The following is an 856,953-nucleotide window of genomic DNA, read 5'->3' as shown; positions in this document are numbered from 1 at the left end:
GGAGTAAAAAAATGCTTAACCTCCCTCCCATTACGCCCCCCCCCCCTTAACTTAGTGCCATTCGGGTCGGTCCTTGGATTTAAGCATTTCTTGTCTTTCTCCATAATTTTACTAACTACACATTCCAAAGGGAGCGGATGTATTTCAGGTAGGCGGGTTTGCTGTATGCCTTGCCTTGGTGAATTCTGAGATAATCGCGCATCAGCTTGTAGGCGATAGGCTTGATGGCGTTGTTGTCTTCCCAATAGCCGATGTGGCTGATGGGGTTGCCCATGCTGATGACGCCGCCGATCTCGGTGACGTAATCCATGTCGACGGCTTTTTTATAATGCGGGTTCAGTTCACGCAGCGGATAGCCAACAATATCTTCGTCATCAAGAACATTAATCCAGGCACCGTTGGGCCGTTCCACCTGAGCAGGACTGTCCGCTTTGGAGGGGTCGCCATAGCGTAAAGCCCAAACCGCGATGGGTGAGCCCAATGTAAACAGGTTCGTGGCGGTGATGTCGGCCGCATGATCGTATAGATAATTTGAGATAACAATCGTTCCTAAGCTGTGCGCCACAAAGGTGAATTCAATTTCGTCGTCTGCATACTCACTTCTTACTGCATCGATGACGGATTGAACCTTTTCATCAATCTCGTTGTAGACCTCGTCGCCCTCTCCTGTTTTTTGATAGGCAATGGCATCACCGGCAAAGGAGATCATAAATTTGCGCAGTTTAACCATGTCGAGGTCGTGTTTTTTATTCACCCGTTTCCACAACTCGGCTTGTGGTTCAGATGTAATTGGCGCCCAAATGACTTCGCGGCAGATGAGGTCCGGCGGAGTAACGGTGGCATCCTTTTTACGGAGCAACTTATCAAAAGCTTCCTGAAGTTTCTCCGCACTTTTATGGGAGTAGCCGGCATTCTGATTGCCGATGCCGTGTAGATAGATGACCGCTTGTTTCTTCATTCAAACCCCTTTGAATTTCAGGACGCTTTGTGCCTGAAACTATGGCGTTACTATACCTTTGAATTTACAGGGTCAAAAAAGTTTTACATATTTATTTATGCGTACGAATTGTAAGGTTTTACGCAGTTGCAACATTCGATGATTTTGTATCTTAGACCCATAAAACACGCACGATTAGTGCATGTTTGAATAGAATCGGGACCAATGGGACCGGGGTCAGAACTCAAGATTCAGGGCTGTTGCAGCTTCGTCTTGCCCTGCGAGCATTCGCATTCGGGTCAATCCATGTATGAAGCGAGTTTTTAAGGGCTTGGCGCGGCGCATTTCGCTTCGGCGGATTAGTAGAATACGAGGCCGTGGTTTTTCGGGTCGGCGTATCCATAGCCGTGCTCCGGGTCCCAGAAACCATAGGGCCAGGCGCCGATGGAGGACGCGGATTCCCGGAAGCTGTAGAACTCTTCCGTTCCCGAATCGCTGGGCCGGTAATAGCGGATTTCAAAGTGCAGGTGGGGTCCGCCGCGCGTTCCGGAATAGAGATGTTTTGAAATCAGATCACCTGCCTTGACCTGCTTGCCGTCCATGTGCAGACCGCCCGCTTCGTCGAGGTCGAGATCAACATGACCGTAGAGCGTAACCATCTTTCCCAGTATCTTGCCGTTCTTGTCTGTGACCGGTTTTGTGATCGCGATGTAGTGCCGATACTTCGGTGCGTCCCGGACGGTCGAAATAATTCCGTCATGCGCGGCAAACAGCTCCACTGCTGTTTCGCGGCCGCCAACATGCAAGTCCACCGCCGGATGATGCTGCTCGGTTCTAGTTGGACCTTTGCCGGCGCCGAACCGGCCCATGGATGGAACCCGGTATTCAGGAAGCTTTCCTTTGTCATCTTCCAAGGGATGATGGAGCATCGTCTTACGACTGGCGGCAATAAACGCATCCACCCTGTCGTGAATTGCATTATCCTTGTGGTACGCCGGCGTCAGCATATCCGGATGTTCTGCCCCGTGCAGCATGACAGGGAGCGCGACAACAACAAGAGCGTTAATCCAAATTGGTTTCATGGTTTAAATAACGCGCTTTTCATCAAAATATTGCCCAAGCAAAGGAACCTCGGCTATGGCATTCTCTTGTCTGGTGATTTTATAGCAGGAAGAAGCAATCAGCTTTCGTCGGAAATATATTTGTTCCAGATGTCGGAATAGACTTCCTCAAAGGAGAGCCAGGTGTCTTGTTCGGCGTCGCAGGCGCGGACAACATTCAATGAGATCTGCAGGTTTTTGAGCGCGGTGTCGAACTGGCTTTTTGAGCAGCCGGTTTCGTGAATGATTTCGTTCCGCAAATCCGGCGTGGTCCAAGGTTCAACGCGGATCTTTTCGAAGATCTGCCGCGCGAGCTGGTTCAACGAGCTGACGGATTTGTAGCTCGCCGGAAAATGCGTTTGTTCGAGAAAGTCCATATCCATCAAAACGGCAAAACCGCCTTTGATTTTTCCGTAGTAGATTTCGTTCGGGTAGTCGGACGGCAACTGGTTCTTCCAAGGCCAGACCGCCTCCATCCGCTCGCCCCACCCCGACTCGCCCGGCTGCTTTTCGGGCAGATCGACGTTTTCATACAGCGATGTATACAAAACCTTGTCCGAGGGGAAAATGGTGCAGATCTTTACCTCTTTAACGAAATCGCGGGCGTCTTCAAGCGTTTTGATCTTCATCGGGGCTCCCTTTGCTGGATTCACCCCGCAAATATAGATGCAGGATTGCTGCAGAGAAAATAAAATTCATCCCGCAACCGCACGCATTCCCGGCCGCCAGAAAGCAGGCTTCCATACCCCAGGCCAACCTGCTACGTTGCAACCGTTCGGCAACGTGTACCGAATGCGAGTGTTTCGAGAAAAATCTCCGGCGTGTATCATGAAAACCTATACAGCCTACATTCTGATGATTGCCGCAGTCCTCGGAACAGGGCTGGCCTACCGCGCCCAGCGGACTGAGCCCGAACAGAATATCGCCGAAGAGGTCGCCAAACCGAAGGAGCAGGTTGCCGCACCAGAAAACGATCCCATCGAGCTGAAAGCGGATATTCGCGCGTCACTGCCCCCTCAGCCAAAGCCCGCTCCAGCGCCCGAACCCCAGACAGCAGTCCGAGCAGCTCCGCCGAAAACCGCACCCAAAAAAACCGTTGCACAGCCCAAGCCGGCCCCAGCGAGCAAACAGAACGCCTACGCGCAATATTTGAAGCATGCAGCTCTGCGGTTTGAACAGTATCAGGAACAGCTCATTGCCGAAAATAATCCGGCAAGGCGATTGAATCTAATCCGGACCATCGCCCGAAATGTTCGCATCGACACGCTCACCACCATGGACTGGGCCATGAGCTTGGAAAACCCAACCGAGCAGCGAGCGGCCTTGGAGGCGATCAATCAAAACGCACTTAGCGGCATTGGCGCAAGAATCGAGGTAGATGCAACGGGCGTCCCGAAAATCAAGGAAACCACTATTCTCAGTGCCATTGCCTCCACGGGACAGGTCGAATCCGGAGATTATATTTCCGGCATGGTGAACGCGGACGGATCGATCGTCTATTTCAAGGGACGCCCCATCCAGCAAATCGTGCAGCTGCTGCGGGGTCAGCCCGGAACGGAAGTGCAGCTGATCATGGAAAGGCTGCCGGATGAAGAGAATGCCGAGCCCTACTCGTTCAATGTTCCCGTCCAACGCTCCTTGATCGTTATGCAACCCCCGTTTTGATAGGCCTCCAGCCGGCAACTCCCCCTCAGTCGGCTAAACGGGATATCCGCCCTTCATTATTCCAGAAGCAGGCTTGCCATTTCCGCCTTTGCGAACCATTATAAGTCCATGAGGACAATACTATTATATCCGAAATTTCCGGACACGTTCTGGAGCTTCAAGCATGCGTTGAAGTTTATCCGGAAGAAGGCCTCCCTTCCGCCGCTTGGGCTGCTTACCATCGCGTCGATGCTGCCGCCGGATTGGCAGAAACGGTTGGTCGATGTGAATGTGCAAAAGCTGACAGATGCGGATCTGGAATGGGCCGACGTAGTGCTCGTCAGCGCGATGGTGGCCCAGCGGACATCGACACACGAGCTTATCGCGCGCTGCAAGGCGGCAGGCAAGACCGTCATCGCGGGCGGACCGTTGTTCGGCATGGAACTCGCCGATTTTCCGCAGGTGGACCACTTCATTCTGCGCGAAGCCGAAACCACGCTGCCGGAGTTTCTGAAGGACTTCAAACAGGACCGTGCGCAGCGCGTTTACAGCGCAACGGCGTTTCCCGACATCCGCAAGACGCCGGCGCCGATGTGGGAGCTGGCGAATTTAAAGCGCTATGCGACGATGAGCATCCAGTTCTCGCGCGGGTGCCCATTCGATTGCGATTTCTGCAACATCACCGAGTTGTTCGGCCGCCAGCCGCGCACGAAGACCGGCGCACAGATCGTTGCGGAACTCGACAGCCTCTACCAGGTCGGCTGGCGAGGCTCCGTATTTTTTGTGGACGACAACCTGATCGGCAACAAGCAGCAGCTCAAACAGGATCTGCTGCCCGCGCTGATCGCGTGGAACAAAGGAAGGCAGAAGATTTCATTCAACACGGAGGCCTCCATCAACCTCGCCGACGATGCGGAGCTGATGCGACTGATGGTGGAGGCAGGCTTCAATACCGTCTTCATCGGCATCGAGACTCCCGATGAAGCATGCTTGGCCGAATGCTGCAAAAAACAGAACCGAGGACGCGATCTGCTGGCAAATGTTAAAAGCATTCAGAACGCAGGCATGCAGGTTCAGGCGGGATTCATCGTGGGCTTCGACAGCGATACGCCATCCATCTTCCAGCGACAGGTGGAGTTCATCCAGAAGAGCGGCATCGTCACGGCAATGGTCGGCCTGCTGCAGGCCATTCCCGACACGCGGCTCTACAAACGCCTCCAGCAAGAAGGCCGCATCCTGCGCAACCCCACCGGCGACAACGTAGACGGAACAACGAACTTTATTCCGCGGATGAATCTGGATGTCTTGAGCGACGGCTACAAAAGCATTCTGCGCCGGATCTATGCGCCGAGACCATACTACAAGCGCATCCGCATCTTTCTGCGCGAATACCGCCCACCCCGGATCAAGACCACGTTCAAATGGGGAAACCTGAAAACGCTGCTGTATTCCAGCGTCCGCCTCGGCATCGTCGGACGCGAACGCGTTCAATACTGGAACCTCATCATCTGGACCCTGTTCCGCCGGCCCGCCCTGCTGAAAACGGCCGTCACGCTTGCCATCTACGGCCACCACTTCCGCAAAGTCTGCGCCGCCATCGACGTCTGATCCTATGCGCTACAGCGCATCCAGCTTGGCGGCGCAGATAAAGTCGTTTTCCGACAGACCGCCAACAGCGTGGGTAGTGTAGGTGACGGCGCAGGTCTTGTAGCCCACCAGCAAATCCGGATGATGGTCCTCCTGATGCGAGACATAGGCCGAGGCGTTCACGAATGCCATCGTTTGGTAATAGTTTTTAAAGCTGAAGGTTTTCTTGATTTCATTTCCTTCGCGCACCCAGCCATCCAATTGCGCCAGCATCGCGTCCGCCTCTTCGGCTCTCAAAGGCGCAACGCCGCCTTCGCACGGTTTGCAGCTTTTCTTCGTCAGTTCGCTCATGGCCGTTCCTCCGTGTTATTTGATGAGCTTGAGAAGTTCCTTGAAGCGCGGGTCGGCGGCATCGCGGAGCAAGGCAAAAAGAAGGGTCTCCGTCGGCAGCGCTTTTGCGCCGGCGCCGCGCAAGGCCTGCAGCGCCAGCGCCTTGTTTTCCGGCGAGCGCGACGCAACCGCATCGGCCGCAATGAAAACCTCGCTTCCAAACTCCACTAGATCGATCGCCGTCTGATAGACGCATACGTGCGTTTCGATGCCCACGAGAATGAATTGTCGGCGGCCCAAGCGCTCAAGTTGTTCCATAAACTTCGGTTCGCCGCAGCAACTAAAGGAGGACTTCGAAACCGCCACCTCATCCGCGAGCATCGACTTGAACGGCTCGTTCGTCGGCCCCAGCTTCTCGGGGATCTGCTCGGTCGCGAGAATCGGCACCTCCAGCAACTGCGCGCAACGGATGAGCTTTTCAAGGTTGGCGTCAAGCGCCTCCTTCCCATCCATAATTTCATGCAGCCTGCCCTGAACGTCGATAAACACCAAAACCGCTTCGTCACGCTTCAACATATCTTCTCCTTTCGTAATTCGTAATATGCGCGTATCCGGCCTCAAACCAAGTAAAGAGAAATTACGCATTACTCGTTACGCATTACTGAATCCCATACTGATTAAGCTTGCGGTGCAGCGTGCGCCGGCTGATGCCGAGCCGCTCCGCCGCCTTGGTCCGGTTGCCCCCGGTTTTTTCCAAGGCCTGGATCACCATCCGCTTCTCCATTTCATCGACGGTTAGGTCGGCATTAATGTTCACTTCCCCGCCCCCGCTGGCCTGCTCGCGCACCTGCACGGGAATATCTTTCACATCGAGCACCGAACCGCGCGCCAGCACCACCATACGCTCCACCAGATTGCGCAGCTCGCGGATGTTGCCCGGCCACTTATATGCCGATAGCATCTCGTACGCCGCCGGCGTAAAGCCTTCGAACCGCTTGCCGTTCTCTTCGTTGAACACCGCGAGATAGTGGCTCAGCAACAGCAGGATATCGTCCTGCCGGTCGCGCAGCGGCGGGAGGGTAATGACCACGACGTAGAGGCGGTAAAACAAATCTTCACGGAAATCACCCTCGTCGACCATCGCCTTCAGGTCGCGGTTAGTGGCGGCAATCAGCCGCGCATCCACATCCACCGGCGTATCGCCGCCGACGCGCTCGACCTGCCGCTCTTCCAGCGCCCGCAGAATCTTCACCTGCACCGAAGCGTCGATCTCGCTGATTTCGTCGAGGAACAGCGAGCCGCCGTCGGCCTTCTCGAAGCGCCCGATCCGCCGCTCCATCGCGCCGGTGAACGCGCCCTTTTCATGGCCGAACAATTCGCTCTCCAGCAGGTTTTGCGAAAGCGCCGCGCAATGCACCGCCACAAACGCACCTTTGCTGCGCGAGCCAAGTTGGTGAATCGCTTTGGCCACCAGCTCCTTGCCGGTGCCGCTCTCGCCTTGGATCAACACCGTGGCGCGCGAACTGGCCACCTGACGGATCGTGTCGAACACCTCCTGCATCGGGGCGGAGCATCCGATAATATTTTCGAGGCCGTACTTGCTGTCGAGCTGCACTTTAAGCTGCTCGTTTTCCAGCTCGATTTTCTTGGCCTTGAGCACGCGGCCGAGCACCAGTTCCAGCTTGTCGAGGTTGATCGGCTTGGTCATGAAATCCGTCGCGCCGTGCTTCATCGCCTCCACCGCCAAGTCAACATCGCCGTAGGCCGTCAGAATAATGCAGACCAGCTCGGGGTTGTTGACCAGCGCCCGCTGCATCAGCGTAATGCCGTCCATGCCCGGCATACGGACATCGCTCAGCAGCACGTCGATCTTTTGGTTCGCAAGCACCTCCAGCGCGGAATTTCCGTTTTCAGCGGCGAACACATTATAGTCCCGCCGCAGCGCCCGCACCAACCCATCGCGCGCGCTCTTCTCGTCGTCAACAATCAGGATAGTTGGTTTTTTGTTCATGCATCCATTCCTTGCTTTAATCCGTCTTCGTGTGTCGTATTGCGTAATGCTTAATTCGTAATCCGTAATCCGTAATTAGAATGGAACCTCTACATCAAGAATGCCATGCACAACATATTCGGGAGATTCTTCACATACCTTTTGCTTTCCCTGCGCCCGTTGATCCAGAACCATTGTCAACAGAAGCTTGATGATCTCCGTCGATAGCCCTAAGCGATGCTGGGTCGGTTGTTCTCCCAGAACATGCCGCGCCCGATAGAACCATCCGCGCGTCTCCCTCGCGGAGCCCAGTGAATATTCATAAAAGCGCGCTCGATCCTTGGAACTTTGCTTGGAATAGCCCTCTTCAATGTTTGCGCAAATGGAACCGGCGGAGCGGTAAAGCTGGTCTGACAGCGATCGCATGCCCACAGTCTTTGCCAGCTTAACCACATCGAGCCAGACAATGTCGGCTAAGAATAGCGACAGTCTATACGCCTTCACCGCCCACAACGCATCGTCTTTCAAAACATCCGGCACACCTTTTTCCCATTCCGCATCGTTCATCCCAACTCCCGCATTACGCATTACTCATTATGGTGCGGAGCACCCAACAGATTCAGCCTCGCATCTTCCCTTGGAAATCTCAGGGTCAGCCTTGTTCCGCGGCCGAACTCCGTATTGATTTCAATCTCGCCGCCGTGGTCGCGCATGATGCGCTGGACAATCATCATACCAAGACCGGTGCCCTCGGTCTTGGTGGTGTAGTAGGGCTCGTAGATTGCTCCAAGCTGATCGGGGTCGATGCCGGGGCCGTTGTCTTCGAGCGCAACACTGACGAAACGGTCGGACACGTGTGTTTCAATTTTTAGGATGCCGCCGTCGTCCATCGCCTGCAGTGCGTTTTTGATCACGTTGAAAAAAACCTGCTTCACCTGCGTCTCGTCGACCGCCACCGGCGGGATTTTAGCGGGGAAGTCGGTCTCGATCAGCATGCGCCGGTCCTTGAGTTCGTGCTTCATGACCTCAAGGGTTTCCTCCACCAGCTCGCTCAGCCGGTGCGGCTTGCGTTCGGGCATCGACGGACGCAGCGCCTTAAGAAACTGGCGGATGATGGTGTCGAGCCGCGCCACCTCCTTGCGTGAAACATCAACGAGTTCCTTGAGCTCCGTCTTGGCCCCTTCGTTTTCAAGACAGCCGATTTCGCGGTCGAGCAGCTGCAGATGAATGTTGATGGAGTTGAGCGGATTCCCGATTTCGTGGGCGACTCCTGCCGCCAGCAGACTGAGAGCGTGCAGCCGCTCGGACTCGATCGACTCGGCGGTGCTTTCGCGCTCGCGGGTGACATCGCGGAAAATGACCACGGCCCCCTCCTCCTTTTCATCAACCGCCGCGAGGGGTACCACGTAAAACTCCATGAACCGGTGCTGGGGATAAGTAATCTCGATTTCGCGGCGAACCAGCTGGCTCCATTCGTATTCATCGAGATCAAGCACAAGGTCCCAGTGAATGTCCTTGAGATAGCGCTGGATGGGCGTTCCCTGCGCATTGGCCAACTTGAAGCCGAGAAACTGCTCGGCCGCGCGGTTGGCAAAACTGATCTGCGCCTCTGGATCCAATACGATAATGCCCTCTTCCAGAGCTTGGAAAATGGTTTCCATCAACCCCTTTTCCCGCGCAAGGCGCAGAAAGTAGGACTGCAGGCTGCCTTTGTCTAGATGGTCGAGCCGATCAACCAGCTTGTCGAAGAATTCGCGTTTCATGGACAGAACTGTGTCATTACGGCGCATTTCATGCAACTGCTTTCATCGCCACATAACATGCGCCAAAAAGTCGCCTCCAATTCGCAGACGCCACTTATATGCAATTTCCCGGCCGTCAAACCGTTTAGTTGCTGCACCGGGTCTGAATCGTCAGCGCCTTTTACCTCAAGGTTGCAGTGCGGGCCTCGCTGCTTGCAGAGGGCGCGCCCCCTTTGGGAGGCACGCACCACACCCAAAGGGGGAATGAACACCGAGGCCGCTAACGATTCAGGCACTGAAGGCTAATAATCAGTTGCATTTTACAAAATCGGAGTGGCACACTCTAAATACTATGTTGAAGATGAATCCGCGAATACACGATATCCTCGAGGCCACCGGCCTTTTCGAAAATAAACCGCTGGAAGCCCTGCTGGCCGATGCCCGCGAAAACGGCAAGCCGATCCGCGAAGCCGTGTTGGAGGGCGGCGCCATCAAGGAAGAGGAATTCCTCGAAAAGCTGGCCGGCGTGATGGGCCTCCCCTTCCTCCGGCTGAAGGAAGTTGAGGTTGAGAACGACATTCTACTGAAGCTGCCCACCAAGGCGATTTTCCAATACAACGTCATTCCGCTTGATGAGGATGACACCGGCTTAAGGGTGGCCACGTGCAATCCCTTCACGCCGGGACTGGTCGATGCGCTTCGCTTGGCGGCCGAATGCCGCATCCGGCTGGTGCTCAGCCCTTCCGACGACATCGACACCGCCGCCAAGAAGTTCTATGGCGTCGGCGCGGAAACCCTCGACCGCATGATGCAGGACGACCGCATCGATTTTGAAGACGAAGAAAGCCTGCTGAAGCAGGATTTGAGCGAGCTCGACCAAGAGGCCTCCGTGGTCAAGTTTGTGAACCAGATCATCTGGGAAGCATTCAAGGACCGCGCCACGGACATCCACATCGAACCGATGGAAATGGATCTGCGCATCCGCTACCGCGTCGACGGCGTGCTGCACGAAACGCCGATGCCGCCGCAGCTCAAACGCTTTCAGTCCTCGGTCATTTCGCGCATCAAGGTGATGGCCAACATGGATATCGCCGAAAAGCGCCTCCCGCAGGACGGGCGCATCAGCGTGCGCATCCGCGGTCAAGAGATTGACGTGCGTGTTTCCACCATGCCGACGGTCTATGGCGAAAGCGTCAGCCTGCGCCTACTGATGCGTGGAGGCGGTCTGGTAACCATGGGGGATCTGGGCCTGAACGACCACGACAGCTCGCTGCTTAAAAAAATGATCACCCGCCCCCACGGGATTCTGCTGGTAACCGGCCCGACCGGATCGGGCAAATCAACCTCGCTCTACGCCTGGCTCCACACCATTAACTCTGTCGACAAACGAATCATGTCGGCCGAAGACCCGATCGAATATGAAATGCCCGGCGTCAACCAAGTGCAGATGCGCCCGGAAATCGGGCTAAGCTTCGCCAGCACGCTCCGCACCTTCCTTCGCCAGGATCCAGACGTGATCATGGTCGGGGAAATCCGCGACAAAGAGACGGCGGAAATCTCCATCCGCGCAGCGCTTACAGGCCACTTGGTGTTCAGCACCATCCACACCAACGACTCCGCCAGCACCATCACCCGTTTGCTCGACATGGGCATTGAGCCGTTTCTGGTGGCCTCGTCCGTCGAGGGCATCGTGGCCCAGCGCCTGGTGCGCGGCCTCTGCAAAGCCTGCCGGCAACCGGTCGAGGTGGAGGAGGCATTCCTGCGAGAGCACAACTTCCCGATTGAACGCCTCGCAACCGAAGGGCCGATCTATGAAGCCGTCGGATGCGACGAATGCCGAGGGAACGGCTATAAAGGCCGAACCGGCATCTTTGAAATCCTGCCCGTCACCGACGAAGTCCGCCCGCTGATCATCGCCCACGCCTCGGCCAGTGCAATCAAGGCGCAGGCCCTTGCAGACGGCATGAAAACATTGCGCGAAGACGGCTGGGACAAAGTGCTCGCCGGAGTAACCACCATTGATGAAATCCTGCGCGTCTCTGAAGAAGCCGAATTCGACGAAGAATAAAGAAGCCTACTCCCCAGGAGGCAGAATGCCTTCCGCAACGAGCTGGCTATCCATATCTTCGGTGAGCGGAATCGGCAAAGGCGGCATGCCTGCACGGATGACTTCCATCTGATACTGCCGCAGGTTTTCGCGCACTTCTTCGCGCCGTTTCGCTTCCTCTTCCGGCGACAGCTTGGGTTCTGGCTCTTTTTTCGGTTCAGCCTGGCGGCGGAATCCGCCGCCAATGCGGCGGGGCTGTGGCTTCGCTGCCGGAGCGGCCTTGGCCGCCACCGCCTTGGCCAGCTCAAACTTCAACGACTTGCCGTTGCTCAGCAACGTGGCCGATGAGTTGCCTAAATCTATATTCTCAAGCTTCATGCCCCGAAAATTTTCGCCGACCCTAAGCATCACGCTTTTCGGGTCGCCCGGCTTCGCCTTAAGATTCTGGAATCCGGCGCGAACTTCACCCGTTTCGCTCTCAAGCAGAAAGCAGAGGCGCAGCTCTTTTTCCATCGCCTTGGCCGCGGCCGCGGCCGCGGCGGCATCCTTGGCGTTCTTGGCATTGGTTGCCTTCGCTGCGGCGGCCAGCGGATCGGCACCGAACGGAGAACGGTCAACAATCACCTCATAGCGTTCGCGGTTGTACTGCGCGGCGTCCGATGCAAACACTGCGGCAAAAACTGCGACAAGCATCGTGCTCATGATCCAGCTGACTTTTTTCTCACCCATTAAACGGTTCCTTTTCCAAACGATCAAAAATAATGTTTCCTCAGCTCCCATTCGTCAAGCGCAACCGAGCCTTCCATTCCATCGAAATAACGCATCAGCCCGCGGAATATTGCCCCAACAGCCCCCTTACGCCCTAAACCCACAGCTGCCGATCAAGCATTCGGCACTGAATGGCCTCGGTAATGTGGTTCGACTGAATGGCTTCAACGGCGGCGAGACCGGCGATGGTGCGGGCAACCTTTAGAATGCGGTCGTAGGCGCGGGCGCTAAAGTTTAGGTCGCTCACGGCAGTGCGGAGGATTTGCTAAACGGCGAACACACCAATTCTAAAATTCACAGACTGGCACCATGCCGCGCTGCCATCGGTGTCCGGCCATCCCGTCAGAGGTATGCTCGGAGTGCAGGGTCAAAGCCCGCCAGATAGGTCTCTGGCGGGATCTTTGAATGGAACATAGCGCTCGCAAAACCGGATGGATGGTTTCGCCGTCGGTGCTTAAATAAGCGCAGTGCTGAAATAGCGTTCGGCCCGGTCGGGCAGAATAGTAACGATGTTCTTATCCTTGCCGATCCTGTGGGAGAGCTCGATGGCCGACCAAATGTTGGCGCCGGAAGAGGTTCCAACCAGAGCGCCCTCTTTCAAGGTAAGGTTGCGCGCGGTTTCAATGGCGTCATCGTCGGTGACCGTGATGACGTCGTCGATCATCGAGACATCCAGCACATCGGGAATGAATCCATCGCCGATCCCCTCGATCTTATGCAGGCCGGGTTCATGGCCCAATAGGGCCGAGACATTGGCCGGCTCAACGGCAACCACCATAATATCCGGATCTTTTTCTTTCAGGAATTTGCCGACGCCGGCCAGGGTTCCCCCGCTGCCAACCCCCGCGACAAAGGCATCCACTTGTCCTTCCATCTGCTTCCAGATTTCCGCGGCGGTCGTCTTGTAGTGAATTTCGGGATTGCCGGGATTGGTGAACTGGCCGGGAATGTAGAGATCGGGAATATCCCTCTTCAACTCTTCAAGCTTGGCCAGGCACCCGTTCAGGCTCTCCTCCGCCGGGGTGCAGATCAGCTCGCCTCCGAAGGCCCGGATAATCTTGCGGCGTTCCACGCTCATGTTGTCGGGCATTACAATGATGACGCGATAGCCCTTATGGACGCCAACGAATGTAACGCCGATTCCAGTGTTGCCGGAGGTCGCCTCGGCAATCACCATGCCCGGCTTCAGCTCGCCGCTCTTCTCGGCCTGCTCGATCAAATGCCGCGCCACGCGATCCTTCACGCTGCCGCCCGGATTCAGGTACTCCGCTTTGGCATAGATTGGAAAATCGGTGATCTTCTCCAATCGCAACAGCGGCGTGTTGCCGATCGTATTTAAAATGTTGGTGTAGTATTCCATTCCAGCCGTCCCGCCGGCGCACCGCCGGTTTTTCATGCATTAGATTTGGAACCCAAAACCAAAAATCTCAAACAAAGGATCCCTTTAAATGCCAAAAGGTAACGCAGCGCAAACCGCACCTGCAACCCTAAACAGATTGCATGACGAAGCGCGGACAGGATCATATCTCTGCGGCGGAGTCGCCTTGGTCCGTTTATTCAGCTTGTTCCCTTCCTCAAACCCAAAGCTGCCGGTCGAGCGTCCGGTATTGGATGGCTTCGGAAATGTGGTTGGGTTGGATGGCGGCGGCACCAGCGAGGTCGGCAATGGTGCGAGACACCTTTAAAATCCGGTCGTAGGCGCGGGCGCTGAAGTTGAGGTCGCTCATGGCGGTGCGGAGGATTTGCTCGGCATCGGATTCCAAGCGGCAAACCTGGTGGAGCGTCTTGCTGCGCATGTTGGCGTTGCAATGGGTGCCGGGCTGGTTTTTATATCGCTCCTGCTGGATTTCGCGGGCGGCGACGACGCGCTGACGGATCCCGGCCGACGGCTCGCCTTTTTCCAGCTTGGTGATCTGCTCGTAGGAGATGGCGGGCACTTCGACGTGGATATCGATGCGGTCGAGCAGCGGGCCGGAAATCTTGCTGCGGTAGCGGGCAATCTGCGTCGGCGAACAGCGGCATTCGCGCTTGGGATCGGTTTGGTAGCCGCACGGGCACGGGTTCATGGCGGCCACGAGCATGAAGCGGCACGGATAGGTGACGCTGGCGGCGGCGCGGGCGATGGTCACCTCACCGTCCTCGAGCGGCTGGCGCATGACTTCGAGCACGCTGCGCTGGAACTCGGGCAGCTCGTCAAGGAACAACACGCCGTTGTGGGCCAGGCTGACCGCACCGGGCATCGGGTTGGTGCCGCCACCGAGCAGGCCGGCATCGGAAATGGTGTGGTGCGGCGAATGGAACGGCCGTTTGGCCACCAGCGCCTGATGCGACTTCATCGAACCGGATATGCTGTGAATCTTGGTGGTCTCCAGCGCCTCGTCGAGCGACATTGGCGGGAGTATGGAAGGCAGCCGCTTGGCGAGCATGCTCTTCCCGGTGCCCGGCGGACCGATCATAAGTAAATTATGAGAACCAGCGAGTGCTACTTCGAGCGCCCGCTTGGCAAACTCTTGCCCTTTCACATCGGAAAAGTCGTCTTCGTAGAGACTGTTCGCCTCGAACACGGATTTTATATCGAGCTGGTAGGGATCAATCTTGAAGTCCTGATTAAGGAAGTCGGCCGCTTCGCGCAGGGTGCGGACGGGGAATACCTTGATGCCGTCAACGACCGCCGCCTCTTCGGCGTTTTCGGCCGGAACCATGACGGCCTTGTACCCGGCTTTTCGCGCCATAAGCGTAATCGGCAACACGCCGCGCACCTTGCGCACCACACCGCTAAGCGCCAGCTCGCCGACCATGCAGATGCGCGGAAGCAGGTCGGTGTTCATATCGTCGAGCGCGGCAATGATGCCCAGCGCAATGGGCAGATCGAAACTCGGCCCCTCCTTTTTCATATCGGCCGGCGCAAGGTTGATGGTGGTGCGCCCCATCGGCGGGCGGAAACCGGAATTGATCAGCGCCGTCCAGACGCGGTCGGAGCTTTCCTTCACGGCGGCGTCGGGCAGCCCGACGATAACGACCTTGGGTTCGCCATGCCCGGCATTGACCTCGATTTCCACCGGATAGGCCTCGATCCCCACCACTGCCCCTGAATTGATTTGTGAAAGCACGACACCCCCTTGCCTAAAACCGCATAAAGATACGAAGAGTAAACCCTTTCAAGCACCGACAACCGAGCAAAAACAGCATGCAGTTCGAGCTCAACGCTGGGCACGCCTATGGCGATTATTATGCCACGCCGAAACTTTCGGCCACCAACCCGGCATCTTCTACCTGATCGAGACACAGTCTCGTTCTCCCGCAACCCCAAACACGACAGCCACAGACGTTGGGGGTATGGGTTAGAGTTGTTCGCCGTTAAGAACGCCGCTGTTTTTCATCAGCATGGCGGCTATTTTTGCCACATCGTCATCCGAAAGCGGTTTCCTGTTTAGCTCAGGAACAAAGAAGTTGTTCATGATCGAAATCACTTCTTTCAGGTCGGTGAGATTGCCGTCGTGCAGGTATGGCCCGGTGAGGGCGACGTTCCGCAGGAGCGGGACCTTCAGCTTGTAGCGGTCGTCTTCGTTCTTCGTGGCGTTCACGCGGCCGAATTCAGCGTCGCCCGGCTCGATGCCCCGGAACGAGTAATAAGCAGCCGGGTCAACCGCTTTCTCGAACGACTGCCCGCCCATGGCTTTACCGGCGTGGCACGTTGCGCAACTATGCTCGCTGAAGAGGATGAATCCCGTTATTTCCGAGTCCGTGAGCGCAGTGTCGTCGCCCTTCAAGTATTGGTCGAGGCCGCTGTTTGGCGTGATCAGCGTTCTTTCAAACTCGGCAATGGCGTCGGTAATGTTTTTGTCGTTCCACTGCTCCATGCCGTAAACCGTTTTATACAGAGCGGTCAGACCGGCATCCTTGGAGAGCTTGCCGGCAACCTGCTCCCAGTTGGTATCCATCTCAATGGGATTAAGCGGAGGGCCGCCGGCCTGATCGGCAAGATCTTTGGCCCGTCCATCCCAAAATTGAAGCACGTTGAACATGGCGTTGAGCGAGGTTGGAGCGTTGATGCCGCCAACCTGGTTGCGCACGCCGGTGGAGAACTGGGCGTGGTCGGTGCCGCCTTTTTTGAGATCGTGGCAGCTGGCGCAGGAAACCGTGTCGTCGCCGGAAAGGCGTTTGTCGTTGTAGAGCATCTCGCCAAGTTTGGCCTTTGCTGCATCGACGCCCCCCGGCCACATGTCGGGCAGCGGCTGCACCGGATGGCCGGCGAACGCGGCAGAGGCCAGGCCTGTGCTAAACTTCGCCGCCCGCACCTGGTGAATCCAATCAAGGACAGCCTGCTTTTCCTGGTCGGACAGCTTTCCGTTCCAGTGCAGCGCCAAGAAAGGCGGAATGGGCATAGTGTCCAGCTTAATGGTCTGCTCCAGTTTGGCGAGCAAGACTTCGTTTCCCCCGCCTGCGGCAAAGAGCTGTTGCAAATCGCATATTCTTTCGCCGGCTTCAATGTGCTTGCCGATCATTGCGCTGGCAACGGGCAGCTTGGCATAGAAGGGCAGAGCCGGCTCCTTGCTGTGGCACATCAGGCATTTGGCGCCAATCACCTCTTTGGCGAGCTCCATCTCTGAGGAAGTTGCCTTAATGCTGGACCAGCTTTCAGAAACTGGAATACCGATCATCATATTGCTGAGACCCAGAACAACAAAACCGACTACGCCAAGTGCAATGAGTGAAATCATGACTTTTTTCATGTGCTCTATCCTCCCTGCCGGACAGCCGGCGTTTTGAATGGTAAAAAAATATTATGCATTTCATGCCCGCACGCAAGATTTAAGACATACAAAGCTTTTTCATACCCCGCCCCTACATTCATTCTTTGTGAACAGGTTTGGATAACCAATGAACAACGCGCCGTCTGTCCGCCGCACTGCACCGGATGAAAACCCAACCAAAACAAAAGACAGGATCTCGAAAAAACCCGCATTGAAAATGCACTGCCGGCCGGCCCTCCTCGAACAAATCAATACCCAAGGATTGAAATCCTCCAATCCCTGTTTTTTTTGCGCGCATTTTTCCAGACATTCGAACCTCTCTGCCCTACTCTCTCAACCATTGAAAAACCCAGTTTTCCTTAATAACGATTAACAAATAACCGACAACTTTTTTTATGAGTGCACACGAAGATACAACCGACGTTGAAATTGAAGTCGTCCCCGAACAGGACGTCCCCGACTTGCTGCCGGTGATGCCGCTGAAAAACTTCGTCCTCTTCCCGCAGATGGTCACCCCATTGGTGATCACCACCGACGAGTCGAAGAAGCTGGTCACGGAACTTTCTACCCGCACCCCCCACTTCATCACCACGCTCCAGCGCAAGGACGAGATCGACGAAACCAACCTGACCAAGGACGATGTCTACCGCGTGGGCTGCGTCGCCCGCATGATTAAGACGCTCAACTTTCCCGACGGCTCAACACACATCCTCGTCGAAGGCCTCTCGCGCTGCGAACTTCAAGACTTAATCAACGAAGAGGAGTACCCCACCGCCCACTACAACATGATCGAAGACGCCGAAGACGACTCGCTCGAGCTCGAGGCGCTGGGCCGCAATGCGTCGGAGCAGTTCCAGCATATCGTCACGATGTCGCCCAACATGCCCGACGAGCTCTCCATTGCCATCTTTAATATGGAATCTGCATCGCAGCTCTCCGACCTGATTGCCACCAACCTGCCGGTCCCGGTCGAGGTGCGCCAGAAGCTGTTGGCCGACAAACATCCGGCAAACCGGCTGAAAAAGCTGATGGAATTTCTCAATCGCGAGCTCCAGATCCTCAAACTCGGCAGCAAGATCGAAAACAAAGTCCACGAAACCTTCAGCAAAACCCAGCGCGAGATTTTCCTGCGCGAACAGCTCAAGGCCATCCAAACAGAACTCGGCGAAGACGATCCGCAGGCCAACGAAATCCTTGAACTCGAGAAAAAGCTCGCGGAAGCCCAGCTGCCTAAAGAGGCCGGCGAAGCCGCCGAAAAAGAACTGCAGCGCCTCAAGGCCGTGTCATCGGCCTCGCCCGAGCACGGCGTCATCCGCACCTACCTCGACGTCCTCTCGGAGCTGCCTTGGGAAAAAAGCACCGAAGACCACCTCGACATCCTCGCCGCCCAGAAGATTCTCGACAAAGACCACTACGGCCTTGAAAAGGTGAAGGAGCGCATCCTCGAATACCTCTCCGTGCTCAAGCTCAAGAAGGACATGAAGGGGCCGATCCTCTGCCTTGCCGGACCGCCCGGCGTGGGCAAAACCTCGCTCGGCAAATCCGTTGCACGAGCTTTGGGCCGCGAATTTGTCCGCATGTCGCTCGGAGGCATGCACGACGAAGCCGAGATCCGCGGCCACCGCCGCACCTATATCGGCGCCATGCCCGGACGCATCATCGAGAGCATCCGCCGCTGCGGCGCCAACAATCCCGTCTTCATGCTCGACGAAATCGACAAGGTTGGCTCCGACTTCCGGGGCGACCCTGCCTCCGCTCTGCTCGAAGTGCTCGATCCCGAGCAAAACTCCACCTTCAACGACCACTACCTCGACGTCGAGTTCGACCTCTCCAAAGTGCTCTTCATCACCACCGCCAACATGCTCGACACCATCCCCGGCCCGCTGCGTGACCGCATGGAGATCATCCGCATCTCCGGCTACACCCTGCAGGAAAAGGTAAACATTGCCCGGCGCTACCTCGTCCCCAAGGCCATCCGCGAACACGGCCTCAAGCGCACGCAGATCAAGTTTAATGCCGAAGCGCTCGAAGGCATCATCAGCGGCTACACCGCCGAGGCCGGCGTCCGCAGCCTCGAACGCCAGATCGCCAATGTCTGCCGAAAGGTGGCCCGCGGCTTCGCCGAAGGCAAGACCCGCCCGGTCGAAGTCACCGGCCGTAAAATCAAAGGCTTCCTCGGCCCGGTCAAAGTGGACAAAGATGTCGCCGAACGCGACGCCATGCCCGGCGTCGTGACGGGCCTCGCCTGGACCCCCTACGGCGGCGACATCCTCTTTATCGAAGCCACCTGCATGGCCGGCAAAGGCGGGCTGATCCTCACCGGTTCGCTCGGCGACGTAATGAAGGAATCCGCCCGCGCGGCACTCAGCTACCTCCGCGCCAACGCCGCCACCTTTAAAATCGACGAAGCCGTATTCGCCAAGTCCGACATCCACATCCACGTGCCCGCCGGCGCCACCCCGAAGGACGGCCCCTCCGCCGGCGTCGCCATTTCGCTGGCCATCCTTTCGATGCTGCAGAACAAGCCCGTCCGCCCCGACCTCGCCATGACCGGCGAGATTTCGCTGCGCGGCCGCGTGCTGCCCATCGGCGGCCTGAAGGAAAAGGTGCTCGCCGCGTCGCGCGCCGGCATCAAGCACATCATGCTGCCCGAGAAGAACAAGATCGATCTCGCCGAAATCCCGGCCGACGTCAAAAAGAAGCTGACCTTCAAAACGGTCAAAAACATCGACCAGGCCCTGCGCTATGCGCTGAAGCTTTCTGCTGAATAAAATGAACAGAATGATTATGGACAGAATAATTCAAGCGGACGCAGAGCAATCATTCTGCCCATAATTATTCTGTCATCATCACTACGATTGAGGTGAGTCCTTTGAAAATATTATTATTAGCCAGTCTAGTTTCCCTGTTTGCTTGTGGCTGCCATGCCGCGCCGATCCCCGCCGACGACATTCTGGCGTTTGTCCGCACCAAACTGCCGGACGAGCCGATCAAACTGACCGGCACACTGAAGGTGCGCGAAAAGAACGGATTCACCTCCGACAGCCTGCCGGTCGAAATGGACCTGGACTGGGGCGCTGAAGCACCCGTTGCTGAATATCGCATCGATCATGAAACGCTGAATATTACCTGGAACAACGAGCAACCCAGCTACCGTTTTTCCAACGAGGAGAACACGCCTTCTTCCACCATCCTCGGCACCGGCCTCACTTGGGCCGACTTGAGTTTTTCCGTCTTGTGGTGGCCCAACTCCCAGCTGATAGACGAAGAAAAAAAAATTAACCGCGAATGCTACGTGGTCGATGTCCCCGTCCCCGATTCAAAAAACACCATGCGCCTTTGGATCGAGAAAAAGATGGGCATGCTGCTCGAAGCCCAGACGCTCGACGCCAAGAAAAAACAGATTGGCCGTCTGAAAATCAAAAGCATCAAAAAGATGGACGGCATGTGGGTCGCCAAAGATCTGGAACTGCTGGACAAAAAAACAGGCAGCAAAACCACCTTGCAGATCACCGATCTCAAATGGAAAAACCCCCAACCCACGGCAGCGGCGTTCGACTCGGCCGAGTCCGTCAACCAGCTGACCTTCGAGATCTATCAAAAGCTTGCCGCCGAAAGCGAAGGCAACCTGTTCCTTTCGCCCTACAGCATCTCGTCCGCGCTGGCGATGGTCTACGGCGGCGCCCGCGGCGAAACCGCCGAACAGATCAACAGCACGTTCCGCTTCGGCGGACAAGGCGCCACCCACCCTGCGTTTTCCTATCTGCGGAAAAGACTCAATCGCATCGAAGAAAAAGGCGAGGTGCAGCTCAGCGTCGCCAACGCGCTCTGGCCCCAAGTGGACTACAAATTCCTGCCCGACTATCTGGCCATGACCAAGGAATACTACGGCAGCGAAATCGAGGCGATCGACTACAAGGCCGACGCTGACGCCGCGCGCAAAAAAATCAACCGCTGGGTCGAAGGCAAAACCAACGACCGCATCAAGGATCTGATCCCCGCAGGCATGCTCGATCCGCTCACCCGCCTCGTGCTCGCCAACGCCATCTACTTCAAAGGCGATTGGGCCAGCCAGTTTAAAGCCGAAGCCACCCATGACGTTCCGTTCATTCTAGAGCCGGGCAAAACCGTTGACGTGCCGATGATGTCGCAGACCGGCGACTTTAACTTTTCGTACAACAAAACCTTTCAGACTCTGAAACTGCCCTACGAAGGCGACGACCTTTCCATGCTCCTCCTCCTGCCCACCTCGTCCGACGGACTCCCGGCGCTGGAAAAAGACCTTACGCTGGAACTGGTCAACAGCCTCCAGTTCAACAAGCAGGAAATCATGGTCTTCCTCCCCAAGTTTAAACTGGAATCGGAATTCAGCCTCGCCAGCACCCTGGCAGCCATGGGCATGCCTTTGGCCTTTTCGAAGGGCGCTGACCTCTCCGGCATGGATGGATCCAAAAATCTCTTCATTGGCGCAGTGGTCCACAAGGCTTTCGTGGAAGTAAACGAAGAAGGCACCGAAGCCGCGGCCGCCACCGCCGTCGGCATCCGCACCACCAGCATGCCGCTCATGTTCGAGGCCAACCGTCCCTTCCTTTTCCTCATCCGCGAAAACAGCACCGGCGCCATCCTCTTCATCGGCCGGGTAACCGATCCATCAAAGTAGACACGCGCACTAAACGTGCTGGCTTGACAAGAAGCCACATTGTTATACCCTGAAGTATAACCAATGGAGGTTATGATGCTGATGAAGGTTTTCAACAAGGGACAGGTGGTTATTCCTGCGCAGATCCGCAAGGACATGGATCTGCAGGTTGGCGACATGTTGGATGTAAGCATTGATGCCAAACGCAGTTGCATTGAGCTGAAAAAGACAGAGCTTAAGTCAGCCCAGCTAGCAGGCTCTCTCGCGGCGTACGCCACGGCCAAGCCGTTCCCGTCCCGCAGGCAAATGCATGAAGCCTTTGCCCTAGGAATGTCCAATGAAACATAGCCTGATTGATACTAACGTCATCATTCGCTTTTTGGTCGAGGATCCAGAAACCATCCAGCCAAAATTCAAAGGAGTGTATTCCTTTTTTGACAAAGTGGAGAAAGGCGAACTGAGCGTTCAACTACCTGAGCTGGTTCTGTTCGAAGCGTTCTTCGTACTGCACAGCTTTTACGAAGTGCCGTCGGACAAAGCGGCCGAAACGCTCGACCAGATTGTCGCATTCAAAGGAGTATCGATGCAGGACAAAGGACTCATGCGTTCCTGTCTCGCTTTACTGCAAAACAAAAAGATTGATCTCGTCGATGCATACATCCTCGCCCTCTCCCGCAAAAAAGGGATCAAAACGGTCTACTCTTTCGACAACGATCTAAAGAAAAACGGGCTGGAATTACTGAAAGTTCAATAGAGAAAAATTATGAACCCAACGGCTAAACTATTCCTCTCCCTCGGCTCCATCAGCGGTGCACTGGCCGTGATGATCGGCGCGTTCGGCGCGCATGGACTGAAAGAAAAACTCTCAACCGAAATGCTGGCAATCTACAAGACTGGCGTTGAATACCATTTCTACCACGCCCTCGCGCTGCTCGCAGTCGGATTGGTGGCGATGCATTTTCAATCCAAGCTGCTCACCGCCAGCGGCTGGGCGATGACCGCCGGCATCGTCATCTTTTCAGGAAGCCTTTACGCCCTCTCCATCAGCGGCGTTAAAGTCCTCGGTGCCATCACTCCCATCGGCGGCCTCTGCTTCATCGCCGGATGGGTGCTGCTAGCTCTCGCCACTCTGAAAGCCGGCTAAATCCGGAACTACAAACCTTTTCATGATAAGGTTCGTCCCGCTTTTCGGCGGTCAGCCTTCCTGAGTCAGCAAGCCTAGGTTTTCTGCGCCGGCAGTTCTTGGCCCACCCAGGGAGAAATGACGGTGCGGGCAATCGAAAAACCGGAGGCGATTCCCCGGATATATTCCGTTTCGAGCAGCCCTTTGGCGCAAAGGACGGGATCGGCCGTTCCGGAAACCGCAAAGCTGCGGTTGATGATCCAGCAGAAGGGCTCGATGCCGGCGTGGCTTCAGGCAGCGCAACGATCAACACCTTTGTAAACTCTGGATCGCGGATGCGCGGCAGCAGCTCCTTCACTGCCCCCCGTCGCGCAACGTGTTTAGTTGCACCCGCAGTCGGGCACGTCCAGCGACACCGGCACAGCGTTCAACAGCCCACCGAGCTTTTCCAGATCGGGATATTCCCCAGTTTTAACAATAGAAAAGACACCCCCCGCACACGCCGGACGAACAGCACATGGCAGGATCATAAATTTTCAGTGTTTTCATCATTACTCCTTAGTTAAACACTCGCTCGCAAACTCGCTTAAGACGCAAAGTTCACGAAGGGTCTTTTCTTTGTGCCCTTTGAGCCTTTGTGTTTATTTTTCTTCCGCGAGAAATCTGGGAAGGGTTTCTACGAAGGTTTTGATCTCGTCGCGGACGCGGCGGAAGCCGTCGAGCTTTACTTCTTCCGACGCATCGGGAGCAGAAAGCTTGGGCGGATCGTCGAAGCCGACGTGAACCACTTTGCAGTCGGCCGGGAACCATGGGCAGGTTTCGTGGGCGTGATTGCAGACGGTGACGACATAGTCGATCTTCGTGTCTTTGAACTCATCAATGTGCTGCGACTTTTGGCCGGTGATATCCACACCGGCTTCGGCCATCACCTTCACCGCATTCGGATTGAGGCCATGGGTTTCGATGCCGGCGGAGTAGACTTCGATTTCATCGCTCTTGAGCGCATGCGTCCAGCCTTCGGCCATTTGGCTGCGGCAGGAGTTTCCGGTGCATAGGTAAAGCAGGCTAATTTTTTCCCTCATTACAACTCTCCTTCATTTAACTTCAGTTTATTCGACCGCAAAGACGCTAAGACACAAAGGAATAGAAATCTTTGTTTCTTCGCGCCTTAGCGGTCAGTAATTAATTCCTGAACCAATTGGTGGTGCGGTTGGCGAAGCCGACGAGGGCAAGCATAACAGGCACTTCCACCAGCACGCCGACGATCGTGACCAGCGCCACCGGGGAGGTAGTTCCAAAGAGCGCGATAGCCACGGCCACGGCCAACTCAAAAAAGTTGGAAGCGCCAATCATGCCGGCGGGCGCGGCAACATTGTGCGGAAGCTTGAGCGCTTTGGCGGCGAGATAGGCAATGAAAAAGATCAGCACGGTCTGGATAATCAGCGGCACCGCAATCAGCCCAATGTGGATTGGGTTTTCCAGAATCACTTTTCCCTGGAACGAGAAAATGATGACCAGCGTCAGCAGCAATCCTATGATGGTCGTGTTGCTGAATTTGGGGAGGAATGTGTTTTCAAAATATGCCACACCCTTGGTTTTAAGCATATGGCCACGGGTCAAGGCGCCGGCCGTTAAGGGAACCACCACAAACAGGACGACCGACAGGAAGAGGGTGTCCCATGGAACAAAGACATCGCCGATCCCCAGCAGGAATTTCACGATTGGCACGAAGGCCACGAGAATGATGAGGTCGTTGGTGGCCACCTGCACCACCGTGTAGGCGGGGTTGCCTTTCGTCAGATGGCTCCAGACAAAGACCATGGCCGTGCAGGGCGCGGCGCCAAGCAGCACCGCACCGGCGAGATACTCTTTCGCCAAATCTGCGGGGATCATGTTTTTAAAGATGACGTAGAAAAAGAGCCACGCAATGCCGAACATGGTGAACGGTTTGATCAGCCAATTGGTGGTCCAGGTGATAAAGAGGCCCTTTGGATTTTTACCGACATTCTTCACGCTCTTGAAGTCGACCTTCATCATCATCGGATAAATCATCAGCCAGATCAGGACAGCAACGGGAATGGATACCCGGGCATATTCAAGCTTCCCCAAAAACTCTGGAATGGCCGGAAGAAATTTTCCAATCAAAATGCCGGCGACCATGCAAAGCGCCACCCACACGGTAAGGTATTTCTCAAAAAAACCGATGCCGCTCTCTTTGTTCTTTTCAGCGCTCATTTCTATTTCCCCTTATTAAAACTATTTGGGCAGCACTCCTCGCCCCGTTGACGGCGGCAAAGTTCTTCCGGCTCGCAGGCCACAATGGTTTCAAGCAACCGCCGGTCAGCCTCCAGACCGGCAACGGATTTCAGTTCGTATTCCAACCATTGGAACAGGTGGGGATCGATCGAATCAACCAGCCGGTAGTAGACCCAGCGGCCGTCTTTGCGGCTCTCCACGATGCCCGCATGCAGCAGCAAACCCATGTGGCGCGACGCTGTCGCGCCGGTCACGTGCAGCAGTTCCACCACCTGGCAGGCGCAGAGTTCGTCGATATGCATCAGCGCCGCCACCACGCGCAGGCGATTACGATCGGAGAGAGCTTTCAGGATTTCCAGCGGCTTGTTCATGCCGCCCCTTATAGTTAGTCGTTTGGCTAACTGTCAATCTGCAACTTCGGAAAGTTCCATCGCCTTGACCCGCGCTCAGGGCGCGGTGTAGATCAGATAGAGCCCACCGAGCAGGACGAGAACTCCGCAGATTTTCTTGAGGATTATCGCACCCGTGGAATGCTCGTTCCAGTTCATGTAGCGCTGCACCAGCCCGGTGGAGGTGCCCGCCAGCACAATCACTGAACAGTGGCCGACGCCGTAGAGCAGCAATAGGCTTCCGGCATAGACCGGCTGCGCCGCTCCGAGTTTAAAGGCGATGCCAAGCATCGGAGCCATATAGGCAAAGGTGCAGGGGCCGAGCGCAATCCCGAACACGAGCCCGAGCACAAACGCGGCCAGCAGTCCTTTGCGTTTCATGCCAACCTGCCCCGGCCCTTTTCCAAAGCTTGGAAGCACCCCGAGCAGATGCAGGCCGACAACAAAAAAGATCACAGCCACAAAATAATTCCCGTAGCGCCCAACGTCGCCCATCATTCGGCCAGCGGTCGCGGTGATCACTCCAATCAAAGCAATCGTCAACAGAATGCCGGAGGCAAACAGGAGCGAGATAAAAAACGCGCGCCACGGACTGGTGCGCCCCTGTTCATCGATGAAACCCACAATTAATGGAATGCTCGCCAGATGGCAGGGACTCAGCAAGATGCTCAAAATGCCCCAGATCAACGCAGCACTTAAAGCCACTCCCGGCGTTCCTTCCACAGCGTGAGTTAATGCTGTAAACAGCGACTCCATTACTCTTCTCCCTCAAAGCTGAAGCCCAGTTCCTGCCACTTGGCCAACATATCCGCGCGCGGGAAAAACCCTTCGTGACGGAACAGCTCGGTGCCGTCGGCATCATAGAAAATCTGGGTAGGAATCGTACGGATGCCATACTGCTGGCCAACGCCTTCGTTTTCCCACACATCGATGAATTCCACATCGAGCTGCCCGGCAAAGGTCGCCTTCATTTCATCAAGGATCGGTGCCATCATCTTGCACGGAATGCATTTGCCCGCACCGAGATCGAGCAGTTTCGGCAGAGGCGATGTCGCCAGAACCGTCACCGGGTCTTCCGACGCCGGGCGTCCCGCCGGGATCGGCAAGGTACAGACCCCGCCCGCGCATCCGCTGGCGCAGCTGCCACCCGCCTTCATGTTTTTGATTGCGACCACCGCCGCCACCGCAAGCACCAGCAAAAAAACGATAACTATATTTTTCTTCATCTGTACTCCTGTTTAGTTTTTTCCGTGTGTCCCAACAAAACAGCGATCCACAACCGCGCGGATGGCGTTTCGTTACCTACTGATCAGCTGCACAAGAAACCGAATGGCAATCAGCCAGACGACGACCCCGAATCCTTGTTTTAATTTTGCCTTATTCGTTGAAACCGAGATTCGGCTGCCCAGCAACCCGCCGGCAACAGCGGCAATCGCCAGCACCAATCCGGTTCGCCAATCCACCTGCCCGTTCATGGCGTGGCCCGCCAAACCCGACAGCGCGGTCACCGCGACCATCACCGTCGATGTGGCCACCGCGATATCCATCGGCACTCCGCACAGCAGCACCATGAGCGGCAATTTAATGATTCCGCCCGTGATGCCCAGCATCCCCGAAAGCACCCCGATCAACGCCGTAGCCGTGAGGACGAGCGGCAGATTCACGGTGTAGCTTGTGCCATGGAAGTTTCGATGCCACAGCCACCAGCGATCTTGATCAAACGTATGGGCTTGCTTGCTGGCTTTATTCACCAGCATCAGCGTGCCGGCCACCATCAGAATGCCAACCAGAATGGAGCGCAGCACCGGCTCGGGAATGAGCGAGCTGAAATAGCCCCCGGCAAACGCCATAATATCCGTCGGCGGATCGATCACCAGCGCCAGTTTCCAGTCCACTTTGCGGTTGCGCCAGAAGGTGGAAAGCGCAGCGATCGATGTTGCCGAGATCAACAGCAGGCTGATGGCCGGAGCCTGCTCAAAGGTAAACCCCGCAAAGAGCAGAATCGGAACATACAAAATACCGCCGCCCATCCCGATCATTGAAAAGAAGGTCGAGACGGCGAAAAAGATCGCGGCTAAAAGGAGGGTCTGTTCCATGAAGCGTACCTTGGTCAGCCCTTCCCGGTTCCGGCAGGAAGAAGCTCATTACTCCCGCAGCCCTTGAATTCGGGTTCGAGGACGGCGTGGTCAATATGCCAGCGTTCCGCCAGACGCGCGTGAACGCGTTTCAGCAAGGCGTCCACCTCAGAGAGGGGGCGATCGTCAAGCTGCACGTGCGCAGTCATCATTCGTTTTCCGGGTTGCACCTCCCACACATGCACATGATGCAGATCGGATCCCGGAACGGTTTTCTGGATATCGCTTCGCAGCGCGCCGAGATCCAACCCGGCGGGCGTCGACTCCAGCAGCACATGCAGGGATTCGTTTAGCAATGTCCAACTGCTCCGTACGATCATTGCAATCACAAGGATGGAGGCGAGCGGATCGAGATAAACGCCGTAGCGCCAGCCCGAGAAAAGCGCGGCCAGCACCACGACAACGGACGAAAGCGTATCCTGCAGCAGATGCAGGAAAGCGCCTCGCATGTTGAGATCGTCGTGGCCATGCCCCTTGAGCAGGAAAACCGATGCCAGATTGGCGGCCAGCCCGATCGATGCGACGACCAGCATCAAGCCGCTGCTAACAGATTCCGGATGAAGGAACCGCAGGATCGCCGCGCGACATACCAGCGTCCCCACCACCAGAATGGTGACACTGTTTGCCAGCGCCGAAATGACCTCCACGCGTCCCAAACCATACGTATGCCGCGTGGAGGGCGGCCGACGTCCCAGCCGGCGGGCGATCAGCGCGAGGACCAGCGCGGCCACGTCGGTCAGGTTGTGCAGCGCATCCGACAGGAGTGAAAGACTGCCCGACAGCAGCCCCCCAACCACCTCGGCGACCACGATCACCCCGTTCAGTACTATGCTGAACGACAAGCGGCGATCCATGGACCGATCATCGATCCCTTCATCGGCAGCTTCATGGTGATGGTGGCCACTCATTGATCTACGCCTTTTCGCTGCAGGGGATGCAGACCGGGCCGCCATCGGCTTCGGTCAACTTGTTGACAAAGGTGCGCTCCCCGCATTTCGAGCAGAGGGCGGTGTCGAAGCAGCCTTTCCCCTTCGGGAAGACACAGGTTTCCACCGGCCCGACTTCGAGGAACATTTCCTCCGGCAGGTTCAGCACCTTTTCCACCAAGGGGTCGGCCACTTCTGCCGGCACGTCCTGCGGCACCACGCCCTGCTTACGCTGAACAACAAACGGAGAGTTGAGCATGTTGCCGAAGAAATCGTCCTTCAGCCGCACGCGCACCGAGCGTTGTCCGGCCACATCGATCAGCGTGAACGCCATCTTGTTGTAGTATTTTTTTTCGATGTTTGATTTGCCGTAGGTGCAGCCGGTGGCGGACATGATGCCATCCAGTAAACAGCCGGCCGCATGGCCCTTGCCGGTTTCGGAGATTACATACAGTTCCTTGTCCTGCGCCCGCGCCACGCCGAGCGCCTTCATCGCCGCCTGCGCGGCGCGGAATCCCAACGGCATCGCCGGGCACTTGTGGCCATGAAAGGCCATTGCAGATTCGAATTCTTCATGGGTCATAATACTTTCCTTTTATCCAAACGGCGCGGAGCACCGCCTATTCACGCCAGCAGCGACGCGCCGGCTTCGGCGATTTTAGCGATGCTTGCTTCATTCACTTCCGTGCTGCCTTTTGCAAACCCCTGCTCCGTTATCAGCAGATGTTCAAACTCCGCAAAACCAGCGCGCTCCAGAGTCGCCTTCACGCAGTTGAGCGGACAGCCGTCGATCGCCAGAATCTTGTCGGCCGTCCTCGTTTTGTTCATGATCGGTTCAACCAGGCCGCCGATGCCGCCCATGCAGAACATGCTTCCGGTTCCGTCCCGGGTCATCTTGCGCGCGGCCTGATCAGCCAGCGCTCCGACGTCGGCCGCGCCCGAGCAGGCAAATACCAGCTTCGGCCCGCCACTGCACACCTTTTCACTCGCACTCATTTTCTTCTCCTGGTTTGTTTCTTGAGCCGAAGGTCCAAAGTCATTTTCCCCGACCTTGGACATTCAGACCTTCCGACCTTGGACCCTTCAACTTCGCAACGCGTTAAAAATCATAAAGCCCGCCGCCACCCAGTTGGTGTAGGCGAACAGTTGTTTCAGATGTTTCGGTTGGGCTTTCAGCGCAAGGCGTCCGCCCAGCGCGCCACCGACAATGGCGACCGCCGCCAACGGCAACGCCCACGCCGGGTTGAAGTGGCCATGCACCGCGTGCCCGGCAAAGCCCATCAAGGCGATCGCCGCAATCAGCGATGACGACGTGCCCACGGCCAACTGCATCGGAACGCCGCAGGCGACGACCATCAGCGGCACCAGAAAGGATCCGCCCGATACGCCGACCATGCCGGAGCCCAGCCCCGTCAGCACCGCGACCGGAAGCGCCAGCCACAGATTGATGCGAAAGGTTTCGTTGCCGGATTTCAGCTGGATGATCCCGAAACCGCCGTTGCCTATTTTTGGCTTCGGCTTCGGCAACAGCATCACGATGCCGGAGGCTAGCAGCATGACCGCAAACACCATCTTCAGCGCGAACCCGCTGAAGCCGTGCGAAAAATAGCCGCCGGCCAGCGCGGAGAGCGCGGTAATGCCGCCGACGGAAATCGCCAGTGGCCACGAGATCGATTTCTTTTTGTGGAAGATCAGCATCGCCGCCACCGAGGCCGCGAACAGAATGAACTGTCCGGTAGTGGCGGCTTCGTGCATCGGGACGCCGGCCATCGCCAAAATCACAACATAAAAGTTGCCGCCGCCCTTGCCGACCATGGTCATGGCGACTGCGACGATAAAGACCAGCAATCCAATGAGAGGTAGGTGTTCCATCTTACAGCACCGCGAGTAGTTTGCCGGGTTTGAACGCGTCGGTCAGGGCCGCGTAGCCGCCTTCGAGCACGCGAACCTGCTCGTAGCCTTTGGAGCGCAAGTAGGCGTAGACAATGGAAGCGCGCACGTGTGCCGGGCAGAAGATGCCGACCAGTTTGTCCTGCGGAATTTCTGTCAGGCGGTCGGGAATTCCGCTGATTGGGATGTGGATGGATTCCACGTTTGAATGTGCGCCCATCGGGCAGGGCAGGGACGCGATTTCCTCATCGGAGCGCACGTCCAGAAAGACGGCGACATCGCTTGCAAACAGTTTTTCCGGCGTGATCTTGTGCATTCCTCGGCCGAAAAAATTGAGGGTCATGCTTTTAAGTACCTGTTCCACTGGTTCTTCCTTTTTAATCTAATAGTTTTTTCAGGGCGCGCGCGGACGGGACGCGTCCGGCGATTTTCACCTGTCCATCGATTGCCACGGCCGGGGTCATCATCACGTTGAAGGCCATGATTTCGTTGAGGTCGGTCACCTTTTCGATCTCGGCATCGAGTCCGAGTTCTTCGACAACTTCGCGGACCACCTTTGCGGTCTTTTCGCATTTGGGGCATCCGGTGCCCAGAATCTGAATCTTCATGGTTTACTCCTTTGGTTACCAGATTAGGTTAAAAATCCATCCCGCGCAGCTGAACAACACCAGCAGGGTCAGGAAAAACATCACAAGCAGGCGTGGCTTCATGACCTGCTTAAGCAGCATGAACTCGGGCAGGCTGGCCGCCACCACGCTCATCATGAACGCGAGCGCGGTGCCGACCGGAAGGCCCTTGTCCAGCAAGCTTTCAATGGCCGGGATGACGCCGCTGGCATTGGCGTAGAGCGGGATGCCCAGCAGGACGGCGCTCGGCACGCTCCACCACTGGCCGTCGCCAAGGTTATCGGTAATCACAGACTCCGGCACGAATCCGTGCAGCGCAGCGCCGGCGCCGACGCCGATCAGTACCCACATCCAGATCTTGGAAAAGACGGACTTGAATTCATTCACCGCATAGGCGTGCCGCTCTTGGCGGGTCGGTTTGTACCGAGCGGCCTGCTCGAGTCTCTCTTTCATGCCGTCACTCACCTCTTTATGCTCGATCGGTTTGAGGTGGCGCTCGGCCTTGATGAAATCGAAAAACATGCCGGCCAGTACGCCCGAAAGGATGCCCAGCGAAATGTAGACTGCGGTGAATCCCACGCCCAGCGTGCCGCCCAGCAGCACCACGGCCACTTCGTTGATCATCGGCGAGGTCACCAGAAAGGCCATCGTGATGCCTATCGGAATGCGCGCCTGCGTGAACGCCAGGAACAGCGGGATCGACGAGCAGGAGCAGAAGGGCGTCACCGCCCCGAAAACCGCAGCCAGCAAATAGCCGATGAAGCGGTGTTTGCCTTCCAGATGAGCACGAATCTTTTCCGTATTCAGGCCCGCTCGCAAAAAGCCGATCACATAGATCAGCACCAGCAACAGCGCATAGATTTTCGTTACGTCTTCAATGAAAAAATGGACGCTTTCAGCCAGATGGCTGCCCTGCTCCATCCCAAACACGTCAAACGTCAGCCAATCCGCCAACGTTGTAAAAACCTTTAACATGTATTACCTCCGGCGATTCCGCCGATATTGGTCATTTGACCTTTTCACCAATCATTGTTCAAAATTTTTTAGTTCACCAGCTCCGCCTGCAACTTGGCGTTGTTCTCGATCACCGCTTCGACGCAATGCATAAAGTTGAGCACGCAGGGAACCTTCAGCGAGTAGAAGACCTGCTTGCCGCGCTTGTCGTCCGCGACGATCCCCGCCTGCTTCAGCACGGAGAGATGTTTAGAGATCGTCGAAAAGTCGGCATCGATTTCATCGACAAATTCGCACACGCACTTTTCGCCGCCCTCCAGCTCTTCCGCCATCCAAAGCCGGGTCGGATGCGCCAGCGCCTTGAGCACCTGGGCTTTCGCCGTATACATGGTTTTTTCCTTCTCCGTCATCGTAGGACTCCTTGAAACTATATTTGGCAAAATAACCAAATGTTTAGGTTTGTCAACACGTTTTTCCAAACCAGAGTGTTACACTTTGAGGTAAAGGAACGTCAGCACGACGACGATGGAACCAATCATGCCGGTCTGAATCTAGCAGGCCACGATCGAGGCTGCGAGTTGGACACATTGATGCCGGCCAGGCCAGCAACCACCCCTGCCATCGCCGCCAGAAATGGAAAAACGGTCGGCAGGTTCCGGATCGCGGGTAAACGTTCTCTACACACGAACCAGCACTCACAGGGAGTAGAGACCGCTTCACCGCCCGAAGGGTGGAAAGCGGTCTCGGAGGAATGGCTCGTTTGCTGGCCGTACTTTTTTATTAGACGGGATGAACAGGATGGTTCTTTGGTAGGGCGCGATCGCCGAGCGCGCCGCTCGTGCGCAAGGGGAGAACCGCGGATGAACACGGATTTATTGGCCGCCAAGAGGCTCAAAAGGCACGAAGACATTTTGTATGTAGTCCCGCCTTCAGGCGACTATTCCACAGAGTCGCCTGAAGACTCCATGATGTAGGCCATGTCCCCGATGGGACGGGCGGTTCATTGGGTAGGTCTGGTTCGCCGAACCCGCCGCATAGCCTGAACGGCATTTCTTACCACCCGCCGCGGTGAATCATTCTTATGTTACGCGCAACATAAGAGTGGTTCAAGCGTTGGTCTTTCGGAGGGGAATTAGCCACAAGATCGCAGGGAATCGCAAAGTTTCCAATCAATGTGTAGGCCACGTCCCCGACGTGGCGGGCGGCGGACAAATCGCGCGTATTCAACTCCCAACCCCCCGCGAGCAAAGCGACCGATAATTTGTGCCAACAAATAGTGAGCAAAGAGAACGATTCAACATCAAACCCCCAACTCTCCCAATCCCTTTCCTTTACTTAGACCTAATACCATATAAGATGTACGGATATTTTTGCTGTGCGTATGGGACGTGCAGTTGTGTGGGCGGATAATGAAAAAAGTGGTCCGCCCCTCGGATAAAGGGAGTAGAGGAAATGCAGAAAACATCATTTCATAGGTCTGACCCCTTTTTCTGTGACGCAAACCCCCGGCTCAGCGTCCGGCTTGCGATGATTTGTTCAAGGTTCCTCTTGGTTGGCTCCCTTCCCTCCACCTGCTCCGCAGAGCCCATAGCCTCCTTGTTCGCAAGCTTCTCAGGTACTATGTCGCCATCCGACTTCTCGGGGGAATCCATCGCAGGTATTCGGCGATTGACCTTTGCTGCGATGTCTCGATTCAACGGTTCATTCATTGACCGAGACTCCTTCCCGAGATCTCCCGATTCCCGCGCGGAGAGTGTCCGCACATGCCAGGTTCCATGACTCCGCCAGAGCAGTAGACCGCTCGCGATTTACGCGGCCGACCATGTTGCATTCCCGTACAGTCCACGAGGTCTGCCTCTGATAACAGGTGATTTCGGAGCTCAATAGCCCGCCTGTGCTTTCCCCTGTCAACGCTTTCCCACACCCTCGCGGGTTGTCGAGACATGACTCGGGGCCAATGTGGCTCGCTAATCCTTCATTGTAAGACTCTTTCATTCTCTACTCTCCGCCGATTTTAATCGGCGCTTTCGGACTGACCCCGGACCTGACCCCGGACCTCTAGGGTTTTGTTATGAATATGGCGAAGGTGTCCCTCAGGATTATCCGCAGTCATATGCGTGGTATAAACTGGCGGCGCAAGAGGAAAAAGGAGCATTAGAAAAATGTTCGAGTCTCCTTAAAATAATGACCCCCGCCCAAATTGAAGAAGGTCAGCGGCTTTCGCGGGAGTATGCCGAGAAGTTTTTGAAATGATCCGCTATCATGAAGGGATTCATCTGGCTACCTCTAACTTTCCTCCGCGTCCTTTCCTCGTTCGGCTAGCCGGGCATTTCCATCGAGATGAGCACCACTGGCTTGGCACTTTACGTGAGCTCGTCCATTGCGGGCAATTGGGGACGCCAAGCCAGATACAGAATCTACGAATACAAAAATGGCAAGATCGGTTACAGAACCCAATACATCAGATGAGAGTAACCATGGCCGACAAGACCATCGACACGTATCGGTGAAATCGCGCCTTCGGCACGCTTTCCCGAACGGTCATGGCGAATGTGGATGGAGATGAAAAAAAACGCTCCGAGTTATCTCGAAGCGGAGAAGAACTGCCCAGACTCGGGGAAGTGCATCTCCGAAACCTTAAGTGTCAAGGTGGGTGCTTTAAGCTCCCTTTAGTATTGTTAACGAATCAGAGTCTTACGTTTCTGACCGGCTGGGCTAAATTATTAAAGAACGAATACGGTATAATAAAGCATGAACGATGCCAAAGTTCGGCTATAAAACTCCCAGCCAGTCAATTGAGGCTATCGTGACAACGCCCGTCGATTAAGTTGAAGTCGTTTGCACTCAGCCTCATCTCAAACGTGGAAATACATAAAAAAGAATTGAGCACAGAGTATCACTAAAGTATCATTCTGAGTATGAAAACAGAATTAGTAACCACATTAAAAAGACAAGCCACCCAGATTCTTTCAGATCTCCATAGCTCGGGAGAACCCGTTTTAATTACCGAACATGGTAAACCATCAGCGTACCTCGTTGATGTTGATTCTTATGAGTTCATGCAGAGTCGGATGAGTGTTTTGGAAGGAATCTCCAGAGGTGAACGGGCAATTTTAGAAAACAGAACCTATACTCAGAGTGAAGCCAAAGGAAAGATGAAGAAATGGCTGAGCTAATTTGGACAGAACCAGCTCTTCTGGATTTAGATGAAGTTGCGGAATATATCGCACTCGATGATCCACTCGCGGCGGGTAACTATGTCCATAAAGTATTTGATAGAGTTGAGCGTTTAACAATCTATCCAAACTCAGGGAAGCGCCCAGCAGAACTTCCTCGCACAACCTATCGAGAAATTATCGTTCCTCCATGTCGTATATTCTATCGTGTCGAAAATGATACTGCATACATTTTACATGTCATGCGTTCTGAGAGATTACTCCAACGATTTCTATTAGACCGAAGGAATAGGGATAAATAATTTTCCAACCAGCCAGACCCTACCGCGAAAACGCAAAAGGGGTCAAAAAGGGGTCAGACCTGAATGCCACTTCCTTAAGCTGCTTTGGCATTATATTTACTCCGATGCTTTATCTCGATCATTTCATGACGATGCAGTGTTAAAAGTTGATAGGGTTTGAGTCTTCTTTTAAGGCATCGCGGCTCACTCCTTCCGGGCCGAAAGGGAATTATATTGGTGCGGATCGAATCGAGCAGGTTTTCCCGTATCCGAAGGATTTCGGATGGGCAAAGCGCGGCTCGATTAAAGTATACTTCCGCCTGCCGGAGTGCTTGTAGTGCGCCTTTATAACTCAGCCGCATGGGGTCTTTTTCATGAGCGTGCGCGGTCTCATAGATCAAATGACGAATGGCATTGTAGGCGATGAAATACATGAGCAGTTCCTTCCGAATCATCGCGGGGGATTTGCAACGCAATATATCCATTTTCGTGGTTGTTTTTAGGTCGCGAAAAAAGAGTTCAACGCTCCATCTGCGATAGTAGAGGTCGGCGATACTCTTTGCTGAATAGATAAGCGGATCGAGTAGCGTAGTGATGATGTAAAAGCTTTTCACTCGGAATCCAGGCTGCTCAACATCGACTTTGATTTGACGCAATAGAAGCTCTTCGGGCAACTGGTTCCACTCGTCTTTCGGGAGGGGTGCCTTTTTATACCAAGCGGGCCTTTCCCAGCGAATCAGGAGATCATTGTTCGCCAACTTTTTGATGCAGGTCTGTTCCGTTTTCGGTATTCGACGCGCTAATGGAATGATACTGTCAACGCCCTTTTCTCGGAGCCGATCAACATCATAAAAACTACAGAACCCTTTGTCCCCCAGGAAAATATCCCCTTCCTTGAAAGTGCCTTCCTGCTGGCGAAGCAAGGGGAGTTCATGGTTTTTTTTATTTCCGACTGCATAGCTTAGAATTGCGCCCGTCGCGAGATCGAAACAGCCGAGCAGGCGCATTGTCGGGAAACCGCACCCTTTTTTTTGAGAGGAAATTTGAGGCCATTCGTCTTGATTTTCAGAGGTGTCAGGCATACTCAACCCCGTTCCATCAACAACAATAACGCGCCGGCCCGCGAGAGGCTGATCGTCGAGGTTAACATGAAACGACTCTGAGGTGTGTTTGAGGATTTCGACCAAATCCGTCTCCTCTAGTTTTTTTCGCGCCTTGCAGTAAGAACCCGTGGAAACGGACAGCGACTGATCACTATTGAAAGCGAGATATGTTTTCAGTTTTTTAACGACTTCAGCACAGCCCCCATCGGCATCAATAATCTGAGAAAAGAACGCCCAGAAAGTGGTTTCCTTGCTGAAAATACGGTGACGACTATGATGTCCCTTCACATTGTTTTTCAAAAAACATTCGGGAATGAAACGTCCGAAACAAGCTTTTAGACCCAGCAGTGATTTGTCTTTTTTATGCATCATTTCATCGGCCATTATTTGTGCCGTAGAGCGCGGTTTTTTACGGAGCGATTGAAGATGAAGTCCAGGCAGGAATGGTGTTGTATTATTCATGCAAGATACTTGCATTCTTCGTGATATATATCAAGATAATAGCATTGGTTTTTACCCTAAAACTGCGGTTTTATGTGTGTGATAGGAGCCCTTAAGGAAGTGCCATTCGTGCCAGTCCTTGAATATTAACATTCAAAAGGGGCCAAAAACAAAATGGCAATTGCTTGGTTAATCCGCCGAAATACATGCGTTAAAAATAGTTGGATATCAGATTTGTTAATGATGGGGCATCCGAGCAGTGTTTCGAGAAATATTAAATTAATGGAGAGCGCAACCAAGGGTGAGTTATGGACGTTGAAACAGAAAATGTTAATATTCAAGGCCTGACCCCAGGCTATGACAACAATACTTCCAATCCTTGGAGCAATAGTGATCGTTGTCGCTTTTATTTTCGGAATCATCAGAGCAAAAACAAAATCAGAAAAAATTATGTTCCTATCGGGATTATTGATCATTCTTGGGTTCGGGCTTTATGGGTCAATTCATATGAAAGATAAAATCCAACAAGCAGAAAAAATCAGTTCAGACACTAATAAATGAAGTAAATAGCGAAGAGCTTGGAGCCGAAACGACACGACGCCCGGATTTGAAGGCAACGTTTATTCCCCGGCAAAGGGGTGCTATGAAATAATGTTTTTAGGTTGATCGATTCGGCTGAAACGGAAGAAAACATTAAATCATAGGACTGACCCCTCCGCTGTCCCCGGGTCAGACCCTGGCGCGCAGTGGGCACGGAGTCGCCGGATCGGAATCCGGCCCTGCGCCGCTTGGCTTTCGAGGCGCTTGTCGAGCTGCGACGTTTGCGCGGCGAGCGGCCTCAAATTAAATGACCCCAAAGTGGTGGGTGCAGCAGGGAGATAGGACAGGATGATTCCGTTCATGCGGGGTTCTATGTAGATTTTTAGGGTGAGACTGGTGATGTCGGATGCCTCAGCCATGCACATCGGAAATTAATCAGCAACGAATGGAGGAAAAGCAACTAATCCAAACGACCGGAATATTTGTTGGTTGCCGCTTCGCTGCCGTCGCTTCGCGCCAGCCCCACTCCGTGTTTCCTCTATTCACTGCCATTTCACCCGCCCTATGTACGGAAATTTGTTGTACTGGATTGGCCGCGATATTTATTTTTTTTAGAAAAAGCCTTCCCGAGTTTCCCCAGTAAATAATACGAAGAACTTCATGCGGACACTTCTAATAATCTTGTCATTTAATGATCCTGTCATCGATTGTATACGCAAGATGGTCACGCGCCAAGGAACGCAGAATGGGAAAGTACCCAATGAGGCTGCGCAGCAGATTTATTGGTGCAAAATGATTTGGAGCAAAATGATTTTTGTGCGGGATGTTTGTTTTAAATCATTTTGCTCATAACCATTTTGCTCATAACCATTTTGCAAAAGCGGCATCGGAAGAGGATTTGACTTTTGGTGCTGAACAGGTAAAGGGTCATCCGTTAAGGAACGCAGAATGGCAAGGAGTTGTAAGGAAAGTACCTAAACCTGCCCTTGCGGTTGACTTCCCCGAGGCGAAACCACATAAATGGCGTTTTGCGGTTGGTTTAGCGGGGAAACGCGGTGCCTGCCGTAATTTTGAAACAGGTTTTGGAGGAGGTCTTATGAGAGTTCTGCATGTGGCATATCAGCAGTTGCGCCGCTACGGAAAAACGCGGGTCAGTTGGGTCCAGAAGCTGACCAGCGGCTTGATTAAGAACGATCATTTTGTGTCGGTTTTCAGCGACCGCGACGTGGCGGCTTTCGAGGCGCCGCTGGGCATTCGCGATCTGGGAAAGAAAAAGGCCAACCGGCGGCTGCTCGAAACCGTTGCCGCTTTTGGCCCCGATCTGGTGATTGCCGGTCATTGCGATATGATTACCAACGAAACGCTGCATGAAATCCGCAGGATGCAGCCGAGAAAAAGGGGTCAGACCTATGAAATGATGTTTTTCTGTCTTCACACCTATTTTTGGGCGCGTTTGACGAGGGTCATGTAGCCGAGAATGCCGTTGGAGATGCCGCGTGCGACGGCTTCGCGGTATTCGGCGCTGATGAGCAGTGCTTCTTCGGCCGGGTTGGTGACAAAGCCGCATTCCACCAGCGCAGCGGGGCACGGCGCGTTTTTAATCACAAAGAAGCGGGCGCGGCGCAGTCCGCGGTCGCTCCGCTTGCTTTTTTTAATTAGATTACTTTGGATGGAAAAGCCCAGCACGGCATTGGCGGCGTCGAACAGGTTGCCCGGAAAGGCGGACTTGTCGCCGGCTTGGCCGTAGTGGTTGCTCGAATCGCATCCAGGCGCTGTCGGCACAAAGGTTTCAACGCCATGGGCGCTGGAATCGCCCGCGCCGTCGGCGTGAATGCTGACGAACAGGTCGGCACCGGCTCTGGAAGCGTAGTCGACCCGCTGCTGCAGGGACGGCAAGGTGTCGCCGGTGCGGGTCATGCGGACGGTGATTTTCTTGGCTTCAAGATGCGCTTTCACCCGGCTGGAAATGGAGAGAACCGCCTTCTTTTCGTAGACCTTGCGCGCGCCGATGGCGCCGGAGTCCTTGCCCCCGTGCCCCGGATCGAGCACCACGACGCGCGGCGTCTTGGAGGGCACATAGGCGTAGGAGCGCATGATCGGATCGATCCCCTTCTTGAAGTCCACTTCCCGGATTCCCCAGCCGCTGCCTGATTTGCGGCACGGATGGTGCAGCCACACCATAATGCCGTTAATCCAGGCGCGCCGGCTGTTGGTTTCGACTTCGATCTTGTTCCATTTGTTCTGCAGCATCATTTTTTTGCCGACGCTGGCCATGCTCATGGAATAGAGCCGGGCGACGTAGGACAGCGATACAATGCCGGTCGGCGACGACGACCTGGCCTCGACCGTGGCGGAGCGACACCCCGCGAGCAGGACAACGTTCGACAGGAACAGCTTTCTAGTGATTGGATGCATGTAAACCTCAGTCCGAAGCTACTAAAAAGGATTAATGTTTGGAAAGAGCCGAATGAATCCGTTTTAATCTCAATCAATGAGAAACAGGGGTTTCAATGAACGGCTGGTTTCGGGCTTGGCCAAGGGTGCGATAGGTATCGCGACGGTGTTGGCGACCGGCGTGGCGGGCTACCGCTGGATCGAAGGCTGGAACTGGTCCGACAGCTTCTATATGACGGTTATCACCGTGTCCACCGTGGGCTTCGACGAAGTCCATGAACTTTCCGGGCCCGGGCGCATCTTCACCGCCCTGCTCATCTTTTGCGGCGTCGGCGTGATGGCCTTTTGCCTGACCCGTCTGGTTGAGTTTTTGTTCCAGCGCAGCCTGTCCAATGTTTTAGGGAGACGAACCATGATGAAAAAAATCGCCCAGATGAAGAACCACGCCATCATTTGCGGCTACGGCCGCACCGGCAGCCGCGTCGTCGCCGAGCTACTGGCCACCGGCACGCCCTTTGTGGTGATTGAAGAAGACGAGGAGACGGTCAACCGGCTGGAAGAACAAGGCATTCCCTGCATTAAAGGCGACGCCACCGAAGAGGATGCCCTCGAAGACGCCCAAGTGAGCGAGGCCGACTCGCTCGTGGCCGCGCTCGATAGCGATGCGGAAAACCTGTACCTCACCCTCACCGCCAGCGGCCTATGCCCCAGCCTGCGCATCATTGCCCGCGTGCACGACCCGGACAGCTCCCGCAAGTTCCACAAGGCCGGTGCCAAACGCGTCGTATCCCCCATTTCCTCCGGCGCCAACCAGATTGCCCAGCTCATCACCAGCCCCTCCGTGCTCGACCTCATCGAGCTGGTTACGAAAGATAAGAACATCGCGCTTCAGGTGTTTGAATATCCCATCGACGAAGAAAGCGACATGCTCAACAAAACCCTTTCCGAAGCCCGCGTGCGCCAGACCCTCGGCAGCATGGTCATTGCCGTCAAGCACCGCGACGGCCATACCTCGTTCGACCCCGGCCCCGACACGCGCCTGAAGCTCGGCGACACCTTGGTCGCCATCCGCCAGCCGGAAACCAACGGAGAATAAGCATGGCCCTAATTGAATCCCGATTCGACTCGCAAGTGCTCGACCTATCGCTGGGCGCCAACATTATTCTGCCGGAACATCCCAATGCATGGAACGAGCCGCCCGCCGTACTCTATCTCCTGCACGGCCTCTCCGACGACCACACCATTTGGAGCCGCCGCACCTCCATCGAGCGCTATGCCCGCGACTACAACCTTGTGATCGTGATGCCCGACGCCTACAAGAGCTTTTACTGCGACATGAAGCACGGCTCCAACTATTTGGCGTTCATGGCCGACGAACTGCCCATGCTCATCAAGCGCTGGCTCAATGTTTCAAGCAACCCGAAAAACACCTTTGTGGCCGGGCTCTCAATGGGAGGTTACGGCGCCGTTAAGCTCGCGCTTGGGCGGCCGGGGCAATATGCCGCCGCGGCTTCCCTTTCCGGCGCGCTCGACATTGCCTCGCACATCAACGACGACTGGAACGAGTCGCGTTTGCGCACCTTCGAGGCGGTCTTCGGCTCGCTCAACCATGTGCCAAACTCCAGCAACGACCTCATCGCGCAAATCAAGGGATTGGATACAATTCCAGAAACCAAATTCTACGCCTGCTGCGGAACGGAAGACTATCTCTATCAGGATTCCGTCGCTTTCCGCGGCACCGCCGCAGCAAAAGGGCTCCACCTCACCTACGAGGAATCCGCCGGCGAGCATGAATGGGGCTTCTGGGACAACTACATCCAGCGCGTGCTCGAATGGCTGCCGATCGAAAGACTGGAAACAGATTCGGCTACTTAGCGCCGAGCACCACGAACGTTGGCAGGCCTTGGGCCTTGAAGTGCTGCATCACCGCCTGGGTTTCCGGATCGTTCGGCTCTTCGGCAATGTACTTGATGAAGACGTAGTCTTTCAAACGCGCCTTCACAGCCTCGTCCTTGAAGGTGGTCTTGTCCATCACTTTGCAGTTTTTGCACCAGGTCGCCCACATATCGATGAAGACCGGCTTGCCCTCGGCCAGCGCCTGCTCCAGCGCATCCGCAAACCCGGCGTTGGTTGCGCCATCGATGATGATGTGCCCCTCGTATTCGCCTTGCGCGGTGACGTCCGACGGATTGAAGGCGCGGTAGCTCAGGTTACCGTAGTAAAGGGCGAAGAAAATGATGCCCACGCCAAAGCCATACTTAACGTATTCCATCCATTTCCCGGGCTTTGGAAGAAAGGCCAGGCCTGCGCCGGCGAACGGCCAAGGCAAGGCCATGCCGATGCCGAGCACAAACGGAAGCGCCAGTCCGGCGACGCTATTGGCTTCGTAGATATTTGTTGCCAGCAGCAGCACGGCAATCACCACTGGGGCAACGCATGCGCCGGCGAGCAGCGCGGCCACCGAACCCATCATGAGCGCCACGAGGAAGCTGCCCTGCTTCTGCGCACCGCCGCCGAGCTTCGACTGGAAGCGCGTGAGGTCGATGTGGAATACGTCGAACATCGCTAGCGCCAGCGCCACAAAGACCAGGGCAATCGCCAAACTAAACCACGGATTGGCCTGAATCGTTCCAAACTGCGAACCAGTCAGCACCACGACGACACCAAGCAGTCCGTAGACGAGCGCAATGCCCAGCCCGTAGACCGCGCCTAGCGCAAAGCCACGGCTTTTCGAGCCCGCTTGGGCTCCTGCCCCGATGATCGCCAGATTGATCGGAATCATCGGCAGCACGCACGGCGTCAGATTAAGCGCCAGCCCACCGACTAAAATGAAAAAAATGGTAAGGAGCAGTCCGGATTCACGCACAAAGGCAACCGGATCCGTAAGGAATAAACGGAAGGGATTGATGTCGACATCTCCGCCGCCCTCCACCCGGTCGAGGAAACGCCCAAACTCAGCCGCCTTTTTATAGCCGGCATCCGTTCCCAGCATTTTAAATTTCTTGAGCGCAGCTTCCCAGTCGCTGGAGCCCTCTGAACCCGCCACCGCAACCTCGGGCACCATGGCTGAAACATCCAGTCCAACTGTCTTCTTCTGCGGAATAAAACAGACTTCGTCGTTGCAGCCCCAATACTCAACCTGAAACGCCGCGGCGCCCCCGGGCGCGGGCGCCCATGCATAGGATGCCTTAAACGATTGATCAAACACCGGCTTCGGCTTGCCGGTATTGGGATCGGTGATGCTCGCGGTTTTCGGCAGCTCGATCGGTTTTTGTTCGTTGCCCAAGGCATCGGCCACCTTGAAATGATCGGCATAGAGATAGTGATTCTCGGGAACCTGGGCATCCACCCGAACCACATCGCCGTCCAGCCATGCCTCAACCTCGAATTGGGCAAAGGCCACGGGCACCAACACCAAAGTCATTAATAATAATGCCAATCTCTTCATATTTTTAAATCCGTTTTGCATGTTTCCTTCGACACAGAACACACAATATAGTTCAATAAACGTGACGAAAAGGAATTATGACCAAAATAGTCCCACAAAAGAAGCCTGCCACGAATGTGGTGCAGACGCTGCAGCGCAAAGGCCACACCGCCTTCTTCGCCGGCGGATGCGTTCGCGACGAGCTGCTGGGCCGCGTTCCAAAGGATTATGATGTGGCCACCAGCGCCCTTCCGGAGGAAGTGGAGGCTCTTTTTCCAAAGACCATTCCCATCGGCAAAGCTTTCGGTGTAATTGCCGTCGTCGACGGCGCAGCTGTCATTGAAGTCGCCACCTTCCGCGAAGATTTCGGCACTATAGACGGTCGGCGCCCGGAAAGCGTCCTGTTCAGCGCCGCAAAAGAAGACGCTCTGCGGCGCGACTTCACCATTAACGGCATGTTCTACGACCCCGTTGCCGAACAGCTGCACGACTATGTGCACGGGCAGCGGGACCTGAAGCGGCGGATCATCACCGCCATCGGCAACCCCGTCGAGCGGTTTAAAGAAGACCACCTTCGCATGATGCGCGCCGTCCGCTTTGCCCACAACCTCGGCTTTGCGCTCGACCCCGCAACCGAAAGCGCTATCCGGGACATGGCGCACCTGATCACCCGCATCAGCGCCGAACGCATCGAGCTCGAACTCTCCCGCACCCTGACCGACAGCCCCAAACCCGGCGACGCGCTGAAGCACCTCTACGAGATCGGCCTGCTGCAGTACATCCTGCCCGAAATCGTACCTATGGTTGGCCAGGAGCAGCCGCCCCAGTTCCACCCCGAAGGCGATGTTTTTGAACACACCGTCCTCATGCTCAATCTCATGAATAAGCAGGCAGGGATGCCTGCTCCACAATCCGAAACCGAGCATGTGGGGCAGGCATCCCTGCCTGCCCACCCCGAAACAAAGTCTGCCTACTCGCCTCGGGAGTTGGCCTTCACCGTGTTGCTGCACGACGTCGGCAAGCCACCCACCGCCTGCATGGGCCTCGGCGCGGACGGCGAGCCGCGCATCCGCTTCGACGGGCATGCGCAGGTTGGCGCGGCCATAGCCGAAGACATTCTCATCCGGCTCAAATTCCCCAACAAGGAAAAGAAGCACATCGTCGATGCCATCCGCGACCATATGCGCTTTATGGATGTGCAGCAGATGCGAACCTCCAAGCTTCGGAAGATGATCGGTGCGGAAACCTTCGATCTGGACATGGAGCTGCACCGGCTCGACTGCCTCGGTTCGCATGCGATGCTCGACAATTATGACTATGTCCACAGCTACATGGAGGAGATGGCCAACGAGCCGATCCTGCCCGAGCCGTGGGTCCGCGGCCACGACCTCATCGCCTTGGGCATCAAGGAAGGCAAACTGATTGGGAAAATCCTACGGGAAGCCTACGACGCGCAAATGGAAAGCCGCTTCGCCGACCGCGAGGAAATGCTGGAATGGATCAAAGCAGAGCACCCCCCGCCCTCTTCATAATGTCTTCGGCGCTCCAGACCTTGAGTTCGACCGCCCCCTTATAGATATTTACCGTTCCACGAACTTCCAATTCATCGCCCGCCTTCACGTCGGGGGCATTTTCGAGCCAATGAACCACATCGAGCGTTCCGCCGGCATCTTCGAGCACAATCTTGAAGGGCGCCTTTGTTCCGGCGCGGGGAGCGAACACCCTGGCAACCCGGCCGGTTACCGTTGCACGCTCACCCTTCATGCCGGCATGAAACAAGACCAGCCCGGAACCGCCGTCTGCGGCTTGCGCTTCCACCGACCGCGCGCGCATCCGTACCTCGCCACCGGAGCCGATGCTGAGGCTGCCGCTCGCAGCAACACTATTTCCTGCGCGCGGAAGCCTTTCGTCACCGGGATCCGAAACAAACACCGCGAGCGAGCCGGTGCCGTCGCCGACCACATAAAGCACCTCTCCGCCACCCATGCGGCGCGCATCGGATTCGAGAACGCCTTGAATGCGGACGGTTGAAAAATTCATGATGGGGCGGATTTCGCCGATGCGAACAAGCGGCGGCTCCCGGCGAACAGAGCATAGAGCCAACAAGACAAGAAAGCCGGTGGTGGCTGCCGCGATGCAGAACCAGCGCACACCCTTGCGTTTTTTGAGCCGGACGCCGCAGTGCGGGCACCGCGGTTCCGCCCCGGTCAACCGGCCGCAGTGCGGACACTCGACTTGGCGGTTTTCAGGGGCTTGGCCGGCCATGCTGTTTTCCGTTTAAAAGGCACCGAAAAATACGCTGCCAAACGAGGTAATGGGCGAAGCTTCGCGCAGGTCGTCCACCGCGGCGCGCGCATCTTCAACAAACAGGGTGAGCTCGTCGTAGAGCGCGGGATCGCGCACGAGGCGGCCCATAGTGCCCTGGCCGGCATCGATGCTTTCTGAAATCCGGCGGATGGAGGCCAGCGAGGCCTTCAGGTCATCGTACACGGCATCGTCTGCAGCAATGAGCTTGCCGAGCGTCCCTTTCTGATCAACCAGGCAATCACTCATCTCCCGCAAATTGACCAAAAGCACCGAAGCATCTTCGTACACCGTCTCATCCTGCAGCAGCCGCCCCATGGTGCCTTCGCCCTGCTCCAGTTGTTCTGCCACCTTGCGCAGCGAAGCCACCGTCGCTGCCGCGTCGTTATAAAGTGTATCGTCCGAAGCGAGCAGTCGTCCCAAGGTGCCTTCCCCTTTTTGAAGGCGGGCGACGATCTCCTTTAGGCTCTCGCTGATTTCCAGCGTATTTTGGTAAAGAGCTTCATCGTTCATCAATTTGCCGAGCATTCCCTTGCCTTCGGAAACCGAGGCAATTATTGCCTTCAAACCGCTGACGGTAGTGTTCATTTCCTCGATCATATCGATGGGCGGCGATCCCAGAACGGTGACGGTCGGGCCGATGCGCGACGCGTTCAGGTCGCCTTCATAGATCTTGAGGAACTTGCCGCCGAGCATGGAAGCGTTGATGATTTCAACCTTATAGCCTTGGCGCAGCGCAAGGGGCTCGTCGAGGGAGATATAGACGCGTACGTTGCCTTCTTCCAGATAGGTGTCGATCACGCGCCCCACATTCATCCCGCGCAAAAACACGTTGTCGCCGGGGCGCAACCCGCTGATTTCCGGAAAGACGATTTCGTATTCGTAGGTTTTTTGGAGCAGGTTTTCGCGGCTCAGCACAATGGTGAAAACGCCGAGAGCAATCAGCACGGTGAACATAAAAAGTCCGACCAGAATCTCGATGGTCACTTCGCGTCTAAACTTATTCATGGCTGAATTCTTCCCATTTTCCCTTGCGGGTAATGTATTGCGACTCGAGGAAGCTTTGCACGGTGGCATCCTTCGACCGGATGAACCCCTCCGGCGTTGCATTCTCTACGATCTTGCCGTGGTGCAGCATCATGATGCGCGAACCAATGGAGAGCGCGCTGTGCAGATCGTGGGTCACAACGACGCTGGTTATACCTAGTTTCTTGCGCATATTCACGATCAAATCGTCAATTCTGCGCGAGGTGACCGGGTCGAGGCCGGAGGTCGGTTCGTCGTAGAGGATAATCTTCGGGCTCATGATGATGGCGCGGGCGAGCCCGGCCCGCTTTTGCATCCCGCCGGAGATGTCGGACGGATATTTGGCGCCGGCATCGGCCAAGCCGAGGAGTTCGAGCTTTTCATCGACGAGGCGCAGGATTTCATCCTCGGGCGTATGGGTCAGCTCGCGCAACGGCAGGGCGATGTTCTCGTGCACGGTCATCCACTGCAGCAGGGCGGCGCCCTGGAAGAGGACGCCGAACTTGGCGCGCAGCTCGCGCAACGCCTTTCGGCCGAGGTCGTTGATGATTTCGCCTTCGATAACGATGTTGCCGGCATCGGCTTGCATGAGGCGAATCATGTGCTTGAGGGTGACGCTCTTCCCCGCCCCAGAGAGCCCGACAATGACAAACGTCTCGCCCTCGCCAACCTCGAAGCTGATGTTGTCGAGCACGGCATTGCCACCGAGCACCTTGGTAACGTTTTCGAAGCGAATCATATGTAGAACAGCCTCGTTATCATATAGCCCACAATCAGAATGATGAGAAAAGAAAGAATGACCGACCGGCGGGTGGCCTGACCGACGCCGACCGCGCCCTCGGTCGTCATCAGGCCTTGGTGGCAGGAGACGGTGGTGATGATGATGCCGAATATAAAAGCCTTGAGCAGGCCGACATAGAGGTCTTTGTTGGTGGCGAATTCGGTGGCGTTGTCCATATAGGCCTGCACCGAAACACCGAGTTGCGTTTCCCCAACGATTGCACCGCCGAGAATGCCGAGAATATTGGTGTAGACCGTCAGAATCGGCATCATGACCGCCAGCGCCACCAACCGGGGCATAACCAGAAAGCGGTTGGGATTGATGCTCATCACCTCGAGCGCGGCAATCTCCTCGGAAACCGCCATGGTGCCGAGCTGCGCGGCAATGGCCGACCCCACGCTGGCGGCAATGATGAGCCCAGTCATGAACGGGCCCATTTCGCGGATCACCGAAACGGCGACGGCAGAACCGATGTAGACCTCCTGGCCGTAGCGGCGCAGCTCAAGGCCGGTTTGCAGGGCAAGGATCATGCCGGTGAACAGCGCAACGACGGTGATGACCGCGAGGCTTTTGATTCCTGTGATGAAGAGCTGCGTGATCACCTCGCCACGGCTCCGCTTCCCGAAGACGTTGCGGATAAATAACGTGGCCTCAACCAGCATGAACAGGGCGTGCCCGGTGTCGTGCAGCAACTGCAGCACCTGACCGCCGGTCCGCTGTGCGGAACGCACGGGATAGCGCAAATAATCTGTAACGTAACGGGCTATGGCTGCACCTCATGGTCGGCGCCGAACCACATGAATAGAAAGCGGTAGCGACGCGAGTTCTGTTCCTTTTTATAGCCGAGAACCCCCTTGAGTAAAGACCATTCAAGGCTTTCATCGCTGCGGGTCTGCCGGTAGAGCCCCCATAACAGATGATGCCCCACCTCGCCGTCAACATCCATACGCCGGTAGAGCGTCCACCACGGCGCCCAGTTCCGCTCGATGCCGGGCGTATTGCGCATCGGCCACAGATCCAGCGTCCGGAAGCGGGAAGTTCCATCGCGGCGGTCCCAACTCATCAGCGGCCAAACCTTCCAATAGCGGGATGCCGCCTCCCCCTCCTCAAACCCGAGCGCGTCCTTGGTCATCACGTCGGTCTGGGAATAGAAAAACGGCACGCCGAACCGGCGCTCTTGCAGGTGGTCTGGAAATTCCACCTGGGTTTTCCAGAAAATGGGCCAGAGCCAGAACTGCCGCGTCAAAGTGCCGAGCTTCTTTTTGCCGTAGATTGGCCAGAAAATGCGTTTGTACATTACGCCGTCGGCCAGCTGTACGAAGGGCCACGGCGCATGAATGATGCGCTGATCCGCGCTGACCGTATAGCGTCCGAACGGCGGAATGTACCAATAGTTTTTTGCCTGCTCGGTGATGATCCGGCCATAAATCGGCACCAGAATAAAGCCGCCGCCGGGGTTGCGCGCATTGGTGTATTCCACCGAGTGATAAAACGGCCAAAAGACAAACTTTTTGTTGAACTCGTCTTCGAGCGTGGATGTTCCATAGATGGGCCAGACGCGGGCGCGATGAACCCGCGGCCCCACGGTTCGGGAGCCGATCGGCCACAGGATCGAGGTCGTGTGAACGTCGTTGATATGCGACTTTGCATAAAGTGGAAACAGGATGAACATCACTTTGTCGCGCCCGAAAATCTCGTCGATGGTTCCGCCGAACGGAAAGAGCGCGAAGTAGGGATCGTCCTCGGCGCTAACGCCTTTAAAGTAAAAGGGAAGCACCCAAGTGCGCTTGCGCTCGGTTTCCGGCGAAAAGGTGTGCGACCAGCCGAAAAAGAGGAAGCGGCCGTAGGTTTCGCCTTTGAATCCTTTGCGGGTGTAGACCGGCCAGAGATAGTCCTTCACCCACCGCTCGTGCTCTGGATCCTCGACTTTAGAGTAGAACGGGCGGACCGCCAAAAACTCCAGATCATTCGTTTCGCTTATCTTTTGAAAGATGGGATCAAAGTCGATCCCCGCCCATTCGGCCGCCCATGCGGACAACGAAGAAAGCAGGAGCAGGGTGGAAAGAAGCCGCTTCATCTCGAAACAAACTCCTCGGGGGAAACCGCAATCACGGGAAACTGCTTCAGCACTTTCTTGTCGATTGTGACAAGCTGCACATTCAAATCCATGGCCAAAGAGACGAATTCGCAATCATATGCCGTGCAGCCGCTTGATTTAGCCAGCCCCAAAACCCTGTCCGCCATCGACCAATACTCCCGGTTGCGCATGCGGGACTCGGCCAATAAGGCAACCCGCTTCGCATCTTGGAGCGCCATCAATTCCTTCCGGAGATAAAGGGCCAGAACATTGCGAAACTCCAACCGCCACAAATAAGGCGCAACCCAATGGCTATCCTTGGCCATGGCGGCTTCGATAGCGCTGGCGTGCAACCCCGGAAGATAAGCGCCAACAACAACGTTGGTATCCACCACAATCAAGGACGCCCCTCCCGCTTCATGCGATCAAACTCCTCATCGCTAACCACATATTGCGTAACAGACTCCCTGATTTCCCGCGCCTCTCTGATCCAGTCCTCAGCAGAGGGCAAGGGATATTGCAGCAAGCTGCGCTCGATGCAGACGATAGCTTCGTTGTTGATGCTGCGCCGGTGCTCCGCGGCCTGCTTCTTGAGGCGCTCGTAGAGCTCGGGATCGATGTTCTTAATGGTAATGCTGGCCATATCAACCTCCATATCGCAACCATAATGGTTGCGATATGGTTTTTTGTCAATTCATGAAACTACTCATACCTCAACGCATCAACGGGTTCCATCTTTGCCGCGCGCATGGCGGGCACAAAACCGGCGATGGTGCAGAAAAACAGCACCAAGGTGCAGACAATCGCCACATCGGTTCCGGTGGTGTGCGCAGGCAGCTTGCTAAGCTGGTAAAGTTCGGGAGGAAGCAGTTCGAGATTGAACTCGCGCGACATAAAGACCAGTAGCTCGTTGCGGTATTTCAGCACCAGCATCGCCAGCCCCACGCCGAGCGCGTTGCCCACCACGCCCTGTATCAGACCCATCCAGAAAAAGACCCCTGTAATCCCGCCATTGCCGAAGCCGAGCGATTTGAGCAGGCCGATTTCGCGCGTCTTTTGCACGGTCAGCGTAATCAGCGTGTTGGTGATGCTGAACGCCGCCACAAGCGCCACGAAGGCCAGCAAGAAAAACATCATATTCTTTTCCACATGCAGCGCCGCAAAAATCTGGCTGTGCATTTCCATCCAAGTCCGCGGAAAATAGCCGCGCCCCAGAATGCCATGGATCTGCGCCGCCACCGGCGCCGCCATCATCGGGTCGTCGAGCATAACTTGGATGGAATGGACGCCCTGCTCCACGTCATAGAGAGAACGGGCCGTCTCCAACGAGGTGAATGCAAAGCCCACGTCGTACTCATACATGCCCACGTGGAAAATGCCGGAAACCGTCAGCTCTTCAGGAAGCCGGATTTCGTCCTCGGCAATAAAACTTTGCGGCGAATAAACGGTCAACTTGTCACCCACCCAGATATCCAGCCGGTTGGCCAAATCCCGACCGACCACGATCTGGTCGTCCTCCACGGAAAATTCGCCGGCAATGATATGGCTGGGAACCTGGCTGACCGAATCTTCGTATTCGGGATCGACCCCGCGCAAAATCGGCGTGTGGACGCGCTCATCAACCTGAATTAAAACCAGCCCCTCCAAGCTCGGCGCCACGCCTTTAACGCCCTCGATCTGCGCCATTTTTTCCAGCACGTAGGCGGGGTTGCGGACAATGCCGCCCTGTTGCACCAGGCTGATGTGCGCATTGAAGCCCAGTATTTTATCGCGCCAGACCTCGTCGAAGCCGGTCATCACCGACAACACGACAATCAGCACCGCCACGCCGATTGTTACGCCGAGCATCGAGATCACCGTCACCGCCGAGATGAACGACCGCTTCGGCTTGAGATACTTAAACGCTAAAAACAAAGAAAAGGGCAGCTTCATTCTTTCTCCTGTAAATTCAGCGCACGAGTTTGTCAGACCGCCGCAATAAAGCAACTTTTTACAACCGCTTGGAAAAGCCATGCGATCCCGCATATAAAGGCTTTTCAAAGCTTCGAGGTCACGTTAGTTTTAAACCCTGAAAGGGAACACTGAAAGAGAGGTTGCTATGAAAGCGAAAAAGGTATTGGGAACGTTACTCGGGGCGGTTGTCGTTCTAGTCCTGCTGCTGGCGTGCATCGTATTTTTTTGGCTCGGCCCAACCGTCAAGCTTGCCGCAGAAAAAATAGGTTCTAAAGCGCTTGGCACACCGTTGACAATTGAAACCCTGTCGATCAATCCGCGCAACGGCACCGTTAATCTGGACGGATTTGTCATCGCCAATCATGAGGCCTTCGCCAGTTCGAATGCGGTGTCGCTGCTCAACCTCGAAATTGCGGTCGACATCGGATCGATTTTCACCGAAACCGTAGTCGTCCAAAAAGTGCAGATCGACAACCCGCATGCCACCTACGACCAAGACTCGGCCAGAGACAATATTCAAGAATTCATCGGAAACGTGCAGACATTCATCAAGTACGACCCCGATGCACCGAAAAAGGTAAAAAAAACCAACCCAAGCAAGGAGCCCAAAGTGGTCATTGTCTACTCGCTGGAGATCAACGACCTGCAGATCCATGTGGACCACACCGACTCCCCGATGCTCGACATATTTTTGGGCTTTGAGCAATTTTCCCTCAGCATGACCAACGGAACGGTACAGTTGAAAAACTTCTACATAACCAATCCCCGAAGCCTGGCCACGCCCAAGCTCTTCACGCTCGACAGCATCGACATCAAGCTCGACCCGTCCACCATTTATTCCGCCACTCCGTCCATCATAGACATCCAGATCATCAAGCCGCACGCCTATCTGGAACTGACGCCCGAAACCAGCACGGTCGCCGAACTCATAAAGATTTCCGACCGCCTCAAGAAACACCTGGCCAGTCTTTCCGCCCCAAAACCCCCGGAAGCCGCTCCCCAGCCAAAGGAGACCCAGCCGAACCAAGCCCCCGCTCCGCCACCGGTGGAGCTGCACAACCTCGTGGTGGACGACATTCAAATCCTGCTGCTCGACACCACCCGAACCAACGCCTCCGCCCAACCTGCAACGATGGCCTCCATTGAAAGCATCTCCGTTAAATTGGTCGAAGGCGCGCTCCGCATCAACAACATAACCATCCCCAATGTCGACGCCGGATTCATGAGCACCAACCTCCTCCATCTGGCAGGCATCGACGTCTCCCTGGATCCCGCATCGTTGTATTCAGACCAGATGGTCATCAAAGAAGTATTCATCGACTCCCCGCTGATCAATCTGGAACAAACCGAAACCACCGGCAACATTACCGAACTGCAGAAAACCGCCATGGGCTTCGTACCGCCCGCACTGGAAGCGCCCGAAACGCCGCCCGCAAGCGATGCACCGGCGGAAGAGACAAAGCCGCCGATGATTCTGAGCGAACAGCCCGTCGTGCTTCGCAGCCTCTTGGTCACCAACTTTGTGGTCAACATGATCACGCCCCTCGAGAATCCCGCTGAAGGAGCCTCCACCAACGCATTGAGCATGGGGCTTGGCAAACTCAGCTCCATGGCCAAGTCATCACTGGACATGGTCGACCCGGCCCAGCTGATCAACTCCGGAACGGAGGCGGAGAGCAATGCTCCTCTCGCCCTCCTGACCTTCGACCTGCTCTCGGCCGAGCCGCTTAAAGGACTGATTCAAATCGACAATCTCGCGGTCGGCAACCCGCCCGGCTTCGCCAACAAAAACCTCGTCAAGCTCGACCAGTTCCGCCTCGACCTCGATCCGGACACCCTCGAGGCCGACACGATGCTCATCGAAGACATCCTTATCGACAAACCCAGGATCGCCTATGAGCGGCAGCTCACAACCGACAACATCAAGGCGCTTCAGGAATTCATCAAAAGCGTGGTCGAAAATCGCGCCGAAGCGAAAGAGGAATTGGAAAAACCCGCCGAAGCTGAGCCTGAAACGGAAAAGACCCCCGATAAAGAGGCCGGCCAGAAAGTGGTCATCAACCACCTGCTCGTGAAGGACGGCTTGGTTAAAGCCAAGATTTCCGCCATGCCGTCCATACCGATGCCGCTGCCCGACATTGAGATGAACGACATCGGAAAAGAGGAAGGCGGCACCAGCTCTAAAGAGGCCCTCTCCGAAATCGGAACCACCTTCTACGACGCCATTGTCGGATCAGCCGCCAGCGCGACGGGTTTTGCCGGCGACGCACTCAAGGGCGCCGGCGCGTTTACGCTGGGCAACCTCGGCGTGCCCGGCATGCAATCCGATCAGCCAGAGACGGAAGCCGTCTTGGTTGCGGAACCCGCCGTCGAAGAGGCCAAGCCGGAAAAACCCAAACCGCGTAAATCGAGACGCCCTGGGCGCACTTTCTAGGGTGGTTTATGTAGGGCCGGATTCCGATCCAGTGCCCCTCGCACGAAGAGGCCGGATTGGAATCCGGCCCCACGAAACTTACTGAACCGTACCGAAGGTGACGTTTTCGATGCCCGCGCCAGCACAGGCGTTCAGCACATCGACCACCCGTTCATGCACGGCATCGTCCTCGGCGGCGATAGTGATCATCGCCTTCGTCTTGGAAAGCTGGGCGGCTTGGCGGTAGCGCAGCAACGTGTATTCAAGCCCGACTAAATCCGACTTGTCCGGAGCCTCATAAACCTTGTTGTTAAGCATAATGACGCCGCTTGCCAACACCTCGATAATCTGTTCATCGGGCATTTCCATCTCAGTCGAAACCGAGACCGCACCGGGAAGCGCGAGGCTCAGATCGGCCTCCGGACGCTTAAGGCGCGCGCTGACCATGAAATAGATCAGCAGCAAAAACACGACGTCGATGAGCGGGGCAATCTGCAGCTCGGTCTTTTCGTTGATGAGTTCATCGATCCAAGCCTTCATCGTTATTTCCCCGATTCAAACGTAGCGAAAATTACATTGGCCACGCCGCCCTTGGCGCAGGCCGCCATGACTTCCTTCACATGCTTGTGCTTGGCAAAGCGGTCGGCGCGCAGATAGACCTCGGCCTCCTTGTTTTCGGCCAGCATCTTTTCGACGATGGGCGCGACCTCTTCGACATCAACCAGCTTGAGGTTCATGAGAATATCGACCTCCTCGCCGGTGTTGTCGTGCGAACGGATGGTGATGAGCTGCCGGCCGAGCGCATTTTCGGGCACGGTGGACTTGCTGGCCACCGGCAGCTCGACGGGCGTGCGATCCATCTTCGACATGTGCGAAGCCACCATGAAGAAGATCAGCAGCAGAAAGACCATATCAATCATGGGCGCCATGTTGATGTTGTCGTCGCCGCCTTCAATTGGAATCCTGAACTTCAAAGGGAACCTCGCAACCTAGCCGTTCGTCTTGCCGTAGCGGTAAATATTCAAGTAGTGCCCCACCAGACGCCCCATAGTGGACATGCTCTTGATGAAATTGTTCTTGAAGATGAAATAAGCAATCATGGCCGGAATCGCGATCACCAGGCCGGTGGCCGTCGTGATCAGCGCTTCGCCAATGGCTCCAGCCAGCTTGCTGGGGTCGCCCATGCCGCCTTGGGCAATAAGGGCAAAGGCCTTGATCATGCCGGAAACCGTTCCGAGCAGGCCAAGCATCGGGGCCGTGCCGCCGATGATGGAAAGAAAGTTAATCGGCTTCATGAAAGTGACCATCTGTTCATTGCCGGCCTCTTCGATCGCTTCCATCACGTGGACGGAGTCGTATTCGTGCTCTTCGGAGATGCGCTCCATACCGGCGTCGAGCACGGCGGTCAGCAGGCTGTCGTTCTCGGCGCAGAGCTGGCGGATGCCGGCCACATCGCGTTTGGCCATCAGCGCGTCAAACTGCGGCTTGAGGTCTTCGCGCAGCATGTTCTTTTCCTTCAGCAGCATGACGTTGCGGATGATGAAATAGAACATCGCCAAGGAGAAAAGCCCCAGCGGATACATGGCCCATCCGCCCTGCTTGATCAGTGCGCCGAACGTAACCGAATCAGCCACCTCCAGTTGCGCCTCAGCAACGGGTGCGCCTGCGCTTTCCTGCGCCAGCGTTGTTGCAATCGGCAACATTATGCCCACGAACAGCACCAACATGGCTACGATTCCTAAATATCCTTTTTTCATTGAACTAACCTCCTGAGGTTCCAGTTGTTTCTTTCTTGATCGTTTCGCCCAGCTTGCTCCATCTCGTGCCGGGATAGGCTATCATTAATTCAGTCGCCACGGTATCGGCCTTTTTCAGCTGGCCGGTCTGCTGATAGATCAACGCTTCGAGCCCGGTGGCGGGCGCCATCCACTCCGGATCAAGGCTGTGGAAAGCCACAATCTGGGCGGTATGCTTCATGGCGTCCCGATATTCGCCCGCCTCAAGTGCCAGCTTGCCTCGGATGTATTCGGCCATTGGGACAGAAAGGGCTTCGGGATCCGCAACGCTGGAAAACGCCGCCTGAGCCTCGTCCGGTTTGCCTTGGTCGAGCAGCATCATGGTCGAATAAAGGGTGGAGGCATCGATGTATTCCGGAACATTGGTCTGAATAAGCTGCTTGGCGGTATTGGCCGCGTCGGACGCCTTTCCGTTCCAGTACTGCACACGAAGCATCCAAAGCAGATAATCGCCCATGTTGCCGGACAAATAGCTGTATTTCGCTACCGGACCAACATATTGCTTCAGCAGGCTTTCGAGCGCGTTGCGGTCGCCGGAACGGAACATGGTTTCGCACATGTTCAGATTGATGCCCGAAAAACGGAATTCAACGGATTTGATCATCGAAAGCGAGGTTGAAGCCAGGCCGGTGTCGGACTTGAGCCGGTCGCCTTGAATGTTGAGCTGCTTGACCACGAATGAGTTGCCGCTGTTGACGGTGACCTTCGCGGCATACTGGCCATGCGCCAATGAGCAGGCGAGCGCCGAGATTGCGGTTATGCTTCTTGCCAACGGCCTCATAGCGAATCTCCTGCGGGTTCAAGCTCCATCAGGCGCTTGCGGGCGTCCCGCCCTTCAGGCGTGGCGGCAACCGCTTCGTTCGCCAGCATTTCCTTATAGGTCTTGATAATGTCCTGCTCGTGGTCGCCGAGCAGCTCCAGGCAGGCGATGCTGTTGGCATAAGCCGGCGCCACCCACTCGGTATATTCTTCGTATAGCACATAGATGCGCTGGAAGTAGGCGAAAGCCTCTTCGGTTTCGCCCAGCTCCATCTTGCACACGCCGCTGCAGTAGAGCGCTTCCGGCGTAAGCGGGCCGCGCCATTCGCGGATGGCCAGCAGCTCTTTGTAGGCTTCGAGAGCCTGGTCGTACTTCTTCTGCATGCGAAAAGCGTCGCCACGCCGCTTCCGGGCCCAGCCGACCGACTTGCTGTAGCCGAACCGGAGCAGAATGTCCTCCGAAAGCGCAATGGCGTCGGCATAGCTTCCGTCGCCGATCAGCGCATCGAGGTTGGCGTTCATGATGTAGAGCATGTTGTTGGAAACCTGAAACGTGGCCATGAAGCGACGGTAGGCGTCGTGCACGATTTCATAGTCCTTGCGCTTCACGCCCTCGCGGGCCATCAGCACGAGCGTGCCCGAGCCGGCGGCGGGTACGTTCTTGGGCTGCACAACCTTATCCGCAACAAGCTCACGCTCTTCCCCTTCAGTGATTCCGGCCAGAACCGTCAGGTACTGCAGTTCGAGCGTTCTTTGGCGCCGCTCCGTCGCGCCCAGAAGCCGGGCGTCGAGCTTTTCGCGGATAATGTCGCGGTAGCCCGTCCAGTCTTCACCGTTATAGTCGGAGATCAGTTCGTTGAGAATGAGTTGAATCCCGGCTTGGTCCGCATTGTTCCCGTAGGCATCGACCACATCGAAATAGGATTCGAGCGCGCGCGGATATTCCCCCAGAATCTTGTAGGCCTTGCCTTGCCAGTTGGCGGCGTTGGCGAAATCGCCCCGATCGCCCCAAGCCGATAGATAGTCGCCCATCAACTCGATGATTTCGGTGTAGCTTTTCTGCAGTTCCAGCACCTTGGCGGCCTGGAAGAGCGGATAGTTGACCTGGGCAAGACTCGGCGCCTTTTCGCGCGCCAGGCGGTAAAAGTCGATCGCCACGGCCAGATCCCCTTCGGCAGCGCGCAGATCGCCGAGCATGGCGTAGGCCTCGGAGAGCAGCTGGCTCTCGGGGTGCTTATCAATAAAGGCGCGGAACGAGGCTTCGGACGCTTCATATTCTTCGGTGCCGTATTGGGCGATGCCCAGACGGTACGACGCGTCTTCCTCAAATACGAGCGGGTCGTACTTCGGATTGCTCAGATAGCCGTTGAATGCGGTGACCGCCTCGCCAAAGCGGCCCAAAAACAGGAGCGTCATCGAGCGCCAGTATTCCGCGGCCTCATAATAGCGGCTGTCGGGCCAGCGATTGAGCACTTCGGAAAAAAGGGCCAGCGCCTCTTCATAGTCGAGCCCGAGGAAGCGGATGTAGCCCATCAGATACTGCACCTGGTCGATGTACTTGTGCGTCGGCGAGAGCTCCAACCCCTTTTTACCGACCTCGTAGGCCAGATCGAACTGATCCAGCTGCATATGCACCTGCATCAGGTTGAGCGTAACGTCGTCGATGAACTCACCTTCGGGAAGCGCATCCATATAGGCATAGCCCTCGACAACGGCCAAGGCCCACTCGCGTTCATCGAGCATGACGGCAAAAGCGGAATAACGCGCCTCGTCGGCTTGGGCGGAGCCCTCGTTTGTCTCGTAGATGCGCTGATAGATGGCATGTGCCGGCCAGTTGCGCTCCAAGTCGTTGTAGCACTGGGCAATGCGCAGCGCCACGTCCATGTCGTAGTCCTGGAAGCCGGTAATTATCTTATAATGCTGGCGCAGCCGCGCCAGCAGCGTCTCGTTCTTGAGTTGCAGCTCCTTGAACTCGGTAAGCGTTTGGGCGCCGCCCGCCGTGAACGGCTTCAACGCCTGCATGGTTTCACGGATGCGCGTTTCGTAGTGGGCGGTCAGGTCCTTTTTCAGCAGCACCAAGCGGTAGAGCAGCAACGCCTTTTGAAAAGAGTCTTGATTGTAGTGCGAGTCGCCGGCCTCAAGCAGCGCCACGTTCAAGCCCACGTCGTGGCGCGCGGCGGCGTCGCAATGCGGCAAAAAGCGGAACAGGTTGTTGAAGTCGTCGAGCCGGACATAGCAGGTCACCATCATGACGGCGGCGCCAGCACGCACGGTGTCTTTTTTCGCCTGCCGGAAGAGCGTCGTTAGCGGGCGGATGGCCTCGGCCCATTTTTCCTGCTGATAGCACGCCTCGGCCATCAACTGCGAGGCCGACACCTTCAATTCGTCGGACAGACGTTTGTTTTCAAGCACCAGCGCGGCCTGCGTCTCGACGGCCGGCCACTGCTGCAGCATGGTCAGGCACTGCGCCGCCAGCAGGCGGGCGCCGTCGTTCTGCGGATCGTCCGGAAATTCATCGGAAAAACGGATGAAGTTTTTAGCGCCGGCGGCATATTCGCCCAGCTTCATCTGGCAGTAGGCCAGTTGGTAGAGGCTGTAGGCCAACGTTTGGAGCGCTTTCCGGTCTTCGTCGCCCTCCAACCGGATCAGCGTCTCCTCCAAAAAAGGAAGCGCGTCTTCAAGCTGGTCGTTGCGCAGCAGCTCTTTTACGGTTTCGAGCAGCACGCTGGTGGGCTCCGACGCGGGATCGAGGCGGGAAAGCTGGCTTTCCGTAACACCGCGGTCCCCCACAAAACTTTGGGCGGGGACGGCCAAAAGCACTAAACCGCCAAATACGGCGAGGTGCGTCACACGGGCAAGGGATGGAAAGTCTCTCAACATATAAGAGCAGAGAGTACTCAAGCCGCCCGAGGGCGGGAAGTAGAATCTTCCCAAAAAAACCAAACTTAACCTTGCGTTCATTCCCCTGCTTTGTTTAAAAACCACGCTCCTAATTGAACACGAGGATTTTGCAATGAGAAAAAATATTCATCCGAAGTACGACGAAGCAACCGTTACCTGCGCCTGCGGCAACGAGATCAAGACTCGTTCCACCGTCAAGCAGATGCATGTGAACACCTGCTCCAGCTGCCATCCGTTTTTCACCGGCAGCGCTAAGCTGATTGATACAGAAGGCCGCGTAGACCGCTTCAACAAGCGTTTCTCCGAAGGCATGTATTAGACTGCTTGCTGATTTGAAGGCCGAACCTGCGAAAGCACGTTCGGCCTTTTTGCGTCTACATCCTGCGAACTCTTAAACGGTATTTATCATGATCGACCAAACCTATCTAGACCAGCTGCAAGCCAAGCTCACCGAACTTGAAGGGCGCATGTCGCAGCCCGAGGTTTCGTCGGACCCCAAGAAAATGCAGGAATGCATGCGCGAATACGCGCATCATAAAAAAATGGCCGAATGCGCCGGCAAAGTGCTGACGCTCGCCGAGGCCAAAGCCGAGAGCGTGGCCATCCTCTCCGACTCAGGTGCCGATGGCGAGCTCAAGGAAATGGCCGAAATGGAGCTGGCCGAGATCGAAGAAAGCCTGCCCCAGGCTGAACACGAAATGATGGTTGCCCTCATTCCAGCCGATCCGACCGACAGCCGCAACGTCATCATGGAAATCCGCGCCGGCACCGGCGGCGACGAAGCCGGCATCTTTTGCAGCGACCTCTACCGCATGTACACGCGCTACTTCGATTTGAAAGGCTGGAAGCATAAGGTGCTCGACGTCAGCCCCTCCGACGGCGGCTACAAGGAAGTCTCCTTCTCCGTGGAAGGCGAAAACGTCTACAAAGCCCTCAAGCACGAAAGCGGCACCCACCGCGTGCAGCGCGTGCCCCAAACCGAGACGCAAGGCCGCGTGCACACCTCCGCCGCAACGGTGGCCGTACTGGCCGAAGTGGAAGCCGTCGACATCGAAATCCGCACCGAAGATCTGCGCATCGACACCTACCGCGCCCAAGGCGCCGGCGGACAACACGTCAACACCACCGACTCGGCCATCCGCATCACCCACGTTCCAACCGGCACGGTCGTGCAATGCCAGGACGAACGCTCGCAGCACAAAAACAAAGCCGCCGCCATGAAAATGCTCCGCGCCAGAATCTACGACACGCAGCAGCGCGAAAACGCAGCGGTCCAGGCCTCCGAGCGCAAATCGATGGTCGGCTCCGGCGACCGCTCCGAAAAAATCCGCACCTACAACTATCCCCAAAACCGCCTCACCGACCACCGCATCGGCCTCACGCTCTACAAGCTCGACCGCGTAATGGAAGGCGCCCTCGACGAAATCCTGACCGCACTCTACGAGCACGACGTCGAGATGCGCATCAAAGCGCAGATGGATGGGTAAGAAAAAGGTTCGTAGTTCCGCCTTCAGGCGGGTCCCTTGCGCAACTCTGCAAGGACTTGGCCGGCTGAAGCCGGGACGACAAACCTTTACTTCGCCGCCGACCCGCGAATATTATCGATGACCGACAAGCCCAATTGATCCCTGGGTGCTTTGAAGCCCAGGCTCACACGTGGACTGTTCCAGATCGAAGCCGTTCTTTTGTCTTTGGTCTCATCGGTGAACTTTTGAGTGGCGATCACCTTACCGGCGGCAGTCTTAATTTCCGCCGTCGACTCGAACAAATCGGGCTCACCCCCCTTCTTGATGGTCAGCACAAAACGGAACCAATCTGAAATGGCCACATCGTCGCCAGTCGGACGGGCAACAATGTCCTGCGCCGGAATTTCAACCGCCGCCCAGTCCGGCAGATCGCCGACCAGCCGCCAGTTGCCGTTGGTCTGCGCCTCCAGCCGAACCTCCCACCGGGATTTGTCGGCCAGCGCAGCATCGCCGATGAGCACGGACAGCACCGGCCGGTTTTTGACCAGTTCCACCGAGGTAATGGCCACTTTAAAATCAAACTCCACCTTCAGCGTCTCGCCCGGCATCCAGCGGACCGGCTCGCCGGAAACGCTTCGCAGCTCAACCTCAGGAGCCTGCAGCACCAGTGCCTTGTCGCCGAGGGCATCAGTCCGCCCGACGGCATCCATCACCGAAAACGCGGAAGAGTCCTTCACATTTTTATAGACATTCCAACCAAACTGCCCGTCCAACGGCCCTTCGTTGTAGTCGTTGAAATTGTATTCCACCGCTGACGCAGCCGCGGTCGCCATGCACGCCGCAGCAATAATCTGAATCCGTTTAACCATCTTTCGCTCCCGTTCCTTTCTTGCTTAAAACCAGTCCATAAGACCAGCTCAGAGGCTCTATGGCTACTTTTTACCGCCCCCGTCAAGCGTTGCACCCACCGAATCCGTTGATTCCTGCAGCAATCTAGCAATACGGCGCTTGACTCGCCCGCGCTATATTAACAAAATATGCCGGCAAATAAGGATGCAAGATATGAGCCAGAACCAATACATTAATGATTTTATGAAAACCTTCCCCCACGAAGGGCTTACTTTTGACGACGTCTCCCTCATTACGCAGTATGCCGACTTCCTCCCGGGCGATACCGAAATCGGCTCCAACCTGACCCGAAACGTGGCTGTGAAGATCCCTTTTCTCAGTGCGGCGATGGATACCGTGACTGAAGCGCACATGGCTATTTCGATGGCGATGATGGGAGGCATTGGGGTTATTCACAAAAATCTCGACCCCGAAGAGCAGGCCCTGCAGGTCAGCCGGGTCAAGCATCACCTCAATGGACTTATTTCCGCCCCAATCACCGTTAACGTCAACGACACCCTCGAAAGCATTGCCATCCGCCGCGCGGAAAAAGGCTACAGCTTCAGCGGATTCCCGATTCTCGACGACGAAGGAAAACTGATCGGCATCCTGACGTCCAAGGATATCCGCTTCGCCCGCTCCAAACGCGCGACCGTCACCGACATCATGACCTCTAACGTCATAACGGCCAAGCCCGACACCAACCTGCGACAGGCGTACGACATTATGCAGCAGCACAAGATCGGCAAGCTGCCCCTGCTCGACAACACCAACAAGCTCGTCGGCCTATACAGCTACGCCGATGTCCGCCGTCTCGTCGAAAACGAAGAACCGCTCTTCAACCGCGACGACAAGCACCGCCTGCGTGTTGCCGCCGGCATTGGCCCCGGCGACTATGAGCGCGCTGAAGTCCTGAATGAAAACGAAGTCGATGTGCTCGTGGTCGACACCGCACACGGCCACTCTAAAGGCGTGATCGACATGGTCGCATGGGTTAAGAACAAATTCCCCCACATCGACGTCATCGGAGGCAACATTGCCACCGGCGAAGCCGCCCTCGCCCTGCGCGACGCCGGCGCAGACGCCGTTAAGGTCGGAATCGGCCCCGGCTCCATCTGCACCACCCGCGTCGTGGCCGGCGTCGGCATTCCCCAGATTTCCGCCATCTACGCGGCCGCCAGCGCCCTCAAGGGCGACATCCCCGTTATTGCCGACGGCGGCATCCGCAACTCCGGCGACATTGCCAAGGCGCTCGTCGCTGGAGCCGACACCGTTATGATGGGTTCCGTCCTGGCCGGCACCGAAGAAAGCCCCGGTGAAAAGATTATTTTTGAAGGGCGGCAATTCGTGGTCTACCGCGGCATGGGCAGCTTGGATGCCATGAAATCGCGCGAAGGCAGCCGCCAGCGCTATGGACTGAGCAGCAACGACGACCTCGTCCCGCAGGGCATCGAAGGCATGGTTCCGTTTGCCGGCACCGTGAGCAAAGTGATGAAGCAATACTGCGGCGGCCTGCAGGCCAGCCTCGGCTACTGCGGCGCCAGGAACATTGCCGCCCTCAAGAAAAAAGGCCAATTCGTTCGCGTGTCCGGCGCAGGAGCAATCGAAGCCCACGCCCACGACATCAAGATTACCAAGGAAGCGCCGAACTATCGCCGTTAACCGATATGAAAAAACTTATATCAACCTTACTGGCCACGGGCTTGTTCATGATTCTTCTGAATGGCTGCATGGCGGCCAAGGTAGCCAAAGTCCCGGTAAAAGCCGGCAAAAAGGCCGCCGGAGGCGCAGTCAAAGCGGTTAAATAGGACCTGAATGAAAGCAGCTCTTGTTCAAATGAACCCCACCGTTGGCGCGCTTGCGGCCAACACCGACCTCATTATTTCCAAGACATGGGAAGCCTTTGAAGAAGGCGCACAGCTGATCGTGTTTCCCGAACTCGCGGTTTCCGGCTATCCGCCGGAAGACCTGATCCTCAAAGACCACTTTTGCGCCGACTGCGAAGCACAGCTCCAGCGGCTCAAGCAGGAGCTCCCGCCCGAGGCCTGCGTGGTCGTCGGGGCGCCCCTCTCCAAAAACGGGAAAAAGTACAATGCCGCCGTTGTGTTCCAATCTTCTGGAATCACCGCAACCTACTGCAAAATGCTGTTGCCCAACTATGGCGTATTCGATGAAAAAAGGCTTTTCGAGGCCGGAACAGAACCCTGTTTTTTTGAAATCGAAGGCCAAACCGCCGCCATTCATATATGCGAGGACTCCTGGGAGCCGGAAGGCGCGGCCGTCGAATCCCTTAAAGGAACCGGCATCGACCTGCTGATCAACCTTTCGGCCTCGCCCTACTACCGGGGCAAACTCAACGACCGCATCGATGTTCTGGCGCAAACCGCCCGCAAACTCGGCGCCGCCCTGCTCTACTGCAATTTGGCTGGAGGCCAAGACGAACTGGTCTTTGATGGCGCCAGCATGGTTTTTGCTCCCGACGGCGCCCGCCTCGCCCGCGCCAAGCAGTTTGAAGAAGACATTCTTTATCATGATGCATCACGCCTCACGGATCACGCCTCACGAAAAGAAGCCCCGCTCCCTGACTTAGAAGAGGTCTACGAAGCGCTGAAGCTCGGGCTGAAGGACTATGTCGCCAAGATCGGCTTCAAGCGCGTCGTCGTGGCCCTCAGCGGAGGGATCGACTCCGCCCTCGTGCTGGCCATCGCCGTCGACGCCCTCGGCAAGGACCGCGTCGCTGCCGTCACTATGCCCTCGCAATATTCCTCTGACGGAACACTGGGCGACGCTCACGAAATGGCAAAGATTCTCGATGTCGAGTTCCACGAAATTGCGATCAAGGAACTCTACGGCGCCTTCGAAGGAGAGCTCTCCAAGGTTTGGGGCGCAAGCAAGACGCCCGGTCTCGCCGAGGAAAACCTGCAGGCGCGCATCCGCGGGAATCTGATCATGGCCCTCTCCAACGAATATGGCTGGCTGGTGCTCACCACCGGCAACAAGAGCGAGATGGCCATGGGCTACTGCACCCTCTACGGCGACATGGCCGGTGGGTACGCCCTCATCAAGGATGTGCCGAAAACCCTGGTGTTTGACCTCTGCCGCTGGCGCAACGAACAGGGCGCAACGCCCGTCATCCCGCCGAGCATCATCGATCGCCCGCCTTCCGCCGAACTGCGCGCCGACCAGAAAGACACCGATTCGCTTCCGCCCTACGAAGTGCTCGACCCCATTCTGGAAGACTATGTCGAAAACGACCTTGGCATCGGCGGCCTGATCGCCAACGGCTACGACGAGGCCATCGTCCGGCGCGTGGTGCATGCCGTAGAGCTGAGCGAGTATAAACGGCGTCAATCCCCGCCCGGCGTAAAAATTACGCACCGCTCCTTCGACCGCGACCGCCGCATGCCGATCGTCAACCGCTACCGCAACTGATTCCGGCCTTGCGGAATAAGCAGACGCAACGCAACCGCTATGCTCAGCAAAACCGACCAACTCCGCGCCCGCTTTGCCCCCGATGACTCGGTGCGCTTCAAATACCGCCGCCAAACCGTGGCGGGCATTCTGGCTCGCACCAATCCAAAACGTGCGGTGGTACGGGTGGACGGCGAGGAGTTTTCTGTCCCCTATGAACTGCTGGATCCACCCCCGGGCATTGCCGAAGAGCGCGTGCAACGGATGGAGTCCATTCTGAAAACGGCGCTTGAGCTTGTGACCGGGCATGGCCTGAAAAAATGGCGCTTTAAGTTCGACCACTCCACCCGGCGCGCGGGTTGCTGCAACTATCGCGACAAAACCATTTCCATTGCATTCAGCCTGGCTCAAGCGGGATCGGACGAGGACATTCGCGACACCATCCTCCACGAAATCGCCCACGCCCTAGTTGGGAAAAGGCACAACCACGATGCCGTGTGGAAAGCGAAAGCGATGGAGATCGGCTGCACGGGCGAACGCACCCACCGGCTCCAGTTTGCCCCGCCGCGCTGGAGCGTTACATGCGAAAACCGCTGCTGGACCCATACGGCCCAACAGCGGAATTCGAGGCTGGTTTGCCGGAAATGCGGAGGAAAACTGATCTATTCCCCCTACACCATTCCTGCCTGATTCTATTTTTTAATTTTATCAAGCGTTGCCTGCAGCGCTTCTTTTTCTTCAGGCCGGCGACAGGTATCAATCGCTTTCTGGATGTCCGCCGGTTTGATTAGCCAAAGGCGCGCCCCTGCATAGAGACGGGACACACCACGCATCAGCGTCACATGGTTCGCCAGCGACATGGAATCATCTGACGCCAACTCCAGCATGGTCGGGATACCATTCACATCTTGCCACCCACCCAGCAGCTTCACCGCTTGTTTCTGCAGTTGTTCATCGGGCGAGTTGCACCCTTGGACAATCGGCTGAAGCGCTTCCTTGCTTCCGGTTTGGACGAGTGCCTGCAAAATATTCGCCTGACTGCGCGGGGAAGTTCCCTCCATTTGCACAACGAGAATTTCGACCGCCCTGGCCTGCTCGGTCGAACGGCGCATAATCTCGACAATGGCCTTCAGAATATCGCGCGAACTCGACGATGCTTCCCTGGCAATCATCAGACTGGTCAGCTGTTCGAGGTTCGAGACGTTGCCAATCAGTCCGATAGCACCTACAGCCGCCGTGGAAACCGCAAGATTGTCCTCCGCAGCAAACACGAAAAACTGCGGCACCAAATCCTGACGACCCCGCATGGCCAAAGCATCAATCGCCGCAGCCCGCCGGGCGTCATCGCCCTTCTTGGCCGCTGCAGTTTCCAGAATGGCATCAACGCCTTCGGCATTGAGCACGCCCAACGCCTTGCGCGCCTCCGCTGTGCCGGAGTTCAGCAGTGCCGTAGCAGAGTCCGCGGTGCCGATGCACGCCAGCGTCAGCGCCGCCGCATCCCGTCGAGGTGCGTCCTCGCTCATAAGCAAAGGCTCCACTGCTCTAGCATAGGCTCGGTTGCCGCTGAACTGAATCACGCCAAGCGCTTGGACCTGCAAGGCCGGAGGAAGCGAATCAAGATTCGAAACAACCACATCGTAGAGCTTGGGGTCTTTGCGCTGCAAAGCGCCTTCAATCACCGCAGTCTGCAACGCCGGGTTGCCGGATGCCATCGCATCGGCGGCCCGTTGCTGGATGGTTAATGCTTCTTGCCGGCCTCCAGACAAATTGGTGCAACTACACAGAAGTACAGCAACCAGAGATATAGCGGTCGGAATTAGGAATCTTGTTGTATTCAAACGGATAAATTCACGCATGTTTTTTCTCCTCAATAGCTATTTCTGCTCGGCAGCGTCCTGTACAAGCAACAAACCAAGCAATGCCGAAGCTTGCACTTCGCTGGATTCGGATGGCGCGTAAAGCATTTCAAATACATTTTCACGGCCTGACTGAAGGAGCGCGGCATTCAGTTGCGTCAGCCGAAATCCAGTTTCTTTTGCGCGTTGCGTCGCTAAGGCGCGAATTCCTTCATCTTCGTTCAAACGGCCGAGCGCCTTGACCGCGGCGTTGAAAACCAGCAGATCCGGACTGCCTGCGTACGGAGCAACGAGTTGGGATGCGCCTGCTTCCTTGCGCTCACCCAAGGCCTCGATCAGCCCGGCGGTTTCGCGTGCACTGCGGGCCTTCCGCATTTTGAGCTGCGCGGTCAAGGCCTGCCCGGCTTCGGGCGATGGATTGACCGCAAGCGCCTGGCGGGCATCGTCGGCGACATGCGGGTCGCTGGAGCCATACATCGTCACTAGCGTCGGAACGGACTCCGCCCCGCCGATGCGCTGCAGGTTCCGCAGCAGCTGGCTGGCCACCGCCGGAGGCGGGCTCTTTTTCAGGGCGCTGCACATTTCGAGACAGATGGATTTCCGCTCATCTTCCGCTCCGGGGCGCCCCGCATTGGAGCATGCGGCCAGCAGATCGAGCTGCGCCTGGGTTTGCACTTCCAAGTTCGCGGCCGAGAGCTTTGGCACCAGTTCCTGGATGGAGGCCTGCGCCATGGACGCGGCAAACAATATCGAGAGTAGGATTTTTTTTGTCATGATAACCTTTCGACTAAAGGGTGTAGGGTGCGCGGCGAGGACGATCGAGCCATTTCGAGGCTTGGGCGTCGCCTATGATTTGTTCGGTGGCCGGATCCCACTTGATCGTGCGGTTCAACCGCTCGGAGATCGCGCTCAGGTGGCAAATGCTCGCCGTGCGGTGCCCAATCTCCACATCGGCAATCGTGCGCTTGCGGGTCCGGATGCTGTCGAGAAAGTTGTTGTGGTGGCTCGTCGTTGCACGCAAATGCACGTCCGAAGGCGACAACGGCCGGTTCTTCAACTCGGCCGGATCGGACTTCAGGTCGCCTCCGCGCCCAACGCCGATCGCGCCTTTGTCGCCATAGAACTCGATCATGGAGTTGAATTTCCGCTTCGGATAGTCGCGGTAGACAATGGGTCCGTCATCGTATTTATAGCCTTGGCAGCCGGACTCGTCGTAGCCGCGCGGGAAAAAGAATCCGGGACCGGAATGGTCCATGCCCAGGGCAAACTGAATAATATCGAAGTGGTGCGCGCCCCAGTCGCCGTTCTTGCGGGAACCGTATTCCCAATACGAACGCCAGCCGCCGCTATAGTTACCTTCGACCCGCTTATAGTTGTACGGATACCACGGCGTCGGGCCGAGCCAGCGGTCATAGTCGAACCCTTCCGGAATCGACTCTTCCGGCAGCGCCTTGCCATCGGGGAAGCGGCCAAGGTTGGCGTAGATGGTGTGCACGTTGCCGATCCAGCCGTTGCGGACCATTTCAACCGCCTTACCGAAGGAATATTCGGAACGTTGCTGGCTGCCCACCTGCAGAACCGCGCCGTAGCGCCGAACAGCATCGGAAAGAATCCGGCCTTCCTTGATGGTCAAGCTCATCGGCTTTTCAACATAGACATCTTTGCCGGAGCGAACCGCATCCAGCGAAATCGGGACATGCCAGTGGTCGGGCGTAACCACGAAACAGGCGTCGATATCGCCGCGCTCCATGATTTTCTCATGCTCGTTGTAGCAGCCGCAGCCTTTGTCGCCATATGTGGCGTTTACCCGGTCGCGCGCTTGTTCGCGTTTCTTCTTGTCCACGTCGCATACGGCAAGAATCTGGACTTCTTTACGGCCCAGCATGTTGCTGAAGTGCCCCTTCATCATCTTGCCGAATCCAACCATGCCAAATGTGATTCGTTCGCTCGGCGCCGTAAAGCCGCCGAAGCCCATCGCACTGGCGGGAATAATGGTTGGAGCCGCAACGGCCGCCGTTGCGCCCACTGCAGAGCTGCGCAGCATGCTTCTGCGCGAAATCGAGGAAACCTTCTTCTTAGTCATAGAACCACCCTTTCGTAGGTATGCAATTTACGAGGGTAGAGTTTATAAAACAAAGGGACAGCTCTTTCTAGTACGTCCTGCCTAACTGCTTGTACAGAATCCGCATCACGTTTTTTACAACAAAAGCCAGATCCTCTGGGGCATGGGCGATGCAGGCCTCGAGCGAGGTGTGACCGGCGGAAATGCTGAAGGCATAGTCGAACACATCAAGAAACGGGTTCAGCTCGCCCTGCAGCGCGCCGGAAAGCAGCAGCGTTTTAGCGCCCCGGTCGCGGGCCAGCCCGGCTAGTACGGAACAGAGCTTGCCCGAGGCCGTCTGCCCGTCGGTGCGCCCCTCGCCGGTAATGAGCAGATCCGCCCCCTCCAGCGCCGCCGGCAAACCGACGGTTTCCGCAATCAGGTTTGCGCCGGAAACAATCTCGGCCCCGCAAAACGCGCGGAGCCCGTAGCCGAGCCCGCCCGCCGCGCCATCGCCGGGCGCGCCCTCAACGTCGGCAAGCTTCCAAAGATTGGCAAGCCCCGCATCGAGCTGTTCAATCATTTCGGGCGTTGCGCCCTTTTGCGGACCAAATACCGCCGCCGCGCCGTTTGGGCCGGTGAGCGGATTCGTAACATCGCAGGCCACGCGGATATGCGCGTTTCCCAACCCTTGGAAAACGCCGGAGCCGTCGATTGAAGCAATATCCGCCAACGCAGTAGCTTCACTGCCGGAGTCATCGAGAAAGCGGTACCCAAGGGCGCGCGCCATGCCAACGCCTCCATCAACCGTAGCGCTGCCGCCAATGCCCATCACAATCGAGGAATGCCCCTCTTCGAGCAGATGCTTCAGCAACTCGCCGGTGCCGTAGGTAGTCGCCTTCATCGGATTGAGCTGCTCCGCCGGCACCAGCTCAATACCGGATGCGGACGCCATTTCCATGATGGCCGTACCGTCGGGCAGCAGGCCGTGCCGCGCAGCGACCGGCTCGCCGAGCGGCCCGCAAACTTCCAAGGACTGGAAGCGGCCTCCTGTCGCCTCCACTACGGCGTCAACCGTTCCTTCGCCTCCGTCGGCCATCGGAAACGTCAGTACCTCGACGTCGGGCTGTTCTTGCAGAATCGCCAGTTTAATGATTTCGCAGACCTTGGAGCTGCGCATGTTTCCCTTGTATGAATCGGGCGCAACCACAATTTTCATGATGAGCTCCTAACAATCAAAGCCCCCTTCAAAAGCTTGTCGCAGGAATCGGCTTGTTCTAACACGACTTGAAAGGCGTACTGCGCCATTTCATCGATCGGCTGACGCACAGTGGTGATGGGCGGAATAAACTGCGAGGCGGAGGGGATATCGTCAAAACCCGTCACAGGGAGCCGACGGCCGGCGTCGTGCAGCACATGCAGCGCGCACATGGCAATAATGTCGGTAGCGCACACCAGAGCAAGCCCCTCTGCATCGCCCTCCAAAATTTCCAGCGTTGCCTGCAGCCCGGCCTCAAACCCGTCCGCCGCCCAAGAATGCTTTTCGATCTCAACCCCATGCGCCTGCGCTGCACGTTTAAAGGCCTGGAAACGGAGCGTATGGCCGAACAGGTTGGAGCCTATAAAAGCGCAACGCCGGCAACCCTTGGAAACAAGATGCCGCAGCAGCTGCTCGGCGGCATCAGCCTCGTCGATGCGGACGCTGGCCTCGTCTGGAGCACCGTGGCCAATGCGCGCCACCGGCATTTGGAGAAATCCTTCGAGCCATTCCGAGCGGGCGGCGGAACCGAGCACCACCAAACCGTCGATAGCGTGCTTGTGCAGAGGCGCGAGGTCGGACGGTTCCGGCTGGCGGCCTTTAAAGCCGGCAAGCACGAGCGAATAGTTCTGCTCGTGCGCCTGCTCCTGCAGCTTTTCAATGATCGCGCCAAAGAACGGATCCCGGAAATCATAGACCACCACGCCGATGGTGCGCGACCCCTTGCCCTTGAGCGTCAGCGCCGCGGCGCTGGGGACATAGCCCATTTCCGAGGAGGCCGCGAGCACCTTTTCAATAGTAGCTTCCGCAATGCCCACGTCCCGCGCCTTGCCCGAAAGAACGCGCGAAACCAACGCAATCGACACCCCCAACCGCTCCGCAATCTGCTTTTGACTCACTGCCATAAATTCACCTCAAATATTTGAGATACTGGTTTTCCGGCAAAATAAAGCAAGTTTTTTGAGCGCGTGAGTGTGCGCCATAGCGCTCGGATGGCGCTTTCCAATCCTTTGAAAAAAATCTATCTTCTCTTTTTCGATCAATTTTGGGGAAAACGAATGATGGAACTTATATACAAGGGTGGCCCGGTCATGTGGCCGCTGCTCGCCTGCTCGGTCGTGGCGCTGGCCATCGTTTTTGAGCGCGCCGTTTTTTGGCTGCTGATTTTGAAGCGCAAGAACCAAAAATTGATCAACCGCATCTTCAGCCTCACCGAAGAAGGCGAGTTTGAAACCGCCATCAAAGAAGGCCAAGCGTCCGACTGCCTCGTGTGCCGCATCCTGACCAATGGCCTCGCCCACCGCAACTATGGCCTCGTCCAATCATTGGAAGGCGCCGCCATGTACGAGATCGAAAAGATGAAGCACCGGCTTTCTGTGCTCGACACCATCATCACCGCCGCCCCCCTGCTCGGCATCCTCGGCACCGTTTCCGGCATCATTATTTCGTTCGACTTGCTCGGCGACGCCGGCATCGAAGATCCCAAAGCCGTCACGGGCGGCATTGCTCAAGCGCTGATCACCACAGCCACGGGGCTTTCCATCGCGATTGTAACCCTGCTCCCCTACAACGCCCTCACCCGCAAGGTCGAAAAAGTCACCCGCCACCTAGAGCAGCTCGTCACCTGCTACGAAGTCACCGTGCTCAAAGGCACCGAACGACAGAAAATAGAACAGAATAATTAGAACAGAATAATCTCATGCCAATTATTTTGCCCCACACCATAGAACCGCTTTCGGAACAGGCTTTTCACAAGCTGGATTATTCCGTCATGGCTCTTGCATTTGAAATGCACAACACTTTGGGCAGGTTCTACAATGAGCAGATCTACAAAAACGAATTATTGCAAAAATGCTTGGCAAGAGGGTTCGAGGCCGAGTGCGAAGCTGAAGTCAAGCTGACTCATCAAGATTACTCCAAAAGCCTTTTTATCGATCTTTTAATTAGCGGCAGCGTGTACGAACTCAAAACAATCAAATCTATACAGAAACCACAACGCATCCAGACGCTGGATTATGTATTTGCGACTAACACCAAACATGGAAAGATCATCAACTTTCGGCCGGTATCCGTTGAACATGAATTTGTATCTACAACGCTTGACCGTGAAGCGAGAACATCGTTGTGCATTCAGGATTCCCGATGGAACACATCTTCGAAGAACGCTCGAAAACTAAAAACAAGGATGATAGATATCATGAATGACTGGGGAGCCTTCTTCGATACACATATATACGAAGAAGCTCTCATTCATTTTCTTGGCGGAGAACAGAAGATTGTTCAATCCGTTGAAATCAAGAACGGCAACCAACTGCTGGGGACTCAAAAATTCACTTGTCTTTCAGAAACGGATATTTTCCTTATAACAGCAGCAAAAGGCGACATCAATCGATATGAAACCCACTTGACCCGGCTACTCTCACACACTCCCTTCGAACAGCTCCATTGGATCAATTTGAATCGTTCAACAATCCAATTCGCCTCGTTGGAAAAGAAATTATTCTGTTCATAATTATTCTGTTACAAAACCGAAGCCATGAGATTGAATTCCGGATATGAAACAAAGAAGGCGCGGGTGGAGATGCTCCCGCTGATCGACGTGGTGTTCCTGCTCCTCGTCTTCTTCATCTATGCCATGGTGTCGATGGTCGTGCACCACGGGCTTAAGATCGACCTGCCAACCGCGGGCACGGCCACAATGGAGCGCGACGACTATATCTCCATCACCATCGATGCCGACAACCACCTGTTTTTAAACAGCGAGCCCGCTGAAGTGGACGGGCTGGCCGAACGCGTCCAGCAGCTGCGCCAAGGACAGCCCAAGCCGGTTTTCATTGAAGGCGACCAAAAGGCCGCCCTCGGCTTGGCGATTGAACTGCTGGACAGCTTGAAAAAAGCCGGTATCGAGGAAGTATCCTTTTCGTGCAAAAAAGAAACTCCATAGTCAACGTGCCGCTGCTGGGCGGGATCGTTCTATCCATCGCGATCCATGTGGCCGCGCTGTACGGCAAAGGCGTCTACACCCCTCCGTCGCCAAAGCTGGAAGCCGGCCAAACCGTTGTGCACCTCACGCTCATGCCGTCGATCGCCAGCCCCGCAGCTGCGCCCGAGCCTGAACCCGTTGAACCCGAACCGCAACCGGAAGAGCCGGCCGAACCCGTTCCAGAGCCCACCGTGGTAGTGCCCGTTCCCGTTGAGCCCGCTCCAATTCCGGTCCCCGAGCCGGTGACGGTTGACCCTCCGTCCATCCCCAAGCCTAAACCGCAGGCCGTGGTTCAAGAAGCCGCAGAGGAATCCGTCGAACAGGACGCGAGTTTGATCGAAAACAAGGGCGTTATTTCCGAAGCCCAGTCCACTGCATCGATCAACCCCGTTTATCCCCGCATCTCGCGCCGCCGGGGAGAGGAAGGCATCGTGACCCTTTCCGTGCAGGTGCTCGCCAACGGCAAGGCAGGGAACATTCAGATAATCCAATCGAGCGGGCACAAGCGGCTAGACGAAGCCGCGTTCAAGGCCGTACAAAAAGCCTCGTTCAATCCCGCAACACAGTTTGGGCGGAACATTGATTCCGAAACCAAACTCTCTTTTACCTTTAGGCTGACCAATGATTAAACGCTGCACATTTCTACTCGCCCTGGCTCTGCTCGCCGGTTGCGGAAAACCTGCGCCGCGCACATTGGACCGCACCCCCGAACGCATCATTTCGATGGCGCCCAACATTACCGAAACCGTCTATGCCCTCGGTCTTGGCAGCAAGCTCGTCGGGGCAACCTCCTACTGCACCTATCCGGAAGCGGCGCGCGACATTCCCCGCATTGGAGGGTTCGGACAGTTTAACTACGAGGCTATCGTTTCCGCCTGCCCCGACCTCGTCATCCTCCACAAAGAATATGAAGCCGAACAGGAACGCCTAAGCAGCCTCGGCATCCCCTTCCTAAAAACCGGGAGCTACTTCATTGCCGACATTCTCCAAACCATCGAGCGCGTCGGGCAGACCTGCGGGGCCGAGCCCGAAGCCGACGCTTTGATCCAAGATCTGCAGAACCGCATGGCCGAGTTGAAAGGCCAACCCACCAACCGTCCCCGCGTGCTGATCACCTTCGGCGGAAGCGCCGGCGGCATGAGCCAAATCCATGCGTTCGGCACCGAATGCATCCACAACGAGCTGCTCGAACTCGCCGGCGGACAAAACGTGATTGAAGGCAAGCTCCCCTTCTCCGTCATTTCCAAAGAAGCCGTCCTTCGCCTCAATCCCGACATCGTCATTGTCCTCGCCCCCGACCTTCAAACCCCCGGCGAGGTTTCCAAGCAATGGAACACCTTCAAAGGCGTCAACGCCATCGAACGCAGCCAAATCCACATCCTCACCGGCAGCTACACCTGCATCCCCGGCCCCCGATTTATCCAAACACTAGAAGACTTCGCTCGCGTGATTAGGCAGAATAATTTTGTGGCAGAATAATTTATGGGAATATTGGTTAAACATCGTGTTTCTGCTCTACCGGAAAAGGCATTTCACCGCCTGGATTATCAGGTCATGGCCTTGGCATTCGACCTGTATAATTCCATTGGCAATCTTTGGGATGAAAATGACTACAAAGCCAAGCTGCTGGAGCGTTGCCTTGCAAGCGGGCTGCATGCCCTTCCTGAAGTTCAAGTAAAAGTAGAATTCAAAGATTTCTGCAAACCCTACTTTATCGATTTGCTTATTGAAGGCGCTGTGTATGAATTAAAAACGGTCGAAGGCATTACCTCGCCAAATGAATCACAAACGCTGAATTACTTGTTTCTAACCAATACCCAGCACGGGAAGATCATCAACTTCAGACCCGACTCATTGGAACGGCGTTTTGTTTCAACAAGCCTAACACTGGATCAGCGACAATCGTTTTTCCTGAAAACAGATGATTGGATCGAAGCCCAGCCTGCCAACCTGCACCTCCCGGACTTACTCGCGGAGCTGTTGAATGAATGGGGTGCATATTTGAATATTCAGCTCTACAAAGAAGCTGTTCTGTTTTTCATGGAACACCCCTCCGAAGATGCAAACACACGTTTTTGTGCAACATCGCCAGACACTCTCCTTCATTTCACCGGGCTTTCGAGAAAAAAGGCCTCCTACGAAAAGAACCTCCAGAAATATCTAAATGCATCCGAGTTCGAACAAATTGATTGGATTAACTTTGATCAAAACGAAATTGAACTATCCTCGCTGAGAAAAAAATTATTCTGCCACTAAATTATTCTGCCTAAATGCCCGACGCCATCATCCAAATTAAAGACCTGTCCATCGACCTTTCGGGAAATGAAATCCTGAAGGGGGTTTCGATGAATATCGGTGCGGGCGAATACATTTCCATCATCGGCCCCAACGGCGCGGGCAAAACCACGCTGGTCAAATGCATTGCAGGAATCTATACCGACTGGCGGGGCGCCATCACCATTGACGGGAAATCCTTCGCCGACCACGGGAGCAAAACGCTGGCCAAACTCCAGAGCTATGTTCCGCAGGCCGAAGGACGCAGCACGCCGTTGACCGTTGAAGAATTTGTGACCATGGGGCGCTACCCCCACCTCTCCGCCTTCACCTCGCTCAAGAGCGAGGACTACGACGCCGTCGGCAAAGCCATTGAAAGCGCAGGACTCACTGAATTCCGGCACCGCAAACTCAATACGCTCAGCGGCGGCGAACGGCAAATGGCCTTCATTGCGGCCGCGCTGGCGCAGGAAACCAAAATCCTGCTGCTCGACGAGCCTTCGACCTTTCTCGACTACCGCCACCAGGCCAACGTGGCCGCCCTGCTGAAAAAGTCGTGCCGCGAAAACGGCATCACCGTCGTGGCGGTGCATCACGACATCAACACCGCCACTTCCAGCAGCGATCGGTTGTATGCCATCAAAGACGGCGCCATCGCATTCAGCGGCACGCCCGCAGAAACCGCCGACAGCGCTCTGCTGGGAAGCATCTACGGCACCGAATTCCGCTGCACCCCCTCCCCCGACCGCCCCCTCCCTTACGTCATCTCGGGAGGTGCGCTGTGAAGAAGCCGATCCTTCCGCTCTTGATTCTGTTCCTATTGGCAGGCGTGGCGCTGTTCGTCAGCCCGCTGTTTGGGATGAAGTTTATTCCGTACAACGCCGCCGGACAGGAACGCGACATCCTGCTGAACATTCGCGTGCCGCGCGTACTGTGCGCCTTTATGGCCGGAGCCATGCTATCGCTGAGCGGCATGTCGTTTCAGGCGCTCTTCCGCAATCCTTTGGCGACGCCGTTCACGCTCGGCGTTTCCAGCGGCGCGGCGCTGGGCGCATCCATCTTCATCCGGCTCGGATTAACCTTTTCCTTTCTGGGGATCTCCGGCACTTCGCTAGCGGCGTTTGGCGGCGCCTTGCTTTCGGTGTGGCTGGTCTATGGCCTAACCAAACTCAAGGGTGGATTTTCCACGCCCACCCTGCTGCTCGCAGGCATCGCCATCAGCTTTTTCTTTTCCAGCCTGATCCTCTTCATTCAATATGTTAGCGGCCTGACGCACTCCTTCCGCATTGTCCATTGGATGATGGGCACCGTCGCCACGGCCGACTTCGGCAAACTGCTCAACCTGCTGCCCTTCTTTGGAATCGGAAGCCTGTTGCTTGCCTTCCTCCATCGCGAGATGAACCTGTTCATGGTGGGCGAAGACATTGCCGTGAGCCGGGGCGTCAACGTGGGGTTGGTTAAGAAGCTAATCTTCCTGGCCTCGTCGCTGATGGTGGGCGGCGTGGTAGCCGTCTGCGGACCAATCGGTTTCGTGGGCATGATGTCGCCGCACATCTGCCGCATGCTCGTTGGAGCGGACCACCGCTATCTCATGCCGGCGTCGCTCCTCTTCGGGGGACTCTTCCTCGCCTTTTGCGACACGCTGTCGCGCACGCTGATCGCCCCCGCCGAAATCCCCGTCGGAGTCCTCACCGCCCTGCTCGGCGGCCCCTTCTTCATCTGGCTCCTCCTCAACCGCAAGGGCGATCTCGAACTGTAAAGACAGGATTATTGAATGACAGGATCATTTCCAATTCAGGACTGATGAGGAAAATTATTCTGCCACCTAATTATTCTGCCCAATTCCCCAGTAAAATTAGTGCTGATTCGTTCGGCGTAGTGGTCTACTATCTGGCCCCATGAATACGATTGACGAAAAAGAGCAGATGCTGCTCGACGAGCTGAGATCCTATGGCGCCATAGCGGTGGCCTATTCCGGCGGAGTCGATTCCACCTATCTCGCCGATTGCGCAAACGAAGTGCTGGGCCAAAATGCGATGATGGTCATCGCCGATTCGCCCTCCATCCCGCGCGAAGAGCTGCAGCAGGCAGTCGATATGGCCACCGAACGCGGCTGGCACTTGCGCGTCATCCAAACCGGCGAGCACCTCAAGGAGGAATACCTCCAAAATAAGGGCGACCGCTGCTTCCACTGCAAAAACGAGCTGTTCACCAAGATGGAAACCATACTTTCGGAATTTGGCGACATCGTGCTCGCCCACGGCGCCATCGAGGACGACAAAGGCGATATCCGCCCCGGAACGCAGGCGGCCGCCAACCATTGCGTCGTCGCGCCGTTGCAGAATGCCGGACTGTTTAAGAAGGAGATTCGCATCCTCAGCGAGCGGCGTGGGCTTCCAACCGCCGGGAAAGCGTCGTTCGCCTGTCTCGGCTCGCGCTTTCCCACCGGCACCCGCATCGACCTCGAAGCCATGACCCAGGTGGAAAAGGCGGAAGCGATCCTTCAGGCGCGCGGCTATTCGCAATACCGCGTCCGGCACCACGACGACCTCTGTCGCATCGAGATCGACCAGGCCGACTTTGAAAAGCTGATGAACGAAAGGATCGAGCTCGTGGCGGCCATCAAAAAGACCGGCTACAAATTCGTCACGCTCGACCTCAGCGGCTACACCATGGGCTCAAGCGCCTAGTAATATCCAGCACAAGCCTTCCCCTGAGGAAAAGGCAAACGGCGCGAAGCACCGTTCTACGTAGCACGGTGCTCTGCGCCGTGTTTCTGCCATGAAGAATTTGCCTCGAAGACCATTAGTTGTATGCGCCAAAATCGGCAGCAACCATTGCCTCTAAGTGTAGCGAAGGCTTCTCTGCTTGCAACTCGCCCCCTTCGGGAGGCACGCACTACAACACCCACAAATCGGCGTCGAGCACAATCATGGGAGAAGGTCCTCACCCCAGGAATCCGTTTCAGGCTCGGTCAGATCGCCTCGGATTTTGGCCACATTCCGAATGCCGGAAAAGATTTCGTCCACACTCTTTTTCGAGGCAATTGGAAGCCCCTTGGGGATTAGCGCCCGGAGCTCGGCGGTGTCGAAATATTTCAGCATGCGGTGCTGCGCGGTTTCGATGCCGTCAAATTCGCATTGCAGAAGCAGCAGCGGATCACCGTGCGAGACGAGGATGATTTTCCGGCCGGCGTGTTCGGTTTCCAAGGATTGGACCACGGAAAACATGCGCTTGCGGACAGCGCCCGCACTCTCGACCCCGCCGGTGGTGTGCTCGGCATTCAATGCGTCGTTCATCCAAGCCTTGGAATAGCTCGAATGCGTTGCGCCTTCGTACTCGCCAAAAAAGCGTTCGCGCAGCCGGATATCGAACTGCACCTCGGCTACGCCCAAGGCGGCGCGCAGAATTTCCGCCGTTTCGGCCGCCCGTTTGAAGTCGGAGGAGAAAATGAGGGTATCGGCACCGAAGCCCTCGGCCTTGCCCGCAGTGGCCGCCGCTTGGCGGCGCCCCTTCTCTGTCAGGCCGTATTGCTTCGTGCCAACGGCGGGATCGCTGATTACAATTCCTTTGACGTTCGCCATGCTTTCGCCGTGGCGGCAGGCATAGTATTCGTTAAGCATCGGCGGAAGTGACCGTAACGTTCATATCTTTGAGGATGCCGTCTTCAAGGCGGTAGATCCAGCCGTGCACGGCTAGTTCCTGCCCGCGCTTCCAAGCCTTTCGGACAATCGTGGTATGGCTGACATTGGACACCTGCTCGATCACGTTGAGTTCGCACAAGCGGTCTTTTCGCGCGGTTGGATCGGTTATGCCGTCCAATTCTCCTGCGTGGAAACGGTAGATGTCGCGGATGTGCCGCAGCCAGTTGTCGATGAGTCCGTGCTCCTCTGTATCGAGCGAGGCCGCAATGCCGCCGCACCCGTAGTGGCCGCATACAATGATGTGCTTCACCTTCAGCACCTCAACCGCATACTGGACGACGGACAAGCAGTTGAGGTCGGTATGCACCACCACATTGGCAATGTTGCGGTGCACAAACACCTCGCCCGGAGGGAGGTCCACAATGGCGTCGGCGGAAACCCGGCTGTCGGCGCACCCGATCCAAAGATATTCGGGGTTTTGCTGTTTAGAAAGTTTTTCAAAAAAGCCCGGCTGCTCTTTTTCAATCCGGCCCGCCCATTTGCGGTTGTTTTCCATCAATCGCTTCAGTGCATCCATCATTGCCTCGCAGGTTGTGGTCTAATGTTCCGGTCGCTGGTAAAAAAACCAGCGAAGCCGCTCACTCGGAAGGAGCGTCAGCCTCGGACTTTTCTTGGGGTTCGGCGACCGGCTCTTCTGGAAGTTCGGCCATGGGTTCAGCTCCGGCAATGGAGTAGTCGTCGGCCGAAATCGGTCGCACGGCCGTAGCACTGAGCTGAATAGTGCCTTTACGAATGCGCACGGGTCTTCCGTACGCCACCAGCATGTCGCCTGCATCAGCCAACGACTTCAGATAACTGATACTCGTGGGTTTTTCCACCTTCCAACCGACGGCAAACACACCCTCGCCCTCGGCCTCAAGCTGATAAGAACGCCCACCACCATGGTCTTTCCAATCAAAATTGCGATGCTCCACCAGAAAGGCGACACTCACCTCGCGTTCTGATTCCCTAAACTCAATCTCTTTGATAATCCCAGCCCAAGCCACTTCGGTTTGATAGAGCGACTGGAAATCCTTGCGGACATCATCCGGGCTGACGTCAAGCCACGCCCGGGCATACGCCTCTTTCTCGTTACCGGATTTGGGGCGGTATGCACCGTTCCGAGTTGTGGAGCATCCAACCAAGGCCAAAACCGCCAAACATGCCACTTGTTTAATCATCGAATATTCCTCGCCGTTTAATTCCAAATTTCAAGGACTGTAACGATTCGGAACTCGCTCCGCAACGCCGCACTTCCATGCATTGCTCATTTTACAACCCTACGGGCTGAGGATGGACTGATTAGTGGCCGGCCCTGCAGTTTTTCGCATCTCAGGCTTCACGCGCCCGTCTGCTTTGCTATTGTGTTTGGCTTATGAAAAAAAACGAACAAATGCGGCATTCGGAGCGCAAGCGGGTGGAACTGGAGTTTCAGTGGCCGGACGCCCCGTTCAACATTGTGCTGGTTGAGCCGTCGATTCCGCCCAATACCGGCAACATTTCGCGCCTCTGCGCCGCCACCGGCACCGCGCTGCACCTCATTGAGCCTCTCGGCTTCGACCTTTCCGAAAAGCAGCTGCGCCGCGCCGGCCTCGATTATTGGGATTCTGTAAATCTCACGGTCTATCCCGACTTCGACACGTTTCTTGAGAAAAACCCCTCGGACCGAAAGTTTTTTTTCAGCACCGCCGGAAGCCGTAATTTTCAGGAAGCCGCATTTCAGCCTAACGACTATTTCATCTTTGGAAACGAAACCTTCGGACTGCCCGACGAAATGCTTGCCGCACACTCGGAATCCATCCTGAACATCCCCATCAAGCTTGACTGCGTGCGATCGCTCAATTTGTCAAATTGCGCAGCGATCGTGCTTTACGAAGCCTTGCGACAAATTAATAGATGATTTTTGAACGCGCATTAATTTTTGCGGTCATATAACGCATAAATACATAACAAGGAGAAACCCGAAATGGCAGGAATAGAAGTCATCAACCAAAGAGTGCGCGAACAGAGCGCATTTGTTCCTACATTAAAAAACGAAATCGGAAAGGTGATCGTCGGACAGGACTACCTGATTGACCGGCTGATCATCGGGATGCTGTCCAACGGCCACGTCCTGCTCGAAGGCGTCCCCGGCCTCGCCAAGACGCTGACGATCAACACGCTGGCCCGGGCGCTCGACACCTCGTTCCAGCGCATCCAGTTCACCCCCGACCTGCTCCCCGCCGACCTCATCGGCACGCTGATCTACAACCAGAAACACGGCGACTTCATCATTAAGAAGGGCCCCGTCTTCGCCAACATCATCCTAGCCGACGAAATCAACCGCGCGCCGGCCAAAGTCCAGAGCGCCCTGCTCGAAGCCATGCAGGAAAAGCAGGTCACCATCGGCGACGAAACCTTCCCGTTGCCCAAGCCCTTCCTCGTCATGGCCACCGAAAACCCGATTGAGCAGGAAGGCACCTATCCGCTGCCCGAAGCGCAGGTCGACCGCTTCATGCTCAAACTCAAGGTCGGCTACCCGACCATCGAAGAAGAGCGCCGCATCCTCGACCGCATGGCGCACTCCAACACCGAGATCGCCGTCAACGCCGTACTGCATCCCGACAAAATCCTCAAGGCCCGCGAAGTCGTCGATGAAATCTACATCGACGACAAAATTAAGGACTACATCCTCAGCATCGTCTTCGCCACCCGCGAACCCGAGAAGTACAACCTCGACATCAAAGACTACCTGCGCTACGGCGCGTCGCCCCGCGCAACGATCAACCTCACCATGGGCGCCCGGGCCCACGCCTTTATGCAAGGCCGTGGCTACGTCACCCCGCAAGACGTCAAGTCCATCGCGCAAGACGTGCTCCGCCACCGCGTCATCGTCTCCTATGAAGCCGAGGCCGAAGAGCTCACCAGCGAAGACCTGATCGAAAAAATCCTCTCCGAAATCCCCGTCCCGTAGGGGCGACATGCATGTCGCCCATATCGCCATGAGCAACACCCTCGACCACAAAGAGCTTCTGAAAAAAGTTCGCCGAATTCAAATCAGAACCAAGCACGCCGTTAACGACGTGTTTGCGGGGCAGTACCACTCCACCTTCAAAGGGCGCGGGATGGAGTTCGACGAGGTGCGCGAATACGTGCCCGGCGACGACATCCGCTCCATCGACTGGAACGTGACCGCCCGCACCGGCGCGCCGCATATCAAGAAATTCGTCGAAGAGCGCGAGATGACCGTCATGCTCGTCGTCGACGTCAGCGCATCGAACCTTTTCGGCAGCGGTTCGCAGCTCAAGCGCGACCTCGCCGCCGAAGTCGCCGCCGTACTGGCCTTCTCCGCCATCCGCAACAACGACCGCATCGGGCTGATCCTCTTTGCCGAGGAGGTTGAAAAATACATCCCGCCGAAAAAGGGCACGCGCCACGTGCTGCGGCTCGTCCGCGAAATGCTCTCGCACAAGCCGCAAGGCAAAGGCACCAACGCCGTGCCGGCGCTCGACTACCTCAACCACGTCAGCACCCGCAAAAACGTCACCTTTCTCATCTCCGACTTCATGTTCAACGACGACTACGAAAAGCTCCTCAAAATATCCGGACGGCGCCACGACCTCATCAGCGTCGTCATCGGCGACAAGCGCGAGGTGGCCTGGCCCGACATCGGCGTCATCAACTGGCACGACGCCGAAACCGGCGAGCACGTCCTCGTCGACACCTCCAGCCGGAAGGTGCGCGAACACCTCGGCCTCGAGCAGACCCGCCGCGCGCAGGCCGTCGACGACATGCACCGCAAGGCCGGCATCGACACCATCCGCCTCTTTGCCGGCGAGCCCTATGACAAGCAATTCATCAAATTCTTCCGCCAGCGCGCGAGCCGCAGATAATAAAAAATGCCCCAGCCAAGCCACATCTTAATTCCAGTCCTTGCGGTTGCCCTTATCGGGTGCAAGCCGGAGGAACCGAAGGTCTTTCCTCAGGACCGGCTAACGGTGGAATACTCCATCGACCGCGAGGCCATCTGCGTGGGCGATCCAGTTGAATTGATTGTTACCGCGTATTTCCCGACAAACGGAACCCTGAAGATTCCAGAAATCGGAAAAGAAAAAAATGTGGTTCTGCTAAAGCGCGACTGGGCAAACGTTCCACGCGAGGACGGCTTAACTCAGTCCGAGTCCCGTTACTCCATCACCTCCTTCCGCCTCGGCGAGCATGTGGTTTCCACCAACCTGATTTCCTGCCGCGTCGGCGATCAAACCTTCGCCACCAACTTCCCCCAGGTGGTTCTGAACGTAGAGTCGTCGCTGCCGGAAGACGCCTCATCGCAAATCGCCGACATCAAGCCGATGCAAAAGCTTCCGGGGCGCGTGCCGCCTTGGCTATGGATTTCAGCGCTTGTGGCGGTCACCGCCTTTTTAGTTGGCTGGATTACGTCCAAACTGTGGAAACACCGCGAGCATCTCATCCCATCGGCGCCGGCCATCCCGCCGCATGTACTGGCCTTCCGGGCGCTGGAAATGCTGAAAGGCAAAGGCCTGCTCGAAAAAAACGAGTGCAACCCCTTCTACACTGAGCTGTCGATAATCCTGCGCAACTACCTCGAGGGTCGCTTTTCCCTCAACGCCACCGACGAAACCACCGAGGAGATCGTCGAAGAAATGAGCAAGTCCCCCGAACTCGACGGCACCCAGCGCAACATTCTGCAGGACTTCATGCGCCAGACCGACATCGTCAAGTTCGCCAAGGGCCATCCCGACCGCGCCACCATGGAATCCGCCTTCAGCACCACCAAGCAATTTGTCGAAGAGACGAAGCTCACAGATATAACAATAAAACCTAACACGTAAAACCACATGAGACTCGCCCACCCCATTTTATTGCTTTTGCTCCTGCTGATCCCGCTGCTGGTTTGGCTGCGGAGCTTCCTGATGCGCAAGCAGTCGATGCAGTTCAGCAACACACAGGTGCTGAAGAATCTGCCCAAGAGCTGGCGCATCCGCATCCGGCCCATCCTGCCGGCGCTCTACATCCTCGGCTGGGCCTGCCTAGTGGTGGCTCTTGCCCGTCCGCAACGCGGCCTCGACAACAGCCGCGTGCGTACCGAAGCCGTCGACATCATTCTGCTGCTCGACCTGTCGGAATCGATGGAGACTCAGGACTTCCAGAAAACCAACCGGCGGCTGAGCCGGCTCGAAGCCTCCAAAAACGTTATCGAACGCTTTCTGGGAAAACGCCCAAACGACCGCATCGGCATGGTCGGCTTCGCCACCCTGCCGTATGCCGTGGCGCCGCTCACGCTCGACCACGGCTGGCTAATCCAGCGCATGGAAGGCCTGCACACCGGCATGCTCGACGGACGGCGCACGGCGATTGGCGACGGCATTGCCTCGGCCAGCAACCGCCTGCTCGACAGCGAGGCCAAAAGCAAGGTGATCATTCTGCTGACCGATGGCGCCAGCAACTCCGGCACGCTCTCGCCCGAAAACGCGGCGCAGGCCGCCGCGGCGCTGGGCATCAAGATCTACACCATCGGCGCCGGAGGGGCCCGCACCGGATTTTTCAGGCAAGGCCAGGAAGTGGATGAAGCCACACTGAAAAAGATTGCCGATACGACGGGCGCAAAATTTTACCGGGCACGCGACCTCGAAACCCTCGAAGCGGTTTATGAAGAGATCGACCAGCTTGAAAAAACCGAAATTGAAGTGGAGCGCTTCACGCGTTTCGAGGAACGATCCAAAGATTGGATTATTGCGGGCATTGCGCTGCTGGCTTTGGAGCAGCTGCTCTCGCTGTCACGGATTGGGAGGTTGCCATGATTAAATGGGGCAATCAGGATATGCTGCTCTGGCTTACGGCGCTGCTCCCCTTGCTGCTGCTGACGGGGCTAATGATCCGCCGCCGAACCAAGCTGCTCTCCCGCATGGCGGAACAAGGCCTGTGGTCCACCCTGCTGCCGCGGCATTCGGCCAAACGGCAACGCTTAAAAAACGTTGTTCGCGTGCTGGCGCTGGGCCTGGCCATCGTCGCGCTCTCGCGCCCCCAATGGGGCTTCAAGTGGGAAGAGGTGAAACAGCGCGGACTGAGCATCATTGTGGCGCTCGACACCTCCAAAAGCATGCTGGCGCAGGACATCAAGCCGAACCGCCTGCAACAAGCCAAATGGGGCGTGCGCGACCTGCTCAACGAACTGCGCGGCGACCGCATCGGTCTCGTAGCATTTGCCGGCGATGCCTTCCTGCAATGCCCGGCCACCATCGACTATGCCGCTTTTGTAATGATGCTCGACGACATCTACGCCGGCATCGTTCCTGTTGGAGGCACCGACATTTTCCAAGCTCTCGAAACCTCGATTGAAAGCTTCGAGAAAGCGGAAGAGAGCCAAGCCGACAAGGTCATTATTTTGATTTCCGACGGCGAAGGCCACACCGGCGATCCGCTCGCGCTGCTTCCGAAACTGAAGAAGGAAGGCATCCGTATTTTTGCCATCGGCGTCGGCACCAAGAAAGGCGAGCTGATCCAAACCTCGGACGGCTTTGTGAAAGACAAAGCCGGCAACGTCGTGAAGAGTTCGCTCAACGAAGGCATGCTCGAGCGCCTCGCCTTTGAGACCGGCGGCTTTTACGTCCGCTCCGCTCCGGGCGACTTTGGACTGGAGCGGGTCTACCAGCAGGGCATCGCCGAGCTGCAGCGCGAGGAACGCGAGGCGCGCATGTCGAAAAGCTGGGTTGAGCGCTTCCAATGGTTCATCGCCGCCGCGTTGCTTCTGCTTCTCATCGAAGCGCTGATCCTGCCCATCAAAGGGAGGAGCCACAGATGATCGCGAACAAATTCAGATGGTTCGTTTTGGCTGTTCTTCTGACCGGAGCACAGGCCATGGCGGAGGACACCCCGCGGTCGTCAATGCGCAAGGGACTGAAGGCGTACAAGGCGGGCGACTACACCAACGCCGTTGAAGCCCTGGAAAAAACCGCGCTGGAGTTTCCCGACCTCGGCAACTACGACCTCGGCAACGCACACTACCGGCTGGGCAATTTCGAGGAGGCGGCCGCCGCATACGAAGAAGCCCTGCGCAGCCCCGACGTGAAGCTGCAGGCCAAGGCCTACTTCAACCGGGGCAACGCCCTGCTCGCCCGCACCACGGCGCTAACGGGACAGGAGCAGATCGGAATGGCCATCGAGCTGGCCTTTCAGGCCGCAGACATGTTCGAAAAAGCATTGCTGCTCAATCCCGAAGACCTCGCGGCCAAACAAAACTTTGAGCGCGCCGGACAGCTGCGGCTTCAACTGGAATACAACCTTGGCCTGTGGCACTTCGACCAGGCCGAGGCGTTGCTGCAGGAATACAAGGCCAAGGATGCGCGAACCAACTACCACTCCGCCAAAAAGCAGTTTGAACATATCCTCGCCAACGTTGATCCAAACCATGGAGAGTCGAAGCAATACCTCCCCAAGATTGCCGAACGCCTCGAAATGCTGCAGCTGGCGCTCGAAGCGGCCGAACATGATTTGGAGCTGGCGCTCAAGCAGATCGACGACTACCAGTACATGCTGGCCGCCCAACGGTTGACAACCGAGACCGATGAGCGAAAATACGCGTTCGATTTGAAACCGGACTTGAAGAAACAATATGAAGAGACCATCCAAAAAAATCAGGACGTGCTCAAAATCATCCAAGAACTCACCAATCTTAATATCGTAGAATGAAAATTGTTGCATCCATCCTAATTTGTTGTGCGCTCGCCTCGGCGGCCTTCGCGGACGAAGCCCAAGCCGAAGCCGAAGCCGATGCCGTCTATTTCCATCCGGCGGCAAGCCTGTATATCCATGGCGACGCCGCCGGCGCGAGCAACCTCGTCGCCACGGGCCTCTCCATTTATCCGGAGGACGGAAAACTGCGGGCTCTGGAAGAGTTGCTCAAAAAACAGCAAGAACAGCAAGATCAAGAAAACCAGAACGACCAGCAGCAGAAGAACGACGATCAACAACAGCAGAAGAACGACGAACAACAGAAGCAAAACCAAGACCAGCAGAAGAACGACGAGCAGCAGCAAGAGCAGGAACAGAACCCGGAACAAGACCAACAAAATCCCGAACCGGAACCGGAGCCACAGAGCGCAGAACAGATGACTCCAGACGAAGCCCAGCGCCTGCTTGATGCCATGCGGCAGGAAGAGGAAAACAAACGCCTGCAACTACACCCAGTAATGGGCGCGCCCGTCAAAGTGGACAAAGACTGGTAAAAGAGAATGCCGATTGCAACACATGGAATTATGAATCTCGCAGGAATAAAATCGAAGAGCACGGCGCGGACACTTCGTAATTCGATATTCCTTGTTCTTTGTTCGATATTCGCAAGCGCGCTTGCATCCTTGGCCGCCGATGTAAAAATGAGCATCGAGCCGCAGCTCATCAGCCTGCTCGACCGCGCCGTGCTGAAAATCGAATTCCTCGACACCAAGGGCAAGGCCGCCGACATCCCGGAAATCGAGGGCCTGAAAATCCAATACCAAGGGCAAAGTTCGCAAACCCAGATCGTCAATTTCAAGACCTCCTCCAAAGTCGTTCATACCTATCTCGTCACGCCGGCCAAGGTGGGCGACTTCACGATCGGCCCCGTTCGCTGCCAATACAACGGCGGCGAAAAAGTGCTGACCGCCAAGCTCCGCGTCATCAAAAAAGCCGACGATCCTGAGGCGCAGCAAATCTCGGAAATGATGTTTTCGCGTATTTCGTCCGAACGGACGGCGCCGTATGTCCACGAACCGTTTCAACTAATGGTCGACGTCTACGTCCGCGACGGCATTCAGATCGACGGCAACTTCAGCCTGCGAGGCGGCATGCCGGAAAGCGGCCTCGAAGGCGAGCTGGACTGGAATGTTTCACGAGGCCGCCGCGAAGAACGCGAAGGAACCATCTTCAACGTCTTCCGCCTCAGCACCACCGTAAAAACCCTGACCGCGGGAACCTTTGAGTTTCAGCCGGAAGTGCAGGTCAACGTGATCGTCCCGCGGCAGAAACGGCGGTCTTACGGCTTCGATGACCCGTTCTTCGGCGATTTTTTCGGGCGGCAGGAATCCCGTCCCTACGTGCTCGAGTGCAACACACTAGAGATGGAGGTGCTGGGAGTTCCAATGGAGGGAAGGCCGGACAGCTTTACGGGAGGCGTTGGCGAGTTTAATTTTCAGGTCGAGGTCGGCCCGACGGCCGTCAAGGCCGGCGAGCCTGTCACGGTCAAGATGCGCATTGCCGGCCAAGGAAACATTACGCAAATCATCCCGCCCGATCTAGAAACCAACCACGACCTCAAGCTCTATGATGCCCGGTCGGCCCCGTCTAAAAACCCGGGGGAAGTCCGCTTCGAGCAAGTCGTCATCCCTACGTCGGACACCGTAAAGGAAATCCCCGCCATCTCCTTTTCCTATTTCAACACAAAGACCTCGGACTTCCGCACGATCACCAAAGGCCCCTTCCCCATCAGCGTTGAAGCGATTCCCGAGCAAGTCGCGCAAGTGATCGCCACCATTCCAAGCGCCGTCATGCAGGAGACCGAGATTCTCGGACGCGATATTGTCTACCTCAAGCCGCTTCCCAAGAAGTGGACGCTCGCAGACGCCACCCCGTGGCACCGTTCACGCCTCTTCTTCATGCTCCTGCCGATCCCCGCACTGCTGCTCATCATCGTGGCCTTCGCAACGGGGCGGAAGAACCGGCTGGCCAACAACGTGGCCCTTGCCCGTCGGCAGCAGGCGCCCAAAGCGGCGAGACGCAGCGTGCAGCAGGCAGAAAAAGCGATGCACAAAAAAAACGACGAGGCGTTCTACGAAGCGCTTTGGAACGCCTTGGCGGACTATTTCGGAAATCGCCTCAACCTTCCGCCCGGCGACGTTAACCTGCAGACCGTGCTGAAGCGGGTGCCCAAGGAAGCCGAAGCGATCGAAAAACTCTTCACCACCATCGAGCAGCGACGCTATGGCATTGAGGCGGGCGACGGTTCCAAGCACGAAATGAAAGCATTGCTTAAGCAGTTCAATTCAACGTTGCACAAATGCGAAAGGATGAAGCTATGAAAACTATTTTCGCCGTCATAGCCGCGCTCTTTCTGGCCAGCCTGCCGGCCGCTGCGTTCGAGAAAGATTTTATCGAGGCGCAGACCGCCTACGACGAGGGGCGCTATTCCGACGCCTCCATGCTGTATGCGGACATGGTGAGCAACGGGGTCGACAACGTCGCACTGCAGTACAACCTGGCCAATGCCTTGTTCAAGGGAGGCGACCTGCCAGAAGCGATCTGGCACTACCGCAAAGCCTACTATGCGGCGCCGCGCGATCCCGACATCGGCGCCAACATGCACTTTGCCCTCAATGCCGCCGGCGCCATTGAACCGGCGCCCAGCCTGATCCAGCGAAGCCTCGCAACGTTGTCGCAAAACGAGTGGATCGTTGTCGCCGTTGGCGCGTATGCGGCCATGGCGTTGCTGCTCATTCTGGCATTGCTGATTCCTGCGGCAAAACGGAACCTAAGCAAACTAAGCCTGCTCCCCGTGGCGCTCATTCTTCTTTCAGCCGCCGGGTGGTGGCAATGGAAACAGCTCGAGATCCATCCGGAGTGGGTCGTGGTGAACAGCGGCGCCACCACGCTCTACGGACCGGTTACGGGAAGCACCGCCCATTTCAAGGTTCCGCTCGGCGCGCTGGTGCGGCAAAAAAGCGTCGACCCCAAAGGGTGGATTGAAATTGAATACGACGGCACCAGAGGATGGCTCGAACGCAAATACATTAAAAGGGTTTCTCCTTGATAAACACGAGGGGTTAGTACATTAATTGATCTTCTATGAAGCCTACTAAAAGCCCGTTTCAACCCAAAGCCCTACTCTGGTGGGTAGCGATCATTGCATTGGCCATATCTGCAGCCCTCTACTTCTTTTTGAAGGAGCAGGCACAGTATGATGTCGCACTGGATCAACGCCGTCTTCTGTTCCCGCTGATCGGGATTATTATCGCCGGCGTCTGTATTATTGCCGGTACCGCAGGGCGCTGGTTCTACCCGAAATAGCCAAGCTTTTCCAACCACTGGAAACGGAGCATCCACGTGAAACACGATATTGAATGGGTTGAAAAACTCGAAGACCGCATAAAGCGCAAAGTGCGCATCACCTTCCACGGCCCCAACAACATTAAGTGGCAGTTCAAGCGCTCCGATGAAGAGTTCTGGGACTACGACACGCCACCCACAGCCGAAGACTGGAACGCCCTCGAAGAAAAGATCGATACGCTCTACCATCGCCGGCGCCAGCCCTACAAACACCTTGAGCTGGTCCGGAAGCAAAAGAAAGAAGCTGGGCTGTAGCCGATGGAATTCCCGATTACAGGTGAATACATCGAGCTCTGCAAACTACTGAAGGCCGCCAACGTCGTCATGTCCGGTGGTGAAGGCAAAGAAGTCGTCGCCGAAAAAATGGTTTCCGTGGACGGACAGCTTGAAACCCGCAAGCGTTGCAAGATCCGCCCCGGCCAAACCGTCGAATTCGAAGGCACAGTCATCGAAGTCATTTCGGCCGGCTAAAAAACCTCGCCCCTGTCCCGCGAGTTTTCAATAGAAGAGCGCAAAGGACGCGAAGAATTCTTTAAAAAGGCATTCCGCACCATACTTTGCGCTCTTAGCGACCTTTTGTTTAACTTAGCCTACTTCCGGCGGATAAGCGCGGCGAAAGCGCCGTCGACTCCCGATTCAGGCGGAAAGCTCTTCTCAGTTTTTTCCAGCACAAACTCCGGGTGCTCTTGCACCCATTCCGCCACGAGGTCTTCGTTTTCCTCGGCTTCTAAGCTGCAGGTGCTGTAGACCAACCGCCCGCCCTCTTTCAGAAGCCCTGCGCCAGCATCAAGAATTTCGCGTTGCAGCCTGGCAATCTTTCCGATGCGTTCTTCATCTACGCGCCAACGGGCGTCGGCGCGCCGGCGCAGCACGCCGGTGTTCAGGCAGGGCACGTCCAACAGGATGGCGTCAAATGTGCGGCCGTCCAGCGCCTGCGGCTTCCGCGCGTCGCCCCGCACAATTTCCATCCAGTCGAGGCCGAGCCGCTTTTGGTTTTCCTGCAGCACGGCAATGCGGTCGTCGTGCAGATCCATAGCAACCAGCTCGCCCTGCCCCTTCATCCGACCAGCCATCATGGCCGCTTTGCCGCCCGGGGCGGCGCAGGCATCGAGCACCGCCTCGCCCGGACGCGGCGCAAGCAGATCCACCGCCACGGAGGTGGCCGGATCCTGAATCGTAAACCAGCCCTCGCTGTAGCCGGGCACTTTCTTCACGGCAATCCCGCGCGGCAGCTGCAGAAAAATTTCGTAGCTGCTGAATGGATGCACCTCTGCCTCGATGCCGCCTTCCCTCAGCTTTTCCTTGAACTCATCCGCATCGATCGCCGACTGCTCGATGCGCAACACCGTGGCCGGCGGGTGGTTGTCCCATTCAGCCAGACGGATGGCGGCCGCCTCGCCATACTGGCGGGTCCAGCGGTCCATCAAGTATTTCGGATGCGACAAACGGATATGGGCCGGCTGTTTTTCGAGCAGCTGGAAAACCTTCTCGCCCTCGCGCTGTGCACGGCGCAAAACGGCATTGATCATCTTGGCATTCCCCGGCCCGCCGGGGCGCCCTTTGGCCGCATCCACCGTTTCGCTGATGGCGGCATATTGCTCGACGTTTTCCATGAAGAGCAGCTGATAGAGCCCCACTTCAAGGACGGCTCTGAAAAACGGTTGCGGCGACTTCTTCAGCCACTGGCGCTCCAGCCACTGGAAAATGTTCTGATTGCGCACGACGCCGTTAACGACCTCGAGAATGAAAGCGTGATCGTTTTGCACTTTAGCCAGCTGCCGGTCTGGAAAGCTTTGATTTTCCATCCACAGAGCGATGATTTCGGCCGCAACGAGCCGGCTGTTTCTTTTTTTTGCCATAGGTCCTGTCCTTAATAAATGCCGATGCACTCTACCTTTTTTCCAATCATTGGAAAGCGCCTTCAGCCTCAGTTGTGAAAAGTTTCCGCCTTTTTTGGGAAGAATCAAGAGAAGCCGCTCTCAAAACCATCTCTGGCACATAAACTGCTTTAATCCCGACATTGCATTTAAATGAAACTAAACCTGAAAAGGGAGTACTTCGTAATGAAAAACAGAATCAAGCCAATGGTATCATGGGGCATCTGGGCCGGCGGTCTTTCGCTGGTGATGGGCATTGTGACCCGCAATCATCTGTTGTCGGGCTTCCGCGCAGATGAAACAGGAATGAGCATCGTAATTGCCGCTGTATTTGGCGCAGGGCTCGTTATTTCGTTTCTGGCCGCCCGGAAGCTGCACTCCGAATGGGGCGTGCTCAAACGGATCACCGAAACCAATGCACTGCCGAAGGGCAGCGGCGATGACATCGCGGGCGTCTTCAACAAACTCAATGGCTACAAAACCAAGGGCGAAAAGGTCGACATCCATACGGCGATCGAAACCTACCACGCCAAGCACAACTCGCAGGTGCGCTCCGTATCGATCATGGCGGCGCTCGTCATCTCCATGGGGCTGCTCGGCACAGTAGTGGGCTTGATCATGTCCATCTCCGGCTTGGGCGGCATGGTGGAAAACATCGGCCTCTCGCGCCTCACAATGATGGAAGCACTTAAAACAACGGTTTCCGGCATGGGCACCGCCTTCTACACCACCTTCTTCGGCGCCCTCGGCGGATTGATCCTGCGCGCCGTGGCCGTTTCGCAGCTCAACTCGCTGTCCGAACTCTGCGCCGAGGCGGCGGAATATGCCGACGCCCACTTAACTGCGAAACTCGAAAGCAAAGAAGAGGAACTCAACAAACAAGTCTCCAAGGTTGTCGCGAGTTTTTCACAGATGCAGAAGGAGATCGAATCGATCACCACCCAGCTCTCCGCATCCTTCGAAACCACCATGCAAAGCTTTGGCGATTCTTTGGCCGAGGCCGGCTCCCACGCAATGGTCGCCACCAAGGAGTGCATCGGAGGCATGACCGACCAGATGAATGTCTTCGGCAACGAAATCGGCTCCTCCTTTGGCGTATTCAATGACTCGATCGAAAAAGCCGGCGAAGAAGTGCGCGGCGCCATCGGCTCCGTCAATGAAACCATCGGACAGTCCGGTGAAGAACTGCAGACCGCCTTCGGCGGCCTGAACGAAACCATCGTCAAATCCGGCAAAGGCGTGAACGAATCGTTCGACGGCCTCAACACCTCCGTCCAGCAGGCCAGCGGCACGGTGGCCGGTTCGCTCGCAGACTTTAAACTGGCGGTCAACGGCACCAGCCTCGTACTCAAGGACGCCGTGGACGAACTCCATGGGGCCATCAGCCTGGCCACCGGCGAAATGACCACAATGGCCAAAGCCAAGCTCGATACCGAAGCCACGGAAATTGCCGGCCACCTCTCGCTGGCGGCCGATTCGATCCAGCAGTTCCTCCAGCAGAAATCCAAAAACGATGTAAACCAGAAGGTGGCGTAATGCGTGCGGCAACCCGTCATGAAACACCCTCGGGAAACGAGGGCATCTACGAATCCTTCTCCGACATGGTGCTCTGCACGCTGATCGTGCTCATCACCTTGGTGGTGGTGCTCGCGCTCAACGTGGTGGAACAGCTCAACGTCTATCTTGAGCCGAACCACTTCACCGGAGGCGCCACCCGCCCCTGGCTCTATGTCCAGGCCGAGAACGCCGACTATTCAAAAACGACGTCCGACCGGCTCGCCCTTGAGCGCGCGGTCTATGGAGACGCTCCGTTTGTCATGGTCAACTTGTTCAGCCCCTCTTCTGCCCACTCGACCACAACCGTAAAGGACGGCCAGACGGTTTCGTCGAAAGCGGGCCAGTCCTTTCTGGGACAGTGCGACTTGACCGCATACAACTTTCTGCAGCTGGCCTCCGGCATCGAGCCGGGAGCCTTTCCTGTGGCAGGCAACCCGACGGCCCTCATGCTGCCGAAGTTTTCGCACAAAAGCATCCAGCTCGAATCAAACGCGACGGGCGGATACACCGCCAGCCCCGACAACGAGCTGGCGCTCAAAACCATGGCGCTGGCCTGGCCGGTCTATGGCAGCGAGCTCTTTCCGCGACGCGCCGCTGGCGACTACATGAACGCCCGCACCAAGATTTACATCGAGGTGCTCGACACCGAAGACGAGGCCCACCGCATTATGATCGGCCACAGCGTCTTCACCCTCCCGCAGGATGTTGAGAACGGACGCCTCGGATGGCTCGCCGGTTTTTCCTCCGGCTTGACCGAGGTGGTCTATCTTGGCACGGCATGGAACAACGCCGCCGAAAAAACCAACAAACGCATCGCGTTTTTTGAAGAGAACGGATTTGACCATGCGGCCGACGACTACCGTGCATTCAGTTTTCCCACAGGAATCACAACCGGGCAGGAGAAGCTGCTGAAACAGGCAATGGCAGCCCGTCCGGATGTTCCTGAGGAGCAGCTGAAGCTGCACGTCCGCTCCGCCGAAGCACAGCAGGCGATTTCGAAAGCCATCGTCGAGAACGGAAACGCCCGCGCCTTTCTGCCGCCCCTGCTGGTTCACCGCGAAGCGTGGAACGCCTACATCGAAAACAGCACCAAGGCGGAGGTCGGAACCAACCCGCCGGACTGGCTGATGAGCGAATTCCTTGAACCGCTCGGCTTCAACCAGGCGGTCGTGCGCGGCCTGCGCGAAGACGCTTAAGACGTTAGGCCGGGAAACTCCTGCAGAAGCAGCTCGAATTCGAGCTGCTTTTCTTTTTCCCGCCATACGCGAAAGCGCAGTGTTTCCCCCACCGCGTGGTTGAAAATGATGCGGTAGACATCATATTCGTTGGCCACCTCGATATCGTTCACCGCAAGGATGACGTCGCCGGGCAGCATACCTGCCATGGCCGCCGGAGTGTCCCGCCAAACCTGGCGCACCTGAAGTTCAGGAACGTCGTCAAGCCGCACAACCCCAAACGCCGCGCCTACCCACGGCCACTCGTGAACCCCTTTGTTGATCAGCGATTTGGTAATGACCATGGCTAGGTTCGAAGGAACGGCAAAGGCAATGCCAACGCCCTTCTCCGCCGCATCCGTCCGGATGGCCGCGTTAATGCCGATCAGCCGCCCATCGACATCAATCAGCGGTCCGCCGCTGTTGCCCTCGTTAATGGCCGCATCGGTCTGGATAAAATCCTCGTACGGCAAAATCTGAAAGCGCCGCCCCTTCTGGCTGACATGCCCCACCGTCACCGAGCTTTGCAAACTGAATGGAGAGCCGATGGCAATGACCACTTCGCCGACCCGCAGCGCATCCGAATCACCAAACTCAACCGCCGGACAGCCGGTTCCTTCCCCCTTGATTTTCAGGATCGCCAAATCGGTGGACTTGTCATCGCCGATGAGCTTTGCCGGCATCTTGGTGCCGTCATTCAGGACCACCTCGACATACTGGGCGCCAGCAATTACGTGCCGGCTGGTGATCACATAGCCGCGTTCGTCAATGATGACCCCGGAGCCTTCGCCGGCCAGTTGCGCCGGCACACGATAGGTGAAGCCGTAAAAATTGCGTTTAGTCTGGTACTCGATCTTCTCGGTGCGGATCACGACCACCGAAGGCATCACCTTTTCAACCGCATCGGCAATGGCGTTGCTGAACTGCCGCGCCGGATTGCTTCCAACAATCGGAAGCTGTCGCGGCGCAAAGCGCGTCTCGGGCGCGCTGCCCATGCGAGGAACAACGGGATAGGCCCGCTGCCGGCGCAACGCCGAAAACAAGGCGCTCAGCACCATCAACCCGCAAAACCCAATCAGAACCCACTTGTGCTTCATCAGTCTTCCACCTCAAACGGCACTTCCTTCAGCTCACCGTCCTTCTTCACGAGTTTCTCGATCTTCTGTTCAACCTCGTTCAGCTTCTTCGTGCATACCTCAACCAGCTTAGAGCCCTCTTCAAAATGCTTGATCATCGCCTCCAAGCTCAGCTCGCCGCTTTCCATCTGATCGACCAGTTCTTCCAACCGCTCCAACGATTGCTCAAAATCTGCGTTTTTCTTCTCAGCCATGGTTCGTCTCCCGTAAAAAATCCTTACTCTATTTCTGAAATATTTGAAACCACTTTCCCATCCGCGAGCTGGGTGATGATGGGTTCCCCCTTCTCAAGACCAGCCACACTGCGGACAACGGTGCCGTCGGGACGGCGCGTCAGGCTGTAGCCGCGCCCGAGGACGGCGAGCGGGTTAAGCATGCGCAACTGGCTTTTCAACCGCTGGAGGGTTTGCCGGTCGCTCTCGGTCTTGCGCTCCATTTGGTGGCGCATCGCCATGCCCAGCTCGTCAACGTGCTGGTGCGCCTGCTGCACGCCCGACTGCAGCAGGTGCGCCATCTTCGTTTCCGACCGCTCCAACCGCTGACGCCGATCCGTTGCGCTCATTTCGAGAAGTTGCGGCAACCTAGCGCCCAGCGAATTAACCATTACCCGATAACGATTAACCAGAACCGAAGGTTCCCTAAACACATAGCTGTGCGCCGCGCGGTTAAGCCGCAGCCGGAAATCCTGCGCCAACGTTTTCAAGCTCTGGTTCAGCCGGCGCTCGTACAGCGAAATTTCGGCGACGAAACTGCCCATTTCGCGAACCGCCAGCTCGGCGGCCGCCGACGGCGTCGGCGCGCGTACATCCGCCGCGAAATCCGCAATCGTAAAATCAATCTCGTGCCCCACCGCCGAGATGACCGGAATTTCCGAACGGGCAATCGCGCGGGCCACCACCTCTTCGTTAAAGTTCCATAGATCCTCGATGCTGCCGCCTCCCCGGCCAACAATCATTACGTCAATGTCGCCGCGCGTGTTGAGATAGTCGATCGCTTTGGCAATCCCCTGCTCCGCGCCGGCACCCTGCACCTTGGCGGGAATCAGCAAAATTCCAATATTTGGAAAGCGACGCGTCAGCACGTTGATAATGTCGCGGATGGCCGCGCCCGTCGGGGAAGTCACCACGCCGATCTTGCGCGGCAGCACCGGCAGCGGCTTTTTGCGCGCTTCGTCGAACAAGCCCTCTTCGGCCAGCTTGGCCTTCAGCTTTTCAAACTGTTCCTGCAGGTTCCCTTTGCCGGCCTCCTCCATCTCGGAGGCAATCAGCTGGTAGCGCCCATTCGCCTCGTACAGGCTGGGCCGGGCCAGCATCTGCACCTTCAGCCCGTCCTTCGGCTTAAAAGTCACGGAGGCGTTGTCGCGCGAAAACATGGCGCACGAAACCGAGGCTTGCTCATCCTTGATCGTGAAATACCAGTGCCCGCTCCCATGAACGACTACGCGCGAAAGCTCGCCCTCCACCCACAGCTCGCCCAACGCCCCCTCCAGCACCATCCGCGCCTTGCGGTTGACCTCGGCCACTGAATAGATTTTACGCTCTGTGCTCACGCTCCTAAACCGAAATCCGGATCCGCTCAATCGAGCTTGCTTTCCCCGTCTTCATATCCACGTCAACAATCGCGCCTTCGAGGGTGGGGTCGCCTTTGGCGACGTCGAACTTGTGCGGGACGCCGGTGAGGAATTTAGCAAGAACGGGTTCGACTTCGCGACCGAGGATGGAATCCTTGGGGCCGGTCATGCCGAGGTCGGTGATGTAGGCGGTGCCCTTGGGAAACACGGTTTCGTCGGAGGTCTGGCAGTGGGTGTGCGTGCCGAAGACGGCAGAGACGCGCCCGTCGAGGAAGCGTCCCATGGCCATGCGTTCGGAGGAGGCTTCGCCGTGGAAATCAACAAAGATCACCTTGTCGCCGCCGAGCTCGCCCTTGAGCATGCGGTCGGCCATCTGAAACGGGCAGTCATAATTCGGTTGCATGAAAACGCGGCAGATCAACTGCATCACGACCAACGGGCCTTCCGGCGTATCGACCCGCACCCAGCCTCTTCCGGGCGCGCCTTTCGAAAAGTTCGCCGGACGGATGATGCGGTCTTCCATATCGATGCCCGCCACCATCTCTTTGCTGTCCCAAGCATGATCGCCGAGCGTGACGACATCCGCTCCGCCGCTGAGCAGCGCATTGGCAATATCCGGTGCAGGGCCGCGCCCCGCGGCCGCGTTTTCACCGTTGGCGATGACAAAGTCGACCCGCCCGTCCTCCTTCAACTGACGCACCACCTGCACAAAAGCGTTGCGCCCCGGCTTCCCGACAATGTCTCCAACTAACAAAACTTTCATGCTGACTCTCTCCCAATGATTGCCACGGAGTGTACATAAAAGCCCGGCGGTGTCGAGGGCGGCCTCGGCTAGGCCGCCTTCCTCAATTTCCCGATGAAGTGGCCGGCGAGAAGGATGATTCCTGCGGAGAGCAGCACCGCGACAACTTGGACGGAACGGCTGCCGGCCGCCCGGGCCGAATGAAACTCGACCTGCATTTCGGTGTCGGGCTGCAACTGGAGCGTGCGCTCGAATCCGATCTCCGTGCCCTGACGCGCCATCACGACGCGGATCGGATGCACTTCGGTGGACGCGGCTTGCTGCTGGTCGAGCATTTTTTCCGCCAGCCCGCTGAGCGCGCTGCTTTCCTTTTCGCCTAGTTGCGCTTCGATCTTATCCACGTCGGCACCGGACCACTGCTCGTTGGCGAACGCTCCTGCGGCATCCCCATCGACCTGGTTCAGCGTTTGCTTCAGCTGGTTGCGCCGGTTGACCAGCCCGACCACGCCCTGCTGCCGGACCAGATTCCGGTACTGCACACGGGCATCCTCGTTCAAGGCCTGCTGGCCCTGAGAGAAGGAGATGGCCTTTTGGAAGGCCTTGCGTGCATTGCGCTGATCGCCACTCTGCATCAACGCATTGCCCGTCTCGATATTCTCCTTGGCGCTTTCGCCAAACCGCAGGGAGTTTTCGGAGTTGTAGCTGCCGTACTGGACTTCATCGAACTCGCCGGAATACGATCCGCTGCGGGACAAGCGCAGGTGCTGCATCGTCCCGTCGAAGCGGGAATAGCGGTATCCATCGGGCGCGTAGAACGTCCAGCGCACATCGGACAGCGGAAGTTTGAATTGTGGTCCGGAGAAGGAGTGCTTTTTACCGAATACATCCTTCCGGCTAGTTTGGGCATACATGGCTTCGACCGTTGCCGACAAGTCCGCTCCGGGTTCGATCGGGATGAGGTACAGCCCGTCTTCCACCAGGGGGCGAACCGCGGTTTCATTGACGAAGACCGACCAGATTTCCGATCCTTCCGGCAGCCGCATTTCCAGGAACCGAAGCGACCCGGGCTCAAGAACCATGGTCATGTTGTTCAGCGATTGGTCGTCCTCGGTAATGACCGAGTCGATTTGCACGGACCGCACCTGGGCCGGCAGCACATCGGCGGCATTGTGGCGCACAACGTTCAGTTTCAGCACAAAATCGCTTTCGGTGACACGGTAGCACAACACGGCATCGGAAAGGTCGCCGGCACCGAAGCGGCGCGGAATACTGCGGGCATCTTCCGTTCGGAGAAACTCGGGAACGGCCGATGGAGTAATCTGGAGGCGGCCGCCCGAAAACACAGCGGCATACCCCTTCTGGCTCTCCGTGCCGATGGTTTTCAGCGGACGGATGACCAGTTCGGAATTATCGTGCGCAAACGGAATCTGGTAGGCCACTTCCATTCCGTAGCGGTCTTCCACCTTGCCGTGCAGCTCGACTTCCCATATTCCGTTTTCGTCGTCGATCTTCCGCACCCGCGAAATATTGCGTCCGGAAACAACCAGGGCAATCTCCGGCCGGGGCGGCTGCAGCCGGAATGCTTTCACGCCGGCGTGCTCGATGTCGTACTGAAGGTAGCAGCGGTACTTCAGCATGCCCTCCGAAAGCGCCACGCGCTGCAGAATCTCGGCCTTAACCGTCGGTTCCATCACTTCGGAGTGGAGACCGATCTTCCAATCGGGGCGGAGCAGGCGATAGGCCAAGCTGCCTTCCTGCCGGATGCCGAGTTCGCGCGGACTGATCTCGCTGACCCCGTCCCGAGCCGACGGCGTAACGCGTATGCCGCGCTCGACCGTAACCACGACCGTTCCGGTGTGCTTCAACACCCCGTCAACCTGAATGCGCGGCATCGTGAAGTCGGGTTCGAGATCGCGGCCGGACCGGCTGAGCACCAGATTCAGCGGAATCGTACCGGTGATCTGCCGCGCAAAGTTGACCACCACCTCGCGCGTTCCGGTGTTCACCTCGTCCCAATGGCTGACCGCGTCGCCGCTGAGCGAATCGACATCGAACCCTTCCGGAATTTTAATCCGCAGCGAAAAGATGCCCGACTTGCTGACGGTCACGTTCAGCCGGGTGGAGAGCCGGATCTGTTCAGTCGCAATATCCATCGCGGTTTCTTCCAAGAGCCGCAGTTCCGGCAAAACCTGCTCGGCGGCAACCTCGGCGGCGAACGGCATCTGGTTGTAGCGGAAGGCCCGCTTGATGGATGCCTCGCTGGACCCTTCCATCAGACGGGCGGCATCCCCGATATTGATGCCGCTCAACGCCTCGACCGAGGCGATATCGATCTGCACGGAATCGGACGCGGCCAAGGCGACCACCCCGCGCTGCATCACCGCGTTCCTGACCGCGATGCCTTTCACGGTGGTTTGGTACGGCAGTTTTTCGCGGGCGATCTGGGCGCCGATGCGCATGGCATAGGCTTCCGTCGCCGGGGCCGAAAGCACCACTTCCAGCAAACCGGATTCCGGGTCGTACCGCCACGTATTGATCCCCTTGCCGTGGACTTCGGTAATGCTCATGCCGGCCGGGACATCGAACTGGAGATTTTGGATTTCGCCCTGGGCAATGTTGAACCGCACATCGTGCCGCAGGCCGACCATCCCCGGCCGGAAATCGGCCAGCGTGTTGACATCGCAGAAGAAGCGCGCCAGTTCGAGGTCGGTCTTTCGTTCTTCAGGCTTCCACCGCAACGTGCAATAGCGTTTGCTGTTGCTGAACAATACGTCCGCCGTCGTGCCGTCCTGCCGGATGCGGATGGCTTGAGCCGAATCCAGGTTCCATCCCTCCACGGGCAGCTGTACCGTCGCCGAATTTTGAAGCGCATCCGGAATCCACAGCTGCGCCGCCCATTCGCCCTCGGCATACCCGGCCGTTGCCAGGTAATCGATCGACACCTCGTAGTCCCCGTCCCGGTCGATGCGAAGCAAGCTTCCATCCTCGGTCGCAACCACGCTCAGGTGTCGCGACGACAAATCGTAGTCCTTCAGGATAAACTCGGGCGCCATGAGCCGCAGCTCATCGCCCTTTTTCGCCTTGAGCTTCATCTCCATGTGCACGCCGACATTCACCCGGGTTTCCGTCTCGAATTCAGGCACGGTGATCTGAAGATTAATCCCCTCCGCCTGGACGGGATTGTCCGTGGCCGGGAGCACCGATGCGCATCCGGCCGCCACCGCCAGCATCGTCAGCATAAATCCCAAAAGCTGGACCTTCGCGGCGCCCTCCTTGCCGTTGGCCGGAGCGGTGGGCTGGTGCTGGAATATTATTTTTTTACGGGCATCCCGGAGCATGCGCTGATCCGTCCCCTTGCGATGTCCCGCCATGAAGCATGCGTAAAAAACGAGCAGGAGAGGCAGCGACAGGGTCACCCAGGCCAGATAGGGATTGAAGGAATAGAACCCGGCCAGCACGGCCAGGGCAACGAGCATGAACCGGCGGTTGCCGGACAGCAGCATCCAGGCCAAGGGCGCCAGCCCCACCAGCAGGTAGACCAGATTTCTGGCCGGTTCGAAATAGGCGTTCACGAGCGTCAGCCGAACCAGCAGTCCGCCATCGGAACCCGATACGGCCTTGCTGAACGCCCATTCCGTTGGAACATATCCCGCGGGGCTCGCCAGCGTAAAGGAGGCGCCCGCCAGCATCGCCCCCACCACCAGCGCCGCGCCAAGCGAACAAAGCACCAGCATGCTGATCCCTAAAGAAAAGGAGTGGCCGCCCCCTCTGCTCCGGCCCAGCAAAAACAGGCTAAGCCCAAGGGCGACACCCATGGCCAGCCAGAACAGCAGCGTGGACGGATCCAGACCCGCCATCAGATTTCCCCATCCCGCCCGGCGTCTTGAAAGTTCGACCGGAACCTCCATGTTCCCCTTGGCGGCGATCAGGCGCTTTCCGTCGGGCAGCGTGAACGTCCAATGGGCAAACACGGACTGCGTATCCACCTCGGGCGAATGGAACTTCATCCGGGCAACCATGCCCGGTTCCTTAAGCTGCTCGGCGTAGGTGACCTCGATCTTCAGCGGCACGTTGGGATCGCGACGGCGTTCGACCGGAACCAGCACCTGTCCGTCGCCCTGGTCGAGCACCTGGATCTTGCTTCCATTCACCTTCACCGTCCACAGCGCCGCCTGTTCAGGCAACCGGATCGGCAGGTATTGCTGATCCGTGTTCTTCACGTGGTACACGGCAACCGTCACGGCCTCGCCATCCTTGCTGATGGTGGTGTTAAGCGTGATGTGGTCCGCCACCTGGGTCAGCAGCTGCTGGGTGGCAAAGCGCTTGATGCGCACCTGCGCCTCGTGCGGCGCGGCCACGTATTTGTAGGCGTGCATGATCGTGTCGTTCACCAGAAGCGCATACTCCTCCGGAATCTCGTCCACATCAATCGGCAGGATCGTCGGAGAAAATCCAAGCTCTTCGGCCAGCGACAAATTGGCCGCTCCCGCCAAAGCGATATAGCCGGTTTCGTTTTCGACATCCAAGGCCTGGACACCGCCGACCGAAAGCTGTTCTTCGCCCTGATACTTGGCAGGATGGTCGTACGTGATCAGCAACGTATAGTCGCCAATCACCTTTTGCTGCAAATGGACCGTCCAGCGCTCGCCGTCCTGGGTCCAGTTGCGGATATCGCGGCCATGAACCTCGACGTTGCGGTAGAAAGCCGGGATCTTGATTTCGAAACTGCGCGTCGGTGCATTGGCCACATTGTAGGTGATCAGGCTGCTGCCGAATACGCCGCTTTCGCCCAGCGAAACCAGCTGGAACGATTCGGCATGAATCGAAGCGAGCTCCTGGCGCACATCCACCCGCCCGCTCCAATCCGGACGCTTGAAACGGAAGGCCTGCCGCGCGTCGGAAATCTTGACCGGCAGCGATCCCGTGTTCACCTCTCGCAGGCCCTCAAGCTTTGAACCCTCCAGCCGCGTTCCCGTTTCACCCCGCAGCACGATGAACCCCCGTTCCGACTTGGCGTCGGCCACCTTGAACAACGGCATCGGGAAGCCGGAGGAATCTTCCGGCAAGGTTTTTTCCAACCGCACCTGCAGCAGCGCGCGGCTGTCCACCGCCTGCCTGAAATAGACCTTGATCCAGCGGGAGCCATCGCGGTCGCGCACATCATAGTCCGCCACGTTCTGGCCGGTCACCCCGGTCACGGTCCAATCCGAGGAAACCTCCAGCTCCACCTCGCGGGTCGGCGCATCGCGGACTTCAAGATCGACCTTGGCTTCCAGCGACGCGTCGTTTTCGCTCAGCGCCAGCACCAGCTGATCCTGAGCATGGAGCGATGTCACGATATTGTCGGCCGAAAGCTTCATGCTGAACGGCATGTTGGCGAACATATAGGCATAGAGCCCGCGCTTCGGGCGGGTCAGCGCTCCCCAATTGACCGCATCCGGCTCAACCTGCGTCACGCCGCCAAGCTCGTCGACGAGCAGCTTGATGGTGCTGTCCGTCCCCACCAGCACCACGCCGTTGGCGCGGATGACGCCCTGCGGCTCAACCACCGGAAAAACAAACGAACAAGGAAACTCCGGCAGCGACTGTTCCGCCTGGACCGTCAGTACGTAGCTCTTTTCATGCGGCCGGCTCAGTTCAACGAACAACTGCCGCGCCCCGTCCTGCTCCCGCACATTCCACGAAAGCAGATCGGCACCCGTTACCTGAATAATGTTCAACCCGGCCGGCAGCTTCATCGAGATGTCCTTCATGCGGCCCTGCGGGATGGTATAAAGGAATTGCCCCTGCAGCTGCAGCGCACCCACCTTGGCCGATCCAACCAAGATGCTGTCGCACGAAGCCACCAGTTCGCCGGAAAGCTTTTCCAGCTCCGGGCTCCAGAGAATCCGCACTACGCCCGAGCCGGGGAGGAATGCTTGAATCCGCGTTGCATCGAGTTTCTGCGTGCGAGGCGCATCCACCACCTCAACCTTGTAGCCCTCCTGTTCAGTCTGCAACGTGATCTGCCGGATCGTGGCCGACGGAATACCGAACGCCGCGCCGCGCTGCTGTCCCTTCACCACCACCTTGGCTTCAAATTCAATCGCGACGTCCTGTTCCCCCTTCTTGGTGAAATCGATGTAGTAGACGCCGTCTTCCTTGATCATTTCCGCACCGCGAGGCAGCTTCATTCCCGTCGGGACCGCCGCGCCCTCCAGCACCTTCAGTCGCGCAGGAACCTCCTGCACATCCGCTTCAAACTCCATCGTGAGCGCCAGCTCCTCCGTCGAAATACTTCCCGTCAGATCAACTTGCCTGATCAACACCTCGGCGCCGGCCCAGCCCGCCAGCAAGCAACCCATTAAAACCATCCACGCGCGTTTCATCATAAAACCCTCCTGTTGCCCTTAGCGTTCCAACCCATCCGTAATCGAAATCAGCCGCACCAGCTCCTGCACTTGTTCGTCAAGATCCAGCTCGAGCGCCACCGATTGCAGGCGTCCTGCAATATCCTTCATGCCGGTTCCTTCCGCATACGGACTGCGGCGCAAATGCTCGGCAAACTCCGCCGTGCACACCGCCAGCTGGAAGCGTGGATCCGCATCCTCAAAGCGCTGGACGCGCACATTGTCCGACACCCGGCTGTTGATTTCCTCGACCGCCCCGTTGTCCGCCCGCCGATAGCGCACATACACCGTGGCGATCGGCTCGGCCGGCGGACCGCCGGGCTTCAACTCTATATCGTACAACGCCGTGACCGACTGCCCCGAACCCACCTCGCCGGCGTCCACCGTATCGTCGCGGAACTGCTCCTTGGTGAGCTGGCGGTTTTCGTAGCCTAGCTGGCGATAGCGCAGCACGCGCGCCGGATTGAATTCAACCTGGATCTTCACATCGCTGGCAATCACATGCAGCGTGGCCGCCAGCTGGTCGACCAGCAGATGGCGGGCTTCGTTGAGCGTGTCGATATAGGCATACATGCCGTCGCCCTTATTGGCCAACCGCTCCAGCAGGTCGTCGTCGTAGGAACCGGCGCCGAATCCAAGCACCGACAGATAAATGCCCTTCTTCCGCTGTTCCGCCACCTGATCCAGAATCGCCTCCGGATCCAGCTCGCCCAGATTGGCCACGCCGTCGGAAAGAATCATGATGCGGTTCGAGTCGCCGGCGCGGAAGCCGGTTATCGCGAGTTGATAGCCCAGCTCCAATCCCTTGTCGAACTGCGTCGGGCCGCCCGGTTGCAGCGCGTTGATGGCTTCCAGCAGCGCCGCCTTTTCGCTCGCGGGGGTATGCTCCAGCACCAGCCGCGCCTCGCCGCCAAACTGGACAATCGCCACTTTGTCCCCCGGATTCAACTGGTCGATCATCAAGGCCAGCGATTCCTTCACCAAACCCAGGCGTTCCGGCGTCGCCATCGACCCCGACGTATCGATCACCAGCGTCAGCACCGCGCCGCGATGATCGTCGCGCCCGATGCGCCGCCCCTTGATCCCGATCTTCAGCACATCCATCCCCATCCGGAACGGCGACGGCGCCATCTCGCGATGCACCGCAAACGTCTGCCGGCCGGCCGGCGGACGGTAGTCATAGTCGAAGCTGTTAATGAACTCCTCCGTGCGCACCTGCTCGGGATCCGGCAGCCCGCCGCCCAGCAGCCGATTGCGGGCCAGCCCGTACGACGCCGTATCCACATCGATCGAAAATGTTGAAAAGGCATTTTCCAACGCCAGCGTGTAGGGGTTGAATACGGCGGATTCAAACTTCCGGCCGCGTTCGGCCGGCACATCCTTGTCGGCCTCGAGCTCCCGCAACAGAACCGGTTCGGGAAGCGGTTCGCTTTCCACGTTCACGTTGTACTCAATCATGGGACTGGGCGAGACCACCTCGGTTCCCGCCAATGCTTTTTCTTCCTTGGCCTGCTCGTCCATCCAACGGAAATCATCCGTCAACGCGATTGCATCAGATTTAGCGGGGGGCGGCGCTGGGGCCGCCCAAGAAAGAGAGTCCGCCGCAACACCATCATCGCCAAACAAAGCGTCCTGCGGGAGGCTAAAACCAAAACGCGCCACGGCGCTTGAGTCATCCAGATAACCGAGTCCGCCCTTTATCCCGGCGACGGCAGGCATCTCTATATCGGGCACGGTTATCCCTGAAGTCCCCTTTGCCACGACTCGCTTGCGGAGCTTTGGCTTTGCCATTGCTGGGGATTTTTTAACATTTACCGGAACCCTAAGTTTTTTCATCGCGATTTTCGGACTCTCGCCGTCCTGATCCATGAACGAGTAGTCATCGACGGCACTCACACGAGAAAGAACCTCCGCCGGCGCGTCGGCAACTTCCATAGCGCTGCCAAACAACGACACCGACTCCAGCTCGGGCATTATATCGAAGCCCCCGACGCCGCCGGAGAGACCATCGCTTGCCGCCGCCATTTCCGGCAGCTGGATGTCGGGCATGTTCGCACGCTTGACCTTGGTAACGATGCGCGTGGTCGACTTCGGCTTCGGCTTCGCCGACTTCGGAACCTTTACCCTCGGCTTTTTCAGCGTCATTTTCGGTCGTTCAATAGGCTTCGGCGGACTAAAACACTTCTCCTCTTTGTTCACAGCCGTAAATACAACCAGCGTGCCTGAGAGAGAAACGAGGAAGACGAATATCGCGCAGGTGGCTAGCATCGCCCTGAGCTGCGCGCTATACCAGATCCGTTCAAAGGCGTTTAGCGGACGGCGCTTGCGTTGGTGCGCCGGCGGTCGCGCAACCAGCCACTCCGGCGCGGGAACGGCTTCGAGCGTAGCGCCCAAAAGTGCGAGGGCGGAGCGCTGCGCTTCCAGCGCGGCGCGGCAGGCGGCACAGCCGTCCAAATGCGCTTCCAAGGTTTGGGAATCGCGGTCGGCGAGCTCGCCGTGCTGATAGGCCGTTAGTTTCTTTTCAAATGAGGTGCATTTTTTCATGACACCACCCCCGCTTGGCGCAGGCTTTGGGTCAGCTTCTTGGTTGCGTTATGAATGAGGGTTCCGACGTAGCCCTCGGAGCGCTGGAGGACGGCGGCGATCTCCTTGTAGGACATCTCTTCGTGAAGCCGGAGCACGAGCACCTCGCGTTCTTTCGGTTTAAGCACATTGAGATGCTGGAGCACGAGCGCGTGGCGCTCGTCGCTGGGGAGCGGATCGGCCACAAAGCATTCGGCCTCCCACGACTGGCGCAGGTGCAGCAGGCGGTGGCGCGACTCCTTGCGGATGTGGTCGACCGACGCATTGTGCGTGGTGCGGAAGAGCCAACCCTTGAGGTCCGTACCGCGCGCGGTCACGGCATCCCAGTTGGCGTGAAGCCGGATGAAGGCCTCCTGCACGACGTCCTGAGCGGCGTCCCGGCTGTTCAGCACGCGGGTGGCGTAGCGCAGCAAAGCGGACTGGTAGGTTTCCATAACACCCTCCAAACTCAAGACTCCCGGATCCGGGTGATCGCCCCCTGATTCTTGATTTTTTGTTTCAATCATCGTCCATCCAGTTCGTCTGTCGGTGGTGATACGTCTGTCGACACGACTATCTTTGCAAAAAGTTCGAAAAATGTGCGCATCATTTTTTCATCTATTCGCTAGACTGTGCGAATGAACTCACTACGAACGTCGTGCATCGGGCGGGCAAAGGCGGAAACGCAGGATTGCCTTGTGGTGGGCGCTGGAATCAACGGCGCCGTCGCGGCCGCCGCGCTGGCGGGCAAAGGCGCCAAGGTTACGGTGATCGACAAGGCCGACTTTGGCTCGTTCACCTCGCAGGAAAGCTCCAACCTGGCATGGGGCGGCATCAAGTATCTCGAAAACTATGAATTCGGATTGGTTTGGGGCTTGTGCAAAAGCCGCAACCATTTGATGAAGTCGTACCCCAGCCAAGTACGCGAAATCCGGTTCTACACCAGCATCGCCAAAGGCTTCCGCAAGCCGCGCATCCTGATCTATCTCGGCGCGCTGCTCTACTGGTTCATGGGCCGCTTCCAAACCAAACCCCCGCGCCTGCTTTCCGTTTCCACGATCCGCAAGGAAGCGCCGATGATCGACGGCGCGGCGCTGGCCGGCGGCTTGGAATATTCCGACTGCTACTTTGTTGAAAACGACACCCGCTTTGCCTTCGGCTTCATCCGGAAGGTGCTGCAAACGGGCGGCTGCGCCATCAACTACATGGAACTCGTTTCCGCCGACTTCCACGACGGCCTCTGGCACTGCTCGCTGCGCGACCACGTTACGGGGCAGGCGCACCGCCTCATGGCCAAAACCCTCGTCAACGCCGCCGGCCCCTTCGCCGACAAAATCAACGCCATGCTCCGCATCGACTGCCCCTTCAAGCATATCTTTTCCAAAGGCGCGCACATCATCGTGCCGCAGTTTTCAAAAACAGAGCGGGTCTTGACCTTCTTCGCGTCCGACGGCCGCCTCTTTTTCATGATCCCCATGGGCGAGCGCACCTGCATTGGCACCACCGACACCCGCGTCGACAACGAGGTTGCAGAACCCTCGGCCGACGACGTCGAATTCCTGCTCGCCAATGCCAACGCGCTGCTCAACCTCGAAAAGCCTCTCGCCCGCAAAGACGTTATTGCGCAGCGGTGCGGCGTGCGCCCGCTGGTGGTCAAAAAAACCGCCGACGTCGGGAACGCCGAATGGACCGCCCTCTCCCGCAAACACGAGATCGACATTCAACCAAGCAAAAAAATGTGCAGCATCTATGGCGGCAAGCTGACCGACTGCATCAACGTAGGCGAAGAAATCAGCGGGATCGTAGAATCCTTCGGAGTGCCGCTGGTCCAGTCCTTAAAGCCGTGGTACGGCGAACCGAGCGCACAGAACAAGAAGCGCTTCGAAGCGGTGGGCACAAAACTTGGACTCGATGAAGCACAACGCGCCCGGCTCTGGCGGCGCTACGGGAAAGACGCTTTCAAGTGCCTGGAAAAGATACGAAACGATGCCTCCATGGCGAACATAGTCATCGAACAATACACCCGCGCCGAGCTTCACCACATGGCAGAATACGAGTTGGTCGTCCGTCTTGAGGATTTTCTGCGGCGACGCTCCCGACTGGCTCTCACCCAGCATCCCGCAACGCTTCGCTGCGACCCCGGAATGCCCGAAGCCGCCCGGATCCTTTTTGGGCAGCATGCCGACGCCGAACTGGCCCGGTATTTTTCTAGCGACGAGGCGGTCGCGCCCTAGCGCCGGCCACGGCCGAGCGGCACGGACAGGGTGCCGTTGAAAAACTCGATGATGTGGCCGCGTTCAATGAGCCAGCCCAACGGCTTCAGTGCATCCTTGGCCTCTTGCGATGCGGGATCGAGCGAGGGATGCAGCACTTCCAGCAGCTGCAGACGGCTCGACCCGGGATGTTCCTTCAAAAACGAGAGCACCTCGGCAATATTTTCAACCGTGTTCTCCGGCTTGACCGGATACGGCTTGATGTGGGTGACAAAATTAATCTTGCCGGCCTTGAACAGATACAGGTGCATGTGCCGGAAGGCGGCGCGCATCGCAAACGACATCGACAGCGGGAAGCGGCTCTCTTTCGTCCAGACCTGCCGAATGGCGTGGGTAATGTCGCGATCACCCAACTCCTGCGCCACCTTCGCCGGCACGACGGCCCGCGGGGTCGCTTCATAGAGGCTCGGCACCTTCTTCGCAAATTCCAGCTCGGCCTTGCGCAGCTCGACCGGTTCCGCCTCGGGATCGGACTTGAGCTTGTAAACCGTCTGCTTGCGGCTCTCTTCCTTCCATTGCTCAATCACCTCTTCGTCGCGCACAATTTCAATGCTGCGCTTATATTCATCGAACGAAAGATGGGCAAAACGGCTTTGGTGCACCGCGTTAAGCTTTTCGGTATAGCTGTGGTGGTTCGGCGGGCCGAGCAGGATGCCGGACTTGCGGCAGCGGGCCACGCCGGGGAAGCTGCCGGAAGGAGGATCGGTTTCGATCTCTTCCTTTTCGTAAAAATCGGCCAAGTGCATCGACATCACGTGCTGCACCATCATTTCTTCCGAAATCGCCACGGCCTTGCAACGCTTGCACTGCAGCATCTCAAACCCAGCCGGCGCGCCTTTGGACACTTCGATTTTCACCAGATAGCCCTCTGCATCTTGAATGAGCAGGTTGGCCAAATCGATCAGCGGATAGGCGCGGCGCGAATGGTGGATTTGCCGCACCAGCGAAGCCAGCCGCTGCTGCTCGGGCAAAAAGGAAATCGACAACGGCAGCTCTTTGAAGGTTTCGCGCGGTGCTCGGGGCCGCTCCGTTCGTTCGGGCCGGTCGCTCCGCTCTGGCCGGGGCCGGCGCGGGCGGTCGTCGCGCTGGTCGTCGCGCCGGGGCGGACGCCGGTCATCGCGGCGCGGGGCGCGGCGCTCGGAAGAATATTCCTTCTGACCATAGTGGTTTTCCCCGGGAGGCTTTTTCGCCCATTGGGGGACAAAGTTGAGATCAAGGATTACGTCGTTCGCATCCTTGTTTTCAGCGTGGGCTTGTCTTTTCTCTTCCATGGCAGCAACCGTATGTTCTATAAGTTAATTGAAGATCAGTTTAATTGAATCTCCATTGATGAAAAGCCTTAACCCGCACGGAGATTGCCGAACATTGGAATGATGCAGCCGCTCCCCACAACCTTTCTGCATGTCGACATGGACGCTTTTTTCGCGTCGGTCGAACAGCGCGACCATCCCGAACTGCGGGGCAAACCGGTGGTGGTCGGCGCCCCGCCCGGCCAGCGCGGCGTGGTGGCGGCCGCTTCCTACGAAGCCCGGAAATACGGCATTCACTCGGCCATGCCTTCGAGCACCGCCCAGCAAAAGTGCCCGCACGCCGTCTTTGTGGCCCACAACATGGCACGCTACAAAGAGGCGTCGCGCCAGATCATGCGCATCTTCGAATCCTACACCCCGCTCGTGCAGCCCCTCTCCATCGACGAGGCCTTCCTCGACGTCACCGGCGCCCGCCGGCTCTTCGGCACCGGCCAGGCCATCGCCGAAAAAATAAGGCGCGACATCCTCGAGCAGACCGAGCTCACCGCATCCGTCGGCGTGGCCCCCAATATGTTTCTGGCCAAGATTGCGTCCGACATGAACAAGCCCGACAGCCTGACAATGGTTCCATTCGAGCAGAAGGCCATCGAACAGTTTCTCGCGCCGCTTCCGATCGGCCGCATGTGGGGCGTCGGCAAAGTAACGCAGAAAAAGCTGCTCTCGCTCGGACTCTCAACCATTGGGCAGCTGCAGCAATGCGACTTCCCAACCTTGGAACGCGCTGTCGGCCCGCGGGCCGCACGGGGGTTCAGCCAGCTCGCGCACGGCATCGACGAACGGAGCATCGAAACCGACAGCGAAGAAAAAAGCATCTCCAACGAAACCACCTTTGCTGAAGACCTCACCGACCGTGAGCAGATCGAAGCCGTCTACAAGCGGCTGATCGACAAGGTCGGCGCGCGCCTGCGCAAGGCCGGCTATTTCGCCTCCACCGTCCATCTAAAAATCCGGTGGAGCGATTTTTCCACCATTACCCGCCAGACCCGCTTTTCGATTCCGTGCGCCGACGATGTGTCGTTGCGCGAAGCCGGCATGGCCCTTCTTGAAGAACACCTGCGCCGCCGCCCCGTCCGCCTGATCGGCTTCGGCGTAAGCGGCCTCTCCGAAACGGATCAGCCACCAGCCCAGCAGCTCAACCTCTTTGAAGCGCCCGACACCGCCGAACACGAAAAGCGCAACCGCCTCAGCCGCGCCGCCGACGGCATCAAAGAAAAATATGGGGGACAAAGCCTCCGCCGCGGCTCCGATCTGAACTGACCGGCTAAAGCCGGGACGACAACCTTTTATGGGGAAGATATTATGAGAATTTCTGCACGCGCCGGCGACGGGATCGTCGGAAAATTGATGATGACGGGATTTGGACTGTTCCGAGGTTGAAAACCAAGGCGAGGACTTCTGCCTAAACCTTACCTATCGATACGAGGTGAACGGCGAGGAATATTTTGGCGACCAATTCTGCTTCAGGAGCGGTTCCGCAAAGGGTCTAAAGCCCAACTTGACCAGCGCCAGACCCGGGAGCAGATTGTGGGGCGCTGAAAGGCCGCTCCCCGATCGGCAAAGCGGCTGGCATCGTCGCCTTTACACTTAGCAGGAACGGCGTGGTCTATTTCCTGATCCGCTCCGATGCGCCGCGCCTGTTTCCCGTCGTCTTCGGCCTCTTCGGCGTCGGCGCGATTCTGGCTTCAGCCCACGCCATCCTCTCGCTGTTTAATCCACGGCCGGTGGCTGAAATCACACCCGGAAACGCGCCGGAGCGGCAGCAAAACGACGACGTCGGTCATAAAAACCCCCGTGTACGAAGAGGAGTTGCGGCAGACCGAAAACAACCAAGGCGAAATTGCGCCGGGCACGCTGCAGTTCCAGATTCCGGATGATCAGCCCGCCTCTCGGCTGGGCCGAACCAACGGCATTTGCTGGCAGACCGTGTTCCACGGCGACATCGCCCGCTGGCCGGACATGAAACAGGAACTGGCCTTTACAGTTTACCCAGACAGTTAGAGCTTTAAGCCTCTTCAGCCACCTTGGCCTTGCGGGCGCGGCGCACGTCGATGAAGCTCTTGATGAAGAAGACCAGCGCGGCCACCGTAGAAACCATCATCACCGAAACGCGCATTACCGCCATGCTGTCCTCCCGGCCCAGCGCCGCCGTCAACGGCTTCACCAATCCGCCAAGAATCAGCAGCGTCAGCAGCACCGCAATATGGGCCACGATCTTGTTCTCCTTCTTCACGCTTGGGGACAGGAGTAGAAGGAGCACACCAATAACCACCGGAATAAGCGCGGTCTTCGACGGCGTTTCCGACCCCAGATAACCCCACAAACCAAACCCAACCAAAATCAATGCGTTAATCAAACTCGCGATATGTGCACTCATCGTTCTCCTTTGCCTATTTCAATACGTCTTCAAGATAGTTCGTGAACTGAGCCCACGATTTTTTGTCGGCCTCGGCGCGGTAGGCCTTCCCTCCAAATACAGTCCAGCCATGCGGCGCGCCGCCAAAAGTGATCATCTCGTTCGGCACGCCGGCTTTTTCGAAATCGTTCGCCAAGGTCGCAAACTGGTCCATCGTAATATGGGAATCCGCCGAGCCGTGCAGAATCAGCACTCGCCCTTTGGTCTTGGAATAGTCCTGCCCATCGGGAAGCGACAGACCGCCGTGGAACGTTGCGAAACCCTTCAAGTCCGCCCCCGACCGTGCAAATTCAAGCACCGCCGTTCCGCCAAAGCAGTAGCCCATCGCAACGCAATTTTCAGAATTCAAACCCTGCGCCTCGGCCGCATCGAGCGCCCCCTGCATCAAGGCCCGCATTTTCGGGCGGTCTTCGCTCAGCATACCGGTGCACTTTTGCTTATCGGCCAGCGCCGTTGGCCGGACGCCGGCCCCGAAGAGGTCGGCGCAAAAAACAGAGTAGCCCAGCTCCGCCAGCATGCCCGCCCGTTTGACTTCATATTCCGTCAAGCCATCCCAGTCATGAACCAGCAACACCATCGGCGCATGGGGAGCAGCCTTCTCCATGCAGCCCTCGAATGGCCGGCCATCCACTTCATAGCTGACGGCTTTCCCCGCCAAAGAAACGCCGGAAAAAGCAGTGACACAAAACAGCGCCATCAATAAAGTTTTCATGCAATACCTCCTGAGTTGCTGGAAATAATAGCCGCGCTTGCCTATATAGCCACCACAAATAATACCTTTTTTGTACTCATTGCGGGCACAACGAATCTGAGAGGGGAAAGTGAGGCAAAGGACTTGGCCATTTAGCCTAAAATCAGAAATGAACCACAGATGAAAACGGATAAACACGGATTGAGAAGAGGTTGTAAAAAAACCGCATCCACTCTATTAGGTGATCGAGGGAGCTTCTGCGTCTTCCTGCGAATCCGTGGTTCTATTTTACTTTCTGCACTTTTATCGTGGCACCGGATTCCGATCCGGTGTCCTTTGCGCGAGAGGCACCGGATTGGAATCCGGCACCACGCCCAACTGGCTACGCGCCGAGCAGAACGTTGACGACGTGTTCGGCAGAATAATCGAGCTGGTCTGCAGAACAAAAGCGCTCCACATCAAGCAAATCGTCACCCATCGTCACCAAGGGTTTCTCGACGGAACCGTCCGGCAGGCGTTGGGGCATGCCGGCATTGGCAATGAGCGAATTGCAGAGGCACTTGCGCCCGACCGTGTCTTCGATCTTTCCGCCCTTGGCCACATAGGCGTCAACGGGCTCGGCGGCGCAGCGATAACCAATCTTCCCATCGGGGCGACGATAAAGCTGTCGCAGGGCACCCAGATCACAAATCCGTTTGCGTTGCTGATAAACCGAATCATCGGATAGTGTTCCGGGCATGGCGGCCACTTTAAACGGGAATCCAGTCGGTGAGGCAAGCGGATCGGTGAAAATATGCGCTTCGCCGGCGAGCGCTTCGCGCAGCAGCTCGCGCCGCAACTCAGGCACAAGCCCGGACTCTTCGCAGAGCGCAAAGGCCGTTCCTGCCTGAATGCCGCTGGCCCCTTCTGAGAGCGCCAGCTTGACGCCTTCGGGGGAGCCAAACTTACCGGCCAGCCAAAACGGGAGGCCCATTTCGCGGAAGGCCGAAAGCTTTGCATCGTCACGCGTCCCATAAATCGGTTCGCCGCCGGTGGTATAGGTGGTTTTTCCGCGGGGCGGCGCATTATGCCCGCCCGCCACATTGCCCTCAACAATAAAACCGTCGATCGGGCCGGACGCCTTGCGCAACAGAATTGAAGCGAGCGCCTCGGAAGAAACAATCGGAATAAAGTCCGGCAGCTCCAAAACGGCTGGAAACGTGCCATCCTCAATAAACTGCGCCGGATCAAAAACCATATCAAAAGTTTCGCCTCCACCTTCCGCGCCGGCAACATGGATTGGATATTCGGCCGCTTCGTGCTTCGACAACGCGCTCAGCACCGCCGGAATGGCCAGCGGAATCCCCGCGCCCATCACCACTACGGCAACTCCTGCCAGCAATGCCCCGTAAACCGAGGCCAAGTGCGGCAGCTGAATCTTTTCGAGATAGTTGATCCCTACCGGATTGGCATGCCCTTCCCTCGCTAGGAAGACCTCTACAAAATTACTCACAATGCAAAGCTCCAGCGGCTCGCGCCGCCCCTCCAGATTTTGCACAATGTGCTTCCGATACGGCAGATCGCTCGGCTTGCCGCCAGAAACAAAGAACGAATCCAGAATGCGCTCCGCCATGCGCGGAAACGGAAAATGATCCAGCGCTCGGTGAATGTGGCCGCCCAGATCGCCGTCCTGCAGACGGCGTGCCACAACTTCAGAAAGGCCCGTTCCTGAGACAACGCCCAGATGCCCAAGACGGGATACGGCCTGAGCCAGACGCCAGTTTGAAATACTCGCACCCATGCCGCCTTGAATAATTTTTGGAGGTATAATTCGCATAACGGGTTTACATATGACTCTTCTTTACATAAATAGCGATGACAATCGAAACAAAGCCTCACCCCCTCAAAAATCCCGACATTATAGACCCTCCACACTTCCGGCGTGTTCAAATACCCCGTCCCGCGGGTTGACGTTTGAACGCTTTTGGTGTTCTCTCTGTCCGTCTCATATATGGGGATGACTGGTTTCGACGGGTAAGTTGAAGCTTCAGTGGCGTGTCGAGGTTGGCCTCCAGGCCTCGTAAAAAGGAGTCCAAAAAACATAAATGCTGACGAAAGTTACGCACTAGCGGCATAGTTCCGCTACGTCTCTACCCTAATGTCTGTTAAGGGATAGAGGCGACGACAACAGGCTAAGGCCAATACCGGGCACCCGGGTTGCGGCTCGAAAACCATAACAGGATACTAGCGACCAAAGTGGCTCTGTCGAGTGGCAGCGGAGGCGGCGAATCTTTTAATGCTCGACTACACACGTAGAGGCTGTTGTGACTCTTATTCGGACGGGGGTTCAATTCCCCCCATCTCCACCATTTTTGGTGTAAGGTCTTGGTAGTACAAAGCTTACCCCTTCGGGGGTTATGCCTTTTGCCACACACTGTACCACATTTGTACCACATTTCGCTTCTCAGCTTACCCCCTCTGGGGTACTCCTTTCGGCTTTTCCTTGAACCAAACTACAGCGTTTCTTTTTTGTTTTTTTGCGCCTCTTGGCAACCATTCCCATCCTTGCTGCGAACTGGCGCATTAAATCTCGCGGATGTAGAGGTTGCGCCAGCTGACGCTCATGGGGTGCAGCGCGGCCTTAACTCCGTGCACCTGTAGGCCAATGTGCCCTTTGGGGTGGGTTTTGAAGATTTCTTCGTCGGAGAGGTCGGCGATGGGCTGGCCGTTAATGAAGGTCTGGATACGGGCGCCTTTGGCCACGATGCGGTAGTGGTTCCATTCGCCGTTCTTGAATATGTCGTGCTGCTTGACGGCAGGGTCTTTCGACTTAGGTTCAGGGGAAAGCCATCCTCGGCCGGTGGCTTCGCCGTAGATGTAGCCCGCCTGGCCGGGGCCGGCTTCGATTTCAACCTGGGGACCGTAGAAGCGGCCGATTGCGTGTTTGCCTTCGGCCTCGGTGCGCGAACGCGAACGGATTTGCACGCCGGAGTTGAGCTTGTCGGAAACCATCACGTCGAATTCCAGTTCAAAATCGCCGTATTCGGCCTTGGTCGCCAGAAAGGTGTTGGGGCTTGGCACCGCAGTGCGGCCAGTGATGACGCCGTCTTTCACTTCGTAGGGGGCCACGCCGTCTTCGACGAGGAACTCAGAAAGATCCGTTCCGTTGAAGAGGGGTTTCCATGCGTCGGAGGGCTTGTATTCTTTCGAGGCGGCCCAGGTTGCGGACAGCATAACACAGAGGAACAGCGCGGTCATTTTCATCATATTCTCCTTAATTAGAACCGTCGCGGCTTCGCAAAAAAGAGAAGTGGAGCGAAACACGCGGAACATTTAAGGAACGTCGCGCAAGCGGGTTTTTGTCCCGAATATTTCAGACGAAGATGATTAGCACTTGCCGGACGGCGCACGTTCGAGGGCGACTTCCATGGAGGCCACCCAGCTTTTCAATGAATAGGCTTGGCGGAACCGGCGAAGCCATTGTCCGCCGATGAGACGAGAACTGAGAGGAACTATTAATTTGTGACGCACTTGACCGCTCCTTTTTTAAGGTTGTTCAATTAAACAACGCATGAAGAATGCCAAAAAAATATTCCACGGAAAAAACTTTCCGCCGAGCCAAAGCGCGGTAGGCTTTCGTTATGCAAACCGAAGAACATCGCATTCCGCTGCCTGAAATATTTTGGTCGTTCGAAACGGGCCAACCGATGGGCCATTGCTCGGTGTGCGGGTGCGATTTGATGGAGGGCTGCCTCGACTACCAGATTGAAAAGGCCTTTAAAGACGGCGAAACCATTTTCGAGGCCGCGGTATGCACCCGTTGCCAATTCGAGGTTTTCAGCGAGCTTTCGGAGAAAAGCCGGGAGCAGATCACCCGCTATTTCACCCGGCGCATCAGCATGCATGAGCGCACCTCCGAATGCCTGGAACGCTTCGGCACCGACCACCGGAAATGGATTGCGCACTGCCTGATCAAAGGCTATCCGCTTGAAGAGTGCGGCGAATACCAACTATACGGCTACTGCTCCGGAGGCGAACTGGTCTTCAACGGCGCGCCGCACATTCTCTCCGGCGAAGTCATCGAAGAGATCACGGATCTGCTTTCCGCCGCCAGCCTCGGCGTGCTGGGCAAGCTTTCCGACCGCCTCTTCGGCATCGACGCCCCAAAGGATCTGCTCATTATATAATTTGAGGCATCGAGCCCGACTTAGGCGGCCAGAATACTTGACGCACCCCATGCGTTTCCCTAATTTCCCCGCTTCATAGGCCCCCTTATGAAAAGAGGGCTTTTTAAGTGGTTATCAGAAAAAAGGCGGACAGATGCGGATCTTCCGGTAACCGGTCAAATACTCATATGGAGAAATAGCAATATGTCAAAGACGGTATTGATCGGGTCGCAGTGGGGCGACGAGGGCAAAGGCAAAATTATTGACGTACTCACCGCGAACGCGGACTGGGTGGTGCGCTACCAAGGCGGCAACAACGCCGGCCACACGGTAGAAATCGGCGACCAGAAATATGTCCTTCACCTCACCCCCTCCGGCATTCTGCGCGAAAGCTGCAAGTGCGTCATCGGAAACGGCCTCGTGGTCGATCTTGTCGGCCTGGTGAGCGAGCTCACAGCGTTGGTCGAACGCGGCATCAAACTAGACGGCCGCCTGTTCATCTCCGACCGCGCCCACATCGTTCTTCAATACCACAAGGAGATCGACGGCGCCAAAGAGGGCAACCTCGAAGAAGGCAAAAAGATCGGCACCACCAAGCGCGGCATCGGCCCGGCCTATATAGATAAAGCCGACCGCACCGGCCTGCGCATGGGCGACATTCTCGAAGCCGACTTCTTCGATATGGTCAAAGAGAACGCCACAATCAAAAACGCCATTCTCGTTGATATGGGCGCACAGCCGCTCGACATTGATGAACTTCTCGGTCAGGTGAAAGAAGCCACCGACTACCTGCGTCCGTTCATCTGCGACACCATTCCGCTGTTGCACGAAGCCGTACAGAACGACGACGAAATCCTCTTCGAAGGCGCACAGGGCGTAATGCTCGACGTCGATTTTGGAAGCTACCCCTTTGTCACCTCGTCCAACACGGGCGCGGGCGGCGCACCGTCGGGTTCCGGCGTTCCGCCGAATGCGATCGACCGCGTGGTCGGCATCGTTAAGGCCTACACCACCCGCGTCGGCGAAGGCCCCTTCCCGACCGAACTGCACGACGACATGGGCGCGCACATCGCCCAGGTGGGCCATGAATTCGGGGCCACCACCGGACGTCCGCGGCGCTGTGGCTGGTTCGACGGCGTGGTTGCCCACTATGCGGCCATGGTCGGCGGCATCAACGAATGGGCGCTGATGAAGCTCGACGTCCTCGACGACGTGGAAACCATCAAGGTTTGCGTCGCCTACGAAGTGGACGGCGAGCGCATCACCAGCGTGCCGGCCAGCATCCGCAAGCTGGAACGCTGCAAGCCGATCTATGAAGACTTCAAGGGCTGGAACACGCCGACCACCGAATGCACCACGTGGGAAGAACTTCCCGAACAGGCGCAAAAATACGTTGAGTATCTTGAAAAACTCACCGGCGTAAAAGTGAGCATCCTGTCCGTCGGCCCCAAGCGCTCCAGCACCCTGTTGCTGGATCGTTAGAATTCCTAAATCCGAATCTCTAAATCCTAAACAATCTCAAAGGAACAATGGCCAAAACTCAAAACAGCCGATTTGGAACCTTGGAATTTTCCAATTGGAATTTGTTTAGAATTTCGGGTTTAGAGATTGGGACTTCCGAATGACAAAGTCATTCGACAAAGTTCCGAAACACGTGGCCCTCATCATGGACGGCAACGGGCGGTGGGCTCAAGAACGTGGCCTTTCGCGCATCGAGGGACATAAGGAAGGCGCGCAGTCCGTTCGCGCCGTGCTGCGCGCGGCCGCACAAGCCGGCGTGGAATACATCACGGTCTACGCCTTCAGCACTGAAAACTGGAAGCGCCCCCCGAAAGAGGTCGAAGGTTTGATGAAGCTGCTGGTCGGCTCGCTCAATTCCTACGAACAGGAGCTGCACGACAACCACATCCGCCTGCGCGTGATGGGCCAGTTCGAGCGCCTCCCCCTGCCCGTTCGAATGCGCCTGCAAAAAACAATCGACGCCACCGCGCACTACACCGACCACACCTTCATTATTGCCTTGAGCTACGGCTCCCGCACCGAAATCGCCGACGCAGCCAAGCAGATTGCCGAAAAGGTCAAGGCCGGCGAGCTCGACCCGAAAAAGATCAATGAACAGACGCTGGCCAACCACCTCTATCTGCCTGACGTGCCCGATCCGGAACTGATGATCCGCACCAGCGGCGAACTGCGGTTGAGCAATTTTTTGCTGTGGCAGATTTCCTATTCCGAGTTCTACATTACCGAAACCTACTGGCCCGACTTCCGCGAAGAGCAATTTTTCCAAGCATTGGAAGCTTTCAATCATCGCGACCGGCGGTATGGTGGCGTGAAGAAATAGGAACCCATGCATGGATAAGAAACGGATCATTATAGCACTCAGCATCGGGGCGGTTCTCATACCCATCTTTTGCCTCGTACCCTGCAGCTGGCCCATTGGACTGATCGGCATGCTGCTGTTCGCGGGTGTCGGCACGTGGGAGTTCTATGGCTTGCTCAATGCCGGCGGCATAAAAACCTCCACCAAATGGGGCATCGCCAGCGGGCTCCTGTTTGTGGCCGCCACGTGGTTCAACGTGCTGGGCCAGCACCCAAGCCACCGCGGCTTCAGCATCTCAAACGACGCGCTATGGTGCATCCTGCTCATCGTCGTCATCTCCAACTTTTTCCGCATTCTGACCTATCCCAACCTGCGCAAGGGACTTGAAAGCTGCATGGGCACTATTCTCGGGATCGTCTACGTTCCCCTGCTCTGGAGCTTCGTGGTCCGCCTGTTCCTGATCGGCGACCTGTCCAAGCCCGGCTGGGCGGCCTTCTACGTGATCCTCTGCATGAAGATGGCCGATTCCGGCGGCTACTTCTTCGGCACGCGTTTCGGCAAGCACAAGCTCGCCCCCACCATTTCGCCGAAGAAAAGCTGGGAAGGCCTGTTCGGCGGCATCGTCTTCTGCGTGGCGGTCAACCTGATTTGGGTGATCATTTCCAGCGGAAACCTCAACAGCACCATTTCCCTGCCGCTCGGACACGCCATCGCACTCGGCATCCTTTTCCCCATCGTTGGGACTCTCGGCGACCTGGTCGAATCCATGTTCAAGCGCGCAGTCGACGTCAAAGACTCCAACACCATGGTCTATGGCCTCGGCGGCATCCTCGACATGGTCGACAGCATCCTGTTCGCCGCCCCCATGCTTTACATTTACATCGAACTCTTCCTCAAATAACACCCTAAGGATCCACCTATGCTCGAAGCCCTCTACATCATCGTCATGATGCTATTTTTATTTGGAATCACCATTTTCGTCCACGAATGGGGACATTTCATCGTCGCCAAAAAATGCGGTCTTGTCATTGAAAGCTTTTCCATCGGCATGGGCCCCGCCCTGTGGAAAAAAGAAAAGGATGGCATCCTCTACAAGATCGGCGCCTTCCCCATCGGCGGCTATGTCTCCCTGCCCCAACTCGATCCCGAAGGCATGGAAAAAATGCAGGGAGAGAATGAGAATGACCGGGAAGCCCTTCCTGACGTTACGCCGCTTAAAAAGATCGCCGTCGCCGTTGCCGGCCCGCTTTTCAACATTCTCTTCGCCATCCCGCTGGCCTGGCTCGTCACTTTTGCCGAACCGTCGCCGAGCAACACCGCCGTCGGCGTGGTCGCCACCAACAGCGTCGCCTACGCCGAAGGCCTGCGCGCCAGCGACGTCGTTCTGGCCGTGAACGACACGCCCGTCGAAGACTGGTACGGCATTATGTCGGAAGACCTGCTGACCAAGGACAACGAAACCCTCGTCCTTAAGGTTCTCTCCGGCACGGCAACCAACTCCCTGACTCTGCCATCGGAGTCCACGCTCAACAGCATGGCGCCCGCCATGCGTCCCTTGCTGGCCCAAGTCATTGCCAAAGACCCCGCCGGCATAGCCGGGCTTAAAACCGGCGACCTCATCACCACGGTCAACGGCACTCCGATCCTCTGGTGGCACGAGCTCTCCACATCGCTGCAAGACTGCGGCGGCAAGGAAATCCCCATTGTAGTGATGCGCGGCGAAAAAACCCTCACGCTCAACGTCACGCCGAAATACAACGAAGAAGCGGAACGCGTCCTCATCGGCGTCACGCCCGGCGACCCCGGCATGCTGGCCTGGTCCATGGAAGGCTCGCCCATTGCACAGATCAAGTCCGACGCCTCCAAGATTGCCCGCCTGCTTAAGGCGCTCACCACCAAGGGCGAATCCAAAAGCGCGGCCCAGGCCCTCGGCGGCCCGATCGCCATTTTCACCATGATCTGGTTTTCGCTCAAGCTCGGCATCTTCTACGCCATCGGCCTGATCCGCTTCATCAACATTAACCTCGCCGTGCTCAACCTGCTGCCGCTGCCCGTACTCGACGGCGGGCACATCTGCTTCGCCCTCTGGGAGCTCATCACCAAGCGCAAGGTCCACCCCAAGGTGGTCGGCACGCTGGTAAACGCATTCGCCATCCTGCTCATCGGCGCCATGCTCTTCCTCTCCTGGCGCGACGTCGACCGCAACTGGAACGTCAGCCGCTTCTTCAAGAAGGCTCCGGCTGAACAAGTTGACGTTACGCCGCCAGCGGAAGCACCTGCACCAACCGAACCGCCTTCGGGTGAATAGCATCACCTACGGATGGTTTTATAAAAGAATCCGGGCGCTCGTTAACGGGCAACCCTTTTTCAAATAATGAATTAGGCGAACTGACCCGTATGGCACAAAGATAAGCGCCATTTAGAGCCCCTCAAATGGCTGGTTCGCCGATTTCTATACAACAGCCAATTGGTGAACTTCTTTATGAATTTTGTCGGCAACAGTATCTTCTGCTACATCAAGATCACAATCCATCTGGAGACCCAGCCAGAACGACGCTGAATTTCCAAAATAGACAGAAAGCCGCAATGCCGTATCTGCTGTTACACTTCTTTTCCCATAAACGATTTCATTAATTCGTCTGGGAGATACGGCAAGATTGTTTTCTGGCGCGACGTCGACCGCAACTGGAACGCCAGCCGCTTTTTCAAGAAGGCCCCCGCCGAACAGACGGATACTCCGGCGGAGTAGGTTAAAGGGTTAAAAGGTTCCAGGGCTGAAGAGCGCGTTTTCACTCTTCAACCCTTTCACTCTTCAACCTTTTAACCTATTTTCAGCTCCATGAAACGAACCTACAAAAAACGGGCGCTGTTCGATTCCAAGAAGCTGGGGCAGCTGGTCTTCGGCCTGTTCATCGTCTTCATCGCCTACAAAATCCTGACGCCGCCAAGTGACGAGACAGCCCGAATCGCTTCGCCGGACGGCAGCAAGACGGCGCGGTTGCGGACCTTTTTCTATTACGACAACCAGCCGTCGTATAAAATCTACTACCGCGAAACCGGCAAGCGAGCATGGCTCAACCTGCTTTATCTGCCGGCCTACACCAACACGCCGCCCGAAGCCACGGAAGCCGGCATTGAATGGAGCGCCGATTCGGAGCAGCTCTTCTTCACCATCAACGGTTCCTCCATCTGGCACCACGCCTTTGAGTGATGCGGCCTACATCCGCGGATAGCCGCTGCCGGGCATGAGCTGCGCCTTCTTCGCAATCTTCGGCACCAGCCCGATGCTGGCAAGCATCAGCAGGGTCAGCGTAGCGAAAGCCAGCAGGAGCGTGTCGTAGGCGGAATAGGATTGACCCAGCATCTGCCAATCGGTCGCGAGCACGTCCCAGCTAATGGAACGCGCAACAAACAGTTGGGAAAGCGCAATCGCCAGATTGAACAGCGACATGTTCACCGAAGTGGAGAGCGACTTGTTGGAGGCCGGAATCAGCCCCAGCAGCTCGGAAGTGACCGCCACTCCGGCAGTAGCCCCCACCATGCTGAACAGAAACGAGCATCCGGCGGCGTGCGCAGGCAGCGACCAAGGCATCCAGTGACGCGCCAGCATCGCCAAGATCACAACCGCATAGGAAATGTGCGCCAGCAGGAAAACGATGCGCGTGCCGAACCGGTCAACGGCCCGTCCGCCCAGCAGGTTCCCCGCCACGCCCCCCGCCAGAAAAAGCATGCCCACCCAAGTGATCTGGGAGGCCGAAAAAAGGAACACGTCTTTTTGCATCAGCCCGAAAATGATGGGGACGCCAGCGGTGAACAATGTGATAAGGAAAACATAGCCGGTGAACTGCAAGAAGCCGGGCACCGCGAGAACCGCTTTCAGCGCCTGCGGAAACCGCTGCCGATGCGCTTCGCCTTCGGCGTTTTCCAGCTCCGGGATACGGGCATAGGTAAAAAAGCGGATCACCGCCGCCACCACCACCACCCCCAGCAGCATCTGAAAAGCGGTCATGCTCTGGCTGGACTTCAAGATGCGCGAGATCAACACAGTGAACAAAATACAGACCGTGGTGAACGTTACCCGCAAGCGCCCGAAAAACCGGCCGCGGGTTTTCACCGGGATGATCGGCCCCAGCAGCGCAAACCAGCTCGCTCCCTGGAGACTGCCCCCCACACAAAAAAACAGAAGCGAAACAACGATCAGCGGAAGCGCCAGCCGCGTTGCGCCCATCCCCGCCGCCATAATGATCAGCAGGCTAGCAATGAGCAGGGCCTGCCCAACCAGCGCAAGTTTCTTCTTTCCCATCCGGTCGGCATAGAAGGCAAACGGAAGCATCAGGCCGGCTCCCAGCAGGGGAGGCAGCGCGAACAGAAAGGCAATCCCGGCGCTGGAGAGGCCCAGCTTAGTGAAGTAGCTCAAGTAAAACCCGTTTTGAAACAGGGCGGCGGTAATCATCCCCAAGCACTGGGTAATGATGATGGCGTTGAACGCCCGCTTTCTCTGTTCTTCCGTAAGCATCCGAGCATGGTCTTCATTCCGCTGAGCCCGATCAAGACTGTTTCTTCCAATTCGTATTGGCGCGCGTACGCTTTTCACCTACGGTACGGCCCATGGATGCTGCTCTATACATTGTCGGAACCCCCATCGGAAACCTCGGCGACATTTCCGCCCGGGCCCTCGAAACCCTTAAAGAGGCGGATTTGATCGTGGCGGAGGACACCCGCCATACGCGCCGGCTCACCGACCGCTACGAAATCTCAACCCGCATGATCAGCTGCCACAAGTTCAACGAAGCGCAGCGCTCCGAGCAGATTATTGAGCGGATCGAAAACGGCGAAGCCGTCGCCATGGTGACCGATTCCGGCATGCCCTGCATCTCCGATCCCGGCTCGCGGGTCATCCTTTTGTGCCGAGAGGCGGGCATCCCGATCACCTCCGTGCCCGGTCCCGCCGCCGTCACCACCGCCGTGGCGCTGAGCGGCTTTGGCGAACACGGCTTCATTTTTGCCGGCTTCCTCCCGCACAAGAGCGGCGGGCGCAAACGCGACCTCGTCAAATGGATCGATGCCGACCTGCCCGTGGTGCTCTATGAATCGCCCTACCGGCTCATCAAGCTGATGAACGAAATCGAGGAGCACCTCGGCGCGGACCGCATCGTTTTCGTTGCCCGCGAAATGACCAAAATGTTTGAAGAGCTGTCTTGCGGAACGCCGGCCGAAATCCGGGCAAAATACGAGGGGCGCAACGTCAAAGGCGAGTGCGTGGCCATCATTCAGCCGCTGAAAAAAGAACGAAGGCGCCCCGCCGCTTCCAATTCGTAGAGCGCCGTTGCCTCTTTTTCCCAATGATTCGCGTTGAACTCAATTAAGGCAGTGCTACTATCCTCGGGTTGGGAGTAAATCACAGGGTTGGGAAACACATGGGTTCAGACAGCAACCACGACAATTTGACCGCGGCCTATATAGACCAAACGGCCGTTATCTGCGTGCAAGGACGCGGCTCCTTCAAGGTAAGCCCTCCGATGAAGCAATTCATCCACCAGATCATCAATACCCATTCGGCCAAGCGCATCTTGATCGACATGGCCGAATGCACGGGCATGGACAGCACCTTCATGGGCGTAATCGCCGGACTCGCCTGCCTGATTAAAAGCAAGCCCGACCTCACCTTCAAGCTCATCAACCTCTCCGATAAAAACCGGAAACTGCTCGTGACGCTCGGCGTGGACCGCGTGGTGGACTATTCCCTCACCGCCGCCAGCGAAGAACAACAGCTGTGCGACCAGCAAGGCGACGAAACCCAAACGCTGGAACCGGACTTTGCCGACAAGCTCAACGCCGCTAAAACCACACTCGAAGCCCACGAAGCCTTGGTCGACATCAATCCCGAAAACTTCAACAAGTTTAAATCCGTCCTGGAATTCCTGGAAGACGACGTCCGGAACCTAAGTAAACAGTAAGGCAATTCGATGCACGGGTTTCTTCTCTGGCTGGCCATCGTTTCCTACCTCGTTCTGCTGGTCATAGTGTCCCTAAGCCTCTACATCAGCTACAAACGCCGGGTCAAATTGCGCACCGAACGCGACACCCTGCTGCTCGAAAAAGAAGCCGCGCTGGGATTCGTCAACAACGTCGGCCAGGTTTTCGCCGACAGCGACTCGGTGGAAATGGATGTCCTGCTCGAACGCGTCCTCTACTACGCCGTCCGCACCTGCAAAGCCGGCGCCGGCTGCATCCATCTGGCCAACCCCAAGGCCGGACGCCTCGAAGCCCGCGCGGTTTCCGGCGTATTCCCGCCGCCGTTCGACATCAATATTGAGCACATTGACCTGCAGAACAACGCCACCGAACAACTCGAACGACTGGTTTTGAACACCCCGATCCCCTTGGGCAAAGGACTGATTGGTGAAGCGTCCGTGCTCGGCAACTCCATTCTCATTGAAGACGGCGAAATGGACTCGCGCATTCCGCAGGCACCCGTTCCGTTTCTGAAAATTAAAACCATGCTCATCGTGCCCATGCGCTTCGGAAACCGCACCATCGGCGTAATGACGCTCGCCAACCGCACCGACGGCCGGCGCTTTGCCTTGTCCGACCTCAACCTGGCGCAGTCCCTCGCCTCCGAAGCCTCCGTGCCCATCCACTATGCCGGCCTGCAGGAAACCCTCGAAGAAAAGCGCCAGCTCGACCGCGGCATGCAGATTGCCCAGCAAATACAAAACTCCCTGCTCCCGCAAGAGCTGCCCTCCTTCCCCACCGTCGACATCGCCGCCTTCAACCACCCCGCCATGGACATCGGGGGCGACTACTACGACTTTATCCGCATCGACAACCAACATATCGGCCTCGCTATTGCCGACGTCAGCGGAAAGGGCATTGGCGGTGCACTGATGATGGCCGTCTGCCGCGGCGTGCTGCGCGTTAACGCCGAAAACGTCTACGACCCCGCCACCATGCTCAGCTCGCTGAACAAAACCCTGAGCACCAACCTCGCCGACGACATGTTCATCAGCATGCTCTACATGGTGCTCAACCTCGACACCCACCTGCTCAGCTATGCCCGCGCCGGTCACGAAGCCCCCATCATCATCCGCAGCAACGACCCCAAAGCCGAGCAAATCGAAACCGCCGGCATCGCCATCGGCCTCGTCGATAACGACACCTTCGCAGCGACGATTGAAACCCGGAACATTACACTGCACCCCGGCGACCTCGTCGTCACCTACACCGACGGCATCACGGAAGCCATGAACTCCAGCCAAGAGGAATGGGGAACCGAAAACCTAATCGAGACCGTCGAGCGCATGGCCAACGCCACCGCCGGAGATCTGCTTGAAAACATCCACAAAGACGTCCTCGCCTTCACCGGCAACTGCCGCCAGCACGACGACATGACCATGCTCGCCCTAAAGATTAAGTAGAGCCGGGGCTCCGAACCGGCTTCACACACGCCGGTCGACGTTTCATCGGAGCCCCGCGGAGACGCTTTACACCAGCGGATACTTCACGCCGAGCAGCTTGGTGACGGCCTTATTGAACAGCTTGCGCTCTTCGCGGACGGTTTCTTTGACGGCAGCGATGCGGTCTTTGAAATAGTCCCAGTCCAGACCAAGCGGTGCACCAAGGTGGGTCTTGAGTTTGATGGCTTCGACCGGATCGATGCTTTCGAGCTCATGGAGATTTTCCTTCACGTAGTGGTAGGCATCGCGAAACGGCATGCCCTCGCCCACGAGCTCCAGCGCGCGGTCGGTGGCGAAGACATCGGGCGTGAAGCCGTCGATCAGCGCCTGCTTGTTGACCTTGGTTGCCTGGACCATCGGCGCGAGGATGCGCAGGCAGGCGCGCGTGGCGGCGATGCCTTCCATGAACAGCTCCTTGGCTTCCTGCAGGTCGCGGTTGTATCCGGTCGGCGAGCCTTTGATTAGGTCGTAGACGCCGAGCTCTGCGGCTTTGACGCGCGAGGCCTTGGCGCGGACAAGCTCGCACACATCGGGGTTCTGCTTCTGCGGCATGATCGAGCTACCGGTGCAGAATTCGGAGGGCAGCTTGAAATAGTTGAACTCGGGCATGGTGAAGAGCATGAAGTCCTGCGCCAAGCGCGAGAGCGTTAGCATCACCTGGCTCATGGCGCCGAGCACGAGCGATTCCATCTTGCCGCGTCCGTTGTTGGCGTAGAGCACGTTGTGGGTCGGGCGGCTGAAGGCCAGCAGGTCGGAGGTCAGCTGGCGGTCGATCGGCAGCGGCACGCCGTAGGAGGCGGCGGAACCGAGCGGGCACTGGTCGTTGAGCTCGTAGGCGTTGACGAGCGCAACGCAGTCGTCGAGCAGGCTTTCGGCATGGGCGGTCGCCCACAGGCCGACGCTCGACGGCATGCCGGGCTGCATATGGGTGCGTCCAACCATCGGAACGCCCTCATGCTTCTTTCCAAAGGCGGTAAGTGCTGACGCCAGCGCGGCGGCTTCTTCGAGCGTTTCGAGCAGCTGCTCTTTGGCGTAGAGGCGGAGATCGACGGCCACCTGGTCGTTGCGGCTGCGGCAGGTGTGGATCTTCTTGCCGAGGTCGCCCAGCTTTTTGGTGAGCGTGCGTTCGACGGCCAAATGCACATCCTGGTCGGCCAATTTGATCTTAAACTTGTTCTGCTGGGCAAGGCCGATGATTTCGACGAGCCCTGCGATCACCTGCTTGCGTTCATCTTCCGTGATGAGCTGCGGCTTAACCGGCATCTTCGAGAGCATCGCGACATGTGCCGCTGTGCCGATGCAGTCGACGGTGATCAACGCGTGATCCAACTCCACGTCCCGCCCGGCGGTAAAGGCCAGCACTTTGTTGTCGATGGTTCCTACAGTGGTTTTTTGTTTTGCCATAATTACACCTCAATAATTCAACCGCAAATAAACACGAATGGACGCGGATGCAGAAGTTTATTCTTTTGTTCGGCCGGTGCTTTCGAGAATGAGGGTGACCGGACCGTCGTTGAGCAGCTCCACCTTCATGTCGGCACCGAAGCGGCCGGTGCTGGGCGGAAAACCGAGCGCGGCCAAGGCTTGGACATATTCATTAAACAGTTCTTCGCCCTGCTCCGGGCGGGCGGCGTTAATGAAGCTGGGGCGGTTGCCTTTGCTGCAGTCGCCGTAAAGCGTAAACTGGCTGACCGATAAAACCTGCCCGCCCACATCAGCAACAGAACGGTTCATCTTGCCGGCGGCGTCTTCAAAGATCCGGAGGTTGGCGGTTTTCTTGGCGAGGAAGCGGGCGTCAAAAAGGGTGTCGTCGTGCGACACCCCGGCCAGAACCAGCAGGCCGGCGCCGATTTCGGAGATGCGCTCTCCGTCCACCGTCACCGAGGCCTGCTTTACGCGTTGAACAACCAGCTTCATAAACAGTTACAAAGTTTAAGAGTTAAAGGGATTAAAGCGAAAGAGCCGAAGGAGAGCTTTTCAACCCTTGAACCTTCGACTCTTTTACCTCGTCAGCAAACTGACGATCTTATTCCGTAACGTGCGAGACGCGGAAGGCCGGCAAACGGTTGAGCGCCGCGGCAACTTCGTAGCGGCGCGGACGGGCCAAGTCGCCGCGCAGGTCGCGAGCAAGGGCGTTGAGGCCTTCGTTCGAGAGGTCGCGGTCGACCAGGTCGAGAATTTCGCGCATCGGATAGCCTTCGTCCATGTAGCGCAGCTTGGCGTAGTACAGGACGAAGCCAATGGCGCGCGCCTGGTCGGCATCGGCAATCTGCCGGATGGCCTCGAGATCAATGATGGAGCGGCCGAACTGGAGATAGTCGCCATCGTCGCTTTCGATCACCAAGTCTTCGCGACCCACGCTCGGGTCGATCGAACTCGGCATGACCCAGCGTGAACGGCTGAGCATGGTAGCGAGGTTGACGGAGCTGTCGACCACGGTGGACGGAACGATATCAAGCGCTTTGGCTTCTTCCGTGATGTCGGAGACGCAGAAGTTTTCAACCTTGAGGACTTTGTCGGCAATCGGAATGAACTCCGCCACAAGGCTGCTGCCGGCCACGATGATGGAAATACCGAGTTCATCGACCATCTGGCGGGCACGGGAGGCCAGCGTATTGCGGGCGGACTCGCCGATCAGGGAAGACACGCGGGTATCGGACGAAAGGAAGGTGGAGGACGAAGAGTGTTCGTCAAACAACAGTACGCGGGCTCCGGCTTCAAGCGCTTCGACAGTCGAAGCGGACTGGGAGGCGAACGATCCGGCAGAAGCAGTCGAGTAAGATGCAGGATTGCCTCCGTCGCCGAGCTCGCGGGCGAAGGCGGAGATATCCACCTGCTGAACGGAGCGACCCACTTCAGAACGAATGTTGACGGCATCGGCCACCGTAACCACGTTTTCACGCCCGTCGCCGGGAATGTGGTTGTAGATGCCTTGGGAAATCGCATCCATCAGGTCAACGCGTCCGCCGTTGGATTCACCGAGGATCAGGGTAAGGCCGCTGGGAATGCCGAGGCCGCGCACCGTCCCGGCGTGGGGCACTTCCACCTCTTCTATAAGGCTTTCTTCGACTTCAACCGGGGTAAGGCGCTCATAGTCAGGCGTATCGCCGTCGGTCGCGCGGGTGACCAACGCTCCGTTGGCCACAAAGCTGACCTGACCGCTGGCGCCGAGGAACTGGCGAAGACGGTCGGCGTCTTCCATGTTGTTCACGAAGCCGTCGGCTTCGGCGGTATCGATATTGCAGTACAGCAGGCTGTCGCTGACGACTTCCGGCAGGTCTTCAAAGAAAATCTGCTGGGCCATGTCGCCGTCAATGGCGACAACCGGCACGCCGTCAACCACCATGTTCTGAATCGGCAACGTGACCTGCAGGCGGACTTCGATGTATTCTTTCGTCAGCATCAGCGCGTTGCGCGGCAGAATTTTCTGGTTCGGCGAAGACACCTCAATGAGGCGGCGGGCAATGCCGTTGTGGTCGAAGTTGGCAATGCGCTCAATGTTGGAGGCCAGACGGCGCAGCAACAGGTCTTCCATCGCGGTGCGGCGAACCGGACTGTCGAACAGAAATTCGGGAATTTCGGCAATGGTTTGCGGAATGCGGACCACAAAGACGGGCTTGGCGGCATTGTCGCCTTCCAGTTCAATCTTGTTGCATTTAATGACGTAGCGAGCAAAATCGAAATCGCCAATCAACTGTTGATATTCGGAAAAAGGCTGCCCGTCCAGCGTGGTCAGCAAATTGTAGAATTCCTTCTTATCCTTCATAGTTCCATGTCCCTCGTTAATGCGTTATGCGAACCAACCCGCTTGAAAAATACAATTGACCGGCTACTGTGCCTTTTTCGCATCCTTTTTGGAAGCGGACTTTTCATCCTTTTTAGGAGGCGAAGCTGTGGGCTTGTCGGCCTTGGCCGCCTTGTTGTAGTCGGAACTGCGGCAGTCGGTCTGGTAGAAGCCAGAGCCTTTAAACAAAAAACCTGCCCCCGCGCCGATCAAACGCTCGACCGCGCCCCCGCATTCCGGACATTCAGTAAGCCGCTCGGCGGAAATCGACTGGAAAACTTCGAAGTCGTGCCCGCAGGCGGAACATTTATAATCGTACGTTGGCATGCCATTCTCCTGATCTATCAAACTCAAAGAGGCCGGAATGTAGCGTATCCGCCCCTATTGTCAAAATCATTCTGGACAAGGGGAGCCGTCACGCTAAGCTACGCTCCAACTTGCCGGAGAACCCCCATGAACTTTGAATTCGCCACTGCGCAACGTATAATTTTCGGAACGGGAAAGCTGAAAGAGCTTCCCGAACTCGCCCAGCCGCTGGGACGCCGGGCCGCCCTGATTACGGGCACCAGCGCCGAACGCATCGGCCCCGTATTCCAAGCCCTGAAAAACTGCGGGGCCAACCCCGCCGCCTTCAGCATACGGGGAGAACCCACCACCGACCGCATTGCCACCCTCGTCCAGCAGGCGCGCGATCTCGGGTGCGACTACGTCGTCGCCTTTGGAGGGGGAAGCGTGATCGATGCCGGAAAAGCCATCGCCGCCCTGCTCACCAATACGCGCGATTTAATGGACTACCTCGAAGTGATCGGCGGAGGCGAACCGCTAACCAAAGACCCCGCGCCCTGCATTGCCATCCCCACCACCGCCGGCACCGGCGCGGAGGTCACCCGCAACTCCGTCCTGCAATCGCCCGAACACAAGGTCAAGGTCAGCATGCGCCACCCTAAAATGCTGCCGACGGTTGCGCTTATCGACCCCGAACTGACCCTGACCATGCCTCCGGAGGTCACAGCCAGCACCGGCCTCGACGCCTTCACCCAGCTGCTCGAAGCTTTTGTTTCTTCAAAATCAAACCCGCTCACCGACGGCATCTGCCGCGAAGGGCTGGAGAAAGCCTCCGGCTCCCTGCAACACGCCTACATGAATGGAAACGACATCAAGGCCCGCACCGACATGGCGGCGGCCAGCCTGTTCGGCGGACTCGCACTGGCCAACGCCGGCCTGGGTGCCGTACACGGTTTTGCCGGCCCCATCGGCGGCATGTTCGAAGCCCCGCACGGCATGGTCTGCGCATCGCTGCTGCCCGCCGTCGTCGACACCAACATCCAAGCCCTCGAAGACCGCGACGCCACAAGCCCTGCACTGGAAAAATATAAAGAAGCCGCCCGCATCGTTACAGGCAGCCCCAACGCCACCCCGAACGAACTGCTGCAATGGATCGTCGACTGCTGCATGCAGATGATGGTCCCCGGCCTGTCCGACTTCGGCATCTCCGAAGACGACCTGCCGGCGATCGTTGAAAAGGCCAAATGCGCCAGCAGCATGAAGGGCAACCCCGTTAAACTGACCGACGCCGAACTAGCCGGCATTCTCGCGGGCTCGCTCCACCCGCCCGTCGATGGAAACGCGACGCTCTACCTCTAACCCCATGGCACCGGTCCATTTCGGCACGCTCAACTATGCCGTCCTCGCGGTCTACCTGCTGGGGATGATCGGCGTCGGCCTCTTCTTTGCGCGGAAGCAGGAAAACACCGAAATGTTTTTCCTCGGCGGGCGCAAACTGCCGTGGCTCGCCGTGGCAATGAGCATGTACGCCTCGCTCACCAGCGCCGTCACCTACCTCGGCCTGCCCGGCTCGGCCTACTCCGAAAACATTTCGCTCATCATCGTCTGCATCATGAGCCCGATTGTCGCGCCTTTCATCCTGCTGCTCTTCTACCCGCTCTACCACCGCCTGCAGGTGACCACCTCCTATGAATACATCGAGCAGCGCTTCGGCCCGCGGGCGCGGCGCGGCGTGGCCGGACTGTTCGTCCTCGCCCGCCTCGGCTGGCTGGGCGCCGTCGTCTATGCGCCGGCCATGGCGATGGCCGTCGTCACCGGCATTCCGCTATGGGGCTGCATCTGCATGATGGGCCTGCTTGCCACGGCCTACACCGCGCTCGGCGGCATTGCCGCCGTGGTTTGGACCGACGCCATCCAGTTCGTCATCCTCATCGGCGGCGCCGTCTGGGTGGCCGTCAGCCTAACCAACGGAGTCGATGGCGGTGCGGGAGCCATCATCCAACTCGCCGGCGAAACCGGACGCCTGCACATCGCCGATTGGAAAATCAACCTTTTCGCGATGTCCGGCCCCGTCGTCGCCTTCTCTTTCTTTTTCCAGCTGATGCAGGACTACGGCACGGACCAGGTCACCGTCCAACGCCTCATGGCCACCGGCTCCCTGAAAAAAACCGTCAAGGCCGTCGCCTTCAACGCCTGCACCGACTTTTTTATCATCGCCCTGCTGCTGTTCATCGGTCTCGGACTGTTTGCCTTTTTCCAAGACGCGACGCTGCCCGAATCGATCACGCCCGACAAAATGATGCCCTTCTACATCATCCACCATCTGCCGGCCGGCGTTTCCGGACTGCTCATTACCGCCGTCTTCGCGGCCGCCATGTCCAGCATGGACTCCGGCCTAAACTCCATCGCCACGGTATTGATTAACGATTTCAAAATCACGGCTCATGGCTCACGCCTCACGGACGTTGCTTTAGCCCGCATATTCACCATTGCGATTGGCCTGTTTGCCACGGGCGTCGCCTTCTATGTCTCCACCATCGGCAGCATCCTTAAAGCCTTCTTCAGCTTTATGGGCATGTTTGGCGCACCGGTGCTCGCGCTGTTCCTGCTCGGCGTGCTCACCCGGCGCGGCAATTTTGCCGGATGGACGGTCGGGCTCGGCGCATCCATCGTCGCCAGCCTCTGGATCCAAAAGGGCACCGAGATCCACGAAATCTATTATTTCCCGTTCTCGTTCCTCGTAGCGTTCGGCACCGCCCTGCTCGCCAGCCGCTTCTTCAAAACCGAACTAGCGCCGGTTTGCCTTACCGCACTGCGCGACCGGAAGAACGACGGCTAGAATTCGTAGTTGGCCGCAGTGTAGGGCAACTGCATATAGTTGAAAACTGTTGCAGTTTTCTCGCAGCCACGGCGGCGGAACCAATCGGTGAAGTTGACGCCCACGCCTACGTAGGGCACCCGCTCATTATCCTTGTGCTTGTCGTCGAAGCCTTCCGTATGGTAGCCGAGATGCAGCTCGATATGCCGCCAAGGATTCTTCTGCATCGACTTGAAGCCATTCAGCTTCAGCGCCAGCAGGAATTTGGAGTTTTCGTAGTCGGTCACCACATCGCCTTTGGTGGGCTTGAGGCCGTATTCCCAACGCAGGTCGATCTTGCTGGCGAGATCGGGGCGGGAATACAAGAGCCAGCCCAGCAGGCAGCCCGAAGCATTCATCACCATGTCCTCGCAGGAAAAGCCATAGTCGCTGAAGGAATCGCCCAGCTCCATGCCGCCCATAACCGCAAACGAAGTAAGCGATCCGTAAAACGCGGCCTCGTCGCGGCTGAAGTCCCGGGTTTCGTACCAACAGGAAATCCCATGCGCCATGACATAGCTGGTGTAGAGGTGCCCGAGCTTATCCATGCCGCCCTCGTCGGTATCCTTGCCGAACCAGCCCTCCTCGCCCGCACTCGGCACCTTCGAAAAATAGTCCCACTGGGCAATGCCCCAAACGGTCACCGCACCCACACCGACGGCAGTGGTGCCCAGCACCAGCCGATTCCTGCTCTTCTCTTCAATGCCGGAAGGAGGAGCATTCGTTGCTGAATCAGTGCTGCCGAAAGCGGGGAAATTCATAAACAGGGCGAAGATCAGCACACGCATCATCCCCCCGTTCACGCCCCGAGTGGCGGAGCGCTCAAAAGCGCTTGGTTTCCGATGGAAAATGCCATCCATTCCGAACCTCTTTTCCGTGGCTTTTATATCATTCCTGCCCTACATTTTCTAGCGGTCGTTATGACTTAAAACTTGCGGACGGCAGGCGTGAGCACTCGATATTTCAAATCATTCAAATATGTCTACCTAAGGATGCTGCGGCACCCCGGCACCCCGGAATCCATCGGGCGCGGCGTGGCGACCGGATTTTTCACCGCTTTTTTCATTCCGTTCGGAATTCAAATGCCGGCGGCCTTGGCATTGACCTTCCCGATGCGCGCGGCGCGGCTTGTGGCATTGCTCAGCACTTGGCTCAGCAACCCGTTCACCATCCCCTTCCTCTATCCGCTTCAATGCTATGTTGGCGGTTGCATTTTGCGGAGGCCGTCCTCCTACCCCGAAGTGAAGCACATGCTTTCCGGCATCATCAGCGATCCGTCGCTCAAATCCTTGGCCACGCTGGGCGCCGAACTGCTAACGGCATTCCTGGTTGGCGGACTCCTTTTCGGAACCGTTGCGGCCTTGGCCGGCTACTACACAACCGTCCCCTTGGTGAAGCGCCACCGGGTGATAAAGATGCAAAGGCATCAGGCACGCGCGATTCGTCGCATGAACCACGAAACCCAGGCCTTAAACCTCCAACCCTTGGAAAAACTATGAAACTTGCAAAACATGGAAAACGCGAGTGGTTCGGCGGCGGCCTGATTGCCCTGGCCCTCGCCGCAACAGGAGCCGGCATCGCCCTTTTCGTCCACCTAGCAACCGGCGTGGTCATCGCCGTACTGGCAGGAACCGCCTGGCTGGCGCTGGCCGCCTTCTTCCGCGTGCCCAACCGCGCCATCCCCTCCGACCCCGGCTTGATCCTTTCGCCGGCCGACGGCGTCGTGAAAGACATTGAAGTTACAACCGACCACGGCATCGAGCTTTATGAAGGCAAGCCGCTGCTGTGCATCGGCATATTCCTCTCGGTGCTCGACGTGCACGTCAACCGCGCCCCGTGCGATCTTCAAGTGGAATACCGCAAATACAAGGAAGGCCGTTTTCTCGACGCCCGCAACCCGCGCTGCGCGAAAGAGAACGAATCGCTGGTTATTGCAGGGACCGCCCACGTCGGCGGCGACACTTTTCCTGTCGCCGTTCGCCAGGTTTCCGGCGCCATTGCGCGCCGCATCGTCTGCGAACCGCAGCCCGGCGCGCGCCTGAAAAAGGGCGAAATTTACGGAATGATCAAATTCGGCTCTCGGACAGAGTTGTATTTACCCACAGGAGAGCTGATAATCCCAGCAGTTGAAATAGGACAGAAGGTTCGATCCGGAACAACCGTAATGGCCCGGACAAAGAACTAACCATCAACGGAAATGCTATGAATTTTACAGAATCAAAAGAGCACCGCTTCAACCCCGTGCCCAGCCTCCTTACGCTGTGCAACGCCCTTTGCGGGTTTGCCTCGATCATCTACACCATGGAAGCCTGCTTCGCGGGCCGTCCCGTGCCCACCATCAGCCTATTGCTGATTGGCGGCTCCATGCTGTTCGATGTGCTCGACGGACTCGCCGCCCGGGTGCTCAAGGCGCAAAGCACCCACGGCATGCACCTCGATTCGCTGGCCGATGCCATTTCTTTTGGAGCAGCACCAGCCATCATGATCTATGCCGCCGGCCCCGGCCATAGTTCGGAAATCGCCCCGCTGCATCTCCTCAGCTGGATTGCCGCTTCGTTTTATCTTGGATGCGCACTGTGGAGACTGGCGGCCTTCAACACCGCAGCGGAAGATGAAGCGGAACATAACAGCGGCTTTATCGGCCTCCCCTCCCCGGGAGCCGCCGCCGCCATCTGCAGCATGACGCTGGTAGTGCCGCACCTGACCAACAGCGAAACGGTCGAAGCCATCCTCTATCTGGCCTATGCCTTCACCGCGGCTTTCCTGATGGTGAGCGCCGTGCCCTACATGCACATCCGCAACACCCTGACCGTCACCACCAAACCGGCAACCGTCGCCGTGATCCTTCTGTTTATAGCCTCGATCATCTTTTTCAATATCTGGGCCCTCGTCGCGTGGGCGCACATTTATGTGCTCTCCTCCCCGCTGCATGAGCTCGAAGCAAGGTTCGTCCGCAAGGTTCGGACGGCGGGCGTAACGCTGGACGACGAGCCCTGATCAGCCCTTAAACACGGATTGCGTTTGACCTGTTTCCCCTAAATCCGCAAAATCCCGCGCCACTATGAAACAGGAAAAAGCTACCGTACTCGAACACGACAACTTTCAGGGCGAATACCGCATTCTGCGCCTTGCCGCACCGGTCGTCGGCCCGATGGTGCAGCCCGGCCAATTTCTGGAGCTTCAGGTTCCAAGGCTTGGAGAACGCATCCTTCGCCGCCCGTTCAGCATCTACCAGGCCGGGCCGGAGGGCGCCGCCGTGCTCTACAAGCCCGTCGGACGCGGAACCGATGCCATGGCCGCCATTCAGGTGGGCGATGAAGTCAACATTATCGGTTCGCTGGGCAACGGCTATCCGGAACCCGACCCGAACAAACTCCCCGTGCTGGTGGCCGGCGGCTACGGCAACGCCGCGCTCTACATCCTCGCTGAGCGCATGGAAAAGAAGGGCATCGCCTTTTTCGGAGGCCGCTCCGCCATCGACATTCTGCTGGTGAAAGAATTTGAAGCCCTCGGCTGGGATGTACGCCCCACCACCGACGACGGCTCGCTCGGAACGCAGGGCCTCGTGACCGCCGCGTTTGATCCATGGATGAAAGAGCAGGACATCCAGTCCTTGGAGGTTTTTGTCTGCGGCCCCAACCCGATGCTCAAAGCCATCGGCGACCGCGCCATCGAACACAATTTTACCGCTTGGCTCTCGCTCGATAAAAACATGGCCTGCGGCGTCGGCGCCTGCCTGACCTGCGTCATCAAGCGCAAGACGGAAGACGGCTGGGAATGGGCGCGTTGCTGCAAAGACGGCCCCATCTTCGAATCGCGCGAAATCCTCTGGGACGAATAGAGCAAAATGATTAAGAGCAAAATGATTAACATCCATCCGCAGTAATCGTTTTGCTCCAAATCATTTTGCCTTCAATTTTAATGAAGGTGGAGAGAATGAGTATTGATCTGAGTATTAAAATCGGTTCCATGACCATGAAGAATCCTGTGACGGTTGCGTCGGGGACGTTCGGCTATGGACCTGAATATGCCGAACTGATTGATCTGAACCGGCTGGGTGCTATCACCGTCAAAGGCATCTGCCCGGAGGAGCATGTCGGGAACCAAACCCCGCGCACCTTCGAAACGCGCGGCGGGATGCTCAACGCCATCGGCCTGCCGGGACCGGGCGCGCAGGGCTTCATCGACAAGTATGTGCCGTTCCTGAAACAGTACAACACACCCGTGATCGTCAACATCTGGGGCAAGGGCATGGACGACTACGGCACCGTGGTCGACATGCTCGACGGCGCAGACACGGTCTCGGCCTACGAAATCAACCTCTCCTGCCCGAACGTGAAAGAGGGCGGCTCGGCCTTTGGCACGGATACGGATTCCTTTTCGCGCGTCATCGAGTTGGTGCGCGCCAAAACGCAGAAGCCGATCATCCCGAAGCTGGCGCCGAACGTCCCTAACATTGGAAAATTCGCCAAAGCCGCCGAGAACGCCGGCGCCGATGCGATCTCGATCATGAACACGATGCCGGCGATGGCCATCAACATTGAAACGCTGGAGCCGGAGCTGGCCAATAAATTCGGCGGGCTCAGCGGCCCGCCCATCAAACCGATCGCCATCAAGCTGGTGTTCGATGCCTTTAAGGCCTGCAGCATTCCGATCATTGGAATGGGTGGCATCTTCGAGCCGGAGGACGCGATTGAGTTCATGATTGCCGGCGCAACCTCGGTGGCGGTCGGCACCGCGAACTTTGTGGATCCGACGACCATCGACCGAGTGATCGACGGCATTGAAGCCTATCTGGCCCGCAAGGGCCTCAGCGCAGCCAGCGAGCTGGTCGGAACGGTCAAAGCATGATCAAACTGCGGGCCAGCGCAACCTTGGGGCTCAGCGCGGTTTTTGCGGCGGCCATAATCGGCTATTCCTTTTATCAGGCTTTCGAGCCCGGCGCGGTGTGCCAGGCGATCCCTGTCGAGGCCACCTTTGTCTTCCAAGCCGAAAATCTGGAAGAGCTGCTGCAAAGCCCCGTTTGCGCACAGCTCGACAAAGCGCTTGGAGCAGGCAATACGCTGAAGGGGCTGCTGCCTAAAAGCTGGCAGAACCTGTGCGCCGCTTCGGAAATCGCCGTGGCGGATATTCCCTTCCGCAAGGCGGGCCAAAATAAAACCTGGGCCGCGTCGAGCTGGGTGGGCTGGCGCAGCCCGTGGCTGCGTTGGAAGCTGGAGCACACCCGCAACAAAAACCTGAAACTGCTCGGCAAGCATGCGGTCTGGCCGGTCTGGCAGTATGACTCCCCGGATATGGCCGGCGGCATGAGCCTCACTTTTGCCCTAACCGACAACCTGCTGCTGGCTTGCCTTTCCGAGCACCCATCCGATATTCTCCTGCTTTTGGACACCTACGACAAACGAACGCCGGCCAAATCCTACCAACCCTAAGGAACATCCACATGAAAACGCTGCTACGATTCACCTTGGCCCTCTTGGCCATGCCCCTCCTCCTTGCTGGCTGCCTGACCACCGCCGACGACGGCACGGAAATGGTGATACCGAAAACAAAGCAAAACGACTACCTGTCGAAGACCGTCTCCCCGCAAACCTACGGATTTGAAGTCTACCCCGTACAGGGCGGAATCTCCTACCGGGGCACCTGCCACCTGCATGCTCGCCATATGGCCTCGGCCAACTTCATCAAGGGCAACATTCCGGTGATCGACATCCGCGGCAGCGCCGCGAGAAAGAAAATGGACGCCCTGCTCGACGTCAGCTCGCCGTCATCGTGGATCGAGTTCGCAACCTCGCAGCGGTTCGACGCCGACTTCATGGGCTGGAACGACCAGGTCATGCCCTACCGGGGCGTCTACAACACCGGAGGCGTTGACGCCTATGCCGGCCGGATCTCCCAGCTCCGCATCAAGCAGCTGATGATTGAAGACGTTCCGTTCTACATCCGCATGGCCACCGGCTCCATCGGCCCACTGGCGCGCGGCATCGAAATCCCCAAAGTCGATGCGGTGATCGGCTGGGAAACGCTGAGCCAGTTTGAATACATTCAGTTCGACCTGAGAAATGAATCGGTCCAGTTTTCATCGACCATTCCCTATGTGCCGCACGAGCAGCTGGTGATGACCCAAGCCATGATTGTCAAGCTGCCCAACTACGGGCTGGCAGTGAGGGGCGCCATCTACGGCGAAAGCATGCCCATCCTGCTCGACTTTGCCGGCAACTATAATTTTGCGCGCGGCGACAAGCGGGTGACCTCCACCAAGCAGGTGAGCATTGGCGACATTGCCTTCCGCAAGGTTCCAACCCTGATGCTGCCGGTGCACAACTCTCCGCCCCGCGCCGGCCGTAAAATGCTCGAAGAATATATTGTGACCATCTGCAACAAGAAAGGCGTGGTCTACTTCGAGCTGCACCCAGAGGACTAGGACTGATCAAAGCCAACGGTGCGTCAGCGTCCGGGGGCTCTTTTTGAACGGAGCAGGTGCCGGACGGCCAGCACCGGGTGGCGCCAGATCATCCGGGGGCCCGAAAAGCGCATAGCCGTTTGAATGCGCTCGCGCATCTCCGGTTTGTAGCAATGCACCGAGCACTGGTTGCAGACCGGCTTCCCGGCCCCGAAAGGGCAGTGCGCAATCCGCTCCTCCGCATAGGCCAAAAGCACGCTGCACTCGGCGCACAGCCCTCCAGCCGCGCCATGCCGGGCGCGGCAGTGCATACGGATCATAGCGGAGGCAGTACGGGCTTCGAGGTTCATCCGTTGGGTTTTATTGAAAGACCCAGCCCATGCCAAGGTTGAAACTGTTTTTCCGGCTGGCAGAACTCTCGTCGTCCATAAACTGATAGTCCGCCTTGACGACAAACTGCGCGGTGAGCGGCACGTTGACGCCGATGGCCACCTCGGTGCGGTCGTTGGCATCGTCCTTGTCGACGTTGTCCGGAACCTCGTGCTGGGTGTCATATTCCTCGTAGCGGATGAACGGAATAATGTCAGCCTCGGCCAGCTTGCCGCTTTTCCAAGAATCGGGCATCACGCTCACGCCGCCTTCGAGATACCAGCCGAAGACTTCTTCGCCGGTATCCCGATCAAATGCATCCTGCAGATCGTCGGCATCGGAGTTTTTCCCATAGGCAGCCACGCCGCGGAAACGGAAGCGCGAAACGTCGTATTCAAAATCGGCGGAACACATCGAGAAGGTGTTGTCCACGCCATTGTCGCCGCCGCCATTGGAATTGTCGGTGCCGCCGTAGTAGCCGGAAACGCCCACGCGCAGGTGCTGCTCGGCGGGAAGATCGGCATCCACGAACGGATAAAAGTCCAGCCGGCCGGTCACCGCCGCGTCGTTAAAGCTGGCCCGCTCTTTGATGCGGCCCTTGCGCACGCCGTCCTTGGCGCGGAACTTGGAGCCGTCCAAGTCCTGCGACCACATAAGCTTCATAGCTCAGCCAGCTCAACGGATAGCCAAAGATTCCGATGCCGTCGACCGACCACGTTGAAGGAATGATGTTCTTTTCCATGTTCGGGCGTTCCACCCCGAGGAACAGGGTCGGCTCATGCTTTTGATTAATGATGCCGAGCGGCGCCAAAACACGGCCGGCGCGGACATTGACCGCATCGGCCAGCAAAAAATCGACATAGAGCTGCTCAACCGAGAGTTCACCGCCATTCGAGCCGTCATCGCTGTCGGCTACAAAAGCATGCTCGAGCTCCGTCTCGGACGTCAGCTTGATCCAGTCGTTAAAGTCGTAGCCCACATACATCACGAGCCGATGGATATCAAATTGGTCGTCGCCTCCCTCCTGAAAGTTGGCGTGGATTTCTCCATAGCCGCCCAAGTGGAGCTTGCTGGCCTGTCCCTCAAGAAACGAAAGGTCGCCCTGCTCGTTCTTCAAGTTTTCAATTTCTGTGTTCATAACCGCCAGCTGCTCTTCGAGGGCCTGAATGCGGTGGTCATCCACTGCGCCGGCAGCACCGGCCACCATTTACACTAATACGGCGACACCGCATCGTTTCAGCAATTGATGCTTCATGTTTTTCTCCTGTTGTGTTGGACGGGGCACATACCAGACGCTGGCAAAACAGGAATGAAGAAAAAAAAGACCGGCGGAAAATACGAGAAGCAAACGGGAAACCCGAGCGGCTTCGGGCGGCTGAACGACCCTTAAAAGGCTGATTTTATCAACAAGCCCTGCACCAGCACCCGGTTCACTCGCTGAACCCGCGCACCAACATGTTTATTCAATCAACCTTCAGGGCCACCCCGATAGGATTAACCGGCTCAGCATTCCGAACCGCAAAGCGCGAAAACTACCCTTTCGAAGCGTCTTGTCAACGCCTTGTTCGGATTAAGTCTAAACAACCGCGCCACCGCAAGGAACATTCCGATCATATTTATCACCATTCCCTTGTTTCCTCCTTCCCGGAAAAAAGATAGAAAATGCACGTGGCAACAGAATGTTGCCAAAAGCCAACAACATATTAGGGGATGCATATGAAATACTTGGTTACCGCCACACTGATGATTGCGCTCGGCGCAACCGCCGCCGAAGAACCCGCTGCAATTCAAAAAGTCGAAACACCAGCCCTTAGCGAACCACAGACGCTGCCCACGCTCGACAGCCTGTGGAACAAAGCCAGTGAAGGAAGCGAATTGAAGCAGGCACTGGTCAACGGAACACTCAAAGCCGAACTGCTCCTTGGCTATGAATACTCCGACCTCGACGACAACGGGCGCGACGCCGCCAACGCATTCCTCTCCCGAACACGCATCAGCTATCTTACCGGCGACTACCGCGGTTTTTCGGCGTTTGTGCAGGCGCAGTATGTCGGCCCCCTCAACGACACGTTTTCACCGAAAAACAACAAATACGACACCGTTGCTGATCCGGAAGAGTTTCGCTTCCACCAAGCCTACCTCGCCTATACCGGCTACGACTCGCATGCGCGGATTGGTGCGCAGGAGATCATTCTCGACAACGCCCGTTTCATCGGCAACGTCGGATGGCGCCTGAACGCACAGTCGTTCAACGCCGGATCGATCGCCAACGAGTCCGTCGAAAACCTGAAGCTGTACTATGCGTATGCCGATAGCATTAACCAAATCAACGGCGAAACCAACGACGACCGGCAGTACCACATGTTCAACGGCGAATACCGGCTCACTGAAAACAACCAGGTTTCCGCATTCGCCTACCTCCAGCGCAACGACGAGGACGGCTCCGGCCCCGACCAGCTCGACACCTTTGGCGCCCGCAACTGGGGACAGAGCGACAACCTTAACTACGACTTCATGGTGGCGCTCCAGCGCCATGCCTTTTATGGCCACGCCTTTGGCGAGGCCGTACTTGACCGGGTCAACATCGGCGGAGGCATCGAATATATCTCCGGAGGCGACGATTCAAACGACCGCTTTCAAACCCTCAACGGAACCGCCCACAAGTTTAACGGCTGGGCCGACCAGTTCCTCGGCACCGGCGGCGGACTGGAAGCCGGCTTGATCGATGCCTACGGGCAAGTTTCCGCCACCGTGCTCGAAAAGCTCAATCTGCTGGGCGTCTACCACTATTTCCACACCGCCCACAAAACCGACTCCGGATTTGACGGCGACTACGGACAGGAATTCGACTTACAAGCCAAATACTCCGTCTGCAAAAACTTTGACGTGCTGGCCAAGTGCGCCTACTACATCAAAGGCGACAACCACGCCGGCAACACCACCGCCGACGAAACCGTATTCTGGCTGCGTGGCACGCTTAAATTCTAAATCGACCCTGAAAAACATCCTTCCAAGAGCCGGCAGCCTCCGGTTCTTGGATTTTTTTAACCCCAATTATAGTGTGCTTTTGCTGGGATTTTTGGCTGTTTCCAGGAATGCCGGAAAAAAAGCCGTTTTCTGAGTAACGTTCTGAAAACTTCCCACGTATTCATTAGTGAACCCAACAAAACCCAAATCTGAAGCGCAAGCAACCCAAGTGAACCCAAACCCACTGCTGAATGCTTCTACTGAAATTACTCCTAAGCCCCGCCTTCTGGCGGGGTTTTCTTTTTGCCCCACACTCCTCCGCAAACGTGCAGGAAAACACGCCCTTCCCGATGGAGGCAACCCGCACCCTCAAAAATTACCTTTTTTTGAGCTATGGCGAAGGCATGCTGATCCTGTAATTTCCAATCCATGGAAAAAAATCCGGCAGTTCATGAAGAAGCAGAGGCTTATGGAATCGATGTTTCCCTAATCCGTGCCAACCTCCGGCTGACACCGGCAGAACGCCTGCGCCGCCATGATAAAGCCCTGAACACCATGAAAAAACTCCGCGCGGCCATGGAGAAGAAACGTGGATGACCTCTCAGATATCATTGAACGCCTGGTTGAAAGCGAAGTAGACTTTGTACTGGTCGGAGGACTGGCGGCTGTTACACACGGAAGCTCGATGACCACACAGGACATCGACATCTGTTGCGATTTTTCTTCTAAAAACCTGCTTCGCATCCAAGCCGCTTTGGCGGGCCTCCATCCCGTTCACCGCATGACAACCCATCAAGTCCCGCTGGAATTGACGGAAACAAACAGCCAAGCACTGAAAAACCTCTACCTCGACACCGACTGGGGACAACTCGACTGCCTTGGCGAAATACTCGGACTCGGCAGCTTCGAAGAGGTGAAACAGCGGAGCGAAACCATTGTGTTGGATGGAATGGAATGCCTTATCCTGCGAATTGACGCCCTCATCACCGCAAAAGAAGCCATGAGCCGCCCCAAAGACATCGAAACCATCAAGCAGCTTAAAGCCATCCAACGGGAAAACACCTAACTCCGCGCCCGGCAGAATTCATTCTGTCAGTCACCCTCCCATTTTTCCTTTCAAGCTTCCACCTTTATAAATACTTCTGGACACTACATCGTTTTCCATGATCAAATCGCCATCGTTATGATGCGTACAACAAAGCCATTACAGCATCAGCTTTGTGTAGGATTCTTCCTGCTAGCAATCGGCCAAACGGTATTTGGCCAATACACCGCAGAAGAATTATACCCCACCCTCGACCAGCCCGAATCGCGCTTTGGCACCTCAGTCGACATATCTTATCGGACGATTGCCGCTGGCTCCCCATCTGTTGATGGAACAACAACAGGTGCAGTACATGTATTTGAACGAGCTAACGGCCTTTGGACTGAAACGGCAAAACTGATCGCTAATGATGCACGAACTGATGATGGATTCGGTGCCGTAATTTGCGGAAGCAGCAACATAATAGTTACCGGGACGGCAGACTATGCCGTAAACGGGAATACTGCTGTTTATGTATTTGAATCCATTTCAAACAATTGGACTCAAACAGCTAAACTGACAGTTACTAATGCTGGTGCATGGGATCAGTTTGGCATCGATATTGATATTTCGGGAACAACCATCGCCGTAGGTTGCCCTCGGAGCTGGTGGACCTATCCCCCTGGTTCCGTTTACATTTTCGACTTCATTGACGGGGTCTGGACTCAAACTGTCGAGCTGGTGGCTCCCGATGCCGCAGAATTTGATCATTTTGGCCAATCTGTAAGTATAGACGATGACATTCTCATTGTGGGTGGATTTGGCGAATCTGATCCATACTATACTGGTTCGTACGATGACGAACCATATGGGGCAGCATATAGATTTGTAAGAACTCCTTGGGGTGATTGGAGTTCAGGCTACAAAATAGTGCCCTTTGATTTAAGACGTGGATCATATTTTGGCCATACCGTGGCCATAGATGGAGACAGTTATGCAGTAGGAGCACCTGGAGACGGCACAGTATATGTTTACGGATCTCATCCAACAACCAAACTGACCGGATACGGAACAGCTATTGACTTATGTGACGACCATCTGGTGATTGGCGGATCTGCACATCTTTTTGAATACACCAATCTAACATGGAACTATCAAGGCTCCCTTTGCTCTCAAGCTTCCGGACTACCTCCGTCTTTTAGCGGAAATATAAGCATTTCAAAGAATGTTACAGTTGTAGGCAGGTCCACCTATAATGCCCATGGAAACTGGGAATGGCACGGCGAAGCATATGCGATTGAGCGAGATAGCGATTCGGATGGAGCCGGAAACCCCACTGAGCTAATTATTGGCAGCAATCCCCATAACCCGGATTCTGATGGCGATGGATCAAACGATGGGCACGAACTGGATTCCGGAACAAGTCCATTGGACAGCAATGATGTATTCAAGGTGGTCGCTCAAGGCTCAACAACGGATTTGGTATGGATGGAGTGGAACGCGAAATACAGGAAAGCCTATCAGATTCAAAAAAGCTCGGACTTGATAAACTGGAGCTCTGCCCCCAGCAACTCTATCCATGAAATATTCAAGAGCCTGCAAATCGCGCCAACCAACGGCCCTCTGCTTTACGTTGATCCATCCCCTATTTCAGAGAAATCCTTTTACCGGGTTCTGTTGAAGCAACAACTATAATTTCAAACCCAAATCATTTTGCCTATATCCCCGCCGCCCGCTACGTTCCTCCCATGCAATTTTCTGAGCTTATTCCGAACGAAAAGATTCTCCACGCCATTACCGACTGCGGTTTTGAAACCCCGACCCCCATCCAAGCCGAGGCCATCCCGGCCATCCAGTCCGGGCGCGACATCATCGGCTGCGCCCGCACCGGAACCGGCAAAACAGCCGCATTCGCCCTGCCGCTCATCCAACGACTGGAAGACACTTGGACCGCCGCGCGCGAAATCCGCGTCCGCTCCCTGATCCTCTCCCCCACCCGCGAGCTGGCCATTCAGCTGCACAAAAACATCAAGGCCTTCGCCGTGCATACCGAGCTCAACACCCTGCTCGTCCACGGCGGAACCGAATACATCGATCAAATCATGGCCCTGCGCAAAGGCGTCGACATCCTCGTTGCCACGCCCGGACGCATGCTCGACCTGATCGACCGCAAAGCGCTCAGCCTCGACCAGGTGGAAGTGTTTGTGGTCGATGAAGCCGACCGCATGCTCGACATGGGCTTTGCCCCCGACATCCGCAAAATCGCTCCGATGCTGCCCCAATCCCGGCAAGCGCTCTTCTTTTCGGCCACCATGCCTGCGGCAGCGCTCCATCTGGCCAACGTGATCCTGCGGAAGCCAAAGCATGTTTCGAGCGACCCCGTCTCCGCCGCCGCCGAAAACATTGCCAAGACGCTCTACTACGTGGAAAAGAACAATAAGTTCGCCCTGCTCGAATGGATGCTGCGCCGCCTTGAATATGAACGCGTGCTCGTTTTCTGCCGCACTCGGCGCGGTGCCGACCGCCTGACCGAGCAACTCAAAAAATCGGACCTGCCTGTTGAAGTGTTTCATGGCGACAAAACGCAGACGCACCGGCAGAATATTCTGGAAGACTTCCGCTCCGGCGAAACGCCCGTGCTCGTGGCTACCGATCTTGCCGCCCGCGGGATCGATATCGAAAACATTTCGCACATCATCAACTTCGACCTGCCCAATGAGGCCGAAACCTTCGTCCACCGCATCGGACGCACCGCGCGCGCCGGCGCATCCGGCATTGCGCTGAGCTTTTGCGATCCCTCCGAAAAAAGCTACCTGCGAGAAATCCTCACCCACCTCGGCGAAGAGATCGAAGTTGATGAAGACCACCCCTTCCACAGCGAGCAGATCAAAAACTATTCCGGAAATGTCCAATCCAAGCACACCCCGGACAAACAGGTCCACAAGCACAGCAAGATCCGCGAACAAAATTCGTGGCGCCTCGCGCCCGTCGAAAGCAATAAGCTCCACGCCAAATCCACCGGCCCCAAAAAGAACGTCCGCCGCAACCCGAAGAAAAAGAAAACAGATTAATTAGCTGTTGCACTGGTCACCGGATCTACGGGCGATGCCAAGACAAAAAAAAAGCGCCCGGCTTGCTGCTCGGGCGCTTTCCCTTTCGGGAGGGGGAGGAGAAATAACAGGGACTACTTTTCAATCCGCCCAACAAACTTGATGTCGCTGCTCCGGTTCCCTTGCGGAAAAAGCGCAACGTTGTCCGGAAATTTGGGGTAGGAGATGGAGTTGGTGGCGGTAGAAATCGAGTTTACGGCGACAAGACTGGTTGAGGGGGCATAGATGCCGGTTCCGGTGCTCGACTCGTGCCGGGCATTGATCCCGGCATACTGCAGGCCGACAAAGGCCACAAAAAGCAAGGCCACTCCATATTTTGGTTCTGCAAAGAGCCACGGCATGTTGATCTCCAGCAGATCGCCCAGAGATTTTCGCTTGCTGCCGTTGGCTTGGCGCACCATCCGCATAATGTTTTGCTTGTTGCGGGTCATCCGAGCAGTTTCAGGTTTTTCGTACTGTTTCAGATGCATCAACTGCTTCAATAGAAGCTCGGTCTGCTGCTCGACCGTCGTGTCTAGGTTGTCTTTGCTGCCCATCATTTTACGAACTCCGCCAATTCTGACTGCATTTGCCTTCTTGCATAGAATAATCTTGATCTCACCGTGCCTACCGAGGCCCCTACCACTTTTGCGATTTCTTCGTGCGGTATCCCCTGCATATCATGCATAACCACAACGGTTCTGTGCTTTTCTGACAGGCTCTGCAGGGCTTCGTTCAATTTTATTTGAAGTTCCGATAAACTGATGTTCCGCAGGGGCGATCCTTTGGACGTTAGATCGTGGTAGGCCTCGTCGCTTTTGATCTCTTGATCGAACGAATCCAGGCTCAGGGTGCGCTTGCGGTTGCGCTTTTTTCGGTAGTTAATGGTCTTGTTGACCGCTATGCGGTAGAGCCAAGTGTAGAAGGAGGATTTACCTTTAAACCGTGGCAATGCGCTGAAGGCCTTCACAAAAACCTCCTGGGTCAGATCCTCGGCGTCCTCGCGGTTCGAGCACATGTTGTAGGTCAAACCGTAGATTCTTCCGTGATAGCGATCCACCAAAACGTCAAACGCCTGTACATCGCCCTGTTGGGCTTTGAGAACAAGCTCCGCATCAGGAGGGCCCTCCTCTTCCGGAACTTCTTCCAGAAGGGCATCAGGCCGCTCCTCTATTTCCTCCGGAAGCTCTTCCGGATCGCTCTGTAAATTTTTTATCATGCTTGAGCGCCATGTTAGGCGAAAGCGCACCCCTTTCCAGTAAAATCTTTCAAGACATGAAAAGGATGATCACCGTTCAATTATTTTCGTGGAGGCGGTTCCCGGCCCAGTTCTCCGAGAACCAGCTGCAGATCCGCCCAGGCATCCTTCTTTTTCGTCGGGTCGCGCAACAAATACGCCGGGTGAAAGGTCGGCATCAGCTTGATGCCCTCATATTCCTGCCAAACGCCGCGCATGCGCGTAATGCGCACCGGCTTGCCCAACAGCCCCTCCACCGCCGTGCCGCCGAGGCCGACAAGGATCTTTGGCTGGATCAGCCGGATCTGCTGGCGCAGGTACGGCAGGCACAAGACCATCTCCTCGCGCTTCGGCTTGCGGTTATCCGGCGGGCGGCACTTCACCACATTGGCAATATAAACCTCGCTCCGCTGATAGCCCATCGCCTCGATCATTTTTCCGAACAGCCTGCCCGCCTTGCCAACAAACGGCCGGCCCTGCGCATCCTCTTCCGCGCCCGGCCCCTCGCCCACAAACATGATCTCCGGCGAATCGGCGCAACCCTCGCCCGGAACCGTCGAGTTCCGCTCTTGGCAAAGTGGGCAGTTCCGGCACGTGGCAATATGCGCGGCAATTTCTTCCAGCGATTTAAAGTCGGCCGGAATCGGCGTCGCCTCAACCGTCACCGTCTCCGGTTTTTCCGCTTCCGGCTCCTTGGCCAGTTCCTCAAGCACCGCGCGATCGACCTCCAGCCGCTGAACGCCCTCGTCGCGCTGATATTCGAGATATTTCTCTAAATCCTCGATCAAGCCCTGATATGTTGTTTCCGCCATTATCCGTTCCGTAAAAGTTCCAAAAGTTGGTGCATATCATCAAACAACGGCGCTTCGAAGGAAAGCCTTTTCCCCGAACCCGGGTGCGCAATCCCCAACTTAGCGGCATGCAGCATCTGCCGTTCCGGCATCATGGGCAGATTATGCTTCCGAGCGCGCCCATAAACCGAGTCGCCCACCACCGGATGCCCCAAGTGCGCCATATGCACCCGAATCTGGTGTGTCCGCCCCGTTTCGATCTTCACCTGCACCAGCGTCACCTCTTTAAACGTTTCCAAGGTTTTGAAATTGGACACCGCCTCGCGGCCGCCCTCCTCCAGCACCGCCTGCTTCTTGCGGTGCCTTGGATGCCGGCCGAGCAGCGTCTCGATCCGTCCGCTCTCCGGAGGTCGCCCCCAAACCAGCGCCAGATATTCCTTTTCGGTCTCCCTGGCCTTGAACTGACGGCGCAGCTCTTCCAGAGCCTTCGCACTCTTGGCCACCACCATCACGCCGCTCGTATCCTTATCGAGCCGGTGCACAATGCCCGCGCGCTCCAAGGTCTGAAACACCGGATCATAAAAGAGCAGCCCATGCAGCAGCGTGCCCGTCGAGTTCCCGACCGCTGGATGCACCACCAGCCCCGGAGGCTTGTTGAGCACCAGCAATGCATCATCTTCAAACAGAATATTGAGCGGAATTTCCTCCGGTTGCGGTTCGCTCGGCCCCTCCTCCGGCAAAGTCCAGCAAAGCTCATCGCCGGTCTTCAGTTTTTGGTTCGGCTTGCACGCGCCCCCGTTCAGGGTCACCCGCCCGCCCTGGATCAGCGTCTTCCAGAACGAGCGCGACACCTCCGGCACCGCCTCCGCCAAAAACGCGTCCAGCCGGCCGGCGCGGCAGGGCTCCACCGTTATTTTTTCGTTTTTATGCATGATTTTCCCTGCCACTAATCCACACTAATCGACAATGTATTACGAAACAAAACGTAGATTAGTGCAAAAATCGGAGACCAGCGGTTTATGAACATCCAAGCAGAACTCATTTCCATCGGCAACGAACTCCTCAGCGGGCGGACGCTCAACACGCACGGGCGCGACCTCGGCGAGGCGCTTGCCGCCATCGGCCTCCAGCTTTCGCGCGACACCACCATTCCCGACGACATCCCCGTCATTGGAAGCGCCGTCGACGAGGCGCTTGCCCGCGTTGATCTCGTTTTCGCCAGTGGCGGACTCGGCCCCACCATCGACGACATCACGCGCGATGCGCTCGCAAAACTGCTGAACCAAAAAGTTGTGATCGACCAACCCACCGTCGATTATCTCAAGGAATGGTACGAACAGCGCGGGCGCACCATCACCCTCGCCTCCACGCGCCAGGCGCAGGTGCTCGAAAGCGCCGTGGTCCTGCCCAACTCCGTCGGAGCCGCCCCCGGCCAGCGCATCGAACTGCCCCAAAAGAAAATTCTGTTTGTACTTCCGGGGCCGCCCAATGAGTTCAACGCCATCCTCTCCGAGGAAATCATCCCGTGGCTTAAAAAGCGCTATGCCGACGCCCGGCCCCGGCTCGTGCGCGTAGTCTGCACCCAAGGCATTGGCGAGTCGGATATTGTCACGATTCTCGAAGCGACGGGCTACGAACCGCAAGGCATCGACCTTGGCTTCTACCCCGGCATGGGCAAAGTGGAAATCCGCCTTGCCGCCGCCCCCGGCCACGAAGCGCGCATCGAGGAGGCCGAACAAACCCTGCGCGAGCTCCTCGCCGGCCACCTCGAACTCTCATAACGGTTAGTCGTGCCAGCGGATTCCGATCCGGTGTCGTTGCGTGTCCAGACGCCGGATCGGAATCCGGCGCAGCTTGCCCGTTTGAGGCGGCTCGCAACACCTATAAAACATTGATTAGGGCTTCCCCACGCCTCGGATGCGGAGTAAAAATAAGCAACACACTCTGGGAGATTCAATATGAAAGCTTCTTTGACAACGCTGTGGCTCGTTTCTTTCATCGCGGGAGCATGTGGTTTAATGCCCGCCCATGCCACGGTCGTGGTCAACAGCCTAGAGGACGTTCCGGCGACGGCGCCAGGGCATGTCACGCTACGCTCAGCACTCGCTCAGGCCGCCTCCGGGGAATCCATCGTTTTTGATCAAAGCCTCGATGGATGCGTCATAGAACTGTCCATCGTGGGCGAAGAGCACTCCACGCTGAAAGGCGAAGTGATGGGCATAAACGACACGCCCAGCGGCCAGATCTCCTACCTCGTGGGCTACTTCGAGCGCGACTACGGCAGCTCAGCCCTCTACGCACAGAAGAACGTCGTGATTGATGCTTCGGCCCTCCCGCTGGGCATCACGTTGAAGTGGGGAGGCGGAGACCTGAACCCGGCCCGCGTGTTGGCGGTTTACGGGAACCTAACGATGAAGAACGTATCGATTACCGAAGGCCGGAGCGTGTCGATTGAGTTGCCGGCGCCCGATCCAGAGGTTGAATACGGGCAGGTGTCGACCCGTGCGCGCGGCGGCGCCGCGGCTGTGTGGGGCGTTGCGCATCTGGAAAACTGCCGGCTGTATGGCAATGCCTGCAGCCAAGCATGGAACATGCCGGTTCGCGATGGCCGAGAAGGCGGCGTGTTCGGCGGCGGCATCTATGCGGATGTGGTCGAGATCAGTGATTGCGTGGTCAGCGGGAATACATTGGCCGGCGCCGGGGTCTCCGGCGGCGGCGTTTTTTCGGTGGGCGGCGCCGACGCGGCGCAGACGGTTTCGACCGTTGAGCGGTCCGCCGTCACGGGCAACCGGATCTCCGGAATCTTCGCCTATGGCGGCGGGGTCTATTCGGATGGAGGCGGCATTGGAAAATCGAAAACCTTAAAACTGCTGAACTGCACCATTGCCGAAAATCTGGTCGATATTTTAGTTCCTTTGTCCTTTGGATACTGGCGCGGCGCCGGGGCATACGCATCGAACGGCAACCTTCTCATACAAGGTTGCTCCGTCGTCGAGAACCAGACCCACGGCGTGGCGCGAACCAACGAGCTGGGCAAGTCCAACCTGGCGGGCGGGATTGCCGCCACCATCGGCAACGCGCATGCCGTCGAAAGCATGACCATTGGCCACTCCATCGTGGCCGGCAATACCGTCCATGAATTCGGCGGTTCCGTCTATAACCAGGATATCTTTACAGGATCCCTATTCGAATTTATCAGCCTGGGGCACAACCGTATCGGCGCCATCAACTTCAGCCAGATTCTCGTCCCCGTCGGCGAGCGATACTGGAATTCGCTCTGCCGGAAGCACTACCCGAAAACAGGAGACCAGGATGGGGTTGATATAGCCGACGTTCTCGACCTCGACGGTGGCGTCACCCGCTCAGCGGACATTCTTTCGGCCGGAGTAGATGCGCTGAATCCAGCCGTGCTCCGCTATTCCCCCAAAGGAAACGCCATCGACCAGGTGCCCGCTTCGGCCTATTCCCTGAATAAAACCCTCGCCGAATACGATGTAAAACCGTCAGACAACAACTTTCTGGAAATCATGCTCGGGCGGATTGAGGACGAATATAACCTTCCCAACTTTGCTTATTCATTCACGACAAATTTTGAAGCCTTCCTGACGACCGTAGACAGCGACAACACCGAGACAAATGGTATCCAACCCTACACCGATCCCGACGGGGATCCGATCCTGACACTGGCGGGCACTCTTTGGTTCGGCCCTGCCGACACTTGGCCCTCGCAGCTCAGCAACTATCCCTACATCGAGTTCTGGCATCGACTAGACAAAGCGCTTGAGGCTGAAAACATTCTGGGGATGGGGCCTGAATTGCTGGGCGACGACGCGTGGCAGGCCCTCTTCGATGACGGTGATTTAACAGAGAATCACCGTATCGATTTTTCAATCTGGACCTCAAGCTACAGCGCCTTGCCCTTGACCATGGACCAGATACGCATCGACCGGCCAGCGAACGGGCTGGGCGACATCGGAGCCGTTGAGTTTATCCCTCCGACGCCTCCCCTGCTGCACTGGAATCTTGAGGAGGGCTCAGGCACAAACACCACGGAAACGATTTCCGGAGAAACGAATGTTGCCGCCTTAGTGGGTTCCTGCACATGGAGCAATGAAGCGGTTTCCCTCGGGATCGACGGTTACATCGACGCCGGAACGCTGAAAACGGATGGAAGCTACATCGCCGGCAGCCACCCCGATTCCACAACAGCCGCCAACAGCTGGACCGTCACCGCCTGGATCAACCTCTCCCCTCGTCAGGAACTCAGCGGAGACCGAATCATTGCCTCATCGGATGCCGGAACCGACGGATGGCGCCTGTTCACTCGCGAAGCCGGCGGCATTCCCGAAAGCCTCGGGTTCGACTTTGGCGGCACACGGGTCGACAGCCTCAAAAGCATCCCTCTGGAAACCGATGTCTTCGTGGCGCTCATCGACAGCAACGCCGGGCACCGCTTCGCAATCTGGGATGGATCGGACTGGCAATTCAGCTCGGGCACCGCATCCAACTCTATTCGCCTCCAAGGGATTGAACTGGGTGCTTTCGATGGAGCAGCGGCCTTCCAAGGCATTATCGACGACGTACGCATCTATGGGCAGGCGCTGGATCAGTCCGAATTGGACCGAATCGCGCAAGTGGATGCCGATGGAGATGGACTCCTCGACTACCTTGATGAGGACGACGACAACGACGGGCTCACCGACGCCGACGAAGCGGCCATCGGCACTGGCTCCAAAAACCCCGATAGCGATGGCGACGGCGCGGACGACCGCAGCGAAGTGCTTGCCGGAACCAACCCCTCCGAGAAAAGCTCACTCTTCTGCTTCGATGACATCGCAAACTCAAGCACCAACATAGTTGTTCGCTGGAGCAGCGCCTCCAACCGCACCTATTCGCTGTGGGGCGCGTCCAATCTTGCCTCGAACGACTGGCAGCTCATCGACAGCGGCGTCACCAGCACCGTGCCCATCAACGTCTATGCAGCAGAACCGTTGCAAAACAGCCGGTTTTTCAAAGTGGAGGTGGAGTAGGCTGCCCAAAAGTGGCCAGCACCTTCTGATACACCTCAAGGTCTTCATCCGAAAAGCAGACGCAATAAACCTGCTTGACGCGGCTCCCCTCGTCCAGCGCGCGGAAGATTTCGCTCAGCGCAATCCCGCAGGCGCGCTCAAACGGGAAACGGTAGATGCCCGTGCTGATGCAGGGAAAGGCGATGGTATTGATCCGATGCTCCTCGGTCAACTGCATCGCCGACCGGTAGCAGGACGCCAGCAGTTCGTCCTCGTGCTTGCCTCCGCCGGACCAGACCGGGCCCACCGCGTGAATCACATAATGGGCGGGAAGATCATATCCCTGGGTGAGCTTGGCCGATCCTGTAACGCAGCCGCCAAGCATGGCGCAAGCCGCCTGCAGCCGCGGGCCCGCCGCACGATGGATGGCCCCGTCCACCCCGCCTCCGCCCAACAAGGTGCAGTTGGCGGCGTTGACGATTGCATCGACTTCGAGCTTTGTGATATCGCCTTTAATTATCTCAACCATGACAGGTAGGATTGTGCACCTCGAAGGGAGGGTTTTCAAATGGAAACCATCAGGGCATTTATCGCGATCGATATCGGCGAGGCGATTCGCGCCAAGCTGGATGAACTGCAGCAGAAGCTTAAAAAAGCTCACGCCGACGTGCGCTGGGTTAAGCCGGACAGCATGCACCTGACCCTCGCCTTTCTTGGCCAGCTCCCCCTCGACAAGATCCACCCCCTAGAGGCCGCGCTCGACACATCAGTGCAACGAATTTTCGATTTGGAAGTGGCCGGAACAGGCTTCTTTGGCAAATCCAGCCGGCCCCGCGTGCTGTGGGCCGGCATTACCGACAGCCCTCCCCTGATGGAGTTGCAGCATAGAACCGTCGAGGTGCTTCAAACTGCGGAGGTTGAATTCGACTCCAAGCCGTTTTCGCCGCACTTAACGCTCGGGCGAATCAAAACACCCGGCCACACGGAATCACTGCTGAGCAAGCTGGAGCACTATAAAGACGCGCCGTTCGGCCGAACCCGCATCGAAGCCGTCGAGCTGATTCACAGCAAACCCATCCCGCACGGCGTGGAATACGCCGTCCTGCATCGGACAGCACTAGGCGTTAATAACTAGCAGTCTGTCGGACTTAGCTTGCGAATAATATTTCAATATTCATGAGACTGTGCCAGTCTATGCCTGTCTTAACCAAAAGGAAGTGATGGCCACACGACTCAAGAACCTCGACCGCGACACCCCGATGCTGCTTCCGCCAGACCTGCGCGACTGGATTCCTCAGAAGCACATTGTGCATTTCCTGATCGATGCGGTGGACCGGCTTCCCGCTGGAGACTTCCGCTTCAACCTTCGGGGAACTGGCGACGAGCAGTATCCGCCGCGCATGATGCTGACTCTGCTGATCTATTGCTACGCCACGGGCCGCTTCTCCTCGCGCGGGATCGAGGATGCGACCTGGTCGGACGTCATCGTTCGCTACATCTGCGGCGGCAGCCTGCATCCCGATCACGACACGATCTGTGCCTTTCGCCGCACGAACCGCGAGCTGTTCGAAAAGGCTTTTGTACGGGTGCTGCTCATGGCGCAGGAAACCGCCGGTCTCAAAAAGGTCGGCACCGTGAGCGTCGATGGCACCAAGATCAAAGCCAGTGCCAGCAAGCATTCCGCTGTCAGCTACAAGCATGCCGGCGAGCAGGTCGAACTGCTGCGCAAGGAAGTCGAACAACTCGCCGCCAAAGCCGAGCAGGTCGATAACGTCCCGCTTGATGACGGGCTGAGCATCCCGGACGAAATCGTCCGGCGCGAAGACCGCATCAAGAGCCTGGAGCACGCCCGGGCAGTGATCAAGGCGCGCTACGAAGAGGAGCGCAAACAAAAACAGGCCGAGTACGAAGAGAAGAAAACGGCCTTCGAGGAAAAGCGTAAAAACAAGAAACCGCGGGGAAAAGAACCTAAACCTCCATCCGCAGAGCCGCCGGATAAGAAGCAATACAATTTTACCGACCCCGAAAGCCGCATCATGAAGGCCGGCAACGGCAGCCACTTCGAACAGGCCTACAACGCGCAGGCCGCTGTAGACACCGAAACCTATCTCATCGTTGGTCAGCTCGTCACCGATGCGCCCAATGACAAAGAGCAGCTCAATCCTGTTCTCGCAAGCATTCCTGAGGAAGCGGCCACTCCGGAAAGCGTATTGACCGATACCGGCTACTACAGTGAGAAGGCCGTCAAAGACGCCGAAACCGGTGGCGGGCCGACGGTGTACAGCGCCATGGCCAAAGGCTCGCACCACGTCAGCGTTGCCGACCTCGAGAAGCAACCGCTGCCGACCCCGCCGCCACCTGGCGCACCCATCAAGGAACAGATGGCCTACCGTCTCAAGACCCCCGAAGGGAAGGCGCTCTACAAGCAGCGCAAGCAAACCGTCGAACCCGTTTTCGGGGTTATCAAGGAAGTGCTCGGCTTCCGCCGCTTCTCGATGAGGGGGAAGGAGAAAGCCGAAACCGAATGGAGCCTCGTCTGCCTCAGTTACAATCTAAAGAAAATATTCAAGCTCATGGCGGCGCGTGCCCCGAAACACCCGGCGGCAACCGCAAAACAGCACGCCAATGCACTGTCGGCACATTTTCGGGCGTATTTTCAGACATTTTCTTGCTTCGCCCGGCCTTTGCCTCTTTTACTTGATAAGTTCATGCCGGGATGTCGCCAGTGCGGGGTTCTAACTCCGACAGACTGCTAGAGCATTTCACGAATGAGGTTCCGGAGGCGCAATCGGCTCACAGAGCCGACACTACACCAGCTCGTGTTGTAGAATTGGCTCTATGAGCCAATCCATGAGAAGCGAAAAAGGGGTCAGCCGATGAATCCTAGAATTCGTTCTTTCTCCTTTGCCCATACCCCCTCTGCTTTATCGTAGACGAGGCTTCCAGCCTCGTTGCGGCAGAACAGCTTGATGCTTGGCGAGCGCAACGCGGCTGGAAGCCGCCATCTACTTTCACCCAAACGTGGAGCCGTTCCAGCCCCAGTGGTCGGGCACCAACGACTGGAAGGTGACGTAGATGCGGTCGGCGGGAATGCCGAGGTGGTCGTTGAGCAAAATGCAGATTTTCATGGTGAGTTCGTGGTTCACCACCCGGTTGAGACCACCGAGGCTCTTGACCTCGGCATAGACGGCGGAGCCGGCGATGCCGGACATCATCAGGTCGGCTTTTTCCGCAACGACCATCACATATTTCTCCGGTTTGCCGATCGTTTCGGCCACGAGAGAGGAGAGCTCTGCGAGCACGTCGGCTGGGATTTCCTGCGGGCACTGCAAACGGATCATCGGCATGGAAGCCTCCTTATTTCAAAGCTTCTGGCGTTTGGAAAGCATACTGGGTTCCCACGTTCCGGTTCAGCTCTTTTACGTAGGGCTCGATAATGGAGAGCGCCTGCAGCCGGCGGGCGGGCGCCAGGCTGTCAAGCCAGGCGTCGATGTCGATGCGCAGCCACTCGTCTCGCTTTTTAATGGGCGTCGTGTAGTTGATCATCAAGGGGTAGTCTCTGGGGAACACCTCCTGCAACTGGAGCATCATCCGGTAGGAGAGTGCATAGGGCTGGCGGCGCGAGCGGTTGAAGTGCCGCTCCCAATCGCCCCACTTCACGCCGAGCTGCTTGCAGATCTGCTGGGAAAAAACGGTAGCCATGCCCTCCATATACCAGTCGGTGATGTAGGGGTTGATCAGGTGGGTGCACTCGTGGCCGAGCAGCGCATAATAGTTGACGTGACCGGGGTCGACAGCGAGATAGATGACGAATACCCCGTTGGACGAGTCGAAGCACTCCGTGAGCGAAAAATCTTCCCCGATGTGGTAGCGCTTGGCCGCCTCGGTTTTTTTAGAGCGACGGAGCAACACCTTGTTTACCGGAACAACCGGATCGCCAAAGGCGGCCACAGCCCGTTGCAAAGCATTTGAAACAAAGGCTTCGGAAGCAGGGTCGTTGATGGGTTCATAGGCTTCATGCCACGGCCCCGCAGGTTTGCCGGTCGGCAGCCCCACGCATCCCGCAAGAACCAGCAGCGCCACTGTGGCGCCGAGACCAAACAAGCTCCTGTGCAACGTCCGCAAAAGAATCATGCCGCCACCAATTTATTCCGCCGGAGGCGCTTCTTCGGGAACAGGTTTCGAGGGTTCGCCAACGATCTCCTGCACCTTGATGGTGATGTTGCGGATTTCATCGAGGCCGAGCGATTCGCGGACGCTCTCGCGGATGCGCTGCTGGAGCACCTGCGAAAGTTCGGGAATCTTATTGCCGGAAACCACTTTCACATTCAGCGCAATATCCAACGCCCCTTTGTCTTGAAACAGTACGGATTCAATGCTCTTCACCGCGGCGAACTCTTTGCCGACCCGCTCGATGAAGTCTTGGATGGCCCGGGTGCTGATGCCCACGCTGCCATCGTCGGACTGAAAGTCGATAAAGGTTTCCTTCGGCTTGCGTCTGCCACCGCCGATCCAGCGCAAAAATACAGCCAAAATCAGGATCACCCCCACTCCGGAGCCGACCAACGGCATCTTCAGCGCCTCACCAATCTGCTGACCAACCTCCACATTCACGAGGCTTCCGTAGATCAATCCTCCGCCAATCAACAGCAGCAGAAGGGTTGTCACAAAATTACCTAACTTTCCTGAGCGCGCATTCATGGCCTATTCCTCGGACTTCTTTGATTCCATGTTGCGGATGCCTTGCACCATCACGTTGACGGCATAAACCTTCTGGCCGGTCATGTCTTCAACCGCGTCCTTCACGGCCGACTGAAGCTGCAGGCAAATATCCGGAATCTTCACGCCGAATTCGAGCACCACCGTAAGGTCGATGGTCAACAGCTCTTCGTTTTCCTTTTCAATCCGGATGCCTTTGTCCTTGGCCCTCTTGCCGATAATCCCGGCAAGGTCGTCCGCCAACGAACCCTGAAGCTCGACCACGCCCGGAACCTTTTTGGCCGTTTCATGCGCAATAATGGCGATGACATTGTTGTTGATCTTAATCTGCCCATACTCGGATCCAGAGACCTCGGCCACTGCGAACTCCCCCGTATCTGCCACTGCGTTGCCTGTTTGATTTTCCATAGACATACTCCTTGTCATCGTTTACGAATTCAGAAAACCCTCGTGCATGAATTTTTCAAGATAGGCTGTGTTGTACGTGCCCAATGCGAACCGCCTGTCCACCATCAGAGCCTCGCCCAGCGGCACCGTCGTATGCGGGCCGCTGATGGTAAACTCTTCGAGTGCGCGGCACATGCGCACAATTGCCTCTTCGCGGTCTTTGCCCCTGGCGATGATCTTGCCGATCATGCTGTCGTAGTAGGGCGAAATCACATAGCCGGAATAGACATGCGAGTCGATGCGGATGCCCGGTCCTCCCGGAAAATGCACCGCTTCAACCGGCCCCGGCGAGGGCGTAAAGTTGTTGTACGGATCCTCGGCGTTCACGCGGTATTCAATCGCGTGGCCGGTGATGATCACTTCATCCTGCGTAAACGACAACTCTTCGCCGGCGGCCACGCGGATCTGCTCCTTCATCAAATCGATGCCGGAAACCTCTTCAGAAACGGTGTGTTCCACTTGGATGCGTGTGTTCATTTCCATGAAGTAAAACTGCTTGGCGATCTCGTCGTAAAGAAACTCAAGCGTGCCGGCGCTGTCGTAGTCCACCGCCTTGGCGGCCTTCACAGCAACGTCGCCGAGCGCTTTGCGTTCGTCGTCGGAAAGCGTCGGGCACGGTGCTTCTTCCACCAGCTTTTGGTGGCGGCGCTGGATCGAGCAGTCGCGCTCGCCCAGATGACAGACGTTGCCGTGCTTGTCGCCGATGATCTGCACTTCCACGTGGCGGGCCGACTCGATGTATTTTTCCATGAACAGGTCGGGGTTGCCGAAAGAGGCCTCCCCTTCTGCAGAGGCGGCCATGAAGCCCTGAATCAGCGAGACATCGTTGCGCGCCACACGCATCCCTTTGCCCCCGCCGCCGGCGACAGCCTTGAGCAACACCGGATAGCCCATCTTCTGCGCCAGATCCAGTGCCTCTTCTTTGGTAGCCAGAATGCCGTCGGAACCGGGCGTAATCGGAACGCCGGCCGCCTTCATGGCGTCGCGGGCAATCGCCTTGTCGCCCATGTTTCGGATGCAGTCCGCCGATGGGCCGATGAAGGTAATGTTGCAGTTGGCGCAGATCTCGGCGAAGTGCGCGTTTTCAGCCAAGAAGCCGTAGCCCGGATGGATTGCGTCCACATCGGCCACCTCGGCGGCGCTGATGATGTTGGTGATTTTTAGATAGCTTTCGGAAGCCGCCGCCGGGCCGATGCAGATGGCCTCATCGGCCATTTGCACATGCAACGAGTCCACGTCGGCCTCGGAATATACAGCCACGGAACGCACGCCAAGCTCTTTGCAGGCGCGGATGATGCGCAGAGCGATTTCGCCGCGGTTGGCAATCAATACCTTTTCAAACATGGGAAGCTCCCTTATTTCGGTTCAACAAGGAAGAGCGGCTGCCCATACTGCACCGGCGAGGTGTCATCGACGAGGATCTTCTTGATCACGCCACGCACTTCGGCCTTGATTTCGTTCATGACCTTCATGGCCTCGACGATGCAGACCACGGTGTCTTCGGTAACTTCAGCGCCGACTTCCACAAAATTTTCCGCATCGGGAGCCGGCCTGCGGTAGAAGGTTCCTACGATCGGGGACGGAATTTCGATTAATCCGTCGTCTTCCTCCGCCAGCGCAGCCGCTGGAGATGCTGCGGCAGGCGCTGCCGCGGGGGCCGCCGCCATTGGAGCGGCCTGAGCGTAAACCACCTGGGGCTCGTCGTTGCCGCGTTTCATGGCCAATTCAAAATCTTCGTCTTTCAGCGAAAACTCAGTCAGGTCGTTCGCCTTCATCAGCTCCGCGACGCGTTTGATATCCTTGATTTCCATAGTCACCCTCTCCTGGTTAAGAAATGTGGCATCTCCCGTAAACTAAACAATATTTCACCGCTAATGCCTAGCCCTAATCGAAAACTAGTGATCCGCCCGATAAACCGCGTTTTCCGGTTGTCCAAAATGAAGGCTTTGATCCGTCTATTATAAACCATTCATGCGTAAGTAAGAAAAGGGAGCCCCAGATGAACCGCAGAACTTTTGCAGCCACCACCACCATGGCCGCCGCCGGAGCGTACGGCCTCGCATCCGTCGCCGGCGCAGCGCCGGCCGAGCCCTTCAAACTCAACTATGCCCCCGGCTTCCGCCACTTTGTCAACAGCGCCGGAAAAGACCCCATCGACCAGATAAAATTCATGCACGACAATGGCTTCCGAGGCATAGAAGACAACGGCATGATGAAAAAGAACCCCGCGTTGCAGAGCAAAATCGGCGCTGAGCTCGCCCGGCTCAACATGACCATGGGCGTCTTCGTTACCGGCTTCGGCATGTACTCGCTGATGATGACCTCAAACATTGTCGGCGACAAGAACAAGGGCAAAGGCGTCGCGGCCGATCCCAAGGCGGTGCGGGCAGCACTGAAGAAGGCCTGCGAGCAGGCCATCGAAACCCAAAAGCGAGTCAATGCCAAGTGGACCACCGTGGTGCTGGGCGCCTACAACCCCAATCTGGACGAAGGCTATCAGTTCGCCAACGTGGTCGACAACCTCAAGTATTGCTCCGAACTGTTCGAGCCGCATGGTCTGGTTATGGTCATGGAGCCACTGAATTATATGAACCACCCGGGCGTCTACCTGAAAACCGTCCCGCAGGCCTACTCCATCTGCAAAGCCGTCGGCAGCCCGTCGTGCAAAATCCTCAACGACCTCTACCATCAGCAGATCGAGATCGGCAACCTGATCAACAACATCGACAACGCGTGGGACGAAACCGCCTACATCCAAGTCGGCGACGTGCCCGGACGCAACGAACCCACCACCGGCGAGATCAACTATAAAAACGTCTTCAAGCATCTCTACGACAAAGGCTACAAAGGCATTGTCGGCATGGAGCACGGCATCAGCCAAAAAGGCCTTGAAGGCGAACAGCGCCTCATCCAGGCCTACCGCGAAGTGGATGACTTCGCCGTTTGAAGCATTACGTTTTAGGTTTTTAAGAAAAGGAGCAACACCATGATTACCGACACTAAAAGGAGAACCTTCCTTGCCTCCACCATCGCAACGGGAGCCGGCCTCACACTCCTGCCGAGCGGCACGCTCGCCGGCAACGGCGCGGGCGCGAAACTCAACATTGCCCTCATCGGCGCCTACGGCCGCGCCGCGCAGCATTATAAAAACCTGCACACCCAGAACATTGTCGCCATCTGCGATGTCAACGCCGACAACATGGCGAAAGCCGCCAAACAATTCCCCAAAGCCAAGCAATACATAGACTGGCGCAAATGCCTTGACCAAAAAGACATCGAGGCCGTCGTGATCTGCACGCCCGACCACCACCACGCCTTCATTTCCATCTGGGCTATGAACCGCGGCCTGCACGTCTACTGCGAAAAGCCCTTGGGCGACTGCGTTATGGAAGCCCGCGCCGTCCGCGAAGTCTACCTGAAGAATAAAAACAAGCTGGCCACCCAGCAGGGCACACAACGCCATGCCAACCCCAACTACGACCGTGTTGCGGAACTGGTTAAGGGTGGAGCCATTGGCGAACTGAAGGATGTCCACGCCTGGGGAAGCCGCTGGCACAAAGAGACCGCCTACCGTCCTGCTGCCGGACCGGCACCCAGCACCATCGATTGGGAACAATGGATCGGCCCGACCCAGATGCATCCCTACAACCCCGAATATTTCCAGCCCACACGCGGACCGGGCTCCGGTTGCCTGCAGTGGAATATCTACCAGGACTTTGGCAGCTGGCAGGTCGGCGACATGGGCAGCCACGTCATGGACCTCGCCTGGAACGCGATCGATGCCGACCGACCAACCAACATCAAAGCCGACGGTGACGCCCCCAACGCCGAAGTCAACCCGTCCGCCATGCGCGCCATCTTTGAAATGCCCGCCAACGACTGGCGCGATGAAATCCGCCTCGTTTGGTACCAGGGAGGCCCGATGCCCAAAAGCCCGCTCAAGGCGCTCGACCTCACCAAGATTGGGCATGGCGTCATGTTCAAAGGCTCCAAAGGCGTGATTGTATCCGACTTCAACAACCGGATGCTCATCCCGCTAGGCAAGGACACCGACATGACCTACTACAAATCCCCCACGCCGGACCAGGTGGCGCCCCCCATCGGCGACTTCCAGCAGCAATGGTTCAACGCCTGCAAAGGCGACCTTAAAACCTGCTGCGATTTCGACTATTCCGGCCGCATGGTGGAAACCCTCATGCTCGGCCTCGCCGCCCATCAGGCCGGCAAAGAACTGGAATACGATGCCAAGACCGGCACCATCACCAACGACCCCGCCGCCAACGCGCTGCTCACCAAGCCCTACCGCGAAGGCTGGGTTCTAAATGGGTAGCGCCTTTCAGGTCGCTAAAAGGTTGCAGGGTTAAAAAGTCAAAAAGCCACCCCTGCAACCTTTAAACCCTGCAACCTTTAAACCTGCAACCCTTCAACCAAAAGCCCCCTCATGAAAACAATCATCACGCTGCTCGCATCACTAGCCCTCACATCCGCCACCTTCGCCGACGGCGAATGGATCAGCCTCTTCAACGGCAAGGACCTCAATGGCTGGACCGTAAAAGTTAACGGCTTCAAGGCCGGCGAAAACCCCGGCAGCCTGTTCCGCGTCGAAGACGGGCTGCTGACCGTTTCCTATGCTGATTTCTGGAAGGATTCCTTCAAAGACGAATTCGGGCACATCTTCATCGACCGCCCCTTCACCAACTACCACTTCCGCTGCGAGTACCGCTTTATTGGCGAACAGGTCAACGGCGGCCCCGGCTGGGCGCAGTCCAACAGCGGCGCCATGCTCTCCGGGCAGGATCCGAAAACGATGGATGTGAAGCAAAAGTTTCCCAACTCCATCGAATTCCAGTTCCTCGCGCAGGACAAGACCGGCCAGCGCACCACCGGCTCGATCTGCACACCGGGCACCTACATCGACGTCAACGGTGAAACCGTCAAGAAGCACGTCATCAAAAGCACCGGCATTGCCGCGCCCATAGGCGAATGGGTCGTCGCCGAGGCCATCTTCAAAGACGGCCAGCTCAAGCACATCATCAACGGCGAAACCGTCATCGAATACAGCAACCCAAAATTCGACGACGGCACGCCCGTCACGTCCGGATGGATTTCCCTTCAGGCCGAAAGCCATCCCTGCCAGTTCCGCAACATCGAGATTCAGATTCTGGATTAAACCAGCCAATGAACTTCTAGAAACGGTGGACGCTCGGTCACCTTTTTCTGTCCAAACATCCATGGTTGACAAGATCCCGGGTCTCCCTAACATTCAAAACCATGAGCCCAGCACTTAAACAGATTGAGCAGCAAGCCTTCCAGCTTTCCGCCACGGAGCGGGAGCTGCTGGCCAACCACTTGTTCCAAAGCATCCACCCGAACCTGACCGGCGCGGACGAAGCTTGGCTAGCACTGGCCGACGAACGCTACCAAGCCTTCAAATCAGGGAAGGAGCCTGCTCTGGCCGAATCCGAGTTTTTCGACGCCATCGAAGAGGAACTCGGATGGAACTAATCCTCTCTTCAGCCGCGAAACACTATGAAGAGGAGGTTGAAGGATTGGGCAAAGCATTTGTTGAATCCCTTCGGACAGGCCTGCTCCATATCCGCAACCACCCCGAGGCATCGGTAGCCATCAAGCAGAACTACCGTCGGCATCTCCTTTCCCGCTTCCCATTTGGAATTGTTTACCGAATTGATGACGGCACCATATTTGTTGCGGCCGTCATGCACCTTCGGCGCAAACCGGACTACTGGCTAACCGACCCAGCAGAGTAGTTGTCGCAACGGCGGAGCAGATAGTCCACGACGAGTTCGTTTCTCTTTGTTTTTCTTGCGCATTTTAATGGCGCTCCGCCGGAATCTAGTGCAGCAATAGAGACGTCATGAAAAGGACCCTCATACTTGCTCTGGCGGGCGTTGTCGCACTCTCATGCAGTGCGCGCGAACTCGATCGCCTCGACGGCGCGAAGCTGGCGGCCTACGGCGGCAACGACGGCGACAGCTTTAAAACCCTGCACAACGGCAAAGAGCAGATCATCCGGCTCTACTACGTCGACTGTCCTGAAACCCGCGCCACCACCGAAGCCGACAACCGCCGTGTCCGCGAACAGGCGCGCCACTTCGGCCTGTCCGACAAAAACCAGATTTTCCGCTATGGCAAAGCCGCAACCGCGTTCACCCAAAAGCAGCTCTCAAAACCCTTCACCGTCCACACCGCCTATGCCGATGCGCTCGGGCGCTCCAAAGGCGGACGCGTATACGGATTCGTCACCACCGCCGACGGAAAAGACCTCGCCGCCCTGCTGGTCGAAAACGGCTATGCCCGCGCCTACGGCTTCCGGCGCGCGCTACCCGATGGCACGCCTCAAAAAGAAGCCGCCGCCCGGCTGACCGACAAGGAAACCGTCGCCGCCCTGAAACGAAAAGGCATCTGGGCCCAAACCGATCCCGACCGGCTCGTCGAACTCCGCGCCGCCTCCCGGCTGGAAGAAGCCGAGCTAAACGCCATCGACACCCCCGCCCATACCGGAATCCTCAAAATCAACACCGCCACCGAAGACGAGCTGCAAACCATCAACGGCGTCGGCCCCGCCACCGCCCGGCGCATCGTCGAACTGCGCCCCTTCAAAAACGCCGACGACCTCGGCCGCCTCCCCCGCCTTCCCGCCAAGACCAAAACCAACATCATCGAGCGCGTGGCCTTTTGACTTTTTCCTTGTTTATTGAAAGCGCAGGTTTCAATAAACGAGGCATGAAGCAACTTTCGGATTAAAGGAGCCATACCCATGAAAAACGAAGACTATCTCTACCACTACAAGGCGCTGATCACCGCCGCGTATGACGGCGACACCGTGACGGCAGAACTGGACCTTGGGCTGAAAGCCGCAATCAAAGGCGAAAAACTCCGGCTCCACCGGATCAATACGCCCGAAGTGCGCGGGCCGGAAAAAGTGGCAGGCAAGGTATCGCGCGACTATCTGCGCAGCCGCATCCTCGGCCAAACCGTACTGGTGGAAACCTTCAAAGACAAGCGGGGCAAATACGGCCGCTACCTCGCCGAAATCTGGCTCCCTGAAAACGGCGGCTACACCAACATCAACGACGAGCTCGTCGCCCAAGGCTTCGCCGAATACAAAGAATATTAGGCAGTCTTAAACTGCCGTGATCACACACAAAGCCCGCATCAAATAGTAAATACGGCCTTTTTAAAGGTGGTGCCCAGGGCGGGACTCGAACCCGCACAGCCTAAGGCCGAGAGATTTTAAGACCCTTGGACATATAGGTTTTACCCTTTGTTTATGGGCATATCTAAATTTCATTGTTGTATTTCAGATGTATTTCGCTGGATTCAGTTGCCCGATTCGCATACTTTAGCGATCAGAAACAAACGAGAGGCGACACCATGAAAAAGACCAACGGAAAGCGGGACTACACCGAGCGCGGAAACGGCAGGCTCTACATTCGCACGAAGGACGGCAAGGAGCACAAACCCGGATCGGGATTCAAAGGAATCTATTATCTTGAATATCGGCGACCGGGCACCGATCCGAAAACCGGCGCACCGATCACCAAGCGCGTGAAAGAGCGCCTTGTGTACGGCGACGGCGACCAAGGCCATGAAAAGGGCGACCCGATCAAGAGCCAAGCCGACGCCCTCAAAGCACAAGCCCGAATCGTCAATCAATACCTGACCGGCAATAAAGCCGACAAGTTGCGCAACCTCAAAGCAGAGCTTGAAGCGGCCGAGAAGAAACACGCCGAAGCCGTAGAGGACGCAAACCCGCCGTTATCCATTGCCGACGCATGGAAGGCATACGACGAGAGCAGCGAAAGGCCGGACACCGGAGAGGAGACCCTGCGCCGATACCAAGGCCACTGGCTGGAATTCAAAAAGTGGATCGAGAAAAGGAACCCCGATGCCCGCTACTTGCGGGACATTGCCGGCAAGGATGCCCAGGCCTACGCCAGCCACTTGAACAAGACAAAAGCCAGCCCGAACACCTTCAATAAACACACTTGCTTTCTACGGCTGTTTTTCAAGACGCTGGCAGAGCCCGCCCGACTGACCGGCAACCCATTCGGAAAAATCAAAAGCAAGAAGCTAAAGCCCCAAGGCCGCCGGGAACTGAGCATAGAGGAGTTGCACACCATCCTCGACACAGCCACGGGCGAACTTAAAACCCTGCTCTACATCGGAACCTTTACCGGCCTACGCTTAGGCGACTGCACAACCTTGAAATGGGGCGAAGTGGATTTGATCCGGGGAATCATTCGGCGGGTGCCAAGCAAGACCAAAGGCCACGATGCAAAACCCGTAACTATCGGCATCCCCGCCGCCTTGCACGGCATCCTTTCCGAAACACCGAAGAGCAGGCGCAAGGGCTACGTCGCGCCGAAGTATGCCGAACTCTACACCCACGAGAACGCCGAAGGTAAACGGATCAGGCAATCAGACATAACGCGAGAAGTTCAAACCCATTTCCGCAAGCAGGGAATCAACACCCACAAGGCCGGCACCGGAAGCCAGATTAAACCCAATCCGGAAAAGCCCGGCGAATACCTCGAAGAGCAGACCGGAAAACGCGCCGTCGTGGAAGTCGGCTTCCATTCGCTACGCCACACCTATGTTTCCATCCAGGCCGAGAGCGGAACCCCGCAGGCCGTCGTACAGGCCATTGTAGGCCACGGCAATCCGGCCATGACCGCGCACTATACCCACATCGGCGAAGCGGCCGCAAAGCAAGCCGCCCTTGCCATGCCTTCACGCATTACCGATGCCGAGTTTGAAGTGCTGCCCGATCCGGTGCCGGCATGGGTAAAGGAATTAGCCGCCACCATGACCGCCGACAACTGGCAAGACATACAGGCGGAGCTAATGAAGTAATATTGCAACCAGCATTCGATCAGGGCAACCCGCATGAGGTGCCCTTTTTTTGTGTCAACAGGAAAAAATCTGAAATATCAACGCATAGCGCTTTTGTCGTATCTCACATTGCGGACTAGTACGGCAATCGGTCATCTTGCGCATGTGGAAAGAACTTTTCCGACCATGAACAAAGTCACTTATGGAGGACTAAAAAATGCAATGCGCAGTAATGATCGAGGCCGCCGTACTCAATGACCCCACGGCAACACAAGCAGAGAAAAACAGGGTTTTAGAAGCCCTCAAAGGTGCCGCGTCAAAACCGCGCCCGATCCCCATCACTACGGAGCAAGTGGCCGCTATGATGGAATGTCATATCGTAACCGTTCGCCGGTACGGCAAGCAAGGACTGCTGCACCCGATAAGAATCACCCCCCGAAAAATTCGATGGGATAAAAACGAAGTGGAAGCCTTGATGCTCCAAGGAGCGGCCGCCTAATGAAACATTACGACCACATGCTCCGCCCGCTGGCTAATACGTTGGAAGTGCCAGTGCCGGAAGTGCTGATTGCCAAGAGCCCCGCCGGACGCCGTGGCCTTCGCAATGAAGGCTGCAAAACCGTATTGCCCGCCCCAACCAAAATCAACCGGCTGGAACGGCGCACCCGTACAGCACTTTAAGCAGGAGCCCAGGCTATGAAGAAACGGAAAAAAAAGCACCGTCCCCGGAAGCACAACCAACAGCACACCGGAAAAGTCGCCTACATGAATAGCGGCCGAATCAAGAGCACCCTTCAAACGATGCGCCGCCGGAGGATGAGCTAACATGAAGGGCGACCACGAAAAAGACCCCGCCGGGGATGGCGAGGCCGTTGAGCAGAGCAAACTTGATGCCCAGAACGCTATACCTGCCGGCCCTGAGTCACAACCGGAAAAAGACGCGACCGCTACACCGTCGAAGAATGAAAAGGCCGAAAGCTGGTTCCCAGTGGCCCGCAAAGACGTTGCGAAGATCCGTAATAACTACCCGGCCGCACAAGCATCACGATTAGTGAACCTTTGGAACGAGCTTTGTTCCTGTGCAAACCATTGGGGAAACACGTTCACAATCGATCTTGACCGGCTGGGCGGCCGTCTCGGCATCACGCGCCAAACAGCCGCAAATCAGTTGCGGGAACTGCAGCGTATAAAGTTGCTAAAAATGAAGGGTGCGAAGCGCGGCAGGGGTGGACGCTATGAAATCTCTTCAATCACTATCCGCCCGTCTATCCCGTGTAAACTTCTGGAAAAAGTTAACATGGCTGACCGTGTTAAAAAGCAAAGCCCCCAAAACTTAACAATTAATAACAATACCCCCTCCCGAAGGGAGGAGGGGGTAGAGGTTATTGAAAAAGAAGACACGCCTTCTGCAATGGCTCTTTCGGGGCTTTCTCCTGACGGAGCCCCGAGAGCCAAGCAAGGCGATTCTTCCGATGATTGGGCGGCAGGCCTAGAGGAGATCTTAGGATGAACCACGGCGCATACATCGAATCACTGAATCAGCTCGCCCCATTCAAAAGCCGCTATCCTGACGGCATCGAAACTTTCGGAACGTGGGGCGATGGCATTACCGATCCGGACGAATGCAATTTCCCTATGCCGTTTCTCGCTCCTCTCGACCTCTCGCAGTCGATTGATTGGAAAGCCGTGCAATGTGTCGCTCAATGGATGATCGACCGGGAAACGGGAAATGCTAAGCCGTGGGGCGTATTTCACGGCGCAACCGGACTCGGAAAAAGTCGTGCTTCGATTGTGGCCGGTTTTGGGTCGGTGAACGGATGCAGCTCGGCCCTCTTTTCAGACTTCACTCATTTTCGATTCGTTCGCGCCGTCGAGTTTGCCCGCCTTGCCAGAATGCCACATGGGAAACCGCTGGAATTTACCGCATTTAAAAATCCGGATTATAAAGACAGTGACGACCCCGAATATTATTTCGATGGCCTTATACTTGACGATCTTGATAAGGCTTCATTTTCCGCAAATGTTGTTGCCGAACTGTTCGACCTGATTGACCACGCGGAACAGACCGAGCGACTTTTGATCATAAACACTCAGGCCACCGGCGGGGACCTTGCAAAAATGATGCTTGGCTCAAACCCAGATCCACAGCGCACCGCCCGCGTGCAATCAATAATGAGGCGGCTTATTGATCACGCAAAATTCATTCATTTCCAGAAATAACAAACCAACCCCAGAAGGAACCAGTACCATGAAAGCAGCACTAGGCATCCAAAACAGTAAAATCCTGATCGGCAAAATCCGCGCAATTCACATCCCGGAATTTTTCCCCGATGAAACGGCGCAGGCCCTCACCGCCTGGAACAAAAAGCGCGCCGACCTCAGCACCGAGATTTCCGAACTCGGGAAAAACATTTTCGCCTTGGTCGACGAAGCGCAAAGCGGCCAATGCACCAGACCGGCGACCGTCATTTCAGATTTGCAGAAGGCTCGCGCAAAGGTCAAAAGATACGACATCGACCTTATCAATCTTCTTTCGGAAAAAGCACCGCTTTGGCCTTTGGTGCAGGAAGCCTACAAAACCGAGTCCGAACGCTGGCAAAAGCTTGAGGAAGAGCGACGGCGTGAGGTCGAAAAAGTTACGAAAGATTTTGATCCTAGAGCAAGGCACTATTCGATCCTGTCAAACCCTGCGAGGCGCGAAGCTGAAGACAATGCAAGCCGTATGACGGCCCTTACCCAGAATAACGCGCACATCGTTTCCAAGGATGAAGGTCAGTTGCTCACCGACCTGAAGCTCAGTTGCCAAGACCTGTAGCAATTTTACTCTTTGTCGGGTTGCTCCCCGGCTCCATCCAGTTACCGGCATGTTCGTTCGGTGCGCTGCCCATCGAGGTAACGAGGCAGCAACTATTAACCTGGAGCAAAAACTATGCATACACAGATGACCAAAATAGAGTACGCTCGAGCGAGATCCTTGCTTGGGCGCGAGCTGGCCGCCTTTGCCTTTGGTGCAGGCTGGAGCCTTCCGGATTGCGAAGCGCTGGCGAAGAAGCTCGACAAGCTGCCACGGTTTGAGGCCCGGGTTTTGAAAGATAAATTATCCGAAGCGCTTAAAATCATGGGGGCAGTGTGAAGAAAAAAACAGCAGCATGGATTCAAGAGGCCAAAGTAATGCCGCCTCGCCAACACATGAAACCGGGTGCACCATTCGACGCGGCACAGTCTGACGCGCTCACGTGGCTCCTACAGCACACAAGCCTTCCGAGTAATATCATGGGCAGGCTTCAACGTAGCCTCGTGTTTGATAAGGCTACAGGGACTTGGAGAGGCGTGGACTACCAGCCACCCACCCCCCCGGGTTAGGTACTTCTAAACCTTCAGGTGCTCAAGACAGCGATGACCGACATCAAGAATTTATAGAGTGTGCCTATATAACGCAAATATTATAAAGTAAGGACATGACATGATTGACGCGAAAACCGAGTTTGAGCTGCACCTTTTGGCCTACACCTACAGGCTGGCAACTCTCCGACAAGGTTCTGATGCGAAGTGGTGGACGGTTCTTTCCGATCACTTTTGGCATTACCGGGACAAGATCGGCGGCACCCCTGTTTCATGGTACGCGGGAAAGTCCAATGCCGAAAGGATGGGTTTTAGCCGTATGTGCCACGAACTGGCAGATGAAAACCGCATCATTCTACTTGGTGCTACCCGCGCCCATTCAGCCCGCCTATCGCCTGATCGAGAGCATGAGCTTGTGGACATGGTTTTATGGCCGCGCCTTTGGGAAACCCTCGAAGCCATGGAAGCCTTGCGCGATATGAATAGCAAATTGATTGGCAATGGATGGCAGCTCGTTTTCGATTACAAAGACCAAGAGCGCGACCGGGAAGAAAATCGGAACCAATGCTGCTGGACATGGTACAGGCTGGCAATGGCGGTTTTGCGGGGTTGGGTGGAGACGAATTCAAACGGCATTGGATACTTATTCGCCCGCCTTACAGATGAAGGCAAAGCGGTATTAAGAAATCCCCCCCGGCATACTACCGAGCAAGAGAACGACGACCCCCGGACAGATGAAGTGTTTTGGAATGCCTACGAAACCGCCGAAACATATTGGAAAAGCGTTAAGGCAATCGACCAAATGAATATTGGATTAACACCCTTTCCCATTGGCATGGACTACCCGCGAACCACTTTAAGCCGCGCACTACCTGACCGCTCGAAGGAGGTTACCCACACTGGCGCTTAGCGGGTTAGGATATACCAGAACCCTAGGCCGATTCCGATGGCGAGGCCGATTAGGGCGCCGATGGGGTTGGCTTTCTTGGGGACGTCTTTTATGGCCTGGGTTAATTCGTGGTATTTTCGGATGCGGGATGATCCGCAGGAAGCACAACGCCACGCAAGCGGCTTTAGGATGAGCAAAACCCAGACTATCACCCAAAGGCCCGCGGTGATGATGGAAAGCAAAAGGTGAAGGATATGCGACGGCGTGCGGGCCTCGCATTTTGTGACGGTATCGCAGTCGGCGCAATAGAATCGAGCGGTTTTCATTTCTCGGGCTCCAGTAGTTTTGTCTCTCCAGTTATAAACGCGAGTCCCCTGCTGATGATGCAGTGACGAACGCGCCTCTCAACGCACCGTATCACGTCTTTATTTTTATGGCGCAACTTGATCACGAATAAAATTCCACAACCTATTCACATTGTATCGGCTCGCCCCTGCAAAGCAAATGCGGGGGCTTTTTTGTGCCTAGACCGTGCCACAGGCCACCGCCTGACGCATGGCGACCGATAAGCCGATTGACAGCAACGGCGAAGCTACAGGCCACAGCAGGGCGTATTTTTCCCAGTTCTTTGGATTACGAGCGGAAGGTGCCGGCCACAAATCCCCGGCAAGCTGAAGAACAGCGAAAACAGAGCCCCTCGAACAGCCCCGTTATTTTACTGTTGTATTTCAGATGTATTTCACGGGGTTAGACAGTTGATACTTTGGCGATCACGAAAAAACAAAAGGGAATGGCCCAAGCATGAAAAAACCGCGTATTTACTAACAAATACGCGGTTTTAAAGGGTGGTGCCCAGGGCGGGACTCGAACCCGCACAGCCTAAAGCCGAGAGATTTTAAGTCTCTTGCGTCTACCGATTTCGCCACCTGGGCATATTACGTAACTTACACATAAAGAACATATTACAACCTATGCCTATTTTAAGTGCAAGCCACCATGTGGTACTTCTGTGGTACTTTTCTTGATCAAACCACCCTTCCCCCTTACCGTTTCTATCAGAAGAGAACAGAATGCATCGCACGCAAGAACTACCTAAAGACGAATAATGTAGCGACAATGACCAAGAAACGCAAGAGCCAGTATAGCGAACGTGAAACCGGGCGGCTTTACAAGCGCGGGAAAGGCGGAGAGGAGCATCCCGCTGGTGATTCCCATAGCGGAAACTACTACCTTGAGTTTCGGGTGAACGGCAAACGCACCCGCCAACGCCAGAGTTTATCAGGGTACCTTTCTCTTTATCCCGCATAAAACGCGTAGTAGTGCTCCCCCTTTTTTCACCCGAACCAATAGTCCTTCTTTTTGAGCCAATCCTTCAGGTAATCGTTGCATCAGCAACCACTGCTGTATCGTTGAAATTCAGCGCTTCAAGCAACGTTCCCTTGCAGGAAACAGCACGCTCGTCGTTGATGCATTGAGACGACCATCTTATCTTTGCAGCATGGGTATTCAACAGCATCAGAAACAACCCCAATGTCACTATTGAGAGATTTTCTTTTTTCATTTTACTACTTCTTTATTCATTCGTAAGCGACCGAGATTCGTCCCCCTATCCAAAATTCCGCTATGAGATAATATCGGCGACTTCAATTAACCAAGGAGTCGATGATGTTTCATATGAATCAAAATCTGAAGGTGGTGCTGGCGGTTGAGCCGGTGGATTTGCGCAAGAGCTTCAACGGCTTGTATGCGGTTGCGCGCAACGAACTCGGCGACATCCCGGAGGACGGGGCGCTGTTTGTTTTTTCGAATCGCTCGCGCAACCGGATTACCGTACATGACCAACCGTACCGCTAAGGACTACACCCCCGCAGAATGGAAAGCCGCCCGTGACTCCGAACAGGGGTGAAAAGTCGGACGCTTACATTCATTCTAACACACGTCCAAAAGAGTTGAATTATAGAGCACTGAGCTACCGATTTCTGGGTTCTATTGCGTAGCCAACAAGACTTAGTTTTTCTCGATCATAAAGAACCGCTCCTGATCGGAATACATCTCAGCGGGTTGGAAAGAACCATCCGGGATATTGTTAGTTACAACCGTCCAACTGGAAACCGAATCCGATAGATTGGTGGTGGAGAGAAGCGAATAGGTCGATCCCGACCCAGAACTCCAGTTTACGGAAACCGTGCCGTTCGGATTAACAATAAAATCGGTTATAACGGGGCGTGATGTACTATCAATGGCTCGAAGCTGGTAGCCATTTATGATCCCTTTCCCCGCCCCTTTGCTGCCATCAAGATTGATGGAGAACATTTGGCTGGAGGCATTCGCAACAAAAGATCCGGTTATAACAATCCCCGTCCGATCGGAACCTCTATACTGGGTCGAAGCAAGACTTCCCAGTTCATTAACCGCACCTAGATCCATGATAATATATTCAGTTACACTATTCCAATTTTGCGCAAAGAACAGTTGCACTTCATACTCTTGACCCACGGTCAGATTGCTCAGAACCACTGCATCGGCCCCAAACACGAGGTGTGAAAGCAAGGTATCAAATGCCACGACACCAGGAGGAATCAGGTAGCGATCCGTATCGGCCGCAAGATTGTGCCCTGAGCTGAAATAAACCGCTGAACTTGTATTATCCCCGTCAAAACTTGAAAACGTTACCCCATTAATTATTGCATCGTTGGTAGTCGCTTCATCGTTGAAATTGAGAGCCTCAAGAAGGGTGCCACGGTTGGAAACAGCAGAGGCGTTGCTTATGGTCTGCGCAGACCATTCAATCGACAGATTATTCGTCAACGGTATAATCGGAATATTCGGAATATTCCCGTTCACACTTTGCAGGTAGTCCATCGCTTCCTGATACATCTCAAAAACGATGGTAGGCTCCAGAGCGGCGAGGTCATTCGTTTCGCTAATATCATTACTCAGATTGAAACAGTACAATTTTTCCGGCACCTCAAATTTAACAACGGCCGGCAACATGGGTTCAAATACGATCTTATAATCGCCTTTACGCATAGAAATTGCGCCATCTTCCTGAAATATAAAAAAGTCGTCAGGACGCTCAACTGTTCCAACGCCGGCATTTTTCAGCAAAGGAACCAGATTCCCGCCTTCAGTATAGGACGGCGGCAGGCTTCCGGGATTGATCAGATCAAGGAAGGTCGGCATCAAATCGTAGCCGACCACCGGCACACGGCATACCGAGTTTTTTGCAATTCCGGGGCCACGAACAATAAACGGAACACGTATCCCTCCTTCATAGAGGTATGTTTTCCCATAGCTCAAGGGAAAGCTTTTGGTCTCTGGACTGTAAAGCTCCTTCACCAGCGAGGATGCATCGTCTGTGGCATAAAGCTGGTACCCATTGTCAGACGTAAAGAAAACATAGGTATTATTGGTCAGACCCAAATTATCAAGTGCATCAAGAATACTCCCTACGCCAGCATCCAGATCTTCGTTCATTGCAGCGTAAACCCAATCCGTATGGCGTTGATCCTCCGGCAAACCGGCATCATACAGATCACCATACTTATCCAACATATCCGGGCTTCCTCTAAATCCCCAATGAACCGCATAATGTGATATCTGAAGGAAGAACGGGTTGCCTGCTGCATGTTGCGTTTCAATAAAATCAATCGAACGATCCGTCAGTTCAAAAATCCGCTTGGGATCAGGGTTACCGACCACCTTGTCTTCCGGTCGATTCGCGTCGGTATTATCTGTTTTCCCATCCGAAAAGTCATAACCACACTCAGCTGGATCCCTGTCGATAATGTGCCACTTGCCATAGTGAGCAGTCACATAGCGTGAATCCGCCTGCTTGATCAGATTCGGCAAAGCCTAGGTCGAATCTCCATATTGTCGTTGGCTGTAATCAGTGAGACTGATGATGCGGGCCTTGGAAGGCGAAACGCCGAATAAAATGCTATTTCGTGACGGCCCACAAACGTTGTTAGGAGAATAGCCATCTGCAAAGCGCATGCCCTCCGCACAAAACCGGTCCAGATTCGGTGTCTGGTAGAAATCGCTCTTTGATCCGGGCACATTCGGATCCATTCGGGTGGAAGTGGAATTCCACCCCTGATCGTCTGAATAAATCAGAATAATATTCGGCGGTAGCTCACTGGAAGGGTTTTCAATGGCACGAAGCTGGTAGCCACTTATAATCCCTTTCCCCGGCCCTTTGTCACCATCCAGATTGATGGAGAACATTTGGCTGGAGGCATCCGCAACAAAAGATCCGGTTATAACAATCCCCGCCCGATCGGGACCTCTATGCTGGGTCGAAGCAAGACTTCCGAATTCATTAACCGCACCTAAATCCATGATAATATATTCATTTACATCATTATAATTCTGCGCGAAGAACAGTTGCACTTCATACTCTTGACTCACGGTCAGATTGCTCAGAACCACTGTAAGGGTATATTTATGTGCGCGTTGCGGATAGGCTTTATAGAATCCGCGCTCGTGAGCAGGCGTCTTGGCATCCGTCTTATTTTCATATCCGTTGTCGGCGGTATAAATGACATAAGTACTCTCCTTCAGCCCCAACTCCTCCAACTTGGCAAGAATCCGCCCGACCGATTCATCGAGGTTTTCATTCATGGCCGCCCAAAGCGCATCATGGTGATATTCCGTTTTAAACTCCACCCGCTCATTTTCATATTTTTCCACCGTTTCCGGCAACGCCTGGTATTTCAAATGATTGGCATAATGCGACACCTGCAGGAAAAAAGGTTCCCCCGAGTCTGCCTGTTTTTCCAGAAAATTTTCAGCCTTGCGAGTCAGCGAATAGATCAGCTTCGGATCGTCCGAACGGCTAGAATCCCCCTCCTTCGTTTCCATTCGGGCCATCGTTGACATCAAACCCCAAGTCTTCGGGCAACGGCATCATATGCCATTTACCAAAATGCGCTGCGATGTAGCCCGGACACCCCCGCTTCAAAACCGTGGCCAAAGCGTCGCGATTATCAGCTTTAACGCTTTTGACGTTCTTCGCATAACCAACGATGCCCAAGCTGGCAGGAGAGCGGCCGAACTGGATGGCATGGCGACTGGGCGAGCAGGTCGGCCCGCCGGAATATGCCCACGAAAACCGCATGCCCCCTTGGGCCAGCTGATCAAGATTCGGCGTTTGGAAATATGGACTGCCCGATTGGGGTATGTCGGGATCGGCCAGAGTCGAAAGCGCATTCCATTCCTGATCATCCGCAAGGATCAGGATAATATTCGGCGACTGATTCGCTGTTGCCAGACGAAGAAAGCATAATCCAAATAAAACCGATGATACGACGGAGGCTTTGAGTGACATTATTCAAATTCCACCAGCATTTGATCCATGAGTTTGCGATGCTTGGTCAATACAGCCTTCTCTTCCGGGTTATTGACGAGGTTGGTATGGTTCCAATAATCCGCATCAGTATAGAGTTCTTCCGTTCCATCCTCATAACGGATGTAGCGGTGCGTCTGTGTTCTGATTGCATGATTCCCCTTGATTTGCGTCGTCAGCGCGGGGCGCGCCCATTCCAATTTTGTATTTTTCAGCAACGGCACCAGGCTTTGGCCATCCAGCTCCGGCTTCTCCGGCAGTCCGGCCAACTCGGCAAGCGTCGGATAAATATCGATCAGGCTAACGGGGCGCTCACAGACACTGCCCGGCGTGGTGATTCCCGGAGCAACAATGATAAAAGGAACATGGTCGGATTTTTCCCACAGCGTAAACTTTACGCAGGCGGTCTTGTCGCCTAAATGATAGCCATGGTCAGACCATAACACGATAATCGTGTTATCGGCTCTTCCGGTTGCCTCAAGCTGATCGAGCAGCCGACCAACCATCTCATCCGAATAATCCGCCGCGGCCTGATAGCTCTGAATCATCTTTTTCAGGCTTCTGGGGGAATCCGGCGGCTGCACGATGGTGTTTTCCCAGATAAAGCGTTCGGTCTTAGCCATTTCGATTCCGCGGGCGGGCACATCGTCGAGATCGCCTTCCGGTCGCGGAGGAATCTGCAAGGTTTCCAACGGATAGCGATCAAACGTGGATGACGGTGCCCAGAACGGCAGGTGCGGACGAAAAATACCCGCCGCCAAGAACAGTGGTTCATCCCTAGGATGGGAGGCCATGATGTTGTTGATATATTCGACCGTATATTCATCGGTCTGCTTGACGACATCGTGTTCACCCCAGTCCCAGGAAGGACTGGCTAGATGCTTATCGTCTTTTTTGCGAATATATCCATTATAGTTTTTCTGTGGCTTGTTGGCGTGTAGCTTCAAAGTGAAGAAGCTATCGAACGACGGATTCTCCACACGGTCTCCCCCGGTTTTGCCGTGATGGAAGATCTTCCCGCCCCCAATCGCTGCATATCCATTCTGCTGAAAATGCTGGGGAAGTGTGACTGCGTCGGGCAACAGCGATTTCCAATCAATACTGTTTTCATAAACCCCCGTCGTATCCGGTTGCAACCCGGTCAGGATCGAGGTGCGCGAAGGATTGCAGGCCGGAACCGTGCAATAGGCCTTGTTGAAAAAACAACCGCGTTGAGCCAATCGTTGAAGATTCGGCGTCTGAATTGGATTCTCTTTATCAAACAGAGTCGTCCAATCGTTCATATCATCGATAGCAATAAACAACACATCCTGTTTGAGTGCAGCAGAAGCGCCAAGCGATTGGACGGGAACTACTGCACAGATCCCCAGCACAAATGCGCCAAAAATTAACGCCTTGCGGCTAGAGCAGAATTCAGCATCCTTGAATGCCGCCTTCATTTTTTTTAATTGGGTACGCGTTTTATTTTTCATACTTCGTCCTTTCACATTTGCCGCAAGCCTGCTTGCCGCCATCTTTGGTTTAAATAACCAACATACACCAGAAAACCAACCCAAGAAAAAACTTGCGCTGCAACACGGATTACACCCGTTTTATTTCTGAATTAACCTTCAAAGAATGAACTGCACGGATGATTCACTATTCCCACTGGCTCGTAAGGAACCTCAACGCACTGCAGAAAGATAAACAAATTCCCCCACCTCACAAACTTACATATAACTTACATTTCGCCACCCCGATTGACCTCAGTCGACTGATTTTCTGTTAGCAAGATGAGGCCGTATACCTAATGTACTGCTCGATACACATTTTATGCTTTCAGAAATGCATCCGTTGCCTGCGCTGGTCAATTGACCAGCTTGCAAATTAACGCGTTATGAATTGTAATTACATTTGTAAATAAAGACATGCATATACGTGGTCGGATGAGATCCTGAGACTATAAACCTATACCGAGCCAGCATTATGAAAAAGAAATACCAGACCATCTACGATGAACTCAGGGCAGCTCTACGCTCCGGAACATATAAACCCGGTGATCTTCTTCCATCTGAAACCAAGCTGTGTGACCGATACAATGCCTCTAGACCCACCGTCGCGAAGGCACTTGACTTGCTAAAGGATGAGGGGGCAGTTGAGCGAACGGCCGGATACGGAACCGCGGTGCTCTCTTCTGAGCTGACAGAAAAAAAGAAAATCGGGCTTCTTATTCCCCGCTTGGGCAGAACCGAGATATTCGAACCGATCGTAACCGCCATGGCGAATGCATCCGAACAATATTTCATGGAGCTTATCCCTCCGCCCCACCTACCCCTGTCGCGGAGTTTTGAAGAAAGCACGGAATATATGTGTTCGCGCTTCATTCAAGACAAGGTCGACGGCATCATTTTCACCCCTGTTGAACATATTGAAAACGGGGAACGGTTTAACCAATCTATTTTGAAACGACTGAAAACAAATGGAATTCCTGTTGTGCTGCTCGACCGGGATGTCGTCAATTGGCCGCAGCAAACCCGCAATGACATGGTCAGCATCAACAATATCGAGGCGGGATTCGTGGTTGCCCAGCACCTTTTGGAGCAGGGATGCTCCCGCATGATTTTTCTTACGCGTCCCCAACCCGCCATGACCGTTCAATTGCGAATCATGGGGTGCAGAGAAGCCATGATCAACGCCGGATACGCGCCGGAATCCTTGCAAACCGTTGAAATAGCCCCCGGGACGGAACTGAATGCTAAACATTTAACGCAACATGACGCCGACGGCCTGATTTGCGCCAATGACGCAACCGCGGCCTATGCCTTGCGCCTGCTAGTAGACGCCGGGGTCGACATACCGGGTTCAATGCGTGTTGCCGGGTTTGACGACGTCAAGTATGCCTCGCTACTCAGCGTCCCTCTCACCACCTACCACCAGCCCTGTAATGACATTGGAAAAGCCGCCGTCGATGCAATTATGCATCGTATCGAACACCCAGAGGCCGCACCGCACCGCGCTACGCTTCAAGGAAAACTGATTATTCGGGAATCAACCCGAGGCAAAATTGCAAAGCACAGACCTCTAAATAAGATGAGTTTGTGCTGTCATTAACAAACAAACGCACAACTCAACAATGGCCCTCCAAAGGCCATTTCATGGTTATATTTTTATTGAGCTCCTCTACCGGCAGGTTGTTAAAATCCAGCTCGTTCATTCCTCCCCGTAATCTTACAAATCGGATTGTTGGAAGAATGGATTTTGGGATTATTGTGAGGAACGGCATGCCAATTTGACAAAATGTCACCGTTTGGGTGACATGGGCGGCATTTTCGTACGAGATGATATTACAGCATTCCATTTATCCAATAATCCATCTGCAATCGGTAAGATTGCGGTTACACCTTACTCTTCCATTTTCTACTTCCTCGAACGAATTGCTCCATGTAATATGGATCGTATGTTTCATCTTGCTCATCAGCATCAACATACTAGCAACCTCGGACAACTATCGTCTCTGATTCGGACGTTGCTGCTTTTCCTCTTATTCGTTCTTCCGGTTCAGTCTTCAGCACTCCTGTCACACTCATCAAACGCAATTCAACAAAAGATCGACGCGATAGAAACCGAACTTCAGCGCCTTCCTGAAAAAATACTGATCACCACCCCAGCGACATTAGGCTATCGTTCAACAGAATTGAATACGTCGAGTGAACAGGTTGAAATTGAGGTACTTTTCCCAGAGACAGCGGCAATCGATTTAGTCGTTCTGATGCCGGCGGTGTTCAGCGATGGAACACATAACTTCAGAATCTACGGTTTTCCAGAGCGTTTTTTAATTGAGCGCATTTTCCCTGATGGCTCATCAGATATTCTAGCTGATTTCCGAAACGAGGACTACCACGTATTAGATCTCGAACCGCAGCTGTTCCCTTGTCCCGACACAAAACCGATCTCCGGCATACGAGTTACCAGCACCCGCAGCCCGGCAAACCAACCCTTCAATCGAATCGAGTACGCCGTCGCATTCAGCGAACTCTATGCCTTTGCCGGCAACAGAAACATTGCTCTCCATGCCCCGATAAAGGCATCAAACGCCGTGCGCACACTCAATGTCTGGAGCCCGCAATATCTAGTAGACGGCTTTACCATTTCCCATCCGATCAATCCCCGAATAAGGAAGCCCCAAGTTGACTATCTATCGATGTCCCATGGGGTCATTCTGAACTATGATCTGGAAGAGATAAAAACCATTGACGAATTGAGGCTCTGGCCTGCCGCCTGTGCACGCCCTTACCGCCCTCCCTTTATCGTAGGTGCCGATTTTCCGACCCAAATCCTATTCGAAAAACTTGACCACCCTAATGACCCCACCCCAGACCTATTATACCAAACCCCCGTCCCGCCGCCGCCGCACCCCGGTTCTCATCCATTCATGCTCCGTCTTCCATCTACAAAAGGGCGCTATTTCCGGCTCAGCTTGAGCAAGGGATTTCCTGATCCGAGGCTCGGTTACTCTGACAGCATTGCCTTGGGCGAAATTGAGTTAATTGGAAATGGTAAAATACTGAGCGGTGATACAATACCGGAAACCGAACGAAAACAAATAAGCGGCCCCATCCACCGGAAACTACATTACCTGAAAGACAAAAAAACCAGCGAAGGAAACATTGTTCCTTTACGACAATGGCTCGAGCAATTCAGTCTACAACGCAATCTGATTCGGCGCCAAAAAGAACTTCAAATACAACTTGAATTGACCCGGCGGCAGGAAAAACAACGTAGCGCGGTTTTGATTACCGTGGGCTATGCACTCATCATTATTCTCGCCCTGATGGTATTGATCGCGCGCCTTCTGGCCTCCCGACGATGGAACAAGATGCGTGAACAAATTGCCGCCGACCTACACGACGAAGTTGGAGCAAACCTCAGTGGGATTGCCCACTCCACCGAAATGGCCATGGAACTCATTCCGAGCCCGGATCCCACCGTGACCGAGCTCCTCAACGTTTCCATTTTGGCAGCCCGTCAAACCGCGATTGAAACACGCAATCTCACCCAGCTCCTTGAAAACAGGAAAAACGGAGAAGGAATTGACACCATGATCCGCACAACGGCCACCCGAATCCTTGGAAACATGGATTTCTCTTGCACATTCAATGAGACACTCCTATCCAACGTCCTTAAACCAACGCAAAAATGGGATCTGCTCTTTTTCGTAAAAGAAGCACTGAACAACATAATCAAGCATGCCGAGGCCAACCATGTGGCCATAGAGACACGGATAAAAGATTCCAGACTCCAGCTCTCTATATCAGATAATGGAAAAGGGATTCCGAACAAACGCCTGCCCTTACGCCATCTTGAGGACCGCGCCAAGCGACTTAAGGGCAAGATGCAAATCGAATCAAAAGAAGGGGAAGGAACCCGTATTCTCTTAACTCTCTCCCCCAGAAAGATACGATGAAAGAATCAATTCAAATCACTGTCATCCCATAGAGGACGCTAACGGAGTGTCAGCTCCCGTTTTTGTTAAGGTTTCTGATGTTTAGTTTATTTAGTCGATTCCGATTTTTTGTTGAAGAGTAATGATGATTCCCCGTTTTAAACAGTTGGCTGTCCCACAGCATTTAGATGAACCCCGGCAGATACGCCTGTTCCGGTGCTCCTCGGATGCGACCGGGTGGTTTGGCTGTCCCATAGGATTCCAGCAAGGCGGGCAGGTTCCAGCGACGCCAAAGCGAGACCCTTACGACGGTGAACAGGCGCTTGAAGCTGTGATCCCATCCGTGCATGAATTTGAGACAGCGCATCAGCAGATGGACGAGCAGCCCGGTCCATACCTGCCAGCGTACGGCATTAGCGCTGTAGCCGAGAAAGTCGGAGAGCTGGAGCGTCTGTTTGATTTCCTTAAAGAACACCTCGATATCCCACCGGCAGCGGTAGAGCTCCGCGACCGTCCACTCGCTCCACTCCAGATGCTTGGTCAGGAAGACCATTTCGACATCCTTGCCGTTGATCTCCACGAGGGCTACAACGCGGCGCAACTCGCACGGGTAGGCCTTCTTCGATTTTTCGAGCATCAGCTCGATGACTTCGTCGCGAAGGATGCGCTTGTTTTTAGTCGTTTCGAGGGAGCGCATCACCGTGTACTGCATGTTGTCTTTCGCTCGACCCGCCCAATTAATGCCGCGCTCCGTTAGCTCAAAGAGATGCTTGAATTTGATATAAGCCTTGTCGAATACAACGATTTCTCCGGCTTCAAGGTCGGCACACAAGCTCAAGGTCTTGCGGCTGTCATGGTGTTTTGCAGTGTCGACAATGGCACATCGTGGAAGGAAGCTTTGCAGGTCCAGACGCATGTGGCACTTCGCGGCGGCCTTGCGGCGGCGGTGCTTTGCCCAGTCCATGCTATTGGCCACCAGCTGTATCGTGGTCGAATCGAGCGCATGGATCGCCTTGCTGAAGCGACGGAGGTATCCACTACGCACCTTTCCCTTCGCAAAACCAGGCACCGTGTCCATCAGATGCTTCATCATGCTCCAATAAAGCTCTTCGGCCATGTTCGCGTCGCGCACTTGATTCGCATGGCTCAGGTTGTTGCGGGACGGTGGAACCGCACCGCGGATGGTGGAGAGCGCCGCCGCATTCATCTGGAGCGCGTCGCATACATCGTTAAGCCCGAGCGCATGAGCAAAGTGGGCATAAAGCAGCGAAACCACATGGCTCCATGGCGTGTACGTCCGGCTTCGGGCATCGACGCCATGCTTCTTCGCAAGGTTCGTGACCATGTGTCCGGGAATCAGATTGCACAATTGCTTCAAGGTTGTATACCTATGTCCGGCTGGTTTGTGTTTTTGTCTCTGTTTTTTCATACCCTCCGAGTGGAGGATTTAGAGCTCACAAGCCAGCCTTTTTATTTAAAATCTATGGGATGACAGTGAATTCAAATCACCATTGTCGAAGATAATGCTCTCTTTTCCCAGACACTTGGGAAAATGATACAACTCAGCAACAACATGAGCTGTACCGCATCCTTCAGCAATGCCGAAGATTGCCAGAAGAGCCTGAAATCAGGAGCACTTTCCGAAACAGACCTCGTTCTGCTCGACCTGCAGCTTCCCGGACAAAACGGATTGACCCTTGTGCCCATCCTGAAACTGGCCCGGCCAACTATAAACATTCTGGTACTTACACAGAACCATGATTATCTCACCACCCTGGAAGCCATACGGCTCGGTGTTTCCGGTTATATTTTAAAAACCGCAACCATTAGTGAAATCCGGGCAGCCATTCAGGATGTGCATGCTGGCGGCTGCGTTATAGACCCGCAACTGTCGCGTTTGGTACTGGCCGCTCTAAATTCAAATAACTTCGAAGGTAAAAATCCGTTGAGCGAACGGGAAAAGCAGGTGCTTGAATTCATGGCAATGGGCTATGTAAAAAAAGAAGTGTCTGACAAATTGAATATAAGCTATAGCGCCGTTGCCTGTTACACCGAACGAATCTACACCAAGCTGCAGGTTCCCAACATAACAGCTGCCGTCGCCGCCGCTATCCGCAAGGGCCTGATTTAGTGTCTCGTTTCTTAGACCGGCTTGATTAATGACGAAATGAATTTTTCTCTGCCGCGTCCGACACGTTCCGGTATCGCGGCTCAACAGATTCAATATCACGCATACTGACGTCCGGCTATTTGATCTTCTTCTTTTGCGTAGGCTTTGTAACGCTCCCGGCCGTTTGAAGATCCGCCCGATTCATGTATTCCGCCAGCGTCGGCAAAGTGCCGGGTTCTTTCAGAATCGGCTCGGAATTCTCTACCATACCGGGGGGGCGGCGCGCACTGGTCACCATTTTCTCATGCGCCTCCAGCATTTTCCGAAGCTCATCGGTTTTTTCCGGATGCTGTCCGGAAAGGTTATTTTTCTCGCCGAGATCGGCATCCAGATCGTACAGGAAGAACTTGTTCTTAATCTTAACCAGCTTCCAACTCCCTTGGCGTACGCCTTCATATTCGTAGTAAAGCTCACTGTGCGGCGATTTACCCGACGAGGTCAGAAGGGCGGAAATATCCATACCGTCGATGATCCGATCCGAGGGAACTTCGCCGCCGGTCAGCTTGGCGAGGGTTGGAAAAATGTCGATCGATGCCGCAATCTCGGAACACACCGCCCCGGCAGGAATTTTACCAGGCCACCAGGCTAGCGCGGGAACGCGCATGTGCCCCTCGTATTTCGGGCCGACCTTGGCGCCCCGCAGCGGGCCGGCGGAACAGCCTCTGGAAGGGCCGTTATCCGAAGTAAAAAAAACCAATGTGTTTTTCGCAAGGCCCAGCTCCTTGAGCGTAGTAAGAATCCGCCCCACGCTCTCGTCTACGGCTTCCACCTGCGCACGGGTCACATCACCTTCCGCCCGCTCCCCTTGTTCCTTGGGAACCAAACGAGGAAGATGCACAAACGCGTGAGGGACATAGGCAAAAAACGGTTCGCTGCGGTGGCGTTTAATGAAGTCAACTGCAGCATCGGTAACGGCCTCGCAAAGCAATGCCTGGCTCGGCGCATCAGGAATATGTGCAACCGCCTTGTCCTGCTTCATATAAGGCAACGGCGGCCACCCCTTGTACGCATTTCTTACCCCTTTATTCACGGGCCACATATCGTTGGAATAAGGGATCCCTTCATATTCATCGAACCCCTGTTTGAGCGGCATAAATTGGGGCATGTCCCCCAAATGCCATTTACCGAAACAGCCCGTTGCATACCCCTGTGCTTTGAGCATATCGGCAATCGTTACTTCACTCGGATTCAACCCGCGCGAATCTCCCGGAAAAACTACATCGCCATCCATCCCGATCCGATCCGCATAGCATCCGGTCATCAGCGCAGAGCGCGACGGGGTACAGGCCGTTGCACTGACATAGAAATCGGTCAGCTTCATCCCCTCCGCTGCCATACGGTCAAGGTTCGGGGTTTTATTCAAAGGCGCGCCGAACGGAGCAATATCCCCATAGCCCATATCATCAATAAAGATGAAAACAATATTGGGTTTATCCCCAGCCGTCGCAACAGAAGCCACGGCAAATACCAGTAAAAAAATCAATCGTTTCATTTTTCAGTTCCCTTTCAACATCCAATCTCTGGAACGTTCCAAGGATTGGAACTCACCTTCCACAATTGGAAAAACCCACTATTCGTATATGCTCTTCATTTGCCAGGCATCAAGCGTCTTCAACTTTGCTTTTTTCCCGATCGCACGAAGCGAAACCCCAACGCTATCACTACGCTCGGGATAGACCCGTGCAGTCAGACACTGGCGGCCATTGATAAAGACCTCGACAATGCTTCGGTCGATGAAGATGCGTAGTTTGAGCGGTTCGTTCTTTCCCAGTTCCACCTGGGCGGTTTCGGGCGTGCGGATTTTTACATTACCTGCGGTGGTCGAGCGCGATGTATCAAGAGAAACGACAACGGGTACCGCATATTTTCCACCGAGAATACGGTATCCGCGATCACGAAAGCACTGGATACGCGTAACTTCTTCGCCCCCGGAGGAACGCAATACATTCAGTTCAATGGTCTGATCTTTTTGCGGTGCGATTTCAGCAATGATTTCCATCGCATTACCCGTCACAGTTGGAAGCACGACTTCCTCGTTTGCCGGCAGATCCATAGGACCGACCTGAACATGTTCACCACGCAACGATTCCACATTGCCCGCCGGCTCAATGTTGAGTTGATTAAAAAAACCTTCTTTACGAAGCGTCAGTTTTCTTGGCAGGGACATCATGCGGTTCCAACCATTCTTGGGTATGCCCTCATTGACATTGAAAATTGCAACAACACCCCCCTTCCCGTCGGGATAGGCCGAAGGCGCATGGAGACCGCTGGGAATGCTGGAACCAAAGTTAAAATCACCACCGCCATCAACCACAAACTTATCGCGCTCAGTATCATAGTTGCCGAGCATATATTTCCCGCCGCTCATATGGCTGAAATGCAGCATAATATGTTTGTCGCCGATCGGCCAAAAATAGGGACAGGCCCCATCGTCACCCTGCAAACCATAGCGATCGTTTTCCAGAAATTCATGAAGGTGTTCCCATTTGGCGAGATCCTTTGAACGGTGCAAATACATGGAACGAAACTGAGTTCCACCCTTGGGGCCCGCCGTAAGCGCATAATACCAATCGCCTTTTTTCCAGATGCAGGGATCAAAAATATTAAACTCCAATTCCGGTTCTCCCTCCTTAGGGTAAGGAATCACGGCCTGCCCGGTTACCTTCTCCCAGTTAAGCAAAAGCGGATCGCTCGACGTGGCCACCATGGTGCCGACTTCAGTACCGTGATACATCGCAATCGCACGATCTTCTTCAACATAGACCGTTCCTGAAAAACAGGCGCGTTCCGGGCCGGGATAGATCGCATAGGGAAGGTCGCGCCAGTGGATCAGGTCATCGCTGATGGCATGCCCCCAGTGCTGGCGAGGATATTCCGGCGGATAACCCTGGTAAAACATATGCCACTTCCCGTTCCAGAAACTCAGCCCGTTCGGATCGTTCAGATTATGCTCCGGGCTCGTGAAGTGGTAGATCGGATGTTGGGGATCCTTCAGGAGTTTTGCACGCGACTGCTGAAAACGCTCCAGCAGCGGAATGTCCGCCAGTTGCTTTTCCTGTTCTTCCAGCGTATCGGCAAACGTAAACCGGGGCACGGGCGAAACATTTCCTGGCAGCCCCTTCTTTTTCTTCAGTTTCTTTTCCGCCGCCGACACCGTTATTATCGAGATCGACACCATCATTAACAACACCATTAGCTTTTTCATTCTTCGTCCCTTTCTATATATGTAAATCAGTCGTGAAAGTTCTCAACAGCACTATATACAGTTGATCTCCTATCTTCGCGGATCTCTTGCTCCTCTACCTCTCTAAACTACAAACATATGGAACTAACGCTCTCTACTGAAGGAATGAGTATTTACATTTACTTCTCATTTCACATATTTATCCAGCGGTGCGGATCGTTCAGGATCAATCGGTCGGCAGAAAATTCCGAAACATTCCCCGGTCTGCGCAACAGCATTCCCCCCTTTGCCGAAGGTGATGATATTATCCGTGACCGCAGCCCGAGTCACATTGTGCAACCGTACCACGGTTTGGGACTGGATGGTGTTCACCACATTGTTGGCAAACATCAGATTTTCAGAATTTTCAATATTGATGAACGCTCGTCCGTTGGGCTCGACATCCACGGTTCGCGTTTTTGTCCGCGAATCAATTTCCTGATTAATGCTGTTCCCATTCATCACCAGATTCTTTGACGATCCAACATGAACAAATGCACCAAAGGCCGCTGCACCGGTCGATTTTTCCCAGTTGGTAAGCGTGTTGTTGCAGACCGTTGAATCCTTGATCGAGTTAAGTTCAAAACACTTGCTGACATACGCAAAACCGTTTTCGTTTAGCTTCGATGCTTTAGTTTCACCGATTACCACACCGGTTTCCAAATCAGCAAAACAGTTATTTTCAATCGTGGCGACCGGACCGCTATTCAGTCGGATCCCGTAGACCATCTGCGCAAACCAATTATCGGTGATATAACTGACATCACAATATGCAATCTCCAGCCCCACATAGAGATCCGTGAAATAGCAGCTGTTAACTCGCAGCAATTCAGTTTTCCAACCTTTGGAAAAAACCAAGGCACGCTGGCCCTCTTTTTCAACATTTTTATAGCGATCTTCGGACGGCCACCAATGCAGGCCCCGGAAATTAGGCGTGTCTTTACGAAACCGACTGTACCCTTTATCCGTATCCACCCCGGTATTGTTATAGCCCATAAAGGTCATGCCCTGAACGGCAACCTTGCTGTTCACATTCTTCCACGGTGTCTCCCCGGCAGGAAAAGACTTTGAATGCCCGGCCCGATGAAAGGTAATGCAGTTCGGTCCGGTATGCTGCCCGAACTGGAAAACGGTACCGCTCTTAAGGCACATACCATGAATATCCAGCCCGCCATGTCCATGCCCCTTCAGTTCCACGCTAACTAACTTCACGTTAATCGGTACATCAATAAAGTAAACACCCGGCAGGAAGCTGAACGTGGCAGACGCATCTTTCAGCGCAGCCGTTCGGTCAAAAATTTCCTGCAACGCTTTTGATACATCCTGCTCACCACTATTATCGAGATGATACTCAAATTTGCCATGATCAGTCAGCACCTCCACGGTGGCAAACCGATCATCGTTCACGATCAGCTCGCTCAACGGTTGCACCGGCTTTGCAGAAGCCAAAGCCCCAAGCAACCAGACACATACGACACTTTTAAACAATACTTTCATTAACTCCCCTTATTTTCGCGTACCGTTCATCACATAGATGACGCCGCAAAAATTTCATTCCACCACCCATGCTGTTTGAGGCATGACGGCTAAAAGTAATAACAGTAAAAATGAGTATCTTCATTTTTTCTTATTTCGTTTATTCACAACATGTGGAGGTTTTAGGTGCGGGTAGTCATCAAACTGCACAGGCTCATCGGTAAAACGCGGATCCCCGGTTGATTCCAGATAGTTAAGAAGCTGTTCCTTTAATTGGTTAGCCATTGTGGAATATGCAGGATCCTTAGCCAGGTTTTTAACCTGATCAGGATCGTTCTTACAGTCATACAGCTCAACCGCCGGACGTTTCGCAAAACAGAGATCGTAAAACTTTTTATACTCCGGATTACCCGTGATGAAAGATTTTGTCGGTCCGGGATCAACATCGGAAAACGAGGACTTACAATACCTCGATGTTCCCCCGAAGGGAACGCCATTGGGCCAACGGTCAGGCTTAAGATTCAAGATAAGCAGCCATTGATCCGTACGAATTCCTCGAGAGGGATACCCTTCCAGGGAGGGACTTTTCTGGCACAGTACATGGCGCTCGCGACCAAAGACCATGAAGTTGCGCTCTTTATCCACGCGGCCTTCCGCTTCCCCATTCATAATCGGAAGTAGTGAACTCCCGGTCATTTCCGTCGGCACCTGGATGCCGGCGGCATCCAGAAAGGTTGGCGCGATATCCGTAAAAGAAACAAAGTCGGTTATTCTGCGATCAGGGTTCGTCTTGCCACCCCAACGGATGGCAAGCGGAACGCGTATCCCCCAATCATAGAGATTCGCCTTGCATCGAGGGAACGGCATACCATGGTCGCCCGTCATCACAATAATCGTGTTATCCAGCTCTCCGACTTCCTCGATCAACTTGATCGCTCGTCCTACATCGGTGTCCCAACGTTGGACTTCAAAGTAGTAGTCGGCAATATCACTGCGCACATCCTTGGTATTGGGGTAGAAGGTCGGCACATGTATTTTGTTAATGTCAATTCCGCTCTTGGCACCACTCCCTTCGGCGTACGGCCGATGCGGATCGCTTGTGCCGAACCAAAAGCAGAACGGCTTGTTTGGATCGCGGCCTTTCATGAATGCATCAAACTCGCTCTCGGGACCACAGGGATGTTCGGTGTATCCACCCGGTCCATAATCGCCTGGCCCCCAGGCTTTGCGCCAATGGCCAATCTGGTATCCCGCATCCCGTAACAAAACCATGAAATTCGGATCTTCGACCTCCAGCGTACCCCGAAGGTTGGCCCCCGGACCCAGACGATAGAACTGCTGCCCCGTTAGAATGGAATTTCGGCAAGGCGAGCAGGATGGACTGGAGACAAATGCGTGCTCAAAGAGAACGCCCTCCTTTGCAAGCCGGTCGAACGTCGGTGTCTTTATGACTTTATCTCCATACGCCCCCGCATGCGGCCAGCCCCAATCATCCGCCAGGCAAAACAGAATATTAGGTTTCGACAATTCAACAGCCACCGCATCCTGGACGGCTGCCATCGTCATAAAACCAAGAACACTACCGATCAATACATGCTTATTCATATTTTCCTTGCCGCGGAAACGCCCTCCAGACCTGCAAGTGATAAACGGTTAACAACATAAAGGGGATCCTCTACTTTCTTACTATTTTGACATACGGAGTACTGCAAATGACTTTGTCCTGCGTATTCAACAGGCTTCCGGTCAGTTGGGTGGCACCTCTTTTGAGGTTAACCCTGAAACGAACCAACTTATCCTCTTGTTTGACATCAACCGTCTGATCGAAGTCACCGACCTGCAGCCGAACTTTCGCGACCGGGACAGCCCCCTTCTCCGATTTACCGTCCATGGAATCGATCAACGTCTTGTCGGATTCTTCCGGCCAGCGCCGCAGTTCAATTTCGTACTCGCCGTCCTGGGCAACATCCAGATTCCAGTACCCCTTGGTGTTGCCACTTTTCAGTGCACCTAGATTGGTACAGTAATCCCCCACCCACTCGTTGGAGTAAATCTTGATTGGATTTTCCTCATCTGAACCGACAATGACATGGTGCTCATGCTCAAGGTTGGGTTTAACCTCCTGATACCATGCATCGTAATGAGCAGACATACTTTCGGCGACTTCCGGATGGGCATCAATCACGTTCTTTTTCTGGGCAGGATCTTCGGTAATGTTATAGAGTTCCATTCCCTTCTTACCCCTGAGGAGACGCCACTTATTCCACAGAACGGCGGCACTCTCCCATTTTCCGCCCGCACTCCCGCGTCGCACCCATTGATACTGAATCACGCACATACGATCATCGAGTTTGGACTGCGTTCCCTTGAGCAGGCCGACCAAACTCGAGCCACTGAAAGCAGACCGATCGCCTTCCAATCCGCACAGATCCATCAGCGTTGGAAGGATATCCTGCACCTGCGTCAGCTCGGAAATATCTTTGCCATGCGCCAGATTACCGTTGAACCAACGAACAAACAGTGGAGCACGATGCCCGCCCTCGTAGGTGCTGGCCTTTTTGTCCCGCATCCCGGCATTGTAGATTTTTGATGCCTCCCCACTTTGCGTTCCATTATCGGAGAGGTACATAATGATCGTATTTTCCAGCAACCCCTTTTCCTTCAGAAAAGTATCCAGTCTTCCGATATTGTCATCAAGGTTGGCAATCATGCCGTAGTACGTATGAGGAATTTTCTTCCCCTTATATTGCCCCTTGTAGGGATCCGAATATTTTTTCAGCGACTGGTTGGGAGAATGCGGAACATTTGTGGGAAGATACACAAAGAACGGCTTCCCCTGCTGTTGGCTCCGAGCCATCCAGTCCATGGCCGCTTTAAAGAAAATATCGGTACAGTATCCCTTGAACGGTTTGTCCACACCGTTGTATTCCAACACGGGATCGAAGTAGGTGTTGCCCCAATAGTCCGCCGACGAGGTAATCCCCCAATGCCGATGGCGCAGCGTTTCATCAAACCCACGGAAACGGGGCGAAAACGGATAACTATCGCCTAAGTGCCACTTGCCGAACATCCCGGTCGCATAACCTGCGTCCTTAAAATACTGCGGCATGATCTGGATATCACCGCGCAACACGGAACGGCTGCTGTTTACTTCCGTCGCTCCGTTTCGCATGGCATCCATGCCGCTCATCAACTGTCCACGCGTCGGCGTACACATCGGTGCCACATGGAAATCAGTAAAACGTACCGACTGGGCATGAAGCTTATCCAGCTCCGGCGTTTTCAGCACCGGGTTGCCATGTACTGAGAGATCTCCATAACCTTGATCGTCTGTCATGATTACGATGACGTTGGGCGGCTGGGCCGCATGTACACCAACGCAAAGCGCCAGACTAACCACCAAATTACCAACCAGATTGCATTTCATATCGTTACCTCCTTCGAAATAATATTCACTTGCTCTCCTAAATCGATTCAATCACATTGCTTACTTTTTGCGCCTCGCCTTAAAACGTTCCAACACGTCGCTAAGCTCACTCACGACCTCCGGACATTGCCGCGCAAGATTGTTCTGCTCGCCGATGTCTTGGTCCAGATTGTATAGCTCTATATCGTTCGATCCGAAATCCATGACGTACTTGTGCCCCTCTATAGGTTTGCGTCCCGACAACAATAATTTCCATTTCCCTTTGCGGATCCCCACTCCATAGCCCTTGATCTGTTTGGAACCGCTTTGGTCGTACACAAAAGCATCTCGCCCCTTTTCGGCCTCCCCCGTAAGCAGCTTGGTCTGGTCGATGCCATCAATGATGCGATCCTCCGGAACATCAACCCCCGCCAAAGCAGTAAAGGTCGGCATGAAATCAATCGTTGCCCAGAGCCCATCTGACACTTTTCCGGCCGGAACTTTACCCGGCCAACGCACGATACAGGGGACTCTTGATCCGGCTTCATAGCTCGAACCCTTTCCACCGCGCAGTTGCCCCGGATCGCCCCAGAAGATTGAATCCTCCGGCATATACCACAGTTCCGACTTCCGCTTGGCCCCCGTTTTAGTGAGCCCAACTTTTGCGCGGCGATATTTCTCCTGACACCATGGACCATTGTCAGTGGTGTAAATCACCAGAGTATTATCGCTCAGTCCAAGCTCTTCCAGCTTGTCCAACAGCCGTCCGGTTTCAAAATCAAATTCATCCACCACATCGCCGTAAAGACCACCTTTAGAAGTGCCCTTAAATTGGGGCGATGCATCAATAACCGTATGCATCATGGTGTGCGAAAGGTATAATAGAAATGGTTGCTCGGGATTACGGTGGTTTTCAAGAAAGTCGATGGCCTTTTCGGTATACAGATGTGTAAAGCAAGCCATATTTGTCGAACTACCGGCCGGCGTATTGTTTTCGTGAAAATCAACAACGCCATGATCATTAGCTCCGAGCACACCAAAGAAATAATCAAACCCCTGCGCGTTCGGCATGCGGGCAATGATTTCCTTTCGACTCGAAACATCCCACTTGCCAATGCACACCGTCTGGTAGCCTGCCGGTTTCATTAACTCGGCAAAGGTAATTTCGCTCCCCGGCATCCCCCACCCCTTGCTCAGGTCGGGATAACGGCCGGTCAACAGCGCCGACCGGGAAGGTCCGCAGACCGACTGTGCATAGAAGCTGGTAAAACGCGTCCCCTCTGCGGCCAACTGGTCAAGACGCGGCGTTCTGTTTTTCGTACTGCCGTAACATCCAAGATCCGCATAGCCCTGATCATCCGTAAAAATAATCAGGATATTGGGCCTTTCGACTGCCATGGCCAACGAAACCGACGCCAACAACATTAAAGCAATTTGTCTTAACATACTGATCCTTTCAACCTACGCGTGGCTACTGCCAATATTTTATCCCATGATTGGAAAACAGGTTTCAACCATGGGAAAAACCGTTACTCGTAGATGCTCTTCATCTGCCAGGCATCAAGCTTCTTCAACTTGGCCTTTTTTCCGATCGCACGGAGCGAAACGCCTACGCTATCGCCACGCTTAGGATATACTCGAGCAGTCAGACACTGGCGCTCATTGATAAAGACCTCGACAATGCTGCGGTCGATGAAGATGCGTAGCTTCAACGGCTCGTTCTTACCCAATTCCACCTGGGCGGTTTCGGGCGTACGGATTTTCACGTTGCCTGCGGTAGTCGAGCGCGATGCATCGAGGGAAACAACAGCGGGTACTGCGTATTTTCCACCGAGAATACGGTAGCCGCGATCACGGAAGCACTTAATACGCGTAACCTCTTCGCCTCCAGAGGAACGCAATATGTTCAGTTCGATGGTCTGGTCTTTTTGTGGTGCGATTTCTGCAATGATTTCCATCGCATTACCCTTCACGGTTGGAAGCACGACTTCCTCGTTGGCCGGCAGATCCATAGAACCGACCTGGACATGTTCACCACGCAACGATTCCACATCGCCCGCCGGTTCAATGTTCAATTGATTAAAGAATCCTTCTTTCCGAAGTGTCAGCGTCCTGGGCAATGACATCATGCGGTTCCAACCATTCTTGGGTATGCCCTCATTGACATTAAAAATTGTAACCACACCACCCTTTCCGTCGGGATACGCCGAAGGAGCATGGAGACCACAGGGAATGCTGGAACCAAAGTTAAAATCACCACCGCCATCAACCACAAACTTATCGCGCTCTGTATCATAGTTGCCGAGCATGTATTTCCCGCCGCTCATATGGCTGAAATGCAGCATGATATGTTTGTCGCCGATCGGCCAGAAATAAGGACAGGCCCCATCGTCCCCCTGCAGACCGTAGCGATCGTTTTCCAAGAACTCGTGGAGGTGTTCCCATTTGGCGAGATCCTTTGAACGATGGAGATACATGGAACGGAACTGAGTTCCGCCCTTGGGCCCCGCCGTCAGCGCATAATACCAATCGCCTTTCTTCCAGATACACGGGTCGAAAATATTAAACTCCAGTTCCGGTTCTCCTTCCTTCGGATAGGGAATCACAGCCTGCCCGGTTACCTTATCCCAGTTAAGCAAAAGCGGATCGCTCGACGTGGCGACCATCGTTCCGACCTCGGTACCGTGATACATCGCGATCGCACGGTCTTCCTCAACATAAACCGTACCCGAAAAACAGGCGCGTTCCGGGCCGGGATAGATCGCATAAGGAAGGTCGCGCCAGTGGACCAGATCTTCACTGATGGCATGCCCCCAGTGCTGACGAGGATATTCCGGCGGATAGCCCTGATAGAACATGTGCCACTTCCCATTCCAGAAACTCAGGCCGTTCGGATCGTTCAGATTATGCTCCGGGCTCGTGAAGTGGTAGATCGGATGATGGGGATCCTGCAGAAGCTTTGCGCGCGACTTTTTAAAACGCTCCAGCAGCGGATTGTCCGCCAGTTGCTTTTCCTGTTCTTCGAGCGTATCGGCAAACGTAAATTGTGGTACGGGCGAAATATTTCCGGGCAACCCTTTTTTTTCTCTCGCTTTCTTCTCGGCTGCTTCTAACGAAGTGATTGCAACCAATGCCGCCATCAACATAAGTGGTAACTTTTTCATTCTCAGTCCTTTTCTTTTAAAATCCGGCCACTCAATCCATGAGCGACCTTATTCATCATTCATATCTTATTTCCCCAACCTTCACGGGTACTTTCATTGCCTCTCCCCAACCACTTAAGGTTATGGAGTATAGGTTTTTGGCTTATGCGCCGGAAGCACATCCCGCCACTCGCTGCTCCACGCATTCCAGTCGTTAATCATTTTGCGGATTCTTGGAGAGGCTTCGGGAAAACAAGCCAGATTATTAAGTTCAAACGGATCCTCATCAAGGTTGTACAGCTCCTCAGTATCCGCCGGTGCACTGCCGTCTTGCGACGCTTTCCTGCGGGTAACAAACTTCCACTTTCCGTCGATCAGCATTTTCCCGGTCTGGTGTTCAAGGAAAATACGACGGTCATAATTCTTTTCAGTTCCCGTGATTTGCGGCATCAGGTTTATCCCGTCGAGCGAAGCGGGAAGTTCTCCGGACTTGGCATAATCCTTATTTACATATTCCACTCCGGCAGCAGCAAGAAGCGTTGGCGCAATGTCGATAACGTGCCCGCGCTGTGTGATCCACTTGCCGGCTCCGGCGCTTGGAAGACCATTCTTCCAACTAAAGACCAACGGAGTGGCGATGCCGCCGTTATGAACGTAAGATTTATAGAGACGGAAAGGCGTATTTGAGAGCGACGGCCAACCTATACCTCTCCGATACAGGGTCGGTTTCAGTTTGTTGTTGCTATCCTTGCGAGTTCCCATGATATCGAGTGCCTTGCCGATTTTCGGCTCGCCACCGAAAATATCATTACCCATCCCGACTCTTGCGTATGCAGCACCATTATCAGCAAGGAAAACAAAAATGGTATCGTCATAAAGACCTTCAGCTTTCAGATAATCAACAACCTTCCCGATCCCTCGATCCATCTCCTCAACCATCTTGCAGTAAATTGCCTGCATACGAAGAGAGTAGCTGTATGCCGGCTCCTTGACCTCTCCCTTGCTCCAATCGGGAAGTTCAAATAGATCGCAAATCGGAGGCAGGCTGGTCTGCCCCGGGAAAAGCCCCATCGCCTTCTGCCGCTCAAAACGCTCCTCGCGAAGGCGATGCCACCCCTTTGAATAAATAGCGCTTTTTTCGGCAACATATTCCGGGGTCACCGGTGCGCACTGCGGATCGTGTGGAACAGAGAATCCAAGATAGAGAAAAAACGGTTGTTTACTGCGAGTCTCCCGATGATAGGAGAGAAATGATTTTGCACAGTCCGCATGGGCGATCGGCCCATAGTAATTAGCTTGATAATCCGGATTACTGAATTCCGCAGGCTTTGCTTTGTTAATCTCTTTTCCGCAAAAGACGCCTGTTTTATATCCATTCCAGCGGGCGTCCTTTGCAGTTTCAAATGAGAGATCAAAACCACGATCGGTCGGAACTTTCCCATTTTGTCTTCCCAGGTGCCATTTCCCAACATGATAGGTACTGTATCCACCTTCCTTGAGCATCTCAGCCAGCGTTACATTATTATCTGTCCGCAATGTTGGGAGATCCTTTTCCGGCGGATCGGCAATCGGTTGAAGCACCCGACCGGTCATCAGGCTCGCACGGGTCGGAGCACATTTTGCATTATTGAAAAATGAGGAAAAACGAACGCCCTCCGCGGCAAGCGCATCAAGCACCGGCGTATTCAGCTCTCCGCCATAGCAACCGATATCGGAAAACCCCATATCATCGGCCATGAGCAACACAATGTTCGGTTTTCCACCCGCAGATGCCGAGACAATTGAAACAGCACATGCTGCAAGAATAAGTAGATGTTTCATAACGATTACACTCCTGTGATACTTAATTCGGTCTGATAGCACCTATGAAGGATTTTGAAGGGTCAATCTTCCTGCCTAGAATATCATATTCAACGTCAAATCCTCCGACGGGCCCTTCCGTATCGCCCGGCAGCTTTTCTATTTGGATCCCCTGCGAACACGCCTGCCTGTTTTTAGGGATATAATCTTCGATTGAGTCCCCGCCTGCTCTAACGAACGCGGGGTCGGCAACCACCGTCCCCGTCACGGTAAATGGATCGCTCATCCACGCAAATTCCCTTCTAAACAAATTGTTCTTAAAAAAGACAAGGTTGTTTTTCTGCGCATCACCCAAAACCGCATCATCACTTCTTTCCCGGTTATGAACGATACTCCCCACGGTATAAACAACGTTATTGGCAAACAACGCACCTTTAACCGTTTTTTCAATTAAAAAGACGTTGTCTTTAAAAGTCTCGCCCGTGTAGATGGTGTTGTTATAGATATAGACATTGTCCGGCCCTTTGAATTCTACCCCGGGAAGCACATAACCAAAGAGTCGGAAAATAAATCCATCGACTCGCCCCCCCTTCACTCCACGTCGACGGTAACCATCGTTGATGCTCAGATTATACCGATAGGTTGAGTTCGAAACGCTTCCGCAAATATGCACAAAGGCACCGGCATTTTGTCTAGAAAGATTATATTGCACCAGCACGTTCGAGCTGTAGGAATCAATATGAATACCTGCGGCATCACGACCTCCGCGCGCACCGGTTACCGTGTTTTTTTCAATCACGGCATTGTGCATATTGAATCCCCAGATCCCCGTACCCTGGCCCCTGTGGCGCGCATCATTTGCGATGCCGGTATTCTGAGTATGACAACCTCGTATAAGTACCTGATCCGCCACCAATACAGTGATCCCGGGACCGCCCGTATTGCACACATGACAATCCAGAATATTTATGTTTTTTACGAACGGAACGCTGCCGGTTAAATCACGATGGAAAAATCGAATCCCGGTATGGCTCGTGCGTTCCACACGACACCGTTTGACGGTTACATTGCTTAATCCAGAGTTTTTCGAGCAGACCAAACGAGCACCCCAACCATACATATCATGTCCATGCTCCTTCAGAACGCCTCGCCCTTGGTTCGGACGCGTATACCCCTTGTCATTGTAATACACATCATGAATATAGAGATCCTCAAAGACGAGGTCGCTATACGTCCCGCCGTCGTCAGCCATAAAAAAGAGCCCCGCGCGATGTTTCTTTTCAAAATCAGCATCTTTAACAGGACGCCCTCCATCAGCAGTCAGTTCTAAATTTTTAACGGTGACAAAACTGGAGTTCAGGATCGCCACGGCAGCACCAAATCCTTTGCCGTCAATGATCGCTTTAGTTTCACCCGAACTCATCACCACAATCGGTCTGCTCGCGGTACCGCTCTTGTTCTTTATCTTTAAGACGCCCTTAAAAGTCTGCCCACTGGTCAATAGGATCGAATCCCCCGCTTGCAGTTCAAGCGCACTGACCCTTTCCAAGCTTTGAAAAGCGGAGCCTGGCGACAAACCATCGTTAGCATCGGCTCCCTGCGACGCATCGACGTAGTAGCATTGGCCCGTGAAACATCCATCGAGCTGTTGCGCGCCAACCATATAAACAAGAAAAAACACGAAACTATGCAATACAATTATTTTCATCAGCGGGGTTCCACATGCCAGGACAACAGGAGCTCCAGTTGTCTTTAGTTTTGAGCGTTTTTTCTATTCCGCGCACTTTTGCGAGTGATTTTTCGTGCAATTACCTTTTCAGCATTAACACGTTCTAAGTATTTTTGCGCTTTCTTGAACATTTTCTGGGTCAGTTCCGGATGTTGGCTGCTGATATCATCTTGCTCCCCAATATCCTTACTCAGATCAAACAAGAGAATCCTCTGAGTTTCCCAATAGACAATGATTTTATAGCTTCCTTCACGAAAGGCAGTGCCATCGCCCCCTTTTGCAACCGAACGATGGAACACGAAAAAATCATCAGGACGCTTAATGGTTCCTTTCCCCTCATTTTTCAGAATAGGCAGCATGCTCCCCCCTTCGGTGTAGGCAGGCGGCTTAGTTCCGGACGCAATCATATCGAGAAAGGTCGGCATTAAATCATACCCTATTACAGGCACACGAGAAACAGAATCAGGTTCAATCCCCGGCCCGCTAACGATAAAAGGGACTCGAATGCCCCCCTCATAGACATAGTTCTTTCCATATTTCAAAGGACGACTCTTATTCTCAGGAATGGCAAAACGCTCCTTATCGAGCTGCCATCCATTATCCGAGGTATAAACAACATAGGTATTGTCTGCGATGCCCTGCCGGACCAATTCGTCAAGAATCGCTCCAACACCAAGATCCAGATCCTCGTTCATCGCCGCAAAATTAGCATCGGTATGTATCTTGCCGGGTTTTAATGTATCATACTTAGCCCTCATTTCCGGAGACGATCTGAATGCAGCATGGTCTGCATAGTGCGAAACCTGCAAATAAAACGGGTTGCCTTCGATATTTTGGGTTCTGATAAAATCAATAGCTTGAGCAGTTAACTCCTTCGCGCGTTTGGGATCGGTCGGGTCGTTCAAGTCATCATTTGGCTTTCGGTTCCCTTCCACATTGGTTGTTTCACCATCCGAAAAATCATAACCGCACTCCGCAGGTGAAACATCATGAATATGCCATTTACCAAAATGCGCGGTCACATAACGGGCATCCGCCCGTTTAATCAGGTTTCCAAGGGCCTGCTCCGGATTGCCAAACTGGCGTGATTCATCAAAATTAATGATCGTGACGCGCGCCTTTGCCGGAGAGACTCCGAATTGAACGCTATTTCGGGACGGAGTACAAAGAGGTGCCGGCGCATACCCCTGCGAGAACCGCATGCCCTCTTTGCACAAGCGATCGAGATTCGGCGTCTGGAAAAAATCACTTTTAGATCCCGAAATATCCGGATCCATCGGAGTGGACAATGCATTCCAGCCCTGATCATCCGCATAAATCAATATAATATTCGGAGGATGGAGAGCGGCCGCTGCCATTGAGGCAATCGCCAATAAACTCATCGTAATCACATATTTTTTACATTTCATATTCAAATCCTTTTGTCCAAAATCCTGATCGTTGTACTGCAAATTTTAATACGGCCTGATCGCCCCGATGAGCGGCCTGGACGAATCAACTTTCATACCCAAAATATCATACTCGACATCGAACCCGCCAATAAGACCCTGTTCGTCATCAGGAAGTTTCTGTATCCTGATCCCTTTGGAGCAGGCCGCTTTGTTTTGCGGAATATAGTCCGAGATCTCTTGCCCTCCCGCGTTGGCAAACCGGGGGTTGGCAATCACCGGGAATGGAACGGTAAACGGATTGCTCATCCAGTCATATTTTTTCCGGAACATATTGTTGCGGAAATAAATAAGTTGGTCTTCCTGCGCATCATCAAGCTTGGACGTTTCGGACTCCTCCCGGTTATAAAAAATATCGTTTTCAGTATATACGATGTTATTTGCGAACAAGGCACCTCGGCTCTTGCTTTCCACGGAAAAGGTGCTGTCCTGGACATCACGTCCCACATAGATCGTGTTGTTATACACATAGGAATCAAACGGCCCTTCGGGATTTTCGGTATCGGCCAGCACATAACTGAACAGTTTGAAAATATATCCATCGATCGCGGCGTGTCCTTCCCCTTTTCTCCGGGCGCCATCGTTAATGCTGACATTGTAGCGATAGGTTGAATTTCGAACCTGTCCGAGTAACTGAACAAAGGCCCCTTCATTGTCTATGGACAAGTTGTACTGAACAAATACATTTCTGGACATGGCATCAACATGAATGCCAGCCGAATCGCGAGGCCCACGTGCACCAATAACCGTGTTTTTTTCAATCACGGCCCTATTGTTGTTGAAGACCCAGATCCCCGTGCCCTGCCCGCGCCCACGCGGATCCACACGGCTTCCGGTTCGCAGTGTTTTGCATCCTCGAATAATCGTGTTGTCAGCGGCAGAGACAACGATACCCGGCCCTCCGATATCAGTTAACCGGCAATCCAGAATCTGTACGTCTTCCATATTGGGGGACTCAGCGTCATTGGGATGACTCTTGAGCCGTATGCCCGGTGATGACACACGCTCCACCACGCAATTTTTAAATAAAACATTCTTCAGGGTGGAGCCCTCCCGGCAATCCACCTTCACGCCCCAGCCGAATCGGCCGTGCAATTGTTTATCCTTGCGTTGGAGTCGCATATTGGGGCGTACATAACCGTTGTCATTGTAGTAAACATCGTGAATGTACAGATCCTGAAAGATTAGGTTGCCAAAATTGCCCGATTCAGGGGTGTCATAAAAAATTCCGTAGCGAATCATTGAACGTCTGTTCGCCCCATTTTTCGAAGCCCCTCCATCGGCCGTAATCTCAAGGTTTTTGACCGTGATGAAGCTGCTGCTCATTATACTCAGAGCCGCCAAACGCCCCTTGCCATCAATCACTGCTTTTTCTGGCCCTGTGCTGGAGATGACAATGGGGGCCTCTGCATTACCGCTTACATTCTGAATATTCAGAGATCCTTTAAATACCTGACCACTCGTAAACAGGATGGTATCCCCCGCTTCCAACTTGAGAGAATTGACTTTTCCCAAGGTTTGGAATGCGGCATTCGGAGACAATCCATCATTCGCATCCTGTCCAATAGCTGAATCAATATAGAAAGTTTTTGGCGATGCCAGAACACTTGAGGCCACCAGCAGGGCCACTGTAAATAATACTTTTTTCATCGACATGTTCCTGTACATCATTTCAATTTTGAACAACGAATCACACGAAATTCAGTTTGTTCTGTGTATTCAGTGTCTTCCGTGGTTAACAATCTCATTCTTAATGTTTCGTGTCTTTAGTGCATTTCGTGATTTATCCACATTTTAAAAACGTGTGGAGTTCTAGTCACAATCCAGCTTCAAGATACTCCAGTAATCAACTTCCGGAACTGTGACGTAGACGCCGTCCGGCTTGACGTCAAAAGGTACCTGAACGGATTCATATTCGGGAGAGTACTGGGTTATTGCGGAAACCTTACCCCCATCGAGAAGCTTATGACTCAAACGAACAACGACATCCCGTTGCTTGTTCATGCAATCCTTCGACAGATCATAATCCATGTTAAGCAGGTGAATGACCGCCGGAACGTTCGAATTATCGGAATTTGTTCGGGGACGGATCAGCATGTTGTGTTTGCTTTCGAGTGAGACGACAGGATCAAGCCTTGCCAACACATCGTCCAGATTCTTCCAGACCACGGTTTTCCCTCTGGCGGTCCAAGTATCCAAAACCGACTGCTGTTCTGCATCCAGCATGGTCGGCTCAGGCACCACCACAAACTCAAACCGTTCGAGATCGGTTTCGTTGAGTCGTTTGTACAACCAATCGTCTCCCGCCAAAGCAAGACCGTAAGGAATATTGGCCTTCATCAGTTCCCAGCACAGATCACGAACCCTATTTTCGTTTTTCTTAATGCGCATCGCCGGATTGCTATGCAACACACCGACCTGCTCAACCGCCTCATATCCATCAAACAACTCGGCATGCGCCGTCACGAAATGATAAAAGGGAAGGCAGTTCTCGGTTGGATAAATAAAACTTGGAGCCACGGCACCATCGACCGACTTCACCACTTTATCCCATGATACCGCGTTCGCGTTCGGATGAACCCAGCCGTAATGCGGAATGCCGAAGTTGTGGCCGGAAGCATAGGAAAAACCAATCCATGATTTCATCATGTTGTAGGCTTTGTTCGCCTGCATATAGTTCCACGAAGGCGGCAGCACATGGCCCCAAGACACCGGTTTACCCAGTGCACGCGCAACTTCATAGGTAAATCCGGCCCGGCTGAACCCTTCCGGCGGCGGCCCCAACAGCAGTTCCATACAGTAGAAATCGAGATGCTCGGCATTCACCATCCAGTCCGGAGAGAGCATGTGCCCAAAGGCTCCGATAGCCGTATCTTCTCCGCCCAGCTTCTTCGCCAGTTCGCTCATCTCCTTAACCACCGCAGCCCCGGCTTTCAACTGATAATCCTTGTAGTCCTGAACCAGAGGAATCTTGCCTTTTCGATAGGCAGCGGGCCACACGTCACGATTCGGAGCAACCTTTTTTACCATGTTGCGGTAATCAAAATTTTCCAGACTCGGGATTCCCTTCTTCTTGAGTTCTTCCGGGGAATATTTTTTACCCAGATATTCATTAAAACCATTCACGCAGTGATCACAAAAGCATCCCCCCACGTGCAGGCTCATTAACGATCCACGCGGTTCCTCAATACAGAACCCATCATACCCGGCCTCGATACCGGCCGTCACAATTTCGCGGTAAAACTCTTGGGACCTTGGATTATTGGAACACATCCAATACAGGGGCACCCCTCTGTAAGTATGCTTCTTCATCCAGTTCAGATACATCGGCTTGCCTTCAATATCCCTGATGCAGGCCTGCTGCAGGGTCGGGTCGCATGCCATATATTTGAAATACATGGAATGCGGAACAAAAAATAGGCTGCCAAAATAGAGGCGGACACCATCCTCACGCCCCTTGCGGATCTTCTCCTTGATGCGCCTCTGATTTAGGTTAAGTTCGCCGACCTGGATTTCACTGATCGCCGGCTCCCCCCACATCAGCACATTGCCGCCCCAGTCTTTGATGACACGATCGATCGGAACGACCGAGATGTTATCGCTGGTGACGTCCGAATATTTGAACGGATATGGATATTTCTTATCCATAGCCGGTTCTTCGGCAAATGCTGAAAGCAACCCCAGCGTAGCAAGTGAGAAAATAATGGTTCGTTTCATCATCAATACACCTATTTAAGCCGGATGGGCCCAGGATGGTTGATTGTCTGGGCTCCGGCCGCATCGCCCGGCAACTCCAGATGAGGATGTTTTACCTGACCTTGAACCATGGGACGGCACCCGATACCTACAAACGTTTCATTAATCTGCACATAGTCCGTAGTTGGATTCTCTGGAATGGTGTCACCAGTCTGTTCGGTCCACTCCTGTAACAGTCCCTGAGCTTGCTGCATAACGTTAGCATATTCCGGATTTTCAGCGAGATTCTTAATTTGATGCGGATCATTGCCCACATGGTAGAGTTCCTCTTCCGGACAGGGGTTCAGAAAAACCATCTTCTGGGCATCGGTCAGCTTTCCTGCCTTACGGGCCGCCACCAGCTCTTCACCGAAACCGCCGTCGTAGGTTTCATAGGCAACACTTTCTCTGTCGGGCATATTGTTACGGATATAGAGCCAGTCACCAAAACGTACCATGCGCTCGTGAGCGATCCACAGGTGCCAATTATGCTCGGTGAAAATCATATCGCGCGTGGTCGCTGAAGGGTCTTTGAGGATCGGCATAAAACTGACGCCTTGAATGCGTTGGTCTTTATCAACCCCGGCTGCTTCCAGAATCGTCGGGGCAATGTCGATTGAGCTGACCAGACTGCTGGATGGGCCGGGTTTAATAACGCCGCGTTGGTAAGCCACAAAAGGAACCTTGGTGCCGCTATCATAAAGTCGGGTCTTGGCCCGAGGGAACGGGCGACCATTATCTGCAATGACAATAATGAGTGTATTATCAAGTACGCCCTGCTTTTCGAGTTCTTCAACGACCTGACCGACATAATAGTCAAAACGGCTGACCTCGTGGGCATAAGTACTCAGTTCATAGCGCGTCTTTGGCCCGTCTACCATGTAGGGCGGTACGATCATATCATCATAATCGTAAACCGGAGCCTCCGGACTGAATTCGGCGGGACGATGGGCATCGGTGGAGGCAAACCAGAAAAAGAACGGCTTATCTTTCGGCCGCTGCTGAAGCAACTGAACCCAGTCGCCCTCTTTGCCCAGCCCCTTGCCCCTGGAGACCTTATTGAACGCCTTGTTAATATTAGGCCCCATGTGAATTTTACCTGAGATGACTGTATAATAGCCCACATTCTGCAACAGCTTCGGGAACATGATCTGACTTGCAGGCAAGTGACTGTGCAGCTCGGGCGCCCCCGTGTTGTGCGGGTAGCGACCAGTAATAACGCTGCACCGGCTTGGACTGCAGCTACTGGCCACCACATAACCTTCATCGAAACGCCGTCCCTCTTTCGCCAAACGGTCAATATTCGGCGTCTTAATGCTCGGGTGTCCATAACAGCCGATATCTTCCTGGCTAATATCATCCGCAATCAAGAAGATAAAATTAAGCGGTTGTTTCGCGGTCGTTGCCATAACAGACCCAATAAATACAAACGACAGTAATATTAGTTTTTGTCGAGTAGACATAATATAGCTCCTTTCAATATTTTAAATTTCACTTTTACATATTGCAAGGAACGTCAATGCCCCTCACAGAACCGGACTTGTGGATTTCCCACATCCGGCTCTTCGATTCATCTCACATAACACGGACATCCCGCACGGGACTGCCCTGCTTTACCTCCCTGCTCCTGACAGGGTTGTGAAGCACCTTTTCGCGTATTCCGATATAAAGGAAAGCTTGAGCTCTGTTGTTCCATCTCAGTGTACGGCATCCTTCGCCTTTTCCCTTTACGACAAACCGTCAACCCCTTCGGGTGGCTCTGTGTCCTCGACGGGCATTACCCCGCCTACTCCCCTACTACGAGTTGATCCGACTACCGTAGCGACTTACCGTCTCGTCGCCTCTTCGGCTTCCTCGACAGCTTCTGCGGAACGCTACGGTTCTCCCAAGTTCCGCCCTAAACAATTCATTCGCCCGCCACGGCCTGAGACCCCGACACGCCGTGCAACTCTCGCCCTTAGCGAGCCGCACGATACTGGCTTCCAGGAAATGAAACCCTTGGCCCTGTGCAACAATGGAAAATTTCGGGGCTTATAGCCTTCACTTCCGTTGTGGCTGACGAACTGCTATTCCTACAGCTTCAGCTGATTCGTTGCCTCCTCAACCATGCAGGTCTATTCCATGCCGGCGGCTAACCTTTGCATGGGCTGGATTGGCCAGCTTGTTTAAGACAGCTTTGCTTGGCGCACTCATGTCTATTCCTTGAATTTCCATTTTGATTATTTGCACTCCGGTTTGAGTATGCCCCAATCCTTGATGATTCGATCAATCGGTGCCATTGAAATATTGTCGCTGATGACATCCGAATATTTGAAGGAATACGAATATTGCCGATCTGCGTCCGATTTTTCAGAAAACGCCTCGACGACGCATACCAATAAGGCTGAAGCAATGATTGCTATTCGTCTCATATTCAAGCTTTCGTTGATGCATTTCATGAACAATTGTTAAAAACGAATAGGCCCAGAGTGGTTTATTTTTTCCGCGCCAGCGGCCTGGCCAGCCCGTTCCCGCTTGGGGTGTCTCGCCTGCCCTTTAACCATGGTCCGGCAGCCCTCCCCAACAAACTGATCGCTGACCTTTACAAAATCCTTTGTCGGGTTTTCGGGAATGGTGTCGCCGGTTTCTTCCGTCCATTGCAGCAGCAACCCCCGGGCCTGTTGCATGATCTGGACATATTCGGGATTGGCGGCAAGGTTATGGATCTGATGCGGATCTTTACCCACATGATAGAGCTCTTCTTCCGGACAGGGATTCCAGAAAACATTCTTCTGGGCCTCGGTGAGTGTCCCGGCCTTGCGAGCGGCCACTAACTCCAGGCCAGCCCCTCCATCGTAGGTTTCATAGGCGGAGTTCTCTTTGTCGGGAACATTGTTGCGAATATAGAGCCAGTCGCCGAAACGAACCATGCGTTCGTGAGCAAAGAACAGATGCCAGTTATGTTCCGTAAAGATCATATCGCGAATGGTTGCGGCAGGATTTCCAAGGATGGGGACGAAACTGACCCCCTGAATGGGCGACGGCTTATCGACTCCCGCCAATTCCAGCACCGTCGGTGCGATATCAATGGTGTTCACGAAGCTACTCGTAACCCCAGGTTCAATTTGTCCTCGATGGCAGACCACAAAGGGCGTTTTTGTGCCACTGTCGTAAAGCCGGGTCTTAGCCCGCGGGAAGGGACGCCCATTGTCCGCAGTGATAATGATAACGGTATTATCAAGAACACCTTGTTTTTCAAGTTCTTCGACCACTAGGCCAATATAGTAATCAAAACGGCTGACCTCATGGGCATAGGTGCTCAGGTCATAGCGCGTCTTTGGCCCGTCCACCATGTAGGGCGGAACCACCATGTCTTTGGGATCATATACCGGAGCATCGTCGTTCACGGTCCCTGGACGGTGAGCATCCTTGGCGGCAAACCAGAAAAAGAACGGTTTGTTTTTCGGGCGCTTCTGAACCAGCTCGACCCAGTCCTCCTCTGCACCAGGCCCCCTGCCCTCGGAAACCAAATCAAAAGCCGTATTGGCATATGGCCCCATGTGGAGCTTCCCCGAAATCGCGGTATAGTAGCCCGCATTCTGCAACCGCTTCGGGAACAGAACCTGCCCGTTAGGAACCACGCTACGCAGTTCGGGCGCTGCTGAGTTGTGCGGGTAGCGCCCCGTAATGATGCTGCACCGGCTGGGGCTGCAACTGCTGGCCACCACGTAGGCCTGATCGAAACGCAAACCTTCCCCTGCCAGACGATCGATGTTCGGCGTCTTAATGCTTGGATGGCCGTAACATCCGATATCCTCCTGGGAAATATCATCCGCCAGAAAAAAAATAAAATTGAGTGGCGGCTCCGCTTTCGACACAGCCGCACAACACAACAAGAATAATATTAACGTCAGTTTTTTCATGTCTACTCCCTAATTATAACAGCGTTTTATTCGCACTCCGGCTTTAGAATGCTCCAGTAATTTACTTCAGGGACGCTAACGTATACGCCGTCCGGTTTGATTTCGAAGGGAACCTCGACCGGTTCGCACTGCGGTGAATACTGCGTTACACGCCGGACTTTTTTCCCATCCATAAGCTTGGAGTTCAGACGCACCTTGACATCAGTCTGCCGGTTCATGTCGTCCTTCGACAAATCATAATTCATGTTGAGAAGGTGCACGACGGCCGGAACCGTGGCATTGTCCGGATTCTTGCGCGGACGCAACGCGATCTGATGATCACTTTCAACCTCCGCCAACAATTCAATCCGTTTCAAGACATCATCCAATCCATTCCACGTGATCAGTTTTCCGTTAGCCTTCCATGTATTCAGGACCTTCTGCTGTTTCGCGTCGAGCTTCGGCGGGCCGGGAACAATCACAAACTGGAACTTGTCCGCGTCTTCTTCCGACAAGCGACTGTACAGCCAGTCATCCCCCGCAAGCGCGAGGCCATAAGGAATGTTGGCTTCCCAAAGTTCATAGCAGACGTCGTGCAACTGATTTTCCAGTTTCTTAGAGCTTCGAATGGACGGGTTACTGTGCAGAACACCTACCTGATTCATAGAATGATAGCCGTCAAACAGTTCCGCATTGGCCGTCACAAAATCGAAGAACGGCAGATAGCGTTCCGTCGGAAAGAAAAAGTGCGGCGTACACGATTCTTTTTTAGCGCCGCGTTTATCCCACGACTCAACCGGCGTTTCCGGAAACGCCCAGGCATAGTACGGAATGTTAAAATGCTCGCCGGAAGCATAGGCCAGCGAAATCCACGCTTTAACCAAATTGAAAGCCTCATGGTTTTTGATAAAAGTCGCGTTCACCGGAGAAATATGGGTCCAGGCGAACGGATTGCCCATGGCCCGCGCAATCTCATAGCGGAAGGTCAACCCTTTATATCCGCCATCCAACGGTGGACCGATCACCTGCTCTGCAGCAAAAAAATCAACATGCTGGGTATTCAACAGCCACTCCGGCCCCAACCGCGTACAGAACAACCCGAGAATTTTATCTTCTCCGCCGACTTCCAGCATAAGTTCCCGAAGCTCTCCAACCAACTTGGCCCCTGCCTTCAGCTGAAAATCCTTGTAATCCTTAATCAGCGGGATCTTTTTCTTTTTGAGCGCCGCCAGATAGGCATCGCGGGTATCGGCAATCGGACGTACCATTTCGCGGTAATCAAAATTTTCAATATGTTTAATGCCCCGCTGTTGCAATTCCTTTGCCGTATATTTTTTCGCAAGGTATTCGCGGAAACCCTTCATGCAATGATCACAGAAGCAGCCACCCAAACTGACTGCATGGGCGGAACCCCGAGGCTCCTCAATCACGAGGCCATCATAACCCGCTTCCATATTAGCGACCACCACCTCGCGGTAGAATTCCCGAGAGCGGGGATTGTTGGAGCAATTATGATACAACGGAACGCCCCGGTAGGTCTGACCGACCATCCACTGCACGACCATACGCTCACCGGCAATATCCCGGCACGCGGCCTCCTGCAGGGTCGGGTCGGCAGCCAGATATTTATGATACATCGAATGCAATACACAGAAGAGACTGCCGATATAAATCCTGACACCGTCTTCTTTCCCTTTAATGATTTCCCGCCGGATTTTCTCCTGGTTCAGATTAACACCGGCATAGTCGATTTCGCTGATAGCGGGCTTGCCCCACATCAGCACATTCGCGCCCCAGTCTTTGATAATCCGGTCGACCGGTGCCATGGAAATGTTATCGCTAATCACATCCGAATACTTGAATGGATACGGGTAGGCATTTTTTTGTTCAGGCTTTTCAGCAACCGCCGAAAAGAATGTTACTACAGTAAGTGAAAATATAATAAGTCGTTTCACAATCAGGTTTCCAATTAAAGCCGGACAGAACCGGGATGATTCATTTTCTGTACTCCGGCAACATCGCCCGGCTGCTGGCTGTGCAGCTCGGGTACCCCGTATTGTGCGAGTATTACTCTGTTTCCAGCTCAGCCAGTTTGCCGGAAACAATTGCGTCCAGTTCTGCAAACTCCGAGTCCGACAGGCTCCATTCGCACGCTTGTACATTTTGAATAACATGCTCCGGCTTCGTACCGCCGCTGATCACCGGTCCGACTTCACCCTGAGCAATCATCCAATTAATGGCCACCTGCGACACGGGCTTACCGAGTTTTTCAGCAAAATCCTTCACCTGATCGGCCAGCGCCTTATAGGCCACCCAGCGTTCCCCCTGGAACTTGGGATTGAATGTACGCACATCGCCCTCCGCCCATTCCGAAGGATCAAAATGCTCCGTCAGCAACCCCTGCATCAACGGGCTGTAGGGAAAGAACGGAACGCCATGCTCTGCGCAAAGCGGAAGGATCTCCGAACGGCTGAGGTAATCCAGCGGGATCGCATGATAAAAGGTTGGATTATGTTCGAGCAGGTTGTATAGGCCCTGGTAGCTGACCACCCCATATTTCTCAACCCCGAGCGTCAGGTCTGCCTTCGAAAAATTGGTTAGACCGATATGGCGAATCTTTCCCTGATCCCGCAGTTCGACCAACGTCTGCAAACTCTCTTCAATGGGCGCATTCGTATCCTTATCCGGCCAATGCATTTGGTAGAGATCAATGTAGTCCGTATCGAGACGCTTAAGGGAAACCTCTACTTCGTTCAAAATAGAATCACGTTGCAGGTTCAGGGAGATATTCTGGGCATCGTCCCACACCATCCCGCACTTGGTTGCAATCATGACCTGATCGCGTTTCCCCTTTACCCCTTTGCCCACCATTTTTTCTGCATGGCCAAAACCATAGACCGGCGCAACATCAAAAAAGGTAATGCCCTGATCGATCGCCGTCTGAACCGTTTCGACCCGTTTCTTGTCGTCCCCATCGGTCCAGAAAACACCTCCGGACAATCCCCAGCAGCCAAGACCGATGGCTGAAAGCTCTTCATCAAATGAACTGAACTTTTTGTAAATCACGTTTTTTCTCCTACATACGCTCACTAAAATCGCCACCGAAAGGTGGTGGCGATTTCATTCTAGCAACCTGAATGAAAACTCTGCGCGTTAGACGGCATACTTTTCAATTTTTGCCTCGTCAATATCGATTCCGAGCCCCGGCTCCATGGGCAGATCGATAGTGCCTTCATCGTTCAAAGCAAGCGGTGTTTTCAGCAACGAATCCGAACGCAACGGATTTAACGTACTGTCCCACTCCAGAGACACCGGTCGATCTCTCATATGCAGAGTTAGCGGTGGCATAATCGCCAACAGATGCAGTGTTGCCAGCATGTGCAGGTGGGTTGACCAGCAACTTGGTTCGTAAATAATGCCCTGCAAGGCCGTCTTGCCCATCATCGGGAACGCGCCGGAATATCCGCCGCCACCTTCAATGGACGGATGAACGATTGAAGCAGCACGCATACGGATGACCTCGTCGCAGAGATCAGGATTAAAGTCCCCGGCATAGTGCGCTGAGATGGGCAGCCGGAACTCATCGCTGAGCCTCTTGTAGCCGTGAATGTCTTCCATCGGAATCGGATCCTCAAACCAACTAATGTTACGCTTTTCCATTTCATGACAAACGATCCGTGCTTCAGCATAGGTATATCCCGTCGTCGCATCGATCGCCAATCGGCGGTCTGGTCCGATCATATCGAGCACCATGTCTACCCGTTCCAGATCGAAAGCAAAATCGCGACCACCTGTCTTCATTTTGAAGGCCTTGAACCCCTTGTCGATGCGCGGCTGAACTTCGCTACGCAGCCATTCCATCTCATTTTCGTTCGGAACCGGATAATAGCCCACACAGGAGTATGTCGGGATCTTATGGCGCAACGCACCGCCGAGAATATCATGAATCGGTTTACCCACGGCTTTACCGCGAATGTCGTAGAGCGCAACGTCCACCGCGCCCTGTACCGCTTTGGACGTAAAGCCCCAACCGCCCAGTTTAAGATCCCGAGCAATCGCCCAGGTGTGTTCGGGATTTCGGCCCAGCAAAACACCCTTCACTTTTTCTTCGTATCCGGCAATGTTGTCAGGCCCCGGCCCCCACCCAACGATTCCGTCGTCGGTGGTGATCTTGATAACACCGCAACTGCGTCCATAGGCGCGACCAGTGGGCCATTCAAACGGTCCATCCAGTTTCGTCTGCAAGGTATAGGTCTTGATATCTACAATTTTCATTATAATTACTCCTTTACTGTGCTTGAATTATGACGTTCCCAAAAGCTATTCAGTTTATTTACCCGGTTCACTCACTCGGATGTGTGCCCCCTTAAGAGCGTAGAAGATGACCCAGGCGTAGTAGGCAAACAAAAAGTAGTAGGCGACCGAGTAATCGGGCGGAGAGTCGACGGTAGCCGTGCTCTCAACCACACGCCCCATCAACCACATCCAGAATCCCGTGAACAGCACACCTGTGCAGAGAATACCGGAACCAAGCTTGGCTACACTCGCCGGGACATCCTTGAGTCCAAGGTCGAAAATCACAGACCACATGATGGAAAGCACCAGCCCCTGCGCAATGATCGGCCAGATTGACAAGGGACTTCCCTTGAGCATAAAGAAGGCGGCCACCAGAACGATGCCGATTACGCAGTTTACCGCAAGGACCTTGTGAGGGGTAAACTTCCGCAAAATACCGGAACCCAGCATGCGCCCGATAAAGAAACAAACGGGATAAAGCGCGAAGAGCTTAAGAGCTCCGGCCACGTCCACACCCTGAACATTGTTTTCGACATATTTAACGAAAAAATTACCCGGACCGACTTCCAGCCCCATATATACGCCAATCGTGATAAAGCCCAAAATCAGGTGCGGATAACTCCATACCGAACGTACCTTACCGGATTCATTCACCACTTCATCGTCATGAATTTCCGGCAGCTTGAGCAGGCAAATCAAAATCCCCATAACAAGTCCAACCACACCCATAACCATAAACGGTACGCGTACCAAATTGGCATCGTGCGCAAGATCGCCATTACGGGCCCCCAGCACAAACGAACCGACAAACGGTGCCAGCGATGCGGCCACCGAATTCATCGCCAGAGCAAAAGTGAGTCGCGACGAGGACGTCTCCGGACTGCCGCAGGCAAGCACATACGGGTTTGCGGATACCAGCAGCTGCACCAACCCCAACGCCGTTATAAACAGCGCAATCGTGACCATTTCAAACGAGTGCGTAACGGCTGGAAGGAACAGCATGCAACCCACCCCACAGAAGAACGACCCCGAAATTACCGTCCGTTTGTAACCGATTTTTTTGATCATCCATCCAACCGGAATGGAGAGAGCATACGCCCCGAACGAAGCCGCACTCACCAGATTCGACTGACTGTCGGTGATATCAAAATGGTCCTTCATGAAAGGCACCAGAATGTTGTTGAACCAGGTCAGAAACCCGACAAAGAACAACAGGAAAGACATCGATGCCAACGGCACCGTGTAGTTAGTTTTATTACTCATTAATACACTCCGGCTTTAGAACGCTCCAGAAATCCACTTTAGGTACTGTGACATAAACACCGTCCGGCTTGACCTCAAAGGAGAGCTGGACAGGTTCGTCTTCCGGCGAATACTGAGTTATGCAATGCACCGTTCCACCGTTCAACAGCTTATGGCTCAGACGAACCACCACATCGCGTTGCTCATTCATTCCATCTTTTTTCAGATCATAATCCGTATTAAGCAGATGAATAACCGCCGGCACCAATGCGTTGTCCGGGTTTTTCCTCGGGCGCACAAAGATCCCGCTGTCACTCTCCAGCGAAACCACCGGGTCGATCCGCGAAAGAATATCGTTTACATCCTTCCACTTTACGGTTTTGCCTGCGGCCGTCCACGTATCCACAATCTGCTGTTGCGCGTCATCGAGTTTGGTCGGTTCCGGAACAATCACAAACTCGAACCGGTCCGCATCGCTCTCCTTCAAATCATGTACCACCCAATCATCCCCGGCAATCGCTAGGCCGTATTGAATATTCGACTCATAAAGCTCCCAGCACATGTCGTGAACGCGTTGCTCGAATTTTCGATTACGCAACGCAGGAGAACTGTGCAGAACGCCAATCTGTTCGATCGAGTCGTAGCCATCAAAAAGCTCCGCATGCTCGGTAACAAACCGGAAGAACGGCAGATAACTTTCAGTCGGGAAATAGAGATGCGGGCTACAGCCCTGCTTGAAGGACGGGCGTCCATTCCAAACATCGACCTTCGCCTCCGGCATGGCCCAGGCATAGTGCGGAATATTGAAGTGTTGGCCGGCCGCATAGGACATGGCAATCCAGGCTTTCACCAAATTGAACGAATTATGGTTCTTAATGAAGGTCGCCTGATTCGGGGAAATATAGGTCCAAGCATGGGGTTTACCCAAAGCACGTGCCACTTCAAAGGTAAAGGACACGCCCTTATATCCATCCTCCGCAGGCGGCCCCCACGCCAACTCGGAGGCATAGAAATCAATATGGTGTGAATTCAGGAGCCATTCCGGTCCAAGTCTGAGTCCGAAGAGTCCGACCACGGTATCCTCTCCACCAAGGCTTCGGGCCAGATCGCTCATTTCACCCACCAAATTCGCAGCCTCTTTAAGATGGAATTCCATGAAATCCTCAGCGAGGGGAATCTTCCCTTTCTTTTTGGCTTTAAGGTAAGCTTCCCGTGTGTTCGCAATGGGCTTAACCATTTCTCGATAATCAAAAGTATCAATGTTGTCGATGCCCCGTTTTTTCAACTCCACCGGCGAATAGGTCTTCCCCATATAGACACGGAACAACTCCATACAGTGATCACAAAAACAACCTCCCGCACCTACGCCATGGGCAGCCCCCCGAGGTTCCTCAATCACAATCCCGTCATAGCCCGCTTTCATGTTTTCGGTTATCACCTCGCGGTAGAACTGCCGGGTGCGCGGGTTGTTGGCACAACTCCAATAGAGCGGAACGCCTCGATAGGTATGCCCGGCCATCCAGGGCACCGTCAGCCGATTCCCTTCGATGTCGCGGATGGCGGCTTCCTGCAAGGTTGGATCCGCTGCTAGAAATTTGTGATACATGGAATGCAGCAGAAAGAAGCAGCTCCCGATGTAGATCCTGACCCCATCTTCCTTCCCTTTAAGAATCTTTCTCTCGATCCTTTTGCCATAAAGGTTTTCCCCATTGTAATCGATATCAGAGATCGCCGGCTCACCCCACATCAGAACATTACCGCCCCAATCTTTAATTATACGATCAACCGGCACGATGGAGATATTATCGCTGATGACATCCGAATACTTGAACGGATAAGGGTATTTCTTAACTACTGCCGCATCTTTTCCCGGTTCCGTTCCAGCGAATGCTGAGAAGACCGAGGCAACGACAGCCAATAATAATGCTTTTCCCATATTATATATACCGTGATTGAAGTTTTGCTCCTCTGGAGACCTCTACTTTCGAGTAACCTTCACATACATCGCGCCGCAAATAACCTTGCCGTCAACATTCAGTAAATCGCCCGTCAGTTGGGTTTTACCTTTTTTGAGGTTGACCGAAAAACGCGCAACCGTATCGCCGTCCTTCGTATCAATCGTCTGATCAAAATCAGCAATCCTCAACCGCACTTTCGCCACAGGAATCGCACCCTCTTTCGAAACGCCATCGTAGGAATCGACCAACGTCTTAGCCGACTCCTCCGGCCAGCGGCGTAATTCGATTTCATAGGTTCCGTCGCAATCGACGATAAGATCCCAATACCCTTTTGCTGTTGCAGCAAGAAGGTTTCGAGGGGCATCGCAATAATCACCCTGCCAATCGTTGGCGTAGAGCGTCAGCGGATTTTCATGATCCGTCCCAATGGTGGCATACCGCTCTTTTTCCCACAACGGACGTGCTTCGCTGAACCACTCATTGTAATGCGCCTTCATCGCCTGAGCAATTTCCGGATACTCATCATAAACGTTTTCAGACTGAGCGGGATCCTCCTCAATATTGAATAATGAGAGTCCTTTTATATCACGCATGTTTTTTGGAACTCGCTTCCATCCTTGCTTCCGCTCATCCAGCAGGCGCCATTTGCCCCTCATCACCACGGCCTGATCCCATTTGGTGCAATCATATCCAATCTGAATGACCGCCATACGTTCCGAAAGGCTTTCCTGCGTTCCCTTCAGCAGACCGGCCAAACTGGTTCCAGAAAGATCAGAACGGTCTCCCTCCAAGTCGCACAGATCCATCAATGTCGGCAGAAGATCCTGTACAATGGCTAATTCGGAAATATCAGTACCGTGCTTCAGTTTACCATCTTCCCAACGGACAAACAGGTGTACACGATGGCCGCCATCGGTCAGCCGTCCCTTATGATCGCGCATACCGGCATTATAGAGCGCCATGGCATCTTGGTTCTGTGTGCCGTTGTCTGCAAGAAAAAGCAGAATGGTATTATCCCGCAGTCCCTGTTCCTTCAGAAACACTTCAAGCTTACCGATGTTTTCATCGATATTGGCAATCATACCGTAGAAGTTGGAAGGAATCGTTTTTCCCTGATACTCGCCCTGATACAAATCAGCATATTTTTCGGCGACCTGCTCCGGAACATGCGGCGTGTTGGTCGGTAGATACAGGAAGAATGGTTTCCCCTGCTTGTTTTGCGCCTTCATCCACTTCATTGCTTCATCGAAAAAGATGTCCGTACAATAGCCTTTGTAGGGCTTATCCACCCCGTTATGCATCAACATCGGATCGAAATAATCGTTGCCCCAATAGTCTGCCAACGAAGTAATCCCCCAAGCACGGAATGTTACTACTTCCTGGAACCCGCGAAAACGCGGCTGATAGGGATAGCTGTCGCCCAGATGCCATTTTCCGAACATGCCGGTGGCGTAGCCTGCATCCGCAAAATATTGCGGCATCATTTTCAAACCGGGTTGCGGCAGCGACCGTCCCTGACAGACACGGGTGGCCCCGTTGCGCATCGCATCGATGCCGGTCATCAACTGCCCGCGCGTCGGCGTGCACTTGGGTGCCACATGGAAATCGGTAAAGCGCACTGATTGTGCATGCAGTTTATCCATTTCCGGTGTCTTCAGTACCGGGTTGCCATGACACGACATATCGCCATAGCCCTGGTCGTCCGTCATGATCAAAATAACATTCGGCGGAGAGGCCGTTGCCGCTTCGGCAAAGCTGCACAATCCGAGAACTGACAATGTGATTAATATTCTATTCATTTTTTATCCCTTTTACAAAAACACTAGCAATTAACTCTCAACCATTCTCTGGCAACGAGTTCGCCTGCAAAGTCATTGCACCTTTTCTATGTGGCACCCAAACCCTGACTCTTTGCATACCTACAACAGACACGACGTACGACAACAACCGAACTGTCATTTACATTTTGTTTACCTTTATGAAAACCACCAAAAAGCAGCGAAAAAACTATAGTTATCAAACTACAATCGAGTCACTTTTACATAAATCGCACTGCAAAGCGGATTCCCATCAACATCGGAAAACAGGGTGCTCAGTTTCGTTTTACCGGCCTTAAGTTCAGCGGCAAATCTGACATGCGTCGCATCCTTTTCTGCAACCTTGGTTCCCTGGAACCCGGCAACCTGAATATTTGCAAAATGGATCGGCCGAGCACCGACATAGCCCGAAAAGGATTCATGGGCTTTGATTGTTTCGCCCTGCACACCGGCACACAACGGAAGATTGGCTGATTCCGGCCAGCGGCGTAGTTCAAATTCGTACTTCCCGGCTTCTGCAACATCAATATCCCAATAGCCCATAGTGTTCGCCTCTACCAGGTTAGGCGGGTTATCGCAATATCCGCCCTGCCAATCATTGGAAAACAGGATCAGGCTCGGTTCCGCATCACTTCCCACGGTAATATAGCGGGGTTTATCAAAACGAATTCGAGCTTCCGCATACCACTGTTCATAATGCTCGCGCATAGCCTGTGCAATATCTGGATACTGGCTGACCACGTTCTTATCCTGATGCGGATCCGTTTTCACATTATACAAAGCCCCTGACCCGACCAGACGCCATTTTCCCCAGAGCACAATGGCATGATCCCAGCGCAACGCAGAAGTCTCACAGTTCGAATATTGAATCACAATCTTGCGGTCTTTCAATTTAGACTTTTTGCCCTGAAGCAACTTCGCAATGCTGGTTCCATTAATGTCCTTGGACGGTTTCGGCAGTTCACACAGTTCGGCGAGCGTTGGCAGAATATCCTGCACCTGAATCAGGTCATCGACATCCCTGCCGGGCGTCAATCCGTTTGGCCAGCGCCAGAAACAGCCGACACGATGCCCTCCATCCAGCATGCCCCGTTTGAACCCCTGCATGCCGGCATTGTAAATCTCTGAAGCTTCAAAGCTCTGCGATCCATTGTCGTTGAGGTAAATCAGTACGGTGTCTTCCTTCAAGCCCTCTTCCAGCAGAAAGGCATCGAGCTTCGCCATATTTTCATCGATGTTGGCAATCATCCCGTAAAAGTTAGATGGGACTTTCACGCCGTTGTAGGTGCCCACATCCGCATAAGGTTTAGAGTAGTTTACATCCACCCAGTTCGGCACATGCGGCGTATTTGTCGGCAGATACAGAAAAAACGGCTTACCGCTCTTTTTCTTCGCCTTCATCCATGCCATGGCTTCGCGGAAAAAGATGTCGGTGCTATAGCCCTTGTAGCGTTTTTCGGTACCGTTGTGATTCAAGTACGGATCCCAGTAGGTATTGCCAAAATGATCTGGCAACGAAGTAATCCCCCAGGCCGGATGGTGCAGGGTTTCCTCAAAACCACGATCCTGCGGGCGGTGCGGATAACTGTCGCCCAAATGCCATTTTCCGAAATGTCCGGTGCTATAACCGGCTTCCGCAAAATATTGCGGCATAATTTTAATATCATTCCCCATCATGGAGCGCCCCTGGCATACCGCCGACGCACCGTTGCGCACAGCATCCATACCGGTCATCAACTGGCCGCGCGTCGGGGTGCACATAGGGGCCACATGAAAATCGGTCAGGCGAATGCTCTCGCCATGCAGCTTATCAATATTCGGCGTTTTCAACAGGGGATTTCCATGACACCCATAATCCCCATATCCCTGATCATCGGTCAAGATAAGTATGACATTCGGCCGAGTCGCGGCCAGACCTGGCGCTTTAATCACGAAAACTGAAAGGACCATCAAGACTAAAGTCAACGCTCTGAATTTCATTATTTACCTGCCTCTCATAAGCTTACATATGTATTTTTGAACCATGCCATCCAACATCCCCTTAAACTGATCTCGTCAAAGAATCTGGTTAAACTCGAGTCTTTCCCCATCCGGTCCAGCTACCATGAAATACTTGGTCCCGTTATCCCAGAAATCGATAAACACAGGGGCGTCCTCCTCGATCTCGAAACCGGCGTCCTTCAACTCTGCGAACGCCTGATCAATGTCATCTACATCGAACGTAACGTGATCAATGCGCCCGTTGCCGCGCTGGCGGATTTCTTCTAGTTCCGCCGGCGGCATCTGATATAACTCCATGATCACCGAATCGCGCTTCATCATGGAGCATTGACCGGAGTCCCCGTTATGCTCGAATGAACGATCCATTGCCGAAATGAATCCTAAACGGGTGTAAAAAACTCTTGAACGCTCTATATCCGTTACCGGCACACCGATGTGCTGGATCCCATTAAAATTTGACTTCAAAACACTCATGACTCTTCTCCTTATGATTCCGGTTACTTCCAAATTGATTTCAGCTGATAGATTTTGAGGGATTTAATCGTTCCGTTCTTCACCACGGTTTCGGTGGAGTCGAACGAGTCGGCACTGCGTTCACGCACCTGATAAAACAGGCCGTCATTGGCATAGACCTCGGCAATGGTACGGTCGGTGAAAATACGGGCGGACTTGCCTTCGAAAGAAGCATCGATCCCGTTGATCATCATTTCATGCAGACCGCCCTCTTCGAACTCAATGAGCACTTCCGTCAGCTCACCTTTGCATTCTTCCAAACATTGGAATTCTTTGGCGCGGAGTTTTTTAACCTCCTCTACAGGAACACAGGCCATGCGTAGACCTTCATCGGTCCGACGCAACTGCAACTCATGCGGCAACGTGAGCGTTTCGCCCACCAGCTGGCCGGGGAATTTTCCGGCGTAGACCTGCTGCGTCCGAACCCAGCCAATCTGTACCCGGCGCCCATCGGGCAGATCACTAAACGTTTGCGCCGCATAGAATGCCCCGTGCGAAGAATAGGGACCGACCATTGTGCCATGCGGACCGGATTCTCTGATAAATTTTTTTCCGTCGAACTGCCCGACAAAGTAGCGCCCCTGAGCTCCCAGCGTGATCCATCGGGATTCATTTTCGATTTTCAGCTCAAACAACTCGGGACACTCGTGCAATGCAGCGCGATCGGAATCAGTAAATGCCCCGGTACGTTTCCAGTGCCGCAGATCCGTTGATTCATAATACGCGAAGTTGGCAAATTTATCCCTGAATGTTCCAACCATTGGAAGGGCTTTTGTCTCTTCACACTCTTCCAGATTATAAACGGTCAGCACCCACTTCTGTTCCGGTTCGTACCAGATAATCTTGGGATCACGGCCCATATGACTGATGATCGGATTTTCGGGCAGCTCCGTAAAAGTGAGTCCTCCATCCTTGCTGTAGGCCAGACACTCGCCACGAGTTCCACCAACACCACGACCGGTGCTGGTAAAAGCAACAAACAGGGTATCTTCCCCCAGTCCGCTGGAATTATTGAAATCAACAAACCCGCCGCCTGAAAACATCATATCGCGCTGCGTCTTCTGATACAGGGCAATGGGCTTTTCCTGCCAATGAATCAAGTCATCACTTTCCCAATGCCCCCAATGCATATTACCCCAATAGATCCCAAACGGATTGTGCTGGAAATAGAGGTGGTATTTCCCGTCATGGTAAACCATCCCATTGGGATCGTTGTTCCAGCCGCGCCGCGCACTTGCATGGAACTGATTACGGTATGGTTTTGCGTAATCCGCTGCTTTTCCCCCGGGCAGATTATCTCCGCAGGAGATTCGTTCCATAGCCCACTTCCAGACATTGGAATTAATCTTGGAGGGTTTCATTTTCTTGCGGGGATCGTTCTCCAGTTTGATCGTAACCGTCTTCCCGCCGAGCTCAAAATGATCCAGCGGATAAGCGGCGACCCAGTAAGGCTGGTCTTTTCGGGGCAACGTTACCTGAAAATCCTGAACCAACCGATCCCCATCAAAAACCCCGAGATGCACGCTGTTTTTCCGATTTTCAACCGCGCTTTTGTGGCTGAAAACCGGAACATGCAGATGGGTGCCCGTTACTTTAAGTTGCGCCTCGGGGGGCACCGGCTTGGCATTAGACTCAACAGCTCCGAAAAGAGCCGCAATACCTGCGGTTAAGAGCACACATGACAGAACATCGTTACATCTCATTTTTCTTCCTAGTTTATTTTATTCCCAGTTTCGCCTGCATATCTTCGAGCGACACGCCCTTGGTTTCTGGAACCAGGAATTTCACCCAAACCAGCTGGAGAATCATCATGAAACAGAAAAACCCGAACACGATTGAAGGCGAAAACGCTTCCACCATTTTCGGGAAAAACAGTGTCAGCAACGCTGCAAAAATCCAGTGCGTGAAGCTGCCCAGCGACTGGCCGGCCGCACGGTTGCGGTTCGGGAATATTTCGCTGATGAACACCCAGATCACAGCGCCCTGCCCGATGGCATGAGCGGCAATAAAGGCAAAGATGAAGGCGGGAACAATCGCAAAGTTTTCGGTAGAAAATGCCCAGGCACACAGGCCCAGGGAGGCGATATAACCGAACGAACCAATATAGAGCAGCGTGCGGCGTCCCAACCGGTCAATCAACCAGAGCCCCACAAAGGTAAAGATCAGGTTGGTTACTCCAATACCGATGGATTGCAACAGCGCAGCGGACTCTTCCAGCCCGGTCATTTCGAAAATGCGAGGCGCAAAATAGAGAATCGCGTTAATACCGGAGAGCTGATTAAAAAAGGCGATCAGGAACGCCAGTGAAATAGGCTTCATCAAGCGCGGCGTAAAAAACTTTTCGGCATGATCCACCTGCTTAACCGAAGCGGCAACTTCGTCGGCAATCGTTTCGAGTTCCACATCGGAGAGTTCCGGGTTAATACGCCGGAACACATCCATCCCGCCCTGGCGGTCGTTGCCATGTGTGATTAACCAGCGAGGACTTTCGGGTAGCCCGAAACACATCACGGAATAAATCAGCGCAGGAATCGCCTCGACGCCAAGCATCCAGCGCCATGCATTATCACCGATACCGGCCAATAATGCATTAGAGAGAAAGGCAACCAGAATACCGAACACAATATTGAACTGGAACATGCCGGCCAACTTGCCGCGATCCTTCGCCGGTGCAATTTCTGAAATATAAAGCGGTGCGGCCACGGTTGAAATACCCACGCCCAAACCACCGATAAAACGGGCGATCATGAAAGAGTAGACTTCCGGTGCATAGGCTGAACCCACTGCCGAAACAAAATAGAGAATACCAATCCAGGTCAGCGTCTTTTTACGGCCAAACTTTTCCGTCGGCCAGCCGCCCACCAACGAACCGATCACGGTGCCCCACAACGCCATGCTGATTGCCAGCCCGTGGATGCCTGCTGACAGGCCCCACAGCGTTTGAATCGTCTGTTCCGCACCGGAAATAACAACCGTATCGAACCCAAAAAGAAACCCCGCCAACGCCGAAGTCAGCGCCCAAATAAACAGTTTTTTATTATGCATAATTCACACCCTTTATTACATCCTCCGGCAGTTCCGGCGTTGCACTGTCCTGCATGCACACAAAGGTGGATACCTGAAGTGCATGTTCATTAATTTCCTCGATCCCTTTACCCTCCAGCATCCCAATACAAAGCGCCGCGCTGAACGAATCTCCTGCACCGACGCTGTTTATAGCTTTTCCCGGCAACCCGGGTTGATCACTGACCTCGTTCGGCGCAACCAAAAGGCTTCCTGCCGGTCCCCGGGTATATGCAATCATTCGCAAATCAAAACGGGCAATCAACGCACGCAACTGATCTTCAATCGTTCCTGACAACGAAAACATATCAGCTGCAACCGGCAGCTCTTCATCGCTCAGTTTAAATACATTGCATAATTCCAGCGATTCCCGAACAATCGCCTCAGAATAAAAATCCTGCCGCAGATTAATGTCGTAGATCTTCAGGGCGTCCGGTTTCATTTCCCGCAGAAAAGTTTTAATGGATGCACGGGAAACCTCATTGCGCTGGGCCAATGATCCGAAACAGACCGCATCCGTATTATTGGCAAACTCATTGAGCTTTAAGCTTTGGGAGATGAAATCCCACGCAACGGGCTGTTTAATCTCATAAATGGGCTTACCGTTTTCATCCAGCTGAACATCGACGGTTCCAGTCGGGAAATCGCCCACCCCAATAACATATTCATCCGAAATATTTTTCGAACCCAAAACATCCAGAATCTCATCGCCCAACGCATCTTGGCCAACCGCACTGACCGGTACGCCCTGTGCCCCAAGTTGGGAACAATGATAACAAAAATTTAACGGTGCCCCACCCAACCGAGCACCTGTCGGGAACATATCCCAAAGCAACTCCCCTATTCCTGCCACATGTCTAATTTCTTTTCCCACGTATGACTCCTTAATACATTCACTAATAACAATGATGCGTACGCGATAATCCGCCAAACACCACAAAACACAAACTTACATTTCATTTGCATTTACATTTGCAGATAACTCGCTGTGTCGAATCCGAAATGGACCCTCCGGGTCATGGCGTTTAAATGGCCGACACAACGAAAAGCATGTTGCAGGTTATTCGGAAATGACCCGATAAAACGCGACGTCGTTCGTCGGTATAACAACATCAGTCCAGTCCACCACGTTCACCCCCGAAGTCGCAGCGATATCCACCCAATTGGTGGACATGAGGCTATCAGTGCCCTGAAGGGTGTACGAGGCGGTTGAGCTGAGGTTGCAGCCATAAATACTCAGGGTTCCCCCCTTTCCGGCAACGAACCCGACAACTGCGGGCGATGCCGCTGCATGGCCTAAACTATTGAGGCTCATGTGTGCATAATTTACGGTCTGTGTTGCGCTGCTCCCGGACTGGTAAAAGGTGCTGGGAAAAACGTTTCCCGCAAGATCCTCGTAAAGCGTAGCGACAAGCGTTCCATTGGTGGCGATATACGTGCTCAACCCCTCTGTTGAGCCATTCCATGTGTTGTCGCTGTTAATGGACAGAAAGACCGAGAACCCGCTAGAGTACGAGGAGGCTTTGAGCGTGCCATCGGTTAGGATAGGCGTTGCTGTAACCGTACTGCTTCCAGCATTCTCAACAAAATCCATTCCATCGCCGGCTGTTATGCGAAGCCCCAGAGCCTTCGGATCTTGATTCCAAAGGCTAGAACCGTCGATCTGATTACCCACGCTGTCCTGAAAGCCAAAGAACCATCCATTGCCAGAGGGATTTAGGCTTGCTCCTGAATTCGCCACGGTCCATGTAAGCATGAAGCTAGAAAAACCGCTCAAATCCAGCCGATTCGTTGAGACCAAACCTAATGAGGGCACACCTGCACCAGTGTCCCTGAAGGAAATCCGGCCGATCGAAGCATCCGAGGTATTGTCGGTCAGTCCCACTGTATCATTCCGCACCATCTGAAATCCGAGGCCCGTTTCATTGGTATAGCTTCCACCCCCATCCGTAAAGGTTCCCGTGTAGTCAGGTGGCCGTATCGCGCCGAGGAACGGCTTTTGCGGATCGATCGGGGTGCCGAGAATATCATACGAAACCTCAAAACCGTCAGGAAGACCGACCGTATCGCCGGGAAGATTGGTAATGACCATCCCGTTCCTGCACAACGGATTCATCGGGATATAATCAACGATATTTGTGCCGCCTGCATGAGCAAACTGCGGGGCTCCGAACATGGAGTTGGTTGCTGAGAATGGGTCGTCCATCCAAGCGGAATATTCGGGATACAGATTATTATCAAAGACAATGCCGTGGTCTTCTAAACCGTTGGCGACAATGTTGTCGCGTTTCGTTCCATCCGTCAGCTCATCGACCGTATAGAAAATATTATTGGCAATAAGCGCACCGTCCGTCTCGGTATTGATATTCATGTTTCCATTATACCCGCCCCGAACATAAAAGGTATTGTTGTACACGTAGGAATTGATGTTGGTCCCACCGCGAATGCTGATGATATCGCCAATCACCCCCGAACTCCGGAATCCGTCATTGACACTCACATTATAGCGGTAGCAGTTATTTCCCAGACGGTTATCATAAAAATGCACGAAGCCACCGATATTATCGACGGACAAATTGTGCTGGACAATTACGCCATCACAATTTACATCGATATGAATTCCCCTTGAATCCACATTCCCACAAGCCCCGACAACGGTGTTTTGCTCGATGATTGCGCCACCTGTATTGCCCACATAAATACAGGTTCCCCGGTTAAACATACGGGAGTCACTGCCGCTGCCACCACGTAAAACACGGCACCTTCGGATGAGGGTATCCGTGGCTTGCTTAATTTTTATTCCGGGTCCGCCGATATCGACTAACTCACAATCTTCAACAACCGTACCACTCAATCTCCGGCTGGTTGATGTAGCAAAAATACCGAGATAATTGGTGCGCTCGATCTTGATCCGTCGGAACGTCATATTTTCCATGGTTGAAGCTCTAAGATACGCGTAGACACCATACGCCAACAAATCTTCATCATGCACACTGCCGGGATCAAGGTAGAAAACATCATGAATGTCCAAATCCTCGAACACGAGGTTTCTCAGGCTCCGATCACCGTCCTCAGAATAGACATAAACCCCGCTGCGAAGTTTTTTATCATAGCCTCTGTCAGTCACCGCACCGCCGCCATCTGCGGTCAGTTCCAGGTTTTTAACCGTAACATAGCTACAATCGATAACGCTTAAAGGAGCGGACCATCCAGCTCCATCAATAACAGCTTTTTCCTTCCCCGTGCTGCCGACCGTGATTGGGCGGCCTTTGATTCCCTGCACCTCCTTGATCTTCAGCGCCCCCATAAAGGTCTGACCACTCGTTAGCAGCAGAGACTCTCCGGCTTTGAGATGAATTGTGCTGGCCTTTTCCAAGGTCCGGAACGCAGTTGCCGGAGAAAGCCCATTGTTGAAATCGTTGCCGTTAACAGCATCGACGTAATAGGTACTGGGCGGCGGAACAGCACGGAGTTGATAGCCGCACAGCACGAACCCTCCAACGGTCGTATTTGGATCACCATCATCTATACGGTTAATCGAAAAACTCGGTGCGGTACCATCTGCTGTAAAGTTTCCGGTTATAGCAATCCCGGTCGCATTTAATTCCCGAAAACGGGTCGTATCGGTGTCCCCATAAATTACACCGTCTTGATTGAGGGCAACATACTGAACAGTGTCGGCATTGTTCTGAGCAATAAACAGCTGGATCTCATAATCCTGTCCCGCCATCAGATTATTCAAGGTGATGGAATTATCATCACCAAGTGCATGCCGGGAACACATTTCCTCGAAGACATCCAAGGAAGCGGTTGGAGCATCCCACCGGTCGGTCGAAATCATATACTGAGCGGTTGAGGAAAAGTAGGTAAAACTTTCGTTTGCCCGTGCATGCCGAGAAAAATCAACGCCGTTAATGGTGGTACTTAAAGCGGATGAAGTTCCATCAAAATAAAGCGCCTCCAGCCCGGTTCCGCTGATAGAAACGTCGCCCTCTCCCGTCAACGCCGTTGACGACCAATCAATGGTTGCAGCCTGTGAAGCAACGACTGTCCCAACAAATAATGCAATTAAACTAAGCGGCTTCATGCTCATTTTTCCCAGTCGCTTCTACCCTATATCTTTTGATGATTCCATATCGCCTTAAAAGGCGGCATCCATCTCTGAATGCCGCCTTTCTTCGTGTATTATTTCAACAGTTATTCAGTTACTTCAAGCTTGAGGAATTTCTTGGCTACATCAACCGGCACGATATTGGTCACCGCTTCAAAGTTCGATTCCCCCACCCATTCACCACCGTTAGTAATGATGGTATAAGCCGATTCGTTATCCACAAAGGAGTCGAACTGCAGACCAACCGTATTTTCCGTTAGCGTGTAGGTCGGGCGCGGATCCGATTTCAGACGCGGATAAATGTAGGTCAATGTTCCCGAACCGGAATCAACCCCGAAACCACGTTCTGTGATGCCAAGATTTTCGGCATCGTTCGGATCGCCCCCGAATCCCCATTCGTTAATGTTAGACACCTCGTCCCCGTCCGGATCTGCATCAGCAGCGGCATCGTCACCATAGAGTCCGTGATCATCCGTCCATTGCGCAAACGGAGAAACATAGGTCGCATTTATCAGGCCGAAATAGTTAATCTTCTGCCCACCCAGCGTCAACTTGTTGTCCACAAAGAATCCAACGGCTGTGATGTTATCAAAGGTCTGCGGGGCGAAAGACGCCCCTGCTGTCATCAGGTTGGTCGACGTCGCGGTTGCCACTTCAACCAGCGCCCATGAAGCATCCGACAGCTTGACCTTGAATGTATCGGCCCCATCGAATGTGGTGTCATTCACATACCAGTCGCTGCCATTGCGAATCGCCATCCGGACGGAATTATCCCAATCAGGCAACTCGATTTCATATATGGAATCCCCATCCGCACTACTACTCAGTCCAGTATCCTCGAACCAGACCAGGCCGGACCATTTTGGGATGCCGGAAACATCATCCGAATCAATGATACCCAGCTGCATAGAATCATCTGTTCCGCCGAAAGAGACGTCATTGCGCATTCCGCGCCCCGTGTTACTGAATTTACAAGTATCGCTGTTAGTTGATGTTGAGGAGACTCTCTGGAACATGCCATAGAGTTCGGGCGAAGCCGCGGCATTGTACCATGAGGAATCAACAATCAGACCCCCGACTCCAGTTGCTATACTGTTGAATAGATATTCTCCCGGCGCGATTTGATTCGAAACACTAGTGTCCCAATCCACCAAAAAAGCCTGATGAGCCGTAACAATTTCAGTTGAACGCCCCCATCCGGCTAATTCGGTTTCCTGCAATACGCGCAGTGCGTCAACATTGGAATTCGTACTATCCACACCGTAGTTCGCAACCGCAGTGTAGAAGAAAACATTGCCGGCATCCGCCCCAACGAAGGTGTCCGCATAGGTGTCGACGCCTGCGGCAACATTGGTAACTTCCGTTCCAAGAATAGACTCATCAGAAGAGCGGTACAGGGAAATACTGTCTGCTTCCCATGCGCCGTTCCACGAAATATCGCCCATCAGGCTGCCGGGAGAAACGGCATTCAAACCGTATGGAGCAAACATAGGTATTGGTGTGCCTGCAACGGTTTCCAACCCCAGATAATTTACGGTACCATGAACCAGATTTAAATCCGTTGATCCATCCGCCTGCATGGAGTGCGCCATGACAAAGTTTACACCTGCAGCATCATAGGCACTGCTCGCAGAGATGGCTCGAGCTGAACCTTCATAGGTTTCCCCACCTACCGTGACGTTGACATTGGCAATATAGAGCCCGTCCACCGTCGATTTGCGAATCCAATAGTCAACGGTCAAGGGATCCGTTTCAAAATCGGGCCCCGATACAGTCGGCTGTCCATTTTCATCCACAGCTTCCCAGTTGGGATCCCAGCCGATATCCTCAAGAGGAATTGTAACACAGTCCTGACCAAAACGAACCTTGAATTCACGCTGGTTGCTGCAACGCAGCCCCAGCACGACATCGTTTGCATCACTGGCATTAAACCCACCTGCTGTATCGGCGGTAAATCCGATTTCCACCACATTGCGGGCGTCCGTCAGATTCGCCACCGGGAAGGAGCTAGTGGCGCCATTGATCACACGCTCTTTTTCCGAACCTTTCGAGGCAACAGACATAACAAAGGAAACCGAACCAGTCCATTCAGTGGACGTTGCATTGTTTACAGAATCGCTCCAGTAAACCGCAGTACCGTTCACGCCATCAAATTCATTCGATACGCTCATGGTTTCGGCAGAACCGCCTGCTGAAGTGACCACGTTGAACGCATTGCTGGGCGTCATTTTTGTCCATTTTTTCTGTTCGGCCAGATCTCCATCGGAATAACCCGTTGCAAAATCTTCATCCAGACTAATCGCCACCTGATGAACGGATATGACTGCGATATTTGTAATCGATTCAACGCCGGAATCAACCACCATCGTGAATTCCACATCCCCTAACGATCCATCAAACGTTGCACCAATCTCTGTCAATCCACTCACAGCACTTCCAGAAGATGGATCAACAAACGAAACCGCTTTGTCGGCGGTAACAACATACGTTGCACCAGCATCCAAATTGAAAGCCAACCATGAAAGCGACACGGGAAGCGATGTTTCGTCGGAGGTCGCCGTAGTCGGAGACACGGAAAAGTTTGAGACTTTTACGCCGACCATGTTGGTAACGCTAATCTTATAGCTTATCGAATCATGCCGGTATGCTCCAACCGTCGGCGCAGCGGAAAACGAAGTCGTACCCTCGGGAAAGTCATAAACATCATCGCCATTGCCAACAAACTCGTTCGTAACACCACCCACAACCACGTCTGCTTTTTCCGTGTTTTTAAACGCGTTGAATCCCAGCGTTACAAACTCCACCGAGATCTCTTTCGCATCGAAACCGGCAGACGACGAAATATCCCCGATACTAGCAAAAAAAACTTCATCCTTATTCTCGTCGATCCCGTTTTGACTGCTTAAACTTAGGCTAATTAACGAACCCGTATTATCAACCGTATCTTTAGTATAAAGTTGCTGCGTTACTTCAGTGGCAGCTCCGCCTGCTGTGCCAGAAAAGTTGACGGTGTAGGTAATGGAGTCATCAGTGGTTCCACCAACCGCAGTCAGATCGAGACCCGAAATCGTGTAGGTCGTTGATGCGCCTTGCGTGTTAAAACCCTCATAATCAGCATAGCCAGTGCCAGTAGAAGGGGTCACTCCATCAGCACCATCCGTTACCACTCCGAACGTCGCCGCGCTAATGTTAAGTATCGGGTTGTGATCATTATTTATAACAACTTGGGCCGAAAAACCCAGGCAGGTCATAAATGACATTGCCAACGTCGCTAATATTGTTTTTTTCATTTTCATTTCCTCATGTTTAATTAATACAAATCCAACATCTAATAACTAAACTACCAACCATGTTAATGAGACTTGGGCTCCTTACATGCTCAAACGACGACGGATAAAGAGAACACTCACACCAAAAGCGCCAATCAGCCCCAACGTTGCAGGTTCAGGAATCACGGTAATCTCATAATCAAGATTAGCTAGTCGGAAACCACCACTGTCCGCAACGAGATCAAACGAGGTCCCAGATAAAGAAAAATCTCTGGTCGTTGTCTGAGTATTGGTTCCACCTTCATAAATAAAAGAAGCTGTATCGTCCCTAAATACGGACAAATTTGCGACCGTAATATCGAGGTCGAGTTTGGCAGTATCGAAAGTCGTGCCACCACCAAAGGCAACGCTGGCGCCGAGAACCTCGCCTCCTACAATATCATTTTGGTCGGTTGAACCTGGTGTAGTCGTATCCGCCACATTAAGAGAATTGTTATTGGCATCGGCCGACCAAATAGAAACAGCCCGCCCTCCGTCACTGGTATCAACAGCCGACAGAGATAGAACAAATTCGATCGTTTCGTTCGCAGTGCCTCCTTCTGCCGTCAAATCAACACCGGTCAGGGTATAGGTGATCGCGGTGGGGTTAGCGCCATTATATGCAAGCAATGAATTCCCCGGCAAATTATGCGCCGCATTTGCACCACCTACAGTATAGTCTCCTGTAATAGCGGGACTCGTATTTGCTCCCCCAATAGCGTCATGTACAACTGTTATAACTCCAGCAGAAGCACTCATACAAACGGCTAGCGACATTGCAGTCGTCATAATTAATGTTTTTCTCATGATATTTCTCCTTTTAGTTAGTTTACTTATTCGCATTGCACGTTTACTAAATGCCAATTCATTAGGCCGTTGGCTAATCACCGTGTTATGCAAGCGGCATCCGCTACCTTGGACGCAAATAAATTTATACTCCCTCCCTCACGCCAACGTAACTTACATTTACCTGACATATAAAACTTGCGTTGATGCCCCTTAATTATCTGCATTACTGACTTGGCAGGCCCGATTGGTTCGGTAAGAAGCTCGTCGATGGGGAAACGCTCTATACCGACTCCACCCACCTGGCCAATGCCAACAAGGGCAAGCATGAGAAGACGTTGGTGAATGCGTCGGTCCGGTCCTACGCAGAAGAATTCGATGCTGATGTTGCGGCTGAGCGCGAAACGCACTCAATGAAGCCGCTGAAACCGAAGGCTGATGACGAGCCGATGCAAAAAGATATCAAGTCCTCAACGACCGATCCCGACAGCGGGTTCATGCTCCGCAATGGAAAACCCAAGAGATCTTTCTTCCTCGACCACCGGATCGTCGATGGCAGGCATGCATTCATTGACAGGAGTTGAACCCTGGTCGACCCGGTTGGACTCGAACCTGCAACTTCTAGACCCCTAGCGTAGAACTCAGATCTCCCCAAGCTACAACTTTAAGTCTCTCTCGAAATGACAGGGCACATCCTAGCAACCTCGAAATAAATGATGTATTTCAGATGTGCTTCACGGGGTTTGACAGTTGGATCAGAAGTGGTTTGGAAGTAACTGTTTGAAACAATGGGTGTAACTACTCAGGTGCTGCCGACATAGCCGGGTGGCCTTGGAATAAGCCGGAAAGCGCCTCGAAAGCACCGGTCGTATTCTTGCGCGCCGTGCAGATGTAGCTGCGGATCCGGCAGAAGTCTTCGGAATGTCCTGTGTCGCGGAAGCAACCAGAGATCTTTTGCTTCACCTTGTTCATGCGCAGGTCGCGTTCGGCGAGGTTGTTGTCGAAGGGGATATCGAAGTCATGCATGAAGGCGAGGACTTCGCGCCGGCGGTGGTCGAAGCGTTCGACGAGGCTGCGGGCCTTCCCTTTCGCGGGAGGCCCGCGCTTTTTCTTCTTGGGCGGCGGAGGATCGGGGTTGGCGACGTAGCCTTTGGCGAAGATTTCATCCCAGCGGCGCTCGAAGCCAAGAAGCGTTTCCGGGGCGAGGGTGGCGGATCCCGCCGCCTTGGCCGCCTCGACGCCTTCCTTGATCGACAACAGGGTTTCGATGGCTTCTTCCGCCCATGGCTGCCCCATTTGCTCGTGGATGTAGGTTAGATCACGTAGGTGGCGGGCGTTGCAAAGCGCGTGGGAACATTTGTAGTGGTAGTAGGATTTCCAGTAGTCGTGAACGACGGTGCCTTTGAACTCGGGCAGGACGCCGGCGGCGTGCTTGCGCAGTGCATCCAGTTGGTTTTCCCGTTCCGCCACATGCCGGTTTCGTCGAAATGAACCACCGCCGAGGCGCCGAGGGCCTCGCGAATCCCGTCGATGCCTCCCTGCGCGAGCCGCCCGGCCTGGCGAACCATGTTCGCGAGCGTTCCCTCGGAGAGGGGGCGTTGAAAAGGTCGCGCAGGGTCTCGCGCTGACGGGCGTACGGGAGGAGCTGGTATCCGTTGAGATAGATGGCCGTTGCCTTGATTCGCGGGCCGTATTGCACCGGCGCGACAACCCCCTCAGGGAAAACGGCCTTGGTGGTGTGGCCGCAGGCGCATTGCTTCGCCTCGGCCTGGTGCTCGGTGACGAGGAGTTCGACGGGCGGGATATCAAACACCTGCCGTTGTTCCATTCCTTGCGCCTTTTCGTTGCGCAGATCGCAACCGCACTTTTCGCAGCGGTCTACGCGGTGGGCTTCCACCACGTCCGGGTTCTTGCGGCGTTCAAGCGTGCCGCCCGAGTGCCCCTGCCGCCCCGCCCGGCTTGCGCCCGGATTTCTTCCGGAGGCTCTTGGGCGCGGGCTTCGCGAGGCCGTCGGAAGAAGGAGACTTCGAACCGTTGCGCAAGGTTTTCGCCCGCAAGCCTTCGAGTTCGGCGACGCGCACCTCGAGGGTGCGCAGGCCGCGGATCTGCGCATCCATCGCTAGAAGCAAGTCGGCAACGGCGTCCGGGCCGAGCCGGAAAACCGCCAGCGCGTCTTCGCGCGTCATGGCGGGGGGCTCCGGCTGGCTGGCTGTTGCATGCGCAGGCTTCTTCATGCCGCATTCATAGAGTATTCGGGGCTTCTAGGCTGCCCTAAAATGCATTTTTCTGGAGGAGGCGGGAAATGAAGGCTCAAGCTACCTGAGTAGTTACAATTATTTCATACTCAACGATTTTTCCGCCTACGCGAAGCTACGACGGATCCGCCGCAGGTGCCAAGGCTCCGTAGGCGGAAAGTCTCTTGCGTCTACCGATTTCGCCACCTGGGCACATATAATTGTCGATCCGGATTTCCCCAGATAAAACAAGCGTGAATTTATAGCGGTCCGCCAATGGCATGGCAACCCTGCTTCAACGTCGCCGGCAAAAACCGCTAGCCAACAACTTCGGTAGCTTTGGCAAGTGCGTCTTTGACCTGCTGGGTGATGACGCCCCACTGCTTGTCGGCAATCTGCTGCTTGGTGGCAAGCCACGAACCGCCGATGGCGCTGACGATCGGGAGCGACAGATAGTCGTTCATGTTGTCGAGGCTTAGTCCGCCGGTCGGGCAAAACTGTACGCCTTGCGAGGCATACGGTCCGCCGAGGTTTTTGAGCATGTTAACGCCGCCCGCCGCGCCGGCCGGGAAAAACTTCAGCATCTTCAGACCGAACGATAGCCCCTGCTCAATTTCCGACGGCGTCATGACGCCGGGGATGAAGAGCGTGTTGCGGTCCTGAAAATATTTTACCGTATCGGGATTCAGCCCCGGAGCGAGGCCGAAGCTAATGCCGGTATCGATGCACATTTTTGCTTGGTCGGGGGTGACCACGGTTCCAGCGCCGAGCAGCATTTCCGGCAGGGCCTTTTTGATGCGCGCCAACGCTTCGGCCGCGGACGCCGTCCGGCAGGTTACCTCAATAACGTCCATCCCGCCGGCCAGCAGGGCTTCCGCCAGAGGCACCGCATCATTGGCATCATCGATTACAATCACCGGAATGACCGGCCGTTTCAAAAGTTCGTTTAACATATTTTTCTCCTTATGTACGGGCGGTTTGCATGTCGCCCTTACCGGTCTACACGGGCACCTGCACCCGCTACGATTTTTTCAACTTCGGTGAGCGAGGCCATGGTGGTGTCGCCCGGCGTGGTCATGGCGAGCGCCCCGTGCGCCGCGCCGTATTCAATGGCCTTGGCCGGATCCTGCAGCACCATCAAGCCGTAGATGAAGCCAGAGGCAAAGCTGTCGCCCCCGCCCACGCGGTCCATGATTTCAAGCTCCGGACGCTGCGTTGAGGTGTAGAACTCGCCGTTGCACCAGCACATGGCCCCCCAATCGTTGACGGTTGCGGTTTTTACGCCGCGCATGGTGGTGGCCGTGGCCTTGAAATTCGGAAATTCGGCCACCGCTTTGGCGATCATTTTCTGGAACGAGCCGACGTCGAGGTCGGTCAGGTTTTCATCCGCACCTTCGACCTCAAAACCGAGGCAGGCGGTAAAGTCCTCTTCGTTGCCGATCATTACATCGACATATTTGGCAATCTCGCGGTTGATCTGCTGGCATTTTTCGAGGCCGCCAAACCCCTTCCAGAGCGATGGGCGGTAGTTGAGGTCGTACGAAACCATGGTGCCGTATTTCTTAGCAGTCTTGGCCGCTTCAATAACGACCTCACCGGTGGTTTCGGAAAGCGCGGCAAAGATGCCGCCGGTGTGGAACCAACGTACGCCGAGCGTGCCGAAAATGTAGTCCCAATCAATGTCGCCGGCCTTGAGCTGCGAAGCCGCCGTGTTGCCGCGGTCGGAGCATCCAACTGCGCCGCGGATGCCGAAGCCGCGTTCGGTAAAGTTCATGCCGTTGCGGACGGTGCGGCCAATGCCATCGTAGTCCATCCATTTGACCAACGAGGTGTCCACGCCGCCCTGCAGGATAAAATCCTCCATCAGCAGGCCTACCTCGTTCTTAGCGAAAGAAGTGACCACCGCGGCGCGCTGGCCGAAACAGCGGCGCAGACCGCGCGCCACGTTGTATTCGCCGCCGCCTTCCCACGCCTGGAAACGGCGCGCAGTGCGGATGCGGCCTTCGCCGGGGTCGAAACGAAGCATCACTTCGCCCAAGGATAAAATGTCGTATCTGCAATCGTCAGCAGGTTTTAGTTCGAGTTTAGCCATCGTCTTGCTCCTTGTTGAAAACAGGGAAACACCATAGTGGAAGCCCAACTTTTGTGAATACGTATTTAACGCATAATACCGGCCGATATGCGCAACTCTGTTCAGATTGAAAAGCGGAATTTCTTGCGGTAGCCCGACGGCGTTGCTCCGGTTTCCTGCTTAAAGGCCTGATTGAAGCGTTCGCGCGTGGCATAACCGCAGGATTCGGCGACCACCTCCACCAGCATGTCGGTTTCTTTCAGCAGACGGCAGGCGCGCTGGATGCGCTCGCGGCGGATCGAATCGTGGACGGAGACCTGCAGCAACGTCTTAAACCGATTTTCCAAAGTCCGGCGGCCAACGTGCGCAGCTCGGGCCACATCATCAACCTGAACGGAACGGTGCGCATTTTCGCGGATAAACCGCAACGCTTCTGCAACAGCCTTGTCGGTCACTGCGGTTAAGTCCGTGGAGTGGCGCTCGACAATCTTTTCCGGTGAAATGCGGATGGGCTTCTCCGGCTCTGCGTCGCCGCGCATGAGCTGTTCGAGCATCTGGGCGGCCTGCCAGCCTATCCGCGCCGCGCCTAGGTCGATGCTCGACATCTGGGGATGGAGCATTTCGCAGGCAAAGGCGCCGTTGTTCACGCCCAGCACAGAAACATCTTCCGGTACGCGCAGTCCAGCGTCCAGACACGCATCAATAACAACGCGCCCTACGGGATCCTCGGTGGCCAGAATGCCGACCGGCCCGTCGCCGTCCAGCGTCGCAATTGCGGTGCCAATATTTTGAATGCTGCGCTGCGATTTCAGTTCAAGACATTGGAACCCCTTGTCGGAAAGCGTAGAAATATACCCCTCGTATTTGAGCGTCGCATCGCCAAACACTTTCCGCCCGGTGATGGCAAAACGGCGAACGCCTTTGCCGATGAAATATTCCGCCGCCATCCGGCCGATCTCGTGATTGTCGACCACCACAGAGGTATTGGGAAGTTGAGCAAAACGGCCAAAAATATTAACGCCCGCGATGCCGCGTTTACGCAGCATCCAAACCGCGTCTTGGTCGAGCATGCCGATGACGCCGCTGCCCGACCATTTGTTTAAATCGGCGAGCGCCACTTCCGGCGCACCGTGCGGTGCATAGAAGCGCCAGTTTCCCTGCTGGAAGCCGTACCGCGCCACCCCTTCCGCCACATCGCGGACAAACGGGTTGGCATAGTCCATGGCCAGTGCAATATTGAAATGGTCCATGGGATTCAGCCAATGTTATGAGAAAAGAAAAAAGCGCAGACGACTGGTGCCGTCCACGCTTTTGCATTGCCGCAGTTTTGCATGCCTACATGGATTTACTGAAGGTAAGGCTGTTTACGCCAGCCGCCGCACAAGCATCCATCACATCGATGATCCGCCAGTGCATCGCATCTTGGTGAGGCAGGAGATTCACGAAGAACGGCGAGCTCTGCGAGGCCGCGATCTGCTTAAGCCCAGCTACTTGCGTAACGAGGGAGTCCAGCGTACGGTCCTCGCTCGAAAAACGCAGCCCTTCCATCTGGACCGTGCCGTCGTTGGTGATTTCAATAAGCACTTCAACCGGCAGTTCGATCATGTCTTCCTGAGCCACGTTCGCCGGAAGCATGAAGGAGATGTCCCCCTCCTTCTTGATCAGCGAGGCGGTAACCATGAAATAGATCAAGAGCAGGAATACAACGTCAATGAGCGGTGCAATCTGCAGTTCGAGTTTGGTGTCTTCATAATGGCGGTGAAGATTCATGTTTACTCCTCGAAAGCCGAATAGATCAGATCAGTTGCGCCGACCTCGGCGCAAGCGATCATGACCTTTTCGTTGATCTTGTATCTGGTTTCACCGTCGGAACGAATGAGAATCCGGAGGTTTTCGTCGGCTTCAATCGCAATCCCGAGCTGCTCTTTGAGCTGCTCGAGTGTAACGGGGATCTGCCCAACAAAGAACTTTCCGTCTTTGGTCACCGTAACCATCAGGCGGCCCGTAGTGTCTTCGGGCACCTTGGCGAATGCCGCGGCAGGAATTCCCACCTTGGGCTTCTCATCGATGACCTGCGAGGCCACAATAAAGAAGATCAAGAGCAAGAAGACCATGTCGATCATGGGCGACATGTCCAGCTCTAGATCGTCGCCGAGGGTCTTTTGTTCAAGTTTCATGGGATGTCCCTACATTTACACGGTTTGGAAAAACAGAAATTCCAAGGATTGGAGGCTATTCGCCGTCCAGCGCCTCCAGCGCCTCGAGATCCATGAAGCTGATCGGCTCTTTGCCGGTCTGCAGCGCATCGAACAAAAAGCCCATGTTGCGGCCGAGAGTTGCCAGCGTCTTCTGGAAGCCCTTCTTGAAGAAGAAGAAAAAGAACATGGCCGGAATGGCAATGATCAGACCGGTGGCCGTGGTAATCAAGGCCTCACCAATGTTGGCGGCGAGCAGCTCCGGCTTACCCATGCCCAGTGCCCCCATGGTGTGAAAGGCTTTGATCATACCGGATACCGTACCCAACAGACCAAGCATCGGAGAACTCGCTCCAATAATCGAAAGGTAGTCGATCGGCTTCATCAGTTTTGACATCTGCTCCACAGAAGCTTCCTCAACCGATTCCTTAACCTTGACAAAATCAATTTCCGATTCCCCGTCAAGACAGCGTTCAAGGCCTGCGCCGAAAGTGTTGGCAAACATGGAAGGGTGCTTGCGGCAGTAGATCAGAGCGGTCTTGCTCTTTTTTTCAATCATCATTTTGATCAGTTCGGGCATCTGCTCACTGTGCAGCAGCGTCTTGGGGCGCAGCGAGATAAAGTTCTGGATGATGAGCGCCACCATGAAGAACGAAAACATGCCCAAAGGCCACATGGCCCATCCGCCTGTCTTAATTAGCGACCACAAATTGGTCTGCTCTGCCGCCGCAGCAGCGGCCGTCTCAATGTCGCCTTGAGCGAACGCACTCCCCGCTGCTACGAACAGCGCCATGATGAAGAGTAGTTTTTTCATTTTGGTTACCTCCGGGTTGTTTTCTAGTCGTTAAGTTCCTGATATCTGATTCAACAATATTATTCGGATTCGCCTCCAAGGGCGATGTAGAGCTTGTTTGCGTCGGCGGCAATGTTGCTGCCCCCATAGATGTTCTTAACTTGCCGCGCCGTGCTGACGGCTGAGTTGGTCATGGCCATATCAAGATAAAGCTCCGCGCTCAGCAATTCACTCGGCGCCATCCACTGCACGTCGTTGGCATGCTCTGCAATAATTTCAACAACGGTCTGCATTGCGACCTTCGGCTGCCCTTGAGCGCGCTCGGCGGAAGCCTGCAAATAGAGCGAAGCGGCTTCTGATTCAATTTCTTCCCGCAGAGATTCCACGGCTTTAAAATCGCCCTCGGCAATAGCGGCCAAGGCGGTGTTGACCTGCCCCAGCATCACAAACTTCGGCCCGCTGCTTTGGGCCAGCGCCTCGGCGCAGACGCGAACCTTTGCGAAGTCGCCTTGCGCACGATAGGCCTCCATCATCATGCAGTATGCGTCCTGCATGTTGTTGCTGACCGTCATGTAAGGCGCATAATCAAGCATCAACGGTTCGAGCGTCGCCAGCACAGCGTCATAGTCAGCGGAGTTGAAGGACTGTTCGAGCGCGGCGGCGTCATATTTCGGATAAAACTCAAAGCGCCGGATTTTATCCGCTGGCACAGGGATATTCTTGTCCGACTTAAAGGCCTGAAAGGTCACCGTGCCATCGACCAATGACTGGAGGAAAACGCGAACCTGCTTCCCGTTGACCGCTTCGAGCCGGGCCGGCGTACCCGACTGGACCACTTCTTCCTGTGCAATGGCCGAAACGGCCACCAAGGCAATGATTGCGACAACGTTCTTCATTACGCGCCCTCCTCGGTGCTAGGCTTACTGGATTCTACAGGCTCTGCACCCTCGGCCGTTTTTTCGACCTCGACATTAATCGTGATATTGCTGGTTCCGCCGGACTCAATGTATGCGGCAATCTCAGCCACCTCTCCGGCGCCGAGCACCTCGCGCGCCTCCTCAGACTGCGGCAAATCGCTCACATATGGATCAAAGAGCATGGCGCGGTACGTATTGCGGGCATCGTTGCTGAGCCCCAATTTCTTAAGGCAGCGGGCACTGGCCAAATAGCCCTCGGCCGCCCAGTAACCGCCCGCATGGCCTTTATACTGGAAGTAGGCACGCTGGTAGAACCCGAAGGCCTTAAGGTAGTCGCCCGCCTTTTCCTCAACCTGACCCAATTGGAAGGTGGCCTGCGCCACCGGAGCGCCGCGCCACGATGGAACGCTGAGCAGATTCATGTTGGCCTCGCGCGCTTCATCGACTTTGCCTTGATCGAGCAGCACTTGCGCCTTCATGAGCTGCGCCCAAGCCACGTCGTATTCGGTTCCGTAGTGTTCCTGGGCCTCTTCGATGGTGTGAAGCGCACCCTCATAGTCCTTTTCGGCATACTGGCCATATGCACGCAGTTTGAACGCGGCTCGCATGTAGTCGGAATCCTCAAACTTGGTAATGAAAATAAGCAGCAGTTCCTCGGCGCGGGAATAGTCCTCCATTTCAAAGGAGGCGTCGCAGATGCAGGCAAGCACCGGGGGCGATGCATTTTCAAGATCCGAGAGCTCCTGTATAAGCTGTTTTCCGAGCTCGGTTTCAGTCATATCAAGCTTAGACTGCAAAACACGCAGGCGTAGCTGCAACGTCAGATCGTCGTTTTCATCAATGCCGGCCTGCAGATCAGCCTTCAGCTTGTTTTGCTGCTCCGTGTCCAGATATATGGCCGACACCTTTACGAGTTCGGCAATCATCAGATCGACGCCGTCCTGGCGGACGTCCGAACCATATTTGACAATGGCGTCCACATACGTTTTGACCGCTTCGTCGATTTTTTTCTGCTGGATTTTGGTTTTGCCGATCCAAAAGAGGGCCTTGGCGATATCAGCCTCTTCATCCCAGACATCAAGATAGCTTTCTACTGTGCGGATAATGTCGTCGTACTTGTCCTCAGCCTCGTAGACTTCGGCCATTTGAAAGGTTGCATAGGTCGCTTGGTTGACCTTCTTTGCGGCGGCCACGGCGCGGGTGTAGTCGTCGACGGCCGCGTCGAGCTCGCCACGGGAACCGTAGATATCGCCGCGCATGCTGCACGCTTCCGGATATACCGAAGAATCGGGATAGGTGCTGATCACATAGGAGAACCGTTCCATCGCTTCGTCGTAGCGTTCCATGCCGAACAGGCAGATGCCGCCCTGGAAAGAACACTCGTCCACATAGGTTTCCGTTGCGTGCTTCTTAATGTATTTCTCAAAGTCCGGAAAAGCGGATTCATATTTTTGCAGGAACAGCTTCGACATGCCATACCAGTAGAGGCTGTTGGCCTCCTGGTGGGAGCCGGGAAACTCGTCGAGCACATAGCGGAAACTTTTTTCGGAGCCTTCGTAGTCTTGCAGGACAAGATCGGCCACCCCTTGCATGAAATAGAGTTCTGTATCGTATTTGACGATGGTTTCGTCATTCGTACGGACAAGGCCATCGAGATAGGGCTTAAGAGCCTTGACCGCCTTCATGTCATTGGTTTTTTGATAATAGCCGTTGAGCGTATAGGCAATCTGGCGCGGGGTCATGCCCTCGGGGTATTTTGCCATATAGTCAAAACCGCGGCGCTCGGCCTCCGCCGGCTCGTTGACTTCGTCGATCAGGGTTTCGACCATTTCGAAAATGCAACGTTCGCCGATTTCACTCTTGGGATCGGCCTCAAAAACGACGTCGAAGAAACGCAGCGACTCCCAATAGCGATCAACCGTCTTGTAGAGGTCCGCCATGCGGTACTGGACGTCCAGCTCATAGGGCGGAAGCTCCTTGAGGGCATAAATCAGATTTTCCTGATCAACCAGCGCCTTGGGCTTGACCTCCTCCTGGCTGGGCGCAGCAGGATCGTCAACCACGCCGAAGAGCATCTTTTCATCTTCGGTCATTTCGGCGCCCGGCTCGGGAGGCAGCCCGACAGAGATGCGGATGTCGCGGATCCGGCTTTCCTGATAGGTCACAAGCTCGTCGCGGGGCATGATCATTCGGTAGAGCGGCAGCGCGCTGTCGTACTCGCCCGCTTCGTAAAGCGCGGCGGCGGCGTTCATGAGGGCCAGGTTAACGCGGATGTCGTAGCGGGCCGAAGTGCGGTAGAGCTGTGGAATCCAAGCTGTGATGCGTGCAAAATCGGGGATCTCAATCAGCGCGTTGATCACCTGCATGATCGCATAGCCCTTGCGTTGCTCGTTCGGCGCTTGGGCAATTACATATTCAAACGGAGGGATGCACTCCGTCCATTGCTCAAGGTCGTAGTAGGATTCGGCCAGGGTCAGATACAGCTCGTTGAGCTCCTGCTGCGTATATTCCGGCTCCTCCTCCTCCTTCTGCTTAAACCTGGAAGACTCCTCTTCGTCGTCATCATCATCTTTTGCAACAAACTTTTTCGCCTCCAAAATCGGGTTTTCATTGTAGTACAACGCATTGGTGCATGCCGTAACAGCCCCTTCATAGTCTTCGATTTCATAAAGGCAGGTGGCCAGCATTTTGCGGGACAGGCGCTGGAACTTGCCTAGAGGATATTCAATGTATTCCTGCAAAACCGGCGCGGCTTCGTCCATGCGTTCGGTTTTAAGAAGGATCGATGCCAGCTTGAAGCGGATGTCCTGCGCAATCGCAATCACGCGAGGCGCTTTCGACTCCTCCACTTCGGAAAGGTACATGTACATCAGCGCAGACGCATCATCGTACTCCTCCTTCCCCATGTGCATCATGGCTTCTTTCAGGATCTCCGCCGGCGTTGGGCCCTCGTTGGCGGCGAAACCATGGCCACACAACACAAAAACAAGAATCAGGGCGCGAACCATCCCATTCAAACTGATCTTTTTAGTGAATCTCATCAACCCAACCTAATCTGTTGTATCATGCTGTTAAGCAGTTCTGCCCGATAGCCAAAGGCCTCAATGCCCCGCCTGACCGTCAACCCCGCGCAGTCCCTGCGATAAGCGGCCACGCACCACGGGGACGTTGCCACTCTAAATTCGAAACGTCTAATAAACGTTAATGCATGCAATAATTCAACAGTTAAAAAAAACATATTCACAATCCACGTTCAAAATCACAGGCCGCAATTGCTAGCAACAAGGCCCTCTTGGATCTTCAGCTTGCCTGTTTTCCCTGCCAAACGGTACGGGCGCGGAAAAGGTCGTCTCCTTTGGCGCGGATGACATGCGCCCAAGTGAATGAACCGGCCGGCTCGGTGCAGACCGACACGTCATGGCCATAAACAGCCTCTGCGAGATAGTTGACTTCCAGCGACTCAAAGCTGTGCGTCTGATGGAATTCCAGCGGCAGGCTGCTGAGCACCCATTCAATGTAGCGGATATTGTTGACGTGCCCGTTCATGTCGAGATCGCCGTAATTTACGGCCATTGGGTCGCCGCCCTCGCAGGAACACCCTTTCAGCCGCTCAAGCTTGGCACTAAACACGTGGGCGCCAACATCCGGCAGATCGATGTTCAGGTAAAAGTCAGAATGAACGCGTTCACGTTTTTCCGTATTGATCACGAACCAAGCCGTCGAAGCGAGCAGGATCAGACCGCCGCTTTCGTCCGCAATCTCAAAGTCGCGGTAAAAAAAGAGCCGGTCGCGCCCCGAGGGCCAGGTCCGCACTTTTATGGATTCTCCCCAAGCGGGCAGCCGGCTGATTTCGATGCGCTGGCGCGAAAGCACCCAAGCTAGACTTTGAGCGGAGAGCTGCGAATGCCCCAGTCCAAGGTGCTCCGCATGATGATAGGCCGCCTCCTGCATAAACCCGCACAACGCCGGAAGCCGAGCCGTCAGCTGCGGATCAACATCAAAGGAGCAGATCGTGTGCTCCGTGCTCCATTCAGGTTGCAGGTTACTGTCCATGACAATCATTTAACACAAAGACTCAAAGAACGCCAAGTGTCTCGAAGCATTCCTTCGTGCCGCTTAGAGACCTTCGTGCCTTTGTGTTCAAATCCGCTTGGCCCGAAGCTCTTCGGGCAGCGAGAGCTGGTGGTGGTGGCAGATGGCGATGGCCAGCGCGTCGGCGGCGTCCTCCTGCGGCTGCTCTGCGAGATTCAACAGACGCACCACCATCTTGGCCACCTGGTCCTTTTGCGCCGTGCCGGTGCCGACAATCGCCGACTTCACCTTGCGAGGCGAATGCTCCGTGATTTCCAGCCCCTTTTTGGCGCAAGCCGCAATAGCTACGCCGCGCGCCTGCCCCAGCACCATCGCCGTGTTGGCGTTCTTGGCAAAGAATGCGCCCTCGATGGCCGCACAATCAGGTTGGTGCGCCTCAATCAGGTCGGTGATCGAGCTAAAAATGTTTTCCAGACAAAGGGAATGCGGCACCTTCGGCTTGTTGCGGATGCGGCCATAGGCCACTGCCCGCAGCTCCGACCCGCGCGCCTCGATGATCCCCACGCCCGTCGAGCGCAACGACGTGTCGATCCCCAGTATTTTGATGGTTTCACGAGCCATGCAAACAACCTGCCACGCCCACCACAGGCATGAAAGCCTGCAAATCAACTAATCTTCTTTGGACACATAACCTGTCCCGAACCCATTTCAAATGGCCATTTGAAATATTTCTTCAAATCATTTGACAATAAATCCAGAGCCCCCTACGTTTCATACCCTCGATTCAAATGGATGTTTTAAACATGGATAAAAACCTGACCACCAAAGAACGGCTGATTCAGGCGGCGAGTGTCATTTTCGCCGAAAAAGGCTACCGCGACACCACCGTGGCCGAAATCTGCGACGCGGCGGGTGCAAACATTGCGGCGGTCAACTACCACTTCGGCGACAAATCGAACCTCTATTGCCAGGTTTGGGAATATTTATTCGAGCAATCGGCGGCCAAGTACCCGCTTCCGACCGACCTGATTGAAACGGATCCGGAGGCGTGGCTGCGACACTTCATCCGCTCCCGCGTAGAACAAATTTTCGATACGGACATCCATCACCGTCTGCCCCAGCTGCTGCACCGCGAAATGGGTGAGCCGACCGAGATGCATGAAAGCCTGTTCGAAAAGTACCTTCAGCCCAGTCATCAGCGAGTGAGCAAGGCGATCCGGCTTTTGATCGGTCCGGGAATATCAGAAAACCAGCTCAAACTCGCCCACCTCAACTTCATGAGCCTGCATATTTTCCTCAACGTCGGACACCAGAAGAACAAAACCAACTGCCAGTGCAGGCACCGCCTCCCCTCGACCGAAAACCCGGCCGAACTGGCTCGCCAGGTTGAAGCATTTGCGATCGGCGGACTGCTGGCCACCCGCGATTTAATCCACAACACAGGAAATTTATCATGACTATCCATAAAGTCCTGGTTTATGGGCTCGTCCTAGGGTCCACCACGCTGGGGCTGAGCTCCTGCATGACGCTCGAACCCGAGCGGGAAGCGGATTTGCTGAAAGAACAGACGCCCGAACATTTCAACAATGCCTCCGGAACAGCCCAGTTGCAGACCGAGTGGTGGAAGGCCTTCGGCTCGCCCCGGCTCGACCGCCTGATGGACGAGGCCTTCACAGGCAACCTGACTTTGGAGCAGGCCTACGCCCGCCTCGAACAGGCCGAGGCCACCGCCCGCAAGAGCGGTGCAGCCCAAAAGGTGCAGCTCGACGGCAAAGGCTCGGCATCGTCGCGCTACCAATCCAACTTCAACAACTCGGGCAACAGCAGAACCGACCCCGACTTCACGCTCGGGCTCTATGCCAGCTACGAAGTCGATCTGTGGGGGCGGCTGAAGTCCACCGAGCGCGCCTCGCTCGCGACGTACGACGCCACGAAGTTCGACCTGCAAACAGCGGGGATGACCCTCTCCGCCTCGCTGACAACCTCCTACTTCTCTTGGCAAGCTCAAACCGAAGCGTTGCGCATCTACGAAAGCCAGCTCGAATCCAACAGCAACAAACTTGCCGCCATCAAGCGGCGCTACCAATCCGGACAGTCCACCTCTCTCGCCGTCCTCCAGCAGCGCCAACTTGTCGCCGCCTCCGAAGCGCGCATCCCGCCCGTCCGCGCCCGGATCGAGGAAACCGAAAACGCCATTGCCGTCCTTATCGGGAAAACTCCCGGAACCGATCTTCGACTGGACCCAGAACCGCTGCCCTCCCTCCCCCCCCAACCAGCGGCCGGGCTTCCTGTCAACCTTCTCGAAAACCGTCCCGATATCCAGGCGGCCCGCCTCGATCTGGAATCGGCGGATTGGAATGTAGGCGCCGCACGCGCCGCGCGCCTACCCACCCTCTCGCTGAGCGGCTCGATCTACACCTCCGAAGAAAAAATCGACGACCTGTTCGACGACTGGATCTCCAACCTGGCCGCCAGCCTGATTGCGCCGCTGCTCGACGGCGGAGCGCGCAAGGCCGAGGTCGACCGCACCATGGCAGTCTCGCGCGAGCGCATCGCCGCCTACCGTCTGGCCGTGCTGGAGGCCATCCAGGAAACCGAGGATGCGCTGAGTAACGAACGGCACCAGTCCGAATATGTCGAGGCCATCGCCAAACAGTACCAGGCCGCGAAGAACAGCGAGGCCGAATCGATCCGCCGCTACCAACGCGGCATCCTGCCTTTCCTCGACACCCTCACCGCCATTGTCTCGCGCGAAAACCTTGAAATCACCCATGTGCAAGCCAAAGCCGACCTGCTCGGCAACCGGATTCAACTTTACCGCTCCCTCGGGGGCGACTGGACATTCATGCTGGAGGAAAAACAATGAACAACGCCACCCGCCGTACCGTATCCATAGTCATCGGCATCGCCTTTATTCTGGGAGGCTTCCTGGCCGCCCGTTATTTCATGAAGAACAAACCCGCGGCCCAGCGCAGCCGGGGAATGTCATCCATGGTTCCCGTGGTTGAAACCCTCAAGATGAAAGGCGCCGATCACATCCGCGCCATCGAATGCCTCGGCACCGTTATGGCCGACAAAGACGCGGCCCTCCAGCCGGAAGTAAACGGCCGCATCGTGGCGGTTGCCCCTGGCTTGGTGGAAGGCGGACTGGTGAAAAAGGGCGATGTGCTGGTTGAAATCGAATCGGTCGACTATGAACTGGCGCTTGCCAAGACCGAAGCCAACCTGCTGACCGCACAGAGCAACTATCGCATCGAAGAAGGCCAGCAGGATGTCGTCCGCCATGAAATGCAATTGATGGGCGACGAACAGGAAGGCGCCTACCGCGACCTGATGCTGCGCGAGCCGCAGCTCAGATCGGCCGAGGCCAACGTCAAGAGCGCCGAGCTTGCGGTGGAATCCGCAAAACTGAATCTCGAGCGGACAAAAATCCGCGCCCCGTTCGATGCCGTTGTAGTTTCCGAAACCGCCGATATCGGCGATTATGCGCAGTCTTCCAAGGTGCTGGTCGAACTGGCTGCGACCGACCGTTATTTCGTGCACGCCTCCATCCCGCTCAGCTCGCTCGAACCATTGCCGAAGATTGGCAACCAACCCTATGCGGCGACCCTCACCCTTTCCGACGGCACCACTCGCACCGCGCAAACCTACAGGTTGCTGCCCAGCCTCACGGAGAAAGGGCGCATGGCCCGCATGCTCTTAACCACTGACCATCCCTACTCAGGAGAAGGCCGTCCGATGCTGATCAATGAATATGTCCGTGTCCGGATCGAGGGCGAAACCATCAAGGATGCCCTGCTGCTTCCACGCATATACCTTCGCGACGGCAATGTGGTCTGGACGATCGATGGCGAAAACAAGCTGCGCATCCTTCCCGCCACCGTACTGCAGGGCTATGCCGACGATATCCTCGTCCGCGTCGAAGGCCCCTCCCAGTTTGAAGCCGTCATCTCCGACCTGCCCGCCGCGGTCGAAGGCATGGAGCTGCGCCGCGTCGGCGAACCCGCACCGCAAATGAAACCAGGCATGGGCGAAGGCGCAGGCAGGGGCAAAGGCGCAGGCCAGGGCAAGCCCGGAACAGAAAAACCCGACGGCCAGCAACAACAGAAAAAACAAAAACCCAACGGCGAATGAGTTCCACCATTCTTCATTCTGAAATCTTAATTCTTCATTTCAATTAATTGGTGAATTCCATGAACAACGTTTTGGATAAATTCAAGGGCCCCATCGCATGGATGGTCAAGAACCCGGTTGCGGCCAACCTGCTGATGTTGCTCTGCCTGGTCGGCGGCTTCGCCTCCTTCAAAGGGATCAAGCAAGAGGTCTTCCCCGACATCAGTGCCGACGTGGTCACCGTCCGCGTTTCCTATCCCGGCGGTACGCCCGAAGAGATGGAACAGAGCGTCTGCCTTGTTGCCGAAGAGGCCGTACGCGGCATCGAGGGCGTTTTCGAGGTCACTTCTGTTGCCAATGAAGGTTCGGCGACGGTCTCTGCCGAGCTGCTCGAAGGCGTCGATCGCATCAAGGTCTACCAGGACATCAAGAGCGAAATCGACCGGGTTACCACTTTCCCCGACGGCGCTGAACGACCCGTGGTTTCGCTCGCCGCCCGTCTTCGCGAAGCCATGACGCTCGTCTTGTATGGCGACGTCTCCGACATGACCCTGCGCAACCTTGCCGAACAGGTGCGCGACCGCCTGTTGCAAAGCGAGAACATCACTCAGGTGGAGCTCTCAGGAACCCGCAACTTGGAAGTCAGCATCGAAATCCCGCAGGAAGAACTCCGTAAATACGGCCTGACCCACCAGTCGCTGGCGTCCACCATCAACACCCAGTCGCGCGAGATCTCCGGCGGGGGCATCAAGACCGATAGCGGAGAAACCCTGCTGCGCATGCAGGAACGGCGGAACTATGGACCTGAGTTCGCCCAGACGCCCGTACTCGCTACGGAAGATGGAACCACCCTTAAACTTGGCGACATCGGAACCGTTGTGGACGACTTCGAAGACTCCGACCAGTTTGCAAACTACAACGGCAAGCCCTCCATCATGCTGGAGATCTACCGCGTCGGCGACCAGACCCCGACCCAAGTCTCCGAATCCGTCAACGAGCTGCTTCCGCAGATCAAGGAGCAGCTGCCCGAGGGCATCGGAATCGACATCCTATCCGACCGCACCGAAATCTTTTTCCAACGTGCCAACCTGCTCCTGCGCAACGGCGGGCTGGGGTTGCTGCTCGTGCTGTTCGTACTGGGCCTGTTTCTCGAGATGCGCCTGGCCTTATGGGTGGCCATGGGCATCCCGATCTCCTTCCTCGGCGCCATGCTGATCATGCCCATGACGGGGCTCTCCATCAACATGATCACCATGTTTGCCTTCATCATCTCGCTGGGTATCGTGGTCGACGACGCCATCGTGGTGGGCGAAAACGTCTACCACAATCTGCAAGATGGAATGGAAGGCAGCAAGGCCTCGATTCTGGGCGCACGCCAGGTCTGCTCCCCGGTCGGCTTCAGTATTCTCACCAACATTGTCGCCTTCGTTCCTCTGATGGTCATGCCGGGTACCATGGGCCGGATCATGGGCATGCTGCCCATCGTCGTGATTTCGGTGTTCCTCATCTCGTGGCTTGAAAGCCTCTATATCCTGCCGGCCCACCTCAGCCACGTCCGAAAAAAAGAACCGACCGGCTTGTTCGGTGTACTGCACCGCTTCCAGCAAAAGTTCAGCCACGCTTTCCGCGAATGGATCCGCACCAAATATGGCCCGTTCCTCGACTTCTGCCTTTCCCATCGCTATGTCGTCATCAGTGCGGCCATGGCTATTCTGCTGCTCGTTGGCGGCTATTGGGCCAGCGGACGCATGGGCTTCTCCATGTTCACCACGGTGGAATCGGACTATGCGGTCGCCTCGGCCACCCTGCCGTTCGGCTCGCCCGTGGAAAAGACGGAAGCCGTGGCCGACAAACTGGTCAAAGGCGCACAGGAAGTGCTGGCCGATACCGGGCACCCGGAGCTGGTTGAAGGCATCTTTTCCAACGTCGGGCGCAGCGGCGCGCACACCTGCCGGGTGCGCGTCTATCTTGCCGACCCCGAAGTCCGCGACAAAATCATGGGAACCGAAGCGTTCGTCCAGGCTTGGCGCCAGAAGGTCGGGCAGCTTCCGGGCGTCCGCTTCGTCCGCTACGCCTCCGACGAAGGCGGCCCCGGCCGCGGCCCCGCGCTCGAGGTCGAGCTGCGCCACCAGAACATCCACACCCTCGAAAGCGCTGCGCAGGCCCTCGCCGCCGAACTTGAAAACTATCCGCTGGTGCAGGACGTCGATGACGGCGTACAAGAAGGCAAGACCCAGTTCGACTTTACCATGAAGCCCGAAGCCATCAGCCTCGGCCTCTCCGCCAGCGATGTGGGCCGCCAGATCCGCGCCGCCTTCGAGGGCACCGAGGTGCTGCGCCAGCAACGCGGCCGCAACGAGGTGAAGGTCAAGGTGCGCCTGCCCAAGGAAGAACGCACTAAAATGTACCACTTCGAGAACTTTGTCCTGCACACGCCCGACGGTGGCGAAGTGATGCTCTCCGACGTGGTCGATATCAACGTCGGCAAGTCCTACACCACCATCAACCGCCGCAACGGAATGCGCACCCTCACCGTCGTGGCCGACGTCCGGCCCAAAACCAAGGCTGGCGAAGTGATGACCAAGCTCGACCAAGACTATTTCCCCCAACTAGCCAGCCAGTTCCCGGGGCTGGATTACAGCTATGAAGGCCGCACCGCCGACCAGCGCGAAAGCTTTGGCAGCATGAAGGTCACAATCCCGCTCGTACTGCTCTGCATCTACGCCCTGCTGGCCATCCCGTTCCGCAGCTATTCCCAGCCGCTCATCGTGATGGTCTCCATCCCGTTCGGGATCATCGGCGCCGTAATCGGCCACCTGCTGCTCGGCTATTCCATGACCATGATCGGAATCATCGGCATGCTCGCGCTCTCGGGGGTTGTGGTGAACGATGCGCTGGTGTTGATCAGCTTTGCCAACGAGCGGCGTGCCGACCACGCCAACGCGCACGATGCCGTCGTCTCGGCAGGCATCCAGCGCTTCCGCCCGATCCTGCTCACCACCCTGACCACCTTCGGAGGCCTTGCCCCGATGATGCTGGAAACCTCGCGGCAGGCCAAGTTCCTGATCCCGATGGCGATCTCGCTCGGCTTCGGCATCCTCTTCGCCACCTTCATCGCCCTACTGCTGGTTCCCTGCCTCTACATGGTCATCGAAGACTGCGGCAGCCTGAAACGCCGCCTGTTGAATCAATGGGAGAGTGCAGATTGAGCCGTGAAGCGTGACGATAAAAATCTCGCCTGGCGCTTCATTCGTCACGAACAACCATGAGCAAGCTTCTTAAAGGCAGCGTTAAAGCGCACCTGTTCCGGCTGACGCTGCCGGGCATCGGCGGCATGTTCGCCATTATGGTCTTTAACCTGACCGACACCTATTTCGTGTCGCGCCTCGGAACCGAAGAACTGGCGGCCATGGGCTTTACGTTTTCGGTGGTGATGATTATCGGGGCGCTGGCCATCGGCTTTTCCACCGGCTCCGCCTCCATCATCACCCGCGCCATCGGCGCGGGCGACTGGACGCTGGCCCGGCGGACCACCTCCGACGGGCTGGTTCTCACGATCATTGGCACGGCAGTGGTCAGCGTGCTGGGCTACTTCACCATCACTCCGGTCTTCACAATGCTCGGCGCTTCCGGCCACGTGCTGGAGCTCGTGCGCGAATACATGCAGATTTGGTTCATCGGCGCCGTCTTCGCCATCATGCCGCCGGTCACCGACGGCTGCCTGCGCTCCGCTGGAGACATGGTTCGACCGGTCATCGTAATGTGCACCTGCGCCGTCATTAACTGCATACTCGATCCCATTCTGATTTTTGGATGGGGGCCCTTCCCCGCTATGGGCATGGCCGGCGCGGCGCTCGCCACCGTCGTTGCCCGCGGACTGGGTGCCACGGCTTCGCTGGCGCTGCTGCACTTCAAACTGAATTTGATCAACTGGCAGGTGCCGCACATCCGCGAACTGCTGCACTCCTGGAGCCAAATCATACGCCTCGGCATACCCGCCGCCCTGACGCAGGCGCTCAACCCGGTGGCCCAAGGCTTCTACATCCGGCTTGCAGCCGGCATCGGCGGCGTGCAGGCGGTCGCGGCGATGGCCACGGGAACGCGGATCGAATCGATTATCTTCATTATTGCGATGGCCTACTCCACCGCCATCACCCCGTTTGTCGGCCACAACTATGGAGCCAAGGCGTACGGCCGCGTGCAGGAAACGCGACGCCTCAGCACCCGCTTTGCCTTCCTCTATTCAGGAGCCACCTTCTTGCTGCTGCTTCCTTTCGCCCACCTCATCTCAAGCATCTTCAGCGACAACCCCGAAGTGGTGCGCATGAGCACTATCTACCTGCTCGTCGCCGCGCTCGGCCACGCCGGGGTTCATATCTGCACGTGGATGAGCCAGCTGCTCAACGTGATCGGCCGCCCCCGCCCCGTGGTGGCCATCAGCCTCAGCCGCGTCTTCTTGTTCATCATGCCGTTCAGCCTGCTCGGCAGCCGCTTTTTCGGGTTCACCGGCCTCGTGGCCGGCCTTGCCCTCGCCAACCTATTCGCCGGCTGGGCGGCCTATCTCGCCACCCGCTCGCAGCTCAGAAAACCCGATGCTGAATTCGCGTATTAGACATTGATCAAAACGCAGGGAGTTGCAGCTTAACCGCGACAAAGGAACGGACCACGTACCTCCTTGAAATAGACCATGCCGCCAACCGCGTCCACATCACACTGACGGAATGTTTCGACGAACCGCAGGCTGAAGAACTGCTCAACCAGCTCCGCCGCCGCGTAGATGAACTCGCGCCGAAATTTTGCGTGCTTTGCGACCTAACCGCCCTGGAAGAATTTTCCCACCCGGCCAAAGCGCACTTCCGGGCCGTGATGGACTTGTGCAACGAGAACGGCGTCGCAAAAATCATCCGCATCATTCCCGACCCGCTCAACAACTTTGGCCTCACCCTGATGGCCCACATCCACTACGACAGCCACATCCCCGTGCTCACCTGCAAGACCCTCCAAGAAGCCTCAAAACATCTGTCTGTCTAAAAAGGCGCAACCGCTCCCTGCGGCGTTTTCACCACATGCCTTCCGTTTGATACAAGTGATGAAAAACAGGATGTTGCGCTCATGAACATTATTATCCGGAGCTATGGAACTGCCTCCAGCCATGCGGGCGTTTGTCGCAGAAAAGCTTATTGAAGGCCTTGATGTTCCCGATTCGCTTTAACCCAGAAGCCCTTAAAGAAATGGCGGCGGCCCGCTATTACGAAGCACAGTCGGAAGGGCTGGGCAAAAGATTCCTCGATGCAGTCAATACCGCCACTCGGCATATCCGTTCGAGACCACGGAGCCATCGAAACTGGGGGTTTTCGAAACCATGCCACCGACAAAATATTCGATGGCCATGACTTGGCCTTCGGTGTTGGAGACATGGTTCACTACAGAGCTTTTCTTAAAGGATGGGGCGCGGGGGAAGGGAGCATAATGATGAAATAATAGAAGGACTGACACGCTCCCCATGAGTATCAGCCAATGTTTCTGACAGATTCCAAGCTTGATCCATTGCAGATACAACACCGGAGTCTAAGACAATTTCTCCAACCTCTGGGAACTGAGCGGTTGCCAGTACTTCTTGGGACAAAGCCACTTCCTCCCCGCCAGCGGTCGTTTTGGCCCGGAGGCTGAAGCGGCCGGCGACTCCGGTAGTCCAATTCATGGTGGTGCCGTTGCCGAGGTTCCTAAAATGATAATCGAACTCATCCTCGAATTTAATTTGGAATTCATGATCCGTGAAGACGAGGCCGGCTGGTTCAGTGGCAATAATAAGGTTGCATACATTGTCATGTTTCAAGGGAACTGAGTGTCTACATCAATGACTTTGCCAGTATATGCATTGATTCGCATGCTGGCAGCTCGCGAGGATACGGGGAGAGTTGGGTGAACGGGATCTGAGAAAGGCTGACTACGTTGTACTCATGCTCGACGGCATCGGACTTGGCAACGATCTCTGTGCCGTCGTAGCACTGGGTATTACGGTTGAAGGCGAGAAGCATATCCTGGACTTTCAAATCGGTGCATCAGAAAATTTAGAGGTCTGCGCCGATCTGCTTAACCGCATTGAGGAGCGCGACTTTAACCCTAAACGTCGATTGCTGGCTATCACAGACGGTTCAAAAGCCTTGCGTAACAGCATCCGAAAGAAATGGTCTGAAGCGGTCATTCAGCGGTGTCTGATCCATAAGGTCCGCAACATCAAGAGTTACCTTTCCTATCGTCATCACGGGGAACTCGACCGCCTTTTCAAGCGTCTACGCAGAGCAGAAGGGCTCGAGGCCGCAGAGGAGGTTGTGGTGGAGTTAAAAAATTTCCTAAAAGGAAAGAATGCCCAAGCACTCGCGAGCTTGGAAGAGGCAGGAGATGAACTCCTTGCTGTTCATGGTCTGGGAGCTCCCAGCACACTGAATACAACGCTTCTTAACACCAACTGCATCGAGAATCCATTCCGTAACGTCCGCGCTAAAACCCGGCGCGTAAGCCGCTGGCGAACCGATACGAATATGGCTTCAAAATGGCTAGCGTATGCGTTGCTGGAAGCTGAGCGCGGGTTCAGGCGGATCAACCATTGCAAGGACATGAAACATCTCGCAAAGATCTTGCAAAGTTTTTCTCCCCCTCCTCCGGAGGAAGGGGAGAAGGCTACGCCTTCCCTTTCCACCCTTGACCAGAAACCCGCAACCGACTACAAACCCTAACCAACGAAACGGAGGCTACGCCCCAGTTTTAACAATGGAAAAGACACCCCCGTCGAACGCGGCATCCACGCACCGTCGCTTGAAGGATGTGAAAGAATCGCCAACGCCCTCGGCATACCGCTGAAAGACCTCTTCGATTTTTAACTGCATTCTGCCTGATGTTATCGCCTTCCCATTTCTTCTTAGGTCTGGAAGACTTCATGCCAACGATTTTAAAGGACGACGAAAACCATGGGCGAACAGATCGAAAAGCAGGGCTACTCCTTTGGAACCTTTAAGGGGGTCTACACACCGAGCGTGCTGACCATCTTCGGCGTGATCATGTATCTGCGCTTCGGCTGGGTGCTCGGCAACGTGGGGCTGGCGGGCACGCTGCTGATTGTGACGATTGCGACGTCGATCACCTTCCTGACCGGCCTCTCCATATCGGCTATGGCCACGAACATGAAAGTAGGCGGAGGCGGCGCCTACTACATTATCGCCCGCTCGCTTGGCCTGGAGGCCGGCGCGGCCATCGGCCTGCCGCTGTTCTTTGCGCGCGCGATCGGCATCGCGTTCTACATTGCCGGTTTCACCGAAGCGCTTCTTTCAATTATGAACCCGCTCGCCTCGCTCGGGATTGAGCCGGCGCTGGCCGCCAAAATCATTTCCGCCGGCACCCTGCTGCTCTTGACGGTTCTGGTTTACTTCTCGGCCGACCTCGCGCTGAAGATACAGTTCGGAATCTTTGCGGCCATTACCGTTTCGCTGATCTCGTTCTTCATGGGAAACCCATCGTCCGAAGCCCTCGCGATTCCACTGGATGCGGTCATTCCCCCTAAGGCCGGCTTCTGGGTCGTATTCGCGGTGTTCTTCCCCGCGGTCACCGGCATCGAGGCTGGCCTAGGGCTGTCCGGCGACCTAAAGGATCCATCAAAGTCGCTGCCGATCGGCACCCTGCTGGCCATTGCAACCGGCTACGTGGTCTACATGGTCATGCCTGTTTTCCTGAACGCCAAAATTCCGGACAGCAGCCTGCTGCTGGTCGACCCCAATATTATGGCCACCATTTCACGCTGGGCGCCACTGGTTGTTGCCGGCGTGTTTGCCGCTTCGCTTTCAAGTGCTATGGGGTCGCTGCTGGGCGCGCCGCGCACGCTGCAGGCGCTGGCGGTCGACCGCGTGATCCCGCGCTTCATCGGGCGCGGCTTCGGCAAAGACAAAGCCGACCCACGAATTGCCACTGCTTTCTCCTTCGTCGTGGCACTGGCGGCCGTTTGGCTTGGCAACCTCAACCTGATTGCGCCAATTCTCTCGATGTTCTTCCTGCTCTCCTATGGGTTGCTGAATCTTTCCGCCGGGCTGGAGGGGCTGATCGAAAGCCCGTCGTGGCGCCCTAAGTTCAAAATTCACTACGGCGTTTCGCTGCTGGGCGCCGCGCTGTGCTTTGCCGCCATGCTGATGATTGACGCCGGGGCGACGCTCATTTCCATCTTCGTAACGGCATTGGTCTACTATCTCGTCAAGCGCCGGCGGCTGAACGCGCATTGGGCGGACATGCGCTACGGCATCCTGACCCAACTGGTTCGCTTTGCCATCCACCACCTTAGCCGTCTGAAACCGGATGAACGCACTTGGAAGCCAAACATTCTGGCGCTGAGCGGCTCGCCAAAGTCGCGCTGGCATCTGGTTGAAATGGCCCACGCACTCACGCAGCACAGCAGCGCTCTGACCGTGGCGAGCATCCTGCCCGTGGAAGACTGGTCAGCCGAAAAGGTCCAAAGCATGGAGAGCTCCATGCACGACTATCTGGAAAAGCGGGAAGTGGATGCCATGGTGAAAATCTTTCCTTCGCCCGACATGCTGACCGGCGCAAAGTCGCTTGTGCGCGCCTATGGCTACGGCCCGCTCGTGCCCAACACCATTCTGCTGGGCGACACGGAAAACCGTTCGAGCTTCATCGAATTCGCCGAACTCATTCAGCTGGTCTATCGGACCCGACGGAACCTCATCATGTTGCGCGAAAGCGATGTGACCGTCGATGAAGATGCCGACAGAAAAGCCGACGCAATAGCCGATGAAATCCATGTTTGGTGGGGGGGAAACAAGGCCAACATCGGATTGATCCTCACCTTGGCCTACCAAATTCAAAAGAGCCCCGTTTGGCAACAGTCCAAGCTGGTGATTAAAACGATCGTCGACTCCGAAGACGAACTCGAACCGGCCAGAGAGCGTATGGAAACGTTCATCGAAGAACAGCGCATTCCCGCCGAAGCCAAGGTGCTGATCAAGTCGATGCCGAGCTTTTATGAAATTATCCGGCAATCCTCCGCCAATGCCGGGTTAATCTTCATGGGCATGCGGCCGCCCGGCGAAGAAGAAACGATTGAGGCCTACAGCGACTACTACGGCAAGCTGATGGACGCCACCAAGCAAATGCCGCCGTTGGCGTTGGCGCTCGCCGCCGAGGACATTGAGTTCCGCCAAGTGATTGGCATTTCAGGGCGGAACTAGGCAAGCCCGACTGCGGAGAGGATCACGGTCTTGAGTTCGTGGTAGGCCTTTTCCAGATCATCGTTGACGAGCTGGAACGAATATTCCGTGGCGCAAACCATTTCAGATTTGGCATTTTCAAGGCGCTTTTGGATCACGCTGTCTTCATCGGTTTCGCGCCCGCGCAACCGTTTTTCCAGCTCCTCCATGGACGGCGGCGAAATAAAGACGTCGGTAAAGCCGCGGCGGATGGGGTGGCGCGGATCCAAGCGCACGAGCGCCTCGCGGATCTGCCTGGCGCCTTGCACATCGATGTCGAGCAGCACGTGAAAGCCCTCTTCCATGGCGTAAAGGACCGTATCCTCCAACGTCCCATAAAAGTTGCCGTGCACCTTGGCGTGTTCCAAAAACTCACCTTGCTTGATGCGCTCCTTGAATTCCTTCTTCGACAGGAAATAATAATGAACGCCGTCCTTCTCGTCGCCGCGCGGATTGCGCGTCGTGCACGAGACGGAATATTTAATGTTGGGAAATTCATCCACCAAGCGATTGCAAAGCGTGCTCTTGCCGGCACCGGAAGGCGCCGACACCACCACCAGCAACGGACGCGATGGACGCGATGGAAAAGGATCGGCCTCTTTAAGTTCTGTCTGTTTTTCTTCCACAGCTTGACTCCTTAAATCATTTATTCAACGTTCTGCACCTGCTCGCGAATTCGCTCAAGCTCGGTCTTGAATGCCACTACGTATCGGGTGATCTCGACCTCGTTGGCCTTGGAACCCACGGTGTTTATTTCCCGGAAGAGTTCTTGGCAGAGAAAATCGAGCGTACGGCCCACCGGTTCGACCGAGCGAAGCAATTTGCGCGCCTGGGCCAGATGGCTCTTCAACCGAGTCAACTCTTCGGTAATGTCGCTTCGGTCAGCAAACACGGCAATTTCTTTCACCATGCGGTCGTCGGATGCAACGTCCTCTAAGCCGGCGTCTGCCATTCTCTGGAATAGCTTTTTCCTATAACCGGAAACCACAGAAACCGAAAGCTTGCGGATCTCCTTCTTCATTTCTTCGAGAAGCCCAAGACGAATGCGTAAATCTTTTTCCAGCGCCTTGCCTTCAGCAGAGCGCGTGCGTGCCAATCCCTTGAGCGCTTTCCCAATGGCGACGTCCAGTACAGCAGCCACATGGTCGGCATCCTGGCTTTCCTGCTCCACCGAAAGCACGCCGGGCAGGCGGGCAATAGTTTCCGCTCCAAGATCGTCGGCGAGCTTCAGGCGCTTTGCAGTCTTGCGGATCGCTTCAGCATACTGTGTTGCGAGCTTCTCATCGATTTTTACGGCACCGGCCGAACCATCGGCCACTTCCACGCGTATTATGCCCGAAACCCGGCCCCGTGTGAATTCGCAACGAACCAAGCGTTGCACCTGGGCATCAAGCGTGATCAGATGGCGAGGAAGGGAAACATTGATGTCGAGTTGCTTACGGTTTACGGAGCTGAGCTCCACGAGTACGCGGATGCCTCCGGCCGATGCCGAGCCTTCGCCAAAACCTGTCATGCTTTTCAATGCCATACCTGTTCCTTAAACTTGATTGATCAGTCAGAATTTAGGATTTTAGAGCTTATGTCACGCATTTTGATAAACGACGGGAGTAATCGGGTTGTGCTGGAAAACGTTCTGCTCGCAAAGAGCACCGTGGCGCGGATGCGGGGGCTGCTTGGACGACGCTCACTGCGGACGGACTCCGGCATGCTGATCCGCCCCTGCCAAAGCATCCACATGTGGTTTATGTGCTTCCCGATCGACGCGGCCTTCCTTGACAAAGACCTGCAGGTGTTGCGCATTGCACGCAACCTGCGCCCATGGCAGCTGGCCTTCGCGCCGCGCGGAACCTGTTGCGTACTCGAAACCGCGACTGGCGTTCTTGACTCAATAAATAAATTCGACCGCCTATCGCTGGAATAACGAAGTGGCGGCCGTGCTTGGTGCATCAAAAAAAAGCCGAACTAGAATTTGCGACCGGGAAGGCGGCGCTTTTTAAACGATTCTTTAGCCAGTTTCTTCTTCGACTTGTCATTGCCTGTCGGATTGAAATCATCATCGAAGCGATCTTCGCTCTTGGAGCCCATGATGGCTTCCGCATTTTTCTCAAACTCAACCTTGTTAGATTTCACCGAAAGCACTTCACCGGTGCGGTCACGGACCAAGGCCAGATAACCCTTATATTCCTTCCCCAGCTCAACCCCTGACTCCAGTTGCTTTAAGCTGATTGAATCGCTGGAATAGGTATGTTCATTCTTGTTCTCTTCTGTAAACCGAAATCGGGAAGAACTGTGATCGAGAATGATGCGTTCACCGGACTGCTTGACTTCACCAATCAAGTAAATTTCCGATAGCAAAGGGGCTTGGTAAGGCGATAAGCTTGATTTCTTGAGCGTAACAGACGCCGTTACAGTTTCATCTTGAATTTGCATGCCGCCTCCGTATCCACGGCTGTAGCCGGTATTGGTTCTATCAACCTTCGCTGAAACCGAAATATCGATGGAGGGAGGAGCCAAAAGAACGGCATAACGCCTGTCGCGCTCACTAAGCGTATCGAGAGACACCATTATTTCCTGCCCATCTTCTTGTCTGAGCAGCACCTTGTCACCCATGGTGTGAACGTGTTCGGCCGTAATCGTTTTACCCTTATCATCTTTCCATTCGCGATACTCCGCAAAGGCAGTGAAGCCTTGTGATACGATCAATGAGGTAATGCAAATTTTGCTTAAAACAGCTTTCATGGCCTCTCTCCGTTGATGGTTAATCTATTAACTCGTACAACGATGCGTACCTGAAAAATATTGCATTAGCCAGCTAACATTTCGTGGCAACCATGATAAATGGTCAGTGTTATGAAATTTTCTAGAGTCTGGACAATAATTCAGCCCACTCGACTTGCGCCTTCTGGAGGGCGCGAGCACGGTGGGAGATGCTGTTTTTTACCTCGTTCGACAACTCCGCAAAGGTTTCAGAATGGCCGTTGGGAACAAAGAGCGGGTCATATCCAAACCCGTTTGTGCCCCTGAGTTTATTAATGATCATTCCAGGGCAAATGCCTTCTAAAGTTCTTACGTTCCCCTTTGGATCGGACAGTGCAATTACCGTACGGAACCGGGCGGAGCGATCGGTTGTTTCAGCGAGCTCACGCAGCAGTTTTTCATTGTTGGCGGCATAGCTGCATTCCTCGCCGGCATAACGGGCGGAATATACGCCGGGTGCGCCGTCAAGCGAGTTAACTTCAAGTCCGGAGTCGTCGGCCAGCGCCCAGCATCCGGTTGCCAATGCGATTTCCACCGCTTTCTTTTCGGCGTTGACTTCCAGCGTTCCGCCATCTTCTATAACATCTGGAATATCGGGAAAATCAAATGCGGAGAGCACTTCGAGCGATTTAAAATTAAAGATCGCCTTGATTTCTTCGAGTTTGTGAGCGTTGCGTGTTGCGATGACCAGTTTCATAGAGAACCGTTTAAATTTTAGTTGGGCGTGATACGCTAGCGGCCTTTTCGAAATACGGCCTGAATGATTTGGGACGCAAAGCTCAGAACACAGCTTTGCTGGACTCAACAATTCACTAAGCTAAAATCGATTGGAGCTGCGAGTTGAAACATTGAATTTTTCATCAAATCGAGACCGCACCTTGGCATCTCTTAATACATTAATTGATTCGATGTATTTATCTCTACCCTTTGTGGCCAACACAACACCTTCAACTGTCTGAACGCATACCAGATAACCGTCATACTTTGTGCCCCAGGCCGGATCCGGGTCATGCTCAAAATGCAACTGTTGACCGGTGAAGCCGTAGACGTCATTTTTTTCTTTGAGGGAAAACGTTTCCACCTTTTTATCTGCCAAGATTAATTCTTCATAGCGGATGTCTTCAGCCAATGCGCAAAAAATGATTTCATAATCTACCGGGTATGGGGCTTTGCTGGTTTTCTTAACTTGGATTTTGAATTTTATTTTCTCATGCACGTTATCGATATCCGAGCCGACCGTAGACCTTTTGATATCATCATCTACTGAGATCTCTATCTTGGGCAGTGTTTGCTTGTAAATATAGTTTTGATCCGCAGCAGACAATGCCGCAATCGGGACCACTTTAACTTTGCCACTTACGGGTTTAAGCCACACCTTGCCCGAAGCATCCTTCACATATTCTGCTTCGATGGTCTGCCCTGCCTTGCCGGTCCAAATTCGATTTTCAGCTTGAACCGCAACAACAAGAAAAGCCACACATAATACCATGAGAATCTTATTCACTTCCCCCCCCCTGGTTAGCATTTAGATTAAATTCAATACGGAACTAATAACAAACCAGCGAGCCGGGGTGCAAAAAAAAACTGAAACTTTAAGTGCGTGGGCACAAAAAAACCTTGGAACAATTAAGTTCCAAGGTTGGAAAATATATAAAACCGGCTGCGTGCTACTCTCCCGAGGTCTAATCCTCAGTACCATTGCCGCTGGGACCCTTCACTTCTGTGTTCGGAATGGGAACAGGTGTTTCCTTCCCGCTATGGCAACCGGAAAATTTTCAAAAATCACAACTGCATAGTATTGAAATAACAACAACGGCATGTACACCTTAATAAAAAATTAAGATCAAGCCTCACGGCTAATTAGTACTGGTTAGCTCCATACATCACTGTACTTCCACGCCCAGCCTATCAACGTCCTAGTCTAGAACGAGCCTTTAGATGGCACAAGGCCATAGGGAAATCTTATCTCAGAGGGGGCTTGGCACTTAGATGCATTCAGCGCTTATCCTTCCCGTGCGTAGCTACCCAGCGATGCTCTTGGCAGAACAACTGGAACACCAGAGGCACGTTAATCCTGGTCCTCTCGTACTAAGGATTAATCTCTTCAAATTTCCTGCGCCCACGGCGGATAAGGACCAAACTGTCTCACGACGTTCTGAACCCAGCTCGCGTACCGCTTTAATGGGCGAACAGCCCAACCCTTGGGACCTTCTCCAGCCCCAGGATGCGATGAGCCGACATCGAGGTGCCAAACGATTGCGTCGATGTGGACTCTTGGCAATCATCAGCCTGTTATCCCCGGAGTACCTTTTATCCGTTAAGCGATGGCGCTACCACTAGCTACCACCGGATCACTTAGACCTGCTTTCGCACCTGCTCGACTTGTGGGTCTCGCAGTCAAGCACCCTTATACCTATACGCTCTACGCATGATTGCTGACCATGCTGAGGGTACCTTTGTGCTCCTCCGTTACTCTTTGGGAGGAAACCGCCCCAGTCAAACTGACTCCCAGACACTGTTCCACGCCCTGATTCAAGGGTTCGTGGTTAGAAATTCAATAAACCGAAACTGGTATTTCACCAATGGCTCCACATCCCCTGACGAGAATGCTTCAAAGCCTCCCAGCTATCCTACATACGACATATCAAAGTCCAATGTCAGGTCACAGTAAAGGTTCACGGGGTCTTTCCGTCCTGCCGCGGGTATCCGGCATTTTCACCGGAACTACAACTTCACCGAGATGGTTGTTGAGACAGTGCGAAGATCGTTACACGATTCGTGCAGGTCGGAACTTACCCGACAAGGAATTTCGCTACCTTAGGACCGTTATAGTTACGGCCGACATTCACCAGGGCTTCGGTTCAGAGCTTCGGAACAAGTCCTAACCCCTTGCCTTAACCTTTTGGCATTGGTCACGTGTCACACCATATACATCCTCTTGCGAGTTAGCATAGTGCTATGTTTTTGATAAACAGTCGCCTTCGCCTCTTCACTGCGCCTCGAATTAACATCACAAGTAAATTGTTAGCCAACTCGAGGACCCCTTCTTCCGAAGATACGGGGTTAATTTGCCGAGTTCCTTAACAACCTTTCTCTCGCGCGCCTTGGTATACTCTACCCTCCTACCTGTGTCGGTTTTGGTACGGTCGCTTTACATTCAACGTTTAGAAGCTTTTCTCGGCAGCCTGGCATCATCCAATCCACATCACCCGGAGGCTCCATGTCCCATCGCGTCTCAGGCAAACATCCGCGGATTTACCTACGGAATACCCTACACGCTTAGACCGGCATTTCCAATCGCCGGCTGAATTAGCCTACTGCGTCCCTCCATCACTCGTGTACAGCGGTACGGGAATATTAAACCCGTTTCCCATCGACTACGCCTTTCGGCCTCGCCTTAGGGGCCGACTAACCCTGGGCGGACGAACCTTCCCCAGGAACCCTTAGGATTTCGGCGGGGGAGATTCTCACTCCCCTTATCGTTACTCATGTCTGCATAATCACTTGTGTACAGTCCAGGTTCGGTTCCCCGTTCCCTTCAACCCGGTACACAACGCTCCCCTACTGCTTTAACAGTAGTTAAAACCCGCAGCTTCGGCAGATAGTTTGAGCCCCGATCATTTTCGGCGCTAAACCACTCGACTAGTCAGCTATTACGCTTTGTTTAAATGGTGGCTGCTTCTAAGCCAACATCCTAGCTGTCTTCGCAATCTAACATCCTTCTCCACTTAACTATCATTTAGGGGCCTTAGCTGGCGGTCTGGGCTGTTTCCCTCTCGACTACGGAGCTTATCCCCCGCAGTCTGACTCCCGACGTGACGTTCACGGTATTCGGAGTTTGAAAACTCTCAGTATCCCGGGAGGGACCATCAAGTACTCAGTGCTCTACCTCCGTGAATTGCATTCGTCGAGGCTATCCCTCAAGGTATTTCGGGGAGAACCAGCTATCACCTGGTTTGGTTAGCCTTTCACTCCGACCCACAGATCATCCAAACGTTTTTCAACACGTACTGGTTCGGTCTTCCACTTCCGTTTAAAGAAGCTTCATCCTGTCCATGGGTAGCTCACCAGGTTTCGGGTCTACCGCAGGCGACTAAATCGCGCTATTAACACTCGCTTTCGCTTCGGCTCCACATCGAAAGATGCTTAACCTTGCCACATACGGTAAGTCGCAGACTCATTATGCAAAAGGCATGCGGCCACCCCGAAGGGCTACCACAGTTTGTAAGCGTACGGTTTCAGGTTCTATTTCACTCCCCTAAAAGGGGTTCTTTTCACCTTTCCCTCACGGTACTAGTTCACTATCGGTCTTCAGTTAGTATTTAGCCTTAGGAGGTGGGCCTCCTGTATTCAGTCAGAGTTTCACGTGTTCCGACCTACTCGGGATACCACTAGGTCTCGTCAAGATTTCGCTTAAGGGGCTATCACCCGCTATGGCCCGTCTTTCCAAACGGTTCTGCTATCTATTCGAGTACCACGTCGTGGTCCACACCACACCCTGTAAACAAGGTGTTTTGGGCTGTTCCGCGTTCGCTCGCCACTACTTACGGAATCACTATTGTTTTCTTTTCCTCCGGTTACTAAGATGTTTCAATTCACCGGGTATCGCCTCAATGCGCTATTTAATTCACACACTGATAACAGAGCATTACCTCTGCTGGGTTTTCCCATTCGGAAATCTCCGGTTGATAACGGGTATTTGCCCCTCACCGAAGCTTATCGCAGCTTATCACGTCCTTCATCGCCTACTGAAGCCAAGGCATTCACCGTACGCCCTTAGTAGCTTGATCAAATCAAGTCACTATCATTTCCGCAAAACGGAAATGGTTCGAAACCTCCGAAGAGATCTCTATAAGTAACATATATAAAGTATACATGCGCTTGTTGCAGTTATTCAATACTATGCAATTGTCAAAGAACACTCCGCCTAAGCGGAAAAATGTTGTGGTGCAAGATGGTCCAATCTTCCATTAAATGGTGGGCGTGACAGGAGTCGAACCTGTGACCTCGTCCTTATCAGGGACGCGCTCTAACCAACTGAGCTACACGCCCTTCATTCAAAATGGTGGAGGTAAACGGGATCGAACCGATGACCTCCTGAATGCAAATCAGGCGCTCTCCCAGCTGAGCTATACCCCCAGATTGGTACTACTAATCTTGCTGAATAACTCATAAGGAGCTTCGTTCCAGAAATGGTGCGGTTTGTTAAGCCTAAACCTTGCGGCATCACTTTCATGCTGCCATACCCCGAAGGGCAATACCCTAGGTCCAATCTTGCGATTGGCCTTCTCCTTAGAAAGGAGGTGATCCAGCCACTGGTTCCCCAACGGCTACCTTGTTACGACTTCATCCCAGTTACCGATCACACCTTAGGCGTCTTCCCCCCTTGACGGGTTGGATCAACGACTTCGGGTGCAACCAACTTCCATGATGTGACGGGCGGTGTGTACAAGACCCGGGAACGTATTCAAGGTATCGTAGCTGATATACCTTTACTAGCGATTCCAACTTCATGGAGTCGAGTTTCAGACTCCAATCCGAACTGGGGGTGATTTTGAGGATTTGCTCCACCTCGCGGCTTAGCTTCCCATTGTATCACCCATTGTAGCACGTGTGCAGCCCTGGACATAAGGACCATACTGACTTGACGTCATCCCCACCTTCCTCTGGTTTTCACCAGCAGTCTGTTTAGAGTTCCCACCATTACGTGCTGGCAACTAAACACAGGGGTTGCGCTCGTTGCGGGACTTAACCCAACACCTCACGGCACGAGCTGACGACAGCCATGCAGCACCTGTATAGCACCCTCGAAGGCTACGTTCCTTTCGGATCGTATGCAGCTATATGTCAAGCCCAGGTAAGGTTCTTCGCGTTGCATCGAATTAAGCCACATGCTCCACCGCTTGTGCGGGTCCCCGTCAATTCCTTTGAGTTTTAATCTTGCGACCGTACTCCCCAGGCGGTGCACTTAATGCGTTAGCTCAGACACGGAAGGGGGTAAAGCCTCCCACGTCTAGTGCACACCGTTTACGGTTAGGACTACAGGGGTATCTAATCCCTTTCGCTACCCTAACTTTCGTCCATGAGCGTCAGTATCTGTCCAGAGAAGCGCCTTCGCCGCCGGTGTTCCACTTGATATCTACGCATTTCACCGCTACACCAAGTGTTCCCTTCTCCCCTCCAGTACTCTAGACCGGCAGTTTCAAATGCAATTCCACGGTTAAGCCGTGGGCTTTCACATCTGACACACCGATCCGCCTGCGGACCCTTTACGCCCAGTAAATCCGAACAACGTTCGCCACCTCTGTATTACCGCGGCTGCTGGCACAGAGTTAGCCGTGACTTCCTCTGCAGGTACCGTCAAACAGCACGAGTATTAATAGTGCTGTCTTTCTTCCCTGCTGACAGGAGTTTACAACCCGAAGGCCGTCTTCCTCCACGCGGCGTCGCATGATCATACTTTCGTACATTGTCAATGATTCTCGACTGCAGCCTCCCGTAGGAGTCTGGGCAGTGTCTCAGTCCCAGTGTGGCCGATCACCCTCTCAGGCCGGCTACCCGTAAGCCTTGGTGAGCCATTACCTCACCAACTAGCTGATAGGATACGGGCTTATCTCTTTGCGACAGGTTCCGAAGAATCCCCGCCTTTAAACAGGCCACTATGCAGTGGCTGATCACATTCGGCATTACACATCGTTTCCAATGGCTATTCCGAACAAAGAGGCAAATTACCCATATATTACTCACCCGTTCGCCGCTGTCATCCATAGCTTCTTTTCCGAAGAATTGAAAAAATAGAATCTCGCTCGACTTGCATGCCTAATCCACGCCGCCAACGTTCGTTCTGAGCCAGGATCAAACTCTCCATCAAATTTAATTGAAATTGGTGTTTAAATCCTGATATTTGTTCGCGTTTTAAAACTCAATCTCTTCCTTAAAAGGAAGGATCAACAATAGTTTCAAAGCATTGGCTATAACAAACCGCACCACTTCTGATTCGAAGCGATGCTTGAATTCTGTCATGTTTACTTATGAGTTATTCTGATTTCAAAGAACAAAAAGGCTTCAACTTATCGGCGCTGTTTCCAGCGGCTTTTCCGTTGAAGCGGCGGACAACCTACCAAACTGACCGGATCAGTCAACCGCTTTCTGTAAAAAAGTTTTTATAAAAGAACAAGCCTCAGTCATATGGCCCGTTTTATCAGGCTCGCATAGTATTGTGAGGGTGGTGATCCGCAGTCGAAACTGCCTGATACCGTGCTCCAGCCGAACTGGAGTTCTTGAGACATCTTCCATTAAAGGAAGAAAAATATATAAAACCGGCTGCGTGCTACTCTCCCGAGGTCTAATCCTCAGTACCATTGCCGCTGGGACCCTTCACTTCTGTGTTCGGAATGGGAACAGGTGTTTCCTTCCCGCTATGGCAACCGGAAAATTTTCAAAAATCACAACTGCATAGTATTGAAATAACAACAACGGCATGTACACCTTAATAAAAAATTAAGATCAAGCCTCACGGCTAATTAGTACTGGTTAGCTCCATACATCACTGTACTTCCACGCCCAGCCTATCAACGTCCTAGTCTAGAACGAGCCTTTAGATGGCACAAGGCCATAGGGAAATCTTATCTCAGAGGGGGCTTGGCACTTAGATGCATTCAGCGCTTATCCTTCCCGTGCGTAGCTACCCAGCGATGCTCTTGGCAGAACAACTGGAACACCAGAGGCACGTTAATCCTGGTCCTCTCGTACTAAGGATTAATCTCTTCAAATTTCCTGCGCCCACGGCGGATAAGGACCAAACTGTCTCACGACGTTCTGAACCCAGCTCGCGTACCGCTTTAATGGGCGAACAGCCCAACCCTTGGGACCTTCTCCAGCCCCAGGATGCGATGAGCCGACATCGAGGTGCCAAACGATTGCGTCGATGTGGACTCTTGGCAATCATCAGCCTGTTATCCCCGGAGTACCTTTTATCCGTTAAGCGATGGCGCTACCACTAGCTACCACCGGATCACTTAGACCTGCTTTCGCACCTGCTCGACTTGTGGGTCTCGCAGTCAAGCACCCTTATACCTATACGCTCTACGCATGATTGCTGACCATGCTGAGGGTACCTTTGTGCTCCTCCGTTACTCTTTGGGAGGAAACCGCCCCAGTCAAACTGACTCCCAGACACTGTTCCACGCCCTGATTCAAGGGTTCGTGGTTAGAAATTCAATAAACCGAAACTGGTATTTCACCAATGGCTCCACATCCCCTGACGAGAATGCTTCAAAGCCTCCCAGCTATCCTACATACGACATATCAAAGTCCAATGTCAGGTCACAGTAAAGGTTCACGGGGTCTTTCCGTCCTGCCGCGGGTATCCGGCATTTTCACCGGAACTACAACTTCACCGAGATGGTTGTTGAGACAGTGCGAAGATCGTTACACGATTCGTGCAGGTCGGAACTTACCCGACAAGGAATTTCGCTACCTTAGGACCGTTATAGTTACGGCCGACATTCACCAGGGCTTCGGTTCAGAGCTTCGGAACAAGTCCTAACCCCTTGCCTTAACCTTTTGGCATTGGTCACGTGTCACACCATATACATCCTCTTGCGAGTTAGCATAGTGCTATGTTTTTGATAAACAGTCGCCTTCGCCTCTTCACTGCGCCTCGAATTAACATCACAAGTAAATTGTTAGCCAACTCGAGGACCCCTTCTTCCGAAGATACGGGGTTAATTTGCCGAGTTCCTTAACAACCTTTCTCTCGCGCGCCTTGGTATACTCTACCCTCCTACCTGTGTCGGTTTTGGTACGGTCGCTTTACATTCAACGTTTAGAAGCTTTTCTCGGCAGCCTGGCATCATCCAATCCACATCACCCGGAGGCTCCATGTCCCATCGCGTCTCAGGCAAACATCCGCGGATTTACCTACGGAATACCCTACACGCTTAGACCGGCATTTCCAATCGCCGGCTGAATTAGCCTACTGCGTCCCTCCATCACTCGTGTACAGCGGTACGGGAATATTAAACCCGTTTCCCATCGACTACGCCTTTCGGCCTCGCCTTAGGGGCCGACTAACCCTGGGCGGACGAACCTTCCCCAGGAACCCTTAGGATTTCGGCGGGGGAGATTCTCACTCCCCTTATCGTTACTCATGTCTGCATAATCACTTGTGTACAGTCCAGGTTCGGTTCCCCGTTCCCTTCAACCCGGTACACAACGCTCCCCTACTGCTTTAACAGTAGTTAAAACCCGCAGCTTCGGCAGATAGTTTGAGCCCCGATCATTTTCGGCGCTAAACCACTCGACTAGTCAGCTATTACGCTTTGTTTAAATGGTGGCTGCTTCTAAGCCAACATCCTAGCTGTCTTCGCAATCTAACATCCTTCTCCACTTAACTATCATTTAGGGGCCTTAGCTGGCGGTCTGGGCTGTTTCCCTCTCGACTACGGAGCTTATCCCCCGCAGTCTGACTCCCGACGTGACGTTCACGGTATTCGGAGTTTGAAAACTCTCAGTATCCCGGGAGGGACCATCAAGTACTCAGTGCTCTACCTCCGTGAATTGCATTCGTCGAGGCTATCCCTCAAGGTATTTCGGGGAGAACCAGCTATCACCTGGTTTGGTTAGCCTTTCACTCCGACCCACAGATCATCCAAACGTTTTTCAACACGTACTGGTTCGGTCTTCCACTTCCGTTTAAAGAAGCTTCATCCTGTCCATGGGTAGCTCACCAGGTTTCGGGTCTACCGCAGGCGACTAAATCGCGCTATTAACACTCGCTTTCGCTTCGGCTCCACATCGAAAGATGCTTAACCTTGCCACATACGGTAAGTCGCAGACTCATTATGCAAAAGGCATGCGGCCACCCCGAAGGGCTACCACAGTTTGTAAGCGTACGGTTTCAGGTTCTATTTCACTCCCCTAAAAGGGGTTCTTTTCACCTTTCCCTCACGGTACTAGTTCACTATCGGTCTTCAGTTAGTATTTAGCCTTAGGAGGTGGGCCTCCTGTATTCAGTCAGAGTTTCACGTGTTCCGACCTACTCGGGATACCACTAGGTCTCGTCAAGATTTCGCTTAAGGGGCTATCACCCGCTATGGCCCGTCTTTCCAAACGGTTCTGCTATCTATTCGAGTACCACGTCGTGGTCCACACCACACCCTGTAAACAAGGTGTTTTGGGCTGTTCCGCGTTCGCTCGCCACTACTTACGGAATCACTATTGTTTTCTTTTCCTCCGGTTACTAAGATGTTTCAATTCACCGGGTATCGCCTCAATGCGCTATTTAATTCACACACTGATAACAGAGCATTACCTCTGCTGGGTTTTCCCATTCGGAAATCTCCGGTTGATAACGGGTATTTGCCCCTCACCGAAGCTTATCGCAGCTTATCACGTCCTTCATCGCCTACTGAAGCCAAGGCATTCACCGTACGCCCTTAGTAGCTTGATCAAATCAAGTCACTATCATTTCCGCAAAACGGAAATGGTTCGAAACCTCCGAAGAGATCTCTATAAGTAACATATATAAAGTATACATGCGCTTGTTGCAGTTATTCAATACTATGCAATTGTCAAAGAACACTCCGCCTAAGCGGAAAAATGTTGTGGTGCAAGATGGTCCAATCTTCCATTAAATGGTGGGCGTGACAGGAGTCGAACCTGTGACCTCGTCCTTATCAGGGACGCGCTCTAACCAACTGAGCTACACGCCCTTCATTCAAAATGGTGGAGGTAAACGGGATCGAACCGATGACCTCCTGAATGCAAATCAGGCGCTCTCCCAGCTGAGCTATACCCCCAGATTGGTACTACTAATCTTGCTGAATAACTCATAAGGAGCTTCGTTCCAGAAATGGTGCGGTTTGTTAAGCCTAAACCTTGCGGCATCACTTTCATGCTGCCATACCCCGAAGGGCAATACCCTAGGTCCAATCTTGCGATTGGCCTTCTCCTTAGAAAGGAGGTGATCCAGCCACTGGTTCCCCAACGGCTACCTTGTTACGACTTCATCCCAGTTACCGATCACACCTTAGGCGTCTTCCCCCCTTGACGGGTTGGATCAACGACTTCGGGTGCAACCAACTTCCATGATGTGACGGGCGGTGTGTACAAGACCCGGGAACGTATTCAAGGTATCGTAGCTGATATACCTTTACTAGCGATTCCAACTTCATGGAGTCGAGTTTCAGACTCCAATCCGAACTGGGGGTGATTTTGAGGATTTGCTCCACCTCGCGGCTTAGCTTCCCATTGTATCACCCATTGTAGCACGTGTGCAGCCCTGGACATAAGGACCATACTGACTTGACGTCATCCCCACCTTCCTCTGGTTTTCACCAGCAGTCTGTTTAGAGTTCCCACCATTACGTGCTGGCAACTAAACACAGGGGTTGCGCTCGTTGCGGGACTTAACCCAACACCTCACGGCACGAGCTGACGACAGCCATGCAGCACCTGTATAGCACCCTCGAAGGCTACGTTCCTTTCGGATCGTATGCAGCTATATGTCAAGCCCAGGTAAGGTTCTTCGCGTTGCATCGAATTAAGCCACATGCTCCACCGCTTGTGCGGGTCCCCGTCAATTCCTTTGAGTTTTAATCTTGCGACCGTACTCCCCAGGCGGTGCACTTAATGCGTTAGCTCAGACACGGAAGGGGGTAAAGCCTCCCACGTCTAGTGCACACCGTTTACGGTTAGGACTACAGGGGTATCTAATCCCTTTCGCTACCCTAACTTTCGTCCATGAGCGTCAGTATCTGTCCAGAGAAGCGCCTTCGCCGCCGGTGTTCCACTTGATATCTACGCATTTCACCGCTACACCAAGTGTTCCCTTCTCCCCTCCAGTACTCTAGACCGGCAGTTTCAAATGCAATTCCACGGTTAAGCCGTGGGCTTTCACATCTGACACACCGATCCGCCTGCGGACCCTTTACGCCCAGTAAATCCGAACAACGTTCGCCACCTCTGTATTACCGCGGCTGCTGGCACAGAGTTAGCCGTGACTTCCTCTGCAGGTACCGTCAAACAGCACGAGTATTAATAGTGCTGTCTTTCTTCCCTGCTGACAGGAGTTTACAACCCGAAGGCCGTCTTCCTCCACGCGGCGTCGCATGATCATACTTTCGTACATTGTCAATGATTCTCGACTGCAGCCTCCCGTAGGAGTCTGGGCAGTGTCTCAGTCCCAGTGTGGCCGATCACCCTCTCAGGCCGGCTACCCGTAAGCCTTGGTGAGCCATTACCTCACCAACTAGCTGATAGGATACGGGCTTATCTCTTTGCGACAGGTTCCGAAGAATCCCCGCCTTTAAACAGGCCACTATGCAGTGGCTGATCACATTCGGCATTACACATCGTTTCCAATGGCTATTCCGAACAAAGAGGCAAATTACCCATATATTACTCACCCGTTCGCCGCTGTCATCCATAGCTTCTTTTCCGAAGAATTGAAAAAATGGAATCTCGCTCGACTTGCATGCCTAATCCACGCCGCCAACGTTCGTTCTGAGCCAGGATCAAACTCTCCATCAAATTTAATTGAAATTGGTGTTTAAATCCTGATATTTGTTCGCGTTTTAAAACTCAATCTCTTCCTTAAAAGGAAGGATCAACAATAGTTTCAAAGCATTGGCTATAACAAACCGCACCACTTCTGATTCGAAGCGATGCTTGAATTCTGTCATGTTTACTTATGAGTTATTCTGATTTCAAAGAACAAAAAGGCTTCAACTTATCGGCGCTGTTTCCAGCGGCTTTTCCGTTGAAGCGGCGGACAACCTACCAAACTGACCGGATCAGTCAACCGCTTTCTGTAAAAAAGTTTTTAAAGAACATCCACTCAACTTATATCGACTGCACTGAGGCGAATCGTTTGGTTTGAGCAGGCGGGTCATAGTAGGGATTCAAATGAATCCCGCAACCCGAAAGTTCAACTTTTTAATTATGTATCAAAGATCATTTTTTGCTGCTCGAAAGCAACGGTCTCATTCAACCTGCATCGTGTGTCTCAACAACCGGTTTGTTTTGAACAAGGCGGGCTATAGTAATGATCGAAGCATTTCGATCAACCCGAAAATCAAATTATTTTCAACGCGCTAAAAACGGCGGAATTAATCGCCGATCTTTCGATCCATCCTTTGCATCACATGAACGGCTATCAGCTCGTTTTGCATTGCAGGGAGTCGGCTTTGCAGCCCGGCACTTCCGATATCTTCAGTTATTGAAAAAGAACAGTTACCTGTTCACCCCGCAGCCTCAAAATCGGCTGACGTGTTGTGAACAGGGAGACGGATAGTAGTCAGAATCGTTTTTCCCGCAACCGTTTTTTCTCTTTATTTTTACGGCCTATCACAAAGCGCTAATAAAGCGTGTTTTGCAGAAGGTCTTTTTTAACCCATAGGCACCAAAAACAAACCGCACCAAGATGCTTTCCAAAGCTATTTCGGCCCGATTGGCGAATCGTCGCATTGCAAATCGCCTACAGCATACTGAATTCCATCGAGCAGGAAGCGGAGCATCGCCTCGCTTTCGTAGCTGCTGGGATGGTGCGAAGGACTGCAATAAAAGACACGCCCCTCGCCATGGCTCTTGATCCAGGCCACATAGCGGACATCATCGGCCACGCCCTTTTTCTTGAACGTTTCAGGGTCCAACTTCGAAACATCCATCACCAGCAACGGCCGAAAATTCTTTTCCCTATAAGCGTTCTTAAAGAGATAGGGCTCATCCTGATGAACAAACCCCCTGCCCTTGAAGACTGCAACCAACGGATGTTTTGGATCAACCAGCTCCAACGTCACCGTCTGAAATTTAGGATGCCAGTCGAAGCTGCCACCGATCATTTCACTTACGGCCGGCGAATTAATCTGGAACGCTATGGCGCCATGAACCACCACAAGCCCCCCGCCTCCTGCAACATACTCTATAAGGTTGGCCTCTAGCTCAGCCGCTTTCTGCTCATCCTTTAGGACATCCCAAAACAAATCCCGTTTGGCGCGATCAGGACAAACATTGTTCATTAAGATGGCGTCATATTGAGCCAGGCTCTCCTTTTCGAACACGCTGATGTCGTCGCTGAACTCCACCCTGAACGCCCCGGTCTTGTCGCCAAGCACCTCGATGACCTCCTTCACATGGGGAGCAACAATGTGCTTGAAGCCGGTCGCCAGCGAAAAAACCAGCACGCGTCTGGGCTTTGCCGGAACCACGGTTGCTTTTTCCGGAGCCAACGAACTGATTAACCCAATCCACGCCGCCGTCGGAGATTCGATTTCTTTTGTGACCATTGGAGCCTCGATATAGTTATTGGTTGCACAGCCAACCATCAGGCCCACCGCAACAGTTAAAATAATACTCTTCATTTAATACTCCCTATTAAACACCTCGGCTCAGCCAACTATCAGTATCTCCACTTCCTTGCCGGAGTTTTCCGATGAAACATATGCACTATAGATCGTGAGAATCGTGTCCGAAGCCAGACTACTGTTCGACTCGATCCGATCCCCATAGGCAACCGTCCGATAAAAAGCCTCCATCTCATGCTGGTAGCCATTGAACCAAGCCTCGTCCGGCGAGGTGCATTGCCAGCCCTGCTTCGTTCCTATCTTCTCCACGGTATAGATATCCTTGAAGTTTTCATCGACCGGGTTGTAGGTCTCCATGGCGTTATTAGGGCCAATGTTGCAGATCGTTCGGTGGTTGTTGGCCATGACGGAAACATGGTTCTTAATCCCCCCGGTCACAATGTCGGACGAAACGACATCGGCGATGGTGCCATCCTCGAACACCACGTGCATGATCGAGAAATCATCAATGTCGTGATAATCGCAACGAATGTGGCCTTCGTCGATGAAACCGGGCAGGCGGGTAATGGCGTGCGTCCTCGCCGTCACGCTCTTTGGGCGAATCGCCTTGCCGTTCCTCGCCAGACCTTCCACCTGCTTAAGGTAAAGGGCGGCCGACAAAGGATGGCACCCTTTCCCGAGCATCACGCCTCCTCCGGAAAACTTCCAATGCGCATAGCTGTCCGCCAGGGAGCCGGAATGGCTTTGTTCACCATGAATCCACAGGATCTGGGCTCCGGTCTTTTCGATGATCTCGCGCTCTTTCTGGATGGACGGCGCATAGACCCAGTTTTCGGCATAGAGGATCTTTCCCTTGCTCTTTTTCTCGGCCTCAATCATCCGTTCAACGCTCTTCGCCGCATACTCCAGGGCAATCTGCTTCGGGAACGTATCACCGTTGAATTCGTCGCTTCCATCGCCGAAATAACCCGTCAGCGGCTTTTCCACGATGGCAAACTTGTCCTTTTCCAACGCGGCCACCGTGATTTCCTCATGCGCATCGGCGGTCACGCAAACATGCACGACATCCACCTGATCCAGCAGTTCGTCGAGACAGCCGAAATTCTTAATGCCCCGTTTCTCCGCGAACTCCGCTCCGCCCGAATGCGAAAACACGCCGACCACCTCCGCGTTGACACCATGTACCCTGCAAAGGGCATCGTAATGGAACGACGCGGCAAACCCTGCCCCAACGATCCCTGCTTTAACTGTTTTCTTACTCTTCATAAGCTCCTCCGCAACCTCCAGCCATGCGTGCGAAATATGTAGCCAGAATAATTACCCCGGACAGTCGCACTGAAAATTATTCTGTCCTAATTGTTCTATTTATTCATCCAACACCCGAGGATCACACCGTCCAAGGTGCGCGATGCTCGAAATCGAGCATGGCGTTGGCCTCGGGATCGCCTATGATCTGCTCCTTGACCGGATCCCACTTCAGCTTGCGCCCGTCGAGCTTCATGGAAATGTGGTGCAGCACGCAAATCGTATTGGAGCGGTGCCCGATCTCCACCGTACTGACGGGGTCTTTCCGAGAGCGCATCGCCTGCAGCCAATCGGCTTCATGGTGCTTGCTTTCGTAGAGATGAACTCCACCCTCTGAAACTTTCTGGCGAAAGATCTCGCGGTCATTCGACTCAAATCCGCCACGCCAGCAACGGATCCAACCGTCCTCTCCAATAAACTTTACGCCCGGTTTTCCGTTGCGCGAAACCACCTTGACGCCATTGGCATAGGTGGCTTCGCCTTGATAAGCAACATGCACATCGAATAGTCCGCGTTTCGGAAACTCGCCGGTGGCGCTGATTTCCACAGGGCCGCTTTCGTCCATTCCAAGCCCCCACTGGGCAACATCATACATATGCGCGCCCCAACCGGTGATCATTCCACGGCAATAGGGTTCGATCTGCAGCCAGCCCGGACGGCTCAGATCTGATTGCGGGTGAACCCGCCATTCGGCATAAGGATGAATCGGCGTCGGCCCCAGCCACATGTCGTAGTCGAGGTTTTCCGGAACAGGCGATTGAGCCGGGTCACCGGTTCCCTTGTCTGTAGGCACCTCTACTTCAATCGTGTGTATTTCCCCCAACGCTCCGTTGCGCACCAGTTCGCAGGGTTTCCTGAAATAAATGCTGGAGCGCTGCTGGGCTCCAACCTGAAGCACCACGTTGTTTCTCCGCACCGCCTCTACCAGCTTTTGCCCTTCCACCACAGAATAGGTCAGCGGCTTTTGCAAATAGATATCCTTCTTCGTATCAGCCGCCGCAATCGCGTTCACGGCGTGCTGGTGATCCGGCGTCGCAATCACAACGCCATCAACACCTGATGCAAGCAGAAGCTCGTAGCAATCCTGATAGACCTGGATTTCAACTTTCTGCCCCTGCCGGCATATTTCCGCTCCAACTCCTTCTTCAGCTTGTTGGCGCGGTTAGCGTCCACATCTGCGAGCGCAGTGATCAATACGTTCTCTTTATCCCCGCGGCCAAAAACACTCATGATGTTTGAACGCCCCATCCGCCCGCAACCGATCAAACCAATCCTTAATGCCTGCTCTGCGCCGTAAACGCCCAACGGCAGAATTAATGGAGCGGCCATTATGCCCGCTGATCCAGCCAGAAAGTTTTTTCGGGAAAGTGCTGTGCTATTTTTCATTCCTGTATTCCTCCCACAGACGGTCTGCCTGTTCTTTGTTGATCTCTCCATCATATACAAGCACCCGGTAGCGCCGTGCATAGGCTTTCCCGGGTTCAAAATTCCACGAAGCATCCTGCACCGGATTAAAATTGGCGAACACCGCGCCGTTATGCTGAGTGTCCCAAGTCCGCAGCAGTTCCGGGTGGGCGTGGTTGGACGGATGCCCCATCATCAAAACACCGGCACTTTCACCCATTGGAACAGCTCCCTCGCCCTTCACCCAAACCGCCCGGGTAAAATTGGCTTCAAGGCGCCTCTTCCCTTCGCTGGTAAGAATGGTGCTGTTATCCTTGCTCCAATCCTTGGAAGCACGGATTGAAAATCCGCTGTAGCGGTATTTGGAAACTTCGACCGGCAGCTCGGTGGAACATCGGTGCTCGATGTCGAAATCCAGAAAATACCCGTCTGCCAAGGTGGTTTTAAAATTTTCGATGCCTATCTGGGTGGTCTCATGAAGAACCCCCAGCGGTCCATCGGGAGCCGTCCGGTCAAGATAATCGCTTTCAGCAACAATACCGGTTTTGGTGGGGACAGCTTTGCGGCCCTGATTCAACCCTTCGCCCTTCTGCAGCTCCCAGGTGATAATTTCACGACCGTCCACCTTGATCTTTTTCCATGGCCACCAAAGACCGAAATGGTGCAGATGATCCACGGGCTGGAAATCAGTGCCGGTAAAGCCGGAAGGCGTTTTCAGCGGATGAATAAAGTTCGAGCCTTTAAATTTGTCGCCACCCACCGGATTTTCCAAGGGTTGGAACTGGTAGCCGAAAAGCTCCTGCCCTTCTTGGCTGACCGTCATCACCCCATCATTGTCCTTAAAGGAAAATTCCGCAAAAGCAACTCCAACCAACGAAGTAAAAAAAACAGCGAAAACGACCGGACTACTCGACATCATGACATCCGACTCCTTAACAGTGCAGTACCACCCGGATTTGTAACCTTAGTTGACTATTAAAATCGAGACTAAACCTCTTTATTGGACAATTAAGGGGATCCGATAGATGCAGGCCTCGTAAAAGATCCGCTTGAACAAAGCTACTTCAGCCAATTTGCAAGCAACGCACCAGATACGCAAAGGCAGAACAACACCGCGGCCGGAAGAAGGTGAAAAAACCGGTGCTTTGCCACAATGTGGCTCTTCATGGCACCCAGCATCAGGCAAGCCAAACCAGAAAAAGCCCACACATCCAATATCTCCATCCAGAGGGCAATTCCCCCCAGAATTTCAATGATGCCGATGAAATACATGATTTCTAGTGGCAGCCGGAAATCATGGAATTGCTCCACCAACGGCTTCGACTTCATCAGCTTTGCACCTCCGTCCGCAATGAAAGCCAGACAGGCTACAACCTTTACAATCGTTAAAATGAGCATATTCATTATTAACTCCGTTGTTTGCGCTGGAGCTATCCTACCAGCCAAATCCACATCCAGCAAGTCTGCCTCTCTTCCTTGCGGACAGACTGGGACCGGCAAAAGAGTGTGGCTCTTTAAGCAACAACGGCTTCAGCTCAAAAGAGGCGATAGCCGTGGCGCCCCGCCGCCAATTGGGAGGCGGCGGACATTAACGAAGCTCTTCATCGAGAAGAAGAGTGCGACAATCGTTGAAAGAATCATCACGCACGGCCCCTGCTCCAACTATTTCCACGAGTCGGTCAGGATGCGGATTTCCTTGCCCTGCCAAATGACGGCCTTTTCATCGTGAAGACGAAGAATCAGCCGCGACAGGCTTTCGGGCGTGGTGCCGATGGCGGCGGCGATGTCTTTTTTAGAAAGCGGCGTATGAATAACTTCCTTTTCGCCGTATTGCGTGCGTAAAAAGGTAAAAAGCCGATGCTCAACGTCCTTGGTCGTCAACTCCTGGATGCGTTCGGTCAAATAGCGTTGCTTCGCCATCAACAAAGCAACGAAGTCATTCCGGAACCCCTCCTCGGCCAGCAAGCGATGAATGCCTTCCCGCGGAAAGATCAGGAGATGCACATTCGTCACTGCGCGCGCAGAGACCGGATAACGCTCCTTTTCAAACAAGACGACTTCGGCAAAAATTTCGCCCGGCTTGATGACCCGGATCACCACCTCGCGCCCATCCTCGGTGTTTTTGTGCAGCTGGACGTTTCCTTCAACAAGGAGGAACATGCTGCTCCCCTTTTCGCCTTCATGGAAAAGATAGTCGCGCTTGCTCACTTCTTTATATGCGCTGATGTTCGCTACCTCGCACCGGTGCACCTCGGACAACTCTTTAAAGAACGGCGACCCATTGATGAACTGCTCTATATTCATGTACACAGTTTGAACGCACCCATCCTCCCTTGTAAATTCCAATGCGCGAAAACATTGATGCTCTTTTTCGTTTATTCACAGTTCAATTTTTCAACCATTATATATAGGGTGCGTTTTTACTGTTTGGAGACGATTAATGCTTTGGTTCGGGAAAATAGAAAAAACCTGCGTACGGATCCCCTTGGAGGTAAAAGGAAAGCTGTTTGTCAGCCCGATGCCCTTTGGGCCTTACGACCCGGGCAACAACCTGCTTAAAATCTATAAGCAGAACCGCATCGAGTTTGTGGTCATGCTCGTCACCGACGCCGAACTGGCCAAGAAAGCGAAACGCGATGTCATTGAAACCTACAAGCAACACCATATAGAGCCCATCCGCTTTCCGATTGCCGACTACACCAGTCCCGAACGGCACGCCTTCTCTAAAGTGGTCGACCAAGTATCAGGCTACCTGCGCGCCGGCGCCAACGTGGCCGTACACTGCAATGCAGGAGTTGGTCGCACCGGGGTAATGACCTGCTGCATCGTACGCGACATCCTTCAGCTCTCCGCCGAAGATTCCATCGCCTATGTGAAGCAGCACATGCAAACCAACATGACGGATGAGCAGATGAGGCTGACCAACCGGTTCCAGCCCTTGGCCGAACGGATTGCCCCCTCGACCGAAAGCAATGAATAAGCGTTCCACACGGTAATCTCCGGTTGAAATACGGCGATCCGGGCTTGAGTGCTTCCGACCAAACCTGCATCTTCCCCCTTTAATTCAAACTTAAGGAGAGAACCCATGGCATCAGCAGCAGCAAGGCACATTTTGGTCGCAACAGAAGCAGATTGCACCGACCTTAAAAACCAGATCGACGGTGGCGCGGATTTTGCGGAACTCGCAAAACTGCACTCTAAATGCCCGTCAGGCGCAGAAGGCGGCGCCCTAGGAACCTTCGGCCCCGGACAGATGGTGAAGGAATTCGACGAAGTCGTGTTCAGCGCGCCGGTGGGCGAAGTCCAGGGTCCGGTCAAAACGCAATTCGGCTACCACCTCGTGGAAGTCACCCATCGCGTTGATTAGCATTTGAAGCATCGGAACATGCAAAAAGGAGAGGCTCTGCCTCTCCTTTTTGCATATTGGCATCTTATCTAAACAAAGGCGGCCCATTGTTTCTTATTGGCAAATCCACATTAAAAGCCTTAGCTCGTAGCGTCTTGTAGGTTTAATGATGAAACGGAAGCATGGATTCACACTGATTGAAACCACGGTTACAGTAGCCGTGATAGGCCTCCTTGCCTCCATTGCCCTGCCGTCCTTCAGCGTCGCCCGCACCCGCGTCCTGTACAAAACCAAACAATCTAATACTCTTCTTTTGAACAATGCAGTTCAGGAATGGGCCATGGATTCATGGCAACCGGATGATGCCAAGATCACCGCGGCACTCACCAACTACATCAACGGCGGGCTCGAAGCACTTAGCGTTGGCGAAGCCCGCATAAACCTCACGAACATCACGTCCAGAACGGTCGACCACGAATTTACGATTGAAAACCTGTATTAATCCTTGGGCTGCAAACCGAACTTTCGATAGGCCAGCGCCGTGGCAATGCGGCCTTGCGCCGTGCGCTGAAGATAGCCTTCTTGAATAAGATACGGTTCATAGACTTCTTCGATTGTGTCGGACTCTTCGCCCACAGACACCGACATGGAGTTGAGTCCAACGGGACCACCTCCAAATTTTTCAATAATGCAGGAGAGGATGCGCTTGTCCATTTCCTCCAATCCATCTTCATCAATATCCAGCAGATTGAGCGCTTTGTCGGCCAGCTCGGCGGTGATGCGGTTGTCGGCTTTGACCTGGGCATAGTCGCGGGCGCGACGCAGCAGGTTGTTGGCAATGCGGGGCGTGCCCCGCGAACGCGAAGCAATCTCCATGGCGCCGGCTTCTTCAAGTTCCACATTCAAAATTCTTGCAGAACGCTTGATGATGATCGCCAGCGTGGCAGCATCGTAGTAGTCCAACCGATTGACCAGCCCGAAGCGCGAGCGCATGGGGGCGGAAAGCATCCCGCTGCGCGTGGTTGCACCAATCAGCGTGAAGGGCTCAATGTTGAGCCGCACCGAGCGGGCGTTGGGCCCTTGGTCGATCACAATATCAATTACGAAATCCTCCATGGCGGAATAGAGGTATTCCTCGACAGAGCGCTGCATGCGGTGGATTTCGTCAATAAAGAGCACGTCGCCACGCTCAAGACTGGTGAGCAAGCCGGCTAAATCCGCGGGTTTGTCAACCACGGGGCCGGAGGTGCACTTAATGTTTACATCCATTGCATCGGCAAGAATGTAGGAGAGCGTGGTTTTCCCCAGACCGGGCGGGCCGGAGAGCAATACATGGTCAAGCACGTCGTTGCGCTCGCGCGCGGCCTGCACGAACAGTTCGAGTCGCTCGCGGATCTTGTCCTGCCCCGTAAAATCCGCGAAGCGCGACGGGCGCAGCTTCTGCTCGAATTCCTGGTCCGGTGTAATGATTTCGTTATTCATAATCGGAGCGTATCAAACCGTTTTTTCCAGCCGGAAAACAGGATTAACTCGATTCAAATGCGATATCGCCGGAAAAGTGCGCGATAGATGCAAAAAAACAGCCGGGGTTCGAAAACCCCGGCATCAGCACTAACGGCTCCCTGCCTAAGACAGGGCGCCTGCTTCATTAATTTTCGACTTGAATGATTCGCTTCTCTGTTATGAGCATCCGCACCATCTCATACTCGAAAGGCGAACCGGTCTCATAATAGCGAAAACCGATCTGGTGACGCTTATCAACAGCGCGGAGTGCGCTGAGTCCGAGCGAAAGGTTCCGCTCCTCGTTGTCGGTCATTCCCAGAGTACCTATGAGCCCATTGACCAACAGGCTGTGCCCAACGCCATCGACTACGATTCCTCCAGTATCCCGAACACAAGAAGGGCCCAGAACCGGCAGCACCAAATAGGGGCCGTTTCCAACCCCCCAGACACCCAGCGTCTGGCCGAAGTCCTCGTCTTGCCCGTGGATGCCCATCTTGGTTGCAACATCGAATAGTCCGAGAATTCCCACCGTGGAATTGATTACGAAGCGCCCCGCAGTTTTGCCTGCCTTTCCGCCTTTGGCCTGCAGCAGGCAGTTGGCGCACGTGTTGACCTCGCCCAAATTGCCGAAAAAGTTGGATACGCCTTTTTCAACCGGCTTTGGCAAAATGAATTCATAGGTCTTCACAACCGGCAGGAAGAAATATTTATCAAAGCCGTAGTTAAAACGGTACATACGGCGGTTGAATCCTTCCCAAGGGTCGTAAACATCGATCTTATACTCAACATCAGCCTTAACATATTCGCTGACCGGACGCTTGGCCGGAACTTCCGGCGCCTCCTGTTTTTTTGCAAAGGCTGGGCCCGCCACAATAAGAAGCGCCATTACCGGCATGAGCTTTCCAAACATCGTTAATTCTAGTTTTGTTTTCATTGGTCCAAACCCCTTTTTCTATTTGAGGAAGTTGATCATATATTCAACATAGGCCTTGCTCGCTATATTTCCGCAGTGCCCGCCGGTCGGATAAACCACGGATCTTCCGGCCAGCGTCTGCTTCAAAAACTCCACTTCGTCAGCCGTCAAAATAAAGTCGTCAGCGTTGGTCATAACACCTATTTTTTCCGTGTTTTTCAAGTAGTCTTTAATGCCTGTCAAACTCGCGTTCTCAACCATTTGCTCTTGGGTCAGGCTGGGGTCGAGTTTCTTGAAGTGGGGGAAAAACAGGTCGTTGAAATAATCCGTAAAGGTTGTCCGGCCGCATACCTTGGAGAAATCCGTAGTGGATTCGTAGCGTGTCAGCACATGATTGGGAGGAATAATCAACCCGCCATTTGACATCGCATCGGCGACATAGATCATCGCCCCCGAAGAAATGCGGAACGAAGTGCCGATCAACGCCTTCACATTGCCCTCGTTCGCCTGCCCATCATGTTCTTCGTATACGTTATAGAGAAAATCCTCATCAAAGTGGAGATACCCCTTCTTGCCGTATTCATCGGAAACCTTGCTCATCATATCGTCAAAGAACGCGGCATAATTGTCTAGTCCGCCCGGAATGTTATTCGCCAGCATGTCATCGATCGTCGTAACCGAATTAATCAGGTTGACCGACGGATTGAGCATCAACACTTTTTTAAAGTTGAAGATTTTTTTCTCCTCATCCAGCACCGAAACAAAGGCCGCCTGCGTGCCTCCCAAGCTGTAGCCGGTCAGGTAATAGTCGGTTACCTCGACTTTATTCTTCACCTTCTCCATGCACAGTTCCATCACACGGTAGATATCTTCAGCATCCTGCGCCACATTGCCCGGAAGCTTGCTGCTGGAGGCGGAAACAATGAAATTGGGGTGCGTCGGAGAAGAAATGCAGATGACGTGGTAGCCTTCCTTATAGAACACATTTTGAAGAAACTTCATTTTCGAGGACTGATAGCTCGCTCCGGTGCCGGCAATGACAAAGATCATTGGAGCCGAATGCTTCTGATAGGCCAGAGAAAACTTAAGTTTTTTCTGAGTCCATAAGGGGTCGGGAACTTCCTGATCCTTAAACACTTCCAGCTTGTATTGCTTAACGCGGACTTTTTCTGCCGGCACAGGCCGGTAGGAAGTGGGCGTTCCTACAACCGTGGCAACAAAGGCATCCGAAACCGGATAATCGTATTCCGCCGCCCCAGAATCATGAGCCGTTAAGAGGAGCAAGCCACTCAACAGACAGATATAGTTTAGCCTTTTTATAGGTCTCATCATTCCCTCCTTCAGTTTGTTTTCCCGCCCTCGCGAGAACCAGCTTGGTTTTCCGGAAGGTGACATACTGCCTTCCCAAAGAACCGCTCTTTTTCTACAATAAAGGGAGTTTACAAATTATAGAGGCCTTGCCAAACAAAATGTCTGCGCATTAACGTTTAGAAGCGCTTGTATTTTTCAAGCAACCGTTAGCCTGCCCCTTCTTCCTTGAGGCCGACGGAAACCCCCGAGAAAGTTCCTTCAAGTTTTTTTCTTCTCTTGCTTTCAAGCTGCAGGTAGAATTTCGGCATGAAACGCAGAGAGCTACTCCAACAGTTGGCGGTTGCCGGAACCGCTCTAGCCCCGCCTTCGGCAAAGGCAGGGGCATCCAAATCAGATCGCCTAGGTTCCATACTCCCTCGCAGGACCCTCGGAAAATGCGGAGAGCAAGTCACCTGCCTCGGACTAGGCGGCTACCACGTCGGCTGGCCGGAAGATGAAGCCGTCGCGCAAGCAACCATCGAAAAGGCCATCGAGGTTGGAATTCGATTCTTCGACAACGCCGAAAGCTATGGCAAGGGGCGCAGTGAAGAGCGCTATGGGAAATACCTCATTCCAAAATACCGCGATGATATTTTTCTCATGACCAAAACCCAGGCCAAGGATGCGGCCACCGCCCGCCAGCATCTTGAAGGCTCGCTGAGACGAATGAATACAGAAGTCATCGACCTATGGCAGATCCATTCGCTTAAGGATCCAGCTGATGCCGACGACCGGCTCGCCAAGGGCGTACTGGACGAAGCGCTGAAAGCTCAAGCAGAGGGTAAGGTCCGGCATATCGGGTTTACCGGACACGCCTCGCCCTATGCCCACGTCCGGATGACCGAACATAAGGCGGTGCTGGACGCCTGCACCTCCTGCCAGTTCCCGATCAACCCTGTGGACGCAGCGTCGAAGCACAGCTTCATTGAAACAACCATTCCCAAGATGCTTGAAAACAACATAGGTATTCTGGCGATGAAGACGCTGGCCGACGGACGCTTCTTCGCGCAAAAGGAGATGAACGGCAAAGTTAAGTGGACCTCCGACAAGCCGGTAATTCCCGGCGCACTGTCTGTTGAGGAATGCATCAACTTCACGCTGTCGCTCCCCGTATCCGTATTGATCACCGGTGCCGAGACGCCGGAATTTGTCGAGGAGAAAGCCGCCATCGTCAAACGGTTCACAACCCTCTCCGAAAAACAACGGCTGGCTCTCGCCGAAAAAGTTGCCGGCTTTGCTGAAGAGGGCAAAGTGGAGTACTACAAGAACAAGGATCTGCGCAGCTCGTCCAAAACAACATAAGGGAAAGGCCATGAACAAAGCATCATCCGCCCTCGTAATGGGCGTGCTTATACCAGCCTGCATCTCCATGGCGGCACCAGCATGCAAGCTGGTGGAAACATGGAAAACGGAAGCGGTGCTGGACGTGCCCGAATGTGCGCTTCTCAACCCGGCGGACCATCTGCTCTACGTGTCCAACGTGTCAGGCAAACCAGCAGAAAAAAACGGGAAGGGATTCATATCCCAAGTGGATCTGGGCGGGAATGTTGTGAAGCTCAAGTGGGCAACCGGCCTGAACGCACCCAAGGGCATGGCCATCCATGGGAACAGCCTCTACGTCTCCGACATCGATGAACTTGTCCAGATTGATCTCAAGACCGGAATCGTTGCAAAACGATATTCGGCGGAGGGAGCTGTTTTCCTGAACGACGTTGCAGCAGATAAAGATGGCAATATCTATACAGGCGACTCTTCGGCCGAGAACGGCAGGATCTACAGGTTGAACAAGGGGCGGCTCGATATTTGGCTGGTATCCCCTGAAATGGAACGTCCAAACGGCCTTCACATGCTGGAGAACAGGTTGCTGGCCGGCGACGCGCGGAACGGAAAACTCAACTCCATAAACCTCAAGACCAAGAAAATCACCCGCATCGCGCAAACCGACTCCGGCATCGATGGCCTCAAGCCCGACGGGAAGGGAAACTATTTCACCTCCAACTGGAAAGGCCGGACAACACTCATCACTGCAGATGGAAAAACCATCGTTCTAATGGATACCACAGCAAGAGGTGGAACTGAGTCGCAGCGCCACTACGGCGCGCTGGACGTTCATCATCGATCCCACCGGCAAAATCGTCTACCGCAATAATCAGGTCAAAGCCATGCAGGACCTGCGGAAGTGCAGACCTTCCTGATGAAATCCAAATAAGGCCGCTTACTCCAACTCCACCTGATAAAACTTGGCCGACTCTGCCGAAGTAGTCAGATCGGTATAGGTGTTTTCTGGTGGCGTTGAAGCGAGGTCCGTCGCCAGCGGACTGAACGCCATCGACACCAGCGTGGTGGTGGCATTGATGGTATAGATGCGGTTGGGCTCGCTGGCCCAGCGCACAACCTTTGGAGCCCCATCATTGAACGCCAGATGCGAGCCGGCATCCTTTGCACCGGTGCCGCATAGATATTCCGCCTTGTCGCTCTGCCCGTCGTGGTCGAAGTCCGAATCTTCATTGGCAATTTCCAAGGATTGGAAGTTAGCCCATTCCCAATCGTCCTCAATGCCGTCGTCGTCGGTATCAAGTTGGATGTCGGAGACCGTGACCGAGCCCGAATTCGTGACACGCAATCCACCCGCCGAAGCAACGATGCTCCATGGATAGGTTCCATTCTTGCCGTAGGCGTGCTGCGCCAGCGCATTGGTCGAGCCGGCTCCGTCGCCAAAGTTCCAAAGATGGGAAACGGCGGCGGTGCAGTTCGAGACGGTCGCGAACGCCCAGAACGGAAGCTCCGTGCGCGAGGCCGCGTTCGCCGGAACGAGCGACTCGCAAACCAGCACGCAGGTGCCTTCGGCCACGGTCACCGTGCCGGTGGCCAGGTTGGAATCCTTCTCCGTATTGTAGGCCGCGTACGTGAACTGGTCGGTTCCCGTGAAATTATAGAACGGCCGGTATACCGCATGAGTGCCGTTGCTGACGGCGGCCATCCCGTAACGGGGCGGCGAGATGATGCGGGTGAACAGATCCAAACCGCTCGGATTGCTGATGGACAGCGGCATGACCGCATCCGTGTTGGCGCTGATCACTGCAGAAATGCTGGAAACGGTGGCGGCGACCCGAGGATTGTCGTTGTCGCTGTTAGAACCTTCATGGCAGGAATAGCAGCTGATAATGGCGCCCTGCCAGAAAAATTTATTGGCCGTCTGGCCGTCGTCAGACCAGCTCAGGGTCTGGTCGGTCAGTGAGGCGGATAGCACCGTTCCCCGTTCATCGGCACCATGGCAGGCTTTGCAGCTGTTCGCACCCAGAACATCCACGGCCTTCTTATGGTTATGGTCGCCCTGCTTGATCCAGCGGGATCCGGTCTGATGCATCCCGTGAGGACCGGACAGGAGATTATTGGCCTCAGAAAATTGCGAGTCGGCGTGGCAGACCGAGCAATCACCCAGCGTGCCGCCCTGGCCTTGAAGGTCCTGGTTCTGCAGATTGTCGTTTTGGTGGAAGCTCGGATAAATGGCATGCGGCGAACCGTGGCAGGCCGAGCACTGCAAATCGCCATGCCCTTCGGAAAAGCGGTACAGCGAAAATCCGGCAGCCGGTGTGTCGGGAGAGGTTGCAAAGGTTGGGTTCACCGGAACCCGCAGGCTGCCGCCGTCATAGGCATCGAGATAGCGGATCTGGCCGTTGTTGTCGGTCGCCGTGCCGGTATGGCAGGCTTGGCAGTTGGGCTGCTCCAGCCAGCCGACCCGGGTGGCGCTTCCAACGGTGCTCATGTTTCCGTGGCAGCTTTGACACTGCATGCTCGTGGAGCCCGACTCATCAACCGCAGTCCCCATCGCTCCTCGCAGGCACAGTGTGTCCGACCCCGGGTGGCACCGGTAGCAAGACGAGCGGTTGGCCGAATCGTTCAGCGTCATGCCGGTCGCCGGATCCATAACCGCCCCGTGGTGCCCGTGCATCACTTGCGTCAGCGGAGGAACGCCGGTTTCTCCTAAACCTGGGAGCGCGTTGGATGAATGGCAGCGGGCGCAGAGGATTGCCGTGCCGTCGGCCACGACGGTTTGGTAGAGCCCGTTGGTGTTGAAACCCTGGTTTTCCAAGGCCAGGAAAAAGGCCGCATTGCCCTGCTGCTTTTCGTCATGCAGGCGCAGAATATTGAGTTTTACGTCCTTGTCGGCATCGGGGTGCCAGCGCCAGCCCAAAGCCGGCATGGCATCGTTCCCGCTCCCGGACTGGTGGCAGGCGGAGCAGGTCATTTCGTCGGAGACCGGCAGCACGATGCGCGTCGAGGCCAGTTCGGTTCCAACGTCATTGCGCAGCACGACCTTCATCAGCGGATAATAGTTCACCTTGCCCGCATCGTCGAACGGCGAGATTGGAATGCCCTCCCCCGTGAACCAGTTGTGCGCAGGCTCAAACTCCATGTGCTGCGGCGTGTTGTTTGTCCCCGGCATCGCCACGCCGGTCAAACCAACATCGTCCGCGGGCTGTGCGCCGAACATGTCGGCCACGTGCTCCCAGAAATTAACCTTGTCGGCGCTCGTGGTATTGATCGATCCCTCCGGATCGGCCACGGCCTCGAACGTGACATGCAGTCCGCTGCTCGATGTGACGAGATCGCCGTTATGGATGACCTGCGCATGGATCGTGTTGTACGGCGGAAGGATCGAGAACACCGAAAAGTCGGTGCCGTCCATGCAGTGCATGCCCAGATCGTTCCAGCCAATCACCTGCCACTCAGCGGCACTGGCTAGCGAAGTTGAAAGCAATAGCAACAAACCTAATTTTTTCATGTTTCCCTCTCTTTTACTGCATTGAAATCCGCAGTTTCATAAATTGAATGGGCTCTAGACTAACAGCACTCGTCGAACGCACGGCCACCGTTTCGGTTCCGTCCGGATTCGGCATAATCCCAACCACCTCGGCATCCGTCCACGGCCCGGCAATCTCTGGATTGGAGGCATTCGTTCCAAACTGCTCCGCGACCCAAGCGGCATAGTCGTAGGGCGTGGTAAAGATGATATCTTCGCCGTCGGTCGTGCCCTCCGCATTCGTGCCCTGCCCGCGATAGTGGTAGGGGGTGTGCGGCAAAAGGCCGGTGAGTTCAGCCGTAGACCAAATGCGATTTTTTTCATTAACAAGCCCTCTTATTAATGTTGCAACCTAGCACCTCCCAAACGTTTGTAAATCATAATATTCTAATGCGCTGAACAGGGAAAACACGGGAATCATTTACCGGTTTTTCACCTACTTCTTTCTGGGTAACACCCACGGGCCGAGGATAAAAGATGAGAGGGCTTCCAATGATTAAAAGTCCTCCGTAACTTTTTTGGTGCTTGTCCCATCGGCAGGGAAAACTAAAGGCGTAGCGCGGATATCCGCAGATCAGGGATCGAGGGTGATCATGTACATGGCGCAGCCGCCGGCCTCGAGGTCGACGTGCGTGTTGACCGGCGCCGTGGCGGAAATGCCCGACCGCAGAACGGAAAACCCTTCAACCAGATTGGTGCTCTTGTGGATTGTGTAGGTGCGGCCGGCGACGCTGTGCCAGCTGACGGCAAAACCGCTCCCCTCCCCTTCGAGGGCGCTGATGGCAAACACCGATTGGGGATCGACCGGCGAGGTGCCGGCCAGCTGTTCATGCAAGTTCGAAAGGCCGTCGCCGTCAAAATCATCATCCGGATCGACACTATCGAAATCTACAAATTCATCACCGGCATCAAAATCAATGATCGTCTGTTCAAACGCGTCGTCGAGTCCGTCTTCGTCGGAGTCGTTCGTGATCCCCGGCATCTGCACGAAAGCCGTGCCGCCGTCGTCGGCCGAAGCATAGATGGTGTCGCCGGACAACGTCAGCTGCATGGCGCGTACGAGCGGGCCAAAGTTGGTGACGGCCACGGGCGTCAGCGGATCGGACACATCGACCAGGCTCCAATCCATCAAGCCCTGCGCCCCATCCACCGTGACCGAATGAACCGCACCGGTGGCCAGCACGACGTTGTTGCCGGCAACGTCGAGATCGAATACATAGTCAGGCGATGTATAAGTTTCAACGACAGCTGGCGATGCAGGATTGGAAACATCCAGCTTGAGGACGTTGTAGCCTTCCGCAATGTATACAAGAGAGCCGGATGCCCCGACGCAGTGGACCACCGCAGGGGAGATTGGGGTGTAGGTGCCCAAATACGCCGGAGCAGCCGGAGAAGCTAAATCGTAGGTTGCCAATCCTTGGAAGCTGTCGGCCACCAAGAGCAGGCCACCTGCCACGGCAACGTCGAGGGCGTTGCTGGAAACCAGTGTTGAGAGAAAAGACGGATCGGTCGGATCAGACAGATCAAAAATCCGGATGCCCTGATTCCCGGCCGCCACATAGGCCAAGCCGTTGGCGATTGCCGTGGCCCGGCTGCGTGCCACCCCGGAAAAGGAGCCGAGCAACGTTTTGGTGGAAGCATCGAAAATGGAGAGGCCGCCAAAGCCGTCGGCCACATACAGCTTGCCGTCGGCAACCGCGAGGGCGGATGCATTGCCGGGCGTGGCGAGCAATGCGCCGCCGAGCACCTGAACGCCGGAAGCGCCCCGCGCCACAAAAACATCGGAGCCGGAAACGGCGGTTCCAACGGAAGGAATGCCAACGAGCTCGTTGGTGGACAGCGTCATGGAAGCCATGTCGATTTTCGAAACCTTGCCCTCGCCATCGGCCACATGCAGCGTTGTGCCGTCAGAGGCCATGCGGTTGCCGAATGCAACCATTCCATAGGCGGCGGTTTCGTTGAGGGATGCATCGAGCTTGATTACGCCGTTGAAATGGTCGAGCAGGTAAACCGCCGCTCCGTCAACAACCACATCCATAGCCGGGCCGTTGGTCGAGTACGAGTCCGTCACCGCCAGCGATGCGGCATCAAGCACAGCCAGGCCGCCAACTCCATCAGCCAAATAAAGAGCCGTCCCATTCAACGCCAAACCGTAGGCATGGCCGGGAGAATCAAACGTATCGAGCAGCTCCATGGACGTATTGGCGCGGTGCACGCCGGCATCGCCGCACGCGGCGTAGAGATTGGTTCCCTCAACCAGAATGTCTTCGATCAGGCCGGGCAGATAGAGCGAACCAGTGCAGACGGGCGCAACAGGGTCGGATGCATTAACGGCCAGCAGGATTTGGCCGGCCCCCACATACGCATGGGTTCCCTCCGCATCCACCGCCGCACAAAAACCGCCGATGTTTCCGAATGCTGCAGAAACCGAAAACAACCCGATGAAAAGCCATAGTCCCTTTTTCATGCCTGCCACTCCTCAATCAAATTTTCAACCGTCCGCACCGCTCCCGATACCGCGTCCGACACCGGCTCCGACAGCCGCGTCCCGAGTTCCAACGTTTCGGGCTCCACCCCAACCAGCGACCACTCCGCCGGCTTTTCATCGGGCGCAAGAAACCGCAACGCGGTCTTCAGCCCCAGCGAATGAATCGAAAGCGAATAGTCGTTTTCAAAAACTTCATCGCCATCCATCAAATAAATCGTGCCCGGCGCCTGGCCGGCCTTGAGCGCATCAACCACCACAATGCGGTCAACTCCGCGCAGGCAGTCGGCCGTATGGATGACCGCGGTGCCGGCATCGATCAGCTCGACCCCCTCGATTTTCTTTTCCTGAAGCTGGTGAACGACATGCACCCCCACCCCGTCGTCGGACATGAGCAGGTTGCCCATGCCCACCACGGCGATTCGTTCTTTGCGCTTCATAACCATGGTATCACGCGTCCGCTTCCCGCACGCCGGTGCGGTCGACAATATAAACCTTGCCCTTGCGGTCGGGCCGCATAACGTGCGTCGCACAGTCGAGGCAGGGGTCGAAGGAGTGGATGAGGCGAAGCACTTCAACCGGCTGGTCGGCCTTCTTGACCGGCACACCGATCAGCGCCTCCTCCATCGGCCCGCGGTTGCCGACGGTGTCGCGCGGCGAACAGTTCCAGCAGGTAGGCGTAACGACTTGGTAGGCGGCGACTTTTTCTTCTTTGACGGTAAGCCAATGGCCGAGCGCGCCGCGCGGGGCCTCGGTCAGGCCGACGCCGCTTTTTTCGGCAGTTGGCACTGCAGCAGGGGAATAACCGTAGGCTCCAACCTCAACGGCGTCGAGCCAGACCTGCATGGCCGAAGCAATCTTGAACGCCTCCTGCGACCGGGCCATGTGGCGGTCCATCACGGACACGCCGCCGGCATAGTCGCCATTGACGCGCATGCGGGCGAGCGGCCCGCACTCATAGTTGGTTCCGCTGTAGCGTGGCGCCTTGAGCCACGAATAGCCTTCCGCCTTCGGATGCTGCGGCACGGTGTCGCCGACCGAAGGATGCTTGTCGTTGGTGGCATCGTCGTACCACGAATGGGTCACCTGCTCGGTGACCTGGCCGATATCCAATGCCTGAATGGCTTCCGATCCGTCGTTCACCAGACCGGGTGCAAACAGCGTTCCGGCGCCTTCCTGGAACACGCCGTAGGACATCAGGTTTCCATAGCCCTTGCCAATGTTGTAGTAGTCCGGATAGAGCGCGCCGAGCAGCTCGACGTCGGGGATGTAGGTTTCTTCAATAAAGGCGATGATTTCGGTGAGCAAAGTTTGGAAATCGGTTTTGTTCTGCGCAGTGGAAACCGCCGTGAAGCCACCCGCAATGAACGACGGAGTGTGGGGCAGTTTGCCTCCATAGATCGCGCCCATCTCGTGGCACTTGCGCCGTATTTCGATGGCTTTGAGATAACTGCCCACCAACCGGCTCTCCGTCGCGCTGTCCAAACGTCGGCCGGTATCCCAACCGGGTTGCCACGGCGCCATGGCCGGCCCCTTGATGTAGTCGAGCAGACTCAGGATGTAAAAGTGCAGAATATCGGACTCGAGGAAGCACGCGCCATGCACCAGATTGCGCATCATGATTCCTGCGGTTGGCGGGGTGACGCCAAATGCATTGTCGAGCGTGAGTGCGGCGGCCATGCCATGCGAAGTCGGGCAGACGCCGCAAATGCGCGAGGTAATATTCGGCGCGTCGCGTGGATCGCGGCCTTCCATGATTTTTTCGAAACCGCGGAAAAGCGTGCCGACGCAGTGGGCATCAACCACCTGCTGAACGCCGTCGACGGTATCGATTTCGACATCCACTTTAAGATGGCCTTCGATGCGGGTTACAGGATCGATTGACGCGGTAATGATCGGCATGGCTAACTCCCAGAGATATAGGGTTTGAAGAAAGATTGGGTTCCAGGAAAGTCCGGCTCAACGCAGCCGATGCAGGGCGAGTTGACCCCGATGCACCAATTGGCCTCCTCAGCGATACCGTTCCAGCAACTGTCGCATTTGGCATTGGTCCACTGCCCGCGGCAGCCTAGATCAACCAGGCATTTGCCGACGGTTTCATCGAAGTCGGCGGCTTTGTTGCCGGTGTTGTAGGCGGTCTTGCGAGGGCAGGATTGATGGATCTTTTCCCACACGGTCGATCCGCCGCCGCCTCCCCCTCCAGTGCCCGTCTGTTGGTAGAGCGCAACCGGACGGCTGTCATTGTCCAGAACAACCGTGGCTCCTGTAAGCAGCTGCACGATGGCCCATACCACCCAGTCCGGATTGGAGGGGCAGCCAGAAATATTGATGGTCGATGCACCGGTGTGCGCAGCCACGCTAACGACACCGCTGGGATTGCTTCCAGCCCCGGGAATGCCGCCAAAGCTCGAACACGTTCCAACGCAAACCACCGCAATGGCATGCTGCGCCATCTCGGCGACCGCATCGGCGAAGGTAACCTCCTGCCCTTTGTAGCTGTAGGCAATGCAGCAGTGGCCGTTAAAGGCCGTCGGCACCCCGCCTTCGACAACGAGAATGTAGTTCCCTTTCTTCGCCGCATGCTCCAGCACCGCACCGCAGCTTTCGCCGGCAAACGACATTAGGGTCTGGTGGTGCGTGAGATTAATGGCGCCGGTGAGCACCTCAACAACCGTAGGCGGTTCGCCGACAGCATTGGAAATGCGGTTGAGCAGGGAAACCGAACAACCCGTGCAGGAGCTGCCATGCATCCAGATGACCTCCGGCGCATTGGGATTGGCTAACGCTTCGTTGAGTCCGGCAAGGTCGCCGGGGGTCAGCCCGATCGCTCCGGCAACAACCCCGCAATATTCTATAAACCGCCGTCTGGAAAGATTCATGCTTCACCCCGCTCGAATATATAAAGAAACCACCTACAGCGTCATTACACCTTTCGGCGCAACATCGTCACATCGAACTCACCTTTTTCCTTTTCTTTTTTCGCAAACGCCGGCGCCGCCAAAAAATGGAGTCAGAAAACAAGGGATGCAGTACGGCCGCCGCAAGGGCGACCCCCGAAATGGTCAGGACAAACACAACAAGTATCTGCAACACCGACTTATTGATGGTTCCGCATTTCACTAGATAACAGATTATCGAGAGACACAGCAGCCCCAGCGAGACCAACACCAACCCCCCAACCAAGAATGCAACCGCTGATTTTTGCTTGTACATGAATGCGCTTCTATCACTCCGCCATCCCGCGGGAAGGTTCATCTGTGATGATGATGCCTTGCCCTGCGCGGCTTAACCCAAAGGTGCGTAAATTGGTAACGGGCGAATGCCGCAATAAGGCATATGCCGGTCACCGCAACCGAAATCAAAACGAGCCCGTTCAGCTTTTCCTCGCCGATCTCGCCGTTCTGCACACGCTCGTAAATCATAGCGAAGCAAAACAAACCGGCAACCAGGCTGACAGCGGCGCCCACGAGCGCCGGGAAGGCCGGCCGGTGCCTATACATCAACGGCTTCATTCAAGATCTCCATCTAACATGAAATTTTTAACGCTCATTTTTAAACCCGCCGATTAAGGCAGCACCCGCGTCCGGTAGAACTCCGAGGGCGGTGCGTTGGTGGCATCGCGGGTACGGATGGCGTAGATGGTGCCGGACGGATCGAACAATTCCAGCACGGCGTTGGTCTGCCAAAGGCTGCTCGCAAGGTTGGTGACGGACTGGAACTCGAAAAACTGGTCCGGCTGTCCTCCGAACAAAAACAGTTCATACACGCTTGAGACCGCATTACTGTCTGTTGCCAAGCTTTGGCTGTAGTCGAGAAGCAGCACCGGCGATGTTGCCGGAACGATCTGATTGCGCAAGATCACCCCCTCGACCCCGGCGAGCACCAGTTGTCCGTTCTTGCTGGAAGCAGCAAACAGGGATTTGCCCGTCGGAAGCCGGAGCGGCGACCAGTCCGCCAGGTTCGTACTCGCGAGCAGCGTGCCTTGGTAGCCGGAAACAAACCATTGGCCGTCGGCAAACGTCACATCGGTCAGCCAGCGCGAAGTGCCGCTCGTGCGGGACGTCCAGTTTGCACCGTCCGGGCTGGTGTAGATGGAGCCGTTTTGCCCTACTGCAACAAATTGATTTTCCAGCCAATGGGCGCGATAGAGCCAATTGGTGGTTCCCATCGGAACCGCGCTCCACGATACGCCGTCGGGTCCGGCGCGGAGCAGCGTTCCATTGGCGCCAACGGCAACGCAAGCGCTCGATCCGATGGCGACGCTGGAGAGGAAGTTTTCCGTAGACGTGGCACGCTCCGTCCAGTTGGTTCCGTCGGGGCTGGTGAACACCTTGCCCATTGCACCGGACACGATGAAAAGGCCGTCTGTTGCAGCGACCCCCTGCAACGAGTTTGTAGTGAACTGAGGAAGATTGGTCCAGACCACGCCGAATCCTTCGACCTCATTGGTGACCGATACGTCCACCAAGCCCGCCTGGCTGATGAGGACATGGCCTTCGCTGCCGACAGCGAGCAGCAAATTAGAGGTTCCTCCCACGCCCAGCAACACGGTGTTCGTGAGCGGAACGGGAACGGCCTCGCTAGCCCATAGAATCCCGTCGAGGCTGGTTTGTATGGTGGCTAGGTCGCCGACTGCGACATAGAGGCCGTTTTGCTCTGTCATGTCCCAGAGCCAGGCGTGGGAAGATTCTGAAGGGGATGGCTGCCAGGCACAGTCGATGGCATTGGTGCCGAGGCCTTCCATTAAAAGTCCGGTTCGTCCTGCAACGAGCCAAGAATCCGATTTCCCGTGCGCCGAGAGATAAACCCAGGCGGGCGACGCATTCGTTGGGAGGTCGTTGATCTGGTCGACCCATGTCGTGCCACCATCGGCGCTCATGCGGATTTCCTGGTCGCCGACGAGCAACAGGCCGGAGGTGTTGAGGGCGACATCGAATAAATCGTTGGTTGCTCCGCTATCCATTAATATCCAAGAGTTGCCGTTGCCGCTGCGCAGCAGCGCACCATTGTTGCCGACGGTATAGAATTGCCCGCTCCCGCCGATGCCCAGATAGCGTACACGGTTGAGATGTTCTGTAGTCCCGCTCGTCTGTGCGGCCCAATCGATGCCGTTCGTACTGCTGAGGATGGTTCCGGTTTCGCCCACCGCAATGAATTTTCCGCCGCCAAACGCAACACCGCGCATCCATTCGACGGTACCGGATATGGCGGAGACCCAATTCGTGCCGCTCGTGCTGGTGTAGATCGCGCCGTAGTCGCCGACGGCAACCGCACGCGATGGAGAGGCGTCCACGCCCTCGAACCAATCGAGCGTGTTGGCGGGAGAAAGTGGCGCCTGCTGGAAGTCGATGCCGTCGTCCGACCAGAGGATGCATCCGCTTTCGCCGGTGGCGATGATGCGTTCGCCCAGCATCGTCACGCTCCGCATATAATTTTCCACGCCAGTAACGGCCGGCGCCCAGCGGTCATCCGAGCGGCGCACATAGATCGTTCCAGAATCGCCCGCCTGTGCAGAAATCTCGCTCGTCACGAACATGTCGAGAACGTTGTTGCCGTGCGGAAGCGGATTCGACCAGCGCCAGCGTTCGCTCCGCACCTCGGCGGATGCTGGATTCGAAAGCAGCATAAACAGCACGCTGATGATGACCGGAAAGAGATGGCGCCGGATTAGCGGCATGGCCGGGTGCTGCTTAATTTCTGAATTCTGTTCGCTGACTGGCTGCATGGATCCACCCTGATGATTTCTGTTTCGTGCCCGACAAGAAAAGCCCCCCCAACAAGAAGGGAGGCTTTCCTGTGCAACCTCTGGGGAGAGAGGCCGTACTTTAAAACCTGCGGGAGCTTATTCTCCGCCGCGGCGTGTCCGTTCCTGAACCTGCTCCTTGGCCTGCTCCATAACTTCGCTATGGGTCGGCAGAGCTTCGCGCATTTCCTGCAGGCGCTCACGGAGCTGGACGCGGTCGCGCGTTTGATCCTTGATCTGGTCGCGGAGCTGTGCACGGAGCACTTCGCGCTCTTCATCGACACAGGCGGCGAGCTCTTTCTGCTTATCCTTGAGCTGCTCCTGGTATTTCTCCCGGGCCTGGGTCATGTCCTTCACTGCTTCCTTCACTTCTTCGGGAAGGCATTCCTTCAGGCGGGTTTGATCCTTTTCAAGCGCCGGCGTGCAAGTCTGAAGCTGATCCTTGACCTTGAGTTGATCCTTGACGGCACTTGCGGATGCGCCCTTGTCGCCTTCCGCCGTTGCGATTCCTGCGACGGCCAGAGCGGCCATGGTTACGATTATCATTTTAATCTTCATCATTCTCTTCCTTCTTCTCTGTTCTCGACGGCCCTATGCCGATCTCCCTTATTGCACGCAGTGTGCCAAGAGGCATCCGGCCAAAAAGTGCCGGTTTTAGGCCGGTTTTCTCGGCCTCATTTTCCCGGGGAGCGCTCAAGCGGGCGCTAGCGCCCAGCCGCAAAACGACCCGGCGGGCGGTGCCACCCAAGCATTAGTCCGGCAACTCCATGCAGACGGACATAGGCAGCTCCAGCAGAAATACACAGCCGCTGGCCGAACTCTCTTCCAGCTCAAGAGCGGCATCGAGATAGTCCGCGATCTGCTTGGAGATCGCCAATCCGATGCCGCTACCGCCTTCACGCGTGGATTTCCCCGGCAAAAACAAATGATCGAGTTGATGCTCGGAAAAACCCGCCCCCCGTCCCGAACGCGAAAGCGCAGGCGGTCGTCCCCCCGCGAGACGGCCAGCAAAACCGCGCCGCCGGCAGGCGTGGCCTCGATGGCGTTTTCCAACAGGTTCACCAATATCAGGCTGGCGAGATTGGCGGTTCGGCTGGTCAGCACGCAATTGCCCTCGGCCTGGAAGGAAACCTCGACCCCGCGGCGGGCGGCCGCCGCAGCCACGCGCTTCTGCACCTCGCCGCCCAGCTCCATCACGGTAAGCTCATAGGACGGCTCCCCACGCGAATCGCAAAGCACTTCCAGGGTGTGCTCAACCAGGCTTTGCATCCTGCGCGCGGCCGTAAGCGCATCCTGCCAATCCAGCGGGTCTGCTTCAGCGGTTGCCGGGTCGCTGCGGGTAACGAATTGCGACAGGCTTGCAAGCGGGTTTTTCAAACCGTGCATCAGATGCGCGGAAATGGCGCCCACCGCCGAAACCCGGGCGGCAAGGACAAGTTCGTCGTTTGCCCGCTGCAGCCGTTCGCTATGGCGCGCCAGATTCAGGGTCAGCTTGCGCACGCGCCGGTATGCCGGCCAGAGCATGGCCACAAGCATCGTTCCGGAAACGGCGAACGTCGAGACCGCAATCGTGAACAAACGTCCATCCAACCGCGCATACTCTTCGGCGATGCTGCCCCCCTCGACAATGAACTGCGCGGCGCCAGCGAGCTTTTTCGTATCGCGCTGGTACAGGGGTACGGTGATCAACGCGGTCGGGATGCGCGCAATCCGGCCGGAGGCGAATTGCGGCAGGTAGATGAACACATCGGTCAGGGGCGTATCCGCAATGAACTGATTGTGCGGCTTCAGTGCGCGAACGGCTTCCAAGGCGTCCCGTCCGAGCGGGTGCGGCTGAACCGTTGCAGGAAACGTATCGCTGAAGACCCCGTCGGCATTGAAGAACCGGATGCCCAACACGCCTTTGAGGCGCGAAGCGCGAACGGCGGCATCGAAGCCGATCTGCTCGTCCGTCCGGACCTCAATTCCGTCGGAGGGAGCATCTTCGAGCTGTTCCATCAGAGTCGTGGCATGGAGCGCCTCGGCATCGCGGCGGGCGATCTGCTCGCGAACGAGTTCGCGGACGAACAGCAGGCCGGAAAAAACCGTAACCGCCAAGACGCCCAGCGCGATTGCGATTCCCCACCCAAACGCCCCCCGGGTATGCGGGATGAATTTTTCTAGATTGACCGTTTCCGTCATGACTTTCTCTTTGCCTCTAAAACTCGTATCCGGCGCCGCCGCTGGCCATCCAGCTGCGGTAGTCGTCGAGCGGGTCGTTGCTCATATTCCACTCGTGCTCCCCGGCGGTGAAGAGCATCCAGTGCTTGCCAAACCGGCGTTCAATCCGATAGCTCAACGTCACATAGGATCGCTCCCTTCGCTCGTTGTCGACATACTGCTCCTTGTAAAGATACCAGCCGAAGCGGGCGATGCCGCTGATATTCCAAACATCGTTCTCCCAGCGGACTTGCTGGCGAAGCTGCAGGCGGTCGTAGTCAAAATAGCCCGAGCCGTTGTCCCGGTTGGCCAGATAGCTCAGTTTGCTCGCCGTTCGCCAATGCCGTTCTGCATCCCAGTAATGCCGCCATTCGCCATCGGCTTCGTTTAGGGAGTAGGTCAGATCCGTGCCCGGCTCGGCATTTCCGGACTGGTCGTATTGTTCGCGCGTGTCGTATGTGCGAAGCATGGGCAGGAAGCCGACGGAAACCATCGAACGGTTGCCGTAGTTCCGGGCGAGGCTGATGCGCCCGCCGCTCTCCCAATAGTCGTCAAGCTCGCTCTCGTAGATCTGCCGCAAAACAACCCCCTCCAGTTTCGCCTCCCAGTCCCCCGCCTTATGCCGCCAATGCGGACGCAGCGTGGCGCCGTGCCCCCGCACAAGCACCCGCTGCAAATCCACTTCATTTACAGACGCATCGACAATCGTGTGCTGGTAGAGATAGTTGGCTTCCAGACCGGCTTCGTTGCGAGAGCCCACCGGTTGCACGAATTGCGCCGTACATGAAAAAATCTGCTCATAGTCCACCGACGGCGCGTTGAAATAGCGGATGTCTTCGCCAAACAGATACAGCAGAAAATACGCCCCCGACTCCGAAAGCCGCATAACGCTGGCATCCACCGAGGAAAGAAAAAATGCGGAATCCTCGGTGGCAATGCTCGAACGCAGGACATTGTTCCGGTAGCCAACGCCGGTCGATACCAGAGCGGTTGCATCCCAAACGGCAACCGGCGGTTGGTTGGTGCTTTCCGCCGGCGCACCTGCGCAAAGCAGCACAAGCAGCGGAATCAAGGGCATCGCCTTAGGCATCATAAATTGCCTTTCCGGTCTCCATGCAGACGGTAGCGGATGAAGTCGCGCGTCACGCCGAGCATTCTTGCCGCCTGCGAAACGTTCCCCCCGGCCTGCTTCAGAGCGAGTTGCACCAAGCGGTTAATGGCATCTTCTAGTACGAAGCCCTCGGCCGAGAAGTCGTAGCCGGTGTTGAGCCAATCGCCCGGATCGGCGGCGGTGCGGGAATCCACGCCTTCCCCCGGAAGGTGCGCGAAGTCCAAAGCGGCGGTGTCCTCGAAAACCAGCCCCCGCTCCAGCTCGTGCGCCAACTCGCGCACATTGCCCGGCCAGCGGTAGGCCAGCATCCGGCGCTTGCCATCTTCGGTGATTTGCCGGAGAGGAAACCGGTGCCTCAGGCAAAGCTGAGCCAGCAGCCGTTCAGCAAGCACCAGAAGATCTTCGCCACGCTCATGCAAAGCCGGCAGGTTCAAACGGAACAGGTCCAGCCGGTGCAGCAAATCTTCGCGGAATTCGCCCGACTCCACAGCGCCGTGCATGTCCCGGTTGGTTGCAGCAATCACCCGCACATCGACCTCGATCTGCCGGGTTCCTCCGATGCGGCGGATGTTCCGGTCTTCGATGGCCATGAGCACTTTGGCCTGGACGGCGGAAGAGAGGCTGGGCAGTTCGTCGAGGAACAAGGTTCCACCGTGCGCCGCCTCGAACAAACCCTGCCGGGTTGTGCGCGCATCCGTGAACGCGCCGCGTTCGCTGCCGAACAGTTCGGATTCCGCCAGTGTTTCAGGAAGAGCAGAACAGTTCACTTCGATCAAGGGCAGCGCGGCGCGCGGGCCATTGTTGTGCAGCCACCGGGCAAGGGTGGATTTTCCCGTTCCGGTTTCGCCGGTGATGAGCACGGGGGACAGATGTTGCTGCAGGCGGATATCGGCGGCCAGAATTTTTTCAAGTTGCCCGCGCAGGGGAGCAAGCGAGCTGCCGAAAAAGAATCCCGACTGCTCCTCTTTCTCGCGTTCATGCTCGCTGGCGCGGGAGGTCTGCCGAACCTGGCGTGCGCGCCGCATAACCAGCGGAAGCAGGGCGGGGTCGAACGGCTTGACCAAATAGTCCAGCGCCCCTAGGCGCATGGCTTCAACCGCGCCGTCGACGCCCCCCAGAGCGGTCATCACCACCACTCCGGTGCTGGCGGGAACAGCACCGTCGCGCATCAAATCCAATCCAATGCCGTCAGGCAGATTGACGTCAAGCAGGAGGAAATCGTATTCGTTTTCGTCCAGTTTGTAGCGGGCGGCTTCCAGGGTTTCAGCTTGGCCGGTCTCCGCTCCCAGCGCTTTCAGATGCGCCGCCAGCCGACGGCGCAAAAGCGTTTCGTCCTCAACCACCAAAACGCTCAACCCGGCGAGCGAAGTTTCGTTTTCTTTGTTCATGCAGCTTCCGTTCCTTACCGTTTTGCCATTCCAGCCGCATGCACCAAAGATCCAGCCAATGGACTATTCCAATGGCTGGAGGAATCTCATCGCTCTGTTTGCGGGCCGCGGTCAGCGTCCGAGAATGGCGTCGACCTCTTCCTGAGTAATGTATTGGGCTTCGTACGTTCCATCAATGATAGCCTCGATATTCTTTACAAAGGCATTCAGGTGGCTTTCCGAACCAGCAAGCAGATCGCCGTAGACGTTCAGGATGTCGGCCTTGTCGGTACGTTCCATGGAAAGAACAATGTCCTCGATATCGACCTCTTCAATCAATGCGCCGACATACAGGGCATCCAACTGGCTCGCCATGCCGATGGCAATCAGCTCATCATATAGATCCTGAAGGTACGCATTGGCAAATTCACCAACTTCCGGCAAGGCCGGATCATCCAATCCATATTTTAAAATGAGGTCAAGCACCGCATCGGTGTGCTTCTGCTCCGACTGCGAAATGTTGTCGAACACCTGATTGTGCCACTTGTCATAGAAGGTGATGTAGACATCGCGCGCCAGCTTTTCCTCCTCGCGCATGAACAACAGGTCGGCGGCTTCTTCATCAGTCAAAACCGGCACCGAGCCCCCGCCTCCACCCTTTCCTGCAATCACAGGCTGCAACATCCAGCCAGCAATCATGCAGCCTACAACAAGTGCCAATAATGTTCTGCGATTCATGTTAACCTCCATTGAGTCTCGACGGCTCTATCTCTTGGACACCGCACGCATCGTGCCAAACGACGGGCAGTGGATATTGTCTGGATTTACTGCCTTTTCCATACGTTCTGGATACCACTGACCCTTCTGATGGGCAACAGCGCCCACCGACCATCGGGCGCATTGGGCGGCAGCACCCACCAGCATTATGCCAGCACCACCCATTGGAACTACCGTCCTAAAATTGCATCAATCTCAACCTGCGGCATTTTCTGGGCAACATAGGTTTTCCCAGAGACGGCTTCGTAGTTTCTGACAAAAGCATTGAGATGCCTTTTCGAGCCGCCGATCAGATTGTCGAACACGGCGAGGAGATCCTCTTTTCCCGTCCGCCGCATGGCATCCTCAAGGTCTTTGATGTCCACTTCTTCGATCAACGCGCCGACGAGATATGCCTCCTCTCTGGACTTCGCGCCGCGGGCAACAAGGTCGTTGTATAGCTTCTGCAGTTCCGTGTTGCGGAACTTGCCGGGCTTCTTCTTTATGGAATCTTCGAGCCCATAGGCATTGATCAGGCCAAGGATGGCATCCATGTGATGTTGCTCCGCACGGGGAATATTGCTGAACACGCGTTGGCCATAGAGTTCATACATGGCATTGTACACATCCCGCGCCAGCTTTTCCTCTTCCCGCATAAATTGCAGGTCGGCGGCTTCCGCGTCAGTCAGTTCCGAGGCTGAGGCAACCGCAACCGCACACGCACACGGCCCCTTTCCCGCCAAAACAGGCGCAAGCATCCAGCCGACAACAACGCAACTGACAATTAATCCAAGCAGTGTTTTTTTATTCATCGTTTCATGCTCCGCTACAGTTATAAACTTCCAGCCATTGGAAAACCCAATGGCTGGATTCGCCTCTTTTAAGCATTAAGCTTAGCGGCCAAGAAGCTCATTGACTTCTTCCTGCGTCAGCCATTGAGCGACATAGGGCACGCCGGTCATGGCTTCGATGTTCTTCACGAAGGAGTTCAGGTGATTTCCAGAGCCATCCAAGAGGTTGCCGTAGGCATTCAAAATGTCAGCCTCATCGGTGCGGTCCATCGCCAGCACGATATCCTCCATGTCGACTTCTTCGATCAGTGCACCAACCATCAAGGCTTCCAATTGCCCTGCCATGCCGGCAGCGATCAGGTCATTGAACAAATGCTGCAGCTCTTCGTCGGCAAAGTCACCAATCCCCGGCAAGGCCGGATCCGAAAGGCCATATTTTTCAATCAGCCCCAGAACCGTATCGGTGTGCTTCTGCTCCGACTGCGAAATATTGTCGAACACCTGGTTGCCCCATTCGGCGTACAGAATGATGTAGACATCGCGCGCCAGCTTTTCCTCTTCCCGCATAAACAGCAGGTCGGCCGCTTCGGCCTCAGTCAATACGGGTGCGGGAGCTGGCTTTCCACCGCCATTGCCTTTTCCCTTTCCTGCCATGGCGGGTTGCATCAGCCATCCTGAAACCAATCCACACAGCACCAGACTACTCCATGTATTTCTCTTCATTCTTCTACTCCTTATGTTGTTTCCCCAATCTATAAAACGTACACTTCCGTACACGCATCCGTCACATCGCCGACATAAAAAAAAGGAGAGGAAATCAATCCTCCCCCCTCATTTGAAACATGCATGACTGGCTATCGCGTACATGCTCCGGTACCGGCTTTTTCGCCCGTTCCATCTTTTTTACGAATCTGCTTTTTTTCCTGAGCCGCAGAACCAGAGCAATCCTCTGTACCCTCCTGCGAGCAAGACTGCTTTTTGGATTGGGTGCCTTTTCCGTTTCCACCGCCGTTTCCGTTCCCGCCTTTAGCTTCAGCCATGACGGTTGCGAGTGCGATTCCTGCTACGAGTACTACGAGTTGCTTCATCTTCATTTTTCGTTCTCCTGTGGTTGGTTTCCCCATTCTCTAAAGGCCGTACACCCGTGCAGGAAAAAGCGTCACATCGGAGCATGAAAAATCAGTTCGACTGCACCCAAAGGCCGGCGTGGATGGTCTCGAAATCCTTGCCTGCGCGATGCCCGGCCAGAACAACATCAACCACGCGGCTGACTTCGATGCCGTTGAGATTGCGGTCGAGGCAGTCGTGCATAATGTGCAGCGTGTCCTTCGGGGCCAGGCCCGAAAGCTGCAGGGTTTCGCCGGCCTCGATCACGTGGATTACGCGGCCGTAGCGGAAGCCGCCCGGCCGGGAAAATACGGATTGAATCACCTCTTCGGGAAGCCCGCTTTCGAGCGCCACGCAGGTATGCATCACCAGATGCTGATGCTGGCCTCCGCGCTCTTGCCGGCCGGACATAACCAGCTGGTCCGCGCGACGCAGGCAATCCAGCCGGTTGCCGGCCGCCGCCTGAACATCCGTCCATGCAATGCGCTTGGCCAGGCCCTCTTCGATCTTCAGGAAAACGCACTCCGTCGGCAGCCCCTCGGCTTGGGCGGTGTAGACCGAACACAGCAGCGCATCGGCATTTTCAACCGGCAAACCGCTTTTGCGGCACGCGCCGAGCGTCTGGTCGACGCGCTCAACGGGCAACCCGAGTTGAAGGTTTTTTTCACGCAACCTGTTCCAATCCTTGGAAGGGTTCTGCTCGTGGCCAGCCACCGCCGCGGAACAGACCAGCAAACCAATCGCGACTACTCTATGCATTGTTTTCTTCATAAATATTGATCACCGTGTTCACACGCCCGAATCCGTCGGGCCGATGCGTTGCCGCCTTGGGGTCAGCCAGCCAACGCTCGCCGTCCACCAGAAAAATATATTCGTGCCGCCCCTCAGGCAGTTCGACCGTTGCGGTCCAGTGGCCGGAAGCGTCGGGACCGACCAAAACGATGTCATCGGTCATCCAGTTGTTGAAAGTGCCCAGAAGCTCCACCTTATCGGCACCGGGCGCATGCAACTCGAAATGAAAGTTCACCGCCGCCGTCTCCACGGGCCCCGCCCGGTGGCCGACGGCAAACACGGCCAGCAAGGCAACGGCCGCGCCAGCCAGCGCCGGAGCAATCCAGCGCCCTTGCCTCGGCCAAAAGCCCGCGGAACGTTGCATGCGCCAGGTCGGCAGCGATTCCATCACGCGCTCCACAAAGCCATCCGGCGGCGGGGTGCGGTGGTTTTCCAATCGTTGAATCAAATCGTTTTCACTTTTCATGATAATATCTCCTGCAACTGGGTTTTCGCGCGCATCACCCGCATTTTGGCGGCGCTGACGCCAATGCCTAGCACTTTGGCGACTTCATCATAAGCCATCCCTTCCATGTACTTCAGTCGAAGCGCCGCACACAGGTTTGAAGGAAGCTGTGCCAAAGCGCTCTCCAGCGCGTGGAAATCAGGAGCCTCTGCCGACTGAACCAGCGATTCCTGCGCCAGATGCTTTTCCTCTACAGCACGCCGGCGCATCCGTTTGCGGAACAGGTTTTTAGTCTGATTGGCACAAATGCGTAGAATCCAAGAGCGGAATTCATATTCCGGATTATACTGCTCCAGCTTGTTGTACGCTTTAATAAAAGCCTCCTGCGCCATATCCGCCGCGTCTTCCTGGTTGCGCGTCATTCCGACGGCCAAGCCATAAACCGAATCCTGATGGCGCTCAACCAGCTCCGAAAAAGCATTCCGGTTCCCGTCCAAACTGGCCCTCGCCAGCTCTGCATCTGTTCGTTCTTCCATGGCCATCTTCTATTCTACATACACCGCTTATGTGGATTCTGTCACACCTTCTTTAAATTTCCAATCCTTGGAAACGGGCGCTTGCATCTATTTCCCAAGGTTGGGATAGTCCGCGAAACCTTTGGAGAACCTATATGAAACGCATTACCGCTCTTTGCTCCTTTCTTGCCATCGCCGCCACACTCGTCGGCTGCGCAACTCAAGCGCCTGCACCCAGCCCGTCTATCTTGCGCGTCGGCGTCTCGCCAAACTCACGGCCTGTCATCTTTAAGCAGGGGAAACAGATCGCAGGAATCGAGGCGGATCTAGCCCGGAAACTCGGACATTCACTGAACCGCGAGGTGGTGTTTGTTGAACTGCCATGGAACAAGTTGATCGAGTCTCTGGAAAGCAACAAAATCGACATCATTATGTCCAACATGTCCATTACCTCGGCGCGCAGCGTTCGCGTTAATTTTAGCATCCCCTATCTCCAATCTGGATTGACCGGCCTGTTCCGGCGCGACAACTACGACCCCTCTGGCCTGCCCGCCAGCACCGTACGCAACCAGACCAAACGCATCGGGTTTGTAAAAGGAAAAACCGGCGAATTCATGGTTATGCAGCGCTTTAACCGTGCCGAGACCAAGAAATCCTATTCAAGCTCCGAAGCCGCTGTAAGCGCCCTCAAGAACAACAAAATCGATATGTTCATCCACGATGCTCCCATTATTTGGTGGTTGTCCGCAACCGATGAAAGCGGACTGGTAGCCTTTCCCGAACTGCTGAACATCGAACCCCTCGCCTGGGGCATCGCCAAAAACAACACAGAGCTGCTCAACAAGGTCAACGCACTCGTTATCGAGTGGGATCAAGACGGCACCACCAAGCGCATCGTCGACAACTGGCTCCCCAGCTTCAAACGCTAGTCCGCTTCATGAGCCAAAAAGAAAAGCCGGCTTTCCTTTTCCAGGATGCCGGCTTTTTCAACGCAAGGGCATTCCGCTACAAACTCCAGCCCTTGCGGTACTCGTGGTGGACATAGCGGTTGGCCTCATCGTTGTTGGTTTTCATATTCGCGCTGTTCCACGTCAGCTTCGTTCCAGATCCGACACGGGCGGCGACGCACCCGAGCAACATCATTTCAGTTAGCGGCCCCGCATAGTCAAAGTTGGATTTTGCCAACGAAGGGTCGTTGGCCTGAATCGCCTGAATCCACTCCTCGTAATGCCCCGGCGAACGCAGCATGGTCTTTGGGGGAAGCTCTTTATTTCTGGCCACCGCCTGCATTTCTGTTTCCGGGAAAATACGGGGCGACTTGCCGTAGCAGCTCTGCAGCATGTTGTGCTTGCTGCCATAATAGACAATGCCCCCGCCCTTTTCGAGCTTGCGCGTTTCCTCCAGGTTTTCAGGCCATGGAATCTTGTTCTTCCCATCAAACCACTTGAGCGTAACCGGCGGCATATTCCCGCGGGCGGCAAACTGGTAGGTTACAATGCTGGATACGGGGAAGGAGTCCTTCGCGCTCGCCGGATTTGCCCGGTCAAACTCCACCTCAACGCTCAGCGGCGCACCGAGGCCCAGCGCCCAGACCGGATGGTCCATAATGTGCGCGGCCATGTCCCCGAGCGCTCCTGCACCGTAGTCCCAGAACCCCCGCCATTTAAAGGGGGCGATCTTGCTGCTATAGGACTTTGCCGGAGCCGGCCCGAGCCAGACATCCCAGTTCATTGTCGCCGGCACATCCTCTGCCGACGGACGAACAATGCCCTGAGGCCAAACCGGCCGGTTGGTCCAGCAATGAACCTCCCGCACGTCACCGAGCACGCCGGCCTGAATCCATTCCACCGCAAGCCGGGCGTCATCATTTGCATGCCCCTGATTGCCCATCTGGGTGATGATTTTGTTTTTTCGGGCATACTCCGCCAGAATGCGCGCTTCAGAAATCGTGCGGGTCAGCGGCTTTTCGGTGTAGACCGGCAAACCCAGCTGCATCGCAGCCATGGTGATGACCGCGTGGTTGTGGTCGGGCGTCGTCACGACAACGGCGTCGAGGTTCTTTTCTTCCTTGTCGAGGAACACCCGCCAATCGTCGAAGCGTTTCGCGCTCGGATATTTCTTAAAAGACGATGCGCCTCTGACGCTATCCACATCGCAAAGCGCATAGACATTATGTGCCGAACACCCCTTGATATTCGCAGTGCCTTTTCCGCCAATGCCAACGAATCCAATATTCAGCCGCTCGCTTGGCGGGAGCTTTTCCTTGTCTGGCGCTGGTGCCTTTTTCTTCTTCTTGTTGGCGGCCTGGGCCAAAACACTAGAGGGAACTATGTTAAACGCGGTAACCGCGGCTCCGGCGGCCAATATGCTGCGACGGGATGGTTGCTTGCTCATATTTTTAGTCCTTTATGTGGGTGTTCATATCCAATAAACGAAACTCGTACGCGGGTTTTGTACAGAACTATAGGCAAATGCTCCCCAATGTCTTGTAGCCACAAGGACAAGCCTTGTAGATTTTCCGCACTACCTCGCCCTTCTTTACACTTTACAAACCATGTTTTATCCAAGACTTTCTTTGTTCAACTGAATACAGAAAAGGATGGCTTGTGATGCAAAAACTACTCATATTTTTTACCGCCCTTCAACTGTCCTGCGCGGCCGCACCCCCTGCCGTCGAACAGCAGGTCGCCAACCTGCAGCTCATTCTCCAGCAAGCCGACGAGGCCTATTACAACCGGTCAAAGTCGCTCATGAGCGATGCGGCCTACGACGCGCTTCAAGACCAACATCACCTCCTCATAACTAAATATCCAGAGCTAGCCGCTCCGCCGCGGCTAGGCGCACCGCCCGCCCAAATAAAATCCAAAATCACGCACACCGCCCCTGTTTTAAGCCTTCATAAAGCCTATTCCGATGACGCCGTCATTGCTTTCATCGAAAAGTGCGGCACCAACCAACTCTACTGCATCGAGCCGAAGCTCGACGGCCTGACCGTAGTGATGCGTTATTCCGATGGACTGCTCGCGCAAGCAACAACCCGCGGAGACGGGAAAATCGGAATCGACATCACCGCCGCCATCCTCGCCTCAGTTGCCGTGCCCGCCAAGCTCACCAATGCACCCCCTCAACTTGAAGTCCGCGCCGAAGCCCTCCTCTCTTTTCCGGCCTTCACAAAACTAAATCAACGCAGAACGACAGCCGGGCAGGCTCCGCTCAAAAGCCCGCGCAACACCGCCGCCGGCACATTACGCCTCTTAGACTATGCAGAAATCGCCAACCGTGGACTCTCAATCCGGGCTTTTGCGCTGCTCCATACCGAACCAATGCCCGCCACGCATACTGAAGCGCTGGCGCTACTGAACTCAACAGGCCTCCCCGCCATAGAGAGCCACACCGTCCAAGCATCCGAAGTCATTCCAACCATCGAGTCCCTGAACCAGCAACGCGCTAAATCCCCATTCCCAACCGACGGCATCGTCATCAGAGTCGACGATCTAGCACTTTTTGAACAACTTGGTTCAACCGCACACCATCCCCGTGGGGCGCTTGCCAGGAAATATAAAGAGAAACCGAAGGAGACCATCCTGCTCAGCATTGAGTGGTCGAAAGGGTCCACCGGAAAGCTGACTCCCATCGCCCACTTCAAGCCCATAGAAATCCAAGGAGCCACAATCAAAAGCGCCACCCTGCACAACCTCAACCACATTCGCGCCATGGATCTAAAAATCGGAGATCACATCCAAGTCATCCGCGCCGGAGGCGCCGTCCCAGAAATTCTCGGCATATGCCCCAACAAACGCACCGGCAAAGAAACCGAGGTCCCCACTCCACCGCAAAACTAAAAAAGAGCATGGCACATGCCACTGGAATCCATATATAGAGTGACAGGCACAATATAAATTTGATCATTGACTCAAGCAAAACTGATTTGATAAAAAATCCTCCATGAGAAAGCCCCGTATACTTGGACGAAGGGAAACAAACTACTACCACCTGATGTCTCGGGTGGTGAATCGGGATTATATCTTCGGAGATGAGGAGAAGGAGTTTTTCAGGAGAACCATGCGCCGGCTTGAGGCGTTTATGGGAGTGCGGGTGCTCACCTATGCCATCATGTCCAACCACTGGCATATCCTTCTGGAGGTGCCTCCCATGACAGAGCTGTCGGATGACGAACTGCATCGGCGCATTAAAGCATTTTATTCCAAACAACGGGCAAATGTCATCATGCAGGAATATGAGCGCGTCACTGCCTATGCCCAGCAAACCGGGAACTCAGCTTGGCTGGATGAATGGCGGGAAAAATACACATCGCGCATGGGTGATTTATCGATCTTCGTGAAGGAACTGAAAGAGCGGTTTTCCAAGTGGTACAACAGGAAAAACAACCGCAAAGGCACATTATGGGAGGAGCGCTTTAAGAGCGTTCTGGTTGAGAACTCCGATCATGTCATCGCCACAATGGCCACCTATATTGAGCTAAATCCTGTACGTGCTGGACTAGTCGAAGATCCCCGGGACTATCGCTTTTGTGGCTATGCAGAGGCTGTTGCCGGGGGCGCAGAGGCCCGAAAAGGGATCGAGCAAATACTGCATATGCACGGTCAGCAAGCCAGCTGGCGGAAACTTGCTGCGCAGTACCGTATTCATTTATTCTGCACAGGCGAAGAGACTTCCGAGCGCCCAGGAGTGAATCCAGAAAAAATGCAGCAGGTTATTGAGGCTGGTGGCGAACTCTCCACTTATGAGTTGATGCGTTGCCGGGTGCGCTATTTCAACGACGGTGTTGCCTTGGGCAGCAAGCTTTTCATTGAAGAGGTCTTTGAGCAGCATCGCTCTTGGTTTGGGGAAAAGAGAAAAAGCGGCGCCCGGAAGATTCGCGGAAGCGGCCTTGAAGACCTATTCAGCATGCGGGATCTAAGGCTCGGAGCGATCTCTCCTCCCGGACTGGCATCACTCGGATAGTCCCCTATCTCCACTCGTGCTTGGGATACCGCCCCTTCAGTTCCTTTTTCAGCATCGGGTAGGCATTCTCCCAGAAGCTTTTCATGTCCTGCGTCTTTTGTTGCGGGCGCTGGTTCGGGGCGAGCGCTTCGACCGCGACCGGGATCAGACCGAATCCAATCGTTGGAACTTTTTCGAGTCCGTACAGTTTTTGGATCGTTGCAGAGACAACCGGCGCCTGCCCCGGTTCGTAGCGCACCTTGGCATTCACCCCGCTCGGCAGCTTAATCCGTTCGGGCGCCTGCTTGTCGATCATGTCGAGTTGCACTGCTGAAAGCCACGACTTGACCACCTTCCAGACTGACCGGTCTTTCAGGTCGCGCTTGCAGACGGCGCCGAGACAGATTTCCTGCACCATCGCCTCCCGCGCCTCGTCATCGATCGCCGGAATGCCGTAGTCCGGACATCCTTCGGCCAAACAGTTGACACGTGCAATCCAACGCTCCACCTGGTCGTCCCATTTATGCAGAGACAACCGGCCGGCGAGGACTTCTGCTGCCATGATTTCCGCCGCCTGCTGCAGATCGACTTCCTGCTTCATGCTCGCATGAAGCTCCAGTCCGCGGAACGATTTCCAATGTTTGGAAACGACGCGCTTCAGCACGGGATCAAAAACGGCTTCGATCTTGTCCTCCATGTCATCTGGAAACAGCTCGTCGAGCCAGACCTCCTCAACTGCAGTGCAGAGGTTCAATTTCACATTCAAACCGCGGCCTTCGATCTCGCGGATTTCCGCAGCCACCACCAGAGAGCTGTCGCGCACAACGCTATCGCGATCGAGGTCGCCCGTGCGGCCGTGCACCACCTCGCAATGGAGAGTTCCGACGTCGCGGCGTTTTGCAACCTGATCGGAAAAGGCCAACAGGATGCATTTTTGCAGATCCTCGTCGTACGGTTCGCGGCTGTTGACCTTGAGCCCTTCCTTTTCGGCAATCTTCATGAAGCGCTCGTAGAGCGGCTTCACCTGCCGGGCGGCCGCGGCGTTGACGCCGAGCTTGCGACAGGCATCGACGCTGTAGCGGCTTTTATCCGCAAATGCCCACGCATGCATCAGCCGCATAAAATCAGAAATTCCGTCTTCGCCGAGGACGTCGTCGCGCTTGCCCCGCGTTGCGGCACCCTTGTTGCGCTCAAGAATGCTGCGCCCCTGCGTGAGCGCGGCAATCAGGCAGGCCTGCCGTACGCATTCGTATTGCCCGCCCGCAAGCAGCATGCGCGCGTAGCGCGGGTGCATCGGAAACGACACCATCTTTTTCCCAATGGCAGCAAGTTTTCCGTCGTGGCCGATCGCTCCGAGATCGGTCAGCAGCGTCAATGTTTGCGCCAGTGATTTTGGATTCGGTTTTTCCAACCATTGGAAGTTTTCCACATCGTCGATGCCGCCCGCCTTGAGCGTCAGCACCACCTCGGCCAAATCGTGACGCAGGATTTCGGGCAACTCCTGCATCGGCCGCGCAACGTGCTCCTGCTCCGTCCAGAGGCGATGGCAAGTTCCGGGCGCCGTACGTCCGGCACGACCGGTCCGCTGGTCGGCCGAGGCCCGGCTGATCCGCTCGACCAGCAGCGTATCGATTCCGCGGTTCGGATCATATTTTGCGATGCGCGCCAGACCGGCGTCGATCACGATGCGGATGCCGTCGATGGTGATCGACGTTTCCGCTACGTTGGTGGCGACGACGACCTTGCGCTTGTCGCATTCGCCGACGGCGGCGTCCTGATCGCGGGGCGACAGCTCGCCGTGCAACGGCATGACGGTAAAAGCGCGGGCGCATTTTCGCGCCCGGATCGCCTCGACGGTGCGGGAAATCTCGTAGCCGCCCGGCATGAAAACGAGCACGTCGCCCTCCGCGCCGGATTCGATGGCCTGCTCGAACGCATCGGCCGCGGCTTCCCACATGGGACGGCGCCGGAAATCGATGCGCTTGGGCGCATAGTTGATTTCGACCGGAAACATGCGGCCTTCGCTCTTCAGCTCCCTGCACGGCACGAGGTAGTCGCGGAGCGGGCCGGCATCGAGCGTTGCCGACATCACAATAATTTTTAGATCAGGCCGCGTTTGCTGAAGCCGAAGCGCGCGGGCGAGCGTGATGTCGCCATAGATGTGGCGTTCGTGGAACTCGTCGAAAATAATGGCCGAAACGCCGCGCAGCTCGGGATCGGAAAGAAACTGGCGGAGCAGGATGCCCTCGGTCACATAGCGGATCTGCGTTTTTGCAGAAACATGGCTTTCCATGCGGACCTGATAGCCCACCTCGCCGCCTAGCGGCTCGTTGCGCTCGAACGCCACGCGCTTCGCCAGCAGCCGCGCCGCCAGCCTGCGCGGTTGCAGCACCACCACTTCGCCGGGGCCGGCCACGCCGCAGTCGAGCACGATTTGCGGCACCTGGGTCGATTTGCCCGAGCCGGTCGGCGCTTCGATGATGAGGCGGTTTTCGGTTTCGAGCGCCGTTGCCAATTCGGCGCGCAGTCCATAGATCGGCAGTTTTTTTGGATCCATGCGAGCTACTCGCACTCTTCGCCAACGTAGCACCACTTGCCGTCAACCTTTTCAAAAACGGAACATTCGTGGTGGCGACCGGGGCCGGAGTTGGCGATGTATTCGGCGATGAATTCCACCTGCCCGAATTCATCCAAGTCAGAGCCGCCTTCCGTTGCCACGACGTGGAGCTTGAGCCATTCCACCTGCCGCATCCATTTGCGGATGGAGCCGGCCAAATCATCGGACCGCTCGTCCGGGTGCGTGGTTTCCACGAGATAGTCGACCTTCTTCAGAATATAAGCGGTGTAACGCGACCGCATCAGCGCCTCGGCCGTTAACGCTTCGCGCCGGCCTGCCACAATCCCGCCGCAGCACGCTTCAAAATCAATTCCACTTCCACAGGGGCATTTATCAAACTTCATCGTTCAGCTCCATTCATCAGACAAGCCGTTATATCGAAAGCCCGCACGGCTTGAAAGCAACCAAAGGATCTATTCCACCCCCCGCAGCATGAAGCCGATCGACTTTACGGAAAATTACATCGCCTTCTGCGCTATATCTATTATATATCTTTTAATCCACTTATCTGATGAATCAAAGGAGCACCATGAAACCACAGCGAATGTTGCATGTCTTGGCCATGTCTATTGCGGCCGTATCGATCGCCGCCCCCAAAAAGGAACCCATGAACGTTCTGTTTCTGGCGGTCGATGATTTGAAACCCATGCTGGGCTGCTATGGCAACGAGCGGGTCAAAAGCCCGCATATCGACCGGCTGGCCGACGGCGGAACGGTTTTTCTCAACAACCATTGCCAGTGGCCGGTGTGCGGCCCCTCCCGCGCTAGCATCGCATCCGGTCTGATGCCCGAGGAGACCGGCGTCATGGGCTTCAAGGCCATGCGCGGCAAGCTGACCAACCTCGTCACCCTTCCCGAACACTTCAGGAACCAAGGCTATGAAACCGCCGCCACCGGCAAGATTAATGATCCGCGCTGCGTCGGCACGCTTAATCCGAAAAACCCGACCGCGCGCACCAAGGATGGCCGCGATATCGACGACCCCGCCTCGTGGTCCATTCCGTATGTGCATGCGAGCGGCATCTACAACAGCCCGACCAAGCGCTCGTGCGAAAGCCCCGACCTGCCGGACGACCAGTTTTCGGACGGCGCGGTCTGCAACGAAGGACTGGCCTTGCTCGAACAACTGGCCCAAGGCGACAAGCCCTTCTTCCTGGGCATCGGCTTCTACAAGCCGCACGTTCCGTGGTATGCCCCAAAAAAATATTGGGACCTGTACGAACGCACTGAATTCCCGCTCGAAGAGTTCCAGGAATTGCCGAAGGGCGGTTCACTGGGCGCGTGGAAGAAAGGCACCGAGGTGCATGGCTACCCCGACACGCCCAATGCCTACCCTAGCCCGGAAACCGGCGAAATGGTCTATCCCCGCATCCCCGACGACAAGCAGCGCGAGCTAATCCACTCCTACTATGCCTGCGTATCGTTCATCGATGCCCAGGTCGGGCGCATCCTCGCCAAGCTTGACGAACTGGGCCTGGCCGACAACACCATCATTGTGCTTTGGGGCGACCACGGATACCACCTCGGCGACCACGGCCAGTGGGGCAAGCATACGCTTATGGAGGGCGCCACCCGCTCGCCGCTAATCATCAAGGCACCGCAGCTCGGCGAGCAGGTTCCCGAGACCCGCAGCCCATCCGGCCATATCGACATGTACCGCACCCTTTGCGAGCTAACCAGACTCGAGGTTCCGAAACAGCCGAAAAGCAAAAAAGCCAAGGACGGCCACACCGTCAAAGGCGTCAGCCTCGTACCGGTCATGACCGGCGAGCAGAAGTCCGTGCGCAAAGGCATTCTGACCCACAAAGGCGGCTATGCCTTCCGCACGGAGCGCTATCGCTACATCGAATTCGTCAAAGGCGGCAAAGTGCTCGCGCGGGACCTCTATGACTATGAAACCGACCCCAAGGAAACGGTCAACCTAGCCGACGAAAAGAAATATGCCGCCATCGTCAAGGAACTTGCCCAGGCCATGCGGGAATCGCCCGAAGCGGCAGGGTGCTATGAATTGATGGGCAAATAGCCCCGCCCCTCTCAAAGGCAGCCTGTTCGATTCCGAGCAGGCTGCTTTTTCGTTGCTGCACTCAGCGTTGCCAGATGGTTTCGCCGTTCTTTCGAACCGCGCGGATGCGGTGGAAGGGTATCGTGACGATCTCGCCCTCCATGCAGACCGTGAATGAAAAATGGTTCCCGTTTTCCTGCTTCAGGTTTTCCAAAGGCTGGAACTCGACGGCATCCTTAACGCGGTCATAAATCCCGACCGTAAAATCGCCCCGGCCAAAATTCTCATCCCAGCGGATGCGGTTCAGCAACTGTTGGATCGTTTCCATGGCGGAAGCTTAGCTGCCAACGAGCACAATGAAACACAAAAACCGGCGGAGATCAGCCTGGACTGGCTACTACAAGAAACCGTTGCGGGGCGGGGCCGATGCAGTGGAAGGGATAGCAGGTCAGTAGGAGCAGGCAGTCGTTATTGCGCTGTTTCTGGATGAGGGGCTCCACATCTCCCTTTTCAACGATGTGGATGGAACGGCACTGATACTTGCGCGCAACTCCTCCGCGCAGCTCCACGAGGATGACATCGCCTTCATTGATTTTTTCCAAGCCCTGGAAATGCGTGTCGCGGTGCGCCATCACGAGCGTTGCATCACCGACCTGCTCACGGCAGGGGAAGCGGGACAAATTGGTTTCATCGGCCCCGGCGAGCACCAGCAGATCCATTCCCGACCGGGGAATATTCAGCCATGCATACGGTTCGCCGAATGCACCGGAAGCGGGCCGCGTTTTGCAGTCGTTCCAGATCCGGGCCGCCGACCACGAATACCACGCGCGCTTGACCCATCGCCCGGCGGGCCGGGCCATAACAGCCAAACCCAGAACCAGCAGCAGCCACGGAATGCTACGCCGCACGAAATCCCCTTCGGCAGATCAATGAACCCATTACTAGCAACAGACCGATGAGCAGCTGCAACGGCTCGCCGGTGGCGGTGGGATACATATTCCATCCTTTGGGCGCCGGCACCGGAACCTTGACGGAAACCAGATCTGCGCCGTCCACGATGATGCGTTCCTCGACCGCAACACGCGAGGTGAAGCGGGTGACCAGCTGGTGCTGCAGCCCGACCTGAATGATCCCCTGTTTCAGTTCGGCCTGATCGTCCGGCGCGTCGGTCTGCATCAGGCGGATCATGAGATCCTTGACCTGCATCCGGCCATAGAGCCGGCCGATGGCTTCGTGCGTTTCGCCCTGGCTAGCGGCAATGTCGATGCCGTATTCCTGCGGCTCGCCATCGAGCAAACCGGAAATACGGACGCGCCCGCCGAACCCGCCCGGAGCATGTGCGACCAGCTGGAGGGGGCGGCCATAAAATATGTCGGGGCAGCGTTCGGGATAGACATGCGCGGCGCCGTCTTCCCAGTGCACGGAGACATCGGTGAGGACAGGCGCTTCGAGCGTCTGGAAAAAGTCGGCCATCACCTCGCCCACATCTTCGTGCGAGCGGATAAAACGCGACTGCCCGCGCCCAGTCTCGGCCATGCGGTGCATCAAAAATTCATTCGGCGCGCTGCCGATGCCAAAGGTGAACAGGCGCGTGTCGCCGAGCTTTTGCGAGAGTAGCGCGATAAGCGAATCCTCGTTGCCGACGTCGCCGTCGGTCAGGAAAATGATCATGGGCATGCGCGCAGTTTCGTTGGGCATGAGTGCCAGCACGTAGTCGAGCGCGGCCTGCATTTCGGTTCCGCCGTTGGCCTCCAGTCCGTCGATATAGTCGCGGGCGGCATCGAGCTTGCCGGGCGCGGCCTCGCGCAGCTCCGGGCTGAACCAGCTGAAGTCGGAGGCAAAGCGCACGATGGAGAAGCGGTCGTCCGGATTCAGGATATCGAGGCAGCGGCGCAGCCCGCTGCGCGCCTGGGCGATCGATTCGCCGGACATCGACCCGCTGGTGTCGATCAGAAAGACAACGTCCTTGGGCTGCGGTTTGTGCTCCCGGACTTTTCCGATGGGCGGCAGGACGCTGAGCAAACCGTAAGCTGAATCGGAGATCGACTGGACAAAGGAGACCGCCGGCGCATCGTTCGGCCGCAGGTGCACGGCGATGCTGAACTCGCTGTTCGGGATGGTTTCCTCGCGGGCGAGCGAAACGGAATAGCACTCGCCGCCTTCGTCCTTCACCGCGATGGCATGCGTGGTGGAGGTTACATTTTCCACCGGCAGGCCGCTGAGCGAAACCGCGATGGAAAGGCGATGCCCTGGATCGATCGTCGGCGGCAGCACGGGCGGATTCAGCCGGCCCGCATCGGTGATGTTTGACCGAACGGGAATGTAGCGGGTGCCGACCACCATCGGGAATGTCAGGTCGTAGCGGTCTTTTTGAAACCGCAGCGTTTCAACGTAGGAAAAGCAGATATCGACCGTCTCGCCGGGCAGCAGGTTGGCGACCGACGTGGTGAAGATGTTCGGGCGTTCCTGCTCGAATAGTGCGGTCTTTTTGCCCGCGGCTTTCGCCTCTTCGTAAACTGCCTTGGCCTCTTCGCGCTCCTTGACGGTGCTTTTGATGACGCGGTCGGCAAGCCGGATTTCGAAGTCGTCGACCGCGGCCTCGGAGGGAAGCGGAAAGATGTAGACGGCTTCGAGCGGGCGGTCGAGATCGTTATGAAACCGCTGCACCACTTCGGTGCGGGCGATGCCGGCGGTGACGTCGATCTTCACGTCGGTCTTCTTGAGCGGAAGGATCACGCGCGGCTCGTTGGTCGAGCCGACCGCGAACATGACCCCCGCCACTTCGCTTTGCGCGTGCGCCATGCCGGCGATCACGGTTATGAATAGAATCCATTTTTTCATCGTACCGATCCTTCTGTTTGTTTTGCGCCGAGCGCGTACCAATCGATCTTGCGGGTGAACATCATAACCAGAGTCAGCAGGCAGAACAGCAGGGTCGAGCCGGCGACGAGCGCGTGGTCCTCCGATTGCAGCAGGCCATAGAGCGCGCCGTAGAGAACGGACAGCACCACACCGAAAAGCAGCCCGCGCTTGACCCCTTTGAGCACGCTGCACAGGTAGGCGGCAATGACGCCGATGGTGGCGGCGCTGGCAACGAGATAAGAGATTCCAAATCCGATGTGCTCCGAGAGGCTGAGCAGCAGGAGGAAAAAGAGCGCCTGCGCCAGCCCGACAAAACCGTACTGGACCGGATGGATTTTCAGCTGCTTCACCAGTTCGAACAGGAAGAAGGCGGCGAAGGTGATGAAGATAAAGAGGAAACCATATTTCAAGGCGCGGTCGGTCAGCGGATAGGTGTTGACCGGATCGATCAGATCAACGCCCAGCTGCTGAATGGATTTAAGCTGCCCGGCGGACATCGCCTGCTGTGCCGAGCAGGCCAGGCTATTGACGTTCCATTCGGCGGCAAAACCCTGCTCGGAAACTGTACGGTCATTTGCAAGAAAATCGCCTATGAAGCTCGGATGCGGCCAGGCCGATTCCAGCCGAATGCAATTTTCGGCCCCGATCGGAACCAGGCTGAACTGCCCCATGCCGTGAATCTTCAGATCCAGCGCGAAGTCGAACGACCGGCCGGGCAGTCCGTCCGGCCCGGGAAGAGCGGCATGGATGCCCGACCTCTTGATTGCAAGCGAACTGCCCGGCTGGATCTCAAGCGGGTCGCCGCTCCATTCGAACGCAGGCACGTGCGAGATGCCGCGCGGATCGCTGACGATGAGGCAGGCCTTGGCGGAAACCAGCTCGATGGTGGAGTTGGGCTCGGTTCCGACCGTCTCCAGCGCGGGGAAGCGGACGGAGCCGGCGATGCGGCCGTTGCTCTGGTACACGTTTGCCTTGAAAATGCCGCGATAGCGCTCCTGCACCTTCAGCGATCCGCCATACTCCAGCCGCTCGGGATAGACCATTGCGGACCGCAGCGCGACCATCTCCTTTTCGTACCAGGTGTTCTTTTCATTGTTGTACAGCCGCGCCATCCAGCGTTCGCGGTATTCCAGCGCAAAGACCGGGCCAACGAGCTGCTGACGGCCGGCATAACTCTCGGCGATCCCCTGCTGAACCTCGCGCTGCCGGTTCTTCCGCTCCCGCGTAATTCCCGCGATCGACGACAACGCGATCAGCAGTAAAACCGAAACCGCCCCGAGCACCAACAACTTCAACCCCATCTTCAATTGCATGTGTTTCTCCTTTGTTTTCTACAAGGTGGAACACGCAGATGAAACGGGTATGAAGTCTATGTGAAATGGAGGTGAAAACGGCTCAGACGGGAAAAGAGAGCGTCGCTTCCACGCCACCCGACGGGCGGTTGGCCAGCACGACGTCGCCGCCGTGCAGGCGGGCGATCTGCCGCACAAAGTTGAGGCCGAGCCCGGAACTCTTCTTGCCGGACTCCGGGCGCGACAGGGAATAGAAGCGGTCGAAGATCCGGTCCAGCGCATACTCGGGAATGCCCGTACCTTCGTCGCAAACAGCGATGCGGATTTCGGTTCCGGCCGTTTCGGCATGGAGTTCAATCACACCGCCGCACTCCGAAAAATCGACGGCGTTCTGCGTCAGGTTCATGACGGCCTGCCGCAGCAGGAAATATTCGCCATACAACTCCAGCCCCGGCACCACGGAGCGGCGGAGCGTGATGCCCTTGGCCTGCAGCACCGGCGCGAGGCCGCCCGCCACATCGTCGAGCAGACCCTGAACATCGACCGGTTCGGCCCGCACCAGCCCTTTGCGTTTTTCAATGGAGGCCAGCGCCAGCATGCGATCGACCAGCCCGTGCATGCGCTTCGATTCGTTGCGGATATTCTGAAGAAAGAGGGCGCGCTGCTCCGGAGTCATGTCTTCATCGAGCAGCTCCGCCGCCCCCTGGATGGCGGCGAGCGGGCTCTTCATTTCGTGCGTCAGCGACTGGACATATTCTTCGACGTACTGCTTGCCTTCGAGCGCATCGCGCATTTCCTCAAAGGCATTGGCGAGTTCGCTCATTTCGCCGCCATGGCCCAGCACCGGGCGGGTAACCTTGCGGCCGTCGCGTATGTTGCGGGCGTAATCGGTCAAGATCCGGATGGGATGGATGATCCACAGCGAAACGGGAATGAGCAACAGCAGGATCGCGGTGAATGCGATGAGCGACGAGACGACCAAGCGCACGCGGGCCTGCCGCATGAACGGCGTAATGCTGCTGACGGGCTTGCCGACTGATACCGCGCCCGCGATTTCACCATCGACCCACACCGGCGCCGCCACGTAGAAGTGGAAACTGTCCGGCACGCCCGCTTCCTCGTAGCTTGCACGCGCGCCGTATTTCCCTTGCAGCGCCAGGCGGGTGTCGCGCCACTCGTATTGCGTTCCTTCGGCATCGCTTCCACGCGAGTCGTAGAGCACCCGTCGTTCCCGATCCACCACCACGACGCGTAGATTCATGTTCGTCTTCGTGAATCCGTAAATCTGCGCATCCAGCGTCCGCGCCACGGCTTCGGAGATCGACTTGCCGAAAGTCGGATCGATGTGAATGCCGCGTCCGTCGGTCTGCTGCGCGATCTGGGCGGCCAGAATCACCGACGTGTCCACCAGCGATTCCTCCATCGTGATGAAATAATGCAGCCGCACGTCCTGCACAATCCAGTCGACCAGCCAGTACACCCCGATCGACATCAGCAGGGCGGCGGTGATAAACAGGCGGTTTCGGATCTTCACCGGTCGACCTTCAGGCAGTAGCCCCAGCCACGGCGCGTCTGGAGGCAGTCGGACTCTGGATCGATCTGCCGCAGCTTGGCGCGCAGCGTTTTGATGTGCGTATCAACCGTGCGGTCGCAGCTGGCGTCCGGCTCCTCCCACGCGTGGGTCATTAGCTGGTCGCGCGAAAAGACCTGGCCGGGATGGCCGATCAGCAGTTCGAGCATACGGAACTCGTAGCGCGCCAGATCGAGCGGGCGGCCTTCGTAGAATATGGTTTTGCGGGTTTGATCGATGGAAAAAAGCGGCGTAGCTCCGGGCTTTGGCTCCGTGCCGCCCGTGCGTCGCAGAACGGCGCGGATCCGTGCGGTCAGTTCGCGCGGGCTGAACGGCTTTGTAACGTAGTCGTCGGCACCGAGCTCCAGCCCGACAATACGATCAACCTCTTCCTGGCGGGCGGTCAGGAAAATGATGGGAACGTTGGAGGTCGCCCGGATGCGGCGGCAGACATCGAACCCATTGGCATCCGGCAGGCCGACATCAAGCACGATTAGATCGACCGAGCGAGTATCAAGAATATCCTGCACTTCACCGGCGGTTCCAACGACCACCGGCACCATGCTTTCCGTGCTCACCGCAAAGGCGATGTTGTCTGCGATCGCCGGCTCGTCCTCGATAATCAGGATGGTCTTCTGGCCCGCCGGGAGGTTCATCAGCCGTGCATCTCGTTGAGGATGCCGGTCACCGCTGCGATGGCTTCGGCGACCTTTGTTCCGTCTTTGCCGCCGGCCTGTGCTTTGTCGGGTTTCCCTCCTCCGCCGCCGCCGGCGATTTTTGCGACCGCGCCGATAAGTTTGCCGGCGTGAACGCCTTTGGCTACGAGGTCATCGGAGACACTGGCTGCGAGGCAGGCCTTCCCTTCGCTAGCGCTACCAAGCACAATGACGGCGCTTTCAATTTTCTGGCGCAGACGGTCGAGCACCTGACGAAGCGCATCCATCGGCATTTCGCCGAGATCCGCCGCTAGGATCTGAAAGCCAGCAACCTGTTCAACCTGATCGGCCAGACCGTCGACATTAGAAACCGCAGCCTTCATTTGCAGTTCTTTGAGTTGCTTTTCAGCGGCCTTGGCCTGCTCGGCCATCGCTTTGATGCGCTCGGGCAGATCGGCCGGCTTGACGCTGAGGCTCTGGCTGATGTTCGAGAGCAGCTCGTGCTCTTCGGCCGTCCATGCCAATGCTTCCATTCCGGTTACGGCTTCGATGCGCCGGACGCCGGCAGCAACGGACGATTCGGAAACAATGCGGAACTGGCCGATATCGCCGGTGGCTTCCACATGGGTGCCACCGCAGAGTTCCTTGCTGAAATTGCCTACGTTGACGACGCGGACGGTTTCGCCATACTTATCGTCGAATACGGCTTGGATGTCGCCGGACTTCTGCACGTCGGCCAGCGACATTTCGAGGGTTTCGAGCGGCGTGTTCCGCAGGATCTGGTGGTTGACCACCTGCTCGATTTTTCGGAGCTGCTCGGGCTTGATGGCCTCGAAATAGTTAAAGTCGAAGCGAAGATAGTCGGATGCCACCATCGAGCCGGCCTGCTTGATCGAGCCATCGACCACTTCGCGCAGCGCGGCGTTGAGCAGATGGGTCGAGGTATGGTTGCGGCGGATTTGGCCGCGGCGGTAGCGGTCGACTGAAGCCAAAACCGGTTCGCCCTTTTTCGCCGCGCCAAAGGTCATTTCGCCGATGTGCAGGATAATGCCGTCCGGAGTCTTCTGCGTGTCGGTTACCTTGAAGCCGAAGTCGTTGCCTTTGATTTCGCCGTGGTCGCCCTGCTGTCCGCCGGACTCGGGATAGAACGGGGTTTCCTTCAGCATAATCGCGCCGGATTCGAGCACTTCAACAATCTCGGTTTCGCACTTGGTGAATTCATAGCCGACAAACTCGGAGGCATCCACGTCGAGGTTTTCGTCTTCGACGAGTACGACCGACTTTTTGTTGGCGTGGTCCGCGCGGGCCTGCTTGCGCTGCTCGTTCATCAGCTTTTCGAAGCCTTCGGCATCGACGGCAATGCCGCGCTCGCGCGCCATCACTTCGGTGAGGTCGAGCGGGAAGCCGAAGGTGTCGTACAGCTTGAACGCGTCCTCGGCCGGGAACGTCTTTCCGGTCAGGCCGGAAGCCACTTGATCGAACAGCACAATGCCGCGGTCGAGGGTGCGGTTGAAGGAGTCTTCTTCTGCTTTGAGGATTTTCTTTACGCGGTCTTGGTTGTTGCGCAGCTCGGGAAAGACGTCGCCGTAGGTTTCGGCGATAATGTCGGTGAGCTTGTAGAAGAAGGGATCCTTGAAGCCGAGAATGCGCCCGGTGCGGACCGCACGGCGCAGGATGCGGCGCAGCACGTAGCCGCGGCCTTCGTTGGACGGAATGATGCCGTCGGCAATCGAGAAAGCCAGGCAGCGGATGTGGTCGGCGATGACGCGGAAAGCAATATCAACCGGATCGGTCATGGCGCTGCCGTAGGTTTTGCCGCTCATTTCTTCCAATGTTCGGAAGATCGGCGAGAACACGTCGGTTTCGTAGTTGGAGATGACTCCGGAAAAATCGGTAAAGTTCTTGGTACACTGGATGATCGAGCAGGCGCGTTCGAAGCCCATGCCGGTATCGACGTGCTTGGCCGGAAGCGGCGCGAAGGTGCCGTCGGCATTGGCGTTGAACTGGATGAAGACGAGGTTCCAGATTTCGATGCAGTCGGCGCTGTCGGCATTCACCATTCCGGGGCCGCAGTTTCCTTCGGGGGTGAGATCGACATGCAACTCGGAGCAGGGGCCGCAGGGGCCGGTGTCGCCCATCTGCCAGAAGTTGTCTTTGCGGTTGCCGGGCACGACCTGCTCGGCCGGCAGATAGCGGAGCCAGAACTCTTTGGCTTCGAGGTCGGCCTCCGACTTTTCGTCGCCGCCGAAGTAGGTGGCGTAGAGGCGCTCTTTCGGAAAGCCCCAGACATCGGTGATCAGCTCCCAGGCCCAGTCGATGGCCTCTTTTTTGAAGTAGTCGCCAAACGACCAGTTGCCGAGCATTTCGAAAAAGGTGTGATGGTAGGTATCGGCGCCTACGTCCTCGAGGTCGTTGTGCTTGCCCCCGGCGCGGATGCACTTCTGGGTGTCGGCGGCGCGGCCCGGCGTGTAGGGGCAGTTGGCCTGGCCGAGGAAGATCGGCACAAACTGGTTCATGCCGGCGTTGGTGAACAGCAGATTCGGCGCGTCGGGGAGCAGGCTGCCCGATTTTACAATGGTGTGCTGCTTCGATTCAAAAAAATCGAAAAACGATTGGCGAATTTCTTTTGATGTCATAGCGATCTTCCTCATTCCGCCTAAAGGCGGGACTACAAACCTTTTCGCCGACTTCCAATCAGCAGAAAACAAGCGGGGTTTATACTGATAACGGATTGCCGATGCAAGTCAGCAAGCAAGGCCGGCTCGCCGGCGAGCCGTCGCCCCATCACCGACTCCAGCTCTTCCAGCCACATCAAGGTTCCGTAAGTAAATAGGTTTTTCACCTCGCTCATGGTTATCAGTTAATAGTTATTGGTTAATGGTCGGATTACCCTGTACGTTCTATCTCCGTTCGACAGAAACCCTACATAACGATTAACCATTAACAAATACCCATCGCGATGAAAGACCGAATCATTCAACCTGATTTTTGGCGCTACGAACTTCCCGGCGACTTCGAGGCATTGGCCGGGAAGACCGACGCCGACAACGACCTGCTGAGCTTGAAGGTCGCCAAGGCCAACGACCTGTGGTTCCACGTCCACGGCATGCCCGGCAGCCACGTCATCCTGCGCCATCCCGACGGCAACAAGCCCGACAACGCCACCGTCAAACAGGCAGCAGCCATTGCTGCCTGGCACTCGAAGGCACGCAATGCCGGAACGGTTTCCGTCAACTGCACCAAAGCCAAGCATGTCGGCAAGCCCCGCGGCGCCAAGCCCGGCACCGTTACCATCAAGCGCGAAAAAAACATCAAAGTGCGCCCCGCCCTGCCCGTCGCGTAGCGCTCTGGATCATTTACTAAAAATAACTCTTTGACGTTTGTTCGTGGCCGAACTATATAAGTGTTCATGACAACGAACCCACCCAATACCCAGGGGATCATCGGACAGATCGCACGCATCCGCGAATTGTCCAACCTCTTTATCGAGCTGGAGCTGCGGAATGTGGCGATTGAAGGCATCCTCCCTGCCCACGGATCCATTCTGAATTTCCTTTTCCAGCAGGATGCACCCGTCCCGATGAAAGAGATCGTCGAACGGATCGGCCGTGTAAAATCGACCGTCACGGGAATGATCCATACGCTGGAACAATACGGCTATGTTGAAAAACTCCCCTCCCCGGAAGACGGTCGCGTCGTATTGGTCAAGCTCACAGAAAAAGGCTGTTCCCTCAAACCGCCCTTTAAACAGATCTCTAAAAAGCTGATCGCACGGCTCTATGGAAATATGGCGGTTGAGCAAAAAGATAGTCTGGTGGAATTGCTGACGCAGATCGAAGGAAACCTTCAGCCCATGTAAAAAAATTCAACCGCATTATTTGATCACGAGCATTAAACAAGGAGAATTGAAAATGAAAACCATACTGACAGCAACAGCACTCTGCATTATCGCTTCCATTTCAGGTGCGGAAACTTCCGAAACCGCGGTTTTGAAAAAGCGTACGGCGGAATTTCGCAAAGATGTCGTGCAGGTGGCCGGCAACGTCTACACCGCCACGGGCTACTCCGTACAACCCGTTTCCATGATTGTCGGCGACGACGGCCTCGTGATCGTCGATACCGGACTGGATACCATTTCCGCCCAGGGCGTGCTGGCCGAGTTCCGGAAAATCACCGCCCTGCCGATCAAGGCCATCATTCTGACCCACGGGCACGGCGACCACACCGGCGGGCTGCCCGTCTTTGCAGCGGAGGGATCGCCCGACATTTGGGCGCGCGGAAATTTCGGGGATGAGGGGCATGCCTTCGAATCGGCAGGCCTGACAATTAACCGCAAGCGCGGCGCCCGGCAGGGCGGCTTCCTGCTCCCGCCGGAAAAGCGCATCAACAATGGCGTGGCTCAGGCCTACTATCCCAAGCGCGGCGGCGCGGTCTTCGGAGCCGACAAATCCGTGCAACCGAACAAACACCTGACAGAAGCGCGCAAAACCATTGAATATGCCGGGATCAAAATCGACCTCGTCTCGCTCAACGGCGAAACCAAGGACGCGCTCTATGTCTGGTATCCCGAGCAACGCGTGCTCTTTTCGGGCGACAACTTTTACAAGTCGTGGCCGAACCTCTATCCCATCCGCGGATCGGCCTATCGCGATGTGCAGGCATGGGCGGACAGCGTTGACCAAATGCTGCAGGAAAATCCCGATAAGCTCGTACCCGGCCACACCCGCCCGATTCTCGAAAAGAAACTCGTCACTGAAATGCTCACCAATTACCGCGATGCCATCCGATTCGTCTTCAAAAAAACCATCGAAGGCATGAACCAAGGCATGACGCCGGACGAGCTGGTGGACTATGTGAAACTGCCACGAAAATATTCAAAGAAGGATTCTCTCAAGGAATACTACGGCAACGTTGAATGGGCGGTTCGCTCCATCTTTGCCGGCACGCTCGGCTGGTTCGACGGCAATCCCACCACCCTCTTTTCCCTGCCCGTCAAGGGCGAGTCCGAACGCATGGCCGCGCTCGCCGGCGGACAGGACAAGCTGGAACTGGTCGCTTGCCAAGCATTGGAAAAACAGGATTTCCAATGGGCGGCGCAGCTGTGCGACCACCTCATCTCCCTCGATCCCAAAACCGCAGCACCGAAGCTGATGAAAGCGGTGGCCCTAGAAGGCCTCGCTGAAAACCTGCTCACCGCCACCGGCCGGAACTATTACCTCACCTGTGCTCAGGAACTGCGGAAGGAAGCCGGCCCCGAAAGCAAGGCGATGATGCCCGCAAAAACCGATGAAAAAAGCGAGGCCAACAAAAAGGCGGCACTGGACTTTTTCCAGCTGATCATGGGCGACCGCGACTATGAAGCCGCACGCCAATATGTCGGAGAATATGAGCAGCACGATCCCCGCATCGGCGATGGGTACAACGCATTGGTCGAGGCGCTGGAAACCCTCCCACCCTGGAAAGACCGGCCCCAAACAAAAATCGATTTCAAAAACGTGGCGGCCGATGGAAACCTCGTCTATTTCCAGACCCACAAGGAGATCAAAGCACTGGACGACGGTTCGCCCGCCCGCCGGATCGTCGTCCATGTTTTTCGTTTCAACGACGACGGGAAGATTGATGAACATTGGACGGTGGCGCATTCCGTGAAACTAAAAGACTGTGTCAACAAACACCCGCTGTTTTAACCAAAGGGAAAGCCCCATGAAACGCAGGACTGGAAGAAGGAGCAAAACGGCTGTAAAATCGTTCATGTTCACGATTCCGGAATGCCTGCCACGGGAAAACGCGAGGACTTCTTATGAATCTCGAAACTCTATATGAATATATTGAAAAAATCGGTGTCATGACTTTTTCAACTATCCTGAATAATGAAGTGCATTCACGCAGTGCTCACTTTAATGGCTTTGATGAGGATGGGCTCTATTTCAGAACCATGGCGAACAAACCCTACGGCCGGCAGCTGAAAGAAACCGGAAAATTGACGGTTTGCGGGATATCGGATTCGACGGTTCAGCACACCGAGAACGGCGGCGTCTACTTTCCCCCCAGCTTCACCATCCGCCTCATCGGAGATATCCGTTTTGTCCCGCCTGAAGTCATCATCGAAAAAGCCAAATCAAACGAACTGCTCAAAACCGCCGCCAATGATATCGTCGAATACCCGGCCATGGCGGACGGCAACTTTGTGATGTATCGCGCGAGAGTGGAGATCTACGACGCCGATTTTGAGATGGAGCACCGCGATCATAAGCTGTTGCGAACCCGGTTTTCCTTCGGTGGAGCAACCTTTAATCCGGCCGGCGTCCGCATCACCGATCAATGCATTGAGTGCGGGGCCTGCAAAGAGGCCTGCTCATTTAAGGCCATCGAGGAAGGTTCACCCTATCGTTGTGTTCCAGAGCGATGCGATGATTGTGGCAGCTGCATCCGGGCCTGCCCAGTTGATGCCATCCAGGAGTCGCTCGTCTTTTAGACCTTGTAGAGCAAGCGTCTCGCTTGCTTTACTTTGATCTGCGGAGTTTTTTATGCCGCAACCCATCACGCTCGTTCTATTGGGAATCTACATCCTGCCGATTGTGCTCTCTTCTATTACGTTTGCCAGCGGTCCTTTTCCTCGAGCACGGTTCGGGCAGCGGGGCAAGCGGGACGCCTGCGATACGGCTCCGGGCTTGCGCCGCAGGCATCCCGCCTACTCACCGTGATCTTGGGTGGAGCCGGACCTTGGGAAACAGACCTACTGCTTTGCCGGCATACGAGCACTGACGACCTCTTCAATTCGGTCGAGCGCTTCTGTATTCAGATGCCTCTTCCGGCGGACAAAGTAGATCCCGTCCCTTTTGATCATCATCCCTATTTGCAGGGTTGATCAGCGGGTAAATTCCGGATAAGAGAGGCATTTTCGCCTCCCTTACCGGAAAGAAATGCTTTATATTTCTCGTCAGTCAATCAAAGAGGCATAAAACACATGATTACTGTCGCCTTCCAGCCCGAGCTGCGTCCAGCACTTCCGCACCTTCCGGCTGGCGCTGCGCTACGGCATCCTGATTGGAATCACCGGCACTTCTTTCCGGAAGCTCTCCCGGCAGGTGGCCGACAGTCTGTTGTTCCAGTGGTTTACCCATACGGCTTTCATCGATGGCGTACGCCCTGGCTCAGCCAAAACGCCTCTTTTTCAGGAAACCCCAGCCGATCCCACCTATGATGCCACTCTTTTTACCTTTCTTTAGAAGTGCGGGATCTGTGCGATTTAAAAACTCACTCTGCCGGGACAAGCTCTAAATCAGAATTTTTCCGCACTGCCCGTTCTCCGTCGATGGAAGAATGGAACCGCAGCCCCGCGCCCTCCTTCGGAGAGGCCCACACCACACCCACTGTCTAGATGCGCGATCCCGGGATTTAGGGGTGATGATGCTTTTGGCCGTGCGTGGTCCTGACGGTAAAGCTGGCTCCGAGGATGGCCATAGCGACGAAGATGAGTCCTATGCTGATCCAAGGCGGATTCGGCGACCCGCTGACGTAAAACAAAGGAGCCGCCCCGAGACAGACCCCGCCCGCCAATGTAGTGAAGATGCGAACAAATCCAATGGGAGGATGGAGGGAGCGCAGGAAGAGCGCCACTCCAGGAACGATAATGGCGTACCCCTCCAGCGGATGGCAGTACCGCTCCGTCAAGTAAAACTGAACCATTAAACCGGCGGCCGACAGCAACATTCCGGTCAGCATGGCCGTATAGGTGAATTTATGGAGCTTGTGATGCTCAACTGTATGACCATTGTGCATGATATTCCCCCTGTTCTTGAATTCCCTTATACGTTCTCTACTCCTTATCAATTAAATTTCAAGTCAATTATCTGAGGGGGAACCAGCGAATGAAAGACAATCAGAAAACTTTTCCGGCTTCCCTCACGACCGCAATTTGATAGCTTCCTTCTCCTGTTGGCCGACACGCTCTACAGCGCTTGCCCATGGCCCAAAACAATATGGAACTTTCAATCATCCAGCACAGAGTCGCCGCGATCATGGATGCCGTTATCGGCAACCCTCTGGTCTATATGCCTTTAATCGGCGCGTGGTTCATCACGGAAACGTACTTCATCGTCAACTCCGACGAAGCGCACGGCCACACCTATGTGATGTCCACCGGGATCGCACTGATTTTTACGGCGTATATGATCTCTCCGTTTGCCGTCAAGCATCTTGCGTGGTCGCTGCTGGAACTGCGGACGTTTGTTGTGATGGTGCTGTTCCTTTATGGCGTCTTTCTGGTTTTGTTCGGCATATTGAAGCAGTTCCCCGACCTTCTGGCGGAGTTTTTCGGCGATCCCGGCCACGCGCTTGTACCGAGCATGATGGGCATCCTGTACATCGAGCACAACATCGCCTTCGACTGGGTGACCTTTGCCGTCATTGCAACGCCCGTCATCATCCTCAGCGTGATCAAGATCTTCCGGCGGCTGGTCTACCGGATCTCCAACTACCGGACCAAAAAAGAGGAGGCCTAGGGATGCTATTCAGACCCCTACTCCGCCAGCTTGCGGGTGAGGCGTTCAATCTCGGTCATGGCGGCTTTAAGCACGGACTTGGTGCGCCCCAGCTCGCACTTCATGCCGGAAATCTGAACAAGCGCCACGACGGCGAGGATGGCGGGCGTGCTTACAGCTGAAATCTTCAGCGCGAGAATGATCGTATCCATTGCATCTCCTTACAGTTGTTCAGCCGGCGGTTTCCACTTCCGGCGGGCGATGGAAAACTTGCAGCATATCCCGCAGAGAATACAACAGAAAACGGAACATCCCCTTCTGAAAACAGGTTTGCATGCCCCGTAGGGTTGCGTATAGTTCGCGGTTTCCGGAAATACTTAATCCCTAACCGGTGATTCAACATGGGTCTGGACGCACTGCACAATCTATTATTGAACCAACCGCTGGTGGTGCTGTTTGCACTCATTGCCACCGGCCTGCTGCTGGGCAGCGTGAAAGTGAAGGGCATCAACCTCGGAAGCTCCGGCGTGCTGTTCACGGCCTTGCTTGCCGGGCACCTGGGCTATTCCATTCCGGCCGGCGTCGGCACGCTCGGCCTAGTGCTGTTTGTCTACTGCGTTGGCATCGGCGCGGGCGACCGCTTTTTTGCGTCGCTCGTGCGCGAAGGCACCGCGCTGGCCAAACTCGCCGTACTGATCGTGGTGCTCGGCGCCGCGACGACCTGGATCGGCGCAACGCTGCTCGACATTCCCACCGGATTGGCGACCGGCATCTTTGCCGGCGCGCTGACGAGCACTCCGGCGCTGGCCGCCGCCACCGAAGGCATGGCCATGACCGCCCAAAGCGGCGCGGATGCGGTGAGCATCGGCTACGGCATCGCCTATCCCTTCGGCGTGATCGGCGTGGTGCTTTTTGTTCAGGTGCTCCCGCGCATCCTGAAGATCGATGTCGATGCCATCACCGACAAGCCGGAGAGCCAATGCGGCAACCGGGTGGAAAACGTATTGGTGGAAGTCACCAACCCCAACCTGTACGGACAGCGCATCTCGGAATCGGGCATAACCAACTTTAATGCCTGCCAGATCTGCCGCATCTATTCCGGCGGCAGCCTCGTGCCGCTGCAATACGACAACGCCTTTGAAGAAAACCAGATCCTGCTGCTCGTCGGCCGCAGCTGCGAACTCCAAATCGCCATCGACCTGATCGGCCACCGCAGCGACCGCAAACTGCCACGCGACATCGAAAACGAACGGCAAAGCCTGGTGGTCACTTCTACGGCCTTCATCGGCCAGAAGCTCGGCGATCTGGCGCCGCTCAGACACTATGGCGTGGTCGTAACCAGAATCACCCGTCTGGGGCTAACCTTTGTTCCGAACGCCAACACCGTCATAGAGCGGCACGACCATTTGACCTGCGTCGGCCGCGCGGACGATCTCAAAAAGTTTTCCAGTGCCGTCGGCCACCGCAGCAGCGCGATCGACGCCACCGACCTGCTCTCCCTATCCGTCGGCCTGACGCTCGGCATCATTCTCGGCTTGCTGCCGTTCGGCCTTCCCGGCGGAACGCCGATCACCCTCGGCTTGGCCGGCGGTCCGCTGTTTGTGGCGTTGATCCTTGGGCACTTTGGGAAAATCGGCCCAATCGTCGGCTTTATTCCGCGCCAAACACGCATGCTTTTGCAGGAGCTCGGGCTGGTCTTTTTCTTGGCCAACGCCGGCGTGCGCGGTGGCGGCGCTCTTGTGAGCACGTTGCAAGAACATGGATTTGTGCTCTTCGGCCTCGGCATTTGCGTTTCCGTCCTGCCGCTGATCGTGGCATGGCCCATCGCCACGAAGCATTTCAAAATGAATCCCCTTCAGGCCCTCGGCGGCATTTGCGGCGGCATGACGTCGACCCCGGCCCTCGGCGCGATCACCGACAAGACCGATTCCCAGACGCCGGTCATCAGCTATGTCTCCGCCTACCCCGTCGCGCTCATCTTCATGATCATCATCTCCAAGCTGCTGATCAAGCTGCTCGGCTAGAGCAGATTTCGAAAAACTCTAGCCTGTCGCGGTTTCGTGGCGCGGGCTTTCCTGCCTGCGCGGGGCAGACTGGAAAGTCTGCCCCACACCAAATCAACACAATGCAAGCGGCTACGGTATTTATTGATCTGCTCCAGCGGATGGGATTAATCCGGAGGGACGGCCTGGCCCTGCCTGAAAAGCGCGAGCTCTTTATTGTATCGATCAATATATTGTTCGTAGAACTTGGTATCCCGCATCATTGAAATGGTTTTAAGCATGCTCGTCTCCGCCTCTTTGAATTGGCCGTTGCGGGCGTAGGCATACGCAAGGGTGGCGTAGGCGCCGAACAAGTCCTCTTGCTTAACAACAAACAACTTTGCATGGTGCACCGCCTTTTCGCCATTCCGAAACACAGGGTCCTTACATTTGGCATACAACTCCGCCAATCGCCAGTGCGCATAGTACCCGCCTAGTTCTAAGCTCTTTTCCAGCCACTCAATTCCCGGTTCCACCTGCCACACCGGCTTTTTAATTCCCAAATAGAGGCTCCCGATCGTGTAGGCCGAACGGTCGTCCGGCAGGATCTCGAAGGCCTCCAAATACAGCTCCAATGCCTTCAGTTTATCTTTCTTGACCTCTTTTCCATCCTCGTATTTGCGCGCCTCAATTCTCAGCGCATTGGCTTTGGTCCGGGCGCTGGCCTCGGCAGTAGTTCGCCTTGGCGCCCTGCTTCCGGCAATAGGCGCCGGCGACTCGATCATTCTGCGCACCCGCACGAATTCCGCGGCCGCATCCGGATGCCCCTTCGAATCAGCAATCGCAAAACAATACAGCGACCGCTTCAGCACGCTCTGGCGAAAGCCCTCAACCTTCTGCGCATCAGCATCGGTTCTGACTCTCGACAACATTTCATTCATCCACGCCTCTGACCTCTTGCCCTCGCGGAAACAATCCTCCCGGTCTTTGTGCTCATACTTTTCCCAGACCGAACCAAAAAAAGACACCCGTACTTTGTGGTCTGAGCCCAGCTCAATGCCCGTTTCCTGCGCGATTTGGTAGCATTCAAACGCCGCAACATAATTTGCAGGAACCGCCGTTCCTTCCCAATGCAAATCGCCCATCGCCAACGCCGCCTCGCCGGATCCGACCGCTGCCGCCTTGTTGAACCACTCGAAAGCCAGCCCCATATCCCCGTTATCCCGACACATGCGGCCCAACATAAACATGGCCCAAACCGATCCCTTGTCCGCGGCGCCAACAATCCAATATTCAGAAGCCACGGCCGGCGAGGGTTTCCCCGTGGAATAGAAGGTCAGCTGCTCTTTCAACAGCGGGTTCTGTTTCAGCGAGCCCACGCGTATGGCCGCCGTTTGCGTTTTCATCGCCTGCTCAAAATCAAAATTCCGCGCATGGGCGGCGGCCAAAAGGGCGAGCGCTTCGGCGTCGCGCGGTTTTTTTCGAGCCCCGACCCCCGCGAATTTGACGGCCTTTTCGCCGTCGTGGAACTCGGGATCTTCGCACGAGGCGTAGATGCGGGCGAGACCTGCGCAAGCGGTCAGCGAGTTTTGCTGCACCGCCAGCTCGTACCATTCAATCGCCTTAGCATAATCGACCGCCGTGCCCGTTCCGGTTTCGCAGCAGTGCCCCGCCCCGGCCATGGCCGACGCATTCCCCGCTTCGCCCGCCTCCTTGAAAAGCTCGAAGGCCAGCGCCGGAGTGGTTTCGTAAAGCGCGGTGCCCCGCTTGTAGAGCGCGTCTGCCTGGCCGTCGGCGCCCACCGTCCCCGCCAGCAGCAGCGCTGCTAAGCAACTTGTCCATTTACCCATGATCACCACCCCGCCTGCTCTCCCGTTCCCATGGCCTGGAAACTTTGCGGTACAGCGTGCCAAAAGACTTATGAATACACAAGGATTTCAAGTTGGGCGTTACTCGCCGTCGTGGACTCATACGCACGGTTTGCATTTTGGGCTGGCGTTTTCGGTGCAGGTTGGAAATCCTGCTCGGCATGAATATTCCACAGCGAAGATTACCGGCGGAATGGGAGCCGCAGGATGCCGTGCTGCTGGTTTGGCCGCATGACCAGACGGACTGGCGGCCGATGCTGGCCGAGGCGCAAAAAACCTTCGGAACCATTGCCGAAGCGATTGAACGCTTCCAGCCAGTAATCCGAGTTCAGCCCGATGCATGGAATATTCCGCCGGACGATACGTGGGCGCGCGATTTCGGCCCCATCACCATCGAAGAGGACGGACGGCCCGTGCTGCTCGACTTTACCTTCAACGGCTGGGGCGAAAAGTTTACCGCCGACAAAGACAACGCCGTCACCCGCAGCCTCCACGCCGCCGGCGCATTCGGAACAACCCCGTTGCGGACGGTCGACCTCGTGCTCGAAGGCGGCAGCATCGAGAGCGACGGAGCAGGCACGCTGCTCGCCACCACCGAATGCCTGCTCAATCCCAACCGCAACCCGCACCTTTCAAAAGAGCAGATCGAGGAACAGCTAAAGGCCGAGCTGGGCGCAACCAATATTCTCTGGCTGGAAAACGGATTCCTCGCCGGCGACGACACCGACGCACACATCGACACGCTCGCCCGCCTCTGTCCGGACCAAACCATCGTCTATGTCGCCTGCGACGATCCGGCCGACGAGCACTACGCCCCCCTCAAGGCGATGGAGCGGGAGCTGCAGCAGTTTCACAACTACCGGTTGCTGCCCCTGCCTTGGCCATCCGCAAAATACGATGCCGATGGCGAGCGCCTGCCCGCCACCTATGCCAACTATCTCGTCATCAACGGCGCCGTGCTGGTGCCCGCCTACAACGACCCCGCCGACGCCGGCGCGCTGGAAGTAATTGAAAAAGCATTTCCCGGGCGCGAGATTGTGGGTATAGATTGCAGCACGTTGATTCTGCAGCACGGTTCGCTGCACTGCGTCACCATGCAGATCCCCAAAGGAGTGCTATGAGTAAACTGACCACCGGCCTCGTCCAGCAGTCGTGTTCCGGCGACCGCGTTGCCAACATCGAAAAGAGCATTGCCGGCATCCGCCGCTGCGCGGAACAGGGCGCCAAGCTCGTGGTGCTGCAGGAGCTGCACACCGGGCTCTACTTTTGCGATCAGGAAGACCCTGCCCGCTTTGATTTGGCCGAAACCATTCCCGGTCCGTCCACCGACGTTTTTGGCGCACTGGCCAAGGAGCTCTCCACTGTGATTGTGACCTCGCTGTTTGAAAAGCGCGCGCCGGGGCTCTACCACAACACTGCGGTGGTGCTTGAAGCCGACGGCACTATTGCCGGTAAATACCGCAAGATGCACATTCCCGACGATCCGGGCTACTACGAAAAGTTTTACTTCACCCCCGGCGATCTCGGCTTTAAGCCGATCGCGACCTCGGTCGGCAAACTCGGCGTGCTCGTCTGCTGGGACCAGTGGTATCCCGAAGCCGCCCGCCTCATGGCGCTGGCCGGCGCCGACCTGCTGATCTATCCCACCGCCATCGGCTGGGATCCGGCCGATACGCCCGAGGAACAGGCGCGCCAGCGCGACGCGTGGGTCACCATCCAGCGGTCGCACGCCGTTGCCAACGGCATACCCGTGCTCAGCGCCAACCGCGTTGGAACCGAGCCGGGCGGCGCCGTCTTCTGGGGATCGAGCTTCGTGGCCGGATGCCAAGGCGAGCTGCTCGCCCAGGCCGGTACCGCTGACGAAACGGAAGTCATCGTCGAGCTCGACGCCGCCCGCAGTGAAACCGTCCGGCGCATCTGGCCCTTCCTGCGCGACCGGCGCATCGACGCCTACCACGGCCTGACCCAGCGCCTGCTCGACGAAAACGAGACGCAGGCCACTTGATTGAGACGGATTGAGGGAGTAGGATTTCACGTTATGAAAACAACTTCCTCGATACAACTGGCCGGACTCCTTTTCGGATGCTGCTTCCTGGCATCCTACGCAACCACCGCCAATGATGGATTCGTTCCGCTGTTCAACGGCAAAGACCTAACAGGATGGACGCCGGCGAAGGAAAAACCGGAATCGTTCTCCGTTCAAGACGGTGAACTAATCCTCAAGGGCGGCCGCAGCCATTTGTTCTACACCGGCGACGTGAACGGCGGAACCTTCAAAAACTTTGAACTGCGGTTGCAGGCCAAAACCCTGCCGGGCGCCAACAGCGGTGTTTATTTCCACACCAAATACCAAGACACGGGCTGGCCGAATGCGGGCTACGAATGCCAGGTGAATTCAACCCACAAGGATCCGAAGAAGACCGGAAGCCTCTACGGCGTGGTCAATATTCTTGTGCTCCGCGAAGGCCAGAAGGAGCCGAAAGGCGGCAAGCACATCAAACGCGACGCCGCGCCAAGCACCGACGGCGAATGGTTCGACTACCACATCACCGTGGTCGACAAAAAAATCACCATCCGGGTGAATAGCGAAACAACAGTGGAATACATCGAACCCGAGGGAGGCCCCGGCAATACACAGTTTTCCGAACGCAAGGTTTCCGATGGCACCTTTGCCCTCCAAGCCCACGACCCGAAGAGCGAAGTCCACTACCGCAACATTCGCGTGAAGATTTTGGACTAAACAAAGAAGAACAGGAGCAGTCGAATGATCAACAGAAGAAACTTTGCAGCCGTACTGGCCGTCTCGGCAACGGCAAGCGTGAAAGCGGCTGCCGGAAATCCAAAGCGTGGAACACAGTTCTTCGAACTGAGGCGCTACCTGCTGGATGACGCAACAAAACAAAAAGCGTTGGAAGCCTTCTTCCGGGACGTTGAAATCCCTGCGCTCAATCGCGCTGGCATCGGCTCCGTGGGCGTCTTTAAAGAACTCGAAGGCGACAGCCTTTCGCTCTACATGCTGCTGCCCTTCCCCTCGCTCGAATCCTTTGTTTCGCTCACCGACCGTCTGGCGGTCGATCCAAACTATTTGGCCGACGGCGCCGCCATCCTCAACGCCGACAAAAAAACCGCGCCCTATCTTCGGATTGAAAGTTCGCTGATGGAAGCGTTCGACCGCTTGCCGACGCTGCGGGTTCCCGAAAAGAAAGCGACCCGCGTCTACGAGCTGCGCCAATACGAAAGCGCCAGCTTCACGGCCGCGCAAAACAAGATTGAAATGTTCAACGCCGGCGGCGAGATCGATATCTTTCTCGAAACCGGACTCGATCCCGTCTTCTTCGGAAGATCCCTCTCCGGCGCCAAACTGCCCAACCTGACCTATATGATCTCCTTCGACGACATGGCCGCCCACGACGCCAACTGGGACGCCTTTAAAAAGCACCCCGAGTGGAACCGGATAAAGGCCATCCCGAAATACAAGGGCACCGTCTCAAACATCACGAAAACCTTCCTGAAGGCAACGCCCTACTCGCAGATTTAGAAAAAGGAGATGATCCGATTAAAGTGATGATACTCTATGCCAACGCCGGCAACGGACACCGGCGCGCCGCCGAAGCGCTCGCGGCGGTTTGTGAAAAGGATGAACGGATCAGCGAATACAAGCTGGTCGATGCGCTCGACTATACCAACAAGGTTTTCCAGGAACTCTACGCCAACCTTTATATCGAGGCGGTGAAAAAAGCCCCGTTGCTTTGGTCGATGGCGTTCGACGACTCCGACCAGCCATGGGTCAGGGAAAAGGGCCGCATGCTGATGCACCGTCTCCATAGTCACCCGCTGGCCAAGGAAATCAAAAAATTTCAGCCCGATCTCTGCCTGTGCACCCACTTTATGCCGTCGGACATCATTTCAACCATGCTGCGCGAGGATGATATTCAAACCGATCTGGGCGTCGTGGTGACCGACTATTATGTGCACGCCTCCTGGCTGGAGTCCTTCGTCAACCGCGTCTACGTTGCCAAAGAAGAAAGCCGTGAGCAGCTCGTTCGGCTGAAGTTTCCGCCCAAGCGCGTCAAGACGCTCGGCATCCCGATTGATCCAATGTTTGGAAACCTCGGCGACCGCAACGAGCTCTGCGCCAAACACGGCATTGACCCCGCGCTGCCGATGGTGCTGCTTTCCGCCGGCGCGTTCGGCGTGATGTCCGGCGACGACATGGCGCAGATGCTCAGCGGGATCAGCTCCCCTTGCCATCTGGCCGTCGTTTGCGGAAACAATAAAAAACTCAAGGAGCAGATCGAAAAATATATCGCCGGCAATCCCGCGGAAAACATCACCTACCACATTCTCGGCTTCACAAAAGAAATGCACGAGTGGATGGCGATGGCCTCGCTGTTCATCGGCAAACCGGGCGGACTGAGCACCTCCGAGTGCCTCGCCTGCGGGCTGCCGATGGTGATTTGGAATCCCATTCCCGGCCAGGAGGTCTTCAACTCCATCTACCTGCTCGAAAACGGCGCCGCCATTTCGCCGGATAGCGTTTCGACCCTTTCCTTCCGCATCGACCAATTGTTGAAGAATCCGGAAAAGCTCAAGCGCATGCAGGAGTCCGCCAAGGCGCTGAGCCGCCCGGACGCCGCCCGCGCCATCGTCGACGACGCCATCGAGCACCTCGGCGAAGGCGTTGTCCGGATTCCCACCGGCAAGAAGGGGTTGCGCGACCGGCTGCGCGAAAGGCTCTGACCGCGTGCTTGAATTTCCGGATCAATTTTTATGGGGAAGCGCGGTTTCCGGCCACCAGATTGACGGAGGGAACAAACACTCCGACTGGTGGCACTGGGAGCTCGCAACCGATTCTCAGCCCTTGTCAGGCAAAGCCGTCGACCATTGGAACCGGTTTGAGGAAGACCACGAGCTGCTGGAGGCCATGGGACACCAGGCTTTCCGCTTCGGCATCGAGTGGGCGCGCATCGAACCGCGGCGCGGGGAGTTTGATCCCGAAGCGGTGGAGCACTACCGCCGCATGCTTCAGTCCCTCCGCGACCGCGGCATCAAGATTTGCCTGACGCTCCACCACTGGGTGTTGCCGCAATGGGTCGCCGAGCAAAACGACTGGTGCAACCCCGACACCGTTGATCAATTTTTGAGCTACGTAGAATTTGTGGTTCAAGAATTCGTCGCCTTTCCCGAACTTTGGATTACGTTGAACGAGCCGATGGTGGCGGCGCTTGCCGGAAATATTTCCGGCGATTTCCCCCCGCAGCGCCGCTCGCTGAAGGCCTTCCGGCAAGTGACCCGCAACATGCTGCGCGCACATGCCGGGGCCTATCGCCTGATCCACCAGCACTGCCCCGGCGCCCGCGTCGGCCTTGCCATGGCCTACCCCTATCTGCAGGCGTGGGGCTCGCGCGGACTGGCCGGCTGGTACGAACGCCTCGCTATGCGCATCAGCAAAACCGTCATCTTTCAGGCGTGGGACCGCTCCGTCCACACCGGCCGCTTTCATCCGCTCTTTGGACGTGGAGCCGTCAACGGCCTGCGCGGCTCCATCGACTTTTGCGGCATCAATTATTATTTCCGGGTAACGCCCCGCTTCTCTTGGCGCCGCCCGCGCACCGGGTTTCTGGATCTGGACGCCGTTCCCGAAGGGATCGACACCAACGACTTCAAATGGCAAATCTGGCCGGAAGGCATCCGCCGCACCATCGAAGACGTTTGGGCGCGCTTTAAAAAGCCCATCTTCATCACCGAAAACGGCATCGCCGACAAAGATGATTCCAAGCGCGGCCGCTACATCGTCGAACATCTGCGCCAAATCCATCAGGCGCAGCAGAACGGCATACCGGTCGACGGCTATTTCCACTGGTCCTTCATCGACAACTTTGAGTGGAAGGAAGGTTTCGAAATGAAGTTTGGCCTAGTCGAAGTCGACCCCGACGACGAGAATCTAACCCGCCACCCCCGCCCAAGCGCAAAGCTCTACTCCCGCATTATCCAGAACAACGGAATCACAGCCTGATTGACATTGATTAAACGGGGAAGAAAAGCCCCCGCTCCGGAGAAGGGGGCTTTCCTTCCCCCTGTTTGCATTGGAATCGGCATTGATCAGATAACCGTTTTCTCCCATCATTCCACCCGCATAGTAAATCCAAAGTGACGATCGTCAATCTGGATTTACCTCTTTCATTTGATCCCCCTACTGCTCCAGCACGTTCTGGATCTCGTCTTTCCACTTTTCAAAGCCGCCGGCCTCCTTGTAGCTGTGGAAAACCCGCCTGAAGCTTGGAGAAGCGTTCTGGTGGTATTCGTCCCTCCCGGCGGCGTGGATGAGGTCCAGCTGCGTTTCAACCCAGCCCAGCCAGCGCTTGAGTTCCTGCTTGTGGCTGACCAGATATTCGGGCGGCTTGCCAAAGCTCCAGAGATAGGTCGCATCGGTACCCTCGAAGGTCTCCCAGGCAAAGAAGCAATCGCTCTTTCCCGGCAGGAAACAGAGGAATGAAAAAGGGTCTTTCACAAGCCGAAGCCGAACGAGGTTGGAATGGTGCAGCCCGGCGAGATATTCAACGTGCGCGGAGTGTTTCGCATCCCTTGCCCGCAGGATGTCCACCAGAAAATCCGTATCCGACTCGCCAAAGCCAACCTCGTGAATACGCTCAAAAAAACGAGCCGCGGTTGTTACGCGCCTTTTTCCTCTTCGCCATTTTCTCAGTTCGCCTTTGACGTAGCGGAAGCGCACTTCGCCTATCATTCCCGGAGAAATCGAGGCGATGGCCGCCGATTCCGCCTCTACTGCTTCCACCTCGTCGCCCCGCCCTCGGACAGCAGCACGGATTTCGACCTCCCCGCTTCCGAGGCACTTAGCCAAATAGGGCTTGATGCAGTTGAGCTTTTCACTAACAAAACTATTCTCAATGGATGCTTCGAAGCGAACGAACCGTCCCGACAGCGACAGGCGTCCGCCCCACCCGACCGTGGCGCAACCCTCCTCAAAACGGATTCGATCCAAAGGAACCGTAAAGCAAACCGTCTCGTCGAAAGGCTCCGGTTTCGGAGGAGGCTTGGGCGGAACAAAAGGTCTGGGGCACGGTTTGGGCGGTGCTGGTTTTGGAATAGCGGGCTTTGGCTTTGCCAGCGCAAAATCAAGCACCTGGCCCTTGTCTACAAAAACCGACATCTTCCGAACAGTGGAAAGATCCACCGCCTGACTGCCAAAACCAGCAGCGGGCTTAAAGTCGCTCACATCACAGTCCAACACGCCATCCGAAAACCGCTGCACCCACAGCTTGATCCATGGAAAGCGGCGGAACGCAAACGACTCGATTTCCATCCCCCGGTCATCCGGATGGTCGAGAACCACCTTCTCCACCGGCAGAAAATCGCAGTCGCTGAAGAACAGCTTCTTCCCCTCAACCTTCAATATGAATTCCTGTCCTCTGTCAAACATGCCGTCCCCTCTTAAAAAGGAATGCCGCCATCGGCTTCATCGCAATTCAGGTCAAGCGCCGCATCCCGCCGTTGCTCCCACGCATGCAGCTCCTCCCACATTTCATTTTGCGCGAAAAATATCGGATCATCGATCTGGCTATAGTCGATCCCCGGCGGGCTGCGCAGCACCCGCTTTTGCTTCCCGTTGACAAAAATGGTTTCATACATCGCCTGCCGCCGCTTCTTCTCCCTTTTTTCTGCCGGAGTCAGCTTCCGTTTGCCCTTCTTCTTGGATTTCTCTTTCTTGCCCATAGCCATTGGCTCCCTGTTTTCTCCGTTGCCGCCCCGGCGGCAAGACCACCTAAACACAGCCACATGGTAAATCCAAAGTGACGATCGTCAATCTGGATTTACCATGATGTTTGAAATCACAGCAGCTCCGAGCCTGCCACGGGAAGCGAATAGCCAAGGGCTTCGTAACCTTTCAAACGCCTTTCAAACATACGCGCGAGAACGGGGTGGCCTTGATCGACATAGTCGAAAATACGCACCTCGCTTTTCGAGTCGTGCAGGCGATGGAGCCGGCCAGCGTATTGCGAGAGCACGCCCCGCCAAGAAACGGGCATGGCGAGGTAAAGCGTGTCAAGGCGGGGGTCGTCGAAGCCTTCGCCGAGATAGCGGCCGGTCGCCAGCACGGTGTGCGGAAAGTCTTTCCATTCGCTGAGTTTCGCGGTGATCTCCGCGAGCTTCTTCTTTCCAAGACCGCCTTTGAGAACCACCAGCCGCTCGATCTCCGGTTCGAGCATTTCGCGGAGGATTTCAAGATGGCGCGTCCGTTCGGTGAGGATCAGCGGGCTGCGCCCTTCTTCAAATGCCGCAACAACATCTTCGGCAATGCAAGCGTTCCGGGCGTCGGACTCCATTAACATCCGATAGATTTCCGTAATCGCCAAATCGCCCTCTTCGGGGAATGCAACATGCTCGCACGGACGGACAACCACCTTGTGGTCGAATGGGCGTTGCATGGCGTGCTTCTTGTCGTGCGCCCGGTAGCGGACGGCGCCACATTGCATGAATACGATCGGGTGGTGGCCATCGCGCCGAACCACCGTTGCCGAAAGGCCGGCAACATATTTTGCGGGACATGCCCGCAGGACATCCTCGAAGCTTTTCGCGGAAATATGATGGCACTCGTCGACAATCACGAATCCATATTCGGCAACGAGATCGTCAACCACGCCTCTCTTGTTTAGGCTCTGAATGACTGCCACATCGACAAGGCCGGATATTTTCCGTTTTCCCCCGCCGATCTGCCCAATGTCTTTTCGCTCCAACCCAAGAAAGACCGACAACCGCTCCACCCACTGCTCCATCAATTGCCGCCGATGCACCACAATGAACACATTGGTCTTTCGCTGCGCAACCAGCCATGCTGCCAACACGGTTTTTCCGAATGCCGTCGGCGCGGACAAAACGCCGATGTCGCGCTTCAGCAAGGCCTTTCCCGCCAGTAGCTGTTCGTCCCTCAACTCGCCGTAAAAAGAAATATCCAATGGCCGGCCTTCCATCCGCTGGTCGGAAATCCGCACTTCAATGAACAGCGATTCGAACAAGACTGCCAGTTCATCCATGCAGCCGCGTGGCAATCCAATATATTCCGGAAACTCCTCGGCACAAGCGATGATGCGCGGCTTGTTGAACACGGGTATGCGCATCGCTTGCGCCTTGTAGAACTCGGGATTACGAAACGCCGCCAACCGCAGGATTGCATTCCTGAGCGACGGTGAAAGCCCCTCCTTGGGAACATACACCTGATTGCCCAGCACGATGTCAACCGAGGCGGGATGCTTCCCGGAAATCTTCATGGAGCTGTTCCGCGATGGAGGCATTAGCCACGGCGTTCGATCCTCCTCGTCCGGTGCAGTTCGCACGCCGAGGATCAAATCATCCTGCTCCGCCGCCTTCACCCATTCGACAACCTTGGCGTTCTGGACTTTCCGAACATTGGATAGAAACTCCCACTGGTCGGGGAACGGCTCGAACGCCCGGTCGACAAACTCGCTGTTCCCGTCCGCCCGCGCCGCCTTCTGCAACGGCAGCGCAATGAGGTTTCCAAACCCGCCCGTCGGCATCCGATCCTGGTTCGGGAAAAAGCGATCATACGAATCAAAGCCCAGTTCCGGGCGGGCTTCCATCGCCTTGGTCAGGATGAACGAACCGAGCTTGCGGGCGAGGCCGGCAGGAACCGCTTCCTCGAAAAACAACCAGACATGCCCGCCGTTCCCTGACCGCGACCGCTCCAGATACGCAGCCACCTCAAGTTCGGCGCAAACGTCCAAAAAAGCTGAAGCGTCTTTTTTCCATTCGGCCTTGTCGAAATCAGCCGCCAGAAACGAGCAGGTTTCGTCCTGCATCAGCGGATAGATCCCCATCACAAACGGCTTGCCCTCTTCGTCCTTTCCAGAAAGGTGCTGGCGGACGACTTCGTCCGAAACCGGGACAAACTCGCGGTGTTCACACTTGGCGCACTTCACCTTTGGCTTGAAGCACACCCCCGTCCGCCATTCGTTTTTGCACACAGGCTGGTAGCCGCTCCGGTCGCTCTTCCGGCTCTCGAAGCGACGGGGAAACACATCGTCCCGCCCCGAAAACAGGTTGCGGAACAACTGGATCTTTTCCTCCGGCGAGAAACGGGAAACAACACGTCCAGACACTGGAATCTTTTCGCCAGATGCTTGCAGTTTCCCGATTTCCGCCACAAGTCCGCACCGCCGGCGGTCAAGTTCCGCCAGTTCCCTGTTCAGTTTTTCCAGTTGCTCTTCGCGTTCAGACATCGTTCGAATGGTAAATCCAAAGTGACGATCGTCACTTTGGATTTACCTCCATGAGTTTTGATCGGATTTGGTTGGTGAGTTTTTGGTGGAGTGCAAATGCCTCTTTTCCCTTGTAGTCGCAGGGCAGCAGCTGGCTTGGAAGCAAGGGATCGAGCACAAACGCGCTACGGAACGCATCGACTTCCTCCGCCGCCAGTCGCATCAGAGTATCCAGACTGGGCGAGACCAACCCATCGAGGATTTCAAGGTTCCCGGCGTAAACATCGCAGAACCTTTTCTGAATGTCGTAGAGTTGATCAAAGTCCCACGATTCCCAAACCACCTTTTCCGCCGGCATTCCCAGCACAGTACGTGCTTCGAACAGGCAGGCAAACACCTCCACGGCAGCGGCCTCTTCCAAGTCGGCATATTGCGGGCGGATGTCGTGCGGAGTGATCCAAACGCTTTTCTGAAAACAGCCCATGCGCTGCCTCCTCAGGAATTTCCGAAGCACATTGCGGTAGGGGCGATCGGCTTCAGGCACATCGTAGACCAGCAAATACCAGATGCCGTTCCACTTCGTGTTCCACCATTTGTCCGGGTGGAAATAGGCTTCCATCGACTCTTCCGCACCAGCAGTGAGTTCCAGCCAAGGCGTATCGAGTCCGCGCCGTTTAACCACAAGCCCCTGCTTGGATAACCGGCCAATGGCTTGATCGAGCGCTTTGCGGTTGGGATAAGTTCGGTTATGGAGAAACGCCCATGCCCCGTGAATGGCCACATCGCCCAGAACATCCAGCATTTCGAGCAGCTCCAAGCCAATGCGCCGCCGGACGACAGGAAGAGAGATGTCAGCATGATGAAAAGGCTCCCACATGAACCTGATGGTAAATCCAGCGTGACGATCGTCAATCTGGATTTACCATTTTCTTAATCCTTCATCAATCTGCCACAAGGGTACCAGAACGCTTATTTCATCATTTCTGCCCTACAATGCTGGGTGGGGGAGGTAGGCGCGATGCCGCTTTGAAGCAGAGGGGGCTTTGAGGAGGGATGCGGTTGCCTCTCCCGTTGGTCGTTGCTGTCGTTCCTTCAGCCTTTCGCTTCGCGTCGTCGCATCCGCACCTGAACGGGACCCCCCTGCCTGCGCAGGCGACGACGAAGCGTCGCGCTCCATGAAAAATGGACTGCTGATTCCAATCCGGTGTTCTCTGCGGATGAGACACCGGATTGGACGCAAAGCGAGGCTTGAGGAACGAAAGCAACCATTGAACCCAAACTTAGGCAAGCGCAATGAAACGGCAATCCGGCGCCACGGAACTGAGCCATCGTATTTCTTAAAATGCTTTAAACTAGTTGGAGGAAACCAAGGCGAATGCCAGCAGCGCTCCGTCTCATCCTAATCGATGCCGAGAACTTGACCCGTTCTGCTGTTAGGACGACACGGAGGTCGTCGCTCCACACTTTTCGAGCACACCGCCCTCGGCAAACATTTTGTCGACCTTGGCGGTGACGGCTGGATCTTCGATGAGCGGCGGGGCGTGGTGCGGCTTGAGGCGCGCATCGATGATAAGCGGGCCGGTGCAGCCCCAGTGCTTGAATTGGGTTTGCGCTCCGACGCCGTGAATGTCCCGCGCCGGATTGGAGCGGGTGAAGGTGACCCACAGGAAGTTGTTGAAGTCGGCGGCCAAAAATTCGGGGTCGTCGCACAACACCACCAGCGGGAAATCATCCACCGAAACCAGGCCTTCAAGATGCTTGGCGAATGATTCGAGCTCGAAGCTGGACGATAGGGCCAGAATTCCCGGGGCCACAACCGCACAGTCAATGTCCGGCTTTTTCGTTTCCAAGGTTCGAAAAGCTTCGCCGTTGCAGGCAAAGACCACCTTCGATCCGTGGTTCAGGCCGGAGCCGGAATAGTCGAGCGTGTCGATGCTGGTTTCGGTTTGGAAGTGCAGATCGCGCTCCCACTTGATCCGTTCGAGCATGTGCATGAAGTAGGCCGGGATATCGTGAATGTCGAGCTCGGGCGCGTCGGCCTCGTTGGCGATGAACACATATTTTGCGAGCGACAGCTGCCCCTTGCCTAGAATCGCATTGGCAATAGTGAGCAGCTCCGAGGGCCGGATGGTTTTGACGTAGGGCGTGTAGCGCTCCTGCCCGATGGCGAGCAGCAGCGGATGCACGCCGGCGGCGTCGACCGCATGCACGGCCTTGAGCCCGGGAATCTCGGTGGGGATGACGGCACCGGTCATATCGTGAATGACTTCGCCGAAGGTGGTGTCTTCCTGCGGCGGACGGCCCACGACGGTGAACGGCCAAATGGCATCCTTGCGGTGGAACACCTCTTCGACTTCCAAGCAGGGGAAAAGGTGGTCGAGGCTGTAGTAGCCCAAGTGGTCGCCGAACGGACCCTCGCGCTTGAGCTCGTCTTTGATGGTGCCGATGATGCAGAAGTCGGCGTCGGCGGAAACGGTCCAGCCCTTATAGTGTGCGTAGCGGAAGCGGCGGCCGGCGAGCAATCCGGCAAAGGCCACTTCGGGCATGCCCTCGGGCAGCGGCATGACGGCGGAAAAGCTCATGGCCGGCGGACCGCCGATAAAGATCGCTACGCGGAACGGCTTGCCGGCGTCCTGGTGCAGCTTTTGATGGACGCCGATCCCGCGGTGGATTTGGTAGTGCAGGCCGACTTCTCGATCGGGAACAAATTCATTGCCGCTCATTTGAATGCGATACATGCCGAGATTGCTCTTCAGCGGCTTGCCCGGATGGTCCGGATGCTCGCTGTAAACCTGCGGCAGCGTAATGAACGGACCGCCGTCGTCGGGCCAGCTGGTGATGGGCGGGAGGTCGCTAACCTTGGCGCGACACTCAAAGACCGGGGCGTTGCCCGTGGAAACCTTTTTAGGGAGCGCATGCAGCGCGGAGAAGCCGGCCTTGGCCGCCTTCGCCGGATTTTTGAGCAGCGCGAGCGGATCAGCCTTCGAGGCCACGAGCGTGGCGACCTGATCGTAGGTGTCCTGAAAAATCAACCGCGCGCGCTCGGGCGTTCCAAACAAATTGGATGCGCAAGGGAAGGCACAGCCCTTGACGTTTTCGAAGAGTAGCGCTGGGCCCTTGGCCCGATAGACGCGTCGCTGGATCTCGGCCATTTCAAGGTGCGGGTCGACTGCTGCGGCAAAGCGCAGCAGCTGCCCGCTTCGCTCCAGCGCCTCAACGCATTCTCTAGTGCTTTGATATCCCATAATCTTCCTCCAATCACTCTATCCCAAGCCAGCTCCGCAACAGAAGGAATATAGGCAGAATAATTGGGTGGCAGAATAATTTCAGTTCCCAGAGCAGGGAGAATTATTCTGCCACCCAATTATTCTGCCTAACCTTTGCGAGGACAGGCTGCCTGAAGAGCAAAAAATGTAAGTATCTAATGGGGTTTATTCTGAAACTCGGCGACAATCCGGTCCACCGCCGGCAGCAGCTTTGAACGGGGATGCGCGCAGTTGATGCGGAACCACCCTTCCCCGGCCGGGCCAAAGAAGGTGCCGCCGGAGAGCGCGACATCGGCGTTGTGAATCAACCGCTTGAACACCTCGGGCCACGCCCCGTGTTTCCGGAAATCGGACCAAACCAAAAAGGTGGCTTCCGGCGCCATCACATCAACGCCTTCCAAGGCCTGAAGCTTTTCGCAGACCAGCCGCGTGTTTTCGCCCAGATAGTCCACCAACTGCCGCTTATAGTCGGCCCCTTCGGGCGACAACGCCGCCGCCAACGCGACTTTGCCCAGCAAGTTGACGTCGCCCGCGTGTACCCGTTCGAGTCCGGCGCGGAAGCGCTTGCGCAGCGCGGCGTCGGGAATAATGGAGAAGGAGGCCTGCAGTCCGCTCGTATTGAAGGTCTTCCCGATCGAATGCGCAACAATGCAGTTCCCGCTGGCCTCGGCGATGTTGAGCATCGAGTTGTGGCGATGTGGCGGATAGACAATGTCGCAGTGGATTTCGTCGCTGAAAAGGATGACGCCGTTCGTCGCGCACAAGTGCGCGAGCTGCGCGAGTTCGGAAGGGCTCCAAACGCGACCGCCGGGATTGTGGGGGTTGCAAAGCATCAGCAGCTTAACGTCCGCTTGCGCCATGGTTTTTTCTAGGGCCGCGAAGTCGATCTCGAAACGGCCCTGCTCGATCCGCAGCGGGCAGTCGGCCACGTTGCGCCCGTTGGCCTGCGTGCAGGAAAAGAACGGGCCGTACACCGGCGACAGCACGATCACGGAATCGCCGGGCTCCGTCAGGGATTGAATGGCGATGGATATGCTGGTGACGACCGAAGACGAGAGCGAAATCCACTTGGGGTCCACGGTCGCTCCGTGCTGGTTTTTCATCCACCAGACGATCGCGTCGAAGACCGCATTGTATTGCTCGGTGTATCCAAACATGGGATGCGCCAGCCGTTCGCGCAAGTGGTCAACGAGAAAAGCCGGCGTCGGCAGATCCATATCCGCCACCCAGAACGGCTCCACTGCCGCGCTTCCGAAAAAGCGTTCGCGCGCTTCGTACTTTTCCGCAAAGGTTCCCTCGCGGGAAATGACGGCGTCAAAATCGTAGATTATTTTTTCTTCCATAGCGTCACTTCAGACAGCGTGTGCTGGTGTTTGTGGGCGGTTTCACGAATCACGAACGGCACCTTCACCGGTTCGCCCATAAGGGTGAAGCTTTCATCGAGCTCGGCGTGCAGGCCGTCGAGCGTGGTGACCGGCTCGCCGTCGCGCTTGAAGCCGCCGAGCCATTTTTCCTTTTTGGTGAATGTTTCAAGCCACGTGTAGGGCGAGGCAATCAGCAGCACCGCGCCCGGATTCATCCGCTTCGGCAGGTCGCGCAAAAAAAGTGCCGGATTATGCAACCGGTCAATGAGGTTGGCCGCCGCCACGAGGTCATAGCCGGCAAACTCCGGCTTCATGTTGGTGGCATCCTGCTGCATGAAATTAATGCGGCTGTAATCGCCGAGCAACCCCAGCTCTTCGAGCGTGCGCTCTTGGAACGTGGCCAGCTCGCCTTCTTCCTGCCGCGCATAGCGGATCCGGCCGGTGCTTTGCAACCGCGCACCCACCTGCACAAAACGGGCGGAAAAGTCCAGCGCGTCCACCTGTTCGAATGCGCCGGCAAGCTCGAACGCGGTCCGTCCGACGGAGCAGCCGATGTCGAGTGCACGGCGCTTGCTGCCGCCCTCCGCCGCATCGAGCGCCAGCTGCGCAATCGCTTTCGGAAAGTTGGGCACGCCGAAGCAGTCATCGCCAAAGTGGAACTCGCAATACTGCGCCACGAGTTCATCGGTTTCATAGATGTCGAACTCCTTGCGCACCGGCTTTTCGGAAACAACGTAGCGGAAACCGGCGTGCTGGTAGAAGTGGCGACGGAAGGCATAGCGGCTGTGCAGCGCAATTTCGTTGCCGGTCGAGATCCACGAACCGCCCTTGATTAAATTATGCCGGTTGTCGAAGGTGGGCACCGAAAAGTCGTCGTAGAGCGGATGCACTTCAAAGCCGTCGAACGCATAGATGGGTGTTTCATTCCACTGCCACACGTTTCCGACGAGATCGAAGAACGCGCCGTGGGCAAATTGATCCACCGGAACAGACGAGGCGCAGCATTCAAGGTTCCAATTGGCAGCGATGGGCGACTCGTGGTGCTCCACCTCCAAACCGGAAACCGCCAGCAGCCGGCGGTATTCCGCTTCGTCGGGCAAGCGGACGCATTGACCGGTCTGCTTGCTCTTCCAATTGCAGAAAGCCTTCGCCTCCAGATAGCACACCTCCGCGGGCCAGTTGGGCGGAAGCGGGATCTCGCCGGTCATCAACCGAAGGCGGTAGGCGCCGGGTTCGCCGCGCCAGAATTCGGGCATCGACGCTTGGTGATAGCTGCGCCAGGCCAGCCCCTCTTCGTCCCACCCTTGATCGTCGGCATAGCCGCCGTCTTCCACAAACACGAGATACTCGGCATTGGAAACCAAAAACTTGGAGGAGGAAAAAGCCGGAACCTCAAAGTCGGCCCGGCCGTATTCGTTGTCCCAACCGTACAGCCGATGATCCTTCTCCTTGCCCAGCCGCACGGTGCCGCCTTCAACATCGACCAGCTCGTTCTGCGGCGCGGCGCCGGTTTCCGTGCAGGGCGAAAACAGCGCGTTCGGCTTCACCGACTCCAACGGCAGCTGCCGGATCAGCACGGAGCTCGTTTCCAGATGAATGCGCTCGTGCTCGATGCCCATCATTACGAGCCACATGACGCTGTCCTGGGTGATGGGCATGGTGAACGACGCGGAATCAATCACTGCGTTGACGGCGGCGCAGACCTTTTTACGGTATTGCCGCGTTTCGTCCACCGTCGGCCAGTCATAGTGGGCGTCGTTGAGGTCGTCCCAACTCATCTCATCAACCCCGATGGCAAAGATTGATTCGAATCGGGGATCGATCCGCGCGTCCAGCTGCTTGGCCAGCACCAGCTTGTTCACAAAGAAGACCGCCGTGTGGCCGAAGTAAAAGATTAAAGGATGGCGCAGAGGCTGCGGGCGCTCGTAGAAAACCTCATCCGACGCCAGCGTTTCGAACAGATGCTCGTACAGCGACCAAGTGGTATTGAAATATGCCCTGACTTCCGCGCGCTTTTCTTCTATCCCGCCCGTGGCCAAATCGATATTGCGTGTAATGAAGTCCATTCCGTCTCCTCGGTAAAAACCTTGAACACGCATGGTACAGAGCCGCGCGATTTAATTTCAAACAGTAAAAGGCAAAGATCCCGTCCGCTAGTCCGCCTGCGGAGCGGCCTTGGCCGCTTCTTTTTCCCGGTGATGGGCAGCGAGCAGGTCGTCGAGCTTGAGGCCGGTGAGCTCGGTCAAAACGTTGAAGAGCTTGTTGAGCACCCAGAACATGACAATCATGCAGGGCACGAGCACGACGACGTGGCTTAGGCCGGTCATTTTGCCCAGCTCGGCGGTATAGGCCTCGGAGCCCGGCTCGCTCTTGAGCACAATCTTAGCGAGCGTGTAGCTGAGGCCGGCAGAGAGGAACATCGACGAGGCAAAGCCCCAGGTCAGGCCAACGAGGCGTTTCTCGAACACCGCTTCGTTCCCCTTTTCCTTCAACGCTAGCTTGAGCCGCTCGACATCGAACAACGATTCGGTCATGAGGATTTTCTTGATGAGTGGAAACGGCGTCTTGAGCGAAACAATGATTACGATCCCCATGATCAGCGGAATGGCCGCCTCTTTGATGGCGATGTATTCCGGCGGCAGCTTGAGAATGCCGAACACGCCGGTCAGCGTGACGCTGACGATGCCGATGACCGACATAAAGTCGGTCTTGCGGTCCTTGATCAGCCTGTACAAGCCATAGCTGATCGGGAAGGCCAGCCCCACAACAAGCGCCCAGACCGGACCGAGATATTTATCCTTGCTCAGAAAACTGAGGATCGCCACGGGAATAACGACGTTGATCAATATGCTCGTAAACGGGTTTTGCTGCTTGGCTTTGGCTTCGCTCATACATCCTCCAGAAAAGCGCGCATTCTACGCTTCGTTTGCTTTTAAACAACGGAAATGCCATCTTTAAAGCATGGAAGCGCAGCAAATACCTATCCGCTGGGGCATGGAATATCCAAGGGAGTGACCGGGCATTTCGGCTCGCAGAGCCGACTCTACAACAAAGCTTCGATGTAGTGTTGGCTCTACGAGCCAATCCAAATTCAGAGGGAGGACGCGAAGGGGAATCCTTTTTCTTTGTGTAGTTTGCGGCCTTGGTGTTGATGAAGCAGGCACGAAAAAACCCCGCACGAGGGCGGGGTTTCGGGTATGGCTTTTCTTATCGGCTAGCGGTGCGGGCGGCTTCCGCCGCTTCTGCGCTGGCCGCCGCTGTTGCCCCCTTGGGGCCGGCGTCCGCCGCCGTGGCGGCTTGCTCCTCCCTCGGGGCGCGGGCGGCGCTTGCGCGGCGGCGCCGGCGGGAGCTCTTCGAGCAGCTCTTCCGGCGGCATCGTGCATTTCAGCTCCATGCCCAGCAGTTCCTCGATCGCAGGCAGCTCGAACGATTCCATTTCGCAGGCGAAGGTGATCGACTTGCCGAGCGATCCGGCACGGCCGGTACGGCCGATACGGTGAACGTAGTCGTCCGGATTTTCCGGAATATTAAAGTTCACCACGTGGCTGACGCCGGCAACGTGGATGCCGCGTCCGGCCACATCGGTGGCCACCAAAACCTTGACCTTGCCCGATTTGAAGTCCTCCAGAATGCGCATGCGCTTCTTCTGCGTAACCGCACCGGAAAGCATTTCGCATTTAATGCTGTAGCGTTCCAGCTCATCGGTCAAACGTTCTGTTTGGTCGCGCCGGTTGGCAAAAATAATGATCCGGTCCGGATTATCATTCTTGATGATGTTGTAGAGCAGCGGGAACTTTTCCTTATCGGTCACGATGAAGACCTTCTGGTCCACGGTATCCACGGCGACCTGGTCCGGCTCGATGTCGATGCGCTCGGGATCAACCATCCAGTCCGCCGCCAGTTTCATAACGTCATCCGAAAGGGTGGCGCTGAAGAGCACGGTCTGGCGCTTTTCCTTTTGAGGCGTCTTGTAGATGATGCGGCGCACATCGGGGATGAAGCCCATGTCGAGCATGCGGTCGGCTTCGTCGATCACCATGATTTCGGTGGCGTTCAGCTTCACGACGCTCTTGCTGGCAAAATCAAGCAGCCGTCCTGGCGTCGCCACGACGATGTCGATCTGGTTGTCTTCCAACTCACGCTGCTGCTTGTTGTAGTCCATGCCGCCATAGAGCACGACCGTGTGCAGCCCGGTAAACTGGTTCAGCCCCTCGGAATCGCTGGCAATCTGCATGGCTAGCTCGCGGGTCGGCGCAATAATCAACGCACGCGGGCAACCGGTGCCTTGCTTTTCCAACGGATTGTTAAGGCAGTGGTTGATGATCGAAATCAAAAACGCAGCGGTTTTGCCGGTACCCGTCTGGGCGCGGCCGGCCATATCCCTGCCCTTGAGCGTGCCGGGCAGGATTTCCCCCTGAATCGGCGTGGCATACTGCCAGCCCAGCGCATGGATACCGCGCATCAGACGCGGGTGCAGCCCCAGATCGTGAAAACGGATCTTGCCTTCTTCAGGCTCAATAGTGAACTCAGCAGCATCCCAAGGGGTCTCTTCCGCCCGAGCCTTCGGCTCCTGCTTCGGAAGCGGTTTGAACTGGTTTTCCTCACGCGGTTCACGCTCGCGTTGCGGGCGCGGTTTGCGCTCGCCTTCCGAGCGGGGCTTGCGCTCGCCTTCCGGACGCGGCTTGCGGCTTCTATCCCGCGGAGGCTTCCCGGAAACCTGATCCTTCCTGCGCTGACGCAACCGTTTTTCATAGGCCACGCGGCGGTCTTCTTCCTCCGGACGGAATTCCTTCATCCGCTCCTGCTCTTCGGCCGTCAGGACGAAAGGCTCATCGACCGTCTTTTTCGGGCGCGGCAGGCTGTTTTTACGGCCTTCGCTCGTCCGGCCGTCGCTTTTCCGGCCATCGCTTTTCCGGCCGTCGCTTTTTCGGCCGTCGCTTTTCCGGCCTTTTCTTTTCGGGCCCTCGTCATTTTCCTGCTGCCTGCTGCTGCCCGGGGGCTTGCGGCGCGGCGGCTGCGGACGGGGTTTCGATTTATCCCCCGGACGCCACTCTTCCTGTCCGGGCGTGGTGTTCTTGGGCGTGGTCTTCTGTTGCTTCGGTGCTTCTTTTGGCTTCGGCTCGTCCTTTTTGCCGAAAACGGAAGCGATCTTTTTGATTAGGCTCAATTTCTAGTCCTTTCGCATCCGAAAGGGCTGGAAGAATGGATGGCTGGATTCGTCTTTGTTCTATAAAATCGGGTGTTTCAGTGCCTCCATAAGGCAGTTCTAAAATTCCAGTGGTCCAAAAATCCATTCTTCCATCATCGTTCGGATGATGCGTTTAGTATTTGTTGTATCCAGTCGCAGGCCATGCCTTGTGCATTTCCGGCGTTGACGTCTTCGTCGAACGCAGCCTGCGCTTCTATCTCTCCCACCGGCCCTTTCATGACAGCCATGGGAACGGGCTCGGAGGTGTGCCCCTTGAGGGCCACCGGCGTACGGTGATCTGTGCACAGCATCAACGTGTATTCCTCGCCGCGCTCTTCCAACCATTGGAGAACCGGCGCGCATACCTTGGCATCGAACTCTTCGATCGCCTGCGTTTTTTTCTGTGCGTCACCCATGTGCCCGCATTCATCCGGCGCTTCGATATGGATGAAGACAAAATCTTCGCGCTCCAATATCTCCAAGCCGGCATCTACTTTGCCCTGGTAGTTCGTATCCAGGAAGCCGGTCGCACCGACAACGTCGGGTGCTTCCAAACCGGCCAGTTTGGCAATCCCTTTCAACAGATCGACCGCAGAGATCACTCCGCCGCCCAGACCATAGAGGGACGTGTATGTTTCCAGCTGCATGGCATTTCCTTGCCCCCACAGCCAGATTTGCGTTGCGGGCTTTTTCCCTTCCGCAATTCGCTTTTGGTTCACCGGATGATTCGCGAAAACGTCCTTCGATAATTCCATCAGTTCGCGTATCTCATCCTGCCGATCTCCTGCTGGAAGGTATCCGCCCACCGGCTTGTCCGAGATCTCATGCGGCGGCAAGCATTCGCACGCCGCCGGCCCGCCATCCCAAATCAGCAGATGGCGGTATTGTACGCCGGGGTAGAAGGTCAGCCCTTCGCGGCCCAGCTTTTCCTGAAGCGAGCGCACCAGCGCCTGCCCCTCTTCCGTGGTAATGTGCCCGGCGGAATAATCATCCATCACCCCGTCGACCACCGTCACCAGATTGCAGCGAAACGCCACATCCTGCGGGGTCATCGGGATTTCCGCGCCAGCGGCCTCGATCGGTGCGCGACCGGTATAGTTCAATGCCGCGTCATATCCAAGCAAGGCCAAGTTGGCCACATCGCTTCCGGGAGGCATGCCCTCCGGAACCGTCTGCACCATGCGCACTTCCCCCGCCGCCGCGATTTTCCGAATCGTCGGAATCTTCGCCGCCTGCAGGGGCGTCTTGTCGCCCAGCGCCGCAACTGGATAGTCGCCCATCCCGTCGCCAACTAATACCACGTATTTCATTTCGAGTCCAAATTTCTGATTAATGCGCGCGAATGTCTCTGATAAACGCCCTAAAGGCAATTCTATACCGAACCTAATTAGCCCCCGAGCTGCCTCAAATTAAATGCCACCGAAACATCCGCGTGATTGTTTACCCGCGTTCAAAAACATGCACTCCGTTTACCTCTTCTTAAAATGGATATGACGGCCAAAGCTGAACTGACGGCCAACGGATTACAAACCCAAACAACTAATTACGTTAATCATTATCTGTCAATATATTATAGGATTTTACTAATGTGCTTTTACAGATAGATCCATAAAGAGACAAAGAAGGCCGCAGCAAAAAGCGTAACAAATAAAACTCCTAATGGAATTCGGGGGTGCTCTAAATCCGTCACTAAACGCCCACCACCATACCTGCTCTAACTGCCGTTGCTTGATTGCGATCCTAAACTTGCTTGGTGCGATAGGATTCGACTTCCCCGTTTTCAATGAATTCGCGCGGGGTGTCAATCATGTAGTTGATGCCGCCGAAGGCTTCGGTGAGCTGCATGACGAGTGCGCCGTCCTGCGCCAGCTCCCGCAAGGAAATCTAGAGTCGGGGCGACAAGATTCGACCTTGTGCAACTTCTACACCCCGATTGCTGTGTGGTGCAATATTCAGTTCTTCACGTAGTATGCTAATGCGGCTGCGCAGCAGAAGAATTGGACAGGATGATTAAATGACAGGATGATTTCCGGTGCGGACGGTTTGTTGCAGGACGATTAAGGGCAGGACGATTAAATGGCAACATGATTCATTCCAGCAGGCACAAAAAATTATCCTGTCATTTAATCATCCTGTCCTCAAATCACGTACGCAAAGGATGGTTCGCTAAGGAACGCAAAATGGATAGAAGTGAGAATGGAAGGAACTAAAGCAATGGCAATGCTTCCACAGCATAGAGAGGAAGTGACATCAGTTCGAACCTAACATCCTCTACCGAGTCCCCGGATCGCGTCTTGACGTCAACCATCATTTTTGACGGGCGGTTTAAATCAAAGCGAATGGCCTGAGCATTCCCTTTCTCCAACACAAACTGCTGAAGCGACTTCAGCGATCCGCTGGCCCCAGCCTTCACTTCTATGGGAAGAATCTGCATTCCCTGCGAGATAACATAGTCAACCTCGGCATTGTTGGCTCGCCCTTCCCTCAACCAGTAATTTAGCTGCGGTTTCCCTCGATCCAAATAGGCCAAATGCTGTCCCACAAACTGTTCCGCCAACGGGCCTTCATTCACCAGCACCTGCGCAGTCGCCTCTGATATATCATTCCACCGTCCGCCGCACAGGTAATTGACAATGCCGACATCCATGAAAATAAGCTTGTAGACATCGTCCGATGCCTCGGCCGCGAGCGGAATCCCCGAACAATGGGAGGCGTTCACCTTCTGACAAACCTGCGCCCGGCTCAATAACTCCACCCCTGCTTTAATTTCACGCGAGCGTTCTTCTCTGGAAAGATTCACGTATTTAATCTTTCTTCCGATATTGCGCGGGATCTGCCCAAAGATGCGCTGGAGCCGAACCAGCTCCGCATGTTGGGCATATTTAGAGAAATCGTCTTGATAGGTTTCCACAATGGATCGCTGTACCTCCTGCACCTCGGACAAGGATCCGGATTCCTGAAACTCCAGAACCGCCTCGGGCATTCCTCCGACAAACAGGTATTCCCTCAATCGAGAAAGAAGCCGCTGATGCGCGGTTTCCGGAATTTCTTCAAACCGTCCGGCCGCTTCCTTCCATGAATTCAAGTCCGGCTCCAGACAGGCAATGAACTCACTAAAGCTAACCGGGCTGATATGATGGTATTCCACGCGCCCGACCGGCATTGAAAAAGAATGTTTCGCCAGCGTGAACTCCAGCAGTGAACCCGCTGCAATGACCGGCAGCTCAGGCAGCTCTTCGTAAAAATAGCGCAACGCCGCGAGCGCATGGGGCGTCGCCTGAACTTCGTCGAGGAAAAGTAGGCTGCCGCTTTCGAGTATATTCCGCCCCAGCAATCCTTCCAGCTCCAGTACAATCCGTTTAACATCCAGACTCTTGAAAACATCATCCAGAAGCAGATGTTTCTCTAGGTTGATTTCATTCAGCACCAGCCCGTGATGTTCTGCAAATTGTCGAACAAGCGTCGATTTGCCCACCTGCCGAGCACCCCGCAACACTAGCGGTTTGCGACGCGTTTTATCGAACCAATGCTTTAGATATTGCTCTGATCGTCTCTTTATCATGCCATTACATACCCTTCTTTTAACCAATATATGTACCAAACTGATATATATATCAAGATGGAAAGGTTAAAATAATGAATGGGGAATCTGCCGGAGCATCAGCTTCCACTGACAGGAAACGCCACTGACGGAACCCGAACCCAATAATACAACGTAGCGTGTTTTTATTATTTATTTCACCACCCTTTCGAGGGGGTTACCTCTAATTTTTCGATATGCATCTATGCCTAAACCTGACGGGAGTATTTATTTACTCCCGTTTTTAGTTTAAAAAACCGTCAGATCTAGCGGTGACGGAGATTAGATGCACTGATGTTACCCGTCCCGGGGGCCCCATATTTTATGATCTGCTTTTTCAGGCTAAACGGGTTGGAAACATTTTCATACATCATCCAGACAAACTGACTTAAATAGAAGTCGTCAGTTTTATGAGCATACAATTCATCCCCAAATACATCCTTCAGGGTCTTCATCAAAAATATGTTCTTTGCATACCATCCAGGGATCTCTGACTCGGGAGGTAAAGAAATAATCTTCTGACCCGATAACCAGTAAAAGACCTGATCAAATTTAGCCGGATCAACCGTGGTTGAGACCTCCAATGTGCATGCTGCCGCCACACGATTGACCAACAATCGATTTTTTCTCGCACCAAATTTTTCAGCGGTTTTGTTCCACCCCTGCTCAAAGGCTTTAAAACTTTCCAGCGAAGGTTCCATGACAAACAGACGGAGAGACTTCATGAAGTCTTCATCTTTCGTATATTTCCCGAAATTATCATGGCTAAGAGTCGACTGACCGCGCGCAGCAATTCCATTGTTATCATTGAACAAGAGACGACGAAGGAATTTCTCATCATCGGCATTGGAGACATCCAACTGATAGCCGGTATTTAAACGTTTCCCCATTACACAGACTTCCGTATAGAAAGACCTATACTCTTCATGCCAGCCTTCAAGATCATGTTTCCGGTTCCCCGGAAAGTGCGCATGGCATCGGCCAAGGAAGTTGCAGCCATATTGAACTGCCACGTAGCCACGGTTCGACTGTACGGCCACCGAGGTTATATCACACCGCATTATTTAAGCGCTCGGAAGGTGGCATATGATCTTGATGAGGTCGAAGCCTACTTACGAGAGGGGTTGGCCAAGATAAAATAAATACAGGCTACTCCAATCGCCATGTTCTTGCTTTACATCATCAAGCCTCTGGAGGTATGTCTAAATCAGACATCTGAGTATTTTTGCGTGTAGACGCAGTTAGTTTCGTCCCAAAACCGCCAAAGTTAGAAACTAGGAAACAACTCGTTGAGGCAGCCCTGCCATGGGCGGCTTCTTCGTGTTTCCTAGTGGGCGCTTGGCGGTGCCTGGGACGGGGCATGTTGGGGTCGCCCTCTTTCTTGGCCGACTCCTCAGTGATCTGTGAAGGAGAATCATTATGTCCGAAGTTTTTGAACCAGGTACCGGGGTACAGCTAAAAGAGCACAGTCCCATTATGGTGTTCAGCGGCATTGAGGACGAAAACGGCCATCTCCAGTGTTTGTGGCATAACGATTCTGGCCATCTCCAAGAATACTATTTCCACCCAGAAATCTTAATTGACATGCTCAAGACAGAAACCTTTAGCAACGGTATGTTGGTGGAAATAGGGTCAGTTGTTTCGTTGGGCGTGGATCATTGGGCGCCCGGAAAGCCCGAGGTCGAGATGCTTGTGACCGGCCTCAATGGAGGGTCAGCAATATGCCTTTGGTTTATTGATCAAAGATGCGTCATTAAGGAAATACCCCTTGCTTCATTGGTGGTTCCAAGACAAGTAAAGTATGGAGCTGAGGAGAAGCCGGAAATCGGAAGCAATATCACTCTTCCTATTTCAAGCGCCCCATCGATGACATTGGCTTCCATCGATGAAGAGAAAGGTGATTGTCTTTGGTTCTTAGACTCTAAAGACCTCGTACGGGGGGTGTTTCCCGTCTCTCTTCTATTACCTGTTCTAGAGCCAAGCCCGCATATAGACCTTACTGAATATGAAGATGGTATCCCTTTTTGACGGAAGGAGCATGCAGTGAGAAGTTTAAAAATTGGTGATATGGTTGCACTAAAACGCGATCACCAAGACATGATAGTGAACCGCATTGACCCCAAAGCGGGGCTCCATGAATGCATTTGGTTTAAAGGTGATGGAAGTATTATGGCTTCTGATTTCCCTCTGGAAGCATTGGAGCTTTCAGAGGCACGGATTAATCGTTTCTTAAACAGAAATCCTCATCTGAAGCGATACAACCTGCTTATGGGGCCATTCATTCCTGACGCATGGGATGAAACCGACTATGAAAAAGGTCATAATAAACCCAATGAGTTCAGCAAATCACGAAATCCTTACCACGATGAAAACGCTGACCTTGATCAACAGAGCCAGGAGTTCTGGGATTGGTTTTGATATCTAAAAATGGAGGTGGCGCCATGCAGCGACAAACCAAACATCTGATCGAAATCGCGATGAAAGCGGACCACTCAGTATCCGGCATTCATTTCGCCAAAGTCATGGAAGCGGTCAATGACGACCAGACCCTTCCCGAAAAGTTATGCTTCACCCAAAAGGAAGTCGCCTACGCCCTGAGCATGTCCAGACAGACAGTCCGAACCTTGGTTCAAAAAAGGATTCTAAATCCGGTGGATATCTCCGGAGAAGGCCTGTGGCGTTATCCGAAAAAGCAGATTGAAGACCGTCTGAAACAACATGGTGAACCGGCGTCTGATTAAACCGAAACGTTTATCCGTTCACATACCGCTGATGCAGTCCTTGATCTGCCAACAATAGAAGGCCTTCGGATTTCCTTTACTTCTTGAGTCAGCCTCAAGATCTTGCGTTGACGCAAGAACCAACACCCACTTAGTGCTTGACGCTTTCGCGGGTGCGCGTTGTATACTAGCTACGAAGTTAGTAAATAAGTGACACTTTCAGATAGAGTTAGCACCTACCTATTATCCCCCGTCTATACATCTTCTCTTATACCTACGGTCAGAGTTAATACGTTTCGATACAGGGATAAGAGTAATGAGTCTGACATGTAGTCCTGAAACGAATCCCTATCTACACTCCTTGAGTTAAACTCTGGAGACTCCTGTGAGATTGAAGCGACACACTAAAGCAGGCTGTTGATCCGACGTGACTATACGTTCATCGTCCGAGGTTCGGCCGTAACGACATCGTACTTATCAAGCCCGGGCATTCCGTTGAGATGGTCTACCTCCACGGGGGGCGCCGAAGCATAACCGAAGTGATCGATCATCCCGTATGCCTGAGAGTCGCGAAACTAGCCTTAGAGCGAAAAAGTCATCCGACCGAGGCTTGGGTTCACCTAATGAAACGGAACGCCGAGCTGGGCCACTGACAGCGACATCGACCACGCCCTCCTGAAACCCAAAACTTTACCTCTGGAATTTGTACTCCATTTGTATTCCATTTTTGCGGCGTACAGTAGGAATGTTGGCGTACAGACAGCGACACTGGGCTACATGGACTTTTCCATATTAGCACTGAAAACATTGGGTTTTATTAGGAAAAAGGTGGAGCCAATGATCCGATTCGAACGGACGACCTGCTCATTACGAATGAGCTGCTCTACCAGCTGAGCTACATTGGCGCGTGAAAAGAAGTGATGTGTTTACGAAAATGCGCGGAGCGGGTCAATCTGCATTTACGGTATTTTTGCGGCGGACAGCCGCTTATTGAACCTGCGTGAGCTGATTGAGGTGGAGATTCAGATCCTGCCAGAGGGTTTGGCTGGCGAATTCATCGTACTCGCCATTGCTGTCGGCCATGTCGAGCACGGTGACGACGCCGGAGCCTTCGATGCGGAAGACTTCGAGCCGGAAATCGCGCAACGCCCGACCGGAGGCAAGCTTGACGTGGCCGCATTGGGCGATGGTCTGGATAACCTTGCGCTTGATGAACGTTCCGGACTTCACCTTGAGGTCGGCCTCGGTGATATAGGCGATTTCACGCCCGTTTTCGTCGCGCCAAACCACCTTGGCGCGGTCGAGCTGGAGCAGCGTTTTGGCGTTGATGGCGTAGGGCGGGAATTTGGGCAGCGACTCGTCTTCGCCCATCTCCGCGGGGTTCAGGCCCAGTACGGCGCCGAGGCGGCTGCCGACTCCGTGCAGCACCAGCGGTTCCCAGTGTCCACTGGCAGGAACCCGCTTGAATTGGATTTCCAGCCCTTGAATGCGCAACTGCTTGATGAAGGGCTTGTCTTTGGAAAGAAAGGAAAACCAGTTAAACGACATTTTTACCTCGGGCATGGAGACGCCTTGGAAGGCAAGCCCCTGCAGCCGCAGCCCGAGGAGCGGCGTCGCCTCGCATTTTTCCAAGGCGATGGGCTGGCCGGTTCCGTTGGATAGCTTGTCGGCGACGGCAGAGCGCGCACCCTCGGTGCGGGAGATGACGTGCACGCCGATGTAGAGGATCAGGAATATAATCAGCGCACTCGCCAGATTGCGTTTCCACCGCCCGATGAGGGAGCCCTTTTTTGCAGCTGTATTTTTTCGGCTCATGCTTTTCTGCTCCTCCCTGAATCAGCGCATCAGATAACCCAACGCGGCCAAGCGCCGTGCAATGGATGCCGCATCGGCCTTCTCGATCGCCACCCGCGTGCCTTCAACCTTGAGCGCTTTTTCGCGCAGCACCGCATCGGAAAGAAACAGGCGGCGCAGCTCAGGATTGTCGGCGAGCTCGTAGACGGTATAGCGCGTTTTCGGAGTGAGGGCGACCGCTGATTTTTTAGTGTCTTCGAGGAACTGCTCCCAGAATTCCGGCAGGTTGCGAACGATCTGCGCCTTGAACTTTTCAATCCGCTTCTGCACATCGCCCCCGGAAGAGCAGCCGCGCATCAGGGTTTGGCGGGTCATGCGGTAGCAGCCGTCGGAGATCTTTTCCATGAATTCGAGCAGCGACATCTCGGTGATGGGGTCGATGTGGCGGCAAATGGCGGTGAGGCGCTGCGGGTTGAGCAGGATTTCGGCGCGCTGCCGTTGGGATGCCTTCAGCTCAACCTCGTCGGTTTGCCCCAGCGCATAGGCCCCCAGCGGGGTCAAGCGTACGGCGGCGAGGCCGTCGTACGGCGTTAGGAAGACTTCCGACTTGCGTTGCCAGCCCGGATGGCGAGGCAAGGCATAGGCAATCTCGGCCAGGCCGAGGGCCGCCAGCAGAAATGCACTGCCCTGAACCATCGGAACAACGACCAGCAACCAGCCATTGGTAGAATCAACGTCGATCCGCCCGATGCTGTAATAGTCTTTCCGAATGGGTTCGATGCTGACTTGGCAGCGATGACGGGGAGCAGGATCCACATCGATTTCGCGATAGTTCACATAGTTTTCGAGATTCTCGAAGGAGACCCATTGATCGACGGACAGCGCGGCAAAAACGGCCTTCAGCCGGGCCGTGGCGGCTTTGTCGCAGCTGTACGGACTGCCGCTCAGGTGGGTGAGCACATATTCAAAGAACCAATCCGGATGCTTGAAAAGTTCGGTGGCCAAAGGCCGCAGCATCCGGGCCGGATCGGGCGGGTCTTCGAGCATGGCCTGCCGCAGCGAGGAGCCGGTAGATGCCACAATATTGACCAGCAGCTCGTGGCGCAGCAACGGCAGCTTGGCCGAGGATTTTTCGGCCGGGAAAAACTCGCCGCCGCCGGTGAGCCGGGCCAATGCGCGGATGCAGGGCTTTTTGATGGCCTCGTTTTTGGTGTATTCCAGATGACCGCGATCGATATAGTCGGCCACCACCCGCAGGTCCTCGCCGAGCGTTTCATCGCACCGGAAAGTGCGGGTGCCTTCCGGCGGGGCATCGAACGGTTCGAGGTTGTACCCGGCCGGTTTCGGCATATGCTTCCGGAACAGGCTGCGCACCGCCGGGGGCAGCCGCAGGGCGGTTCTGCGATCCGACGAATAATATTTTTCACTCTCATGGTCAGCGACCACCCACCACATTTCGGGCTTACGGGTGATCTCGATCCGTTCACGGTCATAATGGCGCTTTCGCGCAAGGGTTTTCCGGTTGAGCACTTCAACCCCGAGCTGTTTCTCGACCTTTTCCGCCCAATGGTCCCCACCCCATGCGAGCAGCTCAATCACCGCATAAAGGTCGGGAGGCATCGCTTTGAACAAGCGCTGCATGGTCTCCTCCGAGACAAACACCTCGTTGAGCTTCTCGATCAACTCGGCCTTCTTCTCCCTTTTGTCCGGCCGGGTTTGCTGAAGGGCGGGATAAACCTGTTGGCACGCAATGCCCCAAAGCTCCTCGGCGGTGTAGAATTTTACCAGCACTTCGTCGAGCGGCTTACTAAAAGCGTTCTTGTTGCTGTAATGAAGTTCCATGCGGGCTAGGCTCCAAGCAAGTGGTCGATATCTTCTTCGGAAAGGGATTTGAGCGTCGCGCCGTCGCTGGAGACCACCAGATCCACCAGCTCCTTCTTGTGCTGCTGGAGCTTCATGATTTTTTCCTCGATCGAGTTCGCCGCAATCAGGCGGTAGGTAAAGACCGTCTTTTTCTGGCCGATGCGGTGGGTGCGGTCCACCGCCTGCGTTTCGGCGGAGGTGTTCCACCAGGGATCGAGAATAAAGACGGTGTCGGCCGCCGTGAGGTTCAGGCCGACGCCGCCGGTCTTGAGCGTCATGACGAACACCTTCAGCTGCGGGTCGTTCTGGAAGCGCTCGACCAGCTGCGCCCGGTTGGACGTGGCACCGGTCATCGAAACATGTTCGATCCCCAGCTCGTTCAGCAGGGAACCGACCTGCTCGACCCCGGCGAGGAAGTTGGTGAAGACTAAACACTTGCGGTTGTTCTCGACCGCCTCCTGCAACGCGCCCGCCAACAGTTCGCGCTTGGCGGACACAATGGCGCCGTCGCTTTTCGACTCGGGCACCGTCGCGATCTGGCGGAGTTCAAGCAGGGCTTCGAGCACGGCAAAGCGGCTTTTGGCCAGCCCGTTGCGTTCGATTTCGCCCTTGATCAGCGCCTGATAGAAACACCGCCGCGCTTCATACAGCGTGCGCTGCTCCTCGCCCATCTCCACAAACAGCACCTGCTCCACCTTGGCCGGAAGATCCTTGAGCACGTCGCTTTTGAGGCGCCGCAGGATGAAGGGCTTGATCTTGCGGCGCAACTCGCGCGCGACATCCTTGTCGCCGGTGCGCTGGATCGGAGCCACATAGTCGCGCTCAAACTCCGCGCCGGAGCCGAACATGGACGGATTCAAGAAACGGAACAACGTGTAGAGCTCGCCGAGGTTGTTTTCAATGGGCGTGCCGGAGAGCGCCAGGCGAAATTCGCAGCGCAGCGCCAGCGCCGCTTTGGCCGTCTGGGTGTTCAGGTTTTTGATCGCCTGCGATTCGTCCAGCACCACCGCATGAAACTCCGTTTCGGCGAACGCCTCGATGTCGGCCCGGAGCGTGCCGTAGGTGGTCAGCACCAGCTGGTTCGCAAGCGTCTTGTCCAGCGCACGGTTCGGCCCGTAATGAATGCAGCTCGTCAGCTCGGGAGCAAAGCGCTCGAGCTCGCGCTGCCAGTTGAACAGCAGGCTGCGGGGCATCACCAGCAGCGACGGCTTCTTTTCCGCGGGATAAATCCGCGTCAGCAGAGCAATGGCCTGAATGGTCTTGCCCAGCCCCATGTCGTCGGCGAGGCAGCCGCCGAGGCGGTGCTGGTGCAGATAGTCGAGCCATTTCACCCCGGCGGTCTGGTACCGGCGCAACGTGCCCGAAAAACGCGGCAGCTGAAGCCGCTTTTTGCCGAGGGTGTTGAAGCCGCGGAACACCTCGCGCGAATCCGGCAGCTTTGACCGGCTCGCCCCTTCCTCCATCAGCTCCTCGATGAGGGGCAGATCGAAGAAGGAGATGCGCACCCCGTTTTTTTGTTTTTTAAACAGCCGGTCGAGCCGCTCCATATAGCGCTGGTCGAGCACGGCGTGGGAGCCGTCGGCCAGCGCAATGTATTTTTGCTTGCGGTACTGCTGCAGCGCATCGAACAGCGAAAAGCGCTCGCCTTCGAGCTCCAGCGCGGCATCGCCTTCGAGAAAGTCGATGCCGTGGTCGAGCCGCACATCGAGTTTCGGCTCCACGTGCCGAATGCGGTAGGCTTTCAGCTTTTCAGCGCCGAATAGATCGAATTCGCTCATGATCTCGGCCAGATGCTCGCGCAGGAACACCGAAGCCAGATCCGGGCCGAGAATCAGCCCCTCTTCATCGTCCACCAGATAGGCCTCGGGCGAGCCGGCGCTCCGGGCCAGCTTTTTCAATAGTTGCAACAGCGAGGCCCGGGCTTTGAGCACATCGCCGTAGAGCACATCCCGCACCCGGATCAAGCCCTCCATGTCGTCGGCAAAGGCCACGCGGCCGAGGTCGTAGTCGCGCGCAAACTCGATCGGGAAACCGGGGATCGCCTGCACAATGTCCAGATGCAGCGCCGCGTTTTCATCCACCTGCTGGAACACCAGCGTGGCCTTGGCCGGCAGCGGGTCGCCCGGACAGACGGAATAGTTGCCGCAAACAAGGTCCACCGAGGAACAGGCGGAGAAGAAAAGGGTGAGATATTCATTCAGCTGGGTCGCCGGAACCGAATCAGAAAAGAGGCCCAGCGTACGGAACCCCATGCCAAGCGGCTGGATGCCGTAGATGGTTCGGTCGGCCATCAGATGCGACTCCGCAACCAGCCGCAGCTGCTCCAGCGCCGTCGTGGAACCGTCCGCATGGCGCAGCCGGAAATAACCCGTGGCCCAGTCGGCATCGTCCAGATCCACCACCAGCTGCAGCCGCGCCGGGTCCGGGTGGAAAACCAACGGCTTCATATCCGCATCCACCACCTTTCCTGAACGCGCCAGCATCCAGACGAGGTGGCTGTGCTCGTGGAGCAAAATGCCGGAACGGTCGAATTCTTCCTCGCCCCATACCCGGCCGGCATCCCAGCTCCACCGAACCTCGCCGAACGCTTTCAGAATCTCCCGTTCAATGCCGCTGAATGCGCGGTAATCCGCGTCCAGATCGGCGCCCTTTTTATCGACTACGCGCAAGCTGAAGCCGGCAGCGCCTTCCAAAACCTGGAAAAAAACCGGCGTCTGCACCTGAGGCTTTCCGTCGCCAAACGAAGCGGCATTGCGCAGGGCCTCGAATAAATGAATTCGATTTGCACCGCTAGCCATTGGCCAGTTCCTTGGAGCGCGCCTGCGCAGCCAGCAAGGCCGCAATCACGGAATCTTTCACGCCCCGCTCTTCCAAGGTATTAATCCCTGCCGCCGTGGTACCGCCTTTGGAGGTTACCTTCCGGCGCAGCTCGGCGGCCTCTTCGCCGCTTTCTTGCATGAGTTTAGCGGCTCCGATCACCGTTGCCAAAGCCAGCTCCCGCGAGATGCCTTTTTCCAGCCCCATCGCATCCGCCGCTTCGAGCATGCTTTCGAGCAGATAGAAGACATAGGCCGGCCCGCTGCCGCTGAGCGCGGTTACGGCGTCGATCTCCTCTTCTTTAACAATCTTGGCCACACCAACCGCTCCGAGCAGTTTGCAGGCAAGTTCCAGGTCGGCTTCGGTGGCAAACTCGCCGGCGGCAATTCCGGCGGCGCCCTCGCCGACGAGCGAAGGCGTGTTGGGCATCACCCGCACCACGCGCACCGGCTTGCCGCTGGCAATCTTGGCCGACGGGATGCCGGCCATAATGCTGACCACCAAGGCATCGGGTTTGAGCGAGGCTTCGATTTCCGGCCAAACCGCCGGAAAAATCTGCGGTTTTACGGAAAGCACCACCACATCGGCATCTGCCACCGCCCCGGCATTGTTGGCCGAGGTGCGCACGCCATATCCCGACTCAAAGTGCTCCAGACGCGTCTCGGAAATATCGGTTACACAGACATCTTCAACCTGAACAACCTCGTTCCCGACAATCCCTGCAACAATGGCTTCCGCCATATTGCCCGCTCCGATAAATGTAATTTTCATAGTTCCCTAGTTTTAGGTTTTAAGTGGTTAAGTTTTAAGTCAGCCCTAATGCCTAGCCTCTTGCACCAAACAGGTCGGTTCCGATGCGCACCCAGGTACTGCCCTCTTCAATCGCCACTTCAAGGTCGTGCGACATGCCCATGGACAGTTCAGGCAGCGGTGTTCCGGTTTCTTCCTGCAACTGGTCGCGCAGCTTCCGCAGGGCGGAAAAATGGACGCGTGTTTTTTCGGGGTCGGGCGAAAACGGCGGAATGGTCATGAGGCCGTGCACCTCGATCTTCTGCATTTGGTTGGCCGCTTCGATGACGCCGGCCACCTCTTCCGGCTTCATGCCGAACTTGGCGGCCTCGCCAGAAACATTGACCTGCAGCAGAACCGGGAGCGCGGTTCCGGCGTGGCTCTCCAGTGCTTGGAGCAGCTTGAGCGAATCGACCGAATGCACCATCTGGAAATAATGCGCCGCCACCTTGGCCTTGTTGGACTGCAGGTGCCCGATCAGATGCCATTCCAATCCAGCTGGGCACATCGGAATTTTGGACTGAGCCTCCTGCACTTTGTTTTCACCAAACAGGCGGAGCCCGCAGGCCGCCGCTTCGCGCACGGCTTCGGGCGGCTTGGTCTTTGAAACCGCCAGCAAACGGACACTGTCCCGCGGACGGCCCGCCTTTTCGCAGGCGGAGGCAATACGTTGTTCAACACGGTTGAGGCGATCGGCAAAAGTTCGGCACATAATCAGATTCCATAGTTCGGCTTGAACACATACCCGCATTCCGGCTAGGGTTAAAGTATGAAAACTACCAAACTATTCATCCCTGCCCTGGCGCTCCTTTTGCTGGCCCTCTCCGCATCCGCCGGAGTGGAGGTCGACCGCCTGCTGGCGGAATACAGCAAGATCGAAACCGTTACCTGCCAAATCCGCCGCACTAAGGAGGGCGCCGCCGGAAAGATTAAATTCCTAAGCCGCGTCTACTGGACCAGCGAGGGCCAGCTGCACGCCGAGGGCATTTCGCCCATCAAGCGCCGCACCATCGCCAACGGAACGCGTCTCTGGCAATATACCGAAAGCAGCCCGAAAGGCTTTTCCCGCCCGATCGATAAACTTTCCAAGCAGATGCAGATCTCGCTGCGGATGGTGCCCGGCACCGCAATGGATAATCTCTTGCATCTTGTCGGCCACGACGAAACTGCGTTGCCGGCGGAAGGCGACGCCGTCAAGCGGATTGGAATCGCAACCGACAAACGCTATGCCGTGCTGATGCTCGATGCCCAGAACCGCCTGTTCGGCATTAAATTCTATCCGACGCCGGAAATGGCCCAACTCATTGCCGAGTATGAATACAGCGACTTCACCGAGCCGGTTCCCGGCGTCTGGGTGCCCCTTACCCACCAAGCCTCCATACAAACCGACAACGTGGGCTTTAAGGAAACGGTCAAGGTGGATCGTTTCATCGCCAACAAACCCGTTGCCGAATCCTTGTTCATTGAATCCAGTTTCTTCGACAAGAACATTGACTTTGTCGACGATTTCGCAAAAATTTCAACCGAGTAGAATCACAGGTCAGAGCAAAGTAGTCTTTAAACTACAATCAAAGGAGATACGTATGAAAAGAATCATCGCAGGATTGCTGGTAACAGCCTTCATGTTGGCGTCCACTGCCACGACGCAAGCTGAAGCGGCTAAAGATGACGGGGGCGGGCTGAAGGGCTTCCTCACCGGATGTTGCCTTGGTACACGTGCAGCAGCCGATTACAACACCGACGGCATCGGGGATCGGGACTTTGTTCCGTGGTTCTTCGTTGGCTGCTGCTTGGGTGGCAGAACACAGATCGCCTACACCGACGGCAAGACGGTCCACTGGCGGGAGTGGGGACGTTTGATCCCTTATGCGGGCATCGTGTTCGCAGTTTGGGATGGTGTTGACGGCGCGGGTGGCGAAACCACTGCAGACTTCGTAGAAAAGTATGGTTCGACCTATTATTAATCGGTCAACTATTCTGAGAAACAAGAACATTCTGGCGATCTCCATCACCGGAATGTTCTTTTTTTCTGCTTATGGCCAGACGGGCAGCCTAGAGCTGGCCACCGGCCTGCTGGAACAGCAGGAGTGGGAGCTGTGCCGTCGGGAATGCAAACGCGCTCTTCTCTCCGGCACCGGCCCGACCGAGCAGTTCCAGTTGATTGGGGCTTTAGCTTCCAACGGCGAAGGAATGGATCCGGCGCTGATCGCTCCCCAATTCCAACTGATCATCGCCACAAACAACACCCCGGAGGTTTCGGCCATCGCCTCCTACAAACTGGGCCGCCTACACTGGCAGACCGATCAGCCCAAGGCCGCACTCGACGCCTTTGCCTTTTCCTTCCAAACCACCACCAACAAGGAGCTGTTCCTTCATTCGGCCTGCTCCATGTTCCTGCTTTTCGGAGATCATCGCAGTCTCAAGAAGAACAACAAGGATCTCATTAGCCAAATCAATACGTCTCGATCCCAATGGTATAGAGCGCTCTTTAATGACTGCGCCAAACCAGTTCCCCATGCAACCCAGCCGCAGAAACCGAACTGGGTCATCCGCTTCTACCGCAGCCAGATCAGTCCCGCCATCGGCAGTCGCTGCGTCCTTGAGCCCAGTTGCTCTGAATACTTCCATCAGGCCTATTGCAAACACGGCGCGGCCTCCATCCCCATGATTGCCGACCGCCTGTGCCGCGAACCGAACGTAAGCCACGAAAAGAAGGATCCCGTCGTCATGCCCTCCGGCCAGATCCGCTATGGCGACCCCCTCGAAAACCATGATTTCTGGATGAAGAAACAATGAATAAAAAACACCTGCTTTTACCCCTCATTGGCACCCTGTTGGCTTCTGCCGCGGCGGACGGGCCGACCTTCCGGCTGGCCCAAGAGCTGCTCAATGAAAAAAGCTACGACCTCTCCGCCGTCGAATTCCGGCGCTTCGCTATGGAAACCGAACAACCAGCCGAGCAGGCCGCCGCCTATCTCTATTCCAGCTATGCCTATCTCCAGTCCGGCGAATCCGGCAACGCGGGCGAAATGCTCGACCGCGCCGAAGACACCGGCGGCGGCGCGCCATACCAGACCGAACACTCGCTGCTCAGCGCCGAAACCGCCCAAAGCAAACACGACAACGGCGCCGCATTCTATTTCTACGACCTGCTTGCCGAACCGGACCAAGCCGAAGACGTGCAGACCTTCGCCCGGAGACGGGCCGCCGCCCTCCATCTAAACGCCGGCAACATCGCCGCCTCCCGGCTTCAGCTCGAACGCTCCCCCGCCGATGAAACCCGCTCGCTCCAAGCTCTGGAAGTCTATGCCAACGGTAAAGACAAAAGCCCGGTGACCGGCGGACTGTGGGGCCTCATTCCCGGTGCCGGCTACTGGTATTCCGGCGAGATCGCCAACGGCTTCCGCAACCTGATCCTCAACAGCCTCTTCATTTTCGGCATGGTGCACACGGCATCCGAAGACCAGTGGGGCGCATTTGCCGCAATCAGCTTTTTTGAGATCACGTGGTATTCCGGAAGCATCTACGGGGGCGTCGATTCCGCCCAACGCTATAACAAGGACCGGCTCAACACCGCCAGCCAGGCCATTGAATCAGATATGTCCTACCGGCCCGAACCCGAAATTGTTGTGCCCATTTTCAAACTAAATATTGAGTTCTGATGAGCCGCTTTTTTTCAATCATTGGAAGCCTGCTAATCGCGGTTGCTGCGACGGCTGAATACCGCTTCCCCGTCGGCGAGCGCATCACTTACTCCATCCACTGGGGCCTTATCTCCTGCGGCACCTCCACCATCAGCTGCGACGAAGTTGAGCTCGACGGCCGGCAGCTCATCCGCATCCGCATCACCGCAAAAAGCAATTGGCTCGTCTCCAACCTCTACCCTGTCAACGACAGGGTTGACTGCTTCATCGATCCCGTAACCAAACTTTCCGTCCGGCTCGAAAAAAACACTTCGGAAGGCGGCTTTAAGTGCAAGGACATCCTCTGCATCGACCGCGAGAGCAACACGGCAAACTGGATCAGCGAAAGTGTCGGCATCACCACAAACTATCCCGTTGCCGCCAGAGCCTGCGATGCCGTCTCGTTCCTCTATGCCTTCCGCTACCACGAATTCGCCGCCGATGAAGCGCGCGAGTTTAATATTGCGGTTGACGCCGCGCTCCACGGCATCACCATCACTGCAGGGAAGGCCGCCGGAAAGAAAGTTGGGGAAGAGGGCGAGGCCTCTTGCCGTAAATATACCGTGACCCCGAAACGCGACGACCTCTTTGTGCGAAAGATTCCACGGGGCATCTGGCTGACCGAGGACAAACGCAAGATTCTGGTGCGGATGGACATCAAGGTTCCTGTCGGCAAAGTGCGCATCGTACTCGATAAATACATTCCGCCGACGGAGTAAGCCCGACCCGCAACTGCACATCTTCCAAAGGTTAGAACTCATCGGGGGCGCAGCGCTTGACCAGCAGGGTTTCGAGCAGCGGCACGAGAGGGATGAAGTCTCCGAAAACCATCTGTTCGTGAGTATCGACCACCCGAATTTCGGACGAAGCAGGGCACGCCCCGGTGCGGAAGCGATGCATTTTGCACGGGTCATCACCCTCCTTTTCCTCAATCAATAGGGCGTCATTCAAACACATTTACCGCCTCTAAAATAAAACATCTTTCGCATTGAACCCCATATAGCACCTAATCAATACTAGATGATGAAATTGAGGGGGGCGATCCCCAGCAGGTTTAAATAATAATTAGGAATAGGAGAAGAGAGTATGAAGAAAATTCTTATCATGGCCGCATGCAGCGCAATTGCCGTAGGAGTTCTTGCTGAAACCAAACCGTTCCAAGCCAGCTTGACGCCGGATATTGCCATCCAATCCAAAGACACGCGCATCGATGGCGTTGCGCTGAGCATCTGGGGCGAAAACCCGCAGTCTGCGTTTGCACTCGGCTTCGTGAATGGATCGACCGGCGACAGCAAAGGATTTTCTTTGGGACTGCTGAACTATTCCGAAGACTACACCGGCGTGCAATGGGGCATTGTGAACTACTCCACCGGCGAGTTTACCGGCTGGCAAAACGGTTTCGTAAACTATGCGGAAAACATGACCGGTCTCCAATCAGCATTCGTCAACTACGCCGAACAAGTTAAGGGCGTACAGTTCGGAGCCGTCAACGTTGCCATGCAAATGACGGGTCTGCAATTCGGATGGGTCAACTATGCTGAAAAAGTAGATTCCGGCGTACAGATTGGCCTCGTCAACATTATCAAGCAAAACGAATGGTTCACAAACTTCCCGGATGAACTGGCGAAAGGCATGGTTATCCTCAACTGGCGCTTCAACTAGACCGAAGCCGCAGTTCACAACAAACCGCACGGCATCTGATGCCTTGCGGTTTTTTTATGCTTACCGCAACGCCCGCCCCTGCCTTGACTTCGTTTTGGGATGTCCTACACTCCCCTTTGTAAACAGAGAGGTTCCCATTGAAAAACAAACTGCTTCAAGTTTTCGCCCCAATCGCCTGTACGGCCCTGCTCTTTGGGTGCGCCACCAGAGATGGCCAGCCCCAAGTCAAGGATTCCAGCGTTTCGCGCCAGGCCCAGCAGGAAGCCCAGCAGCGTCAGGCCCTTCCCGCCAAGCCCCGCTTTAAGCGCAAGGTGGCCATCGGCCGCTTCAGCAACGAAACCCGCTACGGACGCTCGCTGCTGCGCGACGACGACAACGATCCGCTCGGCAAGCAAGTGTCCGACATCCTCGCCGGACGGCTGGTGGAATCGGACCGCTTCCTGGTCTTTGAACGCCCGGACATCAACAAGCTTAAGGCCGAAAGCGCCCTGACCGGGCAAGCGCTCGACATTATCGGCGTGGACACCATGATCTTTGGCTCGCTCACCGAATTCGGCCACTCCACCACCGGCAAAAAAGGATTCCTCAGCGCCACGAAAAAGCAAACGGCTGAAGCGACGGTAGAGCTGCGGCTGGTGGACGTGAAGACCGGGCATGTGTTCTTTACGGCGAAGGGCTCCGGCACGGCGACGCTTGAAGCGGGGCAGATTGCCGGCTACGGAAGCAAAGCCAACTATGACGCGACGCTCAACGACAAAGCCATAGACGCCGCGGTTTCCGACCTGCTGAACACGCTGATCCGCAAGCTCGAAGAGCGCGCATGGCGGACCGACATCCTGAAAATCGACAACAGGCAGGCCTTCATCAGCGGCGGCGTGCACCAAGGCATCAAGGCCGGGGACGTGTTTGCCGTCATGAGCAAAGGCGAGCCGGTGAAGAGCAAGCAGTCCGGCTTCAACATCGAGCTGCCCGCCACTAAGGTCGGAACAATTGAAGTGCTCTCGACGTTCGGCAGCAGCGAAGCCAACGAAGGGGCGGTTGCAAAAATCGTGGAAGGCTCCTTTGCTGGAAGCCCGCTGGAAAGCCTGTTTGTGGCAGAGGCTGGAGAATAAATCATGAAACATCTATTTACAGGTTTAGTCGTGTTGTTAGCCGTGCTGACGCAGGGGTGCACCTATCCCGAACCAGCCCAAATCGAACAAAAAGACAGCCGGCCCGCCATCGGCGTGGCGGGCGCTCCATGGGGGTCGGTCTTGTATGTGGACGGCCTGGAAATGGGCAAGGCCCGCAAGTACGACGGCGTGGACGACGTCATGCTGGTCGAAAGCGGCATGCACCTGATCGAAGTGAAGTCGTCCCGTGGCGAAACGGTCTTTTCCGAAAAGGTCTTTCTCGGCCACGGCGTCACCAAAGTGTTCACGATCAAATAAAGGTTCCCGATGCCGCTTCGCTTTCTTTCATTGCTCCTGCTTCTCGGCCTGCTGTCGGGGTGCACCTCGCGCTCGTTGTATGAATGGGGGGACTACGACCAATGGCTGTATGAAAACTACAAGAATCCGAAGAACGACGAGGAGCTGTACGTCGATCTGACGGCCTTGATCGCCCGCTACGAAAACCGCGGCAAGCCGGAGATAAAGCCTTTGGCCCCCGGCCTCTATGCTGAGTTCGGGTTTCTGCTGATGCGCCGCGGCGAAAGCGCGCGCGCCATTGAATACTACACCAAGGAAAAAACGCTTTGGCCGGAATCCGCCGCCTTCATGGACAGCATGATCCAAACCGCCCAGATTGCGGACAAGTCCGCAAAGAAAGGAGCCCGGCCATGACGAAACGGCATCATGCATTGATTGCGCTAGCCGCAGTTGCCCTGCTGTCCGGATGCGCCACGGCTCCGAAAGGCCGGAACTATGCCGCGTACAGGGCGGCCGATCCCCGCTCAATCCTGATCGTGCCGGTGGTCAACAACAGCGTCGACGTCGATGCCTCCGACTACTTTCTCTCGGCCATCTCGCAGCCGGTGGCCGAACGCGGCTACTATGTCTTCCCCGTGAATATGGTCAAACGCGTCATGGAGGAGGACGGCCTGGCCGATTCCGACATGGTGCATGCCGCCGATCCCACGCGGCTCGCCAGTCTTTTCGGCGCCGACGCGGTAATGTATATATCCATCGAGCGGTGGGACGCCCGCTATGCCGTTCTCTCCACCACGGTAACGGTTGAGCTCGACTATGTCCTCAAAGACGGCCACACCGGTAAAAAGCTTTGGAACTCGCATCAAAACATTGTCTATCAGCCGCAAGGCAACTCGTCGGGCAACATCATTGCAGACCTAATCGTTTCTGCAGTAAAGGCCGCCGCCACCAAAGCCAAGCCCAACTATATGCCGCTGGCCCGACAGGCCAACGGCAACGCCGTTGCCAGAACCCATTACGGACTTCCGGCCGGACCGTACCGGATCAAGGAATACAAGCAGGACATGGAGCAGTTCTAAAACGTGGCGGCGGATTCCGATCCGGCGGCCCCGCTCCAGCAAAGGCACCGGATCGGAATCCGGCGCCACGGCAAGCATGCTACCGCCGGCGCTTCGGTGCGCAGATTTTAGCCAGCAGGGTTTCGAACATTAGTTCGTGCGGGATCGAGCCGCCGGAAACCATTTTCTCGTGTGTATCAACCACCAGTGTTTTGCGGGCGGCTAAAGCGCGGACCGTGTAGGGCGCGGCATGGTTGGCAATCTTCGAGGCGCGGAACCAGTGCATCTTGCGCGGATCCTCTGGCATTTCCGAAAAATAATCCTCGATTTCCTGATCATTGCTCCATTGAATGCGGTTGCCGTTCATGCGCAGCCAGCCCGCTTCCATATATTCGCGAAAGCGCAGCAGGTTTTGAAACAGGCTTTCAAGCTGGATGATCAGCCCAATCGCCGTCTGCTTCTGGAACAACAGCTGCCGGAAAATACGGATCGCATCGGCCAGCCGGCGCTCGGCCACCGCATCGGTGAAGTCCCACGCAATCGCCTCCCCCGAAGTTGAAGTGATCAGCTGGACGTCGGCAAGCGTAATGTTTTTGTCCGCGCCCTTAAAGAGCACCATTTTCTCGACCTCGTTCATGATCTGGCGCGTCTCGAAACCGGTTTTGTTGATAAAGGCGTCCGTTGCGGCGGAATCAATGGAAAGTCCCTCGCGCTTAAAAAGGGACGCCGCGCGCTTAATTGCGACGGGCCGCGCCTCGTAGTCGCGCTCCGGAATATCGTATTCCGAAATCTCGCCGCACTCTTTGACCGCCTTGTAAAAGGCCGACCGCTTATCGACGCCCGGCGCCGACATGATCAAAAACTGGTCTTCGGCCAAGCCGGCCTTGATATCGGAAGCCAGCTCGCCGAGCAGCCGCTTAACATCCGCATTCTTCATGATCACCGCATTCTTTAGAAACGAGACGTCTCGGAACCAAACCACCTTTTTCCCGCCAAACAGGCCGACGGTGCGGAAACCCGCCACGCACTGGTCGACCGCGGCCACAGCATCGTCGATCTTCGCCGCGGTTCCATCGATCACCTCCAGCGTAAGCGACTGCTCCGCCGCCGGGCAGATTTGATCCACCCTCTTGCGGGCGTTCAGCCCTACTAGATATTCATCGTTGCCACAAAAAAGATATACGTTGTTCGCCATGAGTTTCTTCCTGTTCGAATCGTTGGAAGATATGATTTAATCCGTTCGTTTGAAACCGAAAACATGAAGCGCGTTTCGGTACGGCCCGCAAAGGACTCACTCATGAAGATACTGCACACCTCGGACTGGCACTTGGGACGCTCCCTCTACGGACGGGCGCGCTACGCTGAGTTCGGGGCATTCCTAGACTGGCTGGCGGAACACATCGAACAGCACCACATCGACATCCTGCTGGTTGCCGGCGACATTTTCGACACCACCGCACCCAGCAACCGCGCCCAAAACCTCTACTATTCCTTCCTCACCCGCGTCGCTCAATCCACCGCGTGCCGCCACATCATCGTCATTGGCGGCAACCACGACTCCCCATCCTTTCTCGATGCGCCCAAAACCATGTTGCGCGCGCTCAACATCCATGTGGTCGGCACCATGGCCGAGGACGAACTGCTCATCTGCCAAAACCAAGAAGGCGTGCCAGAAGCCATCGTCTGCGCCGTCCCCTATTTACGCGACCGCGACATTCGCCAATCCGAAACCGGTGAATCGATGGACGACAAGCGTGCCAAACTGGCCGAAGGCTACCGCGCCCACTACCACGGAATCGGCAAACGGGCCGAAGCGGAGCGCAGCGAGCAGAAGATTCCAATCATTGGAATGGGGCATTGTTTCGCCGCTGGCGGCACCACCGTGGCCGACGACGGCGTGCGCGACCTCAATGTTGGATCGCTCGACCATGTGGAGGCCTCCGCATTTCCCGCCTGCTTCGACTATCTTGCCCTCGGCCATCTGCATGTGCCCCAAAAAATCGCGGGCTCCGAAACCATGCGCTATTGCGGCTCGCCCATTCCCATGGGCTTCGGCGAAGCCAACCAGCAAAAGATCGTCCTCGAAATCACCTTCGCCGGTCGCGCGCCGCAGATTGAAGAGATCCCCATTCCCTGCTTCCAGCCCCTCCGCCGCGTGTCGGGCGGGATCGACGACACCCTCGCCGCGCTCAAACAGCTCAAGCTCGAAGGCTCCAACGCCTGGGTTGAAGTGGAATACACCGCCGCCGAACTCATCCCCGACCTGCGCGAACAGGTCGAAGCGGCCATCGAAGGCACCTCCCTCGAAATCCGCCGCATCAAGAACAAGCGCGTCATGGACCGCGTCCTCCAACGGATCGATACCGCCGAAACCCTCGACGACCTCGAACCGGCCGATGTCTTCGCCCGCTGCCTCGAAGAATACGAAGTTCCCGCCGAGCAGCGCGCCGCCCTCACCGCCAGCTACACCGAAATCCTCCAAACCCTCCACGAAGCCGATGCGAAAGCGGAATAAGAAGGAGAGACCGTGAATAACGAGTTGAACAACCAAGACCTCTTCGGACGCGTGGCCGCGATTCTTGAACAGGCTCGGAACAACGTTGTCCGTGCGGTCAACTCCAACATGGTCACGGCTTATTGGCTGATCGGGCGTGAGATTGTGGAGGAATTACAGGAAGGCAAACAACGGGCAGAATATGGGAAACAGGTTGTGGAAGAACTGTCCACAAGGCTGACGGAAAGATTTGGGAGGGGCTTTTCAATAGCCAACCTTAAGAACTTCAGACAATTCTACCAGGCATATCCACAGCGAATGGATGGAATTGGCTACCCGGCGGGTAGCCAATTTCCCAAAGGCCCAAAAAGCTGCCCAGAGAGTAGCGAATCTGCAAATGAGGGAATTCTCTTCCCAATGGGGATAGAATTGGAGCATGGCTTTTCCTCTCAACTGACTTGGTCTCACTATCGTGCGCTGATGCGGGTGAAGGATGAAAAGGCCCGCGCATTTTACGAATGTGAAGCCAGTGAGGGAGGCTGGGATAAACGCACACTGGAACGCCAAATCCACACCCAATACTATGAGCGCAGTCTGCATAGTCAGCAACCGAACAAGCTGATCGCGGAAGGGCGGCAGCTGCAAAAAACAGCTCCGTCCGCTGCGGAGATCCTTAAGAATCCTTATGTGCTGGAATTTCTCAGCTATCCAAACGCTGCTGAACTGCACGAATCGGATCTGGAACGGGCCATCATCACCCATTTGCAACGCTTCCTGCTGGAACTCGGCAACGGCTTCGCCTTTGTTGCCCGCCAAAAGCATATCCGCATCGAAGAGGACGACCGCTTTATCGATTTGATATTTTACCACTGCAAGCTGAAGTTTTACCTGCTAATCGATTTAAAGCTCGGAAAACTGACCCATGCGGACGTAGGACAGATGGATGGCTATGTTCGAATGTTTGACGGGCTTTTCATTGCAGAAGATGACAACCCGACCATTGGCCTTATCCTCTGCACAGAGAAGTGCGACACGGTTGCCCGCTATTCCGTACTCAGCGACCGAAAACAAATCTTCGCCTCCAAATATATGCTTTGTCTGCCCACCGAAGAGCAGCTCAAACTCGAAATCGAGCGGGAACGCCGCTTAATCGAAACCTCCTTTCAGAACGGAATGACGAACTTTCACAATAACGAAATCTTAGACACTCAAACAAAAGCCGCCTAAAGGCGGGACTACATACTTTTTACTCATATGAAAATCCTCGAACTGCGTTTTAAGAACCTCAACTCACTTTATGGCGAGTGGTGCATTGATTTTACGCACCCGGACTTTGAGGCCAATGGGCTGTTTGCCATCACGGGCGCTACAGGTTCGGGGAAGACGACGATTCTGGATGCGCTCTGTCTGGCGCTCTATGGCCAGACGCCGCGGCTGGGAAAGATGACGCAGAGCGACAACGAGGTGATGTCGCGCCAGACGGGCGAGTGTTTTGCCGAAGTCCTTTTCGAAACAGCCAAAGGAACCTACCGCGCCAGCTGGCACCAGCACCGCGCGCGGAAAAAAGCCGGGGCGCCGCTGCAGTCGCCCAAGCGCGAGCTAGCCGATGCCGCAGGCACTATTCTAGCCGAAAAACTAAAGGAGGTGCAGGAGAAGATCGATGACGTCGTGGGCATGGGCTTCGACCGTTTCACCCGCTCGATCCTCCTTGCGCAGGGCAGCTTCGACTCGTTCCTGAAAGCGGATGCCGACGAGCGTTCGCCCATTCTCGAACAGATTACCGGCACCGAAATCTATACCGAAATCTCCAAACTGGTTCATCAGCGCAACAGCGCCGAAAACCAAAAACTGAACGAACTTAAAGCCGGGCTCGACGGCATTCAAATGCTCGGAACCGATGAACGGGAGCAGATTGCATTCGATCTGAAACAGATTGAAGAAAAGCACAAGGCGGAAGCCGAAAAGCGCGACGCCGCCAAGGCCGCGCTGGATTGCCTGAAGCGAATTGAAACATTGACGAATGAACTGGAGGCGAACCGCGCGGAACAGGAAACCCTGCGCGGGGATAATGAAGCCTTCAAGCCCGAAGCCGCACGCCTTGCCACCGCCAAGCGCGCCCAACCGCTTACGGTCGCCCACGCCAAGCTGGTCAATTTCCGCAACGATCTCTCGAAAACCGCAATCGAGTTGAAAGCGGCCACCGATGCGCTGCCCAGCCTTGAAAAACAGCAGACCAAGGCCGCAGCCTTGTTCAAAGTCGCCGTGAAACTACTCAATGAAAAGGAAGCCGCGCAGCAGGAATTGGCGCCGGTCTTAAAGCAAGCACGCGCGCTCGACACCCAGATCATCGGGCGTTTGGCCATACAGAAAACGGAAAATGCCGCGCTCGAACAGTTGAAGGGAGAGCAAAAAGCGTTGCGCGAAACAGAGGCAGAAAACAAGGCCGCTCTGGAACAACTCCAAGCCCGGCAAACTGAAGCCGAAATCTATCAAAAAGAACATGCGCACGATGCTGGGTTGGTCGGGCAGTTGGCCGCAATTCTCCAATCGCTGGAACATCTGGGAAAATTGTCCGGCGAAAAAGACAAAGCCCAAAAGACGGCGAAGCAAACCGCAACCGCCGCGACGCAAGCAACCAAGACCGCGGCCGAGGAAGAGAATAACCTGGCGGTTGTGCAGAAGGCTTTCTCGAAGGCCGAAACCGCAAGCAGGGAAATCAACCGCGAAGTCGAAACCCTGCTCGAAGGCAAGCCCCTCCCTGATTGGCGCACTCGACATGAGGAACTTCGGCTGCGGATCAACATCGAGCAACGGATTTTGGTAACGCGCGGAGCCATCGAGGAAAAGACGGCCGCAGTCTCCGGAGCGGAAAAGGAACTGATCCTGAAAAGGAGCGAGCAGGAGGGGCTCCAGCGCGAACAGGCGCTCGTTGCTGAAAACCTGAAGCTCCAGCAAAAAGTCGAAAGTCTCGAAGCCGAGCGCGAGGCGCTGGCCGACGGCCAACCCTGCCCGCTCTGCGGCGCGCTTGAGCATCCCTATGCCGCCGGCCTCCCTGCCCGCGAAACGAGTTCGCTCGAAAAAATCAACGCCGCTCTTTCCGCGCTGGCCAACCAGATCAACACCCTCACCGAAAAACAAGCCGGCGCCAACGCGGACTGTAAAACTCTCCAAACCTCGCTCAAAAAAGACGAAGCCGAACTTGAAACCCTCGCGCCCGGCAGCGCGGAAGAGGCGGAACAAATCGCCTCCCGCATCGGACAAATCGAAAAACTGGAGCGCGCCGACAAAGAAGCCAAAACCGCGCTGGACCACGCGCGCGAAGCATTGAACCGGCAAATGCTGGCCACGCAAAGCGCAAAGCAAAACGTCAAAACCGCAACGGAAAAAGCCGAGGAGACGGAAGCCCAACGAATCAAAGCCGAAACCATGCTGGCCGGAGCCGAAAGCCAGCTTCAACAAAAGATCGAACCGTTCGGGATTCCCCTCTCTCCCGAGACCTCGTCCAATCTGACTGTCCGGCGCGATCAATGGATCGAGGCGGAAGAACAAGCCGGCAAACTGAAGCAAACCATCTCGAACCTGCAAACCACCCGTGCAAGCCAAGCGGAACAAATCGGATTGCAAGAAACGCGCATTCGAAAACAGGCGGAAATGCTGACCGTGACCGGGTCCCTCGTCGTCGACTTGAAAGCGCAACGGATAAACCTCTTTGGCGACCGCGATCCCGACGCCGCGGAACAGGAAGCCCAAACCGTTCTCGATGCTTCGCGCAAGGAAGCCGCAGCCGCACAGACCCAACTGGGCGAAAGCAAGCAAGCCCTGATGCTTGCCCGGCAGAACGCCCAAACACTGGAAAAAGGGAAGCAGGAAATACAGGCTCAACTAGTAGAAGCCGGACCGTCCTTTGCCGCAGCGCTGACCGGCGCAGGATTCGAAAACGAGGCCGCCTACCTTGGCGCCCGGCTCGACGAAACGGAACAATCCAAGCTCGAAGCGCGCGCCGATGAACTAAAGCACCGCCACACGCACCTCGCCGCCTTGGAAGCCGAAAAGGCCCAACAGCTCCAAGCGGAACGCGAACAGAAGCACGTTGAATCCTCTCCCGAAGAGCATGCATTGCTAGTTCAGTCCTGCGAGGAACTCCTAAAGGAAATCGGAACCCTCAACAACCAGCTTGAGCAAAATCGAAAAGCGACCGAACTTCACCAAAGCAAGCTAGGCGAAATTGAAAAACAACAGATCGAATGCAATCGATGGAGCACGCTGCACGAACTCATCGGCTCGGCCGACGGCAAGAAGTTCCGCAACTTTGCGCAAGGGCTCACCTTCGAGCTGATGGTCTCGCACGCCAACCAGCAGCTTTCCAAAATGTCTGACCGCTACCTCCTCGTCCGCGACAAGCGGCAGCCTCTCGATCTCAACGTGGTCGATAACTACCAGGCCGGCGAAATCCGTCCCGTCAAAAACCTTTCCGGAGGCGAAAGCTTCATCGTCAGCCTTTCGCTCGCACTTGGCCTTTCGCGCATGGCCAGCAAGCATATCCGCGTCGATTCGCTCTTCCTTGACGAAGGCTTCGGCACGCTCGACGAAGATGCGCTCGAAACCGCGCTCGAAGCCTTGGCGGAACTCAAGCAGGCCGGTAAGCTCATCGGCGTCATCTCACACGTCGGAGCGCTCAAGGAGCGCATCAGCACGCAAATCAACGTACACATCGCCAGTGGCGGCCGCAACCGGCTGAGTGGCACCGGCATTTCATCAACAAAGGAAAAGAACCATGCAAAAGACGATATGGGCGCCGTGGCGCATTGAATATATTCTGGCCGACAAGGAAGGCGGGTGCTTCCTCTGCAAAATGTTTGCCGAGAGCAGCGACCGCGACAATCTGGTGCTCAAGCGCGGAAAAACCTGCGCCGTTGTCATGAACCGCTATCCTTATACCGGCGGGCATTTGATGGTTACCCCCTACCGCCATCTCGAACACCTCAAAGACATGACCCCCGAAGAGCGGCTCGAAATGACCGACCTCACCATCGAAGCCGTTGAAATCCTAAAGGCTGAACTCAAGCCCGACGGGCTGAACCTCGGCTACAACCTCGGCGGCGCGGCCGGCGCCGGGCTGAAAGACCACATCCACCAGCACATCGTTCCGCGTTGGATCGGCGACACCAACTTTATGCCCGTCCTCGCCGACACCCGCGTCATGCCCCAAGCCCTCATGGAGCAATACAACGCGCTCTACCCGCTGTTCAACGGATAAAAAACAAGCACTAAGACACAAAGGACTCTAAGCTTCCTCTGTTTCGTGCTCTTTGTGTCTTGGTGCTTAAAATCGATCCTTCAGTTTCCGGAGCGCGGCGAACTCTTCAACGGATGCGACGCGGAGGAAAGGATTGGTTTTCTTTTCCTCCACCAGCGTTGCGAAGATCGCCGAGGCCGGATCGGTGCGGTAGAGCGCGAGGCGCGCCTGCATGTCTGCATTGCCCGGCTCGACCGAAAGGGCAAATGCCATGTTGTCGGCGAGATAGTCGTGCCCCCCAAAGACCATCGTTTCATCCGGAAGCTGCTTGATGAGCTGCAGGCTGTTGAACAGCTGCTCCGCCGTGCCGCCCAGCAGGCGGCCGCAGGCGCCGTTGATGAGCGTGTCGCCCGTAAACACGATTCCGAGTTCAGGAAAATAGTAGCACTTGTGCATGGCCATATGCCCCGGCGTCGCAAAGGACCGGCAGACGGTTCCGAGCATTGAAACCTCGCGCGCTTCAACCCCCGGACTGGTCGACTGCACTCCGAGCCGGTCCTGAATGGCGCGGCACCCGCCGATATGGTCGTGGTGCGTGTGGGTGATCAAAATATCCAGCAGCTGGAGGCTTTCTTTTTCCAGCGCACGGAAAACCGGTTTCGCCTCGCCGGCATCAATCAGCACCGCTTGCCCGGCACGGCAAACCAGATAAACAAAGTTGTCGGACAGCACCGGCACCGCCAGCACTGCATAATCGCCTACTTTAAATCGCGTCGTTTTCATAAAATACCGCCAGCCAAATGGTTTTTTCCGTTTGCGAGGTTGCTTCAACGCGATGGCGCTGATGCGCCGGAATGAGCAGGTGGTCGCCGGGTTTGAGTGCAACCGCTTTGTCTTCGAAAGCCAGTACAGCGGAGCCGGAAACCAGCAGCACCCACTCGTACTGCTCCTGATCGTACCAAAAACCTTCCGGCGATGCGTGGCCGTCGGAGACGATCCGCTCAATCTTCACGCCCTCGCCTTCCGCCAAAACCGTCATCAGCTCTGCAGGCAAATCGTCGGGTATTTGTTCATACAGGTTTCTTTTCAATGGGCATCTCCAAGTTCTTCACGTAACCTATAGCCCATGTTTTCACTTCTTACAATTTTTGCGGGGGCGTTTGTGGTTGGTCTATCCGGCGCAATGGCTCCGGGGCCGGTGCTGACGGTCACCATCAGCGAAACGCTTAAGCGTGGCTTCAAAGCCGGCCCGCTGATTGTGCTGGGGCACGCAATCCTCGAAATCCTGCTGCTGACCTTGATCGCCGCAGGCCTCGGCCCCTTCTTCCAGCACCCGGTTGTGTCCATGGTTTTCCTATCGGCCGGCGGGGCCGTGCTGCTTTGGATGGGTGGAAAAATCATCATTACAAACAAGCAGACCACCGAGGATGCGCTACATGCAAAAGGCGCGGATTCGCCCTATGGCCCGGTATGGGCCGGCATCGTCCTCAGCCTAACGAATCCGTACTGGATTATCTGGTGGGTGACCGTTGGGATGGGCTTCGTGACCCAATCGCTTCAGTTTGGGATTATCGGGCTGCTCAGCTTCTATCTAGGGCATATTTTGGCTGATCTCGCATGGTACAGCCTGGTCTCGTTCAGCGTATCAGCCGGACGCCGGCTTTGCCCGCCCGCGGTTTATCGCGGCGTCTTTATCGTCTGCGGCATTGCACTCGTCTGCCTCGGAACACTGTTTCTCGTCAAGGCGTTTTAATTCTCTGCGCCCAGCAGAATGCGCAGCACCACATTCGCCTGCATATGGGCGGCGATGCCGACGCGCGGCGCCATCAGCCCGCAACCGGGCGCCGCACCGGCTTCAAGGTCGCCGACAATGTAAATGCGCTCCCCCATCTTGCGCACGCCAATGGTTTCGCCCGGGCCGTAGCCGGCCATGCCGGAGGCGGCCACGATCGGCGCGCCCTTGAAGGCCTGCAGCAGCATCGCCTTTTGGTCGGCGCGGTCGAATGCCTCGACCATCACATCGACTTTGCCAAAGAGCGTTGAAATGTTTTCGGGCGTCACGCGCACGCAGTGTGTTTCGTATTCCACATAGGGATTGATCCGCTTGAGGTTGGTTTCGAGCGCTTCAGCTTTGGTCTGGCCGAGCTGGTCGATGAAGTATTGCTGGCGGTTGAGGTTGCTGGGCTCGACGACGTCGAAGTCGGCCAGCACCAGCTTGCCGACCCCGATGCGTGCGAGCGCCACAGCGATGGAAGAACCAAGACCGCCCAAACCGGCGATGCCGACGGTTGCACCCTTGATTTTTTCGTGCACGCCGGGCGTATGGCGCGAAGCCATAACCGCTTCCAGCTCTTCGACGGGAAGAATTTCACCGCGCTGGATCAGATTGATGCAGTCGCCTTCCGCCAAGGCCATATTCTCGGAAACGGCCGCGCCGTTGTAGACCAACACATCGGCCTCCGGCTTTTCTGCATCGCGCAACTGAAACAGCGTCGCTCCCGCCTCAATCTCAATTTCCCGTTCGTTAAGCTGGATTTTCATCCCATTTGTCTAATGTTTTATCTTTCCGCCGTCGATGGTTTTTATACGATGCAACCCAACACGGAGACTTCATGCTGAATCGAACCAAGAATTTTTTCAAAACGACCATCCTCGGCGGCGTGATCGTCATCCTGCCGACGATCATACTCATCTTTGCGTTCAAGTGGCTTTTCGGCGTGGTGGGCGGCGGCATCCAACCGCTGACCAACCTGGTGGTCGACAACCTTACCCTGCCGGACCGCTACGACGAGCTGATCGCCACTGCCATTGTCCTGTGCGTCATCGTATTGGGCTGTTTCATGGTCGGGCTTTTCGTGAGGACCCGCATTGGACGATGGATCTACAACGGGTTTGAAAGCAGCTTGCTGAGCAAGGCGCCGGGCTACAAGATGGTGAAAGAAACCGTAAACCAGTTCCTCGGCAAAAAACAGTCGCCCTTCTCCTCGGTCGCGCTGGTGCAGATTTTTGAAAACGACACCAAAGTGACCGCCTTCATTACCGACCAGCACGCCAACGGCACTGTGACGGTGTTCGTTCCAACGGGCCCCAACCCGACGTCAGGCTTCATCTATCACCTGAATGAAAAATATGTTCATCCGGTGGATGTGGCCGTGGAAGACGCCATGCGCTCAGTCATCTCCTGCGGAGCAGGTTCCGGGGCGCTCATTAACTCCATGAAGAAGGACTAGCCGCAGGCTTCCGAGTGCTGGAAAAAGATGCTGCCAAGCGGAAGGCCGGTTTCTTCAGCGACTACGTCGCACTTGACCTTCATCAGAAAAAAGATCTCGCGGCCGCAGTCCTGCAGCGTTTCAAAGTTGCCCTGCCCCTTGGATATGATCATATCCGCCCCGTCGAACAGTTCGCGGAACTCCGTCGAGCATTCTCCGATAACGACGCCCGGCGCATCGTGGCCATTGTCGACCACGCGGCAAATCTGATCGATTCCAACCTGCGGAACCTCAACCGGCGTAATATCGTTAAGAATCGGCTTGCCCCTCACAACGTAAACCACCTTTTCGGCCGGCAGCTGCTCAATCAGCAGGCGGTCGAGCACCGCCTCGCCACAGTTGTCACCCAAATACAGAATCAGCCCGGCGTCTTCGATGCGCCTCTCAAACACCGCAAAGGCATCGAGGCACATGTCCGATTGCACCGCATGCTCGATCACGTCCAACAGGCCGTTGTCCTTCTGGCCATGCGGCGTGCCGAAATCAATAATGTTGCCGGCAATCGCCATGCGCACTGCGGTTTCCAGAGGCCGGTCGGATTCCGCAACTTCTTTGCGCAGCTGCGGCAAAAGCTTCATCACGGCTTCGTTCGAGGCGCGCTTGGCCTCGGCATACGGATCGGCCTCGCCGGTCAGCTTTATAATCGCCCGGAAATATTCGACCGCAATCTCCGGCGGGCTTTTTTGATAGTCCGCCTCCGCCGCAATCCGCAGCACCGTCCGCATCACTTCCTGTTGCAAAAGCGAATCATCCGGCGCATAGGCCAGCGCCGCTTCCGCCCCTTGCCGCGCAAAACACGGAATGCAATCGTTGTATACCTTCATTCAAATCCCTTGGTTAGCCTGCAATTAAAACAAGCCACCCACCCTAAACAAAACCGGCTGATATTGGAAATATTTACACCCATTGGAAATAATCCAACCTTGACCATTGTTAACTCGCAAGTTAACTTCTGGCTGTGATTAGGGAAGTCATATTCTGCCAAACCGATGCTGGACGCAGTCCGGTGGCTGAGTTCTTAGACTCTCTCGCTCCGAAACAGGCACAAAAAGCGGCTTGGGTTGTTGGTTTGGTAGAAGATCTGGATTCTGTGCCGAAGCAGTATTTCCAGAAGATGGCTAGTACGGAAGATCTTTGGGAAATTAGAGTCAAGGCAGGTGGAAATATATTCCGCTTTCTTGGTTTTTCGACGGACCAAAACTGGTGGTTCTGCCCCATGCATTTCAAAAGAAAACGCAAAAGACACCCCGGCAAGCCATACGGCTTGCCGAGGAACGTAAACGTAATTATTTCAGGAGAAAAAGAAAATGAGCGACCTGCAAAAATACATCAAAGACCGCAAGGCGCGGGATGCCGAATTCGCAAAAGACTTCGACTCCGGCTACGAGCAGTTCAAAATTGGCGTCATGCTCAAGCAGGCCCGGCTTGATGCGGGCGTAACCCAAGAAGAGCTTGCCGTGCGCTTGAACACAAAAAAAACCGCTATCTCGCGAATCGAAAACCACGCCGAAGACATCAAGCTCTCAACCATCGAAAAGTTCGCCGAGGCCGTGGGCAAAAAGCTTATCCTCAAGATCGCTTAAACAAATTTACCCATCACCCCGGGGCACGCGTCTACATATCAGCTCCGCGTGACTTGCAGGCCGGTTTCGGAGATGGCGAAATCTACAAAGCGCGCGCCGTCGTTGGGCGGGTGGTCTTCCAGCCGCTGCTTGATCCGCAAGGCGGCGTCGGCATCATTGGCAATCATGAAGAGATAGCCCCCTCCTCCAGCGCCGAGCAGCTTTCCTGCGGCTAGATCATCGGCGGCATCGTCGAAAATCTGCTGCACGGCCGGCGGATTGGTTCCGGGATCGAGCTGCTTGTTGAGCTTCCAACTGCGCCTCACCGCTTCGGTAAACGCCTCGAAGTCGTCGCGCTGAATCGCATCGTGGCAGAAGACCGAAGCTTGCGCAATGCCGTTCACCGTCTCCAGCCGCGAATTGGAGTTGAGAAAAATGCCCCGGACGATTTCGCCGAGAATATCGTGCGCCACGCGGGTGATGCCGGTGTAGTAGAGCAGCATCCGCGCCTTCTTTTCTCCATGGAAGAAACGGCCGGGCAGCCAGCGGACCACCGGCACCTGCTCCAGGCCGGGTACAGTCTGGACCAGCTTGATGCCGGGGAATACGCCGCCGACTTGGTCCTGCCACCCTCCGCCGCTGGTGAGCATCTGCTCCAACGCGAGCGTGCGCTGCGTAATTTCCACCTTGTCCCACTTCAGCCCGGCGAGATCGGACAGCACCCCAAGGATCGTGGAGGCCAGAATACTGCTGGTTCCCAGCCCCGAGCCTTTCGGAATGGCGGCGAGCATCGAAATTTCCACGCCGCCGCCCATCGCCTTGAGCTGTTCTTCCAACGTCGGAAACATTCCACCATTAAAGTCGGGGTGGAAGCCGGCGAGCGCAAAAGCCGCGCGGGCGAGCGTGAAGCCGCTGCCAAGCTGGTCGTAGGCGCGGACGTCGGCGTAGGTGCAAAGCGTTTCGGCCAGACCCAGATCGATGGAGCGGATGGTCAAAACAGGTTCCGAGGTTTTACGCCCAAAAACCTGAATGGGTGGCTGGCCGTTGAGCTCCACCGCAATATTCAAAACCGAACCGCCGTGCTCCAAACTATAGGGAGGCGTATCTGCCCAGCCACCGGCAAAGTCGAGCCGCACCGGACAGCGCCCCCAAACAATCTGGTCGGCGAGCAGTTTGCAGACCGGCTCAACCGGATGCTGTTTGTAGCGGTCGACGATCAGCTCGCGCAATACTTGAAAGGCGGCTTTTTCGCGCGCTTTCCACTGCGCATCGCCGCGCCGGCGGCGCACGGCCGCGCGGAACATATGGTCGTGCAGCGCAATCATCGGATTCCGCAGCGTTGAAACATCCAGCAGCTCCGGCAGGTCGAACGAGCTCTCGGCATAAAGATCAGCAGTGGCCTCGAGGTCGAGCTTGTAGAAGACACTGTACTCGGCATGCTTTGCCATCACAGGCAAAGCCTTTTCCCTCAGCCTATTGCGACGCTCGTAGATTTTCTTGAGATTCGCCTGCTGCCCCAGCTGGCGGGCCGATATGCGCTCAGACGCGAGCCATAGCTGCTTCCATTTACTGGAGGGTTCCGGATCGCTAGCAAACATCCACTGCACAAACCCAGACTCAAACGAGTCTAAAATCGGGAAAAGGGCCGCCACCTGCAAATCGGTCTGCGAATCGATGCCGGCTTCATCAAGCGTAAGGCCGCGTTTCCTCAACCATTCGGAAAAGGACTGGCTGACCCAACGAGTGGCTCCATCTCCAAGGGGGCCGCGGAATGCATCGGAATAGCCATAGACGCGCAACGCGGTTTTGTCGCCGAGCGGCACAAAATCAAGGCAAACACCCTCTTCGAGCTCCAGCGCCCAGTCGTTTTCCGGCACCCCGGTGAGAATGTTTTTTGAAGCGATTTTCCATGAGGCGGGCACATGGCTGTTCTCCACCCAAAGCGAGTCGTTTTCGGCGCGGCGCAAAGGCGCCTCGAACACCGAGTTTTGAATAAACTGACGGGGTTGCGCCAGCGTAGCCACGGCTCCGAGCTTCGTTTGGTCCGACACAATATTCTGCAGCTCGTAGAGCGACTGCACCATGTCGGAGCAGGTGCCGAAGTGGTAGAATCCCGCGTCGGGCAAAGGCACCACCGCTGTCGTCAGCGCCCCGACGTCGGCATCGGAATCGACCGGATTCGAACCCAAGCTGAGCGCCCAGCTGCCGTACAGGTCGTAGGTGTCCGGCACATCTCCTGAAAACGATTGCGCCTCGGCGTCCCACCCGCTTTTCTTCAGCAGGCAGTCCACCGCCCGTTCGCTGAGCAGCCAAATGCCAACGTCAATCAGGAATGCGTGATCCCGCGATTTGGCGCGGATCGTGTCGGGCGTCGGTTTTTGCAGGAAGGAAACGAGTTTATCCGGCGCATCGGGATCGCAAAACATGACGCCGAAGTTTTGCGCTTCTTCGGGCTTAACCCACAGGCCAAAAAACACAACATCCGCATCGGGGATGGGCGGGAGCTCCCCTTCAAGCCGCACCAGCACATCGCCGCTGGCCACCATCACGCGCGCTTGGTCCGAGGAAGCCATCGCCATCTTCTGCAACGTCGGCTCCGCCAAGTCCAGCAGCGTTTGGTCGAGCCGCTGGCCCAACGCCCAGCGAAAGACCGGCATGGGAATAAACAGCTTGCCCGGCGCGGCATACGGAGGCAGGCGCCGGCTTTCGCCACCGCCGTGGATGATCAGCTTGCCGGAGCTTTCCAACCATCGGGAAAAGGAGGGTTCACTAGAGGCACGCCATGCCTGCTCCAGCACATACGCGGTGCCTCCGCCGGAGCCGAGCTGCTGGCCGGGGGGGTCGAACGTCGAGAAGGCCTGCGTGGCCGCGGCGGGTTCGCATTCGGCCAAATGGCCGCACATGTTGGGGGGGAGCGAGAGCAGCAGGTCGAAAGGGGTTGATGTATTCATTCGCACAAGCTATCAAACCCGCAACGAATTACAACCCATTGGAAAAGAGAACTGCCATGAACAATGCCTTTGAATCCGCCGCACAAAAGCTGTTTGCCCACCCTGAATCCTTCTTCAATGCGCAGGAGTTGTTCGATGCCGCCGGGACGGATACCCAATCCATCGTGTCGGCGTTCCTGCTGGCGCTCGGAGGCAATGCAGACGCGGCGGCCTATTTGGAAAACGCGGCGGAATCGGATGGTTCGGCGCAGTTTTTCTTAGACAGCCTGGGGCGGATCGAACAGGAAATCGGGCAGGCTTGCCTCGCTCCGGAGTTTTTGGAGCGGCTGGAAGCGCTGGCCGAAAACCCTGCGGATGAGAATGCGTTGCGGAGCGTCTTTTTTCCAGAGGGGGCCGGGTTGCCGGAGACCCGCGCGGAACGGGTGCAGGCGCTGCGGGAAAAGCGGAAGGTCAGGATTGCACAGCTCAATCCCGCGCCGCTTTCAGATCCGGGCCGCGAGTTGCTGTTTACCTCGAACGTGCTGCTGACGATCCCTTCGGAAAACACCCGACTGGACGAGCTTGAATACAGCGACGAGCTGAAAGCCCATATCCGGCAGGCCGTTGGCGAGAAACAGCTGTATTGGTTCGACCACCCGATCCAGATCGGCGTGGAACCGCAGGCCAACGAAATCCTCTACGGGCTGCGCGGCCTCGACGAGACCGTCGAGTTCGAGCGCGCACGCGGCAATATGGGCGAAGGAAAAGTCGCCTGCGTGCTGTCGGCCTCCGTCACCCACAAGGGGCTGCACGGGCTGGCCAAGGACTATATCGAATCCGAGATCCGCAATGCGGGCGGCTTCAAGAACATCGATGTGTATGTTTTCACCGAAGCCGAAACCAACCGGCTGATCGACGAGGTGCTGGTTCCCGCCGGCGGCGATGCCGAGGCGCTGGACGTCTTCGGCGTCGATGGGGAGTATGGCCGGCACTACAGCTTTCTCAAGGCGATTTCTGCGCTATGGAATGCGACGAAGGATCCAAACGTGAAAGCCACGTTCAAGATCGACCTCGACCAGGTGTTCCCGCAGCGCGAGCTGGTGGAGCAGTCGGGCGCATCGGCCTTCGAGCATTTTAAATCCCCGTTGTGGGGCGCGCGCGGCACCGATGCGGACGGGAAGCCCGTGGAGCTGGGCATGATTGCAGGGGCGCTGGTGAACGAACGGGATATCCACAAGGGGCTGTTTACTCCGGACGTCCCCTTCCCTGAAGGCGCCGCCAGCCTCGAAGAAAAAATCTTCTTCAGCAAAATGCTGATGGCGCTCTCGACCGAGGGCGAGCTGATGACGCGCTATGGCGAAAGCGGCATCGACGGGAAAACCGAGTGCATCCAGCGCATCCATGTGACGGGCGGCACGAACGGCATCCGCGTTGACAGCCTGAAGAAGCACCGCCCGTTCACGCCGTCGTTCATCGGCCGCGCCGAAGACCAGTCGTACATCCTTTCCGTCCTGATGGCCGAGGGCGAAAAGCTGGGCTATGTCCACGAGGACGGGCTCGTTATGCGGCACGACAAAGAGGCGTTTGCCGGCGATGCCATCAAGGCCGCCTCGTTCGGAAACATGATTGGCGACTATATCCGCACCCTCTACTTTTCCGAATATGCGCGCGTGCTGAACAACGGCGACATTGCTTCCGTCAAAGCGATCGCCGACCCCTTCACCGGCTGCTTCATCACGCCCATGCCTGTAACGGTTGTGATGCTGCGCTTCTGCATGAAAGCCGCCGGATTCTTCTTGGCTGGCGAACAGGAAGCGGGCACGGAATTCGTGCAAGCCAGCCACCCGCGCCTGACCCGCGCCATGGCCTTTGTCCAAAACGGGCTGCGCGACCAGTACCGGCGCGAGCACCAAGGCTGGAACCAGTTCTACGACCTGCTCGAAGACGTGCAGCGCAGCGATGCCCTGCGCGCAAAAGCCGTCGCAATCATCGACAGCTGCCGCGTCCAAACCTGACGCCCGCACGGCGCTGCAACTATTGGGAGCAATTGTAATGGGCGGTCGCGCACCTAGTGCGATAGCGTGCTTGCAGTCACCGGGAAAGGAGTTCGCGAAGATGCTGAAAACAACAGCCAGAAACCTGCGCGGCGCCGCCATTGGCTCTTCCATTGGCATCGTCGGCGTGGCCGCGCATATCTGGAACCGGCCCTGGGACGGAACCGGCATCACCTCGCTCTACACGCTCATCATCGTCCTGCTTTTCATCTTCTTGATCGCCATGATCATGACCGACGCAGGCGAAAAGCGCAAAAACTTCAATGCCATCCTGCTGCTGGCCACCAGCACAGGCGCGCGGCTGTTCGCCATCGCAAAATTCTTCACCTAAACAAGGAAGTTCCCATGAATGAAAACCGCACCACGATAACCGACATCGACATCCCCTTCGGCCGGATGATTCTGATCATTCTAAAGACGATGCTCGCAGCCATTCCAGCCGCAATCCTGTTCTACATCGTCATGATCCCCATCATGCTGCTCTTTAGCGCCGGGCTTGGCGGGTGCGCCGCGCTATGCACCCTTCCATTTGCTCATCCTTAGAAATGCCGCGTTTGACGGTTGCAGGTTCTCGGTTTATGGTTTGCGCAACCTTGGGAGATTTATAATGAAAACATGGCTATCCGTTCTATGCATCGCTTTGCTTGCTGGCTGCTCCAGCGTGGAAATGAAGGAACCGTTCCCCGTTTCGCCGCTTTCGGACGAGGTGCGCGCGCAGCTCGAAGGAACGTGGCAGATCGATGAAAGCGTATTCCATATTGCATTTGCGAGCAACGGCGTCGCCCAGCTGGCGTGCATGGAGTGGGACGAAGAAAAAGAAGCCTTCGAAATGAAAACCTTCCCCCTCTATTTTGCCAAGCAGGGCAAGGTGCTTTATGTTTCCATGCGCGGCGAGGACGAGCCCTGCGCAGCGCCCGGCGGCTACACCTTCATGGAGGTGAAACCCAACGACGGCCAACTGGTTGCATGGATGGCGAATACCGATTATTTCAAGGAGCAGGTCGCCGCCGGGAAACTCAAGGGAACCGTCGAGAAAGACAAGCATTCAACCACCGTCAAGCTCGACGCCCCCTCTCTTGAAATCCTCGGGCTGATCTCTACCAACAACGCGGCGTTCAACTACAAGGAGCCCATTGTGCTCCGTCGCGTGCAGTAGGCTGCAAGAAACCTATTGACACCGCATGGTGTTCTATCATACATAGTACACCATGCTTCCATTCAAGGTACAATTCACGCAAGGCCGGCCGGTCTACGAGCAGGTGCTCTTTGCCGCCAAGAAGGCGATCGTCTGCGGGCAGCTCAAACCGGGGGACGCGTTCCCTTCGGTGCGCGTGCTCAGCCAAGAGCTGCGCATCAATCCAAACACGGCGCAGAAGGTTTCCGCCCGGCTCCGCGAAGAGGGGCTGATCGAAGTGAAGCCCGGCCTAGGCTCGATCATCACCGAAAGCGCCCGCGCGCTGAAGTCGCAGAAGAAGGAACTGCTCGAGCGCGAGCTGGAACGGCTGGTGGTCGAAGCCAAGAAGCTGAAGCTGACAGAAGGCGATTTGCAGGACGCCGTGCGCCAGCACTGGAAAAATTTGTCGTAGACGCGCGCTTCCAGCCGCGTTGCGAATGGGCGGAAGGTTTGATTAGCCGCAAAAGAACGCAAAGATCAAAAAAGACGGTGCGGATGCAAGTTAGGCAGCATGATTTTGGGGCAGAATAATTGGAGCGGGAGACACTATGGGGAATGTAATACAAACGAATGAACTGACAAAATCGTTCCGAGGAAAGGCCGCGGTCGACCGGCTTGCGCTGGAAGTGCCGGAGGGCAGCATCTATGCCTACCTCGGGCCGAACGGGGCCGGCAAGACGACGACCATCAAGCTGCTGATGAACATTCTTTTCCCAACCTCCGGCAGCGCCGAAGTGCTTGGCGTTCCATCGAGCCAGATCGGCGTGGAGCAGTTCCAGCAAATCGGCTATGTCTCCGAAAACCAAAAGATTCCCGGCTGGATGACCGTCCCGCAGCTGGTCAACTACTGCAAACCGATGTATCCCACGTGGGACGACGATTTCTGCAGCCGGCTGCTGCGCCAATTCGACCTGCCCAACGATACCAAGCTGCGGAGCATGTCGCGCGGCATGAAGGTGAAGGCGATGTTGCTCTCCTCGCTGGCCTACCGCCCCAAGCTGCTGGTGCTCGACGAACCGTTCAGCGGACTCGACCCGCTGGTGCGCGATGAATTCATCCGTGGCATCCTGGAGCTGACCGAAAGCGAGGGCTGGACCGTCTTTGTCTCCTCGCACGATATCGACGAGGTGGAACGGCTGGCCGACTGGGTGGGCTTTATCGACAAGGGCGCACTTCAGCTTTCAGAAAAAAGGGTGACGCTGCAAGAGCGCTTCCGGCAGATCGAGGTGGTGCTGCCCGACGGCGCCGAAGTTCCGAAACAGCTGCCGAAGGAATGGCTCGTGCCCGAACGCGCGGGGCATGCGTTCCGCTATGTGGAAAGCCGGTTCGACGGGCAGGCGGAAGAACGCTTCCGTTCCATGTTCCCTTCGGTTGAAACCTACGACCCGCAATCGCTGTCGTTGCGCGAAACCTATCTCGCCTTAGCCCGCCACTTTAAAGGAGGCGCCCAATGAGCCTGGTCATGCATATCTTCAAGAAAGACCTCCTTCGCCTGCGCGTGTTCCTCTGTTTCTGGATTCCGGTTGCCATTATTGCCGGGATCGCGAGCAGCGTGCGCGCGCCGGCCGACGACTTTGCCATGCAGACCGTGCTCAGGGTGGCCATGGCGCTCTCCGCCGTGTGCCAGTTTATCATGATGGCGCTGATGGTGCCGCTGCTGATGCATAGCGAACCGCTCACAGGAACCACGGCCTTCTGGCTGACGCGTCCGCTCAAGAAAAGCGACGTGCTCAAAAGCAAGCTGCTCTTTACCGGCATCTTCTTTTTGGCGGTGCCGCTGCTCATCCACGCGACGCTGCTGGCGGCGCACCAGGTTCCGTTCACCTATATCCTGCCCTCGCTGCTGGAAAAGACCATGGGCTATACTGGCGCACTGCTGCTGCTCATGGCGATCTCGGCCATGACCCGCAATTTTGGCTTCTTTGCCCTGACCGGCGTGGTCTATCTGGTGGTCGCAATCATAGTCGGCATCGTGACCAGCCTGTCGCAACAGTTCCAGCTGCTGGAAAACACGGCGCCCGGCATGGCCATTACGGATACGCGCACGCTGCTATCCAGCCTGGCCGGCATCGCAATGCTTTCCGGCATTGTCTGGATCCAATACCGGTACCGCCGGACACGGTGGTGCTACTATCTGCTCGCCCTCGAATTTCTTGCTACATTCTGGCTGGGCTCGTTTTGCAACGCCGCCTGGTTCAAAAAGCCGCCCGGCACGCTCAGCAAAGCCGAAGCTGAACAAGTTGAAGTATTGCTCGGCAAAAAGAACTCGCACATCAGCGACCATTTTTCCATGCGGCGCCGAAAGGTGAAATACAAGGAGATGAGCGGCGACTTTAAGTTTGAGCAGCTGCCCGAAAACGGCTTTGCGGTCGTGAGTCGCGTCGATGCCGAGCTGGAGGCCGAGGGCCGGAAGGCCGGGGAGGAAACCGCGGGAACCCGGCACTTTTCACGGATCGTAGACAAGGAGGCGCTTCGGAGCGTGATTGAACCGATGCAGCTGCTCGACGACGGCAGCACCACCTACTATTCCGACCGGCTGCTGAAGGTCAAAGAGTCCGACTATCTGGCCATGAAAGGCAAGACCGGGCACTATACGGCCGACGTGACCGCCAACATTTTCCGCTATAAAAAGGCCGTCGCGCTCTCGCTGGCACAGGGCGAGGAATTCAAGGACGGGCCGATGCGCATCGCCATTGCATCGCTGTTGAAAGAAACCAAGGGCTGCACGGTCATTATCCGGCGCCAGGACCTCAACCCGCTCTTCAAGCGCGACCGCCGGCCGCGCGGCGGCGACCGGTTCACCTTCCTGCTGGCCAATCCAGCCACCGGCGAGGCCTATCTTCCCGAAGACGATAACGGCCCGAGCATCACAATATCCAGCTCATCGAATTTTTCATCGTTCAACAAGTTCCTGCGCTTCAGCTCGATCGACAAGCCGGGCGACATCGACGACGCCTGGCTGGAAAACGCGCAGCTGCTCGCGGTTGAAACCGAATGGCTCGGCGAAATCGAAAAGCAGGTTGAAGACAGCCGGTTCAAACTGGGCAGCTCCAGCTCCTACATTTCATCGATTCCCGACACCAGCGCCAAGGACAACGCAGACAAGCTGGCCGAAGTCCAGCTGCCGGACAACGCAACGCGCGAGGAGATGAAGGTCTACATCCAGAAGATCCACAACATTTCCGCCACCCAGTCGAGCTATTCCCCGCGCGACCCGCAAACCGCCATGCTGATGGAGGTCGGCGCCGAAAACCTCGGCCTCCTGTTGGAGAACGGCGGAGAATGGAACTCGCACTATGAACTGTACGCGGTCAAGAAACTGGCCCGGGCGGAACACAAGGATTTGATCCTCAAATACCTGGCGGAACAGAAGGATTTGGCGGAAGTCGTAGTTGAGTTTGGCTGGGAAAGCGAAGCGCGTGAAACCCTGCTGGAAGGACTCAAGGCCGAGGAATACCTGCCCGGCGAATGGATCAAGGCCGTTGCCAGCTTCAAGGATCCCGCAACCTATCCCTTGCTGACCGGATTCCTGGTCAATGGGCGCAACCGCGATTCAACCTACGGAATCATCAAGGAGCTCCCCGGCATCGAGCTCGAAGAACCGGTGGCCAAGGCGTGGCGCCAAGCCAAATACGAACAGAACTGGGAGCGCATAGACATGATCCCAATCGCCACGGCCTACGGGCACGCCGATGCGCTCGGCGCCGCCGCCATTATGCTGAACGATGACGAGCTTCAAGGATACCAGCGCAAGGAATTGCGCAACGCCTTTAAGAAGCATACCGGCATCCGTGGCGCGGACGAAGAGCTGCTGAACTGGTACAAGGCTAACAAGGCCGCCCTTCGCTTCAATCCCGAAACCAAAATGTTTGTGGCCGAGGGCGGCGCCGTCACCCCGGAACCGACTGACCGGAAAGAGGCGCTGCTGCGCGAGGTGCGTCTGCTGCTAGGGGAAAACGATCTCGATCTTGAAATCGCCGGCGCCGAACTCTCCGAAAAGGGCGGCTTGATCCTGCGCTTCGAAGGCAGCGATCAACTGGCCGAAGGCGCAACCGCAACCTTTAAAGCTCCCGCAATGGAGGATCTGGAAGACGCCGTGCGGAAAATGTCTTCGGTTTTCAGGATCAGTGAAAAACAGGGCAAAAGAGTCAAAAGCATAATCTTAACGGGCGGCAAAAAAGTTCCCGCAACGTACGAATAAAGCTTTAGGCAAACAGGCCGCTCATCAGGTCGGAGCCCATTTCGTCGAGGTCGCAGGGGAATGGTCTTGATACCCTCCTGTCGCTACGCTATGAACAACGCATATTGAGAGGTTTTTATGAATTCGTTAAGCAATGCCATTACATCCCTGCCTGAGGTGTTAAGCGGCACCCCGGTTTTCAAAGGAACGCGGGTTCCGGTGCAAAACTTGATCGACTGCCTCGAAGCCGGAGATTCAATTGACTTGTTCCTCTACGATTTTCCGTCGGTTGCACGGGAGCAGGTTCTTGCGGTGCTTGAGTCCACCCGCGAAAACATCATGGCACTGGCCGTGTAATGAAAAAAGTGCTCATCGATGAGTGCCTGCCCCGGCGGTTGATACGTGATCTCCACCACTATCACGTCTCCACGGTTCCCCAAAGGGGCTGGGCGGGAAAGAAAGATAGCGAGCTGCTGGAGCTGGCATCTGCGGAATTCGATGTCTTCGTCACGCTCGACTCCAACCTGGCCTTTCAGCAGAACGTTTCACTGCTCTCACTTGGCATCGTGGTCATGCACGTGAAAAGCAGTCGCTACGAATCGCTGCAACCTCTGATTCCAAGTTTGGTTTCCACAATCGAAAATTCTGTACCGGGAACCGTTTCAGATATCGGCTGAGCGCACGAAAATACGGATCGAGCCACATCCTACGCGAAGAGACCGCTCATCAGGTCGGAGCCCATTTCGTCGAGGTCCTTCATCTGCTTGGTGGATTCGAGCAGGTCGGTGAGCGAGAGCAGCTCTTCGAGCAGGATCATGCGGGCGACATGCTGGTTGGCCTGCGGCACGTTGATGATGAGCTTGCCGCCATCCTGCACGAGTGTGAAAGCAATATCGTCTTTCAGCACGCGGTAGGTTGGCTGTTCGGTGTGCAGATGGTGTACGAAAAACTCCTCGGCCTGCAACGCGCGCACAAAGCGGTTGAGCAGGAATTCGGTGATGTCGCGCGACGGAAACGCAAGCTCGATAACTTCGACGTCTTCGCCGCCGCCGTCCATTTCCTTCCGGAGGCCGGAGCCACCTTCGAACGATTTAACCAGCAGCGGAGGCGCAAGCATCGTGGTGACGACCGTCATCATGATGGAGACGCCGAAGATGCCCTGATCGATGATGCCGCTGGCCAGGCCGATGCCGGCCACGATCAGCGCCACTTCGCCGCGCGGCAGCATGCCGAGGCCGATGCGCAGCGAGCCGCGCAGGTTAAACTTCATGGCATAGGCCGGCAGCCCGCAGCCCACCACTTTGGAAACAATGGCGAGCAGCGAATAGACCGAGCCAAATATCAGCACAGGCTTCATCGCGGCAAAGTCGACCATCATGCCCATCACGCAAAAGAAGATCGGAACCAGCAGATTGTAGACCCCCTCCATATGGTGCTCGATTTCATGTGCAAGGTCGGTGCGGGAAAGCGCAAGGCCCATGATGTAGGCGCCGATGATCATGGCCAGTCCGGCCATTTCGGCCAAGCCGGCCAGCAACAGGGCGAGGCCAAAACAGATGGACACAATGATTTCGGTGGACTTGAACTTTTTGATCATTGCGGTGATCTTGCGGGAGAAGATCAGACCCAGCGCCGTGACGACGACAAAGAAGCCGATGGCCTTGGCGGCGATGATGCCGATTTCGCCCCAGTTCACTTCCCCGCCACCGAGGCTGACCTTAGCCATGCCCATTACGATGGCGAGCGTAACAATGCCGAAGACGTCGTCGAACACCGCGCCGGCGAGAATGGTGACGCCCTCGGGCGAGGCCATCTTTTGCTTCTCCGCCAGAATGCGCGCGGTGATGCCGACCGAAGTGGCCACGGAAATCACGCCGAGGAACAGCGCGGCCGGATCCATGAACGAATCGATGCCGTTGCCCGGCCAGAAGACGGCGCAGAGATCGCCCAGCACAAAGGCGGCAAACAATCCGCCGAGTCCGACGAACGAGCCCACGACCGAATAGCGGATAAAGGCGGCCAGGTCGGTTTCAAGCCCGGCGAGGAACAACAAAATGATGGAGGCCAGCGTGGCGATGCCGTACAGCTGGGGGGTCGCCGCAAAACCGTGGCTTTCCGCAAAAAGGATTCCAAGGTTTGGAATGTCGATCATGCCGCCAAGGGCATAGGGCCCGATGAGCATGCCGGATGCGAGCTCGCCCAGCACCGACGGCATTTTGAGGAAGCGCTGGAACAGATAGCCGCCAATTTTGGCAACAACAATGATGACGGCCAACTGAATAATCAGGTGCATCATCATGTGCGTGATGCTGTGGCTGGACGCCTCGGCCTGGTGAACAACGGCCTCATGGACATTGTGGGCGGCAGCGGCAACGGCGTGGACAACGTCCCCGCCGACGTGATGGACTGCGTTGGTGGCGACGTGGGCAGCTTCTTGCATGATGTCTATTTCCGGGTCAAAGTTTCGTAGATCTCGCCATGGGTAGTGCAGGCCAAGAGCTTTTCGCGCTCAGCCGGCTGGCTGATCAGGCGGCTGACCTCGGCCAAAAACTGAATGTGCGGCCCGGTGCGCTTGGTCGGCGAAAGAGTCATGATGAAAATCGTGCAGGGGGCGCCGTCCATGGAATCAAAGTTGACCCCGGATTTATTGAGCCCAACCGCCGCCACGAGCGACTTCACCGAATCGGTTTTCCCATGTGGAATCGCAACGCCGTTCTGCATGCCGGTCGACATCTTGGCTTCGCGTTCGAGCACCGCCGTAAGTACGGCTTCGCGATCGTTTATTTTTCCGGCCGCCAACAGGCGGTCGATCATCTCTTCGATGATCCCTTGCTTGGAATCGGCCTTAAGGTCAACCCATACGGTATCCGGTGATAGCACTTTTTTAAGATTCATTTCAGCCTGCCCCTAAATGGCAAATTAAGCGCGACATTCTGGTGATAATCCGAGACAGGTCAACAGTTTTCTTTCCTTGGGAAAAACAACTTCCAGCTGTTTGTGGGAAATAAGCATGAACATAAAGAAGGGCAAAATCGCCGTTATGCAATCCTGCCCTTCGCAAATATACGCCTCGCCGCTATTTCGTGCTCAACTCAGCCAAACGGATATGGAGCTGTTTGGCGCAATAGTTATAGGCGTCTTCGACATCGCCCCACTTGGTGAAGTTGCCGCTCATGAGCGACTTGCGGCCCGAACGCGCATCCACAGCAGCAAACAGACGAACGCCGGAAGCGGAATTCAAGCCCTCGGCCTCAATGGAGGCTTCCCCAACGGCCATATGCGTGCCGGTGGCCGCATATTTCACCAGATCCACCGCAAGACTGATGGGAATGATCGTGGAAACGGTGTTCATAACCACTTTCCCTTTTTTGCCGTCGGTAATGGCCACGCGCAAACGCATGACGTCCGGCCCCGGCTTGCTGACGAATATGTAATCCGATTTCAACTGCTCCCGAAGCGTCGTCGCCAAATAGTTCACCAATTCCTTCTTCTCGGCTTTTGGCACCTTCGCCAGTTTGGAATCTTCTTTAACCCGCATTTGAACCGGTTCGAGCATGACCTTTTGATATTTTGCGAAGTTTGCTCTGGGGTTGATGTACAGCAGCTGGACCTCGCCGTCTTTCCCGGACTTGAGCTGCGAATAGTTTTTCAGGAATCCCGACTTGGAAACCTTGCGTTCTTGAACCGGCGTGCTGCACCCGGCCATCAGGATGAAACCGGCCACTACGGCAAGGCTGCCTACAAGAACAGTTTTTTTTGAATAGATCTATTTCACTGTATTTCTCCCGTTGTTGTTATATCAGATTAACTTGATTAGTATTATACTCACGTCCGTTTCCTGCAGTCGCTCAAGGCACCAAGTCACAAAGAACACGGTTTCCCAGTTGCCTTGTTCTCTAGTGGCTTCGAGGAAATTGTTCGCTATTCGCTCTCAATCATGTGTGAGAAACAATACCCTTCAGATTAATCCCATATTAATTGTACAACCGTCCATGCAGACGCTTGCTTGGCCCGAACGCTTCCTTCCGGAAATACCATCGGAACTCAATCGCGTAGAAGGTTAGCCGACAACACCGGAAAGACAAGGCCTTGCCAGAGCACATAACGAATGATTTGCCGTAGAGCCGGAACTCAGCTGCGAAGCAGCGTGGATCCGGCTTTCGTGCCCTGATTGCCGGATCTACGGGCTTCGCCCTAAGTTCCGGCATTACCTTCTACGGCATCTCATTCGTGAAACGCTATAGCCAAACCTTGCGGGCGCAACGGCTAGTCGTCCTCTTCCCCGAGATCGCCGTGGGTTTTCCACTCGTCGATGCGGGTGAGGATCCAGAGGGAGACGCCGGAGCGGTAGGCCGCCCGGCCAATCATGTGCGCCGCGACCGGCGCCGTAAGCAGGAAAAAGGCAATCACCAGCACGCCGCGAGACGTAACCGTGATATTTCCGAAATGGATCATCATGCCGATCGTGATGGCGCTGACGCCGACGGTGCCCGTTTTGGTGGCGGCGTGCATGCGGGTGAACAGGTCGGGTAGGCGCAGCACGCCGGCCACGGCCACGAGCGAAAGCAGGCCGCCGATCAACAGGAAAGCGGAAACAAGGATTTCGCGGATCATGACGGCCCTCCCTTGCTGATGTAGAGCGCCAGCGCCACGGTGCCAATGAACGAGAGCAGCGCAATGCTGATGGCCGCCGGAATATAATACGAAGAACCCGACTGCACGCAGTGGGTAAGGATGAGCGCGACTACAATGGTAGCGGCCATGTCGAGCGCAACGACGCGGTCGGGCAGCGTCGGCCCAATCACGACGCGCACAAACGCCGCCCCGAAGGAGACGATCAGCATCAGCATGACAATGGGGCAAACAAACTCAACCATGGCTACCTCTTAAATAGAGGGTGAAACACGAAGACACTAAGGCCACCAAGAAACTGAATGGAATATTCTGATCAGAATCCCTGCACTTCGTGTACTTTGTGTCTTTGTGTTTGATAATCACCGTAGCAACTCCAGCAGGCGGCGTTCGAGGCCGTCTTTGATTTCCTTGCGCAGATCGTCGGGATTGGCCACGTACATGGCGTGGATATAGAGCGTTTTCCGGTCTTTGGAAACATCCAGGCTCAGCGTGCCGGGCGTAAGCGAGATAATGTTCGCCAGCATAGTGATTTCCAGATCGGTCTCGGCATCGATCGGAATGCCGATCACGCCCGGGCGCATCAGCGGCAGCGGCTTGATAACGTCGATCGCGACGCGCCAGGAGGAAACCACCAGCTCCTTGGTAAAGAAAAGCGCAAAGCGCACAACCTGCATCGTCTTTTGGAAGTAGGAGTTCTTCTTTTCCTCTTCGGCGGGATACAGCAGCGTCAGCGCAAAATAGCCCAGCACAAAGCCAAGGGTCAGGCTGCCGACCGACACCTTTCCGGTGAGCAGCGCCCACAGCATCGATATGAGGACATTAACGACAAACAGTTGCATTACCCGGCCCTCGCAAATGAGTTGACCGTAAAGACGCGAAGACGTAAAGCGACGGAAATAATTTTCACCACAGAGGTACAGAGACTCGGAATAATTTTAAATATCCAGTTCTCCGTGCCTCCGTGTCTCCGTGGTGAAGAAAACCATCGCGCCTTCGCGTCTTTGCGGTCATTTAGCCTGTTGCAAAGCGGCATCATTTAGCACCTCCGAGAACGGCATCGATGTAGCCTTGCGGATCCATCAGCTGCCCCGCCGCCTGCTGCGCATAGTCGAAGACCGGGCCGGCAAAAACGCCGATGGCGATGGTGAGGACCGTGAAGCCAACCATTGGAAGCAGGAAGGCGGCCCATTTGCCCGGCGCCATTGGATCGAGGTCGGGCAGCGGCGCGGGAGCCGGCTTCCAAAACACATAGGCCCAGATCTTCGTCATCGAATAGAGCGTGAGCAGGCTGACGCCCAGCGCAACGGCGACAATCAGCCACGACTCGGCTCGCAGGCCGGCGATGATCAGCGTAAGCTTGGCGAAGAAACCGGAAAGCGGCGGCACGCCGGCGAGCGACATCGCGGAAATAATAAACAGGATCGAGAGCCCCGGTCTTTCTTTATAGAGCCCACCGAGTTTGTGCAGGTCGTAGGTGCCCTTCAGCCGGTGAACCGCGCCGGCCACGAGGAAGAGGTTGGTCTTTACGATAATGTTGTGCGCCAGGTAAATGACGGTTCCGGCCAGCGCAAGCGGCGTGAACAAGCCCAGCCCCATCACGATGTAGCCGATCTGGCTGACAATGTGGACGGCCAGAATCTTGCGCATTTCATACTGCGCCGCGGCGGCCAGCACGCCGGAGAGCATCGTGAGCCCGGCGCCGGCGAGAATCAGCCCGTGCAGGAACTCGGGATCGTTGGTGAAAATCAGGGTGAAAACGCGGATGAGCGAGTAGACGCCGACTTTGGTGAGCAAACCGGAAAAGAGCGCGGACACGGCGGCGGGCGGCGTGGGATAGCTGGCGGGCAGCCAGAAGTAGAGCGGGAACATGCCGGCCTTGATGCCGAACGCCATCATGAACATGACGGCCACCATCGTAACGAGGCCGCCGCGCTCGCCGTCCTTCACCACGTTTGCGAGCTCGGCCATATTGAGCGTGCCGGCCATGCCGTAGAGAATGCCAATGCCGGCGAGGAACAAGGCCGATGAAAGCAGATTGAGCGCAACATACTTGATGGAGCCTTCGAGCTGCGGGCGTTCGCCTCCGAGTGCGAGTAGAATGAAGGAGGCGGTCAGGAGCACCTCGAACCAGACATACAAGTTGAAGAGGTCGCCGGTCACAAACGCGCCGTTCACGCCCATCAGCAAAATCAGCATCAGCGGGAAAAAGCCAAACTTAATGCGCGGCCCGTCGAGGTCGAAGCAGGAGTAGACCGAAACCGCAACGGCCAGCAGACCGGCCAGCACCAGCATCACGCTCGAAAGCATGTCGACCGCCAGCGTAATGCCGAACGGCGCCTGCCAGCTGCCAACGTTCATTACGGCAATCGTTCCTCTGGCGGTGTGCGCCATCAGGCAGACGGCGGTCAGCAGCATCATGAAAGACGTCGCCACGGCCAGCGCTTTTTGCAACATTAGGCTTTTGCGGAAGAGCATGCAAAGCACCGCACCGGCCAGCGGGATAATGATGGGCAATACAGGAAGGAGGGTCATGTGTCGGTCCCCTTCAGTTCGTCCACGTCGTCGGTGCCGCAGGTTTGGTAGGTGCGCAGGAACAGCACCAGCGCAAAGGCCGTCACCGCAAAACTGATGACGATGGCCGTCAAAATAAGCGCCTGCGGCAGCGGGTCGGCCGGGGCCGAAGCATAGGTGTTTGTGGCTTCGTCCAAAATCGGCGCGCCGCCCTTGCGCAGGCCCCCGGCGGTGAAGATCAGCAGGTTGGCGCCGTGGCTGAGCAGGCCGAGGCCGATGATCAGCTGGATGAGGTTGCGGCGCATCATCAGATACAGGCCGCCTCCGTAGAGGACTCCAATCACAATGGCGAGGACGGCTTCCATGCTATTCCTCCTCCCCAAGCGTAAAGACGAGCGTCAGCAGCACGCCGAGCACCACCAGATAGACACCGATGTCGAAAACGAGCGGCGTGCCGATATCCAGCACGCCCCCCGTCAGCAAAGGCATCTTCCACCACGTACCTGTTAGAAAGGCATTCCCGCAAAACAACGGCGGGATCCCGCTGATCAACGCGACGGCCAAGCCAAACGCGGTAATGTCGCGAGTATCAAAGCGCAGCAGCTTCCGCGCATCGGCGGCGGAGAAAGCCAGCGCATACAGCGCGAAAGCCGATCCGGCGAAAAGCCCGCCCACGAATCCGCCGCCCGGATAGTGGTGGCCACGCAGCAGGACATAAACCGAAAAGACCAGCAACGGCGGAAACATGTAGCGCGTGGCGGTTCTAAGAATGATGGAGGTCATTTCGGCGCCTCCTCTTTTTTCGGCCGCAGCTTAAGCAGGGCAAACGCACCCAGCGCGGCGATGGTCAGCACGGTGATTTCGCCGAGCGTATCCAAGGCCCGGAAGTCGACGAGGATCACATTCACCACATTGCGGCCGTGCGCCGCTTTGTAGCTATGGTCCAGATAATAGTCCGAAACAGGCGTCGGGGTTTGGACATGCAGCGCGGCCAGCACCAGCAGCGTGATGGCCACCCCCGCCCCGATGGCAATCGCGGCGTCGATGGCGCGTGTGCGGACGGCTGAGCCGTGGCTGAAGGTCGGCAGGTGATAGAACGCCAGCGCCAGCAGAATCACGGTCAACGTTTCAATCACCAGCTGCGTCATGGCGAGATCGGGCGCGCCGAAAAAAGTGAAGAGTATGGCCATGCTGTAGCCGACCACGCCCAGCGAAAGAATCGACCGCAGGCGCGATTTGGAATGAACCGTGGCGAACGCGGCCAGAACCATCAGCACGGAAATCAATGCAACCCGCACGGAGACCGGCGACAGGTTTTCCCAACGCTGGAAACCGCCGGCGCGGATAAAGGATGCGCCGACCAAAGCCACTGTAGCGAGGACCGTAATGCGGATGTAGTCGCGCAAAATACCCGTCTGCAGCGCACGCGTCTGCCACGAGGCAAACTTCAGCACCGAAGAAAGAAGCAATTGGTAGGTTGCGTCGGGGCCAAAGCGGGCAAGACCGCCGAGTCGCCCCGCCACGCCAAGGAAGAACGGACGGGCAAAGCAAAAGCCAACGCCGATGAGCACCGTGACCAGACTGATGGCCAGCACCTTATTAAAGCCGCCCCATAAATGCAGATGAACATGAAGATGGTCGGCGGCGATCGCCGAAGCGGCCGGCTCAACCAGCGCAGCGCCGATGGGCCCGCACGTGAACGCCAGCACAAAGCAGCCGAGCCCGAGCACCAGCGGTCCAATGCGCATCGAGAGCGGCACTTCGTGGGCATGCAGTCCGGCGGGCATCTTGCCCATGAAAGGCTTCCATCCTGTAGAAAATCCGACCAGCACATAGGCCGCGCCACCGAGCACCGTGGCCAGCACCAGCAACGGATGGTGCTCCAATGCGTGGATCCAGGTTTCCTTGGCCACAAAGCCGAAGGAGGGAAATATGCCGCCCATCGAAACCGCGGCCAACATGGCGCAGACAAATGAGAATGGCATGGCCTTGCGCAGGCCTCCGAGTTTGTCGATGGAGGTTTCGCCGCCAGTTTCGTGGGTGATGCCGCCAGCCACCAAGAAAAGCGTAGCTTTGTAGAAGGCATGGGCGAGCACAAACGCGGCCATGGCCTTAATGCTCTCCTCTGTGCCGACACCCAGCAGCATGACCATTGCGCCAAGCGCAGAGACGGTGGTGTAGGCGAGCAGCCGCTTGAGCACGTGCTGGCCAAGCGCCATGATTGCGCCAACGAGAAAGGTGGCCGCGCCGATCGTTGTCAGAATGACGGTCCATTCTTCCGTTCCGCCAAGCGCAGGGTGCAGACGGGCCAGCAGATAGACGCCGGCTTTGACCATGGTGGAGGAATGCAGGTAGGCGCTGGCGGGCGTCGGGGCCTGCATGGCGTTGGGCAGCCAGAAATGGAACGGGAACTGGGCCGACTTGGTGAAGGCTCCGATGCAGACGAGAATCAAAATCGGCAGATAATGTTCGTGCGCCCGCAGCTCCGCGCCCCGCTGGAGGATTTCAGAAACACGCCAAGTGCCGGTCGCGTCGGCCATCAGAATCAGTCCCGCCAAAAGAAAGAGTCCGCCGAGAACCGTCACGAGCATCGCCTGCAGCGCGGCGGCGCGGGCATCCTCGCTTTCGTGGTTGAAACCGATCAGCAAATAGGAGGTGAAACTAGTCAGTTCCCAGAAGATGAAAACCAGCAATAAATTGTCCGCCAGCACCACCCCGAGCATGGAAGCCATGAACGCAATGATGTACATCAGGAAGCGCCCTTGCTGCGGATGGCCCTTAAAATAGCCCTGCGTGTATAAAATGATCAGCGCACCAATGCCGCTGATGATCAGGGCAAACAAGAGCGAAAGGCCGTCCAAACGGAATGCCAATTCAAGCCCAAGGCCTTCCACCCATTGGAAAGTTTGCTCGATGGGATGACCGTGCATCACCTCCGGAAGTTGCTTGAGCAGCCATGCAAGCATGGCCAGCGGCGCGCCCACCAGCGCGACTCCCGCATACTTCGGCAAAGCCCAGTGCATCAACGGAGCAATCAACGCCGCAACAAAGCAAATTGTTAGCAAAGCAACCATTCATAACCTTTTACAAAAACAAACCGCCCTTCAAAACCATGTCCGAAGAACAGTTTCCCATGAGGCGCAGCCCCGACTTTCAACTCCAGACCGCAACCCGCCGAACGATCTGCATGTGGCATATCATCGCCCGTCAGCGAAATGGAAACAGATTGGATCGGAGCGCGCAAGCCGGAAGGCGACAAAAGACCAGATAATATGATCGCCTTAATCGCTTTACCTGCCTCAACACACAAAACCCTAACTCCACCCCTATGAATATTGGTTTTTCGTGTATTTTCCTATTGCTAAGCAGAAAGGAATACCCTAGTAATTTTCTTTGCTGATCCGATACGGAGTCGGACGGCTGTGTTGGAATTAACCAGGAAAGCTCGAGGAGATTACACAATGGGAAAACCTATGACTAAATCACAGATCATTGCAGCGGTTGCAGAAAAAGCAGACATCACTAAAGTTCAGGCAAAAGACGCCCTCGAGGGCCTCGCAGAGCTCGCATACGAAGGCGCTGCTGACGGCTTTACCATTCCTGGCCTCGGCAAGCTCGTTAAGGTTGACCGCGCAGCCCGCATGGGTCGCAACCCGGCCACTGGCGAAACCATTCAGATTGCGGCTAAAACCGTTCTGAAGTTCCGCATTGCAAAAGCTGCTAAAGACGCTGTGCTCTAAGCATTTCGTTTTTGAATAGATGCCGCCCCGGCTTGTCGGGGCGGTTCTTTTTTACTCATGAAAAAACCATCCATAGCCTTATCTCTGATTCTTGCCGCCGCTACAATCGTGCTGGCCGGCTGCGCCACCAACGACGACTACCGGGACGAACAGGAATATTCCGACATGCCCTGGAACACGCCCCAATCGTGGGAAGGCTCGCGCTCCATCCCCGGCCTGTCGCAATAGGCCCATTCCTTGTTTATACGCCGAGAGCCCGCCGAGAGCGGGCTTTTTTGTTTGGAAGAACCGCCGAACGCACCTACTGAGGCATCGTGGCCAGCAGCGCATCGGCCCGTTCACGTCCGGCAGAGCGCTCGTTGTCCTCCAACGCACGGATGTGCTCGTTATCCAGTGCATCGCATCCGTTGCCCGCCGCCAACAGCGCCCAAGCATAGCCGTCCACTTTACTTTGGGGCAGCCCGTTTCCCATAAAACAGCAAAGGCTCACCGCCTCCTGGCCATAGCCGAGTCCGAGCTTGGCCGACTCAAGATACCACTGAGCCGCCTTCGCTGGATTCAGGGGCACGCCCTCCCCCTCTTCATAGCAAATGCCTAGGTTGTAGCATGCCGTGGAAGAACCCTGCCCCGCCGCCTTAAGAAACCAGTCCGCCGCCACGCTTTTCTTCTGCGACACGCCCGTGCCTTTGAAATAGCAGAACCCCAACCTGAACTGAGCGTCGGCATGCCCCTGCTCCGCTGCCAGCCGAAACCATTCCACCGCCTTTTCATGGCTCTGCTCCACCCCCTGCCCGTCGCTGAAACAATAGCCCAACTCGCACTGGGCCTCGACATGGCCCCGGCCGGCCGCCTTGCGGAAAAACTCAACCGCCTTGACCGGATCTTGATCGGCTCCCATGCCTTCGGCGTAGCAGAGGGCGAGGCCGTATTCCGCATCCACATCCCCTTGCTCAGCCGCTTGAACAAAACGGAGCAACGCCTTTTGAAGGTTCTGAGGAGTGCCCGCGCCCTTTTGGAGGCAGACCGCCAAGCTGTACTGCGCCTTTGCGTAGCCGGAATTAGCGGCCTTTTCATAGCAGGTCACCGCACGAACGGCATCGGGCTCAATACCCGTTCCCGTCAAGTAGCAGCAACCCAAGGCATACAGCGCCTCGGAGTGGCCCTGCCGGGCCGCCGCGGTGTAGAGCTTGACGGCCTTGGCCGCATTCTGCGTTGTTCCCTTCCCCTCGGCATGACACAAACCAAGGTTATACTGAGCATCGGGGTCGCCCTGCCGTGCCGCCTTTTCGAACCACAAAACCGCCCGCTGGTAATTTTGCGAAACGCCCCGACCGGCAAAATAGCAATAGCCTAGATTATGCTGGGCGCGCTCGTTGCCGTTGACCGCCGCTTTTTGGAACCACGCCGCACCAAGAGCCTCGTCCAGCGCCACGCCGCGTCCAGCAAGGCAGCACACCCCGAGATTATACTGCGCCTCTGGATACTCCGCCTCGGCCGCCTTGCGATACCACTCCACCGCCTTCTTAAAATTCTGGGCAACCCCATCGCCCGACTCGTACATCACGGCCAAATTATATTGAGCCGCAGGAAATCCGTTTTCAGCGCGCGCGCGCAACTGCTCAAACGCCACCGTCCCCTGCCCCTTCACCGCAAGCACGGACGCACCGATCAATATACTGCAGAGTACCCTTCTCACACCCAACCCCCACGCATTGCATTAATCAATGCATGCTACGTAAAAAAACCTATCTCGAAAAGAGCCAACCCCTCGGAAACAGCACCCCAGCCAAAGCCGCTCCGCTGCAAATCCGCGGAGCCGTTTAATGCGAGGCAACTCGCTCAATCAACTTTTCCGCGAAAAACGGTTGATTTTCTATGCGGTAACGCTATCTTTTGCGTCTCCTTCGAGTGGTGATTGTAGCTCAGTTGGTTAGAGCGCCTGATTGTGGTTCAGGAGGCCGCGGGTTCAAATCCCGTCTTTCACCCCAAGTTTCAAGCTCTGTTGCGCAAGCGACAGAGCTTTTTTTTTTGGCTCACCCCAAAAGCCGGAAAAAGGTGCCAGCCTATCCGCATTCAATCCGGAGGTGGTATGGATAGTGCTTAAAGTGTTGCACACGCACAATGAAAAGGGAAACCACGTGCAACACCAGAAAACTGAACTATCTTTTATAAAAACGGCCGTTATAACGCTGGCGATATTCGCCGGTGCGACCGCCTGTGCGGCATCGGCGCCGGCCTACATAACGGGAGCCCTTGCCGCGTCCATCATCCTGCTCATCCTTTACCGCAATCAAGAACTCCAAAAAGAAATGGCCAAGGAGGCCCGGCGGCATCTCGACAGCGCGGCGCACCTGCGCGACCTTTTCGAAAACTCGCCGGATGCAATTTTTCTGGTAGACGATGGCGGGAAAATCATTAAGGCCAATACGTGTGCCTGCGAGGCCGTCCAGGTGGACAAGCGGACGCTGCTGACTCAATCCATCAACGACCTTGCCCCAACCACGCTGCGAAACGAAGTCTCCGGAAAGCTGCAGGAATGGTTCGCGGGCGGGCGGCAGCGATACGAAGGAGCACTCCAGACCGCGGACGGCTGCGTGGTTCCCGTTGAAATGACCGGCTGCCTTCAGCAGCGCGGCGGGCATCAGGCATTGCAGCTGCATGTCCGCGACATCACGCTGCGCAAGGAAGCCGAAGAAAAAATCCATGCCGCGCGGCAGCTGGCTGAAGACTCTAAAGAGATGGCCGAAAACGCACAAAAATTGGCTGAACGCTCCAGTCAGAGCAAAAGCAGATTCCTTGCGGGCATGAGTCGAGGCATCCGCACCCCGCTCAACGACATTGTCGGAATGGCGCAGCTGCTGAACGAAAAACATCTAACCAACGAACGTGAAAACTACATTGAAATCATCCAGCAATCCTCCGCGGGACTACTGGAGCTCATCAACCATGTGCTCGATATTGCCAAAATCGAATCCGGCCAGATGGAGCTCCTGCTGGAACCTTTTGATATCCGGGAAATGTGCAAGAAGTTCCAGCAGCGCTTTCAACCCCTCGCCGATGCATCCTGCATCAACTTGGCATGCCAGTGCCAGAGCAGCGTCCCGCTCTACCTTATCGGCGACGAAAGATTGGTTGAGCAGGCGCTCGCAACCCTGCTGGACAACGCGATTAAATACACCCACCAAGGCTCAGTAATGCTCAACATTGAATGCCGCTCCATAACTCCATCAGGCGCAGGGCTCAACTTCCAGGTGATTGATACCGGCATCGGCATTCCTGCCGAGAAGCAGGATTCCCTCTTTGAAGCGGGCGCGGCAGATCAGCGGCGCCATGGAGAACCCAGCCTCGGGCTGGCCATTTGCAAGCGGCAGGTGGAGCTGATGGGGGGCGTTATTGGGCTGGACAGTTCAGAAGGCGAAGGTTCAACCTTCTACTTCAACCTCTCTCTGCCCCAGGCGAACAACTCGGAAGCCATCTTAGCGCTCGACACCCTTCTTCGCAAAGGGGCGCGTGTGCTGCTCGTAGAGGACAACAAGGTAAACCAAAAAGTCGGGGCCGCCATTCTTGCCAAAGCCGGATGCAGGGTCGACACCGCCGACAACGGAAGGGACGCCGTCCTGCAAATTCGAAAAGAACACTACGACATCATGTTCATGGACTGTGAAATGCCGGTCATGGACGGCTTCGAAGCCACCCGCAAGATCCGGGCTTTGCGCGATCCGCACTGCGACATTCCCATCATTGCCATCACGGCGAACGCCATGAAGGACGATCGGAAGAAATGCATCGACAGCGGCATGACCGACTATATTTCAAAACCGATCAACCAAAAGCAGCTCATCAAGCTGATCAACAAATACGCCGCCGAGTCCTACACGGTTTGAGCAAGCGCTTCCGGCAAAGACCGAACCGCTAGCCCTCTTGCCCGCTTTTCCAAACCTTGGAAGGCAGGAGGCCGGCGAAGATGACGGCGAGTTGGGTTATGACGAAAACGAGAAGCCAAAAGGTGGCGGACTGCGTGAAGCCGTAGGAGTGCAGGCCGACGCTGAGCTGGTTGACGCCGAACCACGACCAGGCGGTAACGATGTTGCCGGCAACGGCCATGACGGCGAAGCCGCGGTTGCCCACCATTTTCCCGTAGCGGGCGTGCAGCAGGATGGCATTCCAGATAACGATCAGCAGCGCGCCGTTTTCCTTGGGGTCCCATCCCCAGAAGCGACCCCACGAATCGTCGGCCCAAAGGCCGCCGAGAACGGTGCCGACAAAGCTGAGCAGCAGAGCGAAGCAGACGGTGCCGTACATCATGCGCACCATGTTTGCGTTGGTGGCCTCGTCGACCCGACGGGTCAAAAGGCCTGCAGCAATGTAGAAAACGCCGATGGTGCCGGCCACGAAGGTAGCCATGTAGCCGAGGGTGACGGTGATGACGTGCGTGGCCAGCCAGAAGCGAGTGTCGAGCACGGCGCGCATCTGCTCCATCGTATCGCCGTCGCCGGCGAGGAAATGGGCAATCAGCAGCGTAACGAAGCCGGCAATGCCGCCGACCAAGTTGCCCATGCCGTCGGCCTTGCGGTAGACCGCCTCCAGCACGATGCCGGCGAGCACGGAGGCCCAGCCGATGAAAATGGCGGAGGAGTACAGGTTGGTGACCGGCGGATAGCCAGAAAGGAAGCACCGCGCAATGATGGCGAAGGTGTGCGGGATGAAGGCGCAGATCATCAGCGCCAACGCCGCGCTGATCGGCCCGCGTTTGCGCGCCAGCCAGCCGAAGCAGCTGATCACGAAGACGAGCAGATAGAGCTGCGCCGACTTCATAAAGGCGCCAAAGCGGTTGTAGAAGGTTTCGAAGGAGAGCTTTTCGAAGACGGCCGGATTCTCGGCCTGCACCAGGGCGCCGTATTCGTAAAGCGTATCGTTGAACAGCTCAACGCGGCCTTCGCGGTAGGCGGCGAGCATCACGCCAAAATTAACGGCCATCGGGTCGGGGGCGCCCACGTGGCCCATGGTCTGCATCGCCGGATGGTTGGCCAGCAGCGCGCTCATCAGCGGCCGCCACTTGGAGCTTCCGGCGTTGGGGGGAATGACCAGCGGAATGGAATATTTTTCCAGCTGCATGTAGCGCTGCGCCGTGGGAAGCAGCTGGTCCTGCGGCATGGACGACGGATCTTCGAAGGCGGACATAAAGTTTTGGTAGAGGTAAAACTTGTTGGCCACCTTCATGACCTGCTTGTCGTAGAGGTCGCGCTCTTTATCGCTTTTGGCGTAGGCGGAGCGGGATGCGGCGTCTAACGCTCCGATTTTGGGGAGGATTTCGCGGTAGGAATAGCGGAAGCGCTTGCGCTCTTCGAGGCCGAGGCTGGAGAGCACATCCATGTTTTCGATGCGGAAGACTTGATAGTCCATCGCCTCGGGCCGCCCAGCAATATTGTCGAGCAACCATTTGGTCGCCGAAACCTTTTCGCCGTCCACGCGAACGGACTGCTTGTTCGAGAGCACGGTCAGAAAGTTGCGCGCCAGCGTATCGATCGGCTTCTTGCGCCCTTGGTATTTTACCGGAAGGTGCCCAAAGGCATTGACCTGAAACTCGTCCGCACTTTCCTTCGGCAGCTTTACGCCATTCTGGAAAAACCAAACCGCAAACAAAACGACAACCGTATTGATGATTATTTTCCGCATTAGTCATCGCTCCTCTGGTAGCGGCGCAGCGACTGCAGGAACTGCGCAGTCATACCCACAAATACAATCATGCACGCGAGATATGGAATCATCCAGCTGTCGTTTCGCACCACCTGCAGCACGGTGCCGCTGTCGTCGGGCAGATAACCGGACTGATAGAACGTCCGCCGGGCGTAGCGCAGCGGATTATTCATCCAAATGCGCAGCTCGCGGTCGATGTCGTCTCCTTCATTGACCAGCAGGATCTGGCTGGCAAAATCCTTGGGCATCTGTGTGCCTTCATATTTTTCGTGCACGAAATCGAGCAGCTTGATCGAGAAAGGGCTGCCGCTCGGCGAAGTGAGGTATTCCCGGCGAAAGCGCAGGTAGACCTCGTATTCCTTGCCGGCCAGCTTGATGCGGGTGGGCATGTCCCAGGTGCGCTGCACAAAGTTGGGATAGAACCAGAGGCTCAGAATATAGCGGCCGAGCGATGCGCCGCTGGTGCGGTCGAACAGCTCGACATCGACCGACGGGGCGTTCATTGCGCCGGTTGCGCCGCTCACCTCAGACTGTTCGGCCACATACAGGCGCGAGCCGTAGCCCTCGTATTTCGGATAGAGGCTGCGAGCCCGGTCCGGAACGGAATCCAGCGGCTGCGGCCGGTTCGAGTTCACATAATAGCGGTTGATCTTCACGTCGAACGGCAGCTGCTCCGAAGCAATGACTGCGCCTTCCTTGAGGCTGCGCTGCGGGAGCACGGTTACCGTGTCGTGGTCGGGATTGGATACCTCTGTAAAAGCAATTTCCAGTTGCTGCGAGTGGTCGATATAGTTGACCGTTTCACCCTCTTTGATGGTCATGCGGGCCTCGACGGCAAACATGGCCGTCATGAATTCGCCAACCATGAGGAACAGGATGCCCCCGTGCAGGAGCACCATGCCCGCGCGTTTGCGGTAGAGGAGAACGCAGGCTATGTAGAATACAACCGCCGCCAGACTGCCGCGCCCCAAACGCAGGAACACGCGCCAGAAGGCATCGCTTTCCGTGGCCGCCACCGAGGCGGCGCCCCAGCCGAACATGACGCCCAACGTGACGACGACGCCCAGCAAAAGCATCAGCAGCCCCGCAATACGCCGCCCGCCGTTGACTTGGACCTTGAAACTCGCCCAGTGCACGGTGATCAGGTTAATGACCAGCAGCCAGCCAATCAGATAGCCGCCCGGAAACGGAATCCGGATATTCGGGATGTCCCACATGCGCGGGAAAAAGACCGGCAGGTCGATCCAGGCAATGATGCAGCGGAAGTATTGATCCACCACCGTCCAGATGCCCTTGTCCACCTGCGCCAGCGTACCGGCGAACACCAGCACCATGCTCAGCGCCAGCAACACCACCGTCAATTTCAGTGAGAGGAAAATATCGACGATTTTCTTCAATGGTTGTGGCCTCCAAATTGGAGGGATTCAAGAAATGTCCGGAGATCGGCAGCGTTCGCCTGCAGCTCGGTCACGGAACCTTTGGCGGTGAAATACCAGAAGTTCGGCGAAAGACCCACAATGGCCGCAATGATGCCCTTTCCGCCCTCGGCATTGTAGATTTCGATATAGTTCACATCGTGGCCGCCGGCCTTGAACGTCTGAACCTCTTTGGCAATCTCTTCGGGCGCGACGGGGGGCAGTCCAACCTGCCCGCGCCAGCGGTTAACGTTGCTCGGCACGTCGCCCATGGTCAGGGAGATCAGGTAAAAGTCGATGGAGGTTCCCTCGATGGAGTAGCTGACCTTGCGCATTCCGGACCCAGCCTTCTCCGTCCACCCTTTCGGCAGTTCCGCCGTGAAGCCCGTCCCCGCCGGGGCCAGCGCCGTTTGGGCGGCGTGGGCGGCCAATACCGCCTGATTGTCCGCATCCGAGCCCATCTTTTGGGCCGAAGCTTCAGGCGCCGCTTGCTTGGGCACCAGATAACTGACCGGTTCCTCCTTCCCGCAAGAGGCGATTAAAAACATTGATCCGACAAGAAACATAGCGGCGCATTTCATAATTCATATCCCGTTGGTTTGATAAGGAATTGGAATATAGAAATGGCGGATTGCAATGTCGACTAATATTATAACGTATTACCCGCTAGTCAAACGGGGCAGCAATAACCCGATCGAAGGGCAGCACCATGGCGGAGATTTCAAACAGCATCGAATCGCCCCGTTCTTCCAAGCATTGGACAGGTGCCACAGCCGCCGATGACGGCGGCAGTGCGGTTTCCGGCGCGGGCGCCTGCTGAACACGGGATCCAAACAGGCTGAGCGCCAGATACAAACAGGCTATTGCAAGGGCATTCATAATGGTTGTCCGGCATCCACCGCCGAGCAACAATACATGAAGCTTTTATTGTGCCAAAAGTAAAGCCTCGGGCTTATTGGTCGAGCTGGACTTCGACGTGGTAGAAATGCGCGGAGCCGGCGTGTTCAACCGCATCGGTGTAGCTGTTCTGCGTGTACGGCAGATTCGTGCCGTCGGCAAACACCGAGAATGGGTAGTAAACCAGATTGCCAGAGTAGCCCACGTTGTAAACGCGCCCCGGCTTGGTCGACCAATTCAAAACAAACGGCGCATCGTTGCTCGGCGGCGCATTGAACGCGGTAACTTTGAACACCGAACCGGTATCGTTCGGCAGTGTGCCGGCGATGTATTCTCCCAAATTATCCAAACCGTCACCGTCCAAATCCGCCGTTGCCACCCCATTGGTTGGGTTGCTGAAATACAATTGCTCCCACGAATCCGGCATGCCGTCGAAATCGGAATCGCTGGAATTTCCGCTGACCAGCAGCGAATACCACTGCGTTGTTCCGGTCAAGGAACCGTCATAATCGACGGTGATCGTGTACATGCCCGACGATGGAGATGCAATATACACCTGCTCCACATTATCCACATTGTTTTCACTATTCGCTGTGGCCGGATTCCCCGGAATGTTTTTGTTTAGCTTATACGGGTAAAATGGTCCGCCCGGCCCTGCTATCTGCAAATCAAGATCGTTGATCAGATCAGGTTCGGCATCAGCATCGGCCGCACCCGCGGGATCCGTCCAGCAAAGCGTCACCCGAATTGGGTCAACCCCGTTCCACTGAAACGCATAGGTATCGCTTGGCTGTGATGCCGTGACGGTGGCTTCCGTCAGCCTAAGGGGTGCCCCTCCCGCATAATCCTTCAGCAGATCCGCCGCCGCCTTTGTATTCATCAGCCCCCAGCCGAATTTATAATCCGGACCTGCATTCCCCAAATTGTCCGCCGTATGAATGATCAGCCCCTTCAGCGTGCTCGCACGCATCGCCCCGCCGGAAAACAACTCTTTGTAATATTCCACCAGCAGCGCCGCCGACCCACAGGCATTTGGCGACGCCATACTGGTTCCGTTGCTAATAAAATAAGCGTCATCCGAGCTCGAACCAGCTGAACCAACTTCCCACCCGTTAGCTACGATATCGGGCTTGATACGGCCGTCATTTACCGGCCCCCAGCTACTGAAGTACGTCATGTCTGCATTGCCCAACGCCCTGGCTGTCCCCGAAACAGCATCCTTCACGGCACCAATCGTTATCACATTTTTTGCAACGCCGTAGGAAGAAACGGTTCCAAATCCCCCGATTACATCCTCCTGTTCGTTTCCTGCGGAAACAAAAGGCAAATAATACGGGCTGTCATACACAACGTCATCTACGGACGCTGGCCTTGACCAATATTCTCCAAACAAATAGGACTCATTGATGGTAAACCCATACGAGTGGTTGGAAAGATATAGCTTGGTTGCTTGGCCGGGAGCAGTTGAAGCCACGCCCGTCATTTCAGCGATGTCATCATCCCAATCATATGAATCAATCAAAACCGAAGGCGCCATTCCCTGCTTCCATAGTGAATAACCGGACGCTCCAATGGTTCCCGCCACATGGGTGCCATGGTTGCCGAATGCGGTGGAGGGGTCTTTCAAGCTCACGCGGGTGCCGAATTCTTGATGCGTGTTGCGCACCGAACCTTCGTCCCATACTCCCACGGTCAATCCATCGCCGTTCAGGTTGTAAGGCGTTGTATTGCGGACTTTGTCAGCTGCAGTTGAGATAGCGGCATGATAATTGAAAGTGACGTAATAGACCGGCTCCCCATTCCGGAGTTCCGTGAGCTCATAGAGTCTGCCGTTGCGCTCAAAGCGAACTGGCTTTCCCTTCGACTGCGCCCATTCTCTGGCTTTTCTCTTATTCGTCGTCGCTTGCATAGCCAGCTTCTCGACCAACGCCTTGCGCTCCAAAGAACGCTCCTCAAGCCGCGAATGCTTCTGGGCGAGCGCTGGGAAGGCGGAGAGGAGCAAAAGCAAAACAGCGGGCGCCAATGACTCGAACCCGCCTATTCCGGTTTTGCGCTGTTGAGCACCCATGCTTAGCCTTCTCTTAAAGAGGCACCGAGCTGTTTGCATAGGAAGTCGATCAGTTTTTGATGCACCTTGTTGACCTTTTTATCCGTTAGGGTCTGCCTCGCGGAGCGGTAGACAAAGGTATATGCCAAACTCTTCTTTCCTTTTTCGATGCCTTTGCCTTGGTAGACATCGAACAGGCCAAAACATTCAAGATCCTTGGGATTCGACTTTTCGATCAGCTGCACCACATCTTCGTTCTTGACGGATTCGTCGAGCACCAGAGCAATGTCGCGGCTCATCGACGGGAACTGCGCCAAATCCTGGGTCTTGGCCACTTGGAAGCTGTTTTTGAGCAGGGTTTCGAGCTTGATTTCGCCGGCCGCCACCGGCCCGGTGAGGCGCCATTCATCGCGCGCGGTCTTATTGACCAAGCCCATGCAGCCAACCGCTTCGCCGTCGACAAAAACGGAAACGGCTTTCCCGGCCTCGAATTCGGGCCGGTCCTCGGCCTTGAACGAAACCGACGTAAGCTTCTGGGAAGACAGCAGCTTTCCCACCAGCCCCTTCATCCAGACAAACATTTCCTCTTCGGAAACCGGCGCGCGCTTTTCGAGCAGCGAGCGACCCACCGGCCCCATCATGCCGAGCGATACGGTTTCGGTTTGCACCGGCGCGCCGTCCACTCGGCTGAACGAGCGGCCAAGCTCGTAGAAGCACGCTTCGTTCACTTGGCGCGAATGATTTCGGCCGAGGCTCTCGACCAGCTGCGGAATGAGCGAGGTGCGCAGGACGGACTGGTCAACGCTGATGGGGTGCGGAAGCTCTTCGCGGCTTTCGCGGTCATCCTTATTGAGCAGGTCGAGCAGCGGATGATTGACGAGCGTGTAGTTGAGGATTTCGCTGACGCCGAGTCCCTGCAGGTTGTTTCGCAGCACGGCAATCGAGCGCACGCGGGAATCATCGGCCGTGGGGATCACTTTCGCCAACGGGATCTTGGCGGGAATATTGTCGACGCCGTGGATTCGGGCAATCTCTTCGACCAGATCCACCTCACGCTCCAAGTCCAGGCGGAAGCTGGGCGCAACGGCCACGGCGGTTTCGCCATTGTCGTCTTCGATGCCGATTTCGAGAGTCCGGAAAATGCCCTTCATTTTCTCGGCCGGAATCTCCGCGCCGATCATGCCTTCGATGCGCTTCCAGCTGAATGGAATCTTAATCTGTTCCTTCGTGCCCGGATAGGCATCAACAACGCCCTGGCATAGCGAGGCTCCGGCCAGCTCACACATCAGCGACGCCGCTCGGCGGCTCGCCCACTCGACGGAGTCGGTATTGACGCCGCGCTGGAAGCGGTATGAGGCGTCGGTAATCAACCCGAGCTTTTTGGCGGTGTGGCGGATCGTAGACGTTTCAAACGCGGCCGCTTCAAGCAGAATGATTGAAGTGCCGTCCTTGATTTCGCTGTCGCCCCCGCCCATGACGCCACCGACGGCGGACGCCTTTTCGGCATCGGCAATGACGAGCATGTCTTCCGTTAATTCGCGCTCAACACCGTCGAGCGTGTGCATCTTTTCGCCGGGCTTGGCGGTGCGCACGATAATCTGCCCGCCGGCTACCGTGTCCTTGTCGAACGCGTGCAGCGGGTGGCCGGTTTCAAGCATGACATAGTTGGTGATGTCGACGATGTTGCTGATGGGCCGGATGCCGGCGCCTTCGAGGCACTTCTGCATCCATTCGGGCGACGGCCCGACTTTCGCATCCTTCAAAACGCGGGCGGTGTAGCGCGGGCATTTTCCGGCATCTTCAACAACAACGGAAATTTCGGCGTTCACGTCTTCGCCGGTTTCGGAGATTTCAAAAGCAGGAACCTTTAGCTCGGAACCATACAAAACCGCCATTTCGCGCGCCACGCCGATCATCGAAAGGCAGTCGGGGCGGTTCGGGGTGATTTCGAGTTCGATGACGGTGTCGGGCTCGCCCCAAACTTCAACAAACGGGGTTCCCGGCGCCAGGCCGGCGTCGAGCACGAGCAGCCCGGAATGGTCTTCGCCCAGGCTCAGTTCGTCCTTGGCGCAGAGCATCCCCATGGAAACCTCACCGCGGATCTTGGCCTTTTTCAGCGTAATGCCGCACGGCAGCGTCGTGCCGACCGGCGCAAAGGGATACTTGCCGCCGATTTCAACATTCGGTGCGCCGCAAACCACGCGCATGGTTTCTTCAGCGCCGTATTCAACCGTGCACATGCGAAGCTTGTCCGCGCCGGGATGCGGCTCAACATGGATTACTTCCCCCACCACCACGCCGGAAAAGTCGGAGCCGATCGTTTCGATCGCTTCCACTTCCAGGCCCGCAAAAGTCAACTTGTCCGACAAGCCCTCGATGGTGTCCTCGAAATCAACATATTCCTTCAGCCAGCTAACCAATACCTTCATAACGTTCTCCACGGCAAAAAATGAGCGTTCTATATACCGCTTGAATCAATCGACCTCAAGCGGGAAGACCCTTTTTCCAATAGGCCGAACCACAGAAAAGCCGCCCCGATGAGCGGCTTTTGGAATGTTGTTTATCCGGGCATCCTGCCGGCCGGAACGCCGTGCCCTTCCCAGTCTTTAGTCGAACTCGGCGATCAACGATCGCCAAGTTGGGTTCTGACGAAGCAGCTCCCTGCCCGCCTTGATTAAGGCGTCCACCTGTTCGTCGGTCAGGTTGAAGGAGGTTGGGATCTCATTCAAGAAGGCCTGCTCTTCCGGATCCTTCACATCATCAAACTTAACCTGAATAAAATACGGTTTTACCGGCCTTCCGGGAGTCGATAATTCTTCCACCCAACTCTTAATGCTTTCTTCCATAAGGTTGATGGTCGAAATATTATAACGGTGCATCTGTATGCCGGTCACGGACCCCATGGTCTGCTTGATGGAAGGCTGTTTTTCGCTTCGATTAATGGTCGTCTCTTTTTTCGCGCTGGCATTGACCGAAATAAAGATCATGCGGGTCGGAATCACGCGACGGGAATTGGCAGCCATGAAGGCGCTCGCACCCCCGGACATTTCAACAATGTCATGAAGCGCACGCAGGCCGAGGTTGTCGGTGATGCCGCCATCCACAAAGTGAACGAAATCATTGTCATCATCATCGAAATAGCTGCTGACGCCATGCGTGATCATTTTCAATTGCGCATTGTTCCCCAGCGTAGCCGCCGACCGAACCCGGGTCAGCCAAGCCGGAGTTTTCTTGGTTTTTTCCCCCTTGTAGTTTTCCACAACAATGGGGTCAAACAACACGGGAACACAAGAAGACGCCGCCACCGCCCGCGCCACGGGGAATGAGCCTATATCGGAATTAAACAGATCAAAGTATTCCTGAACGAAAGAGAACCGCACGCCGTTCCCTAAGTCCGAAGCATTGATCACAACCAGCGGCCCGTCCTTCGCTTTCAGGTCGGCAAAGGTGGCGCCATGAAAAATATGCTTCTGGTAATACTTCACCGCCTCCTCGGTCCGGCCCCACCTATTGAACCAGCTCAAGGGGTTCAGATACATCCGGCGGATCAAACGGCCTTCAATATTCACCCGCAGCACATCGTCCTCAAAATCCTCAAAAATCTTATCCCCATACAAGCCGTAATACGCGGAGGTGAAGCTTCCCCCGGAAACGGAGCTGATGGTGTCGACGGCATCCAACGCGCACAACGGAACCCCGTTCACCGTGCCTTTAGTGTCGCGCAACTCCAGCAAGACGCCATACGCCAACGCCGAGGCCCGGGTGCCTCCGCCGGAAAAGGCCAGCACGAAAGCCGATTCGTTGGCGCCCTCCAGATTCTTCGTCAGACTATAGTTTCCGGGAACATCGACGTCCTTAACCTTCTGCTTGTTTTCAACGAACCCATAAGCCGTGCAGCCCGTGATAATGATCGGCGCGGCCGCCATTGCGATGCATTTAACGAGATTCATCCATCTGTTTTTCATTTGATTTCCTCTTCTGGCTGCATCGTTGTTCAATTCGACTGAAGCGTTTAGAGACCCATCCCTTTTGATTGGATCGGAAGAATTTATGACTACAACGGTACTTTTTGTCAAGAGGGGCGGTTTGTTCCACCCAACGAAGCTTTCTCTAGGCTTTAATTGAACAACTCCACATTTACAAACGCCACCTGTATTGTTTATCCAGCCGCATTCGCTAGAATGCACCCCGCTTGGATCAATGAACCTGTTGCAAGGAAGGGGCCATTTTGAAATTTGAACACATACGCCACAAACCGCCGACCGAGCTCGTAGAAGAGCGCCCGCTGGTGGTGGCCTGCAGTCCGCTGCGCAGCAACGTCAACCTTTCGACCATCTTCCGGACGGCCGGCTGCTGCGGCGTCCGGGAAATCATTGCAACCGGCAACGCCAGGCTCATCGGCAAGATCGCGCGCGACGGTGCCGAGCAGGTCAATCTCATCGTCAAAAACAGCCTGCCTCCCGTTTTAAAGAAACTGAAGCAAGAGGGATATACACTCGTCGGTCTGGAACAAACCACCAACTCCACCCCGCTGGCCGACTACGCCTTCCCGAAAAAGACAGCGCTTGTGATTGGCTCAGAACGCGAAGGCCTTTCCGATGAATGCCTGATTCAGCTGGATGCCGTGGTGGAAATCGGAGTCTGGGGCATGCCCTATTCCTACAATGTAGCCACGGCCACCTCGATGGCTCTCTACGAATACTGCCGGCAATATCCAACGGGCTAAACCCCCGTTCGCAAGTTCGCTTAAAGCACAAAAACCACAAAGCTGCTCCTTCGTGTTCTTTGAGCCTTTGTGTTTGAAATATGTTTTGTCGATGCACAAAAAAAACCGCCCTCGAAAGAGAGCGGTTTTTGAATCATCGGGAAATCCGATTAGCGTGCGTAAAACTCGACGACGCTTGAGATTTCGCAGATCACCGGAACTTCCTCAGCGGTAGGAAGGCGGCTGAGCTCTGCAGTCAGCTCCTTGTCGTTCGCCGTAATGTACTCGGGGGTCTTAGCAACCTGCTGAGCCAATACGAACGCGTCCAGATCCTTGGACTTTTCGCGGACAGTGATCTTGTCGCCGATGCTTACGGAATAAGAAGGAATGTTCACCTTCTTGCCGTTCACGCGGAAATGGGCGTGGGAAACCATCTGGCGGGCCTGGTAGATCGAGCGGGCCATGCCGGCGCGCAGCACCAGTACGTCCAAACGGCTTTCGAGCATCTGCAGCATCACGTCACCGGTGTTGCCCGGCTTGCGGGCGGCCTTCGTGAAGACGCCACGAAGCTGCTTTTCGCTCATGTTGTACTGATAGCGCAGGCGCTGCTTTTCCGTCAGCTGACGGCCGTAGTCCGACTGCTTGCCGCGGCGGCGTCCCGGTCCGTGCTGTCCCGGAGGATTCGGGCGGCGTTCCAGAAACTTTTCAGATTTCGGGGAGAGGGCAACGCCCAAACGGCGTGCTTTCTTGATTTTTGGTCCAGTATATTTCATTTCTATTCCTTTCTGATTCCCGTGTGCATCCCTGCAAATTAAGCCGGCTGTACCGGCCGCCCGTTTGGATTGTTTCGAATCCGGGCGCTCGCCCCGCACCACGCGGTATTTGTTTCTTTGGCGATGATCCTTCGGTCAGGATTCCGTTTTACGGGAAAACAAGCGGGCATTTATATAGAATCGCTCCGGCGAGTCAACCCCGTTTGCCTGCAAATGTTTACGCCCGGAAGCCCCCGGAAACCCTATTTCAAAGATAACCGCAGCTCTTCGGTCTGCGCCATTTTTCTGGCCGTAAGCCCCGCATCGTTGGTAATATCAGGATCTGCCCCGCCCTTCGTCAGCGCGGCGATGCTGCCATACTTGTGCCCCGCAATCGCCATGTGCAAATAGGTCTCCCCCAAGTTGCCGCGCTTGTTGACATCCGCCCCCTGGCCCAGCAGGAAATCAACCATGACTTTGTCATCATTATAAACGGCGCAGCCAAGAGGGGTCACGGAACGCTGGTTTGCGATGTCCACGTCCACCCCGGATTTCAACAAGACAGCAGCCACCAGAAGCGATCCGTTCATCGCCGCCTCATGCAATGGAGTCCAGCCTTGCATGGATACACGGGTCGCGTCAGCGCCGGCAGCGATCAAGGCCTGCGCCGCGGCGAGGTTATCGGCCTTCGCCGCATGATGGAGCGCCGTTTCCCCGGCTCGATCGGCAAAGTCGGGGTTTGCTCCATGAACAAGAAGCAAATCCACCACTTCCAATCCGCTTTTCACCGCCATCGATAAGGAGTCATTCCCCTCCCCGTCATGCCTATTAGCATAGGCCCCGTATTCCAGCAGCAACCTGACGACGGCTTTGCTTTGCCGGCCTATTGCAAGGTGGAGGGGCGCTTCCCCCGTTTCGTCAACGTGGTTCACTTTCGCCCCCTTTTGAAGCAGGAGCCCGGTCACATCGGGTGCCTCAATGGCATAAGCCAGCGCTGTTCGCCCATTGCGATCAGTCGCGTTCACGTCGCGGCCCAGCCGAACAAGCCCTGCAACCAGATCCATGCGCCCCGCCTCCGCCGCCGCCATCAGCAACGTCATCCCCCTTCCGTTTCGCCAGCGGACCGAAGCGGCATCCGCCCTCAGTAAAGCCTCCATCTGGCTAAACGAACCGCTCTCAACAAAATCGAATGGAGAAGGCGCTCGCTGCGACAGAAAAACCGCGGTGCCAAGAGCGGCCATCGCCAACCCAATTGCGACGGGAAACACCCCGGGAACTCCATACCCAAGAGCGGAGTGATCCGAAGAAGGACAGCCATCCCTGTGCGTCATCGCTCTGCCGTTGCCCCACCGCTCACGGTTGATGCCCAGCCATCGAAAACCAAACAGATACAGGAGGAACAGACCGCTCCAGCCCAGGCCGACGAGCAGCAGCGCGATTTTCGCAAGGACCATCCCGCCGGGAACACCGTCGGCCTCGTTCATGTCTTGCGCAAAATATCCATAAACCAGCAACAAAAATAGTTCCAGCAGCCCGAGCAATACCAACCCAGCCGGCACCCGGCTCTTAAATAATAAATAGTTCATTCCAACCTTTTGTTTTTTCCTTTTATTGCGCGGCCCTCAAATGCTGAGAATCAAGTCTGCCGAAATCCCGCCTGCGAAATGAAGCGCCGCTTAAATAGCGAGAATCTGATTTTCATCGCAAGCCTGCCCGCAAATGTAGGGCTCCGTATGAAACTCATTGACCTCCCGAAGCTTTTGCAGCACGGCACTTATTGCCTCCACCTCCCGGATGCCGGCGTCGATTTCATCCATCTCCTCATTCGTTTGCGCCCTTTCTTTCATTAGAAAAAGCAACATCCCAAGGTTGGTGGCCGGCTGCCCAAGATGATGGCAGGCCGCGCCAAGACTTTGAACCATAACCCGGTGACGCTCGGCCTGCAGCAGCGTCTGATGCCGCTGCTCAAGCGCTTTGCGCAGCCCCGCTTCAACGGACAAGCGCTCCTCGACAAATTTGATTCGATTTTCCATCTCACGAACAATAACGTTAAAACCCTGCTCGATGTATTTGAGGTCATCGCTTTTCCCCGCTTGATCCAAAGAGATCTTTTCCGGCAACACTCCAGTAGCAACCTCCATAACATAGCGACGCAGCTTAATGATGCTTTCCGGATATTTCCGGAGAATCCGGTAGCCGGCAACGGCGGCCATAAGCGTGCAGAACAAAACAATGAGCTCCGCATAAAACGCCAACCCCTCGGCCTGGCGGCTCCGTATCGAGCCGACGTAAAACGAAGAAAGCGCAGGAACAACCGCCATCAGCATGATCGCAATCTTGGCCTGGCGGCGTGCGTTGTGCGCACTCAAGGGCGCAGCAAAGGGTCTTTTTTTCACCGGTCCTCTCTCTCCGCGCAAGGTCGTTCGGCTTCTAAACACCGGAAGCCAAGCCCTTGACGTGTTCTTGCAACACATTCCTGATCGCATTGATCTTGATCGGCTTGGGCACATACGCGTCCATTCCGGCGGCCAAATATTTTTCGCGGTCCCCAGGCATGGCATAGGCCGTCACCGCGCAAATCACCGAGCGGGGCATCTTTCTTTCGTGCTCTCTTCGGCGGATGCTCTGAGTCGCGTCGAGACCGCTCATGACCGGCATTTCAATATCCATGAAAATCATGTCGTAAGAGCCGCGTTCAGCCGCGTCCACGGCCTCCACCCCGTTGCTCGAAATCGTGGTGAGGCATCCAAGCCGCCGCAGCATTTTATCCAGCACCAGTTGGTTCAGCCGATCGTCTTCGACGATCAAAACGCGCGGCAGGCCCTCCCCTTTCGGATGATGCGCCGGCGGCACCGAGACCGGCAGGCGCACAGCAAAAAGGGTTCCCTTCTGCACCTGGCTCCTAACCTGCAGCTCGCCGCCCATCATACGAACCAGCTTTTGCACCTTGACCAACCCCAACCCGCACCCCCTGAATCGGCGGGTGGACGATCCATCGGCCTGCACAAATGGACCGAAAACATCGGCCTGCTTGTCCTCTGGAATGCCGATCCCAGAATCCCGCACACACAGCGTTAGAATCCCGCTTTCCGCCGAAGTCGGCCGATAGAACGTCCTAATGCTGACAAACCCGCTGAGCGTAAACTTTATCGCATTTTCGATGAGGCTGGTCAGAACCTGGCGGATGCACCCCTCATCGGACAAGATGCGGTCCGGCAAGCCGCTCGCATGGATGCAAGTCAACCGGAGGTGCTTGCTCTTCGCCTCCCGACAGGAGGAGCCCATGAGGCCATCGATCACCTGCCGTAAATCCATCTCCCTGCAGGATGCCTTTGCTTTTCCGCAGACCAGTTGGGCGGTATCCAGCAGGTGGACGATCAGCTTCATCATGTCGTCGCTGCTCTTGAGGATCGTATCGGCCATCTCGCTCAGCTCCGGATCCTGCAGCTCCAACTGAAGCATTTGCGCCATGCCGATAATCGAGTTCATCGGAGTACGCAGCTCGTGGCTAACGTTGGACAAAAACTCGGCCTTGGCCAACGTGACGCTTTCCGCCAGCCTCTTGGCCTGCCGCATTTGCAGCTCCGCCTCCTTAAGCTTCGTAATGTTTAGGTGCGTTCCGACCAGGCGCTCCGCATTGTCGAAGGCGTCGCGTTCCACGATTCTTCCACGGCTAAGAACCCATATCCAACCGCCATCCTTGTGGCGCATTCGAAACTCGGACTCGTAAGCCTCGGCAGACGATGTCCCGCGCACATACTGGGTGAGCCGTTCCAGAACCGAATAATAATCATCAGGATGGATCAGCCGTCTCCAGGTCTCCGGGCTGGACTCCAGCTCGTCAGAGCCATAACCCAGCATGGAGCAATACTGCCCATTGAACTGCACCTCGCCGGAAGGAATGCGCCACCACCAAAAGCCGAGATCGGCACCGCGCAAGGCCTGCTCAAACTCGGAGTGCGAAGCCTGCAAGCGGACATCCTGCTGACAACGCACCATGGTCAGCCAGATCAGGTCGGATGCGGTGCGCAGCATTTGCCTGTCGTTTCGATGCCATGAGCGCGGGGAGCGCAAGTTGCCCAGCACAACAAAACCGGCCAGACTGCCTTGTTCGGCAATCGGCGCAGCCAGCAGAGCCCTAATGCCTTGCGCCTGAAGCACACGTTGCTCGGCCTCCGCTTCCGGCGGCATCTCGAGCACATCGTGGATCACGATTGTCCGGCGGTTCCGCAGTTCTTCCATCCACCACAAAAACTCCGACACGAGAACTTCCTGATAGCGGCTCGCAATAGAAGCCTGTCCCGCCGAGCACCACTCATGCGTGATGCTGACACATCGACGGTCTTTGTCCAACTGAAAGAGAAAAACCTGATCAACCCCGGCCGTCTGTCCGATCTTCAAGAGGGTGTGGTCGAGAATCTCGTCCAGATCTCCCGGGGTCGCCCTCAACGACTTGGCGGACAAATTGCGCAATACGCGGTCGTACTGCAATTTGCGCGCGACAATTTCGCAATCGGCTTTCACAATGCCAACATTCCGCATAATGCCCACGATCAAATCCGCCCCGCCCCACGATACAGGCGAAGTGGCGATCTCGGCATCAATCACCTCCCCATTCCGGCGCTGCACGCTCAAGGTGAAATTGCCGTAGCCTCCCTTTTCCGCTTCCCGCAAAATGCTGAGGGCTCCCGCTTTTGCATTATCCGGACAAAGAGACATGAGCGGCAGTCCAATCACATCGGCACGGGTGCAGCCGAGCTCCCGCTCGAGCGACGGATTAACATCCTCAATGGTTCCGTCCGGCCGCATCACCATCAGCATATCGGGTATGGCGGCATAAATTGCCTCAACTTTCCCCAGCAACGCCTCCTGCATGGTGGAGGCCAGCCGCTCGGCAGTAATATCGCGACCGACCGAATGGAACTCAACCACGCCTCCCTCATCGCCCAACACCGGCACAATGGTCCAATTCGTATCGAACCTTTCCCCTTGGGCATTTATAAGGCTGAATGCATGCCGAAACGGTTTACCACTCACTCTTGCGCTTACAATCTGTTCCTGCACGGCACTCCGCTCCTCTTCCGGAACAAAGCTCAGCCACTGCGCATCGATCAAATCGTGCGTGGGTCCTTTGAATTTTTCGCATAGCGCTTTATTGACATAGGTTAGAGTGGTGTCGGGTCGCCAGCGGCACACCGCATCCTCTTGGGTTTCGATCATGAGCCGGTAGTATTCCGATTCCTGCCGGACTTTGCGGTATTCCTGAGAACGGATCACCTCCAGCGCGTGATCGGCAGATTGATTAAGCTTCCTAAGCTGTCCATCCGCATCGGGGGTGCCCATATTCCGGGTTTTTTCGATAAACTCAACCAGGCCGCTCCGGTTCCCAGCATAAATCATATCCACCAAAATCAACAGCTTCTGCGTACTGCTCGGCATAAAAACGCTGCCGTTTCGCCACTTTTGGATCGTCGCCACCGAACAACTGCACAGCTCAGCGGCCAGACCGTTGCTGATTGTGTATTTCGCCTGAAATTCATGCAACATATTTGTTTCCCCCAGCGGGTTGATGCTCCAACCCCGCTTTGCTTTCCCCGCTATCCTTACGTTGCCAGAAACCGAAGGCACTTCCCCGCGGCAATCGCCTGATTACTGCAAGTAATTATGCCCTGTAGTAATTACAGGTAATAATTACAGGTAATAATTACAGGCTTAATATATTTATTTGCCTCTGGCGTGTCTACCGCAAAAATTATTTTTTAGTATTTTTTACTATTAAAGTCACTTTCACCATCTGGCCCGCGCAGCCGCTCCAATGAAATAATCAATAGGGACGAGAGCCGCCAAACAGGCAATGGCCAAGACGTCGCCGGAACAGCGGCAAGGCGAAAAGCGCCCATCGCCAAACGGCATACAGAGGCAAAGAAATCGCCTGATTGCGAATGGTTTGGAGGATTGCTGGATGATTAGACGGTGCGCAGGGAAAACCCCTGCCGGCCTCGGATTTCAACAATCCATCAATCCAACAAATAAAGCCTATCTCATCAAACGCGGATCGAACTCGAAGGGCTCCGGTGCTCCGACCTGCAGTTTTCCAAAGTTCGGATGGCGCGGATTGATCAGATAATTGCTTTCGCCGGGGATCAGTACGCTGGGCACTTCCAGAACAACCGAAAGATTGTCCGCCACCCATGCATCGCCCAAGCCTTGCGTGGAAGCGCCGGGAGGCGTCTTGCGCCAGTCGTCGGGCAATGATTTCAGATCGAGAAGCTTCGCAAGCCGGGGATCGAAGCGAACAGGAATGCACAAATATTCATCCATCAAACTGTCGTCGATTATGTGCACCAGTATTTCCAAGGCCGCCAACGCCTTTGATTCGGCGGCATACACCACTGGTCTTCCGATGGAGTTCCACCGGCCGCCGAAGAGCCGCGCGCCCTCCCCCGAAAAAGCGTCGGCCACGCGACGCGGCTTGACGATGCGCCAAGCCGTTTGCATCAGGAGAAAACTCCGTACTCAATCCGGCCCAACAGATTGAACACCTCTTGGCTGCCCAGCTCGGTATCTGCAAAATCAAGCGGGGGCCTTCCGTCAAAATAGGAGCGGGGCGCCTTGAGCCAGCGCAGCGCTCGTTCCTTATTCCCCAACACCTCGATGGCCCGGGCCAGCAGCCGTGCAATGCGCGCCATTCGTTCAGATTGGTCGGCGGTCAGCCGGCCGTCTTGGATCTTGCGGATCAGCGTCCGCTCAGCCACACCGGCCATTTTGGCCAGCTCTTTTCGGCTGATCTCCAGCTCCCGGCCCAGTGCGTCCACAATCCCGGAGGGCAGCCCTTCCTTCAGTTCGGCCACTTGCTCCATCACGTCGTTGGACTTGAAGACGATGACCTTGAGCTCCGGCTTTTCGTGCTCGAGAACGCTCAGAGACACCTCGTATTTCAATGTGGCTTCTTTCACGGCGACCTCTTTTGCTTCCCACACATATCCTGTTTTCTGAATCTTTGTTTCTGTTTTCACCGGACTCTCCTTCTCTTGTCATTTGGCACTATACATTATGCCATATGGCTTTCAAGCTTTTTTTCTCCTCTCTGGGAGGTTCTTACATGGACAGAATGATTTTCCTGAACGGTTGCACTGCAAATTATTCTGTCCATAATCATTCTGACCGACCACTCAGCGGCAGAGCATCCAAATCCATGAAGAGACCACTTGAACAGATCCCATTCAACCCCGCGCGCTGGCCGTTCTTCTACGGCTGGGTGATTTTGTTTTGGGGCGTGGTCGGCGTGGTTCTCAGCGTGCCGGGCCAAACCACCGGCGTATCGGCCTTCATCGAGCCGCTGATCGAGGGGCTGGGCATCAGCCGCATGCAGATTAGCGGCGCCTACATGTTCGGCACGCTCGCCAGCTCCTTCCTGCTCACGCCCGCCGGAAAATTGTTCGACCGCATCGGGGCGCGCTGGATGGGCTTCGGCTCGTGCGCTGCCTTGGGCATCGTTCTGCTGTTGCTGAGCCAAACCGGACGCTTCGCGACGCAGCTGGCCAAGCTGATGCCAGAGCACGTCGCCGTAATCGGCCTGCTTTCCCTGCTGTTCCTGTTGCTGCGCCTCAGCGGACAGGGCATTCTGACCATGGCATCGCGCAACATGGTCATGAAATGGTTCAACCACCACCGCGGACTGGCGAGCGGCATCAGCGGCGCGGCCGTCTCGTTCGGCTTTTCGTATACCCCGACCCTCTTCAGCGGGATGATCGCCGAACGGGGCTGGTCGGGAACGTGGCTTCTGCTAGGCATCTTGCTCGTCCTCGTTTTCGCACCGCTCCTGCTCCTCTTCTTTCGCGACAACCCCGAAGCCTCCGGTCTTATTCCCGACGGCAAGGCGCACAGTTCTAATGATCGGGACAAAACGGAAACCTTCCATCAATTCACCTTGGCCGAGACGCGGCGCACGCTGCCGTTCTGGGCGTTCACCCTCACCATGTCGCTGCAGGCGCTGGTGCTCACCGCCGTCACGTTCCACATCGAATCCATCTTCAACCTCGCCGGCATGAACGGCTCGAAAGGGTTCGAAATCTTTCCGCCGATCGCGTTCATCTCCATCGCCGTCACCCTGCTTGGGGGCTGGCTGAGCGACCGCACCCAGCTGCGCTGGTTCCTCGTCGCCATGCTGCTGGCCATGGCCGTCAACCTCTTCGGCCTCTCTCGCCTTGCCCCCGGCTGGCCGGTCGCCTGCCTGATCGTGGGGGGCGGAGTCGCCAACGGCCTGTTTGGAATTCTGATGAGCGTCACATGGCCGCGCTACTACGGGCGCGAACACCTCGGCGCCATTAGCGGGCTCTGCATGACTTTCATGGTGATCTTCAGCTCCATCGGCCCCGCGCTCTACAGCACCATCCTCAAACTCACCGGCAGCTACGCCATCGGCAACCTCGCCAGCCTCCTCGCCGCCCTCGCCCTCCTCGGCGTCGCCGCCCGCGCCCGAAATCCGCAGCGGGAGCAGCCAAGCTGACCCGAAAATTCGCAGATTCGATGCTGTACAGGCGTAAACATTTCATTAGTCTTTCCAGCGTCTGGGAAATTAAATTCAACACAAGGGAGCGAGATATGAAAAAGATTATGTTCTACGGATTGGCCGCAATGATTGCACTGGGCGCCGGCTGCAAAAAACGCGAAGACGGAACCACCGAAATGATGAGCGCCGAAGAGGTGCAGGAAACTGCGGTGAAGGTGGCGGAAAAAACCGAGGAAGTCACCAAAAAGGCCTCCGCCGCCGTCAGCTCGTTTACCGTGAAGACGGAAGATGTGATGAGCGACCTCAACGTATCGGTTAAGGAAATCAAAGAAAAGGTGGCCGCCTTCGACAAGAACGAGGTGCTGGCCTATGCAGAGCAGTACAAGCATGTGATTCTGGAAAAGAAGGACCAGATTGGTGCGCTGACCGAAAAGGTCAAAGGGCTTTCAATGACCGAAGTGATCGGCGAAAAAGGCAAGGCGCTTAAGGACCAGCTCTCGCAATACACCGGCCAGCTCAACGGCCTGAAAGACCGCTACGGCATCTACCTCGACAAGCTCAAAGGGCTCGGCGTGGATCTTTCGGCCTACGGCCTCTAAGCCAAATCTGAAACTTGAAACTTGAAAGGCGCATCGCAACGGTGTGCCTTTTTTTAGTTTCATAGCCCATTTCCGGGCACCGCATCACCGCCGACAGTCGGAAAGCGGCTTCGGGGTCAGGGCGTGGCCGAAAACTTCTGGGCCACCTGCTCCAACAACGCTCTGTATGGCCGGCGTCGGGTCATCAGCAGCTGCATTTCCTTATCGCCGATACCCCCCGATTCCGGCATGGCATAGGCGGAGCACTGCAAACGGAGGGTTCCGTCACCGAGATTAACGATCTGAGCCTTAATCCGCTCCGAAACCGGCCCTCCGCTCTTGATATTGCTGCCATAGGCTATCTGCATCCATTCAGGACCGTCGCGCTCGAACAGCAGTTCATCACCCACCCCTGTAGACATGTAGCCCGCTTTGTCGAAAACAGCAATTGTGGCTGCCGAGACTTCCTTCGTGCTATGCCCGCTGATCTCAACCGATGCAAAACGGGCTCCTGACGTCGTAGAAAACACCTGGCATCCGAAGGCCGACAGACATACGGCTATAATAGCAGACAGCCCTATCCAATTTTTAGCGATTGACGCACTCATCATCTTCCTTTCTCCCTGTTCATTTATTTCGGATCCGATACGACAATGTATGCCACCTGCCCGCCAGAATAAGTGCGTCTATAGTAGATGCCTTCAAACACATAATAAGTCACTCCACCGATCACCTCTTTAATCGCGCCGCCCGGCGGCTCTACCACGGTGCAGGAAGTGTACCCATCCACATACACTGAACGATAGCAATATCCGCGGTAAATAGTAGCAGGCTTCGCCCCCGAAGGTGCTCGGCACGCCGAAGCCCGAATCGTCCGTAATGATCAGCAGTACATTGGACGCCTGCTTGAGGGAACAATGCGCGGCGCCCACCACGCCTTGGATTGCCGCGCGCCGTTTTCGATCTCGCCACCAAACCTTGGCCCCGGCGCCGGCAATTGCTCGCCGCTTTGCGGAACGCCTTTGCTTTATTTCTTGATTGTGCAGGGCTGCGGATAGTGGCGAAGAAGTGCTTGAACCACGTCGTTGCTCCGTTCCTTTCTCCGCTCTTCCGGCCAGTCCATGTCGATCTCGGCCATGATCGACCCGCGCCAAAGAAGCAGTCCCGATTTGCGGTCCACCACATCGAGAATCAGTACGCCGCACTTGTAGTGCATATCCCATTTCGTCTCGAGAATGGCCGGATCGATCTTGTCCCCGTAGGCCTGGTTCAGCTCGTCGGCATCAATGTCGCCGGCGGAGGCCAATGCATAGCTTACGATTAGGTCCGGTTCGGTCTCGGTAAAAACCAGCCCTTTGCCGCTTAAGGCCTCATGCATGGACTGATGCAGCCGGCCGTTGACAACGCTTAGGGGCGAGTCAAAGTCCGGCGGCGCTTTCAGCAGGGAATAGCCCCAGCCGAACGTCCCGGAAACCGGAATATCATGCTCTTGGCTGACCAGAATGTGGAGGGAAGGATTATCAAGCCCGACGAGCGGCCCGATCTCGAAGGTCTGCGGTGTGCTGGCGCAACCAAAAAGGCTGGCAGCAAAAACCAACGAAGCCGTAACGGCGCGAAACTGATTCATGATGTCACCTCTGTCGTGGTTTTCGGGGCGACGGGAGCAGGAAGCCGCTGCAAAATCAAGCCATGGATGGTTTCCGACATTTCCAGATCGCCGGTTACACCGACGCGAATTTCTATTTCGGTGGTTTGCGGGTCGATGCTTTTCAGTTTAATAGTGATCTCCGCGCCGTCGCGGGTCTTGGCGGTCAGCTTGCCCGACAGCGCATCGTACGACCCGTCGATTTCTCCAAACCCGGCCTTTTGGCAGGCTAGATTGGCGGCTTTCCAAACGGTTTCCACATTGAAGTCGCACTGGGTCTTGTAGTCACCGTTGAAAAACATAACCGAGGCCGTCGCCTTGCCCACGTTGCCCACGCCCGTCACGACGGCATCGCCAGCCTTATACACCCCATAGCCGGCAAGCCCGACGGCGCCGATCGCGACGGCCGAGGTGATCAACAGCAGCTTGCATCCGGACAGAAAACTGGCCAAAGCCACGCACGAAACCAAAAGGGGCGCACGCTTTAATGCGGATCCTTTCCGGCCATTTTCCGGATGGCCGCATCGCAGGGTCGCGCTCTCATTCCGTTTGTTTTTATACTCGCTCAACATCTACCCCGTCCCTTTATTTTATGGTGTGGCCTTGTTTGTCTTCACTTCCTTAGCCAGCGTGCCAGTAAAAGCGAGACCCGCAGGTTTAACAACTTTTTAATTTTTTGCGTCCGCTCATTCCCTATTTCAACTTTTCCTGCCGTCCCCGAAAAAAAACTAATGCTCAACCGGAATGCCGGGTTCGACCGAAACCGTGGCGCGGCGGTCGAGCAGATCGATGCTTTTCCAACGGCCGGAACGGAAGCGCAGCATAAAGCCGACTCCAAGAATGATGATGTAGAGCAGCGTCCATGCCCAGCTGACATACATCCCCGCCTTAAACACCAACACAATTACCAGCTGCCCGAGCACCAGGAACCCCCAGGCCACAACGGACTGGAAATACATCACAAAGTGCGTGTCGCCCGCCCCTTTGAGCGCACCGGAAAGAATGATGCCCGTAGCGTCGGCAATCCCCCAGACCGCCAGCATCATCAGGAGAATGCGCACGGCCTTGAGCAGCTCGTCGAACGGCACCGAAGCGGGAGCGTTGCCCTCGAACACATTGGTATAGAAGCCAGGAAAAAACAGAAACGTAATGCCGATGAAGATGATGTAGCCAATGCCGAGCTTGAGCGCCACCCACCCCACCCGCTCAGCGTCGCCGGGCTGATTGCGCCCGAGATACTGCCCCACCAAAATCGAAACCGCCATGCCCATGCCGATCATCGGCATGAAGGCAATCAGGTTGATGCTCAACGCAATGTTGCTGGCAATGTGGGCAATCGGACCCAAACGCCCAACGAGCAGCACGAAGACGGTGAAGGCCGCCACATCGAGAAACCAATGCAGGCCCGACGGCAGCCCGAAGCGGATCATCCGCTTGAACAGCCAAGCGTCGTAGCGCAGGTTCTTGAACGTCTGGAACTCGGCGTTGATGGACTTGGAAAAATAGAGCAGTGCAAAAATCAACGGGCTGATCCATGAGCCGATCACCGTCGCCCACCCCGCCCCGGCGATGCCCATTTCCGGGAAGCCCCATTTGCCGAAGACCAAGCAATAGTTGAGCACGACGTTCAGCCCGTTGGCGATAATGTTGCAGGCCATGATGACAAACGTTTTCCCGCGTCCGGAAAAAAAGCTGCTCAGCGCCGAGCTCAGCGCCATGCCGCCGCCGCACCACATCAGGATCTTGAAATATTCCTCCTCCAGCGCCAGCACCTCCGGGCCGTGACCGCTGATGCGCAGGGACCACAGGCCGATCGGCGTCAGCGCCATGATGAGCGGAATCGAAAGCAACGAAAAGATGATCCCCTGCGCCGTCGCCTTGGCGCATCCCTGCTTGTCGCCGGCGCCCCACATCTGGGAAACGAAGGTGTTGGTGAAACCCGCCAGCGCCATGAAGCCGCACACCAGCGTGAAAAACAGAATGCCGGCCGGAAGCGATGCACGGAACGCATCTTCCGAATACCACGAAAGGAATAGCCGGTCGCAAAAATTCAACACGGCAAACGTGCCGGAATTGATGATCAACGGCCAAGCGACCTTCATCAATTCCTTCCAGCCGCCAAACGGGCGGGGCTCTGTTTCGGGGGGGGGCATAAGGCGCGCAATCTACGCCCAAAGGCCCGGGGATGAAACTGGAAATGAAAATAAAAGATGCAATTTCACCCCCTCGGGCGGGAGAGATCAAAATACACAACGCATCGACAAAACGGCCCCTAATGCGTAGTGTCGCGGTCATGAATAAGCATTCTCATCTCCGACGCCGCAGACGGGGGCTGACCGTCGCCGGCGCCGTCCTTTTCTCCTGCGTGCTTTTCTCCATGTCCCAGACGGGCCAGCCGCCCAAACCCGTTGAGATCGACATCCTCGTCATGCATCCGGGCCTCAACCGGTCAGAGGCGACAGAATGGATCCTGTTCCAATCCTCGGATGAACAAGGATTTCCGGTTGAATACTATTTGGATGTTCCATCGGTCATTTGCGGCGACAGCCAGTGCGACATCATCACGGTCCGGCTGTTCTGGGATCCGCTGGGCAACGTTGTCCGCTACTCCTTCCCGGAGGGCGGAACCCTGACGAAGCGCGGCCATAAACAATTCACCGATGCAGACCACAGCAAGCTCCTGCAGATTTTGCAGGACCGGGAATCGTCGATGAAAAACGTCGCCGCAACGGATGTGGTCTCCCCCGCCGAAGCACAGACCGGCGATGAGATCGACGGGGCCTCCGGCGCTACCCTGCTCTCCGACAAAAGCGCTATTGTTCCCGGCGCGGTCTACACCTGCTACAACCTCTGGCATTGGGCCAACAGCGACATTCAGGAAACCATCCTCAGCATATCCGAAGATAAAATGACCAACGAACAGCTCCTGCAATACCTCGCCAGCGAAAGGCAGGAGCGCATGGCCTTTGCCATTGAACAGCTGACCGAGCGCGGCGCCGGCGACGCAGCAACGACGCAAGCCGTCTTTGAACTGGCCCTGCAAGGGAACGTGGAACTAGCCAGCCGAGGGCTGGAATATTTCGAGAGCCGCGGCGCCGACACGTATTACGTCGCCATTGAAAAACTCTTCGCCCAAAGCGCCGAAAAGCAGCGGGTGCTCTACCTCTCTTCGCTAAACGCCACCGACCTTGAAGCGCCGGCCGGATTCTACGACCGGCTCAGTACCTCGCTATCCTCCCTGGAAAGCTACTACGAAGTCCATCTGCTGCTCAACTTGATGAACGCGCGCAACCCATCGTCGGCCGCCGTCGCCAGCAACACCCTTCCCCTGCTCGAAAGCAAATCCTTCCTGATCGGCCGCAAAGCCTACAACTTCCTCATGGAAGAGGAACTGGCTCCGGAGCAAACCGCGCGGCTCGATGCCTTCCAACAAAAAAACGCCGACCGCCTTTGACCTCGGTTTTTTCGTTCAGCACAGATTGCTCCTTGCGCTCAACGAACAGGTTAAGCTATATCTATATTGTTTAGAACCCGCTCTGGCAGGTGCCGGAGGGGTCGTCTAAGGAAAAACACGTAGGAGTAAAAGAATGGCAAACCCAGCTACAAAGGCAGAGATCATCGCTAAAATCGCTGATGACGCAGGCATCACCAAAGTTCAGGCCAAAGCCGCGTTGGAATCTTTAGTTACGCAAACGTACAAAGGCGCTAAGTCTCTCGCCGGATTCACCATTCCTGGCATTGGCAAACTGATTAAGCACAAACGCAAAGCCCGCAAAGGCCACAACCCAGCTACCGGCGAACAGATCAAGATTGCCGCCAAGACCGTTCTTAAGTTCCGCGTCTCCAAAGCCGCCACCGATGCGGTGGTCGGCAAAAAATAGAACCACCAGCGATATCCGCCACCAGACGACGGATGAAAAGGAAGGCTTTCGGGCCTTCCTTTTTTTAGGCCCCATGAGCGATGCGACGGTGTTTAAACGCGGCTTATTTCACAGCTGCGCCGGGGCCGAGGTCGCCCTCGACGGTCACCAATTTCAGGTTGTCGCCAATGGAGGCGCAGAGGAGCATGCCTTCGGATTTTACGCCGCGCAGCTTGGCCGGCTTGAGGTTGGCCACGACCACGATGGTTTTGCCAACGAGATCTTCGGGCGCATAGTGCAGGGCGATGCCGGCGACGAGCTGGCGCTTTTCTTCGCCAAGGTCGATCTGCAGTTTGAGGAGCTTGTCCGCGCCCTCGATCTTTTCGGCTTCGAGCACGACGGCGGTCTTGAGCTTTACATTCATGACCTGGTCAAAGGTGATGAGGCCGTCGGCCGATTTTTGATTTTTGATTTCCGATTTTTGATTTTTCTTGGCGGGCTTCTGCTCTTTCGCAACGGAGCTGGAAGCTCCGTCTACTTTCTTTGCTTCGATGCGCGGGAAGAGCGCGCCGGGCTGGGAAATTTCGGAGCCGGGGATCAGCACGCCGAATTCGGCGAGCTTGCCTAGATGCGGCTTTGCATCGGCCATGCCGAGCGCGGTGCGCAGCTCAAGCATCTTTGCGGGCATGACGGGATAGAGCAACGCGGCGCAGACGCGCAGGCATTCGGCGGCGGTATAGAGGCAGTGCGCCACTTCCGCTTCGGAACCTTCCTGCTTGGCGAGGCTCCAGGGAGCGCGTTCCTGCAGATAGACGTTAATCTTGCGTACGGCCGACATGACCAGCCCAACGGAAGCGTCGAGCTTCATGTTGGAAATCATCGGGCCCATCTCTTCAGCCACGGCCACGGTATCTTTCCAAAGGGCGTCGTCGAGCGCGGTGTCGAATCCAGCATCTTTAGCAGGTGCTGGCATTTTATCGCCGCAGTAGCGGCTGATCATGTTCAGTACGCGGTTGGTGACGTTGCCGAGGTCGTTTGCGAGGTCGGCATTATATCGCTTCACAAAGGCTTCTTCGGTGAAGGAGGCATCTTGGCCAAGCGTCATTTCAGCGATGAGGAAGTAGCGGAAGGCATCGACGCCATAGTTGTCGATCATATCCATCGGGTTGACGACGTTGCCGAGCGACTTGCTCATTTTTGTACGGCCCGTCAGCCACCAGCCGTGGGCAAAGATGGATTCCGGCATTGCGACATTCATCGCCTTGAGCATCGTCGGCCAGTAGACGGTATGCGTGGTGAGAATGTCTTTGCCGATCAGATGAGTGGAGCACGGCCACCACTTTTTGAACTGCTCTTCGTCGGATTTGTAACCAACGGCGGAGATATAGTTGATGAGCGCGTCGAACCAGACATAGGTGACGAAATCGGCGTCGAACGGCAGCTCGATACCCCAAGCGAGGCGCGCCTTCGGCCGCGAGATGCAGAGATCCTGCAGCTCCTTGTTTTTCAGGAAGCCGAGCGTTTCGTTGGCGCGGAAGGCGGGCTGGATGAAACCGGGATTGGACTCGATGTAGTCGATGAGCCAATCCTGGTATTTGCTCATGCGGAAAAAATAGTTGGATTCGATAATCTTGTCGACCGGGCGGCCGCATTCGGGGCAGTTGCCTTCGACAAGATCCTTTTCGGTGAAGAAGCGCTCGCAGCCGACGCAATACCAACCTTCATATTCGGCTTTGTAGATTTCGTCGCGATCGAACAGCTCCTGCAGGGTTTCCTGAACCACTTTCTTGTGGCGCGGCTCGGTGGTGCGGATAAAGTCGTCGTTCTTGATTTCGAGGCGCTTCCAAAGCTCCTGAAAGCGGACGACGGTTTGGTCGCACTGCTCCTGCGGAGTGATGCCGTTGGCGTCGGCGGCCTGCTGAACCTTCTGGCCGTGCTCGTCGGTGCCGGTGAGAAAATGGGTCGGAACATCGAGCAGGCGGTGGTAGTTGGCCAGCACGTCAGCGAGGATGGTCGTGTAGGAGTGGCCGATGTGAGGCTTGTCGTTCACATAGTAGATCGGCGTCGTTACATAGTATTTGGATGGTTTTTCGCTCATAGCACGTCTCTTCTTCAGTTTTAAAAATCGAAGGGGCGATGATAAGGAGAACCCCGCGAGATACAAGCGTTGAATTGCCCGCGCCGCCCTGCTAGCCTCCTGCAAGTTCAATTGTTTTGGCAGAATAATTTCGTGGCAGAATAATTCCCCTATACAGCTGAGCAGAGAAAAATCATTCTGCCACTAAATTATTCTGCCCTGAATCCCCGTGCATTCCGTGGTGAAAAATGAAATTCAGACCCTGCATAGATTTGCATAACGGCAAAGTAAAACAGATCGTGGGCGGCTCGCTGGCGGAAGGCCAGGAGCCGGAAACCAACTTTGTGTCGGAGCACCCCCCGGCGTGGTTCGCCAAGCTTTACAAAAAAGACTGGCTGACCGGCGGGCACGTGATCAAGCTCGGCACGGGCAACGACGACGCCGCGCGCGAGGCGCTGGCCGCCTGGCCGAATGGATTGCAGGTGGGCGGCGGCATTACGGCCGAAAACGCCTTCCAATGGCTGGATGCCGGCGCGGCGCAGGTGATTGTGACCTCCTATATTTTCCAAAACGGGCAGATCGACGCCGACCGCCTAAGCAAGTTGGTGGCCGAAACCGGGCGCAACCGGCTGGTGCTCGATTTGAGCTGCCGGAAGAAGGACGGCCAATACCACGTCGTCACCGACCGTTGGCAAACCTTCACCGAAACCGTAGTAAATGCCGATTCGCTTCGGCAGCTAGCCGACTCTTGCTGCGAGTTTTTGGTGCATGGCGTCGATGTGGAAGGCAAGCAGCAGGGCATGGACGAAGAACTGATCGAGCTGCTGGCCGAACATTCCCCCATCCCGTGCGTCTATGCCGGCGGTGTCCGAAACTTCCAGGATCTGGAAAAACTAAATACCGCCGGGCAAGGCAAGATCGACGTCACCGTCGGCTCCGCGCTCGATATTTTCGGCGGCGCCCTGCCCTACCGCGATGTGGTTGAGTATTGCCAGAGCAACTGAATGCGCACTCCCCCAGCCAGGGGAGACAAGGCGTGGGGACGGATTCCGACCCGACGCTTTCCGTGTACAGAGGGCACCGGATCGGAATCCGGCCCCACATCAATACCCATCAATCAGACCTTCAAGATATGCCTCAGCCTCCGGGCTGTCTTCCTCGGGAGCCCACGGGGCGAAGGCTTTGTCGCCCGCCGCATCGTACGGCCCCGGCTTCACTTCGAAGAGCACGGTGTCGGCTTCGAGCGCCATGAAGCAGTGCCATATGCCGCCGTCGGTATCTACCCCGAACTGCGTGGAACCCGCTTTCAGTTTCAGCGCCTGATCCACTGCCCCGTCGTTGTTGAACGTAAGATAGAGCAGCGTGCCCGAAACCACGATGATGCTCTCGGCCCGGTCCGGCCTGTGGCGGTGCGGGCGGATGTAGCTGCCAGGCTGAATAAAGTTCAGCATCCGCTGCAGCACGTCGCCGTCCTGCTTGTGCAGGGGCTGGATAATGCGCCCGCGAGGGCTTTCGCGCGAAGCGGCCTTCCCTTGGGACAACATGGCCTCATCGACCGCAACAACCGCATTTGCAGGCGGGAACAGCGCTGTTGGATAGTTTGTTTCCGGCATTGGAACACTCCTTGTTAGGAAGTCTGAATATAAAGAAACCGCCTGGCTTGCGCAAGGCGGCTTGGTCTTGAAGCGGCGGCTTCCCGTAAGATAACCCTGCGGGCCAAACTTTAATCTTTTCGGGTGATTTTGAAGACGGTGGTCATGCCTCCGGCGGGTGCACCTTTGGGCACGGTGATCGACAGTCCTTTACCGGAAGCGGTCCACTTGACGGATTTGCCATCGAGCGTTTCCACTTTATCCACCTTGGCGCCGGCCTCGGTAAAGGCCTCCAGCGCGACCTGCTTGGAAGCCGGAACCCCGAGAAGAATGGCGTAGATGGTTTTGCCGTCTTTGGAGGCGGTGTAGCGGACATCCTTGGCGGAATATTCCAAGTTCAGAAACTCCTTGCGCGAAGCAAACCCGCCGCCCGGCTCCGCGGTGGGGCCTTCGGCGGCGATGACCCACGGACGGGTGCCGTAGATGGCCTCGCCGTTGGCTTCGAGCCACTGGCCAAGCCCGAGCAGCACGTCGCGCTGGTCCTGCGGAATGGTGCCGTCGGCCTTCGGGGAAATGTTGAGCAGCACCACGCCGTTTTTGGCCACGGTATCCACCAACGCATGCACCACTTTGTAGAGCGGCTTAATCTTGAGGTCCTGCGTAAAGCACCAGCTCCCGGTGCTGATGGTGTCGTCGGTCATCCACAGCTCGGGCAGCGCCTTGGGCTCGCGCGCCTTTTCGTGGTCGTTGATGGTGAAGTTGATCGGCATATCCTGCTGCTTGCGCACAATGGCGACCTCCTTGCCCCATTCATCGGCGGCGTTGAGGTAGTAGGCGGCGAAACGCTGGCGGTAGGTTTCCGGAATCCGGTCGAGCCAAGAGTCGAACCAGATAATGTCGGGCTGATAGTTGTCAACAACCTCCTCCAGCTTGCCGAGCCAAACCGTTTCGTTCCACTCGTCCTCCGGAACATTGCCATAGAGCAGGCGCAGCTCGGGGTCCTCGGAACTCGTATGCCAATCGGGATGGTAGGGATAGTGGCTGTCGTTATTCTGTCCATAGCCATCCTTCGAATTCCGCTGCAGGTTGCGGGCGTGGTGGAAGGTGGCGATGGTTTTCATGTCGCGCTTTTCCAACTCCGCGAAGAGTTCGCCGAGAACGTCCTGCTTCGGCCCCTTGTCCTTGGCGTTCCACGGCGTGATATCCGAATCCCACATGGAAAAGCCGTCGTGGTGCTCGGCCACCGGCCCAGCAAACTTGGCGCCGGACTTGCGGAACAGTTCCGCCCACTCCGCGGCGTCAAAATATTCTGCCGTGAACATCGGCACAAAATCGTGATAGCCAAACTCGGCTTGGTCGCCGTAGGTCTTGGCATGGTGCTCAAACTCCTTGCGGCCTTCACTATACATATGCCGCGGATACCACTCGTTGCCGTAGGCCGGAACCGAATAGGGGCCCCAATGGAAATAGATGCCGAGCTTAGCATCTTTCAGCCATTCCGGCGCCGCCTCGTGCGTTGCCAGCGACTCCCAAGTCGGTTCATACTTTTCCGCGACAGTGCTTCCTGCAACAGCCAGCGACAACAATCCCAATATCCACTTCATAATTTTATCCTTTAGTCCTGCTTCAATTCAACACGCGCGCTTTTCAATCCATCCGCCGAGGCGGTCACGGCCACGGCGCCCGGCGCATGGCCGGCCTGCAGCACCATCAGGCAGCGCCCTTGATCGGTCCGGCAGGTGTCGGACTGAAAGTTCTGGGTGCTTTTCGGAGATCCGTTATCAACGCCTACATTGCGGGCATCGCCCTCAATTGTAAATCTAGCCAAATGGCCTAGATGCTTAACAGGGACTCCATCGGCATCCACCAACTGAACCACGCAGTGCGCCACGTCAACCCCATCGGCATCCAGCTCCGTCTTATCGGCCGTCAACTGAAGGGCCGCTGGCTCCCCGGCGGTTTGCAGCGTTTGCAACGCGGTCTCTTTTCCACTGGTTCGGCCAACCGCCTTCAGCTCGCCCGCTTCGAACGGCACGGCCCACTTCATTAGACGGTCTTCGCAGTCGGCCAGCTTTTGAACGCCGAGCGACTTGCCGTTGAGAAAGAGTTCGGTTTCCTCGCAGTTGGAGTAGAGCTCGATATAAACCTGCTCGCCCGGCTGGTAGTTCCAATGGTTGACCACGTCCGGCCAGCCCCACTTGCGGGTGCGCCGCTTTTCAGGATTTTCTACCACTTGACCGTCCAGCATCAAATAGTTTGATTCGGCCAGCGGCTGCGTGGCGATGTAGACCAGCGGCTCGCTTTCCTTCCAGAAGGTTTTGAAAAACCAATAGTTCGGTTTGCGGAAGCCGGCGGTGTCGAGCATGCCGCTGCCGCTCGCCTTGGCGGGCCATTGCGTCGATTCGCCGAGATAGTCGATGCCCGTCCACAGAAAGACGCCCGGAACATGCGGGTTATCAAGCACGCCCTTCCACTCGTTCCACTGCACCCAGTTTTCGGTGCCGAGAATCATCTTTTCGGGATAGTTTTCGTGGCCCCACTTGTTGAGTACCGTGCGGTAGCTGTAGCCCACAATATCGAGCGCGTCGGCATAGCCGGAAAAATGGCTGATCGACGGCATCACCGTATTGGCCGTCACGGGGCGCGAAACGTCGATCTCCTTGATCCAGCCCGAAAGGTCGGCAGCCTGCTCGGCGAGGATATATTCCCCCTGATCTTCATTCTCAAACCGTTCCTTCATGGTCGGCGTATCCAACGGAGGCTCGTCCCAATAGTAGTTGACGTTGTTTTCCTTTTCCCAATAGCCGGTCGCGCCGCCATAGCCGGGATAGGTCCACTCGATTTCGTTTCCGATGCTCCACATGATGATCGAAGGATGGTTGCGGTCGCGCTGCACCATCGCCTTCACGTCGCGCTCCGCCCACTCGCCGAAACGTTCCGAATAACCTACGGTCCGATCGTCCGCCACCTTCTGGCCAAAGTTGTATTTCTTGTCCTTCGGATTGAACCATTCGTCGAACGCCTCATCCTGCACGAGAAAGCCCAGGCGGTCGCACAGGTCGAGAAACTCCGCGGACGGCGGATTGTGCGCGGTGCGGATGGCGTTGCATCCGCCCTCCTTCAGAATGCGCAGGCGCCGCTCCCAAACGCCGTCCGGCACCGCCGCGCCAACGCAGCCGCCGTCGTGGTGCAGGCAGACGCCTTTGAGCAGCATGCGCTTCCCATTCAGAAAGAACCCTTCGTTTGCATCGTAGCGGATTTCGCGAATGCCGAACGTCGCGCAGGCATTATCGAGCACGGTCTTCCCGTCCAGCACGTCCACAGAAGCCGTGTAGAGGTTCGGATGCTCCGTGTCCCAAAGCCTGGGCTTGGCGATCTGGAAAACCAGTTCAACCTCCTTCGCCTCTCCCGCCGCTAATTCGATATCCAATGATTGGGAACCGGCTTCTTGAACAGCCGTCTTAATGGATATTTTTTTCGCCGCATCCGATCCGTTGCAAACCGAACTCCTGACGGTCACTTCGCTGCCTTTGGTGGTTACAAAGACGCCGTGCTGTTGAATGTGAACGAGGTCGTGCGTCACCAGTTTGACGTTGCGGTAGATGCCGGAGCCCGGATACCAGCGGCAGTCTAAATAGGCCGTGCGGTCGGCCTTCACCGCGATGGTGTTTTCGCCTCCATAGTTCAGGTGCTTCGACAAATCATAGCTGAACGGCGAATAGCCATACGGGTGCATGCCCAAATGATGGCCGTTGATCCAAACCTCGGAGTTGCTGTAGACGCCGTCAAAGTCAACCCGCACCACCCGGCCCTTGCTCGACGCGGGAACCGTGAAGGTTTTGCGGTACCAGCCGATGCCGCCCGGAAGAAAGCCCGTGCAGCCGCCCGCGTCTTCTGTGGTGAACGAAAGCTCCACGCTCCAGTCGTGCGGCAGCTGTACGCCGCGCCAGGCGGCGTCATCATACGCAGCACCTTTCGCCTCCGTCACATCGCCAAGGTTAAATTTCCAATCCGCGTTGAAATTATCAACGGCCCTGCTTTCTGCATGTGCTGCCATAACGATGGTTCCTGTAAGAATCGAGATAATGATCCGTTTCATGATTTTCCAATGGTTGATTATTTCTTTCGAGAGAGAGAGATCGTGCGAGGCAAAGGCTGGGCCGCCGCATACAACGGCCCCGTCATCTGATCGAGCTCCAGAATAAGTTCGTCATACCGATCGACGTTCTCGGCGTAGGTTCTGAGCTGCCCCTTCACATAATCCGACGTTGCGCCCCAAAGACCTTCAGGCGCATCGCCAGCCTCGATCCGGGCAATCATCGCCTTGGAGGCCTCAACGTTGTCGGCATCAAAATCCTTGATGGTTCGGAGGTGGCCGATGGCCCATACGATCCGCCGGATTTTTCCCGCCAGCTGCGCACGCTTCTGGCACAGCGCCAGCACGGCGTTGGCCTGAGCCATCTGGGGCGCCTTGTCCAACAGGGCCAGATTGATTCCTGCGGCGCATTCCTCGGCGGAAACATCACCCTGCGCAACCTCGTCGATACGCAGTTCATAGGTTCCCTTTTTCAGGCCGCGAACCTTCAACAGCTCCTGATTGAACTCCGATTCAAAAGGGATCAGATCGCCCACTTTTTCATAGGGCCCGCGCGGAAACGGCAGCGCTTTTGCCGTGTATGTGAAGCGAAGCATCGTCCGGCTGGCCATCAGCTCCGATACGCTGCAATTCACCGCCTCCGCAACCCTTGCTTTTTTAGCATCGATGCCCACCTCTGCAACCGGCCCTTCCAGCCCTTGGGATTTCAGAAAAACATAGGCCATGACCATATGACCACCTGCGCCCGGATGAACGCGGTCATTCCCAACAATGGAAAAAGCCGGATCGGCCGTTTGCCGCCGGGCATTTATTTCGAGCATCGGCGTGTTAAAGTCAATCACCGGATAGTCGCGCTGGGCCGATTCAACATCAATCACCTCTTCGCCCAACGCAACGAGCGCGTCGTTTTTCCCAATGCCGAATTTGAGCAGATTTTCTTTCGCCTTTTCGTTCACCATCGTCTGGTCGTAGGGCGACGGCTTGATCAGCGTGATTCGGTCGATCCCCAGCGTCTCAAGGTTGTCGAGCAGCGTGGCATAGTTGTGTTTATACCATTCGAGCTGCTGGGCGTTCTGCGCTTCCAGCGCCTTTTTGGTTTCCAGCGCCAAGAAATGACCACCGCCGACATCGTTCATGCCGAGCATGACCGTAGCGGCCGTCGGCTTATACACCCGCACATCGCTTTCCCAGATGCCGCCGCCCTCAGCCGTTGAACGCTGATAGCCGCCCCGCGCCGTATCGCCGCTGATGCCCACATTAAAACAGGACACATTACGCGCAGGAAAGCGTGTGGCATAGAATGCCTGAACGAACGTGTGGTAGCTCCCGCCATGCGTAATGCTGTCGCCGACAAAGGCTACACGGTCATTCTGTCTAAACGGCTCCGCGCCCCACACCAGCAGAGGTGCGAGCGCGGCGAGGATAATAGGACGGGACCATTTTTTCATAGTTCGGTTTCCTTGCAACCTACCAATGCTTGAACAGGAAAGGCTCTGGATCAAAATTCTTTCCAAACGTCACCTTTACCACATCCGTAATGCTGCCGGCTTTCAGTTGCTCTGGGATGGAGAAGCTCAGTGTTTCGTTTTCATACGTGAACGGAAGCTTGTCGCCGGTACGAAGCAGCGTAACGGACTTCGGTTTCACCGCACACTCGTTCAATACAACCGGGTCTTTATCCGTGGCTTCCTCTTTGCGGGCATGGAAATACCAAACGCGGTCTTTGCAGGTGATCGGCACATTGCAGAGTTCCGGCCACGGCCCGCCACCGTTGATGCCGAATACAGACTCTTCGTTGGTTTTCATCCATTCTTCCATATCATCGAACAGGCGCCAGACCTGATCCTGATAGGTACCGTCCGGACGAGGTCCGATGTTGGCCAGAAGGTTGCCGCCCATGCAGCGGGCTTCGGCAAATTTGCGCAGTACTTCATCGGAGGGATAAATCTCTTCGCCCATGCGCTGATCGTAGTGCCAAGACCCCTTCTGAATGATGGAGTTTACTTCCCACCACCAGCCGTTCTCAAGAATCGGTTTAATGTATTTCGGATCAGACATGCCGAAGCCTTCCGCCGTTGCGTGGTCTCCGCTGGCCGAATCGCGGTTGTTGCAAACAATGCCGGGACGCAGCTGGCGGATCAGTTCAACCGACGCGCCGTGGCCGCCGTCGCCCCACCAGATGTCGGGATCAAATTTGGCAATCAGCTCTTTCACCTGGTTTTCATTATAGTCGCAATAGGCCGCCCACATGTGCTGCGGCTCTTTCGGCAGCGACTTCACCCACTCGCCCTTGTAGTTCATCAGCTTGTTCGGATCGAAACTAAAATTCATGTAGTCGCGGATGAAGTACCAATCCATCCCGGAATAGTAGAACCCGACCTTCAGGCCGTTATTACGGCAGGCTTTTACAAACGGATCTACAAGATCCCACCCATCCAGATACTGACGCACGCCCATCAGCGCATAGTCGGAATCCCACAGCGCATAACCGTCGTGATGCTTGGTCGTCAGAACCGCATATTTAAAACCTGCTCTCTTCGCGCCCGCCATCCATTTTTCCGGATCATACTTCGTCGGGTTGAAGGTGTTGGCCGCATCCCAGATTTCCTGCTGCGGATGAAACTCGCCCCTATCCTCGCGAGCCTGCGTCCAGCGACCCGCCCAGGCTTCGCCGGTTTTGTCGAATTCACTGACAATGCCCCAATGCATAAAAATACCCAACCCGGCTTCCGGCCACCACTGTGCATCCGGATGCTGCGTCCGCTCGCGACGCACCTGCAGCTTCTGGTTTTTGGATTGGTTCCAGCCCGGCCAGTAATAATAGGTATGGCCGTTTTCTTCGACAATCTTCGGCGCCAGCTCGCCAGTGTTTTTATCTGAATATGCCGCCGCGCTTCCATCCACGTTCTGCTGCTCCGACGGCTTTGCGGCCACCGAAGCCACGCACCATGCCCCCATGCTCACCAAAATGGCCAATTGCTTCCACGTCATGTTGTTCACCAAGTTTAAAAAACTACTGTGTTTGTGATTCTTTGAACCGCCGGTTCTCTTCTTCAATCCGTTTTTTCGTATCTCCCCTGAGTCCTTGCGAATAATAGACCTCAGGTTTGAGATACAACCCAGTCTTTTTCAGATGCGGATCGTGGACATCCAGGCTAAGATCACAATCGAAGCGAGTCAGGTTTGAATGGTTGTTTTTCCAGCCGTTCACCGCCGTGAAATGAGAAATGCCCCAAGTGATGCCACGACGGTTTTTACCATCGACGAACGCATCCGGGATAAACGGCCCGCCGGCACGGGGGGTCATGTTGACGACCGATGCGATCTCAAAGTTCACGCCGTCTTCTGCGAACTGAATGGTCGAATGCTCGGTGCCGTCGTGAATAACAATCGCCGCAATTCCATCGCGGAACGGAAAAAGCGTGGTTTCATGACCGGAATTGATAACCGGATTCAACGGATGCTTTTTAAACGGCCCCAGCGGATCGTCGGCAATGGCCAGTCCCTGCATGCGGACCTTGTTGGGATCTCCGTCGGAATCGGCTTTGTAGTAGAGATAGATTTTACCGTTATACACCAGTGGATAGGGATCGTGGATCGTGTATTGATCCCATGAACCTTCCGGGCCGTTTGGAATCACCACGTCCTTATGCGGCGACCAAGGTCCGTCCGGTGAGTCCGCATAGGAAACGGCAACAGGGCAATAGTCCCCTCGTTTTCCACTGGCTTCGAGAAAGGCCTGATAATAGAGATAATACTTCCCTTCCCAAACCAAAATATCGGTTGTGGCCACGGATCGCCAACCGACTGCCGGCTTCGGAGGGCGCGGCACCGCGACGCCCTGCTCTTCCCAAGTAAAACCGTCATCACTGGTGGCATAATAGATGTCGCACAGATCCCAGTCCGCCGACGGGATAGTGTCGGTGCACTTAGCCGCACCCATCGGCTTGCTCGGCGTATTCCGATACGTGTACCACACATAATATTTCCCGTTGGCAAAGATTACTTTGGATGGATCGCGGCGAGTCACTGTGCCGTCACCTCCGTTGTAATCAAAGCCCTCCAGTTTCGTATACTTAAACTGCGTAAACAGTTCATTGTGCTCCGGCCGAGGCGCTTCATAATTTGTATAGAGCCGCTCCATCGCCGCGCTCAGCTCCATGTCGGGCTTTTCTTCCGGCAACACAAATGGAAAATTCGGCTGCCGCTGTGTCGGTGTTGAACATCCGACGATGAATGCAACAAATGCGCCGTTAACAATCCAAGCCATCTTCATTGCACCACCTCCAATATTAATATCCTAAATCCTTCGCCCTCGGGTTTGTTGAAACTGAGCCATTTGGTGAGTTTTTTCCGAATGGGTTTTTCATACACCCCGGTAAACGGATCAAACCATGTGGCCGTCACAAAATCGCCTTCCAACACGCCGGGCTTGAGGCCGAGAAAATCATTTTCCTTGGGCACATAATAAACGATGCGGTCCTTGCCGTCATGCAGGGCGAATCCGCTGTTGCTTTTTTTGTCGCCGGCTTTCAGGCTGCCCAGATCATAGCGTTTAACCAGCTCGCTCATATGCCGGTAATACTCCAGCTTCGGACGCTGCTCTTCCGGCAGTTTTCCAAGGTCTGGAATAATCACGTTCCACGCCGCGCCCTGCCAGTAATGCGAAGGATAGGTTCCAGCAAACACACATTGATACGCCCGTTCCAGACAGACGTCCGGGCGGGTGTACGCACCGTTAAACACGACATACGGCGAGCGTTCATAACCGCCGTGCTCAATATTCAGGATCGGCTTGCCCGGAAAATCTGCCCGCACTTTGGTCATGATGCTGTGCAGCTCTGAGCCCCATAGCTGAACAGAAATAAAATCGAGCTTTTCAGGAAAACGGCCGCAATAGCCATAGTCATGCACCGTAACCAGCCGCTGATGCGTATCCAGTTTCCGAAGCCGTTCGATGCGTCGGGTAATGTAGCCGACATCGCTGTGCCCGTAGCCCAGCGCCTCTTTCGAAATATCCCAGACCATATTCGGGAATGCCTGATAGCGCTTCACCACATAATCAAAATAGCGGTTGTCTTCGGCCGAATCCGCTTCGGGCCAGTTCACTTCTTTGTTCCAGACATAAATCATCAGGTGCGAAGCGATGCCTTTGTCGTTCAGATATTCGACCACCCGGTCCAGCCGCTTGAAATATTCAATGTTCAGCTTTGAGTGGTCCGGCACTTCGTTGCTGCCGAAGAACGGGAAAACCGAGGGATGCCCATATTCATGCTCCGGCTTAAGTTTATCATCCTTTTTCCAGGTCACATCATAGGCAAAGGCATTCATGATCACCTGGTTGTATCCGTTCTCGGCCACGGTATTGACAAAGGTGCGCGTCACTGGAATATCATCCAGATTCTCCGCATCCAGCGCAAAGAGCCAGTCGACTTCGAAGCAGATCGGATAGTAGGACTCCCCGTTCTCGTAAACAAAGTTGCGAGGCTGTTTCGGATCAATTTTAATCCCGCCCTTGCGTCCCTCTTTCGGTGCATCAACCGTCAACTTTCCCGAAAGCCCATCGAGCTCCTTGATCGAAGAAGAAAGCTGATAAGTCCAATCCCCCTCCGCCGAAGCGGTGAAGCGCAGCGTGTAGGTTTTTCCGCCGTCATAAAACCCGTGCACGTTCAAAACCTCGCCGCCTTTTTTCAGCTCGGCCGTCAGCACTGCGTCTTCCGGCTGAGCCGTCAGCGTAGAAACCGGGAAATGGATATCCACCACTTCCCACTGATTCGCCCGTTTTGTTTTCATTGAATGCTCCAAGGTCTGAATGGCCGCTGCCTGACCGGCCACAAACATCATCAATACTAATCCAAGCAACAACTTCATCATGCTCCTCCTAATAAAAAATTTATGCCTACTCCCACTCAACCCGCACTCGATAGAACGACTGCGTTTCGGAATTCATTTGCGTGAAAGCGTAGTCGCCTTTCCCGGCCTCCAACGTTCCACTTGCCGCATCGACAGGCTTCCAGACATCGGAAGTGGTCAGCACCGGCTTTTGCTCAAGGATGTACACACGGTTCGATATAATCCACGGTTCCGAAACAATCACCTCGGGCACATTGGTGCTCACACCAGCGCTGATGGTAAAGACCGCGTTGGTGCCATCCATATCGGTTCCGATCAGATATTCCTGGTCATTCAACATACCGTCCAGATCCAAATCGCCTGTTCCATCGGCAGCATTATCCGGATCCAGTCCGACCGCGGTTTCAGCGACATCCGGAATCCCGTCGAAATCCGTGTCGATATCATCACCAAAGAAGCGCATGTACAGATTGTCTATGCTGTACATATCGCTCTTCGCTCCACTCTGAGAATTCAATGTTCCGTCATCGTCTCGATGGAGGTATACGCCTATCAGGCTGTTGGTGCTTACCCCCGCCGCCTGCAGCTCGTTCGAAGATATCGACAGTGTGAAAGAACCCGTCTGCCCAGCGATGGGCGAAACCAGTTCGCCTACGGTTATCTCTTTAATGATGGGGAGCAGCAGAGCGCCGGTTGAAGGATCAAGTTCAGCTACGCCGACGATCACTCCATAGTTATTGGAAAAAATCGTCTCGACTTTCCAATCGCCCGAGAATTCATAATCGCGAGCCGGATCCCAGGTTTGAGAACTGTTGTATTGCAGCTGCACTTCATCATAACCAAAGCCAAGCTGTATTTTCTCGTCGGGCTGATCTGTCACCGATGCATCCTGACTTTCAGCACTCCAAGTTGCGTTGGTGTCAAGATACCATGTATTGAGCGGAAAGGGTGCGACCGCATTTGCAGGATTCGGTCTGGTGGAAAAATCTTCGTTCAGGATTACATAATCCGGGAAAGGCGGCGTAGACGGAGGAGTTACCAGCTCAACAACACTGGATGCGCCTACAACGTCGGATGCATCCCGAAACGTAATGGTGTAGGTATAGGGCGTGTTCGGAAGCAACCCACTGTCCGTATAATACGTATCCGACTGCCAACCGGAGTCGTCGCCTCCATAATTCCCGGTCGTTTCCTCAAAAAAGTATTCAGCTCCGGCTGGCCCCGACACAGCCGCCATTGCAGCCGCTCCGTTGCTTCCGGAGATTGGAAATCCTTGAAAAGCTGAACCCAATATGGTCGACACGCCGCCCCCGACTTCCACCGCCCCGACATCCGGCAACCCCTGAATGGGGTTTCCGAAATAGTCATTGCTGACCGCCAAACCGATAGCCATGCCGATGGCATCACCGGGAATCATCGGGATCGCAATGCCCCGCCCTTCCACAAAGGCGCCGGGCAAAGGAATATAATCTTCTGCCGTGAACCCGCCGGGATTCGGCAGATTCGGATTGCCATAGATCGGATCTCCTTCAGTAAAGATCCAATCCGGAAATATGCCGCCCCGTTGGTACAGGTTGTTGGTCCAGATAACCCCATTTTCTATCCCGGCCGGATAATCCGCCAGCCAAGGAGAAGTGCCGTCTTCCGCGTGACCGTCAATGTAAAACAGATTATTGGCAACCATGATCCCATCCGCGGATTCCTCGATCGAGAAGGAACACGGCTGATCTGCTGCAACGTAGATGGTGTTGTTGTAGATATAGCTGTCATACGGACCGGCGCGGTTGGTCGTTCCGTTATGTCCGCTGAACAGAAGAACATGGCCATCACCGACTCCCAATCCATTTTCGTTCGTACCCGCCCTGCGGGCCCCATCGTTGATGCTGATATTGTAGCGATAGGAGTTGTTGTAGTTGTTGCCCAGAATTTCGACAAAGCCCCCCTCGTTATCGACACTCAGGTTGTACTGCACCACAACGTCGCGACAGTTGAAGTCGATATGTATCCCACAGGAATCGTACCGGCCACGAGCATGCATAAATCTGTTTTTCTCAATGAGTACCCGCTCGCTGGTCCAGGGCCAGATACCGCTGCCGCGGCCATGCATGCGCGGATCGCTATACTGGCCGGATCCATCGACCGTATTGCCGCGGACCAGCAGATCCGTTGTTCTCAGCGGCACGATGGCCGGCCCGCCAATATCCTCCATGTAGTTGTTGATGATCTGCACCTCGTCAAGCCAGTTGATATCCATAGCCTTGTAGCCGACGTTGCGTATGTCGCACTCTTCGATCCTGATGTTTGCAGCAATAGAGTCGCTTCTTCCAGCTACGCGTATCCCCGTTCCAAGGTAGGTGGTCGGATTGTGTCCTTCACTGGCGCTGTCGGTTTCCGGGTAGATCGTGTGAATAGTAAGATTGCTTGCCGTGATGCTGTCAGTCTGCTGGCCCGAGCCCGTATCGGCCAACAGGCCGTAACGCTTCTTCGAGTCGGAGCCGTCTACGGTTGCGCCTCCGTCGGCCGTAAGTTCCAGATCCATCACATCGATATAGCTGCAGCCTTGCAGACGTACACAGGCCAGATAACCGGCCGCATCAATCACGGGCTTGGAACCGGCTCCATAGGTTGCAATCTGAACTGGATTGGATCCTGCGCCGCTGACTTCTATCAGCTCCAACTTGCCTGTATACGTATCGCCGCGCTGCAATAAAATGCGATCTCCTGGCATATAGCTCTGGCTGCCGGCATGGCTGAGAGAAGCCCACGCCTGTGCAGGTGACGTTCCCGAGTTACTGTCACTGCCGCCGTCGGCATCGATGTAGTAGCTCACTGCCAAGCTGGTTGATGCAACCAAAACCCAGGTTGCGGCGGACACGATAAATAAAGAGAACCGGAACATATAAAAAACTCCATGAAGGAAGGCCGCCTTAAGGCGGGACTACGAACGGTCACTTCCAATGGGTAAACATATACGGCTCGTAGTTGAAGTTGTCTCCAAACTCTACGATGACCACATCCGTTACGTTACCCGCCTTGAGCTTTTCCGGGATAGTGATCTTAAGGACAGTGCCGTCAAACTCATAAGGCAGCGGATCGCCGGTGCGCATCAACGTTACCGCAACCGGCTTGCCGGCGCCGGAGAAGACGATCGGGCTCTGCGCGGTCGCTTGTTTTTTGTCGGCATGGAAGAACCAGACATTGTCACGGCAGGTGATCGGCACATTGCACAGCGCTGGCCACGGGCCGCCGCCGTTAATGCCAAAGACGGAGTTGCTGTTGGTTTCCATCCATTCGGCCATTTCGCCGAAAAGGCGGTAGGCATCGTCCTGCATACGGCCGTCCGGGCGCGGGCCGATATTGGCCAGCAGGTTGCCGCCCATGCAGCGCGCTTTCGCCAACTCCATCAGCACGGTGTCGGCGGGATAGACCTCCTCGCCCTTATGTTTGTCATAATGCCACGACCCTTTCTGGATGATGCTGTTGACCTCCCACCACCAGCCGTTTTCGAGCACCGGTTTGCGGATATATTGCGGCTGGGCCATGGCAAAGCCTTCCGCCGTGGCATGGTCGCCACTGGAAAAACCGCGGTTGTTGCAGACAATGCCCGGGCGCCATTTGCGGATTTTTTCGACCGGCGCACCGTGGCCGCCGTCGCCCCACCAGATGTCCGGACTAAACTTTTCAATTAGCTCTTTGACCTGGGATTCATTGAATTCCTCGTAGGCTTTCGTGAAGCTGGGCGGACGCTTCGGCAGGCTTTTCACAAACTCGCCCTTGTAGTTCATCAGGGTGCCAGGTGCCATGCTGAAATTCATATAGTCGCGCTCGAAATACCAGTCCATCCCGGAATAGTAGAGTCCGACCTTGATCTCGTTATCCCGGCAAGCCTTCACCCACGGCTCCACCAGGTCGCGCCCGCCCATGGTCTGGCGCACGCCAATCAACGCATAATCAGAATCCCACATGGCAAAACCGCCGTGGTGCTTCATCGTCATGACGGAATATTTAAAGCCCGCACGCGCGGCCGCGGACATCCATTTTTCCGGATCATAGTCGGTCGGATTCCAGCCATCTGTAGAAGCCCAAAGCTCGGTCTGCGGGTAGAAATCCTCTTTATCCGCCCGCCCCTGCGTCCAGCGGCCCGCCCACCCCTCTCCACTAGGCTCAAAAACGCTCGGCATGCCCCAGCAAAGAAACAGCCCAAGCCCCGCTTCCGGCCACCACTGCGCATCCGGATGCGTCGTTCGCGGCGTTTCCACATGCAACTTGCCGTTTTTCCACTCGTTCCACATCGGCCAATAATAAAACCGCTTGCCGTTGCGCTCTTCGATGCGCGGCTCGATTTTTGCGCCGGTAACGATATCGGTGTACGACGCCGCGCTTCCATCTTCGGCCTGCCCCGGGACATGCTGCCCGAAAGCCGCAAACGAAACCGATGCGCTCAACCCGAGCGCCATCCAATAGTTATATTGCTTCATGATCTTCTCCTAACCGGCATCGAACTCCGGCGTTTGAGGGCCGTTCTATTTTCGCTGGCCTTCGTATACTTTCTGGAGTTCCTTTTTGTGGTCGGGGAAATCCCAGAACTGATAGCGGATGTTGCTCTTGTTCCACTCGTCCCAATCGGCCTGAAGCCGAAGCACCCGGGCGGCGTTTTCAGGCGAGCTCATTAGATTGTTCTGTTCGCTGGGATCTTTGCTTAAGTCGTAGTGCTCCTTCAGATCGGACGTCCAGTCCGGACGCAGGAGCTTCGGGCCATCCTTGTTGATAATCGCCCAGGCCGCGCCGTCGCGCCGCCGGAAGAAAATGTTTTCGTGGGGAGCGCCCTTCTCTTCGCCGGCCAAAAAAGGAATCAGGTTTACGCCTTCCATGTTGCCGTGCTCCGCACCGGCCAGCGCAGCCACCGTCGGGGCAATGTCAATCGAGATCACCGGATACCCATACTGCTTGCCGGCCGGCAGACGCTTTGGCCAGCGGGCAACAAACGGCACATGTATGCCCCCCTCGCGAACCGAACCTTTGCCGTCCCGGAAAATCCCGTTATCCGTCACCTCTCCCGCATGCGGACCGCCGTTGTCGCTCAGGAAAAAGATCAGCGTGTCCTGCTCGAGGCCATGCTGCTCCAGCGTTTTCAGCACGCGTCCGATATCGTTGTCCATCTCCACGATCATGGCGGCATACGCGCGGCGAAGCTTGTTTTCGATGTGGCCCAGCGCATCAATCGACTCCTGCGGCGCCTGCCATGGCGCGTGCGGCGCATTGTAGGAGAGGTAGAGAAAAAACGGATCGGCCTTGCGCTGCTCGATAAACTCGATCGCATGGTCGGTGAGCTGATGGGTCAGATAGCCTTCGACGTTGGCAAATTTATGGTTATCGATCAGCGGCGCTTTGTATTCCTCGCCAATCTTGGTGGACTCGACTTCAAAATAGTCGTGTCCGCCGCCCGGCATGCCGAAGAAATAGTCGAACCCGCGGTTCAACGGATGGTGCACCTCGCTGAAACCCAGATGCCACTTTCCGATTAGGCCAGTTGCATAGCCGGCCTGCTGCAGGCGGGTGGCGATGGTGGTTTCGGAAGTCGGGAGCCCTGAACGTTGATCCAACGGCGCATAGGCCGGGTTGGTTTCAAAGCCAAAGCGCTGCTGGTAGCGGCCCGTCATCAGCCCCGCCCGCGTCGGGGCGCAAAAGCCGTGGCTGGCATAGCCGTTCACGCACTCAACGCCCTCTCGCGCCAGCCGGTCAATGTTCGGCGTTTTAAAATCGGTGCAGCCGGTAAAGCCCACATCCTGGTAGCCCAGATCGTCCGCCAAAATCACAATCACGTTGGGACGCTCCGCCGCCAACGCCGCGCCGCCGGCAAGAGCCGCGCTCAACAAAACCAAGTTCATCAAATAGTTCATAGGAAACCTCCCAACCCATTGCATCACTTTTTAACGGCGGCACGGATTACCGCCGCGCCCTTGCCGCTACTTCGCTTCGGTGGTTTTAACCAGCTTGTAGGACCGCACATAATCGTAGCGGGTGGTGTTGCGCGAGTCGTCGAGCAGCCCTTCTTTCGTGGGCAGCGTTTCCCAGTCGTAGATTTCGCAGACGAGGTTCACGAACATGGGCTGGTCGAACGGGGCCTTGTCCAAATCGGTCGGCGGCTCGATCGTTTGCACAAGCTTGCCATCGAGGTAAAACTTCATCGTGTTGGCATCCACCCACCAGCAGCCGTAGCGATGAAAGTTTTGATCCACATTTTCACCAATGTCGAACGACGCATCCTTCTTCACAACCGGACGCTCTCCATCCACCTTTGCGGCATTCAAAAAGGTCACATGCGTGTTGGCGCGGAACTGATGCTTGAATCCCGGCCAGCGCTTGGCATTGCCGATGCACTCCTGAATATCGAGTTCTGTGCGCTTGCCCGCCGCCTCGGCTTTATCTCGCGGATTCATCAGCCAGAACGTGGACGAGGTGGTCAGGCCCGACGCCTTCATGCGGGTTTCATAGTAGCCGTACCTTGCATCCTGGGCCTTCGACTGGATGGCGCCGCAGGCGACCCACCACTCGTTGCTCACGCCCTGCGGCGGATCGAGCACGGTGCATTTGATTTCCAGAAAACCATCCTTCACGCTCACCGAAGACGGCACAAACTTGCCCGGCACGCGGCCTTCCCAGCCGGGATAGGTGTCGTGCCATTTTTTCCGGTTGAGTTTTTTTCCGTCAAACTCGTCGCTGTAGTCCGTATTCAGCACCCACTTGTACCCTTCCGGCGCCTCTACCGGCGGGGGCGGAACGGATATGCGCGCGCCCATTGCGCAGGCTCCGGCAGCGGCGGCAAAAACAAACAGAGAAAGCGTCGTTATTTTATTCATCATGTACTCCTGAGTTACTCGGGTTTCAAATCAGCAAAGGTGCCCGGCACATCGGCCAGCAGTTTCTTCAGCTTGCCCTGCATCTTTTCCAGCTTGGCGGCATATTCGGGATTGCTGGCCAAGTTGGTGGTTTCGCGCGGATCGCGTTTGAGGTCGTAGAGCTGGTCCGGATCAAAATAATTCTTCACAAACGGAGCGGGCGGCCAGGTCATAATCTGGAAACGCTCCATAGCGTCCCCTCCTGGAGACATCCCCATCTGCAAATATTTCGCCTCTGGATCCAATGTCCATTTTTCTTTCGTCCACGGATGCTGCTTATAAATTTTTTCCATGTTTATCCGGTGCTCTTCCATCCGTTCCTCGAGAGGCCGGTTGGTATAGCTTTCCGGAACGCGGAAGGCCAGATACTTAAAATCGCCGCTGACCACCGCACGGGTCAGGCCGATTTCCAGGTAGAGCGAATCGCGCCATTCGGTTTTTTCGTTGCGGGCCAGCGGCATGATGCTTTTCCCGTCCAGATGCATCGTGGCAGGCGGAGCAATGCCGCACATTTCAAAAATGGTCGGGGCAATATCGATATTGGATACCAGTTCAGTGCGTTCGCCCGGCTGAACGACGCCGGGCAGATAGGCCAGCATCGGAACATGCGCGCCCCCCTGGTAGCAGGATCCTTTTCCACTGTCATCCGTACCGTTGTCGTTGAAGTAGAGAATAAGCGTATCGTCTTCCAACCCGAGGTCGGCGAGTTTCTGCTGCAGAGCACCAACCACATCATCGAGCCAGGTTGCGCCCCACAATTTTTCGTTGGTCACTCCGGCTTCTTTCGCCCGGCGAATCACATCTTCGCGTGAAGGCAGAATGCCGGTAATGGGCTCGTCCAGCAACCCGAGCGGAGAGAGGCGCGGATCCCCTTTAAGCGACTCATGCGGAAACGGCACATGCAGCAGCGTGGAGGCATAGTAGAGCACAAACGGTTCGTTCTTGTTCTGTTCGATAAAATCCAGCGCATGCTTGGTCTGCCATTCCACAGCATGCGTATTGCAACCGGTCTTGATCAACTGCTTGTCGTCGTTCGGATTTCCGGCATACACGCCGCCGACAAAATCGAAGCCCTTGTCCGCAATCCCCTTGCAGACGATTTCCTGGTTGTACCGAAGTACGGCTTTGGTTGCCGGATCGGACGGATCGCTGTTCGGCACCTGTTTCCGATGCCCGTATTTTGATCCGTGCCCGACATGCCATTTTCCAACCATGCCCGTCTTGTATCCGTTCTGCTGCATCACCTTGGCAAACGTCCATTCGTCGTCGCCGATGCCCATGTTCCACAGGACCTTGGTCATGCCCTCGGCACTGGTGCTTTCATGAAAGTTCTCCGTGTTGCAGCGGCTGGCATATTGCCCTGTCAGGCAGGAATAGCGGCTGGGCGAGCAGACGCTGCTCGACGCATAAGCATTGGAGAAATAGGCGCCCGTCTTTGCCAGCCGGTCTATATTCGGCGTGTGCGCCTTGCCTCGAATAAACCCGAACGAATCCATCTTCTGATCGTCCGTATACAACACAATGACGTTAGGCTTCCGCTCCGCCGCCTTGACCGCAAAACAGAGGCTCGCCAACACGGCTAAAATGATTTGTCGTTTCATATCAATATTCCTTCTGCCTCCAGGTGCGGACATAGTCGATTCTATACGACGCCGGCAGCGTCGCGTCGTCGGGCAGCGCGCCGAACCATTGGTTCGCTTCGATATTCAGGTTCATTTCCAACGGTTGGAAATAGTTGTCGTTATGCTTTTCACGGATTAGCTTTCCGTCGACATACCACCGGATGAAGGTCGGCGCCCACTCCATGCCGTACACATGGAAATCCTCGCTCATATTGAACCCCAGTTCGTGATGCGTGGGATCCACCAGATGGTTGTGCAACGTGCCGCTATAGTGCGGGCCTCGGAAATAGTGGGTGTTGGGCCGGAGCTGGGTGGCGTGTTGCTCAAGCCCCGCGGCCACCTCGACAATATCGATTTCCGACCACTCCTCGCGCCCGGCATGCGTCAGCCAGAAACAGCTGACCTGCGACGAATTCATCAGCTTGGCGCGCATTTCAAAATAACCAAACCGCGCCCGCTCCTTGCTGCGGACAAAGCCGGACAGGTGCGTAAAGGCCGACGGCATTTTCCGTTTCGCCGACTCCTCCGAATCAAAGGCCCAGATGTGCAGCAAGCCGTTCGACACCGCTACGCAGTCGGGATGAAACAGCGTCGGCGGGCGGCCGCTCCAGGTCGGGTTGTGGTCGTACCACTTTTTATGATCCAGCTTCTTGGCGTTGAACTCGTCGCTCATCGGCTCGAACGGCGCCCAGTCCCCGCCCTCCGGCGGCGCGGCAAGAGCAGAGGTTGCACACAGAACCATGCAGGCGGCAACCTGGAGGGGCGCACGCCGTGCGCCCGGGCGGAGAGGCCTCCGCCCCTCCATATGTACACTCGACTGTTGACCTGTTTTCAACATCACTGAATCACCCCCGGTTTGGTTTTCTGGGCTTTTTCCTGTAGCTGCTTGTGCAGCTCCTCATACAGCTTCAGGCGCTTCTGCTGATATTCCCCCGCCTGCAGCAGCACGTTGGCGGTGTTGCCCGCGTTCCAGTCGTTCCACAGCTTGACGAGCTCAGCGCGCTTTTCCGGAACCTGGCCGATAAGGTTGGTGGATTCGTAGGGGTCGTTGGCCATGTCGTAGAGCTGGGTTTCGGAGCCGCCCCAATTTTCCTGCAAATATTTTCCCGTTGGCGTGCGCACCGCCCAGCTGACGCCGTCGCGCACGCGCCAGAAAAGCGCATCGTGCGGCGTGCCGGATTTTTTGCCCGACAGATAAGGAGCCAGATTTACGCCTTCGAGCGGATGGCCCGAAGTGTCGCCGCCGCCGAGCGCCACCGCCGTGGCGGCGATATCGAGCGAAGAGATCAGCCCTTCAAAAGTTCCCGGCTTCTTGATACCCTTGGGCCAGTGGACGAAGAACGGCACGTGGCTGCCGCCTTCGAGCATGCTGCCCTTCCCCTTGCGGAACGGGCCGTTGTTCGACCAGTTTTCATTTTCGTGCCCCGGCTTGGAGGTTACGCCGCCGTTGTCGGACAGAAAAAAGATCAGGGTGTTGTCAAACTTGCCCGATTTTTTCAACGCATCCACCACCATGCCGATGCCTTGGTCCATTTCGTCGATCATCGCGGCATAGGTGCGACGCTGCTTGTTTTTGATGTGCTGGTATTTCTCGATCGTTTTCTTCGGCGCTTCGAGCGGACCGTGCGGCGCATTGTAGGCGAGGTAGAGGCAGAACGGCTTTTTGCTTTCGGCCACAAACTTGGCGGCTTCGCGGCTGAGCGCAGTCGTCAGGTATTCGTTAAACTCGCCGGCCTGGTTGTTGCGCATCAGCGGGAGATAGCAGCCTTCGTTGGCGCTGTAGTGCGGGGAGCCGTTTTCGAGCAGCAACGGATAAGCCGTGGTGGTGTTTTCCGGGAAATAGGAATGCCCGCCCGACAGGAAGCCGTAGAAATGGTCGAACCCGCGGCTGTTGGGGTGGTACGGCTGCGCCGCTCCCAAATGCCACTTGCCAATGATGCCCGTGCGGTAGCCGGCCTTCTGCATCCGCGTGCCGAACGTCTGTTCCGTGAGCGGCAGGCCGCTGTACAAATCGTACGGCGAATAGGTGACGTTGATCTCTAGGCCAAAGCGCGCCTGGTAGCGGCCGGTAACCAGCCCGGCACGCGACGGCCCGCAATACGGATGCGTCACATAACCATTACGGCAAACCATGCCGTTCGCAGCCAGCTGATCGAGCTGGGGCGTAAAGATTTCCTGCGACCCCGTAAACCCGACATCGCCGTAGCCCAAGTCATCCGCCAAAATCACCAGTATATTCGGCCTTTCAGCAGCGAAAGTATTTATTGAAACCGCCAAAGCCAGCGCCAGAACACCCATAAAACGTCGCATATCCATCTCCATTCTCCCTTCCCGACCCAACGGGAAACGCTATTTGTTTACATTAACACGATCTAATGTAAATAGATTTGCGACTACAAGCAACCTAGCCAATAGATGTAAAGCGATGGCCCCGCGAGAATGTGCGGAAATGTTGGGTGGGACTGGCGGTTAGACGACCTTAAGCTGTAGTTTTCCACCACATGCTTTGGCATAGCGGGAAAGCGTATCAACCGATACGTTTCCACCTCCCTCGATCCGAGAAACAACGCTCTGCGTTGTTCCCATTCTTTGCGCCACCTGCGCTTGGCTAAGATGCGCCTTGGTTCTGGCCTTGTGAAGTTCTTTAGCGATGGCGTATCCCACATCGAATGCCTCGGATACTTCCTGAAAAGCCGGTGTTTTCCGAATGGCCGTGGCCTGTTTTTCATGTGCTTTTCGCATTTTTTCCATTGAGCTATTCATCGTATTCACCTCGCTTAAGCATAGTCATGACTTTTAGCGCCTGCTTCATTTCCTTCAGCGGCGTTTTTTGGGTCTTCTTTACAAAAGCATGCACACCAATCACACAGTCCTTCTCTTGATAAAAATAAAGAACGCGGACCTGTCTTCCTCGGCGGAGCCGCATCTCAAAGAGCCCTTTATCCAGCTTCTTCCCATACGGTTCAACCAAGCGTCCATCCTGTTCCAGCTGCTCGACAATCTTGATGTATTCCGCCTGAACCCCATCCGGCTGTGCTTCAATAAACTGCCGAACCTTCTTTACCGCCATATATGATTTCTTGGCCATGACTATTTTCATATCGCATATATACAATATTCATACAAGGCGATTTTGCATCGCTTCAAACGAAAGGCCACAGCCTATTTCTTGTTTTTCCACGCCAGAGCGCTGGGCGGAAATTCGTTGTGCTTCGCCTCTTTAGCGATGCGGATATCGTCGATGGCCAATTCCAATAGCCGTCCATCCCTGTCGGTATAGCTGGTGCGGGCGAACAGCTGTTCGTTGTATTGCGACGAGGCGACGCCGGCATATTGCTTCCAATGGCCGGAGGCCACTTTCAAATGCTTCACGGCTTCGCGGCGGATTTTCTTTTCGCCTTCGACGCGGAAGCGGTGCAGCGCCGTCGCGCCGCGAATCTTATCGGCATAATATTGGCCGAGCCGAGCAAACGCTTCGAGGTCGCCATAGGTTTGGCGCAGCTCCTTGTTCGGCGGCGACGAAGCGCCGCTCTTCAGCACGGAAAGGCCGGCCAGCGTTTGCGCCGCCAACTGATCCAGCTCATTGGCCACGGCCAGCGGGCTCTTCAATTCCGGATTAGGACGCCGCACAAAGGCATCGATCGACTGCATGCCCTGCTCCGGCAGCGGTGCGAATTCGATGAAGTGGTTGACAGTATGATAGCCCTCTTTTTTGGAGGCGCAGATTTCGACCGACCACATATGGTCCCAGTCGCGCCAATGCCAGGTGTTGACGAGCGGGACGATTTTCGAGGCGGTCTGCCATGTGTCGTAGAGCGGTTCGCTTCCAACCATTGGAAAACGGTTGGCCAGCTGCTTTTCGAAAAAAGCGCGGTCGAGCGCCGGGTCGAAGCCAAGGCGGCCCCAAAGCATGAACTTGTACCAATGCTTGTCGATTTCGAGCTGGCGCGGCGAATCAGGCTCGATGCTGGTGAATTCGCGCCCCCAGACATAGCCGTCGGAGCCCATATGGTAGCCGGCCAGCAGCGGTTCAGGCGGCAGATTGCGCATGTATTCGCGGACATAATCCGGATCGCCCCAGCGGAAGCTGAAAATGTCGTCGTTGCGCAGGTTCATCCAGCACGAAAGGTTATACTTTTCGCAATCGGCCTGAAGCTGCTCCTTGAAAAAAGGCGGATTGGGAATGGAATAGAGCCGCGCCTTGGCATATTTGAAGCCGAGGCTGATTGGATCGGGATACTTCGAGATAAAGTCGTCCATCATAACGTCCATGCCGCTGTACCAAGTGCGGTGGATGAACTCGACCTCCCGGCCGGGCTGCTCGGCCTTGGCGTCGACGATGCCCTGCCCGTAGGTTTTCCACATCCATTTTTCGACCGCGTTTTGACCTTCGAGCTTGTTCTGCATGTGTTCGCCGCAGGTGATGCCGATGCCCTTGAGGTCGGGATAGGTCAGCACAAACTGCTTCACGCTTTCACGCATATAGGCAATCGTTGCTTCGTTGGTTTGCGAATGGCCGATGCCGTATTTGCCTTCGGCGCCGTGCACCCAAATATTCCAGGTGATGAAATAGATGTCGATGCCGCGCTCCTTGGCGTAGCGCATGACGTGCCTCCAAAACTCCACCTTATCGGCCATGGGCATGGTTTTAATGATCTCGTAGTTTTCCGGCGTCTGAAGATCGGCCTGCATGTATTGCGGCAGCATTTGGTCGTCGATTTTGTAGGTCGGAACAGCGACATCGTCGAGCGCAACATCGGGATAGTCTTCGAGCTGGAGCATGGCGGCAAACGGGTGGTTGCACCACAGCGTGAGCGTGTTGTAGCGGTGCTCCGCCATGCGGTCGAGAAAGCCATGCCAAAAGTCTTCGCTCCACACCTGCTCAATGTTCATGCGCGCGGAGGTGCCAGAGTCGTCGTAGCTCGGGCTACGCGCATCGAGCGGAATATTCATCTTCAGCCCGCGCCGTTTGATGAAAGGCTGGTTTTCAATGGAAAGCACCGATACATCTTCGCCAAAGCGCAGTCGCTCCGCCAGCTCCAGCCCGCCATACATCAACCCGCGCGCGTCGCCGCCGATCACCGTCAGCCCGCCGTTGGCCGGCCGGATGGCATAGCCCTGCTCCGGGAGCATTGGATCGATGCGCATCTTCAGGTTGGGAATCTTTGCCGGCGGTGCCGCTTCGCGGAGTTTTTGCGCGGCGAATTCGGCCTGCGGCACATTCACGGGTGCATGGATTTCTGCCGCCCAGGCAGACCAATACAACCCAATAACGAGCACCAGGAAATATGTCGGCCTTGTCATTTCATTCCCGCCCTACAGCCTCTATCTGCTAATTGGAATCTTGATCGTGTCGCTGATGCCGTCGGTTTTGTATTCGGCGCTTTTGCGGTCGGCCAAGGGGATGGCGTCGTCCCAGGAATAAGCGGTGATTTCCACCCGGCCCTTTTTGTGCGCGGAAATCACGCCGAACTTGTCGACCGTTGCAATAGAGGGGTCGCTCGACTCCCAGATCACGCCACGCCGGGTGGCTTCAGCGGGATATACACGGCAATCCAGTTCGACCGATTTTCCAGCGCGCAGCGGCACTTCGCCTTTAACCACTTCCAATCGTTGGACGGGAACGTAGGCTTTCTTTTCAAGCACCTTGCCGAGGCCGTCGTAGGCGCGCTTTTGTTCGGCCGTCAGCTTGTTTACTTCCAAGCCGCTGTGATGCCATTTGTTCCAGACCTTCGGCACCTTTTTCTTTTCGGCGCCAACCTCTTCGAACAGATCGGTGCGCAGGTCGAAGAAGCGGCCTTGGGGATAGAGCGTGCTTGGGGCATAGCGCTTGAACTCCTTGGTGAAGGCATATTCTATGACGTTGTCGAGGTCGCTCGACTTGTTGTTGCCGTTGTACCAGGTGTAGATAAACTTGCGGTGGTCGCCCTTGGCCTTGCCCGTGGCCTGCGGCCAAAAGCTGATGCCGTCGAGCGCATCCTTGTTGGGCGGCTCGATGCCGACGGCGTCGCAGAGCGTCGGCAGAATGTCGGTCAGGTTAACCATGCCATCGTAAACGCTGCCGGAAGGAATCTTGCCGGGGTCGCGCAGCAGCAACGGCACGTGCAGTCCGCCCTCCTTGTTGCCGCCCTTGTCGCCAAGGAACTCGGATCCGTCGGGCAGGACGTGGGCAAAACATTCCTTCGTGCCGTTGTCGCCCATCACGACCACCAGCGTATTTTTGGCGAGGCCCAGCTCTTCAAGTTTGTCGAGTACTTGACCCACCATCTTATCCATGTAGGCAATCATGTCGGGGAAATAGCGGCGGTCGTCGCCTTTCATGAAGCCATACTCGGAGGGCTTAGTAATGTCATGGTTGTCAAAGATGCTGGCAGGCTTGGTGTCCGGCGTCGGCGTATGTTCGTCGTGCATCAGCACCATGGAATAGTAGAGGAAGAAGGGCTTGTCTTTTTTGCGGTCGAGGAAGTCGAGGGCATAGCGGTTGAAGATGTCGGGGCCGTAGCAACGGCGGCCGGTGACCGGATCGATGCCCTTGTAGTTCATCATCTCGCCGTTTTCCACGATATCGGGATCGATCATGCGGTAGCCTTCGGTAACGACGTCGAAGCAGCAAAACTCGTCCCAGCCGAATTCGGCAATGTAGTCCTTGCCGTGGATCGACTTGGTGCCGCGGGTCTGCTTCCACTTGCCGACAATACAGGTCTCGTATCCCTCGCGCTGAAACAGGTCGCCAAAGGTGATGTCGGACGCATGTTGCGACTTGCACTGATGATAGTTGCGGATGTTGTTCATGCCGCTCATCAGGGCGATGCGCGTCGGCTCGCAGAGCGGATAGGCATAGGCGTATTCGCACTTCATGCCGTCTTTGGCCAAGCGGTCGATGCGCGGCGTCTCAAACTCGACGTTCTTGAAAAAACCCTGCGTCGAGCTGATTTTATTTGCGCCGTAGGCCGTGATCCCGTAGTGGCTCAGGTCGTCAATCAGGATGAATACCACGTTGGGTTTGGCTGCAGGCTTTTCAGCCATCACAGCCCCAGTCAGCGCCAAAACTCCCGCCATTATTGAAAAAAACTGCCTCATATGCCTCTCCAATCTCTAAAAAAACCGATTCATGCAACGCCCTACTTGTTAACAGTAACATGACGTAATGTAAACGGATTTTTATCCCAGAAAAAGAGCGTTCCTTAAACCGGTCGTTGTCCCATGAGAGGATTGACCGCTATCGCGCCGATGGAACCGACCGCTTTTCTCCGGCTCTGGCCTGTTCAGCAAACTCCGCAAAAATAAGTCCAATCCTCAAGACTCCCATGTTTACGTAAGACATAAATACGGATCAAATTGTGCCCACCTTCTCTCCAACCCCTTTCCATATAAATTTGTCATATTTTATAATAAACCAATAATTTCAGGGCTCACATGCCACATCTCTTAAACAATCCCGTTGACACCATTTCATGTTTGTGTTCTCATTTGAACATCTAGCAATAGATAACTTAAATATGCACATAAGGAGAGATATGAAAAAAACAGCTCTACTAATAGCAATGATCACGGTCAGCGGAGCCGCTATGGCGACGGTGATATACTCTACTGACTTTACAGGATATTCCGATGGACTACTAAGCTCCAGCGGTCAAGGCTGGAACGCCTCTAAAGGATGGTATACTGCCACAGGAGTAACAACATCATCAAACAACTGGAGCCAAGCCCAACAAGCAACGGCTAACTCACGTGTAAACGACATGGCTGAAGGCGATTCAATCACCATTACCTCGGAATTCGACCTCTCATCCATTGGCACGATGAATAACCAGTCATTTTTTAATCTTGGCGTCTCGGATAGTGCCAAATGGGCAGGAGCAGGAGTGACGGACCTTGGAATGACGATTACCGTGTTCCAAAGTGGATGGTATGTTCGAGGGCTTGGCGACTCCACAGTTAACGGCCCGTGGAAGAGCGGCCTATTTGATGGCCAAGTCAATGGAAGCTTCACTCTAACCGGGACATTTGAAAAAAGTGCAACGGCAGATGAGTTTCTCACAACGATCACACTTGGCAACGCAGTGAACCCCAATCTCACAACTCTTACCACGACATTAACTTCTGCCAACGTCTATGACTCGACCAGCCTTGAACTTGGCATGGGAGCAGTAGTCATAGATTCGACATCCGGATTCAATATGAAATCGATCCAACTGGACGCCATCCCGGAACCGGCCACACTTGGCTTGATTGCAACGTTCGCCGGCGCGACGCTCTTCATCCGCCGCCGCTTCATGATGTAGGTTTCCAAATCATTGGAAACGACGAAGCCCTCGCAACCGCGAGGGCTTTTTTTCGGCATCCTGCGTTGTGGCAAAGCCCCTTTGGAGTGCGACGGCTGGACGTCGCTTTTAAACACCCGCGCAAAGCAACCGACATCCAAAAGCGCAATCAAGCTTGCGCACTCCAAAGGGGCTTCACCTCAAAAGACGAGATCAGCAAACACCGTGAACTCACTCCGAGGCGCAAATTTCGGCGTCAACCGGCTCGCCCAGCAGCAAAACCTTCTTTTCCGTCGCCACTGGCCAGCTAAGGCCAAACCCACGCAAATTGATCGATGTAGAATCTTCATCAAACCAGTGGCTACAGCTGCGCGCCGCCGAACGGGGCCCCCGCCCGCTCTTCTTCGACAAAGGAGAGGTGGTATTCGAGCTCTTCAAACTGATAGCCGTTAAGCCGGCGCTGGCGTTTCCGGCGTGCAAGCCATGCCCCGCCGGCGCCAACTCCCATCAGCGTCAACGAGCCCGGTTCGGGAACGGCGGTTCCATAGATCGACATCTGCATGGACGATCCGCCGTAGCTCGCCCAGCCCAAGGCATTGTTGGCATTTGCAAGCGGCATGCCGGTTCCGGACACGTCTGAATCAAAGACTGCAGAATCGGTCATATCCCACCAGTAGCGCGTGGCTCCGGATGATTGATCGACAGAGGCGACAAACCAATAGGTGCTGTTGGCGTTCAGGGTAATTGTCGAGACGGCCGTCAGCATCTGGTCAATCGTGGCAGACGTGGCGGAAAACAGATTCATTCCGCCGGCGACCGCAGAGCCCGGAACCGTTCCATTATTGTCGTAGACCGAAACAGAGAGGCCGCCGGTGCCGCTGGCAAGCGTCAGATTGGCGCCGAAAAAGATCGATGTGAGGTTGTAGGCCGTGACGCCGGTCGAGAACGGCCTGGCCTGCAAGATAGGGGAGTCCGGGCCGTGGCCATATTCACCCACTGCCACCCGCCCGGCATTGGGAGCATTCGTCTGCGTTCCTGCCAGCAGCAACTCGGCATGCACCTGTGCGCCGGCCCACAGCAACCCCAACAATACAATCGTTTTTAACTTCATCGTCATCTCCATTGTTCCCTTATTGCAAACGCACATCGACCCGCAAAAATCCGTTCGCTTGGGCAACATCCACTGTGTGGCTGCTCTGAGGATAAGCAAGCCCCTCCGCCAGAACATCAAAAGAGTCGTCCGTCAGGCTGTCGGCCTGCATCACGCTGTAGGTGCGACCCGGCTGGGTTTCCCATTGAACAATAATTTTTTCGCCGGATTCATCCGCCGTTTGCACCGCATCGACATTGAAGACCGACGCTTCATTGACCGGACTGAACCCCGACAGAAACTCCTCCATGTTAGTAAGCCCATCCCCATCGATATCCAGCGTCGGATTCACCTGCCCGCCCGCAAGCCCGACCTCGTCCGCCCACTTGATGTATGCCGGCATCACAATGGCCGGTGCAGATCCTATTTTGAAATCAAGATTATCAAAATAGACGTGGTCGCTGATCACGGCGCCATCCTGGTCGAACCAGATGAAGGGCCGAACACTCGTTGGTATAAAATCCCCTCCCCCTGTATTCACGGGGAAAGTGCCCATGTATTCAATGTGGTGCTGCCCTGCAGCCAAGGTTTCATACGTCGTATCCGTCGATCCATTGACCGCATTGGAACCATCCTTCCAGCGGAAGTTTACCGAACCAACCGCATTCGTCAGCTCCGTCGGGATGTAGATATCGAACGACAGCACAAACTTATCTCCGGATCGGATGTTGTAGGCGCTCAGATCAATCGGGTTGACCGCAGGCCGGATGGCGGAAAATTGGTTGGAGCTGCTACTCAACAGAATTACATGATCGGAAGCCGAAGAAAAAGCGGCCGGCGCAGCAACTACTTTGCTGCTGAGCGTATTGGCCGTCTGGATAACGGTTCCTGCCAATGTTTGATTATTCCCAGAAGCGGCATCTAGAGCCGCGCCCTCAAAATCCTCGGCCCACAGCGAGGTCAGCGCCAGCGGCGGAGGACCGTCGGCCACATCAATGTTCAGATCCGCCGTATCAGACAGCCCGTCGGGATCCACCACGCGCACGGAGAAATAATTCATCCCGACATCAGAATCCGCTGGGGTTCCCGACAGCACACCTGCCGATGAAACCGTCAGCCAAGCCGGCCCGGAATCCTTGAAGAACGTAAGCTCATCGCCGTTTGGATCAAGTGTGTCATTCAAAAGATTTCCCGTGTATGGAATATCCTTTTCAGCGGAGTTTCCAACAATTGGATCGGCTTTAAAATACGGCGCATAGTTCGGCGCAAACACCTTGATCTCAAAGTTATCCATGTTCACTTCCGAAATGTGGCTATACGATGCGACATTGGTAGTGGTTCCATTGCCGCCATCGCCCCCCGTGCTGTAGCCACCGAAAACCGTAGATCCATTTGGAAAGCCGAGATCAACCTGCGGGCCGGTGTAAAGTACAGCGCCTCCATCATCCAGAATCTTCGCCTTGCCCATATAGTTTGCAGCACCGCGTTCAATGGTCCACTCAATACGGAACCAGTCGCTGAAACCACCGACACTTCTATCCACACCTAATGTCGTATGCTCGATCACATCATCGAGCGACGCATCCACTGGGCCAATTCCGATGCCATAATTTGCGATGCTGAAAAATTTATTCGGGCCGGTCCACCAGTTGTCCGCGCCGGAGAGCAAAAGCCCAGAGACCGCTTTACTTAGACCGACCGTTACACCGCTCACAGCCATGTGGTTGTAGCGAAAGTCGGAACCCATAACCGCGTACTGCCCTTCTGCCGACAATGAAAACCCATGCTTGCAGGGTGTGTGAAAGCTTTCTGCGGCAACGGTGGTATCCAGCACCGCAACGCTTCCGTTGCCGGTGTGCAGGTTCTGCTGATCCGTGGCGCTTTTCCATTTTGGGTTCCAGTTTACCCCGTTCAGCGATGAGGCATATGCTGCGCTGCTGAAGTCGTCCGAATAGACCGCAAGCTGTCCGGTCACCGTAACCTCCACTTCATCAGAAGCGGTATTGGCTTCATTGTCCGTGGCCGTCAACTGAAACACATACGTTCCCCCCGTCAGCCCGGATACGGCAACGTTGGTCTGGCCTGATCCGGTCAGTACGGCATCGGTCGGCCCCGACACCTGCGTCCATTCAACGGAGGAAATGGCTCCATCGTCTGACGCAGTGCCGATCAGTTGCGTTCCAGCGGTTGGAAGCAGCAGCATTTGGTCTTCCCCGGCATTCACACTGATCCCGGTTCCGGTTCCATTTGAAGCCAAGGATAAAGAGCGCCAGCGACCGCGCGCCCAGGCCCATACGCCGGCCGGCTGGCCGGTTTCCTGAACTTTGCCGTTGGAATGCGTAATCGACTCAACCGCAATCGTTGCGCCCGCCGGAATGTTCACCCCAGCAAACACATGATCCTGTTCCTGATAGTCAACCGTGGTAGTGGCATTCTTCACTTCACCGATCAGGGAGCCGTTAATCAAAAGGCGGTATGAGCACTCACCGTCGAGTTCTTTCAGCGCGGTGAGAGTGACATCGTAGGCTCCCGCACTGCCGTCAAAAATCAACTCCGCCCGCGCCCATTGGTCGCGATAGCTTTCGTTTGCCGCATTGATGGCCAGCGCGTTGTTGCCATTGTCCTTGTAATACGGAACCGCACCGGAATTGATGACCGGAAAATCATTGGTGGCCTGATACACATACAATGCCGCGGTCACTCGTTCAGATTCGGGCGAAGTCTGGGCGGTGCTGCCGTTTGCCGTGCTGTGATAAAGCACAAACCGGTCGATAGTATGTCCTTTAGACCGCCCTGCAATCCGGATTTCATGAAGCCCCGGCTCATAGTGCACTTTCGGGTTTACAACAAACACTCCATGCGCCGGCTCAAAGTTTGTCCCCCACGACCAAGCCAGTTTACTCTGCACCCACACTTTGGTGTATTTCGTCATGGTTTGCGTGCTGCCGTTGTTGGCCGTCATCGCCAGCGGCGTACCGGTTTCAAACTTTACATAGGTGTCGTTTCCTTGGTCTCCAGCCTGCCCCGCGTTGTACTGCTTCGAACGCCAGCGAAACGTGTAGTCGCCGGCCTTGTTAATCTGGAAGCGGTAAACACTGACTCCGTTGGCCTGGCTGTCCGCGATGGTCGTGTTGAATATCTGTGCACCGGCCCATTCAATCCAGCCGTCGCCCATGCTGCCGGCCATCGTTGGATCAACCAGATATGTGCTCGGCTGAACCGTCCAATCCTCGTGAAGCTCCCCGTGCTCCATTTCAATAGCCAGGATGCCGTCTTTTTCAATCCAGGTGCCAGAGGTTGGAGTCACGGTTCCACCATCTCCATAGTCGCGCCCCGTCGGGAAGTCCGGCTCATTGTTGGGAACCGGAAGGTTGGTTACAAACTTATCCCAGAATTTCTGGGTGGTATCGCAGTCGGTCGGCGCTCCAAAGATCCAGTGCGACTCCACCACATCAGAAAAGTCCACCCCGCCAGTTGAAATGGAAGAATGGTCTGGGAAATACCCTTCGTCGTTAATGACCCACTCCGCCTCCTGCCAGTAGGCCTTGGCCTTTTTGTTCTGCGAAGTCAGTGCCGCCGGCTGGAAGGCGGTACTGGTCGAACGGTAGGCCGGAGTGGCCGGAGCGCTCGGATCGCGTGCGGTGGATGTTCCGTTGCCATCGTTGATGGTCTGATAGGCGCACATGCTCTTCACATAGGCCAGGTCGGCATCTGTGGTCATGTCCTCGTTCCAGTTGCTATGCTGCACCACAACCACGTTGGTCTTGATGCTCGCTGCCGGAATGCCGTCGGCAATCAGCGCGCGCACCCAGTCGGCTGTAATATCCGACTGCCCGGCTTCCGCCACCCACGCTTTGCCGCCCGCAAGCAGAACCGGCTTCACCTTCGCTGCGATCTTCGCAACCGCGCCGTTCCAACTCGGATTCTGCGGAGATGCATTCACCCACTTTTCATTCTCGGCTCCGAACACCAGATGGAACAGTTGGGGGGATTCGATGAAATTGCCTATGTTCTGCTCTCCGTAGGCGCCATGCACCGCAAAGTAGTTGATGCCCTGATAGTCATCATGCACCAGCATGCAGCCCAGCGCCGCGATGGAATGAATGTCATCCGGGTCGTGGTTGCTGTCGAACTGCGGCAGAAAGATATCTTTGGCTTTATCAAATGAACCGAGCACAACAGGATCGCCGCCTCCCCCGGATGAAGCGGAATTGGTTACCGTAAAGTGGATGGTCAGCGGCGTTCCGCCCGTGCCGCCTGCCCCCGCATCTGTATAAGGTGTTGCCGTGACCGTGTGGCTTCCGACCAAGGGCGTCCAGTTCCAGTAATCCCCCGAGGTGTCCCCGGCCATGGCATAAGGTGCGGTACTCTCTGTCCGATAATTGGTGGCCGCATCCAGCGTAAAGCGCACACTCCCGACCGTTGTCGGCGACGTGTTGGCCCGGACGTTCATGTTGACCGAAGGCAGAGTGGCCAAATCCAGAGTCATGCCTTCCGTCAGCGTTTCATATCCAACCATCGGGAGATCTGTATCTGAATTAATCAACGTCAGGCTCGTGACTGATTGCTGGGCGAATCCCCAGCCAGCCAGCAGACAACATAACAGTGTTGTAATTGTTTTATTCATCATTCCCTCTTCTGTTCCTGTTCTTCCCCGACCATCTTCAGCATCAGCTATGCCTCAAAACCGGCATCGGCTAGCCCTGGCCACCTTGTTCAGAGCGATGCTAAACACTAAAACCAGTGTTTACATTCACATTACGCAATTAAAAAGCGTATTAGGCAAAATAAATTAAAAAAATTCCGCCCAGCAGCAATCAAGCCTATGGAATCAAACCAGCTATCTGAGCTTGTCCGTCAAGTAAGAAACTGACTTTCGCACTCCGTTCCCCCATTTTTTCTTGGGGCGCTGTGACTGTGCACTACGGCTGGGCAATGCCGATCTGCAACCGGATAAATTGCACGGGTGCAGCGGTCGAAACCGGCAGCGTGACCGCCTCATAGTCAGCGCTAATGGATTCCTCCGACGGCAGCGCCGCAAAATTCGTCCAACTATCGGAAACCAGATTGGTGGTCGCTTCGAGCTGATAGAGGATGCCCCGCTTATCGGCGTCCTTGCGCCTGCGGTAGACATATTCCATCGTTCCGCCATTCTTTCCAAGAAAGGGAAGCAGATCCGCCGGCACAAAGGCCTGCCCCGGATCGCCGCCCTGTCCGTATTCGCTCAGGTTATCGAGGCCGTCGCCATCGGGGTCGTCCGCGTAGCCATCTTCAGGGCCGACTCCAGGATAGCCCCGCATCCAGGATGCAAAGTAGGCAACAGGATTGGTACTGACGAGAAAGTTAAGTGTTTCCCGCGTGCTCAACCCCTTGCCGTCGTCTGCTTGGATCTGACAGTAATACTGGCCGAGTGCACTCTCCGGAGGCGTTCCGGTTAATATGCCGTTCGTCGTTACCGACAGCCAATCCGGAGCAAACGTCAATGAATAGGTAACCGCATCGCCATTGGCATCCATGGCTTCGCCGTCAACGGTATCTGCATAGAGTTCTTCCGGCACTGAATTGGAACGGACGACAGGTGAGCGTACAAAGACCGGTGCAATATTGTTGGTATCAATGACATCGGCACGCAACCACCCGCAACCCTGAGTCGAAACGTAGTAGCGATTGCGCACCACCTGATCGATCGCGATTTCGTTGACACGGTCAGACATTGGATTGCCGGTATTGATCTTGGTCCATGTGGCGCCGCCATCCTTGGACAGGTAGGTTCCCGGATTCTGGATATTAATGGTCTGCTTGCTGTTCATCTGAACGAGAATAACATCGGGATCATAGGCCGCTGTTTTGGTCATGCGTGCCCAACGGGTTTTGAACATCTGCGTCCAGGTTGCGCCGTCATCCTCACTGACCCATACGCCGCCGTTCAGATAATCGGAATCCCCGTGCTGGCCACATGAAACATAAATTTTTCCGTCATTGGCAAAATGAATGTCCGATACGCTGTAAATGTTTGACGGCAACGTTGGATGCTTATACCAGGATGCCGCATTGTTGGTGGACATATAGAGCCCGCCATCCGTACTGCTGCTGTAATAAACACAGGCATAGAGGTTGGTGCTGTTATCCGGATCCAGCCGAACGCAGACCACATCTTCAGAAGATGGCAACCCACTATTTGCCCACTCCCAATCGAGCCCGCCATTGGTCGTGCGGCGCACGCCCGTGGTCAGGCTTATTTGCGGGTCATAGACATAGCCATGGACGTCCGCATCATCCGGAACACAGAAAAACATGTAGTCCGGATCATCCGGATTAATCGTCAGGCAAAGCTGGTCGATGCTGTCGTTTTTCGACTCGCCCACCGGCCATTCGAGGGCATCAATTCCATATTCGACGAAGGTCAATCCGCCATCTGTGGAGCGTAATAGATCCCCGGCTGAAGCCTGGCGGAACTGAAGCGTATAGATCGTGTTGGTATCGTCCGGGTGAATCGCGATTGTGGAACAGGAATATTCCGCAAAACCCATCTCAACCCGGCGTGAAGCCTGATACCCGGAGCGCACGGTCTCACCACCGGGCTCCAACACCCAGTAATCATTTTCACCGCACGGCATAAACATGGTTTCCGGAAAACGCGAATCCTGTATAAATCCGTGGCCCGGAAGATTGCTGTTTTCCGCCGCAACCCATACTTCAGAATGAGGAGTTACTTCAATCTCATCGATTTCATACCAATTATCGCCGCCGTCGTAGGACACACACAACACCTTCGCCCACTGGAACATAATGACCGATCCGTCCGCATTGAATTCCAGTGCGGTGCCGGCCTTGCGTTCGTACGACTCGCGCTGTTCCCATTTTTTCTGGCCGCGCAGGAACATGTTGTGGGCGGTCGGGTTGCCGCGCCCCTGCCAGTAGCTCTGGTGCGTGCCCTCCCAGGCGGTTCCATTCCGCAGGGTGGCAATCCAGTTGGTGCCGCCGTCATTCGTGCGCCAGACCATCCCTCCGCGCATGGTGGTCCATGCGCCGTAATGTTTATAGTCATTCACGATAAAGATGTTATCCGCATCGGTCGGGTCTACTCGCACCATGCAGAAATTGTTCATCAAATTGGTCGGATAAACCGTATACGTCGTCTCTGCATTGGATATCCCGAACCATTTATCGAGCATGGTGAAATAGGTCGTGCGGAAGTTATAATCCGATGCCAGCACGGAAACATCCACACCGAGATCGCCATTGATGCTCGACCAGGTCTCCCCTTCGTCATCACTGCGGAATACGCCGCCGCCGGCATTGGTCACGGTCGATCCGGCTGAAGCCCATTTGACCTGATCGATGGCATAGAGCGTGACGTTGCTGCTGACCGCATCGTAATGCATGTCGAACGAACGGATAATGTCGTTATCCAATCCGGTGCCCGTTTTGGCCGTCCAGGAAGTACCGCCGTTGATGGATTTATAAAGGCCATAGGTGGTCGCCGCCCAAACGATATCCGAATCGGTTGGATGCACGATAATACGGATAATGCAAGCGTTGGTGTTGATCGTCGGCGTGACATCCGACCAGGTATCACCCTTGTCACTCGACTTCCAGATTTTAGCGGTGTGGCCGGATGCGGAACCATAACCATGAGGCTGGGCATCCGTGAAAAAGAATTTATTGCGGTCGTTGATGTCGCCTGATCCCACAAACCAGTTCTGATCATCCGAGGGATCGACAGCAATCGTATTCAGGCGCACGCCTCCCCAAATAGGATCGTTAGCGGAACCGGAAGATAAAGCACGCGTCCAAGTTTTACCTTTATCCGTTGTTTTATACAGTTTGGACTCCGCCTCGCGGGAGCAGAAACCGAAACCCGGATCCTGCCTCGAAAAATCCGGCGATTGAATTTCGCTCGGACCGCGTTCGTCAATGGCATGCCCCTGACCGTCATAGTCGAGAATGCCTTCATAGGTCATGCCCCGGTCCGTTGAGCGATAGCCATTGCCCATGTTCGGCCCGAGGAATACCACATCAGGATCGGTCGGATGCCAGTAAATGCGATAGTTATTGCCCGACATGCCGGGACCGAACTGACGCCACGTAATCGAAGGGTCGGACTCCACCCGGTTAGCGCGCAGGTCGGCGAACCAGGCCTCGTTCGTGGGCGGAGTCGGCTCCCCAACCTCAAAATGGATGTTATCCATATACATAAAATCCAGGACCTCCAACCCAGTCGTCTCTCCATTCTGGTCAATACCGATGAATGGCCGCGCTTCATTGACATCTGTGCCAATAAAATCAGATACCAGACCCGTATAGACAATGTGGTGCTGTCCGGCACTGCTCTTCGCAAAAGTATAATCGGTGTCCCCGTTTCCCCCATCACCATTCAACTCGAAACGAGGTTGAATGTCGCCCACCGCAAAGGCCAGACTGGACGGAATATAGATGTCGAATGACAGCGTGTATGGGCTCTCCGAAAAAACCTGGTCAAATTCAATTGGATCAAGGGAGGAGCGGACGGCGGAAAAATTATTGGAGCTTACCGATAATCGAATAAAGTTCCCTGAGGCCAATGTGAAGGCCGCGGCCGCGGAGGGGTCGGTTGACGCATCAACAACAATGCTTGAAGCTTTGTTTGCCGTCTGGATGACCGTGCCGGCCAGCGTCTGGTTATTGCCAGATGCAGCGCCGAGCGTCGCACCCTCAAAATCCTCGTTCCACACAACTTCCCCAAGCGAGGCCAAAACCAGTCCAAAGAACGTTCCAACCAATAATCTGGCGTTTTTGTTCATGCAGCTCCTCTTTTCCTGTGTTGCTCCACAGATACACAGATACACAGATACACAGATATCCATTTAGAACGTTAACATTACATAATGTTCATTAATAAACAACCTAGACAAATGATCACATCGGGCATGCGCAATAACGTCAGTCCTGCTTCCCTATTTTTCATTCACGACGGAGAATAGTTGCTGATTACCGGGTTGGTTCCGGAATTAAGCTTGCGGGAATATCCAGCTTCTTGTCGTCGGCGCCCAGGGCAAAGTCGGTAACAACATAGTCGTTTTCTTTGCGCCAGTTGACTTCGGCGCGCCGATCGCCCAGCACGATATTCCCGAGTTTTTGGCGGAACCAGTCGGCGAGCGGGGCATACTTCGGGTCGTTGGCCACATTCCAATGCTCGCCGGGATCGCTGCGCAGGTCGTAAAGGCAGAGCTCGGCTTGGGCGCGCGGACACTCCAGCGCCCACTTGATCCCTTCGCCGGGCAGGTGGCCCCACTTGTCGCCGGGCTTGCCGTTCTTCTCGCGCGTCTTCATCGAAAAGGCGAAATCCTTCGAGCGCATATAGGCGCGCGGACCGACCACGTGGTTGATCTCGCCCACAATGTATTCCCGCTTCGCCTGCCCTTTCGCGCTTTTCCGGAGGCTGGAGCCGTCGAGGTAGGCATAGTCCGGCGCATCGGTTTTGATGCCGGCCGCTTCGTAGAAGGTCGGCGCGCAGTCCACAAACTCAACAAGGTTATCGTTGTGTGCGCCCTTGGGAAACAGCCCCTTAATGGAGGATGCCGCAATCATCGCGTTATGCGTGGAATGGTCCCACGGCGCAAACTTGGCCTCGATCCCCTGCTCGCCGAGGTGCCAGCTGTGATCGCCGCAGACGTAGACAATGATCCAGTCGTTGGAGCTCTTTTTGCAATAGTTCAAAAAGGCGCCGATGGCCCGCCCAACCTGCGCGTCGCCGTGGGCGCAGAAGGCATAGTAGTCGCGGATCGCCTGCAGTTTTTCCGCTTTTGTCAGCCCCGAAAAATTCATCTTTTTATACAGCAGCTGAAGCTGCGGAGGCATTTTTTCGACTTCCGCCGGACTGAAGTCAGGAATCGTGTAGGGGATCTCCTTTTCCTTCGCCATGAAGAGGTCGCGGTATTTCTTCGGCGCCAGCACCGGCGAGTGCGGGAAATGGAAGCCGAGATGGATAAACTGCGGCTGGTCGGCATCCGCCTCGTCTTCCAGATAATTGATCATGGCGCTGGCGATTTGGCCGTCGATCGTCTTTTCCGGAGGCTGGGGGCTTTGCCCGCCAATGATCATTGTGCTCTGCTCGCGGGTGTAGGCGCGGATAATGTCGAGCTCGGCATCCACCTCTTTGCGCAAAGCGATGTCCTCCGGCGGGATTTCCTGGCCTTTGACGGCATCGATGCAGAATTCCTTCACGGTTCCGTCCGGGTAATGGAAGACCTCCTGTTTGCCAATCTTCTTCCCGTTCACTTTCTTGGAATCGGGGAAATAGTCGGTGAGGCCCTTTTTCCTCAAATCATTTTTGGCATCCACCGAATGGTCGTACTGATCCACCGTGTTCCACGTCAGGCCGGGGCCCCAATCGAAAATATAGTAGCCGTGCTTGCCGAACTCGGCCGTCTTGTAGCCGGCCGAGCGCATCACCTGCGGAACGGTTTGCTTGCAGCTTTCGGCCGCCTGATGCGTCTGCTCGAAGCCATAAACGCCGCTGCGGAACGGATACTGCCCATAATGCATTGAGGCGCGCGACGGCGCGCAGGCCGGCGCGTTGCAGTAGGCCTGCGTAAAGAGCGTGCCCTGCTTCGCCAGCTGGTCGACGTTCGGCGACATCACATAGCCCAACGGGCTCAGCTTTGTCCCGCTCACCGCTTCATTGAAGCACGCCAGCGAGTCGGGCCGCTGGTCGTCGGTGACGATCCACAAAATATTCGGTTTGTCCGCCACTGCATTTGCAACGCACAGCGCGGCAACGCATCCCGCAATATAATTCAATTGTCGAGTAGACATGTGACTTCCTCCATATTACTTATTGTTACACTTATTCATATGCGAGGAAGCCCATGCCCCTCACAGAACCGGACTTGAAGATTTCCCTCATCCGGCTCTTCAATTAAACTCCCGGCATGTTTAGCAATTCTAATCTTGCCCGTGTTGCGATCATATTCCTGTTATTATCGCACCATCGTTGATATCCCATACCGATACAAGAGCACGTAAAGCTTGTGGAACCGGTCATTTCTGTGCATGGCCTTATCTACCTCTGTGGATAGCACAAAACTCTCTCATTACTCTTTACGCTTAACTGCTAACCCCTTCGAGTGAACTTATTGTTCTCATTAGGCATTACCCTATTTACTCCTCTACTATGAGTTAGTCCGACTGCCAAAACCACATACCGCATCATCACCTTTGCCCGGCTCTTCTTCGGCTTCCTTGGAACATTTTGGCTCTCCCAAGTTCCGACACACACAGTTAATTTATCCGCCACGGACTTAGACCCCGGCACGCCGATATATTCTTGCCCTTAGCGAATATACCGATACTGACTTCCAGGAAATGAAACCTTTGGTCCTCTTGCAACAATAGAATTATTTCGGGGCTCAACACCTTCACGCTTTCGCATTGTGGCTGACAAATCGCCTACACTATAGCTTCAACTAATTCGTTACCTCCTTAGCCGTATAGTTCGTTCTGCGCTGTTGGCTAAACTTTGCGCAGGCTGGATTGTCCAGCTTATGTGTGCCAGCTTTGCTTGGCGCACTCATCATAGTTCTTCTCCAATCCTACCGTACGGTCAGCACGGTCTGGTCTGCTTCGAGCCCCTCCGACGCAGCGTTGATTTCAATTTTTCCACCCGCTTTGCCCGCTTTGACGATCAGCATGCAAAGCCCGCTGAAGGCGTCGCGGTGGTCGGCGATGAAAGGTGCGGTGGTGGCGGCGTTGCCGTTGCCGACGGCGGCGATGGTTCCCGCGCCCTCCACCTTAAACTGCACCGTATTGTCGGCCAGCGGGCAAAAGTTGCCGTTGGCATCCTCGATCCGGACGGTCACATACGAGAGGTCGGTGCCGTCGGCATCGATTTTTTTGCGGTCGGGCAGCAACCGGACCTTTGCCGGCACGCCGGCCGTCGTGATTTCCTTCTCCGCTACGGCCTTGCCGGCGATGTAGCCGATCACCTTGAGGCTGCCGGGGCTGTACGGCACGTCCCACGACAGGCGGTATTTCGACATGAAGGTATCGCCTTCGTAGCGGTTGAACTTAACCAGCAGCTTCGTCAGATCCTTGCCCTTGACCTTGCGCCCGAATGATTTTCCGTTCACGAACAGCTCCACCTCTTCGCAGTTGGTGTAGGCATAGACCGGAATCGTTTCGTGGCCGGCGCCTTCCCAGTTCCAGTGCGGCAGCACATGCACCATCGGCTCCTGGGTCCACTGGCTCTGGTAGAGATAGAAGCGGTCCTTCGGAAAACCGCAGAGGTCGACCGCGCCGAAATAGGAGCTGCGCGCCGGCCAGTCGGCATTCCAATAGCCGTTGGTGCTGTTGTCCTTCCCGCCGTAGGGCGTCGGTTCGCCGAGATAGTCGAAGCCGGTCCAAATATATTCGCCGAGAATCTCCGGGTTCTTTTCCAGCGCGTCGAACTCCACATCCGGCGGGTAGGCCCACGGCGGGCCGATCAAATCATAGCTGGTGACCTGCTTCGATTCATGCGTCTTGTATTTTTCGATCGGCAGATGGTAGACGCCGCGACTGCTGGTGCAGGAGGACGTTTCGGAACCGACCACCGGATTGCTCGGCAAAAATTCATTCACCGGCGCACCGTAGGCGAGCGGCTTATAGTTCATCCCGGCAATATCAATCTGCGAAGCCATGCCGTTTTCGTACGGCCCGGGCCACCAGTTGAACCCACAGGTCGTCGGGCGCGTGGAATCGACTGCCTTGACGTAGTCGTTCAACTGCTTGGCCATGCGGTTTCCGTTCTCGGCATTGCCCTGCTCCAGAATTTCGTTGCCGATGCTCCACATAAAAACGGAGGGATGGTTGCGGTCGCGCCGGACCATGTCCTTGATGTCGCGCTCGCCCCACTCCGCAAAAAACTTGTTGTAGCCGTTCTCCACCTTCGGCTTCAGCCAAACGTCGAACGCCTCGTCCTGCACCAGAATGCCGAGCTCGTCGCACAGATCCAGCAGCTCGTTCGACGGCGGGTTGTGGCTGGTGCGCACCGAGTTGACGCCCATTTGCTTCATAATCTGAAGCTTGCGCTCGTCGGCGCGGCGATAGATTGCGGCGCCGAGCGGGCCGTTGTCGTGGTGCAGGCAAACGCCCTGGATCCGCACCGGCCGGCCGTTCAGCTTGAAGCCGGACTTTAGGAATTCCAACGTGCGGATGCCGAAGCGGGTCTCCACCTGGTCCACCACCTCGCTCTCCACTCGGACGGTGGTGCGCAGCACATAGAGATGCGGCGAATCGATGTCCCACAGTTTTGGTTTTTCGACGAAAAGAAGCGGATCTGCTCCAACGGCCACCGTTCTGCCTTTGGGGTCAAAAATTTCATACTCCACCGCGCCGTCGCCCACCAGCGTTGTTTCCACCCTGACCGCGGCCTGAGCAGCGGAAACCACCGGCGTCGTGACATACGTCCCCCACTGCGCCACATGCACCGGATTGCGGACATCCAGCCAGACGTTGCGGTAGATCCCTGCGCCAGGATACCAGCGCGAGGAAAGATCTTCCGGCGAAAGCTTCACGGCGATAACGTTCGCGCCGCCATAGTTCAGGTGGTCGCTCAAATCATATTGAAACTCGCTGTAGCCGTACGGCCGGCTGCCCAGAAAATGGCCGTTGACCCAAACATGCGCGTTATACATCGCGCCATCGAACGTGACAGACACGACGTTGCCTTTGGCTTCGGCGGGGACGTCGAAGGTTTTGCGGTACCAGCCGGTGCCGTGGAACGGCAGGCCGCCGCAACGCGCGTTGTATTTGACATCGAACGGCCCTTCAATCGCCCAGTCGTGCGGGAGATCGAGCGCGCGCCAGTCGGAGTCGCCATATGCGGAAGCTTCCGCACCCTCGGCGGCGCCCAACCGGAAGCGCCAGCCCTCGTTGAACGAGCTTCTGCCCAATCCGTTTTTCATTTGATCCTTTTTCAGACGGAAAGCACTCATCGCGTACGACGACATGGCCGTTCCGGCCAGCAATGCACCCATATAATATCTTCTGTTCATCTCTGCCCCCTGCTAGTTCCGTTCAATTTTCAGCACGTATGCAAAGTCGCACGGCTTTTCTTTCGGGAATTTAACCGTCAGCGTATCGGCGGTCTGCTCCCACTCCATCTTTTCATCTGAGCCGAGAAGGCTAATGGATTGTATGTCGCCCGGATAGAGTTTTCCCGCATGGCCCAGCGTGCGGATGCTCAGCGCTTCGCCCGGCCAGCCGAGCACAATGGCGTAGAGGTTCTTGCCGTTCTGCGTGAAGCGGATGTCATCCTTCGTCCACTTCGGGATATATTTATCCTTTTCATCCCAGATGCCGTGCTTGTGGTGTCCGGGATTGGTTTCTTCGGTCGGCCCTTCGCCAAAGTAGGACCAGGGAACGGTGTCATAAATTGCTTCGCCGTTAAGGCGCAGCCAGTCGCCCAATGCGGTCAGCTGCGTTACCTGATCTTCTGTGAACGTGCCGTCCGCCAGCGGCGGAATGCTCAACAGCATCCGCCCGTTCTTACTGACCAGATCCACCAGAAGATCCACCAGAAGGTTCGCATCCTTCATGGGATTGTTTGGATTGTAGAACCACGGCGTGCCCCACTCCATGTGGTGCGCCATGTTGATGTCGGCCATCCAGGGATCATACTGCAAGCCGATCAGACTTCCGTTTTCAATATCGCGCATGCCAATGCCCGGCGGAATGTCGAACGACTTATAGATAAACTCCACTTCACGCCCGTCTTTAGCTGCGGAGTTGAACAGGTGCGCCAAATATTGCTGCTGATATGGTTCCGGAATGGTCCGAAGCTCGTTTCCTTTTCCCGGCAAATGCCGTCCGGAAATGCTGCGGCCCTGAAGTTCGGATCCAACCGTGCCGCCGAAGCTGGTATCAACCCAAATCATGTCCGGCTTGTATTTATCTGCAGCCTCCGCCATCCGGGCATACCAGCCCTCCAACAGCTTTTCATCCCGCCGTCCTTCATTGGCCGTGTATAGCGGTGAATCTTCTTTGTCCGGATCGAGGTAGGTCGGATCGCTTTTCGAAACCGGGCCCCAGATCGTGTAGTTATTGTGAAAGGAGGCGAGCACCTTCATATCGCGTTTCCGGATTTCGGAAACCAGCTCGCCTACGATATCGATTTTTGGCCCCTTTTTCGCCGTGGTCCAGTCTGAAAATTCACTGTCCCAGTTCAGCAATCCGGAACCATGCCACGCCACCGGGCCGGCAAATTGCGCGCCCGCTTTTTCAAACAGGTCCGCCCAAGCAGAAGCATCAAACTTTTCTCCCGTCCATAGCTCCAGTGCTTGGAGCCGGTCCAGCTCCTTATCCTTGTTTGTCAGCTGGATCGTCTGCGGACCCCAGTGGCAATAGATGCCAAACTTCATGCCATCCATCCACTCCGGCATTTCGTGCCGGCGCAGCGATGTCCAATTGGGTTCGTACCGCGGCTGTTCCGCAACGACCGATACCGCGACAACAAACGATGCAACCATCAAAGCCTTCATTCTCATCTACTCCAGTCCGGGCAGAAAGCCCCGGTTATTTGTTTTCATCAATGCCGTCAGGCGTTCGACTACCTCCAGATATTCCTCTGCCACATTGCGTGTTTCGTTCGGATCCGCTTCATGGTCAAACAACATCACCCTTTGTTCTTTCCCGTCATTAAAAAGCGCCAAACGATAACGGTCTGTGCGCATGCTCAGAATGTCGCGCCAATAGCTGATCACCTGCGGCTTACCGGGATTCGAAGGATCGTTCACCACATCAACAAAACTTTCTCCGGCCAAACCCTCGGGTTTCTGAAGCCCGGCGAGTTCGCAGAGCGTGGGATAAATATCGATCGTCGCAACCAGCCCGTCAGCGGCCACGCCCGGTTTCCCAATGTTTGGAACTTTCACGAGCAGCAGACTGTTCAGCGCACGCTCAAAGGTGCTGTGCTTCCCCCAGATGGTGTGGTCGCCCAGATGCCAGCCGTGATCGCCCCAAACCACCACGATCGTATTTTTGTCCAGACCCGTTGCCTTCAGTTGATCCAACACTTTACCCACCTGCGCATCCATATAGGTGACGGCCGCAAAGTTGGCGTGCCGGATCTCGCGCGCATAGTCATCGGACAGGCGCTTGCCCGCCCCGCCCTTTTCACGTCCGCCGGGATACTGGGCGAAAAACTCATTGCTGCCGTGCAGGAAGACGGAGTCCACCGCATCTGGCAAATCCGGGTTCGGAGAGAGCGGAATTTTCGCGCGATCGTATAGGTCCCAGTATTTTTTCGGCGCAGCGAATGGAAGATGCGGCTTGAAGAAACCAACGGCCATAAAAACCGGTTGGTCGCTTTCGGCCAATTCACCGAGTTTATTTACTGCGCGTTGAGCCAATCGCCCGTCCGGATAATCTTCATCCTCCAATTCCAGACATTCATAAGGTGGCATGGAGTCAGCCTTGCGATCTTTGCCATACGCATAATCGTGCACCTGATCCTGCTTGCCCCAACGGCTTCCAGTATCTGGAAGATATTCGTTCCAGCTGTGTGGCAGCTCGTGCGCCCCCTTTTTCGTTTTCTTATCAATATGCCATCCACTGCCGCTGTGGCTGATCTTGCCCATGCCGACCGTGTAGTACCCGTTCTTTTTAAAATGGTGAATGAAGGTTTCCGGGGAACCCGGCTCGGCGGTACCCGCGAGCGTTTGGGCCAGATGAGGGTGGCTAATTTCCGACTTTTTCTTCAGGTTCTTGCCCGTCAGCATACAGGCCCTTGACGGCCCGCAGGTTGGCACCTGCGCATAGTGATGATTGAACAACCGCCCCTCGGATGCCAATTGGTCCAGGTTCGGCGTAATCATATAGTCATGCCCATACGCCCCCAACTGCGGGCGCATGTCGTCGATGCAGATGAACAAGACGTTAGGCTGATCACCCCAGCAAACAGCAGCACCGAACAGCGTAAGAGAAAATAAAAGACGCAGTGTCATTAATAACCTTCTTTCCCAATGGTAATTATCTAGTTGTCGGTTTGTACAAACAGGTCGGCAGAATGATCGTGAAGTTTTTCAGCGTTGCTTGTACCTGAATTACAAAAACAATAAGCCTGTCATCTTCATTCTTAACGTCGTGTTATTTTGTCGGTTTCACGTATGTGTTGTTTTCAATCACCGTTGCTTCGTGTCCGCCATGGTCGTGAATGCCTTTTAGGCTTGAAGCGTGGTACATGGCGTTATTCGCGACAACGCAGCCGTTCAGGTTCTTAAGAATCATCCCATATAGCGGATCCGCCTCTTTATAGTCATATTCCCCGCGATTAAACCAGCCCCAGAGGGTGTTTCCTGTAACGGCAGTTCCGTTGCAGTCCTCCAGACGGATCTGGCAGCTCTTTTCACCTTCGCAATCCACCCCATTGGTGCGGACCTTGCATCCGGAAACGGTATTCGCCGTTGAATCCGTCATCATGATTCCGGGGCCAAAGTTATGATCAATCGAGCAACCGTTGATCTGCATGGAATTCGCACCGTTCAGGATGATGCCCCCTGCACGGTTCCATTCTATCCGGTTGGCCGTTAGCATAACGGACGCGCTTCCAAAGAACCCGATGGCTTTCTTTTCTTTTTCGTCCATCCCTTTCGGCGCTTCACCACCGGCATAAAAACCGGCGCCGGCATTGGCCGTCAGCATCGTATCAATCACCCAGCCGTCGTAGCCGCCCGTGCAGTCGATTCCATGTTCATCGTTCCACATAATCAGGCAGCGGCGAATCGCAAACACCCAGGCCTTCTCCAGCCGGATGCCGGAACCGGTAAAATGGTTGATGCGGCAATCTTCAATAACCAAATGCAGCTCGCATCCCGTGTGGCGCGCATAGATGCCATGCATGGATTTGCCCAGCTTGTTGCCATCCAGCGTAAGTCCGATGATCCGCGTACCCCGCGTGTCGTGACAATCCAGCAGCGCACGGGCATCGCCTGAAAGCGCTTTGAGTATCGTGCGTCCTTCGAACTCAGGATCTTTCTTTCCCTTGTTTTCATAGCCCCAGTTGGAAGCACCCTTCAGAGCAATATGCGAAGGCACCTTAACCGGATGGATGCAGTAGGTGCCGGTCGGGAACCAGATCGTTCCATTCCCGGACTTTGCCTTCTCCATGGCTTTCAGCAGCGCGGGAGTGTCATCGCTCTTGCCATCCCCCTTGGCCCCGAAATCTTTGATATTGAGACACACAGACATAGGATCCTCTCCTTTTTTAAATTTGCTTGCAGCATCAGCACCCAACCCCGCGACTAAAAGCACGCCGGCCATCAGAGAAAAAACATTAATATATTTCATCATATCCATGTAGAGTCCACCTACCCTCACAAATTTTCACCAAAGCTCCAGCCCTTGCGGACCGGCTCTTTGATCAGTGCGTTGAGTTCCGGATGGTTGGTGATGCGCATGTTCTTTGCGTCCCACTCGATCCGTTTTCCGGTACGGATTGCGATGCCGCCCAGCAGCACCACTTCCGTCAACGGAGCGGCATAGTCAAAGTTTGATCCGCAGGCCGGACCGCCTTTGATCGCCCCAATCAGTTCTCTGATGGGACCGCCGCTCACGCGCGACAAAGGGCGCAGCTTTAAAATGTCTTTATACTTCACCATATTTTCGCGTGGCCAAAGCATCGGACTTTGCGGTCGCATTTCCGCGGCGTATAGCGTCTCTTCTGAACCGACCATATACATCCCATTCCCTAGCAGTTCCGTCATGCCGGGCAGTTTCGGCGGACGCGGCCGGCCTTCGTACCAATGGAGTTTTACTGGTGGCTTGCCGCCTCGCGCCGGGAAGTTGTAGATGACATGCGCCCCATAGACCGTAAACTGGTCATTGACCGGTTGGTCGAGCTCCACCTCCACCGAGCTCGGCATGCCCAGTTCCAACGCCCAGAACGGCGCATCGAGGCAATGACAGCCAATGTCGCCGAGTGCTCCTACGCCATAGTCCCACCAACCGCGCCAGCGGGTCGGCATATATTCGGGACTGTATTTCTTAGACGGAACCGGGCCCTGCCACAGATCCCACTCCAGTCCGTCAGGAACCGGCGTGCCGGGTGGCGGATAGGATGACGGCAGCGGGAACCAGTTAGGCGTAGGCCGGTCGGTCCAGCAATGGACTTCGCGGACTTCGCCCAGAATTCCGGCCTGCACCCATTCAACAATCAGGCGCATGCCTTCAAACGTGTGCCCCTGATTGCCCATGTTGGTCTGCACACCGTATTTGTGCATCGCTTTCTGCAATGTGCGGGTTTGCCAGATATTGTGGGCCAGCGGTTTCTGGACAAAAACATGTTTGCCCTTTTCCATCGCCGCCATGGCGGCCGGAAAATGCGCATGGTCGGGTGTGGCGACAAATACCGCATCGATCTTGTCGCCCAAAGAATCAATCATTTCCCGGAAGTCATTGAACTTAGCGGCGTCAGGGAATTCGGCCGCCACTTCAATGGGGCACGTTTTTTTCCAAACCCCGGCACTGCGATCGCGCCAGTCGACATCGCAGATGGCGGCCAGATGCTCTTCGTTTGCCGTTTTAACCGCCGAATAACCCATGTGGGCAATGCCGACGCAAGCGATGCTGAGTTTTTCATTCGCTCCCAGCACCTTGCCGGGAATCATGGAACCGGCAGCCAAAGCGCCACCGGCAAACAAACCTGTTCTTCTTGAGATATCCATAGCTTCACCTTTCCTTTTGCTGCTGTGCATAGGTCTAAAACTTAATCATCACCGATAGAGCGTCTTTCTTCCCATGCTTCCGACTGGCCAGTCATCAGTTCGGAACGGAGTGACCGGCAGGCTGTTGCGGTCGTAAAGATTGACCACGGGGTTATTCGCCCAGCCATAGCGCACCGCGACCGGCGTGGGCACGTTTTCCGAAGAGGCCTCAACCTTGTTTTTGCCGACGATTTTAGCGTCAGCCCAATAAAACTTCTTGTCCGCCCCCGCAATGGCGAAGCCCTTCACCTCCGGAACGTCGAATGCGTAAAGATGGGTGGCTACGTGATCAAATTTAAGGACGGCTTTATTGCCTTCGATTTCCAATGATTGGAAACGCGGGCTTTCGGTGGCGATCTTAAATCCATAGTCTTTGGCCAGCGCATGGCGCGCCAGCCGGGCGGCAGTCGTCTGCTTGTTGCGGTAGTGAATATCGCGCGCCTCCCCGAGGTCAATCACCACAGCTTCTCCTGTGTTTGGAAGTGACAAGGTCATGGTCTGCGCTTCACGCAGCTCGGCCCAGCCGCTTTCGCCCGGCTCGGCAACTTCCTCATTAAAGTCGGCCAGCTGAATCCAGTAGAATGGGAGGTCATCCTGATCCCATAGCTCGCGCCAGGTATTGATCAGCAGCGGAAAGAGGGAGCGGTATTCATAGGCGCGCCCGATGTTGCTCTCGCCTTGGCACCAGACGACGCCTTTGATGCCGTAACCAATGGTTGGAAACAGCACCCCGTTATAAATATTGGACGGCCGCTTCTGAGCCGTGCGGACATCGCGCGGGGGAAACTTTTTCTTGCCGGGCTTCCCGGCCTCCACCCATTTCTTATATTCAACCTTTTCATTCGCTAGAAACTCATCGGAATATCCGGCCAGATAGTCGTCCCACTCGGCCAAGTATTCATCCTGCCCTGCATCTTCCAGCACTTTGCGCGGCAACCACGCTTCCAAGTCGGAACCGCCCCAAGCATTGTAGATCAGCCCAATCGGCACATTCAGCGCATGGTGCAAACGTCGTCCGAAAAGAAATCCGGGCGCGGTAAAGCCTTTGACGTTTTCGGGAGTGCAGACCTTCCAGCGGGCATCAATATTAAACTGTGGCTCCTGCGTTCCAACCCTTGGAACCGCCAGCAGGCGGATATTCGGATAGTTGGCCGTCGCAATCTCCATGTCATAGTCATTAATGGAATCAATCGACCACGCCATGTTCGACTGCCCCGAACACATCCAGACCTCTCCGACGAAGACGTCGGAGATGGAAACTTGAGACTTGAAACCTGAAACTTGAAGAACCTGCGGTTGTGATGTTGCCTTCATTGGCTTTAGCTTCACCCGCCAGTTGCCTAATGCATCGGCAACGGTTTCATGCGACTGCCCTGCAATCGATACGGTTACCTTTTCGCCGGGATCCGCTTTGCCCCAGGCCGGGTTTTCCTGATTCCGCTGCAGCACCATGTGGTCGCTGAAGATGTTCGGCAGGCTCACATCAGCCAGTAGACCTGATGCGCCAGAAGAAAGCAGGACTACAATGATGGTTAGTTTAAAAAAAGAACTCATTAGGATTGGTCTCCCGTGTAGATGATTTTGTTTTTCAAAACCGGATCATTGAAGTGCTTTATCCGCTTATCCAGTTCTTTTTCCATAGATTGAACAATCCGGGCATATTCCGGATTCGTGGCAAAGTTGGTCAGCTCATTGGGATCCTTTTTCAGGTCGAATAGCCACGGAACATCTTTATGCGAGAGAACAAACTTATAGCGATCCCCGAACAATCCGGCCCAACTGGCACTCGGCCCACTGACGTAGGTCATTGCTTTGCTGTTCACGACCTTATCCGGCGAAAGGAATGCCTTGGCATCATTGACACCGTGCGCACCCGGAATCGCTGGCGCTCCCATCACGCCCAAAATAGTCGGCGGAAAGTCGCTGGTATTGTACGGCGTATTGATGATCTTGCCGGGACGGATCTTGCCCGGCCATCGGATTAGGAACGGGATCTTGGCCGAGGCCTCATAGGGCATGCCTTTATTGCGTCGGTTGTGCTCGTAGAGCAAGTCGCCATGGTCGGCGGTGAACACCACAATCGTATTTTCATCAAGACCGTTGGCTTCGAGAAACTGGAGCAGACGGCCGACGTTATCGTCGATGCACTTAACCATGCCGAAGTAGTCCTGCATGTGCTTTTGCTTCAGCCCGGACTCCTGACGCTCGTAAGCCCATTTGGGCTTGGTTTCAGACGACTCACCCATCGTGCGCGGCTCTTCAAACTTAAGATCCTCGAACATCGTATTGTAGGGCGGTCGCACCGGATTTGGATCGTGCGGGTCGGGAATGGAGAGCACCACGCAGAACGGCTTGCCTTTATCGCGCTCCATGATTTCGATCGCACGGCTGGTGAGAAAGTCGGTGGTATAATTTTCGGGCGTCGCCTTTGATACATTAAATTTTTGGCTTTGCGTCTTGGGGTTGTGCTCAATGACAATCGGTTTGCCGTTTTCGTGCGCCAGCCCTTTCCAATGGCCGCGGTTCATCATATAGCGGTTGTCGGAAAACCCGAATTTGCGAGGTGGTTCAAAGCCTGGCTTTGCCTCTCCGTCCAGATGCCACTTGCCGACGTAGGCCGTAGCATAGCCCTGGTCCTGCAGCACGCTTCCAAAGGTTGGAAGCCCATCGTGGAGAGGCATGTCGTTGAGCGGTGATCCGGTGGCAATCGGATAGAGCCCGGTTACGAAGGAGGCGCGCGATGGCGTGCAGACCGGGCAGGAGGAATAGTAACTGGTACAGATCGCGCCTTCGTCCGCCACACGGTCGAGATTGGGCGTATCAACCTTAACCCCTTTGCCCCAGACATACGCCTGGTCATCGCTCATCAACTCGCGATAGCAGCCAAGCGTGCGAAAGTTATGCTCGTCGGTCTGAATGACCAGCAAGTTGGGCTTGGCCTCCCGTTTTGCGACTGATGCCGTGACGGTCGTTGCCAGAATTATTGCTGTGAAATTTCGTCTCTTCATCCTCTCACTCCTGCAGTCTATTCGTTGTAGGCACGGACTTCATAAACACGTGCAGACTGATCACCGTTCGTTGCGTTGACGACCACCTTGATTTTCGATGCCTTGGTCGAAGGGAAACGGTGGATACGACGGCGCTGGTAGTTGCCCGTCACTGCAGCAACCGTGGTCCAGATTGAACCGTCAAAGAGCTGCACCTGATAATCGCGGACACATTCGGGAGGCATGCGTTCATCGTCTTTCCATTCCCATGTAGCGCGCTTGGCATCGTTCAGATCCGTATCGAATGTCAGGTACACCGCATTGACTTCTTTCGGTTTGCGGAATTTTACCTCGAGCCATTGCGGCATGTCCTGAGCCGGATCCGATGCCCACATATTCATTTGATCGCCGACAATTCTGGAAACGCCGCTGAGCACATTCTGCGCGCTGAACAAGGCCGACTTTTCGCTGGAAGCAGAGACGCCCGCGTCCAGCGCCAGATCGTTAAGGTCTTCGTTCCGCAGGCCAATGATATACTGGTCATCCTTCAGCAGCTGCTGCTGAAGCTCGGTGATATGCTTTTGGTAGATGCCGCGCGGGTCGGTTCCATAACGAACGCACATGGCCGCAGCGGTTCCGACCGCCTGGCCCATCATGCCCGTTGTGCCCTGCACTCGCACCGTACCCAGAGCAACATGTGTGCAGGAAACATTGCGCCCAGCCATCATGAGGTTCGGGACATTCTTTGAATAGAGCATACGGAAAGGAACATTATACATGGATATATGTGTATTGAAGTCGAAGGGCCCTTCCGTTGAAAAAATGGCATCCGGATGATGGATATCCAATCCCCAGCCGCCATGACCAATGGCATCCTCAAACCATACTGTTTCTACCAGATCATCCTGTTTAAGAACAAAATCGCCGACCAGACGCACGGTTTCACGCTTGGCATTGGTAACCGGCAAAGGCAGCAGTTTGCGGTTGGCCGCCTTTTCCTTGCTGTCTGAGACATTTTTTATCCAGTCCCAATAGCTTACGCTCACGCGGATCAATCCGTCGCGCGCCGCTTCCGGGTTCCACAGATCATCTACATCATTCCGGTTCTCATGCCACCATGAACCGCTCTTATGTGTCTTCTCATAGCCTTTGCGGGCCTGCAGATTGGTGGTATTGAAGGAAAGATCCCACACCCAGTCCGGACCGGAAAACGGCTCCGGCTTCCCGGTATCCACACTGTTGTACCCGAGCGTATGGGAATGCATCAGTGCACCGCTCATCGTCATAATGTCCGCTTCTTCGGGCGCATTGCTTTCATTAAACATCCAGCGGGGCTCGCGGCCGCGCATCAGCTCGGCACCGGCATAGTAGCCGACCCAGGCATCGCCCGTGCAGTCGATAAACTGCTTGCCCTCATAACGGCTTAGGTGACCGTCAATCATATCGAATGCGCGCACCGCCACGATGCGGTTTCCTTCAGTGCGTTCAACGTCATAGACGTGGGTGTTGAGGAAAATCGTAAGGTTCTTTTCCCCTGCCGCAATCACCTCGGCGCCATTGCTCCACTTCTGCATAAAATTGAAAGAGCGCAACCGGCCGATCTCTTCGTTCAGGCCGCCCTCTCGGGCATTCTTCTTGCCAAAGTCCGCCGGGCCAAGAATCGGCACGCCCATTTCGGTGCTGTTGTTTCCTCCAATCATTGGACGGTTCTGGATCAGCGCAGTTTTAGCCCCCATGCGCGCCGAAGAAATTGCCGCATTGATACCTGCAGCTCCTGCGCCCACCACAACCACATCGTAATCGCCCTCGGTCTTTTCGGCGGCTCCGCGACCGGTCAGGCGGCGTTGTTCACCCTTGTAGCCCTCGAGCACAAACGGTGGAATATAGTACATGTCGCGCGTTAAAATGATCGCATCGCAACGGCCATACCAACCGGTCAGGTCGTGTAGCTTCAGTTCAACGTCTCCGGCTTCCAGCTCAAAGATTCCGCCATCCTGCCAGACCCACTCTTCAATCGGTTCGGTGCCGAATACGGTATCCGATTTTTTCCCGTTCACAGACACATTGAATGTGCCCGGATTGTGATCCTTAACCCAGTTGCGGTTGCGCACCCACAGCTTATAGGTTCCCGGTTTTTCAACATTAACGGTGGTAACCGCGTCTTCCACTGGTTCCCCGGTGCCCGCTGCGAGCATATAGGGCGAACCGACCTGCGGAACAAACTGGGTTTCCATCCACCAGCCGCCATACTCATCGAAATCTTCCGCATCGACCCAGATATAGCCCGGAACCACGGCCTTCGGCTTTCGCTTTTCACCCTTGTGAAAAAACGCGGCATGCCGGGCGTCCATACGCTCTGCTTCAAACTTTCCAGCCAGCGTGGCTTTATTGATTTCATCCACAGCAAGCGCCCGGCCGAAAATCCGTACTTCATCGATCGGATTCCAGAGGAAGTGCTTTCCATTCGCGGTTCCAACGAAGACCGGCGAATCGCTTGCATCAATTTTTCCAGACATTGGAACTTCGTTGTCCAGCTTACCATCAACATACAAACGCATCTTCCTGCCGTCGTAAGCCCCGACAACATGATACCAGACCGATTTTTTCCAATCGGTTTTTTTGGAGCTCAGTAAATGTTCTTTCCCGCCCACCCACAACCGGAACCCGACTTTTTTGCCGGGAACAAAGCTCAGCACATACGATCCATCTTTAAAAACAAAGGTAGGAGAATCCTGAAAATTCGGTTCCCAGGGGCGAATCCACGCTTCAACCGTGATCGCATCGGCCGGATTCAGGCTCTCACTGTTTTCGGCGCGGAGTTCGCCGTCGGTTTTCAGGGAGACGGCTGCACTGTTCAGCCCCTGGCTATATGCAAAATTTTTGCCGACCAGCGTATTTCCATTTCCTGAGCTGTCCGTCAAATCTGTTCCAGCACCATCATTCATCGTCCAATGGGCACGAACATCGCTCGACGCCCCGGCCATTGAAGCAATGGTCAATATCGATGACAGCAGCGCACACACCCGTTTTGAATATCCTTCAGCAATTTTCATCGTCCTTCCTCCTCTTTATGAGTCCTTTGTCTTGCGGTAATATTTTTTAGTTTTCCGGTTTGGAGAGTCCGTAACACCCGGTTCATTGTACTCGTCGAAATAGAGATCATAAGTCGGCAGAATTTCCAGCAGCTTTTCCTGCTCGGCCCGGTGCACTTCCAATACCGCCCCCCAGTTTTTAATTTCATCAAAGCTGATCAGATCGTCTTGATCAGTCGAGACATCAAACCATTTGCCCCGGCCGTCTTTGAGCACCTTCTTACCGCGAATAAACTGCTCCGGCCCGCGATAGCTGTAGATCCAGTCGCGGTGCTCTTTCTGGTCGGAGAACAGAAACGGAACCATGCTTTTTCCGTCGATCTTATAGTCCTCCGGAATCTTGTAACCGACGAGATCGGCAATGGTCGGCATAACGTCCGCCACGCTCATCAGCACATCCTGCTCGCCGTGTTTTTTCATGCCCGGCGCATAGATGATCATTGGGATGTGGCAGCCTTTCTGCACCTCCGGGCTGATCTTTCCATACCCGCTGGTGCCGTTGTCGGCGCAGACAATGATTACGGTGTTATCGGCGATCCCCATCTTTTCCAGCTTTTGCTGATAGAGCCAGATCTGGTAATCGATATAGTTAATATGATTATGGATCCCCGGCTCGGTTACGGTTCCGTGCGTATCATACTCCCCCTTGTCTCCGGTGATCCTCGGCTCGGTGCGGGCGTACTTCTTGCCGTCCCACTTTACGATCGGCGCATTTGGCCATTTGCTCTTCGGCCACTTTTTGTAGTCCGGATCGAGCCAGTTGAACGCATCGTGCCCGAGATGAGAAGTGTGGTAGACAAAGAACGGCTTGCCTTCTGTGTGCTTCCGTTCCATGAAATCGAATGCAAAGTCCAGCTCCACATCCGGACCATAGGTGTGCGGGCCGAAGTTTTTCTTTGCCTCCGGCGTATTCGGCCACCAGACAATTTCACCAGGAGCGGTCGGGTGATTCATCAACTTCACATGCGGATACCAATACCAGCCGTGTTGCCAATAGGTTTCCACCGGCTTGCCGGTATCCACATTGATAACTTCCTTTTTTGTGCCCTTGATGGGCCTGTGCTTAAAGTCGGTGTAGGGATTATCATTATCGCTCAGGCCACCGGGCGTAAAACAGCCTTCGTCAAAGCCGTGCTTTTTATAACTGCCAGCCATCTGGGTTTTGCCGGACCAATACGTGCCATAGCCCGCCTTCTGCGCCACATGCCCGATCAGCAGCGGAGAACTCATGTAGACCGGCCAGGTGTTGACCAGCTTGCCGTTTTCATCGTGGCCGCGGCCCCGGTCCCCATTGTTCCACCATTTGGTCATATAGGCATAACGCCCCGACATCATCATGGCGCGGCTCGGGTTGCACACCACGGAAGCCCAGGCCGTTTTAATCCAGCAGCCATCCTGTGCCAGCTTGTCCATCACGGGCGTTTTGGCCCGATACTTCGGGTCGGATGTGTTCGACGCATCGGGCGCCGTCCAAACCGAGCTTCCATAAACCGGAAACTCGCGCGCACTGATATCATCCGCAAAGAAAATGACCACGTTGGGCTTCGTCGTCGCTTGAGCAACGGTTGTAACCAGCAGAAGCGCACCTGATAGTACTAACTTTTTATTCATAATTTGACTCCTCTTGATTTCTCAGTTGCAGAGACTCGCCGGCATACCCCCGCATTCATTACAAAGAGCCCCAGCTCCCTGCGCGCTAAAGGCGACTACACAAGGAACGATAATATCGGGATTTTTAGTACAGGAAGAAACCTAGCCAAAAGAACAAGAAGGAGTTACCCAGCACTGCTTCGCCCCGGGAACCGCAGGCGATGCTTCCAGCTGCGTTCCGAATGAGCTCGGGATTTGTTTTTCCAATGTTTGAAAGATTTCTCCCCAAAAAGGGCAGGAAAAACACCTGCGGTAAGTATCGTCGCCGTCTCGGCGGCCCCGCACTGCGACATGCAATAACGTCTCGAACGAAAATGCCACTCATGTCACACAAATGTGACCTCTTGTCAGGCTGGTACACCGTTCCTTCCAATAACCCCAGAATCCATTCACCGTACATGACCAACCCTACCGCTAAGGACTACACCCCCGCAGAATGGAAAGCCGCCCGTGACTCCGAACAGGGGTGAAAAGTCGGACGCTTACAGTCCTTTGTACCTTTGCGTTGAATAAACTCAGTAGCTACTATTTCACTTAATCGACGCGTCGAACTCGTTCATTTTTTTCTTCAGCTCCTCAACCTTTTCCGGATTGGATTTATATAAATTATTCTTCTCTCGAGGATCTTCCTTGAGGTTGAAAAGCATCGGTTCAAAGGTTCGCGGTTTCTGGCCCTTTCTATTTCGACCGCCCTTGTGCAGGAACTTCCAGTCCCCCACGCGTATCCCATCAATATCCGGCTGCGTGGCCTGGTAGTAATAGTTCACATTACGTGGAGAGGTGCCGGTTTTCCCCGCAAGGAGATCGGCAACATCCTGTCCATCATAAACACGGTCGACCGGAATTTTGGCGCCGACATAACCGGCAATGGTAGGAAGAAGATCCAGTGCCGACACCATTTCATCGCAGACGACACCGGCCGGAACTTCACCGGGTGACCAGATCACCGTCGGCACACGAACACCGCCTTCAAAGGTCATAAACTTTCTTCCTCTCAGAGGCCCCGCCGACCCAGCGCTTGCCGGTCCGTTGTCGGAGGTGTAGATAACAAAGGTATCCTGATCGAGCCCCGTGTCTTTCAAGGCTTTCATCACTTCACCAACGCTCCAGTCAATTTCATGGATAGAATCGCAGAATGGATTCTCGCCGGATCCTTTGAACGCATCAGATGCAAAGATGGGCACGTGGGGCATCGCGTGAGCAAGGTACAGGAAAAAGCTGCGATCCTTGTTCTCGTGAATGAAACGAACGGCCTCCTCAGTATAGCGCTTTGTGAGCTGGCTCTGGTCCACGGGATATTCAATCACTTCGTTGCCTCGCATCAGCGGCGCGAGATTATTTCTTGATTTAGAATCGGCCTTAATTGCGGCTAGATCCTGCTTCAGCTTATCCGCAGTCCAGCCCTGTGCAAACTTCACGTTCTTCGCAACGGCTAGATCAGGTGACGTTGACATGTTGTTGCTGTACGGAATTCCAAAGTATGAATCGAAACCTTGGTTGGTAGGCAGGAATTGTTTCTGGTGACCCAAATGCCATTTACCCACAAGCGCCGTAGCGTAATCTTTCGTTTTGAGAATTTCTGCAATCGTCACCTCTTCCGGCGGCAGCCCGGTCGTGGAATGCGGAAACAACACCCTTGGCACTCCTACCCGTTTGGGCATGCGCCCGGTCAACATGCCGGCCCGCGATGGAGAGCAGACCGATGACGCCATATAGAACTGCGTCATTCGCATTCCTTCACTCGCCAGCCGATCAATGTTCGGCGACTGAATCCGTTTGGAACCAAAACAGCTCAGATCCCCATACCCCTGATCATCCGCCAAAATAATGATGAAGTTTTTCGGAGCAGCCACTGTTTGTAATGCAGTACAAACCGCTGCAATCACCCAAACAACTGAAATCAGTTTCCGCATCATCTCTGCCTCCAAAGGTCTTCGCCGGCATCCCAACCTTTACGGACCGGAGCTTTGATGTATTTATTCAGACTCGCATCTTTGAACTCCATTTTCTCTGGATCCCAGTCGAGCTGTTTACCCGTACGGCGAGCAATGCCACCCAAGCAACAGAGTTCCGTCAGCGGTGCTGCGTAGTCAAAGTCCGAGCCTACTTTCGGGCCGCCTTTGATCGCATTAAACAGTTCGGCCACTGGGCTCTTGGACTTCAGACGCGGAATGGTTGGCTCCGGCAGTTCGGTTTTTCGGAAGGTGTACCAGTCTTTCCGGCTCATCAGAATTACCGGATTATCCGCGCGGATACCGGGATGATAAATCGTGCGTTTTGTTCCTTTAATCAGAATACCTTCATTCGGCAGCTCGGTACCATAATCAAATCCTTCCGGCACATCCGGCTTCAGCCCGCCTTCATACCAGTGAACCGTGAGTGGCACATGTTTCCCACGGGCCGGATATTTAAACCGAACGATACCGTCACGCCCCGTAACCTGCTCATTAAACACATCGGCTTCCGAATTGACAGAAACCGGGCCGGTCAGATCACAGGCCCAATAGACCGAATCCAGTAAGTGACAACCAATATCGCCCATGGCTGAGTTGCCAAAGTCCCACCAGGCGCGCCAGTTATTCGGAAGGTAGCATTCGTTATAGTCACGGTGCGGAACCGGGCCCTGCCAGTTGTCCCAATCCAACGTTTCCGGAATGGGCTGTTTCGGGCGCGGGAAAGGACCATCCGGACTGCCCCAACCTGGGTAAGGTCGAACCGTCCAAGCGTGAACTTCGGTCACATCGCCGAGCAATCCTGCATCAATCCATTCCTTGATCTGACGAATTCCATCAAAGCAACGCCCTTGGTTGCCCATCACATTTTTAACGCCGTACTGGTGCGCTGCTTTCTGGAGCGTACGCGCCTGCCAGATATCGTGGGTCAGCGGTTTTTGGGTGAATACATGCAGCCCGCGTTCCATAGCCGCAAGGGTCGAAGCAAAGTGAGTATGGTCCGGAGTTGAAATCAGCACCACATCCAGTTCCTTATGATGCTTATCCAGCATTTTGCGGAAATCGGTAAAAACCGGAACATTGGGGTGTTTCTGATATGAAGGCGCAGCACGCACCGCATCCACATCGGCAAAAGCAACAATGTTCTGTCCGCCGGACACTCCAACGCACATACGCCCCATGCCGCCCGCCCCGACAATGCCGACATTCAGCTTCCCATTCGCACCTAACACACGACCCGGCACTAACATTCCAGCTGTTGCCGCTGCGCCCGCAAACAAACCTGTTCTTCTCGTCAAATTCACATTCGTCTCCTTATGTATCCCGTGCCTTCCACACAGAAATATTACGATTTCCAAATAGAATACACCGCTATGGACTACGGTCAAACTAGCCAAAAGAAATAGATCCAAAGGGAGGACACACCTCACTATCAGACTACATAGCCCCTATGCCTATTAATTTATTCCTGTGTACCCATATAATCATTCACCGTTGGAACCCAGGCGCGGTTGAATTGTTCCACTCCCGGGAAATCGAAGAAACGGGTTTTAGAGAGCGGTTCCAATTGCTTTGCCCGTTCATTCATGGAAGCAGGATCGGTGTCCGGCCAAACTCCGGAATCCAAGCGCTGCATCACCGTTTCAATGGAAGCCAACCATTCTCCCGTACTGAACATGCAATGTCCCCAGTTGTCGACATAGGCACTGCGGAACAGATCTGAATATCCCTTTTGCCGAACCAGCTCTTCATAGCCCTGCGTCAGCACCGGATAAACCAGGCCGTCTCCGCTGGTATGGATTCGAAGCAGGGGCACCTTCGGCTCTCCAACATGCGTGCGCCCTAACGCACTCCAATATTTAATCGCCGCCGGATCCGATTTGATACGCGGAGCGGCATTGATTGTTTTCAAATCGTCTTCGATCCGTATACCTGCTTCCTGATAGAGGGATTTTACTGCGGCTTTATAGTGCGTATTTCCATTTTCAAAGAGTTCCGCATAATCCAACCCGACATTTGATCTCAGCTGCCCACGGCCTGCACGTTCCAGCATGGTGGTTCCCTTGGTCCTGCTGTTGGGGAGCAGCATGGCCATGCTATGGCACATACTCTCCTGCAGGGCACGCACATTCGTCGGGTCCGGCTTTATAACCGGAGCCTCACCACGACCGCCCCATGCCGGCCACTGACCAATGGTTATCGCGAGGGCAATGCGGGCACGTCCTTCAGGCGTCTGTTGTGCTTCATCGATGGCCACTTTCCATTTCTCCCCGAGTGCTTCAAGTTTCTGATTTTCGTAATCGACCAGATCAACAATCGGCAGCTCCGGCGCAATCAGCGACTGCATCACAAACAATCCATCCAGATGCATGTTGGCCATCCACTGACTCGTTGCCGCACACGCCGCAATTCCGCCATCGATCCGATCCGAATATTTTTCGACCATGGAAAGCGTCACCGTCCCACCGCCGGAACATCCCAGCTGAATAATCCGCTTCGGTTTTCCAAACGTGGACTCGAAGATATCAAAGATGCAGATAAAGTCGTGGGCCTCGTGGGCAGGATCATAGCTTTGCCCCCGATCCGGCCGGCGGACCGTTCCCGACAGGGCATATCCTTTTTCCAACAGCAACATGCTCATGTAGGAATCGGCTTTCTTGCAATAATCCAGATCATTCAGGAGCGTGCCGTTCCAGTTTTCCGGAACCCGGATCATGTACTTCGTTTTACGAATCGGTAGCGCATCCTTTACCTCGCGATACTTCACCTTCGTCTTATCACTCGCCGTCGCCTCGACCACCTTGGGAAGGTTCCAATTCTCGTTCTGATCCTTTGCTCCATCGGCACTGAAGCAACCACTCAAGACGATTAACCCTACAGCTACAAATCTCTTGCTGAACATCGTTGTCATGATTCCTCCGTGCTACTCAATAACCAAGGGCTTTTTCTTTGCCGCGTCTTTAATCTTCTTTTGATACTGCTCTTCAAAAAGTTGAAGCCGTTTGCTGTGATAGACCGGAGCTTCATCAAGAATGTTATTTATATTCCCGGCGTTCCACATGTTCCACCGTTGCGCGAGTTCGGCCCGCATCTCCGGGCGCTGAGCCAATATATTCTGATCTTCATATGGGTCGTTCTGCATATCAAACAACTGAATTCCGTCCGGATGGTTCCAGCTCTCTTTTAGATATTTGGCTTTAACCGTCCTCACCGCCCACGATGTATTATTATTGGTGCGCCAAAATAGGGTTTCATGAGGGGAATCCGTTTTTTCGCCCGTGAAATATGGAACGAGGTTCACTCCTTCCAACTCATGGCCGGATGCATCGCCGTTTCCGATAGCCACGGCGGTTGCCGCAATATCCAGTGAAGAAACCAACCCGTCGATCACCGTGCCTCTTTTAATCTTTGCGGGCCAGTGCGCGATGAACGGCACATGACTACCCCCTTCCATCATGCTTCCCTTGCCCCGTTTAAACGGGCCGCTATCACCCCATGCATCATATTTGTTTTTAAAGGGCTTGGGAAAAATTCCACCATTATCCGAAAGGAAGAAGATCAGCGTATTATCAAGTTTCCCGCTCTCCGCCAGTGCATCAACTATCATGCCGATCCCCTGATCCATCGCATCGACCATCGCGGCATAAATCCGCCGTTGCGGATCCTGAATATGGGCATATTCAGCAATCAGCTCTTCCGGCGCTTCCAATGGAGCATGCGGGGCGTTGTACGCGAGGTATAAACAGAATGGAGATTCACTACGCTGCACGAAACGCGCAGCATCGCGACTCAGGGCCGTGGTCAGATACTCATCAAACTCGGCGGCATTGTTGTTCCGCATCAGCGGCAGCAGGCAGCCTTCATTCACATGGTAAATCATTTTCTGCTGATCATTCACCAACGGCTCATTACTGCTCACCTGTTCCGGGAAATAGGTATGACCGCCGGAAAGGAATCCGTAGAAATAGTCAAAGCCGCGGTTGTTCGGATGAAACTCGGGAGCCGCCCCCATATGCCACTTTCCAATCACGCCCGTCCGGTAGCCGACTTTCTGCAGACGATCTGCAAATGTCCGTTCGGTCAGTGGTAATCCCATCGTGCGGTCATAAGGCGAATAGCTCGGATTGATCTCCATACCGAACCGCGCCTGATAGCGACCGGTAATTAAACCGGCGCGGGACGGTCCGCAATACGGGTGTGTGACATACCCGTTGGAACAGATCGCCCCGTTCGCAGCCAGCTTATCCAGCACCGGTGTTTTGATTTCGGTCGAGCCTGTGAGCCCCAGGTCCCCATACCCCAAATCATCACAGAGAATGACCAGAATGTTGGGACGTTCAGCTTCCGCTTTGAGAGTGCCCATTCCCGCCATCAGGCACAACAGACTTACGGCTAATCGAACCATTTGTTTCATCCTACTCATTTCCTTTTCTGTCGCTTTTGTAGCTCGGAGCATCATGCTCTGTCGCATACAGATCAAACGGTTTAATAATGCTCAGCAGTTTTTTCCGCTCTTCGCGGAACAGCTCTGTTTCCTTACTCCAATCAGTAATCTGGCGAAAACTGTTCAGATCAGCGGGCATAGTGGAAACATCCCACCACTTATCTTTTCCATCTTTCAGCACATAGTTACCGCGCGCCAACTGGCGCTCGCTTTTATACGAATAGAGCCAGTCGCGATGATCGGCCTTTTCGGTAAACAGAAACGGAACCAGACTTTCCCCGTTAATTTCATAATCGGCCGGAATATCAGCGCCCACAAGCTCGGCGACGGTCGGGAGCATATCGGCAATCGAGACGAGTATATCCTGCTCCCCGCGTTTCTTCATACCGGGCGCATAGATAATCAGAGGAACGTGCACGCCCTTCTGCCGGTCCATATTACCCTTGCCATACCCATGCGTCCCATTGTCCGCGCAGAAAATAATGATTGTATCCTCGGCAATACCCAGCTCTTCAAGTTTGTTTTGATAACACCACATCTGATAGTCGAGATAGTTAATCTGATGATGTATTCCGGAAGGGGTCACCGTTCCATGCGTATCATATTTCCCCTTGTCGCCAGTGACCCTCGGTTCGGTACGGACATAGCCCTTACCCGTCCATTCAATCACCGGCGTGCCCGGCCATTTTCCTTCATCTTCAGGGCGCAGCCAATCAAATGCGCCATGCCCGAGATGGGACGTATGATAAATAAAGAACGGTTTACCCTTCTCGTGCGTTCGATCCATAAAATCGAAAATAAATTCCATCTCTAGATCAGGGCCATAGGTGTGCGGACCGAAGCTCGCGCGGGTTTTTGGAGTGTTCGGCCAAAGGACCAACTCATCTTCTGCCGATGGATGATTCAGAAGCTGAACACTGGGCATCCAGAAATAACTAAACGTGGGGAATGATCCGCCGGGCAGACCGCTGTCACGGTTTACCATCACCTTTTTCCCATCCACCTTCTTCTGTATGATTTGAAAATCTGTGCTCGGATTTTCCGTAATACTTCCACCGGGGGTAAATATCCCTTCGTCGAATCCGTATCGGGCAACATGATCCAGCGTCATCTGCGTTTTCCCTGCCCAATAGGTGCCGTAACCCACCTGCTGAGCTACCTGCCCAAGTTGAACCGGCGAACTTTCATAGAGCGGCCACGTGATCTTACGATCCTGCTCATCAAAGCTCTTACCATAGTCCCCGTTATGCCACCACTTGTGCAGATGCGCATAACGGCCGGTCATCATCATGGCCCGGCTGGGCGAACAGATCGTAGCCGCCCAGGCATTGCGGATCCAGCACCCCTCTTCGGCCAACTTATCCAGCACAGGTGTTTGGGCGCGCAGAGCCGGATCGTCTGTATTTCCATAGCCCGGTTTGCTCCAGACATCGGAATTATAGATCGGCAGTTCACGCGCACTGATATCATCCGCAAACACGAGAATGATATTCGGCTTTTCGGCATTCACGGAACCGGCCAGGAGCGAAATCCATATGATGTTTATCCAAACTTTCATTTATATCTCCGACATTAATTAGGGAAGAGAAACGCGAACCCGGTAAAAGCGATTTGAGTCGTTATATGCATCCGGAATTTCAACGGTGCCGCCATTCCCGGGAATCCCGTTCGACAGGATATTCCAGCCCGAGCCCAGAGAATCGGTATATTCAACATCGTATAACCGGCTGGAAACCGACTCGAATGAAACTCCATAGTTGCTTCCAGACATTGGAACTCCATCCACGGTCAGCAGACTCGTTGAGTTCCGGGGATTGGAACCGGCCACATATTCGTTGCTGTTGACCATTCCGTCATTATCCGCATCTTCCCCCGCTTCGTGTGCATAGAGTCCATTCTCGTAGAGCCAATACTCCATATCATAATTCGCATTCGAAACTGATTCCAGTCCGATATATGGCGCATCAGAGCCCGATTCCATGGAATTAATGTGCCCAGGATCAGCTGCCGAATTGGTGTCATTGAGCGTCATACCAAAACTGTAGGTGCCATCGGATGTGACAATATTGGATACCGAGATGGAGTACCACTCACCGACGGCAGACATCTCTATGGTACCCACACTCGGTGAGGTGGCCGGGTCGCCCGGCTTTGTGACCCAATCAACCGTAGCCTGATCCCACCCGTTGGAACATTCAAAAATGCCCACGGTTCCTACGCATGAAGCATTCTTCAGCCACAGACGAACATCCCCGGAACCCGGTGTATATCCCGACACATCAAACTGCATATAGGCATAGCGTGGAATATCGTCATCAAACTTCATGGTCGATGCCGTGCGAAGTACAACGGTGCTCTTCATATCCACGTCATGCGTGACGGTACCGACCGTCTGGGCGGAACCGGCTGAAGGCGGATGTGGCGGATCGTGCTCCAACGCATAATTATCGAACTCCGGGAGGATCGCCAGCAGTGCATCCCGCTCATCGCGGTGGGCCAAGGAAACGGTATTCCAGTCCGTAATTTCCGGGAAGCTGATCAGGTCGGATGGCGTGCTCGAAATATCCCACCATTTGTCGTTGCCATCTTTCATAACCAGATGACCCCGAATTAATTGATCCCCATTTTTATAGGAATAGATCCACTCCTTCTGGGTCGAATTGGTTTCCGTTAAGTACGTCCAAAAACTCTTGCCGTGGATTTCATAATCCGCGGGAATTTCCGCACCGGAAACTTCTGCGAGCGTCGGCAGGAAATCGGCCATACTGACCAATTCATCCTGCGGCCCCTGCCGCACCATTCCCACTCCCGGCGCATAAATAATCAGGGGCACATGCGTGCCTTTCTGCCGGTCGCCACTACCCTTCCCGTAGGAATGGGTTCCGTTATCGGCGCAGAAGATCAGGATCGTATTATCCTCGATGCCCAGCTCCTTCATCTTTTCGATATATTGCCAGAGTTGGTAATCCAGATAATTCACATGCTCATGGATACCCATGTCCGTAACCGTACCATGCAGATCATAGACCCCGATATCCCCGGTAATATTCGGTGCTGTACGGGAATAGTTGGTTCCATCCCAGGTCACGATCGGGGTGCCTGGCCATTTGACATCCTCCGGCTGCCCCAGCCAGTTATAGCCGTCATGTCCCAAGTGGCTGGTGTGATAAACGAAAAACGGGGTATTGGAAGAAGCGCTTCGTTCCATGAAACCCATGATCAGATCCATTTCCACGTCCGGACCATAGGTACTCAGTCCATAGGCGGCCTGATCGGCTGCTTCGAACGGCCACCAGATCGTTTCAGTGGGCGCGTCCGGATGGCGCCAAAGCGATACCGACGGCTGCCAATACCAGGATCGCTGGGCAAAACTGGCTACCGGCAAACCGGTATCGATGTTCGTTAACTCGCCGCTCACATTTTTCAGTTCAAAATCGGTATAGGGATTGGGGGAACCATCGGCCACGCCCCCTTGTGTAAAGGCCCCTTCATCGAATCCATAATCTTCGCTGTTATAGTTGTTCATCTGGGTTTTACCGCACCACATGGTCCGGTAACCGGCCTGCTGGGCCACCTTGCCGATAATGAGCGGGGAACTTTCATAAAGATCCCAGACAGCGCCGTTCTCCTTCCGTCCCTTGTCATCATTGTACCACCATTTATGGGCCGATGCATACCGCCCGGTCATCATCATGGCCCGGCTTGGACCGCAGATAACCGATGCCCAGGCTGAACGGAACCAAACACCGTTGGTCGCCATCATATCCATCACCGGCGTCGCTGCGAAATAAGCGGGATCAGACGTATCGCCACCCGGCGGCGGGCTCCAGACCGTGCTGCCATAAATCGGGATTTCCCGCGCGCTGATATCGTCGGCATATACAACGATCACGTTTGGCCCGTTCGTATTCGCATAGACCGATCCCGCAACCAGCACTGCAACCCCTATGATTTTATTCAACATTCTACCGCTCCGTTATTTTTAAATTCGGCCATAAATATAAAAACCCCGCCCGAAGACGGGGCTGCTCTGAGAAGAGCGTTATTAAATTTTACTACATCATGAAACGGCGACGGATAAACATGATTCCCCCACCAAACGCCGCAATCAGACCCAGCGTGGCTGGTTCAGGAATGGTTTCCAACACAATGTTATCAACCGCAAATTTCGGCAATTGAGTAGAAGGCGCTTCCGTATCGTCCGAGGTTGAAGTCCAGGCGATGAAAATGTAATCACCCGCACCGACACTACCTAATGTAAACGTGTCAGAAAACGCGCCCGTTGCGGTTAGTTGTTGATTCCCGCCCAGAAGCTGCGTTGCGCCTGCAATACCAGCTGGCGTAAAGTCCGGATCAAAATCCACGGCATTCTTCTGCATGTCGACAGAGACTCCATTCCCTGAACTGACACCTGAAAAATGCCATGCGCCAAAGTTGACCTGGTCATCATCAGTGACGTTCGGGATACCGAACTGAGTGATGTCAAAGGATACCTCGAACTGGTTCTGATCAGCTCCGGAGATGTCGATGGCAACACCGATCGTTCGAGCCCTGGCTCCACCCGAGGCGTTCGCGTCATTGGTATACGCCATTTCCCCGCTACCAAAATTATAGTTGGCCGAGTTTGCAGCAATTGCAAATTCCCCAACTTCCAGGGCAGCACCTGCAGTACCATCGAAAACAGCGGCATTTGCAGCGATCATTGTGGGAGCAGACACAAAATCATTCTGATAAATGATAGTTGCATGCACCACACTTGAGCAAACAAAGGTCATTATGGCGGCCATCGCTACTCTGTGTTTCATTTTTTTCATTTTGTTTCTCCTTATTCGTTTTATTTTCCCCCTCGAACAAAATTCACCCCGCCCGAAGGCGGGGCCGCTCCTGAGGAGTGAGCGAGATGAAATGGTTTGCCCTGCACCCGAAGGCGCAGGGCATTAATTTGCTTACGGCGCTTCCGTAACCTTCAGATCGATGAACTCTGCTGCGGCATCGGCCGGGATAAAGTTCGTTACGGCCTTGAAGTAATAATCGACATTCGATTCACCGATTACTGTAATCGAAGCATCCGGTCCCCATGACGGGAAGGCAAGATTGCCGGTAGTTTCCAGCGAATAGTCAACTCCCGGAGTCGGATCTCGCAGTTCCACGTTCACGAAGGTGAATCCATTCGTGCCCATGTAGTTTGCAGCCGTGAATTCCGGCAGGGTGCCCACGTCGTTGGCATCTTCCGGATTACCTCCGTAGGCGTATTCCTTGATGTTGCTCAACGCATCACCGTCGGTATTGTCCGTCAGATTGCTTACACCGGCATACTGGTTCATCCAGTATTCTGTCGAAACAATGGAGCCTGACACGGTTTTCTCCACCTTAATTTCAGCGTAGCGTTGTTTCGTGTCACTCGCATTCCAGAGCCCGGCGGCATTCACCTGGGTGAAGTTGGCTCCACTTACGGTGAAGCTTGCCGGGTCAGCCAACAGTGTGGCCGGATCGGTTGCAACAGCCGCCCAGTTCGTAGCACCAACATCGGTAATATCTAGCTCAGCCGAGCTATCCGAGCTCGCAGTCTGCTCACTCACATACCACTGCGTTCCGCTACGGATGGCAACACGAACGTTAGAACCCTGATTCACGCGAAGCCTCACGCCAAGCTGATCTGCTGTCAGATCAACATCTTCACCTAATTCCATAAATACGAGCGCAGAATAGGGTGTCCCGCCATTACCGGCATTAATTCGAATGGCATCTGCAGGTTGCCAGGTACCGAACGCATCGTTGTTCTCAATGCGCACGTGAAGCCATGTTTGATTTGTGAGGTTCTCCTGGATAATGCCGTGCAGTGTTGGTCCAGAGTAATCTGCATTCACGGTTGAAGACATCATCTCCGCAGTTCTGAAATCCAGATAGGTAAGTCCATTGATTTCAACCTCACCCTCGGTCGGGAAGCTTCTGTCTCCGGAAACATAATTCTGATTCCAGCCGTCATAATGCGCCAACGTGCTGACAATCGCCCCGCCGGTCGGCACACCGGCCACGGCGTCCGAGTTTTCATTGCCGGTTACGAAATGCGACCGGACTTTATAATAGTTCGTAACACCGTTGAAACGCGGTGTATCCACGAAGCTGGTAATGTTGGTGGTTGCGCCGGAAATATTAATTTCCTCACCGCCCAGGGTTTCGGACATGAATACCTCGTAGCCTGTGGATTCGAATGCCTCATCCCAACTGACGGTTACGGTGCGATCTGAGCCAATCGTTACAACATTCTCTACGGCTACCGGAATCGGCAGACTGTTGGTATGCGTCAGGCTCATGGATTCAACAATGGTATTGACCACATCGTTTCCGCCTTTGCTGGCTTCATTATATTGCCCCATTGTAAACTTTACGCCGGAAGCGGCATACAGGGGAGCCTTCGTCTTCAGAACATACGTTGCCGTTTTATTGGTAGCCGACGACGTGCTGAGGGTCGCCTGCGCCTGATAAGTATCGGCCACACTTGTTTTCCGGATACTCCAGCTCAGGTGGATGGAATCGGTAATCAGATCATCGGCCGTGACACCATTTGCATCCTCGTCTTCCGGATCCCAGCCGACCGCTTCGCGTTGCAGTGCTGCCAATGAATCACCGTTGGTCGTATCGGCAAAGTTAACTTCTACATTTCCATCGCTTTTCGGGCGGACCACTAACAAGGCCATCGAGCTTCCATACGCGTTATGAGCCGCATTTTCGTCGGAGGTAAGGCCCAACGTAAAGATCGCCTGATTAAGAATCAGAGCAATATTAGTACCCGCTGCAATTTGTGAAGAAATCACAAAATCCATCTCCCCCTGCAGGGTGTCATCTACATTGTTATCCATCAGCTTATCGAGATAGACCGCATTACCAAGATTGGTTGCTGCGTTATAGTTGTTTCCGATCGTCGACGCTTCACCAGTCGTGGTGTGGTTTACGATGTTCAATGCATTGCTGTCGGAGCCTGTCGCCCATTTCCAGGACAGCTGGTCGGCCAGATCGCCATTCGAATACCCTTCGCCCTGAGTGAAGGATGTATCAATGATAGTGCCCGTAGAGATTTCCAATGGTGTGCCCGTGGCTTCCATGGAATTGGTCGAGAGTCCGAAAACACCAAAATCCGCCTGAACCACATAGTAGACCGGGATATTGAAGGCCAACCCGGAATCGGCAAAGCCAAGGGCGTTGATATTGGTTACTTCCGTATAAGGCCCTCCCATGGAGGTGGAGCTGGAAAGCTTGTAGCTGGCGGCTTCCGGTACCGCATCCCAGTTAAGCGTCACAGTGTCATCATAAGCAGCAGCCATTAAGGTCGAAGGAGCTGCCACAGCAGGGGCTACCGATGCCCGGGAAACCTTAAAGGAATCAATATCAATATCCACGAATCCAAAATCGTCATTATATGCGCCAGCCGGACGGCCAATAGCCAGAACCGGAGTACTGGACGCATAGAGGTCGGTGGAGATGGTGGTTGTCACGACTCTATTAGTATCGGCATTAGCGTAATTAAAGAATGTCCCGGTAACCGTATTGGACAGTGTGGCAGTAGCCGTGTAAGTACCCGCATCACCGGTTTTTCTCATGACAACGGTCACCTTCAGCTTATCCGTTTCAAAATCAGTTGTTCCGAATACGCCCCCCGGATCCCAACCAAGATTAGTACCATCGTTTTCACACCTTAGAATACGATCATCACCACTGGCCGTGTTCTGGAAATTAAGGTCAATGTTTCCTTCCGCCTGACGGGTACGCATGAGTATCAGCGCATCATTGCTATCAAATTTGGAAAGACCGTTCGTGGTTGAACTGGTGATTCCAAAATAAATAAATTCATCGTTAGCCATTACAACAGCCGGATCCCCGGCAGTACGACCAGGCAAGGAGACTTTGAATTCCATTTCGTAAGTCAACTCATCAAAAACATCATTCAAGACCGATGCTTCATCGAGATAAACATAGCTGCCATTGGTGGTGACTAGAAAAGCAGCGTCCGCCCCGGGGGTAATCCAGTTGCTGTTATCTACGTTGAATGCATTTGAACCCAATTGGTCGACACCGACAACTGGGGTTCCATTCGATGTAATAAGCAGTTCTGCCCAGTTTTCCTGCCCTGCCAGATCACCAGCAGTGTAGCTCCCTACGGAACTGTCGAATATAACTTGCCCCTGTGCCACCCAGGCGAATCCTGCTGCGAGCAATAGGGATAGATACTTCTTCTTCATGGTATTTCCTCCTTGTTTGATCCGTCTCTAAGCCACCGGCACGCCCCGGAACATGACTAATAGAGACAGTTAACATGTAGAGAAATACCACAACCATGAATTCTGACTAGCTGTTGATTCGATTAGCTAATCGAAAGGTGAGGTATTTGTTATCTTTCTTAACTTTTTACAGTTCTGATGGTTACGAGATAATTTAATAGCAGCAACCATTAGATGGGTTCATCATTTACTCTAAGGATTCCTCTCCGGAATCCCTTCACAACGGCATCGGTGCGATCAGCCGCACCCAGCTTTTCCCGGATATGAATAATATGAAACTTTACGGTGGCCTCCGAGATATCAAGCGCGACAGCGGCCTCTTTGTTACTGCTACCATTCGCCAACAGTTTTAGAACTTCCAGTTCCCGCTCTGTCAAACTTGGTGCATCGCTTCGGCGCTCCAGCTTTTTCGCGATCACTCCGGTAAAAAAAGTTTGCCCATTTGCAACCTGCTGTATGGCTTCAACCAGAACATCCACTTCCCCGGCCTTTTTGGTTAAGTACCCCTTAACCCCTGCCTGAACGGCATTCCAAATGTCTTCTTCGGAATCAAAGATGGAAATCAGAATTACTTTTGCCTCCGGATCCTCCTGCAGGAGTCGCTCGGTACATTTCAACCCATTCTCGCCGGGCATCTGATAATCCATGGTAACCACATCCGGCTGCAGCTTTCGGTAAAGATCCAAAGCCTCTGTAGCATCACCTGCCGTCCCAACCACATCCAGCCCGGGATCAAGTCCGATCGCTTCACACAGCCCTGCACGCATCATCTCATTATCATCAACTACCAAAACCCGAATTACTTTATCTGTCATGTCAAACCTCCCACGCTGCCGTTGAATCCATCGAAATCAGAATCTCTGTTCCCTTCCCTTTTTCACTGTTGATCTCCAGAACGCCCCCGAACTGCTTCATGCGTTCCCGCATGCCTTGCAGTCCGTAATGCCCTTTTTTCTGTATACCATCCGCGTCAAATCCGCAGCCATCATCCTTCACCTTTATTTGAAGTCCCTCTTTGGTGAACCGCAGAACAACTTTAATCCGTTCCGTTTCCGAATGACGAACCGCATTAGTGACCGCCTCTTTGGTAGTAAGCATCAAGTTCCGTTCAATCTCCTGCTTCAAGGCTCGGGCTTGCCCCTCCAGCTTAATGCTTAACAACACACCTGTTTCATCAGCTAAAGGCTCCAGCACCTCCTGCATCGCGGTCAGCAATCCCATCCGCCCGGCCATACCGCTGCGAAGATATAAAATAGACGACCTCGATTCCTCACTGCAACGCTCCATCTTATCCAACAGGTCATCCAGCGATTTTCGCTCTTCCGACGTAATGTTTTCAATTTTTTCAAGTACCGGCCCCAACGCCTGATCAGGCACATCAAATTTTTTGAAGAATGCAAACAGTTCCTTTTTATTCAGCTCCATTTTACGAATACGACTTTTTAGCTGAATCCCCATTCCAACTAATCCTTGTGCCAAGGTATCGTGCATCTCGCGGGCAATACGCTGCCGTTCTTCATGGATGGCCTCCCGCTCTACTTTTGCAGCAATGACTGCGGTCTGGCGTTCTACCGTCCGGTGCAATACAACACCCCATATCAGGGCCAGCACCGCCACGGATACCATACCTCCCAACAGTATCAGTAAACGTCCCATTGTCCACCAAGGCGACTTAACCAACACCTCAATGTCGTCCATACTTCTAAGTGCCAGAGAGAATCCATCAACTTGGAAATACCACGAGAGGTTCTGATTCCGCGTCACATTGCAGATACCGGTCAACCGCAGCTTGGCTCCCGGTTTTAAATCATCGCTCAGGGATGCACCCGCAGGAAAAAACACTTCAAAAAGCTGGTCGAAAAAACGACAAAGCAGGATCTGCTGAGCCACACCATCGGCTCCCCAAAAAGCCTTACCCCTCTCCACCAGAACGGCATCGAGCTCAATCAGGTCATAATTAAGAGAAACATCAATCTGATCATTGGCCTCAATCCGGACGGGAAGAGGCCGATCCTTCTTCCCGATTACCTCGACCGACCTAGCCCGGAAAGCCGGGGTTACCGGTTGCGGCGAGACGACCCCCTGAACCATCACTTCATCACCGACTTCGACATCCGGGCGGGTGGAGACAGCAACCTTAAGAGCAGCCTGTTCCCCGCGAAGATACATTTCGCGTGGGCCCAAATACGTGACGACGCCATGGGTTTTTACTTCGCGGCGGCTGCTTATTCCATACCGATACAGCTCATGAACCTGCATGAGTTTTGCAGGGGCGGTATTCTGACTCAGATCAACCGCTATAAAATCATCCGGCGAATTGGCATAATAAATCCGGCCCACCGCTTGGCGCTGCGGATTATAAACCGTGCCGCAAACTGCAGAAAACTCTACAAATTCAAACATGAGTTCCGTCAATCTCACCTCATTCGATTCGGAGTACGGCATTTGAATATTCAGCAGAAGATCATTGCGACTGACCTCAAGGGAGATGGATTTCATATTCCACCTAACGGTCATGGAAATCAAACGTCCTCTGGTTTTGATCCAGTCCGCATCAAATACAGGAGACAACCGCTGGTGTTCTGTTAAGGAGTCCGCCTCATGCCTGGGCTCATGTCCTAAGACTGTGATGTGATGAGCATCAATATCCGGAGCAAAGCCTCCTGTGGTAGTCACGCCCTTAACCTGCACCACATCGCCGGCCTTCAACGACTTAGCCTCAGCAGACTCCTCGGGGCCCTGCACAAATATCCCGTTTTCTCCGTCATACAAAAAGAATGTGCCCCGATGAGAATTAACCCAGACAACCTGCGCTTCCAATTCAACCGGCCGGCCTTCGCTCGCTTTTTCAACGGAGAGAGTTCGCACGCTTTTAATACTGTCCAATGTCGGGAAAGCATCGACTAAGGATGCCGCAAGAAACAGCATCATAAAAACAACAGCCCTAAATTTTCGAATAGCTTTACACATAACCCATGGCCAACATCCAGAATGGCAAGAGGCGCACCTATTCGTGCACATCGTTATCCAACACCCTTACCGAATATGAAGTCATTCTAACCATAAATTGATGAACAAACAACAGCTTCAAATGCGGCCACCATACACGCTTATCGCATTCGCAGTTGCTGGCTATGCAACTAGCTAATCAAAAGATTAGTTAAGCCAATTATGCACATTCATCATCAACCCTTCCTCACAAGAAAGTGAAGTTTACGGATAGGCTGTTAGTTAAGTAAGCTCTATTCAACAACCAGCGTCGAATACCCGACCACCAGTTTTCCGTTCTTTGTTTTTCCGATCAGCTTCCCTGCAAAATTCTTTTCCGTGATTCCGTTGCCCGCGCCTCAAATCCGCCGCCCATGTTGACGCGGAAATCAATAAACACGAGATCAGGATTATAACAGAGCAGATCCTGCTCCAGACGACAGGCCGCAAAATCTGCACCCGTCCCGGGAACCGCCGCATTAATCTCGATCAGATTGGCCTTCGGGTACTGTTCATTGAGCCATGCAAAGCTCTTCACCCGCCACCCTTCCGCCTGTGTGATGCTGCCCCCGAGGTAGGCCACGCGCACTTCCTGACCGGCATCCAACTTCTGGAAAAAATTCGGAAGTCCGTCGCGAATGCGCAGCTCCTCCGCAACCAATGGATCGTGGTTATAGGGTGCGCCTGCCATTGCTGAAACGGTTGTCATGAGAAGGGTTCCTATAATGAGGTTGCGTATACACATAATGCTTATCCTGTTTTTGGTTTCTAAAATTTGATTCTATTGATTCTGCCCGATCACGACATCGGCCTTCCGACGTGCCGGAGCAACTGCAGTTTCAACAAGCTGCCCATTTTCGAACCGGCACTCAACCGTCGTCTTTTCCGGCGCATGCAGTTTAAAATCGACGTCCCAATCCGCTGGCCACGCCGGCAGCATACGGATCTCTTTGCCGTCTTTAGCAATCGTCTGCAGCAACATTTCCTGCAGACCGATCATCCCCGCCGCGCCCCATTCCATCGACGGCATGCAACCATAGCCCGGGCCCCAGAAGGCAGGAAAACGGTTCGGCTTCGGCTTTCCCTGGGGATCCCCCATCGCATGGCCTAGTTTCTTGGAAATATATTCCTTCGCCTCACCGGTCAGACCAAGCCGGGCCAGCATAGGAACCTGTTGACCCCAGCCCCACCAGGCTTCCTTCTGCGGATAGCCATCCACGCCAAACTGTTTACCCAGATACGTATCGCCCGCCGTATCCAATCCGTATTTCCAGGTATTAACTCCGACCTCCAGATCAGGTTGCCCCAGCGCATAGATGCCATAAGGAAACACTGGATAAAGCTGCGCGAGCTCGCGGTTGCATAATCGGCTCGACGGTTTTTCTTCCAGCAGCGGTGAAAGCGTCTTATGTCCGTTGCGTATACGGAAGTTGAGTTCCGGCACCCGAGCGGCCCAATCGCGAAACTGAGCCTTCTCATCAACACTCACCCACTCATCCGGCAGCTCAAGCAGGGCCTCAAGGTTCTTGTGCAGCGCAGCCACTTCAGGCATCGGGTTACTTCCCGGCTTATAGGTCTCGGTCGCCTGCATTCCTTTCAGTACCAGCTTGCCGTTTTCATCCCAGTCCTGACCGTTTCGACGCCGCTGCAGCATCTTATGATATTCATAATGGAAGATTACCGCATCCTTCATAAACGGAATATATTCCGAAATATCCGCTCCCGTGAACCGACGCCATTCATGCATCATGTAGGCAAATTCGAGCTGGGTATGAAAATAGTGCGTGTGATGATGCTGCATCCCCATTTCATGATTCGGGCTGCGCTTTCCATAAGGCGGCTCCCAGCCATAGTGGTATCCGTTCGGCAGCCCGGCCGTATTAATCTGCTCCGCAAAGGAACAGCCCTTGATCCCAAAAGAGACTTCATTGCGAAGCTGGGCATTCCGCAGATTCTTGCGGAAAAAATCAAACTGCGGACGCATCATTTCAAAATCACCGCTCTTCAGCATCGGCCAATAAATCAGCCGCTGATTCATTCCTGTCCAAGCACCCCATGCCCGAAAGTCGGCATTGTAGAACGACGGATCCAAGCCCTTCCGCCCGCTCACATAAAAGTGATCATAAATAAACAGCCCGCCATTAAAATTGGTCGGTAATTCCCCATAGGCATTACACGCCAGCATATAGCGCATAAGCTGATAATTACGACCTACCTGCCAACCGACATCTTCCGGACCTCGACCCTTATTAATGATGACACGGCTGCGGTTCCAAAATTCTGACCACCAGTTGAGGTTTTCGTTCCACGAACCTAGAGGGACTACGGCCTCGGCGCCAGCGGACGCAGAGGCCTGCGACCCTCCAACCACCGTCTCCAGATTCGCTTTCCATTGATCCAAGCGTTCCGTTTGTTCTGTATACAATGCGATCTGAACGTGATGCTGTTTCGCTGGGTTAATACTTTTCAAATTCCACGCCTTGTGCGGAGTGAAAGCATATTCGCCTTCCGTGACATCACCAGCAGTCAGATTATCCCCAAACATCACACCACCAAAAATACGGTTGCGTGTGGGTTGATTCATCTGATCCATCACGCCGTCCAATCGCTGGAGCGCAATCTCTTTATCGATTAGATCGTCGCTTCCGTTCCGGTGATAAAACAAAACCCGATTCTTATTCTCAAACGACACCTGATCCGGATACGAGAATACCTCACCCTTGTAGGAAACATAGCCATAGCAAGCCCAACGGTTAAAATCGCGACCTCCACCACTTCCCGTATCGGAGATAGGAATCAACTTCTTTTCATTCCGCCACGACTCAAACGACGCCGTAATCCTTGATTCTTTCTCCGCGTCCAGCTCCACATGAATCACAGGGCGATGCACCTCGACCCAGATTTTTATGTTTACCGTATTGTCCGTCGTTTCACCGGAGATCAAAACCGCACCGCATTTCAGATCCAGCTCCTGCCTGAAAACGATGTCCTTACCGTCTTCAGCAAAAGGGCTGGGTTCAATCTGGATCCGCACACGACCGGTTTTCAGCAGCTGATCGTTTTCATCAACATTGCCGCTACGTTCAACGTAGAAAAAAAGATCACCCTTTTCCACCCAGACGTTTAAGCCAATGTCCCCACCACCGCACGGCATCGACTCACTCGAATTCGCGCTTTGGCTATCCCACACCACGGTGTAGTCATCCAGCCAATCCAATCCTGCCCATGCCGAACCGCAAAGAACGAAAATAAAAATCAAGCTGCTCCGAAATGTCATACTCAGTACCAGGTTGTCATGATCACAAAAGCACAAAGAGACTTTCGCGTTGTAGTGTTGGCTCTATGAGCCAATGACCGCCGATCGGCTAATAACATTTAACATCTACCCTGCGAACTTTTCGGCTCGCAGAGCCGACACTACAACTTCGTGCCTTCGTATCTTTGCGGTCATTCTCTTATTCTGCAGCAAGCTTCGAGTAGCCGATAACCAACTTTCCGTTATTTATTTTTCCGATCAGCTTGCAGACAAAGTTTTTATCGGTTATTCCATTCGCTGTTCCATCAAAAATCAGAATAAGCCCATCACTATGCTTCATGGTTTTCTCGAGCTGAGCCCCATTTCCAAAGTTCACAGCCTCCGAACCGCCGAAGTGTAACGAATCCAGATCCAGATCGGTCTGAGCATCAAAGCCCTCTTCGGAATGGATCAGCACCCTGATTTCCTTTGTGGATGCGGTCACCGGCTTTTTATTCAGCATGGTTAGACGTTTGGGAACGGTCAGCGGAATGATCAGATGCTTGGCGCTGTGTTGGTCGTTGCCATAGTCATAATCTTTCAGCACATCAATGGCCGCCAGCGACAGATGGGTTGCCCGGCCATATTCATCCTGCAGTACATTCGGTCGTTCGACCTTGTACCAGAAGGTGCGCGTTCCATCTTCGTACTCGGTACAGGTCGGCGTGTAGGCCAGCCCATCTTCATATTTCCAGTTTATGCCGTCCGGCGAACGCAGGTAGATGGCGCGGTAATCCAAGAACGCATTGATCATCATGTGATACTGCACGCCGTCGTACCACATCGTCGGATCTTCATAGTTTGATTTTCGGTACTGCTCAGGAATGGTTTTGTTTTCGCCCACGATGCCCGACACAACGTCGTAGGGCCCGAGAATCCCGCCCGTGCTGCGCATCATCGCCCCGGCCTTGGTGACGAAAAGGAAGCTGCCGTCCTCGCACTGCACGCCCGAAAGGTTGCGTTCAAGCCGGTAGGCGATCTTGTAATCTTCCGGAACATTCACCGTCATCTCGCCTTTGTATTCCCACGGCCCGTTCATCGTCTTGGAGGTAAAGATGCAGGCCTTCCAGTTGATCAGCGAATAGAGCGCGTAGGTTCCGTCGTTCAGGACGATAATGTTGGGGTTGTGGCCCTTGCCCTTAGTAAAGTCATAAGCCACGGCATTTTTTTCAATGTAAGGTCCTGTCGGATCATCGGAAACAACATGTGCCACCGTGGAGTCCGGCCACGCCCAGTGCCCCCTGCGGTCACCTTCCGGCCAGCGGGTGACCAGGATATGATATTTCCCATCCGAAGGGTCTTTGATGACTTTGCCGCCCCAATAGGTCCAGTCCGGATGTTCCACGCCATTATCCGGATCGCGCGGACGTACGCCCTCCGCGCCCCACACATCGGAGCGCAGTTGTTTGTGAATCGGCATCGGCAAAAGCAGATCGCTGAACGACGCGCCCTCCACCGCCTTCACCTTGGCCGATGCGGTTTTGGAAACCTTGCTGACGTTGCCGCTATAGTCGACCGCTTCCACGGCATAGCTGTTTACCACGCCCTTAATCGGCAACATGTCTTCGAAGTTGTCTCCGGTCACGTGCGGAGCAATGCACGCCAGGTTTTTTCCATCCACATCTCCACGATAGATTTTATAGAAAGCGACGTCCTTATCCTTCGTTTTCCAATAGAGTTTAACGACCCAGTCTTCGCCGAATGCCTTGACCGCCTGCGGCGCGGCGGGCGCAACCGAATCGATCTTGCGGACGCTGACAATCGGTGATGTCAAGTCGCTTTGCTTTACCGCATAAAAATAGGTTTTTCCGTTAATGATGGAGCTGTCGATCCATCGATTGCCCTTTACGCCTTTGGCCAGCTTCTGAAACCCCTTGCGCTCTTCGTTGCTGCGGAAAACGGTGTACGCCCTGTTTTTGTCGCCATCCCATGACAGCTCAATGCCGGCATCGACGGCATTGGCCGCCAGTTCGCACATCTTGCCCTGCAGCACCTTCAGATCCACCCAGTCGACATACACCTTAATGCCGTGAGTCGATTCGAGAGTGAATTTTGCTTTCGGCATGCCGAGTTTGGCGTCTTCAGCCGTAACGGTATAAAATCCTTCATAAACCTTCGGCTTATCCGGGCCGCTCGGCACCTTGACGCGCCCGGCCACTACCCGCTCCTGATCGCCGAACACCAGCGCGAAGCTGACGCGGCCGTCGCAGGGATATTCCGTATTGGAAGCAAAACGCCACGCCAGCACATCCCCTGCTTTCAGCGCTTTGAGTTCTGTGTGATCCAGCATGATCGATTCAACGGTTGCCAGCGTGGCCCCATTGTTCATCATCTGCCCCAACGCCTCTCCGACCTTGCCGCCGCCTTTCACCACCTTGGCGGCCCAGTACGGCGACTGTGCGGGAGTTCGCCAACCCGCACGGAGCTGATCAAAGTCCCCATCAAGAACGCTCTTGTTCGGAATATCGCTGCCGATCAAAACCACATCAGCATAGGATCCAATGCACAGAAACACTGTAACAAGAAGTCTGATCATAAATCTCGGTATGTTTTTAATTCCCGACATTATTTCCTTTCGTGGAACACGCTAAAGCGTGGACTACATGCACTCAATTCCGCTATCGAGGAGTAAGTAGTCCAGCCTTTAAGCTGTTCTGTATTTTAGAGTTCCCGCACCCAGATATTCCGGAAACGGACAGACTGGCCGTGGTTCTGCAGCACAATCGGAAGCTTGTCCGCATGCACTTTGTAGGGCGGAGCCTTGTTGTGCTCTGTCGGCCCGTAGATTTCCATGTGGTTCTGCACCAGCACCCCGTTCTGCAGAATAGTCACATAAGCCGGAGTGACCAGTTCGCCGCCCTTGAATACCGGCGCCGTAAAAAAGATGTCAAAGCTTTGCCACTCGCCCGGCTGTTTACAGACGTTCACCAGCGCCGGCGTCTGGCCATACACCGCGCCGGCCATGCCGTCCGGATAGGCTGTGTTTTCCCACGCATCCATAATCTGGATTTCATATTTTCCCATCATAAAGACGCCGCTGTTTCCCCGGCGCTGCGCTTCTTCAACCACCTCGGCCGGAGCGGCCCACTCTACATGGAGCTGAACATCGCCGAACTTTTGGCGGCTCAAAACACTTCCAGTCTTTGGAACCACCTCCATAAAGCCTTCACCCAGGATCCACGGAACGGTTCCATCCTTCCCGCCCCACCACGCATTGAAGTTCGATCCGTCGAACAGAACGATGGCATCCGACGGCGCGTCAGAATCTGTTTGCCCCGGCGTTACAACCTTTGGAAGCGGCCGATCCATGTCGTGAACATGCCAACCGTTCGGCAACTTGGGAAACTTATTGGCTACGCCAGCCGAGGCGGAGGCAGCGATCAGAAGAAGAAAGGTAAGCATTTTTTTCATGGGTTGGTTTTCCTATTACTTTCGGGCCGCCTGGTTAAGTGCAGGCGGCAGCGGGGTTACAAAATCCATATATTTCTTTTCCAGCTGGGCAGCCACTTCGGGATGTTGCTTAATCAGATCCTTCGACTCTGAGATATCGGCATCCAAGTCATAGAGCCAGCGCATGTCTTTCCAAACGAGTAGCTTCCATTTCCCATGCCGTACGGCCCCGCCGTCATCATGGAACCAGTAGAGGGTTTCATGCGGAGCACCGCTCTCTTTCCCGGCGAGGAACGGGTAGAGATCCACGCCATCGAGCCTGGTCTCTTTCGTCACCCCGGCCTCTGCCGCCGCGCAAAAAGTCGGGTAGAGGTCGAGGGTGCTGACCGGTTGTTCGTACACCTGTCCGGCTTTAAGCCTGCTCGGCCAGCGAATGATGAAAGGAACGCGGTTGCCTCCTTCAAAATTGGTTCCTTTTTTGCCGCGCAACGGGCCGACGCTTCCGAGCATCTCTTTCGGCCAGTCTTCGGGCCAGTCGACGTTGTACGCAAAGGTGGCGCCGTTGTCGCTGGCAAAGGCGACGATGGTGTTTTCGGAAAGCCCCAGCTCATTCAGCTTATCCAGCACCTTGCCAATATTTTCATCCATCGAGAGCAGCATGGCCCCGTACATCCTGGTGGCCTCTGTTTTCAGATGGGCCACCTGTGGTTTATGACTGATCTTGGCCTGCATCGGACTATGCGGTGCATTGAATGCCAGATAATAGAAAAACGGCTCCTGTTTGTGACGCTCGATAAAGTCTACGGCATGGTCGCCCAGCCGGTCGGTCAGATATACATCGCCCTCGCGCTCCGGCCCCCAGAGAATACGTTTATGTCCGCCACGGGCAACGGGTTCATCCACCCCGGCATAGTGTCCGGTTTCATCGGGGAAATATTGCCCGCCGAACGCCATGACCCACTTGTATTCATCGAACGTGGTTTTCGGATAGCACGGCATATTTGATTTACCGGACATACCGGTAACGTACCCCGCCCGCCCCAGAGCCTGGTTCATCATGAGATGGCCCGCAGGAATCCGATTGTCGGCGAGGGTTTCGGCCTCTCCGTTTTTCAGATCGCTCCACGTGTCTTGATTCCACTGAACGCCATACTTTTGCTGATACATGCCCGTCAGTAATCCATAGCGGCTCGGTCCGCAGGCCGACGCCGTCACATAACCCTGCGTAAAGCGGATGCCCTGTTCGGCCAGGCGGTCAATGTTGGGCGTCGGAACCAGATTGTCATAGCCGTAGCACCCAGCGTCTCCATAGCCCATGTCGTCGGCAAAGATCATGATAATGTTGGGTTTTTGCTCCACGGCAACAGCAGATAAAATGGAGACTGACAGAGTCAGGGTTATAAGGTTTGTCTTCACGCTCAGCCTCATTCTACTCGTTGTAAGCTCGAACTTCAAAGATGCGTGCGGAGGAGTCGCCATTCGTCTGTTCAACGGTCACCCGGACCTTTGATGCTTTCTCCTTCGGAAAACGGTGGATACGGCGGCGCTGATAGTTGTTGTCAACCTCGGCAACGGTCGCCCAATCCTTGCCATCAAAAATTTCAATCCGGTAATTTCGGACGGACTCCGGCACGAAACGTTCGTTTTCCTTATGCTCCCACGAGCAGTGGCGTTTGTCATTCAGATCGGTATCGAAGGTCAGGTAGACCGCGTTGACTTTTTCCAATGCCTGGAAATCGAGCTCGATCCACTGTGGCATGGACTTGGCCGAATCCGAGATCCACATGTTCTTTGCGTCACCGACAATGCGGGTCACCCCGCTGATTACATTCTCCGGTTCGCCGCCCGTCTGGAAGCTGGATGCCGTTACTTTGGCTTTCAGGGCCAGATCCTTCGAATCTTCGTTTTTCAGGCCGATGATATACTGGTCGTCTTTCAGCAGCCGCTGCTGGAGCTCGGTCATATGTTTTTGGTACAGACCGCGCGGATTGACCTTTTTGTCCACACACATAGCCGCCGCCGTTCCGGCCGCCTGTCCCACCACGCCGGTTGTGCCCTGCACCCGCACGGTGCCTAGGGCGACATGCGTTGTGGAAACATTGCGACCGGCAAACAGCAGGTTATCGACGTTCTTCGAATAGAGAATCCGGAACGGGATGTGGTTGAGCGGTGAATGCGTGTTGAAATCGAACGGGCCGTCTTTTGAAAAGATGCCTTCCGGATTATGAATATCAAGCGACCACCCGCCATGCGCAATGCGGTCCGCGAACGGTTTGGCGCTCAGCACTTCATCCTGCGTCAGGATATGGTCGCCCATCAGGCGGCGCGTTTCGCGTTTCGCGTTTCCGATTGGAAGAGTCGTCATCACATAATTCTCGGCCTTCTCCTTCAGGCTCGAATGTTTTTTGACCCAGTTAAAATAGCTGAGATTCAGAACAATCAGTTCGTCGCGCGCATTTTCCGGATCCCACAGGTCATCGACATCGCCGCGGTTTTCGTGCCACCAGCGGCCATAGGTGTGGCTGCCGTCAAACATTTTGCGGGCTTCAATGTATTCCGTGTTCGGCGTCAGATCCCACAGCCACTCCGGTCCGTTGAATGGTTGCGGCGCATCCATCTTCGTTGTGTTGTAGCAAAGCGTATGCCCCTGCATCAGGCAGCCACTCATCGTAATGTTGTCCGGCTGTTCCGGGGCGTTGCTCTCATTGAACTCCGTGCGTGCTTCACGGCCGAGACGGTATTCCGCTCCGGCATAATAACCGAGCCATCCATCGCCCGTGCAGTCGATGAACTGTTTCGCCGTGTAGCGGGTGCGCTTGCCGTCCACCATATTGAACGCTTTCACCGCGGTGATCGTTGAGCCTTTTTTTTCCACTTCATTAACGTGCGTGTTCAGAAAGACGCTCAGGTTAGGCTCGTTGGCCACAATGTTTTCCGCGCCCCGGCTCCACTTGCCGTGATAGTGATAGGCCCGCTCCCGGCCGATCTCTTCGTTAAGCCCGCTCTCGCGTGAATTCGGATGGTTGTGCTGCGCCGGCCCGGAAACGACCACACCCAGCTCGAGACTGTTGTTTCCTCCAATCATTGGACGATCCTGAATCAGCGCCGTTTTCGCTCCGGTGCGGGCCGATGCAATCGCCGCATTGATTCCGGCGACGCCGGCGCCGACCACAATCACGTCATAGTTGCCCATTTCATCAACCGTCGTATCGTCCCCGGTCAGGCGGGCCCGTTCCGATTTATAGGCCAGCAGCCCTTCCGGTGGCGCATACTGCATGTCTTTGGCCAGAATGATGGCGTCGATGCGACCGTACCATCCGGTCTCGTCGCTGATGGCCAATGCCGCTTCGCCCTTTTCCAGATCAAAGGTGCCGCCCAGCTGCCAGGCCCATTCATCAGAGGGGGCCGTACCGAAAACCTTTTCAGATTCCTTTCCACCAACGCTCACCTTGAACTGGCCCGGCGAATGGCTCTTCAGCCAATTCTTAGTGCGAACCCAAAGCCGCCACTTTCCAGACTTTGGAACATTGATCGTGGTCGTTGCATCGGCCACCGGCTTGCCGATTCCCGCTGCAATCAGATACGGCGACCCCATCTGCGGCACAAACTGGGTATCCATCCACCAGCCGCCGTAATCATCAAAATCCTCGGCGTCGATCCACAGGAAACCCGGCACCGCGGCCTTCGGCTCGCGTTTGTTTTCTTTTTCAAAATAGGCGCTGAACTCAGTGGCTTCGCGCACCATGTCGAACGCTCCTTCGTTGTAGGATGCGTTGATTTGATCCGCGGACAACGCCTTGCCCGCAACCCGCACCTCGTCCATGCGCCCGATGGTCCGCGTCTCTCCGTTCACAGAGCCGATAAAGCAGTATGACCTGCTTTTATCGATTTTGCCGGAAGCCTTCAGCTCGCTGTCCTTCGCTCCATCCGTGTAAAGGGTGATTGTTTCCCCGTCATAGGTTGCCGCCACATAAATCCAGACGCCGTTTTTCCATTCGGTGCGGTTCGAGGTCAGCTCCACCGCTTTGCCGTCGAGCGTCAGTAGAATTGAGAGCTTACCGCCCGGTGCAAAGCGGAACTCGTAGGAGCCCTTTTTGGTTACAACGGTTGGAAAACTTTTATAGGGCAGATTCCATGGTTTCACCCAGGCCTCAACGGTCAATGCATCGGCCGGGCTCAGGCTCGAATCATTCCCGCAGTTTACAAATCCATCCCCACCGGAAAACAGCAGGCAGGAGTTCCGAACACCGCGTTCCCATTCAGCGCCTTTAGAAAATCCAATGTTTCCGTTGCCGGAGTCGTCGCTGATTTGCATTCCCGTGCCGTCATCCAACCGCCAGTGACCGCGAATATCACAGGCATCCCCGACGCCGGAAAGAACAACTGTGCTCAACGCCATGAAAGTAACTGCCCATTTTTTCATTTTCATTTCTCCGTACACTTTATTGACCATACCGTGCTCCCCAAACCGCTCTTGTTAAAACTCGCCAAAGGGATGCGGAAGGCCGGCAAGGTAGCCTTTCAACAACTCTTTCATTTCGTTCAGTGTTTCTGCATTGGCCGGATCGCCGGCCAGATTATTTTGCTCGAACGGATCGGCATCGAGATCGTAGAGCTGGTCGCGGTCAAAATAGCCGGGAAACTCGCGGTCGCCATCCATGATCACACCTTTACTGACGTTTTCGGGTGTGTTTATTCGGCCGTCCCAGGAAACCCGGCGCCGGCGTTGTTGTTCCAATGCCTGGATGGAATCCTGCGCCATCAACTCTTCGATTTCGGCCGGAGCGCGGCCGGCAATATATTTCCAACGTTTGGAAACCACCGCGCGGGTGTGCATCACTTCCAGATAAAGGGAGTCTCTGCAGTGTGCCTCTTCTGTCGTCAGCATCGGCAGCATGCTTTGGCCGTCCATGCCGACATCGCCGGACTCTTTGGAGCCGGCCACATCGAGAATCGTGCTCACCAGATCCACATTGGAGCTGATGCCGGCCTTGCGGGACCCCGCGGCAACCTTGCCGGGCCAGCGGACAACAAACGGAACGCGCGCCGCTTCGCCCACGGTATTTTTGCCGCGGCTCTGGTGGTCGCTGGTAAAGATTACCATCGTGTTTTCGGCAAGCCCCTGTTTTTCCAATGTCTGGAGAATCGCGCCTAAGCTGTCGTCAATATAGGTCCCCATCGTATTCACCATCGGAATGCCGGCTTCCTTGCAGCGCCGCACCACATCATCACGCGGCGGCATACAGTCGGAAACCTCGTCCAGCCAACCGCCGGGTGTGCCACGCGCATCGCGCGAGAACCAATAGGCCGCATTCGGATTGCGGGCTTGCGAATCGTAATACTGCCGATGCGGCAGCGGCAACGACACGTAGAGGAAGAACGGCTTCTCATGTTCCTGTTCAATAAAGTCGAGAGCGCCCTGCGTCACCCACTCCAGATTTTCCTGCCGAAGTTCCTTCGGGGCCTTCAGCGCGCCGACATTCCCCATCTGCAGACTGGCGGCATAATCGAAGCCCTGTTCTTTCTGCATCGTTTCGCATTCCAACCGCTGCGCTTCTTTCACCTTCTCGTTCACGCCCGGATCGGAAAGCTTCATGTTCCGAAGTTCGGAATTATAAGCCCCGGCACCGTGTCCGTTATGCCATTTGCCAACCATACCCGTAGTGTAGCCTGCTTTCTGCAAAGCCTTAGGCAAATTGCTTTCCGTCGGCAGCAGTGTTGCGCTCCAGTCCACGCTGGCCGACTTGCCTGCCGGATATTTTTTCTGGAACCCTTTGCTGCGGCTGGCATAGCGACCGGTCAGTATCGAGTAGCGGCTCGGCGTACAGATCGGCGACGTGATGTAAAACCGCTCCAGCACCATGCCGTCCTTCGCGAGCTGCTGAAGGTTCGGCATCAGCATGGTCGGGTTTTCAAAAAAGTCGCCTTGCGGCGCATCAAACTTCGGAAGGTCGTCGTCGTAGAAGCCCTGTTGCTTCATCCCGGTGTGGCTGGGAAAGCGCTCAAGGTCATACAACCCCGGCGGGGTTTCATCAAAATCCAAGTCATCGGTAAAGAAAACAATGACGTTCGGTCGTTCGGCGCCCCCGCTCGCAGTCAATGCGAACAGGGCAAGCACTGTGAACAGAACCTCTCTGGATCTAAAGAGCATAATACTGCTCCCATCCTTTGCGCGGGGTGTCTTTGAGCAGGCTGTTCGCCAGCTCATTGTTTTTAAATCGGTTGGTTGCGCGGTCGAACTCCAGCACGTCGCCCTGGGCGCCGATGCGCTGCACCAGCGACCCGAGAATCAGAAACTGCGAAAGCGGCCCTGAAATCGAGAACGGCGAGCGCGCCTGTTCATCGCCCCGGCAGGACAGCAAAAAGTTGGCGTAGTGGTCGGAATGTTTTCCGAAGTTGCGCGGCAGCGAACCGGCCTTCAGCAGCTCGCGCATTTTTTCATAGGGGATGATTTCCAACGGCTGTCCATGGTGTCCGCCCTTGAATACCGTGTCCTTGGTGTAGAGAAACTTACCCGGATCTTTTTTGGTATCCATCGTGCGCCCGGCATACTCCGGCGGAACGGGACACAGGTTGGTCCATCCGTCATAGTAGTCGACATCCATTGCCGGCAGGCCGTTGCGCTCCGGGAATTGGAAATTCAGCGTCGTGGCCAGCGGGAAAATAAAGTCGTTATGCCCCTCCAATTTTTTAACGGTAATCTTTTCCGGCATGCCGAGTTCGAGGAAGTGGTGCATCGTATCAAAAACGTGCGCGCCCCAGTCGCCGAAAGCGCCGGTGCCCCACTGCTGCCAGCCACGCCATTTGTTGCGCGCGTACAGCGTACTGTATTCATGTTCCGGTGTCGTGCCGAGCCAGACATCCCAATCGACGCCGTCCGGCTTAATCTCGCCGGTCGGGTAGCCGGTGATGGCCTGTGTCTTATCGTAATGGTGCTTGTACCAAGCGAAACCCAGGTTGATGTAGGCATCGACGTGTTGGACATCTTTGATGATGCCGGCTTCCTGCCACGCCTTAAACTGGAAATAGTTGTCTTCGGAAAAACCTTGGTTGCCCATCTGGTTGACTACGCCGTGCCGCTGAGCCGCGGCCGTCATCAGCTCAATTTCCTGGAAGGTGCGCGCCAGCGGCTTTTCGGTGTAGACATGCTTGCCGATCGCCATCGCCGCCATCGTGACCGGGAAGTGCGAATGATCAGGAACCATGACGGTAACGGCATCGAATGCGTTCGGCATTTCATCAAACAGCTTGCGCCAGTCCTGATAGACCTTCGCATCCGGGAAACGGCTGGTGGCTTCCTGCATGTAGACACTCGTCGGATCCACGTCGCATAAAGCAACGACGTTAAGAACGCCGGAGCGCTCAAAGTTGCTCAGCAGCCGGTTGCCGCGCCCGCCAACGCCGATCCACGCCACGTTCACCTTTTCATTTGCACCCAGCACCTTGCCGGGGATCAGCGAACACGCCGCCGTGGCGCCCGTCGCAAACAATGATGTTCTTCGAGAAATCTTCATGTAGCAGCTTCCTTTATTAAAACGGGGAATCGCATTCCCTCTGAGTTGCATCGCCTACTGCCCGAAATATTATTCGAGACCGTTGATGCAGTGAGTTATAGCAAAGGAAACGAGAAAACGAACCTGACCAAAAGATAGGCTGAAGAGCGGGTAGCCACAAATGAGAGGGCACCCTGAAAAAAGTCGGATAGAAGAGATTTTCTAGCGCACGCCGTCCTCGCTGTCCGCGGACGCCGAGGACGGCGTCCCTCCACGAACGGTCAATGCGGCATCTCGTGATCCGCTCTATCCATCAAGATGAATAATACCGCGTTTGAAGGCGTGAACCACGGCCTGGGTGCGATCCGCCGCATCGAGCTTTTCGCGCAAGTTGAGAATGTGGAGCTTTACCGTTGCTAAAGAAATGCCGAGCCGGTCAACGATCTGCTTGTTGCTGCACCCTTCGGCCAGCAGCGTCAAGACCTCCATCTCGCGGGGCGTCAGGCTGTCCTGCCCGCTGCGCCGCTCCAACTTCTGGGCAATGCCGGCAGGAAAGTAGGTGCCGCCGGCGGCGATTTCGTGGATGGCCTCCAGCACATCCTCCACTTCGCCGGCCTTTTTCGTGAGATAGCCCTTTACGCCGGCCTGGACGGCCTGCCAAATATCTTCTTCCGAATCAAAGACCGAAAGCAGCACCACCTTGGTGTCGGGAAACTCTTCCATGATTTTCCGGGTGCATTCCACGCCGGACTCGCCGGGCATCTGATAATCCATGGTGACCACGTCCGGGCGCAGCTCGCGAACCAGCTCCAGCGCCTCCGTCGCGTTGGCCGCCGCGCCCACCGGCTCCAGACCGGGTTCGATCGTAATAGTTTCCGTCAGCCCCAGCCGCAGCAACGCGTTGTCGTCCACCACCAATACTCTAATTTCCGCCATGGCTATTCCATCTCCCATTTTTGGACTGAGGCAATTTCCACCTGGATGGAGGTCCCCTCGCCCAACCTGCTCTTAACCTGAATCGTGCCCTCTAAATGATTGATCCGCTCATGCATGCCCTGCAAGCCGAACCGGCCTACCTTGGGAACGCCATCCACGCTGAAGCCGCATCCATCGTCCTCGATGCGCAACGCAAGGCCGCTTCCGGAATAGGCCAGCTCAACGCCGATCCGCCCGGGCTTGGCATGGCGCGCCGCGTTCGAGGCCGCCTCCTTGGCAATCAGCAGCAGGTTCCGCTCGGCCACCTGCTTCAAACGGCGGGGCTCGCCTTTCACCAAAAAATCCAGCCGGGCGCCGCATTCCCGAGCCAGAGGCTCCAATGTTTCCTGCAGCGCCGCGGAAAGATCCATGCGCTCCAGCACGCCCCCGCGCAGATCGAGAATGGACGAGCGCGACTCCTCGCTGCAATACGCCAACATGCTCCGAACCACATCGATCGCCTTCCGGTTTCGCGCGGCGTCTTTCACCACTTCGCTCCCCGCTTTTTCCAGATGCTGCTCCAGCTCGGAAGCCTTGTTTTCTTTCAGCAGCCGGACCGAAGAGCGGATCGATTCCAGCCGCTTTTCCATATTAAGCTCCAGCAGCCGGAGCGCGCCGCGCAGCTGGATGGCCATGCCCGCCAGCCCCTGCTCCAGATTGTCGTGCAGCTCGCGAGCGATGCGCTGGCGTTCATCCAGAATGGTTTCGCGTTCAATCTGCTTGCCAATAATGCCCGTCTGTTTATCAACCGTCTTGCGCAGCGCGGCCACCCAAATCAAGGAAAGGGCCAGCACGCCCAGCCCGATGCCCAGCAGCCAAAGCAGCCGCGTGGCGGTCCACCACGGGGCCGGCGCCAGAATCATCACATCGTTTGCATCGCGGAGCTGGATCCAGAACCCATCGATATAGAGTCGCCAGCGCATCTCCTCGCTCCGGATCAGGTTGCAGATTCCGGTTAGCCGCAAGATGGCACCCGGAGCCAGCCGTTCGTCGAGCACGGCATCGGCCGGGAGCTTTGCCTCGAGCAGGGAGCTGCCCTGCCGGCAAAGCAGGATGCGCTCCTTCGGACTTTCGTCTTGCCCGGACGACACTCCAAATGTTTTCCCCACATCCACCAACTGGACATCAATGCTGACCAGCTCCTGATCGAGGCTGCTGTCCGGCTTGAGCTGCCACTGGGCCTTCAACGCCTCGTTCAGCTCCAGCGTTACCGGCGCCGGCGGAGCCTTGTGCTCCAGCACGTTGACCGACCGCGCGAGAAAGGCCGGGCTGATTGGTCGGGGCCGGGCAAAACCTTCCAGCGCAACAAAGTCGCCGACCTGCACCTCGGAAGCCGCCGGCAACGTGGCTTTCAGACAGGCCTTTTCCCCCCGCAGAAAAAGATCCCGGCCAACGGCGCGGGTAACAACGCCGTACGTTCCAACAGGAAGCCGGTGGTTCACGCCGTCCCGCATCAACTCGTTAATCGGCCGCGATTTAACGCCGCCGGGCGGTTCGTAGTCGTCAATCACTTCAAAATCGTCGGCGGAATTCACATAAAATATGCGGCCGATAATCTGGCGCTCGTTGTTGTAGCGGGTTCCGGCAACGGCATCGAACCTGACCCGCTGAAAGATTAAGCCGGCCAGCTTTTCCGCCGAGGCTTTCGAATAGGGCGCCTGCACATCCAGAACGGAATCGTTGAACTCCAACTCCAGCATAATGCTGTTGCTGTTTTTCGGGCCGGAGGCAAACGTCTTTACCGAGATCAGCCGCCCGCGGACCGAGACCCAGTCGCAATCGATGGTGGCGGAATACATTTCGTGCGCATTGAACGGCCGGGTTTCCGGCAGCGGCTGCCGGCCCAGGACCTCCACTTCTTCCGCCACAACCGCCGGCGAAAACCAGCCCGGAGAAGTCTTGCCGCGCACCCGCACCATTTCGCCGGAATGCAGCTGGGCGTGCTTTGGCTTGGACACCGGACTGCGGACATAAATGCCCTTGTTTCCGTCGTGCAGGAAAAATCCGTTTTTCGGCGGCGTCACCTGCAGCACCTGCCCCTCCAGCAGCACCGGAAGCGCCTGTTCCGCTTCTTCCGGCGCAAGGCTGCGGATGCTGTAAACCGTGCCCAGCGGGTCAGCCCCAGCCATGCCGGCCACCGCCAGCACGACCCACACGGCCAACCTATTGCTGAATCCGATGCGCCGCAACAATGTCCGCAAAGCGGTGGTACGAAAACCCGAGAGGCTGGGCTTTCGTTGAACATAATTGCTTTTTAAAGGTGTGGCGGAGCTATTAATCTTTAGATCCCGGCTATGATAGAGAGAGGAGTATGAAGCAAGGTGCTCGTATTTTCCTTATGCAACTTCCAGGCGCAGGTTTTTTCCGACGGCTTCAGCAAAGTTTTCAAGCGTGGATAGCCGGATGTCTTCCGCATGGTTCTCTATGCGGGAGATCGCGGATTTTTTCGTGCAAAGTTTTTCGGCCACCTGTTCCTGAGTGAGGCCTGCATCCAGACGGGCCTGCTTCAGCAAGGCGCCAATTTTGAACTGCTCGTAACCTTTGTCGAAGTCCTTGGCAAACTTGGGCTTATCCTTTTTACGCTTCTCAATATATTTATCTAGATCGTCCATGGTTCAGCTCCTGCTCAAATAATCCTTTTTCCGGCGTTCTGCCAACTTGATTTCCCGGGGCGGCGTCTTTTGGGTTTTCTTCTGGAACGAGTTGGTCAAGATCACCAGTTCGCGGCCTTGCATAAAACCCAGTAGGCGAAATGTATCGCTGCCTACATCTACTCTCACTTCCCAGATATCGTCCGTATTGACGAGTTTCTTGAAGTAGTTCGTAGGTACGGGATTTATTTCCCGAACCAGCTTCAAGACCCAGGCAATTTTCGTTACCTGTTTGTCAGACAGCCGATCTAAATGCTCCTGTACCGGTCATTTTCCCGAACCTGTCCTGTAAAATATGATTTTCATCACGGCATCGAAGTTAACATATAAGTGAACTCCGTCAAGTAAGGATTAGGTCGTATTTAGGCCAGCATCTTGTGCCGAAATGTTCCCCCGCCCACGAAAAGCCACGCCGGCCCCACCGAGTTCAGCTGACAGAACCCGATCTCAGTTGGTGCGCTTGCTTTATCCCAATAACGAATAACCATTAACGATGAACCGGAACAGTTCTGCACGTTCCCCTACAGCTTGTAATACTGCTCCCACCCCTTGCGGATGTTGTCCTTGAGCAGGCTGTTGGCCAGTTTGTTATTAGTGATCTGCTTGGTTTCGCGGTCAAACTCGAGCGAGCCGCCCAAACGCTGCGCCATGCAGCCGAGCGCCAGCATTTGCGAAAGAGGTCCGGAAACGGAGAATCTGGAGTTGGTGGTGTTTTCACCACGGCAGGCCCGCAGGAAGCTTTCATAATGATCCGGATTCTTCCCAAAGTTTTTCGGAAGCTTGCCGGCCACCAGCAGTTCACGCATTTTTTCATAGGGAAGAATCTGCAAAAGCGATCCATGGCTGTCTCCCTGAAAGACATAGTCCTTGCTGTAAATAAACTTTCCGGGCTTATCCTTGTTCAGCGTTTTGCCTGCAAACTCAGGCGGAAGCGGCGGAAGATTTTCCGCGCCGTCATACCAGTCGATATCCATCGCCGGCATCCCGTTGCGCTCCGGGAAACCAAAATTGATGGTGGAGGCCAGCGGGAACACATATGGGTTCGGCAGCTCCCGTTTTTTTGCAGTGATCGTGGAAGGCAGGCCCAGCTCCAGAAACTCGTGAATCGTATCGAGAATATGCGCACCCCAGTCGCCGAAGCAGCCGGTGCCGTACTGATGCCAGCCGCGCCAGTTGCCGGGATGGAGCTTGTCGCTGTATTCAACATCAAGCGGGGTTACGCCCTTCCAGATGTCCCAGTCCAGATGGGCCCGCATCGGTTCGCCCGTCGGATAGCCCGGCACATCGCCCCAAGGATGCCAGCGACGCCACTTGTTCATATACGCGTCCACGTGCGTGACGTCCTTAATAATGCCCGCTTCCTGCCATGCCTTAAACTGGTTAAAGTTATCGGAGGTGTGCCCTTGGTTGCCCATCTGGGTCACCACTTTATATTTTTGTTCCGCCGCCATCAGCAGCTCAATTTCCTGGAACGTGCGCGCCAGCGGCTTTTCGGTATACACATGCTTGCCCATCGCCATGGCCGAGATGGTGATCGGAAAATGGTTGTGGTCCGGCGTCAGCACCACAACGGCGTCAATCTCGTTGCCGATCTGATCCAACATGACCCGCCAGTCCTGGAAGATTTTGGCATTCGGGAAACGGGTCTGCGCTTCCTGGAGATATTTGGTGTCCTGCTGGACGTCGCAAAACGCGATAAAGTTGGCAATGCCCGATTTTTCAAAGTTGGTGATGATCCGGTTGCCCCGGCCCCCGACGCCAATCCAGGCCACGTTCACTTTTCCGTTGGCGCCCAGCACCTTGCCGGGAATCAATGAGCATGCCGTAGTTGCACTGGCGACAAACAGGGTGCTTCTTCGTGAAATGTTCATCTCGTCTTGTCTCCTTTTATTAAAATCGGCTCAATGCACTTTGTTAACGCACACATAACGTCATGTAAATCAATTTGTGGACAAAACAAACATTCTATCGGTCCCCTGCCCGCCGGAACATGATTACACCTAATATTTTCAACACCAAGATCGCAAAAACGGCTCCCTCTTGGGACCTTTGCGCTCTCTTGTGGCAAACAATCCCGATATTTAGCTGCCGCATCCATAAAGAATCTGGTCTTTGTGCATCTTGCGCCTCTTCGTGGCTATCCTCCTAACATCTATCCGCTGAATCTATAATTTACTGGCCACCGAAACCCGTTCTGGCTGTTTTTGAATTCAATCCGTATAGTTCATTTCTATGCTTAATCGATCCAAATCTAAACCGGACGGGATGGCCTTCCCCGCACTGAAATTCCGCTTCGATTGGCGGCCGTATCAAAAACGGGTGCTGGATGCGATTGAGCACCATCTGAGCGATCAGCGCCTGCACGTGGTCGCCGCGCCGGGCGCGGGGAAAACCGTGCTGGGCCTAGAAGCGTTCCGGCGGCTTCAAAAGCGCGCCGTCATTCTCTCGCCAACCCGCATCATCCGCGACCAATGGCTGCAGCGCCTGACCGACTTTTGCGAAACGGACGATCCGCTGAGCCTCGACTGGGTCAGCAACCGGCTCGACGACCCGCGGGTGCTGACGTCCATCACCTATCAGGCCCTGCACTCAAAATCGCGCATCGACGAGGACCTCGAGCCCAAGGAAGAAGACGAGGAAGAGGCGGAAACCGTGGATGCCGCCTTTGTGGTGGAAACCTTTAAGCGGCATCAGGTGCAGGTCATCATTCTGGACGAAGCGCACCACTTGCGGGCGGAATGGTGGAAGGTGCTCGACCAGATCTGCGAAGCGATTCCCGACCTGGTGATCGTCGCGCTCACGGCAACGCCCCCCTACGATTCCAAGGCTCCCGAATGGAAGCGCTACGAAGAGCTCTGCGGGCCGATTGATGAAGAGATATCCGTGCCCGAGCTGATCAAGGCCAAGACGCTGTGCCCGCATCAGGACTATATTTGGGCCGTCGATGTCAGCCCGACCGAAAAAGAGCGGATTAAAACCTATGACGACCAGGTCAAGCGGCTGCTGGAGCATCTGGTGGACGACGAGGCGTTCTGCACCTGCATGCTGGAACATCCATGGCTCGACGAGGAGCTGGACACCTCAAGCGTCTACAGCGACCCGCAGGCGGCGATGGCGCTGCTGGTTTTCTTGAAGCATAAAACCGGCGAAGCCGCCCCAGAGCTGTACACGGCGCTGGATGTATCCTTTAAAGAGATTCCCGAACTCAGCAGAACCTGGTGGCAGGTGCTACTCGAACACCTGCTGTTTTCCAACAAGCCGGAACAGAACGCGGCCGCCTCGGCCTATTATGCCGAGCTGAAAAAGCGGCTCCGCTCGCTGGAGCTGCTTCGCAAAAACGAGCTGTCAATTGTGCGCTCGCGCCGGCTGGAGCGTTCGCTGGCGCTAAGCGAGCGAAAAGTCGATGCATGCATGTCGATTCACAAACTGGAGCTCAAACAGCGCGGCGACGAATTGCGCCAGGTGGTGCTAACCGACTTTATCCGCGACGAGGCGCTCAACACCGCCCGCTCGCTCGGAACCTCCACCCTCGGCGCCTGGCCCATCTTTCAAGGCCTGTGCGGCACATCACCGATTGCCGAGTCGATTGCGTTGCTGACGGGCCGGCTATGCATCGTGCACGAAACGCTGGTCGAAAGCTTGATGGAGCAGGCCGAGGGACAAAAGGTGGTTTGTGCGCCGTTCGAGCGGATGCCGGGCTATGTAAAGGTGTCCGGCCCGCTGAATCTGTTGACCAACACCTTTACGGCGCTCCTGATCCGAGGCGACATTAAAACGCTGGTCGGAACCGGCGCGCTGCTCGGCGAAGGCTGGGACGCCCCCGTGGTTAACTCATTGATTCTCGCCAGCTCGGTGGGCACCTTCATGCTCACCAACCAAATGCGCGGACGGGCCATTCGGCTTGACCGGTCGAAGCCAGAAAAGGTCAGCAGCATTTGGCATCTGGTGGCGCTCGATGTGAGGGGCGAAAGCGGGCTGGGCGATTTTCATGACCTCACCCAGCGCTTCGAAACCTTCGTCGGCCTCTCCCAAAACAGCCTAAGCATTGAAAGCGGCTTCAAGCGCATGCAGGCCTCGGGGCTGGAGATCGGGCTCACGGAACTCAAGCCCTACGCCTGCTTCGCCAACAACCGCCAGATGGTGCGCAGGTATCGCGACATTGCAAAAGTTTCCGAACGTTGGAAGGCGGCGCTTTCGGGCGACAGCAAGGCGCGCGTCGTCCCATCGGTTGAAACAGAAGTCCTGCCCCGGCTCCGCGCCTACCACCTTTGGAACACCCTTGGCCATGTGCTCTTCCGGCTAATGAGTGCGATCAGCTGCTGGCTGAGCTGGAATGCCGTATTTGCCCGCAACAAATGGTCCCTGCTCTTCGCGGCGGTTGGAATCGGAACCGCTTGGATGCTGTTGACCCGGCTTGGATCAACCCTTGCCGTATTGCGAATCGGCTTGCGGTATTTGCCCGTTGACGGCTCTTTGCGGCAAATCGGAAAAGCGCTCTGTCGGGCGCTGTGCGAGGCCGGCATGATTGAAACGCCCTACCGGCGCTTGCGCATTCGAACCGTCCAAGCCACGGACAAAAGCTATTACCTGAGCCTCAGCGGCGGCACCTATTATGAATCGTCCCTCTTTGCCGATGGTTTAGCCCAGCTGCTCGGCCCCATCGACAGCCCGCGCTACCTGGTCATACGCGAAGGGACATTCCTTGGGTTCACGCGCGACGACTACCACGCCGTCCCCGCCCGCTTGGCGGTGAAAAAAGAACTGGCCGAAATCTTTTACCGCTCCTGGGCGCGCTGCGTCGGCCCCTCCGACCTCATCTACACCCGCAGCGAAGAAGGCCGTGCCGAACTCGTCCACGCCAAAGCGCACGCCTTCACCGCCGCCTTCAAAGACCAAACCCGCCGCCTCGACCGCTGGCAATCGTGATGCCAGTAGGTTGAGCGAGCATATGGAAGCTCAGTTTATCGGCTTACGGACAACCTCAGATGGCTGGTTGAGTCTTTTTCTGTTTTTATATAGGAGGACTATCCATAAGCATAAACCGAAATACACAATGGACATCAGTCCCAATCCGTATTGCTTTACTATGGAATCAGCTCTACTGCTGAAGAAGAAATAAACTCCAAGCAATACGGACGATAACCATAGTCCGAGTAGTAGTATTAATGCTGTTGTGGATTTTCGAATTAGTGATGTATAAATAAGTATGAGCTCAAGTATCATTCTTAAAGCTCCAGTCATGTAGCTCCCAACTGCGGAATAATCATTTTTAACGCTGCCTACGGAAATCAATATCCCAAGGACCAAAACAGACATGAAGATTGGCCATTCAGATGGTTTAATATCTCTGAGCCATTTTTTCATCGTTTCTTTTCCTGACCCAACAGTTGATTAGGCAGATGAAAATTCACTGCCCTTGCATGAGAGGCATGCATAGTCCGCCCGACCGAAGAATGCAAAACTCTTGATGATTAATCGGCATTTTACCGCAAGCCCAGATCGGCACGCTTTCCCTTCGGGTGAAGCGCGGCTACACCTGCAGGCTGTAGGTGGGGGCGGCGACCCCGCCTTTCGATTGGACGTGTTGGATGCGCCGTTCCGGGGTCGCCGCCCCCGGCTACAACAATACTACTCCGTGCTCTTCGTGGCTTCGTGTGAGCAAACGGCATTCGTAGGCTTGGTTCCTCCCGCCCGCGCCATCGGCATTCCATCCGACGCCGTGTGGGGCACACGGCCTGTAGCACGAGCCCGTAAAGCGTCGTTGCTGTAGGTGGGGGCGGCGACCCCGCCTTTCGGCTGGACGTGTTTTGGATGCGCCGTTCCGCGGTCGCCGCCCCCGGCTACAACACTACTGCTCCGTGCTCTTCGTGGCTTCGTGTGAGCATTCTGCCTTCAGCGCGAAGGACTCTTTGCCTAGGGCATACATTTTTTTCCTCCCCATCTAGCGGTGGAAATAAATGTCGAAACTCCGTACAACCCGTTGTTTTTAGAAGGGTTGGAAAAGCGGCGCTTCGAGCCTCAGGAACCCTCTGACAATTATTTCCGAAAGCCCCTCCCCTTCGCTCCTCCCGCCTCCCGCCTCACATCTTTTCTTAACACTTAAAACATAACCACTTAAAACTCCGCGCCACGCTTCGCACTGCGCGGTGGCACACCTGATGCAATAGGGAGTTCCAATTATTGGAAACAACACCATGGCCAACGAAACCATCAATCTATTGGAAAAACGCAAGCGCCAGATCCACGAGGGCGGCGAATTTGTGATGGAAGCCGAAAAGCAGAGCCTTGCCGGGTCCGTCAGCCAGCGTTCGTGCAGCTTCTGCGGCTCGAGGGTGGTGCTCTACCCGATTGCCGACGCCCTGCATGTGGTTCATGGCCCGATCGGTTGCGCATCCTACACCTGGGACATCCGCGGCTCGCTCTCCTCCGGCCCCGAGCTGCACCGGCTGAGCTTTTCAACCGATATGCAGGAAAAGGATGTCATCTACGGCGGCGAAACCAAACTCTACCACGCCCTCATCGAGCTCATCGACGAATACAAGCCCAACGCCGCCTTTGTCTACACCACCTGCATCATCGGCGTGATCGGCGACGATGTGACGGCCATCTGCAAAAAGGTGGAAGCCGAAAAAAACATCCCGGTCATCGCCGTCGACTCCGAAGGCTTCAAAGGCTCCAAGAAGGAAGGATACAAGGCCGCCTGCGACGCGCTCTTTAAAATCGTCGGCACCGACGACGTGAAGGAAAAGGTTCCGAAGTCCATCAACATTCTGGGCGACTTCAACATTGCCGGCGAAATCTGGGTGATCAAAGACTACTACGAACGCATGGGCGTGGAAGTGGTCTGCTCCGTATCCGGCGACGGCCGCGTGGAAGACATCCGCAAGGCGGGCCGCGCCCAGCTCAATATTGTGCAGTGCTCCGGTTCGGTCAGCAATCTGGCCAAGATGCTCGAGCATGAATACGGCACGCCCATGATGCGCGCCTCCTACTTCGGCATCGAAGACATGTCGAAGGCGCTCTATGACGTGGCCGACTTTTTTAACGACGACGAAATGCATGACGCGGCGGCACGCGTGATTCAGGAAGAAGTAACCCAACTGGTGCCCCAGTTGGCGCCCTACCGGAAAGACCTGAAAGGGAAAAAGGCCGCGGTGTATACCGGCGGCGCCTTCAAGGTCTTTTCGTTGGTGCGCTCGTTGCGGACCATCGGAATGGACGTCGTGATCGCCGGCTCCCAGACGGGATCGGTGGAAGATTACAAGATGCTCATGGAGCTCTGCGATCCGGGCACCGTGATCCTCGACGACACCAATCCGCTCGAGCTCGCCAAGTATGTGAAGGAAAAGAACGTCGACCTGTTCATCGGCGGCGTCAAGGAACGCCCCATCGCCTTCAAACTCGGCGTCGGCTTCTGCGACCACAACCACGAGCGCAAGGAAGCACTCGCCGGCTTCATCGGCATGTTGAACTTTGCGAAGGAAGTCCATTCATCGGTCATGAGCCCCGTCTGGCAGTTTGCGCCGCGCAAACAGGAAGTAACATGAAAATTAAACACAAAGACCCCCAGTACACCAAGACTACACAAAGCGGTTCCTTAGAGCCCTTTGTACCTTCGTGTTTAATAAACCGTGTTACTGGGAGGATGAAATGAGCTGCAAATGCGGAAAAACCTGTGCCCCGGTCGAAAGCCCGGCCAACATCTGCACAACGGAAGACAAGGCCAAATGCGGTTGCGGCCCGGCCCCGGAAGCCACTCCGCTGACGGGCAAGAACTTCACCGCCACCCGCAATGCGTGCAAGCTGTGCGCCCCGCTCGGCGCCTGCCTGGCGTTTCGCGGCATTGAAGGATGCCTCCCCTTCCTCCACGGCTCGCAAGGCTGCGCCACCTATATCCGCCGCTACATGATCAGCCACTTCCGCGAACCGATGGACATCGCCTCGTCGAACTTTGGCGAAGAGAGCGTGGTCTTCGGCGGGCGCGGCAACCTCAACGAAGGGCTCAAGCATGTGATCGAGGGCTACAAGCCCAAGGTGATCGGCATTGCCACCACCTGCCTGGCCGAAACCATCGGCGACGACGTCCACATGTATGTGAAGGACTTCATCAAAGAGAACGAGGGAAGCATTTCCATCCCGCACCTGCTGCACGCCTCGACCCCCAGCTACGCCGGCAGCCATGCCGACGGCTACCAGTGGGCCGTGCGCGCCATCGTCGACCAGCTGGCGGTCGACGGCCCCAACGAAAAATTCATCGGCGTCTTCCCCGGCATGATCTCCCCCGCCGACCTGCGCCACCTGCGCGAAATCATGGACGACTTTGGCATGCAGTTTTCCATCGTACCCGACTATTCCGATCCGCTCGACGGCCCGGTCTGGGGCGAGTATCACCGCATCCCGGAAGGCGGCACCCCCGTCAGCGAAATCAGCAAGCTTGGGCGCGCCTCGGCCATCATCGAGCTGGCTTCAACCATCGCCGACAAGCAGTCGGCCGCCACCCTGCTCGACGAAAAGTTTTCCACCGCGGTCTTCCGGGTCGGCCTGCCCATCGGCATCCGCCAGTCGGATAAGTTCTACAAGGTGCTCGAGCAGATCACCGGACGCCCGACGCCGGCCAAGCACGCAGGCGAGCGCGGCCGCTTGATCGACGCCTACGTCGACGGCCACAAATATGCCTTCGGCAAAAAAGTGGTCATCTTCGGCGAAGAGGATTTCGTGGTTGGCCTGACGGCCTTCTGCGCTGAGATCGGACTCAAACCCGTGCTGTGCGCCTCCGGCGGCAAGAGCGGCAAACTCAAGACCTGCATCCGGGATGCCGCGCCGGAGCTCGACCCGGAAACGGAAATCCTCGAGGGCGTCGACTTTGCCGAAATCGAGGTGGCCGTCAACCATTTGAAGCCCGATCTGCTGATCGGCAACAGCAAAGGCTTTTCAGTCAGCCGCAAAACCAGCGTCCCGCTGGTGCGGGTGGGATTCCCGATCCACGATCGGGTCAGCGGCTCCCGCACCCTGCACTTGGGATACCGCGGCGCGCAGCGGCTCTTCGACACCCTCGTCGACAAGCTCATGGAAATGAAACAGGACGGAAACGACATCGGATACACCTACATATGAAGAGTTTTAGGTTTTAAGTGATTAAGTTTTAAGAGCTCACGATCCCTTCGTACTTAACCACTTAACATCTTAACACTTAAAACTGAACGGAGAATAGCCATGGCTTTAGATTTCACCAAACACCCCTGCTTCAACCCCGACGTTAAAGGCAAATATGGCCGCGTGCATCTGCCGGTGGCCCCGAAGTGCAACATCCAGTGCGGCTACTGCAACCGGAAATACGACTGCGTGAACGAAAGCCGCCCGGGCGTCACCTCCAACGTGCTCTCCCCCGGGCAGGCGCTCTACTACGTCAACGACTTGGTGGACAGCGGCAAGCCAATCTCCGTCGTCGGCATTGCCGGCCCCGGCGATCCCTTTGCCAATCCGGAGGCCACAATGGAAACGCTGCGCCTCATCCGCAAGCGCCACCCCGACATGCTGCTGTGCGTCTCCACCAACGGCCTCAACGTCGCGCCCTACATCGCCGAGCTCGCGGAACTCAAGGTCAGCCACATCACCATCACGCTCAACACCATCGACGCGGAGATCAGCGCCAAGATGTACAGCTGGGTGCGGGAGGACAAGAAGCCGCTGCGCGGGCTCGAAGCCGCCGAACACCTGCTGCGCCGCCAAATGCAGGCGATCAAGGCGATCAAGGCGCACGGCATTACGCTCAAGATCAACACCATTCTCGTGCCCGGCGTGAACGACGGGCATATTGGCACGGTGGCGGCCTTCGCAAAATCCGAAGGCGCCGACCTGCACAACATTATCCCCATGTGTCCGGTGGAGGGCACGATGTTCGAGGACATCGAGGAGCCCACCCCCGCCATGATCCATGCCGCGCGCGACGTGGCCGGAAGCCACCTCCCGCAGATGACCCACTGCCAGCGCTGCCGCGCCGATGCCTGCGGGCTGCTGGCCGAAGGCACCACCCAGGAAACACTGAACCTGATCGAGAAAGCCGCCAACGCTCCGATCAATCCGGACGAAGAGCGCCCCTATGTCGCCGTCGCCACCCGCGAAGGCGTACTGGTGAGCCAGCACCTCGGCGAGGCCGCCAACGTCCATGTCTACAAAGAGAACGACGGCCTGATTCAGCCGCTGGAAATCCGCACGCTGCCCTCGAAAGGCGGGGGCGATGAGCGCTGGACAGCCGTCGGCGCCACGCTCAAAGACTGCCGCGCCGTCCTCGTCTCCGGCATCGGCCCCAAGCCGACCAAGGTGCTGCGCGACTCCGGCGTCAAGGTGATCGTGATGGAAGGCCTGATCGAAGAAGCGCTCGAATGCATATACGCCGGCGAAGAGATCCGCGCGCCCCTCCGCCCCACCAAGTGCGGCGAAAAATGCGCTGGCGACGGCGGGGGGTGTGGGTAGAAAACTTATTACGTATTGCGTATTGCGTATTGCGTATTGCGTATTGCGTATTGCGTATTGCGTATTGCGTATGATGGAACCGACAGTCCGAAAGAGCAGTCAATACGCAATACGAAATAGAGAACTTAAAAACTAAAACTCAACTCTTAATACCAACCAACAACACAGGGGATAACAACCATGCCAATTATTGTAAAACCGGAATATCACTTTTTCATCTGTAACAGCTACCGCGTCGGCGGAGACGCGAAAGGCGTTTGTAACAAGAAGGGGGCGACCGACCTTCTCATGTATTTAGAAGGCGAAATTCTTGACCGCGGAATGGACGGAGCGGTTTCGAGTACGGGCTGTCTGAAGGTCTGCACCCAAGGGCCAGTCATGGTGCTTTATCCACAAGCCAAATGGTTCGGCGAAGTGACCGAAGAAAAATTGGATGCCATTCTCGATGCCATCGAAGACGGCGAGGATACCAGTGAACTTGAAATCGAATAGCATTCTGCTTCTGCTGCTCATGGCAATGGTCATCGCTGTAAAGGCCGACCACCTGCTGGTCTTTGCGGCGTCAAGCACCACGGATGCGATTAATGAGCTCGCAACCGCCTTCAAGGCGGAAGGCGGAGAAAGCATCCGTTTTAACTTTGCTTCGTCGGGCACGCTCGCACGGCAGATCGAGGCCGGCGCTCCGGCAGACGTCTTTGTTTCGGCCAATGCAAAGTGGATGGACTGGTTGGAGGGCCGCGAATTAATAGAACAGTCCAGCCGTTTCAATCTCGCCTCAAACACGCTGGTCATGATTGCACCGAAAGGAAGCCTTGCGACGTTTGATGCAAACGTGCAGGGCCGGATTGCCACAGGTGATCTAAAGAGTGTACCGGCCGGATTGTATGCAGCAGAGGCGTTGCGTTCATTAGGCTGGATGCAGCGCCTCCGACCCAACCTGGTGATGGCTTCCAATGTTCGCACGGCGCTTCTTTATGTGGAGCGCGGCGAGGTTGCGGCGGGCATTGTCTATGCCACTGACGCCAAAGCTTCCGCCAAGGTTTCCGTGATTGGAACCTTTCCGGAAGAGAGCCACAGTCCGATCGTCTACCCCGCCGCCTCCTGCTCGGCAAACAGCGGCACCGGACCATTCCTTTCATTTCTTAAATCGAATACCGCGAAGCAGATTTTAACGAAATACGGCTTTAAATGATTAACCTGACCCCAACCGAGTGGACCGCCATTCTGCTGTCCTTGCGAGTGGCGCTGGGCGTCGCCCTGTTCACCACCATCCCGGCCGTGCTGCTGGGATGGCTTTTGGCGCGGCGTGAATTCCGCGGTAAGATCCTCGTAGAAAGCCTGGTGCACGCACCGCTGGTGGTGCCTCCGGTGGTTACGGGCTATCTGCTGCTGATGGCGTTCGGCGCCAACGGTTGGATCGGCAGGCACTTCGGCGTTCGTCTGGCATTTACGTGGCAGGGCGCCGTGCTGGCCTCGGCCGTTGTTTCGCTGCCGCTGGCCGTGCGCTCGGTGCGGCTGGCGATTTCGCTGGTGGATCAAAAGCTGGAAGAAACAGCACTGACCCTCGGACGCTCCCCGCTCTGGACCTTCTTTCGCGTCACCCTCCCGCTGGCTTGGCCAGGTATACTCGGCGGCATTCTGCTCGCCTTTTCCCGCAGCTTGGGCGAGTTCGGCGCAACCATCACCTTTGCCGGCAACATCGAGGGCGCAACGCAAACACTTCCGTTGGCTATCTACTCCGCCTTGCAGGTGCCCGGCGGCGAAGAGGCGGCGATGCGCTTCACGCTGTTCTCGCTCGTACTCTGCATGGCCTCGCTGGCGATCTCGGAAACCCTAACGCGAAAGGCGGCCAAAAACCATGCGGCTTGATATCGACATACTGCACCGGCAGGGCGACTTTGTTCTCGATGCAAAGTTGCTGATTGAAGAAAGCGCCACAGGCGTCTTCGGCCATTCGGGTTCGGGCAAGAGCACCCTGCTCCGGTGCATCGCCGGGTTGATCAAACCCAGCATCGGGCGCATCGAGCTCGACGGCGAAACGCTCTTCGACAGCGACCGCCGCATCTGGGTTCCGCCCCACAAGCGCCGCATCGGGGTGGTATTCCAGGAGCCCCGCCTCTTCCCGCATTGGACGGTCCGGAAAAACCTCATAGCAGGCAAAAGCCGACGCAACATCAAACCGCCCTGCTCCGAGGCGCAGGTGGTGGACCTGCTACGGATCGAACCCTTGCTTGACCGCTCGGTCCGCGAACTCTCCGGCGGGGAAAAGCAACGCGTATCGCTTGCGCGCACGTTGCTCGCCTATCCGCGGCTCATGCTGATGGACGAGCCGCTTTCCGCGCTCGATTCATTCCTCAAATCGCGCATCCTTCCGTTTCTCGACCGCATCCACCGCGAGCTGGATATTCCAACCCTGATGGTCAGCCACGAGCTGACCGAGCTCCTCCACTTGAGCGACCAGCTGGTCTTGATGAAGGGCGGAAACATTGTTTCGCATGGCACCCTGTCCGACGTCGTAAAGCACGACGAAATGGCGGAGCTGATTCAAGAGAAAGACCTCAACCATATTATCGGCCACCAGCTGCGCGGCCGCGTGATAAACGACCCCAACCACCATGAATGCTCCCTATCTAATTGACACCACCCTGCGCGACGGCGAGCAGATGCCGGGCGCCGTATTCACGCGCGAGGAAAAGCGGCAGATCGCCGCCGCGCTTGCCGATACCGGCGTCGGCGAAATTGAAGCCGGCATTCCCATGATGGGGCGCACCGAGCAGGAAGACATTGCCGCAATCATCGCTCTCGACCTGCCCTGTCGCATTACCGGCTGGTGCCGCGCGGCCTTCGCGGATCTGGACGCGGCGGAGGCGGCCGGATTGCAGGCGGTCCACTTGTCGTTTCCCATCTCCGGCCATCATTTCAAGGCCTTGGGAAAAAGCGAGGAATGGGTGTTCCAAACCTTGGAGCAGGTTTTGCCGGAAGCGCTGAAGCGCTTTTCCTTCGTCTCCGTCGGGGCGCAGGATGCCGCGCGGGCCGACCGCCGCCTGCTGGCCGCCTTCGCCCGGCGCGTGCATGAGCTTGGCGCGAACCGCTTGCGAATCGCCGACACGGTCGGGGTGTTGAACCCGTTCCAAACCAAAGAACTTTTCCAGGCCTTGGAAAACGCGGTGCCGGGATTGGAGCTCGCCTTCCATGCCCACAACGATCTTGGAATGGCGACGGCTAATACGCTCGCCGCCTTTGAAGGCGGCGCGGCGGCCGCGGACGTGACCGTGGCAGGCATCGGCGAGCGCGCCGGCAACGCGGCCTTCGAGCAGGTGGCGATGGCCGTTCCCGGCCTAGGCATTGACGCCCGAAAGCTGAGCCCTCTTTGCGACGCCGTGCTTCCGGCCGTCGGAATGGAACTGCCGCGCTGCTTCCCAATCATTGGCAAAAACGTTTTCAGCCACGAGTCGGGCATCCACGTCCACGCCGTGCTCAATCACCGCGCCGCCTACGAGCCCTTTTCCGCCTCCGAGATCGGCCGGACCGATGACACTCAAATCGTGATCGGCCTTCATTCCGGCGAGGCCGCCGTGCGCCACGCGCTCGGACAGCTTGAAATCCGCCCCGGTGCCGAGCCACTCGGCTGGCTGCTGAACCGCATCAAACAGCACGCCTTGAAAACAAAAAAGCCCGTCACGCCGCGCCAGCTGAAGAACCTCTATTATGAATGAGCGTGAATCGTGACACAGAGAGCTCACTGATCATGTCTTTCCATCCAGATCCTACATCTTGGTACGCTTATTGCGTTATATTACCAAACATGTCGCGGACGTGTTTTTTTAGACATATTTGTATTAAGACCAACAAAATGACGACCAACAAATGCCAAATTGTAAGTTTGACGATCCAAAAGTCTGTGATGCCCGGCATATCAAGGAGCTCGAAACGCTGGCCCAAATCGCCCGCACGCTTGCTTCCAAGTCTCAGCAGGAAGAGATTCTCCACGAAGTAATTGACCTGCTCGAACAAAGCCGGAGTGTCCAGCGAGGAACGATTATGCTGCTGACGGCTGACGGGCGCGAGCTGCGGGTCGAGGCGGTTAAGGACCAGAAAGTGCAGCAGGACACAGGCGCGGCCTATCGCCGCGGCGAAGGCATAACCGGCAAGGTGCTCGAATCCGGCGAAGCGCGGATTGTGCCGCTGGTGGCCGAAGAGCCCCGCTTCAAGGGCCGTCTTCACAGCCGCTCAGATGAGCCGCTCAGCTTTATCTGCGTTCCGATCAGCGTCGACAATAATTCCGTCGGCACGCTGTCGGTCGACTGCAAGGCGAAAGGCATGCCGGCACTCGAAGAACTGTTGCGCTTTCTCTCGATCGTTGCCGCCATGATTGCCAACGATGTGAGCGCACGGCGCCTCTCCCGCATGGAGCGCCAAGCGCTGGAATCCGAAAACCTGCGGCTGCGCACGGAAGTGATGGAAAAATTCCGGCCGGAAAACATGATCGGAAACTCGCACCTGATGGACGAGGTCTATACGCGCATCCACCAGGTGGCCCCGACCGACACCACCGTTTTGATCCGAGGCGAGTCCGGCACCGGCAAGGAGCTGGTGGCGGCCGCCATTCACTACAACAGCAGCCGCGCCAAGAAGCCCTTCGTCAAGGTCAACTGCGCCGCCCTCAACGAAAACCTGCTCGAGAGCGAACTATTCGGCCACGAAAAGGGTGCCTTCACCGGCGCGCTTCAGGCGCGCATCGGCCGCGTGCAGGAGGCAGAAGGCGGCACGCTTTTTCTGGACGAGATCGGCGACTTTTCGCCGACGATCCAAGTGAAGCTGCTGCGCGTGCTGCAGGAGCGGACCTACGAACGCGTGGGCAGCAACGAACAGCGCCGCGCCAACATTCGCATCATTGCCGCCACCAACGCCGATCTGGAAAAGGCGATCATCGATGGCCAGTTCCGGCAGGACCTTTACTACCGCATCAACGTCTTTCCCCTCCACCTTCCCCCGCTGCGGGCGCGTCGCGACGACGTCCTGCAGCTTGCCAACCACTTCATGAAGAAATATTCTGCAAAGATGCGCGTCGAGATCCGGCGCATCAGCACGCCCGCAATCAACATGCTGATGGCCTACCACTGGCCCGGCAATGTCCGCGAGCTGGAAAACTCCATCGAGCACGCCGTACTGATGGGCCAGCAGGACGGCGTCATCCACGGCCACGACCTGCCGCCCACCCTGCAGACTCCGGTGGCGATCGCCGCCACGGGAAGCTCGAAGGATACGCTCAAGGCTCGGGTGGCCATGCTCGAACGCGACCTCATCGTCGACTCGCTCAAACGCCAAAAGGGCACCGTCAGCTCCGCGGCGCGCGAACTCGGAATTACCGAGCGCATGGTGCGCTACAAGATCAAAAATCTCGGCATCGACTACGAAACCCTCTTCAAAAAACGCCGCCGCAAACGCCCCGCCCAATGAACACCGTACTACGCAAAGCATCCGCCTCCGACCTGCCTGCGATGATCGAACTGTTGTCGCAGCTCTTTTCGCTCGAGGCCGACTTTGCGCCGAACCCGATGAAGCAGGTCGTGGGACTGCACCTGCTGCTCAACCGCCCGGATGCCCTGGTGCTGGTTGCCGAGCAAGACGGCGCCGCCGTCGGCATGTGCACCGTCCAGCGACTGGTTTCCACCGCGGAAGGCCGGGAGGTCGGGCTGATTGAGGATGTGGTCGTTCTGGCCAAATACCGAGGCCGGGGCATCGGCTCGGCGATGCTTGCCGAAGCGGAACGCTGGGCCGTCGAACAGGGCCTCTCCCGGCTTCAGCTGCTGGCCGACCGATGCAACGCACCCGCACTGGAATTCTACCGCAAGCATGCGTGGAAACAGACCCAGCTGGTGGATCTGCGGCGCCTGCTGCACCGTTCGTAATCCATCCGCCTCCCATGCGGGAAATATTTGTCTTCCCGGTTTTTAGGGGGGAAATAATTGTCGGACTTTCCTGCTTCCTTCTCGTTCATAGCGGGTTACACAGCAGCACCTCATGGGCGCCCGCCGGTTCCGACATTTATTTCCGAAGCGCCGCCCCTCCCCCCGCCACACGCATCCGTCCGCACAAAACTTCCTATCAACTATCAACCAACAGCTTGCAACTGCGGAGCGCTTGCGCGATCCGCGATGGCACACCTGTTGCAATAGGGGATGTCACATTTAGGGAAGTAAGAAACCGAATTGAAATTGGAAACAAGTTAACCAACCAAGGAGAAGCACCATGAGAAAAATCGCAATCTACGGAAAAGGCGGCATCGGAAAATCAACGACAACGCAGAACACGGTGGCCGGACTGGCCGAAGCGGGCAACAAGGTGATGGTGGTCGGCTGCGACCCGAAGGCCGACTCGACCCGCCTGCTGCTGGGCGGCATGGCTCAGGGAACCGTGCTCGATACGCTGCGCGAAGAAGGCGAAGATGTCGAAATCGATGACGTTATCAAGGATGGCTACAGCGGCACCCGTTGTGTTGAATCCGGTGGACCGGAACCGGGCGTGGGTTGCGCCGGACGCGGAATCATTACCTCCATCAACCTGCTTGAACAGCTGGGTGCTTACGAGCCCGACCAGAAGCTCGACTATGTTTTCTACGACGTACTCGGCGACGTGGTCTGCGGAGGATTCGCCATGCCGATCCGCGAAGGCAAGGCCGAAGAAATCTACATTGTGGTTTCCGGTGAAATGATGGCCATGTATGCGGCCAACAACATCTGCAAGGGTATCGTGAAGTTTGCGGATGCCGGCGGCGTTCGTCTGGGCGGCCTGATCTGCAACAGCCGCAAATGCGACAACGAACTCGAACTGATCACCGAACTGGCGGACCGTCTCGGCACGCAGATGATTCACTTCGTGCCGCGCGACAACATCGTTCAGCACGCCGAGCTTAATCGTCAGACCGTCATCGAGTTCGCACCGGAATCCGGCCAGGCCGACGAATATCGCGCCCTGTCGAAAAAGATCAACGACAACGAAATGCGCGTGATTCCGAAACCGCTCGAAATGGAAGACCTCGAAGAGCTGATGGTCAAATACGGATTTGATGCATAAGGCAGCAAAGCTACCGGTTCTTAGTTCCTAGTCCTTGGTGCTTAAGCAAGAAAAATTAGGGCCAGGGCACTAGGCACCACGAACCAAACACTACAAAAACTACCAGGAGAAAACCATGTCTAAACTACTCATTCGATCCATCGTTCGTCCGGAAAAGGCGGATGCCGTCATGAAATGCCTGCTCGAAGCCGGCTACCCGGCCGTCACCAAGGTTCCCGTTTTCGGACGTGGCAAGCAACGCGGCCTGAAGGTCGGCGAAGTGACCTACGACGAGCTGCCGAAGGAAATGCTAATGACGGTTATTCCTGTAGAAGACAAAGATTTCGTGATCAAGGCGGTGCTTGCATCGGCTAAGAGCAGCGAAACCGGAAACTTCGGCGACGGCAAGATCTTCATCTCGCCCGTCGATGAAATCTACACCATCAGCTCCGGGGTAAAAGACGCCTAGCGCTTCTTAACACCTAAAACCTAAACACTTAAAACTCACACGGAGTGTGTTATGAAAGAAGTAATGGCTGTCATTAGAATGAACAAAATCAACGACACCAAGCGTGCGTTGAACGAAGCGGGCATCAGCTCCTTCACCGCCACCGGGCGGGTCCAAGGCCGCGGAAAAGGCCTGGTCGATTTCCGCATCCTGCACGGCGCCGAAGAAGGCGCCCCGGAAGCGATCGAGCAGCTGGGCGAAGGTCCGCGCCTCGTCCCCAAGCGTTTGATCACCGTTGTGGTGTCCGACGACTGGGTGGAAAAAACCGTCGATACCATCATTAACACGAATCAAACCGGCAGTTCAGGCGATGGAAAAATATTTGTCCTGCCGATATTGGAAGCAACCCGCATCAGAACTGGAGAAACCGTCGAAGGCCCTTGTGGTGGCGACGTACTTGACTCCTCAGGAGGTTTAGCATGAGCGAAGACAAAAAATTACCGGATCCTTCCATCATCAAGGAGGAAATCCTTGCGAAATATCCCCCGAAAATTGCGCGTAAACGTGCAAAATCAATGGTCGTCGTCGACAAAAGCATGGATCAGGAAGTACAGTCCAACGTCCGCACCATTCCGGGAATCATCACCCAGCGCGGCTGCTGCTATGCCGGCTGTAAAGGGGTGGTACTCGGTCCGACACGCGACATCATCAACCTGGTTCACGGACCGATCGGCTGCAGCTTCTATGCCTGGCTGACGCGCCGCAACCAGACCGACCCCGGTGAAGCGGGGCCTGACGGTGAAAACTTCATCAACTACTGCTTCTCGACCGACATGCAGGACTCCAACATTGTATTCGGCGGTGAAAAGAAACTGAAACAGGCGATTCAGGAAGCCTATGACATCTTCAAACCGAAGGCGATCGGCGTTTTCTCTACCTGCCCGGTTGGTCTGATCGGGGACGATGTCCATGCGGTATCCCGTGAAATGAAAGAGAAGTTCGGCGACTGCAATGTGTTTGGCTTCAGTTGCGAAGGCTATAAGGGTGTTTCCCAGTCTGCGGGCCATCACATTGCCAACAACCAGCTCTTCAAACATGTGATTGGTCGCGACAACACGCAGCCGGAAGGCAAATACAACATTAACCTGTTGGGCGAGTATAACATTGGTGGAGACGCTTTTGAGCTCGATCGAATCTTCGAACTCTGCGGCATCAACGTCATCAGCACCTTTTCGGGCAATTCGAACGTCACAGGTTTCGAACGTTCGCATACGGCGGATCTGAATCTGGTGATGTGTCACCGCTCGATCAACTATGTGGCTGAAATGATGGAAACCAAATATGGTATTCCGTGGTTCAAGGTCAACTTTATCGGGGGCGATGCAACGGCCAAGAGCCTGCGCCGGATCGGCGAATACTACGAAGATCCCGAACTGATTGCCCGGATCGAAGAAGTGATTACCGCCGAGCTGCCGTCCGTCAAACAGGCCGCCAAGGATGTCCTCAAGACGACCGATGGAAAACTGGCGATGATGTTTGTGGGAGGCTCCCGTGCACATCACTACCAGGAACTCTTTGCAGAAATGGGGATGACGACCGTTTCCGCCGGATATGAGTTTGCCCATCGCGATGACTATGAAGGCCGTAAAGTTCTGCCGACCATTAAAGTCGATGCCGACAGCCGCAACATTGAAGAGCTCAAGATCGAAGCCGATCCGGAACTCTACAACCCGCGCAAAACAAAAGTTGAGCTGGAAGACCTCGAAAAGAACGGCCTTGAATTCAGCGAATACAAAGGGATGAAAAACGATATGGCCGACCAATCCCTGATCGTGGACGACATCAGCCATTGGGAAGCGGACAAGCTGATCGAGTATTATAAACCCGACATCTTCTGCGCCGGCATTAAGGAAAAATATGTCGTCCAGAAAATGGGTATTCCGTTGAAGCAGCTTCACAGCTACGACTACGGCGGACCGTATGCCGGCTTCGAGGGAGCCAAAAACTTCTACACAGATATCGAGCGCATGCTCAGCACCTCCATCTGGAAAAAGCTGAAAGCCCCGTGGCTGGAAACGGGCGCATCGGATCCCTGCATCTGTGCGGAATATGTCGCCTAAAGGAAAGTTAAAGGTTCAAGGGTTGCAGCGTTGAAAAGTTCACCCTCTTAAACTCTGCAACCCTTCCTCTCTTGAACCCATATAACCGGAGAAAACCATGTTACTAAGACACACACCCAAAGAAGTTAAGGAACGCAAAGCGTTAACCATCAACCCGGCGAAAACCTGCCAGCCAGTCGGTGCCATGTATGCGGCCTTGGGCGTCCACGGATGCCTGCCACACTCACACGGCTCACAGGGCTGTTGCTCCTATCACCGCAGTGTTCTTACGCGTCACTATAAAGATCCAATCATGGCTGGAACCAGTGCCTTCACAGAAGGCTCCTCGGTCTTTGGCGGACAGGCCAACCTGATGCAGGCCCTGACCAATATGTTCACGATCTACAATCCGGATCTCGTGGCCGTTCACACCACCTGCCTGTCGGAAACCATTGGAGACGACCTCAATCAGATCTGCTCCAAAGCCATTGAAGATGGAAAGGTACCCGCAGGTAAAAAGGTGATCTACTGCAACACGCCAAGTTATATCGGATCGCACGTTACTGGATTTTCCAACATGTGCACCGGAATCGTTAAAGGTCTGGTGGAACACACCGGTGTCGCCAAGGATCAGGTTAACATTCTGCCGGGCTGGGTTGAGCCTTCCGACATGCGCGAAATCAAACGTATCGCCAAGGATATGGGTGCCAAGATCGTACTGTATCCCGATACCTCCGACGTGGTCGATTCTCCGCAGACCGGTGAATATAAAATGTATCCCGACGGCGGCGCAACGGTTGAAGACATTGCCTCCTCCGGCGACAGCATCAAGACGCTGGCGTGCGGTGCGTTTGCTTCTGAAGATGCTGCTAAACTGCTCGACAGCAGCTTTAAGGTGCCGTACGAAGTGCTCGACATTCCAGTGGGCCTCTCCGCATCAGACCGTTTCATCACGGCACTCAGTGAAGCCGCCAGGGTTACCGTTCCGGCGGCCTTCGTTGCTGAACGCGGCCGATTGGTCGATGTTATTGCCGATATGACTCAGTATCTGCACGGTAAGAAAGTGGCGATCTTCGGCGACCCCGATCAGCTCATTCCGATGGTGGAATTCCTGCTCGACCTCGACATGATCCCGACGCATGTGATCTCCGGAACGCCCGGCAAAAAGTTCACCAAAAAGATCCAGGAACTGTGTGCTGAAAAAGCACCGAATGTTCAGGTCCAGAATGGTGCGCAGGCCGATATGTTCCTGTTGCATCAGTGGATCAAGAACGAGCCGGTCGACCTGTTGTTGGGCAATACCTACGGAAAATACATCGCCCGCGATGAAGACATTCCGTTCGTACGCTACGGCTTTCCGATTCTTGACCGTATCGGACATAGCTACTTCCCGACCGTGGGCTACACCGGCGGCATCCGCCTGCTCGAACTGATGTTGGGGGCCATCATGGACCGTCAGGACCGCGATGCCGACGATACAAAAGTCGAACTGGTAATGTAAAATATCAGGGATCCGGGCTCCGTCATTTCACATGCCCGGTTCCCAAAAACCGAAAAGGAGATACCATGGCCAAGAAAGAAGCAGAACGTTTTTTGATTGCCGGAGGGGAAGACAAAAAGCTGCGTGCTCGCTATGACCAGCTTGAACCCAAAGAAGCCTTTGTGGCCGAAGCCAACCGGGAAGGATACAACTACACGCTAGAGGAGTTCGATGATGTCCTGCGTGAATCAGGCGACTCTTTTGAATCGTTCGGAAATCCGCGCAAGCGGGGAATCTGGTGGACCTGACCGAATGCACGTGTACCGGCCGGGCGGTTTAAATGGTTCCTCACCACCCGGCCGGTACGCCCATAAATTTTAAACATGAACCTCAGATAAAGGGAGAATGAGATGCTCGCAAAATGCGATACCGTGACTGACTACCAAGGCTTTTTTCGGGAAGGCGATAAATATCTTAAAACAGCCCGTGGCGGCATGAAACGACCGGCCGTCTTCACCGCCGAAATTCTTTACAACATAATCGGGCTCGCCATTGAAAAACACATAATGGGTGCCATCATGGACCGTCAGGATCGTGACTGTTCCGACATTAATGTGGAACTCGTAATGTAAAACTCCAAACTTCGTTCCCGCCTGTTCCGGAGGCGGGAACGAAAACCCTTTGGAACCGGAGTGCGTGGATACTATTGCTTCAAACAGGAATTCTCTCTCCTCCTCTCTGTCTGCACCACGCGCTCCGGTTCCAATCTTTTACGTACCGCCGGCTTCCAGCCGGCTCCGTTTAAAGACGGAAATACGCAGTACGTAATACGATGCAATACACAACAGGAGTACGAAACATGAAGGAAGTAAACACGAAGTACGGCGGTCTAACGGATTATCTAAATATCAAGATGCATAGCTCCGATCTGCCGGCCTCGATTCTGCTCACAGGCTACACTGAATTCGAGACGCCCTACGGAACCCTGATTCCCCAATATGAAGTGGAAGATCTGGGAAGAAAGGAACATAAATATATCCTCTTCCACTCCAATGGAACCGTGCGGAAAGTGCCGTTGCAGAATGAGCAGGACATCGAAACCAAATACGGCACCATCGCCTCGGAAATGCTGCTGTTCTATAATGACGGAACCCTGAAAAAACTGTTCCCTATCACAGGTAAACTGAGCGGTTACTGGACGGAAGAAAATGAATTCGCGCTTGCCAAAGATCTGAATTTGGCACTCCCCTCCGGAACCATAACCGCAAAAGCAATCAGCCTCGGGTTTTACAAATCAGGAATTATCCGAAGCATCACACTTTGGCCTGGAGAAATTATTTCCGCAAATACGCCGGCCGGAATGATTGAAACCAGAACCGGAATTTCCTTCCACGATGAGGGCAGCGTCAAAAGCCTGGAACCATTGATTCCAACCGCCGTTGAAACGGCGATCGGAACAGTGGAGGCCTTCGACAATGATCCCGATGGCGTTTCCGGAGATATCAATTCGCTCAACTTTGATCCGGCCGGAAATGTTTCCTCGCTGTACACCACGTCGAGCAAAGTGACGGTGACGATAGATTCCGACACAGAAAAAACCTATCAGCCCACAGAAACAGCGAGCTTATGCTCGGATTCAGTGAAAATGGCTGTGCCGTTAAAAATCGAATTTATTGGCAACAAGGTGCGGTTCAACCAAAGCAATGATGACGTATATGACATTGCTGAATGTTCATTTAAAATCGAAGACTACGTAGCGGATCTGAAAATACCCTGTTACGAATGTGCTTAGGTTGAGGATGAACCCTGCGTTCTCTCAGGCCTTTTCCTCGCGATCGCAGTACCTTCGTTTCCAAAAAATTTCTACTAGGAAAAAGTCATGAATACACAAATCATCAAACCCCTCGGGAAAATCACTGCGTTGCTGGCCGATCTCGGCCTCGAAGTCACCTACGCCTACGACGATCTGGTCTTTGTGCAGGAATGCGCCTTCCTGCTGCAGTTCACCGATGACCCCGTACAGCTAAACCTCTTCACCAACACCGAGTGCCACCCCGACGAAGCCAACAGTGTCGCCGCGGAGATTGTACTCGAATTCGACGGCGCCGGCTTCTGCGTCACCCCCGCCGGCCGCTACTCCCTTGCAGAAGGCCCCGAGTCGACCATTGAACTTCAGTTTTTATAGCGCCACGCTTTGCCGTTAAAACTGGCCGGTGTTCAGCAGCACCAGGGTGCAGGCTTCCTCGGCGGATATGCCCTGCTGTTCCAACGCACTTTTCAGCGTTGGATTTTCGGTGCCGGGGTTGAAAATGACCCGCCCTGGATTCAGGGCGAGGATATCGCCGATCAGCGGGTTCGAAAGGGTTTCGGAAACATAGAGAGTGAGCGTATCGACCTTCATGCCGATCTCAGCCACCGAAGCGACAACCGTCAAGCCACCGATTTCGGCGATGGCGGGATGAACCGGAATGACGTGATGCCCGTGCTCCAGCAAGAGGTTGACGGCCTTGTTGGAATAGCGCTGCGGTTTGGGGCTCGCACCCAGCACGGCAACGGTTTGTTTGTTTTTGCTCATAATACCTGCCTTTTCTTCTGAAGTTGACTCATATGGCCAACACTACAACAGAATATCATGAAGCCAGTCTATTTTTTCTTTTTCTTTTTGCCCTTCTCAACCTGCTTCACCAAGTCATCATACTGCGTTGCGCGCGAGGGACGCGCATAGTCAAATATTGCGCCGTTGCCATGCATGCGCGGGTCGCCCTGGATGGCCAGCTCCGCAAAAAGGGCGCTCTTCATCTTGCCCTTCATCGCAGCATACTCGGGATTGGCGGCCAGATTCTTCAGACACTCCGGGTCAGCCTTCACGTTGTAGAGCTCTTCCCCCGGGCGTTTGCCGAAACAAAGCTCGAAGGCGGTTGTGCCTTCTTGCTTATAAACCAGATAGCTTTTGACCGGACCCCAGTCGGTATCGCGGAAGCCGGCGTCGGGGTTGCCGCATGGCCAACGGTCCGGTTCAAAGTTGTGCATGTAGACATAGTCGCCCTTGTGGAAGCTGCGCACGGGATAGCCCCAGCTGTTGGGCCGGCACATATCGTTGCGTTCGCGTCCGGTCAGCACCTGATCACGCCCGGCAACCGTGTTGCTGAAAAAGTCCGACAGGCTCTTGCCCTCGATCGGCTGCATGCCGGACTGCGTCGCTGGAATGCCGGCGGCTTCCAGCAGCGTTGGGGCAAGATCAATGAACGAGGCAAACGCATTGCAGTCGCGACCGGGATCCACAATGTGCCCCGGCCACTTCACCACAAACGGCAGCCGCGTTGCAAATTCGTGCGGGTGGCCCTTGTAGCGAGGGAACGGCATCCCGTTGTCGGAGGTCGCAATGATCAGCGTATTTTCCAGCTCCCCGGCTTCCTCCAGCTGTTGGAGAATCTTTCCCAGCTGCCGGTCGAAATATTCCACCTCCACCGCATAGTCGAGAATATCGTGTTTAACCTCGTCGGCATCGCCCCAGAAGGAAGGCAGGAAATCCAGATCCTCAAACTTCTTCCCCGCGTTGACGCCCGATTTAAATGCATAGCCGCGGTGCGGCTCCTTGCAGCCGTACCAGAAAAAGAACGGTTGATCCGGCGGCTTGTCCGCGAGGAATACCCTAAAGTTTTCGGCATAGTCATACTTCGCCACTTTCAATGAAGTCGGCTCGATCGATATCGCGTTGTATTCCTTCCCCGTCAGCAGGCGGCCTTTGGGATGAATGCCCGGATTCCAGCCCTTGCCGGTAAAGCCCGCAAAATACCCGTTGTCCGCCAACGCCTCCACCACGCTCTTGAATTTCTCAGGCCAGATCGGCTGGTGGTTTGCCGCGGCTTCCAGCTGCCAAGGGTTGCGCCCGGTAATCATCACCGCCCGCGACGGCGCGCACTTGCTGCTTGGCGTGTACATGCGGTTAAACAGCAGTCCGCCCTCTGCAATCGAGTCAAAGTTCGGCGTCTGCACAAACTCATAGCCGTAGGCGCTGGCATGCGACATATCGTCCGCCAGCGCAAACAGGATATTGGGCTTTTGGGTCTCCGCCCCGGTCAGCAACGCAACTGCAACAATGCCCCCTGTTATCCAATGCTTCATTCCACCTTCGCTCCGTTTTTCTTGCCGGCCTGCATGGCCTTGAATTCGCGGGTGTAAATGTGACGGGCCCGTTCCGGACCGGGAATATAACCGCGCGGTATATACAGTTTTTTCCGGCTTCCGCCTAGTTGTAGGCCTGGATCGAGTCCGCCCGCTGGTCATCGGTAATGATCCATAAAATGTTTGGTTTGGTTTTCATTAATTCGTTGCCATTAAACCTCTGCTGCGGAGTCCACGGACAGCGAGGAGACTATCCCTCCACCCGCTCTCCGGCGTCGCTCAAAATCAGATTGCAATACACGCATCGTCTGTCCCTCTTCGGCTTATTTGAATGTCGCTTTAACTTTGGGTCTATATCCGGCTTTCTTGGCATCGCCCGGGATGGCTTCGGCAAAAAACTGGTCGCGGTTTTTATGGTAGGCCTTATAGCCCATCAACCGGCACGGCACGTTGTCCGCATCCCATTTTTTCCATTGTGCATAGAGTTCTTTGGCGCGTTCCGGCTGCTTGCTCAGGATATCGTTTGCTTCAGAAACATCGTCGGGCAGGAAATACAGCTCCGGCTTTTTGGTGTCGTGATCCACCAGATGCTTGGTGCCGTCAGAGGCCAGCACCGACCAGTTTGCCCCGTCGCCGCCGCGCCAGAAGATGGCTTCGGCCGGTGCGCCCTTGTTTTTGCCCGTCACGAACGGAATCAGGTTAACGCCTTCCATCGCGGGGCCGTACGATGCGTCCGCTCCGGCCACCGCCACGGCGGTGCGGGCAATGTCCAACGATTGGACGGGATACTCGAAAACCTGCCCGCCCTTAATCTTGGCTGGCCACGATGCGATGAACGGTACGTGCACGCCGCCATCGTACAGATTGCCTTTGCCGCCGCGGAACGGTGCATTGGAGGAGCCGTTTCCTTTGCCCGGCTGCTTGGGTGAAGACTGCGGCCCGCCGTTGTCGCTCAAGAAAAAGATCAGCGTGTTTTCATAGATGCCGTTTTGCTTCAGCGCATCCACCACTTCGCCAATGCCCCGGTCCATTACATCGACCATTGCGCAATACACGCGGCGTTTTTTGTCTTCGATGTGAGAATAGCGCGCGACGTCCTCTTCCGGCGCCTGCTGGGGGGCGTGCGGGCAGTTATAAGCGAGGTAGAGAAAGAACGGCTTGTCTTTATTGGTCTCGACGAAGCTCACCGCATCGCGGCTCAGCGCGGTGGTCAGGTAGCCCTCAAAATCGGCCGGACGCTTGTTGCGAACCAGCCCCTGCAGATAGGCCTCTTTGACCGGCTGGGAAAGATCGATCCGGAAATAGTCATGGCCGCCGCCGAGGAAGCCGTAAAAATAATCAAAGCCGCGTTTGTTCGGATGGAATGCATCTGCTGCACCGAGGTGCCACTTGCCGATGCCGCCCGTCACATAACCCGCCTTCTGCAGGCGTTCCGGAAACAACACTTCGCCGGGATCAATGCCCATGATCGGGTTGGACGGATCATAGGCCGGGTTGGTCTCGAACCCAAACCTGTGCTGGTAGCGCCCCGAAAGCAACGCCGCACGGCTCGGCCCGCAGAACGGATGGTTGGCGTAGCCCTGTTTAAACACGACGCCCGAATCGGCGATATTATCCAGATGAGGCGTCAGGATATCCTTCGATCCCGTAAAGCCCGTATCTTCAAAACCCATGTCGTCGGCCATGATCACAATAATATTGGGCTTATCGGCTGCTGCAGTCACAGCAACCAGGCCCATCAAAACAATCCATTTTTTCATATCAACTCCACTCCGTTTAATTTTAAAAAATCAACGCCCCGGCACCGTCGGAATGCCGGACTGCATAATTTCCATGTATTCCTTGAACATGGTTTCGACGAGCTTTTTGTACTCGGGGTTTTTAATCAGGTTTTTGTCTTCGTGCGAATCATCCTTGAGGTTGTAGAGCGCCTTCGGTTCATACTCGGTGCGCTTGAAGTTGCTCTGGATAATGAGCTTCCACGGCATCTTCCGATACATCAGCTCCTGATTGGCTCCGGCCTGGTTAACAAAGTAGTCGCGTTGAACGAACTTACCCTTGCCCGTCAGCAACGGCAGCAGGTTGTTGGAGTCCTGCGCCTGATCATTCGGGATCTCCGTTCCGAGGACAGCCGCAAAGGTGGCGACCATATCCTGGTTCACCGCCAGTTCGTCCGTGATGCCCGGTTTGATGTGACCCGGCCATACCGCAAATGTCGGGACACGATGTCCGCCTTCAAGCGGCAGGTTTTTTGAGCCGTTCCATCCCCCGCCCGGATGGTATCCAATTTCTTTCGTTGCCGTCCCATCCGTCAACCCGCCGTTGTCGGAAGAGAAAACGATGAGCGTGTTTTCAAATTCGCCGCTCGCCTTCAGTGCATCCACGATGCGTTTTACCTGCATGTCGAGATCGGCGGTCATATCCAGATGCGGGCTGACCGTGCTGCCTTTAATCTTCCGACCGTCAAATTCGTCGGGAGGGCAATGCGGCACATGCACCGTCGGACTGCAGTAGTAGAGAAAGAAGGGTTTCTTTTGCTGCGCGCCGGCCTTGATGAAATCAGCCGCCTTGGCTGAAAGGATTTTGCCGACTTCCTGGGTATCCCAGTTGGAGTCGCCCGGCCCCGGCCCCTTGTCGCTGACATCCTTTGGGGCTTTAGCATTCTGCTTGTTGAAGAATACAATCTCCGAATCCTTGGCCCAAGGAGACCACTGCTGGTTTTCATAGAACAGATACATAGGGCCCTGGACGCCGCACGGCGTGGTGAAGTCATAGTCGAAGCCGCAATATTTCGGGCCGCCACCGATCCAGCGCTTCACATCGACCTTGTCGTTGATGTCGCCTGACTTGGGACCGCGGTAAATCTCCTGGGTGCCGGGAATGTAAAAGTCGCCGCCCAAGTGCCACTTGCCGATGAAGCCGGTGCTGTAGCCCGCATCGCGCATCACCGTGCCGAGCGTGGCTTCGCCTTCCTTGAAGGCCGTCGGGGCAAACGTGCTCCAGACGCCGGGAGGCGCATAGGAGCGGTAGTTGTTGTTGCCGCTCATCACCGCATAGCGCGTCGGCGCGCAAAGCGCCGTGGAAGAATGGCCATCCGTGAACCAGAGCCCCTGCGACGCCAGCGCATCAATGTGCGGCGTTTCCACAAAGGGTTCCTTTTTCAGAATATTCCGCGCATGGAAGCTGACATCGCCCAGCCCCAGATCGTCGGCCAGAATAAAGACAATGTTTGGACGCTCGGCAGCAAATATGGACATCCCGCTGAGTACGAATAGAAGACAAATTGTAAGGTTTCTATAGTTCATGAGGCTTCCTGTTGGTTACTTTTTCTTTTTTTGTTTTTTCTCTTCCGGCGGCGTGCCCGGGGCATCGTGAGCGGAGGCATGCAAATCATACGGAGCGATGACCCGCATGAGGACTTCCTGCTCTTCCCGCTGAATCTCCAACGCTTTGCCCCAGTCTTTGATTTCTCTATAGCTGATTAAATCGTCGGGTTCGCTGGTGACATCCCACCAGGCACCATTGCCGTCCAGCATCACCTGCTCGCCACGGATCAACTGCATCGGTCCGCGATACGAGTACACCCACTTCCGATGTTCGGACTTGTTGGTCATCAGGTAGGGCCAGAGGCTCTCACCATCGATTTCATAATCGCGTGGAATTTCAGCCCCGGTGATATCGGCAACAGTTGGATAGAAATCGGACAGGTTGACCATGATGTCCTGACGGCCGTGCTTGCTCATCCCCGGCGCATACATAATCAACGGTACGTGTGTGCCCTTCTGACGATCCGGACTGTGTTTGCCATATTTGCTGGTGCCATTATCGGCACAGAAGATAAGAACCGTATTATCGGCAATCCCCAGCTCCTCCAGCTTTTGCTGATAGAGCCAAATCTGGTAGTCGATATATTCGAGATGCTTGTGGATGCCCGGCTCGGTGATCGAGTCGTTAAACTCAAATATTCCCTTGTCGCCCGTGATATTCGGATCGGTGCGGGTGTAGCTTTTTCCGTCCCAATGCACCTTGGGCGTGGGGGTCCAGCTCTGGCTGTTGCCCGGAGAGAGCCAGTCATGCGCACCGTGTCCGAGATGTGTGGTGTGGTAGATGAAAAACGGTTTTTTCTGCGCCTGTTGGCGATCGATATATTCAAAGATAAAATCCAGCTCCACATCCGGGCCGAAGGTGTTGACACCGAATGAGGCCTTGGACTCCGGCGTATTCGGCCACCACGAAAGCGGGGCCGCACCCGGATAATTCATCAGCCGCACATGCGGTTTCCAATACCAGCTAAACTGGCCATAGCTGCTTTCCACCCGGGCACCGCTGTTCAGATTGATCTGCGGGCCGCTATAGGAACCGACGGGCTTCAACACGAAATCGGTATGTGGATTGCTCGGAGCGCCCTGCTCGCCCGGCGTAAAGCAGCCTTCATCAAATCCAAACTTTTGAAGATCGCTTCCTTTCATTTGGGTTTTACCCGCCCAAAACGTGCCGTATCCAGCCTGTTGCGCCACATGGCCAATCAACAACGGGGAGCTTTCATAGAGCGGCCAGGGCATGCGCTTGTTCTTGTCGGTAATTACGGTGCCCAGATCGCCATTCGTCCACCATTTGTGCCGATGAGCATAGCGCCCCGTCATCATCATGGCCCGGCTTGGCGAACAGACGGTCGCGCCCCAGCACTGCGTTACCCAACAACCATCCTTGGCCATCTTGTCGAGCACCGGAGTCTGGGCGCGATAGTTTGGAGCGTCCGTGTTTTTCCCTTTCGGATCGGTCCACACCGAGGAACCGTACACGGGCAGCTCCCGTGCACTGATGTCATCTGCAAAAACCAGAATAATGTTGGGTTGCTCCAAGGCTTTGGAGCTGCTGACAGCAAGACATGCCACACATAAAAACAGTATCGTTGATTTCATCCTATCCCTCTCCGGGTAATTCTAAAGCTTCAGTTTTTTGTCGTCCGCGCCGGGCGCAAAGTTGCTGCGGAAGACTTCGGTTCCGTCTCCTGCTTTGCCCCAGTTCACTTCAACCCGGTTGTCGCCGAAAACAATGTTCAGCAGCTTGTTCTTCATCGCTTCGGCGATCTGCTTATATTCCGGGTTGAAGGCGAGGTTGTTCAGCTCATCGGGGTCGGTCTTCATGTCATACAGCACCGGCTCGAGTTCCTTGTAGGATGCTTCCATGGCCCAGCGCATGTTCTTGCCGCGGGTTTTGTCGGGGCGGGACTTTATGGAAAACATGTAGTCCTTGGTGCGGATCGTTGCACGCGGCCCGGTGACGGCATGGCTCTCGCTGAGCACATAATCGCGCGGCGCCAGCTTGCCCGATGTAACTTGGGCCAGGTCATAGCCGTCGAGGTAATCAAATTTCGATGCGGACACATCCGCTCCGCCTGCCGCTAATACGGTCGGCGCAATGTCGACCAGTTCGGTCAGATCGGTGACGACTTTGCCCGCCGGAAATCTCTTTTTATCGGAGGAGACGACAATTATTGGATCCATGGAATCAACCTGCCACGGCGAAAACTTGTAGATCGAACCATGCTCGTTCAGCTTCCAGCCGTGGTCTCCGCAGACGTAGACAACCATCCACGGCTGCTTCTGTTTTTTGCTATACGCCAGAAACGCCTCAACCGCCTCGCCAACCAGATGGTCCCCATACGCGCAAAAGGCATAGTAGTCCTGAACCATCTGCTGCTTGTCTGCATCGGAATAATGATCGGAGGCGCCGCCGGCCACCAGTTTCTGCAGTTGCGGAGGCAGTTTGGCAAATTCGGCTTTATCAACTTCCGGCAACGTATATTTCTTTTTCTGAAACCGTTTTCTGAACGATTCCGGCGGCAGCACCGGGGTATGCGGGAAATCATAGCCAATGTTGGCAAAGAGCGGCTTGTCCGGATTTACGCCGGCATAGGTCTGCGAACCGACTTTCAGCTCTTTGTTCGGATTTTTCAGGAAACGGATCAGCTCGGTGGTATAGGTTCCGTCGCGGTTTTCACCTTCCGGCATGGAGCTGACTCCCCCGATGATTTCGCCATAGCCCGCCTGCTTTTCACTGGGCTTTTTATATTTGCGCAAAATGTCGTACTTCTCATCAATCTTCCTGCTGTGATCCTCAAGCCCAGCGATTTTATTCAGCCCGTAGCCGGTGTATTCCCAGGAGCCTTCCGGTGTCCTGAACCATTCGCAGTGAACCGGCTTGTCCAGCGTGATTCCATCGACTTCCTTCACCTCGCCTTTGCTCCAGCCGGTAATTCCCTCTGCCTGCATTTTATGGAAGCTGATGTCCTGCTGATAAATGGGGTGTGCGCCAAATTTTCCGTTGGGGCTGGTGGTGCGGACACGCACGCCGAGTTTGCCAACGTGGAAGGTTTGGTAGCCGAGCTTTGCCATTTGCTCCGGCAGGGACGGGCGGGTGTGTTCAGCATCCTTGTTGTGCCATTCGAACTCATAGATGCCCGTGCGGAACGGGTAGCGGCCGTAGTGCATCGAAGCGCGCGACGGGGCGCAGCCCTGCGCATGGCAGTAGGTGCTAGGGAATGTCGTTCCCATTGCGGCCAGCTTGTCGGTGTTCGGCGATTCCACATAGCCGAGCGGGCTCATTTCCTGCCCGCTGACTATTTTATTAAACGCCCGGATTGAGTCGTAGCGATGGTCGTCGGTCAGGATCCACAGGACGTTCGGTTGAGGTTTTGCAAATGCCGATGCAGCAAGTGAGAGTGCTGCCGTTAAAATCCAGTATCGTTTCATGGCGTTATTATTCCCTTCAGCTTCAGGTTTAGTTCCAGATTATTTATTTACCTTTTCGAGCGTAGTACGCTTTTTGCTCTTCGCGCGTTGCCAAGCCGTCGTTGTTGGCATCCATCTGGTCGAACAATTTTTCCACTTTAACCTGAACATAGGTTTTGCCCTTTTTTCCCATCTCCACCTTCTTCAGGGCACAAAATGCTTCCTTTGATTTTCCGGCTTGCGGCGAAGCCGGCTTTTTCTTTTTTACCGGGACGGCTTGCACCTTGGCGCTCTGTTCCGAGCGCTTTCGGGAATATTTCGGCCGCGACTTCGGTTCATGGTCCACACCAGGTGCGTTGTATTCGTCGTAATAGAGGTCGTACTGCGGAAGCAGCTCCAACAGTTCCTCGCGCTCGTCGCGGTGCGCTTCGGAGACGGCACCCCAGTTTTTGATTTCGTCGAAGCTGATGAGGTCGTTGTGATGCTGCGAAACATCGAACCAGTTATCGCGTCCATCCTTGAGCACCTTTTTGCCGCGGATCAGTTGTTCGGGGCCGCGCTGGGCATAGATCCAGTCGCGATGCTCCGGCTGATCGGTATAGAGGAAAGGCACCAGGCTTTCGCCATCGATTTTATAGTCTGCCGGAATCTCGAAGCCGGTCAGGTCGGCGAGGGTCGGCAGCACGTCGGCCACGCAGGCGAGCACATCCTGCTCGCCGTGCTTAGTCATGCCGGGCGCATAGATGATCATCGGAACATGGCAGCCCTTCTGCTTTTCGCCGCTGTTTTTGCCATAGCCGCCGGTGCCGTTGTCGGCGGCAAAGATGATGACGGTGTTGTCGGCGACGCCCATTTTGTCGAGCTTCTGACGGTATTGCCAGAGCTGGTAGTCGATATAGTTGAGGTGGCTGTGCATGCCCGGTTCCGTCACGGTGCCATGCGTATTGTACACCCCTTTGTCGCCGGTCACCTTCGGCTCGGTGCGGGTATACTTTTTGCCGTCCCATTTAATCTTCGGCGTGCCGACCCAGCTCTGACCGTTCTTGACCGGCTCAAACCAGTCCCATCCGGCGTGGCCGAGGTGGGTGGTGTGATAGATGAAGAACGGTTTGCCTTCCTTTTGCTTGCGGTCCATGAAGTCGAACGTGAATTGGAGTTCCACGTCGGGACCGTAGGTGTGCAGTCCATAATTCTCTTTTGATTCGGGCGTGTTGGGCCACCATTCGATCGATTCTTTCGAGGAAGGATGGTTCAGCAGCTTGACGTGCGGATACCAGTACCAGCCGTGTTGCAGATAGGTGTCGCACACCTTGCCGGTGTCCTTGCAGACCGGGACGCGTTTACCATCGACCTTTTTATATTCGTGTTTGAAGTCGGTGAAGGGGTTGTCCTTGTTTTCCAAGTTGCCGGGCGTGAAGCAGCCTTCGTCGAAACCGTGCTTTTCCCAGCTGCCGGCCATCTGGGTCTTGCCGGCCCAGTAGGTGCCGTAGCCGGATTGCTGTGCGATATGGCCGAGCAGGAGCGGCGAACTTTGATAGACCGGCCAGGTGCCATTGACCTTTCCGGTTTCGTCGGGGCCAAAGCCCTTGTCCTTATTGTTCCACCATTTGGTCTGGTATGCGTAGCGGCCGGACATCATCATGGCGCGGCTTGGATTGCAGACGCAGGCCGCCCACGCGGTTTTGATCCAGCAGCCATCCGTTGCCATTTTATCGAGAACGGGGGTCACGGCCCGGAGTGCCGGATCCGAGGTGTCGCCGCGTTCCGGCTTGCTCCACACCGTCGATCCGTAGATCGGAAGTTCACGGGCGCTGATGTCGTCCGCAAAGTAGATGATGATATTCGGTTTCTGCAGTGTTCCAGCAGCATTGCCCAAACCGGCGCACAGCAGACATCCCCAGACCAGCGGTTGAATCAGTTTCATACTTCCCTCTCAATTACGGTTATACTATAGGCCCGTGATTCGTACACATAGCTACAAAAGGAACGTTAACACTAACTAATATCATCCAAAAAAATGCCTAGCCAAAAGGTTAGTCCGCCTCTGCCTTAATCGCTTGCACGCCAGCCTCTACCCGCTTTGCACTCCGAACGAATCATACGTATGCCTTTGCTGCTGAAACTGTTGCCCGTTAAGAAGCAGAAAATAAAGCACCTACGACCCAGAGGATCGGGGAATTGCACCCACCTTCGATTAAAAAGAATGAACAAAATCATACGTCCGCAAATTTGGAAGCATTCTCCCTCCATATATTGTTGTTCGTTGCTGAGCATTGCTCGCCGAGCAGAATTTGTTTGTTCGCTGAAATCACCCTGCTAAGCTGTTCCGGTCATGATCAAACCTGTCCATATACTGCTTTTGGCTGCATGCGCTACAGCTTCGGCTCAGGTTGAGTTTGCCGACACGCGGACGATTGATCATCAGCTGCGGGAGGAGCCGGCGGTGCTGGTGAATGCGCAGGGGCTGGCGCAGCACGACCTTTCAATCCGCGGGAGCGGCTATACCGGCGCGGGCATTTCAATCAACGGACTGAATCTGAAAGTGCCCTATTCCGCTCATTTCAACGCGGAACTGCCGCTGCTGGGAACTTTGCTTTCTGCATCGCAGGTGCGCACTGGGCTCGATAATGTTTCCGGGCACTTTATCGGCACCGCCGCCTATGCCACCGTTCCGCAAACGGCCGGCGTACAGGCCGGCTCCAGCGCGGGAACCGAAAATCATTATACGGCGACCCTCTCCGGCCAAGCAGGCGGCACAGGCGGATTTTTTGATTGGGAAAAGGCCAACCGGATCGACCACGACGCGAATGACCTCGACCGCTACGCGGGCGGCGCCCATGTACAGGTGGAGCAGAACGACTGGCTGATCGATCTGATGGGCAGCCACCAATGGAAGGAGTTCGGCGCGCAGGGATACTACGGCCTGCCATCGTCCGTTTATGCCGAAGACCGCTTTGAAGACACCTTGTTTTTCGGCAGCGCCGTGCACGGGGAGCTGGACGATGCTTATTTCCGGGCCAGCACAGCGTGGCGGCAGTTCGACGATAAATACCGGATCCGATCAGAGAATTTCGAGAGCGATATCCGTTCGCGCTACGGTGCTCTGGTGCTGGAAGGGCGCACGATGGAGGTTCAAAACATTGCGCTGAATCTGCGCGCTGACTTTGAGAGCGAAGAAATCGATAAGGATCTCGGCAGCCACAGCCGCACGCGCGGCTCGGTGCTGGTGATGCCCGAAGCGCGCTTCGAACACTTTAACTTTACGGCGGGGCTGAATACGGTTTTGCAGAGTTCGGAATCGGCCGAATGGCTGCCGCAGGCGGGCGTGGAATGGCTCGCGACCGACAACAGCACGCTCTACGCAACCTATTCCGAAAACGTCCAGCAGCCGGACTATCAAATGCTGCACTATACCGACCCGTACCACATCGGAAATTCGAACCTGGATCAACAGAAGACCCGCAATACTGAATTGGGCATCCGGCAGTTTGTCTCGGCCCATCTCGACTGGCGGGCGGCCGCGTTTTACCGTAGCGTGGACAACGCCGCCGACTGGACAAAAGAAAACAAAGCCGATGTCGAATGGACGGCCACCGATCTGGGCAATCTGGATGTGGCGGGGGCGGAAGCGGAAATCAACTATTATCCGTCTGACGAGCTGGAGCTGCGCGCATTCTACCAGTGGGTTCACAAAGACAACTATGATTTCTACGCCGGACTCTACGAACTCGACTATCCCGAACACCTGCTGGCCTTTTCCGGCAACTGGAAGTTTTCTCCTGATTTCGAGCTGTTCGCGGTGCAATCCCTGCGTTGGCAGACCGACAACGCCGAGCGCTCCAGCAGCGGTTTTGGCGCCGACGCCTCCGTTGGCTTGCATTGGTTCCCGCGCTTTGCGCATAATGCGCGCCTTTCGTTTCTGGCAGACAATTTGTGGGGCACAAACTTCCAGGCCATCCCCGGCCTGAAGCGACGTGGCCCCTCTGTCTCCGCCGGACTCGCCGTGGCTTGGTAGTTTTTAAACACGAAGGCACCAAGAACACAAAGCGCAGTGAATTAGAACTCGGAGAATCTTCGTGAGCTTCGAGTCTTTGTTTTTGAAAATTTAGACTAATGAGGTTTTAAAAATGGGTTTTGAAAAAGGATCGTTGAGTTTCCGCATGTTTTTCGCACAGCGGGATTTTGAAGAATCAGATATTGAAAAGTTCGCCGAAGCGGCCTTTCCGCCACTAAACAGCCTGGCCGAGGAAGAGATTCACGGCTGGGTGGCCGGCCGCCATATTCTCGACCGCACCATTAATGAAGAAACCGCCTATCTGGGCGGCTACCTGCGCCTCACCCTGACGCAGGCGAAGAAAGCCGTCCCCGCCTCGCTGCTGGCGGCCGAATGCGCCGTCGAGGAAATGGCCGTGATGGAAGCCGAGGACAAGCAATACCTCAACCAGCAGGCCCGCTCTGAAATCAAAAAAAGCATCAAGGAGCGCCTGCTGCCCGACATGCCTCCGCAACTCAAGGGCATGGACTTTGTCTTCGACGAGCGCTCGCACATGATCTACTGCACCGCCACCTCCGAAAAACAGCTCGACGCCTTTGTGCTTTCGCTGATGCAGACCACTGGTGTGATTGCACAGGTGGCCGACCCCGACAACTTGGCCAGCAAAGCCAATGGAGTCGATGTGCAAAACTGGGGGCCCGCCAGCTTTTCCGACGAGCTCGAAGACGGCATGGTCGACGGCACCGCCGGACGCGAATTCTTGATGTGGCTGTGGTACTGCTCCGAAAAGCGCGGAGGGCTGGCCAATATTCCAGACGTTGGCGAAATCGCCTACATGGTTGAAGGGCCGCTGACTTTCGTAATGGAAGGCAAAGGCGCGCACATAATTACGCTCACGAAAGGCGAACCAATGCTCAGCCCCGAGGCCAAGACCGCGCTGGTCAGTGGGAAAAAGCTGAAAAAGGCCAAGGTTCAGTTTGTGCGCGGCGAGGAGGCTTGGTCCTTCACGTTCGACGCCGACGACTTTGTTTTCCGCAGCCTCAAGCTGCCGCAAACCGAAACCTTCGACCGCGTCGGCAAGTTCCAGGAACGCATGGTGCTGCTCGAAACCTTCCGCCAAAGCTTCTTCCACCTCTACGGCGAATTCGTCAAAGAGCGCGACGATTCCAAGCAATGGAAAGAAACCAAGGCCAACATGCGCAAGTGGGTCGCCGAACGGCCGACCTCGGCGTAGTTAGCGCGCTAATTCCTTTTTTAGCAGGCGGACGAATTTTTCGGCGGGCCTGTGGTGCTCGGGCCCCATCATGCTGGCCTGAATCCAATTGCGTTCGAGCAGGTAGTTGTTGCGGTAGCTGATGTGTACGCCGTGGTCCTTGAGCGTGTCGCCAATGGCTTCCGAAGAATGGAGGGCCGGCAGCGCAATGGTTACGACCGCGGGCATGGCGCAGGAGTCGGGAGCGAGAATAGGCGCGTCGATTTCGGCCAGTTTGCGGCGGATGGACTTTGACCAGTCGCGCACGTCTTCAAAGCGCTCATTCCAATCGTGCGCCTGCAAGGCGGTCTGCAATCCATGCACCAAGCTAGGCTGCACCGTAAAGGGAATGCCCTGCGCCGCTTGATAGCGGCCGAGGTCAAGGCAGCAGGGAAGGTCGTCGGGCGCCGGCTCAAAATCGTGGTTATGGAACACCATGGCGAGTCCGGACGCGGCACCGAGACCTTTGCCGCTGGTACCGGAGGCCAGATAGACGCCGGCGAGATCGACGGGCACGGTGCCGATGGAGCTGATGCAGTCCATGCATAACTTAACGCCGCGGCCGTCGCAAACCGCCTTGTACATTTCCAGATCGTTCAAAACGCCGGTGGAGGTTTCGCAGTGCGTGCCCCAAATCCATGCGATGTCGGGATGCGCCTTGAGCTCCTGCTCGAGGTCCGCCGGCTGAAATGCCTGCCCTTCCGGGATTTCCAGGATATGGAAAAAGAGTTTGGCGCCGTTGGCGTTTTCGATGAGGCGGCGGCCGAATTCACCGCTGACGAGCACGAGGCCGGGCTGGCACAACAAAGCGAGCTGACCGGCAATGGCATCCGAGGCCAGCGTACCGGAGCCCATCAATATTTCAACTTGTTCGGCATTCACCAATTTGCACAACTGTCTGCGCACGGCTTGGAAATCCGTCATGAAGCTGTCGCTGCGGTGCGAAAAAGGCAGTGCCATTACATCTCCCATTGTTCCCCCCTATCTTCCGATGGAATGCGATATGATAGCATGATGAAAATATTATTCAACCATGCAACACCCAAGAACTTCCAGCGATTGGAACCGCCAGCGAGGCGGCGACCGCCCAAAGATTTATCTCTATTCCATTTGTAGCAAAGCGGTGTTTGGCATTATATATTACGCCGTTTGTTTTAATGCTGAACAATGGAGCAATGCCATGAAGTATTTTTGTATGCCGGCGGACTTTAAAACCGAAACGCTCGACGCCTATGCGGAACTCAACCGCACGCACACGGATGCGATGATTTTTGAGACGTACGGAAACATTACGGTGAAGAACCGCTTCGGGTCAGGGCGGAATACCAGCGACCTGCAGAAGATCGACATGGAAGCGCTGAAGATTTATGTGGCGCACTCCGTAAAACACGGCATTGATTTCAACTACACGATCAACACGCCCTATATGGGCAACATGGAGTTCACCAAGGAAGGCGTCGCCGAAATCCGGGCGTTTCTGACCGAACTTTACGAAGCGGGAATACGCAGCCTCACACTGGCGTTGCCGGGCCTGATGGAGATCGCGAACGAAATGGAGCCGGGATTTGCCATCCGCGCATCGGTGATCAGCAACACCAACACCGCAAACAAGGCGATGGAGCTGAAGCGGCTGGGCGCAGAGCGCGTGGTAGTGGACGAATCCATCGCGCGCGACTTCAAGGCGCTTAAAAGCATTGTGAGCGCATTCGGCGGAAAAGTGGAGATCATCGCCAACTCGGTCTGCCAACAGGACTGCACCTACCGCATCTTCCACTATAACCAAATTGCGGGCGATTCAATCGATCCGACCGACGGCGTGAGCTGCTCCTTCTACCGCCACCGCTGCGCACTGCGTACGCACAAGGATCCGAGCACGTTGCTGAAAGCAGCCTGGATCCGGCCGGAAGACCTCAAGCATTATGTTGATATCGGCATTGAATATTTCAAGCTACAAGGACGGCAGGCCGTTGCAACAGGCGATCCCGTGCGGGCGGTCCGGAGCTACATGGAAGAGTCGTATGACGGCGATTTTGTGGAGCTGCTCTTCATGTTTTCATCCACCAAGCAACTGCAGCTCAAACTGGACAACCGAAGGCTGGACGGCTTCATCACCCCGTTTGTGGAAAACGACTCCTTCTGCCCAAAAAACTGCGCTGCGCATTCTTATTGCAGCCGTTTCGCGGAGAAGGTGCTTGAGGGAACCGGGGCGGAACAGGTGCTAGCGAACGGATGCGAATTTCTCTCCCAGAACGATCCGTTCAAAACGATCCAGTAGGCTTCGCTCTAAATCAGATTGTAGCGCCCTGGAGCAATAATGTTGTTCGGGTCGAGGATTTTATTTAGATCACGGACGGTCCGCCAGAAAGGGTCCGACTCGCTGATATGCCGTTGCATGGAATCAATGCTGTAGCGAAGTAGTGGAAGCCCGTTCTTAATGTAGTATTCCTCCAACTCGACCATACAGGCCCGTGCGGACGCCGTTCGCTGTTCATCGCAGCGGTTGAACCCAATGCTCACAACGGCTTCAGACGCCTTGGCATCGATCAAGTTAACCGTAATGGCGACGTCAAAACCCCGCTCAGAGCAGATGGCGCGAGTATCGAGCACGGCGGAGTTGACGACATCCCCGTCGTTCGGAAGCGTGGGGATGCAGAAGAGGATGCCACTGTCGGAATGATCAGGATCGGGGCAATCAAGATGGTCGAAGTCGCCGGCGGCCCAATACACCGACTTGAGCGCTTTGTCAGTGGCCTCACCGCGGGTGAATCCGTAGACCGGTTCAACCGCCTTCAGCAGCATGAGCTGCTTGCGGACGGCGGGAATGAACGAAAGCATTCCGGCAACGGCCTTAGCTCGGGCCACGAGTGCATCATTGAGGAAGAGGGCCCTGGCAAAACCACCGACGGCTTTGCGGATTTCCTTCTTCGCCAGCTTGAGCTGCCCGTGTGTACCCAGTACGCCGACCGCCGCGCTCCATGGGCCAAAACCGTCTTTTTCAAGAATGGAAACCGCTTTATTCCGCGTGGCCTCGCCCGCCGATTCACCGGCCTGAACAAGCTGTTCGTATACCAGTGGCGCGAGAGTGACGTAGGTGCGCTCGCGATTGCCAACGTGCGCGATCGTCAGAAAAACACCGCGAGAACGCAGCTGGGCGAGCACATCGATTAATTGCGGGAGCTTGTCCTCCGAATCAATCTTTATAATGACGGCCATATGCTCTTCGGACATCGGCATAAGATCGATGCAAGCGGAGGTAACGATGCCGTAATTGCCCTGCGGAAAGAGGCCGGAAAGATCGGGCCCCGCACCGTGGTGGTAAAGGTTCTGGGTCTTCGCCCCCTCGAAATGGCCGAAGCCGGTCTTCAACACTTCGCCGTTGCCGAGAACAATGGTTAAGTTAGCGATGCTCTCAGCACGCGAGCTGAAATAACCCACACCCCGGTCCATCGCATTGCCGATCAGGCTGGTGTCGGATGTCGATCCGGTCACATTGAGCATCAGCGGCAGATTGTGCACCTTAATATGATCGAGCAGCTGGCGCTGGGTGACGCCCGGCTCAACAATGGCATAGTGGTATTTCGCGTTGACCTCGATGATCCGGTTCATCCGGCCAAGATCTACAACGGCCGCGCCGTCCTGCACCGGCAGACGCGATCCCATCCCCCACTGCTTGCCGGTGCTGATGGGATAAAGCGGCGTCTTGAACTGGTTGGCGGTGGCGACAATCTTCTGCACCTCTTCGAGCGTCCGGGGCCGGAGCACAGCCGTCAGCCGGCGCTGCGAGGCGCAGGTGCTTTGAGCATAGCTCTCCAGCTCATGCAGAGCGGAACCAACCGAATCGGCGCCAAGATCCTGTTTCCAGGATTTGATAGCATCAGATATAGAGGAAGCGTTGCCGGACATGGCGGGGTCAGGCAGGAATCAGGGATTCTGGACTGGAAAAATAGCCCAGCGCCGTTTGGGCCTGCGGGAGTCGGACGGTAACCATTGTGCCCTCGCTGATCCGGCTCTCAAACTGCAACGAGCCACGGTGCTCTTCAATCACTTTCTTGGTGATGAACAGCCCTAATCCGGCACCTTTTTCAATGGTTGCCGTGTTGTCGAACGGCTCGAAAATCCACCGCAGACGCTTGGTGTCAACCCCGCATCCATTGTCCTTCACCTTGATTTCGAGGTCGCCGCCGTCCATAGAAAGCAAGACGGTGATCTGAGGGTTAGGCTGATGCTCAACCGCTTCGACCGCGTTGTCGATGAGGTTTTGCAACGCCCGCTTGATCTGCAACCGTTCGCCGAGCATTTCATACTGCTCTTCAATGCCTTCGAGCTGAACGGAAAACGATATGTCGGTGTGGGTTGCTGCATCCCGAAAACAGTCGTTCGAGAGTTTGGGGATATTGAGCCGCTGCAACTGGGAAAAGTCGAAACGGCCAAGGGCGCGCCAAGATTCAACCAGTTCAGCGCACCGTCCAACGTTGCTTTCAATCTGGTCGAGGTATTCATTCATTTCATCCGAAGTGGATTCCTGCTTTTCCTTCAACTCATAGTTGAGCAAATCCAAATAGCCACGAATAATGGTGAGCGGGTTGCGCAAATCGCGAACCAATTCGGACGAAGCCGCCCCGAGCGAAGTCAACTTGTTGGTTTTGCCGACTTCGCGCCCCAGCGACTGCGTCATCTTCTGCAGCTCCTCCTGGGCTTGGTGCTTGCGGTGCTTGAGTTGGGAGCGCTCGACGTACTTCTTCACGACCGCCTGAATATCGTCGGTATCGAAGGGCTTTTGCAGATAGTCGTTCGCGCCGAAGCGGATGGCGGCCTGCGCCGTTTCAAGGTCACCGTAGCCGGTGAGCATGACGATCGAAACGCTAGGGTCGATGTCGCGGATTTCCTGCAGGCCTTCGATGCCGCTTTTCTCCGGCATGCGGATATCCATGATCACAAGATCCGGCTGCTCGCTGCGCAAAAGCTCAATGCCCGCATCGACGCGGTCAGCGAGAAAAATTTCGTAATCATACTTCAGCACCATCCGCAAGCTTTCACGCGGACCGCGCTCGTCATCGATAACTAGAACCTTCCCTTGCAGCTGCTCGGCTTCCACTCTGTTTCTCCAATAATTAAAACGTATAGGAATATGTCAGACCTACCAGATTAGAATCAATGTCATAATCACCGTTAAATGAATCGACCTGATTGTTGTCAACATTCAGATCGTCGTAGAAACTGAAGGAATAAGCCACATCGAGCGTATGCCCGCCCGCAGTCCAGCCCAGTCCCACGCTAAGTACGTGGCGGTCGGCATCCGGAAGGCTTGGAGCAACGGTTTTCTCCGGGATAGGCGTTTCAATATAGGCATAGCCCGTACGGAAGGTGAAGTGCTCGGAAAACTGCCAATCACTTCCGATAGAAAAGGTTATTGTATCGTCCCACTTCTGGGGAACCTTCATCGACCCGTTCGACCCGAGATCGGCTTCCAGCGTTTTGTTGACCGACCAGCCCAGCCATTCCAGGTTGGCTTCAACGTTAATTGCGTCGGTCACCTGAATGCCGTATCCGAGGCCGAGCGTGGTCGGATATTTGATGTCCATGTCGAAATCGCTACGCTTCGAACTAAAGGCGGGCTCCCCGGTTGCGGGGTTGGGGGGACCGACGGTGTTGATCTTAAAATCGCCCTCATACTTGACCTTGACCTCGCTGCGGTAGGAAAACGCCATACGCTGGCGGTCGGTCATGTTCCACGTAACCGCGGCGTTGCCGCCGTATCCGAATCCGTCACCGTCAGCCTTGACGTTGCCGCTTTCAAAAATCGGAGCAATCTCGCCCCAAGGATAGTACTGCTTAAATTCAAGCTTGGAGTAGTAAATGTCCGCTCCCACGCCGATGGCAACGCGTTCGTGCACCTTAAAGGCGATGGTCGGGTTAAAGTTGATTAAGCCAACTTCGGCGCTGTAGATGGCCGGGGGTTCAGGCTCGCCAAAGGCTCCTGAAAAAGCCGGCATATTCACTAAATCTTTCTTATTGTAATCGATGCCTTGCCCGTACGGCGTACCAATTCCCATCCCCAAAACCACGCCCGTGTCGCCGGCAGGCATGGAAAAGAACACGTTCGGCAGCAGCTGCCAGTCGGCATCCGACTTCGCCGTCTTGGTTCCAGAAGAATCCGACTTAAACTTGTTCTTGACGCGGGCCAGCGTGGCATCGACCACAATAGAGGATTCTTCCTGCATCGCCAGATTGGCCGGATTGTAGAAAACCGCCGATGCATCGTCTACAAAGATCATGTTTGCACCAGACCGGCCAATCCCTTCGGCCGTAGGCGGAGGATTGCGGTATCCATCCGCATACGCACTCTCAGCCCAAATCCCCAGCATAGCAAAAACCGCCACCCCACTTCCAAACTGCTTAACTAGATGCTTCATAGTATTATTCCCTTTCTGCATTAAAATCGAATTGCCTACTACTAGCACCATCCGTGCCAAATGTCACTTGGTTTATCACTGCAGTTTATCACTACAGGTTGTGTATTAATTCTTGATATATACAATATGTTGATATTTAATGCGTACAAAATTGTACAGGCATACATGGGACGCTTTATCACCATTTAATGTTTTGGCCTTGATGGCCGGGATTAAAGCCGATGCCCAAGCCTGCGGTACGGGGGAATAGAAAGAGTGATCGGAAGAAATCGAGTCGTCATAACAGGGCTGGGCGTGCTGGCGGCAAACGGCATCGGCAAAGACGCCTTCTGGCGCACCCTTCTCGCCGGCGAATCCGGCATCGGGCCGATCACCCAGTTCGAGACAACAGATTTTAAGTCACGGATAGCGGGTGAAGTTTCCAATTTTGTGCCCGAGAACTTTATGAATGGGCGCGTTAAGGCGCGACGGCTCAGCCGAAACGTACAACTTGGAGCCAAAGCGGCCCTCCTTGCAGTAGAGGATTCGGGGCTGAATCCTGAAGATCTTCGTCGCGCAGAACCTCTTCCCATTATTATAGGAATAAGCTTGGGTGGCTTTGATCACATCGAAAACCAAATCCTGCGCGTTTCCAAACTAGGCCCTAATAAGCTGGTTCCTCATGCGGTCGAAGGCTGCATTCACTTAGCGGCAGCCAGCCTCATTGGAGCTATTTTAAATGTAGAAACAGAACTTTGCACTATTTCCAACAGTTGCGTGGGAGGACTGGATTCCATCGCTAGGGGCGCTCAAATAATTAGAGAGGGCAAAGCTGACATCTGCATTTGCGGAGCCACTGAAGCTCCTATTGTTCCATCAGCCATGGCCGGATTTTGTGCTGCTGGCATGGTTAGCACAAATAATGATAACCCGAAACTGGCCAGCAGACCGTTCGATATTAGTCGCGACGGCGGAGTGCTCGCAGAGGGAAGCGGCATTGTTGTGCTAGAATCATTAGACCATGCAATGAGTCGAAACAAGGCCCCATATGCAGAAGTGCTAGGCTACGGGACATCTCGCGATCTAAACGTGGGAATCTCTGGAAACGGCTTAAAAATGAGCATGAGAAAAGCTCTGGCAAACTCCAGCTTAATGCCCCGCGAGATTGATGCCATCTTTGCACATGGGCCAAGCGACCAGATACTTGACGTCTCAGAATCTATTCTGATCACGGATTGTTTTGGCGATCATGCCTATCGCATTCCGGTCACATCCATAAAAGGGGTAACGGGCAATCCGTTGGCCGCCGGAGGGGCACACCAGACAATTGCGTGCTCCCTGTCAATGAAAGCAAATTGCATTCCCCCGACTGCAAACCATAAATTTCCAGATCCAGACTGCTTGCTCGACTATGTACCGGACTCGCCTCGGCACCTATGCGTTGACAAAGTCCTGATTAACTCCCATGGCAGCGGAGCAATGAATAGCTCCTTGATAATTGGGAGTGCCAGCTAACATGGGTGCTGCTGAAATAGCTATTCTTGGAACACTATTTGTCGATAGCATACTCGGGCTCATTGTCTATTTCACAAATAGGAAACGCGTAGTAAACCAGCAGTTCCTGCTCTTCACTGCGGGGGTTGCCCTTTGGCAGCTTTCAGGATGGTATGCTTTGCAAGCCCCTTCCTCCGAACATGCCGCAACCGCAATTCGTTTTGCATCCGTCTTTGCCGCCCTTATACCAACATCTTGTCATCTTTTAAGATTATCCATTAAATACCAAAACATGTCTTTCCTTGCCGTAATGCAAAAGGGGAGTGGTTTTTTATTAATCAACCTCATCACGACTATTTTCTGTTTCACAAGTTTTTTCCTGAAATCAGCAACAATGAAAGTAGCCGATGTTGCATTTAATGGTGCACATGTGGAGCCTGAATATGGCAATGGCCTTGCCTTGTATGCCATCTATTTTCTTTTCTCAGGCATAGGATTGATTGTTGCGTTTAAGCGAGACCTCCAGCAGCTCCGAGGTTCGCAAAAATCTGAATTGGCATTCGTGGTTCTTGGCGCAACTGTGGCCCTCTCGGTTGGAACTACACTCAGCCTGTCCATCCCATTGATTGCCGGCACGTCACAGTTCGTTCCATTCTCCAACGCATTGAGCATAATCACGCTGGTTTCAACGATCGGCTATGGCATAGCAACACAGCGGATACTTGGTATTCTCACGATTATCAGGCGAATTTTTGCCTACACCCTACTCTGCCTATATCTTGTTGTTTTATATTTATGCGTGTGGTTTGCGCTTTTCTTCATTTCTGAACGGCTTTCAATTTCATCTTTGCTCCCTGCCCACGTCGTTGCCACATTGGTCGTGGCATTTTCCATGGCTCCTGTTCACGGACGGTTGCAAAAAGTTGCCGACAAGCTTATACCCTCCAAACTAATAGATATTCCTGGAACCATAAAAATGGCTGGCGACATATTCCAGTCCGTGACGACTCTAGACGCCCTTTGCAGCCAATTTTCTGTCTTGCTAATCAAAGCACTTGGGGCAGAGCATGTAAGAATGCTATCCGCAACGGGAAAAAACTTCCGTCTCTCTTACGAGCTTGGATCACACTATGAAACAATGGAATTGATGCAGGAAACGCCCTTGATCAAACTTATAAAAACGTCAAAAGAACCCGTTTCTCGCGATAGTTTGATCCGGGTCAGAGAAACACCACAGTCGGTGGCCTCTCTTCAGATTATGCTAGAATATGACATCAGCGTTGCAACAGGTGTTTTCTCCAAGGGCGATCTGAGTGGCATAGTGCTTTTGGGGGCAAAAAATGACGGTCGGATCTACGATAAAACCGAACAGGACGCCCTGCAGATTTTGTGCAACCAGCTTGCGGTTGCGCTTGAAAACGCGCGTCTTTACACCGAAATGCAGGACAGCAAGATCCGCAACGAGATTATGCTCGACCAGCTGGTGAGCGGCGTAATCGTTGCAAGTCCGGAGCGAAAAATCGCCTTGTTCAACCACGAAGCGCAACGCATCACCGACATCGACGAACATGGCGCCATCGGCGAGAGCATCGACGTTCTTCCGAGGCCGATCATCCACGCCTTGGACGCTACGCTGGAAAAGCAGGTCGGCGTCCGCAATGTAGATGCCACTTTATTTACGCAGGACAGCGAGGAGGAGAGTGCCAGCATACGGATGGGGTCGGCGTTCCTGTTCGGACATGACAGCAAGCCGGTGGGCGCCCTGCTGGTGTTCACCGACATGACCGAGCTTAAGAGCCTGGAAGAGCAGGTCCGCCGCTCCGACCAGCTTTCGAGCGTCGGCACCTTGGCCGCCGGCATGGCGCACGAAATAAAAAACCCGTTGGTCACGATTAAAACCTTCACCCAGCTGCTTCCCAAGCGCTATGCGGACGAAGACTTCAGGGAAGATTTTGCATCGTTGGTCGCGCATGAGGTTGAGCGTATCGACAGCATCGTAAACGAACTGCTCAGCTTTTCAAAACCGGCCAAGCCACACCTCATTCCCATGAATCTGCATGAAACTGTTGAACAAACACTGAAGTTGATGTCCGAGCAGCTGTCGCAAAAAAACATTGCGCTAAAAAACACCTGCCGCGCCGGAAAGGCTGCCATTCTTGGCGATGCCAGACTGCTCTCCCAGGCATTGGTCAACCTCGTTCTGAACGCCATTGAAGCCATCGATGACGGCGGGCACATCACCGTCGGAAGCATCAACTGCATGCACCTTTTTGCCACAGGGGCCAAACCGGGGAACCCCATCGCTAAAAACTGCATCCGCCTGCAGGTCAGCGACACCGGAGCAGGAATTGCGCAAGAAAGCCTGCAAAAAATATTCGATCCCTTCTTTACCAGCAAGAGCGACGGAACCGGCATGGGGCTGTCGGTCTCCCATGGCATCATTCGGGAGCACCACGGTGTAATCGAAGTAGAGAGCGAGCCGGAAAAAGGCTCCACTTTCTACATCTACATTCCCCTGCTTGAAGAAGGAGGAGCAATCGCATGAAGACCATGCCGTCCTGCATTCTTTACAGTCGCGACGAAGAGCTCATCGGGCGGCTCATCCGCATCTCCTCCTCCGTGGCCGCCCTGCAGCCCATCGACGAACAGGCCGACTTGGAACAGTGGATTTCCCAGTTTGGCGATACCGTCTTGCTGGCCGACCTCCGCGCCCCCAACTGTCTTGAGCTGCTAGCCTCCATCCGAACCGAACGGCCCATGACCGTCATCATTGCCATAGGTGCCGAACGGTCCGACCCCATGCTCACCGCCGAATGGCTCGATCCATATGCCACAACCAACTTCGAGCCAGAACGGCGCGAATTTCTAGCACTGCTTTCAAAAGCCGTGGAATGCCTGAAGCTGCGGCAGAAAAACCGCCTGCTCGAAGAAGAGCTAGCCACGCTGAACGCCCGCAAGGCGGCCCCGGCCCCGGCCCCGCGAACCTTGTTCTCCGCCCCACTGCAAAACTTTTCAAGCGCCCAACGCAACTTCGACAACATCGAGAAACTCTTCGACAGCGTCGTCGAGGGGCTCGTCGCCACTGCCCGAGTTTCCCGCGCCGGCATTTTCATCAAGCCCGACGCCGAGGAAGCATACCTCTTCCAAGCAGGAACCCGCTGCCTTGCAGCCACCGAAAAGCTTTCCATCAGCTCCGGCGATCCATTTATCCGGTGGGTGGAAATGAACACCCACTTGATTTCCAGAAAAACACTCGAAAACGTATCCGACCCCCAAGAGCGGGGCATGCTCAAACACATGCTCGACTCGCTCGGCGCAGAAATCATTATTCCGCTCTATGCCAACGGCCGCATTAAGGGCTGGATCTTTGTCGGCCAGCGCTCCACCGGAATTCCTTTCGACATCGCCGACCTTGAGGATCTCACCGGACTCGCCGACCATATTTCCACCACCCTCGAAAAAGCACTTCAATACGAAAAAACCGCCCTGCAGAAAGCGCTGGCGGAGACCCTGCTCCACTCCATCCCGTTCGGCATCATTGCCTGCGATGAGAGCGCCATTGTACGCTGGTTCAACAACGCCGCCCGCGAGACCCTCCAAACCGAAGAAAAATCTGTGATCGGCAGTCAAATCGAAGTGCTCGGAAGCCGCATTGCCGACATGCTCCGCCGTGCCATCGGGAAACAGGAAGGCTACGACACCCGCGAATGGACCGACCCGGCCACGAAGCTGACCCTCTCGGCCGAAACCCGTTGCCTCATGTCGGACGGGGAATGCGTTGGTGCCATGATGATGCTTCGGGATGTAACTGGAGCGGCCCTGCTCCAGGAAAAAGAAGAGCAACTCGAACGCGCCGCCTTCTGGAACGAACTCGCCGCCAGCATGAGCCACGAAATCCGAAACCCGCTCGTCGCCATCAAAACCTTCTCCCAATTGTTGCCCACGCGTTACGAAGATCCCGACTTCCGATCCGAATTCAGCGAGCAGGTTACCACCGAGGTCGATCAGCTCAACCACATCATCGACAAGATCAACGAGTTCGCCAACCCGCCGGCTCCTGTCTTCCAACCCCTGGATATCCGCAAGCCCATCGAACATGCCGTCACCCGGATCCAAGACTCGTTCGGTCACGAAAACCTCAAGATCCATCTCTCCTCCGATGAATCCGCACTGCAAATCAACGGCGATGCGGCTTCGCTCGAAGAATGCGTCTACCACCTGCTCCGCAATTCGGTTGAAAACCTGAACAACCGGGCAGGCTCACGCGTCAACGTCACCGTCAAGAGCCGCGATCCGCAAAACGGCAACGCAAACCTCTACATCATCGTGGCAGACAACGGCGGAGGCATCGATGCTTCGGTGCGCGACAAGGTGTTCTCCCCCTTCATCACCACCAAGGCGCGCGGTTTCGGCCTCGGCCTGCCCATCGCCAAGCGTGCAGTCATCGACCACAACGGGAAAATGGAGATCGAAACCAGTGACGGCGGCACTAGTATTTCCCTGACGCTTCCGGCGCTGAAGAAGGCCTCGGAATGAGGCAGCTCATCGTCATAGAGCCGGAAACGCCGCACTGCCTCGAAAATGCCGTCGCCGAGTTCGAGCGGACGCTGATTGTCCATGCGCTGGAAAAATGCGAAGGCATTCAAACGCGCGCCGCGAAACGGCTCGGCACCACCCGGCGCATCCTGCGCTACCGCATGGACAAGCTCGGAATCGAAGCGATGCGCAAGCAATCCTAACCTTGCCAAACGCATGATTCTGCATATGATGTTCCTCAGTAAACGGAGGCTCATAATATGAAACCGATACTCGCTGCCGTAGATTTTTCAACCACCACCGCCGCCGTCGTTGAACAAGCGGCCGCACTCGCCAAAGCGCTCGGGTCCAAGCTCTGGATTATCCACGCCAGTTCCGATGAAACCCGCGCCATACTCTACGACAGCGTACAATTCGACTCCTACTCGCCTGAATTCTCCAGCATGCCCGGCGACGCGCAGCTCGCTCGCGACCTCAGCGCAAAAGAAATCAAGCGCGAACACGCCCAGCTGCTCGGCATCGCTTCCTGCCTTCGTGAAAAGGGCGTCAAAGCGCAAGCCATGCTCATCAAAGGCGACCCGGCTAAACTCATCATCGAAAAAGCCGAAGAATTAGAGGCCGACATGATCATCATCGGCTCCCACGGGCACGGCCTGCTGCATAAAGCTTTGCTAGGCAGTGTTTCCGAAAGCATTATTCGCCATGCCCGATGCAATGTGATGGTGGTTCCCTCAGCGGTGGTTCCCTCAGCTGAAAAATAGGCTTCCCAAACGCAGGAACTCACGTACCCTGTTGCAATCCCAACCACCGGAGACAGGGAACCATGCTCGAAACCATCATAAAAAATGCGCTCGCCGGCAACGGCTGCACGCCCGAAGAAGCCCGCTCGCTCATCAACTGCAGCGAAATCGAACTCTTCACCGCGGCAACGCAGGTGCGCGAAGCCCACTTCGGCAGACAAATCCAACTTTGCTCCATCATTAACGCCAAAAGCGGCCAATGCGACATGGATTGCCGCTTCTGCTCCCAAAGCGGGCACAACTCCACCGAAATCGAAGCCTACCCCTTCATGAAAAAAGGGGAGCTCAAGCGGCGCATTGAAGAAACCATTTCCGGCAACGACCGCCACTGCGGCGTCGTCACCAGCGGCGGCAAGCTTTCCGGCGACGAGCTCAACGTGCTGGCTGACACCGTCCGCAGCGTTTCCAACGGAAAACCCGGCCCCGTCTGCGCCTCGCTCGGCCGCCTCACAGAAGACGAGCTTGCCAACCTCAAAGACGCCGGCCTCACCCGCTTCCACCACAACCTCGAAACCTCCGAAAACTATTATCCCGAAGTCTGCTCCACTCAGCAATGGTCACAGCGCCTCGACACCGTCAAGGCCGCCATGGCCACCGGCCTCGCCGTCTGTTGCGGAGGCCTCTTCGGCCTCGGCGAAAGCTGGGACGACCGCATCGAGCTCGCGCTCACCCTGCGCGGCCTCGGCGTCAACAGCGTGCCGATCAACTTTCTCTATGCCCACGCAGGCACCCCGATGAAGGATACGCCTCCACTTGCCGCCGAAGAAGCCCTGCGCATCATCGCGGTCTACCGCTTCCTGCTGCCCGGCACCACCCTGCGCATCTGCGGCGGACGCACCCACGTGCTGGGCGAACGCCAGGCCGACCTCTTCTCTGCCGGCGCCAACGGCCTCATGACCGGCAACTATCTCACCATCGCCGGCTCCCAATACGAAACCGACCTCGAAATGATCCGCACCCTCGGCCTCGAAATCGCTCAGGTCTGAACCAACAACGAATCCTTAGAACCAACCTTGCTGCTTACATTGCCCGATCTCTTTCTGGCTCCGTATGCCTTGATTCAAAACTTGACCGCAACCCTGAGATATAGATACTCATTATAAATATAGAGAGCCCTTCAATATGAGACGATATTCACCATCTTTCCTAGTTTTTCCGATTTGTGGTCTGTTGCTTGCGACCGCTCCAATGGTTTCGGCCAATGCCTTTCTGATCGATGATTTCAGCGATCCTGCCAACCAAACTACGACGAGCCAAGGGAATCAAACTGCGTGGGAGGATACCACTTCCTCCGTCATCGGCGGCATTCGCGACGGAAGTGTAGGCTGCGAGTCATCAAGTTCCGGCGGCACCACCACCGCCAAGTTCGCCAATGGAAAACTCGAGGTTTACACCAACAAAAAAGCCAGCCCCAGTATCTATTTAGCTTATGACGGAACCGCCGGATGGGGAAGCAATCTGGACACCGATCCCTTCGGCAACGGCACGATCAGTCCGGTCCTCGACTTTACCGACGGCGGCGGCAACGACCGCTTCAGCATCACGTTTGCCAGTGCAGGCGGAATGGATCCTTCCACTAATTTTTTCAACGATGTCCTTCTATCGGTCAAAATCGAGGGCGAAAAGAATCTGTACCAAGCCAATATGGATGATGCCGCCAACGCCTGGATGGATGAAAACTACAACGCGCTGGCTGCTGGTCGCGCCGCGGCATTCGAAATCGATTTTTCGGCTTTGGGTGCATCGATCGATATGACGAAGGTGGAAGCGTTCTCGCTACACATCTGCTCCGAAAACAAGAACATGGACTATTCAATCGACAAGATTGAAGCGGTGCCGGAACCGGCCGTGCTCACTCTGGTTGCACTATTCGGCATCGGCCTGTTGTCGGCTAAACGTCTGTTCAACCGCTAAGCCCATCGCAGGCTCTTCTCCATAAATCATTAGACAACATCCCGAAACCGAGTAGTCTCCTGCTCTTATGGGAACCGATTCCATAGCAACAACCGAGGCAATCCTCGAAAGCATATCCGACGGCGTGTTCACGGTCGGCACCGACTGGTGTATCACCTCCTTCAACCGCGCCGCCGAAAAGATCACGGGCGTCCCACGCGACGAAGCCATCGGCCGCCGCTGCTCCGAGGTCTTCCGCTCCAGCATGTGCGAAGGCGCCTGCGCACTCGGCAAAACGCTCTCCACCGGCAAGCCGATCATTGCCCACGCCTGTTATATCATCAACGCCGACGGCGAGCGCGTCCCTGCCAGCGTCTCCACCGCCGTGCTGCACGACGAAGATGGAAAGGTCATCGGCGGCGCCGAAACCTTCCGCGATCTCAGCGAACTCGAAACACTCCGCAAAGAAATCTCCGGCCGCTACTCGCTCGGCGATATGGTCAGCCACAGCCACGCCATGCAGCCCGTCTTCGAGCTCGCCTCGTCCGTGGCCGCCAGCGACATCACCCTGCTGATTCAAGGCGAAACCGGAACCGGAAAAGAACTGCTCGCCCGCGCCATACACGGCATGAGCACGCGCGCGGTCAAGCCCTTCATCGCCATCAACTGCGCCGCCCTGCCCGACACCCTGCTCGAATCCGAACTTTTCGGCTATAAAAAGGGTGCCTTCACCGGGGCCATCCAAGACAAGCCCGGCCGGTTTGCACAGGCGGCCGACGGAACGGTTTTCCTCGATGAAATCGGCGAGATCAGCCCTGCACTTCAGGTCCGCCTGCTGCGCGTCCTGCAGGAACACACCTACGAACCGCTCGGCAGCAATACCACCGTACACACCAAAGCCCGGATTATTGCAGCCACCCACCGCGACCTGCCAGCGCGCGTGAAAGAGGGCTCCTTCCGGGAAGACCTCTTCTATCGCATAAACGTGATCAACATCGAGCTCCCCCCGCTTCGCCAGCGCAAAGACGACCTGTCGCTGCTGATTGAACATTTTATCCGGCGTTTCAACCGCATCCACAGCAAGGCGATTGCCGGCATATCCAACGGGGCCCGCTCCCTGCTGATGGCGCACGACTGGCCCGGCAACGTCCGCGAGCTCGAAAACATTATTGAACGCGCCTTTGTGCTCTGCACCGACCCGCAGATTGAGATCAAACATCTTCCCGCCGAACTCCGCGGCCGCTCCATTCAGTCCGAAGGTTCAACCGACATGGAAACTGCACGGCGCTCCGCCGAATCGCAGACCATTCTGGCCGCCCTCGAAAAAAACGGGTTTAACCGCCTCGCCACTGCTCGCGACCTCAACATTCATAAAACCACGCTCTATCGCAAAATGAAGGCCCTCGGCCTTCACCCGTCCAAAGATCAATAGGTGCAGTTTCGCTACCTTTCGGCCGCCTGGTGGTTGCATTTATGCATCTATTCGTTTTGTCGAAACCTAACCGCCTCTTTTCTTAATCGTTTAACGGGTACAGGTTGAAAAGCCCCTCCTTCCCTGCTCATACGTTGGCACACCTAGTGCATTAAAGCAGGCAATGAAAGTTGCTGTTACAGAGTGGCAAGGACGGGTTGCCCCGTTGTTCGACGTTGCCGGAACCGTGGTTCTGATGGATGCGGATGGCGGAATGAACACATCGAACTTAGGCGGCCCTGCCGACAGTCCGCAAAGCCGTATTGCCTTTCTTGAAGACCATCAGGTCGATGTCCTCATCTGCGGTGCCATTTCCCGGCCGTTAATACAGCAGGCGGAAGCGCACGGGATACAGGTGCAGGCCTTCGTGTCCGGCGAAATCCACGATGTGCTGGAAGCATTCAAATCCAACCAGCTCGACCAGCCTGGCTTTTCCATGCCGGGGTGCCGCCGATGCCAGCGGCGTCAGGGCCGTTGCCATTAACATTTAAAGGAGGCATATCATGCCGCAACAAAACGGAACGGAACCAACCCGGGCCGAACCAATGACAGGACGCGGCACGGGAATCCGCGCGTGGATTCTTCCGCAGCCACTCGCAGCATGCTGTTGCAGCGGCCGACACCATCGTGTTGCAAGGAAAGATCGATGCCCTGCAAACGCAGCTCACGTCGCTCCAAAAGCAACTCGTCCATTTAAGCGAAATCCAGAACAACTAACAAATTAGGATCAACCCATGAAAATAGCAATTACCACCGCGGGAACCAACCTCGAATCAAAAGTCGACAGCCGGTTCGGCCGTGCGCCCCAATTCCTGATCTACCACACCGAAACCGGCGTATTCTACATGAAGGAAAATTCGCAGAACCTTAATGCGGCGCAGGGCGCCGGCATTCAGTCGGCCATCCACATCAAGGAAGAAATGGTCGACTGCGTCATCACCGGAAACTGCGGCCCCAAGGCCTACGCCACCCTCGATGCCGCCGGCATCAAGGTCTACACCTGCATCGCCGACGCCTCCGTCAGCGAAGCCATTGAAATGTTGAAGCAAGGCCAACTGACCAAATCAGAAGAAGCCAACGTGGAAGGGCACTGGGCCTAGCATGCAGATATATAATCAATGCATTCCCTGTTTTATTCAGCAGGCCTACGACGCGTTGCAGCAGGTGGACAGCGATGAAGCGCTGACGCACCGAACGCTGCAACGCGTTCTGCAGGAGGCGGCCCGGTTTCCCACCACGCGCACGCCGCCCGAAATGGCACAGATCACGCACCGGATCATCCGAGAGGAAACCGGTCGCGCGGATCCTTACGAAAAAATAAAACGTCGTTCAACCGAATTCGCCCTTCGCATAATGGATGAAGCCCGGGCCATCATTAACGGATCGATCGATCCGTTTAAAATGGCGCTCCGCTTTTCGATTGCCGGAAACATCCTCGATTTTGCCCTAACCACCAAATGGACTCAGCTGGACCTCGCCAACTTTATCGAAAACACCCGCGTCCAACCGCTCAACGATGCGGCCGTGGAGCAGCTCCGCAAAGCGGTGCGGCGGGCCGGATCGATTCTGTTTCTGGGCGACAACGCCGGCGAAACCGTCTTCGACCGCCTGCTGATTGAGCAATTCCCCAATACGGATGTTTTTTACGCCGTAAAGGGCTCGCCGGTCATCAACGACGCCACGCTGGCCGACGCCCGCGCCGCCGGGCTGCATGAAGTAGCCGAACTGACAGAAAACGGCAGCGATGCTCCGGGCACCATTTTGGAGGACTGCAACGCCCCCTTCCGCTGGCTCTTCAACGAAGCGGGACTCGTGATCGCTAAAGGGCAGGCCAACTACGAAAGCCTCAGCCAAGCCAAGCGCCCGCTCTTTTTCCTGACACAGGTTAAATGTCCAGTGATTGGAAGAGACCTCGGTGAGCCGGTCGGCGGCTGGGTCGTGCGCGAACATAAAGGAACTGAACAATGAAAATAGCTATAGCATCCGGAAAAGGAGGCACCGGCAAAACGACGATCTCTTGCGCGCTGGCCTTTGCAGCAACCGGGCCCGTCCGTCTGCTCGACTGCGACGTCGAGGAGCCGAACAGCCACTTTTTCATTCAGCCCAAAATCGAGCAAACAGAAACAGTATTCAGCCTCGTGCCGCAGGTCGATCCAGAAAAATGCACCGGTTGCGGCGAGTGCAGCCGCGTCTGCCAGTTTAGCGCGATCGCTTCGCTCGGCAAAAAAACATTGGTGTTCCCGGAGCTTTGCCACAGTTGCGGGGCTTGCGCTCGAATCTGCCCAACCGGCGCCATCGAAGAAACGCAGAAGGAAATCGGCCTGCTCGAAATTGGCCGGCACGGCGAGGTTGAATTTGTGTCGGGCTTGATGAACGTCGGCCACGCAATGTCGCCCCCCGTTATCCGAGCGGTGAAAAAGCATGCACTTGAAGAGGGCCTGACCCTCATCGACTGTCCGCCGGGGACTTCGTGCCCATTTGTTACAGCGGTCAAAGGATGCGACATCGCCCTACTCGTTACCGAGCCCACGCCCTTCGGCCTGCACGACCTCAAACTGGCAGTCGAAACACTCCGCGAGCTGGGTCTTCCCTTCGCCGTGGCGGTCAACCGCGCGAACGGCGAGAACAACCGCATCAGCGAATACTGCAGCGAAGAAAATATTCCGCTGGTGCTGCAGATTCCCGAAGACCGGCGCGTCGCCGAAGCCTATTCTCGAGGCCAGACCCTCACAACGGTTCTGCCCGAACTGCGCGAAACCCTCGCCGCTCTTCCAGAAAAATTAAGAGCGCTCACAAATCATTCAACAGAAACTCGCAAAGAACGCGAAAAGCTGGCGGCATTATGATTCATTTTAACCAGCAGTCCTTTGCGGGCTTTGCGTCCTTCTGTTCAAAACCATGTGGTACTGGAGCATCAGTATGAAAGAACTCGTAATCATTAGCGGCAAGGGAGGGACGGGGAAAACCAGCATCACGGCGTCGTTTGCGGCGCTGGCGGAATATGCAGTTTTGGCCGACTGCGACGTCGACGCCGCCGACCTGCATTTGGTTTTAAGCCCGACCATTCAACAGCGCGAAACCTTCACCAGCGGCCATGCCGCCGAAATCCGGTCGGCCGACTGTACACAGTGCGGCCTGTGCGAAACGCTCTGCCGGTTCGATGCCATCAGCGATTTCAAAGTGGATCCACTCGCCTGCGAAGGCTGCGGGGCTTGCGTTGAGTTTTGCCCGGTCAACGCCATCGACTTTCCCGAACAGGACTGCGGCGAATGGTTTGCCTCCACCACGCGTTGCGGGGAAATGGTGCATGCACACATGAATCCCGGCGCAGAAAACTCCGGCAAGCTCGTCAGCCTCGTGCGGCAGGAGGCTCGCAAGATCGCCGAAAAGCAAAACAGCAAATATCTGCTGGTTGACGGCCCGCCCGGCATCGGCTGCCCGGTTATCGCCTCCATTACAGGCGCCGATGCCGTGCTGGTGGTTTCTGAACCAACGCTCTCCGGCGAGCACGACCTCAAGCGCGTGCTGCAGCTCACCGACCACTTTAAAATCCCGGCGATGATCTGCATCAATAAATGGGACGTCAATCCCATCATGACCGAGCGCATCGAAACGCTGGCGAGAGAATTCGGCGCAATCCCCGTCGGGCGCATTCCGTACGACTCAGCTGTTACGACTGCCCAGATCAACGCCCGCGCGCTGGTCGAGGATTCCAACGGCCGCGCCGCCAAATCCGTACGCAAAACCTGGGAAGCCGTATGTTCAACGATGCAATGAAGGCCATCGAATCGCGTGCAAAGCGGTTCGGCCCCATGCGGGATGCCAACGCCTACGCGAAGGTGCGTGGCGCATGCAATGACACCGCCGAAATCTGGTTGCGCATCGATGGCGGCAAAATCCGCAAGGGCTCGTTCATGACCGACGGTTGCGGCTATTCCAAACACTGCTGCAACAAAGCGATTGAGTTGGCCGAAGGCATGCGCCCCGAGGAGGCGGAGGCCATGACCCAGGCCCAGGTGCTCGAAGCCTCCGGCCCCATTCCGGAAGACCATCAGCACTGCGCCCTGCTCGCCGCCGATACCATCAAGCTGGCCATCGCACACTTCTACAACCCTCCGGAAAAACAAACCCTAAGCCAATGGCTGAAAAGAATCCTGAAAAAATGAGCGCGCACCTTCCTTCCCTAAGAATCGTGGTCGATAACCAAGCCGCCGTTGGCTTGGTTGCGGAACACGGCCTCTCAATCTGGGTCGAAACCCAGAATTGCCGCATTTTGTTCGACACCGGCCAGGGCAACGCATTGCGCCCCAACACCGAATGCACGAAAAACGATCCGGCCAAAGCGGATCTGCTGGTGCTGAGCCACGGGCACTACGACCACACCGGCGCAATCGATTATGTGTTGCAGCAAAATCCCGAGATTTCAGTTTTCGCCCATCCAGTCATCCTGAGCCAGCGCTACAGCATTTATTCCGACAAAGATCCCAAGATCATTTCGATGCCGGAAGAACAGCAGCTGTTGATCGAAAACCTGCTCGACTCCCATCTTAATTGGATCCGGAAGCCCACGCAGATTGCTCCCGGAATCCATCTGACCGGGCCGATCCCACGCATCCACCCCCTGGAGGATACCGGAGGCCCGTTCTTCGTTGACCCTGAAGGCAAAGAGCCCGACCCAATCACGGATGACATGGCGATGTGGATCGAAACCCCGCGCGGCTTGCTGATCATTTGCGGCTGTTGCCATTCGGGACTGATCAACACCGTTAACTATATCCGTCAAGCCAGCAAAGAAGAGCGTATCGTTGGCATCATGGGTGGATTGCATCTAAAAAACGCCTCCGCCGCCCGGCTCGTCGCCACCACGGACGCACTGCGTGATTTCAATCCAGAATTCATCGTGCCGTGCCACTGCACCGGTGATGCCGCCATCGACTATTTCAAACAAAACCTAACCACCAAAATCACCTCCGGATTTGCCGGATTCGAACTTAATACAGGAGATATGCAATGAGCGAATGTGCAGCCCACCCCCCCGCCAGCCCGGAAGAGGACCAGAAAAAAATCAATGCGCGCATGGCGCAGATCAAACAAAAAATCTGCGTGCTCTCCGGCAAAGGCGGCGTCGGGAAAAGCACCGTTGCCGTAAACCTCGCGACCGCGCTGGCAGATGCCGGCAAAAAAGTCGGCCTGCTGGATGTCGATATCCACGGACCGAGCATCCCGACCATGCTTGGCCTCGGACGCATGTCGCTGGTTTCCAATGCGGACTCGGTCGACCCGATTCAGGTGGGCAACCTGAAGGTGATGTCGGTCGGATTCCTGAACCAGAACGAAGACGATGCGTTTATCTGGCGCGGCCCGATGAAAATGGGCGTGATCAAACAATTTCTCGGCGACGTAGAATGGGGCGAACTCGACTATCTCATTGTCGATTGCCCGCCCGGCACCGGCGACGAACCATTGTCGATCTGCCAACTGATTGAAAATCCCGACGGCGCAGTGATCGTTACTACCCCGCAGCAGGTGGCGGCGGTTGATGTACGCAAATCGCTGACCTTTTGCCAAAAGCTGGAACTTCCGATCCTCGGAATTGTGGAAAACATGAGTGGCTTTGCCTGCCCGAAGTGCGGCGAAGTGGTGGACATCTTCCAGTCCGGCGGCGGCGAGAAAATCGCTTCCGACTTCAGTGTTCCATTCCTTGGGAAACTGCCGATCGATCCTGCCATTGGGAAAGCATGCGACGCCGGCCGGCCCTTCATCCAAAGCTACGCCGCCAGCGAAACCGCGCACATGATGCGCGAAATCATCAAACCCCTTCTCGCAAGATCCATAGGCTAAGGAAACCCGATTGATGCTGACGCTGCTACGCAATATACAGAAGCGCTTGATCATCGCGATCCCGGCCATAATGCTTCTGGGCTTTGCAGCGGGGCTTCTATGGAATCCCGCGCCCTTAAAGCAATGGATTGTTCCGCTAACCTTTCTAATGGTTTACCCCATGATGGTGAACCTGCAGCTGAAGAAGGTTATTGAGGGCGGCGACGGGAAAGTCCAGCTGGTCACCCAGCTGCTCAACTTCACCATCATTCCACTGTTTGCGTTCTTGCTGGGCAAATGGGCCTTCCCCGACTCCCCGTACATCGCGCTGGGCCTGTTGCTGGCGAGCCTGCTTCCGACCTCAGGAATGACGATCTCTTGGACCGGCATGGCGAATGGAAATATGGCCGCCGCCGTAAAAATGACCGTCTTTGGGCTCATCATTGGCTCAATTCTGACGCCCATCTACATCAAGGGACTGATGGGAACCGTCATCGAGATTCCCATGGCCAAGATCTTCAAGCAGATCATGGTGGTGGTCGTGCTGCCGCTGGTGCTCGGCAACCTGACGCAGCGCTTCCTGATTGCGCGCTATGGCATGGCGCACTATCAAAAAGACCTCAAGCCGGTCTTCCCGCCCTTCTCGACGCTGGGCGTTTTAGGAATTGTGTTTGTGGCCATGGCGTTGAAAGCGCAGTCCATCGCCTCCAACCCCGGACAGCTGGCTACGCTGATCGGCCCGTTGCTGGCGCTGTATGGCCTGAACTTCCTGATCAGCACCTTCGTCGGAAAATACTTTTTCAACCGCGCCGACGGCATTGCGCTGGTCTATGGAACCGTCATGCGCAACCTTTCCATCGCACTGGCCATTGCCATGACCGCCTTTGGAAAAGAGGGCGCTGATATTGCGTTGATCATTGCCCTCGCCTACATCATTCAAGTTCAAGCCGCCGCCTGGTATGTAAAATTCACCGACCGCATTTTTGGGCCGGCTCCCGAAACCACCGTGCGCGACCTGATGCTCGAGGGCGTTTTTTCCCTGCATCTTTCCGACTCGCTCAATCGCGCCCTGAAGTTGCTGGCGGAAGAGCATATCCACTCCTTCGTCGTACTCGACGACCACGAAAAGGCCATCGGCATGCTCTCCACCGCCCATGTGCTCGATGCCCTCGCCGCTGAAACCCCGCAGGAAACCCCGCTTTCGGACCTAACGTTGGAACCGGTGCTTTTCGCCTCGGCAAAAAGCCCGCTGAAAGAGGCTCTCACCAACATGAAAAGATCCCACGAATACAAGGTAATTGTGCTAAACGAACAGAATGCCCCTTCGTATGTTTTGACCCAGGAAGAAATTATTCGACACATGGCTAAAAAATAGCTCTTGAGAGAGCCCCCCCCCCCCCCCAATACCTATTCAAAAGGAATTTCTTATGAAGAATCTTGCTGCCTCGTCACAACGCTCTCGCCATGCGGTTTTTGTAGTACCCGACAACTGGTCTGAAGCATCGACTTTGGATAAAGCAATCTAGCGCGCACGAAACCGCTTAACACATAAATTATAGGGAGTCAGATCATGCCATGGATTCATTCACCAACGTGTGCCGGATGTGGAATTTGCGAACCAAGTTGCCCGGCAGGCGCCATCGAAGTTCATAAGCAAAAAGCAGAACTGAACCAAGAAAACTGCATTCGCTGCGGAATATGTCACAGCGTTTGTCCTCAGAATGCCGTGCGCCACGACAGCGAATTAATTCCCGGCGAAATTAACAAAAATATGGAATGGGTCGCGAAGCTTCACACCCATCCATACTATGCGCACGACCCTGAAAAACAAAAACAACTGACTGCACGACTGAAAAAACATTTCAATAAAACAATAAAAGTAGCTCAGCAAACATTAGAAAAACTTCCTTGAACTTTCAGATAATACAACACGCAAACATTTTGAACAAACGAGTATCCAGCAGAAAACTTGGTGCGACCAACCCGTACCAGCAACAAAGGAGTAACCTATGCGAAAAATTGATGTGTTAGTCATCGGTGGCGGAGCCTCAGGCTTACAGGCCGCAATAACTACAAAGTCCACCTACCCGGAAAAGGAGGTTGTATTAGTCCGACAGGAGAATAAAGCGTTGATTCCTTGCGGAATCCCCTACATCTTCGGCTCTCTTGAAAATAGCGATAAGGATATTATTCCAGACACGCCTCTTACAAGCCTGGGGGTGGAGATCATTATTGACAAGATGACCGCAATGCACCCCGATGAACATGCCTGTAGTTTTGCAAGCGGTGTAAAATTTTACTATGAGAAACTGGTCATGGCCACGGGTTCCGTCCCAACAAAACCAGGCTGGCTAAAAGGCGGGGAGCTAGAAAACGTATATACAATCCCCAAGAACAAAGTCTATCTGGATCGAATGATAGAAACGATTAAACCGATGAAGAATATCATTGTTGTCGGCGCAGGGTTTATCGGAGTTGAAGTCTCAGACGAACTGAATAAAAAAGGATATCATGTTACGCTCGTTGAGCTGGAACCGACCATCCTCAACAGAGCCTTTGATCCTGAGTTCGGAAAGATTGCAGAAGAGCATCTCATTGAACGAGGAGTCAACCTGATCACCGGCAAGGGAATCAAAGAGATCAACGGTAAAGATAAAGTGGAAAGCATCACGCTGACAAGCGGTGAAAAATTGGATGCAGATGCCGTCATTCTCTCCATGGGATATGCCCCGAACACCAAAATTGCACAGGAAGCCGGCATCGAACTCAATGAACTTGGTTTTATTAAAACCTGTGAATATATGAGAATTCTGCCTTGCAGCACGGATATTGTAGCCATCGGTGACTGCGCGGAAAAGAGAGATTTCATCACCCGAAAGCTGGATGCAACGATGCTCGCTTCAACCGCCTGTGCGGAGGCTCGTGTTGCAGCGATGAACCTCTACACCTTAAGCCCATGCAAACCCTTTACAGGCACCATTGCCATCTACTCAACCGCCATCGGAAAACATGCTTTTGGTACTGCAGGAATCACTGAAACCCGGGCAAAGAGTGAAAACTTTGACATTATAAGCGGAAGCTTTACCGGCATGGATACGCATCCCGGAAACCTGGCCCACTCCCATCAACAGACGGTCAAACTGATCGTAGCAACCGACTGCGGGATGATTCTCGGCGGTGAAGTATACGGAGGCTTTAGTACCGGAGAGCTAACCAATGCGATCGGATTCCTTATTCAGAATCGAGTTACGGTAAAGGTTCTGCTCACCATGCAGATCGGCACCCAACCGCTGTTAACGGGATCACCAGCAGGTTATCCACTAATCAAAGCCGCTGAGGTCATTGTTAAGAAAATGAGGAAATAGACTCTTTTCAGATGTACGTTTTTAAGAGGTTCCTTCCCGTTGATTCATTCGATAAGTTGTAAATCTTCACGTACATGTCTTTTTTTTTCGCAGGCTTGGCGGGTTCGCCCGCCAGCCTCCGAATAACCCATCGGCCAACTATTTTGCACTCCTTCATTCGAAACCAAAATTAACAAAAGATAAAATTATGAAAGTCATGAGCGGTCCGGTTGCCCGTAAAACCGCCGGATTCACCCGCTTTTTAAATCAATCGCCCCAAAATAAACCACGTAAAAAAGGAAATGAAAAATGAAAATAGCTATTCCAACAGTTAACGGAAGACTCAACATGCACTTCGGTCACTGCGTCGCATTTACCCTGCTCGACATTAACCCTGAGAGCAAAACCATCACGGCCACAACCGAGCTGGATGCGCCGCCCCACGAACCCGGCCTGCTGCCCCCTTGGCTTGCAGAACGAGGCGTGAATATGATTATTGCCGGAGGCATGGGCCAACGCGCGCAGCAGCTGTTTAATGCGCAAAACATTGAAGTAATCGTCGGTGCGCCCGCCGAAGATCCGGAAACGCTCGTGAAGGCCTACATGGCCGGAGCCCTTGAACCCGGACAAAATGCTTGCGACCACTAGGCCCTTGCATTCGATATAGTCAAAGGGAATTTGTCCAAATGCGCACGCATTTGGGCGTCCCTTTTTCTGTTTATCTCGTAAAAGCGGGCTATATTATCTCCGTTTGTGAACGAAAGGTTTTCCTATGCATGAAGATATTGTGAAAATGAATGAACGCTACCAAGCCGAGAGCGCAATTCTCCAGAAGGTGCGCGACGAAGTGGCCAAGGTGATTATCGGCCAGGAAGATCTGATCGAGGCGCTGCTGCTCGCGTTGCTCTGCAACGGGCACGTGCTGATCGAAGGCATTCCCGGTCTGGCCAAGACGCTGGCCGTCACGACGCTCGCCCAAACGCTGCACGCCGGCTTCAACCGCATCCAGTTTACGCCCGACCTGCTGCCCGGCGACTTGATCGGAACGATGATCTACAACCCGCGAACCAATGAGTTCACCCCGCACCAAGGCCCCATCTTCGCGAACATCATTCTCGCCGACGAAATCAACCGCTCGCCCGCCAAGGTGCAGAGTGCGCTGCTCGAAGCCATGCAGGAGCATCAGGTTTCCATTGGCGACACAACCTACAAGCTCGACGAGCCCTTCCTCGTGCTAGCCACCCAAAACCCCGTCGAGCAGGAAGGCACCTATCATCTGCCTGAAGCGCAGGTGGACCGCTTCCTGTTCAAACTCGACGTCGTCTATCCGACCAAGGATGAAGAACACCGCATCCTCAAGCGCATGGGCAAAACCAAAGTCGACCTCACCGTCAATCCGGTGATCGAAATCGCCGATATCAACCGCCTGCGCAGCATGGTCGACGACGTCTTCATGGACGAAAAGCTCGAGCACTACATCCTCAACCTCGTCCAGGCCACGCGCAACCCCGCCAAGTTCGGCCTCGATTGCGCCGACTACATCCGCTACGGCGCCTCGCCCCGCGCCAGCATCTTCCTCGCCGTCGCCTCGCGCGGCCGCGCCATGCTCAACGGCCGCGGCTACGTCGTCCCGCAAGACGTCAAGGACGTTGCCCTCGATATTCTCCGCCACCGCGTGCTCCTCACCTACGAGGCCGCCGCGGAAGAAAAGAGCTCGGAAGATATTCTGAAGCAGATCCTCGATACCGTTGAAGTGCCTTAGGAATGACAAGTGAAACGTGAGCCGTGATTTTTTCACGCCTCAATCGTCACGCCTCACGCCCATGCCTACGAAAAGCCATACCGACCTCCTCAAAAAGGTTCGCGAAATCCAGATCGTCAGCCGCAAGGTGGTCGATGAGCTTCTGGGTGGCGAATACAAGAGCGTCTTTAAAGGCCGCGGGATGGAATTCGATGAGGTCCGCGAATACATGCCCGGCGACGAAGTTCGCACCATCGACTGGAACGTGACCGCCCGAACCGGCAAACCCTTCGTCAAACGCTTCATCGAAGAGCGCGAGCAGGCGCTCTTTTTCCTCGTCGACATGTCCGCCTCCGGCACCTTTGGCTCGACAGAAAAAACCAAGAACGAAACCGCCGCTGAACTGTGCGGCATCCTCGCGTTCTCCGCCATCAAGAACAACGACAAGGTTGGCCTCATCATCTTTACCGACGAAATCGAGCTGTTCATTCCCCCCGACAAAGGGCAGATGCACGTGCTGCACATGATCCGCGCCATCCTCACCTTCGAGCCGAAGCGCAAAGACACCAGCATTGCCTGCGCGCTCGACTATCTCGGCAAGATGGTGAAGAAAAAATGCGTCACCTTCCTGATTTCCGACTTCCAAGACTCCGACTACGACAAGCACCTCAAGCTCGCCGCCATTCACTACGACCTCATCGCCATCACCATCACCGACCCGCGCGAGCTGAAGCTGCCCAACGCCGGCCTCGTCGAGCTGGCCGATGCCGAAACCGGCGAGCAGCTCCTCGTCGATACGGCCAGCGCCGACGCCCGTAAAAAGTTCAACACCGCCGCCAAGGCGCGCCATCTCGAAATCAAGGCCTCGCTTTCCCGGCTCAACATCGACCAGATCGACGTGCGCACCGACCGCGACTACATGCGCGACCTCATCCGCTTCTTCCAGTCCCGCGACCGGAGGCAGGTGCTATGATGCGATGGGTCTCAGGTCTAAAGGTCGAAGGTCGAAAGTCATTTCTACTGTTTTCGTGCTTCTTAAGCCTCTTTGTGGCCATTCCCTTTCTGAGCGGATGCTCACCGGAAAAGGCGGAGACGGCGGGCGCGTCAGAACCGGCCCTTTCGCGGCAATACCGGAAGGGATCGGCCACGGTCATTGTTTCTGCCAGTGAAACGAATATTCCAACGTCTGGAAAAATCCACCTGATGATTGACGTCCACGCACCGCCCAATGCTGCGGTGGTTTTTCCAGAGATTGAATATTTCATCGAACCGTTCTCCGTGGTCGACGGCTACGCCGAGCCCGTTCAAATTCTGCCCAACGGCAAACATCTCCACCGCCGGGCCTGGGTGCTGGTGCCGAATCTGCCCGGCGAATCCATTTTCCAGCCTCTAGAAATCCAGGTCGGAACGGCCTCGGTGGCCACCGAGCCGATTGCCGTGCAAGTTACCTCGCTCCTGCCCGCAGGAATTGAGGCGTTTGAGATCAAGGATATTGCCGGGCCCGCCGAGCTCCTGCCGGAGCAAGAGAAACAGCAGCGCCTCGGACTTATTCTGCTCGGCTTTGCGGTTATTGCGACGTTTCTGACCCTCCTAATCAATCTCATTCACCGGCCCAAGGTGGAAATAGTGCTCGCCCCGCACGAAGCCGCGTTCCAAGCCTTGGAAAACCTGCCGGAAGACGAGCTGGACCGCATACAGACGCTGACAGAAATACTGTTGGCCTTCATCGGCGGGCGCTACCGCATTCCAACGGCGGGAAAAACCATTAACGAAATTCTGCCGCACCTGCCGAAACCCCAGCTGCTGGGACGCCGGGAGCCGCTTGAAGGATTCCTGACCACCGGCGAACAGATCCGCTTTTCAAACAAAGTTCCAGACGGCTTTGCCGACGAGTTGGAAAACTATGTCCGCTCGTTCGTAGACGCAGTGAAGGAGGTTCCATGCGACTAGCGCTTCCATGGGCCCTGCTGCTCCTGCTGCCGGTGCTGAAGATGGTGATCAACCACTTTCGCAGAGCCAGCGGTTCATCGTTGCAGTTTTCGTCGCTGGCCTCGTTTAAGAAAGTGCCGCAAACCACGCGGCAGCGCTTTATGCCCCTGCTCTTCTGGATGCCGGTGCTGGCGCTGACCCTGCTCGCATTCGCCGTCGCCCGCCCGCAGGTTAGGGACATGACGCAGGGCATTCCCAAAGAAGGCATCGCAGTTGAACTGGTCGTCGACATTTCCAGCTCGATGGATATTTCGATGCCGTTCCGCGACGCCTCGATGAGCCGCATGGAGGTCACCAAAATGGTGGTCGAGCAGTTTGTCGGCGGCGGCGACAGCCTTGAAGGGCGACCGAACGATCTGATTGGCCTGATCACTTTTGCGCGCTATGCCGACACGGTCTGCCCGCTGACCCTCAGCCACGACTCGCTGCTGTTTTTCATCCAAGGGCTGGAAATTGAATCGCGCCCGAACGAAGACGGCACCGCTTTCGGCGACGCCGTCGCCCTGGCCGCCGCCCGTCTGAAAACCGCCGAGGAACGCTACAGCGAAGAAGACGAAGAGGCCGGCTATACGATCCAAAGCAAAGTCATCATTCTGCTGACCGACGGCAACAACAACTGCGGTCGCCACCTGCCGATGGAAGGCGCCGCGCTCGCTGAATATTGGGGCATCCGGGTGCATACCATCGCCATCACCGATCCACCGGACATGAAAACCATCCAGACGCCGGAAGGCCCCGTGCAGATTGAAGAAGAGCCGCTGGTGCAGGAACGCATTCTGCAGAAGATGGCCGAAACCACCGGAGGCGTCTACCGCCGCGCCACCGACGAAGCCTCGCTCCGCGACGTCTATAGCGAAATCAACGCCATGGAAACCAGCGAGATCGAAACCACCCGCTACAACACCTACACCGACATCTTCCAGCCCTTCGCCATCGCCGGCCTTCTGCTGCTCGTTGGCCAAGCGCTGCTGACCTCCACCTGGCTCAGGAGGATTCCATGAGGAACGTAACGAGTAATTCGTATTGCGTAATCCGGGAAGCCTTTGCTTCGCGGAAATATTACGCATTACGCATCACGCATTACGCAGGGGTGCGCCCATGCTAGTACATTTCTACAACCCAAGCATGCTCATGTGGCTTTGGCTGGTGCCGGCGCTGGCCGGACTCTTTATCTATGCCGCCGTGAAACGCAAACAGGCGATTCGCGCGTTTGGCGCCGGCGCGGCGTTTGTGAGCCGCAAGCGGGAAGCGTTCAGCTGCTGCGCCGCGGTGGCGCTGGTCATACTGGCCCTCGCCCGCCCAGCGTGGGATTTGCAGGAGCAGCAGCTGCAGGAAACCGGGCGCGATGTGGTGTTCCTGCTCGATGTTTCGCACAGCATGCTGGCTGAAGACATGCACCCCAACCGCCTTGAAAACGCCAAAACCGCCATTCTCGACTGCGTCGAAGGGCTGTCCGGCGACCGCGTCGGCCTCGTGCTGTTTGCCGGCTCGGCCGAGATCCGCTGCCCGCTGACGGTCGACTACGACTATTTCCGCATGGCGCTGCGCCAGGCCGCCCCGGAGAGCGTAGCGGCAGGCGGCACCATGATTGCCCACGCCATCGAACGGACGGTCGATAAGCTGATCGATCCCGAAAAGGCCGGCATGCAGGACTTGATTCTGATCACCGACGGCGAGGACATGATTGAAGGGCTCGACGAGATCGAGGCCGCCAAGAAACTCGACGAAGTCGGCGTACGCTTGATTGCCATCGGCATCGGCGACCGCACCCGCGGCAGCCGCATCGCCCTAGAGGATGAGGAAACCGGCGCCCGTTCGTTCATGAAGGACGGCAACACGGAGATCTGGACCAAGCTGCATTCCGAAACGCTGCGCCGGATGGCCTCGTCGGTTGAAGAAGGCATTTACTTTGACGTGGCTAGCGGCCCGTTCGATCTCGCGCGCATCTACCGCCAAGTGATGGAACACGCGCAGCGCATTTCAACCGACTCGCAGGTGATGGAGCGCTTCGAAGAAAAGTTCCACCTCTTCCTCGGCGGCGCCGTCCTCGTGCTTCTCGTTTCCAACCGTTGGAGGAAAAAGCGATGAGGTCCAAAAGTTGGAAAGTCGAAGGTCGAAGGTCGCTTTGGTTGTGCATGGCATTGTTGCTCGCGGTGTCTGCATCGGCCAACCCCGCCAAGCTGTTTAAGGAGGGGAACAAGGCGTATGCGGAACAGCGCTTCGACGATGCAGTGAACATTTATATGGAAGCCGTAGCCGAAGCGCCGGAGTCGGCCCAGATTTATTACAACCTCGGCAATGCACAATACCGCACCGGAATTTTTGAGGAAGCGGTGGCGTCGTATGAATATGCCGCGTCGATGGCCGAAACCGATGGGATGCGCAGCCAGTGCTGGTACAACCTTGGCAACTGCATGGTTAAAACCGGAGAAGGGCTGCGCGAGACCGATCCGCATGCCGCGGTGAGCTGTTGCCAGCAAGCGACATGGTTCTACCGCATGGCGCTCGATTATGACGCCGCCCGCTCCGACGCGGCCTACAACCTTGAAATGACCCAGCTGATTGTCGCCGGCATCGAAGAGCAGATCCGGGAGCAGGAAGAAAAGGAACAGCAGGAAAACGAGCTGATCACCTATATCCGCGAAAAACTCGAAGAATTCATCGAGCGCCAGACCCAGTTGCTTGAAACCAGCAACACAGGCGAGCCTCAGCAGATTCTTGAAAACGAGACCCGCGAGCTGGCCAAGGTGATGGAAGGCTCCGGGCTGCACGCAGACATTGAACTGCCGGACGGAACCAAAATGCCGGGTCCGCTGAAAGAAACCTACGACCATACGGTCTTGGCGGCCGACGCGATGGCGGTGCCTGACCAGCCAACCGCGCTGACGGAACTGATCGCCGCGCTGGGCTCGGCTCCGGAGGATCCGAACCAGCAGGACGGCGAATCGGATGAGGACTCGGAAGACTCCGAGGACTATGATATGGACTACGAGGAGTCGGACGAAGATGCGGACATGTACGAGGAGGCCGACCCGTTCGGCGACTTCTCGGAATATGAGGAAATCCGCGGCGTGCCGCCTCCGAACCAGACCGAAATGGACATCCTTGCTGAAGAGATCCGCAATCAGGAGCGTCGCAAGGACAAAAAGGCCGGCGAATACAAGGCCGTGGAAAAGGATTGGTAAGCGGAATGGAAGCCTGGAAGAGTGGAATAATGGATGGATGGAAAACAGCGTGCTTGGCGGCAATGCTTGGCTTGGGAGCTGGAGCCGCTGAGGCGTCAACCAACTTTTATGCCCAGGCAAGCGCAACGGAAACCAATGTTTTCCTCGGGCAGGTGTTCAACCTCGACGTTATCGTCAAGGCGGCGGAAAAACCGGACGCGCCGCAGCTGACCGGCTTGGCGGACTTCAACGCCACCGTGCTCGATGCTGGAAAAACAACGAGCGCAACCAACACCTGGCTCTACCGCTACGCCCTGCGGGCCAAGCGCGAGGGCGAGCTGCAGATTCCGGCGCTGCGGCTGGGCGGGTTGACCACCTCGCCCATCGGCATCAAAGCCAACAAGCCGGAAGCCACCGACCGGATGAAGCTTGAACTGAAGCTTTCCAAGCCGTCGGTTTATCTCAGCGAGCCCGTTTTGCTGACCGCCGTTTGGGACAGCACCTACCAGTTCGGCGCAATCAAAGCCGTTGATCTGCACTTTCCGATTCTGAACGACAAGCGCTTCCAAACGTTGGAACTGTACGAACCGAAAAAGGAAAACAATGCCCAGAGCACCGGCCTTCCCGTGCACGGCACCCGCGTGCTGGCCACGCGCAACAGCTACAAGGCAGAAGCAACCCAACACCAGTCGCTCTCGTTCAGCAAGCTGCTGGTTCCAAAGCACAGCGGCACGCTCCTGATCCAGCCCGCCACCCTGCTCTGCGCCGCGGAGAAGGAAAAGGATCCGAAGAGCAAGCAGGGCCAGCGCTCGGCGTTTCAATATCCGTCCTACTTCGACAACACCTTTTTCGACCAAAACGTAACAGGCGGCAGCTGGACGCGCATCTACACCGAATCCGCACCGCTCGAACTGGAAGTCAAACCCCTGCCGCTCGAAGGGCGCCCCGACCTCTTTAACGGCATGGTCGGCGACTTCACTATTCTCGTAGACGCCGAGCCGACCAACGTGCGCGTGGGCGAACCGGTCACGCTGACGATCACGATCACTGCGCAGGAATATATGGAAAGCATTTTCTTCCAACCGCTGCGCTACCAGCCCCGCTTGGTCAACCATTTCGAGATTCCGTCGGACCGCTCGCTGCCGCGCCGCGAAGGTAAATCTAAAATCTACACACAGACGATCCGTCCGCTTTCAACGAGCAACACCGAGGTTCCGCCCCTCCTGCTGGCCTATTTCAGTCCAGCGTCAAATGCCTACATCACGGTGGAGTCGGCCCCGATCCCGCTGAAGGTTTCGCCTGCAGAAGAGATCGGCGTATTTGGAGGCAGCATCTACCAAAGCCGTCTGCGTGCGGTTGAAGAAGGCATTCGCCACAACTATGAAGATCCGGACATGCTCGAAAGCCGCCGGCTTCCCCTGTTTGGCTGGGCCCATCCGTTTGCCGTGCTCGGGTTTCTGCTCCTGCCGCCGCTGCTGGCGGGCGGCTACTCGCTTATTTCGCTGTTTGGCGAAAAACGGCACCACATCCATCGCACGGCCAAAGCCGCACGCGCCTACAAGGTGTTCCGCAAAAACGCCGCGCACATTGTTCATAGCCATTCCATGAAGAGCGAGATCTACGAGGATCTCGACCGGGTTTTGCGCGCCTACCTCGGCGACCGCCTGCATCTGACCCCCGGCGCCCTCTCGTTCCGCGATGCCGTTGCAAAACTCGAAGAAGCGGACACCCAAAACGAAACAATCGATAAGCTTCGGGAGCTGTTCATGGTTTGCGAGGCCTACCGGTTCACCCACGGATTTGACGAAAAGGCCAACACCAAGAAAATCGTCCACGACGCCGTCCAAGTCATCAAGAATGTGGAGAAAACGCTCAAATGAAGATGAGTTTTAAGTTTGCCATTCCCTTCGGTCGTTGCTGTCGTTCCGCCAGCCTCGCTTCGCGTCAGGTTTTAAGTTTTAAGCTGCTCCTGCTAGTGGCCGCGATGCCAGCCCTAGGAAGCGACTACCAGCTCCAAACCTTGGAGAAAGCGAACGGCATGTTCCGCGCGGCTACGAATTCAGCCATGTATGCCGAAGCCGCCAGGCAGTTTGAGTACCTCGTGACGGAAGAGGGCGTCCGCAACGAACAGCTCTTCTATACGCTGGGCAACAACTGGTTTATGGCGGGCGATGTGGGCCGGGCCATTTTGAACTACCGCCGGGCGGAGCAGTATCTGCCGAACAATGCCGACCTGAAGCACAATCTTTCCTCCGCGCTCGAACTGCGCACCGACTTGATTCCGGAAAAAGAACCGCATCCGTTGGCCGCCAAGCTGCTGGGCTGGCACTTCAAGAGCTCGACCGCGCTGCGGTGGTGGCTGTTTGCCTTCGTCTGGATGTTGTTTTGGGGCGCATGGCTTTGGGCCCGACATTCGACGAAGAAGGAGGCGGGCATAACCCTGGCCGTTACCGCGGTCTTGTCGGTCGTACTGCTGGCTTCGCTGCTCACCGAATATATCCAAGAGAAAAAAGCGACGCCCGGCGTGATTACCGCCAACGAGGTGCTGGCGCGCAAAGGCGACGGCGATATGTATGCGCCGGCCTTTCTGGAACCGCTCCATTCCGGCTCCGAGTTCCAAACCTTGGAAGTCCGGGGCCCATGGCGGCACATCCGCCTGGCCGACGGCCAGACCTGCTGGATTTCTTCGGCCGCAGCGGAAAGCGTCGCATTGCCCTAGCTGCTGAGCAGATTCCGCACTTTGGAAATCACCTTGTCGGGCGTGAAGGGCTTTTCGAGCACGGCGGCACCGGGCGGAACTCCTTCTTCTTCGAGCTGCGAGCAGGAGTAGCCAGACATGAAGAGCACCTTGATTTTGGGATAAAGCTCCTGCGCGGCGATGGCCAGCTCCGCGCCGCCAAGTCCGGGCATGACGACGTCGGTAAACAGCAGGTCGATCTTGCCCTTGTGCTGGCGGGCCACTTTGACGCCCTCCCAGCCCTCGTCGGCCTCCAGTACAGTATAGTCCTGTGCTTTCAGCGTCTGGGCAACCAGCGTGCGAATCATCGGGTCGTCCTCAACAAGCAGGATGGTTACGCTTCCTGCTTCTGCGGGCGTTCCCGTTTTTTCTTGTTCAGAAACCGGATTGGCCGCCACTTCGGACTCTTCGTCGATTTCTTCCGGGATATTAAGATCGCCGGCCGGCAGGTAGAGGAAAAACGTGGTGCCGCCGCCGACCTTGCTCTGGACATCGATGAAGCCGTCATTCTGCTTCATGATGCCTTTAACAATAGACAGGCCGAGCCCCGTTCCCTTGTCCCGCTCCTTGGTGGTGAAGAACGCTTCAAACATTTTTCCCATGACTTCCGGCTCGATGCCCTGCCCCGTGTCGCTCACGCTGATTTCAGCAAATTCGCCCGGCGGAATGTTGCAGGGTTTGCTGCACTGACCATCGTTAATCTGCCGGCTCGCGACCTTGATGGTAATCCGGCCGCCGTTGGGCATGGCGTCGCGCGCGTTGACGGCGAGATTCATGAGCACCTGCCCCAGCTGAACCGGATCCGTGAGGACATGAACCGGCTCGAAATGGGGCTTGGTGATCAAGGCCACCCGTTCACCGACCAGGCGCGAAAGCATCTTATCGATGTCCTGCAGCGAAACGTTGAGATCGACCAGCATCGGTTCGATCTGTTCCTTTTGACTGAAGCTCAGCAGCTTGCGGGTGATGAATGAGGCCTTGCGCGCGGCCTCGACCACTTCCTTCGCGTTTTGGGCGGTTTCTTCGGATTTGGGATCGGAAATAATAAGGCTGGAATAGCCATCAATGATCGTGAGCAGGTTGTTGAAGTCGTGCGCAATGCTGCCCGCCAGTCGGCCGACCGCTTCCATTTTCTGGGAGTGGTGGAGTTGTTCGGTCAGCATGGCCCGTTCGTTTTCAAGCAGGTTTCTCTCCACCGCAGGAACGATCGCCTTCTTATTGAGCAGTAAAGTCAGCAGGGCGATGATCAGCAACCCGGCAAACATAAACAGGCCGATGGCAATCGCCGTTACCTTGGAGCCGATGATGCCGTCGAGAGTAACCTCCCCGAAAAGCTGAACCAGAAAGGTCAGTATGGCTCCGGTAACCACAGCCGATGCGGCCGATGCGACAGTAAGAATGACCAAGATGCGATTCTTTAGATTCATGACTACCTCGTTTGCAAAATTTCAGAAAAGATAGCAGGTGCGGAGGGAGTAACACGTTTAAAATCAACGCAATTTGAGCAACGCCCTACTGTACCTCTGCCCAGTTCCAGAAATTGCGGAGCATGCGCAACCCAGCCGCCTGCGATTTCTCGGGGTGGAACTGTGTGGCGAAAACATTGTCTTTCCAAACGCTGGTGCAATATTCGAAGCCGTAATCTGTTTTCCCCGCCACGATCGCAGGGTCGTCTGGGCAAACATAGTAAGAGTGAACAAGATAGAAGAACGAACCATTCTCGATGCCGTCGAACATCGGGCACTCCGGGAGGGTTTCCTCCATGCGGTTCCACCCGATCTGCGGCACCTTCAACTCCTTGGGAAGATCGAAACGCTTCACCATCCCGGGAAAGATTCCGAGTCCAGCAACGCCGGGCGATTCCTCCGAGCTTTCGAAGAGCGCCTGAAGCCCAAGACAAATGCCCATCAACGGCTTGCCGCCTTTCACCCAGTCTTCAACGGCATCCACAAAGCCGTGCTCGACCAGATGGCTCATGCAGTCGCCAAAGGCGCCGACGCCCGGCAGTATCAACGCGCGACAGGCATCCATTTCCTCCTTCCGCGCAACAATCTTTGCGTCGAGTTCCAGAAACCGGAAGGCGTTTGTCACGCTTCCGAGATTGCCCATGCCATAGTCGATTATGCCGATCATTGTTCCAATCCTTGTCAATTCGAGCCGGTAGTTTAGCGGCGACGTTAAGCATGGGAATATAAAAACGCAGCAAATGCCAGACAGCAACCTGCAGACAAATATTTTATGTTAGTAGTACTTTATGCTAATTTACTTTTCTTTTTTGAATGGCGTCATACTGTCCAGAACAATAGTGTTCAACACGTCCAATCAAGGAAGGCTTGATGAAACTCGCTGTTAAAACCGAAACACTGAACGCCGCCGGCAAATGCAAACACAACCATGTTTGCCAAACGGACGGCGGCCTGCCGCATTGTGCAATCAACGAAACCGTGAACGGAAAAGTCTTCTTCACAAAAGACCGGGAAACCACGGGCTGCCCCTACCAGCATTCATTCGGAAGCGCCTTCATGTGCATGTGCCCCGTGCGTCAGGAAATCTACCGGAAATACAAAATATAGTCAGCCCTTCAAAACGCCCAGCGGTCGCAGCCTCGCGACCGGCTCGATCAAGTCAAGCTCGGCCGCAATCACCTCGTCGATGTTCTTATAGGCCTGCGGCGCCTCGCTGAGGTCGAGCAAGCCCCGACCTTTTTTCCCGCGCATGGCGTGCCAGCCGTAAAAAACAACGCCCGCCATCGCCCGGTCGCAGGCGTTCTTCGAAAGCATGCGCGAAGCGGCCATGCGCCCCATGGTGCGCCCTGCGACGTGCGAGCAGGACGCAAACGATTCCGCCACAATATACGACGGCGGGCCCATGCTGCCGGGAATGATCCCCTCCTCCCCGGCTTGGGCGGAAGTCGCCCCTTTTCGATGGACCCAAACCGGCTCGCCAAAGTGCTCTTCCTTCGCCGCATAGTTGTGGTGGATGTTGATCTCTTTCAGAAACGTCACACCTGCGCAGGTGTGACCGAGCGTCTCCTTAAACGCCGCCATCATGCGGGCGCGGTTTTCGGGCGCATAAGCCAGCGCCAGGTTCATCTCGCGGATGTAGGCCCGCCCCTCTTCGCTTCCGGCCTCGAGAAACGCGAGGTCGCCCAATTCAGGATGTCGCTCTTTTGCAATTTGATGGTGGCGTTCGGCAATGCGGTAGCCGAGGTTGCGGGAGCCGGAGTGGAGCAACAGCCAAACCAAACCGTCGTCCCCCGCCTGGATTTCGATGAAGTGGTTGCCGCCGCCCAGCGACCCAAGATTCTTGAAGGCCAGCTCGCGCGCCCGCCCGTCCAGCCAATCCGGCAACTCATCGAACCGGCTCCAGTTCTGCGGCTTTTCATGGCCGCGGCCCTCGCCCAACGGAACGCGGCGCTTCACCTCTTCCAAGCATTGGAGGATTTGGCCGCGGGAAGACCGGTCTGCACGGCGCACATGCCGCAGCCGATATCGACTCCGACGGCGTTGGGAATCACGGCGTCCGTAAAGGCCGCCACGCCGCCGATGGGCATGCCGTAGCCAACATGGCAGTCGGGCATCAGCGCCACATGCCGGAACACCTTGGGATGGTTGGCCAGATTGGCCGCCTGCTCCAATGCGCCCTCTTCAACCCGCTCGCACCACGACTTGACCGGCAGTTTGCCAAGCTCTGTATTTTCCCACTTCACAGCGCGAGCGAAGCATGCACTGCCCTTTACAATCAACCGTTAAAGTTGTAATTAAAGCGTCTCTAGCAGCGTGATATACACAGGCGCTCAAACCAACCGGAGAGATTCGACATGAAAAAGCAACTGCCCGCCATACTGCTTGCCGTCGTCAGCATTGCCCTTGCATTGGCGCTCTACGGCGCCAAGCAGGAAAACCTGCGGCTCCAACAAGAACTCGCCTCCTCCAAAACCACAGCGGAAAAAGCCGAAGCCGCTCCGCTGGAAGAAACCGTTGTCGCGGCCGTACACCCCGAAGCGCCCGTTGCGAGCTCTGCGCCGGAAGCCGCCCCCGCCCTCCAGCAGCCAGACATGGCCGGCCGGCAAATGATGAAAAGCATTTCCTCCATGATGGACAACCCCACCATGAACAAGGTGATGGAAGCCAGCCAGCGCGGAGCGGTCGGCGCCCTTTACTCCGACATGATTGAATACCTCGATCTCAATGCCGAGGAGACCAGCTATTTCATGGATCTGCTCATGTTCCGCCAAATGAAGAATGTGGATATGGCGATGAAAATGATGGCCGGCAATCTCAGCGAAGAGGAAAAGAAGGCCCTGCAGGATGGAATAAAAGAGGCGGGTGAAACGGTCAAAATCGAAATGGAGCAGTTTCTCAACAATCCCGACGATTTTTCCGAGTGGGAGTTTTACGAAAAAACCATGGGAGAACGCATGATGCTCTCGCAAATGGATCAGAATCTTTCAGCCTCCGATGCGGCGCTTTCGGACGAAACCTATCGCAATCTGCTCGGTATGATGAGTGAAGAAAAGAGCGGCTTCACCTTCACGAGCAACCTGAGCGACGAAAAAAACAACGACATGAGCCCCCAACGCTTTTCAAAGCAAAATATTCAAAACCACATCAACGATGTGAAAAAACTCAACGAGCAGATCACCGCGCGGGCACAAGGCATGCTGACTCTGGCGCAGTATGAAGAGTTTGAAAAGAGCCTAAAGGCCACAACCGACATGCAGCTCGCCCAGCTGGAAATGGCCGGCCAGATGTTTGGTGGAGGCGAGGCGCCTAAAGCGCCTTGAGGATCAGCGTAACCGACGTGACCAGCAGCACGGCATAGATCAGGAAGGTGTAGTGCTTCTGCTCGGTCTTATGCGTCAGCCACCAGCCCAGCGCCACCCCGAGCGGAATAACCGGAAGCAGCGCGGCGCCGAGCTTCAGGTTGTCGGCTTGAATGCGGCCGAGCATGGCGAATGGCAGCAGTTTGATCAGGTTGAGCATCCAGAAAAAGGCGCAGCTGGTTCCGGCAAACTTTTTCTTTTCGAGCTGCTGGGGCAGCAGATACATCTGCATGACCGGGCCGGCGGCATGCGCCAGCGTGGAGGTCATTCCTGCGCCAAAGCCGAATACAGCCCCCTTCCCCCATGTCGGCTCCGAGGCGTGAATGTGCCGCAGGATCCATTTCTTGAAAGCAAAGTAGAGCACAAAAACAATGCCCAGCAGACCGATCATGATTTTCAGCGCCCGGTCCGAAACCGCGATCATGGCGGCTTCATCCGACACAAAGAGGAAGCTCGCAACGACAACACCCAAAACCGTGGCCGGCATCAAGTAGATGAGCCGCCCCCACTGGACATGCCGCCAATAGAAACAAAGCGCCACCGCGTCCATCAGACATAGCATCGGCAGCATGAAGCCCACGGCGGAGCGCGCCGCGTTGGCCTGGGCCGGCCACACCAGAATCAGGACCGGCAGCGCAATCGCCCCTACAGGGAAACCGCCCTTGCTCATTCCAATGAGGAAAAGGCTCAGCCCGATCCAGAATAAATCGAGCGTACCGTATTGCGCAAGGATCTCCATGAACTATGCGCCGATGCGGCCTTTGCTCGATGGGAGCAGGTCGAGCGCGCGCGGGTCGGAGTCGCACGCCACGCGCAGGGCGCGGGCAACCGATTTAAAGATGGCCTCGATGCAGTGGTGCAGGTCTTCGCCGAACTTCAACTCGATGTGCAGGTTCATTTTGGCGGAGTCGCAGAACGAGCGCCAGAAATGCTTGATGATGATGACGTCGAAGTCGCGGATGTATTTTTGCTCGTGCTCCATCTTGTAGACAAAGAAGGGGCGGCCGCCCAGATCGAGGCAAACCTCGGCCTGCGCCTGCGCTTCGTCCATCGGCAGCACCCAGAAGCCATAGCGGTTGATGCCCTTGCGGTCGCCGAGGGCTTCGTTGAACGCTTCGCCCAGCACAATGCCGACATCCTCGACGAGGTGGTGGTAATCGACGTCGATATCGCCCGTGGCCGTGATTTTAAGGTCGAGCAGCGCATGTTTGGCGAGCAGGTCGAGCATGTGGTCGAAGAACGGCACACCGGTGGAGTTTTCGTAGTTGGCCTTGCCGTCAATGTTCAGCGACAGGTCGATCTGCGTCTCCTTGGTGTTTCGGACAATGTGGGCGGTGCGTTGTTTTTCCATGATCAATCCTTATGGGGCTGTATCACCCGAGGCGCGTCGGCCGATGTATCGGGCGCGAAAATCTCGATGGGGGCATCCAGCTTAACCGGCGCGTTGTTGGTTGCACTGGCGCCGGCGGTGTTGATGGATGCAATGGCGGAAGATGCGCTGCCGGCCAGCGAATTAAAGTGGCGAACCAAGACTTCTTCCTGCAACAGATTGATCTTCTCGAGCTCGGCGATGGAGGCCGATGTCGATTCTTCCAAGACATTCAGCTCAACTTGCAGGTCGGCCAGCTTGACGGTGTTGGCGGCGCTCATGACCTTTGAGGCGGCGGCATAGTTTTCGATGGAAGCCTGCTGCGCCTTCAGCTTCTCCACTTTATCCGAAAGCGTGCGAAGCATCTCCGCGTTGGCTTCGCCCTGTTCAAGGGCGACCGCGGAAGACTGCTTAAGCATAACGATCGAGTTTTGCTGCGCGACGCTTTCCTCGCGGTTGTCGCGGTGCGAGGCATCTATCATTTCCTGCACCTTGGAAGAGGTCGCACAACCCGCCGTAAGAAGAGCCAGCATAGGAACAACGACTGCAAAATTGGTTTTCATAATTTCCCTACCTATTTTCGACCAACAGCTTGATCGCGGGATTAAAGCTAGTTCCTCGCCTTGGAAGGGTCAACCCTTTAACGCCAAGCCGCGCAGGCGAATTAAAGGGATTGCGTTTGGATTCCAAACCACTACGCTTCCGCGCTCATTAATGGAAAGGAAACATGAGAAACGAATTTGCGGTGCTGCCCAAGTGGGTCATCAATCTCTTTTTATGGATCGGGCTGGCCGCCAGCATCGCCGTGCGCTCGCTGATGCTGCTGAACCGGGCCAATCCAGAGGCGGCAGTGTGGGTGTGGCGGTTTGCCATGTTCAGCTATTGCATCTTTTTCGGCTACCGCCTGATCGTCGGCCGGCGGCGCCACCACGTGGTAACCCGCCACGACCTGATTCAACGAATCGGCGAAGCCGAACAGCTCGACCCAAAAACACGCGAAGCCACCGTCTACATCCTGCGCTCGATCGTCTGCTCGAAGGAACTGTTCAACTATGCCTTCATTTGCGCCTTGAGCGTCATTGCGCTCGTGCTTGATTTTTTTGCCAATTAACGCCTGTTTCCCGCCCGTTTTAAGAACCCTCCTAAATAGGACGGTTTTTGTACTTGATAAAATCCGCGTATCCTCTACATTGCTTGCAGTTCACAACAAAAAGGACGAACAAATGGCATCAATTACTTTAAAAGGAAATCCCGTTAGCACCGTTGGCGAGCTGCCGGCTGTCGGTTCTGCAGCCCCCGCGTTCGGAGCGCTGAAAACCGATCTTTCGGAATGTGCACTGGCGGATCTGGCCGGCAAAAAGGTTGTACTCAACATTTTCCCGAGCATCGACACCGGCGTATGCGCAGCCTCCGCCCGCCACTTCAACCAAGAAGCCGGCGCGCTGGAAAACACGGTTGTGTTGTGCGTTTCGGCAGATCTGCCCTTCGCTCTGGGCCGCTTCTGTGGCGCTGAAGGCCTTGAAGACGTGGTTCCGGTTTCCGTATTCCGCAATCCGGAGTTTGGAACAGGCTATGGCGCAACCATCGCCGACGGACCGCTCGCCGGCCTGTTGTCCCGCGCCGTCGTTGTGATCGACGCAGCCGGCAAAGTGGTTTACACCGAGCAGGTTCCGGAAATCACCGAAGAGCCCAACTATGAAGCTGCACTAGCCGCACTTTAAACCATTTCCCCTAGAAACACCCCACCCGAACGGGTCGCCACCTCCCCCTTGGCGACCCGTTCACCTTTTCAGGACTCCAATGAAAGTAATGCGTTGCAAACACTGCCTCATGAAGGCGGAACCGAGAAACGGGAACTGCCCGGCCTGCGGCATTGTCCCAAACAAACCCAAGGGCGACCTATCGCCCGGCGAACGGCGAGTGCGCCTCCACGCGCGGGGCATCCGGCTGATGGCTATGTTTCATCTGGTTGGAGCCGGGGCCGGCTTAATCATGATCCCGTTTTTCCCCGCCCCGCTGGCCATGGCCGTACTGGCCGTCGTCAATCTGCTGCTGGCCTTTGGGCTGGCGCGCTATGCCCTGCCCGCCTACAAGGCCGCCACGGTCTACTATTTCCTCATCGGCATGGTGAACGTCATATCCATCCAGCACGGCGCCATCCATCTTGGCGGGATCGCCATGGCGCTGCTGGGGCTCTACCTCGTGGGCAACAGCACGGCCAAGGCCGTTTTCGAGCGACGCCTGCCAGAACTTCTCTAATATATATATATTTACACCCTTTCCCTTTGCGCGGACGGGGTGTTTCGTGTATCACCTACCGCGCTATGGAAGAAACGAAGAATAAAAGAGTTGTGGCGATTGTTGGTCGCCCGAACGTAGGTAAATCGGCCCTGTTTAATCGGCTGGTGGGCCGACGCGTGTCGATCGTGCATGAAGAAGAGGGCGTAACGCGCGACCGGATCGCCTGCGAAGCCAACTGGGATGGCGAGCGCTTCGAGCTGCTTGACACCGGAGGACTCGGCCATTTCGGCAAGCAAGTCGCCACCGACCAGATCGTGGCGGGAACCGAAATGCAGGCGGAAATCGCCATTGGCGATGCGTCGTTCATCATTTTCGTGGTCGATATCACCGCCGGTCTTGCACCGCTCGACGAAGAGGTTGCCCGCATCCTGCACGAAAGCGGGCGCACCATTATTCTGGCGGCCAACAAGGCCGACAACCCTGAGCGCGAGGAAGACTGCTGCGACTTCGACCAGCTCGGCTTCCCCGTATTCCCCGTCTCCGCCGTCCACAACCGTGGGATCAATGCGCTGATGGAGGAACTCATTCCCCTGTTGCCAAAGGAAGAGAACCCCACCGAGAGGGAGCCGTTGCGCGTGGCCGTCGTTGGCCGTCCGAACGCAGGAAAATCTTCCTACATCAACCGCCTGCTGCGCGATGAGCGCGTGATCGTTTCCGATGTGCCGGGCACCACGCGCGACAGCATCGAGATCCCCTTTGCCATCGGAAGCGGCGAAACCGCCCGCCACTATCAGCTCATCGACACCGCCGGCGTCCAGAAAGACACCCGCGGCAAGAGCGCAGTCGATTGGTTCAGCAACCTGCGCACCGACAAGAGCATCGAACGCGCCGACGTAGTTGTGATTGTGCTTGATGCCGAGACCGGCCCGACTACGCGCGACAAGAAGGTTGCCGCCAAGGTCATTGAAGCGCAAAAGGGCTGCATTCTGCTGATCAACAAATGGGATCTGGCCAAAGAGGCCGAAGAGGACATCACGCAAACCAAGTATTTGCCCGTCCTGCGCGAGACGTTGCCTTTCATGGGCTTTGCCCCCGTGCTGTTTGTTTCCGCCAAGAGCGGCTACAACATTAAGCGCAGCATCGAAGCCATCGACTATGTTGCCGCCCAGACGCGCACCGAGATTACAACGGGCGTGCTTAACCGGGTGATTCAGCAGGCGGTTGAAAAATATCCGCCGCCTGTCGCCAAAGGCAAGCGACTCAAAGTGTACTACGCGACGCAGTCGGGCACCAACCCGATCTATTTCAAGGTGTTTGTCAACAATCCGGACTGCGCGCGCTCCAACTGGCTGGCCTATCTGCAAAACCAGATGCGGGCGGCCTTCGGCCTCGAGGGTGCGCCGATCTTCATCAAGCTCGTTGCCCGCTCCCGTCCAATACGGTAACTAGTCCGTTAGCGCCAGATCAGCCTCTGCGGCGCCGGTCACTTGCCCGCATCCGTGGCCCATCCGGTTGCAGAGGTTTTTGCAGTCGAGCTCATGCACGGAGTAGGGCTTAACCATGCCCTGGCAGACGCCGTCGGGATCAAGATCGCGCAGCACGAAGACAAAATCGCGGATCACGAGGTCGTACTTTGGCTTCAGCTTCAGAATGCCTTCACGCAACTCTTCGCTGTAGTGGTGGGTGAAAATCAACTCGTTGACGCCGTGCTGCTTGATGATCTCTTCCAACTCGTTGAAGGTGCCCTGAACGGGATAACCGTAGACCACTTTCTTGTACAAAGCCGGATTGTCATCGACCAGCCCGACAATCTTGCGGGGCGCTTTCTGCTGGTCCTCGAAGGAGGCCTGCCGCAAATAGAGGATCGCATTTTCACCAGCGCCGAGAATCAAGGTTTTCAGATCGTAGTCGGAGCCGATGGAGCAGCGCAGCCAGGCGTTGAGATCCCTCGCCATCCGCAGCGATGCCCGCACGCCGACAATTCCAATGCTGGCCACCAGCGTGTGCAGCGCCAAGGAAACCGCCAGCTCATAGGCAGAGAGTCCGGCCACCCACAGCAGCGCCACGTACGCAAGAACCTCGCCAGCCATCAGCTGCAGCAGCAGCACCACGAGCTGCGAAATCCGCGAACGGGTCCAGACCGTTTTATAGATGTTGTAGAAATAAATGGTGGCAAAAGGAATGAATACGCAGACCGCCAGGTGCATGAGCGAAAAAGTTTTTCCAAAAACAACGCCGAACACTAAATAGGTGGCCACCAGCAGGCTGCTGATATCCCAGCCGATGCTGACGAGCAGCACAACCAGGCTGCGCGGCCGGCGCACGCCTTGCAGCACGACCTGCGTCGTCGTCCACAGCTCAACCTGAGCGATCTGACGCACAATCAAATGCAGTGCGACAATCATTCCAATCAGCAGCAACGCTGTGCGGTTGGAAGTCATCGCGGTTGCCCCCAAAGCCACCACGCACACAAAGATTGCGGTGATGTAGAGCGCTATGGCGGCCTTGCGCTGCGTCATGCCGTTGCGCATCAGCTTGTGGTGGATATGGTCGAGGTCGGGGCCGAAAACCTTGGTGGCCAGTCCATCGTTGTGGATGACGGAGATGAGCTTGCGCGCCAAGCGCCGCCACACGGCCATGATAACATCAAAAACCGGAACGCCCACGGCCAGCAACGGCACCAGCAGCGCCACCACCATGGACTCTTTCACGTCGGCCTTCAGCGAAACCGCCGCCAGCATGAAACCAATGAACATGCTGCCGCAATCACCAAGGAACACAGAAGCCGGGTTAAAATTGTAGCGCAGAAAACCCAAGCAGGCGCCGGACAGCGCAATCAGCACCAAGGCATCGGTGGGCTGATGCAGCGACAGGAGCATCCCGGCCAGCCCCGCGCTGGCAATCAGCCCTAGACCGCCGCAGGCGCCATCCATCCCGTCGATCAAGTTAAAGGCGTTAATGATCAGGGCAAACCAAAACAGGGTGGCGATCAGATTTATAATGAACGGCAGTTCAATATGTAGAAAGGCTTCAAAGGTGAAGCCGCCGAAAAACATCAGCAGCGCCACGCCCAGCTGGCCCAGCAGCTTGAACCAAGCTCGCATGTCATAGCGGTCGTCGAAAATACCCACGAGCAGCAGCGCAAGCGAGCCGATAAAAATAAGGGCCCACTCCTTGAGCTGGGTCGCGCCCGCAAGATGCGGCCACGGGCCAAAGAACACGATCAGCAGGCCGATATGGGTGGCCGCAAAAACCGCAATCCCCCCGCAACGCGGAATCGGTGTTTTATGAATTCGGCGCTCATCCGGCTCGTCCACCATGCCCAAGGCTGGCGCCCACTTTTTAACCAGTGGCACGAGCAGCCACGCGGCCACCAAACTAACCACAAAAACTACAATGTACTTTACGATAAATCCCATAAGCCTGTCATGCCCAGCCAGCCCTAAACAACCGGAAGGGCTGTTCACCCTTTTTAACTTCTGCAGATTGTAGCAAAATGCGTGCCTGTATTTACTTTCTGGTGTCCAATGGGCGACTCTAGAGGCCCTTTCCCAAAAATGGAAGTCCTTCTGTCGCCTATAAACTAGCAGCTTTTACTAAAGAGAGCCTCTTGCCCGCACGGCCTTCCCCATTCATTACGGGAAACTCCCGCGCCATTGGTGAAGCGAGGAGCCAAATAGCCGACCATTTTCATCCCATTTTAATCCGTCGCTCTTTACATTGAACCCGCAACCACCTATCTTATCGCGTTTTTGCAGGAAACAGAGGAATAGAACCTAGCCAAACAAAACCGGCTTTGATCTACTTCCCCTTTAAGAAGGGTGAATGATGACTGAAAACCAACAACCGCATAACGGCTTCCCCATTAACCTCTTTATGGAAGACCGCCCCAGCCTGGTGGCCGGCGGCGGCAAGGTGGCCCTGAGAAAGATCCTGCTGCTGCTCGACGCTGGATCGCAAGTAGCCGTGGTGAGCCCCGATGTGTGCAAAGAACTCGGCCACCTGATCGAAGCCGGCCGGGTCACTCATACCGTTCGCCGGTTTAAAGACCACGACGTGGATGGGGCCACCATCGTCTATGCCGCCACCAACAGCCGCGGCGTCAACCGCCAGATCCTGGACTGCTGCCGCGAAAAAAACATCCTCTGCTGCTGCGTCGACGGCAACTGGGCCGAAAGCGACTTCACCACCCCGGCTATAACCCGCCACAACCAGCTGACCGTATCCGTTTCGTCGAGAGGCAACGACTGCCGCCAATCGAAGATGGTCAAGAACAGCCTGTCGCGCCATCTGCGAATGATGGAGGAGGCGCATCTCGTTGTGGTAGGAACCGACCACAACTGCCTGTCCGTCGAAGAGCGCGAGCCCTACCACCTGACCGGCCACCGCTTCGAGCGCGCCGGCTTCATGATCATGCAGCTCTGGGGCATCCACGAGTTCATGATCCTCAACACCTGCAACCGGGTTGAAGTCATCGCCGTGGTCTCCGAAGAGACGGCAAAGAACGGCATCCTCCGGCATATCATGGGCTTCACGAACTTCAAGGAAGACAAATTCTACCTCAAAACCGACAAAGAAGCCTTCGAGCACCTTTCCCTCGTAACTGCCGGCATGCTTTCGCAAACCCCGGGCGAAAACCATATCACCGCGCAGCTCAAGGAAGCCCTCGAAACCGCCAAGCAACGTGGCTGGGCCGGCAATATGACCCAGGAATGGATCTCCTCCGCGCTGCATGTTTCCAAGCTCATCAAGAACCAGGTTTCCCCGTTGCTGCACAACTATGAAATCGAAGATCTCGCCCTGCGCTACCTCGAAGCCCAAGGCAGGGATTTAGCGAATTCCACCATCATGCTCCTCGGCGCCGGCGTGATCGGCAAAGGGCTGGTGAACGACAGCCTGCCAAAGGTTGGAAAAGTCATCTGGTGCTACCACGTCAATAAGCCGGAAACGCCCAAGGAATGGAACGGCAAGGTTGAACTTTGCACTTTTAACGATATGAAGAACCGCATCACCGAAGCCGACATCATCATCAGCGCCACCGATGCACCTGGCCACATCCTGCATATGGCGCACGCCCCGTTCTTCAATCAGGAGCGCCCGATCATGGTCATCGACCTCGGCATGCCGCGCAACATCGACCCCGAACTAGACGACCTTTCCTCCGACGTCACCGTGGTCGATCTCGATGGCCTGAAATACTGGTACCGCCGCGAACTCACCGACATGAATGACATTCTGTCCCGCAGCCGCAAAATCATCGCCGACAACCAGGATCTCTATGAAAAGATCGCCAGCAGTTTTAAGAGCGGGAACGCGGCCGAGTAGCCTCGCGCTCACGCAATCACGCAGCGCGCTAGACCGCATCGAAGGCATGCTCGAAGGCGTCTCTTTCGAGATGGTTCCGATCACCTCCACCGGCGACACCGACCGTACGACCGACCTGCGCGAAAGCCCCGCCGACTTCTTCACCCGCGAACTCGACGGCGTCCTGCTGCGCGGGGACGTCGACATGGCCGTGCACAGCGCCAAAGACCTGCCCGCCGCCCTGCCGGCCGGGATTGACTGGTTCTGGCTCCCGTGGCGCGAAGAACCGCGCGACGCACTGATTCTTGCCAAAGACCGGGAAATATCCGACCTCCCCGGCAACCCCGTCATCGGCGTCAGCTCCCAACGGCGCGAGCAATACTGCACCAAGCGCTTCCCCAACGGCATCCAGCGCAACATCCGCGGCAACATCGAGGAGCGCATTGCCCGAGTCGATAGCGGAGACTACGATATCGTCGTCATGGCCGCCGCCGCCCTGCACCGACTGAACATTGAAGAGCGCATCACCGAATGGATCCCGCTCGAAGAGCTCGAAGTGCCCGAAGCCCAGGGCTACCTCGCCGTTACCTTCCGCGAAGGCGACGAGCGCATGGCCGCCCTGCGCAGCCTCTTCATGCACGCCGTCACCTTTGCCGGCGCCGGCGTCAGCAACAAAGACCTCTGCACCGTTGCCGCGCTGCGCGCCCTGAAACAGTGCGACATCTGCCTATACGACTCGCTCATCGACAAAACCCTGCTCGACGAACTGCCGCCCCGCACCCAAATCATCGATGTCGGCAAACGCTGCGGCGCCCACAGCAAGGAGCAGCACGAAACCACCAAGCTCATCTGCGAATGCGCACGCCAAAGCAAGCGCGTCGTGCGCCTGAAGGGCGGCGACCCCGGCATCTTCGGCCGGCTTGCCGAAGAAACCGAAGCGCTCGAAAGCCTCGGCATCCCCTTCCGCGTCATTCCCGGCATCAGCGCGCTCCAGGCCGCCACCACCGGCACCGGCATGCTGCTCACCCGCCGCAATGTTTCGCGTGGCTTTGTGGCCCTCACCCCGCGCCAAAGCGGCGGCGCGCTGGCCCGCTGCGACGCCGAAATGAAGAACCTCCTGCCCGTCATCTACTACATGTCGATCCGGGCCATCGAGCCCATTGCCCAGCAGCTGCTGGAAGGCGGCCGCTCGCCCGATACTCCGGCGGCGGTCATCTATAACGCCGGCGGTGAAGATGAGTTGATTTTTAAAACCACACTCGGCCAACTTCCGGCTCACGCCAAAAAACACTGCATCAAACAGCCGGGGCTGATCATGGTCGGCACAACCACCGCCTACGGATACCGAAACGATCTAGGCGCACTTCAGGGCAAAAAAATCCTGCTCACCTGCTCCGAAGCCATTCAGCAAAAAGCCGCCGACCTCGTCCGCGACCTCGGAGGGCAGCCCATCCAGTTTCCGCTCATCAAGCTGAAGAGCCGCTTCCATGTCCCTCTGGAATGCTCAAAATTCGACTGGCTCGCCGTCTCCTCCCCCTCCTCCGTGCGCGCCTTTATGAGCTTGATCGAACATCAGAAAACCGACTACCGCACCATCCCGAAAATCATGGTTTGCGGGCGCGGCACAGCGAACGAATTCGCCGACTACGGCATTCGGGTGGACGCCCAGCCCAACGGCGCCTTCAGCGCCGAATCGCTTAAGATTTTGGCCTCCGAAATCATTCAACCCGGCGAAACCGTCCTGCGCGTCCGCTCCGACAAAGCCGGCCCGGATCTCGCCAACGCCCTGCGCAGCTGCGCCGCCGAGGTCGAAGACGCCATCATCTACGACAACGTGCGCATCGACCACGAAACGCTGCCCGACTTCGATGCCGTCTTTTTTGCCAGCGCCTCCGGCGTAGAATCCTTTATTGCCCAATGGGGCGTTAACGCACTCGGCGAAAAAAACATTACCGTAATTGGAAAGCCCACGTCCGACGCTCTGGAAAAGCACAACCTCCAGCCCGACGTTCTCGCCCGCGTGGCCACCGTCCCCGGCGCAATCCGCTCGCTCGCAGAGCACTTTACCGCCGCGCGAATTCTCAGCTAACTCTTTTTTAACTTATTCCTCCTTTACTCTTCAGAGGAGCCGTTATAAGAGCCAGTGGTGAAATACACGGATATAGTTTTATTTTGGGGAGTCCTTTTATGGGCGATGGCCCCCTGTTCAGCGATAACCCTAACCGAAATCACCCAGCACGTTTCGGCAAACAGCTATTCCAACTTTCATGCCGGCCTGTTCGTTGCCGACGGCAACAGCCGCGGCTTCACCGATGGCGCCAGCCCGCGCGTCCCCGCCTACCAGCACGATCTGGCGCGCGACTTTATCCACTCCAACTTCACGGCCATGGGCTACGACACCTGGCTCGATCCTTTCTCCTTCAATAAAACTTTTTCCTCAAACCCCACGAACTATACCTACCAAGGCTGCAACAACGTGGTTGCCGTTAAATGGGGCAATGGCGGAACCAACGTCTACATCGTCGGAGCGCATTACGACTCCGTAGACAGCGGACAACCCAACATCACCGGCATCTGTCCGGGAGCCGACGACAACGCCAGCGGAGTCTCCGGCATGCTTGAGGCCGCTCGGGTTATTCAGGAACATGTCTTCCGAGATACGATTATTTTCATCGCCTTCGATGGTGAAGAGAAGGATTTTAAGGGCTCAGACCATTTCGTGGGAACTCATACAACAACCAGCATATTAGCAACGAATGAAACCGTCTTTCTCCGCTCCTCCATTAAAGGCATGATCAGCGCAGACATGATTGGCTATGACGACACCAATACCGTGATGGATATTGTCATCGGCCGAGTGAACACGGATGACTCGCCCACCGCTGATGCCGTTGAACAAGCCCTCACAAACTATACCGCCCTTGCTCCGTATCAAGGGTTGGGTTGGACGGGAAGCGATCATATGCCATTCCACAATGTGGGCATTCCTTCGATACTTTTTATTGAAGGTGATTATTATGACTACTGGAATAACCCGCCAGAATATGAAAATCCCTACTACCACTCCGACGGCGATTCCATAGACAGCCCCAACTACATTTCATACAGCTACGCGTCTGAAGCCACGAAATGCATCGTGGGCTATCTCTGCGAGCAGGCGCAGGTTATTCCACCAGCCACTCTCGTTCAGTCCGTCACCGGTGGCAGCACGCTCGAATTATGCTGGTTTACAGCGCCCAACGTAGTCTACAACCTTTACGGTGCGGACTCGTTGCTGCAAACCAATCCTTGGACGTTCATCCAATCTTTCCCGCCCACGAATGCGACCGTTGAATTTTCAATCCAGCTCGACCTCAACACCGTCACTCAAAGCATGTTTAGAGTCGAAAGCCAGTAACTCGGTGTGCCGCGCAGACATTCGATTGGACATCGCGGGTGCGCATCCCGTAAGCTCTCTGCTCGTTTAAACAGTGGAGAAGCCCATGTTCCCGGAAATCAGACTCAGACGCCTGCGCCAAAGCGCGGGGATCCGTAAAATGCTCGACGCCCCCCTGCCCGGCCCCGAAAAATTCATGTGGCCAACGTTCGTGATTAATGGTGAAGGCCAGCGCGAGCCGATCGACTCGATGCCCGGCCAGTCGCGCCTGAGCGTTGACCAGCTGCTGATTGATCTGGAACCGGTTGTCGACTCCGGCGTCGGCAGCGTGTTGCTGTTCGGCCTCGCCGACGAGTCGCAAAAGGATTTCCAAGGAACGGAAGCCTACAACGAAAACGGAACCGTACAGCGCGCCATCCGCGCGGTGAAAGGCAAGTTTCCGGATCTCGTTGTGGCGGCCGACGCCTGCGTCTGCGCCTACACCGAACACGGCCACTGCGGCCCGCTGACCGACAGCGGCAACGTCGATAACGACGCCGCACTCGTAAACCTCGCCAAAATCGCCGTTTCGCACGCCGGCGCCGGCGCTGACATCGTGGCGCCGAGCTCGATGATGGACGGCCAGGTGCTCGCGATCCGCGACGGGCTGGACGAAGCCGGCCTGACCGATACCATTCTAATGAGCTATTCCACCAAATTTGCCTCGGCCATGTACGGCCCGTTCCGCGATGCCGAAAAATCGCAGCCCGGCAAAGGCGATCGCAAAGGCTACCAAGCCTCCTACCGCGATCTACGCACGGCGCTGCGGGAATCAGAACTCGACGAAGCCGAAGGCGCCGACATGCTGATGGTCAAGCCGGCGCTGTTCTATCTGGACGTGCTCGCCGAAATGCGCGCCTCCACCGATCTGCCGATTGCGGCCTACAACGTCAGCGGCGAATATGCCATGCTCCACGCCACGGCCGACCGCGGCTGGGGCGACCTCAAGGGCATGGTGCAGGAATCCACCGCGGCGCTCGTGCGCGCCGGCGCCGACCTGCTGATCTCCTACTGGGCCAACCAGTACGATGAACTCTTCAAGGATTAGGCTGTTCAGCGCAAATAACGCGGCGGAATTTTGGATACCGGAATGAATTCCGCTGTGGTCGTCCCGTCTGCATGGAAACGCACTACTGCCAGAACGGGCTCATCAGGGACCGGTTCCAGCATTGGAAATACAAATGGTCCGGACTTGCAGGGCTTCCCGCGATAGATCCACGTCACCACAACGGGAAGCTGCTGGCAGCTGCGCAAAGGAAAGGTCGTCCCGAAGAACCCTTGCGGAGAAATATAGCTGCAGGACGCCGTCGCCCCCGTCGCCTCTACCCAAAGCTCCGCATCGCGGATCTCATAGTCCGTTAGATTGCGAAAGCCGCCACCTTGGATCTGCAGCTTCGGCTTGCTTTGCAGCATCCCTGAACGGCCAGCACAATAGAAACCGCCAGAAAAGCGCTCCACAGCCGCATCAAGGCTGCTCCTCGAAATCCGTCAGCATATAGAGCGCTTCCACCTTCTCGCGCGCCCACGGCGTCTTGCGCAGAAACTTGAGGCTCGATTTAATGCTCGGCTCCCAGTTGAAGCAGCGGATGTCAACCTGCCGCCCCAGCTCGTCCCAGCCATAATAGTCCACCAACTGCGTCAGCAGCTTTTCGAGTGTAATTCCATGCAGCGGATTGTTCGGCTGGTTATCCATTAATCAATGCCCCTTGTCTGGCCAGACTAGTTTTTCTGCGTTCGGATCTCTTTAGAATAACGATGGCCGTCGGATCCACCTCGAGAACCATCTCCAGCACATCGCCGGATGAAGAAACCGTACAGGTGGAACAAGTCAAGCAGGCGCCGTTGCAACGCGACTGCCCAAGCCGCACGCGGCCCGCTTCGTCCAGCTGGTTTAAAAACGCCTGCATTTTTTCGGGCGTCATCTCAAAGCGCGACGTCAGTACATCCATGATTTCATTCAGCATACTTTTTCTCCGGCGACCTCTCCTCCAACCGTTGAGCGGGAATACCTACCTGCATTGCCCTATCCGTGCGAGCCTTTTTTACGGCGATTTGGGCTGCATGACAAAAAAAGGCCTCGCAACCGCCAAAGAACTTGAATCGGTCTTTGCCGTGGCAAAAGGTGACTATCACGCCCTGTTCATGATTCTCCTCTATACCGGCCAGCGGCTGGTGGATTGCGTTAAACTCGAATGGCAGAACATTGATTTTGAAGATGGGACGCTTTCAGTTGTCCCCAAAAAGACCGCTCGGCGTTCTGGGAAGCCCGTCTATATCCCATTGCTGCCCCAGCTTAGACAGGAACTCGAATCGAAGCTAAAGGCCCATGCATTCATCCTTCCGGAACTTGTTTCTCTTTATGGCCGCGACATTGGAAGCGCCTTGTCCAAAGAAATCAAGGCCGTTTTCAAAACCGCCGGCTGTGAAACACTGGTCAAAGGCCAGAATGGATGCGAACAATTTTGAGTTAATTAGAGGGGAAATTCTACTACTAGGATAGAGCCTATTTTACCGGCATAGAGGGCTAACGAGCTCCCCCGCAGATGAACTGCCTTTGCTCGTGACCCACCCTCTTAGTTGAGAGATTTCCGGAGGGCATCATTCTTCGAGTTCAGCATACACCTGGAGCAGTCTCTTTCTTACGGCTCCAAAACGCCATGTGCCGGCAAGGGCAACCGCCCCCCCTAGTGACAGGAGAATAAAGCCCAAAATGACCAGCGCCTGTTCGTTCGGGAAAATTTTTACGAGCGTGCCACCCGCAGCGGACAACGCAATGGCGGTACGTGCATATGAGAGCAACGTACGCTCATTGGCCAACACGGTTCGGTCGTATGCGAGATGGTCCCGCAGAATCATGTCGTTCGGATTTATTTTTGAATATGGCATACAGTCTACTCGCCTCCTTAAATCTTCATATTAGTCCCAATGAGGTTCGGCCGGAAGAGCGGCATCGAACTCGGCGAGGAGTTGCTGCTGGTAGTCGCCGGCAAAGGTGCCGGCAAAGAACTTTCCGAGTCCTTCGGTGAGCAGGCGCTGCCAAGACGTTTCCTCCTTGCCGGGAATGATGGGATAGTAAAGCGCGTCGTTGGCTTCGGCGGCCTTTTGATCGCCTGGAGCATCGCCCACCATGAGGACGCGGTCCTTTCCGTATCCCTTGCCCTCGGTGGCAAATTGAATGTGTTCGGCCTTGGTGCCATGCTCCTGCCCTGCAATGAGCGAAACATAGGGCGTCATATTGTTTTCTTCCCATTCCCGTTCAAGCGCTTCGAGCGGGGTTTGGGACACGACAATCATGTCGGCCTTGCTCTTCCCCTCCTTGAGGACTTCCATTACGCCAGGGAACGGGGTCATACCGAAAACCATGTCCTCGACACGGGCGTTAACCTCTTTGCTCCAGTCGAGCATGATGTGCAGGTCTTCGTTTCCGTTTTCAACCACCTCGGCTTCGAGCGCAGGATTCCCGAGCTGGGTTTCGCGCGCTATCCATGCATCGAGTTCCTTGAGTTCCAGAGGCTGGAAACCGCGCGCCTTTACATCTTTGCGTTCTTTGAGCAGGTCGCGGAAGTATTGGATGGCCAGGAATCGGTTGCAACCGCGGGTCTTGCTGTAGAGATTGACGAAGTCCCACACTTCGCGGGCGGCCTTGCTGACGGGCTGGCAACGCATGTGCTTTATCATGGCTGGACAAAAGCATTCCTTGTGCTTGAGCTCCATGGTATCGAACGCACAGCCGTCGCTATCGAAGCCGATGAAAAAATCGTTCTTCTTCGTGAGGGTTTTAAGTTGGGCAACATAGTCCATTCTAAGATTCCTTCTTTTGAATTCGTTTTCCAGCGAGCAGCATCAACAGACCGATGCCGCCGACAAACCCGGAAATAGTGAGGATTACCCACCGCCCCGCTACCGTGTGGACCGGGAAGAGCAGCAACAGGAAGAGTCCACCAAGCAGCAAGGCGAAGCGGCCAATCATGATGAGCTGGAAAGCATCGCTGTTTGAGCCGACTTCGCTTTCGAAATCAATGGGCTTCTCCATGCGCTCATAAAACGTCTTCGTGGCTTCGCGTTCTTCATCGCTGACACGGTTCCAGAACAGCCGGGCAATCAGGAAGCCAACGACGCCGCCAATGAAAACGCACAATCCCTTTTGCTGGTAGGAAAAAACGAGGTCGGTGTTGGCCGAGATGGCCCAAAACACCAATGATGGAATATAACCGCCGGCCAGCGATGAAAGAATCGCCCAGCGCGGCACCTTGCGAATGAACAGAAAGAGCACCAGCGGCGTCACCTGCGGGGCGATCAGCTGCGCCACAACCATCAGCATCACATCAAAGATCGAGGCGCTTTCGATCGTCGAATAGATCAGCGCAACTCCGATCACGACACCACCCGCAATAACAGTGGTGATTTTGCCGAGCACCAATTCGCGGTCAGGGTTTATCGGCTTCATCTTCAGCAGTTTGCGGTGTGCCGGCAAGAGATCGCGGATAATCAGCGCCGCGTTGCGGTTAAGGCCGGTGTCGAGCGAACTAATGGCGGCGGCAAAGATGGCCACAATCATAATGCTGAATGTCCCTTTGGGCAGCAGCTGGAAACTGGTGACGGAATACGAATATTCCACCGCCTTGGCCGGGAGTTCATGCATAGCCATCACTTCTGATTCGAGAAAGATGCGCGCATAGATCGGCGGCACGAAAAACACAACCAATCCCATTAGCATCATCACCCCTGCAAAGATGGAGGCCTTTCGCGCCTCGCGCCCATCCTTGGCCGAAAAATAGCGCACCCCTTGGAACAGGCTCGACTGGTTGAAAAACTGCACAACGAACGCAACCATGAACCAAGTCAGGCCATATTTTGCCGACCAGAACGTCTGGCCATCAGGGATCGGCGTGATCATTTTCAAATCACTCGCAGCCGATGACGATTTGATCGCGCTGAAAAACTCACCAATTCCGCCCGCATTCATGAAGCACAGCACCGTGACAATGATGGTGACGATAATCAGCACAAGACCTTGAACAAAGTCGTTCGCCATTACCGCCCAGTTGCCGCCAACAGTGCAGTAGACCACAACAACCATGCCCACTCCGATGATGAGCCCCTGCACGGGAACGCCCGGCACCAGCGGCGTGATGAATACGGCCAAGGTGTAGAGGCCGATGCCCGCCCACATAAATCCGTTAAGCACGAGCAAGTGGGCAACAATCTGTTCCGACGTTTTGCCAAAGCGCTGCTTAATGACTTCTGCATAGGTGACCACTCGCATCTGTCGATACCAAGCCCCGAGAAAGACAGCGGCCAGGATGAACCCGCTCACGTTAGCGAGGTAGATGGCAAATGGACTCCAGCCCGCCTTATAGATGCCGGCGGCGTTGCCAACGAAGGTGTAGGCGCTGATGCCGCTCATGAACATGCTAGAACCGACCATCCACCAACTGCCCTTGGCGCCAGCCTTAAAATAGTCGCCGCCCGTTTTAACCAACTTGCCGAACGCAATGCCGATGAGCACCAGCACCGCCATGTAGACACCCACAATAATTAAATCCAAACTCGATCCCATTCCCGTTTCTCCAGTTTCCGGTCGTTTGCAGACAATGTGGATGAATGCTAGCACCGGCAAAAGGCAATCTAAAGTTAAACCGTAAACCATGGGTGCTTTACGGATAAACCTGCGTTTTGCGTGCAGAGTGCATCTTTTTCATTCAGGTTGTCGCCAATTCAAAGCAATGGAGCTTTATTAATGAAAAAGAATGAAAAACTAAACACCTACTATGGCGACATCCACAACCATTGCGGCGCGAGCTACGGCCACGGCCCGGTCGAGGACTCCATCGCCAACGCCAAGATGCAACTGGACTTTCTTTCCGTCACCGGCCACGCCCTGTGGCCCGACATGCCTCGCCAACAGGCCGGCATGGAGCGCCGGATCAAATACCACGAAGATGGCTTCAAGAAACTCGAAAACTGCTGGGACCACTTTGTCGACGTAACCGACAAGGCCAACGAAGACGGCAGGTTCGTTTCCTTCCTCGGTTACGAACAGCACTCCTGCCACTCGGGCGACCAGACGGTCATGTACCGCGACGGCAAAGGAAGCATCCTCAAAACCCAAACCGTGCCCGAATTGCGCGACGAACTGGCCAAGCTTAACGAGCAAGGCATCGCCTGCATGACCTTCACCCACCACATCGGCTACAAGCAGGGTTTCCGCGGCATCAACTGGAAAGAGCACAAAGACCATCCCCTCAGCCCGGTCGTCGAACTCTTCTCCATGCACGCCTGCAGCGAGAGCGACGACACCGCCTACCCCTACCTGCACTCCATGGGGCCGTGCGACCACGACAGCACCTACAGCGCCGGCCTCAAACTTGGCCGCATCGTTGGCTGCATGGCCTCCACCGACCACCACAGCGCGCACCCCGGAAGCCACGGCCACGGCCGCCTCTCCGTCCGCGCCGAAGAGCTGACCCGCACCGCCATCTGGGACGCCATCCTCCAGCGGCGCACTGTTGCGCTGACCGGCGACAACGTCGAAATCGACTTCGCACTCAACGACGCATTCATGGGCGATGTCATCGAAGAACCGAACGCCAAACGCAACATACAGTTCAGCGTCAAGGCCGGCGGTGCCATCCGCACGGTCGAGCTGCTGAAAAACGAAGAGGTGCTGCAGCACTTCTTCGTGCCGAAAACCACCGAGATCGCCGAAGGCACAGGAACAGTTCGCGCCAAGATCGGGCTGGAAGTCGGCTGGGGTTCGCGGGGCAAGACCGTGCTTTGGGATGCCTCCATCAAATTGCATGATGGCCGCATTCTGAAAGCCGAGCCACGCTTTAAGGGTTCCGAGGTGGTTTCGCCCACCGACCACGAAGACGACTTCCGCTTTTCCGAATGGAAGCAGGACGGCGAACAATCCATCCAGTTCAAGAGCAAAACCGTCGGAAACCCCACCCCGGTCACCAACTCAAACCAAGGCTTTTCGCTCGAAGTCGAAATGCCTGCGGATGCCGTAATCGAGCTGACGCTCAACGGCACAACCTTCAAGCACACCCTGCGCGAGGTGGTTGCCGGAGCCCGAAGCGGCTACATCGGCGGCTACGGCACCCCGGCCTACCGCATCGTCGCCGCCCTGCCGGAATCGTACGAATTCGAAACCCAGATCGAAGATGCACCTGCAAAGCAGCCGCTGCCGAACGGCATGGATGTCTACCGCCTGCGGGTCGAGCAGTATAACAAACAGTGGGCATGGAGCAGCCCCATTTGGATTGCCCAATAATCTCTGGAGTTGAGACATGACAAAATCGCTATTGGAAATCACACCCGCAACCAAACCGCCGCTGGACAAAAGCTTCTGCCCCGCCATCCTCGGAAACCGCAACTACCGCAACGCGGTGGCGCAGGCGGATAATTCCAGCCCTATGCACATGGCCCTGGAGCGCACCGACGGGTGCGTGGCGCGGGTTGATCTTCAGATTTTCAACCCCGGCTCTGAACACGACGCCGACACCATCCGCTATGTTGAGCGGCAGATTAAATCCCTGCTCTGGGCCCGCGGCGGATCCGTCCTCTATCTGAGCGGTCCGGCACAAGTCTGCAGCGCCATCCGCGAAATCTATTCCGCCAACGGTGCACGGGCATACGACACCAACCGCATGGATGTCATATACGACAACGGCTTCGACATCCGGATCGTCGATGCATGCGACGTGCCGGACGCCAAGGAACAGAGCATCCCCATCGGCGGGTTTCTCGATGGGTGCCGCATTGGGTTCGATCTCGGCGCCAGCGACTACAAGCTCTCCGCTGTCATTGATGGAGAAGCTGTCTTCACCACCGAGATCCCGTGGAACCCCAGCATTCAGACCGACCCGGAATACTACTACAAGCACATTGGCGACGGCCTCAAACTCGCCGCCGAACATCTACCCCGCGTCGACTCCATCGGAGGAAGCGCGGCTGGTGCGTATGTCGGGAACATGGCCAAATATGCCTCGCTCTTCCGCAACATTCCCTCCGAAAAATTCAACCAGCGCATCCGCCCCATCTTCCTAAACCTGCAAAAGGAATGGAATGTCCCGTTCGAAGTGCTGAACGATGGAGAAGTCACCGCACTTGCCGGAGCCATGTCGCTAAAGAAGAGTTCCCTGCTGGGCATTGCCATGGGTTCCAGCGAAGCCTCCGGCTTTATCAACAGCGACTCGCTCTTCACCGGGAACTACAACGAGCTCGCCTATGTCCCCGTTGATTTCAACCCCGACGCAGCGATTGATCCTGTAGCCGACGACATCGGTTGCGGCGCGCAGTATTTTTCCCAGCAGGCCGTCGCCAAACTCGCCCCCGAAGCCGGATTCGACTTCCCCGACGAAATGCCCTTCCCAGAACGGCTCAAAGCCGTCCAGGCGAAGGCGAACGCGGGCGATCCCGCCGCACTGGACATCTTCACCACTATCGGCATCTATCTCGGCTATGCCCTGCCCCACTACAAAGAGTTGTACGACTTCAAGAATGTGCTGATCCTTGGGCGCGTCACTTCCGGACGGGGCGGCGAAGTGATCATTGAAAAAACCCAGGAAATCCTGGATACGGTCTTCCCTGAACTTGCTCAAGAAATCGAACTTCATGTGCCCGACGAACAAAGCCGTCGCGTCGGTCAGGCCGTTGCAGCGGCCAGCCTGCCGCAGTTGGAGAGAATTTGAACCACGCGAGGCGTTCCGGCATCACTCAAAAATAGTCGGCAGCATTGTAATCGGCAGCGTGTTGACATTCTCTGCAATCGGCCATGAATCGTTGCCCGGATAGATAACGAATGCACGATCACACTCTGTATCCTCCATCGCGTTCCAAAAGCCACGCGCCAGCTTCGGTGACAGCGAACGTTTAATTTCAATGGCCGTAAGCTGACTGCGGCCAGGCAATTTCAACAACAGATCAATCTCCGCGCCGCTTCGCGTGCGGTAATGGTACAGCTCCGTTCGAAACGGCATCATTGCAGCAACTTGTTGAATAACAAACCCTTCCCACGAATGTCCGCAAACGGGATGTGAAAGGAGTTGATCCTGCGTGTCGATCCCGAGAAGGCGATGAACCAATCCGCTATCCGAAACATATGTTTTGGGCATTTTCATCAGCCTCTTTCCAATGTTTGGAAGCCATGGCTGGAGTTGTCGAACCATGAAGGTGTCTGTAAAGACATCCAACCAACGGCGTACCGTTTTATCCGTAACCCCCAAAGATAATGCAAAACGGCTCGCATTGAACTGCTGCCCCTGAGAATGCGCGAGCATCGTCCAAAAACGCCGAAGCTGAACAGACGGCAACGAAAAATTCAGTTCATTTAGATCCCGCTCCAGAAAGGTGCGGATAAACATCTCGAGCCAATCCATTGATTTCGAATCGCTATGAGCCAGTACTGATGAGGGAAATCCTCCTCGCAACCAAAGCCTATCCTCCGAAACGCTCCCCGACAGTTCAAACAGGTTAAACGGCTGCAACTCATGATACCTAACCCGACCCGCGAGCGACTCGGATGACTGCTTCAAAAGGTCAGGAGATGCCGATCCCAAAAGGAGGAACCGCCCTGAAATTCGGTTTTCATCAATCAACGAACGAAGAACCGGGAATAATTCCGGCGCCCGCTGAACTTCATCCAAAACCACCAAGCGATCCTGAAGAGGTCTGAGGAAAAGTGTAGGATTCGACATGCGAGCCAGGACATCGGGGTTTTCGAAGTCAAAATAAACGCTCTCGGGAAATACAGTTTCCAACTGTTTGGCCAATGTAGTCTTACCCACCTGGCGCGGCCCAAGAATTCCAACCGCCGGAAAATCGCTCAAACTATCCCTAATCCTCAGCTCTTCCTGTCGAGTTATCATGACGAAACAATGCCCCACCATCATTTAATGTCCAGAATATAACATGGTTATTTCGGAATTAAGATCCGAATTATCCATCTTGTTCCCCGGCAGGAAATCGACATGCAATGGCTCCGTCTCTCGGGAAAATCAGGCAGAGGGCTGCTTCGCGATCGAAGCGCCCTCACCCCAAGTGGAGGGAATCTGGATGACGCGCGGCATATCAGGAACGCCGCGGTCATTGTAATACATCAGCTGCACCAGCTGCTCAACCGCAGCCGCGCCAAGAACTGAGGCATTTTGATCAATGCCGGCAATCCCGCCATCGGCCTCATAGCGCGACAATGTGACCAAACCTACATCTCCCGGAAAATCCAATCCCAGTTTTTGGAGTGGTTCGATGATATTGAGGTCTGAACTGACAATCACATCAGGCGTATATTTCTCGTACCATTTTTGAAGCGCCTTTTCATCTACTTCGTCGCATTCGAGCACGGGAATGATGCCGCGTGATTTTTGGGCATGCTCAAAACCGTAGAAACCCGAACTCCACAGATGCAACGTTCGCAGGTCGCTCTGTTTGTTCAGCAGCAGTCCGGGGCGTTTGTAACCCATGTGCTTGAGCTCGCGCAAGGCGAGTCGAATGCCGCGATATTGGTCGGGACACACCCGGTGCATGTTGGGGCTAAGCATCGAATAGCCGATGGCCATCACCGAAAACTCTTCCCAATCAATATTCAGGTGTCCGCCCGCTTTCAAAAGAGGAGGCACAATCACCCCGCTGATGCCGCGCGTTGTAAGAATCTGCGTCAGACGTTTTCCGGTCATCTTTTTTTGGTCCAAATGGAAGCGTTCCAGCTTGAAGCCCAGTTCCGATGCACGGCGGTCCATGCCTTGCCACGCCTTGAGGTGATAGCTGTTCGATTTAATCATTTCCAAATCGTGGGTATAGATCGCCGCCAAAGGAACCGCCGCCATGGATTGGCGCGACTGGTTCAGGTTCGCCATAAGCGCCGAGAGCATCGGATGGCGGCGATAGCCCAACCGCTCTGCGGCTTCACGCACCTTTCCTTTGGTGGCGTCCGAAATGCGCGGATGGTTGCGCAGCGCCAACGACACGGTAGTGGGCGTAACGCCGCACTCCTTGGCCAAATCCTTTAAGGTCACGTATTTTTGTTCACTCACGGTCTCAACCTTACGGTTGCAATTGCTAAATCCCAATCTCTAAATTCTAAACTCATCCCATTCGGGTTCGTTTTCATAAATCCATTTGAAATATTCTTGATCCTGCAGCTTGCTTGCGGCCGCTTCGTCAACAACGACCACACAATGCGGGTGGAGCTGCAAGGCCGATGCCGTAACTCGCGAAGTCACAGCACCCTCGACCGATTCAGCCAGAATATCCGCCTTCCCCTCACCCGTTACCAATACGAGCGCACGACGGCTTTCGAGGATTGTCCCAACGCCCATGGTCATTGCGCGCTTCGGCATCGCACCCGTTTTGAACAAGGGGCCGTTCTGAGCTATCGTTTCAGGAGCGAGTACTTTGTCGCGCATGCGCGACATCAACGACGAAAGCGGCTCGTTAAATCCAATATGCCCGCTTTGCCCAATCCCCAGCAGCTGAAGGTCGATGCCGCCGCAGGCGCACATCTTTTCTTCGTACCCCCGTGCCTCGGCTTTCAAGTCGTCGGCTGTTCCATCCGGAAGATGCGTGTTTCCGGGTTTGATATTAATGTGCCGGAACAGGTGTTCATCCATGTAGTGGTGATAGGAATTCACGTCGTCCTGCTCCAAGCCGATATATTCATCAAGGTTGAACGTACGACAGGCTGAAAAATCCAGCGCTTCATCTCGGTGCATCCGCGCCAGTTCGGCGTAGACCTTTTCCATCGTTCGCCCCGTCGCCAACCCCAGCACCAAGTCCGGTTTTTTGCGCACGGCCTTGGCGATGATCCGGGCGACCATGCCGCACGCGACCTCCTCGTTTTCACGTATGATGACTTCCACGCTACAGCTCCGTTACCTTCAAATTCATTTTCTTTTTCGCCACATCCAATTCCACGCGGTATTCCCGCCCATCAACATCCAGCAGAAATCCGTCCTCCACAACAGATGCCTCTACCTTAGGCGCCGCCCCTGCCGGATATGGAACCAGTGCGGTCAGGAAAATCGCCCTATCCTCTGCGGCCGTTTTTTTCATTCTATAGCTCCACGCCGGGCGTGTTTCCTTGACCTGCGGCTTGAAGGAAATCCACCCCTCCTCTTTTTCAACCGTAAGCGCCTTGCCTTGCGGGAAACTCTTCACCAACAGGTTGGCCCCTTCATCGAAACGGGTTTGCACGGTCAAGCCGGAGACGGCATAGTTGCAACAAACCAGCTGGTAGTGCGTGCGAAGCGTTCCGGTGGCAGCCCCCATAGCCTCGTCCAGTATCAGAAAATATTTATTATCGATAAACAGCACCGTTCGCCGATGCCGCAACTCCGGATAGCTTTGATTTTCAATAACAAGTGCAACCAGGTTCTCCGACTCGCTCCACATGATCAATTCCGGCTCCAACGCAATGTTTTCATTATTAAGCGTCAGTGTTTGGTGCACTTTTGTGCTACGGAACCAGTCGCGCCAGCGCTGGTCTTCGACATCTGAGCTGCCGTACATATAGCTGCCCGAATCGTTCATAAAATTGCGCCCATGGGCATACAGTTCAAACGTGCCGTTATCGATCTGGCTGTGCCATTGCCCGCCCGCCGCATTTTTCATCACCATGAAAACCGCATTGGAACTCCACTCCGATCGCATAAAATAAAAGCCGCTCTCCGAATAGGCTACGTTGCGCTTTGCCGGAGGCTCGCCTTCCGCTCCGCCAGACACCATGTAGTCGAAATAGGGAATGTCATCCTTGAAGGCTTTCAGGTTCTTGCGGTACAGGTCGCCGGGGAAGCGCGGTTTCCAGGCATCGCCGAACTGGCAATCGGTGAAGTCGGGGAATGATTGGTAGGCATAAATTTCCGCCATCTTGAGAATGCGCGGATAAAAATCGACCGGCAGGCGGTCGGCATAGCCATGCTTGCTGAACATTTCATACGCCTGCGCAAAAAGGCCGACATACATCTTGTGATAGCTAAAGACGAGCTCACGGTTCATTCCATCTGGGTAAACCTCCTCGTCCATCATCGCCGGGAGACGTTCCACCGCGTCGTTTTTCCAATGCTTGGAAGCCTTGAACTCCGGGAAGTTGATCCCGTTCATGAACACCACGCTCAGCTCGCCCAGCAGATGATTGCCCTTTGCCGAATAGACCGTGCGTATATGCTCCGCCTGTTCATGAAAGCTCATAAGAAAAAAGCCAAGCGTCTGTGCGTCGAAGTTTGACGACTGAAGCATATAAGGAAACACTTCCGTCAACCGGGCGCAGCGGTTGTAGGTCTCCATGCCGCGCCGAATAAATTTTGGTGTTTGCTTAGTGATGGGCAGATTATCCTCTACCCAATCAACCATCTCATAGCGCCACTCGAAAAAATAGTTTTCATCGCCCGTCACGGCATAGGCATGCGCCAGCGCCGGCCACCAGGTCAACCGCTGAAACTGATAATACCACTCCGCATCATGGATTTCCTCGCCATCCACAAAGGCACGACCGATCCAATCAATATCCGCACTCCGGAATATCGGCGGATGAGCATCGCGATTGCCCCGGAAACGATGCTCCATGGCATCGGCCGCATGAAGCGCGTCCTTTTCAGTCAACCTTTCAATCGGTTTTGGGATGCGCGTTTGACGGAAATAGGCGAGCAGCTCCTGCTCCGCCGAGACAAAGTCTTCCGCCTCTGCAGCCGACTTTACTTTTCCCAAGCCTTGAAAATCGAGGTCAAGCAACGGAAGCACATGGGCTATTCCAAACTCCGCGCTGGACGGTTGCTCCGCCCAATGCATATTGAAATGTTTAACGTGCCGCTGGACGTCATCCGCCGTCGCGCTTGAAACCAGCAGCATGGCCAGAAGAAAAATCATCATTTGCCGCATTACTTAGCTCCAAATTCGCCGAAGGTGTGCGGTAGTTTTTTCAGCTGGGAATCAAGCTGTTGCTTAAGCTGTTCTAGCCGCTCTTTATTCTCCGGATTGGCAATCACATTGTTCTGTTCGAACACATCGTTGCCAAGATCGTAGAGTTGGTCAGGATCGAAATAGTGGGGGAAATCCTGATCGGCATTGAAGCGCACACCCATGCCGCTCGCAGGATTGGTTGTTCGCCCCGACCAGCCGACGTGGCGGCGGCCATCGCCTTTTTCAGCGGCGATACGGTCGGCCTCCATTTTTTCGAGCACCTCCTGCGGCGGACGGTGCGCGATGTATTTCCAATCCTTTGAAACAACGGCGCGGCTGTACGAGGTTTCCAGCAGGAGGCTGTCGCGCCACGCGGCGTTTTTTCCGAGAATTGGAAAAAAGTTTCGGCCATCAACAACGGCATCGGCGGACGGCTTGGAACCGGCAGCATCCAGCAGGCTGGGCAGCATATCAATATTTGAAATGATACGCCCTTCCCGTGATCCGGCGTCGATGTGCCCCGGCCAGCGGATAACGCCCGGCGCTCGATGCCCTTCGTGGACGGTGAGTTTTCCGCGTGATTGGTGATCGGAGAGAAACAACACGATCGTGTTTTCAGAAAGCCCGGTTTCGTCGAGCTTGGTGAGCAATGCGCCGAGACTGTCGTCGATCCAGGTGGCCATCGAATTCTGCAAGGGCAAACCAGCTTCCTGAATGCGGCGGAGCACGCTTTCCCGAGGAGGCATGCCTTTCGGCTTTTCGCTCAGCATGCCAGCGGGAGTGACACGCCAATCCTTCTCCATCCAGTCCTCGAAATATTGTCCGTGCGGGGCGGTGATGGAAAAGTAGAGGAAGAAGGGCTCCTCTTTGTTTTTATCAATGAACTCCAGCGCGCCTTCGGTCAGCCACTCCAAATTGTGCGCCTTCATGTGCTTGGGAATAGGCAGCTCGCCGTAGTTGGCGTAGTAGAGGCGGTCAACCACGTCGAAGCCGGAGATGCGCTGCACGCGCTTTTGCATCACGTCGTAGATGCGGCCGATTTCCTTCTGCACCGCCGGGTCGCCATAGTCGGCCGTCGGCTGGAAATAGGATCCCACCAGCTGGAACTCACGAAGGCCCTTGGCTGTGCCGTTGCGGGTGTGATGCCCGCCGTATCCCGAAGCGAAATCAATCTCCGGGATGTCGTAGTCGTTCAGATGCCACTTGCCCACCAGCCCGGTTTTATAACCCGCCGCCTTGAGATCCTTCGCGAGGTTGTTTTCCTGGGGATCCATGTGCGAATTCCAGCCGAGGAGCGGCGTTGTGCCCGGCGGTGTTTCGCTGATCAACCGCGACGACCGCGAAGCGTAGCGGCCGGTCAGCAGGGAGTAGCGGCTCGGCGTGCAAACCGACGTGGTAAGATAGAAACGGTCGAGCACCACGCCCTCGTCGGACAGCCGCTGAACATTAGGGGTCAGCACGGTCGGATTTTTATAATAACTCATCTCGCCGGGCTTGAGAAAGCGCCCGTTCTGAAATGCGGTAACCGGGGAAAGCTCGGTTAGGTTTCCGGTCATCTTTGCTCCGGTATAGCTTGGGAACTTTTCGGTGTCGTAGACCGAAACCTGGTCAAAATCCAGATCGTCCACATACATTAATACAATGTTCGGAGGCTGAGCGGAAGCGCTGCCAACTACACCCAACATGAACGAGAGACTGATAAACTTTTTCAACATAACATTTCCTTTCATGGCTAAAATGATTCCAATCCCGTCTGGACACTCTGCGCATCAATGCACGGGAACTCCAACGTTGTTTTAGAGGCAGAAGATTCAACAACCTTCACAACGCTTCCGCTTTCGGGCTTCCATTTTCCGCGCAACGTAATGCGGATGGGCTGCGGCGTGCTATCGGCATAGAGCAGAGGAAGCGCCTTGGCCTCCTCTATCGAAAACTGCCCGCCCGGCGGAACCCGCCCAAAATCAGGATTGCAGACACTCACCGTCAGTCCATCCTTTTCCTTGCGCAGCATGACGAGCCCGGGCTTATCGACCTCAACGAGCGTCGTATCCTCTACCAGTCCGGCCTCGAACAGCGCGTAGCCAACGATTCCTTTCTTCGGATGAGATACAATGTGCGCGCGATTGTCTTTTTTAAGCACGCGATAGGATGGCTGGTCGACATAAAATGCGGCCCTCTCTGCGGTGGCCTGAACAAGCACCGCATATTCATAGCCATCGTTTTCCGGCGTATTGCCGTGGTCGAACCATGCGACGGCATAGGTGCCCGAACTTGGATTGCCCCGGTCGGTCTTCGACTTCTGCATTCCATGGCTGCTTTTCAGGCTTCCAATGTTTGGAACAAAATAAAAATTGCCGACGCCGTCGCTCAGCAGCTTCTTATCGCCAATCCGTTCGGGTGCTTCTTCCACAGCGGTTTGGAACAACGTCGTATGCACTTCGCCGGTATCATTCTTTGCGGAGATGCCCGAACCAAGAGCAACGATCTCATCATCGAAAAAGAAGTATGACTTGCGCGCTTCCAGCCAGCCCTCGCCCATCGGATATTTCCCATCGTTCGACTTGTACTGCTTCTTGTCCGGAACAAATTGATGATGCACGGCAAACAGGCCGCAGCGTCCATCCAAAGAAACGCCCCCCATAAACCCTGATGCAGTCAATTGGCGTTCCGCGGATTTACTCTTGTCCATGCCTAGCACGGGGGCGGTCGCTCCCGGAATATGCTCCCAGTCCCAGCCGTCTTGCGCATAGCCCGAGGCGTTGCGCGAATCCGTCAGTATGGTGAGCGCGGCCGACGAGCCGTGGTAGCCGTAGAGATTCTGCGAAGAACTGCTTTCATAGTTCCAGATATATTTGCTTTGCCCCTTCACGCAAGCCATCCAGCCATCGCGGCGATGCACCGCCAACCCTCCATAGGGAAATGTCCAGAAGCCTTCCGGGGCGGCTTCGGGCTTAATGTGTTGAGCGCCCTTTTCAACCATCAACTCAAATGCCCCGATGCCGCGTTTCGGCACGCGTTTCAGAAAGAATTCATCGGTGGCCAACCGAGCCGGCTTCCAAAGTCGGGAAAACATAGCATCGGTTTCGGGGGTGCCAAGCAGTGCGTAGCCGGTCAGCATTTCAAGAATCGGCGACGAGTTGGACGGGAAACGACCGCCGGTTCCCTGCACCGTGTCATACGTTGATGACATGATCCGCATGGCGCGATAGGCATTCAGCACGGTTTCGGTTTCCGTCTCTGTGTACGCATACTCCGTCCCATCGAGCAGCCACTTCATCACCGCCGCGTCGATAAAGGTCGACGGACTGTATGCGCCGACATAGACGCCTTTATGGTGGTAGCCCGTTCCATCGGGTTTGAACGTATCGGCAAAACCCGGCGCAATCTCCAGCCCCTTTGCGAGCATCATACGCCAATGCGCCATCGTGTCGGCGTCATTCAGCATCAGCGCGTACGGAAAATAGAGGCGGGTCAGCTTACGGAACCCGTCGGAGTTGTAGCCGGAAAACCGGTCGCCCGGAACCGCGTTTCCAGTCTCTGGAAGAAAAAGACGGTTGCACCATTCAAGCGTTTTCATTTCGCGAGCGAAGCGACCGTTCTTTTTCAGTTCATCGCGCAGCAGGAACAATGTTGCGGGGTATCCATCGAGCTGGTTGTAGAGCGTGCCGCCGAAACCGAAAAAGCCGAGGGTTTCCATTGCTGTGTGCGCTTCGTCAACGTCAATCCCCAACTCGAAACCAGGTTTGAAGCCCTTCTCGTTCAGCAGGTCAAGTAGAGCCGTCGCCAACTTCAAGGTTTCAGCACTTTGATAATGCGGGTTATCAACGCCTTCAATCCGATAGCTCATTGCAAGCAGCGGAAGAACATCAAAAACTTTGCGAAGTTCGTTCTGCGATTCCTTGGGCATTCCCGCGATGGCATATTGCCCGGAGCTTGGATGCGCCCGGATTTTTTCGGCAGAGGCATGGGCATCATCCATCTCCGCACGCATGGTTTTCCAAGCGGCAGCCAATACGGGATTTGAATAGTCTGGGGCGTTGCCCACCAACAACTGCTCGTAACGCACTGAGATTGTTCCGGCGTCCGCGGTTGCCAGCAAGCCCGCGACCAAAACAAGCGCCCACTTCATTATTTAACCTCCTTGAAGAGGAGTTCCTTGGTGAAGCCATGTTGCAGTTCAATCTGCACGGTGGTCTTGCCGCGCTTGGCCTTCGCTTTCACGCCGTCTATTTTTTTAGACAGCTTCCACTCGCCGGCGAGCGTGATCGTGGCGGTGTGCGCCTTGCCTTCGGCATGCACGATCTCGCGCGGCATGAACGACATGTTGTGCCCCCACTTTTCCAAACGGAGATCGGGGTCGGCGACAGCAAGCTTAAGCGCAACTTCATTCTGGGCGGCCATGAGCAGAAGCGGGGTATCCACGGCGGAAACAATGCCCTGCCCTTCAAAGCTTGCAGGATCAAAAATGGCATAGGCCGTGACCGGTCGGACAGGACTGATATGTCCGATCACATGAGCAACCGAATCTTTTTGCAGCACCTCGAACGGCACATGCGGTTTTTTCTGTTTGGCATTCACCGCCACCATGTATTCGTAGGAGGCATCCTTCGGGGCTTTGCCGTGGTTGATCCAGGCCCGTGTGTTGGCCCCCTTGCTAGGCTTCCCGCCTTTGCCCCAGGACTTCTGTTCGCCGCGGCGGATCTCCACTTTCTGATCGCCGGGAACAACATAGACGTTGCCGTTGGCATCGCGGATGGTTCCGTTTTCGAAGACGGGCTCGAAATCGACGGTGTTCTGGAAAAGCGTCGTGGCCGTGGCAAAACGCTCGTCGGTGTTTTCGATGCCGGTGCCGAGGCAGTAAATGTTGCCGTCTACAAAGAAATAACTCTTGGTTGCACGAAACGAATCATCGAAGAGGATGCGTTCGTCGTCGGGCGCGACGGTGTCGTGCATCACCATCGAAAAGAACCCGTTGCCCGCCATGGAAACACCGCCGCAAAAGGTTTCATCGGTATAATTGCGGTGCTTGCATTCGAGGTATTTCGGCGTGGCGACATATTTGAATACAGTTTCTTCGACCGGCAGCGCCTTGGTGGTGGCGCCGGGGAGGAAGCCCCAGTGGTAGCCGGTGTCGAGATCCTGCGCGCTACCGGCCAACCCCTCTTCAGGAATAATGAACATCGCGCCGTGGCTGATGTAACGGCCAAGATCGTTTTCGTGCTTGCTTCCCGATTCAAAGTCCCAGACATACTGGCTCCAACCGCGAACACACGCCATCCAGTCATCACGGCGGTGCGTGGAAAAAGCACCGTACGGAAACGTGTAGTGCCCTTCGTCCGGCGCAAGGGTTTTACCGTTCGCTGCAGCGGCAACCTTGTCCATCAGTTCAGCGGTCCCCAGCGTTCCGTTATAGGCCAGGCTTGGGAAGTTGAGCTTATTCAGCTCCGGCTTATAGAGGCGGTTGAAGACCGCGGCTTTTTCAAGATCGACTTCGTCACCGGACAATGCGGAGAAGGCGTAGGCCGGAAGCAGGTGCTTGTCGAGAGCTCTGCGGGTTTGGATGCGCCCGCTTATGCCGGGATGCAGATCGTACGTATTGGCCATCTTGAGCTGGGCGTCAAGCGCGTTGGTTAAAATGGTTTTGGACTCGCCTGATAGCTCGTAGACGGTGCCATCAAGCAACCAGTCGATAATGACCATTGTGTTGAGCATTGAAACGCCATAGGCGGATTGGTAGGCCGAGCGATGGTGATAGAGTGTGTAGTCGGGCTTGATCGTGTCGGAATAGCCCGGCGCGATACCGGTGACATGATTGAAATACCCAACCAGCCCCACCATCGCACCCGCCTTTTCCGGCGAATCTTCCATCAGCAGTACGCTGATCAGCTTGGGGAACGCGGTGCCACGGATAAAGTCGGTGTTCACCCCCTCGTCTTCCGGCGTACTGAATGCGGAGCCGAGCATCGAAAACCACGCCAGCGCGGCAGCATCGCGCTCCATCCGATCCGAGGATTCCAGTTGTTCCTGAAGCAGGAGCATGGAGAGGCCAAAGCTGTTGACGCGGATCATATGGTCCGCCGTTCCGTTCGCGCTGCCGACGGCAAAGCCCTGATCGTTTAGAAAATCAAGAAGCATCATCGCTCGCTCCAAGACCTCCGGATTTTTGGTGACCCTATATTCCAATGCCAACGGAAAGAGGATGTTCTGCCCCACCTCCTGCAGATTCAGCGAGTCGGGCGATACGTGTTCGTCGCGCCCGGAAAACAACGGAGTTCCATTCAGCACGCCATCCTGCTCTGTGATGTTAAGCTTTTCGTAAGCCTCGTTCCCCTTCTTGAAAAACGAACTGAGCGTTTTTTGGTAATCCTTCGGCAAAGCGTCCATCTTTGCGCCGGAGCCCAGCACCAGATATTCCAGTCGATCCCGGATGGAAGAAAAGGCTTTGATTTCAGCCGGACCCAGCTTTGCGGGTTTCATTAGCTGGCGCCCTTTATCATATTCCAGAATGGTATAGGAATCGTAGCGCTCATGGGTCGGCTTGTTGTTCGTTACCTGATAATCCGAGTGACGCTTGAGCGACATGCAGGAAACAAAGTTCACCCAGTCGATATTCAGTGCGCCGGATGTTCCAGAACTTGGAACCAGCGCCATCGCAACCATCGCTTCCGGCCCTTTGTACCCCGCAACCTTCGCATCCTGAGCAAAATGAACCCAGACCGCACGCCAACCTTGAAAGTCGAGATTAACGGGAAATTTGTAGCGGGGACTATCGAGCGCAGCGCTCGCGTCGTTCCCCACCTGAAGAAACAGTTTCCCTTCCTTGGAAGGTGTTGCGTTATAGAGCCAGAGCTTCACGCCGCCTTCGAGACCCGGCCCAACATATTTACGTTCATACTTTTCCGGGCTGCCGCCTTCGTACGGTTCGCAGGCCTGCTTCAGCCCTTCCGGATTTTCCAGCAGCAGATAGCCGCCGTCGTTCCATTTCCAAAGACTGGACCTTCCCCCCACTTTAGCTCGTTTTCCGCTGATTTCTATAGAGCCGTTTGTCGCGTTCCAGCCTTCGATTTCCGAGGGACTTTCGAACGAATATGTTCCGGTCGTAATCTTTTCGGCGTATTCATTAAACAACCCGCCAAATGAAGCAAACGGCAGGGCAACGAGCATGGCAACAATGGTTTTATTCATCTGAAATCCTTTTTCGATGGTGTGGAGATAGCATATCCAAGCGGCCTTATCCTAGGAAAGATGCCCTAAGGTTTACTCGTAAACCCAGTGAACAAACAAAAAGCCCGATCACCTAAGCAACCGGGCTGGAGGTGTGAGATGAGAAGCGTTAAATCCTGAAGCGACGGCGAATAAACAACAGGCCGCCTCCAAACAACGCGATCAGCCCAAACGTCGCCGGTTCCGGGATGGTTTCCGCCCACATGTAGGAATAGTTCGTTCCATCTGTGTCTGCATAGAGGGTGACGCCATCGCCATTCGTCCATGAGGCATCCGCATCCGCAACATCGAGGGTTGCAGCCAGCGAATCCAATCCGGAATAGCTCCAGGTCAGCACATCGGCAGCAATCAAAGCCACGGCATCATCATACCCCGTCGCACCGTCGACGTGACGCAGCTTCAATACACCCCCCTCAAGAAACAGAGATTCAGAGGCACTGTCGCCATCCGACAGAATCTCATGAATCTGAAATTCTCCGTCTTCGACAACTATTGAACTGTTTACCGAAGCACCAGCATCACCCAACGACAGTGTTGAGGCTTTTAGATAGGTGTCCTTCCCGCTAAGTGTCAGCGTCCCGGTCGTACTCGCTTCGTTGCCCACTTCCAAGGTTCCCACGGTCATATATCCATCGCTCATTACTAGAACGCCGGAAGCCCCGTTCGCGCCAGAACCGTTGTCCTGATTGCCCAGAGACAAAACTCCACTGACCGCGTTTGTTCCGCCGGACATCGTCATCGTTCCCACCGAGCCTTGCAGATGGCCGACATACATATCGTTTGCATTGATCGCACCGGCGCTCTGGGTGATGCTTCCGTTGCCATCGCGGACCTGAATACTGGAGGTTGTCGCATTCAGCGTTCCACCATTAACCTTCAGTTCACCAGTCGCAGCAGCATTATCCGTGATCCTAAGATTCCCGACGCAGTTCAGCGTTCCGGAAGTCAAGGTCACCACACCATGCGACGAGGCAGCATTACCGACTTGCAGATCATTGTTGAAAGTCGCAGTACCTCCGTTGATGTTAACATAGCCGAATGTACTGCCATCAGCCCCCAACTGCGTGGTTTGGGAAACAGTCAACGAACCGCCGGAGTAGATGTTCACATACCCCGCATCCCCGTCACCACTTTCGCCAACCTCGAAAATCCCCGTTCCAGAAAATGTTGCGGAACCGCCGTTGTTAATGTTCAGCGTGGCATCGCCGTCGGAACCGACGCGGTTGTTGCCGCTGAACTGGGTTCCATCCGATGTCAGCGAACCGCCGTTGTTCACATTGATGATGGATGCACCAAGGGTGGTGTCACCGCGAAAATTAAGCCCGCCGACCACCTCAACTGAATCAATGTCGGCCGTCACGGCGTTCTGAAGACGAGCCAGATCGGTCGCCCCCGGAACTCCATTGTTCCAGTTAGCCGCATTGGTCCAGTTACCAGCTGATGTAAAGCGGGACTCCACCGCCTGCGACTGCATAACTGCAAAAGTGAGAACAAGTCCTGCTGTCACATATCTGCCTTTTTTTATCATTATTTTCTCCGTTATTACCGCAAAGAATTCCCCGACTAATGCCGGGGAACAAAACGTCGCTACTCGCTAATCATGATTTCGAGTTGGGTGAATTCAGCGGACTGACCTTCCATGGAGATCCGGTTGGTGACCGACTCAAACTCGTCACCAAGCGAGCCAGTGAACGGAGCGGAGATGCCAACGGCCAGTTCATAGTCGTTCGTCCACGTTCCGGAAACCAGATTATCGACGTTCAGAACATCATAAGCCAGACTGCGGTCAACATAGTCCGTGTGGCGGTTGTAGACGTAGTAGAACCAATTGGTCGAACCATCATCGAGCGTTTCGAAGGCAGGGAGAATGCCGCCTTCAACGAATCCATTGGTCGGGTTTCCGCCCAAGGCATACTCGGCAAGGTTGTCGAGTAAATCGCCGTCATAGTCGTCCGCATAGGTGTTGCTATTGGTCATGCCGTAATCATCCGTCCAATCCGAAAAGGTAGGAACCGGCTGATCGGCTTCCGCCCACATGTAGTAATAGTGGGTGTTATTGGTTCGCGTGTCCGCATAGAGGATGGTTCCCATGCCATTTGTCCAGGACATGGTTGCTAACTCAGCATTCCGAAGTGATGCCGCAGATCCCACCGCGCCGTTTGTCCAGGTGATCACGCCTGCATCAATCAAGTCCACAGCATTGGAAAATCCTGTTGCACCGGAAATATGGCGCAATTTCAAAACGCCACCCGCCAGGTGAAGGTTTTCCTGTGTGTTATTACTGTCAGACAAAATCGCGTGAATCTGGAATTCGCCATCGTTTACCGTGATTGAGCTGGACGCATCCACGCCCGCATCGCCAAGTCTTAAGGTCGAGGCTTTAAGATAGGTATCAACTCCACTCATTGTCATGATACCTGTTGTACCTACTGATGCGCCGACTTCCAGAGTGCCAACGACCATCGATCCTCCGCTCATATTAAGTGACCCGGACGCACTGGAGGTGCCATCGCCTTGATTTCCGAGGGTAAGAGCTCCAGAAAGAACATTAGTTCCTCCCGTCATGATCATCGAACCCGTTGCTGTTTTCAAATGGCCCACATAAATACCTTTGGCAGTAATCTCACCACCGGACTGGGTAAAGGTTGCCAAGCCATCACGCCCTACCTGCATTTCTTCACCAGTGTGCGTAATCGTTCCGCCTGTCATATTAAAAGTGGCAACTGCGGAAGTGTTATCCGTCATTTCGAGTCTGGTGCCCTCAAATGTCATCGACCCCGAAGTCATCGTTACCGATCCAGTGGAAGTGGCCGCCTGCCCTACTGCTAGCACATTGCTGAAAACAGCTGTGCCGCCATCAACCAACAGGCTGCCAAGAGTCGAGCCGTCCACTCCAAGCTGAGCTTCCTGGGAAACAGTCAATACGCCGCCCGTATACACATTCACATACCCGGTATCGCCGCCACCGCTTTCACCAACCTCGAAAATGCCTGTGCCTGAAAAATTGGCGGATCCGCCATCATTGATATTCAACGTGGCATCGCCGCTGGAACCAACCCGGTTATTGCCGGAAAAGTCACTGCCATCAGATGTCAAAGAACCACCCGCATTTACGTTGATGATGGATGCCCCGGGAGTCCCGCTACCGCGGAAATTCAGACCACCGGCAACTGCCACCGAATCAATATCGGCCGTTTTGGCTGCTTGCAACCGAGCCTGAAGAATTGCAGTAGGCACTCCTGCCGACCAGTTTGCGGCGTTTGTCCAAGCCGTATCGATCGTTCCATTGAATCGTGTTTCCGCCTGCGCCTGCATTGAAAAGCCCGTCATTGCGACGATGGCCAGTAGTGTGGTTAATGTTTTATGTGTCATCTTATTTACTCCATTTCAGTGAATGATTCCGTTCCTTATCGACCTGTCCAACGACTGGATACAATTCCCCTTTGGACTAGTTTCTTTTTTGCCACGCCCTGTCAAGATGCGCCATAAATATTTACTCCTGCTCAGGTTTAACCGTAAACCTAAATCTAAGCCGTGACGAGTAATGCGTGATCAGGTTCGTAGTCCCGCCTTTAGGCGGCTGTGCGGACGGACCGCCTTGTTTGGGACTTCATGACTTATGGGGGAGGGCGACGCTCTGTCGGAGCCGTTCGGCGGATTGGCTCGGACAGAGCCTCGCCCTCCAGTCCCGTTCATGAAAAATCCAGCGCAGCTGGTGGGGGGACTAAAGGCGGGACTACGAACCTTTACATACTTTTTATTTTCAGACGGATATATTGATGTGGCTCGACATCGGTCGGGACTTCATTGGTCACGATTTCAAAGCCGGTTTCGGCCGGAGCGAAGCCGGTTTCGGAAACGCCGTTGGTTGTCCACGTGCCAGAAACCAGGTTTGTGTTGCGCTCGACGATGTAGGCCAATCCCAATGCCGTTGCATTGGTTCGGCGGCGATGAATGTATTCGAAGAAGGAAGCGTCAATGGATCCAATCACGGGAAGAATTCCGGACGATACGGTTCCATTGGTTGGGACTCCTCCTAAGGCATATTCCGCCAGATTGTTCAGCGAATCCCCGTCCGGATTCGCCAGCAATTCGGCATCGCTGCCGAGCAGATTGTAGTCCGCCGCCCAAACAAGATAGGGACTGGTTGCCGATGATGGTGTCGCAATGGCAATTTCGAGGTTGTCGAACCAGGTTTCCTGCTGGGGGCTTGAATAGGTCTCGAAGCGCAGGCTCCTAATATCGGATAGCGTATTGGTTCCAATGCCACGGTCGTTGACCACGTCGTTCCCCACAAGGTTGCCGTCCTGCCATACATCCATTTTTCCTGAAGCCAGCATTTGCGGACTGCCGTGCGGGTCGATGTATTCAATCGCATCGACGCGTTCATTGAAGAATACATCCACATGGACCTTGGTGCCGTAGGGAATCGGGGTGCTGTCCGGCTTCAGGATGCCATCTTCCGGGCGGATGCCGCCAACGACCTCGTCCTCGCTGATTTTCACGTTATCGATCCCCATGCGAACGGAGAGCGATCCTGTCAGGCCATTGTCCGGCTCGGAAAAGTCGAAGCTCAATCGCACAGCACGCGCATCGACAATATCCTCGGCCACCAGATTCGAGGACTTTCCCCCAGCATCGCGCATGCCGAGATATTGATTCGCCGGCCCTTCACCGAAAACCCCACCCGCATCGGTGCGGACATGGACAAAGACATTCGACGCTTCAAAGTAACTGCTGGAGGTCCACTTTCCGGCGGTCGGCAGGGCGGCATCAGAAACATACAAATCGAAATCGTCCTCAAAAACCACCGTTGTAAATTCAAGCGGACTGGTTGCACCGCCGTATGGAGCAAGCACGGCGTCGATGCTTTCGCCGTGGATGCAGGCGAATCGCAGCACGGTACCGCCGTTTTCATAGCGCACCACCGAGACATCCGAAAGCGTTCCGACCAGCTCCCACAGCCCCTGCACACGAATGTCCACCGGCAACTCGGTGCTGGGCAGATACTGCCGTTCGTCGGAATCGTTGATCCAGTCAAACGTGACCTCCTGCGCGGTGGCCACAAAACCAAGGTCAGGATTCGCGACGGAAATTTTCCAGCCATTGGACGTTGGCTCTGTCATTGCGAGACAAGGCGTATCGACCCATTCAACCAACGCATTCGTATTATCGACTGCTCCGAAAAAGGCGTAGGCCGTCTGGTTGGCCTGCGGGAAGAAAACCTGATGCACATTGCCGTCCATGCGCTGCACCTGGTAGTAGGAACTGGCGGACGCGGCGAGCGTTCCGATCTCCCCTTCCCCCTGCACCAGGATGGCGGCCTCGTAGGTCTCAGCGGAGGGAGCAAGGCCGTGGTCGAACACCACAGTGGAATAGTCGCCGCTGGAGGCCGTGGTGCCATGGTCATGGTAGGAGTTTTGATTGCCTTGAAACAGTTTCATGCCGTACGCATCGGGAATGTAGTATCCGTTGCCGAACGGATCGGCCAACGTTATGCTGCCGGAAGCTGCGATGGTTTCCGATCCATCGGGGAACACCACTCCATTTTTCTTCATCGTCTGGCTGCCGGAGGTGTGGCACGACTGGAACAATGTGGTTTCCACCGCATGCGAGCCGTCGCCTCCAGAAATATCCGTTCCGAGCATCACAATCAGATCGTCCGAAAAGAAAACGCTCTTCTTGGCAACCAGATCCATCTGCGTTCCGTCAGGAAATTCGGGATCGTCGAGAACCATGCCGAACAGGCCGTTTTGTTCATCCACCGATACGCCGCCGAGAAAAGTTTCGGCACTGAAGATGCGGTGTTCCATGGCGGCGGGGCTTCCAACAATTGGGAAGCGCACGCCGGTGGTGCCGGGCTGGCGATACCAATCCCAGCCGTTCTGAATGTCGTAGCCGCTGTCGATGTCGTTGACCGGCGAACCGTTGGCAAAGATGGTCAGCATGCCGTGGCTGACATATTGGCCATAGACGTTTTCAGTGCTTCCGCCGTTTTCGTAGTCCCAAATATATTTGCTAAAGCCTTTGACGCCCGCCATCCAGCCATTGCGGCGGTGAATCGCGAGGCCTCCGTAGGGCTTCATCCAGAAACCGCTGGGATCGGGTTCGGGAACAATGGATCGGGCATCGAGTTCCTTGGCCATATCAACGGCATACATGCCACGCAGAATCTTGCCGCGCCCGCCATCAAATACAAAATCCATTCCAACTGCGGACGGATCCCAGAGACGTTCAAACACGGGACGCATCGAGGCATCGTCGAGCCCCAGCCCGGAGGCAAAGATGACATAGGTTCCAAACGCCTGGCCGATGATGTGCTCCGTAACATCGGGGAAGCGTCCGCGGATGCCGAAGGGCATGGCATATTTCTGCGAATACAGCCGGTAGGTCAGCGCCAGTTGCTTCAGGTTTTCAACCGAGTTGGTTTCGACGGCATAGGGCGTTCCCTGCAAGGCATAGACCCCGAACGCCGCCTGCGGCATAAAGCCGCCCGTGTAGGAATTTCCATAGATGCCGCGATGGTGGTATCCGGTAAAGTCCGGCTTGATCGTATCCGCCCAACCGGGAATGCACTTGAGCGAATCAGTAAAAACCTCCTGTGCATCGGCCAGCATTTCAGCGCGACGGGTGACGTTGGTCTGGAGCATGGCCGAAACAAAAGTGACATCGGAATAAATCTGGAGCGCATCGGACTGGACGAGACCGGGCAGATTGGTCGGGGTATCGTAGGGAATCCAATAGTAGACATGCCCCGAACTGCGCCCCAGCATTTCAAGGAAGGTGACGAGCTCCAGCGCGTCGGAAAAAATCGGCTCGCCGGCGGCATGAGGCTCCATCAGCAACGCGGCCTGACAATAGGAACCCATGCGCAACTCCATATCCACAATATTCGCGCAACCCGCAGGCGGAGGATTGTTCAGTTCGCGAGTCGCATTGCGATGGAATGTCATCCCGGTTTTGACACCGCGGCCATAGAGATATTCCAGTGATTGAAAATAGAGGTCTTTGATGCTCGAATCAAGATAGTGAGCATTGCCGGGCGCATCCACCGTGTAGCCGAAGGCCAGCGCGGGAAGCCAGCTTTCAAGAAACTTACTGTATACCTCCTCCTCTTCCTCAAAACCTGTTTCGCCCGGATAAAGCGAAAAGACCGCGTTCGTGTCGGACGTAAAGTCAAACGCCTGCACCTGCGCTACCCGCGAGTTGATCCGACTCACAAAGACACTGGCCGCTTCGCTTCCCAGCGATCCGTCGAACGTCGTGGAGGTGCCTTGTAGGAATTGCAGGTAACGCGCCTTCACCTGCGCATGCGCCGCATTAATCTCGTTCGTCGTCAGCGCACGGCTCTGCGCGGCAAACATGAACAACAGTAGAACAACCCATATACGCTTCATAACAGTGATAAACCTTCTTTGACTAATTGGATCCATTTATGGCGCAAATCATTCAGCTTCAGCGACATGTTTTTCCGAGGATGCCGGTTTATTCGTAAACCCAGACCTCGCCCCGTCTTTACCTGTTCGCCGGTAAAAGCGCCTTGTTTGTTAGGTTTCCGCTCATAGATCGGCACTACAGCCCATTTTGAAACACGCACCCTTGGAAATAAGGGGCGAAATACGGGTTAATAAACCGGAGGTTGATTCGCCAACCGCTGCACCGAAACTTCCGCCCCGTTCTTTTCCACCAGCAGCGTGGCGGACGCCGAAACCGGAGGCAGCTGTTCGCCGAACACCTCGGACGGCCAGTCATTGATATAGAGACAGGCCTTATCCGACTGTGCCGACAGGCGGGCCGGTTTGGATGCATCCAGTTCCGCGCGCACCATGGTATCGCCGACCCGGAATGTTCCGTTGCCCTGATCCTCCACCGGAACCGGTGCCGCTCCTTGGTCACCCAGTTGCAGAACGGTCAGAAAGCGCATGCTTTTCGATTTGCCCTGAGTCACGTAGCTAAGATGGTACTGCCTAGGTGTGGCCTTGTACTTTTTCTTGAAGTCGATGGCCGGCGAAAAGAATTCGTCAGTCAGGCTGGCCTTGAGTGGCTGTGATCCGGACACATAGACCTCCGCCACATTTTTACCGGTGTCGAGGCGCAACAATCCGGCAGGGTCGAGTCCAGGCGGCTTCATGGTGTGCAGCAGCAGGGTCCAGTCGGAATCCTGCTCGGATTCAAGCACGTCGTACACCACGACCGTATCCGGATGCAGAAGCATCACATGCCGCTCGAACAGCTTCAACATGCTGTCGCCATAGCCGTATTCCCGGGTGTTGGGCTGATTTGATGTCTCCATCATATCGAGGAACTGTTCATCCACGGTCGGACGGTAGGCCATCGTCGCATCACCGCAAGCATAGCCAATCCGGCTTCCGTTCGCGAAACGCTTGATCCAGCCGTAGCCCTCGTGCCCGTAGGCCTGCCCGCAGCCGTTGACGAGGATTGTGTTATGGGCGCGGGTGTGACGGTAGGACGACATCGCGTGGGGATCGCAAAACGAGGTGTAGTAGCCAGTCGAATAGAAGAGCGGCTCCCCTTTGCGGGAGAGGTTGAAGGCGTTCTGGTTGGCATGCATATGGCCTTTGGCTCCGAACGGCGAGGAGCGGAAGTAGACGGCGGTATCGCGCGAGCTGTCGAGCACATCCGAATGCAGGGCGGCCAACCCAACCCCGGCAAACATGCGGGCCTGCGGCGGCTCCGCCGGAGCGGGTACTTTGGAGAGATCCAGATGCAGGTTTTCGACAACCTGATACCAGGCCTCAACGTCCACATCCTTGCCGGCCATCTGCGACAATCGGAAGATCGCCTTGGGATCCTGGTTTTCAACCCCCAGAACCAGCATCGAGTTTTGCCCGACATCGCCTTCACCCACGCGATCATGCATGTCGCCGAAGCCGTCGATCCGCCCCCCGACGGGTGCAAAGTAGATGTAGTAGTCCGGCAGATTCTGGTACCACTGCATTTTGAAGACGTCGGCGCCGCCGATTTTCTTCATCAGCAGGGCCATATCGACCACGGCGGACTTGTTGACGCCGAAATAGCCAAACCCCTCGGCCCAACCGCCATCTGAGGCGGCAAGGTTGGGGAAGCGGGCCAAAAAGAGTTCGTAGGTGTATTCGAGCATTTCATTGGCCGGTTCAAGATCATGGACGGTCGCCAAGGCGGCGGTAAAGTTGCCCGCCAGCTCCATCTGCCAGAAATGATTTTCAACCTGCCGCCCCTCTTTGTCGCCGGGCCAAGCCTTGAGGCCATGCTCGAGCTGTCCAGCGATCACCGCAAGCATGCGTTTGCGAACCTGAGGCGGAATAGTGCTGTAAAGCGCATCATACGCCTTCGAAAGACAGGTAAGCACCTTCGATCCGAGCAGGTCGTCGGTCGGCCAGGTCAGCAGAACATCGATCCGCGTCAGCAACGCTTCGCGCATTGCCGCATCGCCAGTTAGCACATAGGCGTCCACCAGCGAGTGAAAGCGCAGCACTTCGTTGTTGCTGACTCTCGTCAGCGCCTTTGCTTTCGCCGGATCCGCGTCGTCCAGCGGCCCGTAATAGACCGGAGCCTTGGCCGCAGCCTGTCCCTTCTCGATCATCGAGGCGGCCAATGGATGCGTCGCTGCGGATTTATGAATGTCCGCCAGATCCCGCCCGAGGGTGATGACACGCGGGTGCGTTTTGGCGACGCCCGCTAGAAACGTTTCGAAATCCGGAGACTCAAACACCGGAGTATTGTCTTTGATCACGAACGAATAAGGCCCCTTGGTGACGCTGCTTTTCCCATCCTGGATTTCATAGCGCCAGTACCAGACGCCGGAGGCCAGCTTCTGGTGGGGATTGAAAAAGCACCAACGTTGCAGCTGGCCTCGGATCGTTTTTCCGGCGGGAAAGTTTTCGTCCTGCGACAATTCAACGCGGTACTGCACGCTGCGCTTCTCAAAATGCTTCACCGAAGCCCACTGAAGGCTAGGAGGATTGACCAACGCATCGTTCCCTGGGACTGGCGCTGGCGATTGGCGCCACTCTTCATAGAGATAAGGCGGCATACCTCCGGGAGATCCCGAAGCAGCCGCCATTACAACTACTCCCACACACAAAACGCCAGCTATAATCTTCCATTTATTCATAGTCATCGCCCTTCTTATATCTCATTGCTGGAGGATAAACTTAAAGATGTTGGCGATATGTTTGTACGCCACGTCCGCACAGGTCAGTAACGGCTATAAAACCGGGCCAAAGAGCTTCAGCAAATTGTACCGGTTTTGATAGCGCTCGTTTCCGAGCCCCTCGATCTTGATAAAGCGGGCCTTCTGTGCCGGGAAATGGAAGCGCTGCTCCCCTTCCCGCTTTGAGCTGTGGCCGTGGAAAACCTGTTCCCACGTTTTACCATCCGTGGAAACGTGGATCTTGAAATCATAGCGCCGCTGGAATGCGGTATCGAAGCCGAGCCCAACCGATGAAACAGGAGAGGACTTCCCGAGGTCGATTTCGATGAACTGGGGTTTGAATATTTTCTCGCCGTCTTCCTCGACATAGCTGTTGGCTGACCAGACCGTTGTCCAGTCGCCATCGAGCAACGTAGAGGCATCGCCCTCAGCAACGCGGACCATTTGCACGCTCAGCGGAATCTCCGCAATGGCAGGAACGGCCTGGGCGTCCGGTTGTTCCTGCGGACGGAACGCGACGCTAAATTTCAAATCCTTCACATCATCGAAGCGTAAAGCCAGACGCGTGATCTTCCCAGCGTCCGGATATTCGCCAACGATCACCCGCGAGGTCGGCAGCGGGCGGGCGGGTTCTGCGGTAAGGACGGGCGGCGGTGTGCCCTTCAGCATGATAACTTCAAGACGCACCGTCTTTCCATTGGAACGAAGAAGCGCGGTTTTACCGTCCTCCATAAGTTCAACTTCCGCGGCCGTGTGCGCAAACCACCAGACCTCCGATGGCTTCTTCAGCGTCAGTTCATCCTTGACCAACAGGTTGCCATTGTATCGATCCAGCATAAAACCGCGGTTCACCTTCAGAGCGGCATCGGCATATGCGGGCGTCATGTCGCCCATCAACCAGCCATAGGATGGCGTGCTCTGGGTCGTGACGATTTCGCTGTCGCTATCGATGATCTGCTGATACGCGTCGGTCGGATTGATAACAATCGTGTTGTGCCCCTCCGGCTTAGCGCGATAGAAATGATAGCGTGCGTCTTCATAACTAAAATAGTTATTGATATACGGCGCTCCCGAGAGGTCCGTGATCCAGCGAACGCCGCCCCAGTCGTAAACAAAACTTCCGACGTCGGAATGCGCATGGCTCTGCCATGGCCGACCAAACTTGAAGCCCACCCACGCGGCGGATTCGTCGTCCCAGCTCGAACGCGCCGTGCCGACTCCAATACGCCCGAATGTCGCGTCCAACGGAAATTCGGTCGCCGTCGCTTTCATGCTCGGATCGTCCCAGCAGAGCCCCAAAACAGAGCCGCGATGGTTTTCCAATGATTGGAGATGGCGGAACGCCGCGGCCAGTTCCGCATCGTCGGTCACCTGGGCCAGCCAGCACATCCAATAGGCCGAATTGATCCGCGAGGTGCCGTCCGCATAATTAAACGTTCCCGTCGGCCCCGTGGTCGCGACGAGATATCGGCCGGTTTTCCCAATGCCTGGATGATCCAGCAATCCCGACAACGAACCCAAACTGTTTTGAACCGAAGAGAGACCAAGTGTCATGCCGGTCATGCCATAACCAAAATAGCCCGATCCTTCATCCCACGCGCCGTCCGGCAACAGACCATCGAGCGTGCCGACCTTGAGCGATCCCAACCCCGCCACGATCACTTTCCGCGCGGCAGCATCGTGCTCCGTGCCCAACAGCGCCGATGCCACGACCAGCGAGGCGCCTACGCACACGCCGTTGTGGTTGTTGTAGTAAGTGTTGTCCGGCCGTTTCGCGGTCATCCACCACGCGCCTCCATCCACCGTCTTTTGAAACAGCGCGAGGCTCGTTTCCGCGAGGTTCCGCTCCGTCGCTGCACGAAGTTCCGCAGGCAGATCGTCATACAGCCAGTCCAACGCCACCGCGACGCCCACCGAAACCATCGCCTGATCCAGCGCCCACTTTTTATCCCACATCGGTTTTTCATACGCGGCAGCGAGGATCTCCTTCGCTTTGTTCTGATACGCTTTGCCGCCCTCGACCTTGTGGACCAGCGCGAGGTTCATCAGATCGGCCTGTGTGTTACGTCCGATCTTCACCTCCGCCTCAACCACGTTGTCCGCGGCCTTTTTCACGTCGGCATACCATCCCGCGTGTCGCGGACTTCGCTCGATCCGCGATTTAATTTCCACGAACCCGCCTTCCGGCAAAACCAGTCTCGGCCGCTCCACGGCTAGCGCGGCGCCCGCGATCAACAGGGCTATGAACAACGTTGATAGAATTCTAAAGTTCTGTGGTTTTCTCTTCATGCTATATTCCTTCTTTTCTTGAATAGATGTCATTTAAATCGGCCGAGATAACCGTAAGCAACAATATCTATTTGGTCATACGAATTCCTCTTTAACGCGATGAAAAACCTTCCAGGAATTGGATGGCCGGATCAGCGAGCGAGAACTCTTTTTCCGAACCTTGAAAAACATCGAGAGTTACTGAAACACGCCAGTCACCGATTTCCGCACCGCCTTTTTTCCATTCCACCACCCGTGGTTTTTCGCCGGAAGGCGTGATCTGAATGATGGAGAGGAAGCGTTGTTTCGCGGCGGGTTTGGAATCGACCGACAAATGCCACTGATCAGGCATCGGGCGGACAGAGCCATCATAGGCCTTGTGCTTCTGCCAGTTGGTGGCCGGAGAAAAGAACTCGGTTGATATTTTCGCCGAGGTTCCACCGCGTGCCTCAACGTACCCATCAAATAAACCGTTGCTTGTTTTAAACCGATCATTCCCCTCCGTCTTCAGTTCATTCGGGCTGTGCAGCAGCCAGCTCCATTCAATCGGATGATCCCCTTCCAGCTCATCGAGAATCACCAACGTGTTGATTGGATGAATGAACAGCAGGTGCCTTAGAAATTTCGTTACGCCCGCGTCGCCAAAGCCGTTCTCACGGGAATGCTCGACGTTATTCTTCTTAAAGTTTTTCACCCACATGTCGTCGGTCATCTTGCCGCCATAGGCGTCCGATGCGTCGCCCATCGTATAGGTGATAATTGGAGATGAATGGAAACGCCGAATCTGCCCATAACCCGAAGTCCCGATGGTCTGCCCGAGCCCGTCGGCGAGGATCGTGTTATGCCCCCGGCTGTGGCGATAGTGAAGCAGCGTGTGCGGATCAGCGAACGAGGTATAGTAGCCGCTGCTCAGGAAGAGCGGTTTTCCGCCCGCAATAATGTTGAATGCGTTTTGGCTAGCAAGACAGTGGCTGCCGGAGCCGTACGGACTGGATCGGAAGGCAACAAAGACATCATCCTTTACCGACTCCGGTGCAGTATGGATCGCCACCACGCCGGTATCAGGCATCGCCCGGGCGGTTTCACTCGGTGGCTTCGGCACCGGCATCGGCTTTTCGCTCAAGTTCACAAACCATTCCAGCGCTTCGCTGTCGAGCTTGTGTTTTGCATTGGGATCATAGATCCGCTTTTTTTGCCCGTGCTCCCATTTTTCCAAGGTTTGGAAATACCACGCCGCGCGCGGATTAGCCGTCTCCTTTGCGAGCAGCTCCATAAAAACGCCACGCTTCCAGTGCGGGTGCGTCTGGCTGCTGTGGCCGTCGCCGAAACCGGCCGAGTAGGATCCCGGTGGATATGTAGCGATAATGCTATCGGCCGCGTTCTGGAACCACGGGTGCGCAAACGCATCGATACCAACCAACCGCTGCCAGAGCAACGGCACCTGGATCAGCGTCACGATGTTGGCCGAAAGATAACCGGTGCCGTTGAACCAGCCGCCGTCATAGTTGAAGCCACCCGCCGGTGCGCGCGCAAACCACAGCTTATAGCAATACTCCAGCCACTCGTCCGCACGGTCGTCGTGTCCATACAAGGCCACCGCGCTCCGTAACAAGCTAGCATACGTCTTCTGCCAGGAATGGTTGTCGAACATATGCGCTTCAAGCCGTCCGGCCAGATGCTCATAGACGCGCTCAGCGCCGGCACCTATGGTTTTCTGAATCGCTAGCCGGTCAGCGGGTTCAAAGAATTCAAAGCAGCTATCAAATGCAAACACCAGTGTGTCCTGCACTGCAGAACGGGTAAAATCGTTCAGCCCGACCAGGCGCGGGTCGAGGTTGCGCACCCCTAATGTCAGTTCTACGCACTTTTCGGCATATTTCGTTTCTCCCGTCAGCAGCCACGCCTTGGCCAAGTAAAGAATCGGCGTTTTTACCTTTCCCAGAAATATCTTAGTATCGTTGATCGCCAAGCGGTTCACCGTGGCATCGTTGATTCGGCTGAAATCCACATTCGGAGGCAGAAGATCATCCATCGAGGTTTTCATGAACAGATCGGCGTTCTCTAAAACCTCTTTCCGTAGGTCGGGGCTGATCCGCTTAGCAAAGCTCGCGCGTTCCCCTTCCAGCAGCAATAACCGCGGATGGGTCTTTGGCATTCGTTCCCTGATGGATCCAAAGTCTGGAATCTCCATCGACCATTCAACCTTTTCAGGAACCGTGAATTCCTGAACCTGATGTTCATTCACCTGCCAATACCACGTTCCCGGCTCCAGCTTCTTCCCATTGAAAACAAACGACCATTCTGTTTCTTCAACCGCCGCACTCGAAAGATCCGGTTTCCTCCCAAGTCGAAACGTGTTTTCCCCGTCCTCTTGAGGCCAAAGGAACGGCATCGGATTCGCGCGAATCATGCTGTCCTTCTTCGGATAAAACGCATCGCGATGCTTCGCATGGGGTGCTTGCCCCGCAGCAACCGAGAAACCTAAAATGAATAATAGAGTCAGAAGAACACCCTTTTTCATGCTTTTCCTTTTTGCGATCTCTGCGTTCTTTCGCGGCTAACAAATCCTGTCCGTTCATCCGCAACGAAGCTGGAAGCTTCGTCTACATTCATTCGAAGGTTTGGGTGAATCCGGCGCAATCAACCATAAAACCGTCAGCACCGGGTTTGTAGATGCCATACTTAAAATACGGGCCCTTCTCATCGTTCTTGCCGATGTCGCCCGTCCAATCCACAACCGGTTCCCCATCCATCCACACCTTCACAAAACCGGATTCAAGCGGCACATCGTGATCCAGGCTGTATTTTGAATACTTGATCTGAACCTTAAAGTTGATCCACTTATCAATCGGCACCTCCGCGATCGGCTTTTCAAAAATGCATGCACCCGTTTTATTTCCCTTGGCCTGCTCACGGCGGACGACGGGCTTCGGCTTAATGCGCACCGTGTTGTCGGATCGTGCATTGGGGTCGTTGCGAACCAGCAGGCACATGTGGCCGTCCTGAAACTTGAACGCCGCAATCGGCCCACCGGCAGAGCCGTCGAACTTCCACCCGTTAGGTTTATCGGTTTTTGGATCTATGCCGATGTGCTCATCCGTCACCTTCATGGACTTCCGCAAGGCAATGTATTCTGCGGTCGGCAAGATCTTCCGCTCGCCCTCCGGCGTGATAACCAGCGTGCGGTCGGGGCGGCCGTGCCATTGCGCAAATATTCCCTTCGCATCCTCCTTCAGTGGCTCTGGAAATCGCGCGTTCCATTCATAGGTGATCGTGTCGCCATAATGACCCTGGTCATTTTTCAGGTAGAGATTCGCCAGCTCGGAAAGATCGGATAGTTCCCTTTCAGAAAAACCTTCGAGATTCGAGGCATAGCAGGTGGTCAACTCGACGCGATTCACCTTTGGCGAAGCTTCAAAACGGTAGACGGGATTCCCTTTGTAGGTATTGATCACGTCGCGATACAACTTTCCCTCCGGCTCGGGATTGCCAACAACGATAAATTTCCCGTCGATGACATCCTTCGGTTGTGGCACGTCGCGCTGTGCGGAAAGACGGGAGGTAATGTTTTCGCCCTTGCCCGCATAAGCAAACGGATCTTCGTTCAGCTCATAGACTTCATAGTCGTCATACCATCCCTTGGCCGAAGCCATCAGTCGCAACGCGAAGAAACCATCGCCGAACGGTTCGTCATCGATCCAATCGACCAGTTTTTCACCATCGCACCGAAAAACCACATGCCCATTCCATCGAAATATTTCGAGTTGCACTTCCCGCTTCAGCGCAATCCTCGGCACATCGCCTTTTTCCTCGGCGGTGAGCTGGCGTCCCGGCGCGCGGCGCATGTTGCTGGTGCCGCGTGAACCAGCCCAATAGCTTATGCGGTAGTTTTGGATGTCGCCATACATGTATTGCGCGGCCAGGCCAAAGCGCGGCGCCAGTTTTGGATCGAGTACATCCTCGCCGTTCACCCCGCGCCCGCAGAAGGTAACCATGTGCAGCGGATACGGGTTCGCCGCCTGAAACTTGAGCCTAATCAAAAAGTTTTCGGGATGTGCATGCTTGTTCCAAAACTGGATATGCCCGCCCGAAAACTGTCCGGGCTTATGAAAATCGAGTACATACTTTGGCAGGCTTTCCGGTTCGCGCTCTTTCACCCACTGCTCGATGAACGGGTAGTATTTCCCGCCGCCGTCCTTGAGCAGATCAATTTGGCCATCCAGCCGTTCCAGATCATCCGCCCATTTGGAATGGATCAGCAGCCTGCCGCCTTCAACCTTCGCAACGCCTGGCCCTTCCATCTTCCAATCCGCCAGTGACGCCGGAGTGTCGAACGAGTTTTTATAAAGAAGAGTGGTGGCTGGTTGTGCATAAGCGCTCACACACGCACAGATAAAACCAATCAGCACAAAACATTTATCTTTCATGTTGCCTTCTTTCAAGTGAACGAACGGGCTCCGTCCCTCCCTGTTTATAAACAAAATTTCGCACCAATATTAGGTCAGCGCGAAGATTGTCCAAACTAAGCGGGTCGCTGTGCATTCGGATCAGCACTCACATACGGTTCCACTTTCTTCAATCGTTTGAGATATTCAGCCAAAGGCACAGGATCGTACGGCGGGTTAAAACGCACCTCGCATTCAGGATCGGCGGGTTTGATCATCTGTTTGGCAAAGTTGGGTCCGTAACGCATACGCCGGGTCTGCAAAACAAGTTCGCCATCTTTCACCCACTCTTCGCCGCGCTCCTCGAGAAACGCAATCATGCGCTTACGCCATGCGGTCAACCGCTTCGGATCGCTAATGTTTTTGGTTTCCATCGGATCATTCATCAGGTCAAAGAGCTGCTCTTTACCGGTCTGCATAAAGCGAATATATTTGTACTGCTTATCCGTGAGTGCGACATAAGCCTGCTCTGAAAAATACTGGGAGCTGTGCTCAAGATCGAGAACTTCGCGCCATGTACAATCCGGATTGCGCAAAATATTGATCATGCTTTCTCCATCCAATCCGTTAGGAATGGGAAGTCCGGCAGCATCGAGGAAGGTGGGCATAATGTCGCGCAGCTCCACGAGATGGTCCAGTTTTTGCCCACGTTCCATAGGAATATGGAGCGCGGAAGGCCAGCGGATAATCATAGGAATATGAGCACTCGGCTCATAGGCATAGACCTTCCGCCAATGATGATGATCCCCCATCATATCGCCGTGATCGGCGGTGAAAAGGATCAGTGTATTTTCCAGTTCACCGCGCTCTTCCAAGACCTGAAGCACCTCGCCGATTTTTTCGTCGACATGCGTGATGGACGCATAATAGGCCGCACGCGAATCGTGAGTTTCCGTAACAGAATAATGTCCTAATCCCGAACTCGGCGAGTTATAGATTGATCCAGTTGCATCGCTAAATTGTTCCTTCGCCCAATCGCCAACCACCGGTTGAGGAAGTTCTTTGGCCTTATAATAATTCATCAAACGCTTGGGCGCATCGAAAGGCGGATGCGGACGGTGGCAGGAAAACTTCAGAAACCAAGGTGCATCGCCGTCATACTCGCGCAAAAATGCTTTTGCGCGTTCTGCGGTCCAAGTGGTGGGATGTATGGCCTCCTCGTAAGGCCACGGCCGATTTCCGCGATGGTCTGTAAAACTGGGGGCCCCACCCTTAGGATGTTTGTCCGGATGGTTCAATTGCATCCAGCGCATATAATCGTCGCGATAAAGGCCGTCCGGACGCAAACGCTTATCGATCTCTTCAACCTCACAGGTTTGATATCCATGTTTCGCACCATAAAAATGGTTTTTACCGGCCACGTGCGTACGATAGCCCCCATCAGTAAACAACTGCGGCATTTCGACTCTGTATTTATTCGGAATGGTAAGGAAAGAAAGCAAACCATGATTCCACGGACGCAGACCTGTAAGGATACCGGCACGTGCTGGCAGACACGAGGGCATGGAAGAATAGGATCGGGTGAACATCGCCCCTTCATTCGCGAGTCGATCCAAATTCGGGGTATCCAGCCAATCCGCCCCCGCTGCACCGATGCAGTCGCCCCGATGCTGATCATCCATGATGAACAGAATATTGATTTTCTTTTCGTTGGCTGGCGTAGAGGTTTTGCATCCTGCCAGCAGCGTTGCCGATGCCGCTCCAGACGTTTGGAGAAAATATCTGCGTTTCATAATTCTACTCCTGGATTAGTTTTACCCGTATATCCATACCGTCAATGCAATTGAACCGCAGCACCGTGCTGTTCCCGCCCTGCGAGATCAACGCAACTTTATCTGACGGACTCTTCAGGCGCCACTTTCCTTTCAGCGTCACATCAAGCGGCAGCGGCCGGCTGGGGAGATATTGATTTTCGCCTTCATTAATAAACCTTTGATAGTCCACATCGAAGCTTCTATCGACTATGTTTAGGTCAGGATTGGCCACCCCGAGCTCTAGCCCACCTGCGGATTCCTTGGCCATAACAAGGCACTGGTCGCTCACGTCGGAAATGATTGGATCTTCTATTTCCAACGGCTGGAAAAAGGCGTAGCCAGTCAGCTTTTCGTTGGGGAAACGGACTTGGTGCAATTGCTTGTCCTTGCGCACCACTTCATATTCCTTCTTTGTTGCGCCGCGCACACCAATGCCTGCTTCGTATTCTGCGCCCTTCGGATTACATCCATGGTCGAACCAAGCGACGGCATAGTTTCCGGTGGTCCGCGTCTTGCCGTTATCGAGGAATGATTTCTGGATGCCCTTAAAGGTTTTCAGCTGGCTTCCTTCGGGGATGTAGTAGCGGTTGCCCGCTGGATCGGCCAATGCCGATGTAAACTTAAAGTTTGATCCTGTGGGCAGAAAGGATTGGAAGAGCGTGGTTTCAACCGCGTGCTCGCCGTCGCCTCCGGAAATATCGGAGCCGAGCATCAGGATAAAGTCATCGACGAAGAATACGCTCTTCCGTGCCTTCAGGTTGATGGCGGTGCCATCGCCGAATTTTGCTTGATTGAGCGCCATGCCGAACACACCGTTTTGACCATCAGCGGAAACACCGCCAAGGAAGGTTTCGGGGCTGAACTCGCGATGCTCCAGCGTACCGCGCGGCTTGAGCGTGAAATGGACGGCAGTGGTTCCGGGCATGCGGTACCAGTCCCACCCTTCGTTCAGGTTATAGCCGCTATCGATGTCGTTGATGGGGTTGCCTTTTGAAAAGATGGTGAGCGAGCCGTGGCTGAAATATTGACCATAGATGTTTTCCAGCTTGGAGCCGTTTTCGTAGTCCCAGACATATTTACCGTAGCCCTTCACCGCGGCCATCCAGTCGGCGCGGCGATGAATCGCGAGGCCGCCATAGGGCTTGTACCAAAACCCATTCGGATCAGGTTCCGGCGCGATGGATTCGGTCTCAAGTTGTTCCAGCATATCGAGCGCGTACATGCCCCGGAATATTTTTCCGCGGCCGCCGAAAAAGAGGAATTCAAGCGTGACATCGTCGAGGTTCCACAAGCGTTTGAAAATGCCTTTCATTTCGGCATCGTCGAGACCGAGCGCGGAGGCGTAGATCAGGATGCCGGGAAAGACCTGCTTATTGATGTTGTCGGTGTTCACCGGCATGCGGCCGCGGATGCCGAAGGGCATGGAATATTTCTGGCAGTAGAGGCGGTAGGTCTTGATCAGCTCTTTCACGTTGTTAACTGATTCCGCATCCACCTCGTAGTGCGTTCCGGCAAGCACATAGACACCGAAAGCCGCCTGCGGAATAAAACCGCCGGTATAGGCGTTGCCGTAGATGCCGCGATGGTGGTAGCCGGTAAAGCCAGGCTTGATCGTGTCCGCCCACCCGGGCACGACTTTGAGCGAATCGGTGAAGACCCGCTTGGTGTCGAGCAGCATTTCAGCCTGCCGTTTTGGATCGGTTTCAAGCAGCGCGGAAACGAGCGTGGTGTCGCCATAGTTTTGCATGGCATCGGACTGCGCGAGAAAGTTGAATCCGTTCGGACCGATATAGGGATCGTAGTAGCGGACGTGCCCAGAGGTCTTGCCGAGCATTTCCAGGTGACGGACCAGCGCGCGCGCCTCCTTGAACATTTTCGTCTTCTTGAAATAAGGCTCCATCAGCAGCACCGACTGGCAGTAGGCGCCCATGCGCAGCTCCATTTTCACCAGATTGCCCGCGCCGTCTTCGGGTTGCGGCGCACCGTCCATATTCAGACGCGATTCGTTATAGTGGAACGTCATGCCGTCGCGCACGCCGCGCCCATAGAGATAGGCCAAACATTGGAGATAGCACTTGAGCACTTTCGGATTTTGGTAGTACGGGTTGTCCGGAGCATTTACCGTATAGCCGTATGCGAGCGCCAGCACATACTGTTGGAGGAGCGCCGAATAGACCGCAAACTCCTCTTTATAGCCCGGCTCGTCCTGGAACACATGGAAGACCTTTCCAACATCTTTCGAGAAGTCGAACTTCATCGCCTTTCCGATGGGGCCATTGATCCGCTCCAGAAATCCAACGGCGGCTTCCTTCCCGAATTTTCCATGGAAGGTTTTATCGGTTCCGATTAAAAAACGAATATAGCGTTCCTTGATCAGAGAATGATCGGTCACGAGCTCCGCGCGGCCCAGTTTAACCGGCGGATAGAGAGCCGGATCAATTGCCGGAGCGCCCGCTTCCCCAAACGAAAAACTAGTGCCTAACAGTAACAATCCCATCAACGCTTTTTTCATATGCATTCCATTCCTTGAGTGCGTTTACTGCATCTGGTTCACCCAGTACCGCGCAAACCAATCGATGCTTGCCTGGCTCCAACCGACCGGTCAAGGTCGGGATGGCGGTGCACGGATTCATCAAGTTCGTGTTTGGCAGTGGTTCAACAACCGACGCTTCACGTTCCCCTTCGATATTTAAAATACCGCTTCCGCCATAAAGAACCCCCACAGCCCCTTCCTTAGGAACCGATTCAGCCTCGCGCGAAGCGGCAAAGCCACCTTCGGCGGTTTCAAGCGCTCGGCCGGTCTTAATGGTGTGTGTCCGGATATGCCACGGATAGCGGTGCTCCAGTCGCGTTTCAATCTCCACATCCGGCCAGGGTTTCCAAACTGAAATTACCGCATCGTCGGTGATCTCGACCAACTCGCACTGACGGCGAACGCGCCAGTGGTCCTCCCCGTCGCTGAGCGCCAGCATGGAATCGTAAGCCCCCTTCACCAATCCGGTTGCTTCACGCGAAACACTGAAACCAAAGTGGGTCGAGTAGGCAAACTTGGAATACTTTTCCGCCGTATGACCAAAATCCAGTCCGCACCACTGCCCCGACGCGAGCGCCACTAAATGGTCGCGGTTCTCGGAATGCGCGATCGACATGAGCGCCGGCTTTTGAACCGATTCGTTTCCAATGCGTGGAAACGGCAGCTCCTCCGATGTCCAGAACGGGTGATCTTCGGCCACCGCCAGCGGCAGGAAGGCTTTCATTGCCCAATACGGGGAACCCGGGCCATTATAGAACTCGCTCATCAACAGGTTTGGATAGTCGTAGCCAATCGAGAGCAGGCCGTCGGCCGTAAAGATCGGTTTCCTGAACCAATGACGCAAGTGGCGCAGGAACAGGCCCTTGATCTCGCCCCACGGCAAAGCCTCGACATCGGCAAAAGCCAGCGCGCCCCAGAAGGCTCCCTGAGCAAAGCGGTAGGTCAGGCTGCGCCCGAACGGAAGCGCTGCGCCCTCTGCGGTGAACCAATGCAAAAAGTCCTTCGCAAAGATGGTTGCACGGTCCTTGAAGATAGCCGCGCGCTGTGGGTCTTCATCGCCCATCAGCTTGGCATAGATCAGGGAATAGAAATGGATCGCGAACGGAATGTAGTAGTCCATCCGTTTGCCGGTGCCATCGGAATACCAACCGTTGCCGAGATAGAAATCTTCCAGTCGGTCAAGGCCGGCTTCCATCACTTCGGCATTGTACGGCATGCCCGCCTTTTTCAGCGATGCGTTTACAAGGATAGGAAATGCGCGCCAGTTGTTATCGGACATCGCCTTGTGGTTAATCTGATCCATCCATGTGGCGATCTGCTCCCGCTCGGCCTGCGAGAACGGCGTCCAGAATTGATCGGGCGAAAGCGCGAGCGCGAGGGCAATCGGCGGCATCTCAACCGCCAGCTGATCCACCTCGCCCAGCTCGCCCCAATATTCCGGGTGCGCCGGGTTGGTGCCGTTTAGCAATCCTTTGCGGCAAATGTCCCAAAAGTTCGAATCCCCTCCCCCGGCAGCCAACGGCATCAGCCCCCAGAACGGGCGGGCAAAAGCCTCCATCTCGCAACGCCGCTCGCCATAGTTGGTGCAGGTGGCGCCAAGGTGGACAAGCGCCTTGCCCTCGCTATAGTGCGGCTTGAGCGGCTCGCAAATCTGCCGAACCGCCTCCTGCACATCGGCGCGCGTTTTCAACGGGTTGGAAGCAATGGGAAGATCGAAGGCCTTCATGGCAACTCCTTGAATTTCTAAACTCTAATTTCTAAATCCTAAACAAATCCCAATTCCAAAGCTTGATAATTCAAAGTTTGAGATTGTTTAGAATTTAGGTATTCGGATTTATGATTTCTATTTTTCACCGTAGATGGTTTTAACCGCGGCAGTGAGCGACTCCGGTGCTACGCCGTAGGTGCAGATGACGGTTTTGTAGGCATCGTCAACCGTGTACGGGTAAGGCGAGTTGGTCACCACGATGACCGGTTTGTCGGTGGCCTTAACCATGTCATCGACAAACACGCTCTTGGAATGCGCACGGCGGTCGTAGTAGTTCGAGGTTACGATCACATCGAAATCATCGGCCACGATACGTTTCATAACGCGCTTCATATCGTATTCGGAGGGCACCATTTCCACTTCGACCTGACCAGGGGATTCCGTGCGACTGAAAAAGTTTTCCCAAAAGATGCCCGGATGGCACTTCTGCGTTTCGGTGCGGAAATGCAACGGGCAGCGCTGTTCAATGACCAGCACCTTTTTGTCCTTGGAAAGCGGGAGAACGCCGGCCTCGTCGCGCAGGACTTTGGTGGCGGCCAGCGCGGTTTCCCAAGCAATCTTCGCCACTTTTGGATCCTTGATGCCGGAGGAAGCCTGATCGACGGTACGCAGGTTGCCGTTGTCGAACAGGCCGTAGTCATACTTGACGGTGAGCGAACGACGAACCGCGTCGTTGATCCGCTCTTCGGACAACTTTCCATCCTTTACGGCCTGGACGACCTTTTCAAACACTTCGTCGATCAGCGGCGCTTCATCGCGCAGCAGGATCAAGTCGCAACCCGCGTTCAGCGACGCAACGCAGGCTTCGTCGACTTCGTATTTTTCAACGATCCCACCCATCGTAATATCGTCGGAGGTCACACAGCCCTCAAAGCCCCACTCGTTCTTGAGCAGGTCGGTAAGGATCGGCTTGGAGAGCGTCGCGGCGTTGTCGGGATCCAGGCACGGATAAACGGTATGTGCGGTCATGATGCAGGGGATACCCGCATCGACCATCGCCTTGAACGGCTTGAGGTGCTCTTCCATCTCTTCGCGCGGCATATCGATGACCGGCAGACCGCGGTGGGCATCGGTCACAGATTCGCCGCGTCCCGGGAAATGCTTGCCAGTGGTGATGATACCGGCATCCCTGAAGCCTTTGTACCCCTCTTCGCCGTATTCAATCACTTCCTCGGGGGTTTCGCCGTAGGAGCGGGTTCCAATCTCTGGATTCATCGGTTCGGTGTTGGTGTCGAGTACCGGCGAATGAAGCCAGTTGACGCCGAGAGCGTTGAGCTGACGTCCCGTAGCCCAGGCGGCATCATAGGCCATTTGCGTGTTGCCGGAAGCCGTGGCGCCCATCGGGGACGGCAGGTTGAACAAGCCGCCACGGGTGTAGTCGCAGCTAACATCGCCTTCCATATCCATCGTGATATGCAGCGGAATGCCAAGGCCGTCCTTCAGCGCCTCTTCCTTCATCGTGTTGAGGAATTCGCAGTATTCTTCGTTCGTGCAGTGCGGCGGCAGGATGCCCGGAATAATGTCCTTCACGCTGCCGGTCGGGTCGCGCAGCACGCGGTGGGCGAAGACTTCGCTGGTGGCATAGGGGTCGTGCAGGGCGGTCTTGGCGCGGAAGGTTAGCCCGGCGCGGATGCCGGCCGGCTTTATTTTACGGATCCGCTCCAGAATCGTCGGGGTGACGACGGTTCCGCAGAATCCAATCACAAAACACTGCCCGACTTTTTGTTCGAGAGTCATTTTATCAATCAGCTCAGCAATAAAAAAATTCTTATCTGTACTCATGTTTTATCTCCATGTTTAAAAGGGTGTCTTGTTTTGTGGAATAAAAGCTAACCACCTCTATCAGCTTGAACAATAAACAAGTCCCAATCGTTAGGTTTATCCGTAAACCCCACAGGTTGACGATTTAACCTAACCAACGATTAAAAGGGTTTGAAGCCCACGAAATATGGCCTATTATCGCGTTAACTGGAGAATGCTCGATGAAAACAAACCGTAGAGAATATCTCGTCGCATCCACCCTCGCAATAGCAGCCGGACTTGCTTCAGCAGCCGGCAAGGCAAAAGAAAACCGCCCGAATATTCTTTGGATCATAACCGATCAGCAGGTGGCCGATGGCATGAGTTGCACAGGGAACCCCAACCTGAACACCCCGGCGATGGACAGCCTCGCCGCTAATGGCGTGCGCTTTGAACGGGCCTATTGCGCCAATCCGATCTGCGTGCCCTCGAGAACCTCCATGATGACCGGGCGGATGCCACATGAAACCGGCGTCACCCTCAACATGGATTTGTTCAAGGTGCTCCACCCTTCGCTCGGCTCCTTCATTACCAAAGCGGGATACGATACCGGCTACATCGGCAAGTGGCACATTCCCATGCCGACCGACACCTCCGACTGGCATGGCTTCAACCGCATGCAGGAAGGCTCCAAGGAATTCAACGACCAACATTTTGCCGCGCCTTCCATCGAGTTTATTAAGAAAAAGCGCAACAAGCCCTTTTTCCTCGTCGCCTCCTTCGTCAACCCGCACGACATCTGCGAATGGGCTCGCCGGGCAACCGGGGGATTCCCCGAGCGCAGAACCCTGCTCTGGAACGGATCGATCAGCGACACCCCGCCACCGGAGGAGTGCCCTGCCCTGCCCGCCAACTTCCAGATTCCGGAAAACGAGCCCGACATCATCCGCGAATACCAAACCTGGCAGGAGGGAACCTATCCAGTCCGCGATTGGCCGGATGAACGCTGGCGGCAATACCGATGGGCGCTCAACCGCCTTACCGAACGCGTTGATTCCGAAATCGCCAAGGTGCTTGATGCGGTGAATGACAATACGGTCATCATCTTTACCAGCGACCATGGCGACGGCAACGGCGCGCACAAATGGAATCAAAAAACCCTGCTCTACGACGAGCCCGCCCGCGTTCCCCTCATCATCAGCGGCAAAGGCATCGCCAAGCCCGGCACGGTTGACAAAGACCGCCTTGTTTCCACCGGCCTTGATATTTTCCCAACGATCTGCGACTACGCCAAAGCCGCAGGGCCCGACGGCCTACGCGGCCTGAGTCTGCGACCGCTCGCCGAAGGCAAGCCCGTTGAATGGCGCGACCAGCTTGTGGTTGAAAACGACTTGTCCCCGGCCTACGGCCACAGTGCGGGCGTGGTCGGGCGCATGCTGCGCACCAAGAACTACAAGTATGTCGCCTACTCCACCGGCAAGCTCCGCGAGAGCCTTACCGACATGCGCACCGACCCTGGTGAAATGAACAACCTCGCCGTCGATCCCGCCTACCGCGAAATCCTCCAAGACCACCGCAACCGCCTAGTCGCCGAGCTAAAGATAACCAACGACTCCTTCATAGTCCCCGGCACAGTCTCCAATGGCTGGAAATTAGCCCCCTGTTAAACAAAATAAAGAAAGCACCACCTGCACGTCGATCAAGGTCATGCTGCCAGATGGTGGCCGGCTGGTGCCGTACCGGATCGAGCTTTAACAGCTCAGAGTCCCCATGATTCACAGGGAAAAGGCAGGAAGTGTCCTAACGAATTTTCAGGGGTTGGGTGCAACTTAGGGGATATATGTAAGGCGAATGTGCGCCGGGGGGTACCTCCTCCCCCATCCCCTACCACTGCCTGCATTGCATCACCGCAGAGGGTTTAGGAGACCACGGCGCAGGCCACAGCAGGCGATCCTCGTAGCCTAATCGCCCACATCCAACACGCCCAACGCCCAACTTGTGGTATTATTGTGGTATTAACTCAGGCCAGACAGATGCCACAGAACAAAACACAAGAGAACCATTCAGAGCACACGAACAAAAGAAAACCCCCGCCATATTTGACTACGACGGGGGTTTAAGGTGGTAGACGATGAGGGGCTCGAACCCACGACCCGCTGATTAAGAGTCAGTATCTCTCAGAACCATTCCCACCCTTCTATTATTGATTTATATGGCAGTTATATTTTTGCCGTTGGATCATTGTTGGATCATCTACTTGACTGCCCACGCCTAATTCTGCCTATATTGCGTTATGGCAAAAGAACGCAAACTTACAATCAAGGCCGAGGGGAAGGAGCACTACGAAGGCTTCACCATCACCAAACATGAAAGGCCAAATGGAAGCGTCTACTACGATGTCTATCTGGGGCGAGCACTAGGAAGAAAACGGCCACGATTCGACACGCTTGGGGCTGCTCGCGGGTTTGCCCAACTCAAAAGCAACGAACTTACAGACCATGGGATCAAAGGACAAAAACTTTCCGAGAAACAGAAAACTGACGCGGCGGCGGCATTTGAACGCACAATGAAACTCGGAGCCACCCTTGAAGCTGTCTTAGATTTCTACGAGAAGCATCACCAGCGCATAGATGAAAATAATGGTCTGGGCTCGTTGATCGATAAATACTGGGCAGTGAAAGAAAAACAAGTCGAGCAAGGCGAATTTCGCATTCGTTCATACAACGAGTGCATAAAATGCCTCAAAGATTTCAAACTCGACCTTGGCCATTTAGCAGTTGATGCGGTCACCCCAAAAGAGATCGACAGCTGGCTTGATCAAAACAGGCCCAAGCCAACGAGCAGGGCGAATCACAAAGTATACATAAAAGCCTTTTTCAACTGGGCAATCTCCGAAGAGAAACTTGAGATAAATCCCGTCAAAAAAACGCGCAAGGTCAAACGATCTAAACATATTGTCAGCATCTACACTCCGGCGGAGGTTGAGGCCGTAATGATGGCTGCCATCAAATTTGGAGCCGAACATAAGGATACGCGCATGGACAAGAACGGGAAGCCGATAGCCCCGGAGCAGTCTGCCATTATCCCATACCTCGCCCTTGGATTTTTCGCTGGCATTCGGCCAAACGAACTACACAAGAGACTTCGCTGGAAGGATTTTAACTTCGAGCTGGGCGAAATCCACGTCAACGCAGAGACGTCCAAAACGTCCTCCGCCCGTATCGTCCATATAGAACCGAACCTCGCCGAATACCTGATCCCCTGCCGAAAAGAGGATAATGAATTTATTTTCCCCTACAGCGACAGCACACTCAAACGATGGCGGACAAAAGTATTTAGCAATGCGCAAGTCGAAACGATTCAGGATGGGTCGCGCCACTCGTACGGAACCTATCATTTGGCCAAGTACGAAAGCGTAGACAAAACCATGCGGGAAATGGGCCACAAACTTCCCCAGACTCTGCATGATTTTTATGTTGGCCTCGCCGAAAACCGAGATAAGCAGGCCGAAAAATATTTCAACATCACCCCGAATAAAGGGAAAATTATTCCCATGGTAAAGGCTGGATAATCATGGAGCTGAACACAGAGATCGAAAATAGAGGTTACTACCTTAGCGTTCGCCGTCAGTTAGAATCCGCTATAAGAAATTGTCTTTTAAAGATAAAGGGCTATGCCCGGAAGACAAAAAATACATCGATCCAGAAAGTCTGTGAGTGGATGGAATCTCCAGATTGGTCGGCATGTCCTTATTTTCATAAAGCTCCTCAGAGCAAAAGTGATCCCCGATGCTTCCAGACTCTGTCTCGCGAAGATTTTGCCTTTATTCGGCCTAGAGAAGCCGCGGTTCTAGGCTGTCCTTATGGTGAAGACTTCATTTGGCGCACCGGCATGCTGTGGGGTCTCCTAGCGGAAGAATTGCGAAAGACTCCCCCCTGCGAGGGTGATTCGGGGCCGGAAGAAATTACCGAATATCAAATTATTTCTCATGAGGTGCTAATCGAAACATGGAACCTACTGAAAACGTGGGAAAGCATCTACATGCTCGCCAACCATGATCATGGCGATCATGCCGAGTTTATTCATCATCACCTTAATCGCGCCTTATCAGGCATTGTATGGTCACAATTTTCACGATCACTTGAAGGTGGAAGAAAAATCGCCGACAACGCGAGGCCCCTGCGCCAAGAGATTATTGACGCCGGAAGAAGGATCGATCCACAGCAGAAACGTTCCGCCAACAGTTTAGCCGAGGAACTATCGCTCACGTTTCGCATCAAAAAAATGATTCCCGACCCACAAAATAAAGGCGGGTATAAGCCTATCTTCCAAGCAAGAAAAGGGTGCGGAAAAAGCAATATTCGTAAAATCCTGCTAGTAGAAGGCTGGCTAAACCGCACAAATAATTAGCCCCTAATATGCCGTGCATCTAATTTGCTATGTGCAACTTGCATAAGTTCACAGGCTACGCCAGTAAACTTACTTTTCTGGTCAATCATCATCAATTCTCCACTCTAGGCACTTCAAGCGCAATTGGGCACTTGATCTACCTAAAGGGAAAAATGATGAAAATTACGAACATGCCACCCCGCGCCCTAAAAGCCGGAGAAGCCGCAACCTACCTCGGAATCAGCCGCCGCTACCTGCACGACCTCTGTGCGGACGGGCGCATTCCATACTCCAAAATTGGGCGACGCTGCCATGTTTTTGAGATCGAGGAGCTAAATCGGTTTCTTGAAGAGCACAAAATCAAAGCAGCCATCTGACCCACCTAGACAAGGTTTAACGAACCGCATCAGCTGGCAAGCACGTTGCCCTGCACATGAGGACAGCACACCCGTCGTTCTCGGTATCATCCGGTAACGGCGGGAGAACCCTCCTCCATTGCCACGCTGGATGCGACTTCAAGGATAACCGAAATGAAAAAGAACCCGCCGGATATGGACGATGAAAAGTCCAATAGAAATAATGAATCCGCCCAAAGTGCATTAACGCAAGCCCTTGATGAGGATGTAGAGGCCAGTGGACACAGCACCCAACTTGTCGCGTACTACGATGTCCTGAAGAAGGAGTATCTCATTAAGAACTCCCACGGCTGGATTACGCAAACAGCCGCGCAGTTCAAACGGCGGTTGCGGCGGGATGGGGTTTCATCCAAAACATCGGACGGCCAAATGATTAGCCCTGCTGAAGCCGAGATGCTTCGCATCGAAGATGATCACTCCGTTCAGTACGTTGGTGCTTTGGCGGGCTATCAGGAGGGCTTCTACGAGACCGACGGTTTGCGATTCTTGGTCTCACAAAGCCCGTGCATGGTTAATCCTGTGAAAGGCGATTGGGAGGTTTTACGGAAAACATTTGATGCCGTATTGGGTGACGATGCCCACGACCAGCGACCCTTTTGCTTTGGCTGGCTTCAGGTGGCCGTCAAAGCGTTGCGAGCAGGCTTGTTTGTGCCGGGACAGTGCCTAGCCATCGCTGGCCCTGCTGGGAGCGGGAAGAGTTTGTTGCAGAACCTGATCACGGTGATGCTGGGCGGTCGATCCGCCAAGCCCTATCAGTTCATGACCGGAGGGACGGCATTCAATTCAGAATTGTTTCAGACTGAACATTTGATGATAGAGGACGAAGCCCCGGCCTCGGATTACCGATCCCGCCGTAAGTTGGGTACGCAGATCAAACAGATCACGGTCAACGAAACCCAGCGCCTTCACGCAAAAGGGCGGGAGGCGGTTACCGTCAGGGTGCTGTGGCGCTTATCCATTACTCTGAATGATGAGCCGGAGGATTTACATGTGCTGCCGACGATTGATTCCAGCCTTGAAGACAAGCTCATCCTGCTTCGCGCCTACAAACGCACCCTGCCGATGCCCACGGATTCGCAGGAGCAGAAAAAAGCGTTCTGGGATGCTCTCATGGCCTCTGTGCCCGCATTTCTGCATTGGTTGATCCATGACTTCGTCATCCCGTCGGAATTGGTGTCTGAACGGTTTGGGGTTCGGCATTTCCATCATCCCGCGCTCGTTGCTTCGCTTATTGAGATGAGCAACGAAACTGAGTTCCTAGCACTGATTGATCGGTACATCACCCTTCCATTCAGCGGGACGGCTTCCGAACTGGATGCCAAACTGCGAGAAGAGGCAAGGCGGCAGGCGGACGCGCTTCTATACTTCAATGGAGCCGCCGGGGCTTATTTGGCCCGATTGTCCAAAATGCATCCATTACGAGTGCGGAAGCGGCGATCTGCCAAACAGAACCAGTGGGAAATATCCCCGCAAGATGATCCACCTTGTGATGAAAATCAGGATTAGTGGAGGGGGTGGAACCCTATTTTACAATTCACAGAAAAAACAATGGGGTACGTAGTAGCAGGGAGTCACCGAATTGAGCGCTGCAAACATAAAAATACCCCTCCACCCCCTCCACGAAAATGGACAACAGCTATGGCCATAATCGATAAATACACCGACGCATTGAAGTCAATACCCGCTCCCGGCGGTGATGGGTGCCACGCATCGTTACTTGGTGCGTCCACCCTTGGGATAATGGCCGGACTCACGGAGCAACAGATTTTAGCCGATGTGCGCGTCTCGATTCCTTCTGGCAAACGAAGAGTTTCTGATCGGGAAATCATCGATGCGATAAAACGCGCTCGGATGGACACTCAGCCGTTGGGGGAGAAAAGTGACCACAAACCCGTGTCACCCCGTCCGCGCCCTCCGGAGCCACTCATAAAGCCCAGCTACAGCGATCATCTCATACAGAAAGGGACAGGATTCACCGAACTGGATTTTATTAACGCATCACCCGTGCCGCTAATCTACGAGCCTCAGCACGATGCCCGGCTGATTCTTGAAACCCTGTACCGGCCAGACGATATACTATTCATTGGAGAACGGTATGACACAGTGGTTCACCCAGTATCCGAGTGGCTTCGGATCATCGATAAGCAGGGGACTGCCGGATTGCCACATATCGTTCCGAATCCGGTCACGGGCGGAAAACACCCCGCTCAGTCACGGAAGCCCTCATTCAGGTGTGATGCCGCTATCAAGAGTTTCCGCTTTTGTATCATCGAATTTGACAACCTCAGCCGCGCAGAGCAATTGGCATTCTGGGCGGCGGTTCCTCTTCCCGTGGCCGCGCTCATCGACAGCGGAAACAAGAGTGTTCATGGATGGATTGCGGTCGAAGGTGTCAGTACAAACCAAGAGTGGGAAGAGCAGATTAAAATCGAGCTGTATGCCCGGCGTTTTATTCCAATGGGCGTTGATCCATCATGTCGGAATGAATCTCGGCTGAGTCGATTGCCGGGGCATTTGCGGGCAGGTACACAACGGTATCAACGGCTTTTGTATTTGAACCCATCCCCAAAACCAAAGCCAATATTATAGGTGTGGGGGGTATGGCATGTGCGTTCCCAAGAAATCAGTGTGCGCACACGTACAACATGGGTTTTCCGAGGGGGCGGAAACCCTCCGATTTCCGACCCTTATTGGCGCAACATCTTGTCAACACGAACAATGCAACTCCGGGAAAAACCTCACTTCCATGTGCTTAATGAGAAGCAGGCCGAAAACGCCGAAAATTGACCTTTTTTTTTGATGCAATCATCTGATTGAACGCAGATTATACCTTTGTCCCTTTAGAGAGATTCTGGATAGGCAGGGTGGTATTGTCCTGATACCTGCATGCTTGAGCTGGGCATCACATTCAACCTGTCCAAGTGGCGGCCTGTTGCTCTGCAATCTCATACGCCTTCGCTTTGTCGCGGGCGCGACTACCGAACCAGATCGAGTTAAGGTGCTTGGATGCGTTTGCGGGTTGGCCTGAGTAATGATCGACATACTCCGTAACCGCGTTATATGCCGCCCATAATGTATGCCTGACGTCTTCCACGGTCAGAGGTTCGGGATTCATATAAAGCTGTGTGCAGTTAGCCCTATCCTGCTTCGACCTTTCGACGCTACGCTCCCATTGCGCAATTTTATCGGACTCGTCGGGCTTCGCGGGTTCGGGATAAATCTTGCCCAAATACTCCTTCAGGCGGTCTTCACCCACCTTCACGGACGCCAGTTTGTTAAACTTGGCCTCGATGTTGGAGTATTCGCAGGTAATGTTGGCAAACAGCTTCTTCGCCTGTTCCATGTTCTGCCCTACACGCAGGTCATGCTTGATGCTGTAATTGGCATTCCGCTCAAGCGCCCAAGTCAACGTGTTGTTGCACACTACCCGGATCGGCGTGAACTTGATTTGAACAGCGGATTTGCCATCGTGGCTGTTCGACAGGAGAAGGTATTTCTCGGTCATGTCGCCTTTGATGCAGATGGGATCGGCCAGCTTGGCCAGAACCCAAACACGCTCGCCTTTGCCCAAGGCACCAGCCGTTTCATACGTCGCATGGCCTTCCTTAACCACGGGATCGAAGAACGCAAAGGCTTCCGCGTTTTGAAGCGGCTCATACTTGTCGGAAACCACTCCGAAGACGGGACGCTCTCTTTCCGGCCATCCCTCGGTGGGTATCACCGCATGGGTGTCAGGAACGACTCCCACCCGTTCAATGCTCTCATGGTAGAAAAGCGGCACCTTGGCTACCCGCCAGTCTAATTGGGCCAACCTGATCGCTTCCTCTGCTGTGGGCGGGACATCCAGTTGGGTTCCCAATTTATGCCAAGGTTTGTCGCCCACGTAAAACATAGATGCCTTGCCGTCAGACGGGCTTGAGGTCTTCAATAGGATCGACCTCGTATTCTTCACCAATCGCAGCCAAATCTAGTTCGTGGTGAACATGGATAAACTCATTGCCCAAGTCACCGTATGTATCCGTGAACTTGAAGCCACAAACAGCACACCCATAACCGTACCGCTCCAAGCACATGCGTCTGGCAGCCGGGCTTCTTTCATAGGCATTCACGGTGACTGTTTTTTTTGCTCCCTCAACCAACCGGGTCGGATCAGGCAACTCATCGGGGAAAATGGTTTTTACCTCCGCCCCAAACTCAGCTTCTAATTTTTCGACTTCTTTAAGAAGGGTGACTTGCATCCCGCCATTCGGTAAGCTCGCATAGTATTCGATATGAAGTTTGACCGCTGAGACGGCCTCCTGAAAACCCGCTGTTCCAAAATCAGCATGAATATTACGCAGGAAATATTTCGTTGCTTCTATGTTCATGGTTCGAGCGTATTTCCGCCCAGCCAACATGTAGTGAAGATTCTGTATGGAATCCCGTGCGGAAGCATCACTCATCCCTCCGAATTGCATTGCCTGACCAACAGCTTCTTTACGACTCAAGCTGCCTGAATATACCAACTTGGCCTGTCGATATATATTGACGATGGCCTCCATAGAGATTTTCATATATTCTTACACCGGTTCGCCATCTGAAACGGACTTCCTATTATTTGATGTTCTTCTTTCCAAATTTATCGAGTGCATCGAGCAATTCGTAAACATTTGTATAGGGATTCCATTGGTGTGGTTGATTCCACGCCGGATTTGCACCAGCCTTCGTTTGGTGATTCATTACCTTTGCGTTCTTTCGAGCTACACTGATTTCCGCTTCAGAAAACAAGCGTTTTTCCCCTTTATCATATCCCTTAATATGGGTTTTGAGGGCACTCCGTTTCCGAAGATCGGAATAACTAGTATAGGGGGCAACGTTCGGTTGGAAATGAAGTAGAATCCAAACCTCGAAACAGACATTGGAGATTGCGATGCGAATATCATTGGCCTTTGCCTTGGCACGGGCTTCAGCATGCAAGGCATCCGCATATTTATGTTTGGCTTCACGGTCAAAGACTACCCAAAACTTGTCGCCTGACGGGTTCTTTCCCTTTGCCTCAATTGCAACCTCTACAAGTTGAACGGGCGTGTTTTTTGGCGTTTTTCTTACGGGTGATAGCATTGTGCCCGGAAATTTCTGTTCGATATATCCTGTGATGTAATTTGGCTCTGTTTTTTCACCTTCACAGAAAATGTAAAAACGAGGCCTAAACGGCTCTACTTGCTTCCCACGTGGCTTAGGCATTGGAAGCCTCGGCTTTGTTCGTCATAACCTCGGCAATTTTATGGTAATCAATTTTCGGAACGGCACCAAAACGACCTTCAGCATACCATCTATTAAAAGGGCTTTGCGACTTCACCTTGTTTTTATCGAACTCATCCAAAGAGAACAGTCGGGTTGCGCCATTCGTTTTTTCAGTCAACCAGATTTGATCCCGCCGAAAACGTTCGGGCGACATCAGGCTGATGTTATGTGTCGAGAAAATGAGCTGTGCATTTCCGCAATTAACATCAGGATCATTGAATAAGCGAATAATCAATTCTGCCATGAAGGGGTGCATGCTGTTATCTAACTCATCGACAATCAAAATGCCTCCATCCTCCAAAGTTTGTACAATCAAAGGAGCTAAACGGAACAACCTTTGCGTCCCGCTTGATTCCAAACGGAGATCAAATAGTTCACTATCTCCAGCTTCTGTTGGATGCGCGAACAAGAAAGTACGCCGCATATCACGCAAAATTGATTCTCGAACGGCTTGAGGTATATCGTCAGGAAAACGTACATCCTCCTCATCAACAGAACTTTTCCGAACAATGACCCCGTCTACCCCGGCATCAACAAATCCTAAAATAGCTGAAACCTTTTTGAATACATCAGGATTATCAATCCAGTCATCAAAATGAATCTCTTCATTTAGCCCTAGCCGAAGAATGTCATTTTGGAAGTAATTATATACTTTCCGAATCAGTTCCGGGGCATCTGCGCTGTCGCCCGCTTTTGAGAGATAGGAATTATTGTCAAAAAATGGAAACTTTCTCCGACCGCCAGTATACATTCCCCCCAGTTTAATCGTTTCCCATGTGTCTTCAGAGTTACGGTCAAAAATAAGCGCGGCCTTTGCCGATGGATAGAAGCTCAAATGCTCTTCAACAATTCGTTTTCGGGTGAATGCAATTTTATAAACATATCGCATCCCATCAGGCGTAAAAAATTCGATTTCAAAACGAACCGGAGCAGTACGTGTTTTCTTAGACAGACGAAACGGTTCATAGCATCCGATGGCACTTCCATCCGTCAATCGGCCGGAAACACATACAAGCCATTGCAACGCTTCAAATGCGAGCAGCACGTTGGATTTGCCCGAAGCATTTGCTCCATAGATGCCTGCACTGTTCAGAACACCGACCTTCTTGCCCGCTGGATACGAGATATTTTCTAAAAGATGGCCTCCCGGAGTTTCCGCATACAGACTAAAGGTCTGTTTATCGCGAATGGAACGGAAATTTGAAATGGTAAAATCGACAATCACAGCACAATCCTCGTTTATTTCGGTCAATAGCGACAAAAACTAGACGAATAGTGCCATAATAACGGATGCCGTCTAGCTTAAAAAACGAGAAATTAGAAGTGTCGCTTCGACTACAGAAGCGTCCCGCTATTGGCACCGGGAAAGCGGCCCTCCCACAGCCCGCGTTGGAGTCTGCATCCCTTGTTGTGTTCTTCATCGGCCTTAGCAGAAACCAATATTTCAATCTCGCCTCGAAGTGATTGCTTGGCATGAGGATTTCCGGCATAAAAATATCGTTCAGTTAGAATGGTAAATTGTTCAAAAAAGACATCTTGATACTCCAATCCCAACTCTACACCCTTTCCAGAGCCTGAAATATCGGGAGCGGGAATCAACGTGTTGGCCGCCACAAACTTAAAGTCGAGGTTGGGTAACGGAAGGATGCCGCGATTGTCCTCGGCATCGTCGATCTTTTCATCGACCACCAGCGTCAGAAAAAACCGCAGTTTGGCAATTTCGATGGCGACGGGCTGGATGTCTACACCATAAACTGAGTTTTGAATGATGCCCAGTTTGCGACCATAGTCGGCCTCGTTGGTCTTGAAAGCATGTCGTATTTCATCCAACCGCCGATCCTCTTCGCCTTTGTCGAGGTTCATAGATTCGATCTGCTCGATCTGGGCATCAAGCCAAAGATCATTGTCGGGATCAACCTTGCGCAGGGCGCACAGCATCTTCTGCAAAATTCCGACGGGGAACGCGCCGGAACCGCAGGCAGGGTCTAGCACCTTGATGGTGCGGAAGGCATCCACCACCGCTTTGCGCGTCTGTTCGTCCAGCCCATGCGGATTGTCGTCATCCACGAATAGGGCGCGGAACTTCGTTTCAATATCAGCATCCGGCGAGATGGAAGTTTTCAGATGCTGAACCAAAGATTCTTCGACCATGTAGTCCACAATCTCGCGGGGGGTGTAGAACGAGCCGGTGGCCTTGCGGGCGGTGTCGCCGGTTTCCGGATTGATCTCGGCCAACAGGTTTTCAAAGATGCGTCCAAGGATTTCGGGGTCAATGGAAACATCGCTGTCGAGCGAGGTATTTTCGTCGATGGTAAAGTTATATTGCTCTAAGCATAGGAAAAGGTTCAGGAACCAGTCATCGGGAATCTGGAGCGTATTCAGATGAATGGATGCGCCCAGTGCTCCTTCTTCATAAAAGTCGTGGAGCTTGGGATCGAACAGACCGCCGTTCAGATAGGGAATGAGGTGGGCAAATTCTGGGGCATATTTGCTCCGCGCATTCATCGGCTTGTTCAGGGTCTGGAAGAATAGCTTTTCGAGAATGGTATGGTAGTACCCGCCATGTTCCTTGATGGCCTTGGAGGAAAGCAGTTCTTCGGGGATCAGCGGACGATCCTTGTCGCACCGCTTGTGTTTGAGGAACCAGCAGAAGATGACACGGCCGATCAGACGGACGGCAAACTCCTGATACGTCTGGTGGTTGTCTTCGGGTTTGCGCGATGGCAGGGCAAGGCATCCGGTATAGTTTTTGTTTTCGACCTTGCCACCAACCAGTTGGTAGAAGTGCTTCTGGATGTCGCGGTAAAACTCTTTGTTCAGCTTCTCGACGCTGAAGGCGTTGATGATGTCGTCCAGCGACGCTTCCTCCTTTTCGCTTAACGCCGCCAGGCGTTCAGCGGCAGTGCGGCAGGATTCGTTTGAACCCAGCAGGTAGGTGTATCGTTTGGCCGGGGTTTCTTTGGCGATTAACTCGCCATCGACCAGTTCAGATTCCTTGGCCACAAAGCTGAGGCGGTAGTCTTCGCCACCCTGATCGAAAATAGCCAATACGCCATAATGGCTTTCCTGATCGATATACTTGGCCACCAGATTGCGGAGCTTCACGCGGGCGCGTGGAAGATTGACGCTATCGGAAACCCGCACCTCGAAGAGGGCGAGGTTCTTCCCATCCTTTAACTGCACTGTTCCTTTTTCGACGAATCGGTCAACTATGTCATCGTCAGCCAACAACTCGCGCTCCTTTGAAAAATACTGGACGTTATGGAACACGCCTTCGACAACCTCTTTCCATCGTTCGGCATCAAACGGTTGGTGAAGCTTTTCCTGTAAGATAGTTCGATCCATAACGGTTTACCTATTCGCCTTTGCCAAACGATTCCGAGATGATGATTTCGGGCTTCATGTCGCTGAACTGCTGAACTGATACCGGCGTATCCAGCGACTCATCGAGTTCATCCAACGGATATTTATTGATGATCTTCATGACCGCATCAAGAATTTCAACGTTGCTCATCTTGGCCTTTTTGATGTTTTTCTGGAGCTTGTTCACGTCGCGTTGCAACTTCTGGAACCGCGCCAGCTTGACGGCTTGCTTGGCCGCATTGATCTTGTGCCGCTCGACCTCGCCGGTGATCGGCAATTTCAGAAAAGCGGACAGGAAGGCCAAAGCCTTCTTTTCATGCGGCCCTTGATGCACATCCACTGCGTTGGTGCCGACGGCATCCTCCTTGAGCTTGTCGGCAAAATCCTCAACCGCCAATGCTACCTGTTCATGGTGACGCTCATGCAGCGGGATGGCCGACTCCGGAGGTTCCGCTTTAAACTGGCGGGCGCATTCAACAAACGTCAGCTCTTCAATCCCGCCGGCCTTCGTGGCGAAATAAAACGCATCCCGTCGTTGGTTGCGGATAAAGCAAAGCGTGGTTTGATCCTTGGTCTTGTCTTTCCGCCCCGTTCGCGCCCTCAACGGCATGTTGCGGATGATGCGGAACTGTTCAGGGTGCTGTTCCTTAAACCGGCGCAGTTCCATGAGATACACCAAATGTTCGTCGCGGTCTTCCTTGTGGTTCTTCTCGAATAGACCGAAGTTTTCCACCAGTTCATCCTGCGAATAGATTTGGCTGTCTTCGCCCAGCGCGGAATGAAATGCCTGCAGCTTCATCAGCGCCTTCTTCTTCAATTCAATGTCATCGTCCACCTTGGCGGTTGGGTAGAAAATATAATTGTGGATCACGGGGGCATGGGAGCCGATACGGTTTACGCGGCCAATGCGTTGCATCAGACGTGTGGCGTTCCATGGGGTGTCATAGTTCACGACTACATTTGCCCGGTGCAGGTTGACGCCTTCCGCCAGCACCTCGGTGGTTATGATGATGTCGTAGTCATACTTCTGCTCGGCAATCGGGATATTGGCGTCAAAGTTCTGCTTTACCGTCTCGCGCATGGTGTGGCGGTTGCCGGCATCAATGCACAGGATACGGTCAAATCCCTGTTTCTTGAGGGCTTTGTACATGTAGGTGGTCGTATCCTTCGACTCGGAAAACACGATGAGCTTCTTGTTCGGGTTTTGCTTGGGGTCAAATAGTATGTCGTTCATGTGGCGGATAAACTCTTCGAGCTTGGGGTCTTGATCGACGGCATTATGCTCAAACACGCCAGCGAATTTCTTCAGCAGCGTATTGTCCCCTTCGTTCGTAAAAAACTTCGTACTCATCCAGTCACCCCTAAAGCGCACATATAACCATAAAATCCTATAGACTAATAAGGGGTTCAGCAAGCAGAAGGCAGAAAAATAGGAGGATGACGAATCAGGACTGGCGATACATGTCCCGCCAATCTTGTATGGCTGTGCTGCTTACAAATGATGGTTCTGGTGTTTTGTCCTTCTGGACTTCTTCGATGCTTGCCGGAGCCATCTTGGGGTCATCGAAAATGGCATACCACAACTCATCGCTAGCGTGATATGTCTCAATTTGCAAGCCATCCGGGGTTACGACTATATAGATTTTCTTTTTTTTATAGGACTGAACAAGTTCCAGCAAACCGCGATACCTGATAAAGCATACGCCCTTTTCGGTAATCATTGCCGATGTTGAAATGGCCACGCCATTTGCCTCAAGCTCGACTTCCATATTGTATGCTTTGATGCGGAGGTACTGGTTTTTCTTCCGGTGAGAAATTGAGGCCATGTCTCGGTGATTAACAATCTTAAGCATCCGAACGAGGTGCTTCTTGTCGATGACGAATTTCATAATGCCCCTTAGTTTGCCCAATTTTATTTTTGTTTTTGAGGGAGTCCGTCCCAGAAAACAAGGTTGTTTATTAGAATCTGCCTAACGTGCGCGGGTGACTCCGCAGAGGAACGATCCATTAGGACATCCGGTGCCGGATGGAACCAAAAGAGGGGGACGGGGGGATACTATTAGTCACTCTGCACGTCCCACTCTCTCGCGGCATATAACCAACCAACCCACAGCCAAAAACCGCGTAACCCAGAACCGACACGGCCGAGGGCAAAGTAGAACCAGTGCCCCGTCTCCAGCTACAGATTGCGCCACCCCTCTTCCGCTCCGATCTGACATTATTCCCGTTTCAAGTTGATGGCCTTGCCGAATTCCCCGCCCCCTGCGTTGGATCAACTTTGGATCACTTACGGCCTTTATTAGATCATTTTACGCCTATTCTGTACCAACGGGCGATAAGGGGCGAAAAAACAAAACCCCCGTAACCTGTTGGCTACGGGGGTTTAAGGTGGTAGACGATGAGGGGCTCGAACCCACGACCCGCTGATTAAGAGTCAGCTGCTCTACCAACTGAGCTAATCGTCCGTAAAAACAGAGAAAGATACGGACACGGACGGCCTCCTGCAACCTAAATGCGACAGAATGTTTGCATCCAGTGAGAGACAAAAAACCGCCCCAGAATACGGAACGTTTGCAGGCCTTTTCCAATCGGTATTTGAAGTACTGGTTGATGATGAACTTGTAGAGCTCCTGCCTGCCGCTGATCGGGGAAGGCTCTCCGGCGGCGAAGGCGGCCGGCTTCGCCGAAGAAAAACTCGTGCTCGAAGGCATCCTGCAATGTGTCGGCAAGGGTTTCAACGGAAAGATACCCCCCCCCTTGCAGGCCACCTGCCCTTATGTGCGTTTGCCGAGTTGCTCGCGTGTCCAAGCCGGATTGCTACGCATATCCAGCGCCGCTACGACTTCGGCGCGATTGTTTTACACGTTGTAGTAGATCGCGAATGGGAACCGCCTGGAGAGCATTCGGTGCAGGCCCAAAGCAAATGGCATGAACGCCTGCGGATATTTCAAGCGATTCAAGGTCAGCGATCAGCGAATCGAAGAAATACGCGCCCAGTCCCGTTTTTTGCGTTTCGTAGAAATCGACGCCTTGGGCAAGGTCGCTTGCCGCTGCATCAAGAACCACCACTTGATTGACCATCATGGGCGAAGCCTTTTTTTCACCTCGTCGATGGTCAAGTATTCGGTGTGGCCTTCCGCTATCTTGGCTTGCCGCGCCTCGAGCACATCTTTGTGCCAGGCAGGGGACTCCGGCTCCTGTCCCTGATGGCACAATTCATCCCAAAGCATTTCCATTGCAAGAAGCAGCTCGGGGCGGGACATGGCTTTGATCTCAGTAATGCTCATGCCCATTGCATATACCAAACGGAGGGTCTCTTCTCAAGAGCTATGTTTAGTCCTTCTCCAACGCATCGAGGCCGGTCGCGTTCAAACGCTCGTCCACGCAAAACGGGGCAAGCCATTGGCTTGCCCCGCTGTTCCAAACATTGGAATAATGTTTGTTAGATGTACTGGTTGATGATGGACTCGTAGAGCTCCTGCTTGCCGCTGATCGGAGCAAGCTCTCCGCCGGCGGCGCCGATGGATGCGAGTTCTTCGAGGGTCAGCTTGCCGGCGGCAAAGTCGGCGCCTTTGCCTTCGCCAAAGGAGGCGTAGCGGTCGGCGCGCATCTTCTTATAAGGCGAATTGGCCAGCATCTTGTCGGCCACGACCAATGCACGGGCGAAGGTGTCCATGCCGCTGACGTGGGCGATGAAGATATCATCGAGGTCGGTCGAGTTGCGGCGGATCTTTGCGTCGAAGTTGGTTCCGCCGCCCTGGAGGCCGCCGGCTTCGATGATCACGAGCATCGCTTCAACGGTTTCGCGGATGTTGACGGGGAACTCGTCGGTATCCCAGCCGTTCTGGTAGTCGCCGCGGTTGGCGTCGATGCTGCCGAGCATGTTGTTATCGGCGGCCACCTGCAGGTCGTGCTGGAAGGTGTGCTGCGCGAGCGTGGCATGGTTGACTTCGATGTTGAGCTTAAAGTCGTCCTGCAGGCCTTGGGCATTCAGGAAGCCAACAACGGTTGCGGCGTCGAAGTCGTACTGATGCTTGCTCGGCTCCATCGGCTTGGGCTCAATGAGGAAGCTGCCGGTGAATCCGTTTGCACGGGCATAGTCGCGCGCCATGCGCAGGAAATTGCCGAAGTTGTCGAGCTCCTGCTTCATGTTGGTGTTGAGCAAGCTCATGTAGCCCTCGCGTCCGCCCCAGAACACATAGTTTTCGCCGCCGAGGGCGATGGTGGCGTCGATGGCGTTTTTGAGCTGCGCGCCGGCATAGGCCACGGTGTTGAAATCGGGGTTGGTGCCGGCGCCGTTCATGTAGCGCGGATTGGAGAACAGGTTGGCGGTGCCCCACAGCAGCTTGACGCCGGAAGCGGCTTGCTTCTCTTTAGCATAGTCGACAGCCACCTGCAGGCGGCGGCTGGATTCTGCAAAGTCAGCTCCTTCTTCAACCAGGTCCATGTCGTGGAAACAGTAGTACGGCGCACCGATCTTGGTGAAGAATTCGAACGCAGCATCCATTTTGTTCTTCGTGCGGGTGTCGGCATCAGCGCCGGCAAACCATGGGAAGACGTGGGTGCCGCCGCCGAACGGATCGCCGCCGGTGCCGCAGAACGTGTGCCAGTAGGCGATGGCGAAACGCAGGGTTTCCTTCATCGTTTTGCCGCCGACTACGGCGTTTTCGTCGTACCATTTAAAGGCCAGCGGGTTGTCGCTTTCGCGGCCTTCGAATCCGATTTTTCCGATGCCCGGAAAATATTCTGTGTTGCCAGTTACAATGCTCATGTTATGTCTCCATTTAGTTTTTGAATTTCAAATTCAGGTTTCAAGTTTCAGGTTTCAGATTTCCTATCCCTGCATTTCTTCCAGTTCGAGCCCCTTGGTTTCGTACACGAACTTGATTACGAAGAAGGTTGAGATGGCGGCAAAGATGGCATACATGGAGTACGCTCCTCCCAATCCAATCGATTCGTTGCCAAGCATCATTGGGAAGGTCTTCGTGATGGCATAGTTGGCCACCCATTGAACCAATCCAGCCACAGCGAGCGCTGAACCACGGATTTGGTTCGGGAACATTTCGCCCAACATGACCCACATAACCGGCCCCCAAGAGAAGTTGAAGAAGACCACGTAGAGGTTCGCGGCAATGAGTGCGGCTAAGCCGGTGCTTTTGGTAAGCATGAGGTCGCCTGCTTCATTGCTTCCGGCCTGACTAAAGATAATGGCTACGGCCGCGAGTGTGATGGTCATGCCGATCGATCCAATCAGAAGCATCGGTTTACGTCCGATACGGTCAATCACCAGAATACCGACGACAACAGCGCCGATACTAAGAGCTCCACCAATTACGTTAATGAGCAGGGCGTCGCTTTCCCCAAATCCGGCCGCCTGCCACATGACCGAACCATAGTAGAAGACCACGTTAATGCCTACAAATTGCTGTAGGGCAGCCAATCCGATACCGATCCATACCACCGGACGGAATCCAAATTTTCCTAGGATGTCACGGAAGCGTGGTTTGTGGTGATCCGAGGATAAAGTACCTTCAATTTCGTTATATTTATGTTCGGCCGAGTCACCCATAAGCTTGGTCAATGCATCCATGGCCTGCTCTTTTTTCCCAACAGCCACCAGGTAGCGCGGGCTTTCCGGAATGATGAGTAGTGCAAAGAAGAAGATGACGGCAGGAACGAGTTCCACCCAGAACATCCAACGCCATGCATCATAACCCATCGCAAAGACTGAGGTTGATCCTTTAATGGCGCTTATGTCTGCCCCTGCAGGAAGATTTGCAATCGCGGCGGCTTCTGCCGATCCAGCAATAAGGTAGTTGCTCAAAAAGGCAATAAAGAGCCCCGAAATAATTGCAACCTGCTGTAGTGATGAGAGCATGCCGCGATATTTTGCCGGCGCGACTTCAGAAATATACGCCGGAGCCAAAACAGAGGCAGCACCTACCGCTAAACCACCGACAATACGGTAGATAATGAATTCGGTAGAGCCCGTTGCAATTCCAGATCCCCACGCACTGACGCTGAAGAAAATGGCTGAAACCAATAGAATACTCTTACGACCAAAGCGGTCAGCCAAACGTCCGGCGGCAAATGCACCTGCCGCGCAACCGAGCAGCATGGAGGCTACGTTGCTGCCTACTTCTTGTGAAGTCAGGCTAAAAGCGGTTGTAAGCCCGTCAACCGTTCCATTAATTACCCCTGAGTCGAATCCAAATAGAAATCCGCCAATGGTTGCCACCATGGCAATCAATATAACAAAACCTGTCTTGTGTTTAGTTTCTGACATCCTTTCCGCCTCAGTTGATTGCTGCTTCCAGTTGCTTCTTCCACACCGCGTACGCTTCTTTGTAGCGGCCCTCGCCGGGCTCGACCACTTTCCGTTTTTCCAAGGTGCTGAACGCCTCTTCGAACGAGGCATAAATTCCCGCGCCAACGCCCGCGCCGCGCGCCGCGCCGAGGGAGCCGTCGGTTTCGTAGAGCTCGATCGTTGCGCCGCTGACGCCGGCCAGCGTTTGGCAGAATACATCGCTCATGAACATGTTGGCGAAGCCGGCGCGGATGGTTTTGAGCTCGATGCCGGTTTCGGCCATCACCTCCATGCCGTACATAAAGGAAAAGACGATGCCTTCCTGCACCGCGCGGCAAATCTGCGCACGGTCGTGGCGGTTGAAATCGATGCCGGCAATCTGTGCGCCGACATTGCGGTTGCCGAGCACGCGCTCGGCGCCGTTGCCGAAGGGCAGCATGGTTACGCCATCGCTGCCGATGGCGACCGACTTGGCCAGCACATCCATTTCCTTATAGGAAATGTCGCCTAGCAACCGCTTCGTCCAAGCGTTGAGGATGCCGGTGCCATTAATGCAGAGCAGCACGCCGAGACGCGGGTCGCTTCCATCGTGGTTGACGTGGGCGAAGGTGTTGACGCGCGATTGCGGGTCAAACTTTTTGGCGCCGGTCACGCCGTAGACGACGCCGGAGGTGCCGGCTGTTGCCGCGATCTCGCCGGGATTCAAGACGTTCAGCGAAAGCGCGTTGTTGGGCTGGTCGCCGCCGCGATAGGAAACCGGCGTTCCAGCGGCCAAACCAAACTCGGAGGCCGCGGCTTCGGAGAGGGCTCCCTGAATGCCGAAAGAGGGGACGATTTCGGGAAGGATGTTTTCATTAAAGTCAAACTGGTCGAGCAGGAATTTGGCGGGCGCCTCGTTTTGGAAGTCCCACATGATTCCCTCCGAAAGGCCGGAAGCGGTGGTACGGGCGTCGCCGGTGAGCTTCATGGCGAGCCAGTCGCCGGGCAGCATGATTTTGTCGATCTTCGCGAACAGCTCCGGCTCGTGCTCCTTCACCCAAGCGAGTTTGGAGGCGGTAAAGTTGCCGGGCGAGTTCATTAAATGGCTGAGGCACTTTTCGGAGCCGAGCGCTTCGAAGGCGGCCTGGCCGTATGGAACGGCGCGGGAGTCGCACCAAATGATGGCTGGGCGCAGCACGTTTTGGGTGGCGTCAACACAGACGAGGCCGTGCATCTGGTAGGCGATGCCGACGGCCTTCACCTCTTCGGGCTTGGCTCCGGCTTCTTGCATCGCATCGCGGACGGCGTCTTTTGCGCAGTCGTACCACAGCTGCGGGTTCTGTTCCGCGAAACCCGGCTCCGGCGATTCAATCTTTTGTTCCGTCTTCGGATAAAACGCGCTTCCGGCGCAGGTGCCGGTGGCGGCATCCAACAGCGACGCCTTGACCGACGAGCTGCCCACATCTATGCCTAATAAATAGTTCATTCCAAGTTCTCCGCTAAAATTCGATGGTGCAGTGTTCCAAACGCGGGAAACTAGCGCCTTGAATATTTTCCCAAATACCAGCACTATATTCCCACGCTATGAACTCAACAATTGCAGACGGAATTCACTATTTTGGCCTTGCGGGCTTTCCGATGGCGGTCCGGCGGGTATGCACTGACTCGGAGCATGCCCCTTCGCACCCGCACGATTTGACCGAAGTGGAGCATAGCCACGACTTTTGCGAACTGGTGATTGTGACCCACGGCAGTGCGATGCATATGCTCGAAGGAAACGAGTTTCCAGTGACCGCCGGCGACGTCTTTTTGCTGCAGGGCCGGCAGCGCCACTATTTTTATGACCGCCAGAATCTCGACCTGATCAACATTATGTACGATCCGGAAAAAATCGCGCTTCCAGAAAACGAGCTGCGGCGGATGCCGGGCTATTGCGCGATGTTCATGCTCGAACCAACGTTCCGCCGGCAGCACCGCTTTGCGAGCCGCTTGCATCTCAAGCGGGTGCCGCTGGCCCACGTTGAGCAGCTGGCCGAGGCAATGGAGCGCGAGTGCGACGACGAAATGCCGGGCCGCGAGGTCGCGCTGCGCGCCAAGCTGCTGGAACTAATGGTTTATCTTTCGCGCGCCTACACCAGCACCGACACCACCGAGGCCCACGCCCTGCTCCGCGTCGGCAACGTGATCGGGGCGCTGGAAAACGATTTTTCCAAGGATTGGAAACTCGACGAGCTGCTGCAGATTGCGCACATGTCGCGCAGCAACCTGATGCGCGTCTTCCGCAAGGCAACGGGGCAGACGCCGATTGAATACCTCGTGCGCCTGCGCATCCAGCGGGCAATGGAAATGCTGCGCAACACCGACCTAACGATCACCGAGATCGCGATGGAGGTCGGCTTTAACGACAGCAACTATTTCACCCGCCAGTTCCGGCGCGCCCTCGGCGAGTCGCCCCGCAGCTTCCGGCAGGGGAAGGCGTAGTTTTTTGTCGATTCAGCCCGGATTCGGCTTATGATGCGGCGTATGAAAACGTGCAGGGAATGTGGACACAATGTTTCGGAGCAGGCCATCGCCTGCCCAGAATGCGGCGCGCCGTATCCGGCCCGGGAAAAATGGGACGGCTGGGGCTTTGAATATAAAACGCAAACCACGCTGCTCGGGCTTCCGCTGGTTCATGTTTCATTCAAATACCGCCCCAACCGCGTTCCCGTTCCAGCGCGCGGCATCATCGCCATCGGCCAGTTCGGCATTGGAGTCATCACGATTTCGCAGTTCGGGATCGGATTGGTAAGCGTCAGCCAGTTTACGGTCGCCGGCTTCGCGCTGGCGCAGTTTGCCCTCGCCTGGTCGCTCATCGCCCAGATCGGAATTTATGTCGATCAGGGCGTCGGCCAACTGGTTTGGAAGCTCTCGGCGCTACTCTGAGGGCTGCGCCGCGCCAGCGAGCACCGCATCGAAATCCTGATAAACGGAAAGACATTCGGCTGGATTGCCTTTACACTGCGCCTTGATAACTGAGGAGTGTCTGTGAACTATCAGAACGCCGTATTGCCCGAAGGTGCCGTTTTAGCCGGCTCCACCAAGCTGATGAATCAGGAAACCGTGGTGCCGGGCATCCTGAAAAAACATCTCGCCCCAAAAGGAAAATGGGGCCGTCTCGTGGTGGAAAGCGGATCCCTTCAATTTGTCTGGGAGGATGATGCCGACAACGTGCTCGAAGCCGATGCCGGCCACCCGATCGTCATTTTTCCCGAACGCTTTCACCATGTAGTGATCACCGGCGAAGTCGAGTTCAGGGTCGATTTTTATGTGCTTAAACAAAAGGCCACTAATCCAGAGCTGCAGGGCGACCGCCCTGGAGCGGCCTTTCTTTAATTGGAGCATGTTATGGAATTTTTTGCACCAATGAGCACAACGGGTTGGATGGTGGTGGCGGCCGCTGCCGTAATCATCGTTCTGGTTTTGTTTGCCAAGGCCATCAAAACCGTACTGAAGTTTGCCGTAATCATCGTTATGCTCGTGTTCATCGTCTATTTTCTGCATCAGGCGGGAATCATCCAGATCCCAGGGATTGGAAACTAATGGAGCACACCGTGAAAAAATGGATCCTGATGGCCGCCTTGATGGCCGGACTCTCCGCCGGCGCCCGCGCCGACGACGGCATTCTGCTCCAGCGCATCGTTTCGCTGGAAAGCCGGCTCACCGAGCTGGAGGCCAAGTTGGCGCCGGTGCTGGAAGAGGAACGCGTGAAAGGCGTGGTGAAGCAGCAAAAGGCGCTCGCCCGCGAACGGATGATGATGGATGCCGAAATCTATCAGCGCCACGACCTCAATATTATTGAAAAACTCTACCAAACCATCAACGAAGACTGGACCTCGGAAAACGCCCGGAAGGCCGTTGACATCTTGAATGAGCGCTATCCGCGAGCCAACCGGACCGGGTGCGCCCTGCTCTATCTCGGCCAAATGACCTCCGGCAACGAGCAGCTCGACCACCTCAAGGCCGCCATCGAGAGGCATGGAGGCTGCCGCTACGACGACGGAGTCCAAGTAGGCGCCTATGCCCGACTGTATCTCGCCATGCGCCTCAAGAAGGACGGGAAGCACGAGGATGCCGCTGAACTCTTTGAGGAAATCCGCACCGCCTTCCCCGACGCCGTCGACCACAAGGGCCAGCTGCTCACCATCCATCTGAAAGGAATGGAATAACATGACGGAGCCGCCCAATTCCGGACTGGAACCGGAAGAATATTTCCAAGGCATTTTCAACGCCAGCGACGACGCCATCTTTATCCAAGACGTGGAAACCGGCCGGCGCTTCCTCGACATGAACGACCGCGCCATGCGGATGTACGGCATCACCCGCGAAAAACTGCCCACCTTCCACATCCGGGATCTGAGCGACGGCGTCGAGCCCTATTCCCAAAAGGATGCGGACGAGTGGAACCGCAAGGCCAAGGAAGAGGGGCCGCAAACCTTCGAGTGGATCGGGCGGAATGCCAAGGGCTCGACCTTCCCCTTGGAGGTGTACCTGCGGGTCGCCCAGATCGGCAAACAGAAGCTGCTCATTTCCACGGTCCGCAACATTACCGAACGCAAAAAAACGCAACGAACCCTCGAAGAATCGCAACGCAAGTTTCAGGCGCTGCTGAGCAACCTGCCGGGCATGGCCTACCGCTGCTCGAACGAATACAGCTGGCGCATGGATTTTGTCAGCCAAGGATCCGTAGAGCTAACCGGCTATGCCCCCGATGAAATCGTCAAAAGCGCTGCCGTGGCCTATGAAGACATCGTTCACCCCGAAGATCGGGATCAGCTGTGGACCAATATTCAAACCGCGCTTGAGAGCCGGAATCCCTTTGAGCAGGAATATCGGATTATAACCAAAGGCGGCGCCATCAAGTGGGTATGGGAACGCGGCTCGGGCCATTATTCCGAGCAAAACGAACTGCTGTTCCTCGAAGGATTCATCACCGACATCAGCGACCGCAAGCGCCTGCAGGACTCCATTGAACAACGGATCATCGCCCTGACGCAGCCTTTGGAAGGCGCCGGCAACATCGACTTCGACAACCTTTTCAGCCTTGAGCAAATCCAACGCCTGCAGGATCATTTTTCTTCGGCGACCGGCGTGGCCTCCATCATCACCCATCCCGACGGCACCCCCATCACCGAACCAAGCAACTTCACCCGCCTCTGCCACGAAATTATCCGCAAGTCCGAAATCGGCCGGGCCAACTGCTTTAAATCCGATTCCGTGCTTAGGCGCAGTTTCCCGCAAGGCCCCATGGTGCGGCCCTGCCTAAGCTGCGGCCTGTGGGAGGCGGGAACCCGCATCATGGTGGGTGGCCGGCATATTGCCAACTGGCTGATCGGCCAAGTGCGCGACGAAACCCAGCCCGAAGAACACATACGGGCCTATGCCCGCAAAATCGATGCGGATGAAGAAGCCTTCATGGAGGCCTATGCCGAAGTGCCCGTCATGTCCTCTGACCGCTTCAGTCAAGTGGCCAAGGCCCTCGACACCCTAACCAACCAGCTTTCCACTTCGGCCTATCAAAACATTCAGCAGGCCCGCTTCATCGCCCAACAGCACAAAGCCGAAAAGAAGCTTCAAGAGCTGACCAACATCCAAAGCCTGATTTTGAACAACAACAGCTTGGGCATCGCCTTGGTTGACCAGCGCAGGTTCAAATGGGTCAATCCCCGGCTGGGCGAACTGCTGGGCATCCCGGCGGAACTGCTTCGAGGGACTCCGGTCCGGATGCTCTACCCCAGCGACCAGTCCTATTCAGAAAACGGGAAAATCATCTATGACGAGCTGGGAAAGGGGCTTCGCGTTGATCGGGCCCTTGAACTCCAGCATCAGGACGGAACTCCGTTTTGGGGCCGCCTGATCGGCAAGGCGCTCAACCCTGCTAAGCCGCAGGAGGGGTCGCTCTGGATGCTGGAGGACATTACCGAACGCCGGGAATCGGAAATGGAGCTGACCCGCCTTTCCACCGTAATTACACAGTCGCCGGAAGCGGTGATCATTACTGAGCTGGACGGAACCATTCAGTACATCAATCCGGCGTTTGAAGCCGTATCCGGCTATTCCCGCGAGGAGGCCCTCGGGCAGAAGCCCAGTATTCTTAAGAGCGGCAAACAAAGCCCGTCGCTGTATGCCGCCCTGTGGGGAACCATCGAGGCCGGCCGCATCTGGGAGGGCCGTTTCGTTAACCGGCGAAAGGATGGCTCGCACTATACCGAAGAGGCCACCATCTCACCCGTCAAAGATGCCGAAGGGCGCATTACCAACTATGTGGCGGTCAAGCGCGACATTACCGAAGAGCTCATCCACGACGAAGAGCTTCGGCAGGCCCAGAAAATGGAGGCCGTCGGGCAACTTGCCGGCGGTATTGCCCACGATTTCAACAACATCCTCCAAGGCATTCTCGGTTTCAGCGAAATGCTGATCTCCGACACCAAAAAAAGGTCACAGCAACATGACAATGCATGCGAGATCCGCAAATCGGCCAAGCGCGCGGCTGAGCTCACGCAGCAGCTGCTCGCCTTCAGCAGAAAGCAGTCCACGCAATTTACGCGGCTCGATCTCAACAACACCATTCATGACTCGACCGCCTTGCTCGACATACTGCTGCGGAAAAAATACAAGCTGGTTCTCGATCTGCAAGAAGGGCTGCCTCCGGTTCATGCGGACCAAGGCCAGCTCTCACAAGTCATCATGAATCTCGCCGTCAACGCGCGCGACGCCATGGAGGAAGGAGGCCGGTTAACCATTTCAACCGCCTTTGTGGAGCTAAATGAAAAAGATGCCGGCTTCATCCGCGGTGCCAACTCAGGCGCCTTCGTGTGCGTGTCGTTCACTGATACCGGATGCGGCATGGACGATGATGTAATCAACCGGCTTTTCGAACCGTTTTTCACCACCAAGGAAGTCGGCAGCGGCACCGGCCTTGGACTGGCCGTGGTCTACGGCATCATCAAGCAGAGCAAGGGCTGGATCAATGTATACAGCGAAAAAGGCACCGGATGCTGCGTGAAGGTCTATCTGCCCGCCTTGATCAACCCGCAGCCACTCGGAGAGGATCAACCCCTCGCCCGCGAGGCGGACAACACCCGGATTCTGCTGGTCGACGACGATCCTGACATCTGCCGCATGGTTTCAGAAATTCTAAATACGGCGGGCTACCGCTCCGTTGCCGCATCCAGCGCAGAAGACGCCCTGGAAATCTTTGAAAAAGAGGGCGGGCGGTTCGATATGCTCATGAGCGACATGATGCTGCCCGTCATGTCAGGAGACGGTCTTGCCGATGCCCTCCGAAAAGCCAACCCCGACCTGCCGGTCCTGCTCTTCAGCGGATACTGCGACCAGAAAGAGCGCTGGCAGCATCTCGACCAGAACAGCTACCACTTCACCCCAAAGCCCTTTACCGTTAAAAGGCTGCTCGAAACCGTTCATCAAATCATAAACACCCCGGATTAACCATGGCTCTCATATTGATTATCGACGACGACCCCGTCATACAAAAGCTGTTCTCCCAATTTCTTGCCGGCAAGGGCTATCAAACCGCGCAGGCCGCCAACGGGAAAGAAGGCTTGCGGTTGATGGAGGAACGCACGCCCGACCTCGTGATTACCGACATCCTCATGCCGGAAATGGATGGACTTGAAATTCTCATGGCCATCCGCAGCCAGCGCGGCGACATACCGGTGATTGCCATTTCCGGCGGCATGCGTACCGCACCCATCAACTTCCTGCAACATGCCAAAGTCTTCGGCGCCCGGCATGTGTTTGAAAAGCCGGTCCCCCTCGATGTGCTGCTCAAGGCCGTCGAAGAGCTGCTGCAAGAGCAACCCTAGTAAACACGATCCCGTTCTACACATTGTTTACAGAAGAACGCAAAGCCCGCGAAGATCAAGTTTGCCCGTTTCTTTGCGCCCAGTGCATTCTTCTGTTAAATCCATGCCAGAAAAGTCTTTTAAACACAGGCGGCCGAGAATAGAGCCCTTCGCTTCTTGGCGGTGAAGCCGTCCATTCGCTAGAATGCGTGGTTTTAAATCAATGCGCCTCACAAATCACTCATCAGGAGTTCAGCTATGGCATGGACAGGAAAAATCATCGGCGGCGTGCTCGGCTCGCTGCTCAGCCCGCTGGGCACCGTAATCGGCGTGGCGATCGGCCACCAATTCGACAAAGGCGCAGACCGCGCCAAAATTACCGCGCAATCCTTTCAAGTCGCCTTTTTCGGCTGCCTCGCCAAAATGGCGCAGGCCGACGGGAAAATCACGAAAGACGAAATCAACGCCGTCGAGCAGATCATGGCTCGCTTTGGTTATGCCGGGCCGATGCGCGAAGCCGCCATCGGGATTTTCCGCCGTGCGAAGGACGATCCCCATACGGCCGCCGACTATCTCAACCAGCTTTCCAGCGTGACTCAATTCAATCCCCAAATCGCCATGACCTTCATCGCGGCGCTTCACGCCGTGGCGCAGGCCGACGGAGTCATCCACCCCAACGAGCGCGAAATCCTGCTGCAGGCTGAGCGCGCCTTCCGCATGCGCCCCGGAACCATTGATGCCCTGCTCGGCGGAGGCCGAAGCAATACGGCTACCGCGCTCGACAACGCCTACAAAGTGCTCGATGTTTCGCCCGAAATGACCGACGAGGAAATCAAAAAGATCTACCGCAAAAAGTGCGTCGAATTCCACCCCGACAAGCTCGCCTCCAAAGGCCTGCCCGACGAATTCATGAACTACGCCAACGAGCAGCTCGCCAAGGTCAACGAAGCCTACGACATCATCAAGAAGGCGCGCGGTTGATGCACCGCACCGACTTGCTTCAAAAGCTCGATGCCTATCAAAACGAGCGGCCCGATGAAGCCGCTGTGGCCCAGCGCCTCATCGATTTTGTTTCGGCGAATGCGGATTGTTTTGAGCGGCACCTTAAAATCGGGCACGTCACGGGTTCGGCATGGGTGGTCAATCAGGCAGGAACCCACGTACTGCTCACCCACCACAAAAAGCTGAACATGTGGCTCCAGCTCGGCGGGCATGCCGACGGCAATTCCGATATTCTCGGCGCAGCCACCCGGGAGGCCATCGAGGAGTCCGGGCTGGCCGGGCTCAAGCCGGTCAGCACTGATATTTTCGATATTGATATTCATCTGATTCCAGAACGCAAATCCGAACCGGCCCACAACCACCACGACATTCGGTTCGCCTTCCAAGCCTTGGAAACGGAAGAGTATGTCGTAAGCGATGAATCCCACGACCTCGCTTGGGCTGAAATCCAATCCTTGGAAAAATACACCACCGAAGAATCCATGCTGCGCATGGCGAGCAAATGGCTGGACCGATGAATCAACACTTTCAAGACATCACCCTTAATGCCACCGGCGCTGACCGGCTCATCGAATCCGAAGTGATTCAAAGCCTCTGGAGCGGGTACGGCAAGATCGTGCGCTGCAGGCTGGAAGGTTCGGAGCTCGACAGCGTGGTGGTCAAGCATGTGCATTGGCCGGACTCCAACCACCACCCGCGCGGCTGGAACACCAGCCGCTCGCACGAACGGAAGGTGAAGTCCTACCAGGTGGAAACTGCGTTCTATGAAGAATACGCCAGCCGCTGCGACGATTCGTGCCGCGTTCCAAAATGCTTCGCACTCGAAACGCATGGCGACGAGGTGTTCATGGTGATGGAAGATCTCGATGCCGCCGGCTACGACGGGCGGCGCAACCGTGTTACCGACGCCGAAATCAAGGCCTGCCTCTCATGGCTGGCCGGCTTCCACGCCGCCTTCATGGGCACGGCGCCGGACGGGCTGTGGGAAACGGGCACCTATTGGCATCTCGAAACGCGTCCCGATGAATTAGCCGAACTCGACGATCCCGCTCTCAAAGCCACTGCCGGTGCAATCGATCAAAAGCTAAGCGACAGCCCGTTTCAAACCTTCGTGCATGGCGACGCCAAGCTGGCCAACTTTTGCTTTTCGAGCGACGCCCGGGTGGCGGCGGTCGATTTCCAGTATGTCGGCGGCGGATGCGGTATGAAGGACGTCGCCTATTTTCTCGGAAGCTGTCTTTGCGAAGACGAGTGCGAGCGGCAGGAACAAAAGCTGCTCGATTATTATTTCCAATCCTTGGAAACCGCGCTTAAAGAAAATGGGAAGGCGGTCGACTTTCCTGCATTGGAAGCCGACTGGCGCGCGCTCTATCCGGTTGCTTGGACCGACTTTTTCCGCTTCCTGCAAGGCTGGAGCCCCGGCCACTGGAAAATCCACCGCTACAGCGAGCGCCTTGTCCGCAAAGTTTTGGAGCAAATCAAGCTTGGCAGCGAATGAATGTAAAGCAACGAATCCTTTCATGCGTTTTATTCGCTGCTTTACATTCATTCGTTGCTAACCTTTTGAGTTATGAACCTGAATTTTAAACATCTGAATGCCCTGGCTGAGATTGCCATTAGGGCGGCGCGGAAGGCCGGCAAACATATTTCGGAAACGCGCCCGATCAACGTCCAGCACAAGGAGGGCGGCGACACGCTCGCCTCGCAGGTCGTCACGGAAGTCGACCAGCAGGCGCAGGACATTATTCTTGAAACACTCGAACCAACGTTTGCCCAGTTTGATTTGGCGCTGCTGACGGAGGAGAGCGCCGACGACGAAAGCCGGCTGGCGAAGGATTATTTCTGGTGCATCGATCCCATCGACGGCACCCTGCCTTTCATCGAAAGCGTTCCGGGCTACGCGGTATCCATTGCATTGGTTTCGCGCAGCGGTATGCCGCAGGTTGGCGTGGTTTACGATCCGGTGGAACACACGCTCTACCATGCCATCACAGGGCAAGGCGCTTTTCGTGATTCCATGCCCTGGAATCTTCCCGAAGCCGGTTCCAAGGTCCGGATCATTACCGACCGCAGTGTTGCTGCTTATCCGTATTGCGGCAAAGTCGCCACCGCACTGAACGCCAGCGTGAAAGGCCAGGGCGGTGCCGTGATGAATGCGATCTGGTGTTTGGAAAATCCGCCGGCGTGCTACTTTAAGTTTCCTAAACCGGAAAAAGGCGGCGGTTGCTTCTGGGATTATGCCGCAACAGTTTGCATTTATAATGAGCTCGGTGCGATTGCCACGGATATGTCCGGAAAACCCATGAGCCTGAACCTTCCCGAATCCATCTACATGAATCCCTTTGGCATTCTGTATGCCACGGATAGCAAACTTGCGCAAAAAATCATTGCCCTGAAGGAGACGCTGTCATGAAACGAATCTTATACCAAATTCAGATGGCTTTTGATTTGAAACGGCCAGCGCCACCAGCACGCCAAGCATCAGCGGAATTTTCATCCTAATCGAGTTCGTGATCGTTTTGCCGGACCATCTCGGAAGCGAGCGCTTCTTTCATCGTTTTAAGGCGTTCTGCATATTCAGGGTTTTCGGCAAGGTCGTTCATTTCGTTCGGATCCTTCGCCACATTGAAGAGCCGGTATTTGGACGCCTTGGGATAGTGCATCAGCTTCCAATCGCCCTGCATAACGCAACGCTGCAGGTTTTTATACGCCCCATAGATCACGTCCCGGCCCTTTTGGGTTTTGCCCGTGATGAGCGGCAGCAGGCTTTGGAAATCGACCTCGTCCGGCATGTCCGCGCCGGCCAGCTCCAGCGTGGTGGGCATGATGTCCTGAATATAGACCCGCTCGGTGATGCGCTTTCCGGACTCAAGCCCGGGGCCGTTTACGATCAATGGCGCACCCAAGCTATGCTCGTACATGTTCTGCTTGCCGATCAGGCCGTGATGCCCGATGGCCAGGCCGTGGTCGGCGGTGTAGAAAATATAGGTGTTGTCGAGCTCTCCGCTCTTTTCCAGCGCTTCCAGAATTTTTCCGATCTGCACATCCATGTGGGTGACCAGTGCATAGTATTCCTGCCGGTTCACCTTGACCGAATATTCCGTACGAGGGAATGGGGCCAGCCGGGCATCACGCAGACTTTTACCGCAGCCGATGTCGTCGGCATAGGGATAGAGCGGCTGGAAGTTTTCCGGAAGCTTAATGCTCTCGATCGGATACATATCGACAAATTCCTTGGGGGCCTGACGCGGATCGTGCGCCGCGTTGAAAGCGATATACATGAAGAACGGCTTGTCATCTTGGGACGCTTGGTCGATGAAGCCGATGGCTTCGTCGCGCAGAACCTCGCTCCAGTGGGTGCCGCCTTCCCAGAAACCGCCCTTCGACTTGTCCCAGGGGAGCCAGTTCTTGTCGTTCTCGTCCAGCGGACGGTTGTATCCTTCCGGCGTCTGCTTCGGCATGCCGCCGCGCTCGGTCCCCACCACATCGAACACCTGTTTCGCCGAAAACATGCTTACGTGCCACTTGCCGGCAAAATAGGTGCTGTAGCCGGCATCGCCGAGCTGCTGGCTCCAGGATTTTATCTGCCCGGGAAACGGCTTGTTTTTGTGTGTCTTTTTCCATTTGGCCGACTGCTTAATCAGATCGTTGCAGTTCCAGACATAGCGACCGGTGTTGAACATGTGCCGGCTGGCCACGCAGACCGCCCCGCTCCACGACCCCATGTTGTAGGCCCGCTTGAAACTGACGCCGCCAGCCACCAGCTTGTCCAGGTTCGGCGTTTTTACCTCCCCGCCGATGCATCCGATCGTTTCCCAGCACTGGTCGTCAGCCAGAATAAAAAGAATATTGGGTTTCTTTGCCGCGGCATCAGCCATCGGCGCCGTACAAGCCGCGACCCCCAGCAACAGAATCATCGTTTGTTTAGTTTGCATCTTCATCATCACCAACCACCTTTTATAAACTGGTTCAGACCGGGATGGAGACCTATCTCACCCCCCGGCAGAACGTACTTTTCGATTTCAAAAACTAGACGAAACGCAGAGTCGGCATTCCGTACAAGGGACACTTAAAGCGGAGCCGTTCAGGGCATGAATCAAATAAAAAGCCGCTGCTGATGACTCAGCATCGGCTTGCATGTCCCGAATGAATTAATAAAAGCGTCTGGGCCGGGTTGGCCAAGTGCGCTCCCCGTTTTCATCAAACGTTTTTCCCACAGGCAGCGTTCGCAGATTATCGGCTATCTTAAACCACTCTTCTTTCTTTGCCTTGTAAGCAACCACTTCGCCCCGCGAATCGGTAACAATAACCATATACCCATTGTATGCATCTCCACGCAGCTGGCCTACCAGTATGAATTCGGTCGCCGTGATCTCATCCGTCGTCACCTCAAACAGGCTTGCACTGCCTTGTTCAAGATAGAACTGCTCCTTCTGATAGTGAAACAGGATGCTCTTATCCCCGGCATTTTCATCGCCAATAATGAAAAGCTCAACCGTCAGCGGCTTAGTGTATACTTTGCTGGAGGTCTGTTTGATTTTGACGGTAAATGTATAAAAGGTCTGTCGCGGAAGTTCATCATCATTATAGGTCGGAGGATAAGTGCGCTGCTCAGTCGTCTTGCTCACCGAAACATCAAGCGCCGGCGGATTGAGCAACTCAATATACTCCAAATCTTCATCCGAAAACTGCACTTCAGGGATTTTAACAATCTTTCCCTTTTTGTTTTTCAGTGTAATATTCAACCCGCTATAGGTCGCAAACTCGGCCTCCAGGGTTTTTCCATCCTTAAAGGTCCAGACGCGCATTTCAGCCAACACGCACTGGCACAACATGATGCCCGATATAATTGAAACTAGTTTAATCATGATGCCCTCTTCTAAAAATCGCGGAAAACCGGCCCGTTGGTAAGGACGCATTCGCCTTCGGGCAGAAGTTTATAAATTTCTTCCAGCATATCTCTCGAGAATTCTTCCGTTTTAAACGCAGGAAGTATTGGCCCGCCTTGGCGGCTTTTCGGATACTCCATGCCTTCGACCTCCACCAGAAGAATAATCCCCATTTGCCCGCCGGTATATTCCCCGAAAATAACTTTCATGTCCTTCGGCTCACCGGCTTTAAGATCAATCCATTCGCCTACTTTCATTAGCTGATTCCCACAGAAATACTGATCTGACTGCCCCGGTTCCGGCGACGTCCAGTGCGTCAGATAATCCAAACGACCGTCCCAGCCGTTAATGAGCACCGTTTCGTCATCCACGGTCACCACGCAATAGGCGTCTCCCGTCCCCCAGAAGCGAAAACGGATGTCATCCTTGTAGACCAGCTTTCCTGTATATTTCACCAAGAAGAAAAAGCTGGCCGTTTCCGGCGACCCGTAGACATCCGGAGCCATGGGCGACGTGATGGGCGGAATCATGAAATGGGTGGTAAAGAGCTTGTTGGGCGCCCTGTAATACCGCCCGAGAAGCGACTCTTTCATCTTTTCCCGCGCCAGCTTTCCCACAATCGTCATGTATGGATCCTGCTCCATGGAAATGGTGCCGCCGCGACGGTCCCGCTTGAGGTCGTAGAACCGGCCTTCAAAATCGTTGCCGATGCTTTGATTGCCGCCAAATACGCTGACTTGGCTCAAATCGGGCATGATTTCGAAGCCGCCGATCCCGCCGGCCAGCCCATCGCCCATGCCGGACATTTCCGGAAGTTGGATATCGGGCATGCTCGCGCGCTTGACGCGGGTTACGATGCGCGTAGTGGGCTTGGGCTTGGAGCTTTTCCGAACCTTCACCTTCGGTTTTTTCAGATTCATCTTCGGGCGTTCGACCGCTTTGGGAGGAACAAACTTTTTTTCCTCCTTCTTCACCACGTTAAACACCACGAGCATGCCAGCCAGCAAAAAAGCCGCAGCATGAACCAGCAAGCTGACCACAAAACCGCTTGGAGCCCCTTTGACCACTCCCTTTTCTTTTTTATTCAGCATCAACTCTCTCCATCTCTACTTTACAACCGGCTGCCGTCCAAAAAACCTCACGTCCGTCACTGGGGAAATGGTTAATGAAGGAACCTAAAACTCTGACTTCCTACAGTGTAACATGAGATTAGCAGCAGACAACCAATTAATAAACGACGTTTTCTTAACCCTTATTCTCATGTTCCGGATGGCACTTCCTTAAGCATGACCACCCCATCCAAATAGCAGGAAAAACGCTTGCGATGCAACGCATTTCGATGCCTTCTTGGCGGTTTCTTCGGAGCCCGCAGCCAACGGGCCGTACGCCAACCGTACCGCGCTCCCCGCAGAGACAAGTTGTTGAGAAATCCATGCAAACAGTCCTTAAGAAAGTGCCATTTGTTTCATGTCCCCTACTCCATTTCCACATTGATGCGGTAGAAGCGGTTCGAGAAAATTTCGCTATCGCTGATTTCCAGCGGATCCCCCGTGCCAGAAACTCCGTTGGTGAACTCCGTCCAGCCGGACAGGAGATCGTCGGTCATGTCCACCGAATAGAGCCGGTTCAGCACCGAATCGAATACGAGGCGGCCCGCGCTTCCCTCATTGGGCGCCAGATCCACTCGGAAAAAGCTTTCGGTGATGCTCGGATCTGTGCCGGCAATGTATTCCTGATTGGCATCGAAGCCGTCTTCATCCGTATCCGCTAAGCGGTCGGTCTGGCCATAATCTTCCATCCAGTCCCAATAGAGCGGTTCGTTCGGCTCTCCCGTGAACAAAGGAGAAATATCCGCCCGGAAAAAGCCCGTTCCGTGGTTGCTCATCCATAGAACATTCTTGTCGTACGGATCCGGTTCAACTTTTCGGATGCCGTCCGGCTGGCCGTGGCTGCTGTTGATCTTGAACCAGTTGGCGCCGCCATCAATCGTTACATAGAGCCCCGGATTCCGTTGCCCGACCGTGGTGTTTTTATCAACGTTAACGGTAATAATATCGGGATCTGCAAGCGAGGGGGAAAAGTGGCGCAGGTATGGCATATCAAACAGCAGATGCCAGGTTAAGCCGCCATCTTGGCTGATATAGCCCCCGCCGGTTGAGCCATTATAGTCGCCGCAAGCGATGTAAATATATCCGTTCGGATGCGCAACCACATCATTCACACTCCGGATCCCCGACGGAATTGTTACAGCGCTCCAGCTGGCTCCGCCGTTCGTCGTTTTATACAGCCCGCCGGGATCATTGTTATGCGTTTCATTGAGGGCGGCATAGAGTATCAACGGATTGAACGGATCCATGGCCATGCGATAGACACTCCTGTTGGCCGGAATGCCGTTGGTAATCATGCTGAAGCTGCCCCCGCCATCGGTCGACTTATAAATCCCCTGCCCGAAGTCTTCCGTATCCCCGTCAAACTTCCGTCCGTTGTTAACGAAATTCCCGGACCATCGTTCCCACTCGGAAAACGGAATGCAGAAATAGATATTGTTTGTATTCTGATGGTCAATCAGAAGGGAACGCGAATCGAGCACATCGTTTCCATTGGGAAAAGAGATTGGTGTGGAAAGCGTTGTCCATGCATCGCCCCCATCAGCTGAAAAGAGAAGTTCGCCTTTCATGTTCTGCCGGAACGGAATCATGTAAACGTGATCCGGATTCTGCGGAGCCGTTGCGATGGTTGATATCGACAGCGGACTGTTGTCCGAGATGCTTTGCCCGGTGAGCTGTTCAACGGCAATGGCGCCGGGATAGACGAGGTCGCCGTCATCCGTGTTGCGCCAAAGTCCGTGCTCGCCGCAGCCCCAGAGATAGGTGCCCGGCGTTCCCGTATCCAGGCAGAAGGTTTCGCCGGGCAGGTTGCAGTCGCCGCGACCCACCCAATGACCGCTGCCGGGCGCCGTCTCATCATCGTCAACCTGGTTCCAGGTGACGCCATAATCGGTTGAGCGCATCACCTGTTGGGCAAAACAGGTGTAAACCTCACCAAGCGGGTTGCAGAACACAAAGCGCGGGCCGGACTGGGTGTTGTCGTTTTCGCGATGCTCCCGGTCCACATGGGCAAAATTCGCATTCATGCCCATCGGCTGGCCACGAGACTGCCAGTAGGATTTATTCACTTCATTGATCCAGTACGGCCCTTCGCGGGCGGCGGCGATCCAGTTGGCCCCGCCGTTATCGGTCATCCAAATGTTTCCGGGCGGAAAGGCATAGTCGTGCTTATAGTTGTGCGAGAGATAGATGCGGTCCTTGTCGGTCGGATCCACGGCGATACGAGTAAACTGGCTGAAGGTATTCGCCGGAAATGCGGGAAAGTTTGTTTTTGCATACTCCGTGGATTCCTCCAGCCACTTGCCGATAGCCCAGAAATATTTTTCCCTGTACCCGTAAGAGCTCGGGCCGATCACGCTCATGTCAATGCCGAGGTTTCCGGTTAGGTTGACCCAGTTGGTGCCGCCGTCTGAACTGCGGTAGACCCCGCCGGAGGTGTCGATGGTGTTGCCGTTCGGCGTATAATGAGTCACTTCCAGCACGTAGAGCAGGAATTCATTCGCACCGTCATAGTAGAATCCCATGTCGCGCGGCTGGTTGTGCGGCAATTGGGCATGCCCCTCCACTAGAGCCCAGCTCATCCCGCCATCTTCGCTCTTGTGAACACCATACTGGGTGGACGCATACACAACGTCGGAGTCGCGCGGGTCCACGATGATTTTGCTGAAATCTTCATCGCCGTTCGGAAAAAGAACCTTTGTCCATGCCTGCCCCTTATTGGTGGACTTAAGGATAAAGCCGGCGGAATAGTTGCCGTCGGAGGAATAATAAAGCCCGTTTTTGGTGAAATGCGTATCTTTAATCATCCAGTGCTGGCCGGCCCCGATATACCACACATTGTCGTTATTCGGATCCACCGTCATCACGCTGTTCATCTGAGAGTTGGGGTTCGGGAATATATCCACCAGGAAATCCCAGCTGCGGCCGCGATTGGTCGTTTTATAGATCCCCTCCTTGGCCATCATCAGTCCAAAATCCGGATCCTGATACGAAAACTCGATGCCGGTAACGCCGCCGGGCAAACCGTTTCCATCAATCTCTTTATAGCTGGTCCAGTATTCGCCCCGGTTCAGGGTGACATGCCCGTTGCCCATATCCAACTGGGTATACATCGCATTCGGATCGCCGTTGTTAATCCAAAACTTGTCGATGTAGCCCGACATGCCGGGACCAAACTGCTGCCACTTAACCAGCGGCGTGGAAAAAACAGTTCCGGCTTTCAGCGCGCTGAAATATGCACTGTTCAACGGCGGAAGCGGATCGGCCGGCGATACGATCTCCAGCCTGATGTTGTCCATGTACATGAAATCAGCCGCAGCGACGGCACCGAAACTTGTACCGTCGAGCTGTTCAATGAAAAGGAAGGGATAGGCCGTATCCGCATCACCGGTCGAGTTCGGATTTTTAAAGTTCGCCACCGTATCCGTATAGGTAATCGTGTATTGGCCCGTTGCCGTCACGGCTGAATCTCCAAAGGTTGCACCGTTGCCGGCAGCACCGCTGGTCTCAAGGCGAGGATTGAACTTAAAAACGGGAAGAACGGTATTGCTCGGGAGATAGATGTCGGCCGTCATAGTCACGGTGTCCGTGTCGTCAACCGCAGGGAAGGTGATTGGGTTGGCAACGCTGCGAACCGCAGCATAGTTGTTGCTCTCGACCGAAAGGCGAATAAAGTTCCCCGAAGCCAGCGTAAAGGCCTCCGCCGCTGCCGGATCGGTTGATGAATCAACAACAATGCACGAAGCCGCGTTGGCCGTCTCAATCACCGTGCCCGCAAGAGCTTCGTTGTTGCCGGATGTATCAGAAAGCGTCGCACCCGAGAAATCCTCGCCCCAGATCACCGCTGCCGGTGATGACAACGACCATCCAACAAGGCATAAAATTAATGTCCGCAGTTCAATTTTCATTCTAGCTCCAAACTGGCCGTTTTAAAAATCTCGCACCCCTTCACGCGACCTATCATTCGCTCCCTACAAAGGGAGGAATAGGTCGAGGGTCTATTTAACCTGATTAGCTGTAAAATTAGCCCGCCGAACCCCCATTAGCAAGAGCCATTGTTTACGTAAACATTTCGAGGAGATCCGAGCCGCACACTTGTTCCCCGCAAGCGGGGCTTGATCCAAAGAAAGCCCTTTTGCAGTACAAAAGGGCCCTCTTTTCTGTTTTTCATCTAAAACCCGGCGGGATCATCAATAAACGCCGGCGGATGCGGCATGCCCCTGCACCGCGGGCGGTGCAGGGAATGCTGTACATTACTACTCAACCTGCAGCTGAATAAACTTCGCGTCCAAATCGGCCGGGATGGAGTTCGTGACTGATTTCCAGTAGTAATCAATGTTTGCCGTGCCGGCAACCGAGGTATTGGTTCCCAGCGTGCCGATAACCAGGTCATCGGTCGTTTCCACCGTATAGGTGATGCCACTATTCGGATCGCGCAGTTCGTTATGCACGTAACTGAATCCACCGCCCTCTTCAGCGAACACCTGCAGGGCTCCGACATCGTTTCCGTCCAGCGGATCGCCGCCGAGGCCATACTCCCAGGCATTGTCCTTGCCGTCGCCGTCCGGATCGTCGGTCGCGCCGTCGATTCCGTTGGTCAGACCGTTGTTGCCGGCCCAGTATTCATACGACGGAATGGAGCCCGAAGAAGAATAGATCAACTGGTACGGCTTCCATTTTGTGATACCGACGCAGAACCAACCGATGGCATTCACATTCGTGAAAGAGTCATTGTTGCTGGTATCAAAGGTCCCCGGATCCGTGAACCAAGTGCCAGGTGTAATGGTGACCTCTGCCCACGCATCAGCATACAGGTTTGCAATCGTCGTTTGGTCTGGCGCTGCCAGCGTACCGCTGAGCAAATGCGTCTGACTCACATACCATGTGTCGCCATTACGGATGGCGATACGGTGCGGTTTGTCGTTTGCACTGATCTGATTGGCAAAGACAACCGTATGCGTATCTACGGTCAGGTCAATGCTAGCGGAAGGCTCGGCAAAGTCGGTTGACTTCACATACCAAAGCGCCTCGGCCTGAGTGCCGGCCGTGGTGAACTCGAAGTGATCGCTCTGCGTTCCGTTAATTACCTGAGCTCCTCCTTGGCGAATCCGGTAGCCGGTGGTTCCTTTCGCGCTCGTGATATCGGGTTCGATCGTATTCACCTGCGAGAGGCCATACATCGGCGCAGCCGACCAGCCACCCATGCTCGATGTAACAAACGGCGTGGACGAGTAATCAATGTAGGTAACCTCGTTGCCCACATTGGTCTGCAATCCTGTGGTCTGGTCCAGATTCACTGAAGAACTGATCAGCGTCGAATCGGAGCCTAGGCCATCGATATTGATTTGCGTGATCAAGGCAATCGGCGTTCCTTCCTTTTCTTCCGAATCGTCGGAGTCGGACGGGAAGTTAGCCCGAACCGTGTAATAGCCCGGTACGCCATTGAAACGCGGTGAATCCAAATAAGTCAGGGCGGTCAAGCCGCCGGCAACTGTAATCTGGTCGCCTCCCGATGTTTCAGCAAACAGCACGTCATAGTCGTCCGCTTCATAGGCCACATCCCAGGTGATCGACACACTGCGGTCGCCGCCGATGGTATCAACATTACCTGGAGCTGAGATTTCCGGAAGGTTGTCTGCGGTGTGCGTCACGTTCATGTCCTGAATCGTCACATTAACCAGCTCCGTATCTGCGGCGAGCTTCGCCTTGTAATAATGGCCCATGGCAAAGTTGGAGGCAGGGCTGTCATACATGGTTTGCTTGGTTTTGAGCGAATAGGGGACAATCGTCTGCATATCACCGAAAGCACCGCTAACCAGGTTCGATAGTGTGGCTGTTGCCTGGTACTCTCCGTCAACGGTGGTCTTCCGGATTTTCCAGCTATATCGAATGGGATCGGACACCAAGTCCGGCGCCGCCGGATTATCGGGATCCCAACCGGTTTCCGTGTTGCCGATCAGCACTGCCAGACGCGTATCGTCTGCATCGTTGCCATCCTCGCCGAACAACGCAACCAGCTTACCATTCGCACGCACCAGCAAGCTCATCAGCGCCATTTGATCGTTGGCTCCGCCGCTGAGGATCAATGGAGCATCCTTGTCGGAAGTGACACCGAAGGCCAGCACGGACTGGTTTGAAATAAGCGCCACATTCGTACCAGACGATGCCTCTGCGGACACCACGAAGTCGATAGAGCCTTCCCAGGCATCATTCTTCAAGTTGTCCATCAACTTGTCGAGATAGACGGCGTTGCCGGTATTCGTGCTGAAGTTGGCGGCGGTGCTGACGGTGTCAATTGCAGAATCTGAGGTTCCGGAATTGATGACGTTGAACGCATTGTTGGAACTGCCCAAAACCTGCTTCCAGCCCTCTTGGCCTGCCAGGTCTGCGTTGGCATAGCCGATAAAGTTGGTATCAACCAGCGTACCCGTGAAGATGGCCTGCGGCGTACCAGATGCTTCCAGCGAGTTGGTGGAATTGGAAAGTCCGGGGAAGACCGACTGTACAACATAGTAATATGTGGTGTCGTTCACTACCGTAGTATCCAGCAGCGACGTTCCGGTCACATTGGTCAACGCAGCACCGTAAGAATCGCTGGTTTCGGAGCGGAATACATCGTAGCTGCCGGCTTCTGCAACAGAGTCCCAGCTGAATGTCACCTGCGCATCGTACGGCGATGCGGCTACGCCTGAAGGCGCGGTGATTGCAGGAGGAACGGATGAGGTCACGACGCTGAGCGCATCGATATCGATATCGATCAAACCACCGATCTGATCATTATATGCCTGCGAAGAGCGTCCGTGCGCAACCTTAACATCAGCGGCGTTGTAGAAATTCGTAGAATAGGATGATTCCACTACTCTGTTCGTTGTCGGTCCGACAAGTTCCAGACCGTTAAAACTGAAGCCGGTGTTCAGATTGGTGATAATTGCCGATGCAGTATAGGTGTCGGCATTGCGGGTTTTGCGGGTCGTCATGATAAGACGTAAATCATCGGTCTGATAGTCTGCAGTAACCGCAGTGCCGTCATCCATGACTGCTTCCGGAGCCCAGCCGATGTTTTCCGGCTTGATCTGCAGGATACGTTTATCGGATTGGTCGCCCGACTGGAAATTCACATCCAGACGTCCGTTTTCCGCACGGGTACGTAATACAAAACAAAGGTCGTTCCGATCAAATTCGCTCAACCCGTTTGTGGTGGAAGCGGTAAGACCCACATAGAAAAACTCCGCGTTCGGCATGGCGATGCCGGCAGCGCCGCCATCGGGAATGGAAAAATTGAAATCCATAGTTGTTGTCCAGACCTGGTCGTCGGCATTGCCGGCGGAAGCTTCGTTCAAGTATACAAAGCTGCCGTTGGTCGTCGTCAGGAAATCACTGTCGGTTCCTACCGTGTCAACCCAACTGGCATTGTCGACATTAAAGGCAACCTGACCCAGTTGGTTTGACTGGCCCACAGGAAAAGGAACACCGTTGGTTTCAGTATTCTGCAGTGCAGTCCAATTGTTCTGATTGGTGAGATTCCCGACGGAGTAACTCCCCGCCGTGTTGTCGAATATAGTTTGTCCCTGAGCAACAACAGCCAATCCAGCTGCCAGCATCAAGGTTCCGATGATCTTTTTCATGTCCTGCTCCTCCGCTTCCGGGCCACGCGCCCCCTGCAACATACAGAAAACTATTTACGCGACCGTTAACATTTATATAGTACGCCTGCGCGTTCTTTTGTATAGCTAGACATCTGTCTAGGAGGAAACGGAGGCCGGATTAGCGCGTCAGATGCACAATCCCTTGCTTTACTGCAGTTATTGCTGCCTGGGTCCGGTCTGAGGCGCCCAGCTTACATAAAACATTGGAAACATGAAGCCGGACGGTTCCAGCGGAAATATTGAGCGAAGCCATGATTTCCTTGTTGCTGTTACCATCAACAATTAGGCGGAGAACTTCCAGCTCGCGGGCGGTGAGGTTTTCCTGCTCTTTCCGGGCCTCCAGCCGTTCGGCGATTGCAGGCGGGAAATAGGTTCCGCCAGCGCCGACCACCCGAATGGCTTCGAGCACGTTGCCGGCCGCCTCGGACTTGGAAAGGTATCCCCGGACGCCCGCCTGCCACGCCTGCCAGATGTCCTCTTCACCCTCATACACCGAAAGCACAATGATCTTGGCGTCCGGGAATTCGGCCACAATTTTGCGAGAGCATTCAACGCCATCCTCGCCGGGCATCCGGTAATCCATCGTTACGACATCGGGCTTGAGCTTGCGGAACATTTCCAGCGCCGCGGCACCGTTGGCGGCTTCGCCGGCCGACCGCAGATCCTCTTCCTCCGAAAGCGCCTCGAGAATCCCCATGCGCAGCAGGACATTGTCGTCCACCACCAAAACAGTAAGTGCCTTATTCATGATCTTCCTCCTTAATAAACTCCGCAACCGGCACGGCCAAATGCAGCTTGGTGCCTCGCCCCGCTTTGCTTTCAATTTCAAGCGTGCCGTGGAGCCGATTAGCCCGCTCGTACATTCCTCTCACGCCGAACCGGCCCGTGCCCTGTATGATGCCGGGGTCGAAGCCGCACCCGTCGTCCTCCAGAACGAGCCGGAACTCGTTCGGGCTGTAGCGCAGCTCAACGCGAAAGGTCTTGGGGGCGGCATGGGCAATGGCATTGTTGGCCGCTTCAGTCACCATGCGCAGCAAATGGTGTTCTGCAAAAAGGGTAAGCCGGAGCGGTGCGCCCTCCCGCTCGACGGCGAATACGGCGGTGCTGTTTTCGAACAAGGGCCCGAGCGTATGCTCGATGGCGGCCTGCAGATCCATCTCTTCCAGAATGCCCCCGCGCAGATCGTGAATCGAGGCGCGGGATTCCTCCCGGCAGACGCGGAGCATGCTTTCCGCCAACTCGACCGACGCCCCGGCCGAGGCCGGGTTTTTTTCGATCTTGCGAAGAATGTTTTTCAACTGGATCGACAAGGCGGTCAGGCCCTGCTCGAGCGTATCGTGCAGTTCGCGGGCAATCCGCTGGCGCTCGTTCAGCACGGTCTCGCGCTTGATCTGCTTCCCGATCACCGCCGTCTGCCGCCCCACCGTCTTGCGCAGCGCCGCCACCCAGACCAAAAACAGGGAGGCAATGCCCAGCGCCGCCCCGGAAATCCACAACAGCCGTTTTGTCGTCCACCAAGGGACGGGCTGCAGCACGACCAGATCGTCTTCGCTGCGCAGCTGCAGCCAAAGCCCGTCAATAAAGAGCCGCCACTGAATGCGCCGGTTTTCAATCAGATGGCAGATGCCCGTCAGCTCCAGCAGCGCCCCGGGCCTCAACTGTTCGCTAACCTCCATTCCGGGCGGCAGCTTGGCCTCGAACAAATGTGTCCCCGAGCGGCACAGCAGGCTGAGCCGCCCCCGCCCCTCCAGCTCGTTCGGCAAGAGCCCGAACGTTTTACCCACATCCACCAGCCGGGCTTGGATTTTAACCAATTCATAATTCAGCCCCGGCCCGAGCTCTGCCTCCAGAATAACGGCCTGCGGTTCCGGTCCGCCGTTGGATTCCGCCGGCTCCAACACCGACACCGACCGCGCCCGAAACCCCGGACTGACTGCCTCCCTCACGGTAAACCCTTCCAGCTCCACCCGTTGCCCCACTTCCACCGCGCTTCCATCCAGCACCGCCGCCTTCAGGCACGCCTGTTCACCCCTTAAAAATATTTCCCGGGGCCCCGCATAAGTCACCCGCCCGTGTGTTCGAACCGCTTGCTGATGATCCACTCCCAGGCGCATCAGCGAGTGAATCGGCACCGACTGCAACTCGGCCCCCGGCTCCTCCTCATGAAGCGGTTTGAAGTCCGCAACGGAATTCACATAAAGAACCCGGCCCGTCAGCTGTCGCTGCCGGTTGAAGACGGAACCGATCACGGCATCGAAACGCACCTGCTTGAACATGATTTCGGCCAGCTGCTTTTCCGCCTCTTCCGAATAAGGGACCTGGATGCTCATGGCAATCAATCCATGCATTTCCAGTTGCAATACAATCGCCTGAAAAGTTTTTCCGCCAATCAACATGGAGGTTAACCGGCCGGTGACCGAAACCCAGTCGCAGTCGATGCCTGCCGAATTGATTTCATCAAGGCGCAACGGACGGGCCTCCGGCAGCGGACGCGATTCCAGTACGGTCACCCGCTCCGCTGAAACGTCTGGAATAAACTCGCCCGCCGAAGTAAAACCCTCAATCCGAACCATGTCGCCAGACTCAAGCGGCCTCGGCGTAGAATTCCCTCGGTAGCGCCCCACGTACAAGCCATGCTTTCCGTCAAACGCGAAGAACCCGAGCAGGGAGGGCTGCACCCGAAGCACCTGCGCCTCGATCGACACCGGCAACCCCTTGGCCGCCTCGGCAGGGGGCAAGCTTCGGATTTCCGCAATGCTCTCAATCGCCGGCCCGGCCGCAGCAGTTCCCGCAAAAAGCAAGACCCCGGCAACGGCACTGCGCACATGACTTCTAGACTGGAATTTAAAATTTCGCATGAAATTATCAGTTTACAACAATACCCGCCCCTTTCCAAGCCTTTGAGCCCGCCTCCGAAACGAAGATGCCTCCCTTACCGCCCTTTTGCTCAGTGGCGAACCAGCGTGGTTCCAGCTTCAGTGCCAGAATTGCCGGATCTATACCATTCCAACGGAACTGAACGCTTCTTTCGAGACAAGGACAGGAAGATTAGAGCTCTTGACACTAGAAATGTCGTTTCTGAATTAAAAATCGTCCTGTCCAACAAATCCACATCCGGAACTGTGGTTTTTCATGATATGCATTATTCCACCTCGGCCCGGACACGGTAGAAGCGGTTGGTGGCTCCGTCGCTATCGACCATTTCAATCAGGGTTCCGGTGCCGGACACGCCGTTGGTGAAATCGGCCCAACCGGACAGCAGGTCTTCGGTGGCCTCAATGGCGTAAAGGCGGTTCGACTTCGACTCGAAGGAAATCCTGAAGCCGCTGCCGAGCTCGGGAATTCCTGCCGTCGACAGGAAATCCTGGTCATTATGCGGATCGGTGCCGCAGACATATTCGGCGGCGTTGTCGTAGCCGTCGAGGTCGGAGTCGATGGCTCCGTCTGTATAGTCGGACGGATTAAAGCCGTTGGCAATTTCCCACGCGTCGGTCATGCCGTCGAGGTCGCGGTCGGAATTCAACACGGCATCGCTGGCGTCTTCCGCCGTGAGGCGGACGGAGGTAATCTTCATCAACGCCTCCCCTTCAGCCGGCACGATGGTTACGGTGTTGGAACCGTCAAGCAAAACGCCTTCGGGAATGCGCAGCGAAACCTTGGCCCAGTGGCGCGGCGCGCCGTCGGTGTAGGAAAGGTCGGGCAGATCGGACAATGCCGTTCCATTGACGGAAACGGATTGCAGGCCGTTGCTGAAGCCGCTAAAGGCATAGAGCCCGAGGTTCACCCAACCGGCGCTGTGGGTTTTGCCGGCAGCGGAAGGCAGCTCAATGGCGAAGTCTTCCCCCACCCCGGTCTGCATCGGCACAAGGGTGCGGTCGCCATAGTGGTTCGACTCCTCCCAAACCGGCAGCGACGGCATGCCGGACAACGCCAGTTTGAGCATTACGGTTTCGTCAGGTCCGATGAGTACGCTGTGGATATCGGCCGGCGCGAACGGATCGCGCGCAACATCGTTGTTCCCCAGATAAAGCCGCTGCATCTCAGCCGACATCAACGTTGCGCCAGCAGGCAAGGCGGCTTGCACATCGACCTGATAGGATTCTTTATAGTTATTCTGCATCACCACAAACAGGTTGGTGCCGCCCGAGTTGAAGGCACGCTGCAAAAGATGCGGCGAGTCGGCATCGGAAAAGAGATAGTCGCCTTCAAGATTGCGCCAGAAGCGCAGGTATTCAAAGTAGCTGGTTTTATAAATATTGGTGCCGTTGTCATCGGAGGCAAAGAAGACCCGCTTTTGATTCCAATTGTAGGGCGCCCACGACATCAGGAAGGCGCTCATCTTATCGACCACGTCCGGACGGTCGAGCAGGGAGAGCAGGATGCCGTTGCAGCTGCGCAGCTGGTAAAAGGCATTGGTGTCGCCGGCACTGTTGTTCAGCAGGCCGTATTCCGAAAAGACAAACGGCTTGGTTTCGCCCCAGGTGTTGACCTGCTCGTTTTCCCACAGGTCGAGGAAAGAAGGAAGGCGGCCCAGATGCCAGATTTCAAACCGTTCGAGATAGTCGTCATAGCTGGTTCCGCCGTTCATCTGCTCGTAGGTGTGCATCGCATAGGCGCCCATCTTGTCGCCGGTTTGGTGCACAAACTTTTTGTTGCCGCCTTCCCACGGGGAAAAGTCGCCATCCTTGTCGTCGCGGAACGGATAGGCATCGGTCGAACCGGCCACCTTTACGGAATTGGAGTAGACCGACGCGTTCATCGCGTCAGCCACCGCATTGTGGTATTCGGAAAGCTTGTCCCACGCGTCGGAATCCCAGAACCAGCCAAAGTTGCTCTGGATCGAGCTTTCGTTGGTGACCTCGTACCACTTGGGCCGCAGGCCGCCCAACTCCTCGATGCGGTCGAAAACGCGCACCACCGCTTCGCCATGCGCAACGTGGTTGGAAACCGTCGGCACATTGTGCGTCATGTTGGTCGGCCAGCACATGTAATCCGGATAGTCTCCGTGACCACGGCCGGAAAAAACGGTCTTGTGGTCCGGGTCGTATCCCTTGGCCGTCACATAGCGGGACAGCTGGCCGGTGTAGTTGGAAATCGCAGCCGGATCGATGAACGAGTCGCGCGCGGGATCTTCAGGAAACTGGCCGTAGCCGATCGTACCGCGCGACGGCCACATGTTTCCCTCTTCATTGATCCATTCATCGATTTTCTTGCCGTCAACCGTACGCGTTCCATAGCCGGCTTCATGATAGACGCCGAACCAGGTTTCGCGGTCGAGCGCCGTAATCCCGCCAATCGAGCGGGTGCGCGTGGCATCCACGTTTAAAACGACAGAAATCGGAGGAGCTACAGTTGTGACGACCCAGCGGTCGAGATCCAGCGTGACGCCCGTCGCGCTCACGCCGCGAAAGCTGGCGTTCATGATACCGCCCCACGATCCGTCCGCCGTCGATTGCGTCCAGGCGCTGGAGCTGCTGCCGAGATCAGAGCCGGCCGTTAGGTTGGTGGCGGATACGGTTCCGACAAATTCGTTGGAGACACCGCTGCGGGTGATCGTCTGCGTAAACTTGATCCAATCGCTGGAGGCCACGGCTGGAACGTCGATGCGCTGGCTTGGCTCTGAGCTGCCGAACCAGTAGCTGCCGTCGCCGTTGGAGTGGATCTTCGAGCCGATCGACGGCGTGTTGCCGCCCGAATGTTCGGTATTGATTGCAAAGCCGAAATAGTAAACATCGGAATTCGGCCAGCCATTGGTTGTCGAGAGGCGAAACGTGCTCTCAATCTGCACCGAAGCACCGACATCGAGAGAGAAGCTGGCATAGTTGCGGGCCCGAGACCACCCGCCGGCCATCGTGGCATAGCCATCACCTGCCGTATCGGCAGCCAACCAAGCTTCCTGCGCATTGAAGCCCTGAATTCCATTAATCGGAGCTCCGTCGCTGAATCCCCCCGTAGCCGAAAACTCAATGTCCAGCACCGGCGTGGCAAACGCCGGAGAAACAAGAAGGGTTATCATGGAAATAGTTGCTTTTACTCTCATATTTGACCTCCCAACCATTGGATATTTTTTTTGCATAGATGCTGAAAAACCCCGCCCGAGGCGGGGTTTTCCAATATACTTATGAACAACTCAGCGAGCGTTTAGTCAACGTCCACCTTGATGAAGGTCCGGTCAGCAGCATTCGGAATATAATTCGTCACCACCGTCCAGTAATAGTCAACATCCGTCTCAACGGCTGTGTAGCCCGTATCCGACCAGGGGCCGAATACCAGATTATCCGTCGTCTTCAGCGTATACGTAAGGCCGGAGACCGGATCACGCTGCTTATAATAAACATACGTAATGGCGTCTTCAGCCGTATCTGGATCCGCCACAACCGTCATATCCATTACCGGAAGAACCGCTGTATCCGCAACCAGAGGATCGCCGCCATAAGCATATTCCTGCTCGTTGATGATGCCGTCCATGTCCGGATCGAGTCCTGCCGCCGAGTTGGAGCTGACGAGCCCGGCGTTATCCGCCCAATAGTCGTACGAGTCCAGCGCACCGGAGACCTTGATTTCCATCTCGCGAATACTGGAGTTGAAGTGACGGTCGGAATAGAACCCGATCGCGTTGATATCCGTGAATATGCTGGTATCCGGCACGGAATTCGACACGTAGTCCATCTGGGTCGCGGCAGCAACCGCGAGCGGGCTCCATCCAGCGGCGGCCACGTCGCCAACGAGGATAATCTCATCGTCCGTATGCGGCGCCTCAAACATATTGTTTTCATCGGACACATACCAATCCGTTCCATTGCGGATGGCCAGGCGCATATGGGCATCAGCCTGACCGGTATTTCCGTTTGAGTAGTCGGCCAAACGCACCTTGATGTAAAGCGCGCTAGCATCGGCATCGAAGGTCGTGACCGCTCCATATCCCATGTCTTCAACCTTGACGAAGGCCAGCGTCGATGCATAAGGACCAAAGCTCCAGACGGCGGCACCACCCCAGAAGTTGATACGCAGTTCGTCACGGCGAACCTGCAAGGTAGGATCCTTACACTGGTGCAATCCGTAGATCGTGGGTCCGGTATAGCCATCCACTCCGTTGGCGTAAAACGGCGTAGTCATGGCATCGATATAGCTCATTGTGTTGCTGACCGCTGCGATCCCGGTTTGGATCCAGTCGATATCCGAATCAGCCCAGTCGGGATTGTTAATCGAATAAACCGGCTCCAAAGCGACAGGAGCCGCAACAAAGTTTGTGCTGGCGGTATTCGGAGCCAAGTCTGAATCGAAGTTTGCCGTCAGCATGTAGGTATTCTCAACACCATTCCAACGCGGAGCATCGGTGATCGAAGTAATGTTGGTTTTTTCTGCCACAACATATGCCTCACTGTTCGGTGTTTCCACGGTAAGGGTGTATCCGCCCAATGCGTCCAGCACCGGTTCCCACTCGATAGAAACTTCGCGGTCGCCGGAAATAACACTCGTGACGAAAGGCGCTTCCACTACAGGAAGGTTACCAGCCGAATGCAACACGTTAACTTCATCGACTGTGGCATTGATGATACTCACCAGCGTGCCGTCGTTCGCGGCCTGGGAATGGCCCATGGCGAATATGGCGGCCGGAGCGTCGTACATATCCTGGGAATCCTTGAGTTCGTATTCAATCTTCACGGAGGTTTCGTCGCTGGAAGACCAGCCGCTCGTCAGGTTGGTGATGGATGCCCACGCCTGGTAGACGCCAACTTCGCGGGTTTTGCGGATTTTCCAGGCAATACGCAACGGATCGGTTTCCAGATCGGCGGCGGATCCTGCCACATAGTCCCATGCATCATCCTTTGGATTCCAACCGGCGTTGGCCTTGCCGATGTCCGCCAAGCGGTTCGAATTGTCGTCGTTCGCATTTGTTCCGGTACCGAACAGGACGACAATCTTGCCGTTGGAGCGCACCTTGATATGGAACATGGCCATCATGTCTTTTTCTGCTGCAAGTGCATCCGTGGTGCCGGAAGTCAGGCCAAACTCCATGACGCCCCAGTTCACGAAATCGGCAAAACCCGGTCCCACGTTCGGGTTGGACGTGCCAACCGCTTCGGTCGCGCTGATGACCACATCGAAGGAGCCTTCAACCACATCGTCTGCGGCATTCTGCATGAGGCGATCCAGATAAACGGCGTTGCCGACGACCGGGTCGAAGTCAGCTACTGTGGACACCGTGTCCGCCTTGTTGGTGCCGCCTTCGTCGATTACGGCAAAAGCATTGTTGCTGCTTCCAGAAATCTCGCCCCATTCTGCATTGGCGGCCAAATCGCCGAGCGAGAGGGCTTCGAAGTCTGCAGTTGCGTACACCGACTCGTCGACGTAAACCTTTTTCGGAGTCACCGAAACCTCATCCGACTTGACGGAGTCTCCACCGGCAAATTTCGCCACAATGGAGTAATAATAGGTCGTCCCGTTCGAAACGGTGTCGTCAAGATGGCTTTCCGTGTCAACCGTGACAGGCGTTACCCCTGTGTAGTCTCCGGGGATCTCGGTTCTGTATACGTCATATTGCGTTGCACCCGGCATGACATCCCAGCCCAAGGTAACCTCGCCATCGAGTCCCAGTGCGGAAACGGATGTCGGAGCGGCAATAACCACATCCAGTTTTTCCATTTTCACGTTCTGGATATAGTTGGTGATTTGCCATGCACTGTGAATGGTGAGCGAAAGATCGGAGCTTGCCCATACATCGGGACGCACGATGCCGCTATCCGAACCCGTGTAATACGCACCTGATGTCAGGTTACTCGTGGACACAGCAACGTTGAACTCGTTGGCAACATGCGATTTGGTGATCGTGTAGACGGAGCGAAGCACATCGGAACCGGCATCGATGTATGCCGCACTGTCATACGGTGCCTCGTTGGTGTAGTATCCAAACGGATTCATTCCGCAGTCCGCTTCAGCCATCATTACGTAGGTTCCAGGACCAGCCCACTGCTGGTTGTCCGGGAAAAAGTTCACCTGGCCGCTGTAGCGGTTTTGAGGCTCCAACCCGAACATAAATACATAAGCGTTCAGGAGTTGGGCATTATTCGTTGCCGTGGCGATACCGTTGTCCTGAATACCAAATCCGAAACCTTGATAGTGGTTACGGGTGCTGGGGATGCTCACGCGATAATCCAGCGTGACTTCAAGCCTCTCGCCAACCGCCAGACTCGTGCCCGCACCGGAAAACACGATCCGGTCGCCCGTTGTGGCCAGCATCAACTCTCCGCTTACCACCTCGTTGGTCTTGCCGGCGGTTGAAGCAACCCAGCCGCTCACGCTATTGATGTCTCCATCCGAATATCCGCTGAAATCCTCATTCATGATTTCAGTCGCTTGCGATGGCAACACCGACGCCACCGCGCACAACGCCACTAATAATACTTTTTTCATCATATTATCCTCTCATTTTCGGCAGCCCCCAAACAGGGCATTTTAAGCACCAGCCCTGCCCGTCAGAACCCATGCGCCTTTTCCGATTTACATATGTTAACGTAAACTTTTATTTGAAGATTGTAAAGCGAATGCCTCAAAAAAAAACCTGCCAAAAGAACAGGGCAACCTAAGTTCATCTCAAATACTCCGACCCTCTAAAATAGAAGCATTATGAGGGTTATATGAAACAAACCCTTCATAGCTTAATTATTATCGCCTTAACAACCAACCACTCAACTGATTAATGCCTTCAATTGTTATCGTTGCCACTATGTTCACTAAAAAGGGAAAACATTCCCTATCAGAACAAAAAGAAAATGCATAGGCCCCGCCCGCATCCCGCCACAAAAAAACCCCGCACAAAGGCGGGGTTTTTCCTAACTTCCAATATCTGAAAGGTTAGTCCTGCTGTTCGAGATACAGCTTCACGAATATTTTGCCTGATCCGGAGTCTGTCACCGTTTCTGAAATCTCGCTCATTTCGAAATCATCAAGGGCAACAACCGTCACTCCGCCAGTAATCCACGTACCAGTCACAAGATCTTCCGTCGTCATAAGGGCATATCCTACTGCCGGATCATTACGCACGGAGAACATATAGTCCGTGCCAGCGATCACCGGTACAACACCAACATCGGATGTGAGGTTCGGATCGCCGTTAAGCACCCATTCGCCCCAGTTGTTGATGCCGTCGGCGTCATTATGGCCAGCCGGATCGGTTACACCGTTATTTTCCGCCCAGAGATCATAACCATCCAGCGCCGGAACAATGTGCTTAACCAGCAGGTTGTCGACTGAAACGCCATTGGTGCTATCATAGTTGGACGCACCGTAGAATGCAAAGAACAGTTCATCGGCATTGTAGGTAGCAGCCTGCGTGAAGCTGACATCCGACACACCCGTGGAGAATCCACTGACCGTATTAGAGATGGTTACATCTGTAATCCATTCGTCCGCTGTAGCAGATTTTTCAAGCGTATACGTGACATGACACCACTCGGTAGTCGTTGCGCCTGAAACCGCAACCGTACCCAGATTTGTGAGCGATGTAAGAACATCGTCTGCAGCAATGCTGTCTTTGTAGGTTTCAATACGAAGATCACCAGCCGCTTTCTCGTCAAAACGGATACCCATAGCGTGATCACTATTGTACGCCATACCGGCATTCACGTAGTTCGTTGACAGCAACACATCCAGCATGGTCTTGTTAATGAGGCCTTTGCGCAAATAGAGCTGCGTATCGAAGTCAATTTCGATCGTATCACCGACCTCAACATCCGTAATGGTGCTGAAGGTGTTCATTTCACCGCGCCAGTTGTAGCCTAGCCCCTCAGATGGCCAGCACGTGGCAACGCCGTTGGTCGTAACAAAATGATCCCCGGTAGAATTCAGAGGATCCCATTCGCGATCGGAATCCAAGAATGCACCATCAACCAAGTCATTGAAATCTTCATCAATGATCACGCCTGCAGGCAGTGCATCAGCCGGATCCTGCGAACGCATGCTGACGACAAAGTTATCGTATTCGTTACCTTCTGTTCCGTCGGCCAAATCGTTGAATGAAGAACCGTAGAAATAGTGGTTTTGTAAATTATACCAAGTGGCATTATCGACCTTAATTTCATCGATGGATGCTGTTGCTCCCGTGCTCTTATTCGAGACTGACAGGTCGATATACCAAATATTTTCCGTGGTGGTTTTTTCCAGCGTGTAAGTCACACGCATCGTATCACTGGTATTATCGCCTCCTGCCGGACCAATGCCGAACAGGGCATCATCCCAAGTGCTAAGATAGACGGCATTCGTGGTTTCATAGAACACCGGACGGAATCCTCCCCCGAAGCGTTGCTCCATGCGGAACGACATCGGTGTGTGATCACTTTGGGCGTAGGAACTTAAACGATTGGCCCAAATTCCATCCCAAAGATTCGTTTGCATCCCGAAATCAAGATAACTGTTGTTTTTGTCACCATCCGTGAACACGCGCCAGTCAAACTCCACAACAACGGTCTCTCCCGCCAGCGGCTGAATTGGAGTTTCGTTATAGACACCGCCCCAACTCGCACCGGTCTTATTGGTAGAGAACCCAGGACGTTGCATAGCATAGCCATTGTAGCCCATCCACTTTTCGTTGTTTCCAAGAAGTTCCCAATTGCCACGGTACTGAACACTCGCCCCATCGGCCAAGTCATTGAAATCGTCTTCCCAAATGACACTTTCAAGGGGCTTTTCAAAGATTTCCACTTTGAAGTTATCCCACTTAGTCTCCTTCACTCCTCCGACATTACCTGTGCGGATTCCCACATTGACTTTGGCAGCATTGTAGGCGTTCGAATTAACCACGGTGATTAGGACATTGTCCTTAATTATCACGCTTTCCGTCAGGTTGGAGAAGCTGGATTTAACACTGAACTCACCCACAACTGTGGATTTTACGATCTCGGCCGTCCAGCGGATCCACGAGTTTGTGCCCTGAAAATTATTTAAATCGTACCAACCGGCCCAGTTCACGCCGTTATTGAACGTCTTGAGCTCCGACCCAACTTGGACAATATCTCCGCCCGTGTTCTCGGCAGTATCCGAGATTCCGATTTTTGCCGCTGTCCCGCCATGGCTCGCATCATGGTTTCCGTACCAGAAATCGGTTGTGATAACCACCTTGTTGGTCTCTAGCAGTTCGGATGTCATAACGAGCGACGGCCAAAGCTTTGCGCGGCCCCAGTCGTTGGTCGAAATCAATATGCCGTCACCCTCGGCATCGGTAACTACATACCCACTTTGGGCTTCCCATTGGGCCTGAGCACTCAGCAGGTCGTTCGACATGCCATCGGCCGTTGTGAAGTCCGTTGTATAGAAACTCAAAGCATTGGCCATACCTGCCACCAACACCATCGACATCATTATCGCTAACTTTTTCATCTCATGTTCTCCTCAATTCAGCCGCCCACGACGGACACTCTTCATGCAGCCGGCCTCCCTCGGCATAGCTACGGCCTATTTGCGAACGTACACAAAGTATGTTTGGCACCGTTCACATGCAACTTTTTTTTGCGGGTTTTTTTCATCTATCCCTCTTTTATAGCTCTGTCATTGAACAAACCACATTCACTCCACCCCAAGTCCTTAAAGCACCAGCCCCCCTAAAACCTAGCCAAATTGTTAGCATCCAACCCTCTACGCAACAACTTCTTTGTTACCTATAACATTTCGGTTGCTTCACTTTCTGGCAACGGGACTTCCCCCGTTCCCCCTTCCAGAGGTTAACGGAAAAGAAGCGCCGCGCTCCCTTCCAGCTCTTGGCTGTTGCTGTCGTTTCTCCAGCTTCGCTTCGCGTCGTCGCATCCGGCGAAGGACAAGCCTCCCCTCTCCGGCAAAGAACCCCGTCGTTAAGTCGAGCGTTTTCATTTAGACAGCTATGGCGTTTTAAATATTCCTGTGGTCACAGGAAGTTTCTACTGAAAATCTGGACAGGACAATTAGATGACAGACTCGAAGCGGGGCTGGCGTAACACGAAGTGAGAGCAAAGCTCAACCGTCGGCCGCGAAGCGGCAATTATGCCATTCCTGAATGACGCAAAGCTTAATTACCCACAGGGAATGGTTCAAATCGTCATGTCATTCAATTGTCCTGTCCGATCATCCACGGCAGAACAGCTATGGTTTTTCTTCATCTGCTCTAAGCGGCCCAAGCCCGAAAAAAGCCCTTCCATTTATCTCATTCATTCCTTATGTTTCCGAACGGAATTAAGAGGAAAAAAGTCATGAACGTTCCAGCAGCCATACAAACGCGCCGATCCGTCCGGCATTTCGACCCCAGCCATAAAATGTCCGCCAAGGAGCTTGAAAAGCTGCTTTCGCTGACGTTGCACTCGCCTACCGCATTCAACATTCAAAACTGGCGCTTCGTAGTGGTTCAAGATCCTGAACAGCGGCGGAAGATTCGCGAGGCGGCTTGGGACCAAGACCAGATCACCTCCGCTTCGCTGCTGGTGATTCTCTGCGCCGACCTCAAGGCTTGGGAAAAAGAACCCCTGCGCTATTGGCGCTCCGCCCCGGCTCCGGTGCAGGAATTTATTGTGCCGGCCATCGAGCGCTACTATTCCGGCCTCGACCAGGTCCAGCGCGACGAAGCCATGCGGTCCTGCGGCATCGCCGCCCAGACCCTCATGCTGGCCGCCCAATCCATGGGCTACGATTCCTGCCCCATGGACGGATTTGATTTCGAGACCGTCAGCGACATCATCAACCTGCCCGACGACCATGCCATCTGCATGTTCGTCGCCATCGGCAAAGGCCTAAAAGAAAGCCCTCAAACCAAAGACATGCTCCCGTTCGACGAAGTCGTCATCAAAGACAGTTTTTAGAGCCTTTAACGGTTGAAAAACCGGAATGGAGGAAAAACCTCTGTGTCGTCCTAACGGAAGGTCGGCGAGGAACATTGCGAGCATAGGACGGGACGGAGCCCGTCTCTCCAGATCCCTCTTGTTTTTTTCTCTCCAAGCTTAGAGCATTTACCGATTGAAACACCGTACGTATTCGGTTCATAGAGCCAATCTAGCAAATAAGGGAGGCTCGACACCCAATCTCAGCTACCTGCGCGTGCGATGGTGCCGGTGTTTTTTTGAATGGGCGGCCTGCGGTGTTTTCCAAAGATGGGTGAACCGGTACCGCGAAAAAGCCACGATCAGAAAGCTGCCGGTCAACACAATCGTCACGCAGCCGGCCAGCATGACCGAGGACGCCGGCGCGACGCCCGCCTCATACCGTTGCCGCATGCCGAAGACCAGCAACACTCCCGCCACGCAGGACAGGCCCGCCGCGATGAGAGCCGAAAGTATCGGCCGATGCCTGTAGATCATTGCGCACATAAATCAACCTCCGTCTTTAAAACAGCAAGAGCAATTTCCATTCTCGCATCAACGGAGCCGCCGAGACGGCGGCGATACGTACCGCACGCGTCCCGCCTGCCATCCCTGAGCGACAAATTTAGAAGAAAATGCCCTAGGCCGAACCATTCGGAACAGCTCTCTTCTTATTGCACCCCATCAACCGCCACCTTGATTAGCAAAACCTGCGCCCATTCACGGTTGATTTCGTCGAAGAAGCGCAGCTCCAACCCCTCGGCGCCATCGGCCGGCCTTAAGTCATACGTCCATGCCCCTAGGCCGTCATACATCACCAGCATCTTGCGTGCTTCATCCACGTTTCTGATGCTCACGTTCCGCTTGAGCACGGACGAGTCCGGCGTCAATTGGTAGCGCAGCCGGATTGTTGGGCCGACAATGATCGCTTCGCACATGCAGAACACATTGGTGGAGACCGCCTGCCACTGGCCCTGCATTCGCTGCAGATCCGCCGGATAGGCTTCGGCCGTCTCCGACGCGTCGGCCCCCGTCTCATCGTTGCCGCACCCGTAAAACGTAGCCGCCGCCAAAAATAGAATCAAAAACCGCACCATCATAAATCCCCGTTCAGCTTTCGCCTACAACTCATAATCCAGCCGGCAACGCGGAAAAACATAATCCGTTCTCTATTTTTAGTTTTTTTTACTAATCTTTTGGACGCTCAGGCAGAACAACGTTGCTACCAATAGACATAGACACGGATTGATGCGTCATTGAAAGGAATCCCTAACGACTCCACAAGTGAGCACGGTCGTTTTTTGTATCTTCGTGTAAATCGGCGAACATCTGAGAGACTCGAAGCGAAACGGAGGGAGGCTAAGCGTGCATCGGCGGCAACGAAGCGGCAATCTGTGGTTCCAATTTTCCATTTAGGAAAACTGCGAAAAGGCGCGCCGCACTCTTTCAATCGCTGGAAGCGTTTTGCTATATTCCGCCGAATGCAGAATAAACCCGTCATCCAGATGCTGCCCGACCAGGTGATCAACAAGATCGCCGCCGGCGAGGTGGTTGAACGCCCGGCCTCCGTGATGAAGGAGCTGTTCGAAAATGCGCTCGATGCCGGCGCGACGCAGGTGGATGTGGACGTGATCCGCGGCGGACAGCAGCTCATTGCCATCACCGACAATGGCTGCGGGATGGGCCGCGACCAGGCGCTGCTAAGCATCGAGCGCCACGCCACCAGCAAGATCCGCTCGGAAGCCGACATTGAAAACATCCACACGCTCGGCTTTCGCGGAGAGGCGCTGGCGGCCATTTCCTCCGTCTCGCGCTTCACGCTGATCACCCGCCCCGAAGAAGACCTGTCCGGCACGGAAATCCAGATTGCGGGCGGTAAAATGCTGTCCGTCGAGGATATCGGCTGCCCCGTCGGCACGCGCATGGAGATCCGCAACCTCTTTTTCAACGTACCGGCCCGGCGCAAGTTTCTGCGCGCCGAGCAGACGGAACTGTCGCATATCCGCCAGCTTTTCCTCGTCCACGCCCTCGCCCATCCCGAAACCGGCATGAGCCTGAAGGTGGACGAGCGCATGGTCTACAACCTGCCCATGGCCGGCAAAATGGAGGACCGGATTACGGAACTCTACAACCACGGCTTTTTCGAACAGCTGCTGGAAATCGACCATTCCGATGCGGAATATAAAATCACCGGCTATGCGGGCCTCCCGCAAACCGGACGCAAGGACCGTCAGGACCAGTATATCTTCGTCAACGGCCGCCCCGCCGCCGCGCCGGTGGTCTACCACGCGCTCAACGAAGCCTATCACTCGCTCATTGCCAAAGGCCGCTATCCCGCCGTCTTCCTCTTCATCGAAATGGAGCCGTCGCTCGTCGACGTCAACGTGCACCCAACGAAAAAGGAAGTGCGCTTCCGCCGCCCCAACCAGCTGCGCGACGCCGTAGTTGCCGCGCTCAACAAGGCGCTGACGTTCCAAACATTGGAAGAAGAACCTCCAACCTCAAACTTCCAACTTCCAACATCGCCCCCGCCCCGCCCCATCCGCCCCAAGTTTGAAACGCAGAAGCAGATGAATGAGATTCTGGTGAGGCCTGAGTTGATCAAAGGTCAAAAAGTCGAAGGTCGAAAGTCAAAAGAGACGGAACATCAAACTTCGAACAAGGAACTTCGAACATCGAACATTGAACGCTCAACTCCGAGTGAAGAGCCCCTTCAAGTTTCACGTTTCACGTCTCAAGTTTCACCGGCGCCAGCGGCTTCGCCGCAGTCGCCGTGGGGCTGGTGCCGGATCGTCGGCAAGATCGGCGACAACTATGTGGTGCTCGAAACCGAAGACGGCTATGTGCTGATGGAGCCGCGCGCCGCCCACGAGCGGGTGCTGTTCGAAAAATTCATGCGCGCCGCCCACGAACATGCGGTGCAGAAGCAAGGGCTGCTCGCACCGGAGACCGTCGACCTGCTGCCGTCGGACGCGCAGATCGTGCGCGAAAACATAGCCGACCTTCAGGAACTGGGCTTTGGCGTTTCCGAGTTTGGCGGCGACACGTTCATCATCGATGCTCTGCCGGTCTATGTGCAGGACGGGCCGGCGGAATCGTTGTTAGTGGAAATAGCCCGCGAGCTCGAAAAGGCCGGAAAGAAACGCGGCGAGCGCGAACTGGTGCAGGAACGCATTGCCCAGGCCGCCTGCCAAACCGCAGTGCGCACCAAAGACCAGCTATCCGATCAGGAAATTGAAAAGCTCGTGGCCGATCTGGCCAAAACGGAAATGCCCTACACCTCGCCGCGCGGCCGCCCAACGCTGATCTACACCAGCTTCACCGAGCTCGACCGCAAGTTTAGCCGGGAATAAACCGGGTTTCAGGGTTTCAGGGTTGCAGAGTTTCAGGGTTGCAGGGTTGCAGAGTTTCAGGGTTGCAGAAAAGTCCCTTAAACCATTTAACTTTTCAACCCTTCATCCGCTCAAACGTGGGCAAACTTCCGGGCGCTCGGATCAATGGGACTGCAATGCTTGTTCTCTTTGATCAACTGCGCAAAATGGTCGCGCGCCTTGTTGTAGCGCGCGAGTTCTTCCTTGCTGGCGGCAGACGTGTTTTCCGCTTTTAGTTGCTCAAAGGGGGCCTCAGCCAACCGCAGCGTGCTTTGAATGGAACGGACAATGTCGCTGGCGCGACGCTGGTACTCCTCCGCCTGCAAAGCCACCGACGCCTGATTGGCGCCGAGAAAGCTGAACGACGAGCCCGTCGACCGCTCAACCATGTCTTTTAAATTGAGCATGGAGAGAATCGCCTTCACGTTTCCGGCCAACATATTAATGAATTTGGCGAACTGCTCGTCCTTTTCGTTCTTGCCGCTTTCGCGGATGGAAAACTGCGAGTGCTCGCGCGCCACGCGCAGCAAAAACAGGATTTCTTCATAGTCGGCAATATTGATCCCCGGCCCAAAACCCTGCTGCTGCACGGAGATCATCGATGCCGCCTGCTCAAAAAAAACATCGCGCCGAGCAAGGTGCACTGGCCGGTTTTGGTCAAAATGGTTAATCGCCTTCACGGTCAAAAGATTAGCAAACAGGCCAAAGTTTTCGAGCTTTTAATGGCGATCTTTCGAAAAAAGGCTCGAGACCTGCTCCATCACGGAGCAGAGGTCGCCGTGGATGACGCAGTCGGCCTCGGGATCAAGCGGCGTGGGATCGCGGTTGACGATGGCGAGCTTGGCGCCGAGGCGCCGATAGCCGGGCAGCCCGGCGGCGGGATAAACGGAGAGCGACGTGCCGAGCACCAAAACCAGATCGGCCCGATGGATGGCGGCCACCGAGGCGTCCCAGTCGTATTCCGGCAGCATTTCACCAAAAAATGTGATGTCGGGTTTATAAACCCCCTTACAGGAGCAGCGCGGAATTTCGCCGGCCAGAATAAGGGGAAGCAGCGTTTCCGTCTCGACGCGGTCGCCGCATTTCAGGCAGGTGCTGTGGATATGGTTGCCGTGCACCGTGTAGACCGGCGACGACCCGGCGCGCTGGTGGTAGTCGTCCACATTCTGGGTGACGACCGTCACCTCCTTCCCCCGTCGCTGCCACTCCGCCAGCGCCTGGTGGGCGGCGTTGGGCTGGGCGTCGCGCACTTGCGGATAGAAGGAGCGGGCAAAAGTGTAGAAAATCGAAGGATTGCGGATGAATGCGTTCAGATCGAAGACGTTCGCGTTGCCCGAGGAATAGACCCCGCCCGCCGACCGGAAGTCCGGAATGCCCGACGCCGTCGAGATTCCCGCCCCCGTCAGCACCGCGATCGATTCGGCCTCCGCCACCATTGCTGCCAATTGCTCAACCATGGCCGAACATTAAACAACTTGAGGTTCACTTGTCTACTATCGCCTTTCCGGTGCGTCTATTATACAAATTAAAAAAGCAAAACCAAGGAGTGGGAAATGATTGATGCATGCACGCGCAGAAGTTCGCTGAAAACAACCGTCATCGCAGGAACCGTCGCCAGCCTGGCCGGTCTGGCCAGCGCCGCACCCGGAAAAACAGTGAAAGTCGCGCTGGTGGGCTGCGGTGGACGCGGCAAGGGCGACCTCAATAATTTCCTGAAAGCCTGTAAAATCCTAAACCTCGACGCCGAAGTCGTCGCCCTCGCCGACGCCTTCGAGAGCGCAGCCGTTGACTACGGCCAGAAATTCAACGTGCCGGCCGAGAACTGCTTCGGCGGATTCGATGCCTACCGCAAGGTCGCGCAATCGGACGCTGAATATGTCCTGCTCGTCACCCCGCCCCTCTTCCGCCCGCTCCATCTCGAAGCAATGGTCAACGCCGGCAAAAACGTATTTGTTGAAAAGCCCGTGGCGGTCGATGCCCCCGGTTGCCGAAAAGTAATTGCGCTCGGCGAGCTCGCCAAAAAGAAGGGGCTCGGCGTTTCGGCCGGCATGCAGCGGCGCCACTCGGGGAGCTATCTCAAAAACAAGGCGTTGGTCGACGCCGGCGCCATCGGCGAAATTCTCGGAGGCATCGTAACCTGGAACGGGCGCGTGCCGTGGATCAAGGAGCGGCGCCCCGAGGACAGCGACGCCCAATACCTCGCACGCAACTGGCTCAACTGGACCGAAATGTCCGGCGACCATATCTGCGAGCAGCACGTCCACAACCTCGACGTCGCCAACTGGTTCATCGGCCATCCGCCCGCTTCCGCCGTCGGCTTCGGTGGGCGGGCCCGACGCGAAACCGGCAACTCGTTCGACTTTTTCAGCGTCGATCTCGACTATGGCGACAACGTCCACATCCATAGCCAATGCCGACAGATCTCCGGCTGCTACAACCGCGTCGGCGAAGAGCTGCGCGGCACCAAGGGCGTCGTTTTCGGAGGCGGCAAGCTCAAGGGCGATCCGGCCATCACCGTTCCCGATCCCAAGATGGACACCGACAACGAGGGCGTTCAGGAATTCATCGACATGATCCGCGGCGTCCGTTCTGGCCAGCCGCTCAACGAAGCACAAATCGTCGCCGAAGCCACCGCCACCGCCATTATGGGCCGCATTGCCTGCTACACCGGCAAGATGGTGCGCTGGTCCGACCTGATGCAAAACGAAAAGTCGGAGTGGTACAACTTTACCTGCGGGATCGTCGCCGAGGACTTCGAGACCGGCAGCGTCAAACTCCCGCCCGAAGACGTTGTCGCGATCCCCGGCGACGGAGCCCCCATCAAGCGCCGCAACTAATCCAGGAGACTGCTATGAAACCAATGATAGCCATATTGCTCGCAGCCCTTGTTTCCGCCAGCTTTGCCGGCGAGGAATGGAAGCCGCTCTTTAACGGGAAGGATTTCACCGGCTGGAGCTTCGATACGCTCGACAAAGCCGCGCCGGAAACCATCTGGTCGGTTGCCGACGGCGTCATTAGCGTCGGGGGCAAAGACAAGCCCAACGGCGTAATGCGCACCGAAAAAAGCTATTCCAACTATGAGCTCGAATTCGAGTGGCGCTGGCCGGATTCCGGCGGCAATAGCGGCTGCCTCATCCACTGCTCCGATCCCCGCCTGATGAATGTCTGGCCCAAATCGATCGAGGTGCAGTTGATGAAGGACAACGCCGGCGACTTCTGGGAGATCGGCGAAGCCATCGAGGTGACGCCCGAGCAGATTGCCCCGCCAGGGAAAAAGGGGCCGAGCCGCCGACGCCTCAACCTGACCGACGGCTCCGAAAAGCCGATGAGCGAATGGAACACCATGCGCGTCGTCGCCAAAGGCAACGCCGTCGAGGTCTTCGTGAACGGCACCCTCGTGCAAAAGGGTTGGGACGCCTCGGTTTCCGAAGGCGCCATCTGCCTCCAGGCCGAGCGCGCCAACGTCCAGTTCCGCAACATTCGGATCAAGGAGAAGTAAAGGAAACGGTTCGTAGTTCCGCCTTTAGGCGGCTAGTCCGCAGAGCCGCCTTGTTTGAGACTTCATTGCCGAACAGGACGTTTTCCTTCGCAAGCTCAGGTGAAACGTCACTACACCAAGCAAGGTGTAGCATCGCTTCACCGGCCGAAGGACGGAAAGCGATCTTTCTTCGGAACTCTAATACATGAAAAATCCAGCACAGCTGGTGGGCCGCCTAAAGGCGGAACTACAAACTTCTTTTACTCCGGCACGCCGCTGTGGAAGCGGAAGAGGCCGTCGGGCGATTCGATGGCGCTGCGCTCGATTTCGCCGAAGAACGCCACACGAGCGACGATAGGCTCGCCGGCATATTTTGCGGCCAGCGTGAGATAATCCTTGAAGTGTCGCGCTTCCGATTTGAGCAGCGAACTGAAAAAGGCGGCGATCTCTTCATCCATGTGCGGGGCAAGCGAGGCAAAGCGCTCGCACGAGCGCGCTTCGATGTAGGCGCCAACGATGAGGGAATCGGTCAGCTGGCCGGGCTCGCGCTTGCGGATTTCGGCGTTGAGCAGGCCGGCGTAGCGTGACGGCTTGAGAATCTTGTAGGCATAGCCGCGTTTCGTCAGCAGCGCGTGCACCTTCTCGAAGTGGCGCAGCTCTTCGCGGGCAAGCTTCGACATTTTGGAGAGCACGTCGGTTTTATCCGGACACCGGAACATCAACTGCAGCGCGTTACGCGCGGCGCACTGCTCCAGATAGCAGTGGTTCTGCAAAAGGATTTCTTCATGCTTCAGCGCTTCCTCGATCCACGCCTGCGGGGTCCGGCACAGCAGAAAATCAAACAACGCATCCAAATCAGACTGGTTCACCAATTCCATTTTATTTCTCCAAAATAGGGGAACAAAAAGCTACACGAAGAAGACTATGAGCGCGAAGAAGATTTGATGCTTCAATTGACGAGGTGTTTGCCCCGCATTATGGTGTCTGCCGTTTATCTATAAATAGAATCCCTTAGCCTGACTGGAGTCATCTGATGAAAAACCTTTTATACCAAAAGCAATGGAACTGGAAAGTGAGCGGCATTGCTCTGGGCATTGCCTTTTTGCTGGCCGTGGTGTGCGTAAAACCCATCGGCGTATCCACCCAGTTTGTCATTTTTGACGGCGTGATCTGGGATCTGTTTTCTCCCGGTCTGGTGGTCGATGACGCCGAGGCCTCTACAGGCTACAGCAGCACCAACCCTTATCTGAACAAAAGCGGAGGCAAATATGCCAAGAGCGTCGCCAAGCCGCTGAACTACAGCTTTGTGTTTGCACTGGCCATGGTGGCCGGCGGCTTTCTAGCCTCCCGGCTTCAGACCACCCGGCTCGGCAAAAAGGAGTTGGCCGCCCCGAAAGTTTGGAGGAATAAATTCGGCGACTCATCCGTCAAACGCTACATCGTGGTATTCGTGGGAGGCGTGTTGGCTCTGTTTGGCTCGCGCCTCGCGGGCGGCTGCACCAGCGGGCACATGATGAGCGGCATGATGCAAACCTCGATCAGCGGCTATCTGTTTGCCATGGGCGCGTTTGCCTGCGCCGTCCCGACCGCCATCATTATGTATAAACGGGGGGAATAAGATGGAACTCCTTTTTGCCATTCTCATTGGAACCGCCTTCGGCTTCATCCTGCAGAAAGCGGGCGCGGCCAATCCGCAACGGATCATTGACATGCTCCGCCTAAAGGATTTTCACTTAATGAAAGCCATCTTTTTGGGCATTGGGTCGAGCAGTCTGCTGCTGTTTGCGCTGCTGGCGCTCGGCTGGGTGGATAGCAGCCATGTCAGCGTGAAAACCGCCTACAGCGGCGTCATCCTCGGTGGCGCCATCATGGGAATAGGCTGGGCGGTTTCTGGATTCTGCCCCGGCACCGGACTCGTTGCCGCCGGTGCGCGGCGCAAGGATGCACTCTTCTTTACCCTAGGCGGACTGGCCGGCGCACTGCTCTTCACCTTGATCTACGGCTCCATAAAATCGAGCGCGTTGTTTGAAAAAATCGGCGAAGGCAAAATCACGCTGGCAGAAACCGGGATCGAAAGCTACACCGCCCTGTTGCCCTCCGTCCCCGGCGTAGCCGTGGCCGGTGGTATCGGCATCGTGTTTATCCTGATTGCCTGGAAGCTCCCGAAAGGGAGCCCCAGCGAATAAAACACGCCTACTCCATGCGCACCTTGACCCGGTAAAAGACTGGTTCGGGGCCAACCGCCGGCGGATTGGTGAAGGCGTTGACCTCCGGCGTGGCCGGAAGTCCGTTACCTCCCGCGACATCCAAGAAGCTCGCCGCGGCCAGATTCGTCGCCGACTCCACCGTGTAGCGGCGGGCGGCGGCGCTCGACCAGCTGATGATGGTTCCTCCCCCGCTGATCGATAGAATCTCGAAGCAGGACGCGCCGTTGGTCGGGTCGGTTCCGGCAATGTATTCCTCCCAGTTGCTCAGCCCGTCGGCGTCACCATGCTCTGCGCCGTCCGGCGCAAGCGGGTCGAGCCCGTACTGGTTCTCGAACGTGTCCGGCATGCCGTCGTTGTCGTCGTCCGGGTCAGCCAGGTTGCCGGCGCCGTCGCCATCGGTGTCGATTTCGTCGAGCGTCGCCCAGCCCGGCACGTCGTCGACCTGGAAGTTCATCCGGCGCGTGGACTTAAAGATGCCGTCGTCCGCCACGAAGTCCACATACATGGATTCGTAGTGGCCGCCCCCTTCCGTGATCTGCAGCGCGTCGGGGCGGAAGGTGAAGATGCCCCGGGCCGGATCAAAGGTTGTGTTTTCCATCGGCGTGCGCGACAGGACGACCGGATCACCATCGGCATCTGTTGCCGAGATGGTTGCACTGAAAAACTCGCCTTCCACCAGCTCGACCGTGTCCGGCGCCCCGTTGAAGTCGATCACCGGAAGGTGGTTGCCTTCGCGCGAAGCATAAGTGGTCAGCTCCATCGTCCAGCGCTCCGTCTCACCGGCAGCAAACGCGAGGTTGGCGGCGTCCACTTCAACAAAGTGATACTCCACCCACCCGTCAAACTGCAGCTCGACGACCAGCAGACGATTCCGCGCAACCACATCGGGACCCTGGAACAGATAGCCGTTGTTGGTGGACGACCACGGATTGTGGACATCCATGCCGCCTTCCCAGCCCGGCAACGTCTGGTGCGGGAAATCCCACTCACCGAACGCGTCAGTGGTGCCGCTGAACTTCGGGTTGTCCGGCACAATCTCATCCCACCCGCGCTGGAACACGCGAATAGCCGCGCCGTCCACCGGCGTGCCGTCGAGGTGCCGCACGCGCAGGGTGATGTTCGACTGAACCGCCGCCATGTAGTCGCCATAGAAGCCGCGCCGCATGCCGAGGTTGCGGTTCATGCCCGCCACGGTGCTGGAGCAAAAGTAGCGCTTGCCGTGGTTGGCCATCATGCCCCGCTCGGGCTCGACATAATACGCGGCGCCGCTGTCGTGCATGATCTCCATGTTTCCATGGAACAGGGTTTCGCCCCAAAGATTCGGGCAGGCGGGCGTTCCTGCAACCGCCACGCCACCCGTGGTGATGAGGAGCTTGCTGTTGACCGTATCGTCCCGATAGAGATCAACAATGCCAATCTGGTGGCCCCACTCATGCATCAGCCCGCCTTCCACAGACTTGGCATAGCGCAGCACATCCTCCTCCTGCCATCCATCAAAGATAAAGTCCCAGCTTCCGTCAGAAAGCCAGCGTTCGGGATTCGATGCGCCCGACAGGGAAAGATCCGGCCACACGTCCAACCGATCCAGCCGCACCGGCTGCGGGCAGCCGCAGGCGTTGAGCCGCCGTTCGAAGGCGCGAACCATCATGCGCGCCCAGTCTTCGGGCGAATAGCTTTCCAGTAGGTTGGGCATTCCGGCAAACAGCCGATAGGGCGTTTCCTCGAAGAACAGCCAGAAGACAACTCCGACAATGTCGTCATCGACCACATTGTTCAACTCGCACTGTTCGACGATGACATCGAACGGATCGAGTTCAAAGCGGATGCGGTGGCCGGGCACGCCGCGTTCGAGCTTTTGCGTACCTTCGGAGTAGGCGCCGCCGGGCTCGGCAATTGTTTCGACGGCGTCCGCCGGCCATGGCGCGCTCCAGCTGTTGGACCATGCGACGCCGGATTCGCAAACCGCGAGGACACCCTGGGTCTGCACCGTTCCATCAAACACCCAACGCCAGACCACATTGCTGGTGGCAAAGTCGCCGCGGTTCCAGCAGTGCGCAGTGTAGGTGACGGTTTCGCCCGGTGCCGGCCACTTTTGCTCGCCGGCGTAGGCGGGATCCACCTGCGGATCGCCCGCATACGAAACATGGAAACGGTTGTAGGCAGGGGTCCGCTGGACATAGCCCACATCCAGATCCGCCGCGCGCGCTTCGCGTACGGTCAGCGTGGCAATTCCTGCCACATCGCCGGAAAAGGCCCGCACCGGGGTTGACCCGAGCGACAGGCTTTCGACCACGCCGGCGCCCAGCGAAACCGCAACATGGGTGTCGGCCACCGACCAGTCGACATAGTCGCTAACGTTCCAAACCGCCTCGTTGCTGTAGGTCAGTTCACCGTAGGCCGTGAACGATTCTGTTCGACCGGGAATCGACTCGAACGGGTCGGGTTCGATCACAATGCGGTTCACCCGCACCGTTTCAACCCCCATCACGATGTCGGTTTCCGGCAGCAGCGGCAGGAGGGCCAGCCGGCGGATATGCACGATGTCCGCCGGATTCCCGGCGCGCAGCACGGTGAACCGGTAAACCGTTCCCGTTGCGGGGACGTCCGTCCACCAGCGGTCGTGCAACAGATCGTCGGTCAGGCGTTCGGGACCAAACACCTTGCGATAGGAATTGGTCTGGTCCTCGAGGTCGGCGGTCGATCCGGCTACCTCAAGCGTCCAGTCGTGATAGGACGCATGCGAGAAGCGCCCCTCGGCCCCTACCACCACCTGCGGCGCATCGAACGTCACGGTCACGACGGCCGGGTTGATCAGAATGGTCTTGTAGTAGTTTTCGGAATTGTCATCGAAAATATTATGCCAGTCCTCGTACCCGACCGTAGCCTCCAGCACAGCGAAGCCGTCATCAACCCAATCGTTGACGGGAATGCCGCCCGACTCGGTAACGAGCACGTCCGCGGCGGCGGACAGCCCTTCCAGTACCGCCCGGACATGGGCCAAGCCGCCATGGGCCGCCTGTATCCAGCCATTGGAAACCGTCGCGGCGGCCGGTGCATCCGAAAACCAATTCACCAAGCCGGTCACATTATAGTTGGATGCCGGCGCCGCCGTGTTCCACGCCCAGGCCTCCAGCTGCAGGCTGGCGCCCGCCGGCAGATAGGCCGAAGCAGGAAGCACCTCCAGCGCATTAACCTCCACCTCTTCGCCGTCCACCTCGATAACCACGTTCGACGACAAAGGAGCAATCAGCCAGCCGCGCTCGACGCCGTCGCCCACGGCCAACGACAGCGCATAGGGCAGGCCGTTGTTCGTTTTGAACAGAGGCTCGAAGTGAACATCATTTTCTTCGCCTTCGATGCGGTCGACCGGGGTGTAGTAGTTTTCGTGCGGCGCATTGGGCCCGATGTACCAAACCAGGTTATCACTGCACGCCACATGATTGCTCATCGATTCGTGGTTGTAGATGGCATAAGCGTTATCGCTGTACGGATCGGAGTTTCCGTAGGCGATGATGCTCTTTTCTATGTTCATTGTACGGTTGCCGCCGGAACCGCGCAGCCGGATCAGGTCGGCATCGCCGTGGTCGGGACTCGCGCAGTTGACGATGGTACAGTTTTCGACCTGCACGGTATGCGACAGGCTGCCTCCTTCGTACCCATCGTAGGCCGCCGCACGGCCAAAGCCTTCAATCAGGCAGTGCGACACAATGACCTCGCCGCCGATGTTGGCTTCCGTTCCCCAGCCGCCGAAAAAGATGGCCGTCCCGTTACGCTGGTCGCGCGTTCCGGCAATCTCGTTGAGCTGGTCGCCATCGTATTCGCCCTTCATCCAGATATTGGAGAAGGTGGCATTGCAGAACTGCCGGTCGGGTTCCGATGCACTCGTCCAGAACTGGAACGCCGAGCGTGACCAGTCGGTGCCGTCGCCGGTGACCTCAACCTTAAAGTTGGCGAAAAGCGTACGGTTCGAACAACCGTTGAGGTCGCGGATAAAGCGTGTGTTGGAGGTTTGAAAAACAGTCGCCGTTGGCCCGGCGCCGACCACGCCGATACCGCCGTAGGTGCCCCAGTAAATATTTTCGTTCCCCGCACCGGAAAAGGTACCGGGCCCGACGTTAATGGTTGAGGGCGAAACCGCGATATTGCGTGCTGCTTCCAGCGTCAGCTTGGCGGTGGCCCAGCTCAGACCGTCGTTCCCGTCGTTTCCGTCGCTCGCAACATAGTATTGCGGCAGCTCGGCCTCGGTGGTACGCCAGCCGCGCTCGACATCATCAGCCAGGACATAGGGCTCGCCGCCGATGGTTTTGAAAGTCGGCGCATAGTGTTCATCGGTCTCCTCGCCATCGATGCGATCGGTCGGCTGATAATAGTTTTCGTGCGGTGCATTAGGGCCGATGTGCCAGATGAGATTATTGCTGCAGGTCACATGGTTACCCAGCGAGTCGTTGTTATATACGGCATAGCCGGTGTAGCTGTACGGATCGTTATTATTATAAGCGATAACGCACTCGCGAACATTCATCCAGCGGTTGCTGCTGGAGGCGCGCAACCGAATCAGATCGGCCGCCGCGCCGTCAGGACTGGCACAGTTAACGATCGTGCAGCGCTCGACACTCACGGTGTGCGACAGACTGCTCCCTTCATAGCCGTCATAAGCAACCGCCCGCCCGAAGCCCTCGATCAGACAATGCGAAACCACCGCCTCGCCTTTGAGGGCGGTTTCCGTTCCCCACCCTCCGAAGAAAACGGCGGTGCCGTTGCGCTTGCTGCGCGTTCCGGGAATGCCGTTGAGCTGGTCGCCGTCATATTCGCCCGTCATCCAGACATTGGAAATGGTGGCGTTGCACCAGTGGCGATCTTCCTCCGCCGCGGTGGACCAGAACTGGAAGGCCGCACGCGACCAGTCGTTACCGTCGCCGGTGACTTCGACCTTAAAGTTGGCAAAAAGCGTGCGATTCGAACAGCCGTTGAGGTCGCGGATAAAGCCGGTATTGAAGGTCTGGAAAACCGTCGCCGTTGGCCCGGCACCGATCACGCCGATACCGCCGTAGGTGCCCCAGTATATGTTTTCGTTCCCCACGCCGGAAAAGATTCCGGCGCCGACGTTAATGGTTGAGGGCGAAACTGCAATATTGCGTGCCGCTTCCAGCGTCAGCTTGGCAGTCGCCCAGGAGAGACCGTCGTTGCCGTCGTCGCCGTCGGTCGCAACATAATATTGCGGCAGCTCGGCCTCGGTACTGCGCCAGCCGCGCTCGACATCGTCGGCAATCACATAGGGCTCGCCACCGATGGTTTTGAAAGTCGGTTCGTAGTGTTCATCGGTCTCCTCGCCGTCGATGCGATCGATCGGCTGATAATAGTTTTCGTGCGGTGCATTGGGGCCGATATGCCAGATGAGGTTGCTGGAGCAGGTCACCTGGTTGCTGGTCGAATCGTTATCATATACAGCATAGGTATTCGCGCTGCAGGGATCCGAGTTGCCGTAGGCAATGACGCACTCCGTGATCTTTACATTTCGGTTGCCACCGGAACCGCGGAGCCGGATCAGGTGTCCGGATCCCTGGTCGGGGCTGGCGCAGTTTACCATGGTGCAGCGCTCCACCTGTACGGTGTGCGACAGGGTTCCTCCGCGATAGTCATCGTAGGCCACGGCACGGCCAAAGCCTTCAATCAGGCAGTGTGTCACAATCGCTTCACCTTCGAGATCGGTTTCCGTTCCCCACCCGCCAAAATAAATTCCATTCCCGTTGAAGCAGCTGCGGGTGCCGGCAATTCCGCTGAACTGGTCGCCGTCGTATTCGCCTTTGAGCCACAGATTTGAGAACGTCGCATTGCAATACTGCAGCTCCGGTTCCGACGCGGTGGTCCAGAAGGTGAACGGCGCCCGCCATCCGTCGGTTCCGTCGCCGGTAATTACAACCTTGAAGTCCGCGAACCGTGTCCGCGTCTGGCAGCTGTTCAAATTCCGGATGAAGCCGGTGCTGCTTGTTTGAAAAACGGTCGCCGTGGGACCGGCGCCGACCACGCTGACGCCATCGGAATATTTCCAGTCAATATTTTCGTTCCCGCTGCCCGAAAAGATGCCGGGACCGACATTGATGATTGAGGGTGAAACGGCAATGGCCCTGACCGCATTAAGCGTAAGCTTGGCGGTTGCCCAGGTGAGGCCGTCATTGGCGTCGTTGCCAGAAAATGAGACATAATATTCAGGTTGCGTGGTGCGCCAGCCGCGTTCGACATTGTCGGCGAGGACATAGGGTTCACCGCCTATGGTTTTGAAGTCAGGTTCGTAATGGGCGTCGTTTTCTTCGCCTTCGATGCGGTCGTCCGGCGCGTAGTAGCTCGTATGCGGCTCGTCAGGGCCGATGTGCCAGACGAGGTTGTTGGAGCAAACCACCGTATTGCTGAATGTGTCATGGTTGAAAATGGCAAAGCCGTTGTAGCTCAAGGGATCATCGTTGCCATAGGCAATGACGGTGTCGCTGACCAGCATCGTCCGGTTGCCGCCGGAGCCCCGCAACCAGATAAGCTCGGCACCGTTACCGGGGGTGGCGCAGTTGACGATGGTGCAGCGTTCGACGCGCACGGTATGCGAAAGGGCCCCGCCTGCATAGTCGTCGTAGGCCACAGCACGGCCAAAACCCTCGATCAGGCAATGAACTATATCGATCTCGCCGGCCAGGCTCGTATCCCCTCCCCAGCCACCAAAAAAGATGCCGGATCCATTGGCCTTGCTGCTTGTGCCGGGAATGCCGTTGAGCTGGTCGCCGTCATATTCCCCTTTCAGCCAGAGGTTCGAGAACGTCGCATTGCAGACATGCTGATCCGGATTCTCCGAATCGGTCCACAACCCGAGCGCAGTGCGGCTCCAGTCGTTACCGTCGCCGACAATCTCTACCTTGAAATCGGCGAAAGTCGTATGCGCTTCGCAGCCGTTCAGGCCGATGATAAAACTGTTGGAAACACGGAAGACCGTTTCTGTAGGCCCGACACCTATCACGTTCACACCACCATGGTAGGTCCATTCAATATTATCGTTGGCGGAAAACACGCCGGAACCGACGTTGATCGTCGAAGGAGAAACCGCAATGGCCTTGGCACCTTCCAGGGTGGCTTTGGCGGTTGCCCAGCTCAGGCCGTCGTTGCCGTCGTCGCCAGTCACGGAAACAAAGTACTCCGGATCGGTGCTGCGCCAGCCTCGTTCAACGCTGTCGGCCAGAACATAGGGCTCGCCGCCGATCGTCTTGAAATTCGGTTCATAGTGTTCATCCGTCTCCTCTCCGTCGATGCGATCGGTCGGGTTGTAGTAGTTTTCGTGGGGCGCATTGGGGCCGATGTGCCAAATCAGGTTGCTGGTGCAGGTCACGTGATTACTGGTCGAATCGTTGTCATATACAGCATAGGTATTCGCGCTGTAGGGATCCGAGTTTCCGTAGGCAATTACGCACTCCTTAATGTTCATATTGCGGTTGCCTCCCGTTCCGCGCAACCGGATGAGATGTCCGGAATACTGGTCGGGGCTGGCGCAGTTTACGATGGTGCAGCGCTCCACCTGTACGGTGTGCGACAGGGTTCCTCCGCGATAGTCATCGTAGGCCACGGCACGGCCAAAGCCTTCAATCAGGCAGTGTGTCACGACCGCCTCGCCTTCGAGATCGGTTTCCGTTCCCCACCCGCCAAAATAAATTCCATTCCCGTTGAAGCAGCTGCGGGTGCCGGCAATTCCGCTGAACTGGTCGCCGTCATATTCGCCTTTGAGCCACAGATTCGAGAACGTCGCATTGCAATACTGCAGCTCCGGTTCCGACGCGGTGGTCCAGAAGGTGAACGGCGCCCGCCATCCGTCGGTTCCGTCGCCAGTGATTACGACTTTGAAGTCCGAAAACAGGGTGCGGATGGAGCAACTGTTCAGGTTGCGGATGAAGCCGGTGTTGGAGGTTTGGAAAACGGTCGCTAAGGGGCCTGAGCCGACCACGCCAATGCCATCGGAATATTTCCAGTCAATATTTTCATTCCCGCTGCCGGAGAAGGTACCGGGACCGACGTTGATGATTGATGGAGAAACGGCAATGTTTTTAGCCGCGTTCAACGTTAGTTTCGCCGTTTCCCAGGTCAGACCATCATTGGAATCGCTGCCAGTGGTCGAAACGTAGATATCGGGGCCGGCCGTAACGGCCAGCGGTGCACAGAGCACGAGAAACAAAAAAATCAGAACGTATCGAGCAGTCATTTTAAACCTCCCTATTCCACTTCTGTTCGCTGACTTGCACCGGTGCATATAACGCCGATCCCGCAGGCTGTCAATCTCTTGGCAGGCAAATACACCTATTCGATCATAAGTACATCCGTAATGCCTTCACTCAAGGCTATTTGCAAAATATTTCATTAAATACACGATTCGCACAATCACTGGATTTCCGTGATTTTGCAGGCATAAAAATAGGGGCCGTGTCGGCTGGCAGGTCTACCCGACAGGAGGTTATCGCACCCAATTTTTGCTCGACCCGCGCGCTAAAACCAATAGCTTCAGCCGTTCTTATGAGCAACGCCGAATCCGAATTGAAGCCGCAGCTGCTGACCCGCCACGAAGAAATCGCGCCGGGCGTGTTTGTGATTGGGTTCAAACGCCAACACGACTTTAAGCCCGGCCAGGCGATCAAACTCGGCATTGACCAGGAGCAGCCTCCCCGCATCTACAGCATTTGCAGCGGCGCAAACGACGACGAGCTGAGCGTGCTCTTCAATATTAAGGAAGACGGATTCCTCACGCCCAAACTGGCCGAACTCAGCGCAGGCGATACTGTTTTCGCCTCCGCCCCGTACGGGACCTTTCTGGGCACAAATGATCCGGCGTGGTGGATTGCAACGGGCACAGGCATCGCGCCGTTCCGCAGCATGGTGCGCTCAGGGATGACCCGCAGCAAAACGCTCGTGCACGGCGTCCGCCACCTGAATCAATTTTATTTTCAGGACGACCTAGCCGCTGCGCTGGGCGACAGCTATCACCGTTGCTGCTCGGCGGAGCAAGCCGACGGCGTCTATGCTGGCCGGGTGACCGCCTTTCTGGCCGGACAGCCGCAACTTCCGCAAGACGTCCGCTATTATATCTGCGGGCAGGCCACGATGGCCGTGGAGGTGCGGGATTTGCTGATTGCAAAAGGCATCCCCTTCGGGAACATTGTCACGGAAATCTATTTCTAATGCGCCTTCGAAACAGAAGGAGTATTGGCAGAATGATTTTGTGGCAGAATAATTTTAGGTCCCAGCACAGGTAAAATTATTCTGCCACCCAATTATTCTGCCTAACCTTTTCGAGAAATTGGAGAGAAAGCACCTAATCATGGAACAAAACAAAACAGCCCTTTTTGGAAAAACATTGGCCGAACTGCAGGCCCTCGTTGCGGAATACAAGCTGCCGAAGTTTACCGCCAAGCAGATTGCCGACTGGCTCTACTGCAAGGAGGTGGCGTCCATCGACGAGATGACCAACCTGTCCAAAAAGGCGCGCGAAATTCTCAACGAGCGCCACACCTTCGGCCTTATTGATCCGATCGAAACCAAGGTCAGCACCGACGGCACCAAGAAATATCTCTTCCCCACCGAGCATGACCAGTTTATCGAAACAGCGATGATTCCCTTTAACGACCGCAAGACCGTCTGCGTTTCCTCGCAGGTCGGCTGCAAGATGGGTTGCCTGTTTTGCATGACGGGCAAGCAGGGCTTTCAGGGCCAGCTCTCCGCCGGCGAGATTGTGAACCAGATCCGCAATATTCCGGAACGCGACGGCATCACCAACATTGTCTACATGGGCATGGGCGAACCTTTCGATAATCTGGACGAAGTGCTGAAAAGCGTCGAAATTCTCACCTCCGAGTGGGGCTTCGCCATGAGCCCGCGCCGGATCACCGTTTCCTCTATCGGCATCATTCCCGGGCTTGTGCGCTTCCTGAACGAATGCGAGGCCCATCTGGCGATCAGCCTGCACACCCCCTTCCACGAAGAGCGCCAGCAGCTGATGCCCGTCCAGATTGCCTATCCGCTGGAGCAGATCATCGAAGAAATCCGCAAGTGGGATTTTGGCGGGCAGCGCCGCGTTTCGTTCGAATACATTGTCTTCGGCGGGCTCAACGACTCCCCACGCCACGTCAAGGAACTCGTCCGCATGCTCGGCGGCATCAAGTGCCGCGTCAACCTGATCCGCTTCCACCCGATTCCGGGAACGCCGCTGCACGCCACCGACGAAGACACCCTGCAGCAATTCAAGGATGCCCTGAACAACAAGGGACTCCTGACCACCATCCGCGCCTCCCGCGGGCTCGATATCTACGCCGCCTGCGGACTCCTTTCCACCAAAGCGCAGGCCAAACGCGCCTGAATTCCTCCCCTGCGCGCTTCTTTGCTTTTTGTCTAAAGAAGGGGGAACGGCTTCTTTTGGGGTGCATGCTGGTGAATATTATGATGTTTTCATGAAATCACTGGAGAAGCCGTTATGAAAAGCCCCGCTGCAATATTGATGACCGCCCTGCTCGCCTGCTGTGTGGCCGCCCGTGCGGAATACCGCGTTGAAGGAAACATCGGCAAGGGCAAGCTCGGCGCGGTCAGCCAAATTGCCATCGGCGCCAACGACACCCTCTGCGCGCTCGAAATGAACGGGAAAATAACCGTTTTCAATCCAGACGGCACCGTGGCCTCCACTCTCGATACCGGCCTGGAAAATACGGAAGCCCTGGCCGTGTCGGCGGACGGCAGCCTCTACGTGCTCTCCACCCTGACCGAAACCAAAAAGGTCAAGTCCGGCGCGCGCATGCGAACGGTGCAAGTCCCGGTCGGCGTCGAGTGCGGCGTTTTCGACGCCAAGGGCAAGAAGCTTAAAACCATGAAACTCGACCAGCTCAAGTCCGCCAGAGCGGCGCGCATTGTGGACGGCAAGCTGGCGGTAGCCGACCTCTCCGCCCGCGCCTTGGTTTTCCACGACGTGGAAACCGGCAAGGAAACCGGACGGATAAAAAAGGGCCTGCGGCTCTGTTGCGGCATCTTCGATTTTTGCGAGGGGCCGGACAACACGGTTGCGATCTCGAACCTCGGGGCGTTCAAGCTGCAGCGCTACAGCCTCGACGGCAAGCTGGTGAGTGAATTCGGCAAGCGCGGGCGCGGCATCGACGATTTCCAAGGCTGCTGCAATCCGGTCAGCGCAGCCTATCTGCCCAACCGCGGCATCCTGACGGTCGAAAAAGATCCAACGCGCATCAAGGTCTATGACGCCAACGGCCAGAATGCCGTCCAGATCCCCGGCGTGGAAGAGCTCGTGAAAGGCTGCAGCTTTATCCCGGTGGCGGTCGACAGCAAAGGCGTCATCTATCTCGGCGCCGCCGAAAAAGGATATATCGTAAAATGCGTGCCATAACCACTAGCCTAACCGCGACCGCCCTCGCGCTGCTGTGCGGGTGCGCGCCTCAGTCGCCGATTGCATTGAAGATCGCCGTGAACGATATTTACTGCACCGACACCGCCTGCTTTTGCGTCCACGATGTGGCGGCGCGAGGCTATGCCGATACCTTGGAAAAGCTGAAGTCCGACAGCGGCATCGAATTGCAATTCACCTATTTCACGGAGCCCTACCAACTGGAAGAGGCCATCGTGGCGAACGAATACGACGGCGTGCTTTCCAAGCCGTGGACGGCGCTGCGCCTGCAGAAGCAGGCGGGGGCCTCGTTCCAGCGCATCGTCGATGTGCTCGACCCGAACGGCAACCGCTGGCTGACCGGCAGCGTGATTGTCCCCACCGACTCCCCCATCCAGACTCTGGAAGAGCTAAACGGCAAACACATCTATCTCGGCCAAACCGATGCCTACGAAAAGCATCAAGCCGCCAAACAGTTGTTTGCCGCCAAGGGCATTCTGCCCGCCAAGATCGGAACCAACGCCAGTTGCGGCGAAAACATCGGCGTGTTGCTGGACGAAGAAGCCGACGCGGCCGTGATCAGCGACTATGCCCTTTCGGCCGACTGCGCCGTGGACTTTGCCAAGCCGGAAGAATTCCGGACTCTGGGACAAACCGAACGAATTCCGCTGACCTCGCTGATGCTCGACATGAACAAGGTCCGTGAAGCCGACGCCAAACGCGTGCAAAAAGCCCTGCTGGCGCTGTCTGGGGAAAACGCGCCCGAAAGCCTGCTGGGCAGCGGGTTTGTCGAGCCCGCCCCGTGGAACCCGCCCGAACTGGAGAACCAGCCATGAGCTCGCGCAGAAACTATCTCCGCCTCGGCGGGCAACTGCTCGGCGCCGCCGCGCTCGGCACGGCCACCTTCCGCATCTTTTCGCCGCCGGCGGAAGACGCCGAATTCATCGCACAGGGCCGGCAGTTCGCTTGGCAAATCAACCCGGACAAATGCCGCAACTGCGGCATCTGCGAAACCGCCTGCGTCCGCAAGCCCTCTGCCGTAAAGGCGCTGAACGACCAAACGAAGTGCTCCAACTGCGTCGTCTGCTACGGCCACATCACCAGCACAAAGATTGATTCCGATAAAATCGAGAGCGAAGGCGAGCGCGTCTGCCCGGTCGATGCGGTTAAGCGCAAAAACTTTAGCGGCGGCGTGGACGGGCTCTTTCTCTATTCGCAAGATCCCACGCTTTGCATCGCCTGCGGCCAATGCACGAAGCGCTGCAACCATCACGGCACCCAGTCCATGTTCCTCGCCATCCGCCCCGACCTCTGCCTCGGCTGCAACGAGTGCGCCATTGCCGTCGCCTGTCCGCACGACGCCATCGAACGCATCCCGCGCGAGCCGGTCGACGACTACCGCGGCGACTATTGGTTCGACCACACCTACCTGATGGGAGAAGGCGCTTGATCCGGTCTATTTTTCGTTGGAGGACCCCACGCTTTCCTTCGCTTTGCGAGTGGTTCAAGCGTTTTCCCGCAATAAAGGCCCTGCTGCTTGCATCACTGTTTCTGCTCACGCCCTTCGTGACCGTCGCCCAAGAAGTGGAAGATTGCGACCGCCCGCCGACGCCGGAGCTGGCGGACTACAAAGAGGCGTATGTCCCGCAGGAATTCCTGCACGAATCGTTTAGCTGGGAAGTGGCCGATGTGGTTGTGCTTGCCCTCCTGCTGGGCGTGGCGAGCCTGCTCTCGGTCAGGCACCATCGCAAGTGCCGGTTCACGGCCTTGGCCGTCGTTGCGCTGGCCTACTTCGGCCTGTTTCGCGGCGGCTGCATCTGCCCGGTCGGCGCCACCACCAACTTTTGCATTGGCCTGGCCGCACCTGAGCTGATCGGCAAGACCGTGGCGATCCTCTTTCTGCTGCCGCTGATCACGGCCTTTTTCTTTGGCCGCGTCTTTTGCACATCGGCCTGCCCGCTCGGCGCCATCCAGCATCTGCTGGCGCGTAAGGACGGCTACCAGCTGCCGCCGCGGCTAAACGGTATTCTCCGGATCCTGCCTTTCGCGCTGCTTGCCGCCACGATTTGGGCCGCGCTGCGCGGCGGCATCTTCCTCGCCTGCAAGCTCGATGTCTACAAGCTGATCTTCTTCACCGGCTATGCCTGGATCGACCAGCTCGGCGATTTCCTGCGCGGCACACTAACTGAACCGCGCCTGCTGTTGGTTGGAGACCTGTTTGCCTGGCTGACGCTCGGCTTCACCCTTTTGCTCGGCGTATTCGTGCCGCGCCCGTTCTGCCGCTTTGTCTGTCCCTACGGCGTCCTGCTCGGTTTCTTTTCCATGATCGGACTCCGGAAACGCAGCATCGACCCGGAAAGTTGTTTTTCCTGTATCCAATGCACCAAAACCTGCCCTACGCAAGCGATCTCCGCCGACTTCGCGAAACGTACCGTCAAGGTATCCAGCTTCCATTGCGTTCAATGCGGGCGCTGCGACGAAACCTGCACAACCGATTCCCTCCAAACCCGCTCCCCCTATCCCGACACCCGCTTCCCGAACATTGGGAAAAATTAGCCGCTCTACCGCTTTCCTCTGGGAAGCCGCTTGCCTGCATCAACCTCAGATGGCTCGTTATATTTTTAATGCCGCATGCACCATTAAATATAGGGCGGCGCATCCGGTCAGCCACCCCATAATTTCAGCATTACGAAATGGATGTTTTTTAGCCATGTTGGGTTTACTCATAAAACTGATTTGCTCAATGAGTTTAGAACAGGCCTTCTTTTCTACATTCGACTTTTTGGAATCCTGAATAATCTTTATGGCAACAAAGATCGCAAAAAGGCTCAGTGCCATATCTTCCGCAACCTCCCACATTGGCGATTCCCAAATAAATCTTGCCACCCATGTGAAAACAACGAACCCAATGAGCGGCATAGCTTGTTTTGATAAATTCATTTATATCCTCTGCCAACGGACAATGAGCGCGGGTGCTCTTTATTGGTGAATATGCTAACGCCTAGCGGATGCCCCGTCAATTCGTGGCGGGATAAGCTTTTCAAACATATGAAAAAAAGGCGCACACGCCGTTGCTTCATCCCCTTAGCAAGGCTCAAAGCCACAATAGGACAGGATTTAAGAAACCCCGGCGTTCAGCCATCCTGTAGATCCTGTAATCCTGCCAAAAAACAGACACGGGCGGCTTTGCGGTATTCGGCGGAGATGATGGCCCATTTTCGGAACTGTTTGATGCTGCAAATCCGCTTTCGGATATATCGCCGGTGAAATTCATTATGTAAACAAAAAGCCGCCCCTCAAAAGGGACGGCCTTCTTTTTAAATAGGATGGTCTGATTACTTCTTCGTGCATTCCGCCTTCTTGGTCGAGCATTCCGCTTTCTTGGCCGAGCACTCAGCCTTCTTCGCTGTCGAGCATTCCGCTTTCTTTTCAGACGGACATGCCGAACATTCGGCCTTCTTATCTGTCTGGCCCGCAGTGCATTTTTTACCTTCTCCAGCCAGGGCAAACGCACCGGCAAACATCAGGACTACTGCTGCAATACTTATGATTTTCTTCATATCAATCTCCATATGGGTTAACAGTGAGTCATTACAGACCTACATCTTGTCATCATGTTCAAAAAATAATTCTGGAAAGAACGGCTCTTTATCGCTGTAGGCCTCAGCGCACCCCGCTCCGCCTTCGCGAACTTCGTGCAATTGCTCTCGCTTGGGCTCATGTGGTTAATTTTCTGCGTCCATCCGCGTATATCTGTGGTTCCAACACATTGCTCCGTGGTCCTCTGCGCCCTCCGTGGCGAACCCCATCGGCCTGCCCTTTTCTGCCGGATTGGCTCATAGAGCCAACGCGACAACAAAGCACACACAACGCCTGGAAACCGCTTCACCCAGCTTGCTGGGCCATGGAATGATAATTTTCGAAGCCGCGCAGCCATAATTTCCATCAGGAAATAGTGACCAACGGGAACGTTTCAATAGCGAGCTGAACGAGTGGTTCAAGCGTTCCAATAAATGAACGGGCATATCCGTTATACACGCAACCTCGGAGGCGTCATGAAGACCATGCTTAAGACAGGACTGTGTTTCGCTGCCTTCCTATTCATCCTTTCCCCGCTGTCCGCACAGCAGCAGTTCACCTATGACCGCTTGCTGGAACGCAACGACCAAAACAACGACGGCGTGGTCACCCAGGACGAGTTTCGCGGGAACCCGCAAATGTTCGACCGGATGGATGCGGACAAAGACGGCAAGGCCACCCGCGCCGAGTTCGACGCCGCCATGAAAGCGCGGAGAGGCCGCCAAAGGCAAGGCGACACTCGCGAACAAAGCGGCAACCGCTTTGCCACGCAAGGACTTCAGCCCGGCCAAAAAATCCCCGAACTGACGGTCTACGACCTTGATGGCAAGGAAGTGAAGCTTTCCACTCTTTGGAAAAACAAGCCAGCCGTACTGGTGACCGCATCCGCAACCTGCCCCATCTCCGTCGGCAGCTGCCCCTCGCTCAAACCGCTCTCGGGATCCTATTCGAGCGAAGTCAACGTGGCCGTGCTCTATGTTAAAGAGGCGCATCCCGCAGAGGACGGACAATCCTCGCCCGGTCGAACACTAGGTGCCCGCACCCACCCGCAGCCCCAAACCTTCGAGGAAAAGCTGGCGCTCGCGCAACTGTTTGACCAAAAGATCGATCATGGAAACGCACTGTATGTCGACGGTCTGGAACGAACAGCGGCCAACACCCTCGGCGCCGGCCCCAATATTGGTTTGCTGATCGATCGCACCGGAAAAATAGTCCTGCGCCAAGGCTGGTACAATGCCAACGGCATGGAAGCCGCAATCAATGAGCTAAACGAAAAGGCAGCCAAGCCCCAGAGGCAATACCGCCAGCGCCAACTTCCAGAAAACATTACGGCGCATCGCGACCTTGAATATAGCGTAGAGGACGGCGAATCGCTCCAGCTCGATCTTTATCTTCCGGAAGCGAAGAATCCGCCCCTGATGGTCTGGATCCACGGAGGCGGCTGGAAAAACGGCGACAAAGCCAACGTCAATCCGGCCATCCTCCGGTTGAGCGGCGAAGGCTATGCCGTCGCCAGCATTAACTACCGCCTGAAGGATCTTTCGATCCATCCGAAAAACATCCACGACTGCAAAGGCGCGGTGCGCTGGCTGCGCGCCCATGCTGCCGAATACGGCTACGATCCCGAACGCGTTGCCGTGGGCGGCGGTTCCGCCGGAGGGCACCTTTCCCTGCTGCTGGGCATGAGCAGCGGCGTCCAAGAGCTGGAAGGAACGGTTGGGGGAAACACCAATCAGAGCTCCACGGTCAAAGCGATCGTCGATCTCTATGGACCAAGTGACTTTTCAGCTTTTTCCAAAACAAGCGAACGGTTCAATAAAGCCCATGAGTTTCGCCAAGAGCAGCTCACGCACGCCTCTCCGCTTACCTATCTATCCAAAGATGATCCGCCCGTGCTGATCCTGCACGGCGATCAGGACAAAACGGTTCCGGTCGAGCAGAGCAAGCTCCTGCACGAGCGCTATCAAAAGGCCGGTCTCACCTCCGAGCTGCATATTATCAAAGGCGCCGGCCACGGCGGCATGGTCTTCAGCGACGAAGAGCGCTACCAGCTGATCAAGGCCTTCCTAGACCAGCATCTGGCAGAGTAAGTTCCAACCATTGGAAATCAAAAAGGGGAACACAAGTCACGGAAGTCTGCACGATCGCGCAGGGTTCCGTGACTTTGGTGATGGCGAGACCGTACGCACAAAGGGATCAATACCTGCGCTGGGCCAGCAATAACAGGCCTTCCCATAATAAGCACATGGTTATCACCTTTCGCTTCGATATGCGTTTATTATTATATTCTGATATTTATCTTTACGGATGTTTAAAACGTGCGTACTTTAGCGACTATGAAACCATGCAACTTCCAGTTGTTCGAACTGCAGGCCGAGCTTTGCCAGATGATGGCGAACGCTAAGCGCATTGCCATCGTCGAAATTTTGAGCTCCGGCGAATGCTGCGTCGGCGAGCTGGCCAAAGCGCTCGAAACCTCCGTCAGCACCGTCAGCCAGCACCTGCGCACGATGAAGGACAAGGGCGTGGTGCTCAACCGCAAGGACGGCCAGACCGTCTACTACCGCCTTAAAAACCCGAAGCTTGTTGAGGGCTGCCATATCATGCGTGAATTCCTGCTCGAAGAAATGGAAGCGCAGGGGCGTATCGCCCGCGACTACGACGAAGAGACCGTTTTAACCCATTAACCTAACGACCGGAGAGACTATGAGCGAAGAAACCATGAATCAGGAAGAAATGATCAAATCATTGATGGCTCGCGTGGAGGCGCTGGAAGAACAAGCCCCCGGCGACAAGCTTTGTCTTGGCCTCATGAGCGGCGATCTGGACAAAACCATCGCCACCTTCATCATCGCCCTCGGCGCGGCGGCCTACGACATGGAAGTGGATATCTTTGTCACCTTCTGGGGACTTTCCGCCCTGCGGGACCCGAAGAAGCACGCGAAGAAGGATCTCCTCGGGAAAATGTTCGGTGCCATGCTGCCGAAGAGCGCCGGAAAGCTCCCCCTTTCCAAGATGCAGATGATGGGCATGGGGCCGCCCATGATCAAAATGGTCATGAAGATGCACAACGCCAAGTCGATTGAGGAACTGATGAAAGACGCCGCCGAATTCGGCATCCGCATCCATGTCTGCACCATGGCCATGGAATTGATGGGCATCAAAAAGGAAGAGCTGATCGACTATCCGCATATGGACTTTGTCGGCGTCGGCGCCTTTGTCGGCATGTTCCAGGAATCGAAGCAGTGCTTCTTTATGTAAAGGGAGTAACGAGTAATTCGTAATGCGTAATTTTCCGCATCACGAGTTACGCATTACGTTTTACGAATTACTAATTAACCAATAGGAGAAAACCATGAGCGAAGAACTGAAAGCATTAGACGTAGCAGTAGAAGTAGACGCACGCGGAACGGCTTGCCCCGGACCTTTGCTGGACGCTAAACGCGCCATCGGCGATTGCCCGGTAGGCGGAGTGATGTGCGTTATGTCTTCGGACGAAGGCACCATCATCGACATCCAGCGCTGGAGCAAAAAAATGAAGCACGAGTATGTCGGCGACTATGAAGACGACGGCTTCTGGCGCGTATACATGAAGAAATTGGTCTAACGACCACTAATGGTTATTGGCTGCTCGTTAATAGTAGCCAATGACCCACCTTTCCTAATAACCAGTAACAGCTAACGATTAACCAGGCCCCGCCATGAAAAGCAAAGAACCCCAACCAAAGATTCTGGTCTTCTCGACCAACAGCATCTCGGATCCAGGCATCGATTTGGCCGGCAGTGCGCACATGCACTATTCCACCGAGGTCCAGATTATTCCCCTGCCCTGCTCCAGCGGCGTAAAACCCTCATGGATCGTCCACGCGATCAAGCAGGGCTTCGACGGCGTCTTTATCGCCGGATGCGGCGGCGACTGCTCTTTCCTGGCCGATTGCACCCCGCGCACCAGCGCACTCATCAAAAAAGCCCAGGATCTGATGAAGGAAAACGACATCAGCCCGAAGCGGCTTAAAATGTCGGGGATCTGCTCCGTCTGTGCGGATAACTTTGTGGCGCACATGAACAATTTTCAAAAAGACCTCAGCAAGCTGGAGGAAAAATGAGCGATAAAAAAGATATGGACTACGATGTAATGGTGGTCGGCGCCGGCACCGCCGGCATGGAGGCATCGCTCTCCCTCGGCGACATGGGCTTCAAGGTTCTGCTTGTCGAAAAAGACCCCAGCATTGGAGGGCGCACGATCCTGCTTTCCAAGGTATTCCCGACCCTCGACTGCGCCAGCTGCATCTCGACCCCAAAGATGGCGCAGAGCCTGCACCATCCGAATATTACCTTGATGACCTACAGCGAAGTCGATGCCGTTACCAAAAATGCAGACGGCTCGTTCCACGTCAACATGCACAAGAAGCCGACCTACGTCGACCAGACCACCTGCACCGGCTGCGGCCAGTGCGAAGAGGTCTGCACCGTGCCGATCCCCGACGAATACAACTACAACATGATTGCCCGCCGCGCCGCGCACATCCCCTTCCCGCAGGCCATTCCGAAGAAGGCGGTCATCAGCCGCAGCGCCCAGCCCCCCTGCACGCACACGTGCCCGGCCGGTGTAAAGCCGAGCGGTTTTGTTTCTCTCGTTCGCGCCGGAAAATATGAAGAAGGCTTCAAGCTCCATTTGGCCGATGCTCCATTGGTTGGAAGTTTGAGCCGTGCGTGTTATGCCCCCTGCGAAGGCGAATGCACCCGCGACGACATGGAAGGCTCCGTCAACATTCGCGCCATCAAACGCTTTATGGTCGATTGGTACTACGACCGCCATCCCGAGCCTGACTATGGCCCCGTGGAAACCCAGCTCGACTCCAAGGTCGCCATCATTGGTTCCGGCCCCGGCGGACTGACCGCCGCGTTCCACCTGGCCAAACAGGGTCACCAGGTTACGGTCTTCGAATCCGAACCGCAGGCCGGCGGCATGCTGCGCCACGGGATGCCTGCCTACCGCATGCCCAAATCGCTGCTCGACCGCGACATCATGAACATCACCGCGCTCGGCGTGGAGATTAAAACCAACAGCCCGGTGGAAAGCATTGCCTCCCTGAAAGAAGCCGGCTACGACGCCGTCTTCGTTGGCGTCGGCAACCAGAACCCGCGCATTATTCCAATCACTGGAAATAATCTCGCCGACGTGACCGACTGCATGTCGTTCCTGAAAGACACCAATGTCGGTGACGAACTCCCTGATATTGAAGGCAAAGATTTTGTCGTACTCGGCGGCGGCAACGTGGCGCTCGACGTGGCCCGCGCCGCGGTCCGCATGGGCACCAAGAGTGTGGCGATCGTCTGCCTTGAAGAAAAAGACAAAATGCCCGCGCTCGACTTCGAAGTCCGCGAAGCGGATGAGGAAGGCATCACGTTCTACACCGGCGTCTCCACCAAACGCATCTACACCGACGATGCCGGCAACAGCATTCTTGAAGTGCTGACGGTCGACAAAATCGACTTTGATGAAAACGGCCGCATGACCGGCTTCTCCACCGCCGAAGGTTCGGAACAACAAATTCCCGCCGACGTGGTCGTGATGGCGGTCGGCCTCTCGCCGAGCACCATCCCGTTCGAGAGCGAGCTGGAGCTGAAAGGCAACAAAACCATCCCGGTCAACGAGCAAACCCTCCAGACGGCAGACCCGATGGTCTTTGCCGGCGGCGACGCCGTGCTCGGCCCGTCGATCATCGTCGAAGCCATGGGGCAAGGCCGCAAGGCCGCCTTCTACATCGACCGCATGCTCAAGGGCGAATCGCTCGATGTTGGTTTTGAATTGGAACTGGAAATCGCCGACAAGGAGGAGATTATTTCCTGCTCCGGAAATTGCTCCACCGTACCGCCGACCGCGATACGCGAACTCGAGCCGCATAAACGCATTCAGAGTTTCGAGGCCTATGAAGAAACCATGACCGAAGCCGAAGCACGCGATTCCGCGAATCGGTGCCTCGGTTGCGGCGAGTGCTCGCAGTGCCAGGAATGTGTGAATGTTTGCCCCGGCGACTGCATCAACTTTAATATGAATCCGGAACCGCTGGAAATGACCGTCGGCTCGGTGATTATTTCCACCGGCTATGAGATTCTCGATCCGGCCGGCAAAGAGCTGATGGGCTACGGGAAATATCCGAACGTCATCTCCGGCCCGCAGATGGACCGTCTGCTGGCGCCGACCCGCCCGTACAACGGCGTGCTGCGTCCGTCAGACGGTAGGGAGCCGGAAAGCATCGCCATCGTGCTCTGCAACGGCTCGCGCGACCACACGGTCTGCAACCCGCTCTGCTGCCGCATCGGCTGCATGTATTCGGCCAAGCACGCGCAGCTCGTGATGGGTGCGCTGCCCATGGCGGACGTGACGATTTACTACATCGACTTCCGCGCGTTCGGTAAAGGCTACGACGAATTCTACGAGCAGTCGAAGGGCATGGGCGTGGAATACACCAAAGGCAAAGTGGCCCGGATCGACGAACTTGATGGCGGCAACCTGAAGGTGCACTACGAAGACATGGAAGGCGACGGCGGGCTGAAGGAAGCGGAACACGACATGGTCGTGCTGACCGTCGGCTTCCTGCCCAACCTCGAATCGCTCAAGCTCTTCAAGGGCAGCGAACTCGAAGCCGACGAATTTGCCTATATCAAGGAACCGGATGCGACCTCGCAGCCGGGACGCACCAACATCGAAGGTTTGTTTGCCGCCGGCACCGTAATCGGTGCGCGCGACATTCCGGATACGGTTTTGCATGCCTGCGCTTCATCGGCCCAGGCAGCGGGCTACATTCAAAAGCTGAGGAATTCATAATGGCTACGGGAAGAAAAATCGGGGTTTTCATCTGCCACTGCGGCGGAAATATTTCGGACTATGTCGATGTCAAAGCGGTGGCCGCGGCGGTCGCTAACGAGCCGGGCGTGGTGGTTTCCAAGAACCACATGTTCACCTGCTCCGACGCGGCCCAGCAGGAAATGATCGACGACATCGAGGGGTTGGAGCTCGACGGACTCGTGATTGCCTCCTGTTCGCCGAAACTGCATATGTTCACCTTCCGCGACATGGCGGAGCGCGGCGGCATCAACAAATACCAATATGTACACGTCAACCTGCGCGAGCAATGTTCGTGGGCGCACACCAACGACAAGGTCGGGGCGACCGAAAAGGGCATTGCCCTCGTTCGCGCCGGCATTGCCAAAGCGTCGCTCTCCGTGCCGCTGACCGCGCTGCGGGTCGACACCATTCCGAAGGTGCTGGTGATCGGCGCAGGCATCAGCGGCCTGCGCGGCGCCCTCGCCCTCTCCGACATGGGGCTCTCAGTCTTCATCGCTGAAAAAGAGAAGGAAGCCGGCGGCACCGTGAAAAACTGGGGCCGCATGGCACCGGACGATCAGCACGGCAGCGCCATCGTCAAGAGCCTGCTCGACGAGGTGAAGATGCGCGAAAACATCATGCTCTACACCGATGCTGAAATGATTGAGAAGAGCGGCTATATCGGCGACTTTAAGGTGACCCTTCGGGTCGGCGGAAAAGAGGCGGTCCAGCTGCAGGTCGGCGCAATGCTCATTGCGACCGGCTTCGATTCCTACGAACCGCAGGAAGGCGAGTTTGGCTTCGGTCTCGATGGTGTCGTGACGCTGCCGCAGTTCCGCGATTTTGCCGACCATCAGGAAGGCGAACTCACCTACAATGGCAAGCCGGTCAAGAACGTGGTGTTTGTCTACTGCGTCGGCAGCCGTCAGAAAAAGAGCGAAGCCTGCCCCGAGCCGAACCAGTATTGCTCACGCTACTGTTGCAACGCCGGCACCCACATGGCCGTCTGTCTCGAAGACCGACCGGGCGACTTGAACCAGTATCACCTCTATCGCGACATCCGCACCTACGGGCATAACGAAACGATCTACGAAGAAGCCCGCACCCGCGGCGCAGTCTTCATGCGCTACCCGGACGCCGAAGCGCCAACGGTTGCCAACACCGCCGACGGCCTCGTCGTTACGGTGAAAGACAAATTGATGGGCGGAGAGGAAGTTGAAATCCAGGCCGACCTGGTGGTGCTCATCACCGGCATGGTGCCGAAGAAAAACCCCACCCTGATGAACCTGCTCAAGCTGCCGATCAGCAAGGACGGCTTCCTGAACGAGCTGCACATTAAGCTGCGCCCGGTGGAAACCGTGATCGACGGGGTATTCCTCGCCGGTGCGGCGCAAAGCCCGAAGACGATGGCCGAAAGCGTCGGCGCCTCGCTCGCAGCGGTCAGCAAGGCGGGCGGTCTGCTCATGAAGGGCTATGTTGATCTCGAGCCGCTGATTGCGCGGGTCGATACCGACAAGTGCCTGTGGTGCGACGAGTGCCTGAAAGCCTGCCCCTACGGCGCCATCGAAAAGATTAACTTTGGTGAAAAAGAAGTGGCCTTTGTGGTCAAGTCGCTCTGTAAAGGCGAAGGCGCCTGCGTGCCGATCTGCCCACACGACGCGCTGGATATCGAGGGCTATACCGACCAACAAATCACGGCAATGATTGATGCCTGCAGCAAAGAGGTGGTGACCGCATGAGTACGGCAAAACGCGATATGCGCGAAGTGATGCGCGATGAAATGATCATGAGGGACCGCATTGTGGCGATCCTGCAAGAAGGATCCAAAACCGTGCCGGAAGTTTCGGAGGCGCTCGGCGCCCCCGAATACGAAACGGTCTACTGGATGATGGCAATGCGTCGCTACGGCATGGTCGAAGAGATCGGCCGCCCGGATATTGACGGCTACTTTAAATATGAGTTCAGGGAACAGGAGGAAGAAAGCCATGAGTAGGGTATCATCAAAAATGGCTTTGGCCGTAAAGTGCTCCGACACGTTCAACGCCGATGCCTGCATGCACTGCGGCGTCTGCACCGCCGTCTGCCCGATGGGCATCGAAATGCTGCCGCGCAAACTCTTCCGCTATGTCCAGATTGGACTCGAAGACAAGGTGAAGGAAAATATTTCCACCATCTATTCCTGTCTGCTGTGCGGCATGTGCGCCGAAAACTGTCCGGCCGAAGTGAACATTGCCGACAACGTGCGCTTCCTCCGCAAATACATTAACGAAAACGAATTCAATCTTTCATAAGGAGCCGCCATGCCGTTACCAACTAAAGACATTCTGGGCATTCTGGCCGACAACCTGAACCAGCGCAAAAGCGTACTCCCGATCTCATCCGCCGCCGCAACGCGCTGGGCGAAGGGGCTCGATCTTCCAAAGGGAGGAAAAACCGTTCTCTACACCGGCCACCTCTATCAGCTCATCCCGATCATCGATGCGATGTCCGGCCAGATGGCCAAGTTTGAGGATTCCGCGCTGACAAAATATTTCGGCCTCGGCCGCAACGTCAACAAGTTCATCAACATGACCTTCTTCATGGGCATGATGGCCTCGAAGGACGAGCAGAAAGACTACGACCGCATGCTGCGCAACATTGCCCTGCTGCTCAAGAAAGCCGACGTTGATTTCGGCTATCTCTACGGCGAAGAGCTCTATTCCGGCGCGCTCGTCTACGACGAAGGCGTCGACGGCTCATTCGCCAAGCATGCCCAGCGCGTGGCCGACATGTTCAAAAAGAACGGTGTTGAAAAAATTATCACGGTCGATCCGCACACCACGCACACCCTGCGCACCGTCTTCCCGGAATTCGTGAAGGGCTTCGACATCGAAGTGAAGAGCTATCTGGAAGTCCTCGCCGAAAGCGGCATCGAACCGACGAATCAGATTACCGACGACCTCTCACTGCACGACTCCTGCGTCTATGCCCGCCACGAAAACGTGGTCGAGCAACCCCGCGCGCTGCTGGCAAAGACCGGCGCGAAAGTGAACGAGCCGCGCCTATGCGGCAAGAACACGCACTGCTGCGGCGGACCGCTCGAATCGCTCTTCCCCTCCGAGTCGCACCGCATCGCCGGCAACCGCGTGGAGCAACTCAAGGAAGCCGGCGGCAGCATCGCCACCATGTGCCCGATCTGCTTGGTCAGTCTGCGCAAAGCCGCCAAAGGCTCAGTGAAGGTGAACGATTTGTCCGATACGCTGGCCAAAGCCTACGGAGTTTAACCGCTTTCCTCCCTTCGGGAGGTGAAGCGGTGCTACATCTGGAATCAGGCTAATCTGGTGTAGCAACGCTTCACCCGCAGCGAAGCAAGGGAAAGCGTTCTTCGCTGGAAAAGCATTTGAACCCGAGCGGATAATTTTGCAATATTGCTCTCATGAGCGAACGTCCTAACAAACCGCATCGCCTCGATCAAATCTTCCAGAGCTACGACGCTCCGGTTTATTTCGTGACGTTCTGTACCGCCAACCGGAAGCCAATTCTTGCCAACGATTATGTTCACGCGGCGTTCCGCCATTATGCCGAAAAGGCCGAACCGCGCGGCATTGCGATGGGTCGCTATGTGATCATGCCCAATCACATCCATTGCTTCGTCCGCATGGCTCCCGAGCACACGCTCGGAACAACGGTTCGGATGATGAAGCGGGCTTTGTCCGCTGCTATCGATGCACCGATGCCACATTGGCAGCCCGGTTTCTTCGATCACCTGCTGCGGCATAGCGAGAGCTATTCGGAAAAGTGGGAATATGCTTATCAGAACCCGGTACAGGCGGGATTGGTGGAACGGGCGGAAGATTGGAAATTTCAGGGCGAGGTTGTTTGTATTCGGTTCTGAGAAGACCGCTTTCCGGCTTTCAGCCGGTGAAGCGGTGCTACACCTAACGGGCGTTATTTCCAGGCTAACCCGGTGTAGCAACGTTTCACCCAGCTTGCTGGGAAAACGTTCTTCGCAGAAAAAGCGTTTGATTCAGAGCGGGACGCATCGCCACCATGTGCCCGATCTGTTTGGTAAGTTCGCGGGAAGCAACAAAAGGCACCATGAAGGTGAATGATTTATCCGACACACTCGCCAAGGCCTCGGGGTGTAGCCTATTCATCGAAAACCGCTTGAACCACTCGCAAGGGATTTGTTTCAGGGAAAATCAAGTGTAGCAACGCTTCACCCAGCTTGCTGGGAAAGCGTTCAGCGCAAAAAAGCGTTTGATCCTGCGCGACTGATTTTGCACTCTCGCTCCCATGAGCGAGCACCCAAATAAACCCCATCGTTTGTCGCAAATCTTCCAGAGCTACGACGCGCCGGTTTATTTCGCAACGTTCTGTACCGCTTACCGGAACCCGATACTTGTGAACGATTTAGTTCACACGGCATTCCGTAATTATGCCGTCAAAGCCGATCCGCGCGGCATTGCGATCGAGCGCTATGCGATCATGCCCGATCACATTCATTGCTTCATCCGCATGGCCCCGAGCATACGCTCGGATCGACGGTTCGGATGATGAAGCGGGCGCTATCCAAAACCATTCAGGAGCCGCTGCCCCACTGGCAACCAGGGTTCTTCGAACACCTGCTGCGGCATAGTGAAAGCTATCGTGAAAAGTGGGATTATGTTTATCGCAACCCGGTTCGTGCGGGACTGGTTAAACGGGCGGAGGATTGGGCGTTTCAGGGAGAGGTGGTTTCTATTCGGTACTAATGAGAACCGTGCGTGCGAAAACCGCTTTCCCAGCAAGCTGGGTGAAGCGGTGCTACACCGGAATCATACATGAGTTAGGTGTAGCAACGCTTCACCTGAGCGGAGCGAAGGAAAGCGTTCTGACGTCAAGCCAAGCGCTTGAATAGCGCGTAAATGTAGGGGCGCGGATTGATGTAGGGTATGCGTCTGTTCGTTCACCCACTTGACAGCATTTATGCTGACTGTGCGCGGGATGAGTTCCATTGAGCCGGAGTCCAGCTGGCAGCTTCGTTCTGTCCCATGGTTGGAAGGGCTTCGAGCACATCCCGCAAATAGTCGGCGGGGTTGATGTCGAGTTTTCGGCAGGTTTCGATGAGACTGTATATGATGGCGCTATCCTGACCGGATCGGGGGCTGCCGAAGAAGAGGAAGTTTTTCTTGCCGATGGCCGTGGGCCTGATGGCATTTTCGACAAGGTTATTGTCGATTTCCAGCTTCCCGTGCTCAAGAAACAGGTTCAGGCTGTCCCAGCGTTTGAGGGTATAGCTGATAGCTTCTCCGAGCTTGCTTTTGGGCAGTTGTTTTTTCTGTTCACGATCCAGAATGGTTTTTATTTCATTAAGCACTGGAGCAGAGTGTTCCTGCCGATAGGTTGCCCGGTCGAGCTCCGGTTGTTTGCGCAACGTGGTTTCGTTGCGATAGAGCTTCGCAATGAGTTTGATAATTTTCCGGCTGATTGAATCCCCGGCCTCATGAAATTTACGCCGGGCATGTGCCCAGCAGCAGGCATGAATAATATTTCCCTTTTCCTGTTCATGAGCCGGGTCGTTCAGCCATGACGGATAAGAACCGTATCCATCGCTTTGCAGAAGACCGGCGTAATCTGTCAGCATCGAATCAAGACATGATGCAGCACGACTCGGAAACCATTCAAAGAGCACTCCAACGCCTGGACTGTGATAGGCCCATAGGTATCCATTGGGACAATGGTCCTTTTTCGGGTCTTGGTATTTGATAAAAGTTTCGTCGGCCTGAATATACTCACTTTGCCGGATTTCATTTCTCAGTGCTTCGTAGATCAACGTTAACCAGTCGGCGATAAGATACATCCAGTTGCCCATGGTTTTGCGGCTGATTTCGATGCCGTGGCGGTATTTTAAAACCTGTTCCTGACGGTAGAGCGGAAGATGGTCGCAATATTTGCTCAGAATGATCTGTAGGAGCAGACCGGCAGAAGCATAGCTGTTTGGAATCAGTCTTGCCGGAGCTGGTGCGATCAGCGGCGGCACTTCACGGTTATCAATCTCAATAAACTTTTCTCGAATGATTTCACGGATAAAATACCGGGTCGGAACAACGTCGAGCTCCCGTACTTTTTCCTCCCCGATTTTTTTATAGCGACCAGGATTTCCCTGAACCTCATCGGGAATGATGATCACCTGCTCAACCGGCAGGTCTTCCGGGACCCGTTCCTTGAGCGGCTTGCGCTTTCCTCGACGGGACTCAACCGGCTCTGAATCATCCTGTTCGGCCTCTTCCGCTATTTCCAGAGCCTCTTGGGCTTCCTGCAGTTCATCGAGCAGTAGTTCCATCTGATCCGGGCTTAACTTTTCGGAACTGCGCCCGAACAGTTTTTTCAGCAGATACTGAACTTTCTCATTAAGCAGTTTAACTTCGGTTTTGAGCTGAGTGTTTTCGGCATTCAGAGACGTCCGCTCCTTTACCATCAGATCAAAATTTTCCCGGTTAAAATTCATGCCGTACATTATACCAAAACACGTTGAAAATGCGGCACCAACCTGATGGAAAATGCAAAAAAAATCAGCGCTGATACCAAGGTTTGAGCGAGCCTTGTTTTAGATCAACTCCATCGAGCAGCAGGGCCAGCCCTTCCGGAGCAAGACTAGGCTTTTCATCTGCGCCAACGCCATGAGGCCAACTGAAACAGCCCTTTTCAAGCCGCTTGATAGCAACCCACATGCCGGTACCATCCCAGTACAGCGTCTTGATCCGGTTTTTCCGTCGGTTCGTAAACACAAACAATGTGCCCGAACACGGATCTTCATTTAACCTATCCTGCACTACACAGTGCAATCCGTTGAAGCTCTTACGCAGATCCACCGGCTCAACCGCCAGAAATACCCGGATTGAATTACTTAATCCAAACATCCGGCAGCCTCCCGCAGAACCATACCGAGTTCATTCAGTGACGGAATTGGAAGCTGAACCTCAATCCCGTTCGGCAGAAAGATCTTCAGTTCATCTATCTCAGGAGGTCCGGGCTGAACTTCCACCTCGCAAAAAGCAACCTCAGATTCCTGACGTTCAATTCGCAGCCAACGGGCCAGCGTTTTCGGGTTGATGCTCCATTCCCGGCAAAACGCCGCCTGGGTCAGCCCCGCTGAATTAAACTCCTCGATCAGTTCCCGGCGTTCTTCCTCCGTATAGGAAGCCCGCCCCGACACATTGTTTTCATTCGTATCCATGCCTGACAAATTATCAGGCTTTGCCGGAGCTGACTACGGGGTGAAAGAAGAGGCGTTTACGATGTAGGTGTGGTCGAGCCCGGCGCAGCGGGAAGCGGCGGGAATTCGGCAAACAGGGCATAGCCACCCATCTTCAGCTTCGTCACCAGGTTTTTGAAGTAGCCTTCATTGTCGTCTTCCGCGGTCAGGAGATGGCGCACGGCGCGGTCGGTCCAAATATCAATAGGGACAGGCGTCTTTTCCAAAGGCCGGGCAATGTCCCGGCAGATCCATTCGATGGATGCGGTGCGGCCGCTCGTCCGCTCCTTACCTGATTGAGGACTTCTTGGCTGATGTCGTTGAGAACCATTGTGCCCCCGCATCAAGCAGGAACCCGATCAATGCCGACGTGCCAACCCTCGGCAGAAAGATGGTGGCGTTTCCCCATGCCGGGATTCGATTTAGCAATCGGAGAGTATTGGCCGAATCGCTTTCATGCCCCCCCGCTGTTCATCCGATGTGTTGTGAAAAACCTGATTCCAATGTTCACTGTTCATTTCATGGCCTAAATAAAAAAGGTCCCGCAACGACACGCTCCCGTTGGACGAAGTGATCATCCGGGGTTGTTTTAGTCCTTTTTCAACCCCTTGGAGCACCGATCAATGCAGCCTCTCGATCCTTTTCGTTTCTTGACAAACGCCGGATCGGGGTTTCTCCAGAGATGCGTAAACTGGTAGCGCGCAAATGCCGCAATAACCAGCGAGCCGGAAATTCCGCAAGCGAGGCAACCGGTCAGTATGGCTGAAGAAGCATCAGCCTCGCCAGCGTCTACTTGCTTCAATATATCGCAGACAAGCACCGCACCGAGCACCAGCACTACAGCCGCACTGATCAAGGACGGGTAGGACGGCCGCTGCTTGTACATCAATGACCCCATTTATTTCCGCTCCACGCTAATTTTGTAAAAAGCACACGGCAGGGATTCAGAATCCTGATATGACATTCCCGCCCCTGATCCTGACAATGCATCTGACGGAATAAACGCCTGGTTAGTCAAATTGGTTGAACGCATAACGGTATAGTTGCAGTTGGATGAGGAGGCCCACTCCAACCCTGATCCATTCATGCCGAATGAGAACCGACTGGCGGGATCGTCCGGAAGAGAATCCACAATGAACTCGGCGGCGTTACTGTCCCCGTCTTCATCCGCATCGGTTCCAGGAAGCCGCTGCCGGATGACTAGACCAAAACCATCGATCCAAGCACCGTAGCCTGCGCCCGCTCCCTTCAACTCGACGTTGTCGACCATGAAGATCGGCGAAGGAGCATTCTTATCCCACTCCATGGTGATCCAAACTTGATCGGTTGCACGGATGATGGTTTCGAACAAGGCATCGTTCCCGAAAAAATCCGGAGAGAAATGGTTTAGATCAAGCGGCATGGAAATTCTGGAAGGGTGCGTTCCGGGATCAACCGCCATTGTGGCATTATACACGGCGCCGAAAATGGCGTTATGCACCAACTGGATCTTTAAGGTGACCGACACGGAAGACTGGAAATCCAAGTCCAGCGTTTCGGCCCCCACACCATACAGGGAACCCGTGAACCAGCCTTCCGAGGCCGAGATATCCGCAACAAACGACCAGCGGGGATTAAGCGGCGACCCCGCATCTACCGTCGGAGAAAGCCGCAAGGCCCCTTCCGACACGTCCAGATTTTGATCCGATAGAACCCCGGTCGACTGATCGATCCGCATCCATCCCCTTAACGAAGTGTCCGGCCATGTTTCAACGACACCCACCTCGGCCGCAAAGGTGGAGGCTACGATATAGGTAAAACACAGGATGGATATCAATCGGGACATCAGAGCTACTCCTTAAGACAGCAACCGGCGACCTACCAATGCGGCGCCTGCAAACACGATAATTAAAGAAAGCACGGCAGGCTCCGGAATGGCCTGGGTATAAATGGCTACGCGATCAATCTGAGAACCCCAGGTTGGGGCTCCGACAATATCAACCGTCAGCGAGTTCGAACCAACAACCTCGATCGTTCCGGTCCAAACCATCTGTCGCCACTCTCCGATTTTTAGGCCGTCTTGTTCAAAAAAGTCATCGATATTGAAATCGGTCACGGTACCTCCGGACACATTGATCTCGGGAAGTTTTGTGATATCGACGAAGGCAACCACATCAATCCATAACTCAACGGTATAAGAATCAAGGCTTTCATCCGAAAAGGGAACCGCTGTGCGAATATAACCATCGGGATTGATATTCCACGCTCCGGAGCCATCTGCACGCGTGACCTCCCACGGCACGGCGGGATCGTGCCAGCCGGCAGAAGCGGTTCCCGGCAAAAGACTGGTCTGCACAACCCCGTATGGATTCGAAACTTCGTCCGCAACAGGCGGGTTGACATCCGTTATAAACGAATAAGCAACCGATGTAGTATTTTCGTTCCCCGCCCAGCTTGGTACCGATAAATCCGAGAAACCGGTTTCTCCAGCAAAAAGTCCCGCCAGCATAACCACGCTATATTTCCACGCTTTCATCTCGATCTCCCACGCTCCGATTATTCACCTTGCTGAAGCCAATTAAACTGTATGATTCCATAATCGGTTATATTAACCGCCCCATCGTGATTGACATCGGCAAACGGTTCCGACGAAAGCCAGTAGTAGCTTACAATGCCGTAATCCGATATGTTGATGGCGTTGTCTCCATTCAAATCTCCGCACAGGAGCGCCGCTTCGCCTGAAAAATCGACCAGGCCCTGCATATTGGCGTCAAACGAGACGGGTTGCACCCGCGACAGGCTGGTGGCTCCCTTCGCCCGTAGAAAAGCGGTCTCCAATGGAATATCCTGAAGTAGCGCAGCGGCCTGGCCATCCGTAAACACCAGAGAACGCTCGTCGACGAGGAGCTCCTGAAAGTTGACGTCAAGGAAGGTCAACGAAACCGGCTCCTCAAACGAATTCCCGGTCGTAACCTGCAAATCAATATTCACTTCGATTTCCGCCGTGCGGATATCCAGCGTGGCGGCATTGGTAACGGTATTGCCTGAACGGTCGGCAACCACAGCAAACACATCGTATATCCCCGAAGGAACCGTCGGTGTAACCGGCAACGCCCATATCCACAACGTACCAACTACCCAATTGGACGTAGCAAGCAACGTGGGGCTGAGTTGAATTTCCGGATCGGTCCGCTGCTGTATGACCAAATTTGGATCGACCAATCCAGACAACGCATCGCTGGCTTCAAGTGTTATCAGCACCGAGCCCTGCAACGTTTGGATTAACGGATCAAAGACATCCATCGATACCCCGTACTGATCTTGGAATCCGTCGAAGCCATGAACCGAGGGGGGAGTCCCGTCCACCGTGACAGCCTCGCTATTCATCGTGAATGGGACAAGATATGTTCCAGAAATCCCATTGGTATCGGATGCAAGCCGCGTATCCCATAATTCATTGATTTGGGGACGAAAATAGAAAACGGTATCCCCCTCTTTGGCCTGCGCCTGCATGGTGACGTGTGCTACGGCGCCATCCGCTACCGTGCCTTCGCGCGGAGCGCTCATGCCAAGACCGACTCCCGAATCAATCTCACCGAAAAGCGGATCCCCCGCTTCAAAACTCCAGGACTCCGCGATATTGAATTCCCATGGCGCCACAAGCTCCAAGATACCGTTCGTGAAGAAGCTTCCGTTATAGCCCAGCAACGCCTCACAACCCGATACGGGCACGTTCAACCCTGAGAGATTCAGAAGGAGATCAAAATTATCGCCTGGCTGAATGAACAATCCTTCCCCGTCGAGGGTTCTTCCAGCGGGAAGGTTTTCATCCGACATATCCAATGAAAACATGTTTTTCACAGTGGAAATATCTGCGACATTCCCCCATTCGTCGACTTCTGTTACTGTTCCCGCTCCCGAGTCGACAAGCACCGCCCCGTCCATCATCACATTATGGAAAAACCGAACTCCGATCGCCTGTGCCGTAATGTCCACCGGCGTATCGAGGAAAACGCAACTTTGAATTTCCATTACAGCGTTTGATACCGCTAAGTTGCCACACCCCGACATTTGCGTGCGGGACATCTTGAAATCCGCACCATCGGCCACCACAAAATCGAATGAGCCGCCTTCGGTAGCGCAGTCAACGGCGCATCCATCTAGAATCAAAGAACCGCTAACACGAAGCGTCACGCCATCAGACACAACGATGTGCGAGACCAGCGCCAAGGTATCGCCGGAAAACTCCGTATCGTTTTCGATGAACATGGATCCCATCGAATCGTACAGCGTAAACGAGCCGGCCACCGTTGTTTCCCCTTCCGAGGTTTGGAAAACCACTTCGCCGCCAGTAACCACAATGCTGGCCGATGCGGCCATAGCCAGCTCCGCCATCCGCAATGAGCCGCCTTGGACATCCAGCGTGATCCCTTCGTCCAAGATCAGAGTATTAACTCCCAGAGTCTCACCTCCAGAGACCGCAAAGCTGCTTCTCAAATCAGCAATTCCATCCGAAAACGCCAGCTTGGTCAATGCGGAATCTTCGAACCAAGGTTCAAAGAACACCTGATTTGTATCGATCAACAGGCCAAATTCGGGTAGTGGGCCGCCCCAATGATTATGGTCGGCCTCAACCGATTGCTCCGTGCTGATCGCCCGGCATCCGGCGGGCAAGGACAGCGCACATTGGTGCATGCCAAACATTCCTACGGACTTTATTGCCACCGCCGCCGCCTCGCACTGGTTGCTGGCCACCGACAACATGCAATCCCGAAGCGTCAGTCCACCTCCCTGTACCCGCCACCATCCGTTCGAGGTTACCGGTTCCAAGGGCTGGAAGACGGTAAAAGAAGCCCCTGCACCAACCACTTCAATATCTTGTTCCACCTCCATCGGGGGTATCGTGAATATTCCAGAGGCAACATGGATCGTTCCTCCATCAACCATGGCCAAGACGGCATCCTCCACCGATGAAAAGCGCGAAACACCCCACCCTTCGGAGGATGGGGTATATGACCCGTCCACGTAATAGCAACCAGCCGGAGCTGCGCAATCGCACTCCGGCAGGCTGGCCTCCGCCGACACTGTCCACCCCGCCCAGATGAGCGGGAGCAACAGTGCCGCCTTTCTTATCCATACACTATGCTTCATTCATGTCCCGAACTTACTCAGCATCACCTGACAGATACCAGTTGTACTGAAGCAAACCGTAATCGGTCATGTTTACCCAACCATCGCCATCAATATCGGCCTCGGGAGTTTCCAAGTTGTAGAAGTAGCGCAGGCGGGCAAAGTCGAGCATGTCGACAATGTTGTCGTTGTTGAGGTCGCCACCGGTCAACACCAAGGCCGCCGAGGTCTGTCCGTCGCCATCGTAGACCAAAGTCTGCCTACTGCGCAGCGTCCAATCCGTGTCCGCACTGATCGCCGCGACCCCTGCCGGAACCTGCAACATCGAGAGCGTGGCCACACCACCGATGAATTCCAGGGTCTCAACACGGATTCCCATCACGGCACTGCCGGCATCGGTCATGACCAGGGTCACATCACGGGAAAATGTCCCCGCTATGGCCCCAGTCAATTCGACGTTCAGCGCGACCTGAGTCTTGTTGACCTCGATCGTCGCCGTGTTGGTGGTTGTGTTACCGGAGCGGTCGGAAACAACCAGCTCGACATCATAGATGCCGTTTGGCGTCGCGGCGTCCACAACCAATGCCCAGCTGTAGCTGGCATCCAGCTCTCCCTCCGTATGGCTGGAGGTCAGTGTCGGCAACAATATATTCGCGTCCGGACCCTGATTCACCAAAGTCAAGGTGGAGCCTGCCAGTCCGGAGAGCTCGTCGGTTGCATCGATCGTGATATAAACGATACCTTGCTGGGTCAGAACCGCTGGATCAAATACATCCACATCACCGCTGCCCTGATCCTGGAAACCCATAAACAGGGAGGAGACCGGTGCAGTACCGTCAATAGTGACGTAGCCCGAATTCATCGTGAACGGCGAAACATAGACCGGATTCCCGTCAGGCGCGGAGGTCAGGCGGGTATCGGCCGGTACATCACCATCTGCACCAACGCGGAAGAACACTTTGGTAACGCCTTCTTCATCGGTGGTAGTGAAGTCGAGGCCCAACACCGTCGAGTCGTCGGTTGTGCCTTCGATCGAAATCACATCCACACCGATCGACTTGTCGATCTGGCCGTAGGTGGCATCGCCGAGGCCAAGTGACTCGTAGATATCAAACGTCCATGCAGCTCCGTCGGTGACGGTCACGGTGCCGGTATCGCCAAGGAAGAGCGTGTCGAAGCCCATCAGGGCATCCACGCCACTGACCGGCACATTCAGGTCGCTCAGGTCGAGCGAAACCGCCAAGGCATCGCCGGGCTGAATGTAGACATTGCCTTCGGCATCGGCGTCCGCGAGAGTCAGGCCGAGGTTATTCGTCGTGACCTCGCCAGCGGACAGGTTGTCCCATCCATCGGAAGCCAGCACGGTGTTTGCGCCGTTGTCGGTGAGATCCGCCTCATCAGTGAAGATGTTGTGGAAAACTTCCGCACCGTCGGCTTCCTCCGTAACGATCAGGCCGTTCTCAAAGAGGTTGTCTTTGATCAGCGCGTCGCCGGTGGCGACCGCAAAGCTGCTACAGTCAAGCACTTCGTTGCGGACCATGGTCAACGAGGCGGAGTTGGAAACCACTACGGAGTAGCTGCCGTTCTCTTCGGCTTCCAGTACGCAACCGTCGAGGGTCAACCCGCCGGACACGGCCAGCTCCACGCCGTCAGCAAAGACGAGGTGGGAAACCAGTGCGATGGTGTCGCCTTCCAGCTCGGCATTCGCATCAAAGTAGATGCTGCCCCAGCTGTCGAAGATCGTAAAGCTCCCGGCGAGGATGGCCGGCTGTCCGTTCGCTCCGGTCAGCTCGAGCTCTCCATTGATCACGACCAGTGCAGCGCCGGCAACCAGATCCAGGGAATCAGCACACAAGGTTCCATTATTGACCGTCACTGTCGCGCCGTTGGAAACACTCATGGTTCCGCCAACGATCACCGTCTCACCCGGATCAACCGTCATGTCTTCAGCAATGGTTGAATCATCAGCATATTTCAACAGCGTCATCGCTTCGTCGGCCCACCAAGGGCTGACTTCAACCGGACCGTCAACCAGTGCAACAAAGTCCGGGTCTTCCGCACCAAACCAGTTCAACGAACCGTCCACTATCGTAGCGGGTTTCGAAGAAAAAGCCGTTCCGTTGCCCGACAGGTCATTCATGGATGCATTTGCAATTGATGCGTCCGTGTCATTATATCCGACCATAATACCATTGAGGTTCCCGGTAATGGTATTACCGGTAATTTCTGCAGCCGTACCGGAGCCATACAGATCCGACACCAACACGCCGCAAGAAACGGAATCATCACTCGAAGCGATCCCCGAGCATCCGGTAATCAAGTTATCGCTCACCACGACATTTGCTCCGGCACCGATGTCGAGAGCATAATCAAGCCAGTCGCCTACTCCCTTGCCCGTGTAGGTATTTCCGCTGAATAGCCCTCCCGTGCCATAATACAACACACCGACACGCCCGATGTTGGTAAACGATGAGTTTGTTATGTCCAAATCGCCTATGCCGCCATTGCCAGCTCCGACAGCAAAACCGCCGTAATCACCGTACAGAATGTTCGCAAAGGCCACGTCATCGATCGATCCTAGACCTAGGTGTCGGATCCCTTGGAAAATCAGATAACCGTTACCGTCCAAGGTCATGCCACTTAGCTCTAGATTGACCCCCGCCTGAACAAACCACCACCCACGGAGATCCCCGCTGGAGGCGGTATCGCCGGTAGCATTGAAAATCGTGCTGGCCATGCCGGCACCGGCAATGGTCAGATCCTTGTCAATCACAATCTGGCCGACTTCGGCATAGGTTCCAGCCGCGACCTTAATCGTATCGCCTGGCACAGCGGCATTAATCGCGGCCTTGATGGTCTTCTTGGCCAATGCCGGATAGTCGCCCGAGTTGGAGTCATCTCCGATGCTGTCGTTGACGTACTTGTCGGGATTCGTGGCGATGGACTGCTCAACGCCGTCGATGTACCACTTGAGGTTGCCACGCACGCTATACGGCGCATAGTCCCGGTTGGTGTTGTTCAGCACCGTTGTGCTGTCGAGGTACGCCGTGTTTCCGGAGTTGCAGCAGTCCTGAATCAGGGACTCATAGCTTGTGCCCGTTCCAGCCCACTCGTTAACGAGGGTCGACCCGGTCAGGTTGACTCTCGTGTTTATGGCCGAATCAAAAGCCACCGCGCCGTAGTTATTGGAAATCGGGCTCCAGAAAGTCCTGCCTGTAAGAGTGGAATTTACGACGTTGATCGTCGACCCCGTGTTGTGGAGGTTCAACGCGGCGAAGCCCGTCAAGGTAGAGCCGTCGATGTTGGCCACCAGGCCCGGGCTGTTCAGCGTCAAGGCGTAGTGCCCTGCCGTCACTGTCGAGTCCGTGATGTTCAGAATCGAGTTGGCGGAGTGGTAAAACGAGATGCCTCGGTTCGCCATGCTGCTTGAACCCGTTGCGGCGCAAAGGAGCCGGGAATTAAGCAGCGAGATGACGTTGTTCGAGTTGCCGGAATCAGCGAATCCAAATGATATGCCTCTACCGATCTCCCCGTAATTCACGGTCGTGTTGTCTAGGACCAAGGAAGTGTAGCTGAGGTCGCCCATCTGAATCCCTCGACCTGCGCCGGAGACCGTCAGTCCAATGTCCTTGAGCGTGAGCCCGAGAACATCGCCGGAGGATCCGCTGGTGTCCATCGTAATAGCGTTGCTGCCAGCGGCTGGGAGGAGGATGGTCTCGGCAGGTCCTGCGCCCACGAGGGTCACGGTCCGAGGAACGGATGTGACTGCAGCCGTGTACGTCCCCGGGGCGATCTGAATGGTATAACCGACTGGGGCTGCGGTGACGGCCGCTTGGATGGTCAGCTTGGCCGTGGTCGGCATGAGCCCGTCGTTGGCGTCGCTGCCGGTGGTGCTGACATAGAGAATGGTCTGGCCGGGGGACAGTGGATTGGCCTGCTCGACGCCGTCGATGTACCAGTGATCACCGATACCGCAGAGCTGAACGTCGGACGGCGCGTAAGTTCTGTTGGCGTTCGTGAGCACGGTCGCGGCATCCAGGTAGACCTTGTTGTTCCTGTCTCCCGCCGGCTGGCTACCCGTTGCCGTGGAGAGGATCAGGGTCTCGTAGCTTGTGGCCCCGGCCCCGACGAACTCGTTGGCAATCGTTGAGTGCGTAACGTTGACGGTGGTGCGTACCGCTCCGTCTTGCATTACCAGCGTGCCGTAGTCGTTATTACCGTCAGACGACGGCCAGAAGGTCCTGCCGGTGAGCGTGCATTCGTCGATGTTGATCGTGGAATCGGTGTTGTTAAGGTTAAAGGCGGCGTATCCGGTGAGGGTCGAGCCGTGGATGTTGGCGACCAAGCCCGGGCAATCGAGCCGGATGGCGTAGTGTCCCGACGTGATGGTCGAGTCGGTGACGTCCAGCGTCGATTCCGACGAGTAGTACCACCCGATGCCCTTGCTGTAGCTGCTGGCGCTGGTCGCCACGCACTCGATGCGCGAGTTCGCCAAGGCGATGGCGTTGTGGCTGCCGCTCCCTCCCGAGCCCGGCGTGCCGAGGAGGATGCCGATGCTGGCCTCGCCATAGTTGATAACGCTATCATCCAACGTGATGGAGACGTAGCTAAGGTTACCCGCGTTGATGCCCTTGCCAGCTCCCGAGACGATCAAGCCGACGCCGTCGAGCGTCAAGGCGCATACATTCCCGGCCGATCCGCTGGTGGTCAGGTCGATGGCGTTGAGGCCCGCCGCAGGCTGGATGAGGGTTGAGTCTGACCCTACACCGACAAGAGCGATGCTCTTGTCCACCGACAGTTGCTCGGTGTACGTCCCTGCCGCAACGTTAATTGTATCACCGTCATCTGCGGCGGTAACCGCAGCTTGGATGGTGGCGAAGGCTGTCGCCCCCCAGCCAGATGTCGTGTCCCCGTAGGCTGTGTCTACCGTCAACTCCGCTGATTGAGCGGCCGATGCAGTCAGCAATATGGCGGCTGCCGCTGTGATAATTTTATTGATCCAGTTCTTCATTCCCTATCTCCATTATCGCTTCACTCGGTTAGGCGCCGTTGCGACTCGACCCGCAAGTTGCGTACGCACCTTTTGTCTGAAAAGCAGGAGATAAGCCCAATATGCACATTCTTGGCAATTAGCCATAGCGCGTAGCAAAAAATATCAGGAGAGGATTTCAATAAAGATTAGCTGGACACAGGTGTTTCTCGGCAGGCGATGCAGATGGGCCGAGTGCCGGTCGGGCATTTAACCTGTATGCAGTTCAACCTTTGCGCGTTGATGGCCTGCAAGGCTTCTCTCTCGGCGGCACCGCGTGTTTCGCATCTCAACTTCTGAAAGATATGCTCCAGGTGCTTGCGGACGGTTGGCGTGTGAATATTCAAAATGGTTGCAATATCGCTGTTTTGCTTGCCCTGCGCCACCCACAAAAGCACCTCGGCTTCCCGTTGAGTCAAACCCAGTTTTTTCAACACATCAATCTCCCCGAGAGATTCCACCTCTTCGAGTATGATGAGGAATCCGAAGGCACACCGAATAAGATCCAGGCAGAGCGTGGAGTCGCGGGCTTCAACCATTAACTTGCGGGCGATCTTGTGACTTCCTTCCACCACCGGAGCCCTCTGGATTTCGAGTGCAATCCAGCGTTGGACATCTTCCGGCAGGTTCCATGCCGAATTCCATTTCTGGTGGGGGAAATATTGGTCAAGGAGTGCCCGGGCCCATGCTGGACAATCCATCATTCGACCATCGGCGCAAAGCGGAATCATATGGTCAGGCAGATTGCTCAGCCACCCCTTTTGCTGGATATTATACATCCTGTATGCCGCGCCAAGATGGGGAGCAACCAGATTCAACAGCCTGTGGCTTCCCTCATCCATTGCCTGGGAATCCGAGAAAGAAAAACTCACGCAGAGCGCACCAGAATAAAACCGGACATTGGTATCGTGAACAATCCCCAACGTCCGATTGACTTCGTTGTACACGGAGGTTTCTTTCCACTCCTTCTCCGACATGATATCCGTGGTACACAATACCGGTCCCGCGCTGTTGGAATAGAAATATTCCATGAAAGGATGCGACTGCAGGAGCGTTGTAAGTTCATCCCTATCCTGACGCATTCCGTCATTATGGTTGTTCATCGTCTTACATTTTAGAATGCGGGCATCCAGATCGTTAAACCAACAGCCCGATAGGGATGATGGAATCCGGGAATCCAGCACCGACAGGACATGTTCAAAGAAATCACCGGATACCGGAAAAGTATAGAGCTCCAACAATAGCTCCGAAATCATTTTACTGGTTATCTGCCTTGAACCCATGCTCCCTTCTCCAAATGATATATGAAAACCTTCCTAATTATGCGCTATTACTACTCTTTCTTGAGCTAATTTAACATACGCCATATGACTTATACTTGCATGCTAATGTCTCTGTATTCCCTTGTTTTTTTTCTCTTTAGCAAGATCTGTGAGTTAGTTCCGGCTCGAGGAGTTCGCCCATGGTTTGAAACAGAGCGATTTTGAGCGCTTCGTAAATTCGAAAACCAAATGCTCTTTTCGTTGCCAGATTCATTTTGCGGGTCAAGCCCTCGCAACGGCGGAGGAATAGGCTTGATTGGCTTTGAACCAGTTCATGACCAGCGGCGGATGCCAACGGTTTGTTTTAACGAACCCCTTGGTGGGATTATGCTTATCAGAATCCGGTTCGGCCAGGCTTGGCAATGCGATCGAGCGATTGGCCGTATCAGGGGAAAATTGTTTCTATTCGGTATTGGCCGCTTTCCTTCGTTTCGCTCAGGTGAAGCGGGGCTACACAGGTGACGATGGTGTAGCACACGCTTCACCCCAACGGGGAAAGCGTTTATGCAAAGCCGCGCTTAAACACAAAAAAAGGCCCCGTTTCCGGGGCCTTGTCCGTTCCAATGACTGGAAACCTTTAAAACTTATAGGAGAGACCCGCCGTCAACGAATTCTGGTACATGCTGATTTTTGTGCCCTTGGCCAGAGGCTCAAGAGCGTCAGCATCTTTGCCGTTTGCCGTGATACTATTCTCGAATGCGTGGGTGTAAGCGACGTGCGCCGTAATTTTTTCCCATGCATAGGAGGCGCCGCAGGAAACATGCGTTTCCGTGATGGCCGGGAAGAGCGCATTGCCGAAAGCGGTGTCGCTGTCGATCGGGGATTTTCCGTAGGAGACGCCGGTGCGCAGGGTCAGGGCTTCATTCACGCCCCAGGTAACCCCGGCCTTGACAATGTTCTGGTTATCCCAGCCAAATTTATCGCCCAATGTATCGAGCTCGCCCCAACCAACCCAACGGTAGTCGAGCACCAGTTCAACGTTGTCGAGCACGTTGAAGGCGGCACCAACCGTTAACTGTTGCGGCAGATTTAACGAATCGCCGAGGAGGTCATCATAATCATCATAGGTGGTCATATACTGTTCGGACATATAGCTTGCACCCAGAGACAGCCTGCCGAGCCTTTGATTAACGCCAACGATCGCGCCGATGCCATATGATGTTTCCCAGTCACCGTCCATGTAAGCGAATGTGTCAGGGTTCAACATGTCGGTCTTGAAGCGGGAGATAACAAAAATAGGGCCTGCGCCAACGCTGAATCCACTGTCACTCGCCCTATAGGCATAGGTGGCCGTCATTTTAGCGATCGAAAGCTCGGTCATTTTATCGCCTTTGCCTTGCGGCTGGCCTGTACCAAAATCCCCTATGCGGCCCTTATCGTAATCCACACCCATGCCGCTGGTGCCGTATACACCCAAACCAACAAAGCCGTTTTCACCTTGGCAGCAGCCAAAGGTTCCGCTGATGGAAGGAATAACGAATGCCGAAGTATCGGTCTTTTCGCCTGCGCCAAAACTAGCGTTTGAATCGATGGTCCGGTGCGGCGCGAAAACCTGCAGCGAGGAATCGATGCCGGGCTCAAGATCGACAAGGCCGGCCGGGTTGAGAATGAGCCAGGTGGAATCTTTTGCAGAGGCCACACCGGCTCCTGCGGTTCCTTGCTGAATCGGACCAATGCCGATCAGGTTGATGCCTTCCGTGGCAAAAATCTGGGTGGTTATGGCCGCGGCGGCTACTGCGGTGGTAATCAGGCGTTTATTCATCCCCTAGCTCCTAGTTGGTTAATGGCGTGCTGACTATGCACGTATGAAATAAATACACCATTTCCAGCAGAAAATCACAAGCACAATATTTCAATATTAGAATATGCTATTCCTTTATTATGAGATAATTATGTACGCCTTTAACCCCGTCAAAAAACAAGATCTAAACACTGGCCTCCAACCCGTATATTAAAATAGCAGCACATTTTAATTGAGCTGAATATAAAAATATTATAATTCTTAGCGAGCTAGATTTAGGAGAGAAGCATGACTCAAGAAGAACGAAATGTTGCATCGGACGTTTTGAAGGCGATGGCCCACCCTGTTCGACTGGGCGTTATCGAGGTTTTGGCAAAGGACGAAAAAACGGTCACCCAGCTTTACGAAGAACTGGGGTGCAGCCAATCGATGATGTCGCAGCAACTAAAGATCCTCTGCCAACAGAAACTAGTTGAAATCCGCAAGGATGGAACGCAGAAATACTGCAGCCTGTGCAACCGCGATTTTTTGAAGCTTTTCGGCTGCATGCACAAACATCTGCGTGAATTTTTGAACTTTCAGGACTAAGTCCTGTCTTTTTACCCCATACATTAATTTATTACCTACTAATAATACATGACAATAAAGGTCATCTTATGAATATGAAAAAACTGCTCATCATTGGAGGCGTCGCCGGAGGCGCCAGCGCCGCTGCGCGTGCCCGCCGTCTGGACGAAAATGCGGAAATCATTCTGTTCGAACGCGGTCCGGATATTTCGTTTGCAAACTGCGGCCTGCCCTACCATATCGGCGGAACCATCGCCGACCGTGAAAAATTGCTGGTCACCACTCCTCAAATGATGACCTCAAAATTCAATATTGACGTCCGTACCCTCAGCGAAGTGGTTTCCATCGACCGCGAAAAAAAGGAAATTGCCGTTAAAAACCTGAAGACCGGCGAGGAATACACCGAAGCATACGACGCGCTGGTCCTCAGCCCCGGCGCCGCGCCGATACGCCCGCCGATTCCCGGCATTGATAACCCGAACGTGCTGACGCTGCGCAACCTCGAAGACATGGATCTGATTATCCAATCGCTGGCAAACAAAAAAAGCGCGGCCGTCATCGGCGGCGGCTACATCGGCCTCGAAATGGCCGAAGCCCTGCGCGAAATCAAGATGGACACCACGCTAATCGAGCTGGCGCCGCAGGTGATGGGCCCGGCCGATCCCGAGATGGCGAGCGTCCTGCATCAGGAACTGCGACTCTTTGGCGTAAACCTCAAACTCGAAACCTCCGTAACCGCCTTCGAAGAAGCCGGCGACGGAGTGGACCTGATCCTGAGCGACGGCGAGCGGCTGCATGTCGATCTGGCAATCCTCGCGATCGGCGTAAAGCCGGAAGCAACGCTGGCGGTCGATGCAGGCCTGGAGCTCGGCACAACGGGCGGCATCAAGGTGAACGACCACATGCTCACCTCCGATCCAGCCATCTATGCCGTTGGCGACGCTGTGGAAGTGACCGACTTCACGACCGGCCAGCCCGCCCTGATTCCGCTGGCGGGCCCCGCCAACCGCCAGGGCCGCATTGCGGCCGACAATATTTTCGGAGGCGACAGCTCCTACAAGAACACGCAGGGCACCGCCATCTGCAAAGTCTTCAATCTGGCCATCGGCATGACCGGCCTCAGCGAAAAGATGGCGAAACGGCAGAACATTTCCTATGAAAAGGTCTATGTGCATCCGGCCAGCCATGCCTCCTACTATCCCGGCTCCCACCCGATCTCGCTCAAACTGCTGTTTGATCCAGCCTCTGGAAAAGTCCTCGGGGCCCAGGCGGTCGGCGCCGACGGCGTGGACAAACGCATCGACGTGCTGGCCGTCGCCATTCGCGCCGGCCTGACGGTCTACGACTTGGAAGAGATGGAACTCACCTATGCCCCGCCCTACGGTTCGGCCAAGGATGCGGTCAACTATGCCGGCTTCGTTGCTTCGAATGTGCTGCGCGGCGACGCCAAGCTCTGCCACGTTGAAGACGTGTGCAATCCAACCGAAAACCAAATGGTGGTTGATGTCCGCAATCCGGAAGAAGTGGAGGGCGGCACCGTCCCCGGCGCAAAAAACATTCCGCTCGGGCAGCTGCGCGGCAAGCTGGACGAGCTCTCGAAAGACCGCGAGTACCTGATCCTCTGCCAAGTCGGCCTGCGCGGCTACCTCGCCTGCCGTATTATGACACAGAACGGCTTCAAGTGCCGCAACCTGACCGGCGGGTACAAAACCTATTCCATGACGACCGCCCAACACCTGCCCGACGTGCCGGAAAACGACCAGAGCACGGACGATCCGGGCGCGGAGACCATTAATATGACCGAAAAAGAATCGGCCGCCGGAAAAGTGGTCAAGCATATCGACACCAGCGGCCTGCAATGCCCCGGCCCGATCATGAGCCTGAAGACGGCGCTCGACGAACTGCAGCCCGGCGAAGCGCTCACGATCCTCTCGACCGACCACGGCTTTGCCGCAGACATTCCGGCGTGGTGCAACTCCACCGGCAACCAGCTCGACAATGTTGCGCCGGCGGCCGGCGGCGGCTACGAAGCCACTATCACCAAACGTCAGGGCGGTGCAGTCTGCTCCATGATTCCGCAGGAAACGAAGCGCTTCACCAACGTGGTCTTCAGCAACGATCTCGACCGTGCGCTCGCCTCGTTCATCATTGCCAACGGCGCCGCGACGATGGGCTATGAAGTCACCCTGTTCTTCACCTTCTGGGGGCTGAACATTCTTCGGAAAAACGGTCCGATGACCTTGAAAAAAACGATGATCGAAAAAATGTTTGGCCGGATGATGCCGCAGGGGCCCGACAAACTTTCGCTCTCGCAGCTGCATATGGCCGGCATGGGCACGGCGATGATGAAGGACGTCATGAAAAAGAAAAACGTCTCCACCCTGCCGGAGCTGATTAAGGCCGCTCAAGCCAACGGGGTGAAAATGGTCGCCTGCACCATGACGATGGACTTGATGGGCATTAAAAGCGAAGAGCTGATCGACGGGCTGGAAGAAGGCGGCGTGGCAATGTACATCGACCACCTCGGCAACAACGCCAACCTCTTCATCTAGAAACAGGAATAGCTATGGACAAGGCCGCGATCATTAATTTGTGCACCTGCATAGGGGTTGGCATCATCCTCGGGGCAATTACGGGGTATTTCGGCAAATGCAGTTCGGGTGCCTGTCCGTTGACCGCCACGCCTTGGCGCGGCGCTATTTATGGCGCCGTGATGGGTGCGTTGTTTAGTCTTTCCTTTCGAAATTGAGCGAAGAGCACTTTCCTGAAATCATTCTTCGAATGCCTCCTGAACAGCTAGCTCTAGCGTGCAGATTTCATCGTCGGCCAGCATGTTGAAAAACTTTTCGCGCTTGGCTTTGCTGAGCTTGTAGCCATTGGCTTTGCAATTCTCGACAAAGATCCGGGCTTCCCGCTGAGACATGCCGTCCACGATCTGCTCGACCGCGTTTTTGGCATCGGCAAACCGTTTTAGAAAATCTAGTTCTTTGAGGTATTCGCTATCAATCGTATCACTTATGAATGAAAACAGGTTTTCAACAATGCCGGTTGCATCGAAATAACGATAGTAGTCAACCGTGTCGCCGCGCACGGTCATTGCGCCTTCATGATCCAGCGAATAGTCAACCAATTGAAGCAAGGGTTCCGAGAACAGGTTCAAGGTATCCTGATACTCCCGGGCATTCTGGTACATAACGGCCGATACCGGGAAAACAAAATCCTGGGGCGTGAATCCCATCCGGGAAAGGATGTGGTGTATAAGGAACCGGTGGATGCGACCATTGCCGTCTTTGAATGGATGGATATAGACAAATCCGAACGCAATGATCGCGGCAATCACCACCGGATTGAGATCTGAATCCATCATCCGATGCGCCGCATTGAACAAGCCCTCCATCAGTTCGTCCAAATCCAACGGTTTTGGAGGAACCAAATGAACAACATCTCCGGTTAGCGCGGATGAGCCGACATATTCCTGCGAATCCCGGTAGTCCTCCCTGTGGTACCGCGGATCCGTGATGACTTTTTTCTGCAACTCAATCAGTCCCGGCTTGCTCAGATAGTCGCGGGAATCCGCTTCACGCAAGAGCTGCATAAACCGCTCCTGCTTGTTCCCGGACAGCGATTCCTGCTCAATCCGGTAGGAACTTCGGGTTTCTTGCGTATACAGATAGGCCAAGGCATCGCGAATGAGTTCGGGTGGATAGCCATCTATGATCTCTTTGCATTTGCTCCCGAAATCAGCTTCCAGATATTGTTCCATCTTAGGTGTCCGGCGCACCGTTGGGCTGAACGCAAAGTCGCCGAGAAGATTGTCATTGATGCGCTGCCTTTGGACTTGAGTCGGTTTTGCCACGAAGAACTTCTTTGGATCGATCAGATCGATGTAGTTCCCCTTGGTCAAATCCGGCAAATCCAACTGCTTTCCCGTCAGGTTTTCGTAGAGATACCACAATTTTCGATGGTACCTGCCGGTTGGGGTGGATTGGATAAAATCGGTTAAAGTCCAAGCATTTGTCTTCTCAAACGCCTTTTTAAGTATCAGCAGGTTGATGCCTTCATACTTCAGGGCAAAAACCATCTGGTCAAAGATCGAATCGCCCGGCGCATAGGATTTGGTGTAGTATTCTTCGGTCTTCCCGGCATGCTCCACCGTCTTTCTGGATCCAGATTCCAAAATATGCGAGGTACAGTGGCAAGGAAGATCCCCGACCCCTAGACATTCCATAATCCTTTTATAACCAACATGTTGTGAATTATTGTTCATTTAACCAGCCCTCGTTCTGCAAAAACTGTTATATTTTACCCAGTTTGTCAAAATATTATTATTCGTTTTGGCGCATCGGTATTTCGGCAGTTCAAGGATCTCTCCCTACGTTGTGTAATTTACACAAAGCCCATGCGCATCGTGTTGCTTGGTTCAGTTTAAGGATCTCTCCCAAGCCGGGGCGGGCGGGTAACATTTGTTACCTCCGTGTTGCTTGGCTCAATTTTAGGATCTCTCCCAAGGCCGATGCAAGGTTACATTTGTAACTCTACGTGTTGCTTGGCTCAATTTTAGGTTCTCTCCCAAGAGCAACTCGGGCTAACATTGTTAGTCATACCGTATTACTTGGCTCAATTTTAGGATCTCTCCCAAGAAAACGGTTCTTCGTGGAATTTTGTGGTGGAGAAATCGGAGAAATCTTTTTGACGGGATAACAGGATGAACCGGATCAAATCCTGTATATCAGCAGGAGAATGGCTTTTAATGTGTTTCCTTACAATGACTTGCCCGTATCGCCAGGAGGGATTGAAGGGGGAACTGGAAGGTCGACAGGATAGAGCGGCCTTCATAGTAGAGTCATCCCGATGATCCTGTTATCCGGTCGAAAACCTACGTTCTCCATAAAAATTAACGGAGAGCCAAGAAAACTGCCTAATTTAGGCGGTTCCGGGGGGTGTCGCTTGGCCCAGTTGAAGGATCTCTCCCAAATAGTTCCCTACTGCCAAAAAATGATTATGCGCCAAAAAAAACAATTACGGACGGGCGTGTGGGATAAATAATGGATTTTCGATTAAGCTCCCCTAATCCAGGGGCTTCTTACGAAATCCCCGTATTTACAGGGTATATACCTCTTTTGTGTCTAAATTTTGACAGCAAGAACACTCTCTTTGAATGGTCTGGGTGGTTCTCCATTAAGCTGGTCAAATCATTTGGCTGACGACACGGCCACAAACCGTTCTCGCCCTGAAAAAATAGTTACCGCCCAAAAAAAACAGTTACCTGATGCGTATTGCTCATAAAAACGGGTTTTATTTTCTTGGTAGCCGTTCTTGATAATCATTCAGCATGGCATGTTGAGGGGGATCGCTTTGGCCTGAAAAGGGCATGTAAGCGCGTGCTTCTCTAAAGGAGTGCACCCTCCAAGTCGAGAAACGCACCACGCCCTTCTTTCCACGCCCCGAATTCCCTTCTACCACACATTAGAACATTTTCATGTTTTTACCCATTGACATATTCATATATTTGAATATGTTTATGCCCATGAAAGCCAAGGAACTCAACTGCGCGCTCGAAAAAATGCCGGCGGAAGCCGTCAGCCACGCGGCCGAAATGCTGCGGACGCTGGCGCATCCGGATCGGCTGCGGATTATCGATGCACTCCATACGGCGGGCGAGCTGCCGGTTTGCGAAATCGCCAAGTATCTGAAGATCGCCCAGTCGGCGACCTCGCAGCACTTGAACCACATGCGGCGGGTTGGACTGCTTAAAACCGAACGGCGAGGCAAAAAGGTCTGGTATTCGGTTGCCGACAACCGCCCCATCGCCCTGCTGAACTGTATTTGCCATTGCTGCAACATTTAAACGGGAACCAAACAGGAGACATAAAATGAAGAAAATCGGAATTGGAATCTTTGCCGGAGCCATGCTGCTGGGAATCATTCTGTTTACGGCGATGCCTAAAATGATGCTTATTGAAAAGGCCAGCCCCTATGGGCACGACGAAACCGTCCAACGAATAGAGAGCGCCGTAACCAACGGAGGCTGGGAAATCTCGCGAACCATGAACATGCAGAAAAGCCTGGCCAAGCTCGGCCAGGAAATCGGGCGCGTTACCGTGGTTAAAATCTGCGAACCGAACCACGCGGCCGCCATTCTGACCGACGACGACGCCATGTTCGTTGCCGTCATGATGCCCTGCTCGATCGCGGTCTACGACAAGACAGACGGGAAGACCTATGTTTCAACCATGAATGCCGGCATGATGGGCCGCATGTTCGGCGGAACCGTTGCCGAAGTCATGGCGGGGCCGGTTGCCCGGGAAGCCGCTGCGTTTACTGCTTTTCTTGAATAACCAAAACGGATCGTCGGATACATAAATAAAACATCTGGGAAGGAATAGACTATGAAGCGCTTGAAAATGACGACGTTCAGCGTCCGGTTTCCGTGGATCATCATCCTCGCGGCCGTGGTCATCACGGTACTGTTCGGTTCGCAGTTCCCAAAGGTTAGTTTCGACAACGACCCGGAAAACATGCTGGCGGACGACGAGCAGGTGCGCGTTTTCCACACCCGGGTGAAGGCGCAGTACAACCTCTACGACTTCGTTATCGTCGGCATCGTGAACGAGGCGCACGAAGACGGCATCTTCAATGTCGAAACGCTCGGGCGCATCGACGCGCTCACCAAGGAGCTGATCAGCCTGCGGCAGAATGCCGCGGGCCTGCCCGAGGTCGTCCGCGACGGGCAGCCCTTTGCGCCCGGGCTGGAATCGTCCAGCGCCTGGAACCGCGCGCTCTCGAATGTATTCGGCAACGATGTCAACTGGCTGTTCGACAACAAAGGCAACTCGGCCATCATCGCGCAGGAAATCATCAGCCCGAGCGTGGTCGACAACATCAAGCAGGCCGACCACGGGCAGCTCGCCATTGAATATTTGATGGAGGACGCGCCGACCACCCGCGAGGAGGCGCTGACGATCCGCAACGACGCGATGAACAACCCGCTCTACAAGGGCACTCTCGTTGCCGAGGACGGAAAGGCGATCGCCCTCTATATTCCCATCACCGAAAAAACCTACTCCTACAACGTCGCCAACCTCGTCGAAAAGCTGACCGAAGACTGGAGCGGAGACGACCAGGTCTACATTACCGGCCAGCCTGTTGCACAGGACACCTTCGGCGTCGAGATGCTCGTGCAGATGGCCACCTCCGCCCCGCTGGCCGGGCTGGCGATCTTCCTGCTGCTGCTCTTCTTTTTCCGCCGCGTCTCGCTGATCATTGCCCCGATGCTCGTGGCCATCGTCAGCGTCGTCGCCACCATGGGGCTGCTGATCGGCCTCGGCTTCGATGTGCATATCATGAGCTCCATGATTGCCATTTTCCTGATGCCGATCGCCGTCGCCGACTCGGTGCATATCCTCAGCGAGTTTTTCGACACCTACCACCGCTTCCAAGACAAAGCGAAAACCATCAAGCATGTGGTCGGGCGCCTCTTCAAGCCCATGCTCTACACCTCGCTCACGACCATCGCCGGCTTTGCGTCGCTCGCCACCACGCCGATCCCGCCCGTGCGCGTCTTCGGCCTGCACGTCGCCTTTGGCGTCGCCTTGGCGTGGCTGCTGACCATGACCTTCGTGCCGGCCTACATCATGCTCTTTGTCCGCAAAAAATCGCTCGAAGGCGTCTGCCAGGTCCAAGATCAGGAGATCTGCGAAACCAAGCCCTCCCGGCTCGACCACATGCTCACATGGCTGGGCGGATTTTCCTATGCCCGCTGGAAGCTGATCCTCGCCTTCACCATGGTCGTTGTCGCCATCTCCGCCGTCGGCATCTCGAAAATAAAGGTGAACGACAACCCCATCAAATGGTTCACGCAGCACCACCGCATCCGCGTGGCCGACCGCGTGCTTAACGACCACTTCGCCGGCACCTACACCGCCTACCTCACCCTCAAACCCGAGCTGATCCGCCCGCCGACTTGCGCCGAACGAATCCATATGATGCGCAACGCCGCCATTGAGCGCTTCAGCGGCACCTTGCCGGAGGCCTCGCAAATCTTCCTGCAGCTCCTCGACGAGGCCAACACCCAATTCCAAGCCTTGGAAAACGCCGACATCGACCGCTGTTTTGTCGATTTGGTCGAAGAGGCAAAGGGGCTCGATGAAATGGTCAACGGCCCATGGAACGCGCTGGGCGACGAAATCAACTATCTCGACCCCGAAGGCCTCACCTACGCCAAGCTCGCCGCCGCCATGGCCGGCATCGGCGACGAAGCAACCCGCGGCGCCTTCGCCGAACACATGCAGGAGTTCCAATCTCTGGAAGGCGCGGCGCTGCAGAACCAGGCGCTGGATATCATCGACGAATATGCGGCGCTCTCCTTCACCGACTTCCTCTTCGAAGCCCGCGCCGATGCCGGAGCCCCCGCCTTCAAGAAGCCGGAAATGCTAGCCTACGTCGAGCGGCTGCAAGCTTTCCTCGCAGGCGTTCCAAACATTGGAAAAACCAGCTCGGCGCTCGACGCGCTGAAAAAAGCCAACTACGAGCTTAACTTTGCCGCCGAAGGCTCGCCGGAGCGGAACGACGCGTTCTACAGCATTCCCCCCACTCCGTCCGCGGTCGCTCAGGTGTTCACCCAGCTCGAAGGCATGAAGAAAAAGGACAGCCTGTTCCATCTGATCACCAAGGATTACAACGAGGTGAACCTCTGGATCCAGCTTAAGAGCGGCGACAACACCGACATGCAGGCCGTGGTCGATCAAGTCGAAGGCTGGATGGCCGAAAACCCGGCGCCCACCGAGCTCGATGTCGGCTGGGCGGGACTGACCTACCTCAACGTCGTTTGGCAGGACAAAATGGTGGCCGGCATGATGAATTCGCTGCTGAGCAGTTTCGTGGTAGTGCTGATCATGATGATGGTGCTGTTCCGCTCGCCCCTCTACGGCCTGCTCGCCATGATCCCGCTCAGCGTCACGATCACCTTCATCTACGGCCTGATCGGCTGGGTCGGCAAGGACTACGACATGCCCGTCGCCATCCTCTCGTCGCTGACGCTGGGCTTAAGCGTCGATTTTGCCATCCACTTCCTCGAACGCGCACGGGAGCTGACGAAGAAATTCGGCGGATGGAAAGAGGCCGTTCCGCACATGTTCCAAGAGCCGGCCATGGCGATCAGTCGCAATGCGATCATCATTTCCATCGGCTTCACGCCGCTGTTGTTTGCACCGCTGATGCCCTACAAGACCGTCGGCTTCTTCCTCGCCACCATCATGGCCGTCTCATGGCTCGGCACCCTCTTCATCCTCGCGGCGCTCATCACTGGACTTCAAAAATATTTATTCAAACACGAAGGCACCAAGGGCACAAAGGAAGAGGCTTAGTGGACTTCGCGCCTTAAGCGAAGCGAGTGTTTAATACGGAGAACCAAAAATGAAAAAGTTAATTGCAGCAATGTTGGCGGCAAGTGCGTTTGGAGCGTTTGCAGAACTATCTGTGGATGAAATCGTGAACAAGGCCAACGAAGCGGCCTACTACGCCGGAAGCGACGGACGCGCCGAAGTCGAGATGAGCATTATCGACAAGAGCGGCAGTGCGCGCACCCGCAAGTTTGCGCTGCTCCGGATGAACACCGCCGGCGGCAGCCAAAAGTTTTATGTCTACTTCAAAGAGCCCGCCGACCTCTACAAGCAGGTCTTCCTCGTCTGGAAGGAAGTCGATGAAGGCAAGGAGGACAGCCGCTGGATGTGGCTCCCCGCGCTCAACCTCAAGCGCAGCATCGCCCCGGGCGACAAGCGCACCTCGTTTGTCGGCTCCGATTTTGTCTACGAAGATGTCTCCGGCCGCAGCCTGAAGGAGGACGCACACGAGCTGATTGAAACCACCGACACCCAATATGTCGTCAAAAACACTCCGAAAATGCCCGGCGACGTGGAATTTTCGGCCTATACCGTGCGGATCGACAAAGACACCTTCCTGCCGCGCAAGGCGGAATACTACGACAAGAACGGCAAGCTCTACCGCACCGTCGAAGCCACCCAGATTGAAACGTTCCAAGGCTTCCCGACCGTCACGGAATCCGTCGTAAAGGATCTCAACACCGGCGGCTCCACCGTCAACACCTTCACCAACGTCAAATACGACATCGGCCTCAAGGAAAACATCTTCACCGAACGCTTTCTCCGCCGCCCTCCCCGTGAAGTCACGCGCTAACGGAAATTTAAACACTAAGACACGAAGAACACAAAGAAAGGTTTCTCCATGAAATTAAGAAGGTCCGTTAGAACAGCTTCGTGCCCTTCGTGTTCTTTAGCGAAGCGAGTGTTTAACTCTCTATTGATCGGCTTATTGCCCGTGTCAAGTTTCGCCCTTGATACCGAACTCCACGGTTTTGTGGACGGCCGCGCGGGGGTGCGGACGCAGAACGATCCCCATGAAGACGACCGCAGCCTGTCGGAGCTGCGTCTCCAGCTCGACTCAAAGACCTATTTCGACTGGGGCGAGTTCAACGCTCGGGGCGATTTTGTCTACGACGACCTCGCCGACGACCGGGGCAAGGTGGATCTGGAAAACGGCGACGGCTTTGTTGACCTGCGCGAGCTCAACGCGCTGTTCACCCCCGTCGCTTGGGCGGACATGAAAGTTGGGCGCCAGATCCTGACTTGGGGCACGGGCGACCTGCTGTTTATCAACGATCTGTTTCCCAAGGATTGGAACTCGTTCCTGCTGGGGCGCGATGTGGAATACCTGAAAGCCCCGTCGGACGCGGTCTATGCCAGCCTGTTTCCAAGCTTTGGAAACATCGACCTCGCCTACACGCCGCGCTTCGATGCCGACCGCTACGTCGACGGCCGGCGCATTTCGTATTGGAACCCCCTGACGCAAAGCATTGCCGGCCAAAATGCCGTCATCGATGCCGAGCGGCGCGACGCGTGGTTCAAGGACGACGAAATCGCGGCGCGCTACTACCGCGACGTGAAAGGCTATGAAGCCGCGCTCTACCTCTATTCCGGATACTGGAAAAGCCCAACAGGCTACGATGCCGACGATGCAAACTATTATTTCCCGCAGCTCAACGTCTACGGCGCCAGTGCAAAGGGCGCGCTCGGCCGCGGCCTCTTCAACGTCGAAGCCGGCTACTACGACTCGCGCGAAGACCGCGGCGGCGACGACCCGCTGGTTCCCAATTCCGAAGCGCGCTTTCTGACCGGCTACGAGCGCGAAGTGGCAAAAAACCTTTCCGCAGGCATGCAGTACTACGTGGAATGGATGATGGACTACGACGGCTACAAAGACGGCGTGCCCGATCGCTCCACCGCGCGCGACGAGCTGCGCCACGTGCTGACGCTGCGCCTAACCCAGATGCTGCTGAACCAAAACCTGACGCTGAGCCTCTTCACCTTCTATTCGCCAAGCGACAACGATGCCTATTTCCGCCCCGTCGCCACCTATAAGATTTCCGACCATTGGATGGTGACGGCCAATGCCAATATTTTTGTCGGGAAGGACGATTATACCTTCTTCGGCCAGTTCAAAGACGACAGCAACGTCAACCTCGGCGTACGCTGCAGCTTTTAATCCATTCCTGATGTGACCTAATTCCGCCGGCTGTTGTATGCTTAGAAACCAATTGAAAGGAACTCTCAATGAAACTCAGAAAAATCACATCGCTCACCACCCTGCTCTCGTTCATTCTGCTGCTGGCCACCAGCATCATCCTGTACATAACGCCGCAGGGAAAAATCGCCTTTTGGGCCAACTGGAAAATCGGCGGCCTCGGCAAAGAGCAATGGGGGGCGCTGCACACCAACCTCGGCTTCCTGTTCATCATTGCCGGCCTGATCCACACGATCCTCAACTGGGGGCCGATCGTGGCCTACATGAAAAACAAAGCCAAGAAGCTCAAGGTATTCACGGCCGACTTCAACGTGGCGCTGATCATTACGCTGGTGATCGCGGGCTTCACGCTTTTTGAAATTCCGCCGATCAACGCCGTGCAAACCTTCAATGAGTCGCTCAAGGAAGCCGCCGCGGAAGAATACGGCGAGCCGCCCTATGGCCACGCCGAAGCCTCTCCGCTGAAAACGTTCTGCCAGCGCACCGGCCTCGATCTGAAAGACGCGCTGAAGAAGCTCGAAAAGGCCAAGCTCCAATCTGTTTCCGCCACAGCCACGCTGGCCGAAATTTCCAAAGCCAATGCCATGACCCCGCAGCAAGTGTACATGATCATCAAACCGGCCCCCGTTAAAGGCAAAGTGAAAGAAATGGCAATGAGCCCCGGCATGGGCTTCGGCCGCAAGACGCTGGAGAGCGTTTGCTCCGAATTCGGGCTCGATGCCCAAAGCATCAGTGACGGCCTAAAAGGCCTCGGCATTGAAGCCTCCTCCGGGGAATCGATGAAAGAAATCGCCGAAAAGAGCGACACGGATCCGCATGCGATCTACGAGGCCATCCGGCAGCTGCAGGAGTAAACCGGCGCTATTTTCGCCTATTGGAACTTCTTCCTCGCGAAAAAATGCACGAAAAAGACGTTTCTTGACTCCGGTCAAGGAACGCTTTTTCGTTTAGGGCATACTGCGTCCAACAATTTAAGAAAAGGAGCAACCATGAAACGGAAGATTATTGAAATTGACGAAGCGCTTTGCAACGGATGCGGCGAATGCATCGTCGGCTGCGCCGAAGGCGCGCTGCAGCTGGTGGACGGAAAAGCTAAAATGGTGAAAGAGGATTTCTGCGACGGATTCGGCGACTGCATCGGCACCTGCCCGACCGGCGCCCTGCAGATTGTTGAGCGCGAAGCCGCCGCCTTCAACGAAGAAGCCACCATCGAACACGTGCGCAATCTCGGCGGAGAAGAAGCGGTGAACAAGATGCTCGATGCGGCGGAAGTACACGAAGCCAAACAGAAACCAGCGGGTGGCGGATGCCCCGGTATGCAGCTGCGTTTCGGGAACCAAGCAGCAAGCACTAGGCACCAGGCACCAGCGGAACCCGCTTCCGGACAGGTCATTAAGTCCGACCTCGACCAGTGGCCGATCCAGCTGCACCTCGTTCCGCCGACCGCGCCGTTCTTCGACGGCAAAGAGCTGGTGGTGCTGAGCACCTGCTCGCCCGTGGCCTCTCCGGATGTGCATTGGCGCTTTGTCCGTGGCCGCTCACTCGTCGTCGCTTGCCCGAAACTCGACAAAACCGAAGGCTATGTTGAAAAGCTCGCTGGCATCATGGCGGGGAACAATATTCCGAAAGTGATCATTGTCCGCATGTCGGTGCCCTGCTGCGGCGGCCTGACCGCCATCACCCAGCAGGCGTACAACGCCAGCGGGCGCACCGACCTGATCGTTGAAGAAGTCACCATCGGCCTCGATGGCGAACTGCTCGGCACCAAGCAACTGGCAGGCTAAGTTGAAAAGTTCCAGAGTTGCATAATTTAAGAGCCACCTTTTTAACCCTTCAACCCTTCTTAACTGGAGAAAAACCATGAGCGACAACAAAGGCAAACCCCTGAACCTTAAAGAAGAGATCACCTACGCCGACGGCGCGGTGATCAGCAAAATCCTGCTCAAAAAGGATACCGGAAACATCACCCTCTTCTCGTTCGACACCGGCCAAGGGCTGAGCGAGCACACCTCGCCGTTCGACGCCGTGGTGCAGGTGGTCGAAGGCGAAGGCGCATTCATCATCGACGGTGCAATGCAGACCGTAAAGGAAGGCGAGATGATCATCATGCCTGCCAATATTACGCATGACGTCCAAGCGGCCGAACAGCCGTTTAAGATGCTGCTGACCATGATCCGCTCGGAAACCTAAACCACCGGATTTTCCACTACGGAGCACTGAGATTAAGAAGTCTCTGGCTTTCCGTGCTCCGTGGTAAAGATTCTGTAGCAGTAATTTGTAATGGACTTTGCGTCTTAACGGACTAAGCTTTCAACATTAATTTGAAGCCTCGTCCATGAACGAACCCATTGCCATCCTAGCCGCGACCGCCGCCACCATCGGCTTTTTCCACACGCTGTTTGGCCCCGACCACTATCTGCCCTTCATCGTGATGGGCAAGGCGCGAAGCTGGTCGCTGGCGAAGACAATGGGCATCACTTTCTTGTGCGGGCTTGGCCATGTTCTCGGGTCGGTGGTTCTGGGGCTGATCGGCGTAGCGCTCGGGCTGGCCGTTGGCCGACTGGAGGCGTTCGAGGCGTTGCGCGGCAACCTGGCGGCGCAGGCGCTGATTGTTTTCGGGTTCACCTACTGCGTCTGGGGAATCCACCGCGCCATCAAGAACAAGCCGCACACCCATGCGCATTTGCATTCCGGCAACGTGGTGCATGCCCATGAGCATTCGCACTCGAACGAACACGCGCACCCGCACAACGTCAAGGCGCGCAGCGTCACGCCGTGGGTGCTGTTCACCATTTTTGTGCTCGGCCCCTGCGAACCGCTCATCCCGCTGATCATGTATCCGGCGGCGGAGCACAGCATCAAAGGCGTGCTGGTGGTGGCGGGCGTATTTGCGCTCACAACCATTGGAACAATGATGGCCGTGGTGCTGGTTTCAAGCTGGGGCGTCAGCTTTGTAAAGCTTGGAACCGCAGAACGCTTCACCCACGCGCTTGCCGGCTTTGCGGTCTGCGTATCCGGCCTTGCGATCCAGTTTCTCGGGCTTTAACCAAGCTTTAGATGCGTCTGGGCCTTGGCGCCGAGCGCGGTGTAGGCCGCCGGGTCTTCCGCGAGATTGATTCCAAAGGCGGGAACCATTTCCGCCAGCTGTTTTTTCCAATCTTCGGACGCCATTTCGGCCGGAAAACATTGTTCCAACACCTGGAGAATGATGGAGGTCGCCGTAGATGCTCCGGGGGACGCACCTAAAACCGTGGCGAGCGATCCGTCGCCAGACGCCACCACTTCGGTGCCGAACTGCAAGACCCCGGTTCGCCGCGGATCCTTTTTGATGATCTGCACCCGCTGTCCGGCAGTGATGAGCTTCCAGTCTTCGTCTTTGGCATCCGGAAAAAATTCGCGGAGCATATTGCACCGGCCTTCATGGCTCTTGCGGCATTCGTTGATCAAGTACTGGGTCAGCGGCATGTTGTCGCGCCCCGCTGCGAGCATCGGCAACAGGTTGTCGGGCTTCACCGATTTAAATAGGTCGAGATTGGATCCGGTCTTCAAATATTTTGGGGAAAAGCCGGCATAGGGTCCAAAGAGGAGGGATTTATTCCCGTTAATGATGCGCGTATCCAGATGCGGCACCGACATCGGCGGGGCGCCGACCGCGGCTTTGCCGTACACTTTTACGCCATGCTTTCCCACAATCTCCGGATTTTTGCAGACCAAAAACTGGCCGCTCACGGGGAACCCGCCAAAGCCTTTACCTTCGGGAATGCCCGACTTCTGCAGCAACGGCAGCGCACCGCCCCCCCCGCCGATAAATACAAATCCCGCGGAAACCGCTTCGTGGCCTCCGAACACGATCTTCCAACGACCGCCCTTTTCCCGAACGATATTCGTGACCTGAGTGTCGAGAGCCAGCTGAACTCCATCAAGCGAAACCAAATGGTCGATGAGATGGCGGGTCAGCGCGCCATAGTTTACGTCTGTACCGGCTTCGACACGCGTTCCGGCCAGCGCTTCGCCGGATGGCCGCCCTTGCGTCAGCAGAGGCGCCCACTGCTCAATGATCGCGGCGTCCGTCGTAAACTTCATCGTTTCGAACAGGTGGCTTTTCGTCATAGCGGCATGGCGTTTGCGAAGAAAATCCTGGTTCGCCGCCCCCCAGACAAAGCTCATGTGCGGACAGGGGCGGACAAAGGCGGAGGGTTCCGTGATGATTCCCTGCTCCACCAGATAGCCCCAGAAATGCTTCGAGGTTTCGAACTGTTCGTTGATTCTTGCCGCCTTGGAAATGTCGATTTCACCGTCAGCGCCTTCCGGCGTATAGTTCAGTTCGCAGAGCGCCGCGTGGCCGGTGCCGGCATTATTCCAGGCGTTGGAGCTTTCCTGCGCGACCTGAGGCAGCCCTTCGATAATCTGAATCGTCAGCGCGGGGTTCAGCTGCTTAAGCATCATGCCCAGCGTTGCACTCATGATGCCGGCGCCAATCAAGACAACATCAGGGGCTTCCAAAATTGGGTCTGAATCATGATCGTTTTTCATAGGTATATGAATAGGGGAAGTGCTGGAAGCAAGTCAACTGTTTGCGTGCATTCCGCTTATTGGATGGTTTCGGGGATTTCGCGGTAGAAGAGAAGCAGAATGATGGCGACGCCGATGACTTCGTTGCCGACGGCCTGGAAAGCGTTGGCGGGGCCGGCCTGCCAGGCGAAAAGACCAAACGAGAGGCCGGTCAGCAGAATGATGCCGAGCGTGAAGATCGAGGTGATGCTGACGGGGTCTTTCCATTCGTCGCGCAAATGCCGGAGCCATCCGAAATACTGGTAGCCCATCAGCACGAACACGGTATAGGTCAGAAACGAATAATCCTCCAGCGCCGGCACCATGATGAAGGCGTCGTACAGCCCGTGAATCATCACCGCCATGCCAAAGGTGACCAGCGCCTGAAGCACGTTTTCGGCTCTATGCGCAACAGCGCGGGTGAGCGTGAGGCCGCACATGGCCGTGAGCGCAATATGCAAAAAATTGGCGGTCGCGAAACGGCCCAGTGCACTGAGCCCGGCCGAATGTTCGAAATAGTTAATGTTTTCCTCAATGGCAAACCCGAGACCGACCAGGCCGGCAATCGTCAGGATTTCCAGATCGGTGCGTTTCAGCAGGAAAGGAATGAGCGGGACGAAAAAGAGCAGCTTCATCAGTTCTTCGCGCAGGCCGATGCCGCCGATGCAGTAGATGAGCTGCTGCGCCATCTCATTGCCCATCACAAAACCAAGCTGATGTTCCTGCCAGTAGATCACCAGCAACGTACCATGCGTGGACAGCGCTCCAAGCAGCAGCGCAGGAACAGCCAGCTTCACCACGGCAGCCTTGATGGAGAGCGACCCGTTGAAGCGCAACAGGATCAGGGCCCAGATCAGCCCCGAAAACAGCGCGAGCGCCAGCATGGCCATGCTCGTTCCTTCGTAGGCGGCGGGGATTTGGGTTTTAATGATGACCGGCCAGTCCATTCGGTCGAGTGCGATTTCCTGCACTACATAGGGCGTTATGAATTCCTTATATTTAGGGTCTGCCCCAAGCGCCTCAATGGCATCGTACTTTTCGAGATCCAGATAGGTGGTGACCAACCGCTCGCGGGCGTGGGCGCTGTCGTGACCATCAATTTCCCGATACAGCGCCGTGATCGCGGCAAGGTCGTTTTTCCGGTTCTCGAACGCTAGCGCGAGGGCAAAATTGGCGTCGGGCGCAGGCGGCTCGGCGACGGCCAGCAGCTCCAAGGGCTGGAGGGCGGCGGCATCCTTCGGCTTTGAGCAGGCTTCGACGAACGCCACGGCAATGGCATGGTTAGTGGAAGAAAGGCTTCCGGCAGCGGGGATCTCAATGGCGTTGCTGGGAGGCGCGTAATAGAGCAGGTATTGGATATCCAACAGTTTTTCATGAAACGGCGCATCGGCCTTGAGTATTGCGGCAACGGCCGCCTCAACCGCATTCTGATTTGATTCCTCCAGCAGAAATCCATCCAGCTCTTCATCATATTCACCCACATATTCTGGAGCGAATACATCCTGATAGGCATCCAGCCGGCCCGTGTTTAGAAAACTGACGCCCACGCCCAAAACCACCAGCACGACCGCAAGCGCCAGCGAGCTTTTCCGAAGAAAGCCCGCCTGCCTCGTAAGATGAAATAGTTTGTTTTTGTTCATCATTTTCTATCCACCCGGGCTTCCGTACGAGTTGCGCAACCCTCGAAAGCACGGCAGCGTTGACTGCCGTCAAACATGACAGCCCTTTATTCCCCTAGCAACCATGAAGCGTAAAGCAACGAATCCAACTCCTGTCCACTTCCCTCATTTGTATCGCAAAGACTCCTCGCCGCTCATGCAGGCCTGCTGTACAATGTAAAACCAAGGGTGGGGCGGATAAAAGGAATAAGGAGCAAATCCGTTGAGATTGAATAGAACCGTTTTTAATCGTTCTTTACCGCCTGCGCTTCCAAGCACTGGAAAGCGAGCAAACCCCTGCATAATCGGGCGGGCGGAACAATGACGCGGCGACCCGTCATAATGCTTTCCCATTTTCTGCGGTTCATTGTACTGGTCGTGCTGCTGCTGCTTTTCCAGGTGGTCGTATTGCCTCGCATTGTGGAGCGCATGATTCTTTCGAAATTAGATGAAATAGGCCTTCCGGATGCGACGATGGAAGTGCACAGCTGCTCCTGGCGCGGGGCTGACATCGCAAATGTGACGCTGGACAAGGAGTGCTGCGGTGTCATCGGGGCCATGGCCGTCCAGTATTCGCCCAGATCGCTGATGCAGGGAAAGCTGAAGCGAGCCCAGATCATTGGGGGTCAGCTGCTGTTGCGCGTTCGGAATGGAAAGATTGAGTTCGGGGGTTCGAGACAGCTGAAATCCGGAAGCGGTGAAGCCCTATTTGACCACATCGAGCTGAACGCCTGCATATTATCCGTTGAATGGAAAAACAAACGCATCCATATCCCCTGCGACGGCTCCATTGTCAACTCAGGCGCCGGCCGGTTGGAAGGAGATCTGAACCTAAACCTGCAGGGTGTTCCACTGCGGCTGCAATTCGCCATGCTCCGCGAAGACAAGGCGTTGTCCTTCGGCATCGAGAAGAAGGCCGTGGATCTGCGGGCGCTGCTGGCGGCTTTGCCGGCCGATGCGCCGGATCTTCCCGCAAGATTTGCCGGCCGGGCAGACCTCAAGCTCGAGGGCTCGGTCTCCGGAAACAATGGACTGGCCTTTGCGTTGACCGCCCGGAACGGGCAGCTCAAAACCGCTCTGGCTGGTTTTCCAGTCGATGCAGACGAATTCGATTTCAGCGTGGAGAAGACGGCGGAGGGATTCGCCTTCGAGGGCTCGGCCGCCGGGGAGCAATGGCAGCTGAAAAAACTTTCCGGATTATGGCCGAAAAATGCCGGGGAGCGCCTCGTAAGCATGGCATGGGAATTTGAGGGCCATCCTCCGGAGAGCGTGTCGCGGGCGGTTTCAGACCACGGGCTGGACATCTCCCAGCTTGGTGCAATGAACATCAGCGGACGCTTATTGACGAATTTATCCCGAGCGCCCGGCAGCACCGTGCCTGACTTTGAGGTTCCCGAGCTGCTGGTGGCGTTTGCTCCCGGCAAGTTGCGCATAAAACCGAATGCAGTGCTCCGAAAATTTTCGGGCGAGGTTCGGCTGAGCGGAAGTTTCAAGAATGCGCGGAGCAGCTTTTTTCTGCAGCCGGACAGCTGGCTGGGGTTCGGTTCCGCCCGGTTCGGCGCGTTGACGATTGAAAACATGCGGATGACCTTGCAGACCAAGAACGGCCGAAGCGTGGTTGAGTCGGTATTCGATGAAAACGGGCCAAGCACTCATGTTCATCTGGAGGCCGTGTCCCACGGCGCAACGGTGCGGGCAGGCAAGAAAAGCCTACCGGCAAAAGTGGATGGAGTTCGACTCTCCATCGACACCCGTGTAGGTCCGGAGACGGTTGAGGCCGCCGGAACCCTTGCGCTTGACCGACTGGAGCAGCGGGAGGGCTCTTCAGGATTGCTGCTTGCGCTGGAAGGGGCGGTGCTGAATGCCCGGTTAAATCAGGACGGCGTCGATGGCCCGGCCATTGAATCGACGCTTGCATTGAATGCGGCAACCCTGCTTAACGCACAATCCGAGGCCCTGCTTACACTGAATGAAGAGATACTGAAACCGCTTTCCGGCACGTTTAACCTGAAGCAGCGCAAGGGCGCCGTTTCGCTCGAATGGCCCCTTCAACCAAACGCCGTGCTGCATGCGAACGGATATATCACCCTCGGGGAAACTAATCCGTCAGGATTCTTTTCGGTTGCGTGCGAGGGCTTCCGGATAGCGGAGGAACAAGCGGCCGTCAAGCGGCTGGCGGAGTCAACCGGTTTGACGGTGAGCGGCGACGTCTCGCTGAAGGGCAATGTGAAGCTGCAGCAAGGCCGCCTCGTTCCGCGCATCACCCTTGCGGCCTCGGGGGCGGCCCTCTCCAGCACGCATTACCGGGCAAAGGCAGAAGGGATCAACGGGTCGGTGACCTTCACGGGCTTCTCGCCCATCTCCACCCCGGGAAACCAGCGTATAAGAATCAAAAGCCTCAAGCTGGGCAAATTGCTTTTGCATAACGGGCTTATTGCGTTATGCCTCGAAGATGATCCGCCGGCGATTCTCATCGAACGCGCGGAATGGGGCTGTCTGGGCGGGCGGGTCTACAGCCGCGCACTGCGGATCGACCAAAACCATCCCATCCTCGATGTCAGGTTATTCGCAAACGGGCTGGATATCGGCCAGCTGTTTGGCCTGGCATTTGGAGCTTCGGGAACCGGCCAAGGCTCGCTCTACGGGATGATTCCCGCGCGGGTTTCCCGCTCGAACCTGGCTGATTTCACCATCGGAGAGGGGTTCCTCTATTCAACCTCCGGGGAAGGGTCGTGGAAACTCGAAGAGAATAATACGGCCAATATCGTTCAGCAGGCGCTTGAGCAGCAATTTGAGAAAATGCTGCCGGAATCTATCGACGAGGGCGTTCACGACAAGATACTCAGCGCATTGCGGAATTTTGAATACAGCATGTTCAAAATTGATTTTGTCCGGCAGGCCGACGGCATCCTCGCCCGGGTAACCACACGGGGCCATAGCAGGAACCAGCGAGTTCCTGTGGAGTTTGAAGAACTCATTCTGGAGTTTCCCGGATTTGATGAAAACCTGCGTAAACTAATGATCATTAAAACCGCGATCGGCCAGAATTTTAAGCAGATGGCGAAGCCGTCGGAACGTTGAACTCAACATCATTAAGAACCTGCAGTTGAAGGCATAATAAGATTGAACAGCCCATCAGAGCATGCTGGAATCCATAAACAAATTGAGGTGCATCATGAAACATGTTTTTTTTACTGCAGCGGTCTTGGCAACGGGTTCTTTTTTAGGTTGCGCGCATCGAGTGGATATGAAGCCGATTAAAGTGGAACCAGTCCACATGACGCTCGATATCAATGTTAAAATGCAGCAGCAGGAGATTGAAGAAGCGGCGGCCGAAACCTCTCCGGTGGTCGGCAAGGCCGCGCCTGACTTTTCCATCCCTGACCAGAACGACAAGCCGGTCACGCTCAGCGAATTCCGCGGCAAGTGGGTGGTTCTTTACTTTTACCCCAAGGATGACACAACGGGATGCACGATCGAGGCCAAAGAATTTACCGAACTGCTGCCCCGGTTTCACGCGATGAACGCCGAGGTCATCGGAATCAGCGAGGACTCAGCCCAGTCGCATTGTGATTTCGTCGATAAACATAATCTCGAGCTTTCGCTCCTGAGCGACGAGGATCATGTGGTGATGGAAAGCTATGGCGCATGGGTCATCAGTTCCTTTGGCAAAATGCATTACGGCCGTGTGATCCGCGTTACCATGATTATTGATCCGGAAGGGATCATTCGCCACTACATCCCGGAAGTCCTGCCGCAAGGGCACGCGGAGCGCGTCCTCAACAAGCTGGCCGTCTTGCAAGGTGCGGGCCCGGCCGAATAGGACCGATCGAAGGAAAGCGGAAAATTCTCGTCATTGCAAAATCTTCATGCTCCACTCACGCGCTATGAAACCTGTCATGCTTTTTACAGATGGAAGTGTACATCCGCCTTCCCGGACCGGTTATGGCGCCTACCTCGCCGTAACCGACCCGGCCGCCGATCCGGAAACGCTAAAAGACCGCATTCAATTGAAGCGGTTTAAGCTCACCTCTTCCACCCAACTCGAAATACAAACGCTCCTCTGGGCGCTCGGCGAAATCCAGGCTCCGGCAGTGACGGTCTACACCGACTCGCAAAACATGGTCGGCCTGCCCGGCCGCCGCGAACGCTTTGAGCTTCACGAATACCGCTCCAAAAGCGGAGCCCGGCACAGGCACGCGGATCTGTATCAGGAATTTTATAGACTAACCGATCAATTCGGCTGCACCTTTGTGAAAGTGAAGGGCCACCACCTTTCCGATCAAAAGGATGCAGTCGACCGGTTCTTCACCCTCGTTGACCGTGCTTCGCGCCAAGCCCTCCGGACCGATCCGCTTTGCATTTAAGCGTCCGCAAGGTATAAGGGGCGCCATGAAAGTTCCGAAACAAATAAAAACCTTGATTGAGGACGGCCTGGTGGACGAAGTCCTGCGCCAGATGATGAGCGGCAAGGAAGCCACCATTTATATCGTCCGCTGCGGCGATAAGATCCGTTGTGCCAAGGTGTACAAAGACGCCTCCCAGCGCAGCTTTAAGAAGGCCGTGCAATACCGCGAAGGGCGCTCCGTGCGCAATACCCGCCGGGGGCGCGCCATGGAAAAGGGCTCCAAGTTCGGCAAAAAGGAGCAGGAGGAAGTCTGGCAAAACGCCGAAGTCGATGCGCTCTATCTGCTGGCTGATGCCGGCGTGCGGGTTCCCAAGCCCTACGGCTGCTTCGACGGCGTGCTGCTGATGGAGCTGATCACCGATGCCAACGGCGCCGTTGCCCCGCGCCTCAACGATGTTGCCATGCCCCCCGAGCAGGCGCGCAAAGACCACGCAACGGTGATGAAAGAGATTATCCGCATGCTCTGCGCCGGGATCGTCCATGGCGACTTGTCGGAGTTCAATGTGCTGGTCGATGGGAACGGCCCGGTCATTATCGATCTTCCGCAGGCGGTCAACGCCGCCGGCAACAACAATGCCCAGCGGATGCTGGCGCGCGACGTTAACAACATGACCGCCTACTATGGGCGCTTCGCCTCCGACCTGCTCGGCAGCAAGCACGCCAAAGAAATCTGGGCGCATTATGAAGCCGGCACCCTCTCCCCCGAGACCAAGCTCACCGGCCTCTTCCGGGAAAGCACCAAGCCCGCCGACGTGGAAGGCGTGTTGCGGGAAGTCGAATTCGCCGCCAAAGAAAATGAAGAGCGCTTGCACCGGATCCGCGTCCGCGAACTGCTGGCCAAGGCTCAAGAACGCCAAAAGTGACCGAAAAACCATGGCGACCTTGAACTATTTATCCGGCTATGCCCCGGAGCTGCAGGAAAAGATCCAGCAGATGATCGAACAGGACTCGCTGCGCGCATTCCTGCAAAAGAAACATCCCGGCACCCACAACATCCGGAGCGACGCCGCGTTGCGCGACTACACCCTCGCGCTCAAAAACCGCTTTATGAAAAAATCCGCACCGCTGAGCAAAGTGGCCTACGACAACAAGATCCACGTCATCCATGGCGCCCTCGGAACGCATAGCTATGTGGCCCGGGTGCAAGGCGGGAAACTCAAAAGCAAGAACGAGATCCGCATCGGCAGCGTTTTCAAGAAGGCTCCGGAAGCGTTTTTAAACATGATTGTGGTGCATGAGCTGGCCCATCTGAAGGAAAAAGGCCACAACAAGGCCTTCTACAAGCTCTGCGAGCACATGCTGCCCGACTACCACCAACGCGAGTTTGAAATGCGGCTCTATCTGACGCAGCTGGAATTGAGCGGCCCAGACATATAGCACAAGAGGGGCACTGCTTTCGGCGCGGGATTATGAAATAAGTGCCCCAACCGCAAACCTCCCGTTTTTAAAGGATTACCGATGACCGCCAAAACCCATATTCTCGGCAAAGACGCCGCCCTCGAAGACACGATCGCAAAGGCGCAGGCCCTGCTGACCACTCATGGCTTTCCCGTCGATCTGGTTTCCAGCAAAAACCCCGTGCGCAACTGCTGGTCGGTCCACCTGCGGTCGGCGGAATGCCCGCAGATCTACACCAACGGCAAGGGCGGCTCCAAACTCGCCAGCGAAGCCAGCGCGATTCTCGAGTTTTTCGAGCGGCTCTCCACCAACCTCTTTTTCTTCGACTTCTATCTCGGCAACGCTCCCGAAAACAGCTTTGTGTTTTACCCGGCCGAGAAATGGTTTCCCATCGACGCCCCGGCCGCCATCCCGACCCACCACCCCGACGGCACCGAGCTGCTCAACGAAACCCTGCGGACATTCTATAACCCAGAAGGGGAACTGCTCCCGTCCCAGCTGCTCGACAACAATACCGACCAGCCGGACCGCGGCATTGCCGCGCTGCCCTTCGAGTGCATGGAAACCAAAGAGACGGTCTACTTCCCCGTCAGCATTCTCACCAACCTCTATGTCAGCAACGGCATGGCCGCCGGCAATACGCCGACCGAATGCCGGGCGCAGGCGCTGGCCGAAATCATGGAGCGCTACGTTAAGAACCAGATCATTGCCGAAGGCATCTGCCTGCCCGACGTGCCGCAATCCGTACTCGACCGCTTCCCCCGCATTCAGGCCGACATCGACGAGCTCAACGAGCACGGCTTTCCGATCATGGTCAAAGACGCCTCGCTAGACGGCCAGTTCCCCGTGATCTGCGTCCTGCTGATCAATCCCAAAGACGGCGGGTGCTATGCTTCGTTCGGCGCGAGCTGCCGCTTCGAGGTGGCGCTCGAACGCACCGTGACCGAACTGCTGCAGGGGCGCGGCCTCGACCAGCTGGATATTTTCGAGCGGCCCTCGCACGACCTCGACGCCGTGGCCGACGGGCTTAACCTGGAAAGCCATTTCATCGATTCCGTGGGGCTGCTTTCCTGGAAAATGTTCGGCAACCAGCCGGACCATGCGTTCAACGATTGGGATTTTCAGGGCACCACCGCAGAGGAATACGCGCATTTAATGTCCATCATCAACCGTCTCGGCTTCAGCGCCTACTGCGCCGAATACCCGCACTGCGGCGTCTACACCTGCCGCATCATTGTGCCCGGCATGTCGGACATCTATCCCGCCGAGGATCTGATCTGGAGCAGCAAGACCACGGGCGCCTCCCTGCGTCCGGAACTGCTCAAACTCAACCAAATGTCCGTCGATGAGCTGAACGGCTTTACGGAAAAACTGGAAGAGCTCGGGCTGAGCGACGTCCAGCCCCTTTCCGACGCCATTGGGGTGATCTTTGAGGAAGGCACGGCTTGGCACTCGCTGCGCATTGGCGAGCTGAAAGGGATGCTGTCGCTAGCCACGGGCAATCTTAAAGAAGCGGCCCAGTGGTGCAGCTGGTGCCAGCACTTTGATTCCCTGCCGCCCGCGCGGCAAACCCTCTACCGCGCCATTCACGAGCTGGTGAACTTTGGACTTACGGGAGAGAACCCGGGCGTCTACGATGCTAACCTCGGCCTGTTTTTCGATGAGCAAACCTTGGCCGACGCCCGGAACATTATCGCAGGGAAACTAACCTTTCACGGGCTCCGCTTCGCCGAAAGCTGGGAGGCCGTATCGCCCGCCCATCAAAATTTTATGGCAATCTACAACCGGCTTCGCCCGCTCAAAACCGCTTAAGGAACCTTGATCGCTACATTATCGTAGTGCATTTCCTGCTTGGGCGTCACGAGGCCGATTTTATTCTTCGTCGCATGCGCGATGCCTTCAGACCGGAGCGAACCAATCAACTTCCCGTCGATAAAAGCCTGCATGACGTCGCCCTTGATGCGCACCGAAACCGAGTACCACTGACCGGGCTTCAGCTTGACCGGAAAGACGGCCTCTTTGGTCTTCAGCAGTTCTGCGGTGGCGGCATCCATCGTCTTGGCTTGACGCATGGCGTGAATCTTGTTTTCAAAAACGCCGGTTTTGCCGTCGCGCAGCGTCACTTTGGTCGGAGACACGACCACCCGGCAGACATGGCCAGCATGCGACCCTTTGAAACCATTTTCATTGAACGTGAGGTTGGTTGCTTTTGATCCTTCGAACTTGAGGTCGACGCGCAGCTCAACGTCGCTGAAGGGCTCAAGGGTAACGCTGTGTACCGCCGCGTGGCCGCCGTCTTTTTGCTCGATGCCCACCAACGCGCCGTCGCGGATGACCGACGACGATTTATACAGCCTCCACTTTTTTGAAAGGGCCGGAGCGGAAAAGTCATCCGCGAAAACCTGCGTTTTGAAGGTGGCTTTTGAGATCGGCTGGAGGTTTTCAGCATGTGCCAGGAAGGCGGAAGCGCAAAACAACGAAACAAGAGATAGAGCTTTCAGTGCATTCAATATCGTTCTCCATTTAGAAACAGTTCGGAGATGATGCAATGAGCTGGCAAAAAAAACCATCGCCAAGTTGAACGGAAACCCGCTCTTCCTGGCGATGCAAGCCTTCAGTCTGATTGGCCGGTTTAGCGGCGGCCGCGACTGCGGTTATTCTGGCCGTCGCTCTGCTTGACGGTCTTCTTGCCGGATTTCTTGGCCGGTTTCTTCCAAGAATGCTCTTTGGTTGTGCACATGTCGGGCATCCCGGCCTGGCAATTCCCTTTGCCCCAACCATGGTTCGGCTTGCCGTGTCCCGGTTTTCCATGCCCCGGCTTGCCGGCGGGATAGGGGCCGTAAAACTCTTCTTTAACAATGGCAAAGGCGCCATAGATTTCGGGACCGATTTCATCGCCGCCCTCGGTGTACCAGATGCCGTCAACCAATACGTCGGTGCTCGTGACTGCCTTGAGCTTTAAGTAATAGTACTCGCGAACAAGCTGGGTTTTGCCGTCGATCTCAATCTCGTAGGTTTGGGACTGAATATTGATCAGCGCCGCGCCGGAATCAAAATAGCTCGCATAGCCGTAGTGGCGGTCGAGGTTGCCGTCGGGCTCGGTGCCCTGCGAATCGTCGCCGCGGTCCTGGTTGCTCAGCCAGGCATCGTTCCATTTCATATAGAGGTCAAGGTCGCGGGCGCCCCAGTACCACAGCTCCGAAAGCATGGCTTCGGCATCCTCAATCGTATCAGCGTAGCCGTATTCGACCATCGCCAGGTAATACATTTCGGTGTTGCCCATGTAAGGCGGGAATCCATCGCCGCCCAAATAGACATTGGCGTAGGAGCCTTTGAACATGTGGGTCTGGTAGTTGTAGCCGAACATGTCGCGGCAGACCGTCCTCGGCCAGCCTTCGAGGTAGTGGCCTTCGGGATAAAAGATCGTCGGGGGCTTGTCCTTCAGGGTTGCCGCATCAACGAGACCTGCATAGACCATGCAGCAAACAACCACTAGCAATGCTTTGAGAGTACGCATAACTTTCTCCTTTTGTTGTTTTAAGAGCTTACAACAGAGCAAGATCCATGCCTTATTGCAACCTCTGAGCTTGTTGCATCAATAGCAACCCGCGCAGAGAAAGTCAATTAAACGCTTATGATCTGGCTGGCTCAGGAAATAGGGCGCCGCTTAACCTGAACCCTATGGGCTTCGTTCGTGTCTAACAGCAAAACGTATATGCAGGAGGAGCATCATGTGTACGGAACCTGATTTTGATCTGCCTGAATCCTTCATCAAAGCGATGCGGCGGCTTGAGGCCGGCGAAGTGGATGCCGAGCTGAGAGTAAAGCTGGCACCCGATACCGAAGCGTTGGTGCAAAAGATCGCCGAACAGACGGGGCTCCCCGCCGGCACGGCCGCCTCGGCCCTGCTCGCCGAGGGCATTGCGGCCTACCGGTCAAAAGGGATTCTTTTTTAGCCGTCAGGAGGCAGGGCATGACGAGGCTTCAATTCATATTGGCGGCGAGCGCCTTCCTTTGGGTAAACCTAGCGATTGCTCAGGCCGTCCCCCAACCGACGTTTACTGTGCGGGCCACCTCCGCACCGCCCTATAGCGCGACCGGCGAACTCTTCATCTTGCAGACCGACACCAACACGACGGCGCTGGTTAACCCCGTCTTGGTGGTGGAGGGCTTCGACATCGGCAACAGCATGGACTGGCCGGAGCTCTACGACCTGCTGAACAAGGAAAACCTGGTGACCGACCTGCAAAGCTACGGGCGGGACCTGATTGTCCTTAATTTTGGCGACTCCACAGCCGATATACTCGCCAACAGCGCCTTGACCGAAGCCGCCGTCAACTACGTCAACAGCCACCGTTCCAACCCGTCCGACAAGTTTACCGCTATTGGCGCCAGCCTCGGCGGTTTGACGCTGCGCAAGGCGCTGGTCGGTCTGCCCTACCACGATGTGAACACTTGGATCAGCTTCGATGCGCCGCACGAGGGCGCCAACCTGCCGCTAGGCGTCCAGGAGTTCTTTGAATATTTCAGCACCGTCAATCTTCCGACGTTCGATCCCATACGCGAGTTTCTGCTGTCGCTCGACACGCCGGCCGCCCGGCAAATGCTGCTGGTTCACCACAGCCATTCACCGGACGCGCCAGCCGGCGCGAGCGCCCCGGAACGGCAGGAATTTGTGAACACCATGACCGCAGCGGGATATCCAGCCAACTGCAAAACCATCGCCATCAGCAACGGTTCCGGCTACGGCGAAAAGCTGCCGTTCAATCCCGGGGACCTTATGCTTCACTGGGAATATAACGGCGGCGGTTTTCTGGATCCCAACATTGATGCGGATATTTATGCCCTGCCCCAATCAGACAATGCCGCTTCCACGGTTTTCTATGGCGATTTCGACGCGTTCCTTTTCGGAAGGCCGGAAAAGACGGTCAATACCTACCACCCGCTTTCACTCGACAACGCACCGGGCGGCTACCGCACCACCTTCTTCCAAATCTTCACCAACCTGCCTCCAGACTATATTGACGGCGACGACTACATCGCCTCGACCAACCACTGCTTCATTCCCACCGTCAGCGCGCTCGGCATTCCCATCGAAAACATTGAATCCAACCTCGCCAGCCATGCGGAGCTGACCGCCCTCAGTCCGTTCGACGAAATCCACTATGCCGTCAATAATGAAGAGCATGTGGAGATCAACGCCCGCAACAAGCGCTGGATCATGCGCGCCGTGCTCGAAGACCACGACTCCGACGGCGACGGATTCGACGACTATCAGGAATTCCTGCTCGGCACCGCATACGATGACGCGGATAGCACGCTGACCGTCTACGCGGTTATCGAAGTGCACTTGGTCGATGGCACGGCGGCACTTTCGTGGAACGCTTATCCGAATACGCAATACGCAGTGCGCTTCACCGAGGCGCTGGACGAGCCATGGCTGCCGCTCGAAACCATTCCGCCGACTTCTGAGCCAGATATCACCCGCGAATATCTGCTCGAAAGCGAAGCGCTCTCTGGCTTTTTCCAGATCATCGCGACACCCGTCGATCCCGTCACCGATTGATGTTTCACAGGATGGTTGTCCGCGGTAAACTGCCGGAATAAATAAGGGCACAGAATATGAGTGATGATCATGTAAAACACGGATGGAACCTTACCCGATGTGATTTCCTGAAAGCTTCAGGAACCGTCGTCTGCGGGCTGTCTTTAAGATCGGCCGGCGCAACGGAGAGCACAGCAAGGCTGCGCTTCGGGATTCTAACCGATCCGCACTATGCCGACACCGCCCCGAAGGGCTCGCGCCACTACAGAGAATCCGTAGCCAAAATGGCCGAATGCATCGCGCTGATGAATGAGCAACGGGTTGATTTTATAGTCGAGCTCGGCGACTTCAAAGACCAGAACAAACCCGTCTCTGAGGCAAGCTCCTTGGAAAACCTCAAGGCCATTGAATCCGTTTTTGGTCGGTTCAAGGGCCCGCGCTACCATGTTTTGGGCAATCATGATGCAGACAGCATCTCGAAGGAACAGTTTCTAGCGAACACCGAGAACACAGGAATTGAACCCGGATCGAAATACTATTCCTTCGATTCAAAGGGGCTTCATTTCATCGTGCTTGATCCCAACTACAAGGCGGATGGGTCCGACTACGACCACGGCAACTTCCACTGGAAGGATACCAACATTCCAGATCAAGAAATGGCTTGGCTCAAAAATGATCTGGCCGAAACGACCGCCCCCACCATTGCATTTATTCATCAGCCGCTTGATCCCCGTGACGAAACGCTGTTCATCAAGAATGCAGATCAGGTTCGGCAAGCATTGCAGGAGAGCAAAAAAGTTCTGGCGGTTTTTCAGGGCCACCTTCATAAGGGAAACTACTCGCACATTGAAGGCATCCACTACTACACCCTGAAAGCCATGGTTGAAGGAACCGGCGCAGCAAACAATTCATACGCGATTGTCGAAGTGGATCATGGCGGCAACATCACCGTCACCGGCTACAGCCGGGCCGTCTGCCAGACAATGAACAAAGCCCCGGCTTAATCGCCTAGCGGAGAGGGGGTAATCGCGGAGCATGACTAGAGGCGGAAAATTTTGCCTGATTGCAGCGGCGGCTTGCCTGCAGGGAATTGCGCCCTGCATCGGTCAAACCAGGGATTTTGCCGTGGCCGTTTACGGCGCACAGCTGACCCGGGAAAAATGGGAACACACCATCTCTCCGGATACTCGTTTTACCGGAGCAACCCTTGTCTCGGCGACGGCCTCCTGGACCGCCTTGCGGTTCTTCGACGGAAAGCTGTCCTGTGACGTGGAAGCAGGGGTTGGAAAATATTTCGGGGAGCAAGACAACTGGGAGTTCAACCTGCCCATCCTCGGACTCCGCTGGCACCGCTTTCCCTGGGATCACCGGCTGGCGACCAGCCTGGCCTGGGGAATCGGCCCGTCCTACGCCACACGTGTTCCGGAAATCGAGCTTGAAACCAACGACGACAGCCAGCGCTGGCTGATCTATTGGTACGGGGAATTGACCCTTGGCCCACGCGAATCAAACTGGGAGGTTTTGATGCGGCTGCACCATCGCTCCGACGGTTTCGGCACCGTGGCCGACGACGGCGGCTCAAATGCCGTGGGTGCGGGAGTTCGATACCGTTTTTAATCCGTCAGCATACGTCTAAAATGATGCCTTCCTCCCCAGCGCGGAAAGAGAACGATCCGGCTTCGATATTGCCCATCAGCGATGCACCCAACGGGGACTCGGGCGTGATGACGGTGACCCGCTTCCCGTCAACGGTCACTTCGCCGCCGCCACCGCAGTGGAGCAGCAGGTAGCAATCGGTTTCGCCGCTCATCTCCACCTCGACCAGCGCGCCGACATCGACTTCCTGCCCGGTAAAGTCCTCGACTTCCAACGCCTTGAGCTCCTCAATCTGCTTGGCGAGAGTGATGCACTGCTTGGCATAGCCATGCGCAAGAAAAGCGGCTTCGACCCCGGTCGTGTCCCGCTGTTTTTCAGCATTCGGCGCACTGAAGGCCGCGCCCTTGTTGGACTGCTCATTAGCATGGCTCAACCGGCTCAGCTCGCGTTCCAGCTCTTGAAGGATCGTATTTAGAATAATGCGTTTCATGGCGGCGGTTATTGCGGCTCCTAAAATTCCGCGTGAAAGCATGTTATGTTTTATTTTCCCAAGGGAACTCGCTCTGGCTACAGGGTTTATCCAAAAAGCCGCACAATTTCCCATAGGCTCCCTTTTCCCCCACATTCAACACCAGAAGATTCTCTGGCCGGGAACGGAAATGATCGACCACCCCTGCATTATGGCGCTCATAGGTTCCGATCAGCACATCCTTTTGATAGGGGTTGTCTTCGGGAACGTCAAAAAGATTGCGGTGAATGTACCAACTCCCGTCTTTTTCCAGCTCCGCTTTGGTCGGAGGAACGCGGCCATCGCTCCAAACCTTTGCATGGAAACGCACCAACGACTCATACCATTGCTCGGAGGAATCCCGCACCGTTAAAATAAACCTGCTGCCCGGGAAGGCGGCATCCAAAGCTTTATAGGTGTCGGGATAACTGAATGGCAAGTCCTGAAAAGCCTGCGCGGTGCGGCAAAACCAGATGAGCGTACGGAAATCACGCTGCGCCCAATGCTTGAAGGCGATCTGCTCCCCCAGATGCTGATTGCCCACCACATAACCGAGCCGCTTCAACGCCGTTTCAAGGGATGTCGTTCCGGTCTTGTTGAAGCCAATGCAAAAAACCTTTTGCTTTCCAACGGAAAGGATTGCCCCCAAACCCAATCGTCCGCAAAGGCGCATCCTGTTTTTTAACCTATGGAGCATATCCCTCCCGCCATATCCGCACCCAACATGTGCTGAAACAGTAAATATCTAAAAGAGCAGCGCCACAACATGTAAATAATGTGAATTGCCCGACCCCATCACGGAAAAAGCCAAAGGCAAGCTGGGCCATTCCTGCAAAAAACTATGCCTGTATTGCACTCGGAAACCCAGCACAAGAAGGGTTTGCAACGGCACCTTCATTGCTAAACCCCTCGGATAAAAACAGATAGAGCACTTCGCCTACAATATTCATATTCCGAGAGGGGATTGCCTGCCCAAGGAGGTCGGAGGATATACCTTTGACAACGGGTATGTTTTCCGAGAGCTTGTTTTACGCTAACTATTTTGTCTCAGGGGGGGGGTGCTTCCGCGCACGGGTGGTGCCGGAAGAGATGGAGCGAGCATAAAACAGATTAACCGGAGTTCATCATGAAAGCGAAAATCGAAACGATCACCAAAGAAGCATTCAGCAAATATGGCCAGGTCATTGAAATGCCGATCAAGACTGAGCCCACCATTGCCGTTCCGACGGTTAACTTTTGGAAGCAGCAGGCATTTCTTGCCATCGACGGTGATGTCGAAGTGGGCGTTCTGAACATTAAGAAAATGGATATGGTCTACGATGACCTCGAAAACCACTTTGAAACCCAGACCGGCCTAATCTCCCTCACAGGCGACTGGGCGATCGGTGTAGCCACGCCCAGCGATGCTGTTCCGAAAGCCGAAGACATGAAAGCCTTCCGCGTAGCCAAAAACCAACTCGTTGTACTCGCCGACAAATGCTGGCACACCGCGCCCTTTGCTGTAGACATTGAAGAAAACATCATGCTGGTGATCTGCAAAAAGGATTTCCTCGATAACGACACGGTATACGAAAAGATCGACCAGCCCGGCGAACTGGTATTCTAGAGGAGTATAAGTTTAAAAATGCAAAGGGCGGTTCCATGAGCCGCCCTTCCTCTTTTTGCGCAGAATGGATTTAGTTGTTATTACTTCAGCACAATCCTGAATCCATAGGCATGCGCGACACCAATATCTGCGGGCAACTCAATCCGGATTTTTTTTGCGGACGAATTCCATTTTCCAAAGATCTTCAAAAAATGGCCCGGCATGTCGCCAGGGGCCTTCCGGTGCAGGGAAAAAAGCTCTGTTGCTACTGAAGCTCCCGTGCCGGGAGCCTCCTTTTTTCTTATTCAAATCATACCGCTGTGCTACACCTGAAACATGTTTACGATCCGCCCATATGAAAACAGGGACAAGGTCGCGGTCTGGAATCTGCACAACGCTGCCCTGCGTCCCACAGGCGCGCATGCCGGAAACGGCGATTGGGATAACGACCTGCATCATATCCCCGAAGTCTACCTCGAAACCGGCGGCGTTTTTCTGGTTGGACTCCTGAACGGCGGCATCGTGGCCATGGGCGCACTTGAACGCAAAGGCCAAGGGCAGGCCGAAGTCCGTCGAATGCGAGTGCACCCGGATCAGCAACGAAATAACTTCGGACAGTTGATCCTTGAGCAGCTGGAAGAATCGGCCCTCCAACTCGGCCTCCGCAATTTGTATCTTGAAACCACAACGCTTCAAGAAACTGCTCAGCGTTTTTACATGAAGAACAATTACAGGGAAACCGAACGCAAAATAATCGCCCCATTCGAAGTGATCCATTATGAAAAAACGCTGGGGACAAAAGGAGAAGAATGAAAGCCTTCTATCTAGCCATCCTTTTTTTTACCGGAGGCTTCTGTTTTGCACAGGAAGCCGAATTTATGACGTTGTCCCCAGCAACCACCATATCCAATGCGGCTCCTGGGGAAACCGGCATCACCTACCATGTTTATGTTCCAACCACATTCAAGCAGGATAACCCACCTCCCCTGATTATCGCCTTCAGCCCCGGCGGCAAAGGGCATCAGATTATGACCAAGCTTAAACCCAGCGCGGAAAAAGCCGGCTGGCTGTTGGTCGGGGTGGATAAACTCCGGAATGGAATGAAAGACGAAGCCCTTGAGACACAGATGGAAGACGAGGTGCTGGACGACATCTTCCGGCGCATTCCCCACAATCCCCAGCGCATCTACCTCAGTGGGTTCTCGGGAGGAGCCATGCGAGCCTATGGCATTACCGCCCGGCGGAAGGAGCCGTATGCCGGGGTAATTGCCTACGGCGGATGGCTTGGCGGCGATGACTATCAGGAGTTGCCCTTCCGCGAAAGCATGGCGGTCGCAATCATCAACGGCGTAAACGACAAGGGAGCAAACAAGTGGGATGAAATTGACTCGGCCACGCTAAAAAAGCGCAATTGCCGCATTCAAAAATTCACCCACCCCGGCGGACATAAAATTGCACCGTCCGATGTAAAAGACGCTGTTCTCCAATGGCTGCAGGAAGACTGGGAAGCAATGAGCCATAAAAAAATCTTGCCCATTAAACCCGGAACCACCTACTACGTGAACTTTCCAGAGCTTGGCCAGACTTGGAAGGATGAGCCAGCCAAAGCAGGCATCTATTTCCCGACCGATTATTCGCCGGATAAAACGTATCCGATGCTGGTCTGGTTCGGCGGGGGCGCTGGCACGAACAATCCGAAAAAAGCGGCGGCCATCACCGAAGGCAAAGGGTATATCTGCATTGCCCTGCCCTACCGAACAGACAAAGGCGAAGAGGCCGGGGGGTGGCAGACACCGTGGCCGTATTACCAAACCATGCTCAAAAAACTGGAAACACTGGCTCCGAACGCGGATCCTCAAAAGCGGGTGGCAGGCGGTTATTCCTCGGGAGGGGCGGCGGTCATGCATCAGCTGGGCCATTCAAACGAAGCATTTCAGAACTATTTCCATGCATTCATTCCTGCCGGAGCCGGATGGCCGATGGGCGGGCTGGAGAGCATCAAAGGCCGACCCATGCTCGCCATTATCGGAGCGAACGACAAACGACGGGTTAATTTCGAAAAGCTGGATGAAGCCGCGCGCGAGGCCGGGGTCGACATCACCTTCCTCGTACTTGAAGGCGTAGGGCATAAATTTCCTGAAACCAGCTATCCGCAGGTTCGGGAATGGCTGCGGCAGAAAGTGGAAATGCCATACATTAAGTGAATACATGAGCGAAAGAAGTCGCCCGTCAGCCGCAGAACAACTGCCGGGAAGCCGGTTTACTTCTGGGAAACAACGGGTTCCAGATAGATGTTCCGGTAAGCCACCGTGGTGTGGTCGCCCTGCAGATAGATGGGGCCGGGCGCTGCGGGATTGGTGAAAATAGCCCCCGCCGTGGGTCCGGATACCGGTTGGTTATCGATCACCTTCTCGCCATTCAGCACCACCGTGAAATGGCGGTCGACCAACGTAATGTCATAGCTCTGCCACTCACCACCGGCTTTGCCGGCGTTGTGCGACGGAGCAATGGTTCCAAAGATGGCTCCCACGCCCTGCATCCCCTGCATTCGGCTGTCGCGATCCACCACCTGCGCCTCATACATGCCCCGCAGATAAACCCCGCTGTTTCGGTTGGTACCGATCAGAAACTCGATGTGCAGCCGGAAGTCGCCGAAAACCTCTTCGGTCCTTAAGTTTGCATACGCTCCAGTGGCGCTGAAGTCCGTTTTCGGCGTGGAATTCTTCAATGTGCCGTCCACTGCAGCCCAGCCATTTACCTTGTCCGACTCGTGAACCCGCCAGCCCGTCATATCCTTTCCGTTAAAAAGCGTGATGGGCTTGCCAAACCGGACCTTGGCCAGATTTGGAGCAGAGGCCGGCATCGGGGGAATCTTCTTTCCGGTGAACGCCTCGCGCTCCCCCCTTCCATTCGGCGACGAGCGGACAATCACTCCGTCCAGCTTCCCGTCTTTTGTTCCTACGTCAATCGTCTGAACGGAGACCGATTTACTCTTTTTATTTTTCTTCCGGATTTCAAATTTGAGCCGGCCGTTTTCAATTTTTGCATCGCGGTGCGGGCCGGCCGGCCCGACATAGAGCCGCAGGAAGGCCAAGGGCTGCCCATTGGTTTCAGCCACCCGCATCCACGCGGGCAAACCGGAATCAAGCTCGAGCGACCAATCGCCCAGCAGCTCCTTCGGAACCGGCTCGGCATGCAACGTCGATGCAAGTGCTAAAAGCATAAGGCCAGAGAGTCCAAAAACACATTTTTGCTTCATATTCATGGCAGTTCCTCTATCTAAAAATCATATGTATTATTTTGAAGGACCAAGCAAATAGGTATTGAACCACTGCACGAACTGCTGTTCATCCGTCGCCCGGTCGGGCCAGCCGTGGCCGCCCCCCTCTTTGATCACGACATCGACCACAGCACCCTCTGCTCGAGCGGCTTTCTGAAAACTCAAGGCCTGATGGAGCGGAACCACTTTATCTTGGTCGCCATGGATAATGAAAACGGGCGGCGTGTCTTTGCTGACATGGTAGATGGACGACATCGCACGGCCAAGAATCTGACGGCCCTCCGCGGTATCCGCTTCCGGGCCGAAGGCCGGCTTCCATCGCTCCTGCTTGCCGATGCCGACCGCTTCGTCGCCGGGCTCCGCCCAGTTTAGATAGTCCGTCGGAGGATAAAAAACGGCCGTGGCCTGCACCGCGCTGCTGGCGCGGTCGACGGGATCCTTTGCCTTTGGATCACCTTCACCGCCCTTTGTTGCAAGGATTAAACTCAGGTGCCCGCCCGCGCTGCCGCCGGTCACGCCGATTCTATGGGGATCAATGCCCCATCGATCCGAATTAAAGCGGATAAACCGAATGGCTCGATGCATGAAGCCCATGATGTCCCGCACCTTGTACCGAGGCTGGGAGCCATGGAAAACAGCAAACACCGTGTAGCCTTGGTCCGTATAGGGTTTCGCAAATTTTTCATCCAGTATGCGGTATTTTGATTTCCACCCGCCGCTTACGATTTTTACCACGGCCGCGCCGTTTTGATTCTCGGGGGTAAACACATCCATGGTCAGGGCAACCCCTTCAAGACGGTGGTATATCACATCCCTCTCCACTTCCGTCGCAAAGGTGATCGTTGCGATCGAAAGGGCCAGTATCGTGAGTCGCTTAGTCATTAACACATGTTCCGTTCTTAAACTCATATAGGTCAAGCTAAAAGCAGCTTGCTTGAAGCCACATACCGATTCGAAACTCCTTGAACAAGGACTTGTGGGATGATTGCGAATGCTCCAGTTTAGATGCTCTTGCATGCACCGAAACCTGGAATGCCTTTGCAGGCCAAGACTCCGATGTCTGTCCGTTCACAACCCCGAGTCACGGACGGCATGCTTTGCGTAGTGGTCGGCATAATGGTCCAGCCCGGCCCCAATCAGACGGAATTCAAGATCGCCGACGGCGACGTCCCGGCAACCAGCTTTGCCATGGCCGGATAGATCGACCACGGTCATCCGGCTTATGCCATTGCACCCATACAACGCATTCAGCTGGCTTAATCGCTTATCATCGAGCGGAGCATCCACGGAAAGCAAGAGCCCCTCGAGCTCCCCGTTTCGCCGCACTAGCATGGGGAAGCGCTGGCAGAACCGAGCCGCGTTTAGATGCCCGTTCTTCGGCCGGACCAATAAGGAGCTTGGGCTGAAAGAGTCCTCCACCAAGGCGCCCCACTTTCGCTTGAAGCGGAAGACGCCATCGCTCAAAAAGGTCCGCGTCCCCGTAAAGTCCACCGCCCAAAGGCCTTGGTCCAAAGCATGCTTTATTCCGAAATAATACACGGCGCTGATCGCAGCCTGCGGCGGTTTTTCAATGCAGTCGGAAGGCATGCCCAGCCATAGGAAATAGAGCGCACCATCCTCAGGATAAACAACGCCCGCCACCACGACCCGCTCGCCTTTGAAGATCTGCAGCAAACAGCCCTTGCCGGCGCGGCGAACCACATGCCGGCGCGACGCTTTGACTGCATCCAGGCCATGCCTGCTTTCGATAAACGGCAGGTACATTTCATCGTAGAATTTTTCGATGGCCGCCCGGTCGTTCGTTGGCTCGCATCGGTATTCATTCAGACGGATGTGCCGTAAATCCTGCCGGCGGGTGGTATGGCGAAACAAGCGAATAGTGTCTTCCCACGTCTCGCCCAGCTCCAGTGCCATCCCCGCCCAGTCGGGCATCTCAAGATACACGCCGCTGCGGTTCATCAACCCATGGTATGGCCAGCCGATATCGACGATCGCCACATCGGATGCCGCCTCCATCCGATCCATGTGCCTTCGGAAGGTCAGCAAAGTCGTCTTCCGCTCTTCCACAACGTCGCATTCCTCAAACAGGTTCTTCTGCAAATAGTGGTAGTTCCCGTATCGCCCGACATACAGAAGGGCCAGCGGATCGTCGCTGCCCTTCATGGTTCCGCGCAGCAAGATGACCGAGCAGGGCATCTTGAAAATCAATTTAATGCCCAGTGGCAGATGCTGGCCATATAACTTAAAAAAGTAAAACAGGCGTCTGCACGCTCCTCTGGCCCTTGATAGCAGCCTCATGGCATTGACCAGTAATCGCTTAAGAACGTGCAGTTGAATGGTTTCATCAGAGAAAGGGTAAGTAGAAGGCAGGTTTACTGTCAAGGTTTGCTTCCTCTCCGGCTTTCAGGATTGATTGGAAACCGCCTGCACCCCATTCTGTCGCTGTAGCTTCGTGGAGGAAAATCGTGAACGGCAAAAAACTCAACAGGAAGGTGAAGCGGGCAACCAGCGCGGTGCTGGCCGGCTTTTGCATTCTGCTCATCGTATCAAGCGCCAGCAGCTGGCTGATCTGGAACGAATACTACACCGGCATGTTCAAGCAGGACATCTTCCGCGCCGTCCTCCTCGGCAACATCGTCACCTCCGCCGTCGGCGCCTGCATGGTCTACTTCGCCAAGAAATTCTGATTTTCCCCGACAGCCTCCTCTTCTGAAACTCCCGTCGCGGATAAGTTCCCGCCGTTTCTTCTTTATGCAGACCCATGAAATATCATTCATTCATCGTCATGATGAAACACTGGCTATCCGGATTTATACTGCTCACCGCATTTTCAGCTATCGCTGAAACAAACGCCCCGCCCCGAGGCGGACCGCCACTGGGATGGTCGACGTCGGTGCGTGGCGGATCGGTGTATAATTTCGAAACGGATATGGATGGGGGCGGCAACTTTTCTTTGCACCGCTACTCTGTGGATGCCGGCCTGGCCTATCTCTTTAAGGCGGACCGGATGATCTCGCTGTCGGTCGGCTACGGGCTGGACGACTATGACTTTTCAGGAGTCGAGCGCCAGCCGTGGAACAATATCGAAAACTATCGCGTCAGCAGCTTCACCCGCTGGGCCCTCGATGAGGAGTGGTCGCTTTTTGCAATCCCTTCCGTCCGCTCGTATGGAGAGAAGGGAAGCTCGTTTGATGATACGCTGACAGGAGCGTTTATCGGCGGCGCATCCTACAAGTTCAGCGACCGGCTAACGCTGGGCCCCGGATTTGCGGTGGCCGGGCAGATCGAAGATGATGCGCGCTATTTCCCGGTGCTCCTGCTGGACTGGAAAATCACCGAGCGGCTCAGCCTAGGTACGGGCAGCGGCGGCGCTTCCTCCTCTGGGCCGGGGCTGACCCTGAGCTATACGGCGTCGAAGCAATGGATCTATGAACTGAGCGCGCGTTACGAAAGAAGACGTTTCCGGCTTGATAAAAACAACCGGTTTGCTCCGGGCGGCGTGGGGGAAGATCGAAATATTCCAATCACTGGAAGCATCACCTATCAGCTATACCCGGGAACATCTCTTTCCGGAATAATCGGTAGCTCCTTTGGAGGAAGGCTTCGGGTCGAAGACCGCTCTGGAAATAAACTGCGTTCCGAAGACTATGACCCTGCTGCATTCGCTGGGTTGATTTTGAAAATACGGATGTAACTTCGCTCTTTTCTGAGGAAAACCGTGAACAGCAAAAACGCTGAGCGCCCCGCCAGATAGTTTCCAGACCTTGGAAAAGCAGGCGCTTGAAGCCCGGCTCGGCTAGAATGCCGCGGCCAGGCCGATTGCGCCCCACGAAAGGTCGCCTAAGCACTCTCGATCAACATCTTTCTGGGCCCAGCTGTGCGATAGTGATCCCACAAGATTGAGGCCGTCCATCAGCGCCAAACTGCCGGCGATTCCCACTTGAAAGTTGTTGGCGCCGTCATGTCCGTCGGTGGCATAGCCGAAGTCGAAGGCCTGCAGGACGTAGGGCTCAAGCATGAACCGTTCGCCGAATAGCGCGACCTCAGAGCTCAGCGTCAGCTCCAGAAAACCGCCCTCCGCTTCTGTTGAGTAGACATAGTCGAGGGCGGGAACGACAAAAGGAATGACATTCAACGCCACTCCAGCCGCGTACTCGTTGTCGTGCTCATGGTCCTCAAGAAACTCGAGCCGGGCATAGCCGGCCCGGACATCCAGAGGGCCGGCTGAAACGCAATATTCGATAAACACATTCACTTCCTGATAATCTTCTTCGTCTCCGGCCGCAAACCATGCGCCGGCAGCGATCCCCTTCCACTCCACGATGCCTTCGAACGAAAAGATGCCCCCATCGTCGAGATTGTTCCGCCCTTCCGAGACATACTTGCTCTCCCACAGCGCGGCCAAGCCCACCGCCGGCTGATTTGCCGACGCAGGCTCCTGATGGAGGGCGGCGTGCGCACCCGTGGCATACTTGCCTTCATAGAGAGCGTCCATGTGCGGTTTGGTGCTGTCTTCTTCAGCCATCGAAACGCTGGCGCAAAAGAACGCGCCAAGGGTGGCCAGCAAGGCAGCAATGGATGGTCTGGGGCTTTTCATGATGGGGTCTAAAAGTTCATTCATGGCGGGGTCCCCAGCCGGGCGTTTCCAAGGATTGGAACATTCAGCTCCAAGAGCCGGCGCAGCACCAGTGCAGAAATTGTCGTGCAGGCGCCGTGAGTCAAGGTTTGCAGAGGGAATGAAAAAGGCCGCAGAATAATTCTGCGGCCTTTATTCTTTTTCGGCGCTACTCAGCGTCCGGTGCAGCCGCGGACTCTTCAGTTGTCGCGGGCGCTGCCGCGGACTCTTCAGTTGTCGCGGGCGCTGCCGCGGACTCTTCAGTTGTCGCGGGCGCTGCCGGCATTTGAACTGGAGTTAATCCTTTGGCGCGGGAATCAATGGCTTTTTTTAGAGTAAAACCACCCTGCTTCCAGCCCACAGCTTCTTCTGGAGTAAATCTTTCACCGGACCAGTCTTTGGCTTCATCAATGCTAAACTCAGCTGTTACCCATCCTTTCGCCGTATCGGGAGTGAAGCCGTCGTTTCTCCAGCCCTGGGCAATGGAGGCATCAAAGCCGATATCTTTCCACGCGGCGATTTCACCTTCGGACATGCCTTCCCAGGTAGGGCTCATGCAACCGGCCAGTACTAGCAGGGATGCCGCCATAATCGTATTTTGAACTCTCTGTTTCATGATGATCTCTCCTTGTATAATTGAGCTTCACTTATTGTTTTTAGTCTGCAACTCGCGCCACACACGATGCGTTGGAAAATAGGCCATCAGGCCTATGTTGTCAATCCGGCATAAATTAGATGGTTTAAACCATACAATCGATTGCCGGTGGATTTGCAGCTTAAACCGCGGTGTTTAAAACAGTCTGCCTCTCGATTCCCAACCAATAAACGCATCCCGGCTCGGCGAAAACGCCCGTGCGAAAGTTGCAGCTCTTTGAACCAAGGTTTTGAGCACGGAGAAATTTGGTTCACAACACTTGGAGATTTATGACAGGGCTTATTGCCTATGAGCGGAACGATCTTATTTTGACGTGTTTTTGGGAATGATCGTAAACCAGCGGGTTATGCTTTCTTTTCCCTTGCCCTTAATCTTCGCGTGAACCAAAAAGGGTTCCCCTTTTTTCCTGAAAGCACCTTTGCCGGCATCCCCGTCAAGGCAGTACGAAACATCTGCATTGGCGCAAACAAACTTATAGCTGGTTGCAATGCCATTATCGCGCTCATTGGTGCTCGCGAAACCATATAAAACCCCGTCCGGCCCCCTGTATACGCAAGCTGCGCTCCAGTTGTTTTCAACCACCACATACGCCAGCCGGCTGCCCTGGCAGGCCCGCATGAAAGTCGCACGCCCTTTATTGATCTGATCCCACCAGCATGCTGAATCAATGCCCTCTTCCGCGCCGACGATCACCTCCACAAGTGCATGCACCTCCGGGTTCATGAAAGATTTTTTGTCATCTTTCACGGTATCGATGAAATCAATGTGCTGCTCCATGGTTCCCCCGAGCGTGTGGGTGCTTCCGGCATCCAGATTCGAGTCGATCTCTTCGTACCATTGTTCGGCCTGACCAGTGCTCAACGTGCTGGGGCCAACGCGCTCAACGCCCCAATCCTCACAAAGCTCCAAAAGCTCATCAAGATCGTCCTGGCCTCCCATATTCCATTTCTTCCAATCCGGCTCTTTGAAGGCTTCGACAGCCACCACCTTGTGCCCCCTGGCTTCAACATACTCCTTGCTTTTCAGCATCACGTTGTACCAACGATCAATCCGCGCGCTTCCATTCGACTTCTTATACCAATCGAGAATTCCCTTTTCATTATTAGGGCTGAGCATAATTGGAATTTTTGCGTCGATCATATCTGCAAATTTCAAAGCGCTATCCAGCATCTCGATTTGGCCGGCGCTTAAACTCCCGTCCTCGTTATAGGGCTCGTGCAGATAAAACCCGATCCGCACAAAATCGATTTCCGACCCCGCGTATTCAGCAGACTTTTTGGCATTGTAATAATTAACCCAGGTTGCGTCCTCGCCCCAATTTGTGACGGCCTTGCTTTCTCCGGCATTACGCGTATCGAATTTTACGGTTTTGGTTGTCGCGCCAAATGCCGTCACCGACCCAATCAGCAACGCGTTTAAACCCAGAGCAATTCCTCTTATTCCTCTCATATGAAGTTTCTTTATATAGACTCGCAGCTCCAGAAGCCCTGAAAATACGGGGCGTTTCCAAAGCCTGGAAAAGGCAGGGCTCGATCGCCGAGCGAGCCGTTCCAAAGAGCGTCCGCCGTTCCAGTCTCTGGAAAACTCGGCTCACAGAGCCGACACTACACCAAGGCGGAAGTTGGTGTTGGCTCTATGAGCCAAGGCCTTGATGGGCATGGAAAAAATTTGATTCGCGAAGACCGCCACTCGCTCTGTTGATTATGCCCAAGATAGATAGAAGCCATTTGCCCAACATTCCGGCCTTCAACTCCTTATTGGGCGGCTTCGGTCCAATCCAGCACCCCAACAATAGCTGAGCCATCCGATTATTCTCAACCTTGCCCCGGGAAGCGCCGCCAATAAAAACCTCAACCGTTCCTTGATCAAACGTGTAAAGCATCTCTTCGCCGTCTTTCATATCGCTCATTAATGCATTCAACTGGGCTAAACTTGGCAAAAGCGTTTTGAGCTCTTTCTTCTTACATTGTTTCTCAAAACCCTCGGTCCAGGATTCTTGAATGACATCCGCATCAACATCCCTTTTGAAAACCATGCGAACCACTTTTTTGGTGTCGGAGGCGATGATTTTTTCCCCGTCCGACGTCTTCGCCTCAAGGTACAAACCGGCAGCATATACTTTCACTTTAACGAATGTCGCCAGGCGCATGCCCATCCCGTTAAGGACCAGTGTGGAGTCGCCTAACTTATACGTCTCTGCAAATTCAACCCCTTCAAGCTCAGCGGCAAACAAATGGTGCGATGCTAGAATTAAAAAAGACAGGAGTAGCTTTTTCATATGAACCTCGCAGTAACCGATAGAAAATCGCGATTCAGACATCGCCCGAAGAAACCGTTTTAAAGTGGGGCTTCACGAGCAATAGATTTAACGGCGGGCGGGAATGTTGTCAAGATTGGCCGACCGCGGTAATGTTCACTTAACCAGGCGCGGTTCCTGTCTCATATAATCATCGATAATCGCCCGCTCTTGCGCGTATGATTGCTTTCGATTGAATAACCGCACCGCCCACACAGAAAAAGGATGCCTCATGTATAAGACAACGACCGACTCCGCCTTTGGCGCCATGAAATTCGACTATGGTTGGTGCAAAGAAGAAGACATCTCCTTCTTCGGGAAAACGATTACCGTGGAAGTCTTGGCCGAGGCCGAGGTCGGGCAGCCTATTTCGGATATCCAACGGAACCTATACACCCGCTTTTGCAACGAAATCAAAACGCTCTCAGCCACCGCACTTGAGGCTTTAAGAGCGTACTATTCCGAAAATCATCCCTTTATCATCATGCAAATGGACTTCCCCGGAAAACTTCCCGAACCAGATAGAATCACCGATATCGATCTCATTAATATGGTGATCCCCAAAACCGTATTCTTCCCGCAAGACAACCTCTACGCGATTCTCTGCGACTCCCCCTGGGAGCCGCAAGAAGGCCTGGCCATAATCATTTGCGACGACGCCGTTTCAATCGGGATCCAAAGCGAGGTTCTCTAGGTTGATGCCCCCGCCCTTGCGACCCGCTCGGCCTCGGAACGAATTCAAGAAACTGCCGGGCATTTCCAACGACGGGAAAACGCGGCTCACAGAGCCGACACTGCACCGGTGCGGAAGTTGTAGCGCTGGCTCTATATGAGCCAAGCTTTTGCGCGCGAAGGCCGAGTGACCGCCAAACCAGGGAGACCTCACAAATACCCTTATAACTCTCTATATGTTTTGTGTTTGCCCGTATGCATTTGCTACTATTTCTGCTGAGTTATGGGAGATTGTATGGATGTTTTATCTGGTGGGTTTATTCGGCGATTGTTTGGGGCGAAATGGTTTCCGCGGCTTTTTCAATGGATCGCACTCTTGGTGTTCGGGCTGATCATCTGGGGGGCCTGGGGGGCAAATACGCACGATTTGGCGTTTGCCAAAATTCTCAGAAACACCAACCTTTCCTGTCTGTTCGTCTGGTCGTATTGGTGGCCGGCGATGCTGCTTGCAGTTTTGTTCGGGCGGGTCTGGTGCATGGTCTGCCCGCTGGAGCTTGTGGCGGCATTGGGAAATAAAACCGGCCTGAACCGCAAGGTTCCTTCGATGCTGAAAAGCAGGTGGTTCATCACAATTGCCTATGGTCTGATTTTGATCGCGGGCATGTATTGCTCAGCCATTCATCGGGTTCCGTTCCGGATGGCGGTCTATCTTTTGCTGTTGTTCACGATGGCGGTTCTTGCAGGCCTTTTGTTTGAGAAGCGCGCGTTTTGCTCCTATCTCTGCCCTATTTCCCATTTGCTGCGTCTCTATTCCTGTTGTGCACCGCTTGAATGGAGAACCAAAGTTTCGTCGACGTGCAACGCCTGCCGGGAAAAATATCAGGCAGCGGGACAGCCGATTCCCTGCACCTGCCCGAGCGCGCAGTCGCCGGCGGCTTTAACAGACAACCGTTCATGCCTGCTGTGTACGCAATGTTTTAAGAATTGTCCGGAAGACAATATCCGGTTATCGACCCGCGCTCCGTTTAAGGATTTTTTCCAGAACATAAAGCTGAGCACCGCAGAGCTGGGCTTTATTGTGCTGGTCAGCGCGTTTGTCGTTTATGACATTGTCCCGGAGTGGAAAGTCACAAAACAGCTGCTGATGTGGCTGCCCGACCAAATCGTGAATTTGCTGGGACTTTCAGGCGCGGTTGCCAATTATACCGAGGCGCTGGTTTTATTTGTGGGGCTTCCGGTTCTGTTTTTCCTCATGGTCGTAGGCATCGCCAAGGTCTTTAGCAAAGAACGCGCAATAACGCTGGCCAATAGCTTTGGACTGCTCCTCCTGCCAACGATCGCCTGTACGCACATGGTGAAAGGACTCTTCAAAGCGGTCTCCCGGGTTCCGTATATCAGCATGGCCATCTCCGATCCAAACGGGGTTCAGACGGCAACGGAAATCTATGAAAATACGGCCATGGTCGACAAAAGCGCACTGGCCGTATTAGAGCCCATGGTGAATGTGCTGTGGGTGATATTTGCGATGGGTGCGCTATGGGCAACCGTTTTGATCCTGAAAAAATCCGCCGCTTTTAAACCGTACGCCCTCGGAACAAAATCCATCCTATTCTGCGGTGCCTTTGCCTACTGGAGCCTACTCGCCCTAGCCATTATCATGTGGCGGTTTTAGCTCTGGCATTCATCAAACCTATCGCAAAAAGATCGGACTACCCCGAACGACGCCTTCCCATGGGCTGGGTCAGTCGCCGAAGATGCCCTTGAGCAGGTTGCCGATGGCTTTCGTAGTTTCGTCTTCCTTCTTTTTTTCATCCTTCTTCTTTTCTTCCTTCTTCTCCTGTTGCGGCGACTTATCTAGCACGCGGTTCAGGATGCCGCCGAGGGTGGCGCCCGCATCGGCATCCTTGTCGCCTTTGAGCACACCCAGCACCTGGTTGGCCAAATCGGCGGTCTGCGCGTCTTTCCGGCTGATCTTGCCGGCGCTCGCAAGCACTGCGGTCGCAATGCCGGCCTGGTTGCGCAGGTTGGTCAGGTCGCCCTTCAACGGAATGGTCGGCCCAGCGTGATAGCCCGAGGCATCGCCGTCCATAGCAATGTCGAACCCCCCGCTGCGAAGGCTGGCCGCCTTGCCTTCCGAGAACCCGGTCTCAATCTCCAGATCCGGCGTCCATGCTCCGCCAAACTGCAGCGAGCCGCTTCCGTCGAGCAGGAACAGGGGCGCTTGCAGGCGCAGCTGCTGGAGATGGATGTCGTGGTCGCCGAACTGCGCCTTGTCGACCGCCAGATCCAGTCCGCCGCCCACGAAGTTCATATCGCTCCAGCCCATGTTGAACAGGCTCAGCAGCAGCAGGTCCGTCAACCGCCCGGCCGTGCCTTCCAGCTGCTCGACGACGAGCCGGTCCAGCTGCGCGGTCACTTTCGCAACAAGGTTGTCCTGCAGCGACGCCATGTCGAAACCCGCCCCCTTGAGCTCGATGCTGGCCACCTTCAAGCCCCCGCTCATGAAGCGGCCCGCTTTGGGCATGAACGAGGAAAGCATCGGTGCGAACGGGAGATTGGTGGCGCTGGCCACAACGTCGTAGTCCGGTTTCTTCGGATCGCGCAAGTCGACGGTTCCCTTGGCTTCAAGCAGGCCGCCGTTGAGCAGGAGCTGTCCCTTGGAGAGATCGAGCTTGCCGTTGCGATACTCGGCCTCGACGGTAAAGTCTTCGATGACCATCTGCCGGTACGTCGCCCGCGCCACGTCAATCCCCATCGCGATCCACAGGTTCGGCGGGGGCGGAGGCGCGTCCTCTTTTTCGCCGCCGGGAGCGGGCCGGGGCGCCGGAGCCTGCGGCGCTGCTTCCTTCCTTTCCGGACGGACAACCAGCTTCTCTAGTTCGTCCAACAAGACCGTGCCCCGCGTCGATGCGCTGACGACGTTCTTCACGTCCGGATCCATGCCCGTGTCGAAACTGCCGGCCACATCCAGAAGCAGCAGCGGTTCCCGTTCGCCCGTCCGCTGCAATACGACACCCATGCGGTTGATCTGGGCCACTCCGCCGACGGCATAGTCGAGCGCGAGGTCCAGCGAGGGCGACAACGGTCCGGCCAGCGCTGTTCCGTCGCGTTTGGAAAAATCGAGGCCCTCGATGGCGGCCTTCGCATCCAGCCGCACGGTCTGACCCGGGCCGGTCATGGTCGTGGCGCCGTTGAGCTTCACGATTCCAGCCAGCTTTGCGATGCCCGCTTCATTCGGCACGAAGGGGAGGAGCTTCGCCAGATCAAGATCGTTCACCGCAAACGTGAGCGGCACCTCAACCTTTCCGGGCGCCGTTTGCATATCGTCCAGCGCAAAGCTGGTCTTCCCGATGGAAACCTCGACAAGGCCGTCGCGGCCGAATCCGTTTACCCGGAAATAGCCCGGCTCCAGCAGCACTTGTCCGCCATCGCGCAGGCCCCCTTGCAGATGGGTTTCAATATCAAGCGCAAGGGGCCGTTCCAGCCCCAGCGAAGAGCTCTCGGCCTCGATCCCGGTTACACTGAGATTAAAATCAACGTTCGGGTTGGCCACGCTCTGGCGCAGGTCAAGTTCTATGCGGCCCGCCAGCTTGGGCTGGCCTATGGCGAAGTCCAGTTCGCCCAGGAAGGGCTTGGCCAGTTCCATCAACTTCGCGCCGTCTCCCTCGATCCGGGCGGTCAGCTGGCCGGTGGGTTCGGGCGCCAGTTCCATCGTTCCGCCGAGGAAAACCGTTGCCGCCGGAGCGGCGCCCGCCGCCAGCGGAACCAGCCCGACCTTGAAGTGCTCGATGTCCAGCGTCTTGAATTCCACCAATTGCAGCCTGGCTTCGTGGTCGATGCGCAGAGGGCCGATCTGTTTGCCGCCCTGCCGCACCACCAGCTTCTCTACCCCGCCGCCGCCGATCTGGAGCACCACGAGGCGGCCGCCCTGCTCGATATCCAGCTGCACGTCGCGGTTGAGCTCACCGCTCACGATGCGCAGGTCCTGTTGCTTGGCGAGCAGCGCGTTGAGCATCGTCAGGTCGAAGCGGTCGATCTTCACCGAGAGCTTGGCGGCCGCGGCGCCGCCGGGATCTTGCAGGTCGAGCGCCACCGCCCGGTCGAGGGCGACGGCCACCACATCCCGCCCGCCATCCGCCACGGTCGCGTCCAACCGCGACAGCGTCAAAGTATGCGAGGTTAGATCCATGCCCAGATCATAGTTTACGGCAATCTGCAGAGGCCGAAGCGCCGGTACGCCGGCGGAGGGAACCGCCAGGGTCAGATCGCGAACGTGCAGTTCCCCGCGCGACGCGAGGCTGCCTTGCGAAGGCATATCCACATGCCCCTTGTAGGAAACGGCCGTCTGGCCAAACTCGAGGCCTCCGGCCAGGGTGCCGACCACGTTGAGCAGGCTTCCGGGGGGAATCTCCATGGCCAGGTCGAGCGCGGCGGACGGCGGCGCGGCCCCCAGCTCGCCCGTCACAACCAGTTCTGCGTCCTTTGTCTCGTGGTCGTATTCCGCCAGGTTTAGATGCTTGAGGATCCAGCGCTGCGGGCCATCGCCCGCCAGTTCCATGGCAGCCTGAACCCGGCGGCCGTCGAGCGCGACCGAACCCGCAGTTCCGGCCATGCCCTTCACATTCACGGTGAGATTAAGCATGGTCGGCATCAGATCCTGCCCGAGCGATCCCTTGAGATCCACCGAGATGTCCCGTACTTCGGCGTCGACCAGCTCCCCCACAACGGCTTTTGCCTGGGTGGCCACCGTCAGGCGGAAATCCTTTCCGGAGACCAGTTCGGGCAGGTCGAGATCCAGTTGCGGCACCAGCAGCTCCATTCGTTCGGCGGAACCGCCTGCCTGCACGTAGCTCAGGCTCAGGTTTTGCACCTTCACATTCCGCACCGCGATGATCAGCGGTTTGGCGGGCTTCGAAGGTTTGGGCGTAGCTTTTTCCGGTGGCGCCGCCTTGGTCAGCGCCTCCAGTTTTTCGGGGGTGACCGCAACCTTCACGTCGCGGAGCAACACCTCGTTCACCTCCACCTTCCCGGAGAGGATGGAGAGTGCGCGGTAGCGCATCCGGATATGCCCGGCCAGCAACAGCGGGTCGGCCTCGCTGCCGACGCGTAAATTTTTGATTTCAATGTGGTTGAAGGCCGAAAAGGCCACGTCACCCGACTGAACCTCGGTGCCGAGCGCCGCGGCCACGCGCGGGAAAACCTGCGTCCGGATAAATCGCCCCGAGCTCACGTAGAAGTAGGTGCCCAGCAACGCCGCCAGCAGCACCAGCACCACGGCGGAGGTGGTTTTTAGAACTTTCTTTTTCATGTCTCGTTCTCCCTATTCATATCCATGAACCAATGCTTGACGCGAACCAAGCTAAACAATCCCAATTCGTCAGACATTCAGGGCGGAATTGCGCCGGAAAAACTCTTCAGACAGAATCCATAGTGCGTATGCAATCCTTAGCGTCCACGGGCAGCGAGGACGTTGCCCCTCCACCAAAAATATGCAGCCGAGGCCCATGGCCTCGGGCGAGTTCAAGGAACTCGGCTACAAGTCAGCCGGACATTCCCAACGACTAGAAAAATCGGCTCATAGAGCCAAGGTTTTGAGCACGAAACTTTTGGGTTCGTGAAGGCCGTCAGAAAATCAGCCCTAAATCTCATTCGCCCCTTTGCAGTCAGGATAGGCGGAGCAGCCCCAGAACTGATGGCCAGCGTTCTTGCCCGTCTTCGCGGTTCGTAGCACCATCGGCTCACCGCATTTCGGACAATCCAAAACCGGGTCGGCGGTTTTCTTTTTCTGGCGCTCTTTCAGACGTTCCTTAGCAAGCAACTCGCTGTAGCCGCCCTCGGAAACAAACTGCTCCTCCAATGCCGCTATCTGCTGATCCAGCAGATAATTGGTTTGGTGAATCAGGCAGATGAGCGCATTGGCACGAATAGCAGGGTCGTCGTTTTCCAGCCACTCGGCATAAAGCGCATAGCGCTCGCAATCTGAGAGATCGGTCAGATTAGACTGATCCGACCGATCATTTCTGAATTGCTTCGGCACATTCCGCACGGCCAACGCTTCCGGAGAACTCAGTTCCCACATCGGCAGTCCCCGATGCCGCAAAAAATCTTCATAGTCGAGCAGGAGCTCTTCCAGACTTGCCCGGGCTAAATTCACGAGTCGCAGCTCCGTCTGGCTGGAAGTGGCGCTTGCCCGACTCCCCTCGGCAATGTTCTGCCTACCGCTCCGCGCGGCCTGAACCATCTGATCCACTGTCCGTGAGCGACGATCTACAAATTTTTCACAAAACCAGACCGTTGCGTCATAAACAATCGTCGAAGCCTGGAACGTAGCCAACTGGCGGTAGCCGCCGCTTTTGCGAATTTTCCCCATTGCTTCCTCCTGTAATAAGTCAGAATGGACTGATCTGACTGATTACCAAAGAAAGCTATTCGTTTGAAGAATAATTTACGAAACCGCGATGTTCACCAGCCGCCCCGGCACAACAATCACCTTGCGGACGGTTTTGCCTTCGAGCCAGGTTTGGATTTTTTCGGCGGAGAGGGAAGTGGCTTCGATTTCTTCTTTGCTTCTAAGCCGGTGTATATCCTGACGCTTCTGGGGCTTACGGGCTCTGTGGCATTTCTGGTATTCTTTTAGCGTAAATCAAGAAACGCCATAGCTGTTGCTTTTCCTTGAATTGCTCTATTGCATGGCCAGTTCGGAGAGCGTGGAGGGGAGGGGGTTCAACCCGAAAGCCTGCAGGACGCCTTGTGTGACCTCATCGAGCAGACCCTCTCCGGCATAACCCTGGTTCAGGAGGAGTGCTGCGAACTGACGGTAGACATCAATGAATTCAGCGGCATGGGCTGTGATCTGTTCGTTGCTGTCCGGTTTTACCATTATGGTGAAGACTCCCCCGGCATTGACGGCACCAAGCAACGTAAAGGCATCCTCTTTTTCAAGGTGCTGGTCGTAGTGATGGCTGCGTGCCCCGTTGATCAGGCAGGGAACCGCCGCCAGCATCAGGTGGTCACCGTCCAGCGAGGCTTTGAACAGGAATCCGGCTTTTTCCCGGACGATCCCTGGATCATTCAGAGCCCTGATCCAGGCGGCGGCTATTGACGATCCGCCGATCTTCCCATTCAACGTGACTTTGCTGACTGTCATAGGCCGCAGTATGGTTCATTTAGTTGATGAACGAAAGGGTCGGAACGCTTTTTTCATCATTTGTACCAAAACGAAGCTGGATAGATTGCTGCCTGCTGTCGCACGCGAAGCGAGGCTTTCCGAAAGAAAGCAGCGACCAAAGGGAGAGGCAATCACGTCTACATTTACGAAACGGCAATGTTGACGAGCCGTCCGGGGACGACGATTACCTTGCGGATGGTTTAACCGACAAGCGCTGATTGGTGGAGACTGGGTGCGCGAGCAACCAGCGTCCGCGGGCAACGAGGACATTGCCCCTCCCCCTGAAATCTGTAGCCGAGGCCCATGGCCTTGGCTACGGCGACCGAGTTCAAGGAACTCGGCTACAGTTAAGTCGGCCATTTCCAACGACTGGAAAACTCGGCTCACAGAGCCGACGCTACACCGGAGCGGAAGTTGTAGTGTTGGCTTTATGAGCCAAGGTTTTGGGCGTGAAGAAATATCAGTTCACGTAGATCGACTCGATCAATCGACGGAATAATCATCCCGAAAACATCATTTCATAGATGACCCCTGCTACTGACCCCTGCTCCAATTTTAATGGAGGCGGTGTGCTGACTGGTATCGACCGCTCCTACCGAAACGGCAAGGGCGTGGCCTATGTGTTACCGACCGAAGACGAATGGTATAAGGCGGCCTATTTCAAACCTGACGCCAGTGGCTATTCTCTCTACGCGAACGGGAGTGATGATGTGGCTGATCTGACTCGCGGCACGGTCAATGGATGGAACTATAACGATGTCACGGACGGCTACGTGAACGATTCGCCGAACCACACATGGGAAACTGGATTTGGCGCAGAGGAGCAGAACGGCACGTACGATATGATGGGCAATGTCTGGGAGTTGACTGAGAGCAAGTTTGGCCCTAACTACGGCTTCCTGAAGGACTATTATGCGATGCGAGGCGATGACTACACCACTTATGAGAGCCAGCTGAATTCTTCGCACCGCGGCCTCGCCTTCCCCGTAAGTGAGGAGATCTATTTAGGCTTCCGCGTCGCGGCCATCCCAGAGCCCATGAGCGCCTCTCTGATCATCCTTGTGTTCCCGCTGATGATCCTTCGCCGCAATTTATGTTCAGGGAAAAAGAAAGGCTCAGGCCAGCTCTACATGCACCTCAACAAGCTCTTCTGCTCTTTGTATAGCGAGCGTGCTTAGAGTGTATTTGAACGAACATGTTTATGGCGTTGTTCATACAGCCACCCAAAACGGGTGAATCCAATAGTTCAATGTCTACTCTTCCGCCCAGTCCCCACACAGCAGTTCGGCCTGTTGCAGGACGGTCTGGGTGGCTTGTTCTTCCCGGTCGGGAGGATAGCCATACTTGCGGAGGATGCGCTTTACCATAGTGCGGATCTTGGCCTTTACGTTTTCCTTGCGCGTCCAGTCGATTGATACGCTGTTGCGTACGCCCTCCACAAGGCTCTGCCTTGTTATTTCTGGACGCGGGTGGTGCCTTTGTTGTCGGTCAGCACGCGAACGCGGTCGCCGACAGCAAACTGAACGTCTGCTTCCTGCACGACGGCAATCACTTTGCCGCTATCGAGTTTGACGGTAATTTCGAGGCCAGTGTACTGCGTCCGTTTTTCTTCGACCTTATTTCCGGCAACGGCTCCGACGGCTGCACCACCGAGCGCAGCGAGCTTAGACCCCGAGCCCGAACCCACGGTACTACCCAGCACACCACCAGCCGCTCCGCCAGCCACGGTACCGAGACCGGACTGACTGCCTTCAACCTGCACTTCTTTCACAAATTCAACCACACCGAGTTGTACATTCTGGGTGGCACGGGCTTGATCGCGCGTATACACCTCGCCGGACTGGCTGCTCGCGCACCCCGTGATGAGTGCGATGATGGCAACGGCGGAAATAAACTGTAAATTCTTCATTTGATTCTCCTTCATTAAGATCTCTGTACTCTAATTGATAGGAAATCGCTTTTCAGGCGATTGGGGCGCTCGCCCCGAGAGGCCGTTCTGGACAGCGGTTTCATGGTGGAATATGTAGAGGAAGCCGGGGGCTTTGTCAAGGGAGGGAGTCTGCCCGTCCAGGGCGTGCCCCGGACGGGCAGACACGATGGCCCGATGGACAAAAACGACCTGTTTCGGACAAATCTCCCCTGCCACGAACACTCAGCCATTCGCGCAAACATCGTATTCCATCACAGGATCCCTGCTGTAGTCGGGAAAGGGATCGCCGGGGAACAACTCCACCGTACCCTCGCCTTCCGGTGGCGCACGGGCCGGTTTTAGTGGAACACCCTTCTCCCACATGCAGAGGTGCCGCAGAATGCGTTCGATGACCGCGCGTTCGTCGATGAGGGCAACAATGCGCATTTCTCGATTGCAGGTTGGGCAAATGAGCGGATCGGCCTCCCATATTGGAATGCTTGGTTAAAGGTACAAACTTGTTGTTCAAAAAGATGAAACATCCCAACGGCTAACAGATTGTGCATTCCTTGGAGAACATTTTGAAAGGACGTACAGTAATTGATTGCCATATTCCGAACAATTTCAGCAAGATCTGCTTCATTCATTACTTTTGGATTCACAACCTCCGAAAGTCGCTCAAACTCCCTCTGCTCGAAAATCATTGCATCGTTGTCTAAATCATCAAATGCGGGAAGCACCCGTTCCTGAATACCTTTCAGAAAGAAGTCTATCTGAGATAAATAAAGGTCAAGATGTGTATACGTGAACCATTGCTTAATATCCATTTTCATAGACAGGAACCCTAACTAAATGATCGGAAAAGGGGGCAAAATACTTTTACCATCATTTCTCATTTTCTGATTCCTTCTTCTCGCTCAAACATAACGCGGCAAGATGCCGCGTCTACGTTTACGAAACCGCAATGTTCACCAACCGTCCGGGCACTACAATCACCTTGCGGATGGTTTTGCCTTCTAGCCAGGTTTGGATTTTTTCGGAGGCCATGGCGATGACTTCGATTTCATCTTTACTAGCTGAAGACGGGACTTTGATCTGGTCGCGGACTTTGCCGTTGACCTGAACCGCCAATTGAAGCTCGTCGCGCTTGAGGGCTTCTTCGTTTACGACGGGCCAGTCAGCGTTCATGACGCCGGCTTTGTGGCCGAGCTCGACCCACAGCTCTTCGGCAATGTGTGGCGCGAAGGGCGAAAGCAGCAGGACGACGTTGACCATGGCGTCGCGGAAAACGATTTTGGCGGAGTCGGAGCTGTCGGCCGAAATCTTGAGGTGGTCGACGGCATTCATCAGCTCCATGATTCCCGCAATAGCGGTGTTGAACGTAAACGCCCCATCGAGCCCGCGGGTGATCTGCTGGATGGTTTCGTTGGTTTTGCGGTAGAGGTCGCGCTCGGCGTCACCCATGTTTCCGAGGTCTGGAACTTTTCCTTCAACGGATTTGAGCAGGTCCAGATTTTCCGAAACACGGCGCCAGATACGTTTAAGGAAACGCGATGCGCCTTCGACGCCGGTATCCTGCCACTCGGCTTCTTTTTCGGGCGGGCCGATAAAGAGCGTGTAGAGGCGGACGGTGTCGGCGCCGTATTTTTCGAGCAGTTCTTCGGGGCTGACGACGTTGCCTTTGGACTTCGACATTTTGTACAGGTTGCCGTCGGGGCCTTTTTTGCAGATCATGCCCTGCGTAAAGAGGTGTTTGAACGGCTCGTCGAAATCGATCAGGCCGAGATCCTTGATGGCCTTGGTGAAGAAGCGCGCGTAGAGCAGATGCAGAATGGCATGCTCGATGCCGCCGATATATTGATCGACCGGCATCCATTTATTGGAGATCGCGGAATCGACGGCCTGCGTGGAATCCTGTGCGCTGAGGTAGCGCAGGAAATACCAGGAGGAGTCGACGAACGTGTCCATGGTGTCGGACTCGCGGGTGGCGGGTTTTCCACACTTCGGACATTTGCAGTTCATAAAGGCTTCGCTGGATTTGAGCGGCGATTCGCCTTCGGCTTTAAATTCAACGTCGGTCGGCAGCAGGATCGGGAGGTTTTCCTCCTTTTCGGGAACCACGCCGCAGTCTTCGCAATAGACCATTGGAATCGGCGCGCCCCAGTAGCGCTGACGGGAAATGAGCCAGTCGCGCAGGCGGAAGTTAATCTTGCCTTTGCCGAATTCCTTTTCTTCGGCGAGGGCAATCATTTGCTTGATCGCTTCGCGGTTATCGACACCGGAAAAATCGCCGGAATCAACGCAGGTTCCGTCTTCGGTGTATGCATCTTCCATTTCGTCGAGGACGAGCGAACCTTCCGGATTCTGAATGGAAAGCTTGATGGGCAGGTCATATTTTTTGGCGAAGGCAAAGTCGCGGGTGTCGTGCGCCGGAACGGCCATGACGGCGCCGGTGCCATACATCAGCACATAGTTGCCGACCCACAGCTCAATCTTTTCGCCATTATAAGGGTTGATGAGGTAACGCCCGGTAAAGCGACCTTCCTTTTCAACCTCATCTGCCTCGCGATCGAGGTTGGTCAGCTTGGAGTTGGCCTTGATGAATTCGAGCACCTCTTCTTCCTGCGGGAGGCCGGCAACGAGGTTTTTCAGTTCCGGGTGTTCGGGGGCGAGCGCCATGTAGGTGCAGCCATAGATGGTGTCGACGCGGGTAGTGTAGCAGGCGACGTTTTCAATGTTGTCCCCTGCCCCGTCTTCGCGCGGCACGATCGGGAAATCAATTTCGGCGCCTTCGGAGCGGCCGATCCAGTTTTTCTGCATAGTCTTCACGCGGGTAGGCCAGCCGTCGAGCGTATCGAGATCGTCGAGCAGCCGCTGGGCATAGTCGGTGATTTTGAAGAACCACTGATCCATCGACTTTTGGTCGACTTCGGAATCGCAGCGTTCGCACGCGCCGTCAACGACCTGCTCGTTGGCGAGCACGGTGGCGCACGACGGACACCAGTTGACGTTGGAGTTCTTTTTATAGACGAGGTTTTGCTTATAAAACTGAATGAAGAGCCACTGCGTCCATTTATAGTAGTCGGGCATGCAGGAGGTGACTTCCTTGTCCCAGTCATACATGCAGCCCCAAGCGCGGAGCTGCTCCTTCATGGTCACAATATTCGCGGCGGTGTATTCGGCCGGCGGCGTGCCGGTTTTGATGGCGGCGTTTTCGGCGGGCAGACCAAACGAGTCCCAGCCCATCGGCGTGAGCACATCGAAGCCTTGCATCTTTTTGTAGCGAGCAACGGCGTCGCCAATGATGTAGTTGCGCCCGTGGCCGACGTGGAGCTTGCCGGAGGGATACGGGAACATCATCAGGCAGTAATACGGATTTTTAGCCGTCGCCAGATCGGTCTTAAAGTCGCCGTTGTCGTCCCAGAAGTCCTGCCACTTGGTTTCAATATCGCTAAAGGGGTAGTTTTCGTTCATTGCATTCACCGTTATTTGTTAATCGTTAATAGCCTATGCGTTGGGGTCTTTGGCCTTTTTGAGATAGTTCATATATCCATTGGTTATTTTTACCGCATCCCAAACCAGGACCTCGCCCTCTTTAAACGTCTCTTCTGAGATCAGCTCTTCATCACGCGCCGCTTGCAAGCGATCCAATACTTCATAGCTCGAACCACGTGAATTACTGCAAAATTTTGCATTATCCAAATAGTGGTAACGCCCATAGCCTTCCGCAATATTGGCTGTGGTTGAACGGGCCGCTCGAACTATTTGATCTACCAAGCGGTACTTTTCCTCTTTGGGAAGCAAAGGGACAACCTTCTTCACAACAAACAGCTGCAACTCCCGGCACGCTTGCCAGCACTTCAGTTCCCGAAAATCCTTCATACCACCACCTATCAACAATTAACCAATAACGATTAACTGCGCACCCCGTGCGCTAAAGATCGGGAATAATAAGGATTAGCCCCATTTTATCCACTTCCAAAGCTTGGAAAAATCAGCCTAGCTCCGGCGCTTGCTGCTGCCCCCGCTTTTCTTGCTGCTGGAACTTTTCTTCTGTGACGTGCCTCCGCCGTTTGACGATCCCCCGCTTTTCTTGGAGGCCGCGGCATTTTGCTTCTGGAGCTGCTGCATAAACTGCTGGCGCTGCTGGGGAGACATCCTTTGCATAAAGGCCCCCACTCGGCTGGCGGCTCCCTGAACCCCCGACGATGGAGAGCGTTGCTGCCCGGATTGCGCCGTGGCCACAGTTCGTGCCGCGGCCGGTTTGGCGGTTCCCGGCGATGTATCAACCACCATGCCCTGGCCATAGCCGCCCTGCGCACTGTCTTTCGCATGCTTAAGCGGCTTGTAGTCAACTTCGTAGGTTTCCACTTCTCCGGTAATGATGTGCTCGAGCGTTACCCCGGCAAAGTCGATCGACTTGATCTGCCATTCCTCCAGAAAATTAACGATGGGCTGCCGTGGATCGCGCTCGTCCTCGACCTGCGAAAGGGCGGCCTGCTCGTCGCCCTGCCAGACGCGCAGATTGGCCCCGGGCTTGGACTTAAGCGAAAAAACGGCGTTCCGCTGAGTTTCGCCCACATAAACGCCTTTGACCAGAAGGTCCGGAAAGGCGTTTTCGCCGGTGGCCGCGCGCTCCGGAACAAAGAGATGCTTGGCCAGAACCTCTTCCATGGTTGGAATATAGCCGTCGAGCGCGAGGCTTTCGGGAATCCGCGCTTCGGCAGCGTCCGCGGAATCGGCCGCTTCGAGCTCAACCGGCGAACGCAGTCCCGCCGCCACCAGCAACGCCCCGCCTATGCAGCAGGCTCCTAGAACGGGAACCACATATTTGGAAAAATCAACATTCAGGTTCATGCTCCCCCCTCCTCGCCGGCCCGCGTATGAATTTGGATCGATATTTTGAAGCCCATGCTCGGGTCCTTCGTTTTTTCGGTTACGGTCTTCTTTGATTTCGAACTGTTGGATTTTTTCGGCTTGGGTGCCGACATCGACATGGAATCGACCAAAATCAGTGGCCGGTAGGTTTCCATACGGTGCAGGAATTTGAGAATTTCCGGATAGCGCCCGCGCCCCTTTACCTCCATATTCATCTGGGTGGACGCATCGCCGACCGATGAACGTCCGGCAGAAACTTCCAGCCCGAGATCCGGGCCCATCTCGTTAAGCAGCTTGATCAGTTGCGTCTGCATCATGATGTGGTTTTCTATCGGCGGGAACAACAGCTCGTCCGCGCCCTTAAGCGCATCGCGAAGCATTTCGTTTTCCTGCTGGATTACTCGGGCATCGTCCACCAGTGCATTGAGATCCTCCAGCAAGGCGGTTTCGTCCCGCAGCGCTTCCAGCTGCTCCTGACGGAAAGCGGAAGCGGCTTTGAGGCCCGGAAAGGCCACTAGGCCTATGAACAGCGCAAGGCCTCCGGCAATCAGGTAGATTTTTTCGCGTTGCGAAATTTTAAATATCAGCTTCTTCATCGGAAGTCCTCAAGGTAACGGTGATGGCGAAGGAATGATAGTCGCCCTCCTTCTTGCCAATATCCGACTTGCTGATCTCCTCGATCTGCGGCGATTCGAGCAGGAGTTCGGGCAGGCGGTCGGGTTCTTTTGAAAGCCCGCGGATATGAAGCGAGCCTCCGTTTTTAAAGTAGGCCAGCTGCAGATAACTGTCCTCGGGCAGCGCCTCGCTGAGCGCGCCCCAAATCTCCATTCCGCTCACGTGCCGGCTGCAGATTTCGTCCAGCCGGTAGAGCTGGCGACGCATTTCGCGGTTTTTATCCTTCATGCGCTGGATCGGCGCGGCGCGGCGGCGCACCTTCGAAATTTCTTCGGCCACCTGCTTGCGCTGCAGCGCCGGCGCGCCGGTCTTGAAGGCCAGCGAGGCCAGCAGCTCAACCGCCAGCAGTGCGCAGAGCGCCGCCACCAGAATGGTGCGCTTGCTGATTGGAACCTTCCGTCCCGCATTTTCGATCAGGTTCAATTCGGGAGGAAGTTCGGCCGCATCCGCCAGCAGAGCATCGGTCAGCGGTTCTTCAACCGAAGCAAAGGCCTCGGGCACTTCCAAGGGCTGGAGATTCAGTCCGAAAGCGGCGCCCAAATCAGCATCCAACGGCTCGGGACCGGCCACCAACACGCGGCCGACGCCCTCCATGCCAAGCCAGTCCTTATGTTTGACCGCCATTTGACGCGCCGCGGTAACAACCCGCTCCGGACCGAAGCCCGGCATCGACCGGCTCATCACCTGCGAATCCTGCAGCAGGCCGTTGCCGTATAAGCACAACTCCACGTTGCGCACATCGGAAACCACCAGCAGCGTCGGCTTATCTGAAAGAATCGGAAAAACCGCCGAGCTAAACGGAACCGCTTCGTCGATCGGCACTCCGGCCTCCTCAAAACGGCCAACCAGCGAGCGGACGTCCGCCTCGCGCGCCGCCACCAAGCTCAGCACCACCTGCTTTTCGTCCGGCTCCGGCGCCGCCGACCAACCCAACGCACGGTCGGCCTCCGGCAGCGGCACATGGCGGGTGGCCTCGAACTGAATCATGCTGGCCATATCAGCCAGCGACATAGCGGGATAGCGCAGCGTCCGCTGCATCGCCTGTTCGCGCGGGATGCACAGCAGCACGCGGCTCGGTGTTTTTTCCACCGACGCCATCAGCGCCGCCACCGCCTCGAACACCTGTTCATCGCGCGGCAGCCGCTCCATGAATTTGATCTGCGCGCCGAGCACCGTGCGGTCGATGAATACAACCTCCACCGCCTCGTCCCGGAACAGGATGCACATGCTTGCTTTATTCGTCATAGGCTTTGCCTGATTTTGAGTTTAAAGGATTCTGTTTTACACCTTCATACGAAGAAAATACGAAGGCACCAAGAACTCGAAGATGCACAAACATTGCGCCTTCTGAGCGTTGCAGAACTTGGTGCCCTTTGAGTGTTTGTGTTGAAAAATTCATAGCATCTCTTCCCCGGGTACGCCGTAGGCGAGGATGCGCTCAACGGTTTCGGCGCCCGCGTTTTCGAGCAGGTCTTCAATGCGGTAGCCGTCTTTCGATTCTTCGAGCCGCACCAGAATAATGTGCCGCGATTGATAGGCTGGTTCCGGAAGCTGCTCTTCCTCATCTTCGAAAAAATCATCCTCGTCCATCGGACTTTCCTGAACAAAGCCCTGGGCAATCAAATAGAGGTGGCTGGGCTTTTCTTCAATTTTGGTGAACCGCTCCCGATCCTCGCGGCGGCTGGCCGGCTCCGAAGGCAGCACGCCGTCGATGATGTATTTGCGCGAAGCACGCGCCTCCAGGCTGTTGTCGCCGATGAAGTAGCGCAGCAGGCCGCCGCCGACGAGCATATTGTCCTCGATCTGCACGGGGTTGCCGTAGCCATAGAGCATGTCCGGCGTAAAGCCATAGACGAGCAAGACTTCCTCATAGCTCGAAACGGGGCTGTTTTTGGCGTGGCGCGGTGGCTCCAGGTCTTGGTAAAAATCTTCCTCCGCCCCGTTGGCCCGCACAAGGTTGTCAGTATCAATCCAGTCGTGGAACGCATCCACAAGCGCATTGCGCTCCTCGCCCTCTTCGATTCCGCAAGCCACTTCCAGCAGCCGGTGCCAATCGTTGTGGCTCACCTTGTTTGGATCAAGTGCGTTTGGCTTGTGGATGATGCGGTACGACGCGAGTCCCCTGCCCAGCTCCACCCCTTCGCGGTAGAGCATCATTTCCTCTATTTCCGATTCGTAATCCTCCGCCGCCTTGACAAAAAAGGCGTTGCCGTATTCGTCGGAATAAAGCGTCGTGTTTTTGCGGTTGAGCTCCATGCGTGCCAGCGCCAGCGCGCTGCGCGCCAGCTGAAAGTTGAGCGCCTCTTCATAGTGCCCGCCCGCCGCCTTCACCTCGCTCTTCATATCGACGCCGAAGGTCGTAATCAGCACCGCCAGCACCACCACCACCGCCAGCACCATGATGAGGGCGGAACCTGATTTCGCCTTCGGCTCAGATTGAAAGTCTAAGGGCCCAAAGTCGAAAGGTCGGCTGGCTTTCCCGACTTTCGACTTTCGACTTTCTGACCTTAGACCTCTCATATGCCCTTCCTGCGGATTGAGTAGTCAAACATCAGCGATTCGGTTCCGAGGCCCGGAACGGCCATGACCATTTCAACGAGGTCGGGGAGGCGCACGGCATAGTCGGTGTCGATGTCGTCGAACTCCATCTCTTCCTTTTCCGGCTCGTCGGTAAAGCCGCTCTGCTCCAGCTCCCAGTAGCGGAAAAAAATCTCTCTGGTATTGTCGAGCAGCATCACCTCTTTGCGCGGTTTCCAATCCTCGGAAAGGCCGGCATCGCTCCAGTCGTCCCCCACGGGGTTGTCGATCCCTTGCAAATAAGCCGTGTCCACCATCCACAGGCTTTGCGCTTCCGTTTCCTCGTCGATACGCACCTCGACGGAAATCCAATGCATGTAGCCGTCGCGCTCGGCCTCGAGGAACGGACGGTCGAGCACGAAACCCAGCGCGAGCTCTTCGCCTCGGAAGCGATAGCGCCCATCGGCCGTGTCGTAGCTCGAATCGTCGGCCAGCCAACTGCGCTCCTGCGTTGAAACCGTAACAATCCGAGCATCACGCAATGCGCCGCCGAGCACCGTTTCGAGCGACCGCAGCCGCGTCAGCTGATCCATCGCGGCCGTTCCCTGCGCCACCGACCTCGAAGCATTGTTCAGCACACCCGCGATCGAACCGCCGAGGATTCCAAGCAAAACCAAAGCCACAAGGAGTTCAAGGAGGGTGAAGCCGCCCCTTGAAACCTGAAACCTGAAACCTGAAACCTGAATTGTACTGCCCTTCGGCATTCGGCATTCCTTGTTCGTTATTCGCTATCGCTGTTGAAAAAGCTCCAACCCCTGAAACAAAACCCGTTTTCTCAATTCGCCGCCCTCGACGTCGCTCCATTGCACCAGCACCGTCATATTACAGGGCTTCAGCGCGCGGGAACTGCCCGTCTCGTCGGAATCAACGCCAGGCAGTTCGTCATAGTCGGCCTCTTCAACCGTGGTCGTCCACACATAGCGGCCTTCTTCCCCGGTCATTTCTGCGTCCGGCAAATATTTCATCCGACGCAGGGCATTCATTTCCCGCTGGGCAATGCGGACGCCGCGCGCGTGGTCTTCCGAAAGCGACACGTCCTTCATATGATGCGTCAACGCCGCCAACATTCCGGTTACGCCGATGGCGAAAACCAACAACGCCACCAAGATCTCTAAAATGGTAAAACCCTTCTTCATTGCTCACCCGATCCAATGCGGTTCACCAGCTTTGGGCGTCCGGTCAAAATATCCGCCGCAATGTCCAGGCGGGTTTCCTTGAATGCCAGGCTTATGCCGCCGCCGTCGCTCCCGCCAAAATGGGTGAAGGTGAATGCGACGGTTTCGGCCTCCGGATCTTCCGTTGTCCGGTAATCTTCGTCCTCCCTTTCCTCCCGCTGGAACACATCGTCCTCGTTGAACGGCGCCTGGATCTCATCGATGGAAAAACCTTCGAGCATGATTTCGTCACTGAACGCGATCACCTTTTCAAACCGGTTGCTCATGGCGAGCAGCCATTCCTCGTCTTCGCGGTCGATCAGCCCGTCGGGATAGTTGGCGATGATTGACCGGTAGGCCTGTGATTCGACCGCCCGGATTTCATTCATCACCGGATCGATACGGACATCGATGCGCACCTTGCGGCTCATGGCCACCTGGCGCGCCTCGCTCATCAGCCGCATTACTCGCCGCCCTTCCTTGCGCAGGGTTTCCTTTGGGGAGGAAAACGAAGCGATGGCCGGCACGCTGACCGTGACCAGCACGGCAATGATCGCCAACACGACAATGAGCTCAACAAGCGTAAACGCTTGTTTCGAAACCTGAAACCTGAAACTTGAAACTTGAATGGATTGATCTTTCGGCATTCAGGATTCCTTGTTCGATATTCGTTATTCCCTACTCATCCAAACTGGAGAGGTCCGCATTGAATCCTTCGCCGCCTTCCGCGCCGTCGGCGCCGAGGCAGATGAGTTCATAGTCGGTGCCGTCGGAAGCCGGTATCTGGAGAAGATAGTCGTTGCCCCACGGATCGCGGAGCGCGGTTTTCTTCCGCATGTAGGGACCGCCCCAAGAGCCGTCGTCATCATCGGGCGCAACCACGAGCGCGAGCAGGCCTTCTTCCTCGGCGGGATAGGTTCCGCTATCAAGCTTGTAGCGCTCAAGTGCGGTTTCGAGCTGGCTGAACGAGGTCCGCGCCGCCTGCACCCGCGCCTTATCGGGCTCTTTGCGGAACGTCTGCATCGAAATGGTTCCAATCACCATCAGGATCACGACCACCACCAAAAGCTCCACCAAAGTGAAACCACTGCTGTTCTTTCTTTTCTTCTGGTTCATTACTACCTCCGTATTCATTTTGAATGCCGATTTCCGATTTCCGGGTCTGCGACGCTTTTTTTTAGAAGCCTGTCGGCGCAGCCGTCCCTCAAATCCAAATTCCAAATTCCAAAATCACAATTTCCCCTATCCACCACTCGTGCTCATGGCCATCATGCCCTGCATAATGCCGATCACGATGAAGCCGACAAAAATGCCCAGCACAACAATCATTAAAGGTTCAAGCACGCTTACAAAACGGTCGGTGGTGGCCGAGACCTTTTCCTCGTAGCGGTCGGCGACCTTATTGAGCATGGTGCCGAGCTCGCCGGATTCTTCGCCCAAGGTCACCATGCGCGAGGCAAGCTGCGGAAATTCGGGGTGCCGCTGGAGCAGCGGCCCCATTGGCTGTCCACCCTGCACGGCCTCGTAGACCTTTTTCATGAGATGTTGCAGCGCGGCGTTCGAGAGCGTGCCGCCGGTAATCGAGATAGCTTGCAGGATCGGCACCTGGCCGTCGAGCAGCGCGCTGAGCATCCGGCAGAAGCGGCTGGTTTCAGCTTCGGCCGTCAGCCGGCCAAGCACAGGAATCCGCAGCACTTTCAGCCCCCACTTTATTTTTCCTTCATCAGTGCGGGTAAAGAATTTGAAGACCGAAAAGCCGGCCACGATCAGAAGGGGCGTGAACCACCAGTAGGTGCGGTTAAACTCGCTCATGGCAATCACGGCACGAGTGGACGCCGGCATAAGCTGCCCGCTCTCGGTAAACATGGCGGTGAGCACCGGAATCAAAAACCACATCAGGCCGGCCACCACTCCGATGCCCAGCACCAGAACCAGAGCCGGATAAACCATGGCGCTGGTGACCTTTGCCCGGAGCTTTTGGCGGCGCTCCATCAATTCGGCAATGCGGCGCATGATGAGCTCAAGCGAGCCGGAGGCTTCGCCGCCGCGCACCATGTTGGAATAGAAGCGCTCGAACACCTTGGGGTGGCGCGCGAGGGCGTCAGCGAACGAAGCCCCGCCGTTGACGTCTTTCCAAACCTCGGTGAGCACTTCTTTAAAACCGGCGTGGACGCTGAGCTCGGCCTGGGTTTTGAGCGCTTCTTCGAGCGGAATCTTGGCATCGAGCAGCGCCGAGGTTTCGGTGGAGAATTCCATCAGCTGCTGCGCGGTGATCCGCCCGCCGATCGAGCGCGAAACCGACGCTAAGCTTTCGGGCGTATCGGAGCTGGAGATGCTGAGCAACACCAATCCCGTTTGCTGCACCAACCGAACGGCCTGGTTTTGCGATGGAGCCTCGATGGTTCCGTTGCGCGCCTCGCCTGTGGCGGTAATGGCTTTATATGTAAACTTGTTCATGAGTCGTATTTCGTATTGCGTACTGCGTATTGATCGGCTGGAATACGCAGTACGCAGTAATAAATCCTATGTCCATTGCGTTACCCGGCGGATTTCTTCTACGGTGCTGGCGCCTTTGATGACCGCTTCCCAGCCGCTTTCGCGGAGGAGGCGGGTGCCGTGTTTTTTGGCGAGTTCGCGGATGGGGCCGGCTTCGGGCGATTTTTGGATGAGCTCGCGCATTTCATCGTTGGCGGCCATGAGCTCGTACAAGCCCATGCGGCCGAAGAAGCCGGTTCCGTCGCAATGTTCGCAGCCCTTGCCGTGATAGAGGGTGTATTCGGGATCGACGGCTTCGGGGAAGTCGGACAAATGCGAGCGGCTGACGACGGTGGCCTCGGCGCAGTGCGGGCAGATCCGGCGGCAGAGGCGCTGGGCGAGCGAGCCGGTGAGCGCGGAGGCGATGAGATAGCTTTCGACGCCCATGTCGGCCAAACGGGCAATACTGCCGGCGGCGTCGTTGGTGTGCAGCGTCGACAGCACCATATGGCCGGTAAGCGAGGCCTGAATGGCGATGTCGGCCGTTTCGGCATCACGAATTTCGCCGACCATGATGATGTCAGGATCCTGGCGGACAATGGAGCGCAGGCCGTTGGAGAAAGTCATGCCGATCTTGGGGTTCATCTGAATCTGATTGATGCCCTGCAGGCGGATTTCGACCGGATCCTCGATGGTGATGATCTTCACTTTGTCGGAATTGAGGTGGGTGAGCGCGGTGTGGAGCGTAGTGGTTTTTCCGCTGCCGGTCGGGCCCGTAACGAGAATGAAGCCCTGGGGCTGTTCGACCATTTTATTAAAGAGGTCGCGCTCGCGGTCGGGCATGCCGAGGCTGGAAAAGTTGAGCTCGACGTGCTGCTGGTTGAGCAGGCGGATGACGACGTTTTCGCCGTAGATGGTGGGCGTAGTAGCCACGCGCATGTCGAGGTCGTGCCCGTGGATCTGCATCTTGATGCGCCCGTCCTGCGGAATGCGGCGCTCGGCGATATCTATCTTGGCCAGCAGCTTGAGGCGCGAAATGACGGCGGCGTGATGCTTTTTATCGATGGATTCGGCGGCGTGCAGGACGCCGTCGACGCGGTAGCGCACGCGCAGGTTGTAGTCGCCGATCTCGACGTGGATGTCGGACGCGCGCTTTTCGACGGCCTGGGTGATGATGAGGTTGACCATGCGGACGACGGGCGCTTCGAGGGCGAGGTCGCGGAGATGCTCCTCTTCGTCGCCCCACTCGCCGGCCTGGAAGACTTCGGCCTCCGCCATCATGGACTTAAGGTTGTTTTCAGCGAACGCCTGCACCTTGGCCAGCGCCGCGTCCATCTGTTCTTCGCTAGCGAGGTAGACCGGCAGCGCCTCGCCGTGTTGCAACCGGGCGGCTTCGATGGATGACCAGTCGGATGGATCGTCGGTGATGGCGCAGATGGAGTCTTCCAAGGTCAGGAACAGCACGCGGTGCTCGATCATGAACGGAAAAGGGAGCTGCTCTTCGAGGAAGAGGTGCTCGGCCGGCTTTTTATGCGGGCAAACGGGAAGTCCGTACTGCTCGGAAAGCGCCTGCACCAGCTCCTCCGGCTGAATATCGCCGTTGTCGACCAGGATTTTTCCAACCCTCGAAAGCCCCCCGCCCTCGTTCTGCTTGCGCAGGGCGGCCTCGATGGCGTCGCGGTTGACGCAGCCGCCGGCCACGAGAATGTCGCCTATGGGACGATAGGCCATTATTCGGCCTCCGGAAGAACAGGCTCAACAGGCTCTTCTTCCTGCAGGTTATATGTTTTGCGGATCTCTTCACTGCTTTGGCTCAGGGCCCCCATCAGCTTCCGACGGAAATCGCGGGTGAGCAGGTCGGTTTCATCGCGCGAATCGACAACGTGCGGCGTGAGCACCATCAGAATTTCGGTTCCCTCCTTGCGGATGACGGTGCGGCCAAAGAGATATCCAACAAATGGAATGTCCATGAGGTATGGAATGCCGACTCGCGCCTCGATGTCGCCCCGCTCGATCAGACCGCCGAGAATGATGGTCTGGCCATTGTCGACCTGAAGGTTGGAGCGGATTTCGCGGGTTCTAAAGGTCGGTGCGCTGTCTTCCGTCGCGATACTGTCCTCCACTACGCGGCGGATTTCCTGCTCGATATTAAGCGTGACCATTTCCTGATCGTCGATATGCGGCGTAACCCGGAGCGTGATCTTGGCGTCGCGGTAGTCGAACGAAAAGTTTTCGTTGCCGCCGGAACTCAGCGTGCTTTGCCGGATGGGCACCTCTTGACCGAAGGAGACTTCGGCTTCCATGCCGTCGCGGGTAAGCACGGTCGGAGAAGAGAGCACCTGAAGGCGGTTGTCGTCCTGGGCGGCCTGAATGAGCGCCCACTTTTTATCGTTGGCGTTGAGAAAATAGGTGAATCCATTGGCTGCATCGGTGATCGGCGTGATTCCAGAGGCAAGGTCGCCAAGCTCTAAACCGCTTTGCTGACCCGCGGAGCTTCGGTCCTGCCCGCCGCCCTGCACGGCCCATTCCACGCCGAGGTCGATGCCTTCGTCGAGCACCACTTCAACCATGGCGGTTTCGATGAGCACCTGGCGGCGGGATTTGTCGAGCTCTTTAATGGTGCGTTCGATTTCGCGCTGCATGTCGGCCGGGGCATTGACGATGAGGGTGTTGGTGTCTTTGTCGGAGAGAATGATGACCTCTTCGTCCATCTGTACGGCGGAACCGCCCAATGATGCGCCGCCGTTGGCTGAGTGGCTTGCAGACGACTTTGCTTTGGGTGACGCTGTCTTGGCTTTCGACGCGCCCGCGGTTTTTGACGCCGCCGCTGGTGCCGGGGCGGCGACCGATGCCTTGGCTATTTTGGTGGCGGTCTTGCCACGCTCGCGCTCGCGCAGCTGCGCCTGCTTATAGAGATCGGAGTAGAGGCTGCTGAGGGTTTTCCCGATTTCTTCCGCCTCGATTACCTGCATGCGGTAAACCTTGGTGACGCGTTCGTTGAGATCGTCGGTCTTATCGAGCAGCTTCACCCATTTTTCAACCTGCGCCAGCTGGTTGAGCGCCAGGTTTTGGGCAACCACGGCATTCAGGCGCGGCACGGCAAAGAAGCGGATCGGCTGGCCATTGCTGCCTTCCTGCCGGTAGAAAATATTGGTGAGCTCGCCGGCGACATCTTCGGAGTCGGCCATCTCCAACACATAGTGCGACATGACGGAGGGCGGAAGGTCCACCATGGCCACCAGCTCCTCGACCTGGCGCAGAAAAGCCTTGGTCCCGATTACGATGATGGTCTGGGAGCCGCCCATGGCGAATACGCGCTGGGGCTTTCCGCCGACGCTGCTGAGAAACTGCTGCGCCTGCGCGCCGCTGATGTTCTGGAGCTTGATGACGCCGATGACGGGCTGTCCGTCAGGCAGGTCGGAGTTGGCTGAACCTAGAACGACCGGACGGATGTCGGAGGGTGAATAGATCCACACGCGTCCGCGTTGGATGCGCTGGACGCCGGCGGTGTCAAGGATGGCATCGAAGAGCTCGAGCTTATTCTCCCGGTTCCAGGTGGTGACGTCGCCGGCACGGATGCTTACTTCCTGCGTAACATTGACGGAGGGGGAAATGATGAATTCCATTCCGAGATCGCGCGAAAGCACCTCGATGCAGTCCTTCAGCGTGACGTTTTCCCAGTTGATGGCGACCTCGGACTTGGAGGCGTCGCGCGTGACCGCGGACTGAACCGGAGGAATGGAAGTTGAAGAATCGCGCTGGCTGGTGATGGCCGTGCCTTGCGGCGCGGCATTGGCGGGCGACGGCGCCGGAGGCCGGGCCTCTTGGCCAAATGCGCCCGGAAGCCCCGTTAAACTCATGGATGCCGTAAGCACCCAGCTTAAAATCTTGGAAGGTTTGTGCATTACCCTGCCTCGCGTTGGTTATTCGTTTCTCTTAAAATCATACCTGTACTCTCATGGGACGCTTTCCTGTAAGCCTTTTCAGACAGAAAGCGCAACAATTCTACGCAAGCCCGACACGGGTAAATGTCAGGAAAAGGAAACACCGAGCGTTCTGGTTAATATGAAACGACGCAACTTTATTCCCCTGCTTGCTGCCGCGCCGGTATTTGCGCAGCAAACGCCCTATGAAAGACGGCAGATCCAAGGATGGACGGTTGTAGTGAGCCGGAGGCTGCTTGATGAGGAAGCACCGCTCGCCTCCGAGGCGATCAAACTGCTGGAAACCAAGCTCAAGGAGGTTGTGCATGCCCTCCCGGCAGAAGCGGTGGAAAAGTTGCGGGCGGTGCCGGTCTGGCTGGAGCATCAAGACAATGGCGCGGCAAAGTGCGCGGCCTATCATCCATCAGCGAAATGGCTGACGGATCACGGGCATAATCCAAACAAGGCCCGCAGCGTTGAGTTTGCAAATCCAACGCTCTTTATCCAATGGTCGGAAATCCAGCCTTCGATGGTGCTGCATGAAATGGCGCACGCCTACCACCATCAGGTTTTGACCCACTCCTTTGAACCCATTGCCTCTGCCTACAAACAGGCGTTGAATTCCGGGCTTTATGCCGAAGTGAAGCATGCCAAAGGAAAAGCAAGGCGCGCCTACGCACTGAACAATCAAAAGGAGTTCTTCGCCGAATTGAGCGAGGCCTATTTTGGGCGGAACGACTTTTTCCCGTTCAACCGCATGGAATTGCGGGAATACGACCCCAAGGGCTACGCCGCCATTGAAGTGGCTTGGAAAACAAGCGCCTAGTCGGCTGGAACAGTTTCGTCGAGCAGGCAGGCAACGGATTCCTTCGGGCGGAACGGGTGCAGGAAGGCTTCGGTGAAGTCGTAGCCGCCCATGAAGTCTTCGATGGAGTCCTCGTCGGTCTTGCCGAGCAGGCCTTCGTTGACGAGGTTGAAGACGAGATTTCCAAAATCGACGCATTCATTGATGCCCCACTCGCAGAGGACGCGCTTGGCTACCGGACCAAATTGAACGAGAGCATAGTCGCGAATGCCGGAGAGCAGCTCCTGGCCGGAAACGTGGCGGGGTTTGTCGAGCTTGCGCACGGTATGGTCGAGCGCCTCGCGGATGAACATATAGGCTTCAGCCGTATAGCGGACATCCTTTTTGAGGATCGGAGCCAGCAAATCGTCTTTGTTTGGTTTTTTCATGGTCTATAAATGCTTTCGCAATTTTCCGGCCAACTCAGCCATTTCATCAAAATCGTCGTATTTTTTCGCGTTCCAGTTCCAGTGGTGCCCATCATCGGAGAAACGCGGAATGACGTGTATATGAATATGGGGCACTTCCTGCCCCGCCGCCGTTCCGTTGTTTTGCATTATATTGACCCCGTCGGCGCCCAGTGCGTTCATTTGCGCCTGGGCAATGCGCTTGGCAACGAGGTGAAGCTTGGCCAGTACATCGTCCGGCGTTTGGGTTACAGGGTCATAGTGCTTTTTAGGGATAACGAGCGCGTGCCCTTTGATAATCGGGCCAATATCCATGAAAACAAGCACATCGCCGTCTTCATAGACGATGGTTGCCGGGATTTCCTTTGCGGCTATTTTACAGAAAATGCAATCACTCATGCGTCGGCTCCATTTTTTCAATACCGGCGGGCGTGTATACAGCAGGGTTTCGGTTTTTCAAATATAAATAGCGCGCCACAATTCCCACAAGAAAGAGGGAGCAGATCACGAGAATGTACTTTTTCTCCTGATTCGTGAGCTTAAAACCGGCCTGCAAGGGACTGGGAAGATTTTCCGCCATGCACAGCAGTGTAGCAAAAGCGCTGTAAATGGGCAGACTGATTTTCGAGAATAGAGGGTTTGGCGCGGTTATGTTCCCGGCGGCGGCGGATTCGGGGCTCCGCTGCGCTCTTCGGTCGAAAACCCGGGGCGCGGCGGCATGTTGGATCCGCCGCGACGGCCATGCGACTCAAACTGCGTGCGGGCGCTTTCCATGAAAAGGGCGAATTTTTCTTTGCCGAGAATCTCTTCCATTTCCATGCGGTTGCGCACGAGAATCCAAAGCTGCTCTTTCTGAAGCGCGCATATTTCGTCGATAGCGGCGCCAAGCTGCTTCTCTGCTGCGCCGGACTTTTGAAGGGCGGAAAGTTTCTTGCGGGCTTCGCCGGATCGTTGCGAGACGATCCGCATCTTTTCTTTATGTGTTCGCTGAAGCTCTTCAATCTGCCCTTGCTGCTCATCCGAAACACCAATTTTTTTGAGGGCCTTTTCCATCAGCTGAACCCGGTACTCCTCCATTTTTTCTTTTTGACCGGTCGTCATATCAGAGCGGCGCGAACTGTGCGGGCGTTCTGGGCGCTCGCCTTTTTCCTGGCCGGGGCGCCATTCACCACGTCCGCGCGGGATTTGGTTGGTTTGCTGAGCTATTGCGGGAATAACCAGCGCAGAAAGGGCTAAAATTAAAAGCTGTTTGTTCATAAGGTATCTCCAGGATCTCTGTGCTCGGCTGTATAACGCAGCCTAACAAGCGCTTATTGCCTATAACAGCTCAAACTTTTTCGGGCAGGCGCTAAGATAGCGGTAGCCGCTCTCTGTTACCACAACCGTATCCTCAATCCGGACGCCGCCGAGGCCGGGATAATAGAGGCCGGGTTCAATGGTGATCACATTGCCCGGCTCGAGCGTTTCACCGCTGGCTCCAACCCGTGGAAGTTCGTGGATGTCGAGCCCGACCCCGTGGCCGGTTCCGTGGATGAAACCGACGTAGGCACCGTCCACCTCCTTGGTTTCGAAGCCGCGCTGCTCAAAAACGGTTTTGCACAGTCCGTGAATTTCATCAGCGCATACGCCGGCCTTCACTGCGCGCAACGCAACGGCCTGAGCCGCTTTTACCGCGTTATAGAGCTTTTTAAGCTCTGCCGAGGCCGGCCCTCGGCAAACGGTGCGAGAGATGTCGCCCCAATAACCGGTTTTTTCGGAACGCGGAAAAATATCCAGTATAACGGATTGGCCGGCAAAAAGCGGGCCGTGGCCGCGTTCATGCGGATCGGTGCCTTGATCCCCGCCTGCGACGATGGTTTCGATCCCGGCGCAATCGTGATCGATGAGGGTTTTGTGTATCAGCTGGCGCACTTTTTCGGAGGTCAGGAATTCCTTCTCTATAAAGAGGTGGCCATTTTTACCTATTTTTGCCGATCCGATCAGCGAAATTGCGCTCTTCATAGCCGCCACGGCGGCTTGCTGGCTTTTCCTAAGCTTCGCAATCTCCGCCTTGTCCTTAACTTTGCGCTCGGGACAGATCGCTTTCCGCTCGATGGCTATCTTGAATCCTTTTTTTTCCAACGCATGGAAAAGTCCGGCGGGAAAATCGACCGGCACCAAGATGCGACGGAGTTGCGCTATTTCCATCAAAATCCGGATTTGCTCTACCTTATTCCATGCTTTTTTACCTTTAAGGCCTAGATCAGCGGGTGTGAATATCTGTGTTCCGGGAGTAGACTGCTTTATTGCCCTGCCCTTTTCCATGGCCGAAACAACGAGCAATCCACCTTGGGCCGTTTTCATGTAGAGAAATGAGTCAGGAGCAGTAAATCCGCTTAAATAGTGAATATTCGTGGTGCTTGGAGATGATCCTGCAACTAATATCATACCTGTTAATTGATTCATTTGGGCACAACCTCCTCAAATTCCTTGCCTTACAACTTATCTATACCGCAGAGCTACAATTATGGCTTAACCATATCCCAACAATTGGAGGGCTATCTTGTGTAGTTGCGTTCCGTTACAACCATATTTAGTGGTATGGGTTTTTTTACGCGATTTTTTTCGCTCTTAACTTGAGCACAGGATGGCGTTGAACTACCTTTCAATCTCGCAAGTGAGAATAGGAAACCACTGCCTGTTAATAACTTGTCAATAAGGTCAGATCTCCTGTTAAGGAAAAGCAATTTACTAATATGTCCATGGAAAACAGCAATATTTGGAACGAGGCGTGCAAACAGCTCAAGGGGATACTCTCCGGCGATATTTATGACCGCTGGATCGCAGTAATTCAGTGTGTGGATATTTCGGACACCACCATGCGCCTAGCTGTTGCCAACGACTTTTATAAAGACTGGCTAGAGGAAAACTATTTTCCGATGATCCGCAAGGCCGTAATGGTTGTAAGCGGCAAGGAAATTAATATTTCGCTGGAAGTCGATTCCAGTTGCTTTGATATCGCCAAAGAAGAAGCGGAACCGGAACAGCATGCCCCTATTTCAATTCCCGGCCTCGGTTTTGGCGGAAATAAAAAGCCTACTCACAACCTTAATCCCAACTATACGTTTGATTCCTATGTTGTCGGCCCGGCCAACCAATTTGCCCACGCGGCCTCGATGGCGGCGGCCAACTCGCCGTCTCGCACCTATAACCCGCTGTTCATCTATGGCGGGGTCGGTCTTGGAAAAACCCACCTGATGCAAGCGATAGGCAACCATGTTGCCTCTAAGAAGCCCCGCGCCAAAATTTGCTACATCACCTGCGAAACCTTCCTGAACGAATACATCGACGCGCTCCAGAACAACAACGTGGCCGCTTTCCGGAAAAGATACCGGAAGATCGACATGCTGATGATCGACGACATCCAGTTCCTCGACGGCAAGGCGCGAATCCAGGAAGAGTTCTTCCACACCTTCAACACCCTTTTTGAGAGCCATAAGCAGATTGTGCTCACGTCCGACCGCACACCCAGCGAAATGGCCGGCCTTGCGCCCCGTTTGATTTCGCGCTTCGAATGGGGATTGGTGACTGAACTTGGAAAACCGGATGTGGAAACCCGCACCGCTATCCTCCGCAAAAAGGCTGAACTGCTTAACCTCAAAATCGACAACACCCTGCTTGACTACCTTGCTGAACGTATTTCATCCAATGTCCGCAGCCTCGAAGGGGCATTGATCCGGGTGGCTTCTTTTATGTCGCTCACCAATCAAAAAGTGGATGTGGAAAAGGTGGAATCGCTCTTGCACGATCTGCTCGACAAGGAATCGCAGGCGTCCATCAGTGTTGACATCATTCAACGCACCGTTGCTGAATACTTTGACCTGCGCCCTTCTGATCTCACAGGAAAGAAGCGTACTAAAGATATCGCCTGGCCGCGCCAAATTGCTATGCATCTTTCCCGCTCCATGACCACGCAGTCGTTCCCGGTGATCGGAGAGCAGTTCAGTCGCAACCATGCCACCATCCTTTATGCTAACGAGCAAGTTGCAGGAAAAGCCAAGGAAGACCGTGGCCTGCAGCAAACCATTGCCATCCTGAAGGATAAGGTAAACAAGAACTGCGCCAAAGCCATACAGTAGGGCTTCCTTCATCGGTAGGTTCTTTGAGGCCGTCCTTCCGGGACGGCTTTTTGTTAGTTCATAGCCCGTTTCAAGGGAGTGGAAATCGTCAATGGTATCGTAACGGTTCACCCGAGCTTCGCGAGGGATACGCGGTCAGGTTGGTGCGAAACGACGGCAGCGAAGCGGCTAAGCGTTCCCCGTAATCGGGGAAGGAACCTTTTTTATTGGAGGCCAACTTAGGCTTAGAAGTTTTATTCAATATTTCATGCCATTAGAACCCCAATTGGCTTGAAGAATCGGTGCGTCATGGAATAATACTCATCTGCATTCAGCTCCGTAGAATCCGATGGATTTGATCAGGACGAATGCAAATACGACCCTAACGGGCTGTTAATGAAACCTTAGTAACCTGTGGAGTTTCTGAGGATGGATTTAATAACTCGGAGTTGTGAACAGAACGCCGTATTTACGATCCGTTTATCAACAGGGTTATTAATGTTTTCAAACTTTTACGGGTGACGGGGTTACAGAAAAAAAGTACTGTTTTCCGCGGTTATCTACAGACCAATACTAATAGTGAATTTATAAATAAACTATATCTATATAATAGGAGGCTTGTTAATGAAGTTCAGCATCGAGAAGGATCAGATTCTGGAAGCGCTGCAAAAAGTGCAGTCGATCGTTGGCCAACGCACAACGTTGCCGATTCTTTCAAACGTTCTGCTTGAAGCGGGCAATGGCAAGCTGACGCTGACAACCACCGACATGGAGGTGAGCGTACGCACGAGCATTGAGGCCGACATTGACGAGGAAGGGTCCACCACCCTGCCCGCCCGCCGCTTCTTCAGCATTTGCCGCGACCTCCCCAGCCATCAGGTTGACATTGGAGTGAGCAACGAAGATGTAGCCACGATCATTTCGGGTTCCTACAACTGCAAGCTGGAAGGCCTTTCGAAAAATGATTTTCCGCCTATGCCCACATTCGAAGAGAGTTACTCCTATACGCTCAAGCGGGACGCCTTCAAGGATATCCTCCAGAAAACCTCCTACGCGGCCTCTACGGATGAATCCCGTGCGATTTTGAACGGTTCCCTGATGGCGTTCCGCGACAATAAGCTGACAACGGTCTGCACCGACGGACGCCGGCTCGCTTTGGTTGAGCAGGAAATCGACATGCCCGAAGAAGCGGAAGTCGATATTGTGGTGCCTACTAAGACTGTGAGCGAGCTGATCAAAACTCTCGAAGGCGAAGGCGAAGCAACGATCAAAACCTCGGCAACGCAGGTGGCTTTTGAATTTGGAAACATTTTCATCATTTCCAAGCTGATCGACGGCACCTATCCGAACTACCGCCAGGTGATTCCGTCGCAGTGCGAAGAACGCATCGCGATCGACCGCGAAATGTTGGCCAGCGCCGTCCGTCGTGTTTCTCTGATGCTCGACGACCAAGCCGCCTCCGTAAAGGTTAAGATTACTGAAAACCGCTTGGAGCTTATTACATCGTCACCTGAAATCGGCGAATCCAACGAAAGCGTTCCGGTAAAGTATTCCGGCAAGGACATTACCATTGCCTTCAATCCTGGCTTCCTGCTAGCGCCGCTCAAGCATCTCGACTCCGATGAGGTTTTCCTTGAGCTGTCGGACGAGCTGAGCCCCGGCGTCATCAAGACCAATGTACCGTTTCTCTACGTGATCATGCCGATCCGTGTGAACTAAAATGCATCAAAGGAGGCTGGGAAAAGGTTTTTCCCGGCATTCTGAAGTTTCAGAAAACGGGAAAATGGTTGCCGAACTAGGGGTCGAACCTAGACTAAGCGAGTCAGAGTCGCTAGTGCTACCATTACACCATTCGGCAAACAAGGTCGGAAAAGTATCCATTTACCCCAACGGGATCAAGCAGGTTTCATAAAAAAATGTCTATCGGTAACGAAAAGAAAATTGTGCGCCTGCTCGGCGTCGGATTCGATGCTGAAGACGGCCACGTCCGCATTACCAAAGGCGAGAACTACGATGTGTTCATGGGCTCCGGCGAGAGCCATGAATATCTTCAGCAGCTCATCCAGAAAATCGAAGAGGAGCTTAAGGCCCGAGGCATGAAGCTCGACGACCTTACGCCCAAAGAATTCGGTGAGTTTTTTAAATCCATCCAATAGGGGTGCGTGCAAAGCCTCGGGGTACTAAATTTGAACAAACCTCTTCCAGAACTGCTGGCTCCCGCAGGAACGCCTGAAGCAGCTTGGGCGGCCCTCGCGTATGGC

At 55.4% G+C, this 856,953-nt stretch carries 725 protein-coding genes, 9 tRNA genes, 6 rRNA genes, 1 other RNA gene and 7 pseudogenes (1 of these 748 cut by a window edge); 313 read left to right on the top strand and 435 right to left on the bottom strand.

The features are described 5' to 3' along the window. Positions 1–115: 115 nt before the first annotated feature. From SCARR_RS24460 to SCARR_RS24450, 3 genes are all read right to left on the bottom strand, one after another. Complete coding sequence (locus SCARR_RS24460) at positions 116–958, bottom strand: hypothetical protein (protein WP_136064593.1); 843 nt, start codon at positions 956–958, stop codon at positions 116–118. A 338-nt stretch (positions 959–1,296) separates the two neighbouring features. Next, positions 1,297–2,019: a M23 family metallopeptidase gene (locus tag SCARR_RS24455; RefSeq protein ID WP_136064591.1), complete on the bottom strand. Its 723-nt coding sequence runs from the start codon at positions 2,017–2,019 to the stop codon at positions 1,297–1,299. Between the two features lie 98 nt (positions 2,020–2,117). Next, positions 2,118–2,666, bottom strand: coding sequence for an AlkZ-related protein (locus tag SCARR_RS24450; RefSeq protein ID WP_136064589.1), 549 nt, complete (start codon positions 2,664–2,666; stop codon positions 2,118–2,120). 199 nt (positions 2,667–2,865) lie between these two features. Between SCARR_RS24450 and SCARR_RS24445 the strand changes: the two genes are divergently transcribed. Together SCARR_RS24445 and SCARR_RS24440 are read left to right on the top strand one after the other, a co-directional pair. Next, positions 2,866–3,702 carry a hypothetical protein gene (locus tag SCARR_RS24445; protein WP_136064587.1) on the top strand — a complete coding sequence of 279 codons (837 nt, stop codon included), beginning with the start codon at positions 2,866–2,868 and terminating at the stop codon, positions 3,700–3,702. Positions 3,703–3,810: 108 nt separating this feature from the next. Further along, the gene (locus tag SCARR_RS24440; protein WP_136064585.1) at positions 3,811–5,289 is read left to right on the top strand and encodes a B12-binding domain-containing radical SAM protein; all 1,479 of its coding nucleotides are present in this window, start codon (positions 3,811–3,813) and stop codon (positions 5,287–5,289) included. 9 nt (positions 5,290–5,298) lie between these two features. On the opposite strand, the gene SCARR_RS24435 is transcribed toward SCARR_RS24440, so the two are convergent. From SCARR_RS24435 to SCARR_RS24415, 5 genes are all read right to left on the bottom strand, one after another. Then, positions 5,299–5,619 (bottom strand): 4a-hydroxytetrahydrobiopterin dehydratase, encoded by a 321-nt coding sequence (locus SCARR_RS24435; RefSeq protein WP_136064583.1) that lies wholly within the window; start codon positions 5,617–5,619, stop codon positions 5,299–5,301. 15 nt (positions 5,620–5,634) lie between these two features. Then, positions 5,635–6,174, bottom strand: coding sequence for an isochorismatase family protein (locus SCARR_RS24430; protein ID WP_168433582.1), 540 nt, complete (start codon positions 6,172–6,174; stop codon positions 5,635–5,637). A gap of 82 nt (positions 6,175–6,256) precedes the next feature. Continuing rightward, positions 6,257–7,609, bottom strand: coding sequence for a sigma-54-dependent transcriptional regulator (locus tag SCARR_RS24425; RefSeq protein ID WP_136064579.1), 1,353 nt, complete (start codon positions 7,607–7,609; stop codon positions 6,257–6,259). Between the two features lie 75 nt (positions 7,610–7,684). Continuing rightward, positions 7,685–8,155 (bottom strand): four helix bundle protein, encoded by a 471-nt coding sequence (locus SCARR_RS24420; RefSeq protein WP_136064577.1) that lies wholly within the window; start codon positions 8,153–8,155, stop codon positions 7,685–7,687. A 20-nt stretch (positions 8,156–8,175) separates the two neighbouring features. Next, positions 8,176–9,351 (bottom strand): two-component system sensor histidine kinase NtrB, encoded by a 1,176-nt coding sequence (locus SCARR_RS24415; RefSeq protein WP_168433581.1) that lies wholly within the window; start codon positions 9,349–9,351, stop codon positions 8,176–8,178. Positions 9,352–9,691: 340 nt separating this feature from the next. Here SCARR_RS24415 and SCARR_RS24410 point away from each other — a divergent pair, with 340 nt between their 5' ends. Further along, a complete protein-coding gene (locus SCARR_RS24410; protein ID WP_168433580.1) occupies positions 9,692–11,398 on the top strand; it encodes a GspE/PulE family protein in 1,707 nt (568 codons plus the stop codon). 6 nt (positions 11,399–11,404) lie between these two features. Here the strand turns inward: SCARR_RS24410 and SCARR_RS24405 are convergent, their stop codons facing one another. From SCARR_RS24405 to SCARR_RS24385, 5 genes and pseudogenes are all read right to left on the bottom strand, one after another. Then, positions 11,405–12,106, bottom strand: coding sequence for a hypothetical protein (locus SCARR_RS24405; RefSeq protein ID WP_136064571.1), 702 nt, complete (start codon positions 12,104–12,106; stop codon positions 11,405–11,407). A gap of 133 nt (positions 12,107–12,239) precedes the next feature. Continuing rightward, a pseudogene (locus tag SCARR_RS24400) lies at positions 12,240–12,410 on the bottom strand (magnesium chelatase subunit ChlI family protein); the annotation flags it as partial. 189 nt (positions 12,411–12,599) lie between these two features. Continuing rightward, the gene (gene cysK / locus SCARR_RS24395; protein ID WP_222846437.1) at positions 12,600–13,541 is read right to left on the bottom strand and encodes a cysteine synthase A; all 942 of its coding nucleotides are present in this window, start codon (positions 13,539–13,541) and stop codon (positions 12,600–12,602) included. Positions 13,542–13,719: 178 nt separating this feature from the next. After that, positions 13,720–15,255, bottom strand: coding sequence for a YifB family Mg chelatase-like AAA ATPase (locus tag SCARR_RS24390; protein WP_136064567.1), 1,536 nt, complete (start codon positions 15,253–15,255; stop codon positions 13,720–13,722). Between the two features lie 231 nt (positions 15,256–15,486). Further along, positions 15,487–16,878, bottom strand: a complete 1,392-nt coding sequence (locus tag SCARR_RS24385) for a cytochrome c peroxidase (RefSeq protein ID WP_136064565.1) — start codon at positions 16,876–16,878, stop codon at positions 15,487–15,489. Positions 16,879–17,294: 416 nt separating this feature from the next. Between SCARR_RS24385 and lon the strand changes: the two genes are divergently transcribed. The 5 genes from lon to SCARR_RS24360 all read left to right on the top strand — a co-directional run bounded on the left by lon (position 17,295) and on the right by SCARR_RS24360 (position 22,682). Continuing rightward, positions 17,295–19,670, top strand: coding sequence for an endopeptidase La (gene lon / locus SCARR_RS24380; RefSeq protein WP_136064563.1), 2,376 nt, complete (start codon positions 17,295–17,297; stop codon positions 19,668–19,670). A gap of 101 nt (positions 19,671–19,771) precedes the next feature. Beyond that, positions 19,772–21,559 (top strand): serpin family protein, encoded by a 1,788-nt coding sequence (locus SCARR_RS24375; RefSeq protein ID WP_136064562.1) that lies wholly within the window; start codon positions 19,772–19,774, stop codon positions 21,557–21,559. A gap of 72 nt (positions 21,560–21,631) precedes the next feature. Beyond that, complete coding sequence (locus SCARR_RS24370) at positions 21,632–21,886, top strand: AbrB/MazE/SpoVT family DNA-binding domain-containing protein (RefSeq protein ID WP_168433579.1); 255 nt, start codon at positions 21,632–21,634, stop codon at positions 21,884–21,886. Beyond that, a complete protein-coding gene (locus tag SCARR_RS24365) occupies positions 21,876–22,292 on the top strand; it encodes a PIN domain-containing protein (RefSeq protein WP_136064558.1) in 417 nt (138 codons plus the stop codon). The genes SCARR_RS24370 and SCARR_RS24365 overlap by 11 nt, the downstream gene beginning before the upstream one ends. 9 nt (positions 22,293–22,301) lie before the next feature. Beyond that, entirely contained in the window at positions 22,302–22,682 is a 381-nt protein-coding gene (locus SCARR_RS24360; RefSeq protein ID WP_136064557.1) for a DUF423 domain-containing protein, read from the top strand. Positions 22,683–23,132: 450 nt separating this feature from the next. On the opposite strand, the gene SCARR_RS29635 is transcribed toward SCARR_RS24360, so the two are convergent. The 15 genes from SCARR_RS29635 to SCARR_RS24285 all read right to left on the bottom strand — a co-directional run bounded on the left by SCARR_RS29635 (position 23,133) and on the right by SCARR_RS24285 (position 32,247). After that, a complete protein-coding gene (locus SCARR_RS29635) occupies positions 23,133–23,210 on the bottom strand; it encodes an arsenic metallochaperone ArsD family protein (protein WP_407984864.1) in 78 nt (25 codons plus the stop codon). 92 nt (positions 23,211–23,302) lie between these two features. Then, positions 23,303–23,743 (bottom strand): arsenate reductase ArsC, encoded by a 441-nt coding sequence (locus tag SCARR_RS24350; protein ID WP_136064555.1) that lies wholly within the window; start codon positions 23,741–23,743, stop codon positions 23,303–23,305. 100 nt (positions 23,744–23,843) lie between these two features. Further along, positions 23,844–24,896 carry an ACR3 family arsenite efflux transporter gene (arsB, locus tag SCARR_RS24345; RefSeq protein ID WP_136064553.1) on the bottom strand — a complete coding sequence of 351 codons (1,053 nt, stop codon included), beginning with the start codon at positions 24,894–24,896 and terminating at the stop codon, positions 23,844–23,846. Positions 24,897–24,898: 2 nt separating this feature from the next. Beyond that, positions 24,899–25,288 carry an ArsR/SmtB family transcription factor gene (locus SCARR_RS24340; protein ID WP_136064551.1) on the bottom strand — a complete coding sequence of 130 codons (390 nt, stop codon included), beginning with the start codon at positions 25,286–25,288 and terminating at the stop codon, positions 24,899–24,901. 75 nt (positions 25,289–25,363) lie between these two features. After that, a complete protein-coding gene (locus tag SCARR_RS24335) occupies positions 25,364–26,062 on the bottom strand; it encodes a cytochrome c biogenesis CcdA family protein (RefSeq protein WP_136064549.1) in 699 nt (232 codons plus the stop codon). Continuing rightward, positions 26,062–26,532 (bottom strand): thioredoxin family protein, encoded by a 471-nt coding sequence (locus tag SCARR_RS24330; RefSeq protein ID WP_222846435.1) that lies wholly within the window; start codon positions 26,530–26,532, stop codon positions 26,062–26,064. The genes SCARR_RS24335 and SCARR_RS24330 overlap by 1 nt, the downstream gene beginning before the upstream one ends. Positions 26,533–26,604: 72 nt before the next feature. Next, positions 26,605–27,402: a sulfite exporter TauE/SafE family protein gene (locus SCARR_RS24325; RefSeq protein WP_136064547.1), complete on the bottom strand. Its 798-nt coding sequence runs from the start codon at positions 27,400–27,402 to the stop codon at positions 26,605–26,607. A 14-nt stretch (positions 27,403–27,416) separates the two neighbouring features. Next, positions 27,417–28,349, bottom strand: a complete 933-nt coding sequence (locus tag SCARR_RS24320) for a cation diffusion facilitator family transporter (RefSeq protein WP_168433578.1) — start codon at positions 28,347–28,349, stop codon at positions 27,417–27,419. A gap of 4 nt (positions 28,350–28,353) precedes the next feature. Beyond that, entirely contained in the window at positions 28,354–28,950 is a 597-nt protein-coding gene (locus tag SCARR_RS24315; RefSeq protein WP_136064543.1) for an FmdE family protein, read from the bottom strand. Positions 28,951–28,991: 41 nt separating this feature from the next. Continuing rightward, positions 28,992–29,363, bottom strand: a complete 372-nt coding sequence (locus SCARR_RS24310) for a putative zinc-binding protein (protein WP_136064541.1) — start codon at positions 29,361–29,363, stop codon at positions 28,992–28,994. Between the two features lie 87 nt (positions 29,364–29,450). Further along, a complete protein-coding gene (locus SCARR_RS24305; RefSeq protein ID WP_136064539.1) occupies positions 29,451–30,239 on the bottom strand; it encodes a sulfite exporter TauE/SafE family protein in 789 nt (262 codons plus the stop codon). A gap of 1 nt (position 30,240) precedes the next feature. Further along, on the bottom strand, positions 30,241–30,621 hold the full coding sequence (locus SCARR_RS24300; RefSeq protein WP_136064537.1) for a rhodanese-like domain-containing protein: 381 nt from the start codon (positions 30,619–30,621) through the stop codon (positions 30,241–30,243). A gap of 13 nt (positions 30,622–30,634) precedes the next feature. Beyond that, entirely contained in the window at positions 30,635–30,865 is a 231-nt protein-coding gene (locus SCARR_RS24295) for a thioredoxin family protein (RefSeq protein ID WP_136064535.1), read from the bottom strand. A 15-nt stretch (positions 30,866–30,880) separates the two neighbouring features. Then, positions 30,881–31,858: a permease gene (locus SCARR_RS24290; protein ID WP_136064533.1), complete on the bottom strand. Its 978-nt coding sequence runs from the start codon at positions 31,856–31,858 to the stop codon at positions 30,881–30,883. A 68-nt stretch (positions 31,859–31,926) separates the two neighbouring features. After that, the gene (locus SCARR_RS24285; protein ID WP_136064531.1) at positions 31,927–32,247 is read right to left on the bottom strand and encodes an ArsR/SmtB family transcription factor; all 321 of its coding nucleotides are present in this window, start codon (positions 32,245–32,247) and stop codon (positions 31,927–31,929) included. Between the two features lie 1,567 nt (positions 32,248–33,814). Between SCARR_RS24285 and SCARR_RS29630 the strand changes: the two genes are divergently transcribed. The 3 genes from SCARR_RS29630 to SCARR_RS24265 all read left to right on the top strand — a co-directional run bounded on the left by SCARR_RS29630 (position 33,815) and on the right by SCARR_RS24265 (position 35,315). Further along, on the top strand, positions 33,815–34,090 hold the full coding sequence (locus tag SCARR_RS29630) for an SEL1-like repeat protein (RefSeq protein ID WP_407984863.1): 276 nt from the start codon (positions 33,815–33,817) through the stop codon (positions 34,088–34,090). A gap of 665 nt (positions 34,091–34,755) precedes the next feature. Next, on the top strand, positions 34,756–35,013 hold the full coding sequence (locus SCARR_RS24270) for a type II toxin-antitoxin system Phd/YefM family antitoxin (protein ID WP_136064527.1): 258 nt from the start codon (positions 34,756–34,758) through the stop codon (positions 35,011–35,013). Further along, the gene (locus SCARR_RS24265) at positions 35,001–35,315 is read left to right on the top strand and encodes a type II toxin-antitoxin system RelE/ParE family toxin (RefSeq protein ID WP_136064525.1); all 315 of its coding nucleotides are present in this window, start codon (positions 35,001–35,003) and stop codon (positions 35,313–35,315) included. The genes SCARR_RS24270 and SCARR_RS24265 overlap by 13 nt, the downstream gene beginning before the upstream one ends. A gap of 74 nt (positions 35,316–35,389) precedes the next feature. On the opposite strand, the gene SCARR_RS24260 is transcribed toward SCARR_RS24265, so the two are convergent. Continuing rightward, a complete protein-coding gene (locus SCARR_RS24260) occupies positions 35,390–36,859 on the bottom strand; it encodes an IS4 family transposase (RefSeq protein WP_136061451.1) in 1,470 nt (489 codons plus the stop codon). Between the two features lie 1,342 nt (positions 36,860–38,201). On the opposite strand from SCARR_RS24260, the gene SCARR_RS28705 reads away from it, so the two are divergent. Continuing rightward, positions 38,202–38,849, top strand: a complete 648-nt coding sequence (locus tag SCARR_RS28705) for a hypothetical protein (protein ID WP_222846434.1) — start codon at positions 38,202–38,204, stop codon at positions 38,847–38,849. On the opposite strand, the gene SCARR_RS24245 is transcribed toward SCARR_RS28705, so the two are convergent. Beyond that, on the bottom strand, positions 38,816–39,793 hold the full coding sequence (locus SCARR_RS24245; RefSeq protein ID WP_136064523.1) for an N-acetylmuramoyl-L-alanine amidase family protein: 978 nt from the start codon (positions 39,791–39,793) through the stop codon (positions 38,816–38,818). The two genes, SCARR_RS28705 and SCARR_RS24245, sit on opposite strands and share 34 nt — an antisense overlap. 76 nt (positions 39,794–39,869) lie before the next feature. Between SCARR_RS24245 and SCARR_RS24240 the strand changes: the two genes are divergently transcribed. Both SCARR_RS24240 and SCARR_RS24235 read left to right on the top strand, forming a co-directional pair. After that, positions 39,870–40,868: a potassium channel family protein gene (locus tag SCARR_RS24240; RefSeq protein ID WP_136064521.1), complete on the top strand. Its 999-nt coding sequence runs from the start codon at positions 39,870–39,872 to the stop codon at positions 40,866–40,868. A gap of 2 nt (positions 40,869–40,870) precedes the next feature. Continuing rightward, entirely contained in the window at positions 40,871–41,647 is a 777-nt protein-coding gene (locus SCARR_RS24235) for an alpha/beta hydrolase (RefSeq protein ID WP_136064519.1), read from the top strand. Here SCARR_RS24235 and SCARR_RS24230 read toward each other — a convergent pair. Next, positions 41,640–43,220, bottom strand: a complete 1,581-nt coding sequence (locus tag SCARR_RS24230) for a protein-disulfide reductase DsbD family protein (protein ID WP_168433577.1) — start codon at positions 43,218–43,220, stop codon at positions 41,640–41,642. The two genes, SCARR_RS24235 and SCARR_RS24230, sit on opposite strands and share 8 nt — an antisense overlap. Before the next feature lie 77 nt (positions 43,221–43,297). Here SCARR_RS24230 and SCARR_RS24225 point away from each other — a divergent pair, with 77 nt between their 5' ends. After that, positions 43,298–44,731 (top strand): CCA tRNA nucleotidyltransferase, encoded by a 1,434-nt coding sequence (locus SCARR_RS24225; RefSeq protein ID WP_136064515.1) that lies wholly within the window; start codon positions 43,298–43,300, stop codon positions 44,729–44,731. On the opposite strand, the gene SCARR_RS24220 is transcribed toward SCARR_RS24225, so the two are convergent. The 8 genes from SCARR_RS24220 to SCARR_RS24185 are packed head-to-tail and all read right to left on the bottom strand — an operon-like array spanning position 44,700 to position 51,319. Next, entirely contained in the window at positions 44,700–45,464 is a 765-nt protein-coding gene (locus SCARR_RS24220; RefSeq protein ID WP_136064513.1) for an OB-fold nucleic acid binding domain-containing protein, read from the bottom strand. The two genes, SCARR_RS24225 and SCARR_RS24220, sit on opposite strands and share 32 nt — an antisense overlap. Before the next feature lie 12 nt (positions 45,465–45,476). Beyond that, positions 45,477–46,511: an MlaD family protein gene (locus tag SCARR_RS24215; protein WP_168433576.1), complete on the bottom strand. Its 1,035-nt coding sequence runs from the start codon at positions 46,509–46,511 to the stop codon at positions 45,477–45,479. Then, positions 46,504–47,268: an ABC transporter ATP-binding protein gene (locus tag SCARR_RS24210; RefSeq protein ID WP_136064509.1), complete on the bottom strand. Its 765-nt coding sequence runs from the start codon at positions 47,266–47,268 to the stop codon at positions 46,504–46,506. The genes SCARR_RS24215 and SCARR_RS24210 overlap by 8 nt, the downstream gene beginning before the upstream one ends. Continuing rightward, positions 47,265–48,041: an MlaE family ABC transporter permease gene (locus SCARR_RS24205; protein WP_222846433.1), complete on the bottom strand. Its 777-nt coding sequence runs from the start codon at positions 48,039–48,041 to the stop codon at positions 47,265–47,267. The genes SCARR_RS24210 and SCARR_RS24205 overlap by 4 nt, the downstream gene beginning before the upstream one ends. A 32-nt stretch (positions 48,042–48,073) precedes the next feature. Next, a complete protein-coding gene (locus tag SCARR_RS24200) occupies positions 48,074–49,387 on the bottom strand; it encodes a hypothetical protein (protein WP_136064507.1) in 1,314 nt (437 codons plus the stop codon). Continuing rightward, complete coding sequence (locus SCARR_RS24195) at positions 49,384–49,782, bottom strand: type II toxin-antitoxin system VapC family toxin (RefSeq protein ID WP_246044527.1); 399 nt, start codon at positions 49,780–49,782, stop codon at positions 49,384–49,386. Before SCARR_RS24195 ends, SCARR_RS24200 begins: the two co-directional genes overlap by 4 nt. A gap of 2 nt (positions 49,783–49,784) precedes the next feature. Then, complete coding sequence (locus SCARR_RS24190; protein ID WP_136064503.1) at positions 49,785–50,030, bottom strand: FitA-like ribbon-helix-helix domain-containing protein; 246 nt, start codon at positions 50,028–50,030, stop codon at positions 49,785–49,787. A gap of 59 nt (positions 50,031–50,089) precedes the next feature. Then, positions 50,090–51,319: an ABC transporter permease gene (locus SCARR_RS24185; protein WP_168433575.1), complete on the bottom strand. Its 1,230-nt coding sequence runs from the start codon at positions 51,317–51,319 to the stop codon at positions 50,090–50,092. Between the two features lie 166 nt (positions 51,320–51,485). On the opposite strand from SCARR_RS24185, the gene SCARR_RS24180 reads away from it, so the two are divergent. After that, on the top strand, positions 51,486–53,774 hold the full coding sequence (locus SCARR_RS24180) for a DUF748 domain-containing protein (protein WP_136064499.1): 2,289 nt from the start codon (positions 51,486–51,488) through the stop codon (positions 53,772–53,774). Between the two features lie 78 nt (positions 53,775–53,852). On the opposite strand, the gene SCARR_RS24175 is transcribed toward SCARR_RS24180, so the two are convergent. Genes SCARR_RS24175 through SCARR_RS24155 form a run of 5 tightly spaced genes read right to left on the bottom strand, consistent with a single transcriptional unit; the run spans position 53,853 to position 59,188 of the window. After that, positions 53,853–54,293, bottom strand: a complete 441-nt coding sequence (locus tag SCARR_RS24175) for an ExbD/TolR family protein (RefSeq protein WP_136064497.1) — start codon at positions 54,291–54,293, stop codon at positions 53,853–53,855. 2 nt (positions 54,294–54,295) lie between these two features. After that, complete coding sequence (locus tag SCARR_RS24170; protein WP_136064495.1) at positions 54,296–54,727, bottom strand: ExbD/TolR family protein; 432 nt, start codon at positions 54,725–54,727, stop codon at positions 54,296–54,298. Between the two features lie 15 nt (positions 54,728–54,742). Beyond that, entirely contained in the window at positions 54,743–55,510 is a 768-nt protein-coding gene (locus tag SCARR_RS24165; protein WP_136064493.1) for a MotA/TolQ/ExbB proton channel family protein, read from the bottom strand. 4 nt (positions 55,511–55,514) lie between these two features. Beyond that, complete coding sequence (locus SCARR_RS24160) at positions 55,515–56,330, bottom strand: tetratricopeptide repeat protein (protein ID WP_136064491.1); 816 nt, start codon at positions 56,328–56,330, stop codon at positions 55,515–55,517. Beyond that, entirely contained in the window at positions 56,327–59,188 is a 2,862-nt protein-coding gene (locus SCARR_RS24155; protein ID WP_168433574.1) for a tetratricopeptide repeat protein, read from the bottom strand. The genes SCARR_RS24160 and SCARR_RS24155 overlap by 4 nt, the downstream gene beginning before the upstream one ends. A 133-nt stretch (positions 59,189–59,321) precedes the next feature. On the opposite strand from SCARR_RS24155, the gene rpmE reads away from it, so the two are divergent. Next, entirely contained in the window at positions 59,322–59,528 is a 207-nt protein-coding gene (gene rpmE / locus SCARR_RS24150; protein ID WP_136064487.1) for a 50S ribosomal protein L31, read from the top strand. Positions 59,529–59,616: 88 nt separating this feature from the next. Beyond that, on the top strand, positions 59,617–60,696 hold the full coding sequence (prfA, locus tag SCARR_RS24145) for a peptide chain release factor 1 (protein ID WP_136064485.1): 1,080 nt from the start codon (positions 59,617–59,619) through the stop codon (positions 60,694–60,696). Between the two features lie 86 nt (positions 60,697–60,782). On the opposite strand, the gene SCARR_RS24140 is transcribed toward prfA, so the two are convergent. Then, positions 60,783–61,544: a hypothetical protein gene (locus SCARR_RS24140; RefSeq protein WP_136064484.1), complete on the bottom strand. Its 762-nt coding sequence runs from the start codon at positions 61,542–61,544 to the stop codon at positions 60,783–60,785. Positions 61,545–61,737: 193 nt separating this feature from the next. Here SCARR_RS24140 and guaB point away from each other — a divergent pair, with 193 nt between their 5' ends. From guaB to SCARR_RS24125, 4 genes are read left to right on the top strand one after another with little or no spacing between them, the layout of a single operon-like run. Beyond that, positions 61,738–63,225, top strand: a complete 1,488-nt coding sequence (gene guaB, locus SCARR_RS24135) for an IMP dehydrogenase (RefSeq protein ID WP_136064482.1) — start codon at positions 61,738–61,740, stop codon at positions 63,223–63,225. Positions 63,226–63,230: 5 nt separating this feature from the next. Then, complete coding sequence (locus SCARR_RS28425; RefSeq protein ID WP_168433573.1) at positions 63,231–63,371, top strand: hypothetical protein; 141 nt, start codon at positions 63,231–63,233, stop codon at positions 63,369–63,371. A 7-nt stretch (positions 63,372–63,378) separates the two neighbouring features. Beyond that, positions 63,379–64,995 carry an NAD+ synthase gene (locus tag SCARR_RS24130; protein WP_136064480.1) on the top strand — a complete coding sequence of 539 codons (1,617 nt, stop codon included), beginning with the start codon at positions 63,379–63,381 and terminating at the stop codon, positions 64,993–64,995. Between the two features lie 39 nt (positions 64,996–65,034). Next, a complete protein-coding gene (locus SCARR_RS24125; protein WP_168433572.1) occupies positions 65,035–65,664 on the top strand; it encodes a SprT family zinc-dependent metalloprotease in 630 nt (209 codons plus the stop codon). Positions 65,665–65,666: 2 nt separating this feature from the next. Here the strand turns inward: SCARR_RS24125 and SCARR_RS24120 are convergent, their stop codons facing one another. The 5 genes from SCARR_RS24120 to SCARR_RS24100 form a co-directional block, all read right to left on the bottom strand. Continuing rightward, complete coding sequence (locus SCARR_RS24120) at positions 65,667–66,830, bottom strand: HEAT repeat domain-containing protein (protein ID WP_136064478.1); 1,164 nt, start codon at positions 66,828–66,830, stop codon at positions 65,667–65,669. A gap of 18 nt (positions 66,831–66,848) precedes the next feature. After that, positions 66,849–67,604: a HEAT repeat domain-containing protein gene (locus tag SCARR_RS24115; RefSeq protein WP_136064476.1), complete on the bottom strand. Its 756-nt coding sequence runs from the start codon at positions 67,602–67,604 to the stop codon at positions 66,849–66,851. A gap of 13 nt (positions 67,605–67,617) precedes the next feature. Further along, positions 67,618–68,913 (bottom strand): Gfo/Idh/MocA family protein, encoded by a 1,296-nt coding sequence (locus tag SCARR_RS24110; protein ID WP_136064474.1) that lies wholly within the window; start codon positions 68,911–68,913, stop codon positions 67,618–67,620. Between the two features lie 67 nt (positions 68,914–68,980). Further along, positions 68,981–70,090, bottom strand: a complete 1,110-nt coding sequence (locus SCARR_RS24105; protein ID WP_136064472.1) for a glycerate kinase — start codon at positions 70,088–70,090, stop codon at positions 68,981–68,983. Continuing rightward, positions 70,087–71,034: a LacI family DNA-binding transcriptional regulator gene (locus tag SCARR_RS24100; RefSeq protein WP_136064470.1), complete on the bottom strand. Its 948-nt coding sequence runs from the start codon at positions 71,032–71,034 to the stop codon at positions 70,087–70,089. The genes SCARR_RS24105 and SCARR_RS24100 overlap by 4 nt, the downstream gene beginning before the upstream one ends. 153 nt (positions 71,035–71,187) lie before the next feature. Between SCARR_RS24100 and SCARR_RS24095 the strand changes: the two genes are divergently transcribed. From SCARR_RS24095 to larE, 9 genes are all read left to right on the top strand, one after another. After that, a complete protein-coding gene (locus SCARR_RS24095; protein WP_168433571.1) occupies positions 71,188–71,814 on the top strand; it encodes a MotA/TolQ/ExbB proton channel family protein in 627 nt (208 codons plus the stop codon). A gap of 14 nt (positions 71,815–71,828) precedes the next feature. After that, positions 71,829–72,641: a GxxExxY protein gene (locus SCARR_RS24090; protein ID WP_136064466.1), complete on the top strand. Its 813-nt coding sequence runs from the start codon at positions 71,829–71,831 to the stop codon at positions 72,639–72,641. Between the two features lie 24 nt (positions 72,642–72,665). Further along, a complete protein-coding gene (locus tag SCARR_RS24085; protein WP_136064464.1) occupies positions 72,666–73,073 on the top strand; it encodes an ExbD/TolR family protein in 408 nt (135 codons plus the stop codon). Then, the gene (locus tag SCARR_RS24080) at positions 73,052–73,741 is read left to right on the top strand and encodes an energy transducer TonB (RefSeq protein ID WP_136064462.1); all 690 of its coding nucleotides are present in this window, start codon (positions 73,052–73,054) and stop codon (positions 73,739–73,741) included. The genes SCARR_RS24085 and SCARR_RS24080 overlap by 22 nt, the downstream gene beginning before the upstream one ends. Further along, the gene (locus tag SCARR_RS24075; RefSeq protein ID WP_136064460.1) at positions 73,734–74,591 is read left to right on the top strand and encodes an ABC transporter substrate-binding protein; all 858 of its coding nucleotides are present in this window, start codon (positions 73,734–73,736) and stop codon (positions 74,589–74,591) included. Before SCARR_RS24080 ends, SCARR_RS24075 begins: the two co-directional genes overlap by 8 nt. A gap of 3 nt (positions 74,592–74,594) precedes the next feature. Further along, the gene (locus SCARR_RS24070; RefSeq protein ID WP_136064458.1) at positions 74,595–75,368 is read left to right on the top strand and encodes a GxxExxY protein; all 774 of its coding nucleotides are present in this window, start codon (positions 74,595–74,597) and stop codon (positions 75,366–75,368) included. A 14-nt stretch (positions 75,369–75,382) separates the two neighbouring features. Then, positions 75,383–76,171: an ABC transporter ATP-binding protein gene (locus tag SCARR_RS24065; protein WP_136064456.1), complete on the top strand. Its 789-nt coding sequence runs from the start codon at positions 75,383–75,385 to the stop codon at positions 76,169–76,171. After that, entirely contained in the window at positions 76,168–77,145 is a 978-nt protein-coding gene (locus SCARR_RS24060) for a FecCD family ABC transporter permease (protein ID WP_136064454.1), read from the top strand. The genes SCARR_RS24065 and SCARR_RS24060 overlap by 4 nt, the downstream gene beginning before the upstream one ends. A 139-nt stretch (positions 77,146–77,284) precedes the next feature. Continuing rightward, positions 77,285–78,076, top strand: a complete 792-nt coding sequence (gene larE, locus SCARR_RS24055; protein WP_136064452.1) for an ATP-dependent sacrificial sulfur transferase LarE — start codon at positions 77,285–77,287, stop codon at positions 78,074–78,076. A 240-nt stretch (positions 78,077–78,316) separates the two neighbouring features. On the opposite strand, the gene SCARR_RS24050 is transcribed toward larE, so the two are convergent. The 3 genes from SCARR_RS24050 to SCARR_RS24040 form a co-directional block, all read right to left on the bottom strand. Next, positions 78,317–79,009 (bottom strand): histidine phosphatase family protein, encoded by a 693-nt coding sequence (locus SCARR_RS24050; protein ID WP_136064450.1) that lies wholly within the window; start codon positions 79,007–79,009, stop codon positions 78,317–78,319. Next, complete coding sequence (gene can / locus SCARR_RS24045) at positions 79,002–79,607, bottom strand: carbonate dehydratase (RefSeq protein ID WP_136064769.1); 606 nt, start codon at positions 79,605–79,607, stop codon at positions 79,002–79,004. The genes SCARR_RS24050 and can overlap by 8 nt, the downstream gene beginning before the upstream one ends. A gap of 61 nt (positions 79,608–79,668) precedes the next feature. Then, positions 79,669–80,250: a hypothetical protein gene (locus tag SCARR_RS24040; RefSeq protein ID WP_136064448.1), complete on the bottom strand. Its 582-nt coding sequence runs from the start codon at positions 80,248–80,250 to the stop codon at positions 79,669–79,671. 194 nt (positions 80,251–80,444) lie between these two features. Here SCARR_RS24040 and SCARR_RS24035 point away from each other — a divergent pair, with 194 nt between their 5' ends. The 13 genes from SCARR_RS24035 to SCARR_RS23975 all read left to right on the top strand — a co-directional run bounded on the left by SCARR_RS24035 (position 80,445) and on the right by SCARR_RS23975 (position 90,616). Next, entirely contained in the window at positions 80,445–80,969 is a 525-nt protein-coding gene (locus SCARR_RS24035; RefSeq protein WP_222846431.1) for a tRNA (cytidine(34)-2'-O)-methyltransferase, read from the top strand. A 66-nt stretch (positions 80,970–81,035) separates the two neighbouring features. Continuing rightward, positions 81,036–82,022: an AAA family ATPase gene (locus tag SCARR_RS24030; RefSeq protein ID WP_136064446.1), complete on the top strand. Its 987-nt coding sequence runs from the start codon at positions 81,036–81,038 to the stop codon at positions 82,020–82,022. A gap of 7 nt (positions 82,023–82,029) precedes the next feature. Then, positions 82,030–82,941, top strand: a complete 912-nt coding sequence (locus tag SCARR_RS24025; RefSeq protein WP_222846430.1) for a DUF58 domain-containing protein — start codon at positions 82,030–82,032, stop codon at positions 82,939–82,941. Between the two features lie 6 nt (positions 82,942–82,947). After that, on the top strand, positions 82,948–83,901 hold the full coding sequence (locus tag SCARR_RS24020) for a hypothetical protein (protein ID WP_136064444.1): 954 nt from the start codon (positions 82,948–82,950) through the stop codon (positions 83,899–83,901). Between the two features lie 6 nt (positions 83,902–83,907). Then, positions 83,908–84,870: a VWA domain-containing protein gene (locus tag SCARR_RS24015; RefSeq protein WP_136064442.1), complete on the top strand. Its 963-nt coding sequence runs from the start codon at positions 83,908–83,910 to the stop codon at positions 84,868–84,870. Continuing rightward, positions 84,867–85,871 (top strand): vWA domain-containing protein, encoded by a 1,005-nt coding sequence (locus tag SCARR_RS24010; protein WP_136064440.1) that lies wholly within the window; start codon positions 84,867–84,869, stop codon positions 85,869–85,871. Before SCARR_RS24015 ends, SCARR_RS24010 begins: the two co-directional genes overlap by 4 nt. Then, complete coding sequence (locus SCARR_RS24005; RefSeq protein ID WP_168433570.1) at positions 85,868–86,758, top strand: tetratricopeptide repeat protein; 891 nt, start codon at positions 85,868–85,870, stop codon at positions 86,756–86,758. Before SCARR_RS24010 ends, SCARR_RS24005 begins: the two co-directional genes overlap by 4 nt. Then, positions 86,755–87,294, top strand: coding sequence for a hypothetical protein (locus SCARR_RS28420; RefSeq protein ID WP_168433569.1), 540 nt, complete (start codon positions 86,755–86,757; stop codon positions 87,292–87,294). Before SCARR_RS24005 ends, SCARR_RS28420 begins: the two co-directional genes overlap by 4 nt. Before the next feature lie 147 nt (positions 87,295–87,441). After that, the gene (locus SCARR_RS23995) at positions 87,442–89,121 is read left to right on the top strand and encodes a BatD family protein (RefSeq protein ID WP_168433568.1); all 1,680 of its coding nucleotides are present in this window, start codon (positions 87,442–87,444) and stop codon (positions 89,119–89,121) included. After that, entirely contained in the window at positions 89,118–89,849 is a 732-nt protein-coding gene (locus SCARR_RS23990; protein WP_136064433.1) for a tetratricopeptide repeat protein, read from the top strand. Before SCARR_RS23995 ends, SCARR_RS23990 begins: the two co-directional genes overlap by 4 nt. A 35-nt stretch (positions 89,850–89,884) precedes the next feature. Then, on the top strand, positions 89,885–90,106 hold the full coding sequence (locus SCARR_RS23985) for a hypothetical protein (protein ID WP_136064431.1): 222 nt from the start codon (positions 89,885–89,887) through the stop codon (positions 90,104–90,106). A 36-nt stretch (positions 90,107–90,142) separates the two neighbouring features. Then, on the top strand, positions 90,143–90,400 hold the full coding sequence (locus tag SCARR_RS23980; RefSeq protein ID WP_136064429.1) for a hypothetical protein: 258 nt from the start codon (positions 90,143–90,145) through the stop codon (positions 90,398–90,400). A gap of 3 nt (positions 90,401–90,403) precedes the next feature. Further along, positions 90,404–90,616, top strand: coding sequence for an RNA-binding S4 domain-containing protein (locus SCARR_RS23975; RefSeq protein WP_136064427.1), 213 nt, complete (start codon positions 90,404–90,406; stop codon positions 90,614–90,616). A 119-nt stretch (positions 90,617–90,735) separates the two neighbouring features. Here SCARR_RS23975 and rsmB read toward each other — a convergent pair whose 3' ends face one another. After that, positions 90,736–92,004, bottom strand: coding sequence for a 16S rRNA (cytosine(967)-C(5))-methyltransferase RsmB (rsmB, locus tag SCARR_RS23970; protein WP_136064425.1), 1,269 nt, complete (start codon positions 92,002–92,004; stop codon positions 90,736–90,738). 204 nt (positions 92,005–92,208) lie between these two features. Here rsmB and SCARR_RS23965 point away from each other — a divergent pair, with 204 nt between their 5' ends. Then, entirely contained in the window at positions 92,209–93,558 is a 1,350-nt protein-coding gene (locus SCARR_RS23965; protein ID WP_168433567.1) for a MotA/TolQ/ExbB proton channel family protein, read from the top strand. Further along, positions 93,558–94,775: a hypothetical protein gene (locus tag SCARR_RS23960; RefSeq protein ID WP_136064421.1), complete on the top strand. Its 1,218-nt coding sequence runs from the start codon at positions 93,558–93,560 to the stop codon at positions 94,773–94,775. Before SCARR_RS23965 ends, SCARR_RS23960 begins: the two co-directional genes overlap by 1 nt. Here the strand turns inward: SCARR_RS23960 and SCARR_RS23955 are convergent. From SCARR_RS23955 to SCARR_RS23925, 7 genes are all read right to left on the bottom strand, one after another. Then, positions 94,772–95,890 (bottom strand): S1C family serine protease, encoded by a 1,119-nt coding sequence (locus SCARR_RS23955; protein WP_136064419.1) that lies wholly within the window; start codon positions 95,888–95,890, stop codon positions 94,772–94,774. The two genes, SCARR_RS23960 and SCARR_RS23955, sit on opposite strands and share 4 nt — an antisense overlap. Beyond that, positions 95,890–96,123: an exodeoxyribonuclease VII small subunit gene (locus SCARR_RS23950; protein ID WP_136064417.1), complete on the bottom strand. Its 234-nt coding sequence runs from the start codon at positions 96,121–96,123 to the stop codon at positions 95,890–95,892. Before SCARR_RS23950 ends, SCARR_RS23955 begins: the two co-directional genes overlap by 1 nt. A 23-nt stretch (positions 96,124–96,146) precedes the next feature. Beyond that, the gene (gene xseA / locus SCARR_RS23945; RefSeq protein ID WP_168433566.1) at positions 96,147–97,478 is read right to left on the bottom strand and encodes an exodeoxyribonuclease VII large subunit; all 1,332 of its coding nucleotides are present in this window, start codon (positions 97,476–97,478) and stop codon (positions 96,147–96,149) included. Positions 97,479–97,482: 4 nt separating this feature from the next. Beyond that, complete coding sequence (locus SCARR_RS23940) at positions 97,483–98,262, bottom strand: TIGR00282 family metallophosphoesterase (protein WP_136064412.1); 780 nt, start codon at positions 98,260–98,262, stop codon at positions 97,483–97,485. Positions 98,263–98,330: 68 nt separating this feature from the next. Then, entirely contained in the window at positions 98,331–104,612 is a 6,282-nt protein-coding gene (locus SCARR_RS23935) for a hypothetical protein (protein WP_136064410.1), read from the bottom strand. 18 nt (positions 104,613–104,630) lie between these two features. After that, the gene (locus SCARR_RS23930) at positions 104,631–107,174 is read right to left on the bottom strand and encodes a YfbK domain-containing protein (RefSeq protein ID WP_136064408.1); all 2,544 of its coding nucleotides are present in this window, start codon (positions 107,172–107,174) and stop codon (positions 104,631–104,633) included. Beyond that, positions 107,171–107,719, bottom strand: a complete 549-nt coding sequence (locus SCARR_RS23925; protein ID WP_136064406.1) for an RNA polymerase sigma factor — start codon at positions 107,717–107,719, stop codon at positions 107,171–107,173. The genes SCARR_RS23930 and SCARR_RS23925 overlap by 4 nt, the downstream gene beginning before the upstream one ends. 111 nt (positions 107,720–107,830) lie before the next feature. On the opposite strand from SCARR_RS23925, the gene SCARR_RS23920 reads away from it, so the two are divergent. Further along, positions 107,831–109,426, top strand: a complete 1,596-nt coding sequence (locus SCARR_RS23920) for a glycerol-3-phosphate dehydrogenase/oxidase (protein WP_136064404.1) — start codon at positions 107,831–107,833, stop codon at positions 109,424–109,426. Here SCARR_RS23920 and SCARR_RS23915 read toward each other — a convergent pair. Beyond that, positions 109,423–110,736, bottom strand: coding sequence for a hypothetical protein (locus SCARR_RS23915; protein WP_136064402.1), 1,314 nt, complete (start codon positions 110,734–110,736; stop codon positions 109,423–109,425). The genes SCARR_RS23920 and SCARR_RS23915 overlap by 4 nt on opposite strands. A 99-nt stretch (positions 110,737–110,835) precedes the next feature. On the opposite strand from SCARR_RS23915, the gene dinB reads away from it, so the two are divergent. Further along, positions 110,836–112,032, top strand: coding sequence for a DNA polymerase IV (gene dinB, locus SCARR_RS23910; protein ID WP_136064400.1), 1,197 nt, complete (start codon positions 110,836–110,838; stop codon positions 112,030–112,032). A 366-nt stretch (positions 112,033–112,398) separates the two neighbouring features. After that, positions 112,399–112,773 carry a hypothetical protein gene (locus tag SCARR_RS23905; RefSeq protein ID WP_136064398.1) on the top strand — a complete coding sequence of 125 codons (375 nt, stop codon included), beginning with the start codon at positions 112,399–112,401 and terminating at the stop codon, positions 112,771–112,773. A 4-nt stretch (positions 112,774–112,777) separates the two neighbouring features. Here the strand turns inward: SCARR_RS23905 and SCARR_RS23900 are convergent, their stop codons facing one another. The 3 genes from SCARR_RS23900 to SCARR_RS23890 form a co-directional block, all read right to left on the bottom strand. Next, positions 112,778–113,149, bottom strand: coding sequence for a hypothetical protein (locus tag SCARR_RS23900; RefSeq protein ID WP_136064396.1), 372 nt, complete (start codon positions 113,147–113,149; stop codon positions 112,778–112,780). A 13-nt stretch (positions 113,150–113,162) separates the two neighbouring features. Continuing rightward, positions 113,163–113,900, bottom strand: coding sequence for a dienelactone hydrolase family protein (locus SCARR_RS23895; protein ID WP_136064394.1), 738 nt, complete (start codon positions 113,898–113,900; stop codon positions 113,163–113,165). A gap of 361 nt (positions 113,901–114,261) precedes the next feature. Further along, entirely contained in the window at positions 114,262–115,695 is a 1,434-nt protein-coding gene (locus SCARR_RS23890) for a nitronate monooxygenase (RefSeq protein WP_222846429.1), read from the bottom strand. Positions 115,696–115,871: 176 nt separating this feature from the next. Between SCARR_RS23890 and ssrA the strand changes: the two genes are divergently transcribed. Then, positions 115,872–116,227, top strand: a transfer-messenger RNA (tmRNA) gene (gene ssrA / locus SCARR_RS23885). 214 nt (positions 116,228–116,441) lie between these two features. Here ssrA and SCARR_RS23880 read toward each other — a convergent pair. Further along, positions 116,442–117,125 (bottom strand): 3-keto-disaccharide hydrolase, encoded by a 684-nt coding sequence (locus SCARR_RS23880; RefSeq protein WP_222846428.1) that lies wholly within the window; start codon positions 117,123–117,125, stop codon positions 116,442–116,444. A 374-nt stretch (positions 117,126–117,499) separates the two neighbouring features. On the opposite strand from SCARR_RS23880, the gene SCARR_RS23875 reads away from it, so the two are divergent. The 5 genes from SCARR_RS23875 (at position 117,500) to rseP (ending at position 122,652) form a co-directional block, all read left to right on the top strand. Continuing rightward, positions 117,500–118,045 (top strand): hypothetical protein, encoded by a 546-nt coding sequence (locus SCARR_RS23875; RefSeq protein WP_136064391.1) that lies wholly within the window; start codon positions 117,500–117,502, stop codon positions 118,043–118,045. 183 nt (positions 118,046–118,228) lie between these two features. Continuing rightward, positions 118,229–119,506, top strand: a complete 1,278-nt coding sequence (locus SCARR_RS23870; RefSeq protein WP_136064390.1) for an adenylosuccinate synthase — start codon at positions 118,229–118,231, stop codon at positions 119,504–119,506. Between the two features lie 139 nt (positions 119,507–119,645). Further along, positions 119,646–120,365: an isoprenyl transferase gene (locus SCARR_RS23865; RefSeq protein ID WP_136064388.1), complete on the top strand. Its 720-nt coding sequence runs from the start codon at positions 119,646–119,648 to the stop codon at positions 120,363–120,365. A 10-nt stretch (positions 120,366–120,375) separates the two neighbouring features. Next, complete coding sequence (locus tag SCARR_RS23860) at positions 120,376–121,245, top strand: phosphatidate cytidylyltransferase (protein ID WP_136064387.1); 870 nt, start codon at positions 120,376–120,378, stop codon at positions 121,243–121,245. Between the two features lie 18 nt (positions 121,246–121,263). Next, positions 121,264–122,652, top strand: coding sequence for an RIP metalloprotease RseP (rseP, locus tag SCARR_RS23855; protein WP_136064385.1), 1,389 nt, complete (start codon positions 121,264–121,266; stop codon positions 122,650–122,652). A 144-nt stretch (positions 122,653–122,796) separates the two neighbouring features. On the opposite strand, the gene SCARR_RS29400 is transcribed toward rseP, so the two are convergent. Next, complete coding sequence (locus tag SCARR_RS29400) at positions 122,797–123,072, bottom strand: HigA family addiction module antitoxin (protein ID WP_407984861.1); 276 nt, start codon at positions 123,070–123,072, stop codon at positions 122,797–122,799. A gap of 111 nt (positions 123,073–123,183) precedes the next feature. Between SCARR_RS29400 and SCARR_RS23845 the strand changes: the two genes are divergently transcribed. Further along, positions 123,184–123,555: a hypothetical protein gene (locus tag SCARR_RS23845; RefSeq protein ID WP_136064383.1), complete on the top strand. Its 372-nt coding sequence runs from the start codon at positions 123,184–123,186 to the stop codon at positions 123,553–123,555. A gap of 6 nt (positions 123,556–123,561) precedes the next feature. Here the strand turns inward: SCARR_RS23845 and SCARR_RS23840 are convergent, their stop codons facing one another. Continuing rightward, positions 123,562–124,860 carry an MFS transporter gene (locus SCARR_RS23840; RefSeq protein WP_136064382.1) on the bottom strand — a complete coding sequence of 433 codons (1,299 nt, stop codon included), beginning with the start codon at positions 124,858–124,860 and terminating at the stop codon, positions 123,562–123,564. A 92-nt stretch (positions 124,861–124,952) separates the two neighbouring features. Between SCARR_RS23840 and rsmI the strand changes: the two genes are divergently transcribed. The 3 genes from rsmI (at position 124,953) to SCARR_RS23825 (ending at position 127,762) form a co-directional block, all read left to right on the top strand. Next, positions 124,953–125,663 carry a 16S rRNA (cytidine(1402)-2'-O)-methyltransferase gene (rsmI, locus tag SCARR_RS23835; RefSeq protein ID WP_136064380.1) on the top strand — a complete coding sequence of 237 codons (711 nt, stop codon included), beginning with the start codon at positions 124,953–124,955 and terminating at the stop codon, positions 125,661–125,663. 98 nt (positions 125,664–125,761) lie between these two features. Next, the gene (locus tag SCARR_RS23830) at positions 125,762–126,301 is read left to right on the top strand and encodes an STAS domain-containing protein (RefSeq protein WP_168433565.1); all 540 of its coding nucleotides are present in this window, start codon (positions 125,762–125,764) and stop codon (positions 126,299–126,301) included. Between the two features lie 9 nt (positions 126,302–126,310). After that, on the top strand, positions 126,311–127,762 hold the full coding sequence (locus SCARR_RS23825) for a PP2C family protein-serine/threonine phosphatase (protein WP_136064376.1): 1,452 nt from the start codon (positions 126,311–126,313) through the stop codon (positions 127,760–127,762). A 66-nt stretch (positions 127,763–127,828) separates the two neighbouring features. Here SCARR_RS23825 and argH read toward each other — a convergent pair whose 3' ends face one another. From argH to SCARR_RS23805, 4 genes are all read right to left on the bottom strand, one after another. Beyond that, positions 127,829–129,205 (bottom strand): argininosuccinate lyase, encoded by a 1,377-nt coding sequence (gene argH / locus SCARR_RS23820; protein WP_136064374.1) that lies wholly within the window; start codon positions 129,203–129,205, stop codon positions 127,829–127,831. A 57-nt stretch (positions 129,206–129,262) separates the two neighbouring features. Then, positions 129,263–129,718 carry a D-aminoacyl-tRNA deacylase gene (dtd, locus tag SCARR_RS23815; RefSeq protein ID WP_136064372.1) on the bottom strand — a complete coding sequence of 152 codons (456 nt, stop codon included), beginning with the start codon at positions 129,716–129,718 and terminating at the stop codon, positions 129,263–129,265. Positions 129,719–129,827: 109 nt separating this feature from the next. Next, positions 129,828–131,567, bottom strand: coding sequence for a P-loop domain-containing protein (locus SCARR_RS23810; protein ID WP_136064370.1), 1,740 nt, complete (start codon positions 131,565–131,567; stop codon positions 129,828–129,830). Between the two features lie 63 nt (positions 131,568–131,630). Then, positions 131,631–131,912 carry an FmdB family zinc ribbon protein gene (locus tag SCARR_RS23805; RefSeq protein WP_136064369.1) on the bottom strand — a complete coding sequence of 94 codons (282 nt, stop codon included), beginning with the start codon at positions 131,910–131,912 and terminating at the stop codon, positions 131,631–131,633. Positions 131,913–132,038: 126 nt separating this feature from the next. Here SCARR_RS23805 and SCARR_RS23800 point away from each other — a divergent pair, with 126 nt between their 5' ends. Together SCARR_RS23800 and SCARR_RS23795 are read left to right on the top strand one after the other, a co-directional pair. Beyond that, positions 132,039–133,229: an iron-containing alcohol dehydrogenase gene (locus tag SCARR_RS23800; protein ID WP_136064368.1), complete on the top strand. Its 1,191-nt coding sequence runs from the start codon at positions 132,039–132,041 to the stop codon at positions 133,227–133,229. After that, positions 133,204–134,709 carry a sodium:solute symporter family transporter gene (locus SCARR_RS23795; protein WP_136064366.1) on the top strand — a complete coding sequence of 502 codons (1,506 nt, stop codon included), beginning with the start codon at positions 133,204–133,206 and terminating at the stop codon, positions 134,707–134,709. Before SCARR_RS23800 ends, SCARR_RS23795 begins: the two co-directional genes overlap by 26 nt. On the opposite strand, the gene SCARR_RS23790 is transcribed toward SCARR_RS23795, so the two are convergent. Next, the gene (locus tag SCARR_RS23790) at positions 134,706–135,587 is read right to left on the bottom strand and encodes a DUF2279 domain-containing protein (RefSeq protein WP_136064364.1); all 882 of its coding nucleotides are present in this window, start codon (positions 135,585–135,587) and stop codon (positions 134,706–134,708) included. The two genes, SCARR_RS23795 and SCARR_RS23790, sit on opposite strands and share 4 nt — an antisense overlap. Positions 135,588–135,674: 87 nt before the next feature. Here SCARR_RS23790 and SCARR_RS23785 point away from each other — a divergent pair, with 87 nt between their 5' ends. The 7 genes from SCARR_RS23785 to SCARR_RS23755 all read left to right on the top strand — a co-directional run bounded on the left by SCARR_RS23785 (position 135,675) and on the right by SCARR_RS23755 (position 141,151). Beyond that, positions 135,675–136,226, top strand: a complete 552-nt coding sequence (locus tag SCARR_RS23785) for a DUF2062 domain-containing protein (RefSeq protein WP_136064362.1) — start codon at positions 135,675–135,677, stop codon at positions 136,224–136,226. Next, complete coding sequence (locus tag SCARR_RS23780) at positions 136,223–136,912, top strand: phosphatidylserine decarboxylase (RefSeq protein ID WP_136064360.1); 690 nt, start codon at positions 136,223–136,225, stop codon at positions 136,910–136,912. The genes SCARR_RS23785 and SCARR_RS23780 overlap by 4 nt, the downstream gene beginning before the upstream one ends. A 17-nt stretch (positions 136,913–136,929) precedes the next feature. Next, complete coding sequence (locus SCARR_RS23775) at positions 136,930–137,724, top strand: CDP-alcohol phosphatidyltransferase family protein (RefSeq protein ID WP_136064359.1); 795 nt, start codon at positions 136,930–136,932, stop codon at positions 137,722–137,724. Positions 137,725–137,788: 64 nt separating this feature from the next. Further along, positions 137,789–138,568: a dihydroorotate dehydrogenase electron transfer subunit gene (locus SCARR_RS23770; protein ID WP_136064357.1), complete on the top strand. Its 780-nt coding sequence runs from the start codon at positions 137,789–137,791 to the stop codon at positions 138,566–138,568. Positions 138,569–138,663: 95 nt separating this feature from the next. Further along, a complete protein-coding gene (locus tag SCARR_RS23765) occupies positions 138,664–139,578 on the top strand; it encodes a dihydroorotate dehydrogenase (protein ID WP_136064355.1) in 915 nt (304 codons plus the stop codon). Further along, positions 139,575–140,159 (top strand): hypothetical protein, encoded by a 585-nt coding sequence (locus SCARR_RS23760; RefSeq protein WP_136064353.1) that lies wholly within the window; start codon positions 139,575–139,577, stop codon positions 140,157–140,159. The genes SCARR_RS23765 and SCARR_RS23760 overlap by 4 nt, the downstream gene beginning before the upstream one ends. An 11-nt stretch (positions 140,160–140,170) precedes the next feature. Next, positions 140,171–141,151, top strand: a complete 981-nt coding sequence (locus tag SCARR_RS23755; RefSeq protein WP_136064351.1) for a hypothetical protein — start codon at positions 140,171–140,173, stop codon at positions 141,149–141,151. Positions 141,152–141,174: 23 nt separating this feature from the next. Here the strand turns inward: SCARR_RS23755 and SCARR_RS23750 are convergent, their stop codons facing one another. Genes SCARR_RS23750 through SCARR_RS23740 form a run of 3 tightly spaced genes read right to left on the bottom strand, consistent with a single transcriptional unit; the run spans position 141,175 to position 142,706 of the window. After that, complete coding sequence (locus SCARR_RS23750; protein ID WP_136064349.1) at positions 141,175–141,480, bottom strand: nitrous oxide-stimulated promoter family protein; 306 nt, start codon at positions 141,478–141,480, stop codon at positions 141,175–141,177. 10 nt (positions 141,481–141,490) lie between these two features. Next, positions 141,491–142,162 carry a hypothetical protein gene (locus SCARR_RS23745; RefSeq protein ID WP_136064347.1) on the bottom strand — a complete coding sequence of 224 codons (672 nt, stop codon included), beginning with the start codon at positions 142,160–142,162 and terminating at the stop codon, positions 141,491–141,493. Then, entirely contained in the window at positions 142,068–142,706 is a 639-nt protein-coding gene (locus SCARR_RS23740; protein WP_136064345.1) for a porin, read from the bottom strand. Before SCARR_RS23740 ends, SCARR_RS23745 begins: the two co-directional genes overlap by 95 nt. Positions 142,707–143,215: 509 nt before the next feature. Here SCARR_RS23740 and SCARR_RS23735 point away from each other — a divergent pair. The 5 genes from SCARR_RS23735 to SCARR_RS23720 all read left to right on the top strand — a co-directional run bounded on the left by SCARR_RS23735 (position 143,216) and on the right by SCARR_RS23720 (position 148,561). Further along, entirely contained in the window at positions 143,216–144,487 is a 1,272-nt protein-coding gene (locus SCARR_RS23735; RefSeq protein ID WP_168433564.1) for an alginate export family protein, read from the top strand. Positions 144,488–144,895: 408 nt separating this feature from the next. Further along, positions 144,896–145,063, top strand: coding sequence for a hypothetical protein (locus SCARR_RS28415; RefSeq protein ID WP_168433563.1), 168 nt, complete (start codon positions 144,896–144,898; stop codon positions 145,061–145,063). After that, positions 145,056–145,532 carry a DUF6036 family nucleotidyltransferase gene (locus SCARR_RS23730; protein ID WP_136064341.1) on the top strand — a complete coding sequence of 159 codons (477 nt, stop codon included), beginning with the start codon at positions 145,056–145,058 and terminating at the stop codon, positions 145,530–145,532. Before SCARR_RS28415 ends, SCARR_RS23730 begins: the two co-directional genes overlap by 8 nt. 117 nt (positions 145,533–145,649) lie before the next feature. After that, a complete protein-coding gene (locus SCARR_RS23725; protein ID WP_136064338.1) occupies positions 145,650–147,185 on the top strand; it encodes an FG-GAP repeat protein in 1,536 nt (511 codons plus the stop codon). 53 nt (positions 147,186–147,238) lie between these two features. Beyond that, a complete protein-coding gene (locus SCARR_RS23720; RefSeq protein ID WP_136064336.1) occupies positions 147,239–148,561 on the top strand; it encodes a DEAD/DEAH box helicase in 1,323 nt (440 codons plus the stop codon). Positions 148,562–148,674: 113 nt separating this feature from the next. On the opposite strand, the gene SCARR_RS23715 is transcribed toward SCARR_RS23720, so the two are convergent. The 4 genes from SCARR_RS23715 to SCARR_RS23700 all read right to left on the bottom strand — a co-directional run bounded on the left by SCARR_RS23715 (position 148,675) and on the right by SCARR_RS23700 (position 151,539). After that, entirely contained in the window at positions 148,675–149,139 is a 465-nt protein-coding gene (locus SCARR_RS23715) for a hypothetical protein (RefSeq protein ID WP_136064334.1), read from the bottom strand. Further along, positions 149,136–149,798: an RNA polymerase sigma factor gene (locus tag SCARR_RS23710; protein WP_136064332.1), complete on the bottom strand. Its 663-nt coding sequence runs from the start codon at positions 149,796–149,798 to the stop codon at positions 149,136–149,138. Before SCARR_RS23710 ends, SCARR_RS23715 begins: the two co-directional genes overlap by 4 nt. A gap of 80 nt (positions 149,799–149,878) precedes the next feature. Next, complete coding sequence (locus tag SCARR_RS23705; protein WP_136064330.1) at positions 149,879–150,628, bottom strand: uracil-DNA glycosylase; 750 nt, start codon at positions 150,626–150,628, stop codon at positions 149,879–149,881. Then, entirely contained in the window at positions 150,628–151,539 is a 912-nt protein-coding gene (locus tag SCARR_RS23700; RefSeq protein ID WP_136064328.1) for an RluA family pseudouridine synthase, read from the bottom strand. Before SCARR_RS23700 ends, SCARR_RS23705 begins: the two co-directional genes overlap by 1 nt. Positions 151,540–151,626: 87 nt before the next feature. On the opposite strand from SCARR_RS23700, the gene SCARR_RS23695 reads away from it, so the two are divergent. Together SCARR_RS23695 and SCARR_RS23690 are read left to right on the top strand one after the other, a co-directional pair. Further along, entirely contained in the window at positions 151,627–152,388 is a 762-nt protein-coding gene (locus tag SCARR_RS23695) for a competence/damage-inducible protein A (protein WP_136064326.1), read from the top strand. Between the two features lie 177 nt (positions 152,389–152,565). After that, positions 152,566–155,637: a LamG-like jellyroll fold domain-containing protein gene (locus SCARR_RS23690; protein ID WP_136064324.1), complete on the top strand. Its 3,072-nt coding sequence runs from the start codon at positions 152,566–152,568 to the stop codon at positions 155,635–155,637. On the opposite strand, the gene SCARR_RS23685 is transcribed toward SCARR_RS23690, so the two are convergent. Continuing rightward, the gene (locus tag SCARR_RS23685) at positions 155,618–156,145 is read right to left on the bottom strand and encodes an O-acetyl-ADP-ribose deacetylase (protein WP_136064322.1); all 528 of its coding nucleotides are present in this window, start codon (positions 156,143–156,145) and stop codon (positions 155,618–155,620) included. The genes SCARR_RS23690 and SCARR_RS23685 overlap by 20 nt on opposite strands. Before the next feature lie 39 nt (positions 156,146–156,184). Between SCARR_RS23685 and thpR the strand changes: the two genes are divergently transcribed. Beyond that, the gene (gene thpR / locus SCARR_RS23680) at positions 156,185–156,751 is read left to right on the top strand and encodes an RNA 2',3'-cyclic phosphodiesterase (RefSeq protein ID WP_136064319.1); all 567 of its coding nucleotides are present in this window, start codon (positions 156,185–156,187) and stop codon (positions 156,749–156,751) included. A gap of 85 nt (positions 156,752–156,836) precedes the next feature. Further along, positions 156,837–158,189, top strand: a pseudogene (locus tag SCARR_RS23675) (transposase); the annotation flags it as partial. Between the two features lie 296 nt (positions 158,190–158,485). Here SCARR_RS23675 and SCARR_RS28410 read toward each other — a convergent pair. The 7 genes from SCARR_RS28410 to accB are packed head-to-tail and all read right to left on the bottom strand — an operon-like array spanning position 158,486 to position 162,593. Next, entirely contained in the window at positions 158,486–158,635 is a 150-nt protein-coding gene (locus SCARR_RS28410) for a hypothetical protein (protein ID WP_168433562.1), read from the bottom strand. After that, positions 158,628–158,963: a phenylpyruvate tautomerase MIF-related protein gene (locus tag SCARR_RS23670; protein ID WP_136064317.1), complete on the bottom strand. Its 336-nt coding sequence runs from the start codon at positions 158,961–158,963 to the stop codon at positions 158,628–158,630. The genes SCARR_RS28410 and SCARR_RS23670 overlap by 8 nt, the downstream gene beginning before the upstream one ends. Before the next feature lie 10 nt (positions 158,964–158,973). Continuing rightward, on the bottom strand, positions 158,974–159,750 hold the full coding sequence (locus tag SCARR_RS23665) for a hypothetical protein (protein ID WP_136064315.1): 777 nt from the start codon (positions 159,748–159,750) through the stop codon (positions 158,974–158,976). A 12-nt stretch (positions 159,751–159,762) separates the two neighbouring features. Further along, positions 159,763–160,317, bottom strand: coding sequence for an Asp23/Gls24 family envelope stress response protein (locus SCARR_RS23660; RefSeq protein WP_136064313.1), 555 nt, complete (start codon positions 160,315–160,317; stop codon positions 159,763–159,765). A gap of 3 nt (positions 160,318–160,320) precedes the next feature. Further along, on the bottom strand, positions 160,321–160,743 hold the full coding sequence (locus tag SCARR_RS23655; protein ID WP_168433561.1) for an Asp23/Gls24 family envelope stress response protein: 423 nt from the start codon (positions 160,741–160,743) through the stop codon (positions 160,321–160,323). A 21-nt stretch (positions 160,744–160,764) separates the two neighbouring features. Continuing rightward, positions 160,765–162,126 (bottom strand): acetyl-CoA carboxylase biotin carboxylase subunit, encoded by a 1,362-nt coding sequence (gene accC, locus SCARR_RS23650; RefSeq protein WP_136064309.1) that lies wholly within the window; start codon positions 162,124–162,126, stop codon positions 160,765–160,767. Between the two features lie 11 nt (positions 162,127–162,137). Beyond that, positions 162,138–162,593: an acetyl-CoA carboxylase biotin carboxyl carrier protein gene (gene accB, locus SCARR_RS23645; RefSeq protein ID WP_136064307.1), complete on the bottom strand. Its 456-nt coding sequence runs from the start codon at positions 162,591–162,593 to the stop codon at positions 162,138–162,140. A 188-nt stretch (positions 162,594–162,781) separates the two neighbouring features. Between accB and SCARR_RS23640 the strand changes: the two genes are divergently transcribed. From SCARR_RS23640 to SCARR_RS23570, 16 genes are all read left to right on the top strand, one after another. Further along, positions 162,782–163,729 (top strand): hydroxypyruvate isomerase family protein, encoded by a 948-nt coding sequence (locus SCARR_RS23640; protein ID WP_136064305.1) that lies wholly within the window; start codon positions 162,782–162,784, stop codon positions 163,727–163,729. Positions 163,730–163,768: 39 nt separating this feature from the next. Further along, positions 163,769–165,112: a Gfo/Idh/MocA family protein gene (locus SCARR_RS23635; protein ID WP_136064303.1), complete on the top strand. Its 1,344-nt coding sequence runs from the start codon at positions 163,769–163,771 to the stop codon at positions 165,110–165,112. 111 nt (positions 165,113–165,223) lie between these two features. After that, entirely contained in the window at positions 165,224–165,952 is a 729-nt protein-coding gene (locus SCARR_RS23630; RefSeq protein ID WP_136064301.1) for a 3-keto-disaccharide hydrolase, read from the top strand. A gap of 101 nt (positions 165,953–166,053) precedes the next feature. Then, positions 166,054–166,287, top strand: a complete 234-nt coding sequence (locus SCARR_RS23625) for an addiction module protein (RefSeq protein ID WP_136064299.1) — start codon at positions 166,054–166,056, stop codon at positions 166,285–166,287. Further along, positions 166,278–166,550, top strand: coding sequence for a type II toxin-antitoxin system RelE/ParE family toxin (locus SCARR_RS23620; protein ID WP_136064297.1), 273 nt, complete (start codon positions 166,278–166,280; stop codon positions 166,548–166,550). The genes SCARR_RS23625 and SCARR_RS23620 overlap by 10 nt, the downstream gene beginning before the upstream one ends. 107 nt (positions 166,551–166,657) lie before the next feature. Then, positions 166,658–167,482: a thermonuclease family protein gene (locus tag SCARR_RS28700; RefSeq protein ID WP_222846427.1), complete on the top strand. Its 825-nt coding sequence runs from the start codon at positions 166,658–166,660 to the stop codon at positions 167,480–167,482. Between the two features lie 78 nt (positions 167,483–167,560). Beyond that, positions 167,561–167,920, top strand: coding sequence for a thermonuclease family protein (locus SCARR_RS23610; protein ID WP_136064295.1), 360 nt, complete (start codon positions 167,561–167,563; stop codon positions 167,918–167,920). 257 nt (positions 167,921–168,177) lie between these two features. After that, on the top strand, positions 168,178–169,659 hold the full coding sequence (locus SCARR_RS23605) for a tyrosine-type recombinase/integrase (protein WP_136064293.1): 1,482 nt from the start codon (positions 168,178–168,180) through the stop codon (positions 169,657–169,659). 196 nt (positions 169,660–169,855) lie between these two features. Then, a complete protein-coding gene (locus SCARR_RS23600) occupies positions 169,856–170,137 on the top strand; it encodes a helix-turn-helix transcriptional regulator (RefSeq protein WP_136064291.1) in 282 nt (93 codons plus the stop codon). Continuing rightward, positions 170,137–170,319 (top strand): hypothetical protein, encoded by a 183-nt coding sequence (locus SCARR_RS23595; RefSeq protein ID WP_136064289.1) that lies wholly within the window; start codon positions 170,137–170,139, stop codon positions 170,317–170,319. Before SCARR_RS23600 ends, SCARR_RS23595 begins: the two co-directional genes overlap by 1 nt. Before the next feature lie 15 nt (positions 170,320–170,334). Then, positions 170,335–170,463, top strand: coding sequence for a hypothetical protein (locus tag SCARR_RS29165; RefSeq protein ID WP_281281217.1), 129 nt, complete (start codon positions 170,335–170,337; stop codon positions 170,461–170,463). Position 170,464: 1 nt separating this feature from the next. Continuing rightward, the gene (locus SCARR_RS23590; protein WP_136064287.1) at positions 170,465–171,148 is read left to right on the top strand and encodes a hypothetical protein; all 684 of its coding nucleotides are present in this window, start codon (positions 170,465–170,467) and stop codon (positions 171,146–171,148) included. Next, complete coding sequence (locus tag SCARR_RS23585) at positions 171,145–171,858, top strand: P-loop NTPase family protein (protein ID WP_136064285.1); 714 nt, start codon at positions 171,145–171,147, stop codon at positions 171,856–171,858. The genes SCARR_RS23590 and SCARR_RS23585 overlap by 4 nt, the downstream gene beginning before the upstream one ends. Next, a complete protein-coding gene (locus SCARR_RS23580) occupies positions 171,824–172,453 on the top strand; it encodes a hypothetical protein (RefSeq protein WP_136064283.1) in 630 nt (209 codons plus the stop codon). The genes SCARR_RS23585 and SCARR_RS23580 overlap by 35 nt, the downstream gene beginning before the upstream one ends. 114 nt (positions 172,454–172,567) lie before the next feature. Beyond that, positions 172,568–172,771, top strand: a complete 204-nt coding sequence (locus SCARR_RS23575; protein ID WP_136064282.1) for a hypothetical protein — start codon at positions 172,568–172,570, stop codon at positions 172,769–172,771. A gap of 330 nt (positions 172,772–173,101) precedes the next feature. Continuing rightward, positions 173,102–173,890, top strand: a complete 789-nt coding sequence (locus tag SCARR_RS23570; RefSeq protein ID WP_136064280.1) for a hypothetical protein — start codon at positions 173,102–173,104, stop codon at positions 173,888–173,890. On the opposite strand, the gene SCARR_RS23565 is transcribed toward SCARR_RS23570, so the two are convergent. Both SCARR_RS23565 and SCARR_RS23560 read right to left on the bottom strand, forming a co-directional pair. Beyond that, on the bottom strand, positions 173,887–174,195 hold the full coding sequence (locus SCARR_RS23565; RefSeq protein ID WP_136064278.1) for a hypothetical protein: 309 nt from the start codon (positions 174,193–174,195) through the stop codon (positions 173,887–173,889). The two genes, SCARR_RS23570 and SCARR_RS23565, sit on opposite strands and share 4 nt — an antisense overlap. Positions 174,196–174,715: 520 nt before the next feature. After that, positions 174,716–174,801, bottom strand: a tRNA-Leu gene (locus SCARR_RS23560). A gap of 184 nt (positions 174,802–174,985) precedes the next feature. On the opposite strand from SCARR_RS23560, the gene SCARR_RS23555 reads away from it, so the two are divergent. Then, a complete protein-coding gene (locus SCARR_RS23555; RefSeq protein ID WP_136064276.1) occupies positions 174,986–175,177 on the top strand; it encodes a hypothetical protein in 192 nt (63 codons plus the stop codon). A gap of 64 nt (positions 175,178–175,241) precedes the next feature. Here the strand turns inward: SCARR_RS23555 and SCARR_RS23550 are convergent, their stop codons facing one another. Next, positions 175,242–175,430, bottom strand: a complete 189-nt coding sequence (locus SCARR_RS23550; protein ID WP_136064274.1) for a hypothetical protein — start codon at positions 175,428–175,430, stop codon at positions 175,242–175,244. Positions 175,431–175,543: 113 nt separating this feature from the next. On the opposite strand from SCARR_RS23550, the gene tnpB (SCARR_RS23545) reads away from it, so the two are divergent. Continuing rightward, positions 175,544–175,723 (top strand): IS66 family insertion sequence element accessory protein TnpB, encoded by a 180-nt coding sequence (gene tnpB / locus SCARR_RS23545; RefSeq protein WP_168433560.1) that lies wholly within the window; start codon positions 175,544–175,546, stop codon positions 175,721–175,723. A 153-nt stretch (positions 175,724–175,876) separates the two neighbouring features. On the opposite strand, the pseudogene SCARR_RS28960 reads toward tnpB (SCARR_RS23545), so the two are convergent. The 3 genes and pseudogenes from SCARR_RS28960 to SCARR_RS23525 form a co-directional block, all read right to left on the bottom strand. Beyond that, positions 175,877–178,732, bottom strand: a pseudogene (locus SCARR_RS28960) (sulfatase-like hydrolase/transferase). Next, entirely contained in the window at positions 178,707–179,198 is a 492-nt protein-coding gene (locus SCARR_RS29160) for a sulfatase-like hydrolase/transferase (RefSeq protein ID WP_136064265.1), read from the bottom strand. The pseudogene SCARR_RS28960 and the gene SCARR_RS29160 overlap by 26 nt, the downstream one beginning before the upstream one ends. Beyond that, positions 179,198–180,688 (bottom strand): sulfatase, encoded by a 1,491-nt coding sequence (locus SCARR_RS23525; RefSeq protein WP_168433558.1) that lies wholly within the window; start codon positions 180,686–180,688, stop codon positions 179,198–179,200. Before SCARR_RS23525 ends, SCARR_RS29160 begins: the two co-directional genes overlap by 1 nt. A gap of 493 nt (positions 180,689–181,181) precedes the next feature. Here SCARR_RS23525 and SCARR_RS23520 point away from each other — a divergent pair, with 493 nt between their 5' ends. After that, positions 181,182–182,306, top strand: coding sequence for a GntR family transcriptional regulator (locus tag SCARR_RS23520; RefSeq protein WP_136064261.1), 1,125 nt, complete (start codon positions 181,182–181,184; stop codon positions 182,304–182,306). Positions 182,307–182,511: 205 nt separating this feature from the next. Further along, the gene (locus tag SCARR_RS23515) at positions 182,512–184,659 is read left to right on the top strand and encodes a sensor histidine kinase (RefSeq protein WP_168433557.1); all 2,148 of its coding nucleotides are present in this window, start codon (positions 182,512–182,514) and stop codon (positions 184,657–184,659) included. A gap of 163 nt (positions 184,660–184,822) precedes the next feature. Here SCARR_RS23515 and SCARR_RS23510 read toward each other — a convergent pair whose 3' ends face one another. After that, complete coding sequence (locus SCARR_RS23510; protein ID WP_136064257.1) at positions 184,823–186,067, bottom strand: IS4 family transposase; 1,245 nt, start codon at positions 186,065–186,067, stop codon at positions 184,823–184,825. Positions 186,068–186,136: 69 nt separating this feature from the next. On the opposite strand from SCARR_RS23510, the gene SCARR_RS23505 reads away from it, so the two are divergent. Further along, complete coding sequence (locus SCARR_RS23505) at positions 186,137–186,769, top strand: response regulator (protein ID WP_136064255.1); 633 nt, start codon at positions 186,137–186,139, stop codon at positions 186,767–186,769. Positions 186,770–186,884: 115 nt separating this feature from the next. Here the strand turns inward: SCARR_RS23505 and SCARR_RS23500 are convergent, their stop codons facing one another. From SCARR_RS23500 to SCARR_RS23360, 29 genes are all read right to left on the bottom strand, one after another. Continuing rightward, on the bottom strand, positions 186,885–188,300 hold the full coding sequence (locus SCARR_RS23500; protein ID WP_136064253.1) for a sulfatase family protein: 1,416 nt from the start codon (positions 188,298–188,300) through the stop codon (positions 186,885–186,887). Between the two features lie 78 nt (positions 188,301–188,378). After that, positions 188,379–190,013 carry a glycoside hydrolase family 32 protein gene (locus SCARR_RS23495; protein WP_222846425.1) on the bottom strand — a complete coding sequence of 545 codons (1,635 nt, stop codon included), beginning with the start codon at positions 190,011–190,013 and terminating at the stop codon, positions 188,379–188,381. Positions 190,014–190,178: 165 nt separating this feature from the next. Then, positions 190,179–191,528, bottom strand: coding sequence for a NosD domain-containing protein (locus SCARR_RS23490; RefSeq protein WP_136064251.1), 1,350 nt, complete (start codon positions 191,526–191,528; stop codon positions 190,179–190,181). A 120-nt stretch (positions 191,529–191,648) separates the two neighbouring features. After that, positions 191,649–193,112, bottom strand: coding sequence for a sulfatase family protein (locus SCARR_RS23485; RefSeq protein WP_136064249.1), 1,464 nt, complete (start codon positions 193,110–193,112; stop codon positions 191,649–191,651). A 70-nt stretch (positions 193,113–193,182) separates the two neighbouring features. After that, positions 193,183–194,934 (bottom strand): arylsulfatase, encoded by a 1,752-nt coding sequence (locus SCARR_RS23480; protein ID WP_136064247.1) that lies wholly within the window; start codon positions 194,932–194,934, stop codon positions 193,183–193,185. A 60-nt stretch (positions 194,935–194,994) separates the two neighbouring features. Then, complete coding sequence (locus tag SCARR_RS23475; protein WP_136064245.1) at positions 194,995–196,359, bottom strand: sulfatase family protein; 1,365 nt, start codon at positions 196,357–196,359, stop codon at positions 194,995–194,997. Between the two features lie 83 nt (positions 196,360–196,442). After that, entirely contained in the window at positions 196,443–198,077 is a 1,635-nt protein-coding gene (locus tag SCARR_RS23470; RefSeq protein ID WP_222846424.1) for a glycoside hydrolase family 32 protein, read from the bottom strand. A 120-nt stretch (positions 198,078–198,197) separates the two neighbouring features. Beyond that, positions 198,198–199,877, bottom strand: coding sequence for a sulfatase-like hydrolase/transferase (locus tag SCARR_RS23465; RefSeq protein ID WP_136064243.1), 1,680 nt, complete (start codon positions 199,875–199,877; stop codon positions 198,198–198,200). Between the two features lie 22 nt (positions 199,878–199,899). Next, positions 199,900–201,564, bottom strand: coding sequence for a right-handed parallel beta-helix repeat-containing protein (locus tag SCARR_RS23460; RefSeq protein ID WP_136064241.1), 1,665 nt, complete (start codon positions 201,562–201,564; stop codon positions 199,900–199,902). A gap of 44 nt (positions 201,565–201,608) precedes the next feature. Continuing rightward, complete coding sequence (locus tag SCARR_RS23455; RefSeq protein WP_136064239.1) at positions 201,609–202,994, bottom strand: sulfatase; 1,386 nt, start codon at positions 202,992–202,994, stop codon at positions 201,609–201,611. Between the two features lie 45 nt (positions 202,995–203,039). Further along, positions 203,040–204,683: a right-handed parallel beta-helix repeat-containing protein gene (locus SCARR_RS23450; RefSeq protein WP_168433556.1), complete on the bottom strand. Its 1,644-nt coding sequence runs from the start codon at positions 204,681–204,683 to the stop codon at positions 203,040–203,042. A gap of 162 nt (positions 204,684–204,845) precedes the next feature. Continuing rightward, entirely contained in the window at positions 204,846–206,753 is a 1,908-nt protein-coding gene (locus SCARR_RS23445; protein ID WP_136064235.1) for a hypothetical protein, read from the bottom strand. A gap of 8 nt (positions 206,754–206,761) precedes the next feature. Further along, entirely contained in the window at positions 206,762–208,231 is a 1,470-nt protein-coding gene (locus SCARR_RS23440; protein ID WP_136064233.1) for a sulfatase family protein, read from the bottom strand. A gap of 756 nt (positions 208,232–208,987) precedes the next feature. After that, entirely contained in the window at positions 208,988–209,179 is a 192-nt protein-coding gene (locus SCARR_RS23435; RefSeq protein WP_136064229.1) for a hypothetical protein, read from the bottom strand. Positions 209,180–209,215: 36 nt separating this feature from the next. After that, on the bottom strand, positions 209,216–210,670 hold the full coding sequence (locus tag SCARR_RS23430) for a sulfatase family protein (protein ID WP_136064226.1): 1,455 nt from the start codon (positions 210,668–210,670) through the stop codon (positions 209,216–209,218). Between the two features lie 26 nt (positions 210,671–210,696). After that, positions 210,697–212,604 carry a hypothetical protein gene (locus SCARR_RS23425; RefSeq protein WP_136064224.1) on the bottom strand — a complete coding sequence of 636 codons (1,908 nt, stop codon included), beginning with the start codon at positions 212,602–212,604 and terminating at the stop codon, positions 210,697–210,699. Positions 212,605–212,716: 112 nt separating this feature from the next. Next, entirely contained in the window at positions 212,717–213,715 is a 999-nt protein-coding gene (locus SCARR_RS23420; RefSeq protein WP_136064222.1) for an aldo/keto reductase, read from the bottom strand. Positions 213,716–213,802: 87 nt separating this feature from the next. After that, the gene (locus tag SCARR_RS23415) at positions 213,803–214,924 is read right to left on the bottom strand and encodes a mandelate racemase/muconate lactonizing enzyme family protein (RefSeq protein WP_136064220.1); all 1,122 of its coding nucleotides are present in this window, start codon (positions 214,922–214,924) and stop codon (positions 213,803–213,805) included. 54 nt (positions 214,925–214,978) lie between these two features. After that, complete coding sequence (locus tag SCARR_RS23410; RefSeq protein WP_136064218.1) at positions 214,979–216,208, bottom strand: MFS transporter; 1,230 nt, start codon at positions 216,206–216,208, stop codon at positions 214,979–214,981. Continuing rightward, positions 216,201–218,123: a hypothetical protein gene (locus tag SCARR_RS23405; RefSeq protein ID WP_136064216.1), complete on the bottom strand. Its 1,923-nt coding sequence runs from the start codon at positions 218,121–218,123 to the stop codon at positions 216,201–216,203. Before SCARR_RS23405 ends, SCARR_RS23410 begins: the two co-directional genes overlap by 8 nt. Positions 218,124–218,165: 42 nt before the next feature. Beyond that, positions 218,166–219,944, bottom strand: a complete 1,779-nt coding sequence (locus tag SCARR_RS23400) for an arylsulfatase (protein WP_136064214.1) — start codon at positions 219,942–219,944, stop codon at positions 218,166–218,168. A 222-nt stretch (positions 219,945–220,166) separates the two neighbouring features. Continuing rightward, positions 220,167–221,912, bottom strand: a complete 1,746-nt coding sequence (locus SCARR_RS23395) for an arylsulfatase (RefSeq protein ID WP_246044525.1) — start codon at positions 221,910–221,912, stop codon at positions 220,167–220,169. A gap of 105 nt (positions 221,913–222,017) precedes the next feature. After that, complete coding sequence (locus tag SCARR_RS23390; RefSeq protein ID WP_136064210.1) at positions 222,018–222,437, bottom strand: VOC family protein; 420 nt, start codon at positions 222,435–222,437, stop codon at positions 222,018–222,020. A gap of 23 nt (positions 222,438–222,460) precedes the next feature. Next, complete coding sequence (locus tag SCARR_RS23385; RefSeq protein ID WP_136064208.1) at positions 222,461–224,179, bottom strand: glycoside hydrolase family 32 protein; 1,719 nt, start codon at positions 224,177–224,179, stop codon at positions 222,461–222,463. A gap of 13 nt (positions 224,180–224,192) precedes the next feature. Then, positions 224,193–225,521 carry a sugar porter family MFS transporter gene (locus SCARR_RS23380; RefSeq protein WP_136064206.1) on the bottom strand — a complete coding sequence of 443 codons (1,329 nt, stop codon included), beginning with the start codon at positions 225,519–225,521 and terminating at the stop codon, positions 224,193–224,195. After that, positions 225,514–226,413 (bottom strand): carbohydrate kinase family protein, encoded by a 900-nt coding sequence (locus tag SCARR_RS23375; RefSeq protein ID WP_222846423.1) that lies wholly within the window; start codon positions 226,411–226,413, stop codon positions 225,514–225,516. The genes SCARR_RS23380 and SCARR_RS23375 overlap by 8 nt, the downstream gene beginning before the upstream one ends. 186 nt (positions 226,414–226,599) lie before the next feature. Continuing rightward, complete coding sequence (locus SCARR_RS23370) at positions 226,600–229,626, bottom strand: right-handed parallel beta-helix repeat-containing protein (RefSeq protein WP_136064204.1); 3,027 nt, start codon at positions 229,624–229,626, stop codon at positions 226,600–226,602. 110 nt (positions 229,627–229,736) lie between these two features. Continuing rightward, positions 229,737–232,940: a hypothetical protein gene (locus tag SCARR_RS23365; protein ID WP_136064202.1), complete on the bottom strand. Its 3,204-nt coding sequence runs from the start codon at positions 232,938–232,940 to the stop codon at positions 229,737–229,739. 81 nt (positions 232,941–233,021) lie between these two features. Further along, positions 233,022–233,765 carry a hypothetical protein gene (locus SCARR_RS23360; protein ID WP_136064200.1) on the bottom strand — a complete coding sequence of 248 codons (744 nt, stop codon included), beginning with the start codon at positions 233,763–233,765 and terminating at the stop codon, positions 233,022–233,024. A gap of 320 nt (positions 233,766–234,085) precedes the next feature. Here SCARR_RS23360 and SCARR_RS23355 point away from each other — a divergent pair, with 320 nt between their 5' ends. Continuing rightward, complete coding sequence (locus SCARR_RS23355; protein WP_136064198.1) at positions 234,086–234,328, top strand: hypothetical protein; 243 nt, start codon at positions 234,086–234,088, stop codon at positions 234,326–234,328. Between the two features lie 214 nt (positions 234,329–234,542). On the opposite strand, the gene SCARR_RS23350 is transcribed toward SCARR_RS23355, so the two are convergent. The 14 genes and pseudogenes from SCARR_RS23350 to ruvC all read right to left on the bottom strand — a co-directional run bounded on the left by SCARR_RS23350 (position 234,543) and on the right by ruvC (position 246,655). Further along, positions 234,543–235,214 carry an IS66 family transposase gene (locus SCARR_RS23350; RefSeq protein ID WP_136064196.1) on the bottom strand — a complete coding sequence of 224 codons (672 nt, stop codon included), beginning with the start codon at positions 235,212–235,214 and terminating at the stop codon, positions 234,543–234,545. A gap of 24 nt (positions 235,215–235,238) precedes the next feature. Further along, positions 235,239–235,312, bottom strand: a pseudogene (locus SCARR_RS29625) (hypothetical protein); the annotation flags it as partial. A gap of 188 nt (positions 235,313–235,500) precedes the next feature. Continuing rightward, a pseudogene (locus SCARR_RS29620) lies at positions 235,501–235,641 on the bottom strand (IS66 family transposase zinc-finger binding domain-containing protein); the annotation flags it as partial. A 22-nt stretch (positions 235,642–235,663) separates the two neighbouring features. Then, positions 235,664–235,978: a DUF6444 domain-containing protein gene (locus tag SCARR_RS28690; RefSeq protein WP_222846422.1), complete on the bottom strand. Its 315-nt coding sequence runs from the start codon at positions 235,976–235,978 to the stop codon at positions 235,664–235,666. Positions 235,979–236,295: 317 nt separating this feature from the next. After that, positions 236,296–236,931, bottom strand: a complete 636-nt coding sequence (gene eda, locus SCARR_RS23335; RefSeq protein WP_136064192.1) for a bifunctional 4-hydroxy-2-oxoglutarate aldolase/2-dehydro-3-deoxy-phosphogluconate aldolase — start codon at positions 236,929–236,931, stop codon at positions 236,296–236,298. 38 nt (positions 236,932–236,969) lie between these two features. Beyond that, positions 236,970–238,070: a sugar kinase gene (locus SCARR_RS23330; protein ID WP_136064190.1), complete on the bottom strand. Its 1,101-nt coding sequence runs from the start codon at positions 238,068–238,070 to the stop codon at positions 236,970–236,972. A 101-nt stretch (positions 238,071–238,171) separates the two neighbouring features. After that, complete coding sequence (locus SCARR_RS23325; RefSeq protein ID WP_136064188.1) at positions 238,172–239,299, bottom strand: substrate-binding domain-containing protein; 1,128 nt, start codon at positions 239,297–239,299, stop codon at positions 238,172–238,174. Between the two features lie 85 nt (positions 239,300–239,384). Then, on the bottom strand, positions 239,385–239,819 hold the full coding sequence (locus SCARR_RS23320) for an ExbD/TolR family protein (RefSeq protein WP_136064186.1): 435 nt from the start codon (positions 239,817–239,819) through the stop codon (positions 239,385–239,387). A gap of 2 nt (positions 239,820–239,821) precedes the next feature. Beyond that, positions 239,822–240,226, bottom strand: a complete 405-nt coding sequence (locus SCARR_RS23315; RefSeq protein WP_136064184.1) for an ExbD/TolR family protein — start codon at positions 240,224–240,226, stop codon at positions 239,822–239,824. 55 nt (positions 240,227–240,281) lie between these two features. After that, positions 240,282–241,058 carry a MotA/TolQ/ExbB proton channel family protein gene (locus tag SCARR_RS23310; RefSeq protein ID WP_136064182.1) on the bottom strand — a complete coding sequence of 259 codons (777 nt, stop codon included), beginning with the start codon at positions 241,056–241,058 and terminating at the stop codon, positions 240,282–240,284. 59 nt (positions 241,059–241,117) lie between these two features. Further along, positions 241,118–241,933: a tetratricopeptide repeat protein gene (locus SCARR_RS23305; protein ID WP_136064180.1), complete on the bottom strand. Its 816-nt coding sequence runs from the start codon at positions 241,931–241,933 to the stop codon at positions 241,118–241,120. Continuing rightward, the gene (locus SCARR_RS23300; protein WP_136064178.1) at positions 241,933–244,995 is read right to left on the bottom strand and encodes a tetratricopeptide repeat protein; all 3,063 of its coding nucleotides are present in this window, start codon (positions 244,993–244,995) and stop codon (positions 241,933–241,935) included. The genes SCARR_RS23305 and SCARR_RS23300 overlap by 1 nt, the downstream gene beginning before the upstream one ends. A gap of 259 nt (positions 244,996–245,254) precedes the next feature. Next, positions 245,255–246,007, bottom strand: a complete 753-nt coding sequence (locus SCARR_RS23295; protein WP_168433555.1) for an acyl-[acyl-carrier-protein] thioesterase — start codon at positions 246,005–246,007, stop codon at positions 245,255–245,257. An 87-nt stretch (positions 246,008–246,094) separates the two neighbouring features. Beyond that, positions 246,095–246,655 (bottom strand): crossover junction endodeoxyribonuclease RuvC, encoded by a 561-nt coding sequence (gene ruvC, locus SCARR_RS23290; protein WP_136064173.1) that lies wholly within the window; start codon positions 246,653–246,655, stop codon positions 246,095–246,097. Between the two features lie 134 nt (positions 246,656–246,789). Here ruvC and SCARR_RS23285 point away from each other — a divergent pair, with 134 nt between their 5' ends. From SCARR_RS23285 to SCARR_RS23260, 6 genes are all read left to right on the top strand, one after another. Then, positions 246,790–247,443 (top strand): TetR/AcrR family transcriptional regulator, encoded by a 654-nt coding sequence (locus SCARR_RS23285; RefSeq protein WP_222846421.1) that lies wholly within the window; start codon positions 246,790–246,792, stop codon positions 247,441–247,443. Then, entirely contained in the window at positions 247,440–248,852 is a 1,413-nt protein-coding gene (locus SCARR_RS23280) for an efflux transporter outer membrane subunit (RefSeq protein ID WP_136064169.1), read from the top strand. The genes SCARR_RS23285 and SCARR_RS23280 overlap by 4 nt, the downstream gene beginning before the upstream one ends. Continuing rightward, the gene (locus SCARR_RS23275) at positions 248,849–250,120 is read left to right on the top strand and encodes an efflux RND transporter periplasmic adaptor subunit (protein WP_136064168.1); all 1,272 of its coding nucleotides are present in this window, start codon (positions 248,849–248,851) and stop codon (positions 250,118–250,120) included. The genes SCARR_RS23280 and SCARR_RS23275 overlap by 4 nt, the downstream gene beginning before the upstream one ends. A 59-nt stretch (positions 250,121–250,179) precedes the next feature. Next, a complete protein-coding gene (locus SCARR_RS23270; RefSeq protein ID WP_136064166.1) occupies positions 250,180–253,308 on the top strand; it encodes an efflux RND transporter permease subunit in 3,129 nt (1,042 codons plus the stop codon). Positions 253,309–253,364: 56 nt separating this feature from the next. Continuing rightward, positions 253,365–254,711: an MATE family efflux transporter gene (locus SCARR_RS23265; RefSeq protein WP_136064164.1), complete on the top strand. Its 1,347-nt coding sequence runs from the start codon at positions 253,365–253,367 to the stop codon at positions 254,709–254,711. A gap of 188 nt (positions 254,712–254,899) precedes the next feature. Beyond that, complete coding sequence (locus SCARR_RS23260) at positions 254,900–255,130, top strand: hypothetical protein (RefSeq protein WP_136064162.1); 231 nt, start codon at positions 254,900–254,902, stop codon at positions 255,128–255,130. A gap of 264 nt (positions 255,131–255,394) precedes the next feature. On the opposite strand, the gene SCARR_RS29155 is transcribed toward SCARR_RS23260, so the two are convergent. Further along, positions 255,395–255,523: a hypothetical protein gene (locus SCARR_RS29155; protein ID WP_281281216.1), complete on the bottom strand. Its 129-nt coding sequence runs from the start codon at positions 255,521–255,523 to the stop codon at positions 255,395–255,397. Positions 255,524–255,536: 13 nt separating this feature from the next. Continuing rightward, positions 255,537–255,935 carry a hypothetical protein gene (locus tag SCARR_RS23255; protein ID WP_136064160.1) on the bottom strand — a complete coding sequence of 133 codons (399 nt, stop codon included), beginning with the start codon at positions 255,933–255,935 and terminating at the stop codon, positions 255,537–255,539. Between the two features lie 82 nt (positions 255,936–256,017). Between SCARR_RS23255 and SCARR_RS23250 the strand changes: the two genes are divergently transcribed. After that, complete coding sequence (locus SCARR_RS23250; protein ID WP_168433554.1) at positions 256,018–256,836, top strand: transposase; 819 nt, start codon at positions 256,018–256,020, stop codon at positions 256,834–256,836. Between the two features lie 15 nt (positions 256,837–256,851). Here the strand turns inward: SCARR_RS23250 and SCARR_RS29150 are convergent, their stop codons facing one another. Beyond that, complete coding sequence (locus SCARR_RS29150; protein WP_281281215.1) at positions 256,852–256,986, bottom strand: hypothetical protein; 135 nt, start codon at positions 256,984–256,986, stop codon at positions 256,852–256,854. Between the two features lie 81 nt (positions 256,987–257,067). On the opposite strand from SCARR_RS29150, the gene SCARR_RS23245 reads away from it, so the two are divergent. Next, on the top strand, positions 257,068–259,329 hold the full coding sequence (locus SCARR_RS23245) for an amino acid permease (protein WP_136064156.1): 2,262 nt from the start codon (positions 257,068–257,070) through the stop codon (positions 259,327–259,329). On the opposite strand, the gene gmk is transcribed toward SCARR_RS23245, so the two are convergent. Both gmk and SCARR_RS23235 read right to left on the bottom strand, forming a co-directional pair. Next, positions 259,326–259,973, bottom strand: coding sequence for a guanylate kinase (gene gmk, locus SCARR_RS23240; protein ID WP_136064154.1), 648 nt, complete (start codon positions 259,971–259,973; stop codon positions 259,326–259,328). The two genes, SCARR_RS23245 and gmk, sit on opposite strands and share 4 nt — an antisense overlap. Before the next feature lie 20 nt (positions 259,974–259,993). Next, positions 259,994–260,875: a YicC/YloC family endoribonuclease gene (locus tag SCARR_RS23235; protein WP_136064152.1), complete on the bottom strand. Its 882-nt coding sequence runs from the start codon at positions 260,873–260,875 to the stop codon at positions 259,994–259,996. Positions 260,876–260,926: 51 nt separating this feature from the next. Here SCARR_RS23235 and SCARR_RS23230 point away from each other — a divergent pair, with 51 nt between their 5' ends. Then, complete coding sequence (locus SCARR_RS23230; RefSeq protein ID WP_168433553.1) at positions 260,927–261,268, top strand: DUF192 domain-containing protein; 342 nt, start codon at positions 260,927–260,929, stop codon at positions 261,266–261,268. Between the two features lie 41 nt (positions 261,269–261,309). Here the strand turns inward: SCARR_RS23230 and SCARR_RS23225 are convergent, their stop codons facing one another. The 20 genes from SCARR_RS23225 to SCARR_RS23130 all read right to left on the bottom strand — a co-directional run bounded on the left by SCARR_RS23225 (position 261,310) and on the right by SCARR_RS23130 (position 281,423). Continuing rightward, positions 261,310–262,086 (bottom strand): hypothetical protein, encoded by a 777-nt coding sequence (locus SCARR_RS23225; RefSeq protein WP_136064148.1) that lies wholly within the window; start codon positions 262,084–262,086, stop codon positions 261,310–261,312. Positions 262,087–262,207: 121 nt separating this feature from the next. After that, complete coding sequence (locus SCARR_RS23220; protein ID WP_136064146.1) at positions 262,208–262,801, bottom strand: XTP/dITP diphosphatase; 594 nt, start codon at positions 262,799–262,801, stop codon at positions 262,208–262,210. Positions 262,802–262,921: 120 nt separating this feature from the next. Further along, a complete protein-coding gene (locus SCARR_RS23215; RefSeq protein ID WP_168433552.1) occupies positions 262,922–263,608 on the bottom strand; it encodes an SHD1 domain-containing protein in 687 nt (228 codons plus the stop codon). 150 nt (positions 263,609–263,758) lie between these two features. Beyond that, a 5S ribosomal RNA gene (gene rrf / locus SCARR_RS23210) occupies positions 263,759–263,873 on the bottom strand. A gap of 70 nt (positions 263,874–263,943) precedes the next feature. After that, positions 263,944–266,894, bottom strand: a 23S ribosomal RNA gene (locus SCARR_RS23205). Positions 266,895–267,079: 185 nt separating this feature from the next. Further along, positions 267,080–267,156 (bottom strand) — tRNA-Ile (locus SCARR_RS23200). An 11-nt stretch (positions 267,157–267,167) separates the two neighbouring features. After that, positions 267,168–267,243 (bottom strand) — tRNA-Ala (locus tag SCARR_RS23195). A 157-nt stretch (positions 267,244–267,400) separates the two neighbouring features. Then, a 16S ribosomal RNA gene (locus SCARR_RS23190) occupies positions 267,401–268,975 on the bottom strand. 446 nt (positions 268,976–269,421) lie between these two features. After that, positions 269,422–269,536 (bottom strand): 5S ribosomal RNA (rrf, locus tag SCARR_RS23185). Between the two features lie 70 nt (positions 269,537–269,606). Further along, positions 269,607–272,557: ribosomal RNA gene (locus tag SCARR_RS23180) — 23S ribosomal RNA — on the bottom strand. Positions 272,558–272,742: 185 nt separating this feature from the next. Next, positions 272,743–272,819: transfer RNA gene (locus SCARR_RS23175), tRNA-Ile, on the bottom strand. Between the two features lie 11 nt (positions 272,820–272,830). Next, positions 272,831–272,906 (bottom strand) — tRNA-Ala (locus SCARR_RS23170). A gap of 157 nt (positions 272,907–273,063) precedes the next feature. Then, positions 273,064–274,638: ribosomal RNA gene (locus SCARR_RS23165) — 16S ribosomal RNA — on the bottom strand. Together the 16S, 23S and 5S rRNA genes with 4 tRNA genes alongside form the textbook arrangement of a ribosomal RNA operon. 905 nt (positions 274,639–275,543) lie before the next feature. Then, positions 275,544–276,467 carry a ThuA domain-containing protein gene (locus tag SCARR_RS23160; RefSeq protein ID WP_136064142.1) on the bottom strand — a complete coding sequence of 308 codons (924 nt, stop codon included), beginning with the start codon at positions 276,465–276,467 and terminating at the stop codon, positions 275,544–275,546. Positions 276,468–276,494: 27 nt separating this feature from the next. Further along, complete coding sequence (locus tag SCARR_RS23155) at positions 276,495–277,676, bottom strand: Gfo/Idh/MocA family protein (RefSeq protein ID WP_136064140.1); 1,182 nt, start codon at positions 277,674–277,676, stop codon at positions 276,495–276,497. Between the two features lie 121 nt (positions 277,677–277,797). Next, positions 277,798–278,784: a Gfo/Idh/MocA family protein gene (locus SCARR_RS23150; RefSeq protein WP_246044524.1), complete on the bottom strand. Its 987-nt coding sequence runs from the start codon at positions 278,782–278,784 to the stop codon at positions 277,798–277,800. Continuing rightward, on the bottom strand, positions 278,754–279,101 hold the full coding sequence (locus tag SCARR_RS23145; RefSeq protein ID WP_136064136.1) for a Gfo/Idh/MocA family oxidoreductase: 348 nt from the start codon (positions 279,099–279,101) through the stop codon (positions 278,754–278,756). Before SCARR_RS23145 ends, SCARR_RS23150 begins: the two co-directional genes overlap by 31 nt. Continuing rightward, complete coding sequence (locus SCARR_RS23140; protein WP_136064134.1) at positions 279,091–280,038, bottom strand: DUF6807 domain-containing protein; 948 nt, start codon at positions 280,036–280,038, stop codon at positions 279,091–279,093. The genes SCARR_RS23145 and SCARR_RS23140 overlap by 11 nt, the downstream gene beginning before the upstream one ends. 140 nt (positions 280,039–280,178) lie before the next feature. Next, on the bottom strand, positions 280,179–280,523 hold the full coding sequence (locus SCARR_RS23135) for a DoxX family protein (RefSeq protein WP_136064133.1): 345 nt from the start codon (positions 280,521–280,523) through the stop codon (positions 280,179–280,181). Positions 280,524–280,781: 258 nt separating this feature from the next. Then, on the bottom strand, positions 280,782–281,423 hold the full coding sequence (locus tag SCARR_RS23130; RefSeq protein ID WP_136064131.1) for a Crp/Fnr family transcriptional regulator: 642 nt from the start codon (positions 281,421–281,423) through the stop codon (positions 280,782–280,784). Between the two features lie 136 nt (positions 281,424–281,559). Here SCARR_RS23130 and SCARR_RS23125 point away from each other — a divergent pair, with 136 nt between their 5' ends. The 3 genes from SCARR_RS23125 (at position 281,560) to SCARR_RS23115 (ending at position 282,967) form a co-directional block, all read left to right on the top strand. Further along, a complete protein-coding gene (locus tag SCARR_RS23125; RefSeq protein ID WP_136064129.1) occupies positions 281,560–282,099 on the top strand; it encodes a protein-tyrosine phosphatase family protein in 540 nt (179 codons plus the stop codon). Positions 282,100–282,204: 105 nt separating this feature from the next. Then, positions 282,205–282,486, top strand: a complete 282-nt coding sequence (locus SCARR_RS23120; protein WP_136064127.1) for a peptidylprolyl isomerase — start codon at positions 282,205–282,207, stop codon at positions 282,484–282,486. A gap of 145 nt (positions 282,487–282,631) precedes the next feature. Next, a complete protein-coding gene (locus SCARR_RS23115) occupies positions 282,632–282,967 on the top strand; it encodes a type II secretion system protein (protein WP_136064125.1) in 336 nt (111 codons plus the stop codon). On the opposite strand, the gene ruvB is transcribed toward SCARR_RS23115, so the two are convergent. The 3 genes from ruvB to SCARR_RS23100 form a co-directional block, all read right to left on the bottom strand. Next, entirely contained in the window at positions 282,964–283,947 is a 984-nt protein-coding gene (gene ruvB, locus SCARR_RS23110; RefSeq protein WP_136064123.1) for a Holliday junction branch migration DNA helicase RuvB, read from the bottom strand. The genes SCARR_RS23115 and ruvB overlap by 4 nt on opposite strands. Positions 283,948–284,113: 166 nt before the next feature. After that, the gene (locus SCARR_RS23105; RefSeq protein ID WP_222846419.1) at positions 284,114–284,902 is read right to left on the bottom strand and encodes an MlaA family lipoprotein; all 789 of its coding nucleotides are present in this window, start codon (positions 284,900–284,902) and stop codon (positions 284,114–284,116) included. A gap of 18 nt (positions 284,903–284,920) precedes the next feature. Beyond that, positions 284,921–286,213, bottom strand: a complete 1,293-nt coding sequence (locus SCARR_RS23100) for an alpha/beta hydrolase (protein ID WP_136064121.1) — start codon at positions 286,211–286,213, stop codon at positions 284,921–284,923. Positions 286,214–286,498: 285 nt separating this feature from the next. On the opposite strand from SCARR_RS23100, the gene SCARR_RS23095 reads away from it, so the two are divergent. Both SCARR_RS23095 and SCARR_RS23090 read left to right on the top strand, forming a co-directional pair. Beyond that, positions 286,499–287,533, top strand: a complete 1,035-nt coding sequence (locus tag SCARR_RS23095; RefSeq protein ID WP_136064119.1) for an aldo/keto reductase — start codon at positions 286,499–286,501, stop codon at positions 287,531–287,533. A 10-nt stretch (positions 287,534–287,543) separates the two neighbouring features. After that, complete coding sequence (locus SCARR_RS23090; protein WP_136064117.1) at positions 287,544–288,380, top strand: SMP-30/gluconolactonase/LRE family protein; 837 nt, start codon at positions 287,544–287,546, stop codon at positions 288,378–288,380. Positions 288,381–288,446: 66 nt separating this feature from the next. On the opposite strand, the gene SCARR_RS23085 is transcribed toward SCARR_RS23090, so the two are convergent. From SCARR_RS23085 to SCARR_RS29615, 10 genes are all read right to left on the bottom strand, one after another. Further along, positions 288,447–291,017, bottom strand: coding sequence for a PKD domain-containing protein (locus SCARR_RS23085; RefSeq protein WP_136064115.1), 2,571 nt, complete (start codon positions 291,015–291,017; stop codon positions 288,447–288,449). 13 nt (positions 291,018–291,030) lie between these two features. Next, complete coding sequence (locus SCARR_RS23080; RefSeq protein WP_136064113.1) at positions 291,031–291,315, bottom strand: hypothetical protein; 285 nt, start codon at positions 291,313–291,315, stop codon at positions 291,031–291,033. A 294-nt stretch (positions 291,316–291,609) separates the two neighbouring features. Continuing rightward, positions 291,610–293,502, bottom strand: a complete 1,893-nt coding sequence (locus SCARR_RS23075) for an LVIVD repeat-containing protein (RefSeq protein ID WP_136064111.1) — start codon at positions 293,500–293,502, stop codon at positions 291,610–291,612. Further along, on the bottom strand, positions 293,499–293,960 hold the full coding sequence (locus SCARR_RS23070; protein WP_168433550.1) for a hydrogenase maturation protease: 462 nt from the start codon (positions 293,958–293,960) through the stop codon (positions 293,499–293,501). Before SCARR_RS23070 ends, SCARR_RS23075 begins: the two co-directional genes overlap by 4 nt. 10 nt (positions 293,961–293,970) lie before the next feature. After that, positions 293,971–295,422: a nickel-dependent hydrogenase large subunit gene (locus SCARR_RS23065; RefSeq protein ID WP_222846418.1), complete on the bottom strand. Its 1,452-nt coding sequence runs from the start codon at positions 295,420–295,422 to the stop codon at positions 293,971–293,973. A gap of 2 nt (positions 295,423–295,424) precedes the next feature. After that, positions 295,425–296,399: a hydrogenase small subunit gene (locus tag SCARR_RS23060; RefSeq protein ID WP_136064107.1), complete on the bottom strand. Its 975-nt coding sequence runs from the start codon at positions 296,397–296,399 to the stop codon at positions 295,425–295,427. Positions 296,400–296,771: 372 nt separating this feature from the next. Next, the gene (locus SCARR_RS23055; RefSeq protein ID WP_136064104.1) at positions 296,772–297,032 is read right to left on the bottom strand and encodes a hypothetical protein; all 261 of its coding nucleotides are present in this window, start codon (positions 297,030–297,032) and stop codon (positions 296,772–296,774) included. Between the two features lie 53 nt (positions 297,033–297,085). Then, positions 297,086–299,245, bottom strand: a complete 2,160-nt coding sequence (locus SCARR_RS23050; RefSeq protein WP_136064102.1) for a WD40/YVTN/BNR-like repeat-containing protein — start codon at positions 299,243–299,245, stop codon at positions 297,086–297,088. Between the two features lie 117 nt (positions 299,246–299,362). Continuing rightward, the gene (locus SCARR_RS23045) at positions 299,363–299,824 is read right to left on the bottom strand and encodes a hypothetical protein (RefSeq protein ID WP_136064100.1); all 462 of its coding nucleotides are present in this window, start codon (positions 299,822–299,824) and stop codon (positions 299,363–299,365) included. Positions 299,825–300,014: 190 nt separating this feature from the next. Then, the gene (locus tag SCARR_RS29615) at positions 300,015–300,182 is read right to left on the bottom strand and encodes a hypothetical protein (protein WP_407984837.1); all 168 of its coding nucleotides are present in this window, start codon (positions 300,180–300,182) and stop codon (positions 300,015–300,017) included. Between the two features lie 329 nt (positions 300,183–300,511). Here SCARR_RS29615 and SCARR_RS29610 point away from each other — a divergent pair, with 329 nt between their 5' ends. Next, positions 300,512–301,426 (top strand): hypothetical protein, encoded by a 915-nt coding sequence (locus tag SCARR_RS29610; protein ID WP_136064096.1) that lies wholly within the window; start codon positions 300,512–300,514, stop codon positions 301,424–301,426. Positions 301,427–301,460: 34 nt separating this feature from the next. On the opposite strand, the gene SCARR_RS23030 is transcribed toward SCARR_RS29610, so the two are convergent. The 9 genes from SCARR_RS23030 to SCARR_RS22990 all read right to left on the bottom strand — a co-directional run bounded on the left by SCARR_RS23030 (position 301,461) and on the right by SCARR_RS22990 (position 308,367). Next, a complete protein-coding gene (locus tag SCARR_RS23030; protein WP_136064094.1) occupies positions 301,461–302,555 on the bottom strand; it encodes a hypothetical protein in 1,095 nt (364 codons plus the stop codon). Further along, entirely contained in the window at positions 302,552–303,961 is a 1,410-nt protein-coding gene (locus SCARR_RS23025) for a sigma-54-dependent transcriptional regulator (RefSeq protein ID WP_136064092.1), read from the bottom strand. The genes SCARR_RS23030 and SCARR_RS23025 overlap by 4 nt, the downstream gene beginning before the upstream one ends. 111 nt (positions 303,962–304,072) lie before the next feature. Further along, positions 304,073–304,678 (bottom strand): DUF2202 domain-containing protein, encoded by a 606-nt coding sequence (locus tag SCARR_RS23020; protein ID WP_136064090.1) that lies wholly within the window; start codon positions 304,676–304,678, stop codon positions 304,073–304,075. A 209-nt stretch (positions 304,679–304,887) separates the two neighbouring features. Further along, positions 304,888–305,508, bottom strand: coding sequence for a DUF2202 domain-containing protein (locus SCARR_RS23015; RefSeq protein ID WP_136064088.1), 621 nt, complete (start codon positions 305,506–305,508; stop codon positions 304,888–304,890). Between the two features lie 81 nt (positions 305,509–305,589). Further along, complete coding sequence (locus SCARR_RS23010) at positions 305,590–306,210, bottom strand: DUF2202 domain-containing protein (protein ID WP_136064086.1); 621 nt, start codon at positions 306,208–306,210, stop codon at positions 305,590–305,592. A 131-nt stretch (positions 306,211–306,341) separates the two neighbouring features. After that, positions 306,342–306,581, bottom strand: coding sequence for a hypothetical protein (locus tag SCARR_RS23005; protein ID WP_136064084.1), 240 nt, complete (start codon positions 306,579–306,581; stop codon positions 306,342–306,344). Positions 306,582–306,666: 85 nt separating this feature from the next. Beyond that, positions 306,667–307,365 (bottom strand): hypothetical protein, encoded by a 699-nt coding sequence (locus SCARR_RS23000; protein ID WP_136064082.1) that lies wholly within the window; start codon positions 307,363–307,365, stop codon positions 306,667–306,669. Then, a complete protein-coding gene (locus SCARR_RS22995; protein WP_136064080.1) occupies positions 307,346–307,852 on the bottom strand; it encodes an isoamylase early set domain-containing protein in 507 nt (168 codons plus the stop codon). The genes SCARR_RS23000 and SCARR_RS22995 overlap by 20 nt, the downstream gene beginning before the upstream one ends. Beyond that, positions 307,849–308,367, bottom strand: coding sequence for an RNA polymerase sigma factor (locus tag SCARR_RS22990; protein WP_168433548.1), 519 nt, complete (start codon positions 308,365–308,367; stop codon positions 307,849–307,851). The genes SCARR_RS22995 and SCARR_RS22990 overlap by 4 nt, the downstream gene beginning before the upstream one ends. Before the next feature lie 134 nt (positions 308,368–308,501). Here SCARR_RS22990 and SCARR_RS22985 point away from each other — a divergent pair, with 134 nt between their 5' ends. Further along, complete coding sequence (locus SCARR_RS22985) at positions 308,502–309,275, top strand: transporter substrate-binding domain-containing protein (RefSeq protein ID WP_136064076.1); 774 nt, start codon at positions 308,502–308,504, stop codon at positions 309,273–309,275. A gap of 76 nt (positions 309,276–309,351) precedes the next feature. On the opposite strand, the gene SCARR_RS22980 is transcribed toward SCARR_RS22985, so the two are convergent. Next, the gene (locus SCARR_RS22980) at positions 309,352–310,740 is read right to left on the bottom strand and encodes a Gfo/Idh/MocA family oxidoreductase (protein WP_136064074.1); all 1,389 of its coding nucleotides are present in this window, start codon (positions 310,738–310,740) and stop codon (positions 309,352–309,354) included. A 215-nt stretch (positions 310,741–310,955) separates the two neighbouring features. On the opposite strand from SCARR_RS22980, the gene SCARR_RS22975 reads away from it, so the two are divergent. Both SCARR_RS22975 and SCARR_RS22970 read left to right on the top strand, forming a co-directional pair. After that, the gene (locus SCARR_RS22975; protein WP_136064072.1) at positions 310,956–312,188 is read left to right on the top strand and encodes an NAD-dependent DNA ligase; all 1,233 of its coding nucleotides are present in this window, start codon (positions 310,956–310,958) and stop codon (positions 312,186–312,188) included. A gap of 103 nt (positions 312,189–312,291) precedes the next feature. Continuing rightward, on the top strand, positions 312,292–313,311 hold the full coding sequence (locus SCARR_RS22970; protein WP_136064070.1) for a transposase: 1,020 nt from the start codon (positions 312,292–312,294) through the stop codon (positions 313,309–313,311). A 4-nt stretch (positions 313,312–313,315) separates the two neighbouring features. On the opposite strand, the gene hrpB is transcribed toward SCARR_RS22970, so the two are convergent. Together hrpB and SCARR_RS22960 are read right to left on the bottom strand one after the other, a co-directional pair. Then, positions 313,316–315,847 (bottom strand): ATP-dependent helicase HrpB, encoded by a 2,532-nt coding sequence (gene hrpB / locus SCARR_RS22965; protein ID WP_136064069.1) that lies wholly within the window; start codon positions 315,845–315,847, stop codon positions 313,316–313,318. A 5-nt stretch (positions 315,848–315,852) separates the two neighbouring features. Further along, complete coding sequence (locus SCARR_RS22960) at positions 315,853–316,251, bottom strand: YchJ family protein (protein WP_136064067.1); 399 nt, start codon at positions 316,249–316,251, stop codon at positions 315,853–315,855. A 185-nt stretch (positions 316,252–316,436) separates the two neighbouring features. Here SCARR_RS22960 and SCARR_RS22955 point away from each other — a divergent pair, with 185 nt between their 5' ends. After that, positions 316,437–317,930: a sulfatase gene (locus tag SCARR_RS22955; RefSeq protein ID WP_168433547.1), complete on the top strand. Its 1,494-nt coding sequence runs from the start codon at positions 316,437–316,439 to the stop codon at positions 317,928–317,930. A 61-nt stretch (positions 317,931–317,991) separates the two neighbouring features. Here the strand turns inward: SCARR_RS22955 and SCARR_RS22950 are convergent, their stop codons facing one another. The 8 genes from SCARR_RS22950 to SCARR_RS28400 all read right to left on the bottom strand — a co-directional run bounded on the left by SCARR_RS22950 (position 317,992) and on the right by SCARR_RS28400 (position 327,131). Then, entirely contained in the window at positions 317,992–318,237 is a 246-nt protein-coding gene (locus tag SCARR_RS22950; protein ID WP_136064064.1) for a DUF504 domain-containing protein, read from the bottom strand. A gap of 52 nt (positions 318,238–318,289) precedes the next feature. Continuing rightward, positions 318,290–318,817, bottom strand: coding sequence for a class D sortase (locus SCARR_RS22945; protein WP_136064062.1), 528 nt, complete (start codon positions 318,815–318,817; stop codon positions 318,290–318,292). Further along, positions 318,807–320,750 (bottom strand): VIT domain-containing protein, encoded by a 1,944-nt coding sequence (locus tag SCARR_RS22940; RefSeq protein WP_136064060.1) that lies wholly within the window; start codon positions 320,748–320,750, stop codon positions 318,807–318,809. Before SCARR_RS22940 ends, SCARR_RS22945 begins: the two co-directional genes overlap by 11 nt. Next, positions 320,747–322,084, bottom strand: coding sequence for a cell envelope integrity protein CreD (gene creD, locus SCARR_RS22935; protein ID WP_136064057.1), 1,338 nt, complete (start codon positions 322,082–322,084; stop codon positions 320,747–320,749). The genes SCARR_RS22940 and creD overlap by 4 nt, the downstream gene beginning before the upstream one ends. A gap of 82 nt (positions 322,085–322,166) precedes the next feature. Then, positions 322,167–323,597, bottom strand: coding sequence for a two-component system sensor histidine kinase CreC (gene creC, locus SCARR_RS22930; protein ID WP_136064055.1), 1,431 nt, complete (start codon positions 323,595–323,597; stop codon positions 322,167–322,169). After that, the gene (gene creB, locus SCARR_RS22925; RefSeq protein WP_136064053.1) at positions 323,594–324,289 is read right to left on the bottom strand and encodes a two-component system response regulator CreB; all 696 of its coding nucleotides are present in this window, start codon (positions 324,287–324,289) and stop codon (positions 323,594–323,596) included. Before creB ends, creC begins: the two co-directional genes overlap by 4 nt. After that, entirely contained in the window at positions 324,289–326,925 is a 2,637-nt protein-coding gene (gene alaS / locus SCARR_RS22920) for an alanine--tRNA ligase (RefSeq protein ID WP_136064051.1), read from the bottom strand. The genes creB and alaS overlap by 1 nt, the downstream gene beginning before the upstream one ends. Positions 326,926–326,957: 32 nt before the next feature. Continuing rightward, complete coding sequence (locus SCARR_RS28400) at positions 326,958–327,131, bottom strand: gamma-glutamylcyclotransferase family protein (RefSeq protein WP_168433546.1); 174 nt, start codon at positions 327,129–327,131, stop codon at positions 326,958–326,960. A gap of 117 nt (positions 327,132–327,248) precedes the next feature. Here SCARR_RS28400 and SCARR_RS22915 point away from each other — a divergent pair, with 117 nt between their 5' ends. From SCARR_RS22915 to SCARR_RS28685, 4 genes are all read left to right on the top strand, one after another. After that, positions 327,249–327,632, top strand: coding sequence for an NFACT RNA binding domain-containing protein (locus SCARR_RS22915; protein ID WP_136064049.1), 384 nt, complete (start codon positions 327,249–327,251; stop codon positions 327,630–327,632). A gap of 66 nt (positions 327,633–327,698) precedes the next feature. Beyond that, positions 327,699–328,148: a MarR family winged helix-turn-helix transcriptional regulator gene (locus SCARR_RS22910; protein WP_136064047.1), complete on the top strand. Its 450-nt coding sequence runs from the start codon at positions 327,699–327,701 to the stop codon at positions 328,146–328,148. Positions 328,149–328,200: 52 nt separating this feature from the next. Then, positions 328,201–329,976, top strand: coding sequence for an alkyl sulfatase dimerization domain-containing protein (locus SCARR_RS22905; RefSeq protein ID WP_136064046.1), 1,776 nt, complete (start codon positions 328,201–328,203; stop codon positions 329,974–329,976). Positions 329,977–330,089: 113 nt separating this feature from the next. Beyond that, positions 330,090–330,764, top strand: a complete 675-nt coding sequence (locus SCARR_RS28685; RefSeq protein WP_222846417.1) for a 4Fe-4S binding protein — start codon at positions 330,090–330,092, stop codon at positions 330,762–330,764. A 496-nt stretch (positions 330,765–331,260) separates the two neighbouring features. On the opposite strand, the gene SCARR_RS28395 is transcribed toward SCARR_RS28685, so the two are convergent. After that, a complete protein-coding gene (locus SCARR_RS28395; protein WP_168433545.1) occupies positions 331,261–331,413 on the bottom strand; it encodes a hypothetical protein in 153 nt (50 codons plus the stop codon). Positions 331,414–331,687: 274 nt separating this feature from the next. Next, complete coding sequence (locus SCARR_RS22895; RefSeq protein WP_136064044.1) at positions 331,688–332,071, bottom strand: hypothetical protein; 384 nt, start codon at positions 332,069–332,071, stop codon at positions 331,688–331,690. 185 nt (positions 332,072–332,256) lie between these two features. Between SCARR_RS22895 and SCARR_RS22890 the strand changes: the two genes are divergently transcribed. Further along, the gene (locus tag SCARR_RS22890; RefSeq protein ID WP_136064042.1) at positions 332,257–332,793 is read left to right on the top strand and encodes a hypothetical protein; all 537 of its coding nucleotides are present in this window, start codon (positions 332,257–332,259) and stop codon (positions 332,791–332,793) included. Positions 332,794–332,810: 17 nt separating this feature from the next. Here SCARR_RS22890 and SCARR_RS28390 read toward each other — a convergent pair whose 3' ends face one another. Next, positions 332,811–332,984, bottom strand: a complete 174-nt coding sequence (locus SCARR_RS28390) for a hypothetical protein (RefSeq protein WP_168433544.1) — start codon at positions 332,982–332,984, stop codon at positions 332,811–332,813. A gap of 189 nt (positions 332,985–333,173) precedes the next feature. Between SCARR_RS28390 and SCARR_RS22885 the strand changes: the two genes are divergently transcribed. Continuing rightward, a complete protein-coding gene (locus tag SCARR_RS22885) occupies positions 333,174–334,796 on the top strand; it encodes an aspartate:alanine exchanger family transporter (RefSeq protein WP_222846416.1) in 1,623 nt (540 codons plus the stop codon). A gap of 146 nt (positions 334,797–334,942) precedes the next feature. Here the strand turns inward: SCARR_RS22885 and SCARR_RS22880 are convergent, their stop codons facing one another. Beyond that, entirely contained in the window at positions 334,943–336,604 is a 1,662-nt protein-coding gene (locus SCARR_RS22880) for a tetratricopeptide repeat protein (protein WP_136064040.1), read from the bottom strand. 179 nt (positions 336,605–336,783) lie between these two features. On the opposite strand from SCARR_RS22880, the gene SCARR_RS22875 reads away from it, so the two are divergent. Genes SCARR_RS22875 through SCARR_RS22850 form a run of 6 tightly spaced genes read left to right on the top strand, consistent with a single transcriptional unit; the run spans position 336,784 to position 342,638 of the window. Further along, complete coding sequence (locus tag SCARR_RS22875) at positions 336,784–337,743, top strand: agmatine deiminase family protein (protein ID WP_136064038.1); 960 nt, start codon at positions 336,784–336,786, stop codon at positions 337,741–337,743. After that, positions 337,740–338,627, top strand: coding sequence for a carbon-nitrogen hydrolase (locus SCARR_RS22870; protein WP_136064036.1), 888 nt, complete (start codon positions 337,740–337,742; stop codon positions 338,625–338,627). The genes SCARR_RS22875 and SCARR_RS22870 overlap by 4 nt, the downstream gene beginning before the upstream one ends. A 33-nt stretch (positions 338,628–338,660) precedes the next feature. Then, on the top strand, positions 338,661–339,362 hold the full coding sequence (locus SCARR_RS22865) for a 3-keto-disaccharide hydrolase (protein ID WP_136064035.1): 702 nt from the start codon (positions 338,661–338,663) through the stop codon (positions 339,360–339,362). A gap of 24 nt (positions 339,363–339,386) precedes the next feature. Continuing rightward, positions 339,387–340,160: an NIPSNAP family protein gene (locus SCARR_RS22860; RefSeq protein WP_136064033.1), complete on the top strand. Its 774-nt coding sequence runs from the start codon at positions 339,387–339,389 to the stop codon at positions 340,158–340,160. A gap of 26 nt (positions 340,161–340,186) precedes the next feature. Continuing rightward, positions 340,187–341,362 carry an MGDG synthase family glycosyltransferase gene (locus SCARR_RS22855; protein ID WP_246044520.1) on the top strand — a complete coding sequence of 392 codons (1,176 nt, stop codon included), beginning with the start codon at positions 340,187–340,189 and terminating at the stop codon, positions 341,360–341,362. Between the two features lie 4 nt (positions 341,363–341,366). After that, positions 341,367–342,638 (top strand): glycoside hydrolase family 1 protein, encoded by a 1,272-nt coding sequence (locus tag SCARR_RS22850; protein ID WP_168433543.1) that lies wholly within the window; start codon positions 341,367–341,369, stop codon positions 342,636–342,638. Positions 342,639–342,815: 177 nt separating this feature from the next. Here the strand turns inward: SCARR_RS22850 and SCARR_RS28510 are convergent, their stop codons facing one another. The 12 genes from SCARR_RS28510 to SCARR_RS22790 all read right to left on the bottom strand — a co-directional run bounded on the left by SCARR_RS28510 (position 342,816) and on the right by SCARR_RS22790 (position 361,145). Beyond that, entirely contained in the window at positions 342,816–344,063 is a 1,248-nt protein-coding gene (locus SCARR_RS28510; RefSeq protein WP_187356386.1) for a hypothetical protein, read from the bottom strand. Positions 344,064–344,074: 11 nt separating this feature from the next. Further along, entirely contained in the window at positions 344,075–344,356 is a 282-nt protein-coding gene (locus tag SCARR_RS22840; protein WP_136064027.1) for a hypothetical protein, read from the bottom strand. Between the two features lie 116 nt (positions 344,357–344,472). Further along, complete coding sequence (locus tag SCARR_RS22835) at positions 344,473–346,878, bottom strand: TOTE conflict system archaeo-eukaryotic primase domain-containing protein (RefSeq protein ID WP_136064025.1); 2,406 nt, start codon at positions 346,876–346,878, stop codon at positions 344,473–344,475. A 31-nt stretch (positions 346,879–346,909) separates the two neighbouring features. Beyond that, positions 346,910–347,734: a PaaX family transcriptional regulator C-terminal domain-containing protein gene (locus SCARR_RS22830; RefSeq protein WP_136064023.1), complete on the bottom strand. Its 825-nt coding sequence runs from the start codon at positions 347,732–347,734 to the stop codon at positions 346,910–346,912. A gap of 556 nt (positions 347,735–348,290) precedes the next feature. Next, positions 348,291–350,102 (bottom strand): UbiD family decarboxylase, encoded by a 1,812-nt coding sequence (locus SCARR_RS22825; RefSeq protein ID WP_136064021.1) that lies wholly within the window; start codon positions 350,100–350,102, stop codon positions 348,291–348,293. Positions 350,103–350,278: 176 nt separating this feature from the next. Next, positions 350,279–351,466 carry a MalY/PatB family protein gene (locus SCARR_RS22820; RefSeq protein WP_136064019.1) on the bottom strand — a complete coding sequence of 396 codons (1,188 nt, stop codon included), beginning with the start codon at positions 351,464–351,466 and terminating at the stop codon, positions 350,279–350,281. Beyond that, complete coding sequence (gene ovoA, locus SCARR_RS22815; protein ID WP_136064017.1) at positions 351,451–353,553, bottom strand: 5-histidylcysteine sulfoxide synthase; 2,103 nt, start codon at positions 353,551–353,553, stop codon at positions 351,451–351,453. The genes SCARR_RS22820 and ovoA overlap by 16 nt, the downstream gene beginning before the upstream one ends. An 87-nt stretch (positions 353,554–353,640) precedes the next feature. After that, the gene (locus SCARR_RS22810) at positions 353,641–354,378 is read right to left on the bottom strand and encodes a VC0807 family protein (RefSeq protein ID WP_136064015.1); all 738 of its coding nucleotides are present in this window, start codon (positions 354,376–354,378) and stop codon (positions 353,641–353,643) included. 323 nt (positions 354,379–354,701) lie between these two features. Further along, entirely contained in the window at positions 354,702–356,654 is a 1,953-nt protein-coding gene (locus SCARR_RS22805) for a DEAD/DEAH box helicase (RefSeq protein WP_136064013.1), read from the bottom strand. 134 nt (positions 356,655–356,788) lie between these two features. Beyond that, on the bottom strand, positions 356,789–357,985 hold the full coding sequence (locus tag SCARR_RS22800) for a cofactor-independent phosphoglycerate mutase (protein WP_136064011.1): 1,197 nt from the start codon (positions 357,983–357,985) through the stop codon (positions 356,789–356,791). 896 nt (positions 357,986–358,881) lie between these two features. After that, a complete protein-coding gene (locus tag SCARR_RS22795; RefSeq protein WP_136064009.1) occupies positions 358,882–360,237 on the bottom strand; it encodes an ATP-binding protein in 1,356 nt (451 codons plus the stop codon). 284 nt (positions 360,238–360,521) lie between these two features. Next, on the bottom strand, positions 360,522–361,145 hold the full coding sequence (locus tag SCARR_RS22790) for a hypothetical protein (RefSeq protein WP_136064008.1): 624 nt from the start codon (positions 361,143–361,145) through the stop codon (positions 360,522–360,524). A 529-nt stretch (positions 361,146–361,674) separates the two neighbouring features. Between SCARR_RS22790 and SCARR_RS22785 the strand changes: the two genes are divergently transcribed. The 3 genes from SCARR_RS22785 to SCARR_RS22775 are packed head-to-tail and all read left to right on the top strand — an operon-like array spanning position 361,675 to position 362,996. Continuing rightward, positions 361,675–362,283: a hypothetical protein gene (locus SCARR_RS22785; protein ID WP_136064006.1), complete on the top strand. Its 609-nt coding sequence runs from the start codon at positions 361,675–361,677 to the stop codon at positions 362,281–362,283. A 15-nt stretch (positions 362,284–362,298) separates the two neighbouring features. Next, a complete protein-coding gene (locus tag SCARR_RS22780; protein WP_136064003.1) occupies positions 362,299–362,673 on the top strand; it encodes a hypothetical protein in 375 nt (124 codons plus the stop codon). Between the two features lie 23 nt (positions 362,674–362,696). Next, positions 362,697–362,996, top strand: a complete 300-nt coding sequence (locus tag SCARR_RS22775) for a helix-turn-helix domain-containing protein (RefSeq protein WP_136064001.1) — start codon at positions 362,697–362,699, stop codon at positions 362,994–362,996. A gap of 808 nt (positions 362,997–363,804) precedes the next feature. On the opposite strand, the gene SCARR_RS22770 is transcribed toward SCARR_RS22775, so the two are convergent. From SCARR_RS22770 to SCARR_RS22745, 6 genes are all read right to left on the bottom strand, one after another. Continuing rightward, positions 363,805–363,880 (bottom strand) — tRNA-Thr (locus tag SCARR_RS22770). An 82-nt stretch (positions 363,881–363,962) separates the two neighbouring features. Further along, positions 363,963–364,790: an AsmA family protein gene (locus tag SCARR_RS22765; protein WP_136063999.1), complete on the bottom strand. Its 828-nt coding sequence runs from the start codon at positions 364,788–364,790 to the stop codon at positions 363,963–363,965. A 21-nt stretch (positions 364,791–364,811) separates the two neighbouring features. Next, entirely contained in the window at positions 364,812–366,611 is a 1,800-nt protein-coding gene (locus SCARR_RS22760) for a hypothetical protein (RefSeq protein WP_136063997.1), read from the bottom strand. 5 nt (positions 366,612–366,616) lie between these two features. Beyond that, complete coding sequence (locus SCARR_RS22755) at positions 366,617–369,430, bottom strand: DEAD/DEAH box helicase (protein WP_136063995.1); 2,814 nt, start codon at positions 369,428–369,430, stop codon at positions 366,617–366,619. Next, positions 369,423–370,220 (bottom strand): pyrroline-5-carboxylate reductase, encoded by a 798-nt coding sequence (gene proC, locus SCARR_RS22750; RefSeq protein ID WP_136063993.1) that lies wholly within the window; start codon positions 370,218–370,220, stop codon positions 369,423–369,425. Before proC ends, SCARR_RS22755 begins: the two co-directional genes overlap by 8 nt. Positions 370,221–370,272: 52 nt before the next feature. Continuing rightward, positions 370,273–370,950, bottom strand: coding sequence for a YggS family pyridoxal phosphate-dependent enzyme (locus SCARR_RS22745; protein ID WP_136063991.1), 678 nt, complete (start codon positions 370,948–370,950; stop codon positions 370,273–370,275). Between the two features lie 57 nt (positions 370,951–371,007). Between SCARR_RS22745 and SCARR_RS22740 the strand changes: the two genes are divergently transcribed. From SCARR_RS22740 to SCARR_RS22720, 5 genes are read left to right on the top strand one after another with little or no spacing between them, the layout of a single operon-like run. Beyond that, positions 371,008–371,769 carry a hypothetical protein gene (locus SCARR_RS22740; protein ID WP_136063989.1) on the top strand — a complete coding sequence of 254 codons (762 nt, stop codon included), beginning with the start codon at positions 371,008–371,010 and terminating at the stop codon, positions 371,767–371,769. 52 nt (positions 371,770–371,821) lie between these two features. Next, positions 371,822–372,202, top strand: coding sequence for a hypothetical protein (locus SCARR_RS22735; RefSeq protein WP_136063987.1), 381 nt, complete (start codon positions 371,822–371,824; stop codon positions 372,200–372,202). Further along, on the top strand, positions 372,183–373,034 hold the full coding sequence (gene yidD, locus SCARR_RS22730) for a membrane protein insertion efficiency factor YidD (RefSeq protein ID WP_136063985.1): 852 nt from the start codon (positions 372,183–372,185) through the stop codon (positions 373,032–373,034). Before SCARR_RS22735 ends, yidD begins: the two co-directional genes overlap by 20 nt. Further along, on the top strand, positions 373,031–373,900 hold the full coding sequence (locus SCARR_RS22725; RefSeq protein ID WP_136063983.1) for a class III extradiol ring-cleavage dioxygenase family protein: 870 nt from the start codon (positions 373,031–373,033) through the stop codon (positions 373,898–373,900). The genes yidD and SCARR_RS22725 overlap by 4 nt, the downstream gene beginning before the upstream one ends. After that, complete coding sequence (locus SCARR_RS22720) at positions 373,900–374,640, top strand: DUF3108 domain-containing protein (RefSeq protein WP_136063980.1); 741 nt, start codon at positions 373,900–373,902, stop codon at positions 374,638–374,640. The genes SCARR_RS22725 and SCARR_RS22720 overlap by 1 nt, the downstream gene beginning before the upstream one ends. Positions 374,641–374,671: 31 nt before the next feature. Here SCARR_RS22720 and SCARR_RS22715 read toward each other — a convergent pair whose 3' ends face one another. Beyond that, positions 374,672–374,878, bottom strand: coding sequence for a hypothetical protein (locus SCARR_RS22715; protein WP_136063978.1), 207 nt, complete (start codon positions 374,876–374,878; stop codon positions 374,672–374,674). A gap of 129 nt (positions 374,879–375,007) precedes the next feature. Here SCARR_RS22715 and SCARR_RS22710 point away from each other — a divergent pair, with 129 nt between their 5' ends. The 5 genes from SCARR_RS22710 (at position 375,008) to SCARR_RS22690 (ending at position 378,071) form a co-directional block, all read left to right on the top strand. Next, positions 375,008–375,583, top strand: coding sequence for an LA_2272 family surface repeat-containing protein (locus SCARR_RS22710; protein WP_136063976.1), 576 nt, complete (start codon positions 375,008–375,010; stop codon positions 375,581–375,583). Positions 375,584–375,720: 137 nt separating this feature from the next. Next, the gene (locus tag SCARR_RS22705; protein WP_222846415.1) at positions 375,721–376,695 is read left to right on the top strand and encodes a CsgG/HfaB family protein; all 975 of its coding nucleotides are present in this window, start codon (positions 375,721–375,723) and stop codon (positions 376,693–376,695) included. A 3-nt stretch (positions 376,696–376,698) separates the two neighbouring features. Further along, positions 376,699–377,013, top strand: a complete 315-nt coding sequence (locus SCARR_RS22700) for a hypothetical protein (RefSeq protein ID WP_136063975.1) — start codon at positions 376,699–376,701, stop codon at positions 377,011–377,013. Between the two features lie 9 nt (positions 377,014–377,022). Beyond that, positions 377,023–377,406 carry a DUF4810 domain-containing protein gene (locus SCARR_RS22695; RefSeq protein ID WP_136063973.1) on the top strand — a complete coding sequence of 128 codons (384 nt, stop codon included), beginning with the start codon at positions 377,023–377,025 and terminating at the stop codon, positions 377,404–377,406. Next, complete coding sequence (locus SCARR_RS22690) at positions 377,403–378,071, top strand: DUF799 domain-containing protein (protein WP_136063961.1); 669 nt, start codon at positions 377,403–377,405, stop codon at positions 378,069–378,071. Before SCARR_RS22695 ends, SCARR_RS22690 begins: the two co-directional genes overlap by 4 nt. A gap of 79 nt (positions 378,072–378,150) precedes the next feature. Here the strand turns inward: SCARR_RS22690 and holA are convergent, their stop codons facing one another. After that, positions 378,151–379,245 carry a DNA polymerase III subunit delta gene (gene holA / locus SCARR_RS22685; RefSeq protein ID WP_136063959.1) on the bottom strand — a complete coding sequence of 365 codons (1,095 nt, stop codon included), beginning with the start codon at positions 379,243–379,245 and terminating at the stop codon, positions 378,151–378,153. Positions 379,246–379,347: 102 nt separating this feature from the next. Here holA and SCARR_RS22680 point away from each other — a divergent pair, with 102 nt between their 5' ends. The 4 genes from SCARR_RS22680 to SCARR_RS22665 are packed head-to-tail and all read left to right on the top strand — an operon-like array spanning position 379,348 to position 385,801. Next, positions 379,348–380,565, top strand: coding sequence for an exonuclease SbcCD subunit D C-terminal domain-containing protein (locus SCARR_RS22680; RefSeq protein ID WP_136063957.1), 1,218 nt, complete (start codon positions 379,348–379,350; stop codon positions 380,563–380,565). A 12-nt stretch (positions 380,566–380,577) separates the two neighbouring features. Next, a complete protein-coding gene (locus SCARR_RS22675) occupies positions 380,578–381,771 on the top strand; it encodes a PDDEXK nuclease domain-containing protein (RefSeq protein ID WP_136063955.1) in 1,194 nt (397 codons plus the stop codon). A 27-nt stretch (positions 381,772–381,798) separates the two neighbouring features. Next, entirely contained in the window at positions 381,799–385,353 is a 3,555-nt protein-coding gene (locus tag SCARR_RS22670) for an AAA family ATPase (RefSeq protein WP_136063953.1), read from the top strand. Further along, the gene (locus SCARR_RS22665; protein WP_136063951.1) at positions 385,319–385,801 is read left to right on the top strand and encodes an HIT family protein; all 483 of its coding nucleotides are present in this window, start codon (positions 385,319–385,321) and stop codon (positions 385,799–385,801) included. The genes SCARR_RS22670 and SCARR_RS22665 overlap by 35 nt, the downstream gene beginning before the upstream one ends. Before the next feature lie 66 nt (positions 385,802–385,867). Here the strand turns inward: SCARR_RS22665 and SCARR_RS22660 are convergent, their stop codons facing one another. Both SCARR_RS22660 and SCARR_RS22655 read right to left on the bottom strand, forming a co-directional pair. Further along, the gene (locus SCARR_RS22660) at positions 385,868–386,563 is read right to left on the bottom strand and encodes an MBL fold metallo-hydrolase (protein ID WP_136063949.1); all 696 of its coding nucleotides are present in this window, start codon (positions 386,561–386,563) and stop codon (positions 385,868–385,870) included. Continuing rightward, positions 386,544–386,870 (bottom strand): cupin domain-containing protein, encoded by a 327-nt coding sequence (locus tag SCARR_RS22655; RefSeq protein ID WP_222846414.1) that lies wholly within the window; start codon positions 386,868–386,870, stop codon positions 386,544–386,546. The genes SCARR_RS22660 and SCARR_RS22655 overlap by 20 nt, the downstream gene beginning before the upstream one ends. Positions 386,871–386,942: 72 nt before the next feature. Between SCARR_RS22655 and SCARR_RS22650 the strand changes: the two genes are divergently transcribed. Continuing rightward, the gene (locus tag SCARR_RS22650) at positions 386,943–387,533 is read left to right on the top strand and encodes a LysE family transporter (protein WP_222846413.1); all 591 of its coding nucleotides are present in this window, start codon (positions 386,943–386,945) and stop codon (positions 387,531–387,533) included. On the opposite strand, the gene thiF is transcribed toward SCARR_RS22650, so the two are convergent. Next, positions 387,530–388,321 (bottom strand): sulfur carrier protein ThiS adenylyltransferase ThiF, encoded by a 792-nt coding sequence (gene thiF / locus SCARR_RS22645; RefSeq protein WP_136063945.1) that lies wholly within the window; start codon positions 388,319–388,321, stop codon positions 387,530–387,532. The genes SCARR_RS22650 and thiF overlap by 4 nt on opposite strands. A 71-nt stretch (positions 388,322–388,392) precedes the next feature. On the opposite strand from thiF, the gene SCARR_RS22640 reads away from it, so the two are divergent. Then, positions 388,393–389,010, top strand: a complete 618-nt coding sequence (locus tag SCARR_RS22640) for a DUF502 domain-containing protein (RefSeq protein ID WP_136063943.1) — start codon at positions 388,393–388,395, stop codon at positions 389,008–389,010. On the opposite strand, the gene SCARR_RS22635 is transcribed toward SCARR_RS22640, so the two are convergent. Continuing rightward, positions 389,007–389,873 (bottom strand): damage-control phosphatase ARMT1 family protein, encoded by an 867-nt coding sequence (locus SCARR_RS22635; protein WP_136063941.1) that lies wholly within the window; start codon positions 389,871–389,873, stop codon positions 389,007–389,009. The genes SCARR_RS22640 and SCARR_RS22635 overlap by 4 nt on opposite strands. A gap of 134 nt (positions 389,874–390,007) precedes the next feature. Here SCARR_RS22635 and SCARR_RS29395 point away from each other — a divergent pair. Together SCARR_RS29395 and SCARR_RS22625 are read left to right on the top strand one after the other, a co-directional pair. Further along, a pseudogene (locus tag SCARR_RS29395) lies at positions 390,008–390,360 on the top strand (type II toxin-antitoxin system RelE/ParE family toxin). Then, complete coding sequence (locus SCARR_RS22625; RefSeq protein WP_136063939.1) at positions 390,357–390,632, top strand: helix-turn-helix domain-containing protein; 276 nt, start codon at positions 390,357–390,359, stop codon at positions 390,630–390,632. The pseudogene SCARR_RS29395 and the gene SCARR_RS22625 overlap by 4 nt, the downstream one beginning before the upstream one ends. Positions 390,633–390,670: 38 nt before the next feature. Here SCARR_RS22625 and SCARR_RS22620 read toward each other — a convergent pair whose 3' ends face one another. Next, positions 390,671–393,562 (bottom strand): bifunctional fucokinase/fucose-1-phosphate guanylyltransferase, encoded by a 2,892-nt coding sequence (locus SCARR_RS22620; RefSeq protein ID WP_136063937.1) that lies wholly within the window; start codon positions 393,560–393,562, stop codon positions 390,671–390,673. A 56-nt stretch (positions 393,563–393,618) separates the two neighbouring features. Between SCARR_RS22620 and SCARR_RS22615 the strand changes: the two genes are divergently transcribed. The 9 genes from SCARR_RS22615 to SCARR_RS22575 all read left to right on the top strand — a co-directional run bounded on the left by SCARR_RS22615 (position 393,619) and on the right by SCARR_RS22575 (position 401,626). Then, positions 393,619–395,556 (top strand): hypothetical protein, encoded by a 1,938-nt coding sequence (locus SCARR_RS22615; protein ID WP_136063935.1) that lies wholly within the window; start codon positions 393,619–393,621, stop codon positions 395,554–395,556. Between the two features lie 100 nt (positions 395,557–395,656). Then, positions 395,657–395,926, top strand: coding sequence for a hypothetical protein (locus tag SCARR_RS22610; protein ID WP_136063933.1), 270 nt, complete (start codon positions 395,657–395,659; stop codon positions 395,924–395,926). Positions 395,927–395,940: 14 nt separating this feature from the next. Continuing rightward, complete coding sequence (locus tag SCARR_RS22605; RefSeq protein WP_136063931.1) at positions 395,941–396,138, top strand: hypothetical protein; 198 nt, start codon at positions 395,941–395,943, stop codon at positions 396,136–396,138. A gap of 64 nt (positions 396,139–396,202) precedes the next feature. Further along, positions 396,203–396,751, top strand: coding sequence for a hypothetical protein (locus SCARR_RS22600; protein ID WP_136063929.1), 549 nt, complete (start codon positions 396,203–396,205; stop codon positions 396,749–396,751). A 52-nt stretch (positions 396,752–396,803) separates the two neighbouring features. Next, a complete protein-coding gene (locus SCARR_RS22595; protein ID WP_136063927.1) occupies positions 396,804–397,181 on the top strand; it encodes a GntR family transcriptional regulator in 378 nt (125 codons plus the stop codon). Positions 397,182–397,317: 136 nt separating this feature from the next. Continuing rightward, positions 397,318–398,223, top strand: coding sequence for an ABC transporter ATP-binding protein (locus SCARR_RS22590; protein WP_136063925.1), 906 nt, complete (start codon positions 397,318–397,320; stop codon positions 398,221–398,223). After that, positions 398,220–400,970, top strand: a complete 2,751-nt coding sequence (locus SCARR_RS22585) for a hypothetical protein (RefSeq protein WP_136063923.1) — start codon at positions 398,220–398,222, stop codon at positions 400,968–400,970. Before SCARR_RS22590 ends, SCARR_RS22585 begins: the two co-directional genes overlap by 4 nt. A gap of 117 nt (positions 400,971–401,087) precedes the next feature. Next, positions 401,088–401,306 carry a DUF433 domain-containing protein gene (locus SCARR_RS22580; protein ID WP_136063922.1) on the top strand — a complete coding sequence of 73 codons (219 nt, stop codon included), beginning with the start codon at positions 401,088–401,090 and terminating at the stop codon, positions 401,304–401,306. Then, the gene (locus SCARR_RS22575) at positions 401,306–401,626 is read left to right on the top strand and encodes a DUF5615 family PIN-like protein (RefSeq protein WP_136063920.1); all 321 of its coding nucleotides are present in this window, start codon (positions 401,306–401,308) and stop codon (positions 401,624–401,626) included. Before SCARR_RS22580 ends, SCARR_RS22575 begins: the two co-directional genes overlap by 1 nt. Before the next feature lie 29 nt (positions 401,627–401,655). On the opposite strand, the gene SCARR_RS22570 is transcribed toward SCARR_RS22575, so the two are convergent. The 11 genes from SCARR_RS22570 to SCARR_RS22520 form a co-directional block, all read right to left on the bottom strand. Continuing rightward, complete coding sequence (locus tag SCARR_RS22570) at positions 401,656–403,389, bottom strand: cation:proton antiporter (protein WP_136063918.1); 1,734 nt, start codon at positions 403,387–403,389, stop codon at positions 401,656–401,658. 5 nt (positions 403,390–403,394) lie between these two features. Beyond that, positions 403,395–403,844, bottom strand: a complete 450-nt coding sequence (locus SCARR_RS22565) for a PTS sugar transporter subunit IIA (protein WP_136063916.1) — start codon at positions 403,842–403,844, stop codon at positions 403,395–403,397. A gap of 181 nt (positions 403,845–404,025) precedes the next feature. Continuing rightward, entirely contained in the window at positions 404,026–404,673 is a 648-nt protein-coding gene (locus SCARR_RS22560; RefSeq protein WP_136063914.1) for a DUF3313 domain-containing protein, read from the bottom strand. Between the two features lie 542 nt (positions 404,674–405,215). Continuing rightward, positions 405,216–405,563: a monovalent cation/H(+) antiporter subunit G gene (mnhG, locus tag SCARR_RS22555; RefSeq protein WP_136063913.1), complete on the bottom strand. Its 348-nt coding sequence runs from the start codon at positions 405,561–405,563 to the stop codon at positions 405,216–405,218. Continuing rightward, entirely contained in the window at positions 405,560–405,826 is a 267-nt protein-coding gene (locus SCARR_RS22550; protein ID WP_136063911.1) for a monovalent cation/H+ antiporter complex subunit F, read from the bottom strand. Before SCARR_RS22550 ends, mnhG begins: the two co-directional genes overlap by 4 nt. Positions 405,827–405,943: 117 nt before the next feature. Continuing rightward, positions 405,944–406,423: a Na+/H+ antiporter subunit E gene (locus SCARR_RS22545; RefSeq protein WP_136063909.1), complete on the bottom strand. Its 480-nt coding sequence runs from the start codon at positions 406,421–406,423 to the stop codon at positions 405,944–405,946. Positions 406,424–406,616: 193 nt separating this feature from the next. Next, positions 406,617–408,116: a proton-conducting transporter transmembrane domain-containing protein gene (locus SCARR_RS22540; protein ID WP_136063907.1), complete on the bottom strand. Its 1,500-nt coding sequence runs from the start codon at positions 408,114–408,116 to the stop codon at positions 406,617–406,619. Next, positions 408,113–408,460, bottom strand: a complete 348-nt coding sequence (locus SCARR_RS22535; protein ID WP_136063905.1) for a Na+/H+ antiporter subunit C — start codon at positions 408,458–408,460, stop codon at positions 408,113–408,115. The genes SCARR_RS22540 and SCARR_RS22535 overlap by 4 nt, the downstream gene beginning before the upstream one ends. 1 nt (position 408,461) lies before the next feature. Then, on the bottom strand, positions 408,462–408,878 hold the full coding sequence (locus SCARR_RS22530) for a Na+/H+ antiporter subunit B (protein WP_136063903.1): 417 nt from the start codon (positions 408,876–408,878) through the stop codon (positions 408,462–408,464). Beyond that, positions 408,875–411,169 carry a hydrogen gas-evolving membrane-bound hydrogenase subunit E gene (mbhE, locus tag SCARR_RS22525; RefSeq protein ID WP_136063901.1) on the bottom strand — a complete coding sequence of 765 codons (2,295 nt, stop codon included), beginning with the start codon at positions 411,167–411,169 and terminating at the stop codon, positions 408,875–408,877. The genes SCARR_RS22530 and mbhE overlap by 4 nt, the downstream gene beginning before the upstream one ends. Then, the gene (locus tag SCARR_RS22520) at positions 411,154–411,405 is read right to left on the bottom strand and encodes a hypothetical protein (protein ID WP_136063899.1); all 252 of its coding nucleotides are present in this window, start codon (positions 411,403–411,405) and stop codon (positions 411,154–411,156) included. The genes mbhE and SCARR_RS22520 overlap by 16 nt, the downstream gene beginning before the upstream one ends. Positions 411,406–411,568: 163 nt before the next feature. On the opposite strand from SCARR_RS22520, the gene SCARR_RS22515 reads away from it, so the two are divergent. Beyond that, positions 411,569–411,835 (top strand): HU family DNA-binding protein, encoded by a 267-nt coding sequence (locus SCARR_RS22515; protein ID WP_222846411.1) that lies wholly within the window; start codon positions 411,569–411,571, stop codon positions 411,833–411,835. A 57-nt stretch (positions 411,836–411,892) separates the two neighbouring features. Next, on the top strand, positions 411,893–412,063 hold the full coding sequence (locus tag SCARR_RS28385) for a hypothetical protein (protein ID WP_168433542.1): 171 nt from the start codon (positions 411,893–411,895) through the stop codon (positions 412,061–412,063). Between the two features lie 73 nt (positions 412,064–412,136). On the opposite strand, the gene SCARR_RS22510 is transcribed toward SCARR_RS28385, so the two are convergent. Next, on the bottom strand, positions 412,137–413,531 hold the full coding sequence (locus SCARR_RS22510) for an SEL1-like repeat protein (protein ID WP_136063895.1): 1,395 nt from the start codon (positions 413,529–413,531) through the stop codon (positions 412,137–412,139). Between the two features lie 215 nt (positions 413,532–413,746). Here SCARR_RS22510 and SCARR_RS22505 point away from each other — a divergent pair. Both SCARR_RS22505 and SCARR_RS22500 read left to right on the top strand, forming a co-directional pair. Beyond that, positions 413,747–413,823: transfer RNA gene (locus SCARR_RS22505), tRNA-His, on the top strand. 150 nt (positions 413,824–413,973) lie between these two features. Beyond that, entirely contained in the window at positions 413,974–415,719 is a 1,746-nt protein-coding gene (locus tag SCARR_RS22500; protein WP_136063893.1) for a response regulator, read from the top strand. 28 nt (positions 415,720–415,747) lie between these two features. On the opposite strand, the gene SCARR_RS22495 is transcribed toward SCARR_RS22500, so the two are convergent. The 7 genes from SCARR_RS22495 to SCARR_RS22465 form a co-directional block, all read right to left on the bottom strand. Then, positions 415,748–417,511, bottom strand: coding sequence for a cytochrome c biogenesis protein (locus tag SCARR_RS22495; RefSeq protein ID WP_136063891.1), 1,764 nt, complete (start codon positions 417,509–417,511; stop codon positions 415,748–415,750). Then, positions 417,511–418,929 (bottom strand): cytochrome c biogenesis protein ResB, encoded by a 1,419-nt coding sequence (locus SCARR_RS22490; protein WP_136063889.1) that lies wholly within the window; start codon positions 418,927–418,929, stop codon positions 417,511–417,513. Before SCARR_RS22490 ends, SCARR_RS22495 begins: the two co-directional genes overlap by 1 nt. Further along, on the bottom strand, positions 418,926–419,528 hold the full coding sequence (locus SCARR_RS22485; protein WP_136063887.1) for a hypothetical protein: 603 nt from the start codon (positions 419,526–419,528) through the stop codon (positions 418,926–418,928). Before SCARR_RS22485 ends, SCARR_RS22490 begins: the two co-directional genes overlap by 4 nt. A gap of 85 nt (positions 419,529–419,613) precedes the next feature. Then, positions 419,614–419,826 carry a hypothetical protein gene (locus tag SCARR_RS22480; protein ID WP_136063885.1) on the bottom strand — a complete coding sequence of 71 codons (213 nt, stop codon included), beginning with the start codon at positions 419,824–419,826 and terminating at the stop codon, positions 419,614–419,616. A 73-nt stretch (positions 419,827–419,899) separates the two neighbouring features. Next, positions 419,900–421,912, bottom strand: coding sequence for a S8 family serine peptidase (locus tag SCARR_RS22475; RefSeq protein ID WP_168433541.1), 2,013 nt, complete (start codon positions 421,910–421,912; stop codon positions 419,900–419,902). A 2-nt stretch (positions 421,913–421,914) separates the two neighbouring features. After that, on the bottom strand, positions 421,915–424,320 hold the full coding sequence (gene pheT / locus SCARR_RS22470) for a phenylalanine--tRNA ligase subunit beta (RefSeq protein ID WP_136063881.1): 2,406 nt from the start codon (positions 424,318–424,320) through the stop codon (positions 421,915–421,917). 177 nt (positions 424,321–424,497) lie between these two features. Further along, positions 424,498–425,856: a patatin-like phospholipase family protein gene (locus SCARR_RS22465; RefSeq protein WP_136063879.1), complete on the bottom strand. Its 1,359-nt coding sequence runs from the start codon at positions 425,854–425,856 to the stop codon at positions 424,498–424,500. 263 nt (positions 425,857–426,119) lie between these two features. Between SCARR_RS22465 and SCARR_RS22460 the strand changes: the two genes are divergently transcribed. After that, on the top strand, positions 426,120–426,617 hold the full coding sequence (locus SCARR_RS22460; RefSeq protein WP_222846410.1) for a TrmH family RNA methyltransferase: 498 nt from the start codon (positions 426,120–426,122) through the stop codon (positions 426,615–426,617). Positions 426,618–426,766: 149 nt separating this feature from the next. Here the strand turns inward: SCARR_RS22460 and rpsD are convergent, their stop codons facing one another. The 6 genes from rpsD to parS form a co-directional block, all read right to left on the bottom strand. After that, entirely contained in the window at positions 426,767–427,369 is a 603-nt protein-coding gene (gene rpsD, locus SCARR_RS22455) for a 30S ribosomal protein S4 (RefSeq protein ID WP_136063877.1), read from the bottom strand. A gap of 242 nt (positions 427,370–427,611) precedes the next feature. Then, entirely contained in the window at positions 427,612–428,934 is a 1,323-nt protein-coding gene (locus tag SCARR_RS22450) for an ankyrin repeat domain-containing protein (RefSeq protein ID WP_136063875.1), read from the bottom strand. Positions 428,935–429,024: 90 nt separating this feature from the next. Next, a complete protein-coding gene (locus SCARR_RS22445; RefSeq protein WP_136063873.1) occupies positions 429,025–429,744 on the bottom strand; it encodes a hypothetical protein in 720 nt (239 codons plus the stop codon). 34 nt (positions 429,745–429,778) lie between these two features. Then, complete coding sequence (locus tag SCARR_RS22440; protein ID WP_136063871.1) at positions 429,779–432,895, bottom strand: PAS domain S-box protein; 3,117 nt, start codon at positions 432,893–432,895, stop codon at positions 429,779–429,781. 489 nt (positions 432,896–433,384) lie between these two features. Next, the gene (locus SCARR_RS22435; protein ID WP_136063869.1) at positions 433,385–433,846 is read right to left on the bottom strand and encodes an RES family NAD+ phosphorylase; all 462 of its coding nucleotides are present in this window, start codon (positions 433,844–433,846) and stop codon (positions 433,385–433,387) included. After that, positions 433,846–434,364, bottom strand: coding sequence for a type II RES/Xre toxin-antitoxin system antitoxin (gene parS / locus SCARR_RS22430; RefSeq protein ID WP_168433540.1), 519 nt, complete (start codon positions 434,362–434,364; stop codon positions 433,846–433,848). The genes SCARR_RS22435 and parS overlap by 1 nt, the downstream gene beginning before the upstream one ends. Between parS and SCARR_RS22425 the strand changes: the two genes are divergently transcribed. Continuing rightward, positions 434,316–435,857 (top strand): MFS transporter, encoded by a 1,542-nt coding sequence (locus tag SCARR_RS22425; RefSeq protein WP_168433539.1) that lies wholly within the window; start codon positions 434,316–434,318, stop codon positions 435,855–435,857. The genes parS and SCARR_RS22425 overlap by 49 nt on opposite strands. 95 nt (positions 435,858–435,952) lie before the next feature. Continuing rightward, positions 435,953–436,459, top strand: coding sequence for a hypothetical protein (locus SCARR_RS22420; protein ID WP_136063866.1), 507 nt, complete (start codon positions 435,953–435,955; stop codon positions 436,457–436,459). Between the two features lie 116 nt (positions 436,460–436,575). Here the strand turns inward: SCARR_RS22420 and SCARR_RS22415 are convergent, their stop codons facing one another. From SCARR_RS22415 to SCARR_RS22400, 4 genes are all read right to left on the bottom strand, one after another. Further along, the gene (locus tag SCARR_RS22415; RefSeq protein ID WP_136063865.1) at positions 436,576–437,049 is read right to left on the bottom strand and encodes a hypothetical protein; all 474 of its coding nucleotides are present in this window, start codon (positions 437,047–437,049) and stop codon (positions 436,576–436,578) included. A gap of 416 nt (positions 437,050–437,465) precedes the next feature. Next, positions 437,466–438,065, bottom strand: coding sequence for a DUF4136 domain-containing protein (locus SCARR_RS22410; RefSeq protein WP_136063864.1), 600 nt, complete (start codon positions 438,063–438,065; stop codon positions 437,466–437,468). Further along, positions 438,062–438,655 carry a DUF3568 family protein gene (locus SCARR_RS22405; RefSeq protein ID WP_136063863.1) on the bottom strand — a complete coding sequence of 198 codons (594 nt, stop codon included), beginning with the start codon at positions 438,653–438,655 and terminating at the stop codon, positions 438,062–438,064. The genes SCARR_RS22410 and SCARR_RS22405 overlap by 4 nt, the downstream gene beginning before the upstream one ends. Positions 438,656–438,811: 156 nt before the next feature. Next, on the bottom strand, positions 438,812–440,185 hold the full coding sequence (locus tag SCARR_RS22400) for an MATE family efflux transporter (protein ID WP_168433538.1): 1,374 nt from the start codon (positions 440,183–440,185) through the stop codon (positions 438,812–438,814). A 191-nt stretch (positions 440,186–440,376) separates the two neighbouring features. On the opposite strand from SCARR_RS22400, the gene SCARR_RS22395 reads away from it, so the two are divergent. Both SCARR_RS22395 and SCARR_RS22390 read left to right on the top strand, forming a co-directional pair. Beyond that, positions 440,377–441,537 (top strand): hypothetical protein, encoded by a 1,161-nt coding sequence (locus tag SCARR_RS22395; protein ID WP_136063861.1) that lies wholly within the window; start codon positions 440,377–440,379, stop codon positions 441,535–441,537. A 133-nt stretch (positions 441,538–441,670) separates the two neighbouring features. After that, a complete protein-coding gene (locus tag SCARR_RS22390) occupies positions 441,671–441,964 on the top strand; it encodes an HU family DNA-binding protein (RefSeq protein WP_136063860.1) in 294 nt (97 codons plus the stop codon). Positions 441,965–442,067: 103 nt separating this feature from the next. On the opposite strand, the gene metG is transcribed toward SCARR_RS22390, so the two are convergent. Next, the gene (metG, locus tag SCARR_RS22385) at positions 442,068–444,041 is read right to left on the bottom strand and encodes a methionine--tRNA ligase (RefSeq protein WP_136063859.1); all 1,974 of its coding nucleotides are present in this window, start codon (positions 444,039–444,041) and stop codon (positions 442,068–442,070) included. Between the two features lie 227 nt (positions 444,042–444,268). Here metG and hisA point away from each other — a divergent pair, with 227 nt between their 5' ends. Beyond that, positions 444,269–445,024 (top strand): phosphoribosylformimino-5-aminoimidazole carboxamide ribotide isomerase, encoded by a 756-nt coding sequence (hisA, locus tag SCARR_RS22380; protein ID WP_136063858.1) that lies wholly within the window; start codon positions 444,269–444,271, stop codon positions 445,022–445,024. A 99-nt stretch (positions 445,025–445,123) separates the two neighbouring features. Here the strand turns inward: hisA and SCARR_RS22375 are convergent, their stop codons facing one another. The 18 genes from SCARR_RS22375 to SCARR_RS22290 form a co-directional block, all read right to left on the bottom strand. Beyond that, complete coding sequence (locus SCARR_RS22375) at positions 445,124–445,633, bottom strand: WbuC family cupin fold metalloprotein (RefSeq protein WP_136063857.1); 510 nt, start codon at positions 445,631–445,633, stop codon at positions 445,124–445,126. A 110-nt stretch (positions 445,634–445,743) separates the two neighbouring features. Then, positions 445,744–447,216 carry an alpha-L-fucosidase gene (locus SCARR_RS22370; RefSeq protein ID WP_136063856.1) on the bottom strand — a complete coding sequence of 491 codons (1,473 nt, stop codon included), beginning with the start codon at positions 447,214–447,216 and terminating at the stop codon, positions 445,744–445,746. A gap of 11 nt (positions 447,217–447,227) precedes the next feature. Then, entirely contained in the window at positions 447,228–449,711 is a 2,484-nt protein-coding gene (locus SCARR_RS22365) for a glycoside hydrolase family 2 TIM barrel-domain containing protein (protein WP_222846409.1), read from the bottom strand. 17 nt (positions 449,712–449,728) lie between these two features. Further along, a complete protein-coding gene (locus SCARR_RS22360; protein WP_136063855.1) occupies positions 449,729–451,156 on the bottom strand; it encodes an SGNH/GDSL hydrolase family protein in 1,428 nt (475 codons plus the stop codon). Positions 451,157–451,175: 19 nt separating this feature from the next. Further along, positions 451,176–452,699: an alpha-L-fucosidase gene (locus tag SCARR_RS22355; protein ID WP_222846408.1), complete on the bottom strand. Its 1,524-nt coding sequence runs from the start codon at positions 452,697–452,699 to the stop codon at positions 451,176–451,178. Positions 452,700–452,721: 22 nt separating this feature from the next. Beyond that, the gene (locus tag SCARR_RS22350) at positions 452,722–453,978 is read right to left on the bottom strand and encodes a glycoside hydrolase family 117 protein (protein WP_342803706.1); all 1,257 of its coding nucleotides are present in this window, start codon (positions 453,976–453,978) and stop codon (positions 452,722–452,724) included. A gap of 2 nt (positions 453,979–453,980) precedes the next feature. Further along, the gene (locus tag SCARR_RS22345; protein ID WP_222846407.1) at positions 453,981–455,582 is read right to left on the bottom strand and encodes an apiosidase-like domain-containing protein; all 1,602 of its coding nucleotides are present in this window, start codon (positions 455,580–455,582) and stop codon (positions 453,981–453,983) included. Between the two features lie 25 nt (positions 455,583–455,607). Then, positions 455,608–458,460 (bottom strand): right-handed parallel beta-helix repeat-containing protein, encoded by a 2,853-nt coding sequence (locus SCARR_RS22340; protein WP_136063853.1) that lies wholly within the window; start codon positions 458,458–458,460, stop codon positions 455,608–455,610. A 49-nt stretch (positions 458,461–458,509) separates the two neighbouring features. Next, positions 458,510–460,039, bottom strand: coding sequence for an alpha-L-fucosidase (locus SCARR_RS22335; RefSeq protein ID WP_222846406.1), 1,530 nt, complete (start codon positions 460,037–460,039; stop codon positions 458,510–458,512). 45 nt (positions 460,040–460,084) lie between these two features. Next, positions 460,085–461,461 carry a sulfatase-like hydrolase/transferase gene (locus SCARR_RS22330; protein ID WP_168433537.1) on the bottom strand — a complete coding sequence of 459 codons (1,377 nt, stop codon included), beginning with the start codon at positions 461,459–461,461 and terminating at the stop codon, positions 460,085–460,087. Positions 461,462–461,527: 66 nt separating this feature from the next. Next, positions 461,528–462,424, bottom strand: a complete 897-nt coding sequence (locus SCARR_RS22325; RefSeq protein WP_136063851.1) for a family 16 glycosylhydrolase — start codon at positions 462,422–462,424, stop codon at positions 461,528–461,530. 11 nt (positions 462,425–462,435) lie between these two features. Beyond that, positions 462,436–464,061, bottom strand: coding sequence for a sulfatase family protein (locus SCARR_RS22320; protein WP_136063850.1), 1,626 nt, complete (start codon positions 464,059–464,061; stop codon positions 462,436–462,438). A 1-nt stretch (position 464,062) separates the two neighbouring features. Next, positions 464,063–464,824 (bottom strand): family 16 glycosylhydrolase, encoded by a 762-nt coding sequence (locus tag SCARR_RS22315; RefSeq protein WP_168433536.1) that lies wholly within the window; start codon positions 464,822–464,824, stop codon positions 464,063–464,065. Between the two features lie 95 nt (positions 464,825–464,919). Further along, positions 464,920–466,392, bottom strand: coding sequence for a sulfatase family protein (locus SCARR_RS22310; RefSeq protein WP_222846405.1), 1,473 nt, complete (start codon positions 466,390–466,392; stop codon positions 464,920–464,922). 159 nt (positions 466,393–466,551) lie between these two features. After that, entirely contained in the window at positions 466,552–466,845 is a 294-nt protein-coding gene (locus tag SCARR_RS22305; RefSeq protein WP_222846404.1) for a helix-turn-helix domain-containing protein, read from the bottom strand. Continuing rightward, a complete protein-coding gene (locus tag SCARR_RS22300; RefSeq protein WP_168433535.1) occupies positions 466,838–467,170 on the bottom strand; it encodes a type II toxin-antitoxin system RelE/ParE family toxin in 333 nt (110 codons plus the stop codon). The genes SCARR_RS22305 and SCARR_RS22300 overlap by 8 nt, the downstream gene beginning before the upstream one ends. 74 nt (positions 467,171–467,244) lie before the next feature. Then, positions 467,245–469,386, bottom strand: coding sequence for a beta-N-acetylhexosaminidase family protein (locus tag SCARR_RS22295; RefSeq protein ID WP_136063845.1), 2,142 nt, complete (start codon positions 469,384–469,386; stop codon positions 467,245–467,247). Positions 469,387–469,407: 21 nt separating this feature from the next. After that, positions 469,408–471,162, bottom strand: a complete 1,755-nt coding sequence (locus tag SCARR_RS22290) for a sulfatase-like hydrolase/transferase (protein WP_136063844.1) — start codon at positions 471,160–471,162, stop codon at positions 469,408–469,410. A 437-nt stretch (positions 471,163–471,599) separates the two neighbouring features. On the opposite strand from SCARR_RS22290, the gene SCARR_RS22285 reads away from it, so the two are divergent. Further along, complete coding sequence (locus SCARR_RS22285) at positions 471,600–472,367, top strand: PEP-CTERM sorting domain-containing protein (RefSeq protein WP_168433534.1); 768 nt, start codon at positions 471,600–471,602, stop codon at positions 472,365–472,367. A 340-nt stretch (positions 472,368–472,707) separates the two neighbouring features. Here the strand turns inward: SCARR_RS22285 and SCARR_RS22280 are convergent, their stop codons facing one another. The 36 genes from SCARR_RS22280 to SCARR_RS22105 all read right to left on the bottom strand — a co-directional run bounded on the left by SCARR_RS22280 (position 472,708) and on the right by SCARR_RS22105 (position 538,221). Further along, positions 472,708–473,457 (bottom strand): PEP-CTERM sorting domain-containing protein, encoded by a 750-nt coding sequence (locus SCARR_RS22280; protein WP_168433533.1) that lies wholly within the window; start codon positions 473,455–473,457, stop codon positions 472,708–472,710. 19 nt (positions 473,458–473,476) lie between these two features. Further along, positions 473,477–478,066, bottom strand: coding sequence for a PKD domain-containing protein (locus tag SCARR_RS22275; protein WP_136063841.1), 4,590 nt, complete (start codon positions 478,064–478,066; stop codon positions 473,477–473,479). A gap of 292 nt (positions 478,067–478,358) precedes the next feature. Beyond that, positions 478,359–482,219: a putative Ig domain-containing protein gene (locus SCARR_RS22270; protein ID WP_136063840.1), complete on the bottom strand. Its 3,861-nt coding sequence runs from the start codon at positions 482,217–482,219 to the stop codon at positions 478,359–478,361. Between the two features lie 187 nt (positions 482,220–482,406). Continuing rightward, a complete protein-coding gene (locus SCARR_RS22265) occupies positions 482,407–484,233 on the bottom strand; it encodes a sulfatase-like hydrolase/transferase (RefSeq protein ID WP_136063839.1) in 1,827 nt (608 codons plus the stop codon). Between the two features lie 776 nt (positions 484,234–485,009). Continuing rightward, positions 485,010–487,451, bottom strand: coding sequence for a glycoside hydrolase family 2 TIM barrel-domain containing protein (locus SCARR_RS22260; protein WP_222846403.1), 2,442 nt, complete (start codon positions 487,449–487,451; stop codon positions 485,010–485,012). A gap of 12 nt (positions 487,452–487,463) precedes the next feature. After that, positions 487,464–488,936 carry an alpha-L-fucosidase gene (locus SCARR_RS22255; RefSeq protein ID WP_168433532.1) on the bottom strand — a complete coding sequence of 491 codons (1,473 nt, stop codon included), beginning with the start codon at positions 488,934–488,936 and terminating at the stop codon, positions 487,464–487,466. A 6-nt stretch (positions 488,937–488,942) separates the two neighbouring features. Next, the gene (locus SCARR_RS22250) at positions 488,943–490,400 is read right to left on the bottom strand and encodes a sulfatase (RefSeq protein ID WP_136063837.1); all 1,458 of its coding nucleotides are present in this window, start codon (positions 490,398–490,400) and stop codon (positions 488,943–488,945) included. A gap of 142 nt (positions 490,401–490,542) precedes the next feature. Continuing rightward, positions 490,543–491,643 (bottom strand): right-handed parallel beta-helix repeat-containing protein, encoded by a 1,101-nt coding sequence (locus tag SCARR_RS22245; RefSeq protein ID WP_168433531.1) that lies wholly within the window; start codon positions 491,641–491,643, stop codon positions 490,543–490,545. Between the two features lie 125 nt (positions 491,644–491,768). Beyond that, on the bottom strand, positions 491,769–493,118 hold the full coding sequence (locus tag SCARR_RS22240; RefSeq protein ID WP_168433530.1) for a Gfo/Idh/MocA family protein: 1,350 nt from the start codon (positions 493,116–493,118) through the stop codon (positions 491,769–491,771). A 48-nt stretch (positions 493,119–493,166) separates the two neighbouring features. After that, positions 493,167–494,711, bottom strand: coding sequence for a sialate O-acetylesterase (locus SCARR_RS22235; RefSeq protein WP_136063834.1), 1,545 nt, complete (start codon positions 494,709–494,711; stop codon positions 493,167–493,169). Continuing rightward, positions 494,711–496,165: a sulfatase family protein gene (locus SCARR_RS22230; protein WP_136063833.1), complete on the bottom strand. Its 1,455-nt coding sequence runs from the start codon at positions 496,163–496,165 to the stop codon at positions 494,711–494,713. The genes SCARR_RS22235 and SCARR_RS22230 overlap by 1 nt, the downstream gene beginning before the upstream one ends. A 17-nt stretch (positions 496,166–496,182) precedes the next feature. Continuing rightward, entirely contained in the window at positions 496,183–499,197 is a 3,015-nt protein-coding gene (locus tag SCARR_RS22225; protein ID WP_222846402.1) for an FAD-dependent oxidoreductase, read from the bottom strand. A 15-nt stretch (positions 499,198–499,212) separates the two neighbouring features. Beyond that, complete coding sequence (locus tag SCARR_RS22220; RefSeq protein WP_136063832.1) at positions 499,213–500,847, bottom strand: sulfatase-like hydrolase/transferase; 1,635 nt, start codon at positions 500,845–500,847, stop codon at positions 499,213–499,215. A gap of 569 nt (positions 500,848–501,416) precedes the next feature. Beyond that, on the bottom strand, positions 501,417–502,802 hold the full coding sequence (locus tag SCARR_RS22215; protein WP_222846401.1) for a sulfatase family protein: 1,386 nt from the start codon (positions 502,800–502,802) through the stop codon (positions 501,417–501,419). Then, positions 502,799–504,136, bottom strand: coding sequence for a Gfo/Idh/MocA family protein (locus SCARR_RS22210; protein ID WP_136063831.1), 1,338 nt, complete (start codon positions 504,134–504,136; stop codon positions 502,799–502,801). Before SCARR_RS22210 ends, SCARR_RS22215 begins: the two co-directional genes overlap by 4 nt. A 164-nt stretch (positions 504,137–504,300) precedes the next feature. Continuing rightward, positions 504,301–505,749: an alpha/beta hydrolase gene (locus SCARR_RS22205; RefSeq protein ID WP_136063830.1), complete on the bottom strand. Its 1,449-nt coding sequence runs from the start codon at positions 505,747–505,749 to the stop codon at positions 504,301–504,303. Between the two features lie 12 nt (positions 505,750–505,761). Beyond that, positions 505,762–507,252 (bottom strand): sulfatase family protein, encoded by a 1,491-nt coding sequence (locus SCARR_RS22200; protein ID WP_136063829.1) that lies wholly within the window; start codon positions 507,250–507,252, stop codon positions 505,762–505,764. A gap of 1 nt (position 507,253) precedes the next feature. Beyond that, on the bottom strand, positions 507,254–508,840 hold the full coding sequence (locus SCARR_RS22195) for a sulfatase-like hydrolase/transferase (protein WP_136063828.1): 1,587 nt from the start codon (positions 508,838–508,840) through the stop codon (positions 507,254–507,256). Positions 508,841–508,858: 18 nt separating this feature from the next. After that, positions 508,859–511,246 carry a sulfatase-like hydrolase/transferase gene (locus SCARR_RS22190; protein WP_136063827.1) on the bottom strand — a complete coding sequence of 796 codons (2,388 nt, stop codon included), beginning with the start codon at positions 511,244–511,246 and terminating at the stop codon, positions 508,859–508,861. 91 nt (positions 511,247–511,337) lie between these two features. Then, a complete protein-coding gene (locus SCARR_RS22185) occupies positions 511,338–512,096 on the bottom strand; it encodes a PEP-CTERM sorting domain-containing protein (RefSeq protein ID WP_136063826.1) in 759 nt (252 codons plus the stop codon). A 132-nt stretch (positions 512,097–512,228) separates the two neighbouring features. Beyond that, on the bottom strand, positions 512,229–515,519 hold the full coding sequence (locus SCARR_RS22180; RefSeq protein WP_136063825.1) for a phage tail protein: 3,291 nt from the start codon (positions 515,517–515,519) through the stop codon (positions 512,229–512,231). 209 nt (positions 515,520–515,728) lie between these two features. Next, positions 515,729–516,373, bottom strand: a complete 645-nt coding sequence (locus SCARR_RS22175) for a response regulator (protein WP_136063824.1) — start codon at positions 516,371–516,373, stop codon at positions 515,729–515,731. A 1-nt stretch (position 516,374) separates the two neighbouring features. After that, positions 516,375–518,528, bottom strand: a complete 2,154-nt coding sequence (locus tag SCARR_RS22170; protein WP_168433529.1) for a sensor histidine kinase — start codon at positions 518,526–518,528, stop codon at positions 516,375–516,377. Positions 518,529–518,859: 331 nt separating this feature from the next. Continuing rightward, a complete protein-coding gene (locus SCARR_RS22165; RefSeq protein ID WP_136063822.1) occupies positions 518,860–519,255 on the bottom strand; it encodes an SGNH/GDSL hydrolase family protein in 396 nt (131 codons plus the stop codon). A gap of 72 nt (positions 519,256–519,327) precedes the next feature. Continuing rightward, on the bottom strand, positions 519,328–521,805 hold the full coding sequence (locus SCARR_RS22160) for a DUF5703 domain-containing protein (protein ID WP_136063821.1): 2,478 nt from the start codon (positions 521,803–521,805) through the stop codon (positions 519,328–519,330). Between the two features lie 196 nt (positions 521,806–522,001). After that, positions 522,002–524,377: a hypothetical protein gene (locus SCARR_RS22155; RefSeq protein WP_222846400.1), complete on the bottom strand. Its 2,376-nt coding sequence runs from the start codon at positions 524,375–524,377 to the stop codon at positions 522,002–522,004. A 125-nt stretch (positions 524,378–524,502) separates the two neighbouring features. Further along, on the bottom strand, positions 524,503–525,252 hold the full coding sequence (locus SCARR_RS22150; protein WP_222846399.1) for a 3-keto-disaccharide hydrolase: 750 nt from the start codon (positions 525,250–525,252) through the stop codon (positions 524,503–524,505). A 15-nt stretch (positions 525,253–525,267) separates the two neighbouring features. Continuing rightward, positions 525,268–526,647 carry a sulfatase family protein gene (locus SCARR_RS22145; protein WP_168433528.1) on the bottom strand — a complete coding sequence of 460 codons (1,380 nt, stop codon included), beginning with the start codon at positions 526,645–526,647 and terminating at the stop codon, positions 525,268–525,270. Between the two features lie 13 nt (positions 526,648–526,660). After that, complete coding sequence (locus SCARR_RS22140; protein ID WP_136063818.1) at positions 526,661–529,654, bottom strand: FAD-dependent oxidoreductase; 2,994 nt, start codon at positions 529,652–529,654, stop codon at positions 526,661–526,663. Positions 529,655–529,708: 54 nt separating this feature from the next. Continuing rightward, positions 529,709–531,382: a sulfatase family protein gene (locus tag SCARR_RS22135; RefSeq protein WP_168433527.1), complete on the bottom strand. Its 1,674-nt coding sequence runs from the start codon at positions 531,380–531,382 to the stop codon at positions 529,709–529,711. After that, positions 531,372–532,745, bottom strand: coding sequence for a Gfo/Idh/MocA family protein (locus SCARR_RS22130; protein WP_136063816.1), 1,374 nt, complete (start codon positions 532,743–532,745; stop codon positions 531,372–531,374). Before SCARR_RS22130 ends, SCARR_RS22135 begins: the two co-directional genes overlap by 11 nt. Before the next feature lie 285 nt (positions 532,746–533,030). Then, on the bottom strand, positions 533,031–533,660 hold the full coding sequence (locus tag SCARR_RS22125) for a response regulator (protein ID WP_222846398.1): 630 nt from the start codon (positions 533,658–533,660) through the stop codon (positions 533,031–533,033). A 2-nt stretch (positions 533,661–533,662) separates the two neighbouring features. After that, positions 533,663–535,888, bottom strand: coding sequence for a sensor histidine kinase (locus SCARR_RS22120; RefSeq protein WP_136063814.1), 2,226 nt, complete (start codon positions 535,886–535,888; stop codon positions 533,663–533,665). A 147-nt stretch (positions 535,889–536,035) separates the two neighbouring features. Beyond that, on the bottom strand, positions 536,036–536,311 hold the full coding sequence (locus SCARR_RS22115; protein WP_136063813.1) for a helix-turn-helix domain-containing protein: 276 nt from the start codon (positions 536,309–536,311) through the stop codon (positions 536,036–536,038). 3 nt (positions 536,312–536,314) lie between these two features. Further along, the gene (locus tag SCARR_RS29385) at positions 536,315–536,593 is read right to left on the bottom strand and encodes a type II toxin-antitoxin system RelE/ParE family toxin (RefSeq protein WP_222846447.1); all 279 of its coding nucleotides are present in this window, start codon (positions 536,591–536,593) and stop codon (positions 536,315–536,317) included. A gap of 278 nt (positions 536,594–536,871) precedes the next feature. Next, complete coding sequence (locus SCARR_RS22105; RefSeq protein WP_136063812.1) at positions 536,872–538,221, bottom strand: Gfo/Idh/MocA family protein; 1,350 nt, start codon at positions 538,219–538,221, stop codon at positions 536,872–536,874. A gap of 361 nt (positions 538,222–538,582) precedes the next feature. On the opposite strand from SCARR_RS22105, the gene SCARR_RS22100 reads away from it, so the two are divergent. Next, positions 538,583–541,276, top strand: a complete 2,694-nt coding sequence (locus SCARR_RS22100; protein WP_222846397.1) for a DEAD/DEAH box helicase family protein — start codon at positions 538,583–538,585, stop codon at positions 541,274–541,276. Positions 541,277–541,306: 30 nt separating this feature from the next. Here SCARR_RS22100 and SCARR_RS22095 read toward each other — a convergent pair whose 3' ends face one another. Continuing rightward, complete coding sequence (locus SCARR_RS22095) at positions 541,307–541,714, bottom strand: hypothetical protein (RefSeq protein WP_136063811.1); 408 nt, start codon at positions 541,712–541,714, stop codon at positions 541,307–541,309. An 830-nt stretch (positions 541,715–542,544) separates the two neighbouring features. On the opposite strand from SCARR_RS22095, the gene nifE reads away from it, so the two are divergent. From nifE to SCARR_RS22000, 19 genes are all read left to right on the top strand, one after another. After that, positions 542,545–543,897 carry a nitrogenase iron-molybdenum cofactor biosynthesis protein NifE gene (nifE, locus tag SCARR_RS22090; RefSeq protein WP_136063810.1) on the top strand — a complete coding sequence of 451 codons (1,353 nt, stop codon included), beginning with the start codon at positions 542,545–542,547 and terminating at the stop codon, positions 543,895–543,897. A 103-nt stretch (positions 543,898–544,000) separates the two neighbouring features. Beyond that, complete coding sequence (locus SCARR_RS22085) at positions 544,001–545,464, top strand: nitrogenase component 1 (RefSeq protein WP_136063809.1); 1,464 nt, start codon at positions 544,001–544,003, stop codon at positions 545,462–545,464. A gap of 99 nt (positions 545,465–545,563) precedes the next feature. Beyond that, on the top strand, positions 545,564–546,823 hold the full coding sequence (locus SCARR_RS22080) for a radical SAM protein (RefSeq protein ID WP_136063808.1): 1,260 nt from the start codon (positions 545,564–545,566) through the stop codon (positions 546,821–546,823). Positions 546,824–547,003: 180 nt separating this feature from the next. Further along, positions 547,004–547,315 carry a (2Fe-2S) ferredoxin domain-containing protein gene (locus SCARR_RS22075; protein ID WP_136063807.1) on the top strand — a complete coding sequence of 104 codons (312 nt, stop codon included), beginning with the start codon at positions 547,004–547,006 and terminating at the stop codon, positions 547,313–547,315. Then, a complete protein-coding gene (gene modA / locus SCARR_RS22070) occupies positions 547,302–548,015 on the top strand; it encodes a molybdate ABC transporter substrate-binding protein (protein ID WP_187356385.1) in 714 nt (237 codons plus the stop codon). The genes SCARR_RS22075 and modA overlap by 14 nt, the downstream gene beginning before the upstream one ends. Then, positions 548,012–548,692, top strand: a complete 681-nt coding sequence (gene modB / locus SCARR_RS22065; protein WP_136063806.1) for a molybdate ABC transporter permease subunit — start codon at positions 548,012–548,014, stop codon at positions 548,690–548,692. The genes modA and modB overlap by 4 nt, the downstream gene beginning before the upstream one ends. Continuing rightward, positions 548,682–549,461 (top strand): molybdenum ABC transporter ATP-binding protein, encoded by a 780-nt coding sequence (gene modC, locus SCARR_RS22060; protein ID WP_136063805.1) that lies wholly within the window; start codon positions 548,682–548,684, stop codon positions 549,459–549,461. The genes modB and modC overlap by 11 nt, the downstream gene beginning before the upstream one ends. Next, positions 549,439–550,539: a homocitrate synthase/isopropylmalate synthase family protein gene (locus SCARR_RS22055; RefSeq protein ID WP_136063804.1), complete on the top strand. Its 1,101-nt coding sequence runs from the start codon at positions 549,439–549,441 to the stop codon at positions 550,537–550,539. Before modC ends, SCARR_RS22055 begins: the two co-directional genes overlap by 23 nt. Before the next feature lie 151 nt (positions 550,540–550,690). Beyond that, the gene (locus tag SCARR_RS22050; protein ID WP_136063803.1) at positions 550,691–552,283 is read left to right on the top strand and encodes a sigma 54-interacting transcriptional regulator; all 1,593 of its coding nucleotides are present in this window, start codon (positions 550,691–550,693) and stop codon (positions 552,281–552,283) included. Next, positions 552,280–552,735, top strand: coding sequence for a GNAT family N-acetyltransferase (locus tag SCARR_RS22045; RefSeq protein WP_136063802.1), 456 nt, complete (start codon positions 552,280–552,282; stop codon positions 552,733–552,735). Before SCARR_RS22050 ends, SCARR_RS22045 begins: the two co-directional genes overlap by 4 nt. Before the next feature lie 340 nt (positions 552,736–553,075). Next, positions 553,076–553,900, top strand: coding sequence for a nitrogenase iron protein (nifH, locus tag SCARR_RS22040; protein ID WP_136063801.1), 825 nt, complete (start codon positions 553,076–553,078; stop codon positions 553,898–553,900). A gap of 115 nt (positions 553,901–554,015) precedes the next feature. Further along, positions 554,016–554,348, top strand: a complete 333-nt coding sequence (locus SCARR_RS22035) for a P-II family nitrogen regulator (protein WP_136063800.1) — start codon at positions 554,016–554,018, stop codon at positions 554,346–554,348. A 51-nt stretch (positions 554,349–554,399) separates the two neighbouring features. Next, positions 554,400–554,810, top strand: a complete 411-nt coding sequence (locus tag SCARR_RS22030; protein WP_136063799.1) for a P-II family nitrogen regulator — start codon at positions 554,400–554,402, stop codon at positions 554,808–554,810. Then, a complete protein-coding gene (gene nifD, locus SCARR_RS22025; protein WP_136063798.1) occupies positions 554,807–556,447 on the top strand; it encodes a nitrogenase molybdenum-iron protein alpha chain in 1,641 nt (546 codons plus the stop codon). The genes SCARR_RS22030 and nifD overlap by 4 nt, the downstream gene beginning before the upstream one ends. Positions 556,448–556,544: 97 nt before the next feature. Next, a complete protein-coding gene (gene nifK, locus SCARR_RS22020; RefSeq protein ID WP_136063797.1) occupies positions 556,545–557,927 on the top strand; it encodes a nitrogenase molybdenum-iron protein subunit beta in 1,383 nt (460 codons plus the stop codon). 65 nt (positions 557,928–557,992) lie between these two features. Continuing rightward, complete coding sequence (locus SCARR_RS22015; protein WP_136063796.1) at positions 557,993–558,214, top strand: Nif11-like leader peptide family natural product precursor; 222 nt, start codon at positions 557,993–557,995, stop codon at positions 558,212–558,214. Between the two features lie 102 nt (positions 558,215–558,316). Beyond that, on the top strand, positions 558,317–558,538 hold the full coding sequence (locus tag SCARR_RS22010; RefSeq protein WP_136063795.1) for a hypothetical protein: 222 nt from the start codon (positions 558,317–558,319) through the stop codon (positions 558,536–558,538). 227 nt (positions 558,539–558,765) lie between these two features. Beyond that, entirely contained in the window at positions 558,766–559,698 is a 933-nt protein-coding gene (locus tag SCARR_RS22005; RefSeq protein WP_136063794.1) for an immunoglobulin domain-containing family protein, read from the top strand. A gap of 87 nt (positions 559,699–559,785) precedes the next feature. After that, positions 559,786–560,091: a hypothetical protein gene (locus SCARR_RS22000; RefSeq protein ID WP_136063793.1), complete on the top strand. Its 306-nt coding sequence runs from the start codon at positions 559,786–559,788 to the stop codon at positions 560,089–560,091. A gap of 15 nt (positions 560,092–560,106) precedes the next feature. Here the strand turns inward: SCARR_RS22000 and SCARR_RS21995 are convergent, their stop codons facing one another. The 7 genes from SCARR_RS21995 to SCARR_RS21965 all read right to left on the bottom strand — a co-directional run bounded on the left by SCARR_RS21995 (position 560,107) and on the right by SCARR_RS21965 (position 570,689). After that, complete coding sequence (locus SCARR_RS21995) at positions 560,107–560,481, bottom strand: CoA-binding protein (protein WP_136063792.1); 375 nt, start codon at positions 560,479–560,481, stop codon at positions 560,107–560,109. 68 nt (positions 560,482–560,549) lie between these two features. Then, on the bottom strand, positions 560,550–562,031 hold the full coding sequence (locus SCARR_RS21990) for a sulfatase family protein (RefSeq protein ID WP_136063791.1): 1,482 nt from the start codon (positions 562,029–562,031) through the stop codon (positions 560,550–560,552). A 323-nt stretch (positions 562,032–562,354) separates the two neighbouring features. Beyond that, a complete protein-coding gene (locus SCARR_RS21985) occupies positions 562,355–563,791 on the bottom strand; it encodes a sulfatase-like hydrolase/transferase (RefSeq protein ID WP_136063790.1) in 1,437 nt (478 codons plus the stop codon). A 30-nt stretch (positions 563,792–563,821) separates the two neighbouring features. After that, positions 563,822–565,336 carry a sulfatase family protein gene (locus tag SCARR_RS21980; protein WP_136063789.1) on the bottom strand — a complete coding sequence of 505 codons (1,515 nt, stop codon included), beginning with the start codon at positions 565,334–565,336 and terminating at the stop codon, positions 563,822–563,824. 15 nt (positions 565,337–565,351) lie between these two features. Then, positions 565,352–566,953 carry a sulfatase-like hydrolase/transferase gene (locus SCARR_RS21975; protein WP_136063788.1) on the bottom strand — a complete coding sequence of 534 codons (1,602 nt, stop codon included), beginning with the start codon at positions 566,951–566,953 and terminating at the stop codon, positions 565,352–565,354. A gap of 21 nt (positions 566,954–566,974) precedes the next feature. Beyond that, complete coding sequence (locus tag SCARR_RS21970) at positions 566,975–568,786, bottom strand: sulfatase-like hydrolase/transferase (RefSeq protein ID WP_136063787.1); 1,812 nt, start codon at positions 568,784–568,786, stop codon at positions 566,975–566,977. Positions 568,787–568,829: 43 nt separating this feature from the next. After that, positions 568,830–570,689 (bottom strand): sulfatase-like hydrolase/transferase, encoded by a 1,860-nt coding sequence (locus SCARR_RS21965; protein ID WP_136063786.1) that lies wholly within the window; start codon positions 570,687–570,689, stop codon positions 568,830–568,832. A 408-nt stretch (positions 570,690–571,097) separates the two neighbouring features. Here SCARR_RS21965 and SCARR_RS21960 point away from each other — a divergent pair, with 408 nt between their 5' ends. Next, a complete protein-coding gene (locus tag SCARR_RS21960) occupies positions 571,098–572,780 on the top strand; it encodes a TonB-dependent receptor domain-containing protein (protein ID WP_136063785.1) in 1,683 nt (560 codons plus the stop codon). Between the two features lie 112 nt (positions 572,781–572,892). Next, positions 572,893–573,993, top strand: coding sequence for a recombination-associated protein RdgC (rdgC, locus tag SCARR_RS21955; protein ID WP_136063784.1), 1,101 nt, complete (start codon positions 572,893–572,895; stop codon positions 573,991–573,993). On the opposite strand, the gene SCARR_RS21950 is transcribed toward rdgC, so the two are convergent. Continuing rightward, on the bottom strand, positions 573,994–574,983 hold the full coding sequence (locus SCARR_RS21950) for an aminotransferase class V-fold PLP-dependent enzyme (RefSeq protein ID WP_136063783.1): 990 nt from the start codon (positions 574,981–574,983) through the stop codon (positions 573,994–573,996). It abuts the gene before it with no gap. Positions 574,984–575,191: 208 nt separating this feature from the next. Here SCARR_RS21950 and SCARR_RS21945 point away from each other — a divergent pair, with 208 nt between their 5' ends. After that, positions 575,192–576,286, top strand: coding sequence for a U32 family peptidase (locus SCARR_RS21945; RefSeq protein WP_168433526.1), 1,095 nt, complete (start codon positions 575,192–575,194; stop codon positions 576,284–576,286). Between the two features lie 8 nt (positions 576,287–576,294). Here the strand turns inward: SCARR_RS21945 and SCARR_RS21940 are convergent, their stop codons facing one another. Genes SCARR_RS21940 through SCARR_RS21930 form a run of 3 tightly spaced genes read right to left on the bottom strand, consistent with a single transcriptional unit; the run spans position 576,295 to position 580,424 of the window. Further along, positions 576,295–577,914, bottom strand: a complete 1,620-nt coding sequence (locus tag SCARR_RS21940; protein ID WP_136063781.1) for an FAD-binding oxidoreductase — start codon at positions 577,912–577,914, stop codon at positions 576,295–576,297. 7 nt (positions 577,915–577,921) lie between these two features. Continuing rightward, on the bottom strand, positions 577,922–579,106 hold the full coding sequence (locus SCARR_RS21935) for a sensor histidine kinase (protein ID WP_136063780.1): 1,185 nt from the start codon (positions 579,104–579,106) through the stop codon (positions 577,922–577,924). A 16-nt stretch (positions 579,107–579,122) separates the two neighbouring features. Then, on the bottom strand, positions 579,123–580,424 hold the full coding sequence (locus tag SCARR_RS21930; RefSeq protein ID WP_168433525.1) for an OmpP1/FadL family transporter: 1,302 nt from the start codon (positions 580,422–580,424) through the stop codon (positions 579,123–579,125). Between the two features lie 255 nt (positions 580,425–580,679). Here SCARR_RS21930 and SCARR_RS21925 point away from each other — a divergent pair, with 255 nt between their 5' ends. The 9 genes from SCARR_RS21925 (at position 580,680) to SCARR_RS21885 (ending at position 591,081) form a co-directional block, all read left to right on the top strand. Continuing rightward, positions 580,680–581,918 (top strand): beta-ketoacyl-[acyl-carrier-protein] synthase family protein, encoded by a 1,239-nt coding sequence (locus SCARR_RS21925; protein ID WP_136063778.1) that lies wholly within the window; start codon positions 580,680–580,682, stop codon positions 581,916–581,918. 1 nt (position 581,919) lies between these two features. Then, entirely contained in the window at positions 581,920–584,442 is a 2,523-nt protein-coding gene (locus tag SCARR_RS21920) for an ATP-binding protein (protein ID WP_136063777.1), read from the top strand. Then, positions 584,439–586,433, top strand: a complete 1,995-nt coding sequence (locus SCARR_RS21915) for a GAF domain-containing sensor histidine kinase (RefSeq protein WP_136063776.1) — start codon at positions 584,439–584,441, stop codon at positions 586,431–586,433. Before SCARR_RS21920 ends, SCARR_RS21915 begins: the two co-directional genes overlap by 4 nt. Then, on the top strand, positions 586,430–586,636 hold the full coding sequence (locus SCARR_RS21910) for a helix-turn-helix domain-containing protein (protein WP_136063775.1): 207 nt from the start codon (positions 586,430–586,432) through the stop codon (positions 586,634–586,636). The genes SCARR_RS21915 and SCARR_RS21910 overlap by 4 nt, the downstream gene beginning before the upstream one ends. 57 nt (positions 586,637–586,693) lie before the next feature. Further along, positions 586,694–587,194: a universal stress protein gene (locus tag SCARR_RS21905; RefSeq protein ID WP_136063774.1), complete on the top strand. Its 501-nt coding sequence runs from the start codon at positions 586,694–586,696 to the stop codon at positions 587,192–587,194. Between the two features lie 62 nt (positions 587,195–587,256). After that, positions 587,257–588,219 (top strand): biotin synthase BioB, encoded by a 963-nt coding sequence (gene bioB, locus SCARR_RS21900; protein ID WP_136063773.1) that lies wholly within the window; start codon positions 587,257–587,259, stop codon positions 588,217–588,219. 202 nt (positions 588,220–588,421) lie between these two features. Further along, positions 588,422–589,147 (top strand): hypothetical protein, encoded by a 726-nt coding sequence (locus SCARR_RS21895; RefSeq protein ID WP_168433524.1) that lies wholly within the window; start codon positions 588,422–588,424, stop codon positions 589,145–589,147. A gap of 67 nt (positions 589,148–589,214) precedes the next feature. Next, positions 589,215–590,558: a sigma-54 interaction domain-containing protein gene (locus tag SCARR_RS21890; protein ID WP_136063771.1), complete on the top strand. Its 1,344-nt coding sequence runs from the start codon at positions 589,215–589,217 to the stop codon at positions 590,556–590,558. Between the two features lie 163 nt (positions 590,559–590,721). Next, a complete protein-coding gene (locus tag SCARR_RS21885; RefSeq protein ID WP_136063770.1) occupies positions 590,722–591,081 on the top strand; it encodes a NifB/NifX family molybdenum-iron cluster-binding protein in 360 nt (119 codons plus the stop codon). A 17-nt stretch (positions 591,082–591,098) separates the two neighbouring features. Here the strand turns inward: SCARR_RS21885 and SCARR_RS21880 are convergent, their stop codons facing one another. After that, positions 591,099–591,290 carry a hypothetical protein gene (locus SCARR_RS21880; protein ID WP_136063769.1) on the bottom strand — a complete coding sequence of 64 codons (192 nt, stop codon included), beginning with the start codon at positions 591,288–591,290 and terminating at the stop codon, positions 591,099–591,101. A 41-nt stretch (positions 591,291–591,331) separates the two neighbouring features. Here SCARR_RS21880 and SCARR_RS21875 point away from each other — a divergent pair, with 41 nt between their 5' ends. The 19 genes from SCARR_RS21875 (at position 591,332) to SCARR_RS21785 (ending at position 609,374) form a co-directional block, all read left to right on the top strand. Continuing rightward, positions 591,332–591,697: a NifB/NifX family molybdenum-iron cluster-binding protein gene (locus SCARR_RS21875; RefSeq protein WP_136063768.1), complete on the top strand. Its 366-nt coding sequence runs from the start codon at positions 591,332–591,334 to the stop codon at positions 591,695–591,697. Between the two features lies 1 nt (position 591,698). Continuing rightward, positions 591,699–592,565: a damage-control phosphatase ARMT1 family protein gene (locus SCARR_RS21870; RefSeq protein ID WP_136063767.1), complete on the top strand. Its 867-nt coding sequence runs from the start codon at positions 591,699–591,701 to the stop codon at positions 592,563–592,565. Then, the gene (locus SCARR_RS21865; RefSeq protein WP_136063766.1) at positions 592,562–593,443 is read left to right on the top strand and encodes an ATP-binding protein; all 882 of its coding nucleotides are present in this window, start codon (positions 592,562–592,564) and stop codon (positions 593,441–593,443) included. Before SCARR_RS21870 ends, SCARR_RS21865 begins: the two co-directional genes overlap by 4 nt. A gap of 73 nt (positions 593,444–593,516) precedes the next feature. After that, positions 593,517–594,374 carry an ATP-binding protein gene (locus SCARR_RS21860; protein ID WP_136063765.1) on the top strand — a complete coding sequence of 286 codons (858 nt, stop codon included), beginning with the start codon at positions 593,517–593,519 and terminating at the stop codon, positions 594,372–594,374. After that, entirely contained in the window at positions 594,356–594,763 is a 408-nt protein-coding gene (locus SCARR_RS21855) for an iron-sulfur cluster assembly scaffold protein (RefSeq protein ID WP_136063764.1), read from the top strand. The genes SCARR_RS21860 and SCARR_RS21855 overlap by 19 nt, the downstream gene beginning before the upstream one ends. Continuing rightward, positions 594,760–595,611: an MBL fold metallo-hydrolase gene (locus tag SCARR_RS21850; RefSeq protein ID WP_168433523.1), complete on the top strand. Its 852-nt coding sequence runs from the start codon at positions 594,760–594,762 to the stop codon at positions 595,609–595,611. The genes SCARR_RS21855 and SCARR_RS21850 overlap by 4 nt, the downstream gene beginning before the upstream one ends. Continuing rightward, entirely contained in the window at positions 595,608–596,438 is an 831-nt protein-coding gene (locus tag SCARR_RS21845; RefSeq protein WP_136063762.1) for an Mrp/NBP35 family ATP-binding protein, read from the top strand. The genes SCARR_RS21850 and SCARR_RS21845 overlap by 4 nt, the downstream gene beginning before the upstream one ends. A gap of 13 nt (positions 596,439–596,451) precedes the next feature. Continuing rightward, entirely contained in the window at positions 596,452–597,792 is a 1,341-nt protein-coding gene (locus tag SCARR_RS21840) for a bile acid:sodium symporter (RefSeq protein ID WP_136063761.1), read from the top strand. 195 nt (positions 597,793–597,987) lie between these two features. Continuing rightward, on the top strand, positions 597,988–598,329 hold the full coding sequence (locus tag SCARR_RS21835) for a DUF362 domain-containing protein (RefSeq protein WP_136063760.1): 342 nt from the start codon (positions 597,988–597,990) through the stop codon (positions 598,327–598,329). A 97-nt stretch (positions 598,330–598,426) separates the two neighbouring features. Continuing rightward, entirely contained in the window at positions 598,427–599,782 is a 1,356-nt protein-coding gene (locus tag SCARR_RS21830; protein ID WP_136063759.1) for an NAD(P)/FAD-dependent oxidoreductase, read from the top strand. Between the two features lie 288 nt (positions 599,783–600,070). Further along, positions 600,071–600,409 carry a NifB/NifX family molybdenum-iron cluster-binding protein gene (locus SCARR_RS21825; protein WP_136063758.1) on the top strand — a complete coding sequence of 113 codons (339 nt, stop codon included), beginning with the start codon at positions 600,071–600,073 and terminating at the stop codon, positions 600,407–600,409. A 145-nt stretch (positions 600,410–600,554) separates the two neighbouring features. Beyond that, a complete protein-coding gene (locus tag SCARR_RS21820; protein WP_246044518.1) occupies positions 600,555–601,523 on the top strand; it encodes an AAA family ATPase in 969 nt (322 codons plus the stop codon). Positions 601,524–601,584: 61 nt separating this feature from the next. Next, complete coding sequence (locus SCARR_RS21815; protein ID WP_136063756.1) at positions 601,585–602,475, top strand: DUF58 domain-containing protein; 891 nt, start codon at positions 601,585–601,587, stop codon at positions 602,473–602,475. Beyond that, a complete protein-coding gene (locus tag SCARR_RS21810) occupies positions 602,472–603,452 on the top strand; it encodes a hypothetical protein (RefSeq protein WP_136063755.1) in 981 nt (326 codons plus the stop codon). The genes SCARR_RS21815 and SCARR_RS21810 overlap by 4 nt, the downstream gene beginning before the upstream one ends. Continuing rightward, on the top strand, positions 603,443–604,492 hold the full coding sequence (locus SCARR_RS21805; RefSeq protein WP_136063754.1) for a vWA domain-containing protein: 1,050 nt from the start codon (positions 603,443–603,445) through the stop codon (positions 604,490–604,492). The genes SCARR_RS21810 and SCARR_RS21805 overlap by 10 nt, the downstream gene beginning before the upstream one ends. Before the next feature lie 97 nt (positions 604,493–604,589). Then, positions 604,590–605,579: a vWA domain-containing protein gene (locus tag SCARR_RS21800; protein WP_136063753.1), complete on the top strand. Its 990-nt coding sequence runs from the start codon at positions 604,590–604,592 to the stop codon at positions 605,577–605,579. Next, positions 605,576–606,676, top strand: coding sequence for a tetratricopeptide repeat protein (locus tag SCARR_RS21795; protein ID WP_136063752.1), 1,101 nt, complete (start codon positions 605,576–605,578; stop codon positions 606,674–606,676). The genes SCARR_RS21800 and SCARR_RS21795 overlap by 4 nt, the downstream gene beginning before the upstream one ends. Before the next feature lie 29 nt (positions 606,677–606,705). Further along, the gene (locus SCARR_RS21790; protein ID WP_168433522.1) at positions 606,706–608,535 is read left to right on the top strand and encodes a BatD family protein; all 1,830 of its coding nucleotides are present in this window, start codon (positions 606,706–606,708) and stop codon (positions 608,533–608,535) included. After that, positions 608,532–609,374, top strand: a complete 843-nt coding sequence (locus SCARR_RS21785) for an SH3 domain-containing protein (protein WP_136063750.1) — start codon at positions 608,532–608,534, stop codon at positions 609,372–609,374. Before SCARR_RS21790 ends, SCARR_RS21785 begins: the two co-directional genes overlap by 4 nt. Here the strand turns inward: SCARR_RS21785 and SCARR_RS21780 are convergent. Then, positions 609,371–610,819: an ATP-binding protein gene (locus SCARR_RS21780; RefSeq protein WP_136063749.1), complete on the bottom strand. Its 1,449-nt coding sequence runs from the start codon at positions 610,817–610,819 to the stop codon at positions 609,371–609,373. The two genes, SCARR_RS21785 and SCARR_RS21780, sit on opposite strands and share 4 nt — an antisense overlap. An 85-nt stretch (positions 610,820–610,904) precedes the next feature. Next, positions 610,905–611,525, bottom strand: coding sequence for an imidazole glycerol phosphate synthase subunit HisH (gene hisH, locus SCARR_RS21775; RefSeq protein WP_136063748.1), 621 nt, complete (start codon positions 611,523–611,525; stop codon positions 610,905–610,907). Between the two features lie 203 nt (positions 611,526–611,728). Here hisH and SCARR_RS21770 point away from each other — a divergent pair, with 203 nt between their 5' ends. Next, positions 611,729–611,965 carry a hypothetical protein gene (locus SCARR_RS21770; protein ID WP_136063747.1) on the top strand — a complete coding sequence of 79 codons (237 nt, stop codon included), beginning with the start codon at positions 611,729–611,731 and terminating at the stop codon, positions 611,963–611,965. Here the strand turns inward: SCARR_RS21770 and SCARR_RS21765 are convergent, their stop codons facing one another. Both SCARR_RS21765 and SCARR_RS28670 read right to left on the bottom strand, forming a co-directional pair. Continuing rightward, on the bottom strand, positions 611,966–612,814 hold the full coding sequence (locus tag SCARR_RS21765) for an RtcB family protein (protein ID WP_222846395.1): 849 nt from the start codon (positions 612,812–612,814) through the stop codon (positions 611,966–611,968). Continuing rightward, the gene (locus SCARR_RS28670; RefSeq protein ID WP_222846394.1) at positions 612,811–613,101 is read right to left on the bottom strand and encodes an RtcB family protein; all 291 of its coding nucleotides are present in this window, start codon (positions 613,099–613,101) and stop codon (positions 612,811–612,813) included. The genes SCARR_RS21765 and SCARR_RS28670 overlap by 4 nt, the downstream gene beginning before the upstream one ends. Positions 613,102–613,212: 111 nt before the next feature. Here SCARR_RS28670 and SCARR_RS21760 point away from each other — a divergent pair, with 111 nt between their 5' ends. Beyond that, complete coding sequence (locus tag SCARR_RS21760; protein ID WP_136063746.1) at positions 613,213–614,178, top strand: hypothetical protein; 966 nt, start codon at positions 613,213–613,215, stop codon at positions 614,176–614,178. Here SCARR_RS21760 and SCARR_RS21755 read toward each other — a convergent pair. The 3 genes from SCARR_RS21755 to SCARR_RS21745 are packed head-to-tail and all read right to left on the bottom strand — an operon-like array spanning position 614,165 to position 616,149. Next, positions 614,165–614,956 (bottom strand): sulfite exporter TauE/SafE family protein, encoded by a 792-nt coding sequence (locus tag SCARR_RS21755; protein ID WP_136063745.1) that lies wholly within the window; start codon positions 614,954–614,956, stop codon positions 614,165–614,167. The two genes, SCARR_RS21760 and SCARR_RS21755, sit on opposite strands and share 14 nt — an antisense overlap. 3 nt (positions 614,957–614,959) lie before the next feature. Continuing rightward, positions 614,960–615,568 (bottom strand): imidazoleglycerol-phosphate dehydratase HisB, encoded by a 609-nt coding sequence (gene hisB, locus SCARR_RS21750; protein WP_136063744.1) that lies wholly within the window; start codon positions 615,566–615,568, stop codon positions 614,960–614,962. A 2-nt stretch (positions 615,569–615,570) separates the two neighbouring features. Then, positions 615,571–616,149, bottom strand: coding sequence for a hypothetical protein (locus SCARR_RS21745; RefSeq protein ID WP_136063743.1), 579 nt, complete (start codon positions 616,147–616,149; stop codon positions 615,571–615,573). 164 nt (positions 616,150–616,313) lie between these two features. On the opposite strand from SCARR_RS21745, the gene SCARR_RS21740 reads away from it, so the two are divergent. From SCARR_RS21740 to der, 4 genes are all read left to right on the top strand, one after another. Then, on the top strand, positions 616,314–616,697 hold the full coding sequence (locus tag SCARR_RS21740) for a hypothetical protein (protein ID WP_136063742.1): 384 nt from the start codon (positions 616,314–616,316) through the stop codon (positions 616,695–616,697). 112 nt (positions 616,698–616,809) lie between these two features. Further along, positions 616,810–617,307 carry a thiol peroxidase gene (tpx, locus tag SCARR_RS21735; RefSeq protein ID WP_136063741.1) on the top strand — a complete coding sequence of 166 codons (498 nt, stop codon included), beginning with the start codon at positions 616,810–616,812 and terminating at the stop codon, positions 617,305–617,307. A 79-nt stretch (positions 617,308–617,386) separates the two neighbouring features. Continuing rightward, positions 617,387–617,845: a hypothetical protein gene (locus SCARR_RS21730; protein WP_136063740.1), complete on the top strand. Its 459-nt coding sequence runs from the start codon at positions 617,387–617,389 to the stop codon at positions 617,843–617,845. A 92-nt stretch (positions 617,846–617,937) separates the two neighbouring features. Then, on the top strand, positions 617,938–619,272 hold the full coding sequence (gene der / locus SCARR_RS21725) for a ribosome biogenesis GTPase Der (RefSeq protein ID WP_168433521.1): 1,335 nt from the start codon (positions 617,938–617,940) through the stop codon (positions 619,270–619,272). Here der and SCARR_RS21720 read toward each other — a convergent pair whose 3' ends face one another. Further along, positions 619,273–621,246 carry a hypothetical protein gene (locus SCARR_RS21720; protein ID WP_136063738.1) on the bottom strand — a complete coding sequence of 658 codons (1,974 nt, stop codon included), beginning with the start codon at positions 621,244–621,246 and terminating at the stop codon, positions 619,273–619,275. It abuts the gene before it with no gap. A gap of 406 nt (positions 621,247–621,652) precedes the next feature. Here SCARR_RS21720 and SCARR_RS21715 point away from each other — a divergent pair, with 406 nt between their 5' ends. The 4 genes from SCARR_RS21715 (at position 621,653) to hemB (ending at position 627,594) form a co-directional block, all read left to right on the top strand. Then, positions 621,653–623,152, top strand: a complete 1,500-nt coding sequence (locus SCARR_RS21715) for an NAD(P)-dependent oxidoreductase (protein ID WP_136063737.1) — start codon at positions 621,653–621,655, stop codon at positions 623,150–623,152. Next, positions 623,106–625,220, top strand: coding sequence for a uroporphyrinogen-III C-methyltransferase (gene cobA / locus SCARR_RS21710; protein WP_168433520.1), 2,115 nt, complete (start codon positions 623,106–623,108; stop codon positions 625,218–625,220). The genes SCARR_RS21715 and cobA overlap by 47 nt, the downstream gene beginning before the upstream one ends. Positions 625,221–625,325: 105 nt before the next feature. Next, positions 625,326–626,528: a M28 family metallopeptidase gene (locus tag SCARR_RS21705; protein ID WP_136063735.1), complete on the top strand. Its 1,203-nt coding sequence runs from the start codon at positions 625,326–625,328 to the stop codon at positions 626,526–626,528. Between the two features lie 85 nt (positions 626,529–626,613). Beyond that, positions 626,614–627,594: a porphobilinogen synthase gene (gene hemB / locus SCARR_RS21700; RefSeq protein ID WP_136063734.1), complete on the top strand. Its 981-nt coding sequence runs from the start codon at positions 626,614–626,616 to the stop codon at positions 627,592–627,594. 5 nt (positions 627,595–627,599) lie between these two features. On the opposite strand, the gene SCARR_RS21695 is transcribed toward hemB, so the two are convergent. Genes SCARR_RS21695 through SCARR_RS28380 form a run of 3 tightly spaced genes read right to left on the bottom strand, consistent with a single transcriptional unit; the run spans position 627,600 to position 628,510 of the window. Next, entirely contained in the window at positions 627,600–627,959 is a 360-nt protein-coding gene (locus tag SCARR_RS21695) for a hypothetical protein (RefSeq protein WP_136063733.1), read from the bottom strand. 52 nt (positions 627,960–628,011) lie between these two features. Continuing rightward, entirely contained in the window at positions 628,012–628,239 is a 228-nt protein-coding gene (locus tag SCARR_RS21690; protein WP_136063732.1) for a VF530 family protein, read from the bottom strand. Beyond that, positions 628,232–628,510, bottom strand: coding sequence for a hypothetical protein (locus tag SCARR_RS28380; protein ID WP_168433519.1), 279 nt, complete (start codon positions 628,508–628,510; stop codon positions 628,232–628,234). The genes SCARR_RS21690 and SCARR_RS28380 overlap by 8 nt, the downstream gene beginning before the upstream one ends. Positions 628,511–628,607: 97 nt before the next feature. Here SCARR_RS28380 and SCARR_RS28375 point away from each other — a divergent pair, with 97 nt between their 5' ends. Further along, positions 628,608–629,012 (top strand): tyrosine-type recombinase/integrase, encoded by a 405-nt coding sequence (locus SCARR_RS28375; RefSeq protein ID WP_168433518.1) that lies wholly within the window; start codon positions 628,608–628,610, stop codon positions 629,010–629,012. A gap of 132 nt (positions 629,013–629,144) precedes the next feature. Here the strand turns inward: SCARR_RS28375 and SCARR_RS21680 are convergent, their stop codons facing one another. From SCARR_RS21680 to SCARR_RS21670, 3 genes are read right to left on the bottom strand one after another with little or no spacing between them, the layout of a single operon-like run. Beyond that, on the bottom strand, positions 629,145–629,432 hold the full coding sequence (locus SCARR_RS21680) for a YidH family protein (protein WP_136063730.1): 288 nt from the start codon (positions 629,430–629,432) through the stop codon (positions 629,145–629,147). A 30-nt stretch (positions 629,433–629,462) separates the two neighbouring features. Next, the gene (locus SCARR_RS21675) at positions 629,463–630,347 is read right to left on the bottom strand and encodes an HAD family hydrolase (protein WP_136063729.1); all 885 of its coding nucleotides are present in this window, start codon (positions 630,345–630,347) and stop codon (positions 629,463–629,465) included. A 1-nt stretch (position 630,348) separates the two neighbouring features. After that, positions 630,349–632,106 (bottom strand): sodium:solute symporter family protein, encoded by a 1,758-nt coding sequence (locus tag SCARR_RS21670; protein WP_168433517.1) that lies wholly within the window; start codon positions 632,104–632,106, stop codon positions 630,349–630,351. A gap of 180 nt (positions 632,107–632,286) precedes the next feature. On the opposite strand from SCARR_RS21670, the gene SCARR_RS21665 reads away from it, so the two are divergent. After that, a complete protein-coding gene (locus SCARR_RS21665) occupies positions 632,287–633,822 on the top strand; it encodes a hypothetical protein (protein WP_136063727.1) in 1,536 nt (511 codons plus the stop codon). Between the two features lie 16 nt (positions 633,823–633,838). Then, the gene (locus tag SCARR_RS21660) at positions 633,839–635,242 is read left to right on the top strand and encodes an ROK family protein (RefSeq protein ID WP_136063726.1); all 1,404 of its coding nucleotides are present in this window, start codon (positions 633,839–633,841) and stop codon (positions 635,240–635,242) included. A gap of 21 nt (positions 635,243–635,263) precedes the next feature. Here SCARR_RS21660 and SCARR_RS21655 read toward each other — a convergent pair whose 3' ends face one another. The 18 genes from SCARR_RS21655 to SCARR_RS21570 all read right to left on the bottom strand — a co-directional run bounded on the left by SCARR_RS21655 (position 635,264) and on the right by SCARR_RS21570 (position 672,369). Beyond that, a complete protein-coding gene (locus tag SCARR_RS21655) occupies positions 635,264–636,379 on the bottom strand; it encodes an ATP-binding protein (RefSeq protein WP_222846393.1) in 1,116 nt (371 codons plus the stop codon). Positions 636,380–636,547: 168 nt separating this feature from the next. Beyond that, positions 636,548–637,582: a LacI family DNA-binding transcriptional regulator gene (locus SCARR_RS21650; protein WP_168433516.1), complete on the bottom strand. Its 1,035-nt coding sequence runs from the start codon at positions 637,580–637,582 to the stop codon at positions 636,548–636,550. Positions 637,583–637,621: 39 nt separating this feature from the next. Further along, positions 637,622–638,407 (bottom strand): glucosamine-6-phosphate deaminase, encoded by a 786-nt coding sequence (gene nagB, locus SCARR_RS21645; protein WP_136063724.1) that lies wholly within the window; start codon positions 638,405–638,407, stop codon positions 637,622–637,624. A gap of 1 nt (position 638,408) precedes the next feature. Next, positions 638,409–640,412 carry an alginate lyase family protein gene (locus SCARR_RS21640; RefSeq protein WP_168433515.1) on the bottom strand — a complete coding sequence of 668 codons (2,004 nt, stop codon included), beginning with the start codon at positions 640,410–640,412 and terminating at the stop codon, positions 638,409–638,411. Positions 640,413–640,420: 8 nt separating this feature from the next. Beyond that, entirely contained in the window at positions 640,421–642,157 is a 1,737-nt protein-coding gene (locus SCARR_RS21635; RefSeq protein WP_168433514.1) for a sulfatase family protein, read from the bottom strand. A gap of 17 nt (positions 642,158–642,174) precedes the next feature. Next, positions 642,175–644,571: a polysaccharide lyase family 8 super-sandwich domain-containing protein gene (locus tag SCARR_RS21630; protein WP_136063721.1), complete on the bottom strand. Its 2,397-nt coding sequence runs from the start codon at positions 644,569–644,571 to the stop codon at positions 642,175–642,177. Next, entirely contained in the window at positions 644,571–647,627 is a 3,057-nt protein-coding gene (locus tag SCARR_RS21625; RefSeq protein ID WP_136063720.1) for a chondroitinase family polysaccharide lyase, read from the bottom strand. Before SCARR_RS21625 ends, SCARR_RS21630 begins: the two co-directional genes overlap by 1 nt. 148 nt (positions 647,628–647,775) lie before the next feature. Beyond that, entirely contained in the window at positions 647,776–649,194 is a 1,419-nt protein-coding gene (locus SCARR_RS21620; protein WP_136063719.1) for a hypothetical protein, read from the bottom strand. Between the two features lie 59 nt (positions 649,195–649,253). Then, positions 649,254–651,038, bottom strand: coding sequence for a hypothetical protein (locus SCARR_RS21615; RefSeq protein ID WP_136063718.1), 1,785 nt, complete (start codon positions 651,036–651,038; stop codon positions 649,254–649,256). 374 nt (positions 651,039–651,412) lie between these two features. Further along, complete coding sequence (locus tag SCARR_RS21610) at positions 651,413–655,063, bottom strand: polysaccharide lyase family 8 super-sandwich domain-containing protein (protein ID WP_168433513.1); 3,651 nt, start codon at positions 655,061–655,063, stop codon at positions 651,413–651,415. Positions 655,064–655,290: 227 nt separating this feature from the next. Beyond that, positions 655,291–657,780, bottom strand: coding sequence for a DUF4962 domain-containing protein (locus tag SCARR_RS21605; protein ID WP_168433512.1), 2,490 nt, complete (start codon positions 657,778–657,780; stop codon positions 655,291–655,293). Between the two features lie 93 nt (positions 657,781–657,873). Further along, entirely contained in the window at positions 657,874–660,108 is a 2,235-nt protein-coding gene (locus tag SCARR_RS21600; RefSeq protein ID WP_168433511.1) for a galactose-binding domain-containing protein, read from the bottom strand. 91 nt (positions 660,109–660,199) lie between these two features. After that, positions 660,200–662,608 carry a DUF4962 domain-containing protein gene (locus SCARR_RS21595; RefSeq protein ID WP_136063714.1) on the bottom strand — a complete coding sequence of 803 codons (2,409 nt, stop codon included), beginning with the start codon at positions 662,606–662,608 and terminating at the stop codon, positions 660,200–660,202. A gap of 88 nt (positions 662,609–662,696) precedes the next feature. Then, positions 662,697–664,514, bottom strand: a complete 1,818-nt coding sequence (locus SCARR_RS21590) for a DUF1961 family protein (protein ID WP_136063713.1) — start codon at positions 664,512–664,514, stop codon at positions 662,697–662,699. A 95-nt stretch (positions 664,515–664,609) separates the two neighbouring features. Then, positions 664,610–666,265 (bottom strand): arylsulfatase, encoded by a 1,656-nt coding sequence (locus tag SCARR_RS21585; protein ID WP_136063712.1) that lies wholly within the window; start codon positions 666,263–666,265, stop codon positions 664,610–664,612. Between the two features lie 4 nt (positions 666,266–666,269). Further along, positions 666,270–668,798: a polysaccharide lyase family 8 super-sandwich domain-containing protein gene (locus tag SCARR_RS21580; RefSeq protein ID WP_168433510.1), complete on the bottom strand. Its 2,529-nt coding sequence runs from the start codon at positions 668,796–668,798 to the stop codon at positions 666,270–666,272. Next, entirely contained in the window at positions 668,758–670,545 is a 1,788-nt protein-coding gene (locus SCARR_RS21575) for a DUF2264 domain-containing protein (protein WP_136063710.1), read from the bottom strand. Before SCARR_RS21575 ends, SCARR_RS21580 begins: the two co-directional genes overlap by 41 nt. A gap of 117 nt (positions 670,546–670,662) precedes the next feature. Continuing rightward, positions 670,663–672,369 (bottom strand): glycoside hydrolase family 3 protein, encoded by a 1,707-nt coding sequence (locus SCARR_RS21570; protein ID WP_136063709.1) that lies wholly within the window; start codon positions 672,367–672,369, stop codon positions 670,663–670,665. Between the two features lie 200 nt (positions 672,370–672,569). Here SCARR_RS21570 and SCARR_RS21565 point away from each other — a divergent pair, with 200 nt between their 5' ends. The 6 genes from SCARR_RS21565 to SCARR_RS21540 all read left to right on the top strand — a co-directional run bounded on the left by SCARR_RS21565 (position 672,570) and on the right by SCARR_RS21540 (position 679,721). Beyond that, positions 672,570–673,994, top strand: a complete 1,425-nt coding sequence (locus SCARR_RS21565; protein ID WP_136063708.1) for a sulfatase family protein — start codon at positions 672,570–672,572, stop codon at positions 673,992–673,994. 626 nt (positions 673,995–674,620) lie between these two features. Then, complete coding sequence (locus SCARR_RS21560; protein ID WP_136063707.1) at positions 674,621–675,898, top strand: tyrosine-type recombinase/integrase; 1,278 nt, start codon at positions 674,621–674,623, stop codon at positions 675,896–675,898. A 2-nt stretch (positions 675,899–675,900) separates the two neighbouring features. Beyond that, positions 675,901–676,737 carry a hypothetical protein gene (locus tag SCARR_RS21555; RefSeq protein ID WP_136063706.1) on the top strand — a complete coding sequence of 279 codons (837 nt, stop codon included), beginning with the start codon at positions 675,901–675,903 and terminating at the stop codon, positions 676,735–676,737. Positions 676,738–676,889: 152 nt separating this feature from the next. Beyond that, positions 676,890–677,093, top strand: a complete 204-nt coding sequence (locus SCARR_RS28370) for a helix-turn-helix domain-containing protein (RefSeq protein WP_168433509.1) — start codon at positions 676,890–676,892, stop codon at positions 677,091–677,093. Positions 677,094–677,246: 153 nt separating this feature from the next. Continuing rightward, complete coding sequence (locus SCARR_RS21545) at positions 677,247–678,638, top strand: DUF5906 domain-containing protein (protein ID WP_136063704.1); 1,392 nt, start codon at positions 677,247–677,249, stop codon at positions 678,636–678,638. A gap of 132 nt (positions 678,639–678,770) precedes the next feature. Then, positions 678,771–679,721 carry a hypothetical protein gene (locus SCARR_RS21540; RefSeq protein ID WP_136063703.1) on the top strand — a complete coding sequence of 317 codons (951 nt, stop codon included), beginning with the start codon at positions 678,771–678,773 and terminating at the stop codon, positions 679,719–679,721. A gap of 319 nt (positions 679,722–680,040) precedes the next feature. Here the strand turns inward: SCARR_RS21540 and SCARR_RS21535 are convergent, their stop codons facing one another. The 13 genes from SCARR_RS21535 to SCARR_RS21475 all read right to left on the bottom strand — a co-directional run bounded on the left by SCARR_RS21535 (position 680,041) and on the right by SCARR_RS21475 (position 693,550). Beyond that, positions 680,041–681,024, bottom strand: coding sequence for a DUF932 domain-containing protein (locus SCARR_RS21535; RefSeq protein WP_246044516.1), 984 nt, complete (start codon positions 681,022–681,024; stop codon positions 680,041–680,043). A gap of 13 nt (positions 681,025–681,037) precedes the next feature. Then, positions 681,038–681,685 carry an HNH endonuclease gene (locus SCARR_RS21530; protein ID WP_136063701.1) on the bottom strand — a complete coding sequence of 216 codons (648 nt, stop codon included), beginning with the start codon at positions 681,683–681,685 and terminating at the stop codon, positions 681,038–681,040. Between the two features lie 40 nt (positions 681,686–681,725). After that, positions 681,726–682,355 (bottom strand): RloB family protein, encoded by a 630-nt coding sequence (locus SCARR_RS21525; RefSeq protein WP_136063700.1) that lies wholly within the window; start codon positions 682,353–682,355, stop codon positions 681,726–681,728. Then, positions 682,348–683,640, bottom strand: coding sequence for an AAA family ATPase (locus tag SCARR_RS21520; protein ID WP_136063699.1), 1,293 nt, complete (start codon positions 683,638–683,640; stop codon positions 682,348–682,350). Before SCARR_RS21520 ends, SCARR_RS21525 begins: the two co-directional genes overlap by 8 nt. Before the next feature lie 110 nt (positions 683,641–683,750). Further along, positions 683,751–685,760, bottom strand: a complete 2,010-nt coding sequence (locus tag SCARR_RS21515; protein ID WP_136063698.1) for a DNA methyltransferase family protein — start codon at positions 685,758–685,760, stop codon at positions 683,751–683,753. 10 nt (positions 685,761–685,770) lie between these two features. After that, positions 685,771–687,129, bottom strand: coding sequence for a C-terminal helicase domain-containing protein (locus tag SCARR_RS21510; RefSeq protein ID WP_136063697.1), 1,359 nt, complete (start codon positions 687,127–687,129; stop codon positions 685,771–685,773). A 94-nt stretch (positions 687,130–687,223) separates the two neighbouring features. After that, a complete protein-coding gene (locus tag SCARR_RS21505; RefSeq protein WP_136063696.1) occupies positions 687,224–687,667 on the bottom strand; it encodes a hypothetical protein in 444 nt (147 codons plus the stop codon). Positions 687,668–688,167: 500 nt separating this feature from the next. Continuing rightward, positions 688,168–688,243 (bottom strand) — tRNA-Lys (locus SCARR_RS21500). A gap of 352 nt (positions 688,244–688,595) precedes the next feature. Then, a complete protein-coding gene (locus SCARR_RS21495; protein WP_222846392.1) occupies positions 688,596–688,862 on the bottom strand; it encodes a hypothetical protein in 267 nt (88 codons plus the stop codon). Beyond that, positions 688,859–689,065: an addiction module protein gene (locus SCARR_RS21490; protein ID WP_136063695.1), complete on the bottom strand. Its 207-nt coding sequence runs from the start codon at positions 689,063–689,065 to the stop codon at positions 688,859–688,861. Before SCARR_RS21490 ends, SCARR_RS21495 begins: the two co-directional genes overlap by 4 nt. Before the next feature lie 155 nt (positions 689,066–689,220). Continuing rightward, positions 689,221–690,549 (bottom strand): xylose isomerase, encoded by a 1,329-nt coding sequence (gene xylA, locus SCARR_RS21485; protein WP_136063694.1) that lies wholly within the window; start codon positions 690,547–690,549, stop codon positions 689,221–689,223. Between the two features lie 63 nt (positions 690,550–690,612). Further along, positions 690,613–692,064, bottom strand: a complete 1,452-nt coding sequence (locus tag SCARR_RS21480; RefSeq protein ID WP_222846391.1) for a sugar porter family MFS transporter — start codon at positions 692,062–692,064, stop codon at positions 690,613–690,615. Between the two features lie 10 nt (positions 692,065–692,074). After that, the gene (locus SCARR_RS21475; protein WP_222846390.1) at positions 692,075–693,550 is read right to left on the bottom strand and encodes a xylulokinase; all 1,476 of its coding nucleotides are present in this window, start codon (positions 693,548–693,550) and stop codon (positions 692,075–692,077) included. A 98-nt stretch (positions 693,551–693,648) separates the two neighbouring features. On the opposite strand from SCARR_RS21475, the gene SCARR_RS21470 reads away from it, so the two are divergent. The 11 genes from SCARR_RS21470 to SCARR_RS21420 all read left to right on the top strand — a co-directional run bounded on the left by SCARR_RS21470 (position 693,649) and on the right by SCARR_RS21420 (position 703,323). Next, a complete protein-coding gene (locus tag SCARR_RS21470; protein WP_136063692.1) occupies positions 693,649–694,545 on the top strand; it encodes an AraC family transcriptional regulator in 897 nt (298 codons plus the stop codon). A gap of 42 nt (positions 694,546–694,587) precedes the next feature. After that, positions 694,588–694,989, top strand: a complete 402-nt coding sequence (locus SCARR_RS21465; RefSeq protein ID WP_136063691.1) for a zinc ribbon domain-containing protein — start codon at positions 694,588–694,590, stop codon at positions 694,987–694,989. Positions 694,990–695,091: 102 nt separating this feature from the next. Beyond that, complete coding sequence (locus tag SCARR_RS21460; RefSeq protein ID WP_136063690.1) at positions 695,092–695,439, top strand: DUF1971 domain-containing protein; 348 nt, start codon at positions 695,092–695,094, stop codon at positions 695,437–695,439. 12 nt (positions 695,440–695,451) lie between these two features. Further along, complete coding sequence (locus SCARR_RS21455; protein WP_136063689.1) at positions 695,452–695,646, top strand: hypothetical protein; 195 nt, start codon at positions 695,452–695,454, stop codon at positions 695,644–695,646. 11 nt (positions 695,647–695,657) lie between these two features. Next, positions 695,658–696,272 (top strand): hypothetical protein, encoded by a 615-nt coding sequence (locus SCARR_RS21450; protein ID WP_136063688.1) that lies wholly within the window; start codon positions 695,658–695,660, stop codon positions 696,270–696,272. 1 nt (position 696,273) lies between these two features. Beyond that, positions 696,274–699,552 (top strand): PAS domain S-box protein, encoded by a 3,279-nt coding sequence (locus SCARR_RS21445; protein WP_136063687.1) that lies wholly within the window; start codon positions 696,274–696,276, stop codon positions 699,550–699,552. Between the two features lie 2 nt (positions 699,553–699,554). Further along, positions 699,555–699,929 (top strand): response regulator, encoded by a 375-nt coding sequence (locus tag SCARR_RS21440; RefSeq protein ID WP_136063686.1) that lies wholly within the window; start codon positions 699,555–699,557, stop codon positions 699,927–699,929. 237 nt (positions 699,930–700,166) lie between these two features. After that, the gene (gene djlA / locus SCARR_RS21435) at positions 700,167–700,889 is read left to right on the top strand and encodes a co-chaperone DjlA (RefSeq protein WP_136063685.1); all 723 of its coding nucleotides are present in this window, start codon (positions 700,167–700,169) and stop codon (positions 700,887–700,889) included. Next, on the top strand, positions 700,889–701,428 hold the full coding sequence (locus tag SCARR_RS21430) for an NUDIX hydrolase (protein ID WP_136063684.1): 540 nt from the start codon (positions 700,889–700,891) through the stop codon (positions 701,426–701,428). Before djlA ends, SCARR_RS21430 begins: the two co-directional genes overlap by 1 nt. Next, positions 701,425–702,408, top strand: a complete 984-nt coding sequence (locus tag SCARR_RS21425; protein WP_136063683.1) for a phosphotransferase — start codon at positions 701,425–701,427, stop codon at positions 702,406–702,408. Before SCARR_RS21430 ends, SCARR_RS21425 begins: the two co-directional genes overlap by 4 nt. Positions 702,409–702,480: 72 nt before the next feature. Beyond that, positions 702,481–703,323, top strand: a complete 843-nt coding sequence (locus tag SCARR_RS21420) for a 3'(2'),5'-bisphosphate nucleotidase CysQ family protein (protein WP_136063682.1) — start codon at positions 702,481–702,483, stop codon at positions 703,321–703,323. Positions 703,324–703,408: 85 nt separating this feature from the next. On the opposite strand, the gene SCARR_RS21415 is transcribed toward SCARR_RS21420, so the two are convergent. The 10 genes from SCARR_RS21415 to SCARR_RS21370 all read right to left on the bottom strand — a co-directional run bounded on the left by SCARR_RS21415 (position 703,409) and on the right by SCARR_RS21370 (position 726,926). After that, positions 703,409–704,854 carry a sulfatase-like hydrolase/transferase gene (locus SCARR_RS21415; protein WP_222846389.1) on the bottom strand — a complete coding sequence of 482 codons (1,446 nt, stop codon included), beginning with the start codon at positions 704,852–704,854 and terminating at the stop codon, positions 703,409–703,411. 207 nt (positions 704,855–705,061) lie between these two features. Beyond that, entirely contained in the window at positions 705,062–705,778 is a 717-nt protein-coding gene (locus SCARR_RS21410) for an SHD1 domain-containing protein (RefSeq protein WP_168433508.1), read from the bottom strand. A gap of 11 nt (positions 705,779–705,789) precedes the next feature. Further along, positions 705,790–706,890: a hypothetical protein gene (locus SCARR_RS21405; protein ID WP_136063680.1), complete on the bottom strand. Its 1,101-nt coding sequence runs from the start codon at positions 706,888–706,890 to the stop codon at positions 705,790–705,792. Between the two features lie 383 nt (positions 706,891–707,273). Then, positions 707,274–710,813, bottom strand: a complete 3,540-nt coding sequence (locus SCARR_RS21400; protein ID WP_136063679.1) for a beta propeller repeat protein — start codon at positions 710,811–710,813, stop codon at positions 707,274–707,276. Positions 710,814–711,161: 348 nt separating this feature from the next. After that, complete coding sequence (locus SCARR_RS21395; protein WP_136063678.1) at positions 711,162–714,530, bottom strand: hypothetical protein; 3,369 nt, start codon at positions 714,528–714,530, stop codon at positions 711,162–711,164. 139 nt (positions 714,531–714,669) lie between these two features. Then, complete coding sequence (locus tag SCARR_RS21390; protein WP_136063677.1) at positions 714,670–715,299, bottom strand: response regulator; 630 nt, start codon at positions 715,297–715,299, stop codon at positions 714,670–714,672. Then, a complete protein-coding gene (locus SCARR_RS21385; RefSeq protein ID WP_136063676.1) occupies positions 715,292–717,409 on the bottom strand; it encodes a sensor histidine kinase in 2,118 nt (705 codons plus the stop codon). The genes SCARR_RS21390 and SCARR_RS21385 overlap by 8 nt, the downstream gene beginning before the upstream one ends. A gap of 284 nt (positions 717,410–717,693) precedes the next feature. Continuing rightward, positions 717,694–720,591, bottom strand: a complete 2,898-nt coding sequence (locus tag SCARR_RS21380; protein WP_136063675.1) for a hypothetical protein — start codon at positions 720,589–720,591, stop codon at positions 717,694–717,696. A 101-nt stretch (positions 720,592–720,692) separates the two neighbouring features. Beyond that, the gene (locus tag SCARR_RS21375) at positions 720,693–723,968 is read right to left on the bottom strand and encodes a fibronectin type III domain-containing protein (protein WP_136063674.1); all 3,276 of its coding nucleotides are present in this window, start codon (positions 723,966–723,968) and stop codon (positions 720,693–720,695) included. Positions 723,969–724,406: 438 nt separating this feature from the next. Further along, on the bottom strand, positions 724,407–726,926 hold the full coding sequence (locus SCARR_RS21370; protein WP_136063673.1) for a hypothetical protein: 2,520 nt from the start codon (positions 726,924–726,926) through the stop codon (positions 724,407–724,409). Between the two features lie 842 nt (positions 726,927–727,768). Here SCARR_RS21370 and SCARR_RS21365 point away from each other — a divergent pair. Continuing rightward, positions 727,769–728,371 carry a nitroreductase family protein gene (locus SCARR_RS21365; RefSeq protein WP_136063672.1) on the top strand — a complete coding sequence of 201 codons (603 nt, stop codon included), beginning with the start codon at positions 727,769–727,771 and terminating at the stop codon, positions 728,369–728,371. Between the two features lie 225 nt (positions 728,372–728,596). Here SCARR_RS21365 and SCARR_RS21360 read toward each other — a convergent pair whose 3' ends face one another. Together SCARR_RS21360 and SCARR_RS21355 are read right to left on the bottom strand one after the other, a co-directional pair. Further along, the gene (locus SCARR_RS21360; protein ID WP_136063671.1) at positions 728,597–728,875 is read right to left on the bottom strand and encodes a hypothetical protein; all 279 of its coding nucleotides are present in this window, start codon (positions 728,873–728,875) and stop codon (positions 728,597–728,599) included. A gap of 164 nt (positions 728,876–729,039) precedes the next feature. After that, the gene (locus tag SCARR_RS21355) at positions 729,040–729,468 is read right to left on the bottom strand and encodes a hypothetical protein (RefSeq protein ID WP_168433507.1); all 429 of its coding nucleotides are present in this window, start codon (positions 729,466–729,468) and stop codon (positions 729,040–729,042) included. Between the two features lie 381 nt (positions 729,469–729,849). On the opposite strand from SCARR_RS21355, the gene mutL reads away from it, so the two are divergent. Then, positions 729,850–731,721 (top strand): DNA mismatch repair endonuclease MutL, encoded by a 1,872-nt coding sequence (gene mutL / locus SCARR_RS21350; RefSeq protein ID WP_136063669.1) that lies wholly within the window; start codon positions 729,850–729,852, stop codon positions 731,719–731,721. Between the two features lie 110 nt (positions 731,722–731,831). Here the strand turns inward: mutL and SCARR_RS21345 are convergent, their stop codons facing one another. Both SCARR_RS21345 and SCARR_RS21340 read right to left on the bottom strand, forming a co-directional pair. Next, entirely contained in the window at positions 731,832–732,338 is a 507-nt protein-coding gene (locus tag SCARR_RS21345) for a hypothetical protein (RefSeq protein ID WP_136063668.1), read from the bottom strand. A 120-nt stretch (positions 732,339–732,458) separates the two neighbouring features. Beyond that, complete coding sequence (locus SCARR_RS21340) at positions 732,459–733,196, bottom strand: SIR2 family NAD-dependent protein deacylase (RefSeq protein ID WP_136063667.1); 738 nt, start codon at positions 733,194–733,196, stop codon at positions 732,459–732,461. Positions 733,197–733,292: 96 nt separating this feature from the next. On the opposite strand from SCARR_RS21340, the gene SCARR_RS21335 reads away from it, so the two are divergent. Continuing rightward, on the top strand, positions 733,293–734,576 hold the full coding sequence (locus SCARR_RS21335) for a Gfo/Idh/MocA family protein (protein ID WP_136063666.1): 1,284 nt from the start codon (positions 733,293–733,295) through the stop codon (positions 734,574–734,576). 14 nt (positions 734,577–734,590) lie between these two features. Beyond that, positions 734,591–735,238: a 3-keto-disaccharide hydrolase gene (locus tag SCARR_RS21330; RefSeq protein ID WP_136063665.1), complete on the top strand. Its 648-nt coding sequence runs from the start codon at positions 734,591–734,593 to the stop codon at positions 735,236–735,238. Positions 735,239–735,477: 239 nt separating this feature from the next. On the opposite strand, the gene miaE is transcribed toward SCARR_RS21330, so the two are convergent. Beyond that, a complete protein-coding gene (miaE, locus tag SCARR_RS21325; protein ID WP_187356384.1) occupies positions 735,478–736,095 on the bottom strand; it encodes a tRNA-(ms[2]io[6]A)-hydroxylase in 618 nt (205 codons plus the stop codon). 155 nt (positions 736,096–736,250) lie between these two features. On the opposite strand from miaE, the gene SCARR_RS21320 reads away from it, so the two are divergent. Together SCARR_RS21320 and SCARR_RS21315 are read left to right on the top strand one after the other, a co-directional pair. Then, positions 736,251–736,835, top strand: a complete 585-nt coding sequence (locus tag SCARR_RS21320) for a YeeE/YedE thiosulfate transporter family protein (protein WP_136063664.1) — start codon at positions 736,251–736,253, stop codon at positions 736,833–736,835. 1 nt (position 736,836) lies between these two features. Then, positions 736,837–737,403: a DUF6691 family protein gene (locus SCARR_RS21315; RefSeq protein ID WP_136063663.1), complete on the top strand. Its 567-nt coding sequence runs from the start codon at positions 736,837–736,839 to the stop codon at positions 737,401–737,403. 7 nt (positions 737,404–737,410) lie between these two features. Here the strand turns inward: SCARR_RS21315 and SCARR_RS21310 are convergent, their stop codons facing one another. Beyond that, positions 737,411–745,654, bottom strand: a complete 8,244-nt coding sequence (locus SCARR_RS21310) for an Ig-like domain-containing protein (RefSeq protein WP_136063662.1) — start codon at positions 745,652–745,654, stop codon at positions 737,411–737,413. A 308-nt stretch (positions 745,655–745,962) separates the two neighbouring features. On the opposite strand from SCARR_RS21310, the gene SCARR_RS21305 reads away from it, so the two are divergent. From SCARR_RS21305 to SCARR_RS21285, 6 genes are all read left to right on the top strand, one after another. Beyond that, a complete protein-coding gene (locus SCARR_RS21305) occupies positions 745,963–746,625 on the top strand; it encodes a ferredoxin--NADP reductase (protein WP_136063661.1) in 663 nt (220 codons plus the stop codon). A gap of 139 nt (positions 746,626–746,764) precedes the next feature. Continuing rightward, positions 746,765–747,799: a 23S rRNA (adenine(2503)-C(2))-methyltransferase RlmN gene (gene rlmN, locus SCARR_RS21300; protein WP_136063660.1), complete on the top strand. Its 1,035-nt coding sequence runs from the start codon at positions 746,765–746,767 to the stop codon at positions 747,797–747,799. Positions 747,800–747,913: 114 nt separating this feature from the next. Further along, positions 747,914–748,828, top strand: coding sequence for an NHL repeat-containing protein (locus tag SCARR_RS21295; RefSeq protein ID WP_136063659.1), 915 nt, complete (start codon positions 747,914–747,916; stop codon positions 748,826–748,828). Continuing rightward, a complete protein-coding gene (locus tag SCARR_RS21290; protein ID WP_136063658.1) occupies positions 748,816–749,661 on the top strand; it encodes a phosphate/phosphite/phosphonate ABC transporter substrate-binding protein in 846 nt (281 codons plus the stop codon). Before SCARR_RS21295 ends, SCARR_RS21290 begins: the two co-directional genes overlap by 13 nt. Further along, complete coding sequence (locus SCARR_RS28365; RefSeq protein ID WP_168433506.1) at positions 749,658–750,275, top strand: 4Fe-4S dicluster domain-containing protein; 618 nt, start codon at positions 749,658–749,660, stop codon at positions 750,273–750,275. The genes SCARR_RS21290 and SCARR_RS28365 overlap by 4 nt, the downstream gene beginning before the upstream one ends. Next, positions 750,272–751,381 (top strand): 4Fe-4S binding protein, encoded by a 1,110-nt coding sequence (locus SCARR_RS21285; RefSeq protein ID WP_168433505.1) that lies wholly within the window; start codon positions 750,272–750,274, stop codon positions 751,379–751,381. The genes SCARR_RS28365 and SCARR_RS21285 overlap by 4 nt, the downstream gene beginning before the upstream one ends. Before the next feature lie 57 nt (positions 751,382–751,438). On the opposite strand, the gene SCARR_RS21280 is transcribed toward SCARR_RS21285, so the two are convergent. Together SCARR_RS21280 and SCARR_RS21275 are read right to left on the bottom strand one after the other, a co-directional pair. Further along, positions 751,439–751,765, bottom strand: coding sequence for a hypothetical protein (locus SCARR_RS21280; RefSeq protein ID WP_136063656.1), 327 nt, complete (start codon positions 751,763–751,765; stop codon positions 751,439–751,441). A gap of 395 nt (positions 751,766–752,160) precedes the next feature. Next, positions 752,161–752,385: a hypothetical protein gene (locus SCARR_RS21275; protein WP_136063655.1), complete on the bottom strand. Its 225-nt coding sequence runs from the start codon at positions 752,383–752,385 to the stop codon at positions 752,161–752,163. Positions 752,386–752,880: 495 nt separating this feature from the next. Between SCARR_RS21275 and SCARR_RS21270 the strand changes: the two genes are divergently transcribed. From SCARR_RS21270 to SCARR_RS21210, 13 genes are all read left to right on the top strand, one after another. Further along, positions 752,881–754,494, top strand: a complete 1,614-nt coding sequence (locus SCARR_RS21270) for an alpha/beta hydrolase fold domain-containing protein (RefSeq protein ID WP_136063654.1) — start codon at positions 752,881–752,883, stop codon at positions 754,492–754,494. A gap of 246 nt (positions 754,495–754,740) precedes the next feature. Further along, positions 754,741–755,091 carry an ArsR/SmtB family transcription factor gene (locus SCARR_RS21265; protein WP_136063653.1) on the top strand — a complete coding sequence of 117 codons (351 nt, stop codon included), beginning with the start codon at positions 754,741–754,743 and terminating at the stop codon, positions 755,089–755,091. Between the two features lie 19 nt (positions 755,092–755,110). Next, entirely contained in the window at positions 755,111–755,665 is a 555-nt protein-coding gene (locus tag SCARR_RS21260) for a DsrE/DsrF/DrsH-like family protein (protein ID WP_222846388.1), read from the top strand. Between the two features lie 94 nt (positions 755,666–755,759). After that, a complete protein-coding gene (locus SCARR_RS21255) occupies positions 755,760–756,011 on the top strand; it encodes a sulfurtransferase TusA family protein (protein ID WP_136063652.1) in 252 nt (83 codons plus the stop codon). 94 nt (positions 756,012–756,105) lie between these two features. Continuing rightward, the gene (locus SCARR_RS21250; protein WP_136063651.1) at positions 756,106–756,510 is read left to right on the top strand and encodes a hydrogenase iron-sulfur subunit; all 405 of its coding nucleotides are present in this window, start codon (positions 756,106–756,108) and stop codon (positions 756,508–756,510) included. Next, positions 756,507–759,236, top strand: a complete 2,730-nt coding sequence (locus tag SCARR_RS21245; protein ID WP_222846387.1) for an FAD-dependent oxidoreductase — start codon at positions 756,507–756,509, stop codon at positions 759,234–759,236. Before SCARR_RS21250 ends, SCARR_RS21245 begins: the two co-directional genes overlap by 4 nt. Further along, on the top strand, positions 759,236–760,975 hold the full coding sequence (locus SCARR_RS21240) for a CoB--CoM heterodisulfide reductase iron-sulfur subunit A family protein (RefSeq protein ID WP_136063650.1): 1,740 nt from the start codon (positions 759,236–759,238) through the stop codon (positions 760,973–760,975). The genes SCARR_RS21245 and SCARR_RS21240 overlap by 1 nt, the downstream gene beginning before the upstream one ends. Next, entirely contained in the window at positions 760,972–761,229 is a 258-nt protein-coding gene (locus SCARR_RS21235; protein ID WP_136063649.1) for a MarR family transcriptional regulator, read from the top strand. The genes SCARR_RS21240 and SCARR_RS21235 overlap by 4 nt, the downstream gene beginning before the upstream one ends. Beyond that, positions 761,222–761,527: a 4Fe-4S dicluster domain-containing protein gene (locus SCARR_RS21230; protein WP_222846386.1), complete on the top strand. Its 306-nt coding sequence runs from the start codon at positions 761,222–761,224 to the stop codon at positions 761,525–761,527. The genes SCARR_RS21235 and SCARR_RS21230 overlap by 8 nt, the downstream gene beginning before the upstream one ends. A gap of 9 nt (positions 761,528–761,536) precedes the next feature. Continuing rightward, positions 761,537–762,499 (top strand): (Fe-S)-binding protein, encoded by a 963-nt coding sequence (locus SCARR_RS21225; RefSeq protein ID WP_136063647.1) that lies wholly within the window; start codon positions 761,537–761,539, stop codon positions 762,497–762,499. Positions 762,500–762,651: 152 nt separating this feature from the next. Further along, entirely contained in the window at positions 762,652–763,110 is a 459-nt protein-coding gene (locus SCARR_RS21220) for an REP-associated tyrosine transposase (protein WP_136063646.1), read from the top strand. Positions 763,111–763,511: 401 nt separating this feature from the next. After that, a complete protein-coding gene (locus tag SCARR_RS29145) occupies positions 763,512–763,772 on the top strand; it encodes a transposase (RefSeq protein WP_136063645.1) in 261 nt (86 codons plus the stop codon). Further along, the gene (locus SCARR_RS21210; protein ID WP_136063644.1) at positions 763,769–763,969 is read left to right on the top strand and encodes a hypothetical protein; all 201 of its coding nucleotides are present in this window, start codon (positions 763,769–763,771) and stop codon (positions 763,967–763,969) included. Before SCARR_RS29145 ends, SCARR_RS21210 begins: the two co-directional genes overlap by 4 nt. 212 nt (positions 763,970–764,181) lie before the next feature. Here SCARR_RS21210 and tnpC read toward each other — a convergent pair whose 3' ends face one another. From tnpC to SCARR_RS21155, 11 genes are all read right to left on the bottom strand, one after another. Further along, positions 764,182–765,705 (bottom strand): IS66 family transposase, encoded by a 1,524-nt coding sequence (tnpC, locus tag SCARR_RS21205; RefSeq protein ID WP_168432867.1) that lies wholly within the window; start codon positions 765,703–765,705, stop codon positions 764,182–764,184. 64 nt (positions 765,706–765,769) lie between these two features. Then, positions 765,770–766,117, bottom strand: a complete 348-nt coding sequence (tnpB, locus tag SCARR_RS21200) for an IS66 family insertion sequence element accessory protein TnpB (RefSeq protein WP_136063643.1) — start codon at positions 766,115–766,117, stop codon at positions 765,770–765,772. After that, positions 766,105–766,434: an IS66 family insertion sequence element accessory protein TnpA gene (gene tnpA / locus SCARR_RS21195; protein WP_136059628.1), complete on the bottom strand. Its 330-nt coding sequence runs from the start codon at positions 766,432–766,434 to the stop codon at positions 766,105–766,107. The genes tnpB (SCARR_RS21200) and tnpA overlap by 13 nt, the downstream gene beginning before the upstream one ends. A 56-nt stretch (positions 766,435–766,490) precedes the next feature. Next, a complete protein-coding gene (locus SCARR_RS21190) occupies positions 766,491–766,796 on the bottom strand; it encodes a hypothetical protein (protein WP_136063642.1) in 306 nt (101 codons plus the stop codon). A 245-nt stretch (positions 766,797–767,041) separates the two neighbouring features. Further along, entirely contained in the window at positions 767,042–767,350 is a 309-nt protein-coding gene (locus SCARR_RS21185; protein ID WP_136063641.1) for a hypothetical protein, read from the bottom strand. After that, positions 767,351–768,277 (bottom strand): hypothetical protein, encoded by a 927-nt coding sequence (locus SCARR_RS21180; RefSeq protein ID WP_136063640.1) that lies wholly within the window; start codon positions 768,275–768,277, stop codon positions 767,351–767,353. It abuts the gene before it with no gap. A gap of 12 nt (positions 768,278–768,289) precedes the next feature. Further along, entirely contained in the window at positions 768,290–768,967 is a 678-nt protein-coding gene (locus SCARR_RS21175; RefSeq protein ID WP_136063639.1) for a hypothetical protein, read from the bottom strand. Between the two features lie 20 nt (positions 768,968–768,987). Further along, on the bottom strand, positions 768,988–771,582 hold the full coding sequence (locus SCARR_RS21170; RefSeq protein ID WP_136063638.1) for a dockerin type I repeat-containing protein: 2,595 nt from the start codon (positions 771,580–771,582) through the stop codon (positions 768,988–768,990). A 13-nt stretch (positions 771,583–771,595) separates the two neighbouring features. Next, entirely contained in the window at positions 771,596–776,572 is a 4,977-nt protein-coding gene (locus tag SCARR_RS21165; RefSeq protein ID WP_136063637.1) for a dockerin type I domain-containing protein, read from the bottom strand. A 167-nt stretch (positions 776,573–776,739) separates the two neighbouring features. After that, positions 776,740–777,873 (bottom strand): helix-turn-helix transcriptional regulator, encoded by a 1,134-nt coding sequence (locus tag SCARR_RS21160; RefSeq protein ID WP_222846384.1) that lies wholly within the window; start codon positions 777,871–777,873, stop codon positions 776,740–776,742. A gap of 616 nt (positions 777,874–778,489) precedes the next feature. Beyond that, positions 778,490–779,674, bottom strand: a complete 1,185-nt coding sequence (locus SCARR_RS21155; protein ID WP_136063636.1) for an OmpP1/FadL family transporter — start codon at positions 779,672–779,674, stop codon at positions 778,490–778,492. Between the two features lie 267 nt (positions 779,675–779,941). Between SCARR_RS21155 and SCARR_RS21150 the strand changes: the two genes are divergently transcribed. From SCARR_RS21150 to SCARR_RS21140, 3 genes are all read left to right on the top strand, one after another. Then, positions 779,942–780,241: an ArsR/SmtB family transcription factor gene (locus tag SCARR_RS21150; protein ID WP_136063635.1), complete on the top strand. Its 300-nt coding sequence runs from the start codon at positions 779,942–779,944 to the stop codon at positions 780,239–780,241. A 68-nt stretch (positions 780,242–780,309) separates the two neighbouring features. After that, positions 780,310–782,772, top strand: coding sequence for an FAD-dependent oxidoreductase (locus SCARR_RS21145; RefSeq protein WP_136063634.1), 2,463 nt, complete (start codon positions 780,310–780,312; stop codon positions 782,770–782,772). Positions 782,773–782,786: 14 nt separating this feature from the next. Then, positions 782,787–782,969: a DUF6132 family protein gene (locus SCARR_RS21140; protein WP_136063633.1), complete on the top strand. Its 183-nt coding sequence runs from the start codon at positions 782,787–782,789 to the stop codon at positions 782,967–782,969. A gap of 21 nt (positions 782,970–782,990) precedes the next feature. Here SCARR_RS21140 and SCARR_RS21135 read toward each other — a convergent pair whose 3' ends face one another. Further along, a complete protein-coding gene (locus tag SCARR_RS21135; RefSeq protein WP_168433504.1) occupies positions 782,991–784,448 on the bottom strand; it encodes a Fic family protein in 1,458 nt (485 codons plus the stop codon). Between the two features lie 1,293 nt (positions 784,449–785,741). On the opposite strand from SCARR_RS21135, the gene SCARR_RS21130 reads away from it, so the two are divergent. The 9 genes from SCARR_RS21130 to SCARR_RS21090 all read left to right on the top strand — a co-directional run bounded on the left by SCARR_RS21130 (position 785,742) and on the right by SCARR_RS21090 (position 794,864). Then, positions 785,742–786,068 (top strand): ArsR/SmtB family transcription factor, encoded by a 327-nt coding sequence (locus SCARR_RS21130; RefSeq protein ID WP_168433503.1) that lies wholly within the window; start codon positions 785,742–785,744, stop codon positions 786,066–786,068. A 25-nt stretch (positions 786,069–786,093) separates the two neighbouring features. After that, positions 786,094–786,558 (top strand): DUF302 domain-containing protein, encoded by a 465-nt coding sequence (locus tag SCARR_RS21125; RefSeq protein ID WP_136063630.1) that lies wholly within the window; start codon positions 786,094–786,096, stop codon positions 786,556–786,558. 51 nt (positions 786,559–786,609) lie between these two features. Then, positions 786,610–789,585: an efflux RND transporter permease subunit gene (locus SCARR_RS21120; protein ID WP_136063629.1), complete on the top strand. Its 2,976-nt coding sequence runs from the start codon at positions 786,610–786,612 to the stop codon at positions 789,583–789,585. A 49-nt stretch (positions 789,586–789,634) separates the two neighbouring features. After that, positions 789,635–790,414: an outer membrane lipoprotein-sorting protein gene (locus SCARR_RS21115; protein WP_136063628.1), complete on the top strand. Its 780-nt coding sequence runs from the start codon at positions 789,635–789,637 to the stop codon at positions 790,412–790,414. A gap of 141 nt (positions 790,415–790,555) precedes the next feature. Further along, positions 790,556–791,779 carry a hypothetical protein gene (locus SCARR_RS21110; protein ID WP_222846383.1) on the top strand — a complete coding sequence of 408 codons (1,224 nt, stop codon included), beginning with the start codon at positions 790,556–790,558 and terminating at the stop codon, positions 791,777–791,779. Between the two features lie 68 nt (positions 791,780–791,847). Then, complete coding sequence (locus SCARR_RS21105) at positions 791,848–792,672, top strand: DUF4405 domain-containing protein (RefSeq protein ID WP_136063626.1); 825 nt, start codon at positions 791,848–791,850, stop codon at positions 792,670–792,672. A 135-nt stretch (positions 792,673–792,807) separates the two neighbouring features. Next, entirely contained in the window at positions 792,808–793,602 is a 795-nt protein-coding gene (locus tag SCARR_RS21100; RefSeq protein WP_136063625.1) for an ATP-binding protein, read from the top strand. Positions 793,603–793,678: 76 nt separating this feature from the next. Next, positions 793,679–794,008: a cupin domain-containing protein gene (locus SCARR_RS21095; RefSeq protein ID WP_136063624.1), complete on the top strand. Its 330-nt coding sequence runs from the start codon at positions 793,679–793,681 to the stop codon at positions 794,006–794,008. A gap of 145 nt (positions 794,009–794,153) precedes the next feature. After that, on the top strand, positions 794,154–794,864 hold the full coding sequence (locus SCARR_RS21090) for a sulfite exporter TauE/SafE family protein (protein WP_136063623.1): 711 nt from the start codon (positions 794,154–794,156) through the stop codon (positions 794,862–794,864). On the opposite strand, the gene mqo is transcribed toward SCARR_RS21090, so the two are convergent. Both mqo and SCARR_RS21080 read right to left on the bottom strand, forming a co-directional pair. Beyond that, entirely contained in the window at positions 794,861–796,351 is a 1,491-nt protein-coding gene (gene mqo, locus SCARR_RS21085) for a malate dehydrogenase (quinone) (RefSeq protein ID WP_136063622.1), read from the bottom strand. The two genes, SCARR_RS21090 and mqo, sit on opposite strands and share 4 nt — an antisense overlap. Before the next feature lie 56 nt (positions 796,352–796,407). After that, positions 796,408–798,012: a PrsW family glutamic-type intramembrane protease gene (locus SCARR_RS21080; RefSeq protein ID WP_136063621.1), complete on the bottom strand. Its 1,605-nt coding sequence runs from the start codon at positions 798,010–798,012 to the stop codon at positions 796,408–796,410. 357 nt (positions 798,013–798,369) lie between these two features. Between SCARR_RS21080 and SCARR_RS21075 the strand changes: the two genes are divergently transcribed. From SCARR_RS21075 to ycaO, 6 genes are all read left to right on the top strand, one after another. Next, complete coding sequence (locus tag SCARR_RS21075; RefSeq protein ID WP_168433502.1) at positions 798,370–801,108, top strand: intermembrane phospholipid transport protein YdbH family protein; 2,739 nt, start codon at positions 798,370–798,372, stop codon at positions 801,106–801,108. A gap of 166 nt (positions 801,109–801,274) precedes the next feature. Continuing rightward, the gene (locus SCARR_RS21070; RefSeq protein ID WP_222846382.1) at positions 801,275–801,850 is read left to right on the top strand and encodes a peroxiredoxin; all 576 of its coding nucleotides are present in this window, start codon (positions 801,275–801,277) and stop codon (positions 801,848–801,850) included. A 76-nt stretch (positions 801,851–801,926) separates the two neighbouring features. Then, a complete protein-coding gene (locus tag SCARR_RS21065) occupies positions 801,927–802,394 on the top strand; it encodes a ribonuclease HI (RefSeq protein WP_222846381.1) in 468 nt (155 codons plus the stop codon). Between the two features lie 25 nt (positions 802,395–802,419). Further along, positions 802,420–803,298: a PA4780 family RIO1-like protein kinase gene (locus SCARR_RS21060; protein ID WP_136063618.1), complete on the top strand. Its 879-nt coding sequence runs from the start codon at positions 802,420–802,422 to the stop codon at positions 803,296–803,298. Positions 803,299–803,308: 10 nt separating this feature from the next. Beyond that, entirely contained in the window at positions 803,309–803,812 is a 504-nt protein-coding gene (locus SCARR_RS21055) for a M48 family metallopeptidase (RefSeq protein WP_187356383.1), read from the top strand. An 81-nt stretch (positions 803,813–803,893) separates the two neighbouring features. Continuing rightward, positions 803,894–805,645: a 30S ribosomal protein S12 methylthiotransferase accessory factor YcaO gene (gene ycaO / locus SCARR_RS21050; RefSeq protein WP_136063616.1), complete on the top strand. Its 1,752-nt coding sequence runs from the start codon at positions 803,894–803,896 to the stop codon at positions 805,643–805,645. On the opposite strand, the gene SCARR_RS21045 is transcribed toward ycaO, so the two are convergent. Beyond that, positions 805,642–806,343, bottom strand: coding sequence for a family 16 glycoside hydrolase (locus SCARR_RS21045; protein ID WP_168433501.1), 702 nt, complete (start codon positions 806,341–806,343; stop codon positions 805,642–805,644). The two genes, ycaO and SCARR_RS21045, sit on opposite strands and share 4 nt — an antisense overlap. 122 nt (positions 806,344–806,465) lie before the next feature. Then, positions 806,466–807,350 carry a hypothetical protein gene (locus SCARR_RS21040; RefSeq protein ID WP_136063614.1) on the bottom strand — a complete coding sequence of 295 codons (885 nt, stop codon included), beginning with the start codon at positions 807,348–807,350 and terminating at the stop codon, positions 806,466–806,468. A 214-nt stretch (positions 807,351–807,564) separates the two neighbouring features. Between SCARR_RS21040 and SCARR_RS21035 the strand changes: the two genes are divergently transcribed. Genes SCARR_RS21035 through SCARR_RS21020 form a run of 4 tightly spaced genes read left to right on the top strand, consistent with a single transcriptional unit; the run spans position 807,565 to position 810,995 of the window. Then, positions 807,565–807,789, top strand: coding sequence for a hypothetical protein (locus tag SCARR_RS21035; RefSeq protein WP_136063613.1), 225 nt, complete (start codon positions 807,565–807,567; stop codon positions 807,787–807,789). Positions 807,790–807,806: 17 nt separating this feature from the next. Continuing rightward, positions 807,807–809,399: an esterase/lipase family protein gene (locus SCARR_RS21030; protein WP_136063612.1), complete on the top strand. Its 1,593-nt coding sequence runs from the start codon at positions 807,807–807,809 to the stop codon at positions 809,397–809,399. Positions 809,400–809,455: 56 nt separating this feature from the next. Then, positions 809,456–810,382, top strand: a complete 927-nt coding sequence (locus SCARR_RS21025) for a metallophosphoesterase (RefSeq protein WP_136063611.1) — start codon at positions 809,456–809,458, stop codon at positions 810,380–810,382. A gap of 31 nt (positions 810,383–810,413) precedes the next feature. Then, on the top strand, positions 810,414–810,995 hold the full coding sequence (locus SCARR_RS21020; protein ID WP_136063610.1) for a hypothetical protein: 582 nt from the start codon (positions 810,414–810,416) through the stop codon (positions 810,993–810,995). Positions 810,996–810,999: 4 nt separating this feature from the next. On the opposite strand, the gene SCARR_RS21015 is transcribed toward SCARR_RS21020, so the two are convergent. Both SCARR_RS21015 and SCARR_RS21010 read right to left on the bottom strand, forming a co-directional pair. Further along, positions 811,000–811,464: a hypothetical protein gene (locus SCARR_RS21015; protein WP_136063609.1), complete on the bottom strand. Its 465-nt coding sequence runs from the start codon at positions 811,462–811,464 to the stop codon at positions 811,000–811,002. Between the two features lie 43 nt (positions 811,465–811,507). Next, positions 811,508–812,179 (bottom strand): sulfotransferase, encoded by a 672-nt coding sequence (locus SCARR_RS21010; protein ID WP_136063608.1) that lies wholly within the window; start codon positions 812,177–812,179, stop codon positions 811,508–811,510. Between the two features lie 429 nt (positions 812,180–812,608). Here SCARR_RS21010 and SCARR_RS21005 point away from each other — a divergent pair, with 429 nt between their 5' ends. The 3 genes from SCARR_RS21005 (at position 812,609) to SCARR_RS20995 (ending at position 815,271) form a co-directional block, all read left to right on the top strand. Next, complete coding sequence (locus SCARR_RS21005) at positions 812,609–813,088, top strand: ureidoglycolate lyase (RefSeq protein WP_136063607.1); 480 nt, start codon at positions 812,609–812,611, stop codon at positions 813,086–813,088. A gap of 315 nt (positions 813,089–813,403) precedes the next feature. Continuing rightward, positions 813,404–813,880, top strand: a complete 477-nt coding sequence (locus SCARR_RS21000; protein WP_136063606.1) for a GNAT family N-acetyltransferase — start codon at positions 813,404–813,406, stop codon at positions 813,878–813,880. Beyond that, positions 813,877–815,271, top strand: a complete 1,395-nt coding sequence (locus tag SCARR_RS20995; protein WP_136063605.1) for a hypothetical protein — start codon at positions 813,877–813,879, stop codon at positions 815,269–815,271. Before SCARR_RS21000 ends, SCARR_RS20995 begins: the two co-directional genes overlap by 4 nt. 56 nt (positions 815,272–815,327) lie before the next feature. On the opposite strand, the gene SCARR_RS20990 is transcribed toward SCARR_RS20995, so the two are convergent. The 3 genes from SCARR_RS20990 to SCARR_RS20980 form a co-directional block, all read right to left on the bottom strand. Continuing rightward, on the bottom strand, positions 815,328–816,332 hold the full coding sequence (locus SCARR_RS20990) for a 3-keto-disaccharide hydrolase (RefSeq protein WP_136063604.1): 1,005 nt from the start codon (positions 816,330–816,332) through the stop codon (positions 815,328–815,330). A 30-nt stretch (positions 816,333–816,362) separates the two neighbouring features. After that, a complete protein-coding gene (locus SCARR_RS20985) occupies positions 816,363–817,229 on the bottom strand; it encodes an alpha/beta hydrolase (RefSeq protein WP_168433500.1) in 867 nt (288 codons plus the stop codon). 186 nt (positions 817,230–817,415) lie between these two features. Beyond that, the gene (locus SCARR_RS20980; protein ID WP_136063602.1) at positions 817,416–818,555 is read right to left on the bottom strand and encodes a hypothetical protein; all 1,140 of its coding nucleotides are present in this window, start codon (positions 818,553–818,555) and stop codon (positions 817,416–817,418) included. 257 nt (positions 818,556–818,812) lie between these two features. On the opposite strand from SCARR_RS20980, the gene SCARR_RS20975 reads away from it, so the two are divergent. Further along, positions 818,813–819,034 (top strand): hypothetical protein, encoded by a 222-nt coding sequence (locus SCARR_RS20975; RefSeq protein WP_136063601.1) that lies wholly within the window; start codon positions 818,813–818,815, stop codon positions 819,032–819,034. A gap of 74 nt (positions 819,035–819,108) precedes the next feature. Continuing rightward, entirely contained in the window at positions 819,109–820,041 is a 933-nt protein-coding gene (locus SCARR_RS20970) for a hypothetical protein (protein ID WP_136063600.1), read from the top strand. Between the two features lie 102 nt (positions 820,042–820,143). Here SCARR_RS20970 and SCARR_RS20965 read toward each other — a convergent pair whose 3' ends face one another. From SCARR_RS20965 to SCARR_RS20950, 4 genes are all read right to left on the bottom strand, one after another. Further along, positions 820,144–820,968 (bottom strand): hypothetical protein, encoded by an 825-nt coding sequence (locus SCARR_RS20965; RefSeq protein WP_136063599.1) that lies wholly within the window; start codon positions 820,966–820,968, stop codon positions 820,144–820,146. A 163-nt stretch (positions 820,969–821,131) separates the two neighbouring features. Next, complete coding sequence (locus SCARR_RS20960; protein WP_187356382.1) at positions 821,132–821,578, bottom strand: hypothetical protein; 447 nt, start codon at positions 821,576–821,578, stop codon at positions 821,132–821,134. 342 nt (positions 821,579–821,920) lie between these two features. After that, positions 821,921–823,066 (bottom strand): hypothetical protein, encoded by a 1,146-nt coding sequence (locus SCARR_RS20955; protein WP_136063598.1) that lies wholly within the window; start codon positions 823,064–823,066, stop codon positions 821,921–821,923. Positions 823,067–823,250: 184 nt separating this feature from the next. Then, a complete protein-coding gene (locus SCARR_RS20950) occupies positions 823,251–823,895 on the bottom strand; it encodes a chalcone isomerase family protein (RefSeq protein ID WP_168433499.1) in 645 nt (214 codons plus the stop codon). Between the two features lie 250 nt (positions 823,896–824,145). Between SCARR_RS20950 and SCARR_RS20945 the strand changes: the two genes are divergently transcribed. Beyond that, positions 824,146–824,607, top strand: coding sequence for a DUF6985 domain-containing protein (locus tag SCARR_RS20945; protein WP_136063596.1), 462 nt, complete (start codon positions 824,146–824,148; stop codon positions 824,605–824,607). Between the two features lie 273 nt (positions 824,608–824,880). Then, positions 824,881–826,257: a 4Fe-4S binding protein gene (locus SCARR_RS20940; RefSeq protein ID WP_168433498.1), complete on the top strand. Its 1,377-nt coding sequence runs from the start codon at positions 824,881–824,883 to the stop codon at positions 826,255–826,257. A 69-nt stretch (positions 826,258–826,326) separates the two neighbouring features. Here the strand turns inward: SCARR_RS20940 and SCARR_RS20935 are convergent, their stop codons facing one another. Then, entirely contained in the window at positions 826,327–829,893 is a 3,567-nt protein-coding gene (locus SCARR_RS20935) for an AsmA family protein (RefSeq protein WP_136063594.1), read from the bottom strand. A 330-nt stretch (positions 829,894–830,223) separates the two neighbouring features. Beyond that, complete coding sequence (locus SCARR_RS20930) at positions 830,224–830,955, bottom strand: four helix bundle suffix domain-containing protein (RefSeq protein WP_136063593.1); 732 nt, start codon at positions 830,953–830,955, stop codon at positions 830,224–830,226. 63 nt (positions 830,956–831,018) lie between these two features. On the opposite strand from SCARR_RS20930, the gene SCARR_RS20925 reads away from it, so the two are divergent. Next, positions 831,019–831,222: a hypothetical protein gene (locus tag SCARR_RS20925; RefSeq protein ID WP_136063592.1), complete on the top strand. Its 204-nt coding sequence runs from the start codon at positions 831,019–831,021 to the stop codon at positions 831,220–831,222. A gap of 45 nt (positions 831,223–831,267) precedes the next feature. Here the strand turns inward: SCARR_RS20925 and SCARR_RS20920 are convergent, their stop codons facing one another. Then, entirely contained in the window at positions 831,268–831,732 is a 465-nt protein-coding gene (locus tag SCARR_RS20920; RefSeq protein WP_136063591.1) for a hypothetical protein, read from the bottom strand. A gap of 545 nt (positions 831,733–832,277) precedes the next feature. Between SCARR_RS20920 and SCARR_RS20915 the strand changes: the two genes are divergently transcribed. Next, positions 832,278–832,931: a formylglycine-generating enzyme family protein gene (locus SCARR_RS20915; protein WP_136063590.1), complete on the top strand. Its 654-nt coding sequence runs from the start codon at positions 832,278–832,280 to the stop codon at positions 832,929–832,931. A gap of 75 nt (positions 832,932–833,006) precedes the next feature. Here the strand turns inward: SCARR_RS20915 and SCARR_RS20910 are convergent. The 17 genes and pseudogenes from SCARR_RS20910 to gspD all read right to left on the bottom strand — a co-directional run. After that, positions 833,007–833,195, bottom strand: a pseudogene (locus SCARR_RS20910) (type I restriction enzyme endonuclease domain-containing protein); the annotation flags it as partial. A gap of 11 nt (positions 833,196–833,206) precedes the next feature. Continuing rightward, a complete protein-coding gene (locus SCARR_RS20905) occupies positions 833,207–833,662 on the bottom strand; it encodes an outer membrane lipoprotein (RefSeq protein ID WP_136063588.1) in 456 nt (151 codons plus the stop codon). Positions 833,663–833,905: 243 nt separating this feature from the next. Then, entirely contained in the window at positions 833,906–834,109 is a 204-nt protein-coding gene (locus tag SCARR_RS20900) for a hypothetical protein (protein ID WP_136063587.1), read from the bottom strand. Between the two features lie 504 nt (positions 834,110–834,613). After that, the gene (gene leuS, locus SCARR_RS20895) at positions 834,614–837,136 is read right to left on the bottom strand and encodes a leucine--tRNA ligase (RefSeq protein ID WP_136063586.1); all 2,523 of its coding nucleotides are present in this window, start codon (positions 837,134–837,136) and stop codon (positions 834,614–834,616) included. 33 nt (positions 837,137–837,169) lie between these two features. Continuing rightward, positions 837,170–837,544: a four helix bundle protein gene (locus SCARR_RS20890; protein WP_136063585.1), complete on the bottom strand. Its 375-nt coding sequence runs from the start codon at positions 837,542–837,544 to the stop codon at positions 837,170–837,172. Between the two features lie 117 nt (positions 837,545–837,661). Next, positions 837,662–838,519, bottom strand: a complete 858-nt coding sequence (locus SCARR_RS20885; protein WP_136063584.1) for a hypothetical protein — start codon at positions 838,517–838,519, stop codon at positions 837,662–837,664. Then, positions 838,516–839,136 (bottom strand): GspMb/PilO family protein, encoded by a 621-nt coding sequence (locus SCARR_RS20880; protein ID WP_136063583.1) that lies wholly within the window; start codon positions 839,134–839,136, stop codon positions 838,516–838,518. The genes SCARR_RS20885 and SCARR_RS20880 overlap by 4 nt, the downstream gene beginning before the upstream one ends. Then, positions 839,117–840,460, bottom strand: a complete 1,344-nt coding sequence (locus SCARR_RS20875) for a PilN domain-containing protein (RefSeq protein WP_136063582.1) — start codon at positions 840,458–840,460, stop codon at positions 839,117–839,119. The genes SCARR_RS20880 and SCARR_RS20875 overlap by 20 nt, the downstream gene beginning before the upstream one ends. Beyond that, positions 840,450–840,614 carry a hypothetical protein gene (locus tag SCARR_RS28360; RefSeq protein WP_168433497.1) on the bottom strand — a complete coding sequence of 55 codons (165 nt, stop codon included), beginning with the start codon at positions 840,612–840,614 and terminating at the stop codon, positions 840,450–840,452. Before SCARR_RS28360 ends, SCARR_RS20875 begins: the two co-directional genes overlap by 11 nt. Beyond that, complete coding sequence (locus tag SCARR_RS20870; RefSeq protein ID WP_136063581.1) at positions 840,611–841,735, bottom strand: type II secretion system protein GspK; 1,125 nt, start codon at positions 841,733–841,735, stop codon at positions 840,611–840,613. The genes SCARR_RS28360 and SCARR_RS20870 overlap by 4 nt, the downstream gene beginning before the upstream one ends. Then, complete coding sequence (locus SCARR_RS20865; protein WP_136063580.1) at positions 841,732–842,496, bottom strand: prepilin-type N-terminal cleavage/methylation domain-containing protein; 765 nt, start codon at positions 842,494–842,496, stop codon at positions 841,732–841,734. The genes SCARR_RS20870 and SCARR_RS20865 overlap by 4 nt, the downstream gene beginning before the upstream one ends. Positions 842,497–842,520: 24 nt before the next feature. Beyond that, positions 842,521–842,928 carry a type IV pilus modification PilV family protein gene (locus SCARR_RS20860; RefSeq protein WP_136063579.1) on the bottom strand — a complete coding sequence of 136 codons (408 nt, stop codon included), beginning with the start codon at positions 842,926–842,928 and terminating at the stop codon, positions 842,521–842,523. Beyond that, the gene (locus SCARR_RS20855) at positions 842,925–843,593 is read right to left on the bottom strand and encodes a prepilin-type N-terminal cleavage/methylation domain-containing protein (RefSeq protein WP_136063578.1); all 669 of its coding nucleotides are present in this window, start codon (positions 843,591–843,593) and stop codon (positions 842,925–842,927) included. Before SCARR_RS20855 ends, SCARR_RS20860 begins: the two co-directional genes overlap by 4 nt. Before the next feature lie 31 nt (positions 843,594–843,624). Continuing rightward, on the bottom strand, positions 843,625–844,062 hold the full coding sequence (gene gspG, locus SCARR_RS20850) for a type II secretion system major pseudopilin GspG (protein ID WP_168433496.1): 438 nt from the start codon (positions 844,060–844,062) through the stop codon (positions 843,625–843,627). A gap of 126 nt (positions 844,063–844,188) precedes the next feature. After that, a complete protein-coding gene (locus SCARR_RS20845; protein WP_136063576.1) occupies positions 844,189–845,403 on the bottom strand; it encodes a type II secretion system F family protein in 1,215 nt (404 codons plus the stop codon). 66 nt (positions 845,404–845,469) lie between these two features. Continuing rightward, positions 845,470–847,152 carry a GspE/PulE family protein gene (locus SCARR_RS20840; protein ID WP_136063575.1) on the bottom strand — a complete coding sequence of 561 codons (1,683 nt, stop codon included), beginning with the start codon at positions 847,150–847,152 and terminating at the stop codon, positions 845,470–845,472. Then, the gene (gene gspD, locus SCARR_RS20835; protein WP_136063574.1) at positions 847,152–849,326 is read right to left on the bottom strand and encodes a type II secretion system secretin GspD; all 2,175 of its coding nucleotides are present in this window, start codon (positions 849,324–849,326) and stop codon (positions 847,152–847,154) included. Before gspD ends, SCARR_RS20840 begins: the two co-directional genes overlap by 1 nt. A 160-nt stretch (positions 849,327–849,486) precedes the next feature. On the opposite strand from gspD, the gene SCARR_RS20830 reads away from it, so the two are divergent. After that, positions 849,487–850,170, top strand: a complete 684-nt coding sequence (locus tag SCARR_RS20830) for a M90 metallopeptidase family protein (RefSeq protein WP_136063573.1) — start codon at positions 849,487–849,489, stop codon at positions 850,168–850,170. On the opposite strand, the gene SCARR_RS20825 is transcribed toward SCARR_RS20830, so the two are convergent. From SCARR_RS20825 to SCARR_RS20810, 4 genes are all read right to left on the bottom strand, one after another. Continuing rightward, positions 850,167–850,577: a Minf_1886 family protein gene (locus tag SCARR_RS20825; RefSeq protein WP_136063572.1), complete on the bottom strand. Its 411-nt coding sequence runs from the start codon at positions 850,575–850,577 to the stop codon at positions 850,167–850,169. The two genes, SCARR_RS20830 and SCARR_RS20825, sit on opposite strands and share 4 nt — an antisense overlap. A gap of 3 nt (positions 850,578–850,580) precedes the next feature. After that, a complete protein-coding gene (locus SCARR_RS20820) occupies positions 850,581–851,015 on the bottom strand; it encodes an HIT family protein (RefSeq protein ID WP_281281204.1) in 435 nt (144 codons plus the stop codon). 228 nt (positions 851,016–851,243) lie between these two features. After that, positions 851,244–851,852 (bottom strand): Spy/CpxP family protein refolding chaperone, encoded by a 609-nt coding sequence (locus SCARR_RS20815; RefSeq protein ID WP_136063570.1) that lies wholly within the window; start codon positions 851,850–851,852, stop codon positions 851,244–851,246. A 60-nt stretch (positions 851,853–851,912) separates the two neighbouring features. Beyond that, positions 851,913–853,022: a Xaa-Pro peptidase family protein gene (locus SCARR_RS20810; RefSeq protein ID WP_342803705.1), complete on the bottom strand. Its 1,110-nt coding sequence runs from the start codon at positions 853,020–853,022 to the stop codon at positions 851,913–851,915. Between the two features lie 308 nt (positions 853,023–853,330). On the opposite strand from SCARR_RS20810, the gene dnaA reads away from it, so the two are divergent. Both dnaA and dnaN read left to right on the top strand, forming a co-directional pair. After that, the gene (gene dnaA, locus SCARR_RS20805; RefSeq protein WP_136063568.1) at positions 853,331–854,713 is read left to right on the top strand and encodes a chromosomal replication initiator protein DnaA; all 1,383 of its coding nucleotides are present in this window, start codon (positions 853,331–853,333) and stop codon (positions 854,711–854,713) included. A gap of 603 nt (positions 854,714–855,316) precedes the next feature. Continuing rightward, positions 855,317–856,411 (top strand): DNA polymerase III subunit beta, encoded by a 1,095-nt coding sequence (gene dnaN / locus SCARR_RS20800; RefSeq protein WP_136063567.1) that lies wholly within the window; start codon positions 855,317–855,319, stop codon positions 856,409–856,411. A gap of 65 nt (positions 856,412–856,476) precedes the next feature. Here the strand turns inward: dnaN and SCARR_RS20795 are convergent. Beyond that, a tRNA-Gln gene (locus tag SCARR_RS20795) sits at positions 856,477–856,550 on the bottom strand. Between the two features lie 58 nt (positions 856,551–856,608). Here SCARR_RS20795 and SCARR_RS20790 point away from each other — a divergent pair. Next, positions 856,609–856,848, top strand: coding sequence for a hypothetical protein (locus SCARR_RS20790; RefSeq protein WP_136063566.1), 240 nt, complete (start codon positions 856,609–856,611; stop codon positions 856,846–856,848). A gap of 30 nt (positions 856,849–856,878) precedes the next feature. Further along, positions 856,879–856,953, top strand: partial view of a peptidase U32 family protein gene (locus SCARR_RS20785; protein ID WP_168433495.1) — the beginning only. The gene runs 2,244 nt beyond the window's last position; the window shows 75 of its 2,319 coding nt (coding positions 1–75); it begins with the start codon at positions 856,879–856,881; its stop codon lies off the right edge, out of view.

Origin of the sequence: Pontiella sulfatireligans, assembly GCF_900890705.1 — a bacterium.
In the GTDB taxonomy this organism is placed as follows: Bacteria; Verrucomicrobiota; Kiritimatiellia; order Kiritimatiellales; family Pontiellaceae; genus Pontiella; species Pontiella sulfatireligans.
This window is presented reverse-complemented; position numbering and strand designations above follow the sequence as displayed.

Bases quoted from the DNA above. Each gene is read 5' to 3' on its own strand.
- SCARR_RS24460 (WP_136064593.1), bottom strand. From the start codon at position 958: ATGAAGAAACAAGCGGTCATCTATCTACACGGCATCGGCAATCAGAAT.
- SCARR_RS24455 (WP_136064591.1), bottom strand. From the start codon at position 2,019: ATGAAACCAATTTGGATTAACGCTCTTGTTGTTGTCGCGCTCCCTGTC.
- SCARR_RS24450 (WP_136064589.1), bottom strand. From the start codon at position 2,666: ATGAAGATCAAAACGCTTGAAGACGCCCGCGATTTCGTTAAAGAGGTA.
- SCARR_RS24445 (WP_136064587.1), top strand. From the start codon at position 2,866: ATGAAAACCTATACAGCCTACATTCTGATGATTGCCGCAGTCCTCGGA.
- SCARR_RS24440 (WP_136064585.1), top strand. From the start codon at position 3,811: ATGAGGACAATACTATTATATCCGAAATTTCCGGACACGTTCTGGAGC.
- SCARR_RS24435 (WP_136064583.1), bottom strand. From the start codon at position 5,619: ATGAGCGAACTGACGAAGAAAAGCTGCAAACCGTGCGAAGGCGGCGTT.
- SCARR_RS24430 (WP_168433582.1), bottom strand. From the start codon at position 6,174: ATGTTGAAGCGTGACGAAGCGGTTTTGGTGTTTATCGACGTTCAGGGC.
- SCARR_RS24425 (WP_136064579.1), bottom strand. From the start codon at position 7,609: ATGAACAAAAAACCAACTATCCTGATTGTTGACGACGAGAAGAGCGCG.
- SCARR_RS24420 (WP_136064577.1), bottom strand. From the start codon at position 8,155: ATGAACGATGCGGAATGGGAAAAAGGTGTGCCGGATGTTTTGAAAGAC.
- SCARR_RS24415 (WP_168433581.1), bottom strand. From the start codon at position 9,351: ATGAAACGCGAATTCTTCGACAAGCTGGTTGATCGGCTCGACCATCTA.
- SCARR_RS24410 (WP_168433580.1), top strand. From the start codon at position 9,692: ATGAATCCGCGAATACACGATATCCTCGAGGCCACCGGCCTTTTCGAA.
- SCARR_RS24405 (WP_136064571.1), bottom strand. From the start codon at position 12,106: ATGGGTGAGAAAAAAGTCAGCTGGATCATGAGCACGATGCTTGTCGCA.
- cysK (WP_222846437.1), bottom strand. From the start codon at position 13,541: ATGAAAAACCGGCGGTGCGCCGGCGGGACGGCTGGAATGGAATACTAC.
- SCARR_RS24385 (WP_136064565.1), bottom strand. From the start codon at position 16,878: ATGAAAAAAGTCATGATTTCACTCATTGCACTTGGCGTAGTCGGTTTT.
- lon (WP_136064563.1), top strand. From the start codon at position 17,295: ATGAGTGCACACGAAGATACAACCGACGTTGAAATTGAAGTCGTCCCC.
- SCARR_RS24370 (WP_168433579.1), top strand. From the start codon at position 21,632: ATGATGCTGATGAAGGTTTTCAACAAGGGACAGGTGGTTATTCCTGCG.
- SCARR_RS24365 (WP_136064558.1), top strand. From the start codon at position 21,876: ATGAAACATAGCCTGATTGATACTAACGTCATCATTCGCTTTTTGGTC.
- SCARR_RS24360 (WP_136064557.1), top strand. From the start codon at position 22,302: ATGAACCCAACGGCTAAACTATTCCTCTCCCTCGGCTCCATCAGCGGT.
- SCARR_RS29635 (WP_407984864.1), bottom strand. From the start codon at position 23,210: ATGAAAACACTGAAAATTTATGATCCTGCCATGTGCTGTTCGTCCGGC.
- SCARR_RS24350 (WP_136064555.1), bottom strand. From the start codon at position 23,743: ATGAGGGAAAAAATTAGCCTGCTTTACCTATGCACCGGAAACTCCTGC.
- arsB (WP_136064553.1), bottom strand. From the start codon at position 24,896: ATGAGCGCTGAAAAGAACAAAGAGAGCGGCATCGGTTTTTTTGAGAAA.
- SCARR_RS24340 (WP_136064551.1), bottom strand. From the start codon at position 25,288: ATGAACAAGCCGCTGGAAATCCTGAAAGCTCTCTCCGATCGTAATCGC.
- SCARR_RS24335 (WP_136064549.1), bottom strand. From the start codon at position 26,062: ATGGAGTCGCTGTTTACAGCATTAACTCACGCTGTGGAAGGAACGCCG.
- SCARR_RS24330 (WP_222846435.1), bottom strand. From the start codon at position 26,532: ATGAAGAAAAATATAGTTATCGTTTTTTTGCTGGTGCTTGCGGTGGCG.
- SCARR_RS24325 (WP_136064547.1), bottom strand. From the start codon at position 27,402: ATGGAACAGACCCTCCTTTTAGCCGCGATCTTTTTCGCCGTCTCGACC.
- SCARR_RS24320 (WP_168433578.1), bottom strand. From the start codon at position 28,349: ATGAGTGGCCACCATCACCATGAAGCTGCCGATGAAGGGATCGATGAT.
- SCARR_RS24315 (WP_136064543.1), bottom strand. From the start codon at position 28,950: ATGACCCATGAAGAATTCGAATCTGCAATGGCCTTTCATGGCCACAAG.
- SCARR_RS24310 (WP_136064541.1), bottom strand. From the start codon at position 29,363: ATGAGTGCGAGTGAAAAGGTGTGCAGTGGCGGGCCGAAGCTGGTATTT.
- SCARR_RS24305 (WP_136064539.1), bottom strand. From the start codon at position 30,239: ATGGAACACCTACCTCTCATTGGATTGCTGGTCTTTATCGTCGCAGTC.
- SCARR_RS24295 (WP_136064535.1), bottom strand. From the start codon at position 30,865: ATGAAGATTCAGATTCTGGGCACCGGATGCCCCAAATGCGAAAAGACC.
- SCARR_RS24290 (WP_136064533.1), bottom strand. From the start codon at position 31,858: ATGTTAAAGGTTTTTACAACGTTGGCGGATTGGCTGACGTTTGACGTG.
- SCARR_RS24285 (WP_136064531.1), bottom strand. From the start codon at position 32,247: ATGACGGAGAAGGAAAAAACCATGTATACGGCGAAAGCCCAGGTGCTC.
- SCARR_RS24270 (WP_136064527.1), top strand. From the start codon at position 34,756: ATGAAAACAGAATTAGTAACCACATTAAAAAGACAAGCCACCCAGATT.
- SCARR_RS24265 (WP_136064525.1), top strand. From the start codon at position 35,001: ATGGCTGAGCTAATTTGGACAGAACCAGCTCTTCTGGATTTAGATGAA.
- SCARR_RS24260 (WP_136061451.1), bottom strand. From the start codon at position 36,859: ATGAATAATACAACACCATTCCTGCCTGGACTTCATCTTCAATCGCTC.
- SCARR_RS28705 (WP_222846434.1), top strand. From the start codon at position 38,202: ATGTTTGTTTTAAATCATTTTGCTCATAACCATTTTGCTCATAACCAT.
- SCARR_RS24245 (WP_136064523.1), bottom strand. From the start codon at position 39,793: ATGCATCCAATCACTAGAAAGCTGTTCCTGTCGAACGTTGTCCTGCTC.
- SCARR_RS24240 (WP_136064521.1), top strand. From the start codon at position 39,870: ATGAGAAACAGGGGTTTCAATGAACGGCTGGTTTCGGGCTTGGCCAAG.
- SCARR_RS24235 (WP_136064519.1), top strand. From the start codon at position 40,871: ATGGCCCTAATTGAATCCCGATTCGACTCGCAAGTGCTCGACCTATCG.
- SCARR_RS24230 (WP_168433577.1), bottom strand. From the start codon at position 43,220: ATGAAGAGATTGGCATTATTATTAATGACTTTGGTGTTGGTGCCCGTG.
- SCARR_RS24225 (WP_136064515.1), top strand. From the start codon at position 43,298: ATGACCAAAATAGTCCCACAAAAGAAGCCTGCCACGAATGTGGTGCAG.
- SCARR_RS24220 (WP_136064513.1), bottom strand. From the start codon at position 45,464: ATGGCCGGCCAAGCCCCTGAAAACCGCCAAGTCGAGTGTCCGCACTGC.
- SCARR_RS24215 (WP_168433576.1), bottom strand. From the start codon at position 46,511: ATGAATAAGTTTAGACGCGAAGTGACCATCGAGATTCTGGTCGGACTT.
- SCARR_RS24210 (WP_136064509.1), bottom strand. From the start codon at position 47,268: ATGATTCGCTTCGAAAACGTTACCAAGGTGCTCGGTGGCAATGCCGTG.
- SCARR_RS24200 (WP_136064507.1), bottom strand. From the start codon at position 49,387: ATGAAGCGGCTTCTTTCCACCCTGCTCCTGCTTTCTTCGTTGTCCGCA.
- SCARR_RS24190 (WP_136064503.1), bottom strand. From the start codon at position 50,030: ATGGCCAGCATTACCATTAAGAACATCGATCCCGAGCTCTACGAGCGC.
- SCARR_RS24185 (WP_168433575.1), bottom strand. From the start codon at position 51,319: ATGAAGCTGCCCTTTTCTTTGTTTTTAGCGTTTAAGTATCTCAAGCCG.
- SCARR_RS24180 (WP_136064499.1), top strand. From the start codon at position 51,486: ATGAAAGCGAAAAAGGTATTGGGAACGTTACTCGGGGCGGTTGTCGTT.
- SCARR_RS24175 (WP_136064497.1), bottom strand. From the start codon at position 54,293: ATGAAGGCTTGGATCGATGAACTCATCAACGAAAAGACCGAGCTGCAG.
- SCARR_RS24165 (WP_136064493.1), bottom strand. From the start codon at position 55,510: ATGAAAAAAGGATATTTAGGAATCGTAGCCATGTTGGTGCTGTTCGTG.
- SCARR_RS24160 (WP_136064491.1), bottom strand. From the start codon at position 56,330: ATGAGGCCGTTGGCAAGAAGCATAACCGCAATCTCGGCGCTCGCCTGC.
- SCARR_RS24155 (WP_168433574.1), bottom strand. From the start codon at position 59,188: ATGTTGAGAGACTTTCCATCCCTTGCCCGTGTGACGCACCTCGCCGTA.
- rpmE (WP_136064487.1), top strand. From the start codon at position 59,322: ATGAGAAAAAATATTCATCCGAAGTACGACGAAGCAACCGTTACCTGC.
- prfA (WP_136064485.1), top strand. From the start codon at position 59,617: ATGATCGACCAAACCTATCTAGACCAGCTGCAAGCCAAGCTCACCGAA.
- SCARR_RS24140 (WP_136064484.1), bottom strand. From the start codon at position 61,544: ATGGTTAAACGGATTCAGATTATTGCTGCGGCGTGCATGGCGACCGCG.
- guaB (WP_136064482.1), top strand. From the start codon at position 61,738: ATGAGCCAGAACCAATACATTAATGATTTTATGAAAACCTTCCCCCAC.
- SCARR_RS28425 (WP_168433573.1), top strand. From the start codon at position 63,231: ATGAAAAAACTTATATCAACCTTACTGGCCACGGGCTTGTTCATGATT.
- SCARR_RS24130 (WP_136064480.1), top strand. From the start codon at position 63,379: ATGAAAGCAGCTCTTGTTCAAATGAACCCCACCGTTGGCGCGCTTGCG.
- SCARR_RS24125 (WP_168433572.1), top strand. From the start codon at position 65,035: ATGCTCAGCAAAACCGACCAACTCCGCGCCCGCTTTGCCCCCGATGAC.
- SCARR_RS24120 (WP_136064478.1), bottom strand. From the start codon at position 66,830: ATGCGTGAATTTATCCGTTTGAATACAACAAGATTCCTAATTCCGACC.
- SCARR_RS24115 (WP_136064476.1), bottom strand. From the start codon at position 67,604: ATGACAAAAAAAATCCTACTCTCGATATTGTTTGCCGCGTCCATGGCG.
- SCARR_RS24110 (WP_136064474.1), bottom strand. From the start codon at position 68,913: ATGACTAAGAAGAAGGTTTCCTCGATTTCGCGCAGAAGCATGCTGCGC.
- SCARR_RS24105 (WP_136064472.1), bottom strand. From the start codon at position 70,090: ATGAAAATTGTGGTTGCGCCCGATTCATACAAGGGAAACATGCGCAGC.
- SCARR_RS24100 (WP_136064470.1), bottom strand. From the start codon at position 71,034: ATGGCAGTGAGTCAAAAGCAGATTGCGGAGCGGTTGGGGGTGTCGATT.
- SCARR_RS24095 (WP_168433571.1), top strand. From the start codon at position 71,188: ATGATGGAACTTATATACAAGGGTGGCCCGGTCATGTGGCCGCTGCTC.
- SCARR_RS24090 (WP_136064466.1), top strand. From the start codon at position 71,829: ATGCCAATTATTTTGCCCCACACCATAGAACCGCTTTCGGAACAGGCT.
- SCARR_RS24085 (WP_136064464.1), top strand. From the start codon at position 72,666: ATGAGATTGAATTCCGGATATGAAACAAAGAAGGCGCGGGTGGAGATG.
- SCARR_RS24075 (WP_136064460.1), top strand. From the start codon at position 73,734: ATGATTAAACGCTGCACATTTCTACTCGCCCTGGCTCTGCTCGCCGGT.
- SCARR_RS24070 (WP_136064458.1), top strand. From the start codon at position 74,595: ATGGGAATATTGGTTAAACATCGTGTTTCTGCTCTACCGGAAAAGGCA.
- SCARR_RS24065 (WP_136064456.1), top strand. From the start codon at position 75,383: ATGCCCGACGCCATCATCCAAATTAAAGACCTGTCCATCGACCTTTCG.
- larE (WP_136064452.1), top strand. From the start codon at position 77,285: ATGAATACGATTGACGAAAAAGAGCAGATGCTGCTCGACGAGCTGAGA.
- SCARR_RS24050 (WP_136064450.1), bottom strand. From the start codon at position 79,009: ATGCTTAACGAATACTATGCCTGCCGCCACGGCGAAAGCATGGCGAAC.
- can (WP_136064769.1), bottom strand. From the start codon at position 79,607: ATGGATGCACTGAAGCGATTGATGGAAAACAACCGCAAATGGGCGGGC.
- SCARR_RS24040 (WP_136064448.1), bottom strand. From the start codon at position 80,250: ATGATTAAACAAGTGGCATGTTTGGCGGTTTTGGCCTTGGTTGGATGC.
- SCARR_RS24035 (WP_222846431.1), top strand. From the start codon at position 80,445: ATGAAAAAAAACGAACAAATGCGGCATTCGGAGCGCAAGCGGGTGGAA.
- SCARR_RS24030 (WP_136064446.1), top strand. From the start codon at position 81,036: ATGGCAGGAATAGAAGTCATCAACCAAAGAGTGCGCGAACAGAGCGCA.
- SCARR_RS24025 (WP_222846430.1), top strand. From the start codon at position 82,030: ATGCATGTCGCCCATATCGCCATGAGCAACACCCTCGACCACAAAGAG.
- SCARR_RS24020 (WP_136064444.1), top strand. From the start codon at position 82,948: ATGCCCCAGCCAAGCCACATCTTAATTCCAGTCCTTGCGGTTGCCCTT.
- SCARR_RS24015 (WP_136064442.1), top strand. From the start codon at position 83,908: ATGAGACTCGCCCACCCCATTTTATTGCTTTTGCTCCTGCTGATCCCG.
- SCARR_RS24010 (WP_136064440.1), top strand. From the start codon at position 84,867: ATGATTAAATGGGGCAATCAGGATATGCTGCTCTGGCTTACGGCGCTG.
- SCARR_RS24005 (WP_168433570.1), top strand. From the start codon at position 85,868: ATGATCGCGAACAAATTCAGATGGTTCGTTTTGGCTGTTCTTCTGACC.
- SCARR_RS28420 (WP_168433569.1), top strand. From the start codon at position 86,755: ATGAAAATTGTTGCATCCATCCTAATTTGTTGTGCGCTCGCCTCGGCG.
- SCARR_RS23995 (WP_168433568.1), top strand. From the start codon at position 87,442: ATGAGCATCGAGCCGCAGCTCATCAGCCTGCTCGACCGCGCCGTGCTG.
- SCARR_RS23990 (WP_136064433.1), top strand. From the start codon at position 89,118: ATGAAAACTATTTTCGCCGTCATAGCCGCGCTCTTTCTGGCCAGCCTG.
- SCARR_RS23985 (WP_136064431.1), top strand. From the start codon at position 89,885: ATGAAGCCTACTAAAAGCCCGTTTCAACCCAAAGCCCTACTCTGGTGG.
- SCARR_RS23975 (WP_136064427.1), top strand. From the start codon at position 90,404: ATGGAATTCCCGATTACAGGTGAATACATCGAGCTCTGCAAACTACTG.
- rsmB (WP_136064425.1), bottom strand. From the start codon at position 92,004: ATGGCAAAAAAAAGAAACAGCCGGCTCGTTGCGGCCGAAATCATCGCT.
- SCARR_RS23965 (WP_168433567.1), top strand. From the start codon at position 92,209: ATGAAAAACAGAATCAAGCCAATGGTATCATGGGGCATCTGGGCCGGC.
- SCARR_RS23960 (WP_136064421.1), top strand. From the start codon at position 93,558: ATGCGTGCGGCAACCCGTCATGAAACACCCTCGGGAAACGAGGGCATC.
- SCARR_RS23955 (WP_136064419.1), bottom strand. From the start codon at position 95,890: ATGAAGCACAAGTGGGTTCTGATTGGGTTTTGCGGGTTGATGGTGCTG.
- SCARR_RS23950 (WP_136064417.1), bottom strand. From the start codon at position 96,123: ATGGCTGAGAAGAAAAACGCAGATTTTGAGCAATCGTTGGAGCGGTTG.
- SCARR_RS23940 (WP_136064412.1), bottom strand. From the start codon at position 98,262: ATGAAAGTTTTGTTAGTTGGAGACATTGTCGGGAAGCCGGGGCGCAAC.
- SCARR_RS23935 (WP_136064410.1), bottom strand. From the start codon at position 104,612: ATGATGAAACGCGCGTGGATGGTTTTAATGGGTTGCTTGCTGGCGGGC.
- SCARR_RS23930 (WP_136064408.1), bottom strand. From the start codon at position 107,174: ATGAAAAAATGCACCTCATTTGAAAAGAAACTAACGGCCTATCAGCAC.
- SCARR_RS23925 (WP_136064406.1), bottom strand. From the start codon at position 107,719: ATGATTGAAACAAAAAATCAAGAATCAGGGGGCGATCACCCGGATCCG.
- SCARR_RS23920 (WP_136064404.1), top strand. From the start codon at position 107,831: ATGAACTCACTACGAACGTCGTGCATCGGGCGGGCAAAGGCGGAAACG.
- SCARR_RS23915 (WP_136064402.1), bottom strand. From the start codon at position 110,736: ATGGAAGAGAAAAGACAAGCCCACGCTGAAAACAAGGATGCGAACGAC.
- dinB (WP_136064400.1), top strand. From the start codon at position 110,836: ATGATGCAGCCGCTCCCCACAACCTTTCTGCATGTCGACATGGACGCT.
- SCARR_RS23905 (WP_136064398.1), top strand. From the start codon at position 112,399: ATGCGCCGCGCCTGTTTCCCGTCGTCTTCGGCCTCTTCGGCGTCGGCG.
- SCARR_RS23900 (WP_136064396.1), bottom strand. From the start codon at position 113,149: ATGAGTGCACATATCGCGAGTTTGATTAACGCATTGATTTTGGTTGGG.
- SCARR_RS23895 (WP_136064394.1), bottom strand. From the start codon at position 113,900: ATGAAAACTTTATTGATGGCGCTGTTTTGTGTCACTGCTTTTTCCGGC.
- SCARR_RS23890 (WP_222846429.1), bottom strand. From the start codon at position 115,695: ATGCGAATTATACCTCCAAAAATTATTCAAGGCGGCATGGGTGCGAGT.
- SCARR_RS23880 (WP_222846428.1), bottom strand. From the start codon at position 117,125: ATGATGAAAATGACCGCGCTGTTCCTCTGTGTTATGCTGTCCGCAACC.
- SCARR_RS23875 (WP_136064391.1), top strand. From the start codon at position 117,500: ATGCAAACCGAAGAACATCGCATTCCGCTGCCTGAAATATTTTGGTCG.
- SCARR_RS23870 (WP_136064390.1), top strand. From the start codon at position 118,229: ATGTCAAAGACGGTATTGATCGGGTCGCAGTGGGGCGACGAGGGCAAA.
- SCARR_RS23865 (WP_136064388.1), top strand. From the start codon at position 119,646: ATGACAAAGTCATTCGACAAAGTTCCGAAACACGTGGCCCTCATCATG.
- SCARR_RS23860 (WP_136064387.1), top strand. From the start codon at position 120,376: ATGGATAAGAAACGGATCATTATAGCACTCAGCATCGGGGCGGTTCTC.
- rseP (WP_136064385.1), top strand. From the start codon at position 121,264: ATGCTCGAAGCCCTCTACATCATCGTCATGATGCTATTTTTATTTGGA.
- SCARR_RS23845 (WP_136064383.1), top strand. From the start codon at position 123,184: ATGAAACGAACCTACAAAAAACGGGCGCTGTTCGATTCCAAGAAGCTG.
- SCARR_RS23840 (WP_136064382.1), bottom strand. From the start codon at position 124,860: ATGCTTACGGAAGAACAGAGAAAGCGGGCGTTCAACGCCATCATCATT.
- rsmI (WP_136064380.1), top strand. From the start codon at position 124,953: ATGGATGCTGCTCTATACATTGTCGGAACCCCCATCGGAAACCTCGGC.
- SCARR_RS23830 (WP_168433565.1), top strand. From the start codon at position 125,762: ATGGGTTCAGACAGCAACCACGACAATTTGACCGCGGCCTATATAGAC.
- SCARR_RS23825 (WP_136064376.1), top strand. From the start codon at position 126,311: ATGCACGGGTTTCTTCTCTGGCTGGCCATCGTTTCCTACCTCGTTCTG.
- argH (WP_136064374.1), bottom strand. From the start codon at position 129,205: ATGGCAAAACAAAAAACCACTGTAGGAACCATCGACAACAAAGTGCTG.
- dtd (WP_136064372.1), bottom strand. From the start codon at position 129,718: ATGAAGCTGGTTGTTCAACGCGTAAAGCAGGCCTCGGTGACGGTGGAC.
- SCARR_RS23810 (WP_136064370.1), bottom strand. From the start codon at position 131,567: ATGAAGGATAAGAAGGAATTCTACAATTTGCTGACCACGCTGGACGGG.
- SCARR_RS23805 (WP_136064369.1), bottom strand. From the start codon at position 131,912: ATGCCAACGTACGATTATAAATGTTCCGCCTGCGGGCACGACTTCGAA.
- SCARR_RS23800 (WP_136064368.1), top strand. From the start codon at position 132,039: ATGAACTTTGAATTCGCCACTGCGCAACGTATAATTTTCGGAACGGGA.
- SCARR_RS23795 (WP_136064366.1), top strand. From the start codon at position 133,204: ATGGAAACGCGACGCTCTACCTCTAACCCCATGGCACCGGTCCATTTC.
- SCARR_RS23790 (WP_136064364.1), bottom strand. From the start codon at position 135,587: ATGGATGGCATTTTCCATCGGAAACCAAGCGCTTTTGAGCGCTCCGCC.
- SCARR_RS23780 (WP_136064360.1), top strand. From the start codon at position 136,223: ATGAAACTTGCAAAACATGGAAAACGCGAGTGGTTCGGCGGCGGCCTG.
- SCARR_RS23775 (WP_136064359.1), top strand. From the start codon at position 136,930: ATGAATTTTACAGAATCAAAAGAGCACCGCTTCAACCCCGTGCCCAGC.
- SCARR_RS23770 (WP_136064357.1), top strand. From the start codon at position 137,789: ATGAAACAGGAAAAAGCTACCGTACTCGAACACGACAACTTTCAGGGC.
- SCARR_RS23765 (WP_136064355.1), top strand. From the start codon at position 138,664: ATGAGTATTGATCTGAGTATTAAAATCGGTTCCATGACCATGAAGAAT.
- SCARR_RS23760 (WP_136064353.1), top strand. From the start codon at position 139,575: ATGATCAAACTGCGGGCCAGCGCAACCTTGGGGCTCAGCGCGGTTTTT.
- SCARR_RS23755 (WP_136064351.1), top strand. From the start codon at position 140,171: ATGAAAACGCTGCTACGATTCACCTTGGCCCTCTTGGCCATGCCCCTC.
- SCARR_RS23750 (WP_136064349.1), bottom strand. From the start codon at position 141,480: ATGAACCTCGAAGCCCGTACTGCCTCCGCTATGATCCGTATGCACTGC.
- SCARR_RS23745 (WP_136064347.1), bottom strand. From the start codon at position 142,162: ATGAAGCTTATGTGGTCGCAGGACTTGGACGGCTCCAAGTTCCGCGCC.
- SCARR_RS23740 (WP_136064345.1), bottom strand. From the start codon at position 142,706: ATGGTGGCCGGTGCTGCCGGCGCAGTGGATGACCACCGCATTCAGGCC.
- SCARR_RS23735 (WP_168433564.1), top strand. From the start codon at position 143,216: ATGAAATACTTGGTTACCGCCACACTGATGATTGCGCTCGGCGCAACC.
- SCARR_RS28415 (WP_168433563.1), top strand. From the start codon at position 144,896: ATGGAAAAAAATCCGGCAGTTCATGAAGAAGCAGAGGCTTATGGAATC.
- SCARR_RS23725 (WP_136064338.1), top strand. From the start codon at position 145,650: ATGATGCGTACAACAAAGCCATTACAGCATCAGCTTTGTGTAGGATTC.
- SCARR_RS23720 (WP_136064336.1), top strand. From the start codon at position 147,239: ATGCAATTTTCTGAGCTTATTCCGAACGAAAAGATTCTCCACGCCATT.
- SCARR_RS23715 (WP_136064334.1), bottom strand. From the start codon at position 149,139: ATGATGGGCAGCAAAGACAACCTAGACACGACGGTCGAGCAGCAGACC.
- SCARR_RS23710 (WP_136064332.1), bottom strand. From the start codon at position 149,798: ATGATAAAAAATTTACAGAGCGATCCGGAAGAGCTTCCGGAGGAAATA.
- SCARR_RS23705 (WP_136064330.1), bottom strand. From the start codon at position 150,628: ATGGCGGAAACAACATATCAGGGCTTGATCGAGGATTTAGAGAAATAT.
- SCARR_RS23700 (WP_136064328.1), bottom strand. From the start codon at position 151,539: ATGCATAAAAACGAAAAAATAACGGTGGAGCCCTGCCGCGCCGGCCGG.
- SCARR_RS23695 (WP_136064326.1), top strand. From the start codon at position 151,627: ATGAACATCCAAGCAGAACTCATTTCCATCGGCAACGAACTCCTCAGC.
- SCARR_RS23690 (WP_136064324.1), top strand. From the start codon at position 152,566: ATGAAAGCTTCTTTGACAACGCTGTGGCTCGTTTCTTTCATCGCGGGA.
- SCARR_RS23685 (WP_136064322.1), bottom strand. From the start codon at position 156,145: ATGGTTGAGATAATTAAAGGCGATATCACAAAGCTCGAAGTCGATGCA.
- thpR (WP_136064319.1), top strand. From the start codon at position 156,185: ATGGAAACCATCAGGGCATTTATCGCGATCGATATCGGCGAGGCGATT.
- SCARR_RS23670 (WP_136064317.1), bottom strand. From the start codon at position 158,963: ATGCCGATGATCCGTTTGCAGTGCCCGCAGGAAATCCCAGCCGACGTG.
- SCARR_RS23665 (WP_136064315.1), bottom strand. From the start codon at position 159,750: ATGATTCTTTTGCGGACGTTGCACAGGAGCTTGTTTGGTCTCGGCGCC.
- SCARR_RS23660 (WP_136064313.1), bottom strand. From the start codon at position 160,317: ATGAATGCGCGCTCAGGAAAGTTAGGTAATTTTGTGACAACCCTTCTG.
- SCARR_RS23655 (WP_168433561.1), bottom strand. From the start codon at position 160,743: ATGGAAAATCAAACAGGCAACGCAGTGGCAGATACGGGGGAGTTCGCA.
- accC (WP_136064309.1), bottom strand. From the start codon at position 162,126: ATGTTTGAAAAGGTATTGATTGCCAACCGCGGCGAAATCGCTCTGCGC.
- accB (WP_136064307.1), bottom strand. From the start codon at position 162,593: ATGGAAATCAAGGATATCAAACGCGTCGCGGAGCTGATGAAGGCGAAC.
- SCARR_RS23640 (WP_136064305.1), top strand. From the start codon at position 162,782: ATGAACCGCAGAACTTTTGCAGCCACCACCACCATGGCCGCCGCCGGA.
- SCARR_RS23635 (WP_136064303.1), top strand. From the start codon at position 163,769: ATGATTACCGACACTAAAAGGAGAACCTTCCTTGCCTCCACCATCGCA.
- SCARR_RS23630 (WP_136064301.1), top strand. From the start codon at position 165,224: ATGAAAACAATCATCACGCTGCTCGCATCACTAGCCCTCACATCCGCC.
- SCARR_RS23625 (WP_136064299.1), top strand. From the start codon at position 166,054: ATGAGCCCAGCACTTAAACAGATTGAGCAGCAAGCCTTCCAGCTTTCC.
- SCARR_RS23620 (WP_136064297.1), top strand. From the start codon at position 166,278: ATGGAACTAATCCTCTCTTCAGCCGCGAAACACTATGAAGAGGAGGTT.
- SCARR_RS28700 (WP_222846427.1), top strand. From the start codon at position 166,658: ATGAAAAGGACCCTCATACTTGCTCTGGCGGGCGTTGTCGCACTCTCA.
- SCARR_RS23610 (WP_136064295.1), top strand. From the start codon at position 167,561: ATGAAAAACGAAGACTATCTCTACCACTACAAGGCGCTGATCACCGCC.
- SCARR_RS23605 (WP_136064293.1), top strand. From the start codon at position 168,178: ATGAAAAAGACCAACGGAAAGCGGGACTACACCGAGCGCGGAAACGGC.
- SCARR_RS23600 (WP_136064291.1), top strand. From the start codon at position 169,856: ATGCAATGCGCAGTAATGATCGAGGCCGCCGTACTCAATGACCCCACG.
- SCARR_RS23595 (WP_136064289.1), top strand. From the start codon at position 170,137: ATGAAACATTACGACCACATGCTCCGCCCGCTGGCTAATACGTTGGAA.
- SCARR_RS29165 (WP_281281217.1), top strand. From the start codon at position 170,335: ATGAAGAAACGGAAAAAAAAGCACCGTCCCCGGAAGCACAACCAACAG.
- SCARR_RS23590 (WP_136064287.1), top strand. From the start codon at position 170,465: ATGAAGGGCGACCACGAAAAAGACCCCGCCGGGGATGGCGAGGCCGTT.
- SCARR_RS23585 (WP_136064285.1), top strand. From the start codon at position 171,145: ATGAACCACGGCGCATACATCGAATCACTGAATCAGCTCGCCCCATTC.
- SCARR_RS23575 (WP_136064282.1), top strand. From the start codon at position 172,568: ATGCATACACAGATGACCAAAATAGAGTACGCTCGAGCGAGATCCTTG.
- SCARR_RS23570 (WP_136064280.1), top strand. From the start codon at position 173,102: ATGATTGACGCGAAAACCGAGTTTGAGCTGCACCTTTTGGCCTACACC.
- SCARR_RS23565 (WP_136064278.1), bottom strand. From the start codon at position 174,195: ATGAAAACCGCTCGATTCTATTGCGCCGACTGCGATACCGTCACAAAA.
- SCARR_RS23555 (WP_136064276.1), top strand. From the start codon at position 174,986: ATGACCAAGAAACGCAAGAGCCAGTATAGCGAACGTGAAACCGGGCGG.
- SCARR_RS23550 (WP_136064274.1), bottom strand. From the start codon at position 175,430: ATGAAAAAAGAAAATCTCTCAATAGTGACATTGGGGTTGTTTCTGATG.
- tnpB (WP_168433560.1), top strand. From the start codon at position 175,544: ATGAATCAAAATCTGAAGGTGGTGCTGGCGGTTGAGCCGGTGGATTTG.
- SCARR_RS29160 (WP_136064265.1), bottom strand. From the start codon at position 179,198: ATGTCACTCAAAGCCTCCGTCGTATCATCGGTTTTATTTGGATTATGC.
- SCARR_RS23525 (WP_168433558.1), bottom strand. From the start codon at position 180,688: ATGAAAAATAAAACGCGTACCCAATTAAAAAAAATGAAGGCGGCATTC.
- SCARR_RS23520 (WP_136064261.1), top strand. From the start codon at position 181,182: ATGAAAAAGAAATACCAGACCATCTACGATGAACTCAGGGCAGCTCTA.
- SCARR_RS23515 (WP_168433557.1), top strand. From the start codon at position 182,512: ATGGGCGGCATTTTCGTACGAGATGATATTACAGCATTCCATTTATCC.
- SCARR_RS23510 (WP_136064257.1), bottom strand. From the start codon at position 186,067: ATGAAAAAACAGAGACAAAAACACAAACCAGCCGGACATAGGTATACA.
- SCARR_RS23500 (WP_136064253.1), bottom strand. From the start codon at position 188,300: ATGAAACGATTGATTTTTTTACTGGTATTTGCCGTGGCTTCTGTTGCG.
- SCARR_RS23495 (WP_222846425.1), bottom strand. From the start codon at position 190,013: ATGAAAAAGCTAATGGTGTTGTTAATGATGGTGTCGATCTCGATAATA.
- SCARR_RS23490 (WP_136064251.1), bottom strand. From the start codon at position 191,528: ATGAAAGTATTGTTTAAAAGTGTCGTATGTGTCTGGTTGCTTGGGGCT.
- SCARR_RS23485 (WP_136064249.1), bottom strand. From the start codon at position 193,112: ATGAATAAGCATGTATTGATCGGTAGTGTTCTTGGTTTTATGACGATG.
- SCARR_RS23480 (WP_136064247.1), bottom strand. From the start codon at position 194,934: ATGAAATGCAATCTGGTTGGTAATTTGGTGGTTAGTCTGGCGCTTTGC.
- SCARR_RS23475 (WP_136064245.1), bottom strand. From the start codon at position 196,359: ATGTTAAGACAAATTGCTTTAATGTTGTTGGCGTCGGTTTCGTTGGCC.
- SCARR_RS23470 (WP_222846424.1), bottom strand. From the start codon at position 198,077: ATGAAAAAGTTACCACTTATGTTGATGGCGGCATTGGTTGCAATCACT.
- SCARR_RS23465 (WP_136064243.1), bottom strand. From the start codon at position 199,877: ATGAAACATCTACTTATTCTTGCAGCATGTGCTGTTTCAATTGTCTCG.
- SCARR_RS23460 (WP_136064241.1), bottom strand. From the start codon at position 201,564: ATGAAAATAATTGTATTGCATAGTTTCGTGTTTTTTCTTGTTTATATG.
- SCARR_RS23455 (WP_136064239.1), bottom strand. From the start codon at position 202,994: ATGAAATGTAAAAAATATGTGATTACGATGAGTTTATTGGCGATTGCC.
- SCARR_RS23450 (WP_168433556.1), bottom strand. From the start codon at position 204,683: ATGAAAAAAGTATTATTTACAGTGGCCCTGCTGGTGGCCTCAAGTGTT.
- SCARR_RS23445 (WP_136064235.1), bottom strand. From the start codon at position 206,753: ATGATGAAACGAACCATTATTTTCTCACTTGCTACGCTGGGGTTGCTT.
- SCARR_RS23440 (WP_136064233.1), bottom strand. From the start codon at position 208,231: ATGTCTACTCGACAAAAACTAATATTACTGTCGTTTGTATTTATTGGG.
- SCARR_RS23435 (WP_136064229.1), bottom strand. From the start codon at position 209,179: ATGAGACGAATAGCAATCATTGCTTCAGCCTTATTGGTATGCGTCGTC.
- SCARR_RS23430 (WP_136064226.1), bottom strand. From the start codon at position 210,670: ATGAAAAAACTGACGTTAATATTATTCTTGTTGTGTTGTGCGGCTGTG.
- SCARR_RS23415 (WP_136064220.1), bottom strand. From the start codon at position 214,924: ATGAAAATTGTAGATATCAAGACCTATACCTTGCAGACGAAACTGGAT.
- SCARR_RS23410 (WP_136064218.1), bottom strand. From the start codon at position 216,208: ATGAGTAATAAAACTAACTACACGGTGCCGTTGGCATCGATGTCTTTC.
- SCARR_RS23405 (WP_136064216.1), bottom strand. From the start codon at position 218,123: ATGGGAAAAGCATTATTATTGGCTGTCGTTGCCTCGGTCTTCTCAGCA.
- SCARR_RS23400 (WP_136064214.1), bottom strand. From the start codon at position 219,944: ATGAATAGAATATTAATCACATTGTCAGTTCTCGGATTGTGCAGCTTT.
- SCARR_RS23395 (WP_246044525.1), bottom strand. From the start codon at position 221,912: ATGGTCCTTTCAGTTTTCGTGATTAAAGCGCCAGGTCTGGCCGCGACT.
- SCARR_RS23390 (WP_136064210.1), bottom strand. From the start codon at position 222,437: ATGAGTGTTTTGAAGTCAAATTTTAATGGGATCCAGCACATCGGTGTG.
- SCARR_RS23385 (WP_136064208.1), bottom strand. From the start codon at position 224,179: ATGAGATGTAACGATGTTCTGTCATGTGTGCTCTTAACCGCAGGTATT.
- SCARR_RS23380 (WP_136064206.1), bottom strand. From the start codon at position 225,521: ATGCATAATAAAAAACTGTTTATTTGGGCGCTGACTTCGGCGTTGGCG.
- SCARR_RS23370 (WP_136064204.1), bottom strand. From the start codon at position 229,626: ATGAAGCCGCTTAGTTTAATTGCATTATTTGTTGGGACAGTCGTTGCT.
- SCARR_RS23365 (WP_136064202.1), bottom strand. From the start codon at position 232,940: ATGAAAAAAACAATATTAGCGACGTTGGCAATGTCATTTATGACCTGC.
- SCARR_RS23360 (WP_136064200.1), bottom strand. From the start codon at position 233,765: ATGAGAAAAACATTAATTATGACGACTGCAATGTCGCTAGCCGTTTGT.
- SCARR_RS28690 (WP_222846422.1), bottom strand. From the start codon at position 235,978: ATGAAGAAGCCTGCGCATGCAACAGCCAGCCAGCCGGAGCCCCCCGCC.
- eda (WP_136064192.1), bottom strand. From the start codon at position 236,931: ATGTTAAACGAACTTTTGAAACGGCCGGTCATTCCGGTGATTGTAATC.
- SCARR_RS23330 (WP_136064190.1), bottom strand. From the start codon at position 238,070: ATGGCTAAACTCGAACTAAAACCTGCTGACGATTGCAGATACGACATT.
- SCARR_RS23325 (WP_136064188.1), bottom strand. From the start codon at position 239,299: ATGGACCATTTCAATATTGCACTGGCCATGGACTATGCCAACCCGTTT.
- SCARR_RS23320 (WP_136064186.1), bottom strand. From the start codon at position 239,819: ATGAATCTTCACCGCCATTATGAAGACACCAAACTCGAACTGCAGATT.
- SCARR_RS23315 (WP_136064184.1), bottom strand. From the start codon at position 240,226: ATGAAACTTGAACAAAAGACCCTCGGCGACGATCTAGAGCTGGACATG.
- SCARR_RS23310 (WP_136064182.1), bottom strand. From the start codon at position 241,058: ATGAAAAAACTACTCTTCATCATGGCGCTGTTCGTAGCAGCGGGGAGT.
- SCARR_RS23305 (WP_136064180.1), bottom strand. From the start codon at position 241,933: ATGAAGAACGTTGTCGCAATCATTGCCTTGGTGGCCGTTTCGGCCATT.
- SCARR_RS23300 (WP_136064178.1), bottom strand. From the start codon at position 244,995: ATGAGATTCACTAAAAAGATCAGTTTGAATGGGATGGTTCGCGCCCTG.
- SCARR_RS23295 (WP_168433555.1), bottom strand. From the start codon at position 246,007: ATGGACAGTAACCTGCAACCTGAATGGAGCACGGAGCACACGATCTGC.
- SCARR_RS23285 (WP_222846421.1), top strand. From the start codon at position 246,790: ATGGATAAAAACCTGACCACCAAAGAACGGCTGATTCAGGCGGCGAGT.
- SCARR_RS23280 (WP_136064169.1), top strand. From the start codon at position 247,440: ATGACTATCCATAAAGTCCTGGTTTATGGGCTCGTCCTAGGGTCCACC.
- SCARR_RS23275 (WP_136064168.1), top strand. From the start codon at position 248,849: ATGAACAACGCCACCCGCCGTACCGTATCCATAGTCATCGGCATCGCC.
- SCARR_RS23270 (WP_136064166.1), top strand. From the start codon at position 250,180: ATGAACAACGTTTTGGATAAATTCAAGGGCCCCATCGCATGGATGGTC.
- SCARR_RS23265 (WP_136064164.1), top strand. From the start codon at position 253,365: ATGAGCAAGCTTCTTAAAGGCAGCGTTAAAGCGCACCTGTTCCGGCTG.
- SCARR_RS29150 (WP_281281215.1), bottom strand. From the start codon at position 256,986: ATGCAGTTAAAAATCGAAGAGGTCTTTCAGCGGTATGCCGAGGGCGTT.
- SCARR_RS23245 (WP_136064156.1), top strand. From the start codon at position 257,068: ATGGGCGAACAGATCGAAAAGCAGGGCTACTCCTTTGGAACCTTTAAG.
- SCARR_RS23235 (WP_136064152.1), bottom strand. From the start codon at position 260,875: ATGGCATTGAAAAGCATGACAGGTTTTGGCGAAGGCTCGGCATCGGCC.
- SCARR_RS23230 (WP_168433553.1), top strand. From the start codon at position 260,927: ATGTCACGCATTTTGATAAACGACGGGAGTAATCGGGTTGTGCTGGAA.
- SCARR_RS23225 (WP_136064148.1), bottom strand. From the start codon at position 262,086: ATGAAAGCTGTTTTAAGCAAAATTTGCATTACCTCATTGATCGTATCA.
- SCARR_RS23220 (WP_136064146.1), bottom strand. From the start codon at position 262,801: ATGAAACTGGTCATCGCAACACGCAACGCTCACAAACTCGAAGAAATC.
- SCARR_RS23160 (WP_136064142.1), bottom strand. From the start codon at position 276,467: ATGAAGAGTATTATTTTAACTGTTGCGGTGGGCCTGATGGTTGGCTGT.
- SCARR_RS23155 (WP_136064140.1), bottom strand. From the start codon at position 277,676: ATGAAGAGTAAGAAAACAGTTAAAGCAGGGATCGTTGGGGCAGGGTTT.
- SCARR_RS23145 (WP_136064136.1), bottom strand. From the start codon at position 279,101: ATGAAAAATAGCACAGCACTTTCCCGAAAAAACTTTCTGGCTGGATCA.
- SCARR_RS23140 (WP_136064134.1), bottom strand. From the start codon at position 280,038: ATGATGTCGAGTAGTCCGGTCGTTTTCGCTGTTTTTTTTACTTCGTTG.
- SCARR_RS23135 (WP_136064133.1), bottom strand. From the start codon at position 280,523: ATGAATATGCTCATTTTAACGATTGTAAAGGTTGTAGCCTGTCTGGCT.
- SCARR_RS23130 (WP_136064131.1), bottom strand. From the start codon at position 281,423: ATGAATATAGAGCAGTTCATCAATGGGTCGCCGTTCTTTAAAGAGTTG.
- SCARR_RS23125 (WP_136064129.1), top strand. From the start codon at position 281,560: ATGCTTTGGTTCGGGAAAATAGAAAAAACCTGCGTACGGATCCCCTTG.
- SCARR_RS23120 (WP_136064127.1), top strand. From the start codon at position 282,205: ATGGCATCAGCAGCAGCAAGGCACATTTTGGTCGCAACAGAAGCAGAT.
- SCARR_RS23115 (WP_136064125.1), top strand. From the start codon at position 282,632: ATGATGAAACGGAAGCATGGATTCACACTGATTGAAACCACGGTTACA.
- ruvB (WP_136064123.1), bottom strand. From the start codon at position 283,947: ATGAATAACGAAATCATTACACCGGACCAGGAATTCGAGCAGAAGCTG.
- SCARR_RS23105 (WP_222846419.1), bottom strand. From the start codon at position 284,902: ATGAAAACAAAACTAGAATTAACGATGTTTGGAAAGCTCATGCCGGTA.
- SCARR_RS23100 (WP_136064121.1), bottom strand. From the start codon at position 286,213: ATGATGAGACCTATAAAAAGGCTAAACTATATCTGTCTGTTGAGTGGC.
- SCARR_RS23095 (WP_136064119.1), top strand. From the start codon at position 286,499: ATGAAACGCAGAGAGCTACTCCAACAGTTGGCGGTTGCCGGAACCGCT.
- SCARR_RS23090 (WP_136064117.1), top strand. From the start codon at position 287,544: ATGAACAAAGCATCATCCGCCCTCGTAATGGGCGTGCTTATACCAGCC.
- SCARR_RS23085 (WP_136064115.1), bottom strand. From the start codon at position 291,017: ATGAAAAAATTAGGTTTGTTGCTATTGCTTTCAACTTCGCTAGCCAGT.
- SCARR_RS23075 (WP_136064111.1), bottom strand. From the start codon at position 293,502: ATGAAAAAGGGACTATGGCTTTTCATCGGGTTGTTTTCGGTTTCTGCA.
- SCARR_RS23070 (WP_168433550.1), bottom strand. From the start codon at position 293,960: ATGAAGCGCAAAGAACGAATCGCCGTGGTGGGCATGGGCAACCTGCTC.
- SCARR_RS23065 (WP_222846418.1), bottom strand. From the start codon at position 295,422: ATGCCGATCATTACCGCGTCAATCGATCCTGTAACCCGCATCGAAGGC.
- SCARR_RS23060 (WP_136064107.1), bottom strand. From the start codon at position 296,399: ATGAATCTTTCCAGACGGCGGTTTATAGAATATTGCGGGGTTGTTGCC.
- SCARR_RS23055 (WP_136064104.1), bottom strand. From the start codon at position 297,032: ATGAAGCCGTTGATGTATAGGCACCGGCCGGCCTTCCCGGCGCTCGTG.
- SCARR_RS23050 (WP_136064102.1), bottom strand. From the start codon at position 299,245: ATGCAGCCAGTCAGCGAACAGAATTCAGAAATTAAGCAGCACCCGGCC.
- SCARR_RS23045 (WP_136064100.1), bottom strand. From the start codon at position 299,824: ATGATGAAGATTAAAATGATAATCGTAACCATGGCCGCTCTGGCCGTC.
- SCARR_RS23030 (WP_136064094.1), bottom strand. From the start codon at position 302,555: ATGATGCCTAAGGCGATGCCCTTGATTCCGCTGCTTGTGCTGCTTTGC.
- SCARR_RS23025 (WP_136064092.1), bottom strand. From the start codon at position 303,961: ATGAACAAAGAAAACGAAACTTCGCTCGCCGGGTTGAGCGTTTTGGTG.
- SCARR_RS23020 (WP_136064090.1), bottom strand. From the start codon at position 304,678: ATGAATCGCAGAACATTATTGGCACTTGTTGTAGGCTGCATGATTGCT.
- SCARR_RS23015 (WP_136064088.1), bottom strand. From the start codon at position 305,508: ATGAATAAAAAAACACTGCTTGGATTAATTGTCAGTTGCGTTGTTGTC.
- SCARR_RS23010 (WP_136064086.1), bottom strand. From the start codon at position 306,210: ATGAAGAGAAATACATGGAGTAGTCTGGTGCTGTGTGGATTGGTTTCA.
- SCARR_RS23005 (WP_136064084.1), bottom strand. From the start codon at position 306,581: ATGAAGATGAAGCAACTCGTAGTACTCGTAGCAGGAATCGCACTCGCA.
- SCARR_RS23000 (WP_136064082.1), bottom strand. From the start codon at position 307,365: ATGAAGAAAACAATGCATAGAGTAGTCGCGATTGGTTTGCTGGTCTGT.
- SCARR_RS22995 (WP_136064080.1), bottom strand. From the start codon at position 307,852: ATGAAAAGTGAAAACGATTTGATTCAACGATTGGAAAACCACCGCACC.
- SCARR_RS22990 (WP_168433548.1), bottom strand. From the start codon at position 308,367: ATGGAAGAACGAACAGATGCAGAGCTGGCGAGGGCCAGTTTGGACGGG.
- SCARR_RS22985 (WP_136064076.1), top strand. From the start codon at position 308,502: ATGAAACGCATTACCGCTCTTTGCTCCTTTCTTGCCATCGCCGCCACA.
- SCARR_RS22980 (WP_136064074.1), bottom strand. From the start codon at position 310,740: ATGAGCAAGCAACCATCCCGTCGCAGCATATTGGCCGCCGGAGCCGCG.
- SCARR_RS22975 (WP_136064072.1), top strand. From the start codon at position 310,956: ATGCAAAAACTACTCATATTTTTTACCGCCCTTCAACTGTCCTGCGCG.
- SCARR_RS22970 (WP_136064070.1), top strand. From the start codon at position 312,292: ATGAGAAAGCCCCGTATACTTGGACGAAGGGAAACAAACTACTACCAC.
- hrpB (WP_136064069.1), bottom strand. From the start codon at position 315,847: ATGGATCCAAAAAAACTGCCGATCTATGGACTGCGCGCCGAATTGGCA.
- SCARR_RS22960 (WP_136064067.1), bottom strand. From the start codon at position 316,251: ATGAAGTTTGATAAATGCCCCTGTGGAAGTGGAATTGATTTTGAAGCG.
- SCARR_RS22955 (WP_168433547.1), top strand. From the start codon at position 316,437: ATGAAACCACAGCGAATGTTGCATGTCTTGGCCATGTCTATTGCGGCC.
- SCARR_RS22950 (WP_136064064.1), bottom strand. From the start codon at position 318,237: ATGGAAACGATCCAACAGTTGCTGAACCGCATCCGCTGGGATGAGAAT.
- SCARR_RS22940 (WP_136064060.1), bottom strand. From the start codon at position 320,750: ATGAAAAAATGGATTCTATTCATAACCGTGATCGCCGGCATGGCGCAC.
- creD (WP_136064057.1), bottom strand. From the start codon at position 322,084: ATGCAATTGAAGATGGGGTTGAAGTTGTTGGTGCTCGGGGCGGTTTCG.
- creB (WP_136064053.1), bottom strand. From the start codon at position 324,289: ATGAACCTCCCGGCGGGCCAGAAGACCATCCTGATTATCGAGGACGAG.
- alaS (WP_136064051.1), bottom strand. From the start codon at position 326,925: ATGACATCAAAAGAAATTCGCCAATCGTTTTTCGATTTTTTTGAATCG.
- SCARR_RS22915 (WP_136064049.1), top strand. From the start codon at position 327,249: ATGAAAGACCGAATCATTCAACCTGATTTTTGGCGCTACGAACTTCCC.
- SCARR_RS22910 (WP_136064047.1), top strand. From the start codon at position 327,699: ATGACAACGAACCCACCCAATACCCAGGGGATCATCGGACAGATCGCA.
- SCARR_RS22905 (WP_136064046.1), top strand. From the start codon at position 328,201: ATGAAAACCATACTGACAGCAACAGCACTCTGCATTATCGCTTCCATT.
- SCARR_RS28685 (WP_222846417.1), top strand. From the start codon at position 330,090: ATGAATCTCGAAACTCTATATGAATATATTGAAAAAATCGGTGTCATG.
- SCARR_RS28395 (WP_168433545.1), bottom strand. From the start codon at position 331,413: ATGGGTAAACCACTGGAACAACAGACTGTCGGCCACCTGCCGGGAGAG.
- SCARR_RS22895 (WP_136064044.1), bottom strand. From the start codon at position 332,071: ATGCACAATGGTCATACAGTTGAGCATCACAAGCTCCATAAATTCACC.
- SCARR_RS22890 (WP_136064042.1), top strand. From the start codon at position 332,257: ATGGCCCAAAACAATATGGAACTTTCAATCATCCAGCACAGAGTCGCC.
- SCARR_RS28390 (WP_168433544.1), bottom strand. From the start codon at position 332,984: ATGGATACGATCATTCTCGCGCTGAAGATTTCAGCTGTAAGCACGCCC.
- SCARR_RS22885 (WP_222846416.1), top strand. From the start codon at position 333,174: ATGGGTCTGGACGCACTGCACAATCTATTATTGAACCAACCGCTGGTG.
- SCARR_RS22880 (WP_136064040.1), bottom strand. From the start codon at position 336,604: ATGGGTAAATGGACAAGTTGCTTAGCAGCGCTGCTGCTGGCGGGGACG.
- SCARR_RS22875 (WP_136064038.1), top strand. From the start codon at position 336,784: ATGAATATTCCACAGCGAAGATTACCGGCGGAATGGGAGCCGCAGGAT.
- SCARR_RS22870 (WP_136064036.1), top strand. From the start codon at position 337,740: ATGAGTAAACTGACCACCGGCCTCGTCCAGCAGTCGTGTTCCGGCGAC.
- SCARR_RS22865 (WP_136064035.1), top strand. From the start codon at position 338,661: ATGAAAACAACTTCCTCGATACAACTGGCCGGACTCCTTTTCGGATGC.
- SCARR_RS22860 (WP_136064033.1), top strand. From the start codon at position 339,387: ATGATCAACAGAAGAAACTTTGCAGCCGTACTGGCCGTCTCGGCAACG.
- SCARR_RS22855 (WP_246044520.1), top strand. From the start codon at position 340,187: ATGATACTCTATGCCAACGCCGGCAACGGACACCGGCGCGCCGCCGAA.
- SCARR_RS28510 (WP_187356386.1), bottom strand. From the start codon at position 344,063: ATGTTTGACAGAGGACAGGAATTCATATTGAAGGTTGAGGGGAAGAAG.
- SCARR_RS22840 (WP_136064027.1), bottom strand. From the start codon at position 344,356: ATGGGCAAGAAAGAGAAATCCAAGAAGAAGGGCAAACGGAAGCTGACT.
- SCARR_RS22835 (WP_136064025.1), bottom strand. From the start codon at position 346,878: ATGTCTGAACGCGAAGAGCAACTGGAAAAACTGAACAGGGAACTGGCG.
- SCARR_RS22830 (WP_136064023.1), bottom strand. From the start codon at position 347,734: ATGTGGGAGCCTTTTCATCATGCTGACATCTCTCTTCCTGTCGTCCGG.
- SCARR_RS22825 (WP_136064021.1), bottom strand. From the start codon at position 350,102: ATGGGATATCAAAGCACTAGAGAATGCGTTGAGGCGCTGGAGCGAAGC.
- SCARR_RS22820 (WP_136064019.1), bottom strand. From the start codon at position 351,466: ATGGAAGAAAAAATAATCTACGATTTTGACGCCGTCATTTCCCGCGAG.
- ovoA (WP_136064017.1), bottom strand. From the start codon at position 353,553: ATGGACTTCATTACACGCAATATCGATTTGGCCACGGGCGGGATAGAA.
- SCARR_RS22810 (WP_136064015.1), bottom strand. From the start codon at position 354,378: ATGAGCGAAGCCAAAGCCAAGCAGCAAAACCCGTTTACGAGCATATTG.
- SCARR_RS22800 (WP_136064011.1), bottom strand. From the start codon at position 357,985: ATGAAATACGTGGTATTAGTTGGCGACGGGATGGGCGACTATCCAGTT.
- SCARR_RS22795 (WP_136064009.1), bottom strand. From the start codon at position 360,237: ATGATAAAGAGACGATCAGAGCAATATCTAAAGCATTGGTTCGATAAA.
- SCARR_RS22790 (WP_136064008.1), bottom strand. From the start codon at position 361,145: ATGGGGAAACGTTTAAATACCGGCTATCAGTTGGATGTCTCCAATGCC.
- SCARR_RS22785 (WP_136064006.1), top strand. From the start codon at position 361,675: ATGTCCGAAGTTTTTGAACCAGGTACCGGGGTACAGCTAAAAGAGCAC.
- SCARR_RS22775 (WP_136064001.1), top strand. From the start codon at position 362,697: ATGCAGCGACAAACCAAACATCTGATCGAAATCGCGATGAAAGCGGAC.
- SCARR_RS22765 (WP_136063999.1), bottom strand. From the start codon at position 364,790: ATGAGCCGAAAAAATACAGCTGCAAAAAAGGGCTCCCTCATCGGGCGG.
- SCARR_RS22760 (WP_136063997.1), bottom strand. From the start codon at position 366,611: ATGGAACTTCATTACAGCAACAAGAACGCTTTTAGTAAGCCGCTCGAC.
- SCARR_RS22755 (WP_136063995.1), bottom strand. From the start codon at position 369,430: ATGGCTAGCGGTGCAAATCGAATTCATTTATTCGAGGCCCTGCGCAAT.
- proC (WP_136063993.1), bottom strand. From the start codon at position 370,220: ATGAAAATTACATTTATCGGAGCGGGCAATATGGCGGAAGCCATTGTT.
- SCARR_RS22745 (WP_136063991.1), bottom strand. From the start codon at position 370,950: ATGTGCCGAACTTTTGCCGATCGCCTCAACCGTGTTGAACAACGTATT.
- SCARR_RS22740 (WP_136063989.1), top strand. From the start codon at position 371,008: ATGAAAACTACCAAACTATTCATCCCTGCCCTGGCGCTCCTTTTGCTG.
- SCARR_RS22735 (WP_136063987.1), top strand. From the start codon at position 371,822: ATGAAAAGAATCATCGCAGGATTGCTGGTAACAGCCTTCATGTTGGCG.
- yidD (WP_136063985.1), top strand. From the start codon at position 372,183: ATGGTTCGACCTATTATTAATCGGTCAACTATTCTGAGAAACAAGAAC.
- SCARR_RS22725 (WP_136063983.1), top strand. From the start codon at position 373,031: ATGAATAAAAAACACCTGCTTTTACCCCTCATTGGCACCCTGTTGGCT.
- SCARR_RS22720 (WP_136063980.1), top strand. From the start codon at position 373,900: ATGAGCCGCTTTTTTTCAATCATTGGAAGCCTGCTAATCGCGGTTGCT.
- SCARR_RS22715 (WP_136063978.1), bottom strand. From the start codon at position 374,878: ATGTGTTTGAATGACGCCCTATTGATTGAGGAAAAGGAGGGTGATGAC.
- SCARR_RS22710 (WP_136063976.1), top strand. From the start codon at position 375,008: ATGAAGAAAATTCTTATCATGGCCGCATGCAGCGCAATTGCCGTAGGA.
- SCARR_RS22700 (WP_136063975.1), top strand. From the start codon at position 376,699: ATGAAACATCTATTTACAGGTTTAGTCGTGTTGTTAGCCGTGCTGACG.
- SCARR_RS22695 (WP_136063973.1), top strand. From the start codon at position 377,023: ATGCCGCTTCGCTTTCTTTCATTGCTCCTGCTTCTCGGCCTGCTGTCG.
- SCARR_RS22690 (WP_136063961.1), top strand. From the start codon at position 377,403: ATGACGAAACGGCATCATGCATTGATTGCGCTAGCCGCAGTTGCCCTG.
- holA (WP_136063959.1), bottom strand. From the start codon at position 379,245: ATGGCGAACAACGTATATCTTTTTTGTGGCAACGATGAATATCTAGTA.
- SCARR_RS22680 (WP_136063957.1), top strand. From the start codon at position 379,348: ATGAAGATACTGCACACCTCGGACTGGCACTTGGGACGCTCCCTCTAC.
- SCARR_RS22670 (WP_136063953.1), top strand. From the start codon at position 381,799: ATGAAAATCCTCGAACTGCGTTTTAAGAACCTCAACTCACTTTATGGC.
- SCARR_RS22665 (WP_136063951.1), top strand. From the start codon at position 385,319: ATGCAAAAGACGATATGGGCGCCGTGGCGCATTGAATATATTCTGGCC.
- SCARR_RS22660 (WP_136063949.1), bottom strand. From the start codon at position 386,563: ATGAAAACGACGCGATTTAAAGTAGGCGATTATGCAGTGCTGGCGGTG.
- thiF (WP_136063945.1), bottom strand. From the start codon at position 388,321: ATGAAAATCCAGCTTAACGAACGGGAAATTGAGATTGAGGCGGGAGCG.
- SCARR_RS22640 (WP_136063943.1), top strand. From the start codon at position 388,393: ATGCTGAATCGAACCAAGAATTTTTTCAAAACGACCATCCTCGGCGGC.
- SCARR_RS22635 (WP_136063941.1), bottom strand. From the start codon at position 389,873: ATGAAGGTATACAACGATTGCATTCCGTGTTTTGCGCGGCAAGGGGCG.
- SCARR_RS22625 (WP_136063939.1), top strand. From the start codon at position 390,357: ATGAGCGACCTGCAAAAATACATCAAAGACCGCAAGGCGCGGGATGCC.
- SCARR_RS22620 (WP_136063937.1), bottom strand. From the start codon at position 393,562: ATGAATACATCAACCCCTTTCGACCTGCTGCTCTCGCTCCCCCCCAAC.
- SCARR_RS22615 (WP_136063935.1), top strand. From the start codon at position 393,619: ATGAACAATGCCTTTGAATCCGCCGCACAAAAGCTGTTTGCCCACCCT.
- SCARR_RS22610 (WP_136063933.1), top strand. From the start codon at position 395,657: ATGCTGAAAACAACAGCCAGAAACCTGCGCGGCGCCGCCATTGGCTCT.
- SCARR_RS22605 (WP_136063931.1), top strand. From the start codon at position 395,941: ATGAATGAAAACCGCACCACGATAACCGACATCGACATCCCCTTCGGC.
- SCARR_RS22600 (WP_136063929.1), top strand. From the start codon at position 396,203: ATGAAAACATGGCTATCCGTTCTATGCATCGCTTTGCTTGCTGGCTGC.
- SCARR_RS22595 (WP_136063927.1), top strand. From the start codon at position 396,804: ATGCTTCCATTCAAGGTACAATTCACGCAAGGCCGGCCGGTCTACGAG.
- SCARR_RS22590 (WP_136063925.1), top strand. From the start codon at position 397,318: ATGGGGAATGTAATACAAACGAATGAACTGACAAAATCGTTCCGAGGA.
- SCARR_RS22585 (WP_136063923.1), top strand. From the start codon at position 398,220: ATGAGCCTGGTCATGCATATCTTCAAGAAAGACCTCCTTCGCCTGCGC.
- SCARR_RS22580 (WP_136063922.1), top strand. From the start codon at position 401,088: ATGAATTCGTTAAGCAATGCCATTACATCCCTGCCTGAGGTGTTAAGC.
- SCARR_RS22575 (WP_136063920.1), top strand. From the start codon at position 401,306: ATGAAAAAAGTGCTCATCGATGAGTGCCTGCCCCGGCGGTTGATACGT.
- SCARR_RS22570 (WP_136063918.1), bottom strand. From the start codon at position 403,389: ATGCAAGAAGCTGCCCACGTCGCCACCAACGCAGTCCATCACGTCGGC.
- SCARR_RS22565 (WP_136063916.1), bottom strand. From the start codon at position 403,844: ATGAATCTTAAAAAAGTGCTATCACCGGATACCGTATGGGTTGACCTT.
- mnhG (WP_136063913.1), bottom strand. From the start codon at position 405,563: ATGATCCGCGAAATCCTTGTTTCCGCTTTCCTGTTGATCGGCGGCCTG.
- SCARR_RS22550 (WP_136063911.1), bottom strand. From the start codon at position 405,826: ATGGTTGAGTTTGTTTGCCCCATTGTCATGCTGATGCTGATCGTCTCC.
- SCARR_RS22545 (WP_136063909.1), bottom strand. From the start codon at position 406,423: ATGCAACTGTTTGTCGTTAATGTCCTCATATCGATGCTGTGGGCGCTG.
- SCARR_RS22540 (WP_136063907.1), bottom strand. From the start codon at position 408,116: ATGACCCTCCTTCCTGTATTGCCCATCATTATCCCGCTGGCCGGTGCG.
- SCARR_RS22535 (WP_136063905.1), bottom strand. From the start codon at position 408,460: ATGGAAGCCGTCCTCGCCATTGTGATTGGAGTCCTCTACGGAGGCGGC.
- SCARR_RS22530 (WP_136063903.1), bottom strand. From the start codon at position 408,878: ATGACCTCCATCATTCTTAGAACCGCCACGCGCTACATGTTTCCGCCG.
- mbhE (WP_136063901.1), bottom strand. From the start codon at position 411,169: ATGGTTGCTTTGCTAACAATTTGCTTTGTTGCGGCGTTGATTGCTCCG.
- SCARR_RS22515 (WP_222846411.1), top strand. From the start codon at position 411,569: ATGACTAAATCACAGATCATTGCAGCGGTTGCAGAAAAAGCAGACATC.
- SCARR_RS28385 (WP_168433542.1), top strand. From the start codon at position 411,893: ATGAAAAAACCATCCATAGCCTTATCTCTGATTCTTGCCGCCGCTACA.
- SCARR_RS22495 (WP_136063891.1), bottom strand. From the start codon at position 417,511: ATGCGGAAAATAATCATCAATACGGTTGTCGTTTTGTTTGCGGTTTGG.
- SCARR_RS22485 (WP_136063887.1), bottom strand. From the start codon at position 419,528: ATGAAATGCGCCGCTATGTTTCTTGTCGGATCAATGTTTTTAATCGCC.
- SCARR_RS22480 (WP_136063885.1), bottom strand. From the start codon at position 419,826: ATGAATGCCCTTGCAATAGCCTGTTTGTATCTGGCGCTCAGCCTGTTT.
- SCARR_RS22475 (WP_168433541.1), bottom strand. From the start codon at position 421,912: ATGGGTGCTCAACAGCGCAAAACCGGAATAGGCGGGTTCGAGTCATTG.
- pheT (WP_136063881.1), bottom strand. From the start codon at position 424,320: ATGAAGGTATTGGTTAGCTGGCTGAAGGAATATGTTGATTTCGAGGAC.
- SCARR_RS22465 (WP_136063879.1), bottom strand. From the start codon at position 425,856: ATGAAAAACAGATGGATGAATCTCGTTAAATGCATCGCAATGGCGGCC.
- rpsD (WP_136063877.1), bottom strand. From the start codon at position 427,369: ATGAAATATACTGGACCAAAAATCAAGAAAGCACGCCGTTTGGGCGTT.
- SCARR_RS22450 (WP_136063875.1), bottom strand. From the start codon at position 428,934: ATGAACTATTTATTATTTAAGAGCCGGGTGCCGGCTGGGTTGGTATTG.
- SCARR_RS22440 (WP_136063871.1), bottom strand. From the start codon at position 432,895: ATGTTGCATGAATTTCAGGCGAAATACACAATCAGCAACGGTCTGGCC.
- SCARR_RS22435 (WP_136063869.1), bottom strand. From the start codon at position 433,846: ATGCAAACGGCTTGGCGCATCGTCAAGCCGCGTCGCGTGGCCGACGCT.
- SCARR_RS22420 (WP_136063866.1), top strand. From the start codon at position 435,953: ATGAAAAAGATTATGTTCTACGGATTGGCCGCAATGATTGCACTGGGC.
- SCARR_RS22415 (WP_136063865.1), bottom strand. From the start codon at position 437,049: ATGATGAGTGCGTCAATCGCTAAAAATTGGATAGGGCTGTCTGCTATT.
- SCARR_RS22410 (WP_136063864.1), bottom strand. From the start codon at position 438,065: ATGAATCAGTTTCGCGCCGTTACGGCTTCGTTGGTTTTTGCTGCCAGC.
- SCARR_RS22405 (WP_136063863.1), bottom strand. From the start codon at position 438,655: ATGTTGAGCGAGTATAAAAACAAACGGAATGAGAGCGCGACCCTGCGA.
- SCARR_RS22400 (WP_168433538.1), bottom strand. From the start codon at position 440,185: ATGAAGGTCGCTTGGCCGTTGATCATCAATTCCGGCACGTTTGCCGTG.
- SCARR_RS22395 (WP_136063861.1), top strand. From the start codon at position 440,377: ATGAATAAGCATTCTCATCTCCGACGCCGCAGACGGGGGCTGACCGTC.
- SCARR_RS22390 (WP_136063860.1), top strand. From the start codon at position 441,671: ATGGCAAACCCAGCTACAAAGGCAGAGATCATCGCTAAAATCGCTGAT.
- metG (WP_136063859.1), bottom strand. From the start codon at position 444,041: ATGAGCGAAAAACCATCCAAATACTATGTAACGACGCCGATCTACTAT.
- hisA (WP_136063858.1), top strand. From the start codon at position 444,269: ATGAAATTCAGACCCTGCATAGATTTGCATAACGGCAAAGTAAAACAG.
- SCARR_RS22375 (WP_136063857.1), bottom strand. From the start codon at position 445,633: ATGCCGGAAACAAACTATCCAACAGCGCTGTTCCCGCCTGCAAATGCG.
- SCARR_RS22370 (WP_136063856.1), bottom strand. From the start codon at position 447,216: ATGAAGTGGATATTGGGATTGTTGTCGCTGGCTGTTGCAGGAAGCACT.
- SCARR_RS22365 (WP_222846409.1), bottom strand. From the start codon at position 449,711: ATGAAACGGATCATTATCTCGATTCTTACAGGAACCATCGTTATGGCA.
- SCARR_RS22360 (WP_136063855.1), bottom strand. From the start codon at position 451,156: ATGAAAAAATGGTCCCGTCCTATTATCCTCGCCGCGCTCGCACCTCTG.
- SCARR_RS22355 (WP_222846408.1), bottom strand. From the start codon at position 452,699: ATGACGTGGAAGCAATTGGCCATTTTGGTGAGCATGGGGGCATGGTGC.
- SCARR_RS22350 (WP_342803706.1), bottom strand. From the start codon at position 453,978: ATGGCTTGGATTGTTAACGGCGCATTTGTTGCATTCATCGTCGGATGT.
- SCARR_RS22345 (WP_222846407.1), bottom strand. From the start codon at position 455,582: ATGATGAAGTTGTTGCTTGGATTAGTATTGATGATGTTTGTGGCCGGT.
- SCARR_RS22340 (WP_136063853.1), bottom strand. From the start codon at position 458,460: ATGTTCCGGTTCTCTTTATTTATCGTGTCCGCCGCAACCTGGGTTTTG.
- SCARR_RS22335 (WP_222846406.1), bottom strand. From the start codon at position 460,039: ATGAAGCAATATAACTATTGGATGGCGCTCGGGTTGAGCGCATCGGTT.
- SCARR_RS22330 (WP_168433537.1), bottom strand. From the start codon at position 461,461: ATGAACTATTTGATGAACTTGGTTTTGTTGAGCGCGGCTCTTGCCGGC.
- SCARR_RS22325 (WP_136063851.1), bottom strand. From the start codon at position 462,424: ATGATGAATAAAATAACGACGCTTTCTCTGTTTGTTTTTGCCGCCGCT.
- SCARR_RS22320 (WP_136063850.1), bottom strand. From the start codon at position 464,061: ATGAAACGACAAATCATTTTAGCCGTGTTGGCGAGCCTCTGTTTTGCG.
- SCARR_RS22315 (WP_168433536.1), bottom strand. From the start codon at position 464,824: ATGGTTCTGTGTGCAACCTCTGCTCTTGCCGCGCCGCCGGAGGGCGGG.
- SCARR_RS22310 (WP_222846405.1), bottom strand. From the start codon at position 466,392: ATGCGACGTTTTATGGGTGTTCTGGCGCTGGCTTTGGCGGTTTCAATA.
- SCARR_RS22305 (WP_222846404.1), bottom strand. From the start codon at position 466,845: ATGAATAGCTCAATGGAAAAAATGCGAAAAGCACATGAAAAACAGGCC.
- SCARR_RS22300 (WP_168433535.1), bottom strand. From the start codon at position 467,170: ATGGCCAAGAAATCATATATGGCGGTAAAGAAGGTTCGGCAGTTTATT.
- SCARR_RS22295 (WP_136063845.1), bottom strand. From the start codon at position 469,386: ATGACAAGGCCGACATATTTCCTGGTGCTCGTTATTGGGTTGTATTGG.
- SCARR_RS22290 (WP_136063844.1), bottom strand. From the start codon at position 471,162: ATGAGGCAGTTTTTTTCAATAATGGCGGGAGTTTTGGCGCTGACTGGG.
- SCARR_RS22285 (WP_168433534.1), top strand. From the start codon at position 471,600: ATGAAAAAAACAGCTCTACTAATAGCAATGATCACGGTCAGCGGAGCC.
- SCARR_RS22280 (WP_168433533.1), bottom strand. From the start codon at position 473,457: ATGAAGTTAAAAACGATTGTATTGTTGGGGTTGCTGTGGGCCGGCGCA.
- SCARR_RS22275 (WP_136063841.1), bottom strand. From the start codon at position 478,066: ATGATGAATAAAACAATTACAACACTGTTATGTTGTCTGCTGGCTGGC.
- SCARR_RS22270 (WP_136063840.1), bottom strand. From the start codon at position 482,219: ATGAACAAAAACGCCAGATTATTGGTTGGAACGTTCTTTGGACTGGTT.
- SCARR_RS22265 (WP_136063839.1), bottom strand. From the start codon at position 484,233: ATGTCTACTCGACAATTGAATTATATTGCGGGATGCGTTGCCGCGCTG.
- SCARR_RS22260 (WP_222846403.1), bottom strand. From the start codon at position 487,451: ATGAACAGAAGATATTATATGGGTGCATTGCTGGCCGGAACGGCCATG.
- SCARR_RS22255 (WP_168433532.1), bottom strand. From the start codon at position 488,936: ATGAAGGCTTTGATGGTTGCATCGTTTGTTGTCGCGGTATCGGTCGTT.
- SCARR_RS22250 (WP_136063837.1), bottom strand. From the start codon at position 490,400: ATGACACTGCGTCTTTTATTTTCTCTTACGCTGTTCGGTGCTGCTGTT.
- SCARR_RS22245 (WP_168433531.1), bottom strand. From the start codon at position 491,643: ATGTCTGTGTGTCTCAATATCAAAGATTTCGGGGCCAAGGGGGATGGC.
- SCARR_RS22240 (WP_168433530.1), bottom strand. From the start codon at position 493,118: ATGGATATCTCAAGAAGAACAGGTTTGTTTGCCGGTGGCGCTTTGGCT.
- SCARR_RS22235 (WP_136063834.1), bottom strand. From the start codon at position 494,711: ATGAGTTCTTTTTTTAAACTAACCATCATTGTAGTCCTGCTTTCTTCT.
- SCARR_RS22230 (WP_136063833.1), bottom strand. From the start codon at position 496,165: ATGAAGAGACGAAATTTCACAGCAATAATTCTGGCAACGACCGTCACG.
- SCARR_RS22225 (WP_222846402.1), bottom strand. From the start codon at position 499,197: ATGAAAATTGCTGAAGGATATTCAAAACGGGTGTGTGCGCTGCTGTCA.
- SCARR_RS22220 (WP_136063832.1), bottom strand. From the start codon at position 500,847: ATGAATAAAAAGTTAGTACTATCAGGTGCGCTTCTGCTGGTTACAACC.
- SCARR_RS22215 (WP_222846401.1), bottom strand. From the start codon at position 502,802: ATGATGCGGAAACTGATTTCAGTTGTTTGGGTGATTGCAGCGGTTTGT.
- SCARR_RS22205 (WP_136063830.1), bottom strand. From the start codon at position 505,749: ATGACAACGATGTTCAGCAAGAGATTTGTAGCTGTAGGGTTAATCGTC.
- SCARR_RS22200 (WP_136063829.1), bottom strand. From the start codon at position 507,252: ATGAAACAAATGGTTCGATTAGCCGTAAGTCTGTTGTGCCTGATGGCG.
- SCARR_RS22195 (WP_136063828.1), bottom strand. From the start codon at position 508,840: ATGAAAGTTTGGATAAACATCATATGGATTTCGCTCCTGGCCGGTTCC.
- SCARR_RS22190 (WP_136063827.1), bottom strand. From the start codon at position 511,246: ATGTTGAATAAAATCATAGGGGTTGCAGTGCTGGTTGCGGGATCGGTC.
- SCARR_RS22185 (WP_136063826.1), bottom strand. From the start codon at position 512,096: ATGAAAAAAATGAAACACAGAGTAGCGATGGCCGCCATAATGACCTTT.
- SCARR_RS22180 (WP_136063825.1), bottom strand. From the start codon at position 515,519: ATGAAGAAGAAGTATCTATCCCTATTGCTCGCAGCAGGATTCGCCTGG.
- SCARR_RS22175 (WP_136063824.1), bottom strand. From the start codon at position 516,373: ATGACAGATAAAGTAATTCGGGTTTTGGTAGTTGATGATAATGAGATG.
- SCARR_RS22170 (WP_168433529.1), bottom strand. From the start codon at position 518,528: ATGTGTAAAGCTATTCGAAAATTTAGGGCTGTTGTTTTTATGATGCTG.
- SCARR_RS22165 (WP_136063822.1), bottom strand. From the start codon at position 519,255: ATGACAACCGTTTCAGCAATGGCAGGCGCACCCTATAACCACGATCCA.
- SCARR_RS22155 (WP_222846400.1), bottom strand. From the start codon at position 524,377: ATGATCAGACTTCTTGTTACAGTGTTTCTGTGCATTGGATCCTATGCT.
- SCARR_RS22150 (WP_222846399.1), bottom strand. From the start codon at position 525,252: ATGAAAAAAATGCTTACCTTTCTTCTTCTGATCGCTGCCTCCGCCTCG.
- SCARR_RS22140 (WP_136063818.1), bottom strand. From the start codon at position 529,654: ATGAAAAAATGGGCAGTTACTTTCATGGCGTTGAGCACAGTTGTTCTT.
- SCARR_RS22135 (WP_168433527.1), bottom strand. From the start codon at position 531,382: ATGCTCTTTAGATCCAGAGAGGTTCTGTTCACAGTGCTTGCCCTGTTC.
- SCARR_RS22130 (WP_136063816.1), bottom strand. From the start codon at position 532,745: ATGAAGATTTCTCGAAGAACATCATTGTTTGCGACGGGCGCCACGGCG.
- SCARR_RS22125 (WP_222846398.1), bottom strand. From the start codon at position 533,660: ATGGCGGAAATTAGAGTATTGGTGGTGGACGACAACGCGTTGCTGCGG.
- SCARR_RS22115 (WP_136063813.1), bottom strand. From the start codon at position 536,311: ATGGACGATCTAGATAAATATATTGAGAAGCGTAAAAAGGATAAGCCC.
- SCARR_RS22105 (WP_136063812.1), bottom strand. From the start codon at position 538,221: ATGAACATTTCACGAAGAAGCACCCTGTTTGTCGCCAGTGCAACTACG.
- SCARR_RS22100 (WP_222846397.1), top strand. From the start codon at position 538,583: ATGCTTAATCGATCCAAATCTAAACCGGACGGGATGGCCTTCCCCGCA.
- SCARR_RS22095 (WP_136063811.1), bottom strand. From the start codon at position 541,714: ATGAAAAAATGGCTCAGAGATATTAAACCATCTGAATGGCCAATCTTC.
- nifE (WP_136063810.1), top strand. From the start codon at position 542,545: ATGGCCAACGAAACCATCAATCTATTGGAAAAACGCAAGCGCCAGATC.
- SCARR_RS22085 (WP_136063809.1), top strand. From the start codon at position 544,001: ATGAGCTGCAAATGCGGAAAAACCTGTGCCCCGGTCGAAAGCCCGGCC.
- SCARR_RS22080 (WP_136063808.1), top strand. From the start codon at position 545,564: ATGGCTTTAGATTTCACCAAACACCCCTGCTTCAACCCCGACGTTAAA.
- SCARR_RS22075 (WP_136063807.1), top strand. From the start codon at position 547,004: ATGCCAATTATTGTAAAACCGGAATATCACTTTTTCATCTGTAACAGC.
- modB (WP_136063806.1), top strand. From the start codon at position 548,012: ATGATTAACCTGACCCCAACCGAGTGGACCGCCATTCTGCTGTCCTTG.
- modC (WP_136063805.1), top strand. From the start codon at position 548,682: ATGCGGCTTGATATCGACATACTGCACCGGCAGGGCGACTTTGTTCTC.
- SCARR_RS22055 (WP_136063804.1), top strand. From the start codon at position 549,439: ATGAATGCTCCCTATCTAATTGACACCACCCTGCGCGACGGCGAGCAG.
- SCARR_RS22050 (WP_136063803.1), top strand. From the start codon at position 550,691: ATGCCAAATTGTAAGTTTGACGATCCAAAAGTCTGTGATGCCCGGCAT.
- SCARR_RS22045 (WP_136063802.1), top strand. From the start codon at position 552,280: ATGAACACCGTACTACGCAAAGCATCCGCCTCCGACCTGCCTGCGATG.
- nifH (WP_136063801.1), top strand. From the start codon at position 553,076: ATGAGAAAAATCGCAATCTACGGAAAAGGCGGCATCGGAAAATCAACG.
- SCARR_RS22035 (WP_136063800.1), top strand. From the start codon at position 554,016: ATGTCTAAACTACTCATTCGATCCATCGTTCGTCCGGAAAAGGCGGAT.
- SCARR_RS22030 (WP_136063799.1), top strand. From the start codon at position 554,400: ATGAAAGAAGTAATGGCTGTCATTAGAATGAACAAAATCAACGACACC.
- nifD (WP_136063798.1), top strand. From the start codon at position 554,807: ATGAGCGAAGACAAAAAATTACCGGATCCTTCCATCATCAAGGAGGAA.
- nifK (WP_136063797.1), top strand. From the start codon at position 556,545: ATGTTACTAAGACACACACCCAAAGAAGTTAAGGAACGCAAAGCGTTA.
- SCARR_RS22015 (WP_136063796.1), top strand. From the start codon at position 557,993: ATGGCCAAGAAAGAAGCAGAACGTTTTTTGATTGCCGGAGGGGAAGAC.
- SCARR_RS22010 (WP_136063795.1), top strand. From the start codon at position 558,317: ATGCTCGCAAAATGCGATACCGTGACTGACTACCAAGGCTTTTTTCGG.
- SCARR_RS22005 (WP_136063794.1), top strand. From the start codon at position 558,766: ATGAAGGAAGTAAACACGAAGTACGGCGGTCTAACGGATTATCTAAAT.
- SCARR_RS22000 (WP_136063793.1), top strand. From the start codon at position 559,786: ATGAATACACAAATCATCAAACCCCTCGGGAAAATCACTGCGTTGCTG.
- SCARR_RS21995 (WP_136063792.1), bottom strand. From the start codon at position 560,481: ATGAGCAAAAACAAACAAACCGTTGCCGTGCTGGGTGCGAGCCCCAAA.
- SCARR_RS21990 (WP_136063791.1), bottom strand. From the start codon at position 562,031: ATGAAGCATTGGATAACAGGGGGCATTGTTGCAGTTGCGTTGCTGACC.
- SCARR_RS21985 (WP_136063790.1), bottom strand. From the start codon at position 563,791: ATGAAAAAATGGATTGTTTTGATGGGCCTGGTTGCTGTGACTGCAGCA.
- SCARR_RS21980 (WP_136063789.1), bottom strand. From the start codon at position 565,336: ATGAACTATAGAAACCTTACAATTTGTCTTCTATTCGTACTCAGCGGG.
- SCARR_RS21975 (WP_136063788.1), bottom strand. From the start codon at position 566,953: ATGAAATCAACGATACTGTTTTTATGTGTGGCATGTCTTGCTGTCAGC.
- SCARR_RS21970 (WP_136063787.1), bottom strand. From the start codon at position 568,786: ATGAAACGATACTGGATTTTAACGGCAGCACTCTCACTTGCTGCATCG.
- SCARR_RS21965 (WP_136063786.1), bottom strand. From the start codon at position 570,689: ATGAAACTGATTCAACCGCTGGTCTGGGGATGTCTGCTGTGCGCCGGT.
- SCARR_RS21960 (WP_136063785.1), top strand. From the start codon at position 571,098: ATGATCAAACCTGTCCATATACTGCTTTTGGCTGCATGCGCTACAGCT.
- rdgC (WP_136063784.1), top strand. From the start codon at position 572,893: ATGGGTTTTGAAAAAGGATCGTTGAGTTTCCGCATGTTTTTCGCACAG.
- SCARR_RS21950 (WP_136063783.1), bottom strand. From the start codon at position 574,983: ATGGGAGATGTAATGGCACTGCCTTTTTCGCACCGCAGCGACAGCTTC.
- SCARR_RS21945 (WP_168433526.1), top strand. From the start codon at position 575,192: ATGAAGTATTTTTGTATGCCGGCGGACTTTAAAACCGAAACGCTCGAC.
- SCARR_RS21940 (WP_136063781.1), bottom strand. From the start codon at position 577,914: ATGTCCGGCAACGCTTCCTCTATATCTGATGCTATCAAATCCTGGAAA.
- SCARR_RS21930 (WP_168433525.1), bottom strand. From the start codon at position 580,424: ATGAAGCATCTAGTTAAGCAGTTTGGAAGTGGGGTGGCGGTTTTTGCT.
- SCARR_RS21920 (WP_136063777.1), top strand. From the start codon at position 581,920: ATGGGTGCTGCTGAAATAGCTATTCTTGGAACACTATTTGTCGATAGC.
- SCARR_RS21915 (WP_136063776.1), top strand. From the start codon at position 584,439: ATGAAGACCATGCCGTCCTGCATTCTTTACAGTCGCGACGAAGAGCTC.
- SCARR_RS21910 (WP_136063775.1), top strand. From the start codon at position 586,430: ATGAGGCAGCTCATCGTCATAGAGCCGGAAACGCCGCACTGCCTCGAA.
- SCARR_RS21905 (WP_136063774.1), top strand. From the start codon at position 586,694: ATGAAACCGATACTCGCTGCCGTAGATTTTTCAACCACCACCGCCGCC.
- bioB (WP_136063773.1), top strand. From the start codon at position 587,257: ATGCTCGAAACCATCATAAAAAATGCGCTCGCCGGCAACGGCTGCACG.
- SCARR_RS21895 (WP_168433524.1), top strand. From the start codon at position 588,422: ATGGTTTCGGCCAATGCCTTTCTGATCGATGATTTCAGCGATCCTGCC.
- SCARR_RS21890 (WP_136063771.1), top strand. From the start codon at position 589,215: ATGGGAACCGATTCCATAGCAACAACCGAGGCAATCCTCGAAAGCATA.
- SCARR_RS21885 (WP_136063770.1), top strand. From the start codon at position 590,722: ATGAAAGTTGCTGTTACAGAGTGGCAAGGACGGGTTGCCCCGTTGTTC.
- SCARR_RS21880 (WP_136063769.1), bottom strand. From the start codon at position 591,290: ATGGACGAGTTGCTTTTGGAGCGACGTGAGCTGCGTTTGCAGGGCATC.
- SCARR_RS21875 (WP_136063768.1), top strand. From the start codon at position 591,332: ATGAAAATAGCAATTACCACCGCGGGAACCAACCTCGAATCAAAAGTC.
- SCARR_RS21870 (WP_136063767.1), top strand. From the start codon at position 591,699: ATGCAGATATATAATCAATGCATTCCCTGTTTTATTCAGCAGGCCTAC.
- SCARR_RS21865 (WP_136063766.1), top strand. From the start codon at position 592,562: ATGAAAATAGCTATAGCATCCGGAAAAGGAGGCACCGGCAAAACGACG.
- SCARR_RS21860 (WP_136063765.1), top strand. From the start codon at position 593,517: ATGAAAGAACTCGTAATCATTAGCGGCAAGGGAGGGACGGGGAAAACC.
- SCARR_RS21855 (WP_136063764.1), top strand. From the start codon at position 594,356: ATGTTCAACGATGCAATGAAGGCCATCGAATCGCGTGCAAAGCGGTTC.
- SCARR_RS21850 (WP_168433523.1), top strand. From the start codon at position 594,760: ATGAGCGCGCACCTTCCTTCCCTAAGAATCGTGGTCGATAACCAAGCC.
- SCARR_RS21845 (WP_136063762.1), top strand. From the start codon at position 595,608: ATGAGCGAATGTGCAGCCCACCCCCCCGCCAGCCCGGAAGAGGACCAG.
- SCARR_RS21840 (WP_136063761.1), top strand. From the start codon at position 596,452: ATGCTGACGCTGCTACGCAATATACAGAAGCGCTTGATCATCGCGATC.
- SCARR_RS21835 (WP_136063760.1), top strand. From the start codon at position 597,988: ATGCCATGGATTCATTCACCAACGTGTGCCGGATGTGGAATTTGCGAA.
- SCARR_RS21830 (WP_136063759.1), top strand. From the start codon at position 598,427: ATGCGAAAAATTGATGTGTTAGTCATCGGTGGCGGAGCCTCAGGCTTA.
- SCARR_RS21825 (WP_136063758.1), top strand. From the start codon at position 600,071: ATGAAAATAGCTATTCCAACAGTTAACGGAAGACTCAACATGCACTTC.
- SCARR_RS21820 (WP_246044518.1), top strand. From the start codon at position 600,555: ATGAATGAACGCTACCAAGCCGAGAGCGCAATTCTCCAGAAGGTGCGC.
- SCARR_RS21815 (WP_136063756.1), top strand. From the start codon at position 601,585: ATGCCTACGAAAAGCCATACCGACCTCCTCAAAAAGGTTCGCGAAATC.
- SCARR_RS21810 (WP_136063755.1), top strand. From the start codon at position 602,472: ATGATGCGATGGGTCTCAGGTCTAAAGGTCGAAGGTCGAAAGTCATTT.
- SCARR_RS21805 (WP_136063754.1), top strand. From the start codon at position 603,443: ATGCGACTAGCGCTTCCATGGGCCCTGCTGCTCCTGCTGCCGGTGCTG.
- SCARR_RS21800 (WP_136063753.1), top strand. From the start codon at position 604,590: ATGCTAGTACATTTCTACAACCCAAGCATGCTCATGTGGCTTTGGCTG.
- SCARR_RS21795 (WP_136063752.1), top strand. From the start codon at position 605,576: ATGAGGTCCAAAAGTTGGAAAGTCGAAGGTCGAAGGTCGCTTTGGTTG.
- SCARR_RS21790 (WP_168433522.1), top strand. From the start codon at position 606,706: ATGGATGGATGGAAAACAGCGTGCTTGGCGGCAATGCTTGGCTTGGGA.
- SCARR_RS21785 (WP_136063750.1), top strand. From the start codon at position 608,532: ATGAAGATGAGTTTTAAGTTTGCCATTCCCTTCGGTCGTTGCTGTCGT.
- SCARR_RS21780 (WP_136063749.1), bottom strand. From the start codon at position 610,819: ATGAATCTAAAGAATCGCATCTTGGTCATTCTTACTGTCGCATCGGCC.
- hisH (WP_136063748.1), bottom strand. From the start codon at position 611,525: ATGATCGGCATAATCGACTATGGCATGGGCAATCTCGGAAGCGTGACA.
- SCARR_RS21770 (WP_136063747.1), top strand. From the start codon at position 611,729: ATGAAACTCGCTGTTAAAACCGAAACACTGAACGCCGCCGGCAAATGC.
- SCARR_RS21760 (WP_136063746.1), top strand. From the start codon at position 613,213: ATGAAAAAGCAACTGCCCGCCATACTGCTTGCCGTCGTCAGCATTGCC.
- SCARR_RS21755 (WP_136063745.1), bottom strand. From the start codon at position 614,956: ATGGAGATCCTTGCGCAATACGGTACGCTCGATTTATTCTGGATCGGG.
- hisB (WP_136063744.1), bottom strand. From the start codon at position 615,568: ATGGAAAAACAACGCACCGCCCACATTGTCCGAAACACCAAGGAGACG.
- SCARR_RS21745 (WP_136063743.1), bottom strand. From the start codon at position 616,149: ATGAAAACCAATTTTGCAGTCGTTGTTCCTATGCTGGCTCTTCTTACG.
- SCARR_RS21740 (WP_136063742.1), top strand. From the start codon at position 616,314: ATGAGAAACGAATTTGCGGTGCTGCCCAAGTGGGTCATCAATCTCTTT.
- tpx (WP_136063741.1), top strand. From the start codon at position 616,810: ATGGCATCAATTACTTTAAAAGGAAATCCCGTTAGCACCGTTGGCGAG.
- SCARR_RS21730 (WP_136063740.1), top strand. From the start codon at position 617,387: ATGAAAGTAATGCGTTGCAAACACTGCCTCATGAAGGCGGAACCGAGA.
- SCARR_RS21720 (WP_136063738.1), bottom strand. From the start codon at position 621,246: ATGGGATTTATCGTAAAGTACATTGTAGTTTTTGTGGTTAGTTTGGTG.
- SCARR_RS21715 (WP_136063737.1), top strand. From the start codon at position 621,653: ATGATGACTGAAAACCAACAACCGCATAACGGCTTCCCCATTAACCTC.
- cobA (WP_168433520.1), top strand. From the start codon at position 623,106: ATGAAAAGATCGCCAGCAGTTTTAAGAGCGGGAACGCGGCCGAGTAGC.
- SCARR_RS21705 (WP_136063735.1), top strand. From the start codon at position 625,326: ATGGCCCCCTGTTCAGCGATAACCCTAACCGAAATCACCCAGCACGTT.
- hemB (WP_136063734.1), top strand. From the start codon at position 626,614: ATGTTCCCGGAAATCAGACTCAGACGCCTGCGCCAAAGCGCGGGGATC.
- SCARR_RS21695 (WP_136063733.1), bottom strand. From the start codon at position 627,959: ATGCTGCAAAGCAAGCCGAAGCTGCAGATCCAAGGTGGCGGCTTTCGC.
- SCARR_RS21690 (WP_136063732.1), bottom strand. From the start codon at position 628,239: ATGGATAACCAGCCGAACAATCCGCTGCATGGAATTACACTCGAAAAG.
- SCARR_RS28380 (WP_168433519.1), bottom strand. From the start codon at position 628,510: ATGCTGAATGAAATCATGGATGTACTGACGTCGCGCTTTGAGATGACG.
- SCARR_RS28375 (WP_168433518.1), top strand. From the start codon at position 628,608: ATGACAAAAAAAGGCCTCGCAACCGCCAAAGAACTTGAATCGGTCTTT.
- SCARR_RS21680 (WP_136063730.1), bottom strand. From the start codon at position 629,432: ATGCCATATTCAAAAATAAATCCGAACGACATGATTCTGCGGGACCAT.
- SCARR_RS21675 (WP_136063729.1), bottom strand. From the start codon at position 630,347: ATGGACTATGTTGCCCAACTTAAAACCCTCACGAAGAAGAACGATTTT.
- SCARR_RS21670 (WP_168433517.1), bottom strand. From the start codon at position 632,106: ATGGGATCGAGTTTGGATTTAATTATTGTGGGTGTCTACATGGCGGTG.
- SCARR_RS21665 (WP_136063727.1), top strand. From the start codon at position 632,287: ATGAAAAAGAATGAAAAACTAAACACCTACTATGGCGACATCCACAAC.
- SCARR_RS21660 (WP_136063726.1), top strand. From the start codon at position 633,839: ATGACAAAATCGCTATTGGAAATCACACCCGCAACCAAACCGCCGCTG.
- SCARR_RS21640 (WP_168433515.1), bottom strand. From the start codon at position 640,412: ATGATGATTTTTCTTCTGGCCATGCTGCTGGTTTCAAGCGCGACGGCG.
- SCARR_RS21635 (WP_168433514.1), bottom strand. From the start codon at position 642,157: ATGTTGAAAAAGTTTATCAGTCTCTCGTTCATGTTGGGTGTAGTTGGC.
- SCARR_RS21630 (WP_136063721.1), bottom strand. From the start codon at position 644,571: ATGAAGTGGGCGCTTGTTTTGGTCGCGGGCTTGCTGGCAACCGCGGAC.
- SCARR_RS21625 (WP_136063720.1), bottom strand. From the start codon at position 647,627: ATGAATAAAACCATTGTTGCCATGCTCGTTGCCCTGCCGTTTGCTTCA.
- SCARR_RS21620 (WP_136063719.1), bottom strand. From the start codon at position 649,194: ATGATAAAAAAAGGCAGATATGTGACAGCAGGACTTGTTCTCACTTTT.
- SCARR_RS21615 (WP_136063718.1), bottom strand. From the start codon at position 651,038: ATGACACATAAAACATTAACCACACTACTGGCCATCGTCGCAATGACG.
- SCARR_RS21610 (WP_168433513.1), bottom strand. From the start codon at position 655,063: ATGAAGCGTATATGGGTTGTTCTACTGTTGTTCATGTTTGCCGCGCAG.
- SCARR_RS21605 (WP_168433512.1), bottom strand. From the start codon at position 657,780: ATGAATAAATGGAAGATTATAGCTGGCGTTTTGTGTGTGGGAGTAGTT.
- SCARR_RS21600 (WP_168433511.1), bottom strand. From the start codon at position 660,108: ATGAAGAGAAAACCACAGAACTTTAGAATTCTATCAACGTTGTTCATA.
- SCARR_RS21595 (WP_136063714.1), bottom strand. From the start codon at position 662,608: ATGAAAAAGGGTGTTCTTCTGACTCTATTATTCATTTTAGGTTTCTCG.
- SCARR_RS21590 (WP_136063713.1), bottom strand. From the start codon at position 664,514: ATGAAAGATAAATGTTTTGTGCTGATTGGTTTTATCTGTGCGTGTGTG.
- SCARR_RS21585 (WP_136063712.1), bottom strand. From the start codon at position 666,265: ATGAAACGCAGATATTTTCTCCAAACGTCTGGAGCGGCATCGGCAACG.
- SCARR_RS21580 (WP_168433510.1), bottom strand. From the start codon at position 668,798: ATGAAAAAAGCGTTGATGGGATTGTTACTGTTAGGCACTAGTTTTTCG.
- SCARR_RS21575 (WP_136063710.1), bottom strand. From the start codon at position 670,545: ATGAAGGCCTTCGATCTTCCCATTGCTTCCAACCCGTTGAAAACGCGC.
- SCARR_RS21570 (WP_136063709.1), bottom strand. From the start codon at position 672,369: ATGAGTACAGATAAGAATTTTTTTATTGCTGAGCTGATTGATAAAATG.
- SCARR_RS21565 (WP_136063708.1), top strand. From the start codon at position 672,570: ATGAAAACAAACCGTAGAGAATATCTCGTCGCATCCACCCTCGCAATA.
- SCARR_RS21560 (WP_136063707.1), top strand. From the start codon at position 674,621: ATGGCAAAAGAACGCAAACTTACAATCAAGGCCGAGGGGAAGGAGCAC.
- SCARR_RS21555 (WP_136063706.1), top strand. From the start codon at position 675,901: ATGGAGCTGAACACAGAGATCGAAAATAGAGGTTACTACCTTAGCGTT.
- SCARR_RS28370 (WP_168433509.1), top strand. From the start codon at position 676,890: ATGATGAAAATTACGAACATGCCACCCCGCGCCCTAAAAGCCGGAGAA.
- SCARR_RS21545 (WP_136063704.1), top strand. From the start codon at position 677,247: ATGAAAAAGAACCCGCCGGATATGGACGATGAAAAGTCCAATAGAAAT.
- SCARR_RS21540 (WP_136063703.1), top strand. From the start codon at position 678,771: ATGGCCATAATCGATAAATACACCGACGCATTGAAGTCAATACCCGCT.
- SCARR_RS21535 (WP_246044516.1), bottom strand. From the start codon at position 681,024: ATGTTTTACGTGGGCGACAAACCTTGGCATAAATTGGGAACCCAACTG.
- SCARR_RS21530 (WP_136063701.1), bottom strand. From the start codon at position 681,685: ATGAAAATCTCTATGGAGGCCATCGTCAATATATATCGACAGGCCAAG.
- SCARR_RS21525 (WP_136063700.1), bottom strand. From the start codon at position 682,355: ATGCCTAAGCCACGTGGGAAGCAAGTAGAGCCGTTTAGGCCTCGTTTT.
- SCARR_RS21515 (WP_136063698.1), bottom strand. From the start codon at position 685,760: ATGGATCGAACTATCTTACAGGAAAAGCTTCACCAACCGTTTGATGCC.
- SCARR_RS21510 (WP_136063697.1), bottom strand. From the start codon at position 687,129: ATGAGTACGAAGTTTTTTACGAACGAAGGGGACAATACGCTGCTGAAG.
- SCARR_RS21505 (WP_136063696.1), bottom strand. From the start codon at position 687,667: ATGAAATTCGTCATCGACAAGAAGCACCTCGTTCGGATGCTTAAGATT.
- SCARR_RS21495 (WP_222846392.1), bottom strand. From the start codon at position 688,862: ATGATGGTCAATCAAGTGGTGGTTCTTGATGCAGCGGCAAGCGACCTT.
- SCARR_RS21490 (WP_136063695.1), bottom strand. From the start codon at position 689,065: ATGAGCATTACTGAGATCAAAGCCATGTCCCGCCCCGAGCTGCTTCTT.
- xylA (WP_136063694.1), bottom strand. From the start codon at position 690,549: ATGAGCATTGTAACTGGCAACACAGAATATTTTCCGGGCATCGGAAAA.
- SCARR_RS21480 (WP_222846391.1), bottom strand. From the start codon at position 692,064: ATGTCAGAAACTAAACACAAGACAGGTTTTGTTATATTGATTGCCATG.
- SCARR_RS21475 (WP_222846390.1), bottom strand. From the start codon at position 693,550: ATGAACTATTTATTAGGCATAGATGTGGGCAGCTCGTCGGTCAAGGCG.
- SCARR_RS21470 (WP_136063692.1), top strand. From the start codon at position 693,649: ATGAACTCAACAATTGCAGACGGAATTCACTATTTTGGCCTTGCGGGC.
- SCARR_RS21465 (WP_136063691.1), top strand. From the start codon at position 694,588: ATGAAAACGTGCAGGGAATGTGGACACAATGTTTCGGAGCAGGCCATC.
- SCARR_RS21455 (WP_136063689.1), top strand. From the start codon at position 695,452: ATGGAATTTTTTGCACCAATGAGCACAACGGGTTGGATGGTGGTGGCG.
- SCARR_RS21445 (WP_136063687.1), top strand. From the start codon at position 696,274: ATGACGGAGCCGCCCAATTCCGGACTGGAACCGGAAGAATATTTCCAA.
- SCARR_RS21440 (WP_136063686.1), top strand. From the start codon at position 699,555: ATGGCTCTCATATTGATTATCGACGACGACCCCGTCATACAAAAGCTG.
- djlA (WP_136063685.1), top strand. From the start codon at position 700,167: ATGGCATGGACAGGAAAAATCATCGGCGGCGTGCTCGGCTCGCTGCTC.
- SCARR_RS21430 (WP_136063684.1), top strand. From the start codon at position 700,889: ATGCACCGCACCGACTTGCTTCAAAAGCTCGATGCCTATCAAAACGAG.
- SCARR_RS21425 (WP_136063683.1), top strand. From the start codon at position 701,425: ATGAATCAACACTTTCAAGACATCACCCTTAATGCCACCGGCGCTGAC.
- SCARR_RS21420 (WP_136063682.1), top strand. From the start codon at position 702,481: ATGAACCTGAATTTTAAACATCTGAATGCCCTGGCTGAGATTGCCATT.
- SCARR_RS21415 (WP_222846389.1), bottom strand. From the start codon at position 704,854: ATGATGAAGATGCAAACTAAACAAACGATGATTCTGTTGCTGGGGGTC.
- SCARR_RS21410 (WP_168433508.1), bottom strand. From the start codon at position 705,778: ATGATTAAACTAGTTTCAATTATATCGGGCATCATGTTGTGCCAGTGC.
- SCARR_RS21405 (WP_136063680.1), bottom strand. From the start codon at position 706,890: ATGCTGAATAAAAAAGAAAAGGGAGTGGTCAAAGGGGCTCCAAGCGGT.
- SCARR_RS21400 (WP_136063679.1), bottom strand. From the start codon at position 710,813: ATGAAAATTGAACTGCGGACATTAATTTTATGCCTTGTTGGATGGTCG.
- SCARR_RS21395 (WP_136063678.1), bottom strand. From the start codon at position 714,530: ATGAAAAAGATCATCGGAACCTTGATGCTGGCAGCTGGATTGGCTGTT.
- SCARR_RS21390 (WP_136063677.1), bottom strand. From the start codon at position 715,299: ATGAATAAGGCACTTACTGTTTTGGTGGTGGACGACAATGTCCTGCTG.
- SCARR_RS21385 (WP_136063676.1), bottom strand. From the start codon at position 717,409: ATGCGAAATTTTAAATTCCAGTCTAGAAGTCATGTGCGCAGTGCCGTT.
- SCARR_RS21380 (WP_136063675.1), bottom strand. From the start codon at position 720,591: ATGAGAGTAAAAGCAACTATTTCCATGATAACCCTTCTTGTTTCTCCG.
- SCARR_RS21375 (WP_136063674.1), bottom strand. From the start codon at position 723,968: ATGATGAAAAAAGTATTATTAGTGGCGTTGTGCGCGGTGGCGTCGGTG.
- SCARR_RS21370 (WP_136063673.1), bottom strand. From the start codon at position 726,926: ATGAAAAAGTTAGCGATAATGATGTCGATGGTGTTGGTGGCAGGTATG.
- SCARR_RS21365 (WP_136063672.1), top strand. From the start codon at position 727,769: ATGAACGTTCCAGCAGCCATACAAACGCGCCGATCCGTCCGGCATTTC.
- SCARR_RS21360 (WP_136063671.1), bottom strand. From the start codon at position 728,875: ATGTGCGCAATGATCTACAGGCATCGGCCGATACTTTCGGCTCTCATC.
- SCARR_RS21355 (WP_168433507.1), bottom strand. From the start codon at position 729,468: ATGATGGTGCGGTTTTTGATTCTATTTTTGGCGGCGGCTACGTTTTAC.
- mutL (WP_136063669.1), top strand. From the start codon at position 729,850: ATGCAGAATAAACCCGTCATCCAGATGCTGCCCGACCAGGTGATCAAC.
- SCARR_RS21345 (WP_136063668.1), bottom strand. From the start codon at position 732,338: ATGATCTCCGTGCAGCAGCAGGGTTTTGGGCCGGGGATCAATATTGCC.
- SCARR_RS21340 (WP_136063667.1), bottom strand. From the start codon at position 733,196: ATGGTTGAGCAATTGGCAGCAATGGTGGCGGAGGCCGAATCGATCGCG.
- SCARR_RS21335 (WP_136063666.1), top strand. From the start codon at position 733,293: ATGATTGATGCATGCACGCGCAGAAGTTCGCTGAAAACAACCGTCATC.
- SCARR_RS21330 (WP_136063665.1), top strand. From the start codon at position 734,591: ATGAAACCAATGATAGCCATATTGCTCGCAGCCCTTGTTTCCGCCAGC.
- miaE (WP_187356384.1), bottom strand. From the start codon at position 736,095: ATGGAATTGGTGAACCAGTCTGATTTGGATGCGTTGTTTGATTTTCTG.
- SCARR_RS21320 (WP_136063664.1), top strand. From the start codon at position 736,251: ATGAAAAACCTTTTATACCAAAAGCAATGGAACTGGAAAGTGAGCGGC.
- SCARR_RS21315 (WP_136063663.1), top strand. From the start codon at position 736,837: ATGGAACTCCTTTTTGCCATTCTCATTGGAACCGCCTTCGGCTTCATC.
- SCARR_RS21310 (WP_136063662.1), bottom strand. From the start codon at position 745,654: ATGACTGCTCGATACGTTCTGATTTTTTTGTTTCTCGTGCTCTGTGCA.
- SCARR_RS21305 (WP_136063661.1), top strand. From the start codon at position 745,963: ATGAGCAACGCCGAATCCGAATTGAAGCCGCAGCTGCTGACCCGCCAC.
- rlmN (WP_136063660.1), top strand. From the start codon at position 746,765: ATGGAACAAAACAAAACAGCCCTTTTTGGAAAAACATTGGCCGAACTG.
- SCARR_RS21295 (WP_136063659.1), top strand. From the start codon at position 747,914: ATGAAAAGCCCCGCTGCAATATTGATGACCGCCCTGCTCGCCTGCTGT.
- SCARR_RS21290 (WP_136063658.1), top strand. From the start codon at position 748,816: ATGCGTGCCATAACCACTAGCCTAACCGCGACCGCCCTCGCGCTGCTG.
- SCARR_RS28365 (WP_168433506.1), top strand. From the start codon at position 749,658: ATGAGCTCGCGCAGAAACTATCTCCGCCTCGGCGGGCAACTGCTCGGC.
- SCARR_RS21280 (WP_136063656.1), bottom strand. From the start codon at position 751,765: ATGAATTTATCAAAACAAGCTATGCCGCTCATTGGGTTCGTTGTTTTC.
- SCARR_RS21275 (WP_136063655.1), bottom strand. From the start codon at position 752,385: ATGAAGAAAATCATAAGTATTGCAGCAGTAGTCCTGATGTTTGCCGGT.
- SCARR_RS21270 (WP_136063654.1), top strand. From the start codon at position 752,881: ATGAAGACCATGCTTAAGACAGGACTGTGTTTCGCTGCCTTCCTATTC.
- SCARR_RS21265 (WP_136063653.1), top strand. From the start codon at position 754,741: ATGAAACCATGCAACTTCCAGTTGTTCGAACTGCAGGCCGAGCTTTGC.
- SCARR_RS21260 (WP_222846388.1), top strand. From the start codon at position 755,111: ATGAGCGAAGAAACCATGAATCAGGAAGAAATGATCAAATCATTGATG.
- SCARR_RS21255 (WP_136063652.1), top strand. From the start codon at position 755,760: ATGAGCGAAGAACTGAAAGCATTAGACGTAGCAGTAGAAGTAGACGCA.
- SCARR_RS21250 (WP_136063651.1), top strand. From the start codon at position 756,106: ATGAAAAGCAAAGAACCCCAACCAAAGATTCTGGTCTTCTCGACCAAC.
- SCARR_RS21245 (WP_222846387.1), top strand. From the start codon at position 756,507: ATGAGCGATAAAAAAGATATGGACTACGATGTAATGGTGGTCGGCGCC.
- SCARR_RS21240 (WP_136063650.1), top strand. From the start codon at position 759,236: ATGGCTACGGGAAGAAAAATCGGGGTTTTCATCTGCCACTGCGGCGGA.
- SCARR_RS21235 (WP_136063649.1), top strand. From the start codon at position 760,972: ATGAGTACGGCAAAACGCGATATGCGCGAAGTGATGCGCGATGAAATG.
- SCARR_RS21230 (WP_222846386.1), top strand. From the start codon at position 761,222: ATGAGTAGGGTATCATCAAAAATGGCTTTGGCCGTAAAGTGCTCCGAC.
- SCARR_RS21225 (WP_136063647.1), top strand. From the start codon at position 761,537: ATGCCGTTACCAACTAAAGACATTCTGGGCATTCTGGCCGACAACCTG.
- SCARR_RS21220 (WP_136063646.1), top strand. From the start codon at position 762,652: ATGAGCGAACGTCCTAACAAACCGCATCGCCTCGATCAAATCTTCCAG.
- SCARR_RS29145 (WP_136063645.1), top strand. From the start codon at position 763,512: ATGAGCGAGCACCCAAATAAACCCCATCGTTTGTCGCAAATCTTCCAG.
- SCARR_RS21210 (WP_136063644.1), top strand. From the start codon at position 763,769: ATGATGAAGCGGGCGCTATCCAAAACCATTCAGGAGCCGCTGCCCCAC.
- tnpC (WP_168432867.1), bottom strand. From the start codon at position 765,705: ATGAATTTTAACCGGGAAAATTTTGATCTGATGGTAAAGGAGCGGACG.
- tnpB (WP_136063643.1), bottom strand. From the start codon at position 766,117: ATGTTTGGATTAAGTAATTCAATCCGGGTATTTCTGGCGGTTGAGCCG.
- tnpA (WP_136059628.1), bottom strand. From the start codon at position 766,434: ATGGATACGAATGAAAACAATGTGTCGGGGCGGGCTTCCTATACGGAG.
- SCARR_RS21190 (WP_136063642.1), bottom strand. From the start codon at position 766,796: ATGCGGGGGCACAATGGTTCTCAACGACATCAGCCAAGAAGTCCTCAA.
- SCARR_RS21185 (WP_136063641.1), bottom strand. From the start codon at position 767,350: ATGGGGTCATTGATGTACAAGCAGCGGCCGTCCTACCCGTCCTTGATC.
- SCARR_RS21180 (WP_136063640.1), bottom strand. From the start codon at position 768,277: ATGTCCCGATTGATATCCATCCTGTGTTTTACCTATATCGTAGCCTCC.
- SCARR_RS21175 (WP_136063639.1), bottom strand. From the start codon at position 768,967: ATGAAAGCGTGGAAATATAGCGTGGTTATGCTGGCGGGACTTTTTGCT.
- SCARR_RS21170 (WP_136063638.1), bottom strand. From the start codon at position 771,582: ATGAAGCATAGTGTATGGATAAGAAAGGCGGCACTGTTGCTCCCGCTC.
- SCARR_RS21165 (WP_136063637.1), bottom strand. From the start codon at position 776,572: ATGAAGAACTGGATCAATAAAATTATCACAGCGGCAGCCGCCATATTG.
- SCARR_RS21160 (WP_222846384.1), bottom strand. From the start codon at position 777,873: ATGGGTTCAAGGCAGATAACCAGTAAAATGATTTCGGAGCTATTGTTG.
- SCARR_RS21155 (WP_136063636.1), bottom strand. From the start codon at position 779,674: ATGAATAAACGCCTGATTACCACCGCAGTAGCCGCCGCGGCCATAACC.
- SCARR_RS21150 (WP_136063635.1), top strand. From the start codon at position 779,942: ATGACTCAAGAAGAACGAAATGTTGCATCGGACGTTTTGAAGGCGATG.
- SCARR_RS21145 (WP_136063634.1), top strand. From the start codon at position 780,310: ATGAATATGAAAAAACTGCTCATCATTGGAGGCGTCGCCGGAGGCGCC.
- SCARR_RS21140 (WP_136063633.1), top strand. From the start codon at position 782,787: ATGGACAAGGCCGCGATCATTAATTTGTGCACCTGCATAGGGGTTGGC.
- SCARR_RS21135 (WP_168433504.1), bottom strand. From the start codon at position 784,448: ATGGAATGTCTAGGGGTCGGGGATCTTCCTTGCCACTGTACCTCGCAT.
- SCARR_RS21130 (WP_168433503.1), top strand. From the start codon at position 785,742: ATGCCCATGAAAGCCAAGGAACTCAACTGCGCGCTCGAAAAAATGCCG.
- SCARR_RS21125 (WP_136063630.1), top strand. From the start codon at position 786,094: ATGAAGAAAATCGGAATTGGAATCTTTGCCGGAGCCATGCTGCTGGGA.
- SCARR_RS21120 (WP_136063629.1), top strand. From the start codon at position 786,610: ATGAAGCGCTTGAAAATGACGACGTTCAGCGTCCGGTTTCCGTGGATC.
- SCARR_RS21115 (WP_136063628.1), top strand. From the start codon at position 789,635: ATGAAAAAGTTAATTGCAGCAATGTTGGCGGCAAGTGCGTTTGGAGCG.
- SCARR_RS21105 (WP_136063626.1), top strand. From the start codon at position 791,848: ATGAAACTCAGAAAAATCACATCGCTCACCACCCTGCTCTCGTTCATT.
- SCARR_RS21100 (WP_136063625.1), top strand. From the start codon at position 792,808: ATGAAACGGAAGATTATTGAAATTGACGAAGCGCTTTGCAACGGATGC.
- SCARR_RS21095 (WP_136063624.1), top strand. From the start codon at position 793,679: ATGAGCGACAACAAAGGCAAACCCCTGAACCTTAAAGAAGAGATCACC.
- SCARR_RS21090 (WP_136063623.1), top strand. From the start codon at position 794,154: ATGAACGAACCCATTGCCATCCTAGCCGCGACCGCCGCCACCATCGGC.
- mqo (WP_136063622.1), bottom strand. From the start codon at position 796,351: ATGAAAAACGATCATGATTCAGACCCAATTTTGGAAGCCCCTGATGTT.
- SCARR_RS21080 (WP_136063621.1), bottom strand. From the start codon at position 798,012: ATGATGAACAAAAACAAACTATTTCATCTTACGAGGCAGGCGGGCTTT.
- SCARR_RS21075 (WP_168433502.1), top strand. From the start codon at position 798,370: ATGCTTTCCCATTTTCTGCGGTTCATTGTACTGGTCGTGCTGCTGCTG.
- SCARR_RS21070 (WP_222846382.1), top strand. From the start codon at position 801,275: ATGAAGCCGATTAAAGTGGAACCAGTCCACATGACGCTCGATATCAAT.
- SCARR_RS21065 (WP_222846381.1), top strand. From the start codon at position 801,927: ATGCTTTTTACAGATGGAAGTGTACATCCGCCTTCCCGGACCGGTTAT.
- SCARR_RS21060 (WP_136063618.1), top strand. From the start codon at position 802,420: ATGAAAGTTCCGAAACAAATAAAAACCTTGATTGAGGACGGCCTGGTG.
- SCARR_RS21055 (WP_187356383.1), top strand. From the start codon at position 803,309: ATGGCGACCTTGAACTATTTATCCGGCTATGCCCCGGAGCTGCAGGAA.
- ycaO (WP_136063616.1), top strand. From the start codon at position 803,894: ATGACCGCCAAAACCCATATTCTCGGCAAAGACGCCGCCCTCGAAGAC.
- SCARR_RS21040 (WP_136063614.1), bottom strand. From the start codon at position 807,350: ATGCGTACTCTCAAAGCATTGCTAGTGGTTGTTTGCTGCATGGTCTAT.
- SCARR_RS21035 (WP_136063613.1), top strand. From the start codon at position 807,565: ATGTGTACGGAACCTGATTTTGATCTGCCTGAATCCTTCATCAAAGCG.
- SCARR_RS21030 (WP_136063612.1), top strand. From the start codon at position 807,807: ATGACGAGGCTTCAATTCATATTGGCGGCGAGCGCCTTCCTTTGGGTA.
- SCARR_RS21025 (WP_136063611.1), top strand. From the start codon at position 809,456: ATGAGTGATGATCATGTAAAACACGGATGGAACCTTACCCGATGTGAT.
- SCARR_RS21020 (WP_136063610.1), top strand. From the start codon at position 810,414: ATGACTAGAGGCGGAAAATTTTGCCTGATTGCAGCGGCGGCTTGCCTG.
- SCARR_RS21015 (WP_136063609.1), bottom strand. From the start codon at position 811,464: ATGAAACGCATTATTCTAAATACGATCCTTCAAGAGCTGGAACGCGAG.
- SCARR_RS21010 (WP_136063608.1), bottom strand. From the start codon at position 812,179: ATGCTCCATAGGTTAAAAAACAGGATGCGCCTTTGCGGACGATTGGGT.
- SCARR_RS21005 (WP_136063607.1), top strand. From the start codon at position 812,609: ATGAAAGCGAAAATCGAAACGATCACCAAAGAAGCATTCAGCAAATAT.
- SCARR_RS21000 (WP_136063606.1), top strand. From the start codon at position 813,404: ATGTTTACGATCCGCCCATATGAAAACAGGGACAAGGTCGCGGTCTGG.
- SCARR_RS20995 (WP_136063605.1), top strand. From the start codon at position 813,877: ATGAAAGCCTTCTATCTAGCCATCCTTTTTTTTACCGGAGGCTTCTGT.
- SCARR_RS20990 (WP_136063604.1), bottom strand. From the start codon at position 816,332: ATGAATATGAAGCAAAAATGTGTTTTTGGACTCTCTGGCCTTATGCTT.
- SCARR_RS20985 (WP_168433500.1), bottom strand. From the start codon at position 817,229: ATGACTAAGCGACTCACGATACTGGCCCTTTCGATCGCAACGATCACC.
- SCARR_RS20970 (WP_136063600.1), top strand. From the start codon at position 819,109: ATGAAATATCATTCATTCATCGTCATGATGAAACACTGGCTATCCGGA.
- SCARR_RS20965 (WP_136063599.1), bottom strand. From the start codon at position 820,968: ATGAATGAACTTTTAGACCCCATCATGAAAAGCCCCAGACCATCCATT.
- SCARR_RS20960 (WP_187356382.1), bottom strand. From the start codon at position 821,578: ATGAAACAGAGAGTTCAAAATACGATTATGGCGGCATCCCTGCTAGTA.
- SCARR_RS20955 (WP_136063598.1), bottom strand. From the start codon at position 823,066: ATGAGAGGAATAAGAGGAATTGCTCTGGGTTTAAACGCGTTGCTGATT.
- SCARR_RS20950 (WP_168433499.1), bottom strand. From the start codon at position 823,895: ATGAAAAAGCTACTCCTGTCTTTTTTAATTCTAGCATCGCACCATTTG.
- SCARR_RS20945 (WP_136063596.1), top strand. From the start codon at position 824,146: ATGTATAAGACAACGACCGACTCCGCCTTTGGCGCCATGAAATTCGAC.
- SCARR_RS20940 (WP_168433498.1), top strand. From the start codon at position 824,881: ATGGATGTTTTATCTGGTGGGTTTATTCGGCGATTGTTTGGGGCGAAA.
- SCARR_RS20935 (WP_136063594.1), bottom strand. From the start codon at position 829,893: ATGAAAAAGAAAGTTCTAAAAACCACCTCCGCCGTGGTGCTGGTGCTG.
- SCARR_RS20930 (WP_136063593.1), bottom strand. From the start codon at position 830,955: ATGGGGAAAATTCGCAAAAGCGGCGGCTACCGCCAGTTGGCTACGTTC.
- SCARR_RS20920 (WP_136063591.1), bottom strand. From the start codon at position 831,732: ATGACAGTCAGCAAAGTCACGTTGAATGGGAAGATCGGCGGATCGTCA.
- SCARR_RS20915 (WP_136063590.1), top strand. From the start codon at position 832,278: ATGACCCCTGCTACTGACCCCTGCTCCAATTTTAATGGAGGCGGTGTG.
- SCARR_RS20905 (WP_136063588.1), bottom strand. From the start codon at position 833,662: ATGAAGAATTTACAGTTTATTTCCGCCGTTGCCATCATCGCACTCATC.
- SCARR_RS20900 (WP_136063587.1), bottom strand. From the start codon at position 834,109: ATGCGCATTGTTGCCCTCATCGACGAACGCGCGGTCATCGAACGCATT.
- leuS (WP_136063586.1), bottom strand. From the start codon at position 837,136: ATGAACGAAAACTACCCCTTTAGCGATATTGAAACCAAGTGGCAGGAC.
- SCARR_RS20890 (WP_136063585.1), bottom strand. From the start codon at position 837,544: ATGAAGGATTTTCGGGAACTGAAGTGCTGGCAAGCGTGCCGGGAGTTG.
- SCARR_RS20885 (WP_136063584.1), bottom strand. From the start codon at position 838,519: ATGAACCTGAATGTTGATTTTTCCAAATATGTGGTTCCCGTTCTAGGA.
- SCARR_RS20880 (WP_136063583.1), bottom strand. From the start codon at position 839,136: ATGAAGAAGCTGATATTTAAAATTTCGCAACGCGAAAAAATCTACCTG.
- SCARR_RS20875 (WP_136063582.1), bottom strand. From the start codon at position 840,460: ATGACGAATAAAGCAAGCATGTGCATCCTGTTCCGGGACGAGGCGGTG.
- SCARR_RS28360 (WP_168433497.1), bottom strand. From the start codon at position 840,614: ATGAATTTTTCAACACAAACACTCAAAGGGCACCAAGTTCTGCAACGC.
- SCARR_RS20870 (WP_136063581.1), bottom strand. From the start codon at position 841,735: ATGAGAGGTCTAAGGTCAGAAAGTCGAAAGTCGAAAGTCGGGAAAGCC.
- SCARR_RS20865 (WP_136063580.1), bottom strand. From the start codon at position 842,496: ATGCCGAAGGGCAGTACAATTCAGGTTTCAGGTTTCAGGTTTCAGGTT.
- SCARR_RS20860 (WP_136063579.1), bottom strand. From the start codon at position 842,928: ATGAAGAAGGGTTTTACCATTTTAGAGATCTTGGTGGCGTTGTTGGTT.
- SCARR_RS20855 (WP_136063578.1), bottom strand. From the start codon at position 843,593: ATGCCGAAAGATCAATCCATTCAAGTTTCAAGTTTCAGGTTTCAGGTT.
- gspG (WP_168433496.1), bottom strand. From the start codon at position 844,062: ATGAACCAGAAGAAAAGAAAGAACAGCAGTGGTTTCACTTTGGTGGAG.
- SCARR_RS20845 (WP_136063576.1), bottom strand. From the start codon at position 845,403: ATGAACAAGTTTACATATAAAGCCATTACCGCCACAGGCGAGGCGCGC.
- SCARR_RS20840 (WP_136063575.1), bottom strand. From the start codon at position 847,152: ATGGCCTATCGTCCCATAGGCGACATTCTCGTGGCCGGCGGCTGCGTC.
- gspD (WP_136063574.1), bottom strand. From the start codon at position 849,326: ATGCACAAACCTTCCAAGATTTTAAGCTGGGTGCTTACGGCATCCATG.
- SCARR_RS20830 (WP_136063573.1), top strand. From the start codon at position 849,487: ATGAAACGACGCAACTTTATTCCCCTGCTTGCTGCCGCGCCGGTATTT.
- SCARR_RS20825 (WP_136063572.1), bottom strand. From the start codon at position 850,577: ATGAAAAAACCAAACAAAGACGATTTGCTGGCTCCGATCCTCAAAAAG.
- SCARR_RS20815 (WP_136063570.1), bottom strand. From the start codon at position 851,852: ATGAACAAACAGCTTTTAATTTTAGCCCTTTCTGCGCTGGTTATTCCC.
- SCARR_RS20810 (WP_342803705.1), bottom strand. From the start codon at position 853,022: ATGATATTAGTTGCAGGATCATCTCCAAGCACCACGAATATTCACTAT.
- dnaA (WP_136063568.1), top strand. From the start codon at position 853,331: ATGTCCATGGAAAACAGCAATATTTGGAACGAGGCGTGCAAACAGCTC.
- dnaN (WP_136063567.1), top strand. From the start codon at position 855,317: ATGAAGTTCAGCATCGAGAAGGATCAGATTCTGGAAGCGCTGCAAAAA.
- SCARR_RS20790 (WP_136063566.1), top strand. From the start codon at position 856,609: ATGTCTATCGGTAACGAAAAGAAAATTGTGCGCCTGCTCGGCGTCGGA.